The sequence below is a fragment of the Janthinobacterium sp. P210006 genome (genome assembly GCF_036231885.1).
GTDB lineage: Bacteria > Pseudomonadota > Gammaproteobacteria > Burkholderiales > Burkholderiaceae_D > Janthinobacterium > Janthinobacterium violaceinigrum.
In genome coordinates, this window is the sequence record NZ_JAZARD010000003.1 from 402,718 (window position 1) to 1,259,091 (window position 856,374).

Sequence of the window (856,374 nt, forward strand, 5' to 3'; positions counted from 1 at the left end):
TGCCTTGCGGCGTATCGAAGATGTGCTGCGCCAGCGCCTGGCTCCAGCGCTTGCCGCCGCCGTGGCCGCCCTGCGCCTCGTCGCCTTCCAGCGCCAGGGTGAACACGGCCGGCTTGCCCCGCCCCGGCATCACGTCGCAGGCAAAGCGCAGGAAGGCGGGCACGACGAAGCTGTCGCCGCTGGCCAGCTTCTTGGTGGCGATTTCATTATGCAAGGTGACAAAGCCCTGGCGCACGGTGACGCGCAGCCGCAGCGGAAAGCGCAAGCCCAGCAGGTGCAAGGGATGATCGGAAACGAGGGCCATGCGTCAGGTCAATGTGGTGAACGAGGCGCCAGCATGCCACACATCGCGCACGCCGTCTGTCATCACAGCGACGCCACGCCGTAGCGGCGCAAGCCGTCGAGGTCGACGACGCGGATGGCCTGGTAGGCAATGCTGATCAGCTTGAGTTCGGCCAGATGGCCCAGCGCCTGGTTCACCCGCTGGCGGGAAATGCCGGTCAGCAAGCCGATTTCTTCCTGCGACAGCTCAAGCACGCTGGAGGTGCGCGGATATAACATGGGGTGGAACAGTTGCGCGATCGCTTGCGCCACTTGCGCGTCGACGGCCAGCAGGCGCTGGTTCTGGATGGTGGCGATGAATTGCCCCATGCGTTCGTTCAGCTGGCGGATCACGAAGGCATTGAAGGACAGGCTTTCGGCCAGCAGCAGATGAAACAGGTCCACGGGCACGAGGATGATGGTCGATGCGCGCACGGCCACCACGTCGTAGCGGCGCAGTTCACGCTTGAGCACGCTGCCCTCGCCGCACCAGCCGCCCGCCGGCACGCCGGAAAACGTGGCGCCGCGCCCATCGGCGTTGTAGACGGCCAGCTTGATCAAGCCCGTGTGCACGCCGATCCAGTGCGCCGACGGTTCGCCGCGCCGCGTGATGAAGGCGCCCGCCTCGTAATGCCGGACCGTGCTGTCGGCACGCAACAGGGCCTGGTGCCGGACATCGAGGGCCGCGAACCAGTCGTGGCTGTCGAGTTCGGGCACGGCACGGTCTACACTATCGTTGCTATCCATTCCATCCTTCAAACCTGTCACTAAGATGACAGTGATTTTCAAGCGCCGGTGCTATGCTGGCCCCTATCAATCCCGAAACAGGGAGCTGCAGAATTGCAGTACCAGGATTATTTACCAGGAGACAAACATGACACCTGATTTCAACACCGGCCTCGGCAAAAACAGCGCCAACTACGCCGCCCTCACCCCGCTCGACTATATCGCCAGGGCAGCCGCAGTATATGGCAATCGCCTGGCAATTGCACATGGCAGCGTGCGCCAAACGTGGCGCGAAACGTATGCGCGCACGCGCCGCCTGGCATCCGGCCTCATCAAGCTGGGCGTGGGCACGGGCGACACGGTGGCCGTGATGCTGCCGAACACGCCCGCCATGGTGGAAGCGAGCTTTGGCGTGCCCATGGCGGGCGCCGTCCTCAATGCCCTCAATATCCGCCTCGACCTGGCTTCCCTGACCTTCATGCTGCGCCACGGTCAGGCGAAAGTCTTGCTGGCCGACACGGAGTTTGCCGAGCTGGCGCGCCAGATGGCGGCGCAGATTCCCGGCTTGCGCGTGATCCAGGTCAATGACGTGCTGGGACCCGAAGTGGAGCCCTTTGCAGAGCTCGACTATGAAGCCTTGCTGGCCAGCGGCGACCCCGAATACGACTGGCAGCCGCCCGCCGATGAATGGGACGCCATCGCCCTCAACTACACGTCCGGCACCACGGGCGACCCGAAAGGCGTGGTCTACCACCACCGGGGCGCGGCCCTGAACGCCCTGTCGAACATCCTGGAATGGGACATGCCCAAGCATGCCGTCTACCTGTGGACCTTGCCCATGTTCCACTGCAACGGCTGGTGCTTCCCGTGGACGGTGGCCGCCCGCGCGGGCGTGAACGTATGCCTGCGCAAATTCGAGCCGAAACTCGTGTTCGACCTGATGCGCGAATTGCGCATCACCCACTATTGCGCGGCGCCCATCGTGCACGCGGCCCTGGCCAACGCGCCCGCCGGCTGGCGCGAAGGAATAGCCTGGACCGTGCGCGGCATGGTGGCCGGCGCGCCGCCGCCGGCGGCCATGGTGGCAAAGATCGAAGCGATGGGCTTTGACTTGATCCACTCGTATGGCTTGACGGAAGTGTACGGCCCGGCCGCCATCTGCGCCGAGCAGGATGAATGGGCGGCCCTGTCGCAGGAAGAACGGGCCGTGTTGAAATCGCGCCAGGGCGTGCGCTATCACCTGCAAAGCGCCGTGGCCGTGCTGGCCCCGGAAACCATGCAGCCCGTGGCGGCCGACGGCGAACAGATCGGCGAGATCATGTTCCGTGGCAACATCTGCATGAAGGGTTACCTAAAGAATGAAAAGGCGACGCAGGAAGCGTTCGCGGGCGGCTGGTTCCACACGGGCGACCTCGGTGTGATGTATCCGGACGGCTATATCAAACTGAAGGACCGCAGCAAGGACATCATTATCTCGGGCGGTGAAAACATTTCCAGCGTGGAAGTGGAAGATGCGCTGTACCACCACCCGCAAGTGCTGGCCGCCGCCGTCATTGCCCAGCCGGACGAGAAATGGGGCGAAACGCCATGCGCGTTCGTCGAACTGCGCGAGGGCGGCACCGTGACGGAAGCGGAATTGATCGCCTTTTGCAAGAACAACCTGGCGGGCTTCAAGGTGCCGAAAGCGATCTACTTCGGCCCCCTGCCCCGCACGTCGACGGGCAAGATCCAGAAGTTCGAACTGCGCAAGCGCATGCAGTCGGACAAGGCCATCGACGTCTGATTCCTGCCAGTCAGTCGCGCTTGCCCGCCAGCCACGCCGGCTGCGCCACCACCAGGCGCGAAAAGCTGGCGATGCTGGCCACGGCGGCAAACCCGGCCGCCAGGCACAGCGCATACGTCGTGCCCCGGCTGGCGGAAACCGTGAAGCAATACGCGACCAGCGCCGCGCCCGTGGCTTGCCCGATCAGGCGCGACGTGGCCACCACGCCGCTGGCCCCGCCTGCCCGCTCGGGCGGCGCGCTGCCCATGATGGCTTTCAGATTGGGCGCCTGGAAAAAGCCGAAACCGATGCCGCACAGGGCCATGCGCCAGCCGATATCGAAAGCGCTGGGGTGGGCCGGTATCCAGACCAGGGTCAGCAAGCCGCCGGCCAGCGCCGCCAGGCCGATGCCGCCCAGCACACCGGGCGAGTAGCGGTCGCTCAGGCGTCCCGCCACGGGCGCCATCACGGCCACCAGCACGGCCCACGGCGTCATCAAGAATCCCGTTTCCACGGGCGAACGGCCCAGGGTCACTTCAAAATAAAACGGCAGCGAGACGAAGGCCAGGCCCTGCGCGGCAAACGTGCAGATGGCCGTCAGCGACGACAGCAGGAACAGGGGACGGCGGAACAGGTCGATGGGCAGCATGGGCGCCGCGTGTCCCGCCTGGCGGCGCAGCAGCAGGACAAAGAACACCACCACGGCCAGCAGTTCCGGCAGCAAGGTGGACATCGACGCGTGATGGGCGGCGTCGCCGAACAATAAAATCAGCAGGCCGAAGGCGCCCACGTTGTACAGCGCCGTGCGCGCATCGAGGGTGTGGCCGGACAGTTTCGTCGCCGGCAGCATGCGGCTGGCCAGGAAGAGACCGAGCAAGCCCAGCGGCACATTGATGGCGAACAGCCATGGCCACGACGCCGTCGCCAGGATCAGGGAGGCGGCCGTGGGCCCGATGGCAAACGCGACGGCCACCACCAGCGCATTGTTGCCGAACGCGCGGCCCAGCAAGTGTTTGGGGTACAGCGCGCGCAGCAGCGCCGTATTGACGCTCATCATGGCGCTGGCGCCCACGCCTTGAAAGAGCCTTGCCACCACCAAGGACGGCAAGGACCAGGCCAGCGCACAGGCGAGCGAAGCCAGGGTAAACAGGAACATGCCCGAGATAAACACGCGCCGGTAGCCCGTGATTTCCCCCAGCGCGGAAAACGGCAGCAGGGTTGCCACCATGGCCAGCTGGTACACATTCACGATCCAGACGGAAGCGGCCGGCGTCGTATGCAGCTCGCTGGCGATGGCCGGCAAGGCCGTGTTGGCAATCGCCGTATCGAGCGAAGCCATGCCCACGCCGATGGCCAGCGCCAGCATGGCCCATAAACGGGCGCCGGGCGGCAAGCCGTCCTCGCCCACGAGGAAGGGCTGCGCCCTGTTTTGCTTGAACATCATTGATCCGATACGAATTCCATGCCGCGCCGCCAGCCACGCCTACGCCAGGCATCTTCTTGTTAGCGGCCAATAATGTGGCCGCAAGCAAGACACTAGCATGGATAAACGGAGTCTGCCGGACAGCCCCCTCTGCAGGCCAGGCTGCCTGTTATCGGATGATTACGCGAGTTTTATTTCTTGCAATCGATGACCTTGAAATCTTTCGAGTAGCAGATGCGCAGTTCGCCCGAGTGCTTTTCATAGCCGAGCCAGCGGCCTTTCAGCTGCGGGTTATGCTGCTTCATCCACTGGAACAGCTCGTTTTTCGGCATGGTGGTGTCCGGTAACTTCAAGGCCTGGAACAGTTCGCGCTCTTTCTCGAAATACTGCTTGGCCGAATCGAAATCGCAGGCGCCATGTTTTTCCCATTCGCCCTGCAGCAAGGCTTCGCCCGGCTGCATGCACATGTAGGGCAGGATCTCGGCTGGCGCCAGCTTCGGCAGATTGCCCTTGCAATAGCGCGGATGCAGTTCCGTCTTGCGCGGGGGCGTGACGGAAATATCTTCGCAGGTGGCCGGATTGTCCGATTGCGCCCACAAGCCATGCACGATCCAGCCGAAGTGGTTGCTCTCGGCGCACTGGAAGGCGGCTTTCTTCGATACTTCGCCACGGCGGCGCTGGCTGTCGCAAAAGCCGGGCGACCACGACAGCGCCAGCATGAAGTAGTCGGTGGGCACGTTCGTGCTTTGCTTGTAGCACGTGTTTTTCTCGTCCGACGGCTTGACGTCGTAATCGTAGTAGCTGACATTGCGGGGAATGGCGCACGTGGCGTCGGCTGCGTGGACGGCGCCGGCAGACAGGCTGAGGAACACGGCGGCCAGCGCGGGCAAGACGGAGCGGATTTTCATCGAGTTTCCTTCAAGATATAAAAACGCCGGCAACTGGGTGCCGGCGCGGTATGGAAATTACACCATCAAATTAGCAAACGGTGTGCATCCAGCCGTGCGTGTCCGGTGCCGTGCCATGCTGCAAGCCCAGCAGTGCTTCGCGCAGGGCCAGGGTGACGGCGCCGTTTTCATTGTTGTTGATGGTCATTTCAAAGCCATTGGCCTTGGCCACGCCCACGGGCGTGATGACGGCGGCCGTGCCGCAGGCGAACACTTCGGTCATGCGGCCCGAGGCAATATCGTCGCGCCATTGCTGGACGGACAATTTACGCTCTTCCGTCGCATAGCCCAGGTCTTTCGCCATTTCCAGCAGGCTGCGGCGGGTGATGCCTGGCAGCAGGGTGCCCGTCAATTCCGGCGTCACGACGGTGACCTTGTCGCCATCCTTGTACACGAAGAACAGATTCATGCCGCCCATTTCCTCGATGAACTCGCGGTGCACGGCGTCCAGCCACACGACCTGGTCGCAGCCCTTCTCTTGCGCTTGCGACTGGGCCATCAGGCTGGCCGCGTAGTTGCCCGCGCACTTGGCTTCGCCCGTGCCGCCCGGTGCGGCGCGCACAAAATCTTCGCTGATCCACACGGTGACGGGTTTCACGCCTTTCGGGAAGTAGGCGCCGGCCGGCGAGGCGAACAGCACGAACAGGTATTCTTCCGAAGGACGCACGCCCAGGTAAGGATCGGTGGCGATCATCAGCGGACGCATGTACAGGCTCTCGCCCGTGTTCTTCGGCACCCAGTTGCGGTCTTGCGAAATGAGCGCATCGCCCGCTTCCAGGAACAGCTCGACAGGGATGGCCGGCATGGCCAGGCGCGCGGCGCTGCGGTTGAAGCGTTCCGCGTTCTGTTCTGGACGGAACGTCTTGATGCTGCCATCGGGCTGGGCAAACGCTTTATAGCCTTCGAAGATGGCCTGGCCGTAGTGCAGGGACGAGGCGGACGGGTCCAGCATCAGCGGGCCGTAGGCTTTCAGTTCGCCCTGCTGCCACTTGCCGTCGCGGTAAGGAATCACCACCATGTGGTCGGTGAAGATGCGGCCGAAAGCGGGATTGACCATGCGCGCGGCGCGCTCGGCGTCGGACAGGGGGTGGGCGGATGGGGTGACGACGAGATTCGGTGTGGAAGTGGTCATGGCAGCAGAAGACGAGTCAGGGAGAATAAAGAGATTCCCTATTGTAGCGCCTAATCCGCCCGGCGAGGAGGCGGATGGGGCGGCGCCTATTGTTGCGCCGCATCAAAAGGCGGGCCGTCAGCCGGCCCGCAGCGCCCTGCCCCGCCCTGCCTGCGCGTCCTCGGCGCACTGGCTGCAGCGCATCTGCACGGACAGCACGTTGGCGCCGATTTCCATGCCGTGCACGGCCGCCGCCTGGCGCAGCTGCTCCACCAGCGGCGCATCCTGCACCAGCACGCTGCGTTCGCATACGCGGCACACGAGGTAGCAGCTGTCCGCCGCCACCCGCTCGGGCTTGATCAGATAGCGCGCCTTGTTGCCGCTGGCACTCGCTTCGCGCTCGCGCAGCAGCAAGCCCGCCTGTTCCATTTCCTTGAGCACGCGGTATATCGTGCCCAGGCTGACGGCAATGCCGATGTGCAGCAGTTGCTGATAAATGCTTTCCGCATTCATCGCTTGCCGCTGCGTGCCGGCCAGCACCTGCAGGATGCAGATGCGCGCGCTGGTCGGGCGCAGGCGCACGGCGCGCAGGCTGTCGAAAACGCGGCCATCGCCCTGGTATGGAATGTCTTGCATGGGATTCTCCGCTTGTGCGTTCAGCTCTTCCTACCTTGCCAAGCGAGAGCGCAAAAAGGGAACCGGAAAATGAAAAAAGGCGCCGCCCCACTCTGCCGGGACGGCGCCTTGCGCTAGCTCAAACGGGCGAACATCAGAACTTCATGTTGGCCGTCAGGGTTGCGGAACGGCCAGGAGCCACGCCAGCGTAATGCGGCGAGGAAACCTTGTCGAAGTACAGCTTGTTCGTCAGGTTCTGGATGTTCAGCTGCAGGGTCACGTTGCGGTTGACCACGTAGCTGGCCATGGCGTCGAAACGCGTGTAGGCCGGCGCGTATTTGTTGTTGGCCACGTTGGCATAGACCTTATCGACGTAGTTCACGCCGCCGCCCACCGTGATGGCAGGCGTGACCAGGTAGGACGTCCACAGCGACGCGCTGTTTTTCGGCGTGGTGGGGAACTGGTTGCCGTTGTACGGCGACGGCGCGTACTGCGTCACGCCATTGATGACGCCATTCGTCACGTAGCCATTGTTTTCCACGATGGCGTTCAGGTGCGTGTAGCCGCCGAACACCGACCATTCCTTCGTGATATTGCCGCTCAAGCCCAGTTCGATACCCTTGACTTGCTTGTCGCCCACGTTTTGCGTGCTGCCATCCGGTGCCGTCACGCGCGCATTGCTCATGTCGCTTTGGAAATAGGCGCCGCTCACGGACAGGCGGCCACCCGGCAGCACTTCCCATTTCGTGCCCAGCTCGAAGCTCTTGCTTTCTTGCGGCTTCAGGTTCTGGATGGCGACCGTCAAGCCGTCGATGCCGTCGCCGCCGTCATTGCCCGGTGGCGTGGACGAGGTGCCGTAGGACACATACACGCTGCTGTTGGTCGATGGCTTGTACACGAAGCCAGCCTGGTAGCTGGCGAACGTGGCGTGCACATTGGCGCTGGTGGCGGCGGTGGTCTTGCCGTCGAGCGTGTATTGCGGCGTGTTCAGCGAACTCTTGTAGTCATCCCAGCGGATGCCCACGTTCAGCAGCCACTGCGGCGTGAACTCGATGGTGTCGAAACCGTACACGGAACGGGTGTTGGTAACGATGTTCGTGCGGGCCGGCGACACCGTGCGCGTGTAGACCCATGGGTCGTTGGCGTTCGGGTTGAGCAACGGTGCGCAGTTGTACAGGGTGGCCGCGCCATAGGTCGGGCAATTGGTGCCGACTTTTTCCAGCGGGTTGTTGGTCCCCGGGCTGAACAGATAAGAGCTGCGGTCCGTTTCCTCGCGGCTGATTTCCAGGCCCACGGTGTAGGTGTGCTTCACGCCGCCGGCCAGGAATTCGCCGCCCAGGCTGGTCGCATTGGCCAGCGCATCCGTATCGGTCGTGCGCGTGTTGGCGCGGCGCCAGACGGTGCCGTACAGCATGGTATTGCCCTTGGAGTCGTCGGGCTGGGTCCACACGTAGTCGTTGCTGGTCTTGCCGTAACGGGTCACGTTGCGCAAAATCAATTTATTGCCGAAGTCGTGGCGCACGTCGATGGTGCCGATATCGCTCTGCGTGTCGCGGAAATCGCGGTTGACCAGGCCATAGAAGGTTTCGCGCGGCACGTTGACGGGGGTGCCGTTGCCGTTTTTCGACACATTGGCGCCGGAAGAGAACGGGTTGTTGAACGGCAAGCCGGTGTCCGGCAACTCGCTCGACTGCATGTGGTAATAGCTGAGGGTGGCTTGCGTGGCCGACTTCAAGCCGAAGGTGATCGATGGCGCGATGCCCCAGCGGTCGCCATTGATGTAGTCGCGGCCGGCAACGTGGGCGTCGTGCGCCATCACGTTCAGGCGCACGGCCACGTCGTCGCTGATCACGCGGTTGACGTCGGCCGTGGCGCGGCGGTACTTGGCGCTGCCCAAGCCCACGGTGGCGTTGGTGAAATCTTCCGCCTTCGGCGTCTTGCTGATCAGGTTGACGCCGCCGCCTGCGGACGAGCGTCCGCCGTAGGCCGAGTTCGGGCCCTTGACGACTTCGATTTGTTCCAGCGCAAAGATTTCACGCGATTGGGAACCCGTGTCGCGGATGCCGTCGATATACGTATCCGTTTGCGCGTTGTAGCCGCGGATGAACAGATTGTCGCCCACGGGATTGCCCCCTTCGCCGGCGCCGATGGTGATGCCCGGCACGGTGCGCAGCGCATCCGTCAGCGAGACGGCGCCCGTTTGCGAAATGATTTCGGCGGGAATCACCGTCACGGATTTCGGCGTGTCCAGCAGCGGCGCCGTCAGCTTGTCGTTGGCCGATTTGACGGGCGCCTGGATCAGGCGGTCAGCCGTGCCCACGACCTTGACTTCTTGCAACTGCTGCGGCTTGTCCACCGTTTGCGCGTGCAGCGCCAGCGGCATGGCCAGGGTGGCGAACGCGGCCAGGGCCGTGCCGTGCATGCGGGGCGCGGCGGCGGTCTGGTGCTTGCGGCTGCGGATGATGGCGGCCGGCTTGGCGGCGCCCGCTTGGTCTTTCAGTGTCATCGCTATCTTTCACTCTATCGGATGGATTAAATTATGGCTGGCTACTGCGCCGTGGCGCCTGGCTGGCTCGTTGATTGCTTGGGTACGACAAAACTAGAACCGCCACAGCGCCGTCATGCGTAACGCCCTGGGCGAGCCGGGCGCGATGTTGTCGTTGCTGTGGGCGGAGGCAAAATATTTTCTGTTGAACAGGTTTTCCACGTTCAGCTGCAGCTGAAATGTTCCTTGCGGCTTGAAGTAGAGCGCGCCATCGGCGCGGGCAAATCCCGGCAGCGCCACCGTATTCGACACGGACGCATACACGGCGCTGCGGGCAATGATGCCCAGCGCCGCGCCCCAGGCGGGCGAAAAATCGTAGCGGTTCCACAGCGACAGGCTGTGCCGGGGCACATGGGCCACGGTGGCGCCTTCCAGGGCCGAGGCCGATTGCGTGGCCGTCAGCACGGCCCGCTGCCACGCATAGCCGCCCGCGATGCTCCACCCGGGTTGGACCTTGCCCTTGACTTCCAGTTCCAGCCCCTCGCTGCGCTGACCATCGACCAGCATGGCCCGCGTGGCGTCGTTCGGGTCGGTGACGGCGACCTTGCTGCGCGTCAAACGGTACAGGGCCGCGCTGGCCGACAGGTCCGCCGTGACTTCCCATTTCACGCCCGCTTCCACGTTGCGAAAGCGCTCAGGTTCGAACACGGCATTGCTGGGCGTCAATGACGCCAGCTGCTCCCCCGCGCGCGGCAGGAACGACTGGCTGACGCTCGCATACAGCGACAGGGCCGGCACGGGCTGATAGATCAGGGCCGCGCGCGGCGACCACGGCGCATCCGTGCGGGCAATGCGCGCGCCATTGCGGCGGTTGAGGAAATCGACGGCAAAGCGCTCGTAGCGCAGGCCGGCAATCGCCTGCCAGCGCGGGCTGAAGCGGACCTGGTCCTGCAGATACAGGGCGGCCGTGTCGGCCACGCCATGGTTGTCGGCATCCGTGGCGCTGGGGCGGAAGGTCACGGGCAAATCCGTCACAGGCTGCGATGTGGGCAGGCTGATGTGCGTGACGCCCTCGCCCAGGGTCGTGAAATAACCGGTGTTGCGCAGATTGTCCGTCGTCTGTCGGCCCAGCTCCCCGCCCGCCGTCAGGCGGTGCTGCACGGCCCCGGCCGTCACCGTCCACTCCACGTCCGTCTGGTTGAACAGGTTGCGCCGCCGGGTGGCGCTGTTGTACGCCAGCACCGTCACGCTGGCGCCATCCGCGCTGACGGGGCCGGGAAAGGCATTCTGGTACAGCTTGTCGTAATCGGCCAGGCGCGTGCGGTTGCGCAAGACCGCGCCGCCGGCGAACGCATGTTCGACGCTCACGCCCAGTGCATCGATGTAGGCCCACGAGGGGCTGCTGCCGGCGATGCCGAAAAACGTCGACGGGTCCGTGTCGAACGGCCGGCCCCGGTACGAAGGCAGGCCCCGGTCCGTCACGCGGTCGTCGCGGAAGTGTTCATAGCTGGCTTGCACGGAGGTGCGCGGCGACAAGCGCCAGGCCACGACGGGGTTGACGGCGCTGCGGCGCAATTTGACGCCCTGGCGAAAAGAGCCGCTGTTTTCCGCCATGGCGTTGACGCGCACGGCCACGTCGCTGCCCACGACCTGTTGCAGATCGATGGCGGTGCGCCCGTTGCGCCAGGCGCCCAGGCTCAGCGTTGCTTCGCCCCCATCGACCCACTGCGGCTGCTTGGTGGTCCGGTTGATCACGCCACCGCCGCCGCCATGGCCGAAGACCAGGGCGTTCGACCCCTTGATGGCCTCGACCGCTTCGATATTGTAGAAATCGCGGTAGTACTGCACGTCGTCGCGCATGCCGTCCAGGTAAAAATCCGAGGTCGAGCTGTTGCCGCGCATCACGGCCGTATCGCGATTGCCCTCGCCTGCGGCCGTGCCCACGCCGGGCATGTAGCGCATGGCGTCGGCCAGGGTGCGCATGTCCTGGTCGCGTATCAATTCGCGGCTTACCACACTGACGGCCTGCGGCGTGTCATGCAGGGCCGTGTCGTTGCGGCTGGCAGCGGACGAGCCAAGGCGGCGGTAGCCATCGTCGCCGCTGCCCTGCACAGTGACGGGCGCCAGCACCTGCAAGCCGGCGCCCACGCCATCGAGGTCGGCGCGCACGGGCGGCGGCGCCAGGCGCACGATATAACTTCCGTCCGGCAATTGCACGGCCACGAGACCCGTCCCCGCCAGCAATTGCTGCAAGCCCTGGGGAATGGACAGGGTCCCGTTCAAGCCGCCGCTGCGTTTGCCCTGCGTCAAGCTGCCTTCGGCCGACAGCAAGATCCCCGCCTGCCCGGCGAACTGGCGCAGTGCCGGACCCAGCGGCGCGGCAGCGATGCGGAAGCTGCGCGGCGCATCCCCGGCCGCCGCTGCCATCGCATACATGGCAGGCACGGCCAGCAGCGCTGCGGCCAGGGACAGCGGCAGCAGGCGGCGGGCAAACGGCAGGCGGGACGGGAACAGCGGCACGGATTTCCTTTGTTGTCTTGTTGAGCAGGCTACTTCTACCTTGCCAAACAACTTTTCAAAAAGGGAACCACTTTTTGAGAAATATTCTTATTTACTGTTTTGACTGCGGCGACTGGGCTTCCACCGTGACCCACCAGTCATGCAGGCGATTGATTTTCACGGGCAAGGTCGCTTCCAGCGCCGCCAGGATGCGGTCCGTATCGGCCAGCGGGTAGCTGCCCACCAGGCGCAAGTGCGCCACTTCGGGCGCGCAGCCCAGGTGGCCGCGCCGGTAGCGCGACAGTTGCGCGAGGAAATCATCGAGCCGCATCTGCTCGGGCTGCAAGCGGTATTCGATCCAGGCGGCCCCGTTCGGGTCGGCGGCGAAGGGCTCACCGATGAAGCCGTCGCCAAAGCGCACTTGCCGGCCGGCCGGCACGATGCGCGGCGCGCCGCCATCGCGGGGCGCCACCTCGACGCTGCCCTCGTAGACGGCCAGCAAGGTGGCGCCGTCCTGCGGCTGCACGCTGAAACGCGTGCCCAGCGCGCGCAGGCGGCCGTGCACGGTGTCGACCACCAGCGGCCGCGCCGGCTGCTGGCTGTCGCGGGCCGTGGCGATATAGATTTCCCCGCCATGCAGGGCGATGCGGCGCAGGCCGGGGCTGTAATCGAGGTCGAGGGCGGTGGCCGTGTTCAGCCACAGCTGAGAACCGTCGGCCAACGCCAGCTGGCGGATGGCGCCCACCGCCGTTTTTTCGCCCGCATTCAGGCTGGCGACCCAGCTGCGCGTATCGCGCCGCAGCAGCACAGCGCCCCCCATGCCGGTCGTCAGGCACAGCGCCAGCAAACCCTTGACGACGGCGCGGCGGCGCGCCTGCACCTCGCGGGAACCGGCAGCGTCGAGCGCCTCGCGCGCCGGTTGCGCCGGCACCTGGCGAAATTCGGCGCTGACGGCTTCCACCCTGCGCCAGGCGGCGCGGTGGGCGGACGAGCTGGCATGCCAGCGCTCCCAGGCTTGCTGGTCGGCAGGACCGGCATCGTCGGCGCGCAGCACGGCAAACCATTCGGCCGCTTCCTGCAGGATGGCGTAGTCGGCTGGCGGCATGCCAGAACCTGGATCAGGCGGCATCGTCCATGCACAGCATGCATTGCAGCATGGCTTGCGCCATGTATTTCTTCACCATGCGTTCGGAGACGTCCAGCTGGCTGGCGATCTGCGCATACGTCAGGCCGTCGAGCTGCGCCAGCAGGAAGGCCTGGCGCGCGCGCGGCGACAAGGTATCGAGCATGGCGTCGATGCGGCACAGGGTTTCGACCACGAGGACCCGCTCTTCGGGCGATGGCGCCGTCATTTCGGGACGGCTGGCCAGGGCCGCCAGGAAAGTGCGTTCCAGGGTCAGGCGGCGCCAGTGGTTGACCAGCAAGCCATTGGCGACCGTGCTCAGGTAGGCGCGCGGCTCGCGCAGGCTGTCGGCCGATTGCGTGGCCAGCATGCGCACGAAAGTGTCTTGCGCCAGGTCCGCCGCACCGTCGCGGCAGCCCAGCTTGCGCCACAGGCTGTTGACCAGCCAGCCATGGTGGCTGGAGTACAGGTCGCTAAAGATATCGAGGGAGGGAGAAATGGTGGACACGGGCAAACAAGCAAAGGGGCTGCCAAACTTGCCTGCCAAGTGGGTCAGCCGGTATCGGAAACGCATGATCACGAATGAGAATGATTTTCATTTTCACATAATTTGACGGCGATGTAAATTATCAATGTCATCATTTTGACGTTTCGTGGCAATTTTTCACCACAAAAAGCTGACGCCATCATTTGCGAATGATTCTCGTTTGCGATACTATACTAGCCTCCTATCTACCTGCCATGCCTGACGCCCCTGCATGGCGGCGCTATCGAAAGCCGATTCATGACGACCTCCCCTTCCTTGCCCCTGCCGCGGGCCAGCGCCGACGAAATGCCGGATACCGTCCAGCAGCGCCAGCCTGCCGCCGCCCCGCCGCAACGGCGCTGGCACTGGAGCTGGAGCTGGAAGCAGGTCTGGTTTCAATTGCACTGGTTCATCGGCATCACGGCCGGCACGGTGCTGGTGATCATCGGCCTGAGCGGCGCCACCCTGGCGTTCAAGGATGAATTGCTCGATGTGATGAATCCCGGCGTGCGCCATGTGGCCGTGGAAAGCCGCGCGCCGCTGACGCCTGGCCAGCTGAGCAACATTGCCGCCGCCGAACACGGCCAGCGCGTGACCTCCATCACCATGTATGCGCAGGCGGGCGCCGCGCCGCGCCTGTTCTTCGCGCCGAAGAACGGCCAGCGGCGCGGCGAATCGGTCTATGTGCACCCGTACACGGGCGCCACCCAGCCCGCGCTGGCGGGCGCAGAATTTTTCGAGTGGACGGAATCGCTGCACCGCTGGCTGCTGCTGCCCCGCGACCCGGGCCGTCAAGTGGCGGGCGCGCTGGCCCTGTGCCTGCTGGGCCTGGCGCTGTCGGGCCTGTATCTGCGCTGGCCCCGCCGTCCGCTGGACTGGCGCACCTGGCTGACCTTCGATCCCGCCCTGAAGGGCCGCTCCTTCTTGTGGAATCTGCACGCCGTGGCCGGCACCTGGTGCCTGGTGGTCTACGTGGCGCTGACCTTGACGGGCATCTACTGGAGCTATGACGTGGTGCGCGACAATATCGACGCCTGGGCCGGCAAGCCCCCCCGCGTGGCGCAGGCGCCGGGCAAGAAAGGCCCGGCCAGGGAGAAGCAGGAAGCGCCGGCCGTCGACATCGGCCTGGCCTGGAGCAGCTTCCAGCAGCATGCCCCCGGCTGGACCCTGGCCAGCGTGCGCCTGCCGACGCGCGCCGGCGAAGCCGTGCAGTTCACGTGGCTGGCCAGCGACGCACCGCACGAGCGGGCGCGCAGCCGCCTGTCGATTGCACCGGCCGACGGCGCGGTCACGGAAAACGAGCCGTACAGCCGGCAGGGCCTGGGTTCCCGCCTCGTCAACATCATTTATCCGCTGCACATGGGCACGTATTTCGGCTTGCCGGGGCGCATCATCGTCACCCTGGCCAGCCTGGGCCTGCCCCTGTTCGCCATCACGGGCTGGATGCTGTACCTGGGCCGCCGCAAGGCAAAGCGGGCCGTGCAGGCGCAGCGCGCCATGCTGGGCGCCGGCGCGCCGGGCCAGGCAAACACGGGCTTGCCTACCCTGGTGGCCTACGCCAGCCAGTCGGGCCAGGCCGAGCGCCTGGCGCTGGAAAGCGCGCGCGCCCTGCAGCAGGCGGGCGTGGCCGTCGACGTGCAGTCGCTGGACCGCTTCGATCCCGCGCAATTGCGCCAGTACGAACGGGCGCTGATCGTCGCCAGCACCTTTGGCGAAGGCGAGGCGCCGGACGGCACGCGCCGCTTCGCGCGCCTGCTGCAAGCGACCTCCGGCACGCCGCTGGCAGGCCTGGAAGTGGGCATGCTGGCCCTGGGCGACCGCCATTACAGCGCATTCTGCGGCTTCGGCCATGCGCTGGAACGGCAGCTGCGCGCGCTGGGCGCCACGCCCCTGTTCCCCCTGATCGAGGTGGACAAGCACGACCCCGCCGCCCTGGCCGACTGGTCCAAGGCGCTGGCCCGCTGCAGCGGCAGCGCCATCGACGCCATCGGCGTGCAGGAACAGGCCTCGTATGCCGAGTGGCGCCTGGCGCGCCGCGTGCTGCTCAACCCTGGCAGCCTGGGCGGCGAACTGCATGAAATCACATTGACGGGCCCGGCCGGAACGGACTGGGAAGCGGGCGCGCTGGCGGAAATCATCGCGTGCAACGCGGACGGCAGCGATGGCGACGCGCATGGCGCACAGCATGCGCCGCGCAGCTACTCGCTCGCTTCGCTGCCATCGGATGGCGAACTGCAGTTGCTGGTGCGCCAGGAACGCCATGCGGGCGGCGAAAACCTGAGCTATGGCATCTGTTCGGGCTGGCTCACGCGCTTCGCCCCGCTGGACAGCCCCATCCGCCTGCGCCTGCAAGCCAATCCCGCCTTCGCGCCTGCCCTGGTTGACGTACCCTGCATTTATATCGGCAACGGTTCCGGCCTGGCGGGCCTGCGCGCGCACCTGCGCGCACGCCAGCGGGCGGGACTGGCGCGCAACTGGCTGCTGTTCGGCGAGCGCCAGCAAGCCGTGGACAGCATCTGCGGCGCCGAGCTGGACGCCTGGCTGGCCGATGGCCACCTGGCGCGCCTGGACCGCGTCTTTTCGCGCGATGGCGGAACACAGCGATACGTGCAGGACCGCCTGCGCGACCAGGCCGGCGATTTGCGCGACTGGCTGGCGCAGGGCGCTATCGTCTACGTGTGCGGCAGCCTGCAAGGCATGGCCGCAGGAATCGATGCTGTGCTGCAAGAAGTGCTGGGCCAGGAAGGACTCGACGCCCTGCTGGCAGCCGGACGCTACCGCCGCGACGTGTATTGAGGCACATCAGCCCTGTCCGCTGCACCGCCCCGCTATGTGGGCAGGCGCACGGTCGGGGCCAGCCATCGGACTAGAGTGGGGACATGGCGGCACGGCGACCTGCCCGCCGCCCCACCCACCGTCTGCGAGGCCTCCCATGAAAAACCCCTGGATGAGCATGTACCTGAGCGCCGCCAACCGCATCGCCAACACGGCGCGCGGCCACGCCACGGCCGCCGTCAAGCGCGAAGCGGCAAAGAATACGCGGCAATTGACGCAGGTGTGGTTCGATTCCTTCCTGCCCGCCGCGGGCAAGCCGCGCCGCAGCCGCAAGGCAAAATAGGCGCGGCCACGGCCCCCGGCTGGTGCAGTGCATCACAGCAACTAGTTGAAGTTTCAATCAGATGAACTAAACTGCAAGCATGGTAGTACATAAGTAAGTGACCGGCAGGCGCCGCATCCCCGCGCCGCCGCCGGGACACCGGGAGACGACCATGTTGACGCTCAAAGTGCTGCTGTGCCTTGCCCTGTCGGCCTTGATGCTTGCGCCCCTCGTGCTGCGCGATGCGATGCTGACGTCGGCCGTGCAGCAGTTGCAGGTACCGAATGTCGATGCGCAGGGCATGTGGGCCCACTGGCCCAAGCAATAAGACGCGCAGCTGAGAAAACACCGCTGGCGGCGTTGCTTTGACTTGCCGTACTAGCGTACTGTCTGCGTCAAAGGCGCCTTGCCAGCGGCGTTTTTCAGCGGCGCTCGGTAGTGGATTGCATCGTTGAAACCGCTTTGTTGCGGATGGGGCATTGTTCCCCATTTTTCATCCCCATGTCTCAATCGCCCGCACGCTTCCCTCCGCCCCCTTCGCCGTACTTTTGATCCAGATCATGGATTTCCACCTTCGCTGCGCCCACACTGGAACAGTCCGCTTCGCACCGTGACGGACTTAACCGGGAGCATCGGCATGGGTAAATCGCATTGGAAGAATGAGATGGCGCTGGGCGTTCCCGCCATCGACGAGGCGCATGAAGCGCTGTTTCAGGAGCTGGCGCGGCTGGGGCAGTTGAGCGACCAGCACTTCAGCGTGGCGTTCCGCGAGCTGATTGCGGCCGTCGAACGCGATTTCCGCGAGGAAGAGGATTTGATGGAGGAAATCGGCTTTCCCTCGCTGGCCAACCACCGCGAACAGCATGCGCGCGTGCTCAGCGGCTTGCACCACGCCTGGGCCGCCGTCGATGAAGGCGACCTGGCACAGGGGCGCCATGCGCTGTCGCTGCTGCCGCAATGGCTGATCTTCCACCAGGCCACCATGGACCTGGCCCTGGCGGCGGCGCTGGAAATGGTGCAGCGCCAGCCCAGCTAATTTCTACAGCAGCAGCACCGTCGCCTGCTCGGGCAGGACGACGCGGTAGTGTCCCGGGTATTTGTCTTCGCCGTCGAAAATCTTGCAAAACACGGGCTGGTTGATGTCATTGACGGCCGGCTCGTTCATGGGCAGGGTGGCGATCAGCTGCTCGCCATCGACCAGATGCAGGGCGCTGCCCCGCTCGGACGCGCAAAAGGCCAGCGATTGCACATCGCTGGCGAACGGCCGCTTGTACCACGGCGTGATGGCCCGCACGGCGCGCCGGGCATCCTGCAAGACCTGCCCCACGCGCGTGACGTTCCACGCGTCGCGCGCCACCGATGGCTGGAGGACGATATTGGCCGTCAGCTCGCCCCGGCTCTTGTTCACCAGGAAGGTGCCATCCTGCGCGGCGATATCCTCGTTGAGGGGCACGACAAACACGCCGCCGTCGGACACCTTGATCGGCATGGGGGCGCCATTGCCTTGCAAGGCCACGCGCACATCGTCGATGGTGGCGCTCAGCTTGGCCGGAATCAGGCGCAGGGCCATGACCACGCTGCCGCTCGACACTTGCCACACTTTCCTGGCCGTCAGATAACTGTCGCGGTAAGCCGTGAAGCGCACGCGCGGCGCCTTGGCGTCGCTGCTGCCGGTGATCGTCACCGTTTGCGGCGGCAAGGCCTCCCCTGCGGGAGCCGGTGCCGCGGGCGCCGCGGGTGTGGCAGGCGCGCCAGCATCGGCGGCGGGCGGCGCGCTGGCGCTCTGCAGCGGCGCGGGAACAGCCGGAGGCGGCGCGTGTTCCTGGGCCTGGCCCAGCGACACGACACACAACCATCCGGCACAGGCGATCCATATACGCATGCATTTCTTTCAATAAGGAAAATATTTGGTCAGCGCCTGCATTATCGCAGAAGGCCAGGCGATGCGCCGCCCTTGACCTGCACGCACTCTTTTGGTGCGCGCGCTTGATTATTTGGCAAATACCACTTATATTGATAATGATTCTTATTCACGAAAGTGGCGGGAATCGCGCGCCCTTCTTTTCCACTGCCCGACGCGCCGGGCCTTGCGGTGGAACTGCTATCCAAGCCAGACCCCGGGCCAGCGTCATGCCATCCCCCCAGCTACTGCGCGCCCTGCCAGACGAGATAGGAAAACACAACGAAAAGACTCCAGGAAAACGATGCAATCGACGACAGTACCCTCTTCTTCGCGCCAGCCCGCCTTGCGCCCCCTCCCCCATCTGCTGCAACTCGCCCTGCTGACCCTTGCCGCCGGCGTGGCCCTGCCGGCACAGGCCGCCGACACGGCAGCAAGCGACAGCGCAGTGACCATGCCGGCCATCACCATCCTGGGCCAGTCGACGGCGGCGACGGAAGGCACGCAGTCGTACACGGCCGGCGAAGCGCGCAGCGCCACGCGCATGGACCTGTCCTTGCGCGAAACGCCGCAATCGGTCAGCGTCATCACGCGCCAGCTGCTCGACGACCTGGGCGCCGTGCGCCTGGACCAGGCGCTGGCGCAAACGACGGGCATCCAGGTAGGCCAGAACGACACGGAACGCACGCGGTTCTATGCGCGCGGCTTCGGCATCGACAATATCCAGATCGACGGCATGGCGCGCGGCGGCAATGCGCCGCTGCAAGACACGATTTTGTACGACCGCATCGAAGTCGTGCGCGGCGCCACGGGCTTGATGGGCGGCAAGGGCGACCCGTCGGCCACCATCAACATGATACGCAAGCGTCCGACAAAGGAATTCCAGGCCAGCGCCGGTCTCATCATGGGCCGCTGGGATGACCAGCGCGTCGAGGCCGACCTCTCCCTGCCGCTGAACGCCGATGGCAGCGTGCGCGCACGCACGGCCCTGGCGTGGCAGGAACGCGATTCCTACCTGGACATGTATCACGAACGCAAGACGGTCGGCATGGTCATCGTCGAGGCGGATGTGCGTCCCGGCACCCTGCTGACGGCCGGCGTCGATTACCAGGACAACACGCCCACAGGCGCCACCTGGGGCGCCGTGCCGTACTGGAATGCGGATGGCAGCCTGGCCAAGCTGCCGCGCAACACCAGCCTCTCGACGCCATGGAGCACCTGGGGCAACCAGCAGCACACGGTATTCACGTCGGTGGACCAGCGCCTGCCCGGCAACTGGAATATGCACCTCGGCTATGCGCGCACGGAAAGCACGAACCGCACCACCGTCGCCTACGCAGGCGGCGGCCATCCCGACCCGGCGACGGGCAAAGGCATGTTCCTGTGGACGGGCGCCTATGGCGCAGGCAAGACCACGGGCGACAACTTCGACGTCTACGCCAGCGGCCCGTTCACCTTGCTGGGACGCAAGCATACTGCCATCGCCGGCTGGAACGGCGGCAACCAGCGCGCCCGCTCGCTGGGCGGCGAGGCGGAAATCAACTACCCGAACTTCCTGCCCGATTACCGCAGCTGGACGGGCAACATCCCCCGTCCCGTATTCCACCCGGACGGCTCGCGCACGGAAACCGTCACGCGCCTGGCGGGCGGCTATGTGGCCACGCGCCTGAGCCTGGCCGATCCGCTGCACGTGATCATCGGCGCGCGCAGCAGCACCTACCGCACGGACACGCGCAACTACGATACGCGCGGCGTGCACACGGACAACAGCGACTTTGCGGAAACGCGCAATGAAGTGACACCGTATGTGGGCGCCGTGTTCGACATCAACAAGCAGTATTCGGCCTACGCCAGCTTCACGCAGCTGTTCAACCCGCAAACGAGCAAGGACCGCAACAACAAGTTCCTGGCGCCGGAAACGGGCGACAATGCGGAACTGGGCATCAAGGGCGAGTTCTATGAAGGCAAGCTGAACGCGTCGGCCGCCCTGTTCCACACGAAGAAAAAAAACCTGGCGGAACTGGACCGCACGGTGCCGCCCGGCTTCCTGCTGCCCGACGGCGGCCAGGCCATGGTGGCCAACGGCACGGGCGTGACGGCCAAGGGCGTGGAATTCGACGTCTCCGGCCAGCTCACGCCCGCCTGGGAAGCGAGCGGCGGCTACACCTATCTGCACGCGGCCGAGGCCGATGGCCGCCGCGCCGCCACCACGCAGCCTCGCCACCTGCTGCGCCTGGCCACCAGCTACCGTTTCGATGGCCGGCTGGCAGGCCTGAAGGCGGGCGCCAGCATGACGGCGCAAAGCGCCACCTACAGCGAATCGTGGTACGGCCGCCCGCCCTCGGGCGACATCACCAACATCCCGCAGGCCGGCTACGCGCTGGTCAACGCCATGGCCAGCTATGCGCTGGGCAAGCACGCCAGCGTGCAGCTGAACGTCAACAACCTGCTCGATAAAAAGTACTACCGCAACGTGGGCTTCTTCGACGGCGTGTTCTGGGGCGAACCGCGCAACATCAGCATGACCGTGCGCACGGCGTTTTAAGCCTGCTAGCCTGCTGCCGCGCGTCAGCCCGCCGGCGCGCTGCGCCAGTGCGCGGGCGCCGGCAGGGTAAAGCCATCGAGCAAGGGACCGCCCACGGGCGCCAGCACGGCGGCGGTGACGTCCGCGAACGCGCGCTGGCCGGCGGGCAAGTCGCTGGCGGCCAGGCGCATCGCCCCGTCCAGCTGGGCGGCGATGGCGGCGTCGCATGCCTGCAGGCGGCGGAACAGGTGCTTGCCGCCGCCGCTCCACTGGCCGGCCGCGCGCAAGTGCAGGTCGGCCAGCGCTTCGTACAGCTGGCAGGCGACGGCCAGCGCTTCGCCCGGGTGCGTGCTGTCGACCAGGTCTTCCAGCGCGGTGGTGATGGCGTAGCGGCGCCGCTGCAGGTGTTCCACGTCCAGCACGGGCGGACCCGCACGGTCGATGGCGTGCGCCAGCCCATGCAGCCGGGTATAGGCGTCGGTGGCAGGGAGAATGTTTTCCCCTTCCACCACCATCGTCACCAGCGGCACCTTGCCGCCGGGCGCATCGATTTCCTTGCAAAAATACGTAAACGTGGCCAGGTCGTGTCCGAACACTTCCACCGTGCGTCCTTCGGCCACGAGGGTGTCGCGCCAGGCGCAATCGACGTGGTCGAACAGCAGCAGCAAGTCGATATCGGAACTGGCCGTCTGCCGGCCCGTGGCGAACGAGCCGCCGATGATGGCCGCCACGGCCGTGGGATGCTGCTGCCGCACCAGCCGCGCGGCAATCGCGCGGATGGCGTCATAGGTGGGGATCGTCGTCAAGGCTGGTTCTCCGTAAAAAAAACACTATCCTACCCGCAATGTGCATGCGGCTGCCATGCGCCCCGCCATCCTGCTAAACTGGCGCTATCTCACTCTCTTCATCTAGTACAGCGTTCGCCGCGGCGGCGTGGTCAAGGAACAGCAATGGAAACCGTTTGTAGCGTAATGCCCTCGCCCGTGGGCGAGCTGACCCTGGTGGCGCGCGGGGCGGCGCTGGCCGCCATCCTGTGGGAAAACGACAAGCCGAACCGCGTGCGTCTGGGCGAGATGCGCGTCGATGACGGCTGCGCCGTGCTGCAGGAAACGGCTCGCCAGCTGCGCGAGTATTTTGCCGGCACGCGCCAGCGTTTTGACGTGCCGCTCGATTTTGCCGGCACGCCATTCCAGCAGGAAGTCTGGCGGGCGCTGCTGACGATACCGTACGGCCAGACGCGCAGCTATGGCGAGATCGCGCGCCAGATCGGCCGTCCCGCCGCCGTGCGCGCCGTGGGCGCCGCCAACGGCAAGAATCCCATTTCCATCATCGCCCCCTGCCACCGGGTCATCGGCGCCACGGGCGAATTGACGGGCTTTGCGGGCGGCCTGCACGCCAAGGAAATTTTACTGGCGCTGGAAGGCATTTCCCTGTCCAGCGACCGCGAAGCCTTGAAAACGGGCCACGCCCGGCGCCGCGCCGTGCAGATTGACACGGCGCAAGGCTGTTTATTCTAAGCAGCGGCATCGTGCCCCTTGTGGGATACTCACGCCCTTCGCTCAAGCTTACACATCCTATGCCCTACCTTGCCATCCTGTTCTTTGTCGTGCTGTATTTGCTGGCCACCTTCTTTTTCCACATCCCCGCCTTGGTCGCCCTCGTGTATGGCGTGCTGAGCCTCAGCTGTTTCGTCGCCTATGCGATCGACAAGTCCGCCGCAAAAGGGGGGCGCTGGCGCACGTCGGAACGCACCTTGCTGCTGCTGGGACTGCTCTGCGGCTGGCCAGGCGCCGTGCTGGCCCAGCAATGGCTGCGCCACAAGTCCAGCAAGCGCTCATTCCGCATCGTGTTCTGGATCACGGTGGCCATCAATCTCGCCGCTTTCGTGTATTTCAGCATGCATTATGCGGCGCCCGACATCGGCACCGAGGTGGCGCCCATCGAGCTGTAGGACCAACCCGGCCCGGCCAGTCCCCTTACTCGCCCAGCAGGCGCAGCGATTCCAGCCAGTCCGCCTTCCATTCGCGCAGCAGGGGCTGCGTGGCGAACGCCTTCTTCAGGTGCGCCATCGGCACGCGGTGCACATCGTGCAAGCCGAACGCCAGGGTGACGGGATGCCACAGATGGCTGTTCTTGCCGCCGCGCGAATTCTTGCGCACGCGGGCGCCATCGTCGCCGAAGATACCCACGCCAGCCGCCATGCCCTGCTCCAGGTCGACCTTGCCCACACCGGCAAAGGCAATCAGAATCTGTTCGCGCCCCAGGCCCTTCAGCGCGCTGGGCAAGACCACGGGCGCCGCTTTTTCTTCAGTGGAGACGTCCGGCTGCGGCTGCTGCAGCTCCTTGAGCAAACGCAACAGATCGCGCTCCTGGAAATGCAGGCCGTCCAGCGGCACGCGCAGCCCCGGCGCCTTCAGTTCGATGGCGATATTGCCCGAGTCGCGCGTCAAGCGCAGCCAGACGTCGCCGGCGCCCGAGGCCAGGTGCTGCTTGTCGCCGATGAACACGACGGGCGCCGCATAGCGCGTCACGCCGTCATGGAACAGCTCGGCCCATTGCTCGCTGTAGTCGAGCCACACATACGGCAAGCCGCCCTGCTCCAGCAGGCGCGCCAGGGTCCACGGCGTGCCCGTCTGTTGCGCCAGCCAGGCGCAGGCTTCAAGGGCGGTGGCGCGGTACGGCAAAGGAAGGGAAGTCATGGCAGGTCCGTAGCTAAAAGTGGAGCGCAGTGTAGCAGACGCCGCGCGTAGCGCCTGCGGCAGGCGCATCTGGCGCGCCTTTCTGGCGCAATGTGCTAGGCTGGAAGCAGCAGCCCGCGCCATGGCCATTCCGGCCGCCTGGCGCACCACCGCAAGGGGATCATCATGCATTCGAGCACCAACGCCGCCACCACGCCCGCCCCGCCGCCCGAGCGCGATTCGCCCACGCCGGCCAGCGAAAGCCATGCCGAGCAAGCGCTTGATGAAGCACTCAAGGAAAGCTTTCCGGCCAGCGATCCCATCGCCATCGCCACCCCGAAGCCCGCGCCCAAGGCCCCTTCCTGAAACCGCGTTCCACCAGCCACCGTTGCGGTGGCTTCTTTTTTTCCTGAAACTGAATCCGGCCGCCCCGCCCGCGCGTACATGGCTATGCCATGACCGAACGAAGTTACTACGCGGAAAGGAATCGCCATGCAGCACTACAGCAAGAAGACGGATCCCCTGGATCAGCGCCTGTACCTGGCCCAGCGCATCGACCAGGCCGATGCGCGCCTGCAACGCTTGCACGATGCGGCCGAGCGCGAACGCTGTGCGCAATGGATCACGGCCTGGGCCGTGGCGGCGGGCGCCGACGCGCCGCGCGGCATGAAGCTGCGCATCCGCGGCGAATTCATCCTGCTTTGACCAAAAGCAAAAAACCCCGCCCGGTGCAGCTGCACGGGGCGGGGCCGGTCAAGCCGACGCGCGCCTAGTTGGGCGTGTCGCGGTATTGCTCGGGCGTCGTGTCGCCATCGGCAATTTCATACCACATCGCGTTGAGCACGGCGAACGTCGCCGCCAGCGGAAGACCCAGTATCCAGGCGAAATACCACATAGTTATATCCTTTCGTAAATTCTTAGTAGGCGTGACCGCTCTCGTCCGCAATGGCCTTGCCGTCAACTTTGCCCCACAGCACTTTATATACCCAGGTCGTGTAAGCCACGATGAGGGGGATGAAGACGGCCGTGACGACCAGCATGATGAACAGGGTCATGTGGCTGGACGAGGAATCCCACACCGTCAGGCTGGCGCGCGGGTCGATCGACGAAGGCAGGATGAACGGGAACATGGCCGCGCCCACGCTGAGGATGATGCCGGCGATGCTGGCCGCGCTGGCGACCAGGGCAGGCACTTCGCGGCGCGCGCGCAGCAGGGCAAACGCCAGCAAGGGGCCCAGCAAGCCCACGGCTGGGGCGATCCAGGTCCAGGGATGGGCGGCAAAGTTGAGGAACCAGGCGCCCACGTGGACTTCCGCCGTTTTCAGCATCGGGTTCGACGGACCGTCGACGACGACGGCGCTGGTGACGCGGTAGCCATCGACCCACAGCCACAGGGCCACGCCGGCCAGCGCATACAGCACGACCGTCGCGATCGCCGCCACGCTGCCGTAGCGGCGCGAACGTTCCGCCACGGCACCGTCCGTTTTCACCTGCAGCCAGGTGGCGCCGTGCATCACCAGCATGGCCACCGACACCAGGCCGCACAGCAGCGCGAACGGGTTGAGCAGCGCAAAGAAGCTGCCGTCATAGAAGATGTGCATGTCCGACGAGAAACGGAACGGCACGCCTTGCAGCACGTTGCCGATGGCCACGCCGCAGATCAGGGCCGGCACGAAGCCGCCCACGAACAGGGCCGCGTCCCAGCGGGCGCGCCAGCGGGGGTCTTCGCGCTTGCTGCGGAACTTGAAGGCCACGGGACGCACGATCAGCGCCACCAGGATGACGAACATGGCCAGGTAAAAGCCCGAGAACGACACGGCGTACAGCTGCGGCCAGGCGGCAAAGATGGCGCCGCCGCCAAGGATCAGCCACACCTGGTTGCCTTCCCACACGGGACCGATGCTGTTGATGATGACCCTGCGCTCGAGGTCCGTCTTGCCCGCGAACGGCAGCAGGATGCCCGTGCCCAGGTCGAAGCCGTCCGTGATGGCAAAGCCCACCAGCAGGATGCCGATCAGCAGCCACCAGATCAGGCGCAGTGTTTCGTAAGAAATCATTTCATGCAAAATCATGGTCTGGCCCTCCTTAGGCGCGTTGAGTACGAATGGCTGCAGCCGCCGGCACGGGGGCCGGCGCCGTCTCTTCCGGCCCCTTGCGGATGGCCTTGAGCATGAGCTTCATTTCGATAATCAACAGCACGGTGTAGATGGCGGCAAAGCCGGCGATGGTAATGAGCAAGGTGGTCGCGCCCAGGTTCGAGACGGCCACGGCCGTCGGCAGCACGCCTTCGATCACCCACGGCTGGCGGCCCACTTCGGCCACGATCCAGCCCGCTTCAATCGCCACCCACGGCAGCGGGATGGCGAACACGGCCAGCTTCAGCAGCCAGCGGTGCTTGTCCAGGGTGCGGCGCGTCGACAGCACGAAGAACGTGCCAGTGAGCAAGATGAAGAACATGCCCAGGCCCACCATCACGCGGAAGGACCAGAACAGGGGCCCCACGGGCGGCACGGTATCGAGCGCGGCCTTGCGGATCTGCTCGGGCGTGGCCTGGCGCGGATCGTCGACGTAGCGTTTCAGCAGCAGGGCATAGCCCATGGACTGGCCTTTCGACTCGAACACGTCCTTCGCCTCCTGCGGCACGGGGCTGCCCGGCGCCACGCTGCGGATGGTCTGCAGCGCGTCATACGCCTTGATGCCATCCTGGATCAGCAGCTCGCCGCGGTCGACCAGCTGCTCGATGCCGGGGATTTCCGTCGTCAGCGAACGCGTGCCGATCAAGCCCATCACCATCGGGATGTGCACGGCGTAATGCGTCTCGCGCGCCTTCGCGTCGGGGAAGCCGATGGCCGTGAAGGCGGCAGGCGCCGGCTCCGTGGTCCACATGGCTTCGATGGCGGCCAGCTTCATCTTCTGGTGTTCGGACGACAGGTAGCCGCTTTCATCGCCCAGCACCACCACCGACAGCGTCGCGGCCAGGCCGAACGAGGCCGCCACCGTCATCGAGCGCTTGGCCAGCTGCACGTGGCGGCCCTTCAGCAAATACCAGGCGGAAATACCCAGCACGAAGATTGCCGCCGCCGTATAGCCGGCCGACACCGTGTGCACGAATTTCGCCTGCGCCACGGGATTCGTCAGCACGGCGCCGAAGTCCGTCACTTCCATGCGCATGGTCTGCGGATTGAAGGCCGCGCCGACGGGATTTTGCATCCAGCCGTTGGCGATCAGGATCCACAGGGCCGAGAAGTTCGAGCCGATGGCCACCAGCCAGGTCGTGATCAGGTGGCCCCGCTTCGACAGCTTGTCCCAGCCGAAGAAGAACAGGCCCACGAAGGTCGCTTCCAGGAAGAAGGCCATCAAGCCCTCGATGGCCAGCGGCGCACCGAAAATGTCGCCCACATAATGGCTGTAATAGCTCCAGTTCATGCCGAACTGGAATTCCATGACGATGCCCGTCGCCACGCCCATGGCGAAGTTGATGCCGAACAAGACACCCCAGAACTTGGTCATGTCGCGCCAGATGGGACGGTTCGTCATCACGTAGACCGTCTCCATGATGGCGAGGATCACTGACAGGCCTATCGTCAGCGGAACGAATATAAAGTGGTACAGAGCTGTCAGCGCGAACTGCAGTCTGGATAAAGCGACAATATCGAAGTCCATATGATTTCCTTGGTGTTTCCCTACTGTAATTGTAAACTTGGTATCTATCTGATGCTGTTCGATTGGTTCCACCCCTCACGCTGACGGACGGAACCTCCTGTGTCTCCAGTCTTTCTCTTCATTCCTTAATCGCCGCGCAAGCCTGCCAGGGCCGTCTCGAAGGCGGGTGTGCCCCGGCGCGCGTCGCCCACGATGCGGCCATCGCGCACGCTGAGCAGCCGGTCCGCCAGCGCCGCTTCGCGCCGCAAGTGGGTTGCGATCAGCAAGGTACGGCCGTCGCGGCGGGCGCGCAGACGCTGCAGCACGTCGAGCGCCGTCTGCGCATTGAGCGCCTCGGTGGCCTCGTCCAGCAGCCACAAGGTCGATTCGTGCAGGAACAGCCGCGCCAGCGCCAGGCGCCGTGCCTGGCCGCCCGACAGGCCCAGTCCCCCCTCGCCCAGCATGGTGTCCAGGCCGCCCGCAAACGCGCGCACTTCGTCATCGAGGCCGGCCGCCTGCAGCGCTTCCCACAGGCGCGCGTCGCTGGCGGCGGGGTCGGCCAGGCGCAGGTTGTCGCGCAAGCTGTCCTGGAACAATTCCGTCTTCTGGGTAAACAGGCAGGCGCGCGGCGCGGCCACCGTTCCCGACAGGGGCGCCAGCTCGCGTGCGGCGATGGCCAGCAAGGTGGACTTGCCCGCGCCGCTGGGGCCGATCAAGGCCACGCGCTCGCCCCCGGCGACGTGCAGCGAAATGCCATGCAGGATGGCGGCCCGGCTGCCCGCATGCGCGGCGCTGACCGCGTCCAGGCGCAAGCCCGTTCCCCCGTCGGCGGACGGCAGCGGCGCCGGCTGCTGGCTGTCCAGGCGCGGCGCCAGGCGGCGCATGGCCAGCAGCATGCGTCCCGCTTCCAGCGCGCCGCGGCGTAGTCCCGCAAACGGTTCCACGGCCGTCAGGGCGATCAAGAGGGCCAGGGCCGCCAGCGGCACGTCCAGCGCCTGCTGCTGCACCAGCGCGGCCACGGCCAGCAGCACGCCGGCCAGGGTCACGCTGCCGGCCACGCCGTACGCGGCGCCGGCCGCCGTGTCCAGGCGCAGCAGGGCAATGTCCGCCTGCGCCAGCGAGCGGTCGATCTGCGCCAGCGCCGCGCACTGGGCGTCGATGCGCCCCGCCATCACCAGGTCCGTCTGGCCGGCCACCAGGTCGATAGTGCTGGAACGCAATTTTTCAATGGCGCGTGTGCGCACGATGGCGGGACGGCGGGCGCGGCGCGCCACCAGCCAGCCGATGCCGCCGCCGGCGGCCAGCAGCCAGACGGCCAGGCCCAGGCCCAGCTGCCACTGCATCACGCCCAGCGCCACGCCGGCCAGCAGGGCCGCGCACAGGGCCGAAAAAGCGGGCACCAGCAGGCGCAGGTACAGCGCTTCGAGCGCATCGATATCGGCCGTCAGGCGGAACAGCAGCCTGGCGGGCTGGCGCAGCAGCCGGCTGGCCGCCTCGGGACGCGACCAGCCGCGGAACAGCTGCACGCGGATACTGGCCAGCGCGGCAAACGTGGCGTCGTGCGTGACGAGCCGTTCCGCATAGCGCGACCCCGTGCGGCCGATGGCCAGCAGGCGGATGCCGGCCGACGGGCCGAACACGTCGAAGACGATGGCCGTCGACGCGTGCAGGCCGGCAACCGACGTGGCCGTGATGAACCAGCCGGACAGGCCCAGCAAGGCCATGCCGGCCACTACCGTCAGGGCCGCCAGCATGGCGCCGCCGATCAGCTTGCCGGGCTGGGCCAGCAGCAATTGCCGCAGCACGGGGTTGAGGATCAGTGAATTTTTCATGCGCGCAACTCCTGCGCCTGCGCCTGCGCCTGGGCCTGGGCATCGACCAGCACCGTGCGCTGCAGGCGGGATGCCAGCACGGGGTCGTGCGTGGCGACCAGCATGGTCTTGCCCTTGGCCAGGGCCAGCAAGGCATCCGTCACGCGCGCCGCCGTTTCGCTGTCCAGGTGGGCCGTCGGTTCGTCGACCAGCAGCAGATCCGCATGCGGATGCAGGGCCACGCGGGCCAGGGCCAGGCGCACGGCTTCGCCGCCCGACAAGCCCTGCCCCCCGTCGCTGAGCATGACGGCCGGCTGCGCCTGCGCCACGGCAGCCAGGTCGGCCAGGTGCAGCGCCTGCGTCACCTGCGCGGCAGTTGCGCCCACGCGGCCCAGGGTCACGTTCTGACTGACGGACGCGGCAAACACGTGGGGACGCTGGCCCATCCAGGCCATGCGCTGGCGCAAGGTATTGACGGTGCTGTCGTTCAGGCGCACGCCGCCGATGCGGATCTCGCCGCCGCTGGCGGGCAGCAAGCCGGCCAGCAGGGACAGCAAGGTGGTCTTGCCGGCGCCGCTGGCGCCCAGCAGGGCCACGTGTTCGCCCGCGCGCACGGCCAGGTCAAAGCCGTCGAATACGGGCGCTTCGCCAGGGTGGGCAAAGCGCAGTTGATGGATGTCAATGGCGGGCGGCGGCGCCACCGCCATGGCGGCGGCAGACACGGCAGACACTGCCACGCTGGCGCCAGGCAGGGGCACGCCATCGGCTGCCAGGTCGTGCAGGCCGGCCAGGCCCGCTTCGCCGGCCGCCTTGTCGTGCCAGACGGCGGCCAGTTCGCGCAGCGGTTCAAAGAACGCGGGCGCCAGCAGCAGGATGAACAAGCCCTGTCCCAGGCTCAGTTCGCGGCCCCAGGTGCCGAAATGGATGCTGCCCAACAAGGAGAATCCGATAAACGCGGCCACCATGGCCACGCCCAGCGCGGAAAACAGTTCCAGCACGGCGGACGACAGAAACGCGATGCGCAGCACCACCATCGTGCGCCGGCGCACGGATTGCGAGGAAGCATCCAGCCGTGCGGCCGTGGCGTCGACGGCGTCGAGCGCGCGCAGGGTGGCCAGGCCCCGCAGGCGGTCCAGCAAAAAGGCGTTCATGCTGCCCATTTCCACCATCTGTGCGCGGCTGGCCGCTTGCGCGCCCATGCCCACCAGGGCCATGAAGACGGGAATCAGGGGCGCGGCGATGAGCAGGATCAGGGCGGCAATCCACGACAGCGGCGTCACCACGGCGAGGATCACGAGCGGCACGAGCATCACCTTCCAGCGCGCGGGCCTGTAGCGCACCAGATAGGGCACGATGGCTTCCGCCTGCTCGGCCATGACGCTGGCCGCCTGGCCCGACTGGGTGCGCTGGCGGTCCAGCGGCGAACGCTGCGCCAGCGCCTGCGCCACTTGCGCGCGCAGGGCCGACAGGTGGGCGCGCGCCGCCGCATACATGCGCCGCGCGCCCCACGCTTCGCAGCCGGCGCGCAGCACGCCCAGCAGCAGCACGCCGGCCGCCGGCAACAGGGCCGCGCGCCAGGGTGCGCCGTCGAACATGGCTTGCACGGCCCAGGCCAGCAAGGCCGCTTGCGGCAGCCACAGCAAGGCGGCGCCCCCTTGCGCCAGGCTGGCGGCACGGGGAAGGATAAAGCGGGGCAAAGACAAGGGCGTGGTCGGCATCTTCTATACTTCTTGAGTTTTCAGAATTTTCTGTAAATTCGATTTTTTGTATAATACTGCGAAACATGACATATATCAATTGACCCCACCAGTATGGCGTGAAAAAATTCAGATAATTATGAAAACTCAACATATCCAAATGACGCCGCTGATCCTGACCTTCGTCAGCCATTTCGGCGAGATGGGCAGCCGCTGGGGCTTTAACCGTACCGTGGGGCAAGTGTACGCCTTGTTGTTTGTCGCAGAGCATCCCTTGCATGCGGATGAAATCGCGGAGCACCTGAGTTTTTCCCGCTCGAACGTGAGCATCGGCCTGAAGGAATTGCAGGGCTGGGGCTTGATCCGCCAGTCGCGCATACCGGGCGACCGGCGCGAGTATTTTTCCTCGCTGGGCGATGTGTGGCAAATCTTCCGCGTGGTGGCGGCCGAACGCCGCCGCCGCGAAGTGGCGCCCACCCTGACGGTGCTGCGCGAGTCGCTGCTGGCGCCGGCCACGGAACCCGTGGACCAGTATGCGCAGGAGCGCATGCGCGAAATGTATGAATTGGTCGACCTGGCCAACACCTGGTTCGACGACTTGCAGCGCCTGTCGCCCGAGTCGATGGCGCAGCTGATGAAAATGGGCGCCAAGGTGCAAAAATTGCTCAACGCCAAAGATCGCCTGTTTGGCGTCAGCAACAGCAGCGACTGAAACTTCCCTTCCCCGCCAGCCCGGCGCGTGTTGCCACGCCCTTGCCGCTCGCCGTGCACGCCATCGCAGCACAGCCATGCATAGCTGCATATGACGTTATCAACTAAACCAATAGTATTATTTAAATTGTATTAGTTTACAGCGCGAGTAAGCTTGCAGTGCGTACATACGCAAAGGCGAACGGGCGACAAGTTGACCTCCCTGACAGGATGGCGCGCACCCTGAAGCAGTGAAATGACTGCAAGATAATAAAAGGGGATTTTCATGAAAAGCATAACAAGCATTGCCATACGGGCATCGATGCTGGCCGCCCTGACGGTCGCAGCTGGCGTGGCACAGGCTGCTACATGGGTAGACGTGGGACCGGCCAGCGGTTTCAGCATCGAAAGCAGCACCGTCACGTACTCGCCGTCGCCGGCCCTCACGGTGAAATACTATAACGACAATCTCGTGCCGCAGAGCCCGGCCGACATCCAGGCCTATATCAACGGCGTCTTCGGCACCAGCCTGGGTGCGGCCGTCTCGTTTTGCGACAATGCCACCTCCGGCTGCACCGCCGGCACCACGGCGGGCGCCAGCGGCGGGGTCAATTCCTTCACGAGCGCGGCAGCCTATGATTATCTGGCCATCCATTTCGGCCAGGGCGAACTGGTCTTCCAGTGGGCCGCGCCCGTCGCTGCCGGCACGACCTTCACGGTGTCAGGCTTGCCCAAGGACTTGAGCAATTACCGCGCCTATGTTTCCGCCATCCCTGAACCGGAAACCTATGCCATGCTGCTCGCCGGACTGGGCCTGCTCGGCCTCATCGCCCGCCGCCGCCAGGCAAGATAAGGCCGGCACCGGCGCAGCCGGGTTGCTTGCCGCCGTCAAGCCCACCCATCCCGCTGCGCCGCTCCATGCCGCCTGTTTACATTGCGCTTGCGGCGCGCGCCCCACTCTTTACACCGTCTTTATGCCCGTCTCGCTATGCTGGCCAGCAACATTCGCCACCGTCGAGAAGGAGCTTCCATGCATGAATCCCCATTCCAGCCGCGTGCACGCAGCGTGCTGCGCCAGCGTTTGCCCGCGCGCGAACGGCTGCGCCTGGCGCGCCTGGCAAGCAAGAAAGTGCTGTCGCTATGTTCCGCGCTGCTGTGCGCGGCGCCGTTGCTGTATTTGCTGAGCGTGGTGCTGTACGCGCAACCCTGAACAGGTGCGCGGAAATCGAATGAGGGGGAAAGATGAGATGCGGTGCGGTGCGGTGCGGTGGCTTGCCGCCGCATGATTGTGGCCAGTATGAAACTGGTCCGCCCAGAGGGAATCGAACCCCCATTCACGGTTTAGAAGACCGTTGTCCTATCCGTTGAACGATGGGCGGAGAGGTGCAGTATTTTAATCCATGCGCGCCAGCAATGAAATGCCTGCGCGGAATAGAAAACGGGCTGTCATTTCTGACAGCCCGCTTATGACTTTGGTCGGAGTACAAGGATTCGAACCTTGGACCCCCTGGTCCCAAACCAGGTGCGCTACCGGGCTGCGCCACACTCCGAAGACAAGATAATAACGCCCCCACCCAATTTCGTCAATTGCCATAGACGAATTAGATGGAAATAACTATCGCCGTTGCCCCTGACTTTGCTTTTTAAGCAGCGACTTTATCGGCAATGCGGCGCGCCATCGACTCGGCCTTTTCCTTATCCTTCGCCTCGACCATCACGCGGATCAGCGGTTCGGTGCCGGAAGCGCGGATCAGCACGCGGCCCGTGTCGCCCAGCTCGGCCTCGACCAGCTCTTTCTCGGCCACCATGGCGGCATTTTTCTGCCAGTCGAAACCGGGCGCCACGCGCAGGTTGATCAGGGTTTGCGGGAACAGCACCAGTTCGGCCAGGCATTGCTGCAGGCTCTGGCCGCTGCGCTTGAGCGCGGACAATACTTGCAGCGCGGAGACGATACCGTCGCCCGTCGTGTGCCGGTCCAGGCACAGCAGATGGCCCGAGCCTTCGCCGCCCAGTATCCAGCCCTTTTCCTTCATGACTTCCAGCACGTAGCGGTCGCCCACCTTGGCGCGCGCAAAGCCGATGCCCTGCTGCTTGAACAGCACTTCCAGCGCCATGTTGGTCATCAGGGTGCCCACAGCGCCGGCCACGGGGCCCGTTGCCAGGCGGTCCTTGACCATCACGTACAACAGCTCGTCGCCGTTGTACAGGCGCCCCGTCGCGTCGCACATGATCAGGCGGTCGGCGTCGCCGTCGAGGGCGATACCGAGGTCCGCGCCATGCTCGACGACGGCGGCAGCCATGGCTTTCGTGGCCGTGGCGCCAAAGCCCGCATTGATGTTGAAGCCGTCGGGCTTGTTGCCGATGGCGATGACTTCCGCGCCCAGCTCATGGAACACGTGCGGCGCGATATGGTAGGCGGCGCCGTGCGCGCAATCGACGACGATCTTCAGGCCCCGCAAATCCAGCTCGTTCGGGAAGGTGCTCTTGCAAAATTCGATGTAGCGGCCCTGGGCATCGTCCAGGCGCTTGGCGCGGCCCAGCTTTTCCGACGGCACGCAGGACATGGGCTCGTCGAGCGCCGCTTCGATTTCCAGCTCCACGCTGTCGGGCAGCTTGGTGCCCTGGCCGGAAAAGAACTTGATGCCGTTGTCGTGATACGGATTGTGCGAGGCGGAAATGACCACGCCCGCCGACAGGCGCAGCGCCCGCGTCAGGTAGGCAATCGCGGGCGTCGGCATGGGGCCGGCCAGCATCACGTCCACGCCGGCGGCCGACAGGCCCGCTTCCAGTGCCGCTTCCAGCATGTAGCCGGAAATGCGCGTGTCCTTGCCGATCAGTACAGTCGGACGCGCCTTGCCGCCCTGCGACTTGGCCAGCACCTTGCCCGCCGCATAGCCGAGGCGCATGACGAAGTCGGGGGTGATCGGAGCCGTGCCCACCAGGCCGCGGATGCCATCGGTGCCAAAATATTTACGCGTCATAGTATTTCTCTTTTTGTTGTTTATGATAAATCTTACAGGCTCAGTGTGCCATGCGCCAGACCTTCAGCGCATCGACGGTTTCAGCTACATCATGCACACGGATAATTTCTGCGCCTTGCGCTACCGCAGCAAGCGCACCGGCAACACTGCCGGCCAGGCGCTGCTCGACGGGACGTCCCGTTACGGCGCCTATCATCGACTTGCGCGACAGGCCCGCCAGCACGGGCAAGCCCAGCTCGCTGCGCAGCTGGCGCGTGGCGCGCAGCAAGGCATAGTTCTGCTCCACCGTCTTGCCGAAGCCAAAGCCCGGATCGACGCACAGGCGCTCGCGGGCGATGCCCGCCGCCGTCATCGTGTCGATGCGCTCGCGCAGGAAATCGATGACTTCGCGCACCACGTCCTCGTACTGGGGCTGGGCTTGCATGGTTTCCGGCACGTTTTGCATGTGCATGATGCACAGCGCGCAGTCGCTGTCCTGCACGGCGTCGATGGCGCCCGGCGCGCGGAAACCGTTGATGTCGTTGATCATGTCGGCGCCCGCCAGGATGGCTTCGCGCATCACTTCGGGCTTGTAGGTGTCGACGGACAGGGGCTTGCCGCAGTCGCGCAAGGCGTACAGCACCGGCATGACGCGCTGCAGTTCGTCGTGCAGCGGCAGCGGCGGCGCGCCGGGGCGGCTCGATTCCCCGCCGATATCGATGATGTCGACGCCGTCCATGATCATCTGCTCGGCGCGCGAAATGGCAAATTCCAGGTGCTGGTACTGGCCCGCATCGGAAAACGAATCGGGCGTGATATTCAGGATGCCCATCACCAGCGCCTGCGTGCCCTGCAGGTTGAAGCCGAAACGGCCGAATTGCAAATAGTGTCGCATGTGAATCTTTGTAGTCGTCAGGAAAAAACTGCGGCGGCAACGAAAAAGGGCAAGGATTGCTCCTTACCCTTCTCTTGCTTGCCGCCGGTCAGGCAGTGGCCGCGATCAGGCTGGCGCCGTCACGTTGGGCGAGATGCCGCCCGTGCCGCTGTCGCCCGCATTGCGGCGTGGCGGAATGACTTTCGGCGGACGCGGCTCCAGGCCGGCCATGATGTCATTGATTTGCTCTGCATCAATGGTTTCCCATTCCAGCAAGGCCTTGGTCATCATTTCGACCTTGTCGCGGTTGCCTTCCAGCAAGGTACGCGCCAATGCATATTGCTTGTCGAGAATGTTGCGGATTTCAGCATCGACCTTTTGCTGGGTCGCTTCCGAGATCGTCTTGGTGGCGCCACCGAAGAAACCTTCGTTTTCGCTGTCTTCGTAGACCATCACGCCCATGCTGTCGGACATGCCGAAGCGGGTCACCATGGAACGGGCCAGCTTGGTGGCGCGCGAGAAGTCGTTCGACGCGCCCGTGGACATTTGTCCAACGAAAATCTCTTCCGCGATACGGCCGCCGAACAGGATGGAAATTTCTTCCAGCATCTTGTCCTTGTAGGCGGACAAGTTGTCGTGTTCCGGCAGCTGCCACGTCAGGCCCAGGGCCCAGCCGCGCGGCATGATCGTCACTTTATGCACGGGATCGGCCTTCGGCAGCAGCTTGGCGACGACGGCGTGGCCCGATTCATGGTAAGCCGTATTGCGGCGCTCTTCCTCGCGGATGATCATCGATTTACGCTCAGGACCCATGTAGATCTTGTCTTTCGCATCTTCGAAGTCGATCATTTCCACCAGGCGCTTGCTGCGGCGGGCGGCAAACAGGGCTGCTTCGTTGACCAGGTTGGCCAGGTCCGCGCCCGAGAAACCGGGGGTGCCGCGGGCCAGGATATCGGCTTTCACGTCGGTACCGATAGGTACTTTGCGCATGTGCACGTTCAAGATCTGTTCGCGGCCGCGGATATCGGGCAAGCCGACGGACACCTGGCGGTCGAAACGGCCCGGACGCAGCAAGGCTTTGTCGAGCACGTCGGCGCGGTTGGTGGCGGCCACGACGATCACGCCGGAGTTCGCTTCAAAACCGTCCATCTCGACCAGCAACTGGTTCAAGGTCTGTTCGCGCTCGTCATTGCCGCCGCCCATGCCTGCACCGCGGTGACGGCCGACAGCGTCGATCTCATCGATGAAGATGATGCATGGCGAATGCTTTTTCGCGTTTTCAAACATGTCGCGCACGCGGCTGGCGCCCACGCCGACGAACATTTCCACGAAGTCGGAACCGGAAATCGAGAAGAACGGCACCTTGGCTTCGCCGGCGATGGCGCGCGCCAGCAGGGTTTTACCCGTGCCTGGAGGGCCGACCATCAGCACGCCGCGGGGAATGCGGCCGCCCAATTTCTGGAATTTGCTGGGGTCCTTGAGGAAGTCGACCACTTCGTTGACTTCTTCTTTCGCTTCGTCGCAACCGGCGACATCGGCGAAGGTGACGGTGTTGCTGGCTTCATCCATCATGCGCGCCTTCGACTTGCCGAACGAGAATGCCCCGCCCTTGCCGCCGCCTTGCATCTGACGCATGAAGAACACCCAGACGCCGATCAACAGCAGCATGGGGAACCAGGAAACAAAAATAGTTTGCAGGAAAGACGCTTCCTCAGGCGGGCGCACATCGAAATGCACGCCATTGTCGCGCAAGTCGCCGATCAGGCCCTTGTCGAGGCTGGTGGCGGTGGTACGCACCTTGGTGTCGTCCATCAGCTTGGCGGTGATCGACGAACCTTCGATCACGACATCCTTGACGCGCTTGGCTTTGACTTCATCCAGCAAATCGGAATAAGCGATGGCCTTGCTGCCGCCTGTGGCGCCATGACTGTCGAATTGCTTGAACAGCATGAACAACAGCAGCAATACGACTACCCAGATGGCAGATTTGGAAAACATGTTATTCACGAAGACTCCTTGGATGCAGTGCGCATCTCTTTACCTATAGCTAGAAACACGATTTTACTCGCAATAAGCGGGCCGTGCCAAAGCCCGCCGATCCGTGCGCGCGAAAAAACCGCGTTCACGCAAAAAAGTGCAGTATAAACAATTTAGGCTTTTATACCATCAGCGCTACTGCACTTCTCGTTCCCATGTGCGGATTCCCGCTTAAATATCAAGGGCGGAATCATCTTCTTCCACGGCATTTTTCACGGGATTCTTGATTCCACGTCCCATCAGGAAGATTTCCGACGATTTATCGCGGCTGGCCTTCGGTTTTTTCTGCACCACGACCTTGAATTCGGCGCGGAATTTCTCCACGATCTGGCTGAATCCCATGTCTTTAAAGCATTTCACCAGCAAGACGCCCGATGGTTTCAAATGCAATTGCGAAAATTCGATGGCCAGGTCGATCAAGTGTTCCATGCGCGCGGCGTCCGCCGTGGCGATGCCCGACAGGTTGGGCGCCATGTCCGACAGGACCAGGTCGACTTTCCGTCCTTGCAACACCACTTCCAGCTGGCGCAGCACGCGCGCTTCGCGGAAGTCGCCCTGAATGAAGTGGAAATCGGCAATCGGCTCCATTTCCAGCATGTCCAGGCCAATCAGGGTACCATTGACCCCGCCGCCGTCCTTGCCGGCCAGCTTGCGCCGCGTGTACTGGGCCCAGCTGCCAGGAGTGCAGCCCAGGTCGACGATCACCTGGCCAGGTTTGATCAGTTTCTCGTCTTCATCGATTTCTTTCAGCTTGTATGCTGCCCGGGCGCGGTAGCCCTCTTTTTGCGCCAACTTCACATAAGGATCATTTATGTGGTCGTGCAACCAGTTTTTGTTTAATTTCTTCTTTGCCATTCGCGTAGAATACTGCTTTTAAGGGAATTACTAAATATTATTATGCTAAAACTTACACCCGTAGAGCGCAGCGCACTGCGCGCCGAAGCACACGCGCTGAAGCCTATCGTCATCATTGGCGAAGCGGGCTTGACACCTGCTGTCCTCAAAGAGATCGACCTTGGCCTGGATTCGCACGGTCTGATTAAAGTCCGCGTGTTCGGCGACGACCGCGAAGCCCGCGTCGGAATGTACGATACGATTTGCGGCAATCTCGGCGCCGCCCCGGTACAACATATTGGCAAACTGCTGGTAATCTACCGTCCGAAAAAAGAAGTGGTTAAGGAGAAGGTCAGCGCCGGCAAAGGCATGCGCGAAGTGACCATCGTCAAGGCCAGCGCCAGCGGCACCAAGCGCCCCAGCGTGACGAAAGTCATGATCAAGGGCAATGAGCGCGTTACCGAAGGCGGTTCCATCAAGCGTGCCAAGCCACGTCAGAAAAGCGCCAAGAAAAGCGCACTGGGCAGCAAGTAAGCCTGTTCACCCAGCAACCGCAAGGCTGCCGGGCTTGAAACAAGAAGCGGAGCACGGGATCTTCCCTGCTCCGCTTTTTTTTGGGGTCAGACCCGGCGGGTCTGACCCCAGCAGTTAAAACTTTATTGCTGCTTCCAGATCAGCACGCCCGCCTGCACACTCTGCACGGCAAAGATCAGGGTCGACACGCCATGCAGCATGCCGAAGCGGCTGCGCATGGCCTCGTCCATGATGCCAGCCGGCGCCTGCGCCTTGAGCTCGGCCATCAGGGGCGTGATGCCGAAATGGCTGAGCAGCGCGCACACCAGCATCGACAGCACCAGCGCACCCAGCAAACGGCGACGCTTCGGCTCCAGCGCGCCCGGGCGCCATTGCAGCAAGGCCAGCAATACCAGCGCACAGGCGATGGACAGCCAGGCCTCGGCGCGGAACATGCTGCCGGCGATATTGCCAGCGAGCACGCGGTCGCCCAGGGTGCCGAACAAAGTGGGTGCCACGATGAAGCCGATGGTCCACAGGCTGCCGGCCCACAGGGTGGCAACGAGGATGCGCACGCGCGTCAGCATCAGATGTACAGTACTTCCAGGATTTCGTATTCGCGCGGGCCGGACGGCGCCTGCACTTCCACCACGTCGCCGGCGTACTTGCCGATCAGCGCGCGGGCGATCGGGGACGTCACGGAAACCTTGTTCATTTTCAGGTCGGCTTCATCGAGGCCCACGATCTGGTACGTGACTTTCTGGCCCGATTCCAGGTCTTCCAGGTTCACGGTCGAGGCAAACACCACGCGGCCTTCCGCGTCCAGCGCGGTCGGGTCGATGATCTGCGCTGCACCCAGCTTGCCTTCGAGTTCGGCGATGCGGCCTTCCACGAACGCCTGGCGTTCCTTGGCGGCATCGTATTCGGCGTTTTCCGACAGGTCGCCATGCGAACGCGCTTCGGCGATCGCATCGATGACGATGCGGCGTTCCTTGGTCTTCAAATGATGCAGCTCTTCTTTCAAGAGTTCTGCGCCGTATTTGGTCAATGGGACTGAAGTCATGTTATCTCTACTATCTGCTAGTTATCGGCGCCGTTGTCCGTGTTTTGTCACGCTTAACGGATTTACCAAGTGAAAACCACAGAGGCCGCGCGCTGTTCTGCACGGAACTCTGTGGTTGATAAGCATGCAGTGTACCGCCTAACGGCGGCCACTGCAAATGACACGCTTGCGCTTACGCTTGCTGCAGGGTCTTATGCAGGCCTTGCAGATCGTACACGCGCAACTCATCCAGATGGCGGATGCCTTCGACGGCTGCTTCCGCACCGGCAATGGTCGTGTAGGTCGTCACGCGCGAGGCCAGGGCCGACGTGCGGATGGCCCGCGAATCGACGATGGCGCTGCGTTTTTCTTCCACGGTGTTGATCACCAGCACGATTTCATGGTTCTTGATCATGTCGACCACGTGCGGACGGCCTTCGATCACCTTGTTCACTGGCGTGACGGCGATGCCGGCAGCAGCGATCACGGCGGCGGTGCCCTTGGTGGCAACCACGGTGAAACCGGACTCGACCAGGTCACGCGCCACTTGCACGGCGCGCGGCTTGTCCGACGCTTTCACGCTGATGAAGACCTTGCCCGATTTTGGCAGGTTCACGCCGGCGCCCAGTTGCGATTTCACAAACGCTTCGCCGAACGTCAGGCCCACACCCATGACTTCGCCCGTCGATTTCATTTCAGGGCCGAGGATGGTGTCCACGCCCGGGAACTTGACGAACGGGAACACGGCTTCCTTGACGCTGAAGTATGGCGGCACGACTTCCTGCGTGATGCCTTGCGATGCCAGCGACTGGCCGACCATGCAACGTGCGGCGATCTTCGCCAGTTGCAGGCCCGTGGCTTTCGAGACGAAAGGCACGGTGCGCGAGGCGCGTGGATTGACTTCCAGCACGAAGACGACGTCTTTCAGCTGGCCGTCGATCTCCTGTTTCTGGATCGCGAACTGCACGTTCATCAGGCCGACCACGTTCAGGCCCTTGGCCATCAGCGCCGTCTGGCGTTTCAGTTCCTCAATGGTTTCCGGTGCCAGCGAGTATGGCGGCAAGGAGCAAGCCGAGTCGCCCGAGTGGACGCCAGCCTGTTCGATGTGTTCCATCACGCCGCCGATGAACGTCGTTTCGCCGTCGGAAATGCAATCGACGTCGCACTCGATGGCGTCGTTCAGGAAGCGGTCCAGCAACACGGGCGAATCGTGCGAAACCTTGACGGCTTCGCGCATGTAGCGCTCGAGGTCGCGCTGCTCGTGGACGATTTCCATGGCGCGGCCGCCCAGCACGTACGAAGGACGCACGACCAGCGGGTAGCCGATTTCCTGCGCCAGGGCCAGGGCGTCGGCTTCCGTGCGCGCCGTGCGGTTAGGCGGCTGGCGCAGTTCCAGCTTGTGCAGCATCTGCTGGAAACGCTCGCGGTCTTCGGCCGCATCGATCATGTCCGGCGAGGTGCCGATGATCGGCACGCCGTTCGCTTCCAGGTCCAGCGCCAGTTTCAGCGGGGTCTGGCCGCCGTACTGCACGATCACGCCCACCGGTTTTTCGATGGCGACGATTTCCAGCACGTCTTCCAGGGTCAGCGATTCGAAGTACAGACGGTCCGACGTATCGTAGTCGGTCGACACGGTTTCTGGGTTGCAGTTGACCATGATGGTTTCGTAGCCGTCTTCGCGCATGGCGAGGGCAGCGTGGACGCAGCAATAGTCAAACTCGATGCCCTGGCCGATACGGTTCGGACCACCGCCCAGCACCATGATCTTTTTCTTGTCGGTCGGATTCGATTCGCACTCTTCGTCGTACGTGGAATACATGTACGCCGTGTCGGTCGAGAATTCCGCCGCGCACGTGTCGACGCGCTTGTAGACGGGACGGATGTTCAGCGCATGGCGCTGCTGGCGCACGGCCGTGTCGGTCGTTTGCAGCAGGAAGCCCAGGCGGCGGTCCGAGAAGCCCTTCTGTTTCAGCTTGTACAGGGTGTTCTTGTCCAGGTTTTCCAGCTTCTGCGTGTCGAGCCACAGTTCCAGGTCGACGATTTCCTTGATCTGGATCAGGAACCATGGGTCGATCTTGGTCAGCTGGTGCACTTCTTCCAGGGTGAAGCCCTGGGCAAATGCGTCGCCCACGTACCAGATACGCTCAGGACCAGGCTCGCCCAGTTCTTCTTCGATCTTTTCGCGGTCCTTGGTTTTTTCGTTCATGCCATCCACGCCCACTTCCAGGCCGCGCAAGGCTTTCTGGAACGATTCCTGGAAGGTACGGCCGATGGCCATCACTTCGCCGACGGATTTCATCTGCGTCGTCAGGTGGTCGTCGGCGGTCGGGAATTTCTCGAACGTGAAACGGGGGATCTTCGTGACGACGTAATCGATCGACGGCTCGAACGAGGCTGGCGTGGCGCCGCCCGTGATTTCATTGCGCAGCTCGTCCAGGGTGAAACCCACGGCCAGCTTGGCGGCGATTTTTGCAATCGGGAAACCCGTCGCTTTCGAGGCCAGGGCCGACGAACGCGATACGCGCGGATTCATCTCGATGACGATCATGCGGCCATCGACAGGGTTGATCGAGAATTGCACGTTCGAACCACCGGTGTCGACGCCGATCTCGCGCAGCACTGCCAGCGAGGCATTGCGCATGATCTGGTATTCCTTGTCCGTCAAGGTTTGCGCAGGCGCCACCGTGATGGAGTCGCCCGTGTGCACGCCCATCGGATCGAGGTTTTCGATCGAGCAGATGATGATGCAGTTGTCCGCCTTGTCGCGCACCACTTCCATCTCGTACTCTTTCCAGCCCAGCAGCGATTCTTCGATCAGCAGCTCTTTTGTCGGCGATGCTTCCAGGCCGCGCTTGCAGATGGTTTCGAATTCTTCTTCGTTGTAGGCGATGCCGCCGCCGGAACCGCCCATGGTGAACGATGGACGGATGATGGTCGGGAAGCCCAGGGTGCGCTGCACGGCCCACGATTCTTCCATCGAGTGCGCCACGCCGGAGCGTGCCGAACCGAGGCCGATCTTGGTCATCGCGTCCTTGAACTTGGAACGGTCTTCCGCCTTGTCGATGGCTTCCGGCGACGCGCCGATCAGCTCGACGTTGTATTTTGCCAGCACGCCATTGTTGAACAGGTCCAGCGCGCAGTTCAGCGCCGTCTGGCCGCCCATCGTCGGCAGGATGGCGTCAGGACGCTCCTTGGCGATGATGCGTTCAACGACCGACCAGGTGATCGGTTCGATATAGGTCACGTCGGCCATTTCCGGATCCGTCATGATGGTCGCAGGATTGCTGTTGACCAGGATGACTTTGTAGCCCTCTTCGCGCAGGGCCTTGCACGCTTGCGCGCCGGAATAATCGAATTCGCAGGCCTGGCCGATCACGATCGGGCCAGCGCCAATAATCAGAATACTTTTGATATCTAAACGTTTAGGCATTTTTCTTTTTCTCCTCCGCAGCCATCAAGTTGATGAAGCGGTCAAACAGGTAAGCAACATCCATCGGGCCCGGCGACGCTTCAGGGTGGCCCTGGAAGCAGAAGGCCGGCTTGTCCGTGCGGGCAAAGCCCTGCAGGGAGCCGTCGAACAGCGATTCATGGGTCACGCGGCAATTCGCGGGCAAGGTTGCCGCGTCGACTGCGAAACCGTGGTTTTGCGAGGTAATCAAGACCTGTTTCGTTTCCAGATCCTGCACCGGGTGGTTGGCGCCGTGGTGGCCGAACTTCATCTTCAAGGTTTTCGCGCCGGAAGCGATCGCCATGATCTGGTGGCCCAGGCAGATGCCGAAGGTCGGGATGCCCTTCTCGATCAGCTCTTTCGTCGCGGCAATCGCGTAGTCGCACGGTTCCGGATCGCCGGGGCCGTTCGACAGGAAGATGCCGTCCGGGTTCAGCGCCAGGGCGTCGGCAGCCGTCGCTTGCGCGGGCAGCACGGTGACCTTGCAGCCGCGGGCCGTCAGCATGCGCAGGATGTTGCGCTTGACGCCGTAGTCGAAGGCGACCACGTGGTATTTCGCGTCCGCGTCGGCCAGCTGGCCGTAGCCTTCGCCCAGGGTCCATTCCGTTTCGCGGTACTCGTAGGCAGCCGGGGCCGACACGACCTTGGCCAGGTCCATGCCGGCCAGGCCGGGGAAGGAGCGGGCCAGTTCCAGCGCTTGCGCGGCGGATGGCTCGTTGCCTTGCGTGCCCACCAGGATGGCGCCGCCCTGCGCACCTTTTTCACGCAGGATGCGCGTGAGCTTGCGAGTATCGATGCCGGCGATGGCGACGATATTTTCAGCTTTCAGGTAGTCGGACAGGGAAAGGGTGGAACGGAAATTGGATGCCAGCAATGGCAGATCGCGGATGATGAGACCAGCGGCGTGTACCTTGGAAGATTCGACGTCTTCCGGATTGACGCCCGTATTGCCGATATGCGGATAGGTCAGGGTGACCATCTGGCGGCAATAGCTTGGGTCGGTAAGGATTTCCTGATACCCGGTCATGGAGGTGTTGAAAACAACCTCGCCCGTGGTATGACCGGCGGCACCGATCGAAAAACCTTTAAAGATCGTTCCATCAGCAAGCGCTAATATGGCTGGAACGGCAGGGCCAGAAAAAAATGGCGGCAAGGGCAACTCCTGATAAAGTTACCGTAGCTGCGCCACGTCAGACCGACCGCCTAGATACCCGAGCCAGATGCACTCAGGGTGTTTCAACGGTCATTTTGAATGAGGGGATGGGTAGTCGCTACGGTATATGTGTGATTGGCTAAACCTTTGAATTATAACCAAAAGGAAGCTTTTCCACAAGGAAGAAAATTCAGAAAGCGCGGCATTTTTTTGCGCAGCAGCATAAAATCTGCGCCCCATGAAAAAAGCCGCCCGGCTGGCGCGGGGCGGCTTGTTCATTCTTCTAAACTATGCAATTGCGGCTACTACTTAGGCCGTCAATGCGGCGATACCTGCTTTGGCGATTTGTGCATCTTCCGCCGACTTGACGCCCGAGACGCCGACAGCGCCCACGTAGTGGCCGTCGAACACGATGGGCACGCCGCCTTCGAGCAAGCCGTCGATTTCCGGCGCGCTCAGGAACGATACGCGGCCGCCGTTGATCATCTCTTCATAGATGCGCGATTCGCGGCGGCCCAGTGCGGCCGTCTTGGCTTTCGATGGGGCGATGTGCGACGAGATGGGCGCCACGCCATCCATGCGCTGCAGCCAAAGCAGGTGGCCGCCGTCGTCGACGATGGCGATCGTGACCGCCCAGTTATTCTTGACCGCTTCCGCTTCGGCGGCGGCAGCGATTTTCTTTACGTCGTCCAGGGTCAAAATCGGTTTCGATTGCATGGTGCATCCTTGTTATGTTGAATCAAAATTGTATACGAAATGCGGGGCCAGAATAATGGCTTACTGCTCGCGCTTGGCTTTCAGCTTTTGCTTGAGCTGCGCCATGACAGCAAACGTCGCCTGCTCGCCCGCCAGGATCGCCTGGTTGCGGCTGTTGAAATCGTTGCCCTTCATGGTGCCCAGGCTGGGCTGGATCACCACGTCCGCATCCTTGAGCTCGAACTGGTTGATGCGCTGACCCATGATGGCGAACGTCTGCATGATCACTTCCATCGAGCTGATGGCTTTTTGCGTATCCGTTTGCGACGAGATATTCACGGCAATGATGAAATCGGCGCCCATGTCGCGCGCAAAGCGCACGGGCACGGGAGCGACGAGGCCGCCATCGACATAGGTGTGGCCGGCAATCGTCACGGGCTGGAACACGCCGGGCACGGCCGACGAGGCGCGCACGGCCATGCCGGTATTACCACGCTGGAACAGGATGGGCTGGCCATTTTTGAGGTCGGTCGCCACCACGCCAAACGGAATTTTCAGTTTTTCCAGCGGCACGCCGCCCACGGCCTTGTTCACATAGCTTTGCAGCGCCTCGCCCTTGAGCACGCCGGACGACTTGCCGAACAGGGGCAAGGCCCAGTCCGAAATGGCCGCTTCATCCATGTCGAACGCCATCTTTTGCAGGGCGAAGCCGGAATTGCCGGCCGCATACAAGGCACCCACCACGCTGCCCGCGCTGGTGCCCGTGACGATGTCCGCGTTGATGCCCTGCGATTCGAGCGCCTTGATCACGCCGATATGCGCGAAACCGCGCGCCGCGCCGCCACCGAGCGCCAGGCCGATCTTGATCTTGCGCGGCGGCACGACGATGGGTTCGGGGGGCGTCAAAACTTGTACCGGTTTCGGGGCAGGAGTATCGCAGCCGGCCAGCGCGAAGGCGGCCAGGGCAAGCAGGGTCAGGCGTTTAGGGAACATGGTGGAGAATGAGAACCGCACGCGGCAGTGGCAACAAAGGAGAGCCGATTGTAGCGCAAGCGGGCACGCCCGCACTGAAGGCTGTCTTAAATGTTTATAAATGACAAGATTTCAAATCGTGCGCGCCACCGCGGCTGCTAGACTGGCGCCTCGCTTGCCGCCTCCATCAAGATTGTTTTTTAATATAATTTATTGCACGCGCCAGCCTGGCGCCGCAGCCTACCTGTATTGATCGGCTTATGAAAACAGACCCGTTCCGTCTCATCGCGCCCCCGAACGTGCTCCTTGCCGCCCTGCTCGCTGCGGCCTGCGCCACTACCTTTGCGGCGACGCAGACGCCCGATAGTATCGCGGCGAAGATGGCGGGCGTTAGCTGTACGGGAGACCTGCAGATTCCCAATGACCAGGAAAAGCACACGATAGAGCTCAGCTTTGACGCCCCCGACCAGCACGGGGCGCAAGGCACCATCCTCATTGACGGGCGCGGCAAGGCGAGCAACTTCTACGACTGCCGGCAAAGCGGCGCCAGCCTCGCCTGCTCGTATGACGCGGGGCCGGCCAGCGGCCCGCTGACCATGCGCTTTACGGGCAAATTGAAAGAGGTAAAGGGCGAGATCGATTCCCCGTTTGAAAACAGCGCCACCATGCACTTTTCCGCGCGCTGCCAAAAATCGGCGCAATAACAGCCAGCGCGCCAGTTCGTGCCGCATCGATGTTCGGAAAACCTGGACTTCCGGCAGCGGCGCCATGCTCCGGGCATGCACTGGCAAGCGACCAACAGACAACATCTCTCAATCCCGAATCACTGAACATGTCCGACAACTATCAATTTTCCGACAGCCGCGCCCTGAGCGAGCCATTTGCGCAACAGTTATCGCAGCAACCGCCCGACGGCGCCCTCGCCTGGCTGACGGCCGTGCTGGCCACGCAGGCGCCCGCACGGCGTTCATCGAACGCCATCTTGCTGGCCTACACGGGCAATCCGGCCGCCATGGACTGGATCGACACCCATGTCGGCTCGCCCGTGGCGGGACAATGGGGCGTGGCGGCAGCGCTGCTGGATACGCCGTGGCCCCGCATCGCCGGCTGGCTGCAGCGCGGCGGCGCGCACCGGCTGATGGCGCTCGACACCCTGCTCGCCTACCGCAAGCCGGCCGTCAACATGTCGCCGCTGGAACAGATCGCCGCCCCCGTGCTGCCGCAGGCGCCCGCGCGCGCCGAGCTGGACACGGCGCTGGCCGCCTGCCTGGCAGAGTCTGCCACGCCGCGCATCCAGACGGCCGTGAACGCCATTGCAAAACACGGGGACGAGATCCTGCGCGGCGGCCCGCGCGGCGTGGCCGTGGCCGACTTGCCGCGCCTGTATCTGGACCCGGCGCCGTTCAAGGATGCGCCCGCCATTCTGCAGCAGCACGAAACGGTGGCCGCCGGCATGCGGCAAAACCTGCAGAACTTGCTCAAGGGAATACTGTGAGCAGGCAAGCCCTTGTGACAATCGACGTGCGCGATATCGATTCGCCGCGCCAGCTGCATGCGGCCCTGGCCGCCGCGCTGGGTTTCCCTGCGTTCTACGGCATGAACTGGGATGCCTGCTGGGATGCCATCACGGGCCTGGTGGACATGCCGCAACAGCTGGAACTGGCCGGCTGGCAAGGGCTGGAAGACCGGCTGCCCCGCGACGCGGCCATCCTGCGGCGCATCCTGGCGCGCATGGCGCAGGAAATGCCGGACCTGGCCGCGCAAGTGCATTACGCTTGACGCAAGGTGACGCCAGGAAACGCTTGACAGCCCGCCCCAACCTCCCTTACATTAAGTGCATGTCCTCCTTCAAACATTCCTCCACTTCCTTGCTGTCGCTATCGCGACTACTACTAGCACGCGCATAAGTTTGCCGCTTTGCTTCGCCTGGCCACACGCCGGCGTGTTTCAAAAACCCTGGAAGGTTTGATGATGTTTGCACCATCCCCCGCTACACCCGCAATTTCCGACGCGACCGCCCCCGCTGGCGCCGTTGCCGTGCTTTGCCTGCTACAACTACCGATCGCTTGCCTGGCCTAGTGTTGCGTGGCCGCCCGGCAAGCTTGCGCCACAACCATTGATTTCCCCCTATCTTCAGGAGTACCCGATCATGATGTTGCAAAACCCAGCTTCCAAATACCGCGCCTTTCCTCCAGTCAAATTGACCGACCGTCAATGGCCGAACCAGATCATCAGCAAACCGCCCATCTGGATGAGCACCGACTTGCGCGACGGCAACCAGTCCTTGATCGAGCCGATGAGCGCGGAAAAGAAGCTGCGGTTCTTCGACATGCTGATCGCCATCGGCCTGAAGGAAATCGAAGTGGGTTTCCCATCGGCATCGCAGACGGATTTCGACTTCGTGCGCAAGCTCGTCGATGAAGGCCGCATCCCGGACGACGTCACCATCATCGTGCTGACCCAGTCGCGCGAAGAGCTGATCCGCCGCACGGTGGAATCCGTCGTGGGCGCCAAGCGCGCCATCGTCCACCTGTACAACTCGGTGGCGCCCGTGTTCCGCAAGGTCGTGTTCGGCATGTCGCGCGAAGAAATCACGAATATCGCCACCACCGGCACCACCCTGGTAAAGCAATTGGTGGCGCAGCATCCGGAAACGGAATGGGGTTTCGAATACACGCCGGAGTCGTTCTCCACCACGGAACTCGATTTCTCCAAGCATATCTGCGACGCCGTCAGCGCCATCTGGAAGCCGACGCCGGCCAACAAGATGATCATCAACTTGCCGTCGACCGTGGAATGCAGCACGCCCAATGTGTATGCGGACCAGATCGAATGGATGTCGCGCAAGCTGGCGCGCCGCGATTCCATCATCATCAGCGTGCACCCGCACAACGACCGCGGCACGGCCGTCGCGTCGGCCGAACTGGCCGTGATGGCGGGCGCCGACCGCGTGGAAGGCTGCTTGTTCGGCAATGGCGAGCGCACGGGCAACGTCGACCTGGTGACCCTGGCGATGAATCTGTACACGCAAGGCGTGCACCCGGGCCTGGATTTCTCCGACATCGATACCGTGCGCAAGTGCGTGGAAGAGTGCAACCAGCTGCCCGTCCACCCGCGCCACCCGTATGCGGGCGACCTGGTCTTCACGGCGTTTTCCGGCTCGCACCAGGATGCGATCAAAAAAGGTTTCGCCAAACAGGAAGCTGGCGCCATCTGGGAAGTGCCGTACTTGCCCATCGACCCGGCCGACCTGGGCCGCAGCTACGACGCCGTGATCCGCGTCAACAGCCAGTCCGGCAAGGGCGGCATGGCGTATCTGCTGGAACAGGAATACGGCCTGGTCTTGCCGCGCCGCCTGCAGATCGAATTCTCGCGCGCCGTGCAAGCCGTGGCCGACGCCACGGGCCGCGAAATCGCCGCGCAGGATATCCACGACATCTTCCAGCGCGAATACCTGGAGCAGACGGCGCCGTACGCCTACGCGTCGCACCGCATGGTGGAAGACACGAGCAGCGATGAGTCCGTGCAGATCGACATCAGCCTGTCGCACCGCCAGACGCCGCTGGCCCTGCAAGGCGGCGGCAACGGCCCCATCGATGCCTTCGTCAATGCGCTGGGCCTGGACATCAAGCTGATGGATTACCATGAGCATTCGATCGGCTCCGGCGCCAACGCGCAAGCGGCTTGCTACGTGGAATTGCGCCTCGATAACGGCCCTACCCTGTTCGGCGCCGCCATCGACAGCAATATCGTCACCGCCTCGTTCAAGGCCGTGCTGTCGGCCGTGAACCGCCGCATCGGGCAAACGGAAGCGGAAAAAACAACAGCAGCCGACGTGGCTGCCAGCGCCGCCTAAGCAATTCCGGCGCGCTCCATAGGGAGAAAAAGCGGTACGGCTTGATCGCCGTGCCGCTTTTTCATTTCTATAGGGCAATTAGTAGTGTAAATCAGGTATTGCCGACCGTATAATCGTTTCATAACAAGACCACCGGAGACAGATCATTAGCTACCGAGGGAATCACCATGAAATTGACGGATATGAAGATAGGCGCGCGCCTGGGCGCCGGTTTTGGCGTAGTGCTGCTGCTGATGGCAGTGCTGGTGGGCACGGGACTGCTGCGCCTGGACAAGATCGGCGCGCTCAGCGAAGCCATCATCGAGCGCGACTGGGCCAAGGCTGACGCCATTGCCACCATCCGCAGCACCACGCGGTCGAACGCGGCGCTGGTGCTGGAACTGTTTATCCATGAAGATCCCGCCCGCGCCAGCGCCATCCACGGCGAAATCGATGCCAACAAGGCCACCATCAGCGATGCGCTGGCCATCCTCGACCGCCTGATCGTCCTGCCTGAAGGCAAGGAACTGCTGGCCACCCTGAAGCAGCAGCGCAAGGCCTACGTCGTGTCGTTCAGCCAGGCCGACAAGCTGCTGGTGGCGGGACAGCGGGCGGAAGCGGCCGTGCACGTGCGCGACGACACCTTGCCTGCCCTGAATCAACTGCAAAAAACCGTGAACCACCTGAACGAAGTGCAGCGGGGCGTGGTCGTGCATGGCGGCCAGCAAATCCAGCAGAATATTTCAGCGGCAAATGTGCTGATGGCCAGCCTGGGCACGGCTGCCCTGCTGCTGGGCGTGCTCTTTGCCTGGTGGGTCACGCGCTCGATCACCACGCCGATCGCGTACGCCTTGCGCGTGGCGCAAGCCGTGGCCGGAGGCGACCTGAGCAGTAAAATCGTGGCCGAAGGCAAAGATGAAACGGGCCAGCTGCTGCAAGCCCTGTGCGACATGAATACCAACCTGGCCACCCTGGTGGGGCAAGTGCGCAACGGCACGGGCACGATAGCCGTGGCGTCGAGCCAGATCGCCAGCGGCAATGCCGACCTGTCGGCCCGCACGGAAGCGCAGGCCAGCGCGCTGGAAGAGACGGCCTCGTCGATGATCGAACTGACGGGCACCGTGCGCAGCAACAGCGACAATGCGCGCCAGGCCGACAGCCTGGCCCGTTCCGCATCGGCCATCGCCCAGCGCGGCGGCACGGCCATGACGGAAGTGATCGGCACCATGGACGCCATCAATGCATCGTCGCGCAAGATCGTCGACATCATCGCCGTCATCGACGGCATCGCCTTCCAGACGAATATCCTGGCCTTGAACGCGGCCGTGGAAGCGGCCAGGGCCGGCGAACAGGGACGGGGCTTTGCCGTCGTGGCGTCCGAAGTGCGCAACCTGGCGCAACGCTCGGCCGCCGCCGCCAAGGAAATCAAGGAACTCATCGCCGACTCCGTCAGCAGCGTCGGCCAGGGTGCGCAGCTGGTCAGCCAGGCCGGCGCCACGATGGAAGAAGTGGTGGCCAGCGTGGGCCGGGTCAGCGCCATCGTCGGTGAAATCAGCGTGGCCAACCACGAACAGAGCGAAGGCATCGAGCAGATCAATGCCGCCATCATGCAGATGGACCAGACGACGCAGCAAAACGCGGCCCTCGTCGAGGAAGCGGCCGCGGCCGCAGCAGCCATGCATGAACAGGCGGGCGAACTGGAAACCCTCGTCAGCCAGTTCAAGCTGGAACGGCAGGATGGCGACAATGCCAAGGCGCCGCCCCGTCCTGACTCTCCCTCCGTACCGCGCTTGCACTAAGAACACCTATCAAAACCTGCTGCGCGTCGCGATTTGCGGCCTCCGATGCTCACTGTGCATCCGCACAGCTCCGCGTCTCGGGCCAACGGGGGCGCCGAGCCGCACATCCGCTCGCTACGGTTTTGTTAGGTGTTGCAAGTGGCTTATTCCACCTGGCGCGCCAGGCGGATGCCGGAAAATTGCCAGCGCGCGCCGGCCGGGAAGAAATTGCGGTAGCTGGCGCGCGCATGGCCGGCCGGCGTGGCGCACGATGAGCCGCGCAGCACATACTGGTTCAGCATGAACTTGCCGTTGTATTCGCCCAGCGCGCCCGGCGCCGTGCGGTAGCCGGGATACGGCGCATAGCTGCTGCTCGTCCATTGCCAGCAGTGGCCGAACATTTGCCGCAGTCCCGCATCCGGCAAGGCGGCGGCCGGGTGCAACTGCCCCACTTCCATTCCCGCGCCTTGCGCCGCCACTTCCCACTCCGCTTCCGTTGGCAGGCGCGCGCCGGCCCAGTGCGCATAGGCGTCCGCCTCGAACAGCGACAGATGGGTGGCCGGCAAGCTCGCATCGAGCGGACGCAAGCCATATAAGGTGAATTCCTGCCAGTTGCCGTCAGCGTCGCGCTGCCAGTACAGCGGGCATGCCAGCTGCTGGCTGCGCACCCAGTCCCAGCCTTCCGCCAGCCACAGGTGGGCCGTGCGGTAGCCGCCCGCCTCGATGAAGGCCAGGTATTCGCCATTCGTCACGAGCGCGGTGGCCAGCTCGAACGGCGCCACGTATTGGGGATGGCGCGGCAATTCGTTGTCGAAGCAAAAGCCGTCGCCCGCATGGCCGATCTGCGCCAGGCCGCCGTCGAAGGCGAGCCAGGCCGTGGGCGGCGCGTGGCGCGGCGCTGGTGCAGGGGCACTGTCCAGCGCACTGTCCAAATAAGCGGGAAACAGCGCGCTCTGCGCCAGCAGGTGCTTGACGTCCGTCAACAGCAACTCCTGGTGCTGCTGCTCGTGTTCCAGGCCCAGCGCCAGCAGCATGGTCAGCCGTTCGCGTTCGGGGCGCGCCAGTTCGCTGGCCAGCAGGCGGCCGATGCGCGCATCGACATCGATGCGGTAGGCGCGCACCTGCGCCATGCCGGGACGCGTCAGCAAGCCCCGCTGGGCGCGCGGGTGCTTCTCGCCCACGCCGTTGTAATACGAATTGAACAGCACGCGGAAGGCCGGATGAAAGGGCGCGAACGCCGCTTCCATGCTTTCCAGAATAAACGTTTCAAAAAACCAGGTGGTATGCGCGAGGTGCCATTTCACGGGACTGGCGTCCGGCATCGACTGGGCGCCGCAATCCTCGTCGGACAGGGGTTCGGCCAGCCGCAGCGAGTGCCGGCGCACCTTGTTGTAATGATCGATCAGCATGATAGTCTTTTATAGTTTTATGTTGGCATCTTGAATGCCGGACAAAACCGTAGCGAGCGGCAGTGATTTGTGGCCAAGAAGCGCAACCGCCCTGTAGTACGGGGGCGCCTAGCCGGTGAACATCGCAGGCCGCAAAGCGCCACGCGCAGTAGCTTTGCTCAGGCGTTGTCAATCCCTGATGACGCGCGCGTAGATCACGGCAAACCACTGCTGCGGGTCCGTCCAGACTTGCACGGTGGAAAACCCCGCCTGTTCCAGCAAGCCGACGAACGTTGCGCGCGTGTATTTGTAGCTGTCTTCCGTATGGATGCGTTCGCCTTTCGCGAAACGCCGCTGGCCCCCTTTCCAATGGACGACTTGTTCGCTGCGCGCTTCCAGGTGCATTTCCACGCGGCTGTCGTCGGCATTGAAAAAGCCGTGGTGCTGCCAGGCGCGCACGTCGAAGTCGGCGCCGATCAACCCGTTCACGTGGCGCAGCATGTTCAGGTTGAAGGCGGCCGTGACGCCCAGCGCATCGTCATAGGCCGCGTCGAGGATGGCGTCGTCCTTGATCAGGTCGACGCCGATCAGCAGGCCGCCGTCGCCATCCGCATTCGCGCGCAGGCGGCGCAGGAAGGCGGTCGCTTGCTCAGGAGCAAAATTGCCGATCGATGAGCCGGGATAGAAGAACAACCGCCGCGCCTCGCGCACGCTGTCGGGCAAGTCCAGGCGGCTGGAGAAATCCAGGCCCAGGCCCGTCATCTCGATGTGCGGAAAGCGCTGCTGCAAGCGGCCCAGCGATTCACTGAGGAAATCATAGGAAATATCCACGGCCACATACTGGGCCGGGTGCAGCAGCGGGAACAGGCTGGCGGCCTTGGCGCAATTGCCCGCGCCCAGGTCGATCAGGGTGCTGCCCGGTCCCACCGCGTGGGCGATCTCGGCGCCGTGGCGGGCAAAGATGGCCGCTTCCGTGCGCGTCGGATAGTACTCGGGCAAGGCGCAGATGGCTTCGAACAGCTTCGAGCCCAGCGCATCGTACAGGTACTTGGGCGAGGTCCACGCAGCGCGCGCCAGCAGCCCGCTGCTGATCTCGGCTATCGTGGCAGGAGTGGCGCTGGCCGCTCCGGCGTTGCTGACAGGATACAAATCGGACGGGTGCTGGGCAAGTGGCATGGTCATGGGCTGGCGTCGTCTCTCTGGGTTCGCGAAGGGCTTGCTGGGCCGGCAGCCGGCTCTCCTTCCCTGCTGCAGACCGTGCTGCAGGCCGTGGCGGACGCCGTTGCCGATGACTTTTTCTCATCATAGCGGAATCCGCGCAAGCCAGCCGTGCGGCAGGTAACTTAAGGTCAAACATGCGGCGCACACGCAAAATTGGTATTGCCAAGCAAAAATGATAAGCCTGTCGTATACTACACATTGCCGGCCAAACAATCCGCGCCCCTTTGCAGTTCCCAGGCCCCCCTCTCCCCCGCGTGCCTCCCTTTACGATAGCCGTTAACACCATGCTCGAATTGCGCCATCTGTCGAAGTCCTATGCCAATGCCCGGCCCGTCCTGGCGAATATTTCCTGCCGCTTCAAGGCGGGGGAATTCATCGCCATCATGGGCGACTCGGGCGTCGGCAAGTCGACCTTGCTGAACCTGATCGCCGGCCTCGATACGCCCGATGCGGGCGCCGAAGCGCACCCTATCCTGGTGGACGGCATTGCCATGTCCAGCCTCGATGACGCCGCCGCCACCCGGCTGCGTCGCGCCCGCATGGGCTTTATCTTCCAGGCCTTCCACGTCTTGCCGCACCTGACCCTGCTGCAGAACGTGGCCCTGCCGCTGCTGCTTAACGGACTGCCCCAGGAGCGTGCCGCCAGCATGCTCGAGGCCGTCGGACTGGGCGGACGCGGCGACGACTTTCCCCAGCAATTGTCGGGTGGCGAAATGCAGCGCGTGGCGATCGCCCGCGCGCTCGTGCACAAGCCGGCGCTGGTGCTGGCCGACGAGCCCACCGGCAACCTCGATCCCGACACGGCGCACAGCATCCTGCAATTGCTGCGCGCCGAGATCAAGGCCAACGGCAGTTGCGCGATCATGGTCACGCATTCGCTGGCCGCCGCCGAAATGGCGGACAGAACCATGATATTGACCAAAAGCGGACTACAAAATACAACAATCGTCAACCAAATTGATCAAACAATCAGTTAATTTAACTGACCATCTGTCACAAGTTTTGTTATCGTAGTATTATTGAAAACACTTGCCTGGTTATCAATGTTTTAACGCGAATGTTGTACTACGTCACCCAGACAGCCGTACTGCGATGACGAACTATAGCCGGGACCGCATCAAAGTGGTCTCGTCCCTTGCATAACCTAAAGGAGGAGTAAATGAACGTTCGGCAAAAGAAGCTGGAAATGATTGAAGCGATGAACCGGGCGCGTGCGCTCGAACCATCGAGTTTTGTGCCCAACAAGCTGCTCGATACCCTGATCGAGAAGATGAACCTGAAAAATGATGCGGAACTGTGTCGTGTCCTCGAAGTCCAGCCCCCCATCATCAGCAAGATTCGTCACGGCAAACTGTCGGTCGGTGCAACGATTTTATTGCGCATGCATGAAAAATCGGACATCACCATCCGCGAACTGAAGGAACTATCGGCCACTCCCGTCCATTGATACACACGCTGTTGTAATGCCATGCCAGGCACCCAGGTCCCCGGCGCCATGAACTTTTGCCATGAAATTCGCGTAGTTCGCTCACCGCACAACATCCGAGCACGATAGCGAAGAGACCCAGCCCAAACCATGCTGACCGTTTCTCTGCCCTCCCGCTCCAGCTCTCCCCTCCCCGCTTTCGCTCCGCATTGCCCCGCCAGCCAGCATTTCCACTCAAACTTGATCTGACACAACACGCATCACCGCCGCAGGTATCAAGGTCTGTTTTTGACCAGTGATCTCAACCGCATGTCCAGCGATCCTCCTGTGCCGCCCGTGCTGCGCCTGACGCTCACGCGCGATCCCCTCGCCGGCGCCGGCGACTGTCCCGCCGCGCCCGGCTGGCTCAGCGAGACGCATGTGCTGTCCGGCGCACGCGGCATCGGCAGCAGCCGCGTCAACCTCGATATCGGCCCGGCCGACGTGGTGCAACTGCTGCTGTGCGATGGCAATTCACTGCTGGCAGGCAGCCTGGACCTGCCACGCTACCTGGGTTCCCCCGCGCCGGCACGCGACGGCGCGCCCGCCAGCATCGAAGTGGGACTGGCCTTGCGCCCGCAGGCGGCGCGCCAGCCGCCCGGCGCCAGCCGCGACGGCCTGGGCGCCTGGATGCTGCGGGCCGTGCGCGTGTACCGTTGCGGGGCCGCCGCCATGACGGCGCTGGCGGCGGCGGGCGCCTTCCAGGACCGCCAGCTGGAACAGCGCCTGGGACTGTACCGCTGCGGCATCGAGGCGGGCAGCATGACGGCCGTCGCCAGCCTGCCCGCCGGGCCGGAACCCGTGCTGCTGCTGCTGCACGGCACGGCGTCGTCGACCCCGCGCAGCTTCGGCGGCCTGTGGCGCAACGGCCTGGCGCCGCGGCTGGCGGCGCAGTACGGCAACCGCATCTACGGCTACGAGCACCGCAGCCTCAGCGAAAGCCCCATCCAGAATGCGCTGGCCCTCGTGCGCCAGCTGCCGCACGGCGCCGTGCTGCACCTGCTGGCCCATTCGCGCGGCGGCCTGGTGGGAGAATTGCTGGCCCGGGCGCAGCGCATCGACAGCCGCGGCGCCGTCGACCTGGCTGGCGACGGCCTGGAGCGGCTGAGCGAAAACACGGTGGGCGGCGAAGCGTTCAACGGCCACGATATCGACCACTTCACGGCGCAGGCGCGGCTGGGCGGGCGCAGCGGCCACGACGAGGATGCGGCGCGCCTGCGCGAACTGGGCGTGGAGCTGAAGAAGCGCGCCATCCGCATCGCCCGCTTCGTGCGCGTGGCCTGCCCCGCGCGCGGCACCACCTTGATGACGGGCCGCCTCGACCGCTGGGCCAGCGTGATGTTCAACCTGCTGCCGCAGGGCGACGTTCCCGATGGCGGCGTGGCCTTCCTGCTGGCCGTGGTGCAGCAGCGCTGCGACGCGCGCATCCTGCCGGGCCTGGAAGCGATGATGCCCGACTCGCCGCTGGTGGCGCTGCTCAACGCGCCCGACGTGCGCGTGGCCAGCCCCCTGCACGTGCTGGCCGGCGCCTGCACCGGCGAAGGCTTGCTGGGCTGGCTGGGCGACTGCCTCGACGACCAGCTCTACGGGGGACAGAACGACCTGGTGGTCAATTGCGCCTCGATGGCGGGCGGCGCCACGCGCAGCACGCCCGTGCGCCAGCTGCTGCTGCGCGGGCCGCAGGCGCACCACCTGAACTACTTCGAGCGCGCGCCCTCCAGCCTGGCCGCCGTGCAGGCGCTGACGGGCGACGAAACGGCTTACCAGCCGCTGCCCGGCATCGAGCACGGCCCCCTGGCACGGGGCGGCGAAGTGCCGAAACGGCGCGCGCACGCGCCCATCGTGCTGCTGCTGCCCGACATCATGGGCAGCCACCTGCAAGTGGGCAGCAACCGCATCTGGTTCGACCCCGTCAACCTCGTCGAAGGGCGCATCGAACGCCTGGCCGTGGGCCAGCCGCACATCGTCAGCGCCGGCTGGATCGAATCGTGCTACGAACCGTTTGCCCGCTTTCTCGCGCAAAGCCAGGAAGTGCGGCCGTTCACCTACGACTGGCGCTTGTCGCTGCAGCATTCCGCCAGCGCCTTCCTGCCTGTGCTCGACGACGCCATACGCGACGCCGAGCAGCGCGGGCAGCCGCTGCGCATCGTCGCGCACGGCATGGGCGGGCTGGTGGCGCGCCTGGCCCTGAAAGACCGCTGGCAACGCTTTGGCGCCCTGCCCGGCAGCCGCTTGCTGCAGGTGGGCAGCGCCAACCGGGGCACGCAGGCGATGGTGCAAGTGCTGCTGGGGCGCGACCGGCTGGTGCAAATGCTGGCGTGCTGGATAGGCTGGAAGCACACGCGGCGCCAGTTTCTCGGCTTCGTGCGCGCCTTTCCCGGCGTGCTGGACATGCTGCCACAACCGCAGGCCGGCGCCGGCATCGATTACTTCGACCCCGATGCCTGGGCGCAGCTGGCTGCCGGCGACGCGCAGGCGGACCTGCCCGGCGGCTGGCAGGCGCCCGAAGCGCAGGCGCTGGCCGCGGCGCGCGCCACCGTGGCCCTGCTGGAAGCGGCCCCGCTCGACGCCCGCCATTGCAGCTACCTGGCCGGCTGCGCCGACACGCCGGTGGCGCTGCGCCTGCGCGGCGGCAGCATCGAGACGGCATGGTCGCCGGACGGCGATGGCCGCACGGCCTGGCAAGGCGCCGTGCCGGCCGGCGTGGAAGCCTGCTACCTGCCCGTGGCGCATGGCGACCTGCTGCTGCAAAAGGACTACTACCCGGCCATCGCGCAACTGCTCGACAGCGGCCAGGGCGCGGGCCTGTCCCGGCGCCCGCCGCACGCGCCCGGCGGCATTCCGCCCCGCTTCCGTCCGTATGCGCCCGATGCGCAGCCGCTGTACCCGCAGCCGCAGGAACTGCTCGACGCCGCGATCGGCGCCGCCGGCCCCGCCAGCGCGCCCGAGATCTGCGCGCCGCAACTGAGCCTGTCCATCATCCACGGCAGCATGGCGTCGGCCGACGCACCCGTCATGAGCGGCTGCTATGCGTATGAATCGCTGCGCGGCAGCATGAGCTTTCTGGACCGCCTGCTGGCGGGCAAGCTGCAGGAAATCCACGCGCTGGGACGCTTTCCCCAGCGCCCCGACGCGGCCCTGGTAGTACTGCAGCCCGATGCGGCGCGCCGGCCCGGCGGCGCCATCGTCATCGGCCTGGGCGCGCTGGGAGAACTGACGCCGGGCGAACTGGCGCGCGCGTTTGCCGGCGGCCTGCTCGAATATGCGTGCGTCTGCCTGCAGGTGCGCGCCGCCGGCCACGTGCCTGCGCCGCCGACGGGCGAACACGGCTTGCGCGTGGCCAGCCTGCTGTCCGGCTCCGGCTATGGCGGCTTGAGCATCGCCCTGTGCGCGCGCGCCCTGATCGACGGCGCGCGCAGCGCCAACCGGCGCCTGGAAGACGCGGGCATGGCTTGCCGCATCGGCCATATCGCTATCTACGAACAGTCCGAGGCGCGCGCCATCGCCGCCGCCGTGGCCATCGAACAGATCATGGCCGAGGCGCGCTATCAGGGCAGCTTCACGTTCGAGCAGCGCATCCGCCACAGCCCGGGCGGCTACCGGCGCATCCTGCCCAGCCTGAGCGGCGACAATGGCTGGCGCCGCGTGCAGATCGTCGCTGCGGATCTCTCGGGCGCCCTGCGCTTCACCGTGCTGACGGACCGCGCCCACAACAGCGTCGACGAGGAGCCGAACCAGCGGCAAGCCGTCGATGGCCTGATCATGGATGCCACCGACAACACCACCGACCAGCCGGGCCTGTCGCGCGCCCTGTATGAGCTGATGCTGCCCAATGGCCTGAAGGCGGCCATCCCCGAGATGCGCGGCCTGATCCTGGCCGTCGACCAGAGCGCCGCCATCTATCCGTGGGAATTGATGCGCGACGAGGCGGGCAGCGAGGAAAGCCCCCTGTCGACGCGCATCGGCATGGTGCGCCAGCTGGCCAGCCTGCGCGAGCAGCCGCCCGCCGTCAGCCCGCCCAGCAACAGCGTGCTGGTGATCGGCGACACCGATTCCGGCCTGCCCGAGCTGCCCGCCGCGCAGGCCGAAGCGCAGGACGTGGCGCGCATGTTCGGCGCCTATGGCTACCAGGTGCGCGAGCTGCTGCGCCCGCAGGCGCAGCGGGTGCTGGTGCACCTGTTCGACGAGCGCTATTTCGCCATCCACCTGGCCGGCCACGGCGAAGTGGCGGGCCCCGGCATCGCCCATACGGGCCTGGTGCTGGGACCGAAGACGCGGCTGACGGCGGCGCAGGTGGGCAAGCTCAAACGCGTGCCGCAATTCGTCTTCATCAATTGCTGCCACCTGGGCGACATGCGCCCGGACGCCATCGCGCCGTGGTCGAAACTGGCTGCCAGCCTGGCCACGGCCTTCATTGAAATGGGCTCGCAGGCGGTGATCGCGGCCGGCTGGCGCATCGACGACCAGGCGGCCAGCATCTTCGCGCACAGCTTCTATCACGCCATGCTGAGCGGCGAATACTTCGGCGACGCCGTGCGCCTGGCGCGCGAGGCGGCCTATCTGCAGTTTCCCGCCTCGAACACCTGGGGCGCCTACCAGGCGTATGGCGACGACCGCTACCGCTTTCCGAACACGCAGAGCCGGCCCTGGCAGGCGCCCGACTACCACTACCACGGCCACCTGCTGGCCGACCTGGAAACCCTGCATGCGCGCCTGGCGGGCGCCGATGCGGCGCGCCGCGCGGCCATCGAGGAAAAGCTGGGCAGCATCGAGGAAGCCGTGCGCGCGCGCTTCTTCGGCTGCGCCGATATCCGCGAAAACATGGCCGCCACGCGGGCCGGCCTCGGTGGCCTGGACAACACGCTGCGCGCCATCGAACACTACAGGGCGGCGCACAGCGCGGCCGACGGCAAGGTGGGCTTGCGCGCGCTGGCGCACTGGGCGGAACTGGAAATACGCCAGGGCGCGGCCCTGTGCGGCATCGATGCGGGCGCCGGCATCGACGTGCCGGCCGTGCCCGACCCGGTACAGGGACGGCAGCTGCTGCACGATGGACGCCGGCACATCGACCTGCTGGTGGCGCTGTCGCCCACGGCGCAGCGCCTGGCCCTGCTGGGACGCTACTGGGCCCTGCAGGCACGCCTGGCCTGCACGGGGGGCGGCTCCGGCACGCCGGCCCTGCGCGCCATGACGGAAGCCTGCCTGGCTGCGCTGGAAGAAGCGCGGCTGCGCAGCGGCGTGGCCGACTGCGACCTCATTTTCCAGGCGCTGGCGGGCGCCCTGCTGCTGAAAGCCCATGGCGACAGCGGCGCCTGGCGCGCGCTCGATGCGCAACTGGGCGAGCTGCTGCACGACGCCATTGCGTATGCGCGCCAGCGCCACGCGGACGAACACCGCGCCATCGACGCGGGCGCCCCCGTGCGCGCCGCCCTGCTGGCGGCCCTGTGGCAGGTGCCGGACGGCCAGCCCTTCGACGCGTCCGCGCGCGCCGCCTTCCTGGCGCTGTACCACGACGCCGTGCGGCGCCACGGCAGCATCGGCGAACCCGAAGCGATCACCGTGCCCCTGCGCTTCCTGCTTGAACTGCTGCCGCCCGACGGCGCGGAAACCGGCTTGCGCAGCGCCGTGCAGGCGCTGGCCAGCCAGCTGCAGGCCTCACTGCCCGGCATTCACCTGGGCAGCCTTAGCCAGGCACCACTCCGTAGTGGCGCGCATAGCGCTCGTCCAGATTCGCCAGCGGCATCATCATGAACATGTCGGCGCTTTCGAAATCGGGGTCCCAGGCCGGTTCGCCGCAAATCCAGGCGCCCGAACGCAGATAGCCCTTGATCAGCGGCGGCACTTGCGGCTTGTGCGCCGCTTCCACCTTGTGGATGGGGAAAGGCAGGTGCGGCGTGACGCGGTATTCGGCGGGCGCCATGTGCTTTTCGGCCAGCGCCTGGTACACGGCGACGGCATTGTGGCCCCCATCGGCCAGGCTGATGCTGGCGCAGCCCACCAGATAGTCGCAGCGCTCGCGGCGCATGTATTCGGCCAGGCCGGACCACAGCAGCATGATCACGCTGCCGCCCCGGTATTTCGGGTGGATGCAGGCGCGGCCCGCTTCGACCATGCGTCCGCGCAGATTCTTCAGGCGGCTCAGGTCGAACTCGTTTTCCGAATACAGGCGGCCGATCTTGGCTGCCTTGGCCGCGCTCAGCACGCGGTAGGTGCCCACCACTTTCAGGGTATCGGCATCGCGCACGATCAGGTGATCGCAGTGCGCGTCGAATTCATCGCTGTCGAGGCCATCGGCATTGGCCAGCGACGTCAGGCCCATGGTCTCGATAAACACCTTGTAACGCAAACGCTGTACTTCGCGCAATTCCGCCGCTGTAGTGGCCTGGCTCAACACCAGTTGAACCGGCCTGGCCTTGGCTTCGTTTGACGCGCTGATATTTTGCATGGTTTCATCCCCTGTGATCAAGACGACTCCAGCGTACTTGTCTAATATGTCAGGAAAATGACAGCCGAATGTCATTTCCATGACGCAAGACAATGTGATGCGGGGATCGTGCATAATTACCACACTCGCCCAGCAGGAAGACAGCATGAAAGACCAGGACGCACCGCACATCACGCCCTATACGAGGCCCGCCGCCGGCTGGGACGCGCTAAAACACGTGGCCATCAGCCTGCGCCAGGAGCGGGTCGCGCCCGGCAACCTGAAAGCGCTGCTGTCGCAAAACCAGCCGGACGGCTTCGATTGCCCCGGCTGCGCCTGGCCAGACCGCAACCACGCCTCCACGTTTGCCTTTTGCGAAAACGGCGCCAAGGCCGTCGCCGCGGAAGCGACCAGCCGCCGCGCCGGCCCCGCACTGTTTTCCAGCCATACCGTCGCGCAGCTGCTGGAACAGTCGGACTACGCGCTCGAACAGCACGGCCGCCTGACGGAACCGATGGTCTACGACGCGGCCAGCGACCGCTACGTGCCGATCGCCTGGGAAGACGCCTACGCCCTCGTGGGCCGCCACCTGCGCGCCCTGCCCGACCCGGACCAGGCCGCGTTCTACACGTCGGGACGCGCCAGCAACGAGGCGGCCTTTTTGTACCAGCTGATGGCGCGCCTGTACGGCACCAACAACTTCCCCGACTGCTCGAACATGTGCCACGAGGCGACAAGCCGCGGCCTGCCCGCCACCGTGGGCATCGGCAAGGGCACCGTGACCCTGGGCGACTTCGAACTGGCCGACACCATCCTCATCTTCGGCCAGAATCCCGCCACCAACCACCCGCGCATGCTGGGCGAGCTGCGCGAGTGCGCGCGCCGCGGCGGCAGCATCGTTTCCATCAATCCCCTGCGCGAGCGGGGCTTGCAGCGCTTCATGGACCCGCAAAGCGCGCTGGAAATGGCGACCCTGGGCAGCACGCGCCTGGCCGGCCTGTTCGTCCAGCCCACTTTGGGTGGCGACTTCGCCCTGATCAAGGCGGTCGCTAAGCGCGTCGTCGAACATGACGATGCGGCGCAGGCGGCCGGCGCGCCCGCCGTCATCGACCACGCCTTCATCCTCGAACACTGCAGCGGCTTCGAAGCCTTCCGCGACGACCTGCGCATGGAAAGCTGGGAGCTGCTGCTGCGGGAATCGGGCGTGGCGCGCGAACAGGTCGAGGCATTGACGGACATCTTCGTCAAGGGGCAGCGCATCATCGCCACCTGGGGCATGGGACTGACGCAGCACAAGCACAGCGTGGCGGCTATCCGCATGCTGTCGAACCTGATGATGTTGCGCGGCCAGATCGGCAAGCCCGGCGCGGGACTGTGCCCCGTGCGCGGCCACTCCAACGTGCAGGGCGACCGCACGGTGGGCATCGAGGAAAAGCCCACCGGCGCCTTCCTCGACCGCCTGGGCCAGGTCTACGGCTTCGAGCCGCCGCGCAAGCATGGCCACGACGTGGTGGCCACCATCGAAGCCATGCAGCGCGGCGACGTCAAGGTGTTCATCGCCCTGGGCGGCAACTTCGCCGCCGCCACGCCCGACACGCCGCTGACCTTTGCCGCGCTGCGCCAGTGCGCGCTGACGGTGCAGGTGGCCACCAAGCTCAATCGCAGCCACCTGGTCATCGGCAAGGAAGCCTTGCTGCTGCCCACCTTGGGGCGCACGGAAATCGACCTGCAGGACGGCGTGCCGCAGGGCGTGACGGTGGAAGACTCGATGAGCATGGTGCATATCTCGTACGGCCGCAATGCGCCAGCGTCGCCGCAGCTGCGCTCGGAAGTGGCCATCGTGGCCGGCATGGCCGAAGCGGCGGTGGGCAGCGCCCTGGTGGACTGGCGCGCATATGCGGCCGACTATGCGCGCATCCGCGACGACATCGAAAAGGTGTTCGACGATTTCCGCGACTACAACGCCAGGGTGGCCGTTCCGGGCGGCTTTCACCTGACGGTGGCCTCGCGCGAACGCGTGTGGAAGACGGCCAGCGGCAAGGCCAGCTTCCTCGTCGCCCCGCTGGACCTCGATACGCCGCTGCACCGCGCCCGCGCGCGCCATGGCGAACGCCTGATGGTCTTGATGAGCACGCGCTCGCACGACCAGTACAACACCACCATCTACGGCATGGATGACCGCTACCGGGGCGTGTACGGCACGCGCAGGGTGGTCTTCGCCAATCGGGACGATATCGCCATGCTGGGCTTTGCCGATGGCGATCTGGTGGACCTGATCGGCGCCTGGGACGATGGCGTTGCGCGCCGCGCCGACGGTTTCAGACTGGTGGCCTACGACATCCCGCGCGGCTGCCTGGGCGCGTATTACCCGGAGACGAATGCGCTGGTGCCGCTGGCCAGCACGGCCGACGGCGCCGGCACGCCGACGTCGAAGTCCGTCCCCGTGCTGCTGCAGGCAGCGAAGGTTCAGATGCCGATATCGGGCGTGTAGTCGACCCAGGCATCCTGGCGGCAAAAACCCACCAGCTTCATGCCCGCCTGCGTGGCGATGGAAATGGCCAGCGAACTGGGGGCTGAAATGGTCGCCAGCAGCGGGATGCGCATGCGCGCCGCCTTGCGCGCCAGCTCGTAGCTGCCGCGGCTGGACAGGAAGACGAAGCCGAGGCGCATGTCGATAGCGTGCAGCGCGAGATGGCCGATCAGTTTATCGAGGCCGTTATGCCGGCCGATATCCTCGAACACCTGCACGATAGCGCCGTCGGGCGTGCACCAGGCGGCAGCGTGCACCCCGCCCGTTTCCTGCATCAGCGCCTGGTGCGCGCGCAAGCCGGCGGATGCACGCGCCAGCGCGGTGGGCAGGTCGACCTGGATCAGGGCCGGCGGCAGCGCTTCCGGCCGCAGGTCGAGCATGTCGATGCTGTCGATGCCGCACACGCCGCAGCCGCTGCGCCCCGTCAGCGCGCGGCGCCGGTCCTTCAGGCGCACGAAATCTTCCTGGGCGATGGTCAGCGCCACTTCCGCGGAGTCGGGACGCAGGACCACTTCGCAGTCGAAGATGGCGGCGGCGGATGCGACCACGCCTTCCGTCAGCGCGAAGCCATAGGCGAACGCTTCCAGGTCGCGCGGGGTGGCCATCATGACAACGTGGGAAATGCCGTTGAAGACCAGCGCCACGGGGATTTCCTCGGCGACGTGGTCGATGGCGGCAAGGGACTCGCCCGCGCGGTGGCGGACGATGGCGCGCTCGACAAAGCCGGCGCGTTCAACAGGGGTTTCTTCTGACATGGCAACCATGGGGGAACTATCACAGGCCCCATGGTAAACCAGAATGGACAGGCAGGCGGCAGTCCGCGCGGGACTGCCCTGCCATCGCCATCAATCCTTCTTCGGACGGCCCGTTTTCAGCTGCGGCAGGCCAGCCAGCACGTTTTGCAGGGTCGCCAGGTCGATCTGGCTGATCAGCGCCACGCCGATGCGCAGCAATTCGCTTTTCTTGATCTCGAAACCGGCCTTCAGGCAGGCTTTCTTGACCTGGCCCAGCACCTCGTATTCCGCTTCCGGCATGGTGAAGCTGTCGCGCACCAGTTTCGGCTTGCGGGCTTTTTCCTTGACGACGGCTACCTTGGCGACGGGCGCCTTTTTCGCTGGCGCAGGCTTGGCCGCCGCTTTGGCGGCCGGCTTGGCGACCGGTTTGACAGCGGCTTTCGCTGCCGGCTTGGCGGCGGCCTTGGCGACAGGTTTTGCTGCAACCTTGGCCGCTGGCTTGGCAACGGCTTTCACCTGCGCCTTGGCGACTGGCTTGGCGGCCGGTTTGGCCACAGGCTTGGCCACGACGGCCTTGGCGGCGGCAGGTTTCGCCGCTGCCGGCTTCGCAACGGCCGGTTTCGCGGCCACCGGCTTGACGGCGGCTTTTGCCGCGGGCTTGGCGGCTGCCTTGGCTACCGGCTTGGCCGCAGGCTTCGCGGCAGCTTTTGCCACGGGTGCGGCCTTGGCCGCTGCCGCGTTGATCGAAGCGCTGGTGGGGAACATCGATACGGGCGCGCTGTCGGCTTTTTTTGCTGGGACGGGTTTAGTCATGGATTCTCCAATCTAACAAATAATATAAACAATATATACTGTTTTTTGAAACCTTGCTTGCTGCATATCAAGTCATGCGCACGGCATGACCCACTAGGCGCTGGCACGGATGGTGAAATCAACTCCGACCTCATCCCAGAATTCCTGCTCCTTCTCGATCCAGAACGATACGGTGGGATGGTGCGCCACCCAGCCGCGCTTGATGTCGAGCTCGATGCGGCTCTTCATGCGCAGGCGCAGCTCGCTGAAATCGGCCTCGATGCGCGCATGCATGAGCAGAATCGACAGGCGCAGCGCCAGCACGGCCTTGGCGAAATCGGGATCGGACAGCACTTCGCCGATCTTGCGCAAGTTGCCCTTCTGCGCCAGGATCAGACGGCTCATGGTCTTCTGTTCGCGCGTGGTAAAACCGGGCAAGTCCGCGTTTTCCACGATGTACGATGCATGCTTGTGGTAGCCCGTCTGCGAGACGGCCAGTCCCACTTCGTGCAGCAGGCTGCTCCAGCGCAGGCATTTCACCAGGGCGTCGGACGTGGGCTTGAGCTGCGCGTACATGGCCAGCGCCTGCTGCGCCACGCGCCCGGCGCGCTGCTGGTCGATATGGAATTTGTCCATGCAGCCCTGCACCGACTGCTCGCGGCGGTCGCGCTTGGTCGAGCGCAGGTACAAATCCCACATCACGCCCATGCGCAGGCCCGCCTCGATCGGCGTCATGGCGGGAATGGCCAGTTCGCGGAACAGGCCGATCAAGATGGCCAGGCCGCCGACGATGGTGCTGGCGCGGTCGGGGCGCAAGCCGGGCATGTCGATGCGGCTGGTGTGGCCCAGTTCGATGAAGCGGCGCGCCAGCGCATCGAGGCTGGCACCCGTCAGCAAGCCATCGCCCAGCTTGTTGCGGGCGATGATGTCGGCGATCGTGCGGATGGTGCCGGAAGAGCCGTAGGCCGTCTTCCAGTGCTGCGGAAGGTAAGGCGGCGCGGCATCCTCGAAATGGCTGCGCGCCGACAGGATGGCGGCCTCGAACGACGGCGCGTCGATGCGCCCGCCGATGAAAAACGACAGGCTTTGCTTGACGGTGCCCAGGCTGAAGGACTCGACGCGCTCGATGTCGTTGCCGCGCCCCAGTATCAGCTCGGTCGAGCCGCCGCCGATATCCATCACCAGCCGGCGTTCGCCCGGGATGGCCAGCGCATTGGCCACGCCCATGTAGATCAATCGCCCCTCTTCCTCGCCCGAGATGATTTCGATCGGGTAGCCGATGGCCTGTTCGGCCAGCGGCAGGAAGACGGCGCCGTTGCGCGCCACGCGCATGGCCGACGTGGCCACCACGCGCACGGCTTCGAGCTCGAAACCGGCCAGGATGGCGCGAAAACGCTGCAGGCAGGCCAGCGCCCCCTGCATGGCCGCCTCGGTCAGGTCGCCATTGGCGTCCAGGCCGGCGGCCAGGCGTATCGGATCGCGCACGCTCTTGACCACGCGTATGGTGTCGCCATCATGCTTGCCGACGTGTAAACGAAAACTGTTGGACCCCAGGTCCACCGCTGCATACATACTGGCCTCTTGTCTTGTCATTGCTATACCAACCGCGAAAAAAGTTGGCAAACTCAGTTGCTAAACTATATAAATCATTTAAACGATTTAAAAATCCTACCACACTACCCTCATCGTATGACAGCGGCGTGACAGGATTGTGACAAAACGGCGGCCAGCCGTGGCGCTTAGGGCACGATAGTCGTGAACAGGTAGACAGCGAAAATCACCAGGTGCACCGTGCCCTGCATGACCGTGGTGCGGCCCGTGCCCAGCGACAGGGTGGCCACCATCAGCGACAGCAACAGCAGCACCGTCGACTTGATGTCGAGTCCCAGCGTAATCGTCAGGCCCGTGGCCAGCGACACCACCACCACGGCGGGAATCGTCAGGCCGATGCTGGCCAGCGCGGAGCCCAGCGCCAGGTTCAAGCTCGTTTGCAAACGGTTGGCGCGCGCGGCGCGCACGGCGGCCAGGCCTTCGGGCAGCAGCACGATGGCGGCGATGACGATGCCGACCAGGGTTTTCGGCGCGCCCATGGCGGCAATCGCCGTCTCCAGCGCGGGCGCCAGCGACTTGGCCAGCAACACCACGGCGCCCAGGCACACGAGCAAGGCGCCGGCGCTGATCCAGGCAACGCTGGCCGATGGCGGCGCCGCATGCACTTCCTCGTCACCGACGGCTTCCTTGGGCAGGAAGTAATCGCGGTGGCGCACCGTCTGCACCAGCACGAAGGTGCCGTACAGGACCAGCGAGATGACGGCGATGAAAATGAGCTGGCTCGAGTTGTAATACGGGCCCGCGGCGCTCGACGTGTAGTTCGGCAGCACCAGCGTCAGGATGGCGATGGCCGCCAGGGTGGCCAGCGAAGCGCTCACCCCCAGCAAGCCGAAGGTCTGCTCCTTGTGGCGGCCGGCACCCAGCAGCAGGCAGATGCCGACGATACCGTTCAAAATGATCATGATGGCGGCAAACACGGTGTCGCGCGCCAGGCCCGTCGTTTCCGGCCCGCCGGCCAGCATCAGCGAGACGATCAGCGCCACCTCGATCAGGGTCACGGCCAGCGCCAGCACCAGCGTGCCATACGGTTCGCCGATGCGGTGCGCCACCACTTCCGCGTGGTACACGGCGGCCAGCACGCTGCCGATCAGGCCGGCGACCAGCAATATCTGGTAGGCGCCGCCGACATTGAACGTGGAACCGAACAGGAACAGCCAGCCGGCAAGCGGGGCGGCAAGCGGCCATACAGGCAGGGATTTAAGAATTTTCATTATGGGCCTGGCAAGAGTAAAAAAGGGGAACTGCGGTGCGGACGGCAAAGGGGAGCATGACGTGCACCCCATAGCATAACTTGCTTAGCTTAAATGAAAGTTAGGGAAAGCACACGTTTGGCCACGGGCGCCCCGCGCCGCCGTCTCCTTGCTGCTGTGCACCTGCTTGCTACCATTAACTATAGTCCCTTTGGTAACATGCCGTTGCAATTTCCTTGTCTTTTTGCCTGCCGATGGCGCCATACTGGAGGGCACGCCTTTCCGGCACCGACCAGGGACAGACCATGATTTCAATAAACAGCACCGCCATGCGCACCGTCGTTTTCGCCAGCAGCCTGCTGTGCGCCGCCGCACAGGCCGCCACGCAGGCGCCACGCGAGGACGCGGACGCAGGCACGTCAGCGGCGCGCGAAGCGCAGGTTGATGCGAACTGGGCCACCACGCCGGCGCCCTCGGCCGCGGCCAGGTGGCAAGACAGCCTGCCACCGGCGCCGCCCGTGGCGCCGCGCGAAGAAAAGATCCTGCCCCGCAGTGAATGGCTGAGCGTGGAGCCCATGAAAGCGCCCGATCATCGCTGCGATCCCGGCCTCGACGCCTTATTTTTGAGCAAGGAATGCGGCAAGGAACCCAGCTGGCTGGGTTCGCGCAAGAAGTAAGACTAAACGGATTTACATATCGAGGGGGCTGGCGCCCTGCGCCTCGACCACCCGGTTGCGGCCCGCCTGCTTGGCTGCCTGCAGCGCCTCGTCGGCCCGCTTGAACAGGCTGACGGTGCTGTCTTCGGCGCGAATGGTGGTCACGCCCAGGCTGGCCGTCAGCTGCAGCACGGCGCGCTCCGTCTTGACGGGCAGCGCTTCGACGGCGGCGCGGATGCGCTCGGCCACCATCAGCGCATCGGCCAGGGTCGTGCGCGGCAGCTGAATGGCGAATTCGGCGCCGCCCAGGCGGCCCATCAGGTCGCTGTCGCGCAGCTGCTGGCGGCACGTGTCGACGATGGCTTTCAGCACCGCGTCGCCCACCGGATGGCCATAGCTGTCGTTGACGCGCTTGAAATGGTCGATATTGAGCACCACCAGCGCCGTCGGCAAGCCGGGCCGGCGCGCCAGCGCCATCCACGGCGCCAGCGCCTGGTAAAAGCCGCGCCGGTTCGGCACGCCCGTGGCCCCGTCGAGCACTTCCAGGCGCGCCAGTTCGCCGCCCAGTTTTTCGCGCGACAGCAGCAGATAGCCGAAGGCGTTCGTCAGCATCATCAGGTACAGGGCGCCGAAGCCGGCCAGCTGCATCAGTTCCGCATCGAAATCGGGGATGGTGGCGGCCAGCACGCCGCGCGCGGCGATCAGCAGCGACAGGATGCCCATGCTGACGACGAGGAAGCGGCGCAGCATGCTGGCCTCGCGCCACTTCAGGCACAGGGCGGCCACGCCGGCGAGGAAAAATCCGGCCACGATCAGCGAACCGCCGGCGCTGCGCAGCAGCGGCGCCACGTCGAACAGGTAGCAGGCGGCAAACAGCGCCACCGACACGCCCAGCGCCGGCAATGCATAGCGGCGCCAGTTGCTGCGCCCCGCCGCCTGCCACAGCGCGCCCGCGTCGAGCGCCATGCCGGCAAACAGCAGGCTGTTGCCCAGCAAGATGGACAGCACATCGGGCAGCACGCCGCGGAAATACAGCAGGCACCAGGCCACGGCCTGGCATTGCTTGGCCACCGCCCAGGTGGACAGGCTGAGCGACTTCTTGCGCTCGTACTCGAAGAAGAACAGGGCCGCGCACAGGCTCAGGTTGCCGAGCGCCAGCGCCAGTACCAGGGTCTTGATATCCATGGGTTACGCCATTGCCGCGCCAGCGCGGCACGCCAGGTCAGATTTCGTGTTCGACATTGGTGCTGCCGTCGCCGACCTTGCTGGCCCACGCCTGCACGAAATACTGCTTCTCCACTTCGCTGGGCGCCTCATGCCAGAAAACGATGAGGGTGCCCTTGTGGTCGTGGATCTGCGCTACTTTTTCAATGAAACCGAAATTGGCGGCCTGGTCGGCCAGCGCCGCCGCGTAGCCATATACGCGCGTCAGCCGCTCGATGCGGTCAGGCTCCGTAAAACTGTTCGTCGCCGTAATGATGGGGTGATCCAAAAACATGCTTGTCTCCATGGTGCCCGACTGCGCGGCCTTGCCGCTGCGCGCCGTACGCTGCCTGGCGCCGCGCTCCGCGCTGTGCGCCGAACGGCGACAGGCGAGCCCGCCGCCGCTCCATGCGGACGCTCTGTGCGGATTAATCGGGTATGCTCACGGGAGCTTATCAGATTTCTCTGAATGCAACAAAACATCGTCCCCAGTCCACTCAGCGAAGTCGTCCCATGCCGGAAAACAGAAGCCCCACCCCACAGGCCCCGCAGGTACATACCTGCGGCGACCGGCGCCGCCTGGAATTCCAGCCCGGCATGATCCAGAGCGAAATGCTGCTGTCGCGCCCCGACCACCTGCTGCTGCGCTATGCGCGCGCCATGATGTGCTTCACCCTGTTCGTGCCCCGTCCCCGCCACATCCTGATGGTGGGCCTGGGCGGCGGCTCGCTGCTCAAATTCTGCCACCGCCACCTGCCCGACGCGCGCATCACGGTGCTGGAATTGCGCGCCGACGTGATCGCCCTGCGCGAGCAGTTCATGCTGCCGCCCGACGACGCGCGCCTGCGCATCATCGAGACGGACGCCGTCAGCTACATCCGCCAGCATCCGGGCTGCGCCGACGTGCTGCTGCTCGACGGCTACGACGAAACGGGGCTGCCGCCCGCACTGGGCAGCGCGCGCTTCTATGCGGACTGCCTGCGCACCCTGCTGCCCGGCGGCGTGCTGGTCGCCAACCTGTTCAGCTATGACGAGCACTACCCCGCCATGCTGGCGCGCCTGATGCTGACCTTCCGCGGCGCCGTATGCCACTTCGATGGCATCGCCGGCAACAACCGCATCCTCTTTGCCGCCAAGCCGCAGCAGCACGCCCCCGGCCGCGCCATGCGCGTGGTGCGCCTGGTGCGCTGGCGCCAGGCGTGCGGCCTGGCGTTCCTGAACCGCCTGCTGCCGGCATGGCAATTGTGGCGCTTGCGCCGGCAGTCCGGCGCGGACGGCGGCTGAACGCCCCCTTCCCCGCCATCGATATTGTTGCTTATTAGCAGTACTTTGGTGCAAAATCAGCATGATGGATGTGGTTTATGACAAACTACGGCCTGCGTGGGGCCGGCAGGCGCCGCCGAACCCAAGTGTCCATGAAGTGAGATAGGAAAAACCATGCTGCGTGGCCGCCTGCCATTGTCGATTTCTGCCGCGGCCGCGCTGACCTTTGCCTGCGGCGTCAGCATCACCGCCATGCTGTTCGCCGCCATCAGCCAGCTCGAATACGACAAGATGAGCCTGAGCCTGCAGCAGCGCGCCGGCGCCAGGGTCGCCGCCATCGAGCAGGGACTCGACGACGCGGTCGAGGTGCTGACCACGACGAACCAGCTGTTTAGCGCCGTCGTGCCCGTTACGCGCGAGCAGTTCCACGACTTCACCACGCCGCTGCTGCAGCGCCACCCATTCATCCAGGCCTTCAATTTCCACCGCATCGTGCCGCATGCGCAGCGCGCGGCGTTCGAGACGGAGCTGCGCCGCATCGTGCCCGATTACGCGATGACGGAAATGCGCGATGGCGTCGTCGTGCCCGCGACGACGCGCGCCAGCTACCTGGTGGTGGACTACCTCGTCCCCTTGCAGGGCAACCGCCCCGCCTTCGGCCTGAACGTCAGCCCGAACGGCTTGCTGGCGAATGCGCTGGAACAGGCCATCGTCAGCGGCCAGACCACCGCCACCGGCCTGCTGGCCCTGGCGCAGGGGCCGCAGCAGGGCTTCGTCATCCTGCGCCCCGTGTACCGCCACGGCCTGCCCCTGCAAACGGTGCAGCAGCGGCGCGCGGCGCTGATCGGCGATACGGCCGCCATCATCCGCGCGGGGGAACTGGTGCAGAAAATCCTCGCCGGCGCCGACCTGCTGGGCGACCCGCAGCTCGAACTCAGCGTCTACGCCGATGCGGGCGCCGACCCGCGCCAGCGGATCTTCCAGCATGGCCAGGCGCCTGCCGACGAACCGGGCGGCGCCTGGGAATCGCTGCCCCGCTGGCTGCAATTTGCCTACCACAGCCATTATGACCGGGCCTTCACTTCCGCCGGCCGGCCCTGGCATGTGCGCGTGGTGGCCCATCCGCGCCCCTTCCTGGCCGACCACCTGGGCTCCCTGTTCACCCTGATCACGGGTTTGCTGTTCAGCGTGCTGACGGCCGCCTTCGTGCAGACACTGACGCAGCGCTCGCGCCGCGTGCAATTGCTGGTGGAGCAGCGCACGGCCGACCTCAAGCGCAGCAATGAACTGCTCAGCGCCGACGTGCGGGCGCGCCAGCGCACGGAGCGCGCCTTGCAGGAAAGCGAAAAGCGCTTCCGCCGCCTGCTGGCCCTGTCCTCGGACTGGTACTGGGAACAGGATGCCAATTACTGCTTCACCCACATCACCAGCGGCTTCACGGACAAGTCGAACATGCCGCTGGAACGCTTCATCGGCATGACGCGCTGGGACAACAACCCGGAAATGCGCAATTCGCGCTGGGGCAAGCAGCATATCGCCAACCTGGAAGCCCACCTGCCCTTTTCCAACCTCGAATACGCGATGAAGGACCGCGATGGCCAGCTGCGCTGGTTCAGCATCAATGGCGAACCGCTGTTCAACGAGCTGGGCGAATTTCGCGGCTACCGGGGCACGGGCTCCGAAATCACGGAGCGCAAGCTGGCCGAGCAGCAAATCCAGCACATCGCCCACCACGACGTGCTGACGGGCCTGCCCAACCGCGCCCTGCTGCGCGACCGCCTGGCGCAGGCGATGGCCCTGTCGCGCCGCAAGAACCGCGCGCTGTGGGTGCTGTTGATCGACCTCGACCGCTTCAAGTTCGTCAACGACAGCCTGGGACACAAGGCGGGCGACCTGCTGCTGAAAACCATCGCCACGCGCCTGCAGTCCAGCCTGCGCGAAAGCGATACGGTGGCGCGCCTGTCCGGCGATGAATTCGTCGCCATTTTGTGCGAGCAGGCGGACGAAGTGCTCAGCGGCGCCATCGTGCAGCGCGTGATGGATGCCGTGGCGCAGCCGGTGCTATTGGATGGCAAGGAATTTTTCGTCACCTGCAGCATCGGCGTGGCCGTCTACGACACGTCGCGCTACGACGCGCCCGGCGACGTGACCTTGAATGGCGAGACACAGAACTTGATCGAGCAGGCCGACATCGCCATGTACTGCGCCAAGAAACAGGGCCGCAACAACATCAAGTTCTACACGACGGCCATGAACCAGGCCACCCTGGAGCGCCTGCGCATCGAGACGGCGCTGCGCAACGCGCTCGAGCGCGAACAGTTCGTGCTGCATTACCAGCCGCAGCTGGACCTGGCCAGCGGGCGCATCGTGGGCGTGGAAGCGCTGCTGCGCTGGCAGCACCCGGACCTGGGCATGGTGGCGCCGCAGCGCTTCATCGCGCTGGCCGAGGATACGGGCCTGATCGTGCCGATCGGCGCCTGGGTCATGCGCCAGGCGTGCGCGCAGATGCAGGCCTGGCATGCGGCCGGCCTGGGCCAGCTGCGCCTGGCCGTGAACCTGTCGGCGCGCCAGTTCAACGAGCCGAACCTGGTCGCCTCGATCGCCGACGTGCTGCAGGAAACGGGACTGGCGCCCGCCTGCCTGGAGCTGGAACTGACGGAAAGCCTGTTCATGCACGACGTGGCGCTGGCTGTCAGCCAGCTGCACGACATGAAGGCGCTGGGGGTGCAGCTGTCGATCGACGACTTCGGCACCGGCTATTCCAGCTTCGCCTATCTGCGCACCTTCCCCATCGACGTGCTGAAGATCGACCGCAGTTTCGTGGGCGACGTGGCGCGCGACGCGGACGATGCGGCCATCGTCGTCTCCATCATCGCGCTGGCGCACAATTTGAAACTGCGCGTGGTGGCCGAAGGCGTGGAAACGGCCGAGCAGCTCGACTACCTGCGCCGCCACGGCTGCGACGAGGCGCAGGGCTTTTATTTCAGCCGGCCGCTGCCCGCCCATGAAGTAGAAGCCCTGCTGCGGGCGGAAGAAACGCACGTCATGCCGTAGACGACGGCGGCACCCTTGCCCCGAGTTCGAGCTCGTCCCAGTCGTCGTCCAGGCCGGATTGCGCCAGCAGGGTAGCCACATCCGTGGCATGCGCCGGATCAATGTCCTGCTCCGGATGCGGCCACACGAAATCGCATTCCGTGCAGACGATCACCTGCTGGCCCGTCTTGCGGACCGTGGCGTGCACCAGGTCGCCATATTCGTCGCAGGTGGGGCATTGCATGCCATGTGCGCGCATGTCCGGGCCTTACAGTTTCTGTTGCAGGAATTCGAGGAAGCAGCTGATGCGCTGCGCCAGCTGCGTATTGCGGTAGTACACGGCGTGGATCTGCTGCCGGTAGCCCGTGTAAAACGGCTGCAGCACCTTCACCAGGCGGCCGGCCGCGATATCGTCCCTCGTCATGAAGTCGGACAGGCAGACGATGCCCTGGTCGTGCAGGGCCAGCTGGCGCAGGGTTTCGCCGCTGGATGCGGCCAGCGCGGGCACGATCTGCAGGCTGTTGCCGGCGGCGTGGCGCAGCGGCCAGCTATTGCCCAGTTCATATTGCGCAAAGCCCAGCAGTGCATGGCCGGACAGCGCTTCCGGCGTATCTGGCGTGCCGTGGCGCGCCAGGTAGGCGGGCGTGGCCAGCACGTGCAGGGGGCTGGCACTGAGCGGACGCGCATGCAGGGTCGAGTCGACCAGCGCGCCGATGCGGATGGCGATATCGGTGCGGTGTTCGAGCAGGTCGGCGATCTGGTCGTTGCTGGTCAGCTCCAGGCGGATGTCCGGGTACATGGCGCGAAATTCCGCCACGTGGGGCACCACGCAATGGAGCATGAAGGGCGAGGCGGCATCGACGGACAGGCGCCCGGCCGGCTTCTGGCGGCGGATGCGGATCGACTCTTCCACGTCTTCCATCGAGGCGAGGATGGCGCGCGCCTTGTCCAGGAACAGCTGCCCCTCTTCCGTCAGCTCCATGCGCCGCGTGGTGCGCGTCAGCAGCGAGGTGGCCAGCTTGTCTTCCAGGCGCGACAGGGCGCGGCTGACGCCGGAGGTGGTTTGTCCCAGGTGTACGGCGGCTGCGCTCAGGGTGCCGCTGTCGATGACGGTGACGAAGATTTTCAGGTCGTCCGAATTGATATCCATGCTTGCCTTGCTCATTGTTGCCCACATTTCACATATCGCGCCATTATAATGGAATGGCGGCAACAGTGATGGCGGTAGGCAACGTCAGGCAACGTAGAACAAAATGGCGATAAAATGGCAGCTACTGCCGGCCAGCACGAACAGGTGCCAGATGCCGTGGCCATGGCGCAGCTTGTGGTCGGTGGCGTAGAAAGCGATGCCGCCCGTGTAGCACAGCCCGCCTGCCACCAGCCACAAAAAGCCATTCCACTCGAGCGCCGCCAGCAGCGGCTTGATGCCGATGACGATCAGCCAGCCCATGGCCACGTAAATCACCAGCGACAGGATGCGCGCGCCTTTCGCGTACACGTATTCCTGCACGATGCCGAGCAAGGCCAGGCCCCAGACGACGCCGAACAGCGACCAGCCCCACGGTCCCCGCAGGGTTACCAGCATGAAGGGCGTGTAGGTGCCCGCGATGAGCAGGTAGATGGCGCAATGGTCGAGCCGCTGCAGCACGGCCTTGGCCTTGCCGCGCACGCTGTGGTAGAGGGTGGACGTGAGGTACAGGGTCAGCAGCATGGCCGCATACACGCTGCAGCTGACGATTTTCCAGGGGTCGCCCGTGCGGGCCGCCGCGACGATCAGGATGACGCCGCCGATGGCCGCCAGCGCGGCGCCCACCGTATGGGAAATGCTGTTGAACCGTTCACCGTGGTACATGCTTGACCGCCCGCCCCGTTAAAAACAGGCTCATCGTACACGCTTGGGGGAATGGTGGTGGTGCGCATGCACCGAACGTATTGATACGCAGCAAAGTTCCGGGGTCAGACCGGACGGGACTCGGCGTCCCCGTCTGACCCCAGTTCTTGCTTTGGGGCGTCAATCAATCAACTTCCGCCTTCTTGCGCGCGGGACGGCGCGCCGGCGTCTTGCGCGGCGCCTTGGCCGGCTTGTCTTCGGCCACGACAGCCACTTCCACCGGTGCCGCTTCGACGACAGGTGCCGCTTCAACCACAGCTTCCGCCGCCTTCTTGGCCGGCTTTTTCGCCGCTGCCGCCTTGCGGGCCGGCGTGCGCGGCTTGGCTTTCGGTTTCGCTTCGGCGGCCGCCTCAACTACCTCCACAACCGCTTCCGCTGCCGGCTCGGGCTCAGGCTCAGGTACTGGCACAGGCACGGCTTCCGCCACCGGCGCTGCCTCGACGGCTTCGGCGCGCGCTTCGCGGGCACCGTCGCCATTCTTGCGGCCGCCACGGCCGTTGCGGCGCGAACCGCGCTTGGCGTTGCCTTCTTCGGCCACGACCTCGGCTGCCGCCTCGGCCACTTCATGCAGCACTTCCGGCTGCGGCGCCGGCGCATACTGCTCGACGACGACCGTTTCCGCGTCGGCTACGGGCACGAAAACCTGTGGCGCTTCGCCGCGGCGATGCTCGTTCTGCTTGCGGCCGCCACGGCCATTGCGGCGCGAATCGCGGCGGCTGCCGCCTTCGCGCTGGTTGCCCTCTTCCACTGCCGCGCCGGCTTCGCCGCTGGCGATAGCCTCGCTGGCGGCGTCCCCGCTCGCGGCGGCAGGCACGGCCACCAGGCCGCTGCTGCGGTAGACATAGGCGCCCGATTTCTCATCGCGGCCAAATTCCAGCAAGCCGCGCGTCTGCGCTTCTTCCAGCAGGTTGCCGAAGGTGCGGAAACCGTAGTAGGACTCGCTGAAATCGGGCTTGCGGCGCTTGATCGCCTCTTTCAGCATCGAGGCCCAGATCTTGCCGCTGTCGCCACGCTCGGACACCAGCGCGTCGAAGGTTTCGACGGCCATCTCGATCGCTTCCGTCTTGCGCGACTCGTATTTTTCCTTGCGGCGCACTTCTTCGTCGGGCGAGCGCTTGGCTGCCGGCGTGTCGCGCGCGTCGCGCTTGGCGGCCGTGCGGCGGCTTTCGCGCACCAGGTCGTCGTAGAAAATGAATTCATCGCAGTTCGCCACCAGCAGGTCCGACGTCGACTGCTTGACGCCCACGCCGATCACCTGCTTGGCGTTTTCGCGCAGTTTCGACACGAGCGGCGAAAAATCGGAATCGCCGCTGATGATGACGAAGGTGTTGACGTGGGCCTTGGTGTAGCACAGGTCCAGCGCATCGACCACCAGGCGGATGTCGGCCGAATTCTTGCCCGACTGGCGCACGTGGGGAATTTCGATCAGCTCGAAGTTCGCCTCATGCATGGTGCCCTTGAAACTCTTATAACGGTCCCAGTCGCAATATGCCTTCTTGACAACGATGCTGCCCTTGAGCAGCAAGCGTTCCAGGATGGGCTTGATATCGAATTTTTCGTAATTTGCATCTCGCACGCCGAGCGCGACGTTCTCGAAGTCGCAAAACACGGCCATGCTGAGGTTTTCTGGGGATGACGCCATAAGGGTGAATTCTCGCTGGATGATAAGGGCGGACGGGAAGCGCAACGCCTCCCTTTTCCCCTAGTATATTCGCCCGCCCCCCGTTTCGGCGACAACTATCGTGCGCGGCCGCCTATTGGGCGCCGCCGGCCGCCCTCGCGCTGGCACCGGCGACGGGCCAAACGACGCTTTCATCGACCGAATACAGCTGGCACGGCAGGCTGCTGCGCTGCTGGCACGAGGCCAGCGCGCGCACGTCGGGGCTTTCACCCTCCTCGGCCCAGCCCCAGGCGCCGCTGGCCGACAGGGCAAAGGCGCGCGGCGCCGTTTTTTCCAGGAAGACGCGGTAGGCGGCGCGCCCCTGCTCTTCCAGGTAGGGCACGGCGGCGATATCGTCCTGCGGTGCGAAATGCGTGGCGGGCGGCGGCGGCGCATCGGCCACGCGGTAGACCTGCCGCACCGGCATGCCGATCTGCTGCAGGAAGCGTTCCGTGGCGGGCAGCCACACGGCCACGCCGTCGCGGCTGCCCAGGGTCAGGTGGGCGTCGCGCTTGAACGGGCCATACGCCAGCAGTTGCGCCCGGCCGCCGGAACCGGTAAAGGAATTGAACAGCCGCCGCGCCAGCGCCGGCGAAAAATACGAGTCGTTGGCGCCATACAGCCACAGGCTGGGAATGTGGTTGTAGGCGCCCAGGGTGGCGAAAGTCTTGGCCAGCGCCCCTTGCCAGTCGCAGCCGGGCATGTCGATGCGCAGTCCGCCGGCGAAATTGAGCACGCCGCGCACGCCGGGCAGCACCCGGGTCGCGAGCGCCAGCGCCGCCATGCCGCCATACGACTGGCCCGCGACGACGATGCGCTCCGGGTCGACCCAGCGCTGGCGCCGCGCATACGCGAGCGCGGCAAGCACGTCGCGCGCCTGGCCCTGGGCGTTGCCCAGCATGTCGCAGCCGAAATCGCGGTAAGCGCCCGTGGAACGGGCATACCCGGCGCGCATGGGCAGCATCACCGCATAGCCGCGGCGCACGAATTCGGTGGCCATGTAGATAAAGCGCTCGCGCGCCTGCAGTCTCGCCGGTCCTGCCTGCTTGCCATGATTCATCAGCAGCAGGGGAAACGGGCCGGGGCCGGCGGGACGAAACACAGTGGTTTCCAGCACGTCGCGCAAGCCGTCGCCGGCCGGCACCATGATGACCTGCTCGTTCAGGCGTGCATCGAGCGGCAGTGGCGCGTGGGCAAGCTGGGCGTTCAAGGGCATGCAGGGCAGGCCGAGCAGAAAACCCAGGAGCATGCGGCGCAGCAGGTGGCAAATGGCGGACTTCGTGGGTGGCATCCCTGCCAGTCTAGGCAGTGAAATACCACGGAACAATATAAAAAAATTACGTGATGGACATATTTTTTGCGGCAAGCACCTGCGCGAAAAATTGTTGCCTTGCACCAACCATTTTCTCCGCAGACGGGAGTAAACTAAAGGCCTTCTGAAGGAGTTGCCATGTCCATATCCGCCCTCACCACCGGTACCTCGGGGCTGACCGCCAACCAGCGCGCGCTGGATGTGGCCGCCAACAATATCGCCAATGCGAATACCCAGGGCTTCCAGCCGCAACAAGCCGAGTTTCAGGAAGCCAGCCCAGCCGGCACGGGCGTCACCCTCTCCGTCGAAGGGCGCAAGCTGGCCGCCGGCGAAAGCGTCAGCGGCGCCAATGCAAATGCGGCCAAGGCGGCCGAAAGCCGGCCCAACGGCGTGGGCCTCGCTTCCGAGCTGACGGATAACCTCGTCTACAAGGCCGGTTTCAACCTGTCGGCAAATGTCGTCAAGGCAGCCGACCAGGCCCTGGGCAGCCTGATCGACGTCAAGACCTGACGACTGCGGCTATCGAAACAATAGTCTAGTTTTTCATTTCCAGCGCCAGCGGCGCCATGGCCGGCGTGATCAGCGCCAGCAGCCGTTCGGCGGGAATGCCGTCGCGCGCCTGCACCGACAGGCCATGCAGCAGCGCCGCATAATAGTCGCCCAGCGCCTGCACGTCCGCCTCCTCTTTCAATTCTCCCGCCAGTTGCGCCGCGCGCAGGCGCTCGATGACGGCCTGCGTGCGTGCGCGGCGGTGCTGCGCCAGCCAGTCGGCGATGCCCGCATTGTCCGCGCTCGTATTCGTGGCGGCCGTGACCACCATGCAGCCTTGCGGCTGGCCGCTGCGCGTATACAGCAGCACTGCCTCTTCCAGCATGCGCGCCACGGCATCGCGCACGTTCAGGCTGGCCGCCAGCGCGTGCACGGCAAACGCGCCCTCGCCCGTTTCATACAGTTCCACGGCTTCGCGGAACAGCTGTTCCTTCGAGCCGAACGCCGCATAGATGCGTGCCGAAGCGATGCCCAGCGCCGCCACCAGGTCGGCCATCGATACGCCTTCGTAGCCGCGCGTCCAGAACGCGTCGCGCGCTTTTGCCAGCGCCAGCGCGCGGTCAAATTCCCTCGGTCTTCCTGCCATTTTTATCCTCTGCTTGCAAACTGGCGGCCAGTATAACGCCTGCACGCCATACCGATTCCGCATTTATTTTGCATCACGGCCTTGACCGCGCTGCAAATTTCGCCTATTCTTTGTCGATCGACAAACAATAGGAGCCGATATGAAAACCATCCAAGGACCAAGCCTGCACCTGGCACAATTCGCCGCCGATACGGCGCCCTTCAACACCCTGCCTGCCATCGCCGAGTGGGCGGCCGGCATGGGCTTCAAGGCCCTGCAGATCCCCGCCTGGGATGCACGCCTGTTCGACGTGGCGCAAGCAGCGCACAGCCAACAGTACTGCGACGACCTCGTTGCCATGCTGGCCAGCCATGGCCTCGTCATCAGCGAACTGACGACGCACATCCTCGGCCAGCTGGTGGCCGTGCATCCGGCCTACGACGCGCTGTGCGACAGCTTTGCGCCGGCACACCTGCACGGCCAGCCGGCGGCGCGCACCGAGTGGGCCATCGAACAGGTCAAGCTGGCGGCCATGGCCTCGAAGCGCCTGGGTCTGACGGAAATGGGCACGTTCTCCGGCTCGTTCGCCTGGCCCTACCTGTTCCCGTTCCCGCAGCGCCCGCCCGGCCTGATCGAAGCGGCCTTCGACGAACTGGCGCGCCGCTGGCTGCCCATCCTCGACGTGTGCGAAGAACAGGGCGTCAACCTGTGCTACGAAATCCACCCGAGCGAAGACCTGCATGACGGTATCAGCTTCGAGATGTTCTACGAGCGCGTGGGCCGCCACCCGCGCTGCAAGATGCTGTTCGACCCCAGCCACTTCGTGCTGCAGCAGCTGAACTACCTGGAATTCATCGACATCTACAAGGACCATATCCGCATGTTCCATGTGAAGGATGCGGAATTCAATCCGACGGGACGGCAAGGCATCTACGGCGGCTACCAGTCGTGGGAAAACCGCGCCGGGCGCTTCCGTTCGCTGGGCGACGGCCAGGTCGATTTCAAGGCCATCTTCTCGAAGATGGCACAGAACAACTACGCGGGCTGGGCCACGCTGGAATGGGAATGCTGCCTGAAGGACCAGGAGGTGGGTGCGCGTGAAGGCGTGGCGTTCATCAACGCCCACATCATTCCCGTGACCGACAAGATCTTCGACGATTTCGCCGGCGCCCCCGTCAGCGCGCAGCAGATCAATACCCTGCTCGGCATCACGCACAACTAATCAACTGAATCAACGCAATCGAATCAATACAAGGACATACCATGCATCAGAATGAAGCCAGCTACACCCACGACTACGTGCGCATCGACGGCCAGCGCCTGCATTGCGTCATCGCCGGCGAAGGCAAACCCGTGCTGCTGATCCCCGGCTGGCCGCAAACCTGGTACGCCTGGCGCCACGTGATGGCGGCGCTGGCCGCCCAGGGCTACCAGGCGATCGCCATCGATCCGCCCGGCAGCGGCCACTCGGAACGTCCGGCCGGCGGCTACGACACGGGCGCCGTTGCCGCCACCCTGCACCGCGCCATGCTGGCCCTGGGCCATGCGCAGTACGACGTGGTGGGCCACGACATCGGCATGTGGGTCGGCTATGCGCTGGCCAGCGACTTCCCGCAGGCAGTGACGAAACTGGCGCTGACGGAAGCCGTGATCCCGGGCCTGGCGCCGGCACCGCCGATTTTTGTCGCGCCGTCCGACAATATCTTCCTGTGGCACTTCATGTTCAACCAGGTTCTCGATTTGCCGGAAATGCTCACGGCCGGCAAGGAGCGTGAATACATCCGCTTCATCCTGGACCGCTGGTCGTACCGCCGCGACAAGGTGGCCGTCGACGTGTATGCGGACGCCTATGCCACGCCGGGCGCCCTGCGCGCGGGCTTCGCCTACTACCGCGCCATTCCGGAAACCATCCGGCAAAACCTGGAGCGGGCGAAAAAGAGTCTGGCCATGCCCGTGCTGGCCATCGGCGCCGACCACGCGACGAATGACGCGCCCCTGCTGACCATGCAGGGCAAGGCGGACATCCTGAAAGGCGCCATCGTCGCCGAATGCGGCCACTTCATCATGGAAGAACAGCCGGAAGCGTTCATCGCCCACCTGCTGCCGTTCCTGGCCGGAGACGCCGCATGAGCCTCGATCCGCAAGTAGCGGCCTTCCTGGCGCTGGCAAACGATGCGCCGCCGCCCGCCTCGCTGGCGGACCTGCGCGCCGCCACGGAAACGGGGCTGCGCCAGTTGCACGGGCCACTGGAAGACGTCGCCTCGATCAAGGACTACGTGCTGCCTGGCGAGCATGCGCTGACCGTGCGCGCCTACGTGCCCGCCGGCGCGGACACAGGCAAGCCCCTGCCGGCCATCGTCTTTGCGCATGGGGGCGGCTGGTGCCTGTGCTCGCTGGACCTGTACGACAATCCATGCCGCGCGCTGGCCAACGCCACCGGCTGCGTGATCTTTTCCGTCGACTACCGGCTGGCGCCCGAGCACAAGTTCCCCGTGCCGCTGAACGACTTTTACTCGGCGCTGTGCTGGGTCGCCCAGCATGGAGCGGCGCTGGGCATCGACGTGAACCGGCTGGCCGTGGGCGGCGACAGCGCGGGCGGCAACCTGGCGGCGGCAGCGGCCCTGATGGCGCGCGACCAGGCCGGTCCCGCGCTGGCGCACCAGCTGCTGCTGTACCCGGCGCTCGATTTTGCCTTCGACACGCCGTCCTACCAGCGCTATGCGGAAGGCCACTCGCTGACGCGGGAAGCCATGCGCTTTTGCTGGTCGGCCTACCTGAACGAGCCGGCTGACGGCGCGCAGCCCTACGCGGCGCCCCTGCGGTCAACGTCGCTCAAGGACTTGCCGCCGGCGACCGTGCTGGTGTGCGAGTACGACCCGTTGCACGACGAAGGCGAAGCCTATGCGCGGTACTTGCGCGACGACGGCGTGGCGGCGCAATGCGTGCAGCTCGACGGCATGATCCATGCGTCGATGCACATGCTGGGCTTGACGCCAGCGGCGCGCGGCCTGTTCGACGTGGCGGGCAAGGCCATGCGGCAAGCGCTGGGGGCATAAAAAAACGCGCCGGGGATGGCTCCACGGCGCGTTTTTTTCATCAGCTGCGCATCATTCCACCAGCTTGCGCACTTCGATACCGTTCAGCCACTTCACGTGGCGCGGGCCCGTGCGGATGTCCTTTGCCGAAATGAGGGCGATCTCGCCATCGTTGTCGTCGAGGGCCTTGCCGTTTTTTTCGTAGTAGACGATCACGCCCTCGCCGGCCGGCGCGTTATACAGCTCGCCCCAGGAAAACACCACGGCATAGCCGTCGGTGGCCGTGGCGATGATGGCGAGCTTCTTGACGTCGTTGTGACCCGGCGCATCGAGCACCGCCTTGTCGAGAATGTCGCGCAGGCGCACGCCGCGATAGCTGGTGATGGTTTCGGCCTTCTCGCCGTTATGGCGCGTGACGGCGATTTCGCCGCCGTTGGCCGGCGGCAGCTGGCGCAGGTCGGCCACTTTCAGCGTCAACGGCGTTTCCACCACGCCTGTCACGGCCAGCGCGTGGCTCATGTTGTCGCGCGCCGGCGCAGGCGCGGCAGACCACGCGGGTGCCGCGGCCAGCAGTGCGGCCGAAGCGAAACCGGCGGCTATTTTCTTGAACATGCTGTGTCCTTTCATTGAACAGTCAAACAATCAGAACTGGTACTGCGCATTGGCCAGCCAGGTGCGTCCCGCGCTGGGGAAACCGTCGGACAGTGCGTAATTGCGGTCGCCCAGGTTCGCCACGCCCGCTTCCAGGCTCAAGGCCGGCAAGGGACGATACACAGCCTTCAGGTTCACGGTGGTAAAGCCGCCGAGTTCGAGGGTGTTCGACACCCAGCGTCCGCTGTTCGATTCGGCGATGGCCACCACGTCGACCTGGCGCGCCGCATGCAGCACGGCGTGCGCCGTCAGCTTGTGGCGCGGCACGTCCGTCAGGCGCGTGGCGCGGTCGCTGACGTTCTTCATTTCCGTGTAGGTGTAGTTGCCGCCGAAATCCAGCCAGGCGCCGGCGCTGCCGCGCAAGCCCAGCTCCACGCCGCTGATGTGCGCCCTGCCCGCGTTCTGCATCTGCGCGCGCACGCCAGAGACGTTCGCCACGCTCTGGATCTTGTCCTTCACGTCGCTGTAGAACAGCGCCGCTTCCAGCGCCACGCCCTGCGAGTTTCCTTGATACCCGAGCTCATAATTGATCGCCTCTTCCGCGCGCAAGGCCGGGTTTTCGATATACGTGCCCAGGCGCTGCGAGTAGCGATCCTTCAGGGTCGGCAGGCGCGACTTGCGCGCCACGGTGGCGTACACGCGCGCACCGGCGCCGATCTTGCGGAACAGGCCCGCCTGCAGGTCGGTGGCCGATTGATTGTCGGGCAGGGTATAGGCATTGCCGGCGCTGTAGACGGTGTCCGGGCGCAGCGCGTTGCGCGAGACGCCCAGCGACAGTTCCGTGGCCCCGTTCAGGGCGATGCTGTCTTCCGCGCCCAGGGTCCACAGCGCATCCTTGTACCAGGTGGTGCGCACGCCCTTGGCATCGAGTTCCTGGTGTTCGTCGGCCTTGTAGCTGGCGACGAAACGCAGGCTGTGCGTGGCCAGGCGGAACGATTCGAGTTCCACCGCGCCGCCATTCGTGCGGTCGTTATAGATGCTGCGCCCGCCGCTGACGCTGCCCTGGCCGCTGGTTTTCAAGGTCGTGTAGCTGCCGTTCGTATAGGACGTGATTTCATTGTCGTAGCTGTCGTGGTACAGCCGCAGTTTCAGGCGCTCGGCCTCGCCCAGGCGCGTCTGCGAGACGAAATACACGCTTTCCTTGTTCCAGTATGGCCATTGCCAGTAGCGCGCGCCGACGGGATTGACCGATGGCGGCTGGCCTTTTTCGCCATGCTGCTTGTAGTAGCTGAGCGCGTATTCATCGCCTGCCTGCGCGCCATCGGGCGTGTAGCCCACCTTGAACGACAGTTTATGGTCCTTGCGATACGAGTTGTTGCGCATGCCGCCGTCTTCCGTGGCGGTCGGGCGGAAGTCCGACGACAGGGGGAAACCGTCGCTGTCGATGTACGACACGCCCGCCTGCAGATACCACAGGCCCTGGTTGCTGCCCACATTGGCCGCCACCTGGCGCTCGCTGCCCGAGCCGAAACCGACGGAAGTGTCGCCTTCCAGGCGCGCCACGGGTTTGCGTGACACCAGGTTGATGGCGCCGCCCAGGGTATTGGCGCCATAGGCCACGGAACTGAAACCCTTGGCCACCTGGATGGCGGCCAGGTCGCTGGTCGTGAAGCGGTTGAAATCGACGTAGCCGTCATACGGCACGTAGACGGGAATGCCGTCGATATACAGCGGCACCTGGCGCGCATCGAAGCCCCGGATGGCGACGGTCTTCTCGTTGCGCGAGTTGGTCGACAGCGATACGCCGGACAGCAAATTGAGGGCGTCGCCCACGTTGTCGCGGTTAAAGCGGCGCATCTCGGCGCGGCTCACTTGCGCGCCCACCTGCTGTTCCGCCTGGCCTGCCTGCTCGCGCTGGCCGATCACCGTCACCGTGCCCAGCACGAACGGCGCCGCCGCCTCCGCGTCATCCCTGCTCCCTGTTTGCTGCGCCTGCGCCATCTGCGCCAGCGCCAGCATCACGGCGCCTGCCATTACCTGTTTCAACATCGTCTAGATCTTTCCACTCTCGTTATATATCGTCTTATATAGCGATACTCAAAAAAGCGGCCACCCCTGCGGCGGCCGTCACCCAACAGCGCAATATACAGACGTATATAGCGATGCTCAAGCGACAAGGCGGGAAACCCCTGCGCAAGTCAATTTTCGAGGCAAATTTCATGCATTGTTTCATGCACTGCAGCATTTCGCTGTGCGAACGAATGTTTCACAAAACGGTTGACATGCGGGAGCCGGCTAGGCAAACTGATTTCTAGGGAGCCTGAAAATGAATGCAAATATGACAAATATTCAGACCGCAGCAGATCCGGAACTCATCGTCTTCAGCGATGACGACGAAGGCAAGGACCGCCAGTTCGTCAACGCGCTGGCGCGGGGCCTGGAAGTGCTGCGCTGCTTCCGCCCTGGCGAAGTATTCTTGTCGAATGCGGACATGGCCAAGCGCACGGGCATCCCGAAACCGACGATTTCGCGCCTCACCTATACCCTCACCAAGCTGGGCTACCTCAATTATTCGGACAGCCTGGGCAAGTACCAGCTGGGCGCCGGCGTGCTGGCCCTCGGCTACCGCATGCTGTCGAACCTCGACGTGCGCAAGATGGCGCGCCCCCTGATGGAAGAACTGGCCGAACATGCGCAGGCGTCCGTCTCGCTGGGCACGCGCGACCGCCTCAGCATGGTGTACGTGGAAACGTGCCGCAGCAGCGCCAACGTCACCCTGCGCCTCGACGTCGGTTCGCGCATCCCATTGATGACGACGGCCATGGGCAAGGCCCTGCTGTGCATCCTGCCGCAGGCCGAACGCGACTACCTGATGGACCATGCGCGCGTGCACGAGACGGAACGCTGGCCGCGCATCAAGGCCGGCATCGAGCAAGGCTTCAAGGATTACCTGGACCGGGGCTTTTGCATTTCGGCCGGCGAGTGGCAGAACGACGTGCACGCGGTGGGCGTGCCCATGCTGGGTGCCGATGGCGAACAGGTGATGGCCTTCAATTGCGGCGGCCCCGCCTTCCTGCTGTCGCGCGAAAAACTCGAAGGCGACCTGGGACCGCGCCTGGTCGCCCTCGTCAAGACAGTAGAAAAAAACCTGGGACGCGGTTAGAATGCGCGCCCCCTCACAATGACAGCTCCGAGGACCCCGATGATACGCGACGAAGAAACCCTGAACATTCTGCTCGACAGCATCGCCCGTTTCGTGCGCGAAGTGCTGGTGCCGAACGAGGCGCTGGTGGCCGAAACGGACACCATCCCGCCCGCCATCGTGGCGCAGATGCGCGAACTGGGCCTGTTCGGCCTGTCGATCCCGGAAGCCTACGGCGGCCTGGAACTGAGCATGGAAGAAGAAGTGCGCGTGGCCTTTGAAATCGCCCGCACCTCGCCCGCCTTCCGCTCGCTGATCGGCACGAACAACGGCATCGGCTCGCAAGGCATCGTCATCGACGGCACGGAAGCGCAGAAACAATACTATCTGCCGAAACTGGCGGCCGGCGAGATCATCGGCTCGTTCGCGCTGACGGAAGCGGGCTCCGGTTCCGACGCCGCGTCGCTGCGCACGACGGCCGTGCGCGACGGCGACTTCTATATCCTCAACGGCAGCAAGCGCTACATCACCAACGCGCCCGAAGCGAGCATTTTTACCGTGATGGCGCGCACGGACCCCGTCAAGCGGGGCGCCTCGGCCATTTCCGCCTTCATCGTGGAAAAGGACACGTCCGGCCTCTCGCTGGGCAAGATCGACAAGAAGATGGGCCAGCAAGGCGCGCATACCTGCGACGTCATCTTCGAGAACTGCCGCGTCCCTGCCGCAAACATCATCGGCGGCAAGGAAGGCGTGGGCTTTAAAACGGCCATGAAGGTGCTCGACAAGGGCCGGCTGCACATCGCCGCCGTCTGCGTGGGCGCGGCCGAGCGCATGCTGGCCGATGCCCTCGCGTATGCGATGGAACGCCAGCAGTTCGGCCAGCCCATCGCCGAATTCCAGCTGATCCAGGCCATGCTGGCCGACAGCAAGGCCGAGATCTACGCGGCGCGCAGCATGGTGCTCGACGCTGCGCGCCGGCGCGACAACAAGGAAGACATTTCGACGGAAGCGTCGTGCTGCAAGCTGTTCGCTTCCGAAATGTGCGGCCGCGTGGCCGACCGCTCCGTGCAGATCCACGGCGGCGCCGGCTACATCAGCGAATACGCGGCCGAGCGCTTCTACCGCGACGTGCGCCTGTTCCGCATCTACGAAGGCACGACGCAGATCCAGCAGATCGTCATCGCCCGCAACATGATCAAGGCAGCACAAAAGTGAAGGAGGCAGCAATGGACATTCCCGCCCTGCTGGCCGGCTTGCCGGCGCGCCTGTCGGCCATCCCGGCCCACTGGGCGGCGCGCGCGCCGGACGCGCCCGCGCTGCATGAAGGTGGCCGCAGCTGGACCTATGCGCAGCTGCAGCACAGCGTGGAGAGCGCCGCGCAGCTGCTGCGCGATTTGCAGGTGCGCGCCGGCGACCGCCTGATGGTGGTGGGCGAAAACGGCGCGCTGCAGGTGGCGCTGATCTTCGCGGCGGCCAGCATCGACGCGTGGATCGTCAACGTCAATGCACGCCTGTCGGCGCGCGAGATCGACACCATCGCCGAGCATTCCGGCGCGCGGCGGCTGCTGTTCCTGGCCGGCGCCTCGCCGGAAGCGGCCGCGCATGCGGCACGCCTGGGCGCGGCCAGCGCCGTCACCGTCGACGGCATGGGCGAGCTGCTGGCGGGCGCATTGAACGATGCCGCCATCGCGGAAGCCTGCGTGCCAGGCAACGAACAGGTGGCTGCGCTGATCTACACGACGGGCACCACGGGCCAGTCGAAAGGCGTGATGCTCACGCACCGCAACCTGCTGTTCATCGCCGCCGTCTCCAGCACCTTGCGGGGATTGACGCGCAGCGACCGCGCCTACGGCGTGCTGCCCATTTCGCACGTGTATGGCCTGGCCTCCGTTGCCCTGGGCACCCTGTATGCGGGCGCCGCGCTGTACCTGGTGCCGCGCTTTTCCGTCGACGGCCTGCTCTCGGCCCTGAAGGACGACGAACTGACCATCGTGCAGGGCGTGCCCGCCATGTACGCGAAACTGCTGCAAACGCTGGGCGGCGCCGGGACGCCGCTGCCCACCCGGCTGCGCTTTGCATATGCGGGCGGCTCGCCGCTGGCGCCGTCGCTCAAGCACGAGGTGGAAAAGCTGCTGGGCACCGCGCTGCACAATGGCTACGGCATGACGGAAAGCGCGCCCACCATCAGCCAGACGCGGCTCGACGCGCCGCGCCATGACAGTTCCGTCGGCACGCCGATTCCCGGCGTGCAAGTGCGCGTGGTGGACGTGGCGGGCACGGACGTGGCGCCGGGCGAAGCGGGCGAACTGTGGATACGCGGACCGAACGTCATGGCCGGCTATTACCGCGAACCGGCCATGACGGCAGCCACCATGCGCGACGGCGGCTGGCTCAATACGGGCGACATGGCGCGCCAGGATCCCGACGGCGCCCTGTTCATCGTGGGACGCACCAAGGAACTGATCATCCGCTCCGGCTTCAATGTGTATCCGCTGGAAGTGGAAACGGCCCTGAACGCCCACGCTTCCGTGGTGCAGTCGGCCGTGGTGGGACGCACACTGGACGATGGCAACGAAGACGTCATCGCCTATGTGGAACTGGATGCGCAGCACCCGGTGACGGTGCAGGCCTTGCAGGACTATCTGGCGCAGACCCTGTCGCCCTACAAATGCCCGTCGGCCATCATCGTCATGGAAGCGCTGCCGGCGGCCGCCACGGGCAAGATTTTAAAGGGGCAGCTGCGCCAGATGGCGCAGAACAGGCCGTAAATTCACCATTGCAGTTGGTTTCAATACACCCGACAATAAAACCCAGGCGGGTAGCTTTGCCGGCGCCGATCCTGGCGCAGGCAAACCAAGTCACATCACCGGAGGAGACACGATGAAACGCACATACACACGCATCGCCATGGCAGCGCTGGTTGCCAGCGCCTGGATGGCACACGCCAGCGCCGACGAATTCCTGGTCGGCGCGGAAATCCCCCTGACAGGCAACCTGGCCAGGGTCGGTGCCGGCATGCAGGAAGGGATCATGGTGGCGGCCGAAGTGTTCAACAAGACCAACGGCAAGCACACCGTCAAGATCGTCACCGTCGACGACGAATCGGCGCCCGCCAAGGCCATCGCCGCCGTGGAAAAGCTGGCCAGCCAGGGTGTGGTGGCCATCACGGGCGGCTATGGCTCGAACAATATCTCGCCCGCCTCGGACACGGCCAACAAGCTGGGCCTCGTCTACATCACCTCGGGCGGCGTGGACGACAGCCTGGTATCGAGCGGACGCAAGAATTTTTTCCGCATCAATAACACGGCCGGCTACGAAAAAGCCATGCTGGGACTGCTTGCCGACGTGGGCGCCAAATCCGTCTCCATCGTGTACTCGACCAAGGACGCCACCACAGGCCTGGCGAAGGACGTGGAAAAAGCCCTGGCCGCCAAGGGCGTGAAGGTGACGACGCACTCGTTCGACCCGGCCATTACCGACTTCAAGCCCATCATCAACAAGATCAAGCTGCAGGACAAATCGGAAGTGGTGGCCATGGTCGGCTATGAAAACGACTATGTGGGCATCATCCGCGCCGCCCGCGTACTGAAGCCGAAGATCAAGGCCATGGTGGGCGTGTGGTCGCTGGCCACGCCGAAGATGGCGGCCGACTTCCCCGACCTGATGCCGAATGTCTTCGGCACGGCCCTGCTGCCCTTCCCCACGGAATTCAAGACAGCCGACGGCAAGGCCTTCAGCGACGCCTACAAGCAGCTGTACAAGAAGGAGCCGGACTACCTGGGCCAGTTCGGCTACGTGCAGTCGATGCTGCTGTTCGAGGCGATCGCGCGCGCGGCCGACAAGGGCACCATCAAGAAAGGCGGCGTGGCCGAAGAAATGCGCAAGACGGACCGCGAGACCCTGATCGGCCGCGTGCAGTTTGCCGCCAATGGCGACAACCAGAACTTCGTGCACCGCATGGCGCAGCACCAGGACAAGAAGGTGGTCATCGTCTGGCCGAAGGAACACGCGACGGGCAAGCTGGCCTATCCGGCCCTGCCCTGGTAGACGGCAGCCTCCCCTGCACACGCGCATGCCCGCCGGGCGTGCACCGATGAACGGCAACCCTGGCCCATCTTTGCGCTGCGCCAGGCTGCCTGACGGGACGACGACATGACAGAATTAATCTTGCAGGCCCTGTATTCGGGCCTGCTGCAGGGCGGCTCCTACGCCCTGATCGCACTGGGACTGGCGCTGGTGTTCGGCACCATGAAAGTGATCAACCTGGCGCACGGCGAGCTGGTGCTGCTGGCCGCCTACATCGCCTACAGCGTGGAATCGGGCCTGGGCCTGGGGCCCATGTTCGCCATCCCCATCGCGCTGGTGATCGTCAGCCTGACGTCCGTGGGCGTCTACCTGATCGTCAGCCGCATCAAGAAAGACCGCGAAATCAATTCGCTGATCCTCACCTACGGCATCGGCGTCATCCTCACCAATTTCATCCTGCTGGTATGGAAGGCCGACATCCGCTCGACGTCGTCGACCTGGCTGCAGGAAGGCATCGAGATCGGCCCGTTTTTCAGCATGCGCAGCGAAGTGATCTTCTTCGGCGTCAGCCTGGTGCTGATGGCGGCCCTGTGGCGCTGGCTGTCCACCAGCTGGTATGGCCGCGCCGTGCGCGCCGTCTCCAGCAACCGCGACGCGGCAAAGCTGATGGGTATCGACCCGGGCCGCACGGAGCTCGTCTCCTTCCTCGTCGCCGGCATCCTGGCCGCCTTCGCGGGCGTCGCCCTGTTCAGCTATGGCGTGATCCAGCCTGCCTACGGCGGCGCGCTGACGGTGAAGGCCTTCATTATCACGGTACTGGCCGGCATCGGCTCCATCCCCGGCGTGCTGCTGGCCGCCGTGCTGCTGGGCGTGGCCGAAGCGCTGACCGTCACCCTGGCCAGCTCCGCGCTGCAGGAATTGTCCGGCATGGTGCTGTTCCTGCTGGTGCTGTTCATCATGCCGAACGGCCTGTTCGGCGCACAACGGAGGCGCGGATGAAGCGCTCGACACTGATCTCCACGGCGGGCCTGCTGCTGGCCGCCTATGTCGCCGTGCCGCTGGCACTGGGCGGCAACCAGTACGTGATGAGCATGGTGGTGGCGGCCCTGATCATCGGCGGCGTGGCCATGTCCTGGGCCTTGCTGGGCAATCTGGGCGGCATGGTCAGCTTCGGCCATGCGGCGTTCTTCGGCGTGGGCGCGTACGTGTCCGCGCTGGCCAGCGTGAAACTGGGCCTGCCCGTGTTTGCCGCCATGCTGCTCGGCGGCGCGGGCGCAGCCGTCGCCGCCGTCATCATGCTGCCCGTGCTGCGCCTGCGGGGACCGTACTTTGCGCTGGCCATCCTCGCCTACGCCCACATCTTCCGCATCCTGGCCACGGAATGGAGTTCCGTCACGGGCGGCGCCGGCGGCATCAACAATATCCCCACACTGCCCACCGTCTTCGGCTTCGACCTGGCCAGCAAGACGGGCGCCTACCTGGTGGTGCTGACCCTGGTGGTGGCATGCGCCTTCGCCTACAGCCGCATCCGCGCCAGCCATTACGGCATCGCCCTGCGCGCCATGCACGACAGCGAAGACGCCACGCGCGTCGTCGGCGTCAACAGCACTTTGCTGAAAGGCGCCATGCTGCTGGTGTCGGCCTTCATGGCGGGCCTGTTCGGCGCCTTCAACGCCCACTACATCAACTTCCTGGAACCGGACTACGCATTCAACAGCCTGTGGGTGACCCTACCCATCGTGGCGGCCATCTTCGGCGGCTACCGCACGATACTCGGCCCCGTGCTGGGCGCCGTGGTGGTCTACCTGGTCGACCAGCTCATTTTCAAGTCGCTGATCCCCACGGGCCACCAGCTGGTGCTGGGCGTGCTGCTGGTGGCGATGATCGTCTTCAGTCCGAACGGCCTGCTGCCGCTGCTGCAAAAATGGCTGAAAAACGCGTTCACAGCGAAGGAGAAACAACATGCTTGAACTCGATAATGTGTCCGTGCGTTTCGGCGGCCTGACGGCCGTCGATTCCGTCACCTTAAAAGTGGGCAGCCACGACGTGATCGGCCTGGTGGGCGCGAACGGCGCCGGCAAGACCACCCTGTTCAACGCGATTTCCGGCCTGGTGCGCCCCACCAGCGGCCATATCCGCTTCGAGGGGCGTGACATCATGGCCACGCCCATGTACCAGCGCGCGCGCCTGGGGCTGGGCCGCACCTTCCAGATCCCGCAGCCCATGCATGAATTGACGGTGCGCGAAAACCTCGTCGTGGCGCAGCGTTTCGGCACGGGCAAGGTGGACCAGCGCAAGATCGATGAAATCCTCGATTTCACGAGCATGGCGGACAAGGCGCAGCGCGATGCGGCCAGTGAACTGGCGCTGACGGAATTGAAGGCGCTGGAAGTGGCCAAGGCGCTGGCGACGAATCCGAAGCTGCTGCTGCTCGACGAAGTGCTGGCCGGGCTGGAAACGAACGGCAAGCGCCGTTTCATGGGCATGCTGAAGGACTTGCATGCCGCCTTTGGCGTGGGCATCGTCATGATCGAGCACGATATCGAAACCATCAGCAATCTGTGCCAGCGCGTGGCCGTGCTCAATTTTGGCCAGCTGATCGCCGACGGCACGCCCGATTGCGTGTTCCGCGACCCGGCCGTCATCGAAAGCTATACAGGAGCCGCGCATGCTTGAAATAACAGAACTGCGCGCCGGCTACGGCGCCATCAACGTGCTGTGGGACGTGTCGCTGTCCATCCAGAAGGGCAAGCTGACCACCATCATCGGCCCGAACGGGGCCGGCAAGACCACCCTGCTGCGCGCCATCATGGGCCTGCTGCCCGTGGGCGCGGGCAGCATCGCGCTCGACGGCCACGCCATCAACGGCACGCCCACCTGGAAGATGAGCGACGCCAGGGTCACCATGATCCCCGAGGGCCGCATGACGTTCCGCGACATGAGCGTGGAAGAAAACCTGATCATGGGCGCCTTCCCCAAGGAGCACCGCAGCCACATGCCGGCCCGCCTGGCCGAAGCCTACGCCATGTTCCCCCGCCTGCACGAGCGGCGCAAGCAGCTGGCCGGCTCACTGTCCGGCGGCGAAGCGCAGATGCTGGCCATGGCGCGCGGGCTGATGTCGGACCCGTCGCTGCTGATCATCGACGAGCCGTCGCTGGGCCTGGCGCCGCTGGTGGTCAACGAACTGTTCGAGATCCTCGCGCGCCTGAACGACGGCCGGCGCACCATCATTTTAGTGGAGCAGAACACGGCGCGCGCCGTGGGCGTGGCCGACCACGTCTACCTGATGCAAAGCGGCAAGGTGGCGCTGTCGCAGCCGGCGCTTGATGTCGACCTGGAGCATCTGCACGCACTGTATTTCGCGCGCTGAGTGATAGCCACCGCACGCCCGTCGTGAGCGGCCTGCGGCCGTCACTCCTCGTCGTCGGCCAGTTTGTCGAACACCTGCAAGTCCGCCTTGCCGAGTCCGGCCATCACGAAGGGATCGTCGGCAGGAAAGCGGCCCGTGTCGACCAGCATGCGCAGCTTGCTCAAGCGGTCGCCCTGCGCCAGCGCTTGCGCCTGCGGATCGGTGTCGGCGTGGGCCGCGACACCGGCCTGCCCGATCGCGTAGGTCACGGACTCGGGAAACTCCCACAATTCGGCGATCTTTACGGACAAGATGCGCGCTTGCGCAAATACCTGGGCGATGAAAGCGTCCGATTGGGGAAACGCGTCGGGCGCATGCATCTGGTCGATCAGCCGGAACGCCACCACCAGGCCGACATTGGCCATCAGCCCCGCCAGATAGGCGTCGAAGGCGTTTGCCTGCAGCGCAGGCGCGAGCAGGTTGGCCGCCAGCGCGCATTTCTCGGACTGGCGCCAGATCAGCGGCGCCGTGCGGATGGTCAGCCCGCCGCTTTGCATGCTGACGATGGGACGGAAGGCGACACGGGCCAGCAGCATGCGCATGCCGTTTTGCCCCAGCAGCATGATGGCGCCTTCCATGTTGTTGATCGACGGGCTGGCGTTGTAGCGCGAATGGTAGCAGGGCCGGTTCGCTTCGCGGAACACCTCGGCGACCAGCAGCACGTCCTGGGCCAGCTGGCGCGACAGCTCGACCGCGCTCATGTTTTCATTTTGCAAGGTCCGCATCAACTGCGGGATGATGGCGGGAATGCGCGGCACCAGCGCAGCGCCAGCGACCGGTTCACGGGCCAGCCGCGTCAATTCGTCCAGGATTTGCTGTTCGGACTGCTTTGACGCCTGCGCCGACCCTGCAGCCGCCAGCCAGCGGTAATAGATGGCATCGATTTCAGCGATGGTCGCTGGCTGCCCCGTCATCTCGGGCGCCGCCGCTGCCGTGACGGACGCAGGCTTGCTCTTTTCGTCGCCGCCGTTCAGTAATTTTCCTATCCAACCCATTTTGCTATCCAGCCCCATATGCATCACTATCGCGACATCCGCGCCGCGATTTTACTTGATGACGGCAACGCCGGTGCGGCGGGCGTGGCCCGCCTTGTCCAGCCGCCGCAAGCTGCTACAGTAGCACTCCCGCAGCTTCCCCTGCTTTGCAAGGCAAATCATGAACAATATGCTGGCCCAGTACGTCACCAGCCAGGCGTATAACAACGCCTGGGCCAACCACCGCCTGCTGAAAGCATGCGCCCAGCTGACCCAGGCCGAGTTCCAGGCCACGCGCGTCAGCTTTTTCCCCACCATCCAGTTCACCCTGAACCACATCCTGACGTGCGACTGGTTTTATCTCGACGCGCTGGAACGCGAGCTGCGCGGCGAGGCGCCCCATGCCGACTGCTATGTATTCTTCGAACAGGACGAACCGTTTAGCGATTGCGCCGCGCTGCAGGCGGCGCAGCGCGCATCGGACCTGCGCCTGATCGCCCATTGCCGCAGCCTGTGCGACGCGGACCTGGCGCGGCCCGTGACGATACTGCGCGACACGCCGCAAGTGGACACGCGCCTGCGCCTGCTCGCGCATGTGTTCCAGCACCAGATCCACCACCGGGGGCAGGTACACGCCATGCTGGCCGGCACGCGCATCGCGCCGCCCCAGCTCGATGAATTCTATTGCGCCGGCGAAGCGGACGAGCGGGCGCAGGATTTTGCGGAACTGGGCTGGACGGAAGCCGACGTGTGGGCACCGCGCTGACTTATTCCACGGCGTGGCAGCACACGCACAACTTGTTGCCATCGAGGTCGCGGAAATAGGCGCCATAGTAATGGGCGTGGTAATGGGGCCGCAGGCCGGGCGGCCCTTCGCACACGGCGCCCAGCGCCAGCGCGGCCTGGTGGCAGCGGTCCACCTGCGCGCGGCTGGCCGCCAGCAAGGCCGTCATCTGGCCATTGCCGGGAGCGGCCGGCAAGCCGTCGTGCGGCGCCGTCAGCACGAACAGGGGCCGCGGCGCATCCTGCGCCATCCAGCCCGCCCAGGGCTTGTCCCGGTCATGGAATTTTTCGATCAGGCCCAGCTCTCCCAGCAGGGCCGTGTAGAACGCGTAAGCGCGGGGAAAGTCGTTGGTGCCGAGGCAGATATGGGACAGCATGCTGCTCCTTCATGAATTCATGCATGTGCGGCAAAATGCGCAAGCTGATTATAATGGCGCATCGCTTTCCCACCCGATCCCATGCCAGACCTGACCCGCCTTCAGCTGCTTGCGCCCTCCAGCGCCGACCTTGCCGCCTTGCTGGCCTTCGAACTGGAAAACCGCGCCTATTTTGAAAACTGGGTCACGGCGCGCGCACCGTCCTACTACGGAAAGGAAGCCATCGCCGCCGCCATCGAGCAGGCGCAGCGCGAGCGCCAGCAAGACCAGGCTTACCAGTACCTCGCCAAGCTGGACGGGCAGATCATCGGCAGGGTCAACCTGACGGCCGTCACGCGCCCGTATTTCAACAAGGCAGTACTCGGCTATCGCATCGGCGAACGGTTCGGTGGACGCGGCTACGCCACGCGCGTGGTCGCTCTGCTGCTGGAAGAAGCGTTCGGTCCACTGGACCTGTGGCGCCTGGAAGCGACGGCGCGGCCGCAAAACCTGGGCTCGGTCGCCGTCATGCAGCGCAACGGCTTTCACCAGTATGGCCGCTCGGAAAAAGCCATGTTCTTCCAGGATGCGTGGTCGGATTTGCTGTACTTTGAACGGCGCAAGGAAGACACCGGCACCCAGTAAAACCGAGCAATTGCTCGATCGAACGGGCTCCCTCCCTCTGGTGTTGTAAAATAGGCAAATATGGCGCAGCACCGGCCATGCCGCCTGCCCGCTTTTCGCGCACGCGGATGCACTCACACTCAGGGAACACCATGCGCACTACAGACAAAAAAGCCTACCTCGTCGGCGGCGGCATCGGCGCGCTGGCCGCGGCCGCGTTCATGATACGCGACGGGGGCATGCAAGGCAGCAACATCACCATCTTCGAAGCCTCGCCCGTGACCGGCGGCAGCCTCGATGGCGGCGGCAATGCCGACGATGGCTACACCTTGCGCGGGGGCCGCATGCTGACCACCGACAACTATGAATGCACGTGGGACTTGTTCAAGAGCATCCCCTCGCTCGAGCATGCGGGCCAGAGCGTCTACGACGAAACCATCGCCTTCAATGAACGGCACCTGCCCCACTCGCGCGCGCGCCTGGTCGACCGCAACCGTTTCAAGGTCGATGTCAGCAGCATGGGCTTTTCCATGCAGGACAGGCTGGAATTGCTGAAACTGGCGGAAGCGGACGAAGACACGCTGGGCAGCAGCGCCATCACGGACTGGCTCTCGCCCGCATTCTTCGACACCCCGTTCTGGTATATGTGGGCCACCACGTTTGCCTTCCAGCCCTGGCACAGCGCCGTCGAGTTCAAGCGCTACCTGCACCGCTTCATGCTGGAGTTTTCGCGCATCGACACCCTGGCCGGCGTCAAGCGTACCGTCTACAACCAGTACGATTCGCTGGTGCGCCCGCTGGTCGCGTGGCTGCAGGAGCAGGGCGTGAACCTGATCATGGATTGCACGGTGACCGATATCGCCATACAGGAATGCGACGGCCGCCTGAGCGCCACCGCCATCGCCTGCCAGCGCCGCGGCCTGGCCGACGTGATTCCTGTCGCCGACAGCGACCTGGTCTTTTTCCAGAATGCCTCGATGACGGATGCCTCGAGCTATGGCAGCATGCACGTCGCCCCGGCACGGCGCACGAAGAACGACAGCCAAGGCTGGCGCCTGTGGGAAAAGCTGGCCGAGGGCCGGACGGCACTGGGCCGCCCGGCCGCCTTCAACAGCAGCATCCCCGAATCGTACTGGGCCTCGTACACGGTCACCCTGAAGGACGGCGCCTTCTTCGAGCGGATGGAGCAATTTACGGGCAACAGCGCGGGCACGGGCGGCCTCGTCACCTTCAAGGACAGCAACTGGCTCATGTCCATCGTGCTGGCGCACCAGCCCCACTTCGCCGGCCAGCCCGCGGGCGTGCACGTGTTCTGGGGCTATGCGCTGCACCCTGATCGCGTCGGCAACTTCGTCGCCAAGCCCATGTCCGACTGCAGCGGCGCAGACATCCTGCGCGAGCTGTGCGGCCACCTGAACTTCGACCTCGACATCATGGCCACGGCCAACTGCATTCCTTGCCGCATGCCTTACATCACCAGCATGTTCATGCCCCGCGCGAAAGGCGACCGTCCCCTGCCCGTGCCGGCCGGCTCCGTCAACCTGGCCTTCGTCAGCCAGTTCGTGGAAATCGCCGACGATGTCGTGTTCACCGTGGAATACTCGGTGCGCGCGGCGCAGACCGCCGTCTACCAGTTGCTGGGCGTGCCGCGCGAAGTGCCACCCATCCACGCGCACGACAAGTCGCTGAAGGTCAAGCTGGACGCCGTCATCAAGGCGTTCCAATAGCCGCATGTTCCGGCGCCAACGCAGTTTTCAGGCTATCGCTTGCGACTTTGTCACAACGCAAAGCAGCGTGATATTGGACTGATAACGTCAAGGTCCAGGAATCTTCCACACCTTGACACATCCAACATGAAATTGCGGCTACGCCTGTTCGAACACGTGCTGCTGGTGCTGGCATTGGCCGTCGTTATCTTTGCGGCCGCCATCGTGCTGGCACGCATGACGCAGTGGGCGGAAGCGCGGGAACTGCCCACCTACCTCATACAGGGCATGCACCTGGTTGGCAAGGTGCTGTTTTTCCTGGACGGCTGCATCGTTATCGCCGTCAGCAGCATTCTGGCAGCCCGGCTGTTCCGCATACTCACCAAGGAGGATTTATGAACGACCTTCACTACCTGTTCACGCTCCAGCATCCGCGCCGCTTCTGGTACAGCGCCATCGTCATCGCCGTGGCCTCGGCCATCCTGCTCGGTCCCTGGCTCGACACCATTCCATGGCTGGTGGCGATCCCCTTCGTGGCCGGCGGCCTGCTGATGGCGCTCGGCGAGCTGTGGGATGACATGCACAGCAAGCGCCTGCCAAATGGCAACGACGACACGCATACACCGTGCCAGCATCGCTAGGGCAGGATGATGCGTGCACGCAACAGCGGCACGCCATCGCGCACGCCTTCGCTGCCATTTGCCTGCGCATGGGCGTCTCCATTGCCCTCGTTTAAGACTCGCTTCAGTCTCGCCGTGCATCGTGATAGGGCGCCAGCGGCAATGGCGCCTCCCTTCACCATCACGGGTACCGCCCGGCGAAAGAACCGCTATGAGCACATGGATGCGCGCAAACAAAGGTTTTTTGATGTTTCTCCTGCTGTTCGGCGTGTTCCGCACGGCCGTGGCAGACTGGAATCCCATCCCCTCGGCATCCATGCGCCCCAACCTGCTCGAAGGCGACGTGGTCTTCGTCAACCGCCTGGCCTTCAACCTGAAAGTGCCGCTGACCGACATCGTGCTGCAGCGCCTGGCCGAACCGCAGCGGGGCGACATCGTCACCTTTTCCTCGCCGAAAGACGGCACGCGGCTGATCAAGCGCATCATCGCCCTGCCCGGCGACACGGTGGAAATGCGCGAGGAACAGCTGGTCATCAACGGCCAGCCCGCCCACTACACGGCGCTCGATACGGCGCCTGAAACCATCGCCCACGTGGGCCAGCTGACGGCCCAGCGCATCCGCGAGCGCAACCAGACCGAGCAGCACCGCATCCAGGTCTTGCCGCAGATCGCAGGCGCCGCGCGCAGCTTTGCTCCCGTGACGGTGCCGGCCGACCATTTCCTCATGCTGGGCGATAACCGCGACAACAGCGCCGACTCGCGCTATTTCGGCTTTGTGCCCCGCAATTTGCTCATCGGCAAGGCCGAACGCATCCTCGTCTCGGCCAACATCGAGGAGCATTGGCAGCCGCGGCTGCAGCGTTTCGGCATGAAGCTGGAGTAAGCCCCCTTGCAACGGCGCCGTGCTTTTCGGTTAGCATGGCGCATCATGCAAAACTTTTCCACCGCCAGCCAGCGTCACGCCAGCGACACGCCCGCCCTCGAGCAGCTGGCGCAGTTCCTGCACCGCCATCCCGACGTGCTGCTGCTGACGGGCGCCGGCATCAGCACGGCGTCCGGCATTCCCGCCTACCGCGACACGGAAGGCGTGCGGCATGGCAACGCTCCCGTGCAAGGCCCCGATTTTCGCCGCCAGGAAGCCGTGCGCCGCCGCTACTGGGCGCGCAGCATGGTGGGCTGGCCGGCCCTGGCGCGCGCCGTGCCGAATCCGGGCCACCTGGCCATCGCGCAACTGGGCCAGCGCCAGCGCATCGGCGGCCTGGTCACGCAAAACGTGGATGGCCTGCATCAGCAGGCAGGCAGCGCCGCCGTCACGGAACTGCACGGCAGCATACATGGCGTGGTCTGCCTCGATTGCCAGGCGCGCCACACGCGCCGCCTGATCCAGGATCAGCTCGAACGGGACAACCCGCAGATGCTGGGTGCCACAGCCACGCCGGCACCCGACGGCGATGCCTTGCTGGAGCCGTCGCAACTGGCCGCCTTCCACGTGCCCGCCTGTCCCCGCTGCGGCGGCACCCTGCAGCCCGACGTGGTGTTTTTCGGCGATGGCGTGCCCGCCGCCTGCGCGGCCGAGGCCGAGAACAAGATGCGCGGCGCCAGCGCCCTGCTGGTGGTCGGCTCGTCCGTCATGGTGTATTCCAGCTTTCGCCTGTGCCGCATGGCGGCCGAAACGGGCAAGCCCGTGGCCGCCATCAACCTGGGCAAGACGCGCGCCGACCATTTGCTGGCATTCAAGACGGAAGCGCCGGCACAGGACATCTTGCCTGCATTAACGGCCATGCTGGACTGATCCCCGCTCGTCGCGGCGTCACTCTCGCTATACTATGGGATTGACGAGGAGAATTCATGCTGGAACTGTTGAGTGAACACGCCTGTTTTGGCGGCGTACAACGCTTTTATCGCCACGACGCGCAAGCCATCGGCTTGCCCATGCGTTTCTCGGCCTTCATTCCGGACACGGCGCCAGGCGCCACGGCCAGCACCAAACGCCCCGCCCTGTTTTACCTGGCGGGCCTGACCTGCACGGAAGAAACTTTCATGGTCAAGGGCGGCGCCCAGCGCGTGGCGGCCGAGGAAGGCCTGATCCTGATCGCGCCCGACACCAGCCCCCGCGGCGCAAACATCGCGGGCGAGAGCGACGCGTGGGATTTCGGCGTGGGCGCCGGCTTTTACGTGGACGCCACCGAGGCGCCATGGAACAGCCATTACCGCATGTATAGCTACATCCTGGAACTGCGCGCCCTGCTGGAGCAGGAACTGGCCATCGATGCGCAGCGCACGGGCATTTTCGGCCACTCGATGGGCGGCCACGGCGCGCTGGTGCTGGCCTTGCGCAACCCGGAACTGTTCCGTTCCGTTTCCGCCTTCGCTCCCATCGCCGCACCGAGCCAGTGTCCATGGGGCAAGAAGGCGTTCACGGGCTACCTGGGCAGCGACGCGGCCAGCTGGCAGCAGTACGACGCCAGCGCGCTGATGCGCGGCCTGCAGGACCAGCCCGCACTATTTCCCGAAGGCATCTTGATCGACCAGGGCCTGGCCGACAAATTCCTGCCCGAGCAACTGTATCCGGAAGTGTTCGAGGCGGCGTGCCGCGACGCCGGCCAGCCATTGCAGCTGCGCCGCCATGCCGGCTATGACCATGGCTATTACTTCATCGCCAGCTTCATGGAAGAGCATGTGCGCTTCCATGCGAGGAATCTGCGCGCCCTTGCCTGACCGCCCTATTGCGTGGTGCTGGTATGCCCGTTGAAATGGCGCGTGTACCAGTCCGTGGCCAGCAGGGCGGCCTGGTGCCGCGTGTCGGGGCCGCCCGGCGCGGCGATCTGTTCCAGTTGTTTGTCGCAGCGCAAGGTGGCGAACGCCATGCGGTTCAGTCCCGCCACGTCGGGGTCGCGCCCGCCCACGATCAGCAACGATGGCACGCGCACGTTTTCCAGCGCCGCCTTGCCGGCCATTTCCACCTGGCCATCGCAGACGGCCAGCGCGGCGATTTCCCCGCTGCGCCAGGCTGCCAGCTGCATCACCACGGCCGCACTGGTGCCATAGCCGTACAGGCCGCAGGGCAGGCGCCGCGTGGACGGGTCCATCTGCAGCCAGCCCAGGGCTTTTTCCAACTGGCGCGCCAGCAGCACGATATCGCTGCGCACGAAATACGCGTGGCCATTGCTGCCGCCGCCAGGCTCGACGCCGCCCTGGTCGAAGCGCAAGGTGGCGATGCCCGCTCGCAGGAAATCCTGGGAAGTGGCGTGGCTGGAGGCGCCCAGGTAATCGCTATCGGCGCCCGCGCCGTGGGCAAACAGGACGATGCCGACCGGGCGTTCGGGCATTTCAAGCACGCCGTCCATTTGAAGTTCATCGGCTGTGATGCTGACAAATTGTTCTTGCATGGCTGCCTCCGCTATCGAGCTGGGATCAAGCTCACATCAAGCTGAAATCACACTGCTGTTGCGCTGATTTTGCCGGACCGGGCGCCGCCTGCGCGCCTTGAGCGGCAAGCCTTAGTGTACCAGCCTGCGTCCGTTCACGCGCGGCGCGCGGCAAATTTGCCGCGCGCCGGCATCAGACGGCACCGTGCCGGTCCAGCCCCTTCAGCACGGCTTCCGGGCGGATCGGCAAATGCCGCACGCGCGACGCCACGGCGGCAAAGATGGCGTTGCCGATGGCGGGCGCCACGGCCGTCGTCGGCGGCTCGCCCATGCCCGTCGCCGTTTGCGTGCTGGCAACAAATTCAATATCGAGCTCGGGCACGTCGGCCATGCGCAGGGGCGTGTAGGTATTCAGGTTGGTATCCTTCACTTCGCCATTGAGGAAAGCCGTGCCTTCGTGCAAGGCCATGCTCACGCCCCACAGGGCGCCCCCTTCCGCCTGGGCCAGCGCGCCATCGGGATCGACGATGCTGCCCGCGTCGATGACCATGAACAGCTTTTCGACTTTCACCATGCAAGTGCTGCGGTCCACTTTCACTCTGGCAACGCAGGCCGTCCAGGTGGGCATGTCGCGCTCCTGGCCGAACGTGGCGGCGATGCCCAGGCCCGTGTCGGGCGGCATGGCCGTGCCCCAGCCAGCCTTGTCCGCCACCCGCTGCAGCACGTGGGCCAGGCGCGCGGCGCCGCCGACGGCATTCGGCGCGCTGCCCGCATTGCGGCCCGTCGCCTGCAGCAGGGACAGACGGAATGCCAGCGGATCGACCTTGGCCGCCTGCGCCGCCTCATCCATAAAACTTTCCACGGCCCAATTCGTCCAGCCGGGACCCACGGAGCGCAGCCAGCCGGGACGGAAACTGCTGTTGGCCAGGTCGTTCGACACGGCCCGCACGCGCTGCGCGCCCACCGTGTACCAGTGGTCGGCGCCGGCGATGGCGAACGGGTCATACGGATGGCCCTGCTTATCCTTGGCCAGCAAGGCCGGTATCATCGCTTGCGTGGGCCAGCCCGCGCTGGCCTCGTGCACCATCGCCGACACCTTGCCCGCATCGTCGAACGCCATGCGCACATGCTGCACGGACGGCGAACGGGGCGAATCGAAACGGGCGTCGTCGGAGCGCGTGCAGATCATCTTGACGGGACGCCCCACGGCTTGCGCGGCCAGCGCGGCCGGCACGCAGTAATCGCCATTGAGGCGCCGCCCGAAACCGCCGCCCAGCAGATAGGTATGCAGCATCACCTGGCTTTCCGGCACCTTCAGGGCCTGCGCCAGCACGGGCAGGATCAGCGATTGCCACTGGTTGCCCGCATGGATGTGCCAGACGCCGTCGACTTCCTGCGCCACGGCATTCACGGGTTCCAGCTGGAAATGCAGCACGGTGCTGGTCGTGTAATGGCGTTCCAGTTGCAGGCTGGCCTCCTTGAACGCCTGCTCCACGCCGTCGTCGTCGACCACGCGGGCGCCCAGCGTCGCATCGGCCAGCTGCTTGGCGGCGTAGTTGACGATATCCTGCTCCGACACGTGGGCAGCCGCGCCGGCCCGCCATTTCACCTGCACCAGGTCGGCCGCGCGCATGGCGGCCGCATACGTGTCGGCCACCACCATGACCCAGCCGGGCACCGTGCCGCTGGGGTCCTGCAAGGCCACCGAACGCAGGTAGCCCTTGACCTTTTTCGCGGCCGTGTCGTCGATGGACACCACTTTTGAACCGTAGCGCGTGGGCGGGATCTTCGGACGCGCATACAGCATGCCCTCGACGTGCGCATCGATGCCGTACACGGCCGTGCCATTCGTTTTCGCGGGAATGTCGAGCGCCTGCACGTTCTGGCCGATCAGGCTGCGCTGCTGCGGCGTCTTCAGCACGATGGCCTTCAATTGTTCCGGCGTGTACTGGCGCACCAGCTTGCCACGGAGCACGATCTCGCCATAGCCGATCGACCGTCCCCGGCCATGCACGGCGCCCAGCCTGGCGTGGCAGGCGGACACGGGCACGCGCAGCAGGCGCGCCCCCTCCTCGACCAGCGCGAGGCGGCCCGCCGCACCGGCGCGGCTGAGCGGGTCGAAATTCTGCCAGACGGACCAGCTGCCGCCCGTCACCATCAAGCCCCATTTCGGGTCCGTGTCCACGTAATGCAGGCGCACCTTGCTCCAGTCCGCTTCCAGTTCCTCGGCCACGATGCGCGCCAGGGCCGTGCCGATGTGCTGGCCCATTTCCGCCTTGGCGATATTCACGGTGACGATGCCGTCGCCGCCGATCTCGAACCAGATGCTGGGGTCGAACACGGGCGCGGCGGGCCTGGCAGGCGGCACGCGCGCCACCTTGCTGTCGGCCAGGGAACTGTCGGCGCGCAGGAAGGCCAAAGTAAACCCCGTGCCGGCGGCGGCGATCAAGAAACCGCGCCGGCCCAGCGAGCTGGGACGGGCAGCAGAATTTTCTTTCGGCAATTTAAACACCGGGCGCCTCCTGCATGCCGGCCGCCAGCTTGATGGCCTTGCGAATGCGCACATACGCCATGCAGCGGCACAGGTTGCCGCTCATGACGGCATCGATATTCGCATCCGTCGGCTGCGGATAGTCGCGCAGCAAGGTCGCGGCCTGCATGATCTGGCCCGACTGGCAATAGCCGCACTGGGGCGCCTGCGTGGCGACCCACGCCCGCTGCAGCGCGTGCGTGCCGTCCGGCGACAAGCCTTCGATGGTGGTAATGGCGCAGCCCGTCACGGCGGCAATGGGGGTGATGCACGAGCGCATGGCGCGGCCATCCACATGCACGGTGCAGGCGCCGCACATGCCGATGCCGCAGCCAAACTTGGTGCCTGTCAAATGGGCTTCGTCGCGCAGCACCCACAGCAGCGGGGTTTCGGCATCCACTTCCGTGCTGAAGGGCTGGCCATTGACGATAATCGTATGCATGATGTCTTTCAGTAATTACTTGGCGGCACCAGGTGCCGCACGGGCGGCGGCACGCGCGCGCGCCACGGCCCCTTCCAGGTTCGTCCAGGCGGGCTGGTGGCTGCGGCTGCGGCGCAGATAGGCGGCCAGCTGGGCCACGTCGTTGTCCGTCAGCGAGGCGGCAAAACCGGGCATCAGCACGCCGGGCATGGCCGCGTCCTTGCCGATGCCGTGCAATATCACCTGGATCAGGTTGGCGGGATCGGGCGCGCTGACGGCGCTGTTCAGGCTCAGTTCCGGACGCAGGGCCACGGGCCGGCCGTCGCTGTTCGAATGGCACGACGCGCAGGCGGCCACGTACAGGCTGGCGCCGCGGTCGTTGTCGACCAGGCTGACCCGCTGCGAACGGGCGATGCCCGCCTCGATCACGGCGTCGGCGTCCACCTTGCGCCCGGCAGCGCCGGCAACGCCGGCGACGCCGGCAAAATACACGGACAGCGCGCGGATATCGCTATCGGGCGACGCGCCCATGCCTTCGTGCACGACGGCCGACATGGGCCCGGCCGCCACGCCGTGCAGGGCCGTCGCCCCCGTGCGCAGGAAGGCATACAGCTCATCCTGCGTCCATGGCAGCGGTGCCGTGTTGGCGCTGGTCAAGGCCGGCGCATACCAGCGATCGATGGACGCGCCCAGGTAGGACGAAGCGGCGATCTCGGCGCCCAGCGCATTGCGCGGCGTGTGGCAGGCGGCGCAATGGGCCAGGCCTTCGGCCAGATAGCGGCCCCGGTTCCAGTCCAGGCCTTGCGCAGGATCAAGCTGGAATGTCGCTGGCTTGAAAAACAGCAACTTCCAGCCCGCCTGCAAGGGCCGCAGATTCAAGGGAAACGGCACGGTATTGGCGGGCGCAACCGCGTACACGGGCGGGCGCGTCATGAAATACGCGTACAGGGCCGTCAGGTCCGTCTCCGAGACGAGGCTGAAATGGGTGTACGGGAAGACCGGGTACAGGTGGGCGCCATCGCGGCCCACGCCTTCGCGCATGGCCCGCTGGAACGCGGCCAGCGACCAGCGGCCGATGCCCGTCTGCGTGTCGGGCGTGATATTCGTTGCATAGATCGTGCCAAATGGCGTGGCCAGGCCGTGGCCGCCCGCGTAGTCGGCGCCGCCCGTGGCCGTATGGCAGGCGGCGCAATTGCCCATGCCGGCCAGGATGCGCCCCCGTTCCACCACTTGCGGGGAGAATGCCGTGGCGGCAGGCGGGTTGACGGGCGCCAGCGCGGGACGCCAGTAATACAGGTAGGCAGCCAGCGCCGCCACGATGAGCAGTGCCAGCAACAGCAGCAGGCCGGTGAAGATTTTCTTGAGCAAAACAGGAGTCCGGTAAAAGGCTGGGCACGCGCCTGCCGCGCACGGACGGCGGCGGTAGCGCAGATTGTGACAATCTTACCGCGATTGTGACTTGTTGTATGTACGCAATGACACGCAGGCAACGCCGCGAGCGGGCTGCACCTTATAATCAGCGTTTCAGCACGCCGCCACTCTCTTCATGCATACCGTTACCATTATCCTCATCCTCGTTCTGACCGTCGTCCTGTGCGGCTTCATCGCCCGCTCGCGCTGGGTCAAGCTGCCGCTGCCCCTGATCCAGATCGCCGGCGGCACGGGGTTGGCCGTGTTTGGCGTGCAAGTGCCGCTCGATCCCGACATCTTCTTCCTGCTCTTCATTCCGCCGCTGCTGTTTCTCGATGGCTGGCGCATTCCCAAGGGCGCCTTCTTTTCCGATGCGCGCTCGATCCTGATGCTGGCCATCGGCCTCGTGCTGTTTACCGTGCTGGGCATGGGTTTCTTCATCGATTGGCTGATTCCCAGCGTGCCGCTGGCCGTCGCCTTCGCGCTGGGCGCCATCCTGTCGCCCACGGACCCCGTGGCCGTGTCGGCGATTGCGGCCGGCAACCCGATTCCGCCCCGCCTGATGCACATCCTCGAAGGCGAATCCTTGCTCAACGACGCCTCGGGCCTCGTCTGTTTCACGTTTGCCGTGGGCGCCATGATGACGGGCGGCTTTTCCATCGGCGCCGCCTCGCTGAGTTTCCTGCAGGAAGCGGGCGGCGGCATCGTCATCGGCCTGGCCATCTCGTGGGGCGTGGGCCTGGCGAATAAATGGCTGGTGAGCAAGGTCGGCGAAGAGCCGGGCCTGCAGATCCTGATCAGCATCCTGATTCCGTTTGCCGCCTACCTGGGCGCCGAGCAAATCCACGGCTCGGGCATCCTGGCCGCCGCCACGGCGGGCGTGTCCATGCATTACGCCGACCTGATCGGCCGGCCGCTGGCCGCCACGCGCACCCAGCGCAAGGCCGTCTGGGATACCGTGCAACTGGTCCTGAACGGCGTGATCTTCGTCATGCTGGGCGCGCAGCTGCCCGCCACCGTTGCCGGCTTGCCTGCCGCCTCGATGGAAGTGGGCGCCGGCAGCGCCTGGAAACTGCCCCTGTTCGTCGTCGCCATCACGGTGGGCCTGACTTTCATGCGCTTCATCTGGGTCTTCATCTCCATGAAGCTGACCCTGTTCAAGCACCACAAGAAAATGGCGGGCGAACCGAAGGACGCGGCCCTGCTGGCGCGCCCCAGCCTGCGGTTGCTGCTGGTGGCCTCGTTTGCGGGCGTGCGCGGCGCGCTGACCCTGGCCGGCATCCTGACCCTGCCCTTGTTTTTGCCTGACGGCAATCGTTTCCCCGCGCGCGACCTCGTCATCTTCCTGGCCATGGGCGTGATTCTGCTGTCGCTGATACTGGCCAGCGTCACCCTGCCCCTGCTGACCAAGGGCCTGGTGTTCTCGCCGCCAGCGCGCCGCTCGACGGAAGAGCGCAATGCCCGCGCCTCTGCCGCCGAGGCGGCCATCGCGCGGCTGGAAAAAGTCTGCGAGGGCATCGACAAGAATGACAAGCAGCAAGTCGTCACCGAGGCGGCCAACCGCCTGATCGAAGCCTACCGGCGCCGCCTCGCGTATGGCGAAAGCAGCAACGACGAGGCGATGCGGCTGCAGGAACTGGCCCGCACCGAGCGGGCGCTGCGCCTGGAAGCGCTCAACGCGGAGCGCGATGAACTGTTCCGCCGCCGCATCTCGGGCGAACTGGACGACACCATCCATTTGCGCCTGCTGCGCGAAATCGATTTGCTGGAAGCGACACTGGAAGAATAGCAACACTCTGGCCCGCCGCGGCAGTGTTGATAAGTAATTCTCATGGTAAGGAATGCAAGTTTTAACATTCGTGTTTATAATGCAAGGTTGTATGGCGTAGCGCCGTGATTTACTTTCAGCATGGACTTCCGTAGAGTCTGTACTGAAGAGTAACAATTTGACTAGCCACCCGACCCGAATAAAGACACCCGACGCCGTGCCCTCCTCCCCCCGCCACCGGCAGCGCACCGCGCTGCCAGTCCTGCTTGCCCCTGTGCTGCTGGCCGCGCTGCTCGCCGGCGTGGCACTGGCGCCGGCCGCGGCATGGGCGCAGGCAGGGGCGCAGGCGGGCGCGGCGGCCGACGCCCGGCGGCCGGCCGAGGTGGCCCAGGTCCTGTTCGGCATCATCAGCTATGTGCGCTGGCCCGTGGCACGCCCCGAAGTGCGCGTCTGCATGCTCGGCACGCCCCGCTACGGGGCGGCCATCGTCGATACGCCCGCGTCCAGCCTGGGCCAGCGCATCCGCGTGAAGATCCCGGCGGCGGCAGCCGCGGCCGGCGAATGCGACGTCGTCTACCTGGGCAGCCTGCCCGAGGGCGAACGCGAGCACCTGCTGGCGCAAGTCATCGGCAAGCCGATTTTATCGGTCGCCGAACCGGGCACGTCCTGCACCGTGGGCACCATGTTCTGCCTGCGCCTGTCCGAGGCGCAGATCGGCTTTGACGTCAACCTCGACGCCATCGCCCGCAGCGGCCTGCGCGTGCATCCGAACGCCTTGCAAATTGCACGTCGCAAGGGACCGCCGCCATGAGCGCCAGCCTGCCCCGCCAGCTGGCGCGCAAACCCCGCCCCACGCTCGACAGCGTGCTGCGGCGCGCCCACCTGAGCGTATCGCTGATCGCCGTGCTGGCGGCCGGCCTGACCCTGACGGCCGTGGCCCTGCTGGCCCTGCGCGTGTATTCGGACCAGAACCTGCGCCTGGTGGCCCGTTCGATGAGCTACACGGTGGAAGCGGCAGTCGTCTTTGGCGACTCCCAGGCTGCCCGCGAAGCGCTGGCCCTGATCGGCGTCAATGAAGACATCGACCGGGCGCAGGTCAGCGACAAGGCTGGCAAGGTGCTGGCCCGCTGGGAACGGGGCGAACACGGCACCCGCTACTACATCGAACGCGCGCTGACGGGCTGGATGCTGCCCGAGTCGCTGACCTTCCCCATCGCCCACGACGAACAGGTGATCGGCAGCATCAAGCTGGTGCCGCACAGCCGCAGCCTGCTGCCCTTCCTGCTCAGCGGGCTGACCTGCCTGCTGGCGTGCCTGTTGCTGAGCCTGGCCGTGGCCGTGCGCCTGTCGCGCCGCATGGAAACGGAAATCACCTCGCCCCTGCGCCACCTGGCGGAAACGGCCCACCGCGTGCGGCGCGACCGCTCGTTCGAATTGCGCGTGCCGCCGGCCAATATTGCCGAACTGAACCAGCTCAATGACGACTTCAACGCCCTGCTCGACGAACTGGAAGCGTGGCAAAGCCATCTGCAGAAGGAAAACGCCTCGCTGTCGCACCGCGCCAACCACGACAGCCTGACGGGCTTGTCGAACCGCGCCTTCATGGAAGCAGAGCTGGAACGCGCCATCCTCGAAGCGCGCATCGGCAATGGCAAGGTGGCCGTGCTGTTCCTCGACAGCGACCGCTTCAAGTACATCAACGATACCTTCGGCCATGCCTCGGGCGACCGCGTGCTGGTGACGATCGCGGCGCGCATCAAGCAGCAATTGCGCGAAGGCGACCTGGTGGCGCGCCTGGGCGGCGACGAATTCGCCATCCTGCTCAAGCCGCTGCGCAACAGCAGCGACGCCATGCACATCGCCGACAACATCATCGCCGCCATGGCGCAAGCCATTGAACTGCCTACCGGCAACAGCATCGTCAGCTCGCTCACGATCGGCGTAGCCGTCTTCCCCGATCACGCCGTCGACGCCGCCTCGCTGGTGGGCGCGGCGGACGAAGCCATGTACCGCGCCAAGCAGGCGCAGCGCGGCACGCGCCAGGTGGCGCGCCTGCCGCAACCCCACACTCACCCCTGACCCCCAAGGAGCAACACCATGCAATTCCTCTACAAGCAATTACGCCTCGGCTTCCTCGGTCTGTTCATGCTGGGCCTGCTGGCCGCCTGCCAGAGCACGCCCGAGAAAAAACCGCTGTTCAACGCCGAGCAAGTCGCCACCTTGAAGGAACAGGGCTTCAACCAGACGGACGAAGGCTGGGAACTGAGCTTTACCGACAAGCTGCTGTTCGAATTCGACGCAGCCAAGCTGACGCCGCCCAGCCGCACCGCCATCCAGAAAATCAGCGCGGCCCTGCTGAAAGTGGGCATTACCCACATGCGCGTGGAAGGCCATACGGATAACGAAGGCACGGAAGCGTACAACAACAAGCTGTCGCTGGCGCGCGCCAACGTGGTGGCCGACGCCATGAGCGCCTCGGGCATTCCACGCGACAACATCATCGTCAAGGGCCTGGGCATGAGCAAGCCCGTGGCCTCGAACGCCAGCAAGACGGGCAAGGCGGAAAACCGCCGCGTCACCGTCATCGTCTCGGCGCCATGAGCGTGGGCGCGCCCGCCGTGCGCTGGGTCGTGATGGGCGCGTCCGGCTGCGGCAAGAGCGCCGTCGGCACCCTGCTGGCCGGCGCGCTGGGCGTGCCCTATGTGGAGGGCGACGACGTGCACTCCCCGGAAAACGTGGCCAAGATGGCGGCCGGCATGGCGCTCGACGATGCCGACCGGGCCGGCTGGCTGGCCGCCCTGCGCCAGCGCATCGCCGCGGCCCGCGCGCAAGGCGGCGGCCTCGTGGTGTCCTGTTCCGCCCTGAAGCGCGCCTACCGCGACGTGCTGCGCGAAGGCGACCCGGCCCTGCGCTTTGTCCACCTGGACGGCCCCCGCGACGTGCTGGAACGCCGCATGCAGCGGCCCGGCCATTTCATGCCGCCCAGCCTGCTCGACAGCCAGTTGCGCACCCTGCAGCCGCTGCAGGCAGACGAGGCCGGCATCGTGCTCGATATCCGCCAGCCCCTGCCCGTTTTGCTGGAACAGATCCTGCAGGCGCCCTGACGGGCGGCGCGCGGCTGGACAGCCCGCGGCCCCCTGTGTAGACTGGCGCGCACTTTCATGAGGGATTTTTATGAGCACACCAACGACAAAACCAGCACCGGGCCCGGAATTCTGGGAACGGGCCGACCAGGTCATCGCCCTGGCCAATGAGCAATGCATGCACAGCGGCGGCAATGAAGTGGCCACCTCGCTGCTGTACGCGGCCGCCCGCTTCAACGCCTTCCTCGTCGCCAGCAAGAGCAACGACGTGGCCAAGATGCAGGCAGAGAAGGAAGGCGCCGTGGCCTTCTTCACGGAACAGTACAAGCGCATGCTGACCGACAACTTCAACGATTACATCACCAACTTCGACAAGTACACGCAACCGTCGTCAGCCCCCAAGGGCTGATGCCGACGGCCAGCCTGGACAGCCACCGCGTCCGCGCCCGCCACGCCGGCGCAGTGCTGGACGGCACGGTGCGCTACGCGCCGTTGCCATCGCTGTGGCTGGCGGCCATGCTGGCCGGCGCCCTTGCCGGCGCCCTCTTCGCCTTCAGCTGGACGGGCGTGGCGCTGTTTCTCGTCAGCACGGCCATCGTCCTGCTGTTCGGCCATTCGCTGGGCAGCCACCGCAAACTGATCCACGACAGCTTTCAATGCCCGCAGTGGCTGGCATACCTGCTCGTCTACCTGGGCGTGCTGGTGGGCCTCAGCGGTCCGCTGGGCCTGCTGCGCCAGCACGAACTGCGCGACTATGCGCAGCGCCTGCCCGACTGCCATCCCTATCTGCGCCACGGCGCCGGCTTCTGGCGTGATGCCTGGTGGCAACTCCACTGCCGCCTGCACCTCGCCCATCGGCCGCACATCGCCATCGAGCCGCGCATCGCGCACGACGGCTTTTACCGTTTTCTGGAAGCCACGTGGATGCTGCAGCAACTGCCGTGGGCCGTGCTGTGCTTTGCCTGGGGCGGCTGGGGCCTGGTGTGCTGGGGCGTCTGCGCGCGCGTCAGCGCCGGCGTGCTCGGTCATTGGCTGATCGGCTACTTCGCCCACAACCATGGGCAAATGCACTTTCACGTCGATGGCGCCGCCGTGCAGGGCCGCAATATCCGCCTGACGTCGCTGCTGACCATGGGCGAATGCTGGCACAACAACCATCACGCCTATCCGGGCTCGGCCAGGCTGGGCCTGCTGCCGGGCGAATGGGACCCGGGCTGGTGGGTGCTGCTGCTGTTGCGGCGCCTGGGCCTCGTCTCCGGCCTGCGCCTGCCGCACGACCTGGGGCCGCGGCCGGAACTGCGCCGGCTCGACGTCTCCCCCGATCAGGCGTCGTCGCGGCCCGCCAGGTAATTGTTCTTCACGCGCACATAGTGCTCGGCCGAATAGCGCAGGTAGGCGATCTCGGCCTGCGTCAGCGCGCGCACCTTGGCGGCGGGGCGGCCCACGTACAGATGGCCGCTTTCCAGCACCTTGCCCGGCGACACCAGGCTGCCCGCGCCCAGCATCACGTGTTTTTCCACCACCACGTCATCCATGACGATGCTGCCCATGCCGATCAGGCATTCGTCGCCGATGGTGCAACCATGCAAGATCACGGAATGGCCGATGGTCACGTACTTGCCGATGGTCAAGGGCGAACCGTCGGGCTTGGCCGCATTCTTGTGCGACACATGGCCCATGGAAAAGTCCTGGATATTGCTGCCCTCGCCGATGACGATGCGGTTGACGTCGCCGCGCAGCACGCTGTTGCACCAGATGGAACAGTCGTCGCCGATCTGCACATCGCCAATCACTTGCGCCGTGTCATGCAGGTAGACGCGCTCGCCCAGTACGGGACGGGTATTCAGGTAGGAACTGACAGGCATGGTATTTTCACTTTCACTTCATCAAATTAATCCACAGGCATCATACCCAGCCGGCGGCCAGCGCAAAAATCGCCAGCCCATGGGCCAGGGACGCGCCCAGCAAGCCGGCACGGCAATATACCAGCCCCGCCACCACGCCCTCGATCACGGTAAACACGAGGATGGGCGCGCCCACCTGCGTGACGGTGGTGGCGAGAAAAGCATGGCACAGGCCAAACAGCAGGCCCGACACCAGCGCCGCGCGCCAGGCCGGCAGCCAGGCGCGCAATTGCTGCTGCAGCAAACCCCGGAACAGCAATTCTTCATAACAGTTGGCCGCCAGCGCAAAACCCAGCAGCAAGGGCAGCATGGAGGGCGCGACGGGCGCCAGCGACGGCAAGCCGGACAGGGCTTTCAAGCCCGTCGCCAGCGTGATGATCAGGGCGGCGCCCGCCACGCCCAGCAGCACGGACAGGAGCGGCCGCGTGCCGAACCAGCGGATCTGGCGGCGCGCCTCGCTTTCCAGCCAGCACGTGCTTGCCACCAGGGCCAGCGACATGGCGCCCAGCGCCAGCAAGACCGGCGGCGGCGCCGTGAAGCGCAAGCCGCCCGCCGCCACCTGCCAGTAGCCGTGCGCCGTCATCGCGTCGCGCGCCAGCACGAAAAACAGGATATGCACGAGCACGCGCAGCAGCGGCACCGTCCGGGGAACGGCCAGCAGCAAGGCGGCGCAGACGAGGAAGGCGGGCGTGATCGCCAGCAGATACTGCGCCAGGGAAGTGAGCTCGGCCATCGTTCCGATCGTCCGGTAAAAGGTGCCAACGGGCACGGGCGGCAGCAATTGTATGCGGCGGCCGGCAAAATGGGCAAAAAATCGCCGATTTTTCCGCTCAGTGCGCCACCGGCTTGCGCCAGCCATGCATCAGGCCATGCGCCGCCAGCCCGGCCGCCAGCCCCCACAGCGCGCCACCCACGCCCAGCAGGGTCACGTTCGCGGCCGTCGCCAGGAAAGTGATCAGCGCCGTTTCGCGCATGCGCACGTCCGCCATGGCCTGTGCCAGGCTGTTGCCGATGGCGCCCAGCAGGGCCAGGCCCGCCAGCGCCGTGATGAAGGGACGCGGCAAGACCATGAACAGGCTGGCCAGGGTGACGCCGAAGATGCCCACCACGATGTACAGCACGCCGCAGGCCAGCCCCGCGACATAGCGTTTCGACGGGTCCGCATGCGCATCCTTGCCCGTGCAGATGGCCGCCGTGATGGCGGCCACGTTGAACGCATGCGCGCCGAACGGCGCCATGAGCAGCGAACCGAGCCCCGTCACCGTCAGGATGGGATTGGCGCTGACCTGGTAGCCGTCGTTGCGCAGCACCAGCATGCCGGGCATGTATTGCCCCGTCAGGGTGATCAGGAACAGGGGCAGCGCCACGCCCAGCAGGGACGCCACGGAAAAGCGCGGCATCTCGAACACGGGCGCGGCCAGGGCCAGTGCTATGCCTTGCCCATCGATGCGCCCCTGCGCCAGCAGCAGGGCCAGGCCGATCAGCATGATGCCCACCACGGCAAAGCGTGCCGTGAAACGGCGCAGCACGGCGTACGACAGCAGCAGGACCGCCACCAGCAGCGGATCGGCGCTGGCGCCGCCAAACGCATTCACGCCAAACTGCAGCAGGATACCGGCCAACAAGCCGGCGGCAATGCCGCCCGGTATCAGCCGCACCAGGCGCTCGAAGGCGCCGGACATGCCCAGCAAGATGAAGGCGATGGCGGACACGATATAGGCGCCGATCACCTCGGCATACGGCGTGTGCGGCATCACGGTGGCCAGGAAGGCCACGCCCGGCGTGGACCAGGCCGTGATGACGGGCGCGCGGTAGCGGTAGCTGAGCCAGATGCCCGTCACGCCCACGCCGATGCTCAGCGACCAGACCCAGGACGCCGTCTGCGCCGCGCTGAGCTGGGCCAGCTGGGCCGCCTGGAATACCAGCACGAAAGTGCCGCCATAGTTGACGAGGACGGAAATGAAGGCCGCCGTGATGGGGGCGGCCAGGTCGCGCCAGCGCGCCTGGCGCCTGTCGCCGTTTACCGCCGAGGATGTGGAACTGGTCTGCATGCGTATGCCCTTCCCTGAGAGTCGAAAGGGGGCATCTTAATCTTCAGATGGACTGCCGAAGCAGGCCAATTTCCACACACTCAACAGACCACTTTGGCGGTCAGCCCAGCGCGCGGGCCAGGCGGACGATGCCGCTGTCGATCTCGTGCGGCGTGAGCGCGGCAAAGCCCAGCAGCCAGCCGCCCCGCTCCGGCGGCCTCGCGTACAGCCGGCTCAGGCCCGGCAGCACGATGCCCGCCTGCGCCGCCAGGCGTATCGTGTCCAGCTCGTCCCTGCCCCCGTGCAGCAGACACGGCATCTGCAAGCCGCCCGGCGGCAGCTGCGCCGCGACCACGTGCGGCAAGTGCCGCTGCACGGCCTGCGCCATCGCATCGCGGCGCACGGCGTAGACCTTGCGCATGGCGCGCACATGGGCCGCGAAATGGCCGTCTGCGATGAAGCGGGCCAGCGTCAGCTGGTCCAGCTGCGGCGTATGGCCATCGAGGATGCTGCGCGCATGCGTCATCGGCTTGACCAGCGCGGGCGGCAGTACCATGTAGCCGATGCGCAGGCCCGGGTACAGCGACTTGGCGAAGGTGCCCAGGTAAATCGTGCGCTGCTGCGTGTCGAGCCCCTGCACGCAAGCCGTCGGCAAGCCCGCGTAGTGAAACTGGCTGTCGTAATCGTCCTCGATGATCCAGCCCTGGCGCTCGGCAGCCCAGGCGGTCAGGGCCAGGCGGCGCTCGAGCGCCAGGGTGGCGCCCGTCGGGTATTGATGCGACGGCGTGACGTACACCGTATTGGCCCCGCTGCGGTCCGCGCGCAGGTGCCCGATGGACAGGCCCTGCGCATCGACGGGCACGGGCACCACGCGCAGCTGCGCCATTTCGAACGCCTTGCGCGCGCCGAAATAGCCGGGGTCCTCCATCAGGATGGGGCCGTGCGCGTCGGCCAGCACCTGCGCGCACAGGTACAGGGCCTGGCGCGTGCTGCTCAGCACCAGCACCTGGCCGGCCGCGGCGCGCGCGCCCCGCTCCAGGTTCACATAGTCGGCGATGGCCTGGCGCAGAGGTTCGGCGCCTTGCGGGTCGCCGTGCAGCAGCACGCCGGCACGGTGCTCGCCGGCCGCCTGGCGCCGCAGGCGCTCCCACACGTCGACGGGAAACGCGCGCGTTTCCGGCAAACCCGTGGCGAATGCCTTCACGCTCTGCTGGTCGGCCACGCCGCCGCTGGCGAGAATCTGCGCACCGCGCGCGCTGAGCGCCACCGGCTGCACGGACCCTGGCAGCGATGCCGGCGGCGGCTTGCCCAGCAAGCTGGCGCCTATCGTCTGCGACACGAAACTGCCCGATCCCGCCTGCCGCCGGAGATACCCGTCCAGGCGCAGCTGCGCATACGCCTGTTCCACCGTATCGCGCGACACGCCCAGCGACTGCGCCAGCGCGCGCGTGGCCGGCAGGCGCAGGCCGGGCGCCAGCACGCCATCGAGTATCAGCTGGCGCAGCGCGCGCTGTACCCGCACGCGCAGGTCGAGCGCCGCCAGTGCGGGGGCAGCGAGGCGGATCTTCAGGATGTCGAGTTCGAACTGCGGCGTCATGTCGCTTTCGGTGCGGCGCGGGCGGCAGCCACGGCAGCCATGCTGCTGGCCGGGGAAAAGCCATGCTGCTGCAGCACCGCCACCAGCTGCTCGTCCGCACAGCCCAGGCGCAGGTTTTCCGCCACCCAGTCCTGCCATGCCGCGCCGATCTCCGGCATCGGCTCGGGCGCCAGCGTGAGACCAAGTATGCATGCGGCCAGCAAGCCGTTGATGCGCTTCGTGTCGATCAGGTGCTGCACCACCGCGTGGCCGGAATGGGGAAACGGGTGCAGGGTGCAGCGGCCGAAGGCGGCCAGGCGCTGCGCATGCATGGCGTCGAGGTTCACCGATTCGCTGGCGCTGGCACCCGCATTGGCCGCGTCAGGCCGCGTGCCGAACACCAGGTGCAGCTGCGTATCGTCCGTCGCCCTGGCGCGGCACAGGGCCGCCAGGTCGTAATAGCCCGAAGGCGGCGGGTCCTGCGCCAGCGACTCCATCACGGGCAGCCAGCGCAGCTCGTGGTACAGGCGCGCCTGCTGCACGTCGAGGAAGGAGAGCGGCCCGAAGGCGACGATTTGCCGCGCCTCAAGCAGCAAGCCGAACATGACGGCCGCATACGCGCCCATGGACTGGCCGACGGTGCTGATCTGGCTGGGCGCGATGCTGCGTACCAGCTCGCGCAGGGTCTGCGCCGTTTCATCCACGTGATTGCCCAGGCCGGCGATGCGGCGGTGGTACCAGGCATTGCCCGAATCGCGCACGAGGATTTTGTTCAGGTGCTGGCCGCTGGCCTGTTCCAGCTTTCTCAGGCGCCCGTAAAAATCGAAGGCGGGACGCGTCGTCCACGAGACGAAGCCAAAGGCGATCACCAGCGGTGCGCCCGGCACGATGCGGTCGACCAGCACGTCGTCGGCACTGGTGGCGACCAGTCGATTATCCAGCGCTTGCGCTTGCAGCATCGGCCCGGCTCCAGATCAAGGTTGAAACAGCGGAAAGCATGAGTGTAATGCCAGTACTGGCAAAATGGAAACATTCACCGCTGCCGTACGCCGGCCGGCGCGAAAAATCTGCTAGTGTGCAGGCATTTCCCCTCACAGGAGCGCCCCATGCTGCATCGCCTGACATACCTGTCCCTCGCCGCCGCCATCGCCATGGCCGGCGGCTGCGCCACCACGCCCGACAGCGCCGGGCCGGATACCGGCCTGACGCCAAGCTACAGCCTGACGAATACCTACTGGAAGCTGACGGAACTCGACGGCGCCCCCGTCGTCATGGCGCCGGAGCAGGAACGCGAAGTGCGCATCACGCTCACCGATGATGGCAAGGTGCACGGTTTCACGGGCTGCAACCAGGTCATGGGCGGCTACACGCTGGCCGGCACGGCCCTGCGCTTCACGCAGCTGGCGGGCACGCGCATGGCCTGCCCGCCGCCGTTGATGCAGCTGGAAAGCGCCGTGCTGGCCAATCTGAACAGCGTGACGGGCTACCGTTTCGACGGCGAATACCTGATCCTGCTCAAGGATGGCCAGCCCGTGGCCAAGTACGAATCGGTCTACCTGTGAAATAAAAATCGACTGCCGTTACAATGGCTTCCAGCCCATCATTTGGAAGGAAGCCATGTCCGCCCTGCCCTCGCCGTCCGCAGTCCCCCCGCCATCGGCCGCCGGCCGTTACCGGGCTTTTCTGTTCGATATGGACGGCACCGTCATCAATTCCATCGCCGCCGCCGAACGCATCTGGGGCACGTGGGCGCAGCGCCAGGGCCTCGACGTGGCGGCCTTTTTACCCACCATCCACGGCGCGCGCTCCGTCGACACCATCGCCAGACTGCGCCTGCCCGGCGTCGACGCGCAGCGCGAGTCGCAGGGCATCACGGATGCCGAGATCATCGATGTAGAGGGGATCATTGAAATCGCGGGCGCGCTGCGCTTCCTGCAGTCGCTGCCGCCCGCGCAATGGGCCATCGTCACGTCGGCGCCGCGCGCGCTGGCCACGGCCCGCCTGAAGGCGGCCGGCATGCCGATACCGGCCATCATGGTGACGGCGGAAGACGTCAAGGCGGGCAAGCCCCGCCCCGATTGCTATTTGCTGGCGGCGGAAAAACTGGGCGTGGCGCCCGCCGATTGCCTGGTGTTCGAAGATGCCTCCGTCGGCATCGAGGCGGGCGAAGCGGCCGGCGCGAAAGTCATCGTCGTCACCGCCACCCACGCGCACCCGCTGGCCACGCGCCACCCCGTCATCGACAGCTACGACAGCATCGTCGCAACGGCCGATGGCGACGGCTTCATCGTGCTGTCGGAGTCGGTTGCAGCACCCGCGACAAGATAGCCTGTTCCAGCGCGGCGAAAACCGCACTGCCGCGCTGGCGGGGGCGCGGCAAGTCCACCTGCAGGTCCAGCGTGATCTGCCCCTCCTCGATCAGCAGCACCCGGTCGGCCAGGGCCACGGCCTCGGCCACGTCGTGCGTCACCAGCACGGCCGTAAAGCCGCGCGCCAGCCACAGCGACTCAATCAGCTGCTGCATCTCGATGCGCGTGAGGGCGTCGAGCGCGCCAAGCGGCTCGTCGAGCAGCAGCAGTTGCGGCTCGTGCACGAGGGCGCGCGCCAGCGCCACGCGCTGTTTCTGTCCGCCCGACAGGGCCGCCGGCCAATCATCGGCCCGTTCGGCCAGCCCCACCGTCCACAGCGAAGCGGCCGCCGCGCCCACGGAACGGGGCAAGCCCAGGGCCACGTTGTCGAGCACCGTCTTCCACGGCAGCAGCCGCGACTCCTGGAACATGATGCGGATATCGGGCGCGCCCACGCCGCTGCCGATGGCGATCTTGCCGCCGTCGATGCTTTCCAGGCCCGCGATCGAGCGCAGCAAGGTGCTCTTGCCGCAGCCGCTGCGCCCCACGATGGCGACGAACTCGCCCGCTTCCAGCTGCAGGTCGACGTCTTTCAGCACGGGGCGGCTGGTGTAGGACTTGCTCAGCTTCGTCAAGGCCAGCGGCACGCCGCGGCGCTGCAAGGGGGCGGCGGGCGCCGTCTTCGCCTGCGGCGGCGCGCCGGCGGGATCGTACTGCACGAAATGGGACAAGAAGTCCGTTTCGATCTGAATGGGGGCGAGCAGCATGGTGTCCTCTTCAATCATTATCGGTAGGCGGGATTCCAGCGCAGGCAATGGCGTTCCAGCCCCCGCGAGAACAGATCGGCCAGCTTGCCCAGCAAGGCGTACAGCAAAATCCCCACCAGCACCACGTCCGTTTGCAGGAATTCGCGCGCATTCATCGTCATGTAGCCGATGCCGGCCTGCGCCGAGATGGTCTCGGCGACGATCAGCAGCACCCACACGAGCCCCAGCGAAAAGCGCACGCCCACCAGAATGGACGGCATGGCGGCCGGCAGGATCACGTCGCGGTACAGGGGCCAGCCGGACAGGCCGTAGCTTTTCGCCATTTCGATCAAGCCCTGGTCGGCCGAGCGGATGCCGTGGAAGGTGTTCAGGTAGACGGGGAAGAACACGCCGACGGCCAGCAGGAACAATTTGGCCGTCTCGTCGATGCCGAACCACAGGATCACCAGCGGGATCAGGGCCAGCGCGGGGATGTTGCGCACCATTTGCAGGGTTGTGTCGAGCAGGGTTTCCGCATGGCGGAAGCTGCCCGTCAACAGGCCCAGCAGCAAGCCCAGTCCCGCGCCGACGACGAAACCGACGGTGGCGCGCCACAAGCTCGTTTTCAGGTGCAGCCACAATTCGCCTGACGCGGCCAGGTGCCAGAAGGCCTTCGCCACGGCCCACGGCTCGGGCAGGATGCGGCTCGACAGCCAGCCCCACTGCGCCGCCAGCTGCCAGGCCAGCAGCAGCGCCACGGGCAAGGCCCACGGCGCCAGCCCATTGCGCCAGGACGCGGCGCCGGCCCGTTGTATGGAGCTGGCCGCCATCTCAGGCCGCCTTTTTCTGCGGCGCGGCCGGCACGATATTGCTGGCCATGACTTCGCCGAAAGGGCCGCTCAACGATTGCTCGCCCACGGCCTTGCCCTTGCCCAGCAGCGGGAACACCAGTTCGGCAAAGCGGTACGACTCTTCCAGGTGCGGATAGCCGGAGAAGATGAAGGTATCGATGCCCAGGTCCGCGTATTCCTGCATGCGCGCCACCACCGTCGGGCCGTCGCCCACCAGGGCCGTGCCCGCGCCGCCGCGCACCAGGCCCACGCCGGCCCACAGGTTGGGCGACACTTCGAGCTTGTCGCGCCGCCCGCCATGCAGGGCCGCCATGCGCTGCTGGCCCACGGAATCTATCTTGCCGAAGGCCGCCTGCGCCTTGGCGATGATGTCGTCGTCCAGGTGGCTGATCAGTTCATCGGCCGCGCGCCAGGCCGCCTCGTTCGTTTCGCGCACGATCACGTGCAGGCGGATGCCGAAGCGCACCGTGCGGCCCCGCTTGGCGGCACGCGCGCGGATGTCGGCGATCTTTTCCGCCACGGCGGCGGGCGGCTCGCCCCACGTCAGGTACACGTCCATCTGCTCGGCCGCCAGTTCATGCGCGGGCTCGGACGAACCGCCGAAATACAGGGGCGGGTACGGTTTCTGCACGGGCGGATACAGGGTTTTCGCGCCCTTCACCTGGATATGCTTGCCCTCGAAATCGTAGCCGGCCGCGCCGCCCTCGCCCGCCAGGGTGGCGCGCCACACCTTGATGAATTCATCGGAGATTTCATAGCGCTTGGCGTGGTCGGCAAACAGGCCGTCCGCTTCCAGCTCGCCCTGGTCGCCGCCCGTGACGACGTTGATCAGCAGGCGCCCGTTCGACAGGCGGTCGAAGGTGGACGCCATGCGCACGGCCAGGCCCGGCGTGGACAGGCCGGGACGGATGGCCACGAGGAATTTCAGCTTTTGCGTCACGCTGATCAGGGACGAAGCCACCACCCACGCATCTTCGCAGGAGCGGCCCGTCGGCAGCAGCACGCCGTCGTAGCCCAGGGTATCGGCGGCCACGGCCACCTGGCGCAGGTAATCGGCATCGACGGGGCGTGCGCCCTGCGACGTGCCCAGGTAGCGGCTGTCGCCGTGGGTAGGGATGAACCAGAAGACATTCAATGACATGGTGCGCTTTCCTTTGCTTGTTTATTTTGTGCTGGTGGCCAGCTGGCGTGCCGGCAGCAGCGCGTCCTTGACGACGATCGGTTTCGGTATCAGCTTCAGGCTGGAAAACGCATCGGCCACCCTTTGCTGCGAGGCGATCACGTCGACCGACACGGGTTTGACGCCATACGCATAGCGCGAGGCGGCCAGCGCCACGACATCCTTGCCCAAGCCCGTCTGCGCGGCGAGAATCGTCGCCACTTCGTCCGGGTTGTTGCGGCCCCAGTCATCGACCTTGGCCACCTCGTCGAGCACGATGCGCAGAATCTCGGGATTTTTTTCCGCATACGTGCGCGAAGCGAGATAAAACTGGTAGTTCGCCACCAGGCCCTTGCCGTCGGCCAGCACGCGGGCGCCCAGCTGCTTTTCGGCGGCCGCCAGGAACGGGTCCCAGATGGCCCAGGCATCCACGCTGCCCCGCTCGAAGGCGGCGCGCGCGTCGGCCGGCGGCAGGAACACGGGCTGGATGTCGGCATACGCGACACCCGCCTTTTCCAGCGCTTTCAACAGCAGGTAATGCACGTTCGAGCCCTTGTTCAGGGCGATTTTCTTGCCCTTCAGGTCGGCCAGGGTGCGCAGGCCGGAACCCTTGGGCACGACGATGGCTTCGCTGGCTGGCGACGCCGGCTCATTGCCGACATACACCAGGTTGGCGCCGGCCGCCTGCGCAAAGATGGGAGGCGCCTCGCCCACGGTGCCGAAATCGATGCTGCCCACGTTGAGGCCTTCCAGCAGCACGGGGCCGGCCGGGAATTCCGTCCATTTCACACCCACGCCCTGCTCGGCCAGGCGTTTTTCCAGGGTGCCGCGCCCCTTGAGCAGGGTCAGGGTGCCGTACTTCTGATAACCAATACGCACCTGCACTTCCCCCTTGGCCTGCGCCTGCGCCGCGGCGGGCATGCCGGCCGTCATCACGCCAGCGGCGGCGGCAAACAGCAAGCCCAAAGTGGTACGGCGCGAGAGTCGTTGTGCGTGGCGGTGTGTCATGGCAGTTCCTTGGTCGGTGAATAATCAGGCGGCTTGAAATCGGGGCGCGTACGGCTGGTCCTGCAGCGAACGGCCGGGCACGGAAGCATCCGCGGCCGCAGCATGCGCTGGCGCCGGAACGGGCGGGCGCTGTCCCTGCAGCACGAACAGGCCGGTGGACAGTTCCTCGATGCCGGCCTGCACGCGCGCGGCGATCGGCGCATCCAGGCTCAGGCCATGCTCTTCGTGCCACTCCAGCTGCTGCGCATTGGCATAAATGCTGGTGAATACCTGCTTGGCGCCCAGCGCGTGGAGCACGGGGCGCAGCGCATAGTCGAGCGCCAGGGTGTGGGCATGGCCGCCGCCCGTGGCCAGCGGCAGCACCAGCTTGCCCGCCAGGCCATCCTGCGGCAGCAGGTCGAGAAACGCCTTCAGCAAGCCCGTATACGACGCCTTGTAGATGGGCGTGGCGATCACGATGGCGTCGGCGTCGGCCACGGCGCGCACGGCGCGGGCAATCGCCGCGTCGTCGTAGTCGGCCAGCAGCAGGGCGCGCGCCGGCAGGTCGCGCACGTGCAGCCTGGCGTAGTGATGGCCTTGCAGCGCCAGCTGTTCGCCGATATGCGCGAGCAAACGGCTGGAACTCGATGGGAGTTGCGGGCTGCCGCCCAATAACAAGATGCTCATATGATGTCCGTCCCTGTGCGTGATCGATTGATTTGACTACTCAAGATGCTTGCAGCCTATCGCCATCAGCGGCCCGGCAAAACGAATGCTTTCGCGCTTCGATATGCGTTTTCCGACTATCCGGCACTGACGCCCCGCACGCCATGGCGCAGGCGGCAGCCTGGCTTTTTTCGCATATCCATGTGCGGTTTTCTTCGTGTACGGCGCGCGCCCGGCGGTGCAATATCGGCTGCATCGTCTTTCTGGAACCGTCCCCATGTCTAGCGCCTTTCTCCATGCCACCCGCCCCGCCGCACCCGCGCCGGAACCCCTGCAGGACGCCATCCGCATTGCCACCACGCTGGCCGCGCGCCTGGCCGAAACGGCCAATGCCCGCGACCAGGCCGGCGGCCATGCGGCCCAGGAGCGCGAATGGCTGCGCGAATCGGGCCTGCTGACCTTGTCGATTCCCGTGGATTTCGGCGGCCAGGGCGCGTCGTGGCCCCTCGTGTACCAGGTGATCCGCATCCTGGCGCGGGCCGACAGCGCGCTCGCGCACGTCTTCGGCTTCCACCATTTGCAGCTGGCCGGCCTGCAGCTGTATGGCAGCGCGCAGCAGCAGCGCCGCCTGCTGACACTCACCGTCGACGAGCGCCTGTTCTGGGGCAATGCCCTGAATCCCCTCGACAAGCGGGTCATCGCGGCCGACAGCGACGACGGTTTCACCCTCGACGGCATCAAGAGCTTTTCTTCCGGCTCCGTGGGGTCGGACTGGCTGACCGTCTCGGCCTGGCATGCGCCCACGCAGACGGCACTGATCGCCGCCCTGCCCACGCGCCAGGACGGCGTGACCGTGCAGGCGGACTGGGACGCCTTCGGCCAGCGCCAGACGGACAGCGGCAATGTGCATTTCCAGGCCGTCGCCCTGCCGCGCGAGCTGGTGCTGCAGCAGCCCGCGCAAGCCGCCACGCAGCAAGCCACCGTGCGCTCGCAGATCGCGCAGCTGATCATGGCGAACCTGTACCTTGGCATCGCCGAAGGCGCGTTCGAGGCGGCGCGCCGCTACACGGACGAGCAGGCGAAGGCTTGGTTTGCCTCGGGCGTGGCCAAGGCAACGGACGACCCCTTGCTGCAGCACCGCTACGGCCAGCTCTGGCTGCTGCTGCGTCCCGCGCAAGTGATGGCCGACGGCGCGGCGCAGGAACTGGAAAAGGTTTTCCGCAAAGGCGCGCTGGTGACGGCGCGCGAACGGGGCTTGCTGGCCGTCTCCGTGGCCGAAGCCAAGTGCCTGGCGCACAAGGCGGGCCTGGAAATCAGCAGCCAGATGTTCGAACTGACGGGCGCCCGTTCCACCTCGGCCCAGTATGGCTTCGACCGCTACTGGCGCAACGTGCGCGTGCACACCCTGCACGACCCCGTCGACTACAAGCTGCGCGACCTGGGACGCTTTGCCCTGAACGGCACCGTGCCCGAGCCGACGGCGTATTCCTGATCCACCCACCAAGGAGCCACCATGACCATCGCCCGCCGCACCGTACTGCTCACCGCCCTGACCCTCGCCCTGTCCAGCGGTTTCGCCCTCGCCAAGGACCCCAAGGACATCACCATCGGCACCAGCGCCGGGCCGTACGCGGACCAGATCAAGCTGGGCATCAAGCCTATCCTGGAAAAACAGGGCTACAAGGTCAAGCTGGTGGAGTTCAACGACTACATCCAGCCCAACTTCGCGCTGGCCGAAGGCTCGCTGGACGCCAACGTCTTCCAGCACATCGTCTACCTGAAGAAGTTCGCGCAGGAGCACAAGCTGGCGCTGACGGACCTGATCACGATACCCACGGCGCCGATCGCCATCTACAGCAAGAAGCACAAGACGCTGGACGACGTGAAGGAAGGCACGACGGTGGGCTTGCCGAACGATCCGACCAACCAGGCGCGCGCGCTGGTGCTGCTCGACCAGCTCGGCTGGATCAAGCTGCGCGCCAGCTTCGACCCCGTGCGCGCATCGGAAAAGGATATCGCCGTCAACACGAAGAAAATCAAGCTGCTGCCGCTGGAAGCGGCGCAGCTGCCACGCTCGCTGGGCGACACCGATTACTCCTTCATCAACGGCAATTACGCGCTGGCGTCCGGGCTGAAGCTGACGGATGCGCTGGTGGCCGAGAAGATCTCGCCCAACTACATCAACCTGGTGGCCGTGCGCACGGCCGACAAGGACAAGCAGTTCGCCAGGGACCTGGCGGCCGCCTACCGCTCGCGCGAATTCCTCGACATCACGAACAAGCACTTTGCCGGCTACTCGAAACCCGACTACCAGCTGGCCTTGCAGACGGCGGCCAAATAAGCCATGGCCAAGACGATACGCTTCAACGCCTTCCAGATGAATACCGTCGGCCACCAGTCGCCGGGCCTGTGGACGCATGCGCGCGACCGCAGCCACCGCTACACCGATCCCGAACACTGGACGGAACTGGCGCGGCTGCTGGAAGCGGGCCTGTTCGACGCCGTATTCCTGGCCGACGTGCTGGGCGTGTATGACGTCTACCGGGGCAGCCTCGATGCGGCCCTGGAGCACGGCGTGCAGGTGCCGCTGAACGATCCGCTGGCGCTGGTGCCCATCATGGCGCAGGCCACCACCCACCTGGGCTTCGGCGTCACCTGCGCCCTCACCTATGAGCACCCGTACACGTTCGCGCGGCGCATCTCCACGCTCGATCACCTGACGGGCGGGCGCATCGGCTGGAATATCGTCACCGGCTACCTCGATAGCGCGGCGCGCAACCTGGGCTTGGACCAGCAGCTGGGCCACGACGAACGCTACGACCTGGCCGACGAATACCTGGACGTCGTCTACAAGCTGTGGGAAAAGAGCTGGGACGACGACGCCGTCGTCAACGACAAGACGCGCGGCATCTACGCCGATCCGGCCCGCGTCCATCCGATCAACCATGCCGGGCGCCACTACCAGGTGCCCGGCATCCATTTGTGCGAGCCGTCGCCGCAGCGCACGCCCCTGCTGTACCAGGCGGGCACCTCACCGCGCGGCACGCGCTTTGCGGCGCGCCATGCGGAAGCCACCTTTGTCAGCGGCCCCAGCAAGACGGTGGTGAAACGCTACGCCGACGACTTGCGCGCCGCCGTGCGGCAAGGCGGGCGCGATGGCGATGCGCTGCTGATCTACGCGCAGGCGCTCGTCATCACGGGCGCCACGGAAGAAGAAGCGCGCGCCAAACACGCCGGCTACCTGCGCCACGTGAATATCGAGGCGGCGCTGGTACTGCTGTCCGGCTGGACAGGCGTCGATTTCAGCCGCTACCCGCTCGACGCCACCATCGAATACATCGATTCCCCGGCCGGCCGCTCGGCGCTGGCCTCGTTCAGCCAGGCCGACCCGGACCGCACGTGGACGGTGCGCGAGGCAGCCGAATACATCGGCCTGGGCGGGCGCGGCCCCGTCATCGTCGGCGATGCGCGCCAGGTGGCCGACCAGCTGGAAAGCTGGCTCGATGAAACGGGCATCGACGGTTTCAATCTGGCCTTCGCCGTGGCCCACGACAGCATGGCCGACGTCGTGCACTACATCGTGCCGGAACTGCAGCGGCGCGGCCGCTACCGCACCCGCTACGAGGAAGGCACCCTGCGCCACAAGGTCTTCGGCCAGGGCCCGCGCCTGCCCGCCAGCCATGCGGGCCGCCAGGTCAGCATCGAATCCGGCAGCGCGACCCTGGCCGCGGCATGAGCGCCTGACAGCGGGCCAGTGACAAGCCTTGCCATTCATGTTAGCTTGCCATGTTGAAAACACATGGGCAAGCTCGTGCATTCCTTTTTCTCTCCATGCAAACCGGTATTCCTGTTCTCCTGCGCAGCCCTGGCCGCCGGCCTGCTGTGCGGCAGCCAGGCCGCGGCGCACGCCGCCACGTAGGCTGACGCGCCGGCAGAAGCGCCGGTGGAAACCGGCCAGTCCATCCACATCAACAGCATCCGCAATCCGGAACTGAAGTCGTACCGCGTGATGGCGGCCGGCCTCGACGCCTTCAATGACTACCATGCGCTGGCGTCCGGGGCGCGCGAAGTGCGCTTCAAGCTGGTCGCGGGCAGCCGCGCGCCGGCGGACGCCATGCAGGACCTGGCCTTGCGCATCGCCGGCAACGAAACCTCGATTGCGCTGCCCCTGGCCGCCGACGGCAGTTTCACGCTGCCGCGCAGCGCGCAAGCGGACAGCGAGGACGCGGACCTGGTCACCAACAAGAAAAAGGGCAATTACCGCTGGCAGCCGTCCATACACAGCGACGGCGTGCCGGCCGGCATGCGCCGCCTGGGCGACCTGCGCCTGCAATGCCAGGTGACGGTTGCCATCGCCAAGAAAGAGATACCGTTCTGGATACGCACCCTGGTCGGCACCCTGCTGCGCACCACCGATTGGTGCGCTTCCGAGCAGCTCAAGATGCACACCCGCAGCGACCAGGCCATCGCAAGCGCCACCTTGCTCGATGGCGAGCGCCGCATCGCCCTGCAGGTGGAAAAGGAAGGCCGCTCCTTCCTGTCGCCCATCGGCGACACCCGCTATGGGGACGATACCCTGATCGAACTGCTCTACCAGCCGGATACCGCCGGCGCGCCGCCAGCGGCTCCATAGGCGTTTGCGTCCGGCCCCGTTCCATGTCAGCATACGCCACCTTGGCAACACGGATAAGGATCGCAATGTCCCCCACTCTTACACGCGCGCTGGCACTGGCGCTGCTGGCAGGCCACGGTGCCCTGGCATTGGCGCAGGCGTCAGGCACGCCGCCGACGCCGGGCTGCGACGTCTGCGCTACCTGGAATGCGGACCAGCCGCCGTTCCGCATCTTCGGCAATACCTATTATGTGGGCGTGAAGGGCCTCAGTTCCGTGCTCATCGCCTCGCCGCAGGGCCATGTGCTGATCGACGGCGGCTTGCCGGAGTCGGCGCCCAAGATCATCGCCAATATCGCCGCGCTGGGCCTGCGCATCGAGGACGTCAAGCTGATCCTCAATTCGCACGGCCATATCGACCATGCGGGCGGACTGGCCGAACTGCAGCGGCGCAGCAATGCGCTGGTCGCCGCCAGCCCGTCGGCCGCGCTGGACCTGGCATCGGGCGAAGTGGGGCCGGACGACCCGCAATACCACGCGCTGCCCCCGTACCCGCCCGTGAAGGACATGCGCCTGGCGCGCGACGGCAGCCATTTCAATGTGGGCCCCATTGCGCTGACGGCGCATGCCACGCCGGGTCACACGCCCGGAGGCCTGAGCTGGACCTGGCAATCGTGCGACGGCCCCCGCTGCCTGAACATGGTGTACGCGGACAGCATCAACGCCGTCTCGCGCCCCGGCTTCAAGTTCAGCGCCAGCAGCGAATATCCGAACGCGCTGGCGGATCTGCGCCACAGCTTCGAGACGCTGGAAAAGCTGCCCTGCGACGTGCTGATCTCGGCCCACCCGGAGGCGTCGCAATTATGGGAGCGGCTGGAAGCGAGCGCCACGGCCGGCAGCGATGCCTTTGTCGACCCGCAAGCGTGCCGCGCCTACGTGGCGGCGGCGCGCACCCTGCTCGACTCCCGGCTGGAACAGGAAAAACAGCAGTAAGCTTGCCAACGGGCTTGTCAACCGTGCACGCTGGCGTGGCGCCGATCTGCTACGCTGGCGCCATTCATTTGAAGAAGGAAATGCCATGTTCACACTCGCCAGACTGATCCCCCTCGCCGCCATCGTCGCCATCACCGCCGGCTGCGCGCAAACGCCCGTGCGCAGCGATGCTGCCGCCGCCGCGCCCGGCGCCACCTCGCCCGCCAAGCCGGCGCCGAAACTGACGGAGACGCAGTGGAAACTGAAGGAATTGAAGGGCAAGCCAGTGGTGCGCAAGGCGCCCGAGCAGCGCGAAGTGACCCTGCTGCTGGCCGAAGGCCGCGCCAGTGGCCACAGCGGCTGCAACCAGATGATGGGCGGCTACACCAGCGATGGCGTCAGCACCCTCGCCTTCGGGCAGATGGCCGGCACCATGATGATGTGCCAGCCGCAGGACATGGACCTGGAACGCCTGCTGCTCACCACCCTGGGCGAAGTCAACGGCTACCGCTACGCCGACCAGGAATTGCTGCTGCTGAAGGATGGCGTGCCCGTGGCGCGCTATGAAGCGCTGACGGTGAAGTAAAACCCGCACTCCCGCATGTGAAGAGTGCCCGAAAAACGTTCAGGGCAAGGCGCAGCGCCGCAGGCAGTACGTTAGTACGCCAAGGCGCTGCAACGCCGTCATGGACGTTTTCTCGGCCACTCTTCAGTCGTTGCGCATCTGCGCCTGCGATACATTGCTGTTCGCTGGCACGCTCTGCGTCAGCCACACATTCCCCCCGATGGTCGATCCCGCGCCGATGGTGATGCGCCCCAGCACGGTCGCGCCCGCGTAAATCACCACGTCGTCCTCGACGATGGGGTGGCGCGGCGTGCCCTTGATCAGGGCGCCGCTGGCATCGGCAGGAAAGCGCTTGGCCCCCAGGGTGACGGCCTGGTACAGGCGCACGCGCTGGCCGATGATGGCCGTCTCGCCGATCACCACGCCCGTGCCGTGGTCGATGAAGAAGGACGCGCCGATGTGCGCGCCCGGGTGGATGTCGATGCCCGTCAAGGTGTGCGCGATGTCGGCGATCAGGCGCGCCAGGAACGGCGCGCCCAGCGCGTGCAGCTGGTGCGCCAGGCGGTGGTACAGGATGGCGATGGTGCCCGGATAGCACAGCATGATCTCGGCCACCGAGGTGGCGGCCGGGTCGCCCGCGTAGGCTGCCTGCACGTCCGACACCAGCAGGGCGCGGATATCGGGCAGGCTGGCGGCGAACGCGCGCGTGATGTCGCGCGCCTTTGCCGCCAGCGCCGCATCGTCGCTGGCCGCATCGTGTTCCTCGCCGGCCGGAACGGAAAACAGCAGGCCCCGCCGCACCTGCTCGCTGAGGCGGTTCAAGGTCGTGTTGAGCGTGTCGCCGACAAAATAATCGATGCTTTCATCCGTCAGGTTGGGCCGCCCGTAATGCGTGGGGAACAGGGCGGCCGACAAGCCGTTGACGATGGTGGTGAGCGCCTCGCGCGACGGCAGTTCGCGCACCCTGCCGTTATGGCGGATCTTGTGCTTGTCTTCGCGCGAGCTGCGCAAGGCCTGGATCACGGGCCCCAGGTTCCACTGGGCCGTGTCGTCGGCGGGCGCTGCGGGATAAATGCTGTGCATGGCGTATCACTTCCAGAAAACGGCAAACAGGCCGGGTCGCCCCAGCTTAACGGCGGCGGCAGGCAAAGCAAACGAAGGATTCCAAGGTTTGATATGCGAAAAACGCATATGAACGGCAAACTGCGCCCGCGCCAAACCCGATTCCGGGCACTAGCGTAAAATGACGGACTAACAAAAACACTGTTCAACATGACTAAATTATTAACATGGATTTTGGCGGGCCTGGCGATGGTCGGACCGCTTGCAATTGACACCTATCTGCCGTCTTTCCCTGCCATCGCGCACGACTTCAATGCCAGCCCCCTGCTGGTGCAGCAAACCCTGAGCTTTTTCCTGTTCACGTTTGCGTTCATGATGCTGTTCTACGGCACCTTGTCCGATTCGTTCGGCCGCCGTCCCGTGATTCTCGTCTCGCTGGTGCTGTATGTGATCGCCTCCGTGGGCGCCGCGCTGGCGCCGTCGCTGGGCTGGCTGCTGGCCTGGCGCGTGCTGCAGGGGCTGTCGGCGGGCGCCGGCTCCGTGATCGGCCGCGCCATCGTGCAAGACCGCTATTCGGGCGCCGCCGCGCAAAAAATCCTCTCGCACATCATGATGGTGTTCGCGCTGGCGCCTGCCATCGCCCCCGTGCTGGGCGGCTGGATGCAGGTGAGCCTGGGCTGGCGCTGGATCTTCTGGTTCCTGACGGCCTTCGGCGTGCTGATGTTCGTCGTCGTCTGGCGCGCGCTGCCGGAAAGCTTGCCGAAGGAGCAGCGCCACGCCTTCCACCTGGGCGGCATCGCCGTCAATTACTGGAAAGTGCTGTGCCACCGCCAGTTCCTGCTGCTGTCGACGGCCATCGGCGCCGCCTTTGGCGGCTTCGCCCTGTACATCGGTTCGGCCGCCTATTTCATCATCAACATCCTGCACCTGCCGGAAACGGCATTTGCCTGGCTGTTCATTCCCCTGATTAGCGGCATGGTGTTCGGCTCGGCCCTGTCGGCGAAGATCGCCCACCGCTACAGCCAGCGCCAGATGATCTGGGCCGGTTTCATCCTGATGCTGGTGGCCGCGCTGGCCAACATCGGCTACAACTACTTCTTTGCCGCCGAAGTGCCATGGGCCGTGCTGCCATTGTTCTTCTACTCGTTCGCCCTGTCGATCGCCATGCCGCCGATGACCCTGATGGCGCTCAACCACTTCCCCAACAACAGCGGCCTGGCGTCGTCGATGCAGTCGTTCATCCAGATGCTGCTGTTCGCGCTGGTGTCCGGCCTGGTGGCGCCGCTGCTGTTCGACAGCGCCTTGAATCTGGCGTATGGAGTGATGGCGGGGCTGCTGGTGAGCTTGTTGTGCTGGGTGTTTGCGCAGGGTGGGAAAGCGGAAGCGGTCAAGCAGTAGCTTTTACAGCGGATTTTTCAGGTCGGGAGCGCCTGAAAAACGTTCAGGACAAGGCGCCGTGCCGCAGGCAGTACGCTAGTACGGCAAGGCACGGCAACGCAGTCATGGACGTTTTCTCAGGCGCTCCTCAAGGCCATGGCGCAGGCGTCACATCGACATACTGCGCCCCGCCCTGCTCCGGTTCCGCGCCGTCGCGCGTGGCGGGCTGATTCAGGGAACCGGCCGGCGAACGCAAGCTCAGTATCTCCTTGCGCGCCTCGACGAAGTCGGCGGAACTGAGGGGGTTGTGCTGGTCGGGCCAGTGGCTGACGGCCCATTCCTGCAAGGTTTCAAAGCGCCGCCACAGTTCCGCGATGAATTCGCGGCGCGCTTCTTCCAGCTGTTCCGGCGTCTTTTCGGCGCCTTCCCCGATATGTACTTGCATGGCTGCTCCCTGGCTGATCAATTATCTTGCAGCCTACGCAGGGACCAGCCAGGCGTCTGTTCGCGAACGAACACAGGATTTATTCGGGCATCTTGCGGAAGCCCACGGCCAGGCGGTTCCACGTATTGATGGAGCCGATGGCCAGGGTGACGTTGACCATCTCGGCCGGCGTCAATTGTTCCGCCAGCGCCGCGTAGTCTGCGTCGGACGCATGGTTCTGCGGCAGCAGGGTCAGCGCTTCCGTCCAGGCCAGCACGGCCCGCTCGCGCGGCGTGAAGAACGGTGTTTCACGCCAGACGGACACGGCATATAAACGGCGCTCCGTTTCGCCCGCCTTGCGCGCATCGCTCGTGTGCATGTCCACGCAAAAAGCGCAGCCATTGATCTGCGAGGCGCGCAGGCGGATCAGCTCGAGCAGCGAGTGCTCCACGCCCAGTTTGGCGATGGCCGCTTCCAGCGCATACATGGCCTTGACGGCGTCCGGCGAAGCTTGTGTGAAATCGAGTCGTTGCTGTGTCATGATGCATTCCTTGATCAAGTAAAGATGCACTATTGTAGAAGCGCGGGCAACGCGCGCGGCAGGCCAATCCTGCCGAAAAACGGCAGACCACCAACAGATACCCCATGGAATTACATATCCTGATCGACGGCACGCGCGACCTGGGCGGCCAGCTGTATCGCCAGCTCAGCGAAGCCATCCGCTCGGGCCGCCTGGCCGACGGCCAGCAATTGCCCCCCTCGCGCCTGCTGGCCAGCCAGCTGGGCCTGTCGCGCAAGACGGTGTCCGACGTGTATGACAGGCTCGGCTATGAAAAGCTGCTGGTAGGAAAGGTCGGCGTGGGCAGCTTCGTGCAGACGCCGCACGCCTCGCCGCAGCGGCGCCACGCCAGCACGCCGCTGGCCAGCGCCCAGCGCATCGCCCGCTGGGAAGCGACGCCCACGCCCTTGCGCCGGGCCAGCCAGGAAACGCCCGCGCGCTACGCCTTCATCGGCGGACGCGCCACGCCATCGCACTTTCCCCAGGATGAATGGCGCGCCTGCATGCTGCATGCGCTGCGCCAGGGCGGCCAGGCGCGCGGCCGCTACGGCCCCGCGGAAGGCTTGCCCGCCTTGCGCGCGGCGATTGCCGGCCATGCCGCCTTCAGCCGCGGCATCCATTGCACCGACGAACAGGTACTCGTCACCAGCGGCGCGCAGCAGGCCTTGCATCTGCTGGCGCAAACCCTGCTGGAGCCGGGCGACACGGTTGCAGTAGAAGAACCCGGTTACCCCGTGGCGCGCGCCGTGTTCGCCAGCCAGGGCGCGCGCGTGGTGGGTGTCGAGGTGGACGAGGATGGCCTCATGGTGGAGCAGATCCCCGACGGCACGCGTTTGATCTATGTGACGCCCGCGCACCAATTCCCGCTCGGCATGCCGATGAGCATGGCCCGCCGCCATGCCTTGCTGGAGCGGGCGCACCAGCTGGGCGCCATCGTCATCGAGGACGATTACGACAGCGCCTTCCGCTACGAGGGCCGGCCCGAGGATTCCCTGCAAAGCATGGACCGCTACGGCGTCGTGGCCCACGTGGGCAGCTTTTCCAAGATCATGGTGCCGGAGCTGCGGCTGGGCTATGTGGTGCTGCCGCTGGCCATCGTGGCCGCCATGCAGACGGTGAAATACCTGAGCGATTGCCACACGGCCAGCCTGGGCCAGCATGCGCTGGCCAAGTTCATCCAGGATGGCCACCTGCTGCGCCACATACGCCGCTGCCACGATATCTATGCGGGACGGCGCGAGCGGCTGCAGCACTGGTTCAACGGTCCGCTGGCGCCGTGGTTCCGCCTGGTGCCGGCCAGCGCCGGCTTCCACGTGGCGGCCCTGGCGCAGGCGCCGCTCGATATCGCCGAATTGCTGCGCCGCGCCCGCCTGGCCGACATCAGCCTGTATGCGCTGTCCAGCTTTTACCATGGCCCCGCCCGCCATGAAGGCCTGTTCCTCGGCTATGGCGCCATCGACAGGCTCGATATCGACACGGCGCTGGCCAAGGTGCTGGCGATCCTGCAAGACATGGCGCCCCTGCCCGTCAGCGGGGTTGCCAGCGATAGTGTCCCGTAATCGGATAGCTGAACAGGATATTTTCCTCGCGCGCGCCCTCGCCGATATTGTGGATGATGAGCGGCACGCCGCCCCACGACTGCTTGTCGCTGACGATGCCGATATGCGTGAGGTTACGCGGCAAACGCCAGGTGACGATGTCCCCCGCGCGGTAAGCGTGCGCTTCCTTGCTTGGCGGTAAGCTGGTGCCATGACGGGCAAAGTAGGTGCCCAGGTTCGGCACGCGGCGGTGGTCGATATTGCGGTCCGGCGCCTTCATCTGCCAGCGTCCCTGCTGCTGGTACACCTGCCACGCCTTGCGCATATCCTCGTGCACCAGCACCTGCAAGTCCTGCCCCAGCTGGCGGTAGGCGCGCACGACCACGTCCGTGCACACGCCCCGCTCGAGCGGCACGTCGCCGCCCGGATACGCGAGGCGTTCATAGCGCGGGTCGTACTGCAGGGTCACGCCCACCTGGCTGCGGGCCGCGGCGACGAGGGCTTGCGGGGTGGCAGGGATGGCCGACGCCAGCATGGGCGCCAGGGCAAGCATCAGGATGGAGAACAGTTTGATTGGCATCAACGTCAATGGTCGGATGAAAATGCCAACTTTACCGCAGCGGCAAGGAAAACGGCGGACGCTTAGACCCCGGCCAGCTGCGCCAGGTGGGCAGGAAAATCCACGGCCGGTCCCGCTGCATTGACGGTGTCGAAGTAATCATGCCAGCCCGTGGCGGCAATACCGGCCAGCAAGGCGTCCAGTGCCGCCTCGTCCGGGAAGCGCCACACGGCATAGAATTGCTGCGGCGCTCCGTGCAGCTTGCCGCCGTCGAGCGCGCCCATGGCCAGCGCTTCGACGCCCATGCCGGACAAGGCCGCCATGCCCGCGCCCACCGTATCGAAATACGCCTGGCGCGCAGCGGCGTCGAGGGCCAGCCAGGCGGGTTTCGGGCTGTACAGTTCCAACAGATAATGCATGGTTTCTCCTTCGGGGAACAATCGTCAGGCCAGCGAACGCTGGGCCCGCTTGCAGATGCGCTGCGTGGCCGCACTGGCACTGTCCTGCAGCCAGTGCGCGCACAGGGCACGCACCCAGTCCGGCTGGCTCTTGCCAGCATCGTTGAGCCAGTTGGCCACGGAATCCTGCACGTAGGCGGCCGGGTCGGCCCGCAACGCTTGCAACAGGGGCAAGGCCAGCTGCGGCTGTGCTTTTAGCTGGGCAATATGCGCGCACCACACGCCGCGCGGGCGCAGCGCTTCGCAGGCAAAGCGGCGCACTCGTTCCGACGGGTCCGCCGTCCATGGGACCAGCAGCGCGATGGCATCCGCGAGCTCGGCAGCGAGCCGGGGACGCAGCGCCAGCCACGCCCACTCGCGCACGCCGAAGTGCCCGTCATCGGCCAGCGGCCGCATGGCCGCCAGCAGTTGCGGCAAGGTCAAGCCGGTTTGGGCTGCGATGGCAAAGCAGACCCAGCCCCGCACCGTGTCGGACGGGTGCGTTTGCAGCGGCGCCAGGTCGGCGTTGGCTTCCAGCAGCAATTGCGCCGCCAGCGCCATGCGCCTCGTGATGCCGGCCGCTTCCAGCGCGCGCATCCGCTCCAGGCGGGCGGCGCCGATAGCGGGCACGGCGGCAGACAGCAACTGGGCGAAATCGATGGCCAGCCCTTCCGTCAGGGTGGCGCTGGCCACCCTGCCCCCGTTCAGCAGGGCCAGGCGCGCGGGAGCAATGCCGGCGATGCCGCCGCTCATGGCGCGCCCTGCATGTCGCCGCTGTCCGTCTTGCGCCAGGCTTTTTCCAGCAGCGAACTCAGCAACTGCATTTCTTGCTGCGTGAAATCGGCAAACAGGCTCGCGATCCATTGCGCATGTTCATCGACCAGGGTCGCGGCCGCCATGTCTCCCTTGGCGCTCAGGCGCACCAGCAGCTTGCGCCGGTCGAGCGGGTCCGCGTGGCGAGCCAGGAAACCGTCGCGCTCCAGGCCGTCGAGCAAGCCCGTGATGGTGCCGCGCGTCACGCCGGCCCGCTCGGCCAGTTCGTGCGGCGAGAGTCCCTCGGGCACGCCGCGCAGCAGGAACAGCAAGACAAACTTGCCCTCCGACAGGCCATGCCGGCCCAGGCGCGTGGCGCAATCGCCATCGATGGCGGACGCCAGGCCCAGCACTTCAAAGCACAGGCGCAACCGCCCCATGGCTGCGGGCACGCCCCCGCCGATGGCGCGGCGCTGCACGTCGCCCAGCAGGGCCGTGTATTTCTGTTCGAGTTTTATCATATGGCGCAATATAATATGGCGCCATATTAAATGTCAAATGGAAAACCTCAACGGCTTTCCCATGCGCCTACAAACGCGCCTTGTCCCTCGCCCACGCGACGATGGCTTGCGCATCGATGGCGCCCGGCTGGCGCGCCACTTCCACGCCCTTGCGAAACAGGGCCAGGGTGGGAATGCTACGGATATTGAAACGGCTGCCCAGGTCCGGCGACGCCTCCGTATTCACCTTGACGACGCGAAACGCCGGCTCCAGGATCTTGGCGGCCTGCACATAGAATGGCGCCATGCTGCGGCAGGGACCGCACCATGGCGCCCAAAAGTCCACCAGCACGGGAATGTCGCTGCGTTCGATATGCTTGAGGAAACGGGCGCTGGCCAGGTCCACGGGCTGTCCCATGAATAGCTCCTTCTGGCACTTGCCGCAGGTGGGCTGCTCGCCCAGCCGGGCATGGGGCAAGCGGTTGACGGCGTCGCAATGGGGACAAACGATGTGCAGGGAATCGGGCGTGGTCGAGGTCATGGCATTCCTGAATGCAAGCTGGTTGAGTCGGCAAACAGGCATTCTACGGCGATTCGCGCGCCCTCAGGGCAGCCGCGCACGATTGACAGCGGATAATTGTTGCCTGGCCATAAATACTGCGTAATATGCATCATTATCGGATTGCCGTCCCCTGCCCAGGACGACACTGCCAGCCCACGCAAGGAAACCCATGCACATGACCGCTCCCCCGGCGCACGCTGCGCTCGACGCCACCTTGGCCCGCCAGCGCGCCGCCTACCTGGCCCATCCCGTGCCCACGCTTGCCGAGCGCAGGCGCGACCTGCAAACCTTGCAGCGCTTCATCCGCGACCACAAGGAAGCGCTGTGCGAGGCGATCAGCGCCGATTACGGCAACCGTTCCCGGCACGAAACCTTGCTGGCAGAGATCTTTCCTGCCATCGACGGCATCGACCACGTCCTGAAACATTTGAAAAAATGGATGCGGCCGCAGCGCCGTGGCGTGGACTGGCGCAATTTCCTTGGCGCCCGCAACCGCGTGATTCCGCAGCCGCTGGGCGTGGTGGGCGTCATCGTGCCGTGGAATTTCCCCGTCAACCTGAGCCTGGTGCCTCTGACCTACATCTTCGCCGCCGGCAACCGCGCCATGGTCAAGATGAGCGAAAACTCGCGCCACCTGGCCCGGCTGCTGATCGACAGGATGTCCGCTTATTTTCCGCCGGAAAAATTGCAGTTTTTTGATGAAACGGGCGGCGTGGGCATCGCCTTTTCGCAACTGCCGTTCGACCACCTGTTGTTTACGGGGTCCGGCCAGACGGGCCGGGCCGTCATGGCGGCCGCCGCGCACAATCTGTGCCCCGTCACCCTGGAACTGGGCGGCAAGGCGCCGGCCATCGTCTGCGCCGATTTCGACTTGCGCACGGCAGCCGAGCGCATCCTGTTCGTCAAGTTCCTGAACGCGGGGCAAATCTGCACCAGCGTCGACCATGCCTGGCTGCCCGAGGCCAGCATCGCCGCCTTCGTCGCGCATGCGCGCGACATCGTGCCCACGCGCTACCCGCGGCTGGACACGCCCGACTACACGTCCATCATCGACGAGGCCGCCTTTGAGCGCCTGCTGCAGGCGCTCGACGAAGCGCGCGCACGGGGCGCGCAAGTAATTTCGCTGTTGCCGGGCCCAAGCCACGACCGGGCCACGCGCAAAATCGCGCCGCACATCGTGCTCGATGCCCCCGAAGACTGCCTGCTGCTGACGCGCGAAATCTTCGGCCCCATCCTGCCGCTGCGCGGCTATGCGAACCTGGATACCGTGATCGACAGCATCAACGCGGGACCGCGCCCGCTGGCCATTTATCCGTTCAGCAAGCAGGCACGCACGGTGCAGTTGCTGATCGACCGCGTGATGTCGGGCGGCGTGTCCGTCAACGACGCCCTGTTCCACGTGGGCCAGCACGATTTGCCGTTCGGCGGCGTGGGCGAGTCCGGCATGGGCCACTACCACGGCGTCGAAGGTTTTCACACCTTCAGCAAGCTGCGGCCCGTGTTCTACCAGGCCCGCTTCAGTACGCTAAAACTGTTGTGGCCGCCGTACGGCAAGCTGGCCAGCCGCGTGCTGGCCTTCCTCACGCGTTGATGCTTTACAGGAACAGCGAGGCGGCGATGGCCCACATCACGAGAGCGATGATGCCGTCGAGCACGCGCCAGGCCATGGGCTTGGCAAACACGGGCGCCAGGTAGCGGGCGCCAAAGCCCAGCAGGAAGAACCACAGGGCCGACGCCATGATGGCACCGCCGGCAAAATAGAAACGTCCCACACCTTCATGCTGGCCGCCGATCGAACCGAGCAGGATGACCGTATCGAGGAAGGCGTGCGGGTTCAGCAGGCTGAACGCCAGCGCCGCGCCGATCACGGCCCAGTAGCCTTCGGGCGACTTGGCCGCCGACACCGTCATGGCCGTGGGGCGCCAGGCGGACTTGGCCGCGCGCAAGCCATAGGCGATCAGGAAAGTGGCGCCGCCGGCCTTGGCCCACAGCAGGAAATTAGGGTTGTCGGCAATGAAAGTGCCCATGCCGGCCACGCCGGCCGTGATCAGGATGGCGTCGCACACCAGGCAAACCAGGATGCAGGTGAGCACGTAGTGGCGCTTCAAGCCCTGTTTGAGCAAGAATGCGTTTTGCGTGCCGATGGCCACGATCAGGCTCGCTCCGAGCCCCATGCCTTTCAAGAAAATTGCGCTATCCATCATCATTCCTTTCTATTGCTTTCCATCACGCGCACGGCCGCCCACGCTCTGCCGCTAGCGGCAAAGGCATCAAAAGGTAGGTGGAGGGTGAGGCGGTACCAGCAGGACCGCGCGGCAGAGTGGAGTTGTTACCCTATTTCAACAGTGTAAAGAAAAAGTAAATATAAGTATAATGAATGATTCTAACCATATATAAGAGTTTCTTATGCGCGTCGTCGATTACCGTGGATTGGCCGCCCTCGACGCCGTAATCGGCCTGGGCAGCTTTGAAAAGGCCGCGCAGGCGCTGGCGATCAGCCAGCCGGCCGTGTCGCAGCGCATCCGCACCCTGGAAAACCTGGAAGGCACCTTGCTGATCATCCGCAGCCACCCGCCCCTGCCCACGGAAGCGGGCCAGCGCCTGATCGCCCATTACCGGCAAGTCAAGCTGCTCGAAGCGGCGCTCGACGCCCAGCCCGGCCCCACCACGCAATTGCCGGAGCTGGCCATTGCCGTCAACGCGGACAGCGCCGCCACTTGGATCCCGGAAGCGCTGGGGCCGCTGCTGACGCCGCCGTCATGCCTGCTCGATATCCGCCTCGACGACCAGGACCACACCCTGAGCCAGCTGCGCGAAGGACGCGTATTTGCCTGCGTCACCAGCGCCAACGACCTGGTGGCCGGCACCACGGCCACGCCGCTGGGCGGCATGCGCTACCTGTGCGTGGCGTCGCCCGCGTTCGCGCAGCAATGGTTTCCCCAGGGTTTTACGGTAGAGGCCGTCAGCCAGGCGCCCGCCATCACGTTTGGCAGCAAGGATGCGCTGCACGAGCGCTACCTGCAGCACCGCCTCGGCTACACGGGCCGCTATCCGCACCATGTGCTCGGTTCCGCGCGCGACTTCGTGCGCTTCATCGAAGCGGGCTATGCCTATGGCATGGTACCCCTGCTGCAGGCGGAGACGGCGCTGACGGCCGGCAGGCTGGTCGACGTGGCGGCCGGACAGGCACTCGACGTGCCCCTGACCTGGCACGCCTGGGATATCCAGACGCCCCTCACGCGCACCTTGTCCGATGCCGTCATCGCCACGGCACGCAAGTGGCTGTTACAGGATTAATTGACGCATGCAACCGTTATCTATGCCAAATTGCAACTTCCCCGTGCGCGCCCTGCCCTGCCTGGCCTACACTGCAAACATCATTCATCAGAATCAGGAGCTGGCATGACGATCCTGCGCACCACCTTGCTCGGCTTGCTGGCAGCCATCCCGCTGGCTGCCGGCCTGGCCGCCTGCTCGCCCTTGACGGCCATCAATGCCTTGTCGTCCGGCAGCGCCTCGCAAGTGACGCGGGACCTGGCCTACGGTCCCCTGCCACGGCAAAAACTCGATGTCTACGCCCCCAAGATCCGTACGGGGCCCGTGCCCGTGGTGGTGTTCTTTTATGGCGGCAACTGGACGACGGGTGAACGCGCCGACTACGCCTTCGTGGGCCACGCGCTCGCCGCGCGCGGCTACCTGGCCGTGATCGCCGACTACCGGCTGTATCCGGACGTGCACTACCCCGAAATCTTGCAGGATGCGGCCCGCGCCGTGGCCTGGGCCGCGATGGAGTCCAGCCGCCATGGCGGCGATCCCGCGCGCCTGTTCGTGATGGGCCATAGCGCCGGCGCCTACAATGCGGCGATGGTGGCGCTCGACGCCAGCCTGCTGGCGCGCCACGGCATGCACCCGCACGACTTGCGCGGCTGGATAGGCCTGGCCGGCCCCTATGATTTCCTGCCCATCGAAAACACCACCACCCGGCCCGTCTTCTTTTACCCGGACACGCCCGCCTCTTCGCAGCCCATCCATCACGTGACGGCCGAGGCCCCGCCCGCCCTGCTGATCGCGCCCCTGCCTGGCCGGGACAAGCTGGTCAATCCACAACGCAACACAGGTGGCCTGGCCCAGGCTTTGCGGGCGCAGCAACGGCCCGTGACGGAAACATATTTCGACAAGGTCAGCCATACCACCCTGGTCGCCTCGCTGGCCAGCCCCCTGCGCATGCTGGCCCCCACGCTCGACGCCGTGAGCGCCTTTATCGATGCCAACAGCAAGGTGGAGACCGCACTGGCGCCGCAAGGCATGGCCATGCCGGAAAGCCCCGTCACGGAGCAAAGTCCTGCAACGGTGCAAAGCTCTGCCACGAAACATGCTCCTGCAACGGAACAAGGTCCTGCAACGGCACACAGTCCTGCGTCGAAGCAAGACACCGCCACCCAGGCTCCGGCGGTGTACAAGGCGCCCCACGACAAAACGCCCGTCCCCTGAAGGACGGGCGCTCTGCCCGGACCAATAACGCAATGAATGGCGGCATGGATGGCTGCATGAATGGCGCCACCAGCAGCACCACGCTGCGTGACGGCCAGCCGCATCGCAGGGCTATCACCCGGGGCTGTGCCCCAGGCTCTCCTCCAGGATGCGGATCAGCCGCCAGCAACGGCCCGCTTACTCTTTACGGCTGGCGCTGCTGCTTTTGCTTTGTGCGGAGCCGGCTTGCGATACGCTGCCGCTGACCGAGCTTTCGCTGCCGGCCGACTGCTGGCTGCCCTGCTGGCCGGCGCTTTGCAGGCTTTGGCCGTCACGGCTCGCGCCACGCTGCTGGTCGCGGTTGGCGCCGTTTTGATGGTAGGCCTGGAACGGTTCGGCAATGCGCTGCATGGCTTCCTGTTGCTTGCGCACGTTTTTCTCCGTTTCTTCCGAAGCCGTACGGGCCACTTCCTCGGCCAGCGCCTTGGCGGTACGGCTCGTTTCATTCACATGCCGCTCTGCCACATTGGCCAGTTCGACCTGCGTATCGGCGGCCAGGCGCGATACCTGCTGCTGGTACTTGCGCAGTTGCTCGGCGGCTGGCTGGCCCGCTGCGGCAGCCACCTGGAACACATCTTCGGCGCGCTCGACCGTCAGCAGGTTCTGGCTGGTGACCGTGCTTTCTTCCAGCAAGCCTTGCGCCAGTTGCATGTTCAGGTCGTTAAAGTGCTGCACCGACTGGAACAGGGACTTCGACAGGCCATTGAAAAAAGCCAGTTGCGCTTCCAGGTGGTTTTTGGCGGCGGGGGTAACACTACGGGAATATGGATACATGGAGTTCCTCATTAAATAGCGGTTGGGTGGACAGAAACAGGTGGCGACGCGATCGGCTGTCGAACCGCTAGGCAGACGGCCGGGCTACGCCACGAAGCGCGAAAAAACATATCCGATTGGTGGAGAGATGCTTTGCAACGCGAGTCCCAAGGCTACGTGAGCTCCGCAGGTGAGGGATGATCTGGATCAAATGTACGCTAGGCTGCGTAGAAAGTTTTGGCTGGACGGCTTGCCCTTGGCAAACGTCAGTGACGGAGAAGCAAATTTGTGTCAGACAGGCTCAGCGAGTGGCGCCCGGGCCCGGCACGACGGGCTTGTAGCCATGGCTGCGCAGCGACGCTTCCAGCCAGCGGTTGCCATACCAGCCGCGCGCCAGCAGGTAACTGAGTTCCGCGCCGGCCATCAGCAGCATCATCGGACCGATGCGCAGTTCGCTGGCCAGATGGCTGCCAAACCACAGGCAGGCATCCATGGCCAGCATCAGCAGCAACAGCCACCAGCGGCGCTTGGCCACGGCCCAGAACGAGCCCAGCAACAGCGCCGGCCAGGAGAATCCCGCTTTCACGTAGGCATAGCGGCCCGCATCGTCGGCAAACAGGGTGGCGCTGTGCTTCATGCTGCTCTCGTCAAGGAATAAATGATGTCAGGACTCGGGATGGTGGCAGACGGCTTCGACATTGTGGCCATCAGGCCCCAGCACGAAGGCGCCGTAGTAATTCGGGTGATAGATGGCGCGGATACCGGGCGCGCCGTTATCCTTGCCGCCCGCTTCCAGCGCGGCCTGGTAAAAAGCGTCCACCTGGGCACGATTATCTGCCGTGAAGGCGAGATGCATGCCGGCATGCGGCGCGGCACCCTCGCCGAACCAGAAATCAGGCTTGCCATCCTTGCCAAGGCCGACCCAGCCCTGTACTTCCATCACCACCGACACGCCCAGGGGCGCCAGGGCGGCTGAAAAAAAGGCCTTGCTGGCCTGTGCATCGCTGACATTCAAACCGATGTGATCAAGAATCATGCTGGCGCTCCTTTGGAAGTGATAGAACAGGCCGCACAGTATGCGCCAACATTGCCTTTTAGGCAAGCAAAACTACAAGTCCGGCGCATAGCGGGCAAGCATCTGTTCCTGCGTTTCCCGCGGCCCGCTGCCACCCGTCTGGTCCTGAATCATTTGCCCCATCGTCGGCAGGACGCTGCGTTCCACCTGGGCCGCGCTGTCCCACAGGCGCGAACGCATGAGGGCCTTGGCGCAATGCAGATACGCCTCGGCCACGCGCAGGCGCATGACCAGACGCGGCGGATTGCGTTCGCCGGCGAAGTGCGCCAGCAGCGCAGGATCGTCGCTGAGGCTGGCTTCGCCATTCACGCGCAAGGTTTCATCGACGCCGGGGATCATGAACAGCAGCCCCGCCCTGCCCGTCTCGGCAATATTGCTGAAGCTGTCGAGCCGGTTATTGCCCCTGGCATCGGGCAGCAGCAAGGTATGGGGATCGAGCACCTGCACGAAACCGGGCGCCCCGCCGCGCGGCGAGGCGTCGAGCTGGCCGCCAGCACCGCCCGTGGCCAGCACGGCGAACGGCGACAGCCCGATGAAGGCGATGCAATGCGGGTCGAGACGGTCGAGTTGCTTGCTCAGCGCCCGCCCCTGTGCGGGCGGATAATGCGCGCGCAGTTGCTCCAGGGTGATGGCCACGCGCCTGCCTCGCCTAGCGCAGGTTGCCCGTGTGCCCCAGCGAATAGCGGCCCGGCTGTGGCCACACGGTCAGGCCGTGCGGCTCCTGGCCGACTTTCACTTTGGAAACGTCGCCACTGTTCGTATCGATGCGGTACACCACATCGTCGAAACGGCCGGACAGCCACAGATACTTGCCATCGGCACTCACATTGCCCATGTCGGGGCTGCCGCCGCCGGGGATCGGCCAGTTCGCCACCACTTTTTCGGTGGCGAAATCGATCACGCTGACGCTGCCCTTGCCTTTCGGCTTGCCATGGATGCGGTGCGTGCCGCGGTTGGCCACGTACAATTTCTTGCCGTCACGGCTAGGATACAAGCCATGCGCGCCCACGCCCGTCTGGATGAAGCCGATTTCCTTCAGGGTGGCGCCATCGACGATGTGCACGCCGTCGGCGTCCATGTCGGCGATAAAGAATTTCTTGCCATCCGGCGAGATGCGTATGTCTTGCGGCATGCCCTTCTTGACGCTGCAGATTTCATTCGCGGGACCGCCCACGGGACCGGACTCGGCAAAACGCTTGGCCGGCATCTGCAATTTCAGATAGCCGTCGACCTTGCGTCCCACCAGGTCGATCTTGGCAATGGTGCCGTCGAACTCGCAGGTGAACATGGCGTAGCGGCCGTCGTTCGAGAAATCGGCATGGTTGATGCCGCCGCACTGGGGCGTGTCGATCGAATACTGCACGGCCATGGTCTTCGGATCGCGGAAATCGAGGCGGTGGCGCGCTTCAGCCACGACGATGGCCGACTTGCCGTCCGGCGTGTAATACATATTGTAGGGATCGTCCACGGGCACTTCCTTGCCCGGCTTGCCGCTCAAGGGGTCGATCGGCGTCAGACTGCCCTTGTCCGTGCGTTCCGCATTGTTCGCCACCCACAGGGTGCGCAAGTCCCACGACGGCACCACGTGCTGCGGGCCGCTGCCGACCTTGAACTTGTCCACCACTTTCAGGCTGTCCTGGTCGATCACGTAGACATCGTTCGAGCGCAGGTTGGGCACGTAGACCCTGCGCAAGTGATCCTTGACGACGGGACTCATATTGCTGCTGGCAATGCTGCCATACACGTTTTTCGGATCGACCAGCGGCGGCATGCCCGGCAGCGGAGAATACGCGGCAGCCGGAGCAGCAGCGGCAGGTGCCGGCGTGCTGGCGCCGATGACCTGGCTGGCCACGCCCAGGCCAGCCAGTGCGGCAGCCAGGGCAGACAAGGTGACGATGGTGCGTCGTTGAGATTTTTTCATGTGATTTCGCGTCTTTTCGTTGCAAAAGCCGGAAGTTATGCACTTCCAGCGGAATATCAAATCGGTCTATGAATTCAGTCGTACGAATTCTCGTGTTGCTAATTACTTGCGCTGCAGCAGCTGCTTAATGGCAGCCACCGAGGTATCCACCTGCAGCTTGATGCCGATCTGGCCCAGCTCGGCCGTGGCACGCGTGGCGTCGCCGCGCACGCCGTCCGCCACGCCGGGCTTGGGTCCGTGGGCCATGGCCTCGCTGCGCACCAGCGACGGGTCCGTCGCCAGCATCAGCGCCGCGTCCGCCAAGCCTGCGTGCAGGCCGATCTCGGCGCTGCTGTAGCCGCGCTTCTGCAGTTCGGCAATATATTGCGATTGCGTAATGTCATAGTAATCGAGCAAGGCATAGGCGCGCGCTTCCTTGCCGGCGGAAGCCTTGCCCCAGGCGCGGTTCAGTTTGTTGGCCACATTCTGCTCGTTTTTTTGATAGCCGCCATGGTCGCCAAGAAAAATGATGTCGCGGAAACCATGCTGGCGCAAGCTGGCGGCTGCCCCTTCCAGCACGGCTTCGAAGGCGGCTGGCGGTATCGAAATCGTGCCGGCAAAGCGCATGTGGCCGGCCGGCGGGGTAATACTGCCTTCCGGCACGTAGGAAACGACGGGCGCGACGATGGTATTGCCCAGCTTTTGCGCAATCTGCCGCGCCAGCATCCCGGCGCGCACATTGTGCTTGCCCAGCGCGATATACGGCCCACTCTGCTCCACGCCGCCAATCGGCACCAGCACGGTGGTCGCGCCGTGGTCTATGCGGCTGCGCAACTCGGTGCTGGTCAGTTCTTCCAGCATGACGCTGCTGCTAGCTGGCGCGGCCGCCGTGACGGGTGCTGCAGGAATCAGGAACAACAGGGTCAGGGCAAACAGCGAGCCGAATGGCTTGGACAGACGGGAAGGCGCGCGGGGCACCTGTGGCAGGGGGAACTGCAGAGTCATAAGCAAACATCTTTCCAAGGTCAAAGCGTGACGCCGTGCCCGGCCTTGCCAGGCAAGCTGGCTGCCACGCAGGAATTGTATTCCATCATGACGGGAACGGCACGTTAATTTGCTACAGTGCTTTGCAAGGAATTGACGAGGGGAAACTAAGTACAAAGTGTTGCCCAAAGAAGCGGCAAACATGGGCCTTGCGCGGCATGGGCGACGAGAGCGGCGGCAGAAACGCCGCCGCGAGTCGCTCCCCATGCGTACCACAGGCGATGGCGCTTTAGCTGCTGCGCCTCAATGACTTGTCAGGCAGCATGATTGACGGCTTCGTTGCGTTTCTCCGCATATGCCTTGAGCGACAACATCGTCCTGGGCAACCCTTCCCTGACTTGCCTGGCAACGCCCGGCCCGAACAGAAAGGCCAGCGCGCCCGTAAACCATACGCGGTGCACGACTTCCGCCCCGCCCTCCACGGCAGCGACCGTGTGCTCGAAGTGGATGCGGAACAAGGGGATGTAACCCTCGACGGTGAACGAGCGCCCTGCCGTACGCTCGGTGACCAGCATCGGAATCCCCATCCCCTTGTTCGGAACGATCCTGCCATGTGTTCCCACGGCGAATGGCCCGTTGAGCCGGGCTTGCTTTGTATCCGGATCCCACAAATGCCATCGGTCAACCTCGCTCCAGATCTGGTCGATGACCGCGGGCGGGACGGCAATGCGGATGTTTTCTTCGATATGCATCAATTGGGGAATCTCCATATCATTTCAATGAAAGTAAAGGGACCTTCCATCCGGCGCCGCGCGGTGCCAGGATATTGGCCAACGAATAGCATTCATCATGCCGTATCGCCATGATAATTGCGCCGATCAAAACATCTTCTTCCGGCAAAAAAAACACCGTCGCTATTCTTTTTTTCTCGATAGAAAAAATATTTGCTGGAGATGCAGGATACACTGTAATTTGTTTGCATTACCAACATAAGCGGATTGCGCTTGCATTTGTCGCCGACAGAATAGGGGCACGATGACAGCCTGGCTCGAGAGACATAGCCGTGATCCTATTGAATTTTTGAGAGATTATGAACGCAACACATTGGAGGGTTCAGGAGCTCATCCATTACTCAGCGGATATCGCCTGGCTCAATGCCGAGGGTGCCCGCCGCGCATATGATTTGGCGGGCCTTCATGGTTCAAAGTCGCATCTCGGCTTGGACGCCAATACCGTCAGCGCAATCGAACGGCTCGCATTCGGGAATGACGTGGCCAGTGCCACCAACTGGCTGCGTGCCCGTGTGCCGGGAAATCAGCAGGTCGTCGTGGTGTTTGGAGAGGACGAATGCTTCTTGTGCAGCAGCGCATTCCTGGTCGAGAATTGGCGAGATATTTTTGTTCCCTCACGTGACGATGCGATGATCTATTCGAACGACACGCCGTTTATCCTGTTTTATTGCCATGAAAATGAATTCGAGCTTGGGCAGCGGCTTGTCTTTGATTAAAGGCCAAGTTTGGACAAAAGCAGGCATTCACCTTTTATCTAAAAAAACTGACTGCTCACCATTGTAGGACTATTCAATACAGGAGACTCAACGCCAAGGGCGAGAACGAAAAAATACGCTTCGCACCTAACTACTCATTCAACTATCACTAGAATTTCAATGAGTGCAACTACGAATCTCGCGACCGCAGTGGCAGCATCCACTACATCTATTAATCCCCTCGCAGTTGCATCGAGCACGGATGCCTGGGAGAAGGCTCTATTTACGCTACTGGGGACATTCATAGGCGCTATGCTGGCGTTTTTCACCCAAATTGTCCTTCGAAGAAGAGAAGAGCGAAAAGCAGAACAGCTAGCCGCGCACCGAATACTGTTCTGCCTGTTTCAACAGATGAACACCATAGTACTGTTTCAACGGGAAAATATCGCACCAAGAAAAAACAGTCCCGCGCAATTCATTGAAATTCCGGCCACGCTAGAGTTCGACCTTTCAACAAACCTCTTCGAATTTGAATCGTTCGGTTTCCTATTGAAGTCCAGTGAAGGACGTCGGATCATGCACGATCTATATTTGGCGCAAGAGTGTTATGTCGCAACGCTTCGAGCAATCAATGATCGTTCCCGGATGCATAGGGAACTACTGCAGCCGAAACTGTCGGAGAGTGGATTTGGAACAGGGAATTTGGCCTCACTTCAAGAGTTAGCGAAAGTCTTGGGACCGCTGATCCATGGAACTATGGTGAACTCAACCGCACAAATAATATTGCAACTTCAATATGCATTTGAAAAACTAATTGCGGCAAAATTGGATTTCCGAGCTTTCGCGGTTTCGTACTTTAAGACAACTGACTTCACCGAATTCGAATTTCCTGAAACTTATGGACTAGTGATTGGTAAAAAATGAAATCTTACCTTGGCTAATGTCGACCCGAACGTTATGTAGACACCCTGATTAAGGGGGAACCGGGCGGAGCCCCACCTTCCCGTCCATCTTGCCAGCCCAGACAACTTAACTGACACCCGCAACAACTACAAAACATCAACGCTCCCCCATGCGACAGCGCCACCACCAAAGAAAAACCCCGGCGTACCGGGGTAATTTCCAAGCTTAGCCGCGGGCGCTGCGGGCGGGCAACGCCAGGCGCCGGCTGGCTGAGGCGGAAGCGGGGGCTGGCAAGCCGCCCGCCACTTTCAACGGTTTTGCCTGGGCGTCGCCGCGCAGGCGGAACACGGCCACCACGTCGACCAGCTCGACGGCGCGGTCTTGCAGCGAGGAGGCGGCGGCCGCCGCTTCTTCCACCAGGGCCGCGTTTTGCTGGGTGACCTGGTCCATTTGCGAAATGGCCTGGTTCACCTGCTCGATGCCGGCGCTCTGCTCGTGGCTGGCGTTGGCGATATCGCCCATGATATCCGTCACGCGGCGGATGCTGGCGACGATTTCTTCCATCGTCGCACCCGCCTGGTCGACCAGCGCGCTGCCCGTGTTGACTTTATCCACGGAATCTTCGATCAAGCCCTTGATTTCCTTGGCCGCTGCCGCCGAACGCTGCGCCAGGTTGCGCACTTCGGTGGCCACCACGGCAAAGCCGCGGCCCTGCTCGCCCGCGCGCGCCGCTTCGACGGCCGCATTCAGCGCCAGGATATTGGTTTGGAAGGCAATGCCGTCGATCACGCCGATGATGTCGGCGATCTTCTTCGCCGACTCATTGATGGAACCCATCGTGCCCACCACTTGCGCCACCACGGCGCCGCCCTTGCGGGCCACGTCCGAGGCGGACACGGCCAGCGAATTCGCCTGGCGCGCATTGTCCGTATTCTGGCGCACGGCCGAGGTCAGTTCTTCCAGGCTCGACGCCGTTTCTTCCAGCGACGACGCCTGCTGCTCCGTGCGCACGGACAGGTCCGCGTTGCCGGCGGAAATCTGCGCGGCCGCCACGCTGACCGTATCGGCCGAGGCGCGCACGGTGGCGATCACGCCGACGATGCGCTCGAGGAATTTATTGAAGGCGGTGGCCGTGCGGCCCACTTCATCCATGCGCTCGACGGGCATGGCGGCGGACAGGTCCAGCGAGGCGCTGACCCTTTCCAGTGTGTGTTCGATATTGCCCAGGCCGCCGCTGATGGTGCGGTAGATATGCCAGGCCAGCGCACCCGTCAGCAGCACGGCCACGCCCAGCACGGCCAGCATGGTGTTGAACGCCGTGTCGTAGGCGGCCAGGCTTTCCGCCTTCACGTCATCGACCAGCTTGTTGTTGTAGGCGATATGGTCATCCATGCTCTTTTTCGCGGCGGCAGCCGTGATGGCCAGGGGCGTGCCGGCCAGCAAGGTGGCGCGCACGCCGTCCATGTCGCCCGCGTAGGCGGCGGCAAAGAATGGCGCCAGCGCGCGGCGGTACGCTTCCATGGCGGCCTGGTCGGCGTCCAGCATCTTGCTGTCCGTGGCGTCGTACAGGCGCTCGGCGCGGTAGGTGGCGATGACCTTGTCGAAATTCGTGTTGGCGTCGGCCACGGCCTTGTCCAGCGCCGTCTTGTCGGCCAGGTTCGAGAATACGGACAGGCGGTAGCCGGCCAGGCGCGAATCGGCCAGGAAGCCCTTGGCCGCATTCAAACCCTGGATGCTGGGAATGATGCGGTTTTGCACGGTGTCAAAACGCTGCTGCGCCCGCTGCAGCTGGATGGCGCCGCCCGCGCCCAGCAATAGCAGGGCCAGCAAGGCGATGGTGAGAGTCAAAATTAATTGCTTGGTGATATTCATGGTGTTTCACAGTAAAAAGGTGGCCTGGCAAGGCCAGGCAGGATAAATAGCTGCCGATCAGGTGGCCGGGATCGGTTGCTAGGCCGCCAGCGGGGAAGCGTCCGGCGTGCGGCGCAGCAAGTCGCCATGCTGGCGGCAAAACGCCAGGCCCGCCTTGTGGCCCACGTCGAACAGCAGCTGCATGTTCGAGCTGGACCAGTCCAGGGTATCGGGCCAGTGCTGCTCCGGAATGCCGTCCATCAAATCGAGTTTCAACAGGCGCCGCTTGGGCTGGCCCGTGCGCGCGTCCGTGTTGTGCTCGAGTTCAAACAGGCGCAGTTCGCTCTTGGAAATCTTTACCAGCGGCGTGATGATCGAGCGCACCCAGGCGTCGTACAGGTTGCGCGGCTTGCGCAGCAAGCGCTCGTCGCCCAGGATGTCGAGGATGACCAGGGTATCGGCGTCATGGTGTTCGCCCTTGCCTTCGATAAATGGCTCGAAATTGAGCGTATCGAGGGCTGCGCCTTCGATGTAGTCGTCGCCGGCGATGGTCGTGGGCGCATACAGGAAAGGAAACGACAGGGCCGCGCGCACGTGGATGGGTTCGATCTCGTGCTTGCCCCAGATTTGCATGCGATGCTCGCTGAGGTTGTAGGCATTGATGTAGAAATCGGGGCGCATGCGGGCCACGCCCGAAAAATCCACGGCCTTTTCCAGGAAGGGCAAGTGCGCGCACAGGCCCAGGCTTTTCGCCGACAGATCAGACGGCGACAGCGACGACACCATCAGCTTGCCCCAGTCCGACCAGGCCGTGGGCACGCCCGCAAACGTTTGCTTGAACGCCTGGAAAAAAGGGTTGTTGGCTGGCGGCTCGAAGGCGTCGCGGAAGGTGCTCGCGTGCATGCCCGGCTTCTGGAACACCTTGTAGTTGATCGGAATCATCTTGTAGATGCTGTCGGCCACGCCCGTGTCGGCCCAGCTTTGCAAGGCCTGGCGCGGCGTGGCCTCGTGCGGCGTCGTGTAAAGCAAACCCATCAACACACCCGCGCCGGAGGCGGAAATGACGTCGAACTCGATGCCCTCATCGAGGAAAGCGGCCAGGGCGCCAGCGATCAAGGTGGAATTTGGTGCGCCGCCACCAAGCAGCAAACCCGTTTTGCGGGCCGGTTTCGCTGTCGCAGCTGGCACCGGATTCGGCGGCGTCGTCATCACTGTCTTCATGCACACTCCCTGAACGGAACGGGGTTACCACCCCTTAATTGTTGGTTACTACACGCTTAGTGCGCCTAATCCTGCGCATGTCCCCGCAAGCGCCGAAACGATGCAATGTTGCAGAAACAGATATGAAATTAACATAAATAAATGCCATATGGCAATTTCGATGACGCATAACCGGTATTCAGGAAGGGCATAAGCTGATGCGGCGCGGCGTAGCGTGATGCGGCGCAGCAAATATAAATCCGGCGGCGTTAGGAATAGTCTCTTTGGGGTAGGAATATTCCGCAACCAGCCACCAGTGCGGCGGCCAGCCGCTTCAGCGCACTAATGCGGGGTCGGGATGGGGCGGGGAAAAATGCAGGTGGGTACACAAATGGTCAACAAAGACGCGAATCTTGGGCGACAGGTGGCGGCTCGACGGCCACAGCACCCAGAACTTGCTTGAGTACAGCAAGTGCTCGGCCAGCACGGCCTGCAGCTCTCCCCGTCCGATGGCGTCGCGCACGATAAAGTCGGGCAGGTAAGCGAGGCCCACGCCCTGCGTGGCGGCGCCGATCAAGGCTTCGATATTGTTGCAGGTCAAGGCGGTCGGCAAGCGCAGTTCGCTGCCGCTGTCGCCCTCGGTCCGCTGCAGCGCCCATTCCTGCAATTTTCCCGTGGTGGGAAATTTATAGCGCACGCAGGCGTGCCCTTCCAGCGCGCGCGGCGTGGCCGGCACGCCGTGGCGGGCGAAATACGCGGGAGAGCCCACGATGGCAAAGGCAAACGGCCCCAGTTCGCGCGCCATCAGCCGCGAATCCGTCAAGGTGCCGCTGCGCACGGCCACGTCGACGCCTTCGGCCACCACGTCGACCAGGCGGTCGTTGAAATCGAGTTCGAGCTCGATCTCCGGGTACTGGCGCGTAAAGTCCGCCAGCAGGGGCAGGATGATGCGGTAGCCGATCACGGGCAGGCTGACCTTGAGCTTGCCGCGCGGCGCCACGGCCAAGTGCGACAGTTCCGCCTCGGCATCGCCGAGGTCGGCCAGGATGCGCTGGCAGCGCTCGTAAAACAGCGCGCCCTCATTGCTCAGGCTGATGCGCCGCGTGCTGCGGTTGAGCAAGCGCACGCCCAGCTTTTCTTCCAGCCTTGCCACACTCTTGCCCACGGCCGACGCCGACACGCCGAGCAGGCGCCCGGCCGCCACGTAGCTGCGCGTTTCCGCCGCGCGCACGAAGGCGGCAATGCCGTTCAGATTATCCATGTCACGTCGATTAGGGAATATTTGTCCGTTATGAGTGGATTTTGAGCCACTTTTTCATCCATTCCGTCCATATTATCATCGAATTCCCTCTTTCTGGAATCATTCCCATGGATACGAATCACCGTATGAAGCCTGCCTCCCCGGCCCGGCGCGCCTTCGTGCTGGCCGCTGTCTGCCTGGCCGCGCTGTGCATGCCGCTCAGTTTTACGGGCCCGGCCATCGCCATCCCCGCCATCGCCGCCGACCTGCACGGCACGCCGCTGGCGCTGGCATGGATCACGAATGCCTTCATGCTCAGCTTTGGCGGCTGCCTGATGGTGGCCGGCGCGCTGGCCGACCGCTATGGCCGCAAGCGCGTGTTCTTGCTGGGCATGGGCGTGTTTTCCGCCGCCGCGCTGGCCCTGGCGGCCGCGCCCGGCATCCTGTGGCTCGACGTGCTGCGCGCCGTCCAGGGCCTGGGCTGCGCCATGGCCCTGTCCAGCGGACTGGCAGCGCTGGCGCAGGAATTCGACGGCCCCGCCCGCGCGCGCGCCTTCAGCCTGATCGGCGCCGCCTTCGGCGTGGGACTGGCGTTCGGCCCCTTCATGGCCGGCATCTTGATTACGCATACGGGCTGGCGCGCCATTTTTGCCGCCACGGCCGCGGCCGGCCTGGCGGCCCTGCTGGGCGCCGCGCGCGCCATGCGCGAATCGCGCGATCCGCAGGCGCACGGCGTGGACTGGCCCGGCGCCCTGACGTTTACGGGCGCCCTGTCCCTGTTTACATATGGTTTGCTGCAGGCGCCGCACAGCGGCTGGGGCAGCGCCGCCAGCCTGGGGCTGCTCGGTGGCGCAGCCTTGCTGCTGGCCATCTTCATCCGCGTGGAGCGGCGCGCCGCGCGGCCCATGCTGGACTTGACCCTGTTCCGCCTGCCCGCCTTTGCCGGTGTGCAACTGCTTGCCGCCGCGCCCGCGTTTTCCTTCGTCGTGCTGCTGGTACTGCTGCCGGCCCGCTTCATCGGCGTCGAGGGGTATGGCGCCTTCGACGCGGGCCGCATGATGATCGCCCTGTCCGCGCCCATGCTGGTACTGCCCATCCTGGCAGGCATGGCGGCGCAGCGCTTTGCCGCCGCGCACATCTGCGCCAGCGGCCTGCTGCTGGCGGCGGGCGGCTTGCTGTGGCTATCCACGTACGAGCCGGGCCAGGCGCCCGCTGCTTTCATCGGGCCGCTGCTGCTGATCGGCTGCGGCATCAGCCTGCCCTGGGGCTTGATGGATGGCCTGGCCGTCAGCGTCGTGCCCGTCGAGCGGGCCGGCATGGCGGCCGGCATCTTCAATACGACACGCGTGGCGGGCGAAGGCCTGGCGCTGGCCATCGTCAGCGCCCTGCTCGGTTCGCTTACCGTCACGGCCCTGGGCGGCGCCGGCCTTGCCGGCATCGGCGCGCAACAGGCGGCGCTGGCCGGCCCCTTCCTGGCGCTGGGCGAACTGCACCAGGCAGGCGCCTTGCTGCCGCACGCCTCAGGCGCCGAGCTGGCGCAGGCGTATGGCACGGCGTTTCGCCACTTGCTGTATGTGCTGGCCAGCATCACCATCGCCTCGGCCCTGCTGATCCTGGCCTTCCTGCGTCACCCGGCCCATGCGGCAACGGACACGGCTACCCTGCCCGCCTGCAAGACGCAAAACTGAGCCGCACGATTTTTCCGCCGTCCCTTCCCCGCCATACCGGGCGGCGCCCACGCGCCGCCGCCCGCCTTTGATGTTTCTCTGCAACACCTCACCAGCTCGGAAAAATTCAGGGAACAAAACGAGTTTACTTATCAAAGCGCTTTGAACTATACTCAAAGCGCTTTGAAACATAGTTAAAGCGCTTTGGATGTGCAAAATCATGCGCGCCGATCCCACACCTATAAAAACACTGGAGACACAATGAACAAATTTTTCTTGAAAGCTTTGCCAGCGGCAGTGCTGATGGCCTTGAGCGCGTCGGCCCAGGCCGCCATGCCGATCGACTTCGGCGGCTACATCCGCTCGGGCTTCGGCACCAGCGGCGAAGGCGGCAAGGAAGCCTGTTTCGGCCTGGCCGGCGCCTCGTCCAAGTATCGTCTGGGCAATGAGTGCGAAACCTACGGCGAGCTGAAATTCGGCGGCGAAGCATTCAAGGCAGCCAACGGCACCACCTTCCGCATCAATACCCTGGTGGCGTTCTCCGTCAACCAGAACCAGGACTGGGAACAATCGGACCCGTCGTGGCGCGAAATGAACGTGGTGGCCGACAAGATCGGTTCGGGCGCTTTCGCCGACGCGCGCGCCTGGGTGGGCAAGCGCTACTACGACCGCCAGGACGTACACATCACCGATTACTACTTCTGGAATAACAGCGGCCCGGGCGCCGGTCTGGAAAACATCGACCTGGGCGCCGCCAAGCTGGCCTACGCCATCGTGCGCACGGCCGACGACGGCGACAGCAAGCGCATGGGCCTGTCCCACGACCTGCGCTTTTCCGGCATCAAAGTCAACCCGGACGGCGAACTGACCCTGGGCCTGCAATTCAACCAGAAACGCAACGCGCAAGGCGCGGCCCCCGTCGCCAGCGGCCACTTGCTGACCATCATGCATACGCAAGGCAACCTGCTGGGCGGCTTCAACAAGGTAGCCTTGCAGTTCGGCAAAGGCAGCGCCGCCAACACGGGCGGCTTCAGCCTGGGCGCCGACAAGGACGACAAGGTCACGCGCCTGACGGAACAGATCATGATCCAGCCCAAAGGCGCATGGTCGGGCATGGGCACCTTCGTCTATGAAGACAAGCAGACGGCAGGCGTCAGCAGCAAGTGGACCTCGATCGGCGCGCGTCCCGTCTACCACTTCACGGACAACTACAGCCTGGCCGTGGAACTGGGCCACGACATCGTCAAGCCGGAAGGCGGCGAGAGCCGCAACCTGACCAAGCTGACGTTTGCCCCGCAATTGTCCGCCGGCAACAGCTTCTGGTCGCGTCCCGTGCTGCGCGCCTTCTACACCTACGCCAAATGGAACAAGGCAGCCCAGTCGGCCGCCGCGGCGGAAACGGCGCTGTCGTCGACGGGCGTGTTCGGCGGCAAGACCAATGGCAGCTCGATGGGCTTCCAAGTGGAAAGCTGGTGGTAATCGCCGGCATCTAAGTAACCCTCGGGAAATTAGTGTGAATTTATGACAAACAGAACCGGATGCTATGCAAGGCGCTCACTGCGACGCAGTGCGAGCACTGCTAGCAGCGAGCAACACCGCAGAGCGCCGGTTATGGAAGTCAGAAATCACAATAATTTATTGGGGGTTACTTAAAACGTTGGCAAGCGTCCCCGGACGCTTGCCAGTGGCAGCAACACCGCCCGCTTTTTCGGGGGCAAGTAATATCCGGACCCACCATTTCGCCGCTGCACGCGATGGCCGGCAGCTACACTGTAGTGCTTCAGCAGTATCCTCTTTTAGCGCGGGCGCCCCTGGGTTTGCCCGCGTATTTTTTTGGGCGCCGCCGCCGCTGGTCACTACCCTGATCAATCCGGCATTTATCAGATAAACTACCCTTAATCGCATTGCATTGCACCGCACCGCTCCCGCCCACCGGCAGGACGCCGGCAGCGGCAAGATCCACCCAGGATAGACCCCAACTGCAGCATCCATGAACCTCAAAAATCTCGCCAAAACGCTAGGAATATCCGAAACCACCGTCAGCCGCGCCTTGAATGGCTATCCGGAAGTGAGCGAACGCACACGCGAACGGGTGCTGGCCGCCGCGCAGGCGGCCGGCTACCGCCCCAATCCCATGGCGCGCAGCCTGGCCGTGGGACGCACGAATATCGTCGGCATCATCTACCCGCTGATGCCGAACGACCTGGCCGACCCCATGTTCATCGAGATCGTGGGCGGCATGTCGGAAGCGCTGGAAGCGCAGCAGATGGACATGATGATCGCGCCCGCGTCGGCCGGCAACGAATTCCACACCTATGAACGCATGGTCAAGGGCCGCCGCATCGATGGCCTCGTTGTCGGGCGCACCAAGCCCTTCGACGAGCGCATCGCCTACCTGGCGCAGCAGGGCATGCCGTTTGTCGCCCACGGCCGCACGCAGCTGAACCAGCCGCACGCCTGGTTCGACTACGACAACGAGGCGGGCATGCGCCTGGCCGTCGAACGCCTGGCGCAGCTGGGCCACCAGCGCATCGGCCTGATCAGCGCCACGCCGGACCTGAACTTCGTGCGCCAGCGCGTCGACAGCTTCCAGCACGCCATGCAGGCGGGCGGCCTGGCCGTCGATCCGGACAACCTGGTCGACAATGCGCACGACCGCCGCGCCGGCTACCAGGCCATGCAACGCCTGCTGGCCCGCTCGCCCCGCCCCACGGCCGTCATCGTCGACAACCACATGTCGGGCGTGGGCGCCGTGCGCGCCCTGCTCGACGCGGGCATCGCCATCGGCAGCGAGATGTCGCTGATCGTCTGGGGCGTGATGGAAGATTCGCTGGCCGGCCACAACGTCACCACCGTCGTCCAGCCCGATCCGCGCGGCGCCGGCGCAAAGATGATCCGCATGCTGCTGGCCCTGATGGACGGCACGCCCGTCACGGAGCTGCAGGAATTGTGGCCGTGCGAACTGCTGCCGGGCGAATCGGCCGGACCGGTGCAGAACTAGGCGTTTCCGCCTCCCCTGCCCCACCGGCCGCCTGGCCGGCGGGGCCGCATTGCCCTCCTGAATCACTCCCATAAAAAAATCGTATGTCTGCGCGTGTATCGCTTTACTTTTCAAAGCGCTTTGAACTATACTCATTTCATACCCAAAGCGCTTTGAATTTTAAAATAAGACGTTAGCCTACCAACCAGCAACGCTGCCCTGATAGCCACGGCTACTGGCAACTTTTAAGAAATCATTCATGCCGACCATCCAGAACAATCTCGCCCACCTGCCCGCCGACTGGTGGCGCAGCGCCGTCATCTACCAGGTCTATCCACGCAGCTTCCTCGACAGCAATGGCGACGGCATCGGCGACTTGCCTGGCATTACCTCCAAGCTCGATTACATCGCCGCCCTGGGCGCCGACATCGTCTGGATCTCGCCCTTCTTTACGTCGCCGATGAAAGACTTCGGCTACGACGTGGCCGACTTCTGCGACGTCGACCCCATGTTTGGTACTTTGGCCGATTTTGACCGCCTGGTGGCGCGCGCCCATGAACTGGGCTTGAAAGTGATGATCGACCAGGTGCTGTCGCACTCGTCCGACAACCACCCATGGTTCGTGGAAAGCCGCTCCAGCCGCGACAATGCCAAGGCCGACTGGTATGTGTGGGCCGACCAGAAACCCGATGGCACGGCGCCCAACAACTGGCTGTCCGTGTTTGGCGGTTCCGCCTGGCAATGGGAACCGCGCCGCAGCCAGTACTATCTGCACGATTTCCTCGCCAGCCAGCCCGACCTGAATTTCCATAACCCGGCCGTGCAGCAGGCGCAGCTGGACAACCTGCGTTTCTGGCTGGAACGGGGCGTCGATGGCTTCCGCTTCGATTCCTGCAACTTCCCCTACCACGACCAGTTGCTGCGCGACAATCCGCCAGCCGCGCAGCGCGACGCCAGCAGCGTATCGGCCATCAATCCCTACGGCATGCAAGCGCACGTGTACGACAAGACGCAGCCGGAAAACATCGCCTACCTGCAGCGCGTGCGCGCCGTACTTGACGAATATCAAGCCATTTCCATCGGTGAAGTGGGCGACGACAATGCGCTGGCCACCATGGCCGCCTACACGACGGGCGGCGACAAGCTGCACATGGCTTACAGCTTCAACTTGCTGACGGCGGAGTTTTCGGCCGCCCACATCCGCACGCAGGTGGAAGAATTCGAAGCCAAAGTGACGGATGGCTGGGCTTCCTGGTCCGTGGGCAACCACGACAGCGTGCGCGTCATGACGCGCTGGGGCGGCGACAATCCGTCGCCGTCGCTGGCCAAGGTGGTGCTGGCCGTGCAAGCGGCGCTGAAAGGCACGCCGTGCCTGTACCAGGGCGACGAGCTGGCCCTGACGGAAGCGGACATTCCTTTCGAGGCATTGCAAGACCCGTACGGCATCCCGTTCTGGCCCCAGTTCAAGGGCCGCGACGGCTGCCGCACGCCGATGCCATGGGTGGCCGATGCGCCGCACGGCGGCTTCAGCACAGCCAAACCCTGGTTGCCCGTGCCGCCCGAGCACCTGGCGCGCGCCGTCGACGTGGAAGAGCGCGAGAGCGCTTCGCCGCTGCAGTTTGCGCAGAACATCCTCGCCTGGCGCCGCACCCTGCCGCAATTGCTGCGCGGCGACATCGTCTTCTTCGACGCGCCAGAACCCGTGCTGGCCCTGCGCCGCGACTTGCCCGGACAGCCATCCGTGCTGGCCGCCTTCAACCTGGGCACGCAAGCCGTCACGTTCGCCTGGCCTGAGGCGGCACCAGCGGCGGACCTGGCCGGGCACGGTTTGCCGGGCAGCAAGAATGGCCAACAGATCAGCCTGCCCCCGCATGGCGGCTGGTTCGGCACCCTGGCGTAAATCGTCGGCTTTGGCGGCCATGCCGCCAATTACAATAACGAGCCCCGCGCATCAGCGGGGCCGAACAACAGAGTATCGGTGCTCGGCAAAATCGTAGCGAGCGGATGAAAGTTGTGGCTGAGAAGCGCGGCTGTGCGAAAGCACAGTGAGCATCGCCAGCCGCAAGTTCGACGCGCAGTAGATTTGGCCAGGCACATTCAGTGAGAATGAGGACGACAGACATGGCTGGACTGAAGTTAACAGGCCTGAAAAAGGCGTATGGCGACGTGCAAACCCTGCACGGCATCGACCTGGAGATTGCCGACGGCGAATTCATGGTCTTCGTGGGGCCATCGGGTTGCGGCAAATCGACCTTGCTGCGCAGCATCTGCGGCCTGGAAGAGATCAGCGGCGGCGATTTATTCATCGGCAAGACCCGCATGAACGACGTGCCGCCCGCCAAGCGCGGCATCGCCATGGTATTCCAGAGCTACGCCCTGTATCCGCACATGAGTGTGGCGCAAAACATGGCCTTCGGCCTGAAACTGGCCGGCATGAGCAAGGTGCAGATCGCCGACGCCGTGCAGCGCGCCGCGCAGATCCTGCGCATTGAACCCTTGCTCGAACGCAAACCCAAGGATTTGTCGGGCGGCCAGCGCCAGCGCGTGGCCATCGGCCGCGCCATCGTGCGCAAACCCGACGTCTTCCTGTTCGACGAACCGCTGTCCAACCTGGACGCCTCGCTGCGCGTGCAGATGCGCATCGAACTGGCGAATCTGCACCGCGAATTGCGCTCGACCATGATTTACGTCACGCATGACCAGGTCGAAGCGATGACCCTGGCCGACCGCATCGTCGTGCTCAACGCGGGCCGCATCGAGCAGGTGGGCGCGCCTCTGGAGCTGTACCACCATCCCGCCAACCTGTTCGTGGCCGGCTTCCTCGGTTCGCCCCGCATGAACTTCCTCAAAGGCAAGATCCACGGCTACGCGGACGGCGTGGCCACCATCGCCACCAATGCGGGCGGCCTGCTGCAGGCAGCGCTGACGCAGCCGCTGGCCAACGGCACCCCCGTCACCATCGGCGCGCGCCCCGAGCACGTGCAAGCGTGCGCGCCCGGCGCCGCGGCCGCCATCACGGCTACCGTGCAAGCGGTGGAAAAACTGGGCGACATCAGCTATCTGTATGTGCAGGTGCCAGGCGGCGACGAGCCGCTGGTCGTGCGCGCCGATGCCGATACGGACTGGGCCATTGGCCAATCCGTGGCGCTGCAGGTGGCGCCCGCCCGCGTCCACGTGTTCGACGAGCACGGCCAGACCCGTACCTGAACTACCCCCTTTAGGGGCCAGGCGCTACAGGCGCCGCCTGGCCTGGTTGCATCGTTTCAGCCTTGATATTCAACATAAACTTAGCATAAAAAAAGACACTGGAGATTGACATGTCCTTCACTAACCCGAAACGCAACTTCATCAAAACCACGCTGATCGCCGCCGCCCTGGCCGGCATCGGCAACCTGGCCGCCGTCAGCATGGCGAACGCGGCCGAAGCAGGCACCCTCTTGATCTGGATCAATGGCGACAAGGGCTACAAGGGCTTGGCCAAGGTCGGCGAGGAATTCACCAAGAAGACGGGCGTCAAGGTCGTCGTCGAGCATCCGGAAGATGCGCCGAACAAATTCCAGCAGGCGGCCGCCGCCGGCAAGGGCCCGGACATCTGGATCTGGCCGCATGACCGCATCGGCACCTGGATCGATGCCGGCTTGCTGCAACCATTAACGCCAAGTAAGGAAGCGCGCGCCGCCATCCTGCCGCTGGCATGGAACGCCTTCACCGTGAGCGGCAAGACCTGGGGCTATCCGATCTCGATCGAAGCCGTCGCCCTCGTCTACAACAAGGACCTGGTGCCGACCCCGCCCAAGACCTTCGAGGAAATCGCCGCGCTGGACAAGAAACTGTCTGGCCAGGGCAAGAAAGCCATCCTGTGGGATTACACGAATACTTATTTCACGTGGCCGCTGCTGGGCGCGGGCGGCGGTTTCCCGTTTGAAGTCAAGGCCGACGGCCGCTACGATGCAGCGAAAACGGGCGTGAACAATGCCGGTTCGCAAGCAGGCGTGAATGCGCTGATGACCCTGATCAACAGCGGCGCCATGCCGAAGGGCGCGGGCTATGCCGAGATGGAAGCGGGCTTCAACCAGGGCAAGATCGCCATGATGATCAACGGCCCATGGTCGTGGGACAATGCGCGCAAATCGAAGATCAATTTCGGCGTGGCAACGATTCCTACCGTGGCAGGCAAGACGGCCACGCCATTCGTGGGCGTGCTGGGCGCCATGATTTCCAAGGCCAGCCCGAACAAGGACCTGGCGACGGAATTCCTGGAAAACCAGATGCTGCAGATCAACGGCCTGAAAACCATCAACGCCGACGTCCCGCTGGGCACGCCGGCAAACAAGGTGCTGTTCGCGGAATTGAAAGCCAACCCGAACATCCAGGCCACGATGGAAAGCGCGCAAGCGGGCCGCCCGATGCCCAACAATCCGGAAATGGGCCGCTTCTGGTCGTCGATGCAATCGGCGCTGGAAAACATCACGCAAGGCCGCCAGACCACCAAGGATGGCCTCGATGCGGCGGCGAAGCGGATTACGACGGCGAATTGATAAACGCTGGTTAGGCGAAATTTAATTTTCGACCATCAGCAGAAATCCGGGGTCAGACCCGCCGGGGGAACGCATCCCAATGGGATGTGTTCCAATTCCGAAGGAACTGACCCCAGCTCTCCATTGCGTACAAGTTCAACGCAAACAGCATCCATCTTCACAGGTATCCATCGTGCGCAAGTTTATCGGCCCTACGGTATTGACCATCAGCATGGCGCTGGGTCTGTATCTGCTCTTCATGTTGTACATTTCCGGCCAGACCATGCTGGCTGCCGTCTTCCTCGGCTTGCTGACCCTGACGACGTTTGTCTTCACGTCGCCGCGCGCCTATGCCTACCGTTATCTGTTTCCCGGCATCACGGCGGTCATCGTCTTCGTGCTGCTGCCGATGGTGTACACGGTGTCGATCGGCTTTACCAATTTCAGCTCGCGCAACCTGCTCACCTACGAGCGGGCCACGCAATACCTGCTGGATGAAACGCAGCGCGTGGAAAGCGCCGGCTATGCCATGACCGTGCATGCCGACAACAAGGAATACCGCTTGCGCCTGGAAAGCCCGGACACGGGCGAAGTGCTGCTGACGCAGCCGCTGGCCCTCAAGCGCGCCGTGCCCTTGACCGTGGAGGTGGCACCCATCGATCCCGTGCAGGCGCCCGTGCTGGCCCCGCCGCTGCCCATCAAGGACATCATCGGCCTGCAAAAGGATTTGAAGCTGCTCACCCTGGTCACGCCGAACAAGATCGAGCTGCGCATGGTGGGCTTGCGCGAATTCGGGCCCGTCGCGCACGTCTACAAGCAGTTGCCCGACAAAACACTGAAGAAGATCGCCACGGGCGAACTCGTGACACCGAACTTCAAGACGGGCTTTTATGAAATGCCGGACGGCACGAAACTGGAGCCGGGCTTCAAGGTCAATGTAGGTTTCGCCAACTTCGTGAAGATTTTCTCCGATGAAGCGTTCCGCGGCCCGTTCCTGCGCATTTTCGTCTGGACCATCGTTTTCGCCCTGATCAGCGTGGCCACGACGACGGGCCTGGGCATGGTGCTGGCCGTGCTGCTGAACTGGGATGCGCTGCGCTTCCGCGGCCTGTACCGCACCCTGCTGTTCCTGCCGTATGCCGTGCCGGGTTTTATCTCCATCCTGGTCTTCAAAGGCTTGTTTAACAATAACTTTGGCGAAATCAACCTGGTGCTCGACGCCCTGTTCGGCATCAAGCCTGCCTGGTTCTCGGACACCACCCTGGCCAAGGCCATGATTTTGATCGTCAACACCTGGCTGGGCTATCCCTACATGATGGTGGTGTGCATGGGCTTGATCAAGGCGATTCCGTCCGACCTGTACGAAGCGTCGGCCCTGGCCGGTGCGGGACCGCTGACGAATTTCTTCAAGATCACCCTGCCCCTGATCATCAAGCCGCTCACGCCGCTGATGGTGGCCAGCCTGGGCTTCAATTTCAATAATTTCGTGCTGATCAGCTTGCTGACGGGCGGGCGTCCCGATTTCCTCGACACGACCTTACCGGCCGGCACGACGGACTTGCTCGTGTCCTACACCTACCGCATCGCGTTCGAGGATTCCGGCCAGAACTTTGGCCTGGCTGCCGCCATCTCGACCCTGATCTTCTTCCTCGTGGCCGCGATTTCGCTGGTCAACATGCGCCTGACGCGCATGAACAAAGCATAAAGGACCGACCATGGCTATCGTTGTCGACCGTTCCAACCGCTGGCGCATCCTGGCGGCCCACGTCGCCGTGATCGCGCTGATCGCGCTGGTGATGTTTCCCTTCCTGATGATCTTGTCGATCTCCCTGCGGCCCGGCAACTTCGCCTCGGGCAGCCTGATCCCGCCCGAGATCAGCTTCGAGCACTGGCGCCTGGCGCTGGGCATGTCCTACCAGGCGCCCAACGGCACCCTGGTCGAACCGGACTTCCCAGTGCTGCTGTGGCTGTGGAATTCCATCAAGGTGGCCAGCATGAGCGCCACCGTCACCGTGCTGCTGTCGACCACCTGCGCATATGCGTTCGCGCGCATGCAGTTCCGCTTCAAGTCGCAGACCCTGTCCGCGCTGATGCTGCTGCAGATGTTCCCCGCCGTGCTGGCCCTGGTGGCCATCTACGCCATCTTCGATGTGCTGGGCAGCTATGTGCCGTGGCTGGGCATCGACCACCACGGCAGCCTGGTGCTGGCCTATACGGGCGGCATCGCCCTGCATATCTGGACCATCAAGGGCTACTATCAAACCATCCCCGTGGAAATCGAGGAAGCGGCCAAGGTCGACGGCGCCACGCAGTGGCAGGCGTTTGTCTACGTGCTGCTGCCGATGACGGTGCCCATCCTGATGGTGGTGTTCCTGCTGTCGTTCATCGGCGCCATCATCGAATACCCGATCGCTTCCGTGCTGCTGCATGAGCAGAACAACCTGACCCTGGCCGTCGGCTCGAAACTGTTCCTGTACGAGCAAAAATACCTGTGGGGCGACTTTGCCGCGGCAGCCATCCTGTCCGGCCTGCCCATCACGGCCGTGTTCCTGCTGGCGCAGAAGTGGATGATCTCCGGCCTGACGGCTGGCGGCGTGAAAGGCTGACCATGCGCAGCGCCCTGACTACGCTGGCCGCCCTGTTACTCAGCGCTTCGGCGCAGGCAGGGAGCTTCGCAGACAACCCCATCGTCTATTTTGCCGTGACGGACCGTTTCGCCAACGGCAATCCCGGCAACGACCACAGTTATGGCCGCGCGGCCGACCCGCAAGGCGGCGATGCCGGCAGCTTCCACGGCGGCGACATCGCCGGCATCACGCAGCAGCTCAAGGCCGGCTATTTCCGCGACCTGGGCGTCAACGCCCTGTGGATCACGGCGCCGTACGAGCAGATCCACGGCTGGGTGGTGGGCGGCAAGCAGCAATTCCAGCACTACGCCTACCACGGCTACTGGGCGCTCGACTACACCACCATGGATGCCAACATGGGCACGCGCGAAGAGCTGCGCGAGATGATCGACACGGCCCACGCGCAAGGCATCCGCGTGCTGTTCGACGTGGTGCTGAACCACCCCGGTTACGCGGACTTGCGCACCCTGGTGCAATACAAGGTGCCCGTGCTGTGGCCCGGCCACGAAAAAGCCACCTTGCGCGATTATCACAGCTTCATCGACTACAACAACTTCGAATTCAAGCAATGGTGGGGCCCGGACTGGGTGCGCGCGGGCTTGCCCGGCTACCCGGACGGCGGCAAGGACGATTTCACCATGCAGCTGGCCTATCTGCCCGACTTCCGCACGGAGAGCGGCAAGGCCGTGGGCTTGCCGCCCATCCTGCAGCGTAAAAGCGACACGCGGGCCGTGGCCCTGCCCGGCACCAGCGTGCGCGGCTACCTGGTGCACTGGCTGGCCGACTGGGTGCGCGAATTCGGCGTCGACGGTTTCAGGGCCGACACCGTCAAGCACGTGGAGCCGGCCAGCTGGCTGGCCCTGCGCGCGGCCGCCACCGATGCCCTCAAGGATTGGAAAACCCGCCACCCGCAGCAGAAAATCGACGACTCTGCGTTCTGGATGACGGGCGAAGCGTGGGGCCATGGCCCCGAGCGCAGCAGCTGGCACGACGCGGGCTTCGACTCGATGATCAATTTCGACTTTCAAAACCGCGCCGGCGCGGACTGGAAAAGCATCGACGGCGTGTACCGCCAGTACGCGACTTTGCTGGGCAAGCGCATGGGCAATGAACCCCGCTACGACATCCTGTCGTACATCTCGTCGCACGACACGAGCCTGTTCCCGCGCGGGCAATTGCGGCACGGCTTGTCCGCCCTGCTGCTGGCGCCGGGCGGCGTGCAGCTGTTCTATGGCGATGAAAGCGCGCGCCAGCCTGGCGCGGCGCCCGTCGGTGACGAGCAGCAGGCCACCCGCTCCGACATGAACTGGAACTCGATCGATGGCGCCACCCTCGCGCATGCGCGCAAGCTGGGCCAGTTCCGTTTGCGCCACCCCGCCCTGGCGCGCGGCGAACATCGCTTCATCAACGACAAGCCGTACGCGTTCGCCCGCGTGATCGATGGCGACGCCGTCATCGCCGTGCCCGAAGCCCAAGGCGCGCTCGAACTGAAGGTGCACGGCGTGTTCGCCGATGGCACCCGGCTGCGCGACGCCTATGCGGATCAAACCTATACCGTCAAAGACGGCGCCGTCGCGGTGAACGCGGCCGGCACCGTCCTGTTAGAAAAGGCAGCACCATGAGCAGCTATGACATTTTAGTGGTCGGCGGCGCCGGCATCGACACCATCGTGCGCGTCCCCGACCTGCAATTGCCCGTGGCCGATTCGCTGCACGTGCCGCCCATCCACGACTACGTGGCGCACACGGGCAACGGCGTGGCGCTCGGCTGCCATGCGCTGGGCCTGCGCTGCAAGTTCATCGATTTCATCGGCGACGATGCGCAAGGCGCGGCCATCCTGCAGCGCTACAAGGATGCCAAACTCGATTTTTCCCATCTCGTCGAACCGTCGGGCACGCGGCGCAGCGTCAACCTGGTCGACCCGCAAGGACGCCGGCTGTCGCTGTACGACGGCCGCCACCCGGAAGACGTGCGCATGCCCGCCGCTTTTTATCTTCCCTACCTGGGACCGGCCCGCCATGCGCACTTTTCCATCATGGGCTGGGTGGCCGAGCTGTTTGACGACGCGCGCGTGTGCGGCACCAGCGTGTCAACCGACCTGCACGACTGGGATGGCGTCAATCCGCACCACAAGGTCTTTGCCCTGCGCGCCGACCTGGTCTTCCTCAGCACGGCCGCACTGGGCGAGCGCACGCAGTCCGTCATGCGGGCCATCGTGGCTGAAGGGCGCGCGCAGGCCGTGATCGCCATGGCGGGCGCGGATGGCGCGTACGTGCTGGAACGGGGCAGCGAGACAGTGCGCCACACTCCGGCCGCAGGCTTGAACTTGCCCGTGGTGGACACGAATGGTGCGGGCGACTCGTTCGTCGCCGCCTTCCTGCACGCCTGGCTGGCTGGTGCGGGCATCGACGCGGCCATGCGCCGCGGCGCCATCGGCGGCGCGTTTGCCTGCGCCCAGCATGGCACGCACGAACGCTTCATCGGCCGGGCGGAGCTCGATGACTTATATCAAGACAGCACTAGCTTATGACTTAAAATTCTATCAAGCGTGATAACTTGGTAACGGGTGCATGGCACAATGGCTGCGGATTTCACCACCGCATACCATCGACACCGGAGACCACATGAGAATCGAAACCCTGGCCGTGCACGCCGGCTACACCCCCGACCCGACCACCAAGGCCGCCGCCGTCCCCATCTACCAGACGGTGGCCTACGCCTTCGACAATGCCCAGCATGGCGCCGACCTGTTCGACCTCAAGGTGGCCGGCAATATCTACACGCGCATCATGAATCCCACGCAGGACGTGCTGGAAAAAAGGGTCGCGGCGCTGGAAGGCGGCGTGGCCGCGCTGGCCGTCGCGTCGGGCATGGCGGCGATCACCTACGCGATCCAGACCATCGCGGAAGCGGGCGACAATTTCATCTCCGCCAGCCAGCTGTATGGCGGCACCTACAACCTGTTTGCCCACACCCTGCCGCAGATCGGCATCGAAGTGCGCTTCGCCGACGCGCGCCAGCCCGAGACCTTCGCCGCGCTGATCGACTCGCGCACCAAGGCCATCTTCTGCGAATCGATCGGCAACCCGCTGGGCAATGTCACGGACGTGGCGAAGCTGGCCGAAATCGCGCATGCGCACGGCATCCCGCTGATCGTCGATAACACGGTACCGAGCCCCTACCTGTTCCGTCCCATCGAGCATGGCGCCGACATCGTCGTCCATTCGCTGACCAAATACCTGGGCGGCCACGGCACCACCGTGGGCGGCGCCATCGTCGACAGCGGCAAATTTCCATGGTTTGATCACAAGGAGCGCTTCAAGCGCCTGAACGAACCGGACGTGTCGTACCACGGCGTCGTCTATACGGAAGCGTTCGGCCCCGCCGCCTTCATCGGCCGCGCGCGCGTCGTCCCGCTGCGCAACATGGGCGCGGCCATCTCGCCCTTGAGCGCCTTCCAGCTGATCCAGGGCATCGAGACCCTGGCCCTGCGCATGGACCGCATCTGCGACAACACCCTGGCCCTGGCCAAACACCTGAAGCAGCATCCGAAAGTCGCGTGGGTCAATTACGCGGGCCTGGAAGACCATCCGGACCACGCGCTGGTGAAAAAATACATGCGCGGCCGCGCCTCGGGCATTCTGTCCTTCGGCCTGAAGCTGGCCAGCGGCGAAGATCCCCGCGCGGCCGGTGCCCGCGTGCTCGACGCCCTGCAGCTGTTTACGCGCCTGGTCAACATCGGCGACGCCAAGTCGCTGGCCACGCACCCGGCCTCCACTACGCACCGCCAGCTCAATGCCGAAGAACTGGCCAAGGCGGGCGTGTCCGAAGACATGCTGCGCCTGTCCGTGGGCATCGAGCATATCGACGACCTGCGCGAAGACCTGGAGCAGGCCTTGAACGCGGCGTAAGCCTCTTTTCTACGCCATCCGGAGGGGACTTCATGCCATCATCGGCGGCATGAACTCCCCTTCCTCTCCGCCGGAACAGGCTACGCCCGGCCAGTTCCGCGCCGAATACGCGCGGCGCATGAATGCCGTGCTTGACCATATCGACCGCCACCTGGACACGCTGCTGGACCTGGCCCAGCTGGCCGACGTCGCGCATTTTTCCCGCTTCCATTTTCACCGCGTATTCGCCGCCTGGATGGGCGAAATCTGCATCCTCGTACGCCCCCTGTAGCTTTCTCTCTCGCGAGTCTCAGCCCGCGATGCCATAGCGCGATGCCGGCTTGCCGCGCATCGCGCCTTCGAACAGGGCCAGGCGGGCAGCGTCAAAACGCTCCCAGAGTTCCTTGTCTTCCACGGAGGGCAAGGTCACCAGTTCGCCCTGGTCCAGGCCGGCCAGCGCCGCATCGACACAGTCTTCGGCGCGCATGATGGTGGCCTGGTCCAGCTGCGCCAGGGGCACGCCGCTCAATTCCCAGATTTCCGTCGCCGTCGATGCGGGCAGCACCAGCTGCACCACGATGCCCGTGCCGGCCAGCTCCTGCTGCAAGCCGCGCGTCAAATTCATCACATAGCCCTTGGTGGCGCTGTAGATCGTGCTGACGGGCAGGATGTGGAAGGACAGCACGGAACCGATATTGATGATGGTGCCGCTGTTGCGCTGCTTGAACCGCGGCAGCACGGCGTAGCTGAGCTCGGCCACGGCCGTCACGTTGACCTTGTCCATGGCGGCGACGCCCGCTTTCGGCGTATCGGCGACGGGCGCCAGAGTCGAGGCGCCCGCATTATTCACCAGCATGGTGATGGCCGGATTGCTGGCCAGTTCTTCGGCCACGCGCTGCAGGTCGGCCGCTGCGGACAGGTCCGCCGCCATGGCGCGCACGGACACGCCATACTTTTCCGCCAGCGACTTGGCCAGCACGCCCAGGCGTTCGACCCGGCGCGCCACCAGGATCAGATCGAAGCCGCGGCTGGCCAGGCGGTCCGCATACACGGCGCCCAGGCCCGACGATGCGCCAGTGACGAGGGCCGTGCCTGGTGTATTGACTGTACTCATGATGATTCCCTTTGTAGTTGGTAAATTCGAATGAATGGTTTGCAGCACGACGGACCAAACATGATGATCATCATGTTTTGATGCGACATTAAACATGACGATCATCATGCTTAATGTCGCAAGCATGACGTACGTAATGTATGATGTCAACAGAAATTATTTAATGACCGGGAGAACACCATGCGATACCCAGCGGCCGAAACGGCAGAAAAACACCAGCGCATCCTGCAGGAAGCGGCGCGGCTGTTCCGTGAACAGGGTTTTGACGGCGTCAGCGTGGGGCAGATCATGAAGGCGACGGGACTCACGCATGGCCCCTTCTACAACCACTTCGCTTCGAAGGAAGCGCTGATGGCGGAAAGCACCCTGCACGGCTCGGAGCACTCGCGCGCGGCGCTCGATGCGGCAACCATCAGTCCGGAAGCCATGCGCCAGTATGTGCGTGACTATGTAAGCGCGGCCCACCGCGATGCGCCGGGCAACGGCTGCCTGCTGGCGGCGCTGGCCGGCGACGCGCGCAAGCAGCCGGCAGTGCTGCCCGCCTTCACCTTCCACCTGAAATCCATCATCGGCAAGCTGGCCACGCATTTCCCGTGGCAGAAAAAACGCAACCCGCGGCAGGAGGCCATCGTCATGCTGTCGGCCATGGTGGGCGCCGTGGCGCTGGCGCGCACCGTCGATGATGCCGCGTTTTCGGACGAGATACTGGCGGCGGTCAGCACCGCATTTACACAGTAGGTCGGATTAGCGGCGCAAGCCGCGTAATCCGACAGCATTGTTGGCGTATATAGTAATGTCGGATTACGCTCCGCTAATCCGACCCACGCCGATCACGCCGCCGCCAGCACCTGCGCCACCTGCCCCACCCTGTCGGCCACCGAACCTGACACACTGACAAAGGCGATCCCCCGCCGCGCCAGCTCCGCCTGGTACCACGCATGCTGGCGCAGCCTGAAGCTGTCGTCGCGGCGCGTGCCATCCTGGATGAAGGGGAAATCGGGCGCGCACAGCACGACCAGGTCATACGCATGGCCAGCCAGGTCCAGCAGTTCCGCCTCCGCCTTGCCGAACATCTCGACGCAGTAAAAATACGTGGTCAGGGGCGAGGTATCGCAAAACAGCCAGCGCTGCGCCTGCATGGCGGCTTGCGCTTCGCGGCGCAGCTGTTCCCTGCCGATCTTCAGCAGATCGTCGTAGACCAGGATGCCATCCTGGCTTTCCCACAGCTCGCGGCCATACTCGGCTACCCAGGGGCAGCCGAAATGGGTCGACAGCGCGGCCGCCAGAGTCGTCTTGCCGCTCGACTCGCCACCGAGCACGCATACGCGCGTGACGAGACTGGCGCGCACCAGGGGCGACAGGAAGGCGCCGTGGGCCTGCGGATCTTGCCGCACCAGGGTGCCGGACACGGGCACCAGCGTTCTCGCCTGGTCCACGCTGACATGCGCCACCGGCGCGCGTGCATAATGCCGCTCCAGCACGCGCGCAAAGCCGGGGCCATAGTCTTCGCTGCTGAACACGGCGTCGACGGGCAAGTCCAGCACCGTCCAGCACAACCAGCCCATGAAGTGGCGATGGTCGTCGCCATCGTCATCGTTGTGCGGGAGCGTGCGCGCAGGCACGCCGCGCGCCGCGCACAGGGCGGCCAGGCGCGCATCGTCGAGCACCACGATATGCGCCTGCGGAAATTGCGCGCGCAGCCACCCTTCCCTGCGCGCCGGGTCCAGCCCGGGAAATTCAGGTTTCGTGTAGCTGACCACCAGCAGTTCTTCGCTGGCTTCCCGCGCGCGATTGATCAACAGTTCGTGGCCCTTGTGCAGCGGGCAGAATTTGCCGACCACGAGGCCGCGCTTATAGAGATTCATGCCGCCGCTTCCCGCAAATCCGAGGTGTATTGAATGATCTTGTCTTCCGCCAGCAAGGTCTCGACCGTGATGGCGCCGAAGAACGGCGCGAGCAAGGCGCGCGCCCGGTCCGCCTGCGGCATGGCGTTCGGCGCCAGGCGCAGCACGACGCTGCCATCGCCATGCTGGTGCACGCCGAACACGGCGATGGCCAGCGGCTTTAGCGCATGCGTGATGTCGATATTATTGATCCACTCGCCGCTGGCCGTCCGGTAGCGCAAGGGGCTGCGGCCCGCCAGTCCCACCAGCACGGGACCATGCGGGCCATGCGCCAGCGACGCATAGTCGCCCGTGCGGTAGCGCAGCAGGGGCAGGCAGAAATTGAAACCGCCCGTCACGGTGATTTCGCCGCGCGTGCCAGTCGGCACGGGCTGACCGCCGGCGTCGAGGATTTCCACGTACAGCCGGTGCTGCAGCAGCACGTGGCCGCCCGCCTGTTCGTCGTAGACGGCCACGGGGCCCACTTCATTGAGCGAATAGATATCGAGCACGGGACAGCCGAACCTCGCTTCGAGACGCGCGCGCATGCCCGGCAACAGCATCATCGAGACGGACAGCAGCGCGGCGGGCTTGTGCGTCATCGGCAAGGTCAGCAGTTCGGCAAACGAGATGGGGTCGCCCGCGATCAGCTCGGGCGCCATGGCGTCGAGGTAGCGCGCGCGGTCGTCCGGGTCGCGCCAGTCGTCCACGTGCAGGTTGATCTTCGCCAGGCCCGATTCGTGCATCGTGGGCGTGACGGAGACATAGGTGAAGCAGCGGCGCTGGTGCCCCAGCAGCATCACGCCCACCTGGCCCGCGCCATGGCGCAGGGTCACGCCGAAGCGGCGCAGCGCGCGCTTGTGGAAAGCCAGGTAGCGCCCCGCCACCAGCGGGTGCGAGGCGATCAGCAGCGGGTGGCCCGTGGTGCCCGTCGTCTGGAAATTGATCATGCGCGCCAGGTCCGCATCGTCGGGCACGAAGGCGGCGATATCGTGCGCCAGCTCGGCACGGCTGATGGGCGCCACGTCGGCAAGGCGCGCGGGCGGCGAACCGCAGGCGCGGTAATACGGCACCGTGGCGTAGGCCGCCTTGAGAAAACCGGGCAGCCAGGCCGGCGGCGCGGCCGCGCTCCAGTCTATCGCCGCATCCATGACTTCCTGTTCGTAGGCGCGCAAGGCCGCCACTTCCGCCGCCTGCAGCTTGTTGCCGCTGCGGTTGCGGTAGCGGGGCGCCGCCGGGTGGCTGCGCAGTTTTTCCAGCATGCGCGCGCCCGCCTGCGTCAGGGTGGGACAGTAATCGCGGTCCGATTCCCAGGCGCCACCCGGCAGATTGGCATCCACGCTCATTCGCGCGACCACTTGTCGGCCGATTCCTCGGCTGCCTTTTTCGCCAGCGCCTCGCGGATTTCCCGCGCGCGCTGTTCGGCCAGCCGGCTCGCTTCGAGCAGGCGGCGGCGCTCCGTGCCGCTGATGGCGGACAGGCGGTCCGTGGCCTGCGCCACGCTTTCCTCCGCGGGACGGAAACCCAGGCGCGCCAGCACGATGCGCGCCAGCTCCTCGCGCCGCTCGGGGTCTTGCGTGAACTGGTGCGCGGGCGTGGCCGCGGCCAGTTCGCGCACCGCCTCGCCCAGCACCTGCAGCAGGTCCTGCTGCGGCAGCTGCTGGCCGATGAACCACGCGTCGGCCAGCAGCCAGCACGCGATCATGGCCAGGGCCAGCCGGTTGCGGTCCGCCTTCACCTGCGCGCCGAGAAAGCCCTGCAGGGACGCGGCCGGCGCGCGGGCGCCATGCAGCAGCAGGATGTCGTTGACCAGCGCGGCAACCGCCACCGCCTGCGCGTTGGCGACGCCGGAGATGTGCGGCTCGGCGAGGAATTCGGCGGGCGTGTCGGCCAGCCGGTGGGTCAGGGTTTCGAGGTGGGGTCCGATTTGCATCATGATGTCTTTACCTCAACCCAACGGCAAATACTGGGGTCAGACCCGCCGGGTCTGACCCCGGAATTTTGCTGCGCATATTCATCCTGTTTAGCTCTTCACATAGTGGCGGCGGCTGAACGCCCGCGCAAAGTCCAGCAAATCCTCGTAGCGCTCGACGGCATGGATATCCCAGCCCTGTTCGCGGCGCGCGCGTTTCAGGTCGTCGTAGGTCTGCTGCAGCCACTTGTGGCTGGCCGCGCCATCCCAGCCGCGCTCGAGGTTCAGGGCCATGGTGCCGCCCACGCCGCCCTGGGCCAGCGCTTTCGCCGCAATATCCCAGCCGCTGTTGCCCAGTTCATCGTCGTCGAACATGGTGGTGATGCCATCGTCCGAAATCATCAGGATGTGCGCAGGCCGTTCGCGCTTGCCCGCATAGGTCTTGCGCAGGCAGTGAATGGGGAAACAGGTGCCGCCGCCAAAAAATCCCGTCAGCACGCCCAGGATCATGTCTTCATCGCGCACGAACCCTGGCGTCTGCATCACCTCGTTCTTGCCGCTCCACAGGGTCACCTGCACTTTCGCGCCCGCGCGCAGGGCGGACAGCGCGATGACGGCGCCCGCCAGGGTCAGGAACGAGGTGTGCGCCTGCGGGTTCGGCATGGAACCGGAACTGTCCACGTACATGTCCAGGTCGACGGGCATGGCGTCGATGGCGCGCGCCGGTTCGCGGCCATACACGCGGCGCACGGTGGTCACGCCCGGCACGGGGCGCGGCGACTGCATCACCGATTGCAGCCAGTCGATGTCTTCCAGGGGATCGCCGGTTTCCCACGGCTCCAGCCCTTCCATCTGCGGTTCCTGCGACTCGGGCACGGGGCGGCGGGGAAACGCCACCAGGTGCGGCAAGGCCCGCTCGCGGTAGTAGCGGATGGCGATTTCATGGTCGCTCAGGTCCACGCCCGAGGCTTTCAGGATGTCTCCCAGTTCGAACGGTTCGCGCAGCTGGCCGCCCGCCGCCCTGGCCGGCGCATCGCCCTGTGGCGCTTCGCCATCGAGGCCCGAGATGCGCTTGTCGTGCACGGGATGGATGGCGCCGTCCTCCTCGTCATCCTCGATCTGCTGCGCGCCGTACGTCTGGCAGCCGCGCGCCGCGTCGCGCGTGTCCTGCAGATAGCGGCTGGGGTCAAGACTGCCACCGAGGGCGTCCGTATCCTCGACCAGGTAAGGCAGCAGCAGGGTGGCGAAGCGCCCCGCCGCCAGCATCCAGTCGTTCGCATACACGCGTATCAGGCGCGCGCCCAGCCAGGCATCCGTGTCCAGGCGCTCGTCCAGATTGTCGCCAGCCAGCTCGCCCTTTTCCAGCTGCCACAGGTTTTCATAGATGCGCATGTACAAGGTCCACACGCCGCCGCTGGCCTTCGCTTTGCCATCCGCCGCCGCCTCCCTGCCCTGCTGCAGCTTGCGGTAGATGTCGGCCATGCGCAGGTTCGCCTGGCGCTGCAGGCGGTCGTTGATGAACAGGTCCGTGTACAGGTTGGCCACCATGGGCGCGTGCTGCTCCAGGGTGGGCAAGGCGCGGCGCATGCGCGCCAGCAGGCGGAACTGGTCGCCGGCGCTGCCCGGCGCGAGGATGTGGTGGCCAATTTCATGCGCGAGCACTTCCAGCGCATAGTCGTCCAGTCCCAGTTCCGCCACCAGCGCCAGGTCCACCACCACGCTCTGGTCCAGCAAGCGGATCATGGCGAAGCTGCCGGACAGGCCCTGCTCGCTGGCCTGGACGCGGCTGGCGCACAGGCTGGGATCGCGCAGCCGCGTAAACTTGCTCCACACGGCAAGGGCTGCGGGCCAGGCGGCGCGCCAGGCGTCGATCAGCGCGGTATCGGCATCGTTCTTCATGCGAGCGGCAGCAGGCGGATCGCGTGCGTCCAGGGCGAGGTGATGGCCAGCGTATGCGCATTGGCGGCCAGGGCGATGTCGCCGGCAGGCAGGTCGAGCGCGATGCTGCGCGCGCCGATATGCACGCTGGCGCCGTCCACGCGCACGAATGCTGGCACGCCGGTTTGCGCCAGCGCGTATTCTTCCGCCGTGGCGCCATGCAGCACGGCGCCGTAGGCGTCGGCCACCAGCAGATAATGGCGCTCCGCGCTGCGCACGACAAAGCCATCCGGCGTGGCGCGCACCTGCGGCGGTGTGCCGAAGTCGCCACCGAGGCCGCTGAAGCTGCCGAACTCCCTACCCTCGGCATTGCCGCGCCACGGATAGTCCAGCAACTGCGCGTGGACCTGCGGCCAGTGCGCGCCCGGTTCGCCAAAGGCGGCCAGCGCCAGCTCATGCGGCAAGGTGTCGGCGGCGGCCAGCGCGCCCTGGCGGAAATGCGCGACGCCGGCGCGCCAGGCCAGCACCTGGCCCACGGCGCGCAATTGCGCCAAGGTCGCGACCTGCGGCGCCAGGGCGGCCAGCTCGCGCTGCCATTGCGAGGGGCGCGCGCCCGCCACGCCGCCCACGTGAATGGCGGCGTTGCTCAGCATGCCCAGCACCTCGATGGGAGCCGTCGCCAGCAGCGGCGCCAACGCCGGCGCCAGTTCGCGCCAGACGGTATTGAGGAAGGGATTCTTCGCGGCCGGCCCCGCCAGGCCGTGGCCAACCAGCTCCAGGGCCATGTCGTAGGCGGCCAGGGTCACGCTGCCCGCGCGCTCGGGCGCGGCAGCGGCTACGGCCGCCACCAGCGGATCGACGCCGTCGTGCAAAAAAACGCCGAAGGCAGCCATGTCGAGCGAGGGAAAGCGCCGGCGCGCTTCCGCCGCGCGGCCGTTGAACTGGGCGCGGCCGCTGGCAAGGATGGCCGCAAAGGCAGAAGAAATCATCGCCATCCCTCAATCGCTATGCGAAAAATGCAGCAGATAGCGTTCGCTCCCCGATTCGAACGCAATCTCGTCCCAGTGGATCGCATACCAGGCGCCAGGCGGCACGGTCATCGTCACGGCGTGCACAGTGAATCCGGCCAGCGACATGTCCAGCGCGTCGAGGAAGGCGTTGACGAGGCAGGCGCGGAAACGGTCCGGCGGCGCCGTCCGCATGTGCTCCGACGAGAAAAACCAGCGCTGGCACATCTGCTCCAGGTGCGCGCGCCCGCACGGCGCCACCGTGATCTGCCACAAGGGCGCCGGCAGCGCGCGCGCCGGGAAGCCCACATGCAGGGCGTAATCTTCCACGCGCAAGCCCAGCGCCGTGAGCAGGTCGGGCGCATCGGGCAGCCGTTGCAGCTCGTAGGTCGCGCACAGGTCGCTGGCCTCGCCGTTCAACATGGCCAGCGCGTCGAGAAAACCGCGGCAATGGTCGATGTTCAGTGCGGAATTCATTGCGAACGCAGCCAGCTGCGGTAATTCGTATAGCGCTGGTGCAGATATTTGAGCTTCAGCAGATCGTCGTACAGGGGACCGTACAGTTTTCTTCCTTTGGTACGCTCGCCGATCAGCTTTTCGATGCGGTTCAGGCGCGCCAGGGTCTCGCGTTCGCTGACGCCATCGAGACCCAGGTCGAATTCGGCCGACAGCACGCCGACGGGATCGTCGCGGTCCAGGTCCAGGCGGTTGAATTCATCGTTCGACAAGTCGAACAGGCGGCGCAGCCAGCCCAGCCTGTCGCTGCGGTAGGCCGCGTTTTCCGGCAGCGCGAAAAATGGCGCGTCCGGGTCCGGCTGCAGCTTGTTATGCAGGACGAACGGCAGTACCTGGCGCAGGTCTTCCAGCTCCACTTCGCCATTGCCGCGGAAGTAGCTCATGGCCTTGGCGTAGATCAGCAGCGCCATCAGGGTGCGCACGGAAATGCCATTCAAGGTCTGGCAACCCAGGTCCTTCAGGCGGTCGCGCCCATTGTCGGCCGCCTGCGCGGCGCCACGGTCGGCGCCCGACAGGCGGGCCGTATCCTTGGTCATGTATTCGAACTGGCCTCCCGCCGTCTCGAACAGTTCGAACTGGCTGGCGAAAAACTCCAGGCGGCGCCGCACGGCCTCGGGCACCGCAACCTGGCGGATATCGTTGCCAATCTGATCCACTTCTGCTTCCGTGAAGATGATATCGGGCGGCACCAGCTCCTCGGGCCGCACGTTTTCCTCCACGCGCAGCAGCAGTTCGTTCAGGAAGCGGGGATTGAAGGCCAGCGCCTGCACCGTCACGTCGACCCGGTCGCGCAGCGCTTCGATCACCTGGTAGGTGCCGCCGCCCTGGTCGTCGTTGGCCGTCAGATACCAGGCCGCTTCCGGGCATTCGTAGATGTGGTTCAGCACTTCCGCGTAATTGTCGCCCATCACGGTGAGCAGCGCGCTTTGCGTGCGCGTGGGGATCCGGTTGTATTCATCGACGATTTTCACGCGCATGCCCAGCCAGGCGCGCCAGGCGATGCGGATATCGTCCATGCTTTGCGCGTTGACCAGGTCGGCCGGCAGCGGATTGCCCAGCAAGTCGGCCACCGTCATCTGCGGATGGCCATGCTGCATGGCGCGCTTGACTTCCTTGACGGTGGAACCGGCCAGCACGCCCATCAGCAAGGCGCTGGCCGTCTTGCCACGCCCCGGCCCGCCCACGAACAGGCATTTGCGCCGCGTGGCAAACGTCAGCAGGGGCAGCAAAATAAAACTGGAATAGCTTTGCGCCGACGGCAGGTTCAGGGTGCGGCGGCTGTCGCCCACGGCATACGTCTGCGACGGGCCATCGTTGTACTCGATGTCGTAATGGGGGCTGATGATGGCGTGGTTGACGATCCAGAAATATGCCTGGCGCAGCTTTTCATCGAAAGGCCGGGCTTGCGCCTCGCCTTCTGTTCCCAGCGCGATGGGTCCCTGGTACAGGTCCGCCACGTCGAACTGCCGCGCGGCAGGCGCCGCCTTGGGCTTGGTGGGAGCTTGGGACAGGCGCTGGAACAGATTAAAGGCTGACATGATGGACAGGCAACGTGGCGGAAGTGAAATTATTGCATATCGGCCCAGTTACGCCTTGTTCAAATCAACAGCAACTTCTTCCATCATGCGCCAGCGCCGCCAGCCCAGCGCCACGCAGGCAAGCAGCAAGGCCAGCAGCCCCACCACTTCATGGCGGATTTCATACAGCGAGGCGCCCATCTGATTGAGCGCGACAAAGCCCTGGATGCCGGCCGTCGATGGCAGCAGCCAGCGCAGCCATTGCAGCACGACGGGCATGGACGAGACGGGCCAGGTCAGGCCCGCGAGGAACAGCACGGGCATCGACGTGGCGATCATCAGCTGCGTGCCCCGCTCGCGCGTGCGGAACAGCATGCCCAGCAGCATGCCGAACGCTGCTTCCGCCAGCGAGAACAGCACCAGCAGCAAGAGCATGCCGCCAAAGTTGCCGCCACGGGGGTAATCCTGGAACCAGAAGACAAAGCCGAAGAAATAGCAGCAGTTGAGGAAGGCCACGCAGGCAAACGCCAGCAGCATGCCCGCATAGCCGCCCGCCGTGCGCTTGCCCGGCACGGGAAAGGCCTTGCGCTGGTACCAGGTGCCGAACAGCATGGTCATGCCGATCAACAAGGTCTGCTGCACGATCAGGGTGGCCACGCCCGGCACGACATAGGCGCCATAGCCTTCCTTGACGTTAAACAGGGGCACGGCATCGAAGGTGATGGGCGAGCGCTGCTGGCTGGCCTGCACGGCCGAAGGCGTGCCCGCGCCCAAACGCTTGAGTTCAATCCCGGCCGACACCGTGCCCACCACTTCGGCCAGCCCGTTCAAGGCCACCTTGTTCAGCATCAGGTACAAGCCATTGCCCGCCACCTGCGCATGGGCGGCGCGGCCGGCCAGCACGTCCGTCTGCAAGCCGTCGGGAATGATCAATACACCCATGACCTGGTCGCGCCACAATAAATCCTGTGCGACGGGCAAGTCCGGCGTGACGGCCACCACGTGCAGCGAGGGATGGGCCATGGCAAAGCGCGTCAGCTGGCGCGACATGGCGCTGCGGTCCTGGTCGACGACGGCCACGGGCACGCGCTGGACGATTTCCGTCGAGTACGGCAGCGGATAAAAAAACGAATAAATGATGCCGCCGATAAACAGCAAGGTCAGCGCGCCCTTGTCCGTCAGCATGGCGCGCCAGGTGGCGACAAAGGCGGACCAGATCATGTGCGCCCCCAGGCCGCAGGCGCATTCGCGCGGCGCGCCAGCAGCAGCACGCCCACGGCGCCGCAGCCGATGGCGATGCCGGCCAATATCAGCATTTCCTGCACGCCATAGCGCCACGGTGCGCCGGCCAGCCAGTATTTCGTTTGCAGTTGCAGATAATGCGTGAGCGGCAAGGCTTCCGCCCAGGCGCGGGCCGGCGCGGGCATGGCCATCAAAGGAAAGGCCTGGCCCGCAAACGCGAACGCCGGCGCCGTGATGAAGGCGGCGCCCGACAGGGCCAGGCGCAGGGACAAGGTGGCGGCGATCAGCAAGGTGGCCAGGCCGCAATACGCGAGCACCAGCAGCAGCATGCTCAGCAGCAGCGCCGGCAAGCTGCCTGCCACGGCCCAATCCCGCGCCAGGCTGAAGAAGAGCAGATACAGCAGCGCCAGCGCGCAGTAGGCGACGAGCGGAAACAGCAGCTTGGCGCCGACGGCACGCGGCCAGCTGCCACGGGCCGAGGCCAGCCATTGCGGTACCGTGCCGTCGCGCAACTCGCGTCCGATGGACGTGACGACGGCGACGACGATGAAAATCTGCAGCATGGCCGGCATCAGGGCCAAGGTCAAAAACGCTTCATAGCTGATGTTGTCGTTGTACAGGCTGTTCAAGGTGGTGCGGATAGGCTCGAACTGGGCCGCCGCCTGCACGCCCGACATGCCTTTTTTCATGCGCGCCGTCATCTCGATACCGGCCGACAAGGTCGTGCTGACCGTGCGCACGTCGCGCAGCAAGGCGCCCGCATGCGAGGAAAACTGCGCGTTGTACAGCCATTGCACGGTGGCTTGGCGGCCGCCCAGCAGTTTCTGTTCGAAATCGTTCGGGATCAGCAGATAGCCGAAAGCCTTGCGCTCACGCAATTGATGGAGCGCTTCGTCGCTGGACGCCACCTTGGCCGCGACCTCGATGCCGGGCGAAGCGTCGAGCCAGCGCGTCAACTGGCGCGACAAGGTCGAGTTATCGTTATCGATGACGACGATGGGCAAGTCGCGCGCGATACCGGCGGAAAAGACCAGCCACAATATGCCGCACAGCACGACCGGAATCCAGCTGAGCATGCCGAAATCCCAGAAGTCGCCGCGCAGCCGCCGCCACTCGCGTGCCAGCGCCGAAACCGGCTCTTTATCCGCTTCGTTCATCGGCGATCAGAGCGGCGGAAACACGACCGACATGCCCGGACGCAAGCCCTCGACCTTGATGGCGGGACGCAAGCGGATTTCAAACGTGCGCAAGTCCGTGCCGCCCGGACGGGCCGCGCGCCACGTGGCAAAATCGGGCAGCACGGCCACGGAACTGACCTTGAAACTGAGCTGCTGTTTCAGGGCCGGCACGTTCGCCGTGTGCGTGCTGCCCATGGCAAACGCGGCCATTTCATCTTCGCGCACTTGCAGCACGGCCCAGGCGTCGTCGAGGTTCACCAGGGTAATGACGGGGAAACCTTGCGGCGCCAGTTCACCGGGCTGTATCTGGATCTTGCTGACCTGGCCTGCCACTGGCGCAGCGATCTTCGTTTCCGCCAGCGCGATCTGCGCTTCCGTCAGCACGGCGCCCACCTGGCGCGCCTGGGCGGCCGCGGCCGTCTTGTCTTCCGGACGGGCACCCTTTTGCGCCATGTCATATTGCGCACGGGCAGCTTGCGCCAGCTGGTCGGCAGCGCGCCATTGCGCTTCCGCTTCATCACGTTTCTGGCGCGCAATCACGCCTTGCTCGAACATATTATTGACGCGGGTAAAGGTGGTGCGGGCGATGGTGGCGCCCGTCTGCGCCCGTTCCCAGTTGGCTTTCGCGGCCGTGATTTCCTCGGGCCGCGCCCCCGCTTCCGCCTTCTTCGCCACGGCATCGGCCGCCTGCGTGGCGGCCGTCGCTTGCGCGATCTTCGCGTCCACTTCCGGACTCGTCAGCTGAAACAGCACCTGGCCCTTCGGCACAGTCTGGCCCAGCTTGACATACAGCTCGCCCACCCTGCCCGGCACTTTCGACGACACATTGACTTCCTGCGCATCCATCTGCCCCTGCAACGGCAGGCGCTGCGGCTGAAACGCCTGGTACAGGCCCCAGCCCACGAAGGCCAGGACAATGACGGCGCCGACTATGGCCAATGGTTTTTTGGATGTGCTCATTATTTGGTGTCCACAGGTAATTGGATGTCGGCCGCTGCCGCCAGGCTGCCCAGGCGCTGCGTCTCGCCCGTCGCTTCCAGCAATTGCGCCAGCCCCATCACATAGTTATAGGCTGTCTGCGCGCGCTGCGTTTCCACCTTGGCCAGGTTCAGGCGCGCGTCGACCACTTCCAGCGACGTCACTTGCCCTTGCTGGAAAGCCACGGTTTGCAGGCGGATATTTTCGCGCGCCAGCTCCACCGAGGACGCCGTGGACAGGTACTGGATGCGGGCGTTTTCCAGCGCGCGCCAGTTCTTTTCGATCAGGGTGGGAATGTCGCGCTCGGCCTGGCGGGCCACCACTTCCACCCGTTCCTGGTCCAGCTTGGCGGCAGCGATCATCTTGCCCGTATTGATGCGGTGCACGAGCGGCACGGACACGACGAGGCCGATGGCCCAGTTCGAGCGCACGAGCTTTTCGTTGCCGCGGTTTAAATTGTAATTACCGATGGCAAACACGGTGGGCGCATATTCCTTGCCGTGCAGCTTCAACGCCTGTTCGGCCTGCACGCGCTTGCTGTCGATCTTCTTCCAGTTCGCGTTTTCGCGCATGCCCGTGCTGATAAACGATTGCAAGGTACCGACCGGCAAGCTGTTGACGAACAGGGGCGTGCTGGGACGCACTTGCGTATTGACGGCGAGCAAACGGTCGAGCGCCACCTGCGCGATTTCCTCATCGCTGCGCGCCTGCGCCTCGTCGCTGCGGGCGCCGTCCAGGGCCACGTCGGCACGCAGGCGTTCCGCGCGCGAAATCAGGCCGCCCTTTTCCAGCTTGGCCGCGTCGCGCTGGTGTTCCGTCACGCCGGCCGTCACTTCGGCCCGCACGGCCACCACCCGCTTGGCCAGCAGCAATTGAAAATAGCGCTGCGCCACCAGGGTGGCCAGCTGCTCTTCCGCTTCCGTGCGCTCGGCCTGCGCGGCCAGGGTCAGGCTGGAAGCGAGTCCCTTGACGGCGTCCAGCCGTCCGCCCGTGTAGATGGGCCACATGCCCAGCAAGCCGAACGAAGTCAGGTCCGTCACCACTTCGCGGTTCAGGGAATTGGGAATGTGCGGCGTAGGCAAGCCGGGAATGGGCGGCAGCACGGATTCGATGCCGCCCACGACGCCGGACAGGCCGCTCGTATCGATGTTCAAGTCCGTCGACAAGCGGCCGCGGAACGCCGTCAAGTCCACGGACGGGCCGTCGATATTCGACAGCGCCTCGGCCTTGAGTGTCTTCGCGCGCACGTCGAGCGCGGCGCCCTGCACGGCGCCCGAGGCCGCAGCCGCTTGCTGCAGCGCTTCGTTAAAGCTCAGCGGCGCGCCGGCCGGCTGTTGCGCCAGGGCCGGCATGGCCGCGCCCACGGCGGTGGCCAGTAATAATGAGATGTGTGCTTGCAATCTGCCCATGTAGCGTCCAGTCAATGAATGAGGGGAAAGCACGGGATTGCCATGTTTATACTTTCACAATAGCAATTATATGCAAGGATGTCTATTTCAGCCTGCACTATTGCTTACTGCCGCTGACACGTCAAAACGGGCGCCTCTTGCGGGGCGCCCGTTGGCGTCAGTCAATGTGCGTCCGCTTGCCGTTTATTTCTTCGGCTTCTTGGCGCCCTTGCCCGCCTTTTCCTTTTCAAACACGGCAAAGAACTCGGATGCCATGCCACGGATGGCGCGGCCGATATTCGCATAGTCGTATTCGTTCAGGTTGGCCAGCGACACGCGGCCCGACGGATGCGTGGTGCCGAAGCCGCGGCCCGGCAACAGGATGACACCCGTTTCCTCGGCCAGGCGGAACAGCGCCTCGTTCGGTTTCAGCTTTTTCAGCAGCCACTGCGAGAATTCCTCGCCATGCATCTGCGCGGCCAGCGATTCCATGTCCAGCAGGTGGTAGTAACGCACGGAATTGGCGTCGTGCACCATCGGCAAGCCCAGTTCGCGGTACAGCGCTTCCTTGCGGCGCAGCACGATGCGCTTCATCGACTGCTTGTACTTCTGCTCTTCATCCATCAGCGAGAACAGCGAGAACAAGGTCATCTGCGCCTGCACGGGGGTGGACAGGCCGGCCGTGTGGTTCAGCGCCACGGTACGGCTGTCGGCCACCAGGCGGTCGATGAATTTGAGCTGGCGGGGCTCCGTCGTGATGGAATGGTAGCGCGCGTCCAGCTGCTTCTTGATGGTTTCCGGCAACTTGGCAATCTTGTCGTCCAGTACGTTTTTCTCGTGCGTGGCCACCACGCCCATGCGCCAGCCCGTTGCACCGAAGTATTTCGAGAACGAATACACGAGGATGGTGTTGTACGGGCACATGGCGAACAGCGAGACGAAATTGTCGGCAAACGTGCCATACACGTCATCGGTGAGGATGATCAGGTCCGGACGCTTCTTGATGATCCTGGCGATGTATTCCAGGGTCTCGTCATCGATCTTGACGGATGGCGGATTGCTGGGGTTGACGAGGAAGAAGGCCTTCACTTTCGGATCGAGCAGCTTGTCCAGCTCTTTCTTGGTGAATTGCCAATTGTTCGATTGCGGCGCATCGATGTGCACGGTGTTCAGCTTGTAGTCGTTCAGCTGGGGAATCTCGATGTACGGCGTGAAGATCGGCATGCCCAGGGCGATGGTGTCGCCTTCCTGGATGATGTGGTTCGATTTCAGGCTGGAAAACAGATACGTCATGGCCGCCGTGCCGCCTTCGACGGCGTACATGTCGAAGTTGCCGACGAAAGGATGGTCGCCCACCATTTCACGGTGAATATACTGGCCCACGATCTTCTCGGACAGGCGCAGCATGCGGTCCGGCACGGGATAGTTGCAGCCGAGGATGGCTTCGCACATTTCATAGATGAAGTCGCCGGCGCTCAGGCCCAGCTGGTCGCGCACATACGACACGGCCGCCTCGATGAAGTGCACGCCGGGTGTATCGGCATGCTTGCGCACGAAGATTTCAAAGCGGGCCTCGATGCCCTCGCGCGTGGGGAAGCCGCCCACGTCTTCCATGTAGACATAGGAGCGTTCCGCTTCCGTCATGGCAAACTGGCCGAACTGGAAGAAACCGTGGCGTGGCGTGGTTGCCAGGAAATTCGGGTTGCCGCGGCCTGCGTTCAGCATCAGGCGGTTGCTTTGCTTGGCCGTCTGGATCAGCGCATCCTTCAATTCGAATGGGCTCAACAGCGCGAGTTTTGCTGGGTTACTGAAATCCATTTCTGCTACTCCTTATCAACTAACAATTTGGGGAAAGCCCCGCACAGGCGGCTCGGGTCCTGCAGATACGCCCGACTCAGACGAAGGCCACCACCAGGGGGCCCAGCAAGGTCAGGAAAACGTTGGCCAGCGCATACGTGATGGCAAATGGCACGGTGGGAATCGAGTTTTGCGCCGCATTCAGCACTTCGCCAAACGCGGGATTGGCGCTGCGCGAACCGGACAAGGCGCCGGCAAACACGGCAACGTTGTCATAGCGCAAGATGTAGCGGCCGATCAGCATGGTCAGGATCATGGGCAGGATGGTCACGACGACGCCCACGCCAAACAGGGTCAGGCCGTGTTCGCGCACGGTTTCCACCGCTTGCAGGCCCGACGTCAGGCCGACGACGGCGACAAAGCCGGCCAGGCCCAGGTCCTTGAGGATTTGCACGGCGCCGCTGGGCATGTAGCCGAACGTCTGGCGCTTGGCGCGGAACCAGCCGAAGACCAGGCCCGACAGCAGCACGCCGCCGCCGCTGCCCAGGGTCAGCGGAATCGAGCCGATGCGCGCCACCAGCAAGCCCACGAGCAGGCCGACGACGAGGCCGGCGCCCATGTAGACGAAGTCCGTCTTGGCGCTCGGCACGATCATGTAGCCCACTTCGGCCGCCACGCGCTTGACGTCCTGCTCGGCGCCATAGATGGTCACCACGTCGCCCGTCTGCACCACGGTTTCCGATTGCATGGGCAGGATCTTGCCCATGCGGCTCAGCTGCACGACAAAGATGCCGTGACGCACGCCCGGCGCCGTGGCGCTGCGGATTTCACCCACCGTCTTGTTGTGGTAAATCTTGTTGGTCAGCACCATGTCGCGGCGCTGCATGACCAGTTCCATGCCTTCGACGGCATGCAATTCCTTGCCCAGCTGGGAAGACACGCTGAGCATCGCTTCGCGCCGGCCCACCAGCAGCACGATGTCGTCGGCTGCCAGCACCAGGTCGGGGCTGACGTCGATGATCTGGCCATTGCGTTTCACGCGCTCGATGGTGATGGCCGTGTTCGGATGGGCACTCTCGATGTCCGCCACGGAGCGGCCGGCGCCCGGGCCCACGTCGTAGATGCGGCCGATCAGGTCGGGCGCGGCCGGCGTCTGGCCCGGCCCCAGCACCTGCACGCCCGCCTGCAGCGCCGTTTCCGCCTTGATCGCATCTTCGCGGATGGTGCGCCCCATGAGCTTGGGCAAGATGTTGACGCAGACGATGATGGCGCCAAACGAACCGAACACATACGTCACGGCATAGCCGACGGCCACGTTGCCCTGCAGGCGCGCCACCTCGTCGGCAGCCAGGCCCAGCTTGGTGATGGCGTCGCCGGCCGTGCCGATGATGGCCGACTGCGTCAGGCCGCCCGCCGCCACGCCTGCCGCCAGGCCCTTGTCCAGGCCGAAGATCTTGGCCATGATGACCACCGTCAGCAGCGCCGTCACGGCCAGCACGACGGCCAGGATGATTTCGCGCACGGACTGGCGGCCCAGGGAATTGAAGAACTGCGGTCCGCTTTCATAGCCGACCGCATAGATGAACAGCGCAAACAGCACCGATTTGACGCCGGGATCGATGGCGACGCCCACCTGGCTGACGAGCACCGCCACCAGGAGTGAGCCGGCGACCCCGCCCAGCTGAAACGAGCCGAACTTGATCTTGCCGATGTAGTAACCCGCTGCCAGGGAGAGAAACAAGGCAATTTCAGGCGACTTCTTGAATAACTCGTGCAACCATTCCATGCTGACCGCCTTTCATGTTGAAGGAATTCTTGTTACATCCGCCGTGGCGGACGGCTTACGCGTGCACCGACCCGGCCAGGGCCACGATGAGGGGCCCCAGCAAAGGCAGCACCACGTTCGAGATGGCATACGTAATCGTGTAGCCCAGCAAGGGCGTGGAATTGCCGGCCGCATTCTGCACGGCCGACAGGGCAGGCGTGCTGCATTGCTGACCAGCAATGGCGCCCAGCAGCACGGGCGCTTCCAGCTTGAGGAAAAAGTGGCCGACCAGCAAGGACAGCGAGGCGGGGATGACGGCGATCAAGATGCCCATCAAGGGGAGCGACAGGCCGTACTGGCGGATCAGGTCGATTGCCTGCGGCCCCGATGCCAGGCCCACGCAGGCGATGAAGGTGGCCAGGCCGATATCTTTCATCATGTCCAGCGCGCTGGGGGGAATGCCCGGCATGCCCGGTTTTCGCGCCTGGTACCAGCCGAACACGAGGCCCGTCAGCAAGGCGCCGCCGCCCGTGCCCAGCGAAAAGGGAATGCCCCCCAGCTTGGCGGTAAAGCCGCCGATATACACGCCCAGCACGATGCCGATGCTCGCATACACGATATTGCTGCGCTCGCCCGTGGGCACGCGCTTGCCGATGGCGGCCAGCGCCGTGTTCAGCTCGCGCCCTTCCGTCGTGCCGTACAGGCGCAGCACGTCGTCGCGCTGCAGGGAAAGATCAGGCAGCGGCGGCATGCTGTGCTCGCCGCGGATGACGGCCGCCACATGCACGCCGGCCGGCAAGGCCAGCTGGCGCAAGGGCTGGCCCACGAGGGCCGCCTGCTGCAGCACCACTTCCACGGCGGAAACGGCCATGTTCAGGCCCGTCGTGTCGGCAAATTCTTCGCCCAGGATGGCTTCGGCCGCCACCAGCGCGGGACGGTGGCCGATCACCAGCACCTCGTCATTGTTGCGCAGGCGCAGTGCCGGTTCCAGGACCAGCACCTTGCCATGGCGGCGCACGCGCGTGATGCTGGCGCGGCCCGCGAAGATATGCTGCAGGGCATCGAGGCGGCGTCCCGCGCCCCGGCTGATGCGATAGGCGCGGCCCACCATTTCCGGCGTTGCCTGCACCCCGTCGCCATCGGTCTGCGCGCCGCCCATCTTTTCCCACAGCTTGTCCGCTTCCTCGCGCAGGTTGACGCGCAGCAGCAGCGGAAAGATCTGGCTGGTGACGATGACGATGGCAATCAGGCCGAAGATGTACGTGATGGAATAGGCGGTGACCACGTTGGCCTGCAGCTCGGCGATGCGCGCCGCCGGCAGCGCCAGCTTGGAAATGGCGTCCGTGGCCGTGCCGACGACGGCCGATTCCGTCGCTGCGCCAGCCATCATGCCGGCCGCCGTGCCCTGGTCCAGGCCCAGGAAGCGCGTGGCCAGCAGCACCAGCGCCAGCACCACCACCACTTCGATCAGGCACAGCAGCCCCAGGCGCAAGCCCTTGGCATTCAGGTTGGCAAAGAACTGGGGACCGCCCGCATAGCCGAGGGCAAAGATGAACAGCATGAAGAAGACATTCTTGACGCTGGCGTCCAGGGTGATGCCCAGCTGGCCGATCAGCAGCGCGGCGATCAGGGTGCCGCACACCCCGCCCAGCTGGATGGGACCGAAGCGTATCTGCCCGACCGCGTAACCGAGGGCCAGCGCCAGGAACAAGGCCAATTCCGGAACCTGGTGCAATACCGACGCGATCGAATCGAGCATGGACAAACCTTCGAAAAGAGACGGATGGTGACCCGTTCTCGGGCTGGCAGACGCTGGCGGTTGAACGGGCGTACGGGGTCCCGCGCAGCACGGGACATGGAGGCCTGCGCTGGGGAAATGTTGTTACGAGGAATCATATTCGGTGAAAAATTTATAAGTGTCAACAGGTGTTCTGTTGAACACGCCTTGCGTTTTATCAAACATCGAGCGCACGATTGAAACGGTTGTTTGACACAAATCAACAAAACCATTAGTGATGTTTTGGGCGATACCACAGTGCCTTGCGCGCCAGCGGCGTGGCCTCCGGCAAGTCCGGATTGACCAGCTCCAGCACGTGGCGCCGGGGCAGCTGCAAGCTATCCGCCAGGCGGCCGAAATGCTGCTGGAACAGCTGCGCGAAGCTGCCATCGGCCAACATGGTTTCCAGTCCGATTTCAATATGGCGTGCCAGTTCCGGCCTGTGCTTGCCGACAAAAAAGTACAGCGCGGCCGGGTAGCGGATGACCAGGTGGGCGTCCAGCGCCAGCGGCAGTTGCGCATGGCTGGCCAGCTCGCTTTGCGCCTCGATCACGGAACGGGGAAAGTAATCGATGCGCCCTGCCGCCAGTTGCTGGAACAGGCCCTCGTAGGTGCTCGAGGTATCGAGGCGCAAGCCGTTTGCCTGCAGGATGGCGCAATCGGGCCAGTCGCGCATCTGGCCCGCCGACAGCCGCGCCAGGGCGGCGATGCTGCGCACGTCGCGCAGCAGCTGCGGCTGGCGCGCCTGGATCAGGGCCACGCGCCAGCCGATCAGGCCGCGGTCGATGGGGATGCGCACCGGCAGCAAATGCGTCTCGCGCGCGCGGCTCGTCATGGCCCACACGACGTCGACGCTGCCCGACGCCGTGGCGATTTCCTGCATGGCGCGCGTCTGCACCATGCGCAATTCCGAACGGCGCAAGGCATATGCGTGGCCCGAACGGGCCAGCGCCCGCTGCAGCAGGGCCGTCACATAAGCCTGCTGCGGATCGCTGAGCGCCTGGTGGCGCGGATACACGAGCAGCTGCGGCGGCGACGGGCCCGCGGCCGCCGCGCGCAACGGCCACAGGCCGGCAAGCATGAGCAGGGGGCGGCGCTGCATGGCCCCTCCTTTCCAGCGCTTTCATCAGCGTTCTTATCAGAATGACAGTATCGCGCAGCACGCTGCGCTTGTCGACTGGAATAGGGCAACTGTGTATAAAACAACAGCAGTTTCAGGCGGGTCCCAGGGGCCTGGAGTTAATACAGATCAACAAAAGCGCAAATAGCAAATAAATCTTGCGTGCTGCTCTGGACGGCATGCGCAGCCCTCGCCTACGCTGTTTTTTTATTTGAAAAACAAGAGGGATACATGCAAACAGCACGCTTGAATATCATCGGTATGGATCACGAAGGCTGCGCCGACAGGCTGACGGGAGCGCTCGAAGCCGTCACAGGCGTGGCCACCGTGTGCGTCTCGCTGGCGCGCCACGGGGCCACGGTGCAATTCGACGAGCGGCTGGCCACGCAGGAGCGCCTGCTGGCGGCCGTCAACGACGCCGGCTTCATGGGCGAAGCCTCCGACGAGGAACAACTGCCCTCCTGCAGCGGCGCCTGCGGCCACTGCCGCCACTGAACGCCTGCCACCGCCCTGCTCCGCTCCTCCCGCTCCGCCTACCCTTCCCGCGCGCCCCGGTCGCGCAGATGCGCGAGCACGCGGCGCGGTCCCAGCGCCTGCAGGTCGAACGGCGGCAGCTCGATGGCATCGAGCGTATTCTTGAACAGCAGGCCCAGTTCCGTATCGCCTTCCAGGCTCAGACGGCGGCTGAAGAACAGGGTGTCCGGATCCTCCTGGCGCCGCGCCAGCAGCATCAAATCATGCACGCTGGCGGCGATGCACAGGTCCGGCACATCGGCATAGCGCTCGGCCACGAACACCGTGCCCTGCCACTCGAAATCGAAGGCGATGCCCGCATCGAGCAGGCGCAGGCGCAAGCTGCGCCCTTCCAGGCTGCGCCGCACGTCGTCGGGCAACTGCGGCGCCAGCAAGCGGTTCAAGCCTTGCACGAACAGCCACGAAGCGGGATACGGCGGCAGCTTCGACAGCAGTTCGGCCAGCGGTTCGGGCAGCCGGTACGACGCTGCGGGCTTGCTGATGCCGGGCCGGGCCGGGACAGGCAGTCTTTCCAGTTGATCTTGCATGGTGTGTCCTTTCGATGCGTTCAATGAGCGGCGTGCTGTTCCATGCCAGGCTGGCCGTGCCAGTAACCGTCGCAGGCGCCGGCCGGCTGGCAGGCCGCCAGCTGCGCCTGGGCGCCGATGCCGCTGACCTGGCCGCGGCGGGCGCGGTCGAAGATGGCGATGACTTGTTCCGTATGCATGGCCTGCGGGCTGATGCGCGCCACCGCCACGCCCATGTCGCGCATGGCGTCGAGTTCGCGCACCAGGTTGTAGACGAGCGCCGACTGCGTCTGCGTGCCGTTGAGCACGAGGAACGGCACTTCGTCGCGCGTGCGCAGCAGCAGGCCGTCCGGCTCTTCCAGGCAGCTGTAGCCGCAATCGTCCTTCGGCAGGTTGCGGTTGCGCGCCGTGAAGCAGCGCGCGGAAAACGCCAGCGGCATGCGGCCGTAGGCGAATACCTCCGTCTCCAGGCCGTCCGGTTTCTGGCGCTGCATTTCAGCCAGCGCCGCCTGCCCCATTTCCAGCGGCATCACCCAGCGCCGCGCACCCAAGCGCGCCAGCAATTGCAGGCTGGGGCCATTGAACAGGTTCAGGTGGGGACCGGCGACGAAGGCGACGCCCTTTTCCATGCAGTGCACGGCGCCCATGTCGTTGGCTTCGACGCCGTAGCGGCCATTGCCCGTGATGCGGCGCAGGGTCGCCAGTTCCGCACCCGCCTCGATCAGCGCCTGCGTCGACAGCACCACTTCCTTGCCGGCAGCGGCCAGCATGTCGGCGATATCGAGCCAGTCGGCCAGGCGCACTTCATGCCGGCGCGAGCAGACGGTTTCGCCCAGGTAGACGATATCGACGGCGGTGCCGGCGATCTGCTGGTAAAACTCGAAGACCGTGGCGCGCGGCCAGTAGTACAGCAAAGGACCCAAAGAGAGTTTTAACATATTCTTCCTTTATTTCCAGGAGCGATGATAGGCACCGAGCGTGTGCTGCTGGCCCTCGGCCAGCTTGTCCATGGCCGCCATCCAGCCCGGCTTGACGGCATAGCGGGGATTGCCTTCGCGGCAGGCGTCGATCGCTTCGCGCCACACGCGCGTGACCTGCGCCACGTAGGCGGGACTGCGCTGGCGCCCCTCGATTTTCACGGCGCGCACGCCCATGGCGATCAGTTGCGGCAGCAGCGCCAGGGTATTCAGGCTGGCCGGTTCCTCGATCGCGTAATACTCTTCGTCGTTGACTTCGAAACGCCCCTTGCACAGGGTGGGATAGCTGGCGTTTTCGCCGGGCGCGTAGCGGTCGATCAGCACGCCGTTCAGGCGCGATTCCAGGCCATTCGGCGTTTCCAGCCAGCGCACGGATTTCGCCGGCGAGCAGACGCCGTGGGTGTTCGGCGCCTCGCCCGTCGCATACGACGACAATGCGCAGCGCCCTTCGACCATCACGCACAGGCTGCCGAAGCCGAACACCTCGATCTCGACTTCCGTCTTGGCTATCAGCTGCTCCACCTGCGCCATCGACAGCACGCGCGGCAGCACGGCGCGGGCGATGCCGAAGTGTTCATGGTAAAAATTGATGGCCTCGTAGTTGGTGGCCGATCCCTGCACGGACAGGTGCAGGCGCAGCTGCGGCTGGTGCTGGGCCGCGTAGGCCATCAGGCCCGGATCGGCGACGATCATGGCGTCGATGCCGGCATCGGCGGCGCGGTCGATGGCGCTGCGCCACACGGCCCAGTTGTGCGGCTGCGGATAGGTGTTCAGCGCCAGCAGCACCTTGCGTCCGTACTGATGGGCGTAGCGCACGCCCTCGGCGATGGCCTTTTCATCGAAATTGAGGCCGGCGAAATTGCGCGCATTGGTGGCGTCGCGAAAGCCCAGGTAGACGGTGTCGGCGCCATTGTCGATGGCCGCTTTCAGGGCAGGCAGGCTGCCGGCGGGACAGACCAGTTCCAGCGGTCCGGCCACGCGGGTGGCGGGGGTTGATTCAAGCATCATGATGTTCACAGTCCTGTATCGGCTCAGGGTGCAGACTATAGCCCCGCCCATGCCGCCCAGTCCTTGACGCAGGTGAAGGAATGCATGCATGGCTGGCGCGCGTTCGACTTGCTTGACCTGGCTGTAAAATGCCCGTCCCCTTACCCGATTCCGCTGACCACCATGCCCCGCAAACCGCTGCTGATCTTCCTGCTGACCCTGTTCCTCACCGTGCTGCAGGTGCAGTGGGCCGCCCCCGCCGACGGCTATGACGCCGAGACGCTCTCGATCCTGTCGCCCGAGGTGCTGGGCGCGTATCCGGGCGTATTGCTGCTGTTCCTGCTGGCCGTCTTCGCGCGCCGCGCCATGTCCGTGCCGCGCCAGGCCGCCATCTGTACGGGCTTGCTGGCCGCCTACTGGCTGCTGGCGAACTACGTCACCTTCGACGCGCGCGTGGCCAGCTGGAGCACGTTTTCGCCGCTGGAAATCTGGATGCACGTGCTGCCCGCCTCCGTCATCAGCATCGCCGTCTGCGGCGCCGCCTGGTTCGGCCTGGGCTGCGTCATCCTGCGCCAGTGGCGCGCGAAAAAATAAACCGCCGCGCTTTTTTCACTTGCATCAAGGATTTGTCACGCCACTGCACGCGCCCTTTGACGCCACTACATTTAGTCATTAATCTCAATAAAAACACCGCATGTTGTGTTTATTGGAGGTTTCATGACGACGAATGCAGTTTCCACCCCGCGCGGCCAGGTCGATGTCGCCGCGTCCATCAACGAATACCTGGAGCGGCGCGACTGGCGTGTCAACGCCAACGCCAACCAGGGTTACTCCCTGGGCGGCCTGATCCTCAATGTATCGGGCAAGGTCATCGCCAACTACTGGCTGGACCAGGTGTACCCGCCGGAAGTGGGCGCAGCGCACCGCGAAGCGGCCCTGCACATCCACGACCTCGACATGCTGGCCGGCTATTGCGCGGGCTGGTCGCTGCGCACCCTGCTGCATGAAGGCTTGAATGGCGTGCCGGGCAAGATCGAATCGGGCCCGCCCAAGCACATGTCGAGCGCCATCGGCCAGATCGTCAACTTCCTCGGCACCCTGCAAAACGAATGGGCCGGCGCGCAGGCGTTCAGCTCCTTCGACACCTATATGGCACCCTACATCCGCAAGGACAGCCTGCGCTACGAAGACGTGCGCCAATACATGCAGGAGCTGATCTTCAACCTCAACGTGCCATCGCGCTGGGGCACGCAGACGCCGTTCACCAACCTTACTTTCGACTGGGTCTGCCCGGACGACCTGCGCGAGCAGATTCCCGTCATCGCGGGCCGCGAGATGGACTTCAGCTATGGCGAGCTGCAGGCGGAAATGGACATGATCAACCGCGCCTACATCGAGATCATGATGGCGGGCGACGCCAAGGGGCGCGTGTTCACCTTCCCCATCCCCACCTATAACATCACCGAGGATTTCGACTGGCACAGCGAGAATGCCGAACGCCTGTTCGAGATGACGGCCCGCTACGGCCTGCCCTACTTCCAGAACTTCATCAATTCGGAACTCAAGCCGAACATGATCCGCTCCATGTGCTGCCGGTTGCAGCTGGACTTGCGCGAACTGCTGAAACGGGGCAATGGCCTGTTCGGTTCCGCCGAGCAGACGGGCTCCCTGGGTGTGGTGACGATCAATTGCGCGCGCCTGGGCCACCTGTGGCGCGGCGACGAGCCAGCCTTGATGGCCGACCTGGACCGCCTGCTGGAGCTGGGCAAGGCCAGCCTGGAAATCAAGCGCCGCACCATCGAGGAGCTGATGCAGCAAGGCCTGTTCCCCTACACGAAGCGCTACCTGGGCACCTTGCGCAACCACTTTTCCACCCTGGGCGTGAACGGCATCAACGAAATGATCCGCAATTTCAGCGGCGACGCCTATGACATCACGGCGCCCGAAGGCCATGCGCTGGCAGTGCGCCTGCTCGACCACGTGCGCGCCCGCATGGTGCAATTCCAGGAAGAGACGGGCCATATGTACAACCTGGAAGCGACGCCGGCCGAAGGCACGACCTACCGCTTTGCCCGTGAAGACCGCAAGCGCTATCCCGCCATCCTGCAGGCAGGCACTGTCGACAATCCGTATTACACGAACTCGTCGCAGCTGCCCGTGGGCCACACGGACGACCCGTTCGAGGCGCTGGAATTGCAGGACGCGCTGCAGCGCAAGTACACGGGCGGCACGGTACTGCACCTGTACATGACGGAAGCGCTGTCGGACGCCAACGCCTGCCGCGAACTGGTGAAACGCGCGCTGAGCCGCTTTTCGCTGCCCTACATCACGGTCACGCCCACGTTTTCCATCTGCCCGCGCCACGGCTACCTGGCCGGCAAGCATGAATTCTGTCCCACCTGCGACGCGGAGCTCATTGCCCGTAAGCAAGCCCAACCTGCTCCATCACTTGAGGAAACGCCATGAATGCACGTCCCGACTTCACTCCCGCCATCACCCTGCTCGATACGGAACGCCAGCGCTGCGAAATCTGGACCCGCGTGATGGGCTACCACCGCCCCGTCGCCTCGTTCAACATCGGCAAGCAGGGCGAGTTCCACGAGCGCCAGTATTTCACGGAAGCGAGCGCCCGGGTCGGCCAGCCCGCCTGCCATGGCGGCTGAACTGAAAGTGGGCGGCCTGACGCCCTTTTCCGCCACCGACTATCCGGGCAAGCTGGCGGCCGTCGTCTTCGTGCAGGGCTGCCCCTGGCGTTGCGGCTATTGCCACAACCCCCATCTGCAGCCGCGCACGCCGGACGGCGCCATGCCCTGGCGCGACGTCTTGACCTGGCTGCGCCGCCGCGTGGGCCTGGTCGACGCCGTCGTCTTCAGCGGCGGCGAGGCGTGCATGGACCCGGGCCTGGCGCGCGCCATGCAGGACGTCAAGGCGCTGGGCTTCGGCATCGGCCTGCACACGGCCTGCATCTATCCGCAGCGCCTGCAGGAAGTGCTGCCCCTCGTCGATTGGGTGGGGTTCGACATCAAGGCGCCGTTCAGCGACTATCGTCTTGTGACCCGCGTGGCGGGCAGCGGCGAGCCGGCGCGCGCCTGCCTGGACGCCATCCTCGCCAGCGGCGTGGCCCATGAATGCCGCACCACTACCCACCCGGACCTGCTGCCCGATGCGCAGCTGCTGGCCCTGGCCGCCACCCTGGCCGCGAAAGGCGTCAGCAACTACGTGCTGCAGCAGTTCCGGGCCGAAGGCTGCCAGGATGCGGCGCTGGCCGGCCGCCCCCTGCACGGCTATCCGGCGCCGCAGACCTTGGCGCAAATCGGTGCCATGTTTCCCCGTTTTACATTCCGTAACCATGACAATGAAGCCGGCGGCAACATAATTTCGGAAAGCCCCGCAAAATTCCCCGTTCTGCAACGCTGAAATGTCTTGCGTGCTGTAATGTATCAACTGTGCTGCGCAACGCGCGCAGCCCGTCAGATTCCTCACACAGCATTACAGATAAGCGTCATTCATGAACGATTTCACCGCAGTCAGCCCAGGCATTCCTTCCACCCACGCCGACATCCTGTACGGCCCGCCGCGACCGGATCTGCTGCGCGAGGAAGTGCTGGCCGACCTGCTCGAGGCGACCGCCCGCCGCTGCCCGCAGCAGATCGCCCTGATCGACGGCGCGCGCCGCATCACGTATGCGGAACTCGATGCGCAGGCAAGCCTGGCCGCGTCGCGCCTGGTGGCCGCCGGCGTCCAGCCCGGCGACATCGTGGGCCTGTGGCTGCCGCGCGGCGCCCACCTGCTGCTGATGCAGGCGGCCATTGCCAAGGCGGGCGCTGCCTGGCTGCCCGTCGATGAAGACACGCCCGTGGAACGCCTGCAGGTGTGTCTCGATGACGCCAGCGGCGCGGGCGTCGTCAGCTGCGCGCAGTTCGCGCCGCGCCTGGCGCAGGCCGGCATGGGCCGCCCCGTGTGGACGGCGGAAAGCCTGCTGGCCCCCGCCGCGCCGGGCGAAGCGCTGCCCGCGCGCGGCGCCGTGCTGCCAGAACACCCGGCATACGTGATCTACACGTCCGGCTCCACGGGCAAACCGAAGGGCATATTGATTTCCCAGCGCAGCATCTGCCACTTCCTGCGCAGCGAAAACGCCGTGCTGGAAGTGACGCAAGACGACACCGTCTACCAGGGATTTTCCGTCGCCTTCGACATGTCGTTCGAGGAAATCTGGATCGCCTACCTGGTGGGCGCCACCCTGTGGCTGGGCCCCAAGGACATTTCGGGCGATCCGGAAGCCTTGCCCCGCGCCCTGGCCGCAAACAAGGTCACCGTTCTGCACGCGGTGCCGACCTTGCTGGCCCTGTTCGCCGAGGAAGTGCCCAGCCTGCGCCTGATCAACCTGGGCGGCGAGATGTGCCCGGAATCGCTGGTCGAGCGCTGGTCGCGCCCGGGCCGCGCCATGTTCAACACCTATGGGCCCACGGAGGCGACCGTCTCGTGCAGCCTGGCGCGCCTGCGGCCCGGCGAACCCGTCACCATCGGCACGCCGCTGCCCAACTATGGCTTGCTGGTGCTGCAAGTGGCCGAAGCGGGAGAAAACCGTCCATTGACCCTGCTGCCACGGGGCGAGACGGGCGAATTGTGCATCATCGGCCCCGGCCTGGCCGAGGGCTACCTGGGCCGGCCCGACCTGACGGTGGAAAAATTCCTGCCCAATCCCTGGGCGACCAGCGACGACGATGCGCGCCTGTACCGCACGGGCGACCTGGCGCGCATCGATGCGGACGGCCAGGTGCTGTGCCTGGGCCGCGCCGACGACCAGGTGAAAATCCGCGGCTTCCGCGTGGAGCTGGGCGAGATCGAAGCCGTGCTGGCGCAACAGCCCGGTGTGGGCACGGTGGCCGTCCTGCTGCGCAAGGATGACGGCATCGACCAGCTGGTGGCCTACATCGTGGGCAGCGACGATGCGCCCGACGATGCGCTGGCGGCAAAAACCCTGCGCGCGGCCCTGAACCTGCATTTGCCGCCGTATATGGTGCCGGGCCGCTTCGAACTGCTGCCGCTGATGCCGCGCCTCACTTCCGGCAAGATCGACCGCAAGGCCTTGAAAGCCATGCCCCTGTCGGCGCCGCCGGCCGGCGAGGCGGGCGAATCGGACGTGCCGGAAACGCCGGCCGAAGCAGCCCTGTTCGCGGCGCTGGCGGCACTGTTCCCCGGCCAGGCGATCTTGCGCCAGCTGGATTTTTTCAGCGACCTCGGTGGCCACTCCTTCCTGGCCGCGCGCCTGGCATCGAGCCTGCGCGCCAATCCGGCCTACGCCCACATGACGGTGCGCGACATTTACCAGAACCGGCAGATCGGCAAGATCGCCGCCGTGCTCAATGAAGCGCCCGCGCTGGCCACGCCGGAAGCGGAATGGACGCCGCCATCGGCCTGGAAGCGCTGGACCTGCGGCGCGGCCCAGGCGGCGGCCGTGCCGGGCCTCGTCACCCTGCGCATGGCGCAGTGGATGGCGCCGTTCTTCACCTATCACTTCTTCACGGGCGATACGGGCGACACGGTGCCGCGCGCCATCGCCGCCTCGATCGGCGTGTTCCTGCTGGCGACCCTGGCCGAATTTGCCATCGCCATCGGCGGCAAGTGGCTGATCGCCGGGCGTCTGAAGCCGGGCAGCTATCCGCTCTGGGGCGTCACGTATTACCGCTGGTGGCTGGCCGACCGCCTGGTCGAATCGGCGCCCGCCTACCTGCTCAGCGGCTCGTCGCTGAACAGCTGGTGGCTGCGCGCGCTGGGCGCGAAGGTGGGCAAGGAAGTGGTCATCGGCTCGATGACCCTGCGCGCCCCCGACTTGCTGGCCATCGGCGACAACGTCAGCGTGGGCAATGCCGTCAACTTTGAAAACGCGCGGGTGGAACGGGGCCGTTTGCTGCTGGGCCAGATCCGCATCAGCGACGACGCCTGCATCAGCTCTTACGCGATTTTGGAGGGCAACACGCAAGTGGGCGCCTTCGGCCATCTGGAGGGGCAATCGGCGCTGGCCGATGGCGCCGCCGTGCCGGCCGGGCGCGTGTACACGGGTTCGCCCGCACGCGACATCGGCCCCTACGACCCGGCCAGCCAGCCGCCGCGCCCCGCCGTCTCGCGCCTGCGCCTGACGGGCGAAACCCTGTTCTTCTGCTTTGGCATGATCCTGATCGCCGTGCTGTTCTTCATGCCCGTCTTCCCCAGCTTCGTACTGATCGACTGGTTCGACGAGCGCGAAATGATGCCGTGGCTGCAGGGCCGCGACGTGACGACCCAGCTGGCCCGCTACTTCCTGCTGGCCTTCCCCGCCAGCGCCGTGCTGATCGTGCTCACCGCCCTGCTGTCGGCCGCCATCCGCTGGGGCGCGCTGCCCCGCCTGAAGCCGGGCAGTTCGCCCGTGCACAGCAATATCTATTGCGCCAAGTGGCTGGTCAGCCATATCCAGGAATCGAGCCTGAACGTCCTGCACGGCATCTATGCCACCGTCTACGCGCCCTACTGGTACCGCCTGCTGGGCGCCAAGGTGGGCAAGGGTGCCGAGATTTCCACGGCGCTGGGCGTGGTGCCCGACATGCTGACCCTGGGCGACGACACCTTCATCGCCGACGCCGTCATGCTGGGCGACGAGCAGATCGACGGCGGCTGGATGACCATGCGCCCCACCGTCATCTCGCACCGCAGCTTTGTCGGCAACGGCAGCTATATCCCGGACGGCACCGTGCTGCCCGAGCACGTGCTGATCGGCGTGCACACGCATGCGCCACGTAATGAACAGATGCACAGCGGCGACACGTGGCTGGGCTCCCCGCCCATGCACTTGCCCGCGCGCGAACAGGTCAGCGGCTATGCGGAGCACCTGACGTTCAAGCCGTCCGTGCTGCGCCGCCTGGGCCGCAGCCTGATCGAAGCGTTCCGCATCGTCGCACCGCACGCGGTGGTGATCGCCGTCGGCTACACCCTGGTGCTGGACGTGATGCCCATCGCGGGCGCGGGACGCTGGGGCGAAGTCGTGGGCGACCTGGCGATTGCCGGCATCGCCTACGGCATCGGCAATTTCCTCGTCGTCGTGCTGTTCAAGTGGCTGCTGCTGGGACGCTACCGCAAGCACGCGGCGCCCATGTGGACGCCGTTCGTGTGGATTTCGGAAGGCGTGACGAATCTGTACGAAGGCATCGCCGTGCCCAATTTCATGCGCTACCTGCGCGGCACGCCGTGGCTGCCGCTGGCCTTCCGCCTATTCGGCTGCAAGATCGGCCGCGGCGTCTACATGGACACGACGGACATCACGGAATTCGACTGCGTGCACATCGGCGACTACAGCGAATTGAATGCCCTCACCTGCCCGCAAACGCATCTGTTCGAAGACCGCGTGATGAAGATCGACCACGTGGAGATCGGCCAGCGCGTCTACATGGGCCCGCGCAGCTCCGTGCTGTACAGCGCCAAGGTGGGCGACAATGCACGCCTGGGCCCCTTGACCCTGGTGATGAAGGGCGAACACATCCCTGCTGGCAGCAACTGGGCCGGCTGCCCGGCGGCGCCGCTGCGCAGCTGATGGATATAACGGTGCTGTGGTCGGCGGACGACGTGCTGGCGATCGGCATCGCCGCCGTCCTGCCGCGCGCCGAAGCCCGGTTGCGCATCCGCGCCGCCGTGCGCGAGGCGGTGGCGCGCTGGCTGAAGATGGACATCGATGCGATTTCGCTGGAGTCTACGCCGGGCGCCCCTCCCCGCCTGCTGCTGGCAGGCCGCCCGGCGGGCCTGTCGTTCAGCCATGACGACGGCTGGTCGCTGGCCGCCATCCACCTGCATGGGGCCGTCGGCATCGACGTGATGCGCGTGCAGGACATTCCCGACTGGCGGCAAGTGGCGCGCGATTACCTGGGGCCGCAGGTGACGCTGGAGCTGGCTTCGTTACCCGATGCTCAACGTCCTTTGGCCCTGGCCCAGGCGTGGACGGCGCGCGAGGCGGCGCTCAAGTGCGCGGGCTTGCCGCTGGCGGAGTGGGATGGCGCGGCGCCAGCTTGCCGCCTGCAGCTGCTGTCCCTGCCAGCGCCCTATGCGGCAACGCTCGCATACTAATCCTCCTTGCCATCGGACGCACCGCCGATCTGGACGAAAATCAGTTTTGCGATAATACTGACGAGCAGCCCCAGCACCCCGATCAATTCCAGCATGGCCATTCCTTTGCAGTGACAGCAGACCAACCCACTGTAGCGCGCTTGCGGCATCCAGGCTAATATCAAATCCGGCAGTCACCGATCTCGAAAAGGCATACGATTGATTTCTCTCAAACAGTTCAAGTACTTTGTCGAGATTGTCGATGCGGGCAGCTACTCGCGCGCGGCGGAAAAACTGTACATCGCGCAGTCGGCCCTGAGCCGGCAGATCAAGGAGCTGGAAGGCGAAGTGCAGGCGCTGCTGCTGACGCGCGACGCGCGCCATATCGAACTCACGCCCGCGGGACAGGTCTTCTATGAGCGGGCCAGGCGCATCCTCGACGACATCGAGGAAACCGTGCGCCAGACGCGCCACGTGGGACAGGGCGAGCAAGGCATCATCCGCCTGCTGCATTCGAGTTCCGTGACCCTCACGCCCGCCATCGGCGCCGTGCTGAACCGCCTGCTGGCGCAGTTCCCTGGCGTCTCACTCGACATATCAAAAGGCTCATCGGAAAACCAGGCGGCCGACATCGAGGAAGGCCGCGCCGACCTGGGCCTGGTGCGCCTGCCTACCTTGCGCAAGCACGCCAACATCGTCGTGCGCGAGCTGTTTGCGGAAAAGCTGGTGGTGGCCGTGTCATCGGCCTCGCCGCTGGCGACACTGGACAGCACGACGATTGCCGCCCTGCGCAACGAAGCCTTCGTCTCGATTCCGCACAAGGACCGGGGAGGCCTCAGCTACCTGGTGGCGGGCCTGTGCCTGGCGCAGGGTTTCTTTCCGAAGGCGGCGCGCGCCCTGTCGCGCAAGACGTCGCAGCTGAACCTGATCGAGGCGAACATGGGCATCGCCATCGTCCCCGACAGCATGCGCCTGGTGGCGCCGCCCGGCGTGCGCTTCATCACGCTGCCGGACGAGGAATCGCATTCCATCGTGGGCCTGATCTCGCCGCGCGCGGCCAGCGGCATGGTGGCCGCGTTCACGGAAGCGTTCGTGCGCGAGATGAACACCCTGCCGACGGACGATTAACCTTCCGCGTACAGCGCCGCATCAGCGTCGCGCACGGCCGCCATCAGCAGGGCCAGCTTCATGACATCGAGCTTGCCGTCCGTGCGCACGCGCGAGCACAGGTCGATGCCGTAGGGGCGCACCTGGCGCAGCGCCTCCATCACGTTGGCCGCGTCCAGCCCGCCGGCCAGGAAGACGGGACGGGGGCTGGCGCGCACGAAGCGCGCGCTGACGGACCAGTCGTGCGTGCGGCCCGTGCCGCCCAGTTCAGGCACGGCCGCGCCGGGGCGGCCCGAATCGAGCAAAAACGCATGGACGTGGGGCGCGTAGGCGGGAATCAGGTCCAGCGCCTGCGGTCCTTCCACGTGGATCACCTGCACGCGCCGCACGTGCGGCAGCAGGCGCGCCAGTTCAGCCACCTCGCCCGAGTCGATATGGCCGACGATCTGCACGGTCGATGGCTGCGTGGCGCGCACGTGTCCGGCGATGGCCTGCGCCGTCGTCTCGGACGTCAGCAGGAACGTGGCCACGGGCGGCGGCGTCCAGGCGGCGATCTGCGCAATGCGCGCGTCGGGGATCGGGCCGGGACCGGACGGCATGGCCGCCACCAGGCCCAGCGCGTCGGCGCCGGCGGCAATCGCCAGTTGCGCTTCGTCGATGGAAGCGATGCAGCAGATCTTGATGCGGGTTCTCATGGCCTTGCATGTTCAGTCGGGATGATCAACATTACAACACAGGGCGGCGCGCACGCCAAGACACGCGGTCAAGCCCGTGCGCGATTGTGTGCCAGAATGGGCCATTGCCCACTTCCCGAGGAATCCATGGCCGACTACAAGAACCCCAGCTACGTGGCCCGTTCCATGCACCCGCGCTTCGATGAACTGACGTCGCCGGGCGAAGCCGTGCCGTATTCGGGCATCTACCGCTGCGACGGCTGCGCGCACGAGATCGTGTCGACGGAAGGCCACGTCATGCCGCCGCAAAACCACCATCAGCACAGCAGCGAGCAAGGTCCGATCCGCTGGCGCCTGATCGTCAGCCCGCGCTGATGCCGCATGACGCGGGGCGATGCTGCGGCGCAGATTGACAGGCGCCGGGCGCCGGCCGATACTTGATTTTTCCGCAGCCGCCACTGGAACGCCAGCATGCGCATCGTCGATTTTGAAGTCCGCAAGGAATGCCCGCCGCAGCTGTGCGACTGCGAGCGCGAGCGGCTGCTGCACGATCCGCAGGCGGACGTTTCCATCCTGCGCCTGAACCTGACGGAAGAAAAGCGCCTGCTCGCGCATATCGAGCAGATCGACAGCTATGCGCAGTTAAAGAAACTGCAAGAGCGCTTGAAGAGCAACCTGGGCGTGGCATTGCAGATCGCGCCGGGCAGCGGCGAAGTGCGTACCGTGCGCGGCTTCCAGATCCGCCTGCAGGAACAGCCGGGCCTGTGCCGCAAGACGCGCGCCGCCATCCCGGCCGCCGTGCGGCGCTGCCTGGCCGCGCATCCCGAGATCGCGTTTGCGATATTGAATGAAAACGATTTGCTGGGCGGAGCATAAGCGAGGGCTGGGGTCAGACCCTCAACGCCGTTAGCGTCAAGCTCAGTGCCAACGTATCCGGGGGTCTGCCCCCGGCTCTACGCTGGGTGCCGTTACGCCGCGCGGATGGCAATGACCTTGCCCTTCGCTGCGCGTGCGCGCAGCTGCCCGCAGCCCCCTTCCACGTCCTGCCCGGCCGAATCGCGCAGCTTGGTCAGCACGCCCCGTTCGTGCAGGGCCGCGGCGATGGCCCGCGCCTTTTCCCAGCTGGGGCGCCGGAACGGCAGATCGTCGATGGTGTTATACGGGATCATGTTGAGCACCGCATATTTCCCCTTCAGCAGGTCGACGATGCCATCCATCTCGTCCGCGCCATCGTTGACGCCTTCCATCAGGGTCCATTGATACTGCACCGGGTAGCCGGTCAAGCGCGCATACGACTCGCCGAAGTCCACCAGCTCGCGCGGCGTGAGCCTGGGCGCGCGCGGCAGCAGCTGCTCGCGCAGCTCCCGCTTTGTCGTGTGCAGGGACAGGGCCAGCGCCGGCTTGACCCTTCCCTGCGGCAGGCGCTCGAACGCGCGCGGGTCGCCCACGGTGGAAAACACGAGGTTCTTGTGGCCGATATTGCCCTCGGTACCCAGCAGGTCGATCGCCTCCATCACATTGTTCAGGTTATGCGCCGGTTCGCCCATGCCCATGAAGACGACTTTTTTCACGCGACGCAGGGTACGCGCCAGCACCACCTGGGCCACGATCTCGCCGCTGGTCACTTGCCGTATCAAGCCGTCGCGGCCCGTCATGCAGAACTGGCAGCCCACGGCGCAGCCCACCTGGCTGGACACGCACAGGCCGTCGCGCGGCAGCAGCACGCTTTCCACCGTCTGGCCGTCGTGCAGCCCCACCAGCAGGCGCGCGGAACCGTCGGCGCCCGGATGGCTGCTGAGCAGTTTCAGCATGCCCTGCAATTCGGCGTCCAGCGCGGGCAAGGCCTCGCGCACGGGCAGCGGCAGGAAATCCTCGGCGCGGCGCCGGCCCTGGTCGTGCGGCTGCGCCTGTATCCAGTCGCGCAGCACGCGCTGTTCGTGCAGGGGCTTGGCGCCCAGCGCGCGCAGGCGCTGGCGGAGATGGTCAATTTGCATGGCGTCCGGATAAAGAACGGCGCGCCGGCAAAAATGCGAGGCGCGCCGCGGATGGCAATATACAGCTTAGACTTTTTTCACGAACTCGGTTTTCAGGCTCATGGAGCCGAAGCCGTCGATCTTGCAATCGATATCATGGTCGCTGTCGACCAGGCGGATATTCTTGACCTTGGTGCCCATCTTGACGACACCGCCGCCGCCCTTCAATTTCAAGTCCTTGATGACGCTGACCGTGTCGCCGTCCTGCAGGATGTTGCCGGCCGCATCGCGGTACACACGGGCGCCCTCTTCCACCGCATCGCCAGCCGTGGCCGACCATTCATGCGCGCATTCAGGGCAGATCAACTGGCTGCCGTCTTCGTACGTGAATTCGGATTTGCATTGCGGGCATGGTGGTAATGTGCTCATACTTCTCTCTGTCTGGTGAACAGCGCCTGGCTGTAAAAGCCGACATTATACTGCCTACGCCCCGTATCAGCTTGCTTTTTTCGCCATCATTATCAAGACCGCCGCACAATCTCGATGGTGCTGTGGACGATTTCCTCGTGGATGCCGATGCGCGCGCGCAGCTGGGCCGCTGTCAGCGCGGGGTCGCGGCTGACCACGGACAAGGCGCACGAGTACAACTGCTTGCCCACCCGCCAGACGTGCAGGTCGACGATGCGCGGCGTGTCGCCGCCCGCTTCCACTTCCACGGCCTCGCGGATTTCAGCCACCACGGGGTGGTCCATCTCGCGGTCCAGCAAGACCTTGCCCGTCTCCTGCATCAGCTTTTTCGCCCACAGCGCCACCAGCACGGCGCCCGCGATGCCCATCACGGGGTCGAGCCAGCTCCAGCCGTAAGCCCACGCGCCGGCCAGCGCGACGATGGCCAGCACGGACGTGGCGGCATCGGCCAGCACGTGGACGTATGCGGCCTTCATGTTCAGGTCTTCGCCATGGCCGTGGTGCTCTGGATGGCCGTGGTGGTCATCATGGTCGTGATGGTCGTGACCATGGTCATGCCCGTGGTCGTGGTGCCCGCCCAGGATCAGCGCGCACACCAGGTTCACCAGCAGGCCGAAGGCCGCCACCGCCATGGCCTGCGGATAATGGATGGGCTGTGGCGAAAACAGGCGCTCGACGGAAGCGGCCACCATCAGCACGGCCACGCCCAGCAGCAGGATGGCGCTCGTGTAGCCGGCCAGCACTTCGATCTTCCACGTGCCGAAGGCAAAGCGGGGATCGCGCGCATAGCGGCGTGCCGCCGCATACGCAAAGGCGGCCAGGCCGATGGCCAGCGCGTGCGAACTCATATGCCAGCCATCGGCCAGCAGGGCCATGGAGTTGTACCACCAGCCGGCGACGATTTCCAGCGCCATGGTGGCCAGGGTGATCCACATGACGATGCGCGCGCGGCGTTCCGCCTTGTCGCTGGCGGCGCCAAAGACGTGATCGTGCTGCCAGGCGGACAGGTCTTCCCCGATGTGTTGTGGTCTCATGCTGGTCTCTCCGGCCGATTATTTGAGGTAGGTGCGCAGGATGGCGGCGATGTCGTCGGCGCCCTTGCTCCGCTCGTCGCCGGCCAGATCGGGACTGGCCACGTGCTCGCGCAAGTGCTCCTCGATCACTTCGGCCATCAGGCCATTCACGGCGCCGCGCACGGCGGCGATCAGCTGCAGCACTTCGCCGCAGTCGCGACCCTCTTCCAGGCCCCGCTCCAGGCCTTCCACCTGCCCGCGGATGCGCTTCACGCGATTGAGCAGCTTGGTCTTGTTGTGTGCCGTGTGTCCCATGGTTTCATCCTGATAAATACTATAGGGGGGTATACTATCAGGAAAATCCTCCTGCGGCGGCCAGTCGTAAAAAAAGCCGCGCATCCTCGCGGATGGGCGGCTCGCCAAATGAAGACTATGCGCTAGGGCGCCGGCGCGATCTTCTGCAGCTTGCTGGCCAGCGAGGCATCGGACAGTTCGCCCAGGTGGGTGTCGACCAGGCGTCCCTGCGCGTCATAAAACAGCGTCGTCGGCAGGGCCGAGGAGCCGGCCGCCTTGCCCAGCGCCGCCTCGCTGTCAAGCACCACATTGCGCAGGGTCGCGCCGCTCCGCGCCAGGAAAGCGCTGGCGGCCGCCGCATCCTCGCGCTGGTTCGCGTAGACGAAGACGATATCGGCGCGCGCCTGCTGCGCGGCGGCCAGCACGGGCATCTCGCGCCGGCATGGCGGGCACCAGCTGGCCCATAAATTGACCACCAGCGGCTTGCCGCCGGCCAGCGCCGCCAGGGTCGCCGGCGCGCCGTCGACCGTTTGCAGCGCCACGGTGGGCAAGGCTGCCGGCTTGCCGTACGCCAGATACAGGCCCGCGCTCAGCACGCCCCAGGCCAGTGCGCCGGACGCCACGCTGATGGCCAGCGGACGGCGCATGGCCGCCATGGCCGGACGCCGGCAGCGCCACGCGGCGATGGCCAGCGCGGCGGCGATGCCGGCCGGCGCCATAAAGCCGCCGTCGCGGATATTCAGGATGGACCAGGGCGCGGCCAGGTACTGCTCGTGCCAGCGCAGCACGAACGCCAGGCGCGCCGCCAGCAGGCCGGCGATCAGCAGGTCGGAAACGAGGGGGCCGGCATCGTGCAGCTGGCGGTAGCGCCGCAGCCAGTACGCGACGCCGTAGGCCACGCACAGGGAAACGAACAGCAGGACCAGGCCCGTAGGCAGGGCCAGGGGGCCGATTTGCAGGGACAGCATGGGCACTCTCTATCACGTCGAAGGGACGGACACTGTGCCCCAGGCGGATTAAGCCGGCGTTAAGCGGCGCCCGTCTCAGGTAGCCAGCGCTTCCTTGCGCACGAAATGCATGGCCTGCGGCTGGTCCACCAGCACGCACTGCTTGCCCGTGCGCTTGCAGTGGTCGTGCACGCGCCAGTAGGCATCGTGGCTGACGCAGCCCGTCTGGCAAATCACCAGGTCGGCCGCCACCAGGCCCGCTTCCAGCGCGGCCACATCGTCGGCGCCGGCATCGCCGCCCGCGTGGTGCAGGAAGCGCCCGCCCGCCTGCTCGATGGCTTGCTGCGCCACGTTGGCGCCGTGCGCATCCTGGCCCGCTTCCTCGTTTAAATAGTTGCCCACATACAGCACGGCTTTTTCGCGCACGCCAGCGAGCAAGTCCGCTTGCAGCGCGGAGCGGGGCACGGCCGATGGCGCGGGCACCCATTGCAGACGCAGCAATTCGCGCATCAAATCCTGTACCCGCTCGCTGAGCCATTCGACCTTGCGCGCCAGCCGCGCCCGCGTCGGCAAGCCCGGCGCGGCCGCAGTCAATTCGGCCAATTCCTCGCGCGCCAGCGCCAGCTTCGTATCGCGGATCACGACCTGCGCCCGCGCGCGCATCAATTCCGACTCCAGCTGCGCGATGCGGGCCGCCTGCGCGGCCAGCTGCGCACTGCAGCGGGCCTGCGCCCGTCCATACTCGCCCATCAGCACGCGATGCTCGCGCGCGATCGGGTCTTCATTGCCATACATACTGCCCATCATGCCCTCCTTCACTACCCTTGGCGCCATGGCGCCAGCCCATCGCTACCCCATAGACCCGGATTATAAATGAGAATCATTATTATTTGTGTAAGCGCGCGTGCGCAGTAGGGGTATGCCAAGGTTGGCCGCATCAAGCGGCGGGCGGGCAGGACAGCATGCGCCGCCAGACGTCGTCCTGCACTTGCCGCACCTGCCGCAAGCCGTCCGGCCCCCGGTAGATGTCCAGGGTGTTCGGCCACGCCATATCGATGAACAGCAGCCGCGCCGGATCGATCAGCAGGGACTGGCCGACATAGTTCCCTTTGATCTCGCCCTTGTTCACGGTCAGCAGGCGCGCGCCGCCGGCCAGCGCCCGCTCTTCCAGCGCCACGCCGCTGCGCTCGGCGACATCGCGCAGCCAGCGTTCGCGCCAGCGCGCCTGCTCGCCGAACTGCCCCGTTGGCGGCCGGTCCAGCTTGACGACAGCCGCCACGGGCCCGCCTCTCCCCGCCTGCAGCGAAAAGCCCACGCGCTCCTGCAGTTCGACCGTGTATGCCTCGCCCTTGACGTCGATCCGGTAGCGCCCCGCCCCGTCCTGCATCAGCAGGTCCGCCTGGTGGTAGCCAGGCTGGACGCACTGGGCGTACTGATAGGCCAGCACATCGAGGAACGGTGGTTCGGCGGGAGGCGGCGCCGCCATGGCGGACGCCAGGCTGGCACACAGGGCGGCCGCGGCCGCGCATTTCATCGTATTCATTCTTGCTCCGGTTCGCGTGGGGTGGCGATGGCGACCGAAAAACAGGCCCGGCACGCCATCATGTTGCTTTTATATAAAATCTTGCACTATTTTTTCTGATGGTGAATTTGGCAAGACAGGCACTGTACCCGATAGGGGAAAAATGCCCCGCACAGCCGGCGCAGAACGGCCGCTGGCGCACGATTCAATTGAATCGCGCTTGTTAAATCACTATTTCTAAGGTGTAATCTTATAAGCAAATCATTGAATTAATTGCAAGTACGTTCATTTCGCCACACGGAGTACCCCTCAATGTCCGACCTGGTTCATGCAAGCGCGTCGTCGCCATCCCGCGCCTCCCCCGGCGCGGCACCCGCCGCCAACGGCTACAGCCAGGCCACGCGCCTGCTGAAGCTGAGCACGCCGCTGGGCCCGGACAAGCTGCTGGCCGAATCCGTGCGCGGCGAAGAAGGCTTGAGCCAGGGATGCGTGTTCCACATCGCCGCCCTTTCGCTCGACGCGGCCATTCCGCTCAAGTCGCTGATCGGCCAGCCCGTCCTGCTGGAATTGCTCATGGCCGATGGCGGCTGGCGCCCGTTCCACGGCCACATCACCGCCGTCGAACGGGCCGGTGCGAACGGCGGCTTTGCCCGCTACAAGCTGACCCTGCAGCCGTGGAGCGCCTTTCTCGCGCACGGCCGCGACAGCCGCATCTTCCAGGACATGGCGGTGCCCGACATCCTCGAAGTGCTGTTCCAGCGCTACCAGGGCCAAGGCATGCTGGTGCCGGCCTGGCGCTTCGAGCTGCTCGACCGCGCCCGCTATCCGAAGCGCAGCATCTGCACCCAGTACCAGGAAAGCGACTGGGCGTTTGCGGAGCGGCTGATGAGCGAGGAAGGCATGTTTTACCATGTCGAGCACGCCGGCGACGCGGGCAGCGCCAGCCTGGGCAGCCATACTCTCGTGATTGCCGACCACAACGGCAGCTTCAAGCCGAATGCCCAGGCCAGCATCGCCTTTACCCAGCCCGGCGCCGTCATGCCGCAAGACAGCATCGACCGCTGGCGCATGCACCTGCGCCAGCAAACCAACGGCATCGAGCTGTCCAGCTGGGATTACCGCACGCGCGGCGAGCGCGCCGTCAGCGTGGGCAGCGCCGCCGGCGACGGCATGCCGCTGGTCAGCCGCGACGCGCCCGGCGCCTACGCCTATGCCTCGCGCGAACAGGGCCAGCGCATCGCCGAGCAGCAGCTGCAGGCGTTCACGGCCAGCAAGGAAGTCTTCGTCGGCGCGGGCACCGTGCGCACCCTGGCGCCGGGTACCACGTTCACGCTCACGGGCCAGGCGCAAACCGATGCGGCCGCCAATGACGACGAGCGCAGCTTCCTCGTGGTGCGCACCGTGCACCTGATGCACAACAACCTGGACGCGGAACTGGGAAGCGGGCTGCTGCAGCGCTTTGGCCAGGGCTTGCTGGACATGCTGACCGGCGAAGAGCAGACGGACAGCCTGCATGCGGCCGGCAAGTCGATCGCCGAGCGCGCGCCCTACCGCAACCGCATCGACGCCATCCGCAGCAAGATACCGTACCGCAGCAGCCGCGCCGACAGCCACGGCCACTTGCTGCATCCGCGTCCCACCGTCTTCGGCCAGCAGACGGCCATCGTCGTGGGCCCGGCCGGCGCGCAACTGCACACGGACCGCGACCACCGCATCAAGGTGCAATTCCACTGGCAGCGGGGCGCGCAAAGCCACAGCCGGCTGGCCCATCCGGCCGCCGACGGCCACACGGGCGCGCCCGGCGACGACAGCGCCGGCACCTGGGTGCGCGTGGCAACGCCGCTGGCGCCTGTCGCCGGGGCCAACTGGGGCAGCAATGCCCTGCCCCGCGTGGGCCAGGAAGTGCTGGTCGACTTCCTTGAGGGCAATATCGACCGCCCCGTCGTGATCGGCACCCTGTATAACGGCCGCGGCCAGGCCGATGCGCAAAGCAACCAGGTCAACCGGGGCGCGGGCGCGGCAACGGGCAATGCGCCCGCCTGGTTTCCCGGCCAGGCGGGCGCCCACGCCCATCCTGCCGCGCTGTCGGGCATCAAGACCCAGGCCATGCAGGCAAGCCAGAGCGGCGCCGGCGCCTACAGCCAGCTAGTGTTCGACGACAGTCCGGGCCAGGCCCGCGTCGCCCTGCAGCGCCATGCGGGCGCGCACCAGGGCACGGCCGAGCTGAACCTGGGCCATCTGCGCCACCAGAGCGACAATCAGCGGCTGGCGCCGGCCGGTTTCGGCGCCGAGCTGAAAACGGAACACAGCGCTGCCCTGCGCGCGGGCGCGGGCCTGCTGCTGTCGGCGCATGGCCGCGATGGCGGCGCGGGCAGCCAGATGGATGCAAAGGAAGCGCTGGAGCAAATCCGGCAAAGCCTGCAATTGCAAACGTCGCTGGCCGAAACGGCGCACAAGCATCAGGCGCTCAAGCTGGCCATTCCCGAGGGGGTGGGACAGCCGGCAGCGGCAACGCAGCCGGATGCCGCGCCCGAGGCGGCCACCTTGCCCGCCATCGCGCAGATGGAGCACAGCGCCACCATCCTGGGCGCCACGGCCGACGGCCAGGCCGCGGATGCGGGACAGGGCCAGCAGCCATCGGGCGGCCAGGGCCAGGTCAGTGCCTACGCGGAACCGCATCTGCAATTGTCCAGCCCGTCCGGCATTGCCGCCACGACGCCCGCCAATGCCGTGCTCACGGCGGGCGGCAGCGCCAGCGTGACGGCCGGCGCCGACATCAACTTTGCTGCGCAGGGCAACAGCATGTATGCGCTGGGGAAAGGCATCAGCCTGTTTACCTACGGCAAGGCCAGCAACAAGGACAAGCCGAACCAGGAAACGGGCATCCGCCTGCATGCGGCCAGCGGCAAGGTCAGCAGCCAGAGCCAGTCCGATGAAACGCGGCTCACGGCGGACAAGGCCGTCACCGTCACCAGCACGGCCAAGAGCGTGGCCGTGGCGGCCAAACAGCACGTGCTGATGACGGTCCAGGGTGCCTACATCCGCCTCGAAGGCGGCAACATCATGCTGCACTGCCCCGGCAAGGTCGATTTCAAGGCCAGCATGAAGGAATTGACGGGACCGGCGAGCAGCCAGCCCACCTTGCCGGCGATGCCGAATGCGGCCGACCTGGGCCGGGCAGTCGAACTGAACCTGCACTATGGCGATCTCGAGCCCGTCATTAACTCCCCCTACAAAATCACGTTCGCCAATGGCACGTCACTCAGTGGATTGCTCAACGACAAGGGCCATGCCCGCCTCGAAAACATTCCTCCCGGCGCGTATCACATTGAATATGGCGAGGACCAGCGCGACTGGGTGGCGCCCCCATTGGTAGCGGAGCCCCGTCTGCAGCAAGCGAGGCAGCAGCTGAAACAGGCATCCGCATTGCTGGAAGCGGCCAGGAAAACCAGTAAACCGGATCCCCAACCATGAGCCAGAACTTTGTCGATGAGATTGTAGAGTTTTTCAAGGACCTGATCCTGGGCGACTTCGAGGATGACCAGGGCAAGGCCGCCATGATCGTCGGCGGCGCCATTTCCCTGATCCCCGTGGTGGACCAGGTGATGGACGTGCGCGATGTCTCGGGCATGATCTACCGGGTCGGCAGGAAAGGCGTGTCGCGCGCGACCCGCGACGACTGGGTCGATATGGCGCTGGCAGCGTTCGGCTGCATTCCGGAAGTTGGCAGCCTGTTCAAGACCATCATCAAGCCCTTGCGCAAGTACCGCAAGGAAGCCGGCGCTGCGGTCGCGGGCGGCAATGTCATGATCGAAGCCATGCTGGGCAAGAGCAAGGGCGCCGCGATCAAATTCCTGAAAACCTTCCAGTGGGCGCAAAACACCCAGCTGGCGATCAGCACGGCCATGAGCGCGCTCGATAACTGCGTGGAGTTGCTCGGCTACCTGTCGACCAGCCATTGGTGGCTGCCGTCGGACTTGCAGCATTTGGCACGCGACATGAAGCCGCAAGTCGAAGCGGTGCGCGGCCCCCTCAAGGCCGGCATTGCGCAAGGCGCCAAGGCGCTGCAGGACTTGATCGAGGACATGCTGGGCGAAGACGCGTTATGGGCGGCAAAAAAAATCGCCGTCGCCGCCGGCACCGGCGCCAATACGGCAGCCAGGCACAATCACAAGCCCGGCAATACACATCCGCACAGCGCCAATGCCCAGTTCAAATCGCCCACGATCAGCACCGATAAAAAAACCAAGGGCGTGGATGCCAAAGCAAAAACCAAAGAACGGGACTCGCCGGGCAAGGGCAAGGAACACAAACCCGTGGACGACTCGCACCGCCAGAGCAGCGACGGCGGCACCGCGCCGGTGAAGAATACGTCGCGGCCGATTCGCGAATTGCTGTCTGAGATCAAATTTGGGCCACGGGGACTGGTCGGTGAGCACATGGCCGACTACTACCATATGGATCATGTGCTCAAGAAAACAGGTGACTGGCCGCATGGCAACATCCAAGGTAAATGGCGCAGCAAGTATCCACGCATCGTCGGACCAGACAGCAAACACAAGCGCCCCACCGAACTGGTGCCGGAAGACCTGGCCAAGGTGACGCTGTCAGGCGTCGATACGATCTGGCAGACCGACACGACTACCTATCACTTCATCGAAGCCAAATTCACCGAGAGCGTGTACAGCCTGCACGGACGGATGAAAAAGAATATGGCAAATGGGAAAATCCCGCGTGCGCCGGCATCGTTAAATGACCGGCAGTTAACTTTATGGGCGTTGCTTGGGGAGCCTAAAAAGGGAACACAGATGGGGAAAAAATGGATTACCAAAAGCACGAATAATCCTGCAATGGTCACGTCCAGCAATTTCAAAAACCGCTGGGTATATCTGATGCTTGGAACTGCAGCCTTGACCAATCCATTTGTTACGGCAGCACATCCCACAGGAAAACTTAAATTAACGGCTGCGCCGGGAATTTTCGAACACATGGAAGCCATATGGGAATTGATGAAATCAAACGATCATTACAATATAAAAATACATGACAAACACAAAAAAACGCATGGAATAACTGATGAATTTGACCATCTGGAAATTGATCGAGTAGCAGATTTGCGTGAAGTAGCGACAAAGTTATCTTCCGAGAAACCTGCGGGACAGGAAAAACCTAAAGACAAGCAGGAAAAACCGAAGTCCCCCAAACGAAAGCCTGGGAAATAAATGCATAACATTCCATTCCATGATCGCCGCCGTCAGCAATTCATTTACCAGGAATTGTATGAAAAAACACTGGAAAATTCGCTTGCCCTGATACAAGTCCAACAGAAAAATAAGGAATCGGCTGAATCCGCGGCAGATCTCAGCCTGGCTTACAATTTTCTGTATCTTGAGAATTTCTGGATTTGGCTACTGGATTACACTGCGGGCATGCCCATAGAGGACCTCGCACCACGCCTGGCTGGCATCGTGGACAAGTTTGCGGAGTGGAATGAAGTCGATCAAATCCATCAGAAGGAAATATTATCGGAATATCCTGAATATGGCCCGTATAAATATCGGGCAGCACCAAATTTCGGCGACCTTGCCGATTATGAAGATACTCTGCAATTACTAAGTATCGCCATATTATTGCGCGACCAGCGTTCGGTCAGTCGTATCATACGCATACTAAGCAGCCACCGTGGACAGGATGGTTTGTTCGAGGAGCTGATTAGCGCCTATGTGGAGGATACGATCATGATCGATACTTGCGTACTTGGCAAGCCGTACGATATCTTGCTGCAGACAGTTTATGAAGATGATGAAAATTCGGCACGGAATTTACTCAAAAAGTATTTGAAACAATGGTACCCGGCAATGAAGGACCATCCTCGCTGGTACAACGGCCACCTCAGAATCAGCGATGAGGGCTACGCGCCATATTATGGTTATTGGGCATTTGAAGCAGCTGCAATGGTTTTTGTTTTTGACTTCGATGACAGCGACATAGACCATTTGGTCTATCCAAGAGACCTCGTTGACTATGCGCGCAAGTTACGTAAAGAAAATCGATATACGAGTATCGATGTGGAAGATGTGACCGGTGTGCACCGTGTCGAAGGCGGCCAGCCCTGCCCGCAAACCGGCTTCTGGGAAACCCCAGCAAAGCTACACAGCCGTAGCCAATTCGCGCAAGGCCAAGTCATGCCTGTTTTTGACGATGCGGCATACGGTGAAACCATCTGGCACTGGAGTGAAGAACAATAGCCAAATTGCATCTCGCACAGCCAGCGATTGGCCCAGCGCCGAGCTGCGTCGACCCACGAGGCTTTGAAATTGCGTACCAGCCGCCGCGAACCCTGCCGTGACAGTCACGAGCGCGACACCTCTTTTTCAAGCTACTGGTCATGGGAGGCGGCGGCTATTGGCTGCCTGCCAGATATCCACGACAGCAGGTATCGCGATGCCCAATTCTATCCGGCAGACCTGACGGCCTTCTTCAGGCAGGCGCCCCTTGTCCAGGCCCCCGAAAGCATGCCAGCCTGTTCCGCCTGCGGCTAAGCTAGCGCCGTGTCGCCACCCGTCGACGCCTCTTTCGGCGGTACCCGCATCGCCTCTTTTACGCCGCCCAATTCCGGTTTTGACCCCTCATATCGCCAGTAAAGATACTTCTTGCCTCGTTTCCCCATGAAATACTGGCGGTTTCGAGACCAGCGGCTGGCTTCGACAAAACCGATACTGGAGTCACTCATCTGGTTCTTGAAACCCGCAACGGAATCATGCACATAACGATCGAAGAATTTGTCGAATAAAGTCCGCTCCGCCGCCGGCATCGACTTTCGGAGCTTGCCTTTCCAGGCATCGTAGATCGCATCTTCCAGCGGCTCCGTCGCACTACGGAAAAAGCCTGTCTTCTTTTCTGCGATATTCTGCACGTCGCGCTCCCATTCGCTGTCCGTCGTGGTCATGTACTTGTCCGGCGTGGCATACATAACGGATTGTCCCTTGGCGATGATGGCTTCGCGTTCCTTGCGTGCCGCGCGCTGGCGTTCCGTGCGTCCCCAGCGCCAGTGATAGTAATTGTTCATGTGGCTGATGACCTGCTTCTCGAGCTGCTTATCTGTGCCGACATGCTTCATGTAGGTGTCGAAGCAGGCCTGCAATTCGCTGCTGATGTTAAACAGCGAGCCGTAATCGCGCAGCACTTCTTCCGGCGACTTGAACGGCACCCCGGCAGCAAATGCCGACAGATACATATTGCATAGCGGAATGCGCGACAGCTCGTTTGAGCGCCCTTCCTGATTCATGTCGTCATAACCGCCGCCCACATCGGAGTGCGCCCCCGGATAGAGGGTTTCCCTGCAGTTCGAATCGGTGGTTTGATCAATGCGGACCGAATCCGATGGAAACTTCTCTCGCACTTCATGCGCGGCCACATAATGCTCGCAAAAGCGCACGTACGGCGGAATGCGCAGATCGGAGGCCCATTCCGCATGGCCGCCCTCGTCGGCCATATACATCACGCCTCCCCAGACAGGTCCCAGATAATATTTGAGATTCGATTCGAGGCGGCTGCCGCCAAAGCCCACCGATGCCACCGTATCGAAAATGCCGAGGAAGTAAATCACCAGGCGGGGCTGGATAAAGCCGCCACTTCTGGTCCAGATCAGCCCATCGCCTTGCTGGTAGCACTGCGCAGCCAGCTGGCGTACAAAGCCCCGCGCCTGAGCCGCACCCCGGCTGAAGCCAAAAACCGCAACATTGATCTGATTCACATGCGGCATGTGTTTATCCACCCGCATCTTCAGCTCCTTCAGCATCCAGCTGATCCGGGCCTGCCCCTTTGCGGCGGATGCCATGCCGAGCGCCTTGTCGATGCCATCGCCGCTGTCTTGAATCTCCGGAAACGGCGTGCCGACCCCTGGCGCATAGATCGCGTAGGTCTGGCTTTTATCGTCTTCGGCCTTATGGGCAAATTTTCCCAGTTTCGCGATATTGCTGTACTTTTCACTCGATGCAGCCAGGGAACCATTGCCATCTTTTTTGAAATTATTGCCAGTTCCGTCAAAAAAACAGCTGATCCAGACGGGCTTTCGGCAATCGGACGCCTTCGCACTGTTTTCCAGTCCCTTGCGATAGATTCCTCGGGCAATCCGTTCGCTTTTCGTGACGTCGCTAAGCCGGCGTATCGTTGGTTTGCTCATGGTCTATTCCCTGTGAGGTGTGCGGGGTATGCCAAAAAACGGATTTTCAATTTCCTGCTTGCAGAACTGGCCCTGGGGAAGGCGCGTGGCATGCCGTTTCACCTGCTCGGCAGTCAGCGGCGATTGCGTCTTGAATGTGCCCAGATGTGCCTGGACTGTGCCATCGGCCAGAAAGTGAAACAGCACGATGCTCGGGCGCTCGGGCTCTTTGGCGGGCAGGATGTCGACGGTCGCCTGGCACCAGCGGCTTCCGGGAGAACTCTGCCTGGAAGTGCGTTCGTCATAGTCGGCGCTCGATTTGCCATCGTGGTAGCTGGTATCGAACACCACGCTCCAGACCACCCGCACTCTGAGCGGCTTGTCCACGGGACCGTCCCATATAAAACAGCAATTTCCGCTACTGAAACTGACTTTTTCGCCATTGTCCATGTCCGCTTCGCTCGCGTCGCGGAAAAAAATGGAACCGCCGCTGGGCGCTTCATCGATATTGAAGGGAAGTGAAATCCCCTTGAAGGCGATGGAATAAATATCGTACGGCGTGTAGTTATATGAGGTGGTGGTGAAGGTTTTCTCGCTTAATGCCTGCTGCAGCCGCTCTTCCTTTTCCCGGGAATTGCAGCCAGCCAGAATAAATATGCACAAGACGATAGAGGTCAATTTTTTCATGTCTGGATCGCCTTCATGCGCGGGTAGCGGAAATATCTTCGAGTGCAGCCCATTGCCCGGGACTCCAGGCCAGGACATGGTCGCTGAATGACTGCGCCGTTCCTGCGGCCTGCAGGGCGATGGCGGCGGGCGGGGCCAGATGAAAATCGGCGCCGAACATGAGCGCCAGCATGCAATAGCTTTTCAAGTCCGTGGCCGAACTCAATCCATGGGCTTGCGCCCGGCCCAGCTGCTGGAAAAAAAAGTCATAGCGCTGGTCAAGCGGCAAGACATCGAGCGCCTGCGCATCATCGTTCTCGATTTGCTTCATCACCATGTACGGCAAGGTTCTATTCATCAGTTCGACATATTGATGTTCTGTCAAGGACATGGGTTCGCTTCCCACGGGTGCTGGCGCCGCATGCCGATCACCGGGTACGGTTTGCGGCTGCCCACGTACGTCCAGATACAGCCATCCTGTAATGTCTGCGAGTGCCGCCTTGCGCTGCGCCGGTTCCAGCACGTCCAGCCAGTGCGGCAGGACCAGGGGATCGTAGTAGCGCATGATCCACTCGGTACCGTCATCGTGCACCACGTCGGTTAGCCAGGTCAGCCGCTCCAGCAATGGCGGCAGGGACTGGTCCGTAACAATCAGCGACATGAAATGGGCGCTGCCAGCCGTGCACAGCAATTTGGCGAGCAAGGGACATTGCCCGCCCCGTATATGCCGCAGCAATATCGGACCAGCGTACATGGCGTCCGGCCTGGCCGATTCGCCCAGCAGGGAATACAGCTCGACGCTGTGATCGCTGGGCAAGCTGATACGGGCCAAGCCATCAAACCTGGCGCCGTCAATCAGGCTGCAGAGGGCCATGTCCTTGTCAAAAGGGGGGTTATGGAGCAGCGCCAGCAGCTGCAAGCCGCACGCGTTGTCGTTCATGGCTACTCCCCCTTCGCGGCAAAGGGCGAGCCGCTCCTGGCCGCATTTAACAGACATTCCATGCAAATACTGCGCGGCATGACCGGCAGTGGATAGCTTTCGCGCTGTGGCCCGCTAAAACTCTTCTTGCCGGCATGCACCGTGATCTTGCCCGGGCACTGAATCGTGATGTTGCCGCCCTCGATCGTGATATTCGCCCCGCCCGCCGTCGACAGGCGGATGCTTTTTGCCGCCGCCCAGTCGATGTGCGCCGTGGCGCTGACCACATGGACGTCGTCGCGCGCCTGCACCTTGAGCACATCCGCCTGCGCCTGCAGGTCGATCGATTGTTTGGCGGCGATCAGCTGCAGGCCGATATTGTCCTCGCCCGCCTTGACCACGCCGCCCAGGGTGCCGATGGCCTGGCCCGCGTGCACGCGCAGCTGGCCGGCACCGACAAATTGCGTATCGAGTCCGCTCATCAGCGACACCGTTTCGCCGTTCGCCATCTGGATGTCCTTGCCGGCCAGCACACCCAGCCCCGCGCGGGCGGCGATGGCGATGATGGCGTCGCTGCTGTGCGGCAGCTTGTCGTCGCCGGGACTGGTGGGCTTGGCAGCCGCATCGCGCCTGGCGGCGGCCGTATCGTCCTGGCTCAGCATGCCCGAGGCTGTCGTCAGGAACGCGGCCAAGGGCGCCGCCTTCTCGTCGAGCACGCTGGCATCGGCCCTGGCCGCGCCGAGGTGGCCCGCATACGCCACGGTCTCGTGCGTGACGGCAGCGGCGCTGAAGGTTGCGCCCAGCTTGGCCGCCTGCTTGAGCAAGACCATGCCCGGCGCATTGTCGCCGGCCGGGTCGCGCGCCTGCGCGTCGTGGTTGACGAGATAACTGGAGATCAGGAGTCCGGCCCCGGCCCGCACGGCGCCGTAATCGTCGGTGCGCAGCTCGGCGCCCGTGCCGCGCAGGCTGCCCCGGTAATTGTCGGCCGCATGCACCAGGTGGCCCAGATTGAGCTCGCTTGCGCCATGGCTGCTCTTGAGCTGGATGCGGCCCTGCTGGTCCGTGTCGTCGAACAGCAGCTGGTTGTAGCCGGCACCGGCACCGGCGCCGCCGAATTCCTTGCTGCGGATACCCCATTGCGCCGCGCCGTTGCGGTGGCTGGCGGCGCCGCCCGCCGCGCCATGCCACAAGGGACTGTTGCCGCCCGCCACATTGCCCTGCGCCGACGGGACATGGTCGCGCGCGGGGTCGAATACGCCCGCATCGGACGGCTGATCGGCCACGCCGCCCGGAGTCGGTGCGACACCGCCCTCGCCCTGTCCGTTGTACAGGGCGCCGACGATGATGGGGCGGTCGATATCGTTTTCCAGGAATTGCACCAGCACTTCCTGGCCGATGCGCGGCAGGAACTGGCTGCCCATGCCGCCGCCGGCCGAACGCTGCGCCACGCGCACCCAGCAGGTGGCATTGCCGTCCTGCTGCCAGTGAAAACGGATGCGCACCCGGCCCAGCCTGTCGCAATGGATCTCGCTGCCGCCGCTGGCGCGCGCACCGCCATCGGGCCCCACCACGATGGCGCTCTGGCTGCCGAAGGCCGTGGGTTTCGGGTGATGGCGCAGGTCGCCGCCGTCTTGCGCCGGGCGCCACGGCGTATCGGCCGTGATCGCTTCAATATGGTTGGCATAGCCGCTCTCGGCCGCCTGCGCGATCACTTGCTGGAAATGCGCGATATCGCCCGGCGCCAGCGCCTGGTCCATCAAGCCTTCCTGCAGCAATTCGGGAATGGGGCCGAACAGTTCGGCCAGCCCCTGCCGGGCCGGCGCCGGCAGGTTGTTGACGCCCACGCTGCACACGCGCAATACGACCAGGGTGGGCGCCTCGTCGCCCTCCTGTTGCAAGGGCCCTTGCGTCAAGGTAAAACGGGTGCCGGCGCGCAAGGTGCGCACGGTGGAGCGCGCCTCCCAGCGTGCGCTGCGCGCTTCGATCGCCTGCATCTGCAGCAAGGCATAGCGGGCCGCCTGGGCCGCATCGGCATAAAAATACTGGCCCGGCGCATCGTAGCTTTCCAGCACCATGGCATTCTTGCCGCCGGGCGCCAGGCGCGTGGGCACGCTGGCGCTGACGGCTTTCTTGGCCTTGTAATCGTAGCTGAGGACGGTCGCTATCGAGGTGCTCAGCGCCCGCCCACGGCGCAGCGCCTGGATCGCATCGGCCTGCTCCATGGCCCGCGCGCCGTGGAAGCGCAAGCCGCCGCCGGCAACACTGCTGGCGTCTTCCGGCACGGCGCTCAGCGTGCTGCTGTCGGCAAACAGCACCAGGCAGTGGCCGCCCTCCTGTTCTTCGAAACGCCATGCCAGCCCCTCTTCGGCCAGCAGGCGGCTGACGAAGGCCAGGTCCGATTCGCGGTACTGGCAGCAATAGCTGCGCGGCGACGCCTGCTGCATGAACGGGCCCGTGTCGTCGCTCCAGCGCCAGACGGCCTGCGGCGCGTAGGCGGCAAAGACGCTTTCCACAATCTCGGTCACGCTCTTGTCTTGCCACACGCGGCTGTTGCGCGCCTGGCTCAACAGCCACAGCCACGGCGTCAGGCGCAGCCGGAAACGGGCCAGGCCCCCTTCGCTGCCCAGCATGGCCGCCGCGCTGACATAGCCGCTGAACGCGGCGCGGCTGCCGTCGGCCAGGCTGGCCTGCAAGGTGGCCAGCTGGCCCAGCAGCGGCGCCAGCGCCAGGTTGGCATCGGTAGAGAGCACGATGATGTCGCGCGCGCCCACGCCTTGCACCTGCTCGTCGGAGGCAAACGCTTCCACCAGCAATCCGGCCGCCGTATCACCGCCATCGCCGCCATCGCTGCCCAGGACCAGTTCATACAGCCGCGTCACGCTGCTGAAACCGGCCAGCGACGCGCCGACCTGCGTGGCCTGGTCCGTGCGCGCAGCACTCATGCGCCGGCCTTTGCGGCGGACTTGGCCGCCTTGCATTGGGGATTGCCGGCGCCGCGCCCTTTGCACACGCGTTCGCGACACGCGTCGGCCGCCGCGCGCTTCAAGCTCGCGCATTGCTGCAGCTGGGACCGCAGGCTGGCGGGCGGGGCGGGAACGGCTTGCGTGTGCGCCACGAGTGCCGCCAGCAAGGCGATATCGCTTTCTTCCTCGCGGCTGGTGGACGCTGCCGCCTCGGCCTTGGCGGCCGGTTTTTTGGCCGGCGGGTGGGCTGGCTTGGGCACGCTTTTGGCGGGTGTTTTGGCGGGCGTCCTGGCAGGCCGCGCGGCAGGCGCCGACGGCGTTTCCAGGGCCTTGCTCAGCATATCGGCGGGAGGCGTGGCGGCAGGGGGACGGGCTGGCGCGGCAGTCAGCATGTCATTCAGGCTCTGCCGCGGCGCCGGGTCGATGGCGGCTGGCGCCTCATCGTGAATGCGGGCCGCTGCGGGCGGCGCTGGCGGGACAGTGGCGGCGGCAGCCGGCAAGGCGGCCGGCAAGGCGGCCGGCGCCAGCGCCTGGCCATCCGCTCCCCGCTGTCCCAGCCAGACGCCGGCGGCCAGCAGCAACAGGGCGGCAGCCGCCCCTGTCCCATAGCGTACGGCGCGCCGGCCGCCCGGTGCGCCGCCGGCGACAGCCCCCGCCTTGCCGCCTTGCAGCGTGGTCAGGATACGGTTACGGTCGGCCTCGGCCTGCTGCGCTGGCGTCAATAAGCTGGGCCGGACCGAGGCCCTGGGGCTGTCGTCGTGAGGTCGCAAAATGTGAGCTCCTGTAATATTTGCAAGAGATTACGCTATTCAACAAAATCATGACGCGTGCCATAAAATCAACAGTGTGCACCCCCGCACAATTGAAATGCACAGTCCGTTAATTAGCAGTTTTGTAAGATATACTCCTGAGCAATATCCGTGACCCCGCAACGGCATTAGCCGGGGATATCACAAATTCTGCAGCCAAACATTCTTTTGATTGAGGTGCGCGTGTTCCTACTCGCGGTGGCACTGTATTTCATACTGGCATGCCTGATCAGTTGGCTGGCGCTGTTTCCGGCCGGCCGCGATTTTGTCGTGCAAGTCATGAATGGCGCGGAACAGCGCCTCGCCGCGTATTACCGCCGCCTTGCCAGAAGCCGGCAGGCGGGCCTGGCCAGCGTGTGCCAGGGCGGGACTGCCGCACTCGGCCACACGGCCGCCTTCCTGCGACGCCATTACCTGCTGTGCCTGGCGGGCATGGCCGTGATCAGCCTGCCGACGGTCCTTGCCCTCATGGCCGACAGCAAGCGCATGCTGGGCGCCTACGATGTGTCGACGCGCGAAATGAATGTCCAGGTGGCCAACCTGCTGCAGGGCGAGCAGCTGGTGCCGCCCGTCGACCTCCCGCCGCTCGTGTTTGCCACGGAAGAAGTCCGGCTGGCACGGCCCCTGCTGGTCTCGGCCAGCCGCAACTGGACACTGTTGAATACGGAATACGCGCAACGTTTATTGCTTATCTTTAAAATAATGAAAGAAAAGCATGGCTACGACATGGCGCTGCTGGAAGGCTATCGCAGTCCGGAGCGGCAAAACACGCTGGCGGCCATGGGACCGAGCGTGAGCAACGCAGCCGCGTTTCAAAGCTGGCATCAGTACGGCCTGGCCGCCGACTGCGCGTTTTTGCGCGACGGCAAGCTGGTCATTTCGGAAAAGGACCCGTGGGCCATGCGCGGCTATCAATTGTATGGCGAAGTGGCCGAATCGGTGGGCATGACGTGGGGCGGACGCTGGAAAATGATGGATTTCGGGCATACCGAGCTGCGTTTGCCCGGTGTGATGAAAAAAAACTGAGAGGAGCGCATATGGCGGGTCCGGTAATCAGATTGGGCGATAAAACCTCGCACGGCGGTACCGTGCTCGAAGCATCGGCCGTGAGCGACAGCGGCGGCATCGGCATCGCGCGGGTGGGCGACAAAGTGGCCTGCCCCCTGCCCGGCCACGGCGTCTGTCCCATCGTCAGCGGCGACCCGAGCCTGGTCGTCGATGGCCGCCCCGTGGCCCGCCACGGCGACAAGACCAGCTGCGGCGCGGTGCTGATCGCCAGCCAGCAGACCACCACGGACCAGGCATGAGCGCGCGCCTGTACAAGGAAGAGCGCTGATGCGCGCGTGGCTGCGGCGCTGCCTGCTGGTGCTGGCCGTGTTTGCGCTGTGCTGGGGCGGCGCCATCTGGTACTGGCGCGCCAGCACGCGCGTGCCGACAGCGGGAGACCTGGCCGGCGCCATGCTGGTGCTGCCGCTATCGCTGCTGCTGGCATTCTGGCTGGGCAAAAAACTGCTGGCCAGGCTGTCAGCCGGGCCAGCCATGGCCACCGCCACGGCCGCGCCGCAGGCCCAGGCGGCACCGACGGCAGCGCCGCCGGCGCCCCTGCACATCGTCGCGGCCGCCCTGCGCATGCCGGGCGGCGCCACGCCCGAGGAGCTGGCGACGGCCATGCAAGCGAGGCAGGCCCGCCCCGCGCTCGATACGGACCTGCTCGATGAAGACGGCTACCCTTTGCTATGCGGCAAGGTCGCGGAAGTACAGGAAGACTTGCAGCAAGACACGCTGGCCGCCTGGCTGCGCCAGCATCCGCAGGAAGGACTCGATGCCCAGCGCTTCCCCTTCAATCCCGAGGATGTGCGCGCGCTGGCCCTGGGCGGCGAAGTGCTCGCCGATCTGGCCTACGAAGCCATGCGCCATCCGCTGCTGCCCGCATGCCTGACGGCGCCCGCCTCCGCCCGCGCCGCCATGGCGCTGCCCACGCTGCAATTGCACCTGCTGCTGCCCCCGGCGTGGAGCGCTGCCCAGTCGCAGGCGGGCAGCGCCTGGCTGCGCCAGCTGCTGCTGCAACAAGGCTGGCCGCCCGAAAAGCTGGCCGTGCCGGCCCTGCCCTCCCTGCCCACGCCAACGCCGTTCGCGCTGCTCAACCACATCGCCGCGCGCGCGGCGCTGGACGGACAGCCGTGCCTGGCCATCGTGCTGGCCTGCAATTCCTACATCGGCGAGATGAGCGTGCACGACTGGGCCAGCAAGGGCCTGCTGTTCAGCGCGGCACAGGCCGATGGACAGATTCCCGGCGAAGGCGCGGCGGGCCTGCTGTTGGCGAACGCGGCCGAAGCGGCGCTGCTGGAAGCGCCGGCGCCCGTGCTGCTGCACCAGGGGGCCACGCAGGCACGCGACACCGCCCGAGCGCGCAAGCATGGCGACCCGGCGTTGCTGGCCAGCCTCGCCGCGCAGGCGCTGGCTGCCGCCGCCGTACTCCCCGCCGACATCACGCTGGCAAGCGCCGATACGGACCAGCGCCCGGGCCCCATGCTCGAACTGATGAATTGCGCCACGGCCCTGCTGCCTGAACTCGACCTCGGCACCCAGGTACAGAGCGTGGGCGCGGCGTGCGGCCATGCCGGTCCCGTCGCCGCCCTGGCGGCGCTGGCCCTCGCGCAGCACGCGGCGGCCAGCGCGCCCGGCCAGGTCCTATGTCTCAGCAATCTCGATCCACTGCACTGCGGCGCCATCGTCGTCGGCCCGCCCGCCGGCGACGGCAACGACGCCGGCTGACGCTGCCACCCTCCACCCACGCACATTAACGGCTTGCTCACTACACTATGATGCAACGATTTTGGCACCTCCTCACTTCCCGCTTCAGCCTGCTCATCCTGGGCAGCGTGGCATTCGTGCTGCTGCTCCTGGTCTGCACCGTCATCTTCGAATGGCCCTACCCGCCCGTGCTGGCGTTCCTGGCCGTGGCGGCGCTGCTGGCCGCCATGACGTGGTGGCTGCGCCGCCGGCGGCGCCTGCGCGATGGCGCCAGCTTCAGCAACATGCTGGAACAGCAGGCCAGCGGCGCCGCGCCGAAAGCGGGCGCCGTGCAGCGCGAGGAAACCGAGGCCATCCGCAAACGCATGCTGGAAGCCATCAGCACCATCAAGACTTCCAGGCTGGGCCAGCTGTCGGGCGATGCGGCCCTGTACGAATTGCCCTGGTATATGATCATCGGCAACCCTGCCGCCGGCAAAAGCACGGCGATCGCCAATTCCGGCCTGCAATTCCCCTTTGTCGACAGCAAGATCGTGCAAGGCCTGGGCGGCACCCGCAATTGCGACTGGTTCTTCACCACCGATGGCATCCTGCTCGACACGGCAGGCCGCTACTCCGTCAACGATGAAGACCGGGCCGAATGGTTCGGCTTTCTCGGCCTGCTGAAAAAGCACCGCAAGCGGGCGCCGGTCAACGGCATCATCATCGCCGTCAGCATCGCCGAACTGACGGGCAGCCGGCCCGAGTTCGCCATCGAACTGGCGAAGAACCTGCGCCAGCGCGTGCAGGAACTGACGGAAAAGCTGGAAGTGCACGCTCCCGTCTACGTGGTATTCACCAAGGCCGACCTGATCACGGGCTTCACCGAATTCTTCCAGGATGCGGAACGCGGCGAGCGCGACAAGGTCTGGGGCGCCACCCTGCCCTACAGCGTGAGCAGTTCGAAACAGGACGTGCTGGAACAGTTCGACCAGCGCTTCGACGAGCTGTACGACGGACTGAAAGACCTCAGCCTGGCCAGCATGGCCCTGCTGGGCCGCGAGCGCATGCCGCCCGGCGTGTTCACGTTCCCCCTGGAATTCAGCTCCATCAAGGGGCCGCTGCGCACCTTCATCGCCACCCTGTTCGAGGAAAACCCGTTCCAGTTCAAGCCCGTGTTCCGCGGTTTCTATTTCACCAGTGCATTGCAGGAAGGCGTTTCCGTCTCGGCCTCGTCGGAACGGGTGGCGCAGCGCTTCGACCTCAAGCTGCAGCCGCAGGAACAGGCTGCGGTCCAGGACCAGCACGGCTACTTCCTGCTCAACCTGTTCCGCAAGGTCATCTTCGCCGACAAGGACCTGGTGGCCCAGTACGCCAGCCCCCGCAAGACGCGGCTGCGCTATGCCACCTTCTTTGCGGCCATCGCGCTGGCCGGCCTGACCCTGGGCGGCTGGAGCTGGTCCTACCTGGCCAACCGCCAGCTGGCGGCCAATGTGCAGGCCGACCTGGACCAGGCCATCAAGGTTCAGGACAAGCGCCTCGACCTGCATTCGCGCTTCGAGGCGCTGGAAATCCTGCAGGACCGCATCGAACAGCTGGAAGCCTATCGCAGCAAGCGCCCGCTGGCCCTCAGCCTGGGCTTGTACCAGGGCGACTTCCTCGAACGCAAGCTGCGCGAAGAATACTTTTCCGGCGTGCGCGAAGTCATGCTCAAGCCGGTGACGCAATCGCTGGAAGCGTTTTTATCGGAAGTCAACGCGGGCGCGGGGCGCCTGCAGCCGATGACGGCCGCGCTGCCGGCGCCTGCCGTGGCGGCCGTGCCAGCCGTGGCGGCTCCTGCGGCCGCTGCAGTCCCGGCCGCCGCCACGGCGGCCACACCGGCAGTTGCTGCGGCGCCAGCGCCCACCGCGCCTGGCGTCCAGCAATTCAAGGATGCGGCGCCGGAAAGCGTGGAAGACGCCTACAACGGCTTGAAGACGTATCTGATGCTCAGCGACAAGTCGCGTGCCGAGGCCAGCCACCTGAACGACCAGCTGACGCGCTACTGGCGCGGCTGGCTCGACGCCAACCGGGGCAGCATGCCGCGCGAACAGATGATCCGCAGCGCCGAGCGCATGATCTCGTTCTACCTGACGCAGATCAATGACCCCTCGTGGCCGCAGATCGACCGCAAGCTGGCCCTCGTCGACCAGTCGCGCGACAGCCTGCGCCGCGTGGTGCGCGGCATGCCGGCGCGCGACCGCGTGTATGCCGACGTCAAGGCGCGCGCCGCCACGCGCTTCCCCTCGATGACGGTGGCCCGCATCGTTGGCGAGCAGGACAAGGAACTGGTGCTGGGCAGCTACGCCATCCCCGGCACATTTACCCGCGACGCCTGGGAAAAATATATCCAGCAAGCGTTCCAGGAAGCAGCCAACCGCGAATTGCAAAGCGCGGACTGGGTATTGAAGACGGCGTCGAAGGACGACCTCACCCTGGAAGGCAGCCCGGAACAGATCCAGAAAGCCCTCGTCGAGCTATACAAGAACGACTATGCGAAGGAGTGGCAGAAATTCCTCCAGGGTGTCAGCATCCGCGAATTGAACGGCTTCGACAACGCGGCGCAAGCCATGAACCGCCTGGGCGACCCGCAAGCATCGCCCATCAACAAGCTGATCGAGACGGTGTACCAGGAAACCTCGTGGGACAATCCCTCGCTGCTGGGCCAGGGCTTGCAGCGGGCACAGCGCGGCATGATGGATTGGTTCAAGGAAACGGTACTGCGCCAGAAACCGGCCGTGGCCGGCAGCCAGGCGGGTGGCACCCTGCCGATGGGCCCCGTCGGCCGCGAATTTTCAGGCGTGGCCCGCCTCGTCGTCGCCCGGGACAAGGATGCCTCGCCGATGCGCGGCTACCTGGCCGCGCTGTCCAAGCTGCGCGTGCGCCTCAACCAGATCAAGAACCAGGGCGACACAGGACCGGGCGCCAAGCAGCTGATGCAGCAGACGCTGGACGGCAGCGGCTCGGAACTGGCCGACGCCCTGAAATACGTGGACGAACAGATGCTGACGGGCATGAGCGACCCGCAAAAGCAGGCCATCCGGCCCCTGCTGGTGCGCCCGCTGATGCAGACCTTCGCCGTCATCGTCAAGCCCACCGAGACGGAAATCAACAAGGTCTGGCTGGCCCAGGTGCTCGAACCGTTCCAGAAGACCCTGGCGGCAAAGTATCCGTTCGCGCCCGATTCGCGCACCGAGGCGAGCAACGCCGATATCAGCCAGGTGTTCGGCCCGGAAGGCGCCATCGCCAAGTTCTTCAATACCGCCATCGGCCCCCTGGTGGTGCGCCGCGGCGACAGCATCAGCGCCAGGACGTGGGCGTCGATGGGCATCAGCCTGGCGCCGCCCGTGGTGGCCAGCCTGCCCGGCTGGATCGCGCCGCTCAGCGCGAATGGCGTGGCGACGGCGGCCGGCGCCGCCGAAGCGCAGACCCGCTTCGACCTGCAGGCGCTGAGCGCGCCGGGCGCCGCCGAATACACGATCGAGATCGATGGCCAGGCGCTGCGCTGGCGCGGCCAGCCGCAGCCGTGGATACACATGGTCTGGCCCAATCCGCAGGGCGTGCCCGGTTCGCGCATCAGCGCCATCACGCCGGAAGGGCGCAACGTCGTGCTGCTCAATGAACCGGGCCATTTCGGCCTGAAGAAAATGATCGATTCGGCCAAGCGCACGCGCAAGGAAGGCGGCGTATTCGAACTGAGCTGGGAAAACAGCGGCGTCACCGTGACGGCCAACCTGAAGATCGTCAACACGCCGGCGCCGGCGGCGGCCCCCGCCGGCGGCCAGGGCTTCCGTGGACTGAAGCTGCCGGAAACGGTGGTCAACAGTGTCCCCGAAGCGGGCGCCGCACTGGCAGGGAACACGCCATGAGCCGCCCGACGTCCACCGCGATCGGCTATTTCGGCAAGATCCCCAGCCGCGGCGACTTCGTCAAGAGCGGCGACAATCCCGCGCTGCTCAAGATGCTCGACGACTGGCTCGCCAACGCCATGGACCTGATGAGCGCCGACGCCCGCTGGAAGCTCACGTACGACGCGCTGGCGCCGCTGCATTTCGCCTTCATCGGCCCGCGCCGCGGACGCGCCATCGCCGGCCACATCGCTGCCAGCAGCGACGCCTCGTCGCGCCGCTTCCCGTTCCTGATGATGAGCGCAATGGAAGTGGGCAACCCGTCCGGCTTCGTGCCCACCAGTCCGCTGGTGCTGTCGCGCCTGTGGAACCGGCTCGATGCGCTCAGCGGCGGCATGCGCGGCGCCGAAGCCGCTGCCGCGCTGCAGGCCGCCAGCAGCGCCAGCGTCGAGCTGGACTTGCGCAGCAGCGCGTATGACGCCGCCTTCGACGACTTCCTCGACCTGCAGACGGTCGGCGCGCTCGATGCGCTGCTGGCGCCCACGGGCTTTGGCGGCTCCGTGCGCCAAGTGCTGCTGGCACTGGGCATGCTGCTGCAGCCCGTCATGGCCAGCAGTTCCAGCCGGCTGGAAAAAAGCCTGGAACTGCCGCTGCCGGACGACCCCCTGTACCGCAACCTGGTGGCGGCGTTCTGGATGCACCTGATCGTGCCCTTCCTGGCGCGCGCCGACTTCGAGCTGGCCCTGTTCATCACCCGCATCCGCGGACGCCACGCGCTGGTGCTGGGTTTTTGCGGCGCTTCGGCGCAGACGCTGCACGCCATCATGGAACCTCAGGCTGCGCTGGAACACCACATCGCCTTCGACGACCTGGCCTGGGTCGAGGAACACGTGGGCGGCGACTACGCGATCAAGAAGGTGTCAACCTACCTCGCGCAGGCGAACCTGTCACTCAAATCGGCGCACGACTCGTTCCGTGCCGCCTTCATCGGGACCTGACCATGCGCCACCTACGGATTACCTCCCTCGCCTGCCTGGCCCTTGCCGCGCCCGGCGCCCGCGCCCAGGCGCCCGCCTCCCCGTCCACTCAGGCCACGCCGGTGACGCCGGTTATGCCGGCCGCCATGCCCGCCATACCGGCCGCCGCCACGCCGCAGCCTGGCCAGGTGCTGGCCAGCGGCACGGTGCCCGACGAGGCGTCGAAGGCCGCCGTGCTGGCCCGCCTGCGCGACCTGTATGGCGCCGACAAGGTGGTCGACCAGATCGCCGTCGGCCAGGTCGCGCTGCCGGCCAACTGGAACGCCTACGTGCAAAAGCTGCTGACGCCGGACCTGAAGCAGATCCGCCGCGGCCAGCTGACGATAGACGGCAGCGTGGTCAGCGTGCGCGGCGAAGTGGCCAACGAGGCGCAGCGGCAAAAGATCGCCAGCGATTTCGCCACCAGCCTCAATCCCACCTACACGGTCAACAATGGCTTGCGCGTCTCCGCCGCGGACCAGAATATCCTCGACAAAACGCTGGCCAACCGCACCATCGAATTCGAAAGCGGCAAGACCACGCTGACGCCGTCCGGCCGCGCCATCCTCGACGAAATGGGCGCGGCGCTGCAAAAGCTGGCGGGACGCAAGGTCGACATCATCGGCCACACGGACAACCAGGGGCTGCGCGCCAGCAATCAGCACCTGAGCCAGGCGCGCGCCGAGGCGGTCAAGGCCTATCTGTCGTCCAAGGGCATCGATGGCGACTTGCTGAGCGCCTCGGGCCAGGGGCCGGACCGGCCCATCGCCAGCAACGACAGCACCGATGGCCGCGCACGCAACCGCCGCATCGAATTCCGCATGGTCCAGTAAGACCTGCCTGCCACCCGGCAAGCCATCCGCCACCTTTTTCGGGAATACCATGATTTCAGCCGACCAGCTCCTCCTTCCCATCAGCGCCGGCCAGCCGTGCGGCATCGACCTTTCCTTTTCCACCGAGCTCGATGCGATCAGCCAGGCGCGCAAGTTCGACGATCCCTCGCTCGACCAGGGCGAATGGGTCACCGACCTGAAGGAGGCCGACTGGTCTTTCGTACAGCGCCGCTGCGCCGCGCTGCTGGCCGAAAAAAGCAAGGACTTGCGGCTGGCCGCCTGGCTGGCCGAGGCCAGCGCCAAGCAAGACCATTTGCAGGGACTGGGCCAGGGCTACCGCCTGCTGGCAGGCTTGTGCCGGCAATACTGGGACCTGGGGCTGTATCCGCCAGCCGATGGGGGCGACCACGAGCAGCGTATCGGCAACCTGAGCTGGATTTTGGCCCGCACGCCCGCCCTGGTGCGCGCCATGCCCTTGACGGACAAGCAGTCCGGCGGCTGGTCCAGCATCGATTTCGACACGGCGCGCAAGCGGGCCGCCAGCAACCAGGATGGCGTCAACGGCGTGAAGCTGGCGGACATGGAAGCGGCGCGGCGCAACAACTCGGCGCAGTTCCGCGCCACCTTCGCCGCCGACGCCCAGTTCTGCCTGGACGCGCTGGCGGAACTGGAGCACGCCGCCGATGCGCGGCTGGGCAAGGACAGTCCCGGCTTTTCGCAGGCGCGCGAAGCGCTGCAATCGATACAGCGCGCAGTGCCCCAGGTCGCCGTCCCCGCTCACGCTACGCTACCCGCCGCCGTGCTCCCGGGCAGCGGCCACGCGCCTGGCGCCGCCACGCCGCCGCTGCCGCCCGCGGTGCCGGGCGAGATCCACAGCCGCGCCCAGGCCCTGGCGCAGCTGCGCCAGGTGGCGCTGTACTTCCGCCAGACGGAACCCCACAGCCCCGTTTCGTATTTCGCCGACAAGGCGGCCGACGCGGGCGAGCAGACGCTGCACGAATGGCTGCGCAGCGTGGTCAAGGACAGCGTCTCGCTGGCGCATATCGAGGAACTGCTGGGCGTGCAGCCGCCCGCCAGCCATTGAACGGCAGGCCGGGCCACCGCGCGGCGGCCCGGCGCGCATGGCGGACCGCTATTTGATCGTATACTTGAACTGCCCCTGCTTGCTGGCGCTGACCTTGATCTTGCTGATCGCCAGTCCCTCCGCCATTTTCGCCAGCACGGATTCGGCAATTTCCGGCAGCAGGCTGCCGTTGAGGATATGGTCGACATTGCGCGCCCCCGAATCGACTTCGGTACAGCGCGCCAGCACGGCCTCCACCAGTGCCTCGTCATAGGTGAATTCGGCCTGGTGGTTGGCGCCCACGCGCGCGGCGATCTTGCGCAGCTTGAGGTCGATGATCCTGGCCAGCACGTCGTCGCTGATCGGATAATAGGGAATCACCTTCAGGCGCCCCAGAAAGGCCGGCTTGAAGGCCTTCAGCAACTGCGGGCGGATGGCCAGTTCCAGCTGCTCCGGCGTGGGCACGTCTTCCGGCGCCAGGTTCAGGCAGGCCTGCATCATGGTGGCCGACGCCACGTTCGAGGTGAGGATGATGATGGTGTTCTTGAAATCGATCTCGCGCCCCTCGGCATCGTCCATCACGCCCTTGTCGAACACCTGGAAGAACAGCTCCATGACATCGGGATGCGCCTTTTCCACCTCATCGAGCAGCAGCACGCTGTATGGATTGCGGCGCACCGCCTCGGTGAGCACCCCGCCCTCGCCATAGCCGACATAGCCGGGCGGCGAGCCTTTCAGGCCGGAGACGCTGTGCGCTTCCTGGTATTCGCTCATGTTGATGGTGATGAGCTTGCGTTCGCCGCCATACAGCGCGTCGGCCAGCGCCAGCGCCGTTTCCGTCTTGCCGATGCCGGACGGGCCGACGAACAGGAACACGCCCTTGGGCTTGTCGGGGTCGTCGAGGTTGGCGCGCGAGGTGCGCACGCGCTGCGCCACCGCCTCGATCGCATGGGACTGGCCCAGCACGCGCTCTTCCAGCAAGTCCTTCAGCTTCAGCACGGTGCGGATTTCATCCTTGACCATCTTCCCGAGCGGGATGCCGGTCCAGCCGGCGACGATTTCCGCCACCACGTGGCCATCGACCTGTACCGGCACCATCGGCGTTTCGCCCTGCAATGCGCGCAATTCCTGCAACAGCGCCTGCAGGTCGCCGGCCTGGCTGGCGTCCGACGGCAGCGCGGGGCTGGCCGCACCCGCGTCTTCCAGCTCCTGGCGGGCCGCCCGGACCTTTTCGCCCAGCGCCTTTTCCGTTTCCCAGCGCGCGGCCAGCGTCCCGTGTTCGCCGGCGGCGGCAGTGCGCGCCGCGCGCAGCGCCTTCAGGCGCGCCGCATGGCTGGCGCCGCCGCTTTCCTCGCGCGCCAGGGCGGACGCTTCCGCATCGATGCGTTCCAGCTGGCGCGCCAGCTTGTCGAGCAGCGCCGGCGTGGCGCTCTGCCCCAGCGCCACCCTGGCGCAAGCCGTATCGAGCACGCTGATCGCCTTGTCCGGCAGCTGGCGCCCCATGATGTAGCGGTGCGACAGGCGCACGGCCTCGCTGATCGCTTCATCGAAGATGCGCACGTTGAAATGCTTTTCCATCAGCGGCACCATGCCGCGCAACATGGCGCACGCCAGTTCCTCGCTGGGTTCCTCGATCTTGACCACCTGGAAACGGCGCGCCAGCGCCGCATCCTTTTCAAAATATTTCTTGTATTCGCCCCAGGTGGTGGCGGCGATGGTGCGCAGCTCGCCCCGCGCCAGCGCCGGTTTCAGCAGGTTGGCGGCGTCGTTCTGCCCGGCGCTGCCGCCCGCGCCTATCATCGTGTGCGCTTCGTCGATGAACAGGATGATCGCATGCGGGCTTTTGCTCACTTCGCCGATGACGTTCTTCAGCCGGTTCTCGAACTCGCCCTTGACGCTGGCGCCCGCCTGCAGCAGTCCCATGTCCAGCGTGTGGATTTCCACGCCCCGCAGGATGTCCGGCACGTCGCCCTGCACGATGCGCAGCGCCAGCCCTTCGACCACCGCCGTCTTGCCCACGCCCGCCTCGCCCGTCAGGATGGGATTGTTCTGGCGCCGCCGCATCAGGATATCGATCGCCTGGCGGATTTCCAGGTCGCGCCCGATCACCGGGTCGACCTTGCCGTCGCGCGCGCGCGCCGTCAGGTTGACCGTGAACTGGTCCAGCGCCGGCGTCTTCGATGCCACCGCCCGGCCTTCCAGTTCTCCCACGGGATCGCCGCCCTCGCCGTCCTGCGCCGCGTCGCCCGCGGCCGGCCCGGCGCGTTCCTGCGAGCCATCGGTCAGCGTCTCCAGCTTGTGCTTGATCTCGTCAAGCTTGAACTGGTGGAACAGGGCCGAGCCCCGGTACGCGAGCTGCGCCAGTTCCGGCTCCGTCAGCAGCGCCTGCAGCAGGTGCGCGCTGCGGATGCTCACCTGGTGGCCGGCCCGCAAGTCGAGCGAGGCGATCAGCCAGGCGTGTTCAAACAGTTTCGGCAGCCGCGGCGAAAACACGGGCGTGCGCGCATTGCCCGTCTGCAGCCGGGCCACCTCGGCCCGCAAATCCCCTTCCAGCGCGCCGATGTCGATGCCGTTGCGGCGCGCGATCAGCACGAAGTCGCTCTGCGGCTGCTCCAGCAAGGCCAGGAACACGTGCTCGAGATCGACCTCGTACTGTCCCAGGCCCACGCAGATGCTGGCGGCGCGCGTGGCGGCAGTGCGGCAGGTGTCATTCAGCTTGCTGATCAGCGTCTTCAGGTTGATGCTCATGGGGCGGCGGTCCTTGTATGGGGTTGAAAGGGAGGCGAAACCGGTACGCTGGCTCAGGCAAGCGTGTGTAATTCGTAGCGGACGTCGGCGCGGTCCTGCGCTTCGCCGCCCGTGATCAGAAAACTGTCCCAGCCCAGCCGGCCGCCGCCACGCGGCTCGTCCAGGCGCACGCCCTGCACGTCGCTGGCGCGCAGCACCAGCTGCACTTCGTACTCGAGACACAGGCTGGTGAACATGGCGAGCATTTTCTCCAGCGCCCGCGCGGCCGGGCCGCCGGGCAGGAAGGCGTCGAAATGGACGCGCGCCAGCGGGCCGATGGTCAGGCGCATGCGCAGGTCGCGTTGCCACACGCGCCCGCCCACCAGCGCGGTGGCGCCCAGCACGGCGTTGTTCGCGCCCAGGGTGCTTTGCTGCTCGCGCGGCACGTCGTACCAGCAGCCGATGAACTGGCTGACCGTCACGCTTTGGCCGAAATACTCGGACAGCACCTGGCCGATCATCACGGCGGACGGGGGCCGGTGGCGCATGGCGGCGGCAAAGAAGCCCACCGATTCGTCCAGCACGCCGTCGCCGGCCAGGCGGTCGCGCAGCGAAGCGTGGCCCAGTCCCGCCAGCGACAGCAGCAGCGGCAGGAACTGGTCCTTGCCATCGAGCTGGTACTTGAGCTCCAGCCGGTATTTGCGCCAGGCTTCGTAAAACAGGGCCAGGGCGCGGTTGGAAAACGTGTCGAGGAAGGCGCGCGGCCCCTCGTCCTTGGCGTCGAACTGGTGCCCGGCAATGCGTTCCGTGTAGTGCGCCGGCAGCGCGCCGGCGACGCCGAGAAACCCCATGAAGGCGGGCGTGATGCGCACATACTTGAGCTGCGCGCTGCGCAGCGCCGCACCCAGCGTGCCCGCGTCGGTGGCCAGCCCGCGCGGTTCCGGCCGCAGCGATTCGATCTGGCTGGGGGCAAAATCGAGCGAGACGGAATTCTGGAAGCGCAGGAAATTGGCAACGGCGCCTTCATGCGCCATGCCATTGCGCCGCAGCCAGAGCTCCAGCAGCCGCACGGCCTGGAAGTACTGGAAGCGGTACGGCTGCGCAAACAGGCGCTCGATTACACTAGGCTCGAATCGCCGCTTCGTGGTTTGCATCGCAACAGCTCCTCTCCCGATTTCTTGGCCACCAGCACCAGTTGCGTGAAGCTGTTCGCATGCACGTACAGTCCCAGGAAACAGTCGACGACGTGGGCAAACGCATGGATGCCGCTGCCGACGAACGCTTCCTCGTCTATCGTCAGCCGCACTTCGATGCCGCGCACCAGGCAGGCGAACGGGTTGCCGGGAAGCCAGGCATTGACGGCCTTGTGGGCAATCGCCGTGAGGCCGCGGATCTGCCGCTGCGACGTCGGCGAACGGGGCAAGTCATACAGGGCCAGCATTTCCTGGAAGGCGTCCAGGCCGCTGCCAGCCAGCGACAGGTGATTGAGCGACAGGTGCGAGATCAGGCGCCAGTGGGCGCCCCGCCCCCGCTCGAAACGGTACGATTCGGTGGGTTTGCGCAGCAGGCTGATGCTGCGTACGCTGGAGCCGCCCTCGAGGAACAGGTCGCCGCCGCGCAAACCATAGGTCAGCTGCGCCGGCAAGTCGCGGTTGGTGCAGCTCAGCTCCAGGCTCAGCGTATCCGTTTCCACGGCGGCCGGATCGAAGTCGATATCGACGATCGATATCTCCGTTTCATAGCCGGGACTCTTGTGGGCGATGACCTCGTCGCGCCGCATCACCCAGTAATGCCCTTCCCTGGCGGGCGTCTGGCCGTGGCGCAGCGAATAGAACGGACGGAATTCGATCACCGACTCGCCTTGCGGCGTCTGCCGTACCAGCTTGACGGAATCGATGGCATGCACTTCGAACGCATAGGCGCGGCGTGCATCGGCCAGCACCGGATAGCTGGCCGCCGTATGCGTGATGCGTATCGGCTCGCCCCGCTGGCGGAACAGATTGACCACCGGCGTGCAGCCCAGCAGCAGGTTATGCGTCGACATGCTCCCCAGCAGGCGCGCCGTATTCGAATCCGTGCGCAGACCGCTCAGCGCCAGGTGCAGGGTGATGCGGCGGCATCCGGCCGGCAGCGCCGCGCACAGCGCGCCCAGGTCGATGTCGAAGAAATTGAATTTTTCGGGAAAGCAGAAATACTCGGTCAGCAGCCGGTACGCCGGATGCGAGCGGGCCGCAAACGGAATCAGCGCATCGTCTTCGGCAAAGCCGGCGCTGCTGACGGGAGTGGCGTCCAGCGCGATCCAGCGGCCGTTCTCGTCCGCTTCCGCGTAGGCCCGCACGGTGCGCATGAACAGCGCATCGCGCAGCGCCGCGCAAAACGAGGGCTGGCCGTCGATGAACACGCGCAGCGACTGCAGGCCCAACTGGGCCAGCGAGAGCTGCTCCGCGCTCGACTCGAGGCGCATGCTCACGCCCGAGGTGGCGTTCGATGGCAGCTGCGCCTGCTCCGGCGCGGCGATGATGGGGGAAAACGCCGCGTGCGTCAGCGCCAGCGGCGCCACGGTGACGGCATACGCCGTGCGGAAGGTGCAGGCCACGCCTTTCACGGGACGCGTCGTCAGTTCCGTGCCGCGGGCGATCTCGGTGGCGGCCGTCAGCTGCGCCGCGGCGGCCGCGTAATCCATGCGCGCGATCGAACAGCTGGGAAAAGGCCGCAGATAATGCGGATACAGCACCTCGAACAGCGCTTCCGTGAATTCGGGATAGTCATCGTCGAGGCGCTTGGAAATGCGCGAATTGAGCAGCGCGAAGGACTGTATCATGCGTTCGATATGCGGGTCTTCGCATACTTCGCCGCCCATCAGCAGGCGGCCGGCGATCTTCGGGTAGCGTTCGGAGAATTCGCGCGAATAGCGGCGCAGGAATCCCAGCTCCCGCTCGTAATACGGTAACAGTTCTTCCAAGGTCAGGCTCCCGTCTGCGCCGCGCGGCGCCCCTTGCTGATGGTGTAATGCAGGCTGGAAGGCTGCAGGATGGCGTCGAAATTGACGGGTTCATGTGCGGCATGCACCACCAGCAGCGCGCTGATGGCGAAATTGAGGCGGTTGATCGAGCCTTCCTGGATTTCCAGCGAGGCGCGCACATTGCGCAGGCGCGGCTCGTGGCGGGCGATGGCCTTCTCCAGGCACTGGCAGATATGCGCGCGGTCATCGGTGCTGGACAGGCTCAAGCCAGCAAAATCGTTCAAGCCATAGGTGATGATGGACTTGCCGCATTCGGGAAATTTTTTCAGCAGCGCCTCGGGCAGCACCGTGCGCGTGTTCAGCAGCGCCTCCAAGTCGCGCGCCACGGTATCCTTCAGATCCTCGAGCGAGAGGCGCGAGATGGTGCCGCTCGATGCGCCATGGACGGGCGTATCCATCAGGCGGTCGAACAGGCCCGGCGTAAAACCTTTCATAGGCATCCCGCATCAAAGGTAGGAAAGGCCCGTAACCCGCGGCCTGGACAGCCAGCGGCGGGCACGGCAGATATGCGCGCTGGCGCGCGCAGCACGATCAGGCTGTCTTGTTGGCCGACAAGTCCCAGCCGCCGGACGTATTGCCGCCCGAACCGCCGCCGACTTTTTGCTGCGTGTATTTCCACTTGACCTTGGAATACTTGAGCGACAAGTCTTCGCCGAGAATGTCGCCTGCGGCCACCGACGGCGCCACGCTGCTGATCATCACATTCTCCAGTTCGATTTCAAAGTACTTGATGCGCTCGCCCTGGCCATCGGCGCGCAGAAACTCGAGCTTAGCCTTGGGAATGGTTTTGCCTGACGAGCAGGTTTGCAGCAGCAGGGGGCTGGCCAGGTCGGCCATCTTGGCGATGACGATATCCTTGTGCTCCGTGCGTTCGGCCGTATGGCCGCCGCCCGTCGATGCCGTCGCCGACTTGGGTTGCAACACTTGCCACTGGACCGACTTGCATTCGATCCAATCCTTGTGGCTGTTATCCGTGGATTCGCCTTTGATGCCATCAATTTGCAAGTAAACGTCGATTGCCATGTTATTCCTTTCAATTGTATAAAGAAAAATGCATTACGATTTGGTCGACTGCGGAAGCTCCGCGACCAAACGGAGTGAAACGGATAATTCGTCAAGCTGGAAATGGGGACGCAGGAAGGACACGGCGCGGTACACGCCGGGCCGGCCCGGCACTTCGGCCACCTGCACGGAAGCCTCGCGCAGCGGGAACTGGGCCTTCTGTTCCTGGCTGGCGTTATCGTCGAGCAGCACATACTGCGTCAGCCAGCGGTTCAGGAAATCCTCGACGTTGGCGGCGGCGGCAAAGCTGCCGATTTTGTCGCGCATCATGGCCTTCATGTAGTGGGCGATGCGCGAGACGGCAAAGATGTATTGCAGCTGGGCCGACAGCACCGCGTTCGCATTGGCCGAATCGGTATTGTATTTTTTCGCCTTCTGCGCCGATTGGGCGCCGAAGAACGCGGCGTAATCCGTGTTCTTGCAATGCACGAGCGAAATGAAGCCCAGGTCCGACAGCTCCTTTTCGCGGCGGTCCGTGATGGCGATCTCGGCCGGGCATTTCAAGGCCACTTCGCCTTCGTCCGTCTTGAAGGTATGCGTGGGCAAGTCTTCCACCAGCCCGCCGCCCTCCACGCCGCGGATGGCCGCGCACCAGCCGTAATCCTCGAAGGCGGCCGTCAGCTTGGTGCCGAACGCATAGGCGGCGTTGCACCACAGGTATTTCTGGTGGTCCGTGCCGTCCACGTCCTCGACGAAATTGAAGCCTTCGACGGTGGCGCCGTCGGCCGGATTGAATGGCAGGCGGCCCAGGAAACGGGGCAAGGTCAGGCCCACATAGCGGGCATCTTCCGATTCGCGCAGCGATTTCCACTTCGCGTATTCGACCGTATCGAAGACCTTGGCCAGGTCGCGCGGCTTGCCCAGGTCGCTGTAGCTTTCCAGGCCAAACAGTTCCGGCGAGGCGGCCGAGATGAACGGCGCGTGGGCGGCCGCGGCCACATGCGACATCTGCTCGATGAAATACATGTCTTCCGGCTGCCGGCTGAATTCGAAGTCGCCCAGCAGGGTGCCGAAGGGGGCGCCGCCAAACGTGCCGAATTCCTCTTCGTAGACCTTCTTGAACATGGTCGACTGGTCGAATTCCAGCGCGCTCTGGAAATCCTTGACCAGTTCGCGCTTGGTCGCGTTCATCATCTTGATCTTCAGGTTCGTGCCCGTCGACGTGTTCTTGACCAGGTAATGCAGGCCCGTCCAGCTGCTTTCCAGCTTCTGGAATTCGGGCGCATGCATGATGGCGCTCAGCTGCTGGGAAATCAGCCGGTCCAGCTCGGCCACGCGGGCGTCGATGGTTGCGGCCAGGTTGTTCGACACCACGACCGTGCCTTCCATGACCTGGCTGACCAGTTCGGAGATCAGGTCGCGCGCGCGCGCATGCTCGACGCTGGACTTGGCCACCTTGCTCTGCTCCACGATCTGGTCGAGCAAGTCGATCTCGGTGGCGCCGGAGGTGCTCAATGAGGGAGTCATCTGTGCGGACATATCAGTCTTTCCTGACGTTGGAGTGTTGTTCCAGCTGGGCCAGTTTCTCGGTGCTGTTGAGCACATCGTTGAGGATGTCTTCCAGCTTGTCGTTGCCGGCCAGCTTGTTGCGCAGGTCGGCCAGCTTGGTGCGCGCTTCGAGCAGCTTGCGCAGCGGCTCCACCTGTTCCACCACCGCCTCGGGACGGAAGTCGCCCATGGAATGGAACTTGAGTTCGATGCCGAACTGGCCACCGGCGTCGCTCAATTCGTTGGGAACGCGGAAGGTCGCGCGCGGCTCGATACCCTTGAGCACGGCATCGAAATTATCGCGGTCGATGTCGACGAACTTGCGGTCCTTCAGGCGTTTCTGTTCCAGCTCGGAATTGCCGCCGAAGTCGCCCACCACGCCCACCACAAAGGGCAGCTCCTTGTTTTCAATCGCGTCGCCGATCTCGACGTCGTACGTCATCTGCACGCGCGGCGGGCGGACCTTTTGCAGGCGCTTCTGGACACTATCTTTTTTAGACATCACATCCCCTTCGAAAAGAATCGGCAACATCGGCGATGCGCCTGTTGAACTGCGGCGTTTGGCGTATCACTGGCTCACTTGAGCGCATTGAATGGATTGGCGCTGCCCTCGTCGGCAGTGCGCTTGCTTGGCTGCTTGCGGGGCGGACGCGCCGGCGCCTTTTCCGGCGGCGGCACGAGGACGCTTTCGCCCAGGCTTTCGCGCAGCAGCTTGGCCAGGTCCTGCGATTCCGCGCGCAGGGGGCCGGACAGGTTGTTCTGGCGGCTCAAATCGGCCAGCGCCCGCGTCGACAGGCGCAGCCCGCTGATGGCGATCACGCTGTTGGCCAGCTTGTCGGCCGGATCGCGCACCAGCACTTCCTGCGCATTGAGGATGGCTTCGCCATACTGGCCCGCCTCGTAGCGCGTCTGCGCCATGCGTACCCACGGCTGCTTGTCGGCCGGGAAAGCGGTGGCGGCCTGCTGCCACAGTCCCAGTGCCGCCTCGTTGCTGCCGCTGCTGGCCGCCTGCGCCGCCTTGGACATCATTTCTTCCATCGTGGGCGGCGCCGCCACCACTGGCGGCTTGGCCGGAGGCGTCGTGCCGCAGGCACTCAACGTCAGGGCACATGCAATTGCTGCGAGCAGCGAAACCGATCGTGTCATATGGTGCTTTCCCTCAAAAAAGAAGATGCGTTGACGGTCAAAATAAAGTTGCAATTTATAGTTGTTAATTGCTTATTTTTCTGAGCCTAACATGATTTGAATATTTATCGCGTTCAATAGAAAATACGCGGAAACTCACTATTCATGCGGCTTTCCGGGCAGCGCTCACTCTGTAAACGTACCGTACGCGCCCTTCCTCAAGATAGTGTTATGGTGCCGTCAGTTGCGAAAAAAGCACCACGCTGTGCGCGGCAAACGGCGGACGATTTCAAGAAAAAATACGATAGCGGCATGCCGGCGCGGACGGGTCCAGCGATCCCCGCGCCTCACTTGGTCAGGTAAAAAGGGCAATCCATGAGCGTTGCAAACAAATTGTTATGGGGCGAAGGCTTGTTTTTGCGGCCCCAGCATTTCCAGCAGCAGGACCAGTACCACGAACACCGGCTGCATGAAAGCGTCAAGGCGCTGCACCCGTATGCATGGGGTGTGAGCCAGCTGCAGATAGACCGCGATGCGCTCGGCAACAACACCTTGCGGCTGCTGGAGCTGTCGCTGATCTTCCAGGATGGCGAAATCTACAATGCGGCCGGCACCGACGAGCTGCCCGAGGCGATCGACCTGGGCAACCTGCCGCCATCGCAGCAATCGGTGACCTATTACGCCGCCCTGCCCGCGTTCAAGCAATTCGGCGGCAACTTTGCCTCGGCCGGCCAGCCCAACAGCGCCGCGCGCTACGGCCAGGCCAATCTGAGCACGCCGGACCTGTACACCCAGGCCGCGCAGGCCGAACTGACCTACCTGAAAAAATCGCTGCGCCTGGTGGCCGAATCGGACCCGCGCGACTCCTACGTGAGCTTTCCCCTGCTGCGCCTGCGGCGCCTGTCGACGGGCGGCTTCGAGCAAGACCCCACCTTCGTGCCGCCCAGCCTGTCGATCCGCAGCGCGCCCCTGCTGTTCCTGCAGCTGCGCCGCCTGATCGACGCGCTGCAGGCCAAGGTCAATGCCCTGTATGGCCACCATCGCGAGCCCAGCAAGAGCGTGATCGAATTCCGCTCCGGCGACATGTCCTCGTTCTGGCTGCTGCATACGGCCAGCTCGGCGTTTGCCTCGCTCAGTCATTATTTTCACCATCCGGCCCTGCATCCCGAGCGCCTGTACGAGCAGCTGCTGGGCCTGGCAGGCGCGCTGATGACCTTTTCAAAAACCCATGCGCTGGCCGACCTGCCCGCGTACCGGCACGCCGATCCGGGTCCGCCGTTTGCGCAGCTGCACGCGATCATCCGCGAATTGCTCGACACGGTGATCTCGTCGAAATATTTTGCGATCGCGCTCAGCGAGACCAAGCCGTCCTACCATCACGGCAAGCTCGATTCGGAAAAAATCGACGCCAAGACGGCGTTTTACCTTGGCGTCTCGGCCGACATACCGGGCATGGAACTGGTCGACGTGGTGCCGCTGCGCTTCAAGGTGGGCGCGCCCGACGACGTGGAAAAATTCGTGCTGTCCGCATTGCCCGGCGTGCGCCTGCAGCATACGCCGCAGGTGCCGGCCGCCGTGCCCGTGCGTCCGGACACGTATTACTTCACCATCGAAGCCAAGGGCCAGATGTACGAGCGCATGCTGCAGGCGCAATCGGTCCTGATCTATGTCCCTTCCGGCATGCGCGACCTGAAGCTCGAACTGGTCGCCGTCACTTCCTGACATTGAAATGAAACGATGAACCTCTCCGCCCCCCCTTCCCTGATGTCCGGCAGCCAGGCTACCTACTCGGCCAGCGTGCTGGCCGGCCCCGGTACCGAACACACCCTGATGGACCTGATGTACGACGGCTTTTACGCGCTGTTCATGCTGAAGAACGGCAGCGGCCCGCAGGACAATGCCGATTTCATCGCCAAGATGACGCACTTCCTGGAAGAATTCGGCCGCGGCGCAAAGAAACAGGGCGCCTCGGCCGACGACATCGACGCGGCCAAGTATGCGTTCTGCGCGGCCGTCGACGAAATCATCCTGCGCTCGCCCTACAGCATCCGCGACGAATGGGCGCGGCGTCCTTTGCAGCTGGTCCTGTTCGGCGACCAGTTGGCCGGCGAAAACTTCTTCATCCGCCTCGAAGCGCTGCGCGCGCGCGGCAGCGCCCACCTGCAGGCGCTTGAAGTGTTCCACATGTGTTTGCTGCTGGGTTTCCAGGGCCGCTACATCCTCGAAGGCCCGGAAAAGCTCAATTACCTGACGGCCCGCCTGGGCGATGAAATCGCCCAGATGAAAGGCAAGAAGACGGGCTTCGCGCCGCATGCGGAGCGGCCCGACCAGATCATCCACAAGCTGCGCAACAATGTGCCCCTGTGGGTGCTGTGCTCCGTGTTCGCGCTGATCTGCGCGCTCGGCTACCTGGGCTTGCGCACCACGCTGGCGAAAAATACGGAAGAGCAGATGCACGCCTACCAGGATATCGTCAAACTGGCGCCCCGCGTGGCCAACCTGAGCATCACCTTGCCGTGATGAGCGACGCGCAAGCAGGCAGCGAGCCGCAGGGACAGTTCGGCACGGGATTGAGCCAGCATGCCCGGCTGATCGGGCTGGCGACGGCCCAGCCTTCGGACCAGGCGCAATCGCTGATGGCGGAACAGTTCGACGGCCGCGAAGCCGTCAACGAACTGTTCCGCTTCGATGTCGACGCCCTCAGCACGGCCGCGTCGCTCGACCTGGCGTCGTTCATCGGCGAGGAAATGACGCTCACCCTGCTGCAGCCCGACGGCAGCCAGCGCGCCTGGCACGGCCTGTGCACGGACTGCGCCTGGCTCGGCGCCGATGGCGGCGTGGCGCGCTACCGGCTGCGCCTGGAACCGGCGCTGGCCCTGCTGCGCCTGCGCCGCGACAGCTATATTTTCCAGGACAAGAATGCGCGCGACATCGTCGGCGAACTGCTGGCCGACTATCCGCAAGTGCGCCACCGCATCGACATCAGCCAGCCGCTGGCCACGCGCGCCGTCTGGACGCAGTACCGCGAAAGCGACTTCGATTTCCTGGCGCGGGTGCTGGCCTTCGAAGGCTTGAACTGGCGCTTCGAGCATGAGCAGCCGGGCGGCGCGCAGGATGGCGGCGAAGGCCAGGGACAATCCAGGCACACGCTGGTGATTTTCGACAGCAAGGCCAGCGCGCCAGACACGCCAGGCGGGGCCGAGCTGCGCTTTCACGGCGTGCGTGCCAGCGACAGCGATGACGCCATCGACAGCTTCGGCGCGCGCCGCCAAGTGCAGTCGAACGCCGTCGGCATCAGCAGCTGGGACCCGCAGCAAGTGACGGCGCCAGCCGCCGAGCACGCCTCCAGCCTCGATGCGGGCACGCTGCCGCAGCTGGCTGTGTATGACGGCGCGGGCGAGCGGCGCCACGCCGACCGGGCCGCGGCTGATCCCCACGGCGCACGCATGCTGCAGGCGCTGGAACTGGAAAACAAGCAATTTGACGGCGCCGGCGCCGTGCGCCGGCTGGCTGCCGGCCACGCCTTCCGCCTGCTGCAGCACGAACAGTATGCCGACGGCGCCAACCAGTTCAGCGTGCTGTGGGTGGAGCACCAGGCGCGCAACACGGCGGGTCCGGCCGGGGGCGGATTGACGGGCGCGCTGTCGCGCCTGGCCAAGGTGGCCAGACTGGACGGCGTGGCCGACTGGATCACCGGCCAGATCGAGGCCGGCACCTACCGCAACACCTTCGGCTGCGTGCGCAGCAGCGTGGCCATCGTGCCGCGCGCCACGGCCGAACGGGCGCCGGCCGTGGCGCTGGGGCCGCAGACGGCGCTGGTAGTCGGCCTGGCCGACAGCGTGGCCACCACCGGGCGCGACCACCAGGTGCGCATCCAGTTTGCCTGGCAGCGCGGCGCCGCCGCCAATCCGGGCGGCCTGGCGCACAACACGGACCAGCAAGGCAACGCGCCGGGCAATGAAGCGTCCGGCACCTGGGTGCGCGTGGCCGAGGCGCTGGCCGGCCCGAACTGGGGCTCCCAGTTCACGCCCCGCATCGGCACGGAAGTGCTGGTCGACTTCATCGAGGGCGACATGGACCGCCCGCTCGTGGTGGCCCAGCTGTACACGGGCAGCGACGCGCCACCGTACGCGGCCGGCGTCGACGCCAATGTCAACCACGCGGGCGTACTGTCTGGCATTCACAGCAGCAACTTCGACGGCGCGGGCTACAACCAGTGGGTGCTCGACGATACGCCGGGCCAGCTGCGTACCCGGCTGGCCTCGAGCAGCGCCGCCACGGAACTCAATCTGGGCTACCTGGTCCAGCAAGGCGCCGCGTCCGCGCAACGGGGCGTCTACCGGGGCAGCGGCTTCGAATTGCGCACCGACGCCTGGGCCATGCTGCGCGCCGGAGAAGGCTTGCTGCTGTCGGCCACGGCGCGCGCACGGCAAGGCAGCAGCGTCGCGTCGACCCAGCTCGACACCAAGGAAGCGCTGAACCTGCTGCGCGGCGCCAGTGAACTGAGCAAGGCGACGGCCGTGGCGGCAGGCCAGCAGCGTGCGCTGGTCAGCAAGGATGCCAACCAGGCGCAGCTGGACCTGGCGGGCCAGATCGACCCGCAGCAGGATGGCAAATACCAGGACAGCGTGGGCGGCCACGAAGCCTTCAAGGCCGGCAACGGCGCCCGCGCGCCCGATGCCGCGCAGCCCGTGGAACGCTACGCCAAGCCGCTGGTGCTGATGGAAGGACCGAACAGCATCAACTGGGCCACGCCCGCCTCGACGGTGCTGTTCGCGGGCCAGCACCTGCATGCAACGGCGCAGACGGACCTGCACCTGGCGGCCGGCCATACCGTCGCTTCGGTGGCGGCCCATGCGGCTACCCTGTTCAGCCAGGATGGCGGCATCTCCGCCATCGCGGGCAACGGCCCCGTCTCGCTGCAAGCCCATACCGACCAGCTGGAGATCTTGGCCGACAAGTCCATCACGGTGATCTCGGTGAGCGACGTCATCGAGATCAAGGCCAACCAGAAGATCACCGTGCAGGCGGGCCAGTCGTCAATCACGCTCGAGGGCGGCGACATCACCTTCCAGTGCCCGGGCAACTTTACCGTCAAGGGCGGCCAGCATGTCTTCAACGGCGGTGCCAGCGCGGCCGCCGGCCTGCCGCCGCTGCCGGACAGCCGCCTGAAACTGTTCGACGAAGGCTTCGTGCTGAAAGACCGCGACACGGGCGAACTGATGCCGCGCCAGCCGTACCGCGTGAAACGCGCCGACGGTACGTACGAAACGGGCATGACGGACGACAAGGGCTTGACGCACGTGGTCGCCGCGGCCGCCGTCGAGGCGCTGGTGATCGAATTGCTGAAATCGCCGGGCCATGCGCCCGACGAGGCGCAGAGCCCCGCCCCTGCCCCCGCGCCGGAGCCGCCAGCGCCCGCGCAGGTGCCGGCCGGCCGCGCGCCCGCGCCAGGCACGACGGCCAAGGCGCCGCAGCATGTGCCGCCCGCCAGGCCGGAACCGAGGTTCAAGGACCGCGCCACGTCGAGCACCAGCCCCGTCGACAACAAGCAGCGCAAGGAAGTGCTGATCAAGCGGCCCGCCTGCTGGATCGCCGACTATGAAAAGGAGATCTCCGTCTCCAGCGTACCCCGCTACAACAACACGTTTGGCGCCAGCGGCGCGCCGCATAACTATTTCGACAACGTGCGCTACAAGATCTACGTGCCCGTGAAATCGAATACCGGCATCATTGCCGAATTGCGCGTCAAGGTGATCACGGTGCTCGAGCCGGCCGACCAGGCGCTGGAAGACCGCGAAAGGGGCACCCCGCAGGCCGCCACGCGGGCCAAGCAGCGCGCCGCCGTCATCAAGTACGTGAAGGGCATCGCCACCACGGGACTGGAAAGCCACTGGAACAATAAATTCCAGATGAAAATCAGCGATCCGGAATGCGGCACGCGCACCCTGCCCATCATCTACCGCGTCGTGTATGTGGAGAGCAACGAGCACTACGTCATGCAGATCCACAAACGCTACGACCGCGAAAGCGTGACGGGGACCATCATCGACGTGTCCGCCTCGACCGATGGCCAGACGCACGCCCATGAATTCGGTCACTGCTATGGCTTGCCGGATGAATACTCGTATGTGGAAGGAGACGACGAGACCGTCAAATACAAGAAGCCGGACGGTACCTGGGATGCGCCCGTGCCTTCGCTGTCGGACGATGAGGAACCGGAACCGGCCGCGGCCAACATCATGAATTCTGCCGGCTCCATCGTCATCCGCGACCGGCATGCCTGGCAGATCGCCATCGAAGTACAGGACTTGCTGCGGACGAAAATAGGACGGCAGATCAAATGCGATATCATCCTGAACGGCTCCTAATCGCACTGCTCGCAGTGTCCCTACAACTCCCAGGAAACGCCATGCCGAACGAAATCCTCTCCATCAGCGCCCACTGCATCGACAATCCCGCCTGCATTTTCACGGGCAGCGACATGCGCATCGAGGTGCTCATCAAGAATATCGGCAACGGGGAAGTCGGCTATCCGCTCACCTACATGCAGGCGCGGGGCCCCAATATGCGCCTGATCGACAACGTAAGCGAGCAAAGCCAGGTATTGAAGACGGGCCTGGCCAATCACGCACTCAAGCGCGCCTTCACCACGATCGCGCCGGGCCAGTCGATTGCGCTGCAAAGCATCATCAAGCATACCGAGCTGCGCATGTTCCGCAAGGACTTCGTCGACGTGACGGCCGAAATCGGCGTCTCGGCCGCCATCGAGCTGGCGGGCAGCGAGGAAACGCTGCCCTTCAAGGGCGGCGCCAGCCTGAAAATCATCGGCAAGGATACGCTGGAGCGCGAGGCGCAGCGGCGACAGGAGCGCTGACGCGGAACTAGACGGCCGGCGCCTCTGCGCCGGCATGCAGCTGGCGCCAGAACGGCGCGGCGGGCCAGCGCTGCTCCCATCCATAGTATTGCTGGCGCAGCGCCAGGTATTGCGCATACCGGTGCGCCACCGTTTGCGCCACGGCGCCCAGGCTGGCGTGGCCGGCGATGGCGCCAGCGGCCGCCATGCCATTGGCGAGCGCCTTGACGATGCCTTGCGACGTGACGGGATCGAAGGCCGAGGCGGCGTCGCCGATGGCCAGCCAGCCGTCGCCATGCAGCCGGTCCAGGCAATAGGACGGCGCGGGAAAGCTCTGCACGCCGCCCGCCAGCGGCGCCGCGCCGCGGGCCAGCGCGGCCGTGTTGGGCGCCTGCGCCAGCCATGCCAGCCAGCGGCCCGCATGCTGCAGGCGCTGCGCCCTGACGGTGGCCGCATCGCTGTAGAACGCCAGCAGCAAGGTGGCGTCGGGCAGATGGGCGCCATACCACCAGCCATGTTCGACCGCTTCCAGGTGCGTGAGGCCGGAACGGCTGCCCTCTGGCACAGCGAAGCGCATGGCCAGGCATACGAGCGGCAGCGTTTCGACCTTGCGGCTGCCGCGCTGGCGCGCGAAGACGGCGCGCGTGCCGCTGGCGTCGACCACCAGGTCGGCATGGATGGTGGCCTGCCGCGGCTGCGCCGCGCAGCCCAGCGCCAATTGCAGCGCAAAGCCGCCGCCGTCCGCCGGGGCCGAGGCGGCCAGGCTGGCGTGCAGCAGCACTTCCGTCCCGCGCAAGCGCGCCTGCCGCGCCAGGAAGCCGTTGAAGCGGGAACGCTCCAGGTGCCAGCCATGGCCCAGCGGATGCATCAGCGCGTCGTTGTAGCCGCGCTTGTCGCTGCCCCACCAGGAACAGCTGCCATGGCAAGGCGCGTGCGCTTCGGCGAAAAAATCCTGCGCAATGCCCAGCGCCTGGAACAGGCGGTTGGCTTCGGGCGGAATGCTCTCGCCGATGCGGAACGGCGTGTAGTCGCCCGCCTCGATCACGAGCACGTCGTGCACGCCATGCTGCGCCAGCGCCAGCGCGCAGGCGCAGCCGGCCGGGCCGCCGCCCACGATGGCGACCCGGTAGCGCTGCCGCGATGGTACTGGTGCCGGTGCTGGCGCGCCGGGATGTTCTGCGGCCGCCTGCATCAGGGCTTCGGTTTCGGCCGGTACACCTTGTCGATGGCCGTGTTGCGCCAATACTCGACCAGATTGCTTTCATCGCTGTCGAACAGGCTCTCGACTTCCAGGTAGTAGTCGTGGCAGATGTTCTTGTTGCCCTGCGCCTGCGGGATGGCCGTGCTTTGCACCACCACCCCGATACGCGGCCAGTTCAGCAGGAACTGCGCGCGGTCCTGATAGCGTCCCACCTGCATGGCAGGCCGGTCGATTCCCGCGTCGGGGGGCGTGGTCGATGGCAGGCCATCGGCCCGCGTGCCCTTGCCCCGCACGGAAAAACGCGGCGTCGGCAGCGCCGTGCCGCTGGCCACCACGTCGTCGTAGGTGTACACGGCCACGGGCCGCTGCGCCGGCCAGGACGAGTACAGCAGCGTGTTGATGCCGTTGCCAGGCGTCGCCGTGGCCGCATCGATGGCCGCCTGATTATTCAGCAGCTGGCGCTCGGGCGGCGTTTCCGGCAAATGCGTGGCGCACGAGTTGTAATCCGTATGCCACGGCAGGGCCATGAACTTGGACAGGTCGCCGGGCTGCACCGCCCCGGCGCGCAGCGGCGTGTAACCGCCCGCCAGGAAGGGGCGGTCCTTGACGGCCTTGCGGTAATCGAGCCGCTCGCGGTTGATGCGGAACGGCCCGCCGCTGTCATGGCGCTGCCACGCCTGCTGGTAGAGGCCCGGGTCGCGCACGATAAACCCCATTTCGATGCCCGGGCTGTAGCGGCCGCCCAGGCAGTTGAACAGCACCGTGCGGTCCAGCGCCTCGCCGGCGCCCAGCGGAACATCGCTGCCGGCTGGCGCATAGCGGTCCTGCGACCACTGCTTCATGAAGAAATACTGCGCGCGCGTCAGCGACAGCAAGCCGCTGCCCGCGTCGCCCAGCGACAAGGGCATCTGCGGTATCGCCGTCGCCAGCTCCGGCTGGTCCGGATCGCGGATGAAGTTCATGATGCGGTAGCCGCGCAAGCCGTCGACGGCCATCTTGCCCAGCCGGTCATGCTCCTTGATCGCGCGCGGCGGCAGGCTCGTGGTCCACTTCTGCAGCGAGGCGGCGCGTAGGACGGGCTGCACTTCGCTGCCGAAATGGCAGCGGTAGCCGGCCTGATAACTGCCCTGCGCATAGATGGCGGGACGCAGCGCCATCTTTTCCAGCCAGGTGCAATACAGGTCGTCCCACAGCGTCACCACGCTAGCCGTTTGCGGCGCATACGACGGATCGCTCGAGATCACCCAGGCGCTGCCCTCGACGGTCCGGCTGCTGCCGTCGGCGAACACCAGGCTGGCCGTGACGGGGCCGTCCGCCACGTCGTCGAACCAGCGATCGTTGTTGACGTTGTCGCCCAGCGCGGCGCTGGCCGAGTAATTGCCCTGCGCGTCAAAGCCGCAGGCCTTGCCGTAGCCGCCCAGCACCAGCAGGCGGCCATTTTTTTCCGTCGTGATGGCGCCCAGCGAGGCGATGATGGCGCCCGGTCCATGGCCATCCGCGCCCGGTGTCCCGCCGCGGGGAAACGACACGGGATAGGCAGGCAAGGCGCACACGGCGCCGCTGTCGGCATCCGCGCAGGAAGGCTCGGTGGCCGCGTCGAACTGCACCACGGCCTGGCGCGATGCCAGGACGGCGCGCGGCCCCGCATCGATGACCAGCAATTTCAGGCGCTGCGGGTCGTCCGGCGTGTTCTGGCCGATGAAGTCCCGGTTGCGCACGAGCGGCGCGCGGCCATGCTCGAACGGCGCCACGCCGTCGCCGCCCACCCAGCTATTGGCCTTCTTGTTGGCCAGGTGCACGGTCCACACGATGTCCTTGACCAGCTTGCCATCGACCGTGCTGCCGATGGCCACTTCAAGCGGCGTGCCCCGCTTGCCGAGCGGATACGTCTCCAGTCCCGCCGCCTCGTCGAACGCATACTGGAAGATCCGGAAACGGGCCGCCTGCCGCTTGAGCTTTCCGCTGGCGTCGCGCAGCTCCGTACTGACGATGGTGGTGTCTTCCGTGCCCGGCCGGATCGGCAAGCCGCCCGTGCATGTCTTGCCCGGCAACGCCATGCCCGCCATGCTTTCCGGGCCCAGATAATATTCTTCGCTGTTGCCGACACGGGCGATGCCGATGGCCGGATGGATTCTTAACGCGGTATATGCCATGCTGAACTCCTGGTAATCGAAGATGTCCGTGCCGCCAGGCACGAGGCTGCTGGACTTACGGCTGCATGCCGTCCCTGACCCACTGGTCGAAGATGTCGATGCCCTCCTGCGGCATGGGCCCGTCCGGCGGCATGGGATGGGGCGCGGAGCGCACATACTCGCCCGCCCTGCCGCCCTGCACCAGCAGGCGGTGCTCGGCGCTCACCAGCCACGTATCGCTGCGGCTGTCGTAGTCGTAGCCATGCAGGGCCACCTGGATCTGGTAATGGAAATCCTTCACGCTCTCATACTCGTTCAGGCGCAGCACGCGCACGCCCGACGACGACGGGTTGTTCAGCTTGACCTTGTTCATGTCCGCGACATACCGGGAAAACAGGCCTTGCACGTCGCGCTTGAAACTTGTCGGTGCGCTCATCATTTCACTCCTTCATAGCTGGGCTGGGGAGGCGGCCGGCGGTCGACGATGACGACGGCCGGGCGGGAAAAATCGCTTTGCCGGATCAGGCCGCGGCCCTTGTCGTTGGTGGTGATGGCTGCCGTGATCTGCCAGGTCTTGCCCCGCTTCCGGGGTACCAGGCTGTCGACGATGCCGGTGATATCGACGTCGATGGCGTAGGCCTTGTGCGCATGCGTGCCGGACAAGGCCCAGTGGCTGGTGCTGGTGATCAGGTAGCGGTCGCGGAAGCGCTTGTCGTCCAGCTGCGCGGCCACGTTCGCAGGATGCAGATAGACATCGGCCTGGAAACTGTAGTCTTCCATGGCATGTGCGCGGTCCAGGTGCAGCGTCGCGCGCTTGTCCTTGGCCACGGGCGCCGAGGCGATCGTGTAGGCGCCGCCTAGGACGATGTCGGGCCTGGCGAGCGTGCCATCGCTGGCCTGGTCGCTCAACAGGGCGGCAAACAGGCTTTTCTGGTTGTCGCCAAAGGCAAAGCCGGCCCGCTGGCGCTCGTCGATCAGCGCTTGCAAGTCCTTTTTCCGCACGAACTCGCCGCCATAGGTGGGCTGGAAGCCATAGCCCTGCCTGATGGTGTCGAAATAAATCTCGGCCTGCCCCATGTTCGCCGTGTAGCTGCCCGAATCGGGGCGCTGGGGATCGCCATCGCCCGCGCTCCAGCCGACGGGCCTGGCCAGGTCGGCATCCTGCTCGCTGCGCAGGAAGGTGCTGCGGCCGCTGCCCCGGATGCCGCTGTCGCCATGCTCGTCCAGCCATTTTTCAAAGCTGTAGTCGAGGAAATTGTGGAAGGCGTAAAACAGCGGGTCCAGGCCTGCCGTGATGTTGTCGCCCATGTTGCCGCCCATGTAAAAGGCGTGCATGTGATTATGGATGCGCGTTTCCAGGTTGCCGCCCCCGCCGCTGCCATACTCGTCGCCGCCAAAATCGTTCCAGTCCATGTAATAGATCTGATAGCCCAGCAAGTTCGGTGAGGCGGTGGCCATGGAACTGTCGAGGCTACCCTTGATGCGGGTCGAATCGTACAGTGGCGAATCGGCATCCTCGAAGGCTTTCGGGTAGCGCATGCCGCTGGGCTTGCGGGTAAAGTTCCAGTACGGCAGTGCGACGTTGCGCGTGCTGGGGCCCCGTTCGCCGTTCGGGTCGGCCGCCTGCAACGCTTGCTCATAGAAATACAGCTGCGCCCGGTGCCATTGCAGGAAGGTGTTTTTCTGGTGTTCGCACTCGCCCGGGAATTCCGGATGGGAATTTGCCTCCGTCGGCGGCTTGTCGAGGAAATACGCAACATCGCAGCTGTTGCGCGTCGGGTCGCTGAGCAGCCACTTCAAGCCGTCGCCGGGCAAGGCCGCCTTGCGGTCATTGAACACGTCGACGGAAGGACAGTTGTGCACCCAGGCTTGCCACAAAAAACCGCGCCGGTCATACACGTTTTCCTGGCTCTTGCGCTTCATCTCGCTCACCGCATGCTTGAATGCAGCCAGTTCGGCGGGCGTCAGGTCATCGATGTTCTTGCGGTAGCGCACGACGCGCGCGCCGCCCTGCTCCACCGGGGGCAGCGCCTCGGGGCTGCAACGGGCGACAGCCAGGGTACCCGTGTCGGCGCCGGCATGGGCGCCGGCGAGCGCCAGGCCGGCCAGCAGGGAAAAGGTCAGGGTTTTCATGCGTAACATGGACAGATGCTCCAGAGACAGGTTGAGGAAGACGGGAGCGCGGCCAGCGCACTCCCGGCAGGAACAATCAATGGCCGTGTCCGCCCACGTCGCCGCCTCCCTTGCCATCCGGCAGCACCACCTTGACGTTTTGCATCATGCCCTGGTCTTCATGCTCGAGGATGTGGCAATGCAGCACGTACTCGCCGATGTAGCGCTGGTAACGCGTGGCGATTTCGATCTTGTGCTTTTCGATCACCAGCAAGGTGTCTTTCCAGGTGCCGACCAGATCCTTGTATTGCGCATCGACGGTGCCGCCGTCGGTGCGGGTGATGCCGATGATCTGGAAGGGGTTGACGTGGATATGGAAGGGATGGCTGCCATTCTTCGACGCCAGCTCCCAGATCTGCTCGGTACCCAGCACCAGCGTGTGGTCGACGCGGTGCGGATCGTAGGCGTATTTCGCGTCGGGGTCCGGCGAGTCTTCCGGCTTGCCTTCCACCATGAAACGGACCTTGCCATCCAGCTTGGCAATATTGAAGGTCGCATACTCCTTCTTCTTGCCGCGCATCGTTTCCTTGGCTTCCGCGCTGAAGCCCGCATGCGGGACAAACTTGGCGAGCTTGAGGCCATTCTCCAGGTCGCCGAGGATCGTGCCCTTGACGCTGTCGGGCAACTGCGCAACGGGCAGGCGCTTGACGGCATTGCGCAACTCGGCCAGCAGGAAATCGCGCGGCGACTCGCCCGCCTTGGCGCGGGCGGCAGCCTTGGCGCTTGTCTTGGCCGTGATCACGCCGATCAGGCGCGTGTTGTTCACGTCATGCATCGTCGTCATGTTATTGAGGTTCGTTTCCGCATACACGCAATACGCGCCGGCCTTCGGCAGCGAAAACAGGATATCGCTGCGGTAGCCCGGCTGCAGGTAATTGAGGGTCTTGGGGATGATCCTGTCGTGCGTCAGGCCGTCGCTGGCCACTTCGAACTGCGTGACGTCCTCGCCATCGCACAGCTCCATCACGTCCTTGTCCTGGTTGGCCACGCTGAGCGCCTTCAGCAGCTTTTGCGGATCGTTCGCGCGGCGGATGCGCAGCACCACGGACGCCTGGAAACCCGTGTCGATCAGGCGCCAGCGGTACAGGCGCTGCGTATCCATTTTCATCACCGGCTGCACCTTGCCGTTGACGGAGGTATAGCGGCCCGACATCAGCCAGGCATCAGGATCCTTGACCTGCTTGAAATCCTCCAGCATGCCCACCGCTTCCCTGTCGCACGCCTTCAGTGGCGTCAGGCTGTTGCTGGGGCAGTCGTAGGGAATTTGCTGCAGCAGCATCACTTCGCCGGCACTGCCGCTGCCGTCGTCGGGCTGGAATTGCTTCAGCACGACGTCGAGGTCGCCATTTGCCTTGTCGGTCGGATAGCGGTCGCCTTCGACCACCAGCGCGCCGGCCATGCCGCTGGCGACCTGCATCGCCGTCGCGCCATGCTGGTGCGGGTGATACCAGAACGTGCCGGCCGGATGGTCGATGGGAATATTGTATTCGTACTCGAAATCCACGCCAGGCTTGATCGAGATCAGCACATTGTCGCTATTGCCCGAAGGCGAGACCCACAAGCCATGCGAGTGCAGATTGGTGTCGTTGAAGCAGCCAGGCGGACGCGGCGCATTGATATCGTCCGTCGCGCACTGCTCGGCCGGCAGCGCGGGCAGCTGGTTGTACAGCCTGAAGCGCACGGTTTGCCCCGGCGCCATCACCACGGTGGGCGCCATGAAGGTGGCCGCATTCTCATCGCGGCCATCGAGCGCCAGGCCGCTCGTCTGCTGGTACGAGCGCAGGCGCACCTTGTCGTACTTGGCCGTGGTCGGGTTATAGATGGTGCCGTTGGCGTAGCGGATGTACAGGTCGTACGCTTTTTCGTACTCGTCGCGCTTGCTCGCCGCGCGCGTGGCGGGCCGGGCGCGCGCCTTCAGTTTCGGCGGCTCCTGCATCAGGCGCAGCTCGACGTTGGGCAGGGATTTCAGGTTGAGGTCGAGATTGAGATTGACGCTGGTTTCCGCAGCGAAGGCGGCAGCGCAAGCGAACGGCACGGCGGCCAGGCACAGCAACGCGTGCCTGCGGGGAAGGCGATAGGACATGACAACTCCTTGATTGGACTCGGCAATGGACGCATGGCTGGGCCATGCATGTAATTTTTTTAAATTATTAACATTGCCATTATCCATGATGACAAAGAGTCAATTCTCACACTAAATCACTTGTTGTATTTTGGGGTTTCTGGTTTCTGATTTGCGCGGCTTGCGGAGAGGCCGGCAGGGGAGCTGGCCGCCAGTGCCTGAGGTGAGGGGACGGCGTTGGCCGCTGTGCGGCCAACGGCCGCGCGCAGCGCGGTGGGATGGGGATTCGGAGCGCCACGCGCCTGCAGGCGCGAGGGTTTCGAATCCCACGCGCAAAGCGCGCAGGCGCTTTGCTCGTCTCCGGAGTGCGGAAATGAAAAAACCCGCCGAAGCGGGTTTTTAAAAATACTGGCGGAGACGGTGGGATTCGAACCCACGATACAGGTATAAGCCGTATGCATCCTTAGCAGGGATGTGCCTTCGGCCACTCGGCCACGTCTCCTAGCTGATTACTCAACTATGTCTCTGTAGCTAACTGCGCTGCAGCGACGAACGTCATAATATCGATTGCCCCCCCTTTGGTCAAGGGCGTAGGGCAATATTTTTGGATATTTAAGCTTTTTCCAGCTCGAACGCTTTATGCAGCGCGCGCACGGCCAGTTCCATGTACTTTTCATCGATCAGCACGGAGATCTTGATCTCGGAAGTGGAGATCATCATGATGTTGATGCCCTCTTCCGACAAGGTGCGGAACATTTGCGATGCGACGCCCACGTGACTGCGCATGCCCACGCCGACGACGGACAGTTTCGACACTTTCGCGTCGCCCGTGATGCTGGCCGCGCCCAGCGATTCGCGGTTCGCTTCCAGCACGGCCAGCGCGCGCGTGTATTCGCCGCGCGAGACGGTGAAGGTGAAGTCCGTTTTACCGTCCACCGACTGATTCTGTATGATCATGTCGACTTCGATATTCGCGTCCGCCACCGGCCCCAGGATGTGGTACGCCACGCCTGGACGGTCGGGCACGCCGAGCACGGTGATTTTGGCTTCATCGCGGTTGAACGCGATGCCGGAGATGACTGCTTGTTCCATGTTTGTATCTTCCTCAAACGAAATCAGGGTGCCTGAATTGGCTTCTATTTCCAGCGGCAACATCGGGTCGGTCAGCGACGACAGCACGCGCGTGGGGACGCGGTAGTTGCCGGCAAATTCCACCGAACGCGTTTGCAGCACTTTGGAACCCAGCGAAGCCAGTTCCAGCATTTCTTCAAAGGTGATGGTCTTCAGGCGGCGCGCCTCGGACACCACGCGCGGGTCCGTCGTGTAGACGCCGTCGACGTCCGTGAAGATCAGGCATTCGGACGCCTTCATGGCGGCGGCAATCGCCACGGCCGACGTGTCGGAACCGCCGCGGCCCAGGGTCGCGATGTTGTCGTGTTCGTCGACGCCCTGGAAACCGGTAATGATGACAATCTTGCCCGCATCGAGGTCGCGTTTGACTTTTTCGTCATCGATCGACTGGATGCGTGCCTTGGTAAAGGCGGAATCGGTCTTGATCGCGACTTGCCAGCCAGCATAGGATACGGCTTGTTTGCCGATCGCCAGCAGTGCCATCGACAATAGGCCGACGGACACTTGTTCGCCTGTCGAGGCGATCATGTCAAGTTCACGGGGATCGGGTTGATCCATGATTTCCTTGGCCAGTCCAATCAGGCGGTTCGTTTCGCCCGACATGGCGGATGGCACCACCACGATTTGATGCCCAGCGTCGTGCCACTTGGCAACGCGCTTGGCGACATTCTTGATACGGTCAGTCGAGCCCATCGACGTACCGCCATATTTGTGGACGATTAAAGCCATAAGAGTGAAGTTTCCGCTCAAGAAGAATAAAAAAGGAGGGCTTTACTCTACATGCCGCAATGCAAAATAACAAGCTAAAAAGCGCATTAGCTCATACCAATTACACATATGGAAATAACCAATCCATGCAGTCCAGCTGGCTTGTACAGCCGTCCGCCGGCCACCTTGGGAGTGGCCGTGGCGGCGGCTCCTGCGCTCAGCAGGACTGCCAGCGCAGGGTGATGCGGGGACGGTCCAGCAAGCTCAGGCAGTGACAGTCAAGGCCAATACCAGCGGCATACAGCAATTGTTGCGCCGCACAGACAAGGGGCAGGCGTTCGCGTTCCCAAGCGGGCACGTCAAACGCCTGGTAATGGTATTTCAAGCTCTTGGTGGGGCGGTTCAGGGCCAGCTTCAGGCGCTCGCCGCCCTGGCGGAAATCGATGCTCAAGGTTTGAGATTGCAACCAGGCAATATCGATGCCTTGCCCATCCGCTTCCACCGCATCGAAATGCAGCACGCCGCCATACGCGGGAAACGCCAGGCTGGCCTCGCCTTTCCATGCAAACTGCTGGCTGGCTTTTTCCAGGCCTGGAATGCCCGCATCGCTTTTATCGCGCATGCCGGCCAGGTCATCGAGCTTGGGCGTCAAGTACAGCCGGTCGCGGTGGCGCCGCACGTGGCATTCGGGATGCGTGACCAGCAGCTGCGCATCGGGCCGCGCTTCCAGCAATTGCGCCAGCATTTCCGCCAGCCATGCCGTCGACGGCATGCGCAAGCCGCGCGTGCCGAACCAGTGGCGCAGCAGGTTGTAGCAGCGGTCCGCGCTCAGTGCGCGCAACTTCGCCAGCTCGATGCAATCACCGTCGAGACATGCGGCCAGGTCCTGCGTCGCCAGTTCCGTCAGCAGGCGCTGCGCCGATTGCGCATGCTGGGCGCTGCGGGCGAAGCGTTCCTGGAAACCGGGAAACGCCTGCGCCAGCACGGGCATCAGCTGGTGCCGCAGGGCATTGCGGGCAAAGCGGGGATCGTCGTTCGATTCGTCGTGGATGTGCGCGATCGCATGCTTCGCCACATACGTTTCGAGCTGCCGGCGCGACACGGACAGCAAAGGACGCGCCATCATCAGGTCCGGATTGCCCAGCAGTTCGGGCGCGCTGTTGGCGCCATCCATGCCGGACAGGCCCGCCGTGCCCGAGCCGCGCAGCAATTGCAGCAGCACCGTTTCAGCCTGGTCATCCTGGTGGTGGGCCGTCAGCAGCAGGCGCACGCCATGCGTGGCGCACAGCTCGCCCAGGGCTGCGTAGCGGCGCTTGCGGGCCGCCTCTTCCGTGCCCGTCTTCGCATTCTTTTCCAGCGTGACCCTGCGTGCCTCGAAGGCGATACCCAGGCCCGCGCACGCGTGTTCGCAGTGGGCCAGCCAGGCATCGGCATTCGGGCTCAGGCCGTGGTGCACGTGGAAGGCGTGCAGGGTTATGCCCTGCTCTTGCGCCCAGGCATGCGCCAGGTGCAGCAGGGCCGCGGAATCGAGGCCGCCGCTCAGGGCAATGCCAACGGGACTGCCGGCTGGCAGCGCACAGGCGTCCAGCGCGCGGGCAAAGATATCGGGCACGGTGGCGGTTTGTTGCTTTTTCAATTCGGACTCCGGGAATGCAAAGAGGGACAGGCTGCTAAACGGATGGTGTCGTTTAGCGGACTGTCCCTGGTGTTTTACTGTCTTGTCGGCTACGTCTTGTCGGCTTACGCTGCGCTAAGCCGACCTACGCCAACCTACGCCAATCTGCGACGGCTTACTCGCTCGGCGTGGTTTCCTTGAACTTGCCGTAGCTCAGCAACTTCTCGTGGCGCGCGGCCAGCAAGTCCTTGGTTTTCATGCCGTGGAACTGGCGCAGGGTGTCGGCCAGCGCGCGTTTCAGCAAGGTCGCCATCTGTTTCGGATCGCGGTGGGCGCCGCCCAGCGGTTCGTTGATGATCTTGTCGATCAGGCCCATGGCTTTCAGGCGATGCGCCGTCAGGCCCAGCGCTTCGGCCGCGTCGGAGGCGCGCTCGGCGCTCTTCCACAGGATGGAGGCGCAGCCTTCCGGCGAAATCACGGCATAGGTCGAGTATTGCAGCATCAGCACGGCATCGCCCACGGCAATGGCCAGCGCGCCGCCGGAACCGCCTTCACCGATGATGGTGGCGATCAGCGGCACTTTCAGTTCCGCCATCACGTACAGGTTGTGGCCGATCGCTTCGGACTGGCCGCGCTCTTCCGCATCGATGCCGGGGAAGGCGCCTGGCGTATCGACGAAGGTGAAGATGGGCAAGTTGAACTTTTCAGCCACTTTCATCAGGCGCATGGCCTTGCGGTAGCCTTCCGGTTTCGGCATGCCGAAATTGCGCATGGCGCGCTCTTTCGTGTCGCGGCCCTTCTGGTGACCGATGACCATGCACGGCTGGCCGTTGAAGCGGGCCAGGCCGCCCACGACGGACAGGTCGTCCGCGTAGCTGCGGTCGCCATGCAATTCGTGGAAATCGGTAAAGATTTCATTCACGTAATCCATGGTGTACGGGCGCTGCGGGTGGCGCGCGATCTGCGCCACTTGCCAAGGCGTCAGCTTGGCGTAGATATCCTTGGTCAGCTGCTGGCTCTTCTTGGCCAGGCGGTCGATCTCTTCCGAGATGTCGACGGCCGAATCGTCTTGCACGAAGCGCAACTCTTCGATCTTGGAATCAAGTTCCGCGATCGGCTGTTCAAAATTGAGGAAAGTCGTTTTAGTCATTGTACCTCCAGGTTTTACCGGCCACGGCGCCAGGGCGCGCGGCGTCATCTATGTTTATTTTACCGTACCGGCTGGTGCGCCGGGGGCTGCATCGGGTGCGGCAGGGGCGGCTGCAGGGTCGAGACTGCGCCACAAATACCACGTCGCCACGGTGCGCCACGGTTCCCAGTTGGCGGAAACTTCGCGCGCATCGCTGCGGGAAACAGGTTCGCCGGAGAAGTAATTGACGCTGATGCCCTGGATCAAACCGGGGTCGTCGAGCGGCAAGACATTCGGTCGCAGCAAATTAAATATCAGAAACATCTCGGCTGTCCAGCGCCCGATGCCGCGGATCTGCACCAGTTCGGCGATGACGGCTTCGTCATCCATCTGGTCCCACTGGCTCGCATGCACGCGCTTGGCCTTGAAATGGTCGGCCAGGTCGAGGATGTATTCGGTCTTGCGTTTGGACAAGCCGCAGGCGGCCAGTTGCTCGGCGCCCGCCTTCAACACTTGCGACGGCGTGCATTTCGGGCACGCCAGCAGCAGCTTTTTCCAGGCCGCATCGGCTGCCTTGGGCGTGATCTGCTGGCCCACCAGCGAACGGGCCAGGGTGGTAAACGGGTCGCTGTGGCCGACCAGGTGCAGGTCGCCAAATTGCGGGATGAGCTTTTTCATGATGCGGTCGCGCTTCATCAGCTCGATCTTCGCCTCTTCCCAGTAGTGCGGCACCTGGATCACCTGCGCCGCTACCGGCGCTTCCCCGTTTTCCCTGGACGTTGGCATCATGCGCGGCGCCAGTTGGTCGAGCCGTCAGGCTTGTCTTCGAGAATAATGCCTGCCTCCAGCAGTTCAGCGCGGATCTTGTCGGACTGGGCAAAGTCGCGCGCCTTTTTCGCCGCGCTGCGCGCCGCGATGGCCGCTTCGATGCCCGCTGCCTCATCCTGGCCGCCAGCGGCGCCGACGGTCGCTTGCAGGAATTGCTGCGGCGTACGCTCGAGCAAGCCGAATACGCTTGCCAGGCCCTTCAATTGACGCGCCAGCGCCGGCGACTTACTCTTGTTCACTTCCGTCGCCAGGTCGAACAGCGCGGCCACGGCCAGCGGCGTGTTGAAATCGTCGTCCATGGCTTCGCGCACGCGCACGGCATGGGCTTCGTTCCAGTCGATGGCGCCCTCTTCCACTGTCACGTCGGCCAGCGCCGTGTACAGGCGGGTCAGGGACAGGCGCGCGTCGTCGAGGTGCACGTCCGAGTAATTCAGGGGGCTGCGGTAGTGCGCGCGCAGGATGAAGAAGCGGATCACTTCGGCATCGAACTTTTGCAGCACTTCGCGGATCGTGAAGAAGTTGCCGAGCGACTTGGACATTTTTTCATTGTCCAGGCGCACGAAGCCGTTATGGATCCAGTAATTGACGCTGGTGTGGCCGAATGCGCCTTCGGATTGGGCGATCTCGTTTTCGTGGTGCGGGAATTGCAAGTCCGCGCCGCCGCCATGGATGTCGAACTGTTCGCCGAGCAGGGCGCAGGACATGGCCGAGCACTCGATATGCCAGCCCGGGCGGCCCTTGCCCCACTTCGAATCCCATTTGACTTCTTCCGGCTCCGACTCCTTCGACGACTTCCACAGCACGAAGTCGAGCGGATCGCGCTTGCCCGTGTTGACGTCGACACGCTCGCCCGCGCGCAGGTCGTCGAGCGACTTGCCGGACAGCTTGCCGTAATTGGGGAAATTGCGCACGGCATAGTTCACGTCGCCATCCGCGCCCTGGTAAGCGAGGTCCTTCGCTTCCAGCTGCTCGATGAGGCTCAGCATCTGCGGCACGTATTCGGTGGCGCGCGGCGTGTGGTCGGGCGTCAAGATGCCCAGCGCGGCCGTGTCTTCATCCATGTAGCGGGTGAAACGCGTCGTCAGCTGGGAAATCGTCTCGCCGTTTTCCACGGCGCGGCGGATGATCTTGTCGTCGATGTCCGTAATGTTGCGCACATAGGTGACGTCGAAACCGGACGCCTTCAGCCAGCGGTAGATGACATCGAACGCCATCATCATGCGCGCATGGCCGATATGGCAATAATCGTAGATGGTCATGCCGCAGACGTACATGCGTACCTTGCCCGCTTCCATCGGGACGAATACCTGCTTCTCGCGAGCCAGGGTGTTGTAAATCTTTAGATTGCTCATCGTACTTTGCAAGTGGAGCGGCCGCCAGCCTGGCAAAACGACAGACAGGCGCGGACACCGGGGGTGCCGCGCCACTGAACTGCCGTGTGCGCCGAGACTGGTCGACCCGCTATATTGTTGTTCTTGTTTGTTAGAATTGGGGCGTTAGCGGTCAAGTATAACATTGATAAAAACCATACTGGCCCGATATGAATCAGGTTTTTACGATCTTCAACCGAATTTTCACTTATTTACAATTAAAGCAAGCTTAGAGAAAAATAACGATTAAGGACGCCTTCATGCAAGAAATCAAATCGAAACGCCTGTCTTTCCTGGCCCGCTTCTGCACCCTGTTTGCCGGCCTGACCCTGGGCGGCGCCGTCGTGGCGGCAACGCCTGCCGCTCCATCGGCCGCCCCCGATCCCACGCCGCACGTGGCCCTGAAAACGAATATGGGCGAGATCGTGCTGGAGCTGGACCAGGAAAAAGCCCCCCACAGCGTGGCCAATTTCTTGCAATACGTCAAAAGCGGCTATTACAAGGGCACCGTGTTTCATCGCGTCATCGACGGCTTCATGATACAGGGCGGCGGCTTCGACAAGAACATGAAACAGAAAGCCACCAAGGCGCCGATCAAGAATGAAGCACAGAACGGTTTGCAAAACGTCACCTACAGCATCGCCATGGCGCGCACGGGCGACCCGCATTCTGCCACGTCGCAATTCTTCATCAACGTCAACAACAACGGTGCGCTCGACTACCCTGGCCGCGACGGCTTCGGCTACACGGTGTTCGGCAAGGTCGTCAGCGGCATGGACGTGGTCGACAAGATCAAGGCCGTGCCCGTCGCGGACAAGGGACCGCACCAGAACGTGCCCGTCACCCCCGTGGTGATCGAATCGGCGACTTTACTCAAGGCGGCGCCCGCAAAACTGTAAAATAGCGTTTTTGCGGTCTCCGCATGCCGCCGTGGCATGCCACGGCCCAAATCAACTTTTCATCCAATTTATTAAGGATCATCATGACCTCCGTCATCATCACCACCAATCTGGGCAAGATCACCGCTGAACTGGACGCCGACAAAGCGCCGAAAACGGTCGCCAACTTCCTGGCCTACATGAAAGCCGGCCACTACGACAACACGATCTTCCACCGCGTCATCGACGGCTTCATGATCCAGGGCGGCGGTTTCGAGCCAGGCATGAAACAAAAGCCGGCCGACACCACCGTGGAAAACGAAGCCAAGAACGGCCTGAAAAACGATACCTACACCCTGGCCATGGCCCGCACGTCGGACCCGCACTCGGCATCGGCCCAGTTCTTCATCAACATCCAGAACAACAGCTTCCTCGACTATCCAGGCCAGGACGGCTGGGGCTACGCCGTGTTCGGTAAAGTGACGGACGGCAAAGAAGTCGTCGACGCCATCCGCGCCGTGAAAACCTCGCGCGCCGGCATGTTCGCCGATGTGCCAGTGACCGACGTCATCATCGAGAAGGTAGAAGCCGCTTAATTCGGCTCTGGCATCATGAATAACAGGCATTGCAGCGTTTGCGCCTCTCCATGTACATCACTTTTTGGGAGCGTTGAACGATGACAATGCCTGCCGCACTCTTTATTTCCGACCTGCATCTGCAGAGCTCGCACCCGCGCACCAGCGCGGCGTTTCTTTCTTTCCTGGAACACCATGCGCAATATGCGCAAGCGCTGTATCTATTAGGCGACCTGTTCGAATACTGGGCCGGCGACGATGACCTGGAAGACCCGTTCAATGCGCGCATGACGGCCGCCATCCGCGCCGTCAGCGATGCGGGCGTGCACGTCTACTGGATCGCCGGCAACCGCGACTTTCTCGTCGGCTCCGGCTTTGCAGCCGCCGCCGGCGCCACCCTGCTCAGCGAACCCCATGTGGCCACAATTGCCGGCCGGCGCATCGTGTTGCTGCATGGCGACGCCGAATGCACGAAAGACGTCAAATACATGGAGTTTCGCGCCATGGTACGGCAACCCGCCTGGCAAAAGCAGTTCCTGTCCATGCCGCTGGCGCAGCGCAAGGCCATCATCGACGGTTTGCGTCAGAGCAGCCGCGAGCACAATGGCGAGAAAGCCATGGACATCATGGATGTCACGCCCGATGCCGTCGCGCAAGTGTTTGCCGAACATGCGAGCACCGTGATGATCCATGGCCATACGCACCGCCCTGCCCTACATAAGGTCGACAATACCTTGCGCTATGTCCTGCCCGACTGGGAATGCGACGTGACGGCGCCCGCACAGCCGCGCGGCGGCTGGATCGCCATCGATGCGCGCGGCAACATCACGCGCCATGACTTGAACGGCGACATCATCGACTAGGCGCGCACCGACCGCGCCACGGGCGTTTGTCCGATAGCCGCGCCCGCCTGGTTTTGCTGTAATGGCAGTATGCATACCCATTACATCGGTACGGCCGGCTGGAGCATTTCCAGCGCCGCCGCCAGCCGCTTCCCCCTCGATGGCAGCCATCTGCAGCGCTATGCGCGCGTCTTGCCCTGCGTGGAAATCAACAGCGCGTTCTACCGCTCGCACCAGAGCGCCACTTACGCGCGCTGGGCAGCCAGTACTCCCGAGCACTTCCGCTTCAGCGTGAAATTGCCACGCAGCATCACGCACGAACGACGCTTGCGCGACGGCGGGGCGGAACTGGATCGCTTTGCGGGGGAAGTCATACAACTGGGAAGTAAACTGGACTGCGTGCTGGTGCAGCTGCCGCCCAGCCTGCGTTTCGAGGCGGATGTGGCCGCGCAGTTTTTTCAGGCCCTGCGCCAGCGCTTCGACGGCATGCTCGCTTGCGAGGCGCGCCATCCCAGCTGGTTCGAAACGGACGCGACCGAGCTGCTCACGCAACAGACCATCACGCGCGTGCGCGCCGATCCGCCCGCCGGCCAGCCGGGGCCGCACGTGCCGACCACGGAGGCCGCCTACGTGCGCCTGCACGGCAGCCCGCGGATTTACTACTCGGACTATCCTGCCGACTACCTGGCGACCCTGGCCGATGAATTGGCCGCACGGGCGCCAGTGAACAGCTGGTGCATCTTCGATAACACGGCGGCGGGCGCCGCCCTGTGCAATGCGCTGGACTTGCAGGCGCGGCTGATGGACTGGCCAGCCGCGCAACTGTGCACCTAGGGCAAGGGCGCCTGGATCAGGGCCTGGGCGGTAAAACCATAGAGCACCCCGTTGCCGATGGCAAAAGTACTTAGTACAGGAGAACCCCAGCCCAGTTGCAGCGTAGAAATGACACCGGCACTGTCGATTCTGCGTATGCCGTCTTGACCACCCGTGTACAGATTGTCGTTGGCATCTATTGCCAATGGAAAATAGTCACCCGTCATCAGACTTCCGGTTCCCGGCGGACCATCCTTTCCATCGCTCCGCAAGGAGGTGCCGGCAAAATGGCTGACATCTCCATTCTGCGCCACTTTGAAGATCACATGATGCTGGATGTCTTCAAAGTAGAGGGCTCCGCGGCGGTCGACGGCCAGGCTGGCCGCTGAAATATAGTCACGCGTGCCAATCTTTCCATTCAATACCTTCATGGCATTCTCGAAGGGCATCAACAAGGCGAACTCGCCGCCCGGCGGACGCCGGTAGATGCCGTTGCCTGCATTATTCACCCAATAAACATTATCTTGCTGATCGACCGCCAGCGCGAAGCGCGTGCCATACGAAACCGGCAATTCCGCAATACTGGATACCTCACCCTGTTTGTTGATCTTGCGTAAGACAAGCCACGGCATGCCATGATATTGGTCAGCAAAATACAAGTTGCCTTCCCTGTCAAATGCCATCGCCACCGGCCCCTGCAGGGTCGCGGTGCCGCGCGCTCCATCGACACGGCCGTCTTTGCCCGCCATCCCCGCAAAGAGGCTGACCGCGCCATCGGGCGTCACGCGACGGATGACCTTGTTGACGTCGTCGGCCAGGTAGACATTTCCCACCGCATCCGCCACGACGGCTCGCGCGTAGCCCAACGTCAAGCGCGCGGCAGCGCCAACGCCATCGACGACGCCGATATGTCCCGGCAAGGCAGGCACCGTTGACAGTACGCCATTGCGCTCCAGCTTGCGCAGCATATGCCGGCCCAGGTCATACACGACCAAGGCGCCGGACGGATCGAGCAGCATATCATTGAGCTGCGTGAAACCTGGCGCCTGACCGTTCGCATCAGGCATGCCAGCACCGAGCACGGTGCTCACCCTGCCGTCTGCCTGCACTTTCCGAATGCTGCCGCCATCGGCCAGCAGTAACTCGCCATCGCGGTTGAACTGCATGCCGCGAATGCGGAAAAAGCTGGCAGCGCCACCGATACCGTCGACAGAAGAATTCTGCGAGCGGTTCCCCGCCACCTTGACCGCCAGGCCATTTTGGATACGGAATAGATAAGAACCCGTGGCATCGGCAAAATAAACGCTGCCAGCGGAATCAAGCGCAAGTCGGCCCACGCGTTGAAAGTCGCTGCTGACTTCAGGCATGGGAGCAAATGTCCATGCCAGGGTGCTGACCATACCATTTGCCGTGACGCGGCGTATGGTATTTTTGTGTGCATCGACCAGCAGTACATCACCGTTCACATCGATGGCCAAGCTGCCCGGCAAACCTAAGCGGGCTTGCTCTTTCTGTCCATCGGCATACGCAGACGCCGGCTCAAGATCATCAACCTCACAACTGCTGCGCCGCTGGCCAGCAACCGTACTCACCATGCCTGCTGGCGTGATCTTGCGCAACACGGCGTGACAGTAATCACTCACAAAAAGATTCGCCTGGCGATCAATTGCCAGACGGGAACCCTCGATAAAGGAAAACGTGGCGCTTGACACCGGGCCGTCATCTACGCCACGCTTGCCCATCACGCCCGCATACACGCTCAAGGTGCCGTCGGCACCCAGTTTATGGATCACTTGATTGCCCGCATCGGCGATATAGTAGTTGCCAGCGGCATCACTGACCATACCTGCCAGCCGCTGGATTTTCTCCTGCATCCCGGCGAGCACGACAGGCAGGCAGCGCACGGTCAAGGCGCTGACATCCGCATTGCCCATCGTCGCCGTGCCATGCGCGATGCTGCAGCCCAAGCCTGCGGAGGTGCTGTCGACCTTGCCGTCATAACTGGCGCCCGCCGCCAGCTTGCCGGCGAAACTGAATGCACCGTTGGCCGTGACGGTCACTTTATCCGTGCCGTTCATCAGGACGACACTGGCGCCAGGCAGCAGACCGGTGACCGTGCCACCCAGCAGGTAGCGCGGCGTGTCGACAGGCGGCACAGGCGGCGTGGCCGTGCCGCCGCCACAGGCGCTCAATATCGCCAGCAAGGCGGCGCCACAGCCGGCGCGTCTGAACAGATTGGACAACTCGTCATATCGATTGATCATTGCTGCTTTCATGGTGACCGGCGATAAGATTCGCCAGAAGCTATCAAGTAATTTTTTCAAACACGCAACATTATAGTTTCCACATGACTAGCAAAGCATCGAACTGTTGACATTTACATTTTCACTGTTATAGTTAACTACAACACCAACTCAATACACCACGGAGCTTCGATGCCTACAGCACTTTTTATGCGCCGCCCCGCCCCGCCCTTGTCGGAGCGCATCCCATGAGCGCGGAATGGAACGACAATAGCCCCATCTACCGCCAGCTCAAGGCCAGGGTGGTGGGCATGATGCTCGATGGCGTGTTGCAGTCCGGCGACGCCTTGCCTTCGGTGCGCCAGGTGGCGGCCGACTACCAATTGAATCCCATCACGGTCTCGCGCGCCTATCAGGAACTGGTCGACGACGCCCTGGTGGAAAAACGCAGAGGACTCGGTATGTATGTCTTGGATGGCGCCCGCGACAAATTGCTGGCCAGTGAACGCGAGCGCTTCATGCGCGAAGAATGGCCAGCGATGCTGGAACGCATCACGCAACTGGGCCTGAACCTCGATCAACTGCTGCAAGCGAGCCGCGACAACGGCGCACACGGAGAGAGCGCATGAATGCATTGAACAAGGACAGCGTCATCAGCGCGCGCGGCTTGCGCAAGCAGTATGGCAAGCAGGTGGCCATCGACGGCATCAGCTTCGATATCGCGCCGGGGCGCATCGTGGGCTTGATCGGGCCTAACGGTTCCGGCAAGACCACCACCCTGAAAGCCATCCTGGGCCTGACGGGCTTCGAAGGCGACCTGTCGGTGCTGGGCCGCGATCCGCGCGTGCAGCGCGATGCGCTGATGGACGACGTGTGCTTCATTGCCGACGTGGCCATCCTGCCGGGCTGGCTGCGCGTGCGCGACGCCATCGATTTCGTTGCCGGCGTGCATCCGCGTTTTGACCGCAGCAAGGCCGAACGCTATCTGGCCCACACCAGGCTGGCGCCGGCGATGAAGGTCAAGGCCATGTCGAAAGGCATGGTGGTGCAGCTGCACCTGGCGCTGGTGATGGCCATCGACGCCAGGCTGCTGGTGCTCGACGAGCCGACCCTGGGCCTCGATATCCTGTACCGCAAGCAGTTCTACCAGAACCTGCTGGAAGACTATTTCGATGAAAACAAGACCATCGTCATCACCACGCACCAGATCGAGGAAGTGGAGCACATCCTCAGCGACCTGATGTTCATTCGCGACGGCAAGATCGTGCTGGCCTCGACCATGGAAGAGGTGGGCGAGCGCTATATCGAGGTGATGGTCGGCCCGCAGCACGTCAATCCGGCGCGCGCCCTGCAGCCCATCAGCGAACGCAGCGTATTCGGCAAGTCCGTGATGCTGTTCGACGGCGTCGCCCGCACCCAGCTGGCCGCCCTGGGCGAAGTACGCACGCCCAGCCTGGCTGACCTGTTTGTCGCGACCATGAAAGAATCGTACCAATGAGTATTTCCCCCGCAAACAAGCTGCAATGGCTGCTCCGGCGCGAACTGTGGGAACACAAGGGCATGCTGGTGTGGACCCCGGCCCTGATCGGCATCGTCATGACGGTGCTGGGTTCCCTGATGGCGGCGACGACCGTCGCCAGGACCAAGATGCACACGGCGCTGATCGTCAATGGCGAGGAGGTGTCGTGGAGCGCCATCTTCAATACCCGCACCTTCGGCCCGCGCCGCACGGACATCATCGACGCCGTCGCCAACAACTACACGTACGCGGCCGCACCGCTGTTCCTGGCGCTGGGCTTTCTCGTGTTTTTCTATTGCCTGAGCGCCCTGCATGACGACCGCCGCGACCGCAGCGTGCTGTTCTGGAAATCGCTGCCCATCTCGGACGCGCAGACGGTGCTGTCGAAAGCGGCCATCGCCCTGCTGGTCGCGCCGCTGATCGTGGCGGCCGCCGCCAGCCTCACTTCGCTGGCCCTGGTCCTCATCCTGAGCGGCGTGCTGGCGGTCAACGGCATCCACGTGTTTGCCGAGCTGCTCGCTTCCCCTGGCCTGTACCTGGGACCGCTGCGCGTGTTCGGCTTGCTGCCCGTGTATTGCCTGTGGGCCTTGCCGACGGTGGGCTGGCTGCTGATGGTCTCGAGCTGGGCCAGGTCGAAAGTCTTCCTGTGGGCCGTCGGCCTGCCCCTGCTGCTGCTCATCCTGACGGTCTGGGCCGGCAAGCTGACGCAGACGGAAAACGACGTCAGCTGGATACAGATGAATGTCATCGGACGCGCCCTGCTGGGCACCCTTCCCGGCAGCTGGTATCTGTTCGAACCGGGATTGCTGCCGCAAACGCACGCCCTGGCAGAAGGGGGGTCGCACATGACGCGCATCGATGTGTTCGGCAACTCTTGGTCCAGCCTGGCCTTGCCAGCGGCCTGGCTGGGTGCGGCGGCCGGCGGGGCGATGCTCTACGCCGCCATCCGCCTGCGCCGCTGGCGCGAGGAAGGCTGACCGCACCATATCGCCGCCCCGAAAAAAACGCCCCGCCCGCCGGGGCGTTTTGCATTTTGGCCCCGCTGCGGCGCCGGAAATAATAACTACCGTGCTGATAGTGATTATTAACAGATCCCAACGCCAAATAAAGACTATTCATTTGATAGTATTAATTAGATATAAAAATTGCAAATAATTATTCCTATCGTATTTTATTACCAATCAAATTTGATAATCACCAGACAAAAAAGCAACAACTAGCAAATCGATAGCGAGACGATTTTTGAGATGAAAGGCGCAGAAATGCTGGCGCATGGCAGCAGATTCATCCGGAAAGCCCTGTTTCGTGACAATCCGTGATTATTCACTTGCGCAAAGCTTGACAGAATAGAGTCGTGGAAAGTGATCAAAATGAAATTGAAAGTTTCAAAATTGAAACTACCATCAGAGTGAGGACAGGCGAGGACATCCAGTAAATATGCCATCCTGCCAGTATGTATCGCAAAACAAGCCAGTTACGGGCGAAACAAAAGACGAGAAATAAGCGCCATGCAAAACAAATGCAAAATTAGCATTTTTAATATCGGGAATGAAGCACTCTTTTGCGCCAGCGATTTTTTTCCAATTATGTTTTACTTGCCACTATCAACATCGGCAACACCAGAGTTCGACCACGGCCCAAGCCACGCCGGAGTAACCAAGGAAACGAAATACATTATTGATTTTTTAATATCTTAAAAAATTGAACGAATATCCAACCTCTTCCGGAGACTTTAAAATGGCCACCACCCCAAATCCAGCACAAGTTCCCGTCAATGCCGAAGGCGTTGGCGCCCAGATCGCGACGCCCGCAAAAAAAGTCGCCAAGCCGAAAAACGGCGACCGCAAGCAATATGACGAAGATGAACTGGTACAAGGGACCGATGCCAGCCAAAGCATGCCGCCTGAAAATGTCGTCGAAGTCACGGGAAGCGCCGATACGGGCAATGCCGGCGCCCTGGGCGCGGCGGCCGCTGTAGCGGCAGCCGCCGCGGCCGCCGGTGGTGGCAGCGGCGCGGCAGCAGGCCAGGCCGGCAACGGCAGCGCCGATCTCGGCACGCCGCAAAGCGACAACAATGGCGGCGCGGCAGGCGCGGCAGGCGCGGGGGCTGGCGCCGCCGGAATCCCCAGCGGCAGTGTCGTGGATATCGCCGGCGCCTCGGCTGGCGCAGGTGCTGGCGCCGGAGCGGGCGCAGGTGCCGTAGGCGGTCTGGGCGGACTTGGCGTGCTGGGCGCGCTGGGCGGCCTCGGCGTGTTTGCCGCCGCAGCCGGCGGCGGAGGAGGCGGTGCCGCGGCCGGCGGTTCCGGCACGGGCGGCACGGGAACCGGTGGTACGGGCGGGACGGGAACGGGCGGCACGGGTGGCACTGGGGGAACGGGCACCGGCGGCACGGGCGGTACCGGCGGTACGGGTGGCACCGGTGGCTCGACCGGCGGCCAGGGTGGCACGGGCGATCAATCGACCACCACCACGATCACGGACGCGGCCGTGCTGGCCGCCGCCGCGGCTGTCGCCGCCGCCAACGAAGCGCTGGCCGATGACGCCGCCGCAGCAGCGGCTGCGGCCACGGCAGCTGCAGCACTGGCAGCGGCAAATGCGGCCACCCTCGCCGACCAGCTGGCGGCGCAGGCCGCCGCCGCGGCCGCAGCAGCCTTGCTCGCCGCCAATAGCGCCACCACCGACGATGCGCTGGCAGCCAGTACGGCCGCCGTCGTGCCCGGTGCACAGGCCGCCGCGGGCGCCGCCACGAACGACGACAACGCAGCAGCAGCCGCTGCCGCTGCCGCCGCCATTTCGCTGGCCGCCACCACGTCGGCGCAAAATGCCGATGCGGCTGCCGTCACGGCCGCCGCCAACGCCGCCGCCGCGCACGCCGCTGCCGATGCGGCGCAAACGCAGGCGGACCAGACCAACGCCCCCGCACTCCAAGTCATCGCCGATGCGGCCGACGTGGTTTCCGCCGCCGCCAACACCCAGGCCGCGCTGACCGATGCTGCGGCACTGGGCGTCATCTCGGCCAATGATGCCGCCGCTGCCGCCGCTGCCACGGCGCTGGCCAATGCCACGGACGCCGCCGCGCTGGACCTGGCGGCCACCGCCGCCGCCAACGCGGCCGTCACGGCCGGCATACAGGCCAGCCTGACGGATGCCGCCGCCCTGGCGCTCATCTCCGATGCCGATGCGGCAGCCGCCGCCGCGGCCGCCAGCGTGGCCGCCGCCACCGATGCCGCCGCCCTGACGGCCGCCTCGAATGCGGCCGCCGCCGCGGCAGCGAATGCGGCCGCCAACGCCAATGCCAGCGACGCCGCAGCACTGGGCATCGCCGCCACGGCCGCAGCGAATGCCGCCGCCGCTGCCAGCACGCAAGCAGGACTCACCGACGCCGTGACGCTGACCATGGCAGCGGACGCCGCCGCCGGCGTGGCCGCCTGGGACGCCTCGATCGCCAACGCCACCGATGCCGTGGCCCTGCAGGCTGCCGCTGATGCCGCCGCCACGAACGCCGCCAATGCCCAGACACAAGCCAACATGACGGACGCGCCCACCCTGGGCCTGATCGCCGATGCGGCGACCCTGGCATCGGATGCGGCGCAGGCGCAAGCGGACCTGACCGACGCCGCCGCGCTGGCCGTCATTTCCAACGCCGACGCTGCCGCGGCAGCGGCGGCCGCCACCCTGGCCGGCAACACGGATGCAGCCGCGCTCGACGCCGCAGCCGCCGCTGCCGCCAATGCGGCCGCCAATGCCGTGGTGACAGCCAACCTGAGCGACGCGGCCGCCCTGCAGATCACGGCCGATGCCGCTGCCAGCACGGCCGCCGCCGCCGCCACGCAAGCGGCACTGACCGATGCGGCCGCGCTGCAAATCGTCTCCGATAATGACGCCGCCGCGGCACTGGCAGCGCAAACCATTGCCAACCAGACGGACGCTGCCGCCCTGGCCGCTGCCGACGCGGCCGCCGCCAGCGATGCCGCGAATGCCCAGGCAGTGGCCGATCAGACCGATGTCGTGGCGCTGCAGCAAGCGGCCGACCAGGCCGATGCGGATGCGCAAGCCGCCAATGCGCAAGCCAACCTGCTGGACGTCAACGTCGCCCTGAATGCCTTCAACCTGGCCAACCTGGCCGCCCTGGCCGCCAACGTCACGGCCGGGCAGACCAGCGTGGTCGACCTGACGGCGACCGTCAATGCCTTGCAGCTCGATTCCGACAATGCCGACATCACTGCCAACCTGACAGATGCCGTCACCCTTGCCGCCACCGCCGCTGCCGATGCGCTGACGGCCGCCGGCTTGCAGACCGCGGCCAACCTGACCGACGCCACGGCGCTCGCCAACACCGCCGCCGCGGCCGTTTCGGCGGCGGAAACGGCTGCCCTGCTGGGCGGGATCGACATCTCGGCCGTCAGCGCCGCGGCGGCGGCCCAAGCTGCCGCCACGGCAGCGGCCGCCACTGCCGCGCTGACCGATGCGGGCGCGCTGGGCGTGATCTCCACCGCTGACGCCGCCGCGCAACTGGCGGCCCAGACGGCAGTGACCACCTTGACCGCCGCCAATACGGTGGCGCAAAACGCCCTGACCGCGGCGCAATTGCTGGCCGGCCAGACCGATGCTGCGGCCCTGGCCGTGGCGTCGTCGGCCGCCGATGCGGCCGCTGCCGCCGCCGTCACGACGGCTGGCCAGACGGATGCCATCGCGCTGAGCCTCATTTCCACCGCCGATGGCCTGGCTGCCGCCTCGGCCGCCAGCCTGGCGGCGCTGACGGATGCCGCCGCGCTGAGCATCACATCCACGGCCGACGCGGCCACGGCTGCCGCCTTGCAGGCAACGGCCAACCTGACGGATGCGGCCGCCCTGGGCCTGATCGCCACTGCCGCCGCTGCCGCTGCCAACACGGCGACGAATGTTGCCAACCTGACGGACGCCGTTGCCCTGGGCACCGTCTCGGCAGCGGCCACCGCCGCCGCCAATGCGGCTGCCAGCACCGCCGCGCTGACGGACGCCACGGCCCTGGGCCTCGTCGCCACGGCCGATGCGGCGCTCGCCGCCACGGCGCAGACGACGGCCAACCTCACCGATGCCGTGGCGCTGGGCCTCGTCTCGACGGCCGCCAACACGGCCGCCAGCCTGGCCGCCGCCACTGCCAACCTGACGGACGCCGTTGCCCTGGGCACCGTCTCGACGGCCGCCACGGCCGCCGCCAACACGGCCGCCGCCACCGCCGCGCTGACCGACGCCGTCGCCCTGGGTCTGACGGCCACCGTCGATGCGGCGGCCGCCACCGCCGCACAAGCCACGGCCAACCTGACGGACGCCGTTGCGCTCGGGCTGGTCGCCACCGTGAATGCCACGGCCGCCACGGCCGCCGCCACCGTCGCCGGCCTGACCGACGCCGTCGTGCTGGGCACGCAGCACACGCTCGACGTGACCGCCGCCACCGTGGCCGCCACCAAGGCAGCGTTGACGGACGCGGCCGCGCTCACCACCGTCGCCAACAACGACGCCGCGAATGCCGCCGCCCTGGCCGCCTATTCGGCCGCGCATCCGCTCGACCTGGTGGCCGCGCTGGCCGCCACCACGGCGGCCACGACGGCGAGCCTGTCGCACGCCGCGGCAGTGTCGGCGCAGGCGGACGATGCGGCCGCCGCATCGACGGCCGCCACGGCGGCAGCCTCCCTGACGGCGCTGAACAATGCGATCGCCGCCGACAATGCCGCCACCGCGGCCGCCACGCTGGCCCTCACCTCGCAGGCAGCGGCAACGGCGGCACAGGCTGACGATGCCGCCGCTGCGGCAGCCGCAGGCGTGGCCGCCACCTCGCTGGCAGCGGCCCAGGCCGCGCAGGCAGCCGATGCCGCCGCCGCCGCGACGGCAGCGACAGCAGCCAATGCCCTGGCCGCCTTGAATGCAGCCCTGGCCGCCGACGCGAATGCGGCAGCGACCGCAGCGGCTGCCGTCACGGCCAATGCAGCCACGGCCGCCGCCATCGCCGACGATGTGGCCGCCGCCACGGCCGCCACCGTCGCCAATGCCTCGCAAGCGGCCGCGCAAGCGGCGCAGCTGGCCGACAATGCGGCCGCCAGCACCGCCACCATCGCCGCCAATGCGCTGGCCGCCCTGAATGCGGCCCTGGCCGACGATGCGGCCGCTGCCGCCGCCACCCTCAACGCCACCAACACGGCCGCAGCGGCAGCGGCGGCCACCGCCGCCGACACGGCTGCGGCCGCCGCAGCAGCCGTCGCCGCCATCTCGGCCGCTGCCACGCAGCATGCGCAAGCCGATGATGCGGCCGCCGCTGCTGCCGCTCTCACGGCGTCGATCTCGCTGGCCGCCACCCAGGCCGCCCAGGCCGCCGATCTCGCCGTCGGCACCACCGCGGCCACGGCAGCGGCCGCTCTGGCGGCCCTGAACCAGGCCCTGGCCGATGACAATGCCGCCGCGGCAGCCAGCACGGCGGCCACCAACGCGCAAGCGGCCCTGAATAGCGCCACGACGACACTCAATGCGGCAATCCTGGCGGCCAGCAACTCGCTCGCCGCCACCAATGCCGCCCTGGGCGCCGACGCCACGGCCGCGAGCACGGCAGCCGCCGCCGCCGCTGCCCAGGTCCTTGCGGATGCCGCGCTGGCAGCCGATGCCGCCCTGGCGGCCCTGGCGACGACGGCCAACAATGCGCTGGCTGCCGCAGCCGCCGCGCTGGCCGCCGACGATGCCGCCGCCAACGCAGCCCACACGGCAGCGCTTTCGGCCGCTGCCACGCTGGCGGCGCAACTGGCCGACACGGCAGCCCTCAACGCCCATGCCGCGCTCAACGCGGCCATCGCCAACCTGAACGCGGCGGTAACGGCCGATACCAACGCCCTGGACGCCAACAATGACAAGACGCTCAAGCTGAACCTCCTCATCTCCGCGCAGAATGCGTCCGATGCGGCAGCGCAGGCCAATGCCAATGCGGCAGCGGCCCACGCGGCGCTGGCGTCGGCCCAGGCCGACGATGCGGCAGCCGCCACCGCTGCCGCGAATGCGGCGTCGGCGCATGCGGCGGCCGTCGCGGCGCAAAATGCCGATGCCGTCGCGGCAGCGGCAGCGGCGCAGGCAGCCATTTCGCTGGCCGCCACGCTCAATGCCCAGGCGGACGATGCCACGGCGGCGGCAGCCGCCACGGCAGCGGCAAATGCACAGCTGGCGCTGAACGCGGCCCTCGCCGCCGACGCCGACGTCGCCACCACCGCCGCCGCGGCAGCCGCAGCCCAGCTGGCGGCGCAAAACGCGCACGACGCCGATGCCGCCGCTGCGGCAGCGGCCGTCGCGGCTGCCATTACCCTGGCAGCCACGCAGGCAGCCCAGGCCGATGACGCTGCGGCAGCGCTGGCCGCAGCCAACGCCGCCAACGCCCAGGCAGCGCACAACGCCGCCGTCGCCGACGATCAGGCCGCAGCGGATGCAGCAGCAACGGCGGCACTGGCGCAAGCGGCTGCCACGGCAGCGGCAGCGGCAGATGCCACGGCCTCCGCCAGCGCCGCAGCAGCGGCAGCATCACTGCTCGCCGCACAGGCAGCACAAGCCGACGACACGGCCGCCAACCAGGCCGCGGCAAACGCCGCAGCCGCCGCCGCCGCCCACACGGCAGCCATCGCCGCCGACGCACTGGCCGTCAGCACGGCGGCAACGGCAGCCAGCGCCCTGGCCGCCGCCACCGCAGCGCAGAACGACGATAACGCCGCAGCCGCCGCAGCAGCCCAGGCCGCCGCTTCTCTGGCCATCACGCAGCAGGCACAGGCCGACGATGCGGCAGCGGCAGCGGCTACCGTCAACGCGAACAATGCGGCGGCCGCCGCGCTGGCAGCCCATGCCGCCGATGCGGCAGCGCCGCTGGCACAGGCGCAGGCTGCCGCTTCCCTGCTGGCCTTCCAGGCCGCGCAAGCCGACGATGCCGCCGCCGCCAACGCGGCGGCAGCAGCAGCCCAGGCGCATGCCAATGCCAACGCAGCCTACGCGGACGATGCGGCAGCGGCGCAGGCCAACGCCAACGCGCAGGCAGCCGATGCGGCCCTGGTCCAGGCCAATGCCATCGCGGCGCAGACCGATGCCAACGCCCTGGGCGTGATATCGGCTGCGGATGCCGCCCACGCCGCCGCCGTGCAGGCGATCGCCGACCAGACGGATGCCGTGGCGCTCACCCAGGCCGCCGATGCGGCAGCGGCAGCGGCGGCAGCAGCCGCACACACGGCCGACCTGACGGACGCCAATGCCCTGCACCTGGCAGCCGATGCGGCAGCGGCCGCGGCCCTGCAGGCGCAGGCGCAGGCGGACCTGACGGATGCAGGCTCGCTGACGGTGGCGGCCAATGCCGCCGCCGCAGCGGCAGCGGCAGCTCAGGCCCACGCCGACCTGACGGATGCGAGCCAGTTGTTCGTGCTCAGCCAGAATGCGCTGCACAGCCCGCTGACGGTGGCCGACTTCAGCACGGGCCTGCCTGCCGCCGGCGGCGACGTGATCGACATGTCCGCCATCGCCCACCTGACGGCATCGGTGGCGGTGGGCGTCAACCTGAGCACGGACTTTGGCAACGACAACCTGTTCATTTTCGATGGCACGTCCGTGTCGATCGGCGCGGCAGCCAGCGCCATCGCGGCCGACAACAGCGTCCTGTCGGGACAGGGCTACATCGTCATCGCCGATGCGCAGAACAACGGCGCCGTGACGGTGTACCACTCGAGTGACCTGAGCAATGCTCATGCCATCGACACGGCGCTGGTGCTGCTGAGCGGCGTGAACATCACGCAGCTGACGGCGGCGAACTTCCATGTCTGAGGCCATGCCCATGGAAACGTAGCCACAACGGCCGCAGGGGCGCGCACGCAGTCGCGCCGCGCTCCTGCGGTCCTGGTGATCCTCGTTGCAACCCTGCAGGCCGCAAGGCCGGAAAAACACGGGATGAGATTACGCAGTTTGCCAGCACTACCCTGCCGCCGGCGCCCCTGGCCCGGCATCCTGCCCTGCATCGCGGCTGTACTGGCAGCCGTCGCCATGGCCAGCGTCACCCCTTTCGCCGGCGCCCAGGGCGCCACGGCCTGGAGCTTCGACCAGGTCTTGCAGCAGGCGCTGCAAAGCCACCCGACCATCGCCGGCAAGCGCTCGGCACAGGCGGCCGCGCGGGCCGACCTCGATGGCGCGCAGTGGCAGCGCTTTCCCAGCCTGTCGGCCGAAATACCCACCGGTTCGCAGGAAACGGGCGGCGTGGTGCGCATCGAGCAGCCGCTGTGGAGCGGCGGGCGCATCGACGCCGGCATCGATGCCGCCGGCAGCCGGGTCGACGCGGCCGGCGCGGCCATCGAGGAAGAACGCCTGACCCTGTCCTTGCGCGTGATCTCCGCCTACACGGAAGCGCTGCGCCAGGCGGCGCGCGTGCGCTCGGCCGAAGAAGGCCTGGCAGAACACCAGCGCCTGCTGGACATGATCAAGCGCCGCGTGGTGCAGTCGGTCAGCTCGCAAACGGACCAGCGCCTGGCCGAGTCGCGCACCTACCAGGCGGCCAACGACGTGTCGAATGCGCGCCAGGCGCTGGAGAACGCGCTGGCGCAGCTGTCGCAGCTGGCCGGCAAGCCCGTGCGCCTGGTGAGCGGCACGGGCATCGGCGTGGGCGAACCGCTGCCTGACGCCAGCCTGGAAAGAGTCATGCGCCAGGCCGTCGACTACTCGCCCACCCTGCACCGCCTCGAATTCGAGGCGCAGGCAGCCGATTCCGACATCACCCTGCAGCGCTCGGCCTACATGCCGAAGGTGGTGCTGCGCATGGAAAAACCCACGGGCGGCATCAATGCCGACAACCGCACGCGCGCCATGCTGGTGCTGCAGGCGCAGCCGGGCGCCGGCCTGTCGGCCAAGGCCGGCGTGGATGCGGCCGTGGCCAAGCGCGAAGGCGCGCGCGCCGCGCGCGATGCGGCCGAACGCGACGTGCGCGAGCGCTTCACGCTGGACTGGAACGAGGCGGAAGCGAGCCGCCAGCGCCTGGGCAACGCGGGCGAGGCCAGCACCACCTCGACGCAGGTCTTCGAATCGTATGCGCGCCAGTATGTGATCGGCCGCAAGAGCTGGAACGATGTGCTCAACGCCGTGCGCGAAGCGACCCAGGCGCAGTTCGCGCTGGAAGACACGCGCGCGCAGGCGATTGCCGCAAGCCTGCGCCTGGCCGCGCAGACGGGCACCCTGGCCGGGCGCACGGCGCCGGCAGGCCTGGCGCGCCCGGATTGACACTGACATGATACAAACAGGAGACAGCGTGGATACCTCCATCAAACATGGCTTGCTGACACTGATCGAACGGGCTTCCCGCCTGACGGGCCAGCACGTGCCCGCCGCGCGCCTGGCCGACCTGCAGCGCCAGCTCGACGACGTCGACGACAACGGCGGCCCCGCCCTGGTCCTGACCACCATCTGGCAGGCGGCCGGGCTGGAAGGCGCGGCGCGCCTGCTGCACGAACCGATGCCGGGCGAGCTGCCGTTTGCCGTCTACAGCGCCAGCACGGGCTGGGGCTTGCTGCAGTCGCGCGGCGCCGACGGCGCCTGGCGCGGCGAAGGCGTCGACGGCCGCACCCTGCACCTGGCGTCGCTGGCCGGCCTGGCCTGCGTGGGCCTGCCGCGCCGCCCCGAAAAAAGCAGCGCCCGCCCCGGCGCCCTGGGCTTGGTGCGCAACGCCCTGTGGCTGAAGAAAAGCGTGTTCGTCGACGCCGTGCTGGCCACCGCGCTGGTGACCCTGCTGACCATGGCCACCTCGCTGTTTTCCATGCAGGTGTACGACCGCGTGATCCCGAACCAGAGCTTCAGCACGCTGTGGGTGCTGGTGGTGGGCGTGGCCCTGTCGATCGGCCTGGAATTCATTCTCAAGCAGGTGCGCAGCCGCATCGTCGACCATTCGTGCAACGACGTCGACCATGAGCTGTCCGAATGGTTTTTCCAGCGCATGCTGGGCATCCGCATGGAGGCGCGGCCCCCTTCCGTCGGCACCCTGGCGGCGCAGGTGAAGGGCTTCGAGATGGTGCGCGGCGTGCTGACATCGACCTCGCTGTTCGTGCTGACGGACGTGCCCTTCGCGCTGATCTTCCTGGCCATGATCACCATCATCGGCGGCTGGCTGGTGGTGGTGCCGCTGGTGGCCCTGCCGCTGGCCCTCGTGTGCGGCCTGATGTTCCAGCGCGCCATCCAGGGCCATACGCGCAAGAACCTCAACGCCAGCAACCGCAAGGCGGGCCTGCTGGTCGAAGCCGTCGACGGCGTCGAAACGCTCAAGGGCAGCAGCGCCGAATGGATGATGCAGGCGCGCTGGGCGGAGCTGGTGGCCGAGACCAGCCACGCGGAGCAGAATATCCGCGACTATGCGGCCCTGTCGCAAAACATCACGGCCGCCTTCCAGCAGCTGACCAACGTGGCGCTCATTTCCATGGGCGCCTGGTTCGTGGCCGAGAACCAGATGACCATGGGCGCCCTGATGGCCTGCACCATCATCAGCAACCGCGCCCTGATGCCCATCGTGCAGCTGCCGGCCGTGATGGTGCAGTGGGCGCATGCGCGCGCCTCGATCGATGGCCTGGAACAGGTCATCAGCCTGCCCAACGAGGCGGACAATGCGCAGTTCGCGCTGACGCCGCGCAGCCTCGATACGGGCCTGCGCTTCGAACGCATCCGCTTCACGTATGGCGGCGCGCAAAAGGTGGCGCTGGAAGTGGAGACGCTCGCCATCCGCCCCGGCGAACGCGTCGGCCTGGTGGGCGCCATCGGCTCGGGCAAGAGCACGCTGCTGAAACTGGCCTCGGGCCTGTACCAGCCAGCCGAGGGCAAGGCATACCTGGGCGACGTCGACATGGCCCTGCTGGCGCCGGCCGTGGTGCGCGAAATGGTCGGCTACCTGCCGCAGGAAACGCGGCTGTTCAGCGGCAGCCTGCGCGACAACCTGCTGCTGGGTCTGGCCGATCCGGGCGAGGAAGCGATCCTGGCGGCCGCCAAACGCACGGGCCTGATCGAGCTGATACTGGGCCAGCCGCGGGGACTGGCGCTGGCCATTACCGAGGGCGGACGCGGCGTGTCGGGCGGCCAGCGGCAATTGATCGCCGTCACGCGCCTGCTGCTGGCCAAGCCGCGCATCTGGCTGCTCGATGAACCGACGGGCGCCATGGATGCGAAGACGGAAGCGCGCATCGTGGGGCTACTGGGCGAACTGGCGGCCGAAGGCGTGACCATGGTCGCCACCACGCACAAGAACGCCCTGCTGCCCCTGCTCGACCGCCTGGTGGTGCTGCAGGCGGGCCGGGTGCTGCTCGACGGCCCGCGCGACCTTGTCCTGGCCAAGCTGTCGGGCAAGCCGCAAGCGGTTCCCGCTTCCGCGCCTGCGCCTGCGCCCGCGCCGGTGGTCCAGGCGGCGGCAGCGCAAGGAGCCGTCGCATGAAACTGGCCAAAGTCGAAACGCGGGAAGAAGCAAAACGGGGCCGGGTGCTGATCTGGAGCTGCACGGCCGCGCTGACGGGCGTCATCGCCTGGGCCTCGTGGGCTGAACTGGACCAGGTCACGCGCGCCAACGGCCAGGTGATCGCCAGTTCGCGCAACCAGATCATCCAGGTGGCCGACGGCGGCGTGCTGGCCGAGCTGCGCGTGCATGAAGGCAGCATCGTGAAGAAAGGCGAATTGCTGGCACGCTTCGACCGCACGCGGGCCGAGACGAGCTACCTGGAAAGCACGGCCAAGGCGGCCGGGCTGAAGGCGGCCGTGGCGCGCCTGCAGGCGGAAGTGTTTGGCGGCGCGCCCAAATTCCCCCCTGAACTGCAGGCGTTCCCCGAGTTCCGCGCCAACCAGCTGGCCCTGTTCAACAAGCGCCAGGGCGCCGTGCAAGCCGAAGTGAGTTCGCTGGAAAGCGCCATGAAGCTGATCAAGGAAGAGCTGGAAATGAACTTGCCGCTGCTGGAAACGGGCGACGTGAGCCGCGCCGAGGTGCTGAAACTGCGCCGGCAGGTGGTCGACATCCAGGCGCAGATCACCAACCGGCGCAACAAATACCTGCAGGATAGCCAGACGGACCTGGTGAAAGCCCAGGAAGACCTGGCCGGCGTGCTGCAGACGGTGACCCAGCGCAAGGAGCAGCTGGGATCGACGGACATCTACGCGCCCACGGACGGCATCGTGCGCAACGTGCGCCTCACCACCCTGGGCGGCGTGGCCAAGCCGGGCGAGGAAATCCTGCAGATCGTGCCCACGGACGACGACCTGATCATCGAGGCGAAAGTGAAACCGGCCGACATCGCCTTCATCAAGCCGGGCCTGCCCACGGCCGTGAAACTGGACGCCTACGACTACGGCATCTACGGCCGCCTGCGCGGCACCGTCAGCTACATCAGCGCGGACACTTTGAGTGAAGACAACAAGGGCAACGAACAGCCGTACTACCGCGTGCAGATCAAGACCAGCGGGCGCAACCTGGTCGGCAAGAACGGCGAGCCGATCCTGATCCAGCCCGGCATGACGGCCACCGTGGAAATCAACACGGGCCGCAAAACCGTCTTGCGCTACCTGACGAAGCCGATCACGAAGACGTTCTCGGAGTCCATGGGAGAGCGGTGACGCGACGGACTACATCAACCGGCCCGTTTCAGCCGGCCGGTTTCAATTGACCGATGACGCTGGCCACCTTGGCGGTGATCATGTCGACGGCGGGGCCGTTGGCGCCGTGCGGCAAAATGACATCGGCATTGCGCTTGGTCGGTTCGATGAATTGCTTGTGCATGGGACGCACGGTTTCCAGGTACTGCTCGATGACGCTTTCCACCGAGCGGCCGCGCTCGGTGATATCGCGCTGCATGCGGCGGATGAAGCGCACGTCGGAGGCCGTGTCGACAAAGATCTTCAGCGACATCATGTCGCGCAAGTCTTCGTCATACAAGGCAAACAGGCCTTCGATGACGATCACCGGCGCCGGCTTGACCAAAATGGTCCTGTCGGAGCGGTTATGCAGCGTGAAATCGTATTCCGGCATCTCGATGGCTTCGCCATTGCGCAAGGCCTGGATGTGCTGCACCAGCAATGGCCACTCGAACGCCTGCGGATGGTCGTAGTTCTGCTGGCGCCGGACTTCGGGGGAAAGGTGGGTCTGGTCGCAGTAGTAGTCGTCCTGCATCACGACGGAGACCATGTCGGCGCCGAACGAGGCGAGCACTTGCTGGGATACGGTGGACTTGCCGCTGCCGCTTCCGCCAGCGACACCGATGACAAACGGTTGGAAGGAAATAGTATTCATGCCGAATGATACCGGAACTGCGGCAAAACGGACAGGGAGCGGCGGCAAATCCGGGCCTGTCACGCGCCATGCATCAGCCGCGCATACAGCTCGGCCACCCGCTCGGACGTGATGCCGTCGCGCTGCTCCACGGCCAGCGGATGGTCCGTCGGCTCCAGCTCGATGGTCGGGCGCAGGCCATCGTCGCGCAAATGCACGCGGGTCTTCAGGTTCAGGGTAGCCGGATACACGGGCAGCTGCGTGCTGAGCCAGCCGAAGAAGGGGCCGACGTGCGCGCGCTGCGCGTCGTTGAAGCAGGCATCCCACGCATCGAAGCTCTCGCCGCTCAAGGACACCCACACGCCCCAGCTGAACGGCTCATCCGATCCGTGCACGGGAATGTCGAGGGTGGCGCGCACGAAGCAGTATGCTTCGTCGACGATGCAGGCATCGCTGTCGATCTGGCAGCGCGCTGCGCGCTCGGCGGGCGCCATCTGCTCGTACAGCCACGGCGCGTCGGCACCGAAGCTGGGCATGCCCGTGTGGGTCTCGCCGCAGGTGCGGCACAGGAAGGAAAAAGTCATGCGTGAAGGCCGCCTATGCGAAATGTCTGTGGTGTCGAATGCAAAAAGTTACTTGGGGAAACTGTGTGCTTGGTATTCGAGCAAGATGATATTCTAAACAATCCCAGGATGCGCGGACGGGACAAATTCAGTATCGATGGACCATTTACCGGGAATGCACGATGAACGAAGAAAAATTCTGGCAGCTGATGGAGAAAGTCGACCGTGAGGCCCTGGAAGACGGCGACGCCGATGCCGCAGTGGAACCATTGACCGAAGCGCTCGCCCGGTTGCCCGTCAAGGACATCAAGGGCTTCGAGGAGTGCCTGGCGCAGGCACTGTACCAGCTCGATGGCAAGGTGTTTGCGGACCATGCCGGCGCATCAGGCAAGTCGGCCGACGGTTTCCTGTATGCGCGCTGTTTCGTCGTCGGCTCGGGCAAGGCCGCTTATGACAGCGTGCTGGCCGACCCCGCACTGATGCCCGCTCAAACGGACGAGTGGCTGGAAGAACTGTTGAGCGTCGCTCCCGAAGCCTGGTCCGAAAAGACAGGGCGCGACACCGATGACTGGGATTTTACGGCCAGCGTCGATTATGAAACCGGAAGCAATTCCGCTGCCTGGCCTGGCTAAGGCGCAATGGACGCCATCGCCGCCAGCAAGGCGCATATCCAGCTGGCCGAAGGCGATGCCGGGCACTGGGAAGCGCACATGGCGGCAGCTGAAGCCGTGCTGCGCAGCGCCTTGCAAGCGGCCCCGCAAGACACGGCCCTGATCACCTGCCTCGGTGCCGTGCTGTGTGACCGGGGCAAGTACCGAGAAGCCGTCAACGTACTGGAAACGGCGCTCAAGCTGGACTCGGCGGACAGCCATACCCATTACAACCTGGGGGTGGCCCTGGCGGGACTGGCAAAACCCCGCAAGGCCATGGCGCAATTTGGCAAGGCGCAGGGCCTTGCCCCTTCCAGCCGGACCTGGACCGCCTATTTCGACCCGCAGGCCCAATAGGCGCGCGCCCGGAAACTATTCGAACTGCTTGCGGAACGCCTCGAACTGCGCCGCCAGGCCGTCGAAATCGCTGCGCAATTGCAGCACTTCCTGTTCCAGCTGGGCCACGCGGCTGCCCTGCTGCGGCGCGCTGACGGCGCCCGCAAAACCGGCCGCCGTCTCGATCTGCGCCAGCGCTTCCTCGCCGCCCAATAAATGGCCGTAGCGCGGCTCCTTGGCGCCGGGGGCGACGGCCAGCTTGGCCACCAGCGGCGGGTACTTGTCGATCAAAAATTGCAGGCCGGATTCCACCTCCGCCACGGACTTGAATTCATGCACGCGGCCGCTGCGGCTGCGGATCTCGCCCGCCGTCTGCAAGCCGCGCAGCATCAAGATCGTCAGGATGGCCAGCTTGTCCTGTTCCAGCGACCACTTGATGCGCATGCGGTGTTCGTACTTGGCGACCCGCGCGCCCGCCTGCGTGATGCCGTTGACGAATTTGCGCTGCATCAGGCGCTGCAGCACGTCGTACACGGTTTCTTCGGACAGGGCCATGACGGGATCGCGGCTCGACAGCTGGTTGCAGCCGTTCGTCAGGGCATTCAACGACAGCGGGTAGCTGTCCGGCGTCAGCGCTTCCTTTTCGGCCAGCACGGCCAGCACGCGGATCTCGAAGGGGTCGAGCAGATTCGGATTGTCGCTGCCCTTGTCTGCTGCGTTTTCAGCTATGTTTACGTCTGTAGTCATGCCTGTATCCTTAATCAACCAGCTTGTTCATTTGCTCGGAATCAAATTTATCACACTCGGGCACGCCCTGGCAGCAGATGCCTGCCGCCTTCAGGGTGGCGAGGATGGTTTCGATGCGCTGTTCCTGCGCCACGGCATGCGTGATCAGGCCCTGCAGGGCTTTCGACAGGGGATCGTCGCCATTCGGCGTCACGCCATACGCGGCGAACAGATGGGCCGTGCTGCCTTCGCGCAGCGCGCTGACATCCTTTTGCACGATGTGCGCCGGGTTGCCCACGGCCGTGGCGCCCGATGGCACGGGTTTCAGCAGCACGGCGTTCGAGCCCACCTTGGCGTACTCGCCCACCGTGAAGCTGCCCAGCACCTGCGCGCCGGCGCCGACGATGACGCCGCGCTCCAGCGTGGGATGGCGCTTGGCGCCGCTGTGCAGCGAGGTGCCGCCCAGGGTCACGCCCTGGTAGATGGTGCAGTCGTCGCCGACGATGGCCGTCTCGCCGATCACCACGCCGAAGCCATGGTCGATGAAGACGCGCCGGCCGATGACGGCGCCCGGATGGATTTCAATGCCCGTGATGATGCGCGCGATATACGAAATGAAGCGCCCCACCCACTTCATGTGCCGCGTCCAGCACCAGTGCGCCCAGCCATGCATGACGATGGCGTGCAAGCCCGGATAACAGGTCAGCACCTCCCAGCCGTTGCGGGCGGCGGGGTCACGTTCGATGATGCTGTTGATGTCTTCGCGCAAGTGGTGGAACATAAGACGGATTTCTGAATGGGTAAGAGACAAGACGCAAATGGTAGCGTATTCGGCGGCGTGCTGCCGGAGAGGCAGATAAACAAGCGCCGCCTCGAGGGCGGCGGCTGTTCAAAGAAGCGCTACAAAACGTTCAGGGCAAGGCGCATTGCCGAAGACAGTACGCAAGTACGGCGAGGCAATGCAACGCCGCCCTGGACGTTTTTTAGCCTTCTTTCGCGATGCGCTGGCGGCGGGCTTCGTACAGGCACACGCCGGAGGCCACGGACACGTTCAGGCTCTCGACGGAGCCGAACATCGGGATGCTGACGAGGATGTCGCAGGTATCGCGCGTCAGGCGGCGCATGCCTTCGCCTTCGGAACCCATGACGAGGGCCGTCGGGCCCGTGAAATCGGCTTCGTACAGGCCTTTTTCGCCATCGTCCGATGTGCCGATCAGCCAGATGCCGCGCTCTTTCAGTTCACGCATGGTGCGCGCCAGGTTCGTCACGGTGATGTACGGGACGGTTTCGGCGGCGCCGCTGGCAACCTTGGCGGCCGTGGCGTTGAGGCCCACGGCGCGGTCCTTGGGCACGATCACGGCATGGGCGCCGACGCCGTCGGCCACGCGCAGGCAGGCACCCAGGTTGTGCGGGTCGGTAATGCCGTCGAGAATCAACAGCAGCGGCGGGCCGTCGATGGCGTCCAGCAATTCATCGAGATTGCGCGCCAGCGACAGCTGCGAGGCAAACGCGATCACGCCCTGGTGGCGGCGCGTGCCGACGATCTTGTCCAGGCGCGACGAATCGACGGGCATGACGCGCACGTTGGCGGCCTTGGCGGCGGCGATCATGTCCTTCATGCGGCCGTCGACGCGGCTGGCGTCGACGAAAATTTCTTCCACGGACGACGCTTCGTGACGCAGACGCGAGGTGACGGCGTGGAAGCCGAAAATCATTTTATTCTTCATTTGTTATCGCTTCTTTTATCGCTTGCTTTTGCTTGTTTTTGATACAGTTTTTGCTGCTCGTGGTGCCGCAGCAGGTGCCGCGGCAGTTTTCTTGCTGCGCTTCGGCGCGGCGGCCTTGGGCGCTGCCGCCTTCGGGGCTGCCTTGGGCGCGGCCTTGGCTGCCGGCTTGGCGCCGTTGGAACGGCCGCCGGAACCATTGCCAGCCTTGACGCTGGCCTTGATTTCATGGCGCTGCTCGGTCGCGGGACCGGGCTTGACCATCGATTTCTTCTCGCCCTTGCGCTTGCCGCTGCCGTTCGGCTTGGCCGGCGCTTCTTCGCCCGCCAGTTCCGCATCGGTCACCAGGCGCAGGTCGATCTTGCGCGTTTCCAGGTCGACACGTGCCACCTGCACCGTCAACCGGTCCGTCAACTGGTAGCGCTTGCCCGTGCGTTCGCCGCGCAATTCATGGCGCGCATCGTCGTACTGGAAGTAGTCGGTGCCCAGCTCGGTGACGTGCACCAGGCCTTCGACAAACAGGGTGTCCAACTGCACGAACACGCCGAACGTGGTCACGCCCGTGATGGTGCCCGTGAATTCCTCGCCCAGCTTGTCCTGCATGAAGTAGCACTTCAGCCAAGCTTCCACGTCGCGCGACGCTTCGTCGGCGCGGCGCTCGTTGGCCGAGCAATGCACGCCCAGCGCGTCCCAGATGGTCAGGTCCGTCTTCTTCGGCTTGCCTTCGGCCTTGTCCTTCGCCTGCTGCTTGCGCGTGGCGTTCGACACGTTCGTGTTCAGCACGGTCTTCTCGGACAGCTTGGGCTCGTATTTCTTGCCTTGCAAGATGGCCTTGATGGCGCGGTGCGTCAGCAGGTCGGGATAGCGGCGGATCGGGCTGGTGAAGTGGGCATACGCCTCGTAGGCCAGGCCGAAGTGGCCGATATTGTCCGGGCTGTAGACGGCTTGCTGCATCGAGCGCAGCAGCATCGTCTGCAGCAGGGCCGCGTCGGGACGCGCCTTGATCTGCTGCATCAGGGTCTGGTAATCGGATGCCGACGGCGTGTCGCCGCCCGTCAGGTTCAGGCCCACCTGCTTGAGGAAGGTGCGCACTTGCGTGAGCTTTTCCTTGGTCGGGCTGGCGTGGATGCGGTAGGTGCCCGGGTGCTTGTTACGCAGCAGCAAGTCCGCCGCGCAGACGTTGGCCGCCAGCATGCACTCTTCGATGATCTTGTGCGCTTCGTTGCGCGTGCGGGGGACGATCTTTTCGATCTTGCCCGCGCTATTGCAGACGATATACGTTTCCGTCGTCTCGAAATCGATGGCGCCCCGCTCCGTGCGTGCTTTCAGCAAGGCGCGGTAGACGGCTTCCAGGTTTTGCAGGTGCGGCAGGATGTCCGCGCGGCGTGCCGCTTCCGGTCCCTTGGTGTTGCCCAGCACGGCTGCGACTTCGTCGTAGGTCAGGCGCGCGGCCGAATGGATGACGGCCGGGTAGAACTGGTAGGCCTTCAATTCGCCCTTGTCGCTGACGACGGCGTCGCACACGAGGGTCAGGCGGTCGACGGCCGGGTTCAGCGAGCACAGGCCATTGGACAGCTTTTCCGGCAGCATCGGAATCACGCGGCGCGGGAAGTAGACGGACGTGCTGCGTTCGAGCGCATCGATATCGAGCGCGTCGTTCGGTTTCACGTAATGGCTGACGTCGGCAATCGCCACGATCAGGCGGAAGCAGTTGGCGCGGCCGATCTTGACGGGCTCGCAATACACGGCATCGTCGAAATCGCGCGCGTCTTCGCCGTCGATGGTGACCAGCGGCACGTCGCGCAAGTCGACACGGTCTTTCAGGTCGGCGGCACGCACTTCGAACGGCAGTTTTTCAGCTTGCTTGAGGGCGGCGGCGGAAAAGATGTGCGGCACGTTGAATTTGCGCACGGCAATTTCGATTTCCATGCCGGGATCATCGAGGGCGCCCAGCACTTCAACGATCTTGCCGACCGGTTGCTTGAAGCGCATCGGTTGCTCGGTCAGCTCGACGCTGACGATCTGGCCAGCCTTCGCCTTGCCCACCGAACCGGTGACCAGGATGTCCTGGCCGATGCGCTGGTCTTCGGGCGCCACCACCCAGGTGCCGTTTTCCTGGATCAAACGGCCGATGACGTGGGTATTGGCGCGCTGCGTGACTTCCACGATCGTGCCTTCCGGGCGGCCGCGGCGGTCCGTGCCGACGATGCGGGCCATGACCTTGTCGCCATGCAGTACTTTCTGCATTTCTTTCTCAGGCAGGAACAGGTCGGCGCTGGCGTCGTCGGGAATGACGAAGCCGAAGCCGTCGCGGTGGCTGGTGACGCGACCGGCGACGAGCGCGCTCTGGTCGGCCAGGCTGAATACACCGCTGGCATCAGACTTCAGCTGGCCGTCGCGCTCCATCGCCTTCAGGCGACGGACCAGGACATCCATGGAATCGGCATGCACTTGCAGCGTTTTCCCGAGAGACTGCGGATCGAGAGGCGCGTTGACGCTGCGGAATATGCCGAGAATGTCCTCCCGGCTGGGGATGGTGTGGGTATTTTGGCTCAAAAGTATTTCTATAGTTGTTATTGACAGTGATCAAACGGAATACAAAGACCGATGACATCACCGTCAATATTGACACGGTGATGTGCGGTAGTGTACCGGAGGACGCCTTGGTTTGCCTAACGGACAGCGTGTCGGAAACAGTACAAGACGCCCGCCAATGAAAAAAAGGAGAAAAGCTGCGCAATGCATTTGACTTCGGCAAATATTGCTCTATAATCTCGGTCTCTTGCAGCGACAAACCTTCACGGGAATGCAGTTGCAGGAAAGCGGTACAGGGTTGATGTGCAGTATGGAGCGAAAGCTCATCTGGCGCAAAACTCTTCAAGTCGCTATAATAGCAGAATTGTTGTAGTAAGTTATTTTGCAACAAATACTCGAGCAGTAAAATGTAGTAAGCAGCATCAGTGCCCACGTGGCGGAATTGGTAGACGCGCATGGTTCAGGTCCATGTGCCTTCGGGTGTAGGGGTTCGAGTCCCTTCGTGGGCACCATACCTAATTCGCTAAAAAGCCGCAAACTTTCACGAGTTTGCGGCTTTTTTCATTTCCGAGTCGAAAACCCCTTCCCGCCATCAGCGAGCCGCATTGCGGCAACCGGCAAGCACGGCACGCCCATGGATGGAAAGATGCGGAAAAGCGCTGAAAAAACAGGCAGATTTTGCCTTTTTTCATAGGGAACAGCCGTTTTCAGGCAAAAAAACATGTTTCTTGAAGAAAAGTGCAAAATGTTGATTGACCGAATGCGCGCCAGCCCTTATGATTTTGTCCTCGCTGCAGAACATGCAGCGACAAGCAGCAAGCAGTAACAATGCCCACGTGGCGGAATTGGTAGACGCGCATGGTTCAGGTCCATGTGCCTTCGGGTGTAGGGGTTCGAGTCCCTTCGTGGGCACCACCAGCAATGAGATGTTTTCATTGTGATCCGCAGTAAAGCAGTACGCAGTTGAAATGAGCAGCACAATGCCCACGTGGCGGAATTGGTAGACGCGCATGGTTCAGGTCCATGTGCCTTCGGGTGTAGGGGTTCGAGTCCCTTCGTGGGCACCACCAGCAACGAGCTGTTTTCGTTGTAGTCCGCAGTACAGTAGTGAGACATCGCAGTAAGCAGCAACAAGCAGCATCAGTGCCCACGTGGCGGAATTGGTAGACGCGCATGGTTCAGGTCCATGTGCCTTCGGGTGTAGGGGTTCGAGTCCCTTCGTGGGCACCATTACCTAATTCGCAAAAAAGCCGCAAACTTTCACGAGTTTGCGGCTTTTTTCATTCCAGAATGCCGCGCAGTCTTCCCGACCTGCGGCACCCTCCCCTTATTTGACCAGCGCCGCCTTCACGGCATTGGCCAAGCTCGTCGTCGGACGGCCAATCAGCGCGCTCAATTGCTTGCCATTGTCTTCCAGGCCGCCCTTGGCCGCGCCCGCATCGGAATCGGCCAGCAAGTCGGCAAAGCCCTCCGGCACGCCCACGCCAATCAAGGCGGCCTTGAAATCGGCCTGCGGCAAATCCTTGTACACGATCGCCTTGCCCGACTGGCGCGCCACTTCAGCTGCGTACTCGGCCAGGGTAAAGCCGTGGTCGCCTGCGAGTTCATAGATGACTTGCGGCTGGGCAGCCGTCAGCACGGCGGCGGCGGCCGCCGCGTAATCGGCACGCGCGGCCGACGAGAAGCGGCCATTCTGCGCCGCACCCAGCACGACGCCATGCTCGAGCACGGGCGCCAGGTGTTCCGTATGGTTTTCCAGGTACCAGCCGTTGCGCAGGAAACTGTACGGCAGGCCCGATGCGCGGATGGCCGCTTCCGTGACGACGTGCTCGGCAGCCAGGCCCAGCGGCGACGTGTCGGCGCGCAAGACGCTGGTGTAGGCCAGCAGGGCAACGCCGGCACGCTTGGCCGCATCGATGACGTTCTGGTGCTGCTGCGCGCGCTGCCCCACTTCGCTGGACGAGATCAGCAAGATCTTCGTTGCGCCCTTGAATGCCGCGTCGAGGCTGGCGCCATCGTTGTAATCGGCCTGGCGCACTTGCACGCCCAGTGCGGCCAGGCTGGCAGCCTTGGCCGGATTGCGCACGGCGGCAATGATGTTCGCTGCGGGGACGGATTTGAGCAGGCTGGCGATGACGTGCTGGCCCAGGTTGCCTGTGGCGCCGGTGATGACGATCATGATTTCTCCTTGGAGGGTGGGTGGTAAGACCCTATAATAGGACTATTACTTACTTATTGTAAGTACGTACCTTTTGGTAAGTATGAATTCATCTCAAATTGAAGGCCAACTATCATGTCCACAGACACTCCCGGCGCCAGCCTGCGCGCCGCCCTCGCCCGCCAGAACCAGGGCGCGCACCTGCTGGCGGCCGCCTGCCCGTCGCGCGCCGTACTCAGCCACCTGACCAGCCGCTGGGCCGTGCTGGTGCTGGTGTTGCTGCTGAGCGGCACGCGGCGCTTCAGCGAACTGCGCCGTGAAGTGGGCGGGGTCAGCGAAAAGATGCTGGCGCAAACCCTGGAAGCGCTGGCGGGCGACGGCTTCGTGCTGCGCCAGGCATATCTGGTGATACCGCCCAAGGTGGAATACAGCCTCACGCCGCTGGGACGCGAAGCGGCCGAACGACTGGCCGTGCTGGTCGACTGGATCGAGGATAATTACCCGCGCATCGAGCAGGCGCGCGCCGAGCTGGCAACGGCGCCCGCAGCGCAAAACGCGGCCTGAACGGGCGCGATAACCCTTGCTTTTGGTCATCAAGAATTATCGTTTACTCCTACTTGCCTTGATGTAATACTAGGCCCATGAACCGCGTAAGGGCGCGATACCATGAATCAGTTGATTTCTTCCATCGCCGACCGGGCCAAAGTGCTACTGGTCAGCAATTCGCCGAACGATGTGCGCGAACTGCTGTATGTGCTGGACCGGCATAACCTGGGCACGGGACTGGCGGGCGATGTCGACGAAGGCGTAGAACTGGCGGCCGGCGGCACGGACCTGATCCTGCTCGACGCGGCCCTGGCCGGCTCGAATATCGGCGCCACCTGCATGCGCCTGCGCAATGCGGGCGGACGCCACAGCGTGCCCCTGCTGCTGATGTCGGCCACCCCCAGCGCCGAGGAACAGGGCCGCAGCGTGGGTGCCGGCGCATCCGACTACATCAAGATGCCCTTCAATGCGCGCGACGTGGCGGAAAAAATCCTCATGGAACTGGCCTTGCACAAGGCCGTGGCGTCCGCGCCGCTTGCTGCCGCGCCGCCGCGCCCCCTGCATCCGCAAACGCTGGAAGTCAATTACCACTCGATCCTGGCCGGTTCGCCCGACGCCGTGCTGCTGTTCGACATCGACAACCGCCTGCTGATCGACGCCAACCACCTGGCCGAAGACCTGTTCGGCATGCCGCTGGCGGAACTGCTGCAAGGTGGCATGGAACCGCTGTTTCCGAAACTCCAGGACGATGGCCGCGCCTCGCCGCAACTGCTGGAAGAAAAGATCCGCGATACCCTGCAAGGCAAGATCGTCGTCTTCCGCGCCAGCTGCTGCCACCGCGACAGCCATCCGATCGCCTGCGAAATCCGCTTGATGCGCTTGTCCGTGCCGGGCCGCCAGCTCGTGCATGCGCGCATCATCGACTTGACCGAACGCAACCTCGCCGAAGCGATGCGTTCGGGACAGAGCACCCTGCTGGAAATGGTCGCCAAGGGCGCGCCCCTGACGCCCACCCTGAACCAGCTGCTGCTCCTGATCGAAGGCCAGTCGCGCGGCGTGCTTTGCTCCATCATGCTGCTCGACGATGACGGCATCCACATGCACAGCGCGGCCGGCCCCAGCCTGCCGCCCGAATACATGGCCCTGCTCGAAGGCGTGGCCATCGGCCCCGGCGTGGGTTCCTGCGGCACGGCCATGTTCCTGCGCGAACCGGTGGTGGTCAGCGACATCATGCGCGATCCCCTGTGGGCGCCCTACCGCGAGCTGGCCGCGCCGTTCGGCTTGCGCGCCTGCTGGTCGCGCCCCATCTTCGGCCAGGATGGCGCCGTGCTCGGTTCATTCGCCATGTATTACCGCGAAGTGCGCCAGCCCGATGCGCGCGACCTGGAGCTGATCGATACGGCCACCGACCTGGCCGGCATCGCCATCGGCCGCATGCGCCACGAACGCGAACTGCAGCGCCACCGCGCCCATCTGGAAGAGCTGGTGGCCGAACGCACGGCAGCCCTGACGCAGGCCAAGGAACACTCGGAGCAGACCAACTGCGAACTGGCCGCCGCGCTGGAAAACCTGTCCATCACGCAGGAAGAACTGGTGCGCCGCGACAAGCTGGCCGCGCTGGGCGCGCTGGTGGCCGGCATCGCGCATGAACTCAATACGCCGATCGGCAACGGCCTGGTGGTCGCCACCACCATGGCCGAGCGCACGCGCGAAATCCAGGCCAGCTTCCTCGACGGCCTGCGCCGCTCGGAACTGGGCGCCTACCTGACCCAGGCCAGCGAGGCGGACGCCATCATGCTGCGCAACCTGCAGCGCGCCGCCGACCTGGTGTCGAGCTTCAAGCAGATCGCCGTCGACCGCGCCAGCTCGCAGCGCCGGCACTTCCTGCTGCGCCAGTTCATCGCCGAACTGATGCTGCCCATGTCCACGCCCCTGAAGGCTGCCGGCCTGCACCTGACGCAGGACGTGCCGGACGGCCTGGCCATGGACAGCTATCCCGGTCCGCTGGGCCAGGTGCTGAGCAACCTGCTGGAAAATTGCCTGCGCCATGCCTTCGAAGGCCGCAGCGGCGGCAAGATCGCCATTACCGCCCGCGGCAGCGACGACGGGCAGACGATCACCCTGTCCATCGCCGACACGGGCGTGGGCATCGCCGCCGATGCCCTGGCACATGTCTACGATCCCTTCTTCACGACCAAGCTCGGCTCCGGCGGCTCGGGCCTGGGCCTGCACGTGGCGCACAACATCGTCACGGGCGTGCTGGGCGGCCATATCGATGCCACCAGCAGCACCGGCGCCGACAGCGGCACCACCTTCACCCTGCAACTGCCCGCCGCGGCGCCGCAATCGGCCGCCCCCTGAGCGGCAGGCGCGCTACAATGCCGGCAGGCTTTTCTTTCGGAGCACCTATGAAATACCTGATCGCCACGGCCCTGCTGGCCGTTTGCGCTTGCGCCTCGGCCGGACCAGCCCCCTGGTACAAATGGCGCAGCAAGGTCGACGGCACCCTGTCGTGCGCCCAATCCACGCTGGGATTTGGCTGGGAACTGGCCTCGGGCCCGTATAAAGATAGCCGTTGCGAAAAACCTGCGCTTGTTAAATAATGGGGCCATGACCACACGGGGCACCGGCTTGAGATCAAGCGATGGCATTGCGGCGTCGAAAGAGTATGGAACGATAAGAACGTATCTATTCAAACCGAGGAGACCACATGTTTACGAATCCCGAACAATTTGCATCGGCCACCAAGGCCTTGTTTGAATTCCAGCTGATGACCTTCAACACCCTCACCTCCAAGGCCGTGCAAGGCGTGGAGCAGGTGCTGGCGCTGAACATGGCCACCGCCAAGTCCGGCATCGAGGACAGCCTTGCCGCCGGCAAGGAAATCAGCCAGGCCAAGGATCCGAAGGCCGCCATGGCCGCCGCCGCTGCCCAGCTGCAGCCGGGCGTGGCCGGCGCGAAAGCGTATAAACAGCAACTCGACGACATCATCAAGGAAATCCACACGGAATTCACCACGGCCGCGGAAGCCCATGTGGCGGAAGCGAAAAGCAATCTGAGCGCCCTGATCTACGACGTCACGAAAAACGTGCCGCCAGGCTCGGAAAACGCCGTGGCCATCGTCAAGGCCGCCATCGACAATGCCTTCCTCGGCTACGAGCAAGTGACCAAGGCCACGAAACAGGCAGTGAAAACCGTGGAAGAGCAGATCGCCAAGGCCAGCGCGCAAGTGGCGCAGGCAACGGAAAAGGCGACGAGCGGCGCCACCGCCGCGGCTGAAAAGGCAGCGCCTGCCGCCAAGCCCAAGGCGGCTAAAAAGTAACGAGCCCCAAGAGCAAGTACCGGGGTCGTACCCTCAGGGTACGACCCCAGCCTTTACTTGGGGTCGACAAGTTTGCCCCTCACCCCACCGGCACGATCCTGTACACGCAGCGCCTGCCCCCGTCCAGCAGATATTCGCTGCGCTCCACCGTGCAATCGTCCCCCAGTACCCGCTGAAAGATGGCCAGCTCCGAGCGGCAGAAATTCTGGCATGCCGTGGCCGCTGCACAGATGGGGCAATGGTTCTCCACCAGTAAGACACTGCCATCGTCCTGCGGCTCCGCGTGGGCCATGTAACCTTCGCCGTCGCGCGCCCGCGCCAGGCTGTCCACTCTTTGCGCCAGCTCAAGCTGCGGGTCGACCAGCTGGCCATAGGCCAGCTCGCTGCTGCGCTCGCGCGCGCCGATCAGTTTCTCCAGGCCCGCATCGCCGAACAGGGTTTTCACTTGCGCGATCAATTCCAGGGTCAGGTCCGCATGGCGGTCGGGATAGCGCGCGTGGCCCTCCCGCGTCAACGCCCAGCGCCGCGACGGGCGCCCCACCTTGTCGGCCACATCCTCGAAAGCCACCAGGCCCCTGTCCTGCGCCGCTTCCAGCTGGCGCCGCGCGCCCATGGAAGTGATATCGAGCAGGGCCGCCAGTTGCTGCGCCGTCTGCGGCCCCCGCATCTTCAGCAGGAACAGGGTCTGTTCCGACGTGTTCATGCTGCTGCTCATGCCACGGCCTTTGCGTCGACGGCGCCATCGAGCTGGCGGCGCCAGGCCACCATGCGCCAGGCAGCCCAGGCGGCGGACAAGGCGCCCGCGACGAGGATCAGCCGCGTGTCGATCAGGGTCAGCACGGAGCCGCTCAAGGCGACGACGATGTTGGCGATGCAAAACGTGGTGGCCAGCAAGCCCATCACGGCGCCCTGCCCGTGCGCGCTGAAGCGCTCGGCGCACCAGCCCTGGATCACCGTGTTGTACAGGGCATTCGGAATGCCGAACAGCACGATGGCGGCGATGCCCACCCAGATATTGCCCAGCGCCAGGATCCCCACGGCCAGCGCCACGCCGCACGCATACCAGCTGGCCCGCAGCAGCGGCGCATGGCGGCTGGGACCGCCCGCCAGCAGCGAAGTGACCGTCATCGTGCCGCACAGGCCCACATTCACCCAGGCAATCTCCTGTGCATGGTAATTGGCCGTCTCGACCAGCCACAGCGGATAGAATTCGTAGAAGCTGGCCACGCCGCACGTGAGTGCCAGTTGCACGATGAACAGGGTGCGCAGCTCGTCATGGCGCAGCAGGTTCAGCGAATGGCGGTCGCGCGCCACCTGCCACCACGACGTCGTCAGCAGGGACGGCGTTTCGCGCGGCAAGCCCACGGCCACCAGCACGGCCACCAGCATCAGGGCGGCGGCGGCAATCCAGAACGGCACCGTCACGCCCCAGCCCAGGGTCGCGCCCGCCAGGATGGGCCCCACCAGCCAGCCCAGGTAAAACGCGCCATTCAGCCAGGACATGGCGCGCAGGCGCAGCGGTCCCGTCAGCTGGTCGGCCAGCATGGCGCGCGCCACGGCGCCGTTTCCCTCCAGTAAACCCGTGATGAAACGGGCGACGATGAACAGCGGATAGGACTGGATCACCAGCGCCCAGGCCGTGATCGCATGGCCGATGGCGGCGCCCACGGCCGTGCGCATCAGCAAGGGGCGGCGGCCGTAGCGGTCCGACAAGGGGCCCAGCACGGCCGAGCCGATCAGCAAGCCCAGCGGGTTGATGGTCAGTGCCAGGCCGAACAGCAGTTTCGACGGCAAGCCCAGGAAATTGTTGAAGGCATTCGGCGCCTCGGCCGCAAACAGGGGCGGCAGGATCGGGTATGGCAGGGAGGCGCCGATGGTCGACAGCAGCGCCAGCAGGCAGGCGGCGGAAATCAGGATGATATTTTTCATGCGGGCTCGATGGAGATGGTCTGGCAAGAATACGTGGCCAGGCCACATAAGTAAACTAAAACGTTTATTAATTGTGGCAAAGGTTGCCACTGTGAAGCGTGCGCGCCATCGCCTCGGCTATCATGGCGCCACGAATCACGACGAACAGGGCAAACATGACACTGTCAGAAATTGAACACGAACACGGCTTCACCTATCCGCCGCTGTACCGGCAGCTGGACCGCGACGGCATGCTCGACGTGGGCGAATACGGACCCGACTGGTACAAGCTGGTGTTTCCCACACTACAGGAGCGTCCCACCCTGCTGCTGCACGCAGACGATTTCGAATTGCTCAATATCAAATCCGTGGCGGAAGAAGCGGCGAGCTTGCTCGACGAGGACGATTACCGGCGCATCTCTCCCCGTTTCCAGTTCATCCCGTTCGCGCAAACGGGCGCGGGCGACCACTACTGCTTTTTCGCGTCCGGCCAGCACGAGGGCGACATGCCCATCGTGCTGCTGTGGCACGACCAGGATGAAGCCCAGTACCTGGCGAAAAATCTGCAGGACTTCATCTTTCACATGCTGTTGAACAGCATGGCGGACCAGGATACCTACAACGACGTGGGCGACGGGGAATTCCGCGAGCAGCTGGAAAAGACCATGCTCACGCATGCGCGCTACCTGACGCCGGAGCAGGCGCAGGTCCTGCAAACGCTGCTGTCGCGCGACATCATCGACTACGAAGTGGCGCTGCCGAAGGGACGCAAGGAAGCGCACCGGGGCTTGCTGACCGATATGGAACTGGCCAGCCTGCGCGACAAACTCATTCCCTACGAAAAGTTCGACAGCTGTTTTGCCTACAGCACGGCCAGCTGAGCATAAAATCGCTGGGCAAGCGGCGGATGAAGGTTTAAACTGTATATAAACACAGTAAAACCGATCACCTTGCATCTTGCCACATTCCCCCCATGCTGAGAGTCCTGGAAAATCCCCTGTACTATCTGGACAATTTCCAGGATGTGCTGAGCTGGATAGCCGCCCGTTACGCCGACCTGCTGAGCGTTGAAGAAACGCAGTTCATCGCCGACTTCGGCGCACTGCCGCTGCCCTCGCGCGCCCTGTTCGTGCGCCTCGTCATGCGCAAGGGCTGCCTGTTTCGCGCCAGCAAGCTCAATTACGAGGAAATCGGCGACACGCGCGCGGCCGCCCTGCCCTTGCTGGCCCTGGAGTGGGTGGAAGCCGATCCCGCCATCTCGCTCGATGAACTGTTCGAACAACTGCTGAAAGCGGAAATCGCCCAGGCCTTTCAGCTCGCCGCTCCCCTGAAGGCGGCGCGCAAGGCCGAGCAGCTGGACGCCTTGCGCGAGCAGCATGGGGACAGCAAGCCGTTTTCCGCCTGGCATCCGGCTTGTGGCGACGTGCTGTACCGCATCGGCTTGCAACCGCTGTGCGACCGATTGCGCCTGATTTATTTTGGCAACTATCACCAGGACTGGTCGGAATTCGTGCTGTCCGACCTGGGCGTGTATCAATACGAAAAAGTGGAATTCTCGCCGCAGTCGCGGGGCTTTCGCACGCGCCAGGATATCGAACACTATGAAGTGCTGCACCAGTGCCGCGAACGCTACAACGACAGCGCGCCCGCGGACGCAGTGCTGCAGGCACTGGCGGCGCTGCCCTTGTCGCAGGACAATACCTGGCTGGCCAGCCGGCGCGACAAGCTGCGTTTCCAGATCGGCCAGCACCTGGAAAAGACCCAGGACTGGCCCGCCGCCTACCGCGCCTATGCCGATTGCCGCTATCCGGGCGCGCGGGGCCGCGCCATCCGCGTGCTGGAAAAAGACGAGCAGCCGCAAGCGGCCTACGAACGCCTGACGATCGCGCTGGCCGCGCCGGAAAGCGAGGCGGAACAGCAATTGCTGCTGCGCATGGCGCCCCGGCTGCGGCGCAAGCTGGGCCACGCAAAACTGGCGGCCGCCGTGCCTGCCGCCATCGACCGCATCGACCTGCATCTGCCGTACCCAGACGCCGCGTGCTACGTGGAAGGAGTGGTACAGCAACACCTGATGCAGGACGACGCGCCCGTGTATTACGTGGAAAACACCCTGATCAATTCGCTGTTCGGTCTGCTGTGCTGGCCCGCCATCTTCAAGGCCATGCCGGGCGCCTTCTTCCACCCGTTTCACCGTGGCCCGGCCGACTTGCACAGTGCCGATTTCTGCCAGCGCCGCAGCACGGACTTTGCCGCTTGCCTGGCGCAGCTGGACGACGGCAGCTACCACGCCGCCATCCGCGCCACGCTTGCCGCCAAGCACGGCATCGTCTCGCCGTTCGTCAGCTGGGACGTGCTGGACGGCGGCTTGCTGGACCTGGCGCTGGCCTGCATCCCCGCCTTTCATCTGAAGAAGGCGTTCGAACGCATCTTGCTCGATATTAAAAGTAACCGCAGCGGCTTGCCCGATTTAATCCAGTTCTGGCCGGAAGAACGGCGCTACCGCATGATCGAAGTCAAGGGCCCAGGCGACCGATTGCAGGACAACCAGCTGCGCTGGATCGCCTATTGCGCCGAGCACGCCATGCCCGTCAGCGTGTGCTACCTGCAATGGCAGGCGGCAGCATGAGCGGCAGCACGTACACGATCGCCGTGCGCGCCCTGTGCGAATTCACGGCCAAGGTGGGCGACCTGGACTTGCGTTTCACACCTTCCCCCACGGCGCAGGAAGGCATGGCGGGCCACGCCACCGTCACCAGCCGGCGCGACGACGATTACCAGCGCGAAATCAGCCTGTCCGGCGACTTCGGGCCTTTGCACGTGCGGGGCCGCGCCGATGGCTACGACCCGGCGCGGCGCCAGCTGGAAGAAATCAAAACCTACCGGGGCGAACTCGACGCCATGCCCGCCAACCATCGCCAGCTGCACTGGGCGCAGGCGCGCATCTATGGCCACTTGCTGTGCCAGCAGCTGAACCTGCCCATGCTGCGCGTGGCGCTCGTGTATTTCGACATTGCCAGCCAGAAGGAAACGGTCATGCATGAGGAATGCACGGCCGAGGCACTGCGCCTGTTCTTCGAGCAGCATTGCGCGCTGTTCCTCGACTGGGCCGAACAGGAGCTGGCGCACCGGGCCGGCCGCGACGCGCAGCTCACCAGCATGGCGTTTCCCCATGCGGACTTTCGCCCGGGCCAGCGCCAGCTAGCCGAAGCCATGTACAAGGCCAGCAGCCGCGGCTGCGGCTTGCTGGCGCAGGCGCCGACCGGCATCGGCAAGACGGTGGGCAGCCTGTTTCCCATGCTCAAGGCGACGGCCGCGCATGGCCTCGATAAACTGTTTTTCCTCGCCGCCAAGGTGCCGGGACGGCAGATGGCGCTCGACGCCTGCGCCATCCTCAAGGAGAGCGCGCCCCTGCTGCCCCTGCGCGTGCTGGAACTGAGCGCCAAGACCAGCGCCTGCGAACATCCGGACAAAGCCTGTCACGGCGAATCGTGTCCGCTGGCCAAGGGCTTTTACGACCGCCTGCCGCTGGCGCGCGAAGTGGCGCTGGCCAGCGGCTTGATCCTGGACAAGGAAGCCGTGCGCGCCATCGCCTTGCAGCAGGGTATTTGCCCGTATTACCTGGGCATGGAATTGGCGCGCTGGAGCGATGTCGTCATCGGCGACTACAATTATTATTTCGACCTCAGCGCCATGCTGTACGGCATGACCCTGGCCCACGACTGGAAAGTCAACGTGCTGGTGGACGAAGCGCACAATATGGTGTCGCGCGCGCGCAGCATGTATAGCGCCGAACTGGCGCAGATCGACCTGAAAATGCTGCGCAAGTTCGCGCCCGAAGGATTGAAAAAGCCGCTGGACCGCCTGGCGCGCCAGTGGACGGCGCTGTTAAAAGAGCAGGATGGCGACTACCACGTGCATGCGGCCCTGCCCGAAAAATTCTTTGGCGCGCTGCAAGGCGTGGCCACGGCCATCGGCGACTACATGGCCGAACACGCTGCCGCGCTCGACGAGGACTTGCAGCGCTTTTATTTCGACGTGCTGCTGATCAACCGCCTGGCGGAAAGCTTTGGACCACACTCGCTGTTCGACGTCAGCAAAACGAATACGGGAGTCAATGCGGGCTCCACCGTCTGCATCCGCAACATCGTGCCGGCACCGTTTCTCAAGGAGCGCTTCGCGGCCAGCCACAGCACGGCCCTGTTTTCCGCCACCCTGAGTCCATGGAATTATTACAGCGACACCTTGGGCATGCCGGCCGACACGGCCTGGGTTGACGTGGAATCGCCCTTCCAGGCGCAGCAACTGTCCGTGCGCGTGGCCGACAGCATTTCCACGCGCTACCAGCACCGCGCCGCCTCGCTGCTGCCCATCGCCCAGCTGATGGCAAAGCAATACGCGGAAACGCCGGGCAACTACCTGGCCTTCTTCAGCAGCTTCGACTACATGGAAAAAACGGCCCACTTGTTTGCCCAGCATTACCCGGACGTGCCCATCTGGCAGCAGCCGCGCCGCATGGACGATGCTGCCCGCGCGCACTTTTTGGGGCGCTTCGGCCTGGAGACGCGCGGCATCGGCTTTGCCGTGCTCGGCGGCGCATTTGGCGAAGGCATCGACTTGCCGGGCGCGCGCCTGATCGGCGCCTTCATCGCCACCCTGGGCTTGCCGCAGATCAATCCCGTCAACGAACAGATCCGCCAGCGCATGGGCGAGCTCTTCGGCGCCGGCTACGACTACACGTATCTGTATCCGGGCATGCAAAAGGTGGTGCAGGCGGCCGGCCGGGTTATCCGCACGCAGTCGGACAAGGGCGTCGTCTACCTGATCGACGACCGTTTTTCCCGGCCAGAAATCCGCCAGCTACTGCCCACGTGGTGGGATGTGCAGCTAGCCAACCAGTAACTTCAGCTTCTGGTAGCCCGCCTTGCTCACGGGTATGCGCGTGTCATCGCGCAAGATGGCCACGTGGCTGTCCTTCGTGGCTGCCTCGATGCGGCGGATGCCGTCGATATTGAGCAGATACGACCTGTGCACGCGCAGGAACTTGGCGGGATCGAGCTGAGCTTCCAGTTCCGCCAGGGTCTGGCTTTTCAGGTAGGACTTGCCCTCGGAGCGGATGCTGATGTAATCGTCCTGCGCTTCGATGTAATCGATGCGCGCACTGGCGATCACGTGGACCCTGGCGCCATCGCGTATCAGCACGCGGTCCAGGGGCGCGGCGCGCGTGGCCGCTTCGCGCGCCACCGTTTGCACGGCAGCCTGGGCGGTGGGCGTGCTGCGCTGCGCACGCGCATGGGACAGCGCCTGGTCGAAGCGCTGTTCGCTGAACGGTTTGAGCAGGTAATCGAGCGCATGGCATTCGAACGCCTTCAGGGCGTACTGGTCGTAGGCCGTGACAAAGATCAGGCGCGTCTTCGCGCCGATCAGCTCGGCCACTTCAAAGCCGTCCAGGCGCGGCATCTGGATGTCGAGAAACACCAGTTCCGGCTCCAGTTCCGCGATGGCCTTGACGGCGTCGAAACCGTTGGCGCACTCGGCCACGATGTCGATATCGCCGTGGCGCGCCAGGTATTCGCGCAGCACGCTGCGCGCCAGCAATTCATCATCGACGATGGCCACCCGCATTCTTGCCTGCATCATGCTTTCTCCGTGTCGCCGGTCTGCGCCGGCATCGATAAGGTCACTTCAAACGCCGCGCCGCGGCGCGCCCAGTGCACGCCCGCTTCGTGGCCGTAGGCGCTGGCCAGGCGCTGGCGCACGTTCTGCAGCCCCACGCCATTGCCGCGCTCTGGCCCTTGATCCGCATCAACGGGATTGCGCACGGCAATCTGCAGCAGGCTGCCCGTGCGCCGCACCTCGATGGCGATCAGGCCGCCCTCCGTCAAGCCGCAGATGCCATGCTTGACGGCATTTTCCACCAGCGGCTGTATCAGCATGGGCGGCAGCAGGCAGGCCAGCGCGGCGTCATCGATGGCTTCCGCCACTTGCAGGCGCGCGCCGAAACGCACTTGCTCGATGGCCAGGAAATGGCGGATCAGCACCAGTTCCTGTTCCACGGTGATGTGCTTGTGCGCTTCCAGGCTCAGGCTCTGGCGAAAGAAACTGGCCAGCTGCACCGTCATCTGGCGCGCGCCTGCCGCATCGATAGACGTCAGGGCGCTGATGGAGTTCAGGCTGTTGAACAGGAAATGCGGATCGATCTGCGTGCGCAGCATGCGCAGCTGCGCTTCCTGCGCCATCAGCTGCGCTTCCAGGCCCCGCTGCTCGGCCATCCTGGCGCGCACGAATTCCAGCAACAGATAGTGCACGGCGGCAGCCAGGCAATACAGCAGCACGCCCAGGCCGAAAAACAGGGCCAGCAGCGATTGCGTCAGGTTCACGCCCAGCCAGGGCACTTCCAGCAGCAGGCTGACGCTGTTCAGAAATTGCAGCAGGGTCGCCCACAGCAAACCCGCGAACAGGGCCGCCACACCCATCACGCCGGCAATGGCCAGCGGATGGCGCGCGTGCAAGGGATAGGCGCGGCACAGGTAAAACGCGGAAAAGCCCGAACCGATGGCATACACGAGCGTGGCGGGCACCACCAGCAGGACGGCGTTGAGCCTGGGCGCATGGGCCACCCTGGCCAGCACGAACGCCAGCGCCAGGCCCAGCGCCAGGCACACCACCACCACGGCCACGGCGCCGCGCCGCTTCGACAAGGGTCCGGACATGCGCGCCTAGTTGCGGATTTCCAGGCCGCCCATGATGGCGTAGCCCGTCACGTACAGACGCTTGTCCTGGTTCGGCGGCACGATGGTCTTTTCCTCGAAGCCGCCGAGGATGGGCGTGCCCTGCAGCACCACGCTCCAGTCGGGCGGAATCTTGATGGTGACGCCGCCGCACAGGGCGAATACGTTGAGCACGGCCTCGCCCTGGATCGATGCCTGGCGCAAGTCGATTTCGCAGCCGGCCATGATGACGTTGATATCGCCGCCCTTGAAGCGCTGCGACGACACGCGCCGCACAAAGCCGCCCAGGATGGCCGTCACTTCGATGATGCTGTCGTCGTCCGCCTGCCCGCCGACGCCGGGCGCTGCCGTCGCGGCGTCCTTGTCCAGCGACACGGCGCCATTCCTGGGCTGGCCGAACGAGTCTGGCGCTGGCGTGCCGTCCTGCTGCGCGGCAAAGTGCCGGCGCCGCTGCCGCTGCTGCCCGCCGGGCAGGGACTTCGACACCACGGCCACGCCGGCGGCAATGATGAGCAGCGGCCACAGCATGCCCCAGTTGATATAGAACAATCCCATGGCTTTCAGGGTCCAGGTCAAGCCCAGCAAGACCATCACGCCGCCAAGGATGTAGCCGGAGCGCGTATGGCTTTGCGATATTTTCAGCAAGCCGAAAATGATGAGGATGGTGGGCCAGAAGCGGAAGGTGTAGCGCACATTGATGAAACCGAGGTTATCGAGCAGGAACAGCAGCCCCAGGCCGATGACGATGACACCCAGCACGATCTGCGATGGCGAGTGCAGCGGCGGTTTATTTTTCATGCTCGGACTCCCGGTAGGCAATAAAATGTTTGTTCAACAGCGGTTCCAGCACGAGGCCCACGCCCCAGGCGATCAGCAAGGCGGGCCAGCTATTGTAGAAACTCAAGTTCCACAGTTCTTCATACGACACATACCACCAGGCAGCGAAAAAGATCAGCCACAGGCCGCTCAGCACCTGCTTGGCGGACACGGGCGTGAGCAGCTTGTTGAGGCCAAAGACGGCCAGTATCAGCGGCCAATAATGCCATAGTGCATAGTAATCGTGCAGATAGATCACATCGAGCCGGTCCAGCAGGATGATGGCGCCGATGGCGATCAGCAGCACGCCCCACAGCAGCTGGGTACGGCGGTAATAGGCTGGTTCAGGTTTCACGATCACCCCTTGAAGTTGGTTGATCGTAAAGATACGCGGATTTCGGACGGGAGCAAACACCGCTTCGGCGAATGGCGGACAGGCAGCGGTGAATGGCGCAGCGGAAGAAATGGCAGGCAAAAAAAAGACCGGCTAGCGCCGGCCTTGAAGGGGTTCGTAGCACAACATCACGACCTGGAGTTGCAGTGTACAGCCGCGCGGCGCACCTGCGCCCGCAGCGGAAATCTGGTGCCGATCCTTGAGGCGACCGGCTGACCTGCTGGAAGATCGAACATGCCGCCAACTTCACGGCAGTGCGTCTCAACCAAGCAAAGCCATCATACTCCCGATCGCCAGAAAGCACCGTTCGCTAGCGCACACAGATGCGATTGTGCTGAGCTGCATCAAACGGCGGTGGCGTGCGGCGGCTGCAGCATGTCATTGGCGATCCATGCCAGCACGGACGGTCCCTGCGGCTGCCAGCCCAGCAGCGTACATGCCCGCGCGCCGCGCACGCGGCTGTTGGAGCCGAGACCGTAGGAAGCCATCTCGTAGCCCCATTCGGCAATGGCTTCCGGCAACGGCCAGTCCTGCGCGGGCCCCAGGTCCAGTGCCTGGGCGATGGCGGCCGTCATGTCGCGGAACGCCGCTTCGCCCGACTCGACAAAGTAAAACGTGCCGGCAGGCGACTTTTCCAGCGCCAGCAAATACAGGCTGACGACATCGTCGATATGCACGTTGGACCAGATGTTGCGGCCCGGCCCCACGTGGCGCACGATGCCGCTCTTGCGCGCCTGTTTCAGCAGGCGCGGCAGCTGCACGCTGTCGCGCGGCAAGGCGCCGTGGCCGTAGATCAGGGTGTTGCACAGCACGCTGGCGCGCACACCCCTGGCGGCGCTGGCCAGCACCAGGTCGTCGATGGCGACCCGGGCCGCCTTGTCGGCCGTGGGCGCCGGCAGCTTGTCTTCGTAGTAAATCTGCTGCGTACCCTCGCCGCCTGACGCGTCGCCCACGATGGACGAGCCGCTCGTGTGCAGGAACGGTTTATTCGTGCCCGCCAGCGCATCGATGATGGCTTCCACGGCGCCCCGGTGGTCGCTGCTGGCCGCATTGATGACGGCATCGGCCGCCTTCGCCTGCTCGATGAGCAGCTCGCGGTCGTTCAGCTCGCCCTGCACGCCCAGCACGCCGATCCTGGCCAGCTCGGCCACCTGCTCCGGTTTGCGCACGAGGCCCGTCACCTGATGGCCGGCGCGCACGAGGCCCGCCGCGATGGAACTGCCGATGAAACCCGCCGCACCCGTCAAAAACACGTTCATATCTTGCTCCCTGTCTGGTTAGATTGCTGTCAATCACACCAGGCCAGTATGCCCGCTTTCGTCTTTCGCAAAAAGCAGGCTTGCAGCAAATGATCTATGACTTGGACGCAACAATCTTCTGCTTGAGCTGCAGGGCGGCGATGTAGCGGCTCTGCCAGGCAGGGTCTTCCGGCGTCAGCAAGGTCAGCCTGTCGCGCGCGCGCGTGGCGGCCACATAGAACCGGTTTTCCTCTTCCAGCGGGTCGGTCTTGCTGCGTGGGAATTCGTCGACCGCCAGGTAGGGCAGAATCACGTGGTTGTATTCGAGGCCCTTGATCTGGTCGATGCAGGCGATCACCAGTTTGGCCTTGCCGGTCGAGACCGTCACGGCGTCTTCCATCTCGCCCAGCCAGCCGGCAAAGCCGCCCAGCGCCACGCCCGCTTCGCGGCACACGGCAATGAAGCCGTGCAGGGAACGGGCCACCACCCTCGCCTGGGCCGGGTCCACATAGATGCGGCGCGCCGTCTGTTCCAGCTGCATCAGGCCAAAGATGTGCTGCAGCGCGTCGCCGGCCAGCGCATCGGGAGGCAGCGCGTGCAGGTAGTCGACGGCGGCCAGGGTCAGCGCCGCCTTGTCCTGGTTGTGCGACTTGGCCAGCTGGTTGGTCAGGAAGCCTTCCAGCAAATCCGGATAATTGGCCACGTCGGCCTTGGCTTGCTGCAGCTCCGCGCGCGTAAACGGGATTTCCGCGAACGCCACCAGGGCTTCGAGGATCTCGCCCCGGCGCGGGCCGCTCTTAATCGCGTGCAAGTCCTTGCGGGCGATGGCGACCATGCCGCGCAGCATCAGCACTTCCAGGCTCAGCAGATAACTGTTCATGTCCACCAGGCCATACGCGATACCGCTCTGGAACAGTGCCGTTTCCACGCGGATCGCCTGGTCGCGGTCGCGCAGCAAGATGGCCGTCGTGCCCGCATGCGCGTGTTCGAGCGCGGCGATCAGCTGGGCGCTGCACGCCTGCGGCTGCGCATGGTCGTACTGCAGCACTTCGATATGCGTGGCGCGCGACAGGGCCGACACGCTGGCCTTGTTCTTCAGCACGCCCACGGCGTGTGCCAGCTGCGGGCCGTAGCGGTACGATGCCGTCAGCGGCAGACGCTGCAAGGCGGGAAATTCCTGTTCGAAGCGCTGGCGCAGGAAGCGGTGGTCGGCGCCCGACCACGTGTAGATGACCTGGTCCTTGTCGCCCGCACCGCAGAAAAACGCATTGCCGCGGCGTATCAGCATAGTCAGCAGCCGGAACGACGCTTCGTTCAAATCGTGCAATTCATCGGCCACGATGATCTGAAAGGCCGGCAATTGCTGGCGCAGCGGCTCGTCGCCGTCGAGCATGCGCACCAGATCGTAAGTAGCGTCGAACGGGGCGCGGAACTGGATATCGCCCGTGTCGGCGCCGCGCAAGCCTTCATATTCGCGCAGCCAAAGATAATGCGTGCGCGACATGCCCAGCAGCTCCAGATTGTCTTCCAGGGAATTGCTCTCGAAGTCGGGATTCTGGAAATCCAGGCGCGCCTTGGTGCGCAACTGCAATTTCAGGAATTCGGCAATCGCGCCGTTCGTCGTATTGATTTCCAGCGGATAATGGTGGGCGTATTTCTCGGATACCACTTCCAGCGCTTCCCAGGCAACCGGGCGCAGCTCTTCATCGCTGCGCATGAACGCCACCTGCATGTTTTCCAGCTGCGACAGCACCTTGGCGGCAAAAGCGTCGAAGGTGTCGATGGTCAGGCGCTTGACGACGCCCAGCGGCACGCCCACTTCCAGCAGGCGCTGGCGCAGGGCCACGCGCGCCGCTTCCGTGAAGACCAGCGCCAGCATGCGTTCGGGCGCGCGGCCCCGGTGCAGCGCTTCGGCCAGGCGCAGGGCCAGAGTCGTCGTCTTGGCCGCGCCCGCATTGGCGTCGATCAGCACGACTTTCTTTTGCGCCGTCTGGATGGCCACTTGCTCCGGCGTGGGCGTGATGCGTTTGGGAATGAACTGCGGGGTGTTATCTGTACTCAAAAGAATTCCTGAAATGGTTACTACGCTTTGCGTGCTTACCAGGCGCAGGTGCGCAGGCCGGCAAAGATGTCGCCCCGCTCGGGCGCGTGGAAGGCGCGCATGCGGGCCGAATGCAGGCGCGGCGGCGTGGCGAAGGCGGCGCCGCGCAGCACCTGGTGCTGCATGAAATACGGCGCCGAATACTCGCGCCAGGCATCAGGCGCAAAACCCGGATACGGTTCGAACGGCGTCGCCGTCCATTCCCACACCTGGCCCCAGTGAAAGCGCGGATGGCCGGACAGCGCAGCATACTCCCATTCCGCCTCCGTCGCCAGGCGGCGCCCCGCCCAGGCGCAGTACGCCTGCGCTTCATACAGGTTGATGTGGCGCACGGCTTCATTCGGAGGCAAGGTCGTGCGCTGGCCGAAACGCATGGTGCGCCATTGCGTTGCCTCGCGCAGCCAGTACAGCGGCGACGAGCGCTCCTGCTGCATCAACCAGGCGCTGCCCGCCGCGCTCCAGAACTGGCGGTTCTGGTAGCCGCCGTCGGCGACAAAGTCGGCAAACTGGGCGTTGGATACGGCGCAGGCATCGATGGAAAACGGCGGCACGTAGCACGCGTGGGGCGGCGATTCATTGTCGAAGGCAAACCCGGCGCCGCGGGGCGAACCCAGCTCGATGGTCCCGCCGGGAAAAGCAATATCCCCCGCCCCTGGCGGCAAGGCGGGGCTGACGGCCAGCGATGCGGGTGCTTCCAGGCCCAGCCATTGCAAGCCGGCCAGCATTTCCTCGCCACACAAGTCTTCCTGCGCCAAGGCCAGCCGGTACGGGGCCAGGGCGCTGTCGACATTGGCTTCGCGCGACAGTTTATCCAGTACCCTGTCGAGCACTTCGTGGCAATACGTTTTCACGGCGCCCGGGCTGGGCAGGTCCAGCTTCCAGCGCGCGCGGTGTTCCACCATGTTGGCGTCGAACAAATCGTCGCCGCGCGTCAGCAGGGAATTGTAGATGGCGTCGGCCGGATGGCTCGATGCGGCTTCGCGCAGGATGTACCACTCGGCAAACCAGGCGATATGCGCAAGTTGCCATAAGGGCGGATTGAGGCGCGGATGGCGGGGCAGGCCCGCCACCACGTCCAGGCCGGCAGTGACATAACAGTCGAACAGGGACAGGGTATCCTGGCGCGCGGCCTGCAGCGACTGGGCCAGTTGCTGCGCGCCGGCGTGGCGAAAAGAGGCGTTGATTAAAGTCATGGCCAGATTGTAACGACTTATGCCAACCTTGCACTAGTCGCACCACGATACCGGGAGGAGCATCCTCCCTTCGGCCTACTTGACCAGCAACTCGCCCTGCAGCGGGGTGACGACGGACTTGGGCATGCTGACGATAAAACTGCTGCCTTTGTCGGCCACGGACTGGATGGCCAGCGTTCCCCCGTGGCGCAGCAGCACGTGCTTGACGATGGCCAGGCCCAGGCCCGTGCCCTGGGTTTCGCGCGAGCGGCTCTTGTCGACGCGGTAGAAACGTTCCGTCAGGCGCGAGATATGCTCGGGGCTGATGCCGATGCCCGTATCCTGGGCGATGAATTGCGGTCCCGTCGCGCCATCCTGCCAGCGCAGGGTGATGGTGCCGCCGGCCGGCGTGTAGCGCACGGCGTTCGAAGCGAGGTTGCCGAACGCGCTGTACAGCTCGTCGTAGCTGCCCAGCACGTCGGGACCATTGCATTCCATCTTGACGTCATGCTTGCCGGCAGACAAGCCCTTGGCGTCGCGCAAGACCTGCTGCATCAACTTCCTGACATCCACGGGCTCGGGGCGCAGCGGATAGTCGACCGATTCCAGGCGCGACAGGGTCAGCATGTCCTCGATCAGATGCTGCATGCGGTGGCCCTGCTCCGTCATCAGCTTGAGGTGGGCGGCGCGCGTGGCGGCGTCCAGGTCCAGCTCGGCGGAAGCGATTTCCAGGAAGCCCACGATGACGGTCAGCGGCGTGCGCAGCTCGTGCGAGGCGTTGGCGATGAAGTCGCGGCGCATCATTTCAATGCGTTCCGTTTCCGTCACATCATGCGTGACGAGAATCTGGCGGCGGTTTTCAAACGGGATGATCTGCACGATCAGCTTGCGGTTGCGGAAAGTGATCGTCAGCGGCTGGTCGTAGCGGCCCAGGATGATGTAATCCATGAACTCGGGGCTGCGGATCAGGTTGGTGACGCGCATGCCCTTGTCGCGCTCGTGCGTGAGGCCCAGGTGTTTCTCGGCGGCGGGATTGCACCATTCGAGGAACAGCACGTCGTCCATGATGACGACGCCGTCGGGCAGCAGATGCATGGCCTGGCGGAAACGCGCCAGCCATTCCGTCAGCTCGGCCTGGTTTTTCTCGTCGTCGCGGCGCATGCGGTACAGGCGCGCGAAGATGCTGGTCCAGGCGCCCCAGCCATCGGGCAGCTTGGCGCTTTGCGGATTGTCCAGCCAATTACTCAGCTGGAACAGGTAGGACAGCTGCACGAACACCATCATGGCCATCAGCACGAAGGCGATGCCCAGCGCATACGTGGCGCCAAACAGATACCAGACGACGGCCACGCCCAGCAGCGCCAGCACCATGCGCAAGGCGGCCGGTACCCAGAACAGCAATTTCGGATTCATAGAGGCTAGCTTTATTTTTCAGACAACATGTAGCCGACGCTGCGCACGGTCTTGATCAGGCTTTCCGCCTCTTTCAAGGCTTTGCGCAAGCGCAATACGTGGACGTCGACCGTGCGTTCCTCGATCACCACATGGTCGCCCCACACCTTGTCGAGCAGCTGGCTGCGCGAAAACACGCGCTCGGGATGGGCCAGCAGGAATTTCAGCAGCTTGTATTCGGCATGGCCGATATCGATCTTCTGTTCATCCATCATCACGGTGCAGCTGACGGGGTCCAGGGCCACATTGCCGGCGCGCATGGGCGCCTGCGCGTGTTCCGGGCTCTTGCGTCGCAGCAAGGCCTTGGCGCGCGCCAGCAGCTCGCGCGGCGAGAACGGCTTGGTGACGTAGTCGTCGGCCCCGCTGTTCAGGCCAGCCAGCTTGTCTTCTTCCATGCTCTTGGCGGTGAGCATGATGACGGGGATGGCCGCGAAATTACGGTCGGCGCGGATGCGCGACAGCAGGCGCAAGCCCGTCTGGTCCGGCAGCATCCAGTCCAGCAGGATCAGATGCGGCGTGCGGTGCTGGATGAATTCCCAGGCATCGGCAACGTTTTGTACAGAACAGCAATTCCAGCCGGATTCGCGCAGCGAATAGGTCACCAGTTCAACGATGGCCGGCTCATCTTCAACAATCAATACCGTGGTTTTATCAGATGCCATAAAGCTTACTCAGGGAGCTCCTCGGAAATGGCGGGAGCAGCCACCTTGGTGTGGCGGATGTCCTTGCCTTCAACCACGTAGATCACGTATTCGGCGATGTTTTTCGCATGGTCGCCGATCCGTTCGATGGCCTTGGCCACCCACAGGGTATCGAGCGCCGCCGAAATCGTGCGCGGGTCTTCCATCATAAAGGTTATCAAGTTGCGCATGATAGACCGAAACTCATGGTCGATGATGGCATCTTGTGCAATTAATTGTAAGGCTTGCTTGCCATCGTTGCGCGCGAACGCGTCGAGCGCGTCGTGCAGCATGTCGGTAGCCGTATTGGCAATGCCGCGCACCATTTCGTAATGGTTGACGACGCCGTTGCCCCGCTTGTGCAGATTCTTCGCCACGCGGGCGATTTTTGTCGCTTCGTCGCCTACGCGCTCGAGGTCGGTGATCACCTTGATGGTGGCCATGATGGTGCGCAAGTCGTTGGCGGCCGGCTGGCGGCGCACGATCAGATGGCTGCAGGCATCGTCCAGCGACACTTCCAGCTGGTTGACGACGTCGTCTTCGCGCATCACGCGGTCGGCGCGTTCCGGATTGCCGATGCGGAAGCACGTCATCGCGTCGAGGAACTGGGTTTCAACGATGCCGCCCATCAGGAGCACTTTCGAGCGGATCGCTTCGAGTTCGTTGTCGTACTGCTTGGATGAATGTTCGCCTATCATGCTGTCTCTCCGTATTCAGTTGTCTTGTATATAGCGGTGCGCGGTGGATCAGCCGAAGCGGCCCGTGATGTAATCCTGCGTTTCCTTGCGGGCCGGATTCATGAAGATCTGGTCCGTTTCGCCGAATTCCACCAGCTCGCCCAGATACATATAGGCCGTGTAATCGGAGCAGCGCGCCGCCTGCTGCATATTGTGCGTCACGATGGCGATCGTGTAATCCTGTTTCAGTTCGCTGATCAGCTCTTCCACCTTCGAGGTGGAAATCGGGTCCAGCGCCGAGGTCGGCTCATCGAGCAGCAAGACATCGGGCTTCACGGCCACGCCGCGCGCGATGCACAGGCGCTGTTGCTGGCCGCCCGACAGCGACAGGCCGCTCTTGCTCAGCTTATCCTTGACTTCGCCCCACAGCGCAGCCTTTTTCAGGGCCCACTCGACGCGCTCGTCCATCTCGCCCTTCGACAGGTCTTCATACAGGCGCACGCCGAAAGCGATGTTGTCGTACACGGACATGGGAAACGGCGTCGGCTTCTGGAACACCATGCCGACCTTGGCGCGCAGCATGTTGACGTCCTGGTCCGCGTCGAGCACGTTGCGGCCGCGGTACAGGATGGAGCCTTCCGCGCGCTGGCCAGGATACAGGTCGTACATGCGATTCAAGGTGCGCAGCAGGGTCGACTTGCCGCAACCGGACGGGCCGATGAAGGCCGTGACCTTTTTCTCGTGGATGTCCAGGTTGACGTTATGCAAGCTTTGCGTTTTGCCGTAAAAAAAGTTCAGGCCCGAAATCTCGATGGTTTTTTTCTTTGGTGCCAGGTCTTGTGCTGGATTCATTTGCGTATTCATTTGGGTTCGCTTCGCTCGATATCTGTTTAATTAGGGACTTTTTGGCTGAACACGGTGCGCGACAGGATATTTAAGGCCAGCACGCTGAAGGTGATCAGCAGTGCGCCGCCCCAGGCCAGCGAGCGCCAGTTGTCGTACGGGCTCATCGCAAACGATGCGATGACGGACGGCAAGTTGGCCATCGGCGCATTCATGTTGAAGCTTTGGAACTGGTTATTCAGGGCCGTGAACAGCAGCGGTGCCGTTTCGCCGGCGATGCGGGCCAATGCCAGCAGTACGCCGGTGATGACGCCAGCCTTGACGGCGCGCAAGCGTACCAGGGTAGCGACCTTCCAGCGCGGCGCGCCCAGGGCAAACGCGGCTTCCAGCAGGCTGTTCGGCACCAGGCGCAGCATATTGTCCGTCGTGCGCACCACCACCGGCACGGCGATCAGCGACAGGGCGATGGCGCCCGCATAACCGGAGAAATGCTTGACGTGGGCCACGTACAGCGCATACACGAACAGGCCGATGACGATCGATGGGGCGGACAGCATGATGTCCGTGACGAAACGCGTCACTTGCGCCAGCTTGTTTTCTTCGCCGTATTCGGCCAGGTAGATGCCGGCCAGGATGCCGATCGGGGTGCTGACGACCGTTGCCAGGCCCACCATCAGGGCGCTGCCGACGATGGCATTGATCAGGCCGCCGCCTTCGCTGCCGGGAGCCGGCGTCGTTTGCGTGAACAGGTCGACGGACAGGGCGCCAAAGCCCTTGATCACCAGGGTGAACAGGATCCACACGAGCACGGCCAGGCCCAGAGCCATGGCGGCCACCGACAGGGCGATGCCGACGCGGTGCATCAGCAGGCGCTTGCGGTAGACGGGGTTCATGGCCGGCTTGGCCGGAACGTCGAGAGTGCTTACTTGGCTCATTTCGTGCCTTCCTTGCGGGACATGCCAGCCAGCATCAGCTTGGCGGCGGATAAGACGATAAAGGTGATGACAAACAGGATCAGTGCCAGCGAGAACAGCGAGGATACGTGCAGCGCCGATTGCGCTTCGCCGAATTCGTTTGCCAGCAAGGAGGTGATGCTGTTACCGGCAGCAAACAGCGACCACGACAGCTTGTTCGCGTTACCGATCACAAAGGTGACTGCCATGGTCTCGCCCAGCGCGCGGCCCAGGCCCAGCATGACGCCGCCGACGACGCCGGTCTTGGTGTAAGGCAAGACAATCTTGCGCACCACTTCCCAGCGCGTGCAGCCCAGGCCGTATGCGGATTCCTTCAGCACGGCAGGGACGATCTCGAACACGTCGCGCATCACGGAAGCGATGAAGGGGATGATCATGATGGCCAGCACCAGGCCGGCCGTCAGCAGGCCGATGCCCATCATGGGGCCGCTGAACAGCTGGCCGATGACGGGGACGTTGCCCAGGGTGGCTTTCAGCAGCGGCTGGACGTGGTCGGCAAACAGGGGCGCGAAGACAAACAGGCCCCAGATGCCGTAGATGATCGATGGCACGCCGGCCAGCAGCTCGACAGCCGTGCCCAGCGGGCGACGCAGCCAGGCCGGGCAGATTTCCGTGAGGAACAGGGCGATGCCGAAGCTGACGGGAAAGGCGATCAACAAGGCGATGATCGACGTCACCAGGGTGCCGATGATGGGGATCAGGGCGCCGTACTGGTCATTGACGGGATCCCACTCGGCCGAAACGATGAAGTGCAGGCCGAAGGTCTGGAAGGCCGGTATCGATTCCATGATCAGCGAAATGATGATGCCGACCAGGACGACCAGCACCGACAGGGCGAACAGCATCGTCACCTTGTGGAACAGGAAATCCTGGATGCGCTGCTTGCGCATGGTCGATAGCATTTGCGCGTGACTGATGGAATCGGTCATGGTGCCGCCTGGCATGGGGATCGTGGAGGAGGTAGATTGTGCGCTCATATTGTGCCAGATGTGGGTGGTACTGCCGGTATTGCTGTTTTAGTACGCCTGTCAAAACCTACTGCGCGTCGGGATTTACGGCCTGCGATGCTCACTGTACCTTCGTACAGTTGCGCTTCTCGACCGCAACTCCCTTCCGCTCGCTACGGTTTTGTCAGGCGTCGTTGCTTTTATTCTTTTAGTTACTTTTATTCTTTTAGCCAGGACCGTCTGCAAGGGCTTGCGGGCGGTCCTGGCTAACTCCCTGCCCCGCCGTGCTGCTGGCGGGGACAAGGATCGGTACTTATCTGGTCAAACTATCGAATTAGTAGATAGCTTTGCCCGATGCGTCTTTCAGGTTGGCTTTCCACGATTCCTGCACCAGTTTCACGACCGATGCCGGCATTGGCACGTAGTCCAGTTCGACGGCAGCAGGGCCGCCGTTTTTGTAGGCCCAGTCGAAGAATTTCAGGACTTCTTTAGCCTTGCCTGCATCAGCCTGGACTTTGTGCATCAGGATGAACGACACGCCAGTGATAGGCCAGCTGTTCTTGCCAGCTTGGTCGGTCAGGACCACGCCGAAGCCTGGGGTTTGCGTCCAAGGTGCCGAAGCAGCTGCTGCCTTGAAGTTTTCGTCGTCAGGCTGCAGGAAGTTGCCGTCCTTGTTTTGCAGCTGGGTGTGCGACATATTGTTTTTCTTGGCGTAAGCCCACTCGACGTAGCCGATCGAACCCTTGATACGCTGCACGTTGGCGGCGACGCCTTCGTTACCCTTGCCGCCCACGCCCACGGCCCATTTCACAGCCGAGCCAGCACCGATTTTCGATTTGAATTCCGGGTTGGTTTTCGACAGGAAGTCGGTGAACAGGAACGAGGTGCCCGAACCGTCGGCGCGGTGCACCACGGTGATTTCCGTGTCCGGCAGCTTGACGCCCGTGTTCAGGGCGGCGATTTCCGGCGCGCTCCATTTGGTGATCTTGCCCAGGTAGATGTCGGCAACGACCTTGCCCGTCATCTTCAGTTGGCCTGGCTTGACGCCGTCCAGGTTGACGATGGTGACAACGCCGCCCATGATGGCAGGAAACTGCATCAGGCCTGCTTCTTCCAGCTCTTCTGCCTTCAAAGGCATGTCCGAAGCGCCGAATTCAACAGTCTTGGCCTTGATTTGCTTGATGCCGGCGCCGGAACCGACGGACTGGTAGTTCAGGCCGTTACCCGTGTTGGCTTTGTAAGTCTCAGCCCATTTGGCGTAGATCGGGTACGGGAAGGTTGCACCAGCACCTGTCATATCTGCCGCCATGACGGAAGCGGAAGAAAATGCCATCGCTGCCGAAGCACCCACGACGATAAATTTGAACATTTGCTTCATTTGCATATCAAGTCCTCAGGGTTGTTAGGGCTCAAAGTCCCGGTTGAATGCTGCGCAGTCTAGCAAGCGAATATGACAGCTTTATGACATGCGCCAAATTTCATGAAATATTTGCCTACGCCCCGAGAAATGCCATTTCCGGCACGAAAAATGACAGGTCGGGCGACGCTTTATGACAGCTTATGTCACGCTTACGTCATATTTCATGATTACACTCACAGCGCGTCATACATGATGAAATACGGCTAGAATTAACTATCTGCAAAGACAAAAGAATATGAAACCTGAACTGCACATGGAAGTGACCAAATCGGGCATCCTGCTTGACCGCGAACTGTCGCAACTGACTTTCAACCGGCGCGTGATGGCCCAGGCGGAAGATCCGAACATTCCGCTGCTCGAGCGCCTGCGCTACCTGTGCATCGTCAGCAGTAACATGGATGAGTTCTTCGAGGTGCGCGTGGCCAGCCTGCTGGCGGCCGGCAGCATCGGCGGTTCCCTGGCAGGCCACCCTGCCCTGGCGGCCAATCTGGAGCGCATCGGCAAGGAATGCCATGCGCTGGTGGAACGCCAGTACGAGATACTAAATAGCGAAGTCTTGCCGGCACTGCGCGAAGCGGGCGTGCATTTGCTGCGCGACAGCGACCGCAACGAGGCGCAGCGCGCGTGGGTCAAGGAGTATTTCGACCGCGAAGTGCGCCCCCTGCTCACCCCTATCGGCCTGGACCCAGCCCACCCGTTCCCGCAAGTGGTCAACAAGAGTCTCAATTTCATCGTCTCGCTGAGCGGCAAGGATGCGTTCGGCCGCGGCACGGCCATCGCCATCGTCAAGGCGCCCCGTGTCTTGCCACGCGTCATCAAGCTGCCGGACGAGATATCGGGCGACGGCGTGTCCTTCTGTTTATTGTCTTCCGTCATCCATGCGCACATCTCGGACCTGTTTGCCGGGCGTGAAGTAATTGCCTATTCGCAATTCCGCGTCACGCGCGACAGCGACCTGTGGGTCGATGAAGACGAAGTCAAGAACCTGCGCCAGGCCCTGAAGGGCGAGCTGGTGGGACGCCAGTTCGGCACCTCCGTGCGCCTGGAAGTGGCACGCAATTGCCCGCCAGAACTGTCGCAGTTCCTGCTCGACCAGTTCAACCTCGATCAAAGCCGTTTGTACCGCGTCAACGGTCCCGTGAACCTGGTGCGCCTGTCGGAAATGATCGACCACGTCAAGCAGCCCGAACTGCGCTTTACGCCGTTCTTCCCCGGCCTTGCGCACAAAGCCATCGGCAACGACATCTTTGCTGCACTGAACAAGCACGACATCCTGCTGCACCACCCCTACCAGTCGTTCCAGACGGTCATCGACTTCATCCGCAGCGCCGCCTACGATCCGTCCGTCGTGGCCATCAAGCAGACGATCTACCGCACGGGCATGAACTCGGACCTGATGGAGTCGCTGATTACGGCGGCAAAGATGGGCAAGGAAGTGACCGTCATCGTGGAATTGATGGCGCGTTTCGACGAAGAAGCCAATATCAACTGGGCCGACAAGCTGGAGCAGGCAGGCGCACAAGTCGTGTATGGCGTGGTGGGCCTGAAAACCCACGCCAAGGTGGCGCTCGTCATCCGCCGCGAAGACGGCGCGCTGCGCTTCTACGCTCACTTGGGTACCGGCAACTATCACCCCACGACCACCAAGCTGTACACGGACTTCGGCTTGCTGACGGCCAACCAGGACCTGGCCGTGGAAGTAAACGAAGTCTTCATCCACCTGACCAGCCTGACCAAGCCGCACAACCTGAATCACCTGTGGCTGGCGCCGTTCGGCCTGCAAAGCGAGATCATCAAGGCCATCCGCAACGAGGCAAAGATCGCCCGTTCCGGCCGGCGCGGGCGCATCATCGTGAAAGTCAACGCGCTGGTGGACGAATCCGTGATCCGCGCCCTGTATGCGGCCTCGACCGATGGCGTGAAGATCGACCTGATCGTACGCGGTGCCTGCACCCTGAAGCCGGGCGTGCCTGGCCTGTCGGAAAACATCAAGGTGCGCTCCGTGATCGGCCGTTTCCTCGAACACAGCCGCATTTACTATTTCCGCAACGACTTGGCGCACGATGTCTACCTGGCCAGCGCCGACTGGATGAGCCGCAACCTGTTCCGCCGCGTGGAAGTGGCCTTCCCCGTGCTGGACCGGGCGCTGAAGCGGCGCGTGATCGCCGAGGGCCTGAATCCGTATTTGAAGGATAATACGAATGCATGGGAACTGGAGCCGACGGGCCACTACGCGCGCCGCAAGCCGCGCGGCAAGCAAACGCCGTTCAGTGCCCAGCAATACTTGATGCACGCACTGGGCACGCCGGGCGCGGAGGTCGGCGAATAGGCGGCTATCGACTTTCTACACAGAGGAGCACAGCATGGATCTCATCTTGTGGCGACACGCAGAAGCGGAACCGGGCGTCCCCGACCTCGAACGCGCCCTGACCGTCAAAGGTCAGAAACAGGCGCGCCGCATGGGGGAATGGCTAGGCTCGCAACTGCCGGAAAACTGCCGTATCCTCGTCAGCCCCGCCCTGCGCACCCTGCAAACGGCAGAAGCGCTGGGCCGCAAGTTCAAGCTGATGCCGGAACTGGCGCCCGGCGCCGAGGCGGAAGACATCCTGAAGGCGGCCAACTGGCCCGGCGGCAAGGAAACCGTGCTCATCGTCGGCCACCAGCCCACCCTGGGCCAGGCGGCCGCCCTGCTGCTGACGGGCGAAGAGCAGGAATGGGAAATGCGCAAGGCCAGCGCGTGGTGGTTCTCGCAGCGCGAACCAGGCGACCCGATCAGTGTTTATCTGAAGGCCGTGATGGCGCATGACCTGGTGGTCAAATGAGGGTGGTGAAGTAAGGGAAATGCGCAAGGTCAACGCAAGGATGGACAGGTTCTCGCAGCGTGAACCAGGCGACCCGATCAGCGTTTATCTGAAGGCCGTGATGGCGCATGACCTGGTCGTCAAATGAGGGTGGTGAAGTAAGGGAAATGCGCAAAAAGTGCGCTGGGACAAATTCTGGTGGAAATTACAACTCGGCAGCCTTGCAAAGCGCTGCCGATCTGCTAGAGTTTAATTGCATCAACTACGTGTTGGAGCGCTGCTCTGGCACATTGAGCAACCCAGCGGACAGCCGTCCAACGGCGGCTGAAAGACCATGTTAACCTTCCTCGTTTTTCTCTTCATCGCCATCTTCGCCGCCATCATCGGCTTCGTCGCCTTTGAACTGATCGAAGAAATGCGCGGCAGTCACCACAAGCTGTTGGACCGCTACCACGAGTAGTGTTCACCTCGGCAATATCGCATGGCGCCAGCGACGGCCACAAGTCCGTCTCTCGCGCCATCCTTGTTTTTACACTCCCGTCTTGAACTTCGTATAAATGCGCGTCATCAGCCGGCGGATATCGGCCGTGGTCGCTTCCGGCGCAGCCATGCGTTGCTTGTCGGCATCCGACAGGAAGATGGCCTTGTTCTCGCCGATGTCCTTGCGCACATATTTGATGCTGGCCGGATTCGGATTCGCGTAGAACACCTTGTTGCTCAGGCTGGCATGCACTTGCGGGCGCAGGATGTAGTTGATGAACAGGTGCGCATTGGTCGGATGGGGCGCATCAGCGGGGATGGCCATGGTATCGAACATCAGGGCGGCCGTCTTCGGCACCAGCACCTGGATCACATTGCCGTTTTTCGCGTCGATGGCGCGCTGGCGCGCGATATTGATGTCGCCCGACCAGCCCAGCGCTACGCAGACGGAACCGTTGGCCATGTCATTGATGTAGCCTGACGAGCTGAACAGGGTCACGTAGGGGCGGATCGCTTGCAGCACCTTGCCCGCTTCCTGGTAGTCGCCAGCGGTTTTCGAGTACGCGGGCTTGCCCAGGTATTGCAGGGCAGCCGGCAGCACTTCCGACGGCGAATCGAGGAAAGACACGCCGCACGATTTCAGCTTCGCCGCATATTTCGGGTCGAAGACAAGGTCCCAGGCATTGTCGGGCATGGGCATGCCGCCCAGCGCGGCCTTGACCTTGTTGACGTTGATGCCCACCGTCGTGTAGCCCCACAGCCAGTCGACCAGGTAATCGTTGTTCGGGTCGATCTTCGACAGCTTGGCTTGCAGGCTGGGGTCCAGGTTGCCCAGGTTCGTCAGCTTGCTCTTGTCGAGTTTGCGCAGCAAGCCCGCATCGATCTGCAGGCGCGCCCACTGGGCCGTCGGCACGACGATGTCGTAGCCGGACTTGCCCGCCACCAGTTTCGCATTGAGGATTTCGTTGTTGTCGAAAACGTCATAGCGCACCTTGATGCCCGTTTCCTTTTCAAAATTCTTGATCGTATCGTCGCCGATATAGTCGGACCAGTTATAGATGTTCAAGACCTTCTCTTCCTGGGCATGAGCAGGCAATGCCAGCACGGCCGCCGCCAAGGTCAATCCCACTCCAATGCGCCGCCCTGCTTGCCATGTGTTTGCCATCGTACCGCCTCCGGAATTAGTCAGAAAATAGTACCGATCATAACAAGAAGGGCGCGATCAGGTCCAGCCTGATCGCGCCCCGCTTTAGATTATGCCGATGTTAGCTTGCGCCAACACCCCACTGCGTAGAACTGGGGTCAGACCCGGCGGGTCTGACCCCGGCTTTTGTTCGCCTTTGGGGTAAATTACACCTTGTCCAGCCCCACCTGCGCCCCGGTAAACACCAGGTTGCCGTTCTGGGCATCGATGCGGATCTCGTCTTTCGGGCCAAAGCGGCCTTCCAGGATCAGCTTGGACAGCGGATTTTCGATCTGCTGCTGGATCGCCCGCTTCAGCGGACGGGCGCCATACACCGGGTCGTAGCCCGCTTCGGCAATCTGCTGCAAGGCCGCGTCGGTCAGGCTCAGCTGCATGTCCATGCGCGCCAGGCGTTCTTCGAGGATCTTCAGCTGGATCTTCGCGATCGCGCCGATGTTTTTCTCGTCGAGGCCGTGGAACACCACGATTTCGTCGATACGGTTCACGAACTCGGGACGGAAGTGCGAGCGTACCTCGGCCATCACGGCCAGCTTCACGACACCGGGATCATCGCTTTCCATCGCCTGAATTTTATGTGAACCCAGGTTCGAGGTCATGATGATGACGGTATTCTTGAAGTCCACCGTGCGGCCCTGGCCGTCCGTCATGCGTCCATCGTCGAGCACTTGCAGCAGCACGTTGAAGACATCGGCATGCGCCTTTTCCACTTCGTCGAGCAGGATCACGCTGTACGGCTTGCGGCGCACGGCTTCCGTCAGGTAGCCGCCTTCGTCGTAGCCCACATAGCCGGGCGGCGCGCCGATCAGACGGGCCACGGAATGCTTCTCCATGAACTCGCTCATGTCGATGCGGATCATCGATTCTTCCGTATCGAACAGGAAGGTCGCCAGCGCCTTGCTCAGCTCGGTCTTGCCCACGCCCGTCGGTCCCAGGAACATGAAAGAACCATAGGGACGGTTCGGGTCGGACAGGCCGGCGCGCGAGCGGCGGATGGCGTCAGCCACGGCCGTGATCGCTTCATCCTGGCCCACGACGCGCTCATGCAGCTTTTCTTCGATGTGCAGCAGCTTGTCGCGTTCGCCCTGCATCATGCGCGACACGGGGATACCCGTCGCGCGCGACACCACTTCGGCGATTTCCTCGGCGCCCACTTCCGTGCGCAGCAGCTTCGGCTGGTCGGGATCGAGTTTCGGGATGCCGCTGTCAGCCTGCTTGAGCTGGGCTTCCAGTTGCGGCAGTTTGCCATACTGCAGCTCCGACACTTTCTGCCAGTTGCTCTCGCGCGTGGCTTGCTCCATCTGCAGCTTGACTTGCTCGATCTCTTCCTTGATGTGCGTGCTGCCCTGCACCACGGCTTTTTCCGCCTTCAGGATTTCCTCGAAGTCATTGTATTCGCGCTGCAGCTTGACGATTTCTTCCTCGATCAAGGCCAGGCGGCGCAATGACGCCTCGTCCTTTTCCTTCTTGACGGCTTCGCGCTCGATCTTCAGCTGGATCAGACGGCGTTCCAGCTTGTCCATCACTTCCGGCTTGGAATCGATCTCGATCTTGATCTTCGCCGCCGCTTCATCGATCAGGTCGATGGCCTTGTCGGGCAGGAAGCGGTCCGTGATGTAGCGGTGCGACAATTCCGCCGCGGCAATGATGGCCGCGTCCGTGATTTCCACCTTGTGGTGCAGCGCATATTTGTCCTGCAAGCCGCGCAGGATGGCGATCGTCGCTTCCACGGTCGGTTCGTCGACGAGCACCTTCTGGAAGCGGCGTTCGAGGGCGGCATCCTTCTCGATGTACTTGCGGTACTCGTCCAGGGTGGTGGCGCCCACGCAATGGAGTTCGCCGCGCGCCAGCGCCGGTTTCAGCATATTGCCCGCATCCATCGCGCCTTCGGCCTTGCCTGCGCCCACCATGGTGTGCATCTCGTCGATGAAGACGATGGTTTGCCCTTCATCCATGGCCAGTTCCTTCAGCACGGATTTCAGGCGCTCCTCGAATTCGCCGCGGAATTTCGCGCCCGCCAGCAAGGCCGCCATGTCCAGCGACAGTACGCGCTTGCCCTTCAGCGATTCGGGTACTTCGCCATTGACGATGCGCTGCGCCAGGCCTTCGACGATGGCCGTCTTGCCCACGCCCGGCTCGCCGATCAGCACGGGGTTGTTCTTGCTGCGGCGCTGCAGGATCTGGATGGTGCGGCGGATTTCATCGTCGCGGCCGATCACAGGGTCGAGCTTGCCCTTGCGCGCCCGTTCCGTCAGGTCCAAGGTGTATTTTTTCAGGGCTTCGCGCTGGCCTTCGGCCTCCTGCGAATCGACCTTGTTGCCGCCGCGTACAGCCTCGATGGCCGCTTCCAGGGCCTTGCGGGTCAGGCCGTTTTCGCGCGCCAGCTTGCCGCAGTCGGACTTGTCGTCCGTCATGGCCAGCAAGACCATTTCGCTGGACACGAACTGGTCGCCCGCCTTCTGCGATTCCTTGTCGGCCAGGTTCAAGAGGGCCACGAATTCGCGGCTGACCTGCACGTCGCCGCCCGTGCCCGATACCTTCGGCAAGCGTTCGATGGAGGCGCCCAGGGCCTTGGACAGGCCGCCCACGTTGACGCCGGCCCGCTGCAACAGCGAGCGGGCGCCGCCGTCGTCCTGGTTCAACAGGGCCGTCAGCAGGTGGACTGGTTCGATATAGGGATTGTCGTTGCCCACGGCCAAGCTTTGCGCATCGGCCAGGGCTTCCTGTAATTTGGTAGTGAGTTTGTCTTGTCGCATGAAAAGCGCTCCCGGTTAATTAGTTGTTAACCAAATTGGGGTGAGGCAGTACTTTTCAAGCATACACAAAGCAGAAAACCGCTGCATTTGGGCAAATGCTAGCGTGCGCGGCAGACACGATTCAAATGGTGCTTGCTTTTGTCGCCCATTTGTCCAGGGCCGTCTCGTCGCTGTCGCGCGCATCGACCCAGCGCGCCCCTTCGGGCGTGTCTTCCTTCTTCCAGAACGGCGCTTCCGTCTTCAGGTAGTCGATGATGAACTCGCAGGCGGCAAACGCCTCGCCCCGGTGGGCGGACGAGACGGCCACCAGCACGATCTGTTCCTGCGGCAGCAAGGGACCCACGCGGTGGATCACCAACGCGCCCGACAGGGGCCAGCGGCCGCGCGCCTGCTCCACGATGGCTTCGATGGACTTTTCCGTCATGCCCGGATAGTGCTCGAGCTCCATGGCCGCCACGTCCAGCCCCTCGTTCATGTCGCGCACCGTGCCGACGAAGCCGACGACGGCGCCCACCTTGGGGTTACCTGCACGCAATTGTGCGATTTCTTGACTGAGGTCAAAATCGGCGTGCTGGACGCGGACGGAAGTGCTCATTTGACGTTGCCTCCGATGCGGCGCAGCAGGGTTTCGATGCGGCTGGCCGTGCGCGTGTCGGTGGCAGCGGCAATCGCGCACAGCTGCATCAGCTGCGACACTTGCGTGAGCGGCTTCTGGCCCGATTTCAGCGACGATTGCAGCACTTCCACCTGCATTTTCAGGCGGTCGCGGGCAAATTCGGCGCCGCTGTCGACGCCGGCAACGATTTCCAGACGCAAGACTTCATCGAGCAAGCGGGCCTGGCCGGCCTGCAACTGCTGCACGTAGGCGGCAGCGCCCTCGCCCAGCGCGGCCTGGGCGGCGGCAAAGCGCTGCTGCAGGCTGCGTTCGTATTGGGCATCCAGCGGCGGCAAGGCGCTCCAGCGCTCGGACCAGGTGGCCCCATCCGTGCCGGCATCGCCTTCGATCAGGGCCGTTTCCAGCGCCTGCGTCAGGCGCAGCTTGTCGCGCAGGGCATTGGCCTGGGCCGCGCCCGCGCGTTCGGCGATGGCGTCCGCCTGCGCCTGCAGGCCGGCGACAGCCGCCTGGTAGCGCTGCTCGATATTCGCTTCGCTGGCGCGCGGCACGGGACCCGTGGCATTCCAGGCGGCGCGCGTGTCGCGCAGCAAGTGATTGATAAAGGCCGTGCGGGCCTTGTCGTCGCCCTCGGGCACGACGGCCGTTTCCAGGCTGGCGCACAGCGCCACGCGCGCGTGCAGGTGTTCGCGGCGCTCGTGGTCGGCCGCATGGGCCGTTTCCTTGCGCTTGGCGAAGATATCGTCGCAGGCGGCGCGGAAACGCTGCCACAGCGCCTGTTCAGCGCGGCGCTCGAGCGGCAGGGCCTTCGCCAGTTCCTGCCATTTATCCTGCAAGGCTTTCAGCATGTCGACCGTGTTGCGCTCGGACGGCTTGAGCAAGCCCACTTCGACGATCAATTGTTCGCGGCGCGCCGTCTCGATCTGGCGCTGCGTTTCCAGCGGCTTCGACAAGGCGTCGAGGGCGGCGCCAAATTCCGTATCCAGGCGCTTCTTTTCCTTGCGGTCGATGGTGCCCAGGCGCGTCCACGCCTGGCGCAAACGCTGCGAGGCGGAAGCGATGTGCTTCCAGTCGGTACTCTCTTCCGCTGCCAGGGCGGCCGTTTCCGCGATCAGTTCCTGGGCCTTGGCCGCATTGCCGTGGCGCTCTTCGGCCAGCTGCTTGAAATGCTGGGCCGCCGGCGCATACGCGAGGCTGCAGGCCGCGTCGAAACGCTCCCACAGGGACTTGGGCGCGGGGCCGGACAAGGTGTCGAGCGACTTCCAGCGCTCGCGCAGGCTGCCCACTTTCTTGGCCAGCTCGGCCATCGGCAATTGTTGCGCCGGCAACTCTTCGCCGGCCTTGACCAATTCCTCGCGCGAGACGTTGCCGCCCCAGCGCGCCCAGTCGGCCAGTTGCTTGAATTGCGCGCGCACGTGGGCCAGGCGGTCGGACTGGGCCGGCGTCAAACGGCCGTGCTTGCTATCGCGCAAGGTCTTGTCGTGTTCGGACGCCACGTGCAGCAAGCCGTCCTGCAAGGCCGCTTCCATGGCGTCGAGCGTCTTGACGAACTGCTCCGTCTCTTCCTTCGACACGGGTGCGTGTTCCTGGCGCGGCTTGCGCGGCGCAGGCTCCGTCGCGCCCGGCGCGGCGGCCGGCGCTGCCGCCTGCACGGGCGCCGGTGCGCTGGCCAGCAGGGCCGCAAATTGCTGCTGCAGGCTGTCGGACAGCGGCGACTCGGGTAGGCGCGGCAGGGCTTGCCACGCGCGTTTCAGGGTGTCCACGTCGAGCGTGGCGGCGTCCTGCGCCTGCCAGTCGGCCAGCGCGACCTGGCGCGCGTCGAACACGGCCTGGTGCTGCTGCAGCGCCTGCAAGGCGGACTGCGCCTGCTCGCGCGCCTGCGTAAAATCGCTTTCCAGGTGTTTCGGCAACGATGCGCGCTCGGGCGATTGCGCATGCTGCGCATGGTCCGCATCCAGGCGGGCCAGCGCCTGCGCCAGTTCCCCGGCGCCCTGGCCGCTGGCCGCCAGTGCGCGCGCGGCAGCGACGGCGTCGATCACGGCGCGCTGCAGCAGCACTTGCGCTTCCAGGCGGGCGGCCAGCGCGGCGCGCGCGGCGGCAAAGGCCGTGGCCAGTTCCGGCGTGGCCTTGATGACCTGCCATTGGCGATCGAGCTCGGCGACCTGGTTGGGGCTCAGCTTGTCATCGTTCAGCAGGCGCCGGGCCGTGTCGATGCTGGCCTGGGCGCGCTGGGTTTCCGCCGCCTGGTGGCGGATCAGGTCGATACGGCCCTGCATCAGCTTGGCGACGCGGCGGTCCGTGTTGCGCATGGCCTGGTGGACTTTTTCCAGCAGGGGCAAGGCATGGACGTGTTCAGCCGCGATCAGGCGGGCATCGGCAAATTCGCTGACAACGATAAAATCGGCGGCGGCGGCTTCGTCGCCCGCCACGGCATGGGCACGCGCAACCTGTTCGGCGCGGCGCGATGCGCTCTGCGCCGAGGCGGCGGCCTGTTCTGCCACGACAGGGTCTGGTGCGGAAGGCTTGCTGGCAGAACGCTTGAAAAGAAATTCGAACATGACGGGTTTCGCGTGGATCAAAACCACCATCATAACAAAGCCCGGGGTATTGCATCGGACAGGTATGTACAAGTTACCAAATGACTAATACAACATTTCTCCCATGAAGACGCCAGCGCAAAACCAGGGCGCACACCCCGGCGCAAACGGGCGAACGGGGTGTGCGCTCGCTCCCGTTCAAGCCTGCGCGCGCAGTGGCTGCGCCACGGCAGGCACGGCGGTCTCGCCGGCGGCAGCGGCATTGCCCGTGGTTTCAGCGGCGCCGTCAGGCGTGCCCGGCGCCGGAAGGACAAACGGCAGCACCTGCGCCTTGCCGCGACGCGCTTCCTGCGCGCGCGCATCGTGGGCGAGGAACTGGTAGGCGATGGCAAACCACGCTTCGCCCACGATCACCTTGCGCGCCAGTGCGAACAGTTCGCGCTCTTCTTTTTCCAGGCGCTGCAGCAAGGCCCCGCAAAAGGCGTCGATGGCCGCGCACAGCTGCTCGGCCTGCTGCTCGGAGCTGTCGATGGCGGCAGCCGCGCGCTGCTGCACGACATTGATGCTTTCCAGCGCCGCATGGTTCAAACCATTGATTTCGTCCAGCAAGCCATCGGCATGCGGCGTGGCCTGGCGTATGGCGGGAATCAGATACATCTCCACCTTGCGCCAGTAGCCGCCCTGGTACAGCCGGCTCAGCCAGTCGCCCGCGTACTGCAGCTGCGTCAGGCTCAGGCTGCTCTGCTGGCGCAGCTGCACATGCATGTATTTTTGAAATGCCAACAAGCTCAGGCGGATACTTGCCTGTTCCACCGACAGGGAAACCAATATATATGTTGCAGTAAGCATGCACTCACTCCCGTAAACGCGCCGGATATATCATCCTGGAAGTGAAAGTGTAAAGACTACCGACAGGGATGGGTTTGATCCTGCACAAACCCGCGGCATGCCCCCGCCGTTTTTTCAGGGCGCGCGCAGCCCGATGTGCAGGTTGACGACGCCCGGCTCTTCCGACGGCGTGACCTCGCCGCCAAAGCTTTTCACCAGCCGCTGCATGCCCTTGTTGCGCGCCATCGCCTCGCCCACCAGCGCTTCCGTGCCCCGGCTGCGGAAATAATCGACCAGCTTTTCGAACAGGATGTGGCCCAGGCCCTTGCCTTTCAGGGCCGAGCGCACGGCGATGGCGAAGTCGGCGTGGATATTGTCCGGGTCCGCCACGGCGCGCACCACGCCCAGGGTTTCCGGCTTGCCGTCCGGCCCCGTGTGCGTGGCGATGAAGGCCATGGCGCGGTCGTAATCGATCTGCGTCAGGCGCGCCAGCTGCGACACGGGCAGTTCGCGCATGGACGTGAAAAAGCGCAAACGCACGTCGTCCGGGTCCAGCGCGTGGAACAGGTCCATGTGCTGCGGCGCATCCTCGGGGCGGATGGGGCGCAGCAGGATGGATTGCCCCATCCACGTCACCTGCTCTTCCAGCTCCTGCGGATACGGCCGGATGGCCAGGCGGTCGCTCTTCTGGCCCGGCTGCAGGCGGATGCGCGCGTCGAGGGCGATCACGCCATCGGCGTCGGCCACCAGCGGATTGATGTCGAGTTCGGCCAGCTCGCCGATATCGGCCACCAGCTCGGCCACCTGGATCAGGGTGTAGCAGATGGCGTCGATGTCGGCCGGCGGCTGGTTGCGGTAGCCGGCCAGCAGTTTCGATACGCGCGTACGCGCCAGCATGTCGCGCGCCAGCACCATGTTCAGCGGCGGCAGGCCGATGGCGTGATCGGCCGTCACTTCCACGGCGATGCCGCCCTGCCCCACCAGGATGACGGGGCCAAACGCGGCGTCCGTCGTCACGCCGACGATCAGTTCATGCGACTGCGGCCGGCGCGCCATCTGCTGCACCGTGAAGCCGTCGATCAGCGCGTCGGGACGCATGCGGCGCACGCGCTTGAGCATGGCCGCAGCGGCCGTGCGCAGGATGTCGGGCGTGTCCAGGTCCAGCGCCACGCCGCCCACGTCGGACTTGTGGGCGATGTCGGGCGAATGGATTTTCAGCGCCACGGGGTAGCCGATGTCCGCCGCCACGGCTAGCGCCTCTTCCACGTCGGCCGCCATGCGCGTGGTGGCCACGGGAATGCCGTAGGCGGCCAGGATTTCCTTCGAGCGGCATTCGCCCAGCACCGTCTGGCCGGCGGCCAGCGCAGCGGCGACGATTTCGCGCACGCGCGCGCGGCGCGGCGTGGCCGACATGGGCAGCTGCGCCGGCACCTGCATCAGGGTTTCCTGGTTGCGCCGGTACTGCACGATCTGCATGAAGCCATGCACGGCCTTCTCCGGCGTGTCGTAGGTGGGAATGCCGGCCCGGTTGAACACCTGGCGCGCGGGCGCCACGGTGGTGCCGCCCAGGAGGCACGACAGCACCGTGCGCGAGGTGGCCTTGATCAGCGGCGTGACGGCTTCGGCGATGTCGATCGACGAAACCATGGCCGTGGGCGCGTGCAGCAGCAGCAGGGCATCCGCCTGCGGCTCGTCGAGCAGCGGCTTGATGGCATCGGCATAGCGCTGCACGGCCGCGTCGCCGGGCAGGCCGACGGGGTTGTCGTGCGACCAGCCGCGCGGCAAGGCTTTTTCCAGCGCGATCACGGTATCGGGCGACAGCTCGGCCAGCTTGCCGCCGCTGCCCACCAGCGCATCGGTGGCCATCACGCCCAGGCCGCCGCCGTTGCACAGGATCGCCAGGCGCTCGCCCCGCTGCGAGCGGATGTGCGTGAGGGTTTCCACGGCGTCGAACAGTTCCTCGGCCGAGTACACGCGCAGCATGCCGGCGCGGCGGATGGCCGCGTCGTACACGGCGTCGGAACCGGCCAGCGCGCCCGTATGCCAGGCCGCCACGGCCGCGCCTTCGGGGGCGCGCCCCGCTTTCAGCACGATGACGGGCTTGCTGCGCGCGGCCGCCCGCGCCGCCGACATGAATTTGCGCGCCGCCTGGATATCTTCCATGTACAGCAGGATGGCGGCCGTGTCGACGTCGCCCGCCAGGTAGTCGAGCAGGTCGCCGAAATCGATGTCGTAGCTGGCGCCCAGCGAAATGAACTTGGAAAAGCCCACGCCATGCGCATTTGCCCAGTCGAGCACGCCCGACACGAGCGCGCCCGACTGCGACACGAAGGCGATCTTGCCGCTGGTCGCCCCCACGTGGGCGAAGCTGGCGTTCAGACCCAGTTTCGGCACGAGCAGCCCCATGCTGTTGGGGCCCAGGATGCGCAGCAGGTGCGGCTTGGCCGCCTTCAGCATGGCCAGGCGCAGCGACTGTTCGCGCACGGGATCGAGGCCGGACGTCATGACGATGGCGGCGCGCGTGCCCAGTGCGCCCAGCTCGCGGATCAGGGCCGTGATGGTGGCGGGCGGCGTGCAGATGATGGCCAGGTCCGGCGCTTTCGGCAGCTGCGCCAGCTTGCGGTAGCATTTCAGGCCCATCAGCTCGTCGTACTTGGGATTGACGGGCCAGATGTCACCCTGGTAGCCGCCGCCGAGCAGGTTGTACAGGGCGATGGCGCCCAGCTTGCGTTCGCGCGCCGTGGCGCCGATCAGGGCCACCGAGGCTGGCTTGAACAGCTTGTCGAGATTACGGATACTCATGTTCTGGCCTCATGGATTGCCGGAGCGGGATTGCCGGAGCGACTATGCGCCAGTGTATAGGATGCGTTGCCAAAAAAATTTGACCTTGTCGTGCATTTCACGAAAAATCCGCGCGCCCCTACCAGCGCGAACGGTGGCTTTCCGTCACCCCCGCCAGCTGCGCCACGATGCGCTTGGGAGAGTCCGCGCTGGCGCGCACCCAGCCGCTGAAAGTGCCGATGGGCTGGATGTAGCGGCTGGCCGCGATCCACAGGTTCTTGTCTTCGCGCCGCGCGCCCTCGGGCTTGAAATGCAGGTCGAGCAGATCGTCATCCGTCCACACATGCCACGGCGCCAGCGGGTTGTCGGGATTGAAGTCGAAATGCGCGCGGCCCAGCGCATACAGCTGGCCGTCGAGCCACAGCGCGTTTTCATGCGCGCCGAAATAGCCGGCCTGCAGGTTGAACCCCAGGTCCAGGCTGTGCGCCGACGCCCAGCGCCATTCCGTCTCGCGCGCCAGCAAGCCGTTCGAATAATCGAAGCTGGCCACGCCGTCGTCCAAGCTGTAGCCCATGGCGCCGCAGCGTACGGTGCCCCACAGGGGCAGGCCGCCCGACTTTTGCGTGGCGTGCGCGCTGCCGCCCTCGCCCACGGGTCCCACGGCCAGCAGGGTGGGCGCGACGGGCGGACCGAACTCCGCATCGATGCCGAAATGGCCGCAATCGAGGCGCAGGCGGTAGCGCTGCTGCGGCTGCGCTTCGATGGCGATCACTTGCGAGAGGAAGCGGAAACGGCTGCTGGCCCCCGCATGCGGCGCCACCGTGGCGCTCAAGCCCGGCATGCCATCCTGCGAAAAGGCGGCCACGATCTTGCCCTTGTGGCGGTCGAAGGCATACGCGAACGCCGTGCTGGTCCAGCCCAGGTCGACGATGGCCACGCCGCAGAACAGCGTGGGCGTGGACAGCGCCACGTAATGCCAGCGCTTGTGGTGGAACAGGCGCCAGACGGCGCCGCGCGCGTGCGGCGGCGCCAGCGCGGCCCAGTCGAAGGCGTCCAGCTGCCCCGTGTAGCGGCCGAAATGAGGGACGCCGTCGGCGCCGAGCAGGCGGGAAGGAGCCGGCGGCAGCATCATGCGGCCCGCCTTGCGGCAGCGCCGTCGTCATGCAGGGCCTCGGCCAGCTGCTGGCCGAACGGCGCCGGCTGCGCCTGCACGATATCGATGTGCGGACAGCCATGCCAGAGCGCCAGGCGCTGCACGGCGCCCGCCACGTCCTGCACCAGGCGCGAGCTGAGGCGCACGCCGTCTTCCAGCGCCAGCGACTTGATCTCGAAGCGCCCCTGCGCGCGGTGCGCCTTGGCGTCCAGCCGTCCCACCAGCGCGCCGCGGCGCAAGATCGGCAAGGTGAAATAGCCATAGCGGCGCTTCTCGGCCGGCGTATAGCATTCGAGCCGGTAGTCAAAGCCGAACAATTCGAGCGCGCGGCGCCGGTCCCAGACGACGGGGTCGAACGGCGACAAGATCGTCGTCAGGGTGGGCGCCAGCTTGCCGGCGGCGGCACTGCGCGCCAGTGCTTCATGCTCGGCATGCACGTACACGGCGTCATCCCAGCCGGCCACCGTGCAGCGCAGCAGCGCGCCCTCGTCCACCAGCGTCTGCAGATCGTGCGCCAGGCTGGCGCGCGATTGCTTCGTGCGGAAATAATCGCTGATCCAGCCGGCCCGCGCCAAGCCCAGCGCCTTCACGCTGGCCAGCAGCAGCTGGCGCCGCACCTGCGCTTCCGGCCGCAGCAAGCCATCGTGCCAGCCGGGCAGCACGCGCTCGGCCAGGTCGTAATAGCGCTGGAAATTGTGGCGTTTGGCGATCATCAGCACGCCCGAGGTAAACAGCACTTCCAGCGAACGCTTTTCCGGCTTCCAGCTCCACCAGCCGCCCGCCTGGCCATCCGTGCGCTCGAAGTCGGCCGAACGGGCGGCGCCGTTGGCGCGGATGTGCTCGAGCACGGCCGCCACGGCTTCGCCCTGTTCGGCCATCCATTTGGTCGAGTATTTCCAGCCCATGGCCGCGGGATCGAGCATGCGGTGGCGGTACAGGCCATAGTCTTCGATGGGCACGAAGCAGGCTTCATGCGCCCAGTATTCGAACAGCGCGCCCTCGGCCAGCAATTGCTCCAGCCATGGCTGCGGATAGTCGCCCAGCCGGCTCCACAGCACCAGGTAGGGGCTGCGCGCCACCACGTGGATGGTGTCGATCTGCAGCACGCCCATCTGGCGCACGGCGGCCAGCACGTCGGCCTTCACGGCCTTCCTGCGGCGCGCCTGCAGCAAGCCCTGCGCGGCCAGGTGCAGCGTGCGCGCGGCAGCCAGGGACAGGGACGGAAGTATCGGTGCGGCAGGCGGGGTCGGCAAGGTCGGTTCTTCCTCAAAAAAGGGGCGCGCTTCGTCGGCAGGCATTTCAGGAAGATACCGCATTCCCGCCCCGCGCCCGGCATTTTTTCCTGAATTTTTTTCATGCTGTCGCATCTTTTTTTTCATGTTCCGCACCGCCATAGTGCAAAAAACGGCTGCCGCATGACCAGTTGATGACAACTGCATGCGGCCTCTTGACATGCCCCATGCGCTTCTATAAGTTAGGGAAAATATTGCCACTCGGCAATTAAATCACCTCCCAGCCCGCATCCCGTCACACCGCCGCTGCCGCCGTCCGGCCGCAAGGTGTGCAGCGGTGGCGCCGCCCATGCAGTGGGGAGGCGGAGACGGCGGGCCTGGCCAGTTTGACCAATCTGACATTAATCAATAAAAACAAGGAAGAGAACATGCATACATCCCCGCTTCGGCACCGGCCACAACGGCCCCGCCTCGCGCGCTTTTCCAGACAGGGCCTGCCGCTGGCCCTGGCCATGCTGCTGGCCGCATGCGGTGGCGGCGGCGGTGGAGATGCCGCCAGCGCGCCGCCCATGGCCCAGCGCCTGCTGGCGCAAACCGCATCGGAAACGGCGCTCACGCCCGTCGCCGCCACGGCCAGTTCGGCGGAACGGGGCGACCTGTCGGCCAGCGCCGCCATCGACCGCAACGACGGCACGCGCTGGGGCAGCGCCTTTACGGACAACGAATACCTGACGCTCGATTTCGGCGCCCCGCAAACCATCACGCGCGTGCGCATCGCCTGGGAAAACGCGCACGCCAGCGCCTACCTGCTGCAGGTGTCGGACGACAATGCGCACTGGACCACCGTCCAGCGCGTCGACGACAGCAAGGGCGGCATCGAGGACATCACGGGCTTTAGCGCGCAGGGACGCTACCTGCGCATGCAGGGCGTGAAACGCGCGGGCCAGTACGGCTATTCCATCTTTGAAATCCAGGCCTTCTCGGGCACGCCCGTGCTGCCGCCCGACACGCCGCCCGTCACCGAACCGCCCGTGACGGGCGACCCGAACCAGCCCGGCGTGGAGATCCGCCCCGTGGCGGCCACCTCCTCGCCCGTGGAAAACAACGGCATGTCGGCCGCCATGGCGATCGACGGCAAGACGACTACCCGCTGGGCCAGCAAGTTCGAGGACGGCGCCTGGATCCAGTTCGACTTCGGCGCGAAGACGGCCGTCGGCTACATGAAGCTGCTGTGGGAAAACGCGTACGGCAAGCAGTACGCGCTGCAAGTGTCCGACGACGGCCAGCAATGGTCGCAGATCCGCTACGTGACGAATGGCCGCGGCGGCACCGAGGAATTCTTCAACCTGGGCGTGCATGCGCGCTACATCCGCCTGCAGGGCGTGGCGCGCGCCACGCAGTACGGCTACTCGCTGCTGGAAGTGAGCTTCAAGTCGCCGGGCAGCGACAACAGCCTGCCTTCCACCGCCACCTCGGCGCTGAAATTCCCCGCCGACGGCACGGCAATGACGCCGCTGCCGGCCGCCGCGCAGCCGCTGGAAAGCCTGCAGTTCACCCTGGCCGACGGCACCCTGGTGACGCGTTTCGGCGCGCGGGGCCTGGCGCGCCATGGCCGCGAACGGGGCGAGGAATGGAACGAGGCCGGCTACGGCCCGAATGAAACGGTCGATCCCGTCACGGGACTGCCGCAGGACAAGGGACCGGGCAACTACCTGACGTTCGTGCCGCAGTATTTCAAGAACCGCACCTGGGGAGTGGAAATCATCGACAACAGCAAGGTGCGCGGCGTCACCAAGCCCACCCTGATCGTCAACCAGTACACCACCGTCGACTTCCTCTCCGGCGGCGTGGCCTTCTTCCGCGGCTTCGACCGTCCCGGCGTGACGGGCTATGGCTGGATGTCGCCGGGCGAGCTGGTGGACCGCAATGTCCCCGTCTGCAAGCCCATGGCCTACCCCGCGAACGACAGGCTGACGAACGCCAACGGCATCAACGGCGCCTGCACCCTCCTGATCAAGGAATACCCGGGCCATGGCGGCCTCGATGCGGCCGGCATGCCGAATGGGACGGACGTCAAGGCGCGCGCGCTGACGGCGGGCGACATCATCGAAGTGTCGCCATCGATGTTTTCCACCACCGCCTCGATGGCGTCGAAAGGCGACGATGGCGGCATCCGCTACTACTCGTATGAATGGACCTACGTGGTGGGCGCGGGCCTGCGTCCATGGTACGGCGTGCAGCCGCGCCTCAATTCCGTGCCGCTGCCGGAAGAGACGCTGTCGGGCGGCCTCGGCTCCGTGTCGTATAACTACTCGGACAATGCCCTGTTCATGTTCCAGCAGCCGCACAACCATATCGGCATGCAGAACATGCAGCGCTTCGTCGAGGGCCGCCGCCTGGTGCACACGAATTTCACCACCGGCGAGCACAACGAGGGCGGCAACGACCGCTACGCGCCGGCCGTCAAGCTGCAGGGACAGCGCTACGGACAGTCGGCCTGCATCGCCTGCCACGTCAACAATGGCCGCAGCCCCGCGCCCGTGGCCCTGAACCAGCGCCTCGACACCATGGCCGTGCGCGTCGCCAGCCTCAACGCGGCGGGCCAGCAGGTGCCGCACCCGCAGTACGGCACGGCGATCCAGATGAATGCCGTGTCGCCTGTCGGCGCGCCGCAGAACTGGGGCAACAGCGTCAGCGTGGGCGGTTTTGCGGCCCGCAAGACGACCCTGGCCGACGGCACGGTGGTGGAACTGCGCAAGCCGACGCTGGCCTTCGAAGGTCCCGTGCCGGCCATCGTCTCGCTGCGCGCGGCGCCGCCGATGATCGGCACGGGCTTGCTGGAAGCCGTGCCGGAAGCCGATATCGTGGCGCGCGCCCGCGGCACGCCGGACGCCGATGGCGTCAAGGGACAGCCCAACTACGCGTATGACCCGGAAACGGGCGCCGTGCGCCTGGGCCGCTTCGGCTGGAAGGCATCGAAAGCCACGCTGCGCCACCAGGCGGCCGACGCGCTGCTGCTGGACATGGCCGTCACCTCGCCCGTCTACCGCAACCGCGCCTGCATGGCCGGACCCGCAGCCTGCGCGGCGGGCGGCGCGCAGCCCGGCATCTCGGAAGCGGACCTGCAGTCGATCACGCAATACCTGGCCCTGGTAGCCGTGCCGGCCCAGCGCAGCATCGCCAGCGGTTTCCCGAAAGGCGTGGCGCCGATCGAGGAACTCAAGGTCGACCCGCAGCAGGTTGGCGCCGGCGCGAAACTGTTCCAGGGCATGCGCTGCGCTGCCTGCCACACGGTGGAAATGAAGACGGGCGCGGGACACCTGTTTGCGGAATTGCGCAACCAGACCATCCGCCCGTACACCGACCTGCTGCTGCACGACATGGGTCCCGAGCTGGCCGACAAGTTCAGCGAAGGCCAGGCGCAGGGCCAGATGTGGCGCACGGCGCCCCTGTGGGGCATCGGCTACACGGAAAAGGTCATGGGCAATGGCGGTCAGGCCGGCTATTTGCACGACGGCCGCGCGCGCAGCCTGACGGAAGCGATCCTGTGGCACGGCGGTGAAGGGACGAAGGCGCGCCAGCGTTTCGAGCAGCTGTCGAAGACGGAGCGCGACGCGCTGCTGGCTTTCCTGAAGTCGCTGTAGGCGCTTGACGCACTGGCGGTGCCGTCATGGAAAGATGACGGTCACCGCCAGTCCCCGGCCCTGCAGGCCGGTCCCCAGCACGATCTGCGCGCAATGCCGTTCGGCGATGCGGCGCACGATCGACAATCCCAGCCCGCTGCCGGGCAACTGTCCTCCGCCCAGGCGCACGAAGCGCTCGAACACGCGCTCGCGCATGTCTTCGGCGATGCCCGGCCCCGTATCGGCCACGCGCAGGAAACTGCGTCCCCCTTCCACGCCGCAACTGACGACGACGGCACCCGGCGCCGGCGTGTAACGCAGCGCATTGTCGACCAGGTTGCGCAGCAGCATCTGCAGGCTGTCGTCATGCAGCGCGCACGGCGCCGGGGCCGCATTCACCGTCAGCGATAGCCCGTACGGCGCGGCCAGCGCCTGCCACGCTTCTTCCTGCCGCGCCAGCAGCGGCGCCAGGTCGCCCGGCGCCAGCGCCGTACCGGCCTGCGCCTGCGGGTCGAGCTGCGCCAGCGCCAGCAACTGGTTGACGAGGCGCGTGGCGCGCTCCACGCTGGCGCTCAGGCCGGCGATGAATTCGTCGCGTTCGGCCGCGCTGCGGGCCCGCTGCAGCACTTGCAGATTGGTCTTGATGGCGGCCAGCGGCGTGCGCAGTTCATGCGCCGCATCGGCCGTGAAACGCTGCTCGTTGTCGCGGCTGTGCCGCACGCGTCCGAACAGACGGTTAATTTCCAGCAGCAGCGGATGCAGTTCGGTGGGCGCGCCGCGCACCTGCACGTCGGCCAGCTCGTCGGGCGTGCGCGCCGACACTTCGTCGGCCGATGCCTGCAGCACGCGAAACACGCGGTGGATGCTCCACCAGATGGCGACGGTGGCCAGCGCCACCAGCAGCAGGCCGAACAGCGCGATGCGGTAAAAGAAGCCGCGGCTGATGTCGTCGCGGTGGCTGGTCGGCTCGGCCACCAGCAGCTGCAGGCTGCGCTGCTGGTCCCACAGCGAATACAGGCGCCAGCGCTGGCCGGCGATCGTCGTCCACGACAGGCCGTCGGGCGCGCTGCGCGACAGGGCGATGTCGGACGCCGCGTCGTTGCGGTATAGCACGCGCTGCTGCGCGTCGCGCACCTTGAACAGCAAATAATGGTGGGGGTTCGGGTGGCCGCGCAGGGGCAGGTCGATAGGCCCCGTCAAGCCATGTTCGCGCACGTCCTTTTCCACCAGCGACAGCAGCAAATGGCCCGTCTCGATCAGCGACTGATCGAACAATTCCTGGCTTTCGCGGCGCGCTTCCACGTACACGATGGCAGCGCTGCCCACCCACAGGGCCAGGGTCAGGCCCAGCAGCACGGCCAGCAAGGTGCGCCGCAGCGACCAGGTGCTCAAGGCGCGGCCGCTCATGCGCCAGCCACGACGGTGTCGGCAGGCATCGGGGGGGCGCGAACGAGCGATTGCACGCCGGCGCCGGCAGTTAAGAATCTCTTAAGAACTTCTGCGCAAGATCCGGAGCGAAATATTTTTTGGGAAGCCATGCCGGCAATTGTAAATGATTCTTATTGCTTTAATGATTCCCATTACCTCAACAATACAGACCAATAATTAATTCACCCTCAGGAGTTTGCATGTCCAACAGCACCCGCCGCGCGCGTCTGCCGCGTCCCACCACCCTGGCCCTGGCCTTGGCCGCCCTGTCCTGTCTGCCGGCACACGCCCAGACGGCGCCGGCCAGCATGCCGGAAGTGGTGGTTTCCGCCTCCGGCTTCGAGCAGGATATCAAGCAGGCGCCCGCCTCGATCACCGTGCTGACGCGCCAGGAGCTGTCGAAGGAACGCTTCGGCAACCTGACGCAGGCGCTGGAAAGCGTGGAAGGCATCGACGTGGGCGCGGCGGGCGACAAGACGGGCGGCATGAACATCAGCATCCGCGGCATGCCCAGCGACTACACCCTGATCCTGATCGATGGCCGCCGCCAGAACGCGGCCGGCAACGTCACGCCGAACGGCTTCGGCGGTACGCAGACGAGCTTCATGCCGCCGCTGGCCGCCATCGAACGCATCGAGATCATCCGCGGTCCCATGTCGACCCTGTACGGCTCGGACGCCATGGGCGGCGTGATCAACATCATCACGCGCAAGGTGGGCAAGCAGTGGATGGGTTCCGTCTCGGCCGACTACACCGCGCAGCAAGAATCGGACTTCGGCGACGTCAAGGCAGGCCGCTTCTACCTGAGCGGCCCCATCGCCACCGACCTGCTGGGCCTGTCCCTGCGCGGCAGCAAGCAGCGCCGCGACGCGGCCGATATCCGCATCCCCAACGCGGCCGGCGCGCAAGTGCCCGCCGGCATGGGCGCCAACCCCGTGCGCTCGGACGTGGACAACTTCGGCGCGCGCCTGGCCTTCACGCCGAACCGTTTCCATACCGTCATCCTCGACGCCGACGCGGGCCGCCAGACCTACGACAATTCGCGCGGCCAGCTGGGCACGCAGTCGGTGCAGGGTGGCTACGGCCCCGAGCAGAAGTACAAGCGCGACCAGTGGACCCTGTCGCACACGGGCCGCTTCGGCTTCGGCACCCTGGACAGCAGCTACATGGTGAACAAGACGGAAACCCTGGGCCGCACGATTCCGCCGGGCACGCCGGGCGCCGTGGCCGGCAGCGCGCGCACCCTGGAAGTGGAAAGCCAGGTCTTCGATACCAAATTGGTATTACCTTTGGGCAAGCACATGGCCACCGTCGGCGCGCAGTGGTGGAAAGCGGAAATGACGGACGGGGTGGCGCCGAAAAAATTCGAGTTCACGCAAAAAGCCCTGTTCGTGGAAGACGAATGGCAAGTGCTGGACAACGTTGCCCTGACGGTGGGCGCCCGCTATGACGATCACAGCATCTTTGGCGGCCAGACCAGTCCGCGTGCCTATGCCGTGTGGAACGCTACCCCGAGCTGGACCATCAAGGGCGGCGTGAGCAAGGGCTACAAGACGCCCCGCGTGGAGCAGCTGTCGCCGGGCATCAACGGTTTCGGCGGCCAGGGCACGATTCCCCTCGTCGGCAGCCCGAACCTGAAGCCGGAAACGAGCACGACAACGGAAATCGGCGCGTACTTCGACAACCTGGCCGGCTGGACCGCCAGCGGCTCCCTGTTCAACAACGAATTCAAGGACAAGATCACGACGGGCACGGGCTTGCTCAACTGCAGCTATCGTCCATCGCCGAACCGTCCCGGCTGCGTCAGCTTCGGCAACTGGCCCAATGTGGACGCGTTCGGCCAGTCGATCAACGTGGACGAGGCCGTCACGCGCGGCGTCGAGCTGAGCACCCGTTTCCCGCTGGGCAAGACCCTGTCGGCCAGCGCCAACTACACGTACACGGAAAGCGAACAGAAGAGCGGCAGCAACGCGGGCATGCCGCTCAGCGACACACCGAAGCACGCCGTCAACGCGCGCCTGAGCTGGGACATTTCCCCTGTGTGGAACAGCTGGCTGCGCAGCGAATACCGCAGCGAGCGCTTCCGCGATCCGGGCACCTCGGCGACCACGCGCGCCGCCAAGGCCGCGCTGGGCGACTACAAGGGCTACACCATGCTGCACCTGGGCAGCAGCTACCAGCTGAACAAGCGCGTCACCCTGAACGCGGCCGTGTACAACCTGCTCAACAAGGACTTCATCGACTACCAGCCATACCGTGCACCGGCATTGAACTACGCCAACCGCTATGTCAACAGCCTGGACGGACGCCGTTTGTGGCTGTCGGCCACCGTCGATTTCTGATGCCGTGACGACGCGTTAAGCATCGCCGCAACGGGCTGCCGCAGGGCGGCCCGTTTTCCGTTGTCACGCCGCTTTCGGCTTGTCGATGCAATAGCCGATCGCATGCACGGTGCGTATCAGCTCGCGCCCCAGCTTCTTGCGCAGGTGGTGGATATGCACTTGCACGGCATTGCTTTCCACTTCATCGCCCCAGCTGTACAGGTTTTTCTCCAGCTGTTCCCGGCTCAGCACCCGGCCGCCGTGTTCCAGCAGCAATTGCAGGATGCGGAACTCCTTCACCGTCAAGCTCACGGGCACGCCCCCCTGCGTCACCTGCCGGTCCGCGATATCGAGCACCAGCTCGCCGTGCACGAGATTTTCGCGCAGGCGCCCGCTGGCGCGCCGGCAGGCGCTGCGGATGCGCGCGGCCAGCTCGTCGAGGTCGAACGGCTTGACGAGAAAATCGTCGGCGCCCGCGTCGAGGCCCGCGATGCGCTCGCCCACCTGGTCGCGCGCCGTGACGACCAGTACGGCGCCGCTGTAGCCATTGTCGCGCAGCACGCCCAGCGCCTGCATGCCATCCTGCCCCGGCAAGCCCAGGTCCAGCAGGATGCAGCCATAGTCGTGCAGGCGCACGGCCGTGTGCGCGTGTTCGGCGCTCGTGACCCAGTCGACGGCGTAGCCGTCCTGTTCCAGGCCGATCTGCATGGCGCGGCCCAGCTGCGGGTCGTCTTCGGTCAGCAAGATGCGCATGGGGTCAGGCGGGATGGGCCGCTCAGTCCTTTTTCTTGATCAGGCCCGCCAGCGCGGCGAACGGATTGTGCGTGGCCGGCGCCACGTCGGCCGACAGCAGGCCGGCGCCGCGGTCCGCTTCCAGGTAGCGCGAGTGCTCATTGTCGTGGCAATACAGGCATAGCAGTTCCCAGTTGCTGCCATCGGGCGGATTGTTGTCGTGGTTATGGTCGCGGTGGTGCACCGTCAGCTGCTGCACGTTGGCACGCGTGAATTCGCGCATGCAGCGGCCGCACACCCACGGATACATCTTCAGCGAGCGTTCGCGGTAGCCGCTCTCGCGCTGGTCGGCGGCGCGGCGCGCTTCGGCCACGATCTTGTCCAGTCTTGCCGCGTCGGGCTTTTTACTCTGCATGACAACTTTCGATATGGGAGGAAGAAGCATCCATTTTAAAGAGGATGGGGGCGCAATTGTACTTTTTCTGCCACGGCGCCCGCCCGTATGGGGGACGGCGTGCTTTTTTTAACGTGCGCGGCACCACAGCTACCTGATTTAACGCAGAATAAGGCCAGCGACAGACCACGAACAGACGATGGGAGCGGCAGCACCGGGTTCAGCGCAGGACCGCCGATTTCGGCTATCATGCGCGCCACGCCGCCCCTCCCCTTTTCCATGACTCTAGCCTGCAAGCGCCCGTGATAGCGATAACAAGACCCCTGCAACGCCTTGCCAGCCGCCTTTACAGCATCAGCCTGGTGCCCCTGTTCGCGCTCCTGCTGCTGCTCGTGATGTGGGGCGCCGTCATCTATCAGGTGGGCCAGGAACAGGCCGGGGCCGTGCGCGACGCCGTCGCTGGCAGCCAGACCCTGGCGCGCACCCTGGCTGACCACACCAGCTACATCCTGCGCCAGACCGACCACGCCACGCAGCTGTTCAAGCTCAAATACGAGGAGTCTGGCGGCGAGCTGCGCCTCAACGAATTCACGCGCCGCCAGGGACTGCTCGACAGCGTGCTGCCGTCGAAGCTGGAATTGCCCATCGCCCTGGTCGACGCGCATGGCAACGTGACCGACAGCGCCAACGCGTATTTCCCGGAAAAGCTGGCGCACCAGGCCTTCTTCCGCGCGCTGGCCGCCAATCCGGCCGACACGGCCCTGGTCGACACGCCCATGCTGGACGCGGCCAGCAAGCACTGGACCATCCGCCTGGCGCGCCGCCTGAACGATGGCCAGGGCCGCTTCGCCGGCGCCATCATCATCCACGTCGATCCCACGTATTTCGTCGACGACTACGACCGCCTGAACCTCGACGAACACGGCGCCCTGATGCTGGTGGCGCGCGACAGCGGCCTGACGGTGGGACGCATCGGCGAACAATTGATCATCAGCGACCGCATCGATTTCCGCATGCCCGGCGCGCCCGATCACGCGCCCGAAGAACTGGTGATCGAGCCGCCCGTCGACGCCATCTCGCGCATCTACAGCTACCGCGAGCTGCCGCGCTACCCGCTGCTGGCCGTGGTGGGCGTGAGCCGTGCCGCTGCCCTGGCCCGTTTCGAACACCGCCGCAAGATATACCTGGGCGCGCTGATCGCCGCCAGCCTGCTGATCGCCGGCTTCACGGCGCTGCTGACGCGCCAGAGCGCCCGCCTGCGCCGCAGCATCCGCCAGGCCAAGGAAACGCAAGCGCTGCTGCGCGCGGCGCACCAGGGCAGCCTCGATTCCGTGCTGCTGCTGAAAGCCTGGCGCCCCGCGCCGGGCAAGCCCGTGGAAGACTTCATTTTCGCCGACGTCAACGAGCGGGCCGCCGACATGCTGGGCAAGCCGCGCTCGGAACTGCTGGGCCAGCGCGTGCTGCCGCAGGTGCCGCTGCTGCGCGGCGAGCGCTTCTTCAAGCGCTTTTTGCTGGTGATGGAAACGGGCCAGCCGCTGGAAGATGAGTTCGAGCTGACCTTGGCCTCGGGCGGCACGCGCTGGCTGCGCCACCAGGTCGTGCCCATCGCCGACGGCGTGGCCGTCACCTCGCGCGACATCAGTGCGCGCAAGCACGACGAACTGGCGCTGCAGGACAACCGCAGCTTCCTGCAGTCGCTGATCGACCATTTGCCCGTGCTGGTCTACGTGAAAAGCGCGCGGCCGGAGAATTTCGGCCAGATGGAAGTGTGGAACAAGGCGGCCGAGGACATCACCGGCCACCTGGCCGCCGACGTCATCGGCAAGACCGACTGCGAGGCCTTCCCGCCCGACTTCGGCCTGCACGATGCCGACGACGACCGCGCCATCCTGGCCGAACGGGGCGTCATCGACCATACGGAAAAGCCATTGCGCCTGTCTGACGGCAGCCTGCGCTACCTGCACGCCGTCTCCGTGCCCGTGTTCGACGAGCGCCAGCAGGTCGAGCATATCCTGTGCATCGCCGAGGATATCTCGCAGCGCCGCCAGCAGGAGCTGGAGCTGCGCCAGAAACAGGCCGAACTGGCCGCCGTCAACGACGCCTCGCCGCTGGGGCTGGTGCGCCTGGACCGCCAGCGCCGCTGCACCTACGTCAACCGCACCTTCGAATCGATCACGGGCCTGCCGCGCGCCGCAGCTCTGGGCGCCGGCTGGACCAGCGCGCTGCACCCGGACGACTATCCGCTGATGCACGTGGCGCTGGAGCAGCTCACGCGCAGTCACGCGCCGTTCCAGTCCACCCTGCGCTGCCTGCAGCGCGACGGCAGGCTGGTGTGGGTCTCCGTGAAGATCGCCCCCATCCTCATCGACGGCCAGATCGAAGGCTACGTGGGCAGCCTGGACGACATCACCACCTTGCGCGAATCGGAAGTGGCGCTGCTGGAAAGCGAAGCGCGCCTGCGCACCATCGCCGACACCCTGCCGGCCATGATCGCCTACATCGATGCCGACCAGGTCTACCGCTTCCTGAACATCGCCTATGAACGCGAATTCGGCCTGACGGGCCGGCAGGCGCTGGGCAGCAGCGTGCGCGCCACCGTGGGCGAGGCGCGCTACCGCACGGTGGCGCCGTACATCGAGCGCGTGCTGGCCGGCGAAACCCTGAGCTTTGAAGAGGAAGACGACAAGGAAGGCATCGAGCGCTGCATGGAAGTGATCTACATCCCGCAGATCGGCGAAGACAAGCTGCAGGTGGTGGGCTTTCACGTGATGCGCCAGGATATCACCGTGCAAAAGCGCGAGAAACAGCGCCTGCTGAAGCTGGCCCAGGTCGATGCCCTGACGGGCTTGTCGAACCGCGCGGGCTTCCAGCAAAAACTCAGCGACGCCATGCACGCCAGCCGCCAGCAGCAGCACCTGATGGCCGTCATGTACATGGATATCGACCGCTTCAAGCCCGTCAACGACACGCACGGCCACGGCACGGGCGACGCCCTGCTGCGCGCCTTCGCCCAGCGCCTGACGCAGACCATGCGCGCCACCGACATCATCGCACGCCTGGGCGGCGACGAATTCACCATCATCATGGAGCAGATCGCCCGGCCCGACGACGCGGCCGTGCTGGCGGAAAAAATCGTCGCCGCCATGCGGCAGCCGTTCGAACTCGATGGCATCAGCGTGCGCATTTCCGCCAGCATCGGCCTGGCCTTCTACCGCGACGAAGACATTTCCCCCGCCGTGCTGCTGCAGCGGGCCGACGTGCTGCTGTACCAGGCCAAGCAGGATGGCCGCAATACCTATCGCGCCGGCGCGACTATCGATTGAAGGCTGGGTCTGACCCCGGTCATTCCTGCTATATTGGCGCCTGTCTTCCCTACCCTTGCCCCACCATGCGCCTGCTGCACACTTCCGACTGGCATCTGGGCCAGACCCTGCACAATTACGAGCGGGGCTACGAACACCAGCGCTTCCTCGACTGGCTGCTCGACACGCTCGTGGCCGAACGGGTCGACGTGCTGCTCGTCGCGGGCGATGTGTTCGACAACGCCAACCCGTCGGCCGCTTCGCAAAAACAGCTGTACGTGTTCCTGCAGCAGGCGCGCGCGCGCCTGCCCGCGCTGCAGCTGGTCGTCGTCGCGGGCAACCACGATTCGGCCGGCAGGCTGGAAGCGCCCGGCCCCCTGCTGGCCGCGCACGGCACGCACGTGATCGGCCATTTGCTGCGCGATGCAGCGGGCGATATCGACCTGGAACGCCTGCTGCTGCCGCTGGCGGGCAGCGATGGCCAGGTGCAGGCCTGGTGCCTGGCCGTGCCTTTCCTGCGTCCCGGCGACGTGCCGAAACTGCCGGCCGGCGACACGCAGGACGCCTACCTGGGCGGCATCGCCCTGCTGTATCGCCAGTTGACGGACCTGGCGCTGGCACGCCGCCAGCCGGGACAAGCCATCGTCGCCATGGGCCACTGCCACATGGTGGGCGGCGAAATGTCCAACGATTCCGAGCGGCGCATCGTCATCGGCGGCACCGAGATGCTGCCGTCGGGGATTTTTGACGCCGCCATCGCGTATGCGGCGCTGGGCCATCTGCACAAGGCGCAAGCCGTGGGCGGACAGGAACATATCCGCTATTGCGGCAGCCCCATTCCCCTGTCGTTCGCCGAAGTCAATTACCGCCACCAGGTGCTGTGCCTGGACATCGACGGCGAGCAGCTGCGCGAGGTGCGCGCCATCGATGTGCCGCGCGCCGTGCCCCTCTTGCGCGTGCCAGCCACGCCGGCGCCCATCGGCGAAGTGCTGGCGCAGCTGGCCGCCCTCGACGTGCCCGAAGCGCCACCGGAAGCGCAGCCCTTCCTGGAAGTGCGCGTGCGCCTGGATGCGCCCGAACCGGGCCTGCGCACGCGCATCGAAACGGCGCTGGACGGCAAGCCCGTGCGCCTGGCGAAGATCGAAACGTCGAGCGCCGCGCGCAGCAGCGCCCCCGACAACATGACGCTCGACCAGCTGGGCCAACTGCAGCCCGACGACATCTTCCGCCGCCTGTACCTGCAAAAATACGGCAAGGAAGCGCCGCCCGAACAACTGTCGGCGCTGGCCGAACTGCTGCTGCCCGGCGCATGACTGCTCCAGAATAACCATGAAAATACTGAAAATCAGCGGCAAGAACCTGGCCTCGCTGGCCGGCGAATTTGAAGTCGACTTCCAGCAGGAACCGCTGGCGTCCGCGGGCCTGTTCGCCATCAGCGGCCCCACGGGCGCGGGCAAGAGCACCCTGCTCGACGCCCTGTGCCTGGCCCTGTACGACGCCACGCCGCGCCTGTTGAAGGTGCTGGGCCGGGGCAGCGCCCTGCCTGACGTGGGCAAGGAAACCGTCAATGCCCAGGATACGCGCACCCTGCTGCGCCGCGGCACGCCGGACGGGTACGCGCAAGTCGATTTCGTCGGCAACGACGGCGCCAGCTACCGCGCGCGCTGGAGCGTGCGCCGCTCGCGCACCCGGGCAGAAGGGGCGCTGCAGGCGACCGCCATGAGCTTGCACCAGCTGCCCGCGCTGCAGCCCATCGGCGGCACCAAGACGGAAGTCAAGGACGAGATCGAAAAGCGCATCGGCCTGTCGTTCGACCAGTTCACGCGCGCCGTGCTGCTGGCGCAGAACGAGTTTTCCACCTTCCTCAAGACGGAAGACAATGAGCGGGGCGAATTGCTGGAAACCCTGACGGGCAGCAGCATCTATACCGATATTTCCATGCGCGCCTTCGAACGGGCGAAAAAGGAAAAGCAGATCCTCGAACGCCTGGGCGAAAAACTGGCCGACCAGCGGCCCTTGTCGCCGGAAGAAAGGGTCGAGACGGAGACGCTGTGCGGCGCGGCCGAAACCATGCTGCAGCACATCGACCTGCGCAAGGCCGTGCTGGAACTGCAGCTGCGCTGGCACCAGGAGACGCACAAGCTGCAAAGCCAGGCGACGGCCGCGCAGCAGGCGCTCGACAGCGCGGCCGCCGACAGCGCCGCAGCGGCCGGGCGCCACGCGGCGCTGGCGCAATGGGAATTGCTGCAGCCGGCGCGCCCCCTGGCCGACGACGTGGCGCGCCTGGCGCACGACATCGCCGGCACCGGCGCCGCGCTGGAAGCGGCGCGCGTGCAGACGGCGCAAGCGGCGGCGACCGAAGCGCAACTGGCCGCCAGCGCGCAGCTTGCGGCGGCAGCCTTGCTGGCGCACGAAACGGCGCAACGCGATGCGGCGCCCCTGCTGGACCAGGCGAAGGCGCTCGACGCCAGTATCGGCGCCCACGTGCCCGCGCACCGCCAGGCCAGGGACGCGGCGCAGGCGGCCGACCAGGCCAACGACACGGCGCGCGGCGCACTGCAGGCATTGCAGCAGCGCCAGCACGCCATGCAGGCGGAGCAGGAAACGGCCCGCCTGTGGCTGGCATCGCACCAGCACTGGCAGGCACTGGCCGCGTCGTGGCAATTGTCGGATCAGTTGTTCGCGCAGGCCGGCCAGGCCGCCGCGCAAGCCGATGCGGCCGATGCGGCGGTGGCGCAGGCGGCGCAGCTGCTGCGGCACGCCGGCGGCGCCGCGCGCGAGGAGCAGGTCGCGCTGGCCGCTGCCGCCCTGGCGCTGGCCGCGCGCGATGCGGAGCGGCGCGAAGCGGCTGGCGCCGTGCAAGCCATCGACGCACGGCTGCTGCAGGAACAGCGCGGCCAGCTGGAAGACCATGCGCGCCAGTTGAATACGGCGGAAAAGACGTGGACGGAACTGGCGCGCAAGCAGCAGGAACTGGCGCACGGGCAGGCGCGGGCCGCGCAACTGTCGCTGGCGGCGCAGGCGGAAAGCGCGGCCCTGGCGATGGAGGGGGCCAGGACGGCGCTGCTGGAAGCGGGCCTGGCGCAGGCGGAAAAGTCCCTGAAGGGGGCGGAAGCGGCGTGCGCGGCCAGCGTCGGGCAATTGCGCGCCACCTTGCAGGACGACCAGCCCTGCCCCGTCTGCGGCGCGCTCGAGCACCCGTACACCCACGCCGACGACGCCTTGCAGGCAATGCTGGCCAGCTTGCAGGACGAAGTGCTGGCTTGCCGCACGCAGGTGCGCAGCAATCTGGAACAGCTGGCCACGCACAGGGCGGCGCTGGCCGCGACTGCGCGCGAACAGGCGCAGACGGATGCCGAACTGGCATCGCTGCCGCCCGCCATCGCCGCCCTGGACGCGCAGTGGCAGCCGCATGCAGCCACCCTGCAGCTGCCGCCGGAATCGCAGCGCGCGGACTGGTTCACGCAGCAGCTGGCGGCCACCGCGTCCTGCCTGCAGGCGCTGGCGCAGCAGGATGCGGCGCTGCGCCAGGCCGGCGTGCGGCGCGAGCAGGCGCAGGCGGCGCACGAACTGGCCGCCGCCGAACACGCGCGCCTGACGGCTGCCGCCGCCGAAACGCAGACGCGGCTGGCGCAGTTGCAGGCGCAGCAGGCGGCCAGCCAGGACAAGGCGGAGACGTCGCGCAGCGCACTCGATGGCTTGCTGGCGCAGCTCGATGGGGCCTTTGCCGACACGGATGGCGCCGAAGACTGGAAAGATGGCTGGCGCGCCGGCCCCGCCGCCTTCCGCGCGGCGCGCGAAACGGAAAGCCGGCAATGGCTGAAGCAGCACGCGGAGCAGGACAGCCGCAGCCACGCGCTGGCGACCCTGGCCGCGCAACTGGAGGCGGCCGGCGCGGCCGCGCACACGGCGGCGCAACTGGCACTGGAGGCGCACACGGCATTTGCCGCCCTGGACGCGCAGCTGAAGGCGCTGCACACGCAGCGCGCGGCGCTATGGGATGGCCAGCCCGTGGCCGACTTGGAACGCGCACTGGCCGGCGCCATCGCGCAGGCAAAAGATCGGCTGGCGCAGCAGCAGGCGGCGGCGCAAGCAGCCAGCCAGGCGCGCGCGCGCCTCGACGAGGCATGCGCGCAAACGGCGCTGCGCCTGGACGCCTTGCGCCAGCAAGGCCACGACGCGGCGGCAGCGCTGGAGCACTGGCTGTGCCAGTTCCAGCTTGCCCATCCGGCCCATGCGCCCGCCGACCTGGCCGGCTTGCGCGCGCATCTGGACGTCGCGCCGGAAGCCATGCGCGCGGAGCGGGCCGCCCTGCAAGTCATCGCCGACCGCCACACGACGGCGCTCTCCGTGCTGGCCGAACGCCGGCAGCGGCATGCGGACCACGTGGAGCGGCCACCGGAAGCGCTGGAAGCGGACGAGGCCGTGCTGCAGGCCGCGCTCGACGCGCTTGGCGCCGAACGCCAGGCAGCGAACCAGGAAGCGACGCGCCTGCGCCTGGCCATCGCGCAGGACGATGCAAGGCGTCACGGCGCGCAAGCGATGCTGGCGCAAATCGAGGCGCAGGCCCTCATCGAGCGTCGCTGGGCCAGCCTGAATGAACTGATCGGCTCGGCCGACGGCAAGAAATTTCGCAACTATGCACAGCAATTCACGCTGGAAGTGCTGCTCGGCTACGCCAATACGCACCTGGCCCACCTGGCGCGCCGCTACCAGCTGGAACGCATCGACAACCCGAACAATCCATCGCTGGGCCTGATGGTGCGCGACCAGGACATGGGCGGCGAACTGCGCTCCGTGCACTCGCTGTCGGGCGGCGAATCATTCCTCGTCTCGCTGGCCCTGGCGCTGGGCCTGGCCTCGCTGTCCTCGAACCGCGTGCGCGTGGAATCGCTGTTCATCGACGAAGGCTTCGGCAGCCTGGACACGGAAACCCTGCGCGTGGCCATGGATGCGCTCGACGGCTTGCAAGCGATGGGACGCAAGGTGGGCGTCATCTCGCACGTGCAGGAAATGACGGAACGCATCGCCACCCGTATCCTCGTGCAGCCGGGGTCCGGCGGCAAGAGCGTGGTGACGGTGCGCTAACGGCGTGGCAAAGACGTCATCGAGGCAGCGGTTCGCGGCCCAGCCTGAGCAAATCCCAGCCCAGTTCGCGGCGGATCTGCTCGGGGTCGGGCGGCGGCCGGCGCTGCTCCAGTTCCGCTTTCAACCATTTCCTCACCAGCTCCTTGGCGGGCTGGGCTGGCTTTTCCTTGTCACGCTTGTCCATGGTGCTACCTCTTCAATGGCGGTCAGACGACCTCCTATATACGCTCAACGTCATGGCGCGGATTCAGTTGACGTCCGCGTGGCGCAGATGCAACAACGTGTAACGATGGCCGGAGTGCGTTAAAATCGCCGCCTTCGCATAGGCACCGCCTACGCCCCGCAACAGTTCAAGGAAACCCATGAAAGCCGCCCGCAGCCTCACCTTCAAGTGCGTAAAATGTCACAAATCCATGCAGGTCTACCTGCAGAAAGTCTCCGCCTGCTCGCATATCCAGCCTTACCAGGGCATTTGCGCATGCGGCGAGCTCAAGCGCCACGCCACGGGCCAGGCCGATGCCGTCAAGTCCTACCTGGAATCGGCAGATGGTAGCTGGTCGCACCACCACTGATGGTTAAAGTATGGGCGGCGGCTGTCGTTAATGACGGTACACAGCCCATATAGAACCGACTAGAACCGACCATGCCCCAGCTTCCCGCCCTCCTTTCCGGCTCGCGCCAGCCTGCCGCCACTACCGTGCCAGCGCAAACGCCGCAAAAAACGGGCGCCGGCACGGCCGGGCTTGCCGCTTCGCCCCTGATGCAGCGCACGGCGCAGGACGTGGTGGCCCTGTCGAAAAATGGCCTGGACCTGTCGGCCAAGGGACTGGAGCAGCGCACGGATGCGCTGGGCAACGCCACCGTCGACGTGGCGCAGGATTTCCTCTCCACCATGACGCGCCAGCTGTTCGGCGACGGCGCCAGCATCGCCTTCGATTCGGTCGACCTGCAGGCTGGTTCCAGCGTCAGCAGCGGAAGCGCCAGCGTCTCGGGCGCCAGCGGCAGCAGCCGCGCCGCCGCCTTCAGCCTCGATGAAAACGCGCATTTCATCGGCAAGGGCAAGATCACCACGGCCGATGGCCAGACCTTCGACTTCGAACTGGAAGTGCAATACCAGTCGAACATCAGCGCAGGCGTCCTTGAGCAAACGCAAGAAGCCGGCGAAGAAGCCAGCTCCGCCGATGACGGCGCCCTGCCCGCCAAAGAGTTGCCCGCCACGCACTTCGCAGGCAATCTGCACGACCTGTTCCAGCTGCTGGGCCAGCAATTGCAAAGCAGCATCTTCAATGGCAATTCCTCCGCCAGCCCATCCGATGGGGCCAGCGCCAGCGGCAAGGAAGGCGACCTGATGGGCAGCCTGAGCTTGCGTCTGCTCAAGCTGGTGCAGCCGGACAGAAGCTTTGATGCCGCCGAGGCGGGCAAGAAAGCGGCAGCATCCACGCCGGAAGAGCAGGCGCGCGCCCGCGCGCTGGCACTGGCCTATGGCACGGACACCGCAAAGAGCACGGCCAGCGACGTATAATGGAAGACGGCCTGCGCAGGCGACCATGCCGCGCGCCCACCTTCTATCGATTGAGTCCCATGTCCGACACCTCTTCACCTACCGTCCATCCGCAGATCCACTGGAGCGAAAACGGCGCCGAACATTCGGCCCGCTGGCGTTCGGAAAGCGGCATGCCGCCGCCCAAGCGCGTCGTCATCGCCGACGACCGCACGACGGCCGACCAGGCTTACCGCCTGGCCTGCGAAGGCACCGCCATGCTGTGGCGCGGCGACTTCCAGAACGCGCGCCAGCTGCTGCAGGCGCTGGCGCGGCGCGCCGACCACAAGAATGACAAGCCCAGCAAGAAGGCCAAGGCCGCCAAGCTGGCAAAACCGGAACCCACCGCCACGGAAGCGTTCCACCTGCACCGCCAGGCCCAGTCGCAGCGCGCGCGCACCCTGGCCATGCTGCTGCTGCCTTTCGACGCCGATTACACGATCCCGCTGCGCCGCGCGCCGGACGTGAAACTGGCGTGCAATGAAGCGTATGGCCGTGGCGAAGACGCCTTCGTCGCTTCGCTGCGCGAGCTGCTGGGCCTGATCGGCGCGCACGAATGGCGCCGCACGGGCGTGGAACTGCCCGCCCTGGGCCAGCGCATCCATCCCCATTACGGCGTGTTCGCGCCCATCCGCGGCGAATACGTGGGCCTGGTGGCCGACGCACCGCTGCCTGCGCGCGCCAGCCTGGCCTTCGACATCGGCACGGGCACGGGCGTGCTGGCCGCCGTGCTGGCGCAGCGCGGCGTCGCCCGCATCGTCGCCACCGACCAGGACCCGCGCGCCCTGTCCTGTGCGCGCGAAAACCTGGCCCGCCTCGATTTGCAGGACAAGGTCGACGTGGTGCAGGCCGACCTGTTCCCCGCCGGCCGCGCGCCGCTGGTCGTGTGCAATCCGCCATGGCTGCCCGCGCGTCCCAGTTCGCCGATCGAATACGCCGTCTACGATCCGGACAGCCGCATGCTGCGCGGCTTCCTCGCCGGCCTGGCCGGCCACCTGGAGCCAAACGGCGAAGGCTGGCTGATTTTATCGGACCTGGCCGAACACCTGGGCCTGCGCCCGCGCGCGCAATTACTCGAGTGGATAGCGCAGGCCGGCTTGAAGGTCGTCGACCGCCTGGACGTGAAACCTACGCACCCGCGCGCGCAGGATGCCACGGACAGCCTGCACGCGGCCCGTTCGAAGGAAGTCACGTCGCTGTGGCGCCTGGCCGCGGCCTGAAACGCAACCAAAACCGGGACTTGAAAAGGGACTGGAGGGACTGGAAGCCGGGCGCAAGACACGGCCATTGCGCATTGCAGCAAACCCCGCTATAATTCGCCTGCGGGGTGGAGCAGTCTGGCAGCTCGTCGGGCTCATAACCCGAAGGTCACAGGTTCAAATCCTGTCCCCGCAACCAATACCGGAAAGCCGCTGATTCTTGCAAAAGATCAGCGGCTTTTTCCATTGCGCCGCGGTATATCCATGGCCATCATGCAAGCCAAATCCCCTCAGTGGCGATCAGCTCTTTCGCAATGCAGCAAACTCATATATAATTCGCCTGCGGGGTGGAGCAGTCTGGCAGCTCGTCGGGCTCATAACCCGAAGGTCACAGGTTCAAATCCTGTCCCCGCAACCAATACTTGAAAGCCGCTGATACTTGCAAAAGATCAGCGGCTTTTTCATTGCTGGCCGCCTTTATGCGGTGGCGGCGCTTGCCCTGATCTGCCTGGCCGCCGCATGCAGGCTGGCCGCCACCCGTTCCAGCTTGTCCGCTCCCGCCGTTTCCGCCAGCGCGGCAAACGCGCTGATGTGAAACGTGGCCACCATGGCTGGCGAAACATCGAGCTCGAGCGCCGTCGTGCTCAATGCCGTCGACGCTTCAAGATATGGCTCGCTGCCCGCCTCGAAGGCCTGCTTGGTTTCCAGTAATTCCTGACCGCCCTCCGCCTTGGCCAGGCAGTCATCGACCTTTTGCTGGAAAGCGGGCAAGGTATCGCGCGCGGGCCCGGCGTCCGGCGCCGCTTCAGGCTCCGCTTCTGCTGGCGCGGGCGCAGCAGCCGTTGCGACCGGCGCCTTGTTGCCCATGTCGCGCATCGTCAGCCAGCGCTCGACGGCAAGGAAATCGGCAAACGGCTCCGCCACCTTGGGATTCATCAGCCAGACCTCGCCCGTGCGCCAGTCGATCCGGGCACCGCGCTCATTTCTCGCCAACAAAATATCCTTGCCGCCATCGGCATTCGACACCCGGCCGATGTCGAGCCAGTTCATCACTTCCGCCTGGCGCGACATCGCGTTCACCCGGTGAAAGTAGGCCAACCATAAAAATCTGGCGACCAGGAGAACCAGGGCACCGCCAACCATCCACATCATTTTTCGCTCCGCGCCACATCGACAGCCCGCATTTTCTCACATGAAAGCTTGCGCCAAGGAAACTTTTACATCAGCCGTGCGGCAGCGCAAATCCGCCGCCGCGCGCGGCCCCGTGCACAGTCGCATTTCAGCAACGCCCCATTTTCCCGGTTGCCTGGCGTGCAGCGCTGCGCTATTATGAGAACAATTCTCATTTAGATTAAGGCGTCCTGTACGCATGCTGTCCGCCCCTTCCCCGCCGTCCGATTTCCAGGCCCTGTATGCCGAGCACCACTCGTGGCTGCTGCACTGGCTGAAGCGCCGCCTGCACGATGCGGGGCTGGCCGGCGACTTGGCGCAGGATACCTTCATCAAGATCTTCGTTGCGCGCAGCAGTGCCGGGATCGCCCAGCCGCGTCCGTTCCTGGCCACCATCGCCAAGCGCCTGCTGGCCAATCATTGCCGGCGCGAGGAGCTCGAACGGGCCTACCTCGACGCGCTGCTGCATCAACCGCAAGGCTGCACGCCCTCGCCGGAAGCGATGTCCATCGTGCTCGAATCGCTGCAGCTGATCGACCGCGCGCTGGACAAGCTTTCCGCCAAGGCCAAGGCCGCCTTCCTGCTGGCCCACCTGGACGGCATGAGCTACGCCGACATCGCCGCCGAACTGGGCACCACCACGCACTCCGTCAAAAAATACCTGAGCAAGGCCAATCTGCTGTGCTTTTTTGCCGTGCCCGATTTTGCCGCCCCCTGAGATGCGGGGCGCCACCGTCTACGCCCAGGGCCGGCCCATCGACCTGGCCATCGCCATACAGGCCGCCGAATGGCTGACCACCCTGATGAGCGGCGTCGCCACGCCGGCGGAAAAAACGGCCTGGCAAGAATGGCGCCGGGCGCATCCCGACCATGAACGGGCGTGGCAGCACATCGAAAGCGTCAGCGGCGGCTTGCGCGAACTCGATGCCCAGGCCAGCCGCAAGGCGCTGCTGCCAAGTCCCGACGCGCGCTCCCGCCCTGCCTCGTCCCTCTCGCGCCGTAACAGCCTGCAGCTGCTGGCGTGGATCTCCACCATCGGCATCACGGGCTGGTTCGGCGCGCGCTCGCCCTACGCGCCCGACTTTGCCCGCGCAGCGCTGGCCGACCTGTCCACCGGCGTGGGCGAGCGCCGCGAGCTGACCCTGCCCGATGGCAGCCAGCTGCACCTGAACAGCGGCAGCGCCGTGAACGTCCGCTTCAGCGGCACGCAGCGCTTGCTGCAGCTGGTGCAGGGCGAAGTATTCATCGCCACCGCCCGCGAAACGGGCCTGCCCTACCGCCCCTTCCTCGTCGAAACGGCGCAGGGCCACGCGCAGGCGCTGGGCACGCGCTACTCGGTACGCCAGGCGGACGGCAGCACCCAGGTCGCCGTCGAAGAAGGCGCCGTCCGGCTGCTGCCGCGCCACGGCGACGCCAGCCTGGTCCTCGAGGCGGGCCAGGGCGGCGGCATGACGACGCAGTTGCTGCTGCCCGCGCATGCCGTCTCGCCCGACATCTGGGCCTGGCGCCAGGGACTGCTGCTGGCCGACGCCATGCCGCTGCGCGACTTCCTGCATGAACTGAGCCGCCACCGCCACGGCTTGCTGGGCTGCGACGACGCCGTCGCCGCGCTGCGCATTTCCGGCGTCTTCCCGCTGGCCGACCTGGACGCCGTGCTGCTGTCGCTGCCCAATTCCCTGCCCGTCGACGTGCGCCTGCGCACGCGCTACTGGGTGCAGGTGGAAGCGCGCCAGAAGCGCTGAGCATTTATTTTGAGTCCGCCGCAAAAAAAACTTACCCGTTTCCGTTTCTCGCGTGACCTGTGTAGGCAACGTTCTTTTTGACGACTACACCACAAGGTAACCATGTCTCCAGTTCTGTCTTCCCGGTCCCGGCCGCGCATCAAGCGCATGGCGCATGCCATGCAACTCGTCTTCATCGGTTCGGCCCTGCTGCTGAACGCTCAGGCGCCAGCCCTGGCGCAGGAAAGGGCGGCAGCGCCAGCGGCCAGCCAGGACTTCCAGGTGCCGGCCGGCGACCTGGCTGCGGCGCTGCGCCAGGTCGCCAGCCAGTCCAGGGTCATCCTCAGCTTCACGCCGGAACAAACGCAGGGCAAGACATCCGCAGGCCTGACGGGCCGCCACGACGTGCTGGCCGCCCTGAACGGCGTGCTGCGCGGCACGGGCCTGAAGGCCGAGCGCAGCGCCAATGGCAGCTACGTGCTGCGCCCGGCCGATGCGGCGACGGGCGGCGAAACGCTGTCGATGATGCCGGAAGTGTCGGTCAAGGCGCTGCAGGATGCGACCGAAGGCTCGGGCGCGTACGTCTCGCCCCTGCCGATCGCCACGGCCACGCCGCTGGGCCTGTCGGTCAGGGAAACGCCGCAGTCGGTCAGCGTCATCACGCAGCAGCGCATGCAGGACCAGGGCTTGAACACCATCGCGCAAGTGATGGCACAGACACCGGGCATCACCCTGTTCTCGCTGGGCAGCGAACGCTCCGGCTTTACCTCGCGCGGCTATGCGATCACCAACTACCAGCTCGATGGCGTCAACACGCACTCGGAAAACCTGGGCCTCAATGCGATACCGTCGCAAAGCCTGGCCGACATGGCGCTGTACGACCGCATCGAAGTGCTGCGCGGCGCCTCGGGCCTGATGACGGGCGCGGGCGACGCCTCGGGCGCCATCAACATGGTGCGCAAGAAGCCGACGGCGCAGTTCCAGGCCTCCGTCGAAGGCGAACTGGCTTCCCGCGACGAGCGGCGCGGCGTGGCGGACATTGCCGGCCCGCTGAACGAGGCAGGCAGCTTGCGCGGCCGCCTGGTCACGCTGTACGAGGAAGCCGACAGCATCATCGACAGCTATAGCCGCGACAAGAAAGTGGTGTATGGCGTGATCGAAGCGGACCTGTCGGCCGCGACGAAACTGACGGCCGGCGTGACGCACCAGCGCAACCGCTCGAAGGGGTCGCTGTCCTACCTGGGCTTCCCCCTGTTCTACAGCAATGGCGCAATGACGGACCTGCCCCGTTCCTTCAGCCCGGCCGCCAGATCGAACCGCTTCGGCAGCAATTCGACAGACGTCTTCGCCACCCTGGAACACGCGCTGGCGAACGACTGGAAGCTGAAAATCTCGGCCAACCGCGTGCAGTCGTCGCAGGAAGAGCGCGCCGTCTACATGAGCGTGAGCAGCGCCTTTCCCGACCAGGCCACGGGCGATGGCCTGATGCTGAACGGCGACTACCGCGATTACCGGCTCAAGGTCAACAGCGTGGACGTCAATGTGCGCGGTCCGTTCAGCGCCTTCGGCCGCCAGCACGAACTGGTGCTGGGCATGGACTACAACGACTTCCAAAGCACGACGGATGGCCGCTTCGACAAGGACATCCAGCAGACCCCCGTCAACCTGTACAGCTGGAATCGCATCGCGGCACCCGTGTTTGGCGATACCTTCGTTACCTACGACAGCACGCGCCGCCAGGCCAGCGCCTATGCCGCCACGCGCCTGAACCTGTCCGAGCGCCTGAAACTGATCGCCGGCGCCAAGGTGCTGCGCTACAGCGAGAACTACATCTCGGATGCGCCTGCCGTGTCATTTTATGGCGAGTCCCCCGCGTCGGAAAGCCGCGTCTTTACGCCGTATGGCGGCCTGGTATTCAACCTCGACGCCACGCACAGCCTCTACGCCAGCTATTCATCCATCTACCAGCCGCAGGCCGCGCAAGACCGCTATGGCAAGCTGCTGGCGCCGCGCGCGGGCAAGACCTACGAAGCGGGCATCAAGAGCGGCTGGCTCGATGGCCGCCTGAACACCTCGGCCGCGCTGTACCAGATCCGCCAGAGCAACCTGGCCGAGTCGGACCCCGGCTACACCGTGCCGGGCACGAACAATCCCGCCAACCGCACCATCAAGGGCGCCAGGACGCAGGGCGTGGACCTGGAAGCGACGGGCGCCCTCACGCCGGACTGGAACATATCGGCATCGTGGTCGTACAGCCAGACGGAAGACAATACGGGCAAGGCGATCCAGACCACCTTCCCGCGCCACCTGGTGAAACTGTGGACCACTTACCGCCTGCCCGGCGAGCTGCATCGCCTGACGGTGGGCGGCGGCATGAACTGGCAAAGCCGCGTGTATTCGGACATCGATGCGTGGCAGATCGAGCGCACCCTGCACTGGGAACAGAAGGCCTACTCGGTGGCCAGCCTGATGGCGCGCTATGACGTCAGCGACAAGCTCTCGGCGACCGTCAACGTGGCCAACCTGTTCGACAAGAAGTACACGGCCTCGGTATCGGACTGGTGGTACTCGGGCATGCATGGCCCCGCCCGCAAGGTGGCCTTGAGCGCGCGCTACCAGTTCTGATGTGCTGAAGGGGGGCGAATATTTCACACTATCGAGGGGCCGGTGATACAATTTTCCGCTTCACGGGCACAGACCATGGCCCGTGCCACCCAAGGAGAATGTGTGAAGGACCTCGCCCCCGCCCTGCCAGCCGATCCGGCCGACCAACCCGCCAATCCCTCGCGCCGGCGCATTTTCCAGGCCGCTTCCGCAGTCGGCCTGGCCGCCAGCCTGCCCGCGCTGGCCGACGCCGCGCCAGCCAGGAAGACCATCGCCAAGGGTTCGCTCGACGCGAAACTCAAGGCGCACGTCAAGAACGTGGTCGTGATCTATCTGGAAAACCGCAGCTTCAACAACCTGTTTGCCAATTTCCCCGGCACCAGCGCGCCCCTGTCCGCCGTCACGGCAGAACAGGCGCAGCAGCTGGACCGCGACGGCAAGCCGCTGGCCACCCTGCCAAAGATCTGGGGCGGCCTCGTGCCGAACCAGCAGAATATCGGCGGCATCGATTACCTGATCAAGGAAGACCAGATTTCCGGCCTGCCCAACGCGCCCTACAAATTGAGCGACGCGGCCGGCAAGCCCCTGCCCGAGAGCATCATCACGCGCGATCTCGTGCACCGCTTCTATAACAACCAGATGCAGATCAACGGCGGCAAGAACGACGGCTTTGCCGCGTGGGCCGACAGCGGCGGCCTGGTGATGGGCCACTACGGCGAAACGTCGAAAAACCTGAACCTGTGGCAGATCGCCGAGCAGTACACCCTGTGCGACAACTTCTTCATGGCGGCCTTCGGCGGCTCCTACATGAACCACCAGTTCCTGGTGACCGGCCGCGCCAACGAATACTTCAACGCATCCGAAACGGCGGCGAAGAAAAAGATCGCCGTGCTGTCCGACGGCCCGCAAGGCGTGCGCCTGGCCATCGCGCCCGACTGCCCCGCCTCGGCGCTGGACGGCAAGCCGAAATACGTGAACGACGGCGCCATCACGCCGGACGGCTATGCCGTCAACACCATGGCGCCGCCATATCAGCCGAGCTACATCCGCCCTGCCTTCGACGGCGACCCGCTGCACGCCGACCCGGCCGACGCGAATACGCTGCCGCCGCAAACCTACGACACCATCGGCGACCTGCTGTCGCGCAAGGGCGTCAGCTGGGCGTGGTATGGCGGCGGCTGGCAAGCGGCGCTCGACCACAAGGGCGGCGGCAGCAAGCCGAACTTCCAGTTCCACCACCAGCCGCTCAACTACTTCAAGCAGTTCGCCCCCGGCACGGCGGCGCGCGCCGAGCACCTGCGCGACGGCGGCACGGGCGACAGCCCGATCTCGAACAAATTCCTTGCCGCTGCCGTGGCGGGCAAGCTGCCGGCCGTGACCTTCTACAAGCCCCAGGGCAACCTGAATCTGCACGCGGGCTACTCGGATATCGAGTCGGGCGACCAGCACGTGGCCAACATCATCCAGCATCTGAAGGAATCGCCGCAGTGGAAGGACATGATCGTGGTGATCACGTTCGACGAAAACGGCGGCTGGTGGGACCACGTGGCGCCGCCCAAGGGCGACCGCTGGGGCCCGGGCACGCGCATTCCCGCCATCGTCGTCTCGCCGTACGCGAAAAAGGGCGCCGTCGACCACAGTTTCTACGACACGACCTCGATCCTGCGCCTGATCACGCGCCTGCACGACCTGCCGCTGCTTGAAGGCTTGAAGGTGCGCAATGACGCGTTCGCGGCCCGCGGCGCGCTGCCGCCGGGCGACCTGACGGGTGCGCTGAGCTTCCGCTAAGCCCCACACAGTGCGGCACGCCTGTGATACACTGCGTGCCGCACTTAAATCCGCAGGACAAGTTTTCCTGCAGGTTATCCCAACAATGAGCCCGACTCCAGTAGCCGGGCTTTTGTTTTGTGGACGAAGCGTACAAAGTATTCACACAGCGGACAGCTTTTTGCCCGCTCCCCGGCGCCGGGTTTTCGCGGCCGGGGACCAGAGGTTCAGAAATGAGAGATAAAAAAGACAACGCCACCATCGACTTGCCCGGCTTCGGCCCGCCGCCAGCGCCCGAGGCGCCCGAGCCGGCGCCGGAACCGCAGCGCCGCGTGCGCGCGCGCAAGGTGGCCTTGAAACAGGTGCAGCTCGAATTGCTGGAGCCGACCGATGCCACGGGCTTGCCCGTGTGGACGCGCGACGCCGGCCTCGACCTGACCGGCCTGCCCATCTGGGCGCCTGACAATTAGCACCCCATGCCGGCGGCCGTTTGCCGCCAGCTTCCACACCACCATCCGCACAAGGGCGTAATGCCTGTAGACTGTGCCCATCCACCGCTTTTTACCGGCTCCGCCCCCTATGAACACCACCACTGACACCACCAATTCCTTTGCCAGCCTGCCGCTGACGCCCGCCTTCCTGGCCAACCTGGACTCGCTCGGCTACCACGAAATGACCACCATCCAGGCGCAAAGCCTGCCGGCGGTGCTCGATGGCCGCGACCTGATCGCCCAGGCGAAAACGGGCAGCGGCAAGACCGCCGCCTTCGGCATCGGCATCCTGCACAAGCTCAATCCGGCATGGTTTGCCGTGCAAGGCCTGGTGCTGTGCCCCACGCGCGAACTGGCCGACCAGGTGGCCAATGAATTGCGCCGCCTGGCCCGCGCGGCCGGCAATATCAAGATCCTGACCCTGACGGGCGGCGCGCCCATGCGCCCGCAAATCGCCTCGCTGGAGCACGGCGCCCACATCGTCGTGGGTACGCCGGGCCGCCTGCGCGACCACCTGGGCCGCGGCACCATCAACCTGAACCACGTGCAGACCCTGGTACTCGATGAAGCGGACCGCATGACGGACATGGGCTTTTACGAAGAAATCGCCGGCATCGTCAGCGCCTGCCCTGCGCGCCGCCAGACCTTGCTGTTCTCGGCCACGTATCCGGAAGACATCCGCCGCGCCACGGCGTCGTTCCTCGTCAATCCGCTGGAAGTGACGGTCGAAGCGCAGCACGACAACGACAAGATCGAACAGCGCTTCTATGAAATCGGCTTCGACGAGCGCAACAGCGCCGTCGGCAAGCTGCTGAAACACTTCAAGCCGGAATCGACCCTGGCCTTCTGCAACACCAAGGTGCATTGCCGCGAACTGGCCGAAGAACTGCGCCAGCAAGGCTTTTCCGCGCTGGCCCTGTACGGCGAGCTGGAACAGCGCGAGCGCGATGAAATCCTGGTGCTGTTCGCCAACCGCAGCTGCTCCGTGCTGGTGGCCACCGACGTGGCCGCGCGCGGCCTCGATATTTCCGACCTGGGCGCCGTGATCAACGTCGACGTCTCGAAGGATACGGAAGTGCACATCCACCGCATCGGCCGCACGGGCCGCGGCAGCAAGAAGGGCCTGGCCCTCTCGCTGTGCGCGCCGAACGAGAAAAAATGGGTGAAGCTGATCGAGCAGTACCAGAACAGCGCCGCCGAATGGCACGAACTGAAGGAACTGGACGAGGACGACGGCGCCGAAGCGCTGCCGGCGCCCATGGTCACCCTGTGCATCATGGGCGGCAAGAAGGACAAGCTGCGCCCGGGCGACCTGCTGGGCGCGCTGACGGGCGATGCGGGCCTGAACAAGGAACAGGTGGGCAAGATCAACGTGTTCGAATTCATGACCTACGTGGCGCTCGACCGCAAGGTGGCCGAAGCGGCCTTCAAGCGTCTGAATGCAGGCAATACGCTGGGCCGCGACTTCGGCAACATCAAGGGCCGCAGCTTCAAGATGCGCTTTATCGAAGCGTAAGGTCCTGCAAGCCGCGCAGGGCCGCCATGGCCCTGCGCCCCGGATAATCGTCCCACACGGGATAGCGATGGCGGTAGTAGCAGCTCCAGTAGCTGACGGTGCGCCGCTCCAGGGTGGCCACATACACGGGATTCTCCAGCAAGTAGCGCGCCAGCGCCAGCGCATTCCAGGCCGGCAGCGCCGCGCCGATTCTCTCCACGATCTCCAGCACGTATTCGCCGCACAGGTGCACCACAAAAGGTACCGTCCAGGCCCGCTGCTGCAGCAACAGCTGCGCCACGCAGTGTTCGCGCAGGTGGCCGTCATGGTGGCGCGTGCCCAGGCACAGGGCGATCGCGCCCGCGTCGCCGGGAAGCTGCGCGCAGGCCAGCAGCTGCTCGCGGCGGTAATAGGTGCGCACGGGGATGCGCAGCAGCTGGCCATCCTGCTGCACGTCAAACGGCGCCGACGGCGCGTGCAGCTGGCCATCGGCCAGCGCGGGCAGCAGCTGCGCCACGGTGCCGACCCATGCCGCCGGAAAGGCGTCCGCTTCAGCCATCGCGCCCCTCCTGGCACACCTTGCGCACGCCCAGCGCGGGCATATCCCCCTTTTCAAAGATCACGTTCGAATACCATGCGGCAGGATTACCTTCCGTGGGTTTGCCCAGCGAGATATAAAAGCCGCCATGCGTGAACAGGGCCGTGGTTTCCTTGCCCGGCGTCGCACCTTGCAGGAAGGCGGGCCAGGCCGCCTTGTCGACTTGATTGAAGCGCGCGGCCAGCAGCGCCAGCAAGCGCGCGTGCGAGGCTGGCGCATACGGGAACAGATACAGGTATTCGACCAGTTCGCCGCCATCGGCCAGGCGCGTGACGGCGGCCGTCGCCGCTTCCACGGCGTCCGTGCCGGCGCCGAAGCGGCACAGCACCCCGCCGCTGTAGGCGAAGTCGATGACCGTCTTCGGCGCGCACGCCTGCACTTCCCGGTCGACGCCGGCGGGCGGCAGCGCGCGCACTTGCGCCAGCAGCGCCTCGCCGGACGTGGCCAGCGCGGGAAAGCCGGGACACGCGCTGGCTGCCTGCACGGACGGGAAAACAAGACAACAACTGAGCAACAGCACACCACGCTTCACGGCATCTCCCCATTCATCAGGCGGCCATTATGCCGCACGGGCACGCATAGCCTCGTCACAGAAGGCGCGCCCGCTGGCCTTGCGGCGTATCCTCGATGTCATAGCCGGCCGCGCGCGCCAGTGCGCGCAAACGGTCCGCCTCGGCCCACAGGCGCTGCGCGCGGGCGCTGGCCCGCTGCGCCATCCACGCCTGCACGGGCGGCGGCACTTCCACCTGCGCCGGCTGCCAGGCCAGCAAGTCCAGCCCCAGGGCCGTATCGAAGCGGGCCATGGTCGCCTTTTTCACGCCATCGGGCAGCTCGCTTTTCAGCAGTTCCCAGGCCACGGCCAGCGCGCGCGGATAGTTCAAGTCGTCGTTGACGCAGGCCGCAAAACGCGCCAGCCACGCGGGATCGGCCTCGCCATCCGTCTGGCCCAGGCCGTGCACGGCGGCGCGCAGGCGGGCCAGGCCGCTGGCGGCGGCACGCAAGGCGTCGTCCGTGAAATTGAGGCTGCTGCGGTAGTGGGCGCCCAGGCACAGGTAGCGGTAGGCCAGCGGATCGACGCCCTGCTCCACCAGACTTTGCAGGCGCAAAAAGTCGCCCGCGGACTTCGACATCTTCGCATCCTGGGTTTTAAGAAAAGCGCCATGCAGCCAGAAGTTGGCCAGGCGCGTGCCGTGGCGCGCCTCCGTTTGCGCGATCTCGTTGCTGTGGTGGACGGCCACATGGTCTTCGCCGCCGCAATGGATGTCAAAATACGTGCCCAGGTGCTTTTCCGCCATGGCCGAGCATTCGATATGCCAGCCGGGGAAACCCAGGCCCCACGGGCTGTCCCATTCCATCTGGCGCTGGCCCGGCACGCCGCTGAACTTCCACAGGGCGAAGTCGCAGATATCGCGCTTGCCGCCCAGGTCCACCCGCTTGCCCGCCTGCAGGCCGTCGCGCTTCAGGTTCGCCAGTTTGCCGTAACCGTCCTGGCGCGTGGTGTCGAAATAGATACCGTCGGCCGTGCGGTAGGTATAGCCCTTCGCCTCCAGGTCGAGGATGAATGCGATCTGTTCCGCGATATGCTCGGTGGCGCGGCACCAGACGGTGGGCGGCAGGATATTGAGCGCGCGCAGATCGCTTTCAAACGCGCGCGTAAACTCGGCCGCGATCTCCCAGGCCGACTTGCCGCTGCGCCGGCTGCGCGCTTCGACCTTGTCGTCGCCGCTGTCCGCATCCGACGTCAGATGACCCACGTCCGTGATGTTCATCACGTGGCGCACCTGCAAGCCGTTGAACTCGAGCGCGCGGCGCAAGCCGTCGACGAACAGATAGGTGCGCAGGTTGCCGATGTGCGCGTAATCGTAGACGGTGGGGCCGCAGGCGTACAGGCCCGCCTGGCCCGGGGCGATGGGATCGAACGGACGCAGGCTGCGGCTATAGGTGTCGTACAGGTGTAGTGTCATGCGGGACTCTCGTGAACGCTGCGGAAAAAGAAAATGGCCACAGGTTTTTCAACACTGTGGCCATCGAATGAGGAGTAAAAGTTTAACGGCGCAGGGCCGCATCCTCACGGGGCCAGGCGCACGGACACAGCGCAGCAGCGGCGCCGTATGCAGGAACTGGATGGAGGATGGAAGTAAGCATGGAGTCAATATCGCATGCACGCGGGCGGGCCGTCAAGCCCTCCCGCCATGCGCGCTTATTTTTTCGCCTGCTCGATATGCGGCAGCAGCACCGTCAGGATGCCCAGCAGCGGCAGGTAGGAGCAGATCTTGTACACGTAGGCGATACCCGACACGTCGGCCAGGTGGCCCATGGCGGCCGCGGCGATGCCGGAGACGCCGAACATCAGGCCAAAGAAGATCCCCGCGATCATGCCCACCTTGCCCGGCACCAGCTCCTGCGCAAAGACGACGATGGCGGAAAACGCGGACGAGATCACGAAACCGATGATCACCGTCAGCACGGCCGTCCAGAACAGGTCCACATACGGCAGCAGCAGGGTGAACGGGGCGGCGCCCAGGATGGAAATCCAGATCACGCGCTTGCGGCCGATGCGGTCGCCGATGGGGCCGCCCATGAAGGTGCCGGCCGCCACGGCGGCGAGGAACAGGAACAGGTACAGTTGCGCCGCGCCGATGGACAGATGGAATTTGTCGATCAGGTAAAACGTGTAGTAGCTCGACAGGCTGGCCATGTAGATGTACTTCGAGAACACGAGCAGGGCCAGCACGCCCAGCGCACCCATCACCTTGTTGCGCGACAAGTTCGGCCCGTGGCCGCCCGCCTTCGGCTTGAAGCTGGCCAGGTGGCCGCTATACCAGTGGCTGACCTTGTACAGCACGCCGATGGCCAGCACGGCCAGCAGGCTGAACCAGGCGATATTGCCCTGGCCGCGGCCCACGATGACGGCGGCCGCCAGCAGCGGCCCCAGCGCGGAGCCCACGTTGCCGCCCACCTGGAACAGCGACTGGGCAAAGCCGTAGCGCCCGCCCGACGCCATGCGCGCCACGCGCGACGCTTCCGGGTGGAAGGTCGAGGAACCGACGCCGATCAGGCCCGAGGCGATCAGCAGGGTCGGGAAGGTCGAGACGATGGACAGCATCAGTACGCCCGCCAGGGTAAAGCACATGCCGACAGGCAGCAGGAATGGCAGCGGACGGCGGTCCGTGTACAAGCCGATCCACGGTTGCAGCAGCGATGCCGTGCACTGGAACGTCAGGGTTATAAGGCCGACCTGGGTAAAACTGAGTGAAAACTCGGCTTTCAGCATCGGATAAATCGACGGCAACAAGGCCTGGATCAAGTCATTAAGCAAATGCACGAAGGCGACGGCGCCCAGAATGTGCATGGCCAGACCAGATTGTTGTTGGGAACTATGAAGCGAGGGGGCCGCCGGCACGGACTTGGCCAGTGCTGGGGCAGGTGTGGTTGTGTGCATGTGTCATCCGCAATGATCGGGCACGGCGGGCGGCCCGGCAAAGAACCCAGTATAGTATGGTCACTGAACTGATAACTTCCAATAATCGTCGCTTAAGTGACAACTGCGAGACAAATCAACGGCCCACATGTACACCCACCACCCCGCCCAGACCCACCCCGATGGCGTGCCGTTCAGCCGCAGCACCAGCTCGCACGATTACCAGCACGTGCCGCGTCCCGTGACGGCCATGTCGAAGCAATATGCGCCGGGCGACTATACGGCGCCGCACAGCCATGTGCGGGCGCAACTGCTGTATGCGACGGAAGGCGTGATGCGCGTTTCCACCGAGCACGGCGTGTGGATACTGCCGCCCCGGCGCGCGCTGCTGATCCCCGTGGGGGTCGTGCATGAAGTCCACATCTTGAGCGAACTGAGCATGCGCACCGTGTATATCGATGCGCAGGTGGCTGCCCCGTACGGTTCCGATTGCAAGGTGCTGGAAGTGAGCCGGCTGCTGCGCGAGCTGATCCTGGCCTTGCTGGCCGAACCGATCGAATATGCGCTGGCGGGGCGCGGCGACTGGCTGGCGCACCTGATCCTGTCGGAACTGACGGCGGCCGATACCGTGCCCATCGCCATACCCTGGCCCCGCGACCGTCGCCTGGTGGCCGTCTGCTCGGCCATCATGAACGCACCCGGCAGCCGGCGCAGCATCGAGGACTGGGCGCAGGATGCGGGCGCCAGCGCGCGCACCCTGATTCGTTTGTTTCCCAAGGAAACGGGCTTGCACTACCGCCAATGGCTGCAGCAAGTCCACCTGGCCGAGGCCTTCTGCCGCCTGGACCGGGGCGAAGGCGTGGCGGCCATCGCCTATGCGCTGGGCTACGCCAGCCCCAGCGCGTTCAGCGCCATGTTCCGCCGCATCCTGGGACGCACGCCGCAGCACTACCTGAGCGAGTGGCGCGCCGCCGAGTAAACGAAAAAGCAGCCCGCGGGCTGCTTTTTTTACATGCTCAAGCTGATTCTTTTTCGCCGGCGATCAGGCGGTAAGCCAGCGCGCCCAGCAAGGCGCCGATGATGGGGGCCAGCCAGAACAGCCACAGCTGGCTGGTCGCCCAGTCGCCCACGTACAGGGCCACGCCCGTGCTGCGGGCAGGGTTGACGGAGGTGTTGGTGACGGGAATGCTGATCAGGTGGATCAGGGTCAGCGCCAGGCCGATCGGCAGCGGGGCGAAGCCGGCCGGGGCGCGCTTGTCGGTGGCGCCCAGGATGACGATCAGGAAAAACATCGTCAGCACGATTTCAATGACGAGCGCCGACAGCATCGAATAGCCGCCCGGCGAATGGGCGCCGAAGCCGTTCGAGGCAAAGCCCTTGCTGACATCGAAGCCGGCCTGGCCGCTGGCGATCACGTACAGCACGCCGCCGGCCACGATGGCGCCCAGCACTTGCGCGATGATGTAAGGCAGCAGCTGATTGGCGGGAAAACGGCCGCCGGCCCACAGGCCGATCGACACGGCAGGATTCAGGTGGCAGCCCGAGATGTGACCGATGGCGTAGGCCATGGTCAGCACCGTCAGGCCAAACGCCAGCGCCACGCCGGCAAAACCGATGCCCAGACCGGGAAAGGCAGCGGCCAGCACGGCACTGCCGCAACCGCCCAGCACCAGCCAGAACGTGCCGAGAAACTCGGCTCCATATTGTTTCATGATGTATTCCTTTAAAGTGACGAGAAAACGTGCCAGGGACGACCAATCGGACCGCTCACCACCTTTGCCCGCGCCCGAGGGCGATGGCAAAGTACAGCACCAACAACGCACCGCACGCTGCAGAGCGCGCATAATGACATGTTGTCATTATCAATGCAACACTATTGCGTACAATAATGTTAATAGTTCTCTTGACACCAAAAGGTTGTTTTGATAATTCCTACGGCGCGGGACGGCGCATGTACTTGTGCGGCGCCTCCAGCGGCGCAAAACCAAAGCTTGCATACAGGCCATGCGCGTCATCGGTGCCCAGCATCCAGGCGACATCGCGCAAACGCGCGTCGCCCAGCACGGCAGCCACCATCTGCTTGCCATAGCCGCGCCCCTGGTATTGCGGCAGCACAAACACGTCGCGCAGATAGGCAAAATCCGTGTAATCGGTGATGACCCTGGCAAACGCCACTTGCTGGCCATCCACATAGCCGCCGAAACAAAGCGCGTTGGCGATACCCTTGCGCACCGTCTCCAGCGTCACGCCCCGCTTCCAGTACGATTGCTCGCTCAGGTAGCGGTGGATCATGGGGAGATCCAGCGCGTCGCGCTCGCTGGAAATGCGCAGCGGCGCGTGCATCAGTTCTTGAGCAGCAAATCGGCTTCGGCGATGCTGGGCTCGCCGAAGTACACGGTGCGCGAGCCCCCCTTGCCATCGCTGCCCACGTACACGCCCGTCATGCTGCGCTCGGCCGGGTCGTACAGGATGCTGTAGCGGTGGCCGCAATTGTGCGGCTCGCAGACACTGCTCAACAGGCGTGCCTTGCCGTCGATCTCGACGGGCTTGAGCGGGCTGGCCACGCCATTCGGCACCCAGCGCTGGCGCTTCAGGCCAGCTTTTTTCAAGCCCACGTTGAAGGCATTGCGAAATGCGTAATCGGCCTTGTAGGCGTCGGGGAAATACGGGCAAGTGTGGCCCCCATCGCAGCTTTGCGCTTGTTCGATCAGCGACAGTTTGGGCGTGCGGGCGTGCGCCGGCACAGCGGCCAGCGCCACGGCAGCGCCCAGGAACAGGGGCAGCAGCAAACGTACGGACATGAAAACTCCTAAAAACATCGAATAATGGGGGCAGCATAGCAGAATGGCATGCTTGTGCAACGGCATCACGGAGAACAGCGGATGCCGACGACCCCGTTGACCTTGCCTTCCGCCCAGCCCGTCTCGCGCCAGCGGTACACGCCGGGCGCGACGATGATCAACTGCCATTCCACCAGCTTGCCAGCGGCATTGAGGCGGGTTTCATTGTCATAGCGTAAAGTCAGGCTGCGCTCCGTTTCCGCCACCACCGTGGCGGCAAAGCGGTTGGTTTCACCCAGCTTGCTTTTCCAGGTGCGGTCGCTGAAGATCGCCAGCCGCTGATGATCGTCAGACAGCTGCATGCGCGTAAAGTGCCGCGCTTCTTCGCACACACTGCTCGTATTGACGCTGTCGGACCAGCTGCCGGACAGTTGCGCGGCATCGAAAGGAGTCGGGGTGGCGGCGATGGCCGCGCTCAGCAGCAAGGTTGCAAGCATAGTTATCAAAGGAAAACGAAAAGAATGGTCATGGCTGACGCAACGCCAGGGTGATGCTCGACGGCAGCGCCGGCGTGCGCCGGTGCAAGGTCGCCTGTTCATAGGCATATGCCATCGCAATGAGGGGCATTTCGCCATGCGCCGGACCGATGAAGGACAAGCCGACGGGCAAGCCGTGGACCACGCCGGCCGGCACCGTGATATGCGGCAAGGCGGACGGCGCCTGCGCTACGCCATGGCAGGTGGGCCCCGCCAGCGCATCGAGCGCATGCGCGCGCAGCAAGGCCTCGATGCCGCCGGGCTCGGAGGCGGACGGCGGCTCGACCAGTTCGGCGCCCTGTTCGCGCAACACCAGCAGCGCCTGCTCGATCACGGCATCGGTTTCCGCGCACACACCGAACAGGCTGCGCGCCACGCCGATGCGGCGCCCATGCAAGCCGGCGGCATCGAGCACCGCACCATCGGCCAGGCGCTCGCCCGTCAGGGCGGCGAGCAGCCAGGCCGCCTCGCGCACGCTGGGCGCCATCGGCCCGGCCGTGGCCGGCTCTGCGCCCTGCCCCGCCGCGGCCCTGCCCGTGGGCTTGATGGCCACCAGGCCGCAGTGTGAAGCCGGCGCGACGATGGAGCCGTCCGCCGCGCTGTCCACGGCCAGGATGGTCAGCCCGGCCCAGCTGGCACTGGCATGCGGCACGCTGACGGCGGCCCACTGGCGCAGATTGCTTTTGCCGATGATGACGGCGCCGGCCGCGCGCAAGCGGGCGGCAACAAAGGAATCGCAGCTGGCCTGCGTGGCCAGGGGCGCCTGCGTGCGCGTCTTCATGCGGTCGCCCGTGGCAATATTGTCGCGCAAGACGATGGGGATGCCATGCAGGGGGCCGCGCACCTTGTGCACCTGGCGCTCGCGGTCCATTTCCAGGGCAATTTTCAGCGCATCGGGATTGATTTCAATGCCGGGATAGGCACGCGCACCCGTGCTCGACAGCGAGCGGATGCGTGCCAAATACTGCGACGTCAGCGCATGGGAACTGAGCTTGCCTGCCTGCATCATCTGCTGTTGCGGCAACACGCCGGCATCGAGCAGATGGGCCATGGGGCTGGCTGGCGCCGTGGCACGGGCCAGCACGGGACGCGACACGCGTGCCGGCGTGACCGCGGCAGGCGTCACGCCCCGGTACGCGCCATTGCGCAACATGTGACTACGCTGCATAGTATCTCCAGGGAACTTCAATGTTTCTAGCGCAACAATGTGCTAGCCGTAGCATAGCAGTCCTTGCAACTCAATTGTTGTTCAATGGAATTATTTTTTAAGCAAAAAAAACGCTGCCCGAAGGCAGCGTTTCTTGATGGTCGAGCACTGGAGCAAGCCAGGCCGGCGTGTGCCGGACCCTGCGAGCCGCGCAGTGTGGCGATCTATCAGTTGCGTACGACACGCTTGTATTCGTTGGTACGGGTGTCGATTTCGATGACGTCGTCCTGTGCCACGAACAGCGGCACTTGCACGGTGTGGCGGTGCGCGTCGATGGCGTTTTCGATCTTGGCTTCTTTCAGGACGTTGCCCGACGTGTTGCCCTTGACCGCTGGCTCCGAGTACACCACTTGACGGGCGATGGTCGTAGGCAGTTCAACGGAGATAGCCTTGCCGTCGTAGAAAATGGCTTCGCATTCCATGCCATCTTTCAGGTAGTTCAGCGCTTCGCCCAGGTTTTCTTCTTCGATTTCGTACTGGTTGTACTCGGCGTCCATGAAGACGAACAGCGGGTCGGCGAAGTACGAATACGTCACTGGCTTTTTATCCAGAACAACAACGTCAAACTTGTCGTCGCCGCGGAACACGTTTTCCATCGGGGTGTTCGTCAGAAGATTTTTCATCTTCCATTTGTAGGTGAAGCCCGTGCGGCTCGAACCGTTGACATCAGAACGCAACACGATCATTGGCTTGCTGTCGACCATGATGATATTGCCAACACGAATTTCTTTTGCGGGTTTCATAGGAATGTACGTAAAAAGTGGGGTTGCATGAAGACCATCTGCCGCCTGTGCGCCATCGGCGCCGCAAGCTTGCGTTTGATCGGTTAAAAATACGTTAGAAATAACCGGGCATTTTACCTTAATTTTGGGCAAGCGCCTATCTCGTCGCGCCAGCGAACGCCAGCAGGTTACTTGCCAGATCGCCATGAGCCTGCATCTGCTGCTGCCAAGCCTGCGCCCGTGCCCGGATGCGCGGCAGATCGGCCCGCAATGCGGGCCACAGCTGCGCCCACGGCATGGCGTCCGCACTGGCGCCATTCCAGGCCAGGGCCGCCTGCACGAGGCTGGCTATGGGCCCTTCCCCATCCACCGCATAGCGCTGCAGGAAGGCGCGCAATTTCACGTGGTGCAAGTTTTCATCCTGCAGGTAGATATGCCAGAGAAAAGGCTGGCCCGCCCATTGCGCGCGCACGAAGGAGTCTTCGCCGCGCACGAAATTGACGTCGCACGCCCACAGCAGGCGGTCGTAATCGTCTTGCGGCACGAACGGCAGCACGCGCACGGTGAGCGCGCCGCGCGTGCGCGCCGCCCCGGCGACAGCCGCATCGTCGCCGATAAATGCCTGAACGGCATCGAACGCGACGCCTTCCGGCACCAGGCACGTCACGGGTTCGCTGCCCGCCTGCCATACGGAAAACAGCTCGGCAGCGGGGGCGGACGGGTAGCAGAACAGCGATACCTTCAAGGCCGACATCTGCGCCGCCGTCACGCCGAATTGCCCCAGGAATGCCGCCATGCCCCCCGTATCGGCCTGGAATGCCAGCCTTTTTTCGTCCAGTGCCGCTTCGCGCAGCAAGCCGCCCGTCTTGTTCGTAAAACCGGGAAAGAAGAAGTGCTTGATCATGCCGTGGCGCGGCGAGGTCAGCGCGTGACAGCCCTCGACCCACTCTTCCGCCGTCAAGCCTTCCAGGTTCAGCCACACCGGCTGCGGCGCGCACTGCGCCATGGCGGCGATATAGCCGGGCGGAATGTCGCAGGCAAAGAACTCGATGACGATATCGGCGACATCGGCGGACGCAAACACGCCATCCTGGCCGCGCCAGTGGCGCACCGTGACGCCGGACGCCTGCTGCAACTCCGCCGCCACGTCGATCGCGGGGCAAATGCGCCGAAAACTCGGCAAATCGTCGACCCACAGGGTCACGGCCACGCCGTGCTCGCCGCTCAACTGCCGCGCCAGACGCCAGCAAATGCCGATATCGCCGTAGTTGTCGACGACTTTGCAGAAGATGGCCAAAGATGGTGCGCGATCGCTAGGTAATGGCATGGGCAGGCAAGAAAAAGAAGGGAAAAGTTGGCATGCTGGCAAACAACAAAAAAGCCGCACTGTTACCAGGCGGCTTTGTTGTTGGCTGATTCAGCCGGTCTGGCGTCCCCAAGGGGATTCGAACCCCTGTACTCACCGTGAAAGGGTGATGTCCTAGGCCTCTAGACGATGGGGACAGAAAATCTGTCCTGGATGCGCTGCTTTGCATCCAGACCTGTTACTACTTGCGAATCTGGCGTCCCCAAGGGGATTCGAACCCCTGTACTCACCGTGAAAGGGTGATGTCCTAGGCCTCTAGACGATGGGGACAGAAATCTGTCCTGAATGCACTATTTGCATCCTGACCCGGTACTGCAGCAATATTGCAGAAACAAAAAAAGCCTGACTTGTCAGGCCCGTTCAGCACTGCACTCTTACTTTACAACTAAATCCTGGCGTCCCCAAGGGGATTCGAACCCCTGTACTCACCGTGAAAGGGTGATGTCCTAGGCCTCTAGACGATGGGGACCTGTGCTGGCTTTACTCTCAGCGGACTCTTCGTTGAAGGCTTTGCTTAGCCCCTCAAAAAAGCGTGCGCGAAGTTTAACACGAAGCGATTCACGAAATCAACTGCTGGCCTTCTTTTTTCCGCCTTATTTGAATCATCGCTCCCTATGGGGACAGGATGATGGCAGGAAGATATGGAAGCGGCGGCACGCCAGGCATGCGGAAGAAAAACCGCGCCAACCGCCTGGCGCGGCAAAAGCATTCATTAACGCAAGATATCGTCCGTACTGGCGATGCGCACGTCATGCATCTGGCCCAGATACGCCTCCAGATAGCCTTTGTGGGAGGCGCCGACGATGACCAAGGTGCGCATACCCGGGCGCGCCGCCATGATTTCGCGGATGTTCGATGCCATGCGCAAGTTACGCACTTCCCAGGAGGCCACGTAGTTGCGGCCATAACGCTGTGGCGACGGCTCTTCCAGCGCCGCACCAAAATCGCCGCGGACTGCCAGATCCGCCTCCGCGCGTCCGTTATAGGCGCGGTAGATCGCCAGCACACCGGCCGGCGTAGTCAATTGCCCTTCAAACCCGGCGTGGATGCGCTTGCGCTCCGCCGAAAAGGGATTATCCCAGGCCGCCCTGATCGCCTTGGCATACGCCTTCACATCGGCAACAGGCATATCAGCCGTGTGGTCATCCATGCCATACACCCGCTCGTGCCCGCCCTTCGCCGCCAGCACGGCAGCGATCTGATAATCCTCGTTGCGCTCCTCCCGCAGGGAATTGAGGTCCGCGACCAGGGGTTCGCTCAGGCCGTCGCCGGCGCGCCGCTCTTCCGCAGGCAGGCGCAGCCATTGCACCAGCGCCGATGCACGCTCGCCGCCGGCCAGGAACAGGGAAGCCAATGTACGCCGCTGGGCGGCGGATGGCGCCGCTGGCCAGGCGGCCAGTAAACTCTGCGCCTGCGCCGTGGCCGCCACCACATCGAGCCCCGTGGCGGCCCGCGCGACGGCAGTGTCATGGCAATAGGTTTTCACCGTATCGCCATAGCGCTGCGGATAGGCACGCAAGTAAGCGCATTGCAAGCCCGAAAGCGCCTCGATCGCGATCGCGTCCGGCCGCCAGCCCGCCAGGCGCTCGTTGAGCAAGCTCAATTGAGACGGATCAAACGATTTTGGCAATTGCGCCAAGTGGGGTGAACCGAGCACCAGCACGTCATTGAACGGCCCCTTTTGCAACTTCAGCGCACCGGGGTCGAATTTCGCCGCAAGGGGCGCCTCCGCATGTGCGGGAACGTGCATGATGGCAGCAAGAAAAAAACTGGCAAATACGCGGTGCATCCTGTCTCCTGAATGTAATGGTTCATTTTTAATGGCAGGTCATGCAAAATTGAACCTGCCTGCCAACTTTAACCGCTCCGAAAATCACTGTCAGTTATAGCCAAGCAACCAATAGAAACAAAAAAAGCCGCGCCGGGCGACGTTGAATATCGTGTGACTTGGATGCCATTGGCGGAGGTTGACGGAAATGCGCCGGAAATAAAAAAGCCGCTCAAGGCGACTTTGATTTATGCACGACCCGTTTTTGCGCTGTTGGTGGAGGTAAGCGGGATCGAACCACTGACCTCTTGCATGCCATGCAAGCACACTAACAGCTTACCCATATTCCCCGAGGGGTATGGCGGAAATATTCCAGACATAAAAAAAGCCGCTCGAAGCGACTTTGATTACCATGTGATTTCTGCGCTGTTGGTGGAGGTAAGCGAGATCGAACCGCTGATCTCTTGCATGCCATGCAAGCGCACTAACAGCTTAGCCTTACTCCCCGAGGGGTATGGCGGAAATATTCCAGACATAAAAAAAGCCGCTCGAGGCGACTTTGATTACCATGTGATTTCTGCGCTGTTGGTGGAGGTAAGCGGGATCGAACCGCTGACCTCTTGCATGCCATGCAAGCGCTCTCCCAGCTGAGCTATACCCCCCGGGCGCAGAAACACTGCTACTTCTTACAACCACAACACCAGACTGAACTGGCGTCCCCAAGGGGATTCGAACCCCTGTACTCACCGTGAAAGGGTGATGTCCTAGGCCTCTAGACGATGGGGACCTCGGTACTACAGTTTTACCACCTTACTTCTGCGCTGTTGGTGGAGGTAAGCGGGATCGAACCGCTGACCTCTTGCATGCCATGCAAGCGCTCTCCCAGCTGAGCTATACCCCCCGGGCGCAGAAATAATAAAAGCCGCACTTGGCGACTTTGTTCCACTACTTGCTTTCCATCCAGAACCCGTTTTTTACCGGCCTGAACTTACAACAATCAGTACAAACAACTGCCACTACTATACCACAACTACCTGGCGTCCCCAAGGGGATTCGAACCCCTGTACTCACCGTGAAAGGGTGATGTCCTAGGCCTCTAGACGATGGGGACCGCGGAACTTCCAAACAACAACTGCACCACTTCAACGACTAACAAAACCTGACTGCGGTTTTGCTGCTGGTGGAGGTAAGCGGGATCGAACCGCTGACCTCTTGCATGCCATGCAAGCGCTCTCCCAGCTGAGCTATACCCCCGTTGGTGCAGAAACAAGAGTATAGCAAAGAAGTTTCACTCTGCAAATACCCTTTTTCGTCTATGAGCAACTTTTCATAGGGGCGGTTTCTGCACCGCATTTACACGCTCAATTCGGCGCGGCGATTACAGCCACTTTGCCAGGCGCGCCAGCACGGTCTCGCGGCCGAAGATCACCACCACCTGGTCGATGGCCGGCGTCTGCAGCTGGCCCGTCAGGATCAGGCGCAAAGGCATGGCCAGCAGCGGCATCTTGATGGTGTTCGCGGCCAGCACTTCCTTGATCATGGCGGCCACGGCTTCCTTGCTCCACTCCACCGTGGCGATGCGTTCCGCAAACTGCGCCAGCACGGGTTTGATGGCATCCGTGATGTGCTGCGCGGCCAGTTCCGCTTCCGGTTGCGGCTCGCGGAAGAACAGCATCGAGGCGGCAGCCAGTTCATTGACGGTGTTGGCGCGCTCTTTCATCATGCCCAGCACTTGCGCCAGGTCCGGCGCGCCTTCGAAGACGGCGCCGGCGGCCAGCATTTGCGGGCGTGCCAGGTCGGCCAGGCGGGTATTGTCGGCCTGCTTGATATAGTGGTTGTTCAGCCAGGCCAGTTTTTCATTGTTGAACTGGGCCGCCGATTTCGACAGGTGGTTCAGGTTGAACCACTCGCAGAACTGCTCGGTCGAAAACACTTCATCGTCGCCATGGCTCCAGCCCAGGCGCGCCAGATAGTTCAGCATCGCTTCCGGCAGGAAGCCCTGCGCCGGGTAATCCATCACGCTGACGGCGCCATGGCGCTTCGACAGCTTCTCGCCATCCGCGCCCAGGATCATCGGCAGGTGGCCATACAGGGGCAGCGGTGCGCCGATGGCGCGCAGGATGTTGATCTGGCGCGGGGTGTTGTTGACATGGTCGTCGCCGCGGATCACGTGGGTGATCTGCATGTCCCAGTCATCGACGGCCACGCAGAAGTTGTACGTTGGCGTGCCGTCCGGGCGGGCGATCACCAGGTCGTCCAGCTCGCGGTTGGAAATCGTGATCGTGCCCTTGACCACGTCGTCCCAGCTCACGTCGCCGTCGAGGGGATTCTTGAAGCGCACGACGGGCTTGCGGTCCGCCGGCACGGCAGGCAAGGTCTTGCCCGGTTCCGGACGCCAGGTGCCGTCGTAGCGCGGCTTTTCGCCGGCGGCGCGCATGCGCTCGCGCATCGCCTCGACTTCTTCCGGCGACGAGTAGCAGTGATACGCCGTGCCTTCGGCCAGCATCTGCGCCACCACTTCGCGGTAGCGGTCCATGCGCTGCATCTGGTAGAACGGGCCTTCGTCGTGGTCCAGGCCCAGCCACTTCATGCCTTCGATGATGGCTTGCACGGCTTCCGGCGTCGAACGTTCCACGTCCGTGTCTTCGATGCGCAGCACGAAGGTGCCGCCGAAGTGACGGGCATACGCCCAGCTGTACAAGGCGGTGCGGGCGCCGCCCAGGTGCAGATAGCCGGTCGGGCTGGGAGCGAAACGGGTACGGACAGGAGTAGCAGTGGTGGTCATCGAAGTAATCAGGCTTAAATTAAGAAAACACCATTTTACTACCTAAGCAAACCCCAAAGGCAAACCCCACCACGAACGCTGGGGTCAGACCCTAAGGGTCTGACCCCGGTCTTTCAAGGGGCTTGCCTTATAGTGCCAGCAGCCGCCTTTTCACCTCATCCGCCTGCGCCTGCAGCGCCTGCTCGAACAGGGCGACGAGCTGCGACAGGGGCCGGTGCAGGGGCTTGACCAGATTTACGGTGAACGGCAAGGACACGGCAAAGCGGCGGATCTGCAAGCCCTGCCCCGCATAGTCGAGCGCCGTGAGCGGATTGACGATGGCCAGTCCCACGCCTTCGCGCACCATGGCGCAGACGGAGGCGGCGCTGTGCGTGTCGAGCGCCATGCGCCGCTCCACGCCAGCCTGCGCGAAGATGGCGTCGATCTGCTGGCGGTAAGGGTCGACGGCGGCCAGGCTGATGAAAGGCTGGCCCGCGAAGTCCGCCGGCTGCAGCACGGCTTTCGCCGCCAGATCGTGGCCGTCGGGCAGCACGCACACTTCATCGACGGACATCAGGGTACTCAATGTGGTACCCGGCGGCGCGCTGCCCACTTCCGTCAGGCCGATATCGTGGCGCTGCGCCGACAGCCACTCTTCCAGCAGCGGCGACTCCTGCGGCGTGATGCTGATGCTCACCTTGGGAAAGTCGGCGACGAAGCGCTTGCACGCCTGCGGCAGCAGCGACTGGGAAAACACGGGCAGGCAGGCGATCGACAGCTGCCCCTGGTCGAACTGGCGCAGGGCCGCCGCCGTGCTGACGATGCGCTCCAGGCCGAAATACGCGCGCTGCACTTCCTCGAACAGCTGCAGCGCCTGGGCCGTGGGGCGCAGCCGCCCCCGTTCGCGCTCGAACAGGGTCAGGCCCGTCAAATGCTCGAGGCGCGCCAGCTCGCGGCTGACGGTGGGCTGCGACGTGTGCAGCATGGCAGCGGCGGCCGTCACGCTGCCCGTCGTCATGATGGCGCGGAATACTTCGATATGGCGCAGGGAGATAGTCATGCCCATATCATAAATGAATAAGGTAGCCTTAAATGGATATTTTATATTCGAAGCACAATCGGCCATCATGCAGTCACTCCCCCATTCCCCGAAAGCACACGATGAAGCCCGTCACCGACCAGACCCTCGCCCAACTCGCCCAGGAACACGGCACGCCGCTGTGGGTGTATGACGCGGCCACCATCCGCGCGCGCATCGCCCAGCTGGCCCAGTTCGACACCGTGCGCTTTGCGCAAAAAGCCAATTCGAACATCCATCTGCTCGCGCTGATGCGCGAAGCGGGGGTGCACGTGGACGCCGTCTCGCTGGGCGAGATCGAGCGCGCGCTGCAGGCGGGCTTTACGCCGGCGCAAACGAACGGCGCCGCCGGCCTGGTGTTCACCTGCGACCTGTTCGACCGCGCCACCCTGGCGCGCGTGGCGGCGGCGAAGATCGAAGTCAATTGCGGCTCCGTCGACATGCTGCGCCAGCTGGGCCCCGTGTCGCCCGGCCACCGCGTCTGGCTGCGCATCAATCCCGGCTATGGCCATGGCCACAGCAACAAGACGAATACGGGCGGCGAAAACAGCAAGCACGGCATCTGGCATGAAGAACTGCCGGAGGCGCTGGCCGTCATCCGCGCGCATGGCCTGCACCTGGTGGGCCTGCACATGCACATCGGCTCGGGCGTCGACTACAGCCACCTGGAAACCGTCTGCGGCACCATGGTCGACCTGGTGAAAAACATGGGCCACGACCTGGAAGCCATTTCCACGGGCGGCGGCTTGTCCGTGCCCTACCGCGAAGGCGAGCAGCCCGTCGACACGGACCACTACTTCCAGCTGTGGGACGCGGCGCGCAAGCAGATCGAGGCGCACCTGGGCCACCCCGTGCACCTGGAAATCGAACCGGGCCGCTTCCTCGTGGCCGACGCGGGCCTGCTGGTGGCCGAAGTGCGCGCCACCAAGCAAATGGGCGGCAACCACTTCACCTTGCTCGATACGGGTTTCAATGAACTGATGCGCCCTGCCATGTACGGCAGCTACCATGAAATGTCGGTCATCGCGCATGACGGCCGCGCGCTGGACGCGCAGCGCGCCACCGTGGTCGGCGGCCCCCTGTGCGAATCGGGCGACGTATTTACGCAGCGCGACGGCGGCGTGGTGGAAACCCGGCTGCTGCCGGCAGCGCAGGTGGGCGACTATGTCGTCTTCGAAGGCGCGGGCGCGTATGGCGCATCGATGTCGTCGAACTACAACAGCCGCCCGCATGCGGCCGAATACCTGGCCGATGGCGAGCAGTCCCGGCTGATCCGCCGCCGCCAGACGGTGGCCGAGCTGATCGCGCTGGAACAGTTGTAACACCTTGCCCCGTGCGGGCATGCGCATCTGCTAACATCGGGGCAACCCGATGAAAGCCCGCCATGCCCGTCCAAGTACTTCCCTCGCGCAGCGCCGCCTTGCTGCTGCCGCTGCTGCTGTCCGCCCTCCTCGCCGGCTGCGCTGCGCTGCCTTCGCTGGAAGGCCGCATCCCCTCCAGCGTCATCACCGATACAGGGCACACCCAGCTGGCCACGGCCATTGCGCCCCTGGTGGCGCAGCATCCGGGCGTCTCCGGCATCTACCCGCTGGTCGACGGGCGCGACGCCTTTGCCGCGCGCGCCCTGCTGGCCGCCGCGGCCCAGCGCAGCCTGGACGTGCAGTACTACATCTGGCACAAGGACATCACGGGCACCCTGCTGTTCGATGCCCTGCGCCAGGCCGCCGAGCGGGGCGTGCGCGTGCGCCTGCTGCTCGACGATAACAACACGGCGGGACTGGACCAGACCCTGGCCATGCTGGGCAAGCAGCACAACCTGGAAATCCGCCTGTTCAATCCCTTCGTGCCCCGCGCGCCGCGCGCGCTGGCCTTTGCCACGGATTTTTCCCGCCTCAACCGGCGCATGCACAACAAATCGTTCACGGCCGATAACCAGGCCACCATCGTGGGCGGACGCAATGTGGGCGATGAATATTTCGGCGCGGCCGGCGACGTGCTGTTTGCCGACCTGGACGTGCTGGCCGTGGGCCCCGTCGTCAACGAGGTCTCGCATGAATTCGACCGCTACTGGAACAGCGCCTCGGCCTACCCGGCCAGCCTGCTGCTGACCAGCCCCGTCGATGGCGACGCGGCCACCATCGCCGCCGAGGCGGACCGCATCGACGATACGCAGGCGGCCGAGGCCTACGTGCAGGCGCTGCGCACCTCGCCCTTCGTCAGGCAGATGATGGAACGCACCCTGCCCTTCGAATGGGCAAAGACGCGCATGGTCAGCGACGATCCGGCCAAGGTGCTGGACAAGGCACGGCCAGGCACGGGGGTGGCGGAAAACCTGCAGAACCTGCTGGGCGTGCCGGAAAAGGAAGTGGACCTGGTGTCGCCGTATTTCGTGCCCGGCAAGGCCGGCACCCAGGCCTTTGCCGACCTGGCGAAAAAAGGCGTGGGCGTGCGCATCCTGACGAATGCGCTGGAAGCGACCGACGTGGCGGCCGTGCATGCGGGCTATGCGAAGTGGAGAAAGCCGCTGCTGAAAGCGGGCGTGCTGCTGTATGAATCGCGCCGCTCGTGGGAACAGGGCGACGCGCGCGAACAGCCGGGCCGCTTCGGCAGCTCCGCATCGAGCCTGCATGCGAAGACCTTTGCCGTCGACGACCGGCGCATCTTTGTCGGTTCGTTCAATTTCGATCCCCGCTCGATCGAGCTGAACACGGAAATGGGCCTCGTCATCGACAGCCCCGCACTGGCCAGCCAGCTGGGGCAAGCCATGCGCACCACGATCCCGCAGCGCGCCTACCAGGTGCTGCTTGGCGACGACGGCGCACTGTACTGGATCGCCCGCGACGCCAGCGGCGCCACCACGCGCTACGACACGGAGCCGGGCGCCAGCGTGTGGAAGCGCATCGGGGTGGCGATACTGTCGGTGCTGCCGATTGATTGGCTACTGTAAAGCACGCAGCCTATGTCATTTCCCGCGAAATGGCCGACAATATTTAAGGTCGGGGTATGGTTTCTCACCATCAAAAAATATCATTCTCAAACCAATAACCGTATCTGAGTAGTGACAATAAAAATTGGGATAATCCGGTACTGGCAACAGAGGTGGCGCCGGTGTGGTCTCAAGCCGGAACATCGTGCTCTGTAATCGGACGACCTCGGACAAGCGCACGGTCTTGCGCGTACTTTCATTCGGGAGATCAGCATCCCGTAAAACCGTGCGCGGTTGACCAAAATCTGACTGACCTACCACGCTGGAGCTGAGGTAAAACAGTTTCATCGGTTTACGCAAAATAGCATTAAACTGATCGCTGTCCTCAAAGTTCAATATATCAAGCGGGGCGAAATCGGCCTGCAGATCCTTTCGGCAGTCTGATTCATACTCCGCAAATACCCATATATTATCGGCATCAAAGACAATAAGGCGTGGTACAGGCTCATCCGTGCTACATAATGCGTTTGGCCGCAAATCGATTGCAACAACACCAGCGTCGTTTCCTTCCAGTGATCGGCGCTCGTCACCGCCAAACCCAGGCCGAAGCAAATATATTTTGCGTGATTCTTCTTTAACAAGACTAACTGCACGATACGTCGTGTTGGCATAGGCCGAAAGCATTGGTTGAAACTGCAACTTGCCGGGATGCCACACGCTCACTCTGTAGCGACCTATCTCATGCCAATCCGGCTTCTGCGGTCGCTCCATCACCCAAAAACCCGGCGGGTCACATTTTGGCGGCACTTCACTATGCTCACATTTGTTATAGGCATGCAGATCAAGCCCGTTGCTCAGACTTAGCCACGGCTTGTCGGCCTTCAAGGGAACGGCATAATAATAGTCATATGAGGCATGATCGAAGTGTGGCACGACGCACCCCGGCAGCAAAATCCACATCAATGCCATACAACAACATTTGAATAGTGAACTGTTCATTGACGTCCTCATCGTGAAATAAAGAAATTTCACTATCCGTCAAGAACTTTGCGTGCCTATTGATATTTGTCGACTTACAACTCTTAAATCAATAAAAAAACAGGCTTCCGTGAAAACGCAAGCCTGGCCTTTACATCAACGATACACCTCTATGCCTGAACTACCGCACCACCTCCATCAACACCCGCCCTTCCGACGCCGACGGCTGGCGCACGCGCAGCAGGTGCGCCAGGGTCGGGGCGATGTCGACCACTTCCGCGTACTGGCCATAGGCACCCGGCTTGATCCAGCGCGGGCCGAACACCATCAGCGGCACGTTCGTGTCATACGTGTACGGCGTGCCGTGCGAGGTGCCACCCACGCCCTTGCCGAAGTACCAGGCCGGTTTCGTGACGACCATCAGGTCGCCCGACAGCTGGCGATTCCAGGCGCGGCGCATCAGGGTATCCATGCGCGTGGCCACGGCTCCCGTTTCCATCTGCGTGCGCGTATAGACTTGCGCCAGGCCGTCCTGCTGCAGCAGGAAGCGGGCCGCCGCGTCTTCCAGGGCCGTACGCTGGATACCGCTCTTTTCCGCCAGCGCGTAATCGAGATAGATATTCGGCAGCGACGATACGGTGACCAGCTTGTCCACGCCCAGGGTCGTGGCCAGGTGCTGATTCAGGGCATCGACCAGTTTGGCGCCGTCGATGCGCTTGGCGGAAAAGCCGCCGCGCGCTTCCGTAAATTCGGGCACGTTGGCAAAGCCATGGTCGGCCGTCAGCACCACCAGCACGTTATCCATGCCGACTTTTTTATCGAGGTCGGCAAAGAAACCGGCCAGCATGCGGTCCAGGCGCTGCAGGTGGTCGTGCGACATCTTGCTTTCCGGGCCGTAGGCATGGTTCACATAGTCGTGCGCGGACAGGCTCACGCCCAGGATATCGGGCACGCCGGCCGGGTTGCGGCCCAGGTTCTCGCCATCGATGGCGGCGCGGGCAAATTCCAGGGTCAGCTCGTCGAGGAAGGGACCGGCCTTCAAGCGGCTGTAGTATTCGCCATCGAGCTTGCCGCTGTCGCTGTAATAGGCAAACGGGAAGGTGTTGCGCGTGCCCGGCTTGGCCGGCACGATGTCATCGCGCGCATCGCCGGCGTACGCGCCGTCGGCCAGCAAGGGCGTCCAGCTCTTGCCGTAATAGCGGTCCTGCGGCCTGGCGGCCTGGTAGCGCTGCACCCATTGCGGATGCTGCTGCATATAGTAGGTGCTGCTGGCGAAATTGCCCGTCTTTTCCATGTACATGTACGCCGTGCCCGTTTTCCCGGCCAGCAGGATGGCGCCGCGGTCCTTGCCCGACACGGTGACGACCTTGGCCTTGTCGCCCGTGGAGTAGCGCAGCTCGTCGCCCAGGGTGCTCACGCGCAGCTTGACCGGCGACGTGCCATCGTCGGGCTGCGTTTCTTCGCCGATGTAATGGAAATTGCCGTCCTCGGTGCAGTACACGGATTTCTTCGTGACGGGATCGATCCAGTTATTGCCGATCACGCCATGCTGATACGGATAGGCGCCCGACAGCACGGCCGAATGGCCGATGGCGGTGACCGTGATGCCGTGCGCCTGGTGCGCATCGCTGAACCACGCGCCCTGCTCCAGCAGGCGGCGGAAACCGCCCTGGCCGAATTGGTCGCGGTAGCGCGTCACCTGCTCCTGCGGCAAACCGTCCACCACCAGCACCACCACCAGCTTCGGCTGCGCCGCACCGGCAGAAGCAGCAGGAACGGCCTTGGCCGCATGCGCCTGACTGGCCGCCACGCCAGCCGCCAGCAGCAGCGCCTGCGCCAGTTGCCGGGAAAGGGAGAAATGTTTCGTCATATCCGCTCGTTTATCAGAACTCGTTATAGGAATGCCATCGGGATGCCATCGGGATGCCATACGCTGGCCACCGGGCAGCATACGCCGACTATATGACGTAATGATGACAATAAGCAATATTATGAAAAAGGCCGGACTCCTGCGGGAATCCGGCCTGTCGCGGTGTTGCGTGGAATGGCTGGGCTGCTACTTGACCGTCACCTTGATGCTTTTGCTCAACTCCGGCCCATACGACTGGTGCGCGCCGTTGGCGAACTGCATCGTCAGGGTGTACTGGCCCGGCGGCAAGGTCACATCCGTTTCCGTCTGTCCTTTGCCGAAGTGCAAATGTTTATCGTCCATGGGGATCATCTCGCCCGCCTTCATCGGCCCCATATTGATGAGCAGATGATGGTGGCCCGTCTTCGCCGTCATGTCGCCGGCCGGCTTGACGTCCATGCCGCTGACGGCAAATTTCACTTTGAACGGGCTGGTGACGGTCGCGCCATCGACAGGCTCGACAAACGAGACGGATTGGGCAAACGCGCTGGCGGCCAGCAGGCTGCCCGCAATCACGGCTGCGGCTTGGCGCAGGAATACGGTGGTCAATTGCATGATGTCTCCTCTTGTTTAATAACAACACGGACTGCATGAAACCATATTCCTGCTGGCAGTGGCGCAGGATTGTTAACCCATGAAGGGCCGGGGTCGAACCCTGAGGGTTCGACCCCAGTCTCTGCCTTGGGTTAAGGCTTGCTATCGTTTAGTCATTCTTGATGACGATGCTAGGGAACTTGCTGGTCATATCCTTGGCCTTTTCCGCCACCTTGATCGCGATGGTGCGGGCGATCTGCTTGTAGATCACGGCGACGGGACCTTCCGGCTCGGCCACGACGGTCGGCGTACCGGAATCCGTCTGCTGGCGGATGGCCATGGTCAGCGGCAAGGCGCCGAGGAATTCCACGCCGAAGTCCGCGCACATCTTCGCGCCGCCGCCGGCGCCGAAGATTTCTTCCGCATGGCCGCAGTTCGAGCAGATGTGCGTGCTCATGTTTTCCACCACGCCCAGGATAGGGATGCCGACTTTCTCGAACATTTTCAAGCCCTTGCGCGCGTCCAGCAGCGCGATATCCTGCGGCGTGGTCACAATCACGGCGCCCGTGACGGGTACTTTTTGCGACAGGGTCAGTTGAATGTCGCCCGTGCCTGGCGGCATGTCGACGATCAGGTAATCGAGGTCGCGCCAGTTGGTCTGGTCCAGCAGCTGCTGCAAGGCTTGCGTGACCATGGGTCCGCGCCATACCATCGGTTCGTCCGGATCGATCATGAAGCCGATCGACGACACTTGCAGGCCGTGGTTTTCCATCGGCTCCATGCTTTTGCCATCGAGCGTCTTCGGCTGGCCGCTGATGCCCAGCATCATCGGCTGCGACGGGCCATAGATATCGGCGTCCAGCATGCCGACGGTGGCGCCTTCGGCGGCCAAGGCCAGGGCCAGGTTGACAGCCGTGGTCGATTTACCAACACCGCCCTTGCCGGACGCGACGGCGATGATGTTTTTCACGTTGCTCATCGGCTTCAAGCCGCGCTGCACCGTGTGCGAAATGATTTTCGACGACACGCCCACGCTGACATTGCCCACGCCCGGCAGCACGCGCAGCGCGGCCAGCACGGATTTGCGGATCAGGTCGATCTGGCTCTTGGCGGGGTAGCCCAGTTCGATGTCGAGGGAAATATCATTGCCGTCGACCTTCAGATTCTTGACGGTTTTGCTGGAAACGAAATCTTTATGTGTATTTGGATCAATAACCTGGGCCAGCGCGGCCTTGACGTCTTCTACTGTGATGCTCATGTAAATCTCCGTGTGTACTACATATATGCAATACGCGCAGTCTAGCGCAAATTTGCATGGCGCGATGGCGGCAAAAGCATCACTTGCCAGCGCTGCATCTGCTCATATTGCCTTTCCGCTGTTAAAATGTTCTATTATCCATCCCAAAAGTGCATCAATCATGACTCGCAAGCTGTTCGTCACCACTGCCCTGCCTTACGCAAACGCCGCTTTTCACATTGGCCACATCATGGAATACATCCAGGCCGATATCTGGGTCCGGTTCCAGCGAATGCAACGCGATGGCGCAGCCGGCCGTGAAGTGCACTTTGTGGGCGCCGACGATACGCATGGCACGCCCATCATGATCGCCGCCGAAAAGGAAGGCATCACGCCGCAGCAATTCGTCGCCAACATCGCCGCCGGCCGTGCCCAGTACCTGGACGGCTTCCATATCGCCTTCGACAACTGGTATTCGACCGACTCGCCGGAAAACGTCGATCTGTCGCAATCGATTTACCGCAAGCTGCGCGATACGGGCCTGATCGTCACGAAAACCGTCGACCGCTTCTTCGACCCCGTGAAAGGCATGTTCCTGGCCGACCGCAACATCAAGGGCGAATGCCCGAAATGCGGCGCCAAGAACCAGTACGGCGACAATTGCGAAGTGTGCGGCGCCGCCTACCAGCCGACCGACCTGGTCAATCCATTCTCCGTCTTCACCAATGCGACGCCCGTGATGAAGCCGTCGGAACAGTATTTCTTCAAGCTGTCCGACCCGCGCTGCTTCGAATTTCTCAAGGATTGGCTCAACACGCCAGGCCGCTTGCAGCCTGAAATGGTCAACAAGGTCAGCGAATGGCTGGGCGAAGCGGGCGAAAAGCTGGCTGACTGGGATATCTCGCGCGATGCGCCCTATTTCGGCATCCCGATTCCCGATGCGCCAGGCAAGTTCTTCTATGTGTGGATGGACGCGCCCGTCGGCTACCTGGCCAGCCTGAAAAACTATTGCGACAAGAAAGGCCTCGATTTCGACGCCTTGCTGAACGATCCTGCCACGGAACAAATTCATTTCATCGGCAAGGACATCGTTTCCTTCCATTTGCTGTTCTGGCCCGCCATGCTGAAATTTGCCGGCCACCCGGTGATCGACAAACTGAAAGTCAATGTCCACGGCTTCCTGACGGTCAACAACGAAAAGATGTCGAAGTCGCGCGGCACGGGCATTTCGCCGCTGCGCTACCTGGACCTGGGCATGAACCCGGAATGGCTGCGCTACTACATCGCCTTCAAGCTGAACTCGAAAGTGGAAGACCTGGACTTCAACGGCGACGATTTCGTGGCCCGCGTGAACAGCGACCTGATCGGCAAATACGTGAACATCGCCAGCCGCTGCGCCGGCTTCATCGCCAAGCGTTTCGATGGCAAGCTGGCGTCGACGCTGTCGGAAGGCGCGCAAAGCTGGATCAACCGTGCGCTGACGGTGGACGTCAACGGCGTCATCGTCGAGCGCCAGGCCAGCATCGCCGCGCACTTCGAGAACCGCGAATTCGGCAAGGCCTTGCGCGAAATCATGGAAATCGCCGACATCACCAACCAGTACGTCGATGAAAACAAGCCATGGATCCTGGCCAAGGATGCGGACAAGACGGCCGAGCTGCACGACGTGTGCACCACGGCCCTGATCCTGTTCCGCCAGCTGACGATCCTGCTGTCGCCGGTGCTGCCGGGCGTGGCGAAGAACGTGGCCTCGTTCCTCAACGACGCCGAGTTCACCTGGGCCGACACGCAAGTGTTCGGCGACGCCGTCTCGAACAGCATGCTGGGCCGCACCATCGGCGCCTACAGCCATTTGATGACGCGCATGGATGCAAAGATGATCGAAGCGCTGTTTGACGCGCCGCAAGCGGCCGCCGTGGCGGCACCGGCAGCCGACGCCGCCAACGACGCTGCACCAGTGCCGGTTGCGGAAACACCGGCTTCCGCCATCGAGGAACTGGCGCCCGAGATCAAGATCGACGACTTCCTCAAGGTCGACCTGCGCATCGCCAAGATCGTCAACTGCGAACTGGTGGACGGCTCGGACAAGCTGCTGCGCCTGACCCTGGATGCGGGCGAAGGCCGTTTGCGCAACGTCTTCTCGGGCATCCGCTCGGCCTACCAGCCGGAAGAGCTGATCGGCAAGCTGACGGTGCTGGTGGCCAACCTGGCGCCGCGCAAGATGAAGTTCGGCATTTCCGAAGGCATGGTCATGGCGGCGTCCGCCGCGGACGAGAAGGCGAATCCGGGCATCTACATCCTGAACCCGTGGCCAGGAGCCGAACCTGGCATGCGCATCCGCTAAGGACAGACAGGAACCGATGATGAATATCGTGGTGCGCGAAGCAACAAATGCCGATGCACAGCTGATAGCCGACCTGACCCGCGCCGCGTGGGCCGGCAAGGTGGCCGCCTCGTCCAGTGGACACCACGAGACGGCGCAGCAGGTGGAAGAGCAATTGCGCCACGGCGGCGGTTTTCTGTTGCTGATCGACGACATTCCAGCCGGCTCGCTGCGCTGGATGCCGCTCGACAGCGATCCCGCCATCTGGAAGATTTCACGCATGGGCGTGCTGCCCGCCTACCGGGGCAGCCACGTTTCGCAGCACTTGCTGGAAGCCATCATTCATCACGGCCTCTCGTGCCAGGCCGAGGAATTGCGCCTGGCCGTACGGCGCGACCAGCGCAAGCTGCTCGATTTTTATGCGGCCTTCGAATTCGAGCTGGCCGAAGAACTGGAATATTCGCACGCCAACCCCGCCGAACCGGCGCCGATGGTGATGCGGCGCCTGCTGCGTTATTGATTTTTAGCAATTTCGCCCTTGGACTTGCCGATACAACAACCCGCCAAGCGATACGGCGCGGTAAAATACGGCCGGCTGACCTTACTTATAAGACACTCAGAAGAGAATATGAAACTGCCTGCAAAACACACCAACTACGTATCCGACCACACCTTGTTCATCGCTGAACTGAAGGCCAAGAATCCTGGCATGGAAGCGGGCCAGCAAGCGGGCCGCGCCCTGCTGTGGGACAAGCCGGCCGTCAGCATCGATGAGCAGGAGCGCCAGCTGGCATCGGCTGTCAAGCAACAGGCTTACGTTTACCAGAACAAGAACTAAGACCTGGAACCGGCACGATGTTGCCTGAAGAGTCTGCAGTCACGCCGGAAGTGGACGCTTCCGGTGCCGGCGCAGTCATCGAGTCGCCCGAACCTGTCGCTGACGGCGACGGCAGCGGCGACCCTGCAGCATCGGCCACGGCAGTAACGGACGCGGCGCCCGCCGCCGACCCGCTGGGCATCGCCCGCCTGTATGGCGAGCCGATGATGCGCATGCCGACGGATCTGTACATTCCGCCGGACGCGCTGGAAATCTTCCTCGAAGCCTTCGAAGGCCCGCTCGACTTGCTGCTCTACCTGATCCGCAAGCAAAACTTCAACATCCTCGATATCCCGATGGCGCAGGTGACCCTGCAATATCTGAAATATGTGGACCAGATCCGTGTGCGCAACCTGGAACTGGCCGCCGAGTACCTGTTGATGGCGGCCATGCTGATCGAGATCAAGTCGCGCATGCTCTTGCCTTCGCGCAAGAGCGACGTCGAGGAAGATGGCGGCGACCCCCGTGCCGAACTGGTGCGCCGTCTGCTCGAGTACGAGCAGATCAAGCTGGCCGCCTACGACCTGAACGCCATTCCCCAGTTCGAGCGCGATTTCGTGCGCACGCAGATTTTCATCGAGCAAAGCCTGACGCCCACCTGGCCCGACGTGGAGCCGGTGGACTTGCAGCAGGCGTGGCTCGACGTGCTGAAACGCGCCAAGCTGACCCAGCATCACCGCATCAGCCGCCAGGAACTGTCCGTGCGCGAGCACATGTCGAGCATCCTGCGCCATTTGCAATCGTCGCGCTTCGTCGAGTTCAGCGAGCTGTTCGACATTGCCGGCGGCGTGCCCGTGGTGGTCGTCAACTTCGTGGCCCTGCTGGAACTGGCCAAGGAAACCCTGATCGAAATTACGCAAGCCGAACCGTTTGCCCCCATCTACGTCCGGCTGGCCTATTCGCCCGCCTGATCCCCTCCCTTTGTCACTGACCACCGTACAACGGGGTTTTAGCGAAAGCAATCCATGAAAATTATTTCCGACATCGAAGAATTGCGCGACCAGCTCAGCGGACAGCTGCGCACGGCGTTCGTCCCCACCATGGGCAACCTGCATGAAGGCCATCTGTCGCTGATGCGCCTGGCGCGCAAGCATGGCGACCCCGTCGTTGCCTCGATCTTCGTGAACCGCCTGCAATTCGGCCCGAACGAAGACTTCGAGAAATATCCGCGCACCATGGCGGCCGACATCGCCAAGCTGGAAAAGGAAGGCGTGTACGTGCTGTTCGCGCCCACGGAAAAGGAACTGTACCCGGAGCCGCAGGAATACCGCGTGCGCCCGCCCGATGACCTGGGCAATACCCTGGAAGGCGAATTCCGCCCCGGCTTCTTCGAAGGCGTGTGCACGGTCGTCACCAAGCTGTTCTCGTGCGTGGGTCCGCGCGTGGCCGTGTTCGGCAAAAAGGATTACCAGCAGCTGATGATCATCCGCAACATGGCGCGCCAGTTCGCGCTGCCGACGGAAATCATCGCCGCCGAAACCTACCGGGCCGACGATGGCTTGGCCTTGTCGTCGCGCAATATGTATCTGTCGGAAAGCGAACGGGCGGAAGCGCCGGAGCTGTACAAGGGCCTCAATTTCGTCGCTGAAGAAGTACGCAAGGGCAACTTGGCCGTGGGCGAACTGGAACAGGCGGTCATGCAGCTGCTCGACGGCCGCGGCTGGAAATCGGACTACATCGCCGTGCGCAAGCGCGCCAACCTGCAGGCGCCGAACGCGGCAGAGCTGGCTGCCGGCGAACCGCTGGTGGTGCTGGCCGCAGCCAAGCTGGGCCAGACCCGCTTGATCGACAACCTGGAAATCTAAGCGCCATCTCCAAGCGTCACCGCGACGGGGCCATTTGGTCCCGTTTCTGTTTCTGTTTCTTTTCCTTACTTCTCCATCCCTACCAGCTTGAGTTCTGCAAACAGGGGCTTGTTGTGGCCGCGTGCCGCTTGCAACATGTCATAGCTGGCGGCATCGAGCACGATTTCCTGTCCCGCCCACAGCTTGCGCTGGTTCGCAGGCAGCCTCAGGCTGCGCAGGATGGCCCGCGCCTGGGCCGGATCGGCTGCCAGCAGGCGGATGGCGTGCGCACCGCGCTGCGCCCCCGTGAGTATCGGCAAGCCCCCCTGCGGGCCATCCTGGCTCAGGCTGACATAGTCATGCCCTCCCACGCGGTGCAGATAGGCATGCCGGCCGTCGCCGTCGGGCGACGGCTGCACGGCCCCGTCGCGGGCCTCCGCTGGCTGCGCCTCGGCGATGACGGGGGCGACACTCGCCTGTTCCAGGCTCACGCCGCAGGCTGCCAGCAGGGTGGTGCTCAAGGCAAAAAATAGTACGGGTGCTCGGCGCATGGTGCGCTCCTTCTTGTCGGGGTCGGGGACAGAGGTGGAATAGTGCAGCGATCATGGGCCAAATTATTTGACGTGTAAAGTTAACTTTAGGAAATATTTCATTCCGTTGCGCAATTACTTGCAGTCAAGGTGAGCATGCGTGTCCGCAGCAGGCAGGCCGGCCGCAATTGTTGATATGATTTGCACACTGAAAGCAGCATCCCCATCTTTATCCGCAACCGGATAAAGATCACAATGGGGGCACTGGCTCGCAGCGACGGCATACGGGCCTCCCACCATGACAGGAGAAGCACCATGAACACAGCATCCCATTCCGCCAGAGTTGCCATCGTCACGGGCGCCTCGCGCGGCATAGGCGCGGCCATCGCCCGCCGCATGGCGCGCGACGGCATGCAGGTCGTCGTCAATTACGCCAGCGGCAAGGCCGAAGCAGACCAGCTGGTGGCGGCCATCGCGGCCGACGGCGGCAGTGCCGTCGCGGTCAGGGCCAACGTGGCCGATGGGGCCGACGTGCAAGCCCTGTTCGATGCGGCCGAAGCGGCCTTCGGCGGCGTTGACGTGCTGGTCAACAACGCCGGCATCATGCCGCCCGTGCTGCCCACCCTGGCCGACACGGACGACGCCACCTTCGACCGCCTGTTCGCCATCAACGTCAAGGGCAGCTTCAACACCATGCGCCAGGCGGCGACGCGCTTGCGCCGCGGCGGCAGCGTCATCAATTTCTCGACCAGCGTGATCGGCCTGGCCCTGCCCGGCTACTCCGTCTACGGCGCCACCAAGGCGGCCATCGAGACGATGACGAATATCTTTGCCAAGGAATTGCGCGGCAAGGACATCACCGTCAACGCCGTCGCCCCGGGCCCCACGGCCACGGCCCTGTTCTTGAACGGCAAGACGGGGGAAACGATAGAGCGCATGAGCAAGATGGCGCCCCTGGAACGCCTGGGCACGCCGGACGACATCGCGGCCGCCGTGGCCTTTTTGGCGGGCCCCGATGGCCGCTGGGTGAATGGCCAGACGCTGCGCGCAAATGGCGGGCTGGTCTGAAATTCCCGCGGACGAAAAAAAACGCTGCCAGTTCGCACTGGCAGCGTTTTTTTTCAAGCGTGGCAAGCCGTGATCAGGCGCCGGCTTTTTCCAGCTTCTCGAAAATCTTGTTCAGCTTTTCATCGAGGGTCGCGGCCGTGAACGGCTTGACCACATAACCGCTGGCGCCCGCTTGCGCGGCGGCGATGATGTTTTCTTTTTTCGCTTCGGCGGTGACCATCAGCACGGGCAGCTTGGCCAGTGCGGGATCGGCGCGGATATGCTGCAGCATCGTCAGGCCATCCATGTTTGGCATGTTCCAGTCCGAGACGACGAAATCATACGATTCCGCGCGCAGCTTGGCCAGGCCCATCACGCCGTCTTCCGCCTCATCGACGTTGGCATAACCCAGTTCCTTCAACAGATTCCGGACAATGCGGCGCATCGTCGAAAAATCGTCAACGACTAAAAATTTCATCTTTGGATCAGCCATGAATAACTCCGTTGTTTCTGTAGCGGTTTGTTAATAATATCGACATGAATGCCGACATTATGGTCGACACTACGGCAGCAAGTTGTAGGATAGCATTTTCGTTGCTTTTAGGCGAACAAACTTGCCTCAGATCATATAAAACGTGGCTTACACGCGCAAAGCGCGCATGCCATGCGCAGCCAGGTGTCCCAGCACCATGCCCGGCAGCGCCGTCAGAGCGCCGACCTCATGCGCAGCTCCGATGGCGATCGCCTCGCGCGGCATGCCGAACACCACGCAACTGGCTTCATCCTGCGCAAAATTATACGCTCCCGCAGCCTTCATCTCCAACATGCCTTGCGCGCCATCCTTGCCCATGCCCGTCAGGATCACGCCGACGGCATTCTTGCCTGCCGATTGCGCGGCTGAACGGAACAGCACGTCGACGGACGGACGGTGGCGGTTGACGGGTTCGCCCTGGTCGATCTTGGTCATGTAGTTGGCGCCGCTGCGCGTCAAGGTCAGGTGCGAATGGCCGGGCGCGATGTAGGCGTGGCCGGGCAGCACCCGTTCGCCGCCGGCCGCTTCCTGCACCGAGATCTTGCACAAGGAATCGAGGCGGCGCGCAAACGAGCGCGTAAACCCTTCGGGCATGTGCTGCGTGATCAGGATGCCGGGACAATCGGACGGCATCTGCATGAGGAATTCGCGGATCGCTTCCGTGCCGCCCGTCGAGGCGCCCACGATGATCAGCTTTTCGCTCGACGTCAATGGACTGCGCAGCGCAGGCAGCGGCGCGGCCGCCTTGTCGCCGGCCGATGGCAGGGTGCGTGCGCGGATGCGTGCCTTCGAGGCGGCACGGATCTTGTCGGCGATCATGTCCGTGTACTCGCGCATGCCGCTCTGGATGGAGATCTTCGGCTTGGTGACGAAATCGACGGCGCCCAGTTCCAGCGCGCGCATGGTGATTTCCGAGCCGCGTTCCGTCAGCGACGACACCATCAGCACCGGCATCGGACGCAGGCGCATCAGCTTTTCCAGGAAGTCCAGGCCATCCATTTTCGGCATCTCGACGTCGAGGGTCAGCACGTCGGGGTTGGTCTGCTTGATCATCTCGCGCGCCACCAGCGGATCGGGCGCCGCGCCCACCACTTCCATGTCGGGCTGGCTGTTCACGATTTCCGTCATGACGCTGCGGATCAGCGCCGAATCATCCACGATCAATACCTTGATCTTCATAGTTATCCTTCCAGGCCTTGCAGCCCTTATTCTAAATCGGTAAGAACGCCTGGCAAACCTGCATGGCGCATGGGACAGAAGCCCGCGCCCGGCAGGTTTTGCTCCGGCAGTTAAAACAGTTCGATCTCGCCGCCCACCGGCGCAACCTTGAGACGGCTGGCGTAATCGAGTTCGCGGCGCACCAGTGTATCGTTATGCGTCTGCATCAGCTTTTTCACCAGGACCTTGCCGCTGCGGGGGAAAAAATACACCTTGCGCGGGTGGATGTCGTTCAAGTCCTCGGCCACCACGCGCATCTTTTCCGCCTTCAGATAATTGATGACGAAGGCCGCATTGCGTTCGCCCACGTTGATCGCCGTGAAGCCGCGCAGCACGGCGCCGCCGCCGAACACTTTCGCTTCCATGTTCTCGCGCCGCGCGCCCGCCTTCAGCAAATCGTTGATCAGGATCTCCATGGCGTAGGTGCCATAGCGCATCGACGCCGAGATCGGGCTATTCGGGTCGCTGCCGCCGTCGGGCAGCATGAAGTGATTCATGCCGCCCAGGCCAGTGACGCGGTCGCGGATGCAGGCCGAGACGCAGGAGCCGAGCACGGTGACGATCAGCATGTCCTTGTTGGTAAAGTAATACTCACCAGGCAAGATCTTGGCGGCGTCACAATTGAACGTCCTGTCGTAATAGACGTTAGTGGCAAATTGCTCTTTGGGTTCCAGGCTCATATTTCACTCTCATGTACGATGCGACGATGCCTTGGGTGCGGCGCCCCGTGGCTGATCGAGCTCATAGACTGTTTTACCGCGCAGCTTCAATGAATCCGACACGTACAGAAAATTCTCCGAATGACCCGCAAACAGCAGGGCATCGGACTTCATCAACGGCACAAAGCGCGACAGGATCTTGCGCTGCGTCGCCTTGTCAAAATAAATCATCACGTTACGGCAAAAGATGACGTCGAACTGGCCCGTCAGGGGCCAGCTGTCGGCCAGCAGGTTGAGCGGCTTGAAGGTGATCATCTGGCGCAGTTCCGGGCGCACCCGCACCTGCCCCTCGCGATCGCCCTTGCCGCGCAAGAAAAAGCGCCGCGCACGGTCGGCCGGCATTTTGTCGAGCCGGTCCAGGTTGTAGACGCCATTGGCGGCCGTGGCCAGCACGTTCGTGTCGATATCCGTGGCGATGATGGTGACGGGCGGCGTGAGCGTATTGAACGCCTCGCACACCGTCATGGCGATCGAATACGGCTCCTCGCCGGTGGAACTGGCCGAACACCAGATGGTGATCGGCCCGCTCAGTTTTTTCACATGCTCGGCCAGCAGCGGGAAGTGATGCGCCTCGCGGAAGAACGACGTCAGGTTGGTCGTCAGCGCATTCGTGAACGCTTCCCACTCGTCGCCCATGCGGCCCGCTTCCAGGTCGTCCAGGTAGCGGACGAACGAGGAGATGCCGGTCGCGCGCAGGCGCCTGGCCAGGCGGCTGTAGACCATCTCCTGCTTGCTGTCGGCCAGCGCGATGCCGGCCCGCTTGTAAATCATGGCGCGGACCCGCTCGAAGTCCTTGCCAGTAAAGTCAAATTCCTTGACCGAATCCGTTTTAGTTTGCGGCATTTGTTTTTACCTCTCTATGACTACTCTGACCAATGCCTTTGCAAGTATAACTAGCGGGATCGGGTTGGCGTCAGAACTCTTCCCAATCGTCGCCGCCGGCTGCCGCCAGCTTTTTCGCGGGCGGTGGCGTGCCGGCCTGCGCCGCCTTTGCCACCGGCCGCACGGTTGCCGCCACACTTGGTACCGGCCGTGCCGCCACCGTCAGGGGTAGGGGCCTGGCCGCCGGCGCCACGCTCTCGCCACCCAGCTTGAAGATGCTGACGGCGTCGGCCAGTCTCTGCGCCTGGTCCTGCATGCTCTCGGCCGCTGCCGCCGCTTCCTCGACCAGCGCCGCGTTCTGCTGCGTCATCTGGTCCATCTGCGCGATGGCCTGGTTGACTTCCTCGATGCCATGGCTCTGTTCCTGCGTTGCCGCCGTGATCTCGCCCATGATGTCGGCCACTTGCCGGATCGACGTGACGATCAGGCCCATGGTCTGTCCCGCCTCGTCCACCAGGCGGCTGCCCGCATCGACCTTGTCGACCGAATCGCCGATCAGGCCCTTGATCTCTTTCGCCGCGCCGGCCGAACGTTGCGCCAGGTTGCGCACTTCCGACGCCACCACGGCAAAGCCGCGACCCTGCTCGCCTGCGCGCGCCGCTTCGACTGCCGCATTCAAGGCCAGGATGTTCGTCTGGAACGCGATGCCGTCGATGACGCCGATGATATCGACGATCTTGCGCGAACTGTCCTTGATGGAACCCATGGTATCGACCACCTGCGCCACCACCTTGCCGCCCTGCTCCGCCACCGACGATGCCGACACGGCCAGCTGGTTGGCCTGGCGCGCGTTGTCCGCGTTCTGCTTCACGGTCGACGTCAGCTCTTCCATCGACGATGCCGTCTCTTCGAGCGAACTGGCCTGCGTTTCCGTGCGCGCCGACAGGTCCGCATTGCCGCTGGCGATCTCGCTGGACGCCACGGTGATGGTTTCCGTGCCCTTGCGCACGTCGCTGACGGTCTGCACCAGGCTTTCGTTCATGTCCTTGAGCGCCTGCTGCAGCGCGCTCGTTTCATCCTTGCCTTCGACCACCACGCGCGACGTCAGCTCGCCGGCCGCCACCTTCTGCGCCACGGCCAGGGCGCCCGACAGCGGCACCGTGATCGAACGCGTGATGAAGATGGCGCACCAGGCGCCGATCGCCACCGCCGCGCCGCCCAGGATGAACAGCACCGTCATCAGGCGCGCATCGGCCGCCAGCGAGTCGTCCATGAAGCTTTGCTGGGCCACATGCTGCAAGTCGAGCAGCTTGTTGATGTCGGCCAGGGTCGCCTTGTTCAAGGGATCGATGCGGGTGGCAATCACCTTGGCCGCGCCCTCGCTGTTAAACGCCAGCACCTGCCCCATCGCTTCCTTGAAGGCGGCATCGACTTCGCCGTCGACCTTGGCGATATTGGCCAGCAGCGTTTTCTCGCCGTCGGACAGGCCCAGGCTGGCCAGCTTGCCGCGCGCGCCATCGTACAGCTTGCGCTGCTCGCGCACCTTGCCCTCTTCCACCTGCATCAGGCCCACGTCGCCCTGCAAGCCGATGTTGCGCATGGCGATGCCCGTTTCCAGCATCGCGCTTTTCATCAGCGACGCCTGCGTATTCTTTTCGCTTGCCAGTGCCAGGCCCGTGAGCAGCTGGGCCTTGTTACGGTAATTCAGTGCATTCGCCGAAACGATCACTACCACCAGGATGGCCAGGATGCTGCCGAAACCTATGCCCAGCCGGGTGCCTATCTTAAAATCGCGCAAACTCATTACAGTCTCCAATATTTATGTGAACGGCGCCCGTTCAACCGGACGGCGCCGTGTTATGGCCGGGTCTCTATCGGACCTTGCAGCCTGCCGGCGCGCCTCTGGGTACTGCCCGCGCCGGTACATGCATATCTGTAGTGATTCTTTGCGTGGTCAAACGGCGGCGCACCGGGCGCCGCCCTGCTGCCGTCCGGCCGCTTACGCCGCCAGCTTGTCGATCAGGCCCATCTCGCTGCTCGACATCAGCTTGTCGATATCGACGAGGATCAGCATGCGTTCATCGATGGTGCCCAGGCCGATCATGTAGTCGGTCGAGAACGCGGTGCCCATTTCCGGCGCCGGCTTGACTTGCTCCGGGCTCAGGGTGGTCACGTCGGAAACGCTGTCGACGACCATGCCGACGATGCGCCCGCCGATGTTCAGGATGATCACCACCGTGAACTGGTCGTACACGGGCGTGCCCAGGTTGAACTTGATGCGCATGTCGACCACGGGAATGATGATGCCGCGCAGGTTGATCACGCCCTTGATGAATTCAGGCGCATTGGCGATGCGGGTGACCGCTTCGTAACCACGGATTTCCTGGACCTTCAGGATATCGATGCCGTACTCTTCGGAGCCCAAGGTGAAGGCCAGGAATTCACGGCCGGCGATGTCCTTGCCGTCGCCCGCATTGCTTCCGGATGTTTGTTGAGTATCTGACATGGTGCGTTTTCCTATCTTTATCTATCGGTATTACGAAAAAATGGACTCGTCAGCCAGCTGGCGAGAGGAGCGGATCAGGGCGGCGACGTCGAGAATCAGCGACACGCCGCCATCGCCCAGGATGGTGGCGCCGGAAATGCCCACCACCTTGCGGTAATTCGATTCGAGGTTTTTTACCACGACCTGCTGCTGGCCCACCAGGTCGTCGACAAACAGGGCCGCCTTGCGCCCTTCCGTCTCGAGGATCACGCAGATGCCTTCCGAGGGACTGGTAAAGCGCGGCGCGATGTCGAACATCTGGTACAGCGGGATCAGCGGCAGGTATTCGCCGCGCACCTTCACCACCTGGCCTTTACCGCTGATGTCCTTGATATCCTCAACGGCCGGCTGCAAGGATTCGATGACAAAGCCCAGCGGCAAAATATACACTTCGTCGCCCACGCGGATCGACATGCCGTCCAGGATGGCCAGGGTCAGCGGCAGCGAGATGGAAATCGTCGTGCCGAAGCCCTTCGCCGAACGGATGTCGACCACGCCGCCCATGGCGCTGATATTGCGCTTGACGACATCCATGCCCACGCCGCGGCCCGACACGTCGGTGACCGCTTCAGCCGTGGAAAAGCCGGGCGCGAAGATCAGCTGCCACACTTCGGCGTCGCTCATCGACTCGGACACGTCCAGGCCCTGCTGCGCGGCCTTGGCCAGGATGCGCTCGCGGTTCAGTCCAGCGCCGTCATCGGAGACTTCGATGATGATGTTGCCGCCCTGATGGCTGGCCGAGAGGAACAAACGGCCCGCTTCCGTCTTGCCGGCGGCCACGCGGGCGGCCGGCATTTCCACGCCATGGTCGATGCTGTTGCGCACCAGGTGCGTGAGCGGATCGACGATGCGCTCGATCAGGCCCTTGTCCAGTTCCGTGGCCGCGCCATTCGTGATGAAATCGACCTTCTTGCCCAGTTTCGTGGCCAGGTCGCGCACCATGCGGGGAAAGCGCGAGAACACGAAATCCATCGGCATCATGCGGATCGACATCACGGCTTCCTGCAAGTCGCGCGTATTGCGCGTCAGGTGGCTGACGCTGTCGAGCAGTTTTTCATGCAGCATCGGGTCGAGCGCGCTGGCGCGCTGCTCGATCATCGCCTGCGTGATCACCAGCTCGCCCACCAGGTTGATCAACTGGTCGACCTTTTCGATCGAGACGCGGATCGACGACGACTCGGCACCGGCCTTGTCGCCCTCTTTCTTGGCCGGCTTCTTTTCCTGCTCCGCTTCGGCCACGGCGCTCGCCACGGCCGGCGTGGCGGCGGCGCTGGCGTTGCCCGCCTTGGCCGCATCGGCGCGAATCTGTTCGAGGGGCTGGAAGAAACCGTAGCCCCGTTCGGCGTCGCTCTGCACGCCGGCGGCGGCGCGGATATCCTCGAGCGGCTGGAAAAAACCGTAGCCCGGGTCCGCCGCGCCCTGCGCCGCAGGCGTCGCCGGCAGCGGGTCGAAGAAGCCGTAGCCCTGGGCTTTTTCCTGCGCCGCGCGGGCCGCTTCGGCTTCGCCTGGCGCCAGCGGCGGCGCCTGCGTGATCACCATGTCGTCGGGATTGAGCACGAACGAGCAGATGGCCAGGATATCGTCCAGGCTTTCATGCGTCGTCACTTCCAGCACCTTGCGCGCGTCGGGCAAGGCGGACACGGCGACGTCGCCCAGCAAGCCCAGTTCGGCCGCCAGCGCATCGACTTCGCGCTCTTCCATCTTCGGCAGCTCCAGGCGGTAACGCTGGCCGCCGGCGTGGCTGACGGTTTCCTTTTCGGCCGTATGGAAAGCCGGCGCGACGGGCGTGAGCGCAGCCACGGGCACGTCCTGCGAGAACGACTGCAGCATCATGCGCACGTTCGCCACGGCATCCTGGTCCACGGCGCTGCCCAGGCGATGGCCGTCGAGCTGCATCTTGAGGATGTCCTTGGCGGCCAGAAAGGCGTCGACGTGTTCCGCCGTCAGGGCCATCTGGCCCTGGCGAATGCGGTCGAGCAGCGACTCGAGGATGTGCGTCACCTCGCTCATGTCGGAGAGGCCGAACGTCGATGCGCCGCCCTTGATCGAATGGGCGGTACGGAAAATGGCATTCAGGTCTTCGGCGTCGGGCGCCGCAATATCGACGGCCAGCAGCAGCCGTTCTTTTTCAGCCAGCAGTTCTTCGGCCTCATCGAAAAAGACCTGAAAAAACTGGCTAATATCGATGGTCATAGGGTGACTCCGTCAATTGCATCGTTGTGCTGCGCGGCTGGCATCAGCCGATCACCTTCTTGACCACTTCGATCAGGCGTTGCGGATCGAATGGCTTGACCAGCCAGCCATTGGCGCCGGCGGCACGTCCCTTCGATTTCATTTCGTCCGACGATTCCGTCGTCAGCATCAGGATGGGTACCTTCTGGTAGGTCGGCAGTTCGCGCAGCAGCTTGATCAGCTCCAGGCCATCCATGCGCGGCATGTTCTGGTCCGTCAATACCAGGTCCACGGTTTGCAGCTTGGCTTTTTCCAGTCCGTCCTGGCCGTCGACGGCCTCCACCACCTGGTAACCGGCGGCTTTCAGACTGAACGCCACCATCTGGCGCAATGAGCTGGAATCGTCCACTGCAAGTATCGTTTTGGCCATCTTTGCTCCCACTTATTCCGGGCATCCTGCCCGAGTATTTGATTAATCAATCCATGCAACCGCAAGCGTTCCGCATCCTCATGCTAGAACAGCTCGATGTCGCCACTTTCCAAATGCTGTTGACTGACAGCCTTGCGCAGCACGCTGCGCAACTCCAGGCTTTGAATCGCCAGCGCCATGCTGACCCGCCCCAGCAAGGCGACAATTTCTTCATTGTCGCTTTCCGGCAACATCTCCGCGCCATGCGAGCCCAGGGTCCCCAGGAACTCGCGCAAGCCCGTCACGCGTTTCAGGGTGCGCTCGATCAGCTGGCTGGTCATGTCCTGGAACTGCAAGCTGGTGATGGCGGCATTCACGTAGCCCCCCACCTCATCCTGCAGCGCCAGCAGTTTTTCACGCTGCTGCTCGGCCGGAATACCGCCTTCGAGCAGCAGGGCGATGGTGTCTTGCTGCGCAGCGACGGCTGCGTGTATCGCCATGAAATTGAAGGACAGCTTCTCGATCGCCTCTTCCAGCAAGATGCCGGTCTGCACCAGGTCGGTTTCCACCTCCGTCAAGTGCTTGCGGCCATGGTCCGACACGCCAGACAGCAGGCGCTTTACATGCGAGCCAAGTATTTTCTTTCTTGTCATAAAGGTCTCATTGTTTCAATACACCACGCGTCGATAGCCTTGCGTGTTATTTTTTCGCCGCTGCCGGGCTGGGGGCTGGCGCCGCCGCGGGTGGCGCACCGGCCGCCAGCCCTGACGCCACGGCGGCGGCAGCGGCATCCGTCACGGGCAGCTCGATCGCCGAACCATCGCGCAGGACATTTTCTTCCGTGCGTTTGTTCATGACGATGATGCTGATGCGCCGGTTGATCGGATTGAAGGGGTCGAGCTTGTCCAGGTGGGCGGCCGAACCCAGTCCCACCACGCGCAATACTTTTTCTTCCTTCATGCCGCCAATCACCAGTTCGCGCCGCGACGCATTCGCGCGGTCCGCCGACAATTCCCAGTTGCTGTAGCCGGCGTCGCTCATGTAGGGCGTCGAATCCGTATGCCCGGACAGGCCGATGCGGTTCGGCACTTCATTGAGCACGGAGCCGATGGCATGCAGGATTTCCTTGGTGTAGGGCTGCAGATTCGCATTGGCGAGCGCAAACATCGGACGGTTCTGCTCGTCGACGATCTGGATGCGCAAGCCTTCGCTGGTGATATCGAGCAGCAATTGGTTCTTGTATTTTTTCAGCAGGGGATTGGCGTCGATGGTCGCTTCGATGCGCGCCTTCAATGCCTGCAGGCGCCGGCCTTCCTCGCGTTCCAGCGCGGCCTTGGCGGAATTGAGGTCGAAGGACTTGCGCTGCTGCTCTTCCTGCGCCTTGCGTACCTGGCCATCCTGGCGCGACAGGTCCTGCCCGCCGCCCTGGATCACGGAATTGCTCTCGCCGCTGCCGGAGCCGCCCGCCATCGCCACCTTCAACGGCGTCTTGAAGAATTCGGAAATGCCGTTCAAGTCGCCCTTCGAGGTGGAGCCCAGCAACCACATCAGCAGGAAAAAGGCCATCATGGCCGTGACAAAGTCGGCGTAGGCGATTTTCCACGCCCCGCCATGGTGTCCGCCAGCCGTCTTCTTGATACGCTTGACGATAATCGGGCGCATGCCTTCATCGGCCATGGCGTCCCCCTTCCGTGTGCTGCAAATGACTCATGGTGTCCAGGCGTATTTTCACTGCTTACTTCGTTTTCGATTTCTTGATGTGGTCTTCCAGCTCGTTGAACGTCGGGCGCTCGGTCGAGAACAGCACCTTGCGGCCGAACTCCACGGCCAGCGCCGGCGCATAGCCGTTCAGGCTGGCCAGCAGGGTCACTTTCACGCACTGGAACATCTTGCTCGACTCTTCCAGCTTCTGCTCCAGCAGGCTGGCCAGGGGACCCACGAAACCGTAGGCCAGCAAGATGCCGAGGAAGGTGCCGACCAGCGCGTGCGCGATCAGCATGCCCAGTTCGGCCGGCGGTATGCCCACCGATTCCATCGTATGCACCACGCCCATGACGGCGGCGACGATACCGAAAGCGGGCAAGCCATCGCCCACCTTGGCAATCACGTGGGCCGGCACGGCGCCTTCGTGATGGTGCGTCTCGATTTCGTTATCCATCAGGTTTTCGATCTGGAAGGCATCCATGTTGCCCGATACCATCAGGCGCAGGTAATCGGTCATGAATTCGACGATGTGGTGGTCGGCCAGCACGGCCGGATACTTGGAAAACAAAGGGCTTTCCTGCGGACTGTCGATATCGCCTTCGATCGACATCAAGCCTTCCTTGCGCACCTTGCTGAGCACTTCGAACAGCAGCGACATCAGCTCCATGTACAGCTCTTTGGTATAGCGCGAGCCCTTGAACAGGCTGGGCAAGGCGGCCAGGGTGGCCTTGATGGCCTTGTTATTGTTACCAACAAGGAAGGCGCCCAGGGCGGCGCCGCCGATCATCAGCAACTCCAGCGGCTGGAACAGCGCCGCCAGATGGCCGCCGGCCAACGCGAAGCCGCCAAAAACCGAGGCGCAGACGATGATGTATCCGATTATGACTAACAAGTGCCCTGACTCCCAATAATGGCCGGGGCTGTATGCCCGGCATGTTCAAACCTGTACTGTCTTCTGGCGGCGACCCCGCCGGCGCAGACAGCGGCAAAAAAAGTAACTGGAAGTTAATTGAAATGCCCCGCTTTTCAAGGTAATTCCGAGAAAATGCCGTGTGGAACTACAATAACGTGAGATTGCCCTACGGGCAAGCAAATAACGCAGACAATTGCTTAAAAGCACCATATGTAAAGCAAAGGACCACCCTCTGTGGCGGCGATGGTCTTATCGGGCGCGCGCGCGGCAATCTGGAATTCGTAACTAAGAAGCATGCTACCGGGCAACATTTCCGTTTCCGCCTTGATCCACAGGGCCGCCATCGCCGCGGGCGACAGGTAGGCAAAGACCACGTCGTAGCGGCCGAAATCGAGCGCCGCATAATCGCCGCGCAGGAAACGCGCGCCACTGCCCGTCAGCCGCGCACGCAAACGGCTGGCCAGCCACGGCAGCGGCGCCAGTTCGATGCCGCAAAACTGCCCGTCGGGCCGGCGCCGCGCCAGGTCCAGCACCAGGCCGCCCAGGCCGCTGCCGATATCGACCAGCCGCACGCCGGGGCGGTCCGCGATCAGCTCGGCCACCGCCTGCCAGACTTTCGGGCCGGATGGGTAAAACGGCACTTGCGTGCGAAACGTGGACCAGTACAGGCTCAACAGGAAAACAAAGGCTGCCAGGAACACGGCGGGAGGCCAATCGAGCAGGCTGGCGGCCAGCAAGGCGGGCGCAAACAACAGGCCGATCGCGCACCACCAGCGCGCCAGGCCCGCGCGCCACGTCAGGAGCGCGGCCAGCACGCCCTGCAGCAACGCCACCACCGTCAGCGACATGGCCAGGCCGGCGCGCGCCAGGCCATATACCAATAGCAACATCAAGGGAAAGGCCAGCACCTGGATCAGGATGGCCTTGAGCGCGGGCGCGCGCAGGATTTGTTGCAGCATGGGACAGTCGCCGGAGGAAAACGCCAGTGTAAGCGAAAGCGCCATGAAAAAGCCGGAGTCCGGTCTGGCGACCGCTCCGGCTTTCCATGGGGCTATGTTGGGGACAGGATCAGGCGACGACGCCGGGCGGCGCAACGGCGGCCGCCTCATCGCGCGCCTTCTTGGTCTTGCCGGCACGCGAAGGCATATGGCACAGGCCGCAGACATAATCGGCGTTCAGGTCGAGGCAGTTGACGACAAACTTGCCGCCGCACTTGCCGCAGGGCGCCATGTCCAGCATCTTGCTGCTGAAAAAGCGCACGAGCGTCCAGGCCCGCGTCAGCGACAGCAGCGGCTCTTCCCCCGCTTCGGGCGGCATCTGCTCCAGATACAGCTTGTATGCCTTCATCACGGCTTCGATGCCGGTGGCGCCTGCGTGGTCGATAAGGAACTTGTGGATATTGATGAACAGCGAGGAATGGATATTCGGTTGCCAGGTGAGGAACCAGTCGGTGGAAAACGGCAGCATGCCCTTGGGCGGCGAGACGCCTTTCAATTCCTTGTACAGATTCAGCAGGCGTTCGCGCGACAGCGAGACTTCCGTCTCCAGCAGTTGCAGGCGTGCGCCCAGCTGTATCAATTCGATGGCCAGCTGGATTTCTTGCGCTTCCGATACGACACTTTTCTTGGCCATGCTGTGTGCTCCACTACTGACTGATACCGACTCTGAATGACGAGATTGACGTTATGCGATTTCTTCGACGCCTTGGCCAGCCATCAGGATGGCGGCGTGCGATTGGGCCAGCGAACGGTCTTTATTGTAGTTCGTCAACATGCCCAGGATGGCGCTGTCGTCGAAACGGAAGCGGGCCAGCATCATGTTGCCGCCTGCCAGTTTCAGGATCTGCGCATTGCTCATGCCTTCGATCAGTTCGGCGATTTCGGCGGCTATGCCCAAACGGAAGATGGCCGTTACCTTGTCCGCACGAATCATTTGCTGGGCCAGCATCAGGTAGCTCAGGTTAGCGTCGCGAATCTCAGCCATCATATCGTTAGCAGTCATTTCCATCTCCTCAATCCGTTGAATTCAGCTGGCGTTGTGTGTTGCCAGTGAGATACATTCTGCAGGAGCAACATCAAACGCAACAGAGGCAAAGCACTGTATTTTTGGTCGGGGAATAGCGGATGGGACCGTAGGTGTTTGTCTGACAAACACTGCTCGATCATGGTCGCACGCCAGTAACGGCGCGGATGTGGGGGATGGGCACGGTGCGGGATTTACCCCGTTTCAGGCCTGCAATAAATATCACTTTTTTACAACAACTTGACTGAAATCAAGCCTACCTACCTAGATAACGGCTGCCTTGGCAGGAACTTTAGGGCTTTTTTGAAAAATATTTAAAAAAGCCCCATCCGTTTTTGACCGGTTTGACACCGTTCATGTAATCGTTGACGGCGGCGTCTGGCAAAACTTTAGGGTTATTTGAAAATATTTTGAAAAATCGTGATTTTTTTCGTTGACGCCCCGCAGAGCGGCTATTTTCACGCTGCATCCAGGGCAGAAATCCCGTTTTGCGGCAGGGATTTGCTACACTGCCTGCTTCCGCACAATACTTTAGGCTTCAAGCAATATCGTGCCATTCAGATAAGTACCAAAATGAAAGCCACCATGATTTCTCGACATGACTGCAGCGCGCGCGACCTCGATGATCGTCTGGCGCCCCTGCGCCAGCAATTCGACTTACCGCAAGGCGTGATTTACCTCGACGGCAATTCCCTGGGCGCGCGGCCGAAGGCAGCGCTGGCCCGTGCCCAGCACGTCATCACGGCCGAATGGGGCACGGACCTGATCCGCAGCTGGAATACGGCTGGCTGGTTCGACCTGCCCAAGCGCCTGGGCGACCGCCTGGCCCCGCTGCTGGGCGCCGGCACGGGAGAAGTGGTGATCACCGACACCACGTCCGTCAACCTGTTCAAGGCGCTGGCCGCCGCCCTGCAGATGCAGGCCGCCGATCCCGCCCATGCCGCGCGCAGGAGCATCGTCAGCGAACGCAGCAACTTCCCCACCGACCTGTACATGGCTCAAGGCCTGGCGGCCTGGCTGGACCGCGGCTACCAGCTGCGCCTGGTCGACAGCCCCGAGGAACTGGCGCAAGCCATCGACGCCGACTGCGCCGTCGCCATGCTCACGCACGTTAACTACCGCACCGGCTACCAGCACGACATGGCCGCTATCAGCAGCCATTGCCACGCGCAAGGGGCACTGGCGCTGTGGGACCTGGCCCATTCGGCCGGTGCCGTGCCGCTGGACCTGAACGGCGCCGGCGCCGACCTGGCCGTCGGCTGCACCTATAAATACCTGAATGGCGGCCCCGGCTCGCCCGCCTTCATCTGGGTGCCGGAAAAGCACCAGGCGCGCTTCCGCCAGCCGCTGTCCGGCTGGTGGGGCCACGCCACGCCGTTCGCCATGGATCCGGGCTTTGCGCCGGCCGACGGCATCGCCCGCGCCCTGTGCGGCACGCAGCCGATTCTCTCGCTGGCCCTGGTCGAATGCGGCCTGGAGATCTTCGCGCAGACGAGCATGGAAGCCATCCGCCACAAGTCGCTGGCCCTGACGGACCTGTTCATCGCGCTGGTGGAACAGCGCTGCGCCAGCCATCCGCTGGGCCTCGTCACGCCGCGCGAGCATGCGCGGCGCGGCAGCCAGGTCAGCTTCACGCACCCGCACGGCTATGCCGTCATGCAGGCGCTGATCGCGCGCGGCGTGATCGGCGACTACCGCGAGCCGGCCATCATGCGCTTCGGTTTCACGCCCCTGTACACGAGCTTTGCCGACGTGTGGGATGCCGTGGAAATCCTGCGCGACATCCTCGACACCCAAGCCTACGACATCGCCGCCAAGCGCGACGCCGTCACCTGATCCATCCCATGAGCGACGACAAGAATATGAACAAGGAAAACAGCAGCGGCTGCCCCATGCACGCTGGCGGCCAGCAAGGCGCCGAGTGGCATGGCGCGCAGATGGATTTCAGCGAATCGATGAGCTATGGCAACTACCTGGCGCTGGACCGCATCCTCACGGCCCAGCATCCGCTCTCGCCCAACCACAATGAGATGCTGTTCATCGTGCAGCACCAGACCAGCGAACTGTGGATGAAGCTGATGCTGCACGAAATGCATGCCGTGCGCGCCAACCTGCAAAGCGGCGACCTGGCGCCCGCCTTCAAGATGCTGGCCCGCGTGGCGCGCATCATGGACCAGCTGGTGCATGCCTGGGACGTGCTGGCCACCATGACGCCGCCCGAATACACGGCCATCCGGCCCTACCTGGGCGCCTCGTCCGGCTTCCAGTCCTTCCAGTACCGCGAAATCGAATTCGTCTTGGGGAACAAGAACGCCGCCCTGCTCAACGTGCATACGACGGCGCCCGACACCTACAAGGTGCTCGACGCTGCCCTGCGCACACCGTCCGTCTACGATGAAGCCATCAAGCTGCTGGCGCGCAGCGGCCTGCCCATCGCTCCCGAGCGCCTCGATGCCGACTGGACCCTGCCGACCAGCGCCGACGCTTCCGTGAAAGCGGCCTGGCTGGAAGTCTACCGCGACCCGTCGAAACACTGGGCCCTGTACGAGCTGGCCGAGAAGCTGGTGGACCTGGAAACGGCCTTCCGCTTCTGGCGCTTCCGCCATGTGACGACGGTGGAGCGCATCATCGGCTTCAAGACGGGCACGGGCGGCACGGCGGGCGTGAGCTACTTGCGCAAGATGCTCGACGTGGTATTGTTCCCTGAATTATTCGCCCTGCGCACGGAGTTGTAATTTAAGGAGCATCGATGTCGCCTCTCGTACTAACCCTGGCCGGCCTGTGGAACTCCGGGCCGCAGCACTGGCAAACCCGTTGGGAAGCGCGCCACCCGCAATGGTCGCGCGTGCCGCACGGGCAATGGCAAACGCCGGACAAGGACGAGTGGGTGACGGAGCTCGACCGCGCCATTGCCGCCTGCCCGCGCCCGCCCGTGCTGGCCGCGCACAGCCTGGCCTGCGCGCTGGTGGCCCACTGGGCTGCCAGCGGTTCGCCGCACAGGATCGCCGGCGCCTTCCTGGTCGCCCCCAGCGACGTGGAAGCGCCCGCCTACCCTGCCGGCACGACGGGCTTTGCGCCCATGCCGCTGCAAGCCTTGCCGTTTCCCAGCCTGGTGGTGGCCAGCGGCGATGATCCCTACGTCAGCTTCGCGCGCGCACGCGCGTTTGCCGCCGCCTGGGGCAGCGAACTGACCATGATCGGCGACGCCGGCCATATCAATGGCGATGCGGGCTACGGCCCCTGGCCGGAAGGCGAACAGCTGCTGCTGGACTTCTGCGCCGCGCACCAGCCCTGAACCGGGGCGCGCACGATAGGCCCGTATTTGCCCACAAGTAAGAACGCAGGCAGAATCGTGGCCTTTCCATTGCGGCGCCCGGCGCCAGCCCCACGATGAAACGTCTGCTTTTGCCCTTGCTCCTCTGCTCTGCGCTGGCCCACGGCGCGCCTTTTTACGAAGGCAAGAGCCTCGCCCATCCCGCCATCAGCGCGTCGCAGGACAGCGGCTTCGATATCGCCTTCCTCAAGGAAAAGGATGGCGTGAATGGCTACTATTGCGAGTGCAAGGGCGGCAACGCGAAACCCGTCCTGCTCGACCAGTTCGGCAACGCCGTCATCCGCTCCGTCTTCTACGCCTCGCTGGACAAGGAGACGAACGACAGCGTGCAAACCATGCTGGTGCTGTTCCGCCAGGGCGACAGGAATGGCTTGCGCGCCTACCGCTACCACCGCAGTTCCGGCAAATACCGGCGCCTGGACGGACTGCAGCCGGCCCTGAACCGCATCGCGGCGCAAAGCGCCAATCCCAATGCAGGGCAGGTCAAGGCGGCGCTGGCCAAGCTGGCGCCCATGGACTACAGCGTCGCCCGGGGCAAGAGCGGCAATACGGACTTCGACGCCATCGACCATACGCAAGGCACCATCGTCGGCTACTACAGCGATGACGGCAAGCCCGTGGCCGCCGGCAGCACGGACGCCATCACCTACAAGAAAACCTTCCTGAAAAAAGGCGAGCGCTACCTGACGGCCAGCTATACCCTGTACAGCGATGCGGGCGCCGGCATCCTGCCCAATTACCGCCTGTGGCAAGTGACGTGGGAAACGGCGCCGCAGCAGTTCACGGGCAGCGAAGACGGCCCGTCCGTCTTCTACAGCCTGGCCTGGGACGGCGGCTCGGTGGTCGAACGGGGCCAGTACGTGAAAGGCAAGCGCCAGGGGCTGTGGGTGCGCGAAGGCATGCATGAAGGCAGCGAAAAAGGCCATTTCGTCGACGGCCTGCAGGAAGGCCTGTGGCGCTTCGACTACCCCAGGCAGAGCGAGAGCGGCATGTACCGGGCCGGCAAGCGCGAAGGCCGCTGGACGGTCGTCAACTATGCCGACGAAGACGAAGTCACGGGTTTCGATACCTATGCGGGCGGCCAGCTCAATGGCCCGCACGAACGCAGCATGGGAGGCAAGCTGCGCACGCGCGGCAACTACGTCAATGGCACGCGCCATGGGCCGTGGATCACGGAAGACGGCGACGGCAACTTCATCAACGGCTTGCGCGACGGCCCGTGGAAGCTCAAGCTCAAGGACAAGGCCACGCAAAGCGTCACTTTCGTGAACGGCAAGAAGCAGGGCGAGGCGGTCGACACGGACGCCAGCGGCGCGTTGCGCCTGCGCGACCATTACCAGGCGGGCGTGCTGGACGGCGCGCGCACGCGCTACCTGGGCCCCGCCGGCAAGGAATACGTGGTCTACACGGCCACCTTCCGCAGCGGCCAGCTGGACGGGCGCGAACAGGCATTCGACGACAGCGGCAAGATCCTGCGCCTCGACACCTTGTGGGACAACGGCAAGAAGCAGGGCCTGGACGCGCGCTACTACCCGAACGGCAAGCCGGAACGCCTGGCCGTCATCGACCAGGGCCGCCTGCTCACGCACCTGCGCGAATACTATGAAGACGGCCAGCTGTTCAACGACATCCACCGCTGCACCTTCCAGGAATACGGCAGCACGCGCGACGACGTGTGCGAGTACCACCACATGTACTACCCGGACGGCAAGCCGCAGTCTTACTACGCCTTCCAGTACGGCCAGCGCCAGGAGGGATACGAGAACTACCCGAACGGCAAGCGCAAGAACGAACTGCTGGTCGACCGCGCCGCCGACACCTCCGTCTTCAACGTGTACTACGAAAGCGGCCAGCTCAAATGCACGGAGCCGCGCAGCGGCCACAGTACGCGCACGGTGAATGGCCAAACCATGAACAGCTACGCGTCGACCGACCGCGACGGCGACAATATCTGCTACCACCCGAACGGCAAGGTGGCCAGCATTTTCACCTTCCGCAAGCGCGTGCTCGTCGATTGCGGCAAGCGCTACGATGACACGGGCAAGCAGACGTTCCCGGGGCCGGAAGGCTGTCCGCCCCCCAGGCAGGTTACCTACCCCATAGGATTGTGATCATGACGCAAGCAGAACGGCCGCAGTGCATCCAGAACCCCGAGCGCATCGACGCCGCGGCGATCCGCGCCGCCATCGCCGATGGCAAGCAGGTGCTGGTGCAGTTCAATACCCTGGCCGAGCCGGAACCGCTGCTGGCCGACCTCGACGCCCTGGCCGCCACCTGCGGCACGGCGCTGACCATCCGCATCTACGGTTACGACCCGAGGGTGTTCGATGCGCACATCCTGCGCGCGCTGCCGCATGTGGCCAGCCTGTCCATCGACTACCACCGGCAAGCCATCCACCTGGAAGCGCTGGGTGAACTACGCCACCTGAAGCGCCTGAGCCTGGGCGTGTACGAACTGGCGCAAGCCGACATCCTGCAGCTGGAGAATTTGCGCGGCCTCGAATACCTGCATCTGGGCGAGTCGGCCAGGGACAATATCGACCTGGCGCCCCTGCGCCACTATGCGCACCTGGCCAGCCTGGTCATCGAGGGCCACCACCAGCACATCGACACCGTGGCCGGCCTGCCCGCGCTGCACGAGCTGTCGCTGTACCGTATCAAGAACAAGGTGCCGCTGGATTTCATTTCGCAGATGGCCCGCCTGGACAGGCTGCTGCTGCAGCTGGGCGGCCGCGCATCGATCGCGCACATCGAGGCGCCGCTGCTGAGGAAACTGGAAGTGATACGCGTGCGCGGCCTGGAAACGCTGGGCGACATCGGCCGCTTCCCGCTGCTGCAGGCGCTATGGGTGGAAGACCAGATCAAGCTGCGGCAGATCGCGCTGGGGCCGAATCCCGTGCTCGAACGCCTGAACCTGCACACCTGCAAGACGCTCGACAACCTGCCCGGCCTCGCCACCTTGCCCGCCCTGCGCCAGCTGTCGGCATCCGAGACCATGCTCGACATCGACGCCTTGCTCGCGCATGGCTTGCCCCCGTCCCTGACGCATGCGCGCCTGCGCACCGGCAGGAAGACACGCGACGACGCCATCGCCGCGCAGCTGGCGGAGCGCGGCTACAGCAACGCGCGACTGTAAGGCATCGCTCTTCTCGCACAGGAATCGCCCCATGTACCAGCCGCCCACCCAACACCGCATCCACCAGCCCGCGCACATCGACGCGGCGGCCATCCGCACGCTCATCGGCAACGGGGAGCAAGTCATCGTCCAGTTTACGCAGAACCGCTTGCCGGCGCCGCTGCTGGCCGACCTGGACGCGCTGGCCGCCACCTGCGGGCCGGCGCTGGAAATCCGCTTTTTCGGCGCCAGTACAGAACCGTTCGACGCCGACGTGCTGCGCGCGCTGCCGCACGCCGTCAACCTGTCGCTCGACTGCCACATGCGCGCCATTCACCTCGAGCAGCTGGGCGAGCTGGGCCGCCTGAAGCGCCTGCACCTGGGCGTGCATCACCTGGCTGAACTCGACATCCTGGCGCTGGGCAGCCTGCGCGGCCTGGAAGCGCTGAGCCTGGGCGAAACGGGCAAGGGCCAGATCGACCTGGCACCGCTGCGTCACTGGCCGCGGCTGGCGCAGCTGCACACGACGGGCCACGTGAAAAACATCGACGCCATCACGGCCCTGCCCGCGCTGACACAACTGTCGCTGTCGCAGGTCAAGAGCAGGGATGAGGTGGACTTCGTCAGCGCCATGCCGGCGCTGACGCGGCTGCGCTTCATCCTCGGTGGACGCGCATCGATCGCCCACCTCACGGCGCCGCGGCTGGAGGAGCTGGAAGTGGTACGCGTGCGCGGCATGGAAAACCTGGGCGATGTTGGCCGCTTCCCACTGCTGGCGCGGCTCTCGGTGGAAGATCAGATCAAATTGACGGAAATCAGCCTGGGCGCCAATCCGATGCTCGAATGGCTGGTTCTGCGCAACTGCAAGACGCTGCAGCGCTTGCGCGGCGTCGCGGCGCTGCCTGCGCTGCGCGCCCTGGCGGTGAGCCAGACGCAGCTCGATTTCGATATGCTGGTGGCCGAGGGCTTGCCGCACGCACTGCGGCAGTTCAGCTTTGGGACGGGGAAAAGACAGCGCGACAAGGAAATCGACGCGCAATTGACGCAGCTCGGTTACGCCAAGGCGCCCTACTATTGAAAACAGCGGTTTGAAAACGACATTGAAATCAGCGGCTGGCCGCCAGCTTGCGCTGCCACAGCGCCACGTCGATCATCACGCCGTCAGGGCCCGTGTTGCGGATGTAGACGCGGTAGCTGCCCTGTCCCATGTCGCCATCGAGATAGGCCGTGCGCTCGTTGCGCTGCAGCCGGGCGCCCTTGGCCAGCTGGCGGTAGCGCTCCACCACCGTGTCGAAACTGGCATAGCTGCGCAGCGCAACTTCCAGGTCGCGCGGCGGGCGGCCTTCGGCATGGTCCAGCACATTGTTCTGTTTCTTGCCCTTCAAGGTGAGCGGATAGGCAAATACACCGGCGCCGGCCGACGTCAGCACCGTGGATTTATCGAGCAGCAGCGGCAGCAGCGCGGGCGGATACGCGGGCGGCAGCTGGGCGCGGTTCCAGCCCGGCAAGGCCGGCTGCGCCAGCACATACTCGACCGTGGCGATCTTCTGCCCGTCGGCGCCCGCTTCCTTGTCGCCCGCGATCAGCGCCAGCATGGGCGGCAATTGCCGGGCCCAGGCCAGCAAGGGCGCCGCTTCGCCGACCAGCATGCCCTTGCGGTGAAAGACCGTCAGCACCGCGTTCGGATCGGGATTGCAGACTTTCGCCAGCGGCTGTCCCTCGAGGTGGCAATGGCCGTTGACGAGGCCAAAGGCGATGATGGCGCCGCGCTTGTCGAGCAGCATGGCGCCCCGTTCGCGGCCCTGCTTGCGGTCATTCATCGACGCCAGCAGCTGGCGGCCATCGGCCAGCACGGTGCGCGTGGCGTCGCGCTTTTCGCTGATCGCTTCGAGCGCCTGCGCCAGCAGCAGTTCATCGTCTTCCGTGTAGCTGCCGCGCGCGTAACCAAAGAAATCGAACAGGGCGGCGCGCACCTGCGCATCGTCGCTCAGGCGCGGCAAGGGGCCGCCGGCCAGCAGGGAAGACAGGCTTTTCCCGGCCGGCGCCGAGGGTGCCGCCGTGGCGCAGGCGGGCTGGGAAAGGACGCAGGCCGCTGCCAGCACGGCGCCGCCCAGGGTGCGGTAATTCGAAAAGATGATATGCATGATTCTGTCAGTCGGGGATTTGGCCGCAATTGCGGCCACGCAGGGCGCGCCGGCGATTCTAGCATGGCCTCAGCCCCCTTGCGGCGCGGCTGGCGGACGGCGCGTGCGCCGGCGGGGCTGCTATGATGGCCGCAATGACGATCTCTCCCCCTGCCCCGACACTGCTTGTCCTCCTGCCCGGCATGGATGGTACGGCCAGTCTGTTCCGGCATTTTGAGGCCGCCCTGCACGCGCAGGCAGCCATCGGCATCCGGGCCATCACCTACCCGGCCGTACCGCTGGACTACGCGGCGCTGGAAGCGTTCGTGCGCGAGCGCTTGCCGCGCGACCGCCCTTTCGTGGTGCTGGCCGAATCGTTTTCGGGACCGCTGGGCGCCGCCCTGCGCGCCGCGCCGCCGCCCGGCATGCGGGCCCTGGTCCTGTGCTGTTCGTTCGTGCGCAATCCGCGCCCGATGCTGGCGCCGCTGCGCCACCTGCTGGACCTGGTCCCCTTTGGCGCCCTGCCCGGCTTCGCCCTGCGCCAGGCGCTGCTGGCGCCCTATGCCACGCCGCAACTGCAGGCGGAACTGGCAGCGGCGCTGGCGCAGGTGCCCCCTGGCGTGCTGCGCCAGCGCCTGCGCGCCGTGCTGGAAACCGACGCCTCGCGCAGCTTCGCGCGCGGCAGCCTGCCCGTACTGTATCTGCGCGCCCGCCACGACCGCCTGGTGCCGCCCGCCAATGCGCTGCACATCGCGCGCCTGGCACCGGGCACGCAGCTGGCCGATATCGCCGCGCCGCACATGCTGCTGCAGGCGGCGCCGGCAGCGGCAGCCGGCGCCGTCGCCGCCTTTATCGAGGGCCTGTCAGCTGCGCAGACGCTCGCTTAGGTGCACGCTCAGGCGCGCGCTGGCCAGCACGGCCAGCCAGCTCAAGCCGCCCGACAGCACGCTGAAGTAGATGGCCCGCAGCGGATGCTGGGGCAGCAGGTACGCAAGCACGGCCGCACCCAGCAAGCCGCACAGCAGCGCTTTCATCCTGCCAGGCGGCAGCAGCGCCAGCAGCAGATTCGTGCCCGCATACACGTAAAACACCAGCAGCAAGGCCAGGCCGCCCGCCACGCCGCGCGAACCAAGGCTGCCGAACAGCTGCGTGTACAGGAAAAATCCCAGCCAGCTCAACGCGATAAACAGCAGGCAGCCCAGCGCATGCGCGCCCAGGCCCGCCATCAAACGGATTTTCATGGCTGCTTGAGTACGGGAACGAAGCGGTGGCCGCAGGCATGGCACATGAAGGTGCGCGCATATTTGTCCTGCAGGGCGGCGGCCTCCTTGTCCCAATTGGCGACGAAGGTCGTTTGCGACAAGGCGATGGACGCGACGCCCCCTGCCACGAAGATCCAGAACAGGCCATTTGCGCCAGCCTGGTAAAAGACGACGGCGGCGATGACAAAAATGATCACGCCCAGCACGATCAGCCCTGCCTTCTGGTGGGTCTGCATCGTCGGCCCGGCGGCCTGGCGCGACAGCAAGGTCTGGCTGCGCGTATGCGCATGGCCATGGATGAAATCACCATCAATCCTGCCCGATATATGGGTAGAGGTGCCGGAAATGCCGGAGGCATGCACCATGGAGAGGCGTTGAACGTTGGAACTGTCACATGCCGGGCAATGCGCCATTGCTTTTTCCATAAAATAAAATAATCGCGCACTGTAGCATAAAAAAAAGCCGGCCCTTTCACGAGGAAAGGGCCGGCTTGCCGACGTTTGCGGTCAGGAGATTACTTCGCCGTATTGAGCAGCAATTCGTTCAGGCGTTTCACGAAACTGGCCGGATCGGCCAGCGAACCGCCTTCGGCCAGCATGGCCTGGTCGAACAGGATGTTGGCCCAGTCGCCGAACTTGCCGCCTTCCGCGTCTTCATACTTCAAACGCGTCACCAGCGGGTGGTTCGGATTGATTTCCAGAATCGGCTTCGATTCCGGCGCGCTCTGGCCCGCAGCCTTGAGCATGCGCAGCAGGTTGCCCGACAATTCGTTTTCATCGGCCACCAGGCAGGCTGGCGAATCGGTCAGGCGGAACGTCACGCGCACGTCCTTGGCCTTGTCGGCCAGCACGGTCTTCATCTTGCCCACCAGGTCGGCGTACGAGGTTTCCGTTTCTTCGTGCTCTTTCTTTTCCGCTTCGTCTTCCAGCGCGCCCAGGTCCAGGCCGCCCTTGGCGACGGAGACCAGTTCCTTGCCTTCGAAATCCTGCAGGAAGGACAGCATCCATTCATCGACACGGTCCGTCAGCAGCAGCACTTCGACGCCCTTCTTGCGGAAGATTTCCAGGTGCGGGCTGTTCTTGGCGGCGGCGTAATTGTCGGCCGTGACGTAGTAGATCTTGTCCTGGCCTTCCTTCATGCGCGCCACGTAATCGGCGAACGAGGTGATTTGCTCGTCGCTGTCGTTGGCCGTCGAGGCAAAGCGCAGCAGCTTGGCCAGGCGTTCCTTGTTGGCCGCATCTTCGCCGATGCCTTCTTTCAGCACCTGGCCGAATTCCTTCCAGAAGACGGCGTACTTGTCTTTCTTGTCCTGCTCGTCCGCGTTCGCCAGTTCTTCCAGCATGCCCAGCACGCGCTTGGTCGAGCCTTCGCGGATCACTTTCACGTCGCGCGATTCCTGCAGGATTTCACGCGATACGTTCAGCGGCAGGTCGGCCGAGTCGATCACCCCGCGCACGAAACGCAGGTAGGTCGGCATCAATTGCTCGGCATCGTCCATGATGAAGACGCGCTTGACGTACAGCTTGATGCCGCCGCGCTTGTTGCGGTCCCACATGTCGAACGGCGCCTTGGCCGGGATGTAGAGCAGCTGCGTGTATTCGCTGCGGCCTTCGACGCGGTTGTGCGTGTGCGTGAGCGGCGCCTGGAAGTCGTGCGACACATGCTTGTAGAACTCGTCGTACTGTTCCGGCGTAATGTCGGCCTTGTTGCGGGCCCACAGGGCGCTGGCCTGGTTGACGGTTTCAAATTCGTCTTTCAGGACGGTTTCTTTTTTCTCTTCGTCCCACTCTTCCTTCTGCATCACGATCGGCAGCGAGATATGGTCCGAATATTTGCGGATGATGGACTTGATCTTCCAGCTCGACAGCAACTCGTCCTCGCCTTCGCGCAGGTGCAGGATGATGTCCGTGCCGCGCGATGGCTTGTCGATCGATTCGATGCTGTAATCGCCTTCGCCGCTTGACTCCCAGCGCACGCCTTCGGAGGCGTCCACGCCGGCGCGGCGCGTTTCGACGGTGATCTTGTCGGCCACGATGAAGCCGGAATAGAAGCCCACGCCGAACTGGCCGATCAGGGCCGCGTCCTGCTGCTGGTCGCCCGACAGTTTGCCGAAGAATTCCTTGGTGCCCGACTTGGCGATGGTGCCCAGGTGCGAGATCGCCTCGTCGCGGGTCATGCCGATGCCGTTGTCGGAAATGGTGATGGTGCGCGCATCCTTGTCGAAGCTGACCTTGATCTTCAATTCGTGATCGTTGCCGTACAGGGCGTCGTTGTCGATCGCTTCAAAGCGCAATTTGTCGGCCGCGTCGGACGCGTTCGAGATCAATTCGCGCAGGAAGATTTCCTTGTTCGAGTACAGGGAATGGATCATCAGGTGCAGCATCTGCTTCACTTCGGTCTGAAAACCCAGGGTTTGCTTTTCGGAGACAGCCATTTTTACCTCATAGTCTTGTGGATGGGACGGATTCTACGGAGTTGGGGATGCTACAGGCGATTTCAAGAGCCCCTGCCGAATGTCATGAAATGCCCAGTTTACCGCAGTGCGCGGCCCAGGAATGCCCAGATGCGCTCATCCTGCACGGTGGCCAGGTTCAGGCGCATGCGGGTCGACGGCAGCTGGCGCGGGGAAAACAGGCTGCCCGGCGCCAGCACCAGCCCCTCGGCCAGCGCCTTTTCGGCCAGCAGATTCGTGTCGCAGCCCGCATCGGCCCACACGAACATGCCGGCCGGCGCAGGATCGAAGCGCAGGCCCGCCTGCTCGACCTTGCGGTACGTGCCCTCGCGCACCTTGTCGAGCCGCGCGCGCAGACGCTCCGCATGCTTGCGGTACAGCCCCTGCGAGAGGATTTTATACACCACGCGCTCGCCGATGTCGCTGGTGGTCAAGGTGGCCAGCATCTTGCGGTCGGCCAGGCGCTGCGCCCGCTCCGGCGAGGTGGCGATGAAGCCCACGCGCAGGTTCGCCGCCAGGCTTTTGGAAAAGCCGCCCAGGTAGATCACGCGGCGCAGCTGGTCCAGCGCAGCCAGGCGCGTGGCCGGCTGCACGGCGCCGCCCGGGTGCATGTCGCAATAAATATCGTCTTCGACGAGCAGGAAATCGTGCTGTTCGGCCAGGCGCAGCACCTGGAAAGCCTTGGCCGCCGACAGCGACGTCGAGCTGGGGTTGTGCAGCACCGAGTTGATCACGTACAGCCTGGGGCGGTGCAGCGCCGCCAGCTCGGCCAGCACGGCGATGTCGGGGCCGTCGGCCAGGCGCGGGATGCCGATGACGTGCATGCCCATGGCGGCAAACGCGCCGAACATCAGCCAATACGCGGGATCGTCGACGAAAATCGTTTCGCCGGGACGCACGAACTCGCGCGCCACCAGGTCCAGCGCCTGCATCACGCCCACCGTGGTGACGATCTGTTCGGGCGGGCAGGCGATTTCCATCTCCGCCAGCTTCAGTTGCAACTGCTGGCGCAGCGGCAGGAAACCCTGCGGCGCGCCGTAGCCCAGCAGCAAATTGCCGGGCTGGCGGCTGACGTCGCGCAAAGCGCGCGCCACCAGGTCGCCATCGAGCCATTCGGCAGGCAGCATGCCGGAGCCGGGCGCGGGGATGGCCGGCGTCTGGCGGAACATATTACGGATCAGCCACACCACGTCCATCGGCTGCGCCGCCGCATCCAGCACGCCAGCGGGCGGCGCCGGCGTATTCAGGGGCGAACGCTCGCGCACGAAAAAGCCGGCGCCGCGCCGCGATTCGAGATAGCCGCGCGCCACCAGCTTGTCGTAGCTGGCCACCACCGTGGCGCACGACACGCCCAGCGTAGCGGCGCACTGGCGGATTGACGGCATGCGCGCGCCGCCGCGCAGCAGCTTGTCGTCGATGCGCGCCGCCAGCGAGCGCGCGATCTGGTCGATCAGGGTTTCGCCCGAGGCGCGCGACAGCAAAGGAAGTGTATGACTCATTTGACCATGACAGTATGTGAAATTATGCGTGGAAGTGTATTTGTACTGTATTGCTATTCGGCTCTAGGATAGCAGGATGGGGCGCATTCATCCACCCCGCCGCCTTCACCCATGCCACCCGCACCAGGATACCCATGCCATCGCACGCCAGCACTTCCTCCAGCCACTCCCTGCGCCTTGGCGCCGACCGCCAAGGCCTGCTGCTGGGCCTGATCGCCGTCGCCCTCTTCAGCCTGACCCTGCCGTTTACGCGCCTGGCCGTGGCCGAACTCGACCCCACTTTTGTCGCCCTGGGCCGCGCCCTGGTGGCCGCCAGCCTGGCCGGGCTGTGGCTCTGGCACCAGCGCGCGCCCCTGCCGGGGCGCGAGCAGTGGCTGCCGCTGGCGCTCGTGTCGCTGGGCTGCGTGCTGGGCTTCCCCTGGCTGACGTCGATCGCCATGCGCAGCCTGCCCGCTTCGCACGGCGCCGTGCTGGTCGGCATCCTGCCGCTGGCCACGGCCGTGTTTGCCGTACTGCGCGGCAAGGAACGCCCGTCCCCCGCGTTCTGGCTGATGGCCCTGCTCGGCACGGCGCTGGTGGTGGCCTTCGCCCTGCGCCAGGGCGGCGGCAGCTTCCACCTGGCCGACTGGCTGATGTTCGCCGCCGTGCTGCTGGGCGCGCTCGGCTACGCGGAAGGGGGGCGCCTGGCGCAAGCCATGCCGGGCCAGCACGTGATTTCCTGGGCGCTGCTGCTGGCCGTGCCTTTTGTCTTGCCCGTGGTGCTGTGGAGCGCCTGGCCGCAGCGCGCGCTGATGGCGCAGGCCAGCGCCGCGGCCTGGCTGGGCTTTGCCTACATCTCCGTGTTTTCCATGTTTATCGGTTTCTTTTTCTGGTACCGGGGCATGGCGCTGGGCGGCGTGGCCCGCGTGGGACAGACGCAGCTGCTGCAGCCTTTCCTCACCCTGGTGGGCGCGGCCGTGCTGCTGCACGAGCCGCTCGAAGGCGCCAGCCTGCTGTTTGCCGGCGCCGTGATCGCCGTGGTGGCGATCGGACGCAAGCTGAAGTAACGCTGCTTGACGCCCATTTGCAACGCCCTTGCGCGTGCGGATGGGCAGAGCGGCGTGCAAGCCGTACAATACCGCAGCACCTTGGCGGCGCCTATCCGGCGCCGCTCGCGCACGCACCGCCACAAGCGGGCCAACAAATCCAGCCGGCGCAGCTCGGCATCTTCTGTGAGACTCGTATGAAAATTGAAAATCCGAATCCGATCCAATGGCGCTTTGCCGAACGCGCGGAACAGCTGCAAAGCTCGTTCATCCGCGAAATCCTGAAGATCACGCAGCGTCCCGAGATCATCTCGTTTGCCGGCGGCCTGCCCTCGCCCGCCACCTTCCCCGTGGAAGAAATGAAGACGGCCTTCGACAAGGTCCTGTCGAACAATGGCAAGGTGGCCCTGCAATACGGCCCCACCGACGGCTACCTGCCGCTGCGCCAGTGGATCGCCGACTCGCTCTCCAGCGCTGGCAGCACCATCGCGCCGGAACAGGTGCTGATGACGTCCGGCTCGCAGCAGGCGCTGGACTTGCTGGGCAAGGTCCTGATCGACGAAGGCAGCAAGGTCCTGGTGGAAACCCCCAGCTACCTGGGCGCGCTGCAGGCGTTTTCCGTCTACCGTCCCGAATTCGTTTCCGTCGATACCGATGACGAAGGCCTGGTGCCGTCGTCGATCAACCCCGTCGCCGAGGGCGCGCGCCTGTTGTACGCGCTGCCGAACTTCCAGAACCCCACGGGCCGCAGCCTGTCCGTGGCGCGCCGCGTGGAACTGGTGGAAACCTGCGCCCGCCACGGCCTGCCCCTGATCGAGGATGATCCATACGGCGCCCTCAGCTACAGCGGCGAGCCGTATCCGAAGATGATCAACATGAATCCGGACGGCGTGATCTACATGGGTTCGTTCTCGAAAGTGCTCACGCCCGGCATCCGCCTGGGCTACGTGGTGGCGCCGATGCCGCTGGTGCGCCGCCTGGAACTGGCCAAGCAGGCAGCCGACCTGCACACCTCGCAGCTGACGCAGATGGTCGTGCATGAAGTGATCAAGGATGGCTTCTTGGACCGCCATATCCCCAGCATCCGCAGCCTTTACGGCAACCAGTGCCAGGCCATGCTGTCGGCGCTGGAAGAACACTTCCCGGCCGGCGTCACTTGGACGAAACCGGAAGGCGGCATGTTCATCTGGGTCACCCTGCCGAAACACATCGACGCCATGCAACTGCTCGACGAAGCCATCGCCAACAAGGTGGCCTTCGTGCCGGGCGCGCCGTTCTACGCGAACACGCCGGACACGCACACCTTGCGCCTGTCGTTCGTGACGGTGCCGCCGGAACGCATCCGCGAAGGCATCGCCATCCTGGGCAAACTGATCGCCGCAAAAATGTAATTGCCTCCCTTGCGCCCCGCATCCCGCGGGGCGCATCCCTGCTGCCCGGGCGTCAACGGGCACGCATCTTTTCCGCCTAAAATCCGCGTTCACGACTGCAACTTCGTGTATTTATTTTTAAAAGTAGCATAAAAATAATATTTCATCGCCTCGTTCGGCAGCGATTTTTCACCCAAAAAATTAGCAAAGCGGTATGATTTGAGCGCTGTATCAGATTTGAACCCGGTCAGCCTTTGACTGCACGTGTACATGCGCTCACGGTCCGCGGTCTGCGGCCAGGGCCACACTCCCGCTGCCACCCTGCCTGCCGCCATCCGCGGCGGCCACGGCATGCGGGGCTTCGGCAGCGCCGAAAGTGCAGCAAATGCTGGCATCGCAGAATACATCCGAGAAGGCCGGAAGCAATGAGTCCAGGCAGTGTGGGGCATTCCCAGCGGCGCGTAGCCGCCATTTTGATTGTCGATGATGCGCCGGCCAACCTTGAGCTGCTGCGCAAGCTGATGAGCGAACAGGGGTATCAAACCTATGTCGCCACGTCCGGCGAACGGGCGCTGGCCATCGCCCAGCGCGCCCATCCCGACCTGATCCTGCTCGACGTGCTGATGCCGGACATGGATGGCATCGAAACCTGCCGCCGTCTCAAGCAGCACCCGCTGACGCAGCGCATCCCCGTCATCTTCATGAGCGCCAAGACGGAGACGGAAGACGTGGTGGCCGGCTTCGACTGCGGCGCCGTCGATTACATCGGCAAGCCGCTGCGCATGGCCGAAGTGTGCGCGCGCGTGCGCGCCCAGCTGCAAATCCGCAGCAACAATGAAACCCAGCAGGAACAGGCCGAACGCCTGCGCACCATCGTCAACAACATGGCCGAGGGCTTGCTGATCATCGAGGCCGACGGGCGCATCCAGTACACCAATCCCGCCTGCGACCAGTACCTGGGCTACCGCGAAAACGAACTGGCCGGGCGCTCCATCGCCGATCTGCTCAGCCCTCTCGTGACGCAGGAGTACCTCGATTACTTCGCCATGTACGCGGCCAACCCGGAGACGGCGCACAACCACGGCACGCGCGAAGTGGCCATCCGCCACCGCAACGGCGAGGCGCTCAGCATGGACCTGACCCTGACACCCATGTATCTGCGCCAGCCCCTGTATATCGGCCTGCTGCACGACATTACGCACCACAAGCAGTCGGAAGACGCGCTGCAGCGCGCCGCCTATCTCGACCCGCTGACGAAGATCGCCAACCGCCGGCATTTCGACAGCTTCCTGGAAAAAGAGTGGCAGCGCGCCGTGCGCGGCGGCAGCGCCCTGTCGCTGGTGGTGCTCGACGTCGACCATTTCAAGCTGTACAACGACAGCCTGGGCCACCCGGCCGGCGACAGCTGCCTGCAGCAGGTGGCGCAAGCCATCGATTCGCACGCCGCGCGCCCGGGCGACCTGGCGGCCCGCTACGGCGGCGAGGAGTTCGTGCTGCTGTTCGCCGACACGGATGCCGGCAGCGCCATGCTGCTGGCCGAGGCCATCCGCACGCACATCGAAGCGCTGCAACTGCCGCACCCGCGCTCCAGCACCTCGCCGTGGATCACCGTCAGCATCGGCGTGGCCACAATCGAGCCGCACCAGCTGGACGACCGCAAGGCCCTGTTCGTCGCCGCCGACCGCGCCCTGTACGCGGCCAAGGAAGGAGGCCGCAACCAGGTGCGGGCCATGCAGTCGGGCAGCACGGCCTGGGAGACGGTCAAGGCGCTGGTGCTGCGATGATGTTGTCGGGCCCGGGCCAAGCGGACCTGAAAAATAGCGAGTGCAAGGAGCTGCAACGCTGCCATCGGTATTTTCTCAGGCCCGCGTCTCCGGCCCGCCGTTCTTGACGCAAATCAGAACTTCCTCGACACGCTCAGCTTTGCATTGCGTCCCACGCCCGTCACCGCCTCGCTCAGGTAGGGCATGTAATTGCGGTTGAAGACATTGTCGACCGTCAGCCGCACTTCCGTGCCGCGCCAGATGCCCTGCCGGCCATTCCACGCAGCGAACAGGGTGTGCAGCGCATAGCCTTTCGACGGCGGCAGGCGGTACACATTGCCCACCGGCAGGACACGGTCCTGTTTGGCCACGAAGCGGCCCTGCCAGCCGATGCTGGCGCCCAGGTCCGGCATGCGCCAGCCCAGGCCCGCCATCAGCTTGTCCGGCGCAATCGTCGACACGGGTTCGTCCGCGCCCCACGGGTCGCGCTGCGATCCGGTGCGCGTGCCGCGCTGCTTCGACAGCGAGGCGCTGGCAAACAGGTGCGGCGAGTTGTAATAGGACTCGACTTCCAGGCCCTGCGTATGGAAGCCGGCCAGGTTGCGGTAGTCGGACAGGGCCGGCGGCACCTTGCCCGATCCCGGCACATAGCCTTCGATCAGGATGCCCAGGCGCGGGCCGATGTTGTCGCTGACCTTGTTGCGGTAGGCCGTCAGGCGCAGCTGCACGTCGTCGCGTTCCATGAACACGTTCTGGTGGTGCAGCATGGCGCCCATGCGCACGGCTGTCACCCGCTCCACGGCCAGGCCGCGGCTGGTGCCCGGCGTGGATGAACCCAGCCTGGACGAGACATAGTATTCATTCGAATACATCTCGTCGATCGTCGGCGCGCGCCAGGTGCGGCTCAAGTCGCCGAACAGCGCCAGCGTGCCGGACGCCTTCCAGAACAGGCCCAGGCGGGGCGACCAGTCCTCGTGCGCCTTTTCGCGGAAATCGTGGCCCGCCTCGGGCAGCGGGCTGTTGTAGCGCGACGCCTTGTTCGGCACGCCCTCGGAAACGACACGGTCATGGCGCAGCGCCGCCGTCAGGGTGACGCTGCCATAGGTCATCGCATCCTGCAGGTACAGGCCCGTGGTTTCCTGGCGCCCGGCTGGCATGTAGTAGGGCTGGAAATAGCCATAGTTATACGTGGGGTCCTTCAGCGCCGTCGACGACGGGTAGTACATCAGGGTGTCGCGCACGTTCTTGTGCCATTGCAGGCCCGTTTGCAGCACGTGCGATACGGCGCCCGTGGAAAACACGCTTTCGTTGCGCACTTCGGCGATGCGGTCCACATATGAAGCCCAGCTCTCGTTGCCCAGCGACCCCAGGTAGGAACCCAGCGACGCCGATGGCAGGCGCTTGTCATGCTGGTCCGTGTGCGAATAGCCGGCGCTGGCCGTCAGCTTGATCCACGGGTTGTTCTGCGGCGCGTACTGCCACTTCACGGAATACGTGTCGTCGTTCTGGTCGCGGTAGACGGCCTTGCGCTGCCACGCCTCTTCCAGCCCGTACTTCCTGATTTCCGCCTCGGTCGGCGTGGGCACGTCCTCGCCCATGGCGGCGAACGGGCCCCAGCCCGTGCTGCCGCTCTTCATCGCCGTCAGGGTCAGCAGCTGCTCCGGCGTCAACCGGATATTCAGTTTCGCCAGGCTCGATGGCGCATCGATGGCGGAAAAGCGGAAAGGCTTGCCATCGGGTTTGCGCAAATCGTCCGACTTGCGCTGCGTGGTAAACGCCATCGCATCGAAGCGGCCATCGGCCGTGCGGCCGTAGACGGCCAAGGTGGCGTCGTTTTCCCCATTATTCGAGTGGCGCGAATATTTCACCATGGCGCCCACGTTCTCGCCGCCTTCCAGCAAGTCCTGCGCATCCTTGGTCTCGACCGTGATGACGCCGCCGAAGCCGCCATTGCCATACAGGCTGGTATGTGCACCCTTGTTCACTTCGATCTGCTTGATCAGTTCCGGCTCGATGAAGATGGAACCCTGGCGGTATTTTTCGAACCCCTTGGGCACGCCGTCGAGGATGACCTTCACGTCCTGGACTTTATTGAAGCCCCAGATATTGAGGCTCTGGCCGCTGGGACGGGCCGTGCCGGCCAGGTCCACGCCGGGCAAGGTGTCGAGCAGCGAGGCCACGTTGTCCGCTTGCTGGCGTTCGATGTCGGCGCTGCTGATGTACGAACGTCCGGCCGTGCCGGCGCTGATGGCGTCGCCAAACACGCTGATGGCGGGCATCTGCGTGTCGTTGTTTGCCGCGTCGTCCTTGCCGGCCTTGTCGGCCGCCCAGGCGCTGCCGCCCACGCTGCCCAGCACCAGTGCCAGCGCGGCGGCCATCGGCGTCAATCCGCCCGTACGCGCCGTGGCGCGCCATCCTTGTTTGCTGCTGATCTTCATTGCTATCCTTGCCTGGGGTTGCTCACTACTTCATGCTTCTGGAATGAAAAAATGCTGGGCAGAGGGAACAGACAGTGCACGATCAAGCGGCGGCGTTGAAGGGAGCGTGGCGGCGGCATTCTGCCCGCGCGAAAACGCGCCGGCGCGTGGCCGGCGGCGTAGCGCACTCACCGGGGATATATTGCCTTAGTGAAATGCGGAACACATCATAACTCCAATGCGAATGATTCGCAATACGATTTGATGGCTGGTTATTCAGGATAGCCGGTGATGTCGGCAATCTCGCGGTACAGGGGCTGCAGCCGCGCATACATCTTGCAGTACACGCGCCGGTACAGCTGCTCGTAAGTCTGGCTGTGTTCGGGATGCGGCTGGAATACCCTGCCCTTGCGCGTCATGGCCTGCACGGCGGCGGGGAAATCCGCATGCCAGCCCAGGCCCACGGCGGCGGCGATGGCGGCGCCCAGGCCCGAGCTTTCATACACGTGGGCGCGTGCGGCGGGCAAGCCGAAGATGTCGGCCGTCAGCTGCATGGCCGCGTCGCTTTGCGAGCCGCCGCCCGCGATGCGCAGCTCCGTGATGGCAATGCCGCTGCGCTGCTCGATGCGCTCCTTGCCTTCGCGCAGCGCATACGCCAGGCCTTCGAGGATGGCGCGGTAGATGTGTGCGCGCGTGTGCACGTCGCCAAAGCCGATCATGGCGCCCTTCGCTTCCGGTCCCGGCACCTTGATGCCGGGGCTCCAGTACGGCTGCAGCATCAGGCCCATGGAACCGGGCGGCACGGCCTCGACCAGGCGATCGAACAACGCCTCGGCGGACAAACCAGTACCGTCTTCGGCGGCCGCCGCCCGTTCGCGGTCGCCGAACTGCTCCTTGAACCAGTTGACCATCCAGTAGCCGCGGAAGATCTGCACTTCCGTGCTGTAGGCGCCCGGCATGGCGGCCGGATACGGGGGGATGAAGCGCGTCACTTCCACGTACTTGCGGTTGGTCGTGTTGATGGTGGCCGTGGTGCCGTAGCTGAGGCACGCCACGTGCGGCTCGACGCAGCCGGCGCCCAGCACTTCACACGCCTTGTCGGCGGCCGCCGCCAGCAAGGGGGTACCTTCCGGGATGCCCGTCGCCGTGGCCGCCGCAGCCGTGATGGCGCCCATGCGCGTGCCCGGCGTCACCAGCTCGGGCAGCATGGCGCGTTGAATCGCCAGCGCCTGCCATTTCCAGTCGAGGCGCCCGGCCCACGCGTGGCGCTTGTAGTCGAACGGGATGTACGCCACTTGCGAACCCGTCGAATCGACGTAATTGCCGCACAGGCGGTGATTCAGAAAACCCGACAGCAGCAGGAATTTATGCGTGCGGCGCCAGATGTCGGGCTGGTGCGCGCTGATCCAGTTGATTTCGGCCTCGCGGCGGAAATACGCAATCGTGCCATCGAGGCGCGTGACGCGGAAAGCGGCGCGCCACCACGGCGCCAGCTGGGGAATCTGGCGCGTGCTGCGCTGGTCCAGCCAGGTGATGGCGGGCCGCAAAGGCTGCCCCTCCCGGTCCACATTGACCACCGTGCCGCGCTGCGTGGTCACGGCCACGCCGGCCACCGTGGATTTGGCGATGTCCGTGCCGCGCCACAGCTGCTGGCACGCTTCGCACACGGCTTGCCAGTAGCCGTCGGCGTCGTGCTCGGCCCAGCCCGGGTGCTCGGAGTAATACGGTTCGAGGAAGACTTGCGCCTTGGCCGCCAGCGTGCCGTCGCGGTCGAACAGCAGCGCGCGCACGCTTTGCGTGCCGTTATCGATGGAGAGGATATACGGGCCATTGCCCTGTGCGGCAGCCATGGCTCAGGCCACGCTGGCCAGCGCGGCGCGCAGCGCCTGCAGCAGCGCCTGCGGATCCTTTTCCGGCTGCGCGCTGAACACGGGCGCTTCCCAGTCCTGTCCCCGCACGGCCACCACGCGCAGGCGCCCGTGCGCATGCCAGGCCGGATACCAGCCCACGTCGACGATGTCGCCATTCGCGCACGTGATCTGCAGCAGGTCTTCCCCCAGGTCGTCGACGAGGGCGGCCACGCTCTGGCGCAGGTCCAGCGGCGACAGGCTGTCATAGGTGATGCGAGCGTCGCCCAGCGCCAGGGGCTGGCCAAACAAGGTGGTCTCGATGATGCTCTCCTCTTTTATATTTTTATCGCTGTTTTTATCGCTGCTTTGATCATTGCATCATGCGCCTTGCGGCACGCTGTAATGACTGCGCCACAGGGCCAGGTAGCGCGCCTGCTCCGCATCCCAGCGTACATCATCCCACCCCAGTTCGCGCTGGCAGATGGCCCGCAGGCGCGGCATGATAGCAAGCGCGCCGCCGGCCAGCTGCAAACCGAGGCGCGTGCGCCGCAGCAGCAGGTCGTCCAGGTGCTGCACGTCCTCGCTGCGCGCGCCCCAGCGCAGCTGCGCCCACAGGGTCTGCGTGCCGGGAACCGGCGCCAGTTCGCCCTCGTGCGCTGCATCGCACAGCGCCTGCGCGGCCGCGCCATGGCGGCCCAGCAAGCGCGCGCGCTGTTCGCCATCGAGCGCCAGGGCCTTGCCCGACAGGGGCGGCGCGGCATCGAAAATGGGTTGCGGACGCAAATCCGCCTGCCAGCCCGGCAGCAGCGGCGCGGCCTGGCGCAGCGCGTCGAGGGCGATCACGCGGAACGTCGTCAGCTTGCCGCCCGCCACCGTCAGCAAGCCGTTTTCCAGCCACAGCGCATGTTCGCGCGCTTCCTTCGACGGGTCAAGCCGGCCGCTGTCGATCACGGGACGCACGCCGGCAAACGTGGCCAGCACATCGTCTTCGCCCAGCGCCAGCTGCGGAAACTGCCAGCGCAGCGCCGCCAGCAGGTAATCGAGTTCGGCACGCGTGATGGCCGGTTCCAGGTCCAGGCTGGCACGGTGGTCCACATCGGTGGTGCCCACCAGGCTCACGCCTTCCCAGGGATAGGCGAAGACGGGCCGGCCATCGCGCGGATGCATCAGGCTGACGGCCTGCGCCAGCGGTAAACGCCAGGCGGGCAGCAGCAGATGGCTGCCGCGCAGGGGCCGCAGCTTCGGTTTTTCTCCCGCCTGGCCGCGCAAGCCATCGGCCCAGGCGCCCGTGGCGCTGATCACCAGGCGCGCGCGCACGGCGGACACCGCGCCATCGAGAGCATCGTTCAACGTGGCGCCGACGACCTTGCCATCTTCGCGCAGCAGCGATGCCACGCCCAGGTAATTGACGGCCACGCCGCCATGGCGGCGCGCTTCCTGCAGCACGCGCAGCACCAGGCGCGCGTCGTCCGTCTTGGCGTCCTGGTACAGCATGCCGCCCCGCAGCCCCTCGCGCTGGACGTGCGGCGCCAGCATGCAAAAATCCGCCGCATCGACATAGCGGCGCGCGCGCCGGCCCGCCATCACGTCATAGATGGCCAGCCCCAGCATGAACTGGCGCCGGCCCGGCTTCCTGCCGGCATAGTCGCCGAAGGCAAAACCTTGCGGCTCGACCAGCCCGGCCGCATCCGTCAGCAAGGCTTGCCGCTCATGCACCGACTCGCGCGTCATCGCAAACTGGCCCTGCTTCAGATAGCGCAAGCCGCCGTGCACCAGCTTCGAGGAGCGGCTCGACGTGCCCCAGGCGAAATCGCGCTGTTCCACCAGCAGCGCCGTCAAGCCGCGCCGCGCCGCTTCCAGCAGGATGCCGGCGCCCGTGATGCCACCGCCGACGATCAGCACATCCCATTCGCGCGCCAGCACGCCAGGCAGATCCGCCCTGCGCGGCGCGGCGGCGTTCACAATCCGCCTCCCGCTTCGGGCAGCAGTTTACCGGGGTTCATCATGCCCTGCGGGTCGAACTGGCGGAACAGCGCGCGCATGGCCGCGATGCCCAGTTCCCCTTTTTCCGCTGCCAGCCACGGCGCGTGGTCCGTGCCCACGCCATGCTGGTGGCTGATGGTGCCGCCGTTGGCCACGATGGCGGCACTGGCCGCATCCTTCAGGCTGCGCCAGCGCGCCATGTTTTCCTCGTACGTGGGCGCCAGCCGGTACACATACGTGGTGTAGACGCTGGCGCCCTGCGCATACACGTGCGACAGGTGCGTGTACGCGTGCACCTGCTCGCCGTGCGCGGCCAGCGCGCCCGCCCCCGCCTGCTCCAGCGCCGCCATCATCGGCGCCACGCGGGACCAGTCGACGGCCGTTTCCACCGTATCGATGACGTAACCGTGTTCCCAGGCGCCATTGCGCAGGTAGACGTTGCGAAAGCGGCCCTGCTTCCACTTGTCGCCCATGTGGCGCCCCACATGCACGCCCTTGTGCCGCCGGGCCAGCGCCAGCGCGCCGCGCAGGGCCGCGCGCGCCGGTGCCGCATCGCCGCTGACGCCCACCATCAGCATGCATTTGCTGTCGCCGCAGCCGCGCAGGGACAGGTAGCGCTCCAACAGGCCCACCAGCTTCTTGTGGCCGGCCAGGGTCAGCATGGTCTGCGTTTCCAGCGCGTTCGACAGGCGCAGCATGCACAGGGGCAGGCGCGCCTGGGCCAGCGCCCGCACGGCCGCCTGCGCCTGGCCCCAGTCGGCGAAAAACACGGCGTGGAACGCTTCATGGGGCGGCAGCGGCGAGACGCGCACGGTGGCCTGCGTCAGGATACCCAGCCGCCCTTCGGAGCCGAGCACCATTTCGCGCAGGTCGATGCCGGCCGCCGACGCGGGAAACGTGGGGATGGTCAGGGTGCCGCAAGGCGTTTCCACCTCGCCGCCCGCGAACAGCTGCTCGATGCGGCCATAGCGCAATGATTGCTGGCCCGACGAGCGCGTGGCGATCCAGCCGCCCAGGGTGGAGTATTCGAACGACTGCGGATAGTGGCCCAGCGTATAGCCATGCGCGCGCAGCTGCGCTTCCAGGTCGGGGCCGTAGACGCCCGCGCCGAACGTGGCCAGCTGCGCCTCGCGGTCCAGGTGGCCCAACGCAGACAGCCGCTGGAGGCTCAGCGACAGCACGGGACGCGGCCCCGCCGCCACCGTCAGGTGCCCGGCCACGCTGGTGCCGCCGCCGTGCGGTATCACGGCCACGCAAGCGTGGCGCGCATACTCGAGCAGCTGGCGCACCTGCAGCGCGCTGTCGGGAAAGGCCACGCCATCGGGCACCGCGCCGATGCGCCCGTGGCGCAGCTTGAACCAGTCGGGCAGGCTTTGGCCGAGCGCATGGCGCACGCGCGTGGCAGGCCGCGTATCGATCAGCGGATGCGGCGCCAGGCGCGACGCGGGCACCTGCGCGCAGGCGTCGTCAAAGGTCGCGTCGTGAATGGGACTGCCCGGCCCCAGGCGCTCGCCCAGGAATGCCAGCGCCTCCGCACTCAGCGCGTACGTGACGCTCTCGTCCCCCCAGCCATTCCAGCGTTGCATCGGTTTCCCCCTGTGCAGTCCCAGTTGCGCGCCACGGCGGCTTGCTATACTGTCCTTGCCAGATCAACAGCATATGCCGCCACAGGCCAGGGGTATTGGTTTTTCATGACAATCGCATTGTTCCATCATGCCAGGCACTGACAGCCACCACGCGGAAGGCCGGGTCGCCGGCGCCTATCTGCAGCCGCTGCTGGAAGCGGCCAGCGCGCACGGCATCGCAGCGGCCACGCTGGCGCAGGCGGCCGGCGTGGCGCCGCACAACCTGGAAGCGTCCGCGACCAGCCTGGCCGCGCGCGACTACGTGCGCCTGCTCGATGCGGGCGCCCAGCTGGCGGGCGACGCGCATTTCGGCCTGCACGTGGGCCAGCGCGTGCGCATGGGCACCTACAGCGCCTATGGTTTGATACTGCTCAGTTGCAGCAACGTGGGCCAGGCGCTGGAGCAGACGGCCCGCTATGAACGGCTGGCGCACGACCTGGGCCGCTCGACCCTGCAGCGCGACGGCGCCGTCGCGCATTACCGCTGGGCCAGCAACTACCCGGGTGCCAGCCGGCACCTGGTCGACAGCGTCTTTGCCGGCATCCGCGTGTGCGGCGACTGGCTGGCGGGCATGCCGCTGCCGCCGGCCCAGCTGGCGTTCACGCACGATGGCGGCGGCGAGCTGCTGCGCCACGCGGCGCACCGCGACGAATACGTGCGCGTGCTGGGCAGCCTGCCCGCCTTCGGCGCACCCGCCAACACGGCCACCTTCGACGCGCAATTGCTGGACTGGCCCGTACCGAACGCGGACGTCAGCCTGTATCCCGTGCTGTGCCAGCATGCGGAACAGTTGCTGGCGCAGCGCCAGGCCGAAGCGGGGACGGGCGGCGGCATCGAAGCGCAGGTGCATGCGGCCATCGTGGGCGGCTTGCGTCAGGGTTCCGCCCGGCTGGCTACCGTTGCCGCCGCCTTGGCCGTCACGCCGCGCACCCTGCAGCGCAAGCTGGCCGACGCGGGCACCAGTTTCCAGGCCTTGCTGGACCAGGCCAGGTACGGCCTGGCGCGCGATTATCTGCGCCAGCCTGGCCTGTCGCTGGTCGACATCGCCTTCCTGCTGGGCTACCAGGAACAGAGCGCCTTCAACCACGCGTTTCGCGTGTGGACGGGCACCAATCCCGGCGCCTGGCGCCTGCAGGAATTGCAGGCCAGGCAAGCGGACGTATAGGCGTGCGCGGGCCATGCCTGGCGCGTTTTCTGGCTATACTGGCATAGTCTGACCTCCCACGATCACTCCAACCCGCAATGCAAAGGATTAATATGCAACTCAAAGACAAAGTCGCACTGATTACCGGCGCCGCCAGTGGTATCGGCAAGGAAATGGCTATTGAATACGCGAAACAAGGCGCCAAAGTCGTCATCGCCGACCTAGCCCTGGAAGCGGCCAGCAAGACGGCCGAGGAAATCAAGCAATCGGGCGGCCAGGCATTTGCCGTCGCCATGGATGTTTCCAGCGAAGCACAAGTCGACCAGGGCGTGGCGGATGCCGCGGCCCACTTCGGCGGCATCGATATCCTGATCAGCAACGCGGGCATCCAGATCATCAGCCCCGTCGTCGACTACCCGTTCGACCAGTGGAAAAAGATGCTGGCCATCCACCTGGACGGCGCCTTCCTCACCACGCGCGCCTGCATGCGCGAAATGATCAAGGCGGGCCGCGGCGGCGCCATCATCTACATGGGTTCCGTGCACTCGCACGAAGGCTCGCCGTTCAAGAGCGCCTATGTGGCCGCCAAGCATGGTTTGCTGGGCCTGGCCAAGGTGGTGGCCAAGGAAGGCGCGAAAGACCATATCCGCGCCAACGTCATCTGCCCCGGCTTCGTGCGCACGCCGCTGGTCGACAAGCAAATCCCCGAACAGGCGGCCCAGCTGAAGATCACGGAAGAGGAAGTGATCAAGAATGTGATGCTGAAGGAAACCATCGACGGCGAATTCACCACCACGCAGGACGTGGCGCAAACGGCCATCTTCCTGGCGGCGTTCCCGTCGACGGCACTGAGCGGCCAGTCCATCGTCGTCAGCCACGGCTGGCACATGCAGTAATCGTCACGCCCGCCCGCATCGGCTGCGCTGTGCGCGATGATGTGGGCGGGCGTTGCCGCGCAAGCGTATGCACCTTTCCGTATTCCACCCGAAAGCTTTTCCATTGCAAGACAACACTTACCGCCACCCGCGCGCGGGCTGGCCGGGGCGCCTGTTTGCCGCGCTCGCCAACTGCACGCACTTTGCCGATGTCCGCCAGGCCATCCTGTCCCGCCTGCCTTTCGTCACCCTGCATAGCGACGTGCGCGACGTCGTGTACGTGAGCTGGCTCGTCGATGCGCAGGCCGCGCAGCAACTGCTGCCCGCCGGCGTGACCTTGTGGCAGCGCGACGGCAAGACGCCGTTCACGGTGCTGACCTACCGCCACGGGCACTTCGGCCCTGCCCTGCCGGGCCCGCTGCGCCGCCTGCTGCCATCGCCCCTGCAAAGCAACTGGCGCCTTTACCTGGACCACACGCCGCCGGGCGCGCCCGCCGTGCCCTGCGTCTACTTCCTGAAAAACATCATGGATAGCCTGCCCCATGCGCTGGGCACGCGGCTGTTCAGCGATATCCTGCCCACGCACCTGGCTGCCGGCATGACCCTGGACGTCACTGCCACGCAGGCCCGCTGCAGCATTGCCGGCGGTGCCGGCAGCGCCCCGCCGCTGGACGTGCAGGCGGACATCGCCGCGGAGCGTGCGCTCGATACGGATTGGCAGCAACTGTTCGGCAACTGGCACGACGCCGTCGCCTTCCTCGCCTGCCAGGATGCGGCCATCGCGCACGTGCCCCGCAACGGCAAGCTGGTCTTCGGCGAAATCGACTTGCCCGTTGATCTGGATCAAGTGCAAGCGCTGACGGCCTTGCGCGCCGACTGCGGCTTGCTGGGGCAATTGCCGCCCCTGTCGCCGCCGTTTGCCTTTCTCGTGCGCAAGATCCCGTTCAAGGCGTTGTCAGAGCGCCTGCTGTAGCGCGGCGGCGCTCCCCCGTGCGCGGGGAAGTGGCGGCGCTTGCCTGGCCGCCGCGCCGCCGGTCCAGCTTGAACAAGGCCATCGCTTGCTCCAGCTGCAAGGTCTGGTCTTGCAAGGAAGCCGAAGCAGCCGCCGATTCCTCCACCAGCGCCGCGTTCTGCTGCGTCACTTCATCCATCTGCGTGACGGCCATGTTGACCTGGCCGATGCCGTGGCTTTGCTCGCGCGAAGCTGAGGCGATCTCTTCCATGATGCCGTGCACGCCCTGCACGGCGCCCAGCATCTCGGCGCTGCTGGCGCCCGCCTGCTGCGCCAGCTTCGCGCCCGCCTGCACCTGTTCCAATGACGCCGTGATCAATTGCTTGATTTCCGTGGCAGCCGCCGCGCTGCGGTGGGCCAGGCTGCGCACTTCGCCTGCCACGACGGCAAAGCCCCGCCCCTGGTCGCCCGCGCGCGCCGCTTCCACGGCCGCGTTCAAGGCCAGGATGTTCGTCTGGAAGGCGATGCCCTCGATGATGCCCGTGATATCGCCGATCTTCTTCGACGAGGCGTCAATGTCCGCCATCATGCTCACCATCTGGCCGACGATCTCGCCACCCCGCCCCGCCAGGCCATGCACCTTGCCCGCCATGTCGCTGGCCTGCACGGCATTGCCGCTGTTTTGCTGCACCGTGGCGGCCAGCTGCTCCATGCTCGAGGCCGTCTGCTGCAGGGCGGACGCCTGCGCTTCCGTGCGCCCCGACAAGTCCATATTGCCAGCGGCGATTTCCTGGCTGGCCATGCTGATGCGCAAGAAATTACCGCGCACATCGCCCACGATGGAGTGCAAATTCACGCGCAACTGGCGCAGCGACCGCAGCAATTGCCCCATCTCGTCGCGCCGCGTGGTGTCGAGCTCGCCCGTCAGGTCGCCACCCGCCATCACGTCGCAAGCCTGGCGCGCCTGCTGCAGCGGCTGCAGCACGGCGCGGTGCAGGCTGTGCCAGAAATACAGGGTTGCGCACAAGGCCGCCACTGACAGGCCCGTCAGCCAGCCGCCCGCGCCAGCCGGCAGCACGCCCGCATTCCACGCCAGCTGCAGCAGCAATACCAGGCTCAGCAAGCCCAGGTTCCAGCCGATGCGCTTGCCCAGCGGCAAGTCGCGCAAGCTGGCCAGCCGGGCCAGCCAACCCGTGCGCACGGCCGCGCCCTGGCTGATGACGATGCCGTCGGCCTGGCCCGCCTTGATGCGCGCATACAGGGCGGACGCCTGCGCCACCTGCTGGCGCGTGGGCTTGGTGCGCACGGACATGTAGCCGACGGCCACGCCATCCTCGACCACGGGCGTGACATTTGCCAGCACCCAGTAGTAATCGCCATTCTTGCAGCGGTTTTTCACCATGCCGCTCCACGAACGCCCCGAACGGATGGTGGCCCAGAAATCGGCAAACGCTTCCGCCGGCATGTCCGGGTGGCGCAGGATATTTTGCGGCGCGCCGATCAATTCCTCGGCGCTATAGCCGCTGACAGAGATGAAATACGGGTTGGCATACGTGATATTGCCTTGCAAGTCGGTAGTCGAGACGATGGTCTCGGTATCGCTCAGATTGATCTCGGTATCGCTGACGGGAAGATTGAGTCGCATGGTCGGATCCTTGGCTGTAGCCCGTGCAGGCACGGGGAAGCGGGCAACTGCAGGACGGCAGGAAGCCGGCGGCAGTCTGCACCGATATCTTAATTTTAATATTTAATTATTAATTTAAATCGGCAATTTTTACTTGCGAAATTGCCTTGCGAATCTGCAAATATTGCAGGCGGCAGCGTGGCCGCAGGGGGATGGCGGGAGCGACGCCGGAACAGCGTGGCTGTCCCGGCGGCAAACAGCGCGGCGCTTAACGGGGCACGTAGCGCCAGCCGGCGCTTTCCAGCATGAAGGTCAGTTCCGTCTTGATGGCTTCCGGACGGCTCGGCACGCTCAATTCCGTATCGCACACGAGGTAGCCCGTCTTGCGCTTGACCTCGCACTCGTTGACGGCTTTCACTTGCATGGTGCTCTGCGCTTCCTGCATCTGCACATCCTTGGCCGCTTCCGGATTGCGCGCCACTTCTTCCTTGGCCCAGGCGCGTATCATCGCTTGCGCCTCGGCCGGCGACGGTCCCGCGAACTTGGCGTCCTTGCGCTCGACACCCACCCAGGTACCGTTCTCGTTACGCAGCGGCAGCACCATGAAAGCATCGCGCATGCCCCCGCGCATGGCGACCAGGCACACCACTTCGCCTGGCACTTCCTGCGAATCCTGGCAACCGGTCAAGCTGGTGACCTTGACGGCGATCGGTACCGGCATAGTCGATTGCATCTTGGCTTGGGTCTTGGCCACGCCCACCTGCACGGCGGCGTGGATTTGTTCGAGTGTCGGCATGGTTGCCGCCTGCGCGGGCAAGGTGGTGAACAGGGCGGCGGCGGTCAGGGCAAAGGCAATCAGGCGCATGGGTATCGAGAGTCGTGGTCAAAGGCCGGCAGTCTAGCACTTTGCATCAAATCGGCTGTTTCTATAGGGAATGATTCACCGCATCGGGCGCGAGAAAGGCGCCGCCCCCGTCCGCCTGCCCGCGCAGGCGCAGGCCGATGCCCCGCAGCATCTCGACCAGTTCCCGCAGGCGCAAGCCCTCGTCCGTCAGCCGGTATTCCACCTTCACGGGCACTTCCGCGTAGACCGTGCGCGTCAGCAAGCCCGCCTCTTCCAACGCGCGCAAGTCCAGGGTCAGCATGCGCTGCGAGATATTCGGCACGGCGCGGCGGATTTCGCTGAAGCGCTTTGCTCCCCCCATCAGATAGCTGAGCAGCACGATGCGCCAGCGCCCGCCCAGCAACCGCATGGCTTCTTCCACGGCGCAGCCGGAGACATTGTCTTTCATGTGGAGCCCCATCTGGTATAAAAAATGTATCTATACCACATTATTCTGCCTTCTTCCAAATAGTAACCATCGGAGCTAGACTGCCCTTCCCTCAGCCCACATGGAGTCTCGACTTGGAAACCACCCTGATCTACAGCGTGCCGTTCGGCTGCTCGTTTGCCGCCATCGCCGCCCTCGAATGGAGCGGCTTGCCGTATCGCCTGGCCCGCGTGGAAGCGCGCGATCCGGCCAGCAAGCGGCATCCCGCCTTTCTCGCCATCAATCCCCTGGGCCAGACGCCGGCCCTGCTCACGCACGCAGGCACGCCGCTGCTGGAAAGCATGGCGATCCTGCTGCATATCGCCGCCCGCGCGCCGCACAAAGGCTTGGGCTATGCGCAAGGCACGCCCGGCTACGACCGCCTGAACAGCGTGCTGTCTTTCCTGCACACGACGTTTCACGCGGCCTTCATGCCCGCCTTCCAGGCGGCGCGCGCGCCGGAAAGCGATGCGCGCGCCGCCGTCTGGCGCGAGATGGCCATCGAAAAGGTCAACAAAAGCCTGGCCCACCTGGAGCGCCTGCTGACCGGCCGCAGCTGGCTGGCCTCGGACACGGCGCCAGGCATCGCCGACGCCTACCTGGCCGCCACGGCGCGCTGGGCCGAACCGCTGCAGCTGGCCAGCCTGGCAAGCTATCCGAACGTGGCGCGCGTGCTGGCGGCGCTGGAAACGGACCCCGGCATCCGCTTTGCCCACGCCATCGAGCACGGCGTGCCGGCACACAGCCAGGGCGGCTTCTTGGGCCACGTGCCGCTCGACCAACTGGCACTGCCAGCCGGATAACCGGCAGTCAACTCCCCATGCTGGCGGCTCTTTATTGCTATGATGTCGGGCTGCCGGCGGTACAGCCGGCCACGTCAATACCATATCGATAACGTCGTCATAAAAATCGGGAGTTTGAATGAGTTTACGTCTGCTGCTCTTGGGAGCATTCGGTGCCGCCATGGCCACCACCGCCGCCTTGCCTGCGCTGGGCGCGCCGCGCGGCTTCACCGTGGAAGACATGGTTGCCATGGAACGGGTGGGCAGCCCCGTGCTGTCGCCGGACGCCACGCGCGTCGTCTACACGGTGCGCACCACCAACCTGGACAAGAACCGCGGCAACACGCAGCTGTGGATGATCGACCTGCGCGCGCCCAACGCGGCGCCGCGCCAGCTCACGCGCGGCGAAGCCAGCGCCAGCGATCCGCAATGGTCGCCGAACGGCGACGCCATCTACTTCCTGTCCGGCCGTTCCGGCTCCTCGCAAGTGTGGCAGCTGCCCCTGAACGGCGGCGAAGCGGCCAAGGTCACCGACCTGGCGCTCGACGTGGACACCTACCGCTTGTCGCCGCAGGGCGACCGCCTGGCCTTCAGCATGGGCGTCTTACTCGATTGCGCGGACCTCGCCTGCACGAAAAAACGCCTCGATGAAAAAGCCAAGAACAAGGCCAGCGGCATGGTCTACGACCAGATGTTCGTGCGCCACTGGGATACCTGGGCCGACGGCCGACGCAACGCGCTGTACTCGGCGCCCATCGACGCCACCGGCAAGGTCAGCGCCGCGCCCGTCAGCCTGAGCGGCACCCTCGATGGCGACGCGCCGTCGAAGCCGTTCGGCGACAACAGCGAATACAACTTCAGTCCGGACGGCAAGACCGTGGCCTTCTCCGTGCGCGTGGCCGGCCGCACGGAATCGTGGTCGACCAACTTCGACGTCTACACGATTCCCGCTACCGGCGGCCAGGCGCCGCGCAATCTCACGGCCGACAATCCGGCCTGGGATGCCAAGGCCACCTACTCGCCCGATGGCCGCACCCTCGCCTATGTCGCCATGACCAAGCCTGGCTTCGAGGCGGACCGCTTCCACCTGGTCTTGATGGATGTCGCCACGGGCAAGAAGCGCACCGTGGCCGACGACTGGGACCGCTCCGTGGCCGACTTCCGCTGGACGCCGGACGGCAAGGCCTTCCTCGTCGCCGCCGATGACGTGGGCCAGCACCGCCTGTTCCACATCGACGCGGCCAGCGGCAAGGTCGCCGCGCTGACGGGCAAGGGCGCCGTGGGCGGCTTCGACGTGCGCGGCAATACCATCGTGCTGGCGCAAGCCAGCCTGTCGTCGGGCGCGCAGCTGTACACGCGCAAGCTCGATGCGAAGTCGGAAACGGCGCCGATGGTGCAGCTGACGAAACAGAATGCGGCGGCCCTGGCCGACGTGCGTTTCGGCGAATACGAGCAGTTTTCGTTTGCGGGCGCCGATGGCGAAACCGTCTACGGCCACGTGATGAAGCCATGGAATGCCAAGGCCGGCGAAAAGTATCCGATCGCCTTCCTCGTGCATGGCGGCCCGCAGGGCAGCTTCGGCAACAGCTGGAGCTACCGCTGGAATCCGCAAGTGTATGCGGGCGCCGGCTATGCCACCGTCTTCATCGACTTCCACGGTTCCACCGGCTATGGCCAGAAGTTCACGGACGCCATCAGCGGCGACTGGGGCGGCAAGCCGCTGGTCGACCTGCAAAAAGGCCTGGAAGCGGCCACCCAGAAGTTCCCATGGCTGGACCGCGAGCGCAGCTGTGCGCTGGGTGCGTCGTACGGCGGCTACATGATGAACTGGATCGCCGGTAACTGGCCGGACGGCTTCAAATGCCTGGTCAACCACGACGGCGTGTTCGACAACCGCGGCATGGCTTACGCGACGGAAGAACTGTGGTTCACCGAGTGGGAAAACGGCGGCACCTACTACGACGCGCCGGCCAAGTACGAGCAGTTCAATCCCGTGAACTTCGTGAAGAACTGGAAGACGCCGATGCTGGTGGTACAGGGCGACCTGGACTTCCGCATCCCCACCGCACAGGGCCTGGGCACCTTCACGGCGCTGCAGCGCCGTGGCATCCCGAGCAAGCTGCTGGTGTTCCCGGATGAAAACCACTGGGTGCTGAAACCGGCCAATTCGCTGCTGTGGCATCACACGGTGCTCGATTGGCTCAACACCTACACCAAGAAGTAATCGGATGAATGTCGGATTACGGCCTTTGGCCTCGGCGGCCCCGCCTAATCCGACCTACGTTCGCTCTTCATAACAAGAAAGCCGCACGGTGCATCCCAGCACCGCGCGGCTTTTTCCATGCGTAGGTCGGATTAGCGGCGCGCGCGCCGCGTAATCCGACACATCCATCATCGTTCAATACGCAGTGAGCGCCTTGGCGAACTTCACGATCCACAGCCGGCTTGGGCGTTCGCGGTCGTCGCCGCGCGCCACGCGGATGGTGTTGCCCGCGGTGCAGCCGACAGCGCTGCTGGTGACGATGGCGCCGTTGGCGTCGACCGTGCACTTGGTCACGTCGGCGTCGGCCACTTCCACGCCATTCGCGTCAAAGACCTTGGTTTTCAGGCCGAAGTCATTGTCGTTGGCCAGCGCGATGGTGGAGTCGTCGACCAGGGTCAGGCCTTCCGCCTTTTCCGCCGCCCAGCCGATGGCGTTCAAGTCCAGCAGCAGGGTTTTCTTCAGCGGCGTGACAGCCGCCCAGTCGGCGCCATTGACGGCCGCGCCGCCCATGCTGCTCTTTTCCAGGTCGGACGTCGTTGCATTGTAGGCGGCGGCCGCAATATCGGTGGCGCCCTTCAACTCGACCAGCATCAGCTTGTTGAACACCTTGCCCGACGGCGCGGCGCCCTGCTCGATGACGAGGAACTTGCCGCCGCCCAGCGCCACCATGTCGCCCAGCTTGGCATTGCCCGTGCGGCCATCCTGGTAGTCGGCGGCATTGAGCGGATACGCATACATCTTGCCGCTGGTGCCCGTGGTCGGGTCGAATTCGATCCAGCGCGTGAAGCGGGCGAAGCGCTCGACCTGCTCGGTCTTCTTCGTCACCGAATACATGGCCGTGCCGTCGGACAGGGGGCTTTGCAGGAAGGCGTACAGCTTGTCGTTGCTCGCGTCGAGGGTCATGCCTTCCATGCCGCGGTTCGCGCGGCGCTTGGCGAACAGCGCCGGCAAACCTTTGCCCGGCTCGTACTTGGCCTGGATCACGCCCGTGGCGGCGTCGATCTTGACGATGAAGGGACCGTATTCGTCCGATACCCACAGCGCATTGCGCTTGGCATCGACGACGATGGCTTCCGAATCGAGGCCGCCCGCATTGAAGACGGCCTTGCCGCTTGCGTCGAACTTCATCGCATCCATGACGGGAATCTCGGCCGAGTTGCCGACCGAGCCCACGGGCACGGGCAAGCCCGAGCTGTTGACCGTGGCGGACACCTTGATCGGCGTGCTCGACGCCAGCACGGCGCCGTTCTTGCCCACCGTGATCACGCCAAACGACGGGGTAAAACTGGGCGACGGGAAGATCTTGCTGCCGATGGTGCCCTTGCCCGATGGATCGGGCACCAGCGGGCCGTCGCCGTTCGGGCCGCGGTCCGTCAAGCCGTAGAATTCCAGGTCGCCGGCCGCGTTCTTGCCCTTGTAGGCCAGGCCGGAACCGTACGACGGCAAAAAGCCGTTCGGGAATTCGCCCTTGATCTTGGCATTCGCGCCTTCATACGGCACGTAGTATTTGTCGGCCGCCTGGATCTGGTAGCGCGTCACCGTGACTTTCACTTCGCCCACGGGATTGGCCTGCGTCAGCGCCTCGTTGACGGGAGCGCCCGCCTTGGAGGCGAGGGTATCTTCGAAATGCTCGCGCACGAGGGCGCGCCGCTCGGCATCGACCGTGCGGCTGGCGAACTTGCCGCCCACGCTGCCCAGGTGTGCGGCCAGGGCCGCGTTGAAGACGGCCGGGGCGCCGGAAAAGTCCAGGGTCTTGCCGGCCAGCGCCGCCTTCACTTCGGCCGTCAGCTTGATGCCGTTCGACGGATCGCTGTCGTCATCGAGCAGTTGCAGCGCCAGCAGGCGGTTGACGACCTTGTCGTCCGCCACATTCGTGCTGGCGGCCAGGGCCAGCGGCGTGACGATGGCGCCGCATGGCGCCGAGCCCAGGGCCAGGCCGCCCACGCTGAAGGCCACCGTATCGCCGGGGTTGCAAATGAATTCGCCCTTGGCATTGGTGCTGGCCTTGGCCGCGCTGCCGGCCACGTAATCGAGGCCTTCCACCGCGCCGTCCAGGAACACGCCCGTCTGCGCCACGGGCTTGGAAGGCTCCGCCGGCGCATTGTCGCTGCCGCCGCAGGCGGCCAGGGTCAGGCCGGCGGCCAGGGCCAGCAGGGTCAATTTCGGGATGGGCGTTACGGCAATTTTCATGCATTCCTCGGCTAAGGTGGGTGGAGTCAGCCGTGGAGCATAACTAATCAAAGTGACAAGGCAATGACAGCGGCTAGGCCTGTGGCGCATCCGCCACGGGTCCGCCGATGCCGCCAAAGCGGCCGTCGGCCTGGCGCCGGAACTCCTTGGGCGTGACGCCCTTCACCTGCAGGAAGCGGCGGTTGAAGTTGGCCACGTTCTGGAAACCCACGTCATAGCAGACGTTCGACACATAGTGATCGGTATCCATCAGCAGCTGGCACGCCTTGTTGATGCGCAGCCGGCTGATGAAATCCGTAAAACTGTTGCCCGTGGCCTTGCGGAAGAAGCGCGAGAACTTGCTCAGCGACATGCCCACCTGCTCGGCCAGCATTTCCGCCGAAATCGGCTCGCGGTAATTGTCCGTGATGTAGTTGAGGACGGAATTGACCTTGGCCAGGGTGGCGTCATCGTCGTACGAGCGCAGGGAAGCGCTCGACAGCAGGCGGTAGTTGGCCGTGCGCGCCAGCTTGCTCATCAGCTGGACGAATTCGGCGAAGCGCTGGGCGCCATGCGTGGCGCGGATGCGCGCCAGGTGCTGCTCCGCTTCCGCGCCCATTTCGAAAAACTCCACGCCGTAGCTGGAGCGCTCCAGCAGCGGCAGCAGCTCGCGCAGTTCGGGGATGACGCGCGCGGCGCCCGCCAGCGGCGCATGGGCGAACTGCACGATCATGTCGCGCAGGGCCACGCCCCCTTCCGGCATCACGTTGGAAATCCAGTTGTGCGGCAGGCGCGGCCCCGTCAGCACCAGGTGGCCGGGCGAGAATTCGCCGATATAGTCGCCCACGAACAATCGCCCGCTGGTGGCGACGATCAGGTGCAGCTCGTACTCTTCATGGCAGTGCCAGCGCACGCGCGAGCTGGGATAGCCATGTTCCAGGTAATTGATGATGCCGTCGTAGCTTTCGCGTTCCAGCTCTGGCGCCTTGCGCTCGCTGTCCTTCTGCCACAGGTGTTCCATGTTCTTCTCTCCCAGGCTGTCCCCGCCTGTGCCATCCAATGTACCTCAAAAAGCCTCATGCGCCAAAACGTCCCAGCGCCTGCTGGCGAAACTCCTTCGGCGTCATGCCCTTCAATTCCAGGAAGCGCCGGTTGAAATTGGCCACGTTGTTGAATCCCGCCTCATAGCAGATGTTGCTGACATAGCGCTCCGTCTCCATCAGCAGCTGGCACGCCTTGTTGATGCGCAGGCGGTTGACGAAGTCCGTGAAGCTGTTGCCCGTGGCGCTGCGGAAGAAGCGCGAAAACGTCCGCTCGGGCATGTCCACCTGTTCGGCCAGCTGTTTCAGCGAAAACTGGCTGCTGTAATTGTGCACGATGAAGTTGATGGCCGAGCTGATGCGCGCCAGGGCCACGTCGTCGTCGCTTGACTGCATGGGCACCGTCGACAGCAGCTGGTAGTCGCTGGTCTGCGCCAGTTCGCCCAGCAAGGTGAGGAACTCGATGAAGCGCGGCAGGCCGCTGCTGTCGCGGATGCGCTGGAAGCGCCGCAGCGACAGCTCGCTGACGCCGAAGAATTCCACGCCGTGCAGCGCGCGCTGCAGCAGCGGGAAAATCCCCTTCAATTCCGGGATGACGGCCGCCATCGAGGCCAGCGGCGGGTGCGAAAACTGGATCACCATGTCGCGCAGGGCCACGCCCTCAGCCGGCGTGTCCAGCGACACCCAGTTGTGCGGCACGCGCGGCCCCGTCAGCACCAGGTGGCCGGGCGTGAACTGGCCGATGTAGTCGCCCACGAAGACCTTGCCGCTCGTCTCGACGATCAGGTGCAGTTCGTACTCGTCGTGATAGTGCCAGCGCACCAGCGAATTCGGAAAGCCATGCTCCAGGTAGCGGATGAAGCCGAAGCTGCCTTTCGGCTCGAAGCCGGGCGTGGCGTCGCGCTGCTGTTCCAGCTCCATCTGCGGCAATGCGGCATCGGCCTTGCGTGGCATGGCGCGCCCTCCCCGTCAGGCGACGCGCTGTTCCAGCGCCGCGCGCGCGCCCAGCCCGTACAGGCTGGCCAGCGCCTCGCCCACCGCCTGCGTGAACGCCGGCGTGTCGCTCAAGTCGCCGAACAGCTCGCGCAAGGACAGCAGCGCCGCGGCATCCGCGCCGCCCTGCAGCGCCAGCGCGCGCAGGCGCGCCGCATACGGATCGTTCAATGGCATCTCGCGCCCCTGCTCGTCATGGCCTTCCAGGTAGCGGAACCAGCACGCCACCGTGAAGGCCAGCAGCGTGATGGCGCCGCCCTGGGCCAGCGCTTCGCGCACGGACGGCAGCACGAATTTCGGGATGCGCGCGGAACCCTCTGTGCCGATGCGCGCCAGCTGGTCGCGCACGGCCGGATTCGAGAAGCGCTCGATCAAGGTGTCCTTGTACTGCGCCAGGTCGATGCCTTCCACCGTATCGAGCAGCGGCGTCACTTCCTCATCCATCATGCGCCGCACCAGCCGGCGGATGCCGGGATCGCCCATCGCTTCATGCGCAAACGTATAGCCGAGCTGCATGCCGATGTAGCACAGCGCCTGGTGGCTGGCATTCAAGAGGCGCAGCTTCATCTTTTCATATGGCAGCACGTCGTGCGTCATCTGCGCCCCCACCTTTTCCCAGGCCGGCCGGCCCTGCGGGAATTCATCTTCGATGACCCACTGGCGGAACGGTTCGCACACGACGGGCCAGGCGTCGACGATGCCGAAACGCTCGCGCACCAGTGCCCGGTGTTCGTCCGTGGTGGCCGGCGTGATGCGGTCGACCATGCTGTTGGGGAAGCTGCCATGCATGGCCAGCCAGCGCGCCAGCTCCCCGTCGCGCAGGGCGACAAAGGCCAGCAGCATCTTGCGCGTCACGTCGCCATTGTTTTGCAGGTTATCGCAGGACATGATGGTAAACGGCGCCAGGCCACGCTGGTGGCGCAGGGCCAGGGCGGCGGCCAGGTAGCCGAACGAGCAGCGCGGCGCCTCGGGGTGCGCCAGTTCGTAGACGATGTCGGCATGGCCGGCGTCAAACTCGCCCGTGCCCTGGTTCACGTAATAGCCGCCCTCGGTAATGGTGAGCGCGACGATGCACGTGCCGGGGTCGGCCAGCTTTTCCAGCACGGCTAGCGGCTCGTCGGGCGCATACAGGTACTCGCCGATGCTGCCGATGATGCGCGCGCTATCGCCGGCGGCGCTGCGCTCGACCACCGTGTACAAGCCATCCTGCGCCTGCATGGCGTCGCGCATGGCCGCGTCATGCGCCAGCAGGCCCACGCCGCAATAGCCCCACTGCGCATGCTCATGGCCGGACAAGGCCAGCAAATCGTCGAGGTACACGGCCTGGTGGGCGCGGAAAAAACCGCCCACGCCGATATGCACGATGCTGGCCACGAGCGCGCCGCGCGCATACGCGGGCACGGCGACATTGGCGGGCAGGCGCGCCAGGTTCGCCTGGTTCAATGCGATGACTTCCATTACAGCGCTCCTTTCGCGGCCGCATAGGTCTTGCCGGCGCGGTCGAAATAATGCACGAAGCCCGGCTCGAACGTCAGGTGCGTCTGCTGGCCCGGCTGCAGGCTGCTGCGTTCCGCGCCGCGCGACACCACCTGCACATTGTTCGGCAGGCGCACGTAGGTGAGAGTTTCCACGCCCAGGGATTCGACCAGGTCGACGGTGACGGGCACGCTGCCCGGCTGCGCCGCGCCCAGGTGCACGTGTTCGGGGCGGATGCCGACAAAACCGTCAGCCTGCGCCGCGCTGCCCGCCTGCGCCAGCAGCTGCGGCGCCGCGTCGGCCGGCACCACGTTCATGCTGGGCGTGCCGATGAATTGCGCGACAAAGCGGTTGGCGGGACGGTCATACAGTTCCAGCGGCGAGCCATGCTGCTCGATCTGCCCGTCGCGCAGCACCACCACCCGGTCGGCCAGGGTCATCGCTTCGACCTGGTCGTGCGTGACATAGATGGTGGTGGCGCCCAGCTCGCGGTGCAGCTTGGCGATCTCGATGCGCGTCTGCACGCGCAGGGCCGCATCGAGGTTCGACAGCGGTTCATCGAACAGGAACACCTTCGGGTCGCGCACGATGGCGCGGCCGATGGCCACACGCTGGCGCTGGCCGCCCGACAGTTCCTTCGGCGTGCGTTCCAGGTATTTCCCCAGGTCGAGGATGGCGGCAGCCTTGTCGACCTTATCGCGGATGATGGCCGGATCGACGCCGGCCAGTTTCAGCGCGAACGACATGTTCTGGAACACCGTCATGTGCGGGTACAGCGCATACGACTGGAACACCATCGCCAGGTCGCGCTTGGACGATGGCAGGGCCGTGATGTCGCGCCCGTCGAGCGACAGCTTGCCGCCGTCGATCGGTTCCAGGCCCGCGATCAGGCGCAGCAAGGTGGACTTGCCGCAGCCGGACGGTCCCACGAAGACGACGAATTCGCCCTGCCGGATCTCCAGGTCGATGCCCTTGATGGCGCGGTGCTCGCCAAAGAATTTCTCGATATTGCTCAGTTGAAGGTAAGCCATGATAGTCTCATTTCTAATTTGTTTTCGATGCTTCCAGAAACCGTAGCGCGCGGTTCAAGTTCGGTTTGAGTAGCGGAGCTGTACGCATGCACAGTGAGCAACGGAGAGCCGAAATTGGGCCGCGCAGTAGGTTTATGGAGGCATCATTTACTTGACTGCGCCAAAGGTCATACCCTGGACCAGTTGTTTCTGGCAGAACCAGCCCAGCGCCATGATGGGCGCGATCGCCATCAGCGACGCGGCCGACAATTTGGCCCAGAACAAGCCTTCCGGGCTCGAATACGAGGCGATCAGCCAGGCCAGGGTGCCCGCGTTGGAAGCGCCCAGGTTCAGCGACCAGAACGATTCATTCCAGGACCACACCATGCACACGAGGGCCGTGGACGCGATGCCGCCCACGGACAGGGGCAGCACGACGTGGCGGAACTCATCCCACACGGTGGCGCCATCCATGCGCGACGCTTCCAGGATTTCGCGCGGCAGCTCCTTCATGCTCGTGTACAGCAGCCAGATCATGATGGGCAAATTCATCAGCATGAACATGATGGTCAGGCCGATGCGCGTGTCGAGCAGGCCGAAGTACTGGTAGCAGATATAGATGGGCATCAGGGCGCCCACGCCCGGCATGTAGCGCGAGCTGAGCATGAATTTCAGCAAGCCGATGGTGCCGCCCGTGGGAAAGAAGGCCATCGAATACGCGGCCGGGATGGCGATCAACAGGCCGATGGCCGTCGAGACGACGCTGGTAAACAGCGAATTCCACGCGTAGCCGAAGTAATTGTCGCGCGCCAGCACTTCGCGGAAGCTGTCCAGGGTGGGCGTAAAAAACAGCAATGGCGGCGTGGAAATGGCTTGCCCTTCCGTCTTGAAGGCCATCAGGCCCAGCCAGAAGATGGGAAAGAACAGCAGCAGCGCGCACAGCCAGGCGGCGGCCGTGCGGCCATACAGATTGAGTTTGCTATGCATCAAGGTCTCCTTATTTCGACAGATTCTTGCCGATGACGCGCATCAGGAAGAAGGCGGCGATGTTGGCGATGAGCACGGCGAACAGGGCGCCGGCCGAGGCCGCTCCCACGTCATAGGACAGCAGTGCCTGCTGATAGATCATGAAGGTGATGGTGGTCGTGTCGAAGCCGGGACCGCCGCCCGTGGTGGTAAAGATTTCCGCAAAGATCGACAGCAAGAAGATCATCTCGATCATCAGCACCACCGAGACGGCGCGGCCCAGGTGGGGAATGTAGAGGTAGCGCAACTGCTGCACATACGTGGCGCCATCCATGCGGGCCGCTTCCAGCTGCTCGCGGTCCATCGATTGCAGGGCCGTCATGAAGATCAGGCAGGCAAACGGCAGCCATTGCCAGGAGACCATCATGATGATGGAAAACAAGGGGTGGGCCGACAGCCAGTCGACGGGCGTGGCGCCAAAGAAGATGCTGATCTGCGCGAACAGGCCGTAAATCGGGTTGAGCAGCATGTTCTTCCACATCAGGGCGTTGACGGCCGGCATGACGAGAAAGGGCGAAATCAGCAGCACGCGCACGACGGCGCGCCCCGGAAACGCTTCATTGATCAGCAAGCCCAGCGCCGTGCCCAGCACCACCGTGACGAGCATGACGGAAAACAGCAAGGTAAAAGTATTCTGCAATGCCGGCAGGAACGAGGCATCGGTAAAGAAAAAATGGAAATTGGCCAGGCCATGGAAAGGATGGCCGCTGGGATCGAGCATCGAATAACGCACGAACGAGTAATACAAGGTGATCAATAACGGGATCACGGAAATGACGGAGACGGCGACCACGGCCGGCGTCAGCAAAGTCCGGGGGATAATGCGTTTCATAGGATTTCTCTTGGGGCAAGAAGGAACAATCGCCGGCAAAAATCTGGGGTCAGACCCGTCGGGTCTGACCCCGGCTTTACGCTATTGGAGCAAGCAAACTATGCAGCAGGCTTACTTGTAATACCCGCCCTTGCGCATTTCCCGCTCGGCCGTCTGCTGCGACAATTCCAGCGCCTGCTCCACCGTCACCTTGCCCAGCAGTGCTGCCGCCATCTGCTGGCCGGCCGCCACGCCGATCACCTGGAATTCGGGGATCGAGGCGAATTGCACGCCGACATATGGCGATGGCGGCAAGGTGCTTTGCACGGCGCGCGTGGTGGCCAGGGCCTTGCCTTCGGCGGCGGCAAATTTCGCCACTTTCTGGAATTCGGGGCTCGCATACGTGGACTTGCGCGTGCCCGTCGGCACGTTGGCCCAGCTGGTTTCCTTGGCCACCAGTTTCACGTAGTCGGGCGACGTGGCCCAGTTGATGAAGCGCTGCGCCTCGTTCGGATGCTTGGAGCTCGATGGAATGGCCAGCGACCAGATCCACAGCCAGTTGGCGCCCCGCTCCGTCACGCCGATGGGCGACTGGGCGAATGCCACCTTGTCGGCCACCTTGCTTTGCTTGGGGTCCGTGATGAAGGAGGCGGCAATCGTCGCGTCGATCCAGATGCCGCACTTGCCCTGGTTAAACAGCGCGAGGTTTTCATTGAAACTGTTGGCAGCCGCGCCCGGTGGGCCGTACTTCTTCATCAGGTCCACATACATGGTGACGGCGTCTTTCCACGGCTTGCTCGTGAATTGCGGCTTCCATTGCATGTCGAACAGCTGGCCGCCATAGGAATTGGCCATGGTGGTGATCAGGGCCATGTTGTCGCCCCAGCCCGGCTTGCCGCGCAGACAGATGCCGTACACGCCATTGGCAGGATCGTGCAGCTTGGCCGCCACGTCGCGCAGCTGGTTCCAGGTGGGGCGGTCCTCGATCGTCACGCCCGCCTTTTTGACCAGGTCGCTGCGGTACATGATCATCGAACTTTCACCATAGAACGGCGATGCATACAGCTTGCCGTCGCCGGACAGGCCTTCGCGTATGGCAGGCAGCAAGTCGTCGATATCGTATTTGACGTCCGGCTTGATGGGAATCAGCCAGTTTTTCTTGCCCCAGATGGGGGTTTCATACAGGCCGATGGTCATCACGTCGAACTGGCCGCCCTTGGTGGCGATATCGGTCGTCATGCGCTGGCGCAAGACGCCCTCTTCCAGGGTCACCCACTTGAGCTTGATGTCAGGATTGGCTTGTTCAAAGAATTTGCTGAGCTTTTGCATTTCAATCATGTGGCCGTTGTTGACGGTGGCGATGACCAGGTCGGTGGCGGCAAAAGCGGACGAGCTGAGGCAAAAGGCGCCGGCGCACAGCGCGGCAATGGCGGAACGTTTCATTGTGTGTCTCCAGTGTTTTTTGTCGTTGGCAATGCTCAGGTACTTAGCACCACGACCACAATGTAGCACCAGGCTTTGATACTTTCTGATACTCCAAAACCGCAATTCGATACTCTTTTGCAGGTCCACTATGCGCGAGAGTATCGGTATGCAGCAAAAACAACACTCTGAAAGAAAGTATCGTCACTTGTTCGTTTTGTATCAGGCTGGTTAAAAAAGCGCTGCTAGACTTGGTTTTCGGCATTAGACCGTGCGCGGTGGCCGTCCTGCGGGACGCCAGCGCTACCACCTACATTCTTCTGGAGACCGCATGAATCGCACTGCATTGAAAACCTTGCCTGCCCTGCTGCTGGCCATCGCCAGCGCTTCCGCCATGGCCGACCCCATGTACCCATCCGATGCCGAAGGCTTCCATGGCTATCTGCGCGCTGGCGCCGGCAGCAATACGTCGGGCGACGGCGGTTCGCAAGGCTGCTTCGGCCTGGGCGGCAATACCATGAAATACCGTCTGGGCAATGAGTGCGACGCCTACACGGAATTCGGCTACACCAAGTCCATCGCCAATTCCGGCGGCGTCAACTACCTGGCCACCATCTGGGTCAACGCGTACGCGCCGAATTCGGATTTCGGCGACAACAAGCTGGGCATCGTCAAGGCCTATGTCGAAGCGCAGGGACTCGATTTCCTGAACGGCGGCACGGCCTGGATCGGTAAACGTTTCTACTACCGTCCTGACATCCACATGCTGGACTTGCAATACATCAATATGAACGGCACGGGTGCCGGCCTGGACCGCATTCCTGCCGGCCCTGGTAAATTCTCGTATGCCTTCTTCAAGGACAACGATATCAACACCGTGTCGCCGACCGGCGTCGTCAGCACCAAGTCCGCCGTGCGCCAGAACTTCATCTACGGCGAGATTCCTGTGAATGAAAACGGCACCCTGGACCTGGCCGCCACCTACATCATCGGCGAAGGCAAGGACAACGACTTATACGGCAAGAAACACAACGGCTGGCAGCTGTCGGCCTTCCACCGTCAAGCCAAAGTCTTCGGCGGCGGCAATACCTTCGGCGTGCAGTACGGCGTCGGTCCCGGCACGGGCAAGGGCGCGCAGTTCGGCGCCTCGGGCGACACCAATTTCGGTTCGGACGTGAAACGCACGCGCATCTTCAATGACATGGCGATCCAGCCCCTGGCCAACTTCGGCATGGAATTCGTCGCCCTGTGGCAAAAAGACGAGTCCAATGCCAACGGTTCCTCGACCTGGACCTCGGTCGGCGTGCGCCCTGTGTACGCATTCACCAACAACTTCAAGCTGGTGGGCGAACTGGGCACGGACCGCGTGACGCAAGCGGGCGGCCTGCCGGCCAAGCGCCTGACCAAACTGACCATCGCGCCGACGATCTCGGCCGGTCCTGGCCTGTGGTCGCGTCCTGAACTGCGCGCCTTTGTCACCTACGGCAAATGGAACGATGCGGCCACCGCCTCGGTCAACGCGTCGAACAACGGCGGCCCGATCTACAACAACAATACCAGCGGCACGTCCTACGGCTTCCAGGTAGAGACGTGGTTTTAAGCTGAACCCAAAAGCACGCCGCGGTCGGCCCCTGAGGGTCCGACCCCAGTACTTGCATTCGGGTCAAAAAAAGGGCGGAACTGCGGTTCCGCCCTTTTTAGTTTACGACATCAGCAACCTTAAGGCAGCGCCACCGGCAATTCCGGATACTCCTGCGTCAGCGCATACTTGGTGCCGCCCACGGTGACCGTGTAGTTGGCCGGTCCCGAGATCGGCAAACGATAGTTCAAGGTCAGCGCCACGGAGCCGCCCGGCGCCAGCGATTGCCAGGCGGGAATCGCGAAGCGGGCCCGGTTGTAGTTCTTCGTGAAGCCGCCGATATTGTTCGGCCCCGTATAGCCGGCATTGATCACCGTCAAGCCGAAACCCGACTGGTCGCTCATGTCCGACGGCGCGGAAACGGGATAGTCGAATTCCACCACGGTGCCGCCCGGCAAGGTCGTCGTCGTGTTGTTCTTCACCGTCATCACCGGGTTGATGGGGAAGTTGTTATCGCCCAGCTTCCAGCCACCGAGGGTGATGCTGACGTTGGCCGCCGTGCCCGGCATGGCGATTTCGGCGCGCTTGTTGCCATACACGCCAGCCGTGCGGAAGGCCTGGTACAGCACGTCCGTCAGGGTGGTGCCCATGAAATACTCGCCCTTGCCGCCATTGCGCGTGGCATCCCAGGCATAGTCGCCCGCCATTTCCCAGATCATCACGCCGCCAATGTTGTTGTTGACGATGTACTGGGCCTTGGCCGCGATCGATTGCGTGGTTTCCGTGGAAATGAACACTTTTTTGGTCGCATTCCACAGCCACGGCGCCACCATGGTGCTGCTGTAGTACGGCACATAGGTACCCACCAGCGCCTTGTCCGTGACTTTATACGCGTCCAGGTAGCTCGGCACGATACCGTTCTGCAAGTTCAGCGCATGCCAGATGGGGTTGCCGCCGCCGGGCGTCGGTTTGCCCTGCGAGTCCAGGTCGAACCACACGTTGTCGATGCCGGTGGCGCCCGTGCCGCACGTCTTGGTGCCGGCGCACGTGACCGTGGAGCTGATCAACGGCGTCGTGCCCCACAGGCCATTGGTGCCGCCCGTCACATCCTTCCAGCCCCGCGTATAGAACGGCACGCCGATATTGATGCGCCCCGCCTGCATGGCGCCACGGTAGTAGCGGTAGGCCCAGTCCGTGTTCAGGTAGCCGATGTTCTGGAACTGGTAGGCATTACCGGCACGCAATTCGCCGTCGTTGCCGTCGTCAAACAGCGCCGCGTTCGGTCCCACGTACTGGTTCCACGCGCCGTGCAAGTCATACGACATCAGGCTGGCGTAATCGAGATATTTCAGTCCCGACATGTTTTCCTCGCCCCGCAAGACCCAGCCCGAGGCGGAACCGGCGATGGTCAGCAGGTAATACTTGTTGTCCTGCACGGCCGCTTCGTCGAGCTTCTGGCGCAGCACTTTCAGCAGCACGTTGTAGCTCGTCATCAGGCCCGCCAGGCGCGGTTTCGAGACGGCGAAGTCGTTCGGATTGCCCGCTTCATTGTTGGTGGTCGGATGTTCGTAATCGACATCGACGCCATCGAAGAAGTTGTATTGGCGCACGAATGCCACCATGGAATCGGCCAGGGTATTGATGCCGGCCGTGTTCACGCTGCCGTCCGCATTCGTCGTGGCCGTGTAGAAGCCACCGCTGCCGGCCCAGCCGCCCACGGAAATCATCAGTTTCACGCCCGGATACTTCTTCTTGTATTGCGACAGCAAATTGAAGTGGCCCTTGTACGGCAAGGACGGGTCCATGGCCGCGGCCGGCACGTTCGGCCACGTGAGGCCCGTGTCGGGATTGGCCGCGCCGCTGCCGATGGCGATCTTCGACGTGGCTGCATCGACGGTGGCGAACGCATAGTTCAGGTGGGTGATCTTGTCCCATGGCAGGTTATTCACCAGATACGTGGGACTGCCATCGACGCCCGTGCGCCAGCTGGCGAAATAGCCGACGATGCGCCGGTTCAAGCCATTGCCCAGCACTTCGCGGCCATTCGCGTCGTACACCTTGCAATAAGGCACATTCGGCACGGCCGAGATCAAGCCGTCGGGACGGCAAGCCGTTGGCGTCGGCGTCGGCGTTGGTGTCGGCGTCGGGGTCGGGGTCGGCGTTGGGGTCGGTGTCGGGGTCGGCGTTGGTGTTGGCGTCGGCGTCGGCGTCGGCGTTGGTGTCGGCGTTGGTGTCGGGGTCGGGGTCGGCGTATCCGTCACGGCCCAAGGTCCCCACTGGTCGTTGGCGCTGGGGACATTGCCCTGCGTCCACCACTTGGCCTTGTAGGTGACGCCCTGGTAAGTCACGCACTGGCCGCCCGTGTAGACGGTGGCGGCATCCCAGACGGCGCAAGCGTCGACGGTGGCGTGCAGGCTGTTCGGCGTGGCGGTGGTGCCATCCTGGCCCCCGCCGCAAGCGACGAGCACGCCGCTAAGCAGGGCCATCAATAATGCATTCGATTTCATGTGGTGTCTGTCTCCATTATGGTTTGTACAGCTAGTACATTGCGAGCTTGTTGCAGGCCCCTCGTGGGGCTCTTGTCAACTGTTATCCCTGGCTGGCATTTGCTGCGTTACTGCTACTGCAACTTCACATTCCAGTTGGCTTCCACGCATTTCACGTAGTTCCCCGCCTGCAAGGCGCTGTACGGGGTTTGATAGCTGACCAGCTGGCATTGGTTGTCGCCACCGGCGCTCCAGTTCTTTTCCCAATAGATGTTGTAGGAAGCGGAACTGGCCGGGGTGAAACGCTGCATATTGGCGCACGACAATTGTTCGCCGGAATAATTCCAGCCCATGTCCGTGGCAAATTGCTTGTAGTAATCGATGCGGTTTTGCGCGGCCTGCTTTTCCGTACCCTGCCCGCATTCGGCATTGATGATCATGATGGTGGTGGCAAAGTTATTGCCCGCGCCGGCCGCCGTATCGGCCGCGTTCGGCACCCACGTGCCGTCGAGCACGTGCAGCATCGACGGCTTCGGCGGTTGCGGATAGACAAAGAAGAACGTGGCCGAGGCCAGGTTCAGCCAGGTCGAGGCCACCAGGTCCGGGTTTTTCAGCAATACGGACTGGTCGCCGTCGTGCATGGCTTGCGAGAAGGGGCCGTAGTTGTAGTTGTACGACAGTTGCTTGGCGCCGCGGCCAAAGTATTTCTTGAAGCTGCCGTCGGCATTCGTGCCGCAGGTCCAGACCTTGTTGAAGACGGGGTCGGCGCACTCGACGTTGTAGCCGCAGCCGGCGCCCGTTTCGTCGCAGCCCAGTTCGCGCAAATACTTCAAGCCCTGGCGCCATTGCGGCAGCGGGCTGCTGGCGTTGTGGTCGCCCGTTTCCTGCCCGAAGTGGGAAAACATGGTGGCCAGGCTGTGGCGGCAGATGGCGTCCGCATTGCGCCCGTCGCTGTAGTCGTCGCACACGGCGGGGAACTTGGCCACGGCCTGTAGGAAGCGCTGGTAGGTGTAGCTGGCGTCGCGCGCGGCAAAATAGTAATCCCACTTCGCCGCCGGCAGCAGGCGCTCGACGCGCTTGACGTTGAGGGGATTGCTGGCCAGGCCAGGCTGCACGGCCTCGACGGCCGCATTGCCCAGGGTGCGGATCGACGCCTTGACCTTGCGGAAGAAATCGTTGTTCGTCAGCGCCGCCTCGTTGGCCTCGGCCTGGGCCCTGGTGGGCACGCCTGGCGTCGGCGTCGGAGTAGGCGTCGGAGTAGGCGTCGGCGTAGGTGTCGGCGTCGGTGTCGGTGTTGGCGTCGGTGTCGGGGTGGGTGTGGTGGTATCGAGGCTCCACGGTCCCCACTGGTCGTTGTTCGGCGCCGTGCCCTGCACCCACCATTTGGCCCGGTACACCTTGCCGTCATAGACGGCGCACTGCCCTGCCGTGTAGACGGCGCTGGCGCTCCAGGCTGCGCAACTGTCGCTGGCGGCCGTGGCGGCCAGCAGGGTCGATGGGGGTTCGGTGGTGGAATTGCCGCCGCAAGCGAGCAGCGCGCTGCCCAGCAGGCCAGCCATCAAAGGCGAGGCCAGCCGGCTAATTTGCCGTGTCTTCACAATGTCTCCTGAACGTTATACGAAAACTATCGAAGTAGCTTTTTATGTTGTACGTAAAGAAAGCACAGCGAAGCGTCGGCTTTCTGCACAGAGAATGCGACGCTAAAAATTGGTAGTCAAGTGGTTTTGCACAACACTGTTATTTACAATACCAGTGACTCCAGGCGGTCTTGCCACGCCGTGACAGGCGAAGAATGGAGAAAGAAAAAAAGGAAGCTTCCGCAGGCGGTACCGGCAATACCGCGCAAGCGATGGCGCGGCAAGTGGTATTAGCACTGCCGCGCCAGAATCAGACCGGTTTCGGCGCCGATTGCACTATTTCCGGGTAATACAGTTCATAAAACCAGCCATACGCACTTTCGATCTGTGCCTGGATGCGCGGCGGAATCGCATGCTGCTTGGGCGCACTGATGGTGGCTTGCTGGCGGTGCGTGTATTTCATGCGGTAGTGGCTGTCGCTTTCCTGAATGCCCACCGCCAGCGCCTGCGGGTCGATCTGGAATGGTGCCAGCCCCAGCCATGCGTACAGGTGCGACATGCATTCCACGGGCCGCGCCATCAAGTCTTCGAAGCGCACGAAATACAGTTTCTGCTGTACCTCGATGGGCAGGTCCAGCACGGCCTGCAGCGAACTCAAGGGGGCACCGATGGTGCGGTCCTTGGCAAACAGCATGTCGGCCCGCCCCAGGCGGTCGAAGTCGGCCAGGTGATCGACGAAGTCGAGCAGGATGGTGCGCTGGTGCTGCGCCTCGATGGACCCGTAGACTTGCCCCAGTTCGCGCACGCAGACGATGATTTTCGCTTCCGGCGCCAGTTGCAGCAGCATTTCCACGCAGTGTAGCCAGGCACGGTTCTTGTCGACCACGCCCTGCTTGTCGCAGTCCCGGTACCAGCCGCGCAAGAAACCCTGCATGGCCGTCTTCAGGTGGCCGTAGCTGGTCTCGAATGTCGTATCGAGTTGCGACAGGAAGAAGGCATCGTCGCTGACCATGCGCCGCATGCCCAGCAAGGCATTGCACAGGGGGGAACTATTGCCTTCGCAATGCAGGTCGGGATGCTGCGCCAGCAGCTGGCACAGCAAGGTGGAGCCGGCGCGCGGCAGGCCGGCCACGCCGATGAAATTGGATGTCATGCGATGTACTTTCTGTTCAGCGCTGCGCTTCCGAAGGAAAACAGGATGGTGCAGCAATTATATGAGTGTTGCAACGGCGCGGCGGCATAAAAAAATGCCGCTTCGAAACACGAAGCGGCATTTCCCCGTCCCCGCTGGGAGACGCAGCGTGCCTTACTGGTTGTCCTGGCGCGGGCCGCCAGCAGCCTCGGCCGGCAAGCGCAGCCCGCTATCGACCACGCTCAGGCGCAGGCCCGGCAAGACGTTAGCGACGACATTGCCCGCCAGCTGCACCACCGGTGCACTGCCTGCGGCGCCCTGCTCTGCCTCGCGCGGCGCATCCTGCGTGACGGCGGGCTTGCCTGGCGCTGCCTCGCCACTGGCGATCATGTCGGCCTGCACCATATTGCCTTGCGACGGCGCCACGGCGACAGCCGCAATCACGCTCGCGACAGCGCTTTGCAACGCTTCCGTCGGCTTGACTTTCAACACGCCGTCAACATAGTTCAGCGCATAGTTGTTCGACGCCTGGCCCGATGCCGATACCAGATAATTGCCTGCCGCGGAAGCCGTCGTCGCCGGTGTGCTGAACACCAGCTTGCCGCTCACTTCAGCAGCCAGCGTGTCACCGCCGAGCAAGCCGTTGTAGACGGCGCTGAAGTCGGGATTGGCGCGTCCCTGGTCTTTTTCAGCGTTGTCGACCTTCACCGTCAGCGCTGCCTGCGCAATCGTGGCCGTGCTGCTGGCGGTGCTGTTGACCACGTAATTGCCCGCATCCGCGCCGCTCAGGCGTATGCCGGCCACCGTCACCGTCTTGCCCACGCCCGCATTCTTGTCGCCGAAGCTGGCGCCATTGCTGGCAATGCTCAGCTGATCATTGCCGATGCGGTTGTCGCGCAGCGTGACCACGGCATTCGTCGTGGCGTCATACACCTTGTTGAGGGCACTGGCACTGACCGTCAGGGTGGCGGGCGTGATGTCCGCCGTGGTGCTGGCCTGGTTGCTCGCCAGTACATAGTTGCCCGCATCGGCGCCGCCCAGGCCCAGACCGCTGATGGTCACGGTCTTGCCCGCTGCGGCATTCTTGTCGCCGAATGTGCCGACGACGGGGGCGCTGGCCAGGCTCAAGGCATCGCCGGCCACCATGCCATTGAAGCTGGCCCCCGCCAGGTTCAGGCTGGCCGCCGTGCTGCCGTCGTACACCTTGTTCGCTGCTACGATACCGGCAATGGCGCTGATCGATGCTGGCGTGATGCTGGCCGTCAAGCCAATCGGGTTGCTGACCGTATAGTTGCTGGCCGAACCGGAACCGTCGAGCAAGGTGGTGCCGCTGACCGTCACGGCCTTCGCACTGCCCGCATTCTTGTCGCTGAACGCGGCCGTCTGGCCGCCGATGGCCAGGGTTTCGTCGCCCACCAGGCCGCTCAAGCTGCCGCCGATGAGTTGCGCCACCGCATTGCCGTCGTAGACCTTGTTGCCCGCCACCTGGCCCGTCACCGTCAGGACTTTCGGCGTGATGCTGGCCGTCACGCCCGTCGGGTTGCTGACCGTGTAGTTGCTGGCCGAACCGGAACCGTCGAGCAAGGTGGTGCCGCTGACCGTCACGGCCTTCGCACTGCCCGCATTCTTGTCGTTGAACGCTGCCGTCTGGCCGCCGATGGCCAGGGTTTCGTCGCCCACCAGGCCGCTCAAGCTGCCGCCGATGAGTTGCGCCACCGCATTGCCGTCGTAGACCTTGTTGCCCGCCACCTGGCCCGTGACCGTCAGGGCTTTCGGCGTGATGCTGGCCGTCAAGCCCGTCGGATTGCTGACCGTGTAGTTGCTGGCCGAACCGGAGCCGTCGAGCAAGGTGGTGCCGCTGACCGTCACGGCCTTGGCGCTGCCCGCATTCTTGTCGCTGAAGGCCGCCGTCTGGCCGCCGATGCCCAGGGTTTCGCCGCCCACCAGGCCGCTCAAGCTACCGCCGGTAAGTTGCGCCACCGCATTGCCGTCGTAGACCTTGTTGCCCGCCACCTGGCCCGTGACCGTCAGGGCTTTCGGCGTGATGCTGGCCGTCAAGCCCGTCGGGTTGCTGACCGTGTAGTTGCTGGCCGAACCGGAGCCGTCGAGCAAGGTGGTGCCGCTGACCGTCACGGCTTTCGCGTTGCCCGCATTCTTGTCGCTGAACGCTGCCGTCTGGCCGCCGATGGCCAGGGTTTCGTCGCCCACCAGGCCGCTCAGGCTGCCGCCGATGAGTTGCGCCACCGCATTGCCGTCGTAGACCTTGTTGCCCGCCCCCTGGCCCACGACCGTCAGGGCTTTCGGCGTGATGCTGGCCGTCAAGCCCGTCGGGTTGCTGACCGTATAATTGCTGGCCGAGCCGGAACCATCGAGCAAGGTGGTGCCGCTGACCGTCACGGCCTTCACACTGCCCGCATTCTTGTCGCTGAACGCTGCCGTCTGGCCGCCGATGGCCAGGGTTTCGTCGCCCACCAGGCCGCTCAGGCTGCCGCCGATGAGTTGCGCCACCGCATTGCCATCATAGACCTTGTTGCCCGCCACCTGGCCCGTGACCGTCAGGGCTTTCGGCGTGATATCGGCCGTGCCGCTGGCGATATTGCTGCCCAGAATGTAGTTGCCCGCGTCCGCGCCACCGAGGGTGATGCCGCTGACCGTCACCGTCTTGCCCGTGCCCGCATTCTTGTCGCCAAAGGCGCCGTTGCCGGACAACGTCAGGCTATCGTTGCCGATCTTGCCATTGAAGGTGGCCACGCCCGTGAGCGTGGCATCCGCCAGGCCGTCGTAAGTCTTGTTATTGACGCCCACGTTCGTCACACTGCTGATGCTTGCCTTGCCGATGTTGGCGCTCACATTGCCTGGGCTGGTGAAGGCGTAATTTCTGGCCAGGCCAGTGCCATCCTGCAAGACAGTACCGCTGATCGTGACCAGCTTGCCCGTGCCCGCGTTCTTGTCGCTGAAGGTCCCGACGCCGCCGCTGAAGCCCAGCGTTTCACCCGCGACCATGCCGTTCAAGGTCCCGCCCGACAACACAGCCGCCGTCGTGCCATCGTAGACCTTATTGCCCGCCGTCACTCCGGAGAGCGTGACGGCCTTGGGCGTGATACTGGCCGTGGCGCTGGCCGCATTATTGGTGAAATTGTAATTTCCCAGGTCGCTGCCGGACAGGGCGATATTGGTGATATTGACGGTCTTGTTGCTGCCCACATTCTTATCCGTGAACGCCCCGTTCGCACTGAACAATTGCACGTCGTCGCCCGCAATCTTGCCATTGATGACAGCCAGGCTGGGACTGAGGCTGACGTTGAGGTTGCCGTTATAGACCTTGTCCAGGGCAGTCAAACCGCTAATACCGGAAATCGTTGCCTTCGTGATATCGCCCGTCAGGCTGGCAGGCGCACTCAGCGTATAGTTGCTGGCCAGGCCGGTGCCATCGTTCAAGGTCACGCCGCCAACCGTAATGGTCTTGCCCGTGCCCGCGTTCTTGTCGCTGTAACTGGCGCCCTGGACGACAAAGGCCAGGGTTTCCGCGTTGACCAGGCCATTCAAGGTACCGCCGGTCAGGCTCGCATTGACCGTGCCATCGTAGACTTTATTGCCGCCACTCAAGCCCGTCAATGTCAACGCCTTGGCGCTGATATTGGCGCTGCTGGCGGCCGTGTCGCTGGCCAGGTTGTAATTGCCTGCGTCCGTGCCGCCCAGCACGATGCCGCTGACATTGACCGTCTTGCCATTGCCCGCATTCTTGTCGGCAAAGCTGCCGCTGGCGCCCGACACCGTCAGGTTGTCGCCGGCCACCATGCCGCTGAAAGCGGCGCCTGCCGTATTCAGGCTGGCGGCGGCGCTGCCGTCATACACCTTGTTGCCGGCCACGATGCCGGTCACGCCGCTGATGGTGGCCTTGCCGATATTGCCCGTCAAGCCAACGACAGGTACGAGCGCATAATTGCCGCCGGCGCTGCCGCCCAGGGTGGCGTTGGTCGTCACGGCAATGTTACTGCCTGCATTCTTGCTGGCATACGTGCCGCTCACGGCCGAACTTACATTGGCCAGGTCGCCAGCCAGCACGCCATTCAGGGTGCCGCTGATGGAGGCCGTGGTCGTGCCGTCGTAGACCTTGCCCGTCACGGCCGCGCCGCTCAGGGTCACGGACTTGGGCGTAATCACCAGGCCGCCATCGATATAGCTGATCGCATAGCCGGACTGGCCGCCCGAAGAGTACAGGCCGCTGGCCGACACACCATACGTTCCCGCGTTGACGGCGCCAGCGGCATTGCCCGCATACACAGGCGTGCCCAGCAGACTGGCGCCTGCCACCGTGTTCGAGTAGGTGACGCTATTGCTGCCGCCCGCATAGGCCACGCCGTCATACACCTTGCTGTCGTAGGAAACGCGCACGGTGATCTGCTTCATGAACGAGCGCAGGAAAGGCGCGCTCTGGCCATCGTAGACCACCCACATCTGCGCCAATTCCCAGCCGGCGCCCGTGTAGTTCGACAGGTTCTTCAGCTGCGTTGTCGTCATGCCCGTGCCGCCCGCGCTGGTCCCCTGGCCGCTGCTCTGCGTGTCCCAGTAGCTGCCCGTGACGCTGCCCGCATTGGCGCCCGCCAGGCCGCCCACGCTGCTGACACCGCTCACGCTGCCGTTCGTGTAGCTGGTGGCGATGCTGCCGTTATTGCTGCCGACCAGGCCGCCGACGGTGCTGCCGCCGCTCACGGCGCCGCTGGCATAGCTGTTTACCACCGTGCCCGTATTGCTGCCCACCAGGCCGCCGCCGGTGGAGGTGCTCGTCACGCCGCTGGTGGCAAAGCTGCCGCTGATCGTTCCCGCATTGCTGCCGGCCAGGGCGCCCACGTTCGTGCCGCCCGCCACGCTGCCGCCGGACAAGCCGATATTCGCCACCACGCCCCCGCTGCCGATGGCACCGAACAGGCCCACGTTGCTCGCCCCCGCCTTGGCGATGTTCAGGCTGGAAATGATATGGCCGGTGCCGTCCAGGCTGCCCGTGAAGGCCGAACCTGCCGTACCGACGGGAATGAAGCCCGTGCCGCCCCACACATCGTTGCCGTTCGCCGCCGTGCTGGCTGCGCTGAAGCTGCTGCCCAGCGTGTAGCTGGCGGCCTTGTTCATTGCCATCAATTGCAGCTGGTGCGTGGAATTGATGGTGTTCGACCACTCCGACGCCAGCATGGGGCGCGTACCGGCGCTCGCGCCATTGATGGAACCATCGCCGCTGACGATCACCCAGTTGTTGCCCGCCGCACCGGCAGTGCTAGTGAAATTGAAACCTGCGAAATTACTGCCTTGCAACATCTGCGCACTGGTCAGGCCCAGCGCGTTCGAGGTGGCAGCGTTGCCAGTCACGCCGATGGCGGCGATCGCGCCATTCAAGCTCTTGTCGAAATAGGCATTCGTCACCGTGCCGCCGTTGTTATCGCCGACGATCATGCCGACGCTGGCGCCCCCCGCCGTGAGCTTGCCAGAGTAATAGACGTTCGTCATTGTCGAAAGGTTGTAGCCGACGACACCGCCCACGGTGGAATTGGCAGTCACATTGCCGGTAGCGTAGCTGTTGCGTATCGGGCCATACGACAAGCCGACCAGGCCGCCGACGTTATTGCCAGTGCCTGTCACATTGCCGGTGGCATAGCTGTTATCGACCGTGCCGCCCGACTCTATCCTGCCCAGCAGGCCGCCCAGACCGGATACACCCGTGACATTGCCCGTGGCATAGCTGTTCGTCACCACGCCGGTGGTGTCGTTAATGGCGGCCAGGCCGCCGCCATAGCTGCCGCCAGCACTGCCGACGCTGATGGCGCCCGTGGCATAGCTGTCGCTGATCGTGCCGCGGTTGAAGACCGCCAGACCGCCGGCGAAATAATTGGCCGAGGTGGTGGCCACGGCACTGGAACTGCCCTTGATCAAGCCGCCGGCAGCATTCACGCCCACCAGGCCGCCGGCGGCGCCATACGCGCCGGCAACGACGGTGCCGGCGGCGCGGCTGTTGCTGAGCGTGCCGGCATTGGTGCCCACCAGCGCGCCCATGTTGATATAGCCGGAACCATGCACGGCGCCGCTGCTGGACACGTTCTCGATGGTGCCGTTGTTGCGCCCCGCCAGCGCGCCAATATCCGTGTAGCTGGCGCTGAACACGGCTTGCGAACCCGAAATATTGACATTGCTCAAGCTCAGGTTACGCACGCTGCCGGCGGTACCGATATTGCCGAACATCCCCACCGGCATCTCGGGGCGGTTGATGGTCAAGCCATACAGCTCATGCCCCAGGCCGTCAAACTTGCCCGTGAAGGGCGTCACGGCGCTGCCGATGGGCGCAAATCCCTTGCCAATGTCCCAGCTGCCCGTGGCGCTGGCATCTATATTGCTGCCCAGTACATAGTTGCCGGACAAATTGCCCTGCAAGCCCTGCACATCGTTGCCGCTCGTGCTGTTGAAAGCGCCCAGGCTGTTGATCACCTGATACACGGTCACGCTGCCGTTACTGCCCAGCTTGGTGCTGAAATTGTTACCCGATGGCAGGTCGACTTCCGCCTTGACGTTGTAGGTGGACAGATTGCCGGCGGCGACCCCGCTCTGGCCATATTCGAGCGCCAGGCTGGCCGTGCCCGCGCCGCGCATGGCCTTGTTGATATTGATATTGTTTTGCGCCGTCAGGGTCAGCTTGTTGGCCGTCCAGTTGATGTTGTCGTTGACGTTGATATTGCCCTGCGTGCCGCTGCCGCCCGAGACGCTCTGGATCTGCACATTGCCCGATTTCAAGGAATTGCTCAGGAAAGTGCCCGTCATGTCGCCGCCGGAAACGGCGATATTGAAATCGGTCGGATCGATCAGCCAGGTGCCGGACAAGCCCTTGGCCGACGCCGTCGTCACCTTCAGACCATCGTCGATCTTCACGTGCGCGGCCGAGGTGTCGATGAAGCCGCCATTGCCGCCCTCGGGCGCGCTGGCGTCCAGGGTGCCCGCCGCGTTTACCGTGCCGCTTTGCATGTCGCCCAGCAGCTTGATCGTGCCGCCGCGCGTGTCGATGCTGTGCGCCTCGATCACGCCCGTGTTGTTGACGACGGTTTTCAGCAAGTCGCCCGCCGCCTGCGCCGTGAGGACCACGCTGCCGCCATCGGCCTGGATCAAGCCGCCGTTATTGACCAGCGCGCCCACGGCGCCCCGGTCCACCGCCACGTTCAGCAAGCCGTCGCCCGCCACGTCCAGGGTGATGGCACGGCCCGCCGCCAGCGCTACCGAGCCCAGGCGTGCCTGGATCGTGCCCTCGTTCGACACATTAGCGCCCAGCAAGGCCACATAACCGCCCGGCGCGCTGATGCTGCCCTGGTTCAAGACCTTGCCCGTGCCATTGCCGGCAAACTGGTACTTGCCCGCCATGAAGTCGGCGTTGCTGATATCGAGGGTCGAGGCCACCAGGCCCGCCGTGTTCACGGACGCGCCGTGGCCGAACAGCACGCCGTTCGGGTTGACGATGAACACCTTGCCATTGGCCGACAAGTTGCCCAGGATGGTCGTGCCGTCATTGCCCAGCACGCGGTTCAGGGCCACCGCGTTGCTGTTGGGCTGCTGGAACTGCACCGATTCGCCCTTGCCGATATTAAAACTGGCCCAGTTGATGACGGCGTTCTGGCTGCCCTGCCGGATCACGGTATTGCCCGGCGTACCATTGATGGAAGCCTGGCCCGCCACCACGGTGCCGCCCGCCGGCCCCGCCAGGGCCAGGGAGCCATACCCGAGCATCAGCGCCGCCGCCATGCTGGTCAGGGCGAAATGCGCGCCGCCCCCGCTGCTGCCCGGCATCGAGCGCTTGCCGGCGGATTTGACGTTTTCGGAAACGGCGGCGTAAGCGCCGGTGGCCTGGTTCCAGATGGAGCGGTAGATGCGGTTCATGGCTGTGTCCTGATTTTTTAGCTTGTATTAGCTTGTATTAATTTAGAAGTACTTAACGGCTTGCAGCCAGAAGCGGCCTGCCGCATCCGGTGCCGAGGTCGCCTTGGCATTGCCCAGCTTGTGCGCGTAATACGCCTTCAGCACGAGCGCGTTGGCGCCCGTCCACGTCGCGCCCACACCGGCCCCGCTCAAGGTGCGGCGGTTCTCGCCGGCGCTCCAGGCATCGCGGTTCAGCTTGACGGTGCCCGTATCGGCAAACGCCAGCGCCTGCAACTGGCCGGGAAAGGCCGTGAACGCCGTCACGTTCTGGCGCAGTTCCACATTCAGCACATAGCCCTGATCGCCATACGCTTCGCCGCCCGGATAGGCGCGCACGCCGCCCACGCCGCCGATGCCCATCTTCTCGGACACATCGAGGTTTTTCGACGCGGCCTGGCCACTGAGAGTGCCGAACAGGCTCGTCTCGCCGCCCAGGCTTTGCACGCGCGCACCATTGAAGGCCAGCTTGTTGAAGTGGCCGTTGCTCTTCACCGTCACCTGGTCGAGCGCCAAGGTTGCCAGCGTCCCGATATCGATCTTGCCCGTGGTGTACGTGACGGAATACGTGCTGGCGCCACCACCGCCCCAGCCATCCTTGCTGTCGCCATTCAGGTTCAGCATCCACACCTTGGCCTTCTTGTCGTTGACGCTGCCCGTCGATTCCGTGCGGTCCTGGAAAGTCTTGTCGTCATAGCTCACTTGCGCATACAGGTTGTTGCTGCGCGAGCGGATCAGCGGATAACTGCCGTAGGCGCTGGCGATCTTCGCCGTTCCCTTGGCGTCGAGCACGGCAAATTCCTTGCCCAGCTTGTAGTCCATATACGTGTAGGCGCCGCCCAGGCGCAGCAAGCCCGCCTGCCCCTGGTAGGCCAGGCGGCCATAGTTCAAGCCGTCGGCCGAGGTGAACGCGCGCACGGTGGCCACGTCGCCGATGCCGGCCAGTTCATTGATGTTCAGGGTGGCGCCGATGCGGTTGCGGCCCGTATAGCGGTTGCCCTGGTTATCCAGGTCGATGCTGCCGTTGAACCGCGATCCAGGCTGCACGTCGACGATCAGGTCAGACGCGCCCAAGGACGCCCCCGGCGCCAGGGTCGAGCTCACCTGCACGCCCGGCAAGTCCGACAGCAGCAGCAAGCGGCGCTCGAGCGGCGCCGTGGCGATCGCCTGCCCGTCCAGGCCCGCCAGCACGGTGCCGGCCAGGCCGTCGGACAGATTGCTCTGGTTGCGCAATTGCACCTGGCCATACTGGCCAGGCAAGACGCTGATCGTGACGACGCCATCCTGGATATCTTGCGCGGGCAGATAGGCCTGGGCCAGGAAATAGCCGCGGTTCTGGTAATAGCTGGCAATTTTGGACGCCATGGCGCGCAGCTCGCCCAGGGTCAGTTCGCTGCCTGCGGTAAATCCCGAGGCGGCCACCAGTTCGCTCTCGGTAAACACGGGCGGTGCCGTGATCTGCAGGCGCTGCACGGTGATGCGCGTGGTGTCGCCCACCGTGGTGGCGGGCACGTTGCCCTGCTGGACACGGATGGCGGGCGGCGCTTTTGGCAACGGGGGGGCGGCAGGAATCTGCTGCAACTGGCTGCCGGCGCCAGGAGGATCGACGGCCCAGGCGGTCTGGATCATCAGCAACAGGGTCAGCGGAAGTAATTTGGTGTTCAAGGTCATCCTTTCAGGCGGCGCGCCCACGCCAGACCCACCGCTTCCGGCTGCACTGACGGGGAATACAAGAGCTGAATGGAAAAATACTTTTTTGACATCAATGTTAAATACAATGACAATGAAAAAATAAAATTCCCATCAGCAACATTGATCCATTTTAGCGCGCCATTGAAGGAGGAAATACCTGTCCGGGGGTCTCTTTCACCGTATTGGTGCAGCCCGTATGCATACAGCGCCAACATCCGCGAAGTGGCCTAAAAATGCTGTGTTTCAAAGAAAAACTCGTTGTCTTTGTGCAACAACGTTGACCGTCTGCCACTACCAAGATGCTATTCCACGCAGGCCAAACCATGAAAAAAGGGAGGGTTGATTATTATTATCGCAATATAAAACATTGTTATTTTTACGACATGAAGATATACCTCCAGCTCAGTACTTTTGTACTGCACGTTCGCATGTCACATTATTGTAAAAATGAGATGCAAAAAATATACAGCGAGTTTGAAACCCGGCACTTGGCAATACCCGTGCGGGCACGCGATGGTCAGCGCTGCAAAGAAAATGGGAGGCCAGCCGGCACGTCAGCACAAAGCTGGCATGCCGGGTGGCTGCGAAAAAGGCGGGAGATGAGGATGGTGCCGGGCTGATCCGGCCAGGCGCTACCTGGACAATACGTATTTCGCCAGGGTCGCCGCATCGGCTTCGCTGAGCTGGCTGAACGGCGGCATGGGTACGGGACCCCATTTGCCGGCGCCGCCATTGCGGATATTTGCTGCCACGGCAGCAACACCATCCTTGCCCTTGTATCTGGCGGCCACCTCGGTAAAACCCGGGCCGACCACTTTCTGGTCGAGGGCATGGCATGCCATGCAGCCATTCGCCGCCAGCAAGGTCTTGACATCCTTGCCGCTGGCAGCGGCAGCCGGAGCTGCTGCGGCGGGTTTGGCCACGGCAGGCGCTGCCGCGCCCCGCTCCGCGCCATAGGTTTTCACCAGGTAATCGACCATGGCCGGCATGTCTTCATCGGCAAACTGCGCGCCGAACGGCTTTTTCATCTTCTTGACGGTCGCTTCCCAGTACGCGCGCGGCGAGGCAGGCGGCTGGCTCGATGCATACTGGGCCGCGTGGCACGTCATGCAGTTGCGCTGTACCAACTGGTAGCCGGGCAATTCGCTGGGTTTATACGCCGCCGTTTCCGGCGGCAAGTGGATTTCCAGCGCGCCCGCGCTGCCCGCCAGCATCAAGGCCACGGCGGCGGCAAGTGTTCTTATCGGCATTTGATTCTCCTCACACTGCCTGGATGCGCGTGGTTTCCACCACGTTGCGCATATAACCCATGGGATTCCACAGGGCTTTCATGGGCTGGCTCTGGCCGATGCGGTTGACGGCGCGCACCATCAGCACATGCTTGCCCTTGCGCGGCGCCTTCATGACAATCGTCCACTCGCGGAACGAAAAGCGCCCCAGGTCCTTGCCCAGCTTTGCTTCCTGCCAAGTCTGGCCGCCGTCCAGCGACACGGTCACCTCGCTGATGCCGTGGCCGCTGTCGAAGGCGATGCCGCGCAAGGCCAGGTCGCGCCCCGCCTTCACTTGCGCGCCATCTTGCACGCTGGTAATAAAAGAGCGCACGTTGAGGCGGCTGATGGGCGTCGTCTTGCCCACGGGCGCGCCCGGTTCGATGAAGCCGGAGCCGTTGTCGGGAATGCGGTAGCCCGTGCTCATCCAGAAGCCGTCGAAGGGCTTGTCCAGCACGGTGATGTCGCTCAGGTGCTTGACCCAGTAGGTGCCGTAATAGCCGGGCACGATCAGGCGCAGCGGGTAACCGTTGAGAAAGGGAATGTCCTCGCCATTCATGGCCCAGGCCAGCATCACGTCGCCGGCCATGATGTGCTCGACCGACAAGGCTTTTTGAAAGTCGGGACCGTCGCCCACGGGCGGCGTTTCCAGGCCGTTGAAGGCAACCTGCACGGCGCCAGGCTGTATGCCCGCCTTTTCCAGCACGGTTTTCAGGGGGATACCCGTCCAGCGGGCATTGCCCATGGCGCCATTGCCCAGCTGCCCGCCATTCGCGCGGGGCGCAAAGAAACCGCGGCTATTGCCCGAGCATTGCGTGACAGCCACCACGTCGACGGGCTCGGCCAGCTGTTTCAGTTCCGCCAGCGACAAGTCCAGTGGCGTCTTGACCAGGCCGGCGATGCGCAAGCGGTAGCTGCTACCGTCTATGCTGGTGGGCAAGCCGCTCCAATGGTAGCGCACGAAAAACGCGTCGTTGGGCGTGATCGCCCCTTCATTGAAGACGCCGAACGGCGTTTCCAGCTGGGGCGGACGGCTGGTCAGCAGGATCAGCGGGCGCTTTTGCGGGAAGGCCACCAGTTCGCGTTCGCCATTTTCAAACGGTAAATTGACGGAAGCGGCCAGGCCCGGCCCCGCCGCTGCGGCGGCGCCCAGGGCGGCCGTCGTGCGCAGGAAGCGGCGCCGGCCTGCGGGCAACAAGGTTGTGTCAGACATGTTTGAGCTCCACTTTGGTGTCGGCCGCTTCCCCGCCGTTGCGGTCGTCGTTGACCAGCTTCTTGATGTAGTACATGACGCTCATGATGACCACGCTCAACAGGCCGAACCAGAACGACACGCGCTGCTCCGTATCGGACGATACGCTCATGGCGCCCAGAATCACCAGCATGGCGATGATGGTGAAATACGTCAGATAGGGGAACAGCCACATGCGCACCTTGATGCGTTCCGGGCATTCGCGTTCCAGGCGGCGGCGCAGGCGCAATTGAGATATCGCAATGAGCAGGTAGACGAACAGGATCAGGATGCCGTAGGAATTGACGATAAACGGGAACACGAGGTCGGCCGACACATACGAGACGGCAATGGCGAAGTAGGCAAACAAGGTGCTGAACAAAATAGCGCGAATGGGCACGCCATTCTTGCTCAGCTTGACCAAGCCCGTGGGGGCGTCGCCGCGGCGCGTCAGCGCAAAGATCATGCGCGAGGAGGCGTACAGGCTGGAATTCAAGGCTGACAGCACGGCCGTCAGGATGATGGCGTTCATGATGTGGGCCGCGTACGGAATGTTCATGACGGTCAGGGCGCTGACGAACGGCGTGGCGATGGCCGGCGAATCCCAGGGCACGATGCAGACGACGACAAACATGGAACCCACATAGAACATCAGCACGCGCGTGATCACGGAATTGGTGGCGCGGGCGATGGCCTTGGCCGGGTCCGACGTTTCGGCGGCGGCAATGGTGACGATTTCGGCGCCCGAATAAAAGGCCGTGGCGGCGACGGCGCCGCTCAGGACCGGGCCCCAGCCGTGGGGCATGAAGCCGCCATTGCTGGTCAAAAAGCCCAGGGTTGGGATGCTGTTAGGCAAGCTGCCCGTGATGAACAGAGCGCCGACGAACAGGAAGACGATGATGGCGACCACCTTGATCGAGGCGAACCAGAACTCGAATTCGCCAAACGCTTTCACCGAGAACAGGTTGAGCACCGTCATCGACACGAGCAGCACGAGGCTGATCGACCACGATGGCACGTCGGGCAGCCAGAAGTTGACCAGCTTGGCGCCGGCGATGGCTTCCAGGGCCACGACGACGACCCAGAAATACCAGTACATCCAGCCGCTCATGAAGCCGAGGAATTTCGACACTTTCGGCTTGTCGTCGAAGGCCAGGCGCGCATATTCGTAGAAGGAGCCGACCACGGGCAGGGACGAGGCCAGCTCGCCCAGCATGCGCATGATCAGGACGACGAGGCCGCCCGTGAGCAGGAAGGAAAGGATGGCGGCCGGGCCGGCAGCCTTGGCGATGACGCCGCTGCCGACAAAGAGGCCGGCGCCGATCACGCCGCCGATGGCGATCATGCTCATGTGGCGTTGCTTGAGCGAGTGCTGCAAGCCGGTACTGTTATGCGATTCGCTAATCATGTTTTGTCTCCTGAAAATCTCTGAAGCCCGGTGCGCCCTGCCTGCTGCGGCTGGTTCTTGCCGCGCGGCTTTGTTTTATTTAGGCAACACCGTCAAGCAGCATCGATACATCGTGTGAATCAGTCTGGTTGGCCGCATTCCATAAGTCAATCTGGAAATGCAGCGGCCCGGCGCGGCAGCCAAGGGGCAAGCGCGCTGGAGGGTAAGTACGGGTATGGCGGGTTAAAAAAATGGGAGCGGCGGCAACACTTGTGGCGTGCGCGCCACTCCCGGGAACGTCTTACACCTTGCCCTTCCATGGCACGAGGGTACGTTCGAGGTAACGCATCATCAAATCAAACAGGAAAGCAAAGAAGCCGATCACGATAATGCCCATGATCACCACATCGCTGGCCAGGAACTCGGAGGCGCTCAGCACCATGTAGCCGAGGCCGCGCGTGGCTGCCACCATTTCGCCCGCCACCAGGGTGGTCCAGCCCACGCCGATGCCGATGCGCATGCCGGTGAGGATTTCCGGTATCGCCGCGCGCAGAATCACGTGCACGATCACCTGGAAACGGGTAGCGCCCATCGAGTAGGCCGCGTGGATTTGCTCCAGTGAAACAGAGCTGACGCCGGCGCGGGCCGCAATCGCCATCGGTGCAAAGATGGCCAGGAAGATCAGGTAGACCTTCGAAAACTCGCCGATGCCGAACCAGATGATAACCAGTGGCAAGTAAGCAAGGGGCGGCAGCGGACGGTAGAACTCGATCAAGGGATCGAAGATGCCCCGCGCCACGCGGTTGACGCCCATCATCACGCCGACGGGAATGGCGAACAGGCAAGCCAGGCCAAAGGCGCCGAACACGCGCACCAGGCTGGCTACCGTGTGTTCCCACAGGGTGGCGCCGCCGAAACCGGTGGTGGCCGCCATGATGAATTTCTCGTACACGGCTTGCGGCGACGGCAGGAACAGCGGCTTGACCATGCCGCTGGCCGTCACGCCAAACCACAGCAAGAGCACGGCGATGACGGTGACGGTGGCGATGCGGCTGGAATTGCCCTGCCCCGGCGCGCCGAACGCTTCGCCCGGCATGGCGCAGCGGGGGGCGAACAGGCGCGAGAAAAAGCCGGCGCGCTTGGCAGTGGTGGGAGGAAATCCCACGACGGATGGGCTATGCATGGGACACCTCCAGCTCTTTATTGACGGCGCGCTCGTCCCCATAGATGATGTTGAGCACCGTTTCGCGCATCTTGATGAAGTCCGGGCTCGATTTCACGGCGCGCGCATCGCGGCACTCGAGGAAGCGCTTGTTGAAATCGAGTTCATACGTGTGCGTGATGCGGCCCGGACGGGGCGACATGACGATCAGCCGGTTGGCCAGGAACAGCGCCTCGTCGACGCTGTGGGTAATGAAGAAGAACATGGTGCTGGATTTGGCCCAGATATCGAGCAGCAATTCCTGGATGGTTTCGCGCGTCAGCGCATCGAGCGCCGCCATCGGTTCGTCCATCAGCAGCATGGCGGGATTGCTGGTCAGGGCGCGGGCGATGCCGACGCGCTGCTGCATGCCGCCCGACAATTGATAAATCATATTGTCGTGAAAGTCCTTCAAGCCCACGAGCGCCAGGTTCTTGGCCGCCTGTTCGCGCCGCACGGCTTTCGGCAGGCCTTGCAGCTTGAGGCCGAATTCCACGTTTTCCATCACGTTCAGCCAGGGCAGCAAGGCATGTTTCTGGAACACGACGCCACGGTCGGCGCCCGGCCCTTCCACTTTATTGTCCCCGAGCATGATCTCGCCCTTGGACGGGGCGATAAAGCCAGCCATCAGGCTCAGCAAGGTGGTCTTGCCGCAGCCCGAGGCGCCCAGCGCGACGACGAAGTCGCCGCTGTTAATGGTCAGATTGATATTGTTTAAGGCATGTACGCGTTCACCGGCCGTCTTGCCCGGATAAATCACGCTGACATCCTTGACGTAGAGATTTTCCATCGTGTGCCCCGCATAGGTGTAGTCACTTCAGTTCAACGCACTTTGTTCAGCCAGCGCGCCCGCAGGCGCGCCACCGCACAACGTTTACTTCAGCAGGCCGGCGGCCTGTGCATACCTGGGTGTCACATACTTGGCGTAATCCGGCGCCAGGGCGTCGATCTTGCCTTCGCCCTTCAAAAATTGCGCCGTGGCCAGCAAGGCTTGCGCCACGCCGCCCTTCGCGCCGCCACCGAGCCAGGCGGGCGACGCCTGTTCCTGCAGCGAGGGATAGGCGTACAGGGCCACGGAAGCAGCCACGTCCTTGGCGGCCGCGCCCGAATGCTTGACGTTGGCTTTCACCTGCGGGGAATCGACGGTCCACGCCTTCGGATTGGCGCGGTAGTCGGCGTCGGCCGCGGCCATCACCTTGACGAACTTGGCCATGAAGTCCGCGTTCGCTTCGCCCCAGGCGCGCTCGACGGCCATGCCGTCAAACGTGGCCTTGCCCTTCTTGCTCAGTTCGCCCGAAGTGACGAGTACCTTGCCGTTTTGCTTGAGCTTGCTCAAGGCCGGGTCCCATACGAAGGCCGCGTCGATGTCGCCCCGCTCCCAGGCGGCGGCGATCTGGTTCGGCTGCATGTTGAGCAATTTCACTTCCGTGGGCTTGATGCCCCACGTTTCCAGCGCGAACATGGTGTGGAAGTGCGTGGTAGAAACGAATGGCACGGCGATCTTCTTGCCGCGCAAGTCCGTGGGCTTGCTGATGCCGGCGCCGTTGCGGGCCACCATCGCTTCGGCTTCATTGATGTCGTCGATGATCCAGAACAGCTGCAAGTCGACGCCGCGGCTGACGGCCGCCGTCAATGGGCTCGAACCGATGACCCCGATCTGCACGTCGCCGGACGCCATGCCGGTGGCCACCTTGGCGCCCGAATCGAACTTGCGCCAGTTGATCTTGTAGCCCGTGGTTTTTTCCACTTCGCCGCTGGCGATGGCCACGAGGAAGGGACCGTTGATTTCCTGGTAGGCAATCGTCACTTCCTTGCCTTGCGCGAAGGCCGTGCCGCTGGAAGCCAGGGCGACGCCCAGCACCAGGGTGCCGAGGACGGCGCGGCGCATCGTTGAAGATACCGTGTTTTTGCTCGTATTTGTGTTCATGTCTCACTCCAAGTTATTGTTATGTGTGAACGTGCGGGCAATCTCATCCCTTGCGGGAGGCGCCGCTGGTTGCTCTATGTCAACTCATGCGGCGGCTTAGTACGGCTACTGCGATTTAAAACGATTTAAAACACTTCATCCTTCAAGTGATACCAGCGGTACAGGAAGCGCTGGCCCAGGCGGCGGAACGGGGCGAACGCTTGCGACTCGACCAGTTCCATCATGTTGGGATACGGCAGTTTCGAATTGAAGATCGGCAAGCCCGTGTCGCTGGCCTTGCCCGCGATGCGCTCGGCCATGCGCCGCCCGGCCTGCGCCGAGTACATGACGCCGTTGCCGCCGTAACCGAGCGAATAGAAGATCGATTGTTTCGGGTCCGGCTGCACGATGCGCGGCATCATGTCGTGGCTGACGTCGACCCAGCCCCACCATGAGTAATCGATGGCGATGCCCGTCAGCGCGGGGAACTTGCGGTGCAGGTCGTTGATCAAAAACTGTTTGTATTTGTCGTCCGGCGCGTCGGCGCCCGTGATGGCGCTGCGGCTGCCGATCTGCACGCGGTTGTCCGGCATCAAGCGGTAGTAGTGGCGCAAGATGCGCGTATCCGTGATCACCTGGTGGGTGCGGAAGTTGCACGCCGCGATTTCCGCCGGGGTCAGTGGCCGCGTGACGAGCGAGTTCGACAGGATGGGCAGCAAGCGGTTCTTCACTTGCGGATGCAGATGGGGCGAGGTGTAGCCGCCCGTGGCCACGGCCACGGAACGGGCGCGCACCACGCCGCCCGGCGTTTGCAGATAATGCACGCCATTGCGCGTTTCCCAACCCATCACGGGGCTCGATGGATGCACCTTGGCGCCCAGCGCGCGCGCCTTGCGCAGGTAGCCGAAGGCCAGCTTGCCCGCGTGGATGCCGATGCCTTCCGGCTCGTGCAGCGCGCCAGCCGCTTCCTTGTCGTCGACGAATTCGCGCTTGACGGTGTCGGCGTCGAGGATGCGGGCGTCGTACTTGAAGATCTCGCGCATGACCTTGGCTTCTTTTTCCAGCGCAGGCATGGCTTTCGCCTTGTGGGCGATGTACAGGTGACCGCCCGGTTGCGGGTCGCAATCGATGTCGGCCGTGATCTTCTTGAACGTTTCCATCGCGTCGCACACTTCCGTGTGCAGCTTCAGGGCCGTGTCCAGGCCGTAGCGGTCTATCCACTGCGAGCGCTTCAGGCGGCCCGTCGTGCACTGGGCCTGGCCGCCGTTGCGCGTGCTGCAGCCCCAGCTGACCCGGTTCGCTTCCAGCACGGTGGCCTTGATGCCGTGTTCCTGGGCCAGGAAGATGGCGCAGGACAGGCCCGTAAAACCCGAACCGATGATGGCCACGTCGACGTCGATGTCATGCGTGATGGGGCCGTCGTCGGCGGGCGGCTCGCCGGCCGTGCCGATCCAGTAGGTGGGCGCGTAGGCATTGCCATGGCCGGGGCGCTGGGCCACCAGCGGATCGAAGGCGGGATCGTAGGGCGTGCGGGCGGCGGTGCTGGTGCCCATTACGCCAGGCGGGGTGTCGACAGGTTTGTTCATGGTCATTCCTGGTGAGCGTGCTGGCTCAGACTTTGACGACGGGTGGGCGATCCTTGCGGAAAGCATTCTTGACTGCGATCTTGCCATCGCGGAAGGTGAAGATATCGACCATGCGCGCTTCGATGCGCGTGCCGTCCGCCTTGGTGCCCGCAAACGTCGACTCCGTCACGCCCCGTTCGCCGCTGACGAAATGCACGGGATTGAGCCAGGCAGCGTCGGGGAAGGTTTGCCAGGCCAGCTCGAAGCCGGCGCGCACGGCGTCGCGGCCGATGAAGCTCTTGCCCAGCAGTTCAGGACCGGCGACGGCGTGGAATTCGCAATCGTCAGCCATGGCAGCCATCAGGGCCTCGATATCGTGGCGGTTCCAGGCATCGCCGAACGCTTGCAGGAAGTCCGTGGTAACGGCATCGGTGGGTACGCGTGTATTCATTTTTGTCTCCGTAAGTCAAATTTGGTACTTTTCGTTCCGTTTTTTAGTATTTTTATTGAATTTAAGCCTAATGCGAGTGCTTGTCAAATCAAATAATCCAAATACCGGGACGCTTTGTATTCTTTATTGAAATTGCGATACTGAAGTGACAATGTGTGAGAATTTCGTCACAGTGCGGTGCCGGATGACGCCGGGCTGGCGCCAAATTCCGGGGTCAGACCTTGCAGGGGCATGCCTCCCAGTGGGAGGCATGCCGATCGCAAAGCGACCGACCCCCAGTCCCCGCTTTGGGGATACTTAGACGTAGTCTTTGTACTTGTCCAGGTGACGGATCGGCTTGCTCAGCGCATCGCGGCGGAACGGGTCGCCCAACTCGCGCGTGCACATGATTTCAATGATGGTCGTCTTGCCTTCATTCATCTGCATGTCGATCGCCTTCTTCAGGGCCGGGCCCACGTCTTCCAGCTTGTCGACCGTGATGCCTTCGGCGCCCATGGCCCGCGCGATTTCCGCAAAGCTCTGGTTGTCCAGTTCTCCGGCGACGAAGCGGCGGTTGTAGAAATCCACCTGGTTTTTCTTTTCCGCGCCCCACTGGCGGTTGTGGAACACCACGGCCGTCACGGGGATGTTGTGGCGCACGCAGGTCATCGTTTCCATCAAGCTCATGCCCCAGGCGCCGTCGCCCGCATACGACACGGCCGGACGGTGCGGTGCGGCCACTTTCGCGCCGATGATGGTCGGAAACGCATAACCGCAGTTGCCAAAGCTCATCGCCGCAAAGAAGCTGCGCGGCTTTTCAAAGCGCAGGTAGCTGTTGGCCACCGAGTTGATGTTGCCGATGTCCGTCGACACCATCACGTCTTCCGGCATGGCTTTTTCCAGCTCGCGCAAGACCTGGCGCGGATGCAGGTAATTGCCCGGCTCTTTCTTCTGTTCCTCGATCATGTCCAGGCTGTACGCATCTTTCTCGTGCGTCCAGTTCGTCAACTCCTCTTCCCACGCCGCCTTTTCCGCTTGCACGGTGGCATAGCGTGCTTCGCGCGTGGCGTCGCAATCGAGCTTCTTGCCGTCCAGGCGGGACAGGATGGCCTTGGCGGCCGCCTTGGCGTCGCCGCAGATACCCACCGAAATCTTTTTGACCAGGCCCAGCATCTTGTTGTCCGCGTCGATCTGGATGATCTTGGCGTTTTTCGGCCAGTAATCCATGCCGTGCTGCGGCAAGGTGCCGAACGGTCCCAGGCGCGAACCGAGGGCCACGACGACGTCGGCCTGGGCGATCAGTTTCATCGCTGCCTTCGATCCTTGATAGCCGAGCGGGCCGCACCACAGCGGGTGGCTGGCGGGGAACGAGTCGTTGTGCAGATAGCTGTTGACGACCGGCGCACCGAGGCGCTCGGCCAGCGCCTTGCATTCTTCGATGGCTTCGCCCATGACGACGCCGCCGCCCGAGATGATCACAGGGAACTTGGCCTGCGCCAGCAGCTCGGCCGCATCGTCGAGGCTTTGCTCGCCGCCGGCGCCGCGATCCAGGCGGTTCGGTTTCGGGATCTCGGCCTTGATTTCGCCATAGAAATAGTCGCGCGGGATGTTCAGCTGCGTCGGACCCATTTCCGACATGGCGCGGTCAAAACAACGGCCCGTAAATTCCGCCATGCGGGCGGGATTGGTGACGTGGCCCTGGTATTTGGTGAATTCCTCGAACATGGGCAACTGGTTCGCTTCCTGGAAGCCGCCGAGGCCCATGCTCATCGTGCCCGTTTCCGGCGTAATGATCACGACGGGAGTGTGGGCCCAGTAGGCGGCAGCGATGGCGGTCACGCAATTGCTGATGCCGGGGCCGTTCTGGCCAATGACGACGCCATGGCGGCCCGAGACGCGGGCATAGCCGTCGGCCATGTGGCCGGCGCCCTGCTCGTGCACGACGGGAATCAAACGGATGCCAGCCGGGGCAAAGATATCCATCGGGTCCATGAAGGCCGAGCCCATGATGCCGAACATATCGGTCACGCCATTGGCGGCCAGGGTTTCCACGAACGCTTCGGAAGGCGTCATCTTTTGCGGCCCTGTGGGGGTGGCTGCGGTGGCCGCTGCGGCGGCGGCTTTTTGTTCTGTCATGTCATTCATGGGTGTCTCCTGGTCTGTGGTGATGAACTGCAACGAATTTATTAAAAATCGGTATATTTTGTTCCGAAATTTGATATACAATTCAATTTAAGCGTTCAGCAATCAAAAGTCAAACAGATTTTCAAGGAAACGGTACAATTTGAGTTCGAAAATGAAATAAGCTGACGTCACACTCAGAGCTACCCAACCGAGGCCACCATGGACATGATTTCATCCCCAAAACTTGAGCCGGAAAAACTGGAAGGCGACACGCCCACGATGCGTTTGTTTGCCTTGCTGGAAGTGATTGCCGAAAAAGACCAGTTGCTGTCGCTGCAAGCGCTGGTGGAAGAAACAGGATTACCGAAACCCACCCTGCACCGCATGCTGCAACAGCTGGAAAGCGTGGGCGTGCTGCAGCGCGAAAGCGATGGCCGCCACTACAGCACGGGCGTGCGCCTGCGCCGCCTGGCGTCGAACCTGCTGATTAACAACACGTTCCATGGCGCCCGCCGCATGGTCTTGCGCCAGCTGGTCGAGGAAGTGGGCGAAAGCTGCAACCTGACGGCCTTCAGCGGCAGCGAAGTCGTGTACCTGGACCGGGTGGAAACGGCGGCGCCGCTGCGCTTCTACCTGCATCCTGGCTCGCGCGTACCGGCCCACTGCTCGTCCAGCGGCAAGCTGTTCCTGGCACAGATGACGCCCGTACAACGGCGCCGCCTGCTGGGCCACATGGAATTGACGCGCTTTACGGACAAGACGGAAACGGACCCCGTCAAGCTCGAGCGCGAACTGGAACTGGTGCGCCGCAACGGTTACGCGCTGGACGACGAGGAATTCCTGCCCGGCCTGCTCTGCGTGGCCGTGCTGGTACCGAACCCGAATGGCCGCTCGAACCTGGCCGTGGCCATCCAGGCGCCCATCATCCGTTTGACGCACGACAAGGCTTTACATTTCTTGCCAGCATTGCAACGCGCCGCGCAAGCCCTGGCCGCCATCGAATCGGAAACCATGCCGACGACGGGCGGGGACGACGACGCATTACAGGCAGGTAATTCATAACCCCGTAGCGCCCCCGCTGCGGTTTCACAGGAGAACAAGGTGCCAGATTCACGCCAACATCCCCCCGCCGCAGCGGCGCAAACCTTGCAGTCCGTGCGCAGCCTGTTCCATATCGACAGCGACCTGCTCGTGCCCGTCTTCACGGAGCGCGATCCGCACGTGCCCGACATCGACCCCGCCTACCGTTTCAACAAGGACGTGACCCTGGCCATCCTGGCCGGCTTCACCCACAACCGCCGCGTGATGGTGCAAGGCTTGCACGGCACGGGCAAGTCCACGCATATCGAGCAGGTGGCGGCCCGCCTGAACTGGCCCTGCGTGCGCGTCAACCTCGATGGCCACATCAGCCGCCTGGACCTGGTCGGCAAGGACGCCATCGTGCTGCGCGAACAGCAGCAGGTGACGGAATTCCAGGAAGGCATTGTGCCCTGGTCCCTGCAACGCCCCGTGGCACTGATCTTCGACGAGTACGACGCGGGCCGTCCCGACGTGATGTTCGTCATCCAGCGCATCCTCGAGCGCGACGGCAAGTTCACCCTGCTCGACCAGAACCGGGTCATCACGCCCCATCCCCACTTCCGTTTGTTCGCCACCTCGAACACGGTGGGATTGGGCAACCTGAACGGCATGTACCACGGCACGCAGGTGCTGAATCACGCGCAGATCGACCGCTGGAATATCGTTGCCACCTTGAACTATCTGCCGCAGGCAGAAGAAGCGGCAATCGTGCTGGCCAGGGTCCCCGCCATGAACGACGAGGCGGGCCGCCAGCTGGCCGCCACCATGGTGGCCGTGGCCAGCCTCACGCGCCACGGCTATGCGGCGGGCGACCTGGCCTGCCTGATGTCGCCACGGACCGTCATCACGTGGGCGGAAAACTGCCAGATCTTCCGCGACCCGGCCCTGGCCTTCCGCCTGTCCTTCCTCAACAAATGCGACGAGGCAGAGCGCCCCATGGTGGCCGAGTATTACCAGCGCTGTTTCAATGAGGAATTGCTGGCGAGCCAGGCATGAGCACGGAAGCGACGGCGCCTGCCCCCTACACGCGCGAACAGCAGGAAACGGACGAGCTGTGCGCGGGCGCCATCCGCGCGCTGAGCGGCGTTGCCGCCATCCGCTACCGGGGCCGGCGCCTGCACGACGGCCACCGCCCCCTGCCCATCCACGCTGCCCATCTGCAAGCCGATGCGGCCCTGCAGGATCTGCCGTCGCTGCGGGGCGCGGCCGACAGCGTGGCCCTGCGTTTGCTGCATACGGATGCGGCCCTGCACAAGTCGCTGTGTCCTTTGGCACCCGTGGCGCGCCTCGTGTTCGAATTGCTGGAACAGTTGAGGGTGGAAACCCTGGCGCCCGAGCAGCACGCGGGCGTAATTAGCAACCTGCGCCACCGTTTCACGGCCTGGTCGCACGCGTTCTACGATTCCGGCCTGGCCGAAGGCGCGTCGGGCTTGCTGCTGTACACGGTGTTCCAGATGTGCTGGTCGCGTTTGACAGCCAGGCCCGTGCTGGAAAAGACGGAAGATTTCATCGAAGCGACGCGCTGGTCCGTTTCCTCCGCATTGAGCGGCGACCTGGCGGGATTGCGCCGCCACCGATTGGACCAGGCCGCCTTTGCGCGCCATGCACTGGCCATCGCCCATGCCGTCGACGCCATGCTGCAAGAGGCACAGGCGGCGCGCGATGGCCAGCAGGACGAAGCGGGCGACGCCAGGGCGCAGGCGGCCTTCAAGTTGCTGCTCGATTTCGACAGCGACAACGACCACATTCCCGATGCCGCCCCGCTGGGCGACAGCCGCGCCATGCGCGACAGCGATGGCGCCTACAAAGCGTACTCCACGGCGTATGACCGCGAAGAACAAGCGGGCGAACTGGTGCGCCGCGCCCTGCTGCTCGAGTACCGCGAACGCATGGATGCACGCATCGCCAGCCTGGGCATCAACACGGCCCGCCTGGCGCGGCGTTTCAGCCAGCTGCTGGCCGTGCCCCGGCGCGATGGCTGGTCGTTCGGCGAAGAGGAAGGCTATATCGACGGACGCCGCCTGGCGCAGCTGATCAGCTCGCCATCGGAACGCCGGCTGTTTCGCAAGGAACAGTTCCTGCCGCAGGCCGATTGCCTCGTCACCTTTCTCGTCGATTGCTCCGGTTCCATGAAGACGCATGCGGAATCCGTGGCCGTGCTGCTCGACATTGTATTGCGCGCGCTGGACCAGGCGGGCATCGCCACGGAGTTGCTGGGTTTTACGACGGGCGCGTGGAACGGGGGAAGAGTCAAACGCGACTGGATGCGCGCCCGCTCGCCCGCCCAGCCTGGGCGCTTGAACGAGCTCGTGCACATGGTCTTCAAGGATGGCGAGACCAGCTGGCGCCGCGCGCGCCCCGACATCGCGGCCCTGCTGAAAGCGGACCTGTACCGCGAAGGCGTCGATGGCGAAGCCGTGGACTGGGCGTGCGCGCGCATGCTGGCGCGGCCCGAGCGGCGGCGCATCCTGCTCGTCGTGTCCGACGGTTGCCCGATGGATACGGCCACGAACCTGGCCAACGACGAGTTTTACCTGGCCCAACATCTGAAACAAGTGGTGGCGCGCCGCGAGGCACAGGGCGCAGTCGAAATCTGCGGGCTGGGACTGGGCCTGGACCTGGGCGCCTACTACAGCCGCAGCCTGGCCACCACCCTGCCCGCCTCGCTGAACAATGAGCTGTTCAGCGAGATCGCCCAGCTGATCGCCGGGCGAAAAAGATAGCCGCTATGCTGCCGGAAGCGCCAGCAACTGCTGGCGATGCGCATGCAAAAACGCTGGCACGGGCGACGCCTGCCGGCCCGTCAGCACGCGATAGTCATCGCTGACGATGTGCATGGCATCGGTGGCCAGCCAGCGCTCGATACCCGCCAGCATCTGCGCCATCGGCGCCGGCATGCCGGACGTGATGAAATGGCGTGCGCGCGCTTCCCTGTCGAGGTGCACCACCTTGATGGGCTTGCCGAACAACCGGGCGGCGATGGCGGCCAGCGCTGGCGCATCGAGGGAAGCGGGTCCCGTGATGTCCAGGGTACGGTTACCTGGATAGCCATCGGCCAGGGCAGCGGCGGCCGCATGCGCACAATCCTCGCGCGCCACGTACGACACGTGGCCTGCTCCCATGGCCGTTTGCAGCAGGCCGTCAACGGCGGCAGTGCCCAGCACCGCCAGCAGCAAATCCTGGTAAAACGCATTGCGCAAGATCGTATGGGCGATGCCGCTGGCGGCCAGCAACGCTTCCGTGGCCCGGTGGTCGTCGTTCAGCAGCGAGCGCTTGCCTTCCTCCGGCTGCAGGAACGAGGTGTAGACGATATGCGCCACGCCCGCCTGGCGCGCCGCCTCGATGGCGTGCTGGTGCTGCGCCACGCGGCGGCCCGTGCCGTCGATGACATTCGTGCTGATCAACAGCAGGCGCCCGACGCCGTGGAAGGCGCTAGCCAAGCCCTGCGGCTGGTCAAAGTCGCCGCAGCGCACGTCGATGCCTTGCGCCTGCCACGCGGCGTGGCGTTCCGGTGTGCGGGTAATGGCCGCAAGCGTCGTGCCGGAATGGCCGGCAAACTTGCTGGCAAGCTCATTGACGACGAGGGAGCCCAGTTGGCCGGAAGCGCCGGCGACGGCGAGATGCATTGTTTTCATGTTCTTTTCCTTGTGGCGCGCGCAGGCGCACCCGGCATGGGGCGGCAGCGCGCGACGGTAAAATGGTGAGATCAACGATGGCCATGCGGCGGCCCGCCCCCTGCGGGGCAAAGCTGCGGCAGGCTTACAGGAAAGAAGGGAAAACAATGATCATGCGCCAGCATGGCGCGTGGCGCCCGGCCGGTCAAGCGCTTTCGATGGCGCTTGACCGGCGGCAGACCTAGTCGACGCAGTAGCGCACGGCATGCGCTTCCATGGGCAGCGGGATTTCCCAGTTCCACAGCATCGCTTGCAGCTTCTTGTTGCTGAGCGAAGTGTCGCGCTGGCCGTTGCGCCGCAGCAGCTCCTTGCGCGGCTGCTCCAGGTACACGAGTTCCACCTGCGCATGGTATTTGTACAGCAGGTTCAGCGTCTTTTCGCGCATCAGTTTGGACAGATGCGTGGCGTTCCACACGAACGGTTCGCCCTTGCGCAGCAGTTCACGCGCCCGCTCTTCCGCATAGTCGCCCACCTGCCCTTCGTTCTTGCCATGCTTCAAGCCCAGCGCGATGCGCGCATCGTCGAAGGAGACGACGGGCAGGCGCGGATGGTGCTTGTCCACCCACGTATTCTTGCCCGACGCGGGCAAGCCCGACATGACGATCACGTGCGAGCCCGCTTCCTGGAACAGCGGGTAGTCGGGATGCGCCTCGGCGCCGCGAAAGTATTTCACGCGCGTGTGGTCATCGACAAAGGCGCGCCGCTGGCCGTAGCAGCCCTCTTCGCGCGCCAGTTCGCGGAACAGCTCGATGGCATCTAAAATGCGCTGCGGATCGGGACAGATCCTGCCGCGGATATCGGCTTCGGCCAGCATGGCCAGCAGGGGGATATCGACCTGCCACGACAGCTCGCGCACGGTGAACTCGGGCGTCACGCCGCGCCGCGACGATTCCAGCGCAAAGAACGGCACCTGGTGCACATTGATCAGGCGGCAGATTTCCTCGCGCGCGGCAAACGGCACGGCATAGTCCCACAGGGCGATGCGCGCATCGAGGGCGCCCTTGCGCGAGTGGCCCGGCTGGCCGATGGCGCCCGTTGCCGGGTCGATCACCGTGGTGCTGCACTTGGCCACGTCGTGCAGCAAGGCGGCCAGGAAGACGATTTCCTGTTCCTCCCGCGTGGCCGCCTGGTAGCTTGGCATGGCCAGCAAGGATTCCACCACCATCATCGTATGCGTCCACACGTCGCCTTCCGCGTGGTAGACGGGGTTTTGCGGCGTCGTCTTGGCCAGCTCCAGCTGCGGGAAGGCAGCCAGGCAGGCTTCGAAATCGGGCGACTGGCCTGCTGGTGGCACCAGTTGTTGTAACTGTTTCCAGTTCATTTTGTACTCCTTGAAAATACTGCCAGCTCGTCCAGCGACTGGCAGGTATGCAAGCCCAGGCTCTCCCATGTGACGAGCGGCTGCGGCGCGTACAGGTCGACGCCCTCGGCAAGCTGGTTGGGGATCAGGGGCCGCGTGCTGTGGTGCGAGCCGCTGTCGAGGATGGTTTGCGTAAAGTCGTGCCGCACCAGCTTGTAGCGGGCCAGCACCTGCTCGTCGTCTTCCACTTTCAGGTACAAGCCTTCCGCGTGGTCGGACTTGTCCGTCTGCTTCCAGCACAGGTCCAGCGGCAGGCGCTCGCGCGCCACCACGCCTTCGAAAGCGTCGCGCCACAAGCGGGACTTGGCCAGCGAATGGCGCAGCAGCTGCCATAGCTGTTTCGGCGACGCGGGCATGGCGCCCGCATACAGCACGGGCACGGACAGCACGGGCGAACCGGCCAGCATGGCGTGGCGGCGCGCCGTGGACAAAAACATCTGGCTGCGGCGGCAATACACGTCGAACTCGTTGAAGTAATGGGGCAAGCGGTCGTAAAACACGGAGTGCTTGCTGTAGGCCCATTCGCCAAACAGCACATACTGGTCTTCCAGCAAGCCCAGCAAGGCGTGTTCGTGCGCATGCGCCCACGGCTTCAACAGGTTGAACTGGCGTTCGCTGCCACCGCCCGCCAGGTAATGGCCGCGCGACTGCAGCAGCACCTCGCCCGCATCGCTGAACGACACGGCAGCGTTGGCGCCATCGATTTTTTCCTCGATGACGACGTACTGGCCGGCCAGCTTTTTCAAGGGCATCTGGTCCGAGCCGTCGTCGCCGTCCTGCAGGCGCGAGCCTTCCAGGTGCGGCGTGCGCGGGTATTTGAATAAGGGCAAAGATTGTAAAAACATAGCGTCCCACGCCGCGTTCACCGGGGCGTGTCCATACAGGGTCAGGGGTGCTGACGACGTGTTCGGGCGTGGACGATCAGGACGGTGGTCCTGGATACGTGTGCGGAAGGAGCAAAAACAGTGCCGCAGCAATCGGGGGCGTCAACGCGCCGAACGATGCTGCAGAGAGCATTTCGTCAGCGTTAGTAGGTGATGGCGAAGAAGCGAGGCACTTTTGGCTCCAATAAGGAAGAGGTTCGAGAAAGAAACGCGAATATAAAGGCTGTTTGATTATTTTGCAAGTGGCTGATCCGTATCGTGCGCCCCCTCGTACGCACTGTCGGGGCCGGCCGCTTTGCAATCCGCACAAAATTTGCTAAGCTGGCGGCACTTCCTGTCGCTGCTGCGTGGAAAACAAACATGGCCCTTGCAAAAAGGCCGTGCATTCGTTATTTCCGGAGCAGAATCGTGTTTCCCCTATCCAGATTACAAAAAGCCCTGCGCCGCCAGGGCATCGCCGTCGCCTATGCCGACGGTATTTATACGCTCAGCAATCCGCACGCCCAGGCGTCCGTGCTGCTGCCCCACAACTTTCCCCTCGAGGAAAAAGCCGTGCGCCAGCTCATGGAATTTGCCGCCGTCGCCGTGCCCGGCCAGGATGGCCATGTCTGCAAGGCCTGCGCCACGCCCGACTTCCATCCGGGCAGCATTGCGCCCGTGGGCAGCATCGTTGCCACCAGTGCCGACATGGTGATTCCCGCCATCCCCGGCACGGACATCGCCTGCGGCATGCGCCTCATTACCACGGGCTTGACCCTGGCGCAGTTCGAGGCGCGCAAGCCGCAGCTGCTCGGCAAGCTCAAGCACGTGCTGCTGGAAGACGGCCGCAACGTGCCGCTGCGCTCGAAAGCGTTTGCCGCCCTGTTCGACATGGGGCCGGAAGCGTTCATCGACAGCCTGCACAATGAGGGCTTGTGGCCCCGCGTCGACAAGGCGCGCTTGCTTCGTGAGCTCGACGATTGCATCGCCCTGCGCGAACTGGGCGGCGGCTTGCGCCATGCGCCCGAAGCGCTGGTGGGCACGCGTGAAGTGATACGCGACCCCAGCCTGGGCACCACGGGATCGGGCAACCATTTCGTGGAAATCCAGGTGGTCGATGCCGTCATGGACCGCCATGCCGCGTACCGGCACGGGCTGGTGCCGGGCGAAGTGGTCGTCATGATCCACAGCGGCAGCCGCGACGTGGGGTTTTTTGTGGGCAGCCGCTGGATGGACCGCGCCAAAGAGGCGTGGCCGAAAGGCCTGCGCCACCCGCAGTCGGGCCTGTACGGCTTGACGGGCGAACTGGCCGGCGAGTACATGGACGCCATGGGCGTGGCATCGCGCTATGCCTGGGTCAACCGCATGGTATTGGCCGAGCTGGTGCGCGACAGCCTGTCGCAGGTGTATGCACACGACAGCTCGCGCCTGGTGGTGGACGTGCCGCACAACGTCATCCTGCGCGAGCACGGCATGAACATCCACCGCAAGGGCGCCACGCCGGCGCGCGAGGGCGACCTGGCGCTGATCCCCGGCTCCATGGGCGATTATTCCTATGTGGCCACGGGCATGGGCAATCCCGACTGGCTGTGGTCGTGTTCGCATGGCGCGGGGCGCAGCATCCGCCGCCAGGCCATGCGCGCCATGCGGCCCACGGTGGGCGGCGACGAGATGGCGTTCCAGTGCGTGACTTTGCGCGAGGAACGCCGCGTCGAGGAAGCGCCGATGGCCTATAAAAAGATCGGTCCCGTCATCGCCGCGCAGGAGGAAGCGGGCTTGCTGCAATCGGTGGCCCGACTGAAACCTTTATTGACGTTCAAGGCCTAGGCCAGCAGCTGCGGCACGGCCGCCGCCATCAGCGAGAGGCCGATGGCGGTCAGCACGGCAAACGCGATGCGGCGCATGCCGCGCTGGGCGATCGGCGGCGGATAGCGCTTGCCGGCCATGGTGGCCAGCACGCCGACAGGCAGGGCCAGCACGCACAGCAGCAAGACTTTTCCATCGAGCTGGCCCTGGCTGCCCGCCATCAACGAGCGTCCGCCCGCGCTGATGGCGAACAGGAAGATCAGGCTGTAGCGGATGGTTGTCAAACTCATTTCCTGGCGATAAAACTGATACACGAGCGGCGGTCCCGCCAGCGAAAACAGGCCGGAAAACAGGCCGCCGCACACGCCGCTGATAAAGAAACTGCGCTTGCCGGCCGCGCCCGGCCCCGGCGGCGCCTGCAGCAAAATGCTGACGCCGCCATACACGATGGCCGCGCCCAGCAAGAGTTTCAGGACGGGCGCATATGCCTGGTCCAGATATCCCAATAGCAAGACGCCGGCCGCCATGGCCGGCAGCAAGCCGATGCTGGCCGCGCGGATGGCGCGCCAGTCCAGATGATGCAAAGCGCCCGGCAAGGCTACCAGGCAATTGGCCAGCGACAGCAAACTGACGAGGGCCGCCAGCGCAGGCACGGGCGCCAGGCCCAGTCCGCTGGCCACGCCCATGACGATCATGCCCAGTCCAAAACCCGTGACGGTCTGGAAATACGTGCCTGCCGCCACCACGCCCAGCAGCGCCAGCACAGGCAGGCTGAACAACTCAGCGCCCACCCTGGGCCTGCACGGCCGTGACGGCAATCACGTTATACACGTCATCGGCGCTGCAGCCGCGCGACAAGTCGTTGGCCGGCTTGTTCAAGCCTTGCAGCAAGGGACCGATGGCGACGGCGCCGCCCATGCGCTCGGCCAGTTTATAGCCGATATTGCCCGCGTCCAGATTCGGAAATACCAGCACGTTCGCACGGCCGTTGACGACGGAATCCTTGACCTTGCGCTGGGAAATCTCGGCCACGATGGCCGCGTCCAGCTGCACGTCGCCATCGATGGCCAGCAGCGGACGCTGGGCCTTGACCCGATCCGTGGCCGCATGCACCTTGTCGACGGCCGCGTGGTGGGCGCTGCCGCTGGTGGAAAACGACAGCATGGCCACCCTTGGCTCTTCCATCAGCAAGGCTTGCGCGCTGTCGGCGGCGGCCATGGCGATGTCGGCCAGTTCCTCTGCCTTCGGGTCGACCACGAGGGCGCAGTCGGAAAAGATGAAGCCGCCCTTGAGGCTGTGGAAAGGTTCGCACAGCATCATCAGGAAAAAGCTGGATACCAGCTTGAAGGCGGGATCGACGCCGATGATCTGGATGGCGCTGCGCACCACGTCGGCCGTCGTGTGCACGGCGCCCGCCACGCAACCGTCCGCGTCGCCCAGCCGCACCATCAGGTTGGCGTAGCACAAGGGCGCTTGCACGGCGATGCGCGCCTGCTCCACCGTCATGCCCTTGGCTTGGCGCAGCACAAACAACTGCTGGGCATAGTGTTCCGATTCATCGGAAGTTGCCGGGTCGACCAGGCGCACGGCGTCCAGGTCCAGCGCCTGTTCGCGCGCCAGCGCGAGGATGGCGGCCGGCTTGCCCACGATGGTGACATGCGCCAGGCCTTCAGCGGCGGCGCGCGCGGCCGCCTGCAGCACGCGCGCATCGTCGCCCTCGCACAAGACGATATGTTTCGGCACGGCGCGGGCCTGGGCGATGATGCGGTGCAGGGCTTTCATGGGAACTCCAATTCGGTAAAAAAATGCCGGAACCATGCAAGCATGAAGCATGAAACATGAAGCAACGGTTCCGGCACATAAAACCCGGCGCGATTGCCGGGGTCATACAAGGATCGGTCAGGGTGGTGTCGGATTACGCCGGGCCGAGGCCCGGCTAATCCGACCTACACAGTCGCGTAGGTTGGGTAGGTTGGATTAGCCCAGAGGGCGTAATCCAACAACACCAGCAAATCAGACGTAGTCTTTATATTTATCCAGGTGACGGATCGGCTTGCTCAGCGCATCGCGGCGGAACGGGTCGCCCAGCTCGCGCGTGCACATGATTTCAATGATGGTCGTCTTGCCTTCATTCATCTGCATGTCGATCGCCTTCTTCAGGGCCGGGCCCACGTCTTCCAGCTTGTCGACCGTGATGCCTTCGGCGCCCATGGCCCGCGCGATTTCCGCAAAGCTCTGGTTGTCGAGTTCTCCGGCAACAAAACGGCGGTTGTAGAAATCCACCTGGTTTTTCTTTTCCGCACCCCACTGGCGGTTGTGGAACACCACGGCCGTCACGGGAATGTTGTGGCGCACGCAGGTCATCGTTTCCATCAAGCTCATGCCCCAGGCGCCGTCGCCCGCATACGACACGGCCGGACGGTGCGGTGCGGCCACCTTGGCGCCGATAATCGTCGGGAAGGCATAGCCGCAGTTGCCAAAGCTCATCGCCGCAAAGAAGCTGCGCGGTTTCTCAAAGCGCAGATAGCTGTTGGCCACCGAGTTGATGTTGCCGATGTCGGTCGACACCATCACGTCCTCCGGCATGGCTTTTTCCAGTTCGCGCAAGACCTGGCGCGGATGCAGGTAATTGCCCGGCTCTTTCTTCTGTTCCTCGATCATGTCCAGGCTGTACGCATCTTTCTCGTGCGTCCAGTTCGTCAACTCCTCTTCCCACGCGGCCTTTTCCGCTTGCACGGTGGCATAGCGTTCTTCGCGCGTGGCGTCGCAATCGAGCTTCTTGCCGTCCAGGCGGGCAAGAATCGCCTTGGCGGCCGCCTTGGCGTCGCCGCAGATGCCCACCGAAATCTTTTTCACCAGGCCCAGCATCTTGTTGTCCGCGTCGATCTGGATGATCTTGGCGTTTTTCGGCCAGTAATCCATGCCGTGCTGCGGCAAGGTGCCGAACGGTCCCAGGCGCGAACCGAGAGCCACGACAACGTCGGCCTGGGCGATCAGTTTCATGGCCGCCTTCGAACCTTGGTAGCCGAGCGGGCCGCACCACAGCGGGTGGCTGGCGGGGAAGGAGTCATTGTGCAGATAGCTGTTGACGACGGGCGCACCGAGGCGTTCGGCCAGCGCCTTGCATTCCTCGATGGCTTCGCCCATGACGACGCCGCCGCCCGAAATAATCACAGGGAACTTGGCTTGCGCCAGCAGCTCGGCCGCATCGTCGAGGCTTTGTTCGCCACCCGCGCCGCGGTCCAGGCGGTTCGGTTTCGGGATCTCGGCCTTGATTTCGCCATAGAAATAGTCGCGCGGGATGTTCAGCTGCGTCGGGCCCATTTCCGACATGGCGCGGTCAAAACAACGGCCCGTAAATTCCGCCATGCGGGCGGGATTCGTCACGTGGCCCTGGTATTTCGTAAATTCCTCGAACATGGGCAGCTGGTTCGCTTCCTGGAAGCCGCCCAGGCCCATGCTCATCGTGCCCGTTTCCGGCGTAATGATCACGACGGGGGTGTGGGCCCAGTAGGCGGCAGCAATGGCGGTCACGCAATTGCTGATGCCGGGGCCGTTCTGGCCGATGACGACGCCGTGGCGGCCCGAAACGCGCGCATAGCCGTCGGCCATATGGCCGGCGCCCTGCTCGTGCACGACGGGAATCAAACGGATGCCGGCGGGAGCGAAGATGTCCATCGGGTCCATGAAGGCCGAGCCCATGATGCCGAACATGTCGGTCACGCCATTGGCGGCCAGGGTTTCCACGAACGCTTCGGAAGGCGTCATCTTTTGCGGGCCAACGGGAACGGCAGCGGCGGCGGCTTTTTGGTCGGACAAATCGGTCATGGCTCAGTCTCCTTACGGTTTTATGAAAAATCGGTATATTTTGTTCCGATATTTGAAATACGTGTTCAATTTAACGGTTGCGAAATGCGCTGTCAATGAAAATTCACGAAAATTCGGACTGTTTCATTCCTGAATCCGGAATCCGTGAGCAAGGTCCATTCCTGAAACAACAATGGCGGCTTATCCGCAACAGATAAGCCGCCACCGGTGTTGCCTGCCGTGCGCCTTAGAACTTCAGGCGCATGCCGGCCGTGAAGGCGCTCGAGTTATGGCCTGGCAAGGGCACGCTGCCGCCGCTGGACGCGTCGCCGACGAAATTGGTGCCTGCGCCATCGTTATTGATGCGGCCGTACGAGGTGTACAGATTCGTGCGCTTGGACAAGGCATAGGTGTAGCCGATGGCCAGCTGCCGCCCGCCGCGGCGCGCATTCGTGCGGTCATCCTTGCGGATGTACGAGGCCATCACGCTGCCCGCCGCGCCCACGGGCGCCGACACGCCCAGCATGTAGTCGCGGAAATCCGTGCCCGCATCGTCCTTGTCCGTTTCATACGCGGCGTGCAGCTTGGCGGGGCCGAAGTCGTAGGTACCGCCCAGCAAGGTGACTTTCGCCGTGTTCAGCGGCGTGTCCTTGCGATTGTCGTGGGCCAGGGTCAGCACGAGCGGGCCGTTGGCGTAATCGATGGAAAAGTCGATGGTGCGGCCCAGGGTGTTGCTGTCCGGCTTTTCGCCGAGGCCGTACATGACGGCCGCCGACAAGCCGTTCACCTTCGGCGTTTCATACATGATGGAATTTTTCGTGCGCAGGCTGGCCACGCTCATCAGGTTGATCGATGCGCCCGTCATGCCCGTCTCGAACGGGTCGATATTGTCCAGCGCGGTGAACAGCGGGTTGTGCTGCAAGCCGATATTCACGGCGCCGAAGCCGCCCGACAGGCCCACGTACGCCTTACGCCCAAACAAGGCGCCCTGGCGGTAGGCGCCCGTGTCGAGGTCGAGGCCATTTTCCAGCAAGAAGTTGGCTTTCAGATTATTGCCCAGGTCTTCCGTGCCCTTGAAGCCGATGCGGCTGCCCGACTGCACGCCGGTGGCCAGCTTGGTGACGGAACCGTCCGCGCCGCCGTGTTCCGATGTAAGGCCCGCGTCGAGCAAGCCGTACACGGTGACGGACGACTGGGCGCTGGCGCTGCCGGCGAAGAATGTGGCCAGGATGGCCGCCGCTACGAGTGTGTGTTTCATGTCATCTCCAGATATTGTGGTTTTTATAAACGCTTGAAACGATAATCAACTACGGTGTTGCAACTACGGGTCAATGCGGCGGCTCAGGCGATCAGCCCGGCCATGGGCGACGAGGGCGAAGCGCTCATGGCGTTCGCTCTCCGGGGCATGCGTCCGGCCAGATAAGCCTCGCGCCCGCCCTGCACTGCCAGTTTCATGGCGCGCGCCATGCGTATCGGTTCGCGCGCCGCCGCGATGGCGGTATTCATGAGGATGCCGTCGCAGCCCAGTTCCATGGCGATAGCCGCGTCCGACGCCGTGCCCACGCCCGCATCGACAAGCACGGGTACACGGGCTTGCTCGATGATCAGGGACAAATTCCACGGATTCAGAATGCCCATGCCCGAGCCGATCAATGACGCCAGCGGCATGACGGCGATGCAGCCCAGGTCTTCCAGCATGCGCGCCTGGATGGGGTCGTCGCTGCAATACACCATCACCTGGAAGCCGTCGCGCACCAGCTCCCCAGCCGCCTTCAAGGTTTCCGGCATGTTCGGGAACAGGGTCTTTTCATCGCCCAGCACTTCCAGCTTGCACAGCGGGTGGCCGCCCAGCAGCTCGCGCGCCAGCTGCAAGGTGTAGACGGCGTCGCGCGCGTTGTAGCAGCCGCCCGTGTTGGGCAGGATCGTGTATTTCGACGGCGGGATGAAGTCGAGCAGGTTCGGCTCGCCCTTTTCCTGGCCGATGTTGACCCTGCGTATCGTCACGGTGACGATCTCGGCGCCGCTCTCCTCGATGGCCAGGCGCGTTTCCTCGAAATCCTTGTACTTGCCCGTGCCCACCAGCAGGCGCGACTGGTAGGTGGTGCCGGCCAGGGTCAGGCCGTTTTGTGCGGGGGTGGCGTCGTCTCTCATCGTGATCTCCTAAGTTAAAGCTGGGGTCAGTCCTTGCGGGATCGGAATGTGCCCCATTGGGGCATATTCCCCCGGCGGGTCTGACCCCGGAATGCCTCTGCCGCAGACTGCGGTGCCAAGCGTTGCCCGCAAAACGCAAAATCGACGTCAGGCCGCCGTCCCGATACGAGCTCGGCGACCGCCCTGCCCGCGCCGCAGCCCATGGTCCAGCCCAGGGTGCCGTGGCCCGTGTTGAGGAACAGCTGGCGGTAGCGCGTGGCGCCGATGTAGGGCACGTTCGACGGCGTCAGCGGACGCAGGCCGGCCCAGTAGACGGGATCGCTGTAATCGCAGGCATGGGGAAACAGCGCCTGCACGCGGCGCGTGATGGCGGCGCAGCGCAGCGGGTTCAGTTCGCGCGTGTAGCCGTTCAGCTCGCACGTGCCCGCCACGCGCAGGCGTTCGCCCAGGCGCGAAAACACGAGCTTGTGGCCGTCGTCCGTCAGCGAGACGGTCGGTGCGCTGACAGGGTCGAGAATCGGATAGGTAGCAGAGTATCCCTTGCCCGGATACAGCATCAACCGGATGCCCAGCGGCTGCAGCAGGGGCGCGGAAAAGCTGCCCATGGCCACCACCACGGCATCGGCGTGCTCCAGGCGGTGGCGCCCTTGCGCATCGATACACTCCGCGCCAGTGACTCTTTCGCCGTCTGCCAGCAAGCGCGTCACGGTGGTGCCAAAGCAAAAATCCACGCCGGCCGCGGCGGCGCGCGCGGCCAGCGCCGTGGTAAACAAGTGCACATCGCCCGACTCGTCGGTGGCCGTGAAGTCGCCACCCACGATGCGGCTGCGCGCGTGGGCCAGGGCCGGCTCGATGCGGATCACCTCGTCGGCGCTGACGGTGTTGCGCGGGCAGCCCAGCTCGCGCAGCAGCGCGGCGCCGGACTGCGATTTATCGAACTCCTGCTGGTCCGTATAGAAATGCAGGATACCCCGCTCCAGGTGGTCGTACACGATGCCCGTTTCGCGCCGCAATGCCTGCAAACTCTGCCGGCTGTACTCGGCCAGCGCGACAATCTGGCGCATATTGCGCGCCACCCGCGACGGCAGGCATTCGCGCAGGTAGTGCAAGGCCCATTGCCATTGCAGCGGGTCCAGGCGGGGCCGGAACAGCAGCGGCGCATCGTCCTTGCCCAGCCAGCGCACGACCTTGCGCAGGGTGGCGGGGTTGGCCCACGGTTCCGCGTGCGAGACGGATATCTGTCCGCCATTGCCGAAGCTGGTTTCCTGCGCGGCGCCCGCCTGGCGCTCGAGCACGCGCACGTCGTGGCCCGCCTGGCGCAAGTACCAGGCCGTGGCCGTGCCGACCACGCCGGCGCCGAGGACAAGGATCTTCATGACGGACCCGGCTCGCTCAGCGCGTCAGCAGCACGGCGATGGCGACGAAAGCGGCGATCCACACGGTCTCCATCACCAGCATGATCACGGGACGCCAGCCCAGCGAAGCCAGCGACTGGAACGAGGTTTTCACGCCCAGGGCGGCGATGGCGATGACGAGGCAGGCGCGCGAAGCATTGTTGATCCAGCCATTCACTTCCTGCGGAATCAGGCCCAGGCTGTTGGTAATCACCAGCCAGACAAAGCCGATCAGGAAGAACGGTACGAGCGGCGGCGCATCGACTTCGCTCTTGCCGTCCTTGCGCTTGAACATGATCGACAGGCCCAGCACGACGGGCACAAGGCAAGCCACGCGCGTCAGCTTGACGAAGGTGGCCACGTCGCCCGTGTGGTTGCTGACCAGATAGCCCGCCCCCACCACCTGCGCCACGTCATGGATGGTGCCGCCGATGAACACGCCCGCTTCCGTCGGGTCAAAACCCAGCAGCTTGACCAGCAGCGGGTAGACGATCATGGCCAGGGTGGACAGCGACGTCACGCCCACCACCGTGAGCAGGGTGAATTTCTCGTTTTCCTTGGTTTGCGGCAGCACGGCCGAGATGGCCAGCGCGGCCGAGGCGCCGCAGATGGCCACGGAGCCGCCAGACAAAATCCCTTCCGTGATGGGGCGCTTGAGCCACCTGGCCAGCAGATAGCCGAAACCCAGGGTGGCGATCAGCCCGCCGACGACGATCAGCAAGGGCGTCACGCCCACGGAAGCGATCTGGTTGAAGGTGATGCGCGCGCCCAGCAGGGCCACGCCCGTGCGCAGCAGCACCTTGCTGCAAAACTCGATGCCGGGCTTGCAGGTGGGATCGGACGCGAGGAAGTGGAAAGCCAGGCCGAAGAACAAGGCATACAGCAGTTGGGGGCCGCCGTAATTGCTGGAAATAAAAGTGGCCGACAGGGCAATCACCAGCGCAATGGCCACGCCGGGCCAGCTGCGCAGCACGGCGCGGGGGCGCCAGATGGCGACGGCGGAAGACAGGTAGGGAATGTTCTTGTCGACAACGCGTGTTATCGCTGAGGAGTTGGTTTTCATGCGGGTCCGCTCATAATGTTTTAAAAATTGGGACATTTCATCTCGTTTTTTAATAATACACGATGAGCTAGCGAAGTCCATGCTTTTCCATGAAAATCGAAACCGGATGTTCCGGAAACTGACGTTTTAATGATGTCGACGCCGTAAACGACAAGCGGCGCGGCCCTTTGCAGGGACGCGCCGCCGTTGCTGGTGCTTGAAAGATTACTTTTTGTTCAGACGGGTAATCAGGCTGGACGTATCAAAGCGGTTGCCGCCCGCCTGCTGCACTTCGCCATAGAACTGGTCCGTCAGAGTGGTCACGGGCAAGTCGCTGCCGTTGCGCTTGGCTTCGGCAAGGCAGATGCCCAGGTCCTTGCGCATCAGGTCGACGGCGAAGCCGAAGTCGAACTTGCGCTCGATCATGGTCTTGCCCCGGTTTTCCAGCTGCCACGACTGCGCAGCGCCCTTGGAAATCACGTCGACGACGAGCGCCGCATCCAGGCCCGCATTTTCCGCAAAGGCGATGCCTTCGCTCAAGGCTTGCACGAGGCCCGCGATGCAGATCTGGTTGACCATCTTCGTCAGCTGGCCGGAACCGGAGGCTCCCATATAGGTGACGGCGCGCGAGAACAGGGCGATGACGGGCTCGGCCCGGGCATACGCCTCCGCGTCGCCGCCCACCATCACCGTCAGCTTGCCGTTTTCCGCGCCCGCCTGGCCGCCGGACACGGGCGCGTCGAGGAAGAACACACCCTGTTCTTTCGCTGCCGCATGGATGGTGCGCGCCGCTTCGGCGGAAGCCGTCGTATGGTCGATCAGGATGCTGCCCGGCGCCATGGCGGACAGCAAGCCGCCCTCTTCCAGGATGACCTGATACAGGTCGTTATCGTTGCCGATGCAGGTGAAGACGAACTCGGCGCCTGCTGCGGCCGCGGCCGGCGTGGCGGCGCTCTTGCCCTTGTGCTGTTCCAGCCAGGCGGCCGCGCGGGCCGGGTTGCGGTTGTACACGGTGACCTCGTGTCCGCCCGCCGCCAGGTGGCCTGCCATGGGGAAACCCATGACGCCCAAACCGATGAATGCCACTTTTGCCATATTGTCCGTCCTGTCGATGTATGAATGCGATTATTGTTGCACAAATGGCCGTGCGTGGCAGCTGCCAGCGGCCGCTGCGTCTAGAGCGCCTGCCTACGCAGGCGCTGCAGGCGGCCGACGGTGCGCCAGATCAGATAGGACATGGGCAAGACCAGGGCCAGCTGTACGCCCGTCAGCACCATGCGCAGCGTGTCCATCTCGCGGTCGCTGCTACCCATAAGGTTGTACATCAACAACAAACCGGTGAGGCCGAAGTACGTCAGCAAGCGTTGCTGCCTGGCGATCTTCGATGGCGTATCCGTATAGATGTCATTCGGCTTGCCGTCTGCCGCAGGCTTGCGCCAGCAATAACTGCCCCACCAGCAAAACACCAGCTCCCAGCCGGCATCCTGGCAGAGCTGCTCATAATCGCTGCTGCGCTTCCATGCGGGAAACGAGTCGAAGCGGTAAACGTTGTCGGCGGGTTCGCCCCGCACGAACGTAAACCGGCACGGCATGTGGAACTTCTGCAAATGCCATCCCGCCCGGGCCTGCGCGCGCAGCCAATCCTCGATGTGACCGTCATCGAGTTCGATGAACCATTTATACACATGCGACCGTTGTTCACTCATCCTGTTTCACCTCAGTATGTTGATAAGAATGGCGCATCCGCCTCACCCACGCGCACCATCACGCGCAAGCGCCGCAATTGCGCCAGCAGCACATGGCGCCCGAGGTCCGTCATGGTGTAGATCTTGCGCCGCTCGGCTTCCCGCACCATCTCGATCAGTCCCTGCTTTTCCAGGTTGGCAAATGCCCCGTACAGGGTGCCCGGGCCGATCTTGACGGCCCCTTCGCTGATAGCTTCGACCTGCTGCATGATGGCGTAGCCATGCGCCGGCTCGCGCAAGGCCAGCAGGATGTAGTACGTGGCTTCCGACAAGGGCAGCAGCTTTTCTATCGACGCATCCATTTTCCCCCCCATAGTACGGACATCGGTATAGCGTGAATCGCTATATCGAACAACGATATAATATCACGCATGACTGCAATATCTATTCTTTTTGACAAGCAGGAAGGGGCTGGACGTCACCGCCGCCATGCACGGCGGCGGATGGGAGGGAGGAATTACACCAGATCGCGCAGCGCCGCCAGCAGGGCCGCGCATTCGCCCACGTTGCCGATGCTGATGCGCAGATACTGGCTGATACGCGGCGCATTGAAATGGCGCACGATCACGGAACGGGCGCGCAAGCCGGCCGCCAGTTGCGCCGCGTCATGTTGCGGGTGGCGGGCAAAAACGAAGTTGGCCACCGATGGCAGCACCTCGAAGCCCAGCGCCGCCAGGTCCGCCGTCAGCTGTTCGCGGCTGGCGATGACGGCCTGACGCGTCTGCTGGAAATACGCTTCGTCGCGCAGCGAGGCGACGGCGCCGGCCAGGGCCAGCCGGTCCAGCGGATACGAGTTGAAACTGTTCTTCACCCGTTCCAGCGCCTCGATCAAGTCCGGATGCCCGAAGGCGGACCCCACGCGCAAACCGGCCAGCGAGCGCGATTTCGAGAACGTCTGCACCACCAGCAAGTTCGGATAACGGTCGACCAGGGCCACGGCGCTGTCGCCGCCGAAATCCACATACGCTTCATCGACTACCACCACGGCGTCGGGATGGTCACGCAACAGGGTTTCCACGCCGGCCAGCGGCAAGTCCACGCCCGTGGGAGCATTGGGATTGGGGAAGATGATGGCGCCGCATGGCCCCTGGTAGTCTTGCGGACGGATGCGCATGGACTCGTCGAGTGCTACCGTGCGGTAATCGATGCCATACAGCTTGCAATACACGGGATAGAAACTGTAGCTGATGTCGGGGAACAGCAGCGGCGCGTCGTGCTTGAGCAGGGCCATGAAAGCCAGCGCCAGCACTTCGTCGGAACCATTGCCGACGAACACTTGCGCGCTGTTCAGGCCGTGGTAGTCGGCCAGAGTTTGCTTCAGTTCGCTCGCCGTGGGATCCGGGTACAGGCGCAGGCTGTCGTTGGCAGCTTCGCGCAGGACGGCCAGCACCTGCGGCGACGGGCCGTAGGGATTTTCGTTGGTGTTGAGTTTGACCAGGTCGGGCAGCTTCGGCTGCTCGCCGGGGACGTAGGGGGTCAGCTCGCTGACGATGGTGCTCCAGAATCGGCTCATTGCTTGTGGCTAAGGTCAAGGACAGGGATTGAGTAGATTACCATGGCTGGCGGCACGCTCGGACTGGTGTTGGCTTTGGCCGGCATTTGGAGCTGGCAGGTAAGGACTGAATGGAGGAAAAAACGCCTTGCGCTGTGCGCTTTGGGCGGTTTTTCTACCTGGACTTGATGCGCTGGTGGCTGGCATCTGTTGTGGGCATAAAAAAAGCTCCCTTGCGGGAGCTTCTCTTATGTATTCTGGCGGAGAGGGTGGGATTCGAACCCACGGTACGATTTAACGTACGCTTGATTTCGAGTCAAGTACATTCGACCACTCTGCCACCTCTCCGTTTACTGCGGTCTATTCATTCAAACTGGCATGCCTGTTTGAACGAGGCGCTATTTTAGCATGGGGATTGTTCAGTTGGGTAGGGGTTTTATTGGTGATTTGCAACTGAGGGCTGGTAGCCAAACCAAAAAACCAATTGGACGATTCGGGGAGCCTCGCCCAAGGCGCGGCTCGCCTTTATAGACGCCGCCTTGGCGCACGCGTGAAACCAATTGGTCGATTCGGAGAGCCTCGCGCGAATACGCGCTCGTCTTCGAATCCCACGCGCAAGGCGCGCAGGCGCCTTGCTCCTCTTCGCCGCCACAAATAAAAAAAGCTCCCTTGCGGGAGCTTTCTCTATTTGTTCTGGCGGAGAGGGTGGGATTCGAACCCACGGTACGATTTAACGTACGCTTGATTTCGAGTCAAGTACATTCGACCACTCTGCCACCTCTCCATTTGCTGCGGTCTTTTCCTGCATTGCTGCGGGAAGGCAAGATTATAGCAGCCGCTTGAGAAAATGGAAGGACTATTTTAAGCCTTCCATTCACTATGGTTGCCTAAACCTTTCAGGCCTTCAGATGCGTCAGGCCGCCCATGTACGGACGCAGCACTGGCGGGATCTCGACGCTGCCGTCTGCCTGCTGGTAGTTTTCCAGCACGGCGACCAGGGTGCGGCCCACTGCCAGGCCGGAGCCGTTCAGGGTGTGCGCCAGTTCCGGTTTGCCGGCCGCGTTGCGGAAACGCGCCTGCATGCGGCGGGCCTGGAAGGCTTCCGTGTTCGACAGGGACGAGATTTCACGGTAGGTGTTCTGCGCCGGCAGCCACACTTCCAGGTCGAAGGTCTTGGTGGCGGTAAAGCCCATGTCGCCCGTGCACAGCGACATCACGCGGTATGGCAAGCCCAGGCGTTGCAGAATCGTTTCCGCGTGGCCAACCATTTCTTCCAGCACCTGGTACGACGTGTCCGGATGCACGACCTGCACCATTTCCACCTTGTCGAACTGGTGCTGGCGGATCATGCCGCGCGTGTCGCGGCCGTAGCTGCCCGCTTCCGAGCGGAAGCATGGCGTATGGGCGGTCATTTTCAGTGGCAGCTGGTCAAGCGCCAGGATCTCGTCACGCGCGATATTGGTCAGCGACACTTCCGAGGTGGGGATCAGGTAGAAGGTCTCGCCCTCGCCTTCCACGCCGCCTTTTTTCACCGAGAACAGATCAGCTTCGAATTTCGGCAGCTGGCCCGTGCCGCGCAGCGAATCGGCATTGACCATGTAGGGGGTATAGCATTCCGTGTAGCCATGCTCGTCCACGTGCGTGTTGAGCATGAATTGCGCCAGCGCACGGTGCAGGCGGGCGATGCCGCCCTTCATGACGGAAAAGCGCGAACCGGTCAGCTTGGTGGCCACTTCGAAGTCCAGGCCCAGCGGGGCGCCCACGTCGACGTGATCCTTGACTTCGAAATCGAAGGTGCGCGGCGTGCCCACTTTGCGCACTTCCACGTTGCCCGACTCGTCCGTACCCACGGGGGCCGATTCGTGCGGCAGGTTCGGTACGGCCATGATGAATTCGCTCAGCTTGGCTTGCACGAGGGTCAGTGCCGCTTCATCGGCTTTCAATTCGTCGCCCAGGCCAGCCACTTGCGCCATCACGGCCGAGGTGTCTTCCCCCTTGCCTTTCAACATGCCGATTTGCTTGGACAGCGCGTTGCGCTTGCCCTGCAGCTCTTCGGTGCGCGTCTGGATCGCCTTGCGTTCGGCTTCGAGGGCGTTGAAACCTGCCACGTCGAGCTGGAATTTGCGCGTTGCCAGGCGGGCGGCAACAGTGGCGATGTCTTTACGGAGAAGTTGGATATCTATCATGGATGGATGGCGGTGCCGATGTATCGAAAGCATCCATTGTACCAAGACCCGTTCAGTTCATTATGAGTTTTGCACACGGCCCGCCATCGTCATGGCAGCCTGGCCGGGCACTCGCGCCCGCTTTACATCCGATGCTCAGGCTGGCGTTCAGATAAAGGCCGCTTTTTCGGCAGCCGTCAGGCGGCGGGCGCTGACGGTAACGACCGGCATCTTGCTGTCGGCAGCCTGGGCGATCACGGTGCTGCTGGCGCTCACCTCGACCGTATTCGCGCCGGCGGTGGCGAAGCTGGTGCCGATGGCGATGACGGCGGCGGCAATAAAGGTGATTTCCATGTTTTTCAGTGCGTTCATGATGTAACTCCTGGTTGGTTTGTTCGTTTGACTGCGCTTGGTATGGTGGTACTTTAGCCAACGCGCAGGCAAGACGCCACCGGCTTGCGACCAGCGGCGAAAAACAGGGAGCGAACGGTGAAAAACGGGGACTGAAGGGAAAACAAGGGAATGAACAACGCCTGACAGAACCGTAGCGAGCGGCAGTGATTTGTGGCTAAGAAGCGCAACTGTGCTGTAGCACAGTGAGCATCGCAGGCCGCAAAGCGCGCCGCGCAGTAGGTTTTGACAGGCGTTCTACAAGGCATCCTTGACCAGACGCCCCAGACGGCCGATAGCCTGCTCGATACGCGGCGTCCACGCATTGCCGCAATTGAGGCGCAGATAATTGCCGAACTTGCCCGAAGCCGAGAACAGCTGGCCCGGCATATACGCCACGCCTTCCGCGATGGCCTGGCCATGCAGGGCCAGGCCATCGACTTGCGGCGGCATCTGTACCCACAGCACGAAGCCGCCCTGCGGCTCGGACAGCATGCAATCCGCCGGAAAATGCGCCGCCACGGCGTCGGACATGCGGGCGATACGCTGCACCAGGGTGCGCCGCATCTTGCGCAGCTGCTGGTCGTAGCTGCTGCCTTCCAAAAAGTCGGCCAGCACGGCCTGGAAGAAATGGCTGGTGGCGCCGCTCGACACGGTCTTGAGCAGGGCCACTTCCTGGGCGAAACGCCCGGCCAGCACGTAGCCCACGCGCGACGCGGGCGTGATGGCCTTGGAAAACGAGGAGCACAATAAAACGTTGCCGCTCGTGTCGTAGGCTTTCACGGGCCACGGACGCTGCGGTGCAAAGCACAGGTCGCCATACACGTCGTCTTCCACCAACGGAATATTGAATTCCGACAGCAGGCCCGCCAGCCGCTTCTTGTTTGCTTCCGGCATGACGCAACCGAGCGGGTTGTTCGCATTCGGCACGAACAGACACGCTTGCACGAGGCCGGCGCGCAGGGCCAGCTCCAGCGCATCGAGCGACGGTCCCGTCTTCGGGTCGGTGGGAATTTCCAGCGCCTTCATGCCCAGGCTTTCGATCATCTGCAACAGGACAAAATACGTGGCCGACTCGATGGCGATGGTGTCGCCCGGCTTGGCCACTGCGCGCAGGCACAGGCTGATCGCTTCCGTGCAGGAATTCGTCACGACGATTTCTTGCGGGTCCAGCTTGCCCCAGTCCAGCGCGCGGCGCGTGACCTGGCGCAGGAAATTGCCTTCGCTGATGTCATAGCAGCTGACCTTGCTGAGCAGGACGGGATCGCGCCGCGCCACGGCGCTGATGGTGCGCTGCATGCGCTTGATGGGCAGGATCTCGTCGGGCGGCCAGGCCGTGCCCAGCTGCACCACGTCGCGCGTCTCGTTCTCCTTCAGCACGCGCATCAAGAGGTTGTTGATGCCGACAAAGGCCGGCTCCTTCAAGTGCTGGGCGTCCGCGCTGCACGGGCGGCGCGGCGCCCGGTGGCGCACGAAATAGCCGGACTGGGGCCGCGCATCGACCTGCCCCCGGTCTTCCATCAGGCGCAAGGCTTGCATCACGGTACTGATGGAGATGCGCTTTTGCTGCGCCAGGTGGCGGATCGACGGCAGGCGGTCGCCGGGCGCGAATACGCGCGCGTCGATCAGGGCACCCAGCTCGTTGGCCAGGTGCTCGTACAGATTCGTGTGCGTACCCATGTTCATCCCTTCAGTATGCGGCTGCCGCGCGTGGCCCGCACAGATACAGTTGCCGATTTTTTTGACAAGCACAGTGTACGATGAAGTACACTGTATTCATCACAATTTCGTTTTCCTGCATCTGTCATGGTTGGCAGCAAGGGCCTAAACTGTTCCTGTCAGCACAACAGGAGCGATGCCATGCATACCGACCATGAATTACGCAGCGAACGGCCCTTGCGCCTGGAAAAAGCGCATGCGAAGGTGATCGAATGCCTGTCCGGCACGGCCTGGATCACGGCCTATGCCCAATTCGAGGATTGCGTGCTGCGCAGCGGCGAGCGCTACACGGTCCCGAATGACGGCCTGGTGCTGGTGGAAGCCGTGGGTAGCGGACACATCCGCGTCCATGGCACGGCCGCACCGCGTCCCGCCCTGCTGCGCTGGCTGAACCTGGCACTGCCACACACCTTGCATATTAGGAATACATGACTCAAGCACCACCACTGCGCGTCCTCGTCACGGGCGCCGCCGGCGTCATCGGCACCGCTTTCTGGAAGCGCCGGCACGGGGAATTCTCCCTGCGCCTGGCCGACCTGCACACTGACGGGCTGGCGCCAGCGCCCTGCCCATCCATTCCTCTCGACGTGGGCGACTACGCCGCCTGCCTGGCCGCCTGCGCCGATATCGACGTGGTGCTGCACCTGGCTGGCGTACCGCACGCCAGCGCCGACTTCGACACGCAGCTGCTGCAGCCGAACATCATCGGCACGCACAATATCTTCCGCGCGGCGCAGGCGCAAGGCGTGAAAAGAGTGGTGTTTGCCAGCAGCGCGCAAGTCATCGAAGGCTATCCGCTCGATGTGCAGGTGCACGAGCACATGCCGGCCCGGCCCGCCAATATGTATGGCGCCAGCAAGGCCTTCGGCGAAGGCGTGGCCTCCGCGTTCGCGCACCAGCACGGCATGACGGCGATTGCCGTGCGCATCGCCAACGTGGCGCAGTTTGAGCAAGGTCAACAGCACAGCGCACGCGACATCGCCGCCTTCATCAGCGAGCGCGACGTGGTGCAATTGCTGGCCCGCTGCGTGGCAGCGGACGTGAAGCCCGGCTACCACGTCGTGCATGGCGTGTCGGACAACCGCTACAAACGGTTGTCGATCGCAGCGACGCGCCAGCTGGTGGGCTATGCGCCGCAGGATGACGGTTTTACTTTGCTGGGCCTGTAAGCCTCAGCCCTTCCCTGCTGGTTTTCCTGCTTTTCTGTCCAGCTCGCGCAACCACGCCAATTTATCGGCGATCTTGCTTTCCAGGCCGCGGGGCACGGGCTGGTACCAGCCCGGCTCCGCCATGCCGTCCGGGAAATACGTTTCGCCGGCCGCATAGGCATCGGGTTCGTCATGCGCGTAGCGGTAGGCGTGGCCGTAGCCCAGTTCCTTCATCAGCTTGGTCGGCGCATTGCGCAAGTGCACGGGCACTTCCTTCGATTTATCTTTCTTGACGAAGGCCATGGCCGTGTTGAAGGCGTTGTAGCCGGCATTGCTCTTCGCGGCAATGGCCAGGTAGATCACGGCCTGGCCCAGCGCCAGCTCGCCTTCGGGCGAGCCCAGGCGCTCATACGTTTCCGCCGCGTCATTGGCCATGGTCAGGGCGCGGGGGTCGGCCAGGCCGATATCTTCCCAGGCCATGCGCACGATGCGCCGCGACAAATAGCGGGGATCGGCGCCGCCGTCGATCATGCGGCAAAACCAGTACAGGGCCGCATCGGGGTTCGAACCGCGCACGGATTTGTGCAGGGCGGAGATCTGATCATAGAAATTGTCGCCGCCCTTGTCGAAGCGGCGCGAATTCAAGGTTAGCGCATTGTCGACGAAGGCTGCGTCGATGGTGGTCGTGCCCGTCGAGCTGGCGGCCGTCTCGGCCTGCTCCAGCAAGTTCAAGAAGCGCCGCGCATCGCCGTCCGCATAGCCGATCAGGGTGTCGGCCGCCGCCTCGTCAAACGTCAGGTGCGTCAAGGCCGTCGATTGCGCCTTGGCCAGCAACTGCTTCATCTCGTCTTCGTTGAGCGACTTCAACACATACACTTGCGCGCGCGACAGCAGCGCCGAATTGACTTCGAAGCTGGGGTTTTCCGTCGTCGCACCGATGAAGGTCACGAGGCCCGATTCCACGAAAGGCAGCAAGGCGTCCTGCTGCGATTTATTGAAGCGGTGGATTTCGTCGACGAACAATAAGGTGTGCTTGCCGAACTGGTCCAGGCTGTGGCGGGCCTGGTCCATGGCGGCGCGGATATCTTTTACGCCCGCAAACACGGCCGACAGGGCGATGAATTCGCTGTCAAATGCGTTCGCCATCAGGCGCGCCAGGGTGGTCTTGCCCACGCCGGGCGGGCCCCACAAGATCATCGAATGGGCCTTGCCCGCCTCGAACGCGAGGCGCAGCGGCTTGCCCGCGCCCAGCAAATGCGTCTGGCCGATGACTTCGTTCAGGGTGGATGGCCGCAAGGCTTCGGCCAGCGGCTGGCGCGGTGCGGTGGAAAAGAGATCCGCCATAATATTTACCGGGTAAGAATGCAAAGGCCCCGCATGGTGCGAGGCCGGTCAATGACAGTCTGCGAAAAATTAATTATTAATCACATCCGCGCCCTTGGGCATGACAAATTTAAAGTGATCGGCGGATAAGGCCGGATTTTTCTGGAAGTTCTTGAACGCCAGCACCGACGTCTGGCCGAACGAGTCGCGCAATTCCATCGCTTCGGGCACGCCGTTGCGCAGGCCGATGGTGATTTCGTCGAACGTCGTGTCCTTGGCTTTCGGCGTGGCTTTCAGCCATTCCAGGCCATCGCGCGTGCCCGCTTCCGCCAGGGTGAAATTCTTTTCCAGGTCGTTGCTGCCAAACAAGATGGCAGCGGGCGAGGAACCGAGCGCGTCGCCCAGTTTCTTGACCGTCACCTGGCTCAAGTCCTTGTCGTAGATATACAGCTTGTCGCCGTCCGCTTGCAGCAGCTGCTCGTACGGCTTCAGATAAGTCCAGATGAACTTGCCCGGGCGGGCAAACTCGAAGGTGCCGCTGGCTGGGGTCGACACTTTCGCCTTGCCGCTGGCGTCTGCCTTCTTGACCTGGCGCTGCACGAACTCGCCCTTGGCCGACTTGGTGCCGGCGGCAAAGCTCTTGAATTGCTCGAGCGCGCTGGCCGAGGCGCTGGCCGCGAACAGCAGGCTGCAGGCGACACTGGCCGCACCGATCATCATTTTTGCTGCGAAAGTCGTGTTCTGCATTCTTTCTATCCTTCTTGTCTTATTCCGCACTGGCCGCCGGCACCAGGATGTCCCGGTTGCCGTTGGATTGCATGGTTGATACCACCCCGCTCTGCTCCATCTGCTCGAGCAGGCGGGCGGCGCGGTTGTAGCCGATGCGCAAATGACGCTGCACCAGCGAAATCGAGGCGCGGCGGTTTTTCAGCACCACCGCCACCGCCTGGTCGTACAGGGCATCGGCCTCGCCGCCGCCCTCGCCCGGCACGCCGCCTTCGGCGCCGTCGCCTTCCAGGGTGCCGCCTTCGAGGATGCCCTCGATGTAATTCGGTTCGCCCTGCAGCTTCAGATGGCTGACGACGCGGTGGACTTCCTCATCGGAAACAAACGCACCATGCACGCGCATCGGCAAGCCGGTGCCGGGCGGCATGTACAGCATGTCGCCCATGCCCAGCAGGGTTTCCGCGCCCATCTGGTCGAGAATGGTGCGCGAATCGATCTTGGACGACACCTGGAAGGCGATACGCGTGGGAATGTTCGCCTTGATCAAGCCCGTGATCACGTCTACAGATGGGCGCTGCGTGGCCAGAATCAAGTGCAAGCCGGCGGCGCGCGCCTTTTGCGCGATACGCGCGATCAATTCCTCGACTTTTTTGCCCACCACCATCATCAGGTCGGCCAGCTCGTCGATGATGATGACGATGGTCGGCAGTTTTTCCAGCGGCTCCGGCGAATCCGGCGTCAGGCTGAACGGATTCGGGATGTGTTCTTCGCGCTTTTTCGCGTCGGCAATCTTGGCGTTGTAGCCGGCCAGGTTACGCACGCCCATCTTGCTCATCAGCTTGTAGCGGCGTTCCATCTCGTTCACGGCCCAGTTCAGCGCATGGCCGGCCTGGCGCATGTCCGTCACGACGGGCGCCAGCAAATGGGGAATGCCTTCGTAGACGGACATTTCCAGCATCTTCGGATCGATCAGGATCAGGCGCACGTCGAGCGGGTCGGATTTGTACAGCAGCGACAGGATCGTCGCATTGATGCCCACGGATTTGCCGGAACCGGTGGTACCGGCCACCAGCAAGTGGGGCATCTTGGCCAGGTCGGCCACGACGGGCTTGCCCGCGATATCCTTGCCCAGCGCAATCGTCAGGCTGGACACGCCATCGTTGTAGACCTTGGAGCCGAGGATTTCCGTCAGGCGCACGATCTGGCGCTTGCTGTTCGGCAACTCCAAAGCCATGTAATTCTTGCCGGGAATGGTTTCCACCACGCGGATGGACGTAAGCGACAGCGAACGGGCCAGGTCGCGCGCCAGGCCCACGATCTGGCTGCCCTTGACGCCCGTGGCCGGCTCGATTTCGTAGCGCGTGACGACGGGGCCTGGGTAAGCGGCCACTACCTTGGCATCCACGCCAAAGTCCGACAATTTCTTTTCGATCAGGCGGCTCGTGAATTCCAGCGTTTCCACGGACACCGTTTCCACCACGGGCGGCGCTTCGTCGAGCAGCGACAGGGGCGGCAGCTTGCCATCGCCCAGGCCTTCGAACAGATGGGCCTGGCGCTCCTTTTCCACGCGTTCCGATTTCACCACGGTCACCACCTGCGGCTCGATCTTCATGGGCGGCGCGGCCACGTGCTTTTCCACGTGCTTGGCCCGTTCGATGACCACCACTTCGTCGCGGCGCACCGCAGCCACTTCGCCCTGGCGGCGGTCTTCGCGGTCCTGGTAGCGCAGCACGAACCAGTTGAAAGCGTCTTCGATGGCGCCGCCGATGCGCTCGGCCACTTGCAGCCAGGACACATGGAAGAACAGGCTGAAACCGAGGCCGAACAGCAGCAACAGTAATAAAGTGGCGCCCGTGAAACCAAAGGCCACGTGGGCCGAGTGGCCCACCAGCTGGCCCAACACGCCGCCCGGCTCGCGCGGCAGCTGCACGTGCAGGCTTTTCGCCATGCGCAGGTATTCGAGGCCCATGCTGCCGATCAGCATGATGGAAAAGCCGACGATGCGGATCAGCATCTCGACATGGTGCTCGCGCTCCACGTCTTCCTCTTCCAGCAGGAAGCGCTTACTCAGGCGGCGATAGCCATTCCACACCGTGCGCAGCAGCCAGACGCACCACCACCAGGCGGAAAAGCCGAAGATATACAGCAACAGATCGGAAAGGGTGGCGCCCAGCTTGCCGCCCAGGTTGGCGACCTTGTCGACGGACGTGGCATGCGACCAGCCCGGGTCGAGCTTGTGGAAGCTGGCCAGTATCAGCACGAAATACAGGGCAAACGCGGCCAGCGCGAACCAGCGCGCCTCGGACAGCAGCCGCACCAGCCGGTTGGGCAGGGGCCGGCGTTCGACCGGTTTACGGGTGTAGCTATTTTGATTGGCCTGGGCTGGTTTAGTCATTCTGGGAAGCGCTGCAAGGTGAAAAATGTTTCTGAAAGGGAATTTCCCATAATAAGGAAGTATTCTAAGCCATATATGCCCCGGGCGGCCCCACGATTCGTCGCCACAGGCGGCTTGGTCTATAATCGGGGATTGCTTGCGCAAGCGCAATACGCCCTTGTTCTTCGCGCGTATGCCCCCAATTCGGATAGACCCCACTCATAGAGAAGCCTCATTATGACCACTACCAAACACGCCCGCGTTTTGATCCTCGGCTCCGGCCCCGCCGGCTACAGCGCCGCCGTCTACGCCGCGCGCGCCAACCTGAACCCGATGCTGGTGACCGGCGTGGAACAAGGCGGCCAGCTGATGACCACCACCGACGTGGAAAACTGGCCCGGCGATCCCATGGGCGTGCAAGGCCCGGACCTGATGCAGCGCTTGCTGCAGCACGCCGAGCGCTTCAATACGGAAATCGTGTTTGACCACATCCACACCACGTTCCTGAACGAAAAACCGATCCGCCTGAAGGGCGACAGCCACGAATACACGTGCGACACCCTGATCATCGCCACGGGCGCGTCCGCGCAATACCTGGGCCTGCCATCGGAAGCGGAATTCATGGGCAAGGGCGTATCCGCCTGCGCCACCTGCGATGGTTTCTTCTACCGCAACCAGGAAGTGGCCGTCGTCGGCGGCGGCAATACGGCCGTGGAAGAAGCGCTGTACCTGTCGAACATCGCCAATAAAGTCACCCTGATCCACCGCCGCGACAAGTTCCGCGCGGAAGCGATTCTGATCGACCGCCTGAACGCCAAGGTTGCCGAAGGCAAGATCGTGTTGAAATATAACCACACTCTGGACGAAGTGACGGGCAACGAAGGCGGCGTCACGGGCCTGAACATCAAGTCGACCATCGATGGCAAGGTCGAAGCATTGAGCGTGCACGGCGTGTTCATCGCCATCGGCCACAAGCCGAACACGGGCATCTTCGAAGGCCAGCTGGAAATGCACAACGGCTACATCAAGACGAAAACGGGCCTGGAAGGCATGGCCACCGCCACCAGCGCGCCGGGCGTGTTTGCCGCCGGCGACGTGCAGGACCACATCTACCGCCAGGCCATCACCAGCGCCGGCACGGGTTGCATGGCAGCACTGGACGCCCAGCGCTACCTGGAAGGCCAGGAGTAAGCGTCGCATGGCGTCGATGAAAGACTTTGCCGACCTGAAAGCGGTCAGCAAGCAGCTCAAGGAACAGGCGGACGCGCGCGCCCAGGCTGAAGCGGAGCGCGCCAGGCAAGTCCAGGTGCAGGCCGTGGAAAGCAACCTGTTCAAGGCCAGCATCGGCGGCGTCAAGCGCCTGCCTGAGTCGGACCGCTACGTGCCCAGCCTGCCGAAGGCGGGCGCGGCAAGCGCCCAGCAGCCTGCGCGCAAGCTGACGCCGGCAGAGGACGACGCGGCCGTGCTGCGCGAGTCGCTGTCGGACTTGTTCGAGGTCGACCATTACCTGGAAAACGATCCCGCCCTGAACTACGCCCGCCCCGGCGTGGGACCGGACGTGGTCAAGAAGATGCGCAAGGGCCACTGGCCCATCCAGGATGAGCTGGACTTGCACGGCTTGCGCCGCGACGAGGCACGCGATGGCATCGGCGCCTTCCTGAACCAGGCGGCGCGGCGCAAGCTGCGCTGCGTGCGCGTGATCCACGGCAAGGGTTTCGGCTCGAAAGGCCAGGAACCGGTCTTGAAATCGATGGTGCACAGCTGGCTCGTGCAAAAGGATGAAGTCATCGCCTTTTGCCAGGCACGCCGCTCCGAAGGGGGCGATGGCGCCCTCGTCGTGCTGCTCTCGGCAGCCTTGCAGCCCGTCCGCTAGGCTTGACAGCAAGCAATTACCATTCAGTCACCAGTTCCACACCGCACACGGCCCCGTTTGTCACCATTCGGGGCCGTGTCATGTTAACCTGTGACAATTATTTCCTGCTCAAGCGCTCCACCCATGATGCCACCCCAATTGCCGCCTGGCTCGCTGATCAAGATCATTGAGGTCATCGCCATCCTGGTGGGCGCGTTTTCCGGTTTCATCGAAGCGCGCCGCAAGCGCATGGACCTGGTCGGCGTGTTCGTCGTGGCCTTCATCACGGCATTCGGCGGCGGCACCCTGCGCGACATCCTGCTCGACAAGCGGCCCCTGTTCTGGGTCTCGCACCAGGAATACGCGATTCTCATCTTCGTGCTGGCCCTGACGGCCGCGCCCCTGATCCAGCATTTGCGCCAGATCGTCTCGGAACGCCTGATCGTCGTGGCCGACGCCATCGGCCTGGGCATGTTCGCCATCGCGGGGGTGGCTGAAGCGATGCGTGCCGGCATGCCGATCTTTATTGCCTCGATGATGGGGGTGATTACGGGGATTTTCGGCGGCGTGATGCGCGACATCGTCTGCAACGAAGTGCCGATGGTGTTTCGTGACGGCAAACCCTACGCCATCTGCGCGTTTTTCGGCTGCTGGGCTTATTTGCTGCAGATGCATTTCGGCGCCGAGCACGACTTCGCGCTGTGGACCAGCGCCAGCGGCATCACGATCTTGCGCCTGATTTGCTGGAAATTTGACATGCGACTGGGGCGCTGAAAGTCAGCGGCCCCAGCTGAAACACTTACACCGCGTCGGGACCTGTCTCGCCCGTGCGGATGCGGATGACCTGCTCCACGTCGCGCACGAAGATCTTGCCATCGCCGATCTTGCCCGTACGGGCAGCCTTGATGATGGCGTCGACCACCAGTTCCGACACGCTGTCGTCCACCACCACCTCGACTTTGACTTTCGGCAAGAAGTCGACCACGTACTCGGCACCACGGTACAGCTCGGTATGACCCTTCTGGCGGCCAAAGCCCTTCACTTCCGTCACGGTCAAGCCCGTCACGTTCACATCGGCCAGGGCCTCGCGTACTTCGTCGAGCTTGAATGGTTTGATGATGGCGGTAATCTGTTTCATGGCTACTCCTTAAAATTGTTGGATTGTGGACAGATGGCTGCTTATTCGTAAAACTTCGACGTGATGGGGTAACGCCAGTCGCGGCCAAAGCCACGGTGCGTGACGCGGATGCCCACCGGCGACTGGCGCCGCTTGTATTCATTGATCTTGATCAGGCGCGTGATTTTCGCCACGTCGGCCGGCGGGTAGCCAGCCTCGATAATGTCGGCGATCGGCCGGTTTTCTTCCATGTACAGCTGCATGATGCCGTCGAGCACGTCATACGGCGGCAAGGAATCCTGGTCCAGCTGGTCGGCGCGCAATTCGGCCGACGGTCCCCGCGTCAAGATGCGCTCGGGTATCACCTCGGACACCCCGTTGCGGTACGCGCACAGGCGGTACACGAGGGTCTTGGCGATATCCTTGATGACGGCAAAACCGCCTGCCATGTCGCCATACAGGGTGCAATAGCCGACGGCCATCTCGCTCTTGTTGCCCGTCGTCAGCACGATGCTGCCATGCTTGTTCGACAGGGCCATCAGCAAGGTGCCGCGGATGCGGGCCTGGATGTTTTCTTCCGTCGCGTCTTCCGCCAACCCCGCGAACTCGCCGGCCAGGGTGGCGCGGAAAGCGTCGAAGGTTTGCTTGATCGGAATTTCATCGTAGCGCACATTGAGGCGTTTTACCATGTCGCGCGAGTCGATCCACGAGATATCGGCCGTAAATTGCGACGGCATCATGACGGCGCGCACCTTGTCGGCGCCCAGCGCATCGACGGCGATGGCCAAGGTCAGGGCGGAATCGACGCCGCCCGACATGCCGATCAGCACGCCGGGGAAGCCATTCTTGCCGATGTAGTCGCGCACGCCCAGCACCAGCGCCTGGTACACCTGCGCTTCCGTCGTCAGCGGCGCAGCCAGCGCCTGCGGCACGGGCGTGGCGCCGTCGAAATCGACCAGTTGCAAGTCTTCCTCGAAATGGCGCAGCTGGGCGCAGATCGTGCCGGCCGCATCCATGACAAACGAGTCGCCATCGAAGATCAGCTCATCCTGGCCACCCACCAGGTTGGCGTACACGAGGGCCATGCCTTGCGCGCTGACGTTCTGGCGCATGGTTTCATAGCGCAAATGCTGCTTGTTCATGTGGTAGGGCGAGCCGTTGGGCACCAGCAGCACTTGCGCACCAGCGGCGCGGGCGCGCATGGGCGCATGCTCGAACCACGTGTCTTCGCAGATATTGATGCCGAAACGCACGCCCTTCACGCCAAACACGAACGCCTGGTCGGACGAGGTAAAGTAACGTTTTTCATCGAACACGGTCGTGTTCGGCAAATCGTGCTTGCGGTAGGTGCCCAGCACTTCGCCGTTCAGCAGCACGGAGGCGGCATTGTGGCGCACGCCCTTTTCATCCTGCAGGGGCAAGCCCACCACCACGTGCAAATCCTTGAACTGGGCAAGATCGGCGGCCAGCCCCGCAAACGCTTCCTGCGTTTTTGCGTAGAATGCATTGCGCAGCAGCAGGTCCTCGGGTGGATAGCCGACCAGCGACAGTTCCGGCGTGAGCACGATATCGGCGCCCGCTTCAAAGGCGCGGCGGGAAAGGTCGAAGATCTTGGCACGGTTGCCGGCCAGATCGCCGACCGTACTATTCATTTGAGCAATTGCGACTTTGACTGTCATGATGGTGGAAATTTCGTTTTATTAATTTTATTAAACAAGAACAAGACAGGGGCGCGCAGGCCGGTGGTGGCGCCCCGAGAGTGATGAATGCACACTACAACAATGAATTATCGCACGGCTATCGTCTCGACCCTGGCTGAAATTGGCGAAGCGGCCTGGTCTGAACTGCTGGCAAGCCAGGCGGAGGCCAATCCCTTCCTTTCCTACGCCTTTCTGCACGCGTTGCACGAGTCCGGCTGCGCCAGCGCCGACACGGGCTGGCAGCCGAATTACCTGGCACTGTGGCAAGGCGAGACCCTGGCCGCCGCCCTGCCCCTGTACCTGAAGCAGCACTCGTATGGCGAATACGTGTTCGACTGGGCCTGGGCCGATGCCTATCAGCAGCATGGCCTTGAATATTACCCGAAACTGTTGTCCGCGATACCATTTACGCCCGTCAGCGGCACGCGCTTGCTGGCCCGCGATGGCCAGGCGCGCGCCGCCCTGCTGGCCTTCCTGCAGGCGCAGCAGCAAGCGGCCGAGGTGTCGTCCTGCCACATCCTGTTTCCGCCGGAAAGCGAGGCGCACCAGCTGGCGGAAGCCGGCTATTTGATGCGTAGTGGCGTACAGTTTCACTGGCTCAATCCCGGCTACACGGATTTCGAACAATTCCTGGCCACTCTGGAACACAAGAAGCGCAAGAATATCCGCGCCGAGCGGCGCAAGGTGCAGGAAGCGGGCGTCGTCATGCGCCAGGTGCGCGGGGTGGAAGCGACGGATGCCGACTGGAAGCTGTTCCACCGCTGCTACAGCAATACCTATGCGGAACACCGGTCCTCGCCCTATCTATCGCTGGACTTCTTCCGCCGCATCGGCGCCACCATGCCGCAGAACATTTTACTGGTGATCGCCGAGCGCGAAGGCCGGGCCATTGCCGCCTCGCTCGTGATCCACACGGGCGACACCCTGTATGGCCGCTACTGGGGCGCGCTCGAACACGTGCCCTGCCTGCATTTCGAAACGGCGTATTACCAGCCGCTGGAATTTTGCATCGCCAACGGCATCGCCACGTTCGAAGGGGGCGCGCAAGGCGAGCACAAGATGGCGCGGGGCTTCCTGCCGCAAAAGACCTGGTCCGCCCACTGGCTGGCGCACCCGGCCTTTGCCGACGCCGTGCAGCGCTTCCTCGAACGGGAACGGGGCGGCATCGATGCCTACCTCGATGAATTGAACGAGCACAGCCCGTTTCGCGCCGCAACGGCGCCCTGAAAGCAAAAGCGCTCCCGGCCGGCTGGCGGGGAGCGCTCGCGGACACGCAGGCGGGATCAGGCGGCCGAGCGGCCGGAATGGCTGCCGAAGGCGCCGTCCTTTTTCAGCTTGTACGCGCGCCACGCCAAAGTCAGCAGCAAGATACCCGTCAGCAAGGCATACACGCCGATCATCCACACGAGGGCAAACGTGCCGGCCGCAGGGAAGACGAGGATCAGGATGCCGAACAGGATGGAAATGACGGCATTGAGCACCAGCAGCCATTCACCATGGATGACCTTGCGCAGACGGACCGCCAGCACGATATCGAACACGCCCGACACGAGGGCATTGACGCCGATCATGACGATCAAGGCAAACGTCGTCAGCAGCGGGTAGACGATGGTCAGGATACCGACGGCCAGGCCGCAGATGCCCAGCAGCAGCAAGGCCCACCAGTCGCCGCCATGCTTGCGGTTGCTGAACGCGCCGACGACGGACACGCCGCCGCCGAGCAGCGCATACGCGGCAAACACCATCAGCAGCGACAACACCGTCACGCCGGGCCAGGCCAGGGTGATCGCGCCAAACGCAAGCGCCGCCAGGCCACGCAGGGCCAGCACCCACCAGGAACGCATCAATAAATGCTCAGAATACATATCACCTCCCCTCAATTATTGCGAAATTGAATTTTTGACAACAAATTGGGCGCACTCAAACAGCTTCAGCCATCGGAAGCCTGATGTTGTCGGCAAAAAAAAACGCCTCCGGCCATCATAGCAGGGGGCGTTTTTTACTCGCACACGGCAGGAAACGGGCGGCAAGCCGCCGTGTTCCGCGCGGGGATTACTTAGGAAGCGGCTTTCTCGGCATCTGCCTTGTAGGCAGCGACGCCGCCGAGGATTTCTTCCTTGGCGACTTCAGGACCGTACCAGCCGTCGATCTTGACCCATTTGCCTTTTTCCAGATCTTTGTAGTGCTCGAAGAAATGCTGGATCTGGCGCAGGCGCAGTTCGTTCAAGTCTTCCGGCTTTTGCCAGTGGCTGTAGATCGACAGGACCTTGTCGACTGGCACGGCCAGCACTTTCGCGTCTTCGCCCGACTCGTCGGTCATTTTCAGCACGCCGATAGGACGGCAGCGCACGACCACGCCAGGGATCAGGGGGAACGGGGTGATGACCAGCACGTCGACCGGGTCGCCATCGGGCGACAGGGTGTTCGGCACGTAGCCGTAGTTGCACGGGTAATGCATGGCGGTACCCATGAAGCGATCGACGAAAATCGCGCCGCTTTCCTTGTCGACTTCGTACTTGATCGGATCGGCGTTCATCGGGATTTCGATGACGACGTTGAAATCGTTCGGCAGATCGCGGCCGGAAGAGACGTTATTCAAACTCATGGGGTTCCTCATTAGCGGATTGTGTTTTAACCGCGCAATTATAGCGAAGTACAGGCAGCTTGTGCGATGCAGCAGCGGCCCGCCGGCGTTTTGCGCATCACGTCAGCAACAGTGGCGCGCATGGCCCGCCGGCGCACGCAGCCGGCCATCGAGAGAATAAACAAATCATCGGCAATAATAAGTATAAACACCTAAGCAATACTACCGATACCTCAAATTAATGCTGACGGAATATCTGCTTATTTTCATTTGAATATCGCAATACCCGAAACATGGTTATTATAATTGTCATTGTATTTTTTGCAGCAACTTATAACAACAGTTTTATTCTCATTCATTCCGCGGCGCCCCTGCATTATTGCGCGTCCACTCCGATCTCTGCCCTCCAGGCGGCCTTCCAGCCCCGAGACACCCTTATCCAGCATAATATTTGCGCTTATTTGAAGCATTTATTTGATTCAAATGGCGTGCCTGCAAAAAAATGGCACGACCGGAAGATAATCATCAATTCTGATAAACTGTCACATTCTGGTGATTCCAAACTTTGTATATTCTGCAATCGACGCCTTCCCTGAATTCAATATAGTGCCACCCAGGCGCTACCGATAAATCCTTGCAAAAAGGAATATGATGATTCCCTCTTTCCGGCCCGGTCCTTTATTAAAGGGCACCGGCGTTATTTTCATTCTGCTTGGCCTCGCCCTGCTGGGCGGCGGCATCTGGCTGGCCAGTCTTGGCGGCTCCTGGTACTACTTGCTGGCCGGCATCGGCATGCTCGTGGCCGGCGTATTGGTGTTCCAGGGTAAGCGCAGCGCGCAACCGTTCATGGCGCTGCTGCTGTTCGCCACCCTGATCTGGTCCCTCATTGAAGTGAAATTCGACTGGTGGCAACTGCTGCCGCGCCTCGACATCTGGTTTGCCGCCGCCGTCTGGCTGCTGCTGCCCTTCGTCAGCCGCCGCCTGGCGCCACCCGCCGCAGCGAAACAGCCGTCGGCCGGCAAGACGGCCCTGTCCGCCGCGGTGGCCCTGACCGTCATCGCCGGCGTCATCGCCCTGTTCCAGGACTACCATGATCTGCATGGCGACGTGCCGGCCGAGAACATGGCCGCCACGGCCACCGGCGACCTGGCGCCCGGCGTCGAGCACAACGACTGGTCCGCGTATGGCCGCTCCGGCTATGGCGACCGCTACGCGCCTGCCGCGCAGATCACGCCCGCCAATATTTCCGGCCTGAAAGAGGCCTGGACCTACCACACGGGCGACTTCAAGGGCCCCAACGACCCGGGCGAAATCGCCAACGAAGTCACGCCGCTGAAGGTCAACGACATGCTGTACCTGTGCACGCCGCACAATATCGTCATCGCCCTGAACCCGGACACGGGCAAGGAGCTCTGGCGCCACGATCCGAAGATCAACCGCGATGCGGCCAGCTACCAGCACATGATCTGCCGCGGTGTCGCCTACTGGGACGTCAACGCGGGCCGCGCGAAGAACAACCCTGCCCCCGAAGCCGCCAGCATGGAATGCCCGCGCCGCATCCTGGCACCCACCATGGATGGCACCATGATCGCCGTCAACGCCGATACGGGCGAGTCGTGCAAGAGCTTTGGCAACAACGGCGTCGTCAACCTGTATAAAAACATGGCCATGATCAAGCGCGGTTTCCTGATGCCCACCTCGCCGCCGGCCGTGGCCCAAAACGTGGCCGTGATCGCCGCCAGCGTGACGGACAACCACTCGACGGAAGAGCCATCGGGCGTGATCCGCGGCTACGATCCCGTCACGGGCAAGTTGCTGTGGAACTGGGACCCGGCCACGCCGGAAGATACGCAGCCCTTCCCTGAAGGCAAGAACTACACCAACAACTCGCCCAATTCGTGGGGCGTGGCCAGCATCGATGAAAAGCTGGGCATGGTCTACATTCCGATGGGCAATGAGACCCCCGATACCTGGGGCGGCAACCGTAACAAGAATGGCGAGAAATTCAACAGCGCCATCGTCGCGCTGGACCTGGCGACGGGCAAGGTACGCTGGGTCTACCAGACCGTGCACCACGATATCTGGGACATGGACATCGGCGGCCAGCCCAGCCTGGTCGACATCGACACGCCAAAAGGCAAAGTGCCGTCCGTGGTGGCCACGACAAAACGGGGCGACATCTACGTGATCGACCGCCGCGACGGCAGCCTGGTGGTGCCGGCGCCGGAAAAACCCGTGCCAACGAGCAATCCTGCCGCCGGCGACACCCTGTCGCCCACGCAGCCGTTCTCGGCCCTCACCTTCCTGCCAGAGCGCAATATCAGCGAAGCGGACATGTGGGGCACGACGCCGTTCGACCAGCTCGCCTGCCGCATCATCTTCAAGGAACGCCGCTATGAAGGCCCGTTCACGCCGCAAACGGCGGGCAAGGGCGCCGTCATCTCGCCGGGCCCGCTGGGCATCTTCGAATGGGGCGGCGCAGCCATCGACCCCGTGCGCCAGTTGTTGATCGTCAACCCTGACTACATGGGCTTCCTGGAAAAACTCGTGCCGCGCGCGGAAACGACGGCCAAGGGCGGCACGGGCGGCGAAATGGGCTTGCAGCCGCAGACGGGCGTCCCGTTCGCCGTGGAAATCAAGGCATTCTTGTCGCCGCTGGGCTTCCCATGCCAGGCACCGCCGTGGGGCTATGTGGCCGCCGTCGACCTGCGCACCATGAAAAAAGTGTGGATGCACAAGAACGGCACCACGCGCGACAGCGGTCCCGTGCCGATCCCCTTGCCACTGGGCGTGCCGAGCCTGGGCGGCATGGTCACCACGGGCGGCGGCGTGACCTTCCTCAGCAGCACGCTCGACTACTACATCCGCGGCTACGACGTCAGCAACGGCAAGGTGATCTGGAAAGCCCGCTTGCCGGCAGGCGGCCAGGCTACACCGATGAGCTATGTGTCGAACAAGTCGGGACGCCAGTTCGTCGTCGTCATGGCCGGCGGCCACGGTTCGCTGGGCACGAAGATGAGCGACACCCTGATCGCGTATGCCTTGCCTGAAGGTACTGCCGCAGCGAAGAAGTAAGCCAGAAGAAGTAAAGCAGCGCACGCCGCCATGGCGTGCGCATAAAAAAAGCCGTTCAGTCTGCACTGAACGGCTTTTTTACGTCTGGCGAATTGGCTGACGAAACGGCTTACAGGATGGTGGCCAGTGCGCACTGCCGGTAATGGGCGGCGGCTTGTTCCGTCTGCTGCAAGGCATCGTGCATCTGCGCCAGCTTCAGGTGGGCGTCGCGCACCATTTGCGGCTCGTTCGCGTCGGACAGCGCCTGCTCCAGGTGGCGCTGGGCCTTGCCCCACAGTTTTTGCTTGAGGCACAGGGTGCCCAGGGTCAGCGCCAGTTCCGCGTCCAGCGGACGCTGCTTCATCCATTGCTCGCAATGTTCGATCTGCAGCAGCAGGGCCGGCGTGCCGGCTGGCGCCGCCGCTTCGCGGTAGGCGCGCACGACGCGCTCGTCCCAGTCGGCGGCCAGCGACTCTTCGCACACGAGGCGCGCTTCGTCGTGCAGGCCGCGCGCATTCAGGGCCGTGGCGGCGCGGCAGGCGATATACGGCTTGACCCTGTCCGCGCTCGGCACGGTGGACCAGACGCGCATCAGCGATTCGGCGTCATGCGACGGGTCGGACAGCAAATGGTCGTAGGCCAGCTCGCGCAGGCGCGACGACAGGGCCGGATGCAGGGCGCGGTGCTTGTCCAGCGAACGCACGAGGCGCAGCACTTCGGGCCAGTTCTTCGCCTGCTGCTCGGCCTTGAGCGACCATTGCAGCGCGTGGATGTGGCGCGTGCCGCTGGCGTTGAGTTCGCGCACGGCGGCCAGCGCCGCTTCCGGCTGGTGGTCGTCGACCAGCAATTCCGTCACCGTCATCAAACGGGCCGTCTTCAGGCTGGCGTCGTCCTCGACGCGGGCCAGCCAGCTGTCGCGGCGTTCGGACTGGCGCATGCGGTGCGCGGCGCGCGCGCCGATCAGCGCGGCCAGGCCCGCATTTTCTTCCAGTTCGGCGGCGCGCAAGGCGGCTTTTTCCGCATGGCCGAAACGCCCTTCGAACAGGGCTTTCAAGGCTTCGCGCAAGCCCTTGTTGCCATCGCGCTCACGCTTGCGCCGGCGGTAGGCCGCCACTTGCGCCGGCATGCGCACGGTGGCGCGCACGGCGCGCACCAGCAGGTACAGCAGCACGAACAGCACGACCTGCAGCAACAGGAAGAAGTTCAGCGACAAGTCGATGCGGTATGGCGGATAGAACAGCACCACGTTGCCGGGGTTGAAACGGGCCGTCACGGCGATACCGATCGCCGCGGCCATCAGGGCGAGTAACCAGAGAAATAGACGCATGGGCTCAGGACTTCGCTTTGTAGTTGCGCACAGCCGTCAGGCTGTCGGACAAGGTTGGCATTTCGATGGCCAGGTTGCTGGCCTGCACCTGGCGCAGCAGCGCTTGCGCCGTCTGCGTGCTCTTGGCGCGCGTATCGAAATACTTGGCCAGCGCATCCTGGGCAGCGATCAAGTCGTTGCGGAACGCCGTTTCATTGCGCGACAACAAGGCCATGCGGGCATTGAGCAGGCGCAGCTTGACGTTTTCGCGCAAGAAATACGACTGCGTCGGCGACAGCATCAGCGCTTCCGGCGTATCGACGCGGCGGATGCGGATCAGCTGACGCACATCGCTCCACATGTCGCCGCTCCAGGTATTGAAGCCGTCGCGTACTCTTTGCAGCAGCGGTTCCGGCTCCGGCGGTCCCACCAGCTTGCCGCTAGCATCGCGCGCCGGCTTGGCCTTGGCCTTGCCCGGTTTTTCCGGCGTGGCCGGCAAGGCCGGCGTTTCGTCGGACAGCATCGGCAGCGAGTCGATCTGGGCGATCACGGCGTCGAGGCGCAGGGCCACGCCCGTCGAATCGACGCTGGGCAGGGCTTTCAGTTTTTCCATGTCGCGGCCGATGGCGCGGCGGATGGTGATGAATTGCGGCTTGTCGGAACGCGACAGGCTGCGGTCCGCGTTTTGCAGGGCGATCAGCGCGCCGGGCACGTTGCCGGCCAGTTGCAGCTGCTGGCTGGCCGTCGACAGCACTTGCTCGATTTCCGTCAGCGCCCACTCGTCGCGGTTCTTCGACAGGTCGTTATACAGTTGCTCAAGCGCCAGCTGCTGGCTTTGCGTTTCGCTCTGGCGGTTTTCCAGCGCGCCCACCTTGATTTGCAGCTCTTTCGTGCCTTCTTGCACGTTGCGCGCCAGCACGCCCGTTTCGGCATTGCTGACATCGCCTTTTTGCAGGCGCTTGGCCACTTCTTCGCGCAGGTTGCGGATCTGCTTGCTGGTCGACCAGCTTTGCGCAGCCAGCAGCACGGCCAGCACGATGACGGCAATGCTCATGGGCTTTTGCAGCTGTTCGAGCAGGGTCGGCGCACGGCCAGCGGGTTGGTCGGCCGCCTGCGGCGCCGTCTTCACGGCGCTGCCAGGCGTTGCATTCGGTTCGGAGAGTGTAGGCATTTCGTTCATGGTCGTGATTGTAACGCGGCGAGCACTCCTGCGTCGCCTGATCCTGTCAGGGTGACACGGGCAAAACCCAGGGCCGCCGCCGTTTGTGCAATGCGGGCGTGCGGCACGATCAGATGCTGCTGTTGCATTTTCGCAACAGCTATCTTTTTGCCATCCAATTCCTCGAGCAGCGCCAGCAAGCCGCGCAGCGCTTCCGAGCTGGTGATGATCCAGTTGTTATTATGCTGCAACAGGTTTTCCAGGGTCGCCCGCAAGGCGGGGGTCAGCCTCGGCACCTTGCGCCGATAGGCGGTGACGAACTCGACACTGGCACCGGCCGCGCGCAAGCCGTCGGCCAGGTAGTCGCGTCCGCCATCGCCGCGCACGATCAGCACGCGCTTGCCGTGCAGGGCCGGCAAGTCCAGCGCCAATAACAGGTGTTCGGAATCGCTGCGCGCCGTGTCCAGCGGACTCGTGATGGCTGCATTCGCGTCCGTGACGCCGTGGGCGGCCAGCGCCAGACGGCTGCCCTCGCCCACCACGGCCAGCGGCAAACCGGCCGGCCAGGCGGACAAGTGGGCAAAGACGCAGTCGATGGCGTTGGGCGAGACGAACGCCACCAGGTCATAGTCGCGCAGGCGGGCCAGCACGGCTTGCAGCTGCGCGCACTCATCTGCGCCGTCAAGCGCGTGGATTTCCAGCAGCGGCAGCAGGGTCACGGGCCAGCCCAGCGCCGCGATCCGGGCCGCCAGCGGCCCCGCTTGCGCTGCGGGCCGCGTGATCACCACGGTGTCAGGCATGCGGCGCCAGGCCTTCATGGTTGTCAGGCGTCACGGCGCACGAGGCGAGGATGCCGGCGGCATCTTGCCCGCGCAGCAGTTCGGCCACCTGTTCGCCCAGCAGTTCCGGCGCATCGGCAGCACCGCTGACATCGGCGCTGGCCATGCGCGCGCCGTCCGGCGTGGCGACCATGGCGCGCAAGCGCATCTGTTCGCCGTCGACGGTGGCGAACGCGGCCAGGGGAATCTGGCAGCTGCCGCCGAAGATCTTCGACACCTTGCGCTCGGCCGTGACGGCTTGCGCCGTGGCCGTATGGTTCAGCGGCGCCAGCAGGCGCGCCAGGTCGGCGCCGTCGGCGCGCGCGCCGCGGATCTCGATCGCCATGGCGCCCTGGCCGGCGGCCGGCAGGCTGTCTTCCGGCGCCAGCACGGCGCGGATGCGCGACGCCAGGCCCAGGCGTTTCAGGCCGGCGGCAGCCAGGATGATGGCGGCGTAGTCGCCACGGTCCAGCTTGCCCAAGCGCGTATCGAGGTTGCCGCGCAGGGGCAGAATCGTCAGGTGCGGATAGCGCGCGGCGATCAGCGACTGGCGGCGCAGGCTGCTGGTGCCCACGACGGCGCCGTGCGGCAGCTCGGCCAGGCTGGCGTAATCGTTGGACACGAACGCGTCGCGCGGGTCTTCGCGCTCGAGGATGGCGGCCAGGCTGTAGCCTTCCGGCAACTCCATCGGCACGTCTTTCAGCGAATGCACGGCCAGGTCGGCGCGGCCTTCTTCCATCGCCACTTCCAGCTCCTTGACGAACAGGCCCTTGCCGCCTACCTTGGACAGGGCGCGGTCGAGAATCTGGTCGCCGCGTGTGGTCATGCCGAGAATTTCAACGCTACACTGCGGATACAGGGCGGCCAGGCGGGCACGCACGTGTTCAGCTTGCCACATGGCAAGGCGGCTCTCGCGCGTGGCGATCACCAGGCGGGCAGGAATATGCAATTCGTTCGGGGTCAATTCGGATGCTTTCAAAACAAGTTCTTTCGCTGTGGCTGTCGTTGTCATTATCGTTGCCATTTCGCCCGTCTGATATCAATTTTGTATCGGGTGGCGCCTGGCATCGCTATAATCGTTATCGCTTAGCCTAGAAGGCCAAGTCAGGCTAGCGTCCATGTTGAAGACCACAAATTTTATCATGCGCCCCCTCCCCTCTGCGGCCAAACGCCCGGTGCGATCCTCATTCCCTTGCTTTTACACTTACTTTGGTTCTTTATTATGCTCAATGACGCAGTAGCACCAGAAATAGTTCCAGCGGCCGGCTCCGACAAGGACGCCCCACTGAAAGAAGACATCCGCCTGCTGGGCCGCCTGCTGGGCGACGTGCTGCGCGAACAGGAAGGCGACGCCGTCTTCAATGTGGTGGAAACCATACGCCAGACTTCCGTGCGCTTCCGCCGCGAAGCGGACGCGGGCGCCGCGCTGGAACTCGACGCCATGCTCAAGGAGCTGAGCCGCGAACAGACGATTTCCGTCGTGCGCGCCTTTTCCTACTTTTCGCACCTGGCCAACATCGCGGAAGACCAGCACCACATCCGCCGCCGCCGCGCCCACCTGCTGGCCGGTTCGCCCGCGCAAAAGGGCAGCGTCAGCTTCGCGCTGAAAAAACTGCGCCTGGCCGGCGTGCCCCGCAAGACGGTCGACACCTTCTTCCAGGACGCGCTGATCGCTCCCGTGCTGACGGCCCACCCGACGGAAGTGCAGCGCAAGAGCATCCTCGACGCCGAACACGACATCGCCCGCCTGCTGGCCGAGCGCGACCTGCCGCAGACGCCGAAGGAACGGCAAGCCAATATGCAGCTGCTGCGCTCGCGCGTGGCCACCCTGTGGCAGACGCGCATGCTGCGCTATTCGAAGCTGACGGTGGCCGACGAGATCGAAAACGCCCTGTCCTATTACCGCATCACCTTCTTGCGCGAACTGCCGGGCCTGTATGACGATATCGAGGACGACATCGCCGCCGAATACCCGAACGGCGACGGCACCATCGAACCGATCAATGCCGCCTACGTGCAGATGGGCAGCTGGATCGGCGGCGACCGCGACGGCAATCCCAACGTCAACGCGGGCACCATGCAGCATGCGCTGGCGCGCCACGCCACCACCATCCTCGACTTTTACCTCGACGAAGTGCACACCCTGGGCGCGGAACTGTCCGTCTCCACCCTGATGGTGGGCGTGAGCGCCGAACTGCAGGCGCTGGCCGACCAGTCGCCGGACGCTTCGCCCCACCGCAGCGACGAACCGTACCGCCGCGCCCTGATCGGCATCTATGCGCGCCTGGCCGCCACCGCGCGCGCCCTGGGCGCCACCAACATCCTGCGCAAGGAAGTGGGCGCGGCGGCCGCCTATCCTGACGCGGCCGCGTTCGTGGCCGACCTGCGCACCATCGTCGCCTCGCTCGAATCGCACCACGGCGCTGCCCTCGTGCGTCCCCGCCTGGCCACACTGGCGCGCGCGGCCGACATCTTCGGCTTCCACCTGGCCTCGCTCGACATGCGCCAGACCTCCGACGTGCACGAGCGCGTGCTGGCCGACCTGTTCGCCAAAAGCGGCGTGGCCGCCGACTACACGGCCCTGTCCGAAGCGGACAAGGAAGCGCTGCTGCTGAGCGAACTGGCCCAGCCCCGCCTGCTGTATTCGCCCTACATCAGCTACGCCACGGAAACGGATTCCGAACTGGCCATCCTGCGCGCGGCGCGCGACATCCGCCGGCGCTACGGCGCGCGGGCCATCCGCAACTACATCATCTCGCACACGGAAACCGTGTCCGACCTGCTGGAAGTGCTGCTGCTGCAAAAGGAAACGGGCTTGCTGCGCACGGACTGGCAGACTGGCGACAGCCGCTGCGAGCTGATGGTCATCCCCCTGTTCGAAACGATACCGGACCTGCAGCGCGCGGCCGGCATCATGAGCCAGCTCATGGCCTTGCCGCTGGTCCAGCAATTGATCGCCAAGCAGGGACAGCTGCAGGAAGTCATGCTCGGCTATTCCGACTCGAACAAGGATGGCGGCTTCCTCACGTCGAACTGGGAACTGTACAAGGCGGAACTGGCGCTGGTCGCCGACTTCCAGAAGGCGGGCGTCAAGCTGCGCCTGTTCCATGGCCGCGGCGGCACCGTGGGCCGCGGCGGCGGCCCCAGCTACGAAGCCATCCTGGCCCAGCCGCCGGGCACCGTCAACGGCCAGATCCGCCTGACGGAACAGGGCGAGATCATCGCCTCCAAGTTTTCCAATGCGGAAATCGGCCGGCGCAACCTGGAATTGCTGGTCGCGGCCACCCTGGAAGCGAGCCTGGCGCCGCAAGCGGCCAGCCCGGCCCATGCCAGCGAGCTGGCGCAGTTCGAAGCCGTGATGGCGCAGCTGTCGGACCTGGCCTACCACGCTTACCGCCACCTCGTGTACGAGACGCCGGGCTTTACGGAGTATTTCTTCTCGGCCACGCCGATCGCGGAAATCGCCGAGCTGAATCTGGGTTCGCGCCCCGCTTCGCGCAAGGCCAACCAGCGCATCGAAGACTTGCGCGCCATTCCCTGGGGCTTTTCCTGGGGCCAGTGCCGCTTGCTGCTGCCGGGCTGGTTCGGCTTCGGCAGCGCCATCGAGGCCTGGATCAACGAGGCGGAAGGCGGCGCGAAAGATGAAAAGATCGCCACCCTGCGCGCCATGTACGCGCGCTGGCCGTTCTTTGCCACCCTGCTGTCGAACATGGACATGGTGCTGGCCAAGACGGACCTGGCCATTGCCTCGCGCTACGCGGAACTGGTGGCGGACCAGGGCTTGCGCGAACGCATCTACAAGCGCATCACTGACGAGCACGGCAACACCTTGCGCTGCCTGGAACTGATCACCGGCAATACGGAGCGCCTGGCGGGCAATCCGCTGCTGGCCCGCTCGATCCAGAACCGCTTTGCCTATCTCGACCCGCTGAACCACTTGCAGGTGGAATTGATCAAGCGCAACCGCGCCCTGTCGGCGGAAAGCCGGATCGACGAGCGCGTGCACCGCGGCATCCAGCTGTCGATCAACGGCGTGGCAGCGGGCCTGCGCAACACGGGCTGATCGCGCCGGCCGCCATCGGCAGGCAGGGGCCGGCACCGCAAGGGCCGGCCTTTTTGCTTTCCTGTTGGAAAAATATTCTCAAGAAAACAACATCTGGTATTACACTAGCGTCGGATACTTCCCCACTCCGGCCCCCTGCGCACCGCAGCGGCCAACCATGACGCCAGGGACGCGGATGAGCAAATGGTCAATTGAAACGCTGAGCGCGGCATGCGCCGCCCTCGTCCTGATCATGCTGGGCTGGCTGGCGGGCGTGGCCTGGTCGGAGCTCGGTTTCTGGGAGCACGCCGGGCTGGCCCTGCTGTTGCTGGCCGCCGCCAGCACGGCCCTGTGGCTGATGCACAAGCTGCGCACCCACCTGGCCAGCACGCGCCAGCAGCTCGACGCCAGCGCCATGCGCTACCGCGACCTGGCCGAGACGGCCCAGGACGGCATGTGGCAGACGGATGCGCAAGGCACGATCTTGCAGATCAACCAGCGCCTGTGCGACATGCTGGGCCTCCCGCCGGAAGCCTTGCTGGGCCACTCGATGGATGAATTCCACGACGAAGCCACCTTGCAGCGCCTGTGTCCGCTACGCCGCGCCGCCGAGCAAAGCTGCATGGGCGAACTGCATTTCCAGCACAGCGACGGCACGGACCGCTGGGCCATGCTCAGCGGGCGGCGCCTGCACGACCGCCAGGGGCGCCTGACGGGCGCGCTCGTGCTGATCAGCGACATCACCGAACACAAGCGAGCCGAACACGCATTGAGCCTGGCCCATGCGGAGCTGGAAAACCGCGTAGCCCTGCGCACGGCCCAGCTGCTCGACCTGAATATCCAGCTGTCCGCGGAAATCGCCATGCGCGCGCAAACGGAAGCGGCGCTGGCGCGCAGCGAAGAGCGGCTGCAGGACATCATTTCCATGATGCCCCTGTCGCTGTTCCTCAAGGATGCCGATTCGCGCGTCGTGCTGATGAACCAGGCTTGCGAACAGCAATGGGGCGTCCGCCAGCAAGACATCGCCGAAGGACGCGACGTCCAGCATTTTCCCGAGGAACAGACCAAAGACTTCCAGGCGGCGGACCAGGAAGCGTTTGCCAGCCGCCAGGTGGTGATCCGCGAAGAACTGGTATGGAACGCGCAGCTGCAGGAAAATCGCCTGCTGCAGACGCACAAGAAACCCGTGTTCGACGCGGACGGCCAGCCGCAGATGATCATCGCCATGGCCATCGACATCACCGACAGCAAGCGCAACGAGGAAAACCTGGAACGCACCCTGGCCCAGCTGCGCGAACTGACCGACCACCAGCAGACCATCAAGGAAGAGGAAAGGCGCCGCATCGCGCTCGACATCCACGACGACCTGGGCCAGAACCTGATGGTGCTGCGCATCGACGTGTCGCTGCTGCATGCGCGCACGGCCCGCACCCACCCGCGCCTGCACCGCCACGCGCAGCGCGTGCTCGACACCATCGACACCACCATCCGTTCCGTGCGCACCATCATCAACGACTTGCACCCGAGCACCCTGGAACTGGGACTGGGCCCGGCGGCCGAATGGCTGATACGCCAGATGGAGAACCGCGGTCCCATCCGCTACCGCCTCACGCTCGACAGCGAGGCGCCCGACCTGGGCCTGGACCAGCGCCAGACGTCGGCCATCTTCCGCGTCCTGCAGGAATCGCTGTCGAACATCGTGCGCCACGCCCAGGCCAGCGAAGTGGAAGTGGCGCTGGCGCAGGATGCGGACGCCATCGTGCTGCGCATCAGCGACAACGGCATCGGCATGCAGCCGGGCGACCACGGCAAGCGGGCCGCCTTCGGCCTGAAAAGCATACGCGAACGAGTCCACGCACTGGGCGGCGAGCTGCGCATCGACAGCCAGGCGGGCCGGGGCACGGCACTGGCCATCTATCTGCCGCAGCAGGCTGCCGCGCTGGCCGACAATGATGAAATACAAAAATTAGTAAAAACAGTAGCAAATTAAGTATGCATTTTCAGCATAAAAAAGTATAGTGGGTTTTTTCTTTGAGGAAACTAACATGCTGCCACGGTTCTCCTGCTTCCGCACCCCATTGCTCGGCCTGCTCCTGCTGGCGGCCGTTCCCGGCGCCAGCGCCGCCATCTATGCCGAACGCGGCTTTGGCGAAAGGGATGGCAATGGCAGCATCGCATCCGACCTCAATCCCGCTGGCCTGGTGGCCGGCGTCATCCTGGAAGAAGAAGGACGGCGCCGCGCCGTGACGTATCAGCATGGCCGCATCCGCGAATTGGGCACCCTGGGCGGCAATGAAGGTTTCACCAAGGCCATCAATACCCATGGCGTGGTGGTGGGTTCCGCGCAGACGGCCAGCGGCGCCTGGCATGCCTTCCGCTTTGAGGATGCGGGCGGCATGCGCGACCTGGGCACCCTGGGCGGCACCAGCAGCTATGCCACGGCCATCACGCGCGACGGCACGATCGCCGGCTATGCCGATACGAGCGGCGGCGACTTCCACGCCTTCGTCACGAAAGCCGATCACAGCCTGCAAGACCTGGGCACCCTGGGCGGCGCCAGCAGCTATGCCAGCGGCCTGAACACGCATGGCGTGGTGGTGGGCACGGCGCAGCGCAGCGACGGCTTCCGCCGCGCCTTCGTCTACCGCCCCGGCACGGGCATGCAGGAAATCGGCACCCTGCCCGGCGGACGCATCAGCTCGGCCACCGCCATCAATGACGCGGGCCTGATCGTGGGCGCGTCGGAAACGGAGAAACGCCGCTGGCACGCGTTTGCCTGGGACGGCAAGCGCATGCTCGACCTGGGCGCCATGATCGGCCAGGGCGACAGCTACGCCACGGCCGTCAACGCGGCCGGCCATGTGGTCGGCAGCGTCAACATCAACGGCTATGAGCCGATGACCTTTGTCTACAAGGAAGGCGTGATGACGGTGCGCCGCCGCGACGACGGCCTGTACCTGACCAACAAGATCACGGATGCGGGCCTGGTGGTGGGCGCCATCTACACGGGGCACAAGTTCCAGGCCTTCGCCGTGCCGTCGCAAGCGGCTCCCGCGCCGCACCGCAGCAACCCGCTGGACTGGCTGGTCATCACCTTCCTCATCTCCGCCAGCGGCGTGCTGCTGTACAAGCTGCAGCGCCGCCACCGCGCGGGCCTGGCGGGCCAGCGCATGCATTTCCTGTAAGGCTGCGCGGTACGGGCGTAAAAAAAGGAGGCTCGCGCCTCCTTTTTTATTGCCTGTTGACTACTTAATTTTGAGTCAAGAAGGTTTTCAGCTTGTCCGAACGCGAAGGCTGGCGCAGCTTGCTCATGGCTTTCGCTTCGATCTGGCGGATGCGCTCGCGCGTCACGTCGAACTGTTTGCCCACTTCTTCCAGGGTGTGGTCATTCGACATTTCCACGCCATAACGCATGCGCAGCACTTTCGCTTCGCGCGGCGTCAGGGAGTCCAGCACTTCCTTGATCACGTTGCGCATCGACGCGTGCAGCGCGGCGTCCAGCGGCGCCAGCGTTGTGTTGTCTTCGATGAAGTCGCCCAGTTGCGAATCGCCATCTTCGCCCATCGGCGTTTCCATGGAAATCGGCTCTTTCGCGATCTTCATGATTTCGCGCACCTTGTTCTCCGGCATTTCCATCTTGACGGCCAGGGTCGCCAGGTCCGGCTCGCTGCCCGTTTCCTGCATGATCTGGCGCGAGATGCGGTTCATCTTGTTGATCGTTTCGATCATGTGCACGGGCACGCGGATGGTGCGGGCCATGTCGGCGATCGAACGCGTGATGGCCTGGCGGATCCACCAGGTGGCATAGGTCGAGAACTTGTAGCCGCGGCGGTATTCGAACTTGTCGACGGCCTTCAGCAGACCGATGTTGCCTTCCTGGATCAGGTCGAGGAATTGCAAGCCGCGGTTGATGTATTTCTTGGCGATCGAAATCACCAGGCGCAAGTTGGCGACCGTCATTTCGCGTTTCGCGTGACGGGCGCGCTTTTCGCCGGCAGCCATCTGCTTGTTAATCTTGCGCAAGTCCGCCAGCGGCAGGGCCACGCGCGCCTGCAGGTCGATCATCTTCTTTTGCAGCTCCTTGACGGCAGGCACGTTGCGGCTGAGGATGGCGCTGTACGGGTACTTGCAGTCGACTTCGCGGTCGACCCATTCCAGGTCGCATTCATTGCCCGGGAATACCTTGATGAAGTGGGCGCGTGGCATGCCGCATTTGTTCACGCACAGTTCCAGCACGGCGCGCTCGATGTGGCGCACTTCTTCCATCTGGCCGCGCAGGGTGTCGCACAGCTTTTCCACGACCTTGGCCGTGAAGCGGATGCCCAGCAATTCCTGCGAAATGGCTTCCTGCGCCTTGACGTAGGCTTTCGAGTTGTAACCCTCGGGCGCCTTGCGCATCTTGTCGTACTGCGTGGAAATGACGTTGAATTTCTCCAACGCATTCTTTTTCAGCTGGGCCAATTGCTCGCTGGAGAAACCGGCCGCGCCGCCATTGGCGTCGCCGTCTTCTTCCTCTGCTTCTTCTTCCTCTTCCTCGTCGTCGCCGCTGGCGGCGACAGGCGCGGCGGCAGCAGGGGCCGGGGCATTGCTTTCGTTCAAATCGACAAAGCCGTCGACCACTTCATCGACCTTGATTTCATCGCGCGCGATTTTTTGCGACAGCGCAACGATTTCACCGATCGTGGTGGGACAGGCGGAAATCGCCTGGATCATGTCCTTCAGGCCGCCTTCGATGCGCTTGGCGATCTCGATCTCGCCTTCGCGCGTCAGCAGCGCCACGGCGCCCATTTCACGCATGTACATGCGCACGGGGTCGGTGGTGCGGCCGAAGTCGGAATCGACCGTCGACAGGGCGGTCGCGGCAGCCGCTTCCACTTCATCGTCGCTGGTGACGGTGGCGACGTTGTCGGTCAACAACAGGCTTTCCGCGTCAGGGGCGCGTTCGTAGACGGCGATGCCCATGTCGTTGAACGTGGCGATGATGCCTTCGATGGCTTCCGGATCGATGATGTTTTCTGGCAATTGGTCATTGATCTCGGCATAGGTGAGGAAACCGCGTTCCTTGCCCATGTTGATCAAGCCCGTGATCTGCTTGCGGCGGCGTTCCAGGTCCGCTGCCGACGCTTCCGGATCGCCCAGCGCGTCCGCCAGGCCGCCCTTGGCCTTGCGGTCGCGCGCTTTCGACACGGCCTTCAGTTCGGCGCGCTCGACGGCGTTCAGTGCGGCCACTTCATCGTTTTCCGGCGTGAATTCGCTGGGCTTGCGGCCGCGGCGGCCCGGCACCTTGACGGTCGGCAAGAAGTAATTCGAGGTGTCGATGGCGGCCAGGGCATCGGCGTCCGTGGTCTTGCTGACCACTTGCGCGCCGGTAATGATGGTCACGGGCGCCGCTTCGGGCTTGGCGCGCACGACTTTCGAACGGGCTGCCGTCACCACTTTGTTCGTGGCGGCGCTTTCGCTGACCTTGCGCGGTGCAGGCGCTGCCTTGGCGCTGGGCGCCACCTTGACGCTCGGCGTCTTGGCGGGCGCCGCTTCTACGGCTTCGGCAGCCTCGGCCACGGGCGCGGCAACCGCTGCTTCCGCTACCGTTTCGGCGGGCGGCACGGCAGCCAGGCGCGAGCGGCTTTTCTTGACGACGGTGACAACGGTAGGCGCCGTCGTGACGGTGGCTTCCGGATTCGCTTGCGCATTATCGATGAAGTAAGATAAAGTCGTTTTTGGTACGGCAAGCGGTGCCGCGGCTGGGCGTGGCGCCTTGGCGGACAACGTTAAAGTTTTTGGCGTATTCTTCATGAGATATCTCTTAATGCGAGACCAGATGGTGTCGGCGCGAAGTGAATGATTCCACCTAAGCCTGCGAAACCGGACTCGATGGAGCGTATTGTTGCGGCTGCCGTTAACGGCAGCGGCGCCTGTCTATCGGGACGTTCAAAGCCCGCGCATCCAGCGGCGGCGGGGCCGAAGCCGGGTCAGATAAATAAGCGATGTACATTGCGGAATGAAAAAAAGCCCGTACCAGAACGGGCTTGAATCTATTGTTGTTCAGTGAAGACACAGCGGAGAGCAAGATTATGCACGAAGGCCAGTTATCTGGATAATTGATAAGCAAAATATCTGATATCAAAAATGTCAATAATCATGGCCCTGCACCGCACTGCTCCTATCCCCTGCACACCTGAGCCAGACCGTCAAACATGGGGTCCAGTCATCAGCGCAAGCCGACATTATACACATTTCCCGCATTTCGCGCTGTGGCCGCTGTAGTGCGGACCCGCCTATCGCAGTGCAAGTTGCCAAAAAAGACAATGCACTTGCCTGTGGCGCGTGCTATGCTCCCCTTTTATAGCCCAACCAATGATGTCGATGACCAGCTCCACGCCAGACCAGCAAGCCACCACTCCTGACACGCCAGTCGATGCAGCCCCAGCGGCGGCACCGGCCGCAGCGACCACGCCGGCGCCTGCCGGCCTGACCGCGCGCGCGCTGCTCAAGCAATTCCAGGAGCAATTCCCGCCATTCCGCGATTGCCTGCCCTTGTCGATCGGTATCGACAAGCAGATCCTGGCGCGCCTGCCGGACCTGGACCGCAAGCTGATGCGCACGGCGCTGGGCATCCACACGGGTTCGCTGCGCTACCTGCGCGTGATGGAAAAAGCCAAGGTACGCTACGACCTCGACGGCACAGCCGGCGCGGAAGTGACGCAAACGCACCGCGACCACGCCACGCAAGTATTGCAGCAACGCTTCAAGAAAGAAGCCGAGCGCAAGAAAGCCGAACGCGACGCCGCGGCCGCCGAAGAAGCGAACCGTTTGCGCCTGGAAAAACTGAATCAGCTGACCGCGAAATTCTCGCGCAAAGGCTGATCCGGTTTCATGGACACAGCTGCCGCACCGCCACTGCCCCCGTATCAAGGCATCGCACTCGACCACGTCAAGCTGGTACGCACCAGTGACGACGCCAGGGCAGCCATGGCTGCCCTGCTGGCAGCGGACGCCATCGGCTTCGATACGGAATCGAAGCCGACGTTCGTCAAGGGCGAGTCCTCCACGGGACCGCACCTGATCCAGCTGGCCACCGACGACATCGCCTACCTGTTCCAGGTGGGCAGCACGCCGGCCCCGGCCCTGGCCGAACTGAAAGCCATCCTCGAATCGACCACCACCTTGAAGGTGGGCTTCGGCCTGTCCGACGACGTCAAGCGCCTGCGCAACAAGCTGGGCATCGCGCCGGCCCAGGTGCTCGACCTGTCCGTCGCCCTGCGCGGCGGCCAGCGCAACGACCTGGGCGCGAAGACGGCCGTGGCCAAGTTCTTCGGCCTGCACCTGCAGAAATCGAAAAAGATCTCCACCACCAACTGGGCCACCGCGCGCCTGACGGAAAAGCAGATCCTGTACGCGGCCGACGATGCGCAAGTGGCCCTGCGCGTGTACCGCCGCTGGATCGCCGACGGCGGCAAGGTCACGCCGCAGAAGGCCCCGCGCGCCAGCACGCCGCCGGCGCCGCCCGCCGTGCCTGCCTGAGCGGGCCCAGCCACCGCGCCTGGCCGGCACCGTCACATATTCGCATGAGCAAAAATACATCGACCGGCACCACGCCCGCCGCGATCGCGGCCGCCGAACAGGCGCTGGGGCGCGCGCTGCCCCCGTCCTTCGTGCAATGGTTATTGGTGAACAATGGCCGCGCGCTGGGCGCCTTGAGCGTGTTTCCCGTCTACGATGCGGCCAACGCGCGCAAGACGTGGGAATCGATTACGCGCCACTACCAGGAAGACTGGCAGGAGTGGCTGGAGAATCTGGACGGGTCCGGCAACGACGCCGGCAGCCTGCTGCCCTTTGCCCAGTTCGGCACGGGCGATTACTATTGTTTTGACTATGCGCAAACGGGAGCGGCGGGCGAACCGGCAGTCGTGCTGTGGTCGCACGAAACCGGCGCCACCACCACGGTGGCGCCCGGCTTTGCTGCATTCCTGGCGCTGCCCGGCCGCCCGGGCTGACACCCGGCAGGCCGTGCAGCCTTACTTGACGAGGCGCAAGGTCAAGGGGTAGCGGTAGGTGACGCCGTTGCTGGCCTTGACGGCCGCGACGATCGAGCACACCAGGTTGGCCAGCGCCACCACCCAGAACAGGAACAGGCCGATCAGCACGAACGACAGGATGAAGCAGGCGAAATACCAGATGATCAGGGTGATCTGGAAATTGAGCGCTTCGCGGGCGTTCTCGGCCGAGAATTTATCCGCATCGTCTTTCTTGATCAAATAAATGATCAGCGGCGCCACCCAGCTGGTGAACAGGCCGCCAACGTGGGACAGGATGGCGATCGTCGTATCTTGCGTACGACCCACTTCCGGCTGCGTGTTATCCATTATCATTCCCATCATTAGTTATAGATACATCAATATAACAGCAATATTTCTTTTTGGAATGAAACACTTGCTGCCACCAGGGACTTTTTTTGCATGCGTCGTTAGGCCGCCGCCTGCGCCAGCCGCCCCAGGGTGGCGATGGCCTCTTCCAGCTGCGGGCTCCACGGGTGGCCGTAATTGAGGCGGACGCAGTGGCGAAACGCGCGCGTGGCGGAAAAAATGGGGCCGGGCGCGATGCTGATGCCGGCCGCCAGCGCGCTGCGGTGCAAGGCCAGCGCGTCGACACTGGCGGGCATCTCCACCCAGACGAAATAACCACCCTGCGGCCGCGTGACCCGCGTGCCAGGCGGAAAATGCACGGCGATCGCTTGCAGCATGGTGTTTTGCTGCGCCGCCAGGGTCAGCCGCAGCTGGCGCAAATGGCGGTCGTAGCCGCCCTGCGCCAGGTAGTCGGCCAGCGCCATCTGCAGCGGAATCGGCGCCGACAGGCTGGTCGTCAGTTTCAATCGCTCAACCTGGCGCGCGTAGCGGCCCGCCACGGCCCAGCCCAGCCGGAAGCCGGGCGCCAGGGTCTTGGAAAACGAGCTGCAATGCATGACGAGGCCCGCGCTGTCGTGGCTCTTCGTCAAGCCCGGGCGCTGCTTGCCGAAGTACAGCTCGCCATACACGTCATCCTCGATCAGGGGCACGCCATGGCGCGCCAACAACGCAACCAGCGCGCGCTTCTTTTCCGGCGGCATCAGGCTGCCCAGGGGATTCTGAAAGCTCGTCATCAGCCAGCACGCCTTGGGCTGGTGGCGCTGCAGCAATTCCTCGAGCGCCGCCAGGTCGACCCCGTCGCGCGGGCTGGTGGCGATCTCGACAGCTTTGAGTTCCAGCCGCTCCAGCGCCTGCAGACAGGCATAGAAGCTGGGCGACTCGATCAGCACCGTGTCGCCGGGCCGCGTGACGGCTTGCAGGCACAGGTTCAGCGCTTCCAGCGCCCCATTCGTGATGACGATGTCGTCGCTGGAAACGGGCACGCCGTCGAGCTGGTAGCGCAGGGCGATCTGGCGGCGCAGTTCGGCATTACCCAGGGATAAATCGGTGACGGTGCTCCACGGGTCGAGGCGGCGCATGCTGGCCGACACGGCCCGCGCCAGCCGTTCCATCGGGAACAGATGGGGGCTGGGGAAGGCCGAGCCGAAGGGCACGATATCGCGCGCGCCCGCAGCCCCCAGCACTTCGAACACGAGGTCGCTGACATCGACGGTGGTGCTGGCGTCGAGCGGGTGCGAGCTGTCCGGCTCGGGGGCCAGCGCGGCGCGCTGCGGCGCCACGTAATAGCCGGAGCGGGGACACGAGACGATCATGCCCCGCGCCTCAAGCAAATAGTAGGCCTGGAACACCGTCGACGGGCTCACGCCGCGCCGCGCATGCTGCTGGCGCACGGAAGGCAATTTATCGCCCGGCAGCAACAGCTGCGTGGCTATCATGGCGGCCACTTCTTCCGCCAATTCCTCATATCGTTTCAACCCTGCTCCTCAAACTGATCCGTAGTTTTATTGCACAACTGATCCTGTCACCGTGACAGCACACGTTATATGCTAGGGTAACAACATCCGGGGAGCAACACCGGCACGCCATACCGACCGACGAGACAGGTGACCTTTCCATGCGACTTTCCAGGCAACTGCATTCCCTCTCCCTGCTGGCGCTGGCCGCCGCGCTGCCCGGCATGGTGCTGGCCGCGCCCGCCGCCGTCTCCGCCAGCCACGACAGCCTGGACCAGCGGATCAAGGCGTGCACGGCCTGCCATGCGCCTAAGGAGCGCCACGACGCCTTCTTTCCCCGCATCGCCGGCAAGCCGGCCGGCTACCTGTACAACCAGCTGCTCAATTTCCGCGAGGGAAGGCGCCAGTATCCGATGATGAACTACATGGTCGAGCACCTGCCGGACGACTACCTGCGCGAAATCGCCGATTACTTCGCGGCGCAACACCCTGCCCCGCCGCCGGCCCAGCCCAGCAGTGCCGGCACGGCGGCCCTGGCGCGGGGCAAGCAGCTGGTGCTGCACGGCGATCCCGGCAAGAAGATTCCTGCCTGTATCGCCTGTCATGGCGAGAAGCTGGCCGGCGTGGCGCCCGCCATCCCCGGCTTGCTGGGTTTGCCGCGCGACTACATCAACGCCCAGCTGGGCGCGTGGAAGAACGGCATCCGCCGCGCCCACGCACCCGACTGCATGGCGCAAGTGGCCCAGCGCCTGTCGGACGCCGACGTGGGCGCCGTCTCGGCCTGGCTGGGCACGCAGGTGGCCAGCGCCGACGCGCGTCCCGCCGCCAGCATCGCCCTGCCCTTGCCGCTGCACTGCGGCGGCGTGCCCGGTTCCAGCGCGCAGGTGGCGCCATGAAGAAATGGATGATCGCGGCAAGCCTCGTGCTGATCGCCGGCGGCAGCGCCACATTCCTGCTGTACCCGGACGACGACCTGCTGCCGCCCGCTGTTGCCAGCAACCTGAGCCGGGACCAGCTGGTCGCGCGCGGCGCCTACCTGGCCAAGGCGGGCGACTGCATGGCTTGCCACACGACGCGCGGCGGCGTGCCGTACGCGGGGGGACGTGCCTTGCAGACGCCGTTCGGCAAGGTGCTCTCGCCCAACATCACGGCCGACAGGGAAACGGGCATCGGCAACTGGACGGCCGACGATTTCTGGCGCGCCATCCACAACGGCAAGTCGAAAGACGGCCGCCTGCTGTATCCGGCCTTTCCCTACACCAACTACACCAAGGTGCAGCGCGAAGACAGCGACGCCCTGTACGCGTATTTCCAGAGCGTGCCGCCGCACAGGCAGGCAAACGCGCCGCACGCGCTGCGCTTCCCCTACAACCAGCAGATCGCGCTGGCCGCCTGGCGCGCGCTGTACTTCAAGCCGGGCGTGTACCAGCCGCTGACGGAAAAAAGCATGGAATGGAACCGCGGCGCCTACCTGGTGCAGGGCCTGGGCCACTGCAGCGCCTGCCATAGCAGCCGCACCACCCTGGGCGGCAGCGACGACGGCCTGTCGGGCGGCCTGATCCCCGTGCTGGGCTGGTACGCGCCTTCGCTGACGTCGGACGCGGAAGCGGGCCTGGGCGACTGGGACACGGCGCATATCGTGGAATTGCTGCAAACGGGCGTGTCGCCGCGCGCCACCGTCTTCGGCCCCATGGCCGAGGTGGTGCGGCAAAGCTTGCAGCACATGGGCACGGCCGACGTGCAGGCGATGGCCGTGTACCTGAAAAGCCTGCCCGGCCCCGCGCAAGCGGTCAAACGGACGCCGCGCGACACGTCGGAGCAGGCCCGGCAGCAACTGGCGCTGGGCGCCAAACTGTACGAGGCGCAATGCGCAAGCTGCCACCGGGACGACGGCAAGGGCGTGCCGCCCGGCTACCCGCCGCTGGCCGGCAACCGTGCGCTGACAACCGTCTCGGCCGTCAACGCCATCCGCCTCGTGCTCAACGGCGGCTTCGCGCCCGGGACCAGCGGCAATCCGCGTCCCTACGGCATGCCGCCGTTCGGCCCCGTCATGGATGACGCCGAAGTGGCCGCCGTGGTTACGTATCTGCGCGCGTCGTGGGGCAATGATGCGCCGGCCGTGTCGGCGCTGGAGGTGAACAAGTACCGCAGCGTGCCGCTGGAGTAAGGCGCCTGCAGAACGTCAATGGCGGCTTGCATCGCCTTGCCCTGAACGTCTTGCAGGCACGCATACGAAAAAAAACCGGCCAGCGCCGGTTTTTTTCATCGCAAGCAGCAGTGCTCAACGGAACTTGCTCTTGTGCCCCGTCTTCAGGTCCAGCGCATAGCGCACGCCATTGTCTGTCAGCATGACTTCATCGGGCGGCTCTTCGCCGGCCAGGGCGCCGTCGATCAGGGGCAAGCCTTCGCCCTTGCGCATCAGGTCGTCGCAACGCTCGTACACGTTCGCGCAGCCCGTGGAGGCCATCAGCGATTGCACGATGGCCACTTTCCACGCATCGACGCCGCCCGCGTTGAATTCGCAGATCAGGTAGCCTTGCACGCCGCCAAACAGCTGCACCACCAGGCCCGGCAAGCCCTCGTCTTCGCCCTTGATCAGGGTCAGCAGCTGGTTCTCGCCCGCCTTCTTGATGGCAGATAATTTTTTCTCGATGGCGGCCTTGACCCGGCGCTTGATCAGCGCGTGGTCGACGGGTTCGTCTTCCTTGAAGCTCCAGATGCGCGCACGGATCTGCGACTTCGAATTGTAGGCGGCGCGGGCGATGAACTGCTTCGACGAGCTTTGCACAATGGCCGTCGAGCCCGGCTTCATTTTTTCCTGCGGCTTGCCTTCGACTTTTTCAATCGCGGACGCGTAAATCCACGATTGGCCCAGCAAGCTCTTTTCCTTGCCCTGTTTGATGGTGATGATCAGCATGTAATTCCAGTAGTGGGACCGGCACCTGCCGGTCGTCGTATGTCCAATACCCGCATGATACCTCATGCCATCCTGTCGCATCCTCCTGCATTCTGTGCCGCCGCTGCCGCAGTCTGTCGCAGCGCGGTACGCAAGCGCGGCCGGCTCGCATACCATGCAGGCATACCAATTCAAAACAGGGAGCAAGAATGACACATCCACTTTTCCATCCCCGCCAGGCCCGCGCCGCCACCGCCCTGCTGCTGGCCGCCTGTGCGCTGGCCCTCCCGGCCGCGCCGGCGCTGGCGTCGCCGCTCGACTGGATTTCCGGCAACAGCATCCAGGGCAGCGGCAAGCTGCAGAAGCAGACGCGCGAGGTCGGCAGTTTCCATGGCGTGGCGCTGAACGTGCCGGGTACGGTCGAGCTGCGCATCGGCAACACGGATAGCATCACCATCGAAGCCGACGACAATATCCTGCCCCTGATCGAGACGGCGGTGGAAAACGGCACCCTGCGCATCCGCCCCGCCAAGCGCAACGCGAATTTCCGCCAGAGCAGCCTGAACATCGTCATCCAGGCGCGCCAGGTGGAACGCATCAGCGTGGGCGGTTCGGGCAACATCACGGCGACGGGCTTGCGCGCCGAGAAGCTGCGCTTCGACGTGGGCGGCTCCGGCTCCATCCACGCGCGCGACCTCGACAGCCGCATGGTGTCCGTGGCCATCGGCGGCAGCGGCAACTTCAAGGCCAGCGGCAAGACGGAGCAGCTGACAGCATCGATCGGCGGCTCGGGCAATATCCAGGCGGGCCGCCTGGGTGCGCGCGAAGTGCAGGTGAGCATCGGCGGCTCGGGCGAGGCGGAAGTGTGGGCCAAGGACGACCTGACCATCAGCATCGGCGGCTCGGGCGAAGTCAGCTACTACGGCGACCCGCGCATCAGCCGCAGCATGCAGCGTTCGAGCAGCATCAGGCGCCTGGGCGCGGCGCCGAATTAAGCACCCGCAATGACAAAAGCCCGGATCGCTCCGGGCTTTTTGCATTGCACACAGCCAGAATCAGCGGGCCGGCTTCACCGGCTCGCGGTCGATCAGCACCGTGTTGACGCTGTCCGTCAGCCAGATCTGGCCATCCTGGATCGTGCATTGCAGCTGCATCGTGCGCTGCGCCAGCTTGCTCATGTCTTGCGCCGCTTCCGACGGCAAATTGATCACGGTCAGGTTCTTCGCCCGCTCCAGCTTGTTCGCGATCTGCTTCCACCAGATGTGGCTGGTTGCGCCATAGCTGTAGACGATCACCTGTTCCGACCGGCCGCAGGCCTTCAGGATGCGTTTTTCATCCGGCTGGCCCACCTCGATCCACAGCTGGATGGCGCCCGTCAGATCCTTCTGCCACAGGTCGGGTTCTTCCGTGTCGAACAGGCCCTTGGTGAAGGTCAGCGCCTCGTCGGCGTGGATGGCAAATGCCAGCAGGCGCACCATCATGCGCTCGTCCGTTTCGGACGGGTGGCGCGCCAGGGTCAGCGCGTGATCCTGGTAGTAATTGCGGTCCATGTCGGCGATCTGCAGATCGGCTTTGAAAATTGTTGCTTTAAGGGCCATCGTATTTCTGTCTCAGTAATCAATCAGGTAAGTAAATGCTGTCCGCCAATTTAGCGGAAGACGACCGTCTTGTCGCCATTTTTCAGGATGCGGTGCTCGACGAACCATTTCACGGCGCGCGCCAGCACCACGCACTCGACGTCGCGGCCGATGGCCGTCAGGGTCTCGGCATCCATCGCATGGTCGACGCGCTCGACGTCCTGCTCGATGATCGGACCTTCATCGAGGTCGCCCGTGACGAAATGGGCCGTCGCGCCGATCAGCTTGACGCCGCGGTGGTGCGCCTGCGCATACGGCTTGGCGCCCTTGAAGCTGGGCAGGAAGGAATGGTGGATATTGATGGCGCGGCCGTCGAGCGCCTGGCACAGGCCCGGCGACAGGATCTGCATGTAGCGCGCCAGCACCACCAGATCGATCTTGTGCGTGTCCATCAAGTCGACGATCTTCGCTTCCTGCGCCAGCTTGGCCGCTTCCGGCGCGCCCGCCGCCAGCGGCAGGTGGTGGAACGGAATATTGTAGCTGGCCGCCAGCTGATAGAACTCCATGTGGTTCGACACGATGGCGGGAATTTCCACGTTCAGCAAGCCGCTCTTGTAGCGGAACAGCAAATCGTTCAGGCAATGGCCGATCTTCGACACCATCAGCATCACGCGCGGCTTGACGCGCGCATCGTGCAGCTGGCCGTGGAAAGGGCCATTCAACTGCATGGCTTGCGACAGGTCGGCAAAGTCGCTGCGCAGCTGGGCGTCGCTGACGGCGCCGTCTTCCAGCGCGAAATGCACGCGCATGAAGAACAGCTGGGATTCCTGGTCGCCGAACTGGGCGGAATCGAGGATGTTGCAGCCGCGTTCGGCCAGGAAGCCGGACACGCGGTGCACGATGCCGCGCTGGTCCAGGCAGGACAGGGTCAGGATGTATTCGGGATGCGTCATGGTCGCGGAATAAGGCAAAAAAGTAGGGCTATGCTCGGCTCAGCCACGCGCGCCGGCCATCGGCTGCGCTGCCGCGAGCCGGCTATTGTCGCACGGCCGGGCCCGTAAACCTGCATTTTCCACACAAGCAGCATGGCGGCCGACGGCGGCAAGCCAATTCACGTTCATTTGATCTAACGCAAAATCATCGCGTTTTTCCCTCAGCCAGGCCCGATTCCCGCGCCAAACCGGCATCTGGCGTGGAACCTGGCACGCCATCCGGCGTCTATCCCTTTGCTTGTCTCACCATACGCCGCATCCGGTGCACCGGGTGTTTCCTGGATCAGTTTTTCATTGAGGTAGAACATGTTCACAAACAGTATTCCCCCCAGTTTCAGCCCCGCCCTGAAGTCCCATCTGGAGGCCCAGTGCAATTTCGCCACGGAACTGTCGCGCAAGCTGTTCGATACGGCGCAGCAATTAAGCGAACTGCACCTGCGGCTGGCGCAAGACCTGCTGCAGGAATGGAGCAACGCCAGCCAGCGACTGCTGTGCGCGCGCGACACGGGCGAGTTCCTGTCGCTGGCCGCGGCCCAGTTGCAGCCGGGTAGCGACAAGCTGCGCCAGTACCAGCAGCAACTCGGCAATCTCGTCGCCAACGCCAATGTCGAAATGAACCGCACGGCAGAGAACCACCTGCCCGAAACCAGCCGCACGGCCGTGGCCTTCGCTGACGAAGTGGTGCGCAAGACGGCCGAAGAAACGGAAAAAGCCACGCAGCGCCAGCGTGAAATGATCGAAAAAATGCAGATCACGGGCCACCGCGACGGCGCGGGCCACAGCCGCGATACGGGCAGACAATCCGATCAGGCGCATTGAGCATCTGATTCCCACTCGACAGCAAGGAGACCGACATGGCTAACAATCAAGGTAATGAGCAAGGCAAAGGCGCTGGCAGCAGCCAGAAAGCGGGCGAATCGGGCAGCGCCAAAGGCACGAGCAAGCGGGGCTTTGCCGCCATGAATGAGGAGCAGCAACGCGAAATCGCCAGCAAGGGTGGGCAGGCAGCCCACCAGAAGGGCACGGCGCATGAATTCGACTCGGAAGAAGCGCGCCGGGCCGGGCAGAAAGGCGGCGAAGCCGTCAGCCGCAACCGCGAACACATGGCGGAAATCGGCCGCAAGGGTGGCGAAAGCCGGCAATCGGCCCAGCGCGCCAATGAAAGCCGCAGCGGCACGGCCACGCGCGCCGGCAGCACCGAGCAAGGCCGCACCGAACAGGGGCGCACTGGCCGGCAAGGCGGCAAGGACGAAGACGACAAGGGCTGACCGGGCTACCGGGCTGACCGACCCGGCAGCACGGGGCGCTTGACGACGGCACGGGGCGGCCCTGGCAACCCCGTGCCGGGACTGGCGCAGCGCTGGACGCGGCGGTATGGTACATTCTCGCCTCGCCTTCCATCCCGCCCGTCCCCGCATGCAGCCATCCCTGAAATACCTGAGCGCCTATTCCGAACAAACGCAATCGCAAGTACAGCAACTGATCGCGCAGGACAAGCTGGGCGACGTCCTGTTAAAACGCTACCCGAATGCGCACGATGTACGCAACGACAAGGCGCTGTACCAGTACGTGCAAGATTTGAAGAATGAATTCCTGCGCAATGCCGAACCCATCAACAAGGTGGCGTTCGACAGCAAGATCCATGTGATCCAGCATGCGCTGGGCTTGCATACCTCGATCTCGCGCGTGCAAGGCGGCAAGCTCAAGGCCAAGCATGAAATCCTCGTGGCCACCATGTTCAAGGAAGTGCCGCTGGAATTCCTGCGTATGATCGCCGTGCACGAACTGGCGCACGTGAAGGAAAAACAGCACGACAAGGCGTTCTACAAGCTGTGCACGTATATGGAACCGCAGTACCACCAGTACGAATTCGACGTGCGCCTGTACCTGACCCAGCTCGACCTGTCCGGCCAGCGCCTGTGGTCGTGACGCAAAAATGACAACGCCCCGGAGAAACTCCGGGGCGTCGTGACGGGCGCCAGCCTGTGGGCATCGCCGCCGGCTAAAACGGGCGGCGGCTTGCGCATGCGCCGGCGTGGCCGGCATCAGGTGGCGCCAGGCTCAGGCGGCGTTCTTGCGGCGGCGTTCTTGCGGCGGCGCAGGAAGGCCAGCAGACCCAGTCCGCCCAGCATCATGCCGTACGTGGCTGGTTCCGGCACGGCGCTGACGCTGGCGGTCACATTATCGACCTGGAAGGTGTGCAAGGCGCCTTCCTGCCACGTTGCCGACAGCAGGTTGTTGAAACCCGTGAACGTGTAATTGCTGAAATTATGGCTGCCATCGAGGCTGAAGGTCTGGGTCACCGTGCCGCCGCCCACCTTATTGCCGACGAACGTCACGTCGTAGGGGCCAGGCAAGCTCACGAAGTCGGCCAGGCTGATCGAGCTCAGCGAGAATGCGGCCCCATCGTTACGGCTCAATGTGGTTGTCGTCAGCACCGTGGCGCCAAGGCCGGCCGAGCCCGCATAGGCAAAGTTGCTTTGATGGGCAGAACTGAGCAAGCCCAGGAAGCTGCTGTCGAAATTGTAGCCGCCTTCGGAATAGGAATCGAAGACGGAGCCGAGGATGCCGGGTTGTTCCAGCGGATCAAAGCCGATGATGGTGGTTTGAGCGTGGGCGCCGCCGGCGGCGAGGATGGCAGCGACAGCAGTCGCGCGCAAGAGGGTCATTGGTTTCACAATTGCATCCTTTCAAAATGATGAAGTAGCGAGGTTGTGGCAACTTGCAATACTTAGGCGTCGTAGCGGGAAACGGGAGGCGCCTCGCTGGGTGTCCGACATGCCTGTCTTTTGAACAATTCCAGTAGAACACATTAATGCATAAAAAGCATCTTCATTTTCAAAAAAACATGCCTCATAGGAAACATTGTGGCCATATTTTTATTAATTAATTTATTGAGCTTGATCAATTTTTCCGTGTAGAAATAAAAAAAGCCATGCCCTTTTCAGGGCATGGCTGTCTCGCTGGGCTACGGTGGCGCTAGGGTGCGCACTCCTTCAGGCGCTGCACCAGCGCTGCCGGATCGGCATCGGCGTTGAGGAAGGCCGCGTGCTGCGGACGGATGAAGCCCTGCTCCTTGCCGTTTTGCACGAAAGCAATCAAGCCGTCATAAAAACCGTCGACATTGAGCAAGCCGATGGGCTTGGCATGCAGGCCCAGCTGGGCCCACGTGAGCATCTCGAACAGTTCTTCCAGCGTGCCATAGCCGCCGGGCATGGCGATGAAGGCATCGGACAGGCTGGCCATCATCGCCTTGCGCTCATGCATGTCCTTCACGATAAACTGGCGCGTCAAGCCCGTGTGGCCCACTTCGCGCTCGACCAGCTGGGTGGGAATCACGCCCGTCACCTCGCCGCCCAGGCGCAGCACTTCATCGGCGATCACGCCCATCAGGCCAACCTTGCCGCCGCCATATACCAGTGAAATATTTTCCGCCACCAGCACGCGCGCCAGTTCGCGCGCCGCCACGGCATAGTCCGGCGAGACGCCCGCATTGGCGCCGCAGTACACACATAAAGCCTTGATCACAGTAATCCTTACCCTTTCAGTTCATCGATCGCCGCCTCGACCTCGAGGCGTTCCTTGGCGTCCAGTGCCACGCAGTCGGCCGCCTTTTCATACAGGGCCAGCGCTTCCGCCAGCTTTTTCTTTCCGTCGAGCATGTTCAAGGCGCGCGCATATTCGCTGTACGCCAGCGCCGAATACGGCGTCAGGGCCAGCGCCGTCTTGAAGTGCTGATAGCCGTCTTCCTTGTTGGCGCCATACGTCAGGTTGCCGATCATGGCCCCGACCTTGTCGATAATTTCCGTATGATAAATCCCAAATGCAATATGCGCTTCCGCATGCATGGGCGCCACCGTCATCGTGCGGTCCAGGCTGTTGCGCACGCGCGCGCCCATGCCCTGCGCCAGGGCCTTGACGACGGAAGTGCCCAGCGCATAGCGGCCCAGGCTGTAGGCATGCCAGTAATAGCCGGCCGGATTGTCCGGCTGCTCGCTCTGCTGGCGCTCGCAGCGTTCCGCCACTTCTTCGTACATGTCGAGTTTCTGGCTGTCGCTCACTTCCAGATGCGTGGCGTAGATGCAGGTGGCCTTGTGCGCTACCGCATAGCCGGGCACGCCGACGGCCAGGCCCAGCTTGGCCGCGCGCTCGAAATCGCCCGCGTGAAACGCCAGCCAGGCTTGCACCAGCGCCGGATGCGTGGGAAAGGATTCCACGTCGCCCGCATGCAGGCGGGCCCAGGCCGCCGCCAGGGTGTGCGGCGTGTAGACATATGCGTCATCCGGATAGGGAAATTGTTTCCAAGCCATACATCTCTCCTGTAAATAACGACTTGCCGCCTTGCCGCCAGCGGCCCCGTCAGTCGTTCTTGAGTTTGGTCACATACTCTTCCGACAGTTTGCGAAACAACAAATGCGTTTCGTTGCGTAAATACGGCCCGATCAGGGACAGCACCTGGTAGCAGCCGCGCGCCAGCGCATCGGACATCGATTGCTGCTCGCTGTACTTGCGCGGGTTGCGCACATACTCGTACGACAGCCAGTAGGTGGCAACGACCACCATATTCGTCGCCATCGCAGCGACTTCCATGTCCGACGCTTCCAGCGACTGTTCACTGCGCAAATCTTCGCACAGCTGCGTGGCCACCTTGATCTTGTGCGCCAGGATCAGCTTGAAGTGGAGTTCCAGCTTGCGGTTGCGCGACAGCAAATCGTTGAGGTCGCGATAGAAAAAGCGGTAGCGCCAGATCAGTTCGAACATCAGGTGCAGGTACAGCCAGACATCCTCGATATTCGAACGGCGCCCGTCGGGCACGGTCAGGATGCGTTCGATTTCCGCCTCGAACTGGACGAAGATCGAATTGACGATGTCGTCCTTGTTACGGAAGTGGTAATACAGGTTTCCCGGCGAAATGTTCATCTCTTCCGCAATCACGGTCGTCGTGATATTCGGCTCACCAAACTCATTGAACAGGCGCAGCGACAACTCCAGGATGCGTTCGCGGGTACGGCGTGGTGCTTTTTGTAGCATGGCGGGCAATCTCTCTGTGTTCTGCCGCAAGCATACCACCTAAAATAGCCGTAATGAAACACTACGCCCCCCGGCGCCGGCGAAAACCGGAGGCAAAAAAAAGCCTGCGCGAGCAGGCCGGGCGGGATGCGGCGCCAACTCAGGCGGACGGTGCTTTTTTCTGCGCCGCCGGCTTAGTCACTGGCTTGCTCGCCGCCTTGCTTTCTGGCTTGCTTGCCGGCTTGCTCACTGCCTTGCTCGCAGGCTTGGCCGCGGCGCGCGGCGCAGCCTTGGCCGGGGCCTTGGCGACGACTGTTTTCGGCGCGGCTTTCGACACGGCTTTCGGTGCCGCTTTCGGCGCCGCCTTCACGGCGGGCTTGGCCGCAGCCTTCGGTTTGGCCGCCGGCGCGGCCTTGGCCGACAACGCCGCCACCTGCAGGCTCAAGGCATCGATCTTCGCGTGCAGCGCGGCGATATCGTCTTGCCGGGGCACGCCGATGGTGGCCAGCGCGCGCGCGACGCGCTCTTCAAACACTTGCTCGAGCTTGTCCCAGGAACCGCTGGCCTGCTTGCCCACGCCATCGGCCAGCTTGCTGACGCTGTCGCTGACACCGGCCACCTTGTCTTCGGCCCGCTTCTGGAATTCCGTGCCTTCCTTGACCAGCTTGGAAAACACGCGGCCGCCCTCCTCCTGCGCCTTGGCAAAGGCCCCGAGGCCCGCTTGCCAGATCTGCTGCGCGGACGAGCGCACGGCGCTTGCCAGTTCCTTGTCTTCCGTCAGCTCCTTCAATTTCTTCACCATCGCCAGCTCCCGTTATCTGAAAGGCCATGCCACATCATGGATGTTTTTTATTCTAGTGAGCAAAACTAGAGACGGGGGTCTAATTCGATAGAAATTGGCTTCTAAACGTGCGCCAGCGCACGTCCCGGCCGGCGGCTTGCGCGGCGGTGCCTAGGCCGCCGCTTTCACGGGGCCGTGCAGCAGCTTATGCAGGCGGAAGCCTTCGCGGATATTCTCGCGCAGCACGGCGCCTTTCCACGGCTTGGTATAGAAGCGGTCGACGGCGCCGCGGTTGATGGCCGCCATGATGGGGGTCAGGTCGGCAAAGGCCGACAGCATGATGCGGAAGGTGTCGGGGCACAGGTGCTTGACCCGCTCCATGAATTCGGTGCCGCTCATGAGCGGCATGCACTGGTCGCACAGGATCACCTGCACCTTGTGGCGCGCCAGGATGTCGAAACCCTCGGCCGCCGTCTGCGCCGTGAGGATGCGGTAGCCGTCCTGCGCCAGGAAGTCGCTGAGCACGTCGAGCATGAAGACATCGTCGTCGACGATCAGCAAGGTTTGCTGCTCGTCCCCGCCGGCATCCTGCGGCGCCTGCAGCAGCTTGCCGCCCATCAGCATCTGCTCGAATTCCTCTTGCGGCACGGGGCGGCTGAAATAATAGCCCTGCATCTCGTCGCAGCCGTGGCGCCGCAGGTAGGCCAGCTGCGCATCGTTTTCCACGCCTTCGGCGATCACCTCGAGCTTCATGCTGTGCGCCATGCTGATGATGGCCAGCACGATGGCCGCGTCGTCCGGATTGCTGGTCACTTCGCGCACGAAGGCGATATCGATCTTCAGCTTGTCGATGGGGAAGCGCTTCAGGTAGGCCAGGCTGGAATAGCCGGTGCCGAAATCGTCGATGGAAATCTGGATGCCCAGCGCCTTCAGGTTGCGCAGCACGGCGATGGTTTCCTCGGCATTCGACATCAGCGAGCTTTCCGTCAGCTCCAGTTCCAGCAGCTCGGGCGCGATCTCGTGCTTGCGGATCGCCTTGAGCACCTCTTCTTCCAGGCCGCCGACGAAAAACTGGATGCCCGACACGTTCACCGACAGGTGCACGGGACCGATGCTGCTGGCGCCCCACTCGCTGATCTTCCTGCAAGCCTCGTCGAGCACCCAGTTACCGACGCGCACGATCAGCCCCGTTTCTTCCAGCAGGGGGATGAACAGGGCCGGCGACACCATGCCGTGGCCGGGGCGGCGCCAGCGTATCAGCGCCTCGGCACCGCTGATGCGTCCCGAGATGATGTTCACCTTGGGCTGGAAGAACAGCACGAATTCCTCGTTGTCGATGGCGCGCCGCAGGGCATTTTCCATGTCCAGCCGCGCCATCGACTGCGCGTTCATTTCCGCCGTGAAGAAGCGGAAGGCGTCGCGGCCCGCTTCCTTGGCGCGGTACATGGCCGTGTCGGCATATTGAATCAGGGTGTCGGCATCGACGCCATCGTCGGGGTACACGGAAATGCCGATGCTGACCGTCACCGTCACCTCGTGCCCCTGCAAGTCGAAGGGCTTGCGCATCGCTTCGCGGATCTTGTCGACCACGCCCACGGCATGCTGGGCGCCTTCGGGCAGCAGCAGGATGGTGGCAAATTCATCGCCGCCAAAGCGGCCGATGGTGTCGCGCACGCGCAGGCAATCGACGAGGCGGCTGGAAAACTGGCGCAGCAGGTCGTCGCCGATGGTGTGGCCCAAGGTGTCGTTGATATTCTTGAAGCGGTCGATGTCCATGAACAGCACGGCCACGGCCCACTGGTGTTCGGCCGCCTGGGCCAGCGAATGGGTCAGCGAGGCGTAGAACTGGCTGCGGTTCGGCAAGCCCGTCAAGGTATCGAAGTGGGCCAGCTTCATCAGGCGCTGCTCGGCATCCTTGCGCTCGGTGATATCGCGCGCCACGGCCACCAGGATCCAGCTCTGCCCCGAGCGCAGGGTGCGCCGCTGCACTTCCACCGACAGCGGCGAGCCATCCTTGCGCTGCAGCTGCAATTCCGTCATGGGGCCGCCCTGGTCGCCCGCCAGCAGCTTGTTGTACAGTTCTTCCAGCTGCGTCTCGCCCTCGCTCGCGCGGCCCGGCCCCACGCGCAGGAAATCCTCGCGCTCGAAGCCCAGCATGCGGCAGGCAGTCTGGTTGACGTCGACGAAGCACATGCCGGCGCGGTCGACGAGGAAAATCGCGTCCGCCGTGGCGTCCATCGCCAGGCGGAAGCGGCGCAAGTCTTCATCGAGGCGGATGCGCGCCGCCATGTCCAGGGTCAGCTGCTCGTGGTGGCGCTTGATCTCGTCGTACAGCAGCAGGTTGTCGTAGGCGACGGCGATCTGCGCCGCCACCGTGGCGGCGACGCGCTCGTCGACTTCGGAAAACTCGTTCGCCCCCAGCTTGTCGACCAGGTACAGCCAGCCGTGGCTGCGTTCGCGCGAGGCGATGGCGACGCCCAGGAAAGAGTGCACGGGCGGGTGCGTATCGGGCAGGCCCAGCGCGCCGGGATCGCCCTTCAAGCCGTTCACCCGGTAGGGCTGGCGCTGTTCCAGCAAGCGGCTCAGGATGCCCGTGCGCGGCGCGCTGGCGATGCGCTCGAGGTTTTTCTCGGCGCCGCACGAGGAAAAATAACTGAGCTTTTCGGCGCCCTCTTCCAGCACGCCGATGCAGGCATATTTGGAGACGCAGATATTCTGCGCCACCTTGCAGCCCGCCTCGATCAAAGCGCGCGGATCGCGTTCGGCGCCCAGCTCGATGCCCAGTTCGATCAGGGCCGTCAGGCGCAGGCTCACCGCCTGCAGGCTCGACAGGGAACGCGACAGGCGCTCCGTCATGATGGCCAGGTCTTCGGGAATGGCGGCCTGGCCCTCGCGCTGGCTGGCCAGCTGCGAAATCTGCTGGCTGCTGGACTCGAGTTCGTCGAGGTAGCCGCTGACCTGGTGCTCGATGCCGGCCAGCTTGCCCGTGGCGGGCGGGGCCGTGCTGCCGCCGGCGCCCGGCGCGTCCGGCACCTGCGTCGCCGCCGGCATCAGTCCCAGCGCTTCATTGACCGTGCGCACGATGACTTCGGGGTCGGACGGCTTGGGCAGCACCCAGCGCACGCCGCACGCCTGCGCCAGCAAGATCGCTTCCTGTTCGCGGTAGGTAGCCGTATAGAAGATGATGGGCACGTCGGCCAGCGCGGGATCGGCATGCACGCGCGTGACGAATTCGTAGCCGTCCATGTTCGGCATCAGGATGTCGGAGATGATCAGGTCCGGCCGCTCCGTGCGCAGCACTTCCAGCGCGTCGGCGCCATTGGCCGCCTCCAGCAGGCGGTGGCCGCCGTAGCCCAGCAGCGCGGTCAGGAACTCGCGGTTCAGCACATGATCATCGACGATCAGTATCGTAGCTATGTCGTTTTTAACTGGCGTCGACGGCGCCCCGGGTAAAAAAGATTCCAGCTCCGCCACGAACAGGTCGGGCTCGATCGGTTTGCCGATATACCCGTTGAACCCCGCTTCGAGCAGGCGTTCGCGGTCGCCCACCATGGCCAGCGCCGTCACGGCCAGGGCCGGGATCTTGCGCAGCAGCGGGTCTTTCTTCAGCTCCGCCACCACGCCATAGCCGTCGAGCTTGGGCAAATGCACGTCGCAGATGATCAAGTCCGGCAATTCGCTGCGCGCCATGCGCACGCCCTCTTCGCCGTCATAGGCGGCCAGCGGCGTGTACCCGAAGGCACGCAACAGGTACACCATCAATTCCATATTGGTGGCGTTATCTTCGATAATCAGGATACGTGCGGACAATTAGCACCCCCAATAAAAACTGCATGGACTCATTTTCTGCCTGCACCCATCATTCCGCTTGCGCGGTCAACATAATAATCCTACAACATTCTGCCATGCGCCCCGCAAATATGTCGCGTACGGAACGCCATGGGGCGGCAACTGCGGCCTCGGCAATCATCGCTGGCCGCTGCCTTCCTGATGCTAGCTTAATACAGGACGCCAGTGGAAAACAGGATTTTCTAGGCGTGCGCCTGTTAAACGGAGGCAACAGCAGAGTCAAAACAGACAGTCTTGCCATGCAGATAAAACACAACAGGACTCAGGGAAAATGGGGGCAAGACGGGGGCTGGGCGGCTTCGTACTTGATAGTGATTTCCGCTAACAGCTGACGCAGCACGCGCGCATCGCTGGCCAGCGCCACGTGGCCGATGCCGCCGAAGGCAAGATTGCGCGCGCCGGGCAAATGCGCCGATGATTGTGGCGCGACAATATTATCGTGGTGCGAGTAAATCGACGTGATCAGGGCGCGCGTTTCCTCCGTCTCGCTGGCGGCCAGCTGCGCCAGCCAGCCGCTGGGTTCGCCATCGATACGGCTCATCTGGCGCGCATTCGTCCCCGCCGCCAGCTTGGCCAGCGCCGTGCCGTGGTGCGGCGTGCCGATGGTAATGATGCGCGCCACGCGGGCCGCACCGTAGTGGCGCAGCCAGGCACGCGCCACCAGGCCGCCCATGCTGTGCGCGACGATGATGGCTTGCCGCTTGCCCGTGAGCGTGCACAACGCCAGCAGCGCCTGTTCCACTTGCGCCACGTAGCCATCGATGCTGGCATCGATGGGTTCCAGGTCGATCGCCTTGTGCACGATGCCCGCCTGCGCCAGCTCCCGGCTCAGCTTTGTCCAGTAGGCGCCATTGCACACATAACCGTGCACCAGCAGCACCGGCAGGCCCTGGCCAGCCGCGATGCCGTCGGCCGCATGCAGGCGCGGGCGCAGCATGCCCCACGACGAGGTCCACATCGTGGCGCGCAGCTCGCCGAAAAACAGGCGCGCGGCACCCAGTGCGCCCAGCTGGTATGCCGGCGGCACGGGACTGCCCTGGCGCCGGCTTTCCCAGAAATTGCGCGCCACGATCAGCGCGCGCACGGCCAGCAGCATGGCGACCGCCAGCAGCAGGGCCAGCACCGGCGAGGCCACGCCCCACGCCTGCCTGGCCAGGTACGCCACCCCCAGCACGGCCAGCACCTGCAGCAGCATCAGCCACCTGAGGATGCGCGCGATCATGCGGCTACTGGGGCGGGCATGGGCACGGGGGCAGGTTTTCCCGTCAATTGCTGCGCCAGGCCGCTGGCCAGGCGCGCGGCCAGCGCATAGATCGTCAGCTGCGGATTGGCGCCTATCGAGGTGGGAAACAGCGAGCCATCGTGCACGGACAGGTTGCGCACGCCGTGGTAGCGGCCATCGGCGCCCGTCACGCCCAGGCGCGCATCGTCCGACATGGCGCAGCCGCCCATCACGTGGGCCGACACCACCCGGGCCAGCAGCGCCTGCATCGGCAAGTCGCCGATGGCCTGTTTCGCCTGCGCCCAGCTGGTGTAGTGGCTGGCCAGCTCGTGCACGGGATACACGCTCCGCGCGCCCGCCGCGAACTGGATTTCCGCCATCGTCAGCAGCGCGCGCCGCACGCCATCCCAGATGAAGGGCGTGAGCGGATAGTCGAGCACGGGCGCGCCGAAGCCGTCGAGCGAGACGCTGCCGCCCGCCGAATCGTGGTGAAAACCGTCGCGCAGCAGCGCCAGCAAGCCATGCGCATGGGGGAATTCGCGCATGGTGCGCGCATGTTCGTCGCCGAAGCCGCCCATGGTGGTGGCCATCAGCAGCGGGTGCAGGGGCGGCGCTTCGAGCTTGTAGCCGATGGGGCCATCGATGGGCGCCGTGTGCAGGAAATGGTCGGAATAGATCGTCTGCGGCGCGCCCGCATACGCATCGACCCGCTGCGGGAACAGCCCCGCCGAGATCACCGTCGGATGCAAAAAGGTGCGCCGGCCCAGCAAGCCGTGCGGGTCGGGCGCCTGCGAGCGCAGCAGCAGCGCCGGCGAGTTGATGGCGCCGCCGGCCAGCACGAAGTGCTTGGCGCGCACCGTGATGCGCACGCCCGTGGGCGCCTGGCCCGCCGCGTCGAGCGCCGTCACCTGCAGGCTGTCGATGCGCTCGCCCTTGAAGAGGAAACGCTGGGCGCGCGCATGCACGAGCAGGCCCGCGCCCAGCGCCAGCGCCGCGGGTATCGTCGTCACCAGCATCGACTGCTTGGCGTTGGTGGGGCAACCCATGCCGCAGTAGCCGAGGTTCCAGCAGCCGTTCACGTTGCGCCGGATGGCGGCCGTGGGGATGCCCAGCGCGGTAGCGCCACGGCGCAGCAAGTCGTTGTTTTCATTGGGCGGCGCGGCCCAGTCGCTCACGTGCAGGCGCCGCTCCATCATGGCGAACCACGGCGCCATGGCGTCCACCGAATAGCCGGTCAGGCCGAAATGCTTGCGCCAGTATTCCAGGGTGCCGGGCGGCGTGCGAAAACTCGAGGTCCAGTTGACGGTGGTCGACCCGCCCACCGTGCGCCCCTGCAGGATATTGATGGCCTTGTCGCGCGTCTTGCGCGCAGCCGACTCCTGGTACAGCGCGGGATACGCATCCGCTTCGCGCATCTTGAAGTCGCGCGAAGACTTCAGGCCGCCCTCTTCGACGATCAGCACTTTCAGGCCGGCCAGCGCGAGGATTTCCGCCGTCACGCCGCCGCCGGCGCCGCTGCCGATGACGACCACGTCGGCCTCCAGCGTGCGGTCTTCCGTCATGCTGCTGGCGTCGGTGACGTGCCAGCCGCTGGCCACGCCGATGGCGATGGGGTCGGGTATGGGAGATGTGCTCATGGTGGCCTTGTCAGCTCAGTTCGGGCAGCGGTCCCGGGTAGCCGATGGCGACCCAGTGGGCGGCATCGGCATACCAGGCGCCGAGGATCAGGTCGTGCAGGGCCAGGTAGGCCGTCTGCAGGGTGGCCAGGCGGTGCGTGCGCCACGACTGCAGGAAGGCAGCCACCTGGGCCGGATCGGCTGCGCGCCAGCCGCCTTGCACGCCCGCGACAAAGCGCCGCGCGGGCGCCAGCGCCAGCAAGCCGAACAGGTCCTGCACTTCTTGCTGGGCCGCCAGGGGCAAACCATGGATGGCCGTCTCCACGCCGGCGATGGCGCCATCGAGCGCCGCCGCCCGCGCCGCCGCTTGCGATGGCGGCAAGGCCTCGCCCAGCATGGCCGGCACGATGGCCGCCAGCGCCGCGCGCGCCTCGCCGTCAAGCACGAAACGGCCCGGCGGCGCCGGCCCCCGCAGCGCCCGGTACGCGGCGCCGCCGGCGGCCAGCGCACAGGCGCCGAGCAAGCCCAGTTTCAGAAACGATCTGCGTTGCATATCCCGTATCCCCTTGTTTTATACCGCCTTTTGCAGGCCAGTGTACGCCAAAGGCAGGGGGCGTTTAAACGCAAAAACTAGAGCGGCGCGTCTAGTTTGCGCGACTGGAACCACAGCAGCAGCATGGCCAGCAGCGCCGCCAGCGCACCGCCGATGGCGATGCTGGGCAAGCCGAAGGCGACGATCAGGGCACCGCCCAGCGCGCCGCCGGCGGCCGTGCCCGCATTGAAGGCGGCGATATTCAGGCCCGCCGCCACGGCGTCGCTGCCCGGGCAATGCTGCTGTGCCAGGCGCAGCAGGCGCATGGTCGACAGGGTGACGAGGGCAAAGAACAGCAAGCCCAGGGTGCCGCACAGGGCCAGCATGGCCAGGGGATGGGCGCGCAGCAGATAAAACCCCAGCAGGTTGAGCGCCAGCGCGGCCAGGGCCAGCACGGCGGCGCGCAACGCGGACGGGCGGTCCGCGCACCAGCCGCCCAGCAGGTTGCCGCCGATGGCGCACGCGCCAAAGCACAGCATGGCCGCGCCCAGCCAGCGGCCATCGAGTCCGCCCAGCTGCAACAGGAAAGGCGAAACGTAGGTGAAAAAGCTGAAGGTGGCCACGCTGACCAGCGCCGCCACGCCGGCCGCCAGCAGCAGGGGCGGCCGCAGGATGGCGCGCAGGCTGGCCAGGGCCGATGCGGCACCCGCATCCTGGCGCGCGGCCGGCATGGCGAAGTGCAAGCCCGCGCCGCCGCACAGGGCCAGCACGCCGATGGCGGCAAACACGGCGCGCCACGACGACACGGTGCCCAGCCACGTCCCCAGCGGCACGCCGCCCGCCAGCGCCAGGGTCAGGCCCAGCCAGACGATGGACAGGGCCCTGCCCGCGCGGGCAGGATCGACCAGGCTGGTGGCCGCATGCGAGGCGACGGCCATGAACACGCCGTGCGCGAGGCCCACGGCAAAGCGCACGCCCAGCAACGCGTCCAGCGCCGGCGCGGCGGCCATGGCTGCGCTGCCGGCCGCCAGCACGGACATCGTCGCCACCAGGACCTGGCGCGTGGGCCGGCGCGCCAGCATGGCCGTCAGCACGGGCGCGCCGATGGCCGCACCCAGCGCATACGCGGCAATGGCGCCGCCGGCCGCCGCCACGCTGGCGTGCAGGTCGCGCGCCATCGGCGTCAGCAAGCCGGCGGCGATGAATTCGGACAGGCCGAAGGCAAAGCTGCACAGGGAAAGCAGATAAATGGAGAATGGCAGCGTGGCGGACGGCAGCGCATTGCTGCGCGATGAAACGAAGGACATGGCAGTTCCTGGCAATCAAAACGCCATGCTGGTCCCCAGCGAACCATCTGTAAAATATCTTATTTGTCTTGAAACGAGACCCTCAACGTCTCACTGCAGGGAGGATTGCCGCAGTTGCGCCAGCAGCCGCTCGCGCACGGGAGACGCGCGCCGCGGGTCCCACGCCATGTACAGGTCGAGCTGGCGCAGCGGCTCCGGAGCGCTGCTTGCCAGCGCCAGCATGACGACGCCCGCCGGCATGGACGCCGCCAGGCTGGCCGGCAGCAGGGCCACGCCAAAACCGGCCGCCACCAGGCCCAGCACCGTTTGCAAACGGCGCGCCTGCTGCACCACGTTCGGCACGAAGCCCGCGTGCAGGCACAGGCTGGCCAATTGGTCGTGAAAGCCCTGCCCCAGCTCGCGCGGCGAAGCGACGAAATCGTCCAGGGCCAGGTCCGCCAGGTCCACCTTCGCCTGCCCTGCGCAGCGGTGGCCCGATGGCAGCGCAATGACGATGTCCTCACCCGACAGGCGCTCGAAGCGCAGTCCCGGCGTGCTGCGTCCCGGCGCGCGCAGCAGCGCGATATCGATCTCGCCCCGCTCCAGCCACTCGACCTGCTGCTGCGTCGACGCTTCGCGCAAGGTGAATTGCACGGCGGGCGAAGCGGCGCGGAAGGCGCGCAAGGCCGCCAGCACGTGGGCATACGGCGTGATGTGGATGAAACCGAGGCGCACGTGGCCTTCGATGCCCTGCGCCACGCGGCGCGTGGCGGCCACGCCCTCGTCCAGGCTGGCCAGCACCTGGCGGGCCGTGGCCAGGAAAGCGCTGCCCGCCGGCGTCAGGCTGACCTTGCGGTTCGTGCGCTCGAATACGGGGTAGCCGAGCGCCTCTTCCAGCCGCAGGATCGCCTGCGACAGGGGCGGTTGCGCCATGTGCAGCCGTTCGGCCGCGCGGCGGAAATTGAGCTCCTCGGCCACGGCGATGAACTGGCGCAGCAGCCGCGTCTCGATCATGGCGCTTTTTTCGCCACCGCCAGGATGTGGCGCGCGATGCCGCGCAAGATATTGACTTCTTCCGTCTCCAGCCCCGTGCGCGAAAACAGGCGTTTCAGACGGGGCATGAGTTTTTTCGGATTGTCGGCGTCGAGGAAATCGATGGCCACCAGCGCCTGTTCCAGGTGCGCATACATGCCGTCGATCTGCGCCAGGCTGGCCGCGTCGCCATGGAAGCCGATGGCGCTGGCCGCCGGCACTTCGCCCGCCGCATCGAGGGCGGCCACGCGGCATTCATAGGCGACCACCTGCGCCGCCTGCGACAGGTTCAGCGAGGAATACTCGGGATTGGCGGGAATGTTGATCAGCACATTGCACTGCTCGACGATCTCGTTGGGCAGGCCGAAGCGCTCGTTGCCGAAGATGACGGCCGCATGCAGCTCCGCGCCGGCGGCCAGCTGGCCGGCAATCGCGCGCGGCGTGGTGACGGGCGGCGAGAATTCGCGCAGGCGGGCCGAGACGGCGGCCGCGTAGTTGCAGCCTTCAAGCGCTTCGGCGATGGAGCCGACGATGCGCGCGCCGGACAGGATATCCTGCGCGCCGCTGGCGAAGGCCACCGCTTCCGCATCCGTCAAGGCGTCGGGAAAACGGGGGTTGACCAGCACCAGATCGGAAAAACCCATCGTTTTCATGGCGCGCGCGACGGCGCCAATGTTGCCAGAGCGACTAGTTTCGACAAGAATAAATCGCAGGCGTTTGAAAAGAGACGTGTTGATTTCGGGCAGATTCATTTAAAATAGCGCTATTGCGCGGTATCGATACAGGAAATTTCGGGAAACGGAGTCACAAAACGCTGACTCCAGGCCGGGATTTTAACCACTTCGGCACCGCTCCGCTCTTTAATTCATTCTTGCACTCTATCGTACCGGCGCCGCAAGGCGGCCATGGGCGGTCGCGTGCTTTTAACGGAAGCTCACATGCACCCAATGCTCAACACGGCGATCAAAGCCGCCCGCCGCGGCGCCGCCGTCATCAATCGCGCCTCTTTCGACCTCGACCGCGTCGTCGTCACGGAAAAACAACATAACGATTTCGTCACCGACGTCGACCAGGCGGCCGAACAGGCCATCATCGAGGTGCTGTCCAAAGCCTACCCGGATCACGCGATCCTGGGCGAGGAATCGGGAGCTTCCGCCAACTCGCACGACGAGAATGAATATCAGTGGATCATCGACCCGATCGATGGCACCACCAACTTTATCCACGGCTTCCCCCAATACTGCATCTCGATCGCGCTCGCGCATCGCGGCGTCATCACGCAAGCCGTCATCTACGATCCGGCACGCAACGACCTGTTCACGGCCACCAAGGGCGCCGGCGCCTACCTGAACGAAAAACGCATCCGCGTCACCAAGCTGGACCGTATCTCGAACGCCCTGCTGGGCACCGGCTACGTGGCCGGCAGCGCCCGCGCGCTGGACGAATACCTGAAGATGTACGCGATCATGGGCGAACGCAGCCAGGGCGTACGCCGCGCCGGCTCGGCCGCGCTGGACCTGGCCTACGTCGCTTGCGGCCGCCTGGACGGCTTCTACGAAAAAGGCTTGAAGCCTTGGGATATCGCTGCCGGCGCCCTGATGATCACGGAATCGGGCGGCATCGTCGGTGAGTTCAGCGGCGAATCGAACTACCTGTACAAGGGCGACGTCATCGCCGCCAGCCCGAAGATCTTTGGCCAAATGATCACCCTGCTGACGCCTTTCGCCTGATTGCCAGACGCAGGCTGATGTAAAAAAAAGCTGCCGGAGGAAACTCCGGCAGCTTTTTTTTGCCCGGGCTTGCCGCGGTCAGTCGCTGACGGCGTATTGCGTCGTCGTCACCACGCCATTCGGCGTTTGCACGCGCACCGTCAGCAAGCCGTTGCGCACGCTGTTGGGCTGGCATGCGGTGCCGATCTGGGTCACGTCGCTGATCATCTGCACGGGATAGATCCAGTTCGCGGAACCGGCGCTGTCGATGCTGGGCACGATAAAGCTGTTGCCGCTGACGATGCTGCCATTGCTCGCCGAGAAAGTGATCGTGGTGCCGGCCGGCAGCGGATTGCCGGGCAAGTCGTACGGCCGCCCGGTCACGTCCTTGCTGTTGATGGCAAACACGGTGTCATTGTCGTCGCGGATGGCCAGCTGGAAGGTGTGGACCGGGTTGGCAAACACGGTGCCGTCGACGCACTTGTCCAGGTCGATCGATGGGGCGCCCAGGGGCGTGAAACGCGCCTTGCTGCCGGACAGCACCTGCACCAGGGCCTGGCGGATATGCACGGTGTTGGCGGCCGTGGTATTGACGCTGGACGCCGCGCGCAGCACGCCGTTGTACTGCTTGTCGCCCGCCGCATCCCAGCTGCCGCTGCCGTTCGAATCGATATACGGCTCGCCGTCCGCGCGCACGGCATTGTCCTTGCTGTAGGCGTCATCCTGGAAATTGGCATTGCGGCCCACGATGGCGCGGTCATTGCGGAACGGCTCGCCCAGGTCGACATAGCTTTCGCCATGCTCGAACAGGTTGTTGCCATTCGTATCGGCAAAGCTTTCCTCGCCCAGCGCATACGCGAGAATGGTCACGCGGCCGTCAGGCGGACGGGGATTGCCGGCGCAGAAACGCACGGAGCACGAACCCGGTATGCCCTTCTGCGTGATGACCGTGCCGTCCGTCAGGGTGGTGTTGACCAGGCCCGTCAGGCAGGACGCATCGATGGTGCCGCCTTCGGCCGTGAAGCTGACCGCCGTGCCATCGGGCACGGGATTGTGGAAATGGTCGCCCAGGCGCACCGTGATGCTGGCGCCGACCGGCGCGGCGCAGCCGGCATAATCGCGGCCTTCCGTATTGAACATGGACGTGGTCAGGGTAAAGCTGTCCTGCTCGGGAATGCCGGTGGAAACCACCAGTTGGTCCGACACCGTCGACAGGCTGCTGCCTTGCAGGCTGGCCGTGACGCGCACGGGCGTGTTCACGGTGCCGGACGCCACCGTGGTGCTGACGCTGCCGTCGGCGCCGCTGCTCGATTGGGCCGGATTGAGGCTCAGGCCGCCCGCCGTCGTGTTGAGCGCGAAATTGACCACATGGCCGCTGACGGGATTGCCGTTGCGGTCGAGCACCTTGAAGGTGACGATGGACGACTCTTGCCGCCCCGCCCCGCCCGTGCCTTTCAGGGCGATGTTCTGCGGCAGGGCCGAGACAAAGCCGATCTGGCCCGCGCTGGCCGTCTGCACCGTCAGGGTGCCGGCCTGGCTCACGGTGGTGGCATTGAAGACGGTGCTGGCCGTGATCACGTCGGGCGCGCCGCAGCCCTTGTCGATGTACGAGGTGCTGGCCACGCCATTGACCGTGTTGACGGGACTGCTGATGGCCGCCTTGCCGGCGCTGGCGCAAGGCGAGCTGAAGACGACCGACTGCACCGGCGCGTACACGGCACCGCCGCTCATCACCGTCACGCTGAGGCCCGCAGTCCCGCCCGCCGACAGGGTTGCCGGAGCGACACCCACGCTGCCCAGGGTCAAGGTCGGGAAGACCACCGTGTAATTGATACTCGACGTCAACACGCTGCCATTGACCGTGGCGCTGGCCACCAGCGCAAAAGCGCCGCCCTGGCTGCCAGGCGCGACAACGATGCTGGCCACGCCGTTCGCGTCCGTCAGGGCGCTGGCCGCCCCCGGGGTGAAGACGGCGCTCTTGTCGCTGCTGTTCAAGGTCAGCAGGACGCCCGGCAGCACGGCGCCGCTGCCATCCTTCACGACGGCTTGCACGGTGGCGCTGTTGCCGGGACTCACGGACGTCGTCGCCTTGCCGGCCCCGTCCTTCAGGCTCAGCGCCAGGGTCGCCGGCACGGGCACGACGGGCGTGACGGGAACCACCGGCGTGACGGGCGGCACCACGCAGCCGGGCAGGTTCGGGTTGCGGTTCGGGTCCAAGGTGCTGCAATCGCTGCTGCCGGAACCGCCACCGCCACAGCCGGCCAGCAAGGCCGCTGCCGTGCCGGCAGCCAGACACAGCGCCCAGCGCGCCGGCAAACCGCTACTCGTCAATCCATACATGCACTTCTCCCTGTTATTTTGTTGCTGATAATGTGTAACTGTGTTCAAGCCTGGTCGTGCCCCAGGACCACGCGGATGCCGGCGCCGCGCGCCAGGCCGGCCACCGGCACCAGCTGCATAGCCTCGCCCCGCTGCGCCAGGGCGAGCCGCAAGGCGTCCGCCTGGCGCGCGTTGCCGGGCGCATACAGGATCTGGCTGCGGGCCTGGCGAAAGCCGGGCAGGTTCGCCAGCCGGCTGACGGCCATGCCCCGGGCCTGCACGCGCAGGCGCACCTGCGCCGCCATGCCGCGGATGCCATTGCCGTTGATGATTTCGACCGGGGCCGCCTGCTCCGGCGCAACCGCCGAAGCCGCCGAAACTGGCACAGTGGCGGCCGCCGTCGTTTGCGCGAGCGCCGCTGCCTGCCCCGCGTGCACCAGCTGCAGGTTGTTGCGCGCCAGCGCCGCGCCGCCAGCGCGCGCCACGGCCTGTTCGAGCATGCCGGCCGCCAGCGCCAGCTCCCCTTGCAGGTAGTACACATAGCCGAGATTGTTCCTGGGCTGGGCGGCCTCGGGATAGTCGTGCACGAGCGCCAGCAGCGCCTTTGCGGCCTGCTCCAGCCGGCCCTGGCGCGCGTCGAGCACGGCCTGCGCATTGCGCGCAGCCAGTTGCTGCGGCTCCAGCGCGATCGACGCGGCATAGGCGTCGGCCGCCAGCGCCAGCTGCCCCCGCGCCTGATGAAATTTACCCAGTTCAAAATACGTGGCGGCATCCTGGCCGGCCGAATGGCCGATGCGCTGCACGCCGCGTACCTGCCAGTGCGGCGCAGGGTCCGTGGCCGCGCAGCCCTGCAGCAGGCACGCCAGCAGGCACCAGACGGCCATCCTGAGCCAGCGCAGCGTCACAGGGCGCCCATCGCGGGCAGCAGGGCGCGGCGGATCTGCAGCAAGGCGGGGCCCATGAGCACCACCAGCAGGGATGGGAAAATGAAAAAGATCAGGGGAAACAGCAGCTTGAGCGCGATCTTGGCAGCCGTTTCCTCGGCACGCTGGCGCCGCTTGGTGCGCAGCTCGTCCGATTGCACGCGCAAGGAAGCGGCAATGCTGGTGCCGAAGCGCTCCGCCTGTATCAGCAGGGTCACCAGCGCATCGACGTCTTCCACGCCCGTGCGCAGGGCCAGGTTGCGCAAGGCCTTGTCCTTGGCGCTGCCGGCGCGCAATTCCAGCGTGACCAGTTGCAATTCCTCGGCCAGGATCACGCTTTTCATGCCGATTTCCTGCGCCACGCGCGCCAGCGCGGCATCCATCGCCAGGCCCGCTTCGACGCAGACGGTCATCAGGTCCAGCGCATCGGGAAAGGTTTCAAAAATTTCGCGCTGCCGCTCTTTCAGGCAATGCTTGAGCCAGAAGCCGGGCAGGTAATAACCGAGGGCCGCGGCCAGCACCAGCCACAGGAACAGGTTGTAATCGCCGTGCCGCAGCAGCAGATAGGCCAGCAAGGGGAACAGCAGCGCCAGCCCCGTCTTGGCTGCGTAGAACAGCGCCGGCGCGGCGCTCTTGCGCCAGCCCGCATTGATGAAGCGGATGCGGATCGGCGAATCCTCCCAGCCCTCTTCGGGCAGCGACAGCCTGGCCAGCGGGCGCGTCAGGCTGACGAGGCGCGCCAGCCAGCGCTGGTTCGTGCGGCGCGCCCTGCCCGTATCGGCCTTCCTGACGTCCAGGGCATCGAGGCGCACTTGCACCGCATTGCCCGCGAACAGCCGCGCCAGCACCAGGACGATGCCGAATACGATCAGGAACAACACCGCCAACAGCCCCACCTGCATGCCGCTCATCGTGCCACCTTCTGTCCAGTCAATTGCTTCATTTCATGGCCTCACACGCGGATCCGCACGATTCTGCGGATCACCAGGACGCCCATGGCCAGCATGGCCAGGGCCATTCCCACCATCTTGCGGCCGCCGCTGTCGAGGTACAGCACGGAGAGGAATTCCGGATTGGTCAGCTGCATCATCAGGGCGGCGGCAAACGGCAGCGAGCCGAGCACCCAGGCCGACATGCGCCCCTCGGCCGACAGCACGCGCACCTGGCCCATCAACTTAAGGCGGTCGCGGATGATGGCGCTGATGCTGCCAAGTAACTCCGTCAGATTGCCGCCCGTTTCGCGCTGAATCAGCACGGCGATGACGAAATAGCGCAAGTCCGTGCTGGGCACGCGCGCCGCCAGGCCCGACAGGGCATCGGCCATCGACACGCCAAAATTGACTTCGTCAAACACGGCCCGGAATTCATCGGCCAGGGGCCCCGTCATCTCGTCGCCGACCATTTTCAGGGCTGTGGGAAAGGCATGGCCGGCCCGCATGGCGCGGCTCATCATGTCCAGCGCATCGGGCAACTGCAGTTCGATGCGCGCCTGCCGGCTGGCCTTGGCGCGGGTCACGAGCAGGAACGGCAGCGCCCCGCAGGCAAAGCACAGCAGCAGGCGCAGATACCAGGGCAAGGGGCTGACCGTGGCCAGCACCAGGCCCAGCAGCCAGGCCAGCAGGCTGTAGCCGAGCAGCTGGCCCACATTCCAGTTCTTACCCGACTGCAACAGCAAACGGTCCAGCGTGGCCACGCCGGGCAGCCATTCCAGCAAGCCCTGCACGCCCGCATGCGAACTCAGCAGCCGCTCCTTGGTGATGGACACGGTCTTCTGCGCGTCGTCGCTGGCCGTATTCATCGCCAGCAGGCGGCGCGCCACACGCCCGGCGCCCGCGCCGCGCGACTGCCAGTTGAAATACACGGCGCCCACCAGCAGCATGACCGCCAGGAAAACCAGCACAAACACCAGATACGCGAGATAGCCCATGCCGCGTCAGCGCCCGGAACCGGTCGGTTCGAATACCGTGCTGGAAATGCCGATGCCAAAGCTCTTCAGGCGCTCCAGGAAACGGGGACGGATGCCGCTGGCCGAGAAATACCCGACGACGGCCCCGCTCTCCCCCACGCCCGTCTGCCTGAAGCTGAAGATTTCCTGCATCGTGATGACATCGCCCTCCATGCCCGTGATTTCCTGGATCGACGTGACCTTGCGCTTGCCGTCGATCAGGCGCGACACTTGCACCACCACGGAGATGGCCGAGCTGATCTGCTGGCGGATGGCCTTGCTGGGCAGGTTGGCGGCGGCCATGCTGATCATGTTTTCCAGCCGCGTGATGGCGTCGCGCGGGGTATTCGCGTGGATGGTGGCCATCGAGCCTTCATGGCCCGTATTCATGGCGCCCAGCATGTCGAGCGCTTCGGCGCCGCGCACTTCGCCCAGGATGATGCGGTCGGGACGCATGCGCAGCGCATTGCGCACCAGCGCGCGCTGCGACACTTCGCCCTTGCCCTCGATATTCGCGGGCCGCGTTTCCAGGCGCACCACGTGCGGCTGCTGCAATTGCAGCTCGGCCGCGTCTTCCACCGTGACGATGCGTTCCGTATGGCCGATGAAGCCGGAAATGACGTTGAGCATGGTGGTCTTGCCGCTGCCCGTGCCGCCGGAAATGAGGATATTCATTTTTGCCTTGCCCAGGCCCTGCAGCACCTCGGCCATCTCGGCCGTCATGCTGGTGTAGGCGACCAGGTCGGCCAGGCGCAGGGGATCGACGGAAAAGCGGCGGATCGACATCACGGGCCCGTCGATGGCCAGCGGCGGGATGATGGCGTTCACGCGCGAACCGTCGGGCAGGCGCGCATCGACCATGGGACTCGACTCGTCGATGCGGCGGCCCACGCGCGAGACGATCTTGTCGATGATTTTCATCAGATGGGCATCGTCGTTGAACACGACTTCCGTCAGCTCCAGCTTGCCGCGCCGCTCCACGTACACTTGCTGGTGGCCATTGACGAGGATATCCGACACGGTCGGGTCGGCCAGCAGGATTTCCAGCGGACCAAAACCCAGCATCTCGTTGCGGATGTCGCGCGTCAGGTTCTTGCGCTCGATGTCATTGATGACCACGGCTTCCTCGTCGAGCAGGCGCTCGACCAGGGTGCGCAGCTCGTCGCGGATCTGTTCCTGCGTCAGCCGCTGCATGCTTTCCAGGTCGACGCGCTCGAGCAGCAGCACATGGATGCGCTGTTTCAGCTCGCGGTAGCTGCGGTTGTCGATGGACGGCGCGCGCTGCGGCGTCAGGGCGGCGATCTTGCCGTTGCCGAGGCGCTCGCGGATCGACAGGCTGGAGACGGGAGAGGTGGCCATGGAAGGTTCCTGTTCGAATGAAATTAGGCGCGCTGCAGCACACGCTGCAGCCAGCCTTGCCGCACGGGCTCGGCGCTGACGCCCGTCAGGCTGGCGGCAAACTCCTGCAGCGAGCGCGTGATGGGGCTGTTCTTATCCAGCTGCAAGATCGGCATGCCCTGGTTGACCGACGCGGCGGCCGACGCATAGTGATTCGGCACCGTGCGGTCGATCGCCGTGCCATATGCCGCTTCCAGGTCCTGCAGGCGGATTTCGCCGCCCTTGTCGTGCCGGTTGACGATCAGGCGCACCTTGTCCTTGTCGTATTCCAGCGAGCGGAACATGCCCAGCAGGCGCTTGCCGTCGCGGATGTAGGGCAAGGTCGTCTGCAGGATGGGGAAAATCAGGTCCGCATGGTCGAGCGCGCGCACGCTGACGGCATCGAGGTTGCGCCCCACGTCGAGCACCACGAAGTCGTACTGGCGCCGCGCCAGCTTGATGATGGCGTCGATATGCTCTGGCTGCACCTCGCTGGCATGGGCCGGGTCTTCCGGCGCCGCCAGGACGCTGAAATTGGGCAAGACATTGAGCATGCTCGAGGCCAGGAACGAGGGGTCCAGGCGGTGGATGTCGCGCGTCACGTCGGCCAGGGTGGCCAGCGGCTTGTTTTCGGAGACGAACAGCGAAGCGTCGCCGAAATGCAGGTTCAGGTCCAGCAGGGCAACGCGCTTGTGGCCGCTGGCCGCCAGGGCATAGCCGAGGTTGGTGGCGATGAAGGTGGCGCCGCTGCCCCCCTTGCAGGAAATGAAGGCCAGCACCTTGCCGTTGCCGTTGTCGCGCCGCTCGAGCTTTTCCTCGATGCGCTCGAGCGCCGGACAGATGCTGGCGGCGGCGGCCGGCGACGGCAACACTTCGCGCACGCCGGCACGCATGGCTTGCAGCAGGAACTCGGGCGTATGCTGCGGGCTCAGCACGATGACGGCCAGGCGGGGAAACTGGTTGCTCAGGCGCTCGATGGCGGCCAGGTCGGCGCCGTCGTTGCCGGGCCGGTCGAACATCAGCACGTCGGGCAGCTCTTGCGCCGAGTACAGCTGCTCCAGCGGTCCGCTGCGGGCATCGACGTCATCGGCCGGGTTGCGGTTGCCGACCAGCCGGCCCAGCTCGGCCAAGGCTTTTTCATCGCGGGATAGGATGGCGATTTTCACGATATGGCTAGCCTGTTCTGTGGTAACGGTGACATCTTCATTGGCGCCCGCCCACGCCGATCGTCAAGGTGCTCGATTGGGGCACGGGCGTGCTGAAGGTCTTTTGATACGCGTGGTACGCGGCCGCGGCGGACTTGCCGTCGAGGCCAGCCACGGGGTCGCGGTTCAGCCCTGCCTGCGGGTTGATCACTTGCTGGGCCAGCAGCAAGTCGACGCTGCGGCCAAACTGGCGGTCCAGGCGCGGCGTGGTGCTGCAGCCGCTGGCGGCCAACGACGCCAGCAGCACGCATAGCAGGGGAAGGAATGGAGGACGCTGCATGCTCACTCTCCTATTGAATGTCAAAGCCGGTCGCCGCCGCGGCGCCCGGTTGTGTGCCGGCCGCCGGCGGCGCCTTGGGCGTGCCTTCCATCTTCCCTTGCAGGAAGAATTGCGCGCGGCTGGGCGCCACGTAGGCATCCGTCGGCAGCGCGTAGTCGCCGGCCAGCGGTTTGACCAGGTGCGGCGTGATGATGAACACCAGTTCCGTGCGGTCAGTCTGGAAATCGCTGCTGCGGAACAAGGCGCCCAGCACGGGAATCTCGCCCAGCATCGGCAGCGCCTTGATATTCGTGGTCACGTTGTTCTTGATCAAGCCGCCGATGGCAAAGCTCTGTCCATCGAACAATTGCACGGTGGTGGTGGCGCGCCGCGTGGTAAAGGCGGGCAGGATGGCGCTGCCGGCCGTGCCGCCCGTGGTGATGCCGATGCCGTCCTTGTTGAGCTCGGACACTTCCGGCGCCACCTTCAGGTTGATGCGCCCCCCGTCGAGCACGGTGGGCGTGAACTTGACGGCAATGCCGAATTCCTTTTCTTCCAGGGTGATCTTGTTGGTGGCGCTGTCTTGCGAGACGGGAATGTAGATCTTGCCGCCGGCCAGGAAGCTGGCCTCCTGGCCGCTGATGGCCATGATGTTCGGTTCGGCCAGCACCTTCACGAGGCCATCGCGCTTTTGCGCATCGAGCGTGAGGAAGTTGCCATTCTTGCCGTTGAAGCCATCGATCATGCTGGGATTGCCGCTCAATAAATTCGACAGGAAACTGTAGGTCCAGTTGCCGCTGCTGGCGCGCGCGCCGATGCTGGCGCCCAGCTGGTCGACGAGGGTTTTGGACACTTCGGCAATCTTTACTTCCAGCATCACCTGCTGCGGCGCGGCGACGGTCAGCATGTCGATCACGCTCACGCCCGTGCCGCCGGCGGGACCGGGCGCCGGCGCGCCAACGGCCAGCCCGGCGCCAGCGGGCGTTGCCCCTTCGCCGCCGCCCCGCTGCGCGAACGCCGTGGCCATGGCCACGATCTGGCTGGCCTTGACGGCGTCCGAAACCATGCCCGTCAGCACGATCGCGCCGCCGGCCGAGCTGGCCTTGAGATCGGTTTCACGCGGGAACACGTGCGCCAGCTGCGCCTGCAAGCCATCGGCATCGACGCCCACTTCGATATCGACGATCACGGGCCGGTGATCCTTGTCCCACAGAATCAGATTGGTGCTGCCCGGGGCCAGGCCCCAGATATACAGCTCGCTGGAACTGCCCAGCAGCCTGGCGCCCGCCACCTTGGGATCGTTGACGGCGATCTGCGAGACGGCACGCGTCAGGCTGCGCAGGGTCGACTTGCCGACGGACAGGCGAATGGGCGGCCCCAGCCTGGCAATATCGGCGCCCAGCGACAGCGGCGCCGCCGCCTCGGCCACCTTGCCGGCGCCATCCGCCTTGCGCAAGGGGGGCGCGGCACCGGCGCCGCACGGCCACAGCAGGCTCGCCGCCAAGCCACCGAGGGCCAGGGCCAGGCTCAAGCGGGGCCGGGCGATATGGGTACGAAATGAGGTCATCAACTATCCCTGGTTCTGGTCTTTTTAAAATTGCTGGACGCGCGTGTCCATGCCCGTAATCACTTTGACGCTGTCGGCCGGCGGCGCGGGAGGACGCGGCGCCTGCCGCACAACTGCGGCCGCGCGCGGCACCGCGGCGGGCGCCAGCGGCTTCAGCCCCAGCAGCGACTCCTTGGTGGCGCCGCCCGTGTTGACGGGCGCCGGATCGACCTGGTTGCGCAGCACCAGCGACAAGGCGCCCACGCTGCGCGCCAGGTCCAGCTTTTCCACCTGGTCCGGCGTCAATTCCAGGGTCACGGCGTTGACCACCTTGGGCTTGTTGTCGTCGCGGTTCGATTCCTGCGCCACGGCCAGCACCAGGATGCGCTCGAGCACGATCTTGGAAATGGCCAGCTCGCCGCCGCCGCTGGCCTTGGCCCGGTCATCCTGGGTATTGACGAGGATGTCGACAAAGTTGCCCGGCAAGGCAAAGCCCGCCACCCCCACGACATCGTTGACGCGCACGGTCATGGCGCGCTTGCCGTCGGCCACGATGGACGACAGGCCGCCGGTCGTGCCCGGCGGCGCAAGTTTGCTTTCCAGCACGGGCTCGCCCAGGCTGATGGCCGTGCGCGTGATGCGCCCGTCCAGTGCCTTGCTGTCAATAAAGGCGCCGGGCGGCTGCGCGCCTGCGGGCCAGTCCATGCTGCGCAACATGAGCGGACTGATCTTCGTGCCCACGCCGATATCGACCAGGGCCACGACGATCTTCTGGCTCGCGGGCGTACTCTGGCCGCCCATCCAGACCGCCGCCGCCAGCACGGCGGCGCCAGCCAGCACCAGGGCCAGCAGCAACATCAGTAAAGCACGGGTATTTCGCATGGTTTTTCCTCTGACTTCAGCTTGGTTTCTGTTCGCGCCGTTCCTGCACGGCCTTCGCTTGCGCGCCCTGACTGTCGCCGGCGCCGGCAAAATAATTGTTCCAGGCCCAGTCCAGCACCTGCTCGCTCAGCTGCGCCGCCGTGCCCTCGTAGCGGGCCAGGTCGCGCACCTGGCGCAGCAGGTCGCGCGGATAACAGGCCAGCAAGGGCGTGGAGCCGCGCGCATGGCGCTGCAGCAGATAGGCAAAGGCGGCCGCATCGAATGGCAGCCCGTAGCGGGCGCAGGTCTGGCGAAACACGGTTTCGTAATGGGCCGCGCTGAGCGCCGGCACTTCGATCTTGTAGCCCAGGCGGCGCAGGAAGGCCGCATCCGACAGGCGCTCTGGCAGGAAGTTCGAGGAAAACACCACCACCACGTCGAACGGCACCTGGAAGGTGTGGCCGTTGTGCAGCGACAGGTAATCGATGGCGCGGTCCATCGGCACGATCCAGCGGTTCATCAGTTCCAGCGGCGAACAGCGCTGGCGCCCCAGGTCGTCGATGATGAAGATGCCGTTGTTGGCCTTCAGGTGGGGCGGCGCGCGGTACAGCCGCGTCACGCTGTCGAAGCGCAGGTCCAGCATTTCCAGGGTCAGCTCGCCGCCGGTGAGCACGGCGGGGCGGCGCACGCCGCGCACCCAGCGCGCGTCGAGCTGCACGGCCCGCTCGATGCCGGCCGGCGCCTGCGGCTGCTGCGCCGCCGGCAAATGCAGCACCGGATCATAAAAAGGCACGACTTCGCCATCGACCATGATGGCGTACGGCAAGGCGATGGCGCCTTGCAGCAAGTCTTGCAGGCGTTCGGCCAGATAGGTCTTGCCGCTGCCGGCGGCGCCGTAGATGAATATGGCGCGCCCGGAATTCATGGCCGCGCCCAGCTGGTCGAGCACGCCCGGGTTGACCACCACGCCGTCGAAGCTGGCCGCCACCTGCGGGCGCGTGACATGCATGTTGGCCACGCTTTGCGCGGACACCTGGGCGTTGTAGGCGGCCAGCGGCACGGGGCACGGGCCCGCATAGGCATTGCGCGCCAGGCATTCGAGGGCGCGCTGGCGGCCGCTGTCCGTCAACTGGTAGTGGATGTCGGCATCCGTGCCGCTGGCGCCGCGGCGCATGACTTCGCACATCTTTTCCTGCCGCATGAAGACGATCACGGGGTCGATCACGCCCAGGCCCAGCTTGACGTAGGCGGCCAGTTCCGGCAGGTGCAGCTGGCCCCGCTGGAACAGCACCTTGACCAGCAATTCGACCAGGAAAAAGAAAGGCAAGCCCGTCTCGTCGACGGTGCGCGGTGCGCGCTGGGACGCCGGTGCGGCAAGCAGATCAGCAGACATGGGTACGGGTGCGGAAGACGCCAGCGGTCATGCGAAGATTCCCAGCGGGCCAATGGCGGCCAGGAGCAGATACAGCGAGGTGCCGCAGGCGATGGCTATGGCATAGGGCAACTTGCCGCTAGGCACGACCGGCGCATCGATCTCGGGCCGCTGCGCCGCGATGGCCCGCATGAAGCTGTTCAAGGCCATGTGGTAGCTGTTGCCGGCGACCTGGCGCAAGCTGCCGTGGAAGGCGGCCACGGCCAGTGCCAGCACGCCGCCGGCGAGCAAGGTGGACAGCAGACAAAGGAAGACGGTGTACGGGCCCACGAACGCCCCCACCATGGCCATCAGTTTCACGTCGCCGGCGCCCAGCGCCTTGAGCGCATACATCGGCAGCAGCAGCGCCAGGCCCAGCGCCAGGCCGCCCAGCGCCGGCCAGAAGCCGATCGCGCCCGGCGTGGCCGTCAGCAGGCCGGCGCCGGCCGGCATCGCGCAATTGAGCAGCAGTCCCGCCAGCGCGCCGGGCAACACCAGGCGGTTCGGAATGCGGCGGCTGCGCACGTCGTGGTACACGGCCAGCAGCAGCAAGCCGGCCAGCAGGACGGCCGGCGACCAGGTCAGGAAAAGATCGGTGTACATGGATTCTTCGGCACGGGAAGCACGATGGCTGGGGCACAAACAACGATGGCCCGGCGCCATGCGGCTGATCCGGGCCACCATCGGCGCGTGCCCGGGACGGGGCACGCCGCCATGTCGCGAGCGATGATTACGGCTTGGCAGTCAGGGTGGTCGAGACGCCCGTGAAGACGGCCGACAGATTGGTACCCAGCAATTTGACTGCGCCAACGATCGCGACGGCGATCAGTGCGGCGATCAGGCCGTATTCGATTGCCGTTACGCCATCTTCTTCAGCGATAAAGTTTTTGATGAAATTCATGATTAATCCATTCAGAGTGAGTTTTACAACGTCATGTGCAACGGCGCAGGCAGCCAGAAAATGGAGCAACGCCGCGGATTCTTGCATATGGACAGAAGTACAATCAGGCATACCACGACCATCGGCGACAATAACAAGAAGTGTCCGAAAGCGAATTGCCGCGCCAATCGCGCAAGAAATACACGACGACTTGCTTATCGTCTCTTTTTCGATCTCTTCCTGCTCTTTTACCAATTCGTAATAGCAGTCTGGCTAATTCAGCGGTATTTACCGATTGCTGATAGATATATTATAAAGAAATAAATATTGATATTAAACAGACAAAAGTAATTTTATTGCCGGTACAAAACAGCTTTTTTTCCGCAGGTATTCGGTACATTTGTACTGGCCTCAGCATTCATGGGCCACGGCAAGGCCATTCTTCAAGGCATACACATACAGCTCCAGGCGGTTGGCCACGTCCAGCTTGCTGTAAATCGACGTCAGATGGTTGCGCAAGGTTTGCTCGGAAATAAACGCGCGCTGCGCTATGGTTTTGTTGAGTGCGCCATTGCCTTCCACCATCATCGCGACAATCTTGCGTTCCTTCAGCGTCAGCAAGGCGATGCGGGCCGCCTCGGGATCGGCCGCCGCCGCTGCCGGCACCGGCTTGATCAGCGCTCCCAGCAGGTTGCCCAGCAAGGCCTGGTCCAGGCAGAGTTCGCCGCGGTGCACGCGCGCGATGGCGTCGATCACCTGCGCCGCCGCCACCTCCTTGCCGATCACGCCCCGCGCCCCGTTGCGCACGGCGCGGGCCAGCATCTCCTGGTCGCGCGTGCCGCTGAACATCAGCGCCCGCGTGACACCATTGGCCACCAGCGCCGGCACGAAATCGACGGAACACACGCCATCGAGATCGACGTCGAGCACGACGATATCGGGCTGCAGGCTGCCCGTCAGCGCCACGGCATCGCCGATCGTGCCGACGCTGGCCACCACCTCCATCGTCGGGCACGCATCCTCCAGCAGTTTTTCCAGGCCCCACAGCATGGTTTTATGGTCGTCGACCAGCATGACGCGGATGGGATGCAGAATAGACATAGGCTTACCTTTTATGTGCCACGGCCTGCAGGGCCAGGGCCCTTACACGGGAATTTCAATGCGCACCGCCGTCGCGCCGCCAGCTGCCTGGCCGACCTGCACGGTGCCGCCCAGCGCCTGGGCGCGTTCGGCGATGGACGCGGGGATGAACGGGGCGCGCCGCGGCGCTTCGGCCTCGGCCGCATTCTCGATCGAGATCGAGACGGCATGCGTGTCGCAGGCAAGGCGCACGCAACCCTCGCGGGCCGTCGTGTGCCGGCGGATGTTGCTCATGCCTTCATTGACGATCTGAAACACTTCCGCCGCCAGCCTGTCGCTGAGGACGAACGCCCGCTCCGAGACAATCTCGATGTCGATGCCAAAGAATTTCTTCAACTGTTCCGCCTGCCGCCGCAGGGCCACCAGCAGCTCGGGCTCGTCGTGCTGCTGGCCGCCGCGCACCGTCCTGGCCATCTGGCGCAGGTCGCCGATCACCTGGCCGCTCATGTCGATCAGCTTGTCGAGCTCGCCCAGCAAGGGGCTGTCGGCGGCCACCTTGGCGCGCAAGGCGCTCAAGCCATGGCGCAAGCCGATGTAGGGCTGGATGGTGGAATCGTGCAAATCGCGGGCAATTTTCTGCCGTTCCCGGTAAGCGGCGCCGGAAGCGAGCTTGTCGAGAATGGCGATGTTTTCTATCTGGGGAAAGACCTGCGTCACGATATGCGTAAGGAAGCGCGCATCGGCCTTCGACAGCCGCTCCCTGGCCGACAGCACGTACAGGCGGCCCTGCCCCTTATGCAAGGGCAAGGGAACGCTGATGAACGATGGCGCATCGAACAGTTCCGCCAGGGCGGCCCCCTGCGTGGCCTCCATCGCGAGCCGCTGCCATCTGGCGCTGCCGCGCGCCGTTGCCTGCCACGCATGACCGAGCCCGAGGCGCGCACGCAGCGACGGCGCGTACAGCACGCTCTGGCTGGCGTCGAACGCCATCAGCGGCGCCACGGCCGCTTCGCTCATCTGGCTGACGCGCCCGCCATTTCCCCGGCTGTCGTCGAGCGCCGTGCGCAGTTGCCAATGCGCGGCGCCGCCCTCGCGCATGACCAGGATGCAGCTGCTGGCGCCAAAGAAGACGCGCGCCTTTTCCAGCATGGACGCCACCATATGGTCGACCCCGAAACGGGGGTTCGATTGCTGGCTCACTTCGCGCAGCAAGGCCAGGCGGCGCTTTTGCAGCAGGCTCAGGCCACCCCAGTACGCGATCATGTAGCCCAGCGCCATGACAAACGCCGTGCGCAAGAGCAAGTGCGACAGGTTCGGCTCCTGCTCCGACAGCACCGACGCCAGCACCAGCAAGGCACAGGAAGCGAGCGTCATCCGCGTGCCTTCATCGAGCCCCCGCTGAAACGAGGATGCCAGGATCACAAAGAAGAACAGGGGGAAAAAATAACTCTCGCCGCCGCCCGTGCACAGCACGATCAGGCCGCACCACAGGACATCGAGCCAGTACACGCGCTTGCCGCGGCCCCGATGAAAATGCAGCAACACCAGCAATACCCCGCTGTATAGCGCATACAGGGGCAGGATCGTCCAGGCCAGCTGCCCCGACATTGCCTGATTGCCGGGATTGACTATCAAGGTCAGCAATGCCGCCACGGCCAATAACAGGCGCATGCCAAAGATCATTTGCAAGTCCGCATGCTCCTCCGGCGGCAATGCCGCCACGGTATTCTGCTCCCCTTGCAATTCTTGCTTTTGCAGCATGCTGATTTCATCTTTGCATAAAAGCGCCATTGGCTGGGCACGCCAGACAATGGTTAATTATTTTTTAATTTCCTTACGCTCCGCATATTACTCTCAGGATCAGGAATTAGGAATGGGAAGCCCGTTATTTACTATGTAAATTACAATAAACTTGATTTCCGCGCATTTTAATGCGACCCTCACCCGCTTAAAGCAAGATAAAATAAGCCTCGGCAAATTTATTTGAATTCACTGCCAGACATATGCCGGCGCGAGCCTTTACCTGGATACCTGCAATGACGCTCAGCAAGGCCAAACCCCGCTTTTCCCGCCCCCCGCCCGGCAGCATCCGGCAAGCGGGCGCCTCCCTTGTCGAGTTTGCCATCATTGCCCCCGCCTTCCTGCTGCTGATGATAGGCGTGATCGAACTGAGCATGGCGTATTTCGCCAATCTCACCATGCAGCATGCGGTGCGCGAAGGCGCGCGCTATGCCGTGACGGGCAACAAGGATCTCGACCCCGCCAGCAGCAACCAGCAACGCTACCAGGCCGTCATTCAAAAGATGAAAGCCAGTTCGATGGGCATCTACGACAAGGTCAATCCCATCATCACGGTGAACGGCACCAGCGGCACCAGCGCCGGCATGTTCGGCAACAGCGGCGATATCGTCGTCATCTCCGTCGAATGCAACTGGAAGTTCGCCACGCCGCTCATGGCCGCCTTCTTCAAGGACGGCAAGTCGCGTTTCGTGGTGGCCGCCACCATGCGCAATGAAAGCTTTGGCGGCCTATGAGGCGCGTTCACCGTCCCCCGCAGCGCGGCGCGCGCGGCATTGCCGCCGTGGAATTTGCCATCGTGCTGCCGCTGCTGGCCCTGCTGCTGTTCATGGTGGTCGACCTGTCGCGCGCCATCCAGGCCAAGATCATCCTGCTCAACATCAGCCGCGAAGGCGCCAACCTGGCTTCGCGCGCCACGTCCGACCTCAGCGGTTCCAGCCAGGGCATCATGAATGCGCTGGCCGCCAGCACGCCGCCGCTGGACATGAACGGGCGCGGCATGATCTATATCACCAAGATCATGGGTTATACGCCGTCGGCAAATGCCGCCGTGCGCAACATCGTGCTGGAACAGTACCGCTGGGACGCGGGCGCAAATGCCAGCGGCTACCTGCCCGCCAGCCAGGTCTGGCAATGCGGCAGCTGGACCAATGGCACGTGCACGGGCATCGCCAAGGCGGACAAGGCGCCCGTGCTGTCCCTGATGGCCGGCCAGCTGGCCGATGGAGAACTGATCTACGCCGTGGAAACTTTCTACAATTTCGACATGCTGTTCGGCACATTAAAAATTGGCAACAGCACGACGCCCATCCTGGGTCCCGACCTGACTTCCATGACGATATTCTGATGCGCATTCCACACAAGCGGCAAGGCGGGCAAGTGCTGATCATGGTGGCGCTGTCGGCCGTCGTCCTGATCGCCGCGACGGGCCTGGCCGTCGATTCGGCCCTCGGCTACTTCGTCAAGGCCAGGCTCAATGCGGCCGTCGACTCGGCCAGCCTGGCGGCGGCCCGTGGCGTCACGGCGGGCAACTCGGAAGCGGAACAGCGGGCCAGCGCGCGCCAGTCGGCAAAGGAGTTTTTTGATATTAACTACCCGGACAAATTCCTGCTGTCGACGCCGACCTTGAATCCCGTCGACGTCACGTTCGACAAGGGCACCGTCACCATCGACGTTTCCGCCACCGCCTCGCTGCCCGTCTCGCTGATGGGCATACTGGGTTTCAAGACCCTGAACGTGGCCGCCAGCGCGCAAACCATCCGCAAGGACCTGGACATGGTGCTGGTGATGGACACGTCGGGTTCGCTGAAAAACAATGCCGATGCCGTGCGGGCGGCGGGCAAGTCCTTCCTGAACAAGTTCAACTCCACGGTCGACCGGGTCGGCTTGCTGCATTTCGCCTCGGAAGCGCAAATCGATGTCCCGATCAAGCAGGTCAACCGCGGTTTCGACCGCAGCAGCATGACCGTAAAAGATGGCAAGATCGATAAATTTATCTTTACCGGCGGCACCAATTCTTCCGCCGGCATGTTTCATGCACGCAAACAGCTGAACGATATCTTGCCGCTCAACCGCTCCAGCCTGCGCGTCATCGTGTTTTTTTCCGATGGCTCGCCGGCGGCGTTTTCCTCGTTCTTTCCCAACACGGGCAACAACTGCAAGACGGCAGGCGGCCTCGCCACTTATACCGTTTTCCAAAACTCCCCGCTGGTCGGCCTGTACGCAATGAAAGAGGCTGACAACGAGCAGTCCGGGAACTGCGCTGCCAGCAGGATCACCGCGATCCCCCCCTGGTACAACGCGGATAAAGAATTCGACAAAGCCGACGACGTGGCGCTGCGCGAGTTTCCCATCGTGACCAACACGCCCCGCGTCGTGACCGCTTCCATCGCCTCGGCGCAGGTGCAATGGACAAATGTGCACCGCGCCTCGCGCAACCTGGTCGAAGCGATGGCGGCCAAGGCGCGCCAGGAAGGCATATTCATCTTCACCCTGGGCATGGGCGCATCGCTGAAGACCAAGGAAGGACCGGACAACGAGCTGGGCGAAGACTTGCTGCGCTGCCTGGCCAATACCACGGATGCGAAAGCCAGCTGCCGCAAGCCGGCCGAACCCGTGGGCCTGTACTGCTACGCGGCCACCGACAGCGACCTGAGTCCCTGCTTCACGCGCCTCGCGTCGGCCATTTTGCGCATTTCCAAGTAAGCGCCTAGCCCTGCCACTGCCCCGCCACGACAAAACCCAGCGTCATGGCCACCACCATCGCCGCGCCGGTGGGCGTGGGCGGCGTGGGCGATGGCAGGTCGAACCAGCGGCACACGGCGCCTACCAGCAAGCCCAGTACCGATCCTGCCAGCATGACGTTCATGGCGCCTCCCGTTGTAATGCACGGCGCTGCAGGTACAGGCCCGTGAGCCAGTAGCCGCAGCTGGTCAGGAACACCAGCAGCGCGGCGCTGAGCACGGGCGGCGCCGGCACGGGGATGCGCGCCAGCTGGCACACGAAGCCCACGACAAAGGCCAGCAGCAGGCCGAGGATGACTTTCTTGTAGCGCATACTCATCTCCGTCACCGCCTAGAAAGCAAAGCAGCTGCAACCCAGCGTGCCCCAGAAGCCTGAAAAATCGCTGATCGGCACGGCCGACTTGCGCGCCCGGTCATGGGCATGCGCATGCACGCCGCAGGCGCCCGCGCACTGGTGCGGCAGCGCGGCTTGCGCCGGCCTGGCCGCGGGCCGGTAGTGTCCCGGCACCGTGCGCACGGGCGACCACTCGGGCAGCACGGGGATAGGCGGCGGCGCCAGGGTCGTGAATTCCGCCTGGCCGTAGACGACCTTGCCGCCCACCATGGTCAGCACGGATTCGATGGACTTGATCGCCTCTTCCGGCACGCTGAAGTAATCGGCCGACAGCACGGACAGGTCGGCCAGCATGCCGACACGGATGCGCCCCTTCTTGCCTTGCTCGCTGGAGAACCAGGCGCTGCCGGCCGTCCACAGTTCCAGTGCCGTGTCGCGCGACAGGCGGCCCGCCGCATCCGTCAGGGCCAGGCCACCCACGGTGCGTCCCGACACCAGCCAGTACAGCGCCGTCCACGGGTTGTAGCTGGCCACCCGCGTGGCATCCGTGCCGCCGCCCACGGGCACGCCCGCGTCGAGCATGCGCTGCACGGGCGGCGTGGCCTTCGCCGCCTCGGCCCCGTAGCGCTCGACGAAATACTCGCCCTGGAAAGCCATGCGGTGCTGGATGGCCAGGCCGCCGCCCAGCGCCTTGACGCGGTCGATATTCTTCGGGCTGATGGTTTCCGCGTGATCGAACAGCCAGTGCAAGCCGCCGAACGGCGTGTCGCGGTTGACCTTTTCAAACACGTCGAGCATGCGGCCGATCGATTCGTCATAGGTGGCGTGCAGGCGGAACGGCCAGCGCTGCTCGACCAGGTGGCGCACGACCTTTTCCAGCTCGTCTTCCATGCCGGCCGCCAGTTCCGGGCGCGGCTCGAGGAAGTCCTCGAAGTCGGCGGCGGAAAACACCAGCATTTCGCCGGCGCCGTTGTGGCGGTAGAAATCCGTGCCGTCGCCCGGCTTGACCATGCCCGTCCACTTCTGGAAGTCCTGCAATTCCGCGCCCTTGTTTTGCGTGAACAGGTTGTAGGCGATGCGGATGGTCAGCTGCTCCTTTTGCGCCAGCTCGTCGACGACGGCGTAATCCTCGGGATAATTCTGGAAGCCGCCGCCCGCATCGATGGCGCTGGTGATGCCCAGCCGGTTCAATTCGCGCATGAACTGGCGCGTGGAATTGACTTGCAGTTCCAGCGGCAGCTTGGGGCCTTTCGCCAGGGTCGCATACAGGATCATGGCGTTCGGCCGGGCGATCAGCAGGCCCGTGGGATTGCCTGCGCCGTCGCGCACGATCTCGCCGCCGGGCGGGTTCGGCGTATTCTTGTCGTAGCCGACGGCGCGCAGGGCGGCGCGGTTCAGCAGGGCGCGGTCGTACAGGTGCAGGATGAAGACGGGCGTGTCGGGTGCGGCCGCGTTGATTTCATCGAGGGTCGGCATGCGCTTTTCCGCGAACTGGAATTCCGTCCAGCCGCCCACCACGCGCACCCATTGCGGATTCGGCGTGCGCAGCGCCTGCTCCTTGAGCATGCGCAAGGCGTCGGCCAGCGACGGCACGCCTTCCCAGCGCAATTCCAGGTTGTAGTTCAAGCCGCCGCGAATCAGGTGCAGATGCGAGTCGTTCAGGCCGGGAATCACCCTGCGGCCATCCAGGTCGATCACCTGCGTGGCGGGGCCCCGGTGGCGCATCACGTCTTCAGCGTCGCCCACGGCGAGGAATTTGCCATCGGCGATGGCGACGGCGGACGCCAGCGGCTGCGTCCTGTCGACCGTGTGGAAACGGCCATTGAGTAAAATCGTGCTTGCGCTCATGCTAAATCTCCGGAATCAGGTGCTGGACGGTGCCCCGCCGGCTGGCGGGGCTGATACATTGCTGAAAATCAATGGCCTTCGCTGGCGTTGAACATGGATTTGGCGTAGATCAGGCCCAGGCCATAGCCGCCGCCGTGCGCCACGGCCGTCGCCACCGTCTCATTGTAGGTCTCGCCGCGGGCCCAGTCGCGCTGCAGTTCCAGCAAGTATTGCACGGACGTCAGCGGCTGTGCGCCTGCCTGTATCATGCGCTGCATGGCCATCGCATGGGCTTCGTCGGAGACGTCGCCGCTGGCGTCGGCGATCACGTACACTTCGAAGCCCTGCTCCAGCGCCGACAGGGCCGGGCCCACGATGCAGACGGACGTCCACAGGCCCGCCAGCACGATCTTGCCCTTGCCGTAGTCATTCACCTTGTCGGCGATGCGCGCATCTTCCCAGGTATTCATGGTGGTGCGGTCGATCGGCGTCTGCTGCGGGAAGACGGACTGGATTTCATCGAAGATGGGGCCGGAGAACGATTTGGCCGCCACCGTCGTGAGGATGGCCGGCACCTTGAATTCGGCCGCCGCCTTGGCCACCAGCGCCGCGTTGTTGCGCAGCAGGGCCAGGTCGATGGAGCGCGTGGCAAACGCCATCTGCGACTGGTGGTCGATCATGATCAGGGTGTGGTCGTTCGGGGTCAGCAGTTTTTGTGCGGCTTGGGCGGTAGCGATCGGCATGATGTTTTCCTCGGTGAAAATAATTGAATATGAAAATGGTGGTATCCGGCCCGCACAATCTAGCGCCCTTCTTCTTGCGCTGCCATGTTGCGTGTCAGTGATATGCAGTATGCACGCACAAAAACGAAAACAAAAACGGAAAGAATGCCAAGCTATATTCGATTTTTTCGATGATATAAAATACGCGCACCGCAACCAATCGCACGGAGGACAACATGGGGTTTGAATTCAGGATCGCGGCCAGCCTGACGGCCGGCCAGCGCCAGCACCTGGAACAGTTGCTGGCGGCGCTGCCGCAGGCGGCCAGCGGCATGCCCGACACGGACGCCAGGCTGACGGACGCCGGACTGTACGTGTGCCAGTACCTGCGCCCGGACCCGTGGCACGGCCTGGACGCCGTGCGCGCCTGGCTCGATGTCCAGGGCGTGCGCTACGCCGTCGAAGAGATCGACGACTAGGCGCAATGCCATGGCAACTGATAAGGAGGGACGCGCCGGTCCCTTTTCTTTACTTGCGGCATTGCAAACTTGAAACAAAACAGGCGCGTTTTTGCCAGGCTGTTATACTTCGCGTGTGCGGCACATATGACCAGTCCCCTTGCCGCTGTCTTTCGACCCCTAATCTGATTGCCTGCGACTGGCGCCCCACGATGGCGACAGGCCGATCTCACAATAAAGTTACCATGTCCTTTTCCTCCCTCGGATTGTCCGACGCTATCGTACGTGCCGTTACCGAACACGGCTACACCGTGCCGACCCCGATCCAGTCGCAGGCGATTCCCGCCGTGCTGGCTGGCGGCGACTTGCTGGCCGGCGCACAAACCGGTACCGGCAAGACGGCCGGCTTCACCCTGCCCGTGCTGCACCGCCTGTCGACCGACGCCAATGGCGCGGCCATCACCAGCAACACCTCGACGCGTCCGATCCGCGCCCTGATCCTGGCACCGACGCGCGAACTCGCCGCGCAGGTCGAGGAAAGCGTGCGCGCCTACAGCAAGTACACCAAGCTGAACTCGGCCGTGATCTTCGGCGGCGTCGGCATCAACCCGCAGATCAAGCAGCTCAAGCACGGCGTCGACATCCTCGTCGCCACGCCGGGCCGCTTGCTGGACCACATGGGTCAGGGCACCGTCGACCTGTCGAAAGTGGAAATCCTGATCCTGGACGAAGCCGACCGCATGCTGGACATGGGTTTCATCCGCGACATCAAGAAAGTGCTGGCCGTACTGCCGCCAAAACGCCAGAACCTGCTGTTCTCGGCCACGTTCTCGGAAGAGATCAAGGCCCTGGCCGACGGCTTGCTGAACAAGCCGGCCATGATCGAAGTGGCGCGCCGCAATTCGACCGTGGAAGTGATCAAGCAAAAGATCCATCCCGTCGACCGCGACAAGAAGCACCCGATGCTGTCCTACCTGATCAAGTCGAACAACTGGACGCAAGTGCTGGTATTTACGCGCACCAAGCATGGCGCCAATAAACTGGTCGAGCAGCTGGGCGCGGACGGCATCGGCGCCCTGGCCATCCACGGCAACAAGAGCCAGTCGGCACGCACGCGCGCGCTGTCCGAGTTCAAGGATGGTACCCTGCAAGTGCTGGTCGCCACCGACATCGCCGCGCGCGGCATCGATATCGACCAGTTGCCGCACGTCGTCAACTACGACTTGCCGAACATTCCGGAAGACTATGTGCACCGTATCGGCCGCACGGGCCGTGCCGGCGCCAAGGGCGAAGCCGTGTCGCTGGTTTGCGTGGATGAGCACGAAATGTTGAAAGACATCGAAAAGCTGATCAAGCAAAGCCTGCCGCGCGAAGTGATCCCGGGCTTCGAGCCGGACCTGAACGCCCGCGCCCAGCCTGTGCAATTGCGCAGCGGTACCGGCGGTCACCGCAACAACAGCCGCGCGCCAGCAGGCGCCGTGGTGCGCGTGAAAACGGGCGGCAGCGGTGCCAAGCCACGCAGCGCCGGCCCATCGGGCGGCGGTGGCGGCGGCAACCGTTCGGGCAATGCGCCGCGTTCCGCGGCCAACCACCGCTCCGGCGGCCGCGGCCGCTAAAACGCGGCCTGAAAGCTGCTGCGCGGGGCGCTATTGTGTTTGCGTTGCTCGCCGTACTCTTGTACGGCTGCGCGACTCAACGCAATATCACTCCCGCTCGCTACGCTTTCAGGCGGCGTTTGTCTTTATCAAAAGACGACAAAAACCGTTCCAGAACTTGTTTCTGGGACGGTTTTTTTATGCACGCCACCAATTGGCGATTTGGGCTAGGATAGTGTCCATCGTCCTCACCTGCGTGCCGCCATGCCGAACTTCGCTGCCAACCTCAGCATGATGTTTACCGAACTGCCCTTCCTGGACCGCTTTGCCGCCGCCCGGGAAGCGGGCTTCGATGCCGTCGAATTCCTGTTCCCCTATGCCGTCGAGGCGCGGCAGATTGCCATGCGGCTGGAACGCCACCGGCTGCAGTTGGCCCTCTTCAACTTTCCGCCCGGCGACTGGGAGCATGGCGAACGGGGCATCGCCTGCGATCCGCGCCGGGGCGAGGAATTTCGCGGCAATGTGCAGCTGGCGCTCAACTATGCGCTGGCGCTCGGGGCCAGGCAGCTGCACTGCATGTCGGGCATCGTACCGCCCGGCATGAGCCTGGAGCGGGCGCGGCAAAGCCTGATCGGCAACCTGCAATTTGCGGCCGACGCCTGCCGTCCGCACGGCATCAACGTATTGATCGAGCCCATCAACCGCTACGACATGCCCGGCTACTTTCTGAACCATAGCCAGCAGGCGGCCGACATCATCGCCGACTGCCAGCGCAGCAATATCTTCCTGCAATACGATATTTATCACATGCAGCGCATGGAGGGCGAACTGAGCAACACCATCCGCGCCATGCTGCCCCTGATCCGCCACATCCAGATCGCCGACACGCCGGGCCGCCACGAACCGGGCACGGGCGAGATCAACTACCGCCACGTGTTCAAGCTGCTGGACCAGGTCGGCTATGCCGGCTGGGTCGGCTGCGAATACCGCCCCGCCGGCGACACCGTCGCGGGACTGGGCTGGCGCGAGCAATTGACGAATACCTCGGGCGCCTGATCGCAGCGCGCTTGCGCCCGCACAAGGCGGGCAGCGCAGGCCGGCACCACAATACCTTTCCATACAGTATTTCCTGTCGAGAGGTGACGTGTCTGCCCTGCCCGCCCCCCATCGCCGCGCCCTTGCCCTCAAGCTATTTCTGGCTGTCGTGCTGTGCGGCTGCGCCGCCCCGCGCGCGGAGCTGGCGCAAGTGCGCGCGCTGGCCGCCGGCACCGATGCCGTGAACGCCTTCAGCGAACTGTCGCAGCGCCACGTGGACAGCTACCAGCGCGCCCGCCCCTATCTGTCGCCGGCCGAAGATGCGCGCGAACGCCTGCTCGATGCGCAGCGCCGCGCCGCGCACGCAGATGTGGCGCGCCTGGCGCAAGCCGTGCGCCTGTACCTGCAGGCGCTGGGCCGGCTGGCCGATGCCGGCGCCTATGACGTGCAGCCCGAATTGGCCGGCGCCGGGGCCGCCATCCGCGCCTGGCCGGGCAGCGGCATCGACGACCGCCATGTGAGCGCCTACACCCTGTTGCTGCAGCAACTGTCCCGCCTGGGCGGCGCCGCCCGCCAGCAGGCCGACCTGGCGCAAGTGCTGCAGGACGGCGATGCGCCGCTGCAAGCCCTGCTGGCCGCGCTCGACAGCCTGCTGGCCCTGTACGACAAAAGCGGCGACAACGAGCGCGACATGGTGCTCGGCTTGCTCGACGTGGAAATCGCGTATGCGGACACGCCGCAGCAGCGGCTGCTGGCCGTGCTGGCGAAAAACATGCAGCAAAGCAAAACGGAGGAATACCGCCTGTTTGGCCTGCGCCATACCCTGGCGCGCCGGCAACTGGCGGCATTGGGGCGCGAGCACGCGCACCTGGCCGCCGCCCTCACCACCACGGAGGCAAGATGGACGGATCGGTAGGCAGCGAACGCCGCGAAGCGGCCCTCAGCAGCGCCATGCGCGTCGAGCAACTGGCCGACAGCCTGTCGCAGGCGGCCGTCACCCTGCACGGCGCCGTCATGCGGGCCATCCGCAAGCGCGCCAGCCAGGGGGCAAACGGCATCAGCCACAGCCAGGCACAGGCCGTCTTCGCCCTGGAAGTGGCCTTGCGCCAGCAAGCCAACCAGCTGTATGCCGATGCCGCCGGGCACACGGTGGCCGGCCTGGAAACGGCGCAGCGCCAGCTCAGCGGCCTGCTCGACACGGTGCGCCTGCGCATCGCCCGCAACGACGACGCGCGGCACTGGATCAGCCTGGCGACGAGCCTGTTGCATCTGGGCAGCGCCGTCCTCGCCGGCAATCCCGAGCGCATCCTCAATACCCTGGACAAGGTGCGTGAGCGCTTGCAAGAGATGGCGCCGGACTGATTGAAATTGGCTGGCGAGCGCCTATACTGGGACGTCCCCGCATGGCAATCGTGCCTGCGGGACCACCAGAGGAGGCCAATATGCGTATCGAACCGTATTTGCAATTCAATGGAAATTGCGCGCAAGCGCTGGAATACTACCGCCAGCACCTGCATGGCGAAGACCTGTGCCTGATGCCGTTCCGGGGCTCGCCGGGCCAGGACCAGGTCAAGGAAGACTGGTACGACAAAATCATGCACGGCTCCGTGCAGCTGGGTCCCACCATGCTGATGGGCTCGGACGGCGGCTGCAGCGAAGATGGCGCCAAGGGCATGAGCGGCAGCTCCGTCTGCCTGACCCTCGATACGCCGGAAGAAGCGGAACGGGCTTTCGACGCGCTGGCCCGTGACGGCAACATCCAGATGCCCTTGCAGGAAACGTTCTGGGCCAAACGCTTCGGCATGCTGAAAGACCAGTTCGGCGTAGCCTGGATGGTCAACTGCCTGAAAGAACCAGCATAGAACGGCCCTAGCCTGCCTGCGCCGCGTCAAACGCGGCGCGGGTAGTAGCGCAAGCAGAGCCGCCAATCTTGGACTACCATATTGGGAGAGACCTCTATCGGGTGACGGCCATGAATGAATTGCCACAAGAGCAGTTACAGCGCCTGCAGGGCGTGCTGGAGCAGCGCAAGCTGGCGCTGCTGGAGCAAATCGAGAACGAAGCGGCCGAGGCAGACGCGCGCGCCTCACTGCTCAATGAAATCGAAGCCTCGCCTGCCGACAATGCCAGCGTGCGCACCTTGAACGCCCTCGTCAGCGAAGCGGCCGAACACAACCTGGCGCAGCTGGCCATCATCAAGCACGCGCTGGCCAAGTTTGCCGATGGCAGCTATGGCCTGTGCGACAACTGCAGCGAAGCCATCGGCCTGTCGCGCCTGAACGCGCGCCCCGAAGCGCGCCTGTGCATCGATTGCCAGACGCGGCTGGAAAAAGCCCAGCGCTAACCGGAGCAGCGGCGCGGCCACGCCGCTTCGCCAGCCAGCCAGCGCATCATGACTTCATGGCTTCAAGGCTTCAAGGCATCATGACAAAGGGCAAGGCATCGCTGCCCTGCCCCCTGCTTTCCTTCCTTGCTGCTGCCTTTCGTCCCCCGCCAGCATCGTGCGTGCCGGCTGGGCGGACGGGTCTCCTCTACTGCCATTGCCCTCCTGCAAGCTGCCAGCTTGCCTAACTCATGTGCTGTCCGCCATTGATGGCGATATTCGCGCCCGTGACGAACGCCGCCTCGTCGGACGCCAGGTAAGCCACCAGGGCCGCCACTTCGTCCGGCTCGCCCAGGCGGCCCAGGGGGATTTGCGGCAGGATCTTCGTTTCCAGGATATCGGCCGGCACGGCCGTCACCATCTGCGTGCGCAGGTAGCCGGGCGAGACCGTGTTGACGGTGATGCCGTGGCGCGCCACTTCCAGCGCCAGCGCCTTGCTGAAGCCATGCACGCCCGCCTTGGCGGCCGCGTAATTGCACTGGCCAAACGCGCCCTTCTGGCCATTCACGGACGAGATGTTGATGATGCGGCCCCAGCGCTTGGCCAGCATGGGCTCGAGCACCTGCTTGCTCATGTTGAACAGGCTGTCGAGATTGGTGCGCATCACCTCGGTCCAGTGCGGCAACTCCATCTTGCGCATGCTCTGGTCGCGCGTGATGCCCGCATTATTGACCAGCACGTCGATGCGGCCGAACTGCGCCAGCACGCGCGCCACGGCAACGCTGCAGGCATCGAAATCGCTCACGTCGACGGCCAGCGGATGAAAATAATACTGCTGCGCCTGCTGCTCGTCGAGCCAGCTTTCCACGCGCGCGTTGCCCGGCGTGTGCGCGGCCACGACGGCAAAGCCCGCCGCATGCAGGCGCCGGCACAAGGCCGTGCCCAGTCCGCCCATGCCGCCCGTGACCAGTGCTACCTTTTGTTCTTTCATTGCTGTCTCTCCCCGCTTGTTATGGTTGTTCTGCGTGGAATCAAGTGTAGGTGGCGCTTTTGAAGCGGGCATTGCGCCAGATCAAAGGCTGAGCCTGCGTATTGCAGCGTCCGTCTGCGCTGCATCCATGCAGGGAAAATGATCAAAATCATACTCTCCCATGAGGTGATGGCACCTCGACAGGCAAGTCCTGCAAACCTTGCTTGACGGTAGGAATCACAGGGAGAACGCGATGGAAATCCAGGACGACACAGCAGCATTGAGGGACTTGTTCAACGATATCAATCCCGGCACGAGCGACGTGGAATCCGTGCATCAGGCGGAACTCGATCCACAGCATGTGCTGGCCCTGATGGCCAATCCGAAGGCCGCCTTGAAGGCCATGGGCATCCCCGTCAGCGATGCTTCGCAAGTACAGGTCAGCATGAAGAACCGCGCCAGCCGCGCCACGCTGGAGGTGGCGCAAAAGGCGGCGCAATTGCGGCGCGTCATCGTCATCGTGATTCATTACCGCAACTGCGACGCCGACATCATCATCATCGCCATGAGCTGACGGGCCGGGGCAACGGCCGCACGCGTGCGCGGCCGTTGCCCGTGACTGTGCCAGAATGGGGCTTGCTCCACAGCGAGAGGCCAGGCCATGACGTATAAAACCGTATTGCTCCACATCGACGACAGCGGCGGGCGCGCCGCCCGCATTGATGCGGCTGCCAGCATCGCCCAGGCTTGCGGCGGCCACCTGACGGGCGTGGCGCTGACGGGCGTGTCGCGCCTGCTGTATCAGAACCAGCCCGACCTCGACGCCGACCCGAACCTGAGCTTGCACCTGAATTTCCTGCGGGAACGGGCGACACGCGCCCTCGACGGCTTCGAGCAGCAGGTGCGCGCGGCCGGCGTCGTCTCGTTCGAACAGCGCGTGCTCGACGATGAAGCAGCAGGCGGCATCAGCCTGCTGGCCCGCTATGCGGACCTGGTGGTGATCAGCCAATACAATGCCAAGGATAAATCGCCGTCCGTGATGCGCGACTTTCCCGCCTATGTGCTGCTGCATGCGGGCCGCCCCGTGCTGATCGTGCCGTATGCGCCGCCGCTGCCCCGGCTGGCGCCGCCGGCGGCCGCGCGCAATGTGCTCATTTCCTGGAATGCCAGCAAGGAAGCGAGCCGCGCCGTGAGCGCCGCCCTGCCCCTGCTGCAGCGCGCGGAACAGGTGCACGTGGCCATCTTCGACGCCCAGGTGCATGCGGCCGAGCACGGCGAACAGCCGGGCGCCGAACTGCTGCACTACCTGGCGCGCCACGGCGTGGACGCGCGGCTGCATCTGCTCGATGGCGGCGGCGTGCGGCGCGGCGACATCGGCGAAGCACTGCTGTCGCAGGCGGGGGACCTGTCGGCCGACTTGCTGGTGATGGGAGCGTATGGCCATTCGCGCCTGCGCGAAACCATCCTGGGCGGCGTCACGCGCACGATTCTGCAGAGCATGACGATCCCCGTGCTGATGGCGCACTAGCGCCGGTTGAGGGCGGCGGGCTAGCCGCCCTGCCAGGGCTGGCTGCGGATCTTCGCCACCTGGCGCTGCGCCAGCCACTGCCACAGCTGCAGCGCTTCGCCCTGCGGCAAGGCCGACATGTGGCGCGGCGAAGCCAGGGCGATCTCGCAATCGCGGTCCGACCATTCCTCGAAAGTGACTTCGCCTCCGCTAGCGACCTCGACCTGATACATCAAGCCGTCGTCGTAGCCAAAGCGCAACAAGACGGCGGCCGGGCTGCCGTCGGGCGTGACGGCGCCGCCGCGGTACACCTCGGCCAGCGCATCGGCCAGCTGTGCCGGAGAGGGCGCGCAGATGTCGCGCCCGTCGGCCCGTGTCAGAATGAACCATGCCTGTGTCATGACGCGCCCTCCTATCCATACTCGTTAGCATGCGAGGCAAGTACTACGGGCAGTCACCTGGGTCCAGTATCACTTCGGGCGCACGGGAACTATCCCTGTCGGCATTGTTTACCAATAATTACCAATACTAACAAGAATCATACCTAAATTTCGTGCAGCGCGGCATTTATGCATATGGCACGGCTGGCGCCCCGCTTCACGCCACCAGCACGGGAATGCTGAGCGGATCGAAGTCGTGCCAGTCGCCATTGGCGATCGTGCCTTCCGCTTCCTCGATATGCTCGGCGCCCAGCCGGTGCAGCGCCTCGAGCGCCCGTTCGCGCTCGTCGAGGCCGCCCAGCGCCACGGCGATCAGCATACCCGGATGGCGTGGCTGGCTGCGGTTTTCGCCGTTGCCCTCGGACTCGCCCGCTTCCTTCATTTTATTGAAACTGTAGAGCGATCCCACGTGAGCGCCCACCAGCGCGCCCACCACGGGACCCAGCGGCCCCGTCGCCAAGGTGGTGGCCGCACCGATGCCCGCCCCCACGGCGGCCCCGACTGCTACTCCCTCCACCACGCCCTCCGGCGTCTCCCGCGCCCCGGGCGACGTGTCGCGGTCGCCGCCCAGCGCGTGCAAGTCGTGCTGGCCCGGCTGGTTGACAAAGAAGGCGCTGATGCGGCTGTCGGGAAAGCCCGCCTGGTTCAGGGCGGCGCGCGCGGCGTCTATCTGTTGCTGCAACTGAAAATGACCTGCGATGATGCGTGACATGATACGGCCCTCCTCGTCGGCTGCTGGCGCACCATGCGCCGCCTCGATAGCGTGCGCCGGACAATGCCGGGATACCGTTCGCTTGCGCACACAGCCGCTCACTCCCATGCGCAATCATGCGCTCATTCACGCGCTCGCGCTGAACGGGTTGCGGATATCCGACAGGAATTGTTGTGCACGTGCATGTTGCGGCCGCGCAAAGAAATCCTCGGGCGCAGCCCGTTCCAGCACTTGCCCGTGGTCCATGAACCAGATGCGGTCCGCCACTTCGCGCGCAAAGCCCATCTCGTGCGTGACGCACACCATCGTCATGCCGCCCTGCGCCAGGTCGCGCATCACTTGCAGCACCTCGCCCACCATTTCCGGGTCCAGTGCGCTGGTGGGCTCGTCGAACAGCATCAGCGGCGGCTGCATGGCCAGCGCGCGCGCAATCGCCACACGCTGCTGCTGCCCGCCCGACAGGGCCGCCGGCATGGCGTGCGCCTTGTGCGCGAGGCCCACCCGTTCCAGCAGGGCCAGCGCCCGCTCCTGCGCTTCCTTGCGGCTCAGCCCGCGCAAGCGCTGCGGCGCCAACGCGCAATTGTCCAGCACGGAGAGGTGCGGAAACAGGTTGAATTGCTGGAATACAAAACCGATGTGCGAGCGGAAGGCATTCACGTCCAGCCCCGGCGCGTGTATGTCCTGGCCCGCCACCGTGATGCGGCCCGACGCGATCGGCTCCAGGCGATTGATGGTGCGGATCAGGGTCGACTTGCCGGAACCGGACGGGCCGCACACGACCAGCACTTCGCCCTTGGCCACGTGTTCATTGATGCCGCTCAAGGCGTGATAGTCGCCATAGTATTTGTTGACGTTGTCAAAGGTAATCATGCAGCCGCTTTCAGGAGACGCGCCTGGCGCCGCTCGAGCCAGAAGGCGGCGCGCGACAGGCTGAAACATAAAACAAAATACGTCATGCCCAGCAGGAAATACACTTGCACGGGCTTGGTCAGCACGAGGCCGTTTACTTGCGAAGCGATAAACGACACTTCGGCCAGGCCGATGATGGTGCCGAGCGAGGTTTCCTTGATGGTCGACACAAACTGGTTGACCAGCGAGGGCAGCATGTGGCGCAGCGCCTGCGGCAGCACCACCGTGCGCATGCTGTCCAGGTAGTTCAAGCCCAGGGAACGGGCCGCTTCCACCTGTCCCCGGGGCACGGCTTGCACGCCGGCGCGCACGATCTCGGCCAGATAGATGCCGTCGAAGATGACGAGGGCGGCCAGCATGGTGCCGAATTGCCCGCTTTCATGACCCGTGATGCTGGGCAGGAAGAAATATGCCCAGAAAATAACGAGCAGCAAGGGGATGCCCCGCACCACGTGGATCAGCGCGGCGACGGGCCAGCGCAGCAGGCGCCAGGGGCTCAGGCGCGCCAGTCCCAGCAGCAAGCCGAACGGCAGGCTGAGCACCAGCGCCAGGCTGGCCAGCAGCACCGTCAGCGCCAGGCCGCCCAGCGGTCCCTCGGGATAGCGTCCCACCAGAAAATACAGCCAGTAATCGTGGATCAGTTCCAGCATCAGGACACCTTCTTTTGCAGCAAGGCCGCCAGGCTGGCGATCAGCAGCGAGACGGCCAGGTAAGCCACGCTGGCAAAGACGAACGCATCGACGCTGCGGAACGAGGCCGCTTCCACGCGCTGCGTCTGGTACATCAGCTCGGCCACGCCGATGACGGTGGCGATGCTGGTGTTTTGCCACAGGTTCAGGGTTTGCGACAGCAGCGGCGGCGCGGCCAGCCGCAGCGCCTGCGGCACGATGCACAGGCGCATGGTGGCAAGAAAGCTGAAGCCCAGCGCCCGTCCCGCTTCGAATTGCTGGACGGGAATGGCGCGGATGCCGCTGCGGATGTCTTCCGCCATGTAGGCGGCCGTGTACAAGGTCAGGGCCGTGATGGCGCTGACGGCTTCGATATTGCCGGCGTACAAACGTTCCTTCCAGGCGTCGGGCAGCAGTTCGGGCGCGCCGAAATACCAGAACAGGAAGTGCGCCAGCAAGGGCACGTTGCGGATCAGCTCGACGTACGCGGCGCCCAGCCCGTTGAGCAGGCGCGACGGCGCCAGGCGCAGCATGGCCACGCCGCACCCCAGCGGCAAGGACAACAGCAAGGTGATGCCCATCAGTTGCAAGGACAGCAGCAGGCCGGACAGCAGCCAGTCGCGGTAGTCGCCGGCCAGCAAAAAGTTCAAATCAAACATGCGGAAGAGTCAGGCAAGGTTCAGGCGTCGATCTTGTCCGATTCAATTTTAAAGGTGCGCTTCTGGAACTTCACATTGCTCGTCGGGCCATACCATTTGAAGAACAGTTTTTCCGCCTCGCCCGACTTTTCCAGTCCCCGCAGCACCTGGTCGACGGCGGTTTTCACGCCCGTCTCGCCCTTGCGGATGCCAAAGGCAAACACTTCCTGGCTGATGTTTTGCGGCAGCACGATGTAGTCTTTTTGCGCGGCGCCCAGCTTGGCGTAGTTGTTGAGCAAGGACACTTCATCGTCGACATAGCCGACGCCTTTGCCTTGCTGCAAGCCCAGGTAAGCCTGGCCCGCCGTCTCGAACGTCACCACGTCCACGCCAGGCACGGCCTTGCGGATATTCGGTTCCTGCGTGCCGCCCTTGACGGTCAGCACTTTCTTGCCGGCCAGGCCAGCGACCGTCGTGATATTGCTGCTTTTTTTGACCAGCACGCGCTGGCCCGTGTAAAACGTGGACAGGGAGAAATCGATCAGCGCTTCGCGTTCCTTGTTGTGCGTCAAGGATGCCGTCAGGATATCGATGCGGCCCTGCTGCAGTTCGGGAATGCGGGCAGCCACGGCCAGCTGTTTCACGACGGGTTTCACGCCCAGGCCCTGGGCGATGGCGCGGCACAGGTCCACTTCATAGCCGACCAGCTGGCGCGACTTGGCGTCGATAAAGCTGTTCGGCTCGTCCGTACCCAGGGTACCGCAGACCAGCTCGCCTTTCGCCCTGATGGCGGCCAGCTGGTCCGCTTGCGCCACCTGCGTGAAGGCGATGCTGGTGAATAACAGGGCGGCGAAATGGAGACGGGTCTGCATGGGATTCCTCTGGTGGACAATGAATGCCGCCATTAGACCGCAGCGTCCTTATTTCCAAAAAGGAATCTTTTCACCCTTGCTTATGAAGAATTCATCTAAGGCATCAGGCAAGACCTCAGCTAAGGCGCCAGCGCCTTCGTCTCGCCGCCCAAGCGGATGATCGCCGCCCTGGCACCCACGGCGCCCGGATAGCGGGGGTCGAGCTGCAGCGCCTGCTGGTAGGCTTGCACCGCCTGCGGACGCAAGCCTTGCTCCGCATAAAACTCGGCCAGGCTGTCCTGCAGATTCGCGTCGCGCGGATGCAGGCTGGCGGCCGCCTGCAGCACGGCCATGCCTTGCGCGACGGCGCCGCTGCCTTTCAGCCGGTACGCTTCCCCGTTCAGCGCCGCCGGACTGGCCGCGCCCAGCGGATCGCGGGCCAGCGCCAGGCGCAGGGCATCGAGCGCAGGCTCCATCTTGCCGGCGCGCAGCAGGATCAAGCCTTGCAGCGCATGCGCGCGGTCGCTGAGCGGATACAGCTCCACGGCCAGGCGGCTGGCCGCCAGCGCCGCCTCCGCCTCGCCGCGCGCGGCCGACGCTTGCGCCAGCTCCTGCAGTTCGGGCACGAAATCGGGATAGGCGCGCTGGCCGCGGAACGCCGTGCGCAGCTGGCTATCGAGGGCGGCGATGGAGGCGGGAGCGGCCGGCCAGGCGGTGGCGGCCGTGCGGTCCCAGCCGGCCGCCAGGGTCGCGATGGCGTGCTCGAAGGCGGGGTCGAAACGGGGCATGCCGCCCGCTGCGCCTTGCGACAAGCGGATATAGTCGCGTACAAACGCCAGCGCACCGCCGTGCGCATACTTATTCAGGTCGGCGCCCGATGCGCGCAATGCCGCAGCCATGCTGGCGCCGGCCGTGAGAAATACGCGGCCGCCCGCGGGATGGCGGGCCGCTTCGATGTAGGCGCGCGCCGCCTGGGCGTCGGGCGCCAGCGCCTGCCGGTTGATGTGCATGAATGCCTCGCGCGTGGCGGCCCCATCGGCATACGATTGATCCGTGCGCTCGGCATAGGCGCGTCCTTCCTCGAACAGGCCTTGCGCCACCTGGTAAGCGCGCTGCGCACCCGCATCGGCGATATACGTTTTCAGCTGCCACGGTTCGCCCGTCACCACTTCGAACAGGCGCTGCACGAAGCCTTCCGGGTTGATGCGCTCGAGATTGGCGGCGACGGCAATGGTGAGCTTGCGCGAGGGAAAACTGTACAGATAGGTGACGGTTTCCGGCTGCTGGCCGCCGTGGGCGATGGCGTAGCGCCCGCCCGTGGGCAGGATTTCCCAGCCCATGCCGTAATTCGTCAAGCGGCCCGCGCGCGTGGCCATCGGCTGCACCATGGCGGCCACGCTGGCCGCCGAAAGTATCTTCCCGTCGTGGACGCCCCTGCCGAAGGCCAGCATGTCGGGCACGCTGGCGCGCGTGCCGCCGGCCGAAAAACGGCTGCTGATGTCGACGAATTCCGAATTCTTCCATGCCTTGCCGTCCAGCCGGTAGCCGCGCACGCGGTGGGCGATCACGGCATCCGGGTCATCCATCACGGTGGCATCCATGCCCAGCGGCCCCCACACGTGGCGCCGCATGTAGCTGCCATAGCTTTCGCCCGAGGCGGCTTCGATGACGGCACCCAGCAAATTGTAGCCATAGCTGGTGTAGCGGTAGCGCGTGCCTGGTTCGGCGATCAGGTCGAACTGTTCGAAGACGGCGATGGACTGGCGCGTATCCTTGTGCTCCTTGAAATGCTGCTCCACCCTGCTGTCGCGATAGGCATCGATGCCGCCCAGGTGGCCCAGCAGCTGGCGCACCGTGACGGGAAACGGCTTGACGGGAAAGTATGGCACATAGGCTTGCACGGGCGCATCCAGGTCGATCTTGCCCTGTTCGACCAGTTGCAAGATGGCCACCGCCGTCATGGGCTTGGTGACGGACGCCAGCCGGTAGCTGGACTGGGCCGTGGCCGGCACGCGGTTTTCCAGGTCCGCATAGCCATAGCCTTTTACCCATTCCACGCCGCCCTGGCTGAAGCCCACGGTCACGCCGGGGATGCGCTCCGTGGCCATGCGCTGGGCGACCCAGCCGTCGAAAGCGGCCAGGCGCGCGGCCAGCGCCGGAGCGGGAGCAGCAGAGGGAGCGGAGGCGGCCTGCGCCACGCCGCAGAACAGCGCCAGCGCGCCGGCGAAACCGTAATATTTGCTGCTTTGCATAATCATTAGTCCATGGTGAGGGCCGTGTGCACAGCACGGCGCTGATGCATGGTAAATGTCTTTCGTACACCGTTGGCGGGCCGTGCACGAAATGCACTTGCCCTGCACGAACGGCACCGGCGATCGCAAAAATGTTGCAAAAGGATAGCAAATGAGCAGCTACAATGCCCGCCATGCCCTCCCTCTTCCGCTACCTGTTGCTGTGCTGCCTGGCCCTGCCCGCTTTCGCCAGCGCCATGCATCCGCTGTCGCTGGACGAAGGCTGGCGCACCTGCGGCAATCCGCCGTCTGCACCCGCCGCTGCGCTGCAGCAGCTGGTCCAGCCGGGCCAGCTGCTGTGCGTGGAACGCGAGCTGTCCCTGGCTGCCACGCCGCCGTCGACGCAGCTGCTGGTGCTGTCGGCGCTGGCCGCCAGCGAGCTGTGGCTCGATGGCGTCCTGATCGGCAGCAATGGCCAGCCCGCCCGCCAGGCCAGCGGGGAGCGCGCGGGCGACATCGATTTCGCCATCCACCTGCGGCCCCAGCAATTGGCCATGGGCACGCACCACCTGCGACTGCTGCTGTCGATGCAGCAGGTGCCGGCGCACCTGACGTCGCCATTTTATGCGCTGTACCTGGTCGACCGGCAAGATTATCGCGCGGCGCTGGCCTGGTACAGGCTGCCGCCACTGCTGCTGGCCGGGGCGCTGGCCGCCGCCGCCCTGCTCTTCCTGGCCTTGACCCTGCTGTACCAGCGGCAGCGGCACTGGGCCATGTTTGCCGCGCTGTGCCTGGCGGCGGCCCTGCTGCTGGTGGTGGAAATCTGGCGCAGCATCACAGGCTATGCCTATCCCTGGCACCTGCCGCGCCTGTATGCCGTCAGCGCCCTGACCTGGCTGTTTTCCACCTTGCTGCCCCTGTATTTCTATGCGGCTTACCGCCTGCCCCGCTGGCCGCTGGCGGCGGCGGTGCTGCTGGCGGGCGTCGCGCTGGCCGGCGCGCTGCCCGCGCATTTCGATGCGCGCTGCTGGCAGATGTTTTTGGCGGGCCTGGCCGCGAGCCTGGCGCTCAACCTGGCCGCCCTATGGCGCCGCCTGCCGGGCAGCGGCGGCGGCACCTTGATCGCGCTCGCTTCGTGCGCCCTGTTCCTGCTGACGGGCAGCCAGTTCGCCGAAGGCGGCTTCGCCCTCGTCGTGTGCTTTTTACTGCTGCCCCTGTGTGCGCAATTGCTGGCGCAGCTCTTGCGTGAACGCAGCAAGGCGGTGCGCGCCCAGCAGCTGGAAAACCAGCTCTTGCGCAAAAGCATGCAGCCGCATTTCCTGATGAATTCCCTGAGCCTGATCGGCGAACTCAACGCGCAGTCGCCGCAGGCGGCCGAAACCTTCATCGAGGCGCTCGGCGCCGAGTTGCGCATGCTCAACGAGTTTGCCCAGCAGCCCAGCATCGCCCTGACGCAGGAACTGGCCCTGTGCGAGAATTACCTGAGCATCATGGGAACGCGGCTGCAGCAGCCGTGCAGCCTGCAGCTCGAGGGCGAGGCGGCCGGCATCACCGTGCCGCCCGCCATCTTGCTGACGGCGCTGGAAAATGCGTTCAGCCATAACCGCTACCGCCACGGCGCCCTGTTTATCCTGCGTAGCGCCAGGCTGGCGCAAACGCGGGTGCTCACCCTGCTCTTGCCCGAAGGGGAAACGCGCCCGCATGCGGGCAGCGGCATGGGCGAACAGTACATCCGCGCCAGCCTGCACGCCGTGTTCGGCGACGACGCCCGCTATGCCAGCGAATATGTCAGCGAACAGCATCCGGCAGGCTGGCGCCTCATTTTTACCTTGCCGGCGGCGCCATGAATGTATTGATACTGGAAGATGAACCGCTGATCGCGCGGGGCCTCGAACGCGAGGTGCGCGCGCATTTCGGCGCGCGCCTGGCCACGCTGGCGCTGCACGACAATGTGCCGCAAGCGCTGGCCGCCCTGGCGCAGGAGAAGGTGGACTTGCTGCTGCTGGATCTGAACCTGCACGGCGCGGACGGCTATGACTTGCTGCGCCTGGCCGGCAGCGCCCCGTTCCAGACCATCATCGTCTCGGCCCACGGGGAGCGCTCGATCACGGCCTTCGAATTCGGCGTGCTCGACTTCGTTGCCAAGCCGTTCAGCCGCGAACGGCTGCACAAGGCGCTGCAACGCTACACGGACCAGCCGGCCCGGGGCGCGGCGCACGCCAGTTCCCTGGCCGTCAAGAAACGGGGGGCGCTGGAATGGATCGCCATGGCCGACATCGACCACGTGCAGGCCGACGGCCACTACAGCAACATCGTGCTGCGCAGCGGCGAACACTGTTTTCACGACCTGGCCATCGACAAGCTCATGGCCCTGCTGCCGCCCCACTTCCTGCGCGTGCACCGCTCCTACATCGTCAACAGCCTGGGCTTCAAGCGGCTGCAGATCGGCGCGGGCGGCAAATACGCGCTCGACACGCAGACGAGCACGGGCATCCCCGTCTCGCGCAGCAGCTATCCGGCCCTGAAACAGCGGCTGCTGGGCTGAAGTTTCCCCTTACCAGTGGGGCGCGTAGTTGGGGAATGGCGAGGCCATGTGCTCGGGTTCCACGGGCGGCGCCATCCAGTCGCGCGGGTCGACCTTGTAGTACTGCAAGAATTGCGCATACAGCTCTTCATGGTGCTCGGCCATCTGATACGGCTTTTCAAAGAAGGTTTCCGTGGCCACGGCAAAGAATTCGGCGGGATTGGTGGCGCCGTAATGGTCCATCACGCTTTGCTGCTGGTACATGGCGTCGTGGCGCAGGTTGTCGAAGTCGCGCGACAGCACGGTGGCCCAGCTGCGGTAGCTGGACACGCTGGGCAAATACGGCGCGCCATTCGCGGCGCCCGATTCGCTGTCGAGCTGGTGGGCAAATTCATGCAGCACGACATTGTGGCCATCGGTCCAGTCGGCAGCGCCCCGCTGCACATGGTCCCAGGCCAGCACCACGCGGCCATCGCCCCACGATTCGCCCAGCAAGCCATTTGCCGACGGCGTCACCACGCCGCCCGGCCCCACTTCATTGCGCGTGACGATGAATTCCGTGGGGTACACGAGGATGGTGTCGAGTTCCGGATACACCTGGGTCTGGCGATTGAGCAGCAGCAAACAAGCCTGGCCGGCGATGGTGTAGCGCATCTCGTCCGTGATTTCCAGGCCGCCGCAGCCGACAAATTTCTTCTGATACAGAAATTGCACGACGAGACGGCGCAATTGCTCCTGCAACGGAGCCGGCATGCGCTTGTACACGGGAATATTCTTTTCCAGCACGGCCAGGCCTGCGGGCGGCAAGGGCTTGGCCAGGGCCCGCTGCAGGCGCCAGCGGGGGAACCACAGCGAAAAGACGATGGCCACCGTGACGAGGGCGATCCACAGCAGCGGGTTCATGCGGCGGCCCGTTTCAAGACCGGGGGGCAGGAGTACAACAAGGCGGCGTAGGCAGACAAGGACAAGCTCCTTCAAGTGAACCCGCGCGTTGCGGGCAGCAGTCCAGCCCACATGGGGATGCTTGCAGTCTTTTCAATCAGACTACATTCAATCGGCGCATCCCGGACCGTTCGGCGCAACGCCAAAAGCCGGGTCGCAACCCGGCTTTCGACATGCGTCTGATAATACGAACCACAAGCATTACGCCCGCCAGCCGCCACGCGGCCGTTCAGCCGCCGTAACTATTACTCGGCAGCTTTCTGCTGCGGCGCACCAAACAGGGCGGCCACCAGCGGATCGCGCGTCACGGGACCGCGGTTGACGCGGATGGCGTAATGCGTGTCATCGGCCAGGATGTGGAAGTGACGGCCGCTGCCTGCCATGCTTTGCTCGCGCAGGCCGGGACGGTCCTTGCGCGGTGGCGCGCCTTCGCGTTTTGGCTGGACGATGGCGGCCAGGAAGGCGCGCACGCGCTCAGGGTCCGGCGTCAGCTGGTACACTGCCTTGCCCAGGTAGGTGGCCGTGCCTTCGATGTAACGTGCCAGTTCGATCACGCCCGCTTCGCGCAGGTCGCGGATATATTTGCGGGCGCCCGATGGCGAAAACTTGAGGAACCAGGCGATTTCATCGGCCAGCATCTCGTGCAGCGACAATTCGCCGATCAGCTTTTGCATGTTTTCGATGCGGCGCAGGGTGGCCGACGTCGAACGCACGCGCTCGATCGGTGCCATGGAAATGGGATTCATGCGTTCCGGGGGGATGGGTGCTGCGCGTTCTACCATTTGCGAGCCTTTTTCGGGGCTACGAAGTTCCTGGTGCGCTGCCTTTAATTCGCTCTTCACGTGAGACTGAGTCATTGCATGCATTTGAATACTCCTTTTAAACGATTGCCGGTAGCCCGGATTGTTAAGTTCTTGGCAATTTTTATACCAGAACGCCACGAATCCTGAGCGTCTGGACACAGAATGCCACCGTGCTCTCGCTTGGTCTGTGCGTTAACGAACATTAGAAGCAAGAAAGTGAAAAATATTTCCCGTGTGAATTATTTCTCTATCGCATCTATTTTTTGCCGTCGCTACACGGGGCGACATTTCTGCGTTCAAGGTGAAATGGCGAACAGAAGCATCGGCATCGGTGCCATAAATTCAAGCTTCACGCGCGGCGCGCGGTCATCCACCGCCCGCGCCGCCCGCACCGCGCCCATCTTGATACTTGCAAAGGAACCATCATGAACATGCCTGCCCTGCTGGCCGCCGCCGCCCTCGTCACCCTGTCCGCCTGCAAAAAACCGGCCGAGGCGCCATTGCCTGAAACGGCGCCCAACCCCGCGTCCGCCCCGCAGGTGATGCCGGCGCCCGTCGCGCCAGCCACGCCGGAAGCCGGTCCGGGCAGCACGACGCCGCCGGCGCCCCTGACCGATCCGGCCACCGCGCCCGCACTGCCGCCCGCCACGGCGCCCAAATAACAGCCGCCAGACGGCGATCGATCAGGCGCCCGCGCGGCGCCGCCCCTACTCCACGGGGGAGTTACGCGTTGCCAGCCTGTTTGCAACGCGTTTTTTTACGTTTGGAGTCGGCCGCGCCCCGAAGGTTCACCCGCAAGTTGGCCCCCATCGTGACCTGCATGTCCGGCACCGGCGGGCAGCGCGCCGGCCGCCCGGAATGCGGCAATCCGCACAGCCTTTCCCCTCCCCGTGCGGAAAGGCGGAATATCGCTATTTCCCATTTTCACTAGATTCAAATTAAACCTTTATAAACAATCACTTGCAATAAACGTCAAAATGCGCTCCACTGGCACGGAAGATGCTTTTATATTTTCATAACCGCCGCAGAGCGGCAGCTTCACCCCATATAAAACCATCTACCTTTTGGAGACAACAGCATGGCACGCACCTTCCGCATCTCGTCCTTCCTGAACACCAAGGCTCTGGCCGTAGCCGTCGCCCTGGCCGCGCAATTCCCGCTGGCCGTGCACGCGGCCGATACCGTCCGCCTGGGCAACCTGAAATTCGCCCATTACGGCGCCGTCGCCTACATGAAGGAAATCGCGCCCAAATACGACCTGAAGATCGAAGAGCGCATCTTCGCCAAGGGCCTCGACATCGTGCCGGCCATGATTGCCGGTGAAATCGACGTGTCCGCCAGCGCGCTGGAAGCAGCCATCACGGGCCGCGCCACGGGCTTGCCCGTGTACCTGGTGGGCGGCTTTGCCAAGGGCGGCGTGCAGATCGTCGGCCGTCCCGACCTGAACATCAAGGGCATCGCCGACCTGAAAGGCAAGAAAGTCGGCGTCACGCGCGGCGGCCCGCAGGAAATCCTGCTGTTTGCCGAGCTGACCAAGGCCAAGCTGACCTGGTCCGACAAGCCGGGCAAGGACGTGCAGATCCTGTACATGGGCTACCCGGACCTGAACCAGGCGCTGCTGACCAAGGATATCGACGCCATGAGCCAGTCCGAGCCCTACTCCACGCAGGCGATCCACAAGAAATACGGCTCGGCCGTCATCAAACCCTACGACACGCCGCTGGGCGAGCCCGTGCGCGCCCTCGTGATGACGGAAAAGATGTACAAAGAGAAACCTGCCGTGGCCCAGCGCTTCATGGATTGCTTCGTCGCCGCCACGCGGGCCTTCCTGGCCGATCCGAAACTGGCGGAAAAATACGTGCGCGAATCGATGTTCAAGAACCAGATCACGTCCGAGGATTACCGCGATGCCATCGACAACGCCATCTTCACGGAAGACATCACGCAAAGCCACGTCCAGTTGACCACCGACTACATGGTGAAATTCGGCGTGGGCCGCATGGCCAAACCGCCTGCAGCACAGGATTGGGTCAAGCTGGACCTGCTGGAAAAAGCCAAGAAGTCCTACGCTCCACGCTAATCTGAAAGTGTCACGATGAATATTCAAATGATGAAACGCTTCGCGCACGGCGCCGCCGTGCCCGTGGCCGTGCTGCTGCTGTGGCAAGCCATGTCCACGTTTGGCTGGATCAACCCGCAAATCCTGCCCTCGCCCGTGGCCGTGCTGGTGAAGTGGTATGAATACCTGGTACCGCTGGAAGCGTACACGCCCGAATCGGGCAACTACCTGGTGTGGCTGTTCTCCGGCGAACTGCCGCATGACGCCTGGGCCAGCCTGTCGCGCGTGCTGGGCGGCTTCGCCATCGGCGCGGGCCTGGCCTTGCCGCTGGGCTTGCTGATGGGCACCAACAAGACCATCTATAAACTGTTCGACCCGCTGGTGCAGGTGCTGCGTCCGATTCCGCCGATCGCCTACATTCCGCTGGCGATTCTGTGGTTCGGCCTGGGCAACCCGCCCGCCTTCTTCCTGATCAGCATTGGTTCCTTCTTCCCCGTACTGATGAATACCATCGCCGGCGTGCGCCAGGTCGACGGCATCTACATCCGCGCCGCGCGCAACCTGGGCGCCAGCCAGATGACGATGTTCCGCCGCGTCATCCTGCCGGCCGCCACGCCCTACATCCTGGCCGGCGCGCGCATCGGCATGGGCACGGCCTTCATCGTCGTGATCGTGGCGGAAATGATTGCCGTCAACAGCGGCCTCGGTTTCCGCATCCTGGAAGCGCGCGAATATTTCTGGTCTGACAAGATTATCGCCGGCATGTTTACCATCGGCCTGTTCGGCCTGGCCATCGACATGGCCATGAATGCCCTGAATAATCATTTGCTGCAGTGGCACCGCGGCCTGGAACACTGAGAGGAACGGCCATGACCACGATCAATATCAATGCAGTCAATAAAATCTTCACCACGGGCGGCGCGGACGTCATCGCCCTGAAGGATATCAACCTGGAAATCGCCAGCGGCGAATTCATCTGCCTGCTGGGGCCGTCCGGCTGCGGCAAGTCGACCCTGCTCAACGCCATCGCCGGCTTTTCGCAGCCGACGTCGGGCCAGATCCTGGCCGGCGGCAAGCTGATCACCGAGCCCGGCCCCGACCGCGGCATGGTATTCCAGGAATACGCGCTGTTCCCGTGGATGACCATCGAGAGCAATATCGCTTTCGGCCTGGAAATCGCCGGCAAGACGCCGGCCGAGATCAAGGAACGGGTCGACATGCTGCTGAGCATGCTGGGCTTGACGGAATTCCGTGCCCGCTACCCGAAAGACTTGTCGGGCGGCATGCGCCAGCGCGTGGCGATTGCCCGCGTGCTGGCCCTCGATTCGCCGATCATGCTGATGGATGAACCGTTCGGCGCGCTGGATGCCTTGACGCGGCGCAACCTGCAAGATGAGCTGCTGAAAATCTGGAAAGTCTTCGGCACCACCATCGTGTTCGTCACGCACTCGATCGAGGAATCGATCTACCTGGCCGACCGCACCATCGTCATGACCTACCGTCCCGGCACCATCAAGCGCGACGTGGCCATCGAGCTGCCCCGCCCGCGCGACCCGAGCGACCCCGAGTTCAACCGCCTCAAGCGCATGCTGGGCGAGATGGTGATGGAAGAGCAGCAGCGGCATCACAACGCCGAGACCATGGCAAGTACTGCAGACTAAGTAATGGGGTCAGACCCGCCGGGTCTGACCCCGCATTGCTAAACAGACACACGGAGCACCATGGCATTCGGCAAATGGACCCTGAAACCCGCGCTAGCCCCCCTGCTGGCCGTGGGTTCGCTGGTCGTGCTGACGTGGGCGTCGTATGCCTGGGTCAAGCAGCGCCAGCTCGATGAATTGCACCGCACGCTCGACTCGCGCGCGGAACTGTATGCGGCCTCCATCGGCGGCGCCCTCAACAAATACGAATTCCTGCCCCTGGCCGTGGCCCAGAGCGATGCGGTGGCGCAGCTGCTGGAGCAGCCCAGCGCCGACAAGGTCACGCAGATCAACGCCTACCTGGTCGACATGAACCGCCGCGCGGGCGCCTTTGCCGTCTACGTGCTCGACGACAAGGGCACGACCCTGGCGTCCAGCAACTGGCAAGACCGCAGCTCCTACGTGGGCGTCAACTATGGTTTCCGCCCCTACTTCAAGGATGCGATCGCGGGCGGCATCGGCCGCTTCTACGGCATCGGCGCTTCCACCTTCGAGGCCGGCTATTTCATTTCGCAGCCCGTGCAGCGCAACGGGCGCATCATCGGCATCGTCGCCGCCAAGGTCAACCTGGACTGGATCGAGCAATCGTGGCGCACGCCCGGCGCGGGCGAACAGATCTGGGTCAAGGATGCCAATGGCGTGCTGATCCTGGCCACCACACCCGCCTTCAAGTTCAAGACCCTGGCGCCCCTGTCGCCGGCCGCGAAGAACGACATCAGCGCGCAGCGCCAGTTCCTGCAGGAAAACCTGCCCATCTTGCCGCACCGGCTGCGGCGCCAGTTTGCCGATGGCGCCAGCGTGATGACACTGGAACGGCCGCAGACGGGCGACACCCCCGCCCTGTCCGGCAGTGCCGACTATCTGGCCGTGAACCGCGCGCTGGGTCCGCTGCAATGGCAGATCACCGTGCTGGCCGAACTCGACCAGGTTAATGAAGCGGCGAGCAACGCGGCCATCGCCGCCGCGCTGGGCTGGGCCCTGCTGCTGCTGGCCCTGATGTATGCGCGCCAGCGCCGGCGCCGCATCGACGACAAGCTCAATGCGCAGCAAACCCTGGCGCGCGCCTATGAACAGCTGGAAATCAAGGTCGAGCAGCGCACGGCCGACCTCGTGCACGCGAATGGCCGCCTGCAGGCGGAAGTGGCCGAGCGCGAGCGGGCCGAGCAGACCCTGCGCTATGCCCAGGCGGAACTGGTACAAAGCGGCAAGCTAGCAGCCATCGGCCAGATGGCGGCCGGCGTCACGCACGAGCTGAACCAGCCGCTGGCCGCCCTGCAGACGTTTTCCGACAATGCCAAGGTCTTCCTGGCGCGCGGGCGCATCGACGATGCGCTGGACAACCTGTCCACCATTTCCGACCTCGTCAAGCGCCTCGGCTATGTGACGTCGCAACTGAAAGGCTTTGCGCGGCGCAGCGACGATGCCCGCAAACCCGTCAGCGTGCGCCAGGCGTTTGCGCAAACCATGCTGCAAATCCGCACGCGCAAGAATTCGCAGCGGCTGACCCTGCATGAAAGCTGGCTGGAGGACGACATCATCGTGCTGTGCAACGCCATCGGCCTGGAACAGGTGTTTACCAACCTGATCACCAATGCCATGGATGCCGTGCCGGAAAGCGAGCCCGTGCAGATCTGGTTCCAGGTGCGCCGCGAAGGCAGCCTCGCCGTGCTGCATATCACCGATAATGGCCCCGGCATCCCGCTCGCTTCGCTGGACAAGATCTTCGACCCCTTCTATACCACCAAGGAACACGGGCTGGGCTTGGGATTGTCGATCAGCGCAGGCATACTGCGCGCGGCGGGCAGCGCGCTGGCCGTGCGCAACCGCAGCGCGCAGGAAGGGGGCGGCGCACAATTTACCATCACCCTGAGCTGCGACCCGGGGGAGAGAGACGAAGGAAACATCTGATGCACGAGAATAATTTTGAGGGCATGCAAGTGCTGCTGGTGGAAGACGATGCCGTCGTGCGCAAGGGCGCGCGGCAATCGCTGGAACTGGCGGGACTGCAAGTGACGGCCGTCGCCACGGCCGAGGAAGCGCTGCCCTACCTGGTGCCCGAATTTGCCGGCATTTTATTGAGCGATATCAAGCTGCCCGGCATGGATGGCTTGAAACTGCTCGATATCGCCGTGGCGCAGGATGCCAGCCTGCCCGTCATCCTCGTCACGGGCCACGGTGACGTGTCGATGGCCGTGGGCGCCATGCGCCGTGGCGCCTACGATTTCATCGAAAAACCGTTTTCCGCCGACCTGCTGGTGGAAGTGTGCCGCCGCGCGCTCGACAAACGCCATCTGGTGCTGGAAAACATGAATTTGCGCCGCCAGCTCGAGCAGCGGGTCGGCATCGAGGCGCGCATCGTGGGGCGCAGCGCGGCCATGGCCAAGGTGCGCCAGCTGGTGCTGAACCTGGCGCCCAAGTCGGCCGACATCATCATCCTCGGCGAAACGGGGACGGGTAAGGAGCTGATCGCCCGCTGCCTGCACGACTTCAGCGAGCGGCGCGACCACCCGTTCGTGGCCATCAACTGCGGCGCCCTGCCCGAATCGATCTTTGAATCGGAACTGTTCGGCCACGAAGAAGGCGCGTTCACGGGCGCGCAGCGCCAGCGCATCGGCAAGATCGAGTACGCGAACGGCGGCACCCTGTTCCTGGACGAAATCGAAAGCATGCCGCTGGCCCTGCAAGTCAAGCTGCTGCGCGTGCTGCAGGAACGGCAGGTGGAGCGGCTCGGCTCCAACAAATTAATTTCCGTCAATTTCCGCGTGATTGCTGCCGCCAAGGAAGACTTGAATGTACTGGCCGAACAGGGCAAGTTCCGTCCCGACCTGTATTACCGCCTGAACGTGGCCAGCCTGACCCTGCCCGCGCTGCGCAACCGGCGCGAAGATATCCCGCTGCTGTTCGAATTCTTCGTGCTGCAGGCAGCCTTGCGCTACGGCCAGCCGGCCGCCCTCGTCAGCGGCGAACTGATCGCCTCGCTGATGGCGCAGCGCTGGGCCGGCAATGTGCGCGAACTGCACAATGTGGCCGACCGCTTCGTGCTGGGCTTGCTCGACGACACCCTGAGCCCGGCCGGCTGCCGCGAGGCGTCCTTGGCCGAACAAGTGGACACCTTCGAGATTTCCATCATCGAGGAAGCCTTACGCCGCCACAATGGCAACGTCATCGACGCGGCCGCCAGCCTGAATATCCCGAAGAAAACGCTGTACGACAAGCTCAAGCGCTTCGATATCTCGACGGAACAGTTCCGATAAGCTGAGCATCAAGCCGACACGCCCATGGGGCGGCGTCCTACCCGTGCGGGCGGACTCCTGTGTGACAATGCAAGCTCATCTCAACGCTCGCACAGGATACCGCCATGAAAACCGCCGCTCTCTTGCTGGCCGCCACCCTGATGACCGTCGGCGGCGCCTGGGTCCAAGCCCAGTCGACGACAAATGTGAACCAGACGGGCAACCACACCAACAATGCCAGGGACCCGGGCCAGCAATCGGACCAGTCCGACAAACTCGACAACAAAGGCAAACTGGTGCACGACGCCAAGCCCGGCAAGACGCGCACGGACAAGCGCACGCGGCGCGGCAAGCCCGTGGCCACGCCGGACACTCCGGCCGCCAGCGGCCCCGCCGCCGCGCCGCCAGCAACGCCCGTCGCGCCAGCCCGCTAAGCGCTGCATCCAGCGCTGCGCCACATTGCTCCACGGCACGCTATCATCTCGCTTTTCAAAATAGCCAGGATGACAATGAAAGCAGCATGGTGTGGAATGGTGGCGGCCAGCGTATTCGCGGCCGCCGGTGCACAGGCGGCGCCCACGGTGGGCCAGTGCATGGAACTGACGACGGGCATCAAGTTCAGCAAGAACAATGGCGACGCGCAAGTCAACGTCGAGGAAACCTTCGAGGGCAAGAAACAGAAGGGCACGCAGCTGATCCTCGACGGCGGCGTGCTGCTGGCCACGTCCTACCAGGATATCCGCGACGGCCAGGTCTTCCTGACGGGCGCCATCCATTACAACGAAGACGGCACCGTGCGCAGCAAGAATGTCTACACGCCGCAGTCCGCCATCCCCGCCAACATGCGCCCCGGCCAGGAAGTGCGCGTGCAGTTCACGGACACGCAAATAAGCACCCACTACCCGCTAGCGGGCCTGTCCGACAAGATCACGACATCCACGCGTACGGACAAACGCGATTTCTCCATCACCTTCCTGGGCTGGGAACGCCTGGAACTGGGCGGCCGCCGCTTCCCCGACGCCTGCAAGTTCGAACTGCATGACGTCGGTGGAAAAAGCAAGGGCAAGAGCGGCGAATACGTGTGGTACGCGCAAGGCTACGGCGTGATCATGATGGACAAGATGGACCGGGATGGCGACGTGCAGCCCGCGTACCGCATAGCGCTGACGAACATCATCAGCGCGCCGTAACTACTTTTTGACAATACCGCGCTAGCGTGGCCAAGGGCGCGAATCACTACACCTAATGCAGCTGCGCCAGCGCATTCCCCCGCACCTGGAACGCCACCTGCGTCACCGTCTTGCCCCCGTCGTCGACGAGGGCCAGCGCGTGCTTGCCCGGTACGGGGCGCCAGCTGATGCTCTCCGCAGCGCCGCCCATGTCCTTGCCGTCGAGCACCCAGCGCAAGCCATGGCTGCCCTGGGCCTGGAAAAAGACGCGCTGCAGGGCCGGCGGGATGTCGGGGTCGATGGCGAGGATGCTGTCCTCGGCCGGGTAGACGATGGCGGCTGGCTTCACGGTGTCGCCCACGACGGCGATGACGGGGCTTTCCGTGCCGGCGATAAACCATTCGCGGCGCGGCGCTTCCAGCGCGGGCTGGTACGCCACCATCTGCTGCAGCACGCCGGGCGGCGCCTTCGGGGCATGGCTGGGCACGTTTTTATGCAGGTAATCCATCACATCGCGCCACACGGGCGCGGCGCCCGTCACGCCCGACACGTCCCACATGGGCTTGCCATCGAAATTGCCCACCCACACGCCCACCGTGTAGCGCGCCGAATAACCCATGCACCAGTTGTCACGCATGTCCTTGCTCGTGCCCGTCTTGACGGCGCTCCAGAAATTCGTCCCCAGCTCGTTGCGCAAGCCAAAGGTCATGCTGCGCGCGGCGCGGTCGGCCAGGATGTCGCCCACGATGAAGGCGGCGCCCGGCGCCATCACGCGGCGTCTGTCCTTGCCCGCCTGGCCCGGCTGCAGGCTGGCCGTGCTGTACAGCCCGCCATTGGCCAGCGCGCGGTAGGCGTTGGCCAGTTCCAGCAGGGTCACTTCCGATGAACCCAGCGCCAGCGAAGGGCCGTAGTATTCGGCCGGTTCCGTCAGGCTGGACAGGCCCACTTCCTTGAGGCGGTTGTAAAAGCCCTCCTGCCCCGTCAGCAGCACCGTGCGCACGGCGGGAATGTTCAGGGAACTGGCCAGGCTGGTGCGGGCGCTGACGTAGCCCTTGAAGTTGCGGTCGTAGTTTTGCGGCGCATACATGCCGGACGCCGTGGCGACGTCGAGCGGCGTATCGTCCATGACGGAGGCGGCCGTCATCAGGCGGCGCTCGATGGCCAGTTCATATAAAAATGGTTTCAAGGTGGAACCGGCCTGGCGCAGGGCTGCCACGCCGTCCACATGGCTGCCGCCCGCATTGCCCACGTAGGCGAGGATCTCGCCGCTGCGGTTGTCCAGCACGATGATGGCGCCATCGTTGACATTGCGCTCGCGCAAGGATGCCAGTTGCTGGCGCAGGTTTTCCTGCGCAAAACGCTGCAGTGGGCCATCGAGGGTGCTGGCGACTTGCGCGCCCGGCTGTTTCAGCAGTTGCTGCGCCACTTGCGGCGCCGGCGCCAGCTCCGCGTACAGCGTGTTGCGCTGCAAGGCCGTCTGCACGCGCTGGCCGATCAGCTGGCAGCTGCTGTCCATGCGCCACTCTTTTGCCAGCGCGCAGGCGCGGCGCGTGACGGTGGCCGGCGGCGCGTTGGGCGCCCGCACGAGGCTGGCCAAAATGACCCCGTCCGTCTGGTTCAATCCCGACGGCGCCTTGCCGAACAGGCTGTACGAGGCGGACGCGATACCTTGCAGCTCGCCGCGGAACGACACGAGGTTCAAATACGCTTCGAAAATCTGCGCCTTGCTCCAGCTGGCCTCGATGGCCTGCGCAGCGCGCATCTGGTCCCACTTCTGGCGCAGGCTGCGTCCGCCCGAGGACGCCTGCAAGTCCGCGTCCAGCTGGCCTGCCAGCTGCATGGTGATGGTGGAAGCGCCCCGGGGCTTTTTCGAAAACAGATTGTCCCAGGCCGCCGTGGCCAGCGCGGACACATCCACGCCGCCATGCTGCATGAAGCGCTGGTCTTCCGCCAGCAGCACGGCTTGCTGCACGGCGGGAGAGATGTCGGCCAGCGGCACCCAGGACAGGCGGCGCACTTTCATGTCCACGCGCAAGGATTGCAGCGGCGCACCGCTGCGGTCCAGCAGCTGCGCTTCCGAACTGCGGTAGGCGGCCTGCACCTGGCCCGGCGTCAGCACCGCTTGCGCGAGCGCAGAGCCGGACAGCATGCAACCCATGACAAAAATCAACTTCTTCACTGCCCCACCTTCACATTCGCATTCGGCGACTCGCCAAACATCTCGGGCGAATACATCGCTTCGATGCGCGTGGCAGGCAGGCTGAAGTCGCCCGCATTGTTCAGGCGCACCGTGTATTCCACGCTCCAGTTGCCCTTCGGCACGAAGGCGTAGTAGGCACGGAAAGCGTCGAAGGCCCGCTCCTCGAACGTGGGCCAGACCCAGCCCGTGGATTTTTCACCGGCCGTCAGCAGCTGCGAATCGCGGCCCAGGCCATTGCCCAGCACCGTGGCGCTGGCGGGAATCGGGTCGTCGACCACCACCCAGCTCATGTCCGCCTGCGCCGACAAGTCCAGGCGCACGCGGTAGACGTCGCCGCGCGACCAGGCGCCCGTCGTTTTCTGTTCCACGGGCGTAATGGTTTTCTTGATCGTATAACCGCTGGAAACGGGTGCCTTGAGCGGGATGGCCGCCAGGCTTTGCACGGTGGCCCACGGTTTGCCCGTGCCGCTGTGCGCCAGGCCCAGGGTATCCGTGCCTGCCGGCCACGCTTGCAGCACGGGGCCCACTTTCGCCGCGCCATTCCACACGAGCGCCTGGGTGTCGCTGCCCAGTTTGACGGCGCTGGCGCCCGTCACGGGAGTGGACTCGAACTTGGCCGAGAACCTGGCAATGGCCAGGGTGCCCCAGGCGTTGGCCACCGTGGTATCCCAGCGGCCCTTTTTCTGGCGGCCCATGCTGCCGCGCACGAGGCGGCCGATGTCGTCCTTCCACGCCGGATTGTCCATCACGGCCAGCAGCAGGCGGTTGGCGTTGACGTCGCCGGACACCATCAGCCACCACCAGTTATCCTTGCGCTCCGTGGAAAAGCCCATGGTCGTACCCTGGAAGTTCAACCGGCTGCGCAAGATCTGCTGCGCCTCGGCCAGCAGCGCATCGCGGCGCGCCAGGCTCGGCGTGCGTTGCAGCAACAGGCTCCAGTCGATGACGGCCGAGGTCGGCCACAGGTTCGGGTTGATGCTGATACTCTCCAGGGCATCGGGCGGCACCTTGTTGGAACGCGACAGCGCTTCCAGCGCGGCCAGCTTGCGTACGGCCAGGTCCGTCGTGTCCAGCGCGGAACGGCGCACGATGCGGCCCTGCACGAAGGCCGTCAAGGCTTCTTCCATGCGGTTCTTCGTCTGTTCGGGAATCGCATAGCCCGCCTCTTTCGTTGCCGACAGCACGTACGCCGTCAGGCTGTCGCTGCCCTGCTCCATGATGGGGAAGTATTTCAGCATGCCATCGCTGTCCAGGTAGGCGGGCAGGCTGGCGGCCAGCTTGTTCCACGCCTCCTGATCCTGCAGGGCGATGGCCTTCGACGTGTTTTGCTCGAAGCAGGTGTACGGATAGGCAGCCATGTACTCGCGCACGCCGGGCAGCTCGCCACCCAGTTTGGCCACAAAACTCGTCTGGATGCCGCCCCGGCCCGGCAAGGCGCCGGCCGGCATTTGCACGGACATATTGATGGGCTTGTCGATTTGCTGCAAGGTAGCTTGATACGTGCGCACGGGCGTGGCCTGGCCCACTTTCTGCATGATTTTCAGCTTGTCGGTATGGTTTCCTGCTTTCGCGCCGATCTCCCACACAATGCTGGCCGCGCCCAGCGGCACCTGGTAATCCCAGCCCACTTCGCGCGCCTCGCCCGCCGCCAAGGTCAAACTTTGGCGCGGCAAGGCCTTGCCGGCCGCGCTGGCATTGAGGTCCACGTTCAACGATGCGGCCGAGGTGTTGCGCACGGTGAATCCCGCGCGCAACTGGTCGCCTTCGCGCACGAGGGTCGGCAAGCCCGACATCAGGATCAAGTCTTGCGAGCTGCGGATATCCGTGCTGCCCGTGCCAAACAATTCCTGGCCCGCGCTGGCGACGGCAACGATGCGGAAGCCCGTCAGCGAGTCGTTCAGCGGTACTTGCACCGTGGCTTCGCCCTTGGCGTCGAGCTTGACGGTACCCTTCCAGAACAGCAGGGTGTCGAACAGTTCGCGGCTGGCGCCCTTGCCGCCGCCACCGCCGGCCGGAAACGCCTTGCGGCCGAAGTGGCGCTTGCCGATCACCTGCATCTGCGCCGTCGCCGTTTCCACCTGCAGGCTGCGCTGCGCCATCATGGTATCGAGCAACTTCCAGCTATCGTTGGGCATCAATTCCAGCAGCCCCGTGTCGACGGCCGCCAGCGCCACTTCGGCACCGGCCGGCAAGGCTTTACCGTCGGCGCGGCGCACGCGCACAGACACCTCTGCCTTGTCGCGCGTTTTATACACTTCCTTGTCGGACACGACCATCACGTTCAGCTCATGCGCCTGCCACCCCACGTTCAGGGGCGCGATACCCATCTTGTAGGCCGGCTTGCCCAGATCCACCAGGGCCATGGGCTGCACGCCGTCGACCCGCCCCCGCACGACAAACACGGACACATACACATTGGGCGCATAGTTCGGTTTGACCGGGATGGTCACCACCGGTTCCCGGCCATTGAGCTGGCGCACATAGGTATCGAGGATGCCTTCGCGCTCGACCGTGATCAGCGCCGTGCCCGAGCGGAATGGCATGCGTACCTGCAAGCTCGCTTCCTGGCCCGGTTCATAGCGTTTCTTTTCAGGCAAGACGTCGATGCGGTCATTGTCGCTGGCGTTGAACCACCAGTCGCCGCTGCCGGCCACCCAGGTTTCGCGGTTGGCGACGGCCGCATTGCCGGACGCATCCTGCGTGCGGGCGCGCAGGATCAGATTGCCGCTGGCGGGCGCCTTCACGTCGCAAATCAAGAGGCCCTTGTTGTCCGTCTTGCCCGCACATGCGGGGCCCAGCTTGACCACTTCGCTGCTGTTTTCATATGCGTAGAAGCCGCCGATCAGGCGCCGGCGGTGCGAATAGCTGTTGCGCTGGAAGAAGTCGACGGCGACGGCCGCATTTGCCACGGGCTTGCCATTGGTGCCCAGCACGGCCACCGTGAACTTGAACGCATCCTTGCTCAAGGCCCAGGCGTCGGGCTTGATGCCGATCACATAGTTCGATGGCCACAGCGGCACTCTTGTGGCCACGGAAGCCGTCTCGCCATTCGCATCCTGGAAAGCCATTTCCGCCACCAGGTCGCGCGGCGCGGCCAGCTGCGGCAGCTGGTCGATGACGATGCGCGCACCGCCCGCCTTGTCCAGGGTCAGGCTTTGCGTGCGCGCCGCAGCGGCGCCGGCGCCGGCCGGCATGCCATTGCCTTCGTCCTGCCATTCGCCGTCATCGTCGTCGTAGCCCGTGCCCTGCTTGACGAGGCCTTCCTTCACGTCTCCATTGCTGAAGCTGTAATCGGGATAATCGGCAAACGTCACGCTCTTGTCCTGCAGCACCGTGCGCAACTTGACGGGCGCATTCGTGGCGGCGCCGCCGGCCAGGTAGGTGATTTGCGCATCGAGGGCCAGCTGCCTTGCCTGCACGGCGGGCGCCTTCGGCCCCTGCAGCACGGCTTTCATGGTGGGCACGCGGAACGCTTCGACCCGGAAACTGCCGGAAGGGCGGCCCGCCATGGTCACGCTGTATTCGCCCTGCTTGGCGTCGGCGGGAATCAGCCAATCGCTTTCCGCCGTGCCGCTGGCCGACCAGCGCAGGGGCAACTGGTAATTCTGGTCGCTGCCCTGGTGCGTGATGACGACGGAGGTGGCGCTGCCGGGACCGTTGTTCTTGTCCACCAGGCTCATGCCCTGCTCCGTGTGCTTGCGGATGAAATGCTTCATGTGCACGGTTTCGCCGGCGCGCAGCAAAGTGCGGTCAAATACCGTGGCCAGCAGGGTATTGTCGGCACGCGTGTCGTCCGTGGGCAAGTTGAAACGCCAAGCTTCGATGCCGCCCACCCAGTCCGACAGGGTAAACGTCATGTCGCCGCCGCTGCGCGCACTGATGAAATAGCGGCCATTGTTCTTGCAGCTGGAATTGGCCAGCTCGCTGGGAATCTGCGCCACGCCGTCCGCGCCCGTGGCGCCTTGCCACAGCAGCTTGCCGGCGCAGTCGCGCACGGCCACTTGCGCCTTGGCAACGGGTGCGCCCTTGTCCAGCGACGTCACCCACACGAGCGACGATTGCGCGCCATGCTTGAAATGGGCTGCCAGGTTGGTCACCAGCGCGGCCGTGCGGATGTAGGCCGTGGTGGGTTTGCCCAGCAACACCTTGCCCAGGATGGGGCTGGCCAGCTCGACCACATAAAAGCCCGGCTTTTGCAGCGGGATGCCGATCACTTCAAAGGTTTTCTTGCCATCGGGGCGCGGCAGGCTGAGGGGACGCGTGCCGGACGCGTTTGCCAGCACGGATTTACTCATGTTGCCCGCATACTGGGCGTAGGGCTGCCAGTACTCTCCCCCCTCGCCATTGCCGGCCAGGCGCTGCATCCACTCGATGATGAACTTGTCGTCATTGTCGGGCACGCGCAAGGTGGCGCCCGTGGCAGCAGCTGGCTGCGCGATTTCCTTGCCCGACAACACGGGCTCGATATTGCGCACAGTGACGGGCAGCAAGCCGTCGCCCTTCGCTTCGATGATGCCGAACGGGGCCGGGAATTTGAGCAGCGGCGGCTGTTCGCCCGTGCGCACCGTCATGGGGAAGCGCGCGCGGTTGAGCAAGGCGCGGCCCGCGTCATCCGTCAGTTTCGGCGGCAAATTCAGCACGAAACTTGCTTGCACAGGGAACGGCCCGTTGAAAGCGGCGCCGTACAGGAATTCCGCCTTTTCTTCGTCTTTTGAGATCGTCGGCGCATACGTCTTGCCGCCGCCTGTCAGGGTCATGGCGCGCACCAGCGACGCTTTCACGGGCGAGGAAAACTGCACGCGCATGGGCAGGAAGGGAATGCACTGCTCCTTGGGATTGCTGCGTTCGCAGCTGAACTTGGCCGTGAAGTCGGGCCGCGTCTTGTACTGCAGGGTTTGCGCCTTGTCCGTGGCGATGCCGCTGGCGCTGGCGATGCCCTCGCCCCACACGAGCGCCACCTTGGCATTGGCGGGGAAGCTGCGCTTGCATTGCAGCACGGTGACGGGCAGCGGCGGCGCGCCCTTGCTGGCCACGGGCATGCCCACTTTCCACACCGTGCCCCGCTTCTTGAAGTACACGGTCAGGTAGCGGTCGAGAAAACTCTTGCGCAAGGCCAGGACCTGCTCCAGCTCCTTGCCCTTGAGTAGGCGCACGGGAATCTTTTCATTGATGCCATCGGCGCGGCAATACGCATGCGCGGCCACGCTGGCCTCGTTTGGCGCGGCGTCCAGGCCCAGCACGAAGATCTGGTTTTCATCGATATACGGCTGGCCGTCATACGGTAAGGCCTCGACGATGGCCGGGCCGCCCGTGGAAAAGCGGTAGGACGCCGTGCCCTGCAGCGGCTGGCCCGCCAGGTCCTTCAGCCCCCCTTTCAAGGTAAAGCTGCAGGCCACGCCGGCCGGCAAGTCGCGCTCGAAATCGAAATTCCAGTTGCGCTCGTCGGCCCAGCGACCCGCGCCCGCCACCACGGCAGGCTCGGCCTTGCCGCAATCGATGGCGAACGGCGCGGGCAAGCCCATGTCGCCGAACGGCACCATCGGCGTGGCGAACTGGGCCCGCACCTGGCGTACGGCCTTGACCGTGCCGCTGGGCGAAAACAGGGATACGCCGCTGTCGGCCCAGGCCGGCATCGCCAGAGCCGGCGACAACAGCAGACCCAGCAGACATAGCGGGCCCAGTTTGCCAGACAGCGGGGAAGAAAAATCACGGGGAAGGTCAAACACGGGTAACTCCTTGATGAAAAGTGGCGGAGCTGGCTGCGGCGCGTAAAAGTTGCCTGGAAGAAGCCCGGCAAACCAACAGAACGCGGCAGGAATACAACATCAATGTAATATTAGTTATCAAGCTCATCATTGTTGCTAATATACAGTGGCATGCTGGTAACAAGTCGTACGATTGCCTCGGCCGCGGTGCTTGGAAATGGCCGTGCTTGTAAAAGTTCCACCTAGCAAATTAGTTTTTTTCAACACCAAAGTCTTTGTCGTGAATCAGCAACACCATTGATATACAACAATGCTTTGTGCGCCAGCGCACCGACCACGCGAACCTGGAATCGTATTCTTCAGTCCAACAGCAGTGCATTTATCGCAAGACGGGCGCACCTGGAATTGTTGTCTATCTCAAGCAATAGCACGTGTAGCAAGATGTCGCTTTGATGCTGTAGAGAAAATCTCTTATCAACGTTGGGAGTTACTTGTGAATAATCTAAAAAAAATCGCCGTTGCCGCCGCAGTCTTGTGCTCCGCCCTCGGCGCACAGGCCCAGGAAATCAATCCCTCCTGGTATATTCAACCTAGCATCAACGCACTCAAGCCAGATTCCGACTTTGCCACGGATAAAACCGGCTATGGCGCAGGCTTGCGTTTCGGTAAACCTGTTTCCCCTGACTGGGATATCCAGCTGGGCACCACGTACGCCCGCTCCAAGGATGGCGGCCAGCGCTACCAGCAAAATACGCTGGGCGTAGACGGCCTGTACATGTTCTCGCGCAAAGCCTTCCGTCCCTTCCTGCTGGTCGGTGCCGGCATGCAGCGCGACAAGGACACCAGTTTCGCCTTCGGGGAGCGCAGCAAGAGCTCGCCGTACGCCAGCGTGGGCCTGGGTTTCCAGTCCAGCATCACGGATCAGTTGTCCATCCAGGCTGACGTGCGCAATGTGCACGGTTTCCTGCGTGGCAACACCTTCGACCCCAGCAGCAAATCCAACAACTACTACGTCACCGTGGGCCTGAACTTCGCGTTCGACAAACCGCCTGCACCGCCGCCACCACCGCCACCGCCGCCAGTGCGTGAAGAAGTCGTCGTGGTCGTGCCGCCACCACCGCCGCCACCGCCGCCACGCTTTGAAAAAGTGACGATGTCGGCGACGGAACTGTTCGCGTTCGACAGCGCCAAGCTGGGTCCGACACAGACCAAGCTCGACGAGATCGCCCGCGTGCTGAACGCTGCACCGGACGTCAACAACGTCGTCATCAGTGGTTACGCCGACCGCATCGGTTCGCCCAAGTACAACCTGAAACTGTCGCAGCAGCGCGCTGACGCAGTCAAGGAATACCTGGTCGCGCATGGTGTCGCCGCCAACCGCCTGACGGCCGAAGGCAAGGGCTCCACCAATCCTGTCGTCACCTGCGATAACAAGAAGCGTGCCGACCTGATCAAGTGCCTGGAACCGAACCGCCGCGTCGAAGTGGAACAGATCACCATCGAACGCCGCGTGCAGTAAGCTCAACAGTGGTACGCCACTTGTGAATAGAAAAAGGGGCTCACGCCCCTTTTTTGCATTGAAAGCCACCATGAATTTTTCTACCCGCTATCCCAAGCTGGCCGGCCTGGCGCCGTTCAGCAAGCAGATGCGCAGTGTCATCGTCTGTTCCGTTACCGAATGGCTGGAGCACCGTGCCTCGAGCAAGGGCGCCGCCCTCGCCTATTACACGCTGTTTTCCATCGCCCCCATCCTCGTGCTCGTGATCGCCATCGCGGGCTTTTTCTATGGCCCGGCCGCCGCGCGTGGCGAACTGATGGGGCAACTGCAGGGTTTGCTGGGCACGCAGGGCGCCGAAGCCATCCAGCTGGTGCTGGCCGGCGCCAAGAACCATGAACAGGGCCGCATCGCCACCCTCATCGCCAGCGCCCTGCTGCTGTTTGGCGCCACCAGCGTGTTTGCCGAACTGAAAGCCAGTCTCGATGAAATCTGGCAAGTGCCGCCCTTGAAGGAAGCGGGCGCCTGGGACATGCTGCGCACGCGCCTGTTGTCCTTCGGCCTGGTGCTGGTGCTGGCCTTCCTGCTGATGGTGTCGCTGGTGGTCAACGCGGCCATGGCCATCCTCGCCAATTTCTGGGAAGGCGTATGGAAAGATACGGCCGTGCTGTTTACCATCCTGTCGAATTTGATCGGCTTTGCCGTCATCGCCAGCCTGTTTGCCGTCATCTATAAAATGCTGCCGCGCGTGCGCCTGTCCTGGCGCGACGTGCTGATCGGCGCCCTGGGCACGGCGTTCATGTTTTCCTTGGGAAAATATGCGATTGGCGTGTATATCGGCAACAGCGGCGTGGCCAGCAGCTATGGCGCGGCCGGTTCGCTGGTGGCCCTGCTGCTGTGGGTGTATTACTCGGCACAGATCTTTTTCCTGGGCGCCGAATTCACGCGGCAATTCGCCCTGCAGCTGGGCAGCATGAAGGATATGCCGAAGACAGACGATGGCGACGTGCAAGTCAAGATATTGAAACGCCACCAATCCTGAGCCGGCTGCAGCATGGCAAAACGGCGCCCGCGGGCGCCGTTTTTCTTGATTTACCGCAAGCTATTCGCCCAGCAGTTCGGCCACCACTTCCATGCCCTGCACGCGCTCGGCGACGACTTTCACGATAACGATGATGGGCACGCCCAGCAGCAAGCCCCAGACGCCCCACAGCCAGCCCCAGAACAGCAGGCTGATGAACACGGCCGTGGGATTCATGCGCGCGATGCGCCCCGTCATCCAGGTGGTGACGAAAGTGCCCACCAGGGTAGCGATGGCCATCGACGTGCCCGTCACCAGCAAGACCATTTCCAGCGATTCGAACTGCAAAAACGCCACCAGGCCCGTGGCGATGGTGATGAGCAAAGGCCCGAAATACGGCATGATGTGCAGCAAGCCGGCCACGATGGCCCAGGCACCCGCATTTTCCAGCCCGATCACGCGCAAGGCGATCCACATCAGCAGCGCCAGCAAGCCGTTGGTGACGAGCAGCATGAACATATAGTTCTGGATCGAGGTATTGATGTCTTCCAGGATGTGCACGGTGACCTTCTTGCGGCTCAGCGACGGTCCCGTCAGCTTGACGAGCTTGCGCTTGAAAGTATCGCCCGACAGCAGCAGGAAGAACACGAGGAAAATGACCATGGTGGCCTGGCTGAGGAAACCCACCAGACCCAGCGAACCGGCCCACACCCAGTCCATGATCTTGAAATTGGGCGCCTCGGCAGCGGCGGCGCGGCGGTTGTTGCGGCGCGCTTCGGCGCCGGCGGCCACTTGCTCGATTTCATTGGCCACGGCCTGCATCTTCTGGAAGGTGCTGTTCTTGCCGCCCGTATTGGCGGCGATCAGCCGCGACAGTTTATGTGTGGCAGCCGGCAACTCTTCAACGATGGATTCGAATTCGCCCTGCACCCTCTCGACCACGACGATGGAGCCGAACAGGATCAGGGCCGTGACGGCCGTCGTGCCGATGGCGCGCGGCACGCGCAGTTTTTCCAGCCAGGCGACGACGGGATTGAGGGTGTAGGCAATGAAAATGCCGAAGAGAACGGGAATGAGGAATTTCTGTGCCCACTGCAGCGCATAGATGAAGCTGACTGTAGCGATGATGCCCAGGGCCATGCCACGCGCATTGACGTGCAGCGGCAGGCGCAAGGATGCGTCTGGCTGCTCCACGGGCGCGCCGGGAGGTGGCCCGGCAGGCTCGGTGGAGGCAGCCGCCACCGGCTCGGGCGGGGTATCTGTAGGCTGGATATGCATGCGATTCCCGCGACGGTCGGTGGAGGGCCACAGCGCCAGCCTTCAGGCTGGCCGCTGCGGCATGTCATGCCATTACTTGACGCGGATGTCGTTTTTCACCGACTTCACGCCTTTGACGCCACGCGCGACTTCGCCCGCTTTGGCGGCATCCGATGGCTGGGCCACGAAGCCGCTCAGCTGAACCACGCCCTTGAAGGTTTCAACGTTGATTTCCGTCGATTTCAGGGTAGGCTCGTTGAAGATGCTGGCTTTGACCTTGGTCGTGATGGCCGCGTCGTCGATGTATTCGCCCGTGCCTTCTTTGGTTGGCGTGGAAGCGCAGCCTGCAACGGCGAACAGGGAAGCAACGAAGAGGCCGGTAGCGATCGATTTAGTGAATTTCATGGTGGTTTCCTTAGGAGTGGTCAATCAATGTGCTCACAATGAGCTTCTTATACCAGTGTGGTGACTGCGCGCCGGATGGCGTTCAATAGCCAAACTGGGTTTTTGCAGCCTTGATACAGTCATCCTTGGCTGCGCCGGCTAATGCATCGCATTTTTCTGTCGCGACCTTGTACTCGGCTTTTCTTTTTGCTTCACGCGCATCGCTGCGCGCTTCGATGACTTTCTTGTCGGCCTTGGCGTCGGCCAGGGCCGCAACCTTGGTGGACTTGGCCAGCTTGACGCAGACATCCTTGTCGTTGCCCGTCAGCGCATTGCAGCGGGCCAGGTCGACGTCGTAGTTGGCATCGGCAATCTTGATGCGCGCCTTGGTGTAGGCACGCAAGGTATTCGTGTATTGCGCCTGGGCCACGGCTTCATCGTAGGCACGCACGGCCTTCGCTTCGGCGATGCAGACATCCTTCGGGTTGCCCGTGATTTTTTCGCATTCCGCATGGGCCAGCTTGTAATTCAGGCCCGCCTGCTCATTGGCAGCCTTGTAGGCGGCTTTCGCTTCCGGCGTGGCAGCCACTGCCTGGCCGCCCCAGGCGGCGCACGCCAGGCTGACGACGATGGCGGTGATGATCTTATTTTTGTTCATGTATTTCTCCCTGGTGGTGACAAGCATGTCTGCTTGGCATGACTACCGTTTTACGTGGATAGTCGCCGCTCTTCTGTACGCTGCCGTACACAAGTAATTTATTTTGAAAGCGGGAGCCAGACAGGGAGAAATAACAACGTTTTGCTTGATCGCGCCAGGCAAAAATGCAATTTGCACAATAAATAAGTGCGTGCGGCAGCGTACAGACCGGGGACGGGGGCGTGACTAAGATGGCACTACACCCTCACCTCGTCAGGAGAATAAAATGAAAACCAATGCCACCTTGGCTGCACTGATGCTCGCCGCCACCGCTGTACTGAGCGGTTGCGCCACCGGCCCTTCTTACCAGTCACAACAACAATACTATCCGGCCAACCAGCCTGAATCCGCCATGTACGGCACCGTCGATTCCATCCAGCTCGTGCAGGGCGGCGGACAAACCAGCGGCGCCGGCGCCGTGGTGGGCGGCATCGCGGGCGCCCTGCTGGGCAATACCATCGGTTCGGGCGGCGGACGCACGGCGGCCACCGTGGCGGGCGCCGTTGCCGGCGGCGTCGTGGGCAACCAGGTGGAAGGCCGCAGGCAGCAAGCGCAGGGCTACCAGATCAGCGTGCGCCTCGATAACGGCGAATACCGCACCGTGGTGCAGGACAACGCAAATGATTTGCGCCCAGGCAATCGCGTGCGCATCGTTGACGGCCGCGTCTACCGCTATTAATCCGCTGGCCGGGCTTGCCCCCAAGCCTGCGCCGGACCATGCACCAACAAGGAGATACCATGGGCACCATCATTCTGATCATCTTGATCCTGGCCCTGGTCGGCGTCCTGCCTACCTGGCCGCATAGCCGCAACTGGGGTTACGGCCCCAGCGGCATCGCCGGCCTCGTCGTAGTGATACTGATCCTGCTATTACTGACGGGCAGGTTGTAAAAAAAAGGCGCTGCGGCGCCTTTTTTATTTCAAGGAGGAAATATCATGACTATCCATCACCCCCTACTGGCCACCCTGTTCGCCTGCAGCCTGGCACCGCTGGCACTGGGCCAGACGGCCACGCCGCAGCCGGGCGACCCGCAACGCTGGTACCAGGAAGACAGCACGGCGCAAGCCCAGCTGCGCACCTTGCGCAAGGAAATCGCCGCCGCCCTGGCCGAGGCCAAAAAAGCCTGCCGCCTGGAACCGTCCGCCACGCGCGCGACCTGCCTGAAGGAAGCGCAAGACACTTACCGGCAAGACATGGCGAATGCGGAAAAACTGCGCGAATCAGCCCATCCGCAGTAATGCGCCGTGCTGTTGCGACGCTGGATACACTTGCAACACCTGACAAAACCGTCGCGAGCGGAAGGGGGAGGTGGAGAGGAAGCGCGCCCGTACTGAGTACGGGGGCGCCGAGCCGGTGCGCATCGCAGGCCGCCTAGACCGACGCGCAGCAGGTGTTGACAGGCGTCACTAGGCGGCGTCGCGCTCGTAGGGCGGCAACTCGTGCACCACCAGCGGCGTGTCTTCCGTGACGAAGGCCAGCCAGCCGGCCGCCTTGATCGCGCGCAACGCGTCCTGGTAGCCCTGCTCCCAGCGCCATTCGATGGAACCCTTGGAGAAATTGATATCCTTGGCCGCCATGTGCCAGTCGCGCCCCGCATATGGCAGGCGCACGATGTGCATGGTGCTGTCGCAGCCCAGCGCCACCAGCTCTTCCGTCTGCTGGCGATTGTGCGCGCTGTCGGGCAGCTTGGCGTACAGTTCGCGCAATTTGTGCTGCAAGGTATGCGTATTGACGTAATCCTCGATATGCCGCTTCGAGCGCGAAGCAAAGGTGACGTCCTTTTGCCGCGTCTGCACTTCATCCAGGGTGGTCGGTTCCGGCCCTTCCGAGCTCCACAGGTCGACCATGAAGACGAGGGTATCCACGTGGGGAGTGTCGTCGAGCACGGTTTCCAGCGGCGTATTCGAATACAGGCCGCCATCCCAGTACAGGTCGCCATCGACGCGCACGCCGGCAAAACCGGGCGGCAAGGCGCCGCTGGCGCGGATGTGCTCGACCGTCAGGGGCTGCTGCTGGCTGTCAAAACTGATCAGGCTGCCGCATTTGACGCGCAGGGCATTGACCGTCAGGCGCATGCCGCCGGGCTGGTTCAGGTAATCGAAATCGACCAGTTCTTCCAGGGTGCCGGCCAGTTCGCTGGTGTCGTAGAAGCTGGCTTCTTCCGGCTTGACGGCGATTCCTGCCGGAAACAGGCTGAACGAACGGGGCTTGAAGAAGCCGGGCACGCCGCGCAGCACCGTATCGAGCGTGGCCAGCCAGATGTTCGAGCGGCGCTGCTGGTCCGATACGAGGTTCATGTCGATGCTGTCGCGGTGTGCCACGCGCTGCCAGAACTGCTTCAGGCGCACGAGCCTGTCTTCGTGCTTGTTGCCGGCCAAAATGGCGGCATTGATGGCGCCGATCGAGGTGCCCACCACCCAGTCGGGCGCCAGGCCATGTTCGTGCAAGGCGTGGTAGACGCCGGCCTGGTAGGCGCCCAGCGCACCGCCCCCTTGCAGCACCAGCACGATGCGCAGGCGCGAGGGATTTAACTGATTGATCGGTGTCTTCGAATTCGTCATCAAGATGGCCCCTCTGTCCACCGCGCGGAATGCGGTGTGAATCATTGTAAGGGATTGCGCCCGCACGTGCCGGACGTTGGGGACGGGCAAAAAAAAACGCCGTCGATGACGGCGTTCCGGGCATTGCAGCGTCAGCGCTTGCGGCGCAGCCAGCTGGCGGCAACGGCGGCCACGGCCACGAGGACCAGGGCCGGCTTGACCAGCTTCTTGCGTCCGATAAACGACAACGCCGTCAGCACATAGGGCATGGCCCCTTGCAAACGCATGCCGCCCGGCGCCAGCAGCGACTCGACGCGGTGGCCGGCAAAGCCGACCGCCGTCTCGACCACGCCCTGCAGCAGCGATTCGGGACGCAGGGCATAGCCCACGTTGGCGCGCGCATGCACGATGCCCACGCGGTACATTTCGCCCTGGGCGATCAGCAGGCGCTTGCGGGCGGCTTGCGCCGCCAGTTTGTCGTGTTCCGACATGAATTCTCCTCGTAAGGCAGGCAGGACATGGCGAGCCCCGCGCCGGCACAGGTCCGGCTGGTTCCCGCCAGCAGCTTACATCAGCATGTCGCGGTCGGCCTTCAATTCCGCCATGGTGGCGGGCATGGACAGCTTTCCTTGACGCAGCATGGCGCGCGCATACATGACCAGGGCAATGGCCAGCAGTACGAACACGACCGTCATGATCGCCAGGATCTTCCAGCCCAGGCTATCCCAGGCCAGGAAGACGATCAGCACGCTGCCGTAAGCGATGGCAAACAAGCCCGCCACCGTCGCCAGCGCGAAAATGACCACCAGCTGCAGCATGTGATTGCGCACTTCCGACAGTTCGATGGTGGCCAGTTCCAGCCGCGACAGCATCAGTCCGACGGCGTTTTTGGCCAGGCCGGCAACCGAGCCGATCAATCCCGGCCCCTGGTGAGACGAAGCAGACTTGTCCATATCGCTCCTGACAGTGGATTACTTGCGGCCCAGGATGAAGCCGACCAGCACGCCGACGCCAGCGGCGACAGCCACCGTGCGCCATGGGTTTTCCTTGACATAGCCATCGGCCTGGGAGGCCAGCTGCTTGGTGGCGACGATGGCCGACGCTTGCGCTTCGTGCGCCTTGGCCAGGGCGGCATCGAGGGTTTTCATGCCCTTGACGCGCACTTCATCGGCTTTTTCGCCGGTCAGCGCGGCAGCGGCGCTGAACAGGGCTTGCGCATCCTTGACCAGGGTTTTGACATCGTTATTGACGGTGGTGATATTGTTTTCCAACATGGTTTAGCTCCTTAGCTATGGATGAATGTAGTTACTATACCTACTTTACTCAAAAACACTATTCCATTAGATCGCGCATATCATCGGCGTGCTCTTCCTCGACAGCCATGATTTTGATCAACAAATGGCGTGTCGTCGGATCCTTGTCGCCAATTTTCACGATCATCTGGCGATACGATTCGATCGCGACCCGTTCCGCGATCAGATTGGCACGCACCATGCTTTGCACGTCTTCGGAGTCATCATACTCGGCATGGCTGCGCGCAAGCAATGTTGCAGGATTAAAATCTGGCTTGCCATTCAATTGCACGATGCGTTCGGCCAGCCAGTCCGCATGCTCCTGCTCCTGCTGCGCATGCTCGAGGAACTCGGCCTTGATGGTGCCGTTGTCGCGCCCGCTCACGGTGTAGTAATGGCGTTTATAGCGCGCAATACACACCAGTTCGGTGGCCAGCGCCCCATTCAACAGGGTGATCAACTCCTGGCGGTCGCCCTGGTAGCCGGCCGTCACGGCGCCGTCATCGAGGTTTTTGGCGGCAGCGCGGATGGCGGCCGTATCGATGCCAGCTGGAATCTCAACAGATGTTTGGGTCATGATGCTTCCTTTCAAGTCTTGCATGGGTATCCACCGGCCAGGTAGCGGCCGGTGCTGCCTACTAACAAATCAAACACTGGGCAAAACCGTTGCGAGCGGCAGTGAATTGTGGCCGGGAAGCGGAGCTGTGCTGTAGCACAGTGAGCATCGGAGGCCGCAAGTCGCGCCGCGCAGCAGGTTTGGCCTGGTGTTTTAACGGCGGGCGGGAATCGCCGTGTTATCTTCAGACAAAACGATTTCCACCCGGCGATTCAACTGGCGGTTCGCCGCATTGTCGTTGCCGGCGGCCGGATACGCGGCGCCATAGCCTTTCGTGGCGATGCGGTCGCGGCTGATGCCTTGCTCCAGCAGCGCATTGCGCACGGACTCGGCGCGGCGTTGCGACAATTCCAGGTTGTGCGCGGAACCGCCCGTGCTATCCGTAAAACCTTCAATCAGCACGGTGCGCTGCGGGTTGTTTTTCAGCACGTCGGCCAGCTTGCGCGCCGTATTCGCGCCATCGGCCGTCAGGTTCGCCTTGTCCGTGCCGAACAGCACATCGCCCAAGGTGATGACCATGCCACGCTCCGTTTTCTTGGCGGCCAGGTCGGCCAGCTGCACTTCCAGCGCGGCGGCGCGGGCCGTGGCATCGCGGGCCGATGCTTCGGCCGACTGCGCCTGGGCCTTGGCCGCTTCCGCATCCGCTTGCGCCGCCTGGGCGCGCGCCGTGGCCTGGTCGGCCTGCTGCGTGCGCGCATCGAGGCGCAACTGGTCGCGCTGCTTGCCCGCGTTGGCGATATCGGCTTCCGCCGCCTTCTGCTTGGCGACTTCTTGCGCGGTGGCTATCTTTTGCTTGGCCAGGTAAGCCAGCTTGTCGACCTTTTCGCTGTCATCCTGGCGCGTGGCGGCCGCGTTTGCCGCTTCCAGCGCGGCGCTCGCTTCGCGGAATTCGCGTGGCGCATAGGTCGATACGAGCGGGTTCGATTGCGCCGCCATGTAATCGCCGCGCGTCTGGTCGAGCAGACTGGTGGTGGTCGGTGCGGAGCTGCAGGCGGCAACAAAAGCGGCCATGGCCAGCAGGCCGGGAATGGAGGTGTAGTGAGCTTTTTTCATGGTGGGATCCTGTTCTTATTGTTTCGGGGCTTGCTGGTTGGCACGGTCGAGTTCTTCGCGCATGACGCGGATGTTCTCGTTGATTTCATCGGCGGCGCTGGTGGCCTTGGCCGAGTTGGCCTTGCTTTGCGCCAGCTTGGCGTCCGCTTGCGCCTGGTCGGCCAGGTCGCGCGCCGTCTTGTAGTCGCGGTCTTTCAGGGCCTGGTTGGCCATGCGCATTTTTTCGCGGGCCGAGCGCATTTCATCGGGCGCCAGGTCGGCGGCGCCGGCGCTGGCCGCGTTATCGACGGCGGCGCGCGACACGGCGACGTCAGCCGTGGCAGGCGTTTTCAGGCTGGAACAGCCCGTCATCAGGACAACGGCGCTGATGCAGGCAGCCAGGGCGGTCAAGGGGGTTTTGATGGAATCTCGGTTTGTCATTTTTCTTCTCCTGGAGAGTGAGGTAACGATATAAGTCATACATGGAACGAATCAGGAACGGCGTTTGATGTATGACGTTATAGGCCCCGGCACCCCGCATATCCGTTCGGTGCCGCACATAGGGTAGGAAATCGACAATACTTGCATGGGCAACGTGCGCCAGCGCACGTGCCCGCCAGCAAAACCTGAAACGGACCCGGCTTCAGGGCGATTCCTGTAGCATCGTGACTACTTGTCCAGAAAGAATCAGCTTATGCCCCTCTCCCGCCGCCACAAAATCGCCCTCGCCAGCGCCACCGTACTGATCGCCGTGCCCGTCGCCGCCACCGTCGTCCTGCTCAATATGGACTGGAACCGCGCCAAGCCCTGGCTCAACGGGCGTGCCAGCGAAGCGCTGGGGCGCCCGTTCGCCATCGTGGGCGACCTGTCGCTGACGTGGCAGCAGCCCAACAATGCCGCGGGCCGCGCCAGCTGGCGCGACTACCTGCCATGGCCTCATCTGCAGGCGCAGGACGTACACCTGGGCAACCCGGGCAGCATGGCGGCAACCGATGGCGAGGCGGCGCAGCTGGCCACCGTCAGCCAGCTGGCGTTTTCGCTCAATCCCCTGGCCCTGCTGGACAAGAAAATCATCATCCCGCAATTGCGTTTCGATGCGCCGCAGGTGCGCTTGCTGCGCAGCAAGGATGGCAAAAACAACTGGACCTTCGACAAGCAGGACCAGCCGTCGCCATGGCAGCTGGAATTGCAGAGCGTGGTCTTCAGCAAGGGCACCGTATATCTGGACGATGCCGTCACGCAGACAGCGATGCGCGCCGATGTCGATACCCTGGCGGACGACAAGCGCTATGGCATCGCCTGGACGCTGTCGGGCAAATACCGCGGCGAAGCCGTCAAGGGCGGCGGCAAGGCGGGCGGCGTGCTGTCGCTGCAGCAGCAGGGCACGCCCTTCCCCATCCAGGCCGACATGCGCGCAGGCGGCAGTAGCATGGCCATCGAAGGCACCTTGACGCGCCCCGCAGACCTGGCCGCGCTCGACGTGCGCCTGAAGATAGCGGGGCCCAGCATGGCCCGCCTTTATCCGCTGACGGGCGTGCTGCTGCCGGAAACGCCGCACTTCAGCACGGAAGGCCATCTGACGGGCACCCTGGCGCCCGGCGGCGGCGAATGGGTGTACGACCAGTTCAGCGGCAAGGTGGGTTCCAGCGACATCAGCGGCAAGCTGGCGTTTTCGGCCAGCAAGCCGCGCAAGCGCCTGACGGGCGAAGTGCACTCCCGCCTGCTGCAATTTTCCGACCTGGGCCCGCTGGTGGGCGCCGACTCCAGCGCCAGCAAAAAGGAGCGGGGCGTGACGTCGACGCAGCCGGCGGGACGAGTCTTGCCGGTGGAAACGTTCAAGACGGAGCGCTGGACCAGCCTGGACGCCGACGTGCGCTACACGGCCGACAAGATCACGCGCGACGCCGAGCTGCCGATCAGCAAGCTCGACACGCATGTGGTGCTGACGGACGGCGTGCTGTCGCTGACGCCCCTCAACTTCAACGTGGCGGGCGGCACCCTGACGTCGCAGATCAAGCTCGACGGCAGCGGCAAGGTCATCGCCAACGGCATCGCGGCCGAACTCAAGGCCAGCGCCCGCCATCTGCACATCCAGCAACTGTTTCCCCGCCTGCCCGCCCTGCAGGCCAGCGTGGGCGAGATCAATGGCGACGCGTCGCTGTCGGCCACGGGCAATTCCGTCGCCAGCCTGCTGGGCAGCTCGAATGGCGAAGTGCGCGCGCTGATCAACCGGGGCAGCATCAGCAAGCTGCTGCTGGAAGAAATGGGCTTGAATATCGGCAGCATCGTGCTGACCAAGCTGGTGGGAGACAAGCAGGTCAAGCTGAACTGCATGGCCGCCGATTTCGTCGTCACCAAGGGGCTGATGCGCACGCGCCAGTTCCTCGTCGACACGGACGATGCCGTCCTGCATGTCGACGGCACGGTGAACCTGGGCAATGAACAGCTGGACCTGACCCTGCAGCCGGACAGCAAGGGCTTGCGCATCTTTTCGCTGCGCTCGCCCCTGTATGTGCGGGGCACCTTCAGCAAGCCCGACGTGAGCGTCGACAAGGGCGTGCTGGCCCTGCGCGCCGGCGGCGCCCTGGCGCTGGCCGTGGTGGCACCCGTGGCGGCGCTGCTGCCGCTGGTCAACACCGGCCCCGGCGAGGACAGCGAATGCGCGGCCCTGCTGGCCCAGGCGCGCGTCAAACCCGTGGCGCCGAAACCGGGCAAGACACCGCGCCCAAAGCGCTGACCGGCATGGCCGCCGTGGGCAATTACAATTGTTACACACCTATGTGCGTTGCCGAACAGACCCTGCCTTGTCACAATCCTATTCTGTGATCGTGCCTGAAACACCCAAGACGTGGCGATACGAAGTCTTACCGGCCCATACCTCGCCGGCGCCACGAGGTCCGAATTCATAGGAGAACTATCATGCAAATCATTAAAAAACTCGCCGCTACCACTTCCGTTGCCGCACTGCTGCTGAGCTTGACGGCTTGCGCCAACATGTCCGGCCAGGATAAAAATACGGCCATCGGCGCCGGTGTCGGCGCCGTTGCCGGCTCCGTGCTGACGGGCGGCAGCGCCGTCGGCGCCGTCGGCGGCGCCGCTGTCGGCGGCGTGATCGGTAATCAGGTCAAGCCGAAGTAATCGCTGATGGAGAAAGCGGGGTGGGTGCCCAGGCGCCCGCCCCGCTTTTTTGCGTTTGCGCCACGGGGAAGCCGGCATGCAGGCAATAGCCAGGCACGCGACACACCGAACGGGCGAAGACTGGCGGGAAAGTCAGACGAAGACGTTGGCCATGCCGATGGCGCCGCTGTCCTTGACCAGCTCGTAGCAGCGGCAGGAAACGGCTTCCAGGCCGGCAGAATCGAGGATTTCGATGTTGCCGCGGCTGTAGCTAATCAGTTTTTGCTGTTGCAGCGCGCTGGCTGCCTTGGTCACGCCGACCCTGCGCACGCCCAGGGTATGGGCGAGAAATTCATGAGTCAGGTGGAATTTTTCCGACTGCAGGCGGTCGCGCGTGATCAGCAGCGAACGGGCCAGACGCGCCTCGAGTACGTGGAAGCGGCTGCACACGGCAATCTGGATGGCTTGCGCCAGCAAGGTGTCCGTGTAGCGGTACAGCAGGCGCTGCAGGGAGTCGAGCTGGGCGAATTCGGCGCAGAAATCGGCGCGCGCGATGCGGCTGGCCGTGCCGGAACGTTGCACCACGGCACGCACTTGCGCCAGGTCATGACCGAGCGCAACGGAAGCGCCCAGCACGCCTTCGCGGCCGACGGAGCCCACTTCCAGGGTCATCCGCCCTTCCGCCACGGCCAGCAGCGAAATCAGGCAGTCGCCAGGGAAATAGATGTGGCCGATAGGCTGGCCCGGCTCGTACAGCACCTCGCCTACCTCGACCGTGACGGTATCGAACAGGGCCGCCAGGTGCCGCAAGTCGTGCTCGGGCAGGCTGGCCAGCAAGCGGTTGCCGGCAGTGGGCGCGCCCGCGGGCGTACCCAGGCCGGATCGGCCTGCGTCGCGGGACAGGGTCATGCTGGCAGTCGTTGGTGGCATTGCTTTTCCTTGGTGTCGTTACAACTCGACATAATTTTTACTTAGCCTACGGTGCTGTACGGGCCCTGTATGTACGGTGACGCACGGAAGCGGGGCAAGCGGCGCAGCACACTGGCAACACACACGAATAACACGCACTACCCTTTTCATTATTTTAAAAAATCAAGGAGCCTTCCATGACCACCACGACCAAATCCCTCCATCCGCTGGTGCTTGCCGCCGCCGTCGCCGTCCTGCTGTTTTGCGGCGTCGGCACGGCTGCCCTGATGGGCTGGCTGCCTTCGTCCCAGGGCGATGCCCAGCCATTGGCGGCCGGCGCCTCGGCCGAACAGCTGGCCAGCCTGCAGGCGAACCAGCCGCAAGCGAACCTGCAGCCGGCCGGCGCCTTGCCGCTGGCCGCCCTGCCGCCACAGCAGCAACAACAGCAGCCGCAAGCGCAGCAGCAGCCCGTGCGCCAGCCGCAGCCAGCGCCACAGCAACAGCAATATGCAGCAGCGCCGGCGCCCGCACCGCAGGTCTGCGGCAATTGCGGCGTGATCGAAGCCATCCATGAAGTCAATACGCGCGCCGAAGGGAGCGGCGTTGGCGCGGCCGGCGGCGCCGTCGTCGGCGGCTTGCTGGGCAACCAGGTGGGCGGCGGCCACGGCAGGCAGCTGGCTACCGTGCTGGGTGCCGTGGGCGGCGCCGTCGCCGGCAACCAGATCGAAGGCAGCGTGCGCGCCACGCGCAGCTACAACATCGTCGTGCGCCTCGATACGGGCAAGACGCGCACCGTGCACCAGAGCGCCGCGCCCAACTGGCGCCAGGGCGACCGCGTGCGCGTCGTCAACGGCGGCTTGCGCGCCATCGGCTAACGCCGCCGCGGCAGCGCAGCCGCGATTAGTTGTAAATTAAACACACGCCCGGCCTGTCCGGGCGTTTTCTTTTTGGCAATGTTCGTTGGCGTACAGATGAGTTTGCCGTCCCGCGAGATGATGCATTCAGGAAAGTTCAACGAATAGTCCCTTCAAGGAGCAGCGATGGAAAACGACAAGGCAGGCAGCAACAGGATCTGGCTCGGCTTTATCGGCGGCGGCATGCTGGCCACCGCGCTGGGCTTTTGCGCGCTGGACCTGGCGCCGGCGCAAGCGAGCGCACCCGTGTTCGGCGTCATGCTGTTGCTGACGGGCGGCATGGTCAGCTGCCTGGCGGGCGCCGTCGGCATGGCCGGCATGCTGGCCTGGATACCGGGCATGGAGGGCGAAGCGGAACGGCGTGCGCAGCCGCAACGGCGCCTCCGCGAACGCAATCTGCCCAAATCGGGTGAATTGACAGGCTAAATGAGGGTTGTGTACGGCAGCGTACAGAAAATTTCAGAAACAAAGTAGACAATAAGTCATGGCATCAGCGTTCAGCGACCCGGTCGCCGCGCAATGACAAAAACCGATGACGGCGCCGGAAGCCAGCAACTTGCCAGCCAGGCAGCCGTCATCCACACACTACTCTCGGAGGACATATCATGCTCTATACAATCGCAGTAGTACTCATCATTCTCTGGCTGCTGGGTCTGGTCACTTCCTATACCATCGGCGGCTTCATTCATATCCTCCTGGTCGTTGCAGTCATCATGATCCTGTTGCGCCTGATCAGCGGACGCGGGCTTTAGACCCGGTCGTTGGCGCAGGCTGACAGGAGCGGCGCGCGTGCAAACGGGCGCCGCTCTTTTACGTACAGTGCGCGCACTGGCACGCCGCTGCATTTTGCAGTAACGTGTGCAGGTAGTTCCTGGGTATGTCCCAATAACAAAACAAGGAGAAAATCCATGAAAGCATTGAAAAACGGCGCTGGCGCCAAATCCCTGATCGGCATGCTGGTCCTCGCGCTGGCGGCCACCGGCTGCGCTGACATGTCCTCGACGCAACGTGGCACGGCCACGGGCGCGGGCATCGGCGCAGGCTTGGGCGCCTTGATCGGCGGCACCACCGGTGGCGGCAGCAGCGGCCGCACGGCTGGCGGCGCCCTGCTGGGCGCAGCGGCTGGCGCCGTGGTGGGCAATATCTGGTCGACCCGCATGGAAAACCAGAAGCGCGCGATGGAACAGGCGACACAGGGTACCGGTGTGCAAGTGACGCAGACGGCCGATAACCGCCTGAAAATGGAAATTCCAAGCGACATTTCCTTCGATACCAACCGCGCCGACATCAAGGGCAACTTCCGCCCCATCCTCGACCGCTTTGCCGCCACGCTGAACGAAAACCCGAACACCACGGTCAGCATCATCGGCCACACGGACAGCACGGGCAGCGACTCGATCAACGAACCGCTGTCGGTGGAACGCGCAGCCCACACGCGCGACTACCTGTCCATGCGCGGCGTGTCGCCCACGCGCGTCGTCACGGAAGGCCGCGGCGCACGCGAGCCGATCGCCTCGAATGCGGATGCCTCGGGACGCGCACGCAATCGCCGCGTGGAAATCTATGTCGCCGAAATGGCGCCACGGGGGTAACACCGAACCCAACCTGCTGCGCGGCGCGCTTTGCGGCCTGCGACGGGTTTGTCCGGTGTCGTGACTGTTACGTCAACGTCCTGAAATAAAAAAAGCCCGCTGGCAAATAATTTGCCAGCGGGCTTCTTTATTTAAAACAGCTTATTTCGACGTCGTTGCCTTGGCGCCGCTGTCGCCCTCTTTCGCCACCTTGGCAAAGTCGCCCGCCGTGACGACGGAGACGGCCGCCGGTTTCAGGTAGTCGCGCAAGCCCTGGTTCACTTGCGCCAGGGTCAAGGCGGCCACTTTCGCTTCCAGGTCCTTGTCGTAGGCCATGGTGCGGTCCTGCGCCAGGTAGCCGGCCAGTTCGCGCGCCAGGCCCGCATCTTGCGTGCGGCCCACTTCTTCCGATTGCAGCCAGCCTTTCTTCGCTTCGACCAGTTCCGCTTCCGTGAACCCGTCGGCCAGCGCCTTGGCAATTTCCTCGCGCAGGGCCGCTTCCACCTTGACCGTGTTTTGCGGGGCACTGATGGCATACGCCATCCAGTAGCCGGCCGGCTCGCGCGACGGCACGGAAACCTGCGAACCGACGCCGTACGACAGGCCTTCCTTCTGGCGGATGCGGTCGGCCAGGCGGCTGCGCAAGGCGCCGCCACCGAGCATGTGATTGGCCATCAGCAAGGCGGGATAGGCGGCAGCGTCATCCTTGAGCGGAATCGGCTGGATGGCGAACAGCACGCTGTTGGCCTTGTCCGGCGTTTCCAGGGCGACTTTCTCGCCGCTGACGGGCTTGACGGCATCGGGAATGCGCACATACGGCTGCTGCGCCTTCCAGCTGCCGTACAGGCTGGCCACTTGCGCCTTCAGCGCGGCCGGGTCGAAATCGCCCACGGCGGCAAAGGTGGCGTTCGACGCGCCGTAGTAGGCGCCATGGAAGGCTTTCACGTCGGCCACCTGGATGGCTTTCCATTGGGCCAGCTCGGCCGGCAGGGTGGCCACGTGACGCACATGGCCTTCCGGCGTGGCGTCGAGCAGGCGGCGGAAGGCGTTCACGGCCAGCGGCTGCGGTTCAGGCAATTCCTGTTCCGCGCGGCCCACTCTTTCGCGCTGCAATTCCAGGAATTCCGTTTCGCTCAAGGCAGGCTTTTGCAGCACTTGCGCCAGCAGGTCCATGGCGGCCGGCAAGTTGTCGCGCTTGCCCGTCAGGGTGGCCGTGACGCCCTCGGCGCCGCCCGCGATGGCCACTTGCATGCCCAGCTGGTCGAACTTGTCCTTCACTTCCTGGCGCGACAGTTTATCCGTGCCGCGCGACAACAGATTGGCCGTATAGCTGCCCACCTGCGCCTTGCCGCGCAAGCTCTCTTCGCTGCCGATCTGCAATTTCAACACGACGCTGACCGTGCTGCCCTTGGTTTTCTTCGGCAGCAAGGCGCCCTTCAAGCCGTTCGGCAAGGTGAAGCGCGTGGTGCGCGCTTCGATATTGTCGGGGCTGGGGTCGAACGCTTCGCCCTGCGCCACCACGGCGCGGCCCGTGTAGCCGGCCAGCTGCGGCGCCACGTCGGCGTAGGCCGGCACGACCGTGCGGTCCGGCGCATCGGTGGGAATGAAGCGGCCCAGGGTGCGGTTCGAGCTCTTCAGGTATTTCTCGGCCGCCGCCTGCACCTGCGCCGTCGTCAGCTTGTCGAGCTGGTCGCGCTGCAGGAAGAACAAACGCCAGTCGCCGGCCGCCAACGATTCCGTCAGGGCAATCGTCATGCGCGCCGTGTTCGAGGTGATCAGTTCCACCTGCTTGTTGAGCTGCTGCTTGACCCGCGCCACTTCCGCATCCGTGATGGGCTGCGATTTCAGCTCTTCCAGCACTTTCAGCATGGCCGCTTGCGCCGCATCGAGGTTGCCATCGACGGGCACCAGCGCGCCGAACAGGTTGTAGCCCGGTTCCAGGTTGCTCACCGTGTTGTATTCGATCTTGCTGGCCAGCTTGGTTTCCACCAGCGCCTTGTGCAGGCGACCGGCCGGCGCGTCCGTCAGCACGTGGCCCAGCACCTCGATGGCCACCGCTTCCGGGTTGCCGGACGGCGCCACGTGGTAGCCGGCGCCGACGAACTGCGTGCCGCCGCTGCGGCGCACCGTCACGGCGCGCTCGCCATCCTGCACGGGTTCGGCCGTGTAGGTGGGTTCGATCACGCGCGTGGGTTTCGGGATCTTGCCGAACAAGTCATTGATCTGCTTCAAGACCTGTGCTTCGTCGAAGCGGCCCGCCACCATCAGCACGGCGTTGTCCGGCTGATAATATTTGTGATAGAACGCGCGCAGGCGGGGAATGTTCACCTGCTCGATGTCGGAACGGGCGCCGATGGTCGACTTGCCATAGTTGTGCCAATCGTAGGCGATGGCCTGGATGCGTTCGCTGGTCACGCCGATCGGGTCGCTCTCGCCCATCTCGAACTCGTTGCGCACGACCGTCATCTCGCCCTTTTGCGTCTTCGGATTCCACAGGTCGTTCTGGTCGATGGCCGCGTTGACCATGCGGTCCGCTTCCATGGCCAGCATCTGGCGCAGGTTGTCGTCGTTGGCGGGGAAGGTGGCGTAGTAATTGGTGCGGTCGTACCACGTGGTGCCGTTGAACTGGGCGCCTGTCGAGTTCAGGATCTCGACGGGGGTCTTGGTCCCCTTCTTGACGCCGAAGTTGGCGCTGGGCTTGAACAGCAAGTGCTCGAGCAAGTGGGCCATGCCCGTTTCGCCATAGTTTTCATGGCGCGAGCCGACCAGGTAGACGATGTTGGTGGTCAGGGTGGGCTTGCTGGCATCGGGGAACAGCAGCACGCGCAAGCCATTGGCCAGCCGGTATTCGGTGATGCCTTCGACGGACGTGACTTTGACGGCGGTGCGGCTGGGGGCGGCCTTGCCGGTTTTCTGGGTCGGCGCGGCTTCGACAGGGGTGGCGGCCAAGACGAACGACGGCGAGAGGATGCCGGCGGTAAGCAGGAGGGCGGTAATTGGTTTCAAGTCGGAGTCCTGGTAACACTACGTTATTAGACAAGCGCACAAGCGGGCGCCATGGAAGACAAACGCAAGAATGTTCACCGGGCCCGCGCTGCGTCTTCGCCGCCAGGTGAAATTATTACTATTTCACAATTTACGGCATACTTATCAGTTACGCAAGTCCTTGTCATCAAGCTGTTATGTGCCCGTGTTATACTCCGCGGTTCCAGAACTATCTGCCTGTATATGAGACGAGCTCTCGTCCTGCTCTGCCTTTTTGTTTTCATCGCGTTACCCCAGGCGTTAGCCAGCATGGCCTACGCCAGCCCTTCCCCATTCCAGCACGCTAACGCGGCCGGCGTTGCCGCCACGCCTGCCCTCGTCGCAGATTGCCACGATGCCGACGCCCATGCCGGCTTGCCCGGCGACAACTGCGGCGCCGACGAATGCGACAACGATCCCATCACGCTGTACCCGACCTCGCGCCAGGGGGCGCCGTTTTGCGCCATCATTTGGCAAGCGGGACCGGGAGCACTTGCCGAAGCGGACGCGCGGCGGGCCACCCGGCCGCCGCGCGTCCGCCGCCACTTCACGCAATAGCAACATGGTTCCCTGGAGCAGACGCTGCCAGGCACGCTTTATATTGATTTGACTTTACAAGGTTACACACATGGAATGGTTATTTGACCCGACAATCTGGGTCGGCCTGCTGACGCTGGTCGTACTGGAAATCGTACTGGGTATCGACAACCTGATTTTCATCGCCATCCTGGCGGAAAAATTGCCGCCGCACCAGCGCGACCGGGCACGCGTGCTGGGCCTGACCCTGGCCCTCGTAATGCGCCTGGGCCTGCTTTCGCTGATTTCCTGGCTGGTCACCCTGACCACGCCACTGTTTTCCATATGGACCTTCTCGTTCTCGGGGCGGGACCTGATCCTGCTCGTGGGCGGCCTGTTTCTGCTGTTCAAGGCCACCACCGAGCTGCACGAGCGCCTCGAAGGCGTCACCCACGCCCAGACGGGCCCCAAGGTCTACGCCGGTTTCGGCCTGGTGGTGGCGCAGATCGTCGTGCTCGACGCCGTCTTCTCGCTCGACGCCGTCATCACGGCCGTCGGCATGGTGGAAAACCTGTACGTGATGATGGCGGCCGTCGTCATTTCCATCGTCGTCATGATGCTCGCGTCGAAAGTGCTGACGCGCTTCGTCAACGCCCACCCCACCGTCGTCGTGCTGTGCCTGAGCTTTTTGCTGATGATCGGCCTGTCCCTGGTAGCCGAAGGCCTGGGCTTCCACATTCCGAAAGGCTATCTGTACGCGGCCATCGGTTTCTCGATCGTCATCGAGTTCTTCAATCAGCTGGCGCGCCGCAACTTCCTCAAGCTGCAGTCGAACGCCCCGCTGCGCGACCGCACGGCGCAAGCCGTGCTGAGCCTGCTGGGCGGACGCAAGGGCCGCGAAGCCGTGGAAGAGCACGAAGTCAAGGAAATGCCCGACGTCTCCGCCTTTGGCGTGGAAGAGCGCAACATGGTCAGCGGCGTGCTGACCCTGGCCGAACGCTCGATCCGCTCCGTGATGACGCCGCGCGGCGACGTGTCGTGGGTCAACCTCAACGACAGCAGCGACAAGATGCTGCAATTGCTGCGCGAAACGCCACACAGCATGATTCCTGTCTGCAACGATGACCTGGACAATGTGGTGGGCATCGCGCGCAGCAAGGACTTGATCGAGGATCTGGTATCGCACGGCAAGATCGACCCGGCCAGCATGCGCGAAGCCGTCGTCGTGCCGGAAGCGGCCGGCGTGCTGAAAGCCATGGAAACCCTGAAGCGCTCGCGCGGCCAGCTGGTGCTGGTGGTCGACGAGTTCGGCACCGTGCAGGGCGTGCTCACGCCCATCGACATCCTCGAAGCCATCGCGGGCGAATTCCCCGACGAGGACGAGCAGCCGGACGTGGAAGTGCTGGGCCCCGGCCACTGGCGCATCGACGGCGCCACGGACCTGCATTATCTGGAGCAAGTGTTCGAGACGGAAACCCTGGTCAGCGAAGACGGCGAGTACAACTCGCTGGCCGGCTTCCTGCTGGCGCACTTCGAGAACATGCCGGCCGTGGGCGAAGTGCTGGAACTCGATGACTTGCGCTATGAAATCGTCGAGGCGGACGAGCGCCGCATCGCCTGCGTGGACGTGCGCCGCATCGAGCCCGATCACAGTTTGTAACACAATGGCAAGCGTGTCACGCTTGCCATGCCGTATGCTGGGGTCTGCCAATACGGAGACCCCCGATGAAATTTTCCCTGTCAAGCCTGACCCTGCTGGCCTGCGCCGCCTTCGGCGCCCAAGCCAGCGCCCAGACCGCCACGCAGTCGCCCGCCATCAAGCCGGGCCTGTGGCAAGTCGACAGCAAGATGGCGTCGCCGGACGCGGCCACGGACAATGCCATGTCCATGGTGCTGCAACAGCTGGGTAACCTTCCTCCCGATCAACGCAAGCAGCTGGAAGCCATGGCGGCCAGCCGCGGCATGGCCATGCCCACCGTGGCGGCCGACGGCGCCGTGCGCGTGACGGCCTGCGTGACGCCGGAAATGGCCGCGCGCAAGCAGATTCCCACGGGCCAGCCCGGCGACTGCAAATCGAAGAACACGGACATCGCGGGCGGCATGCAAGTGTCGTTTACGTGCGCAAACCCGAAATCGAGCGGCGAAGGCAAGGTGCTGTTCAGCGGCGACCAGGCCTTCAACATGCAGCTGGCGGTGACGACCAGCGCGCGCGGCGCACCGGAACAGGTGAATGTGACGAGCAACGGCAAGTGGCTGGGCGCCAGCTGCCCGGCCCAGGCGCGGAGCGCTCAAAAGCCGTGACGGAAGCCCAGGTTGAATGCCGCATCGCCGCGGCCCGCATTGCTGGCGTTGCCCACCGTGTAGCGGGCGCCGTTCTTGTTGCGGATCTTCGCGTAGGACGCGTAGAAATCGCTGCGCTTTGACAAGGTGTACGTGAGGCCGACTGCCACCTGGCTGGCGTCGCGGTTGGCCAGGTCGCGGTCATCCTTGCGCACCCAGGACGCCAGCAGCTTGAAGCCGCCCACGGGCACGGACACGCCCAGCAAGGTGTCGCGGCTGTCCGAAGACGACATCGACAGGGCCAGCGCACTGTAGGCGTTGCTGGGGTCCCACGGCGAACTGCCATAGCCCTTGTTCACGCCCACGGCGGCAAAGGCGGTGGCCACTTTCAGGTCGATATTGGCCGCGATCAGGGTATTGCGGGCCGACATGTCGATGGCGGGCAAGGTGCCGGAAGCGAGGATCAGGCTATTCTTGCGCTGGTGCGAAATGCTGACATTCACGGCGCCGGCCGAATAGCCGAGCGTGGCGCCATATGCGCGGTTGTTGGCGCTGCTGTACGGCGACTCGCCAAAGCTGTAGATGGCGCTGGCGGACACGCCGCGCAAGGCGGGCGTCACGTATTTGACGGTATTGTCGTAGCGTTTCACGCTGTAGCCTGCCAGGTTGCTGGCGCTGCCGGCCATGCCGCCCTTGAACGGGTCGGCCACGTCGGTCAGGGCCAGGTAGTGGGGGTTGTACTGGCGACCCAGGGTCAGCGCGCCCAGGCGGCTGTCGAGGCCCACGTAGGCCTGGCGGCCGAACAAGCGGCCGTCTTCCGACTGGCCCGTGTCGTTCTCGATGCCCGCTTCCAAGGTGAACACGGCGGACACGTCGTTGCCCAGCGCTTCGCGGCCCTGCACGCCCAGGCGCGAGCCGGAGGCGACGCCGCCCGACACCTTGGTGCTGGCGCAATTGGCGGCACAGCCCCGTTCGGCCACAATGCCCGCGTCGAGCACGCCATACACGGCAACATTACTGGATGCGGCACCGCCCGCGCCATCGGCGGCCTGGGCCGGTGCAAAGAGCACCCAAGGCCCCATCCCTATCACAGCAAGCGCAAAATACGAGGTCTTCATGATAAATATCTCGGTAACGTGAATTGAAACTTCCCGGTATTGATCAGGACATGCGCTGTGTGTCTGATCTTAGTGTTACCTTATCCTCGCTTTTTGTCCAGCCATCCGTGCGTTGTACAACAGAAACTTCAGCTTAGCCCCGGGAACTGCGTCGCGCACTGACAACACGCAAGTTTGACCATGATTGTGGCAATTTGCGGCAAAATGGCGTTAAATGCAGGCCCTGCCGTAAAGCAATGTTCGCTGGCGAACGTTGCGCAGTTTCGCGCAGGCGGTACACTACTGGTTTTACCGACAGCGGCTCGCCCGTTTTTTCTGCATGCTAGCTATCCTCGAACGCATTGACCCCAACTCCAGCAATATCGACTTGCTGGTGGAATTATTCAACTCACTGCGTCCCAAGCGCCCCCACGACAGCGCTACCGCGATCGCCAACGTGCGCACCCTGCGCCAGCTTCTCAAAGGTAATCCCGCGCAAGCGCGCGCCCTGCACGAATACGTGCTGCGCGTGCTGGCCGCGCGCCGCCACGCCAGCCTGTACACGGATATCGGCGTGCTGTCGAACAGCGGCTTTTTCACGGAATTGAAACGCCGCATCGCCTACCGCATGCTGCCGCCCGCCCTGGGCGACGAATACCTGAACGACGCGCTCGACCAGGTGCTGTACCTGAAAACCGATTATTTGTGGATCAGCAACGTGCCCGCCACGGACTGGCTGGAACTGTTCGACGTACTGACCAGCGACGAGATCGAACTGGCCGTCGGCGACGGCAATATCATGCTGCCAGGCATGCTCGACGCCATCCGCACCCTGTCCTACCGCGTCTGCGCCATGGGCCTGGAACCGGAATTGACACGTTTCCATAGCGAAATCGAAGTGTTCCAGTCGCCATTCATGGTGCAGAACACGGAAGTGAACGCCTACCTGGATGCCTACACGAATCTATTGCACGGCAACATAGAGCACATCGAGGACGCGCGCCATCTGCTGGTGATGCTGGACCAGTGCGATGCCGTCATCGCCAAGATCCGCAAGAAGGCGCTGTACCAGGGCACCAGCATTCCCCTCACCTATTTATTGGTGGCGCTGGCGCAAAGCATCGAGCGCCTGCGCAAGCTGCTGTTCCTCGTCGACACGAGCGGCGAATTGCCCGCCTCCGCCAACGTGGACATCGCCGCCATCACCGTCGACGCCACGGCCGACCTGCTCGACGCGCAGCCCGTCAGCCGCCGCCGCGCGGGCGCCGTGGGCCTGGCGCTGGAACTGATCCAGGCGCACAACAACAAATACAAGGTCAGCGACCTGTTTTCCGACAATATCAACTTGCTGGCACGCAATGTGACGGAAAACGCCAGCCGCACGGGCGAGCACTACATCGCGGAAAACCGCCGCGAAATGGGTGCCATGTTCCTCTCGTCCGCGGGCGCGGGCATCATCATCGGCTTCATGGCCCTGTTCAAGATATTGATGTCGTATCTGCGCTCGGCGCCGCTGGTCGAAGCGTTCATGTTCAGCATGAATTACTCGATCGGCTTCATGTTCATCCACTTGCTGCACTTCACGGTGGCCACCAAGCAGCCGGCCATGACGGCGTCACGCATCGCCGCGGGCCTGCACAGCAAGGATGGGCGGAATATCGACCTCGACAGCATGGCGGAACTGATCAACAAGGTGTTCCGCACGCAAAACATGGCCGTGCTGGGCAACCTGGCCACGGCCATCCCCACGGCGTGGCTGATCGCGCTCGGCTACAAGGCGATTACGGGGCACAATCTGGTGACGCCGGAAAAAGCCATGCATCTGCTGCACGATATCGACCCCATCGGCAGTCCCGCCATCTTCTACGCCATGATCGCCGGCGTCTGCCTGTTCGTGGCGGGCCTGATTTCCGGCTACTACGACAACCAGGCGCTGTACACTCGCTGGGCGCAGCGCATCGCGCAATTGCGCGGCCTGGGCCGTGTCATCGGCCAGGAACGCTTGCAACGACTGGGCCTGTACCTGGAAAACAATCTGGGCGGCCTGATGGGTAACTTCTATTTCGGTATCCTGCTCGGTTCCATCGGCACCCTGGGTTTCCTGATCGGTTTGCCGATCGATATCCGTCACATCACCTTCTCGGCCGCCAATTTCGCCACGGCCCTGGTGGGACTCGACCACAACATGAGCTGGCAGCTGGCCGTCAAGTCGCTGTCGGGCATCTTCGCCATCGGCACGGCCAACCTGCTGGTCAGCTTCGGCCTGGCCCTGTGGGTAGCCCTGCGTTCGCGCCAGGTGCGTTTCAAGCACGGCATGCAATTGCTGAAGATTCTGGGCAAGCGTTTCCTGAAGTCGCCCATCGTCTTCTTCTTCGGCTCGAAAAACCCGCCACCGCTGGCACTGGCCGATGATTCGGCAAACCTGTCCCCCACGACCAAGGCTCAAAAATGACCGCCAGGCGCATGCAACCCTGCCTCACCGCCCTACTGCTGTGCTGGACCCTGGCTGCATGCGCCTCGCTGCCCAACGTCAAGAATCTCAACACCACCCTGGAACCGGTGGCCAAGCCCAAGGTCATCACGGGCAAGGGCGCCGTGCTGAACGTCAACAGCCGCGCGGCCCTGCTCAACAAGCGCTGGGCCAGGTCCGGCATGGACTTGAAAGCCCAGGCCGCGCTGGAAGAGGCGGCCACGGGCGTGCCTTTAATCAAGGGCAACAAGGTGACCCTGCTGTTTGACGGCCCGCAAACGATGGAAGCCATGTTCCAGGCCATCAGCGAGGCCAAGAACAGCATCAACCTGGAAACGTATATCTTCGACCAGGACCCGCTGGGCCTGAAGTTTGCCGACATGCTCATCGAAAAGCAGCAGGCGGGCGTGACGGTCAACGTCATCTACGACAGCGTGGGCACCCTGGGCGTGCCGCAGGCGTTCTTTGACCGCATGCGCGCGGCCGGCGTGCACCTGGTGGCCTTCAACCCCGTCAATCCCGCCAAGCTGAAGGGCGACGACTGGAAGATCAACAACCGCGACCACCGCAAGGTGCTGATCGTCGACGGCAAGACGGCGTTTACGGGCGGCATCAACATCAGCGATACCTATGCCAAAAGCTCGCTGTTCCGCTCGAAATCGAAGCCCACCGACAAGAAGGACGTGGGCTGGCGCGACACGCACGTGAAAGTGGAAGGCCCGGCCGTGGCCGCCTTCCAGTGGCTGTTCATCCGCACCTGGGCCCAGCAAGACCAGGCCGACTTACCGGACGCCAATTATTTCCCTACCCTGTCGGAAGTGGGCGACAAGCTGGTGCGCGTCGTGGCCAGCGAACCGGACGGCGGCTTTGAAATCTACAAGGCGTATATCCTGGCCATCCAGGAAGCGAAAAAATCCATCCACATCACGTCCGCCTACTTCGTGCCCGACCAGCAGACGGTCGACGCCCTGATCGCGGCCGCGAAACGGGGCGTGGACGTCACCGTGGTGCTGCCCGGCGTGTCCGACAGCGGCCTCGTGTTCCATGCGGGCCACGCGCTGTACGACCAGCTGCTGGCGGGCGGCATCCGCATCTTCCACTTGAAACTGGCCGTGCTGCACGCCAAGACGGCCGTCATCGACGGCGCCTGGTCGACCGTGGGCTCGACCAACATCGACATGCGCAGCTTCCTGCACAACAGCGAACTGAACGTTGTCGTGCTGGGCGACAGCTTCGGCCGCGAAATGGAAAACGCCTTCCAGGAAGACTTGCGCGACTCGGAAGAAATCACCAAAGCGAAATGGGAAACGCGGCCGATTTCCGACCGCATGAAGGAGTGGGCGGCCCGCTTCATGAACTACTGGCTCTAAGGGAGTAGCCGTCAAAAAGTCCAGGGCGTTGTTGCATTGCCTCGCCGTACTATTCGTACTGTCTTCGGCACTGCGCCTAGCCCTGGCCATTTTTCCGGCCACTCCGAATGCCGGTTGCCGCCTAGCCCATGAATCCTGGCTACAGGCGCAGGTCGGCTTAGCGCAGCGCAATCCGACATCACCACAGCTATTACCAAAGCCAACAATAGCGTCGGATTACGCGGGGCCTTGCCCCGCTCATCCGCCCTACAGCGGCCGCAAGCTGGCCCACACGCCGCCTTCGCGCTCGAACGCTTCCGTACTGACCTTTTCAAAGTCGGCGCTGTCTTCATTCCAGCTGTAGCGCTCGACGCGAATACAACTGTTTTCCACGCGCAGCACATTGAACGAGTTCGACTCGCCCCTGCCCCGCGTGGACGTGGCCGTGCCCGCCTGCACCATCAGGGCCGCATAGCCGGCGATCTTGTAGCGCTCGGCCGTGTTGCCTGCCACACTGGCATGCAAATGCCCTGCCAGCAGCAGGTCGACGCCGCATTCGGAAAACATTTGCAGGGCCAACGGCGCGCGGTCGACAAGATCATCCTTGTCGAAATGCTCGGGCAAGTCAAATGGATGGTGCGTGACAATGATGCGCGTCAAACCGCGCGGCAAACGGCCCAGGCGTTCACGCAGGAAATCGATCTGTTCATGGCTGATGCGGCCATCCTTGAACGTCAATGAACGGGCCGTGTTGATGCCCAGCACGGCGATTTCCTCGTCCACGTATTCGGGCGACAAATCGTCCGTCACATGGCGCCGGTACTTCACCAGCGGCGTCAGGAAGCGGGAAAAAACGTTGTAAAGGGGCACGTCATGGTTGCCCGGCACGACGATCTGCGGCCCCGGCAAGCTGTCGAGAAAAGCCCGCGCCTGCTGGAATTCCGTGCTGCGGGCCCGCTGCGTGAGGTCGCCCGACACCACCACCACGTCCGGTTCCAGGCGCTCGACCAGCGCGCGCAAGGGCGCCAGCAGGGCTGCGTCGACGCGGCCAAAATGCAAATCGGACAAATGCACGAGGGTACGCATGGCCTACTCCCCGCCTGGCGCCGCGGCGGGAGCGGGCACCAGCACGGCCAGCGCGGCGGGACGGATGCGATAGTGCAGCGGCGTATTCATGATGGTCACTTCGCCATCGGTGGCCACGCGCAGGCGGCGGTGTTTCGTGGCGATTTCCAGGTCCGTGGCCGTCAGCACATCGAAATCCTTGGCTTGCGACAATTTGCCGAACAGCGCGTGCAAGGCCAGCTTGAGCAAGCCCAGGCGGCCCGGACGCTGCGCCACATACAGACTCAGCTGGCCGCCATCGAGCCGCTCGCGCTCGCCGATATTCAAGCCTTCCATCAGGTATTCATTATTGCCGATGAACACAAACGGCGTGCGGCGCGCATGCACGGCGTCGTTGAGTTTCAATTGCACGCTGAGGAAGGGATAGCGGCGCAAGGCGGCCACCAGGGCCCAGCTGAAGGCCAGCCACTTGCCCCGTCCCAGCCGGCGCTGCTGCTTTTCGCGGTCGCGCACGATATCGGGATACAGGCCCAGGCTGGAATTGTTCAGGAAGATGCGGCCATTCACTTCGCCCACGTCGACCTGGTGCGGCACGCCCTGCGCCACGTTGGCAATGGCCGCGTCGAGCGTCAAGGGAATATTCAAATCCTTGGCGAAATGGTTCAAGGTGCCCAGCGGCAAGACGCCAAACGGCGTGCCGCTGCCGGTAACGACGGACGCGACGGCATTGATGGTGCCGTCTCCGCCACCGGCCACGACGATGGGTGCGCCATCGCGCAAGGCTTGCTCGGCCGTGGCGATCATCTCGGCCCCGCTTTGGGCCAGAGTGATGGCGGCGTCCAGGCCCACGGCCAGGAACTGCGCTTCCAGCTGCTGCGCCCAGTCGGGCGCATAGCCGCAGCCGGCGCTCGCGTTGATGATGACTGCAATCTTGCTCAGGATCGTCCCCTTATGTGGTTTGCCGGATATGCCGGCGGCGGCGCAGGGTCGACACGCCGGCGATGCAGATGGCCAGCCAGCCATAGCTTTCCGCCATGGCCGCCAGCACATCGCTCAGGTAATGCGCGCCCAGGTAAATGCGGCTGAAGCCCACCAGCGCCGCCATCAGAAACGCTGCCAGCGCGATGGCGATGCGCTTGCCCCAGGCGCCCGGCGCCGTCTGGCAAATCAGGTAGGCGCCCAGCAAGCCGTACAGGGCCGTCGACGTGGCCGTATGACCGCTGGGAAAGCTGTACGTGCTCAAGGCCGTCTGCAAAATGGGGGCGTCAAAGCTGGGCCGCGCGCGGACAAAAATGTACTTTAGCAGCAGGTTCAAAAACATGACGCCCGGCATGGTGATGACCAGGGTAAACAGCCAGTAGGTGGCGCCCTTGCGGTGCAGATACCAGCCCAGCAAGGTGGCCAGGGTAATGGCGCCGATCACGCCATGCAGGTGCGTGACGACCAGCAGGCAACTGGTGACCCACGGCACGGCATGCTGGTTGAACCATTGCGCCACCTGCAGGTCGATCACCGTGATCTGGGCCATGCCCATGACGGCTTCGGCGATCTCGTGGAAGACCACGATGGCCACCAACATCAGGGCCACGCCCACCGTCATATGCAGTCCCAGCTCCCCTTCGGGCGACAGGCGCGCCTGGACGAAGCGGCGCAGTTTCGTGGTCCAGCCCGTGGTCATGCCCATGTCATTCTTCTCTTGCAAACTGCTCTCGCTTTCCTGTTTTTGGTGCTGATCAAAAAAACCACACCAGTAAAAAAATACTGTTTATTCATACAGTAGCTGTGTTTTCATACAGTAGTTATGCTATTCTGATGACTCGTTCAACACATCTCCCTCAAAGGAATTGTCATGGCAACATTGAATAGCGGTTTTGGCTCACGGTTCGGCCTGGAATACGCCCCAAGCTCTTTCCTCGTCCGCATGGGCAAGCGCGAAATCCTCGTTTGCCGCGACTTCCGCAAGCGCTACTACACCGTCAATCCCTTGATCGAGTGCGGTACGGGCATCGAGCCGGGCTATGTTGAAGTGCTGCTGATGCGCCGTTGGCTGTTGATCTTATCTAAAGCGCATTAAATACGCCTTAAAAATCTGCTGCGCGGCGCGAGTTGCGGCCTGCGATGCTCGCTGTACCAAAGTACAGCTGTGCTTCCTGGCCACCACTCCTTGCCGCTCGCTACGATTTTTCTCGGCGTATTCCGGGGCTTTCGACGACCTTGCTTGAAAGCCCCGCCCGGCCACGCCGGGAACGCACCAGTACCGACCAGCAGCACGCTGGCCGACCCCTCATTACTGCGTGCGTTCCGGCGCGGCCGGGCTGGCAGGTGTTGTCGCCACCGGCGTGATATCCACGTTGGCACCCGCGTTGGCAGGCGGCACCGTGTCAAACACATTCGCTTCGTACCACAGGGTAACGAACAGCACCATCACGACGGGGCCGATGAACAGGCCCACGAGGCCCAAAGTTTCCACGCCGCCCAGAATACCGAACAGCACGGCCAGGAAGGGCAAGCGGGTGGCGTTGCCGATCATGCCGGGACGCACGAAGTGATCGGCCACGAACAGCACCACGGTGCCCCACGCGGCCACGCCGATGGCGGCGCCCACGTTGCCTTGGAAGACCAGCAAGGCGGCCGCACACAGGTAGGCCAGCGGCGCACCGAACGGGATGATGGCCAGGATGCCCGTGGCAAACGCCCACAGGGCCGGCGACGGCAAGCCGGCGATGGCATAGGCAATACCGATCAGCACACCTTCGGCCAGGCCCACCAGCACCAGGCCGTTGACCGTGGCGCGAATGGCCGTGGGGATTTTTTGCGCATAGCGGCCCCAGCGTTCGGGGCGCAGGAAATGGCTGCCGACGGCCGTGATCTGGCGCGTCAGCGCTTCGCCATCCTTGTAAAAGAAAAACAGGCACAGAAAGGCCAGGCCGAAGTCGACCAGGCGGTGGAACACGTCCGCGCCGAGGATTTTCAGCATGTCGCGCGCGGAATGAAAGCCGCCCACGGCGCTGCCCGCAAAGAAGTGGCTGAGGCCATGGGGCTGGCTCAGGGTGGCTTGCCACCAGTCGCCGATGGCGCTGCCGGCCAGCGGAATGTTCGCCACCCAGTCCGGCGCGGGCAAGCCGTCCGTATTTGCATGGACGACGAAATTGGCCAGCACGGGCACTTCGCGCGCCGCCTGCGCCACGCCGAACAGCACGGGGATGATGAAGATGCAGGCAAACGCCAGGGTCAGCAGGGCAGCGGCCACGATGGTGCGCTGGCCCAGCGCCGCACGCACGCGCACGTACAGGGGCCAGGTGGCCACGCACAGGATGCCCGCCCACACGAGCGGCAAAAAGAAACGCTGCATGACGAACGCCGTCACGGCGATCAGGGCCAGGGAAAAGCCTGCGCTGACGATGTCGCGCTGGGTATCGCTCATACCACTCCATTCGTGCCCCGCACCGTGACCGGTGACGGCGCTTAGCTACGCGCCAGTTGCGCAGGCGTAGCGTAACACGGCGGCATGGCGATCCCGCGCCCGCCCCGCCGCAGGCAGCAGCTGGAGCAGGCGCTTACACGAGGCCCAGCTCCACCGGCTTGACACCGGCAAACACGTGCTCGAGTTGCGCCGGTGTCAAACCGAACGTGCGGCGCAGCAAGCCGCCCAGCACGGCGCGGTACTCGTTGAGCACCGGCATGTCGCGGTTCTGGAACAGGGTCGTTTGCGAAATCGCCACTTGCTCGCCCGCCACCTGTTTCCCCTTGATGCCGCCGCCCAGCACCCAGAATACGCTGCCGTGGCCGTGGTCCGTGCCGCGGTTGCCGTTTTCGCGGAAGGTGCGGCCAAACTCGCTGACCACCACCACCACGGTATTGCGCCATTCGCTGCCCATTTCCTGGGAAAACGCGGCCAGGCCCCGTCCCAGCTCATCGAAGCGGCCCGCCAGGTAGCCGTTGGCACCGCCCTGCCCCACGTGCGTATCCCAGCCGCCCACGTCGACGAAGCCGATGTTGTATTTGTCTTTCATCAGGCGGGCAATGCGCTGCGCTTCCAGTTCAAAACCCTTGGTGCTGATGGCGTTGCGGTTGGCCGCCTGCATCTCTCCCGTCAATTCCTTGTTCACATCGTCGCGCACGGCAAAGCCCGCGCTGACCGGTTGCTGCAAGGGCGTGCCCCGGTACATGGACGCGATGACCTGGCTTTGACGCGCATCAATGCCCGACTTGCCCACGGAACGCAGCCCCATGTTCGGCACCTGCACGCCGCCCTGGAAGATCAGGGGCAGCTGGTCCGTGAAGGAAATGGCGTGATTGCCCTGATTGCTGTTCAGGCTTTGCGCCAGCCGGTTCAGGAAACCCGAGCGGAAATCGCGGCGTCCGCCGATCTCCTGGCCCAGCTCGATGCTGTCCTGCGTCTCGAAATGGCTGCGCGTCAAATCCGTCGTGCCCGCAAACGGTATGAAGGCCGCTTCGCCGCCGGTGAACATGGGATAGATGGTCTCGCGCAAGGCCGGATGCAGGCCCCAGTCCGCATTCAGGGCCAGCGCGCCATTGTCCGCGCCCGGTTTCGCAATGGCGATATTCGGCCGCGATGCATAGTAAAAATCGCTGCCGACCGGCACCAGCAAGTTGTTCGCGTCATAGCCGCCGCGCAAAAAGACGAACAGCAGCCGGGCATTCGTGCCGGGCGCGGCCAGCAAGTTGCCCGCATGCGACAGCAGGGGCGCGGCGGCCAGGGCTTTCAACAGGTCACGACGGTTCATGGCAACTCCTTTGATCTAACGGTGCATCATTTCCGGCGAGGAAAGAAGAAATGTATTCCACTCCTGCGGCGTGGCGGCCTGTTCCAGGGCCTGGCGCGTGGCCGGGCTCAGGCTTGCCTGCAGCGACTGGTAGTACAGGGCGCTGGCCAGCTGGGGAAACGCCACCTTTTCCTGCGGCTGCGGGCCATCCGTCTTGAACAGGCCCGCGCTGCCCGAGCCGATGGTGCGGGCGATATCGAAACGCGTCGTCATCTGCCCGGGACTGGCCCAGGAAGCGTCCGCCAGCGGATAGCCATCGGGCGTCTGGCGCCCGTACAGGGGCTGGCCCATGCGCGAAAGCCAGTTCAGCATGGGGCCCGCGTTCAGGATGGGCTTGTCGTCATAGCTGAGGCGCACGGCCGACACCACGTAATGCATGGGGTCCTTGAATTTCTTGCCCAGCGATTGCTTGAACTCGGGGCTGCCGAACATGGTCTGCAGCACGTCGGCAATCATGCCGTCGCTGCTCTGGAAAGTGGCCGCCATGCGCGCCACCAGGGGCTCGGGAGGATTGTCGCCGACGAAATACTGGGCCAGCTTGCTGCTGATGAAATGCGCGGTGGCGGGACTACGGCTGAGGCGGTCCAGCGCTTCGTCGAGTTCAGCCAGCCCCCTGCCCTTCACTGTGTGTCCTAGGAATTGTTTATCGCCGTAATCGTGGCGGTTCGGATTGAATTCGAACAAGCCCCGGCGCACATACTGCGCCTGCAGCGCCGGCCTGACTTTCGGCGCATCCGGTCCCAGGTTCACCCCCACCCCGGTCAGGATGCGCGCCAGCTCCTGCACGTCGGCCTGGCTGTAGCCGCCGTTGACGCCCAGGGTGTGCAGCTCCATCAGTTCGCGCGCATAGTTTTCATTGATGCGCTTGACGGCATTGGCTTCATTGTCCAGGTAGCGCAGCATGGCCGGATGGTGGACGGTGGCGCCCAGCAAGTCGCGGAATTTCCCCAGCGCGTGCGGCGCGATGGCGTTCGCCTCGTAATCGCCCACCATGGCGCGCAAGTTGTGCTTGCCCTGGTGCACGCTGAAATGGTTGAGCCAAAACCAGCTCAGCTGCTGCTGCAGCTGGTTAGGCGAATACACGTCCAGCAGCACGGAGCGGGTGGCCGCCTCGCGCGCCAGGCGGTTGAGTTCTTGCTGGTAATCCTTTTGCGCCTGCTGCTTCGCCATGTCGTCCATGACGCCGGCCGATTCCTTGCGCTTTTGCTCCATGGACAGCACCAGCTGGTCGAGCGGCACCTGGCTGATGGTCATGGCATCGATCTGCGCCTGGATGGCGGGCGGCAGGCTGGCTTTGCCTGGATGCAGCTGCGCCTGCAGGTAAGCGTTCCAGCCTTGCGCCTGCACCTGACGCACGCTGCCCGCATTCACGCCCCAGCTGACGCGCTCGAGCATGGCGATGCCCTGCGCGGCATTGTCCGGCGCGCCGGCGCGGGGGCTGGCGGAGGCCGGCAGCGGGCCGCCGCTGCCGCCCGTGCCGGCGCAGCCGGCCAGCAACAGCAAGGAAATCAAGGTCGTCGGCAACAGTCGATTGGGGGTCATGGCAATCCTTCAAGCGGTTTCATGCAGAATGCCTGAGGGTACGCCCAGGTTGACCTGCGCATGATTGCCATTTGCAACGAGTTGTAATCAATAATGCTGTTTTAATAACTCCGCGCACTTGTCGCGCAGGAAATCGCGCAGTTGCAGCACCAGCGGCGTCACTTGCGCCCGGTGCATGCAGACCAGCTGCAAGGGCGTGGCCTCGCCCGCCGCCTCGGGCAGCAGCACCTGCAAGCGGCCGGCGGCCACGTCGCCGGCAACGTCGAGCCGCGATTTATACGCGATGCCCAAGCCCGCCACGGCCCAGCGGCGCACCAGTTCGGCGTCGTCCGCGCTGCGGTTGCCGCTCACTTGCACCGTCACCTGCTCGCGCTGGGGCAGGCGGTAAAAGGTCCAGCGGTGGTGCATGCCGTCTTCCAGCGCAAAGCGCAGGCAATTGCGCTGCGACAAATCTTCCAGCGCCAGCAAAGGCCCATGCTCGCGCAGGTAGCCGGGCGACGCCACCAGCACCCGGTCGTTGGCAGGCGCGATGGGCATGGCGACCATGCTCGAATCGTCCTGCTGGCCGTAACGCAAGGCAATGTCCACTTGCTGGCGTACCATGTCGGCCACCCGGTCGCTGACGCTGAGCTGGTACTGCAGCTTCGGGTGGCGCGTCTGGAATTCGTCGAGCCAGGCCAGCATCAGGTTGCGCCCCAGGTCGGAAGGCATGGCAATTTTCAAGGTTCCGCCGAAACTGTCCTTGCCGGCCAGCAGCGCGTCGTGGCCCGCGCGCAGCAGGCGCAAGGCTTCGCGCGCATGTTCGAGGTATTGCGTGCCTTCCGCCGTCAGGCTCAGCGAACGGGTCGTGCGGGCCAGCAGGCGCAGGCCCAACACCCCTTCCAGGCGCTTGACGGCGGCGCTGGCCAGCGCGGGCGAAATGCCGATCTCGCGCGCAGCCGCCGACAGGCTGCCCCGGTCGGCCGTGCGCACAAATACCAGCAAGTCATCGAGTCGCAGCAATTTTCAGCATTCCTTTGAAAGTGTTTCGGTACGCGCCCTCTTTTTCCTGGACGCGAAAGCCACCATCATACGTCATCGCCTCCCCACTCTTGACCAAGGATTACCATGAAAGCCATCGCCTACCGCCACAGCCTGCCCATCACGGATGCAGACGCCCTGCTCGACATCGAGCTGCCCACGCCCGTCGCCACGGGGCGCGACCTGCTCGTCGCCGTCAAGGCCATTTCCGTCAACCCCGTCGACGCCAAGGTGCGCAAGAACCGCGCGCCGAAAGAGGGCCAGCCCGAAGTGCTGGGCTGGGATGCGGCCGGCGTCGTCACGGCCGTGGGTCCCGACGTCACCCTGTTCCAGGTGGGCGACAAGGTCTGGTACGCGGGCGCCATCAACCGCCCCGGCAGCAACAGCGAATTTCAATTGGTCGACGAGCGCATCGTGGGCCACATGCCGGCCAGCCTCGATTTCGCGCCAGCCGCCGCCCTGCCTCTCACCAGCATCACGGCCTGGGAACTGCTGTTCGACCGCCTGCAGATCAGCCGCGACAAGAATCTGACTGGCAAGTCGCTGCTCGTGATCGGCGCGGCCGGCGGCGTCGGTTCCGTGCTGGTGCAGCTGGCGCGGCAATTAACGGGCGTCACCATCATCGGCACGGCCTCGCGCGCGGAAACGGCCGACTGGGTCAAGGAACTGGGCGCCCACCACGTGATCGACCATAGCCAGCCCCTGGCCGCCGAAATCACGCGCCTGGGCTTGCCGCCCGTCGATTACGTGATCAGCCTGAACCAGACCGACAAGCATTTCGACCAGATCGTGGAATTGATCGCGCCCCAAGGCAAGTTCGCCCTGATCGACGACCCCGAACACATCGACGTGCGCAAGTTCAAGGGCAAGAGCGTGTCCCTGCACTGGGAACTGATGTTTACCCGTTCGCTGTTCCAGACGGCCGACATGGTCAAACAGCATGCATTGCTGGAGGAACTGGCGCAACTGGTGGACGCGGGCGTGATCAAGACCACCCTGGCCGAGCGCTTCGGCACGATCAACGCGGCGAATTTGAAGCGTGCGCATGCCCTGCTGGAAAGCAACACAGCAAAAGGAAAGATCGTGCTGGAAAATTTCCAGTAATCAGGTAATCAAAATGGCCCGGAAATCATTGACGTTCGTCAATGTCGGGCCCGTGATCACGCTGTCTCCCAGCGCCTGGAAAAAGCCGTGACCATCGTTGTTGTCCAGGCTGTCGCGGGGCTTGATACCCAGCGCCCAGGCGCGCTGCAGGGTGTCCGGCGCCAGAAGCGCGCCGGCGATGTCTTCCTGGCCGTCGACGCCATCCGTGTCGCCCGCCAGCGCGTGGATGCCCCGTTGACCGTCCAGCGCGATGCCCAGCGCCAGCAGGAATTCCACGTTGCGCCCGCCGCGGCCGTTGCCGCGCACGGTGACCGTCGTTTCGCCGCCCGACAGCAGCACGCACGGGGCGGGAAACGGCTGGCCCCGCAAGGCAGTTTGCAGCGCGATGCCGGCCATCACCTTGCCCACGTCGCGCGCCTCGCCCTCCAGGCTGTCGCCCAATATATACGGCGTGACGCCGGCCGCGCGCGCCACGCTGGCTGCCGCTTCCAGTGCCAGCTGCGGCGTGGCGATCAGTGTGGTCTGCGTGCGCGCCAGCCGGGGATCATCGGGCTTCACGGATTCGCCGCGTCCGCTTTCCAGCGTTTTGCGTATGCTGTCCGGCAAGTCCATGCCGTAGCGGCGCACGACGGCCAGCGCATCGTCGCACGTCGTCGCGTCGCCCACCGTGGGGCCGGATGCGATATCGCCCAGCTTGTCGCCGGGCACGTCGGAAATGGCCAAGGTGACGACTTGCGCCGGATGGCAGGCGGCCGCCAGCCTGCCGCCCTTGATGGCGGACAAATGGCGGCGCACGCAATTCATTTCGCCGATGGTGGCGCCCGACGCCAGCAGCGCGCGGTTCAACGCTTGCTTGTCTTCCAGGCTGATGCCATCCAGGGGCAAGGCCAGCAGCGACGAGCCGCCGCCCGAAATCAGACACAGCACCGTATCGTCGGCTTGCAAGTTGCCCACCAGATCGAGCATGCGCCGCGCCGCGTCCATGCCGGCAGCATCCGGCACGGGATGCGACGCTTCGACGATCTCGATGCGCTCGCACGGCACGGCGTAACCGTAGCGCGTCACCACCAGCCCGGAGAGCGGCCCCGGCCAGTGCTGTTCCACGGCGTGCGCCATGGCGGCCGACGCCTTGCCGGCGCCGATGACGATCAAGCGCCCCTTGGGCGCGGGCGGCAGATGGGGCGGCACGCAGTGCGACGGTTGCGCCGCGGCGACGGCGGCGTGGAACATGGCTTGCAGCAAGGCGCGCGGCGCTGGGGTGGTCGTCATGGTCAATTCCTCCGGTTCGATGGCAGCTTCGTTCAACGGTTCACGATGCGCGCAGGAACGCGCAGCACCAGTATGGCGCCCAGCAGCATGACTGCGGAAAGAATATACAGGGCCACATCGGTGCCGCCCGTCGCATCCTTGATCCAGCCGACGAGGAAGGGGCTGACGAAGCCCGCCACCTGGCCCAGCGAATTGATCAGCGCCAGGCCGCCGGCCGCCGCCGCGCTGCCGAGAAACGCCGTCGGCAGAGGCCAGAACATGGGCAGGCCGGACAGCGCGCCCATGGTCGCCAGCGACAGGCCGATGAGGGCGACGACCACGTTGCCATGCGCCTGGGTGGCCAGCAGCAAGCCGCACAGCGCCATCAGCAGGGGGCCGCTCAAATGCCAGCGGCGTTCCTTGTGCTTGTCGGCCGAACGGCCCACCCAGATCATGAAGATGCTGGCGCACAGGTAGGGAATGGCACTGATCCAGCCCACGGCCACGGGGCTGGCGAAACCCAGCGACTTGACGATGGTGGGCAGCCAGAAATTGATCGCATACACACCCATCTGGATGCAGAAATACACGAGGCCCAGCATCCACACGTGCTTGTTGCGCAGCACGCTGGCGAAGGTGTCGGCCGTATTCGCGCTGTTGCGGCGCTGGCGTTCGTCCTCGTCGAGGTCGGCGCGCAGCAGCTGCTTTTCTTCCGCATTCAGCCACTTCGCCTGGGCAATGCCGTCGTTCAGCAGCACATACACGAGAAAGCCCAGCAGCACGGTGGGGATGCCTTGCAACAGGAACATCCATTGCCAGCCGGCCAGGCCGCCGTGGCCAGCGAACGATTGCATCATCCAGCCCGACAGGGGGCTGCCCAGCAAGCCGGAAATGGGAATGGCCGACATGAACAGGCCCATGATGCGGCCCCGGCGCGACGCGGGATACCAGTTTGTAAAGTACAGCACGATGCCGGGGAAGAAACCCGCCTCGAACACGCCCGTGATGAAGCGCAGCGAGTAGAACGCGGCCGGCGTGGTGACGAACATCAGGCAGGCCGAGGCGACGCCCCAGGCGATCATCAGGGTGCCGATGACCTTGCGCGCGCCCAGGCGGTGCAGCAGCAGATTGCTGGGCACGCCGCTGGCCACATAGCCGATGAAGAAAATGCCGGCGCCCAGGCCGTACACGCTCTCGCTCCATTGCAACGCATCGAGCATTTGCAGCTTGGCAAAGCCGACATTCACCCGGTCCAGATAATTGAACAGGTAGCAGATGAAGATGAAGGGGATCAGATGCAAGGTGACCTTGCGGTAGGCGCCTTCGCGCACGCGGTCCTGCGCGGACGCGCCGGCGGACAGGCTGGCGCCTGGATGGGTGGTCATGGGTGTCTCCTGACTATTTTTTTATGGAATACGAGCAGCCCATCGTACAATCGCCCACAGAAACAGTCATCGTGCGGATGCATGAAGAAACATGAGTGCCGAATACGATGATTTCATGCAAATGCACAAGAGCAGAGACAGACATCATGCAAAGCATCGATTTTCCCCTGGCGCAGGACATCGTCCAACGCACCATGCACATCATTCCCTTCAGCGTCAACGTCATCGATGCGCGCGGCGTGATCCTGGCCAGCGGCGACCCGCAGCGCGTGGGCGACCTGCATCCGGGCGCGCAACTGGCGCTGGCCCGGCGCGCCAGCGTGGAAATCGGCGCGGCCGACATGGCCAGGCTTCCTGGCACGCGGGCCGGCATCAACCTGCCCCTGGCCGTGCGCGGCGAGATTTGCGGCGTGCTGGGCCTGACGGGCGAGCCGGACGACGTGCGCCAGTTCGGCGAACTGGTGCGTGCCATGGCGGAAATGATGCTGGAGCAGGCGCGGCTGGTCAGCGAATTGCAGCACGAAAAGCGCTACCGCGAGGAATTCGTGTTCCAGCTCGTATACCGCACGGGCATTTCGGATGCCAGCATGCAGGCGTGGGCGGCGCGCCTGGCGCTGGACTTGCGCGTGCCGCGCGCCATGTTCGTGCTGGAAATTCCCGATGCGGGAGAAGGCCCGGGCGAACGGCTGGACCAGGTGCTGACGCAGCTGCAGCAGGTGCAGTCCGACCTGTCGGCGCGCTGGCCTGCCCTGCTGACGGCCGTCGTCTCGCCGGGCGAACTGGTGCTGCTCGACGCCTTTCCCGCCAGCGGCCCGCAGCAGGCGCGCGCGGCGCAGGCAAGGCAGCGCCTGCTCGAACTGCACCAGGTGGCGCAGCAGGCGCTCACGCCGCCCGCCACCCTGTCCATGGGCGTGGCCTTGCCGGGCCTCGATGGCGCGACGGCGTCATATGAATCGGCGAAGCAGACGGCGCGCGTGGGGCGCGCCCGCGATGGCGCGCAAGCCACTTTTTCCTACCTGGAACTGAGCCTGCCCGTGCTGCTGTCCGGCCTGCAAGCCGGTTGGCAGGCGGAGCAATTGCGCCAGACCCTGGCCCGCCTGCAGGCGCACGACCGCAAATCAGGCACCCTGATGCGTACCCTGGCCGCCTGGTTCCGCCACCACAGCCACCCGATGGCCACGGCCAGGGCCCTGCACATCCACCGCAACACGCTCGATTACCGCCTGCAAAAGATCGCCGAACTGACGGGGCTGGACCTGGACGACACGGATGACCGCCTGCTGCTGTATGTCGCCCTGCAGCTCAATTGAGGCACGTCCGTCTACAATGGCGGCTGACCGCACAACAGGAATAGCATGAACGACGCCTTCGAATGGACCAGTCTTGCCCGCACTTTCGGGCTGTTTACCGTCACGGCCGTGGCTGAACTGCTGGGCTGCTACCTGCCCATGCTGTGGCTGAGCAACAAGGGCAGCGCCTGGCTGCTGTTGCCGGCCGCCATCAGCCTGCTGATCTTCGTGTGGCTGCTCACCCTGCATCCGGCCGCCAGCGGCCGCGTGTACGCCACGTATGGCGCCATCTATATCGCCACGGCCCTGGGATGGCTGTGGCTGGTGGACGGCATCACGCCCGCCTGGACCGATGTTGCGGGCGTGGGCCTGGCCCTGGCCGGCGCTGCCGTCATTGCCATGGGCCATAAAACGGCCTGATGTGCATCAGGCGGCATGCGCGCGGAAATTCGTTTCCGCCGACCATGCCGCGCTGGCGCGGGCCAGCAAGACGGCTTCGCCATCGGCCAGCCAGTCGTCCGCATCGGCGATCTTCCACATGGCTTGCAGCAGCTTGCGGCGCAAGTCCGGGTCCGTGATTTCATCGAGCAGGCTGTCGATCACGCCGTTGCCCAGCTGGATGGCGCCATGCACGGTGGACGTCAGCATGTCGTCGCACAAGTCTTGCAGCAATTGCTGGAAGGCGGCCGGCTCCAGGTCGATATGCTCGAGGATCTTGCTGCGGTGCATGGCTTGCAGCTCGGCGCTGGCCAGGTTGCCGTCGACCACCATCATCAGGGCCAGGATACGTCCCGCTGCCTGGGGACTGTTCATTTCATACGTACGCATAATTTCTCTTTCATTGTGAGTTCAAAGGCGCGCCACCGCCCCGCGGGGCGCGCCGTACTGCCGTTTTACTTCTTGTCGCTGCGGGTGATGAACACGCTGGCCACGCAGCTCGACACGATCAATACCGCCACCACCAGCAGGGACGCTTCGACGGGCACGTGGTACCACGGCATGATCAGCATCTTTGCGCCGATAAACACCAGCACCATCGCCAGGCCATACTTGAGCATGTGGAAGCGGTCCGCCACGTCCACCAGCAGGAAGTACAGGGCACGCAAGCCCATGATGGCGAACAGGTTCGACGTGAAGACGATGAACGGGTCCGTCGTGATGGCGAAAATCGCCGGGATCGAGTCGACCGCAAACACCAGGTCCGTCACCTCGATCAGGATCAGCACGAGGAACAGCGGCGTCACATAGCGCAAGCCACCCTTTGCCACAAAGAAGCGCTCGCCGTGGTCGCCATCGGCCACCCGCAAGTGGCGGCGGGCAAAACGCAGCACGGGGTTGTTCGCCACGTCCGGCTCCGCATCGGCCGCCACCAGCATGCGCATGCCGGTAATCAACAGGAAAGCGCCGAACAGGTACAGCACCCAGCTGAACTCGCTCACCACCCATGCGCCGGCCATGATCATCACGGCACGCATGACGATGGCGCCCAGCACGCCGTAGATCAGGACGCGGCGCTGGTACTGGATCGGCACCTGGAACGCGCTGAAGATCAACAGGAAGACGAACACGTTATCGACGGACAGCGCTTTCTCGATCAGGTAGCCGGAGAAAAATTCCAGCGCCTTCTGGTTGGCGATCTCGGGGCCCGCCGTGCCGTTCAGATACCACCACAGGCCGCCGTTGAACAGCAGGGCCAGGCTGACCCACACGAGCGACCACGTCGCCGCTTCCTTGACGCCCACCTTGTGCGCCTTGTTGCCACCGAAGACGAACAAGTCCAGCGCCAGCATGAACAGGACAAACACGATGAAGCCAGCCCACATGGGTGCCGTTGCAATACTTTCCAGGCCGTTCATCGGCGGCCTCCGCACTGCTCTGTTTGTATTCTGAAGTCCATGACACTCTCCTTGCATGAATTGAGCAGCCATCATAGTCTGAATACAAACATCGAACAAATCGAATATAATTTACAAATACATCGAAAAAATCGATGCATTGAATCTCTGGGAAAACCATGTCGACACTCAACTTCAAGCACTTGCGCTATTTCTGGATGGTGGCCAAGACGGGCAGCATCGCCCGCGCGGCCGAGCAGCTGCACCTGACGCCGCAATCGATTTCCGGCCAGCTCAGCGAGTTTGCCGACACCCTGGGCGTGGAACTGTTCCGCCGCAGCGGGCGCCAGCTGGAATTGACGGACACGGGCAGGCGCATCCTCAGCCATGCCGAAGCCATTTTCAGCACGGGCGATGAATTGCTGGAAATCGTGCGCGACCAGTCGCGCACGGCGACGACCACGTTCCGCGTGGGCTGCGCCGATTCCGTCTCGAAACTGATCGCCTGCCGCCTCGTGGCGCCGGCGCTAAGCCTGGCCGAACCGCTGCGCATCATTTGCCGCGAAGGCCGGCTGGCCAGTCTGCTGGCGGACCTGGCCGTGCACCGGCTGGACCTGATCATGGCGGACCGCCCCATGCCGGCCCACTTGAGCGTGCGCGGCTTTAACCACTTGCTGGGCGAAAGCGGCATGACCCTGTTCGGCACGCCAGCGCTGGCCGCCACCCTGACGGGCGGCTTTCCCCATTGCCTGGACGGCGCGCCGCTGCTGCTGCCGGGCGAAGACTTCGCCATCTACGGGCGCTTGCTGCAATGGCTGGGCGACAACAATCTGCACCCGCGCATCGTCGGCGAGTTCGACGACAGCGCCATGATGAAGGCCTTCGGCCAATCCGGTGCCGGCCTGTTCTTTGCGCCCACCGTGATCGCGCCCCAGGTCTGCGAACAATATGCCGTGGTGGCGCTGGGCCGGGTCGACAGCCTCGTCGAGCAAGTGTATGCGATCACCACGGAACGGCGCCTGAGCCACCCGGCCACCGTCGCCATCAGCCAGAGCGCGCGGCACGAGCTGTTCGTGTAAGCCTGTGGCCGTCCGGGCCGCAACTGGCGCCGCAAGGGCGGGCCCTTGCCGATTTTCCGGCCGGGGCATGGCTGTTGTCGTCAATTGCCCACAAATAAGGCAGACAAAAAGCATTCGGACAAATATATCTCTATAATGGCAAGTCTCCCCGACGCCCTGCGCGCCCTTCCTGGACTTGCCGCAATGAAGCACTTGCACGACATCCCCTCTGCCTTCAAGCATGAATTTGCCAACCCGCGCCTGTGGTGGTCGCGCGCCGTCGTCGTCGGCATGGCCGCCATCGCGGGCCTCGTCGTCGTGGGATTTACGTGGCTGGCGGAAACGGCGCTCGATTGTTTTCTGTTTTTTAACGGCAAGGCCTGGTGGTTTGCCCTGCTGTGGACGCCCGTTTGCGCCGCCCTGCTCGTCTGGCTGACGCGCCGCTATGCGATGGGCGCGGCCGGTTCCGGCATCCCGCAAGTGATGGCGACACTGGACCCGGCCGTGGCGCCCGAGCAGCGCTCGCTGTTTGTCTCATTGAAACTCAGCGCCGCGAAGATAGGCCTGACGGCGGGCGGCTTGCTGGGGGGACTTTCGCTGGGGCGCGAAGGACCGTCCGTGCAGATCGCGGCCGGCGTGATGCTGGCCGCGCGCCGCTGGCTGCCCCGCCACTCGCAGGTGAGTGCCCATTCCTTGCTGGTGGCGGGCGGCGCGGCCGGCATCGCCGCCGCCTTCAATACGCCGCTGGCGGGCGTCATGTTTGCCATCGAGGAACTATCGCGCTCGCCCGAGCAGCGTAACAGCGGCCTCATCGTGGCTGGCATCGTACTGGCCGGCATGATGGCCGTCTCCATCCACGGCAACGCCACCCACTTCGGCATCATCCACCCGGGCCCCATCGGCCTGGCGCTGGCCCTGCCCGGCTTGCTGGTGACCCTGGTGGCGGGCGTGGCGGGCGGCCTGTTCGCGCGCCTGCTGCTGGCGTCCGCCAGGGGCAATCCCCTGGGCAAGCTGTCCGCGTGGCGACAAGGCCGGCCCGTGCTGTTCGCCGCCGTCTGCGGCGTGCTGGTGGCGGCCATCGGCATCGCCAGCCATGGCGCCACGTTCGGCAGCGGCACCGTGTCCACGCGCGCCATGCTCGATGGCGCGTCCGACGTGGCGCCCGCCTTCGTGGCCTTCAAATATGTGGCGACGTGGCTCACCGTGTGGTCGGGCGTGCCGGCCGGCATCTTCGCGCCATCGCTGGCCATCGGCGCCGGCATCGGCCACGATATCGCCGTGCTGCTGCACTATCCGCACGCGCCCGCGCTGATCGCGCTGGGCATGGTGGGTTTCCTGGCCGCCGCCACGCAGGCGCCATTGACGGCATTTATCATTGTCATGGAAATGGTCGACGGCCACGGCATGGTGCTCAGCCTGATGGCGTGCGCCGTCGTGGCCAGCACCGTGTCGCGCGTGCTCAGCGAACCGCTGTACGGGGCGCTGGCGCAGCTGCAGCTGCAACGGCTGCCGCAGGCCAGCCGGGACGCTACATCGTAAACGGAAACGGCTGCATGCCCGCCTGCCTGTCATCGGGAGCGACGACGGCCAGCAAGGCGTTCAAGCCCTGGTTCAGGTGGGCCAGGCTGTCGGGGTCCAGCTGGGCCAGCGCGCTGGGCAGCAAGCCGCGCGCCGGCTGCGGCGCGCCGGCGATCACGGTTTGCCCTTCCAGCGTCAGGGTCAGGGTGACCACGCGCTGGTCGGGCTGGTCGCGCGCCTTGCGCACATAGGTTTTTTTCACCAGTGCATCGACCAGGTTGCTGGCCGTCGTCTGGTGGATCGACATCTTGCTTGCCAGCTCGCCCATGCGCAGGCCTGGCCGTTCCAGCAATTCCTGCATCACCCACAATTGCGCGCCCGACACGCCGCATTGCTTCTCGATCTGCGCCGAGTGCCGCTGCGCTGCGCGCATGACGACGCGCATGTTTTGCAAGGCCATGCCTTGCGCCCTGGCCATCGCCGAAACTTCCGCTTCCACCACCATTGCCTCCAGTTATCCTGCCGGCTTCGTGCCTGCTGGCGGGCCGGAATCCGTACATGATACCTGCAAAGGCGGGCGCGCTCCTACTGCCTAATGACCGGCAGGGACGGGTTCGCCAGCCTGCCACGCCTGTTCCAGCACCAGCTTGCCGGCCCGGTCCCAGTGGCGTTCGATGCCGTGCTTCTTGCCGTGGTCGTACGGCACGATCTGCCGCAGGCTGCCGTCGTCGTACCAGGCCTGCAGCAAGCCGTGGCGCTGGCCTTCGACAAACGGGGTCACGCTGGCGCGCACGCCGTTGGCATGCCAATCCGTCGTGTCGCCGTGGTCACGCCCCTGCGCGTCTTTTTGCCATGCAAAATTGGGCCGACCATTCGGCCCCCACGTTTGCAAGCTGAGCACGGCGCCTTTCCGGTACAGCGTCCTGTTCGACACGACACCATTGTCATGGCTTTCAAACGACCAGCCATCGGGCTGGTCGTGTTCCCAGACGGTGCTGGCCAGCACCTTGCCATCCTGGGCATACCGGATAAACTCGCCCTCGCGCTGGCCATCGACGAAGCGTCCCCGCCGGTGCAGCTTGCCATCCGCATAAAACGATTCCTGCACGCCATCCATCTTGCCATGGCGCTGATACGAGCGGCTGCTCACGGCCCCATTCGCGCCATACGACACATGCTCGCCATCGGCCATCGCGTCGCCGTGATACAGCGTTCGGCTCATCAGCTGGCCATTCTCGTGATACGTTTCCGAGATGCTGTCGCGCCCGTTCGGCAGCGGCGTCACCTTCTGCTGGACCTGGCCATTCTCGAAGTACACGCTGCCACCGAGCAGCTCCTCGCCCCGGGCATCCAAACAGGTTTCGCGCAGCAGCTGGCCATTCTCGTGGTAGTACTTGCGAAACTTCACGAACTTGACCTGGCTCAGGTCCAGGTCCGTGGCATAGGTTTCAAAGGCCAGCACGCCGGGCGTGTCGGGAAATTCGAGCCGCACATGCCAGGCACCCAGCGCCTCGTCGCGCACGGGCGGCGTGCGCAGCGCATACGCGGCGCGGCCCTGGTCGCTGGGTACGAAATTTTCATCCAGATACATGCTGCGGTCTTCCTCCTGTCGCGTTGGTGTTTTCTCCGCCGGCTGTTCCTGGGCCGCCAGCGGCAAGGCCATACCCAGCGCGGCGGCCAGCAGCCAGCGCATCGTCTGTTGATTCTTCATGTTGCTCCATTGCTCATATTGCATTGCGGCTGCCATCATAAAGGCAAGCGCCATTCGCCGCGGGCACGATTGCCTCGCCCAAAATAAAAAACCGGGACCGGACCTGCTGGTCCGGTCCCGGCCTGGGGACATGCGCTGGCGCGGCAGGCGCGCCACACGTCAGCCCACGCCATCCTTGACGGGCGACAGCTGGCTCGCATGCAGGCGCGCATACGCGCCGCCCTGCTGCAGCAAGGCCGCATGGCTGCCCGATTCCACCAGGCGGCCGCCCTGCATGACGACGATGCGGTCCGCGCTTTCGATGGTGGACAAACGGTGAGCGATGACGATGGTGGTGCGGTTGCGCATCAGCACTTCCAGCGCCGCCTGCACCGAACGTTCCGACTCCGTGTCCAGCGCGCTGGTGGCTTCGTCGAGCAAGAGAATCGGCGCATCCTTGTACAGGGCGCGGGCAATGGCCAGGCGCTGGCGTTGCCCGCCCGACAGGCGCGAACCGTTCTGTCCCGCTTGGGTGGCGTAGCCTTGCGGCAGTTGCATGATGAAATCGTGGGCGTAGGCGGCGCGCGCCGACGCTTCGATGCGGGCCTGGTCCGGCGCCGGATCGCCATACGCGATATTTGCCGCCATCGTATCGTTGAACAAAATCACATCCTGGCTGACGAGGGCGAACTGGCGCCGCAGGGCCAGCAAGGCATAGTCGCGCACGTCGACGCCGTCGAGCAGTATCTGGCCGCCGCTGACGTCATAGAAGCGGGGCAGCAAACCCAGCAAGGTGGTCTTGCCGCCACCCGAGCCGCCCACCAGGGCCACCGTTTCGCCGGCGCGGATGTCGAGCGAGATGTCGCTCAGGGCCGTGGGCGCATCGGGGTCGTCGCTGTTGTAGCGGAAATTGACGTTCTGCAGGGACAAATTGCCTTGCACGGTGGCGGGCGCCAGGGTGCCCGGGTCCGGTTCCAGCGGCGTATCGATCAGGCCGAAGACGGACTCGGCCGCCGCCAGGCCCCGCTGCAGGGGCTCATTGATCTTGGTCAGGTTCTTGATCGGCGACTGCATGGCCATCAGCGCGCCCATGAAGGCGACAAACGCGCCCGGCGTGATGGCGCCGCTTTGCGCGCGCAGCATGGCGAAATAGATCACGGACGACAGCGTGATACCGACGAGCATCATGATGAAGCCGGAATTCATGGCCGAGGTGGCCGCGTGCTTGACGGCCAGCTGGCGGTTGCGCTTGACCACGTCGACGAAACGCGCCTGTTCATAATCCTGGCCGCCGAAGATTTTCACCACGCGCTGACCGCCGATGCTTTCGTCGAGCACGGACGTCAGCTCGCCCACGGCTTGCTGGGAACTCTTGCTCAGGTGACGCATGCGCCGGCCCGCCAGGGTCACGACGATGGCCACGATGGGCATGGAAGCCATGCAGAACAGGGCCAGTTTCACGTCAATGCTGAACAGCAGGATCAGGTAGCCGATGGTGGCGACGGAATCGCGCACCATCACATTAAGCACGTTCAAGCCCGCCTGCGACACCTGGCTGGCGTCGAAGGCCACGCGCGACTGCGTCAGGCTGGTGGTGGTGGTATCGAAAAAGCGGCTGGGCAGGCGCATGATGGTGGCAAACATCTTTTCGCGCAGGTCCGCCTGCACCCGGCTCGATAGCCAGACGGAACCGTAATCGCCGGCAAAGCTCGACACCATGCGCAGCACGGCCAGGCCCAGGATGGTGGCGGGAATCACCCACAGATCCACCTGCCCCGCCTGTGCTGGCAAGAAACGGTCAACCCAGCCCTGCAGCATGCCCATCATGCCCGATGCGGGCGCGACCTGCGTGCTGGCCGTCGCGCGCATGGCGTCTACGACGTTTTGCAACTGGCGGATTAACAACACATCGGTGGCGGACGCCACGCCCACGGCCAGCAAGGTAGCGGCAACGATGGCGCCATAGCGGCGAAACTGGCCGGCCAGGCGGAAGAACAGGAGGCGACTTTGCTGCATGCAGATGGGAAAAAAGAAGGTAAAACGTGATTCTAACCGTTGCGCGAGGCTTTCCCACGAGAAAGTAGAGAAGCATGGCTTGCGCGCCTGGCGGCAAGCGCATGGCCATCGTGACAATTGGAGATGGTGATGGTGAAAATACGACCTACACTTGCTGAGCTAGCTTAACGATGCCGAGGCATCGGGACTGGCCCTACACGCCGCGGGCCTGGCGGCGCGCCCTACCCTTCCTGGAGATACCATGAGCGTTCCCATCTACAAAGTCAATGCCGTGCACCTCGCCATCGACAAGAGCCATCCGCCACATTTGCATGTGAGCGCGATCGGCGAAGTCAGCTCCGGCGGCTGGAAGGCGGCTACCCTCGCGCCCCGCGTCTACATCAGGCCACCGCAGGATGGCATCCAGGACCTGGACTTCGAGGCGACGCCGCCCAAGGGCAGCGAGCCCGTGATCCAGGTCATCCTGCCCATCGCCGCGGGCGCCGTCCTTGCCCTGCCGGACTGGCTCAAGGGCGTGCGCGTGCATGCCAAGACCAATGCGGTGGTCACCTTGCTCACCGACGAAGCAAGCTTGCGGCAAGTGGCCGCCATCAACCACGACTAGGCAGCCGCGCACCAGCTGCGGCCAGCCGCCGCGCCGCCGCCCTCCCGGCAAGGCAGGGCGGCCGGTTCTTATTGCTTTTTCACTTTCCAGTCGCCGGCGCCCGCCTTGCAGACCGTCAGCTTGAGGGTCTGTTCCTGGCCCTTGGCGCTCAGGGCCACCTGCACCTTGCGGCAGGTTTGCGCGTCCGTCTTTTGCGTGTCGCTGGCCGTGATCTCGGCGGCGATGCGCACGGAATTGCGCAAGCCCTCATTGCTCCATTGCACGGTTTCGCCATCTTTCTTGTCATTGAGCACGTCGCCAACGGCCTTCACGAAGACGGGCTTGTCGTTCTTGTTCAGGTAAGCCATCGGCGTATCAGCCAGGAAACCCAGGCCCACGGCGGAAGCGGAAGCGCTGAAGACGACGCTGCCCAGTATCAGGGCGGACAACAGTGTGGCGGGACGAATACGCATGAAAAACTCCTTGTAAAGTAAAAATGAGGACCGGGAAGCGGAAGCACCGGGATGGCACTCAGCCGGGATCCGCCGGCGAAATACCGACTGCCAGCAAGGCATCGATGCTGGGCACGAAATAGATCGCCGACGACAGCGCCGTCGAAAAATCCAGCAGCCTGTCCGTTTTGGTGATGCCATCATAGCCTACGCCGTACATTTGCCGCAGCATGCCCATAGTCACCGTGATGTCCTTGCAAAAACCGACAAACATGACGCCCGCCTCGCCGGCATTGGCGTAATTGGCATTGCGGCGCACGATATCGACTTCCTCGCCATCGCGGATGAACTGATTGCGGCCCACGTGGGAATCGACGGGCAGCGGCGACAATTCGTGGCTGCCCGCCTTGGTGCGGCCCCACACCTGCTCCGCCGCATGCACGGGCAAGGCGCGCAGGCGCTCCACCTCCATGCGCCATTTCTGCAGCAGCACGGTGGAGCCGCCCGCGCCCTTCTCGCCGTCGGGAATGATGGCCACGCCGTGGGCGCGGAACGGATTCGGATTCGCGACGCCGTCGGCAAAGCCGTCGAAGGTCACGTTGTTATGGTAGGGAAAACACACCTGCTCGCTGGCCAGCTCGGCGAACGGCCCCAGCAAGGTGAGCGCCGTGCGCATGCTGTCGTACAGGGTGGCCGCGTTCGACTGCGTGATCCAGACCCAGAAATCGTGCTGGCTGGCCGGCGCCGTCTTGCCGTTGGCGCCCACGAGGTCGTGGTCGAACGATGCCATATTGTCCGGCACGCAGCCGGGGCACGCGGCGCGCCACAGCTCGGGCCGGAAACCCAGCACCACGTTGGCCGTGCCGCCCGTCAACTGATGGTGGCGGTTCAGGGTGGGGTCCAGGATGCCCGTGACCTGGGATTCCCACAGTTTACTGAGCAACTTGAACAACTGCCGCATATCGACGCCGGCCTTTACATTGAACTGCAAATGCACTTCATCGCGCGCGACGACGGACAGCATGCTTTGTGGAATTGCCATGACAGATATTCCTCTTTTGATTTTCTATGTGGATGGTAAACCAGGAAGTGCTGGATGCCAGTTTCATTTAAGCAACATGCGACAACTGTAACTATAGGTAGTCATGAATTGAACGATAATGCAATGACGTAGAGCAAGAATAAAAATGGATACCATTGCATGAAACTGTATGAAAAGCTCGTTGGCGACATCGAGCAACTGGTCGCCAAGGGCGTGCTCCTGCCCGGCGAACGCATCCCCTCCGTGCGCCAGACCAGCCAGCAGCACAAGCTGAGCATCACCACGGTGCTGCGCGCCTACGTCAAGCTGGAAAGCATGGGCGTGATCGAAAGCCGGCCCCAGTCCGGCTACTTCGTGCGCCCCCGCGCCGGCGACACGGCCACGCCGTCCATCTGCATGCAGGCGTCGCACCCCAGTCCCGTGCCGGCGGAAGTGCACGTGAGCCGCCTGGTGCTGTCGACCCTGCGCTCGATCGGCTTGCACGACGCCATCCCGCTGGGCTCGCCCTACCCCGACCCGTCGCTGTTTCCCTGGGAACGCATCAACCAGTATGCGGGCACGGTGGCGCGCCGCAACCGCGCGTGGAACGTGACGGACGACCTGCCGCCGGGCAACCCGCAGCTGATACGCGAAATCGCCCGCCGCTACCTGGAAAACGGCCTGGCCGTCGATCCCGACGAAATCATCGTCACCGTGGGCGCCACGGAAGCCATCAACCTGTGCCTGCAAGCGGTGGCCAAGCCGGGCGACACCATCGCAGTCGAGTCGCCCACCTTCTATGCCATGCTGATGGCCGTCGAACGGCTGGGCATGAAGGTGGTGGAAGTGTCCACCGACCCGTATGAAGGCATCAGCATCGAGGCGCTGGCCGACATCATGGCCCGGCAGCCGATCGCCGCCGTCATGGTGATGCCGAACTTCCAGAATCCGCTGGGCTTCCAGATGTCGGACCAGCGCAAGCGGGCCCTGGTCCAGCTGCTGGAGCAGCACGACGTGCCCGCCATCGAAAACGGCGTCTACAACGAACTGTATTACGGCGACGCCCACCCGTCCTCGCTCAAGTCCCACGACCGCAAGGGCCTGGTGCTGCACTGTTCCTCGTTTTCCAAGAGCCTCAGTTCCGCGCAGCGCGTGGGCTGGGCCCTGGCCGGACGCTACCGGGGCAAGGTGGAAGAACTCAAATTCCTCAACACCCTGGCCACGTCCTCGTTTCCCCAGCTGGCCATCGCCGAATACCTGCAGAACGATGGCTACGAACAGCATCTGCGCCGCACCCGCAAGGCCTATGCCCAGCAGGCGCGCATCATGGCGGCCGCCGTGCTGCGCTTCTTTCCTGCCGGCACGAAAATCTCGCACCCGCAGGGCGGCTACGTGCTGTGGGTGGAATTACCCGGCAATATAGACTCCATGCAGCTGTACCGGCGCGCACTCGAATGCAAGATCACGGTGGGCCCGGGGCGCATGTTTTCCGTCAGCCAGGCCTACAAGCATTGCATCCGCCTCAATTACAGCTATCCGTGGAGCGTGGACGTGGAACAGGCGATCATCCTGCTGGGCAAACTCATCACCGAATTCCTGTAGACCATTCAGCCGCCTACCAGCGACATGCGCACGGTGGAATACTGCTTGCGGCCGCTGGCCTGGGCCAGTGCGCCGCGCACTTCCGAATAGCGGTCGCCGCGCCGCTGCCAGTGCCAGCGCAGCAGGCTTTCCAGCCCTTGCGCGGAGTCAAGCTGGGGCCGCAGGTCGAGGCCGTCCTGGGCGAACAAACAGGTAAACAGCTTGCCATCCGACGACACGCGCACCCGGCTGCAGTCGCCGCAGAACGGCTGCGACACGCTGGAAATGAAACCCACTTCGCCGCCGCCATCAAGGTAACGATAGCGGCTGGCCGTTTCGTGCAAGAGGGGCTTGCCTTCGCCCAGCGAAACGAGGGGAAATTCGGCGGCGATCAGCGCGCGCGCCGCCTCCGAAGTGACGACATGCGTGCGCGACCAGGCACCGATGCCGCCCACGTCCATGAACTCGATCAGGCGCAGCACCACGCCCGTGTGGCGGAAATGGCGCGCCAGCGGCACGATCTGGCTATCGTTGACGCCTTTCTGCACGACCATGTTGACCTTCACGGGGTTCAAGCCCACGGCTTGCGCCACCTCAATCCCATGCAGCACTTTGTCGACGGGAAAATCGACGCCATTCATGCGCTGGAAAATGCCGTTATCGAGGCTGTCGAGGCTGACGGTAACCCGGTCCAGGCCCGCATTCTTGAGCGAGCGCGCCTTGGCCGCCAGCAAGCTGCCGTTGGTCGTCAGCGCGATGCTCACGGCGCGCCCGTCCGGCGTGGTGAGCCTCGCCAGCGCCTCGATCAACTGCTCGAGGTTCTTGCGCAGCAGCGGCTCGCCGCCCGTGATGCGGATCTTGTCGACGCCCAGGCGCACGAAGGCGCGCGCCATCGTTTCGATCTGCGCGAAGGACAGGCGCTCGCTGGACGGCAGAAACGGGTAATCTCTGGGGTACAGCTCGGCCGGCATGCAGTAGGTGCAGCGGAAGTTGCACTGGTCGATCACGGAAATGCGCAAGTCCGTCAAGGGGCGCCCCAGCATGTCCACGCACGGTTCGATATGGCCTGGCTGCCGGAGCGCCGGCGGCGGATACAGGATGGTGTTCATTATGCTTCCCCTCGATAGGCATTCGTCAGGGTCCAGCATAGGACGAATGGGGGCAGGCCAAGAGGTACAGTCCGGCGCCAGGCGATAGAGTACAGACGCGCCGGACCGTGCGCCTACGGCGCTGGCGGCGCGGCAAATACCGTGGCGCACAGCTCCGCGCCCGCCGCGCTGAGTAGCGCGCTGCCGCCGCCGCTCTCCGCCGTCGTCACCGCCACCAGTCCCGCGCTGGACAGCGCATTGAGCTGGCGCAACAAGGTGCTCATCTGTACTCCTGCCCGCTTGGCCAGCTTGGCCAGCGACCACGGTTTTGCGGGCGCCGCCTGCCGCGCTTCCCACAGCAGCGCCAGCAAAGCCACCAGCGCCGCGTCGATGCCGTCTTCCTGTTCCATGTTCTTCCTCGCTCCATGCTGGCAATGCCCGATGCACGTCCTGAACCGCATCATAAATCAGCGGCATGGCGGGCGCGATGCAAATCGCCGCATGCCCATCTGTACTCTGTTTTTTTGTCCGGAACTGTGCGCCTACGGGGCAGTGCGCCGCCCCTACCATGTGATTGTCCCATCGCATATCACCAGGAGAGTCATCATGAGCAAGCCAAAGTCCGACGCGCGCATCGCGCCCTACACCCATGCAGCGGCCGGTTGGGGAGCCCTCAAGTACGTGGCCATCAACCTGTTCAAGGAAAAAGTCAGCGCGGGCAATTACCGTTCGCTGTTCGAGCAAAACCAGCCCGACGGTTTCGACTGTCCCGGCTGCGCCTGGCCCGACCGCGAACACGCATCGACGTTCGAATTCTGCGAAAACGGCGTCAAGGCCGTGGCCGCCGAATCGACGAGCAAGCGCGTGCGCCCCGAGTTTTTCCAGGAGCACACGGTCACCGAACTGATGGAACAGTCGGACTATGACCTGGAACAGCATGGCCGTTTGACGGACCCCATGGTGTACGACGCGGCCAGCGACAAATACCAGGCCATTTCCTGGGACGATGCCTACGCCCTCGTGGCGCACCACCTGCACGCGCTGGACGACCCGAACCAGGCCGCCTTCTACACGTCTGGCCGCGCCAGCAACGAAGCGGCCTTTTTGTATCAACTGTTCGTGCGCGCCTACGGCACGAATAACTTCCCCGACTGTTCCAACCTGTGCCACGAAGCGACGAGCCGGGGCTTGCCGGAAACGGTGGGCATCGGCAAGGGCACGGTGCTGCTGGACGACTTCGAGCATGCGGACACCCTGCTGCTGTTCGGCCAGAACCCGGCCACCAACCACCCGCGCATGCTGGGTGAATTGCGCGAAGCGTCGCGCCGCGGCGCCGTCATCGTCTCCATCAATCCCCTGCACGAGCGGGGTCTGGAGCGCTTCACCAGCCCTCAGCATCCGCTGGAAATGCTGACGGGCGGCAGCACCAACATCTGTTCGCTGTTCATCTGCCCCACCCTGGGCGGCGACTTTGCGCTGATCAAGGCCATGGCCAAGCGCGTCGTCGAGCTCGATGACGAGGCCGTCGCCCACGGCCAGGAGCGCGTGCTCGACTTCGATTTCATCGCCGAACACACGAGCGGCTTCGACGCCTTCGCGGCCGACCTGCGCGCGGAAAGCTGGGACTTGCTGCTGGTCGAATCGGGCGTGGCGCGCGACAAGATCGAGGAGCTGACGCAGATCTATGTGAAGGGCAAGGCCGTCATCGCCACCTGGGGCATGGGCGTGACGCAGCACAAGAATTCGCTGGCCACCGTGCAGATCCTGTCGAACTTGATGATGATGCGCGGCAATATCGGCAAGCGGGGCGCGGGCCTGTGCCCCGTGCGCGGCCACTCGAACGTACAGGGCGACCGCACCATGGGCATCGAGGAACAGCCGACCAAGGAATTCCTCGACCGCCTGGGCCTCGTGTTCAACTTCGAACCGCCGCGCCACCACGGCTACGACGCCGTCGGCACCATCGAGGCCATGCTGGAGAAAAAGGTGAAAGTGTTCGTCGCCCTGGGCGGCAATTTCTCGATGGCCACGCCGGACACGCCGCGCACCTGGGATGCGCTGCGCTCGTGCGACCTGACCGTGCACATCGCCACCAAGCTCAACCGCAGTCACCTCGTGCACGGCAAGGATGCGCTGATCCTGCCCACCCTGGGACGCACGGAAATCGACGTGCAGGCGGGCGTGGCGCAAGGCGTCACGGTGGAAGACTCGATGAGCATGGTGCACATCTCGTTCGGCATGAACCAGCCCGCCTCGCCCAATCTGCGTTCGGAAATCGCCATCGTGGCCGGCATGGCGCAAGCGACCCTGGGCAGCGAGAAGATCGACTGGCTGCGCTACTCGGGCAACTATGCGCTGCTGCGCGATTCCATCGAACAAGTGTTTGACGACTTTTTCGACTACAACTTGCGCGTGGCCAAGCCGGGCGGCTTCCACCTGGAAATCGCCTCGCGCGAGCGCGTGTGGAAGACGGCCAGCGGCAAGGCGCAATTCCTCGTCAACGCCGTGGAACTGGACACGCCCATCCACCGTGCGCGCCAGCAATATGGCGAACGCCTGATGGTGCTGATGACCACGCGTTCGCACGACCAGTACAACACGACAATCTACGCCATGGACGACCGCTACCGTGGCGTGTTCGGCCAGCGCCGCGTCGTCTTCATCAACAAGGACGACCTGGCCATGCTGGGCTTTGCGGCTGGCGACTGGGTCGACCTGATCGGCGTGTGGCATGACGGCATCGAGCGCCGCGCCGACCGTTTCCTGCTGGTCGAGTACGACATCCCGCGCGGCTGCATCGGCGCCTACTACCCGGAAACCAATCCGCTGGTGCCGCTCGACAGTGTGGGTTACGGTTCGCGCACGCCGACCTTCAAGTCCATCCCCGTGCTGCTGGCGCCGTCGGCCGCCATCGCCTGAGCAGGAGAACGCCATGTTCGGTTTCGATACCCTGGACCTGTCGCGCGCGCAATTTGCGATGACGGCCATCTTCCACATCCTGTGGCCCATCTTGACGATCAGCCTGTCGCTGTTCCTGTTCGTCGTCGAAGCGCTGTGGCTGCGCACCAGCGACCCCGTGTACTACCGCCACGCGCGCTTCTGGAGCAAGCTGCTGGTGCTCAATTTTGCCGTCGGCGTCGTCAGCGGCATTCCCCTGGAATTCCAGTTCGGCACCAACTGGGCGCCGTTCTCGCACCACTCGGGCCAGTTCATCGGCAACATCCTCGGCTTCGAGGGCGCCATGGCCTTCATGCTGGAAGCGGGCTTCATCGGCGTCATGATGTTCGGCTGGGGCCGCGTCCCCAAGGGCGTGCACCTGTTTGCCACCGGCATGGTGGCGCTGGGTTCCAGCATTTCCTCGTTCTGGATCATGGTCGCCAATTCCTGGATGCAGACGCCAGCCGGCGTACGCGTGGTGGACGGCAAGATCATCGTCACCGATTACGTGGCCGCCATCTTCAATCCCGACATGGCCTGGGCCGTGGGCCACATGTGGGTGGCCGCAGTGGAAACGGGCTTGTTCGTCATCGCCGGCATTTCCGCCTGGTATATGTTCAAGCGCCGCGAACCGGCCTTCTTCGCCCGCTCGTTCAAGCTGGCCCTGATGCTGCTGCTCGTCATCGCGCCGCTGCAGGTGTGGCTGGGCGACTCGAGCGGCGTCGACGTCTTCAAGACCCAGCCCGCCAAGGGCGCCGCCATCGAAGGCCACTGGCACACGAACCGCGATGGCGAAGGGGCAGCCTGGTCCCTGCTGGCCTGGCCCAACCAGGCGGAGCAGAAAAACGACTGGTCGCTCGAAGTGCCCGGCATGCTCAGCGTAATCGCCACGCATAGCGCCACGGGCAAGATCACGGGCCTGGCCGACATCGCCCGCGCAGACCAGCCGCCTGCGCTGCCGCTGCTGTACTACGCGTTCCGCGCCATGGCCGGCATCGGCATGTGGTTCGTGCTGCTGGCGTTCTGGACGTTCGTGGCCTGGCGCAAGGTGGGCGGACGGGTACAGGAATTCGTGCGCAACCGCAAGCTGCTGCTGGCCTGGGTGCTGACGATTCCGCTGCCCTACATCGCCGTCGAGTGCGGCTGGATCGTGCGCGAAGTGGGACGCCAGCCCTGGGTCGTGTACGGCTTGCTGCGCACGCGCGACGCCGTGTCCGACGTGGCGGCCCACGCCGTGGCCGGCAGCATGCTGATGTTCTTCGTGTTTTACATCGTGCTGTTTGCCACCTTCTTTGTGTTCGCCAAGAAATGGCTGCAACGAGGTCCGGACGTGGCGCTGCTGCCGCCGCAGGCCACCCACGCCGTGGGCGCCCTGCTGCAAGCCCGGCGCTGAGATGCGGCCCCATCAATCAAGGAATATGAGAAGTATGAGGAATATAAAATGGATATGAATTCGCATGCCATGCTGGGCAATGCCTGGTTCGGCCTGATCGGCCTGATGCTGGTGTTTTACGTGGTCACGGACGGCTTCGACCTGGGCGTGGGCATCCTCAGCCTGTTCACGCGCCGCGAGCAGGAACGCAACCTGATCTTCCAATCCATCGAACACGTGTGGGACGCCAACGAAACCTGGCTGGTGGTGGTGGGCGGCGCCCTGTTCGGCGCCTTTCCCAGCGCCTACGCCACCTTGCTGGAACAGCTGTACATTCCCATCATGCTGCTGATCGCCAGCCTGATCATGCGCGGCGCGTCGATCGAATTTCGCCATGCGGCCGGCAACAAGCGCCTGTGGGACCTGGTCTTCGGCGCGGGCAGCCTGCTGGCCGCCGTGGCGCAGGGCGTGGTGCTGGGCAAGGTCATCACGGGCTTGCAGCCGGGCTGGCTGAGCGGCATCTTCACGGCCTGCACGGCGCTGGGCGTGGTGGCCGGCTATTGCCTGCTGGGCAGCACGTATCTGATCAAGAAGACGGGCGGCGTGCTGGAAGCGGCCGCGCGCCGCTACGCCACGGCCAGCGTGCTGGCAACGGTCGCGGCCGCCATCGTGCTGTCGGCCGGCACCATGGTCTTCAGCGCCATCGGCCATGACCGCTGGGCGCAGCCGGGCGTGTTCGGCGTGCTGCTGTCGCTGGCCGCCATCGCAGCCTGCGCGTTTATCTACATCCTGTGGACCGTGCACGTGAACGGCGTGCGCGGGCCGTTCCGCGGCGCCATCGTGCTGTTCCTGGCCTCGTTCGCGGGCCTGGCCATCAGCTTCTTCCCCGACCTGGTACCGGGCAAGCTGAGCATCGCGGCGGCCTCATCCGATGAGCCCACCCTGATCTTCATGCTGATCGGCATGGGCTCCATGCTGCCGATCATGATCGGCTACAACCTGTTCCAATACTACGTCTTCGAGGGCAAAGTCGTGCCCCGCAAGCATTGAGCGACATCACATATGATCATTCGGCCTACCACCAACTGGTTCCGCATGCTGTTCGTCTGGCACGGCTCGGTGCTGCAAGCCATCATCCCGCAATTGCTGCTGATGCTGGTCGTCAGTTCCCTGGCCTTGCTGACGGACGGCCGTATCTTCGGCGTCAAGATTCCGCTCGATACGGCGCCGTTTCCCATGGTCGGCATCAGCCTGGCGATCTTTCTCGGCTTTCGCAACAATGCCAGCTATGCGCGCTTTGCCGAGGCGCGGCATATCTGGGGGCAATTGCTGATCGCCGCGCGGGCGCTGGCCTCGCAGGCGATCACCTACCTGCCCCAGGAAACAAGCGGACTGGACCAGCAGTTGCTGCTGCGCCGCCTGATCGCCTTTGTCTACGCGCTCAAGCACCAGCTGCGCCAGACGGACCCGCAGCAAGACCTGGCGCGCTACCTGCCCGCCGCCGAAGTACAGCAACTGCAGGGCATGACCTTCAAGCCCGTCGCCGTGCTGCACACGGTGCGCGCCATGCTGCACGACGCCGCGCTGCGCCAGGGCGGCCAGACGCAGCTGCTGTGGATGCTCGACACGCAGCTCAACGACCTGGCCGCCACCGTGGCCGGCTGCGAGCGCATCAAGAACACGCCGATCCCGTATCCGTACGGCGTGCTCGTGCACCGCACCGTGTACATGTACTGCTTCCTTCTGCCGCTGGGCCTGGTAGATGCCATCGGCGTGGCCACGCCCCTCATTTCCGTCTTTGTTGCCTACACCCTGTTTGCGCTGGAAGCCATCGCGCAGCAGATCGCCGAACCGTTCGGCCTGGCGCCCAACTGCCTGGCCCTCAATGCCATGACGCGGGAAACGGAACGCTCGCTGCTGGAATTGCATGGCGAGCCGCTGCCGCCCTCGATCCAGCCCTGCCCGCGCTATCAGATCGATTAACCGGAGGAAAAAATCATGGAATGCGACATCACCACCATCGAACGCGACGGCTACCTGGACGTTCCCATCGTGCGCCACCAGGGAAGCGAAGCCACGGCCGGCCGCGACATGGTGGCCGAGGAGTATCCCGTGGCCCTCGTCTACAACGGCATCGCCCACGCGGTGATGATGGCCACGCCGCGCGACCTCGAGGAATTCGCCGTCGGTTTTACCTTGACCGAAGGCATCGTCGGCAGCGTGCGCGACATCTACGACCTCGACGTGTGCTGCGGCGAGGATGGCGCGGAAGTACGGCTGACCATCGCCCAGCCCGATTTGCTGCGCCTCAAGGGCCGCCGCCGCACCCTGGCCGGCCGCACGGGCTGCGGCGTGTGCGGCATCGAAAGCCTGGCCCTGCTGGACCTGGTGCCGGAAAAGATCACGCGGCCCCTGCCGCCGCTGGTCGCCAGCAGCGCCATCATCGGCCGCGCCGCGCGCGAGCTGCTGCCCTACCAGGAGCTGATGCACAAGACGGGCGGCGTGCATGCGGCCGCCTGGTGCACGGCCGAGGGCGCCATCGTCAAAGTGTTCGAGGATGTGGGCCGGCATAACGGCCTCGACAAGCTGATCGGCTACCTGGCCCTGCACCGCATCGCCATGCATGACGGCTTCGTCTTCCTGTCCAGCCGCGCCAGCTATGAACTGGTGCGCAAGTCGGCGCGCATGCATATCGGGCTCGTCGCCACGATCTCGGCGCCCACCTCGCTGGCCATCCGCATCGCGCGCCAGGCCGGCATGCAGCTGGCCAGCTTTTGCCGCCGCGACGGCTTTGTCGAATACACGGCGGGAGACGGGGAAAACAACGGCCAGCATGCACCCTGAACGGCCGATGCTACATTCTTTGCCGTAAAGCAAGTGCACGCTTGACTTGGCGCCGCGGCAGGCTTTCAATGGCCATTGTTTCCACTTATTAACATTGCCCCCGTGTCAGCGCACGGCGCGGCAGCGATGAAAGGATGGCGCGATGGCCCTGACACAGGAACAGCATCTGGCGGACACCTGGCAGACGGGCGGCTTGAAGCCGCGCGCCTGCGACTGCGGCGGCACCGTCTTCACCATCCTGCACCAGCGCGTGATGGCGGACATGCGGCGCCGGCAATTCCTGGGCGGCGCGGCCGCCATGCTGGCGCCCTTCATCGGCTTGTCCACCAGCAGCGCCATCGCCCAGCAGCCGCAAGGGCAGCAACGGCCGCTGCTGCTGACCAATCTGCGCCTGTTCGACGGCACGGGCAAGGCGCCCCGCGCCGGCATCCATGTGCTGGTGACGGGTCCGACGATCACCGCCCTGCTGCCGGCCGGCGAAAAGGTGGACGGCGCGCAAGTGATCGATTGCCAGGGCAAGCTGGTGATGCCGGGCCTGATCGACGCCCACTGGCACACCATGCTGGCCGCCATCAACCAGGTGACGGCCATGACCTCCGACATCGGCTATCTGTACCTGGTGGCGGCACAGGAAGCGCAGCGCACCCTGCTGCGGGGCTTTACGTCCGTGCGCGATCCGGGCGGCCCCGCGTTTGCCTTGCAGCGCGCCATCGATGAAGGCATCGTCGACGGCCCCCGCATCTTCCCGTCCGGCGCCATGATTTCGCAAACCTCGGGCCATGGCGACTTCCGTTTGCGTTCGGACATTCCCCGTGCGGCAAATGCGCCGCTGGGCATGGCGGAAACGGCGGGCATGGCCATGATCGCCGATGGCGAGGCGGAAGTGCTGCGCCGCGTGCGCGAGCAGCTGATGCTGGGCGCGACGCAAATCAAGATGATGGCGGGCGGCGGTGTGGCATCCATGTACGACCCGCTCGACAGCACACAGTACTCGGAACGCGAACTGCGCGCCGGCGTGGAAGCGGCCGCCGACTGGGGCACGTATGTGATGACCCATGTGTACACGCCGAAAGGCATACAGCGGGCCATCCGCGCGGGCGTGCGCAGCATCGAGCATGGCCAGCTGGCGGATGACGAATCCGCGCGCATGATGCGCGACACGGGCACGTGGTGGAGCCTGCAGCCGTTCCTGCAAGACGCGGATGCGAATGTATATCCTGATGCGGCGCGCAAGGCCAGCCAGAGAATCGTCTCCGAAGGCACGGTGAAAGCGTATGCGCTGGCGCAAAAGTACGGCATCAGGACGGGCTGGGGCACGGACATCCTGTTCAACGCGAAAAACACGCCCACGCAAGGCCGCCAGCTGGCCAAGCTCACGCGCTTTTACGACCCTTTGATTCTGCTGGCGCAGGCGACGGGACAAAATGGCGAACTGCTGGCCCTGTCCGGCCAGCGCGCGCCCTACCCGGGCACCTTGGGCAAGCTGACGCCGGGCGCACTGGCCGACTTGCTGGTGGCCGATGGCGACCCCGTGAAAAACCTCGATTTCCTCGCCCGGCCGGAAGAAAACCTGCTGCTGATCATGAAGAACGGCCGCATCTACAAAGATAAATTAAGCGTACCGCTGGCCGGTTGAAGACTGGCGCGTTGGCAACAACCGTGGCTTGCCGCATAATGCGCGCATGTTCAAACTGACTTTTCTCGGCACGTCTTCCGGCGTGCCCACGCGCTACCGCAACGTCACGTCGCTGGCCCTGCAAACGACGCACAACCGCGACTGGTGGATGATCGATTGCGGCGAAGCCACGCAGCACCGGCTGCAGCGCCTGCCCCTGTCCGTGCACGACCTGGTGGGCATCTGCATCACCCACGTGCATGGCGACCACAGCTATGGGCTGCCGGGCCTGCTGGCCAGCGCCTCCATGACGGGGCGCAAGAAGCCCCTGCTGCTGATCGCCCCGGCCGCCATCAAGGCGTGGATCGACGCCACCCTGCTGCACACGGAACTGTTTTTGACGTATCCGCTGATCCACATCGACGTGGATAGCGCGCCGGTGGTGCACGAGGAAGCGGGCTTGAGCGTCTCGCGTCACGCGCTGTCGCACCGCGCACCGAGCGTCGCGTATCGTTTTACGCTGGAAACAAGCCGGTGGAAGCTGGACAAGGCAGCCCTGCAGGCAGCGGGCGTGCCGCCCGGTCCCGCCTGGGGCACCTTGCAGGCGGGCCAGGATGCGCTGCTCGACGATGGCAGCGTCTTGAGCGCCGCCGCGTTCCGCCAGACGGAAACGCAGCGCGCCACGGTGGTGATCGGCGGTGACAACGACACGCCCGCCTTGCTGGCCGACGCTTGCGCGGACGCGCAGCTGCTCGTGCACGAAGCCACGTACACGGAAGCCATGCTGCAAAAGGTGGGACCCGGTCCCACGCACAGCTCCGTGCAGCGCGTGGCGCAGTTTGCCGCAGCGGTGCGCTTGCCGAACCTGATCCTCACCCACTTCAGCGCCCGCTATCACAATGCGGACGGCATGGCCGAGCTGGAAGGGGAAGCGCGGCTGCATTACTCGGGCGAACTGTTCCTCGCGCGCGATTTCGACAGCTATGAACTCGATGCGGCGGGCGTGCTGACCAAACTGCCCGCGAAATCCTCGCTCAGTGGGGATTGACGCCGTACTGCGCCGCATACTCGGCGGCCAGCGCGCGCGCTGCCTGCTGCTGTGACGGCGTGAGGATTTCCAGCAACTGGTCGCGGTTCTTGACCGATTGCGCGCTGCCCGCCTCGGCCGGCATGGCGATCCACGCGTACGCCTGCACGTAATCGAGTTCCACGCCCTGCCCTTGCGCGTACAGCAAGCCGTACTCGTTCTGCGCCGACAGGGAACCGGCCTCGGCCGCCTGTTTGTACCAGAACGCCGCCTCGGCATAGTCTTGCGGTACATCAATCCCCTTGCGGTAAGCCTGGGCCAGGTTGAATTGCGACTGGCCGTCGCCCGCCTCGGCCGCCTGGCGCCCGTAGGCCAGCGACTGCGCCATGTCTTGCACGACGCCATCGCCGCTCGCATACATCAGGGCCAGATTGGCCAGCGACGGCGGAAAGCCCGCCTGCGCGGCAGCCGTGAATAATTCCACGGCTTTCGGCAAGTCCTGCGCCACGCCATGGCCCTGGTAATACAGGCTGGCCAATAAATGCTGGCCGGCGGGATCGCCCGTGCGGGCGGCCGCGTCGAATTGCTGGTATGCCTCGGCGTAATTGCCGTCGTTATAAGCGAGAATGCCCGCTTCATTAAAGGATGCGCTGGAAACCGTCATGAAGATTCCTTGTTCGGGGATTTTTTCGCATTGTACACAGCCCTGTTACGCGCGAATGCACGATAGGAAATGGTGTGGCGCATAGCCCAAATCATGCGTTATGATCATTCTCCGCCCGGTGCAATCCGCGCATTGTTCCCCCGTGCCAGCCCAAGAATATGTCCATGAAACTGATTGCTCTGCTTTTATCCCTGATTTCCACTTCGGCTTATTGCGGCACCTTGCACCTGGATAAAGCCGCGACAGGCAAAGTGCGGCAGGCGGCCGATATCCGCTATGCGAATCACGATGAAAAACAGACGTACCGGCTGAAAATCAGCAGCCAGTGGATCAAGGGCAGTTGCAGCAGCAGCGGCACGGGCAATTTGCACGCCCTGCTGCTGGACATGAATTTCGACGGCCATGCCGACCTGTGGGTAACCGGCTATACGGATAGCCAGGGACGCATACGCTGTTCCGATGTGTGGTTATGGGATGCGCCAGCGAAAAAATACAGTTTCAATCAACCATTATCGGCAATTCCGAATCTGGACATCGACATCACCGATCAAAGAATCGAAGGGGGCATCCCCAATTGCGGCTGCGCGGCGCAATGCTTTTATGAAGACAGCTATGCGTGGCGGGCCAATACATTAATCGCCATCGCCCGGCGCGCACAGGATTGCGAGCGTTACCGGGAATACGGATTGAATGACAAGAACGAATTGATTATCGTCAAGGATGAAATCATCGATAGCGGCAATCCCGGCCAGCAGGCAATCGAAAATACCAAAGTCTTTGACTGGCAGCGCCATGCGCAAACCATGCGCAAATCCTGGGAATGAGGTTTATCCAGCCCCATATCCGCCACAGACACGACACCAGCGAGTAAAGACATGACGACACATCCAGCCTCCATCACCTTCCATGCCGCCAATGCGGACGATACGGCCGCCTTCATCGACTTGCGCGGCAAGACGCGGCAAAACGCCGTGTCCGCGGAACGCCTGGCGGAAGTGGGCATCACGGCCGAATCCTGGGCCGACATGATGCGCTCGGGCAACCTGCCTGGCCACGTCTGCCATCACGACGGCCAGCTGGTGGGCTACTGCTTTGGCGCGCGCGACACGGGCGAAATCGTCGTCCTGGCCCTGCTGCCGGAATTCGAAGGCCGGGGCATCGGCAAGACCATGCTGGAACGGGTCATGACGGAATTGCGCGCGCAAGGCCACCAGCGGCTGTTCCTCGGCTGTTCCGACGACCCCGCTTCGCGCTCGTACGGCTTTTACCGCTACCTGGGCTGGACCTCGACGGGAGAGAGGGACAAGTATGGCGACGACGTGCTGGAGTTTCGCTTTACGGCCTAGCGCCTAGCCCGGCACGCGGCTGGCATCCCACACGCGCAGAATCTGCGTAATGGCGCCGTCCAGTACGGCGTAGCCCACGCCATCGCGCGCCTGGATCGACACGCCCGACAGAAAGCTGTCGAAGACGGCCGCCAGCGCCGCCGCATCGGTCGCGGCGGGCAATTCGCCGCCGGCCATGCCCCGCTCCACGCAGCGCACGAAGCCGGCGCGCGTGCGCGCGCGCGAAGCCGTGAGGGGCGCGGCCACGGACGCATGCTCGGCCGTCGGCGCGCTCATGCAGCCGAGCGCCACCATGCAACCGGGCGGATGGCCCGCATCGGACTGCATGCCGGCCGACTGCCGCAAGGCCAGCTCGATAGCTGCGCGCGGCGCCAGGCCATCATCCCACAGGCATTCCGTCACGCGCGCATACGTGTCCAGATAGCATTGCGCCGCCTCGCGGAACAGCGCTTCCTTCGAACCGAACGCCGCATAAAAGCTGGGCGCGGAAATGCCGCCGCCCAGGCTCGCCTTGAGCTGGCTCAAGGACGTCGATTCATACCCTTGCTGCCAGAATAAAAACATGGCCTGCTCGACCGCAGCCTGCCGGTCGAACGTACGCGGCCGTCCCATTTGCGCCATCCATTCCTCCATTTCATCCACTTACATACTACTCGATACAGAAGTCATTGACAACGCGGTGCGCGCTCGCCTATATTTATACCGATCGATACATATGTACCGCCACGACGGTCGGGGCACTCCTGCGCCCGATCATTTGACAAGGATGTTTGCCGTGAATCACGCCACTATCACTACCGGAACCAGCGCTGCGCTGGCCGACCGCCTCCCCGTCGCCGGCTTGCTGGCCCTGGCCATGACGGGTTTTATCTGCATCGTCACGGAAACCTTGCCCGCCGGCTTGCTGCCGCAGATCAGCGCGGGCCTGGACATCAGCGCCGCGCTGGCAGGGCAAATGGTCACGGCCTATGCGCTGGGCTCCCTGCTGGCCGCCATTCCGCTCACCATCGCCACGCGCGGCTGGCGCCGCCGCAACGTGCTGCTGCTGACCATCATCGGCTTTCTCGTGTTCAATACCGTCACGGCACTGTCGTCCCATTACTGGCTGACCCTGGCGGCCCGCTTCTTTGCGGGCATGGCGGCCGGGCTGGCGTGGAGCTTGCTGGCCGGCTATGCGCGGCGCATGGTGGCGCCCCACCAGCAAGGCCGCGCCCTGGCGCTGGCCATGGTGGGCGCTCCCGTCGCCCTGTCCCTGGGCGTGCCGCTGGGTACCCTGCTCGGCTCCCTGGTGGGCTGGCGCGCCGCGTTCTGGATCATTTCCGCCCTGACATTGATCCTGATCGCCTGGGTGCTGGCCAAGGTGCCGGACTACCCGGGCCAGTCCGTCCATGAGCGCCTGCCCCTGCGCCGCGTATTCACGACGCCGGGCGTGCGCCCCGTGCTGGCCGTCGTCATTGCCTGGATGCTGGCACACAATATTCTCTACACCTACATCGCCCCGTTTGTCGCCCCTGCCGGCTTGACGGGCAGAATCGACCTGGTCTTGCTTGTCTTCGGCGCGGCCGCCATGGCCGGCATCTGGATCACGGGCAAGCTGGTCGAGCGCCACCTGCGCGCCACCGTGCTGGCCAGCCTGGCCGTGTTTGCCGCGACGGCCCTCGTGCTGGGTGTCGCGTCGCACTTGCCTGCCGTCATCTACGTGGGCATGGCCATCTGGGGTCTGAGCTTTGGCGGCGCGGCAACGCTCTTGCAGACGGCGCTGGCCGATACGGCCGGCAGCGGCGCCGACGTGGCCTTGTCGATGAATGTGGTGGCGTGGAACGGGGCCATCGCGGCGGCAGGCGTAGTGGGCGGCGCCCTGCTGGAAGCCTGGAGCGCGGACGCCTTCCCCTGGGCCATGGCGAGCTTGCTGGTGCTGGCGTTTGCCATTGCCTGGTCGGCCCGCAAACATGGCTTCCGCCCGGGACGGCGCAGCGGCGGCGCGCCCGTGGCCGGGCATTGACATGGCCGTCGCTTAATTGGCCGCGGGGATGGGCAGGATGCGGGGCACGTGCCCCGTGTGTGCGAGGAAACGTACCATGGCCCCATGCGACAGCGCCACGGTGGCCGTGTTGCTGCGATACGGTGATTGCAGCGGGTGATTGTAGCGGCTCGCTGAACCGTCCGGCGGCAGTCGCCGTCAAGGCTGGCTTTCATCCTCTTGCTTGTCGGCCGCCGCCAGCCCCCAGTCATTCCAGCCCTCGCCAAACAGCTCGATCGGATGCTGCGTGCGCTCGGAACCATTACCGCAACGCATGGCGTCCGGCGGACAATACTTGTCGCAGCCCCAGCAGATGCGCTCGGGATTCCTGGGGTTCAAGGGAAACGGTTTGGCCATGGGCTTGGGCGATGGAGCCGGTTGAAGTCTCTCCAACGACTGTAGACCTGGCGCGGGAAGCGGTCAAACGAATTTCGGTGGAGAACTTGTCCGGGATCAATTCTGTGCAGATGGCTGGTGTGGCGGCAAAACGCAGTACGCTTCCAGGACGATGCGCGCCACGTCGACACTGCCGTCGGCGGCCGGCTGCGCCTTCAGTTCGTCCAGCGCATATACCATCGTCACCATGGCGCCAGGCAAGAACAACTTGATATCCTGCTTGCGGTGCGCGTAGATGCCCTCATCGACGGTCGAGCCATCGGCCAGGCGCAGGGTGACGCTGTTGACTTGATCGCCGCGGCGGCTGTCCTGGCCCGCGAAATATATGCGTTCTATGATGCCCGTCAACGTTTGCGTCTGGATGCGTCCCGCTGTGATGCTTTCCCACCAGGCATCGGAGGCGAACAGGCCGTGGCGGCCTTTCAAGCCCAAGTGGGGCCTGGCGCTGTCGAGGGTGAGGGCTTGGGTCTTGGCAATGCGGCCGGGGTCCTGTGCCAGGGCTTCGGCGAGGGTGTAGACGGGTTTCATAAGGCGCAGGAATTCCTGGTCAGCATGGCTGATGCGGTGAGGATGGCGGGCTTGACGCGAGCGCGTCCGCGCTCAAGGGTAAGATCGCATGCAGGGGCGAGCGGCATGTGCCCGCCTTCTCGCGCCCTCTTGCATCGACGCATCCCCCTCAATGTTTGCGACGCACGACGTAGGCGTTGCCCGCCGGCTCAAAACCCAGCGTCGGATAATAGGACATGGCATCGGGAGCGGAAAGCAGTATCAGGGACACTTCGTCGCCGATGACTGCCTGGGTGCGCCTGACCAGCTCTTTGCCGATACCCAGGCCCTGATATTGCTTGTCGACGGCCAGGTCCGAGAGATAACAGCAATATGCATGGTCGGTCAGCGAGCGGGCCAGCCCCACAAGCTGGCCATCCACCCATGCCGACAGCAAGAGGCAAGGTGCGGCAAACATGCGCGCGATTCTCGGAAGATTGGCGGTCGGCCGCTTGATGCCGGATTGATCGAAGACACGGACAACATCGAGCGGATCCAGAGGAAAGTTATGACGGTATTCGACAGTGGTGTTTTTCATGGGTTCACGGGTGTAAGGAAACCGCGCATAGCGCGTTCAGTGCTTGATCCGGGCTGGGCGGCTTGCCGGCCCGGGAAAAAACCTCTTGTATGCCAGAGTATAACCAGCGATCATCCAGGCCTGTGGACGATACGACAGAAGCGGGCGGAGGCAGCGGGATCTGTCGATGCCTGGCGTGACGGCACCAGCAGCGCGCACAAGAAACCATGATGCCGCCGGGTGGCTGCCGCCCCCATCGCCGGCATGTCCGGACGCTGATTCAAGCGCCTCCGACCTGTTAAAATATATGCAAATTTCAATCAGTAAACCATGAATAACCCGGATTTTTTCAGCTACAAGGAATGTGCTTAAGCAATGAAAGCCATTATATTCTGCACCAGTTTCATAAAAGATGAGCCGTCATGGGAAAGCCGGTATCAACGGTGGCTCGACTACTACGAAAACATTCCAATCGATGCCGTCAAAAAAATAATGATTGACGATGCTTCGCCATTTCTTCCGCCTGCTGAAATCATCAAGACGGTTTCCAATAAAGATGCGCTGGCTTCCAATGGCGACAAAAACCTCATCATTCGCTTCGATAACAATCTGGGACGGCAAAGCGGGGCTGATTACCCCGGCTGGTGGCGGAGCTTTCTCCATTCCATCAATGTGGCAAATGAATTAGGCGTCGACAAGATCATCCACATCGAGTCGGATGCCTATATCATGTCGCCGCGCCTGGTAAATTTCATCAATGAAATAGAATCAGGCTGGAACGTCTTATGGTCTCCGCGCTATCGTTTTCCCGAGACGGCCATTCAAGTCATCTGCCGGGATCAATTCGACATCTTCGAGAAATTCAAGGACGACAACCCTAGCCTGGCATTCCCCGATATCGCGGAAAACCTGCTTCCTTTCACTGCCGTACACAAGCAGTTCAAAGGCGACCGCTACAGCGATTTCACGAAAAACAGATGGATATTTCGTTCGCGAAAATTCAATAAAATCCCCATCTTCAAGTGGAAATTTTTCTGGGAAACGATACCGCCGGATGCGGACTTTGTCACGCAAGGCATCAGCAGTCAACAATTCACATATCGACGGGGTGAAAAAGTCTGACTGCATCGCGCTGAAAAAACTCGCCAGCGCGCAATGCCTGGCGATGCTCCCCTATTCCTGTCCAATATCGAACAGAGCCGGCAAGGCTTGTCAATATGTTGCTACCATCACCATTGAATAAACGCGTGTGCGCCACCCTGATTGCCTCTCTTGTTGCGGGCATCTCGCCGGCACGCGCGTCCACGCTGGACGAGGATCGGACACGCGGCGACATACAAGGCTTGTTTGAGATAAGGGATGCTGCCGTCAAGTTCATTGCAGCGGAAAATCTAAAAAATGGCACAAAGTGGCAAGCCATGGAACCGAACCGGAAGATTCTGGTCAGCACATGCGCGGCGCCTTTGCGTGTCACATGGGTTCCGAAGAGCTACGGCCTGTCTGGACCCAATGTTGCCGTGAGTTGTGCCAGGACCGTAACGCCCACGACACAAAAGAAATGGGAAGTGTTCGTGCCGGTCAGCCGATAAGGAGGTCATCACGCATAACTGGCCGCGTGGAGAATCAGGCGCCTGCGATGCGGCGGCACCAGAATTTCCCGATTAAAATCACCGGCTTCGTGCAAGCGGACAAGGACAGATATAATCATGGATTCATATCTGGCTCAGACAACACGCAACATGAAAATATTACTCATCGCTTCGCTGGGAATTCTGTCACTGCTTCAAACATCATCGTCCTTTGCCGAAAATATCAATGGAAAAAATCTCTATATGCAGAGATGTGCCATGTGCCACGGCGTGGATATCAAGGGAACAGGGCCATTGGCAAACAAAAGCAATCCGCCCACACCTGACCTGACAACATCCGCCTTCAAAAAGCGCCTCAGGGATTATCCGGGCGTCATTGTTTCATCGGTAATCTTTCGTCCGAATGGAGACTTGATTCCAAAAACCCTGAAAGAGAATGGCGTCAAGGTGGCGCCGTACGCCTGGCGTGTCAAGGATTTTCGCGATTTAAATGAGTACATGAGTGATGTGATTGCAAAGAATCGATGATACCGGGATGAGGGGTCGCTACGAAAATCCATCCTGAGAAAAAACGAGCATCGCAATTCCTCGAAAACTCAGGAGTATAATAAAAAAAGCCAGTCAACTGACTGGCTTTTTTTATGATGCCGGACTTTCTTGATACTGTTTTGCATTATCACAGATCTCATACCATGCAGGCTTGGAGCCGACATACACATGAAATTGCATTCTTGCCTCAGGGTCATCATCCAGGCAATTCACCGAAATTGGAAATGAATCACTCTCTGAGCCAATCTCTCCCAAAGACGTCCCGCAGTGCTTGCAAAAGGTTCTTGCATATGTAAACGGTGGCTCTGGCGCATATCGCTGAATAAATTCCCGCCCCTCCAGCAAGGTAAATGAGCTTTTATCAACGAAGGCCAGGGCACTTGCTCCGGCCTTCCGGCAACGAGAACAGTGACACATGCCCATCATGGCTGGGGGCGATGCCAATTCAAACTTTACCGAGCCGCAGCAGCAACTGCCTTTGATCATGAGGTGTCCTGTTTGAAAGTTGATACTGTATTTTTACACAGTACTTTCAGACAGGCAAGGCATACGTACAGGCACTTTCAGACCCCAGGACAGAAAGCACCGTGCGGGCGCCGGAGTCGGGTCCAGCATGGATACATTCACAGATGCGACGAACTGATGCGGCATCCCCTTCAAGGATGAAACACAGGTCACGGGCCTGGAAAATTCGCCAGGCTTCGCACTTCGCTCATGAGAAGGCCAACTCCAGGCCGAGCATCCTGACAAAGATGAAGGTAACGAGACCCAGGCTCAGCAGCAATAGTCCGAAGATGGCAATCACCTTGCCGCTCGCACGCAGCACCGCGCGATTCTGCTTCGCCTTGTCCTTATCCTTCTTGCCTTGATCGTAATGCCACTTGATGGCAAAGAACATGCCCGTGGCGAGCACGAGAGCCTTGAACGTAACGAAGACTATAGGGGTCCAATCTATCATTTTGAATATTTCCAGGCTATTACTTGACACTATCTGTGGTGAGGAACACTTCCTCAAAACGCTGCTTCAGCAGCAACTGCTCCAACCCATCCCCCAGGCACCCTGTTTGACTCTTTCATTATAGCCAGCCATGACATCACAGTGGCATCGGGCGCAGTGAGGCGCCGAATGCGCATGAGAGCAGAGAAAACGTCTGCAACTGCCATACAAGCATGGTGTTGCTCTACGTTATGATGCATACTACATGAAAACAATCTCCATACATTGAGACAAAATGTCCCAGTTGAAAACCATACAAGATGAAGATTTAACCAACTGGCTGCCGCGCCTGGCCCCGAACAAAGGGCCGCGTTTCCTGCAGATTGCCGATGCGCTGCAGGCGGCGGTGGCAATCGGTTCCTTGAGCCCGGGTGACCGTCTGCCCCCGCAGCGCCAGCTGGCAGCCCAGCTGGGCGTCGACCTGACGACGGTCACGCGCGCATACGACGAAGCCAGGCGCCGCAACTTGCTCGAGGGTCGCGGCGCTCGGGGCACCTATGTCGCGGCGCCGAAAGTCGAATTGACGGCGATCCTCGACCTGAGCATGAATACCCCGCCGCCGCCCGATGGCGTGGACTTTGACGACATGTTGAGACAAGGTCTGTCGCAAGTATTGATGAGGGCAGATAATGAATTGCTAATGACTTACCACCTGGGCGGGGGAAGCGACTCCGACCGCAAGGCTGGCAGCAAGTGGTTGGCACCGATGTTCGGGCATCTGGATTCCCGACAGCTTGTTGTCTGCCCCGGTGCGCAAGCGGCGATCGCCGCATTGATCCTGGCGCTGACGGAGCCAGGCGACGCGATCCTGGCAGAGCCAAGCAGTTATCCCGGCTTGCGGGCCGCAGCGGCCCAATTCGGCCGGCACGTCATTGCCGTGGAAGCAGACGAGCACGGGATGGTGCCCGAGATGCTGGAGCAAGCGTGCCGCCAGCACAAGCCTGGGCTGATCTACCTCAATCCGACATTGCAGAACCCGACCGCCATTACCATTCCCGAGCGCCGGCGCGAGGAACTCGCCGGCATCGCGCAGCGCTGCAATGTACGCATCGTCGAGGACGATCCCTACTGGCTCCTGGCCGATGCCCCGCCACCGCCTGTTGCCACGTTTGCCCCGGAACACGTGTACTACATATCCACCCTGTCGAAATGCCTGACGCCCGGCTTGCGTGTCGCCTTCGTGCTGATACGCGACCCGCAGGAACGCGAACGCTTCCTGGTCGCGCTCAGGTCATTTGCGCTGATGGTCGCGCCGCTGACGGCCGCCCTGGCCACGCAGTGGATACTCGACGGTTCGGCCGACGGCCTGTTGCAAGGCGTACGCAAGGAGGCGCGCCTGCGCCACCGGATGGCCCGCGATATCCTGGCGGGGCGCTACAGCGGCTCTGGCGACGGCCTGCACGTATGGCTCGAGTTGCCGGCGTACTGGAACTCCTCGCAGCTGGCGCGGGCAGCCGACAGCTCCGGCATCGCGGTCACGCCGGCGGAGGCATTTGCAACTGGCAGCGTATCCGTGAATGCCATCCGGATCTCCCTGGGCAGCATCAAGGACCGCGGACGCTTGCAGGCGGGGCTTCAACGGCTGTCGCATCTGCTTGCAAGGCGGCCCGAGTCGTTCAGCGCGGCCGTGGTTTGACTGTCCACGCGCGCGGGTCAGTTCCCACATTCAGACACGGACTGATGCGCTGGATGCGGTAAAAGCCGAGGCAGTCGACAAGCTAATCGGGATCACGAACGCGCGCCCGCGGCGCGCGCAGCTGCCGCGCGACGACAGCGATCCCTGGTCAAACCCATATGCGGTACAACCAATAGCTCTCATCCGTCTGCGCGAGCGTAATCAGCTCGCGCGGGCTGGCGCCCACCAATTCGCGCGCATCGCGCGACAGATGCGCCTGATCCGCATAGCCTGAACGGGCCGCCACGTCGGACAGCGACGTTTTCCCCTGCTGCTGCTCGCGCGTCGCAGCCACCAGCGATTCCTCGGCCCGCGCCAGGCGGCGCAGCATACGCAAGGGATGCCCTGTCCACGTCCGCACGCGGCGCTCCACCATTCGTGCGCTGCGTCCCGCGCCTGCCGTTGCGGCCCGCAGGGCGAGCGCCTGCAGCCAGTCATGGATCGGCGCCCATAGTGCGCCCTCGGAGCCCCGCTCCTGGCGCCATCGCGGCTCCAGCCAGTCTTCCAGCACGGCGATACGGGCCTCATCGTCCGCCGCCGCCAGCAAGGGCGCCGACAGCGCCCGCCATTCGTCACCGAGCGCAGCGCCAAGTTCGGCCATATTGTTGATCTGAGCGGACATGTCCATCCCGGTCAGCCGATGCAGCGCGTCGGCAAAGAACAGCACCGTAATCGTGTGTACGGGGCCGGGATTGGCAGTGATGCACGGCTGCGTGCGCGGACCGGAAAAGACGGCGTCGCCGGGGCCCGCCTCCTCGCCGGTGGCCGGTTCCACCAGTGTGGCATTTCCCTCGATCATCCATGTAATGGCGCAGAACGGTGTCGCGGGAAAGCGGTTAAGACGCTGCTCCGGTGGCAACGGGGCAGAGCACATGGTGCTGCGTACCAGCCAGGCACGTACACAGGAAGCCAGTGCCACGCGCGGGGCAACGAGGCGTGCGACAGTCGGCGGGCAGATGGAATCAGGTGGCGTCATGCAAGCATTGTAGCGTGTCGCAAACGTTCAAGACCTGCTTGCCTGAGCAAACGATACTGCCTTCATCACCTGCCAACCGAGGGAGTCTCATGAACACAGCCGCCATGCCCGTCTCGCGCGAGATCGCCGACTTGCCCGCCCCGCCTGCGCTGCCGTTTCTCGGCAATGCGCACCAGCTCAACCCCCGCACTATCCACCGGACCATGGAAAAATGGAGCGGGCGCTACGGCCCGATATTCCGGGCCAGCATAGGCAGCCGGCAAGTGGTGGTGCTGTCGGACAGCACGGCGATCACCCAGGTACTGCGTGCGCGGCCCGACACCTTCCGCCGCCCCGCCGTGACGACCGACATCTCGGCCGAACTGGGCGGCGCACCCGGTCTGCTGCTGGCCGAGGGCGACGAATGGCTGACGCAGCGCCGCATGGTGATGCACAGCTTTTCGCCAGCAATGGTCAGGGCGTATTTCGTGCGTCTGCGTCAGGTGGGCCTGCGACTGGCGCAGCGCTGGAACGCCGCAGCGCAAGCGCAGCAGGAAATTGATCTTTCTGGTGACCTCAAACGCTACACGGTCGATGTGATTGCCGGTCTCGCCTTTGGTGAAGACGTCAATACGCTGCTCAACGGCGACGACAAGCTGCAGGAAGACGTGAGCGAGGTGATGGCCGGAGTGGCCCGCCGCTCGCTGATGCCGTTCCCTTACTGGCGCTGGCTGCGGCTTCCCGCGGACCGGCGCCTGGAACGCCGCGTACGCGCACTGCATGCGGCGACGGATGGTTTTATCGACCAGGCACGCCAGGCGCTTGCGGCCGATCCTGCGCTGCGCGCCCAGCCTGTCAACATGCTGCAAGCCATGCTGCTGGCAGCCGATAAACCGGATAGCGGCGTCAATCAAGCTGTCATTTCTGGCAACGTCTCCACCATGCTGCTGGGCGGCCAGGAGACGACTGCCAGCGCGCTGGCATGGCTGATATGGCTGCTCTGGCAGAATCGAACCGCACTGGAACGTGCGCAACAGGAAGTACTGAGCAAGATATCCGATACCAATACGATGACACCGGAACAGGTCGACGGGCTCGACTATGTAGAAGCATGTGCGCTTGAAGCCATGCGCCTGAAGCCACCCGCGCCATTCCTGCCGCTGCAGGCGCTGTGCGAGACCACGGTATTGAATGTGCGCCTGCCGGCGGACACCCTGCTGTGGTGCGTATTGCGGCACGACAGCGTGGCCGAGGCGTTCATTCCCGAAGCGCAGCGTTTCACACCGGAGCGTTGGCTGGTTAACGATGGCGCTGCACGCCAGTTGTCCCTGCCGTTTGGCGCCGGGCCAAGAATGTGCCCAGGGCGCTACCTGGCACTGATGGAAATCAAGGTAGCGATGGCAACGCTGCTGGCCAGCTTCGATGTCACGCAAGTCCGGCCATTGACTGGCGCCGCCCCCAGTGAAGTGATGGGTTTCACGATGACGCCCACGCCGCTGGCGATCACCCTGCGCCAGCGGGGATCGACGGCAATGGACTGATCGCGCCTGGACAGGAATCTTCATATGGGGCGGTATCTCCAGCGCGTTGGTAGGCGGCGCCAACGCTCCGAGGCCATGGGGCACGTGACGGCAGGCAAGCACGGCAGGTTCTGCTGCCCTCGGGATCGTGGAGCGCCAGCGCAACACAGTAAAAACCCAACTCGCTCATGAATCCATATGTCAATTCGTAAAGCTCACCGCCTGTCGGCCTGTGTCCTGGCGGCCTATCTATTGCTGCATCTTGGTAATCATCTGGTAGCCGTTGCCGGCGCCCACGCGCACATCGCCTTCATGGAGGCGATCCGGCCACTCTATCGGCATGCCGTAGTCGAGCCGGTGCTGCTGGCGTGCGTGCTGTTTCAATGTGGCAGCGGAACATGGATGGTGCGGCAAAAATGGAAAAAACGCTCCGGACTGGTAGCGTGGCTGCAGGCCGGCTCGGGAATCTACCTGGCCCTGTTCCTGCTTTTTCATGTCGGCGCAGTCCTGTTCGGCCGCGCCGCGCTCAAGCTCGACACCAATTTCTACTATGCCGCTGCCGGTTTTGTGCGGATGCCATATGCATTGTTCTTTGCGCCGTATTATTTCCTCTCGGTGTGTGCCCTGTTCACGCACCTGGGCTGTGCCATATATTGGCAAGTCCAAGCGCGCTCCCTGACGGTGCGCAGGCTGGCCCTTGGCATCCCGGCGGGAGTCGGCCTGCTGGCCGCCCTGCTGATCGACCTGGCTTTCGCGGGCATGCTCCACCCGCTCGACATTCCCGCGCCATACCTGACCATTTACCAGTAAGCCGGGCCTGATGGCACCGGGCTGGAGCACGCACGGAAGAGGCATAGCGCGTCCCTCGCCATCGCCGCATCCGCACGAAAAACCACTCGGCTGCACGCGCAAGATTCAGATTCAAGGCCACTCGCTGTTGGCGCTGAATTGGCACGCACCCGGCTGAGCAAACCGATTGCCGTTTTTGCCAGTATTTACTTGAACATACAGGCGCCTTGTTGCACAATCAGCCATTTTCCTGGTGAGAGATGCGCGATGAGTGACTTGAAAGCAGCCGGCGCCCTGACGATGGCAGGTGTGACGTCCAGCGAGATCGAGGGCGATAACACGCCGCAGCGGGCCAGTGCCGCGCCCATTGCGAACTGCGCCAACTGCCAGGCGCCGCTGGGCGGCGCGTTTTGCCAGGCCTGCGGCCAGTCGGCCCACATCCACCATTCGCTGCTGCACCTGGCCGAAGAAGTCATGCACGGCATCCTGCACTTCGACGCCAAGGCCTGGAAGACGCTCCCGCTGCTGGTGGCCTTTCCGGGCCGCCTGACGCGCCGCTACATCGACGGCCAGCGCAAGAACTATGTTTCGCCGCTAGCGCTGTTCCTGTTCATGGTCTTCCTGACCTTCTTCATCACCTCGTTCGGCAGCGGCAAGCTTCTCAGCCGCGACGCCAATATCGCCTCGCTGACCAACCACGCCGCGTCTGCCAAGCTCCGGGTCGAGCGCAATGAGCAGGCGCTGGCTGAGGCCCGCCAGGCCAATACCGGGGTCGCTGGGGTCGAGAAGGCGCTGGCCGTGTCGCGCAAGCTGCAACACGAAGCCGAGCAACGCCTGCTGTACGTCGTATCGCCCGAAAAAGTGAACCGTGAGGAGGCCATTGAGCTGAGAGAGCCCGGCTGGTTCGACAAGACTGTCTCCAAGATCGCATCCAGCCCACCCAATCCCGACGCCGATTTTCCGGAGCTGGAAAAAACCTTTCGTCATGCCGCCGAGAATCCCGAGTTGGCGTTTTACAAGCTCAAGAACACGATCTACAAGTTCTCGTTCCTGCTGATCCCGATCTCGCTGCCCTTCATGTGGCTAATGTTTTTCTGGAAACGCGACGTGACCATGTACGAGCATGCGGTGTTCGTGCTGTACTCGCTGTGCTTCATGTCCTTGCTGTTTACCGTTTTGATACCGCTATCGATGCTCAACCAGGGCTGGCTGATCGGATTGCTGGTGTGCCTAGCGCCGCCCCTGCACATGTTTCTGCAGCTACGCGGCACCTATAACCTGGGCAAATGGGGCGCACTGTGGCGTACTTGCATACTGCTGGTAGTGGCCAACATCGTGTTTTGCGTGTTCATTGTGCTCGTGTTGATGAAGAGCGTGCATTAGCAAGTACGAGGACAGGTCTGCTATTCGGATACGGACTGATGCGCTTGCTGTACAAGCTGGCTCAGTTGAAGACCTAATTGGAACCACGAACGCGCGCCCTCGGTGCGAGGGGCTGCCGCACAGCGGCAATGGTTGGAGGATTCGGGGCAGGCTGGGCCGTTAGGCCCAGCCCTTCGAATCTCACACGCAGGGCGCGAAGGCGCGCTGCTCGTTTCAGGCAGGCAATAAAAACCGCCTTGGGGTGGTTTTTTATTGCCTAGCGGAAGCGGTGTAATGCAAATATCTATGTTTTATGCGGCTCTCAAGCCGCCATACGCCAACCATACCTACCACGCTACCTAACGATAAAAATCGCCACAAAAAGTCTTTGTGTGCCTGCCCCCTTGGCGATTTTGCTATGCAAATCAAATGCAAGCTGAAATGGCGCGCAGCCGCATGGCCGCGCACATGGCATGCTGGGTTCCTTGATCGCCCCACGCAACCGGTAAGGGCTGCATGCGCGGCGCTGTCCATGTGCAGAACGTGAATGCGTATCACGGCCGCCTGCGGCAATAGCTGCCTGCGTTTCATGGCGTGGTGACGCGCTACTTGCCGAACTACCTGGGATGGCCCCGGAAACATTATTGAAAGCCACGCTGAGCGATTTCCGGCACTTAACGGTGACATAGCTCTTTTTTTCGTACACCGGACGGTTGTGTAGAGATGACCTCGTTGATAAGCTACGGAAGGACCTCCGAAATGCACTTAACGCGGTTAGCGTGTGTGTCCGACCGCGAAGCCGCTATAATTGAATTGATGGTTTATGCATTGGGCTGCGGTGCGCCAGAAAACTGAAATACTGTGCACGAAAAGCGACGTGTCGTTATAGAGCGGCGAGAAAGTGTAGGCACATGTGCTAGCTGGCACGCCGGCAGGGGAAATCAGCTTCATCATAGGTGCGCGCGAAAGTGCGCGCGACAAACACAAGAAGGAACCAAGTATCCCAGCAATTGTGTGGAGGTAACGCGTAGAACTGGCGGAGCGGCGCAACGTCAAGATAGTGGCGATTTGCCTTATCGCGCATGAAATCGATACACCCGCTGGTGTCAAACCCACGAGGTGGCACTTGCTTACTAATCGGACCGCCGCCACCTTCGACGAGGTGATCAAGCTGATCAACTGGTACCGTGTGGATTAGAAAACTGAGAGGTCTTCCGTCTGTTGAAAAGCGGATGCAAGGTCAATGCGATGCAACTGTCTATCAAACTGGCGGCGATTCACGCTACCCATTGCTTTTATAGACGCACGACAAGTTTTTTTCGTCGAAACAAGTAAGACTTCGATGTGGCGTGTACAATTATCCAAAAATAGGAGAGTTCCATGGCATTGCCCGAAATTACAGGGTGGCAAACGGAGTCGCTACGGGTTACGTTGATCGCAAACGAACCGGTGATGGCGGCAGGCAAAAATTGGTTTAAAAACGCTACCGGAATTGATCCGCATCAAGTCACCCACAAACCATCCACCGCCGAATACTCAGAGTCTGCTCCTTTCCTAAAAGGTCAGCTTGAGCTCAGGGTAAGCTTTAATCGCGTTGATTGGCTATACACAACAGAAGAACCCCATGGGCCAGTTTTGCCCACGCTCGGGGATGCTTCAGAGGTACTAACTTCGCTAATTGAACCGATCGAAAAATGGTTAAACAACGACGATACTCTGTTTGTTCGAGCAGCGGTTGGCCCGGTTTTCTTTTATGCGGTTGACAAGCCCAGCCAAGGCACTCAAACCCTTCTTGCGTACTTACCGTTTCTCCACATCGATCCTGAAGCGGCGAGAGAAGTATTCATGCAGATTAATTTTCCATCTGTGTCCAAGAAAGTTGAGGGCTTGGAACTAAATCGACTGTGCAAATTCAGGACAATAGGTGTGCAGATTATCAACGTAGCTCCTGGTAACTCATTCCCGTCTATGGCTCCAAGATTTTTCTGCCGTGCCGAACTTGATTTCAGCACTGATGGAATGCGGACTATTCCACTGCCCGCAGCGAACCGTATGGATCTCGTCAATGAGTTGCATGTAGCCTGTAGAGAAATATTGAATGTTGGTGTTGGACCATGATTATCTCAACAACAACAGACACTTGCCCAGATTCCTTTGGCCAGCAACTAGCACATAATTTTCAATTACTGTCTACGGATTCTTCGCCGAGCGTTGATGAGTTATCAAGCGCAAATTGCCATATCTGGCTGGAGCACCCCAATACGCGGATGTCTAGTAAGCAGAAAAATTTCACTGTTACCTTAATTTCTCACACAGCCCCCTCAGATTGTCAAAAAAATTGGAGGGGAGTATCGGAACATTCGGTGAGGAATTCCAATGTAGTATGCGATTACCAACGCGAACGCACACCCTCTGCAACTAGCTCTAAAACAGCTGCCAAAATGATTTCCATCTGGGAACTTAGCGGCCAAGGTAAATTGGCATCGTTCTACGTGGTCTATTATGTAGAGCAAAGCTTTAAACTTCGAGAATATGAGCAGGTGAATAGCCTATTAGCCGAGGTAGACGTTAAAAATCTTACAGAGTGGTCAATGATTGCTTTATTGCGCTCATCATTCAGTGCTCGATCATTTTTGCCGGCCTGGCAGGACCTACTTTCATCGGTGCGCGCAAAGTTGCAAAATGATGGTAAGAATACTGATAGGTTACTGCGTGGACTAAATCGTTAAGTATGTAAATATGGAAGTAATCCTCGACAAGGTCACTCAGAATTTTCCAGAAGATTTGCAACTTGCTATTGTTATAGCAGGCACGCCTATAACCAGGACTGACGACCAACGACATGCAGGTTTTGTGGTTAGGTCAGACGATGGGAGGCTGTGGCTTTTCGATCTGGCATGGCATAACATTTTCCGGCAAACGGAAATCACTCATGAGTACGCTTACCTTGTATCCGATTTTCTTGACCCCTTTGAGGCCAACGCGGTAATCGGGTTTCTTGCTAACCTTTACAACGAGAACAAGGGAAGACTCCCGTACAGTATTAACTACGAAGACGGGGAGTACTTCGATGCAACGACTGGTCAGTGTCTAAAAACCGAACTAGGCCAAGGACTAACTTGCGCAACGTTCGTTCTTGCGGTTCTAGCACGTTATGGAATTGAACTTATAGATATATCAACTTGGCCAAAAACTGAGGAAAATAAGCAGTGGCAAGAACAAATTTTAAAAAAGCTAATAGATACAACTCGCCCCCCCGACACAATCGACACATTCCTCACGCAATTTTCGATGGTTGGTTCCGTTCCTCGAGTCCGACCTGAGGAAGCTGTTGGCGCGGCTAGCTGCTTCCAAGAAGAAGCACTTCATTTTAATGTGGTATCCCCCGCAGCGGCGAAAGTAGTCGAGGAACTCAATAGACTTGGACTATCTTAGCACTTTCATCTATCTTGCCAAAAATTTAAAAGTGACGTCAATTCTCCTAACCGATACCCTGCCAGACTTAATTTGTTTTAACACCGCTTGCTTCCCGTAGTCACAATGCACTATGGGAGGTGCGAAAAAAAATAACAGCTTACAAAGAACAGAACTTTTAGCACTTCAACGAGCAAAGAACACTTCTTAGCGACTGAACGAGACCGATATGGGAACGCGAACCGTGTGACTACGAAACAGTCACACCAGCGCACGAAAATCCGCCCCATAGTATTACTCACAGGAAAAATCCGCTCAAAGTGCGTCAAAATGCGTCAGAACGCACGCCCTCTCGTCGCCCCCGCGCGCCAGTCCTCAGGGCGCGAGGGTCAGGTCTGCCATTCAGACACGGACTGATGCGTGGGGTGCTGTAGAAGCTGGCTCAGCTGAAGACCTAATTTAACCACGAACGCGCGCCGCAGGCGTGCGGGCCTGCCGCGCAGCGGCAGCGGCAGCGGCAGCGGCAGCGGCAGCGGCAGCGGCAGCGGCAGCGGCAGCGGTTGGAGGATTCGGGGCGGGCTGGGCCGGTAGGCCCAGCCCTTCGAATCTCACACGCAGGGCGCGAAGGCACCCTGCGTGTGAGATTCGAACTCACGAACAGTTTAATCCGTCGCTAGTTTTCAAGTCTTCAAAATACTTCATACATTTCAGATACTTACGCTCGCCCTTGTTCCGCACGCGATGTTTTTCCACCACCTTACAACATACTGTTTTCACCGCCTCACAGGGACAATGCGGAAACTATTTTTTTGTGCAACGGTGATCTGTACAGCCAGCATTTAACCTGTAAATCGACCATGTTCGCAGCTACATCATGGCGAGTCAGGCCATTTGAAACTGCTTGCAGCGAGCTGAGCAACGCAGCTTACTTTTTACCGGGTTCCGGCTTCGGTGGGACCACCACAGTCGGGGGTACTATTGGCGGGTTATCCACAACAGGGGCAACGATCACGGTCTGTGCAGGCGCCGCTGCAGCATTGCCGGAAAGAACGCTTCTGGTTGCGTCAACTTTCGCCTGCTCTTGCACCTGGGTCTGTTCGACCTTTTGCTCCGCAACCTGCTTATCCAAGGTGGCCATTGAACTCTTTGCTGTAGCATCGATACTGGCATTGACAATGCCTACCTTCTTCCTCAATTCGCTGATCTCAACTTTCAGGCTCTCAGCAATGGCCTTATCCTCGCTAGCGCTAACTTCACTAACTTTCGTGTTAAGCCTGGTTATTTGGCCCAACAGGTCGTCCCTCTGGCTGTAAAGGGAAACGAAACTAGCGCGCACCCGCTCCAGCTCGACTCGCGTTTTGGTGGAATCATCCGCCAATTGCTGAAGCTTGTTTACACCGGCCATGATCGAGCATCCTTCGTCATAGCGGGTCATATCGCTCATTGCATCGGATATCGAATATGCGCGATAGTTTTTGCTCATATTCGATTGAATTTGGATACGCAGTTCCGATCTGAGCGAAATAATAGCGGAACGCATGGCAGAAAACGTTTTTTCAAAATAGAAGGACTGGTTGAAATTGTCTATCGATTTGTTGGTGACCAAGTTGGTCAACGCCAAGGCGGCAGCTGTCGGCGGCGCGCTCGTTGCGATGGCGGCAGTGCTACCGGTTAACACATCGTTCAAAGTGCCGCGCAAGGAATCAACTGAGGTCTTATTGGCAAAAGCGCGACCGAGGAAGTTGCTGCAGTTTTGATCTGCTACGCTCATCAGGTACGCAATATAAACATCCCGTTTATAAGCGAGTGCGGCATTTCCCCCATCGATCGTCGTCGATGTCAGTTTGAAGTACGGCAGCAAGGTGTCCTTATCGACTGAGCGATAGAGACACTGCAGGTCCGAATCCCGCTGAAATCTTTCAGTTGACTGCGGCTTAGCCCTGTCGCCACTACTGTCGAGACACCACACGTCAAAGTTCTCGTTTTCAACCAACGACAGCGCTGTCTGGACATTTTTCTTTTGCGCGAAAACTGTGCGCTCCGGCCGTAAGTAGACATCTGCACTGGCACAGCCGGTCAGCACCGTCAAGGCAAGTACGATCATTGAAACGCAACGAAAAGACATAACACCCCCGTTATTTGAATTTTGAGTATTTCAGGCGCACGTCATCAGCCGAACTCTAGTTAGCCGATAATCAACAGACTACCCCAGACTTATCGATTTACCAACTACCTCTTATCGTAGAAATTTTTGCTCGCGCTGACGAAAAACAACGACGGACTACACGTCATTTTGGTAGATGCCCGGAAATTGCTCGGAACGAATGACGATCATCCCCACCAGGGCAGCGCCGGCGCGCTGCACCGTTTGCTGATGATCACCAGCGGCTCCCACGCTAACGCCAACCCAGCCACCGGGTGGCAGGCATGAACAAGTTGGTGGCCCCGCAGTTGCTCACCAATTGACTCGACGCTGTAGTTCTCGGTACGCTCTACTACTTCTGCACGGTCAGTGAATCAAAAATGGAGACGGTCCGTAGGGCTACAATACATCCCTGCCAACGCAAAAAAATGCCATTCTCACGCCGTCGCACCACCCGCACGAAAAAACGCTCAAAGTGCGTCAAAATGCGTCAAATCGCATGCCCCCCCCCTTCGCCCCGCCGCGCCAGTCCTCATGCGCCTTCGGCAATGGCGCAAATTTGAGTCAAAAGACCCCTATATAGCGGGCAGGTGTGGAGGGGGGACAACTGCGCGCGCCGGGCCGAAATGGGCTTTTTTCTTGCATCGACAGCAACATCAATCGTCTAGACGTGAAAAATCCGCCTCGTGGGCGGCTTGTGCGGTGACTAGGAAGCGCTGGCGTGGCTGGGCTGTCGCAGCCCTGCCCTACCGACTATCGCGGCGTGGCGCTCATCCTGGGCGGCCGGCGCGGGCCTTAGCCGCCTGCTCCTTGTCGTAGCCGTCGCGGCAATCCACATCGCAGAACAGCAGCGCGGGCGCCAGCGCCTCGTCGCAGTAGTGGCAGCAGCCATGCGCTACCAGGGCGGGCCGGCGACGCACGGCGGCCAGGCCGCGCGCGACTTCGGCAAAGATGATCTTGTCGGTGTTGTCGACGTGATCGCTCATTGCGTGCCCTCCCCGCCCGTGGCCAGGTCATACGGGGCGAAACGCACCACTTCCACGCCGGCCCACTCGTTGATCGCTTCGAACTGCGCCTGGAGCGGCACCAGCTCATTGCGGGCGAACACGCGCGCGGCAGGTTCCACGGCGCCGAAGCCGCCGGCATTGTTCGGCAGGATGCCCATCAGCTGCGGCGGCACGCGGTGCGCGGCCAGCTGGTCGTCGCGCGTGACGCTCTTGATGTTGAAAAACTCGTCTTTCGCGGCCACGTCCGACACCGGCAGAATCTGGATGCCGTCCTTCTTGCCGTTCGGCGCATACATGAACAGGTTGCGGAAGTTGCCCGGCCCCTTGCTGTCGCGCATGGCCTGGCGCAGGTTGTCCACGTCCTGCGTGTTGGCGGCCGCGTCCGTCATGTAGAACACGAAACCGGCGTGCGAGCCGTTCTTGTAGTACTTGCGGCGGAACAAGGTGGCCGCCTCGTTGAGCCAGGCCGATTGCAAGGCGCTCAGGTACTGCGGCACGCCATACAGCTCTTGGTTGACGTCCGGCTCCATCAGGTGAAACACGCGGCCCTTGTCGAACTGGTGCACGGCCTGGTAGCCGTTCACGAAATAATAGGTATCCAGATCGACGCCGCGCCGCATGTACTTGGCCAGCGCATGCTGGTAAGCCAGCGCCTTGCCGCTGCGGCTGGGGCGGTCTTCCAGATAGGCATTGCCGAAGGTCAGGAAGTCCAGGGCCATGCGCTTAAAGGCGTCGCGCGACAGGTACTTGCTGGGGATCAGCGTCGACGCCAGCACGTTGGCCTTGAAGTGGATGGCGCTGCTGTGGTGCACGCCGGCATTGAAGGACTTGGCCAGGCCGGCCAGGTTGACGGGCGGCTCATACCAGTGGCCGTTCTTCCAGCACTCGAAGCAATCGAGAATGTCGGCGTGCTCGAGCACGGGCGTCGGGTCGCCGAAGGAAAACGCCTCGATGCCGGCGGCGGCCGGTGCCGTGGCCGCTGGTGGTTCGCTCTGCGCCTGTTGGCCGCGCGCGCGCAAGTGTCGTGCTTTGCTCAAGAATAAATCTCCATGAAAGAGTGGTTGTTTTCAGTAGTGCCTTCGAAGGGCTCGTGATCGAGGGCGTGCATGCAGGCCCACGCCAGGTCGGCGTGGCCGGTTTCATCGCTGCGGCCGGCGACATAGGTCACGTGCCGCCCGCTGGGGGTGAGGGTCTTGCGGATGGCCATGAACGATTGCGCGATGTCCGTCCAACCGGCGTCAAACTCCAGGCGGACTTTGCTGATGATGTTTTTGGCCTTCAAGACCATGCGGGTTTTGACTTCGGGCGAGTAGTTGATCGCCGTCGCAGCCGGGAAGAACTGGCGTACGATGGGGGAAACGCCGATGCCCATGCCGGTTGTGTCGATGCCGATGTATTCGACGTTGTAGCGCTGGGTCATCTGGCGAATGGCCTCGGCGTGGTCCTTGAAGTCCTGGCCGCGCCACTGGTGACGCTCCAGGATGCGGAACTTGCCGCCGGCCGTCATGGGCGGGGCCAGCACAACACAACCGGCGCTGTCGCCGTTCAAGGCTGGGTCGTAGCCGATCCACACGGGCCGGTTGCCGAACGGGCGCAGGCCCAGCAACGGCTTGTAGTCGTCCCACTCGACCCAGGAATCGACCATGCAGCGCTGCAGCTCGGCCAGCGGAAACACCGAGGCCGAGTCGTCAATAAAATTGCACATCAGCAGGTTGTCGAACTGGTCCGGGCTGTATTCGAAGTTGCGCAGCTCGTCGATGTCGAACAGGTTGCAGCCGCCGCGCTCGGCGTCGAGGATGGTGACGATCTGGCGCCAGATCTTGTCCTCGCCCGTGTAGCCCGACGAGAGGCGGCCATGGCTCACGTCGATATTGACCTGGTCCGCCTTGGCGCGGCGCTTGTTGAACAGCTCGCCCATCCAGAACGGGTAAGCCTGGTGCGTGGTCGAGGACGGCGTGGAAAAATAGTTCTTGCGCCACTTCTTATGGATGGCCATGCCCGAGGCCACCTTGTTCAACTCCTGGAAATTCTGCGTCCAGAAGAATTCATCGAAGTAGAAATTGCCGTGGTAACCCTGCGCCGTGCGCGCATTCGTGCCCAGGAAATACAGATGCGCGCCGTTCGGCAGCACGATGGGGTCGCCCGTCAGCTCGATGCCGGCCGCCTCGCGCGCGAATTGCACGATGTATTGCTTGAAGACGTGGGCTTGCGACTTCGACGCGGACAGGAAGATCTGGTTGCGGCCCGTCTGCATCGCGTCGGCCAGCGCCTCGCGCGCAAAATACCAGGTGGCGCCGATCTGGCGGGACTTGAGGATGGCGCGCGTGCGCTGGTCGCCGTTGCGATACCAGACCTTTTGATAGTCGAAGAGCGAGTCCTGAAAGGCGTCGAGCAGCTGGATTTTCTGTTCTTCGCTGAAGTCGTTGCGGGTCGGCTTCTTCTTCGGTCCCGCATTGCGGTTCGCCAGCTTGGGGTTGAGATCGACCTCGTTGCCGCCCGGCTGCTCATAGCGGCGCACGCGCGCCATCTGCACGATGGTGCGTGCCAGCAAGTCGATTTCCTTGTAGTCGCTACCGCTCTTGACCTCTTTTTCGATCAGCTTCACCAGGCGCAGCTCAGCCGACGCTTCCACGTGCTCGATGGCTTGGGCCTTGTCCCATTCGTCGCGCTCTTTCCAGCTATTGATGGTGCTGCGCTTGAGCCCCAGGTGACGGGCGATGGACGAAATGCGCCAGCCCTTCCAGTACAGGGCGCGCGCGGCGCGGCGCGGCTCGGATTCGGGCACGGCCAGTTCGCCGATGATTCCATCGACGGTTTGTTCGCTTGTTTTCTCGATTGTCAGCATGCCGCCAGCGTAGGCCGCGCGCGCGGAGCGGGGGAAGGCAAAAGTCGCTATGGCCCATAGCAACCCGCACCGCATTGAATCGCAGCGCCAAGACGTTGACCATGGCGTTATCCGATCAACCGAGAACGCCCACCATGTCCAAATCGAAATTCTTCCGCGTCGCCACCGAAGGCGCCACCACGGACGGCCGCAACATCGACCGCGCCACCATCGAGCAGATCGCCGCCACCTACAACCCGAAAACCTACGGCGCGCGCATCTGGCTCGAGCACATTCGCGGCATCCTGCCCGACAGCCAGTTCAAGGCTTACGGCGACGTGATCGCCGTCAAGGCCGAGGAAGTCGACACCGACAGCGGCAAGAAACTGGCCCTGTTCGCGCAGATCGAACCCACGCCGGAACTGGTGGCCATCAACAAGGCGAAACAGAAGCTCTATACCAGCCTGGAAATCCAGCCCGATTTTGCCGACTCGTCGCAGCCCTACCTGGTCGGCCTGGGCGTCACCGACAGCCCCGCCAGCCTGGGCACCGAAGCGCTGCAATTCTCCGCCAGCCGCAAGCTGCAAAGCACCAACCTGTTCACCTCCGCCGTCGAGGTGACGCTGGAGTTTGAAGAGCAGGGCATCAAGCTGGCCGACGCCGTGAAAAACCTGTTGTCGCGCTTTTCGCATAAATCCGGCACCGACGCGGCGCAGTTCGCCGACATCAGCGAAGCCGTGCAGGCGCTGGCCGGCCACGTCGTCACCGCCAACGACAACTATGCCGACGCACTCAAGCGCCTCGATGCCGCGGAAAAAGCGCAGAAAGCGACCCAGGACGAGCTGGCCACCTTCAAGGCGCAGATGGACGAAGCCCCCGGCAACGGCCCGCGCCGCCCGGCCGCGACCGGCAACGACGGCGCCGTGCAGACCGAGTTTTAAGCGCCCGCGCCATCCACCAACACCCCATTCAACAACGGAGCAATGATTTATGAAAAAGCAAACGCGCCAGGTCTTTGGCCAATATGAAACCCGCCTGGGCCAGCTGAACGACACGGACAACGTGGCCAAGACCTTCAGCGTCACGCCCAGCGTGCAGCAAAAGCTGGAAACGAAGATGCAGGAATCGAGCGAGTTCCTGTCGAAAGTGAACATCATCGGCGTGACCGAGCAGGAAGGCGAAAAGCTGGGCCTGGGCGTATCCGGCCCGATTGCCGGCCGCACCAACACCAAGGACAAGGAGCGCAAGACGCGCGACCTGTCCACCCTGGACGGCACCAAATACCGCTGCGAGCAAACCAACTTCGACACGCATCTGAACTATGCCAAGCTGGACGCCTGGGCCAAGTTCCCCGACTTCCAATCGCGCGTGGCCAATGCCATCCTGACGCGCCAGGCACTCGACCGCATCGTCATCGGCTTCAATGGAGTCAAAGCTATGGCCGACACCGATCTGGACGCCAATCCGCTGCTGCAGGACGTCAATAAAGGCTGGCTGCAGCACCTGCGTGAACTGGCGCCCGAGCGCGTGCTGGGCCTGGTCGCCAACGGCATGCCGGGCAAGGTGGTCATCGGCGACGTGGACGGCGCCGACTATGCCAACCTCGACGCGGCCGTCACCGATGCCGTCAACCTGCTGGACCCGTGGTATCAGGAAGACACCAATCTGGTGGCCATCGTCGGGCGCAAGCTGTTGAACGACAAGTATTTCCCGCTGGTCAACACCAAGCAGGCACCCACGGAAACCCTGGCGGCCGACATCATCATCAGCCAGAAACGCATCGGCGGCTTGCCGGCGGCGCGCGTGCCCTTCTTCCCAGACAACGCGATCCTGATTACGCGTTTCGACAATCTGTCGATCTACTTCCAGGAAGGCGCGCGCCGCCGCCGCGTCGAGGACGTGCCCAAGCGCGACCGCATCGAGAATTACGAGTCGTCGAATGACGCCTACGTGATCGAAGACCTGGGCCTGGCCGCGCTGGTGGAAAACATCGAGCTGAAAGACAAGTGATGGCGAGCCAATCCCCCGCCCTGCGCCACCGCGCGCGCATGCTGGCCGAGCGCACGGCCGGCGCCGCCGCGCCGCAAGGCGTCACCACCGGCACGGCCTACGAAATGATGCTCTACAAGCTGACCGACGACCGTCGGCGCCTGAAATCCATCCAGTCGGTCGAACGCAAGATCGAGGTCAAGGCCATTTTGTTGCCCGATTACGCGCAGTGGATCGACGGCGTGCTGGCTGGCGGCAAGGGTGCGCAGGATGACGTCTTCGCCACCCTGCTGGTGTGGCACATCGACACGGGCGAGTACGAGCGCGCCCTGGTCATGGCCGCCTACGCCCTGGAGCATAAGTTCACCCTGCCCGACACCTACAGCCGCGATATCGCCACCCTGATGCTGGACGAGTTCGCCGAAGGTTACCTGCACGGCAAGCTGGCCGCCGATCCGCAGCATGCTGCCCAGGTGCTGGGCCGCGTGGAACAGTTGACGGCCGCCAATGACGCGCCCGACCAGGCGCGCGCCAAGCTGCACAAGGCCATCGGCCTGGCCATGATCGCCGTGCTGGACAAGGCCGACGACACGGACATCGCCCCGGCGCTGGTGGCGCAGGCGGAAACGGCCATGGCCCAGTTGAAACGTGCGCGCGCCCTGTCCGAGTCGTGCGGCGTCAAGAAAGATATGGAACGGCTGGAACGGCGCCTCAAGCGCGCGGCCGGTTCCACGTAAAGGGCATCCCCCGCAGCACGGCGGCACGGGGGGATTCTGGTCAACGCATTGGCAACAATCTCGGCCTGATGAACCCCGTCCACCGCCCACTTTTTGAAAGCGCCCCGTATGTCCTTCATGGCCCTGCCCCCGTCCATCCCACCCGGCGCCACCCCGGCGCAGCCAGCACCGGCCGCCGGCACCATCGAGAACGACGGCTGGTTTCCCGACATCCTGCTCACCGATATGCGCGACGCCATGCGCCTGGATGGCACCGTCACCGACGCGCGCCTGGTGCAAGCCGTGGTCGACGCCATCCTGCACGTCAACCGCGAGCTGGCCGACTGGCAGGCCGCGCATGCGCAAGCAGGTATCGCCGCCCTGGTGGACGTGCCTGCCGCGCGTATCAACCGCGAGTCCCGCTTGCTGGCGCAGTACCGGCGCGCCGTCTACAGCACGGCGAAGGCCGATCTGATCGAGCGTTACCGCGACTACGACAGCACGGCCACGTCCGTCAGCGACAAGAAAAGCATGGAATGGCTGGACGAAGCGCCCGGCGCGCAGCGGCGCAATGCGCAATGGGCCATCGCCGATATGGTCGGCCGCACGCATCTCACCGTGGAATTGATCTGATGCAGGTGCGCACGCAGCAGCACGACACGGTGGACGCCCTGGTGTGGCGCTACCTGAGCGACGGCGCGGGATACGTCGAGCAAACCCTGGAAATGAATCCCGCGCTGGCGCGCCACGGCGCCGTGCTGCCGGCCGGCCTGATCGTCACCCTGCCCGAGCCGGCGCCCAGCGCGGGCCAGGTGGCCGCGGACATCGTGCAGCTATGGGATTAACGCAGCAATCCACCCTTTATCCATCATGAAAAATCTCTCACCCCTCACCTCGGAGTATCAAGCAATGTCCGCAGAATCGTTTGGTGGTTTCGCCACCCTGGTCAAACTGTACGGCTTCAAGGCGGCGCTGGGCATGGTCGGCGCGGCCATGCTGTACATCGTACTGCCGCCGCTGAATGCCGACGGCACCTTCAACAAGGGCGAATTCGTCGCCCGTCTGGCTTGCGCGGGCGTGTTCTCGTGCCTGCTGGGCGGCACCGTGTACCAGCTGCTATGCGCGCAACTGCCCAGCATCGGCGCCATGGTCAACGCCTCCGCCATCGACCTGATCGTCGGCGCGCCCGGCTGGTGGGTTTCGCGCGCGGTGGCCCTGTGGTTCCAGCGCCGCAGCGACAAGGACATTGCCGAACTGGTCAAAGACGCAAAGGAACACTGATGGCCACCACCGATAATTCCCTGATCGCACGCGTCATCGACGCCATCCTGCGCGCCGAAGGCGGCTATGTGAACGACCCGCAAGACAAGGGCGGCGAAACCAATTACGGCATCACCGTGGCCGTGGCCCGCGCGAATGGCTACGCGGGGCCGATGCGCGATATGCCCGTGACGGTGGCGCGCGCCATCTACACGGCCCGCTACATCACGGAACCGAAGTTCGACCAGGTGCTGGCCATCCATGCCGGCATCGGCGCCGAAATGATCGACACGGGCGTGAACATGGGACCACACCGCGCGGCCGAGTTCTTGCAGCGCTGGCTGAACGGTTTCAACGACACGGGCGCGCGCTATCCGGCCCTGTTCGTTGACGGCCGCCTGGGCGAACAGTCACTGGGCGCGCTGGCATCCTTCTTGAAATGGCGCGGCCAGGACGGCGCCACCGTGCTGCTGCGCGCCCTGAACGGCTTGCAAGCGGCGCGCTATCTGGAAATCACCGAAGCCAACAAGACCCAGCGCCGTTTTCTGTTCGGCTGGATCAAGGAACGGGTGGCCATGTGACCGCGACCACCTGGCGCCCGCTGGCCGCTGTTCTCCTGTGCGGCGCCATCGCGGGCTGGACGGCGCAGGGCTGGCGCAAGGATGCCGTCATCGCAGCACTGCAGCGGGCGGCCGCTATCCAAACATCCACCGCCGCCACCGAACTGGCCCAGGCCACCGCCCGCGTGCTCACGCTGGAGCGCGCCGCCGGCGCCGCCCTGACGCAGCGCGCCGACCACCTCACCCAGGAGCAAACCCATGCGAAAACCGAGCGCGACCGTTTCAATCTTGATGTGCGCAGCGGCGCTGTGCGCTTGTCAATCCCCGTCGCCAGTGGCCAGTGCGCCGCAGGTGCAAATTCCACCGCTGCCGTCGGCCATCGGATTGAAGCGCGCGCCGAACTTGAGCCAGTGACTGCGGCAGCTCTTGACGCCATTGCCGGCGACGGCGACGACGCCACCCGCCAGCTGAACGCCTGTATCGACGCCTACAACCATATCCGCGACTCCTACCATGTACAAACCGAATAGCCTGCGCCAGCACCTGGCCGCCGCCATCCCCGACCTGCAGTGCGATCCCGACCGTCTGCTGGTCTTCGCCGACGAGGGCAACGTGGTGGCGTCGGCCACCGCCTCCCTCTCCTTCGAATACCGCTTCAAGCTCAACCTGATCGTCACCGACTACGCCGGCGACGCGGATGCCATCATGGTGGCCCTGATCGCCTGGCTCAAAGTCCACCAGCTCGATCTGATGGCAAACGAAGAAACGCGCAAGCACGGCATCGCCTTCGAGGTGGACTTTAATAACCATGAAACAGTCGACATTTCCATCAAGCTGGACTTGACCGAGCGCGTCGCGGTCAAGACCGGCGAAGCGGGCCGCCTCGACATCAAACACCTGGCCGAGATACAGCACATGCCCGCGTATGCAGACGAGTTCTGGAAACTGTACGCCGGCGAGAAACTGATGGCCGAATGGCGCACGCCCGAGGCCACAGCATGAGCGACAACCTGCATGCCCTGGAAGCCTGGGCCGGTGCCCTGCTGGCTAAGCTGCAACCGGCCCAGCGCCGCGCCATCAATCACAAGGTGGCCATCGACCTGCGCCGCAGTCAGGCGCAGCGCATCAAGGCGCAGCAAGGGCCGGACGGCGCGCCCTACACTGCGCGCAAGAAGCGCAAAGAATTCAAGGAGAAGAATGGGCGGATCAAGCGGCAGAAGGCGGCGATGTTCAACAAAATCCGCACGGCGGAATATCTCAAAGTGCATGCAGATCCTAGCCAGCTGACTGTCGGCTTTGTAGGTAAAGTGATGTCCATCGCCCGCGTACATCATGAGGGCTTGACAGAAAACGTCACAAAGCGGGGTCCCAAATACAGCTACCCGGCCCGCCCGCTCTTGGGGTTAAATGAAGCGGATCGAACATTGATCCGTGCATCCCTACTGCATCATATGGAACAGTTCTAAGAAAGATTGATTGGAACTTCAAATGGAAAAAAGTTATCATTTACGGTACAGCTGTGCGAATTTCCGCTAATATCCGGAAATTACGTTGATTAAACCATAGCAAACACAAATAAATGTCCAATGATTGCCATGGCCAATCTCCCTTTGAATCCTTCTATGCATTTTTTACAAATTAGATCGAATCAATAAAAAAATTTCAGGGAATTTTGAAGAATTGCATAACTAATCCATCACACCAATGATGTCAAAATTATATTGCCAATCAATAAAATATCTTATTGGTGGCGCATGAATATCAAAAAATAATTTCCTTTTAAAGTTTAAAAAATGTCATCAAAAAATAAAATATATCTCGACTATAATTTAGTTGCATATTATTTTGATAAGTCAAATATACCTCTTTGTGAAAAAATTGACTTAATGAAGGGCTATTGTGATTTTCCATATAGTCCAGCACATCTAGAAGAGATAGCTGTCCCAATTATGCAAAATCACAAAGATAAAAAACCCTTAGATTCTGTATTAACACTGGGAAGTGAAAAATTAAATAGTTTATCCGAACTAACAAATAATCTAGCTTTGGCACCTCAAAGAGAAAAATGCACCACCTTTATCCGAGAAAATCCAATCGAGTGTATCAAAAGGGTCATGATAAATTATGATCTAAATGAGAACATTGAAATAATGGAGGAAGCGTTTTTACAGAAATGCAAGGATCTCGATCCTACCGGAAAAATTGCCAATAGAATTTCCAATCTCCCCATAAATTTCCTAAATGAAACACATTATGGAAAGGATTTAGAATTAAAGTTACATTTTGACTTGTTGGCAGCAATATCAGCACGAAAAGCAAGAGTAACTGAATTTCGTTGGCCTTACATTTCAACGTCTCATCAATTACTTGAGAGAACCTTAGAAATGGCATTTAATTTTCTTGAGGAAATTCGCTACAAACCAGAGAAAGTTTCAAAATCCAGATCACGAATGCATGATGTGACCCACGCGATCTATGCTGCATCGACAGACTACCTTGTTTCAGGTGACGATAGATTTCTATCAAAAACAAAAGTGGTTTATAAATATTTCGGAATAGAGACTAACGTAATCAGTTTGGATGAGTTTCTCAACCTAAAACATCCTTTGCCGAATATGCATTAAATCAGGGAGATACCACTAGTCTGGATAGATATAAAATCTAACCTGGCTTTACACAGGGTCAACGAATAATTCCGATTTATTTGCCCACTGTCTAAATCACTGCATTATCGATAGCTGTAGGCACTAATCAGCTTATCAACCCGTCCCCGCGTGCATCCGCACGCGGAGTGCGGCAACATGCACTGCATGAACGCCGACCTGTCCGACCTCCTCCGCTTGCTGCAAAACCTGATCCGCCTGGGCACCATCGCCGAGGTCAAAGGAGCCAAGGCGCGCGTGCGGCTCGGCCCGACTCTCACCACCGAATGGCTTAAATGGGCCACACGGCGCGCCGGCAGCACCCGTACCTGGTCGGCGCCGACTGTCGGCGAACAAGTGATTGTCTTTTCCCCCGGTGGCGACCTGACGCGCGGCATCATCGTGCCCGCGCTGTACTCGCAGGCATTTGACGCGCCCGAAACCAGCGACAGCATCCACACCACGCACTACCCTGACGGCGCCGTCGTGCAGTACGACCACGCGACCCATGCCCTGACGGCCACCTTGCCAGGCGGCACCGCCACCGTCACCGCCGACAAGGTGACGTCGAACGCTCCCAGCACCATTTGCACGGGAGACCTGACCGTCATGAAAAACCTGATCGTCAACGGCGCCACCGCGCTGAACGGCGGCGTGAACGCCAAGGTCGGCGCCGCTGGCGGCGTGGCCATGGCCGTGCAAGGCACGATCAAAGCCAGCGAGGACGTGCTGGCCGGCGCCATCAGCCTGGCCAAGCATCCGCACGGCGGCGTCAAGGCCGGCGGCGACAAGTCGGGCGGGCCGCTGTGATGCTGGGCATGCACGCCGCCACTGGCCGCCCCCTGTCCGGGCTGGCGCATATCCTGCAGTCCGTCAGCGATATCCTGACCACGCCTATCGGCTCGCGCCTGATGCGCCGCCGCTATGGCTCGGAAGTGCCCGAACTGATCGACCAGCCCCTGAACAGCGCCACGGTGCTGCGCATTTATGCCGCCACCGCCTACGCCATCCGCCTGTGGGAACCGCGCCTCAACCTGACCGGGCTGCAGCTTGAAACCGGCGAGGCCGGCGCGGCCAAGAATGCCGTGGGCAGCGTGGTGGGCAATGTGGTCGGCGGCATCACGTCGAAATACGGCGGCGTGGTCAGCGACATGAAAGACAAGATCGGTGCCAGCATCAGCGGCGCCATCGGCAGCGCGGCGGACAAGTTCAAATGAGCGAGCATATCCCCGCCTTCAAGGTCAGCATCGAGGACAAGGATTTGACGGCCATCGTCTCGCCGCGGCTGATTAATCTGACCTTGACCCTGTGCCGTAGCGACGAGAGCGACCAGCTCGACATTTCCCTGGACGACAGCGACGGCAAGCTGGCCCTGCCCCCGCGCGGCGCCCAGATCGCCCTTGCGCTGGGCTGGCAAGCGTCCGGCCTGGTGGACATGGGCAAGTTCACCGTCGACGAGGTGGAACACAGCGGCGCGCCCGACACCATCACCCTGCGCGCCAGGTCGGCCAACCTGATCGACACCTTCAAACAGCAGCAGGAACACAGCTTTCACAAGACTACCCTGGGCGCCATCATCGAGGCCATCGCCTTTCGCAACGAGCTGGCGTCGGGCGTGTCGGCGCGCCTGCGCGACACCGCCATCGAGCACATCGACCAGACCCACGAAAGCGATGCGGCCTTCCTGCGCCGGCTGGGCCGGAAATACGACGCGGTGGCCACCGTTAAGAACGATACCCTGCTCTTCATCCCCATCAACCAGAGCCGCACGGCCAGCGGCAAGGCGCTGCCCGTCATCCCCATCACGCGCGCCCTGGGCGACGGCCACCGCTACCACAGCGCGGAAAGCGACGCCTACACGGGCGTGCGCGCCTTCTGGCACGACGAGCGCTATGCGCGCCGCCGCAGCGTGGTGGCCGGCGTGCCCGGCAACAGCAAGCGCCTGCGCACTGCCTTCGCCAACGAAACGGACGCGCGCGCGGCGGCCGTGGCCGAATGGCAGCGCATCCTGCGCGGCCTGGCCACCTTTGAAATGAGCCTGGCCCTGGGCAACCCGGCCGTGTTCCCGCAATCGCCCGTGACCGTCCAAGGCTTCAAGCCCGAGATCGACGCCACCGAATGGTTATCGGTCAAGGTCACGCACAACCTGGGCGGCAGCGGCTTTACCACGCGGGTGGAGTTTGAAACAAAGACGGAAGCGGTCGAGGCAGAACGCGAGGAAGAAAAAGACCCGGACGAAGGCATCACGGGCGTGGTGGCAAAATGGAAGGACGTGGCGGCGAAGAAGAAAAAGGCGGGGCAGGAGATGGCCGGCGCCACCGGTATGCTAAAAACGCTGGAACATATTTACAAGAGCAAGCAGGCCGCGAGGCGCGCGGCGCTGCATGCTTGGAATCGTATCAAAGAAGTGCGCGACATTATCCACGAAAACAGCAACGACCATCGAAAACCTTCTTAAAGCTGTAGTTCTAACAACATGGAAGTATTATCTATCTACGCTCACGCCGTGTGTTCTTTTCGATCTGAACTTGACTTCAGCAAAAGAATATTCGCTTCATGGTCAATTTTATTTAATTTAATTTCACTGAATGATTTAGAATTCTTGAAATATAATATCTCAACAAACTCCAATAATACGTCTACAATACCTAACCAATCAGGAGGCGCTTTACTTAAAGAATCCGCATGAATTGCACGAAAATGAACAGAACGATTCCTGAGTTCATAAATCGATTTAGCAATTACAGTTGCAAGATCAGAACCATTTTCAGAAATATTTAAACAAATTTTTAATTTCTCTAAAATTTCGTTAGGGGCATCAGACATTAGATGAGTCAAAGATTCAATTTCTGACCGCCGCCACCCTAAATGCAATTCAAGCTTTTTCGCAACTTCCATTTCTGATTGTACAATACCGAGATCGCCACATAGAATTGAAATTTTTGGCAAAGGAAATAATTGCTCAATACAGCGATAGATATCTAAAAATGCAGAATCCCCTCTGTTTTCAGTTAGCATTCTAAATAATAAGTGGAATGGCGCCTTTTCATCTGGATTCATCACCATTTTCGCCAATCTCTCCAGAGTATCGACATTCCAATCTAACGGCCGAGCGGCTCTAGCATCCAACAAAGCAGCAAGAGCAACACGATATTCCATTCCATATTCAGAAATTAAAACACTGTCTTTACGTATCTCAAACAGCTCTACCTTTGCAAAAAATTTCTTTACCGACTCAACATCAATCGCTATAAATTTATCCGCCTTATCCAAAGGAGGAATAAAAATATGCTCAAGCAACGCATATTGTAAATCAGGCTTATCTAGTAGAGGCAACTCCAAATCCGCCAAAAACAATGTTAAAGCACCAGAATTTGGAGAAATTTTAATCAAATCGGATCCTTTACAAGGATTAACTTCTATCCCGACACAAACAAGAAAAAAACGCTTCTCAAAATTTGCAATTGCGAACTCGGCTCGTGGCCCCAAGGCCAAGTGCGGCATCTTCGTAACCTTTGCATTCTTAAGCCAATTTTTTCCATCCTTGTCTGTTGAAATAGCACGCGGAAATTTTGCTTCCTCTACAGTCAACTTTTCACCGGCCACATCAGAAAGTCTTGCGAATAACCTATTATTTACCTCAATCATACTATTAGCCATAATATTTTATCAATACGCGCGCCAACAAGGTGTGAGATCTTTAAGTTCAAAATTTTCTTCAATTAATACTTGGAAAGCTCTTAAGAAGAACTCGCGCTCCATATCTCCTACCGACATGCTAGAACGTCCTCGCGAAATCGCTTCATTTAATGTCTGAAAACCCAGATAGTGGCCTAATTCAGGCATCGAAAGCTTTTCAAGACGAGCACATAGTTTAGCCATATTACTTACGATCTTAGAAAGACGTATTTTTTGCTCACTTGTTGACCTCTCCACTCCAGGCCGCCCCGCGACTTCAGTCGCTACTGCAGTCACAAGGCCAACACAGGCCGGCTGACTAGCGAATAGATCCCTGCCAATCGAAAAACGAACTACTTTCTTATCACTTGATTTTGGTCGAGTAGGCTTATAAGTATCAAAAATTACATCTAATTTTACCAATATCCCAAGAGCATCACAGAAATTACTCGTAAAACTAGAATCGGAGGCCGCCTCCATGAAATCCAGTCGCGTAAACTCATCAGCTAATCGCTCCCGAATATCAATTTTTTCTTTTCTGGCACCAAATACTAAAAACAGCTCTACAAGTTCATTGGCCTGGAATTGACCACCGCCTGAGCGACGACCTCCATCCGAAAGCACCGTTAGTGCATCTACTGCCGCTCCAATTTCCATAATCAGTGATTTAAATACAACCTCAACTTGATTCCTGAGATTCCAAGGAACTTGTCCAGTATTTAAAACTAACATACGATAGATCAAGCTATTAGTTGACTCTGATATCCAAAATTCCACTCTCATCTGCTGAGCCGCAATCGTTTGGTGTGAAGTTCGCGCCTCACTTAATGCTGTTGTGCGTTGCATTCCATCGATTATAGAAATACGATCCGATTCAAGCGAATCTATAAGTGTATCCAAACTCTTTCTAGTCAAACTCCCAACCTTCTTGAACTTCACCTTTGGCAAAACAATCCCTATCACCACTGGAGGAAGTACAGCGCCACCAACAATATCCTCAACCATTCTTTTTCTAATGCGTATTGCAGAGGTTGTACGTAGTTTTTCTCTTTGCCCCTCTACACCGCCGCGATTTTTATACGCGTCATCCACCAAAGCCAGATAATCCTTAATTGAACTTGAAACTATTATCGAGTAACAATTAACTCGAGCATCCAACAATTTATCTAGTGATGCCGATTTAACTGTGGCAGCAACTTTCTTTTTAACAGGCTGCTTGGCTAAAATCGGTGGAACTTTACTTCCAATCGCAGCCCCCATAGATCTTGCAACCCGTGGCACCTTCTGAACTCCGATACTTTCAGATAATTTAGAGCCAACCAATTTAACTTTCCGTGCAGCAGTGGGCGATTCAATTTTTTTCATTATATATATTAAAAAATAATTTCTCTATAATAAGTAAAATATATTAAAAATCAATATACTTAAATTATGATTTCTATCGAAATAGAATATGACAAAATTTATGTAGAGCGTATCCAAATCGGCAAGTAATTAGAAGGTGCAGCAGCACACTCACATTTAATATCTATTGCCGTTTCAATTACGACACCAACAGTATATTCCTTCCCCTCGAAATAGCATGAATTTCTGACAGCCTCGTTGACCATCGACGTCATCGTTTCGCATCTATGCTGCTGCAAGCAGCACGCAAAGAGCAAAGGAGCTACAGCTGCAACTTTCCATCTCACTGCTGACCATACCAACGATAGCCTATCTTTCCGCCGCGCTTTACGTAGGTGATTTTTTTTTGCGACCAACGTTGATCGTTTGGGGAGCCGTGATGTCCCCATGAATTTGCTGGCCTACTTTGCCATGGAAAACCATTTGTGTGTTGCGTTCGACTGTTCTGGACGGCGACGTTACTGCTGGCTCTCCAATTCCTTCCACAACGCCAAGAACACGAGCCTTTCCTCGCAAATCTAGCCGCCGATATCCCGCTAACAACTCGTTTTCATCGTCAGTCAAAGTGTTACTGGCTGGCACGCCAAGCATCACATAAGACAAGTCGACTCCAATACCTGCCAGCGCAACCATATAGCCGGCATCGGGTAACGTCTTTCCTTGCTCATAGTTAATCTGTGCGAGTTTTTTCACGCCACCAATTGCCGCGAACGCTTCTTGTGTAAGACCCAAGCGTGTTCGCTCCTGCCTTAATCTATCACCAAAAATATTTTTATCCATACATCTACGTTGACAAGTATGTTTTAACATACTATAGTTACGCCATCCTGTAGCGATTACACATCATAACATTATGAAAAACGTATCCATAGCGAGGCGTACTGCCAAGGGCGTCACGACTAAGCCCCTTGGCGTTCGTCTGACATCGGACGAGGTGAGCGAAGTCGAAGGCTACGCAGAGAAACTTGAACGCTCCCGTGCCTGGTTCCTCCGCTTCCTGATCCTGCGCGGACTCGCCGACTACAAACGCGAACTCGCATCCAAATCCACCCACTAAGGACCACGTCATGTACCCCGATGCAAAACGTATCCGCAGCCACCGCGTTATGCTGCGCCTGGACGATTACGAGCACCAGCTTGTTTCCTCGATCGCCAATTACCAGGGCGAAGAGCTTGCGGTGCTGGTGCGTCAGATCGTGATGCGTGAAGCCTTGGCCGTGATCGCCTTGGATGACGCCACCATCGATAGCGTACAGCGTCGCAGCGTTTAAACCGAGTCACTTTTGAGCAACTCTAAAGTTCCAAAAAATGCCAGACCATCAAATTCACCTCAATGACGAAGAGCGCGCGGTGCTGGAACTCGTGCGCCAGCGCCAGGGACTGGCAAGTATCGAGCAAGCGGCGGAATGGCTCGTCAAATCGCGCTTACGCAAGCAGTCGAAAAACATGACGGGTCGCGGTCGCGCCCTGTACCAAGTGGAAAGAAAGCTGAAATGAGAGTCATCGGCCTGCCCTGCCCGCATTGCGAAAACACCGTCCGCGCTGTCAAAAGCCGCACGATGTCCGCCATGTTCAAGGAAATCACCTACATGTGCCAGAACCCCGAATGCGGGCACTCCTTCGTGGCCGGCCTGGAAGTACTGCGCACCCTCTCGCTGTCCGCCATGCCCAAGCCGGATATCCGCATCCCGATGTCCCAGCATGCGCGCGCGGCAGCCACCAGCCAGCTGGCCTTGGATCTGACTGCGGGCTGCTGATGATTATCCCAATCCTCGCGCCGCCGTAATCCGGCCGCCGTAACTCCCCTCTTTTGCTGTGCCCTGCAGCGCTCTCTTTTGAGCGTGCGGGATTCGTTCAACCTAAAAAAAGGAAAACCGATGGAAAACACGCTGCACGCCACCCGTCACGCCGACCAATCCATGGCATCAAGCACGATCCGCCCGACCTTGCAAAATTGCGTTGTCCCCGTGGCACCAACGTGTTTTCTGCTGCAAGCCAGCGCGGGCATCGGCATCGCGGCGCTAACCGCCTACATCCATGAGATTGCCAAGACCTATCACGCCTACGGCGCGGCAAATCTGACCTTCATCGTCAGCGATGCGCAGCCATTGGAGCGTGACGGCTTTTTCGCGCCAGCCAAGCAACGCTCCCTGATCGGCAAGCTGCCCATCGAGTTGAACTACATTTTCGCCAACGAAGCGGGCTCCCGACACTGCTGCGGCGCATCGCACACGCTCCCGTACTGGGCAGAACATTTTCTCAAGACAGGGGCACGCTGATGCTGCGCCTGGCCAAAACCTGCGGCATCTGGCTGCTGTCGCTCCTGATCGTCATTGCCCCCGGCGTGCTGCGGGCCATTGGCTTCATCAAGGACTGAACCATGCCGGCGTCCCTTATCGACAACCACCAGTCCTTCCAGCCTGCCGCCGAGATTCTGGCCGCGCGCGACAAGGACATGCCGACGCCACCGGGCGCCGGGCATGCGCTGGCCGCCATCGCCGAAGCCAAGGCACAGCTACGCAGCATCAAGCCGCGCAACCTGGCGCCCTTCATGGCCCAGGCCTGGGGATTGTCGCCGCGCGGCGCGCGCCGTTCCGTGTTGATCGCCGCCGGCATGGACGCCGACCGCTGGGAATCGCCCATCCATTCATTTACCGAGGAAGAGCGCATCGAGCTGCGCGCCGCCACTTCCGCCGCTATCCGTGTGTACGAAAGACTGTTGAATGCAATCTAAACAAATCTTGCTGCCTGCCCCGCAACGCCACGAAGCCTTCTTGCGATCCGCCCAGTTCGCACCCGAGCTGGCGCGTATCCCGTTCAAGTGGCGCAACCGCGTCATCACGGCCGCCATGGCAAAAATGGCCTGGTCGTCCTGGTACAAAGTCTATGAGTCCGTCGCCACGAGCTTTGTGCGCGAGTTCGCCGAACAGTACGTGCCGGCCGGCGTCGACCTGTCGCAAAGCGATGCCGACATCGTGGCCACCGCTGAGCGTGCGGCGGCTGTTGTAGTCAAAGCTCTCTGGTCGGCCACGTCGGACAGGCACGCCCTACAGATCATGGCGGACGAATGCACCTCGTATGGCATCGAGCTGCCCGAGTTCGACGCACTGGCCGACACCATCGCCCGCCTGGTGGACGCCAGATGGTGGCGCCGCCAACTGCGCAAGCGCGTCAAGCGCGCCTTTGAAGCGGGCAATATCCGCCTGGGTTACGTGAACTATCGCGGTGAGCCCTACGCCAGCAATGATGCCGTGCTGTCACGCCTGGCGCAAAACCGCCGCAACGCGGCAGCGCTGGCCGCCACCCTGGTGCAAAACGAGCACGGCCAGCAATTCAGCATCGCCGAGCTGGCCGAGAAAACGACAGCGAATAAGGCCATCCGGCGCGGCGAACTGATGTTGCGCATCAACGGCTTTGAGCAGATCGCCCGCGAGTGCGGCGACCAGGGCATTTTCATCACCTGGACGTGCCCATCGCGCTTCCACGCCATGCAGCACAGCGGCAAGCCAAACGACAAGTTCGACGGTTCGACGCCGCGCGAGGCCAATGCCTACTTGGGCAAGATGACGTCACTGTGCCGCTCCGCGCTGGCGCGCCGTGGCATCGGCCTGTACGGCTTTCGCATCGCCGAGCCGCATCACGACGGCTGCCCGCATTGGCATCTGCTGCTGTTCGTGCGCCCGACCGCGAAATACAAGACGGTCCACCTGCAGGACGTGGCGGGCCGCGCCATCCGCATCATGAAGCGCTACGCCTGGCGCGCGGACCGTGGCGAAGCGGGCGCCTTCGCTCGTCGTTTGGACGTGAAGCGCATCGACTGGGCCAAGGGCAGCGCCGCCGGCTACATCGCCAAGTATGTGGCCAAGAACATCGACGGCGTGGCCGAGCACAAGACGAAAGAAGGCTATGTCGTCACGGCTGACACCGAAGGCGATGTCGAGCTGACGCCATCGGCGCGCGTCGAGTCCTGGGCCGCCTGCTGGGGCATCCGTCAATTCCAGCAATGGGGGGGTGCGCCCGTCACCGTGTGGCGCGAACTGCGCCGCATCGAGGAGAGCATGCTCAACGAAGCGCCGGCCGCCATGCGCCGCGCCTGGGACGCCGTGCAAAAGATCGACGGCGAAAAGCGCGCCTGCTGGGCCGAATACCTGCGCGCCCAGGGCGGCGCCCTGGTGCCGCGCAAGGAACTGGTCGTCACCCTGGCCAAGGACGAAAAAACCGTCACCGGCCGCTACGGCGAAACGCTGCGCACCACGCCCTACGGCGTGCGCTGCAGCGACCTGATCGGCGTGGTCTTCAAGTCCGTGCGCCATACCTGGACGCCGGTACAGGCCACAGGCGGGCGTGGGGTGGCTGTTGGGGTTGCCGTTCCTCGGACTCGTGTAAATAACTGTACGCACCCCGACCGCCCTGTCCCGGCCACGCCGCCGGCGGCGCCCGCGTACAACCTGCCCGACGAGGCAAAAACAGTCCTGATTGCAGCCTGGGCGGCCGTCAACGCCTGCCCGTGGCCACGGCTGATCCTCCCCGACACCCCACCCCAAGAAGGAAATGGCACATGAGCACCTATGCCGTGATCGTTCGCACGCAAACCGAACGCTTTGAATTTTTTGAGGTTGCCGCATCCAGCGGCGACGTGATCGACGCCGCCATCGACCGCTACGGCGTGTGCGGCGTTACCGCCAAACTGAAAGGAGCACCGCAATGCTGAACACCCTGAGCAATTCACCGCGGCAAATCGCCCTGGGCGACCGCGTGACATTCGATACCGACGAAGGCTACCAGGCCGGCACCGTCAACGACTTGCGCCGCGACGTGGGCAATGGGGAGCTGCATGCGTGGGTGGAGCTGGATCACCAGTGGGCGGGCATGTTTCGGGCCGTGCCGCTAGGTGCCATCGAGGCGGTCAAGAAGACAACCGCGCCTGTCGGGTGCCCAGCATGACGGCGGAACGCTCAGTACCGGCCGTGGCGGCCTTGTTCGTGCGCGCCAACTCGATCTACAAGACCATGCCGGCGGTTGACGCCTGGGACGCGGAGCGCGACGCCCGCGCCTGGCCGGGTGGCGTGCCGGTGGTGGCGCATCCGCCGTGCCGCTCCTGGGGTACGCTGCGCCACCTGGCCAAACCGCGCCCGGACGAAAAGGAGCTGGCGGTGTGGGCCGTCGCCCAGGTGCGCAAGTTCGGCGGCGTGCTTGAGCACCCGAAGCGCTCTACCCTCTGGCCACACTGCGGCTTGCCGGCGATCGGCGAGCGGGACAAATTTGGTGGCTGGCCGCTGCCGATTTTCCAAAGCTCGTTTGGCCACCGCGCCGAAAAGGCCACCTTGCTGTATATCGTCGGCTGTGCGCCAGCTCAAATACCAGCCATGCCCATCGTCTTGGGCGAAGCCTCGCATGTGATCGCTCCGTCCGGCCGCAACCGCGCCGGCGAGCGGCGCCGGAAAGGCGATCCGGGCTGGCGGCCGGAATGCGGCAAGGCAGAACGCGAGCACACGCCGGCCGAGCTGGCGCATTGGCTGGTATCCCTGGCGCGACGCTGCATGGTGCCGGCATGAACAGTCCATTCCTGTTCGATGGCCCGGGCGTGATTTCGTTCAGCGGCGGTCGCACCAGCGGCATGATGCTGTGGATGACGCTTCAAGCCTATGGCGGCACGCTGCCGGCTGACGTGGTGGTGTGCTTCGCCAACACCGGCAAGGAAGAGGAAGCGACCCTTGAATTCGTGCGCGACTGCGGCGAGCGCTGGGGCGTTCCCATCGTCTGGATAGAAAACCGTCCTCGCAATGAAGCGCGTGGCAAGGAATTTGCCATCGTGAACTTTGCAACGGCCAGCCGCCGCGGCGAGCCGTTCGCCGATCTGCACGACGAAAAGAAATTCCTCCCGAATCCTGTGGCGCGCTTTTGCACGGCAGAACTCAAGGTGCGCCCGATGCAGCGCTATTTGAAATCGATAGGTCTGGTCGAGTGGACCACGTTTATCGGCATGCGCGCCGACGAGCCCATGCGCGTGGCGCGGCTGGCGAATCAGGATTATGGCAAGCACGAAGTGAAAGAGGCGCCCCTGGCGGCGGCCGGCCTGACCGTGGCCGATGTCAGCGCGTTTTGGGCAGCACAAGATTTTGACCTGGGCTTGCCGAATATGAGCGGCAAGACGATGCACGGCAACTGCGATCTGTGCTTCCTGAAAGGCGGAAACCAGGTGTTATCCCTGATCCGCGAAAAACCCAGCCGTGCGCTGTGGTGGATACAGCAGGAAAAGAACGCACAAACGGCCGGATCGGGTGCTGGTGGCTGGTTCCGCAAGGATAGGCCCAGTTACCAGGCGATGTATGACATGGCGATGAATCACGGGGAGCTGTTCCCCTTCGATGATGCATTAACCGATTGTGGATGCACGGACTAGGAAGGAGATTACGAAAATGGACCAATACCAAGAATTCTGCCGGCTGCGCAATTACCGCAAGCCTGGCGCCGAAGTCCCTCAATACACGGAGGCCGAAGCGTTCGCCTTGGCCACGAACAAATGCCAAGCATGCAGCCCGGCCAAAAAGAAAGCGGCATCCAATGAATAAACTTTTTGATAATTCCATCCAGTCCGAAACCCTGACTGCGGAAGAGCTGGAAACCATTTCAGGCTGCTGCCGGAAAGTGGATCAGATCAAATGGCTGCAGCAAAACGGCTGGACCTTCATCAAGAACCGCGCCGGCGCGCCCATCATCGGGCGCCTGTACGCCAGGCTACGCTTGAGCGGCATCAATCCCGCCAGCCTGGTGAGCACGCCGGCCTGGGCGCCGAACCTGTCCAAAGTACGTTAATAGAAAGAAAACAATGCGACCTAAGAGCACTGGCTACAAACTGCCGCCGCGCATGCTGCGCCGCGTGCGCAAGCTGAAATCGGGCGAAACATGGACCGGCTACTACTACAATGGCCGGGACGACGCCGGGAACCGGAAGGAATACCCGCTGGGCACGGATTTGGTCGAAGCCAAGCGCCTGTGGGCGGAATACGAGTGCAAGCCAGTCCCGACCGACGCCACGCTCATGGAATACGTGTTTGCGCAGTACGTGCGCGACATCCTGCCCGGCAAGGCGCCAAGCACGCAACGCGAGAACTCCAGCTCATTGAGCCAGCTTCGCCCGGTCTTCGACAGCGCGCCCATCGATGCCATCACGCCGCAGGACATTGCCCGCTACCGCGACGCGCGCAGCGCCAAGGTGCGCGCCAACCGCGAAATCGCGCTGCTGTCGCATGTGTTCAATATGGCAAGGGAATGGGGCTACACCAAGCGCGAGAACCCATGCAGGGGCGTGCGCAAGAATAAAGAAGTGCCGCGTGACTTCTATGCCGACAAGGCAGTGTGGGATGCAGTACGGAACGCAGGCTGTGAAGAACTGCAGGACGCAATGGACCTGAACTACCTGACCGGCCAGCGGCCTGCGGACGTGCTCAAGATGCGCGACGGCGATTTGAAGGATGGGGCGCTGCAGGTGCGCCAGGGCAAGAGCAACAAGCTGCTGCGCATTGTGCTTGAGCACGACGGCATCAAGTCCGAACTGGCGAAGGTCATCGAGCGCATCCATGCGCGCCCGCATCGGCCGCGCACCACCTTCATCGTCGCGCTGCCGAATGGTTGCCAGGTCAAGAAGTGGCATTTGCGCCTGCGCTTCGATGGCGCCCGGAAAGCTGCAGCGGAACTGGCGCTAAAGGCTGGCGACGAAGAGCTGGCCAGCCGCATCAAGGCCTTCCAGTTCCGCGATATCCGGGCGCGCTCCGCCAGCGACATTGCCGACCTGGGCGCCGCCAGCTCCCTGCTGGGGCATAGTGAAAAAGTCATCACGGAAAAGGTCTATCGGCGCATTGGCCAGGCTGTCCGCCCTACTCGCTAGAGGCGAGTTGCGGAAACCATTTCCGCAAATTGGAGCTAAGTTGCAACTGAGCTTTCGAACGCGGGAATTTGCAAGCGGCGGCACAAAAAAAATAAGCCCTTGATAATCAAGGGCTTATTTTCATAGTTCTGGCGGAAGCGGTGAGATTCGAACTCACGAACAGTTTAACCCGTCGCTAGTTTTCAAGACTAGTGCCTTCAACCACTCGGCCACGCTTCCAGATGGCAGCATTATACATAAAGGTCAGTGGCTTACCAATGGCTAGCACTCCCGTGGCCTTATTTCCCCCAACGGCGAGGACTGGGGTCGTGCCTGACGGGTCTGACCCCGGCTTGTCGCCGGTGGGTTCCATACCGGCGCTGGCACACTAACGCAGCAACCTTACACGCCCCAGTTTTCCCGCAGCGTCTTCTCGAACTCCCCCGCCGGCAGGGGGCGCGAGAACAGGTAGCCCTGGACTTCGTCGCAGCCCGAACTCTTCAGGAAAGCCAGTTGCTCGGCCGTTTCCACGCCTTCCGCGATCACTTTATGATGCAGTTGCTGGGCGATGCTGATGATGGTGCTGGCGATGGCGCAGTCGCTGGCGTCCGTGGGGATGCCGGTGGTGAAGGAACGGTCGATCTTCAGGGTGTCGATGGGGAAGCGTTTCAGATAGGACAGGCTCGAATAGCCGGTGCCGAAGTCGTCCAGCGACAGGGCCACGCCCAAGGCCGTGATGCGGTCCATGATGCCGATCACGCGCTCGATGTTGTGCATCAGGGTGCTCTCCGTGATTTCCAGTTCCAGCCAGGCCGCTTCCAGGCCGTAGCGGGCCAGGGTTGCCGCCACCCTGGCGGGCAGCGCCGCCGTGAATTCGCGCGCGGATACGTTGACGGCCAGCCGGATCGGCGGCAGGCCGGCCAGTTTCCACGCCTGCGCCTGGGCGCAGGCCGCTTCCAGCACCCACTCGCCCACTTGCACCACCAGCCCCGTCGATTCGGCCAGGGGGATGAATTCGGCGGGCGGGATCATGCCGTGCTGCGGGTGGTGCCAGCGCACCAGGGCTTCGGCGCCGATGATGCGCCCGCTGGCCAGCGCATATTTCGGCTGATAGTGCAGCAGCAGTTGCTGCGCCGACAAGGCCTGGCGCAAGCCCGTTTCCAGGCGCATGCGCGCTTGCATGCCCACATTCATGTCCTGGCTGTAGAAGGCCACGCTTTCCGCTTCGCCGCCGCTGTCCTGCTTGGCGCGGTACATGGCGATGTCGGCCAGGCGCAGCAGGGTTTCCGCGTCCTGTCCGTCTTGCGGATACACGCTGATGCCGATGCTGGCGCCCACGCGCAAGTCGTGGCCTTCGATCAGGAACGGTTCCACCAGCGAAGCGAGCAGCTTTTGCGACACCATGCTGGCCTCGAAATGCTGGCCGATGTCGAACAGGCCGACAGCAAACTCGTCGCCGCCCAAGCGCGCCACCAAGTCCTGGTCGCGCAATGCCTTGCGGAAACGCAGCGAGACCTGGCGCAGCAGCTCGTCGCCGATGCGCCGGCCCAGGGTGTCGTTGATCAGTTTAAAGCGGTTCAGGTCGATGAACAGCACACAGCCCAGCATCTTGCTGCGCTGCGCCACGCTCAGGGCCTGGTCGACCAGCTTGGCCAGCAAGGTGCGGTTCGGCAGGCTGGTCAGCGGGTCGTAATACGCGAGGTGATGCAGGCGCTCTTCAGCCAGCTTGCGTTCCGTGATGTCCGTCAGGTAGGCGATGAGTCCGATGGGCTTGTCGTCCATGTCCTGCAGCGGCGACAAGGACAGGCTGGCCCAGAAGATCTCGCCTGACTTCTTTCGGCGGCGCACCTCCATCAGGCGTCCTCCCTGCTCCAGGAAGGCATCGTGGAAACCCGTGTCTTCTTCATCGTACAGGAACAGGATGTTGCGCCCCACGGCTTCCACCGAGGTATAGCCGAACAGGCGCTCGGCGCCCTTGTTCCAGCTGGTGATGTAGCCCGTCAAGTCCATCGTCAGCACGGATTCGTGCAGCTGGTCCAGGATTTGCGTCTGTTGCGCCAGCAAGGCTTCGACTTGCGCGTAAGCATGGGTCGAGCGTTGCGCCAGCGAATGCACTTGCAGCACGCCGGCCGTCAGCGAGGCCAGGCTGGCCAGCTGGCGGCGGTCGGCGTCGTTGTACCGGCTGCGTCCGGCCACGCTGTAGTGGCCGAAGCAGTGGCCGTCGAAACTGATTTCCTGCAGCAAGGCGGGTGTATCGCTGGGAAACAGCGGGGACGGCGCCGCCGCGTCCAGGCTGGCCGCAGGCAGGAACTGGCCATGGGGGCTGGCCATCACGGCGCTGGCGATACGGCCCAGTTCAGCCACCAGCGCGGGGCCGCGCAAACGCACGACGGCGTCGCACAGGGCGGCGCTGTCACCGAGGAAATCCGACACCGGAAACAGGGGCATGCTAGAGGTTCCGGCTGACCTGGATGGCCCATTGGTAGGCCTGCAGCAGGCTGCGCCAATAGGTTTCTCCATCAATGCCGGCACGGCGCAAGCCTTCGGGCGGCGGCGTGGCGCTTTCGACCAGCGCCAGCAAGGTGCCCAGTTCGCCGCTGCGTTCAAGCAAGGCGGCGCTGACTTCGGGCGCCAGGTTCAGGGTGGCGATGATGTCCTGCATGGGCATGCCCAGCAGCACGTCGAGCAGCGAGAACACGCCCGCCATGAAGGCCAGGTCCTGCGCGTCGCGGTCGCCGCCGCGCAGCTGGCACAGCGCTTCCATCTGCGCCGCGCGCACGGCCGCCAGCGGCAGCAGCGCGTGGATCTTGCCATCGTCCTGCTGGCGCGCATACAGCAGCAGTTGCAGCCAGCGCTGCAGCTGGCGCCGGCCCAGCAAGGTGATAGCCTGGCCAAAGCCCGTGATGGGCGCCGTGAAACCGAAGGCGGCTGAATTGACCAGTTTCAATAAATGATAGCTGAGCGATGGATCTTGCTTGAGCGGCACTTCCAGCTCGTGCGCATCGGCATCGCGGGCCAGCAGGCCCAGCAGCGCCAGCAGGCGGCGCCGCGACGTGGCATCCTCCGGCTCGCTTTGCTGGCGTGCCTGCTGCAGCGCGTAATCGCCGGCAAACCAGCTCACGCCGATTTCCTGCAGCGCGGCAAGCTGCCCCCCGTCGCCGATGTTGTAGGCCAGGTGCGGTCCCGGCAAGGGCAGCAGCTGATGCAGGGCCGGGCGGGCGCCGGCCGCGTCAAAGCTCAGTGCGCGCGCGTCGACCTGCGCCGCTGTCACGGGACCGGCTTCGGCGCCATCGAGAATGATGCGGTAGCCGGCGTCGCGCCATTGCTGGCATTTTTTCTGGATGTGCTTGTCGCCGGCAAGATGGGCCGGCAAACGGAAGATGGTGCGTTGCGGCGCCAGTTGCGCCAGCACGGCCTCGTCCACGCCATGCGGGTCGGCCAGGGGAATGATGCAGTCGAGCGGCGCCAGGAAGGCATACGCATCGGCCGCGGCCAGCGCCGCCAGCAGCGGCGCCGTCGAGGCCTGCGGTACATGCAAGGTGACAGCGACCCACTCGTTATGAGCGTTGGCTACTGCTTGTAATCCCACCAACGGAAACAGGTTTGATTCAGACGCTGACATCGGTATCTCAGTGTGGGTAGGGCGCCATAGTAAATAAACTGACCAGCATTGGCAACCCTGGCCCGACAGGGATGCCATTTCGACAGCAAGAATCATTCTATCCGAATCTCACCCGCGAAACAGTTTAAAATTGGCAATAAATGTTCAAAAAAAACATTCCCCCGGGAGACCCGCCTGCCATGCGGGTTTGAAAAAAATGCCGCGATGCCTGCGCCGTTCAGGCGCTGCCGCCATGCGCATGTTCGACCGCATATTTGATCAATTCAGCCTGTCCTTCGATGCCCAGCTTGCGCTTGATGTTCAGCCGGTGCGTCTCCACCGTGCGCACGCTCAGGTCCAGCTCGCGGGCGATCTGCTTGTTCGACTGGCCCGCCGCGATGTGCTGCAGCACTTGCTGCTCGCGCGTGGTGAGGAAGGAATCGTGCACTTGCGGGCGCGACAGTTGCCGCGCCAGGGCCGCGCTGTAATAAATACCGCCAGACATCACCGTCTCGATGGCAAACACGATATCTTTCCCTGGAGCATCTTTGAGCACATAGCCGCGCGCGCCGGCGGCAATCGCCTGCGATACATATTCGAGCTTGTCGTGCATGGACAGGATCAGCACGGCAATCTGCGGAAACGCCTGCTTGAACAGCGCCGTCGCCTCGATGCCGTTGGTGCCGCGCATATTGATATCCATCAGCACCAGGTCCACTTTGTGGAGGCGCGCCTGGCTCAAGGCTTCGTCGGCGCCGCCCGCCTCGGCCACCACGTCGAAATGCGCCACCGCTTCCAGGCGCGCGCGCAAGCCGTCGCGCACGAGGGGATGGTCGTCCACCAGCAGGATGTTGATCTTCTCGGTCATGGTTGCGTATCTATCAGTGTGTGGAGGAAAGGCCGAGCCGCGCCAGCACCACGGTGCCGGCCGGCGAGGAAGTGATGTGCAGGCTGCCGCCGATGGCTTCCATGCGTTCCGTCATGTTGCGCAGGCCGATGCCGCGCTGCGGGTGCAGGACGATGCCGTCGAAATCGAAGCCGCCGCCATTATCCCCGATGCGCAATTCCACGGCCTTGTCCGCCTCGCGCAAGCTGACCTCGACGGCGCTGGCGTGGGCATGGCGCTCGCAATTGGTCAGCGCTTCCTGGGCGATGCGGAACAGCACGGTATTGACCATGTCGGGCAAGCCCTCGCCCGCCGCCGCCGGACTGGCCGTGAAACTGGCTTGCGCGCTGCTGCTGTCGTTAAATTCATGCACGAGGTGATCGAGCGCAGCGGCCAGGCCCAGGTCGTCGAGGATGGCCGGGCGCAGGTTGTGCGAAATGCGCCGCACTTCGCCCAGCACCTTGTTGAGCTGCTCGGCGGCCCGATCGAACGTGGCGGGCGCCTTGTCTTTCTGCTCTGCATTACCGGCCAGGCGCGCGATGCCCGCCTCGATCTGCAGTTTGATGGACACCAGCCACTGGCTGATGCCGTCATGCAAGTCGCGCGACAGCCGCGCCCGCTCCTCTTCCTGCGACTCCACCACGCGCTGCGCCAGTACTTTCAGCTTCGCATCGGCCACGCGCAATTCGCGCAGGTTCAGCACCAGGCCGCAGGCGGCAACCAGCAGGGAGCCGAGGATGGCGATGCCGGCGATCAATTCCATGGTGGAGCGGATATTGCGCGACTGCTGGGCGTCGACCTGGGCCAGCGCCTGGTCCACGTCATCCATGTAGATGCCCGTGCCCATCATCCAGCCCCATTCCGGCATCAGGATCACATAGCCGAGCTTGGGTGCGGACTTGTTGGTCGACGGCTTGATCCAGTTGTAGCGCTCGAAGCCGCCGCCGCCCTTTGCCCGCTGCATCAAGCGCTGGATGGTCAGGTTGCCTTCCGCGTCGCGCAGCTCCCACAGGTTCTGCCCCACCAGCTCGGGCTGGCGCGGATGCATCAGCGACTTGCCCTCCAAATCATAGATGAAGAAATAGCCATCGTCGCCATAGCTGAGGGCGGACAGGATGCGCTTGGCCTCTTCCTGCGTGGCGCCATCCTTGCGCCCCGACTGGTACAGGGAGGCGATGGAGTGGCTGGCCAGGGTCACGTAATGCTTGAGTTCGGCTTCCTTGCTGGCCAGATACGCCTGCTGGATGGTGGCGCGCTGCTGCTCGGCCAAGGTGATCGCCTGGTGCCGCACGGCAAACGCGATGGCGCACAGGGCGAGTATGAGCGGCGTGATAGCCAGGAAGATGACTTTCTGTCTGAGTTTCATGGCCTGGCGCTCCGGCGGCGTCGATGCTGGTGGGAATGCGTGATTTTACGTCGCGGCACCGTGATCGGTCTGCGTAGTAATACTGAGCGTTACTGCGTAGTGCTGCGCTTGCGGCAATTATACGATTCCTGAATACTCGCCATAAGCTGCAGATACACCAAAAGTAACATCCAAACTGGCGACGACCAGGCTCGGCAGCACACATCATCGCACGGCACAGCGCCCGTCAATCTCTGGAGGAAGCATGAACCGCATTTTCAAACAGCTCGGCTGGGCAGCGCTTGCGCTGGCCGGCGCCGGGTCCCTGGGCGTCGTCGCCCTGCAACGCGGCGAACCGATCAGCGCAATCTGGATCGTCATCGCCGCCGTCTGCGTCTACCTGATCGCCTACCGTTTCTACAGCCTGTTCATCGCCGACAAGGTGCTGGGCCTCGATGCGCGCCGCATGACGCCCGCCTTCAAGCACAACGATGGCCTGGACCACGTGCCGACGAATAAATACGTGCTGTTCGGCCACCATTTCGCAGCCATTGCCGGCGCCGGTCCCCTGGTCGGCCCCGTGCTGGCCGCGCAGATGGGCTACCTGCCCGGCATGCTGTGGATCTTGGCGGGCGTCGTGTTTGCGGGCGCCGTGCAGGATTTCATCGTGCTGTTCATTTCCATGCGCCGCGACGGCCGCTCCCTGGGCGACCTGATCAAGGCTGAACTGGGCGAGATTCCCGGCATGATTGCGCTCCTGGGCTGCTTCATGATCATGGTCATCATCCTGGCCGTGCTGGCCTTGATCGTCGTCAAGGCGCTGACGGGCTCCCCATGGGGCAGCTTCACCGTGATGGCGACGATTCCCATCGCCCTGTTCATGGGCGTGTACTCGCGCTTCATCCGCGTGGGCCGCATCGGCGAAATCTCCATCATCGGCTTTGTGCTGCTGATGCTGGCCATCATCGGCGGCCAGTACGTGCAGGAACACGCCGTGCTGGGCCCCATGTTCACGTTCACGGGCACGGAACTGACGTGGATGCTGATCGGCTACGGCTTCATCGCTTCCGTCCTGCCCGTGTGGCTGCTGCTGGCGCCGCGCGACTACCTGTCGACGTTCCTGAAGATCGGCACCATCCTGGGCCTGGCCATCGGCATCATCGTCGTCGCGCCTTACCTGAAAATGCCGGCCATGACCAAGTTCATCGACGGCTCCGGCCCCGTCTGGTCGGGCAATCTGTTCCCCTTCCTGTTCATCACGATTGCCTGCGGCGCCGTCTCCGGCTTCCACGCGCTGATTTCCTCGGGCACCACGCCGAAGATGATTGAAAACGAAAGCCACGCCCGCTTCATCGGCTATGGCGCCATGCTGATGGAATCGTTCGTTGCCATCATGGCCCTGGTGGCCGCCTCGACCATCGAGCCCGGCATCTATTTCGCCATGAACAGCCCGGCCGCCCTGATCGGCACCACGGCCGAATCGGCCGCGCAAGCGATCTCGCAGTGGGGCTTCTATGTGACGCCGGACATGCTGACGCAGACGGCCAAGGACGTTGGCGAGCACAGCATCATCTCGCGTGCGGGCGGCGCGCCGACCCTGGCCGTCGGCATGGCGCAGATCCTGTCGGGCGCCATCGGCGGCAAGGCCATGATGGCCTTCTGGTACCACTTCGCCATCCTGTTCGAAGCGCTGTTCATCCTGACGGCCGTCGATGCGGGCACGCGTGCGGGCCGCTTCATGCTGCAGGATTTGCTGGGCAGCTTCGTGCCTAGCCTGAAACAGACGGAAAACGTCATCGCCAACCTGCTGGCCACGGGCCTGTGCGTGGCGGCCTGGGGCTACTTCCTGTACCAGGGCGTGGTCGATCCATTGGGCGGCATCAACACCCTGTGGCCGCTGTTCGGCATCGCCAACCAGATGCTGGCCGCCATCGCGCTGATCCTCGGCACCTGCGTGCTGTTCAAGATGAAACGGGGACAATATGCGTGGGTAACGATCTTGCCGACCATCTGGCTGCTGCTGTGCACCTTGACGGCGGGCTGGCAAAAGATTTTCGATGCCAACCCGCGCGTGGGCTTCCTCGCGCATGCCAAGAAATACTCGGCGGCATTGGATGAAGGCACCCTGCTGGCGCCGGCCAAGTCCGTGGCGCAGATGCAGCAGATCATCTTCAACGATTACCTGGACGCCGGCCTGGCCGCCTTCTTCGTCATCGTCGTGATCAGCGTGCTGTTCTTCGGCATCCGCACCATTCTGAAGGCGCGCGCCGACAGCAAGCCTAGCACCAAGGAAACGCCGTTCCAGGCCATGCCCACGGTGCAATGATGATCGACGAAATCATCAAGGCTGGACGGTACCTGGGGCAAAGCATGCGGCTCATGTGCGGCTTGCCCGAGTACGACACCTATGTGGCGCACCGGGAAGTGACCCATCCCGGCGAGCCGATGATGACGTATGAAGAGTTCTTCCGCGAACGGCAGGAAGCCCGTTATGGCGGGGCCGGCAAGCGCGGCGGCTGCTGTTAGCGGACACCTGCCCCAGCCTACTGCGCGTCGGTATAGGCGGCTTGCGATGCTCACCGTACTACAGTACGGTTGCGCTTCTCGGCCACCTCTCCCTTCCGCTCACTACGGCTGAGTCAGGTGTTGTTGCTCAGTAATAATTTGAGGGCGGTCTTGTGAGACCGCCCTTTTCATTTCCTCTCTTATAAGTTCCCCTCCCCTTTCTTCCATTAGACCCACATCAACATCATGGTGTGTCTTCGCGTCTATATTTTTCCAATAGGAATTAAAAAACAGCCAACGGGCCGACCGGGGAAACGCCGCAACCATGTTCAATTTCCAACGCTCCAGCATCAGCCAGAAGCTGACCATGATTTCGGTGCTGTCGTCGGGCTGCGCGCTGCTGCTGGTGTTCGTGGCGTTTGCGCTGACGTCCGTGCTCAGCCACAAGAACGATGAAGGCAAGCAACTGCTGTCGCTGGCGGGCGTGATCGGCGCGGCCAGCGCGGTGCCTTTGCTGGCGGGCAAGCCGGCGCAGGGGCAGGCGGAGCAGGTGCTGGCGGCCTTGTCCGCGCGTAACGAGATTGCCCAGGCGGCCCTGTTCGACAAGGGCGGGCGCCTGTTTGCCCTGTACCGCGCGCCGCAGCACGCGCAGGGGCTGGCAACGCCGGAAGACATGGACCCGGCCCTGCTGGCCGACATGGCCGTGCAACCCGTCACGCAAGGCTCGGGCACGACGCTGGCGCCGGCCATGCGCCTGTACCGCCCCGTCTACCGGCAGGCCGCGACGGGGCAGGAGATCATCGGCGCCGTACTGATCGAGGCGGACCTGAACCACATGTGGCGCGACATCGGCCGCCACGTGAGCGCCATCGGCGGCGCCACCGTGCTGTCCTTCCTCGTGGCCGTGTTCCTCGCGCGGCGCTTCAAGAGCGTGATTGCCGAACCGATCACCAAGCTGATCGACACGGCGCAGAAGGTGTCCAGCAGCCAGACCTACAGCCACCGCATCGCGCACCAGCGCAGCGACGAGCTGGGCGTGCTGATCGACAGTTTCAACGACATGCTGGCGCAGATCGACAGCCGCGACAGCACCCTGGCCAATTACCGCGACCAGCTGGAACGCCAGGTGGGCGTGCGCACGGCGCAGCTGGAAAAGGCCAAGGATGCGGCCGAGGCGGCCAGCCAGGCGAAAAGCGCCTTCCTTGCCACCATGAGCCATGAAATCCGCACGCCCATGAATGGCGTGCTGGGCATGACGGAACTGCTGCTGGCCAGCCCCCTGACGGCGCAGCAGCGCCATTACACGAGCATGGTGCAGCGCTCGGGGCAGAATTTGCTGGTAATCATCAACGACATCCTCGACTTTTCCAAGATCGAGGCGGGCAAGCTGAGCGTGGAATACATCCGCTTCAATTTCCGCGAATTGCTCGACGACATAGAACACGTGTTCGCGCCGCAGGCGGAAGCAAAAAACATCAGCCTGGAATTCGATATCGCCTACGACATTCCCATCGCCATCTGCGGCGACCCGAACCGTTTGCGCCAGATCATCGTCAATCTGCTGGGCAATGCCATCAAGTTCACGGAAACGGGCAAGGTCACCGTGAAAGTGACCGTGTGCAGCGAAGATGCGCCCAGCGTGGGCTTGCGCTTCGAAGTGCACGACACGGGCATCGGCGTGTCGAACGAGGCGCAGACGCGCATCTTCGAATCGTTCTCGCAGGCGGACGGCTCGACCACGCGCAAGCACGGCGGCACGGGCCTGGGACTGACGATCTCGAAACAGCTGGTGGAACTGATGGGCGGCACGATCGGCGTTGATAATGCTTTAACGCAAGGCTCCATCTTCTGGTTCGAAGTAAATTTCGATAAGCGGCGCGTCGACAGCGACGACCCGTCCTTCAACCTGAAAACCACGCGGGGGTTACGCGCCTTGATCGTCGACCACACACCCGCCACGCGCGCCGTGCTGGAGCGGCAGCTGGCCAGCTGGCACATCGTCAGCGACAGCGCAGGCACGGCCAGCGACTGCCTGGGCAAGCTGCGCGCGGCCGCGCAGGCGGGCACGCCATATGCCGTGGCCCTGCTGGACATGGAATTGCCGCGCACCAGCGGCCTGGCCCTGGCCGCCACCATCAAGAGCGACCCGCTGCTGGCCGACCTCAAGCTTTTGCTGCTGAGCACGGAACAGGCGGCGGCCGATCCCGTGCAGCGGCGCGAGGCGGGCGTGGCCTTCCAGCTGATCAAGCCGGCCCGCGAATGCGACCTGTTCGACTGCATCGTCACGCCGCCGCGCGCCAGCGACAGCCTGCGCATCCATCCGCCGCACGCGGCGCGCCAGGCGGGCCGGCGCCAGCGCCGCCGCGTGTTGCTGGCCGAGGACAATCCCGTCAACGTGGAAGTGGCGCTGGCCATGCTCGACAGCCTGGGCCTGGACGTGGTCTGCGCGCGCAACGGCGAAGAAGCCCTGCAGGCGGCGCAGGCCGAGGATTTCGACCTGATCCTGATGGATTGCCAGATGCCCGTGATGGACGGCTTTGCCGCCACGGCGGAAATCCGCCGCCACGAACAGCAGTGCGGCCACGCGCGCGTGCTGCCCATCGTCGCCATCACGGCCAATGCGCTGCAGGGCGACCGCGAAGCGTGCCTGGCGGCCGGCATGGACGATTACCTGAGCAAACCGTTCACGCAGCAGGACCTGGGCCACACGATTGCCCGCTGGATCACCCTGCCGCGCGCGGCCACCGTGCACCACAGCGAGGCGCCGGAACCGCCCACGCCGCAGGAAGCGCCGCCCGAGGCGCCGCCGCCCGCGCCTGCCCTCCAGGCTGTCCCACCGCCGTCCCCGCCGCCATCGGGCCAGCCGCTGAACCGGCAGGCGCTGGAAAACATCCGCGCCCTGTCCCGCGCCGATGGCGATGCGCTGCTCGAACGGGTCATCCTCGCCTTTACCGGCGAAACGCCGCGCCAGCTGACCGCCATGCGCGAAGCGATTGCCGGCGCGGATGCGGAAGCGCTGCGCAAGGTTGCGCACAGCCTCAAATCGGGCAGCGCCAACGTGGGTGCCGACGGCCTGGCGCAGCTGTGCAAGGAAATGGAAAAACTGGGCCGCGCCGGCAGCACCGAGGGCGCGGCTACCCTGCTGCAGGAGATGCAGCAAGCCTTCCTGTCCGTACGCGAATCGCTGAGCGCCATCCTCGTGAAGGAACACTGACATGACAGCGCCCCTCCCTCCCCCACGCGGCCTGGTGCTGGTGGCTGACGACGATCCCGTGATGCGCCTGCTGATGCGGCAGATGCTCACGCAGGTGGGCCTGGACGTGATCGAGGCCGAGGACGGCGTGCAGGCGCTGGCCAGCTACAAGCACAGCGGGCCGGACCTGGTCATGCTCGATGTCGACATGCCGGCCCTGGACGGCTTTGCCGTGTGCCGCGAGATCCGCCTGCAGGAAGTGGGCGGCACCGTGCCCATCATCATGGTCACGGGCGGCGACGAACTGGAAGCCGTCACGCGCGCCTACGAAGTGGGCGCCACGGATTTCATTTCCAAGCCCATCAACTGGCCCATCCTCGGACACCGCGTGCTGTACGTGCTGCGCGCCAGCGACGCCATCGCCCGCCTGCGCATCGCCGACGCGCACAACCGCGCCGTGCTGGCCGCCATCCCCGACACCTTCTTCCGCCTGAACCGCGAAGGCTTCTATCTCGACTACGAACAGGGCCACGACGCCAGCGCGGGCTTTTCCATCAGCGACTGCGTGGGTAGCCATATCCGCGACGTGCTGCCGCCCGAGATCGCCGCGCGCCTGCTGGACAAGGCGCACGCCGTGCTGGCCACGCAGCATATCGGCTCCGTCGACTACACGCTCACGCACGCGGACAGCACGCGCCATTTCGAGGCGCGCCTGGTGGCCACGGGCGCCGACGAGGTGCTGGGCCTGGTGCGCGACATCAGCGAGCGCAAGCGCACGGAAGAACAGATCCGCCGCCTCGCCTATTGCGACAGCCTGACGGGCATCCCCAACCGGCAGGCGTTCCTGGAAACCCTGGAGCGCGAACTGCTGCGCTCGAAAGAGCACGACAAGAAGTTCGCCGTGCTGTTCATGGACCTCGATGCCTTCAAGCGCATCAACGACACCCTGGGCCACGACGTGGGCGACCATCTGCTCAAGGTGGTGTCCGAGCGCCTGCGCGAAACCATCCGCCCCAGCGACCTGGTGCTGCGCGCCGAACACGAGTTCGAGCCCACCTCCGGCGGCAGCAACCTGGCGCGCCTGGGCGGCGACGAATTCACGATCCTGATCCCCGACCTGGAACGCGTGGAAGATGCGCTCAACGTGGCGCACCGCGTCAAGGAAGCCATGCGCCGGCCCTTCATGATCGAGGGACACGAGATTTTCGTCACGGCCAGCATCGGCATCTCGCTGTATCCGGAAGATGGCGAGGATTGCAATTCGCTGTTGAAATATGCGGACACGGCCATGTACCACGCGAAGAACTGCGGCAAGAACAACGCCAAGCTGTACAGCTCCTCGCTGACGATGGAAATCATGAGCCACGTCAAGATGGAAGTGGGTCTGCGCAAGGCCTTGCAGAACAACGAGCTGTACTTGCTATACCAGCCGCAGATCGACGTGCCCAGCACGCAGATCGTGGGCGTGGAAGCGCTCGTGCGCTGGCGCCACCCCGAGCGGGGCATCATTTCGCCCACGGAATTCATCCCGCTGGCCGAAGAGACGGGGCTCATCGTGCCCATCGGCGAATGGGTGCTGCGCACGGCCTGCAACCAGGCCAAGGCGTGGCAAAACGATGGCGGGCGGGCCATCCGCATGGCCGTGAACCTGTCGGCCAAGCAATTCAAGGATGAAAACCTGATGCAGATCGTGCTGTCGGCCCTGGCCGACACGGGCCTGGACGCGCGCCTGCTGGAACTGGAATTGACGGAAGGCACCCTGATGGACGATGCGCGCGCCACCATGGTGACCCTGGAACAATTGCGCGGCATCGGCGTGTACCTGTCCATCGACGACTTCGGCACGGGCTATTCTTCAATGAATTACCTGAAACGCTTCGACGTGCGGGCATTAAAAATCGACAAGAGCTTTATTGCCGGCTTGCCGCAGGATACGGAAAACGCGGCCATCACGCGCGCCATCATCGCCATGGCCCATGGCTTGAAGATGGTGGTGGTGGCCGAGGGCGTGGAGACGGACGAGCAGTTGCTGATGCTGGAAGAATACGGCTGCGACATGGCGCAAGGCTATTTCCTGGGCCACCCGTCGCCGCACGACACGATCACGGCCATGCTGGCCAGGCAGGCGGGCAAGCTGGCCAGCCTGGAAACTAGAGCACTTCGAAGGCAAGGATTTGCGTGACTTGCTGCGCGTTGAAATTGTCGTCGGAAATCATCACCAGGCTGCGGCGGCCGTTTTCCAGGCGCGGGCCCCAGCTGATGCCTTCGATATTGTCGACCCGCGGCAAACCGATCTTTTCCAGGTCCAGCAGCAGGCGCTTGCGCGCCGGCACATAGGCCGCGCCCGCCAGGGCCGGCATGGCCTGGATGTCGGTGGCGCCCTCCGTGTCCATCGCGTACACGCGCACATGGTTGGTGTAGATGCCGTCCGCGTTTTCCACGCCCGCCCGCTCCACCACCAGCACTTGATGGTCGTTGACGGCGAGAATTTCCGACACGCCATTGTCCGCTTCGCGCCCCGGTGCGGGCCGCGAAGCCACGGGCTCGATAGCATACGCATACTGGCCCAGCACGGTGCCCGCGCGGTCCAGGCGCGTGATGCGCACCACCGAGCCATGGTCCGGCGTGGCCAGCGGGCCATCCTGGTACAGGGCCGCTTCCATGCCCAGCCACAGGCTCTTGCCGTCGCTGGCAAACGACAGCCCTTCAAAGCTCATGTTGTTGCGCGAGCCGACCTCGTTCTTCGACACATTGAACGTGGCGGGCGTGGGCAAGGTGGCCAGGTAACGCCCGTCGCGGTCCGCGTGGCGCACGAACGGATGCAAGCCCACCTTGCGGTTGCCTTCGCTGCCGTACCACAGGCTGCCATCCTGCGGATCGACGCGGATGGTTTCGATGTCGGGCACCTGGTCGCCACGGTCCAGTTTGGCGTGCGCGAGGTTCGGATAGCGGCTGCCGTCGGGCTGCGTGAAGAAATGCACGCTGTTCAAGGTCACGGCGGAAAAGGCCGTGCTGTCGTAGGCCAGAGTGGCGCGGTAGAAGCGGGCCGGATTGATTTCCGAGCGGTCATCGCTTTCCATCACCCAGCTGTTGCTGGCGGCATCGTAGTCGATGCCGGACAAGCCGCCCACCGTGGTGCCCCCGAACGGCTGTTTCAAGGCGATGCGCTGTTCGCCGATCAGGCGCAGGCCCGCGATCGGTGCATCGTGAGGAAGGCTGGCGCAGGCGGAAAGGAGGATGGCGGCGGACGCCAGGGCAAGCGCGGTGCGGAACAATGGAGGCATGATCGGTATCAAATAAGTCGGGAAGCAAATTCCGGGGTCAGACCCGCCGGGTCTGACCCCAGCTTTAATTCTGTGGGTTAATAGCGAATTACACCACGCCATCGGCCTTGAACCGCGCGATGGCGGCCGCATCATAGCCCAGCGATGCCAGCACTTCGTCGTTGTGCTGGCCCAGGGTGGGTCCCAGCCACTGGGTCTTGCCCGGCGTGGCGGACAGTTTCGGGCTGATGGCGGGCAGTTTGACGGGCGTGCCGTCGGCGAAATGGTGTTGTTCGAACATGTCGCGGGCGAGAAATTGCGGATCGCTCAGCATGTCGCGCACGGAGTAGATTTTGCCGGCGGGTACATCGGCCGCCTTCAGTACGGCCAGCGCGCTGTCTATCGTGTGCGTGGCGCACCAGGCGCCGATGGCGTCGTCGATTTCCTGCGTGCGCGCCACCCGGCCGTCGTTGCGCGCCAGCTGCGGGTCGCCCGCCATGTCGATGCGGCCCATGGCCAGCATCAAGCGCTTGAAGATGGCGTCGCCATTACCGGCAATCACGATGTTTTCGCCATCGCCCGTCGTGTAGGTATTCGAGGGCACGATACCGGGCAGCGAGCCGCCCGTGCGCTCGCGCACCACGCCCGCCTGGTCGTACTCGGGCACCAGCGATTCCATCAGGTTGAACACGGATTCGTACAGGGCCACGTCGACCATCTGCCCTTCGCCGGCCGCCGCGCCGCCCGTCACGTCGCGGTGGCGCAAGGCCATCATGGCGCCGATCACGCCGTGCAGGGCCGCCACGGAGTCGCCGATGGACACGCCCACGCGCACGGGCGGGCGGTCGGCAAAGCCGGACACATAGCGCAAGCCGCCCATAGCTTCGCCGATGGCGCCGAAGCCGGGCAAGTCCTTCATCGGCCCCGTCTGGCCAAAGCCGGACAGGCGCACCATGATGAGGGAAGGCTTGATCCGCTTGAGCTGCTCGTAGCCGAGGTCCCACTTTTCCAGCACGCCGGGACGGTAGTTCTCGATGATGATGTCCGCTTCCAGGGCCAGCTGGCGGGCAATCGCGCGCCCTTCCTGCGACTTCAGGTTCAGCGTTAAACTTTTTTTGTTGCGCGCCTGCACCGACCACCACAGCGAGGTGCCATCCTTCAGCACTCTCCAGGTTCGGATGGGGTCGCCGCCATCGGGCGACTCGATCTTGATCACGTCGGCGCCGAATTCGGCCAGCATGCGGGCGCAGAACGGCCCCGCGATCAGGGTGCCCAGTTCCAGGACTTTGATGCCCTGGAGGGGGCCGGAAGATGCGGAAGCGTCTGTCATGTTGTAGTCAGGTTGCCCTGCGGTCGAGCATCGCGCGGGCGATGGTGCCCGCGTCGACGTATTCCAGTTCGCCGCCCACGGGCACGCCGCGGGCCAGGCGGCTCACGCGCAAGCCCCGCGCCTTCAGCATTTCGCTGATGTAGTGGGCCGTCGCTTCGCCTTCATTCGTGAAGTTGGTGGCCAGCACCACTTCACCGACCACGCCATCGTTGGCGCGGTTCAGCAATTTTTCGAGGTGGATATCTTTCGGGCCGATGCCGTCGAGCGGCGACAGCCGTCCCATGAGCACGAAATACAGGCCCTTGTAGGTCAAGGTCTGCTCGATCATCAGCTGGTCGGCGGGCGTTTCCACCACGCACAGCAAGCGCTTGTCGCGCTGCTCGTCGAGACAGGTCTCGCACACTTCGTGTTCGGTAAAGGTATTGCACAGGCCGCAGTGATGCACGGCATCGACGGCCTGGAACAGGGCGCGCGACAGCATGGCCGCGCCTTCCCTATCGTGCTGCAACAAATGAAATGCCATCCGCTGCGCCGACTTGGGGCCGACGCCGGGCAGGCGCCGCAGCGCCTCGGTCAGGAATTCAAGCGACTTGGACATGGATCAACCCTGCCCCGTGCCACAGATCGAGCGCATGCGGTGTTGCATCAGAATGGCATTTTGAAGCCGGCTGGCAAGTTCATGCCGCCAGTCAAACCTGCCATTTTTTCCGCGGACGTCGCTTCCGCCTTGCGCACGGCGTCGTTGAAGGCGGCAGCCACCAGGTCTTCCAGCATGTCCTTGTCGTCGGCCAGCAAGGATGGATCGATGGAAACGCGCTTGACGTCGTTCTTGCACGTCATGACGATTTTTACGAGGCCGGCGCCGGACTGGCCTTCCACTTCCACCAGCGCCAGTTGTTCCTGGGCCTTTTTCATGTTGTCTTGCATTGCTTGCGCCTGCTTCATCAGGCCAGCCAGTTGATTTTTCATCATGAGAATGCTCCGTTCAATTCAGTTTGTAAGTGTGTTAATCATCAATGCAGGGTCGGCGCGGCGGAGCCGGCCGGTGCAGGGGTAATCGTTCCCGGCACGACAAAAGCGTCGAATGCCCGCTTCATGTCGAGCACAAAGGGGTCGCTGGCGATGGTGGCTTCCGCTTGCAGCTGGCACGCCTCGCGGTGGGCCTGCGCTTCCGCGCTGGCCGTGTACCAGACGGCGCCCAGTTCCGTGTCGACACTGACCTTGCGGCCGAAGCGCTCGGTCAGCGCGGCCGCCAGTTTTTCCACGTTGGCGGGACTGCGCCACGTATCGATGGGCACGCGCAGGCGGAACGTGGTGCTGTGGCCGTCGTGCAGGCATTCGATCAACTCGGCCTGCACGGCCAGCTGCTGGGCCACGCCGCGCAAGGGCAGCACGGCGGCGACGGCCGGCCAGTTGCCGTCCCAGTCCAGGCCCGGCACGGGCGTGATCACATACGGTCCGCTGGGCGCGGCTTGCTTGGCGGCACGCTGCGGCATGACGACGGCGGGCTGTTCGCCGGGCGCATTGCCTGGCGCATTGGCGGGCGCCGACACGGCAGCCGAAGCGCTGTCGTCGGAAAATTCGGTGACCCACGGCGGCAAGTCGTCATCCTGCTGCTGCGCTTGCGGCGGCGGGGCGGCAGGACGCGCCTGCTGTGCCGGCGCGGACGCAGGAGCTTCCATCACGGCCACGGGGGGCGCATCGTCCCACGGCGCCGGTGCTTTCGCGGCAGCCGGTGGCGGCGGCGGTGCCGGTGCCGGCTGGACTGGCGCGGCAGGTGCGACTGGCGCTGCGGCAACCGGTTCCGGCGCGGGAGCAGCCGGCTTCGGTGCCGACGATGGCGCCGACGGCGCGCTGCCGGGACGGCCTTTCGAGGCGGCGCGGGCCGCTTCCAGCGCCGCATTGATGGCGGCGCGGGCGGAACTGATGGGCGCGCCCGATGCGGCCGGGGCAGCTGCGGCGGGAGCCGCCGGAGCCGGAGCCGCGGCTGGCGGCGGTGCCGCTGGCGCGGGCGCCGGGGATGAGACAGGTGCCGGCGCTGGCATCGCCGCGCGTGGCGGCGGCGCTTCGCTGCGCGCCATGCTGGCGGCAGCGGCGGCCACGACGGCGGGCGGTGTCACGGCAGCATGGCTGGCCACGCTGTTCGTGGCGGCGCGGGCGGCCGGGACGGACGCCCCTGCCGCGGCGCGCGCGGCGGCCACAGCGGCGGGACGGTTGCCCGCGGCAGCGGCCGGTGCCGTCGGCACGCCATCGGCGCCGCCTATGCCGGGCCGAAAGGCCAGCATGCGCAGCAAGGTCATGGTAAAGCCCGCGTATTCGTCGGGCGCCAGACCCAGTTCATTGCGGCCATGCACGGCGATCTGGTAAAACAGCTGCACTTCTTCCGCGTCGAACGCGCCAGCCAGGCGCACGATGTCCGCGTATTCGGGCAGGTCCTGCGGCAAGGCGGCGGGCACGGTTTGCGCCAGCGCAATGCGGTGCAATAACGTGCCCAGGTCCTGCAGGGCGCCGTTGTACGACAGGCTGCGCGACGCCATCTCGTCAGCCACGGCCAGCAAGTCGGCGCCGTCCTGCTGCGCCAGCGCGTCGAGCAGGCGCACCAGGTAGGACTGGTCGAGCGCGCCCAGCATGCCTTGCACGGCATCCAGGGTGACGGCGCCGGCCGCATAGGCAATGGCCTGATCCGTCAGGGACAGCGCATCGCGCATGGAACCGTGGGCGCCCTGGGCCAGCAGGCGCAAGGCCGGCTGTTCGAAGGTAATGCCTTCCTGTCCCAGGATATTGTCCAGGTGGCTGATGATGTGGCCGGGCGGCATCTGCTTGAGGTTGAACTGCAGGCAGCGCGACAGCACGGTCACGGGTATCTTTTGCGGGTCCGTCGTGGCCAGGATGAACTTGACGTGCTCGGGCGGCTCTTCCAGCGTTTTCAGCATGGAATTGAACGCGTGGTTCGTCAGCATGTGCACCTCATCGATCATATAGACCTTGAAGCGGGCATTGCTTGGCGCATACACGGCTTGCTCGAGCAGCTGCGCCATTTCATCGACGCCGCGGTTCGACGCCGCATCCATCTCTATATAGTCGACAAAGCGTCCCGCATCGATCGCCGTGCACGCTTCGCACACGCCGCAAGGCTGGGCCGTGATGCCGCCCGTGCCATCGGGGCCGATGCAATTGAGCGACTTGGCCAGGATGCGCGACAGGGTCGTCTTGCCGACGCCGCGCGTGCCCGTGAACAGGTAGGCGTGATGCAATCGGCCGCTGTGCAAGGCATGCGTGAGCGCGCGCACGACGTGCTCCTGGCCGACGAGCGTCTCGAAATTCTTGGGGCGGTATTTACGGGCGAGGACTTGATAGGACATGCTGAGATTTTACCATGCGATTTTGCGGGTGATCCTGCGCGGCGGGCGCAAGCCTCATGGCCGGGCCATTCCAATATGGCAAACGCGGCAAAGCAGCAATTGTATAACATGGCCAGCGGGAAATATGGAAAACACGGCAAGCCCGGCAATGCTGCGGATCGGCAAGAAAATGGCGCCGCAAAAGCAAAAAAGCTGCCCATGGCAGCTTGATTGTTGATCCTGATAAAACATTCCCGAAGGAGGCGAGCCTGATCTGCGGCACTCATGGTTAATAGCCGTGGCTGCTTCGTTCCCGACCTGACCAGGTTAGCCATGCCACGATGCGCAGGGGCCCGCCGGGGACAATTATACCCGACCTGGGCAAGATTGGGGAAGCAAGCTGAAATCCGGGGTCAGACCCCCGGTCAAGTTGGCAATGGCCTTTGCGTCAGCGGTGTTGAGGGTCTGACCCCAGCCGTTCTACAGCCCCAGCTCTTGCCAGATGCCATCCACCCTGGCCTTCACTTCCGGCGTCATGGCGATCACCGTGCCCCACTCGCGCGTCGTTTCGCCCGGCCATTTATTCGTCGCGTCGATGCCCATCTTGCTGCCCAGGCCGCTGACCGGCGAGGCGAAGTCCAGGTAATCGATGGGCGTGTTGTCGACCAGGGTCGTATCGCGGATGGGGTCGACCCGCGTGGTGATGGCCCAGATGACTTCCTTCCAGTCGCGGATATTCACGTCTTCGTCGACGACGACGATGAACTTGGTATACATGAACTGGCGCAGGAAGCTCCACACGCCGAACATCACGCGCTTGGCGTGGCCCGCGTACTGCTTCTTGATCTGCACCACGGCCATGCGGTAGCTGCAGCCTTCGGGCGGCAGATAGAAGTCCGTGATTTCGCTGAACTGCTTTTGCAGCAGCGGCACGAACACTTCGTTCAGGGCCAGGCCCAGCACGGCCGGCTCGTCCGGCGGCTTGCCCGTGTACGTGGAGTGGTAGATCGGGTCGCGGCGCATGGTGATGCGGTCGATGGTAAACACGGGGAAACTGTCCTGCTCATTATAGTAGCCCGTGTGGTCGCCATACGGTCCTTCCAGCGCGTGCTCGTAGCCGCTCGGATGGTTTTCGTCCGGGTAGATATGGCCTTCGAGCACGATTTCGGCGGACGCGGGCACGCGCAGCTCGCTGCCGATGGCTTTCACCAGCTCCGTGCGGCTGCCACGCAGCAAGCCGGCGAACTGGTATTCGGACAGGCTGTCCGGTACCGGAGTGACGGCCCCTAATATAGTAGCGGGATCGGCACCCAGCGCCACGGCGATCGGATACGGCTTGCCCTTGCTCTGGATGGCGTGCTCGCGGAAGTCCAGCGCCCCGCCCCGGTGCGCCAGCCAGCGCATGATGACTTTATTACGTCCCAGCACTTGCTGACGGTAGATACCCAGGTTTTGCCGCTTCTTGTTCGGGCCCTTGGTGATCACCAGGCCCCACGTGATCAGGGGAGCGACGTCGCCGGGCCAGCAATGCTGGATGGGCAGGCGCGCCAAGTCCACGTCGTTACCCTCCCAGACGATTTCCTGGCACTTCGCGCCGCGCAGCTCTTTCGGCGACATGTCCCACACGGACTTCACCAGCGAACCGAGTCCCAGCAGATCCTTGAAATCCTTCGGCGGTTCCGGCTCCTTCAGGCGCGCCAGCACGTGGCCGATCTTGCGCAATTCGCTGACATCTTCCGCGCCCATGCCCAGCGCCACGCGGCGCGTGGTGCCGAACAGATTGCCCAGCACCGGCATGTCGTATCCCGTCGGATTGTTGAACAGCAAGGCCGGTCCGCCTGCGCGCAAGGTGCGGTCACAAACTTCCGTCATCTCCAAAATCGGTGAAATGGGGGTCGAAATGGGCTTAAGTTCACCCATTTGTTGCAGTTGAGAAATAAAATCTCGCAAATCTGAATATTTCATGTGTTTTTAATTTTTTTTGACGTCGGACGCCGTTGCTGAAGGATCTATGCCAAGTAATTGATTTTATTGGCTTTTGGCACAATGCAAGTCAAAAAGTAAGACATAAAAGTAATAAAGAAACGATTCGTTAGTATTGACTTGATATAAAACGGCTTCTACAATTCGCCCAACTTGAAAGAGCACGCCGGCCCAGAGCTTGATTTTAGCGTTTCTCTTTCATTCACGGAGTCGGGGCTCCACATGACATTTTAAGGAGTGTTTTCAAAAGGCGTCTGCCTTACCCCCGGTAAAAGTTGTATTGCGACTGATCCAATACCAGCATGGGACCGATCAGCTCAAGCAAGCAATGACGGCGTTTCTCGCACGCATCCATACGCGGCGGAAACGATGATATTTCTGATGCACGGCATTGGCAGTACCCACAACACCGCGAGACCGCGGAGGGACTGCCTGTTGACGCGACATTTCGGGGAACTCTATGACTCATCGTAGCACCGAAGCAGCCTTGCCTGCTTCAACCGTGGCTGGCCAGCCAGCGTTGGCGCGTTTGCGCGCCCGCGCACAGGCCATTTCAGCACGTGGCGTATTGACCACTGCGCAACACACTCTGACAGTCTTCGGCATTTCCGCCCTGGCACTGATCGCCCTGCTGATGTTCCGCCCCGACCTGGGCAAGCAACTGACGCACAGCCTGTTCCCGCTGCCCATGGCAGAGGCGCAAGCCGTCGAAGCACCGGCCCTGTCGGCACTGATGGAAGCACCTGCTTCCGTGCAAACGGCCGCCGCCAACGACGTGCCCCTGACCAAGGAAGAAAAAGCCTTGCTGGGCACGCAAAAGCAGCAGCAATGGGTCACCAACTGGCTCTCCAAGCGCTACCGCGTGGCCAACGACGCCACCAATATGCTCGTGTCGACGGCTTACCTGACGGCCCGTGAAATCAAGCTGGACCCGCTGCTGATCCTGGCCGTGATGGCCATCGAGTCGGGCTTGAACCCGTTCGCGGAAAGCCCCGTGGGCGCGCAAGGCTTGATGCAAGTCATGTCGAAAGTGCACCATGAGCGCTTCCAGGAAATGGGCGGCGTGCAAGCAGCCCTGAACCCCGTCGCCAATATCCGCGTCGGTTCGCTGATCCTGAAGGACTACGTCACGCGTGGCGGTTCCGTCGAAGCCGGCTTGAAAACCTATGTGGGCGCCGCCAACTTCGCCACCGACTCGGGCTACGGCTCGCGCGTGCTGGCCGAATACCGCCGCCTGAAGCAAGTGTCGGCCGGCCAGCGCGTGCCGACCACGACGCCGGTGATGGCATCGAACACGCCAGCGCCAGCCAAGGCGCCTGCAGCGGAAAGCGGCATCACCATCAAAGTGCTGCCACACAACGAGATCGCCGGCCTGTGACCCTTTAAAAGCCCTCACAGGGGCATCCAAAAAGCGGCACCCAGTAAAAAAGCCACCGCACGCAAGTGCCGGTGGCTTTTTTATTGCCCTGCGGCACTGGCCGCAGGAACTGCTCTCTCTATTACTTGCGCTTGTTGGCGTTGACTTCTTCCTCGCGGAATTTCACTGCCAGCTTGTCGAGCACGCCGTTCACATATTTGTGGCCGTCGATGCCGCCAAACGACTTGGCCAGCTCGACCGCTTCATTGATGACGACGCGGTACGGGATTTCCATGTTGTTCTTCAGCTCGAAAGCGCCGATCAGCAGGATGCCGTGTTCGATGGGCGACAGTTCCGCGATATTGCGGTCGATCAAGGGGGCCATGCTGTCGCGCAGCGCCAGCGAGTCCTTGATGGTGCCGTACAGCAGCACCGTGAAATGATCGCCATCCGCCTTGTCGAAGCCATGCGCGGCGCGGATATTGTTCACGACGGTGGTCGCGTCTTCATTGTTCAGCAGCCACTGGTACAAGCCCTGCAGCGCAAACTCGCGCGCGCGGTGACGCGGCGTGCGGTTTTTGCTGGGATTGGCGAGCAAATTTTTCTCAGTCATGATTGTTACCTGTTCTTAAATACGTATTTACTGCAAATAGTGACGAATACCGCGGCGCGCTGCCAGGCAGCACGCTGCGGCGCAAGCACGATTAATCCTCGTCTGTGTCTTGCAACTCTTCCAGCGCTTGCGCCAGATTGGCCATTTCCACTGCCACGCGTGCCGCTTCGGCGCCCTTGACCAGCATGCGTACTTCCGCCTGCTCGTCGTTTTCCGTCGTCAACACTGCGTTGGCGATGGGGATGCCGTAATCGAGACCGACGCGCGTGATGCCCGCGCCCGATTCGTTCGATACCAGCTCGAAGTGGTAGGTTTCACCGCGAATCACGGCGCCCAGTGCGATCAGGGCGTCGAATTGCTCGGTTTCTGCCATTTTTTGCAGAATCAGCGGGATTTCCAGGGCGCCCGGCACGGTCACGTGCAGGATATCTTCATCGGCCACGCCCAGCTTGCTCAACTCTTCCAGGCATGCCGACAGCAAGCCACCGCCGACGATTTCATTGAATCGTGCCTGGACGATACCGACGCGCAAACCTTCGCCGGCAAAATTAGTTTCGTATGCTCCTACGGTCATCATAAGCCTCTTTAATCTGGTGGTTCAGGGCGGCACGCACATGCCGCCATCGTTTACTCTCACATCAACGCCTGACAAAATCGTAGCGAGCGGCAGTGATTTGTGGCCGAGATGCGCAACTGTACGGTAGTACAGTGAGCATCGCAGGCCGCAAATCGCGACGCGCAGTAGATTTAGTTAGGCGTTCTGGCCAGGATGGCACTGAAAACCCGTTACTTCCAAGTCGAAACCGGCCATCGACGGCATCTTGCGGGGGCTGGCCAGCAATTGCATCTTGCTCACGCCCAGGTCGCGCAGGATTTGTGCGCCGATGCCGTAGCTGCGCAGATCCATGCTGGCGGCGCGGCCTTTCGGCTTGGCTTGCGGCGTATCGAGCGCGGCGAACTGGGCAAACAGCTCGCCCGACGTCTCGCCGCAGTTCAGCAAGACCATCACGCCCCGCTCGGACTGCTTGATGGCGGCCATCGAGGCAGCCACCGTCCACGAGTGGGTGGTCGCTTCGCTTTCCAGCACGTCCAGCAGGGAAACAGGCTGGTGCACGCGCACCAGCGCTTCCAGGCCGGGGGCCAGGTCGCCGTGCACGAGGGCCAGGTGGGCCGACGCGCTCGGCTTGTCGCGGAAGGCGATCAAACGGAATTCGCCATGCGCCGTGTGCAGGGTGCGCTCGGCTACGCGCTCGACCAGGGACTCCGTCTGGCTGCGGTAATGGATCAGGTCAGCAATCGTGCCGATCTTCAGGCCATGCTGCTCGGCAAACACCAGCAAGTCCGGCAGGCGCGCCATGGTGCCGTCTTCCTTCATGATTTCGCAGATCACGGACGCGGGCGTCAGGCCGGCCATGGCCGTCAGGTCGCAACCGGCTTCCGTATGGCCTGCGCGCATCAGCACGCCGCCTTTTTGCGCTTTCAGCGGGAAGATATGGCCAGGCTGGACGATATCGCTGGGCTGCGTGCCCTTGGCCACGGCGACCTGGATGGTCTTGGCGCGGTCGGCGGCGGAAATGCCCGTCGTCACGCCTTCGGCCGCTTCGATGGACACGGTGAAGTTGGTGCCGTAGGCGGTGCCGTTGCGCGACGTCATCATCGACAGGTTCAGCTCGTCGCAACGCTCTTCCGTCAAGGTCAGGCACACCAGGCCACGGGCATGGGTAATCATGAAATTGATTGCTTCAGGCGTCACGAAATCGGCGGCAAGCACCAGATCGCCTTCATTTTCCCGGTCTTCTTCATCGACCAGTATCACCATGCGGCCGGCGCGCAATTCAGCGACGATCTCTTCGGTGCTGGAAATTGACATCATTCATCCTCGTAAGACGCCTGGCCAAACCTGCTGCGCGTCGGTACAAACGGCTTGCGATGCTCACCGTACCTTCGTACGGTTGCGCTTCTCGGCCACCTTGCCCTTGCGCTCGCGACGGTTTTGCCGGGCGTTGTTAATGAAACTAAAAACTGAAACTGAAACATCGCGTGCGAAGATTCCGCGAATTTCCGGGAATTTTCTTATAACCTGCTATTTTAAAGGATTTAGCGCTGACAGACCTGAAATAAGACAGCCCGGCAACACCGATGCGCTGGCGCCCGTCCCAACGGCCCCACAAAGCGCCGATTCTGCGATCCAGCGCAAACGGCGGCGGCAAAACGCGCGCCGTCCGCCTTGTGAAGCGCATAAGATTGGCGGGTCAGCACACTGATTCATCCTCCGCGCCCCGCGGTTCCCGCCGCAGCGGGCGCTTGTTACGCATTATCCCCACACAGGAGCGGCAACATGAAAACCAACGGATCGGCCATCTGGTCAGGCGGCATCAAGGACGGCAAGGGCGCCATCAGCACGCGCAGCGGCGCCTTGCACGAATATCCCTACGGCTTTGCCAGCCGCTTCGAAGGCAAGCCCGGCACGAATCCGGAAGAACTGATCGGCGCCGCCCACGCGGGCTGCTTCACCATGGCCCTGTCGCTGATCCTCGGCGAAGCGGGACTGACGGCGGAAAAGATGGAGACGACGGCCGAAGTCACCCTCGACAAGGTGGACGACGGCTTTGCCATCACGGCCGTCCATTTGACCCTGAAAGCAAAAATTCCCGGTGCCGACCAGGCAAAATTCGAGGAATTGACGGGCAAGGCCAAGGCCGGCTGCCCCGTGTCGAAGCTGCTGAAAGCCACGATCACGCTGGACGCCACCCTGCTGCCCTAGATTTTATCCACGGGCTTGACGGGTTCCACGGGAGCCACCGGCGCCACCAGCGGCAGGCGCGAGTCGCTGGCCGGCAATGGCCGGTTCATCAGGCCGGGATTCAGGGCTGCATTGTTCAGGTTATACGCGGCAATGGCGGCCGCCACGGACGGGTCTTGCGAGGAAGGCAGCGGCACGGCCATGCCCGCGGCTTGCGCGGCCAGCTCTTGCGCCTGGGTATTTTGCTGGGCCAGCTGGGCTTGCTCCGTCGCCAGGCCCGCATCGGCCTGCCCCTGTGCTGCGCGCGCCAGCGCCTGCGCCCGGTCGCTGGCCGCCTGGGCCGCCATCTGCGCGTCGCTGGCGGCCAGCTGTGCCCGTACGGCGTCGTCCGCGGCCGCTTGCGCCTGCTGCTGCAAGCCCTGCTGCTGCACTTGCCCCTGGCGCAACTCGTCCACCCGCGCCGCTTCCTGCTGCTGCGCCTGCTGATCAGTATTGATGCGGTCGCCATCCACGCGTTCGGCGTCCAGGCGCTGGGCATCCACGCGCTGGCTATCGGCTCGCTGCGCCTGCAGCAAGTCCTGGCCGCTTGCCGCGGCTGGCGCCAATGGCGCCGGTGGCGGCCTCTGACCCTGCAAATCCAGGTTCAGTTCTTCCGCTTCCAGCTGCTGCTGCAGTTCCAGTTGCCGCTGCGCAATGGCGGCCGTTTGCGGCGGCTCGCCTGGCGCCACGGCCAGCTGCTGCCCCGCCAATGCGGCAAGCGCGGGCTGTGCGTCACCCGTCAAATCCGCTTCGACCACGGCGGCCAGCGGCGCGCCCTGCTGCTGGGCCAGCACGGCGCCCACTTGCGCCAGCACGTCCGTTCCCTGTTGCAAGGCATCGAGGGTGGCACGGCTGTCGGCCGCATATGCAGCCTGCAACGTTATTGCATCGACATCTTCATTGCGCAAATCGATGCCCATGCTGGCCAGCCGTGCCTGCGTGAGCAAGCTGCCGTCCTGCGCCAGCGCGGCCGCCGCATCCGTGGTGCCGTCACCCGACAGCAAATCGTAGCGCTGCGCCAGGCTGCCCGGCGTGTCGCCGGCCGTCGCCAGCTGGCTGGCATCGATGCCGCTCGTTTGCAGCTGGGCAAACGATTCCGTCAGCTGCCGCGCCAATGCCAGCAAGTCGTCATTGACGTTCACGGGGGTATTTGCCGCCCTGGCCTCGTCCGTGGCGCCCTGCAAGGCCAGCAGTTGCCGGCGCGACAAGGCCACGCCGGACAGGAACTGGCCCAGCGGGGAGATGTCGACCTGGGTCGATGACTGGATGGCAAGGGCCGCCGCGCTGGACGACGGCACCGGCAGCGCCGGCGCCAGCGGCGCCAATGGCGCCGTTGCGCCCACGCGTGACGTGGCCGGGATGGTATTGGGCACGGTTGCGCGCGAAATCGGGTCCATGGCTAGCCCTCACTGCGGAAAACCATATTATGCGCGTCTTGCAGCATTACATCGCACAATTGGCGCATACGGAAACATGTCTGGAGAGTAACTTTCAACGATAGAATACGCTTGCCACGATCTTGCCATATAGGAACAACATGCTGAATGAACCGGAACTGGAAGCCGATATACCGACGACGCCGGCAGCGCCTGCCCCGGCGGCAGCGAACGCGGGCATCGAGGAGGTGTACGCGGCCCTGTGCCGCGATTGGGGAATCGCCAGGCCACCGGCGTTGACAGTGACGCCATCGCTGAAAGCGGGCAGCCGCGTGCTGCTGGGAGAATACCGGCGCGAGCGGCATGAAATCATGGCCGCGCAGAACATCAGCAATCCCGAGCTGGTGCTGTCGCACGAGCTGTGCCATGCCATTGCAGGTGCCGGCATCGGTTACAAGGGGCACCATGGCGCGCCCTTCCTGGCCTTATGGAGCCTGGCCGACCATTATTTCATGGCCGGCAGGGTCAGCGCCGCCGTGGGCGACCTGACGGTGTTCACCATTGGAACGCAATGGCTGCGCGTGGCCCCGCAACGCTACCGCGAAACGGAACGCCAGCGCGCGCACAAGGTCATCGAGGCAGTCAAAAAGGAGATAGCGCCGGGTCCGCTGACAATAGATGAGCTTGCTATTGCCATCCGCACACAAATGGGAACGCAGGCGCGCTCCAGCTCGTTTTCCACTTGGGTCATCGACCGCTTCTTCACGCAAAAAGCGGTGTGGCAATACTATACGGGCCGCAGCGCCATCGCCCTGCTGCTGGCGGGCATTGCACTCCACGCCGCGGTGCCCAGTGAATACAAGCCCATGGTCATACAGGTAATGGCGGTGATACTAGGCGGCATCGTCGCCATCTGCGCGGCGTGTATCTACATTGAAAAAGCGCTGTGCAGATGGGCGGACATCGGCAAGCTGCCGCTGCGCCGCAAGATCTGGCGTATGCTGTTCAGCAAGGCAGGTTAATCTCCGTCAACACCTGCCCTTGCGGGCGCAGCTTATGCTTACTTATCCAGCGACAGCATGCGCTCGACATAGCGGGCGATCAGGTCGATTTCCAGGTTCACCTTGCCATCGACCGTCAGGTGCTTCAAGGTCGTCATGGCGATCGTGTGCGGAATCAGGTTGATCGAGAAGCGGCAGCCGTTGACGGCGCCCGCGCCCAGGTCTTCCACGCGGTTGACGGTCAGGGACACGCCATTGACGACGACGGAACCTTTGAAGGCCAGGTATTTTGCCAGTTCATGTGGCGCTTCGATCACCAGTTCCCACGATTCGCCCACGGCTTCGAACTTGCGCACGATGCCCAGGCCATCGACGTGGCCGGAGACCAGGTGGCCACCCAGGCGTTCGGCCAGGGTCAGGGCTTTTTCCAGGTTCACTTCCGTGGTCGTATCAAGGCCCACGGTGCAATTGAGGCTTTCGCGCGAGACATCGACGGCAAAGCCCGTATCCGACTTTTCCACCACCGTCATGCAAGCGCCATTGATGGCGATCGAATCGCCCAGGGCCACGTCGGCCAGCGGCAAGCCGCCTGCATGGATGTTCAGGCGCACGCCTGCATCGAGGCCGCCGTCGAGCGGTTGCACGGTTTCAATCTTGCCAATGGCGGCAACAATTCCTGTAAACATGGAGCTAACCCTATAAAAATGTGAAAGTATGCGTTACGTATTAGTTGCGTTCGGCGAATCTTGCAAGGATACGCAAATCTGCGCCCACTTGCTGAACCTGGTGGAATTGCAAAGTGCGTTGCTGTTTGAGGTCCGTCAATGCGGGCAAGGCAAACATGCCTTGCGCATCGCCCAGCAAGGTGGGCGCCAGGTAGACCAGCAGCTCATCGACGCAGCCCTCGCGGATCAGCGAGCCGTTCAGCTTGGAGCCGGCCTCGACGTGGACTTCATTGATTTGCCGGCGCCCCAGCTCCAGCATCAGCGCGGCCAGGTCGACCTTGCCGGCCGCGCTCGGCAACATGATGACTTCCGCGCCCAGCGCCTGCAGCTGCGCCTGCTTCTCCGGGTTGGCGACGGCCGCCACGATCCACGTGCCGCCACCCTGCAAGATGCGCGCATCGGGGCTGATGTCGAGCCGGCTGTCGACGACGATGCGGCGCGGCTGGCGCGGCGTCTCGACGGCGCGCACGTTCAGTTGCGGATCGTCGGCCTTGACGGTGCCGATGCCCGTCAGGATGGCGCAGGCGCGCGCGCGCCAGGCATGGCCGTCGGCGCGCGCCTCCGGTCCCGTGATCCACTGGCTTTGTCCGTTGTGCAAGGCCGTCATGCCGTCGAGGCTGGCCGCCGTTTTCATGCGCACCCACGGCTTGCCGCGCTGCATGCGCGAAAAGAAGCCGATATTCATTTCATGCGCCTCGTCCGCCAGCACGCCCGTGGTGACGGCAATGCCGGCCGCTTCCAGCTTGGCCAGACCCTGCCCCGCCACCAGCGGATTCGGGTCCGTCATGGCGGCCACGACGCGCCCCAGCCCCGCGCGCACGAGCGCATCGGAGCAGGGCGGCGTGCGGCCATGGTGGTTGCACGGCTCCAGGGTGACGTAGGCCGTGGCGCCGCGCACGTCGTTGCCGCGCGCGGCCGCATTGGCCAGCGCTTGCACCTCCGCATGATCCTGCCCGGCCGCCTGCGTCACGCCGGCGCCGATCACCTGGCCATCCTTGACGATCACGCAGCCGATGCGGGGGTTCGGCGAGGTCGTGTATAAACCGCGTGCCGCCCATTCCAGCGCCAGGCGCATGCCATCGATATCGTTGAGTATTTCCACGGGCTTCTTTGAAAGTGAATAATCGGTAATCGCCAAGAGGCGAGTCTTGCTACGAACTGTCGGCCACGCCGCTGCAATTGGCCGCCTGCTGCTGCGGATCGCACACGCGCACCCTGCCCAGCATATTGATTTTAATATGGCGCACCTGCTTTCCCAAAGTCAGGGACAAGGTGCCCCAGCGCGCCGCCAGGCTATTGGTCGCGCTGCAACTGCGTCCTGCGCCATTGTAGGCGATATAAAACGGCACCGTGGCCGACGAAAACGCGAACTGGGCCGTGATGCCCGTAGGCAGCGGCCCCTGGCGCAACAGCAATTCGTCACCGTCATCGAAAACCAGGTTGGCATTGCTGTCGATGAATGCCAGCCAGCCCGTGCGCCAGTCCGTACCACCGGGCCCGGCCGGCATCAGCAGCACGCGCCGCCCCCGCGCCATCGCCTGCGCCCGCGTCAATTCGATGGCCGAAAACAAGTCCGTGGCTGCCGCGCGTACCTGCTGGCGCGCCAGCACCTGCTGCAGGCTGAGCAAGGCCGCGGCCGCCAGCAGCGCCGCAATCGCGAGCACGGCCAGCAATTCAAGCAATGTATGCCCGGCTCGCGGTGGCCGCTTGCGCGAACGGGCAAACCAGGGCCGGCCGCAGGAAGGCGAAAGGCGGCATGCAAGTGAGTCACCCCAGCCTCGTAGCTGCGCCAGCGTGGCCATGGCCATGACCTAGGGCCAGCAATGGCTGGCCGGGCCGCTGCTGCCCCGCTGGCCCGTGCTGCTCAAGGACAGGACGCCGCAATCGGCATCCCGGAATTGCGCATCGACCTTGGCCGTGCCCGGCATGGCCCGCAGCAGCACGCATTGCCCGATGGTCATGCCGGGACAGGCGAGCGCCTCGATTTCATACGCGCTGGCGGCAGCCGGTCCTTCGCCTGACCACCACGGAAACTGCTGCGCCTGCGGCGCGGGCGACGCCGAGGAAAACGCCAGGTAGTGATTATTTTGCGAATAATAGCGCTCCTGCTGCTGCATCAGCCGCAGCAGGGCCGCCTGCCCCTGCACCCGCTTGGCCCGCAGAACATGGCCCTGGTAGGCGGGTACGGCCAACGCCAGCAGCAGGCTCATGATCGCCAGTGCGGCCAACAACTCGATCAGGCTGAAGCCCGCGATGGCGGCCACTGTCACAGCTGCGGCAGGGGTAGCGCCGGCACCGGCGGCTCCCGCGCGCGGCCGCGGCGGCGCGCAGGGACGCGGGTGCGGAACTGGCTCCCCGGCCCCGCATGCGCTGCCGCCCTTGCTTCTCATGCTGCCCCACCCGCGCCAGCGTCCTTACTGCCACCGGCATTCCCACCCGCGCGACCACCTGCGCCGACGTCACCTCCATCGCCTGCATCGCCTGCAGCAGACACGTTCCGCGTTGCCACCGCCCCCATGCCTGCCCCTTCGCAAAAGGTGCCCGTCGATCCGACAGGCCGGCTCATTCCTGGCCTGCGCCTGGTCAGCTTGCAATATGCCGGCGTTCAAGGCGCCCGCCTGGCCACGCCTATTTCTTCTTGGCCGCCTCGTGCAATTCGCGCCAGTTCGCCACTTCACGCCAGCTGAGGCGACGGGCCGGCAACGGCGCGCTGACAACCTTGATCCCGGCCCCGCTGGCCGCAGCGGGCAGGCCAGGTTGCAGCACGGCCAGTTCCTTGCGCCCCTCGGCCCGCCCTGCCGCCGTCACGGCGCCCACCGTGCTGTTCAACTCCAACGCCAGCGGCGGCGCCCGCGCCAAGCCATCGAACAGACGCCCCGTCTGCGCGCCCGCCTGCACGACACCGGCGCCATCGGCGGCAAAGCCGCTCAGCACATCGAGCACGTACAGGCGCGTGGCGGGCCTGGCGCAGGGATCGCGCCCCGGCAGGGCGGTGTTGAACAGCACCTTGCCGGCAGCCAGCACGGGACTGCTGATGCTGCGTTCGCCCGTCTGCGCAGTGTTCATGAAATCGAGATACCAGCCGCGCATGGCGTCGCTGCCCGTATAGCGCAGCTCGGCGCCATCGACACGCACGCCATCCACCGCCTCGCCCAGGCTGCGCTGCTCCAGGTCGGCGCGGCTGCGCGTGGGCGACGACTCCCGCAGATCGTCGTGCACGGCATAGAACGACTGCGACAGGAAGGCGGAAGGCCAGGTATCGGCCCCTTCGACCAGTTTACCTGTGCCGAACAGCAGCAGATAACCGCCATCGGGCGCATACGCCACTGTCAGCTGCTGCGTCACGGGCTGGCGCCTGCCCTGCGCATCGCGCGCAACAAACACGAGCTTGCGTCCCTGGCCATCTTTCCACGGCGGCCCGCCGGTCATATCCAGGCGCCAGATATTGCCCTGCAAATCGCCCGCATACACATGGGCCAGCGCACCATCGCTGCCCGGCACCACGGCGGGCGGTCCCAGCGCGTGGGACACGGCGCCTGCGCTGGCGCCGCCATCCGCACCCGCAGCGCCGCCCTGGCTCCCGTCGTCGCCGCTGGCCACGGGCACCTTGAGCCGGAAGTAATTACTTCCCAACACCCACGGCGTGCCGGGCGCCTTGTCCAGCGCCAGCAGGAAGATGGCGGCGGCGGAAGCGGGCGCCGTCGTGTCCTTGCCGTCGTCCACATGGTTGTTGTAGCCGCTGGCAACGACGGCAAAATCGCGGTAGACCACCGCCCCGTCCTTGCCGCCCATATTGATGCGGGCAAAGGCAGGCGGCGCGCGCACGTTGCCGATCAGCTTATCGTCGCGGTCCGTGAATTCCCACAGCGCCCCGTCTTGCGCAAAGCGCGCCGGGTCCGTGATGTCGAGCGCAAATATGCCCTGCGCCCCGCCGCCCATGCCGGACGCCAGCACCGTCTTCCAGCGTCCCAGCGCCAGCACTTCCGCCGTGGCCGCGGCGCCGTCGAGTAGCGGTCCGGGACTGTAGTGAGTGCTCGCAGCGGCGGCCGCGGCATGCAGCAGCGCTTGCGGCAGATAGGCAAACAATTCGCTGCCCGTGCGCGCATCGACCGCATGCAGCAAGCCATCGTTGGCGCCCAGGTACAGCATTTTGCGCCGCTGCAGCAGCAACTTGCGGTGCAAGCCATAGCCGGCGCCCGGCATGCCCAGCCTTGGTGCGCCCACGTACAGCAAATTGCCATGCGGCGCGGCGCCCAGGCTGCCCGAACGGCGCCGCAGGAATCCCCCTGGCTGGCCCACCTCGTGCGTGTGCTCGCCCAGCAGATATGCCAGGCGCGCCTCGCCCTGGCCATCGCCGCCGTCGAATGCGCCGCGCTGCGCCGCATCGAGCCGCTGCCATGCCAGTTGCATCAGGCTGCCTTGGGCGTCGAGCGTGTAGACGGGGCGCAAGGATGCGGACGCACCATCCGGCACGGGTTTATCCTGTCCGCCTGCAATCCACAATGGCTTGCCGGGAAGCAGCGCGCCATCGGCGCCCACGGCAAAGGCGCTGCGCGACAAGGTCATGGCGCCATCGGCCAGGCGCATCTGCGTGCGAAACCAGTATGCGTCTTCCGTGCCGCTGGCCAGCGCCATCAGCGCCGGCCCCGCGAGCGTCGCGGGCAAGCTGCCCTTGTCGGCGGCCGAAAACGCTGCGCGCAATCCCCCGATCAGGGCGGCCGGATCGCTGCCGGGCAGGTAGTGGGCGGGCCAGCGGCCGTCCAGGCTCCACTCTTCCAGCGCGCTGCCCGTCGTGCTCTTGTAGGGGTTGGCGTCGCCGTTCGCATCGAGAAAACCGCCATATTTTGCCGCCAGCAACAAGGGAGTAGCAGCGGGCACGGCCGCCGGATCGCCCTGGCGCAAGTCGCCCGCATAGTGTTCGACGTGCGCCAGGCCGTCTTTCTTGCCGCCAGGACGCAGCGCCTGCACATGCGACCAGTAGGCCAGGCCCGCCGCATGGTAGCTGGCGCCGCCCGCGCCGTCGGCCAGCAGTTCCAGTGCCGCCAGTTCGGGCCGTGGCGCGGGATTGCCCTGCGCGGCGGCGCTTTCCAAGGTGCCCACCGCATGCGTCCAGGCCATCGCATCGAACGGGGGCGGCGCAAAGCCATCCGCGGCACGCGCGTGGTCGCCGGGCGCGGCGGGAGTAACTGGAACATTGCCTGGCACGTAACGGTCGCCCGCCATGCCCCCATCACCGAGGCTGACGACCACGTGGCGCTGGCAGCTGGCCGTCTGCGGGTCGTTCCATGGAGTCACGACCGGCAAGCCGCCATCGTTGGCAGGCGGGGCCGTGGCGGGCGGTACCAGGACACTCGCCTGCCTGCCCTGCAGGTAGCGCAGCGATTCGTACAGCAATTCGGCCAGCGGCGCCGCCCCCGCGTACGCGCCCGGATGCCCGGCACTGCTGCGGCCCAGGCCATTGATGTAAGCGGTCACCCCGCCACCGGGGCCCGTGCCCTGGGCCTCAAGGTGGGATGCCGCTTGGGCCATATACACGCCGGTGGCAGGATTCCACTCGGCGTCGGGATTATCTTCCGGCAAAAAATCGGGCGCCGCCCAGCGCTGCCTGCCCACATGGGCCAGCGGCGCGCGCAGCACGCCGCCATACACGGCACCGGCGCTGACGGACACGTCGTTCAAGTGGCCAAACACGCCCACGCGCCCCCTGCCCCCATGGCGCTGCACGGCGCCCACGGGCTTGTAGTTCTTGCCATACGCCAGGCACAAGTCGTCGCGCAGCGGCCCTTCGACAGCGTCGCATACGCGCACGCGCGCGAGAAACACGCCGTGCGTGGCAGCAAAGCCCGGGACATCGCACGAGCCGCCCGCAGGCTGGCTGACGCTGGCATCGCCGAACAGCAAACGATTACGACAGGAAACAATGGCCAGTTGCGCCAGCGAAAACGGCGTCGCCGCCGACACGCCTGTCTGCAAGACCTTGCGCGGAAAAAAAACGGGATGGGCAAAGAAGTCGACGGGACCATCGGCATCGGGCAGGTAGGCGCGCTGCAGCACCGTCTTGCGCACTTCGTCGATGACGCGGTCGCCGCCCGTCAGGGCGTAACGGACGATGTCAAGCATGCTGGCGCCGGCCCAGTTGAGAAAGTTGCCGCTAAAACTGTCGCCGCCGCAACCGTGCAACGCATCGGCCGGCTTCAGCACGGAGAAGTAAGCGGTCGCTACGCGCAAGTCCGGCAGCATGACGCCATCCTTGCTGCGATACGGATAGCTGTAGCACATGCGCGCATGGAAGTAACCGAGGTACTCGCGCTGCGGCGCATACTCGCCGCCATATGCGGCAGCGGCGGCCGCATGCGTGAGGGACAGGTTGAGCAGCAGATTCGGCGGCACCCTGGCGCCGTGCAAGCCCGCGTCGGCTCGCGCCAGCACCACCGGGGGAGCGGCGGCGGCAATGGCGCCACCGCAAGTGAGGCTGGCCAAACCGGCCAGCAGCATCAGCAACAGCGAGACGCGGCCGGCGCGCCGCCAGGCGGACGACAAAGCGGACCACAAAGCTGCGCACCATGCGGCAGGCCATATAGCGGACCATATAGTGGACGACAAAGCCCTCATGGCCCCGCTCCGGCCGCCTGCTTGCGGTAGTAACTTTGCAGCACGACTTGCGTACTTTCCTGCGCGCCAAAACCGATGGCCGTGATGCGGTACACATAGCTTTCCGTGGCCAAGCTGCCGGCCACGGCCGCCGCCTGGGCACCGGGCGGGTGAAACGGCAGCAATTCGATAAGGTAGCGGGGCAGGCGCGACGGCAGGAAACCCTGCCCCTTCTGCATGATCGCGCCCGTAAACTGGCCATACGGCACGGTGCGGCTGGCACTTGCCCCTTCGGCGCCATCGAGGTCCATGCTCAGCCAGAGCGCCGGCGCATCCGGCGGTGCGGGCAAGCACAAACCCAGTGCGCCTCCCTCGCCGCAGCCATCCGCAAAGCCAGCCGCGCTGTCCGGCGCGAAGAGGCTGCTGCGTCCCGGCACGCCGGGCAAGCCTTCGATATCGTTTTGCGCATCCACCAATGCCTCCTCCGCCGCTTGAAACGCGATCTGCCGGTCGCGCTCGCCGCGCGCCGCCTTTTCGCCCTGCAAGGCCATCTGCGCTGCAGATATGCCCAGCAGCAAAATGATCACCAACAGGCACAGCACATACACGAGGGTCGCGCCCCGCCTCCTCACACCAGCAGCGCAGCCGGGCAGGCAACCACGGACGCCCGCGCCAGCCATCACGCCGCCCGCCTAGGCCGGCCCGTTGCGCAGCACGATGCTCATCTGCACCAGTTGCCGCAGCCGGGAACTCGTCGCGGCGGGCAAGGCCGCGCGCGCGATGCGCACACCCGTGTCGTCGGCGCCGTGCGCCTCCGCATACGCCGGGCCGAACAGGTCGAACTGCGCCGGCCCCATTTCCGCCAGCTTGTCCACCTGGCCCGCCTCGCCATGCAGCAGCAGCGCCACGCGCACGCTGGCCACGCGCTTCCAGTGCGTGCGGCGGTGAAAATCGCGCTGGCGTGCTGCCGCATCCGCGCCGGCCAGCACCAGCGCCGCATCGTAGGCGTCGAGCGCGCTGGCGTTGACATAACGGTTCGCCACGCCGTCGGGCGGCGTATCCGTGTCGAGGCCGTACAGCACCTGGAAACCGTCGACGCCACGGATCACGGCGTCCGCGCCCCAGCCGTTCGCGCCACGGTATTTGCAGCGCAGCTCGCCCTCGCCATCGGCGCCCTGGGCCACATAGAAAATGCTCCAGCCCCGCTGCGCCTCCGTTTGCGCGGCGCCCACGCCGAAGCCGGCGCAATTGAGCACGGAACCGTCGCCGCCCTCTTCCTTGCCGGCGCCGTAATAGCGCAGGGCCAGCACATCGCTGCCATGCACGGCATCGGGCAACGCGCCGCTGATGCCTTCGCTGTTCTTGCCCAGGCTATGCGCATCGAGCCCCGCGACATTGGCGCTGTCGTGCGCGGCATGGGCGACGGGCGCGGCGCTGCTGTCCCAATTCACGTACGCCGTCTGGCGCACGGCGCGGGCGATGGCATCGAGCGCATAGCGGCCATTGTCGTCCAGGCGCGCACTGGCGGACTGGTCGCCATAGCTGCCGCTGGCCGCCAACAGCATGGCGCTGGCGGCCAGCATCAGCAGCGCGCCCAGCGACAGGGCCACCAGCAATTCGACCAGGCTCATGCCGCGATGCCGGCACCTGTCAGCTTGCATGCCGTGCACGCCGTTCATGCGCCCCCTCCCCCCAGCTGGAATGCCAGCCTGGGCAGCGACTCGCCCGCCCCATTCACGGCGGGCGATCCATCGGGTAGGCGGCCGCGCCAGCCCAGCTTGATGACGATGGGCGCGCCCTTGCCGCCGCTGCATTCCCAGTGCAAGCCCTGGGCGGCGGCATCCCACGCAGGGGCATCGCGGCAGATACGCAGGCGCGCGCCGGGCAAGGCCGCTTGCAGTTGCTGTTTCCATTCGGCGATATCGAATTGCGCCAGGTCGGCCCCGCTGCAGGCGGCGGCGCCAAAGCAGTCCGGCGCGCCGCCAGCGTCGGCGCCGTCCGCCGCCGCGTAGGCCACGTTCAGGTAGGGATTGCCCCCATCGGGGCCATACATGAGCACGCTGTTCGCGCGCATGCGCTCGGCCATGCCGGCGGCCAGCTGCACGCCCGCCGACAACAATGCCGATTCATGGCGCGCGCGCAAGGCATTCAATTGCAGGATGCTGGCCCCCAGCAGACCCAACGCCAACAGCAGCAGCGATACCAGCACCTCGACGAGGCTGCTGCCATCCATGGGACCACGCGTGCCGCTGTGCATGAGCTTCTCCTGCTGACAGAGTCAAACCCGGACCGGAACCGCGCAAACGCCCGGCCCAGCTACAAGATAGGCGCGTGCAAAAACTCGGGCATGAGACAGCGCAAACGTCGCTGCAAAATAGGGAAAAGTGAGGAGAGAGACCGCGCCCGGATTGATCAGGCCGCTTGCCAGGCGGGCGCTGGCGTGGTGGAAACGGGGCGCGCGATCGGCCCCGTCGTCGAACAAGAAGCTTCGAGCAAGCGTCAGGGCTTGCTGCGGGCCTGCCCCACCTCGGCAATCGCATCCTGGAACTCGGCCAGGTCTTCGAAATTTTTGTACACGGAAGCGAAACGGATATAGGCGATCTTGTCCAGGCGCTTGAGTTCCTGCATGACCAGTTCGCCGATATAGCCGGAATCGACTTCGCGCAAGCCGCTGGTCAGCAGTTTTTCCTGGATGGATGCGATGGCCGTATCCACGGAGGCGGCCGCGACGGGGCGCTTGCGCAAGGCCAGCATCAAACTGCCGCGCAACTTATCCGCAGCGAACTCCGTCCGGCTGCCATTCTTTTTGACGACGGCCGGCATGATAAGTTCAATGCGCTCATACGTGGTGAAGCGCTTGTCGCATTTGCCGCAACGGCGGCGGCGCCGTATGGCATCCCCTTCCTCCGATACGCGCGTATCGAGAACCTGGGTATCGCCGTGCTGGCAAAATGGACATTTCATGGGCTGGATACAACTTTATAGTAATAATTACGGGAAATCGCCGCCCTTAAATGAAAGGGCGCCCGAATCACTCCGGGCGCCCTGGGGCACGACTGGAATGTGTCAGACAGAATCTTACTCCGTATGACACATTCTGGACAAATAATTATGCAGCGTACACAGGGTGCGCGTCGGCCAGCACTTTCACGGCCGCTTTCACGCGCTCGATGGTGGCGGCGTCATGCGGATTGTCCAGCACGTCGGCGATCAGGTTGCCCACTTCTTCCGCTTGCGCTTCCTTGAAACCGCGCGTCGTCATGGCCGGGCTGCCCAGGCGGATGCCCGAGGTGACGAACGGTTTTTGCGGGTCGTTCGGGATGCCGTTCTTGTTGCAGGTGATGTGCGCGGAACCGAGGATGGCTTCGGCTTCCTTGCCCGTCAGGTTCTTTGCGCGCAGGTCGACCAGCATGACGTGCGATTCGGTGCCGCCAGAGACGATGCGCAGGCCGCGCTTGATCAGGGTTTTTGCCAGCACGTCGGCGTTCTTGATCACTTGCTTCTGGTATTCGACGAATTCAGGGCTCAGCGCTTCCTTGAAGGCGACGGCCTTGCCGGCGATCACGTGCATCAGCGGGCCGCCCTGGATGCCGGGGAAGATGGCCGAGTTGATGGCTTTTTCGTGTTCGGCCTTCATCAGGATGATGCCGCCGCGGGGGCCGCGCAGCGATTTGTGCGTGGTCGAGGTGACGAAGTCGGCGAACGGCACCGGGTTCGGGTACAGGCCGGCGGCGATCAGGCCGGCGTAGTGGGCCATGTCGACCATGAAGTAGGCGCCCACTTCCTTGGCAATCTTGCTGAAGCGTTCGAAGTCGATCTTTTTCGAGAATGCGGACGCGCCGGCGATGATCAGCTTGGGCTTGCGTTCACGGGCCAGGCGTTCCATCGCCTCGTAGTCGATGTCTTCTTCCGCCGTCAAGCCGTACGACACCACGTCGAACCACTTGCCGGACATGTTCAGCGGCATGCCGTGGGTCAGGTGGCCGCCTTCGGCCAGCGACATACCCATGATCAGGTCGCCTGGTTTCAGCATGGCAAAGAACACGCCCTGGTTTGCCTGCGAGCCGGAGTTCGGCTGCACGTTCGCGCATTCGGCGCCGAACAGCTGCTTGACGCGGTCGATGGCCAGTTGCTCGGCCACGTCCACGTATTCGCAGCCGCCGTAGTAGCGCTTGCCTGGATAGCCTTCGGCGTACTTGTTCGTCAGTTGCGAGCCTTGCGCTTCCATTACGGCTGGCGACGTATAGTTTTCCGACGCGATCAACTCGATGTGATCGTGCTGGCGCACGTTTTCTTTTTGAATGACGGCGAACAGTTCAGGGTCGACGTTGGCGAGGTTGTGATCTTTTGCAAACATGTAAAAACTCCAAGTATGAGGGTGCTTGTACTGGCAGGTTGGATCGAATGAGGGGAGCCGGCGTTAAGTGAATAACAACATTGGACAGGCAGCCTCTTCGTGCTTTTCCATAGTGGCTACCCAGGCGAACGGCTGATGAAAAATCTCACGTTTCCCGGTGGATGCCCACCTTTCGCCGGTTTGCCGATCGCCATTCAGGCAGATCGCCGACTTTTCGCCAGTCACGTGAGACGTAATGGAAGTCAAATTGTAAGTTAAGTGCCCAAATTGAGCAAGGAATGCAGCGGTGCCGCTATAATCGCCGCGCGCCGCAGCAGCCCGGGCATGGCCGCAGGCCGCCCCGGGCGTGGCTGCCGCTCTTAAGCTGAACTTAAACCTGGCCGCGGCATGTAAGCGTATGTTACGAGGCTTGCCATTGTGCACCCCGGATTTACAATGCTGCGGTGCAACTTATATGCTGCTTTTGCATGGCTTTCCAGCAAGCGCCCACAGTCACAAGAAGAAAAATCGCGTAAAATGTTGCTCAATCTCACTACTGGCGCAATAAACATGCCTTCAGTCTTTACCTGGAACGTACGTGTCTACTATGAAGACACCGACGCCGGCGGCATCGTGTATTACGCGAACTACCTGAAATTCTTCGAACGCGCGCGCACCGAATGGCTGCGCGCCATCGATGTGGGCCAGCAGGAATTGCTGGAACAGCACGACGCGATGTTCGTTGTCAAAAGCGTCAACGCCGACTATCATGCGCCAGCCAGGCTCGATGACACGGTAAGATTAACATTAAGCATAGAAAAAATGGGGCGCGCCTCCATCGTTTTCCTGCAACAAGCCTGGTGCGGCGACCGCCTGCTGAACACGGCCCGCGTCAAGATCGGCTGCGTCGACTCGGCATTGCGCCCGCGCGCCGTGCCTGATGCAGTAGCGGCCCGCATGCGCGCCGCCTGAGCCCTACCCGCCACCTCCGGACAATTCACCCAACAGACTGCCAGCCAATGAACGTTACACAAGATCTTTCTTTCCTCGCGCTCATCTCCAATGCCCATTTGATCGTGCAACTGATCATGGCCCTGCTGCTGCTGATTTCCCTGACCAGCTGGACCTACATTTTCCGCAAGATGTTTGCCGTGCGCCAGGCGCGCAAGCAGACCATCGAATTCGAACGCAGCTTCTGGGCCGGCGGCAACCTGCATGCGCTGCACCAAAGCGCCAGCGGCAACCGCGACCAGAGCGGCGCGCTGGCCCGCATCTTCGATGCCGGCATGGGCGAATTCATCAAGGGCAAGGCATCGTACGGTTCGCGCGAAGCGCTGGACGTCGGCGCCGTGCTCGACGGTGCCCGCCGCGCCATGCGCGCCGCCTTCCAGCGTGAAATGGACGTGCTCGAATCGCACCTGGCCTTCCTCGCCTCCGTCGGCTCCGTCTCGCCCTATATCGGCCTGCTCGGTACCGTGTGGGGCATCATGAACGCGTTCCGCGGCCTGGCCAACGTGCAGCAAGCCACCCTGGCCGCCGTCGCGCCCGGCATTGCCGAAGCGCTGATCGCCACCGCCATCGGCCTGTTCGCGGCGATTCCCGCCGTCGTCGCCTACAACCGTTTTTCGCACGACATCGACCGCCTGGCGATCCGCTTCGAGAGCTTCGTCGAGGAATTCTCCAACATCCTGCAGCGCCAGTCGCGCTAAGAGGGAGCAAGGTCCATGGGTTCCTCATTCAATAGCGGCGGCATGCGGGGCGGCCGTGGCCGCAAATTCAAGTCCGAGATCAACGTCGTGCCGTATATCGACGTGATGCTGGTGCTGCTGATCATTTTCATGGTGATGCCGTCGTCGAACAATCCCAGCGTGGTGAACCTGCCCAACGCGGAAAAGTCGGCGAAACCGCCCGATGACTATATCCAGATCGTGCTCAAGCCGAATGGCTCGCTGTCGATCGGCCTGATCGGCAAGGAGCAGCAGGCGCCGGAAACGGAACCGAACCGCGACGCCCTGCTGCGCAAGCTGCGCGGCTTGCACGAAACCAATCCCGAGTATCCCGTGATGATCGCGGGCGACAAGGAAAGCAAGTACGACGATGTGATCCAGCTCATTTCGGAAGCGAAAAAGATGGGCATTACCCGCGTCGGCCTGGCCACCAAGTAAGCGCAGCATCCTGTTTCCAGACTTGACCGTTTTTAGATAGACTAGACTTTGCAGACCAAACAAATCGACCATGTACTCGGCAAGCCCTACAGCGTGCCGCGCGAACGCAGCCGCTGGCCCTCGCTGGGCCTGGCGCTGGCGATGCACCTTGGCCTGCTGTTTTTCCTGTGGGTAGGCGTACACTGGCAAAATACGGAACCTGTGGCCGTCGAAGCGGAAGTATGGGACATGCAGGTGCAGACGGCCGCGCCGCCGCCCGAGGTGGCGACGGCACCGGAGCCGACACCAACTCCGCCGCCGGAACCGCAAGTGGAACAGCCGGCCCCGCCGCCACCGCCGCCCGTGGCCGCGCCCGAGCCGAAGGTCGACCTGCGCGAGGCGGAGATCGCCCTGGAACGCAAGAAAGCCAAGCTGAAGGAAGAAAAAGACAAGGCGGCAGCGGAAGAACGCCGCAAGCAGGAATTGAAGGAACGCGAGGAAGAAAAGCGCGAACTGGAAAAACAGAAGCAGAAAGAAAAAGACAAGGCTGAAAAGCTGGAAAAAGAAAAGGCCGACAAGCTGGAGAAAGCCAAGCTGGCCAAAGAGAAAGAAAAAGCGGCGGAAGAAAAAGCCGAGAAAGAACTGTCCGATAAAAAAGCGGCAGCGGAAAAAGCGGCCAAGGCGAAAAAAGCGGCGGAAGAAAAGAAAGCCGCCGACAAGGCGCGTGACGCGGAAATGAGCCGCATCACGGGCGCGGCGGGCGCCGGCACGACGGGCACGGCCGCGAAAGCGACCGCGCCACGCAAGGACAGCGGCTATGTCGCTGCCCTGACGAGCAAGATCAAGAGCAATATCGCGTACAGCGGTAGCACGGACGTGCCGGGCAACCCGCGCGCCGTGTTCAAGATCGAGCAACTGCCAACTGGGGAAATTATTTCGGTCCGAAAGATTAAAAGTAGCGGCCTGCCGGCGTATGACAGCTCGGTGGAAAACGCCATTAATAAATCGTCGCCACTGCCGAAGAAAAAAGACGGCACCGTGGAACGCGAGATTGAACTCATATTCGAGATGAAGGATTTGCCTAAATGATGACCATGAAAAAAATGAGCTATGTCGTGCTCTGCGCCGGCCTGATGCTGGGAGCGTCAGGCGCCCAGGCGCAGCTGCGCGTGGAGATTACGGGGATCGGCAGCAACCAGATCCCGGTGGCTGTCGCCAGCTTTGTCAATGAATCGGCGGCGCCGCAATCGCTGTCGGGCATCATCAAGGCCGACCTGGCCCGCAGCGGCGTGTTCAAGCTGATCGACGCCGATGCGCCCGTGTCGGAAACGGCGCCCGTCAGCTACGAGCAGTGGAAGTCGCGCGGCGCCGATGCGCTGGCGGCCGGCACCGTGCAAAGCATGGCCGATGGCCGCCTGGACGTGCGCTACAAGCTGTTCGACACCATCAAGGGTGCGCAGATCTCCAGCATGAACAATGCGGCCGCGCCCCAGTTCAACCGCCTGCTCGCGCATAAAATCGCCGATGACATCTATGAGAAGCTGACGGGCGTCAAGGGCGCGTTCGCCACGCGCATCGCCTACGTCACGCAATCGGGCCGCGAATACCGCCTGGAAGTGGCCGACGCCGACGGCGAAGGCATCCAGGTCGCCCTGCGCTCGAACGAGCCCATCATTTCGCCGTCGTGGTCGCCGGACGGCACCAAGGTCGCGTATGTGTCGTTTGAAAAGAAAAAGCCCATCGTCTACGTGCAAAACCTGGTGACGCGCCAGCGCACCATCGTGTCGAATGAAAAAGGCAGCAACTCGGCACCGAGCTGGAGCCCGGACGGTTCGCGCCTGGCCGTGGCCCTGTCGCGCGATGGCCATACCCAGGTCTACACCGTCAATGCCGACGGCAGCGGCTTGCGCCGCGTCAGCAGCAGCAGCGGCATCGATACGGAACCCCAATTCTCGGCCGATGGCCAGAGCATTTACTTCACCAGCGATCGCAGCGGCGGACCACAAATCTACCGCATGTCGGTCAACGGCGGCGAAGCCAAGCGCGTGACGTTTGGCGGCCCCTACAACATCAGCCCGCGGATTTCGTCCGACGGGAAGACACTCGCTTATATTTCCCGTCGCGACGGCAATTTCCAGCTCTACGCGCTCGACCTGGCTAGTGGCCAGGAACTGCGCCTGTCGGACACCGCCAACGACGAATCACCGAGCTTTTCGCCCAACGGGAAATATATCATGTACGCGACCGAATCCGGACGACGCAAGTCGCTGGCAGTGGTATCGGTGGATGGCCGCGTCAAACAGCGTTTGACTACGCAAGCTGGCAATATCAAGGAGCCCACCTGGGGTCCTTTTATGAAGTAAATGCTGTACAGTTTCACCTTTAACCATGACCCGGAGAATAAAAATGAGTAACTTTAAAAGTTTGGCTTTCATCGCCGCTACCGCAGCCCTGCTGTCCGCCTGCAGCACCCCAGTTAAAGTAGCAGAAACCCCAGTGGTTGAGCGCGCTCCTGAAAAAGCAGCTCCAGCACCAGTTGACACCCGTCAAGTTCAGCCAGTGACGACCGCATCGGTCGATCCTCTGGACGATCCAAAAGGCGTGCTGGCTAACCGCAGCATCTACTTCGACTTCGACAAATACGTCGTGCGCGAAGCGGACACCCCAGTCGTGCAAAACCACGCTGCTTACCTGGTAAAAACCCCAGCTCGCAAGATCCTGATCCAAGGTAACACCGATGAACGCGGCGGCGCCGAGTACAACCTGGCCCTGGGCCAGAAACGTGCTGAAGCAGTGCGCAAGTCGATGGCTGCCCTGGGCGTGCCAGAAGGCCAAATGGAAGCCGTGTCGCTGGGCAAAGAAAAGCCTAAAGCACAAGGCAGCAACGAAGCAGCATGGGCTGAAAACCGCCGCGCTGACATCGTTTATTGATGTTTACAGGTAAGCGCCGCAGCATTGACGCTTACCTAACTGGCCAGTCATAGGCATAATAATGGGGCGCAGCGCGGTGATTCACCGCCCGGCGCCCCGTTTGCATGTTTGCGTAACCTTTGAAAGCCCGACCCATGATGACATTCTCGAAAGCCGGCGTTGCCGCCGCCTTGATGGCCGCGTTTGCCTACCTGCCCCTGCACGCCAACGCCGCCCTGTTCGACGACGACGAAGCGCGCAAGGCCATCCTGGAGCTGCGCGCCAAGGTCGACGCAATGGCGCGCGACCTGAACAGCCGCATCGACGCCAAGGCGGACAAGACCAGCACCTTGAGCCTGCTCAACCAGCACGACCAGACCATGCAGGAGATCGCCCGCCTGCGCGGCCAGATCGAAGTACTGGGCAATGACCTGGCAAACACGCAAAAGCGCCAGAAGGATTTCTACACCGATATCGATGCGCGTCTGCGCAAGCTCGAGCCGCGCCAGGTCACCATCGACGGCCAGGAAGCGGCCGTGGGCGTATCCGAGCAAAGCGCGTATGAAACGGCGTTTGGCCAATTCAAGTCGGGCGACTACAAGGGCGCCGTCACGGCACTGGATGCCTTCGTGAAACGCTATCCGGAATCGGCCTACGCGGCCAACGCGCAATACTGGCTGGGCAACGCCTATTACGCCCAGCGCGACTGCAAGAGCGCCATCACGGCCCAACAGGCAGTGCTGAAGAACTATCCGGACAGCCCGAAGGCGGCCGACGCCATGCTCAACATCGCCAGCTGCTACACGGAGCTGAAAGACAAGGCAAACGCCACCAAGACCCTGAACGCCCTGATCTCGCGCTACCCGGACTCCAGCGCGGCCCAGACGGCCAAGGAACGGGCCGGCAAAAAGTAAAACCGGGGAAAAAGTTGCCCGTTAGGTTTGACAGAATCCCGGGCACCCCCTATAATCTTTCTTCTTCGGGTCGTTAGCTCAGCTGGTAGAGCAGCGGACTTTTAATCCGTTGGTCGCAGGTTCGAATCCCGCACGGCCTACCACGAATACGCAGTACTGATCTGCTTGCGAGTTGTTATAGCAAGCATTTTTTTACGGCACAGTGTTACCGAAGTTGTTGTAAAAAGTTTTTGGGTCGTTAGCTCAGCTGGTAGAGCAGCGGACTTTTAATCCGTTGGTCGCAGGTTCGAATCCCGCACGGCCTACCAAATACTACGAAGAAGCCAACCGTTCGCGGTTGGCTTTTTTGTTTTCAGCGGTATCGCTTGCACGGCATGCCATCGCTGACACAAATCAAACACCCTGCTACCCGCGATACACCCCTGCCAGACTGTCGTATAATCAGACAATCATGAACGGCACCCCATCCTCGACAACGTCCGAATTTGAGACGACGGAAGCAGCCGAAACCTATGACCGCTGGTTTCGCGCAAAAGTATCGACATCACTAAATGATGACCGCCCTGCCCGTCCACATGAGGCGGTCATGGCGCAACTGAGGAAGATCGTCGCAACCCTGCCTGATGACCATGCTGCCGATTCTATGGAAGACTGAAGCACAGGAAGATCTGACCGCGATCCTCACCTACATCGCGCAGCGCAACCAGGCAGCGGCACTTCAGCTTTACAACGACATCGACAGCGCCATTTCACAACTTCCGCTTCATCCCCACCTATATCGAACTGGCAGAGTTGTTGGCACGCGTGAACTGCTTGCCCATCCAAACTATGTCGTCGTATATCGCGTTGACGCAAACGCGATAGAAATTCTTGCCGTCATGCATACACGGCAACTATATCCCTGTGCAACAATCCCCTGCCCTTGTCAGGCGGGATGCCAGCTTTTAACGCGACGCCAACACCGGCCTGCCCGCCAGATGCGCGAGCACACCGCCCATCACCCGCCCCAGCGGCACCTCCACCCAGCGGTGAAACGCGGCGCCTGCCGCCAGGCTGGCGCCCCAGGCCGTCAGCATGCCCAGCGCCTGCCAGGCGGGTTCCAATGGAACATAGGACGTAAACAAGGCATTCACCAGCAGGCTGACGGGGAAGTGGACGAGGAAGACGGCGTACGAGATGCGGCCCAGCGCATTGATGATGTTCCAGGCACCGCCCTGGGACGGGGTGCGGGCGCGGCCGAACAGGCACAGCGCGCAGGCGACGACCAGGGCCAGGGCGATGCGGCTGCGGTAATCGATGGCCAGGGCCAGCAGGACGGGCACGGCCGCCATAGTCATGAGCAGGGCCATGGCGGCGGGCTTGCGCCTGGGGTCGCCGGCCCACCAGGCCAGCATGCCCAGGCCATAGCTGCCGAAGAAATACGGCGCCCAATTGTCCCAGCCGGAGTCGAGATTGAAATACAGCAGGGAAAAAGCGATACCCATGGTGACGGCCAGCGGCATCAGCCAGTGCCCGCGCCGCTGGCCCGCCAGGCGGCCACCCAGCCACAGCAGCGATACCGTCAACATGTACAGCTGGAAATCGATGGCCACGTACCAGGCGCCGGCCGACAGCGATTCGTAGCCCAGCACCCCGTGCAGCAGCAAGGCATGGGCGCTCAGCTGGCCCAGGGTGACGGCGGCCGACATGGAATCGTGCATCATCCAGATACCGGCCACGGGCGTGATGACGGCCGCCAGCAAGGTAGCGGCCAGGAAAGGCGGCGCCAGCTTGGCATAGCGGCGCCAGACAGCTTGCAGCGGGGCAGCGATGCCGGGGCGGCCGGTGGGCGAGAGGGATTTGGCGACCAGGAAGCCGCCGATGACGAGAAACACTTGCACGGCGATGCGTGCGCTGCCGCCCAGCCAGTCCAGCAGCGCAGGCCACAGGGGCTGCACGTAATCGGACATGGGGCCATAAAACGCCAGATGGTGCAACACGATCAACTGCGCCGCGCCCCCCTTTAATACATTGATCCAGCCAAACTGCGGACGATTTGCCAGGTCCGCCTGTGATACCGCTGCTGCTACCGTCATTCCCATCCCTTGCCATGCCAGGTCGTCTCGCCAGCCCATCGCGCAACAGGCGCGCGGCCGGGGATTTACCGAAAGGCCGACATGATAGCCGAGCCTGGCACTTCGGTGACGCGCGGCAGCTCGGCGATATCAGTCCCTGCGCGAAAAATCGGCGCGCAGCAGGGTCTGGATGATGCTGCCGCCCTGCCCGCTCGCGCGCACCACGACCGCCATGGACGGCATGACGAACATCACGCCGGGCTGCTCCTCCATGCTGCCGATCAGCTGCTCCAGGTCGCGCCCCAGCGACTCGGGCCGCTTCAGCTGCTGCGCCAGCTGCGCCGCGCAGCGGCCCTCGTTGCCGCTGCGGCGCGGACATTCATCGACGCGCACGAACGGCGTCTTGCTCTCATGCAGGCGCGCGGACAATTGCGCCGCCACCGCTTCCGGCGCGCCATCCAGATACAGGTGGTAAGACGCGCCGCTGCAGCACACCCTGGAAAACAGCAGCAAGCCTATCCTCGATCCGAACGCACTGGCGGGGGCCGAAGGCACATAGGCAAATGGCGGCGCGTCGCCATCGCCAGCATAAGTCTTGCGCAGCTCGGCAGCGTTCGGCCGGCGCCAGCCTGGCAGGCAGGCGGCGTTGGCCGCCGCAAAGCAGCTGCGGTAACCGCTCTGATCGCTGATAAACAATTGCTCGACAGCATTGCGCGTGCCGGCCGCGCCCGGCGCGACACCGTCCGGCCTGACCTCCCAGCTGCCCGCGCCGTCCTTGTGCCAGGCGAGCGCCGTGCGCGACCAGGCCCACAGCCGCTCGTACGGGTTGAATTGGTAGATGGGCGCGTCAGCCAGATATATTTTCGGCAGGGGGATGGGCTCGCGCCGCTTGCCGTCCGCATCGACCACCAGCACCACGGACGGCGCATACTCGCTGTCGACATACGCATATGTCTGTCCATCGGGCGAGATGGCTGCCAGGACATGGGCGTACAGGCTGTCGTCGCCTTCAGGCGGACTGGGCAGAACGGTGGTTTTCACCGGCAAGGCGCTCAACAGGAAACCGGGACGCTGACTGCCGGGAAAATAGCGCACGCCGGGCGACAGGGGAAAGCCATGCGTATACGTCTCGTTGCCCTGGTAGCCGTCTTTCGACGCCGCGATCTTCTCGACCACGGCCTTGCCCGCCCGCTCGTGGACCAGCGCCAGCACGCCGTCGTCCTCCCGCAGTTTGACGAAATACACGGGCTGGGTGAATTCCGTCCAGCGCTCGATGCCATCGGCGGCCTGGACGACGACTTTATCGCCGTAGATCAACCGCATGGAGTTGTTGTGGGTGGACATCAGGGAGCCGCCACCCTGGCGGTACTCGACAGACAAGGCGGCAAACCGCCCATATGCATCGGCCCTGGTCACCTTTTCGCCACGCTTCAGCACGGCGGCATATTCGCCCGTGGCCGGCTCCGTGTAAGGCCAGCAGCCAGTCAGCAGTACGAAAGCGGTGGCGCACCACCAGCGATGCCGTGCAGAAATCTTCATGCGTGCTCAATCCTTCAGCCTGGAACTGCAGCACATGCTGCAAATTCGGCAATCTTGCAGGCATTCTACGGCAGATTCAGGGCTGATTCGCTTGCGGCTGGCGCAGGATCGCCTCCAGCAAGCCGGGGAAGCGGCTCTCGATGTCGGCGCGGCGCAGGGTGTTCATGTGCGTGGTGCCCGCGTTTTCCGTGTAGACGAGGCCCGCTTCGCGCAAGACCTTGAAATGGTGGGAGACGGTCGATTTCGGCCGCCCGCCATCGAGATCGCCGCAGGCGGCCGCCTCCACGCGGGCCAGGTGGCGCACGATGTCGAGGCGGATGCTGTCGCTCAAGGCGTACAGCACGCGCTCGAGGACGAATTCGCTGGCGGAGGGATGTTTGTGTGGACGCATGAGCAGAATCATACCGCATCGGCTATACTAATTCCATTCTTCGAATATTTACGAACTACCGAATCAGCATTTCCAAACATTTCCGCCAACAAACACAAAGGCCACCATGTCCGCCCTCTTCCAGCCCTACACCCTCAAAGACATCACCTTGCGCAACCGCATCGCCGTGCCGCCCATGTGCCAGTACATGGCCGTCGATGGCCAGGCCAACGACTGGCATCTGTCGCATTACGCGGGCATGGCCCGGGGCGGCGCGGGCCTGGTGATCGTCGAAGCGACGGCCGTGGCGCCCGAAGGCCGCATCACGCCCGGCTGCACGGGTATCTGGAACGATGACCTGGCGCAAGCGTTCGTGCCGGTGGTAAAGGCCATCAAGGCGGCCGGTTCCGTGCCCGGCATCCAGATCGCCCACGCAGGCCGCAAGGCCAGCGCCAACCGCCCATGGGAAGGCGACGACCATATCGCGCAAGGCGATGCGCGCGGCTGGCAAACCATCGCGCCGTCCGCCATCGCCTTTGGCGGCGGCTTGCCGAAGGTGCCGCGCGCCATGGACCTCGACGATATCGCCCGCGTGCGCCAGAACTTCGTCGACGCGGCAATCCGCGCCCGCGAAGTGGGCTTCGAATGGCTGGAACTGCACTTCGCCCACGGCTACCTGGCGCAAAGCTTCTTTTCCGCCCACTCGAACCAGCGCGACGACATCTATGGCGGCAGCGTGGAAAACCGCAGCCGGTTCCTGCTGGAAACATTGAAAGCCGTGCGCGCCGTGTGGCCCGAGCACCTGCCGCTGACCATCCGCTTCGGCGTGCTGGAATTCGACGGCCGCGACGAGCAAACCCTGCTCGAATCGATAGCCCTCGTGCGCCAGTTCAAGGATGCCGGCATGGATATGCTCAGCGTCAGCATGGGCTTCACGATTCCCGACGTATCGATTCCGTGGGGCCCCGCCTTCATGGGCCCGATTGCCGAGCGCGTCCGCCGCGAAGCGGGTGTGCCCGTCTCGTCCGCCTGGGGCTTCGGCACGCCGGCCATCGCCGAGCGCGTCGTCAAGGAAGAGCAGCTGGATGTGGTGATGGTGGGCAAGGCGCACCTGGCCAATCCCCACTGGGCCTATTTTGCCGCCAAGGAACTCGGCGTGGAGCGCGCCTCGTGGGTCATGCCGGCGCCATACGCGCACTGGCTGGAACGCTACTGATCGCCTTTCGCCTTCGCCGCTGCCGGATGGCCCTCCAGGGGCAATTCCGGCAGGAACAGCAAGGCGAGCAGCCCCAGTAACAGCAGCACGGCGCCGGCGCCAAACACGCTGGCAATCGCATGGCGGTAGACTTCCACCGTCTGCACGGCCGCGTGCGCGCCCAGCGCCGAAACGGCTTCCACGCCATGCTGGTGCAGCTGGCGCGCAAGGATGGCGCCCGATGCCGTCACGCCCAGCAAACCGCCCAGCGAGCGGAAGAAGGCCAGCATGGCCGTACCCACGCCGCGCCGCGCCAGGGGCAAGGCATTTTGCACGGCAATCGTCATGTTCGGCATCACCAGGCCCAGCCCCGTGCCGAGGAAGAAGATGGCCGGCTCGATGATCCAGTAGCCGCGCGACGTTTCCATGGCCCAGGCCAGCACGGCAAACGCCAGCAGCGCCACGGCCAGCCCCGCCACCTGCACCATCTTGTACTTGCCCGAGCGCGACAGCACCCGGCCGTTGAACATCGACGATGCCACCAGCCCCACCATCATGGCCACCGTCATCACGCCGGACTCCGCCGGACTCGTCCCCATCACCAGCTGGAAGAACAGGGGAAAGAAGACGCTGGCGCCCATCAGGCCCATGAAGGTCATGGCCATCACCAGGCTGGCGATATTGAAGGTGCGGTTCTCGAACAGGTCGGGCGGCAGCACGGGTTCATCCACCCGCCCCACGTGGAAGGCCAGCCAGATACCCAGCAGCACGGCAACGCCGCCGCTCACCTTGACGGCCAGCGCATCCCACGGCCATTCCGTGCCGCCCAGCGCCAGCACCAGCAGGGCCGCCGTGATGGCGCCCGTCAGCAGGACGGACCCCAGGTAATCGATCTTGTGCACATGCGTGCGCACGGGTTTGCGCATGGCGCGCGCGATGATGACAAAGGCGGCGGCGCCGATGGGCAGGTTCACATAGAAAATCCAGTGCCACGACAGGGCATCCGTGATGACGCCGCCCAGCACGGGCCCCAGCACGCTGGTGACGGCAAACACGATGGGCACCATGCCCTGCCGCTTGCCCCGCTCGGCGGGCGGCACGATGTCGCCGATGATGATCTGCGCCAGCGGCATGAAGCCGCCCGCGCCCAGGCCCTGGATGGCGCGGAAGATGATCAGTTCCGTCATGTTCTGCGCCAGCCCGCACAGCACGGAACCGAGCAAAAAGGTCAGCAGGGCAGTAAAAATCATGGGGCGGCGGCCATACTGGTCGGCCAGCTTGCCGTACAGGGGCATGGTGGCCGTCGAGGCCAGCACATAGGCCGTGACCACCCACGACAGGTGCGCCATGCCGCCCAGGTCATCGACGATGCGCGGCAGGGCCGTGGCGACGATGCTCTGGTCCAGCGCACCGAGCCCCAGCACGGCCATCAGGCCCAGGTAGATGGCGCGCACTTCGCGCTCGGTAACGGGCTTGGCCGCGCCCGCGGCGTGATCGTGGCCGCTCATGCCTGGCCAATCTCGAGCAACGGTTGCATGGCGGCGGCCAGCGCGTCCATCTGCTGCGGCGACAGGCGGGCGATGCGCCGCGCCAGCGCATCGCGGCGGCGCGCGCGCAAGGTGTCGAGGATGGCCAGGCCCTGGGCTGACAGGTGCAGGCCCGAGCGGCGCCGGTCCTGCGGATCGGGCGCGCTGCGCTCGACGAGCCCCGCCACCTCCAGCGCCTTGACCTGGGCACTGACGGTAGGCCCGCGCACGTTCTGCAGGCGCGCCAGCGCGGCCACGCCGATGCCGGGCTGCTCGTGGATCAGGGCCAGCAGCATGTACTGCATCATCGATACGCCGCCTTCCAGCTCGCCCCCTTCGCGCTGCATGGAGCGCAGCAGGCGCTTGAACGCCGTGCGCAATTCATCGGACAGCGCCAGCGCGCGCTCGGGGATGGGAAAGTCTTCGTCAGGGGTCATGGGATCATTAATATAGGTAGGCTATCTATCTATATTAGTCCGCGTATGCCTGCCATGCAAGGCTTTTTTCCACCCATGTCCCGTCCAGCCCTTCCCAAAACCGCCGTTGGCCGTCATAATAGCCGCCCTTGGGTCGTTAGCTCAGCTGGTAGAGCAGCGGACTTTTAATCCGTTGGTCGCAGGTTCGAATCCCGCACGGCCTACCAAGATTCAGTCGTCAGCATGGCAAGCATGTTGATACGGCACAGCGTTACCGCAGTTGTTGTAAAGTTTTTGGGTCGTTAGCTCAGCTGGTAGAGCAGCGGACTTTTAATCCGTTGGTCGCAGGTTCGAATCCCGCACGGCCTACCAAATACTTCAGAAAAGCCAACCGTTCGCGGTTGGCTTTTTTGTTTTCCAGCCTTCCCCTTCCCATCGCTTCCTGATTCAATCCTCATAGGATCGAGTCCATGGAATCAAACCCAGATTATCTTTTCAAAGTTCATAAATACAATGGATGGCATGGCGGCACAGGCAAGGCCTGCGCCCGCATCACGCATCACGCATCACGCATCACGCATCGTATTTGACCGAAAGGACTGGCCATGAAAAAACTCTACACCCCGTATGACCTGGCAGGACTGACCCTGCCCAACCGCATCGTCATGGCGCCCATGACGCGTTCGCGCGCCACGGATGGCGTACCGGACGCGCAGACGGCCCTGTACTACGCCCAACGCGCATCTGCCGGACTGATCATCAGCGAAGGCATCCCCGTCAGCCGCGAAGGCACGGGCTTTCTGTTCGTGCCCGGCCTGTACACGGATGCGCAGCAGGCAGGCTGGCGCCAGGTGTGCGACGCCGTGCATGCACAGGGCGGGCGCATCTTTGCCCAGCTGTGGCATGTGGGCCGCCTGTCGCATACGTCGCTGCAGGCCGGTGGCGCGGCGCCCGTGTCGTCCGTGGCGCGCCGCGCGGACAACTCGCCCGCGTTTGCCTGGGTGTCGCCAGGTGTGGCCGGACAGGTACCCGCCAGCGCGCCGCGCGCCTTGGACGCCGCCGACATCCCCCGCGTCATCGAGGACTTCGTGCTGGCCGCGCGGCGCGCCATGGCCGCCGGTTTCGATGGCATCGAACTGCATGGCGCGAACGGCTACCTGTTCGAGCAATTCATCAACGGCGCCCTCAACACGCGCGACGACGCGTATGGCGGCACGATCGCCAACCGTCTGCGCTTGATCCTCGACACCATCGACGCCCTGATTGCGGAAGTGGGCGCACGGCGCGTCGGCGTGCGCATCTCGCCGTTCGGCCGCCTGTACGACATGCAGCCGTTCGACGACGAGGCGGCCATCTGGCTGGCCCTGGCCGAAGCGCTCAACGCACGCAGCCTCGCCTACGTGCACACGAGCGACCAGCTGACCCTGGGGCAGACGCCGATACCCGCCGGCTTCGCGGCCGACTTCCGCCGCGCCTACCGCGGCACCCTGATCTCGGCGGGCGGCTTCGACGAGGACAGCGCGGAAGCGGCGCTGCACGATGGCCGCATCGACCTGGCCGCCTTCGGCCGCCCGTTCATCGCCAACCCCGACCTGGTCGAGCGCCTGCGCCACGGCTGGCCGCTGGCGCAGGCCGAGCGCGCCACCTTCTACGGCCCGCACGGCGCGAACGGCTATACGGACTACCCCGCCTTTGCGGCGCAATAACTGAAAGGACACACGATGAACGTGCAAACACTGCTGGACCTGGAAGCCATCAAAAACCTGCGCATCCGCTACAGCCATTTATTGGACAGCAACCGCATCGCGGAACTGGCCGAACTGTTCGCGCCGGATGCCGTCTGCAACGCGGGACTGGGCGAATGGCGGGGCCGCAACGCCATCCGCGCCGGCCTGCAGCGGGCCTTCGACGACTACGACACGGAGCGCCACGGCAGCTACCCTTTCCTGCACGCCGTGACGAACCACTGGGTGGAATTGCTCGACGCCGACACGGCGCAGGGGCGCTGCTACCTGATCGACCTGCACACGCGCCAGCCGGAACAACGCGACCCGTGGATACTGCTCGGTGCATATGCGGACGAATACCGCCGCATCGACGGCCGCTGGCAGATCAGCCGCTCGCAGCTCGACATCGTCTGGCCCGCGCGCAATGGCGGCGGCGGCCAGCCCGGCGACGATCTGGAACTGCCCGCACGGGAGGCTGCATGACGGCGGCCGGAGCGCGCATGGACCTGGCGCAGCACGCCCCGTTCCGGCGCGTGTTCAGCCCGGGCAAGCTGACCTTCGGCCTGATCGCGCCGCTGGAAGCGTATCCCGGCAAGCCCGTGCCCACGCTGCAGGACCACGAACGCATGGCCAGGCTGGTCGACGATGCGGGCTTTGCCAGCATCTGGCTGCGCGACGTGCCCTTCCTCGACCCGGCCTTCGGCGACGCGGGGCAGGTATTCGATCCCTTCGTGTATGCGGGCTTCCTGGCCTCGGTCACCAAACGCATCGGCATCGGCACGGCCGGCATCGTGCTGCCCTTGCGCGATCCCGTCATCGTCGCCAAGCAGGCGGCCTCGGTGGATCAATTGAGCGGCGGACGCTTCCTGCTTGGCCTGTCGACGGGCGACCGCCCGGCCGAATACCCGGCCTTCGGCGCCGACTTCGACAATCGCGACGAACGCTACCGCGAAGCCTTCGCGCTGCTGCGCCAGCTGGGCGAACAAGACTTCCCCGCCGCCACTACGCAGCATTACGGCCGCCTGGACGGCACCCTGGACCTGCTGCCCAAACCCGTGCGCCGGCGCCTGCCCATGCTGGCGATCGGACGCTCGCGCCAGCCCATCGACTGGCTGGCGCGCAATGTCGATGCGTGGATCTGGTCCGTCGACGATGCTCAAGCGATCCAGGACATCCTGGCCAGCCTGCGCCACCATGCGGGCGAGCAGCCGCCGCCCGCGTATGGCTACGCCACCTTTTTCGACCTGGACAAGGACCCGGACGCGCCGCCGCGGCGCTTCTACAATGTGGTGCGCATCGGCCGCCATGCCCTGATCGAACGCTGGCAGGCGCAGCGCGAACTGGGCGTGCGCCACGTGGCGCTGAACATGAAGCCGTCGCAGCGCCCGGCCGAGGAAGTCATCGCGGAGATGGCCGAGCATGTGCTGCCCCTGTTTAACGCGGACTGAGGCCGCTCAGGCGGCGGGATGAAACACGGTATTCGGTGCGGCCGCCAGCGCCACCAGCGCATCGATGGCTGCACGCAGGCGGGGCTTCACATAGCGCGTGGCCGGCCACACGGCGTGAATCGGCATTTCGCCGCCCGCATGCTGCTCCAGCACGGGCACCAGCCGGCCCGACGCCAGGTCCGCATCGATCAGCCAGGTGGGCAGCTGGCACAGGCCGGCGCCCGCCAGGGTCGCCGCCAGCATCGCTTCGCCGTCGCGCAAGGCATGGCGCACGCGGATGGCCTGCTCGGTGGAGCTGCCGTCGGCCTCGCGCAGCAGCCAGACTGCTGGCCCTTGCCGACGCCAGCCCACGATGCAATCGTGGCGGGCCAGGTCGTCGCGCACCTGCGGCGTGCCGTAGCGCGCCAGGTAGGACGGGGCGGCGCAGATCAGCAGCCGCTGCGTGCCCAGCTGGCGCGCCACCAGGTCTGCGTCGTTGTTCAATGTTCCGATGCGCACGGCCAGGTCGATGCCCTCCTCGACCAGGTTGACGGTGCGGTCCGTAAACGTCACGGCCAGTTCGATGCCCGTGTGCTGTCCGGCCAGTGCCAGCAGAGTGGGCAGGATGTGGCGGCGGCCGAACGCGGCGGGCACGTCGACGCGCAGGCGTCCCGTGGGCACTTGCTGGCCGATGATCAGGCCATGCTCCGTCGCCTCCAGGTCGTCCAGCATCTGCACGCATATGTCGTAATACGTGCGCCCTTCCGGCGTCAGGGTCAGGCGGCGCGTGGTACGGTGCAGCAGCTTGGTGCCCAGGCGCGCTTCCAGCCGCGACACGCTCTTGCCCACGCCCGACGCCGTCACGCCTTGCGCGGCGGCGGCGGCGGCAAAACTGCCCAGCTTGACGGTCATGACGAAATCGTTGATGCCATCGAAACGGTCGTCATTGTGCATATATTATGGAATTCTGAGAATGAATTAGACGATTTTACGCCGATTACATGGCTGCAGTCTTCAACACGCTGGCGGGCGCGGCAGGCGTGGCGTGCCGCCCTTCACCCGGCCATGGCGCCATACCTGCCCGGCGTCACGCCCATCACGCGCCGGAACATGGCGATGAAGGCGCTGACGTTGCCGTAGCCCAGGTCCAGCGCGATCGTCGTGACGGGCTGGCCGGCGGCCAGCAGTTCCAGGGCGCGCAGGATGCGGGCGCGCTGGCGCCAGGCTGTTGGCGTAAAACCCGTCTCCACCGTGAAGCGGCGCGCCAGGGTGCGCGGCGACACGCCGGCCCAGGCGGCCAGCGCGTCCACGCCCCGCTCGTCGGCCAGGTCGTCGAGCACGGCGCGCGCCACGCGCAGCAGGCGCGGGTCCGTGGGGAGCGACAATCCGAACGGCTCGTGCGGCGCGGCGGCGATCTCGTCGAGGATCACGCCTGCCACCCGGGCCTGGCGCGCGTCCAGCGCACCGTCGTCCCATTCGCTGGCGCGGGCCACCGCCTCGCGCAGCAAGCCCGAGACGCGCATCACGCACGGCGCGGCAGGCAAGCTGGCGCAACTGGCCTCGTCCACATACACGCTCCAGCCCGCAAACGGGCCATGCGAACGCAGCGCATGGACGTGATGGGGCGGCATCCACACGCAGTGGCTGGCGGGCACCACCCACTGCCCGCGGTCGGCAGCCACGGAAAGCAGGCCCCGCTCGGCGCCGAACAGCTGGCCGCTGGCATGGCGGTGCGGCGGCGTCACCCGCTCCCGCGGCTGGGACATGCGCATGGCGCGCAGCGGCGCCAGCAGCATCGGCGGCAAGATTGGCGGATTTGACGTATCGATAGTCATAAACAACGCAGGCAAGACAATCCCGCCATCATACAGTGGAGTCTTTCCATTATTCAGGAGTACAGCATGCGTGCAGAAGACGTGTTACCGGATCAACAAAACCAGGGCCAGTTCAATGGCGTCACCGTGCGCAAGGGCACAGTAGGGGCGTTCCTGGCGAATGCCCGGCTGTGGCTGGACGACACGAGCAGCAGCGCCGAAAAGGCCATCGCCGAGCGCGACATCCTCGACGCCCTGCCCGCCCTGCACGCGCTGGGGCTGTTCGACATCGTGCAAGTGCGCGATGCCGCGCTGCGCGAGCTGGTATCGCCATCGGCCGCGTAGGCGGCACTGGCTCGTCGCGGGCGCGCATTTCCTCTATCATGCTGCTTTGCCCGCCTTCGCACCCGCCATGCCGTTTACCATTGCCGCCCCCGTCCACAGCGAACTGATCATCAAGAAAAGCCGTTTCATCGGCTGCGTGCAGCCGATGACGGACCGCGCCAGCGCGCAGCAGGTGGTCAACGACTTGAAGGCGCAGCATCCGGGCGCCTGCCATGTGTGCTGGGCGCTGCTGGCGGGCGGACAGTCGGCGGCCGTCGATGATGGCGAACCGAGCGGCACGGCCGGGCGCCCCATGCTCGACGTGCTGCGCCACCAGGACCTCGAAGGCGTGCTGGCCACCGTGGTGCGCTACTTTGGCGGCATCAAGCTGGGCGCGGGCGGCCTCGTGCGCGCCTACACGGACAGCGTGGCGCAGGCGCTCTTGCAGGCGGAAAAGACGGCCATCGTGCGCCAGTGTACCCTGCGCTGCACGGTGCCGTATGCGATGGAAGGCATGCTGCGCCGCGAACTCGAGGGCGCCGGCGCCACCTTGCTGAACGTGGCGCACGCCGACGCCGTGCTGTTCGACTTCAGCCTGCCGGAAACGGCGGCCACCGCCCTGCTGGCCCACCTGCATGAGGCGGGCAATGGACGGATACAGTGGCTGGACGCGCAGGAAGGCGATGACCAGCCATAGTCAACCGGTGCAGTCCGGCGGGCATGATGGATGGCGATAAGCGCCCCATAGAAGACCTATCTGCTTGTGCAGGAATACGCTGATCCACCACCACGGCGAAATCGCCTGCATTGCCGGGCATATAATTTCCGCAGTCCGGACAGATCAGATGCCCGCAGCGGCATGCCCGCCCGTCCACGCTGCATTGGCGTCCACCGCATCCATTCCACAAGAATACAGATGCCACCTGTATTTTTTCATGGCCTTGCCTTGAAAACCGCCATCGTCATGGATAGCGCTGCTCCTGATATCCATTCGCAAACACGTGGAGAATATTGGCCATCTGTCCGTCCACATAGCCGAACAGAATCTGATATCCGGTCGGGTTTTCCTGTCCATGCTCTTTCTGCCTGACCATGATGGAATGGAGGCGATCATCGTCATACCGGTAATCGTAGCTCCCTACACCAAATTTTCCGAAATTGATGTCCTGTGCGATGCGTGCCCCGTCAAGAAAACTGAGCATGACATTCCTCAAGCTCCCTCCCGCATTGAAGTGCACACTTTTCAGTTCGCCGCGCTCATGAAAATAGAAGCTCCTGTTGATGACGGCAGCAGACCCGCCATAGCTTTCCACCAAGATGACCCGGCCTTCCCCATCGAAATAGTAGACATGGGTATCTTTCAGCGCCGCGGGCAGCGACTTCAGCTCTTTTCCCGGCTTGAAGCCCGCCCTTTGGACTTCGAAAGGCCGGACGTTACATAACGGCCCTTTGCTGATCAGCGTTCGCGCCACGCGCAGTTTGACGGCATCCAAATACGTCGCCATGAAAAAGTCGGGTTTCGACGCTATCGCGTGGAATTGCTCGCCCAGTTTTTGGATTTCACTCATGCCACGCTCCCGCTACGCCCCTTTCAGCAATCAAGCCTTGCGCGGGCGCTTGATCTGCAACAAGATGAAGTGCGTCCAGGCCAGCGCCGGCAGTACCAGCAACAGCAGCATCAGTCCGGCCGGCATGTCCGGTACGAAACGCACGAAGCAGGCGAGAAAGCCGGCGATGGCCAGCCAGAAGCGCCAGTTGAACGCATACGCCTTGCGCGCCACCGTCGCCAGCGCGATGCGCCAGAATTCCAGCAAGGCCCACAGGCCGCCCGTCAGCAGCAGCGCGGCCAGGGCATTGGCGCCGGGGGCGTCGGCCCAGGTGCGCACCAGGTTGTACAACAGTACGGGATAGCCGGCCGTGATGGCCAGGGTGGCGGGGCCGGCGGCGATGACAGCTTCCAGCAGCTGCCCTTTGGAACGATGATCCACTCAATTACCCCTATGCCACGACGCCCGAATGGGCGGCGATCACTTGCAGCGCGCCGGCGCCATCCTGCGCCCATACGCGCGTAAAACGGAAGTCGCCATGCGTTTCCACGTCGTGATAGCTGCCCGTCAGCTGCATGCGCACGGAGACCACGGCCACGTGGCCCGTGATGCGCACATGGCGCTCGGAGGCGCGCAGCTCGGTGATCGTCAGCAAGCGCTGCTCGTGCGCGGCCAGGTCCGCATGCTTGCTCAGCAAGTGGCCCAGATGGTTGGTAAACAGCAAATCGTCAGCCAGCAAGACATTCAGTGCGGCCACGTCGGACGCCATCATGGCCAGGCGCAAGCGCTCTTCCGCATCGAGCACTTGTACTTCCGTTAAAGCATTCATCTTTTTCCTTATTAAAATAACGCGCGCATCTTAGCAAACGGAAAACCATGCTGGCACGAAATAGCCAAATTCACAATCATCCAGAAGGCTTATGCCTGTGGAGCATATTCATATAGCGTAATATTCGCAGCAGCATTGCGCAGAACGCCCCCATAGTACTGTACAGTGCTTGCCCTTTCGCCCCAGGCTGGGGCAGCTGTTACTTGTAGTAAAGTTCTCATGCTCTCTGCAGTCTCGAATAAAACCAAGATAAGGCCCCCACATGGCAATTAACATCATTCTGAACCTGCTCGTTGCGCTGATCGTCTTCGCCTTCATGTTCCACCAGCAGCGCAAGCACGCCACGTTCACCGTGCGCGTCTTCACGGGCCTGGGCCTGGGCGTGCTGCTGGGCGCGGCCGCGCAAGCGCTGTATGGCGCCGGTTCGCCCGTCATCGCCGGCACCAATGAATACATCGACATCGTCGGCAGCGGCTATGTGAAATTGCTGCAAATGATCATCATGCCGCTGATCATGGTCTCCATCATTTCCGCCATCCTGAAACTCAAGGATGCGAGTTCCCTGGGCAAGATCAGCGCGCTGACCATCGGCACCCTGCTCATCACCACCACCATCGCTGCCGCGCTGGGCATCCTGATGGCCAAGCTGTTCGGCCTGACGGCTGTCGGCCTGACGTCGAGCGCCGCCGAAGTGGCGCGCGGCGTGCAGCTGCAAGGCTCGCTGGAAACGGCGAAGGCCCTGTCCTTGCCGAAACTGCTGGTCAGCTTCGTGCCGACCAACCCCTTCCTCGACATGACGGGCGCGCGCAAGACGTCGACCATCGCCGTGGTGGTGTTCTCCATCTTCATCGGCATCTCCGCCACGGGCATCGCGGTGAAAAAGCCGGAAATCTTCGCTTCCTTCGAAAACTTCATGAAAGTGGCGCACGCCATCGTCATGCGCATGGTCACCCTGGTGCTGCGCCTGACGCCGTACGGCGTGTTCGCGCTGATGTTTGAAGTGGTGGCCTCGTCCAGCTACACGGACATCTTGAAACTGATCAACTTCGTCGTCGCCTCGTACAGCGCGCTGATATTGATGTTCCTCGTGCACCTGGCCATCATCGCCGGCGTGGGCCTGAACCCGCTGCGCTTCGTGAAAAAAGTCTTCCCCGTGCTGGCCTTCGCGTTCACCTCGCGCACCAGCGCCGGTTCGATCCCGATGAGCGTGCAGACGCAAACCCAGCGCCTGGGTACGCCGGAAGGCATTGCCAATTTCGCCGCCTCGTTCGGTTCGACCATCGGCCAGAACGGCTGCGCCGGCATTTATCCCGCCATGCTGGCCGTCATGATCGCTCCCACCGTCGGCGTCGATCCATTTACGATCAGCTTCCTGCTGCCATTGCTGGCCATCATCACCATCGGTTCCGTCGGCGTGGCCGGCGTGGGCGGCGGCGCCACGTTTGCCGCCCTGATCGTGCTGTCGGCAATGGACTTGCCTGTCGCCCTGGCCGGCTTGCTGATTTCCGTCGAACCGCTGATCGACATGGGCCGCACGGCCCTGAACGTGAGCGGCTCGATTACGGCCGGTACCGTCACCAGCCGGGTCATGGGGCAGACCGACCTGGCCGTCTACAACAGCGACGACGCGCCCGACCTGGACGAGGCCGAGCACGCCGCCTGAGGCTAGCGGCAAGAACAGCGGCGCGCCGCGCCTTGCCGCTTTCGTCTATATTGATCCGCAATCAATACGGAGGAAGGCGCGAGGCGATGGAACAGAAATGGCCGCAGCAAATCTGGATCGTGCGTCACGGCCAAAGCGCCGGCAACGTGGCGCGCGATGCTGCCGAAGCGGAACAACAGCTGTCGATCGCCATCGCCGAGCGCGATGTCGATGTCCCCCTCTCCAGCCTGGGCGCGCGCCAGGCGCAGGCGCTGGGCGACTGGTTCGCCACCCTCCCCCCTGAACAACAACCAACCGTCGTGCTGTACTCGCCCTACGTGCGGGCGCAGCAGACGGCGCAAGCCGTGCTGGCACGCATCGATGCGGACAGCTTGAACTCCGTGGTGGCGGACGAGCGCCTGCGCGAAAAGGAATTCGGCATCCTCGACCGCCTGACCGCACGCGGCATCGCCAGCAAGTACCCGGAACTGCACGAGCAGCGCCAGCACGTGGGCAAGTTTTACTTCCGTCCTCCCGGCGGCGAAAGCTGGTGCGACGTCATCCTGCGCCTGCGCAGCGTGCTCGACACCATCACCCGCGAATACCGGGGCGAACGGGTACTGATCGTCGGCCACCAGGTCATCGTCAACTGCTTGCGCTACCTGCTGGAACGCTGCGACGAGCAAGCCATCCTGGCCATCGACAAGGCGGCCGACGTGCCCAACTGCGGCATCACCTCGTATGCCTTCAATCCCGCCCTGGGCAGGCACGGCAAGCTGCAGCTGGACCTGTGCAACTTCGTCGCCCCGCTGGAAGCGGCCGGCACCCCCGTCACGGCCCAGCCCGACATGCCGGCCGCACCCAAGTCCTGACCCCGGGCCGAACCCATCATCAAGAGGTGCCCCATGCCCGCCACGCAAATCACGCCTTCCCTGCTGCGTTCCTGGCCCCTGCCCATGCCCCGGCCCGACGGCGACAAGGACGTGCGCGGCCATCTGCTGATCGTCGCCGGCTCGGCGGAAATGCCGGGCGCCATCATACTGGCCGCCACGGCCGCCCTGCGGGCGGGCACGGGCAAGCTGACCCTGGCGACGGGCGCGTCGGTGGCAACGCAGGTAGCGATCGCCATGCCCGAGGCGCGGGTCATCGGCCTCGATGAAACGGCGCTGGGCGGCTTCCGGCACGAAGCGCAGTACCAGCTGGCGCCGCTGGCGGGCAAGGTGGACGCCGTACTCGTGGGGCCAGGCATGTGCGACACGGCAGCCAGCTGCGAGCTGATGCGCCACCTGCTGCCCCTGTTTGCCGGCAGCCGCATGATCCTCGACGCCGGCGCCATGCAGGTCGTGCGCAAGCCGGCACAGCTGCGCTCGCCTTTCACCTTCAATCAACCCGTGCTGCTGACGCCGCATGCGGGCGAACTGGCGCAGCTGATGGGCTTGTCGAAAGACGCCGTGCTGGCCGACCCGCATGGCTGCGCCGTGGCAGCGGCGCAGCGCTGGCATGCCATCGTCGCCCTGAAGGGCGCGCTGAGCGTGCTCGCCATGCCCGACGGCAGCACCTGGACGCATGCGGGCGGGAACGTGGGACTGGCCATTTCCGGTTCGGGCGACACCCTGGCCGGCATCATCGCGGGCCTGGCCGCGCGCGGCGCCCCGCTGGAGCAAGCGTGCGCCTGGGGCATCGCCGTGCATGCGCTGGCGGGCGACCAGCTGGCACTGCGCTTCGGCGTGCTCGGCTACCTGGCGCGCGAAATCCCGGCCGAGATTCCAGCCCTGCTGCGTCACCTGGCGGCGTAAAAACAACAGCATAAGCATATCCAGAAAGAATCGTTAGCGCGCACCGCCACCTCCCTTAAGCTCATTGCAACTGTTTCCACACCGACACTAATCGAGCCCAAAGGACACCGCCTTGCACCCGCGCCATTTTCCAGCACCACCCGCCATTCCCGCCACGCCGCTGCGCGCCATCGTGCTTGCCTGTGCCATGCTGGGCGCACCCGCCGCCTGGGCCCAGGAGGCACAGACGGCCGCCAGCACTGACACGGCCACCGCCAGCATCGACCAGGTCACCGTCGTCGGCTCGCGCGCGCGCAACCGCACCGTCTTCGACAGCAGCGTGCCCATCGACCGTTTCGGCGCGCGCGAAGTGAGCAATGCGCTGTCGACTGGTGACGTGGGCGCGGCCCTGCAAAACCTGTCGCCCTCGATCAACTTCCCCCGCATCGAATCGAGCGGCGCGTCGGACTCCGTGCGCGGCATCCAGCTGCGGGGACTGGCGCCGGACCAGGTGCTGGTGCTGATCAACGGCAAGCGCCGCCACACGAGCGCCGTGCTCGACACGGAAAGCAGCTTTGCCGGCACGGTGCCGGTGGACATCAATGCGATACCGCCCAACGCCATCGATCACATCGAAATCCTGCGCGACGGCGCCGGCGCCCAGTACGGCAGCGACGCCGTGGCGGGCGTCATCAACATCGTGCTGAAAAAAGCGCGCACGGGCGGCTCGGCTGCCGTCAGCTATGGCGCCAACCACACGCATTTCGAGCCCACCGATCGCACCCTGACGGATGGCCAGACCGTCATCGTCAACGCCGACTATGGCGTGCCGCTGGGCGAGGCGGGCTACTTCCGCTTCGGCGCGGAAACGCGGCGCCGTTCGCCCACGGAACGGGCCGGCCCCAGCGACGCGGGCTGGACGTCCTACAACTTCACGCCAGCCGACCAGGCGCTCGATGGCAAGGTGGTGTTCAAGTCAGGCGACTCGCGCCAGCGCAACAACTATTTGTTCTACAACACCCAGCTCACGCTTGATAACGGCCTGGACCTGTACTCGTTTGCCACCCTGAACGAACGCGCATCGGACGGCAGCGCCTACTTCCGCTATCCGGGCGACCCGTCAAACGTAGCGGCCCTGTATCCGAACGGCTACCGCCCCGTCACCAATGGCGACAAGCGCGACCTCAGCATCGTGGCCGGCGTGCGCGGCAGCGCGGGCGAGTGGAACTGGGACGCCAGCGCGCGCCACGGCAGCGATCGTTTTGACTACGGCGTCAGCCACTCCGTCAACGCCTCGCTGGGCGCGGCCAGCCCCACGCGCTTCAGCCTGGCTGGCTTCGATTTCCGCCAGAACGCCCTGAACGCCGATGCCACGCGCAGCCTCGACCTGGGCTTGCCCGCCCCCTTGAGCGTGGCCGTGGGCGCCGAATGGATGCGCGAAACCTACACCAGCTCGGCCGGCGACCCCGCTTCATATGCGGCCGGCAGCTTTACGGATGCGCCACCGGGCGCGCAGGCGGGACCGGGCTTGCGCCCATCGGACGCCTACGACGGCAGCCGGCAGATCCGCTCCGTGTATGCGGACGTGGAAAGCGATCTCACGCCGCGCCTGCTGGTGGGCGCCGCCGCCCGCTATTCCCACTACAGCGACTTCGGCAGCGCCAGCACGGGCAAGCTGTCCACGCGCTACAAGGTGACGGAAAATGTCCTCGTGCGGGGTTCGCTGTCGAACAGCTTCCGCGCACCGGCCCTCGTGCAGACGGGCTTCCGCTTCGCCACCCTGAATTTCAACGCCGATGGCACGGCCCTGCAAACGTCGGCCCTGCTGCCGGCCAGCGACCCGCTGGCGCGCAGCTTTGGCGCGCAGCAGCTGAAACCGGAAAAGTCGACCAACGTATCGCTGGGCCTGGCCTGGAAACCGGCCGCCGCCACCAGCGTGACGGTGGACGCCTACGTGATCCGCATCCGCGACCGCATCACGCGCTCCAGCGACTTGCAAAGCGACGCCGTCACCGCCTACCTGGCCGCCAATGGCCGTAGCGACATCCAGTCCGTGGCCTACCTGGCCAACCTGCTCGACACGCGCACAAAAGGCCTGGACGTGGTGCTCAATCACGATCTGGCATTCGCTACAGGCAAGCTGAACCTGAACGCGGCGCTCAACCTGAACAAGACAACGCTCGACAAGGTGCGCCAGAGTTCTGCCGCGCTGGCCAACATCGATCCCAGTTTGAGCCTGCTGACGGAGACGGGTTTGTTCCGCATCAAACATGCGTCACCCACCAGCAAATTGATCCTGGGCGCCGACTGGCAGGCGGCAGGCTGGGGCGTGCAAGCGCGCGCCACGCGCTTTGGCGAGCTGAAAGATTTTTCGTACGACAGCGATGCGCCCCTGATCGACGGCATCCCTGCTCAGCGCTTCGGCGCCGTCTGGTCGCTGGACCTGGAAGGTCAATTGAAACTGAGCAAGCAACTGACCTTGAGCGTTGGCGGCAACAATATCCTCGACCGCTATCCGCAGCGCATGCGGGAAACGAACAACGCCACCTATGGCGGCGCCCTGCCCTACAATTTCATCAACCCCATCGGCGTCAATGGCGCGTACTTTTACGCCAAGCTGAGCTACACCTTCTAGAACACGGAAAGAGCATATGATCATCAACCGAATTTCTCACCTCGTCTCCCACCTCGTCGCCGGCGCCAGCCTGAGCGCCCTCCTGCTGTCCAGCGCCCAGGCTGCCGCGCCGCTGGTGCTGATGACGGACTTCGGCACGGCCGACGGCGCCGTATCCGCCATGCATGGCGTGGCTTATGGCGTCGACCCGCAGCTGACCATCTCGGACCTCACGCACCAGATTCCCGACTACGACATCTGGCTGGGCGCCTACCGTTTGTACCAGACGGCCAATTACTGGCCGCAAGGCACGGTGTTCGTTTCCGTCATCGACCCGGGCGTGGGCACCAACCGCAAGTCCGTGGTGCTGAAAACCAAGGGCGGACGCTACTTCGTGGGGCCGGACAATGGCCTGTTCACCCTGATCGCCGAACGCGACGGCGTGGCCGAACTGCGCGAAATCGATGAAAAGGTCAACCGCCTGGCCGGCTCCGCCGAGTCCTACACCTTCCATGGCCGCGACGTGTACGCGTACGTGGGCGCGCGCCTGGCCTCGGGCGCCATCAGCTATGAACAGGTGGGCCCACAATTGCCGAGCGAATCCGTCGTCAAGATTGCGTATCAAAAACCTGTGCGCGATGGCAATACCATCCGCGGCATCGTGCCCGTGCTCGACGTCAAGTATGGCAATGTGTGGACGAATATCCCGAAATCCCTGCTCGACGAATTGCAGGTGAAACTGCACGATCCGCTGCAAGTGCGCATTTTGCACAAGGGTAAGCAAGTGGCCAAGGTCACGGCGCCATTCGAGCACACGTTTGGCGGCGTCGCCAAGGGCAAGCCGCTGGTCTACCTGAACAGCCTGCTCGATGTCGCCGTGGCCATCAGCCAGGGTGACTTTGCCGCCAAACACCATGTCGCCTCGGGCGTGGATTGGGAAGTGGAAGTGAGCAAGGCCCCTGCCGCCAAATAAACCGTCGCCTGCGGCCAGGACGCCCTGTCCTGGCCCATTCTCTCCCGTTCACGTGGCGCGCTTGCGCCATGTCAAAGCGGATCGCCGCTCCTCCCGCCGATGGCCGCTGATTTGTAAATCCGGTGAACCTGCGCGCCCCTGCCTACTCTAATTTTTGCAAGCGATGCCAGCCTTGCTACGACGGCCTGCCCGCACGGTGGCAAACGACCTGGCGAGGTACGATCACCCACGACAGCTTTCCAACGAGAAAGGAACAATCATGACGGCTCCACTTCCTAGCACCAGCAAGCTTGTCCTCGGCACCGCCATCGTGTGCGCGCTGCTGGCCGGCTGCAACAAGCACAACGAATCCACCAACGCCGCCCCGCCAGCCACGCCCGCGACACCCGCCGCCACGCCAAGCACGAACGGCAGCGGCACCTCGGGCACCAGCGGCACGACCACGCCGGACGCCACTGCGCCTGCCACCCCATCCGTTGCACCGGGCACCAATCCCGACGGCACGACCATGCCGCCGGCCACCCCGCCTGGCACTACGCCTGGCACCGGGACCGGGACCGGGACCGGCACCACCACGCCACCGCCGCGCAGCAGCTAAAAGCCCCGACCGCTTCGCCCCGGCAGCGGACCGCGCATGCCGTCCTGGCGTGCCGTATTGCATGCCATATTTGCTGCCGTATTTGCTTGCGCTATTTTTCATCCCGTATTTGCCTGCTGTATTTAGCTGCTGTATTTAGCTGCTGTATTTAGCTGCTTTCTTTACCTGCGGGATCAACGCAGTACCAAGTAATCCTCAGGAAATTATTGTGAAGTCATGACGAACAAAGCCGGATGCCATGCAAGGCGCCCGCTGCGACGCGGTGCAAGCACTGCTAGCAGTGGGCAACGCCGCAGAGCGCCGGTTATGAAAGTCAGAAATCACCATAATTTATTGGGGCTTACTTGGCACGCGGTACGGGCAGATGGCATTGGCGCGACGCAGAAAGAGAGCCTTCCCGCGAAGGCTCTCTTCGCATCCCCGCTCTGCTACGGCGCATTGCAGCATTGCGCCCTTGATCCGGCAACCATGATTTCGCCGACGCTGCCTCAATGGGCGGGCACGGCTTTGCCAGCTTCGCGCGCGCTGAGCGCCTGGTGGTCCGCCGCCAGGAACAGGTACATGGCCGGCACCACGAACAGGGTAAACAGGGTGCCGATGGACAGGCCCGTGAAAATCACCAGCCCCATCGCATGGCGCCCGGCCGCGCCCGCGCCCGAAGCGATCACCAGGGGCAGCACGCCGAACACCATGGCCGCCGTCGTCATCAGGATGGGACGCAGGCGCACGGCGGCGGCCGCTTCGACGGCTTCGCGCTTGCTCTTGCCCGTCTTTTGCAGCTGATTGGCCACTTCCACGATCAGGATGCCATGCTTGCTGATCAGTCCCATCAAGGTCACCAGGCCCACTTCCGTGTAGATGTTGATCGATGCAAAGCCGAGGAAGATGAACATGGTGGCGCCAAACAGGGCCAGCGGCACGGAAACGAGGATCACGACGGGATCGCGGAAGCTCTCGAACTGCGCCGCCAGCGCCAGGAAGACGATCACCACGGCAAACAGCATGGTAACGATGAAGCCGCCCGATTCCTGCACGAATTGGCGCGACTGCCCCGCATAATCGGCCGTGTAGCCGCTGGGAGCCACCTGGGACAGCGTGTCGCGCATGAAGCCCAGCACCTCGCCCTGCGAGGCGCCGGACACGCCGGACAGGGTGACGGAGTTCAGTTGCTGGAAGCGGTTGATCGACTCGGGCACGACATCGTACTGGATATGCGCCACCGTGCTGGCCGGTATCATCGTGCCGTCGGGTGTCTTGATATGGAAGTCCAGCACGGCCGAGGGATTCAGGCGGTCGACCTGCAGCACCTGCGGAATCACTTTATACGAGCGTCCCGCGATGGAGAAATAATTGACGTAGGCGCCGCCCAAGGCCGCCCCCAAGGCCGCCCCGACATCCTGCTGCGTCATGCCCAGCGCGGCAACGCTGTCGCGGTCGATCACGACGGTGGCTTGCGGCTTGTCGATCTTCAAGTCCGTGTCGATGAAATAGAACTTGCCCGACGAGCGCGCTTTCTCCAGCACCTGCTGCGCGATGGTATCGAGGTTTTCAAACGGTTCCGTGGTGGCGATGACGAATTGCACGGGCAAGCCAGAGGAACCCGGCAAGGCAGGAAACTGGAAGGCGGCCACGCGGGCGCCGGCAATCCTGTTCCAGCCCGCCTGCAAGTCTTGCTGCACTTGCTGGGCGTTGCGCGCGCGCTCGCCCCAGGGCGTCATCAGCATGCCGCCGAAACCCGAGTTGACGGTCGGCACGCCCGTGATCTGGAACATCTGGCTGTATTCGGGCATGGCCTTGGCCACCTGGTAGATCTGCTCGGCATACACTTGCATCTGGTCCGAGGTGGCCGTCGGGTCGCCCACCACCTGCGACAGCACGACGCCCTGGTCTTCCTCGGGCGCCAGTTCGGACTGCGACATCTTGAACATCAGCCCCAGCACCACCATCAGTATCGCCGCCATGACGATGAGCACCACCCAGGTATCGAGCAGCGCGTGCAGCAGCCGCTGGTAGGCGTCGTGCACCTTGCCGAAGACGCGGTCGATCGCTTGCACGAAGCGGCCGCTATCCTGCTCCGGGCGGAAAAAGCGCGAACACATCATGGGCGACAGGGTCAGGGCCACCACGCCCGACACGGCCACGGCGCCGGCCAGGGTGAAGGCGAACTCGGTAAACAATGCCCCCGTCAGCCCGCCCTGGAAACCGATGGGCACGTACACGGCGATCAGCACCACCGTCATGGCCAGGATGGGGCTGCCCAGCTCGCGCGCCGCCAGCAGGCTGGCCTCCAGCGGCGGCTGGCCCTGCTTCATGTGGCGGTCCACGTTTTCCACCACGATGATGGCGTCGTCGACCACCAGGCCGATGGCCAGCACGATGGCCAGCAAGGTCAGCAGGTTGATGGAATAACCGAGCGCCAGCATGGCGGTAAACGTGCCGATCAGGGATAGCGGCATGGCGATCACGGGCACGATCACGGCCCGCAGGCTGCCCAGGAACAGGTAGATGACGATGGTGACGATCAGCAGCGCCTCGACCAGGGTCTTGATGACTTCGCGGATGGACGTGTTGATGAAGAACGTGGAGTCGTACACGATTTCGCCCGTCAGCCCGGCCGGCAACTGGGACTGGATGTCCGGAAAGCTGGCGCGCACGCGCTTGGCCACGTCGAGGATATTGGCTTCGGGCGCCACCTTGATGCCGATGAAGACGGAGCGCACGCCGCTGAAGGCCACGTTGAAATCGTAGTTTTCCGAGCCCAGCACGACGGTGGCCAGGTCTTCCAGGCGCACGATGGAGTCGCCGCTGCGCTTGACGACGAGCTGCCTGAATTCCTCGACCGAATGCAGATCCGTGCCGGCCGTCAGGGGCACGGTCACCATCTGGCCCTTGCTGGACCCCAGCGCGGCCAGGTAATTGTTATTGCCCAGGGCGGTACTGACCTCGGCCGCCGTCACGCCGAACGCAGCCATCTTGTCCGCATCCAGCCACGCGCGCAGCGCGAACAGGCGCGCGCCCAGCAATTCCGCCGTCTGCACGCCGCTGATGGAATCGAGCTTGGGCTTGACCACGCGGCTCAGGTAATCCGTCACATTATTCGTCGGCAAGGTCTTGCTGTAAAAGCCCAGGTACATGGCGTCCGTCGTCTGTCCCATCTGCACCGTCAGCACGGGTGTCTGCGCCTGCACGGGCAACTGGTTTTTCACGGAACTGACCTGGGTATTGATTTCCGTCAAAGCCCGGTTCGCATCGTAATTGAGGCGCAGGGTGGCCGTGATGGTCGACACGCCGCTGCTGCTGGACGAAGACAGGTAATCGATGCCCTGCGCCTGGGCGATGGCCGATTCCAGCGGCTGCGTGATGAAACCGGCCACCGTCTGCGCATCGGCGCCGTAATAGGTGGTGGAGATCGTCACGACGGCGTTCTGCGTCTTCGGATACTGGTTGATGGGCAGGCTGAACAGGGAGCGCAAGCCCAGCACCACCAGCAGCAGGCTCACCACCATCGCCAGCACGGGCCGGCGGATAAAGAGATCGGTGAAGTTCATGGCGGCGCCTCAGTGTTCCTGCGGTGTGGGCTGCGGGTTGTTGCGCGGCTCGACGACGTTGCTGATCACCACGGGGCTGCCATTCTTGAGCTTGATCTGCCCGCTGGTGACGACCTGCTGCCCCTCGGACAAGCCCGTCAGCACGGCCACCTGGTCGCCACGCGTTTCGCCCGTGGTGACAAACACTTGCCGCACCACCAGCTCGCCCGCCTTGGGCGGCGGCGCGGCGGGGCCGGCGCTGCCCGGCGCGGCAGTCCTGGACGCCGGGACCGGCGCCGGATGCACGACGAAGACGGTGGAACCATACGGGTTGTAGGTGATCGCCGTCTGCGGCAAGGTCAGATACTGTTTCTTCGCGCCCACTTCCACGTGGACGTTGGCAAACATGCCCGGCAACAAACGCCGCTGGGGATTGGCCACCGTGGCCTCCACCTGCACATTGCGCGTGGCGGGGTCGACCTTGGAACTGATGGCGCTGACCTTGCCCGCAAACGCCGTGTCCGCATGCGCATCGCTGGACAGCTTCAGGGCTTGGCCCACTTGCAGGCCCCCCAGCTGCTTTTGCGGAATATAGAAGTCGACGTAGATGGGGTCGATGGTTTGCAGGGTGACGATCTTGTCGCCAGGATTCAGGTACTGGCCCGGATTGACGGTGCTGATGCCCAGTTTCCCCGCAAACGGCGCGCGGATGGTCTTCTTGTCCACCAGCGCCGCCTGCTGGGCGGCCAGCGCCTTGCGGCTTTTCACGTCGGCCAGGTCGCTGTCGATCTGCGCCTGGCTGATCGCCTGCACGGCAAACTGCTGGCGGTCGCGCGCCAGCACGGACGCGGCCAGTTCGGCGGCCGCCTCCAGCGCGCGCAGCTGCGCCAGGTCCGCGTCGGCATTGAGCTGCACCAGCACCTGCCCCGCCGTCACTTCCTGCCCGGACTTGAAATGGATGGACCTGACGAGGCCGGCGATTTCGCTCGTCACGTCGACGCCGCGCACAGCCACCAGGGTGCCCACCGACGCCAGGTGCGGCTGCCAGTCTGCCTTGCGGATGGTGGTCGCCGACACCGTCTGCGGTGCCGGCTTGGGCGAACTGGCCATGAGCTGGCGGATGTGCAGGAAAAAACCCAGCGCCAGCAGGGCAATCAACAGCACCACCGCCCCCAGCATGATGAGCATGCGTTTCGTGCGTTTCGTCATGGATGCGCTCCTTGTCATTGCCTGCTGCCCCTGCCGTGTTTCAAAACCCTGTATTGCAAACCCGTCAGTCCGTGCCTGCCGCCAGCGGCAAACTTGTTGCCGTGGAAACGGCCGGCAGCGCGGGGCGGTTCCACCAGCCGCCGCCCAGCGCCTGGAACAGCGCGGCGCTGTCCGCATGGCGGGCCGCCTGCGCCTGCACCAGGCCCACCCTGGCTTGCTGGTAGGTGCGCTGGGCATCGAGCAAACTCAGGTAGCTGATGGCGCCCAGCTTGAATTGCTGCGTACTCAGCGCCAGCGATTCGCTGGCCAGCGCCTCCACTTCCGCTTGCTGCTGCAATGCGGCCGCATCGGCCTCGAGGGCACGCAGGCTGTCCGCCACATTCTGGAAGGCGCCCAGCACGGTGGCGCGGTAATCGGCCGCCGCGCCCTCGTAGGCGGCGATGGCGGCACGCCGCCTGGCGCGCAGCGCGCCGCCATTGAACAGGGGCTGGGCCAGCCCCGCCGCCACGCCCCACACGGAGGAACCGCCGTGCAGCAGCGCGGGAAAGCTGGTGGCCAGCGCGCCCACATTGCCCGTCAGGGTAATTTGAGGGTACATGGCTGCCGTGGCGACGCCGATCTGCGCGCTGGCCTGCTGCAGCAACGCTTCGCTGGCGCGGATGTCGGGACGCTGGCGCACCAGCGCCGACGGCAGCGAGACGGGCAAGTCCTGCGGCAAGTGCAGCGACGCCAGGTCGAATTCAGGCAAGCCGGGTTCACTGGGCAGCCTGCCCGCATACACGGACAGCTGGTGGCGCGTCAGGGCCAGGGCTTTTTCCAGCGGCGGCACGCTGGCCCGCGTCTGCGCCACCGTGTTGCGCTGGAGTAGGACCGTGGCGCGGGGGATGGCGCCGAAGCGGAATTGCTGTTCGATCACGTCCAGCTGTTTCTGTTGCGCGTCGAGTATTTCACCGGTGGCTTGCAACTGCCCGCGCAGGGATGCGTCGCGTATGGCCGTCGTCACCAGGTTGCCCATCAGGGCCAGGTACACGGCTTCCAGCTGGTATTGCCGATAGTCGACAAGGGCTTGCAAGCCCTCCAGCTGGCGCTTGTTGCCGCCAAACACATCCAGGGCATACGACACATTTACCGAGGCATTGTACAAATTGAGCACGCCGCCCGCCCCTTCCAGGCGGCTGGTCTTTTCGCGGGTGACGCCCAGCTGGGCCCCCACTTCGGGAGTCAGCAGGCTGCCGGACAGGGCCCGGTAGTTTTCATCGGCCTGGCGCAGGGCCGCCTGGGCCGATGCCAGGCCGGGGCTGCGCGCGAGCGCATCGCGCACCAGCCGGTCCAGCGCCGGCGATTGAAACAGCGACCACCATTGCGCGGGAATATCCTGGCCGGGCACAAAGCGCTGCGCCTGGCCTGCGGGACCGGGCGCCGCCGCGGTTTGCGCCGGCAAGGGCGCCGGCGTGTAGCTGTCGCCGCCGCCAGGGGCAGCGGGACGGTGGAACTCCGGCCCGGCGGCGCAAGCGGCCAGCAGGCAGGCCATGAGGATGCCGAGACTGGGCTGCCGGATGCTGGAGGGCATGGTTCTTATCCGATACGTTGCAGTGCCACATCGCCGTTGAAAAATATCCCGAAAGTATCTCTGCACAGGCTGGCGACTGCGCCCACCCGTTCTACGATTGTAGAGCACCTGACGTAAAAAGAGCCTTCCGAAGAAGGCTCTTTGACTTGGCACAAGCATTGCGCAGCCGAGGCTGCCTGACTTATTTTTGCAGGCTGATCGATGCCGCTTTCGGCGCGCGGCGTCCCATCAGGAACAGCACGGCCTTTTTCAGCATGCGGTAGACGAAGCGCACCAGCAGCAAGGTCAGCACGCACTCGAGCATGGTCAATATCATGGCCACGGCCACGGGCATGCGTTCGGCGCGGCGGTGGAACTTGGCCACGGCGCCATCGCGGGCGATCTCGATACTGTCATAGAAGGTCGGCACGACCAGCAGGGTCAGAATCGTCGAGGTGATGGTGCCGCCGATGATGGCGATCGCCAGTGGACGGTAGAACTCGCCGCCCTCGCCCAGGCCCAGCGCCACGGGGAACATGCCGGCGATCAGCGCAAACGTCGTCATCAGGATGGGGCGCAGACGCATGCGGCCCGCATACATCAGCGCATCCTCGCGGCCATGGCCCTCTTCCTCGCGCTTGCGCGCCGCGTCCAGCAGCAGGATGGCGTTCTTGGCGACCAGACCCATCAGCATGATGATGCCGATAAAGCTCATCAGGTTGAGGGTGTTGTTCGTGATCACCAGCGCCACCACCACGCCAATCAGACTGAGCGGCAAGGACATCATCACGGCCACCGGCGCCGTAAAGGAACCAAACTGCATCACGAGGATCAAATACATCAGGCCGATACCCATCACCAGCGCGATCAGCATTTCCGTGAACAGCTCCTGCTGGTCCTGGCCGGCGCCGCCGAGCGCCAGGCCGTAGCCGGGCGGGAAGTCGATCGAGTTGGCCAGTTTCATGGCGTCGCTCGTCACTTCGCCGTTCGAGCGTCCCTGCGCATTGGCCGACACGGTAATCGTGCGCTTGCCATTCTTGTGCTCGATGCCGGACGGGCCCTTGCCCATGGTAATGGTGGCGATCTGGTCCAGCGGCACCATCTGCGACGTGCCCGTCACGCTGATGGGCAGGCGCTCGATATTTTCCGATGCCACGCGGTCATCGGGATGCAGGCGCACGGCCACGTCGCGCGTCTCGCCTGTCGGATCGACCCAGTCGCCCACTTCCACGCCAGCAAACGCCACGCGCAGCGATTGCGCCGCATCATTGACGGAAATGCCCATCGAGTTGGCCAGGCCACGGTTGAGCTCAATCTGCAGCTCGTTTTTCGGGTCCTGCTCGGACAGGCCCACGTCGACGGCGCCGGGAATGGTGCGCAGCTTGTCCATGTAGGCATTTGTAATTTCCATGAGTTTACGCGAGTCGGGACCCGTGAATTCCACCTGGATCGGCTTTTGCGAGCCGTTGCTCAAGTCATCCTGCACCACGTATTCGGCCCCCACCAGGCGCGACATCTTCTCGCGCAGCTCGACGGCGATTTCCTTGGCCGAACGCTTGCGTGTATTGCGCTTGCCGATGTCGACATACACGCGTCCGCCGCCCGCATTGATGGAGCTGTTGGTATCCTTGGTTTCAGGCAAGGTACGCGCCAGCACGGCCGCCGCTTCCAGTTTCAAGCGCGAATACTCGATGCTGCTCGACGATGGCGTGCGCACATTGATCATCAGATTGCCCGAGTCGGATGCCGGCAAGAAACTCGTGCCGCCGTGCGTGGCGTGCAGGACGATGGCGCCCACCAGGCTGCCGAAGGCGATCACGGCCATCCAGCGGCGGTGATGCAGGGCCCAGGCAATCACGCGGCCATAGCGGTCGGCCTGGTGGTCGAACCAGTGGTTGAATTTTTCCAGCACACGGCCGATGCCTTTTTTCGGCGCCGAGTGTTCCTCGACCGGGTCGCCCCAGTAGGCCGACAGCATGGGATCGAGCGTAAACGAGATGCCCAGGCTGACCAGCACCGAGCACGTCACCGTCAAGGCAAACGGACGGAACCATTCGCCGGAGATCCCCGGCATGAAAGCGACGGGAATGAAGACGGCGATGATGGAGAAGGTGGTGGCGGCCACGGCCATGCCGATCTCGGCCGTGCCTTCCAGTGCGGCCGTGCGGCGGTCCTTGCCCATCTGCATGTGGCGCACGATGTTTTCGCGCACCACGATGGCATCATCGATCAGCACGCCAATGGCCAGCGACAGGCCCAGCAAGGTCATGAAGTTCAGGGTAAAGCCGCACAGCCACACGGCAATGAAGGCGGCAATCACGGACGTGGGCAGGCTCAGCGCCGTGATCAGGGTCGAACGCCACGAGTTGAGGAAGGCGTAGACGACGAAAATCGTCAGCACGGCGCCCAGCACCAGCGATTCGATCACATTGTTCAGGCTATGCTGGGCGTTTTCGCCGCCGTCGCGCGTCACTTGCAGGATCGTGCCTTTCGGCAAGGTCTTGTTGATCTCCGCCACCATGTCGCGGATCTTGTTGGCCACGCTGACGGTCGAGGCGTCGCGCACGCGGGTAATCGAAATGCCCACGTTGGGCTTGCCGCTGCGCATGCTCAAGCTGTTGACTTCGGCAAAGCCATCCTCGATGGTGGCCACTTGCGCCAGGCGCACGATTTCCTCGCCGCGGCGCTTGATCACCACTTTCTCGAAGTCGCTTGGCGACTCGATGCGGCCCACCAGGCGGATGCTTTTCTCGTCCAGGGTGCCGCGCACCTTGCCCACCGGCGCATTCGTGTTCTGGTTGCGCAGGGCGGTGACGACGTCGCTGACGGAAACGTTATATTCACGCAGCTTTTCCGCCCGCAGCAGCACGGACAGCTCGCGCTTGAGCGAACCGCCCACGTTGACCAGCGCCACGCCATCGACGGTGCGGAAGCGGTCGGACAGCACGTCTTCGGCCAGGCGCGAAATTTCCGCATGGCTTTGCGTATTCGACGACAGCGCCAGCTGCATGATCGGTTCGGCAGCCGGGTCGATGCGCTGCAGGATAGGCTCGCGCATTTCCGTCGGCAACTTGTAGCGTACGGCGGCAATCGCATTGCGGATATTGTCGGACGCCTCGATCAGGTTGGTATTGAACGAGAACTTCAGGAAGATGCTGGCCGCGCCTTCATTCGAGTCGCTATTGACCTCGGTCACGCCGGAAATGCTTTGCAGCGATTTTTCCAGACGGTTCACCACTTCGCGCTCGACCGTATCGGGCGATGCGCCAGGGTAAGGAATGCTGACGACGATGAACGGCACTTCGACGTCCGGATTCTGGTTGACGCGCAATTTCTTGAGCGCCAGCAAGCCGACGCACATCATTGCCAGGATCAGGACGATGGTGGCGGTGGGCCGCTTGATACTGAAATCGGAAAGAAACATGGCTTAGTTTCCTTTACCGGCAACGGCGGAGCTGCTGCTGGCCACGGCGGCTGCCGGCACGGCCTTGGCGGCCGTCAACTCCACTTTCTGCCCATCCTTGAAGGTCGAACCCGGCGTGCGCAGCACGGTGTCGCCGCTGGCCAGGCCGCTTTGCACTTCCCACTGGCCCGTGCGCACGTCGCGCGTGCCGATGTGCAAGGTGGTCTTGTGCAGGGCCTTGTCCTTGACTTTCCACGTGTACGTGACGTCGCCCGCCTTCACCAGGGCCGAGTCGGGGATCATCAGCGCGCTGATGCTGTCCGTCTCGATGCGCCCTTCCGCATACAGGCCAGCCACACGCGGCTGTTCCTTGTCATTGAAATCGACGAGCACGGCCACCTGGCGCGTGACGGCGTTGGCGGCCGGGTCGACGCGGCGCACCTTGCCCGCAAAATCCTGTCCCGGATAACCGTTGATGCGGAACAGCACGGGCTGGCCCACCTTGACGACGCCGATCTTGTCGGCCGACACCAGGCCTTCCAGGCGCATGCTGGTTGGATCGATGACCTTGATCAATTCCTTGCCGATTTGCGCCGTATCGCCATTCGATACCTTGCGCTCGCTCACGATGCCGTCGAACGGCGCGCGCACGAGGGTACGCTGCAACTGCTGGCGCGCCTGGACGGCGCGGCTCTTGGCGGCGGACAGATCGCTTTGCGCATTGTTGCGGCGGATTTCCGCGTCTTCCAGCGCCTGCGTCGAGGTCATGCCCGAGGCGCGCAGGGTTTTCATGCGCTGGAACATGCGTTCGGACTGTTCCAGCACCTGGCTGGCGGCGCGGCTGGCTTCCTCGGCCGAATTGAGGCTGTCGCGGATGGACGTTTCGTCCAGGCGCACCAGCACGTCGCCCCGCTTGACGGCTTCGCCGTTTTCCTTCATGACCTGGATCACCACGGCCGATACTTCCGCGCGCAAGTCCGCGTTGCGCTCCGGCTGCACGGAACCGGTGATGACGGGTCCCGACGCCAGCGCATTGCTTTGTATGGTCAGCAGGTCTTCCGGAGACACGAGCAGATTGGCGGCGGCGCCCGCCTGTTCCTTGGCGCCTTTGCCGCCCTTGCCGGGATCTTTGGACTCTTTGCCACAAGCGGTCAAGGCAGAAGCGATTGCCAGAACAAACAGGGTTTTGCGCAACATGGGTAATTCTCCGGATAGATAGTACCGCTACCGTCCCGGCGGCCCGGATAGGGCAGCAGGCGGTAGCAAGCATTTATTTTTATTAAAACCACAAGCGCCAAAGTATCCATGAGCGCGTCTGGGCATGTCAATCGGCCGTTTCCTGTAATGCTTTAATCAATGGATGAAACGTAGTTTTTACGCCCTGAAACGCAAAACCCCGCCTTGAAGCGGGGTTTTGCGTTGCCGGAAAAGCGGGCCTAGCGGGCGAAAACGTAGTTGATCAGGAAACCGATGGCCACGCCCGTGCACAGGCCGCCGGCGATCTCGACCAGGGTATGGCCCATGCGCTCGCGCAAGGTCTTGTGCGCGGGGCTGGACGCTTCCCCGGCCAGGCGGTTGATGGCCGCCGCCTGCTTGCCCACGTGCTGGCGCAGGCTGTTGGCGTCGATGATGACGATGAAGGCCAGGGTGACGGCCACGCCGAACGCGGGATGGCCTATGCCTTCTCGCAAGGCGATCAGTGTTGCCATGCTGGAAACGACGGCGCTGTGGTTGCTGGGAAAGCCGCCATTGCCGACCAGGCCGAATGCCCATTGCCGCGTGCGGACACTGTTGATCAGGAATTTGATCGGTCCGACCAGGATCCAAGTGATCAGGGGCGTGACGAGGTAAGCGATATCCACGGGGTATTCCTTCTTATATGTCTGTAAAGTCTATGAGGGGCTGCGGCAGCCAGATGGGCGCGCCGCAATTATCGCAGATCGGCCACGCCAGCAGAACTGTCTGTCGCCCGCCTATAAAACGCCGCCCCCGGCGGCAACTAATATAAAATCATGGCATATACAACAATTGACGTATATCAACACTGAGTGCGGCGCACACAGCGGCGCGGATAATCAAACGTCTTCCATACTTGCAACGGGGTCCTCATGCGGCATTTCAGAATTTCCTTTTTAGTCACTTTTATCCTGATGGCGGTGTCGGGCTGGTGGGGTTACAGCCACGGCGGCATGCCCGGCATGATCCAGGCGCTGTGGATCACGGGCGTGCTGGGCATCATGGAAGTGTCGCTGTCGTTCGACAATGCCGTGGTCAATGCCTCGGTCTTGCGTCACTGGAATGAATTCTGGCAAAAACTGTTCCTCACGGTAGGTATCCTCGTCGCCGTCTTCGGCATGCGGCTGCTGTTCCCGCTGGTCATCGTTTCCGTCGCCACGGGCCTGGGCCTGGTCGACGTGTGGACCATGGCCACCACGACGCCGGACGTGTATGCCAAGCACCTGACGGACAACCACGCGCAGGTGGCGGCGTTCGGCGGCGCCTTCCTGCTGCTGGTCTTCCTGAACTTCCTGTTCGACGACGAGAAGGAATTGCACTGGCTTGGTTGGGCCGAGGAAAAAGTCAATGCGCTGGGCACCGAAAGCCTCGCCGTGCTGATCACCATGGGCGCCGTGGCCGCCTGCGTGGCCATGGGCCCTGCAGAACAAAAATACAGCGTGCTGGCGTCGGGCATCGTCGGCATCGCCGTCTACATCGGCGTGAACTGGATCAGCGGCTTGCTGGAAGAAGGCGAACCGGACTTGCAGGATGACGAAGAAGAAAACGCGGCACCGGCTAAAAACGGCAATGGCGACCTGGTCAAGACGGTGGCGCGCGGCAGCATCGGCGGCTTCCTGTATTTGGAAGTGCTCGATGCCTCGTTCAGCTTTGACGGCGTGATCGGCGCGTTCGCCATCACCAACGACGTCGTCATCATCATGCTGGGCCTGGCCATCGGCGCCATGTTCGTGCGGTCGATGACGGTCTTCCTCGTGCACAAGGGCACCCTGGACGAATTCGTCTACCTCGAGCACGGCGCCCATTATGCGATCGGCATCCTGGCCTTGATCATGCTGGCCTCCGTCAAGTACCATATTCCGGAGTGGTTCACGGGCCTGTCGGGCGTGGCCTTCATCCTGGTCTCGCTGTGGTCGTCCTTGCGTTATCGCAAACGGCACGCGGCACAAGCTTGAAATCGGGGAGATCGTCCCCAATTGAGAGAGTGATGGCACGAGCGCCTTACGCGCTCATCCCATGCAGGTATGTTTAAGTAAATTACTGAAAAGGAGCACCACATGGCAATCAGTTTGCAAAAAGGCGGCAACGTCAACCTGAGCAAGGAAGCACCGAACCTGAAGAAGATCATCGTCGGCCTCGGCTGGGATCCTCGTTCGACCGACGGCGCCACCTTCGACCTTGACGGCAGCGCTTTCCTCCTGAAAAGCGACGGCAAAGTCCGTGGCGACTCTGACTTTATCTTCTACAACAACCTGAAGTCGACCGACGGCTCCGTCGTCCACACGGGCGACAACCAGACGGGCGAAGGCGAAGGCGACGATGAGCGCATCGAAATCGACCTGACCCGGGTGCCGGCCGACATCGACCGCATCAGCATCACCGTCACGATCCACGACGCCGACGCGCGCCGCCAGAACTTCGGCATGGTGTCGAAAGCCTTCATCCGCTGCCTGAACGCGGAAGGCGAACGCGAAATCGCCCGCTACGACCTGTCCGAAGACAGCTCGACGGAAACGGCGATGATCTTTGGCGAGATCTACCGCTACAACGGCGAATGGAAGTTCAAGGCCATCGGCCAGGGCTTCAACGGCGGCCTGGGCCCCCTCGCCCGTTCGTTCGGCGTCAATGCCTGACATTCACGCTCGTTAAACCTGCCGGCCGCTCATTGAGCGTGCCCGCGACGGTTTTTCGGAGTGAATTGCATAAATGTCATATCATCACTGCCGCCTGCACAGTTCAGGCGGCTTTTTTTTGGAGATTTATCATGCCAGTATTTAGTGTCACGGGCGACGTCGATCCTTTCCTCCACGTCAGCATGAAACAGGGCGAAACCATCTATTGCGAATCCGATGCGATGGTGATGATGGAAACGGCGCTGGACTTGAAGGGCAAGATGACGGGCGGCCTGGGCAGCGCCATCATGCGCCGCTTCGCCAACGGCGAATCGTTCTTCCAGCAGCACATCGAAGCGGTGCGCGGCAGCGGCGACTGCCTGCTCTCGCCCACCCTGCCGGGCGCCATCGAAGTGGTCGACGTGGGCGCGCGCCAGTACCTGCTCAACGACGGCGCCTTTGTCGCCGCCACCTCGGGCACGGAAATGAAAGTGCGCACGCAAAGCATCGGCAACGCATTGTTCGCGCAATCGGGCGGCTTCTTCGTCATGGAAACGGCGGGCACGGGACAAGTGGTGGTGTCGGGCTTCGGCTCCATGTTCCAGCTCGACGTCGAGCCGGGCAAGGATGTCGTGATCGACAATTCCCACGTGGTCTGCTGGGACAATAGCCTGAAATACGAAATTTCCGTCACCACGGGCGGCGGTTCGGGCGGCGGCGGCATCGGCGGCTTCCTCGGCAATATCGTCAACAGCGTGACCAGCGGCGAAGGCATCGTGCTGCGCTTTTCCGGCTCGGGCAAGGTATTCATCTGCTCGCGCAACCGCGATGCCTTCCTCAAGTGGACAGCCAGCGGCAAAGCTAGCTAGAGGCACCTGACCAAACCTACTACGCGTCGGCATAGGCGGCCTGCGATGCTCACCGTACTTTAGTACGGTTGCGCTTCTCGGCCACCTCTTCCTTCCGCTCGCTACGGTTTTGTCAGGCGCCGTTAGTTTGTTGCTCAAAGTTGTAGTTCAAAAAAATTCTAAGGCCAGGTTAAGTCTGGCTAGCTAGAATCCCCGCGCGCGCACCTGCGCGCGGCTTTCCCTTTCTTTACCCGGTCCCCGTACATGCAAAGAGTCTGGTTCAACAAAACATTTTCCTCGGTCGGCACGGCCATGCGCCTGATCCGCGAGGCCGATAGCGCCGCCACGGGCGGCCAGCCCCGCTACCACATCGTGTGCAGCAATACGAATGCGCATGCGGCGGCGTTCCTGTCGGCCCACGAATACGCGGTCGAACCGTCGGGATTGACCGGCCTCAATTATGTGGAGTGGTGCCTGGAATTTTGCCGCGACCGCCACATCACGATATTCTGGCCCGGCAAGGAAGCAGGCCTGATCGGCAGCGCCAGCGCGCGTTTCGCCGCCATCGGCACGCGCGTGCTCAGCGTGGCCAGCGAAGAGACGCTGGCCCTGATGCACGACAAGGCGCGCTTCTGCGACGGCCTCGACCTGCCCATGGCGCGCCCGGCCGACTACCGCGCAGTGACCACCATCGCCGACTACGACGCCGCCTACGCCGAGCTGCGCCCGCTGCACCGCAAGCTGTGCATCAAGCCATCGGAATCCGTGTATGGCCTGGGCTTTGCCGTGCTCGATGAAGAGCGCACCAGCGCCCAGCTGCTGCTGGCCGGCGCCGCCTACCAGATCAATGCGCAGGAGCTGCGCAGTGGCCTGGCGCAGATGGGGACGTTCAAGACCCTGCTGCTGATGGAATACCTCGATGGCCACGAATACAGCGCCGACTGCGTCGCCGACCAGGGCAAGCTTATGTGCGCCGTGCCGCGCAAGAAGCTGCATGCGGGCGGCAGCGGCCAGCTGATCGAGCTGCGCGCGGACTTGCTGGCGGCCTGCGACAAACTGGCGCGCGACTATCGCCTGAACGGCGTGTTCAACATCCAGTTCCGCGAAGGCGCGAACGGCCTGGCGCTGCTGGAAATCAACCCGCGCATGTCGGGCGGCATCGGCATGGCCTGCGCGGCAGGCCCGAACCTGCCCTATCTGGCGCTGGCCGGTTTCGACCAGGGCTACGACAAGCTCACCGTGCCCGCCATCCGCGAAGGCATGCGCGTGGGCGAATCCGCGTACGCCGTGGAACTGCCATGAACCTCGTCAAGAAACAGATGCCCACGGGCGAACTGACCCTGAAGGTGGACGAGGCGCGCTTTCCGCTGGACTGGCTGATCGGCTTTGCCGCGCGCGCCAACGCCAAGCGGGGCTTTTTATTCCTGTCCAAGGTGCTGGGCAAGCACTGGCCCGTCACGCCGCGCGCCATGGAAGCCATCCACGACGACCTGGCCGCGCAGATTCCTCCCAGCCTGCCCGGCCCCGTCGTCTTCATCGCCATGGCGGAAACGGCCGTGGGACTGGGCCAGGGCGTGTTCGAGGCGTGGCTGCGCGCCAACCCGAACGGCAAGGCCCTGTTTTTGCACAGCTCGCGCTACCGCGTGGGCACGGTGCCCTTCTTCGAATTCGAGGAATCGCACAGCCACGCGCCGCGCCAGTTCCTGCATTTGTCGGACGCGGCCAGCGCCCTGTTTTCCACGGCCCGCAGCCTGGTACTGATCGACGATGAAGCGTCGACCGGCAACACCTTCGCCAACCTGGTGCAAGTGTGCCGCGCGCGCTATCCGCAGCTGGAAAAGCTGCACCTGGGCGTGATCACCAATTTCATGGGCCAGGCCGCCAATGCGGGCTTGAGTGAGCGTTTCGGCCTGCCCACCAGCATAGGCGCCGCCTTGTCCGGCCACTACGCCTTCCAGGCCGGCGATGCGCCGGCGCCCGTGGCGGCCAGCGCGCAGCGTTTCGAGGCGAACGAGGAACGGGGCGCCAGCCCCGCCTTCGGGCGCATCGGCGTGGGACGCGCCCTGGCGCCGCCGCAAGGCCTGGCCGTGCAGCTGGCGCAGGAAATCGGCGCCGGCGACTCCGTGCTGGTGCTGGGCACGGGCGAATTCATGCACCCGTCGTTCTTGCTGGCGCGCGAACTGGAAGCGCTGGGCAAGAACGTCGTGGTGCAGTCGACCACGCGCTCGCCCATCCTGTCATGGGGCTCCGTCGGCCATATCGTCAGCTGCGACGACAATTACGGCGAAGGCATCGCCAACTACCTGTACAACGTGGCGCCTGGCCAGTACCAGCACGTTTTCATCTGCCATGAAACCCCGGCCAGCCCCGCCCTCATGCAACTCGCCGGCCAGTTGAATGGCCGCCTGTTCCACTTTCAGTCAGAGACCAAAATTGAAGAAATTCCTGTTTGTTGACCTGGACGACACACTGTTCCAGACCCCGAAAAAATGCCCGGGCGAGACCGAGCTGCAACCGGCCGCGTACCTGAAGAATGGCGACGCCTGCTCGTTTACGACGGCGCGCCAGCGCGCCTTCTTTGAATTCGCGCAAAGCGGCATGACCCTGATCCCCGCCACGGCCAGGAATGGCGACGCCTTCCGCCGCGTCGACCTGCCGTTTACCAGCTACAGCGTGCTCGATTACGGCGGCATCGTGCTGCAACCGGGCGGCGCGCTCGACGCGGGCTGGCTGGCGCTGATGCAGGACGACATGCAGACGGCCTTGCCCGGCCTGCAGGACGCCATGCGCATCATCGACGATTTCCAGTCCAAGGCGGGCATGCCTTCGCGCGCACGCCTGATCGAGGACTACAACACGCCGTTCTACATCGTCGTCAAGGACCATGAAGCGCGCGGCGAACGCCTGGCCGACATCGAAGAGCAGGTGCTGGCGCAGTGGATCGCCACGGAAGGCAGCGACTACTTCATCCACCGCAACGGCAATAACCTTGCCGTGCTGCCGAAGACTCTGAACAAGGCGCGCGCCGTGGCCTACCTGCGCGCGGAACTGGAAGCCGAACACGGCCCCATCGTCAGCTTCGGCATGGGCGACAGCCGTTCGGACGCCCGCTTCATGGCCGCCTGCGACTACGCCATCATCCCCAATGGCACCCAGCTGGCGGCACTCACGGTGGCGGCGCTATGAGCGAAGCCACGCAGCATTTCAGCGGCAGCTACCGCCAGGAAGACGTCCATTTTCTGCTCACGCCGATGGCGCTCGAACCCATCCTCGACCTGGCCGAAAAGGAGCGCTTGATCCAGTCGGGCCAGCGCCACTACAGCGAAATGCTGTCGCCCGAGTCCTTGCCCTCGCCCGCCTACCTGGCCCTGTTCCAGAGCGCGTTCGCGGCCAACCGCCTGCAGATGGCGCGCGACTGCCTGCGCCTGGCGGCCCTGATCGCCGCGCGCCGCACGGGACCCATCACCCTGGTGTCGCTGGCGCGCGCGGGCACGCCCGTGGGCGTGATCCTCGGTCACTTGCTGCGCCAGGTGTTCCAGCGCGAGTGCCAACACTATTCCGTCTCCATCATCCGCGACCGCGGCATCGACGCCAACGCGCTGCAGCACATCCTGGCGCAGGGCCATGGCGCTGAATCCATCGTCTTCGTCGACGGCTGGACGGGCAAGGGCGTGATTTCGCGCGAGCTGCGCCAGACGGTGAACGACTTCAATGCAGCGCACGGCACGGCCATCGACGGCGGCCTGTTCGTGCTGTCCGACCTGGCCGGCACGGCCGCCTGCGCCGCGTCGTCGGGCGACTACCTGATCCCGTCGAGCATCCTGAATGCCACCGTCTCGGGCCTCGTCAGCCGCTCGGTACTCAATGACAGCATCGGTCCGGACGACTTCCACGGCTGCGTGTACTACGCGCAGTTCGAGCAGCACGACCAGTCGCGCGCCTTTGCCGACGGCCTGGTGGCCGACGCCGTGGCCATTGCCGCCAGCAGCGGCATCCCGCTGGCCGAGGCGAGCGATGCGCCCGCCATGGCGGCCCGCTCGCAAGCCTACATGGCCGCAGCGCAGCAGCAGTACGGCATCAGCGACATCAACCTGATCAAGCCAGGCATCGGCGAGGCGACGCGCGTGCTGCTACGCCGCGTGCCCGAACGCCTGATCGTGCGCGACACGAATGCCCCGGACGTGGCACATTTGCTGCTTCTGGCGCAGGAAAAAGCCATACCCGTCACAGTAGAACCGGCGCTGCCCTACCAGGCGGTCGCCCTCATCAGGAGCGCAGTCGATGGATAACAACTCCCTACATCCGCAAAGCGAACACAAGGCGGCGCTGGGCGCCTCCATGTACGTACCGACCACGCACAAGGACTTGCTGGCAATTGCCAATGGCGACAAATTCAGCCATTTGCGTTCCGTGATCCTGTGCACCGAAGACGCCATCGCGGAACGCGATCTCAGCTACGCGCTGTTCAACCTGTCGCTGGCGCTGCAAAACATGGGCGCCGCATCGGACACCCTGCGCTTCGTGCGCGTGCGTAATCTCGACGTGCTGGCGCGCGTGCTGGGCATGCCCGGCGCCGACAAATTGAGCGGCTTCGTGCTGCCGAAATCCACGCGCCATAACTTCGCCGCGTATTTCGACCTGGTGCGCCACACGCATCACTTGCTGATGCCGACGCTGGAAACGGCGGAAGTATTCGACGACGACGAGATGAAGCAGTTCCGCCTCGTCCTGTCGGCGCCCGAAGTGCGGCGCCGCATCCTGGCCCTGCGCATCGGCGGCAACGATTTGCTGGCCCTGCTGGGCCTGCGCCGCCCCACCAGCGGCACCATCTATTCGACGCCGCTGGGCCAGGTCATCGGCCGCCTCGTCACCATCTTCAAGCCGCACGGCTTCCAGCTGACGGCGCCCGTCTTCGAGCACCTGTCGCAGGGCAGCTGGCTCGATGCGGAAGTGGCGCAGGACATGGCGCACGGCATGATCGCCAAGACGGCCATCCACCCGGACCAGGTGCCGCAGATCGAGCGCCACTACCAGGTGGCGCAGTCGGACATCGAACTGGCGCTGCGCATCATCGACCCGGACAGCCCGGCCGTGTTCCGCATGCAGGAATCGATGTGCGAAGTGGCCACGCATAGCAGCTGGGCGCTGCGCATCATCGAACAGGCGCGCCTGTTCGGCATCCGCCATGCGGCCGACGCGGCGCCGGCGCACCTGCCGACAACCTCATTGACTCAACTCTCAAGCGACGAAGGGATTGCACGACCATGACCAATTTCACACGCGGACAAAAAGGCAAACTGGCAGACCTGGGCTTGAACGGTCCGTTTTCCGTCACGCTCGATATCGCTTCCGGCTCGATGGAAGTGGACGTCAGCTGCTTCGGCGTCGATGCGGCCGGCAAGCTGTCGGACGACCGCTACATGGTGTTCTACAACCAGAAAAGCGCGCCCGACAACGCCGTCACGGTAGAGCTGAACGGCTCGCGTTCCGTATTCCAGGTGGACCTTTCCCGCCTGCCCGCCGCCATCGACAAGCTGGTGTTTACGGCGGCGACGGAACAGGGCAGCATGCGCGCGCTGGGTAACTCCAGCATGGCGCTGGGCCAGGCGGCCACGTTCGCCTTCACTGGCACCGACTTCCAGGACGAGAAAGCCGTCATCATCGGCGAACTGTATCGCCGCGACGGCAGCTGGCGCTTCGGCGCCGTGGGCCAGGGTTTCGCGGGCGGCCTGGCCGCGCTGCTCAAGCATTTCGGCGGCAGCGAAGCGGGAGCATCGTCCCCGGCGCCAGCGCCGGTGCCCGTCTCCACGCCAGCGGCGCCGCCGCCGGCGAACAAGATCTCGCTGTCAAAGATCCGCCTGGAAAAGCGCGGCGACAAGATCTCGCTCGACAAGCGCGACAGCGGCGGCTATGGCCGCATCCGCGTCAACCTGAACTGGAACCAGAACGCGTCGCAAGGCCAGGCGCCCGCCTCGAAACTGGACACGGGCTTCCTCGGCAAGCTGTTCAACAAGCCGGCCGGCCGCGCGGGCGGCATCGACCTCGACATCGGCTGCCTGTTCGAGATGAGCAATGGCGCCAAAAGCGCCGTGCAGGCGCTGGGCAACAGCTGGGGCGCCTACGACCGTCCGCCGTACATCCACCTGGAAGGCGACGACCGCACGGGCAGCGTCAGCAGCGGCGAAAACATCTTCATCAACGGCACCCATTTCGACCAGATCAAGCGCGTGCTCGTGTACGCCTTCATCTACGAAGGCGTGCCGAACTGGGCCGCCACGGATGGCGTCGTGACGATCGAGATTCCCGGCCAGCCGACCGTGGAAGTTCGCCTCGACAGCGACAGCCAGCACGCCATGTGCGCGATCGCCATGCTGGAAAACCACGGCGGCAACCTGCAAGTGACAAAATTGGTGGAATACTTCGGTGGCCAAGGTAAAATCACGGCGCACCAGGCCATGGACGAGCGCTACAGCTTTGGCCTGAACTGGAAAGCCGGCCGCAAGGACTGATCCTTTTACCTAGACAACCCTACCATGACCCCTACGACCAAAAAAGTCACCTTCGCCTTCGTCATCTTCCTCGTGGCCGGCTTCCTGCTGCTGGCCGCCTACACGTGGATGGCCCTCAGCTTCTCGTACTCGGAAGGCGAACGGGCGGGCTACCTGCAGAAGTTCTCCAAGCGGGGCTGGATCTGCAAGACATGGGAGGGCGAGCTGCTGCTGACGGCATTGCCGGGCACCATCCCGGAAAAATTCCAGTTCAGCGTGCGCGATGAAGAAGTGGCGAAGCAATTGTCGGCCGCTGCCGGCAAGCGCATCCTCGTCACCTACAGCCAGCACAAGGGCGTGCCCACGCAATGCTTCGGCGAGACGGAATACTTTGCCGATAAAGTCGTGCTGAGCCAGTAATTAGAAGCCGCAACACCGCAAGTCCAGCAGTTTCGCGCCGGCCATTCTCGCGCCGGCGCCCTCCCCTCCCCCCACCGATCCAGTTCCAGTTCCAGTTCCAGCAAGAAATGCAGCGGCGCCTGGCGCGCCTCACACATTCTCACTTTCTTATACACTAACGCATTTAGTTCTGACTGGAACATTCTACTAATGTAGTAAGTGCGGAAGATACTTGCACGATCGCATGCCGTCCAGCCAGCCTTCAAGGTGCATCCCACTACCGGACACTCCATGCGCATACGCCTTTCCGCCCTGGCCCTGCTGGCCGCCTCGCTTCCCCTGTCAGCTCAGGCACAGGACCTGTCCGGCATGGCCGGCGCCCTGAAAGTGAGCTCGACCAATGAGCGCACCTTTGTCGCCGCCGTCAGCTACACGCAGCCCGTGGGCGACTACACCGCCGCCAGCCTGTCCTACATCAACGAAGGCCATCCGGAAGACCATCACCGCGACGGCATGGCGGGCCAGTTCTGGCTGCGCACGCAAAAAGTGGAGCAAGGTCTGATGCTGGGCGCCGGCGCGGGCCGCTACTTTTTCTTCGACACGGCCAGGACCGACGACGGCCTGCATAACTTCGACAATGATCACGGCTGGGGCTCCATCGTCAGCCTGCAGGCGCGCTGGCAATTCGCCAGCCGCTGGTATGCGCAAGCGCAAATCAACCGCATCAAGCCCGACGGCAAGGACAACACCACGCACCTGCTGATCGGCGCCGGCTACCGCTATGACGGCGTGCCGGGCGCCAAGCTGCACCTGCAGAACTGGGCGCACGACGACACCTTGACCTTGTCGACGGGCCACACCATCGTCAACAGCTTGCGCTCCGAGTCCTCGCGCCCATTCACGCTGGAGTACCGGCGCGCGGCGGGAAAATACGTGGACTGGACGGTCACCGCCCTCGATGAAGGCAATACCGACCTGGCGCACCGGCGCGGCGTGGCCGCCCAGCTGTGGCTGGTCCGCTCGCTCAATGAAAAGGTGGAATTCGGCATGGGCGGCGGCCCCTACCTGGCGTGGGACGGGCGCGACACGCAGGGCCACAGCACGCGCCTGACAGGCTTGCTGTCGGCCGTCGCCCGCTACCACGTCGACCGCCGCTGGGTGGCGCAAGTGGCGTGGAACCGGGTCGTGACCGATTATCACCGCGATGCGGATGTGATTTTGCTGGGGGTGGGACGCAAGTTTTGATGGAAATACAGACGCAACCCAAACCTGGGACTGGGGTCGGTCGCTGCGCGATTGGAACGCAGTCCATTGGACTGCGTTTCCCCATTAAGGTCCGACCCCGGGTGTTATCGGGTTTTCAGGCCTTCAGCGCGAACGCCAAACGGCACCGGCTGATTCATTCGGCTGCGTCAAGCGCTCGATCACTTCGCGCGTCAGGCTGGCCGAGCTGACTTGTTCGGCTTTCGCGCGGGCGGCGCTCAAGGAGCTGGAAAAGACCGTTTGCGGCTGTTCCAGGCTGGCGCGCAGGGCGGCCAGTTCGCGCTCCTGCTGCTGCGCGCGCTCCATCTCCAGTTCCAGCAACTGCTGCTTGGCCGCCGCCATCGCGCGCGTGGTCTCGGCAGCCTTGCGCTGCAGGGCCGCGTGGGCCTGGGCATTTGCCAGCAAGGCCTGTTGCGCGGCGAGCTTCTCGCTGGCGGCCTGCTGCGCGGCCAGTTCCAGCTGTTCGCGCTGGCGCATGGCGTCGAGCGCCTGCTGTTCCAGGGCGGCGCGCGCTTCGGCTGCCGCCGTCGCCTGCTTTTCCGCTTCCAGGCGGCCGGCAATCGCTTGCGAGGCGCGCTCTTCGGCACTGCTGGTCTGGCGCTGCTGCACCAGTTTTTGCGCGATCAGGGCCAGCGACTCGCGCTCGGCGGCGACGAAATCGCGCTCGGACGCCAGCAGCGCTTCGGCGGCTTGCGCCTTGTCTTCTTCCACGCGGGCGCGCTCGCTGTGCACCTGCCCCAGTTCCACGGCCAGGCGCGCCTGCGCCTGCACGGCTTGCGCGGCGGCCGCTTTCTGCTCGCCTTCGACCAGCGCCTGGTCCATCAGGATACGGATGGCATCGGCTTCCTTTTCCGCCGCTTCCCGCAAGGCCTGTTCGGCCGCGTGCTGGCCGCGCAGCAGTTCCGCTTGCGCGCCTTCGGCGGCGATGCGTTCCTGCGCCGCGTTGAACGCCAGCGCTTCCGCTGCCAGTTTTTCTTTCAGGGCGGCGATGGCGGCATGTTCGGCAGCCACGCGCTCCTGCTCCGCCTGCAATACCTGCGCCGCCTGCACGGCTTTTTCCCGCGCCAGCTGCGCTGCCTGTTCCTGCGCAGCCAGTGCAGCCGCGCCGGCATCGACTTCAGCCTGCTCGGCCGCGTTCTGGCCGGCGGCCAGCTCGGCCGCCTGGCGCGCCAGTTCCGCGCGTTCCTGGGCCAGGCTGGCGGCGCGCTGCTGCTCTTCCAGTTCGCGGGCGGCTGCCACGGCGGCTGCCTGCTCGGCCGCTTCGCGGGCCTTGGTCTGTTCCAATGCCGCCGTTTCCGCTTCCAGCTTGGCGTGGCCGGCGATTTCCGCATCCTGTTCGGCCGTCACGCGGGCCAGCGCCACGGCGCGCAGCTGGCGGTCCACCTCGATGCGCGCCTCGGTGGCGGCCAGGATACGCACATCGGCATCGCGGCGCGCTTGCGCGCTGGCCACGGCGACCATTTCCAGGCGCTCGCGGTGGATGGCTGCGTCGCGCAATTCCTTCTCCGTCTGCAGGCGCAGACGCAGCGACTGCGCCGCGTGGCGCTCCGATTCCGCCTGCGCCAGCGCGATGGCTTCGCGTTCCTGTTCCAGGTGCGCCAACGCGCGCGCTTCTTCCAGCGCGCGCACTTCGGCGGCGGCGCGGTTGAAGGCCGATTCCAGCGCGATCTGGTCGGCGCGCTCGCGCTGCACCGTCAGATCGAGCGCTTCGCTTTCCGCTTCGGCCAGCATCTGCGCCGTCTGGCGCGCGCCGTGCGCATGGCGCTCGCGCTCGCGGGCCAGCACGGCGACTCTGGCGTCGGCCGAGGCGATACCCACCATTTCTTCCTTGGCCGCCTGCACGGCGGCGACGCGCTCGACGGCCTGCAGGCGCGCCTGCTCCGTCTGCACCTGCAATTCCTCGGCGGCGCGGGCGGCCTGCTCGGCCAGTTCCGACTGCACGGCCACCTGCTCGCTGGCGCGCAAGCGGCTTTCCTGTTCGGCGCGCGCGCGCTGTTCGGCGGCCAGGCGGATTTCATTGTCCGATTCCACGCGGGCGCGCAGTTCGGCCGTTTCCTGCTTGACCGCTTCCAGGCGGGCCACGCTCGCTTGCGCGGCGGCGCGCATGGTATCGAGGCGTTCGCGGTTGGCGGCAATCGCTTCTTCGGCCGCCTGCGCATTTTGCTGCGCGGCGGCGGCGGCCGCCGCGTCGATGGCGGCGCGGTCCTCGGCCAGCGAGCGCACGCGCGCCTCGGCCAGCGCGCGGCTTTCGGCGGCACACGTGGCCTTCGCTTCCGCTTCCACGCGGGCAATCGCCTCGTGGATGGCTTTCAATTCCATTTTCTGGCGTTCCGCGGCCGGCGCCCTGGCGTCGGCTTCGACTGCCGGCTCCGCTTGCGGCTGGGGCGCAGGGAGCTCGGCTGCGGCAGGGGCGGCAGGGGCGGGCGCTTCGGCCTTGCGTTCCAGGTCCTTGAAATCATGCAGCGAGACGATGCTGTCCTGGTCGAACTCGTCGTCGGCCGAATAGGCGACGGTGAGGGAGGCGGCCTGGCGCTGGTTTTGCTGTGCTTGCATGATTTCTCGCTTATTCGGGTGAATTCCGTTGCTTATGGGAATTTATTACCACCATTATCGAGCAGGCATGCACAAATCAGCGCGGTAAGAAGAGCCGCTTTTACCGCTCTTTTCAGGATTTGCCTGGGAGTTAAGCGTCCGAGAAAATGCTCAGGGCAAGGCGCATTGCCGAAGGCAGTACGAATAGTACGCCTAGGCAATGCAACACCGCCATGGGCGTTTTATCGCGCGCTTAAACAGGCCACAATGGCGCTTCATCCATCAAGGCCACCTGCTCGCGCAATTCCAGGATGCGGTCCTGCCAGTAGCGCTGCGTGTTAAACCACGGGAAGGCGACGGGGAAGGCGGGATCGTCCCAGCGACGCGCCAGCCAGGCCGAATAATGGATCAGGCGCAGGGTGCGCAGCGCTTCGACCAGGTACAGCTGGCGCGGGTCGAAATCGCAAAAGTCTTCGTAGCCGGCCAGGATGTCGCTCATCTGGCGCACCTGGTCGCTGCGCTCGCCCGACAGCATCATCCACAGGTCCTGGATGGCCGGGCCCATGCGGCTGTCGTCGAAATCGACGAAATGGGGGCCCGCGTCCGTCCACAGCACGTTGCCGCCATGGCAGTCGCCATGCGTGCGCAGCACGGCCACGTCGCCCGCCCGGTCATAGCAGCGCTTGACGCCGTCGAGCGCCTGCTGCGCCACGCTGGAATAGGCGGCCAGCAGTTCCGGCGGCAGGAAATTACCCTCCAGCAAGAATTCGCGCGGTTCCACGCCAAACGTGTGGTGGTCGAGCGCCGGACGCTCCTTGTACGCGGACAGCGCGCCGACGGCGTGGATGCGGCCGATGAAGCGCCCTATCCACTCCAGGGTGGCCGGGTCGTCCAGCTCGGGCGCCCGTCCGCCGTGGCGGGGGAAGACGGCAAAGCGGTAGCCCTGGTACTGGTGCAGGGTGCTGCCGTTGATATCCAGCGCCGGCACCACCTGGATTTCGCGCTCGACCAGTTCGGACACGAACGCATGTTCCTCCAGGATGGCGGCGTCGCTCCAGCGTTCGGGGCGGTAGAACTTGGCCACCAGGGGCGCGCTGTCTTCGATGCCCACCTGGTAGACGCGGTTTTCATAGCTGTTGAGCGCCAGCAGACGGCCATCGCCGCGCAGCCCCACGCTATCGAGCGCGTCGAGCACGCAATCGGGGCTCAGGGCGGAAAAGGGATGGACGGGCCGGTCGTCCGCGTGCGGCTGGTTTTCATTGTGCATAAGCGACATTGTAAGGCGCGCGCAGGCCGCCGGTGCAAACACTTCGGTGATGAAGCGCCGCAAGGCGTATACTGGCGGCTTATATTCAATACAAAGAGCAAGCCATGCAACTCGAACAGCCATTATCAGAAAAAGAATTCGACGAATTAGACCAATTCCTGTTATCGGAGCGCTGCTCCGAAGACGCGATGACCATGGATATGCTGCACGGCTATCTGACGGCCGTCGCCATCGGCCCGGAACCGATCATGCCGGCCGAGTGGTTGCCGCGCGTGTGGGGCGAAGATGCAGAAGATGCGCCGAAATTCAAGAACAGCAAGGAAGAAGAGCGCATCGTCAACCTGATCATGCGCTTCATGAACGAAGTGCTGGTGACGTTTGAAGTGGCGCCGAAGGAATTCGAAGCCCTGTTCGTCGAACACGACTACGAAGGCCAGACCCTGATCGACGCCGAAGCCTGGTGCTGGGGCTTCTGGGACGGCATGGAACTGCGTCCCGGCTCGTGGAACGAGATCTGGGATTCCGAAGTGGCCGAGCTGATGCAGCCGATCTACCTGCTGGGCGCCGACGAAATCAAGGAAGAAGAGCTGAAACTGGTGGAAGACCCGGTCAAGGCGCACAAGCTGGCGCAGGAACTGGAAGCGAACCTGCCGGCCATCCACCGTTTCTGGGTACCGCGCCGCAAGGCTCCCGTGCAGACCATGAAGCGCGAAGAGCCGAAAGTGGGCCGCAACGACGACTGCCCTTGCGGCAGCGGCAAGAAGTTCAAGAAATGCTGCGGCGCCGAGCCGGCAGCCGAGTAATCTCGCAGCAGCATCCCCTCTGCGCCGGCGTCCTGCCGGCGCAGCGCCGGCATAGGCCCCCGGGCTATAATCGCCGCATGAAACTCCCCGACCTGAACCTGCTCGTTGCCCTCGATATCCTGCTCGAGGAAGGCAGCGCCGTGGCTGCCGCGCGGCGCATGAATCTGAGCGCGCCGGCCATGAGCCGTACCCTGGCGCGCATCCGCGACGCCATCGGCGACCCCGTCTTCGTGCGCTCCGGGCGCGGCCTGGCGCCCACCCCGCGCGCGCTGGAATTGCGCGAGCAGGTGCGCGGCGTGGTGGAGCAGGCGCACGCCGTCTTCACGTCCGGCCGCGAAATCGACCTGCGCACCCTCGAGCGCACTTTCAGCCTGTGCGCCAACGACGTGTTTGTCGGCGCGTATGGCGGCAAGCTGCGCGACCTGCTGGCCAGCCATGCACCGAACACGGTGCTGCGCTTCGTGCCCGAAGGCGACGGCGCCACGGAAAACGACGCCCTGCACTCCGGCCGCATCGACCTGTACATCAGCGCGCGGCGCGCCTTTGCGCCCGACATCAAACTGCAGCACCTGTTTTCCACCGGCTTTGTCGGCATCGCCCGCAGCGACCACCCGATCTTCGACAGCCCCATCAACCTGGACAGCTTTACCGAATACGAACATATCAGCGTGTCGCGGCGCGGCCTGGCGCGCGGCCCCTTCGATACCGTCCTGGCCGAGCGGGGCTACATGCGCCGGGTCTCGCTGATCACGCCCAATTTTCAGTCGGCCATCTTCGCCGTCGCCGATTCGCGCCTGCTGCTGCCCCTGATGCCCACGCCCCTGCTGCCCATCGTCGAGCGCCTGGGCTTGCGCCTGCGCCAGTTCCAGCTGCCCATCCCCGTCGACAAGGTCGACGTGTTCCAGGCCTGGCACCCGCGCCTGGACCACGACCATGCGCACCGCTGGCTGCGCCGCATGATCAAGGACTTGTGCATGGGGTCGGCCCCTTCCGGGTCTGACCCCGGCATTTGACTGGGGGGATGTGAACCCACCAGCCAGACAACAAGCCCAACGACAAAGACCGGGGTCGGCCCCATAGCCTCCCCATCCATCATTGCGCCAGACACAATCCAGACTTCATCAATTATCAATTTTCACAAGATTAACGGCTACCTATACTGCGTGGACTGATACTCATCCACGGAGTTCCCTGTGTCTGCTGTACCCATTTCCGGCGCCGTCCCCGCGGCCGCGCCGTCGTCCCCACCACCCGCGCCGCCCGTACCGGCCGTCTTCGGCCTGCGCCTGGCCACGGGCCTGGCCGGCGTGCTGCTGGCCGTGCTGGTGTCCGGCCTGAATGAAAACATCACCAAGGTCGCGCTGGCCGACATCCGCGGCGCCATGGGCATCGCGCGCGACGACGCCAGCTGGCTCGTCGCCCTGTATGCGGCCGCCTCGGTATCGGCCATGGCGTTTGCGCCATGGTGCTCCGTCACCTTTTCGCTGCGCCGCCTGACGGCCGCCGCCATCATCGTCTGCATGGCCGCCGGCGTCCTGTGTCCGTTCGCGCCGAACCTGTCCGTGCTGGTCGTCCTGCGCGTGGTGCAGGGCGCGGCGGGCGGCGCCCTGCCGCCCATGCTGATGACGGTGGCGCTGCGCTTCCTGCCGCCCAACATCAAGCTGTATGGCCTGGGCGGCTATGCGCTGAGCGCCACTTTCGGTCCCAGCCTGGGCACGCCGCTGGCCGCCTTCTGGACCGAATACCTGGGCTGGCAATGGGCGTTCTGGCAAATCGTCCCGGGCAGCATCGTCGCCCTGCTGATGGTGTCCTGGGGCTTGCCGCAAGACCCGCTGCGCCTGGAACGCTTGCGCCAGTTCGACTGGCGCGGCTTGCTGCTGGGCCTGCCCGCCATCAGCATGCTGGTGGTGGGATTGCTGCAGGGCGAGCGCCTGGCGTGGTTCGCTTCGCCGCTGATCTGCGTGCTGCTGGGTGGCGGCCTGCTGCTGCTCGTGCTGTTCTTCCTCAACGAATGGTCGCATCCGCTGCCGTTCTTCAAGCTGCAGCTGCTGTCGCGGCGCAACCTGAGCCACGCCCTGCTGACCCTGGGCGGCGTGCTGTTCGTGCTGCTGGCCGCGATCCTGATTCCCTCGTCCTACCTGGCGCAGGTGCACGCCTACCGCCCGCTGCAGACGGCGCCCGTGATGCTGATGGTGGCGCTGCCGCAATTGATCGCCCTGCCGCTGGTGGCCGCCCTGTGCAATATCCGCGCCGTCGACTGCCGCTGGGTGCTGGCCATCGGCCTGGCCTTGCTGGCCCTGTCCTGCGTGCTGGGCGCGCGCATGTCGCCGGACTGGATACGCACGCATTTCTACCTGCTGCAGGCGGTGCAGATCTTCGCCCAGCCCATGGCCGTGATCCCCTTGCTGCTGCTGGCCACCACGGGACTGGCGCCGCAGGATGGCCCGTTTGCCTCGGCCTGGTTCAACACCATCAAGGGCATGTCGGCCGTCGTCGCCACCGGCGTGCTCGAGGCGCTGATCACGCGCCGCAACCATTTTCATTCGACGGTGCTCAGCGAACGCCTGGGCAACCTGCCCGGCGCCGTGGACGTGCCGGGCCTGGCGCAGCGCATGCATGCGCAAGTCGTCACCCTGACCTCGTCCGACCTGTACCTCACCGTGGCCGCCATCGCGCTGGCCATGATTCTGATCATTCCCATCCTGCCGACGCGCGTCTTTCCGCCGCGCGCAGCCTGATTTCCATTGTTACGAAAGAACTTCACCATGCAAAAACCCATACTGCGCTCGCGCGCATTTCTTCTCGGCCTGGCCTTGCTGGCCTGCGCCCTCGCCTTCACTGCCTGGCGGCTGCTGTTTTCCCCCGGCGAAGAGCAAGCCACCGACGACGCCTTCGTCAGCGCCGACTACACCGTGCTCTCGCCCAAGGTGGGCGGCATCGTGCGGGAAGTGCTGGTGGCGGACAACCAGGGCGTGACGGCGGGCCAGCTGCTGGTGCGCATCGACGACCGCGACTACCAGGCGGCCGTCGCCTCGGCGCGCGCCGACGTGGCCAGCGCCGAAGCCCAGCTGGCCACGACCCGCGCCACGGTGCAGCGCCAGCAATCGGTGATCGAGCAAGCCGCCACCCTGGTCGACGCCAACCAGGCGGAAGACACACTGGCGCAGCAGGAGCTGGCCCGCTCGACGCACCTGGCCGGCCAGGGCGCGGGCAGCGTGCAAAGCGCGCAGCAGGCGCAGTCGCGCTTCGACGTGAGCCGCGCGCGCCTGGCGCAAAACCGCGCCGCCCTCGTCTCCACCCGCAAGCAGACGGAAATTCTGCAGGCGCAGCAAGGCGCGGCCGAGGCAGCCCTGCTGCGCGCCCGCGCCGGCCTGCAGCGGGCCGAGCTCGACCTGTCGCACACGCAGCTGCGCGCCCCCATCGACGGCACCGTGGGACGCCGCGCCGTGCGCGTCGGCGCCCTGGTGGCGCCCGGCGCCAGCCTGCTGGCCGTGGTGCCCCTGAACCGCACGTTCGTCGTGGCCAACCTGCAGGAAACCCAGCTGACCCGCGTGCGCCAGGGCCAGCGCGCCAGCATCGCCATCGACGCCTATCCGGGCGTGCTCCTGCGCGGCACGGTGCACAGCATCGCGCCCGCCACGGGCGTGACGTTTGCCGCCATCGCGCCGGAAAACGCCACCGGCAACTTCACCAAGGTGGTGCAGCGCATCCCCGTCAGGATCGCGCTCGATCCCGGCCAGGATGGCGACAGCCGCCTGCGCGTGGGCATGTCGGCCGAAGTGCGCATCGATACGGCCATGCGCCGTCAGGACATCCAGCAGGTGAGCGCGCGATGAAAGCACTGATACTCTTCACGGCCCTGGGCCTGGCCGGCTGCGCCAGCGTCGGCAGCGTCGGCAGCGATTTCCAGCGTCCGCACCATGACCTGGGACAGCAATGGCGCCAGGCGCAGCATGCCCGTTTCGCCGCAAGCGAGGATGCCGCCATCGAGCAACGCTGGTGGGACGGCTTTGGCGACGCCACCCTGTCCTCCCTGCTGCAGCGCGCCGCCGGCGCCAACCTCGACGTGCTGGCGGCAGCCAGCCGGCTGGAACAAAGCCGCGCCGCGCGCGGAGTCATCGGCGCCGCGCAAGGCCCGTCCCTCGGTGCAAATGGCGGTGTCAGCCGCGCGCGCAACAGCGAACAGGGCTTGAGCGACCCGTCGCGCCACAACGGCCAATCCGCCTACAGCCTGTGGCAAGGCAACCTCGATGCGGCCTGGGAGCTGGACCTGTGGGGCCGCGTGCGGCGCGAAGTGGAAGCGGCCGACGCGCGGGTCGAGGTGGCGCTGGAAACGCAGCGCGGCGTGCTGCTGGCCGTGCTGGCCGAGACGGCGCGCGACTACATCGAGCTGCGCGGCGCGCAGCAAACCCTGGCCATCACGGAGCAAGTGCTGGCGACCGCCCGCCATACCCTGGACCTGACCCGCATCCGCCTGCGCGAAGGCGTGGCGACGCAGCTCGACGAGGCCGAGGCAGCGGCCCACGTGGCCACCATCGAAGCGCGCCTGCCCCCATTGCAGCAGCGCGAAGCGCGCCTGGGCAATGCCCTGTGCCTCCTGCTGGCGCTGCCGCCGCACGCCCTGCAGGCGGAACTGGCGGCCGGCATGGCCATCCCCGCCGTGACCATGCAGGTGCAGCTGGGCGTGCCAAGCGGCCTGGCCGAACGGCGTCCCGACATCCGCCGCGCCGAAGCGCAGCTGCACGCGGCCACGGCCGATGCCGGCGTGGCGCACGGCGATTTTTATCCGCGCATCACCTTGTCGGGCAGCGTCGGCCTGCAAGCGATGCAGCTGTCCGACTTCGGCTGGGACGCCAAGCGCTTCGCCTTCGGTCCCGGCTTCAGCGTGCCCCTGTTCGATGGCGGCCGCCTGCGCGGCAAGCTGCAATTGCGCGAAGCGCAGCAGCAGGAAGCGGCCATCGCCTACCGCCGGACGGTGCTGGCCGCCTGGCACGAGGTGGAAGATGCGCTCTCGGGCTACCAGGCCAATGCCCGCCGCCAGGCCAGCCTCGATGAAGCCGTAAAGCAGGGACGGCGGGCGCTGGGCAGCGCGGAACTGCAGTACCGCCAGGGCAGCACGGACCTGATCAACGTGCTGCATGTGCAAAACACGCTCTTGAACAACGAAGCGGCGCTGGTCGACAGCCGCGCCACCGCCTCGCTGTCGCTGGTCCAGGTCTACAAGGCGCTGGGCGGCGGCTGGCAGGCATTTTCAACCCCATCGCAAGGAAGCACGCCATGAAACCGCATCCCGCCCATTTTTCCATCCACGACGTCAGCGACTTTCCCATCGTGCGCTTTCGCCCTGAAACGGCCGTCACCGGCTATGCCCCGCTGTGGGAAAACGACATGGATGCCCTGCTGCGCCACGGCGAGCCGTTCGTCCTGCTGTTCGAAGAAGATCGCAGCGAGGAAGCGCACGTGGACCGCAAGCGGCGCGGCCTGTGGCTCAAGCACAACAAGGTGGCGCTGGCCGCCATCTGCCGCGGCCTCGTATCGGTCGAGCGGGATGCGCAGAAACGCGTGCAGATGCAGGCCATGGCGGCCGGCGCCATGAAAGCGTTCGGCATCCTGCAGGAGGTGGCGGCCACGCGCGAACAAGCCGACGCCCTGATGGTGTGGCTGCTGGGCAGCGGCCAGATGGCGCGGCCGCGCGCGGCCGACGTGTGGTAAACCAGTCCGTCAGGCGGCCCTGCGGACGGCGCTTCTGGCAGGGATGACGCACACGTCGCCATCGCCGTTGGTCGCCGTCGTCAGGGCGATGCCGTACAGCGCAGCGAGCGCCGGCACGGCGCCGGCACCGCTGGCGATGTCGGCGACCAGCTGGCCCGAACGCACCAGCAGCAGCCGCTCGAAGCCCAGCAAGGCGTGATTGATGTCGTGCAGGATGGCGATGACGGCATGGCCGCGCGCGGCGCAAAACTGCTGCAGGCTGTCGAGCAAATCGAACTGCAGGCCGGGATCGAGCGCCGCCAGCGGTTCGTCGACGAGGATCAAGCCGTTTTCCACGTCCCACATCTGCGCGAAGATGCGCGCCAGCTGTACCCTCGCCTGCTCGCCGCCGGACAGGGTGTCCAGGCGCCGGCCCAGCAAATGCGTGGCGTGCGCCAGGGCGGCCGCGTCCTGCACGATCTGCCCCAGCAGCGGGTCGACCAGGCGCGCCACCCGCCCCAGGCCGATCACCAGCTCGCACTGCAGTCCGAAGGCCACGTTCGAGCCTTGCGGCAGGACGGCGCGGCGCAGGGCCAGTTCGGCCAGCGGCCACTGCGCCAGCGGCCGGCCCGCAAACGCCACCTGGCCCGCCTGCGGATGCAGTTCGCGCGCCATCAGTTTGAGCAGGGTCGACTTGCCCGCCCCGCTGGGGCCGAGGATGGCGACGCGCTCGCCCGGCGCCACCTGCACGTTGAAGGGACCGAAATACTGCTGGCCCAGCTGCATGGTGGCAAAGGAAAGTTCCAGTATCGGCGTCATGTGCATCCTTTCAGGCGCTGCCGTGGCGGAAACGGCGCAACAGCATCAGAAAAAATGGCCCGCCCAGCAAGGCCGTGAAAATGCCGACGGGGACTTCCGCGGGAATGGCCACCGTGCGGGCCAGGGTGTCGGCCAACAGCAGCAGCAAGCCGCCCATCAGCATGGACAGGGGCAGCACGCGCCGCTGGTCCGCCCCCAGCCAGGTACGCACCAGGTGGGGCGCGATCAGGCCGATGAAGCCGATGCCGCCGCACCAGGCGACGGCAAAACCCGTCAGCACGGCCACCAGCACGATCACCTGCGTGCGCAAGCGGCCCACGTCGATGCCCACGTGCAGGGCCTGCGCCTCGCCCAGGGCCAGCGCGTTCAATGAGCGCATCAGGAAACGCGTGGCCCACAGCGCCCCGGCCAGCACCAGCAGCAAGGCCGCCACCTGGCGCCAGCTGCCGGCCGACAGCGAGCCCAGGGTCCAGAAAGTCAGGGTGCGCAACTGGTCGTCGCTGGCCAGGTAGATGCACAAGCCCATGGCGGCCACCGTGATGGCGTTCAGCGCCACGCCCGTCAGCAGCAGGCCGACGATGGAACCGGGCGTGGCCCAGCGGGCCACCCGGTCGAGCAGCACGCAGATCAGCATGGCGCCCGCGAACGCGGCGGCCGGCAGCAGCCACACGCGCAGCTCGGGCGCCACGTGCAGGCTGGCGGCAAAGACGATGGTGGCCGCGCCCGCGCAGGCGGCGCCGCTGCTCACGCCCAGCAGGCCAGGATCGGCCAGCGGATTGCGGAACAGTCCCTGCGTCAGGCCGCCGGCCAGCGCCAGCGCGGCGCCGATCAGCGCGGCAAACAGGGCGCGCGGCAGACGGATATGCCACAGCACATACGCGCCGCCGGACAGCGACTCGCCGCCAGCCTGCAGCGGCGCCAGCCAGTCGGCCAGAGTCACGGGCACGGCGCCCGCCTGCACGGCAACGAGCAAGCCGGCGGCCAGCGCCGCGGCCAGCAGTCCGGGGGCGCCCCAGCGCCGGACATGCCAGGACATGCGCCAGGACACAGCCGGCGTCATCGCGCGCACGTTCATGCGGCCATGGCTTGCGCGAACGCGGCATCGAGTTCGGCCAGCGCCTGCGGCATGCGCGGACCAAAGCCCAGCAGCAGCATGGCTTCCTGCGACACGATGCGGTGCTTGCGCCCGGCCGGCGTCTGCGCCAGCCCTGGCAATTTGAGGATGCCGTCCACGCCGCCCGAAGCCTTCAAGCCCTGGTCCGTGACGAGCACGATGTCGGGCCGCGCGGCGATCACGGCTTCCGGCGTGAGCGGCTTGTAGCCGGCGAAGCCGCCCTGCCCGCCCATCACGTTGACGGCGCCCGCATACGCGAGCATGGCGTCGGCGCCCGTCTCGCGCCCGCCCACCATCACCTGGTTGGGTGCATGGGCGAGGATGAACAGCACGCGCACGGGCGCATGCTGGCGCTGCCGGACCTTGGCCAGGGCGCCGCTCCACTGCTGCCGCAGGCTGCTCGCCAGGCGCGCGGCGGGTTCCACGCGGTCCGTGATCTGGCCCACCTGTTTCACGCGGTCGAGCAAGCCTTCGAACTTGTTATCGGCATTGAGTACCGCCACCGGCACGCCGGCGTCGCGCACCTGGCGCAGCACCGTTTGCGGCCCCGCCTCCTCGGTGGCGATCAGCTGCGTGGGCGCCAGCGCCAGCACGCCTTCGGCCGACAGGGTGCGCGCATAGCCCACCTGCGGCAGCTTCTGCGCCGTGGCCGGATACAGCGACGTCGTATCGACGCCCACCAGCTCGCCCTGCGCGTCGAGCGCATAGACGATTTCCGTCAGGGCCCCGCCCACGCTGACGATGCGGCGCGCTTTCACCAGCGGCTTGCCCGCGTCGCTGACGGCGGCCAGCACCTGCATCGGTGCGGCCAGGGCCAGCGCTCCCGCCCCCATTTTTTTCAGCGCGATGCGGCGCGCCACGCTGGCGGCGATCATGCGGCGCATAATTCGCCCTCCTGCAGCACGCGCTCGACGACGTTGCGCCATTCGCACAGTTCATGCACGCCCGGTTTGCGTTCGCCGAAGAACATGACGATGGTGTCGCCCTTGGCGTCGAACAGTTCCACGGACGTCACCAGGCCATCGACCGTGGGCTTCTTCACCACCCAGGCGCTGGCGATATGGTCTTCGCGCAAATGCAGGTTGAAGCGCTGGTCCAGGACATTGATCCACGGCCCCATCACGGCGATCTTGTGCACGGGTCCCGAATGGATCTGGATCATGCCGGCATTGCCGACGAAGGCCATGATGGCCACCTTTTCAAGCGCAGCGCTATTGAGCAGGTCGAGCACGCAGGATCTGTCGAGCTGCTGCACGAAACGCGCTTCGGCCAGGCGCAGGCCCTGCAGGCGCGACACCGAATATTTTTTCAGCACGGTGAAAAATTCATGCGTGTCGCGCAAGTCCGCCCAGGCGGCGCGAAAGCCGGCCACGTCGATCTGCGCGTCGGGCAGTTCCGCCGGCGGGGCCGCCGGCGCCGTCACGGCAATGCCGGCCGCCTGGTCCGCGTCGGCAAAACGCGCCACCAGCGCGTCGTACGCGGCCAGGTCGCTGTGCGGCTTGAGAAAAATCTTGTGCACGGCGTGGCCGGCCGCATCGAAAAATTGCAGGCTGCGCTGCACTTCGTGTTCGCCCATCTCGCGCACGGCAAAGCCATGCGCCCAGTGGCGGTAAAACACGCGCAAGTCGATGTCGCCTCCCAGCACCAGGCCGATATGGTTGTTGTGGCTGGTCTTGCGGTAGACGCCCGTCTTTTCATGCACGCACGAGGCGTTGCGCGTCAGCGCCATGACTTCGCCCAGCGGTTCCAGGGCGGCAATGATGGCCGGCCAGTCGGCCTGCAGGCGCTCGGCGCCCAGCAAGGCGCCATCGGCCAGCGACAGGCCCGCATGCGCGGCAATCAGCTCGCCCTCGGAAATGGCCAGCTCCTCGGCGATGTCGCGGTGGCGGGCTTTTTTCTCCCGACGCAGGCGGGCAAATTCGCTGGCGACCAGCTCGGTATTGCAAATGGGGAACGTGCTCAACACGGTGTCTCCTTTCAAGGCGAACACTGGCTGGCATGGGCTGGCTGGTGGTGGGGGAATCTTGAAATCAATTATAAATGAGAATCATTCGCAATCAAGACTTATTTGCGTGCGCGTGCCACGGCAGGGGGAGAGGCGAAAAAAAAGCGCCACGACAGGAAACCCGTCGCGGCGCCAAAGGAGACCGATCGATACAGCCGATCAGTTCAGGAAAACAGGATCAGGCGCTGGCCTGCACGGCCGGCATGGCCGCCGGCTTGGGCGCGGGACGCTGCGCCAGCAGGACCACGGCCGTCAGCACCATGGCGCCGCCCAGCAATTGCGTGCCGCTGACGGATTCTTTCAGCAAGGTCACGCCGAAGGCCATCGTGATGACGGGCTCGAACGTGGAAATGATGGACGCCTTGGCCGCGCCGATCTGCGCCACGCCGGCAAAGAAGGCGGCGATCGCGATGGCCGTCGAGAACAGGGCGATGGCGCTGACGGCCAGCCAGCCCGTCGCCGTGCCCGGCAGAGACACGCCTTGCCACAAGGCAATCGCGCTGTTCGACAGGCCGGCCGTGCCCAGGATCACCACGCAGGCGGCCAATGGGTGAATATTCTCGCGGCTTTTCGACAGGCTGTTGCCAAACAGGATGTACACGGCGTACACGCCGGCCGCCATCAAGGCCAGGGCAATGCCGATGGGCTGGCCCTGCAGCTTGCCGCCCAGGGTGGTGGCCATGCCGGCGATGGCCAGCGCCAGCAGCACCAGCATGCGCCGGTCCAGCTTTTCCCAGCCCATCGCCAGCGCCAGGATGGTCACCAGCACGGGGTACACGTACAGCAGCATGCCGCACAGGCCGCTGCTGGCATACATGAGCGCATTGAAATAGCCTTGCGACTGCGCCGTGTACATCAGCCCCATCAGCATGTAGCCGGCCAGCAGGCGGCCGCGCGGCAAGCGCCAGCCGCCCAGCCACACGAGCGGCAGCAGCAGCATGGCGGCGATAACGAAACGCAAGGCCAGCATGGTCGACGGGTTGACCCCGGACGCATATGCCGCCTTGGCAAACACTGCGGAACTGCCGAAACCGGCGGCCGACAGCAACACCAGCGCAACGGCGCGGCGATCAGACATGACTAAACCTCTTAGAGTACGCCTGGGCAAACCTGCTGCGCGTCGCGCAGTGATTTTCCAGGCGTTGTAAATATAAATACCCAGCAAGGCCGGGAGATGTTCATGCGTGAATCCTATTGCGGGTCGCTTCACGCATAGCCGGCATCATATTCGCTTGCGCAAAATGAAACAAACCAATATTCTTCACGGATAGGCCGAATATTACTGAGGCTCAATCTCTTGAAGAGTGCCATGTCACGTCCCTTGCCACCGCTCGCCGCCCTGCACGCCTTCGAGGCGGCCGCCCGCCATGAAGGCTTCCAGCGCGCGGGCGAAGAATTGCACGTCTCGGCCGGCGCCATCGGCCACCATGTGAAACAGCTGGAAGCGTGGCTGGGCATCGTGCTGTTCCAGCGCCTGCCGCGCGGCGTGGTTCTCACCAATGCGGGCCAGCGCTATGCGGCGTCGCTGGGGCCCATCCTCAACCAGCTGGCCGACGTGTCCGAGCAGGCGCGGCGCCAGGGCGATGACAAGGTGGTCACGGTGACGGCCACCAGCTCGCTCGTCTCGCGCTGGCTGATGCCGCGCCTGGGCCGGCTGCGCGACCGCTATCCGCAGATCGAACTGCGCGTGCTGGCGTCCATGCACCCGGTCGACCTGGCGCGCGACGGCGTGGACGTGGCCATCCGCCTGGGACCGGGCCGCTATCCGGGACTGAAAGTGGATTTATTGATGGAAGAATGGTTTTCCGCTGTCTGCAGCCCCGATTTCCGCGCCAACGCGGCCAGCCTGCGCCAGCCCGCCGACCTGCTGCGCTACCCGCTGCTGCACGACGAGCCGGAAGTGCACCTGCCCGGCGAAATCGACTGGACGCGCTGGCTGCACAGCTGCGGCGTGCATTACAGCGGCAATAGCGGCAACAGCGGCGCGCGCTTCTCGCACACCTATCTGTGCCTCGATGCGGCCGCCAGCGGCCAGGGCGTGGCCATTGCCGCCAGTCCCCTGATCGGCGACGATTTGCGCTCGGGCCGCCTGGTGCGCGTGTTCGAGCACGCGGTGCGCGGACCCCACTGCTATTACCTGCTGCGTTCGCCCCAGGAGGAAACGCGGCCCCTCGTGCATGCATTCTGCGAATGGCTGATCGCCGAGGCGCGCGCCGACCAGGAAACCGTCTGGCCCACCGTGGAGACCGCATGACAAGCAAGGAATTGGCGCGCAGCGCGCATTACGTCGTCACGCACGACTACGAACATGCCAGGGTGACGGCGGCCGATGGCCAGCAAGCCAGCGTGGGCGAGTTCTATGGCGACCCGGCCGTGGCCCTGATCGATGCGCAAGAAAAATGGTGCGCCGTGGCGGGCGAGGGATTGGTGCTGTGCCGGCTGGAGCAGCCGTTCGGGCAGTGCACGGCGTACTTCCGCGAACCCGGAGCAACCGTCTGGATCACGGACTTGCGGCAAACGGGGCCGTTTGCGCTGGAGTGGCAGGATGAAGATGGCGCTTGGCACACCCTCGATTTTGACTTTGATACGATGTAACAGAACCTTCGCGACGCCTCACAAAACCGTAGCGAGCGGAAGGGAGAGGTGGCTAAGAAGCGCAACCGTACGAAAGTACGGTGAGCATCGCAGGCCGCCTATACCGACGCGCAGTAGGTTTTGTGAGGCGTTTTCAACTTACAATTTGATGAAGTGCTCGCGGTAGTACTTCAGCTCTTCGATCGATTCCAGGATATCGGCCAGGGCCGTGTGCTTCTGGTGTTTCTTGAAGCCGGTGGCGATTTCCGGCTTCCAGCGCTTGCACAGCTCTTTCAATGTCGATACATCAACATTGCGATAGTGGAAGAACGCTTCCAGCTTCGGCATGCCGCGCACCATGAAGCGGCGGTCCTGGCCGATGGTGTTGCCGCACATGGGCGACTTGCCAGCCGGTACGTATTTCTTCAGGAACGCGATCAGTTCCGCTTCCGCCTGCGCTTCCGTCACGGTCGACGCTTTCACCTTGTCGATCAGGCCGGAGCGGCCGTGCGTGCCCTTGTTCCAGGCATCCATCTTGTTCAGGGTTTCATCCGATTGATGAATCACGAACACGGGGCCTTCGGCCAGCAGGTTCAGGTGCATGTCCGTCACCACCACCGCCACCTCGATGATGCGGTCGGTATCGGGCTCCAGGCCCGTCATTTCCATGTCGACCCACACCAGGTTCATCTCATTTGGACGTGGCAGGACGGCGGGTGCGGCTAAATCGGTCGCTTGTGACATAATTCTCTCTTGGCCTAATCAAACTAAATAATCAGCCATTTTCTCACAGGCACAGAATGTATTCACTCGCGTTTTCGATTTTGTTTGTATCCGTCCTCGTTTTGACCCTGGCCGTGCGCTTCTGGCTCGCTTCGCGGCAAATCCGCCACGTGCTGGCGCACCGCGCCGCCGTGCCCGCCGAATTCGCGGAAAAGATCCCGCTGGCCGCGCACCAGAAGGCGGCCGACTATACGGTGGCCAAGACCAAGTTCGGCTTGCTGTCCCTGCTGATCAACTATGCCGTGCTGATCGGCTTTACCTTGCTGGGCGGCCTGCAATGGCTGGCACTGCACCTGAATGAATGGATGGGCTCTGGCTCGCCCATGCTGTACCAGATCGGCCTGATCGCCGCCTTTGCCGTCATTTCCGGCCTGATCGATCTGCCCTTCGATTACTACCGCCAATTCGTGCTGGAGCAGCGCTTCGGCTTCAACACCATGGCGCGCAAGCTGTTCTTTACGGACATGCTCAAGGGCGTGGGCCTGGGCGCGGCCATCGGCCTGCCCCTGATCTGGGTCGTGCTGACCCTGATGGCCAAGTCGGGCGACCTGTGGTGGCTGTACGCGTGGTTCGTCTGGAGCGGCTTCCAGCTGCTGATGATGGTGCTGTTCCCGACCGTCATCGCCCCCCTGTTCAACAAATTCACGCCGCTGGCCGATGAAGCGCTGAAAAGCCGCATCGAAGGCTTGATGCAGCGCGTGGGCTTTGCCTCGAAAGGCCTGTTCGTCATGGACGGCTCGAAGCGCAGCGCCCACGGCAATGCGTATTTCTCGGGCTTTGGCGCCAACAAGCGCATCGTTTTCTTCGACACCCTGCTGTCGCGCCTGGCGCCGCAGGAAATCGAAGCCGTGCTCGCGCATGAACTGGGCCACTTCAAGCTCAAGCACATCGTCAAGCGCATCGCCATGATGTTCGCCGTCTCGCTGGGCTTTCTGGCCCTGCTGGGCTACCTGAAGACGCAGCCATGGTTTTACGGTGGCCTGGGCATCGATCCCGTCGCCCTGGCGCTCACGGGCCAGCCGACGGATGCGCTGGCCCTGCTGCTGTTCATGCTGGCGCTGCCCGTCTTCACCTTCCTGCTGGGACCGTTGACCTCGCTCAGCTCGCGCAAGCACGAATTCGAAGCCGATGCCTTTGCCGCCACGCACACGCAGGCGGACGACCTGGTTTCGGCGCTCGTGAAAATGTACGAGGACAATGCCTCGACCCTGACGCCCGACCCGCTGCACTCGGCCTTCTATGACTCGCATCCGCCGGCCAGCGTGCGCATCCGCCACCTGAAAGGGGCTTCCGCATGAATACGCCATCGACCTCGCAAGACCTGGCCCGGCTGAACTGCGCACCGCGCCAGCAGGCGCTGGGCGACACGGACGTCGCCACCCTGCACGCACTGCTGCCGCTGTGGACGGTGCAAAATGGCAAGCTGTGCCGCGACTTCGGCTTCAAGAATTACTACCAGACCCTGGCGTTCGTAAACGCCCTGGCCTATATGACCCATACCCAAGATCACCATCCGGAGCTCATCATTACTTACAAAACCTGCGCCGTGCGCTACGACACGCACTCGGTCAACCAGGGCGCCGGCGGCCTGTCCGAAAACGACTTCATCTGCGCCGCCAAGGCCGACCTCATCTACCAGAGCAGCCAGGTGACCCCATGAGCGAAGGCAAGTTGACGGGCATCATCATCGCCGCCCACGGCCGCCATTACCTGGCCGACGTGGACGGCGCCAAGCTGCAATGCGTCACGCGCGGCAAGAAAACCAATGTGGCCGTGGGCGACATCGTGCACCTGACGCGCACTTCCAACGACCAGGCCGTCATCGACCGCATCGAGGAACGCAAGACCCTGCTGTACCGCTCGGACCAGTACAAATCGAAGCTGCTGGCGGCCAACCTGACGCAGCTGTTCATCGTCGTGGCCACGGAGCCGGGCTTTGCCGACGACCTGATTTCGCGCTCGCTGGTGGCGGCCGACGCGGCCGGCATCGAGGCGCGCATCATCCTCAACAAGACGGATGTGACGGCCTCGCTGGACAGGGCCCGCGAACGCCTGCTGCCGTATTCCTCGATGGGCTATCCCGTCGACGAAGTGTCGGCACGCGCCGAACCGGAACACGCCGTGGCCACCCTTGCGCCGTTGCTGGCGGGCCAGTCGTCCATCCTCATCGGCCAGTCGGGCATGGGCAAGTCGTCGCTGATCAACCTGCTGGTGCCGGACGCCGACATCGCCGTGCGCGAAATCTCGGCCGCGCTCGACACGGGCAAGCACACGACGACGTTTACGCGCCTGTACAAGCTCGACGAACTGGGCGCGAACAGTTCCATCATCGATTCGCCCGGCTTCCAGGAATTCGGCCTGTACCACTTGTCCGAAGGCATGCTGGAGCGGGCCTTCCGCGAATTCCAGCCCTACCTGGGCGGCTGCAAGTTCTACAACTGCCGCCACCTGATCGAACCGCAGTGCGCCATCCTGCAAGCATTGTCTGAGGGCAAGATCGCCAAGATGCGCCATACCCTGTACGGCCAGCTGCTGCACGAATCGGCGCAAACCCTGTATTAAGCGCCCGCCGCAACGCAAAAATAGCGACAGAAAACGTGGGCCGGCAAAATTTAATTTTGCCGCCGAGTTCGCTTTCCATGTTTAATCCCAAAACTGTTCATCCGCCGTTTTATGCATTTCAGCGCGTAAAAGCGGCCTTCCATCGCCTGCCGCTGGCGATGCAAGGCCGCGTTTGTTAACTTGACACCAGTCCCTGCCGGAAACCTGCCAGCGACCACACGATCTAACTCCAATCAAACCAGCCATCCTGATCGAAGGTGAATGTCATGCATACCAAACGCGTCCTCCCCCTCCTCGCCGCCCTCTTCGCCCTGGCCGGCGGCACCGCCCAGGCCCAGACGGCCATTGCCCCGCAAAACACCGACAGCGTGCGCGTCACCTCCGGCGCCGCCTATCACGTCACGGCCCAGGAAGCCTTTGCCATCGAACAGCAATACCGCCTGTCAAACGGGCAACGCCTGGAAATCCACCAGCAAGAAAACCATTTCTTTGGCCGCCTGATCGATGACCGCGAATGGCAGAAAAAGGCCAGCGTGCAAATCTACCCCACCGGTCCCGGCCAGTTTGTCAGCAAAAAGGGCGCGACCTTCGTCTTCAGCAACGATGGCGAGCGCGAGCATGTGACGATCGATGACGCCCAGCTCCTGCCCGGCTTGCATGTGAGCACCGACATGCGCAGCGCCAGCAACGGCGGCATCCGCGTGGTGTCGCGCTAGGCGCCTGGCCCCCCATCGAACGCCGAGGGCAAATCGCCCCCGCCGGTGCCGCCATGCACGATGAATAATTCTGGCTGGCGCACTGAACAATTCCCCGCAATGCAGCTTACAATGCCATCAAGATGGCCTGTGCGGTCGCAGGCTGGCGCCACTGTTTGCGGGGAGAATGCTTGAATGGAAATGTTCGCGCTCGAACATGACGTAGCGCAGTGGGAAAACGCATTGCTGCCGTTGCGCGGCGCCGGGCGCGTACCGCTGCTGTTGTTGCTGTCTTGGCATTTGCGCCAGCGTGATTGCCTTAGAGCAACTCAGCTGAGCGAGGAAGCCCATATGCTGCTGCCGCTGACGGACCTGGAACCGGCCGCACTGGAGCAGGCACGCGCGCGCCTGCAGCTGGTGCAGGCCGAGGTTGCATGGCTGCAAGGTGCGCTCGATACGGCGGAAAGCCTGGCCATGGCCGCGCACGCCACGCTGTGCGCGCACGGCGACGGCGCCGGCTGCGCCGATGCCCACTGGCTGCTGTCCTCGATCGCCGTCGACCGCGGCGACCATGCCCGCTGCGATGCCGAGCTGCTGGCCGCGGCAGAGCAGGCGCGCAGCGCCGGCGATGCGATGCGCGTCAGCCTGGCCGACGCGGCCACGGCGCGCTGGGCCGTCCTGCGCGATGCGCCGGCCGCCCAGGCCCGCTGGGGCAACCGCTTCCAGGCCGACAGCGCCAGCGGCAAGCTGCCCGCGCCGCTGGCCACCTGGGTGCATGACTTCCGCGGCTTGCTCGCGCATACCTCGCGCGACCTGGGCACGGCTGCCGGCCACTACATGCAAAGCTACGAGGCGGCGCTGGAAAGCGGCCAGTTGCGCGGCGCGATCACGGCCGCCATCAATATCGGCGACTGTTTCTCCAGCCTCAACGACAACGAATCGGCCCTCGAATGGATGCAGTGCGCGCTGGACCTGGCGCGCCCCACGGGCTGGCCGCGCAGCATCGGTGCCTGTCAGACGCATACGGCCGAAACCATGCGCAAGCTGGGACGCCTGGCCGCCGCCGAAGACTTGCTGCGCGAAGCGCTGCACATCCTGGCGCCCGTGTCCGGTGCGCGCACCTATGCCAACGCCCTGTTCCACCTGGGCGAGCTGAGCCTGGACAAGGGCGACTACGACACGGCGCTCGACGCCTTCAGCCGGCTGGCGCAGCGGGCCGAAGCGCTGGGCCAGGCCGATTTCCGCAGCATGGCGCAGCGCGGCAGCGCCCACGCGCTGTCCTACCTGGACCGTCCCGATGAAGCGGTGCAGGCGGCCGAACGGGCTTGCCAGCTGGCCACGGCGCAGGGCGACGCCATGCACCAGGTGGCGGCGCTGCGCGTCCTGTCGATGCTGCATGCGCGCCACGAGTTGCCGGCGCCAGCCGGCATGCTGGAACGCAATCCCGCCCTGCATTTCCTGCACCAGGCGCTGCAGGTGGCCGCGTCCATCGAAGGCTATTCGCCGCCCGGCGAACTGCTCGATGCGCTGGCGCGCGAATACGCGCATGCGGGCGACTATGCGCGCGCCTACGATATCGCCCTCGATGCGGGCATCGCGCGCGAAAAAAGCCATACCCAGCAAGCCAGCAACCGCGCCACCGCCATGCAGGTCTACCACCAGACGGAACATGCGCGCTCGGAAGGCTATCACCACCGCGAACTGGCCGCCTCGGAAGCGCGCCGCGCCGAAGTATTGCAGCAGACCAGCGACACCCTGGAACGGCTGTCGGCCATCGGCCAGGAAATCACCACCCACCTGGACGCCAGCGCCGTGTTCCAGGTGCTGGACCGCCACGTGCATGCCTTGTTGCCAGTCAACACCTTCGCCGTCTACATGCTCGATCCGGCCGGCACGGCGCTGCGCCGCGCGCACGGCATGGAAGCGGGCCGCCCCCTGTCCGACAACGCCATTCCACTGAACAATCCACGCGCCTATTCCGTGCGCTGCCTGCTGGGGCGGCGCGAAGTGTATATCGCGCAAGTGCCGCCGCGGCGCCACGCCTACACGGTGCCCGGCACCCTGCATAACCAGAGCGTGCTGTACGTGCCGCTGATGGTGGGCGAGCGCGTGCTGGGCGTGATGACGGTGCAGGCTTGCCATGCCAACGCCTACGGCGAACGGGAGCGGCTGATCTTCCGCACCCTGTGCGCGTATGGCGCCATCGCGCTCGACAATGCCAGCGCCTACCGGCAGCTGCAAGATGCCCAAGCGCAACTGGTATCGCAGGAAAAACTGGCCGCGCTGGGCTCGCTGATGGCCGGCGTGGCGCATGAACTCAATACCCCGATCGGCAACAGTTTATTAATCGCCAGCACCATGCAGCAAAAGACGGAAGACGTGGAACGGCTGATGAACGGCCCCGGCCTGCGCCGCTCCGACCTGGCCGCCTACATCGACGATGCGGGCAAGGCGTCGGCGCTGGTGATGCGCGGCCTGCACAGCGCGGCCGACCTGGTCAACAGCTTCAAGCAGGTGGCCGTCGACCGCACCACCGAACAGCGGCGCCAGTTTGACCTGCAACAAGTGAGCAATGAAATCATCGCCACCGTGATGAACCGCATCCGCAGCTCGGGCCACCGCATCGAGACGGACATCGAGTTCGGCATCGCCATGGACAGCTATCCGGGCCCGTTCGGCCAGGTGATCACCAACCTGATCAACAACGCCCTGCTGCACGCCTTCGCCCCCGGGCCCAACGATGGCGGCGCCGGCACGGGCTGCATGCGCCTGTCGGCCGCGATAGCGGGCGTGCGCGTGCAGATCGTCTTCGAAGACAATGGCGGCGGCATCGCCGAACAGCATCTGTCGCGCATCTTCGACCCCTTCTTTACCACCAAGCTGGGCCAGGGGGGCAGCGGCCTGGGTCTGTCGATCAGCTACAACATCGTCACAGCCCTGCTGGGCGGCAGCATCCAGGTGGCCAGCAGCCCCGCCGGCACGCGCTTCACGCTGGACCTGCCCCTGGTGGCGCCCCAGCTGGACGGCGCTGCCACCGCCAGCATCTATTAATCGCCGCCCCGTTGCCCGGGCGCGGGCTTGCCTATACAAGTACCCGCCCGGACGGTCTTTCCAATCTAAAAGCAAAACCCTTATAATTGAACGGCTGACGTACTTGCCATTGCATTATTTTCAACATGGCAAACCGCATCGGCCCGCGCGACAGGCGTCGCGCTGGCACCGATCAACACAGCAGCGCGCCGGGCGAGGCAGTCATCAGACGAGATGTTGTACGCTGATGCAACCCGGCGGGAAAGGCACGCCGCCGGCGGCCTGCGCATCTTCAAGTGGTCATTATGTCGACAAAAAAACCGATCAAGCACTACCTCCAGTTCTCCGATTTCACGTTGGAAGAGTACGAATATGTGATCGAACGCGCCCATCTGATCAAGCGCAAGTTCAAGAATTACGAAATCTACCATCCACTGATCGACCGCACCCTGGTGATGGTCTTCGAAAAGAACTCCACCCGCACGCGCCTGTCGTTCGAAGCGGGCATGCACCAGCTGGGCGGCGCCGCCATCTACCTGAACACGCGCGATTCCCAGCTGGGACGCGGCGAGCCGGTGGAAGACGCGGGCCAGGTCATGTCGCGCATGTGCGACATCATCATGGTGCGCACGTTCGGCCAGGAGATCATCGAGCGCTTCGCCGCCAATTCGCGCGTGCCCGTGATCAATGGCCTGACCAATGAACACCATCCGTGCCAGGTTTTTGCCGACATCTTCACCTACATCGAACACCGCGGCTCCATCGCCGGCAAGGTCGTCGCCTGGATCGGCGACGCCAACAACATGCTGTACTCGTGGCTGCAGGCGGCCGAAGTGTTCGGTTTCCACGTCAACGTGTCGACGCCGAAGGGCTATGACATCGACTTGTCGCAAGTCAAGACCGAGCGCTACACCTTCTTCGCCAACCCGTCCGACGCCTGCGAAGGCGCGCACCTGGTCAACACGGACGTGTGGACCAGCATGGGCTACGAAGCGGAAAACGCGGCCCGCATCGCCGCCTTCGACGGCTGGATCGTCGATGGCGCGAAGATGGCCCGCGCCGCGCCCGACGCGCTGTTCATGCACTGCCTGCCCGCCCACCGCGGCGAGGAAGTGGCCGCCGAAGTGATCGACGGCCCCCAATCGGTGGTGTGGGACGAGGCGGAAAACCGTTTGCACGTGCAAAAAGCGCTGATCGAGTACCTGTTACTGGGTAAAATCAACTAATTCGCCAGGGATTGCAGAGCACCTGGCAGCATCGCACTACATACATCGACAACGACAACTGGAAGCAATATGAGCGACATTAAAAAAGTAGTCCTGGCCTATTCCGGCGGACTCGACACCTCCGTCATCCTGAAATGGCTGCAAGATAACTACCAGTGCGAAATCGTCACCTTCACGGCCGACCTGGGCCAGGGCGAAGAACTGGAGCCGGCGCGCGCCAAGGCCATCAAATTCGGCATCAAGCCGGAAAACATCCATATCGAAGACGTGCGCGAAGAATTCGTGCGCGATTTCGTCTTCCCGATGTTCCGCGCCAACACCGTGTACGAAGGCGAATACCTGCTGGGCACCTCGATCGCCCGTCCGCTGATCGCCAAGCGCCTGATCGAAATCGCCAACGCCACGGGCGCCGACGCCATCTCGCACGGCGCCACCGGCAAGGGCAACGACCAGGTGCGTTTCGAACTGGGCGCCTACGCGCTGAAGCCAGGCGTGAAAATCATCGCCCCATGGCGCGAGTGGGATCTGCTGTCGCGCGAAAAACTGCTGAAATACGCGGAAGACGCCGGCATCGAAATCGACATGAAGCACAAGAACGGCGGCGCGCCGTACTCGATGGATGCCAACTTGCTGCACATCAGCTTTGAAGGCCGCCACCTGGAAAACCCCAGCGCCGAAGCGGAAGAGACCATGTGGCGCTGGACCGTCAGCCCTGAAAAGGCACCGGACGAAGCGGAATACCTGGACATCGAATACGAAAAAGGCGATATCGTCGCCATCAACGGCGTGCGCATGTCGCCCGCCACCGTGCTGGCCGAACTGAACAAAGTTGGCGGCAAGCATGGCGTAGGCCGCCTGGACCTGGTGGAAAACCGCTACGTCGGCATGAAATCGCGCGGCTGCTATGAAACCCCAGGCGGCACTATCATGCTGAAAGCCCACCGCGCCATCGAATCGATCACGCTGGACCGCGAAGTGGCCCACCTGAAAGACGACCTGATGCCGCGCTACGCGTCGATGATCTACAACGGCTACTGGTGGGCGCCCGAGCGCGTTGCCCTGCAAACCCTGATCGACCACACGCAGGAAACCGTGAACGGCTGGGTACGCATCAAGCTGTACAAGGGCAATGTCATCGTCGTCTCGCGCGATTCGAAGACGGATTCGCTGTTCGACATGAACATCGCCACCTTCGACGAAGACGGCGGCGCCTACAACCAGGCCGACGCCGGCGGCTTCATCAAGCTGAACGCCTTGCGCATGCGCATCGCCGCCATCGCCCGCGAAAAGCGGGGCCAGAAGTAATTAGCTGCCGGGAGGCACTGCCTCCCGCACCAGCCAAAAGCCGCCTCCGGGCGGCTTTTTTGCGTTTGAAACGCACTCGGCCGCGATTTACCGCGCCCCCGCATCCCCAGATTGCCCCCATTTTGCTGTCCGCATGGCAAAATGCTACAGTGCAATTGTGCTGACCTTCCCGCTTCCGGAGCCCTCCCATGTTCAAAGACCTGAGTATCAAGAATAAACTGTACCTGGGCTTCGGCTCCATCGTGGCCATCATCCTGGTCCTGCTGGGCGTGGCCTACAACAGCTTTTCGCGGCTGTCGGAAGCCAATGCATGGGACCGGCACACGATGGAAGTGCTGGTCGAGATCGACAAGATTCACAATTCCATCCTGCAAATCCAGGTGGAAGCGCGCGGGTTCATCCTGACCGGCAACGAAGCCTCGCTGACGCCGGAAACCGATGAAACCGGGGTGCTGAGCCAGCACACGCAAAAAGCCATCGCCATGACGGCCGATAACAAGCCCCAGTCGGAACGCTTCCGCAAGATCGACCAGCTGAGCAGCACCTGGGTCAAGGAGTGGATCACTCCCCTGATCGAAAAACGCCGCACGCTGGGCAATGCGCCGGGCGCCACGGAAACGGTGGCGCGCCTGCTGCCGCCGGCCGGCTCGCCCGGCATCGTGCAAGCCAACAAACTGCTCGACGAAGCTGCCGCCGAAGAAAACCGCCTGCTGGCCGAGCGCACGGCCACCTCGAGCCGCCTGCAGGAAACCATGCTGCTGACCCTGGCGCTGGGCGGCCTGCTGTGCATCGTGCTGGCGCTGGGCATTTCCTTCATCCTGGCCAAGGCCATCCTCGGTCCGCTGAACAACCTGACGGATGCCGTCGGGCGCATCGCTGGCGGCGAACAGGGCGCGCGCGCGGCCATCATCTCGCGCGACGAGCTGGGCAAGGTGACGGAAGAATTCAACCGCATGGCGCAAACCATCCAGGACAACCAGGCCAACGAACTGGCCGCCACGAACAGCTTGCGGGCCAAGGTCGATTCCCTGCTGGAAGTGGTGTCGAAGGCAGCCTCGGGCGACCTGACGGGCAAGGTCGGCATCACGGGCAGCGACGCCATCGGCCAGCTGGGCAACGGCCTGGCGAAGATGTTTGAAAACCTGCGCAGCCTGCTCAACAATGTGCAAAAGGCCGGCATCCAGGTGACGACCTCTGCCACGGAAATTGCCGCCTCGGCGCGCCAGCAGGAAGCCACGGGCATTGAGCAAGCGCAAACCAGCGTGGAAATTCTCAGCACCACCAAGGAAATCTCGGCCAACACGAGCCAGTTGCTGAAAACCATGGAAGACGCCACCGCCGTGGCCGATTACACGACGAATGCCACGGCCGAAGCGCAAAACAACCTCAAGCGCATGGATTCGACCATGCAGCACATGGTCTCGGCCACCGATTCCATCAACGCCAAGCTGGCCGCCCTGTCGGAAAAGGCCAGCAATATCAACAGCGTACTGATCACCATCACGAAAGTGGCCGACCAGACCAACATCCTGTCGCTGAATGCCGCCATCGAGGCGGAAAAAGCGGGCGAAGCGGGCCGCGGCTTTTCCGTGGTGGCGACCGAGATCCGCCGCCTGGCCGACCAGACTTCCGTGTCCACGTGGGATATCGAGCAAATGCTCAAGGAAATGCAGTCGGCCGTGTCGGCCAGCGTGATGGGCATGGATAAATTCTCGGAAGAAATTCGCCGCAGCGTGGGCGAAGTGCGGCAAGTGGCCGAGCAGCTGTCGTCCGTGATGGACCAGGTGCAGAAACTCACGCCGCAATTCGACGCCGTGCTGCAAGGCATGCAGTCGCAAGCCATCGGCGCCTCGCAGATTTCCGACACCATGATGCAGCTCAACGACGCCACCCAGCAAACGGTGGAGTCGCTGAAGGCCACCAGCGAAGCGGTGCACCAGCTGCAATACGCGGCGGGCGACCTGCAATCGAGCGTCTCGACTTTCGCCGTGACCATCTGATCCCATGAAAGTGCTGCTCTTTCACATCGGACGCGACCGCTATGGCCTGCCCCTGGCCGGCATCGTGCGCGTGCTGCCGCTGCTGGAGCTCAAGCAGCTGCCGCTCACGCCGGACTACGTGGCCGGGCTGATGGACTTGCAGGGCACGCCCGTGCCCGTGATCGACCTGTCGCGCCTGGCGGGCTTGCCGGCCGCGGCCGCGCAGTTCGACACGCGCATCGTCATCGTCGACTACCGCGCCCCTGGCGGCACCGCGCATGTGCTGGGCCTGATGGCTTCGCAGGTGCGCGGCATCGCCGACATCGATGCGGACAAGCTCGACGATAGCGGCGTGGCCACGGCGCCCTTCCTGGGCCAGGTGGCCAGCGATGCCGACGGCATCGTGCAGCTGGTCGAACTGGAGCACCTGCTGCCGCCGGACGTGCGCGCGCTGCTGTTTCAAGACGCGGGCGCGGCATGACGGCACAATCGCTGCTGCGCCGCGCGACCGGCCTGTCCGTCTCCAAGTCCGTGGCCGAGCGGGCCGTCGGCCAGCGCATGGAGCAGACGGGCTTTGCCGACAGCGAAGCCTATCTGCAGGCGCTCACGCCGGCCGAAATGACGCAGCTCATCGAACTGGTGGTGGTGCCGGAATCGTGGCTGTTCCGCGACCCGCAGGCGTTCTACGCCACCGTGGAACTGGTGCAGGAACGCTGGGCGCGGGGGCGCGCCACGCGCATCCTGTCGATTCCGTGCGCGGGCGGCGAGGAACCGTATTCGATGGCCATGGCGCTGCGCGACGGCGGCGTGCCGAAACAGGCGTTCAGCATCGACGCGTACGACCTGAGCCCCGGCTGCATCGAGCGGGCGCAGGCAGGCATCTATGGCCGCAACGCCTTCCGCGCGCAGGACGTGGCCTTCCGCGAGCGCTATTTCACGCACGTGGCCGACGACGCCTACCGCATCATCGACGCCTTGCGCGAACAGGTGACCTTCAGGCAGGGCAACCTGCTGCAATTCGATACCGCCACCTACAGCCGCCATTACGACGTCATCTTCTGCCGCAACCTGCTGATCTATTTCGACAAGCCCACCACGCGCGCGGCCATCCACAACCTGTCCGCCCTGCTGGCCGACGACGGCATGCTGCTGGCCGGCTACGCGGAAGTGCCGTCGTTCTGCCAGAACGGCTTTGCGCCGCTGCAGTTCCGCCAGGCCTTCGCGCTGAAGAAGGAAACGGCGACGCCGGCGGCGGCCCTCCAGGTGGCGCCGCTGCCTGCCTTGCGCACCTTGCGCAGCGTGCCGCCCGCGCCAAAACGCGCTGCCGCTCCGCCTTCAGCGCCCGCCGCACCGGCGGCGCAGCGCACGCGCCCCGTGTCCGTGCCATCGTCCCCGCCGACGCCGGCGGCGCCCGCCGATTTGCTGGCCGAGGCGCGCCTGCTGGCCGACCGTGGCCAGCTGCGCGAGGCCGGCGAAAAATGCCACGCCCACCTGGCCCGCGCACCGGAGGCGGCCGAAGCGTATTTCATGCTGGGCATTATCAATGAACTGGCCGGCAAGATGGACCTGGCCGACGACTACTGGCGCCGCTGCATCTACCTGCAGCCGGACCACTACGAGGCGCTGTGCCACCTGTCGCTGCTGGCCGAACGCAATGGCAACCATACGGCCGCCACCACCCTGAAGGCGCGCGCGGCGCGCATCTACCAGCGCCGCCAGGCGTCCAACTAAGGGGCAAGCAGCATGACAAACCGCATCGCCACCGAGTCCCCCGCCGCCATCGACGACTGCTGGAACCATATCGGCGTGGTCGGCGACCAGAGCTGCCCCAAGCTGCCCGCCAACGTACACTGCCGCAACTGCGACGTGTATGCGGGCGCCGCCCAGCGCAACCTGCAGCGGCCCGTGGACGAGCACTACCAGCGCGACTGGGCCAGCCACTTCCGCCAGATCGATGCGGGCGGCGAAGTGCGCGACAGCTCGGCGCTGGTGTTCCGCATCGGCCGCGAATGGCTGGCGCTGCCCACGCGCGTATTCGACTCCGTGGCGCCGCAGGCCAAGCCGCACGTGCTGCCGCACCGGGGCGGGCGCGGCCTGGCGGGCATCGTCAATATCGGCGGCAAGCTGTATCCCTGCATGTCGCTGGCCAGCCTGCTGGGCATCGACGAGCAGGGCGCGCCGCCCGCCAAGGGCCGCCACGCGTTCGCGCGCCTGCTGCTGATGCGCTGGGAAGAACAGGCCTACGCCCTGCCCGTGGCCGACCTGCATGGCATCGTGCGCTATGCCTCAAGCACCGTGCAAGCGCCCGCGGCCACCATCAACAAGGGCCTGTCGCGCTTTCTGTCGGGCGTGATCACCGAAGGCGACATGCGCATCGGCTGCCTGGACACGGCGCTGATCGGCTTTCAACTTGCGAGACTATTACGATGAGCCAGGACCAGCACGGCGACCTCAGTGCCTTTTCCATGCTGGACCTGTTCCGCATGGAAGCGGACAGCCAGACCCAGATCCTCACCGATGGCTTGCTGGCCATGGAGCGCCATGCGGGCGACGCGGCCGCCGTCGAGGCGATGATGCGCGCGGCGCACTCGATCAAGGGTGCCGCCGCCATCGTCGGCCTGCAGGTGGTGGTGCAGCTGGCGCATGGCATGGAAGACAGCTTTGTCGCCGCCCAGCACGGCCGCCTGAAACTCACGCCGGAGCGGGTCGACGTGCTGCTGTCGGGCGTCGACCTGATCGTGCAGCTGTCGCGCCTCGACGATGCGGGCGCCGAAGCGTGGCTGGCCGCCAATGCGGCACAGATCGACCAGACCCTGAACGCCATCGCCGGCATCGCCGAGCTGCCCGAATTGCCGGCCCTGCCTTCGCCGCCTTCATCTTCGCCTGCGCCATCCCCCTTGCCGCCGGAGAGCGCCGACGCCGCCGAAACGCAAGCCCCCGTGGCCAGCGGCCTGGCGGGCGAGGAAGCGGAATCGTCCGCGGCTGCGGCCGCGCCGCGCGCCGGCGCCTCCGCCAAGGCGCCGGCGCAGAATTTCGACAAGCTGCTGTCGCTGGCCAGCGAGTCGCGCATCAATGCGCACCAGATGCACCCGTTCATCGGCGCGCTGCAGCGCTTCAAGCGCAACCAGAGCAGCCTGTTTTCCGCCATCGAGCACCTGCACGAAGCGATTGCCCGCTCGGGCGACGCGGGCCTGATGGAAAAATCCCTGCTGGCGCTGCACAAGACGCAGCCCCTGAAGCAGTTCATGCTCGAGCACATCGCCGACATCGAGACCTATGAACGACGCTTGCTGGCCGTCTCGCAAGGCATGGTCGACGAAGTGCTGGCCCTGCGCATGCGCCCTTTCCGCGACGGCATCCACGCGTTTCCCCGCATGGTGCGCGACCTGGCACGCAGCCTGGGCAAGGAAGTGCAGCTGGAGATCGACGGCGAAGACACCCTGGTCGACCGCGACATCCTGGCGAAGATCGAAAGCCCGCTGAACCACATGCTGCGCAATGCCATCGACCACGGCATGGAAGGCCCGTACGAGCGCATCGAGGCGGGCAAGGAAGCGCTGGGCACGATACGCATGGAGGCGCGCCACCGCGCCGGCATGCTGAGCATCGAAATCAGCGACGACGGGCGCGGCGTCGACCTGGAAAAGATCCGCCAGTCCGTCATCGAGCGCAAGATGGCCAGCCCCGCCATGGCCGCCGCGCTGTCGCCGGGCGAGCTGCTGGAATTCCTGTTCCTGCCCGCCTTCAGCCTGAAGGCCACGGCCAACCAGCTGTCCGGGCGCGGCGTGGGCCTCGATATCGTGCACGAGACGATACGCCAGCAAAACGGCACGGTGCGCCTGGAATCGGAGCCGGGACGGGGGTTCCGCGCCCTCATTACCCTGCCGCTGACGCAATCGATCGTGCGCGCGCTGGTGATCGACATCCAGGGCGAGGCCTACGCCATCCCCATCGTCAAGGTGGAAAGCGTGGTGCGCGTGCCGCAGGCGGCCATCCATACCCTGGAAAACAAGCAGTTCTTCGAACTCAAGGGCGAGCACCTGGGCCTGGTATCGGCGGCGCAGGTGCTGGAACTGGGCGAAGCGGCCAGCAGCGCCGACGATCTGCCCGTGGTGGTGATCGGGCGCGGCAAGCAAAGCTATGCGCTGGTGGTCGATGCCATCCGCGGCGAGCAAAGCCTGGCCGTGCAGGCCATCGATCCCATTTTCGGCAAGATGCGCGACATATCCGCCGCCGCCCTGCTGGACGATGGCGAGCCGGTGCTGATCCTCGACGTGCCCGACCTGCTGCTGTCGATCGACAAGCTGCTGCACGAGGGCGGCCTGCACCAGCTGGCGCAGGCGGGCCATGCGCAGCAGCGCCGCGCCAAGCGCATCCTGGTAGTCGACGATTCGCTCACGGTGCGCGAGATGGAACGCAAGCTGCTGCTGGCGCGCGGTTTCGAGGTCGACGTGGCCATCGACGGCATCGACGGCTGGAACGTGGTGCGCAGCGGCGACTACGACCTGGTGATCACCGACGTGGACATGCCGCGCATGGATGGCATCGAACTGGTCTCGCTGATCAAGAAAGACCTGCACCTGCACAAGCTGCCGGTGATGATCGTCTCGTACAAGGACCGCCCGGAGGACCGTGCGCGCGGCCTGTCCGCCGGCGCAGACTATTATCTGACCAAAGGCAGCTTCCACGACGAGACTTTGCTCGACGCGGTGGCCGACCTGATAGGAGATGCCCGTTTATGAATTGCGCTTCATGAAAATTGCCATTGCCAACGATGTCGCCATGGCTGCCGAGGCTCTGCGCCGGGTGGTGGCCAGCACGCAGGAACACCAGGTGCTGTGGATCGCCCGCACGGGACTCGAAGCGGTGCGCATGTGCGAGGGCAACCGCCCCGACCTGATCCTGATGGACCTGAACATGCCGGAGATGGATGGCGTCGAAGCGACGCGCCTGATCATGGAGCAGAGCCCGTGCGCCATCCTGGTGGTCACGGGGCGCCCGCAGGACAATGTCAACCAGGTTTTCCGCGCGCTGGGCGCCGGCGCGCTCGACGTCACGGCCACGCCCGTGCTGCAGGGGCAAGTGGGCGGCGACAGCGAACTGCTGGCCAAGATCAAGACCATCGGCAAGCTGATACGCCACAGCGCGGAAGCGCCGCCGCCGCGCCAGGTGCCGGCCAGCATCGAACGCAGCGACGGGCAGGTCACCACGCTGGTGGCCATCGGCGCCTCGACGGGCGGCCCGTCGGCCGTGGCCAAGGTGCTGTCCGGCTGGACGGCGCCGCCCGGCTGCGCCATCGTGGTGGTGCAGCATATCGATGAAACCTTTGCCTCGCATTTTGCCAAATGGCTGGACGACCAGCTGGACATGCCCGTGCGCGTGATCGCCGACGGCGACGAGCTGGTGGCCGGCACGGTGTTGATCGCCAAGACCAACGATCACTTGCTTCTAGATCAAAATTATCGTTTGAGTTACGATGCAGCACCACGCGAGTATGTTTACCGCCCTTCCGTCGATGTCTTCTTCAACTGCGTGGCGCAGCACTGGCGTGGCGATGCCATCGGCGTGCTGCTCACAGGAATGGGCCGCGACGGCGGCGATGGCTTGCTGGCCATGCGGCGCGCGGGCAAGACGACGATTGCGCAAGACCAGGCCAGCAGTGCCGTATATGGCATGCCGCGTGCGGCGGCCGAACTCGATGCGGCGCAGCAAATCCTGCCCTTGGATAGAATAGGCGCCAACCTGCGCAGCCGCCTGGGCGCCAAACTCAACAATGGGTGGGAGCCCTCCCCTAACATCTGAAAAGAATGCAATGCCAGAATTTTCCTCCAGTTTCACCCAGCATGAGCCCGCACTGACCGAATTCAAGGTCAGCGTGCTGCTGGTGGACGACCAGTTGATCATTGCTGAGGCAATCCGGCGCATGCTGAGCGACCAGCAGGACATCGAATTTCATTACGTGACCGACGCCACGCAGGCGCTGGACACGGCGCTGCGTCTGCAACCGACCGTCATCCTGCAAGACCTGGTGCTGCCGGGCATAGACGGCTTCGCCCTGATCAAGCTGTACCGCGAAAACGAGGCGCTGGCGCATGTGCCCGTGATCGTGCTGTCGGCCAAGGATGACCCGAAACTGAAGGCCCACAGCTTTTCCGTCGGCGCCAACGATTACGTGGTGAAACTGCCGGACCGCCTGGAGTTGCTGGCGCGCATACGCTACCATTCCAACGCGCACATCAGCCGTTTGCAGCGCGACCAGGCATTTCGTTTCCTGCGTGAAAGCCAGAAAAACCTGGCCGATGCGAATATTGAATTGCAGAAACTGGCTGCCCTCGATGGCTTGACGGGCATCGCCAACCGCCGCCGTTTCGATGAAACCTTGCAATTCGAATGGCAGCGGGGCCAGCGCGACAAGACGCCGCTGAGCCTGCTCTTTTGCGATATCGATCATTTCAAGAGCTACAACGACTACTTCGGCCATTTGCCGGGCGACCTGTGCCTGAAAAAAGTGGCCGCCGTGCTGACGGAACATTTGAAGCGCCCGGCCGACCTGGCAGCCCGCTATGGCGGCGAGGAATTCGCCCTGATCCTGCCGGAAACGGAGGCTGCGGGAGCCCTGCTGATCGCCGAAGCGTGCCGGCGCCACCTGGAGGGTCTGCAGATCGAAAACCCGGCGGCAGCCACCGGCATCGTCACCATCTCGATCGGCGTGGCCACCATCGTGCCGTCGCCGGACTCCACGATCGAGCAACTGATCAACCGCGCCGACCAGGCCCTGTACGCGGCCAAGCGCGGCGGACGCAACAGCGTGTTGAGCGCCGATGACGTCCAGGACTGATTTTTAACAGCAAGGAAAGTGAAGCATGAGCACACAACTGGACAATGTCAGCGTCGTCAAGAAGTCGAATATCTACTTTGACGGCAAGTGCGTCTCGCACAACGTCATCCTGGCCGATGGCACGAAGAAAAGCGTGGGCGTGATTTTCCCGTCATCGCTGCGCTTCAACACGGGCGCGCCGGAAACGATGGAAATCGTCGGCGGCCTGTGCAAGGTACGCCTGGCCGACGCGACAGAATGGAACAGCTATGGCGCGGGCACGCAATTCAAGGTGCCTGGCAATAGCTATTTTGATATTGAAACGGCCGAGACCGTGGACTACGTCTGCCATTTCGGCTGATCCACGCAGAAAAAACGTCCCTGGCTGCGTTGCACTGCCTCGCCGTACCATGCGTACTGTCTTCGGCAATGCGCCTTGCCCTGGCCATTTTTTCAAGCGCGGATTTCCTATTTAGATAAACACAGGCTCGGGCGACAGGCGCACGCCATATTTCGCCTCTACATCATCCTGTATCGCTGCCGCCAGCCGGGTAATGTCCGCGCCACGAGCGCCGCCATTATTCACCAGAACCAGCGCCTGCTTGGGATACACTCCCGCGGGCCCCAGGTTTTTCCCCTTCCAGCCGCACTGATCGATCAGCCACCCCGCCGCCAGCTTTTCCGTGCCATCGGCTTGCGCATGGTGCACCAAGGTGGGGAAACGTTCCAACAGGGCAAGACATTGTTCCCGTGACACCACCGGATTCTTGAAAAAGCTGCCCGCATTGCCAATCACGGCCGGGTCCGGCAATTTTCTCCGGCGAATCGCCATCACCGTCTCCGCCACCTGTTGCGGCGTCGGCTCGGCAAGATTGCGCTCGGCGATGGCTTGCGCCAGTTCCGCATAGCGCAAGTTCGGCTGCCACTGGGCCGGCAGGGCAAACGTCACTTCCAGCACGATCAGCTCGCGTCCGTCCGCCTGCTTGAAGATGCTGTCGCGGTAGGCAAAGCGGCAGGCGTCGCGGTCCATGTCGAAGACGATGCCGCTGGCGCTGTGCATGACGCTCACGCTATGCAGATAATCCTTGATTTCAACGCCATACGCGCCGATATTCTGGATAGGGGCCGCGCCCACCGTACCGGGGATCAGCGACAGGTTTTCCAGCCCGCCCACGCCTTGCGCCAGGGTCCACTGCACGAAGTCGTGCCAGTTTTCGCCGGCCGCGGCCGTGACGAGGATGGTCTCGAAATCGGCCTGCGCCAGGCGCATGCCGCGCGTGGCCATGTGCAGCACGGCGCCGGGAAAGTCGCCCGTGAGCACGATGTTGCTGCCGCCGCCCAATATCAGGCGGGGCATGGCGGACAGGCCGGGATCTTGCAGCGCCGCCTGCAATTGGGCCTGCGAAGTGATGCGTACGTAGGCGGCCGCCTTGGCTTCGATGCCGAAGGTATTCAGGCGCTGGAGGGAGTAATTGTGTTCGATGGTGAGCTCTGCAGACGTGGGATAGGGAAATTTTGCTCGATTATAGAGCGAAAGCGACAAAAAACCACCTCAGGACAAGGGCGACTTGCCCGTTGTCCGTTAAAATGTCGCATCTTTAACAGGGCCGTCCCATGGCGCAGAATCAGCCGCCAAGGCCCAGCGCGCCGAGCGTGCGCTCGCTTTAACAAGAAAAGGAACAGACCATGCCATCATTTGATGTAGTCTCCGAAGCCGATATGATCGAAGTCAAGAATGCAGTCGAGCAATCCAACAAGGAAATCACGACCCGCTTCGATTTCAAGGGCAGCGACGCCCGCGTCGAACACAAGGAAAACGAATTGACCGCGTTCGCGGATTCGGAATTCCAGCTCAGCCAGGTGCGCGACGTGCTGACCAACAAATTGACCAAACGCAAGGTCGATGTGCGCTTCCTCGACGAAGGCGACATCAAGAAGATCGGCGGCGACAAAGTCAAGCAGATCATCAAGATCAAGAATGGCATCGAATCGGATGATGCCAAGAAAATCGTGCGCGTCATCAAGGACAGCAAGATGAAAGTACAAGCGAGCATCCAGGGTGAAGCCGTGCGCGTCACGGGCGCCAAGCGCGACGACCTGCAGGCGGCCATGGCCATGCTGCGCAAGGACGTGCCCGACATGCCGCTGGAATTTAACAATTTCCGCGATTAATTTCGATCAAGCGCACGATCCAGCCTGCGTACACGCGGCCTGGTGGCAAGCTCTGCCTCGGAGAGCCTGCCCGCTTGGGGTAGAATTGAAGCTGCGCACAGCTACATGCGCCCGCGCGCCTGACCGGCAGCGGGCTTGACCGTACATCTGGCTCAGTGATAACCACGGTAGTCTAAGGATAGCAATGAAACGTGTTGATGATTTCCGCCTGCGATTTGGCAAAAAAGAATATGTGCCCATCATGATAGGCGGAATGGGTGTGGATATTTCCACGTCGGAGCTGGCCCTGGAAGCGGCCCGGCTGAACGGTATCGGCCATATCTCCGATGCCATGGTGGAAGACGTGTCGGATCGCCGTTTCGACACCACCTTCGTCAAAGACAAGACGAAACTGTACAAATTCAACATCAATAACAGCGATAAGGCCGTGGTGCAGTTCGACCTGGGCCGCCTGGCGGAAGCGCAGCGCCTCCATATCGGCCGCACCATGGAAGCAAAAAAAGGCGATGGTTTGATCTTCGTCAATTGCATGGAAAAGCTGACCATGAACGGCCCTCGCGAAACCTTGCGCGTACGCCTGAATGCGGCACTGGATGCGGGCATCGACGGCATCACCCTGTCCGCCGGTCTGCACTTCGGCTCGTTTGCCTTGATGGCCGACCATCCCCGTTTCCGTGATGCCAAGCTGGGCATCATCGTCTCGTCCGTGCGCGCCTTGCAGATTTTCCTGCGCAAGAACGCCAAGCTGGACCGTTTGCCCGACTTCATCATCGTCGAAGGACCATTGGCCGGCGGCCACCTCGGTTTCGGCATGGACTGGGCCAATTACGACCTGCACACGATCACGGCGGAACTGCTGGCCTACCTGAAAGCGGAACAGCTGGACATCCCGCTGATCGCCGCCGGCGGCATCTTCACGGGCAGCGACGCCGTCTCCTTCCTGGAAGCGGGCGCGGCCGGCGTGCAAGTGGCGACGCGCTTTACGGTCACCAAGGAGTGCGGCTTGCCAAACAAGGTCAAGCAGGAATACTACAAGGCCTCGGAAGAAGACATCATCGTCAATGGCGTCTCGCCGACCGGTTACCCGATGCGCATGCTGAAGAACACGCCCGCCATCGGCGCCGGCATCCGTCCAGGCTGCGAATCGTATGGCTATCTGCTCGACGCGACGGGCAACTGTGCCTACATCAACTCGTACAACCGCGAAGTCGCGGCCCATCCCGAGCAAAAAACCGTCGTCGTGATGGACAAGACCTGCCTGTGCACGCACATGCGCAACTTCAACTGCTGGACCTGCGGCCACTATACGTACCGCCTGAAGGACACCACGCACAAGCTGGACAATGGCGAGTACCAGATCCTGACGGCCGAACACGTCTTCAAGGACTACCAGTTCAGCGTCGACAACCAGATCGCCCTGCCGGAAAAAGAAATCCAGGTTCCAGGCTGAATTCTCCCAGCTTGAAATAAAAATGGCGCAGCCTGTGCAGGCTGCGCCATTTTTTTATGCGGGGAACATTTCCAGCAAGGTCCGTTCGATCACGTCGAATCTGGGCCGCCGCAGCACATCGTCCTGCAGGCAAGCTTCGTGCAAGGCCTGCAAGAGGGGCAACGGCGCCGCACCATGCGCGAGCAACTCGCCCAGCAGTACGCCAAAGGCACGCGCCTCTATGCCCTGCAGCAAGTCCCCTTGCGGCGAGCCAGGAACGAACATGGATGCCGCGCCAAAGTCGCCCAGCAGGCAGGCGCCAGCGGCCGTATGCAGGATATTGTGGCCATAGAGGTCGCCATGCACGATGCCGCGCGCGTGCAGCTGGCATACGGCCGAGGCGATGCCATGGGCAATGGCCAGCGCTTGCGAAGCGTCAAAGCGCGTGCCATCGGCATACACGTCGCGCGTGCACGACGCCAGGCTCGGCGGCCCGGCCAGATTGCCGAAAGCAGCATCGATGAGCGGCATGACGAGCCCGGATGCCTGTTGCGGATGCCCAGCGAGCGTTCCAAAGATGGGAATCAGGCTGGGATGGGCACCGGCGCTGACACACGCGGCCATTTCGCTGCGCGGCAAGCCATCGCTGGTCATCGCCCCCTTGAACACTTTGACGGCAACATCGGTACAGCCATCGAGGCGCGCGCGGTAAATCACGCCCGATGCGCCCTCCCCCAGCTGCTGCGCCAATTCCAGGCGCTGCCACACCACGCCGGCCGCGCCGGCATCGGCCAGGGCCGCCAGTTCACGCGCTTCGCTGAAGGGGTTGCCCGCATACGCGAGCCAGCCCAGGCGCGGCAAGGTCAGCAGGCAGTCGGGCAAGGCCGTGAAACGGTTGGCGGCAATGCGCACCAGTTCCAGCTGGCGGCAATTGGCCAGGGTCGCGGGCAAACGGCTCAGGCAATTTCCTGCCAGCATGAGCTTCTGCAATTCATGACAGTTGCCGAGTTCGTCCGGCAAGACTTCGATGGCATTATCGGTCAGGGTCAGCCAGCGCAGCCTGGGTGGCAAGGCGGCGGCCGGCACATGGCGTATGCGGTTCGCCTTGAAGCCGATCATGCTCAGCTCCAGGCAGGAACCAAGCACGGCAGGCAAGGTGGTGAACAGGTTATCGGAGCAAAAAATGATGCGCAACTTGTGCAGGCGCGGCAAATCGTCAGGCAGCATGGAGAGCGCATTGCCGGACAAATCGAGAATCTCCAGACTGTCGGCCAGGTCGAAAATTTCACGGGGAAAGTCGGTCAAACCGCAGCACAGCTTCAGGCGCCGCACGCCAGCCAGTTGGCCAGCGCGTAATTGTTCCAGTGTGTGCAAAGCAGACAAGATATCCCTTTCAAAAACCCGGCAATCGCCGGTTTGGATAAAACCCGCGGACGTAAAAAAACCCCCACCGGATCACCGATGGGGGTTTTTTCGAATAACAAGCCTGACGATAACCTACTTTCACACTGGTTGCAGCACTATCATCGGCGCAAAGTTGTTTCACGGTCCTGTTCGGGATGGGAAGGGGTGGGACCAACTTGCTATGGTCATCAGG

General features: G+C 64.0%; 758 protein-coding genes, 24 tRNA genes, 1 rRNA gene, 1 other RNA gene, 2 pseudogenes and 1 riboswitch (1 of these 787 only partly in view). Of the genes and pseudogenes, 362 read left to right on the plus strand and 424 right to left on the minus strand.

The features are described from left to right. Positions 1 to 304, minus strand: partial view of an AraC family transcriptional regulator gene (locus tag VPH41_RS15805; RefSeq protein ID WP_328570734.1) — the start only. 320 nt of this gene lie to the left of the window's left edge; the window shows 304 of its 624 coding nt (coding positions 1–304); the start codon lies at positions 302 to 304; its stop codon lies off the left edge, out of view. Between the two features lie 62 nt (positions 305 to 366). Next, on the minus strand, positions 367 to 1,068 hold the full coding sequence (locus tag VPH41_RS15810) for a Crp/Fnr family transcriptional regulator (protein WP_287772678.1): 702 nt from the start codon (positions 1,066 to 1,068) through the stop codon (positions 367 to 369). A 127-nt stretch (positions 1,069 to 1,195) separates the two neighbouring features. Here VPH41_RS15810 and VPH41_RS15815 point away from each other — a divergent pair, with 127 nt between their 5' ends. Beyond that, the gene (locus VPH41_RS15815) at positions 1,196 to 2,830 is read left to right on the plus strand and encodes an acyl-CoA synthetase (protein ID WP_328570735.1); all 1,635 of its coding nucleotides are present in this window, start codon (positions 1,196 to 1,198) and stop codon (positions 2,828 to 2,830) included. A gap of 10 nt (positions 2,831 to 2,840) precedes the next feature. Here the strand turns inward: VPH41_RS15815 and VPH41_RS15820 are convergent, their stop codons facing one another. From VPH41_RS15820 to VPH41_RS15855, 8 genes are all read right to left on the minus strand, one after another. Continuing rightward, positions 2,841 to 4,253, minus strand: coding sequence for an MFS transporter (locus VPH41_RS15820; RefSeq protein WP_328570736.1), 1,413 nt, complete (start codon positions 4,251 to 4,253; stop codon positions 2,841 to 2,843). A 170-nt stretch (positions 4,254 to 4,423) separates the two neighbouring features. After that, positions 4,424 to 5,140 carry a ribonuclease T2 family protein gene (locus tag VPH41_RS15825; protein ID WP_152283029.1) on the minus strand — a complete coding sequence of 239 codons (717 nt, stop codon included), beginning with the start codon at positions 5,138 to 5,140 and terminating at the stop codon, positions 4,424 to 4,426. A gap of 70 nt (positions 5,141 to 5,210) precedes the next feature. Beyond that, positions 5,211 to 6,311 (minus strand): branched-chain amino acid aminotransferase, encoded by a 1,101-nt coding sequence (locus tag VPH41_RS15830; protein WP_152255176.1) that lies wholly within the window; start codon positions 6,309 to 6,311, stop codon positions 5,211 to 5,213. 117 nt (positions 6,312 to 6,428) lie between these two features. Beyond that, positions 6,429 to 6,926: a Fur family transcriptional regulator gene (locus VPH41_RS15835; RefSeq protein WP_152255175.1), complete on the minus strand. Its 498-nt coding sequence runs from the start codon at positions 6,924 to 6,926 to the stop codon at positions 6,429 to 6,431. A 133-nt stretch (positions 6,927 to 7,059) separates the two neighbouring features. After that, complete coding sequence (locus VPH41_RS15840; RefSeq protein WP_328570737.1) at positions 7,060 to 9,411, minus strand: TonB-dependent receptor; 2,352 nt, start codon at positions 9,409 to 9,411, stop codon at positions 7,060 to 7,062. Positions 9,412 to 9,504: 93 nt separating this feature from the next. Beyond that, complete coding sequence (locus VPH41_RS15845; protein WP_328570738.1) at positions 9,505 to 11,910, minus strand: TonB-dependent siderophore receptor; 2,406 nt, start codon at positions 11,908 to 11,910, stop codon at positions 9,505 to 9,507. A gap of 91 nt (positions 11,911 to 12,001) precedes the next feature. Next, on the minus strand, positions 12,002 to 12,994 hold the full coding sequence (locus tag VPH41_RS15850) for a FecR domain-containing protein (RefSeq protein WP_328570739.1): 993 nt from the start codon (positions 12,992 to 12,994) through the stop codon (positions 12,002 to 12,004). A 13-nt stretch (positions 12,995 to 13,007) separates the two neighbouring features. Continuing rightward, positions 13,008 to 13,520: a sigma-70 family RNA polymerase sigma factor gene (locus VPH41_RS15855; protein WP_328570740.1), complete on the minus strand. Its 513-nt coding sequence runs from the start codon at positions 13,518 to 13,520 to the stop codon at positions 13,008 to 13,010. Positions 13,521 to 13,796: 276 nt separating this feature from the next. Between VPH41_RS15855 and VPH41_RS15860 the strand changes: the two genes are divergently transcribed. The 4 genes from VPH41_RS15860 to VPH41_RS15875 all read left to right on the plus strand — a co-directional run bounded on the left by VPH41_RS15860 (position 13,797) and on the right by VPH41_RS15875 (position 17,671). Next, positions 13,797 to 16,334 (plus strand): sulfite reductase flavoprotein subunit alpha, encoded by a 2,538-nt coding sequence (locus VPH41_RS15860; protein ID WP_328570741.1) that lies wholly within the window; start codon positions 13,797 to 13,799, stop codon positions 16,332 to 16,334. A 136-nt stretch (positions 16,335 to 16,470) separates the two neighbouring features. After that, the gene (locus VPH41_RS15865) at positions 16,471 to 16,656 is read left to right on the plus strand and encodes a hypothetical protein (RefSeq protein ID WP_070222074.1); all 186 of its coding nucleotides are present in this window, start codon (positions 16,471 to 16,473) and stop codon (positions 16,654 to 16,656) included. A gap of 151 nt (positions 16,657 to 16,807) precedes the next feature. After that, positions 16,808 to 16,963: a hypothetical protein gene (locus tag VPH41_RS15870; protein WP_193316937.1), complete on the plus strand. Its 156-nt coding sequence runs from the start codon at positions 16,808 to 16,810 to the stop codon at positions 16,961 to 16,963. A 309-nt stretch (positions 16,964 to 17,272) separates the two neighbouring features. Continuing rightward, positions 17,273 to 17,671 carry a bacteriohemerythrin gene (locus tag VPH41_RS15875; RefSeq protein ID WP_328570742.1) on the plus strand — a complete coding sequence of 133 codons (399 nt, stop codon included), beginning with the start codon at positions 17,273 to 17,275 and terminating at the stop codon, positions 17,669 to 17,671. Between the two features lie 3 nt (positions 17,672 to 17,674). On the opposite strand, the gene VPH41_RS15880 is transcribed toward VPH41_RS15875, so the two are convergent. Further along, on the minus strand, positions 17,675 to 18,517 hold the full coding sequence (locus VPH41_RS15880; RefSeq protein ID WP_328570743.1) for a hypothetical protein: 843 nt from the start codon (positions 18,515 to 18,517) through the stop codon (positions 17,675 to 17,677). Positions 18,518 to 18,839: 322 nt separating this feature from the next. Here VPH41_RS15880 and VPH41_RS15885 point away from each other — a divergent pair, with 322 nt between their 5' ends. Beyond that, positions 18,840 to 21,080, plus strand: a complete 2,241-nt coding sequence (locus VPH41_RS15885; RefSeq protein WP_328570744.1) for a TonB-dependent siderophore receptor — start codon at positions 18,840 to 18,842, stop codon at positions 21,078 to 21,080. Positions 21,081 to 21,103: 23 nt separating this feature from the next. Here VPH41_RS15885 and VPH41_RS15890 read toward each other — a convergent pair whose 3' ends face one another. Continuing rightward, entirely contained in the window at positions 21,104 to 21,865 is a 762-nt protein-coding gene (locus tag VPH41_RS15890; RefSeq protein ID WP_328570745.1) for a nucleotidyltransferase domain-containing protein, read from the minus strand. 144 nt (positions 21,866 to 22,009) lie between these two features. Between VPH41_RS15890 and VPH41_RS15895 the strand changes: the two genes are divergently transcribed. Next, the gene (locus tag VPH41_RS15895) at positions 22,010 to 22,576 is read left to right on the plus strand and encodes a methylated-DNA--[protein]-cysteine S-methyltransferase (protein ID WP_328570746.1); all 567 of its coding nucleotides are present in this window, start codon (positions 22,010 to 22,012) and stop codon (positions 22,574 to 22,576) included. A 59-nt stretch (positions 22,577 to 22,635) separates the two neighbouring features. Next, a complete protein-coding gene (locus VPH41_RS15900; RefSeq protein WP_287771316.1) occupies positions 22,636 to 23,010 on the plus strand; it encodes a DUF1294 domain-containing protein in 375 nt (124 codons plus the stop codon). Positions 23,011 to 23,035: 25 nt separating this feature from the next. Here the strand turns inward: VPH41_RS15900 and VPH41_RS15905 are convergent, their stop codons facing one another. Beyond that, on the minus strand, positions 23,036 to 23,758 hold the full coding sequence (locus tag VPH41_RS15905; RefSeq protein ID WP_328570747.1) for a hypothetical protein: 723 nt from the start codon (positions 23,756 to 23,758) through the stop codon (positions 23,036 to 23,038). Positions 23,759 to 23,923: 165 nt separating this feature from the next. Here VPH41_RS15905 and VPH41_RS15910 point away from each other — a divergent pair, with 165 nt between their 5' ends. Next, positions 23,924 to 24,103, plus strand: coding sequence for a hypothetical protein (locus tag VPH41_RS15910; protein ID WP_287771314.1), 180 nt, complete (start codon positions 23,924 to 23,926; stop codon positions 24,101 to 24,103). Positions 24,104 to 24,229: 126 nt separating this feature from the next. Then, a complete protein-coding gene (locus VPH41_RS15915) occupies positions 24,230 to 24,442 on the plus strand; it encodes a hypothetical protein (RefSeq protein ID WP_328570748.1) in 213 nt (70 codons plus the stop codon). Positions 24,443 to 24,506: 64 nt separating this feature from the next. Here VPH41_RS15915 and cydX read toward each other — a convergent pair whose 3' ends face one another. From cydX to cydD, 5 genes are all read right to left on the minus strand, one after another. After that, entirely contained in the window at positions 24,507 to 24,632 is a 126-nt protein-coding gene (gene cydX / locus VPH41_RS15920; protein WP_092712907.1) for a cytochrome bd-I oxidase subunit CydX, read from the minus strand. Between the two features lie 22 nt (positions 24,633 to 24,654). Then, positions 24,655 to 25,809 carry a cytochrome d ubiquinol oxidase subunit II gene (gene cydB, locus VPH41_RS15925; protein WP_152283012.1) on the minus strand — a complete coding sequence of 385 codons (1,155 nt, stop codon included), beginning with the start codon at positions 25,807 to 25,809 and terminating at the stop codon, positions 24,655 to 24,657. A gap of 13 nt (positions 25,810 to 25,822) precedes the next feature. Continuing rightward, entirely contained in the window at positions 25,823 to 27,400 is a 1,578-nt protein-coding gene (locus VPH41_RS15930; protein WP_152283011.1) for a cytochrome ubiquinol oxidase subunit I, read from the minus strand. Positions 27,401 to 27,525: 125 nt separating this feature from the next. After that, the gene (locus VPH41_RS15935; protein ID WP_328570749.1) at positions 27,526 to 29,211 is read right to left on the minus strand and encodes an amino acid ABC transporter ATP-binding/permease protein; all 1,686 of its coding nucleotides are present in this window, start codon (positions 29,209 to 29,211) and stop codon (positions 27,526 to 27,528) included. Continuing rightward, complete coding sequence (gene cydD, locus VPH41_RS15940; RefSeq protein ID WP_328570750.1) at positions 29,208 to 30,908, minus strand: thiol reductant ABC exporter subunit CydD; 1,701 nt, start codon at positions 30,906 to 30,908, stop codon at positions 29,208 to 29,210. Before cydD ends, VPH41_RS15935 begins: the two co-directional genes overlap by 4 nt. 139 nt (positions 30,909 to 31,047) lie before the next feature. Here cydD and VPH41_RS15945 point away from each other — a divergent pair, with 139 nt between their 5' ends. From VPH41_RS15945 to VPH41_RS15955, 3 genes are all read left to right on the plus strand, one after another. Next, positions 31,048 to 31,599 (plus strand): GbsR/MarR family transcriptional regulator, encoded by a 552-nt coding sequence (locus VPH41_RS15945; RefSeq protein WP_193317687.1) that lies wholly within the window; start codon positions 31,048 to 31,050, stop codon positions 31,597 to 31,599. Between the two features lie 264 nt (positions 31,600 to 31,863). Further along, entirely contained in the window at positions 31,864 to 32,430 is a 567-nt protein-coding gene (locus tag VPH41_RS15950) for a PEP-CTERM sorting domain-containing protein (RefSeq protein WP_152285201.1), read from the plus strand. 177 nt (positions 32,431 to 32,607) lie between these two features. Next, the gene (locus tag VPH41_RS15955) at positions 32,608 to 32,787 is read left to right on the plus strand and encodes a hypothetical protein (protein WP_328570751.1); all 180 of its coding nucleotides are present in this window, start codon (positions 32,608 to 32,610) and stop codon (positions 32,785 to 32,787) included. A gap of 94 nt (positions 32,788 to 32,881) precedes the next feature. On the opposite strand, the gene VPH41_RS15960 is transcribed toward VPH41_RS15955, so the two are convergent. The 6 genes from VPH41_RS15960 to VPH41_RS15985 form a co-directional block, all read right to left on the minus strand. After that, a tRNA-Arg gene (locus VPH41_RS15960) sits at positions 32,882 to 32,956 on the minus strand. Between the two features lie 94 nt (positions 32,957 to 33,050). Beyond that, positions 33,051 to 33,127 (minus strand) — tRNA-Pro (locus VPH41_RS15965). 93 nt (positions 33,128 to 33,220) lie between these two features. Next, positions 33,221 to 34,558: a phosphoglucosamine mutase gene (glmM, locus tag VPH41_RS15970; RefSeq protein WP_328570752.1), complete on the minus strand. Its 1,338-nt coding sequence runs from the start codon at positions 34,556 to 34,558 to the stop codon at positions 33,221 to 33,223. 40 nt (positions 34,559 to 34,598) lie between these two features. Beyond that, positions 34,599 to 35,432, minus strand: a complete 834-nt coding sequence (folP, locus tag VPH41_RS15975; RefSeq protein WP_328570753.1) for a dihydropteroate synthase — start codon at positions 35,430 to 35,432, stop codon at positions 34,599 to 34,601. Positions 35,433 to 35,537: 105 nt separating this feature from the next. Then, positions 35,538 to 37,418 carry an ATP-dependent zinc metalloprotease FtsH gene (gene ftsH / locus VPH41_RS15980; protein WP_092712889.1) on the minus strand — a complete coding sequence of 627 codons (1,881 nt, stop codon included), beginning with the start codon at positions 37,416 to 37,418 and terminating at the stop codon, positions 35,538 to 35,540. A 201-nt stretch (positions 37,419 to 37,619) separates the two neighbouring features. Next, on the minus strand, positions 37,620 to 38,303 hold the full coding sequence (locus VPH41_RS15985; RefSeq protein ID WP_152285205.1) for an RlmE family RNA methyltransferase: 684 nt from the start codon (positions 38,301 to 38,303) through the stop codon (positions 37,620 to 37,622). Positions 38,304 to 38,345: 42 nt separating this feature from the next. On the opposite strand from VPH41_RS15985, the gene VPH41_RS15990 reads away from it, so the two are divergent. Then, entirely contained in the window at positions 38,346 to 38,816 is a 471-nt protein-coding gene (locus VPH41_RS15990; RefSeq protein WP_010397237.1) for a YhbY family RNA-binding protein, read from the plus strand. Positions 38,817 to 38,938: 122 nt separating this feature from the next. Here the strand turns inward: VPH41_RS15990 and VPH41_RS15995 are convergent, their stop codons facing one another. The 6 genes from VPH41_RS15995 to VPH41_RS16020 all read right to left on the minus strand — a co-directional run bounded on the left by VPH41_RS15995 (position 38,939) and on the right by VPH41_RS16020 (position 46,127). Continuing rightward, complete coding sequence (locus VPH41_RS15995; protein ID WP_328570754.1) at positions 38,939 to 39,382, minus strand: DUF4149 domain-containing protein; 444 nt, start codon at positions 39,380 to 39,382, stop codon at positions 38,939 to 38,941. Beyond that, complete coding sequence (greA, locus tag VPH41_RS16000; protein ID WP_034757428.1) at positions 39,382 to 39,858, minus strand: transcription elongation factor GreA; 477 nt, start codon at positions 39,856 to 39,858, stop codon at positions 39,382 to 39,384. The genes VPH41_RS15995 and greA overlap by 1 nt, the downstream gene beginning before the upstream one ends. Before the next feature lie 172 nt (positions 39,859 to 40,030). After that, entirely contained in the window at positions 40,031 to 43,267 is a 3,237-nt protein-coding gene (carB, locus tag VPH41_RS16005) for a carbamoyl-phosphate synthase large subunit (protein WP_328570755.1), read from the minus strand. Beyond that, positions 43,260 to 44,438 carry a glutamine-hydrolyzing carbamoyl-phosphate synthase small subunit gene (gene carA / locus VPH41_RS16010; protein ID WP_152259311.1) on the minus strand — a complete coding sequence of 393 codons (1,179 nt, stop codon included), beginning with the start codon at positions 44,436 to 44,438 and terminating at the stop codon, positions 43,260 to 43,262. The genes carB and carA overlap by 8 nt, the downstream gene beginning before the upstream one ends. A 309-nt stretch (positions 44,439 to 44,747) precedes the next feature. Then, on the minus strand, positions 44,748 to 45,155 hold the full coding sequence (locus VPH41_RS16015) for a GlcG/HbpS family heme-binding protein (protein WP_034786036.1): 408 nt from the start codon (positions 45,153 to 45,155) through the stop codon (positions 44,748 to 44,750). 60 nt (positions 45,156 to 45,215) lie between these two features. Beyond that, positions 45,216 to 46,127: a patatin-like phospholipase family protein gene (locus tag VPH41_RS16020; RefSeq protein WP_152259313.1), complete on the minus strand. Its 912-nt coding sequence runs from the start codon at positions 46,125 to 46,127 to the stop codon at positions 45,216 to 45,218. Between the two features lie 239 nt (positions 46,128 to 46,366). On the opposite strand from VPH41_RS16020, the gene VPH41_RS16025 reads away from it, so the two are divergent. The 5 genes from VPH41_RS16025 (at position 46,367) to VPH41_RS16045 (ending at position 51,740) form a co-directional block, all read left to right on the plus strand. Further along, the gene (locus VPH41_RS16025; RefSeq protein WP_328570756.1) at positions 46,367 to 46,810 is read left to right on the plus strand and encodes a hypothetical protein; all 444 of its coding nucleotides are present in this window, start codon (positions 46,367 to 46,369) and stop codon (positions 46,808 to 46,810) included. Positions 46,811 to 46,938: 128 nt separating this feature from the next. Beyond that, positions 46,939 to 47,601, plus strand: a complete 663-nt coding sequence (locus VPH41_RS16030) for a hypothetical protein (protein WP_328570757.1) — start codon at positions 46,939 to 46,941, stop codon at positions 47,599 to 47,601. Positions 47,602 to 47,615: 14 nt separating this feature from the next. After that, the gene (locus tag VPH41_RS16035) at positions 47,616 to 47,885 is read left to right on the plus strand and encodes a barstar family protein (protein WP_328570758.1); all 270 of its coding nucleotides are present in this window, start codon (positions 47,616 to 47,618) and stop codon (positions 47,883 to 47,885) included. A gap of 370 nt (positions 47,886 to 48,255) precedes the next feature. Further along, positions 48,256 to 49,962 carry a 2-isopropylmalate synthase gene (gene leuA / locus VPH41_RS16040; protein WP_099664506.1) on the plus strand — a complete coding sequence of 569 codons (1,707 nt, stop codon included), beginning with the start codon at positions 48,256 to 48,258 and terminating at the stop codon, positions 49,960 to 49,962. A gap of 167 nt (positions 49,963 to 50,129) precedes the next feature. Next, positions 50,130 to 51,740 (plus strand): methyl-accepting chemotaxis protein, encoded by a 1,611-nt coding sequence (locus VPH41_RS16045; protein WP_328570759.1) that lies wholly within the window; start codon positions 50,130 to 50,132, stop codon positions 51,738 to 51,740. Positions 51,741 to 51,883: 143 nt separating this feature from the next. Here the strand turns inward: VPH41_RS16045 and egtB are convergent, their stop codons facing one another. Together egtB and egtD are read right to left on the minus strand one after the other, a co-directional pair. Further along, positions 51,884 to 53,128: an ergothioneine biosynthesis protein EgtB gene (egtB, locus tag VPH41_RS16050; protein ID WP_328570760.1), complete on the minus strand. Its 1,245-nt coding sequence runs from the start codon at positions 53,126 to 53,128 to the stop codon at positions 51,884 to 51,886. 168 nt (positions 53,129 to 53,296) lie between these two features. After that, complete coding sequence (gene egtD, locus VPH41_RS16055; protein WP_328570761.1) at positions 53,297 to 54,289, minus strand: L-histidine N(alpha)-methyltransferase; 993 nt, start codon at positions 54,287 to 54,289, stop codon at positions 53,297 to 53,299. 323 nt (positions 54,290 to 54,612) lie between these two features. On the opposite strand from egtD, the gene VPH41_RS16060 reads away from it, so the two are divergent. The 3 genes from VPH41_RS16060 to VPH41_RS16070 all read left to right on the plus strand — a co-directional run bounded on the left by VPH41_RS16060 (position 54,613) and on the right by VPH41_RS16070 (position 61,544). Further along, a complete protein-coding gene (locus VPH41_RS16060; protein ID WP_328570762.1) occupies positions 54,613 to 55,305 on the plus strand; it encodes an ABC transporter ATP-binding protein in 693 nt (230 codons plus the stop codon). 182 nt (positions 55,306 to 55,487) lie between these two features. After that, the gene (locus VPH41_RS16065) at positions 55,488 to 55,775 is read left to right on the plus strand and encodes a hypothetical protein (RefSeq protein WP_034786045.1); all 288 of its coding nucleotides are present in this window, start codon (positions 55,488 to 55,490) and stop codon (positions 55,773 to 55,775) included. 288 nt (positions 55,776 to 56,063) lie between these two features. Next, positions 56,064 to 61,544 carry a CHAT domain-containing protein gene (locus VPH41_RS16070; protein ID WP_328570763.1) on the plus strand — a complete coding sequence of 1,827 codons (5,481 nt, stop codon included), beginning with the start codon at positions 56,064 to 56,066 and terminating at the stop codon, positions 61,542 to 61,544. On the opposite strand, the gene VPH41_RS16075 is transcribed toward VPH41_RS16070, so the two are convergent. Continuing rightward, on the minus strand, positions 61,477 to 62,238 hold the full coding sequence (locus VPH41_RS16075; protein WP_152255983.1) for a GNAT family N-acetyltransferase: 762 nt from the start codon (positions 62,236 to 62,238) through the stop codon (positions 61,477 to 61,479). The genes VPH41_RS16070 and VPH41_RS16075 overlap by 68 nt on opposite strands. Positions 62,239 to 62,383: 145 nt before the next feature. Between VPH41_RS16075 and VPH41_RS16080 the strand changes: the two genes are divergently transcribed. After that, positions 62,384 to 64,708, plus strand: a complete 2,325-nt coding sequence (locus tag VPH41_RS16080) for an FdhF/YdeP family oxidoreductase (RefSeq protein WP_328570764.1) — start codon at positions 62,384 to 62,386, stop codon at positions 64,706 to 64,708. On the opposite strand, the gene fdhD (VPH41_RS16085) is transcribed toward VPH41_RS16080, so the two are convergent. The 4 genes from fdhD (VPH41_RS16085) to VPH41_RS16100 all read right to left on the minus strand — a co-directional run bounded on the left by fdhD (VPH41_RS16085) (position 64,684) and on the right by VPH41_RS16100 (position 69,095). After that, on the minus strand, positions 64,684 to 65,502 hold the full coding sequence (fdhD, locus tag VPH41_RS16085; protein ID WP_328570765.1) for a formate dehydrogenase accessory sulfurtransferase FdhD: 819 nt from the start codon (positions 65,500 to 65,502) through the stop codon (positions 64,684 to 64,686). The two genes, VPH41_RS16080 and fdhD (VPH41_RS16085), sit on opposite strands and share 25 nt — an antisense overlap. A 90-nt stretch (positions 65,503 to 65,592) precedes the next feature. Next, positions 65,593 to 66,294: a hypothetical protein gene (locus tag VPH41_RS16090; RefSeq protein WP_328570766.1), complete on the minus strand. Its 702-nt coding sequence runs from the start codon at positions 66,292 to 66,294 to the stop codon at positions 65,593 to 65,595. A 93-nt stretch (positions 66,295 to 66,387) separates the two neighbouring features. Continuing rightward, positions 66,388 to 67,845, minus strand: coding sequence for a Ppx/GppA phosphatase family protein (locus VPH41_RS16095; protein ID WP_152282775.1), 1,458 nt, complete (start codon positions 67,843 to 67,845; stop codon positions 66,388 to 66,390). Positions 67,846 to 68,012: 167 nt separating this feature from the next. Further along, on the minus strand, positions 68,013 to 69,095 hold the full coding sequence (locus tag VPH41_RS16100) for a calcium:proton antiporter (protein ID WP_287772497.1): 1,083 nt from the start codon (positions 69,093 to 69,095) through the stop codon (positions 68,013 to 68,015). 284 nt (positions 69,096 to 69,379) lie between these two features. Between VPH41_RS16100 and VPH41_RS16105 the strand changes: the two genes are divergently transcribed. Continuing rightward, positions 69,380 to 69,751 carry a hypothetical protein gene (locus tag VPH41_RS16105; RefSeq protein ID WP_328570767.1) on the plus strand — a complete coding sequence of 124 codons (372 nt, stop codon included), beginning with the start codon at positions 69,380 to 69,382 and terminating at the stop codon, positions 69,749 to 69,751. Positions 69,752 to 69,763: 12 nt separating this feature from the next. On the opposite strand, the gene VPH41_RS16110 is transcribed toward VPH41_RS16105, so the two are convergent. Next, the gene (locus tag VPH41_RS16110) at positions 69,764 to 70,915 is read right to left on the minus strand and encodes a GGDEF domain-containing protein (RefSeq protein WP_328570768.1); all 1,152 of its coding nucleotides are present in this window, start codon (positions 70,913 to 70,915) and stop codon (positions 69,764 to 69,766) included. A 37-nt stretch (positions 70,916 to 70,952) separates the two neighbouring features. Further along, positions 70,953 to 71,228, minus strand: coding sequence for a hypothetical protein (locus tag VPH41_RS16115; protein WP_152255990.1), 276 nt, complete (start codon positions 71,226 to 71,228; stop codon positions 70,953 to 70,955). A gap of 218 nt (positions 71,229 to 71,446) precedes the next feature. On the opposite strand from VPH41_RS16115, the gene VPH41_RS16120 reads away from it, so the two are divergent. Beyond that, complete coding sequence (locus tag VPH41_RS16120) at positions 71,447 to 72,217, plus strand: transferase spermidine synthase (RefSeq protein WP_328570769.1); 771 nt, start codon at positions 71,447 to 71,449, stop codon at positions 72,215 to 72,217. A 153-nt stretch (positions 72,218 to 72,370) separates the two neighbouring features. Further along, positions 72,371 to 75,250, plus strand: a complete 2,880-nt coding sequence (locus VPH41_RS16125; protein ID WP_328570770.1) for a bifunctional diguanylate cyclase/phosphodiesterase — start codon at positions 72,371 to 72,373, stop codon at positions 75,248 to 75,250. On the opposite strand, the gene VPH41_RS16130 is transcribed toward VPH41_RS16125, so the two are convergent. The 5 genes from VPH41_RS16130 to VPH41_RS16150 form a co-directional block, all read right to left on the minus strand. Beyond that, entirely contained in the window at positions 75,240 to 75,488 is a 249-nt protein-coding gene (locus VPH41_RS16130; protein WP_328570771.1) for a hypothetical protein, read from the minus strand. The two genes, VPH41_RS16125 and VPH41_RS16130, sit on opposite strands and share 11 nt — an antisense overlap. Before the next feature lie 9 nt (positions 75,489 to 75,497). Continuing rightward, the gene (locus VPH41_RS16135; protein ID WP_328570772.1) at positions 75,498 to 76,379 is read right to left on the minus strand and encodes a LysR family transcriptional regulator; all 882 of its coding nucleotides are present in this window, start codon (positions 76,377 to 76,379) and stop codon (positions 75,498 to 75,500) included. Between the two features lie 84 nt (positions 76,380 to 76,463). Next, a complete protein-coding gene (gene trhA, locus VPH41_RS16140) occupies positions 76,464 to 77,081 on the minus strand; it encodes a PAQR family membrane homeostasis protein TrhA (protein ID WP_152282767.1) in 618 nt (205 codons plus the stop codon). 163 nt (positions 77,082 to 77,244) lie between these two features. Further along, a complete protein-coding gene (locus tag VPH41_RS16145; RefSeq protein ID WP_328570773.1) occupies positions 77,245 to 78,762 on the minus strand; it encodes an NYN domain-containing protein in 1,518 nt (505 codons plus the stop codon). Positions 78,763 to 78,874: 112 nt separating this feature from the next. Further along, complete coding sequence (locus VPH41_RS16150; RefSeq protein WP_328570774.1) at positions 78,875 to 80,071, minus strand: alpha/beta hydrolase family protein; 1,197 nt, start codon at positions 80,069 to 80,071, stop codon at positions 78,875 to 78,877. Positions 80,072 to 80,230: 159 nt separating this feature from the next. Between VPH41_RS16150 and VPH41_RS16155 the strand changes: the two genes are divergently transcribed. Next, a complete protein-coding gene (locus tag VPH41_RS16155; protein WP_099664525.1) occupies positions 80,231 to 80,602 on the plus strand; it encodes a flagellar basal body protein in 372 nt (123 codons plus the stop codon). Between the two features lie 25 nt (positions 80,603 to 80,627). Here the strand turns inward: VPH41_RS16155 and VPH41_RS16160 are convergent, their stop codons facing one another. Beyond that, complete coding sequence (locus VPH41_RS16160) at positions 80,628 to 81,227, minus strand: TetR/AcrR family transcriptional regulator (RefSeq protein WP_289911585.1); 600 nt, start codon at positions 81,225 to 81,227, stop codon at positions 80,628 to 80,630. Between the two features lie 139 nt (positions 81,228 to 81,366). On the opposite strand from VPH41_RS16160, the gene VPH41_RS16165 reads away from it, so the two are divergent. Genes VPH41_RS16165 through VPH41_RS16175 form a run of 3 tightly spaced genes read left to right on the plus strand, consistent with a single transcriptional unit; the run spans position 81,367 to position 84,262 of the window. Further along, positions 81,367 to 82,428, plus strand: coding sequence for a sugar phosphate isomerase/epimerase family protein (locus VPH41_RS16165; protein WP_152282764.1), 1,062 nt, complete (start codon positions 81,367 to 81,369; stop codon positions 82,426 to 82,428). 41 nt (positions 82,429 to 82,469) lie between these two features. Beyond that, positions 82,470 to 83,336 carry an alpha/beta fold hydrolase gene (locus tag VPH41_RS16170; protein ID WP_328570775.1) on the plus strand — a complete coding sequence of 289 codons (867 nt, stop codon included), beginning with the start codon at positions 82,470 to 82,472 and terminating at the stop codon, positions 83,334 to 83,336. After that, a complete protein-coding gene (locus VPH41_RS16175; RefSeq protein WP_328570776.1) occupies positions 83,333 to 84,262 on the plus strand; it encodes an alpha/beta hydrolase in 930 nt (309 codons plus the stop codon). Before VPH41_RS16170 ends, VPH41_RS16175 begins: the two co-directional genes overlap by 4 nt. 51 nt (positions 84,263 to 84,313) lie before the next feature. On the opposite strand, the gene VPH41_RS16180 is transcribed toward VPH41_RS16175, so the two are convergent. Both VPH41_RS16180 and VPH41_RS16185 read right to left on the minus strand, forming a co-directional pair. Then, the gene (locus tag VPH41_RS16180; protein ID WP_251351201.1) at positions 84,314 to 84,853 is read right to left on the minus strand and encodes a molybdopterin-dependent oxidoreductase; all 540 of its coding nucleotides are present in this window, start codon (positions 84,851 to 84,853) and stop codon (positions 84,314 to 84,316) included. Positions 84,854 to 84,883: 30 nt separating this feature from the next. Further along, on the minus strand, positions 84,884 to 86,881 hold the full coding sequence (locus VPH41_RS16185; RefSeq protein ID WP_328570777.1) for a TonB-dependent receptor plug domain-containing protein: 1,998 nt from the start codon (positions 86,879 to 86,881) through the stop codon (positions 84,884 to 84,886). A gap of 289 nt (positions 86,882 to 87,170) precedes the next feature. Between VPH41_RS16185 and VPH41_RS16190 the strand changes: the two genes are divergently transcribed. The 8 genes from VPH41_RS16190 (at position 87,171) to VPH41_RS16225 (ending at position 95,370) form a co-directional block, all read left to right on the plus strand. Further along, positions 87,171 to 87,995, plus strand: coding sequence for an IclR family transcriptional regulator (locus VPH41_RS16190; RefSeq protein WP_328570778.1), 825 nt, complete (start codon positions 87,171 to 87,173; stop codon positions 87,993 to 87,995). 39 nt (positions 87,996 to 88,034) lie between these two features. Beyond that, entirely contained in the window at positions 88,035 to 89,189 is a 1,155-nt protein-coding gene (locus VPH41_RS16195; protein ID WP_328570779.1) for an acyl-CoA dehydrogenase family protein, read from the plus strand. Positions 89,190 to 89,200: 11 nt separating this feature from the next. Next, complete coding sequence (locus VPH41_RS16200; RefSeq protein WP_328570780.1) at positions 89,201 to 90,742, plus strand: class I adenylate-forming enzyme family protein; 1,542 nt, start codon at positions 89,201 to 89,203, stop codon at positions 90,740 to 90,742. Between the two features lie 112 nt (positions 90,743 to 90,854). After that, positions 90,855 to 92,021, plus strand: a complete 1,167-nt coding sequence (locus VPH41_RS16205) for an ABC transporter substrate-binding protein (protein WP_328570781.1) — start codon at positions 90,855 to 90,857, stop codon at positions 92,019 to 92,021. 105 nt (positions 92,022 to 92,126) lie between these two features. Next, the gene (locus VPH41_RS16210; RefSeq protein ID WP_287773276.1) at positions 92,127 to 92,999 is read left to right on the plus strand and encodes a branched-chain amino acid ABC transporter permease; all 873 of its coding nucleotides are present in this window, start codon (positions 92,127 to 92,129) and stop codon (positions 92,997 to 92,999) included. After that, on the plus strand, positions 92,996 to 93,970 hold the full coding sequence (locus tag VPH41_RS16215) for a branched-chain amino acid ABC transporter permease (protein WP_328570782.1): 975 nt from the start codon (positions 92,996 to 92,998) through the stop codon (positions 93,968 to 93,970). The genes VPH41_RS16210 and VPH41_RS16215 overlap by 4 nt, the downstream gene beginning before the upstream one ends. Further along, entirely contained in the window at positions 93,963 to 94,676 is a 714-nt protein-coding gene (locus VPH41_RS16220; RefSeq protein WP_328570783.1) for an ABC transporter ATP-binding protein, read from the plus strand. Before VPH41_RS16215 ends, VPH41_RS16220 begins: the two co-directional genes overlap by 8 nt. After that, positions 94,669 to 95,370: an ABC transporter ATP-binding protein gene (locus VPH41_RS16225; RefSeq protein ID WP_152282754.1), complete on the plus strand. Its 702-nt coding sequence runs from the start codon at positions 94,669 to 94,671 to the stop codon at positions 95,368 to 95,370. The genes VPH41_RS16220 and VPH41_RS16225 overlap by 8 nt, the downstream gene beginning before the upstream one ends. Positions 95,371 to 95,411: 41 nt before the next feature. Here the strand turns inward: VPH41_RS16225 and VPH41_RS16230 are convergent, their stop codons facing one another. Beyond that, positions 95,412 to 96,404: an HDOD domain-containing protein gene (locus VPH41_RS16230; protein ID WP_328570784.1), complete on the minus strand. Its 993-nt coding sequence runs from the start codon at positions 96,402 to 96,404 to the stop codon at positions 95,412 to 95,414. Positions 96,405 to 96,564: 160 nt separating this feature from the next. On the opposite strand from VPH41_RS16230, the gene VPH41_RS16235 reads away from it, so the two are divergent. Then, positions 96,565 to 97,149 (plus strand): DinB family protein, encoded by a 585-nt coding sequence (locus VPH41_RS16235; protein WP_328570785.1) that lies wholly within the window; start codon positions 96,565 to 96,567, stop codon positions 97,147 to 97,149. 1 nt (position 97,150) lies between these two features. On the opposite strand, the gene VPH41_RS16240 is transcribed toward VPH41_RS16235, so the two are convergent. Continuing rightward, positions 97,151 to 97,543 (minus strand): VOC family protein, encoded by a 393-nt coding sequence (locus VPH41_RS16240; RefSeq protein WP_328570786.1) that lies wholly within the window; start codon positions 97,541 to 97,543, stop codon positions 97,151 to 97,153. Between the two features lie 81 nt (positions 97,544 to 97,624). Here VPH41_RS16240 and VPH41_RS16245 point away from each other — a divergent pair, with 81 nt between their 5' ends. The 7 genes from VPH41_RS16245 to fghA all read left to right on the plus strand — a co-directional run bounded on the left by VPH41_RS16245 (position 97,625) and on the right by fghA (position 103,190). Then, the gene (locus VPH41_RS16245; protein WP_328570787.1) at positions 97,625 to 98,167 is read left to right on the plus strand and encodes a GNAT family N-acetyltransferase; all 543 of its coding nucleotides are present in this window, start codon (positions 97,625 to 97,627) and stop codon (positions 98,165 to 98,167) included. A gap of 107 nt (positions 98,168 to 98,274) precedes the next feature. Next, on the plus strand, positions 98,275 to 99,873 hold the full coding sequence (locus VPH41_RS16250; RefSeq protein WP_328570788.1) for an oleate hydratase: 1,599 nt from the start codon (positions 98,275 to 98,277) through the stop codon (positions 99,871 to 99,873). Between the two features lie 126 nt (positions 99,874 to 99,999). Beyond that, a complete protein-coding gene (locus tag VPH41_RS16255; RefSeq protein WP_152282748.1) occupies positions 100,000 to 100,251 on the plus strand; it encodes a hypothetical protein in 252 nt (83 codons plus the stop codon). Next, the gene (locus tag VPH41_RS16260) at positions 100,248 to 100,493 is read left to right on the plus strand and encodes a hypothetical protein (RefSeq protein ID WP_152282747.1); all 246 of its coding nucleotides are present in this window, start codon (positions 100,248 to 100,250) and stop codon (positions 100,491 to 100,493) included. The genes VPH41_RS16255 and VPH41_RS16260 overlap by 4 nt, the downstream gene beginning before the upstream one ends. Before the next feature lie 190 nt (positions 100,494 to 100,683). Next, on the plus strand, positions 100,684 to 101,355 hold the full coding sequence (gene lepB / locus VPH41_RS16265) for a signal peptidase I (protein WP_328570789.1): 672 nt from the start codon (positions 100,684 to 100,686) through the stop codon (positions 101,353 to 101,355). Between the two features lie 45 nt (positions 101,356 to 101,400). Continuing rightward, on the plus strand, positions 101,401 to 102,264 hold the full coding sequence (locus VPH41_RS16270) for an NAD-dependent protein deacetylase (protein WP_328570790.1): 864 nt from the start codon (positions 101,401 to 101,403) through the stop codon (positions 102,262 to 102,264). 56 nt (positions 102,265 to 102,320) lie between these two features. Further along, on the plus strand, positions 102,321 to 103,190 hold the full coding sequence (gene fghA / locus VPH41_RS16275; RefSeq protein WP_328570791.1) for an S-formylglutathione hydrolase: 870 nt from the start codon (positions 102,321 to 102,323) through the stop codon (positions 103,188 to 103,190). Positions 103,191 to 103,195: 5 nt separating this feature from the next. On the opposite strand, the gene VPH41_RS16280 is transcribed toward fghA, so the two are convergent. From VPH41_RS16280 to VPH41_RS16295, 4 genes are all read right to left on the minus strand, one after another. Beyond that, on the minus strand, positions 103,196 to 103,861 hold the full coding sequence (locus tag VPH41_RS16280) for a dienelactone hydrolase family protein (RefSeq protein ID WP_287773257.1): 666 nt from the start codon (positions 103,859 to 103,861) through the stop codon (positions 103,196 to 103,198). 172 nt (positions 103,862 to 104,033) lie between these two features. Continuing rightward, a complete protein-coding gene (locus VPH41_RS16285; RefSeq protein ID WP_328570792.1) occupies positions 104,034 to 106,352 on the minus strand; it encodes a xanthine dehydrogenase family protein molybdopterin-binding subunit in 2,319 nt (772 codons plus the stop codon). Continuing rightward, positions 106,345 to 106,812: a (2Fe-2S)-binding protein gene (locus VPH41_RS16290; RefSeq protein WP_152256020.1), complete on the minus strand. Its 468-nt coding sequence runs from the start codon at positions 106,810 to 106,812 to the stop codon at positions 106,345 to 106,347. The genes VPH41_RS16285 and VPH41_RS16290 overlap by 8 nt, the downstream gene beginning before the upstream one ends. Positions 106,813 to 106,827: 15 nt before the next feature. Beyond that, the gene (locus tag VPH41_RS16295; RefSeq protein ID WP_328570793.1) at positions 106,828 to 108,159 is read right to left on the minus strand and encodes a cytochrome c; all 1,332 of its coding nucleotides are present in this window, start codon (positions 108,157 to 108,159) and stop codon (positions 106,828 to 106,830) included. 178 nt (positions 108,160 to 108,337) lie between these two features. Between VPH41_RS16295 and VPH41_RS16300 the strand changes: the two genes are divergently transcribed. The 7 genes from VPH41_RS16300 to VPH41_RS16330 all read left to right on the plus strand — a co-directional run bounded on the left by VPH41_RS16300 (position 108,338) and on the right by VPH41_RS16330 (position 114,402). Further along, positions 108,338 to 109,990 carry a Na+/H+ antiporter gene (locus VPH41_RS16300; RefSeq protein ID WP_152282740.1) on the plus strand — a complete coding sequence of 551 codons (1,653 nt, stop codon included), beginning with the start codon at positions 108,338 to 108,340 and terminating at the stop codon, positions 109,988 to 109,990. 196 nt (positions 109,991 to 110,186) lie between these two features. Next, on the plus strand, positions 110,187 to 110,780 hold the full coding sequence (locus VPH41_RS16305; RefSeq protein WP_328570794.1) for a YfiR family protein: 594 nt from the start codon (positions 110,187 to 110,189) through the stop codon (positions 110,778 to 110,780). Next, positions 110,777 to 112,048, plus strand: coding sequence for a diguanylate cyclase domain-containing protein (locus VPH41_RS16310; protein WP_152282739.1), 1,272 nt, complete (start codon positions 110,777 to 110,779; stop codon positions 112,046 to 112,048). Before VPH41_RS16305 ends, VPH41_RS16310 begins: the two co-directional genes overlap by 4 nt. An 18-nt stretch (positions 112,049 to 112,066) precedes the next feature. Next, positions 112,067 to 112,570 carry an OmpA family protein gene (locus tag VPH41_RS16315; RefSeq protein ID WP_152282738.1) on the plus strand — a complete coding sequence of 168 codons (504 nt, stop codon included), beginning with the start codon at positions 112,067 to 112,069 and terminating at the stop codon, positions 112,568 to 112,570. Beyond that, entirely contained in the window at positions 112,567 to 113,073 is a 507-nt protein-coding gene (locus tag VPH41_RS16320; protein WP_328570795.1) for a gluconokinase, read from the plus strand. The genes VPH41_RS16315 and VPH41_RS16320 overlap by 4 nt, the downstream gene beginning before the upstream one ends. A 70-nt stretch (positions 113,074 to 113,143) precedes the next feature. Further along, the gene (locus VPH41_RS16325) at positions 113,144 to 113,461 is read left to right on the plus strand and encodes a DUF3144 domain-containing protein (RefSeq protein ID WP_092712778.1); all 318 of its coding nucleotides are present in this window, start codon (positions 113,144 to 113,146) and stop codon (positions 113,459 to 113,461) included. After that, positions 113,461 to 114,402: an acyl-CoA desaturase gene (locus tag VPH41_RS16330; RefSeq protein ID WP_328570796.1), complete on the plus strand. Its 942-nt coding sequence runs from the start codon at positions 113,461 to 113,463 to the stop codon at positions 114,400 to 114,402. The genes VPH41_RS16325 and VPH41_RS16330 overlap by 1 nt, the downstream gene beginning before the upstream one ends. Here VPH41_RS16330 and VPH41_RS16335 read toward each other — a convergent pair. From VPH41_RS16335 to VPH41_RS16355, 5 genes are all read right to left on the minus strand, one after another. Next, on the minus strand, positions 114,375 to 114,917 hold the full coding sequence (locus VPH41_RS16335; RefSeq protein WP_152256027.1) for a gamma carbonic anhydrase family protein: 543 nt from the start codon (positions 114,915 to 114,917) through the stop codon (positions 114,375 to 114,377). The genes VPH41_RS16330 and VPH41_RS16335 overlap by 28 nt on opposite strands. A 40-nt stretch (positions 114,918 to 114,957) precedes the next feature. Next, a complete protein-coding gene (locus tag VPH41_RS16340; RefSeq protein ID WP_328570797.1) occupies positions 114,958 to 115,689 on the minus strand; it encodes a CPBP family intramembrane glutamic endopeptidase in 732 nt (243 codons plus the stop codon). Between the two features lie 97 nt (positions 115,690 to 115,786). After that, positions 115,787 to 117,007, minus strand: a complete 1,221-nt coding sequence (locus VPH41_RS16345) for a benzoate/H(+) symporter BenE family transporter (protein WP_328570798.1) — start codon at positions 117,005 to 117,007, stop codon at positions 115,787 to 115,789. A gap of 100 nt (positions 117,008 to 117,107) precedes the next feature. After that, a complete protein-coding gene (gene pdxR / locus VPH41_RS16350) occupies positions 117,108 to 118,583 on the minus strand; it encodes a MocR-like pyridoxine biosynthesis transcription factor PdxR (RefSeq protein ID WP_328570799.1) in 1,476 nt (491 codons plus the stop codon). Then, on the minus strand, positions 118,580 to 119,521 hold the full coding sequence (locus VPH41_RS16355; protein ID WP_328570800.1) for a hypothetical protein: 942 nt from the start codon (positions 119,519 to 119,521) through the stop codon (positions 118,580 to 118,582). The genes pdxR (VPH41_RS16350) and VPH41_RS16355 overlap by 4 nt, the downstream gene beginning before the upstream one ends. A gap of 147 nt (positions 119,522 to 119,668) precedes the next feature. On the opposite strand from VPH41_RS16355, the gene VPH41_RS16360 reads away from it, so the two are divergent. Then, positions 119,669 to 120,124, plus strand: a complete 456-nt coding sequence (locus VPH41_RS16360; protein WP_328570801.1) for an META domain-containing protein — start codon at positions 119,669 to 119,671, stop codon at positions 120,122 to 120,124. A gap of 55 nt (positions 120,125 to 120,179) precedes the next feature. Beyond that, the gene (locus tag VPH41_RS16365) at positions 120,180 to 120,890 is read left to right on the plus strand and encodes an HAD-IA family hydrolase (RefSeq protein ID WP_152282731.1); all 711 of its coding nucleotides are present in this window, start codon (positions 120,180 to 120,182) and stop codon (positions 120,888 to 120,890) included. Here VPH41_RS16365 and VPH41_RS16370 read toward each other — a convergent pair. Genes VPH41_RS16370 through ssuE form a run of 5 tightly spaced genes read right to left on the minus strand, consistent with a single transcriptional unit; the run spans position 120,847 to position 125,340 of the window. After that, the gene (locus VPH41_RS16370) at positions 120,847 to 121,677 is read right to left on the minus strand and encodes an ATP-binding cassette domain-containing protein (RefSeq protein WP_328570802.1); all 831 of its coding nucleotides are present in this window, start codon (positions 121,675 to 121,677) and stop codon (positions 120,847 to 120,849) included. The genes VPH41_RS16365 and VPH41_RS16370 overlap by 44 nt on opposite strands. A 17-nt stretch (positions 121,678 to 121,694) precedes the next feature. After that, the gene (gene ssuC / locus VPH41_RS16375) at positions 121,695 to 122,486 is read right to left on the minus strand and encodes an aliphatic sulfonate ABC transporter permease SsuC (RefSeq protein WP_152282729.1); all 792 of its coding nucleotides are present in this window, start codon (positions 122,484 to 122,486) and stop codon (positions 121,695 to 121,697) included. Position 122,487: 1 nt separating this feature from the next. Then, positions 122,488 to 123,648, minus strand: a complete 1,161-nt coding sequence (gene ssuD / locus VPH41_RS16380; RefSeq protein ID WP_328570803.1) for an FMNH2-dependent alkanesulfonate monooxygenase — start codon at positions 123,646 to 123,648, stop codon at positions 122,488 to 122,490. 21 nt (positions 123,649 to 123,669) lie between these two features. Further along, positions 123,670 to 124,674, minus strand: a complete 1,005-nt coding sequence (locus tag VPH41_RS16385) for a sulfonate ABC transporter substrate-binding protein (RefSeq protein WP_193317477.1) — start codon at positions 124,672 to 124,674, stop codon at positions 123,670 to 123,672. Between the two features lie 24 nt (positions 124,675 to 124,698). Beyond that, positions 124,699 to 125,340: an NADPH-dependent FMN reductase gene (ssuE, locus tag VPH41_RS16390; protein WP_152282728.1), complete on the minus strand. Its 642-nt coding sequence runs from the start codon at positions 125,338 to 125,340 to the stop codon at positions 124,699 to 124,701. 256 nt (positions 125,341 to 125,596) lie between these two features. Between ssuE and VPH41_RS16395 the strand changes: the two genes are divergently transcribed. The 6 genes from VPH41_RS16395 to VPH41_RS16420 all read left to right on the plus strand — a co-directional run bounded on the left by VPH41_RS16395 (position 125,597) and on the right by VPH41_RS16420 (position 131,488). After that, positions 125,597 to 126,811: an acyl-CoA dehydrogenase family protein gene (locus VPH41_RS16395; RefSeq protein ID WP_328570804.1), complete on the plus strand. Its 1,215-nt coding sequence runs from the start codon at positions 125,597 to 125,599 to the stop codon at positions 126,809 to 126,811. A 21-nt stretch (positions 126,812 to 126,832) separates the two neighbouring features. After that, complete coding sequence (locus VPH41_RS16400) at positions 126,833 to 127,660, plus strand: MetQ/NlpA family ABC transporter substrate-binding protein (protein ID WP_328570805.1); 828 nt, start codon at positions 126,833 to 126,835, stop codon at positions 127,658 to 127,660. Positions 127,661 to 127,663: 3 nt separating this feature from the next. Next, complete coding sequence (locus VPH41_RS16405; RefSeq protein WP_328570806.1) at positions 127,664 to 129,055, plus strand: LLM class flavin-dependent oxidoreductase; 1,392 nt, start codon at positions 127,664 to 127,666, stop codon at positions 129,053 to 129,055. Between the two features lie 207 nt (positions 129,056 to 129,262). Next, positions 129,263 to 129,952 carry a hypothetical protein gene (locus VPH41_RS16410; protein WP_328570807.1) on the plus strand — a complete coding sequence of 230 codons (690 nt, stop codon included), beginning with the start codon at positions 129,263 to 129,265 and terminating at the stop codon, positions 129,950 to 129,952. 65 nt (positions 129,953 to 130,017) lie between these two features. Beyond that, the gene (gene bla / locus VPH41_RS16415; protein WP_328570808.1) at positions 130,018 to 130,923 is read left to right on the plus strand and encodes a subclass B3 metallo-beta-lactamase; all 906 of its coding nucleotides are present in this window, start codon (positions 130,018 to 130,020) and stop codon (positions 130,921 to 130,923) included. Positions 130,924 to 131,008: 85 nt separating this feature from the next. Next, positions 131,009 to 131,488, plus strand: a complete 480-nt coding sequence (locus tag VPH41_RS16420) for an META domain-containing protein (RefSeq protein ID WP_328570809.1) — start codon at positions 131,009 to 131,011, stop codon at positions 131,486 to 131,488. A 123-nt stretch (positions 131,489 to 131,611) separates the two neighbouring features. On the opposite strand, the gene epsC is transcribed toward VPH41_RS16420, so the two are convergent. Beyond that, positions 131,612 to 132,550 carry a serine O-acetyltransferase EpsC gene (gene epsC, locus VPH41_RS16425; RefSeq protein WP_328570810.1) on the minus strand — a complete coding sequence of 313 codons (939 nt, stop codon included), beginning with the start codon at positions 132,548 to 132,550 and terminating at the stop codon, positions 131,612 to 131,614. A 189-nt stretch (positions 132,551 to 132,739) separates the two neighbouring features. Between epsC and VPH41_RS16430 the strand changes: the two genes are divergently transcribed. Beyond that, positions 132,740 to 133,927, plus strand: a complete 1,188-nt coding sequence (locus VPH41_RS16430) for a multidrug effflux MFS transporter (protein ID WP_152282722.1) — start codon at positions 132,740 to 132,742, stop codon at positions 133,925 to 133,927. A 127-nt stretch (positions 133,928 to 134,054) separates the two neighbouring features. Here the strand turns inward: VPH41_RS16430 and VPH41_RS16435 are convergent, their stop codons facing one another. Beyond that, positions 134,055 to 134,351 (minus strand): hypothetical protein, encoded by a 297-nt coding sequence (locus tag VPH41_RS16435; RefSeq protein ID WP_328570811.1) that lies wholly within the window; start codon positions 134,349 to 134,351, stop codon positions 134,055 to 134,057. A 79-nt stretch (positions 134,352 to 134,430) separates the two neighbouring features. Further along, positions 134,431 to 134,871: a carboxymuconolactone decarboxylase family protein gene (locus VPH41_RS16440; RefSeq protein ID WP_086138404.1), complete on the minus strand. Its 441-nt coding sequence runs from the start codon at positions 134,869 to 134,871 to the stop codon at positions 134,431 to 134,433. Between the two features lie 104 nt (positions 134,872 to 134,975). On the opposite strand from VPH41_RS16440, the gene pdxR (VPH41_RS16445) reads away from it, so the two are divergent. Next, positions 134,976 to 136,448: a MocR-like pyridoxine biosynthesis transcription factor PdxR gene (gene pdxR, locus VPH41_RS16445; RefSeq protein ID WP_328570812.1), complete on the plus strand. Its 1,473-nt coding sequence runs from the start codon at positions 134,976 to 134,978 to the stop codon at positions 136,446 to 136,448. Here the strand turns inward: pdxR (VPH41_RS16445) and VPH41_RS16450 are convergent. The 5 genes from VPH41_RS16450 to trxC form a co-directional block, all read right to left on the minus strand. After that, on the minus strand, positions 136,417 to 137,007 hold the full coding sequence (locus VPH41_RS16450; RefSeq protein ID WP_328570813.1) for a DUF1287 domain-containing protein: 591 nt from the start codon (positions 137,005 to 137,007) through the stop codon (positions 136,417 to 136,419). The two genes, pdxR (VPH41_RS16445) and VPH41_RS16450, sit on opposite strands and share 32 nt — an antisense overlap. A gap of 62 nt (positions 137,008 to 137,069) precedes the next feature. Continuing rightward, positions 137,070 to 137,405, minus strand: coding sequence for a DUF6616 family protein (locus VPH41_RS16455; RefSeq protein WP_328570814.1), 336 nt, complete (start codon positions 137,403 to 137,405; stop codon positions 137,070 to 137,072). Between the two features lie 24 nt (positions 137,406 to 137,429). Further along, the gene (locus VPH41_RS16460; protein WP_328570815.1) at positions 137,430 to 138,176 is read right to left on the minus strand and encodes a HEAT repeat domain-containing protein; all 747 of its coding nucleotides are present in this window, start codon (positions 138,174 to 138,176) and stop codon (positions 137,430 to 137,432) included. Then, positions 138,173 to 138,694 carry a MarR family winged helix-turn-helix transcriptional regulator gene (locus VPH41_RS16465; RefSeq protein WP_442906294.1) on the minus strand — a complete coding sequence of 174 codons (522 nt, stop codon included), beginning with the start codon at positions 138,692 to 138,694 and terminating at the stop codon, positions 138,173 to 138,175. Before VPH41_RS16465 ends, VPH41_RS16460 begins: the two co-directional genes overlap by 4 nt. 70 nt (positions 138,695 to 138,764) lie before the next feature. After that, positions 138,765 to 139,217, minus strand: a complete 453-nt coding sequence (gene trxC / locus VPH41_RS16470) for a thioredoxin TrxC (protein WP_152256051.1) — start codon at positions 139,215 to 139,217, stop codon at positions 138,765 to 138,767. A gap of 196 nt (positions 139,218 to 139,413) precedes the next feature. On the opposite strand from trxC, the gene VPH41_RS16475 reads away from it, so the two are divergent. Beyond that, the gene (locus tag VPH41_RS16475; protein ID WP_328570817.1) at positions 139,414 to 140,829 is read left to right on the plus strand and encodes a coniferyl aldehyde dehydrogenase; all 1,416 of its coding nucleotides are present in this window, start codon (positions 139,414 to 139,416) and stop codon (positions 140,827 to 140,829) included. A 4-nt stretch (positions 140,830 to 140,833) separates the two neighbouring features. Here VPH41_RS16475 and VPH41_RS16480 read toward each other — a convergent pair whose 3' ends face one another. Then, on the minus strand, positions 140,834 to 141,439 hold the full coding sequence (locus VPH41_RS16480) for a LysE/ArgO family amino acid transporter (protein WP_152282713.1): 606 nt from the start codon (positions 141,437 to 141,439) through the stop codon (positions 140,834 to 140,836). A 205-nt stretch (positions 141,440 to 141,644) separates the two neighbouring features. On the opposite strand from VPH41_RS16480, the gene VPH41_RS16485 reads away from it, so the two are divergent. Next, the gene (locus tag VPH41_RS16485; protein WP_328570818.1) at positions 141,645 to 142,535 is read left to right on the plus strand and encodes a LysR family transcriptional regulator ArgP; all 891 of its coding nucleotides are present in this window, start codon (positions 141,645 to 141,647) and stop codon (positions 142,533 to 142,535) included. Between the two features lie 105 nt (positions 142,536 to 142,640). Further along, a complete protein-coding gene (locus tag VPH41_RS16490) occupies positions 142,641 to 143,729 on the plus strand; it encodes an alpha/beta hydrolase (protein ID WP_328570819.1) in 1,089 nt (362 codons plus the stop codon). A gap of 177 nt (positions 143,730 to 143,906) precedes the next feature. On the opposite strand, the gene VPH41_RS16495 is transcribed toward VPH41_RS16490, so the two are convergent. The 7 genes from VPH41_RS16495 to VPH41_RS16525 all read right to left on the minus strand — a co-directional run bounded on the left by VPH41_RS16495 (position 143,907) and on the right by VPH41_RS16525 (position 149,250). Continuing rightward, positions 143,907 to 144,542 carry a phasin family protein gene (locus VPH41_RS16495; protein WP_152282711.1) on the minus strand — a complete coding sequence of 212 codons (636 nt, stop codon included), beginning with the start codon at positions 144,540 to 144,542 and terminating at the stop codon, positions 143,907 to 143,909. Between the two features lie 280 nt (positions 144,543 to 144,822). Beyond that, complete coding sequence (locus tag VPH41_RS16500; protein ID WP_328570820.1) at positions 144,823 to 145,158, minus strand: hypothetical protein; 336 nt, start codon at positions 145,156 to 145,158, stop codon at positions 144,823 to 144,825. A gap of 27 nt (positions 145,159 to 145,185) precedes the next feature. Further along, the gene (locus VPH41_RS16505) at positions 145,186 to 145,557 is read right to left on the minus strand and encodes a VOC family protein (protein WP_328570821.1); all 372 of its coding nucleotides are present in this window, start codon (positions 145,555 to 145,557) and stop codon (positions 145,186 to 145,188) included. Between the two features lie 72 nt (positions 145,558 to 145,629). Continuing rightward, positions 145,630 to 146,232, minus strand: a complete 603-nt coding sequence (locus VPH41_RS16510) for a pyridoxamine 5'-phosphate oxidase family protein (protein WP_328570822.1) — start codon at positions 146,230 to 146,232, stop codon at positions 145,630 to 145,632. A gap of 13 nt (positions 146,233 to 146,245) precedes the next feature. Then, a complete protein-coding gene (locus tag VPH41_RS16515) occupies positions 146,246 to 147,517 on the minus strand; it encodes a YVTN family beta-propeller repeat protein (protein WP_152282707.1) in 1,272 nt (423 codons plus the stop codon). Between the two features lie 102 nt (positions 147,518 to 147,619). Continuing rightward, on the minus strand, positions 147,620 to 148,501 hold the full coding sequence (locus VPH41_RS16520) for a creatininase family protein (RefSeq protein ID WP_328570823.1): 882 nt from the start codon (positions 148,499 to 148,501) through the stop codon (positions 147,620 to 147,622). Positions 148,502 to 148,794: 293 nt separating this feature from the next. Then, positions 148,795 to 149,250, minus strand: a complete 456-nt coding sequence (locus tag VPH41_RS16525; RefSeq protein ID WP_328570824.1) for an SRPBCC family protein — start codon at positions 149,248 to 149,250, stop codon at positions 148,795 to 148,797. 320 nt (positions 149,251 to 149,570) lie between these two features. Between VPH41_RS16525 and VPH41_RS16530 the strand changes: the two genes are divergently transcribed. Both VPH41_RS16530 and VPH41_RS16535 read left to right on the plus strand, forming a co-directional pair. Then, positions 149,571 to 149,987: a hypothetical protein gene (locus VPH41_RS16530; protein ID WP_328570825.1), complete on the plus strand. Its 417-nt coding sequence runs from the start codon at positions 149,571 to 149,573 to the stop codon at positions 149,985 to 149,987. A gap of 159 nt (positions 149,988 to 150,146) precedes the next feature. Beyond that, entirely contained in the window at positions 150,147 to 150,890 is a 744-nt protein-coding gene (locus tag VPH41_RS16535) for a hypothetical protein (RefSeq protein ID WP_328570826.1), read from the plus strand. Positions 150,891 to 151,094: 204 nt separating this feature from the next. Here VPH41_RS16535 and VPH41_RS16540 read toward each other — a convergent pair whose 3' ends face one another. The 3 genes from VPH41_RS16540 to VPH41_RS16550 form a co-directional block, all read right to left on the minus strand. Further along, complete coding sequence (locus VPH41_RS16540) at positions 151,095 to 152,741, minus strand: methyl-accepting chemotaxis protein (RefSeq protein WP_328570827.1); 1,647 nt, start codon at positions 152,739 to 152,741, stop codon at positions 151,095 to 151,097. Positions 152,742 to 152,819: 78 nt separating this feature from the next. Then, entirely contained in the window at positions 152,820 to 153,941 is a 1,122-nt protein-coding gene (locus VPH41_RS16545) for a patatin-like phospholipase family protein (RefSeq protein WP_442906275.1), read from the minus strand. A 313-nt stretch (positions 153,942 to 154,254) separates the two neighbouring features. Next, entirely contained in the window at positions 154,255 to 155,181 is a 927-nt protein-coding gene (locus VPH41_RS16550) for a LysR family transcriptional regulator (RefSeq protein WP_328570828.1), read from the minus strand. Between the two features lie 125 nt (positions 155,182 to 155,306). On the opposite strand from VPH41_RS16550, the gene VPH41_RS16555 reads away from it, so the two are divergent. The 12 genes from VPH41_RS16555 to VPH41_RS28475 all read left to right on the plus strand — a co-directional run bounded on the left by VPH41_RS16555 (position 155,307) and on the right by VPH41_RS28475 (position 171,133). After that, the gene (locus tag VPH41_RS16555) at positions 155,307 to 156,848 is read left to right on the plus strand and encodes an MFS transporter (RefSeq protein WP_328570829.1); all 1,542 of its coding nucleotides are present in this window, start codon (positions 155,307 to 155,309) and stop codon (positions 156,846 to 156,848) included. A 240-nt stretch (positions 156,849 to 157,088) separates the two neighbouring features. Beyond that, complete coding sequence (locus tag VPH41_RS16560; protein ID WP_328570830.1) at positions 157,089 to 158,306, plus strand: maltoporin; 1,218 nt, start codon at positions 157,089 to 157,091, stop codon at positions 158,304 to 158,306. Positions 158,307 to 158,817: 511 nt separating this feature from the next. Next, complete coding sequence (locus VPH41_RS16565; protein ID WP_328570831.1) at positions 158,818 to 159,828, plus strand: substrate-binding domain-containing protein; 1,011 nt, start codon at positions 158,818 to 158,820, stop codon at positions 159,826 to 159,828. 238 nt (positions 159,829 to 160,066) lie between these two features. Then, positions 160,067 to 161,707 (plus strand): alpha-amylase family glycosyl hydrolase, encoded by a 1,641-nt coding sequence (locus VPH41_RS16570; protein ID WP_328570832.1) that lies wholly within the window; start codon positions 160,067 to 160,069, stop codon positions 161,705 to 161,707. A 221-nt stretch (positions 161,708 to 161,928) separates the two neighbouring features. Continuing rightward, positions 161,929 to 163,014: an ABC transporter ATP-binding protein gene (locus VPH41_RS16575; RefSeq protein ID WP_328570833.1), complete on the plus strand. Its 1,086-nt coding sequence runs from the start codon at positions 161,929 to 161,931 to the stop codon at positions 163,012 to 163,014. A 110-nt stretch (positions 163,015 to 163,124) separates the two neighbouring features. Continuing rightward, the gene (gene malE, locus VPH41_RS16580; RefSeq protein ID WP_193317474.1) at positions 163,125 to 164,345 is read left to right on the plus strand and encodes a maltose/maltodextrin ABC transporter substrate-binding protein MalE; all 1,221 of its coding nucleotides are present in this window, start codon (positions 163,125 to 163,127) and stop codon (positions 164,343 to 164,345) included. A gap of 172 nt (positions 164,346 to 164,517) precedes the next feature. Continuing rightward, the gene (malF, locus tag VPH41_RS16585; protein ID WP_328570834.1) at positions 164,518 to 166,029 is read left to right on the plus strand and encodes a maltose ABC transporter permease MalF; all 1,512 of its coding nucleotides are present in this window, start codon (positions 164,518 to 164,520) and stop codon (positions 166,027 to 166,029) included. Positions 166,030 to 166,039: 10 nt separating this feature from the next. Then, positions 166,040 to 166,930: a maltose ABC transporter permease MalG gene (malG, locus tag VPH41_RS16590; RefSeq protein WP_131377298.1), complete on the plus strand. Its 891-nt coding sequence runs from the start codon at positions 166,040 to 166,042 to the stop codon at positions 166,928 to 166,930. Positions 166,931 to 166,932: 2 nt separating this feature from the next. Further along, the gene (locus tag VPH41_RS16595) at positions 166,933 to 168,573 is read left to right on the plus strand and encodes an alpha-amylase family glycosyl hydrolase (RefSeq protein ID WP_328570835.1); all 1,641 of its coding nucleotides are present in this window, start codon (positions 166,933 to 166,935) and stop codon (positions 168,571 to 168,573) included. Next, positions 168,570 to 169,481: a carbohydrate kinase family protein gene (locus tag VPH41_RS16600; protein ID WP_328570836.1), complete on the plus strand. Its 912-nt coding sequence runs from the start codon at positions 168,570 to 168,572 to the stop codon at positions 169,479 to 169,481. The genes VPH41_RS16595 and VPH41_RS16600 overlap by 4 nt, the downstream gene beginning before the upstream one ends. Before the next feature lie 94 nt (positions 169,482 to 169,575). Next, positions 169,576 to 170,862 (plus strand): O-acetylhomoserine aminocarboxypropyltransferase/cysteine synthase family protein, encoded by a 1,287-nt coding sequence (locus tag VPH41_RS16605; RefSeq protein WP_328570837.1) that lies wholly within the window; start codon positions 169,576 to 169,578, stop codon positions 170,860 to 170,862. 49 nt (positions 170,863 to 170,911) lie between these two features. Continuing rightward, the gene (locus VPH41_RS28475; RefSeq protein ID WP_442906276.1) at positions 170,912 to 171,133 is read left to right on the plus strand and encodes an AraC family transcriptional regulator; all 222 of its coding nucleotides are present in this window, start codon (positions 170,912 to 170,914) and stop codon (positions 171,131 to 171,133) included. An 18-nt stretch (positions 171,134 to 171,151) separates the two neighbouring features. Here the strand turns inward: VPH41_RS28475 and VPH41_RS16615 are convergent, their stop codons facing one another. Beyond that, positions 171,152 to 171,955, minus strand: coding sequence for an SDR family NAD(P)-dependent oxidoreductase (locus VPH41_RS16615; RefSeq protein ID WP_328570838.1), 804 nt, complete (start codon positions 171,953 to 171,955; stop codon positions 171,152 to 171,154). 180 nt (positions 171,956 to 172,135) lie between these two features. On the opposite strand from VPH41_RS16615, the gene VPH41_RS16620 reads away from it, so the two are divergent. After that, positions 172,136 to 172,693 carry a TetR/AcrR family transcriptional regulator gene (locus VPH41_RS16620; RefSeq protein ID WP_328570839.1) on the plus strand — a complete coding sequence of 186 codons (558 nt, stop codon included), beginning with the start codon at positions 172,136 to 172,138 and terminating at the stop codon, positions 172,691 to 172,693. Between the two features lie 92 nt (positions 172,694 to 172,785). On the opposite strand, the gene VPH41_RS16625 is transcribed toward VPH41_RS16620, so the two are convergent. From VPH41_RS16625 to VPH41_RS16695, 15 genes are all read right to left on the minus strand, one after another. Beyond that, positions 172,786 to 173,820: an AAA family ATPase gene (locus VPH41_RS16625; RefSeq protein WP_328570840.1), complete on the minus strand. Its 1,035-nt coding sequence runs from the start codon at positions 173,818 to 173,820 to the stop codon at positions 172,786 to 172,788. Then, complete coding sequence (locus tag VPH41_RS16630) at positions 173,817 to 175,178, minus strand: capsule biosynthesis protein CapK (protein WP_328570841.1); 1,362 nt, start codon at positions 175,176 to 175,178, stop codon at positions 173,817 to 173,819. The genes VPH41_RS16625 and VPH41_RS16630 overlap by 4 nt, the downstream gene beginning before the upstream one ends. A gap of 2 nt (positions 175,179 to 175,180) precedes the next feature. Further along, positions 175,181 to 175,774 (minus strand): hypothetical protein, encoded by a 594-nt coding sequence (locus tag VPH41_RS16635; protein ID WP_328570842.1) that lies wholly within the window; start codon positions 175,772 to 175,774, stop codon positions 175,181 to 175,183. Positions 175,775 to 175,861: 87 nt separating this feature from the next. After that, on the minus strand, positions 175,862 to 177,649 hold the full coding sequence (locus tag VPH41_RS16640; protein ID WP_328570843.1) for a VWA domain-containing protein: 1,788 nt from the start codon (positions 177,647 to 177,649) through the stop codon (positions 175,862 to 175,864). Beyond that, on the minus strand, positions 177,646 to 178,617 hold the full coding sequence (locus VPH41_RS16645; RefSeq protein WP_328570844.1) for a hypothetical protein: 972 nt from the start codon (positions 178,615 to 178,617) through the stop codon (positions 177,646 to 177,648). Before VPH41_RS16645 ends, VPH41_RS16640 begins: the two co-directional genes overlap by 4 nt. 9 nt (positions 178,618 to 178,626) lie before the next feature. Continuing rightward, on the minus strand, positions 178,627 to 179,112 hold the full coding sequence (locus tag VPH41_RS16650; protein ID WP_328570845.1) for a hypothetical protein: 486 nt from the start codon (positions 179,110 to 179,112) through the stop codon (positions 178,627 to 178,629). Then, entirely contained in the window at positions 179,109 to 180,689 is a 1,581-nt protein-coding gene (locus VPH41_RS16655) for an AAA family ATPase (RefSeq protein WP_328570846.1), read from the minus strand. The genes VPH41_RS16650 and VPH41_RS16655 overlap by 4 nt, the downstream gene beginning before the upstream one ends. Before the next feature lie 48 nt (positions 180,690 to 180,737). Further along, entirely contained in the window at positions 180,738 to 181,889 is a 1,152-nt protein-coding gene (locus VPH41_RS16660) for an ABC transporter permease (protein ID WP_328570847.1), read from the minus strand. Next, the gene (locus tag VPH41_RS16665; RefSeq protein WP_287778655.1) at positions 181,886 to 183,067 is read right to left on the minus strand and encodes an ABC transporter permease; all 1,182 of its coding nucleotides are present in this window, start codon (positions 183,065 to 183,067) and stop codon (positions 181,886 to 181,888) included. Before VPH41_RS16665 ends, VPH41_RS16660 begins: the two co-directional genes overlap by 4 nt. Positions 183,068 to 183,073: 6 nt before the next feature. Next, positions 183,074 to 184,048: an HlyD family secretion protein gene (locus VPH41_RS16670; RefSeq protein WP_328570848.1), complete on the minus strand. Its 975-nt coding sequence runs from the start codon at positions 184,046 to 184,048 to the stop codon at positions 183,074 to 183,076. Next, positions 184,048 to 185,475, minus strand: a complete 1,428-nt coding sequence (locus VPH41_RS16675; RefSeq protein ID WP_328570849.1) for a TolC family protein — start codon at positions 185,473 to 185,475, stop codon at positions 184,048 to 184,050. Before VPH41_RS16675 ends, VPH41_RS16670 begins: the two co-directional genes overlap by 1 nt. A gap of 183 nt (positions 185,476 to 185,658) precedes the next feature. Continuing rightward, entirely contained in the window at positions 185,659 to 187,272 is a 1,614-nt protein-coding gene (locus VPH41_RS16680; protein ID WP_152282680.1) for a bifunctional aspartate transaminase/aspartate 4-decarboxylase, read from the minus strand. A gap of 76 nt (positions 187,273 to 187,348) precedes the next feature. Beyond that, entirely contained in the window at positions 187,349 to 189,037 is a 1,689-nt protein-coding gene (gene aspT, locus VPH41_RS16685; RefSeq protein WP_152282679.1) for an aspartate-alanine antiporter, read from the minus strand. Positions 189,038 to 189,092: 55 nt separating this feature from the next. Then, positions 189,093 to 190,775, minus strand: coding sequence for an aspartate-alanine antiporter (gene aspT / locus VPH41_RS16690; protein ID WP_328570850.1), 1,683 nt, complete (start codon positions 190,773 to 190,775; stop codon positions 189,093 to 189,095). A gap of 250 nt (positions 190,776 to 191,025) precedes the next feature. Further along, positions 191,026 to 191,895, minus strand: coding sequence for a transporter substrate-binding domain-containing protein (locus tag VPH41_RS16695; RefSeq protein WP_328570851.1), 870 nt, complete (start codon positions 191,893 to 191,895; stop codon positions 191,026 to 191,028). Between the two features lie 249 nt (positions 191,896 to 192,144). On the opposite strand from VPH41_RS16695, the gene VPH41_RS16700 reads away from it, so the two are divergent. Then, positions 192,145 to 192,408 (plus strand): heavy-metal-associated domain-containing protein, encoded by a 264-nt coding sequence (locus VPH41_RS16700; RefSeq protein WP_071078113.1) that lies wholly within the window; start codon positions 192,145 to 192,147, stop codon positions 192,406 to 192,408. A gap of 38 nt (positions 192,409 to 192,446) precedes the next feature. Here the strand turns inward: VPH41_RS16700 and ubiT are convergent, their stop codons facing one another. From ubiT to ubiU, 3 genes are read right to left on the minus strand one after another with little or no spacing between them, the layout of a single operon-like run. Beyond that, positions 192,447 to 192,974 (minus strand): ubiquinone anaerobic biosynthesis accessory factor UbiT, encoded by a 528-nt coding sequence (ubiT, locus tag VPH41_RS16705; protein WP_287778666.1) that lies wholly within the window; start codon positions 192,972 to 192,974, stop codon positions 192,447 to 192,449. Positions 192,975 to 192,994: 20 nt separating this feature from the next. Further along, positions 192,995 to 193,891 (minus strand): ubiquinone anaerobic biosynthesis protein UbiV, encoded by an 897-nt coding sequence (ubiV, locus tag VPH41_RS16710; protein WP_152256092.1) that lies wholly within the window; start codon positions 193,889 to 193,891, stop codon positions 192,995 to 192,997. Positions 193,892 to 193,900: 9 nt separating this feature from the next. Then, positions 193,901 to 194,938, minus strand: coding sequence for a ubiquinone anaerobic biosynthesis protein UbiU (gene ubiU, locus VPH41_RS16715; RefSeq protein WP_413541530.1), 1,038 nt, complete (start codon positions 194,936 to 194,938; stop codon positions 193,901 to 193,903). A gap of 84 nt (positions 194,939 to 195,022) precedes the next feature. Between ubiU and VPH41_RS16720 the strand changes: the two genes are divergently transcribed. From VPH41_RS16720 to VPH41_RS16750, 7 genes are all read left to right on the plus strand, one after another. Further along, the gene (locus VPH41_RS16720) at positions 195,023 to 195,511 is read left to right on the plus strand and encodes a hypothetical protein (RefSeq protein ID WP_328570852.1); all 489 of its coding nucleotides are present in this window, start codon (positions 195,023 to 195,025) and stop codon (positions 195,509 to 195,511) included. 123 nt (positions 195,512 to 195,634) lie between these two features. Beyond that, positions 195,635 to 197,383, plus strand: a complete 1,749-nt coding sequence (locus VPH41_RS16725) for a ribonucleoside triphosphate reductase (protein WP_152282674.1) — start codon at positions 195,635 to 195,637, stop codon at positions 197,381 to 197,383. Then, on the plus strand, positions 197,380 to 197,580 hold the full coding sequence (gene nrdD, locus VPH41_RS16730) for an anaerobic ribonucleoside-triphosphate reductase (RefSeq protein WP_092712624.1): 201 nt from the start codon (positions 197,380 to 197,382) through the stop codon (positions 197,578 to 197,580). Before VPH41_RS16725 ends, nrdD begins: the two co-directional genes overlap by 4 nt. Next, positions 197,570 to 198,334 (plus strand): anaerobic ribonucleoside-triphosphate reductase activating protein, encoded by a 765-nt coding sequence (locus VPH41_RS16735; protein WP_328570853.1) that lies wholly within the window; start codon positions 197,570 to 197,572, stop codon positions 198,332 to 198,334. The genes nrdD and VPH41_RS16735 overlap by 11 nt, the downstream gene beginning before the upstream one ends. Before the next feature lie 91 nt (positions 198,335 to 198,425). Continuing rightward, positions 198,426 to 202,481 carry a Pls/PosA family non-ribosomal peptide synthetase gene (locus VPH41_RS16740; RefSeq protein ID WP_328570854.1) on the plus strand — a complete coding sequence of 1,352 codons (4,056 nt, stop codon included), beginning with the start codon at positions 198,426 to 198,428 and terminating at the stop codon, positions 202,479 to 202,481. Continuing rightward, a complete protein-coding gene (locus VPH41_RS16745) occupies positions 202,481 to 203,008 on the plus strand; it encodes a 4'-phosphopantetheinyl transferase family protein (protein ID WP_328570855.1) in 528 nt (175 codons plus the stop codon). The genes VPH41_RS16740 and VPH41_RS16745 overlap by 1 nt, the downstream gene beginning before the upstream one ends. A 198-nt stretch (positions 203,009 to 203,206) precedes the next feature. Next, the gene (locus VPH41_RS16750) at positions 203,207 to 204,115 is read left to right on the plus strand and encodes a LysR family transcriptional regulator (RefSeq protein WP_328570856.1); all 909 of its coding nucleotides are present in this window, start codon (positions 203,207 to 203,209) and stop codon (positions 204,113 to 204,115) included. Here the strand turns inward: VPH41_RS16750 and VPH41_RS16755 are convergent. Next, positions 204,112 to 204,789, minus strand: coding sequence for a phosphoribosylanthranilate isomerase (locus VPH41_RS16755; protein ID WP_328570857.1), 678 nt, complete (start codon positions 204,787 to 204,789; stop codon positions 204,112 to 204,114). The two genes, VPH41_RS16750 and VPH41_RS16755, sit on opposite strands and share 4 nt — an antisense overlap. A gap of 126 nt (positions 204,790 to 204,915) precedes the next feature. On the opposite strand from VPH41_RS16755, the gene VPH41_RS16760 reads away from it, so the two are divergent. After that, positions 204,916 to 205,143, plus strand: a complete 228-nt coding sequence (locus tag VPH41_RS16760) for a hypothetical protein (protein ID WP_077402374.1) — start codon at positions 204,916 to 204,918, stop codon at positions 205,141 to 205,143. A 96-nt stretch (positions 205,144 to 205,239) separates the two neighbouring features. Beyond that, positions 205,240 to 205,644, plus strand: coding sequence for a hypothetical protein (locus tag VPH41_RS16765; protein ID WP_152282668.1), 405 nt, complete (start codon positions 205,240 to 205,242; stop codon positions 205,642 to 205,644). A 92-nt stretch (positions 205,645 to 205,736) separates the two neighbouring features. Here the strand turns inward: VPH41_RS16765 and VPH41_RS16770 are convergent, their stop codons facing one another. The 7 genes from VPH41_RS16770 to VPH41_RS16800 all read right to left on the minus strand — a co-directional run bounded on the left by VPH41_RS16770 (position 205,737) and on the right by VPH41_RS16800 (position 211,006). Next, positions 205,737 to 206,762 (minus strand): RNA methyltransferase, encoded by a 1,026-nt coding sequence (locus VPH41_RS16770; protein ID WP_328570858.1) that lies wholly within the window; start codon positions 206,760 to 206,762, stop codon positions 205,737 to 205,739. Between the two features lie 66 nt (positions 206,763 to 206,828). Further along, positions 206,829 to 207,170 carry a zinc ribbon domain-containing protein YjdM gene (locus tag VPH41_RS16775; RefSeq protein WP_328570859.1) on the minus strand — a complete coding sequence of 114 codons (342 nt, stop codon included), beginning with the start codon at positions 207,168 to 207,170 and terminating at the stop codon, positions 206,829 to 206,831. A 92-nt stretch (positions 207,171 to 207,262) separates the two neighbouring features. Next, positions 207,263 to 208,243 (minus strand): CDF family Co(II)/Ni(II) efflux transporter DmeF, encoded by a 981-nt coding sequence (dmeF, locus tag VPH41_RS16780; protein ID WP_328570860.1) that lies wholly within the window; start codon positions 208,241 to 208,243, stop codon positions 207,263 to 207,265. 18 nt (positions 208,244 to 208,261) lie between these two features. Continuing rightward, positions 208,262 to 208,537: a metal/formaldehyde-sensitive transcriptional repressor gene (locus VPH41_RS16785; protein WP_152256104.1), complete on the minus strand. Its 276-nt coding sequence runs from the start codon at positions 208,535 to 208,537 to the stop codon at positions 208,262 to 208,264. A 122-nt stretch (positions 208,538 to 208,659) separates the two neighbouring features. After that, positions 208,660 to 209,484: a TlpA disulfide reductase family protein gene (locus tag VPH41_RS16790; protein ID WP_328570861.1), complete on the minus strand. Its 825-nt coding sequence runs from the start codon at positions 209,482 to 209,484 to the stop codon at positions 208,660 to 208,662. Between the two features lie 75 nt (positions 209,485 to 209,559). Beyond that, complete coding sequence (locus tag VPH41_RS16795; RefSeq protein WP_328570862.1) at positions 209,560 to 210,270, minus strand: DUF2325 domain-containing protein; 711 nt, start codon at positions 210,268 to 210,270, stop codon at positions 209,560 to 209,562. A 130-nt stretch (positions 210,271 to 210,400) separates the two neighbouring features. Continuing rightward, positions 210,401 to 211,006 carry a hypothetical protein gene (locus tag VPH41_RS16800; protein ID WP_328570863.1) on the minus strand — a complete coding sequence of 202 codons (606 nt, stop codon included), beginning with the start codon at positions 211,004 to 211,006 and terminating at the stop codon, positions 210,401 to 210,403. Between the two features lie 291 nt (positions 211,007 to 211,297). Between VPH41_RS16800 and VPH41_RS16805 the strand changes: the two genes are divergently transcribed. The 4 genes from VPH41_RS16805 to VPH41_RS28480 all read left to right on the plus strand — a co-directional run bounded on the left by VPH41_RS16805 (position 211,298) and on the right by VPH41_RS28480 (position 217,527). After that, a complete protein-coding gene (locus tag VPH41_RS16805; protein ID WP_328570864.1) occupies positions 211,298 to 214,459 on the plus strand; it encodes a type VI secretion system Vgr family protein in 3,162 nt (1,053 codons plus the stop codon). Continuing rightward, positions 214,456 to 216,207, plus strand: coding sequence for a hypothetical protein (locus VPH41_RS16810; protein ID WP_328570865.1), 1,752 nt, complete (start codon positions 214,456 to 214,458; stop codon positions 216,205 to 216,207). The genes VPH41_RS16805 and VPH41_RS16810 overlap by 4 nt, the downstream gene beginning before the upstream one ends. After that, positions 216,208 to 217,233, plus strand: a complete 1,026-nt coding sequence (locus tag VPH41_RS16815; protein ID WP_328570866.1) for a PoNe immunity protein domain-containing protein — start codon at positions 216,208 to 216,210, stop codon at positions 217,231 to 217,233. Positions 217,234 to 217,302: 69 nt separating this feature from the next. Continuing rightward, positions 217,303 to 217,527 (plus strand): PoNe immunity protein domain-containing protein, encoded by a 225-nt coding sequence (locus VPH41_RS28480; RefSeq protein ID WP_442906295.1) that lies wholly within the window; start codon positions 217,303 to 217,305, stop codon positions 217,525 to 217,527. On the opposite strand, the gene VPH41_RS16820 is transcribed toward VPH41_RS28480, so the two are convergent. From VPH41_RS16820 to VPH41_RS16840, 5 genes are read right to left on the minus strand one after another with little or no spacing between them, the layout of a single operon-like run. Continuing rightward, on the minus strand, positions 217,524 to 219,170 hold the full coding sequence (locus VPH41_RS16820; RefSeq protein WP_152282655.1) for a T6SS phospholipase effector Tle1-like catalytic domain-containing protein: 1,647 nt from the start codon (positions 219,168 to 219,170) through the stop codon (positions 217,524 to 217,526). The two genes, VPH41_RS28480 and VPH41_RS16820, sit on opposite strands and share 4 nt — an antisense overlap. A 3-nt stretch (positions 219,171 to 219,173) precedes the next feature. Beyond that, positions 219,174 to 219,836, minus strand: a complete 663-nt coding sequence (locus VPH41_RS16825; protein WP_328570867.1) for a hypothetical protein — start codon at positions 219,834 to 219,836, stop codon at positions 219,174 to 219,176. Positions 219,837 to 219,849: 13 nt separating this feature from the next. Further along, positions 219,850 to 220,755 carry a DUF4123 domain-containing protein gene (locus VPH41_RS16830; RefSeq protein WP_328570868.1) on the minus strand — a complete coding sequence of 302 codons (906 nt, stop codon included), beginning with the start codon at positions 220,753 to 220,755 and terminating at the stop codon, positions 219,850 to 219,852. Between the two features lie 2 nt (positions 220,756 to 220,757). Next, a complete protein-coding gene (locus VPH41_RS16835; RefSeq protein ID WP_328570869.1) occupies positions 220,758 to 223,676 on the minus strand; it encodes a type VI secretion system Vgr family protein in 2,919 nt (972 codons plus the stop codon). Further along, complete coding sequence (locus VPH41_RS16840) at positions 223,673 to 224,467, minus strand: hypothetical protein (protein ID WP_328570870.1); 795 nt, start codon at positions 224,465 to 224,467, stop codon at positions 223,673 to 223,675. Before VPH41_RS16840 ends, VPH41_RS16835 begins: the two co-directional genes overlap by 4 nt. Positions 224,468 to 224,689: 222 nt before the next feature. Between VPH41_RS16840 and VPH41_RS16845 the strand changes: the two genes are divergently transcribed. The 7 genes from VPH41_RS16845 to tssA are packed head-to-tail and all read left to right on the plus strand — an operon-like array spanning position 224,690 to position 234,059. Continuing rightward, on the plus strand, positions 224,690 to 225,532 hold the full coding sequence (locus tag VPH41_RS16845; RefSeq protein WP_287777586.1) for a M15 family metallopeptidase: 843 nt from the start codon (positions 224,690 to 224,692) through the stop codon (positions 225,530 to 225,532). An 11-nt stretch (positions 225,533 to 225,543) separates the two neighbouring features. Continuing rightward, positions 225,544 to 225,813: a PAAR domain-containing protein gene (locus VPH41_RS16850; protein ID WP_152282650.1), complete on the plus strand. Its 270-nt coding sequence runs from the start codon at positions 225,544 to 225,546 to the stop codon at positions 225,811 to 225,813. Between the two features lie 28 nt (positions 225,814 to 225,841). Beyond that, the gene (locus tag VPH41_RS16855; RefSeq protein WP_328570871.1) at positions 225,842 to 227,281 is read left to right on the plus strand and encodes a hypothetical protein; all 1,440 of its coding nucleotides are present in this window, start codon (positions 225,842 to 225,844) and stop codon (positions 227,279 to 227,281) included. Positions 227,282 to 227,331: 50 nt separating this feature from the next. Next, the gene (gene tssM, locus VPH41_RS16860) at positions 227,332 to 231,147 is read left to right on the plus strand and encodes a type VI secretion system membrane subunit TssM (RefSeq protein WP_328571232.1); all 3,816 of its coding nucleotides are present in this window, start codon (positions 227,332 to 227,334) and stop codon (positions 231,145 to 231,147) included. After that, positions 231,144 to 232,124 carry a type VI secretion system-associated protein TagF gene (tagF, locus tag VPH41_RS16865; RefSeq protein WP_328570872.1) on the plus strand — a complete coding sequence of 327 codons (981 nt, stop codon included), beginning with the start codon at positions 231,144 to 231,146 and terminating at the stop codon, positions 232,122 to 232,124. Before tssM ends, tagF begins: the two co-directional genes overlap by 4 nt. Positions 232,125 to 232,126: 2 nt before the next feature. Continuing rightward, positions 232,127 to 232,975: an OmpA family protein gene (locus VPH41_RS16870; RefSeq protein WP_442906277.1), complete on the plus strand. Its 849-nt coding sequence runs from the start codon at positions 232,127 to 232,129 to the stop codon at positions 232,973 to 232,975. Positions 232,976 to 233,024: 49 nt separating this feature from the next. Beyond that, a complete protein-coding gene (gene tssA, locus VPH41_RS16875) occupies positions 233,025 to 234,059 on the plus strand; it encodes a type VI secretion system protein TssA (protein WP_328570873.1) in 1,035 nt (344 codons plus the stop codon). Between the two features lie 48 nt (positions 234,060 to 234,107). Here tssA and tssH read toward each other — a convergent pair whose 3' ends face one another. From tssH to VPH41_RS16915, 8 genes are all read right to left on the minus strand, one after another. Then, positions 234,108 to 236,786, minus strand: a complete 2,679-nt coding sequence (gene tssH / locus VPH41_RS16880) for a type VI secretion system ATPase TssH (RefSeq protein ID WP_328570874.1) — start codon at positions 236,784 to 236,786, stop codon at positions 234,108 to 234,110. A 53-nt stretch (positions 236,787 to 236,839) separates the two neighbouring features. Then, entirely contained in the window at positions 236,840 to 237,919 is a 1,080-nt protein-coding gene (gene tssG / locus VPH41_RS16885) for a type VI secretion system baseplate subunit TssG (RefSeq protein WP_152284858.1), read from the minus strand. Continuing rightward, on the minus strand, positions 237,883 to 239,727 hold the full coding sequence (gene tssF / locus VPH41_RS16890) for a type VI secretion system baseplate subunit TssF (protein ID WP_328570875.1): 1,845 nt from the start codon (positions 239,725 to 239,727) through the stop codon (positions 237,883 to 237,885). Before tssF ends, tssG begins: the two co-directional genes overlap by 37 nt. Before the next feature lie 2 nt (positions 239,728 to 239,729). Then, positions 239,730 to 240,221, minus strand: a complete 492-nt coding sequence (tssE, locus tag VPH41_RS16895) for a type VI secretion system baseplate subunit TssE (RefSeq protein WP_152259427.1) — start codon at positions 240,219 to 240,221, stop codon at positions 239,730 to 239,732. Positions 240,222 to 240,318: 97 nt separating this feature from the next. Continuing rightward, positions 240,319 to 240,810 (minus strand): Hcp family type VI secretion system effector, encoded by a 492-nt coding sequence (locus VPH41_RS16900; protein ID WP_152259428.1) that lies wholly within the window; start codon positions 240,808 to 240,810, stop codon positions 240,319 to 240,321. Positions 240,811 to 240,843: 33 nt separating this feature from the next. Next, on the minus strand, positions 240,844 to 242,328 hold the full coding sequence (gene tssC / locus VPH41_RS16905) for a type VI secretion system contractile sheath large subunit (RefSeq protein ID WP_328570876.1): 1,485 nt from the start codon (positions 242,326 to 242,328) through the stop codon (positions 240,844 to 240,846). A gap of 1 nt (position 242,329) precedes the next feature. Further along, positions 242,330 to 242,839, minus strand: coding sequence for a type VI secretion system contractile sheath small subunit (gene tssB, locus VPH41_RS16910; RefSeq protein ID WP_328570877.1), 510 nt, complete (start codon positions 242,837 to 242,839; stop codon positions 242,330 to 242,332). A 74-nt stretch (positions 242,840 to 242,913) separates the two neighbouring features. Continuing rightward, on the minus strand, positions 242,914 to 243,483 hold the full coding sequence (locus VPH41_RS16915; RefSeq protein WP_328570878.1) for a hypothetical protein: 570 nt from the start codon (positions 243,481 to 243,483) through the stop codon (positions 242,914 to 242,916). A 354-nt stretch (positions 243,484 to 243,837) separates the two neighbouring features. Here VPH41_RS16915 and tssK point away from each other — a divergent pair, with 354 nt between their 5' ends. From tssK to VPH41_RS16935, 4 genes are read left to right on the plus strand one after another with little or no spacing between them, the layout of a single operon-like run. Further along, positions 243,838 to 245,184 carry a type VI secretion system baseplate subunit TssK gene (gene tssK / locus VPH41_RS16920; RefSeq protein ID WP_328570879.1) on the plus strand — a complete coding sequence of 449 codons (1,347 nt, stop codon included), beginning with the start codon at positions 243,838 to 243,840 and terminating at the stop codon, positions 245,182 to 245,184. Positions 245,185 to 245,199: 15 nt separating this feature from the next. Continuing rightward, positions 245,200 to 245,982, plus strand: a complete 783-nt coding sequence (gene icmH / locus VPH41_RS16925; RefSeq protein WP_328570880.1) for a type IVB secretion system protein IcmH/DotU — start codon at positions 245,200 to 245,202, stop codon at positions 245,980 to 245,982. Further along, positions 245,982 to 249,833, plus strand: a complete 3,852-nt coding sequence (gene tssI, locus VPH41_RS16930; RefSeq protein ID WP_328570881.1) for a type VI secretion system Vgr family protein — start codon at positions 245,982 to 245,984, stop codon at positions 249,831 to 249,833. Before icmH ends, tssI begins: the two co-directional genes overlap by 1 nt. A 41-nt stretch (positions 249,834 to 249,874) precedes the next feature. Beyond that, the gene (locus VPH41_RS16935) at positions 249,875 to 250,339 is read left to right on the plus strand and encodes a hypothetical protein (protein WP_328570882.1); all 465 of its coding nucleotides are present in this window, start codon (positions 249,875 to 249,877) and stop codon (positions 250,337 to 250,339) included. Between the two features lie 7 nt (positions 250,340 to 250,346). Here VPH41_RS16935 and VPH41_RS16940 read toward each other — a convergent pair whose 3' ends face one another. The 11 genes from VPH41_RS16940 to cysS (VPH41_RS16990) all read right to left on the minus strand — a co-directional run bounded on the left by VPH41_RS16940 (position 250,347) and on the right by cysS (VPH41_RS16990) (position 264,648). Beyond that, positions 250,347 to 251,510: an FAD-dependent oxidoreductase gene (locus VPH41_RS16940; RefSeq protein ID WP_328570883.1), complete on the minus strand. Its 1,164-nt coding sequence runs from the start codon at positions 251,508 to 251,510 to the stop codon at positions 250,347 to 250,349. Next, positions 251,510 to 253,672, minus strand: a complete 2,163-nt coding sequence (locus VPH41_RS16945) for a LodA/GoxA family CTQ-dependent oxidase (RefSeq protein WP_328570884.1) — start codon at positions 253,670 to 253,672, stop codon at positions 251,510 to 251,512. The genes VPH41_RS16940 and VPH41_RS16945 overlap by 1 nt, the downstream gene beginning before the upstream one ends. A 55-nt stretch (positions 253,673 to 253,727) precedes the next feature. After that, positions 253,728 to 254,087: a hypothetical protein gene (locus VPH41_RS16950; RefSeq protein WP_328570885.1), complete on the minus strand. Its 360-nt coding sequence runs from the start codon at positions 254,085 to 254,087 to the stop codon at positions 253,728 to 253,730. Further along, positions 254,087 to 255,793, minus strand: a complete 1,707-nt coding sequence (locus VPH41_RS16955) for a tyrosinase family protein (protein WP_328570886.1) — start codon at positions 255,791 to 255,793, stop codon at positions 254,087 to 254,089. The genes VPH41_RS16950 and VPH41_RS16955 overlap by 1 nt, the downstream gene beginning before the upstream one ends. A gap of 67 nt (positions 255,794 to 255,860) precedes the next feature. Further along, on the minus strand, positions 255,861 to 257,906 hold the full coding sequence (locus tag VPH41_RS16960; protein WP_328570887.1) for a multicopper oxidase family protein: 2,046 nt from the start codon (positions 257,904 to 257,906) through the stop codon (positions 255,861 to 255,863). Between the two features lie 388 nt (positions 257,907 to 258,294). Further along, positions 258,295 to 258,387: transfer RNA gene (locus VPH41_RS16965), tRNA-Ser, on the minus strand. A 110-nt stretch (positions 258,388 to 258,497) separates the two neighbouring features. Further along, a complete protein-coding gene (locus tag VPH41_RS16970; RefSeq protein ID WP_034756957.1) occupies positions 258,498 to 259,745 on the minus strand; it encodes an aspartate kinase in 1,248 nt (415 codons plus the stop codon). A 196-nt stretch (positions 259,746 to 259,941) separates the two neighbouring features. Beyond that, positions 259,942 to 261,360, minus strand: coding sequence for a tRNA lysidine(34) synthetase TilS (tilS, locus tag VPH41_RS16975; protein ID WP_328570888.1), 1,419 nt, complete (start codon positions 261,358 to 261,360; stop codon positions 259,942 to 259,944). Between the two features lie 154 nt (positions 261,361 to 261,514). Next, positions 261,515 to 262,489: an acetyl-CoA carboxylase carboxyltransferase subunit alpha gene (locus VPH41_RS16980; protein ID WP_034756951.1), complete on the minus strand. Its 975-nt coding sequence runs from the start codon at positions 262,487 to 262,489 to the stop codon at positions 261,515 to 261,517. Positions 262,490 to 262,543: 54 nt separating this feature from the next. Continuing rightward, entirely contained in the window at positions 262,544 to 263,257 is a 714-nt protein-coding gene (locus tag VPH41_RS16985) for a DNA-3-methyladenine glycosylase family protein (RefSeq protein WP_442906278.1), read from the minus strand. Continuing rightward, positions 263,254 to 264,648 carry a cysteine--tRNA ligase gene (gene cysS / locus VPH41_RS16990; protein ID WP_328570889.1) on the minus strand — a complete coding sequence of 465 codons (1,395 nt, stop codon included), beginning with the start codon at positions 264,646 to 264,648 and terminating at the stop codon, positions 263,254 to 263,256. Before cysS (VPH41_RS16990) ends, VPH41_RS16985 begins: the two co-directional genes overlap by 4 nt. Before the next feature lie 278 nt (positions 264,649 to 264,926). Between cysS (VPH41_RS16990) and VPH41_RS16995 the strand changes: the two genes are divergently transcribed. From VPH41_RS16995 to VPH41_RS17010, 4 genes are all read left to right on the plus strand, one after another. Further along, positions 264,927 to 265,565, plus strand: coding sequence for a peptidylprolyl isomerase (locus VPH41_RS16995; protein ID WP_152284844.1), 639 nt, complete (start codon positions 264,927 to 264,929; stop codon positions 265,563 to 265,565). An 83-nt stretch (positions 265,566 to 265,648) separates the two neighbouring features. Next, positions 265,649 to 266,140 carry a peptidylprolyl isomerase gene (locus VPH41_RS17000; protein WP_152259268.1) on the plus strand — a complete coding sequence of 164 codons (492 nt, stop codon included), beginning with the start codon at positions 265,649 to 265,651 and terminating at the stop codon, positions 266,138 to 266,140. 86 nt (positions 266,141 to 266,226) lie between these two features. Further along, positions 266,227 to 266,982 carry a UDP-2,3-diacylglucosamine diphosphatase gene (locus VPH41_RS17005; RefSeq protein WP_328570890.1) on the plus strand — a complete coding sequence of 252 codons (756 nt, stop codon included), beginning with the start codon at positions 266,227 to 266,229 and terminating at the stop codon, positions 266,980 to 266,982. Positions 266,983 to 267,051: 69 nt separating this feature from the next. Continuing rightward, entirely contained in the window at positions 267,052 to 267,795 is a 744-nt protein-coding gene (locus VPH41_RS17010; RefSeq protein WP_328570891.1) for a DUF72 domain-containing protein, read from the plus strand. On the opposite strand, the gene VPH41_RS17015 is transcribed toward VPH41_RS17010, so the two are convergent. Further along, positions 267,792 to 270,098 carry a hypothetical protein gene (locus VPH41_RS17015; protein WP_328570892.1) on the minus strand — a complete coding sequence of 769 codons (2,307 nt, stop codon included), beginning with the start codon at positions 270,096 to 270,098 and terminating at the stop codon, positions 267,792 to 267,794. The genes VPH41_RS17010 and VPH41_RS17015 overlap by 4 nt on opposite strands. Positions 270,099 to 270,265: 167 nt before the next feature. Here VPH41_RS17015 and VPH41_RS17020 point away from each other — a divergent pair, with 167 nt between their 5' ends. The 7 genes from VPH41_RS17020 (at position 270,266) to VPH41_RS17050 (ending at position 285,141) form a co-directional block, all read left to right on the plus strand. Then, positions 270,266 to 270,646 carry a GntR family transcriptional regulator gene (locus VPH41_RS17020; protein ID WP_152284841.1) on the plus strand — a complete coding sequence of 127 codons (381 nt, stop codon included), beginning with the start codon at positions 270,266 to 270,268 and terminating at the stop codon, positions 270,644 to 270,646. Beyond that, entirely contained in the window at positions 270,643 to 271,515 is an 873-nt protein-coding gene (locus tag VPH41_RS17025) for an ABC transporter ATP-binding protein (RefSeq protein WP_328570893.1), read from the plus strand. Before VPH41_RS17020 ends, VPH41_RS17025 begins: the two co-directional genes overlap by 4 nt. Next, on the plus strand, positions 271,512 to 272,513 hold the full coding sequence (locus tag VPH41_RS17030; RefSeq protein WP_328570894.1) for a hypothetical protein: 1,002 nt from the start codon (positions 271,512 to 271,514) through the stop codon (positions 272,511 to 272,513). The genes VPH41_RS17025 and VPH41_RS17030 overlap by 4 nt, the downstream gene beginning before the upstream one ends. A gap of 760 nt (positions 272,514 to 273,273) precedes the next feature. After that, on the plus strand, positions 273,274 to 280,347 hold the full coding sequence (locus VPH41_RS17035) for a hypothetical protein (RefSeq protein WP_328570895.1): 7,074 nt from the start codon (positions 273,274 to 273,276) through the stop codon (positions 280,345 to 280,347). 216 nt (positions 280,348 to 280,563) lie between these two features. Continuing rightward, positions 280,564 to 281,787, plus strand: coding sequence for a TolC family protein (locus tag VPH41_RS17040; protein ID WP_328570896.1), 1,224 nt, complete (start codon positions 280,564 to 280,566; stop codon positions 281,785 to 281,787). A 28-nt stretch (positions 281,788 to 281,815) separates the two neighbouring features. After that, positions 281,816 to 283,975, plus strand: a complete 2,160-nt coding sequence (locus tag VPH41_RS17045) for an ATP-binding cassette domain-containing protein (RefSeq protein WP_328570897.1) — start codon at positions 281,816 to 281,818, stop codon at positions 283,973 to 283,975. After that, positions 283,972 to 285,141, plus strand: a complete 1,170-nt coding sequence (locus tag VPH41_RS17050; protein WP_328570898.1) for an HlyD family type I secretion periplasmic adaptor subunit — start codon at positions 283,972 to 283,974, stop codon at positions 285,139 to 285,141. The genes VPH41_RS17045 and VPH41_RS17050 overlap by 4 nt, the downstream gene beginning before the upstream one ends. A 28-nt stretch (positions 285,142 to 285,169) precedes the next feature. Here the strand turns inward: VPH41_RS17050 and udk are convergent, their stop codons facing one another. After that, positions 285,170 to 285,814, minus strand: a complete 645-nt coding sequence (gene udk, locus VPH41_RS17055) for a uridine kinase (protein ID WP_152284477.1) — start codon at positions 285,812 to 285,814, stop codon at positions 285,170 to 285,172. A 59-nt stretch (positions 285,815 to 285,873) separates the two neighbouring features. Beyond that, positions 285,874 to 286,377, minus strand: a complete 504-nt coding sequence (locus VPH41_RS17060) for a DUF2199 domain-containing protein (protein WP_328570899.1) — start codon at positions 286,375 to 286,377, stop codon at positions 285,874 to 285,876. Positions 286,378 to 286,538: 161 nt separating this feature from the next. Between VPH41_RS17060 and VPH41_RS17065 the strand changes: the two genes are divergently transcribed. Next, positions 286,539 to 286,988: a DUF4240 domain-containing protein gene (locus VPH41_RS17065; RefSeq protein WP_328570900.1), complete on the plus strand. Its 450-nt coding sequence runs from the start codon at positions 286,539 to 286,541 to the stop codon at positions 286,986 to 286,988. A 6-nt stretch (positions 286,989 to 286,994) separates the two neighbouring features. Continuing rightward, the gene (locus VPH41_RS17070; RefSeq protein WP_328570901.1) at positions 286,995 to 287,363 is read left to right on the plus strand and encodes a tetratricopeptide repeat protein; all 369 of its coding nucleotides are present in this window, start codon (positions 286,995 to 286,997) and stop codon (positions 287,361 to 287,363) included. A gap of 15 nt (positions 287,364 to 287,378) precedes the next feature. Here VPH41_RS17070 and VPH41_RS17075 read toward each other — a convergent pair whose 3' ends face one another. The 4 genes from VPH41_RS17075 to rnr all read right to left on the minus strand — a co-directional run bounded on the left by VPH41_RS17075 (position 287,379) and on the right by rnr (position 292,348). After that, positions 287,379 to 288,089 (minus strand): YceH family protein, encoded by a 711-nt coding sequence (locus VPH41_RS17075; protein WP_328570902.1) that lies wholly within the window; start codon positions 288,087 to 288,089, stop codon positions 287,379 to 287,381. A 10-nt stretch (positions 288,090 to 288,099) separates the two neighbouring features. Further along, positions 288,100 to 288,849, minus strand: a complete 750-nt coding sequence (gene cysE / locus VPH41_RS17080) for a serine O-acetyltransferase (protein WP_046684715.1) — start codon at positions 288,847 to 288,849, stop codon at positions 288,100 to 288,102. 202 nt (positions 288,850 to 289,051) lie between these two features. Continuing rightward, positions 289,052 to 289,795: a 23S rRNA (guanosine(2251)-2'-O)-methyltransferase RlmB gene (gene rlmB, locus VPH41_RS17085; RefSeq protein ID WP_034784003.1), complete on the minus strand. Its 744-nt coding sequence runs from the start codon at positions 289,793 to 289,795 to the stop codon at positions 289,052 to 289,054. Positions 289,796 to 289,810: 15 nt separating this feature from the next. Beyond that, positions 289,811 to 292,348, minus strand: a complete 2,538-nt coding sequence (rnr, locus tag VPH41_RS17090) for a ribonuclease R (protein ID WP_328570903.1) — start codon at positions 292,346 to 292,348, stop codon at positions 289,811 to 289,813. Between the two features lie 406 nt (positions 292,349 to 292,754). On the opposite strand from rnr, the gene VPH41_RS17095 reads away from it, so the two are divergent. The 4 genes from VPH41_RS17095 (at position 292,755) to VPH41_RS17110 (ending at position 293,557) form a co-directional block, all read left to right on the plus strand. Next, positions 292,755 to 292,839 (plus strand) — tRNA-Leu (locus VPH41_RS17095). Between the two features lie 318 nt (positions 292,840 to 293,157). Further along, positions 293,158 to 293,242: transfer RNA gene (locus tag VPH41_RS17100), tRNA-Leu, on the plus strand. A gap of 67 nt (positions 293,243 to 293,309) precedes the next feature. Next, positions 293,310 to 293,394 (plus strand) — tRNA-Leu (locus VPH41_RS17105). A 78-nt stretch (positions 293,395 to 293,472) separates the two neighbouring features. Next, positions 293,473 to 293,557: transfer RNA gene (locus VPH41_RS17110), tRNA-Leu, on the plus strand. A gap of 97 nt (positions 293,558 to 293,654) precedes the next feature. Here VPH41_RS17110 and VPH41_RS17115 read toward each other — a convergent pair. Continuing rightward, complete coding sequence (locus VPH41_RS17115; RefSeq protein WP_328570904.1) at positions 293,655 to 294,506, minus strand: SDR family oxidoreductase; 852 nt, start codon at positions 294,504 to 294,506, stop codon at positions 293,655 to 293,657. A 114-nt stretch (positions 294,507 to 294,620) separates the two neighbouring features. Here VPH41_RS17115 and VPH41_RS17120 point away from each other — a divergent pair, with 114 nt between their 5' ends. From VPH41_RS17120 to phaP, 4 genes are all read left to right on the plus strand, one after another. Next, on the plus strand, positions 294,621 to 295,049 hold the full coding sequence (locus VPH41_RS17120; protein ID WP_287778687.1) for a winged helix-turn-helix transcriptional regulator: 429 nt from the start codon (positions 294,621 to 294,623) through the stop codon (positions 295,047 to 295,049). Between the two features lie 102 nt (positions 295,050 to 295,151). Then, the gene (locus tag VPH41_RS17125; RefSeq protein WP_328570905.1) at positions 295,152 to 297,392 is read left to right on the plus strand and encodes an ATP-binding protein; all 2,241 of its coding nucleotides are present in this window, start codon (positions 295,152 to 295,154) and stop codon (positions 297,390 to 297,392) included. Positions 297,393 to 297,439: 47 nt separating this feature from the next. Continuing rightward, entirely contained in the window at positions 297,440 to 297,634 is a 195-nt protein-coding gene (locus VPH41_RS17130; RefSeq protein ID WP_152258512.1) for a hypothetical protein, read from the plus strand. A gap of 107 nt (positions 297,635 to 297,741) precedes the next feature. Further along, on the plus strand, positions 297,742 to 298,353 hold the full coding sequence (gene phaP, locus VPH41_RS17135; protein ID WP_152284466.1) for a TIGR01841 family phasin: 612 nt from the start codon (positions 297,742 to 297,744) through the stop codon (positions 298,351 to 298,353). Positions 298,354 to 298,432: 79 nt separating this feature from the next. On the opposite strand, the gene VPH41_RS17140 is transcribed toward phaP, so the two are convergent. Beyond that, entirely contained in the window at positions 298,433 to 299,056 is a 624-nt protein-coding gene (locus VPH41_RS17140) for a helix-turn-helix transcriptional regulator (RefSeq protein WP_328571234.1), read from the minus strand. Between the two features lie 8 nt (positions 299,057 to 299,064). After that, positions 299,065 to 300,282 carry an MFS transporter gene (locus VPH41_RS17145; protein WP_328570906.1) on the minus strand — a complete coding sequence of 406 codons (1,218 nt, stop codon included), beginning with the start codon at positions 300,280 to 300,282 and terminating at the stop codon, positions 299,065 to 299,067. A gap of 155 nt (positions 300,283 to 300,437) precedes the next feature. Between VPH41_RS17145 and VPH41_RS17150 the strand changes: the two genes are divergently transcribed. The 3 genes from VPH41_RS17150 to VPH41_RS17160 all read left to right on the plus strand — a co-directional run bounded on the left by VPH41_RS17150 (position 300,438) and on the right by VPH41_RS17160 (position 305,160). Continuing rightward, entirely contained in the window at positions 300,438 to 301,142 is a 705-nt protein-coding gene (locus tag VPH41_RS17150) for an SMI1/KNR4 family protein (RefSeq protein ID WP_328570907.1), read from the plus strand. A 92-nt stretch (positions 301,143 to 301,234) separates the two neighbouring features. Continuing rightward, a complete protein-coding gene (locus VPH41_RS17155; RefSeq protein ID WP_328570908.1) occupies positions 301,235 to 302,887 on the plus strand; it encodes a VRR-NUC domain-containing protein in 1,653 nt (550 codons plus the stop codon). After that, a complete protein-coding gene (locus VPH41_RS17160; RefSeq protein ID WP_328570909.1) occupies positions 302,884 to 305,160 on the plus strand; it encodes an ATP-dependent DNA helicase in 2,277 nt (758 codons plus the stop codon). Before VPH41_RS17155 ends, VPH41_RS17160 begins: the two co-directional genes overlap by 4 nt. On the opposite strand, the gene VPH41_RS17165 is transcribed toward VPH41_RS17160, so the two are convergent. Genes VPH41_RS17165 through VPH41_RS17180 form a run of 4 tightly spaced genes read right to left on the minus strand, consistent with a single transcriptional unit; the run spans position 305,146 to position 308,160 of the window. Then, positions 305,146 to 305,883: a LytR/AlgR family response regulator transcription factor gene (locus tag VPH41_RS17165; protein WP_328571235.1), complete on the minus strand. Its 738-nt coding sequence runs from the start codon at positions 305,881 to 305,883 to the stop codon at positions 305,146 to 305,148. The genes VPH41_RS17160 and VPH41_RS17165 overlap by 15 nt on opposite strands. Before the next feature lie 11 nt (positions 305,884 to 305,894). After that, entirely contained in the window at positions 305,895 to 306,971 is a 1,077-nt protein-coding gene (locus VPH41_RS17170; protein WP_328570910.1) for a sensor histidine kinase, read from the minus strand. Positions 306,972 to 306,977: 6 nt separating this feature from the next. Continuing rightward, on the minus strand, positions 306,978 to 307,787 hold the full coding sequence (locus VPH41_RS17175; RefSeq protein ID WP_328570911.1) for a LiaI-LiaF-like domain-containing protein: 810 nt from the start codon (positions 307,785 to 307,787) through the stop codon (positions 306,978 to 306,980). After that, positions 307,777 to 308,160: a LiaF transmembrane domain-containing protein gene (locus VPH41_RS17180; protein ID WP_328570912.1), complete on the minus strand. Its 384-nt coding sequence runs from the start codon at positions 308,158 to 308,160 to the stop codon at positions 307,777 to 307,779. Before VPH41_RS17180 ends, VPH41_RS17175 begins: the two co-directional genes overlap by 11 nt. 9 nt (positions 308,161 to 308,169) lie before the next feature. Here VPH41_RS17180 and VPH41_RS17185 point away from each other — a divergent pair, with 9 nt between their 5' ends. Further along, positions 308,170 to 308,415, plus strand: coding sequence for a hypothetical protein (locus VPH41_RS17185; protein WP_328570913.1), 246 nt, complete (start codon positions 308,170 to 308,172; stop codon positions 308,413 to 308,415). A gap of 128 nt (positions 308,416 to 308,543) precedes the next feature. Here VPH41_RS17185 and VPH41_RS17190 read toward each other — a convergent pair whose 3' ends face one another. The 10 genes from VPH41_RS17190 to pstS all read right to left on the minus strand — a co-directional run bounded on the left by VPH41_RS17190 (position 308,544) and on the right by pstS (position 319,652). Beyond that, complete coding sequence (locus tag VPH41_RS17190; protein WP_328570914.1) at positions 308,544 to 309,458, minus strand: NAD-dependent epimerase/dehydratase family protein; 915 nt, start codon at positions 309,456 to 309,458, stop codon at positions 308,544 to 308,546. A 94-nt stretch (positions 309,459 to 309,552) separates the two neighbouring features. Next, positions 309,553 to 311,499, minus strand: a complete 1,947-nt coding sequence (locus VPH41_RS17195; RefSeq protein ID WP_328570915.1) for an ATP-dependent helicase — start codon at positions 311,497 to 311,499, stop codon at positions 309,553 to 309,555. A 35-nt stretch (positions 311,500 to 311,534) separates the two neighbouring features. Further along, positions 311,535 to 312,731 carry a selenoneine synthase SenA gene (gene senA, locus VPH41_RS17200; protein WP_328570916.1) on the minus strand — a complete coding sequence of 399 codons (1,197 nt, stop codon included), beginning with the start codon at positions 312,729 to 312,731 and terminating at the stop codon, positions 311,535 to 311,537. 75 nt (positions 312,732 to 312,806) lie between these two features. Beyond that, complete coding sequence (phoR, locus tag VPH41_RS17205) at positions 312,807 to 314,123, minus strand: phosphate regulon sensor histidine kinase PhoR (protein WP_152284457.1); 1,317 nt, start codon at positions 314,121 to 314,123, stop codon at positions 312,807 to 312,809. An 11-nt stretch (positions 314,124 to 314,134) separates the two neighbouring features. Next, positions 314,135 to 314,824 (minus strand): response regulator, encoded by a 690-nt coding sequence (locus VPH41_RS17210; RefSeq protein WP_034755074.1) that lies wholly within the window; start codon positions 314,822 to 314,824, stop codon positions 314,135 to 314,137. Between the two features lie 5 nt (positions 314,825 to 314,829). Continuing rightward, positions 314,830 to 315,540 (minus strand): phosphate signaling complex protein PhoU, encoded by a 711-nt coding sequence (phoU, locus tag VPH41_RS17215; protein WP_034778131.1) that lies wholly within the window; start codon positions 315,538 to 315,540, stop codon positions 314,830 to 314,832. A 48-nt stretch (positions 315,541 to 315,588) separates the two neighbouring features. After that, positions 315,589 to 316,371: a phosphate ABC transporter ATP-binding protein PstB gene (gene pstB / locus VPH41_RS17220; protein WP_010396817.1), complete on the minus strand. Its 783-nt coding sequence runs from the start codon at positions 316,369 to 316,371 to the stop codon at positions 315,589 to 315,591. A 38-nt stretch (positions 316,372 to 316,409) separates the two neighbouring features. Then, positions 316,410 to 317,297 carry a phosphate ABC transporter permease PstA gene (gene pstA / locus VPH41_RS17225; protein WP_077402151.1) on the minus strand — a complete coding sequence of 296 codons (888 nt, stop codon included), beginning with the start codon at positions 317,295 to 317,297 and terminating at the stop codon, positions 316,410 to 316,412. Beyond that, positions 317,294 to 318,265, minus strand: coding sequence for a phosphate ABC transporter permease subunit PstC (gene pstC, locus VPH41_RS17230; RefSeq protein ID WP_152258497.1), 972 nt, complete (start codon positions 318,263 to 318,265; stop codon positions 317,294 to 317,296). Before pstC ends, pstA begins: the two co-directional genes overlap by 4 nt. 352 nt (positions 318,266 to 318,617) lie before the next feature. Beyond that, complete coding sequence (gene pstS, locus VPH41_RS17235; RefSeq protein WP_442906279.1) at positions 318,618 to 319,652, minus strand: phosphate ABC transporter substrate-binding protein PstS; 1,035 nt, start codon at positions 319,650 to 319,652, stop codon at positions 318,618 to 318,620. A 286-nt stretch (positions 319,653 to 319,938) separates the two neighbouring features. On the opposite strand from pstS, the gene ppk1 reads away from it, so the two are divergent. The 3 genes from ppk1 to VPH41_RS17250 all read left to right on the plus strand — a co-directional run bounded on the left by ppk1 (position 319,939) and on the right by VPH41_RS17250 (position 322,964). Further along, complete coding sequence (gene ppk1 / locus VPH41_RS17240; protein ID WP_152258495.1) at positions 319,939 to 322,032, plus strand: polyphosphate kinase 1; 2,094 nt, start codon at positions 319,939 to 319,941, stop codon at positions 322,030 to 322,032. A 34-nt stretch (positions 322,033 to 322,066) separates the two neighbouring features. Next, positions 322,067 to 322,525, plus strand: a complete 459-nt coding sequence (sixA, locus tag VPH41_RS17245) for a phosphohistidine phosphatase SixA (RefSeq protein ID WP_152258494.1) — start codon at positions 322,067 to 322,069, stop codon at positions 322,523 to 322,525. 313 nt (positions 322,526 to 322,838) lie between these two features. Then, complete coding sequence (locus VPH41_RS17250) at positions 322,839 to 322,964, plus strand: hypothetical protein (RefSeq protein ID WP_264372559.1); 126 nt, start codon at positions 322,839 to 322,841, stop codon at positions 322,962 to 322,964. Positions 322,965 to 323,033: 69 nt separating this feature from the next. Here VPH41_RS17250 and VPH41_RS17255 read toward each other — a convergent pair whose 3' ends face one another. The 8 genes from VPH41_RS17255 to VPH41_RS17290 all read right to left on the minus strand — a co-directional run bounded on the left by VPH41_RS17255 (position 323,034) and on the right by VPH41_RS17290 (position 336,082). Then, positions 323,034 to 324,149, minus strand: a complete 1,116-nt coding sequence (locus VPH41_RS17255) for a polyamine ABC transporter substrate-binding protein (RefSeq protein ID WP_152258493.1) — start codon at positions 324,147 to 324,149, stop codon at positions 323,034 to 323,036. Between the two features lie 185 nt (positions 324,150 to 324,334). Further along, on the minus strand, positions 324,335 to 326,941 hold the full coding sequence (clpB, locus tag VPH41_RS17260; protein ID WP_328570917.1) for an ATP-dependent chaperone ClpB: 2,607 nt from the start codon (positions 326,939 to 326,941) through the stop codon (positions 324,335 to 324,337). Positions 326,942 to 327,062: 121 nt separating this feature from the next. After that, a complete protein-coding gene (moaE, locus tag VPH41_RS17265) occupies positions 327,063 to 327,536 on the minus strand; it encodes a molybdopterin synthase catalytic subunit MoaE (protein WP_152284454.1) in 474 nt (157 codons plus the stop codon). Further along, on the minus strand, positions 327,533 to 330,112 hold the full coding sequence (locus VPH41_RS17270) for a DUF349 domain-containing protein (protein WP_328570918.1): 2,580 nt from the start codon (positions 330,110 to 330,112) through the stop codon (positions 327,533 to 327,535). The genes moaE and VPH41_RS17270 overlap by 4 nt, the downstream gene beginning before the upstream one ends. Positions 330,113 to 330,289: 177 nt before the next feature. Continuing rightward, positions 330,290 to 330,940, minus strand: a complete 651-nt coding sequence (locus tag VPH41_RS17275; RefSeq protein WP_328570919.1) for a hypothetical protein — start codon at positions 330,938 to 330,940, stop codon at positions 330,290 to 330,292. A 114-nt stretch (positions 330,941 to 331,054) separates the two neighbouring features. Continuing rightward, positions 331,055 to 333,721, minus strand: a complete 2,667-nt coding sequence (locus VPH41_RS17280) for a bifunctional acetate--CoA ligase family protein/GNAT family N-acetyltransferase (RefSeq protein ID WP_328570920.1) — start codon at positions 333,719 to 333,721, stop codon at positions 331,055 to 331,057. Positions 333,722 to 333,839: 118 nt separating this feature from the next. Continuing rightward, entirely contained in the window at positions 333,840 to 334,832 is a 993-nt protein-coding gene (locus tag VPH41_RS17285; protein ID WP_328570921.1) for a DUF2804 domain-containing protein, read from the minus strand. Then, positions 334,829 to 336,082, minus strand: a complete 1,254-nt coding sequence (locus VPH41_RS17290; RefSeq protein ID WP_328571236.1) for a winged helix-turn-helix domain-containing protein — start codon at positions 336,080 to 336,082, stop codon at positions 334,829 to 334,831. Before VPH41_RS17290 ends, VPH41_RS17285 begins: the two co-directional genes overlap by 4 nt. A 431-nt stretch (positions 336,083 to 336,513) precedes the next feature. Here VPH41_RS17290 and VPH41_RS17295 point away from each other — a divergent pair, with 431 nt between their 5' ends. Further along, positions 336,514 to 339,729: a di-heme oxidoredictase family protein gene (locus tag VPH41_RS17295; protein WP_328570922.1), complete on the plus strand. Its 3,216-nt coding sequence runs from the start codon at positions 336,514 to 336,516 to the stop codon at positions 339,727 to 339,729. 24 nt (positions 339,730 to 339,753) lie between these two features. Here the strand turns inward: VPH41_RS17295 and VPH41_RS17300 are convergent, their stop codons facing one another. Then, positions 339,754 to 341,115 (minus strand): sensor histidine kinase, encoded by a 1,362-nt coding sequence (locus VPH41_RS17300; protein WP_328570923.1) that lies wholly within the window; start codon positions 341,113 to 341,115, stop codon positions 339,754 to 339,756. A 221-nt stretch (positions 341,116 to 341,336) separates the two neighbouring features. On the opposite strand from VPH41_RS17300, the gene VPH41_RS17305 reads away from it, so the two are divergent. Next, entirely contained in the window at positions 341,337 to 343,478 is a 2,142-nt protein-coding gene (locus tag VPH41_RS17305) for a TonB-dependent receptor domain-containing protein (protein WP_328570924.1), read from the plus strand. Between the two features lie 63 nt (positions 343,479 to 343,541). Here the strand turns inward: VPH41_RS17305 and VPH41_RS17310 are convergent, their stop codons facing one another. Further along, complete coding sequence (locus tag VPH41_RS17310; protein ID WP_152284446.1) at positions 343,542 to 344,210, minus strand: response regulator; 669 nt, start codon at positions 344,208 to 344,210, stop codon at positions 343,542 to 343,544. Between the two features lie 22 nt (positions 344,211 to 344,232). Beyond that, the gene (locus tag VPH41_RS17315) at positions 344,233 to 344,604 is read right to left on the minus strand and encodes a YajD family HNH nuclease (RefSeq protein ID WP_152284445.1); all 372 of its coding nucleotides are present in this window, start codon (positions 344,602 to 344,604) and stop codon (positions 344,233 to 344,235) included. A gap of 281 nt (positions 344,605 to 344,885) precedes the next feature. Here VPH41_RS17315 and VPH41_RS17320 point away from each other — a divergent pair, with 281 nt between their 5' ends. The 3 genes from VPH41_RS17320 (at position 344,886) to VPH41_RS17330 (ending at position 352,973) form a co-directional block, all read left to right on the plus strand. Further along, the gene (locus VPH41_RS17320; RefSeq protein WP_328570925.1) at positions 344,886 to 347,906 is read left to right on the plus strand and encodes a PAS domain-containing protein; all 3,021 of its coding nucleotides are present in this window, start codon (positions 344,886 to 344,888) and stop codon (positions 347,904 to 347,906) included. 65 nt (positions 347,907 to 347,971) lie between these two features. After that, a complete protein-coding gene (locus VPH41_RS17325; RefSeq protein ID WP_328570926.1) occupies positions 347,972 to 349,198 on the plus strand; it encodes an exonuclease SbcCD subunit D C-terminal domain-containing protein in 1,227 nt (408 codons plus the stop codon). 16 nt (positions 349,199 to 349,214) lie between these two features. Then, the gene (locus VPH41_RS17330; RefSeq protein ID WP_328570927.1) at positions 349,215 to 352,973 is read left to right on the plus strand and encodes an AAA family ATPase; all 3,759 of its coding nucleotides are present in this window, start codon (positions 349,215 to 349,217) and stop codon (positions 352,971 to 352,973) included. Between the two features lie 16 nt (positions 352,974 to 352,989). On the opposite strand, the gene VPH41_RS17335 is transcribed toward VPH41_RS17330, so the two are convergent. Beyond that, positions 352,990 to 353,157 carry a hypothetical protein gene (locus VPH41_RS17335; RefSeq protein WP_193317067.1) on the minus strand — a complete coding sequence of 56 codons (168 nt, stop codon included), beginning with the start codon at positions 353,155 to 353,157 and terminating at the stop codon, positions 352,990 to 352,992. Positions 353,158 to 353,335: 178 nt separating this feature from the next. Here VPH41_RS17335 and VPH41_RS17340 point away from each other — a divergent pair, with 178 nt between their 5' ends. From VPH41_RS17340 to VPH41_RS17360, 5 genes are all read left to right on the plus strand, one after another. Beyond that, positions 353,336 to 353,545: a hypothetical protein gene (locus VPH41_RS17340; RefSeq protein WP_034755039.1), complete on the plus strand. Its 210-nt coding sequence runs from the start codon at positions 353,336 to 353,338 to the stop codon at positions 353,543 to 353,545. Positions 353,546 to 353,616: 71 nt separating this feature from the next. Further along, positions 353,617 to 354,495, plus strand: a complete 879-nt coding sequence (locus tag VPH41_RS17345; protein WP_328570928.1) for a hypothetical protein — start codon at positions 353,617 to 353,619, stop codon at positions 354,493 to 354,495. A 59-nt stretch (positions 354,496 to 354,554) separates the two neighbouring features. Next, positions 354,555 to 355,733, plus strand: coding sequence for a methyltransferase (locus tag VPH41_RS17350; RefSeq protein WP_152282636.1), 1,179 nt, complete (start codon positions 354,555 to 354,557; stop codon positions 355,731 to 355,733). A gap of 101 nt (positions 355,734 to 355,834) precedes the next feature. Further along, positions 355,835 to 355,911: transfer RNA gene (locus VPH41_RS17355), tRNA-Met, on the plus strand. Positions 355,912 to 356,053: 142 nt separating this feature from the next. Next, a tRNA-Met gene (locus tag VPH41_RS17360) sits at positions 356,054 to 356,130 on the plus strand. A gap of 59 nt (positions 356,131 to 356,189) precedes the next feature. Here VPH41_RS17360 and VPH41_RS17365 read toward each other — a convergent pair. Beyond that, a complete protein-coding gene (locus tag VPH41_RS17365) occupies positions 356,190 to 356,810 on the minus strand; it encodes a hypothetical protein (RefSeq protein ID WP_328570929.1) in 621 nt (206 codons plus the stop codon). Between the two features lie 271 nt (positions 356,811 to 357,081). Between VPH41_RS17365 and VPH41_RS17370 the strand changes: the two genes are divergently transcribed. From VPH41_RS17370 to dbpA, 6 genes are all read left to right on the plus strand, one after another. Continuing rightward, a complete protein-coding gene (locus VPH41_RS17370; RefSeq protein WP_152282634.1) occupies positions 357,082 to 357,600 on the plus strand; it encodes a sigma-70 family RNA polymerase sigma factor in 519 nt (172 codons plus the stop codon). Position 357,601: 1 nt separating this feature from the next. Then, positions 357,602 to 358,624 (plus strand): FecR domain-containing protein, encoded by a 1,023-nt coding sequence (locus VPH41_RS17375; protein WP_328570930.1) that lies wholly within the window; start codon positions 357,602 to 357,604, stop codon positions 358,622 to 358,624. A 159-nt stretch (positions 358,625 to 358,783) separates the two neighbouring features. After that, positions 358,784 to 361,228, plus strand: a complete 2,445-nt coding sequence (locus VPH41_RS17380) for a TonB-dependent siderophore receptor (protein ID WP_328570931.1) — start codon at positions 358,784 to 358,786, stop codon at positions 361,226 to 361,228. 75 nt (positions 361,229 to 361,303) lie between these two features. After that, entirely contained in the window at positions 361,304 to 362,995 is a 1,692-nt protein-coding gene (locus VPH41_RS17385; protein ID WP_328570932.1) for an acid phosphatase, read from the plus strand. Between the two features lie 212 nt (positions 362,996 to 363,207). After that, positions 363,208 to 363,444 carry a hypothetical protein gene (locus tag VPH41_RS17390; protein WP_152257135.1) on the plus strand — a complete coding sequence of 79 codons (237 nt, stop codon included), beginning with the start codon at positions 363,208 to 363,210 and terminating at the stop codon, positions 363,442 to 363,444. Between the two features lie 109 nt (positions 363,445 to 363,553). Then, a complete protein-coding gene (dbpA, locus tag VPH41_RS17395; RefSeq protein WP_328570933.1) occupies positions 363,554 to 364,981 on the plus strand; it encodes an ATP-dependent RNA helicase DbpA in 1,428 nt (475 codons plus the stop codon). On the opposite strand, the gene VPH41_RS17400 is transcribed toward dbpA, so the two are convergent. From VPH41_RS17400 to VPH41_RS17415, 4 genes are all read right to left on the minus strand, one after another. Then, complete coding sequence (locus VPH41_RS17400) at positions 364,968 to 365,519, minus strand: hypothetical protein (protein ID WP_328570934.1); 552 nt, start codon at positions 365,517 to 365,519, stop codon at positions 364,968 to 364,970. The genes dbpA and VPH41_RS17400 overlap by 14 nt on opposite strands. After that, complete coding sequence (locus VPH41_RS17405; protein ID WP_328570935.1) at positions 365,512 to 366,090, minus strand: hypothetical protein; 579 nt, start codon at positions 366,088 to 366,090, stop codon at positions 365,512 to 365,514. The genes VPH41_RS17400 and VPH41_RS17405 overlap by 8 nt, the downstream gene beginning before the upstream one ends. Before the next feature lie 55 nt (positions 366,091 to 366,145). Next, complete coding sequence (gene cysS / locus VPH41_RS17410) at positions 366,146 to 367,522, minus strand: cysteine--tRNA ligase (protein ID WP_328570936.1); 1,377 nt, start codon at positions 367,520 to 367,522, stop codon at positions 366,146 to 366,148. 236 nt (positions 367,523 to 367,758) lie between these two features. Beyond that, positions 367,759 to 369,000: an MFS transporter gene (locus tag VPH41_RS17415; protein WP_442906280.1), complete on the minus strand. Its 1,242-nt coding sequence runs from the start codon at positions 368,998 to 369,000 to the stop codon at positions 367,759 to 367,761. Positions 369,001 to 369,127: 127 nt separating this feature from the next. On the opposite strand from VPH41_RS17415, the gene VPH41_RS17420 reads away from it, so the two are divergent. Continuing rightward, positions 369,128 to 369,958, plus strand: a complete 831-nt coding sequence (locus VPH41_RS17420) for an AraC family transcriptional regulator (protein ID WP_152257141.1) — start codon at positions 369,128 to 369,130, stop codon at positions 369,956 to 369,958. A 37-nt stretch (positions 369,959 to 369,995) separates the two neighbouring features. On the opposite strand, the gene aqpZ is transcribed toward VPH41_RS17420, so the two are convergent. From aqpZ to VPH41_RS17510, 18 genes are all read right to left on the minus strand, one after another. Next, complete coding sequence (gene aqpZ / locus VPH41_RS17425) at positions 369,996 to 370,691, minus strand: aquaporin Z (RefSeq protein WP_152282625.1); 696 nt, start codon at positions 370,689 to 370,691, stop codon at positions 369,996 to 369,998. Positions 370,692 to 370,911: 220 nt separating this feature from the next. Next, positions 370,912 to 371,322: a GNAT family N-acetyltransferase gene (locus VPH41_RS17430; protein WP_152282624.1), complete on the minus strand. Its 411-nt coding sequence runs from the start codon at positions 371,320 to 371,322 to the stop codon at positions 370,912 to 370,914. Further along, entirely contained in the window at positions 371,322 to 371,780 is a 459-nt protein-coding gene (locus VPH41_RS17435) for an Ivy family c-type lysozyme inhibitor (RefSeq protein ID WP_193317463.1), read from the minus strand. Before VPH41_RS17435 ends, VPH41_RS17430 begins: the two co-directional genes overlap by 1 nt. A 65-nt stretch (positions 371,781 to 371,845) precedes the next feature. Beyond that, complete coding sequence (locus tag VPH41_RS17440) at positions 371,846 to 372,256, minus strand: hypothetical protein (RefSeq protein ID WP_152282622.1); 411 nt, start codon at positions 372,254 to 372,256, stop codon at positions 371,846 to 371,848. A 28-nt stretch (positions 372,257 to 372,284) separates the two neighbouring features. Continuing rightward, positions 372,285 to 373,463 (minus strand): amidase family protein, encoded by a 1,179-nt coding sequence (locus tag VPH41_RS17445; RefSeq protein WP_328570938.1) that lies wholly within the window; start codon positions 373,461 to 373,463, stop codon positions 372,285 to 372,287. A 206-nt stretch (positions 373,464 to 373,669) separates the two neighbouring features. Continuing rightward, a complete protein-coding gene (locus VPH41_RS17450) occupies positions 373,670 to 374,245 on the minus strand; it encodes an elongation factor P (protein WP_034778059.1) in 576 nt (191 codons plus the stop codon). Between the two features lie 136 nt (positions 374,246 to 374,381). Continuing rightward, entirely contained in the window at positions 374,382 to 375,551 is a 1,170-nt protein-coding gene (gene earP / locus VPH41_RS17455) for an elongation factor P maturation arginine rhamnosyltransferase EarP (protein WP_328570939.1), read from the minus strand. A 100-nt stretch (positions 375,552 to 375,651) separates the two neighbouring features. Then, a tRNA-Glu gene (locus VPH41_RS17460) sits at positions 375,652 to 375,727 on the minus strand. Positions 375,728 to 375,784: 57 nt separating this feature from the next. Then, a tRNA-Glu gene (locus tag VPH41_RS17465) sits at positions 375,785 to 375,860 on the minus strand. Between the two features lie 123 nt (positions 375,861 to 375,983). After that, a tRNA-Glu gene (locus VPH41_RS17470) sits at positions 375,984 to 376,059 on the minus strand. Between the two features lie 243 nt (positions 376,060 to 376,302). Continuing rightward, positions 376,303 to 377,379: a DUF5694 domain-containing protein gene (locus VPH41_RS17475; protein WP_328570940.1), complete on the minus strand. Its 1,077-nt coding sequence runs from the start codon at positions 377,377 to 377,379 to the stop codon at positions 376,303 to 376,305. 565 nt (positions 377,380 to 377,944) lie between these two features. Next, positions 377,945 to 378,020, minus strand: a tRNA-Ala gene (locus VPH41_RS17480). Between the two features lie 49 nt (positions 378,021 to 378,069). Beyond that, positions 378,070 to 378,145: transfer RNA gene (locus VPH41_RS17485), tRNA-Glu, on the minus strand. Positions 378,146 to 378,183: 38 nt separating this feature from the next. Further along, positions 378,184 to 378,259 (minus strand) — tRNA-Ala (locus VPH41_RS17490). A 134-nt stretch (positions 378,260 to 378,393) separates the two neighbouring features. Then, positions 378,394 to 378,469: transfer RNA gene (locus tag VPH41_RS17495), tRNA-Glu, on the minus strand. Between the two features lie 67 nt (positions 378,470 to 378,536). Continuing rightward, a tRNA-Ala gene (locus tag VPH41_RS17500) sits at positions 378,537 to 378,612 on the minus strand. Positions 378,613 to 378,736: 124 nt separating this feature from the next. Then, on the minus strand, positions 378,737 to 380,143 hold the full coding sequence (gene gltX, locus VPH41_RS17505; protein ID WP_328570941.1) for a glutamate--tRNA ligase: 1,407 nt from the start codon (positions 380,141 to 380,143) through the stop codon (positions 378,737 to 378,739). Positions 380,144 to 380,270: 127 nt separating this feature from the next. Then, positions 380,271 to 381,182 carry a LysR family transcriptional regulator gene (locus VPH41_RS17510; protein WP_328570942.1) on the minus strand — a complete coding sequence of 304 codons (912 nt, stop codon included), beginning with the start codon at positions 381,180 to 381,182 and terminating at the stop codon, positions 380,271 to 380,273. A gap of 101 nt (positions 381,183 to 381,283) precedes the next feature. Between VPH41_RS17510 and lysA the strand changes: the two genes are divergently transcribed. Beyond that, positions 381,284 to 382,522, plus strand: coding sequence for a diaminopimelate decarboxylase (lysA, locus tag VPH41_RS17515; protein ID WP_328570943.1), 1,239 nt, complete (start codon positions 381,284 to 381,286; stop codon positions 382,520 to 382,522). A gap of 62 nt (positions 382,523 to 382,584) precedes the next feature. Continuing rightward, positions 382,585 to 384,147, plus strand: a complete 1,563-nt coding sequence (locus VPH41_RS17520; protein ID WP_328570944.1) for a phospholipase D family protein — start codon at positions 382,585 to 382,587, stop codon at positions 384,145 to 384,147. A 15-nt stretch (positions 384,148 to 384,162) separates the two neighbouring features. On the opposite strand, the gene VPH41_RS17525 is transcribed toward VPH41_RS17520, so the two are convergent. The 4 genes from VPH41_RS17525 to apbC all read right to left on the minus strand — a co-directional run bounded on the left by VPH41_RS17525 (position 384,163) and on the right by apbC (position 388,805). Then, the gene (locus tag VPH41_RS17525) at positions 384,163 to 385,125 is read right to left on the minus strand and encodes a hypothetical protein (RefSeq protein ID WP_152257151.1); all 963 of its coding nucleotides are present in this window, start codon (positions 385,123 to 385,125) and stop codon (positions 384,163 to 384,165) included. A gap of 160 nt (positions 385,126 to 385,285) precedes the next feature. Continuing rightward, positions 385,286 to 386,974, minus strand: coding sequence for an alkaline phosphatase family protein (locus VPH41_RS17530; RefSeq protein WP_328570945.1), 1,689 nt, complete (start codon positions 386,972 to 386,974; stop codon positions 385,286 to 385,288). 186 nt (positions 386,975 to 387,160) lie between these two features. Continuing rightward, positions 387,161 to 387,568, minus strand: coding sequence for a DUF4399 domain-containing protein (locus tag VPH41_RS17535; RefSeq protein WP_034778045.1), 408 nt, complete (start codon positions 387,566 to 387,568; stop codon positions 387,161 to 387,163). Positions 387,569 to 387,716: 148 nt separating this feature from the next. Beyond that, a complete protein-coding gene (gene apbC, locus VPH41_RS17540; protein ID WP_128139888.1) occupies positions 387,717 to 388,805 on the minus strand; it encodes an iron-sulfur cluster carrier protein ApbC in 1,089 nt (362 codons plus the stop codon). Positions 388,806 to 388,965: 160 nt separating this feature from the next. On the opposite strand from apbC, the gene metG reads away from it, so the two are divergent. The 5 genes from metG (at position 388,966) to panC (ending at position 393,789) form a co-directional block, all read left to right on the plus strand. Continuing rightward, the gene (metG, locus tag VPH41_RS17545) at positions 388,966 to 391,128 is read left to right on the plus strand and encodes a methionine--tRNA ligase (protein WP_328570946.1); all 2,163 of its coding nucleotides are present in this window, start codon (positions 388,966 to 388,968) and stop codon (positions 391,126 to 391,128) included. A gap of 19 nt (positions 391,129 to 391,147) precedes the next feature. Beyond that, positions 391,148 to 391,627, plus strand: coding sequence for a GNAT family N-acetyltransferase (locus VPH41_RS17550; protein WP_152257213.1), 480 nt, complete (start codon positions 391,148 to 391,150; stop codon positions 391,625 to 391,627). A gap of 108 nt (positions 391,628 to 391,735) precedes the next feature. Further along, the gene (locus VPH41_RS17555; protein WP_035826611.1) at positions 391,736 to 391,945 is read left to right on the plus strand and encodes a DUF3460 family protein; all 210 of its coding nucleotides are present in this window, start codon (positions 391,736 to 391,738) and stop codon (positions 391,943 to 391,945) included. A 17-nt stretch (positions 391,946 to 391,962) separates the two neighbouring features. Continuing rightward, positions 391,963 to 392,895, plus strand: a complete 933-nt coding sequence (locus VPH41_RS17560) for a segregation and condensation protein A (RefSeq protein WP_328570947.1) — start codon at positions 391,963 to 391,965, stop codon at positions 392,893 to 392,895. A 54-nt stretch (positions 392,896 to 392,949) separates the two neighbouring features. Next, positions 392,950 to 393,789, plus strand: a complete 840-nt coding sequence (gene panC, locus VPH41_RS17565) for a pantoate--beta-alanine ligase (RefSeq protein WP_152282613.1) — start codon at positions 392,950 to 392,952, stop codon at positions 393,787 to 393,789. A gap of 65 nt (positions 393,790 to 393,854) precedes the next feature. Here panC and VPH41_RS17570 read toward each other — a convergent pair whose 3' ends face one another. Further along, positions 393,855 to 394,319 carry a hypothetical protein gene (locus VPH41_RS17570; RefSeq protein ID WP_328570948.1) on the minus strand — a complete coding sequence of 155 codons (465 nt, stop codon included), beginning with the start codon at positions 394,317 to 394,319 and terminating at the stop codon, positions 393,855 to 393,857. 294 nt (positions 394,320 to 394,613) lie between these two features. Here VPH41_RS17570 and VPH41_RS17575 point away from each other — a divergent pair, with 294 nt between their 5' ends. Next, on the plus strand, positions 394,614 to 395,366 hold the full coding sequence (locus VPH41_RS17575; protein WP_328570949.1) for an SDR family oxidoreductase: 753 nt from the start codon (positions 394,614 to 394,616) through the stop codon (positions 395,364 to 395,366). A 73-nt stretch (positions 395,367 to 395,439) separates the two neighbouring features. Here the strand turns inward: VPH41_RS17575 and cheY are convergent, their stop codons facing one another. The 14 genes from cheY to flhD all read right to left on the minus strand — a co-directional run bounded on the left by cheY (position 395,440) and on the right by flhD (position 408,380). Further along, entirely contained in the window at positions 395,440 to 395,838 is a 399-nt protein-coding gene (gene cheY, locus VPH41_RS17580) for a chemotaxis response regulator CheY (RefSeq protein WP_010396677.1), read from the minus strand. 147 nt (positions 395,839 to 395,985) lie between these two features. After that, positions 395,986 to 397,056, minus strand: a complete 1,071-nt coding sequence (locus VPH41_RS17585) for a protein-glutamate methylesterase/protein-glutamine glutaminase (RefSeq protein ID WP_287778950.1) — start codon at positions 397,054 to 397,056, stop codon at positions 395,986 to 395,988. A gap of 110 nt (positions 397,057 to 397,166) precedes the next feature. Next, positions 397,167 to 397,775, minus strand: a complete 609-nt coding sequence (gene cheD, locus VPH41_RS17590; RefSeq protein WP_131378402.1) for a chemoreceptor glutamine deamidase CheD — start codon at positions 397,773 to 397,775, stop codon at positions 397,167 to 397,169. Between the two features lie 9 nt (positions 397,776 to 397,784). After that, on the minus strand, positions 397,785 to 398,657 hold the full coding sequence (locus tag VPH41_RS17595) for a CheR family methyltransferase (RefSeq protein WP_070278818.1): 873 nt from the start codon (positions 398,655 to 398,657) through the stop codon (positions 397,785 to 397,787). A 70-nt stretch (positions 398,658 to 398,727) separates the two neighbouring features. Continuing rightward, the gene (locus tag VPH41_RS17600) at positions 398,728 to 400,440 is read right to left on the minus strand and encodes a methyl-accepting chemotaxis protein (RefSeq protein ID WP_328570950.1); all 1,713 of its coding nucleotides are present in this window, start codon (positions 400,438 to 400,440) and stop codon (positions 398,728 to 398,730) included. A gap of 195 nt (positions 400,441 to 400,635) precedes the next feature. Continuing rightward, a complete protein-coding gene (locus tag VPH41_RS17605) occupies positions 400,636 to 401,142 on the minus strand; it encodes a chemotaxis protein CheW (RefSeq protein ID WP_152257163.1) in 507 nt (168 codons plus the stop codon). Positions 401,143 to 401,172: 30 nt separating this feature from the next. Then, positions 401,173 to 403,374, minus strand: a complete 2,202-nt coding sequence (gene cheA / locus VPH41_RS17610; RefSeq protein WP_328570951.1) for a chemotaxis protein CheA — start codon at positions 403,372 to 403,374, stop codon at positions 401,173 to 401,175. Between the two features lie 43 nt (positions 403,375 to 403,417). After that, on the minus strand, positions 403,418 to 403,783 hold the full coding sequence (locus VPH41_RS17615; protein ID WP_034758362.1) for a response regulator: 366 nt from the start codon (positions 403,781 to 403,783) through the stop codon (positions 403,418 to 403,420). A gap of 83 nt (positions 403,784 to 403,866) precedes the next feature. Further along, positions 403,867 to 404,415 (minus strand): chemotaxis protein, encoded by a 549-nt coding sequence (locus tag VPH41_RS17620; RefSeq protein WP_152257165.1) that lies wholly within the window; start codon positions 404,413 to 404,415, stop codon positions 403,867 to 403,869. Positions 404,416 to 404,461: 46 nt separating this feature from the next. Next, positions 404,462 to 405,439 (minus strand): flagellar motor protein MotB, encoded by a 978-nt coding sequence (gene motB, locus VPH41_RS17625; RefSeq protein WP_287778944.1) that lies wholly within the window; start codon positions 405,437 to 405,439, stop codon positions 404,462 to 404,464. A 58-nt stretch (positions 405,440 to 405,497) separates the two neighbouring features. Then, a complete protein-coding gene (gene motA, locus VPH41_RS17630) occupies positions 405,498 to 406,358 on the minus strand; it encodes a flagellar motor stator protein MotA (protein ID WP_152257168.1) in 861 nt (286 codons plus the stop codon). 218 nt (positions 406,359 to 406,576) lie between these two features. Beyond that, complete coding sequence (locus VPH41_RS17635; protein WP_328570952.1) at positions 406,577 to 407,338, minus strand: class I SAM-dependent methyltransferase; 762 nt, start codon at positions 407,336 to 407,338, stop codon at positions 406,577 to 406,579. 109 nt (positions 407,339 to 407,447) lie between these two features. Beyond that, positions 407,448 to 408,011 carry a flagellar transcriptional regulator FlhC gene (gene flhC / locus VPH41_RS17640; RefSeq protein WP_152282605.1) on the minus strand — a complete coding sequence of 188 codons (564 nt, stop codon included), beginning with the start codon at positions 408,009 to 408,011 and terminating at the stop codon, positions 407,448 to 407,450. Between the two features lie 51 nt (positions 408,012 to 408,062). Continuing rightward, positions 408,063 to 408,380 carry a flagellar transcriptional regulator FlhD gene (gene flhD, locus VPH41_RS17645; RefSeq protein WP_034758381.1) on the minus strand — a complete coding sequence of 106 codons (318 nt, stop codon included), beginning with the start codon at positions 408,378 to 408,380 and terminating at the stop codon, positions 408,063 to 408,065. A 606-nt stretch (positions 408,381 to 408,986) separates the two neighbouring features. On the opposite strand from flhD, the gene kynU reads away from it, so the two are divergent. The 6 genes from kynU to VPH41_RS17675 all read left to right on the plus strand — a co-directional run bounded on the left by kynU (position 408,987) and on the right by VPH41_RS17675 (position 415,928). Beyond that, the gene (kynU, locus tag VPH41_RS17650; protein WP_152257171.1) at positions 408,987 to 410,237 is read left to right on the plus strand and encodes a kynureninase; all 1,251 of its coding nucleotides are present in this window, start codon (positions 408,987 to 408,989) and stop codon (positions 410,235 to 410,237) included. An 8-nt stretch (positions 410,238 to 410,245) separates the two neighbouring features. Continuing rightward, positions 410,246 to 411,136, plus strand: coding sequence for a tryptophan 2,3-dioxygenase (gene kynA / locus VPH41_RS17655; RefSeq protein WP_442906281.1), 891 nt, complete (start codon positions 410,246 to 410,248; stop codon positions 411,134 to 411,136). A gap of 14 nt (positions 411,137 to 411,150) precedes the next feature. Then, on the plus strand, positions 411,151 to 411,696 hold the full coding sequence (locus VPH41_RS17660) for an RBBP9/YdeN family alpha/beta hydrolase (protein WP_328570953.1): 546 nt from the start codon (positions 411,151 to 411,153) through the stop codon (positions 411,694 to 411,696). Between the two features lie 95 nt (positions 411,697 to 411,791). After that, positions 411,792 to 413,846 (plus strand): toxin-antitoxin system YwqK family antitoxin, encoded by a 2,055-nt coding sequence (locus VPH41_RS17665; RefSeq protein ID WP_328570954.1) that lies wholly within the window; start codon positions 411,792 to 411,794, stop codon positions 413,844 to 413,846. A gap of 2 nt (positions 413,847 to 413,848) precedes the next feature. Beyond that, positions 413,849 to 414,871: a hypothetical protein gene (locus tag VPH41_RS17670; protein WP_328570955.1), complete on the plus strand. Its 1,023-nt coding sequence runs from the start codon at positions 413,849 to 413,851 to the stop codon at positions 414,869 to 414,871. 31 nt (positions 414,872 to 414,902) lie between these two features. Next, entirely contained in the window at positions 414,903 to 415,928 is a 1,026-nt protein-coding gene (locus tag VPH41_RS17675) for a hypothetical protein (protein WP_328570956.1), read from the plus strand. Positions 415,929 to 415,956: 28 nt separating this feature from the next. Here the strand turns inward: VPH41_RS17675 and VPH41_RS17680 are convergent, their stop codons facing one another. Beyond that, a complete protein-coding gene (locus VPH41_RS17680; protein ID WP_328570957.1) occupies positions 415,957 to 416,994 on the minus strand; it encodes a hypothetical protein in 1,038 nt (345 codons plus the stop codon). Positions 416,995 to 417,128: 134 nt separating this feature from the next. On the opposite strand from VPH41_RS17680, the gene VPH41_RS17685 reads away from it, so the two are divergent. Further along, entirely contained in the window at positions 417,129 to 417,860 is a 732-nt protein-coding gene (locus tag VPH41_RS17685) for an alpha/beta fold hydrolase (RefSeq protein WP_328570958.1), read from the plus strand. Here the strand turns inward: VPH41_RS17685 and VPH41_RS17690 are convergent. The 4 genes from VPH41_RS17690 to VPH41_RS17705 form a co-directional block, all read right to left on the minus strand. Further along, on the minus strand, positions 417,837 to 418,214 hold the full coding sequence (locus VPH41_RS17690; protein ID WP_328570959.1) for a hypothetical protein: 378 nt from the start codon (positions 418,212 to 418,214) through the stop codon (positions 417,837 to 417,839). The genes VPH41_RS17685 and VPH41_RS17690 overlap by 24 nt on opposite strands. After that, a complete protein-coding gene (locus VPH41_RS17695; RefSeq protein ID WP_287778711.1) occupies positions 418,211 to 418,600 on the minus strand; it encodes a hypothetical protein in 390 nt (129 codons plus the stop codon). Before VPH41_RS17695 ends, VPH41_RS17690 begins: the two co-directional genes overlap by 4 nt. Before the next feature lie 149 nt (positions 418,601 to 418,749). Further along, complete coding sequence (gene htpG, locus VPH41_RS17700; RefSeq protein ID WP_152282596.1) at positions 418,750 to 420,669, minus strand: molecular chaperone HtpG; 1,920 nt, start codon at positions 420,667 to 420,669, stop codon at positions 418,750 to 418,752. Positions 420,670 to 420,767: 98 nt separating this feature from the next. Next, the gene (locus VPH41_RS17705; protein ID WP_328570960.1) at positions 420,768 to 422,186 is read right to left on the minus strand and encodes an aminotransferase-like domain-containing protein; all 1,419 of its coding nucleotides are present in this window, start codon (positions 422,184 to 422,186) and stop codon (positions 420,768 to 420,770) included. 134 nt (positions 422,187 to 422,320) lie between these two features. Here VPH41_RS17705 and VPH41_RS17710 point away from each other — a divergent pair, with 134 nt between their 5' ends. Together VPH41_RS17710 and VPH41_RS17715 are read left to right on the plus strand one after the other, a co-directional pair. Further along, the gene (locus VPH41_RS17710) at positions 422,321 to 423,232 is read left to right on the plus strand and encodes a DMT family transporter (protein WP_328570961.1); all 912 of its coding nucleotides are present in this window, start codon (positions 422,321 to 422,323) and stop codon (positions 423,230 to 423,232) included. Positions 423,233 to 423,408: 176 nt separating this feature from the next. Beyond that, positions 423,409 to 424,602: an aminotransferase-like domain-containing protein gene (locus VPH41_RS17715; RefSeq protein ID WP_328570962.1), complete on the plus strand. Its 1,194-nt coding sequence runs from the start codon at positions 423,409 to 423,411 to the stop codon at positions 424,600 to 424,602. Positions 424,603 to 424,691: 89 nt separating this feature from the next. On the opposite strand, the gene VPH41_RS17720 is transcribed toward VPH41_RS17715, so the two are convergent. Beyond that, entirely contained in the window at positions 424,692 to 424,976 is a 285-nt protein-coding gene (locus tag VPH41_RS17720; protein ID WP_328570963.1) for a hypothetical protein, read from the minus strand. A gap of 30 nt (positions 424,977 to 425,006) precedes the next feature. Between VPH41_RS17720 and VPH41_RS17725 the strand changes: the two genes are divergently transcribed. Beyond that, positions 425,007 to 426,365: a diguanylate cyclase domain-containing protein gene (locus VPH41_RS17725; protein WP_328570964.1), complete on the plus strand. Its 1,359-nt coding sequence runs from the start codon at positions 425,007 to 425,009 to the stop codon at positions 426,363 to 426,365. A gap of 113 nt (positions 426,366 to 426,478) precedes the next feature. Here VPH41_RS17725 and VPH41_RS17730 read toward each other — a convergent pair whose 3' ends face one another. From VPH41_RS17730 to VPH41_RS17750, 5 genes are all read right to left on the minus strand, one after another. Beyond that, entirely contained in the window at positions 426,479 to 428,782 is a 2,304-nt protein-coding gene (locus tag VPH41_RS17730) for a TonB-dependent hemoglobin/transferrin/lactoferrin family receptor (protein ID WP_328570965.1), read from the minus strand. Positions 428,783 to 429,033: 251 nt separating this feature from the next. Then, complete coding sequence (locus tag VPH41_RS17735; protein ID WP_328570966.1) at positions 429,034 to 430,611, minus strand: FGGY-family carbohydrate kinase; 1,578 nt, start codon at positions 430,609 to 430,611, stop codon at positions 429,034 to 429,036. A gap of 3 nt (positions 430,612 to 430,614) precedes the next feature. Further along, positions 430,615 to 430,920: a hypothetical protein gene (locus VPH41_RS17740; protein WP_328570967.1), complete on the minus strand. Its 306-nt coding sequence runs from the start codon at positions 430,918 to 430,920 to the stop codon at positions 430,615 to 430,617. 69 nt (positions 430,921 to 430,989) lie between these two features. Beyond that, positions 430,990 to 432,573 carry a glycerol-3-phosphate dehydrogenase/oxidase gene (locus VPH41_RS17745; RefSeq protein WP_328570968.1) on the minus strand — a complete coding sequence of 528 codons (1,584 nt, stop codon included), beginning with the start codon at positions 432,571 to 432,573 and terminating at the stop codon, positions 430,990 to 430,992. Continuing rightward, positions 432,570 to 434,180: an FAD-binding oxidoreductase gene (locus tag VPH41_RS17750; protein WP_328570969.1), complete on the minus strand. Its 1,611-nt coding sequence runs from the start codon at positions 434,178 to 434,180 to the stop codon at positions 432,570 to 432,572. The genes VPH41_RS17745 and VPH41_RS17750 overlap by 4 nt, the downstream gene beginning before the upstream one ends. A gap of 127 nt (positions 434,181 to 434,307) precedes the next feature. On the opposite strand from VPH41_RS17750, the gene VPH41_RS17755 reads away from it, so the two are divergent. The 3 genes from VPH41_RS17755 (at position 434,308) to VPH41_RS17765 (ending at position 437,211) form a co-directional block, all read left to right on the plus strand. Next, positions 434,308 to 435,384 carry an AraC family transcriptional regulator gene (locus tag VPH41_RS17755; protein WP_328570970.1) on the plus strand — a complete coding sequence of 359 codons (1,077 nt, stop codon included), beginning with the start codon at positions 434,308 to 434,310 and terminating at the stop codon, positions 435,382 to 435,384. 92 nt (positions 435,385 to 435,476) lie between these two features. Then, entirely contained in the window at positions 435,477 to 436,259 is a 783-nt protein-coding gene (locus VPH41_RS17760) for a 3-hydroxybutyrate dehydrogenase (protein ID WP_152282585.1), read from the plus strand. Positions 436,260 to 436,326: 67 nt separating this feature from the next. Next, entirely contained in the window at positions 436,327 to 437,211 is an 885-nt protein-coding gene (locus VPH41_RS17765) for a DUF2071 domain-containing protein (protein WP_328570971.1), read from the plus strand. Here the strand turns inward: VPH41_RS17765 and VPH41_RS17770 are convergent. From VPH41_RS17770 to VPH41_RS17780, 3 genes are all read right to left on the minus strand, one after another. Next, complete coding sequence (locus tag VPH41_RS17770; RefSeq protein WP_328570972.1) at positions 437,183 to 438,835, minus strand: methyl-accepting chemotaxis protein; 1,653 nt, start codon at positions 438,833 to 438,835, stop codon at positions 437,183 to 437,185. The two genes, VPH41_RS17765 and VPH41_RS17770, sit on opposite strands and share 29 nt — an antisense overlap. A gap of 247 nt (positions 438,836 to 439,082) precedes the next feature. Then, complete coding sequence (locus VPH41_RS17775) at positions 439,083 to 439,679, minus strand: hypothetical protein (RefSeq protein WP_328570973.1); 597 nt, start codon at positions 439,677 to 439,679, stop codon at positions 439,083 to 439,085. A 61-nt stretch (positions 439,680 to 439,740) separates the two neighbouring features. Next, on the minus strand, positions 439,741 to 440,106 hold the full coding sequence (locus VPH41_RS17780) for a winged helix-turn-helix transcriptional regulator (RefSeq protein ID WP_328570974.1): 366 nt from the start codon (positions 440,104 to 440,106) through the stop codon (positions 439,741 to 439,743). A gap of 113 nt (positions 440,107 to 440,219) precedes the next feature. Between VPH41_RS17780 and VPH41_RS17785 the strand changes: the two genes are divergently transcribed. After that, entirely contained in the window at positions 440,220 to 440,927 is a 708-nt protein-coding gene (locus VPH41_RS17785; RefSeq protein WP_328570975.1) for a glutathione S-transferase family protein, read from the plus strand. A 118-nt stretch (positions 440,928 to 441,045) separates the two neighbouring features. After that, the gene (locus VPH41_RS17790; RefSeq protein ID WP_442906282.1) at positions 441,046 to 443,130 is read left to right on the plus strand and encodes a prolyl oligopeptidase family serine peptidase; all 2,085 of its coding nucleotides are present in this window, start codon (positions 441,046 to 441,048) and stop codon (positions 443,128 to 443,130) included. A gap of 174 nt (positions 443,131 to 443,304) precedes the next feature. On the opposite strand, the gene VPH41_RS17795 is transcribed toward VPH41_RS17790, so the two are convergent. From VPH41_RS17795 to VPH41_RS17830, 8 genes are all read right to left on the minus strand, one after another. Then, positions 443,305 to 445,359, minus strand: a complete 2,055-nt coding sequence (locus VPH41_RS17795) for an esterase-like activity of phytase family protein (protein ID WP_328570976.1) — start codon at positions 445,357 to 445,359, stop codon at positions 443,305 to 443,307. Between the two features lie 73 nt (positions 445,360 to 445,432). Next, on the minus strand, positions 445,433 to 446,359 hold the full coding sequence (locus VPH41_RS17800; protein ID WP_328570977.1) for an AraC family transcriptional regulator: 927 nt from the start codon (positions 446,357 to 446,359) through the stop codon (positions 445,433 to 445,435). A 55-nt stretch (positions 446,360 to 446,414) separates the two neighbouring features. Next, positions 446,415 to 447,332 carry a helix-turn-helix domain-containing protein gene (locus VPH41_RS17805; RefSeq protein WP_152257202.1) on the minus strand — a complete coding sequence of 306 codons (918 nt, stop codon included), beginning with the start codon at positions 447,330 to 447,332 and terminating at the stop codon, positions 446,415 to 446,417. A 15-nt stretch (positions 447,333 to 447,347) separates the two neighbouring features. Beyond that, positions 447,348 to 448,829 carry a mannitol dehydrogenase family protein gene (locus tag VPH41_RS17810; RefSeq protein WP_328570978.1) on the minus strand — a complete coding sequence of 494 codons (1,482 nt, stop codon included), beginning with the start codon at positions 448,827 to 448,829 and terminating at the stop codon, positions 447,348 to 447,350. Next, complete coding sequence (locus VPH41_RS17815; protein WP_287777914.1) at positions 448,829 to 449,878, minus strand: ABC transporter ATP-binding protein; 1,050 nt, start codon at positions 449,876 to 449,878, stop codon at positions 448,829 to 448,831. Before VPH41_RS17815 ends, VPH41_RS17810 begins: the two co-directional genes overlap by 1 nt. 147 nt (positions 449,879 to 450,025) lie before the next feature. Further along, entirely contained in the window at positions 450,026 to 450,844 is an 819-nt protein-coding gene (locus VPH41_RS17820) for a carbohydrate ABC transporter permease (RefSeq protein WP_070219870.1), read from the minus strand. 10 nt (positions 450,845 to 450,854) lie between these two features. Next, positions 450,855 to 451,715: a carbohydrate ABC transporter permease gene (locus VPH41_RS17825; protein ID WP_152282576.1), complete on the minus strand. Its 861-nt coding sequence runs from the start codon at positions 451,713 to 451,715 to the stop codon at positions 450,855 to 450,857. 111 nt (positions 451,716 to 451,826) lie between these two features. Then, complete coding sequence (locus VPH41_RS17830) at positions 451,827 to 453,137, minus strand: ABC transporter substrate-binding protein (RefSeq protein ID WP_328570979.1); 1,311 nt, start codon at positions 453,135 to 453,137, stop codon at positions 451,827 to 451,829. 310 nt (positions 453,138 to 453,447) lie between these two features. Between VPH41_RS17830 and VPH41_RS17835 the strand changes: the two genes are divergently transcribed. Then, the gene (locus VPH41_RS17835; protein WP_328570980.1) at positions 453,448 to 454,716 is read left to right on the plus strand and encodes a maltoporin; all 1,269 of its coding nucleotides are present in this window, start codon (positions 453,448 to 453,450) and stop codon (positions 454,714 to 454,716) included. A 119-nt stretch (positions 454,717 to 454,835) separates the two neighbouring features. Here VPH41_RS17835 and VPH41_RS17840 read toward each other — a convergent pair whose 3' ends face one another. The 14 genes from VPH41_RS17840 to xsc (VPH41_RS17905) form a co-directional block, all read right to left on the minus strand. Then, complete coding sequence (locus VPH41_RS17840) at positions 454,836 to 457,202, minus strand: chitinase C-terminal domain-containing protein (RefSeq protein WP_328570981.1); 2,367 nt, start codon at positions 457,200 to 457,202, stop codon at positions 454,836 to 454,838. A gap of 113 nt (positions 457,203 to 457,315) precedes the next feature. After that, positions 457,316 to 458,779, minus strand: coding sequence for a glycoside hydrolase family 19 protein (locus VPH41_RS17845; protein ID WP_328570982.1), 1,464 nt, complete (start codon positions 458,777 to 458,779; stop codon positions 457,316 to 457,318). A gap of 289 nt (positions 458,780 to 459,068) precedes the next feature. Further along, positions 459,069 to 459,911, minus strand: coding sequence for a sulfotransferase family protein (locus VPH41_RS17850; RefSeq protein ID WP_328570983.1), 843 nt, complete (start codon positions 459,909 to 459,911; stop codon positions 459,069 to 459,071). 153 nt (positions 459,912 to 460,064) lie between these two features. Further along, positions 460,065 to 467,795 carry a YDG domain-containing protein gene (locus VPH41_RS17855; RefSeq protein WP_328570984.1) on the minus strand — a complete coding sequence of 2,577 codons (7,731 nt, stop codon included), beginning with the start codon at positions 467,793 to 467,795 and terminating at the stop codon, positions 460,065 to 460,067. A 42-nt stretch (positions 467,796 to 467,837) separates the two neighbouring features. Continuing rightward, positions 467,838 to 469,496: a ShlB/FhaC/HecB family hemolysin secretion/activation protein gene (locus VPH41_RS17860; RefSeq protein ID WP_328570985.1), complete on the minus strand. Its 1,659-nt coding sequence runs from the start codon at positions 469,494 to 469,496 to the stop codon at positions 467,838 to 467,840. 659 nt (positions 469,497 to 470,155) lie between these two features. Further along, positions 470,156 to 470,773 carry a SorB family sulfite dehydrogenase c-type cytochrome subunit gene (gene sorB, locus VPH41_RS17865; protein WP_328570986.1) on the minus strand — a complete coding sequence of 206 codons (618 nt, stop codon included), beginning with the start codon at positions 470,771 to 470,773 and terminating at the stop codon, positions 470,156 to 470,158. 10 nt (positions 470,774 to 470,783) lie between these two features. Then, positions 470,784 to 472,004, minus strand: a complete 1,221-nt coding sequence (gene sorA, locus VPH41_RS17870) for a SorA family sulfite dehydrogenase catalytic subunit (protein ID WP_328570987.1) — start codon at positions 472,002 to 472,004, stop codon at positions 470,784 to 470,786. Continuing rightward, complete coding sequence (locus VPH41_RS17875) at positions 471,997 to 473,430, minus strand: amino acid permease (RefSeq protein ID WP_152282567.1); 1,434 nt, start codon at positions 473,428 to 473,430, stop codon at positions 471,997 to 471,999. The genes sorA and VPH41_RS17875 overlap by 8 nt, the downstream gene beginning before the upstream one ends. 280 nt (positions 473,431 to 473,710) lie before the next feature. After that, on the minus strand, positions 473,711 to 474,505 hold the full coding sequence (locus VPH41_RS17880) for an ABC transporter permease subunit (protein WP_058049276.1): 795 nt from the start codon (positions 474,503 to 474,505) through the stop codon (positions 473,711 to 473,713). Positions 474,506 to 474,584: 79 nt separating this feature from the next. Continuing rightward, on the minus strand, positions 474,585 to 475,400 hold the full coding sequence (locus tag VPH41_RS17885) for a taurine ABC transporter ATP-binding protein (RefSeq protein ID WP_328570988.1): 816 nt from the start codon (positions 475,398 to 475,400) through the stop codon (positions 474,585 to 474,587). Between the two features lie 84 nt (positions 475,401 to 475,484). Further along, the gene (gene tauA / locus VPH41_RS17890; protein WP_442906284.1) at positions 475,485 to 476,537 is read right to left on the minus strand and encodes a taurine ABC transporter substrate-binding protein; all 1,053 of its coding nucleotides are present in this window, start codon (positions 476,535 to 476,537) and stop codon (positions 475,485 to 475,487) included. 125 nt (positions 476,538 to 476,662) lie between these two features. Then, positions 476,663 to 478,102, minus strand: coding sequence for an NAD(P)/FAD-dependent oxidoreductase (locus VPH41_RS17895; RefSeq protein ID WP_328570989.1), 1,440 nt, complete (start codon positions 478,100 to 478,102; stop codon positions 476,663 to 476,665). Positions 478,103 to 478,127: 25 nt separating this feature from the next. Beyond that, positions 478,128 to 478,532 carry a nuclear transport factor 2 family protein gene (locus VPH41_RS17900; protein ID WP_328570990.1) on the minus strand — a complete coding sequence of 135 codons (405 nt, stop codon included), beginning with the start codon at positions 478,530 to 478,532 and terminating at the stop codon, positions 478,128 to 478,130. Positions 478,533 to 478,829: 297 nt separating this feature from the next. After that, a complete protein-coding gene (gene xsc / locus VPH41_RS17905; protein WP_328571240.1) occupies positions 478,830 to 480,647 on the minus strand; it encodes a sulfoacetaldehyde acetyltransferase in 1,818 nt (605 codons plus the stop codon). 213 nt (positions 480,648 to 480,860) lie between these two features. Here xsc (VPH41_RS17905) and VPH41_RS17910 point away from each other — a divergent pair, with 213 nt between their 5' ends. Genes VPH41_RS17910 through VPH41_RS17920 form a run of 3 tightly spaced genes read left to right on the plus strand, consistent with a single transcriptional unit; the run spans position 480,861 to position 484,438 of the window. Continuing rightward, on the plus strand, positions 480,861 to 481,697 hold the full coding sequence (locus tag VPH41_RS17910) for an IclR family transcriptional regulator (protein ID WP_369811606.1): 837 nt from the start codon (positions 480,861 to 480,863) through the stop codon (positions 481,695 to 481,697). A gap of 39 nt (positions 481,698 to 481,736) precedes the next feature. Continuing rightward, on the plus strand, positions 481,737 to 482,711 hold the full coding sequence (locus VPH41_RS17915) for an AAA family ATPase (RefSeq protein ID WP_328570991.1): 975 nt from the start codon (positions 481,737 to 481,739) through the stop codon (positions 482,709 to 482,711). Further along, a complete protein-coding gene (locus tag VPH41_RS17920; protein ID WP_328570992.1) occupies positions 482,708 to 484,438 on the plus strand; it encodes a cobaltochelatase CobT-related protein in 1,731 nt (576 codons plus the stop codon). Before VPH41_RS17915 ends, VPH41_RS17920 begins: the two co-directional genes overlap by 4 nt. A gap of 3 nt (positions 484,439 to 484,441) precedes the next feature. On the opposite strand, the gene VPH41_RS17925 is transcribed toward VPH41_RS17920, so the two are convergent. The 3 genes from VPH41_RS17925 to VPH41_RS17935 all read right to left on the minus strand — a co-directional run bounded on the left by VPH41_RS17925 (position 484,442) and on the right by VPH41_RS17935 (position 487,594). Next, positions 484,442 to 485,350: an NAD(P)H-binding protein gene (locus tag VPH41_RS17925; RefSeq protein ID WP_328570993.1), complete on the minus strand. Its 909-nt coding sequence runs from the start codon at positions 485,348 to 485,350 to the stop codon at positions 484,442 to 484,444. A 220-nt stretch (positions 485,351 to 485,570) separates the two neighbouring features. Further along, positions 485,571 to 486,710, minus strand: coding sequence for an AAA family ATPase (locus tag VPH41_RS17930; protein ID WP_328570994.1), 1,140 nt, complete (start codon positions 486,708 to 486,710; stop codon positions 485,571 to 485,573). Further along, positions 486,707 to 487,594, minus strand: a complete 888-nt coding sequence (locus tag VPH41_RS17935) for an RNA ligase family protein (protein ID WP_328570995.1) — start codon at positions 487,592 to 487,594, stop codon at positions 486,707 to 486,709. Before VPH41_RS17935 ends, VPH41_RS17930 begins: the two co-directional genes overlap by 4 nt. Before the next feature lie 447 nt (positions 487,595 to 488,041). On the opposite strand from VPH41_RS17935, the gene VPH41_RS17940 reads away from it, so the two are divergent. After that, positions 488,042 to 489,439, plus strand: coding sequence for an RtcB family protein (locus VPH41_RS17940; RefSeq protein WP_328570996.1), 1,398 nt, complete (start codon positions 488,042 to 488,044; stop codon positions 489,437 to 489,439). Here VPH41_RS17940 and VPH41_RS17945 read toward each other — a convergent pair. From VPH41_RS17945 to VPH41_RS18020, 16 genes are all read right to left on the minus strand, one after another. Then, positions 489,436 to 490,197 (minus strand): TSUP family transporter, encoded by a 762-nt coding sequence (locus tag VPH41_RS17945; protein ID WP_328570997.1) that lies wholly within the window; start codon positions 490,195 to 490,197, stop codon positions 489,436 to 489,438. The genes VPH41_RS17940 and VPH41_RS17945 overlap by 4 nt on opposite strands. Position 490,198: 1 nt before the next feature. After that, positions 490,199 to 491,200, minus strand: a complete 1,002-nt coding sequence (pta, locus tag VPH41_RS17950) for a phosphate acetyltransferase (protein WP_328570998.1) — start codon at positions 491,198 to 491,200, stop codon at positions 490,199 to 490,201. A gap of 231 nt (positions 491,201 to 491,431) precedes the next feature. Further along, positions 491,432 to 493,246, minus strand: coding sequence for a sulfoacetaldehyde acetyltransferase (gene xsc, locus VPH41_RS17955; RefSeq protein WP_328570999.1), 1,815 nt, complete (start codon positions 493,244 to 493,246; stop codon positions 491,432 to 491,434). Positions 493,247 to 493,472: 226 nt separating this feature from the next. Next, positions 493,473 to 494,483: a porin gene (locus VPH41_RS17960; protein ID WP_328571000.1), complete on the minus strand. Its 1,011-nt coding sequence runs from the start codon at positions 494,481 to 494,483 to the stop codon at positions 493,473 to 493,475. An 83-nt stretch (positions 494,484 to 494,566) separates the two neighbouring features. Next, entirely contained in the window at positions 494,567 to 495,376 is an 810-nt protein-coding gene (locus tag VPH41_RS17965; protein ID WP_328571001.1) for a thiazole synthase, read from the minus strand. Between the two features lie 26 nt (positions 495,377 to 495,402). Then, on the minus strand, positions 495,403 to 496,752 hold the full coding sequence (locus VPH41_RS17970; RefSeq protein ID WP_328571002.1) for a D-amino acid dehydrogenase: 1,350 nt from the start codon (positions 496,750 to 496,752) through the stop codon (positions 495,403 to 495,405). A 16-nt stretch (positions 496,753 to 496,768) separates the two neighbouring features. Beyond that, positions 496,769 to 497,833, minus strand: a complete 1,065-nt coding sequence (locus VPH41_RS17975; RefSeq protein ID WP_092718840.1) for a YeiH family protein — start codon at positions 497,831 to 497,833, stop codon at positions 496,769 to 496,771. A gap of 204 nt (positions 497,834 to 498,037) precedes the next feature. Continuing rightward, positions 498,038 to 498,907 carry an NAD(P)-dependent oxidoreductase gene (locus tag VPH41_RS17980; protein WP_328571003.1) on the minus strand — a complete coding sequence of 290 codons (870 nt, stop codon included), beginning with the start codon at positions 498,905 to 498,907 and terminating at the stop codon, positions 498,038 to 498,040. Positions 498,908 to 498,987: 80 nt separating this feature from the next. Beyond that, complete coding sequence (locus tag VPH41_RS17985; RefSeq protein ID WP_328571004.1) at positions 498,988 to 499,518, minus strand: DUF2812 domain-containing protein; 531 nt, start codon at positions 499,516 to 499,518, stop codon at positions 498,988 to 498,990. Between the two features lie 11 nt (positions 499,519 to 499,529). Then, positions 499,530 to 499,859 (minus strand): PadR family transcriptional regulator, encoded by a 330-nt coding sequence (locus VPH41_RS17990; RefSeq protein WP_152282551.1) that lies wholly within the window; start codon positions 499,857 to 499,859, stop codon positions 499,530 to 499,532. Between the two features lie 155 nt (positions 499,860 to 500,014). Continuing rightward, positions 500,015 to 501,070: a histidinol-phosphate transaminase gene (hisC, locus tag VPH41_RS17995; RefSeq protein WP_328571005.1), complete on the minus strand. Its 1,056-nt coding sequence runs from the start codon at positions 501,068 to 501,070 to the stop codon at positions 500,015 to 500,017. Positions 501,071 to 501,307: 237 nt separating this feature from the next. Next, a tRNA-Ser gene (locus VPH41_RS18000) sits at positions 501,308 to 501,397 on the minus strand. A gap of 346 nt (positions 501,398 to 501,743) precedes the next feature. Further along, positions 501,744 to 501,833 (minus strand) — tRNA-Ser (locus VPH41_RS18005). A gap of 112 nt (positions 501,834 to 501,945) precedes the next feature. Continuing rightward, the gene (serS, locus tag VPH41_RS18010) at positions 501,946 to 503,235 is read right to left on the minus strand and encodes a serine--tRNA ligase (protein WP_152258180.1); all 1,290 of its coding nucleotides are present in this window, start codon (positions 503,233 to 503,235) and stop codon (positions 501,946 to 501,948) included. A 147-nt stretch (positions 503,236 to 503,382) separates the two neighbouring features. Continuing rightward, on the minus strand, positions 503,383 to 503,586 hold the full coding sequence (locus VPH41_RS18015) for a hypothetical protein (protein ID WP_328571006.1): 204 nt from the start codon (positions 503,584 to 503,586) through the stop codon (positions 503,383 to 503,385). 276 nt (positions 503,587 to 503,862) lie between these two features. Next, positions 503,863 to 505,284, minus strand: a complete 1,422-nt coding sequence (locus tag VPH41_RS18020) for an aminotransferase-like domain-containing protein (protein ID WP_328571007.1) — start codon at positions 505,282 to 505,284, stop codon at positions 503,863 to 503,865. A gap of 180 nt (positions 505,285 to 505,464) precedes the next feature. On the opposite strand from VPH41_RS18020, the gene VPH41_RS18025 reads away from it, so the two are divergent. Both VPH41_RS18025 and VPH41_RS18030 read left to right on the plus strand, forming a co-directional pair. After that, complete coding sequence (locus VPH41_RS18025; RefSeq protein ID WP_193317159.1) at positions 505,465 to 505,755, plus strand: DUF2917 domain-containing protein; 291 nt, start codon at positions 505,465 to 505,467, stop codon at positions 505,753 to 505,755. Further along, positions 505,752 to 506,492, plus strand: a complete 741-nt coding sequence (locus VPH41_RS18030) for an NAD-dependent epimerase/dehydratase family protein (RefSeq protein ID WP_328571008.1) — start codon at positions 505,752 to 505,754, stop codon at positions 506,490 to 506,492. Before VPH41_RS18025 ends, VPH41_RS18030 begins: the two co-directional genes overlap by 4 nt. A gap of 3 nt (positions 506,493 to 506,495) precedes the next feature. Here VPH41_RS18030 and VPH41_RS18035 read toward each other — a convergent pair whose 3' ends face one another. The 3 genes from VPH41_RS18035 to VPH41_RS18045 all read right to left on the minus strand — a co-directional run bounded on the left by VPH41_RS18035 (position 506,496) and on the right by VPH41_RS18045 (position 510,915). Further along, a complete protein-coding gene (locus VPH41_RS18035; RefSeq protein ID WP_328571009.1) occupies positions 506,496 to 507,815 on the minus strand; it encodes a replication-associated recombination protein A in 1,320 nt (439 codons plus the stop codon). A 69-nt stretch (positions 507,816 to 507,884) separates the two neighbouring features. Continuing rightward, positions 507,885 to 508,541, minus strand: a complete 657-nt coding sequence (gene lolA, locus VPH41_RS18040; RefSeq protein WP_152258174.1) for an outer membrane lipoprotein chaperone LolA — start codon at positions 508,539 to 508,541, stop codon at positions 507,885 to 507,887. Between the two features lie 19 nt (positions 508,542 to 508,560). After that, entirely contained in the window at positions 508,561 to 510,915 is a 2,355-nt protein-coding gene (locus tag VPH41_RS18045; RefSeq protein ID WP_152282543.1) for a DNA translocase FtsK, read from the minus strand. Positions 510,916 to 511,131: 216 nt separating this feature from the next. Between VPH41_RS18045 and trxB the strand changes: the two genes are divergently transcribed. From trxB to VPH41_RS18060, 3 genes are all read left to right on the plus strand, one after another. Next, positions 511,132 to 512,085, plus strand: coding sequence for a thioredoxin-disulfide reductase (gene trxB / locus VPH41_RS18050; protein ID WP_034786153.1), 954 nt, complete (start codon positions 511,132 to 511,134; stop codon positions 512,083 to 512,085). Between the two features lie 7 nt (positions 512,086 to 512,092). Next, positions 512,093 to 512,767: a Smr/MutS family protein gene (locus VPH41_RS18055; RefSeq protein ID WP_328571010.1), complete on the plus strand. Its 675-nt coding sequence runs from the start codon at positions 512,093 to 512,095 to the stop codon at positions 512,765 to 512,767. Between the two features lie 123 nt (positions 512,768 to 512,890). Further along, complete coding sequence (locus VPH41_RS18060) at positions 512,891 to 513,520, plus strand: trimeric intracellular cation channel family protein (RefSeq protein ID WP_071324539.1); 630 nt, start codon at positions 512,891 to 512,893, stop codon at positions 513,518 to 513,520. Positions 513,521 to 513,545: 25 nt separating this feature from the next. On the opposite strand, the gene VPH41_RS18065 is transcribed toward VPH41_RS18060, so the two are convergent. Both VPH41_RS18065 and VPH41_RS18070 read right to left on the minus strand, forming a co-directional pair. Then, positions 513,546 to 513,884, minus strand: coding sequence for a P-II family nitrogen regulator (locus VPH41_RS18065; RefSeq protein WP_034758685.1), 339 nt, complete (start codon positions 513,882 to 513,884; stop codon positions 513,546 to 513,548). Between the two features lie 41 nt (positions 513,885 to 513,925). Beyond that, the gene (locus VPH41_RS18070; RefSeq protein WP_328571011.1) at positions 513,926 to 515,542 is read right to left on the minus strand and encodes an NAD+ synthase; all 1,617 of its coding nucleotides are present in this window, start codon (positions 515,540 to 515,542) and stop codon (positions 513,926 to 513,928) included. A gap of 102 nt (positions 515,543 to 515,644) precedes the next feature. Here VPH41_RS18070 and VPH41_RS18075 point away from each other — a divergent pair, with 102 nt between their 5' ends. After that, positions 515,645 to 516,790, plus strand: a complete 1,146-nt coding sequence (locus tag VPH41_RS18075) for a GNAT family N-acetyltransferase (RefSeq protein WP_328571241.1) — start codon at positions 515,645 to 515,647, stop codon at positions 516,788 to 516,790. Positions 516,791 to 516,846: 56 nt separating this feature from the next. On the opposite strand, the gene VPH41_RS18080 is transcribed toward VPH41_RS18075, so the two are convergent. Together VPH41_RS18080 and ppa are read right to left on the minus strand one after the other, a co-directional pair. Then, entirely contained in the window at positions 516,847 to 517,407 is a 561-nt protein-coding gene (locus VPH41_RS18080; RefSeq protein WP_328571012.1) for an HdeD family acid-resistance protein, read from the minus strand. 212 nt (positions 517,408 to 517,619) lie between these two features. Beyond that, positions 517,620 to 518,168 (minus strand): inorganic diphosphatase, encoded by a 549-nt coding sequence (ppa, locus tag VPH41_RS18085; protein ID WP_071324543.1) that lies wholly within the window; start codon positions 518,166 to 518,168, stop codon positions 517,620 to 517,622. Between the two features lie 627 nt (positions 518,169 to 518,795). Here ppa and VPH41_RS18090 point away from each other — a divergent pair. Continuing rightward, entirely contained in the window at positions 518,796 to 521,222 is a 2,427-nt protein-coding gene (locus VPH41_RS18090) for a membrane-bound PQQ-dependent dehydrogenase, glucose/quinate/shikimate family (protein ID WP_328571013.1), read from the plus strand. Between the two features lie 109 nt (positions 521,223 to 521,331). Here VPH41_RS18090 and VPH41_RS18095 read toward each other — a convergent pair whose 3' ends face one another. Genes VPH41_RS18095 through hemC form a run of 4 tightly spaced genes read right to left on the minus strand, consistent with a single transcriptional unit; the run spans position 521,332 to position 525,463 of the window. Continuing rightward, the gene (locus VPH41_RS18095; protein ID WP_328571014.1) at positions 521,332 to 522,528 is read right to left on the minus strand and encodes a heme biosynthesis protein HemY; all 1,197 of its coding nucleotides are present in this window, start codon (positions 522,526 to 522,528) and stop codon (positions 521,332 to 521,334) included. A gap of 4 nt (positions 522,529 to 522,532) precedes the next feature. Further along, positions 522,533 to 523,687 (minus strand): uroporphyrinogen-III C-methyltransferase, encoded by a 1,155-nt coding sequence (locus tag VPH41_RS18100; RefSeq protein ID WP_328571015.1) that lies wholly within the window; start codon positions 523,685 to 523,687, stop codon positions 522,533 to 522,535. Next, positions 523,684 to 524,466 (minus strand): uroporphyrinogen-III synthase, encoded by a 783-nt coding sequence (locus VPH41_RS18105; protein ID WP_328571016.1) that lies wholly within the window; start codon positions 524,464 to 524,466, stop codon positions 523,684 to 523,686. The genes VPH41_RS18100 and VPH41_RS18105 overlap by 4 nt, the downstream gene beginning before the upstream one ends. Next, positions 524,459 to 525,463, minus strand: a complete 1,005-nt coding sequence (hemC, locus tag VPH41_RS18110; protein WP_328571017.1) for a hydroxymethylbilane synthase — start codon at positions 525,461 to 525,463, stop codon at positions 524,459 to 524,461. Before hemC ends, VPH41_RS18105 begins: the two co-directional genes overlap by 8 nt. A 243-nt stretch (positions 525,464 to 525,706) precedes the next feature. On the opposite strand from hemC, the gene ppc reads away from it, so the two are divergent. The 3 genes from ppc to VPH41_RS18125 all read left to right on the plus strand — a co-directional run bounded on the left by ppc (position 525,707) and on the right by VPH41_RS18125 (position 531,711). Then, on the plus strand, positions 525,707 to 528,547 hold the full coding sequence (ppc, locus tag VPH41_RS18115; protein WP_328571018.1) for a phosphoenolpyruvate carboxylase: 2,841 nt from the start codon (positions 525,707 to 525,709) through the stop codon (positions 528,545 to 528,547). Positions 528,548 to 528,722: 175 nt separating this feature from the next. Continuing rightward, a complete protein-coding gene (locus VPH41_RS18120) occupies positions 528,723 to 530,516 on the plus strand; it encodes a PAS domain-containing sensor histidine kinase (RefSeq protein ID WP_328571019.1) in 1,794 nt (597 codons plus the stop codon). A 55-nt stretch (positions 530,517 to 530,571) separates the two neighbouring features. Beyond that, complete coding sequence (locus tag VPH41_RS18125; protein ID WP_328571020.1) at positions 530,572 to 531,711, plus strand: HAF repeat-containing protein; 1,140 nt, start codon at positions 530,572 to 530,574, stop codon at positions 531,709 to 531,711. Between the two features lie 64 nt (positions 531,712 to 531,775). Here the strand turns inward: VPH41_RS18125 and rpoD are convergent, their stop codons facing one another. Further along, on the minus strand, positions 531,776 to 534,319 hold the full coding sequence (rpoD, locus tag VPH41_RS18130; protein ID WP_152282531.1) for an RNA polymerase sigma factor RpoD: 2,544 nt from the start codon (positions 534,317 to 534,319) through the stop codon (positions 531,776 to 531,778). A 561-nt stretch (positions 534,320 to 534,880) separates the two neighbouring features. Here rpoD and VPH41_RS18135 point away from each other — a divergent pair. From VPH41_RS18135 to VPH41_RS18145, 3 genes are read left to right on the plus strand one after another with little or no spacing between them, the layout of a single operon-like run. Beyond that, positions 534,881 to 535,390, plus strand: a complete 510-nt coding sequence (locus tag VPH41_RS18135; protein WP_034758713.1) for a ProQ/FINO family protein — start codon at positions 534,881 to 534,883, stop codon at positions 535,388 to 535,390. Between the two features lie 9 nt (positions 535,391 to 535,399). Beyond that, positions 535,400 to 536,047 (plus strand): 3'-5' exonuclease, encoded by a 648-nt coding sequence (locus VPH41_RS18140; protein ID WP_328571021.1) that lies wholly within the window; start codon positions 535,400 to 535,402, stop codon positions 536,045 to 536,047. Positions 536,048 to 536,091: 44 nt separating this feature from the next. Continuing rightward, entirely contained in the window at positions 536,092 to 536,520 is a 429-nt protein-coding gene (locus tag VPH41_RS18145) for an SMI1/KNR4 family protein (protein ID WP_328571022.1), read from the plus strand. A gap of 21 nt (positions 536,521 to 536,541) precedes the next feature. Here VPH41_RS18145 and VPH41_RS18150 read toward each other — a convergent pair whose 3' ends face one another. Together VPH41_RS18150 and VPH41_RS18155 are read right to left on the minus strand one after the other, a co-directional pair. After that, complete coding sequence (locus tag VPH41_RS18150) at positions 536,542 to 536,889, minus strand: DUF4870 domain-containing protein (protein WP_152258157.1); 348 nt, start codon at positions 536,887 to 536,889, stop codon at positions 536,542 to 536,544. A 101-nt stretch (positions 536,890 to 536,990) separates the two neighbouring features. After that, the gene (locus VPH41_RS18155; RefSeq protein ID WP_328571023.1) at positions 536,991 to 538,403 is read right to left on the minus strand and encodes an aminotransferase-like domain-containing protein; all 1,413 of its coding nucleotides are present in this window, start codon (positions 538,401 to 538,403) and stop codon (positions 536,991 to 536,993) included. A 140-nt stretch (positions 538,404 to 538,543) separates the two neighbouring features. Between VPH41_RS18155 and VPH41_RS18160 the strand changes: the two genes are divergently transcribed. Both VPH41_RS18160 and VPH41_RS18165 read left to right on the plus strand, forming a co-directional pair. Next, positions 538,544 to 539,278: a c-type cytochrome gene (locus VPH41_RS18160; RefSeq protein WP_328571024.1), complete on the plus strand. Its 735-nt coding sequence runs from the start codon at positions 538,544 to 538,546 to the stop codon at positions 539,276 to 539,278. Further along, the gene (locus VPH41_RS18165) at positions 539,275 to 540,549 is read left to right on the plus strand and encodes a c-type cytochrome (protein WP_328571025.1); all 1,275 of its coding nucleotides are present in this window, start codon (positions 539,275 to 539,277) and stop codon (positions 540,547 to 540,549) included. Before VPH41_RS18160 ends, VPH41_RS18165 begins: the two co-directional genes overlap by 4 nt. Before the next feature lie 114 nt (positions 540,550 to 540,663). Here VPH41_RS18165 and VPH41_RS18170 read toward each other — a convergent pair whose 3' ends face one another. Continuing rightward, the gene (locus VPH41_RS18170; RefSeq protein ID WP_152253319.1) at positions 540,664 to 541,299 is read right to left on the minus strand and encodes an SAM-dependent methyltransferase; all 636 of its coding nucleotides are present in this window, start codon (positions 541,297 to 541,299) and stop codon (positions 540,664 to 540,666) included. Positions 541,300 to 541,487: 188 nt separating this feature from the next. On the opposite strand from VPH41_RS18170, the gene VPH41_RS18175 reads away from it, so the two are divergent. Beyond that, complete coding sequence (locus VPH41_RS18175) at positions 541,488 to 542,273, plus strand: head GIN domain-containing protein (RefSeq protein WP_328571026.1); 786 nt, start codon at positions 541,488 to 541,490, stop codon at positions 542,271 to 542,273. A gap of 60 nt (positions 542,274 to 542,333) precedes the next feature. On the opposite strand, the gene VPH41_RS18180 is transcribed toward VPH41_RS18175, so the two are convergent. Beyond that, a complete protein-coding gene (locus VPH41_RS18180) occupies positions 542,334 to 542,876 on the minus strand; it encodes a YaeQ family protein (protein ID WP_070291303.1) in 543 nt (180 codons plus the stop codon). Between the two features lie 50 nt (positions 542,877 to 542,926). Beyond that, positions 542,927 to 543,808 carry a formyltetrahydrofolate deformylase gene (gene purU / locus VPH41_RS18185; protein ID WP_152282523.1) on the minus strand — a complete coding sequence of 294 codons (882 nt, stop codon included), beginning with the start codon at positions 543,806 to 543,808 and terminating at the stop codon, positions 542,927 to 542,929. A gap of 345 nt (positions 543,809 to 544,153) precedes the next feature. Between purU and VPH41_RS18190 the strand changes: the two genes are divergently transcribed. The 3 genes from VPH41_RS18190 (at position 544,154) to VPH41_RS18200 (ending at position 545,776) form a co-directional block, all read left to right on the plus strand. Beyond that, on the plus strand, positions 544,154 to 544,666 hold the full coding sequence (locus VPH41_RS18190) for a phasin family protein (RefSeq protein ID WP_287778467.1): 513 nt from the start codon (positions 544,154 to 544,156) through the stop codon (positions 544,664 to 544,666). A gap of 35 nt (positions 544,667 to 544,701) precedes the next feature. Next, positions 544,702 to 545,115, plus strand: coding sequence for a KGG domain-containing protein (locus tag VPH41_RS18195; protein WP_328571027.1), 414 nt, complete (start codon positions 544,702 to 544,704; stop codon positions 545,113 to 545,115). A 148-nt stretch (positions 545,116 to 545,263) separates the two neighbouring features. Continuing rightward, positions 545,264 to 545,776: a M48 family metallopeptidase gene (locus tag VPH41_RS18200; RefSeq protein WP_328571242.1), complete on the plus strand. Its 513-nt coding sequence runs from the start codon at positions 545,264 to 545,266 to the stop codon at positions 545,774 to 545,776. A gap of 116 nt (positions 545,777 to 545,892) precedes the next feature. Here the strand turns inward: VPH41_RS18200 and VPH41_RS18205 are convergent, their stop codons facing one another. The 12 genes from VPH41_RS18205 to VPH41_RS18260 form a co-directional block, all read right to left on the minus strand. Then, the gene (locus tag VPH41_RS18205; RefSeq protein WP_442906285.1) at positions 545,893 to 546,525 is read right to left on the minus strand and encodes a PEP-CTERM sorting domain-containing protein; all 633 of its coding nucleotides are present in this window, start codon (positions 546,523 to 546,525) and stop codon (positions 545,893 to 545,895) included. A 301-nt stretch (positions 546,526 to 546,826) separates the two neighbouring features. After that, positions 546,827 to 547,372 carry a TIGR00730 family Rossman fold protein gene (locus VPH41_RS18210; protein ID WP_193317465.1) on the minus strand — a complete coding sequence of 182 codons (546 nt, stop codon included), beginning with the start codon at positions 547,370 to 547,372 and terminating at the stop codon, positions 546,827 to 546,829. Positions 547,373 to 547,383: 11 nt separating this feature from the next. After that, complete coding sequence (locus tag VPH41_RS18215) at positions 547,384 to 548,157, minus strand: hypothetical protein (protein WP_328571028.1); 774 nt, start codon at positions 548,155 to 548,157, stop codon at positions 547,384 to 547,386. Positions 548,158 to 548,206: 49 nt separating this feature from the next. Further along, the gene (locus VPH41_RS18220) at positions 548,207 to 548,878 is read right to left on the minus strand and encodes a TetR/AcrR family transcriptional regulator (protein ID WP_034758777.1); all 672 of its coding nucleotides are present in this window, start codon (positions 548,876 to 548,878) and stop codon (positions 548,207 to 548,209) included. A gap of 139 nt (positions 548,879 to 549,017) precedes the next feature. After that, positions 549,018 to 549,659 carry a phasin family protein gene (locus VPH41_RS18225; protein WP_328571029.1) on the minus strand — a complete coding sequence of 214 codons (642 nt, stop codon included), beginning with the start codon at positions 549,657 to 549,659 and terminating at the stop codon, positions 549,018 to 549,020. A gap of 150 nt (positions 549,660 to 549,809) precedes the next feature. Continuing rightward, positions 549,810 to 553,448 (minus strand): EAL domain-containing protein, encoded by a 3,639-nt coding sequence (locus VPH41_RS18230; RefSeq protein WP_328571030.1) that lies wholly within the window; start codon positions 553,446 to 553,448, stop codon positions 549,810 to 549,812. Between the two features lie 301 nt (positions 553,449 to 553,749). Beyond that, a complete protein-coding gene (locus VPH41_RS18235) occupies positions 553,750 to 554,709 on the minus strand; it encodes an esterase/lipase family protein (protein ID WP_328571031.1) in 960 nt (319 codons plus the stop codon). Beyond that, the gene (locus tag VPH41_RS18240) at positions 554,706 to 556,346 is read right to left on the minus strand and encodes a GMC family oxidoreductase (protein WP_328571032.1); all 1,641 of its coding nucleotides are present in this window, start codon (positions 556,344 to 556,346) and stop codon (positions 554,706 to 554,708) included. Before VPH41_RS18240 ends, VPH41_RS18235 begins: the two co-directional genes overlap by 4 nt. 10 nt (positions 556,347 to 556,356) lie before the next feature. After that, positions 556,357 to 556,878: a hypothetical protein gene (locus VPH41_RS18245; protein WP_328571033.1), complete on the minus strand. Its 522-nt coding sequence runs from the start codon at positions 556,876 to 556,878 to the stop codon at positions 556,357 to 556,359. A 77-nt stretch (positions 556,879 to 556,955) separates the two neighbouring features. Continuing rightward, positions 556,956 to 558,164 carry an MFS transporter gene (locus VPH41_RS18250; protein WP_328571034.1) on the minus strand — a complete coding sequence of 403 codons (1,209 nt, stop codon included), beginning with the start codon at positions 558,162 to 558,164 and terminating at the stop codon, positions 556,956 to 556,958. Positions 558,165 to 558,254: 90 nt separating this feature from the next. Further along, positions 558,255 to 559,157 carry a LysR substrate-binding domain-containing protein gene (locus VPH41_RS18255; RefSeq protein WP_328571035.1) on the minus strand — a complete coding sequence of 301 codons (903 nt, stop codon included), beginning with the start codon at positions 559,155 to 559,157 and terminating at the stop codon, positions 558,255 to 558,257. Further along, complete coding sequence (locus VPH41_RS18260; protein ID WP_328571036.1) at positions 559,154 to 559,927, minus strand: RNA methyltransferase; 774 nt, start codon at positions 559,925 to 559,927, stop codon at positions 559,154 to 559,156. Before VPH41_RS18260 ends, VPH41_RS18255 begins: the two co-directional genes overlap by 4 nt. A 195-nt stretch (positions 559,928 to 560,122) precedes the next feature. Here VPH41_RS18260 and VPH41_RS18265 point away from each other — a divergent pair, with 195 nt between their 5' ends. Further along, entirely contained in the window at positions 560,123 to 560,905 is a 783-nt protein-coding gene (locus VPH41_RS18265; RefSeq protein ID WP_328571244.1) for an inositol monophosphatase family protein, read from the plus strand. 78 nt (positions 560,906 to 560,983) lie between these two features. On the opposite strand, the gene VPH41_RS18270 is transcribed toward VPH41_RS18265, so the two are convergent. From VPH41_RS18270 to VPH41_RS18335, 14 genes are all read right to left on the minus strand, one after another. After that, entirely contained in the window at positions 560,984 to 563,224 is a 2,241-nt protein-coding gene (locus tag VPH41_RS18270; RefSeq protein ID WP_328571037.1) for an Ig-like domain-containing protein, read from the minus strand. Positions 563,225 to 563,268: 44 nt separating this feature from the next. Then, positions 563,269 to 564,087: a LytR C-terminal domain-containing protein gene (locus VPH41_RS18275; RefSeq protein WP_328571038.1), complete on the minus strand. Its 819-nt coding sequence runs from the start codon at positions 564,085 to 564,087 to the stop codon at positions 563,269 to 563,271. Positions 564,088 to 564,104: 17 nt separating this feature from the next. Beyond that, complete coding sequence (locus VPH41_RS18280) at positions 564,105 to 565,037, minus strand: type II secretion system F family protein (RefSeq protein WP_152285291.1); 933 nt, start codon at positions 565,035 to 565,037, stop codon at positions 564,105 to 564,107. A gap of 41 nt (positions 565,038 to 565,078) precedes the next feature. Beyond that, complete coding sequence (locus VPH41_RS18285; RefSeq protein WP_152285292.1) at positions 565,079 to 566,053, minus strand: type II secretion system F family protein; 975 nt, start codon at positions 566,051 to 566,053, stop codon at positions 565,079 to 565,081. Positions 566,054 to 566,059: 6 nt separating this feature from the next. Beyond that, complete coding sequence (locus VPH41_RS18290; protein WP_442906286.1) at positions 566,060 to 567,430, minus strand: CpaF family protein; 1,371 nt, start codon at positions 567,428 to 567,430, stop codon at positions 566,060 to 566,062. Between the two features lie 23 nt (positions 567,431 to 567,453). Further along, positions 567,454 to 568,614, minus strand: coding sequence for an AAA family ATPase (locus tag VPH41_RS18295; protein ID WP_328571039.1), 1,161 nt, complete (start codon positions 568,612 to 568,614; stop codon positions 567,454 to 567,456). A 37-nt stretch (positions 568,615 to 568,651) separates the two neighbouring features. Next, positions 568,652 to 568,933, minus strand: coding sequence for a pilus assembly protein (locus VPH41_RS18300; RefSeq protein ID WP_328571040.1), 282 nt, complete (start codon positions 568,931 to 568,933; stop codon positions 568,652 to 568,654). 10 nt (positions 568,934 to 568,943) lie between these two features. Beyond that, a complete protein-coding gene (locus VPH41_RS18305) occupies positions 568,944 to 570,479 on the minus strand; it encodes a type II and III secretion system protein family protein (RefSeq protein WP_328571041.1) in 1,536 nt (511 codons plus the stop codon). Between the two features lie 24 nt (positions 570,480 to 570,503). Continuing rightward, positions 570,504 to 571,340, minus strand: a complete 837-nt coding sequence (gene cpaB / locus VPH41_RS18310) for a Flp pilus assembly protein CpaB (RefSeq protein WP_328571042.1) — start codon at positions 571,338 to 571,340, stop codon at positions 570,504 to 570,506. 16 nt (positions 571,341 to 571,356) lie between these two features. After that, positions 571,357 to 572,712 carry an ATP-binding protein gene (locus VPH41_RS18315; protein ID WP_328571043.1) on the minus strand — a complete coding sequence of 452 codons (1,356 nt, stop codon included), beginning with the start codon at positions 572,710 to 572,712 and terminating at the stop codon, positions 571,357 to 571,359. A 27-nt stretch (positions 572,713 to 572,739) separates the two neighbouring features. Next, on the minus strand, positions 572,740 to 573,333 hold the full coding sequence (locus VPH41_RS18320) for an A24 family peptidase (protein ID WP_328571044.1): 594 nt from the start codon (positions 573,331 to 573,333) through the stop codon (positions 572,740 to 572,742). Positions 573,334 to 573,460: 127 nt separating this feature from the next. Beyond that, positions 573,461 to 573,631: a Flp family type IVb pilin gene (locus VPH41_RS18325; RefSeq protein WP_328571045.1), complete on the minus strand. Its 171-nt coding sequence runs from the start codon at positions 573,629 to 573,631 to the stop codon at positions 573,461 to 573,463. A 390-nt stretch (positions 573,632 to 574,021) separates the two neighbouring features. Beyond that, entirely contained in the window at positions 574,022 to 574,711 is a 690-nt protein-coding gene (locus tag VPH41_RS18330; RefSeq protein ID WP_226941151.1) for a response regulator transcription factor, read from the minus strand. Positions 574,712 to 574,753: 42 nt separating this feature from the next. Continuing rightward, positions 574,754 to 576,451 (minus strand): sensor histidine kinase, encoded by a 1,698-nt coding sequence (locus VPH41_RS18335; RefSeq protein ID WP_328571046.1) that lies wholly within the window; start codon positions 576,449 to 576,451, stop codon positions 574,754 to 574,756. A 275-nt stretch (positions 576,452 to 576,726) separates the two neighbouring features. Between VPH41_RS18335 and VPH41_RS18340 the strand changes: the two genes are divergently transcribed. The 3 genes from VPH41_RS18340 to VPH41_RS18350 are packed head-to-tail and all read left to right on the plus strand — an operon-like array spanning position 576,727 to position 579,193. Beyond that, positions 576,727 to 577,224 carry a TadE family protein gene (locus tag VPH41_RS18340; RefSeq protein ID WP_287778259.1) on the plus strand — a complete coding sequence of 166 codons (498 nt, stop codon included), beginning with the start codon at positions 576,727 to 576,729 and terminating at the stop codon, positions 577,222 to 577,224. Further along, the gene (locus VPH41_RS18345; protein ID WP_328571047.1) at positions 577,221 to 577,835 is read left to right on the plus strand and encodes a TadE/TadG family type IV pilus assembly protein; all 615 of its coding nucleotides are present in this window, start codon (positions 577,221 to 577,223) and stop codon (positions 577,833 to 577,835) included. The genes VPH41_RS18340 and VPH41_RS18345 overlap by 4 nt, the downstream gene beginning before the upstream one ends. Then, the gene (locus VPH41_RS18350; RefSeq protein ID WP_328571048.1) at positions 577,835 to 579,193 is read left to right on the plus strand and encodes a vWA domain-containing protein; all 1,359 of its coding nucleotides are present in this window, start codon (positions 577,835 to 577,837) and stop codon (positions 579,191 to 579,193) included. The genes VPH41_RS18345 and VPH41_RS18350 overlap by 1 nt, the downstream gene beginning before the upstream one ends. 4 nt (positions 579,194 to 579,197) lie before the next feature. Here VPH41_RS18350 and VPH41_RS18355 read toward each other — a convergent pair whose 3' ends face one another. From VPH41_RS18355 to VPH41_RS18370, 4 genes are all read right to left on the minus strand, one after another. Then, the gene (locus VPH41_RS18355; RefSeq protein WP_077401676.1) at positions 579,198 to 579,356 is read right to left on the minus strand and encodes a XapX domain-containing protein; all 159 of its coding nucleotides are present in this window, start codon (positions 579,354 to 579,356) and stop codon (positions 579,198 to 579,200) included. After that, positions 579,353 to 579,544: a DUF1427 family protein gene (locus VPH41_RS18360; protein WP_328571049.1), complete on the minus strand. Its 192-nt coding sequence runs from the start codon at positions 579,542 to 579,544 to the stop codon at positions 579,353 to 579,355. The genes VPH41_RS18355 and VPH41_RS18360 overlap by 4 nt, the downstream gene beginning before the upstream one ends. An 18-nt stretch (positions 579,545 to 579,562) precedes the next feature. Continuing rightward, positions 579,563 to 581,413, minus strand: coding sequence for an amidohydrolase (locus VPH41_RS18365; protein WP_328571050.1), 1,851 nt, complete (start codon positions 581,411 to 581,413; stop codon positions 579,563 to 579,565). Positions 581,414 to 581,481: 68 nt separating this feature from the next. Next, on the minus strand, positions 581,482 to 582,135 hold the full coding sequence (locus VPH41_RS18370) for a hydrolase (RefSeq protein WP_328571051.1): 654 nt from the start codon (positions 582,133 to 582,135) through the stop codon (positions 581,482 to 581,484). Positions 582,136 to 582,350: 215 nt separating this feature from the next. Here VPH41_RS18370 and VPH41_RS18375 point away from each other — a divergent pair, with 215 nt between their 5' ends. The 7 genes from VPH41_RS18375 to VPH41_RS18405 all read left to right on the plus strand — a co-directional run bounded on the left by VPH41_RS18375 (position 582,351) and on the right by VPH41_RS18405 (position 587,546). Further along, positions 582,351 to 582,593, plus strand: coding sequence for a hypothetical protein (locus VPH41_RS18375; protein ID WP_328571052.1), 243 nt, complete (start codon positions 582,351 to 582,353; stop codon positions 582,591 to 582,593). Positions 582,594 to 582,817: 224 nt separating this feature from the next. Next, a complete protein-coding gene (locus VPH41_RS18380) occupies positions 582,818 to 584,188 on the plus strand; it encodes a DEAD/DEAH box helicase (protein ID WP_328571053.1) in 1,371 nt (456 codons plus the stop codon). A 243-nt stretch (positions 584,189 to 584,431) separates the two neighbouring features. Beyond that, on the plus strand, positions 584,432 to 585,223 hold the full coding sequence (gene otnI / locus VPH41_RS18385) for a 2-oxo-tetronate isomerase (RefSeq protein ID WP_152281832.1): 792 nt from the start codon (positions 584,432 to 584,434) through the stop codon (positions 585,221 to 585,223). An 88-nt stretch (positions 585,224 to 585,311) separates the two neighbouring features. Then, positions 585,312 to 586,118 carry a hypothetical protein gene (locus VPH41_RS18390; RefSeq protein ID WP_328571054.1) on the plus strand — a complete coding sequence of 269 codons (807 nt, stop codon included), beginning with the start codon at positions 585,312 to 585,314 and terminating at the stop codon, positions 586,116 to 586,118. Continuing rightward, entirely contained in the window at positions 586,103 to 586,564 is a 462-nt protein-coding gene (locus tag VPH41_RS18395; RefSeq protein ID WP_152256271.1) for a hypothetical protein, read from the plus strand. The genes VPH41_RS18390 and VPH41_RS18395 overlap by 16 nt, the downstream gene beginning before the upstream one ends. A gap of 80 nt (positions 586,565 to 586,644) precedes the next feature. After that, positions 586,645 to 587,064 carry a VOC family protein gene (locus VPH41_RS18400; protein ID WP_152256272.1) on the plus strand — a complete coding sequence of 140 codons (420 nt, stop codon included), beginning with the start codon at positions 586,645 to 586,647 and terminating at the stop codon, positions 587,062 to 587,064. 110 nt (positions 587,065 to 587,174) lie between these two features. Then, positions 587,175 to 587,546, plus strand: coding sequence for a TraR/DksA family transcriptional regulator (locus VPH41_RS18405; protein WP_328571055.1), 372 nt, complete (start codon positions 587,175 to 587,177; stop codon positions 587,544 to 587,546). Positions 587,547 to 587,769: 223 nt separating this feature from the next. On the opposite strand, the gene phbB is transcribed toward VPH41_RS18405, so the two are convergent. Next, positions 587,770 to 588,516 (minus strand): acetoacetyl-CoA reductase, encoded by a 747-nt coding sequence (gene phbB, locus VPH41_RS18410; RefSeq protein ID WP_152281827.1) that lies wholly within the window; start codon positions 588,514 to 588,516, stop codon positions 587,770 to 587,772. Positions 588,517 to 588,748: 232 nt separating this feature from the next. Here phbB and VPH41_RS18415 point away from each other — a divergent pair, with 232 nt between their 5' ends. Both VPH41_RS18415 and VPH41_RS18420 read left to right on the plus strand, forming a co-directional pair. Next, positions 588,749 to 589,069 carry a hypothetical protein gene (locus VPH41_RS18415; RefSeq protein WP_152281826.1) on the plus strand — a complete coding sequence of 107 codons (321 nt, stop codon included), beginning with the start codon at positions 588,749 to 588,751 and terminating at the stop codon, positions 589,067 to 589,069. A gap of 87 nt (positions 589,070 to 589,156) precedes the next feature. Next, positions 589,157 to 590,023, plus strand: a complete 867-nt coding sequence (locus tag VPH41_RS18420) for a universal stress protein (protein ID WP_328571056.1) — start codon at positions 589,157 to 589,159, stop codon at positions 590,021 to 590,023. A gap of 20 nt (positions 590,024 to 590,043) precedes the next feature. Here the strand turns inward: VPH41_RS18420 and VPH41_RS18425 are convergent, their stop codons facing one another. The 7 genes from VPH41_RS18425 to VPH41_RS18455 all read right to left on the minus strand — a co-directional run bounded on the left by VPH41_RS18425 (position 590,044) and on the right by VPH41_RS18455 (position 596,472). After that, positions 590,044 to 590,403: a hypothetical protein gene (locus tag VPH41_RS18425; RefSeq protein ID WP_152281824.1), complete on the minus strand. Its 360-nt coding sequence runs from the start codon at positions 590,401 to 590,403 to the stop codon at positions 590,044 to 590,046. 196 nt (positions 590,404 to 590,599) lie between these two features. Further along, a complete protein-coding gene (locus tag VPH41_RS18430) occupies positions 590,600 to 591,154 on the minus strand; it encodes a glycine zipper domain-containing protein (RefSeq protein WP_287778101.1) in 555 nt (184 codons plus the stop codon). Positions 591,155 to 591,280: 126 nt separating this feature from the next. After that, entirely contained in the window at positions 591,281 to 592,024 is a 744-nt protein-coding gene (locus VPH41_RS18435) for an amino acid ABC transporter ATP-binding protein (protein ID WP_328571057.1), read from the minus strand. Continuing rightward, positions 592,021 to 592,713 carry an amino acid ABC transporter permease gene (locus VPH41_RS18440; RefSeq protein WP_328571058.1) on the minus strand — a complete coding sequence of 231 codons (693 nt, stop codon included), beginning with the start codon at positions 592,711 to 592,713 and terminating at the stop codon, positions 592,021 to 592,023. The genes VPH41_RS18435 and VPH41_RS18440 overlap by 4 nt, the downstream gene beginning before the upstream one ends. After that, positions 592,713 to 593,390, minus strand: coding sequence for an amino acid ABC transporter permease (locus VPH41_RS18445; protein ID WP_328571059.1), 678 nt, complete (start codon positions 593,388 to 593,390; stop codon positions 592,713 to 592,715). The genes VPH41_RS18440 and VPH41_RS18445 overlap by 1 nt, the downstream gene beginning before the upstream one ends. Before the next feature lie 20 nt (positions 593,391 to 593,410). Beyond that, complete coding sequence (locus VPH41_RS18450; protein ID WP_328571060.1) at positions 593,411 to 594,241, minus strand: transporter substrate-binding domain-containing protein; 831 nt, start codon at positions 594,239 to 594,241, stop codon at positions 593,411 to 593,413. 119 nt (positions 594,242 to 594,360) lie between these two features. Then, positions 594,361 to 596,472: a serine hydrolase gene (locus VPH41_RS18455; protein ID WP_328571061.1), complete on the minus strand. Its 2,112-nt coding sequence runs from the start codon at positions 596,470 to 596,472 to the stop codon at positions 594,361 to 594,363. Between the two features lie 173 nt (positions 596,473 to 596,645). Between VPH41_RS18455 and VPH41_RS18460 the strand changes: the two genes are divergently transcribed. Then, entirely contained in the window at positions 596,646 to 598,298 is a 1,653-nt protein-coding gene (locus tag VPH41_RS18460; RefSeq protein ID WP_328571062.1) for a histidine kinase, read from the plus strand. Further along, on the plus strand, positions 598,295 to 598,996 hold the full coding sequence (locus tag VPH41_RS18465) for a LytR/AlgR family response regulator transcription factor (protein WP_287778113.1): 702 nt from the start codon (positions 598,295 to 598,297) through the stop codon (positions 598,994 to 598,996). Before VPH41_RS18460 ends, VPH41_RS18465 begins: the two co-directional genes overlap by 4 nt. Positions 598,997 to 599,005: 9 nt before the next feature. Here the strand turns inward: VPH41_RS18465 and VPH41_RS18470 are convergent, their stop codons facing one another. After that, positions 599,006 to 599,878, minus strand: a complete 873-nt coding sequence (locus VPH41_RS18470; protein WP_152281815.1) for a zinc-dependent peptidase — start codon at positions 599,876 to 599,878, stop codon at positions 599,006 to 599,008. Between the two features lie 284 nt (positions 599,879 to 600,162). Then, entirely contained in the window at positions 600,163 to 600,663 is a 501-nt protein-coding gene (locus VPH41_RS18475) for a winged helix-turn-helix domain-containing protein (protein ID WP_010396453.1), read from the minus strand. Positions 600,664 to 601,145: 482 nt separating this feature from the next. Between VPH41_RS18475 and VPH41_RS18480 the strand changes: the two genes are divergently transcribed. The 8 genes from VPH41_RS18480 (at position 601,146) to VPH41_RS18515 (ending at position 608,902) form a co-directional block, all read left to right on the plus strand. Beyond that, entirely contained in the window at positions 601,146 to 601,382 is a 237-nt protein-coding gene (locus VPH41_RS18480) for a hypothetical protein (RefSeq protein WP_152281814.1), read from the plus strand. Positions 601,383 to 601,798: 416 nt separating this feature from the next. Then, a complete protein-coding gene (locus VPH41_RS18485; protein WP_152281813.1) occupies positions 601,799 to 602,800 on the plus strand; it encodes an ABC transporter substrate-binding protein in 1,002 nt (333 codons plus the stop codon). Between the two features lie 27 nt (positions 602,801 to 602,827). Next, on the plus strand, positions 602,828 to 603,637 hold the full coding sequence (locus VPH41_RS18490) for an ABC transporter permease (protein ID WP_405002788.1): 810 nt from the start codon (positions 602,828 to 602,830) through the stop codon (positions 603,635 to 603,637). A gap of 11 nt (positions 603,638 to 603,648) precedes the next feature. After that, positions 603,649 to 604,440 carry an ABC transporter ATP-binding protein gene (locus tag VPH41_RS18495; protein ID WP_077401587.1) on the plus strand — a complete coding sequence of 264 codons (792 nt, stop codon included), beginning with the start codon at positions 603,649 to 603,651 and terminating at the stop codon, positions 604,438 to 604,440. Positions 604,441 to 604,500: 60 nt separating this feature from the next. Continuing rightward, complete coding sequence (locus tag VPH41_RS18500; RefSeq protein ID WP_328571063.1) at positions 604,501 to 606,387, plus strand: sensor histidine kinase; 1,887 nt, start codon at positions 604,501 to 604,503, stop codon at positions 606,385 to 606,387. Then, positions 606,387 to 607,733 carry a sigma-54-dependent transcriptional regulator gene (locus tag VPH41_RS18505; protein ID WP_034758888.1) on the plus strand — a complete coding sequence of 449 codons (1,347 nt, stop codon included), beginning with the start codon at positions 606,387 to 606,389 and terminating at the stop codon, positions 607,731 to 607,733. The genes VPH41_RS18500 and VPH41_RS18505 overlap by 1 nt, the downstream gene beginning before the upstream one ends. 104 nt (positions 607,734 to 607,837) lie before the next feature. Next, positions 607,838 to 608,146 carry a hypothetical protein gene (locus tag VPH41_RS18510; RefSeq protein ID WP_152256292.1) on the plus strand — a complete coding sequence of 103 codons (309 nt, stop codon included), beginning with the start codon at positions 607,838 to 607,840 and terminating at the stop codon, positions 608,144 to 608,146. Positions 608,147 to 608,221: 75 nt separating this feature from the next. After that, entirely contained in the window at positions 608,222 to 608,902 is a 681-nt protein-coding gene (locus VPH41_RS18515; RefSeq protein ID WP_328571064.1) for a hypothetical protein, read from the plus strand. A 52-nt stretch (positions 608,903 to 608,954) separates the two neighbouring features. Here the strand turns inward: VPH41_RS18515 and pbpC are convergent, their stop codons facing one another. Together pbpC and VPH41_RS18525 are read right to left on the minus strand one after the other, a co-directional pair. Further along, positions 608,955 to 611,039 carry a penicillin-binding protein 1C gene (gene pbpC, locus VPH41_RS18520; RefSeq protein WP_328571246.1) on the minus strand — a complete coding sequence of 695 codons (2,085 nt, stop codon included), beginning with the start codon at positions 611,037 to 611,039 and terminating at the stop codon, positions 608,955 to 608,957. Between the two features lie 17 nt (positions 611,040 to 611,056). Next, a complete protein-coding gene (locus VPH41_RS18525) occupies positions 611,057 to 616,807 on the minus strand; it encodes an alpha-2-macroglobulin family protein (protein WP_328571065.1) in 5,751 nt (1,916 codons plus the stop codon). 472 nt (positions 616,808 to 617,279) lie between these two features. Here VPH41_RS18525 and VPH41_RS18530 point away from each other — a divergent pair, with 472 nt between their 5' ends. Then, complete coding sequence (locus tag VPH41_RS18530) at positions 617,280 to 618,305, plus strand: OmpA family protein (protein WP_328571066.1); 1,026 nt, start codon at positions 617,280 to 617,282, stop codon at positions 618,303 to 618,305. Positions 618,306 to 618,375: 70 nt separating this feature from the next. After that, positions 618,376 to 619,323: a YihY/virulence factor BrkB family protein gene (locus VPH41_RS18535; protein ID WP_287778128.1), complete on the plus strand. Its 948-nt coding sequence runs from the start codon at positions 618,376 to 618,378 to the stop codon at positions 619,321 to 619,323. Positions 619,324 to 619,383: 60 nt separating this feature from the next. Here VPH41_RS18535 and VPH41_RS18540 read toward each other — a convergent pair whose 3' ends face one another. From VPH41_RS18540 to VPH41_RS18550, 3 genes are all read right to left on the minus strand, one after another. Further along, positions 619,384 to 620,580 carry an AI-2E family transporter gene (locus tag VPH41_RS18540; RefSeq protein WP_442906287.1) on the minus strand — a complete coding sequence of 399 codons (1,197 nt, stop codon included), beginning with the start codon at positions 620,578 to 620,580 and terminating at the stop codon, positions 619,384 to 619,386. Positions 620,581 to 620,652: 72 nt separating this feature from the next. Further along, positions 620,653 to 620,964: a BON domain-containing protein gene (locus VPH41_RS18545; protein WP_046682432.1), complete on the minus strand. Its 312-nt coding sequence runs from the start codon at positions 620,962 to 620,964 to the stop codon at positions 620,653 to 620,655. A gap of 82 nt (positions 620,965 to 621,046) precedes the next feature. Next, positions 621,047 to 621,601, minus strand: coding sequence for a hypothetical protein (locus VPH41_RS18550; RefSeq protein WP_152281806.1), 555 nt, complete (start codon positions 621,599 to 621,601; stop codon positions 621,047 to 621,049). A 265-nt stretch (positions 621,602 to 621,866) separates the two neighbouring features. On the opposite strand from VPH41_RS18550, the gene VPH41_RS18555 reads away from it, so the two are divergent. Genes VPH41_RS18555 through VPH41_RS18565 form a run of 3 tightly spaced genes read left to right on the plus strand, consistent with a single transcriptional unit; the run spans position 621,867 to position 622,879 of the window. Continuing rightward, a complete protein-coding gene (locus tag VPH41_RS18555; protein WP_152256299.1) occupies positions 621,867 to 622,319 on the plus strand; it encodes a glycine zipper 2TM domain-containing protein in 453 nt (150 codons plus the stop codon). 59 nt (positions 622,320 to 622,378) lie between these two features. Then, positions 622,379 to 622,531: a DUF3309 family protein gene (locus VPH41_RS18560; RefSeq protein WP_010396415.1), complete on the plus strand. Its 153-nt coding sequence runs from the start codon at positions 622,379 to 622,381 to the stop codon at positions 622,529 to 622,531. 45 nt (positions 622,532 to 622,576) lie between these two features. Beyond that, positions 622,577 to 622,879, plus strand: a complete 303-nt coding sequence (locus VPH41_RS18565; RefSeq protein WP_328571067.1) for a hypothetical protein — start codon at positions 622,577 to 622,579, stop codon at positions 622,877 to 622,879. A 168-nt stretch (positions 622,880 to 623,047) separates the two neighbouring features. On the opposite strand, the gene VPH41_RS18570 is transcribed toward VPH41_RS18565, so the two are convergent. From VPH41_RS18570 to VPH41_RS18600, 7 genes are all read right to left on the minus strand, one after another. Next, positions 623,048 to 624,202 carry a patatin-like phospholipase family protein gene (locus tag VPH41_RS18570; protein ID WP_152281917.1) on the minus strand — a complete coding sequence of 385 codons (1,155 nt, stop codon included), beginning with the start codon at positions 624,200 to 624,202 and terminating at the stop codon, positions 623,048 to 623,050. Between the two features lie 131 nt (positions 624,203 to 624,333). Next, complete coding sequence (locus VPH41_RS18575) at positions 624,334 to 624,672, minus strand: hypothetical protein (RefSeq protein WP_100429292.1); 339 nt, start codon at positions 624,670 to 624,672, stop codon at positions 624,334 to 624,336. Between the two features lie 75 nt (positions 624,673 to 624,747). Further along, positions 624,748 to 625,134 carry a phage holin family protein gene (locus VPH41_RS18580; RefSeq protein WP_070224915.1) on the minus strand — a complete coding sequence of 129 codons (387 nt, stop codon included), beginning with the start codon at positions 625,132 to 625,134 and terminating at the stop codon, positions 624,748 to 624,750. Between the two features lie 18 nt (positions 625,135 to 625,152). Continuing rightward, a complete protein-coding gene (locus VPH41_RS18585; protein ID WP_034786336.1) occupies positions 625,153 to 625,455 on the minus strand; it encodes a DUF883 family protein in 303 nt (100 codons plus the stop codon). Between the two features lie 58 nt (positions 625,456 to 625,513). After that, entirely contained in the window at positions 625,514 to 626,074 is a 561-nt protein-coding gene (locus VPH41_RS18590; RefSeq protein WP_405002786.1) for a ferritin-like domain-containing protein, read from the minus strand. A 168-nt stretch (positions 626,075 to 626,242) separates the two neighbouring features. Next, positions 626,243 to 627,142: an OmpA family protein gene (locus VPH41_RS18595; protein ID WP_328571068.1), complete on the minus strand. Its 900-nt coding sequence runs from the start codon at positions 627,140 to 627,142 to the stop codon at positions 626,243 to 626,245. 15 nt (positions 627,143 to 627,157) lie between these two features. Further along, a complete protein-coding gene (locus tag VPH41_RS18600; RefSeq protein WP_099664890.1) occupies positions 627,158 to 627,562 on the minus strand; it encodes a DUF4398 domain-containing protein in 405 nt (134 codons plus the stop codon). A gap of 253 nt (positions 627,563 to 627,815) precedes the next feature. Between VPH41_RS18600 and VPH41_RS18605 the strand changes: the two genes are divergently transcribed. Together VPH41_RS18605 and VPH41_RS18610 are read left to right on the plus strand one after the other, a co-directional pair. Beyond that, positions 627,816 to 629,858, plus strand: coding sequence for an AsmA family protein (locus tag VPH41_RS18605; RefSeq protein ID WP_328571069.1), 2,043 nt, complete (start codon positions 627,816 to 627,818; stop codon positions 629,856 to 629,858). A gap of 182 nt (positions 629,859 to 630,040) precedes the next feature. Next, positions 630,041 to 630,259: a glycine zipper 2TM domain-containing protein gene (locus tag VPH41_RS18610; protein WP_092800789.1), complete on the plus strand. Its 219-nt coding sequence runs from the start codon at positions 630,041 to 630,043 to the stop codon at positions 630,257 to 630,259. Positions 630,260 to 630,391: 132 nt separating this feature from the next. On the opposite strand, the gene VPH41_RS18615 is transcribed toward VPH41_RS18610, so the two are convergent. Beyond that, positions 630,392 to 631,168 carry a Crp/Fnr family transcriptional regulator gene (locus VPH41_RS18615; protein ID WP_328571070.1) on the minus strand — a complete coding sequence of 259 codons (777 nt, stop codon included), beginning with the start codon at positions 631,166 to 631,168 and terminating at the stop codon, positions 630,392 to 630,394. 176 nt (positions 631,169 to 631,344) lie between these two features. Here VPH41_RS18615 and VPH41_RS18620 point away from each other — a divergent pair, with 176 nt between their 5' ends. From VPH41_RS18620 to VPH41_RS18635, 4 genes are all read left to right on the plus strand, one after another. Next, positions 631,345 to 632,022 carry a glycine zipper 2TM domain-containing protein gene (locus VPH41_RS18620; protein WP_328571071.1) on the plus strand — a complete coding sequence of 226 codons (678 nt, stop codon included), beginning with the start codon at positions 631,345 to 631,347 and terminating at the stop codon, positions 632,020 to 632,022. A 165-nt stretch (positions 632,023 to 632,187) separates the two neighbouring features. After that, complete coding sequence (locus VPH41_RS18625) at positions 632,188 to 632,487, plus strand: hypothetical protein (RefSeq protein ID WP_152281798.1); 300 nt, start codon at positions 632,188 to 632,190, stop codon at positions 632,485 to 632,487. Positions 632,488 to 632,666: 179 nt separating this feature from the next. Continuing rightward, the gene (locus tag VPH41_RS18630; protein WP_121670992.1) at positions 632,667 to 632,813 is read left to right on the plus strand and encodes a lmo0937 family membrane protein; all 147 of its coding nucleotides are present in this window, start codon (positions 632,667 to 632,669) and stop codon (positions 632,811 to 632,813) included. A 156-nt stretch (positions 632,814 to 632,969) separates the two neighbouring features. Further along, positions 632,970 to 633,653 (plus strand): OmpA family protein, encoded by a 684-nt coding sequence (locus tag VPH41_RS18635; protein WP_328571072.1) that lies wholly within the window; start codon positions 632,970 to 632,972, stop codon positions 633,651 to 633,653. Between the two features lie 141 nt (positions 633,654 to 633,794). Here the strand turns inward: VPH41_RS18635 and VPH41_RS18640 are convergent, their stop codons facing one another. Then, entirely contained in the window at positions 633,795 to 636,638 is a 2,844-nt protein-coding gene (locus VPH41_RS18640) for a M16 family metallopeptidase (RefSeq protein WP_328571073.1), read from the minus strand. A gap of 288 nt (positions 636,639 to 636,926) precedes the next feature. Here VPH41_RS18640 and VPH41_RS18645 point away from each other — a divergent pair, with 288 nt between their 5' ends. The 3 genes from VPH41_RS18645 to VPH41_RS18655 all read left to right on the plus strand — a co-directional run bounded on the left by VPH41_RS18645 (position 636,927) and on the right by VPH41_RS18655 (position 639,473). Beyond that, on the plus strand, positions 636,927 to 637,214 hold the full coding sequence (locus VPH41_RS18645) for a hypothetical protein (protein WP_152281795.1): 288 nt from the start codon (positions 636,927 to 636,929) through the stop codon (positions 637,212 to 637,214). 70 nt (positions 637,215 to 637,284) lie between these two features. After that, entirely contained in the window at positions 637,285 to 638,832 is a 1,548-nt protein-coding gene (locus VPH41_RS18650) for a TerC family protein (protein WP_152281794.1), read from the plus strand. A 65-nt stretch (positions 638,833 to 638,897) separates the two neighbouring features. Further along, positions 638,898 to 639,473, plus strand: coding sequence for a DUF3617 domain-containing protein (locus VPH41_RS18655; protein ID WP_328571074.1), 576 nt, complete (start codon positions 638,898 to 638,900; stop codon positions 639,471 to 639,473). Here the strand turns inward: VPH41_RS18655 and VPH41_RS18660 are convergent. After that, on the minus strand, positions 639,461 to 640,522 hold the full coding sequence (locus tag VPH41_RS18660) for a porin (RefSeq protein WP_328571075.1): 1,062 nt from the start codon (positions 640,520 to 640,522) through the stop codon (positions 639,461 to 639,463). The genes VPH41_RS18655 and VPH41_RS18660 overlap by 13 nt on opposite strands. A gap of 367 nt (positions 640,523 to 640,889) precedes the next feature. Here VPH41_RS18660 and VPH41_RS18665 point away from each other — a divergent pair, with 367 nt between their 5' ends. Both VPH41_RS18665 and cls read left to right on the plus strand, forming a co-directional pair. Further along, positions 640,890 to 643,001, plus strand: coding sequence for a site-specific recombinase (locus VPH41_RS18665; RefSeq protein WP_152281791.1), 2,112 nt, complete (start codon positions 640,890 to 640,892; stop codon positions 642,999 to 643,001). Positions 643,002 to 643,012: 11 nt separating this feature from the next. Continuing rightward, positions 643,013 to 644,389, plus strand: a complete 1,377-nt coding sequence (cls, locus tag VPH41_RS18670; protein ID WP_442906288.1) for a cardiolipin synthase — start codon at positions 643,013 to 643,015, stop codon at positions 644,387 to 644,389. 246 nt (positions 644,390 to 644,635) lie between these two features. Here cls and VPH41_RS18675 read toward each other — a convergent pair whose 3' ends face one another. From VPH41_RS18675 to VPH41_RS18685, 3 genes are read right to left on the minus strand one after another with little or no spacing between them, the layout of a single operon-like run. Beyond that, positions 644,636 to 645,454 carry a metallophosphoesterase family protein gene (locus VPH41_RS18675; protein WP_328571077.1) on the minus strand — a complete coding sequence of 273 codons (819 nt, stop codon included), beginning with the start codon at positions 645,452 to 645,454 and terminating at the stop codon, positions 644,636 to 644,638. A 3-nt stretch (positions 645,455 to 645,457) separates the two neighbouring features. After that, positions 645,458 to 646,456, minus strand: coding sequence for a diacylglycerol/lipid kinase family protein (locus VPH41_RS18680; RefSeq protein ID WP_328571078.1), 999 nt, complete (start codon positions 646,454 to 646,456; stop codon positions 645,458 to 645,460). Further along, positions 646,383 to 647,135: a phosphatase PAP2 family protein gene (locus VPH41_RS18685; protein ID WP_328571079.1), complete on the minus strand. Its 753-nt coding sequence runs from the start codon at positions 647,133 to 647,135 to the stop codon at positions 646,383 to 646,385. The genes VPH41_RS18680 and VPH41_RS18685 overlap by 74 nt, the downstream gene beginning before the upstream one ends. A 147-nt stretch (positions 647,136 to 647,282) precedes the next feature. Here VPH41_RS18685 and VPH41_RS18690 point away from each other — a divergent pair, with 147 nt between their 5' ends. After that, the gene (locus VPH41_RS18690; RefSeq protein ID WP_010396348.1) at positions 647,283 to 647,507 is read left to right on the plus strand and encodes a hypothetical protein; all 225 of its coding nucleotides are present in this window, start codon (positions 647,283 to 647,285) and stop codon (positions 647,505 to 647,507) included. 213 nt (positions 647,508 to 647,720) lie between these two features. Here VPH41_RS18690 and VPH41_RS18695 read toward each other — a convergent pair whose 3' ends face one another. The 4 genes from VPH41_RS18695 to VPH41_RS18710 form a co-directional block, all read right to left on the minus strand. Continuing rightward, positions 647,721 to 648,857 (minus strand): AI-2E family transporter, encoded by a 1,137-nt coding sequence (locus VPH41_RS18695; protein ID WP_328571080.1) that lies wholly within the window; start codon positions 648,855 to 648,857, stop codon positions 647,721 to 647,723. A 133-nt stretch (positions 648,858 to 648,990) separates the two neighbouring features. Further along, a complete protein-coding gene (locus VPH41_RS18700) occupies positions 648,991 to 650,181 on the minus strand; it encodes a DUF1501 domain-containing protein (protein ID WP_328571081.1) in 1,191 nt (396 codons plus the stop codon). Positions 650,182 to 650,196: 15 nt separating this feature from the next. Further along, positions 650,197 to 651,762, minus strand: coding sequence for a DUF1800 domain-containing protein (locus VPH41_RS18705; protein WP_328571082.1), 1,566 nt, complete (start codon positions 651,760 to 651,762; stop codon positions 650,197 to 650,199). Between the two features lie 87 nt (positions 651,763 to 651,849). Beyond that, positions 651,850 to 652,764, minus strand: coding sequence for a LysR family transcriptional regulator (locus VPH41_RS18710; protein ID WP_328571083.1), 915 nt, complete (start codon positions 652,762 to 652,764; stop codon positions 651,850 to 651,852). 105 nt (positions 652,765 to 652,869) lie between these two features. On the opposite strand from VPH41_RS18710, the gene VPH41_RS18715 reads away from it, so the two are divergent. Then, positions 652,870 to 653,886, plus strand: a complete 1,017-nt coding sequence (locus VPH41_RS18715) for a zinc-binding alcohol dehydrogenase family protein (RefSeq protein ID WP_328571084.1) — start codon at positions 652,870 to 652,872, stop codon at positions 653,884 to 653,886. Here VPH41_RS18715 and VPH41_RS18720 read toward each other — a convergent pair whose 3' ends face one another. Next, positions 653,887 to 655,155: a glycerate kinase type-2 family protein gene (locus VPH41_RS18720; protein WP_328571085.1), complete on the minus strand. Its 1,269-nt coding sequence runs from the start codon at positions 655,153 to 655,155 to the stop codon at positions 653,887 to 653,889. A gap of 32 nt (positions 655,156 to 655,187) precedes the next feature. After that, complete coding sequence (locus tag VPH41_RS18725; protein WP_152281780.1) at positions 655,188 to 656,519, minus strand: MFS transporter; 1,332 nt, start codon at positions 656,517 to 656,519, stop codon at positions 655,188 to 655,190. 146 nt (positions 656,520 to 656,665) lie between these two features. On the opposite strand from VPH41_RS18725, the gene VPH41_RS18730 reads away from it, so the two are divergent. Together VPH41_RS18730 and VPH41_RS18735 are read left to right on the plus strand one after the other, a co-directional pair. Continuing rightward, entirely contained in the window at positions 656,666 to 657,829 is a 1,164-nt protein-coding gene (locus VPH41_RS18730) for a sugar diacid recognition domain-containing protein (RefSeq protein WP_287778166.1), read from the plus strand. Between the two features lie 45 nt (positions 657,830 to 657,874). Then, entirely contained in the window at positions 657,875 to 658,228 is a 354-nt protein-coding gene (locus VPH41_RS18735; RefSeq protein ID WP_328571086.1) for a YnfA family protein, read from the plus strand. 6 nt (positions 658,229 to 658,234) lie between these two features. Here the strand turns inward: VPH41_RS18735 and VPH41_RS18740 are convergent, their stop codons facing one another. Both VPH41_RS18740 and VPH41_RS18745 read right to left on the minus strand, forming a co-directional pair. Then, on the minus strand, positions 658,235 to 658,636 hold the full coding sequence (locus VPH41_RS18740; protein WP_226941145.1) for a tellurite resistance TerB family protein: 402 nt from the start codon (positions 658,634 to 658,636) through the stop codon (positions 658,235 to 658,237). 65 nt (positions 658,637 to 658,701) lie between these two features. After that, positions 658,702 to 659,664 (minus strand): TerC family protein, encoded by a 963-nt coding sequence (locus tag VPH41_RS18745; RefSeq protein ID WP_328571087.1) that lies wholly within the window; start codon positions 659,662 to 659,664, stop codon positions 658,702 to 658,704. Between the two features lie 158 nt (positions 659,665 to 659,822). On the opposite strand from VPH41_RS18745, the gene nhaR reads away from it, so the two are divergent. Both nhaR and VPH41_RS18755 read left to right on the plus strand, forming a co-directional pair. Further along, complete coding sequence (gene nhaR, locus VPH41_RS18750) at positions 659,823 to 660,722, plus strand: transcriptional activator NhaR (RefSeq protein ID WP_328571088.1); 900 nt, start codon at positions 659,823 to 659,825, stop codon at positions 660,720 to 660,722. A 183-nt stretch (positions 660,723 to 660,905) separates the two neighbouring features. Continuing rightward, the gene (locus VPH41_RS18755) at positions 660,906 to 662,240 is read left to right on the plus strand and encodes a chloride channel protein (RefSeq protein ID WP_328571089.1); all 1,335 of its coding nucleotides are present in this window, start codon (positions 660,906 to 660,908) and stop codon (positions 662,238 to 662,240) included. On the opposite strand, the gene VPH41_RS18760 is transcribed toward VPH41_RS18755, so the two are convergent. The 3 genes from VPH41_RS18760 to msbA form a co-directional block, all read right to left on the minus strand. Further along, positions 662,230 to 662,724: a MarR family winged helix-turn-helix transcriptional regulator gene (locus VPH41_RS18760; RefSeq protein WP_328571090.1), complete on the minus strand. Its 495-nt coding sequence runs from the start codon at positions 662,722 to 662,724 to the stop codon at positions 662,230 to 662,232. The genes VPH41_RS18755 and VPH41_RS18760 overlap by 11 nt on opposite strands. A gap of 87 nt (positions 662,725 to 662,811) precedes the next feature. Continuing rightward, complete coding sequence (locus tag VPH41_RS18765; protein WP_328571091.1) at positions 662,812 to 663,930, minus strand: toxin-antitoxin system YwqK family antitoxin; 1,119 nt, start codon at positions 663,928 to 663,930, stop codon at positions 662,812 to 662,814. A 159-nt stretch (positions 663,931 to 664,089) separates the two neighbouring features. Beyond that, positions 664,090 to 665,925: a lipid A export permease/ATP-binding protein MsbA gene (gene msbA / locus VPH41_RS18770; RefSeq protein ID WP_328571092.1), complete on the minus strand. Its 1,836-nt coding sequence runs from the start codon at positions 665,923 to 665,925 to the stop codon at positions 664,090 to 664,092. A 241-nt stretch (positions 665,926 to 666,166) separates the two neighbouring features. On the opposite strand from msbA, the gene VPH41_RS18775 reads away from it, so the two are divergent. Continuing rightward, positions 666,167 to 666,529 (plus strand): hypothetical protein, encoded by a 363-nt coding sequence (locus VPH41_RS18775; protein WP_328571093.1) that lies wholly within the window; start codon positions 666,167 to 666,169, stop codon positions 666,527 to 666,529. A gap of 68 nt (positions 666,530 to 666,597) precedes the next feature. On the opposite strand, the gene VPH41_RS18780 is transcribed toward VPH41_RS18775, so the two are convergent. Both VPH41_RS18780 and VPH41_RS18785 read right to left on the minus strand, forming a co-directional pair. Beyond that, the gene (locus tag VPH41_RS18780; protein ID WP_152256331.1) at positions 666,598 to 666,981 is read right to left on the minus strand and encodes a hypothetical protein; all 384 of its coding nucleotides are present in this window, start codon (positions 666,979 to 666,981) and stop codon (positions 666,598 to 666,600) included. Positions 666,982 to 667,039: 58 nt separating this feature from the next. Continuing rightward, entirely contained in the window at positions 667,040 to 668,002 is a 963-nt protein-coding gene (locus VPH41_RS18785; RefSeq protein WP_328571094.1) for a Dyp-type peroxidase, read from the minus strand. Positions 668,003 to 668,161: 159 nt separating this feature from the next. Here VPH41_RS18785 and VPH41_RS18790 point away from each other — a divergent pair, with 159 nt between their 5' ends. After that, positions 668,162 to 669,583, plus strand: a complete 1,422-nt coding sequence (locus VPH41_RS18790; protein WP_328571095.1) for an aminotransferase-like domain-containing protein — start codon at positions 668,162 to 668,164, stop codon at positions 669,581 to 669,583. Positions 669,584 to 669,588: 5 nt separating this feature from the next. Here the strand turns inward: VPH41_RS18790 and moaA are convergent, their stop codons facing one another. Together moaA and VPH41_RS18800 are read right to left on the minus strand one after the other, a co-directional pair. Then, positions 669,589 to 670,671, minus strand: a complete 1,083-nt coding sequence (moaA, locus tag VPH41_RS18795; protein WP_328571096.1) for a GTP 3',8-cyclase MoaA — start codon at positions 670,669 to 670,671, stop codon at positions 669,589 to 669,591. 113 nt (positions 670,672 to 670,784) lie between these two features. Further along, a complete protein-coding gene (locus VPH41_RS18800) occupies positions 670,785 to 671,060 on the minus strand; it encodes a helix-turn-helix domain-containing protein (protein ID WP_328571097.1) in 276 nt (91 codons plus the stop codon). 196 nt (positions 671,061 to 671,256) lie between these two features. On the opposite strand from VPH41_RS18800, the gene VPH41_RS18805 reads away from it, so the two are divergent. From VPH41_RS18805 to VPH41_RS18835, 7 genes are all read left to right on the plus strand, one after another. Then, on the plus strand, positions 671,257 to 673,569 hold the full coding sequence (locus VPH41_RS18805) for an FdhF/YdeP family oxidoreductase (RefSeq protein ID WP_328571098.1): 2,313 nt from the start codon (positions 671,257 to 671,259) through the stop codon (positions 673,567 to 673,569). Between the two features lie 13 nt (positions 673,570 to 673,582). Continuing rightward, on the plus strand, positions 673,583 to 674,980 hold the full coding sequence (locus tag VPH41_RS18810) for a cytochrome ubiquinol oxidase subunit I (protein ID WP_328571099.1): 1,398 nt from the start codon (positions 673,583 to 673,585) through the stop codon (positions 674,978 to 674,980). Positions 674,981 to 675,028: 48 nt separating this feature from the next. After that, on the plus strand, positions 675,029 to 676,009 hold the full coding sequence (locus VPH41_RS18815) for a cytochrome d ubiquinol oxidase subunit II (RefSeq protein WP_328571100.1): 981 nt from the start codon (positions 675,029 to 675,031) through the stop codon (positions 676,007 to 676,009). Between the two features lie 12 nt (positions 676,010 to 676,021). After that, a complete protein-coding gene (locus VPH41_RS18820; protein WP_328571101.1) occupies positions 676,022 to 676,942 on the plus strand; it encodes a bestrophin family protein in 921 nt (306 codons plus the stop codon). Positions 676,943 to 676,957: 15 nt separating this feature from the next. Then, positions 676,958 to 677,803 carry a formate dehydrogenase accessory sulfurtransferase FdhD gene (fdhD, locus tag VPH41_RS18825; RefSeq protein WP_328571102.1) on the plus strand — a complete coding sequence of 282 codons (846 nt, stop codon included), beginning with the start codon at positions 676,958 to 676,960 and terminating at the stop codon, positions 677,801 to 677,803. 142 nt (positions 677,804 to 677,945) lie between these two features. Continuing rightward, complete coding sequence (locus tag VPH41_RS18830) at positions 677,946 to 679,439, plus strand: metal-dependent hydrolase family protein (protein WP_328571103.1); 1,494 nt, start codon at positions 677,946 to 677,948, stop codon at positions 679,437 to 679,439. 46 nt (positions 679,440 to 679,485) lie between these two features. Further along, positions 679,486 to 680,466, plus strand: coding sequence for a ribonuclease Z (locus tag VPH41_RS18835; protein WP_328571104.1), 981 nt, complete (start codon positions 679,486 to 679,488; stop codon positions 680,464 to 680,466). Here VPH41_RS18835 and VPH41_RS18840 read toward each other — a convergent pair. Further along, positions 680,453 to 681,109 (minus strand): tetratricopeptide repeat protein, encoded by a 657-nt coding sequence (locus VPH41_RS18840; protein ID WP_328571105.1) that lies wholly within the window; start codon positions 681,107 to 681,109, stop codon positions 680,453 to 680,455. The genes VPH41_RS18835 and VPH41_RS18840 overlap by 14 nt on opposite strands. A gap of 164 nt (positions 681,110 to 681,273) precedes the next feature. Here VPH41_RS18840 and VPH41_RS18845 point away from each other — a divergent pair, with 164 nt between their 5' ends. Together VPH41_RS18845 and VPH41_RS18850 are read left to right on the plus strand one after the other, a co-directional pair. After that, the gene (locus VPH41_RS18845) at positions 681,274 to 681,933 is read left to right on the plus strand and encodes an XAC2610-related protein (RefSeq protein ID WP_328571106.1); all 660 of its coding nucleotides are present in this window, start codon (positions 681,274 to 681,276) and stop codon (positions 681,931 to 681,933) included. Between the two features lie 51 nt (positions 681,934 to 681,984). Continuing rightward, complete coding sequence (locus VPH41_RS18850; protein WP_328571107.1) at positions 681,985 to 682,455, plus strand: GNAT family N-acetyltransferase; 471 nt, start codon at positions 681,985 to 681,987, stop codon at positions 682,453 to 682,455. 3 nt (positions 682,456 to 682,458) lie between these two features. Here VPH41_RS18850 and VPH41_RS18855 read toward each other — a convergent pair whose 3' ends face one another. Then, positions 682,459 to 683,067 carry a TetR/AcrR family transcriptional regulator gene (locus VPH41_RS18855; protein WP_328571108.1) on the minus strand — a complete coding sequence of 203 codons (609 nt, stop codon included), beginning with the start codon at positions 683,065 to 683,067 and terminating at the stop codon, positions 682,459 to 682,461. A gap of 154 nt (positions 683,068 to 683,221) precedes the next feature. On the opposite strand from VPH41_RS18855, the gene VPH41_RS18860 reads away from it, so the two are divergent. Continuing rightward, positions 683,222 to 684,457 (plus strand): MFS transporter, encoded by a 1,236-nt coding sequence (locus VPH41_RS18860; RefSeq protein ID WP_442906289.1) that lies wholly within the window; start codon positions 683,222 to 683,224, stop codon positions 684,455 to 684,457. 177 nt (positions 684,458 to 684,634) lie between these two features. Here VPH41_RS18860 and VPH41_RS18865 read toward each other — a convergent pair whose 3' ends face one another. From VPH41_RS18865 to VPH41_RS18875, 3 genes are all read right to left on the minus strand, one after another. Beyond that, positions 684,635 to 684,832, minus strand: a complete 198-nt coding sequence (locus tag VPH41_RS18865) for a DUF3079 domain-containing protein (RefSeq protein ID WP_152281756.1) — start codon at positions 684,830 to 684,832, stop codon at positions 684,635 to 684,637. A 96-nt stretch (positions 684,833 to 684,928) separates the two neighbouring features. Continuing rightward, positions 684,929 to 685,399, minus strand: a complete 471-nt coding sequence (locus VPH41_RS18870) for a hypothetical protein (protein ID WP_328571109.1) — start codon at positions 685,397 to 685,399, stop codon at positions 684,929 to 684,931. A gap of 148 nt (positions 685,400 to 685,547) precedes the next feature. Beyond that, positions 685,548 to 685,955, minus strand: a complete 408-nt coding sequence (locus tag VPH41_RS18875; RefSeq protein WP_328571110.1) for a GNAT family N-acetyltransferase — start codon at positions 685,953 to 685,955, stop codon at positions 685,548 to 685,550. A 354-nt stretch (positions 685,956 to 686,309) separates the two neighbouring features. On the opposite strand from VPH41_RS18875, the gene VPH41_RS18880 reads away from it, so the two are divergent. The 3 genes from VPH41_RS18880 (at position 686,310) to VPH41_RS18890 (ending at position 688,051) form a co-directional block, all read left to right on the plus strand. Further along, a complete protein-coding gene (locus tag VPH41_RS18880; protein WP_328571111.1) occupies positions 686,310 to 687,056 on the plus strand; it encodes a hypothetical protein in 747 nt (248 codons plus the stop codon). A gap of 95 nt (positions 687,057 to 687,151) precedes the next feature. Next, positions 687,152 to 687,523, plus strand: a complete 372-nt coding sequence (locus VPH41_RS18885) for a hypothetical protein (RefSeq protein WP_328571112.1) — start codon at positions 687,152 to 687,154, stop codon at positions 687,521 to 687,523. A 150-nt stretch (positions 687,524 to 687,673) separates the two neighbouring features. Then, a complete protein-coding gene (locus tag VPH41_RS18890) occupies positions 687,674 to 688,051 on the plus strand; it encodes a cytochrome c (RefSeq protein ID WP_328571248.1) in 378 nt (125 codons plus the stop codon). 111 nt (positions 688,052 to 688,162) lie between these two features. Here the strand turns inward: VPH41_RS18890 and VPH41_RS18895 are convergent, their stop codons facing one another. Together VPH41_RS18895 and VPH41_RS18900 are read right to left on the minus strand one after the other, a co-directional pair. Beyond that, positions 688,163 to 688,558: a GFA family protein gene (locus VPH41_RS18895; protein ID WP_328571113.1), complete on the minus strand. Its 396-nt coding sequence runs from the start codon at positions 688,556 to 688,558 to the stop codon at positions 688,163 to 688,165. A gap of 226 nt (positions 688,559 to 688,784) precedes the next feature. After that, entirely contained in the window at positions 688,785 to 689,030 is a 246-nt protein-coding gene (locus VPH41_RS18900) for a hypothetical protein (RefSeq protein ID WP_152256356.1), read from the minus strand. Between the two features lie 274 nt (positions 689,031 to 689,304). Between VPH41_RS18900 and VPH41_RS18905 the strand changes: the two genes are divergently transcribed. Further along, the gene (locus tag VPH41_RS18905) at positions 689,305 to 690,705 is read left to right on the plus strand and encodes an aminotransferase-like domain-containing protein (protein ID WP_328571114.1); all 1,401 of its coding nucleotides are present in this window, start codon (positions 689,305 to 689,307) and stop codon (positions 690,703 to 690,705) included. A gap of 148 nt (positions 690,706 to 690,853) precedes the next feature. On the opposite strand, the gene VPH41_RS18910 is transcribed toward VPH41_RS18905, so the two are convergent. Then, positions 690,854 to 691,720, minus strand: a complete 867-nt coding sequence (locus VPH41_RS18910) for an AraC family transcriptional regulator (RefSeq protein WP_328571115.1) — start codon at positions 691,718 to 691,720, stop codon at positions 690,854 to 690,856. A gap of 89 nt (positions 691,721 to 691,809) precedes the next feature. Here VPH41_RS18910 and VPH41_RS18915 point away from each other — a divergent pair, with 89 nt between their 5' ends. The 7 genes and pseudogenes from VPH41_RS18915 to VPH41_RS18945 all read left to right on the plus strand — a co-directional run bounded on the left by VPH41_RS18915 (position 691,810) and on the right by VPH41_RS18945 (position 698,805). Then, positions 691,810 to 693,240 (plus strand): cytochrome P450, encoded by a 1,431-nt coding sequence (locus VPH41_RS18915; protein ID WP_328571116.1) that lies wholly within the window; start codon positions 691,810 to 691,812, stop codon positions 693,238 to 693,240. 177 nt (positions 693,241 to 693,417) lie between these two features. After that, on the plus strand, positions 693,418 to 694,029 hold the full coding sequence (locus VPH41_RS18920) for a hypothetical protein (RefSeq protein ID WP_328571117.1): 612 nt from the start codon (positions 693,418 to 693,420) through the stop codon (positions 694,027 to 694,029). Between the two features lie 246 nt (positions 694,030 to 694,275). Next, positions 694,276 to 695,391, plus strand: coding sequence for a DUF3667 domain-containing protein (locus VPH41_RS18925; RefSeq protein WP_328571118.1), 1,116 nt, complete (start codon positions 694,276 to 694,278; stop codon positions 695,389 to 695,391). Positions 695,392 to 695,892: 501 nt separating this feature from the next. Further along, positions 695,893 to 696,006: pseudogene (locus VPH41_RS18930) on the plus strand (IS1595 family transposase); the annotation flags it as partial. A gap of 744 nt (positions 696,007 to 696,750) precedes the next feature. Next, a complete protein-coding gene (locus tag VPH41_RS18935) occupies positions 696,751 to 697,488 on the plus strand; it encodes a hypothetical protein (protein ID WP_328571119.1) in 738 nt (245 codons plus the stop codon). Next, positions 697,485 to 698,099 carry a hypothetical protein gene (locus VPH41_RS18940; RefSeq protein ID WP_328571120.1) on the plus strand — a complete coding sequence of 205 codons (615 nt, stop codon included), beginning with the start codon at positions 697,485 to 697,487 and terminating at the stop codon, positions 698,097 to 698,099. The genes VPH41_RS18935 and VPH41_RS18940 overlap by 4 nt, the downstream gene beginning before the upstream one ends. A gap of 10 nt (positions 698,100 to 698,109) precedes the next feature. After that, positions 698,110 to 698,805, plus strand: a complete 696-nt coding sequence (locus tag VPH41_RS18945) for a hypothetical protein (protein ID WP_328571121.1) — start codon at positions 698,110 to 698,112, stop codon at positions 698,803 to 698,805. A 904-nt stretch (positions 698,806 to 699,709) separates the two neighbouring features. On the opposite strand, the gene VPH41_RS18950 is transcribed toward VPH41_RS18945, so the two are convergent. From VPH41_RS18950 to VPH41_RS18965, 4 genes are all read right to left on the minus strand, one after another. After that, positions 699,710 to 700,888 (minus strand): hypothetical protein, encoded by a 1,179-nt coding sequence (locus VPH41_RS18950; protein ID WP_328571122.1) that lies wholly within the window; start codon positions 700,886 to 700,888, stop codon positions 699,710 to 699,712. A gap of 809 nt (positions 700,889 to 701,697) precedes the next feature. After that, on the minus strand, positions 701,698 to 701,913 hold the full coding sequence (locus tag VPH41_RS18955; RefSeq protein ID WP_328571123.1) for a hypothetical protein: 216 nt from the start codon (positions 701,911 to 701,913) through the stop codon (positions 701,698 to 701,700). Further along, positions 701,910 to 702,971, minus strand: a complete 1,062-nt coding sequence (locus VPH41_RS18960) for a phage portal protein (RefSeq protein ID WP_328571124.1) — start codon at positions 702,969 to 702,971, stop codon at positions 701,910 to 701,912. The genes VPH41_RS18955 and VPH41_RS18960 overlap by 4 nt, the downstream gene beginning before the upstream one ends. After that, positions 702,968 to 704,779, minus strand: a complete 1,812-nt coding sequence (locus VPH41_RS18965) for a terminase ATPase subunit family protein (protein ID WP_328571125.1) — start codon at positions 704,777 to 704,779, stop codon at positions 702,968 to 702,970. The genes VPH41_RS18960 and VPH41_RS18965 overlap by 4 nt, the downstream gene beginning before the upstream one ends. Before the next feature lie 134 nt (positions 704,780 to 704,913). On the opposite strand from VPH41_RS18965, the gene VPH41_RS18970 reads away from it, so the two are divergent. The 14 genes from VPH41_RS18970 (at position 704,914) to VPH41_RS19035 (ending at position 714,383) form a co-directional block, all read left to right on the plus strand. After that, positions 704,914 to 705,699 carry a GPO family capsid scaffolding protein gene (locus VPH41_RS18970; RefSeq protein WP_328571126.1) on the plus strand — a complete coding sequence of 262 codons (786 nt, stop codon included), beginning with the start codon at positions 704,914 to 704,916 and terminating at the stop codon, positions 705,697 to 705,699. A gap of 49 nt (positions 705,700 to 705,748) precedes the next feature. Beyond that, on the plus strand, positions 705,749 to 706,768 hold the full coding sequence (locus VPH41_RS18975) for a phage major capsid protein, P2 family (protein ID WP_328571127.1): 1,020 nt from the start codon (positions 705,749 to 705,751) through the stop codon (positions 706,766 to 706,768). Continuing rightward, entirely contained in the window at positions 706,768 to 707,484 is a 717-nt protein-coding gene (gene gpM / locus VPH41_RS18980; RefSeq protein WP_328571128.1) for a phage terminase small subunit, read from the plus strand. The genes VPH41_RS18975 and gpM overlap by 1 nt, the downstream gene beginning before the upstream one ends. 108 nt (positions 707,485 to 707,592) lie before the next feature. Then, positions 707,593 to 708,096 (plus strand): head completion/stabilization protein, encoded by a 504-nt coding sequence (locus VPH41_RS18985; protein ID WP_442906290.1) that lies wholly within the window; start codon positions 707,593 to 707,595, stop codon positions 708,094 to 708,096. Continuing rightward, positions 708,096 to 708,308 (plus strand): tail protein X, encoded by a 213-nt coding sequence (locus VPH41_RS18990; RefSeq protein WP_328571129.1) that lies wholly within the window; start codon positions 708,096 to 708,098, stop codon positions 708,306 to 708,308. The genes VPH41_RS18985 and VPH41_RS18990 overlap by 1 nt, the downstream gene beginning before the upstream one ends. 64 nt (positions 708,309 to 708,372) lie before the next feature. Continuing rightward, positions 708,373 to 708,744, plus strand: a complete 372-nt coding sequence (locus tag VPH41_RS18995; protein ID WP_282406127.1) for a hypothetical protein — start codon at positions 708,373 to 708,375, stop codon at positions 708,742 to 708,744. Beyond that, complete coding sequence (locus VPH41_RS19000; protein WP_328571130.1) at positions 708,744 to 709,304, plus strand: glycoside hydrolase family 108 protein; 561 nt, start codon at positions 708,744 to 708,746, stop codon at positions 709,302 to 709,304. Before VPH41_RS18995 ends, VPH41_RS19000 begins: the two co-directional genes overlap by 1 nt. Continuing rightward, positions 709,301 to 709,813, plus strand: coding sequence for a lysis system i-spanin subunit Rz (locus VPH41_RS19005; RefSeq protein WP_328571131.1), 513 nt, complete (start codon positions 709,301 to 709,303; stop codon positions 709,811 to 709,813). Before VPH41_RS19000 ends, VPH41_RS19005 begins: the two co-directional genes overlap by 4 nt. After that, complete coding sequence (locus VPH41_RS19010) at positions 709,797 to 710,285, plus strand: phage tail protein (protein ID WP_328571132.1); 489 nt, start codon at positions 709,797 to 709,799, stop codon at positions 710,283 to 710,285. Before VPH41_RS19005 ends, VPH41_RS19010 begins: the two co-directional genes overlap by 17 nt. Further along, complete coding sequence (locus VPH41_RS19015) at positions 710,282 to 710,749, plus strand: phage virion morphogenesis protein (RefSeq protein ID WP_328571133.1); 468 nt, start codon at positions 710,282 to 710,284, stop codon at positions 710,747 to 710,749. Before VPH41_RS19010 ends, VPH41_RS19015 begins: the two co-directional genes overlap by 4 nt. 327 nt (positions 710,750 to 711,076) lie before the next feature. After that, positions 711,077 to 711,907 carry a hypothetical protein gene (locus tag VPH41_RS19020; protein ID WP_328571134.1) on the plus strand — a complete coding sequence of 277 codons (831 nt, stop codon included), beginning with the start codon at positions 711,077 to 711,079 and terminating at the stop codon, positions 711,905 to 711,907. A 177-nt stretch (positions 711,908 to 712,084) separates the two neighbouring features. Further along, positions 712,085 to 712,735 carry a phage baseplate assembly protein V gene (locus VPH41_RS19025; protein WP_328571135.1) on the plus strand — a complete coding sequence of 217 codons (651 nt, stop codon included), beginning with the start codon at positions 712,085 to 712,087 and terminating at the stop codon, positions 712,733 to 712,735. A gap of 8 nt (positions 712,736 to 712,743) precedes the next feature. After that, a complete protein-coding gene (locus VPH41_RS19030; RefSeq protein WP_442906291.1) occupies positions 712,744 to 713,142 on the plus strand; it encodes a GPW/gp25 family protein in 399 nt (132 codons plus the stop codon). Beyond that, a complete protein-coding gene (locus VPH41_RS19035; RefSeq protein WP_328571137.1) occupies positions 713,139 to 714,383 on the plus strand; it encodes a phage late control D family protein in 1,245 nt (414 codons plus the stop codon). The genes VPH41_RS19030 and VPH41_RS19035 overlap by 4 nt, the downstream gene beginning before the upstream one ends. A 41-nt stretch (positions 714,384 to 714,424) precedes the next feature. Here VPH41_RS19035 and VPH41_RS19040 read toward each other — a convergent pair whose 3' ends face one another. The 3 genes from VPH41_RS19040 to VPH41_RS19050 form a co-directional block, all read right to left on the minus strand. Beyond that, on the minus strand, positions 714,425 to 715,585 hold the full coding sequence (locus VPH41_RS19040) for a hypothetical protein (protein WP_328571138.1): 1,161 nt from the start codon (positions 715,583 to 715,585) through the stop codon (positions 714,425 to 714,427). Between the two features lie 9 nt (positions 715,586 to 715,594). Further along, on the minus strand, positions 715,595 to 716,968 hold the full coding sequence (locus VPH41_RS19045; protein WP_328571139.1) for a hypothetical protein: 1,374 nt from the start codon (positions 716,966 to 716,968) through the stop codon (positions 715,595 to 715,597). 366 nt (positions 716,969 to 717,334) lie between these two features. After that, positions 717,335 to 717,787 (minus strand): helix-turn-helix domain-containing protein, encoded by a 453-nt coding sequence (locus VPH41_RS19050; protein ID WP_328571140.1) that lies wholly within the window; start codon positions 717,785 to 717,787, stop codon positions 717,335 to 717,337. Between the two features lie 73 nt (positions 717,788 to 717,860). Here VPH41_RS19050 and VPH41_RS19055 point away from each other — a divergent pair, with 73 nt between their 5' ends. From VPH41_RS19055 to VPH41_RS19115, 13 genes are all read left to right on the plus strand, one after another. Next, on the plus strand, positions 717,861 to 718,064 hold the full coding sequence (locus tag VPH41_RS19055; RefSeq protein WP_328571141.1) for a hypothetical protein: 204 nt from the start codon (positions 717,861 to 717,863) through the stop codon (positions 718,062 to 718,064). A gap of 10 nt (positions 718,065 to 718,074) precedes the next feature. Further along, positions 718,075 to 718,278, plus strand: a complete 204-nt coding sequence (locus VPH41_RS19060; protein ID WP_035820909.1) for a hypothetical protein — start codon at positions 718,075 to 718,077, stop codon at positions 718,276 to 718,278. A 37-nt stretch (positions 718,279 to 718,315) separates the two neighbouring features. Next, positions 718,316 to 718,504: a hypothetical protein gene (locus VPH41_RS19065; RefSeq protein WP_328571142.1), complete on the plus strand. Its 189-nt coding sequence runs from the start codon at positions 718,316 to 718,318 to the stop codon at positions 718,502 to 718,504. Further along, positions 718,501 to 718,764 carry an ogr/Delta-like zinc finger family protein gene (locus VPH41_RS19070; RefSeq protein WP_133992923.1) on the plus strand — a complete coding sequence of 88 codons (264 nt, stop codon included), beginning with the start codon at positions 718,501 to 718,503 and terminating at the stop codon, positions 718,762 to 718,764. The genes VPH41_RS19065 and VPH41_RS19070 overlap by 4 nt, the downstream gene beginning before the upstream one ends. 120 nt (positions 718,765 to 718,884) lie before the next feature. Next, complete coding sequence (locus VPH41_RS19075; RefSeq protein ID WP_328571143.1) at positions 718,885 to 719,286, plus strand: hypothetical protein; 402 nt, start codon at positions 718,885 to 718,887, stop codon at positions 719,284 to 719,286. A 101-nt stretch (positions 719,287 to 719,387) separates the two neighbouring features. Continuing rightward, positions 719,388 to 719,741 carry a hypothetical protein gene (locus VPH41_RS19080; protein ID WP_328571144.1) on the plus strand — a complete coding sequence of 118 codons (354 nt, stop codon included), beginning with the start codon at positions 719,388 to 719,390 and terminating at the stop codon, positions 719,739 to 719,741. Next, on the plus strand, positions 719,731 to 721,569 hold the full coding sequence (locus VPH41_RS19085; RefSeq protein WP_328571145.1) for a replication endonuclease: 1,839 nt from the start codon (positions 719,731 to 719,733) through the stop codon (positions 721,567 to 721,569). Before VPH41_RS19080 ends, VPH41_RS19085 begins: the two co-directional genes overlap by 11 nt. Next, entirely contained in the window at positions 721,566 to 721,718 is a 153-nt protein-coding gene (locus VPH41_RS19090) for a hypothetical protein (protein WP_175539401.1), read from the plus strand. The genes VPH41_RS19085 and VPH41_RS19090 overlap by 4 nt, the downstream gene beginning before the upstream one ends. Continuing rightward, positions 721,712 to 721,951: a hypothetical protein gene (locus VPH41_RS19095; RefSeq protein ID WP_328571146.1), complete on the plus strand. Its 240-nt coding sequence runs from the start codon at positions 721,712 to 721,714 to the stop codon at positions 721,949 to 721,951. Before VPH41_RS19090 ends, VPH41_RS19095 begins: the two co-directional genes overlap by 7 nt. Continuing rightward, complete coding sequence (locus VPH41_RS19100; RefSeq protein ID WP_328571147.1) at positions 721,948 to 722,562, plus strand: hypothetical protein; 615 nt, start codon at positions 721,948 to 721,950, stop codon at positions 722,560 to 722,562. The genes VPH41_RS19095 and VPH41_RS19100 overlap by 4 nt, the downstream gene beginning before the upstream one ends. Next, entirely contained in the window at positions 722,559 to 723,410 is an 852-nt protein-coding gene (locus VPH41_RS19105) for a phosphoadenosine phosphosulfate reductase family protein (RefSeq protein WP_328571148.1), read from the plus strand. Before VPH41_RS19100 ends, VPH41_RS19105 begins: the two co-directional genes overlap by 4 nt. Positions 723,411 to 723,571: 161 nt before the next feature. Then, complete coding sequence (locus VPH41_RS19110; RefSeq protein WP_328571149.1) at positions 723,572 to 723,823, plus strand: DUF4224 domain-containing protein; 252 nt, start codon at positions 723,572 to 723,574, stop codon at positions 723,821 to 723,823. A 52-nt stretch (positions 723,824 to 723,875) separates the two neighbouring features. After that, entirely contained in the window at positions 723,876 to 724,895 is a 1,020-nt protein-coding gene (locus tag VPH41_RS19115) for a tyrosine-type recombinase/integrase (protein WP_328571150.1), read from the plus strand. Between the two features lie 129 nt (positions 724,896 to 725,024). Here the strand turns inward: VPH41_RS19115 and VPH41_RS19120 are convergent. The 5 genes from VPH41_RS19120 to VPH41_RS19140 form a co-directional block, all read right to left on the minus strand. Then, positions 725,025 to 725,114: transfer RNA gene (locus VPH41_RS19120), tRNA-Ser, on the minus strand. 162 nt (positions 725,115 to 725,276) lie between these two features. After that, a complete protein-coding gene (locus VPH41_RS19125; protein ID WP_328571151.1) occupies positions 725,277 to 727,322 on the minus strand; it encodes a putative bifunctional diguanylate cyclase/phosphodiesterase in 2,046 nt (681 codons plus the stop codon). Position 727,323: 1 nt separating this feature from the next. After that, on the minus strand, positions 727,324 to 728,412 hold the full coding sequence (locus VPH41_RS19130; RefSeq protein ID WP_319633283.1) for an EAL and HDOD domain-containing protein: 1,089 nt from the start codon (positions 728,410 to 728,412) through the stop codon (positions 727,324 to 727,326). A gap of 301 nt (positions 728,413 to 728,713) precedes the next feature. Beyond that, positions 728,714 to 729,343, minus strand: a complete 630-nt coding sequence (locus tag VPH41_RS19135) for a response regulator transcription factor (RefSeq protein WP_328571152.1) — start codon at positions 729,341 to 729,343, stop codon at positions 728,714 to 728,716. A gap of 13 nt (positions 729,344 to 729,356) precedes the next feature. After that, entirely contained in the window at positions 729,357 to 730,727 is a 1,371-nt protein-coding gene (locus VPH41_RS19140; RefSeq protein ID WP_328571153.1) for a cache domain-containing protein, read from the minus strand. A gap of 244 nt (positions 730,728 to 730,971) precedes the next feature. Between VPH41_RS19140 and VPH41_RS19145 the strand changes: the two genes are divergently transcribed. The 4 genes from VPH41_RS19145 (at position 730,972) to VPH41_RS19160 (ending at position 738,586) form a co-directional block, all read left to right on the plus strand. After that, positions 730,972 to 733,032, plus strand: coding sequence for a carbon starvation CstA family protein (locus VPH41_RS19145; RefSeq protein WP_152281721.1), 2,061 nt, complete (start codon positions 730,972 to 730,974; stop codon positions 733,030 to 733,032). Next, the gene (locus VPH41_RS19150) at positions 733,032 to 733,232 is read left to right on the plus strand and encodes a YbdD/YjiX family protein (protein ID WP_010396213.1); all 201 of its coding nucleotides are present in this window, start codon (positions 733,032 to 733,034) and stop codon (positions 733,230 to 733,232) included. The genes VPH41_RS19145 and VPH41_RS19150 overlap by 1 nt, the downstream gene beginning before the upstream one ends. 304 nt (positions 733,233 to 733,536) lie before the next feature. Then, positions 733,537 to 736,425, plus strand: coding sequence for a hybrid sensor histidine kinase/response regulator (locus VPH41_RS19155; RefSeq protein ID WP_328571154.1), 2,889 nt, complete (start codon positions 733,537 to 733,539; stop codon positions 736,423 to 736,425). 1 nt (position 736,426) lies between these two features. After that, positions 736,427 to 738,586, plus strand: a complete 2,160-nt coding sequence (locus tag VPH41_RS19160) for a putative bifunctional diguanylate cyclase/phosphodiesterase (RefSeq protein ID WP_328571155.1) — start codon at positions 736,427 to 736,429, stop codon at positions 738,584 to 738,586. On the opposite strand, the gene VPH41_RS19165 is transcribed toward VPH41_RS19160, so the two are convergent. The 5 genes from VPH41_RS19165 to dnaX form a co-directional block, all read right to left on the minus strand. After that, the gene (locus VPH41_RS19165) at positions 738,555 to 739,688 is read right to left on the minus strand and encodes an esterase-like activity of phytase family protein (protein WP_328571156.1); all 1,134 of its coding nucleotides are present in this window, start codon (positions 739,686 to 739,688) and stop codon (positions 738,555 to 738,557) included. The two genes, VPH41_RS19160 and VPH41_RS19165, sit on opposite strands and share 32 nt — an antisense overlap. An 88-nt stretch (positions 739,689 to 739,776) precedes the next feature. Further along, positions 739,777 to 740,997: a CaiB/BaiF CoA transferase family protein gene (locus VPH41_RS19170; RefSeq protein ID WP_328571157.1), complete on the minus strand. Its 1,221-nt coding sequence runs from the start codon at positions 740,995 to 740,997 to the stop codon at positions 739,777 to 739,779. Positions 740,998 to 741,004: 7 nt separating this feature from the next. Next, entirely contained in the window at positions 741,005 to 741,595 is a 591-nt protein-coding gene (gene recR / locus VPH41_RS19175) for a recombination mediator RecR (RefSeq protein WP_328571158.1), read from the minus strand. A gap of 47 nt (positions 741,596 to 741,642) precedes the next feature. Continuing rightward, the gene (locus VPH41_RS19180; RefSeq protein WP_034759121.1) at positions 741,643 to 741,969 is read right to left on the minus strand and encodes a YbaB/EbfC family nucleoid-associated protein; all 327 of its coding nucleotides are present in this window, start codon (positions 741,967 to 741,969) and stop codon (positions 741,643 to 741,645) included. A 41-nt stretch (positions 741,970 to 742,010) separates the two neighbouring features. Further along, entirely contained in the window at positions 742,011 to 744,359 is a 2,349-nt protein-coding gene (gene dnaX / locus VPH41_RS19185; RefSeq protein ID WP_328571159.1) for a DNA polymerase III subunit gamma/tau, read from the minus strand. On the opposite strand from dnaX, the gene VPH41_RS19190 reads away from it, so the two are divergent. After that, positions 744,358 to 744,576, plus strand: coding sequence for a hypothetical protein (locus tag VPH41_RS19190; protein WP_328571160.1), 219 nt, complete (start codon positions 744,358 to 744,360; stop codon positions 744,574 to 744,576). The genes dnaX and VPH41_RS19190 overlap by 2 nt on opposite strands. A gap of 21 nt (positions 744,577 to 744,597) precedes the next feature. Here the strand turns inward: VPH41_RS19190 and ffs are convergent. Beyond that, an RNA gene (gene ffs / locus VPH41_RS19195) (signal recognition particle sRNA small type) lies at positions 744,598 to 744,696 on the minus strand. A gap of 122 nt (positions 744,697 to 744,818) precedes the next feature. Then, positions 744,819 to 746,303: a 4-hydroxy-3-polyprenylbenzoate decarboxylase gene (gene ubiD / locus VPH41_RS19200; protein ID WP_099387068.1), complete on the minus strand. Its 1,485-nt coding sequence runs from the start codon at positions 746,301 to 746,303 to the stop codon at positions 744,819 to 744,821. 478 nt (positions 746,304 to 746,781) lie between these two features. On the opposite strand from ubiD, the gene VPH41_RS19205 reads away from it, so the two are divergent. Continuing rightward, entirely contained in the window at positions 746,782 to 747,699 is a 918-nt protein-coding gene (locus tag VPH41_RS19205; protein WP_287779165.1) for a lytic transglycosylase domain-containing protein, read from the plus strand. Positions 747,700 to 747,820: 121 nt separating this feature from the next. Here VPH41_RS19205 and nusB read toward each other — a convergent pair whose 3' ends face one another. From nusB to ribBA, 3 genes are all read right to left on the minus strand, one after another. Beyond that, positions 747,821 to 748,291 carry a transcription antitermination factor NusB gene (gene nusB / locus VPH41_RS19210; protein ID WP_071324693.1) on the minus strand — a complete coding sequence of 157 codons (471 nt, stop codon included), beginning with the start codon at positions 748,289 to 748,291 and terminating at the stop codon, positions 747,821 to 747,823. 91 nt (positions 748,292 to 748,382) lie between these two features. Next, positions 748,383 to 748,865 carry a 6,7-dimethyl-8-ribityllumazine synthase gene (gene ribH / locus VPH41_RS19215; protein WP_034759563.1) on the minus strand — a complete coding sequence of 161 codons (483 nt, stop codon included), beginning with the start codon at positions 748,863 to 748,865 and terminating at the stop codon, positions 748,383 to 748,385. Between the two features lie 177 nt (positions 748,866 to 749,042). Then, positions 749,043 to 750,161, minus strand: coding sequence for a bifunctional 3,4-dihydroxy-2-butanone-4-phosphate synthase/GTP cyclohydrolase II (gene ribBA / locus VPH41_RS19220; protein ID WP_152258066.1), 1,119 nt, complete (start codon positions 750,159 to 750,161; stop codon positions 749,043 to 749,045). Positions 750,162 to 750,629: 468 nt separating this feature from the next. Between ribBA and VPH41_RS19225 the strand changes: the two genes are divergently transcribed. Beyond that, complete coding sequence (locus VPH41_RS19225) at positions 750,630 to 751,055, plus strand: OsmC family protein (protein WP_287779163.1); 426 nt, start codon at positions 750,630 to 750,632, stop codon at positions 751,053 to 751,055. Here VPH41_RS19225 and VPH41_RS19230 read toward each other — a convergent pair. Next, positions 751,052 to 752,470: a hypothetical protein gene (locus VPH41_RS19230; RefSeq protein WP_328571162.1), complete on the minus strand. Its 1,419-nt coding sequence runs from the start codon at positions 752,468 to 752,470 to the stop codon at positions 751,052 to 751,054. The two genes, VPH41_RS19225 and VPH41_RS19230, sit on opposite strands and share 4 nt — an antisense overlap. A 140-nt stretch (positions 752,471 to 752,610) precedes the next feature. On the opposite strand from VPH41_RS19230, the gene VPH41_RS19235 reads away from it, so the two are divergent. Continuing rightward, the gene (locus VPH41_RS19235; RefSeq protein ID WP_328571163.1) at positions 752,611 to 753,471 is read left to right on the plus strand and encodes a hypothetical protein; all 861 of its coding nucleotides are present in this window, start codon (positions 752,611 to 752,613) and stop codon (positions 753,469 to 753,471) included. Positions 753,472 to 753,509: 38 nt separating this feature from the next. Here the strand turns inward: VPH41_RS19235 and VPH41_RS19240 are convergent, their stop codons facing one another. The 10 genes from VPH41_RS19240 to glyA all read right to left on the minus strand — a co-directional run bounded on the left by VPH41_RS19240 (position 753,510) and on the right by glyA (position 765,123). Then, positions 753,510 to 754,136: a riboflavin synthase gene (locus VPH41_RS19240; protein WP_152258005.1), complete on the minus strand. Its 627-nt coding sequence runs from the start codon at positions 754,134 to 754,136 to the stop codon at positions 753,510 to 753,512. Positions 754,137 to 754,176: 40 nt separating this feature from the next. Then, positions 754,177 to 755,250 carry a bifunctional diaminohydroxyphosphoribosylaminopyrimidine deaminase/5-amino-6-(5-phosphoribosylamino)uracil reductase RibD gene (gene ribD / locus VPH41_RS19245; RefSeq protein WP_442906296.1) on the minus strand — a complete coding sequence of 358 codons (1,074 nt, stop codon included), beginning with the start codon at positions 755,248 to 755,250 and terminating at the stop codon, positions 754,177 to 754,179. 76 nt (positions 755,251 to 755,326) lie between these two features. Further along, a complete protein-coding gene (locus VPH41_RS19250) occupies positions 755,327 to 755,983 on the minus strand; it encodes a GspH/FimT family protein (protein ID WP_328571165.1) in 657 nt (218 codons plus the stop codon). 3 nt (positions 755,984 to 755,986) lie between these two features. After that, complete coding sequence (locus tag VPH41_RS19255) at positions 755,987 to 756,445, minus strand: type IV pilin protein (RefSeq protein WP_328571166.1); 459 nt, start codon at positions 756,443 to 756,445, stop codon at positions 755,987 to 755,989. Positions 756,446 to 756,803: 358 nt separating this feature from the next. Continuing rightward, positions 756,804 to 760,727, minus strand: a complete 3,924-nt coding sequence (locus VPH41_RS19260; protein WP_328571167.1) for a PilC/PilY family type IV pilus protein — start codon at positions 760,725 to 760,727, stop codon at positions 756,804 to 756,806. Positions 760,728 to 760,783: 56 nt separating this feature from the next. Then, entirely contained in the window at positions 760,784 to 761,446 is a 663-nt protein-coding gene (locus VPH41_RS19265) for a pilus assembly PilX family protein (RefSeq protein ID WP_328571168.1), read from the minus strand. Positions 761,447 to 761,458: 12 nt separating this feature from the next. Continuing rightward, a complete protein-coding gene (locus tag VPH41_RS19270) occupies positions 761,459 to 762,445 on the minus strand; it encodes a PilW family protein (protein ID WP_328571169.1) in 987 nt (328 codons plus the stop codon). Next, a complete protein-coding gene (gene pilV / locus VPH41_RS19275) occupies positions 762,442 to 763,023 on the minus strand; it encodes a type IV pilus modification protein PilV (protein WP_328571170.1) in 582 nt (193 codons plus the stop codon). The genes VPH41_RS19270 and pilV overlap by 4 nt, the downstream gene beginning before the upstream one ends. A 242-nt stretch (positions 763,024 to 763,265) precedes the next feature. Beyond that, positions 763,266 to 763,730 carry a transcriptional regulator NrdR gene (gene nrdR, locus VPH41_RS19280; protein ID WP_071078724.1) on the minus strand — a complete coding sequence of 155 codons (465 nt, stop codon included), beginning with the start codon at positions 763,728 to 763,730 and terminating at the stop codon, positions 763,266 to 763,268. Between the two features lie 145 nt (positions 763,731 to 763,875). Further along, entirely contained in the window at positions 763,876 to 765,123 is a 1,248-nt protein-coding gene (gene glyA, locus VPH41_RS19285) for a serine hydroxymethyltransferase (protein WP_086146070.1), read from the minus strand. 111 nt (positions 765,124 to 765,234) lie between these two features. Beyond that, positions 765,235 to 765,358: riboswitch (ZMP/ZTP riboswitch) on the minus strand. Between the two features lie 314 nt (positions 765,359 to 765,672). Here glyA and ybgC point away from each other — a divergent pair. From ybgC to VPH41_RS19340, 11 genes and pseudogenes are all read left to right on the plus strand, one after another. Continuing rightward, positions 765,673 to 766,074, plus strand: a complete 402-nt coding sequence (gene ybgC, locus VPH41_RS19290; RefSeq protein WP_046682324.1) for a tol-pal system-associated acyl-CoA thioesterase — start codon at positions 765,673 to 765,675, stop codon at positions 766,072 to 766,074. 47 nt (positions 766,075 to 766,121) lie between these two features. Next, complete coding sequence (gene tolQ, locus VPH41_RS19295) at positions 766,122 to 766,811, plus strand: protein TolQ (protein WP_071078726.1); 690 nt, start codon at positions 766,122 to 766,124, stop codon at positions 766,809 to 766,811. A 15-nt stretch (positions 766,812 to 766,826) separates the two neighbouring features. Beyond that, positions 766,827 to 767,267: an ExbD/TolR family protein gene (locus tag VPH41_RS19300; protein WP_226939111.1), complete on the plus strand. Its 441-nt coding sequence runs from the start codon at positions 766,827 to 766,829 to the stop codon at positions 767,265 to 767,267. A 48-nt stretch (positions 767,268 to 767,315) separates the two neighbouring features. Further along, a complete protein-coding gene (gene tolA, locus VPH41_RS19305; RefSeq protein WP_287779142.1) occupies positions 767,316 to 768,335 on the plus strand; it encodes a cell envelope integrity protein TolA in 1,020 nt (339 codons plus the stop codon). Positions 768,336 to 768,340: 5 nt separating this feature from the next. After that, positions 768,341 to 769,609: a Tol-Pal system beta propeller repeat protein TolB gene (gene tolB, locus VPH41_RS19310; RefSeq protein ID WP_442906297.1), complete on the plus strand. Its 1,269-nt coding sequence runs from the start codon at positions 768,341 to 768,343 to the stop codon at positions 769,607 to 769,609. A gap of 43 nt (positions 769,610 to 769,652) precedes the next feature. After that, positions 769,653 to 770,177, plus strand: a complete 525-nt coding sequence (pal, locus tag VPH41_RS19315) for a peptidoglycan-associated lipoprotein Pal (RefSeq protein ID WP_152258016.1) — start codon at positions 769,653 to 769,655, stop codon at positions 770,175 to 770,177. 134 nt (positions 770,178 to 770,311) lie between these two features. Then, positions 770,312 to 771,070: a tol-pal system protein YbgF gene (gene ybgF / locus VPH41_RS19320; RefSeq protein ID WP_152258017.1), complete on the plus strand. Its 759-nt coding sequence runs from the start codon at positions 770,312 to 770,314 to the stop codon at positions 771,068 to 771,070. Between the two features lie 67 nt (positions 771,071 to 771,137). After that, positions 771,138 to 771,213, plus strand: a tRNA-Lys gene (locus tag VPH41_RS19325). Between the two features lie 89 nt (positions 771,214 to 771,302). Continuing rightward, positions 771,303 to 771,378 (plus strand) — tRNA-Lys (locus VPH41_RS19330). Positions 771,379 to 771,521: 143 nt separating this feature from the next. Continuing rightward, positions 771,522 to 771,725: a type II toxin-antitoxin system RelB family antitoxin gene (relB, locus tag VPH41_RS19335; RefSeq protein ID WP_328571171.1), complete on the plus strand. Its 204-nt coding sequence runs from the start codon at positions 771,522 to 771,524 to the stop codon at positions 771,723 to 771,725. Continuing rightward, a pseudogene (locus VPH41_RS19340) lies at positions 771,700 to 771,909 on the plus strand (type II toxin-antitoxin system RelE/ParE family toxin); the annotation flags it as partial. The gene relB and the pseudogene VPH41_RS19340, both read left to right, overlap by 26 nt. A gap of 105 nt (positions 771,910 to 772,014) precedes the next feature. Here VPH41_RS19340 and VPH41_RS19345 read toward each other — a convergent pair. From VPH41_RS19345 to VPH41_RS19355, 3 genes are all read right to left on the minus strand, one after another. Further along, on the minus strand, positions 772,015 to 773,145 hold the full coding sequence (locus tag VPH41_RS19345; protein WP_328571172.1) for an acyltransferase family protein: 1,131 nt from the start codon (positions 773,143 to 773,145) through the stop codon (positions 772,015 to 772,017). Between the two features lie 129 nt (positions 773,146 to 773,274). Beyond that, positions 773,275 to 774,663, minus strand: coding sequence for a hypothetical protein (locus tag VPH41_RS19350; protein ID WP_328571173.1), 1,389 nt, complete (start codon positions 774,661 to 774,663; stop codon positions 773,275 to 773,277). 76 nt (positions 774,664 to 774,739) lie between these two features. Beyond that, on the minus strand, positions 774,740 to 775,054 hold the full coding sequence (locus VPH41_RS19355; RefSeq protein ID WP_152283702.1) for an ArsR/SmtB family transcription factor: 315 nt from the start codon (positions 775,052 to 775,054) through the stop codon (positions 774,740 to 774,742). Between the two features lie 106 nt (positions 775,055 to 775,160). Here VPH41_RS19355 and VPH41_RS19360 point away from each other — a divergent pair, with 106 nt between their 5' ends. After that, the gene (locus tag VPH41_RS19360; protein WP_152283703.1) at positions 775,161 to 776,249 is read left to right on the plus strand and encodes an NADH:flavin oxidoreductase/NADH oxidase; all 1,089 of its coding nucleotides are present in this window, start codon (positions 775,161 to 775,163) and stop codon (positions 776,247 to 776,249) included. Here the strand turns inward: VPH41_RS19360 and VPH41_RS19365 are convergent. Both VPH41_RS19365 and VPH41_RS19370 read right to left on the minus strand, forming a co-directional pair. After that, positions 776,243 to 777,736 carry an MDR family MFS transporter gene (locus VPH41_RS19365; protein ID WP_328571174.1) on the minus strand — a complete coding sequence of 498 codons (1,494 nt, stop codon included), beginning with the start codon at positions 777,734 to 777,736 and terminating at the stop codon, positions 776,243 to 776,245. The two genes, VPH41_RS19360 and VPH41_RS19365, sit on opposite strands and share 7 nt — an antisense overlap. Continuing rightward, positions 777,733 to 778,191: a MarR family winged helix-turn-helix transcriptional regulator gene (locus VPH41_RS19370; RefSeq protein WP_328571175.1), complete on the minus strand. Its 459-nt coding sequence runs from the start codon at positions 778,189 to 778,191 to the stop codon at positions 777,733 to 777,735. The genes VPH41_RS19365 and VPH41_RS19370 overlap by 4 nt, the downstream gene beginning before the upstream one ends. Positions 778,192 to 778,321: 130 nt before the next feature. Here VPH41_RS19370 and VPH41_RS19375 point away from each other — a divergent pair. The 5 genes from VPH41_RS19375 (at position 778,322) to VPH41_RS19395 (ending at position 781,345) form a co-directional block, all read left to right on the plus strand. Continuing rightward, positions 778,322 to 778,397 (plus strand) — tRNA-Lys (locus VPH41_RS19375). Positions 778,398 to 778,466: 69 nt separating this feature from the next. Next, a tRNA-Lys gene (locus tag VPH41_RS19380) sits at positions 778,467 to 778,542 on the plus strand. Positions 778,543 to 778,775: 233 nt separating this feature from the next. Beyond that, positions 778,776 to 779,876: an alkene reductase gene (locus VPH41_RS19385; RefSeq protein WP_328571176.1), complete on the plus strand. Its 1,101-nt coding sequence runs from the start codon at positions 778,776 to 778,778 to the stop codon at positions 779,874 to 779,876. 15 nt (positions 779,877 to 779,891) lie between these two features. Continuing rightward, complete coding sequence (locus VPH41_RS19390) at positions 779,892 to 780,380, plus strand: nuclear transport factor 2 family protein (protein WP_328571177.1); 489 nt, start codon at positions 779,892 to 779,894, stop codon at positions 780,378 to 780,380. Further along, positions 780,377 to 781,345 (plus strand): LLM class oxidoreductase, encoded by a 969-nt coding sequence (locus VPH41_RS19395; protein WP_328571178.1) that lies wholly within the window; start codon positions 780,377 to 780,379, stop codon positions 781,343 to 781,345. The genes VPH41_RS19390 and VPH41_RS19395 overlap by 4 nt, the downstream gene beginning before the upstream one ends. Before the next feature lie 6 nt (positions 781,346 to 781,351). Here VPH41_RS19395 and VPH41_RS19400 read toward each other — a convergent pair whose 3' ends face one another. Both VPH41_RS19400 and VPH41_RS19405 read right to left on the minus strand, forming a co-directional pair. Continuing rightward, positions 781,352 to 782,278, minus strand: coding sequence for a LysR family transcriptional regulator (locus tag VPH41_RS19400; RefSeq protein WP_328571179.1), 927 nt, complete (start codon positions 782,276 to 782,278; stop codon positions 781,352 to 781,354). Between the two features lie 101 nt (positions 782,279 to 782,379). Then, positions 782,380 to 783,159 (minus strand): AraC family transcriptional regulator, encoded by a 780-nt coding sequence (locus VPH41_RS19405; protein WP_442906292.1) that lies wholly within the window; start codon positions 783,157 to 783,159, stop codon positions 782,380 to 782,382. A 66-nt stretch (positions 783,160 to 783,225) separates the two neighbouring features. On the opposite strand from VPH41_RS19405, the gene VPH41_RS19410 reads away from it, so the two are divergent. Together VPH41_RS19410 and VPH41_RS19415 are read left to right on the plus strand one after the other, a co-directional pair. Continuing rightward, positions 783,226 to 783,483, plus strand: coding sequence for a hypothetical protein (locus VPH41_RS19410; protein WP_099664983.1), 258 nt, complete (start codon positions 783,226 to 783,228; stop codon positions 783,481 to 783,483). A 67-nt stretch (positions 783,484 to 783,550) separates the two neighbouring features. Further along, positions 783,551 to 784,159 (plus strand): IMPACT family protein, encoded by a 609-nt coding sequence (locus tag VPH41_RS19415; RefSeq protein ID WP_328571180.1) that lies wholly within the window; start codon positions 783,551 to 783,553, stop codon positions 784,157 to 784,159. A gap of 265 nt (positions 784,160 to 784,424) precedes the next feature. Here the strand turns inward: VPH41_RS19415 and VPH41_RS19420 are convergent, their stop codons facing one another. Genes VPH41_RS19420 through VPH41_RS19430 form a run of 3 tightly spaced genes read right to left on the minus strand, consistent with a single transcriptional unit; the run spans position 784,425 to position 785,838 of the window. Then, on the minus strand, positions 784,425 to 785,030 hold the full coding sequence (locus tag VPH41_RS19420) for a hypothetical protein (protein WP_328571181.1): 606 nt from the start codon (positions 785,028 to 785,030) through the stop codon (positions 784,425 to 784,427). A gap of 30 nt (positions 785,031 to 785,060) precedes the next feature. Continuing rightward, complete coding sequence (locus tag VPH41_RS19425; RefSeq protein WP_287777967.1) at positions 785,061 to 785,450, minus strand: hypothetical protein; 390 nt, start codon at positions 785,448 to 785,450, stop codon at positions 785,061 to 785,063. 10 nt (positions 785,451 to 785,460) lie between these two features. Then, on the minus strand, positions 785,461 to 785,838 hold the full coding sequence (locus VPH41_RS19430; protein ID WP_328571182.1) for a nuclear transport factor 2 family protein: 378 nt from the start codon (positions 785,836 to 785,838) through the stop codon (positions 785,461 to 785,463). Between the two features lie 262 nt (positions 785,839 to 786,100). Between VPH41_RS19430 and VPH41_RS19435 the strand changes: the two genes are divergently transcribed. The 6 genes from VPH41_RS19435 to VPH41_RS19460 all read left to right on the plus strand — a co-directional run bounded on the left by VPH41_RS19435 (position 786,101) and on the right by VPH41_RS19460 (position 793,440). After that, on the plus strand, positions 786,101 to 787,501 hold the full coding sequence (locus tag VPH41_RS19435; protein WP_328571183.1) for an L-cystine transporter: 1,401 nt from the start codon (positions 786,101 to 786,103) through the stop codon (positions 787,499 to 787,501). A gap of 86 nt (positions 787,502 to 787,587) precedes the next feature. After that, positions 787,588 to 788,352: a histidine phosphatase family protein gene (locus tag VPH41_RS19440; protein ID WP_328571184.1), complete on the plus strand. Its 765-nt coding sequence runs from the start codon at positions 787,588 to 787,590 to the stop codon at positions 788,350 to 788,352. A 33-nt stretch (positions 788,353 to 788,385) separates the two neighbouring features. Further along, positions 788,386 to 789,276, plus strand: coding sequence for an NAD(P)H-hydrate dehydratase (locus tag VPH41_RS19445; RefSeq protein WP_328571185.1), 891 nt, complete (start codon positions 788,386 to 788,388; stop codon positions 789,274 to 789,276). Between the two features lie 112 nt (positions 789,277 to 789,388). Further along, positions 789,389 to 791,890 carry a TonB-dependent receptor plug domain-containing protein gene (locus VPH41_RS19450; protein ID WP_328571186.1) on the plus strand — a complete coding sequence of 834 codons (2,502 nt, stop codon included), beginning with the start codon at positions 789,389 to 789,391 and terminating at the stop codon, positions 791,888 to 791,890. Between the two features lie 16 nt (positions 791,891 to 791,906). Next, complete coding sequence (locus VPH41_RS19455) at positions 791,907 to 792,842, plus strand: SAM hydrolase/SAM-dependent halogenase family protein (protein WP_328571187.1); 936 nt, start codon at positions 791,907 to 791,909, stop codon at positions 792,840 to 792,842. Between the two features lie 259 nt (positions 792,843 to 793,101). Beyond that, positions 793,102 to 793,440, plus strand: a complete 339-nt coding sequence (locus tag VPH41_RS19460; protein WP_328571188.1) for a hypothetical protein — start codon at positions 793,102 to 793,104, stop codon at positions 793,438 to 793,440. Between the two features lie 488 nt (positions 793,441 to 793,928). Here VPH41_RS19460 and VPH41_RS19465 read toward each other — a convergent pair whose 3' ends face one another. The 6 genes from VPH41_RS19465 to VPH41_RS19490 all read right to left on the minus strand — a co-directional run bounded on the left by VPH41_RS19465 (position 793,929) and on the right by VPH41_RS19490 (position 804,990). After that, positions 793,929 to 796,988, minus strand: coding sequence for an efflux RND transporter permease subunit (locus VPH41_RS19465; protein WP_328571189.1), 3,060 nt, complete (start codon positions 796,986 to 796,988; stop codon positions 793,929 to 793,931). Between the two features lie 9 nt (positions 796,989 to 796,997). Next, positions 796,998 to 798,176: an efflux RND transporter periplasmic adaptor subunit gene (locus VPH41_RS19470; protein ID WP_328571190.1), complete on the minus strand. Its 1,179-nt coding sequence runs from the start codon at positions 798,174 to 798,176 to the stop codon at positions 796,998 to 797,000. A 64-nt stretch (positions 798,177 to 798,240) separates the two neighbouring features. After that, entirely contained in the window at positions 798,241 to 799,746 is a 1,506-nt protein-coding gene (locus tag VPH41_RS19475) for an efflux transporter outer membrane subunit (RefSeq protein WP_328571191.1), read from the minus strand. 181 nt (positions 799,747 to 799,927) lie between these two features. Further along, on the minus strand, positions 799,928 to 803,149 hold the full coding sequence (locus VPH41_RS19480; RefSeq protein WP_328571192.1) for an efflux RND transporter permease subunit: 3,222 nt from the start codon (positions 803,147 to 803,149) through the stop codon (positions 799,928 to 799,930). 3 nt (positions 803,150 to 803,152) lie between these two features. Continuing rightward, entirely contained in the window at positions 803,153 to 804,325 is a 1,173-nt protein-coding gene (locus VPH41_RS19485) for an efflux RND transporter periplasmic adaptor subunit (RefSeq protein ID WP_328571193.1), read from the minus strand. 239 nt (positions 804,326 to 804,564) lie between these two features. Then, a complete protein-coding gene (locus VPH41_RS19490) occupies positions 804,565 to 804,990 on the minus strand; it encodes a divergent PAP2 family protein (protein WP_152258038.1) in 426 nt (141 codons plus the stop codon). 246 nt (positions 804,991 to 805,236) lie between these two features. Here VPH41_RS19490 and VPH41_RS19495 point away from each other — a divergent pair, with 246 nt between their 5' ends. From VPH41_RS19495 to VPH41_RS19545, 11 genes are all read left to right on the plus strand, one after another. Next, positions 805,237 to 806,319, plus strand: a complete 1,083-nt coding sequence (locus VPH41_RS19495; RefSeq protein ID WP_152283720.1) for a DUF475 domain-containing protein — start codon at positions 805,237 to 805,239, stop codon at positions 806,317 to 806,319. Positions 806,320 to 806,421: 102 nt separating this feature from the next. After that, complete coding sequence (locus tag VPH41_RS19500) at positions 806,422 to 806,997, plus strand: TerD family protein (RefSeq protein ID WP_092804211.1); 576 nt, start codon at positions 806,422 to 806,424, stop codon at positions 806,995 to 806,997. Between the two features lie 131 nt (positions 806,998 to 807,128). Further along, positions 807,129 to 807,845, plus strand: a complete 717-nt coding sequence (locus VPH41_RS19505; RefSeq protein ID WP_152283721.1) for a TIGR00266 family protein — start codon at positions 807,129 to 807,131, stop codon at positions 807,843 to 807,845. A gap of 243 nt (positions 807,846 to 808,088) precedes the next feature. Next, positions 808,089 to 809,126: an ATP-grasp domain-containing protein gene (locus tag VPH41_RS19510; RefSeq protein ID WP_328571194.1), complete on the plus strand. Its 1,038-nt coding sequence runs from the start codon at positions 808,089 to 808,091 to the stop codon at positions 809,124 to 809,126. After that, the gene (locus VPH41_RS19515; RefSeq protein WP_287777937.1) at positions 809,123 to 810,280 is read left to right on the plus strand and encodes a phosphoribosyltransferase domain-containing protein; all 1,158 of its coding nucleotides are present in this window, start codon (positions 809,123 to 809,125) and stop codon (positions 810,278 to 810,280) included. The genes VPH41_RS19510 and VPH41_RS19515 overlap by 4 nt, the downstream gene beginning before the upstream one ends. Beyond that, entirely contained in the window at positions 810,258 to 811,010 is a 753-nt protein-coding gene (locus tag VPH41_RS19520; RefSeq protein WP_152283724.1) for an HAD family hydrolase, read from the plus strand. Before VPH41_RS19515 ends, VPH41_RS19520 begins: the two co-directional genes overlap by 23 nt. Then, entirely contained in the window at positions 811,007 to 812,113 is a 1,107-nt protein-coding gene (locus VPH41_RS19525) for a cysteine protease StiP family protein (protein ID WP_328571195.1), read from the plus strand. The genes VPH41_RS19520 and VPH41_RS19525 overlap by 4 nt, the downstream gene beginning before the upstream one ends. Further along, on the plus strand, positions 812,106 to 813,092 hold the full coding sequence (locus VPH41_RS19530) for an HpcH/HpaI aldolase/citrate lyase family protein (protein ID WP_328571196.1): 987 nt from the start codon (positions 812,106 to 812,108) through the stop codon (positions 813,090 to 813,092). Before VPH41_RS19525 ends, VPH41_RS19530 begins: the two co-directional genes overlap by 8 nt. Then, complete coding sequence (locus VPH41_RS19535; RefSeq protein ID WP_328571197.1) at positions 813,089 to 814,333, plus strand: TerD family protein; 1,245 nt, start codon at positions 813,089 to 813,091, stop codon at positions 814,331 to 814,333. Before VPH41_RS19530 ends, VPH41_RS19535 begins: the two co-directional genes overlap by 4 nt. Positions 814,334 to 814,357: 24 nt before the next feature. Beyond that, on the plus strand, positions 814,358 to 814,732 hold the full coding sequence (locus VPH41_RS19540) for a hypothetical protein (protein ID WP_096234439.1): 375 nt from the start codon (positions 814,358 to 814,360) through the stop codon (positions 814,730 to 814,732). A gap of 270 nt (positions 814,733 to 815,002) precedes the next feature. Further along, positions 815,003 to 815,956 (plus strand): hypothetical protein, encoded by a 954-nt coding sequence (locus tag VPH41_RS19545; protein WP_328571198.1) that lies wholly within the window; start codon positions 815,003 to 815,005, stop codon positions 815,954 to 815,956. Positions 815,957 to 816,079: 123 nt separating this feature from the next. Here the strand turns inward: VPH41_RS19545 and VPH41_RS19550 are convergent, their stop codons facing one another. Then, entirely contained in the window at positions 816,080 to 818,527 is a 2,448-nt protein-coding gene (locus tag VPH41_RS19550; protein ID WP_328571199.1) for a hypothetical protein, read from the minus strand. A 232-nt stretch (positions 818,528 to 818,759) separates the two neighbouring features. Further along, positions 818,760 to 819,773, minus strand: coding sequence for a serine/threonine protein kinase (locus VPH41_RS19555; RefSeq protein ID WP_328571200.1), 1,014 nt, complete (start codon positions 819,771 to 819,773; stop codon positions 818,760 to 818,762). A 104-nt stretch (positions 819,774 to 819,877) separates the two neighbouring features. On the opposite strand from VPH41_RS19555, the gene VPH41_RS19560 reads away from it, so the two are divergent. From VPH41_RS19560 to VPH41_RS19585, 6 genes are all read left to right on the plus strand, one after another. Beyond that, positions 819,878 to 820,576 (plus strand): UPF0149 family protein, encoded by a 699-nt coding sequence (locus VPH41_RS19560; RefSeq protein ID WP_034785080.1) that lies wholly within the window; start codon positions 819,878 to 819,880, stop codon positions 820,574 to 820,576. A gap of 77 nt (positions 820,577 to 820,653) precedes the next feature. Further along, the gene (locus tag VPH41_RS19565) at positions 820,654 to 821,589 is read left to right on the plus strand and encodes a LysR family transcriptional regulator (protein ID WP_328571201.1); all 936 of its coding nucleotides are present in this window, start codon (positions 820,654 to 820,656) and stop codon (positions 821,587 to 821,589) included. A 180-nt stretch (positions 821,590 to 821,769) separates the two neighbouring features. After that, positions 821,770 to 823,314, plus strand: coding sequence for an MFS transporter (locus VPH41_RS19570; RefSeq protein WP_328571202.1), 1,545 nt, complete (start codon positions 821,770 to 821,772; stop codon positions 823,312 to 823,314). 27 nt (positions 823,315 to 823,341) lie between these two features. Then, on the plus strand, positions 823,342 to 824,412 hold the full coding sequence (locus VPH41_RS19575; RefSeq protein WP_328571203.1) for an HlyD family secretion protein: 1,071 nt from the start codon (positions 823,342 to 823,344) through the stop codon (positions 824,410 to 824,412). Next, positions 824,409 to 825,857, plus strand: coding sequence for an efflux transporter outer membrane subunit (locus tag VPH41_RS19580; protein WP_328571204.1), 1,449 nt, complete (start codon positions 824,409 to 824,411; stop codon positions 825,855 to 825,857). Before VPH41_RS19575 ends, VPH41_RS19580 begins: the two co-directional genes overlap by 4 nt. After that, positions 825,854 to 826,288, plus strand: a complete 435-nt coding sequence (locus VPH41_RS19585; protein WP_328571205.1) for a hypothetical protein — start codon at positions 825,854 to 825,856, stop codon at positions 826,286 to 826,288. Before VPH41_RS19580 ends, VPH41_RS19585 begins: the two co-directional genes overlap by 4 nt. 9 nt (positions 826,289 to 826,297) lie before the next feature. Here VPH41_RS19585 and VPH41_RS19590 read toward each other — a convergent pair whose 3' ends face one another. The 5 genes from VPH41_RS19590 to VPH41_RS19610 all read right to left on the minus strand — a co-directional run bounded on the left by VPH41_RS19590 (position 826,298) and on the right by VPH41_RS19610 (position 831,283). Further along, a complete protein-coding gene (locus tag VPH41_RS19590) occupies positions 826,298 to 827,086 on the minus strand; it encodes an ATP-binding cassette domain-containing protein (RefSeq protein ID WP_328571206.1) in 789 nt (262 codons plus the stop codon). Between the two features lie 10 nt (positions 827,087 to 827,096). Further along, positions 827,097 to 828,161 carry a FecCD family ABC transporter permease gene (locus VPH41_RS19595; RefSeq protein WP_287778321.1) on the minus strand — a complete coding sequence of 355 codons (1,065 nt, stop codon included), beginning with the start codon at positions 828,159 to 828,161 and terminating at the stop codon, positions 827,097 to 827,099. After that, positions 828,158 to 829,084, minus strand: coding sequence for a heme/hemin ABC transporter substrate-binding protein (locus tag VPH41_RS19600; protein WP_328571207.1), 927 nt, complete (start codon positions 829,082 to 829,084; stop codon positions 828,158 to 828,160). Before VPH41_RS19600 ends, VPH41_RS19595 begins: the two co-directional genes overlap by 4 nt. After that, positions 829,072 to 830,163, minus strand: a complete 1,092-nt coding sequence (locus VPH41_RS19605) for a hemin-degrading factor (protein WP_442906298.1) — start codon at positions 830,161 to 830,163, stop codon at positions 829,072 to 829,074. The genes VPH41_RS19600 and VPH41_RS19605 overlap by 13 nt, the downstream gene beginning before the upstream one ends. A 220-nt stretch (positions 830,164 to 830,383) precedes the next feature. Beyond that, positions 830,384 to 831,283, minus strand: coding sequence for a DMT family transporter (locus VPH41_RS19610; RefSeq protein ID WP_152283738.1), 900 nt, complete (start codon positions 831,281 to 831,283; stop codon positions 830,384 to 830,386). Positions 831,284 to 831,514: 231 nt separating this feature from the next. Here VPH41_RS19610 and gcvA point away from each other — a divergent pair, with 231 nt between their 5' ends. Both gcvA and VPH41_RS19620 read left to right on the plus strand, forming a co-directional pair. Next, positions 831,515 to 832,459, plus strand: coding sequence for a transcriptional regulator GcvA (gene gcvA / locus VPH41_RS19615; RefSeq protein ID WP_328571209.1), 945 nt, complete (start codon positions 831,515 to 831,517; stop codon positions 832,457 to 832,459). After that, complete coding sequence (locus VPH41_RS19620) at positions 832,456 to 832,800, plus strand: hypothetical protein (protein ID WP_328571210.1); 345 nt, start codon at positions 832,456 to 832,458, stop codon at positions 832,798 to 832,800. The genes gcvA and VPH41_RS19620 overlap by 4 nt, the downstream gene beginning before the upstream one ends. Positions 832,801 to 832,938: 138 nt before the next feature. Here VPH41_RS19620 and orn read toward each other — a convergent pair whose 3' ends face one another. Beyond that, positions 832,939 to 833,523, minus strand: a complete 585-nt coding sequence (gene orn, locus VPH41_RS19625) for an oligoribonuclease (RefSeq protein ID WP_193317150.1) — start codon at positions 833,521 to 833,523, stop codon at positions 832,939 to 832,941. A 56-nt stretch (positions 833,524 to 833,579) separates the two neighbouring features. On the opposite strand from orn, the gene VPH41_RS19630 reads away from it, so the two are divergent. The 15 genes from VPH41_RS19630 to ppnP all read left to right on the plus strand — a co-directional run bounded on the left by VPH41_RS19630 (position 833,580) and on the right by ppnP (position 851,537). Beyond that, positions 833,580 to 834,860: a M48 family metallopeptidase gene (locus tag VPH41_RS19630; protein ID WP_328571211.1), complete on the plus strand. Its 1,281-nt coding sequence runs from the start codon at positions 833,580 to 833,582 to the stop codon at positions 834,858 to 834,860. Further along, positions 834,857 to 835,222: a 4a-hydroxytetrahydrobiopterin dehydratase gene (locus VPH41_RS19635; protein ID WP_152283741.1), complete on the plus strand. Its 366-nt coding sequence runs from the start codon at positions 834,857 to 834,859 to the stop codon at positions 835,220 to 835,222. The genes VPH41_RS19630 and VPH41_RS19635 overlap by 4 nt, the downstream gene beginning before the upstream one ends. Next, positions 835,219 to 836,124: a ribosome small subunit-dependent GTPase A gene (gene rsgA / locus VPH41_RS19640; RefSeq protein ID WP_152283742.1), complete on the plus strand. Its 906-nt coding sequence runs from the start codon at positions 835,219 to 835,221 to the stop codon at positions 836,122 to 836,124. Before VPH41_RS19635 ends, rsgA begins: the two co-directional genes overlap by 4 nt. 266 nt (positions 836,125 to 836,390) lie before the next feature. Then, positions 836,391 to 836,840: a hypothetical protein gene (locus VPH41_RS19645; protein WP_328571212.1), complete on the plus strand. Its 450-nt coding sequence runs from the start codon at positions 836,391 to 836,393 to the stop codon at positions 836,838 to 836,840. A gap of 330 nt (positions 836,841 to 837,170) precedes the next feature. Continuing rightward, positions 837,171 to 839,870, plus strand: a complete 2,700-nt coding sequence (locus VPH41_RS19650) for an ATP-binding protein (RefSeq protein ID WP_328571213.1) — start codon at positions 837,171 to 837,173, stop codon at positions 839,868 to 839,870. Positions 839,871 to 840,154: 284 nt separating this feature from the next. Further along, entirely contained in the window at positions 840,155 to 841,075 is a 921-nt protein-coding gene (gene argF / locus VPH41_RS19655) for an ornithine carbamoyltransferase (RefSeq protein ID WP_034785055.1), read from the plus strand. A gap of 69 nt (positions 841,076 to 841,144) precedes the next feature. After that, the gene (locus VPH41_RS19660) at positions 841,145 to 842,380 is read left to right on the plus strand and encodes an argininosuccinate synthase (RefSeq protein ID WP_034759383.1); all 1,236 of its coding nucleotides are present in this window, start codon (positions 841,145 to 841,147) and stop codon (positions 842,378 to 842,380) included. 188 nt (positions 842,381 to 842,568) lie between these two features. Continuing rightward, the gene (locus VPH41_RS19665; protein ID WP_328571214.1) at positions 842,569 to 844,380 is read left to right on the plus strand and encodes a methyl-accepting chemotaxis protein; all 1,812 of its coding nucleotides are present in this window, start codon (positions 842,569 to 842,571) and stop codon (positions 844,378 to 844,380) included. Positions 844,381 to 844,384: 4 nt separating this feature from the next. Further along, positions 844,385 to 844,840 (plus strand): chemotaxis protein CheW, encoded by a 456-nt coding sequence (locus VPH41_RS19670; RefSeq protein WP_287778338.1) that lies wholly within the window; start codon positions 844,385 to 844,387, stop codon positions 844,838 to 844,840. Beyond that, positions 844,837 to 846,090, plus strand: coding sequence for a CheR family methyltransferase (locus VPH41_RS19675; protein ID WP_328571215.1), 1,254 nt, complete (start codon positions 844,837 to 844,839; stop codon positions 846,088 to 846,090). Before VPH41_RS19670 ends, VPH41_RS19675 begins: the two co-directional genes overlap by 4 nt. 12 nt (positions 846,091 to 846,102) lie before the next feature. Then, complete coding sequence (locus VPH41_RS19680; protein ID WP_152259522.1) at positions 846,103 to 846,789, plus strand: chemotaxis protein CheW; 687 nt, start codon at positions 846,103 to 846,105, stop codon at positions 846,787 to 846,789. Next, entirely contained in the window at positions 846,786 to 849,101 is a 2,316-nt protein-coding gene (locus VPH41_RS19685; protein ID WP_328571216.1) for a hybrid sensor histidine kinase/response regulator, read from the plus strand. The genes VPH41_RS19680 and VPH41_RS19685 overlap by 4 nt, the downstream gene beginning before the upstream one ends. 10 nt (positions 849,102 to 849,111) lie before the next feature. After that, the gene (cheB, locus tag VPH41_RS19690) at positions 849,112 to 850,161 is read left to right on the plus strand and encodes a chemotaxis-specific protein-glutamate methyltransferase CheB (protein ID WP_328571217.1); all 1,050 of its coding nucleotides are present in this window, start codon (positions 849,112 to 849,114) and stop codon (positions 850,159 to 850,161) included. Between the two features lie 10 nt (positions 850,162 to 850,171). Then, the gene (locus VPH41_RS19695; protein ID WP_328571218.1) at positions 850,172 to 851,197 is read left to right on the plus strand and encodes a diguanylate cyclase; all 1,026 of its coding nucleotides are present in this window, start codon (positions 850,172 to 850,174) and stop codon (positions 851,195 to 851,197) included. 25 nt (positions 851,198 to 851,222) lie between these two features. Next, entirely contained in the window at positions 851,223 to 851,537 is a 315-nt protein-coding gene (ppnP, locus tag VPH41_RS19700; protein ID WP_328571219.1) for a pyrimidine/purine nucleoside phosphorylase, read from the plus strand. A gap of 111 nt (positions 851,538 to 851,648) precedes the next feature. Here ppnP and murB read toward each other — a convergent pair whose 3' ends face one another. Then, positions 851,649 to 852,719, minus strand: coding sequence for a UDP-N-acetylmuramate dehydrogenase (gene murB, locus VPH41_RS19705; protein WP_328571220.1), 1,071 nt, complete (start codon positions 852,717 to 852,719; stop codon positions 851,649 to 851,651). Between the two features lie 143 nt (positions 852,720 to 852,862). Between murB and VPH41_RS19710 the strand changes: the two genes are divergently transcribed. Then, on the plus strand, positions 852,863 to 853,348 hold the full coding sequence (locus VPH41_RS19710; protein WP_034759416.1) for a YajQ family cyclic di-GMP-binding protein: 486 nt from the start codon (positions 852,863 to 852,865) through the stop codon (positions 853,346 to 853,348). A 184-nt stretch (positions 853,349 to 853,532) separates the two neighbouring features. After that, complete coding sequence (locus VPH41_RS19715) at positions 853,533 to 854,798, plus strand: nitronate monooxygenase (RefSeq protein ID WP_152259527.1); 1,266 nt, start codon at positions 853,533 to 853,535, stop codon at positions 854,796 to 854,798. 54 nt (positions 854,799 to 854,852) lie between these two features. On the opposite strand, the gene VPH41_RS19720 is transcribed toward VPH41_RS19715, so the two are convergent. Together VPH41_RS19720 and rrf are read right to left on the minus strand one after the other, a co-directional pair. Next, on the minus strand, positions 854,853 to 856,151 hold the full coding sequence (locus tag VPH41_RS19720; RefSeq protein ID WP_328571251.1) for a leucine-rich repeat-containing protein kinase family protein: 1,299 nt from the start codon (positions 856,149 to 856,151) through the stop codon (positions 854,853 to 854,855). Between the two features lie 110 nt (positions 856,152 to 856,261). Further along, a 5S ribosomal RNA gene (rrf, locus tag VPH41_RS19725) occupies positions 856,262 to 856,374 on the minus strand.

What these genes read in the sequence shown, in the direction of transcription:
- VPH41_RS15810 (WP_287772678.1), bottom strand. Translation starts at nt 1,068, where the DNA reads ATGGATAGCAACGATAGTGTAGACCGTGCCGTGCCCGAACTCGACAGC.
- VPH41_RS15815 (WP_328570735.1), top strand. Translation starts at nt 1,196, where the DNA reads ATGACACCTGATTTCAACACCGGCCTCGGCAAAAACAGCGCCAACTAC.
- VPH41_RS15820 (WP_328570736.1), bottom strand. Translation starts at nt 4,253, where the DNA reads ATGATGTTCAAGCAAAACAGGGCGCAGCCCTTCCTCGTGGGCGAGGAC.
- VPH41_RS15825 (WP_152283029.1), bottom strand. Translation starts at nt 5,140, where the DNA reads ATGAAAATCCGCTCCGTCTTGCCCGCGCTGGCCGCCGTGTTCCTCAGC.
- VPH41_RS15830 (WP_152255176.1), bottom strand. Translation starts at nt 6,311, where the DNA reads ATGACCACTTCCACACCGAATCTCGTCGTCACCCCATCCGCCCACCCC.
- VPH41_RS15835 (WP_152255175.1), bottom strand. Translation starts at nt 6,926, where the DNA reads ATGCAAGACATTCCATACCAGGGCGATGGCCGCGTTTTCGACAGCCTG.
- VPH41_RS15840 (WP_328570737.1), bottom strand. Translation starts at nt 9,411, where the DNA reads ATGACACTGAAAGACCAAGCGGGCGCCGCCAAGCCGGCCGCCATCATC.
- VPH41_RS15850 (WP_328570739.1), bottom strand. Translation starts at nt 12,994, where the DNA reads ATGCCGCCAGCCGACTACGCCATCCTGCAGGAAGCGGCCGAATGGTTT.
- VPH41_RS15860 (WP_328570741.1), top strand. Translation starts at nt 13,797, where the DNA reads ATGACGACCTCCCCTTCCTTGCCCCTGCCGCGGGCCAGCGCCGACGAA.
- VPH41_RS15865 (WP_070222074.1), top strand. Translation starts at nt 16,471, where the DNA reads ATGAAAAACCCCTGGATGAGCATGTACCTGAGCGCCGCCAACCGCATC.
- VPH41_RS15870 (WP_193316937.1), top strand. Translation starts at nt 16,808, where the DNA reads ATGTTGACGCTCAAAGTGCTGCTGTGCCTTGCCCTGTCGGCCTTGATG.
- VPH41_RS15875 (WP_328570742.1), top strand. Translation starts at nt 17,273, where the DNA reads ATGGGTAAATCGCATTGGAAGAATGAGATGGCGCTGGGCGTTCCCGCC.
- VPH41_RS15880 (WP_328570743.1), bottom strand. Translation starts at nt 18,517, where the DNA reads ATGCGTATATGGATCGCCTGTGCCGGATGGTTGTGTGTCGTGTCGCTG.
- VPH41_RS15885 (WP_328570744.1), top strand. Translation starts at nt 18,840, where the DNA reads ATGCAATCGACGACAGTACCCTCTTCTTCGCGCCAGCCCGCCTTGCGC.
- VPH41_RS15895 (WP_328570746.1), top strand. Translation starts at nt 22,010, where the DNA reads ATGGAAACCGTTTGTAGCGTAATGCCCTCGCCCGTGGGCGAGCTGACC.
- VPH41_RS15900 (WP_287771316.1), top strand. Translation starts at nt 22,636, where the DNA reads ATGCCCTACCTTGCCATCCTGTTCTTTGTCGTGCTGTATTTGCTGGCC.
- VPH41_RS15905 (WP_328570747.1), bottom strand. Translation starts at nt 23,758, where the DNA reads ATGACTTCCCTTCCTTTGCCGTACCGCGCCACCGCCCTTGAAGCCTGC.
- VPH41_RS15910 (WP_287771314.1), top strand. Translation starts at nt 23,924, where the DNA reads ATGCATTCGAGCACCAACGCCGCCACCACGCCCGCCCCGCCGCCCGAG.
- VPH41_RS15915 (WP_328570748.1), top strand. Translation starts at nt 24,230, where the DNA reads ATGCAGCACTACAGCAAGAAGACGGATCCCCTGGATCAGCGCCTGTAC.
- cydX (WP_092712907.1), bottom strand. Translation starts at nt 24,632, where the DNA reads ATGTGGTATTTCGCCTGGATACTGGGTCTTCCGCTGGCGGCGACGTTC.
- cydB (WP_152283012.1), bottom strand. Translation starts at nt 25,809, where the DNA reads ATGATTTTGCATGAAATGATTTCTTACGAAACACTGCGCCTGATCTGG.
- VPH41_RS15930 (WP_152283011.1), bottom strand. Translation starts at nt 27,400, where the DNA reads ATGGACTTCGATATTGTCGCTTTATCCAGACTGCAGTTCGCGCTGACA.
- VPH41_RS15935 (WP_328570749.1), bottom strand. Translation starts at nt 29,211, where the DNA reads ATGAAAAATTCACTGATCCTCAACCCCGTGCTGCGGCAATTGCTGCTG.
- cydD (WP_328570750.1), bottom strand. Translation starts at nt 30,908, where the DNA reads ATGCCGACCACGCCCTTGTCTTTGCCCCGCTTTATCCTTCCCCGTGCC.
- VPH41_RS15945 (WP_193317687.1), top strand. Translation starts at nt 31,048, where the DNA reads ATGACGCCGCTGATCCTGACCTTCGTCAGCCATTTCGGCGAGATGGGC.
- VPH41_RS15950 (WP_152285201.1), top strand. Translation starts at nt 31,864, where the DNA reads ATGAAAAGCATAACAAGCATTGCCATACGGGCATCGATGCTGGCCGCC.
- VPH41_RS15955 (WP_328570751.1), top strand. Translation starts at nt 32,608, where the DNA reads ATGCATGAATCCCCATTCCAGCCGCGTGCACGCAGCGTGCTGCGCCAG.
- glmM (WP_328570752.1), bottom strand. Translation starts at nt 34,558, where the DNA reads ATGACGCGTAAATATTTTGGCACCGATGGCATCCGCGGCCTGGTGGGC.
- folP (WP_328570753.1), bottom strand. Translation starts at nt 35,432, where the DNA reads ATGCGACACTATTTGCAATTCGGCCGTTTCGGCTTCAACCTGCAGGGC.
- VPH41_RS15985 (WP_152285205.1), bottom strand. Translation starts at nt 38,303, where the DNA reads ATGGCAAAGAAGAAATTAAACAAAAACTGGTTGCACGACCACATAAAT.
- VPH41_RS15990 (WP_010397237.1), top strand. Translation starts at nt 38,346, where the DNA reads ATGCTAAAACTTACACCCGTAGAGCGCAGCGCACTGCGCGCCGAAGCA.
- VPH41_RS15995 (WP_328570754.1), bottom strand. Translation starts at nt 39,382, where the DNA reads ATGCTGACGCGCGTGCGCATCCTCGTTGCCACCCTGTGGGCCGGCAGC.
- greA (WP_034757428.1), bottom strand. Translation starts at nt 39,858, where the DNA reads ATGACTTCAGTCCCATTGACCAAATACGGCGCAGAACTCTTGAAAGAA.
- carB (WP_328570755.1), bottom strand. Translation starts at nt 43,267, where the DNA reads ATGCCTAAACGTTTAGATATCAAAAGTATTCTGATTATTGGCGCTGGC.
- VPH41_RS16015 (WP_034786036.1), bottom strand. Translation starts at nt 45,155, where the DNA reads ATGCAATCGAAACCGATTTTGACCCTGGACGACGTAAAGAAAATCGCT.
- VPH41_RS16020 (WP_152259313.1), bottom strand. Translation starts at nt 46,127, where the DNA reads ATGTTCCCTAAACGCCTGACCCTGCTTGCCCTGGCCGCCTTCGCGCTG.
- VPH41_RS16025 (WP_328570756.1), top strand. Translation starts at nt 46,367, where the DNA reads ATGAAAACAGACCCGTTCCGTCTCATCGCGCCCCCGAACGTGCTCCTT.
- VPH41_RS16030 (WP_328570757.1), top strand. Translation starts at nt 46,939, where the DNA reads ATGTCCGACAACTATCAATTTTCCGACAGCCGCGCCCTGAGCGAGCCA.
- leuA (WP_099664506.1), top strand. Translation starts at nt 48,256, where the DNA reads ATGATGTTGCAAAACCCAGCTTCCAAATACCGCGCCTTTCCTCCAGTC.
- VPH41_RS16045 (WP_328570759.1), top strand. Translation starts at nt 50,130, where the DNA reads ATGAAATTGACGGATATGAAGATAGGCGCGCGCCTGGGCGCCGGTTTT.
- egtB (WP_328570760.1), bottom strand. Translation starts at nt 53,128, where the DNA reads ATGCTGATCGATCATTACAACAAGGTGCGCCGGCACTCGCTGCGGCTG.
- egtD (WP_328570761.1), bottom strand. Translation starts at nt 54,289, where the DNA reads ATGACCATGCCACTTGCCCAGCACCCGTCCGATTTGTATCCTGTCAGC.
- VPH41_RS16060 (WP_328570762.1), top strand. Translation starts at nt 54,613, where the DNA reads ATGCTCGAATTGCGCCATCTGTCGAAGTCCTATGCCAATGCCCGGCCC.
- VPH41_RS16065 (WP_034786045.1), top strand. Translation starts at nt 55,488, where the DNA reads ATGAACGTTCGGCAAAAGAAGCTGGAAATGATTGAAGCGATGAACCGG.
- VPH41_RS16070 (WP_328570763.1), top strand. Translation starts at nt 56,064, where the DNA reads ATGTCCAGCGATCCTCCTGTGCCGCCCGTGCTGCGCCTGACGCTCACG.
- VPH41_RS16075 (WP_152255983.1), bottom strand. Translation starts at nt 62,238, where the DNA reads ATGCAAAATATCAGCGCGTCAAACGAAGCCAAGGCCAGGCCGGTTCAA.
- VPH41_RS16080 (WP_328570764.1), top strand. Translation starts at nt 62,384, where the DNA reads ATGAAAGACCAGGACGCACCGCACATCACGCCCTATACGAGGCCCGCC.
- fdhD (WP_328570765.1), bottom strand. Translation starts at nt 65,502, where the DNA reads ATGTCAGAAGAAACCCCTGTTGAACGCGCCGGCTTTGTCGAGCGCGCC.
- VPH41_RS16090 (WP_328570766.1), bottom strand. Translation starts at nt 66,294, where the DNA reads ATGACTAAACCCGTCCCAGCAAAAAAAGCCGACAGCGCGCCCGTATCG.
- VPH41_RS16095 (WP_152282775.1), bottom strand. Translation starts at nt 67,845, where the DNA reads ATGTATGCAGCGGTGGACCTGGGGTCCAACAGTTTTCGTTTACACGTC.
- VPH41_RS16100 (WP_287772497.1), bottom strand. Translation starts at nt 69,095, where the DNA reads ATGAAAATTCTTAAATCCCTGCCTGTATGGCCGCTTGCCGCCCCGCTT.
- VPH41_RS16105 (WP_328570767.1), top strand. Translation starts at nt 69,380, where the DNA reads ATGATTTCAATAAACAGCACCGCCATGCGCACCGTCGTTTTCGCCAGC.
- VPH41_RS16110 (WP_328570768.1), bottom strand. Translation starts at nt 70,915, where the DNA reads ATGGATATCAAGACCCTGGTACTGGCGCTGGCGCTCGGCAACCTGAGC.
- VPH41_RS16115 (WP_152255990.1), bottom strand. Translation starts at nt 71,228, where the DNA reads ATGTTTTTGGATCACCCCATCATTACGGCGACGAACAGTTTTACGGAG.
- VPH41_RS16120 (WP_328570769.1), top strand. Translation starts at nt 71,447, where the DNA reads ATGCCGGAAAACAGAAGCCCCACCCCACAGGCCCCGCAGGTACATACC.
- VPH41_RS16125 (WP_328570770.1), top strand. Translation starts at nt 72,371, where the DNA reads ATGCTGCGTGGCCGCCTGCCATTGTCGATTTCTGCCGCGGCCGCGCTG.
- VPH41_RS16130 (WP_328570771.1), bottom strand. Translation starts at nt 75,488, where the DNA reads ATGCGCGCACATGGCATGCAATGCCCCACCTGCGACGAATATGGCGAC.
- VPH41_RS16135 (WP_328570772.1), bottom strand. Translation starts at nt 76,379, where the DNA reads ATGGATATCAATTCGGACGACCTGAAAATCTTCGTCACCGTCATCGAC.
- trhA (WP_152282767.1), bottom strand. Translation starts at nt 77,081, where the DNA reads ATGTACCACGGTGAACGGTTCAACAGCATTTCCCATACGGTGGGCGCC.
- VPH41_RS16145 (WP_328570773.1), bottom strand. Translation starts at nt 78,762, where the DNA reads ATGGCGTCATCCCCAGAAAACCTCAGCATGGCCGTGTTTTGCGACTTC.
- VPH41_RS16150 (WP_328570774.1), bottom strand. Translation starts at nt 80,071, where the DNA reads ATGCCACCCACGAAGTCCGCCATTTGCCACCTGCTGCGCCGCATGCTC.
- VPH41_RS16155 (WP_099664525.1), top strand. Translation starts at nt 80,231, where the DNA reads ATGTCCATATCCGCCCTCACCACCGGTACCTCGGGGCTGACCGCCAAC.
- VPH41_RS16160 (WP_289911585.1), bottom strand. Translation starts at nt 81,227, where the DNA reads ATGGCAGGAAGACCGAGGGAATTTGACCGCGCGCTGGCGCTGGCAAAA.
- VPH41_RS16165 (WP_152282764.1), top strand. Translation starts at nt 81,367, where the DNA reads ATGAAAACCATCCAAGGACCAAGCCTGCACCTGGCACAATTCGCCGCC.
- VPH41_RS16170 (WP_328570775.1), top strand. Translation starts at nt 82,470, where the DNA reads ATGCATCAGAATGAAGCCAGCTACACCCACGACTACGTGCGCATCGAC.
- VPH41_RS16175 (WP_328570776.1), top strand. Translation starts at nt 83,333, where the DNA reads ATGAGCCTCGATCCGCAAGTAGCGGCCTTCCTGGCGCTGGCAAACGAT.
- VPH41_RS16180 (WP_251351201.1), bottom strand. Translation starts at nt 84,853, where the DNA reads ATGTTCAAGAAAATAGCCGCCGGTTTCGCTTCGGCCGCACTGCTGGCC.
- VPH41_RS16185 (WP_328570777.1), bottom strand. Translation starts at nt 86,881, where the DNA reads ATGTTGAAACAGGTAATGGCAGGCGCCGTGATGCTGGCGCTGGCGCAG.
- VPH41_RS16190 (WP_328570778.1), top strand. Translation starts at nt 87,171, where the DNA reads ATGACAAATATTCAGACCGCAGCAGATCCGGAACTCATCGTCTTCAGC.
- VPH41_RS16195 (WP_328570779.1), top strand. Translation starts at nt 88,035, where the DNA reads ATGATACGCGACGAAGAAACCCTGAACATTCTGCTCGACAGCATCGCC.
- VPH41_RS16200 (WP_328570780.1), top strand. Translation starts at nt 89,201, where the DNA reads ATGGACATTCCCGCCCTGCTGGCCGGCTTGCCGGCGCGCCTGTCGGCC.
- VPH41_RS16205 (WP_328570781.1), top strand. Translation starts at nt 90,855, where the DNA reads ATGAAACGCACATACACACGCATCGCCATGGCAGCGCTGGTTGCCAGC.
- VPH41_RS16210 (WP_287773276.1), top strand. Translation starts at nt 92,127, where the DNA reads ATGACAGAATTAATCTTGCAGGCCCTGTATTCGGGCCTGCTGCAGGGC.
- VPH41_RS16215 (WP_328570782.1), top strand. Translation starts at nt 92,996, where the DNA reads ATGAAGCGCTCGACACTGATCTCCACGGCGGGCCTGCTGCTGGCCGCC.
- VPH41_RS16220 (WP_328570783.1), top strand. Translation starts at nt 93,963, where the DNA reads ATGCTTGAACTCGATAATGTGTCCGTGCGTTTCGGCGGCCTGACGGCC.
- VPH41_RS16225 (WP_152282754.1), top strand. Translation starts at nt 94,669, where the DNA reads ATGCTTGAAATAACAGAACTGCGCGCCGGCTACGGCGCCATCAACGTG.
- VPH41_RS16230 (WP_328570784.1), bottom strand. Translation starts at nt 96,404, where the DNA reads ATGGGTTGGATAGGAAAATTACTGAACGGCGGCGACGAAAAGAGCAAG.
- VPH41_RS16235 (WP_328570785.1), top strand. Translation starts at nt 96,565, where the DNA reads ATGAACAATATGCTGGCCCAGTACGTCACCAGCCAGGCGTATAACAAC.
- VPH41_RS16240 (WP_328570786.1), bottom strand. Translation starts at nt 97,543, where the DNA reads ATGCTGTCCCATATCTGCCTCGGCACCAACGACTTTCCCCGCGCTTAC.
- VPH41_RS16245 (WP_328570787.1), top strand. Translation starts at nt 97,625, where the DNA reads ATGCCAGACCTGACCCGCCTTCAGCTGCTTGCGCCCTCCAGCGCCGAC.
- VPH41_RS16250 (WP_328570788.1), top strand. Translation starts at nt 98,275, where the DNA reads ATGCACTCACACTCAGGGAACACCATGCGCACTACAGACAAAAAAGCC.
- VPH41_RS16255 (WP_152282748.1), top strand. Translation starts at nt 100,000, where the DNA reads ATGAAATTGCGGCTACGCCTGTTCGAACACGTGCTGCTGGTGCTGGCA.
- VPH41_RS16260 (WP_152282747.1), top strand. Translation starts at nt 100,248, where the DNA reads ATGAACGACCTTCACTACCTGTTCACGCTCCAGCATCCGCGCCGCTTC.
- lepB (WP_328570789.1), top strand. Translation starts at nt 100,684, where the DNA reads ATGAGCACATGGATGCGCGCAAACAAAGGTTTTTTGATGTTTCTCCTG.
- VPH41_RS16270 (WP_328570790.1), top strand. Translation starts at nt 101,401, where the DNA reads ATGCAAAACTTTTCCACCGCCAGCCAGCGTCACGCCAGCGACACGCCC.
- fghA (WP_328570791.1), top strand. Translation starts at nt 102,321, where the DNA reads ATGCTGGAACTGTTGAGTGAACACGCCTGTTTTGGCGGCGTACAACGC.
- VPH41_RS16280 (WP_287773257.1), bottom strand. Translation starts at nt 103,861, where the DNA reads ATGCAAGAACAATTTGTCAGCATCACAGCCGATGAACTTCAAATGGAC.
- VPH41_RS16290 (WP_152256020.1), bottom strand. Translation starts at nt 106,812, where the DNA reads ATGCATACGATTATCGTCAATGGCCAGCCCTTCAGCACGGAAGTGGAT.
- VPH41_RS16300 (WP_152282740.1), top strand. Translation starts at nt 108,338, where the DNA reads ATGCATACCGTTACCATTATCCTCATCCTCGTTCTGACCGTCGTCCTG.
- VPH41_RS16310 (WP_152282739.1), top strand. Translation starts at nt 110,777, where the DNA reads ATGAGCGCCAGCCTGCCCCGCCAGCTGGCGCGCAAACCCCGCCCCACG.
- VPH41_RS16315 (WP_152282738.1), top strand. Translation starts at nt 112,067, where the DNA reads ATGCAATTCCTCTACAAGCAATTACGCCTCGGCTTCCTCGGTCTGTTC.
- VPH41_RS16320 (WP_328570795.1), top strand. Translation starts at nt 112,567, where the DNA reads ATGAGCGTGGGCGCGCCCGCCGTGCGCTGGGTCGTGATGGGCGCGTCC.
- VPH41_RS16325 (WP_092712778.1), top strand. Translation starts at nt 113,144, where the DNA reads ATGAGCACACCAACGACAAAACCAGCACCGGGCCCGGAATTCTGGGAA.
- VPH41_RS16330 (WP_328570796.1), top strand. Translation starts at nt 113,461, where the DNA reads ATGCCGACGGCCAGCCTGGACAGCCACCGCGTCCGCGCCCGCCACGCC.
- VPH41_RS16335 (WP_152256027.1), bottom strand. Translation starts at nt 114,917, where the DNA reads ATGCCTGTCAGTTCCTACCTGAATACCCGTCCCGTACTGGGCGAGCGC.
- VPH41_RS16340 (WP_328570797.1), bottom strand. Translation starts at nt 115,689, where the DNA reads ATGGCCGAGCTCACTTCCCTGGCGCAGTATCTGCTGGCGATCACGCCC.
- VPH41_RS16345 (WP_328570798.1), bottom strand. Translation starts at nt 117,007, where the DNA reads ATGCAGACCAGTTCCACATCCTCGGCGGTAAACGGCGACAGGCGCCAG.
- pdxR (WP_328570799.1), bottom strand. Translation starts at nt 118,583, where the DNA reads ATGACGCCGCAGTTCGAACTCGACATCCTGAAGATCCGCCTCGCTGCC.
- VPH41_RS16355 (WP_328570800.1), bottom strand. Translation starts at nt 119,521, where the DNA reads ATGCTGCAAGCGCAAGCGCTGGATAATCGACTGGTCGCCACCAGTGCC.
- VPH41_RS16360 (WP_328570801.1), top strand. Translation starts at nt 119,669, where the DNA reads ATGCTGCATCGCCTGACATACCTGTCCCTCGCCGCCGCCATCGCCATG.
- VPH41_RS16365 (WP_152282731.1), top strand. Translation starts at nt 120,180, where the DNA reads ATGTCCGCCCTGCCCTCGCCGTCCGCAGTCCCCCCGCCATCGGCCGCC.
- VPH41_RS16370 (WP_328570802.1), bottom strand. Translation starts at nt 121,677, where the DNA reads ATGCTGCTCGCCCCCATTCAGATCGAAACGGACTTCTTGTCCCATTTC.
- ssuC (WP_152282729.1), bottom strand. Translation starts at nt 122,486, where the DNA reads ATGGCGGCCAGCTCCATACAACGGGCCGGCGCCGCGTCCTGGCGCAAT.
- ssuD (WP_328570803.1), bottom strand. Translation starts at nt 123,648, where the DNA reads ATGTCATTGAATGTCTTCTGGTTCATCCCTACCCACGGCGACAGCCGC.
- VPH41_RS16385 (WP_193317477.1), bottom strand. Translation starts at nt 124,674, where the DNA reads ATGACACACCGCCACGCACAACGACTCTCGCGCCGTACCACTTTGGGC.
- ssuE (WP_152282728.1), bottom strand. Translation starts at nt 125,340, where the DNA reads ATGAGCATCTTGTTATTGGGCGGCAGCCCGCAACTCCCATCGAGTTCC.
- VPH41_RS16395 (WP_328570804.1), top strand. Translation starts at nt 125,597, where the DNA reads ATGTCTAGCGCCTTTCTCCATGCCACCCGCCCCGCCGCACCCGCGCCG.
- VPH41_RS16400 (WP_328570805.1), top strand. Translation starts at nt 126,833, where the DNA reads ATGACCATCGCCCGCCGCACCGTACTGCTCACCGCCCTGACCCTCGCC.
- VPH41_RS16405 (WP_328570806.1), top strand. Translation starts at nt 127,664, where the DNA reads ATGGCCAAGACGATACGCTTCAACGCCTTCCAGATGAATACCGTCGGC.
- bla (WP_328570808.1), top strand. Translation starts at nt 130,018, where the DNA reads ATGTCCCCCACTCTTACACGCGCGCTGGCACTGGCGCTGCTGGCAGGC.
- VPH41_RS16420 (WP_328570809.1), top strand. Translation starts at nt 131,009, where the DNA reads ATGTTCACACTCGCCAGACTGATCCCCCTCGCCGCCATCGTCGCCATC.
- epsC (WP_328570810.1), bottom strand. Translation starts at nt 132,550, where the DNA reads ATGCACAGCATTTATCCCGCAGCGCCCGCCGACGACACGGCCCAGTGG.
- VPH41_RS16430 (WP_152282722.1), top strand. Translation starts at nt 132,740, where the DNA reads ATGACTAAATTATTAACATGGATTTTGGCGGGCCTGGCGATGGTCGGA.
- VPH41_RS16435 (WP_328570811.1), bottom strand. Translation starts at nt 134,351, where the DNA reads ATGCAAGTACATATCGGGGAAGGCGCCGAAAAGACGCCGGAACAGCTG.
- VPH41_RS16440 (WP_086138404.1), bottom strand. Translation starts at nt 134,871, where the DNA reads ATGACACAGCAACGACTCGATTTCACACAAGCTTCGCCGGACGCCGTC.
- pdxR (WP_328570812.1), top strand. Translation starts at nt 134,976, where the DNA reads ATGGAATTACATATCCTGATCGACGGCACGCGCGACCTGGGCGGCCAG.
- VPH41_RS16450 (WP_328570813.1), bottom strand. Translation starts at nt 137,007, where the DNA reads ATGCCAATCAAACTGTTCTCCATCCTGATGCTTGCCCTGGCGCCCATG.
- VPH41_RS16455 (WP_328570814.1), bottom strand. Translation starts at nt 137,405, where the DNA reads ATGCATTATCTGTTGGAACTGTACAGCCCGAAACCCGCCTGGCTGGCC.
- VPH41_RS16460 (WP_328570815.1), bottom strand. Translation starts at nt 138,176, where the DNA reads ATGAGCGGCGGCATCGCCGGCATTGCTCCCGCGCGCCTGGCCCTGCTG.
- trxC (WP_152256051.1), bottom strand. Translation starts at nt 139,217, where the DNA reads ATGACCTCGACCACGCCCGATTCCCTGCACATCGTTTGTCCCCATTGC.
- VPH41_RS16475 (WP_328570817.1), top strand. Translation starts at nt 139,414, where the DNA reads ATGACCGCTCCCCCGGCGCACGCTGCGCTCGACGCCACCTTGGCCCGC.
- VPH41_RS16480 (WP_152282713.1), bottom strand. Translation starts at nt 141,439, where the DNA reads ATGGATAGCGCAATTTTCTTGAAAGGCATGGGGCTCGGAGCGAGCCTG.
- VPH41_RS16485 (WP_328570818.1), top strand. Translation starts at nt 141,645, where the DNA reads ATGCGCGTCGTCGATTACCGTGGATTGGCCGCCCTCGACGCCGTAATC.
- VPH41_RS16490 (WP_328570819.1), top strand. Translation starts at nt 142,641, where the DNA reads ATGACGATCCTGCGCACCACCTTGCTCGGCTTGCTGGCAGCCATCCCG.
- VPH41_RS16495 (WP_152282711.1), bottom strand. Translation starts at nt 144,542, where the DNA reads ATGTATCCATATTCCCGTAGTGTTACCCCCGCCGCCAAAAACCACCTG.
- VPH41_RS16500 (WP_328570820.1), bottom strand. Translation starts at nt 145,158, where the DNA reads ATGAAGCACAGCGCCACCCTGTTTGCCGACGATGCGGGCCGCTATGCC.
- VPH41_RS16505 (WP_328570821.1), bottom strand. Translation starts at nt 145,557, where the DNA reads ATGATTCTTGATCACATCGGTTTGAATGTCAGCGATGCACAGGCCAGC.
- VPH41_RS16515 (WP_152282707.1), bottom strand. Translation starts at nt 147,517, where the DNA reads ATGAAAAAATCTCAACGACGCACCATCGTCACCTTGTCTGCCCTGGCT.
- VPH41_RS16520 (WP_328570823.1), bottom strand. Translation starts at nt 148,501, where the DNA reads ATGACTCTGCAGTTCCCCCTGCCACAGGTGCCCCGCGCGCCTTCCCGT.
- VPH41_RS16525 (WP_328570824.1), bottom strand. Translation starts at nt 149,250, where the DNA reads ATGGAGATTCCCCAATTGATGCATATCGAAGAAAACATCCGCATTGCC.
- VPH41_RS16530 (WP_328570825.1), top strand. Translation starts at nt 149,571, where the DNA reads ATGAACGCAACACATTGGAGGGTTCAGGAGCTCATCCATTACTCAGCG.
- VPH41_RS16535 (WP_328570826.1), top strand. Translation starts at nt 150,147, where the DNA reads ATGAGTGCAACTACGAATCTCGCGACCGCAGTGGCAGCATCCACTACA.
- VPH41_RS16540 (WP_328570827.1), bottom strand. Translation starts at nt 152,741, where the DNA reads ATGAATATCACCAAGCAATTAATTTTGACTCTCACCATCGCCTTGCTG.
- VPH41_RS16545 (WP_442906275.1), bottom strand. Translation starts at nt 153,941, where the DNA reads ATGAAGACAGTGATGACGACGCCGCCGAATCCGGTGCCAGCTGCGACA.
- VPH41_RS16550 (WP_328570828.1), bottom strand. Translation starts at nt 155,181, where the DNA reads ATGGATAATCTGAACGGCATTGCCGCCTTCGTGCGCGCGGCGGAAACG.
- VPH41_RS16555 (WP_328570829.1), top strand. Translation starts at nt 155,307, where the DNA reads ATGAAGCCTGCCTCCCCGGCCCGGCGCGCCTTCGTGCTGGCCGCTGTC.
- VPH41_RS16560 (WP_328570830.1), top strand. Translation starts at nt 157,089, where the DNA reads ATGAACAAATTTTTCTTGAAAGCTTTGCCAGCGGCAGTGCTGATGGCC.
- VPH41_RS16565 (WP_328570831.1), top strand. Translation starts at nt 158,818, where the DNA reads ATGAACCTCAAAAATCTCGCCAAAACGCTAGGAATATCCGAAACCACC.
- VPH41_RS16570 (WP_328570832.1), top strand. Translation starts at nt 160,067, where the DNA reads ATGCCGACCATCCAGAACAATCTCGCCCACCTGCCCGCCGACTGGTGG.
- VPH41_RS16575 (WP_328570833.1), top strand. Translation starts at nt 161,929, where the DNA reads ATGGCTGGACTGAAGTTAACAGGCCTGAAAAAGGCGTATGGCGACGTG.
- malE (WP_193317474.1), top strand. Translation starts at nt 163,125, where the DNA reads ATGTCCTTCACTAACCCGAAACGCAACTTCATCAAAACCACGCTGATC.
- malG (WP_131377298.1), top strand. Translation starts at nt 166,040, where the DNA reads ATGGCTATCGTTGTCGACCGTTCCAACCGCTGGCGCATCCTGGCGGCC.
- VPH41_RS16595 (WP_328570835.1), top strand. Translation starts at nt 166,933, where the DNA reads ATGCGCAGCGCCCTGACTACGCTGGCCGCCCTGTTACTCAGCGCTTCG.
- VPH41_RS16600 (WP_328570836.1), top strand. Translation starts at nt 168,570, where the DNA reads ATGAGCAGCTATGACATTTTAGTGGTCGGCGGCGCCGGCATCGACACC.
- VPH41_RS16605 (WP_328570837.1), top strand. Translation starts at nt 169,576, where the DNA reads ATGAGAATCGAAACCCTGGCCGTGCACGCCGGCTACACCCCCGACCCG.
- VPH41_RS28475 (WP_442906276.1), top strand. Translation starts at nt 170,912, where the DNA reads ATGAACTCCCCTTCCTCTCCGCCGGAACAGGCTACGCCCGGCCAGTTC.
- VPH41_RS16615 (WP_328570838.1), bottom strand. Translation starts at nt 171,955, where the DNA reads ATGAGTACAGTCAATACACCAGGCACGGCCCTCGTCACTGGCGCATCG.
- VPH41_RS16620 (WP_328570839.1), top strand. Translation starts at nt 172,136, where the DNA reads ATGCGATACCCAGCGGCCGAAACGGCAGAAAAACACCAGCGCATCCTG.
- VPH41_RS16625 (WP_328570840.1), bottom strand. Translation starts at nt 173,820, where the DNA reads ATGAATCTCTATAAGCGCGGCCTCGTGGTCGGCAAATTCTGCCCGCTG.
- VPH41_RS16635 (WP_328570842.1), bottom strand. Translation starts at nt 175,774, where the DNA reads ATGATGCAAATCGGACCCCACCTCGAAACCCTGACCCACCGGCTGGCC.
- VPH41_RS16640 (WP_328570843.1), bottom strand. Translation starts at nt 177,649, where the DNA reads ATGAAGAACGATGCCGATACCGCGCTGATCGACGCCTGGCGCGCCGCC.
- VPH41_RS16645 (WP_328570844.1), bottom strand. Translation starts at nt 178,617, where the DNA reads ATGATTTCTTCTGCCTTTGCGGCCATCCTTGCCAGCGGCCGCGCCCAG.
- VPH41_RS16650 (WP_328570845.1), bottom strand. Translation starts at nt 179,112, where the DNA reads ATGAATTCCGCACTGAACATCGACCATTGCCGCGGTTTTCTCGACGCG.
- VPH41_RS16655 (WP_328570846.1), bottom strand. Translation starts at nt 180,689, where the DNA reads ATGTCAGCCTTTAATCTGTTCCAGCGCCTGTCCCAAGCTCCCACCAAG.
- VPH41_RS16660 (WP_328570847.1), bottom strand. Translation starts at nt 181,889, where the DNA reads ATGATCTGGTCCGCCTTTGTCGCCACCTGGCGCGCCATGCTGACGGAC.
- VPH41_RS16665 (WP_287778655.1), bottom strand. Translation starts at nt 183,067, where the DNA reads ATGAACGAAGCGGATAAAGAGCCGGTTTCGGCGCTGGCACGCGAGTGG.
- VPH41_RS16670 (WP_328570848.1), bottom strand. Translation starts at nt 184,048, where the DNA reads ATGAGCACATCCAAAAAACCATTGGCCATAGTCGGCGCCGTCATTGTC.
- VPH41_RS16675 (WP_328570849.1), bottom strand. Translation starts at nt 185,475, where the DNA reads ATGGGCAGATTGCAAGCACACATCTCATTATTACTGGCCACCGCCGTG.
- VPH41_RS16680 (WP_152282680.1), bottom strand. Translation starts at nt 187,272, where the DNA reads ATGGATTTCAGTAACCCAGCAAAACTCGCGCTGTTGAGCCCATTCGAA.
- aspT (WP_152282679.1), bottom strand. Translation starts at nt 189,037, where the DNA reads ATGGAATGGTTGCACGAGTTATTCAAGAAGTCGCCTGAAATTGCCTTG.
- aspT (WP_328570850.1), bottom strand. Translation starts at nt 190,775, where the DNA reads ATGCTCGATTCGATCGCGTCGGTATTGCACCAGGTTCCGGAATTGGCC.
- VPH41_RS16695 (WP_328570851.1), bottom strand. Translation starts at nt 191,895, where the DNA reads ATGCAGCGCCGCCCCCTGCTCATGCTTGCCGGCCTGTGGCCGTTGCGC.
- VPH41_RS16700 (WP_071078113.1), top strand. Translation starts at nt 192,145, where the DNA reads ATGCAAACAGCACGCTTGAATATCATCGGTATGGATCACGAAGGCTGC.
- ubiT (WP_287778666.1), bottom strand. Translation starts at nt 192,974, where the DNA reads ATGCAAGATCAACTGGAAAGACTGCCTGTCCCGGCCCGGCCCGGCATC.
- ubiV (WP_152256092.1), bottom strand. Translation starts at nt 193,891, where the DNA reads ATGTTAAAACTCTCTTTGGGTCCTTTGCTGTACTACTGGCCGCGCGCC.
- ubiU (WP_413541530.1), bottom strand. Translation starts at nt 194,938, where the DNA reads ATGATGCTTGAATCAACCCCCGCCACCCGCGTGGCCGGACCGCTGGAA.
- VPH41_RS16720 (WP_328570852.1), top strand. Translation starts at nt 195,023, where the DNA reads ATGCATGGCTGGCGCGCGTTCGACTTGCTTGACCTGGCTGTAAAATGC.
- VPH41_RS16725 (WP_152282674.1), top strand. Translation starts at nt 195,635, where the DNA reads ATGACGACGAATGCAGTTTCCACCCCGCGCGGCCAGGTCGATGTCGCC.
- nrdD (WP_092712624.1), top strand. Translation starts at nt 197,380, where the DNA reads ATGAATGCACGTCCCGACTTCACTCCCGCCATCACCCTGCTCGATACG.
- VPH41_RS16735 (WP_328570853.1), top strand. Translation starts at nt 197,570, where the DNA reads ATGGCGGCTGAACTGAAAGTGGGCGGCCTGACGCCCTTTTCCGCCACC.
- VPH41_RS16740 (WP_328570854.1), top strand. Translation starts at nt 198,426, where the DNA reads ATGAACGATTTCACCGCAGTCAGCCCAGGCATTCCTTCCACCCACGCC.
- VPH41_RS16745 (WP_328570855.1), top strand. Translation starts at nt 202,481, where the DNA reads ATGGATATAACGGTGCTGTGGTCGGCGGACGACGTGCTGGCGATCGGC.
- VPH41_RS16755 (WP_328570857.1), bottom strand. Translation starts at nt 204,789, where the DNA reads ATGAGAACCCGCATCAAGATCTGCTGCATCGCTTCCATCGACGAAGCG.
- VPH41_RS16760 (WP_077402374.1), top strand. Translation starts at nt 204,916, where the DNA reads ATGGCCGACTACAAGAACCCCAGCTACGTGGCCCGTTCCATGCACCCG.
- VPH41_RS16765 (WP_152282668.1), top strand. Translation starts at nt 205,240, where the DNA reads ATGCGCATCGTCGATTTTGAAGTCCGCAAGGAATGCCCGCCGCAGCTG.
- VPH41_RS16770 (WP_328570858.1), bottom strand. Translation starts at nt 206,762, where the DNA reads ATGCAAATTGACCATCTCCGCCAGCGCCTGCGCGCGCTGGGCGCCAAG.
- VPH41_RS16775 (WP_328570859.1), bottom strand. Translation starts at nt 207,170, where the DNA reads ATGAGCACATTACCACCATGCCCGCAATGCAAATCCGAATTCACGTAC.
- dmeF (WP_328570860.1), bottom strand. Translation starts at nt 208,243, where the DNA reads ATGAGACCACAACACATCGGGGAAGACCTGTCCGCCTGGCAGCACGAT.
- VPH41_RS16785 (WP_152256104.1), bottom strand. Translation starts at nt 208,537, where the DNA reads ATGGGACACACGGCACACAACAAGACCAAGCTGCTCAATCGCGTGAAG.
- VPH41_RS16790 (WP_328570861.1), bottom strand. Translation starts at nt 209,484, where the DNA reads ATGCTGTCCCTGCAAATCGGCCCCCTGGCCCTGCCTACGGGCCTGGTC.
- VPH41_RS16795 (WP_328570862.1), bottom strand. Translation starts at nt 210,270, where the DNA reads ATGATGGGCAGTATGTATGGCAATGAAGACCCGATCGCGCGCGAGCAT.
- VPH41_RS16800 (WP_328570863.1), bottom strand. Translation starts at nt 211,006, where the DNA reads ATGAATACGATGAAATGCGCGGCCGCGGCCGCCCTGTGTGCCAGCCTG.
- VPH41_RS16805 (WP_328570864.1), top strand. Translation starts at nt 211,298, where the DNA reads ATGTCCGACCTGGTTCATGCAAGCGCGTCGTCGCCATCCCGCGCCTCC.
- VPH41_RS16810 (WP_328570865.1), top strand. Translation starts at nt 214,456, where the DNA reads ATGAGCCAGAACTTTGTCGATGAGATTGTAGAGTTTTTCAAGGACCTG.
- VPH41_RS16815 (WP_328570866.1), top strand. Translation starts at nt 216,208, where the DNA reads ATGCATAACATTCCATTCCATGATCGCCGCCGTCAGCAATTCATTTAC.
- VPH41_RS16820 (WP_152282655.1), bottom strand. Translation starts at nt 219,170, where the DNA reads ATGAGCAAACCAACGATACGCCGGCTTAGCGACGTCACGAAAAGCGAA.
- VPH41_RS16825 (WP_328570867.1), bottom strand. Translation starts at nt 219,836, where the DNA reads ATGAAAAAATTGACCTCTATCGTCTTGTGCATATTTATTCTGGCTGGC.
- VPH41_RS16830 (WP_328570868.1), bottom strand. Translation starts at nt 220,755, where the DNA reads ATGAACGACAACGCGTGCGGCTTGCAGCTGCTGGCGCTGCTCCATAAC.
- VPH41_RS16835 (WP_328570869.1), bottom strand. Translation starts at nt 223,676, where the DNA reads ATGAGTGCTGCGCGCACGGACCAGGCCACGCAGGTCGGCGCGTCGCTG.
- VPH41_RS16850 (WP_152282650.1), top strand. Translation starts at nt 225,544, where the DNA reads ATGGCGGGTCCGGTAATCAGATTGGGCGATAAAACCTCGCACGGCGGT.
- VPH41_RS16855 (WP_328570871.1), top strand. Translation starts at nt 225,842, where the DNA reads ATGCGCGCGTGGCTGCGGCGCTGCCTGCTGGTGCTGGCCGTGTTTGCG.
- tssM (WP_328571232.1), top strand. Translation starts at nt 227,332, where the DNA reads ATGCAACGATTTTGGCACCTCCTCACTTCCCGCTTCAGCCTGCTCATC.
- tagF (WP_328570872.1), top strand. Translation starts at nt 231,144, where the DNA reads ATGAGCCGCCCGACGTCCACCGCGATCGGCTATTTCGGCAAGATCCCC.
- VPH41_RS16870 (WP_442906277.1), top strand. Translation starts at nt 232,127, where the DNA reads ATGCGCCACCTACGGATTACCTCCCTCGCCTGCCTGGCCCTTGCCGCG.
- tssA (WP_328570873.1), top strand. Translation starts at nt 233,025, where the DNA reads ATGATTTCAGCCGACCAGCTCCTCCTTCCCATCAGCGCCGGCCAGCCG.
- tssH (WP_328570874.1), bottom strand. Translation starts at nt 236,786, where the DNA reads ATGAGCATCAACCTGAAGACGCTGATCAGCAAGCTGAATGACACCTGC.
- tssG (WP_152284858.1), bottom strand. Translation starts at nt 237,919, where the DNA reads ATGCAAACCACGAAGCGGCGATTCGAGCCTAGTGTAATCGAGCGCCTG.
- tssE (WP_152259427.1), bottom strand. Translation starts at nt 240,221, where the DNA reads ATGAAAGGTTTTACGCCGGGCCTGTTCGACCGCCTGATGGATACGCCC.
- VPH41_RS16900 (WP_152259428.1), bottom strand. Translation starts at nt 240,810, where the DNA reads ATGGCAATCGACGTTTACTTGCAAATTGATGGCATCAAAGGCGAATCC.
- tssC (WP_328570876.1), bottom strand. Translation starts at nt 242,328, where the DNA reads ATGTCCGCACAGATGACTCCCTCATTGAGCACCTCCGGCGCCACCGAG.
- tssB (WP_328570877.1), bottom strand. Translation starts at nt 242,839, where the DNA reads ATGTCTAAAAAAGATAGTGTCCAGAAGCGCCTGCAAAAGGTCCGCCCG.
- VPH41_RS16915 (WP_328570878.1), bottom strand. Translation starts at nt 243,483, where the DNA reads ATGACACGATCGGTTTCGCTGCTCGCAGCAATTGCATGTGCCCTGACG.
- tssK (WP_328570879.1), top strand. Translation starts at nt 243,838, where the DNA reads ATGAGCGTTGCAAACAAATTGTTATGGGGCGAAGGCTTGTTTTTGCGG.
- icmH (WP_328570880.1), top strand. Translation starts at nt 245,200, where the DNA reads ATGAACCTCTCCGCCCCCCCTTCCCTGATGTCCGGCAGCCAGGCTACC.
- tssI (WP_328570881.1), top strand. Translation starts at nt 245,982, where the DNA reads ATGAGCGACGCGCAAGCAGGCAGCGAGCCGCAGGGACAGTTCGGCACG.
- VPH41_RS16935 (WP_328570882.1), top strand. Translation starts at nt 249,875, where the DNA reads ATGCCGAACGAAATCCTCTCCATCAGCGCCCACTGCATCGACAATCCC.
- VPH41_RS16940 (WP_328570883.1), bottom strand. Translation starts at nt 251,510, where the DNA reads ATGCAGGCGGCCGCAGAACATCCCGGCGCGCCAGCACCGGCACCAGTA.
- VPH41_RS16945 (WP_328570884.1), bottom strand. Translation starts at nt 253,672, where the DNA reads ATGGCATATACCGCGTTAAGAATCCATCCGGCCATCGGCATCGCCCGT.
- VPH41_RS16950 (WP_328570885.1), bottom strand. Translation starts at nt 254,087, where the DNA reads ATGAGCGCACCGACAAGTTTCAAGCGCGACGTGCAAGGCCTGTTTTCC.
- VPH41_RS16955 (WP_328570886.1), bottom strand. Translation starts at nt 255,793, where the DNA reads ATGTTACGCATGAAAACCCTGACCTTTTCCCTGCTGGCCGGCCTGGCG.
- VPH41_RS16960 (WP_328570887.1), bottom strand. Translation starts at nt 257,906, where the DNA reads ATGTCCTATCGCCTTCCCCGCAGGCACGCGTTGCTGTGCCTGGCCGCC.
- VPH41_RS16970 (WP_034756957.1), bottom strand. Translation starts at nt 259,745, where the DNA reads ATGGCTTTAATCGTCCACAAATATGGCGGTACGTCGATGGGCTCGACT.
- VPH41_RS16980 (WP_034756951.1), bottom strand. Translation starts at nt 262,489, where the DNA reads ATGACTAAAACGACTTTCCTCAATTTTGAACAGCCGATCGCGGAACTT.
- VPH41_RS16985 (WP_442906278.1), bottom strand. Translation starts at nt 263,257, where the DNA reads ATGATGCCAACGTCCAGGGAAAACGGGGAAGCGCCGGTAGCGGCGCAG.
- cysS (WP_328570889.1), bottom strand. Translation starts at nt 264,648, where the DNA reads ATGAGCAATCTAAAGATTTACAACACCCTGGCTCGCGAGAAGCAGGTA.
- VPH41_RS16995 (WP_152284844.1), top strand. Translation starts at nt 264,927, where the DNA reads ATGCAAGAAATCAAATCGAAACGCCTGTCTTTCCTGGCCCGCTTCTGC.
- VPH41_RS17000 (WP_152259268.1), top strand. Translation starts at nt 265,649, where the DNA reads ATGACCTCCGTCATCATCACCACCAATCTGGGCAAGATCACCGCTGAA.
- VPH41_RS17005 (WP_328570890.1), top strand. Translation starts at nt 266,227, where the DNA reads ATGCCTGCCGCACTCTTTATTTCCGACCTGCATCTGCAGAGCTCGCAC.
- VPH41_RS17010 (WP_328570891.1), top strand. Translation starts at nt 267,052, where the DNA reads ATGCATACCCATTACATCGGTACGGCCGGCTGGAGCATTTCCAGCGCC.
- VPH41_RS17020 (WP_152284841.1), top strand. Translation starts at nt 270,266, where the DNA reads ATGAGCGCGGAATGGAACGACAATAGCCCCATCTACCGCCAGCTCAAG.
- VPH41_RS17025 (WP_328570893.1), top strand. Translation starts at nt 270,643, where the DNA reads ATGAATGCATTGAACAAGGACAGCGTCATCAGCGCGCGCGGCTTGCGC.
- VPH41_RS17030 (WP_328570894.1), top strand. Translation starts at nt 271,512, where the DNA reads ATGAGTATTTCCCCCGCAAACAAGCTGCAATGGCTGCTCCGGCGCGAA.
- VPH41_RS17035 (WP_328570895.1), top strand. Translation starts at nt 273,274, where the DNA reads ATGGCCACCACCCCAAATCCAGCACAAGTTCCCGTCAATGCCGAAGGC.
- VPH41_RS17040 (WP_328570896.1), top strand. Translation starts at nt 280,564, where the DNA reads ATGGCCAGCGTCACCCCTTTCGCCGGCGCCCAGGGCGCCACGGCCTGG.
- VPH41_RS17050 (WP_328570898.1), top strand. Translation starts at nt 283,972, where the DNA reads ATGAAACTGGCCAAAGTCGAAACGCGGGAAGAAGCAAAACGGGGCCGG.
- udk (WP_152284477.1), bottom strand. Translation starts at nt 285,814, where the DNA reads ATGAATACTATTTCCTTCCAACCGTTTGTCATCGGTGTCGCTGGCGGA.
- VPH41_RS17060 (WP_328570899.1), bottom strand. Translation starts at nt 286,377, where the DNA reads ATGACTTTTTCCTTCCTGTGCCGCACCTGCGGCGAGACCCACACGGGC.
- VPH41_RS17065 (WP_328570900.1), top strand. Translation starts at nt 286,539, where the DNA reads ATGAACGAAGAAAAATTCTGGCAGCTGATGGAGAAAGTCGACCGTGAG.
- VPH41_RS17070 (WP_328570901.1), top strand. Translation starts at nt 286,995, where the DNA reads ATGGACGCCATCGCCGCCAGCAAGGCGCATATCCAGCTGGCCGAAGGC.
- VPH41_RS17075 (WP_328570902.1), bottom strand. Translation starts at nt 288,089, where the DNA reads ATGACTACAGACGTAAACATAGCTGAAAACGCAGCAGACAAGGGCAGC.
- cysE (WP_046684715.1), bottom strand. Translation starts at nt 288,849, where the DNA reads ATGTTCCACCACTTGCGCGAAGACATCAACAGCATCATCGAACGTGAC.
- rlmB (WP_034784003.1), bottom strand. Translation starts at nt 289,795, where the DNA reads ATGAAGAATAAAATGATTTTCGGCTTCCACGCCGTCACCTCGCGTCTG.
- VPH41_RS17115 (WP_328570904.1), bottom strand. Translation starts at nt 294,506, where the DNA reads ATGATCGTCATCACCGGCGCCACAGGCAACCTGGGCCAGCACGTCATC.
- VPH41_RS17120 (WP_287778687.1), top strand. Translation starts at nt 294,621, where the DNA reads ATGTCCACAGACACTCCCGGCGCCAGCCTGCGCGCCGCCCTCGCCCGC.
- VPH41_RS17125 (WP_328570905.1), top strand. Translation starts at nt 295,152, where the DNA reads ATGAATCAGTTGATTTCTTCCATCGCCGACCGGGCCAAAGTGCTACTG.
- VPH41_RS17130 (WP_152258512.1), top strand. Translation starts at nt 297,440, where the DNA reads ATGAAATACCTGATCGCCACGGCCCTGCTGGCCGTTTGCGCTTGCGCC.
- phaP (WP_152284466.1), top strand. Translation starts at nt 297,742, where the DNA reads ATGTTTACGAATCCCGAACAATTTGCATCGGCCACCAAGGCCTTGTTT.
- VPH41_RS17140 (WP_328571234.1), bottom strand. Translation starts at nt 299,056, where the DNA reads ATGAACACGTCGGAACAGACCCTGTTCCTGCTGAAGATGCGGGGGCCG.
- VPH41_RS17145 (WP_328570906.1), bottom strand. Translation starts at nt 300,282, where the DNA reads ATGAAAAATATCATCCTGATTTCCGCCGCCTGCCTGCTGGCGCTGCTG.
- VPH41_RS17150 (WP_328570907.1), top strand. Translation starts at nt 300,438, where the DNA reads ATGACACTGTCAGAAATTGAACACGAACACGGCTTCACCTATCCGCCG.
- VPH41_RS17155 (WP_328570908.1), top strand. Translation starts at nt 301,235, where the DNA reads ATGCTGAGAGTCCTGGAAAATCCCCTGTACTATCTGGACAATTTCCAG.
- VPH41_RS17160 (WP_328570909.1), top strand. Translation starts at nt 302,884, where the DNA reads ATGAGCGGCAGCACGTACACGATCGCCGTGCGCGCCCTGTGCGAATTC.
- VPH41_RS17165 (WP_328571235.1), bottom strand. Translation starts at nt 305,883, where the DNA reads ATGCGGGTGGCCATCGTCGATGATGAATTGCTGGCGCGCAGCGTGCTG.
- VPH41_RS17170 (WP_328570910.1), bottom strand. Translation starts at nt 306,971, where the DNA reads ATGTCCGGACCCTTGTCGAAGCGGCGCGGCGCCGTGGCCGTGGTGGTG.
- VPH41_RS17175 (WP_328570911.1), bottom strand. Translation starts at nt 307,787, where the DNA reads ATGAAAAATAAACCGCCGCTGCACTCGCCATCGCAGATCGTGCTGGGT.
- VPH41_RS17190 (WP_328570914.1), bottom strand. Translation starts at nt 309,458, where the DNA reads ATGAACGTGTTTTTGACGGGTGCGGCGGGTTTCATCGGCAGTTCCATC.
- senA (WP_328570916.1), bottom strand. Translation starts at nt 312,731, where the DNA reads ATGACTTTAATCAACGCCTCTTTTCGCCACGCCGGCGCGCAGCAACTG.
- phoR (WP_152284457.1), bottom strand. Translation starts at nt 314,123, where the DNA reads ATGAATCCGAAATTGCTGTTCTGGGTACCGGCCGCCTTGCGCATGGTG.
- VPH41_RS17210 (WP_034755074.1), bottom strand. Translation starts at nt 314,824, where the DNA reads ATGGCATCTGATAAAACCACGGTATTGATTGTTGAAGATGAGCCGGCC.
- phoU (WP_034778131.1), bottom strand. Translation starts at nt 315,540, where the DNA reads ATGATAGGCGAACATTCATCCAAGCAGTACGACAACGAACTCGAAGCG.
- pstB (WP_010396817.1), bottom strand. Translation starts at nt 316,371, where the DNA reads ATGAATCCAGCACAAGACCTGGCACCAAAGAAAAAAACCATCGAGATT.
- pstA (WP_077402151.1), bottom strand. Translation starts at nt 317,297, where the DNA reads ATGAGCCAAGTAAGCACTCTCGACGTTCCGGCCAAGCCGGCCATGAAC.
- pstC (WP_152258497.1), bottom strand. Translation starts at nt 318,265, where the DNA reads ATGACCGATTCCATCAGTCACGCGCAAATGCTATCGACCATGCGCAAG.
- pstS (WP_442906279.1), bottom strand. Translation starts at nt 319,652, where the DNA reads ATGTTCAAATTTATCGTCGTGGGTGCTTCGGCAGCGATGGCATTTTCT.
- ppk1 (WP_152258495.1), top strand. Translation starts at nt 319,939, where the DNA reads ATGAAACCTGAACTGCACATGGAAGTGACCAAATCGGGCATCCTGCTT.
- sixA (WP_152258494.1), top strand. Translation starts at nt 322,067, where the DNA reads ATGGATCTCATCTTGTGGCGACACGCAGAAGCGGAACCGGGCGTCCCC.
- VPH41_RS17250 (WP_264372559.1), top strand. Translation starts at nt 322,839, where the DNA reads ATGTTAACCTTCCTCGTTTTTCTCTTCATCGCCATCTTCGCCGCCATC.
- VPH41_RS17255 (WP_152258493.1), bottom strand. Translation starts at nt 324,149, where the DNA reads ATGGCAAACACATGGCAAGCAGGGCGGCGCATTGGAGTGGGATTGACC.
- clpB (WP_328570917.1), bottom strand. Translation starts at nt 326,941, where the DNA reads ATGCGACAAGACAAACTCACTACCAAATTACAGGAAGCCCTGGCCGAT.
- moaE (WP_152284454.1), bottom strand. Translation starts at nt 327,536, where the DNA reads ATGAGCACTTCCGTCCGCGTCCAGCACGCCGATTTTGACCTCAGTCAA.
- VPH41_RS17270 (WP_328570918.1), bottom strand. Translation starts at nt 330,112, where the DNA reads ATGTTCGAATTTCTTTTCAAGCGTTCTGCCAGCAAGCCTTCCGCACCA.
- VPH41_RS17275 (WP_328570919.1), bottom strand. Translation starts at nt 330,940, where the DNA reads ATGCTTACTGCAACATATATATTGGTTTCCCTGTCGGTGGAACAGGCA.
- VPH41_RS17280 (WP_328570920.1), bottom strand. Translation starts at nt 333,721, where the DNA reads ATGAGTATCCGTAATCTCGACAAGCTGTTCAAGCCAGCCTCGGTGGCC.
- VPH41_RS17285 (WP_328570921.1), bottom strand. Translation starts at nt 334,832, where the DNA reads ATGATGCTGCCGCCGGCTCCTTCCCGCCTGCTCGGCGCCGACGGCGTC.
- VPH41_RS17295 (WP_328570922.1), top strand. Translation starts at nt 336,514, where the DNA reads ATGCATACATCCCCGCTTCGGCACCGGCCACAACGGCCCCGCCTCGCG.
- VPH41_RS17300 (WP_328570923.1), bottom strand. Translation starts at nt 341,115, where the DNA reads ATGAGCGGCCGCGCCTTGAGCACCTGGTCGCTGCGGCGCACCTTGCTG.
- VPH41_RS17305 (WP_328570924.1), top strand. Translation starts at nt 341,337, where the DNA reads ATGTCCAACAGCACCCGCCGCGCGCGTCTGCCGCGTCCCACCACCCTG.
- VPH41_RS17310 (WP_152284446.1), bottom strand. Translation starts at nt 344,210, where the DNA reads ATGCGCATCTTGCTGACCGAAGACGACCCGCAGCTGGGCCGCGCCATG.
- VPH41_RS17315 (WP_152284445.1), bottom strand. Translation starts at nt 344,604, where the DNA reads ATGCAGAGTAAAAAGCCCGACGCGGCAAGACTGGACAAGATCGTGGCC.
- VPH41_RS17325 (WP_328570926.1), top strand. Translation starts at nt 347,972, where the DNA reads ATGCGCCTGCTGCACACTTCCGACTGGCATCTGGGCCAGACCCTGCAC.
- VPH41_RS17330 (WP_328570927.1), top strand. Translation starts at nt 349,215, where the DNA reads ATGAAAATACTGAAAATCAGCGGCAAGAACCTGGCCTCGCTGGCCGGC.
- VPH41_RS17335 (WP_193317067.1), bottom strand. Translation starts at nt 353,157, where the DNA reads ATGGACAAGCGTGACAAGGAAAAGCCAGCCCAGCCCGCCAAGGAGCTG.
- VPH41_RS17340 (WP_034755039.1), top strand. Translation starts at nt 353,336, where the DNA reads ATGAAAGCCGCCCGCAGCCTCACCTTCAAGTGCGTAAAATGTCACAAA.
- VPH41_RS17345 (WP_328570928.1), top strand. Translation starts at nt 353,617, where the DNA reads ATGCCCCAGCTTCCCGCCCTCCTTTCCGGCTCGCGCCAGCCTGCCGCC.
- VPH41_RS17350 (WP_152282636.1), top strand. Translation starts at nt 354,555, where the DNA reads ATGTCCGACACCTCTTCACCTACCGTCCATCCGCAGATCCACTGGAGC.
- VPH41_RS17370 (WP_152282634.1), top strand. Translation starts at nt 357,082, where the DNA reads ATGCTGTCCGCCCCTTCCCCGCCGTCCGATTTCCAGGCCCTGTATGCC.
- VPH41_RS17375 (WP_328570930.1), top strand. Translation starts at nt 357,602, where the DNA reads ATGCGGGGCGCCACCGTCTACGCCCAGGGCCGGCCCATCGACCTGGCC.
- VPH41_RS17380 (WP_328570931.1), top strand. Translation starts at nt 358,784, where the DNA reads ATGCAACTCGTCTTCATCGGTTCGGCCCTGCTGCTGAACGCTCAGGCG.
- VPH41_RS17385 (WP_328570932.1), top strand. Translation starts at nt 361,304, where the DNA reads ATGGCCCGTGCCACCCAAGGAGAATGTGTGAAGGACCTCGCCCCCGCC.
- VPH41_RS17390 (WP_152257135.1), top strand. Translation starts at nt 363,208, where the DNA reads ATGAGAGATAAAAAAGACAACGCCACCATCGACTTGCCCGGCTTCGGC.
- dbpA (WP_328570933.1), top strand. Translation starts at nt 363,554, where the DNA reads ATGAACACCACCACTGACACCACCAATTCCTTTGCCAGCCTGCCGCTG.
- VPH41_RS17400 (WP_328570934.1), bottom strand. Translation starts at nt 365,519, where the DNA reads ATGGCTGAAGCGGACGCCTTTCCGGCGGCATGGGTCGGCACCGTGGCG.
- cysS (WP_328570936.1), bottom strand. Translation starts at nt 367,522, where the DNA reads ATGACACTACACCTGTACGACACCTATAGCCGCAGCCTGCGTCCGTTC.
- VPH41_RS17415 (WP_442906280.1), bottom strand. Translation starts at nt 369,000, where the DNA reads ATGCACACAACCACACCTGCCCCAGCACTGGCCAAGTCCGTGCCGGCG.
- VPH41_RS17420 (WP_152257141.1), top strand. Translation starts at nt 369,128, where the DNA reads ATGTACACCCACCACCCCGCCCAGACCCACCCCGATGGCGTGCCGTTC.
- aqpZ (WP_152282625.1), bottom strand. Translation starts at nt 370,691, where the DNA reads ATGAAACAATATGGAGCCGAGTTTCTCGGCACGTTCTGGCTGGTGCTG.
- VPH41_RS17430 (WP_152282624.1), bottom strand. Translation starts at nt 371,322, where the DNA reads ATGCACGCGCCGCTGCGCATTTCCAGCGAGCGCGACGCGCTGGATCTC.
- VPH41_RS17435 (WP_193317463.1), bottom strand. Translation starts at nt 371,780, where the DNA reads ATGTCCGTACGTTTGCTGCTGCCCCTGTTCCTGGGCGCTGCCGTGGCG.
- VPH41_RS17440 (WP_152282622.1), bottom strand. Translation starts at nt 372,256, where the DNA reads ATGCTTGCAACCTTGCTGCTGAGCGCGGCCATCGCCGCCACCCCGACT.
- VPH41_RS17445 (WP_328570938.1), bottom strand. Translation starts at nt 373,463, where the DNA reads ATGCAGCGTAGTCACATGTTGCGCAATGGCGCGTACCGGGGCGTGACG.
- VPH41_RS17450 (WP_034778059.1), bottom strand. Translation starts at nt 374,245, where the DNA reads ATGAAACCCGCAAAAGAAATTCGTGTTGGCAATATCATCATGGTCGAC.
- earP (WP_328570939.1), bottom strand. Translation starts at nt 375,551, where the DNA reads ATGCCATTACCTAGCGATCGCGCACCATCTTTGGCCATCTTCTGCAAA.
- VPH41_RS17475 (WP_328570940.1), bottom strand. Translation starts at nt 377,379, where the DNA reads ATGCACCGCGTATTTGCCAGTTTTTTTCTTGCTGCCATCATGCACGTT.
- gltX (WP_328570941.1), bottom strand. Translation starts at nt 380,143, where the DNA reads ATGACCACCACTGCTACTCCTGTCCGTACCCGTTTCGCTCCCAGCCCG.
- VPH41_RS17510 (WP_328570942.1), bottom strand. Translation starts at nt 381,182, where the DNA reads ATGACTATCTCCCTGCGCCATATCGAAGTATTCCGCGCCATCATGACG.
- lysA (WP_328570943.1), top strand. Translation starts at nt 381,284, where the DNA reads ATGAAGCCCGTCACCGACCAGACCCTCGCCCAACTCGCCCAGGAACAC.
- VPH41_RS17520 (WP_328570944.1), top strand. Translation starts at nt 382,585, where the DNA reads ATGCCCGTCCAAGTACTTCCCTCGCGCAGCGCCGCCTTGCTGCTGCCG.
- VPH41_RS17525 (WP_152257151.1), bottom strand. Translation starts at nt 385,125, where the DNA reads ATGAACAGTTCACTATTCAAATGTTGTTGTATGGCATTGATGTGGATT.
- VPH41_RS17530 (WP_328570945.1), bottom strand. Translation starts at nt 386,974, where the DNA reads ATGACGAAACATTTCTCCCTTTCCCGGCAACTGGCGCAGGCGCTGCTG.
- VPH41_RS17535 (WP_034778045.1), bottom strand. Translation starts at nt 387,568, where the DNA reads ATGCAATTGACCACCGTATTCCTGCGCCAAGCCGCAGCCGTGATTGCG.
- apbC (WP_128139888.1), bottom strand. Translation starts at nt 388,805, where the DNA reads ATGAGCATCACAGTAGAAGACGTCAAGGCCGCGCTGGCCCAGGTTATT.
- metG (WP_328570946.1), top strand. Translation starts at nt 388,966, where the DNA reads ATGACTCGCAAGCTGTTCGTCACCACTGCCCTGCCTTACGCAAACGCC.
- VPH41_RS17550 (WP_152257213.1), top strand. Translation starts at nt 391,148, where the DNA reads ATGAATATCGTGGTGCGCGAAGCAACAAATGCCGATGCACAGCTGATA.
- VPH41_RS17555 (WP_035826611.1), top strand. Translation starts at nt 391,736, where the DNA reads ATGAAACTGCCTGCAAAACACACCAACTACGTATCCGACCACACCTTG.
- VPH41_RS17560 (WP_328570947.1), top strand. Translation starts at nt 391,963, where the DNA reads ATGTTGCCTGAAGAGTCTGCAGTCACGCCGGAAGTGGACGCTTCCGGT.
- panC (WP_152282613.1), top strand. Translation starts at nt 392,950, where the DNA reads ATGAAAATTATTTCCGACATCGAAGAATTGCGCGACCAGCTCAGCGGA.
- VPH41_RS17570 (WP_328570948.1), bottom strand. Translation starts at nt 394,319, where the DNA reads ATGCGCCGAGCACCCGTACTATTTTTTGCCTTGAGCACCACCCTGCTG.
- VPH41_RS17575 (WP_328570949.1), top strand. Translation starts at nt 394,614, where the DNA reads ATGAACACAGCATCCCATTCCGCCAGAGTTGCCATCGTCACGGGCGCC.
- cheY (WP_010396677.1), bottom strand. Translation starts at nt 395,838, where the DNA reads ATGGCTGATCCAAAGATGAAATTTTTAGTCGTTGACGATTTTTCGACG.
- VPH41_RS17585 (WP_287778950.1), bottom strand. Translation starts at nt 397,056, where the DNA reads ATGAAGATCAAGGTATTGATCGTGGATGATTCGGCGCTGATCCGCAGC.
- cheD (WP_131378402.1), bottom strand. Translation starts at nt 397,775, where the DNA reads ATGAGCCTGGAACCCAAAGAGCAATTTGCCACTAACGTCTATTACGAC.
- VPH41_RS17595 (WP_070278818.1), bottom strand. Translation starts at nt 398,657, where the DNA reads ATGCCGCAAACTAAAACGGATTCGGTCAAGGAATTTGACTTTACTGGC.
- VPH41_RS17600 (WP_328570950.1), bottom strand. Translation starts at nt 400,440, where the DNA reads ATGAGTTTGCGCGATTTTAAGATAGGCACCCGGCTGGGCATAGGTTTC.
- VPH41_RS17605 (WP_152257163.1), bottom strand. Translation starts at nt 401,142, where the DNA reads ATGTCAGATACTCAACAAACATCCGGAAGCAATGCGGGCGACGGCAAG.
- cheA (WP_328570951.1), bottom strand. Translation starts at nt 403,374, where the DNA reads ATGACCATCGATATTAGCCAGTTTTTTCAGGTCTTTTTCGATGAGGCC.
- VPH41_RS17615 (WP_034758362.1), bottom strand. Translation starts at nt 403,783, where the DNA reads ATGGCCAAAACGATACTTGCAGTGGACGATTCCAGCTCATTGCGCCAG.
- VPH41_RS17620 (WP_152257165.1), bottom strand. Translation starts at nt 404,415, where the DNA reads ATGACAAGAAAGAAAATACTTGGCTCGCATGTAAAGCGCCTGCTGTCT.
- motB (WP_287778944.1), bottom strand. Translation starts at nt 405,439, where the DNA reads ATGGCCGATGAAGGCATGCGCCCGATTATCGTCAAGCGTATCAAGAAG.
- VPH41_RS17635 (WP_328570952.1), bottom strand. Translation starts at nt 407,338, where the DNA reads ATGCTGCAACAAATCCTGCGCGCGCCCGCGCTCAAGGCCATCCTGATC.
- flhC (WP_152282605.1), bottom strand. Translation starts at nt 408,011, where the DNA reads ATGGCCAAGAAAAGTGTCGTATCGGAAGCGCAAGAAATCCAGCTGGCC.
- flhD (WP_034758381.1), bottom strand. Translation starts at nt 408,380, where the DNA reads ATGACTGCTAACGATATGATGGCTGAGATTCGCGACGCTAACCTGAGC.
- kynU (WP_152257171.1), top strand. Translation starts at nt 408,987, where the DNA reads ATGATTTCTCGACATGACTGCAGCGCGCGCGACCTCGATGATCGTCTG.
- kynA (WP_442906281.1), top strand. Translation starts at nt 410,246, where the DNA reads ATGAGCGACGACAAGAATATGAACAAGGAAAACAGCAGCGGCTGCCCC.
- VPH41_RS17660 (WP_328570953.1), top strand. Translation starts at nt 411,151, where the DNA reads ATGTCGCCTCTCGTACTAACCCTGGCCGGCCTGTGGAACTCCGGGCCG.
- VPH41_RS17665 (WP_328570954.1), top strand. Translation starts at nt 411,792, where the DNA reads ATGAAACGTCTGCTTTTGCCCTTGCTCCTCTGCTCTGCGCTGGCCCAC.
- VPH41_RS17670 (WP_328570955.1), top strand. Translation starts at nt 413,849, where the DNA reads ATGACGCAAGCAGAACGGCCGCAGTGCATCCAGAACCCCGAGCGCATC.
- VPH41_RS17675 (WP_328570956.1), top strand. Translation starts at nt 414,903, where the DNA reads ATGTACCAGCCGCCCACCCAACACCGCATCCACCAGCCCGCGCACATC.
- VPH41_RS17680 (WP_328570957.1), bottom strand. Translation starts at nt 416,994, where the DNA reads ATGCATATCATCTTTTCGAATTACCGCACCCTGGGCGGCGCCGTGCTG.
- VPH41_RS17685 (WP_328570958.1), top strand. Translation starts at nt 417,129, where the DNA reads ATGACGATCTCTCCCCCTGCCCCGACACTGCTTGTCCTCCTGCCCGGC.
- VPH41_RS17690 (WP_328570959.1), bottom strand. Translation starts at nt 418,214, where the DNA reads ATGAAAATCCGTTTGATGGCGGGCCTGGGCGCGCATGCGCTGGGCTGC.
- VPH41_RS17695 (WP_287778711.1), bottom strand. Translation starts at nt 418,600, where the DNA reads ATGGTGCATGCCTCCGGCATTTCCGGCACCTCTACCCATATATCGGGC.
- htpG (WP_152282596.1), bottom strand. Translation starts at nt 420,669, where the DNA reads ATGGCTGTCTCCGAAAAGCAAACCCTGGGTTTTCAGACCGAAGTGAAG.
- VPH41_RS17705 (WP_328570960.1), bottom strand. Translation starts at nt 422,186, where the DNA reads ATGAGTCATACACTTCCTTTGCTGTCGCGCGCCTCGGGCGAAACCCTG.
- VPH41_RS17710 (WP_328570961.1), top strand. Translation starts at nt 422,321, where the DNA reads ATGCCATCGCACGCCAGCACTTCCTCCAGCCACTCCCTGCGCCTTGGC.
- VPH41_RS17715 (WP_328570962.1), top strand. Translation starts at nt 423,409, where the DNA reads ATGAAAATTGAAAATCCGAATCCGATCCAATGGCGCTTTGCCGAACGC.
- VPH41_RS17720 (WP_328570963.1), bottom strand. Translation starts at nt 424,976, where the DNA reads ATGCCAGCATTTGCTGCACTTTCGGCGCTGCCGAAGCCCCGCATGCCG.
- VPH41_RS17725 (WP_328570964.1), top strand. Translation starts at nt 425,007, where the DNA reads ATGAGTCCAGGCAGTGTGGGGCATTCCCAGCGGCGCGTAGCCGCCATT.
- VPH41_RS17730 (WP_328570965.1), bottom strand. Translation starts at nt 428,782, where the DNA reads ATGAAGATCAGCAGCAAACAAGGATGGCGCGCCACGGCGCGTACGGGC.
- VPH41_RS17735 (WP_328570966.1), bottom strand. Translation starts at nt 430,611, where the DNA reads ATGGCTGCCGCACAGGGCAATGGCCCGTATATCCTCTCCATCGATAAC.
- VPH41_RS17750 (WP_328570969.1), bottom strand. Translation starts at nt 434,180, where the DNA reads ATGCAACGCTGGAATGGCTGGGGGGACGAGAGCGTCACGTACGCGCTG.
- VPH41_RS17755 (WP_328570970.1), top strand. Translation starts at nt 434,308, where the DNA reads ATGCCAGGCACTGACAGCCACCACGCGGAAGGCCGGGTCGCCGGCGCC.
- VPH41_RS17760 (WP_152282585.1), top strand. Translation starts at nt 435,477, where the DNA reads ATGCAACTCAAAGACAAAGTCGCACTGATTACCGGCGCCGCCAGTGGT.
- VPH41_RS17765 (WP_328570971.1), top strand. Translation starts at nt 436,327, where the DNA reads ATGCACCTTTCCGTATTCCACCCGAAAGCTTTTCCATTGCAAGACAAC.
- VPH41_RS17770 (WP_328570972.1), bottom strand. Translation starts at nt 438,835, where the DNA reads ATGCGACTCAATCTTCCCGTCAGCGATACCGAGATCAATCTGAGCGAT.
- VPH41_RS17775 (WP_328570973.1), bottom strand. Translation starts at nt 439,679, where the DNA reads ATGCGCCTGATTGCCTTTGCCCTGACCGCCGCCGCCCTGTTCACCACC.
- VPH41_RS17780 (WP_328570974.1), bottom strand. Translation starts at nt 440,106, where the DNA reads ATGAAAGACAATGTCTCCGGCTGCGCCGTGGAAGAAGCCATGCGGTTG.
- VPH41_RS17790 (WP_442906282.1), top strand. Translation starts at nt 441,046, where the DNA reads ATGAGTTTACGTCTGCTGCTCTTGGGAGCATTCGGTGCCGCCATGGCC.
- VPH41_RS17795 (WP_328570976.1), bottom strand. Translation starts at nt 445,359, where the DNA reads ATGAAAATTGCCGTAACGCCCATCCCGAAATTGACCCTGCTGGCCCTG.
- VPH41_RS17800 (WP_328570977.1), bottom strand. Translation starts at nt 446,359, where the DNA reads ATGGAACACCTGTGGCAGAAGGACAGCGAGCGCAAGGCGCCAGAGCTG.
- VPH41_RS17805 (WP_152257202.1), bottom strand. Translation starts at nt 447,332, where the DNA reads ATGCCACGCAAGGCCGATGCCGCATTGCCGCAGATGGAGCTGGAACAG.
- VPH41_RS17810 (WP_328570978.1), bottom strand. Translation starts at nt 448,829, where the DNA reads ATGGAAGTCATCGCATTGAACCAGGCGAACCTGGCGCGCCTGCCCGCC.
- VPH41_RS17815 (WP_287777914.1), bottom strand. Translation starts at nt 449,878, where the DNA reads ATGGCTTACCTTCAACTGAGCAATATCGAGAAATTCTTTGGCGAGCAC.
- VPH41_RS17820 (WP_070219870.1), bottom strand. Translation starts at nt 450,844, where the DNA reads ATGCATAGCAAACTCAATCTGTATGGCCGCACGGCCGCCGCCTGGCTG.
- VPH41_RS17825 (WP_152282576.1), bottom strand. Translation starts at nt 451,715, where the DNA reads ATGAAACGCATTATCCCCCGGACTTTGCTGACGCCGGCCGTGGTCGCC.
- VPH41_RS17830 (WP_328570979.1), bottom strand. Translation starts at nt 453,137, where the DNA reads ATGAAACGTTCCGCCATTGCCGCGCTGTGCGCCGGCGCCTTTTGCCTC.
- VPH41_RS17835 (WP_328570980.1), top strand. Translation starts at nt 453,448, where the DNA reads ATGAATCGCACTGCATTGAAAACCTTGCCTGCCCTGCTGCTGGCCATC.
- VPH41_RS17840 (WP_328570981.1), bottom strand. Translation starts at nt 457,202, where the DNA reads ATGAAATCGAATGCATTATTGATGGCCCTGCTTAGCGGCGTGCTCGTC.
- VPH41_RS17850 (WP_328570983.1), bottom strand. Translation starts at nt 459,911, where the DNA reads ATGACATCCAATTTCATCGGCGTGGCCGGCCTGCCGCGCGCCGGCTCC.
- VPH41_RS17855 (WP_328570984.1), bottom strand. Translation starts at nt 467,795, where the DNA reads ATGAACCGCATCTACCGCTCCATCTGGAACCAGGCCACCGGCGCTTAC.
- sorB (WP_328570986.1), bottom strand. Translation starts at nt 470,773, where the DNA reads ATGCCGATAAGAACACTTGCCGCCGCCGTGGCCTTGATGCTGGCGGGC.
- sorA (WP_328570987.1), bottom strand. Translation starts at nt 472,004, where the DNA reads ATGTCTGACACAACCTTGTTGCCCGCAGGCCGGCGCCGCTTCCTGCGC.
- VPH41_RS17875 (WP_152282567.1), bottom strand. Translation starts at nt 473,430, where the DNA reads ATGATTAGCGAATCGCATAACAGTACCGGCTTGCAGCACTCGCTCAAG.
- VPH41_RS17880 (WP_058049276.1), bottom strand. Translation starts at nt 474,505, where the DNA reads ATGCCGGGCGAAGCGTTCGGCGCGCCGGGGCAGGGCAATTCCAGCCGC.
- VPH41_RS17885 (WP_328570988.1), bottom strand. Translation starts at nt 475,400, where the DNA reads ATGGAAAATCTCTACGTCAAGGATGTCAGCGTGATTTATCCGGGCAAG.
- tauA (WP_442906284.1), bottom strand. Translation starts at nt 476,537, where the DNA reads ATGAACACAAATACGAGCAAAAACACGGTATCTTCAACGATGCGCCGC.
- VPH41_RS17895 (WP_328570989.1), bottom strand. Translation starts at nt 478,102, where the DNA reads ATGAACAAACCTGTCGACACCCCGCCTGGCGTAATGGGCACCAGCACC.
- VPH41_RS17900 (WP_328570990.1), bottom strand. Translation starts at nt 478,532, where the DNA reads ATGAATACACGCGTACCCACCGATGCCGTTACCACGGACTTCCTGCAA.
- xsc (WP_328571240.1), bottom strand. Translation starts at nt 480,647, where the DNA reads ATGACAGAACAAAAAGCCGCCGCCGCAGCGGCCACCGCAGCCACCCCC.
- VPH41_RS17910 (WP_369811606.1), top strand. Translation starts at nt 480,861, where the DNA reads ATGATTTCATCCCCAAAACTTGAGCCGGAAAAACTGGAAGGCGACACG.
- VPH41_RS17920 (WP_328570992.1), top strand. Translation starts at nt 482,708, where the DNA reads ATGAGCACGGAAGCGACGGCGCCTGCCCCCTACACGCGCGAACAGCAG.
- VPH41_RS17925 (WP_328570993.1), bottom strand. Translation starts at nt 485,350, where the DNA reads ATGAAAACAATGCATCTCGCCGTCGCCGGCGCTTCCGGCCAACTGGGC.
- VPH41_RS17930 (WP_328570994.1), bottom strand. Translation starts at nt 486,710, where the DNA reads ATGAACTGGAAACAGTTACAACAACTGGTGCCACCAGCAGGCCAGTCG.
- VPH41_RS17935 (WP_328570995.1), bottom strand. Translation starts at nt 487,594, where the DNA reads ATGTTTTTACAATCTTTGCCCTTATTCAAATACCCGCGCACGCCGCAC.
- pta (WP_328570998.1), bottom strand. Translation starts at nt 491,200, where the DNA reads ATGAAAGCCCTGCACCGCATCATCGCCCAGGCCCGCGCCGTGCCGAAA.
- xsc (WP_328570999.1), bottom strand. Translation starts at nt 493,246, where the DNA reads ATGACCGATTTGTCCGACCAAAAAGCCGCCGCCGCTGCCGTTCCCGTT.
- VPH41_RS17960 (WP_328571000.1), bottom strand. Translation starts at nt 494,483, where the DNA reads ATGAAACACACACTCGTAGCGGCGGCCATCCTGGCCACATTCTTCGCC.
- VPH41_RS17965 (WP_328571001.1), bottom strand. Translation starts at nt 495,376, where the DNA reads ATGAGAGACGACGCCACCCCCGCACAAAACGGCCTGACCCTGGCCGGC.
- VPH41_RS17970 (WP_328571002.1), bottom strand. Translation starts at nt 496,752, where the DNA reads ATGAAGATCCTTGTCCTCGGCGCCGGCGTGGTCGGCACGGCCACGGCC.
- VPH41_RS17975 (WP_092718840.1), bottom strand. Translation starts at nt 497,833, where the DNA reads ATGAAAACCAACTCCTCAGCGATAACACGCGTTGTCGACAAGAACATT.
- VPH41_RS17980 (WP_328571003.1), bottom strand. Translation starts at nt 498,907, where the DNA reads ATGGCAAAAGTGGCATTCATCGGTTTGGGCGTCATGGGTTTCCCCATG.
- VPH41_RS17985 (WP_328571004.1), bottom strand. Translation starts at nt 499,518, where the DNA reads ATGAGTGAACAACGGTCGCATGTGTATAAATGGTTCATCGAACTCGAT.
- VPH41_RS17990 (WP_152282551.1), bottom strand. Translation starts at nt 499,859, where the DNA reads ATGGATGCGTCGATAGAAAAGCTGCTGCCCTTGTCGGAAGCCACGTAC.
- hisC (WP_328571005.1), bottom strand. Translation starts at nt 501,070, where the DNA reads ATGAGCCGATTCTGGAGCACCATCGTCAGCGAGCTGACCCCCTACGTC.
- serS (WP_152258180.1), bottom strand. Translation starts at nt 503,235, where the DNA reads ATGATAGATATCCAACTTCTCCGTAAAGACATCGCCACTGTTGCCGCC.
- VPH41_RS18015 (WP_328571006.1), bottom strand. Translation starts at nt 503,586, where the DNA reads ATGAACGCACTGAAAAACATGGAAATCACCTTTATTGCCGCCGCCGTC.
- VPH41_RS18020 (WP_328571007.1), bottom strand. Translation starts at nt 505,284, where the DNA reads ATGGGTACGCACACGAATCTGTACGAGCACCTGGCCAACGAGCTGGGT.
- VPH41_RS18025 (WP_193317159.1), top strand. Translation starts at nt 505,465, where the DNA reads ATGCATACCGACCATGAATTACGCAGCGAACGGCCCTTGCGCCTGGAA.
- VPH41_RS18030 (WP_328571008.1), top strand. Translation starts at nt 505,752, where the DNA reads ATGACTCAAGCACCACCACTGCGCGTCCTCGTCACGGGCGCCGCCGGC.
- VPH41_RS18035 (WP_328571009.1), bottom strand. Translation starts at nt 507,815, where the DNA reads ATGGCGGATCTCTTTTCCACCGCACCGCGCCAGCCGCTGGCCGAAGCC.
- lolA (WP_152258174.1), bottom strand. Translation starts at nt 508,541, where the DNA reads ATGCAGAACACGACTTTCGCAGCAAAAATGATGATCGGTGCGGCCAGT.
- VPH41_RS18045 (WP_152282543.1), bottom strand. Translation starts at nt 510,915, where the DNA reads ATGACTAAACCAGCCCAGGCCAATCAAAATAGCTACACCCGTAAACCG.
- trxB (WP_034786153.1), top strand. Translation starts at nt 511,132, where the DNA reads ATGACCACTACCAAACACGCCCGCGTTTTGATCCTCGGCTCCGGCCCC.
- VPH41_RS18055 (WP_328571010.1), top strand. Translation starts at nt 512,093, where the DNA reads ATGGCGTCGATGAAAGACTTTGCCGACCTGAAAGCGGTCAGCAAGCAG.
- VPH41_RS18060 (WP_071324539.1), top strand. Translation starts at nt 512,891, where the DNA reads ATGATGCCACCCCAATTGCCGCCTGGCTCGCTGATCAAGATCATTGAG.
- VPH41_RS18065 (WP_034758685.1), bottom strand. Translation starts at nt 513,884, where the DNA reads ATGAAACAGATTACCGCCATCATCAAACCATTCAAGCTCGACGAAGTA.
- VPH41_RS18070 (WP_328571011.1), bottom strand. Translation starts at nt 515,542, where the DNA reads ATGACAGTCAAAGTCGCAATTGCTCAAATGAATAGTACGGTCGGCGAT.
- VPH41_RS18075 (WP_328571241.1), top strand. Translation starts at nt 515,645, where the DNA reads ATGAATTATCGCACGGCTATCGTCTCGACCCTGGCTGAAATTGGCGAA.
- VPH41_RS18080 (WP_328571012.1), bottom strand. Translation starts at nt 517,407, where the DNA reads ATGCGTTCCTGGTGGGTGCTGGCCCTGCGTGGCCTGGCGGCGCTTGCG.
- ppa (WP_071324543.1), bottom strand. Translation starts at nt 518,168, where the DNA reads ATGAGTTTGAATAACGTCTCTTCCGGCCGCGATCTGCCGAACGATTTC.
- VPH41_RS18090 (WP_328571013.1), top strand. Translation starts at nt 518,796, where the DNA reads ATGATGATTCCCTCTTTCCGGCCCGGTCCTTTATTAAAGGGCACCGGC.
- VPH41_RS18095 (WP_328571014.1), bottom strand. Translation starts at nt 522,528, where the DNA reads ATGCGTCTATTTCTCTGGTTACTCGCCCTGATGGCCGCGGCGATCGGT.
- VPH41_RS18100 (WP_328571015.1), bottom strand. Translation starts at nt 523,687, where the DNA reads ATGAACGAAATGCCTACACTCTCCGAACCGAATGCAACGCCTGGCAGC.
- VPH41_RS18105 (WP_328571016.1), bottom strand. Translation starts at nt 524,466, where the DNA reads ATGCCTGACACCGTGGTGATCACGCGGCCCGCAGCGCAAGCGGGGCCG.
- ppc (WP_328571018.1), top strand. Translation starts at nt 525,707, where the DNA reads ATGCTCAATGACGCAGTAGCACCAGAAATAGTTCCAGCGGCCGGCTCC.
- VPH41_RS18120 (WP_328571019.1), top strand. Translation starts at nt 528,723, where the DNA reads ATGAGCAAATGGTCAATTGAAACGCTGAGCGCGGCATGCGCCGCCCTC.
- VPH41_RS18125 (WP_328571020.1), top strand. Translation starts at nt 530,572, where the DNA reads ATGCTGCCACGGTTCTCCTGCTTCCGCACCCCATTGCTCGGCCTGCTC.
- rpoD (WP_152282531.1), bottom strand. Translation starts at nt 534,319, where the DNA reads ATGAAGAATACGCCAAAAACTTTAACGTTGTCCGCCAAGGCGCCACGC.
- VPH41_RS18135 (WP_034758713.1), top strand. Translation starts at nt 534,881, where the DNA reads ATGATGTCGATGACCAGCTCCACGCCAGACCAGCAAGCCACCACTCCT.
- VPH41_RS18140 (WP_328571021.1), top strand. Translation starts at nt 535,400, where the DNA reads ATGGACACAGCTGCCGCACCGCCACTGCCCCCGTATCAAGGCATCGCA.
- VPH41_RS18145 (WP_328571022.1), top strand. Translation starts at nt 536,092, where the DNA reads ATGAGCAAAAATACATCGACCGGCACCACGCCCGCCGCGATCGCGGCC.
- VPH41_RS18150 (WP_152258157.1), bottom strand. Translation starts at nt 536,889, where the DNA reads ATGGATAACACGCAGCCGGAAGTGGGTCGTACGCAAGATACGACGATC.
- VPH41_RS18160 (WP_328571024.1), top strand. Translation starts at nt 538,544, where the DNA reads ATGCGACTTTCCAGGCAACTGCATTCCCTCTCCCTGCTGGCGCTGGCC.
- VPH41_RS18165 (WP_328571025.1), top strand. Translation starts at nt 539,275, where the DNA reads ATGAAGAAATGGATGATCGCGGCAAGCCTCGTGCTGATCGCCGGCGGC.
- VPH41_RS18170 (WP_152253319.1), bottom strand. Translation starts at nt 541,299, where the DNA reads ATGCTGATCATCACCATCAAACAGGGCAAGGAAAAGAGCTTGCTGGGC.
- VPH41_RS18175 (WP_328571026.1), top strand. Translation starts at nt 541,488, where the DNA reads ATGACACATCCACTTTTCCATCCCCGCCAGGCCCGCGCCGCCACCGCC.
- VPH41_RS18180 (WP_070291303.1), bottom strand. Translation starts at nt 542,876, where the DNA reads ATGGCCCTTAAAGCAACAATTTTCAAAGCCGATCTGCAGATCGCCGAC.
- purU (WP_152282523.1), bottom strand. Translation starts at nt 543,808, where the DNA reads ATGACGCATCCCGAATACATCCTGACCCTGTCCTGCCTGGACCAGCGC.
- VPH41_RS18190 (WP_287778467.1), top strand. Translation starts at nt 544,154, where the DNA reads ATGTTCACAAACAGTATTCCCCCCAGTTTCAGCCCCGCCCTGAAGTCC.
- VPH41_RS18195 (WP_328571027.1), top strand. Translation starts at nt 544,702, where the DNA reads ATGGCTAACAATCAAGGTAATGAGCAAGGCAAAGGCGCTGGCAGCAGC.
- VPH41_RS18200 (WP_328571242.1), top strand. Translation starts at nt 545,264, where the DNA reads ATGCAGCCATCCCTGAAATACCTGAGCGCCTATTCCGAACAAACGCAA.
- VPH41_RS18215 (WP_328571028.1), bottom strand. Translation starts at nt 548,157, where the DNA reads ATGGCTTGGAAACAATTTCCCTATCCGGATGACGCATATGTCTACACG.
- VPH41_RS18220 (WP_034758777.1), bottom strand. Translation starts at nt 548,878, where the DNA reads ATGCTACAAAAAGCACCACGCCGTACCCGCGAACGCATCCTGGAGTTG.
- VPH41_RS18225 (WP_328571029.1), bottom strand. Translation starts at nt 549,659, where the DNA reads ATGGTGAAGAAATTGAAGGAGCTGACGGAAGACAAGGAACTGGCAAGC.
- VPH41_RS18235 (WP_328571031.1), bottom strand. Translation starts at nt 554,709, where the DNA reads ATGATCGCGCGCATCCTCAGGTGGCTGATGCTGCTGCAGGTGCTGGCC.
- VPH41_RS18240 (WP_328571032.1), bottom strand. Translation starts at nt 556,346, where the DNA reads ATGAGCACATCTCCCATACCCGACCCCATCGCCATCGGCGTGGCCAGC.
- VPH41_RS18245 (WP_328571033.1), bottom strand. Translation starts at nt 556,878, where the DNA reads ATGCAACGCAGATCGTTTCTGAAACTGGGCTTGCTCGGCGCCTGTGCG.
- VPH41_RS18250 (WP_328571034.1), bottom strand. Translation starts at nt 558,164, where the DNA reads ATGTCCTTCGTTTCATCGCGCAGCAATGCGCTGCCGTCCGCCACGCTG.
- VPH41_RS18255 (WP_328571035.1), bottom strand. Translation starts at nt 559,157, where the DNA reads ATGATCGAGACGCGGCTGCTGCGCCAGTTCATCGCCGTGGCCGAGGAG.
- VPH41_RS18260 (WP_328571036.1), bottom strand. Translation starts at nt 559,927, where the DNA reads ATGAATCTGCCCGAAATCAACACGTCTCTTTTCAAACGCCTGCGATTT.
- VPH41_RS18265 (WP_328571244.1), top strand. Translation starts at nt 560,123, where the DNA reads ATGCTCAACACGGCGATCAAAGCCGCCCGCCGCGGCGCCGCCGTCATC.
- VPH41_RS18270 (WP_328571037.1), bottom strand. Translation starts at nt 563,224, where the DNA reads ATGTATGGATTGACGAGTAGCGGTTTGCCGGCGCGCTGGGCGCTGTGT.
- VPH41_RS18275 (WP_328571038.1), bottom strand. Translation starts at nt 564,087, where the DNA reads ATGGCCGTCTGGTGCCTGCTGGCGTGCCTGCTGCAGGGCTGCGCGGCC.
- VPH41_RS18280 (WP_152285291.1), bottom strand. Translation starts at nt 565,037, where the DNA reads ATGAGCGGCATGCAGGTGGGGCTGTTGGCGGTGTTGTTCCTGATCGTA.
- VPH41_RS18285 (WP_152285292.1), bottom strand. Translation starts at nt 566,053, where the DNA reads ATGGGCTATCTCGCGTATCTGGTGTTTGTGCTGGTTTTCCTGGCGGTC.
- VPH41_RS18290 (WP_442906286.1), bottom strand. Translation starts at nt 567,430, where the DNA reads ATGGCCACCTCTCCCGTCTCCAGCCTGTCGATCCGCGAGCGCCTCGGC.
- VPH41_RS18300 (WP_328571040.1), bottom strand. Translation starts at nt 568,933, where the DNA reads ATGCAGCGTCCTCCATTCCTTCCCCTGCTATGCGTGCTGCTGGCGTCG.
- VPH41_RS18305 (WP_328571041.1), bottom strand. Translation starts at nt 570,479, where the DNA reads ATGACCTCATTTCGTACCCATATCGCCCGGCCCCGCTTGAGCCTGGCC.
- cpaB (WP_328571042.1), bottom strand. Translation starts at nt 571,340, where the DNA reads ATGCGAAATACCCGTGCTTTACTGATGTTGCTGCTGGCCCTGGTGCTG.
- VPH41_RS18315 (WP_328571043.1), bottom strand. Translation starts at nt 572,712, where the DNA reads ATGTCTGCTGATCTGCTTGCCGCACCGGCGTCCCAGCGCGCACCGCGC.
- VPH41_RS18320 (WP_328571044.1), bottom strand. Translation starts at nt 573,333, where the DNA reads ATGTACACCGATCTTTTCCTGACCTGGTCGCCGGCCGTCCTGCTGGCC.
- VPH41_RS18325 (WP_328571045.1), bottom strand. Translation starts at nt 573,631, where the DNA reads ATGAATTTCATCAAAAACTTTATCGCTGAAGAAGATGGCGTAACGGCA.
- VPH41_RS18330 (WP_226941151.1), bottom strand. Translation starts at nt 574,711, where the DNA reads ATGTCTATTCTGCATCCCATCCGCGTCATGCTGGTCGACGACCATAAA.
- VPH41_RS18335 (WP_328571046.1), bottom strand. Translation starts at nt 576,451, where the DNA reads ATGCTGCAAAAGCAAGAATTGCAAGGGGAGCAGAATACCGTGGCGGCA.
- VPH41_RS18340 (WP_287778259.1), top strand. Translation starts at nt 576,727, where the DNA reads ATGACGCTCAGCAAGGCCAAACCCCGCTTTTCCCGCCCCCCGCCCGGC.
- VPH41_RS18345 (WP_328571047.1), top strand. Translation starts at nt 577,221, where the DNA reads ATGAGGCGCGTTCACCGTCCCCCGCAGCGCGGCGCGCGCGGCATTGCC.
- VPH41_RS18350 (WP_328571048.1), top strand. Translation starts at nt 577,835, where the DNA reads ATGCGCATTCCACACAAGCGGCAAGGCGGGCAAGTGCTGATCATGGTG.
- VPH41_RS18355 (WP_077401676.1), bottom strand. Translation starts at nt 579,356, where the DNA reads ATGAACGTCATGCTGGCAGGATCGGTACTGGGCTTGCTGGTAGGCGCC.
- VPH41_RS18360 (WP_328571049.1), bottom strand. Translation starts at nt 579,544, where the DNA reads ATGCGCTACAAGAAAGTCATCCTCGGCCTGCTGCTGGCCTTTGTCGTG.
- VPH41_RS18365 (WP_328571050.1), bottom strand. Translation starts at nt 581,413, where the DNA reads ATGAGCGCAAGCACGATTTTACTCAATGGCCGTTTCCACACGGTCGAC.
- VPH41_RS18370 (WP_328571051.1), bottom strand. Translation starts at nt 582,135, where the DNA reads ATGCCGATCGCTACCGCCCAAGCCGCACAAAAACTGCTGACCCCGAAC.
- VPH41_RS18375 (WP_328571052.1), top strand. Translation starts at nt 582,351, where the DNA reads ATGGGGTTTGAATTCAGGATCGCGGCCAGCCTGACGGCCGGCCAGCGC.
- VPH41_RS18380 (WP_328571053.1), top strand. Translation starts at nt 582,818, where the DNA reads ATGTCCTTTTCCTCCCTCGGATTGTCCGACGCTATCGTACGTGCCGTT.
- otnI (WP_152281832.1), top strand. Translation starts at nt 584,432, where the DNA reads ATGCCGAACTTCGCTGCCAACCTCAGCATGATGTTTACCGAACTGCCC.
- VPH41_RS18395 (WP_152256271.1), top strand. Translation starts at nt 586,103, where the DNA reads ATGGACGGATCGGTAGGCAGCGAACGCCGCGAAGCGGCCCTCAGCAGC.
- VPH41_RS18400 (WP_152256272.1), top strand. Translation starts at nt 586,645, where the DNA reads ATGCGTATCGAACCGTATTTGCAATTCAATGGAAATTGCGCGCAAGCG.
- VPH41_RS18405 (WP_328571055.1), top strand. Translation starts at nt 587,175, where the DNA reads ATGAATGAATTGCCACAAGAGCAGTTACAGCGCCTGCAGGGCGTGCTG.
- phbB (WP_152281827.1), bottom strand. Translation starts at nt 588,516, where the DNA reads ATGAAAGAACAAAAGGTAGCACTGGTCACGGGCGGCATGGGCGGACTG.
- VPH41_RS18415 (WP_152281826.1), top strand. Translation starts at nt 588,749, where the DNA reads ATGGAAATCCAGGACGACACAGCAGCATTGAGGGACTTGTTCAACGAT.
- VPH41_RS18420 (WP_328571056.1), top strand. Translation starts at nt 589,157, where the DNA reads ATGACGTATAAAACCGTATTGCTCCACATCGACGACAGCGGCGGGCGC.
- VPH41_RS18425 (WP_152281824.1), bottom strand. Translation starts at nt 590,403, where the DNA reads ATGACACAGGCATGGTTCATTCTGACACGGGCCGACGGGCGCGACATC.
- VPH41_RS18430 (WP_287778101.1), bottom strand. Translation starts at nt 591,154, where the DNA reads ATGTCACGCATCATCGCAGGTCATTTTCAGTTGCAGCAACAGATAGAC.
- VPH41_RS18435 (WP_328571057.1), bottom strand. Translation starts at nt 592,024, where the DNA reads ATGATTACCTTTGACAACGTCAACAAATACTATGGCGACTATCACGCC.
- VPH41_RS18440 (WP_328571058.1), bottom strand. Translation starts at nt 592,713, where the DNA reads ATGCTGGAACTGATCCACGATTACTGGCTGTATTTTCTGGTGGGACGC.
- VPH41_RS18445 (WP_328571059.1), bottom strand. Translation starts at nt 593,390, where the DNA reads ATGTTTGATTTGAACTTTTTGCTGGCCGGCGACTACCGCGACTGGCTG.
- VPH41_RS18450 (WP_328571060.1), bottom strand. Translation starts at nt 594,241, where the DNA reads ATGCAGACCCGTCTCCATTTCGCCGCCCTGTTATTCACCAGCATCGCC.
- VPH41_RS18455 (WP_328571061.1), bottom strand. Translation starts at nt 596,472, where the DNA reads ATGCAAAGCAGCAAATATTACGGTTTCGCCGGCGCGCTGGCGCTGTTC.
- VPH41_RS18460 (WP_328571062.1), top strand. Translation starts at nt 596,646, where the DNA reads ATGCCCTCCCTCTTCCGCTACCTGTTGCTGTGCTGCCTGGCCCTGCCC.
- VPH41_RS18465 (WP_287778113.1), top strand. Translation starts at nt 598,295, where the DNA reads ATGAATGTATTGATACTGGAAGATGAACCGCTGATCGCGCGGGGCCTC.
- VPH41_RS18470 (WP_152281815.1), bottom strand. Translation starts at nt 599,878, where the DNA reads ATGAACCCGCTGCTGTGGATCGCCCTCGTCACGGTGGCCATCGTCTTT.
- VPH41_RS18475 (WP_010396453.1), bottom strand. Translation starts at nt 600,663, where the DNA reads ATGAATCCCATTTCCATGGCACCGATCGAGCGCGTGCGTTCGACGTCG.
- VPH41_RS18480 (WP_152281814.1), top strand. Translation starts at nt 601,146, where the DNA reads ATGAACATGCCTGCCCTGCTGGCCGCCGCCGCCCTCGTCACCCTGTCC.
- VPH41_RS18485 (WP_152281813.1), top strand. Translation starts at nt 601,799, where the DNA reads ATGGCACGCACCTTCCGCATCTCGTCCTTCCTGAACACCAAGGCTCTG.
- VPH41_RS18490 (WP_405002788.1), top strand. Translation starts at nt 602,828, where the DNA reads ATGATGAAACGCTTCGCGCACGGCGCCGCCGTGCCCGTGGCCGTGCTG.
- VPH41_RS18495 (WP_077401587.1), top strand. Translation starts at nt 603,649, where the DNA reads ATGACCACGATCAATATCAATGCAGTCAATAAAATCTTCACCACGGGC.
- VPH41_RS18500 (WP_328571063.1), top strand. Translation starts at nt 604,501, where the DNA reads ATGGCATTCGGCAAATGGACCCTGAAACCCGCGCTAGCCCCCCTGCTG.
- VPH41_RS18505 (WP_034758888.1), top strand. Translation starts at nt 606,387, where the DNA reads ATGCACGAGAATAATTTTGAGGGCATGCAAGTGCTGCTGGTGGAAGAC.
- VPH41_RS18510 (WP_152256292.1), top strand. Translation starts at nt 607,838, where the DNA reads ATGAAAACCGCCGCTCTCTTGCTGGCCGCCACCCTGATGACCGTCGGC.
- VPH41_RS18515 (WP_328571064.1), top strand. Translation starts at nt 608,222, where the DNA reads ATGAAAGCAGCATGGTGTGGAATGGTGGCGGCCAGCGTATTCGCGGCC.
- pbpC (WP_328571246.1), bottom strand. Translation starts at nt 611,039, where the DNA reads ATGGGTTGCATGCTGTCCGGCTCTGCGCTCGCGCAAGCGGTGCTGACG.
- VPH41_RS18535 (WP_287778128.1), top strand. Translation starts at nt 618,376, where the DNA reads ATGAATTTTTCTACCCGCTATCCCAAGCTGGCCGGCCTGGCGCCGTTC.
- VPH41_RS18540 (WP_442906287.1), bottom strand. Translation starts at nt 620,580, where the DNA reads ATGCATATCCAGCCTACAGATACCCCGCCCGAGCCGGTGGCGGCTGCC.
- VPH41_RS18545 (WP_046682432.1), bottom strand. Translation starts at nt 620,964, where the DNA reads ATGAAATTCACTAAATCGATCGCTACCGGCCTCTTCGTTGCTTCCCTG.
- VPH41_RS18550 (WP_152281806.1), bottom strand. Translation starts at nt 621,601, where the DNA reads ATGAACAAAAATAAGATCATCACCGCCATCGTCGTCAGCCTGGCGTGC.
- VPH41_RS18555 (WP_152256299.1), top strand. Translation starts at nt 621,867, where the DNA reads ATGAAAACCAATGCCACCTTGGCTGCACTGATGCTCGCCGCCACCGCT.
- VPH41_RS18560 (WP_010396415.1), top strand. Translation starts at nt 622,379, where the DNA reads ATGGGCACCATCATTCTGATCATCTTGATCCTGGCCCTGGTCGGCGTC.
- VPH41_RS18565 (WP_328571067.1), top strand. Translation starts at nt 622,577, where the DNA reads ATGACTATCCATCACCCCCTACTGGCCACCCTGTTCGCCTGCAGCCTG.
- VPH41_RS18570 (WP_152281917.1), bottom strand. Translation starts at nt 624,202, where the DNA reads ATGACGAATTCGAAGACACCGATCAATCAGTTAAATCCCTCGCGCCTG.
- VPH41_RS18575 (WP_100429292.1), bottom strand. Translation starts at nt 624,672, where the DNA reads ATGTCGGAACACGACAAACTGGCGGCGCAAGCCGCCCGCAAGCGCCTG.
- VPH41_RS18580 (WP_070224915.1), bottom strand. Translation starts at nt 625,134, where the DNA reads ATGGACAAGTCTGCTTCGTCTCACCAGGGGCCGGGATTGATCGGCTCG.
- VPH41_RS18585 (WP_034786336.1), bottom strand. Translation starts at nt 625,455, where the DNA reads ATGTTGGAAAACAATATCACCACCGTCAATAACGATGTCAAAACCCTG.
- VPH41_RS18590 (WP_405002786.1), bottom strand. Translation starts at nt 626,074, where the DNA reads ATGCAAGACTTGAAAGGAAGCATCATGACCCAAACATCTGTTGAGATT.
- VPH41_RS18595 (WP_328571068.1), bottom strand. Translation starts at nt 627,142, where the DNA reads ATGAAAAAAGCTCACTACACCTCCATTCCCGGCCTGCTGGCCATGGCC.
- VPH41_RS18600 (WP_099664890.1), bottom strand. Translation starts at nt 627,562, where the DNA reads ATGACAAACCGAGATTCCATCAAAACCCCCTTGACCGCCCTGGCTGCC.
- VPH41_RS18605 (WP_328571069.1), top strand. Translation starts at nt 627,816, where the DNA reads ATGCCCCTCTCCCGCCGCCACAAAATCGCCCTCGCCAGCGCCACCGTA.
- VPH41_RS18610 (WP_092800789.1), top strand. Translation starts at nt 630,041, where the DNA reads ATGCAAATCATTAAAAAACTCGCCGCTACCACTTCCGTTGCCGCACTG.
- VPH41_RS18615 (WP_328571070.1), bottom strand. Translation starts at nt 631,168, where the DNA reads ATGCCACCAACGACTGCCAGCATGACCCTGTCCCGCGACGCAGGCCGA.
- VPH41_RS18620 (WP_328571071.1), top strand. Translation starts at nt 631,345, where the DNA reads ATGACCACCACGACCAAATCCCTCCATCCGCTGGTGCTTGCCGCCGCC.
- VPH41_RS18625 (WP_152281798.1), top strand. Translation starts at nt 632,188, where the DNA reads ATGGAAAACGACAAGGCAGGCAGCAACAGGATCTGGCTCGGCTTTATC.
- VPH41_RS18630 (WP_121670992.1), top strand. Translation starts at nt 632,667, where the DNA reads ATGCTCTATACAATCGCAGTAGTACTCATCATTCTCTGGCTGCTGGGT.
- VPH41_RS18635 (WP_328571072.1), top strand. Translation starts at nt 632,970, where the DNA reads ATGAAAGCATTGAAAAACGGCGCTGGCGCCAAATCCCTGATCGGCATG.
- VPH41_RS18645 (WP_152281795.1), top strand. Translation starts at nt 636,927, where the DNA reads ATGGCCTACGCCAGCCCTTCCCCATTCCAGCACGCTAACGCGGCCGGC.
- VPH41_RS18650 (WP_152281794.1), top strand. Translation starts at nt 637,285, where the DNA reads ATGGAATGGTTATTTGACCCGACAATCTGGGTCGGCCTGCTGACGCTG.
- VPH41_RS18655 (WP_328571074.1), top strand. Translation starts at nt 638,898, where the DNA reads ATGAAATTTTCCCTGTCAAGCCTGACCCTGCTGGCCTGCGCCGCCTTC.
- VPH41_RS18665 (WP_152281791.1), top strand. Translation starts at nt 640,890, where the DNA reads ATGCTAGCTATCCTCGAACGCATTGACCCCAACTCCAGCAATATCGAC.
- cls (WP_442906288.1), top strand. Translation starts at nt 643,013, where the DNA reads ATGCAACCCTGCCTCACCGCCCTACTGCTGTGCTGGACCCTGGCTGCA.
- VPH41_RS18675 (WP_328571077.1), bottom strand. Translation starts at nt 645,454, where the DNA reads ATGCGTACCCTCGTGCATTTGTCCGATTTGCATTTTGGCCGCGTCGAC.
- VPH41_RS18680 (WP_328571078.1), bottom strand. Translation starts at nt 646,456, where the DNA reads ATGGCTGGCTGGCCATCTGCATCGCCGGCGTGTCGACCCTGCGCCGCC.
- VPH41_RS18690 (WP_010396348.1), top strand. Translation starts at nt 647,283, where the DNA reads ATGGCAACATTGAATAGCGGTTTTGGCTCACGGTTCGGCCTGGAATAC.
- VPH41_RS18695 (WP_328571080.1), bottom strand. Translation starts at nt 648,857, where the DNA reads ATGAGCGATACCCAGCGCGACATCGTCAGCGCAGGCTTTTCCCTGGCC.
- VPH41_RS18700 (WP_328571081.1), bottom strand. Translation starts at nt 650,181, where the DNA reads ATGAACCGTCGTGACCTGTTGAAAGCCCTGGCCGCCGCGCCCCTGCTG.
- VPH41_RS18705 (WP_328571082.1), bottom strand. Translation starts at nt 651,762, where the DNA reads ATGACCCCCAATCGACTGTTGCCGACGACCTTGATTTCCTTGCTGTTG.
- VPH41_RS18715 (WP_328571084.1), top strand. Translation starts at nt 652,870, where the DNA reads ATGAAAGCCATCGCCTACCGCCACAGCCTGCCCATCACGGATGCAGAC.
- VPH41_RS18720 (WP_328571085.1), bottom strand. Translation starts at nt 655,155, where the DNA reads ATGACGACCACCCCAGCGCCGCGCGCCTTGCTGCAAGCCATGTTCCAC.
- VPH41_RS18725 (WP_152281780.1), bottom strand. Translation starts at nt 656,519, where the DNA reads ATGACCACCCATCCAGGCGCCAGCCTGTCCGCCGGCGCGTCCGCGCAG.
- VPH41_RS18730 (WP_287778166.1), top strand. Translation starts at nt 656,666, where the DNA reads ATGCAAAGCATCGATTTTCCCCTGGCGCAGGACATCGTCCAACGCACC.
- VPH41_RS18735 (WP_328571086.1), top strand. Translation starts at nt 657,875, where the DNA reads ATGAACGACGCCTTCGAATGGACCAGTCTTGCCCGCACTTTCGGGCTG.
- VPH41_RS18740 (WP_226941145.1), bottom strand. Translation starts at nt 658,636, where the DNA reads ATGCGTACGTATGAAATGAACAGTCCCCAGGCAGCGGGACGTATCCTG.
- VPH41_RS18745 (WP_328571087.1), bottom strand. Translation starts at nt 659,664, where the DNA reads ATGAACGGCCTGGAAAGTATTGCAACGGCACCCATGTGGGCTGGCTTC.
- nhaR (WP_328571088.1), top strand. Translation starts at nt 659,823, where the DNA reads ATGTCGACACTCAACTTCAAGCACTTGCGCTATTTCTGGATGGTGGCC.
- VPH41_RS18755 (WP_328571089.1), top strand. Translation starts at nt 660,906, where the DNA reads ATGAAGCACTTGCACGACATCCCCTCTGCCTTCAAGCATGAATTTGCC.
- VPH41_RS18760 (WP_328571090.1), bottom strand. Translation starts at nt 662,724, where the DNA reads ATGGTGGTGGAAGCGGAAGTTTCGGCGATGGCCAGGGCGCAAGGCATG.
- VPH41_RS18765 (WP_328571091.1), bottom strand. Translation starts at nt 663,930, where the DNA reads ATGAAGAATCAACAGACGATGCGCTGGCTGCTGGCCGCCGCGCTGGGT.
- msbA (WP_328571092.1), bottom strand. Translation starts at nt 665,925, where the DNA reads ATGCAGCAAAGTCGCCTCCTGTTCTTCCGCCTGGCCGGCCAGTTTCGC.
- VPH41_RS18775 (WP_328571093.1), top strand. Translation starts at nt 666,167, where the DNA reads ATGAGCGTTCCCATCTACAAAGTCAATGCCGTGCACCTCGCCATCGAC.
- VPH41_RS18780 (WP_152256331.1), bottom strand. Translation starts at nt 666,981, where the DNA reads ATGCGTATTCGTCCCGCCACACTGTTGTCCGCCCTGATACTGGGCAGC.
- VPH41_RS18785 (WP_328571094.1), bottom strand. Translation starts at nt 668,002, where the DNA reads ATGGCAATTCCACAAAGCATGCTGTCCGTCGTCGCGCGCGATGAAGTG.
- VPH41_RS18790 (WP_328571095.1), top strand. Translation starts at nt 668,162, where the DNA reads ATGAAACTGTATGAAAAGCTCGTTGGCGACATCGAGCAACTGGTCGCC.
- moaA (WP_328571096.1), bottom strand. Translation starts at nt 670,671, where the DNA reads ATGAACACCATCCTGTATCCGCCGCCGGCGCTCCGGCAGCCAGGCCAT.
- VPH41_RS18800 (WP_328571097.1), bottom strand. Translation starts at nt 671,060, where the DNA reads ATGGAACAGGAAGACGGCATCGACGCGGCGCTGGTGGCTTTGCTGGCG.
- VPH41_RS18805 (WP_328571098.1), top strand. Translation starts at nt 671,257, where the DNA reads ATGAGCAAGCCAAAGTCCGACGCGCGCATCGCGCCCTACACCCATGCA.
- VPH41_RS18810 (WP_328571099.1), top strand. Translation starts at nt 673,583, where the DNA reads ATGTTCGGTTTCGATACCCTGGACCTGTCGCGCGCGCAATTTGCGATG.
- VPH41_RS18815 (WP_328571100.1), top strand. Translation starts at nt 675,029, where the DNA reads ATGGATATGAATTCGCATGCCATGCTGGGCAATGCCTGGTTCGGCCTG.
- VPH41_RS18820 (WP_328571101.1), top strand. Translation starts at nt 676,022, where the DNA reads ATGATCATTCGGCCTACCACCAACTGGTTCCGCATGCTGTTCGTCTGG.
- fdhD (WP_328571102.1), top strand. Translation starts at nt 676,958, where the DNA reads ATGGAATGCGACATCACCACCATCGAACGCGACGGCTACCTGGACGTT.
- VPH41_RS18830 (WP_328571103.1), top strand. Translation starts at nt 677,946, where the DNA reads ATGGCCCTGACACAGGAACAGCATCTGGCGGACACCTGGCAGACGGGC.
- VPH41_RS18835 (WP_328571104.1), top strand. Translation starts at nt 679,486, where the DNA reads ATGTTCAAACTGACTTTTCTCGGCACGTCTTCCGGCGTGCCCACGCGC.
- VPH41_RS18840 (WP_328571105.1), bottom strand. Translation starts at nt 681,109, where the DNA reads ATGACGGTTTCCAGCGCATCCTTTAATGAAGCGGGCATTCTCGCTTAT.
- VPH41_RS18845 (WP_328571106.1), top strand. Translation starts at nt 681,274, where the DNA reads ATGAAACTGATTGCTCTGCTTTTATCCCTGATTTCCACTTCGGCTTAT.
- VPH41_RS18850 (WP_328571107.1), top strand. Translation starts at nt 681,985, where the DNA reads ATGACGACACATCCAGCCTCCATCACCTTCCATGCCGCCAATGCGGAC.
- VPH41_RS18855 (WP_328571108.1), bottom strand. Translation starts at nt 683,067, where the DNA reads ATGGGACGGCCGCGTACGTTCGACCGGCAGGCTGCGGTCGAGCAGGCC.
- VPH41_RS18860 (WP_442906289.1), top strand. Translation starts at nt 683,222, where the DNA reads ATGTTTGCCGTGAATCACGCCACTATCACTACCGGAACCAGCGCTGCG.
- VPH41_RS18865 (WP_152281756.1), bottom strand. Translation starts at nt 684,832, where the DNA reads ATGGCCAAACCGTTTCCCTTGAACCCCAGGAATCCCGAGCGCATCTGC.
- VPH41_RS18870 (WP_328571109.1), bottom strand. Translation starts at nt 685,399, where the DNA reads ATGAAACCCGTCTACACCCTCGCCGAAGCCCTGGCACAGGACCCCGGC.
- VPH41_RS18875 (WP_328571110.1), bottom strand. Translation starts at nt 685,955, where the DNA reads ATGAAAAACACCACTGTCGAATACCGTCATAACTTTCCTCTGGATCCG.
- VPH41_RS18880 (WP_328571111.1), top strand. Translation starts at nt 686,310, where the DNA reads ATGAAAGCCATTATATTCTGCACCAGTTTCATAAAAGATGAGCCGTCA.
- VPH41_RS18885 (WP_328571112.1), top strand. Translation starts at nt 687,152, where the DNA reads ATGTTGCTACCATCACCATTGAATAAACGCGTGTGCGCCACCCTGATT.
- VPH41_RS18890 (WP_328571248.1), top strand. Translation starts at nt 687,674, where the DNA reads ATGAAAATATTACTCATCGCTTCGCTGGGAATTCTGTCACTGCTTCAA.
- VPH41_RS18895 (WP_328571113.1), bottom strand. Translation starts at nt 688,558, where the DNA reads ATGATCAAAGGCAGTTGCTGCTGCGGCTCGGTAAAGTTTGAATTGGCA.
- VPH41_RS18900 (WP_152256356.1), bottom strand. Translation starts at nt 689,030, where the DNA reads ATGATAGATTGGACCCCTATAGTCTTCGTTACGTTCAAGGCTCTCGTG.
- VPH41_RS18905 (WP_328571114.1), top strand. Translation starts at nt 689,305, where the DNA reads ATGTCCCAGTTGAAAACCATACAAGATGAAGATTTAACCAACTGGCTG.
- VPH41_RS18910 (WP_328571115.1), bottom strand. Translation starts at nt 691,720, where the DNA reads ATGACGCCACCTGATTCCATCTGCCCGCCGACTGTCGCACGCCTCGTT.
- VPH41_RS18915 (WP_328571116.1), top strand. Translation starts at nt 691,810, where the DNA reads ATGAACACAGCCGCCATGCCCGTCTCGCGCGAGATCGCCGACTTGCCC.
- VPH41_RS18920 (WP_328571117.1), top strand. Translation starts at nt 693,418, where the DNA reads ATGTCAATTCGTAAAGCTCACCGCCTGTCGGCCTGTGTCCTGGCGGCC.
- VPH41_RS18925 (WP_328571118.1), top strand. Translation starts at nt 694,276, where the DNA reads ATGAGTGACTTGAAAGCAGCCGGCGCCCTGACGATGGCAGGTGTGACG.
- VPH41_RS18935 (WP_328571119.1), top strand. Translation starts at nt 696,751, where the DNA reads ATGGCATTGCCCGAAATTACAGGGTGGCAAACGGAGTCGCTACGGGTT.
- VPH41_RS18940 (WP_328571120.1), top strand. Translation starts at nt 697,485, where the DNA reads ATGATTATCTCAACAACAACAGACACTTGCCCAGATTCCTTTGGCCAG.
- VPH41_RS18945 (WP_328571121.1), top strand. Translation starts at nt 698,110, where the DNA reads ATGGAAGTAATCCTCGACAAGGTCACTCAGAATTTTCCAGAAGATTTG.
- VPH41_RS18950 (WP_328571122.1), bottom strand. Translation starts at nt 700,888, where the DNA reads ATGATCGTACTTGCCTTGACGGTGCTGACCGGCTGTGCCAGTGCAGAT.
- VPH41_RS18955 (WP_328571123.1), bottom strand. Translation starts at nt 701,913, where the DNA reads ATGAGCGATCACGTCGACAACACCGACAAGATCATCTTTGCCGAAGTC.
- VPH41_RS18965 (WP_328571125.1), bottom strand. Translation starts at nt 704,779, where the DNA reads ATGCTGACAATCGAGAAAACAAGCGAACAAACCGTCGATGGAATCATC.
- VPH41_RS18970 (WP_328571126.1), top strand. Translation starts at nt 704,914, where the DNA reads ATGTCCAAATCGAAATTCTTCCGCGTCGCCACCGAAGGCGCCACCACG.
- VPH41_RS18975 (WP_328571127.1), top strand. Translation starts at nt 705,749, where the DNA reads ATGAAAAAGCAAACGCGCCAGGTCTTTGGCCAATATGAAACCCGCCTG.
- gpM (WP_328571128.1), top strand. Translation starts at nt 706,768, where the DNA reads ATGGCGAGCCAATCCCCCGCCCTGCGCCACCGCGCGCGCATGCTGGCC.
- VPH41_RS18985 (WP_442906290.1), top strand. Translation starts at nt 707,593, where the DNA reads ATGTCCTTCATGGCCCTGCCCCCGTCCATCCCACCCGGCGCCACCCCG.
- VPH41_RS18990 (WP_328571129.1), top strand. Translation starts at nt 708,096, where the DNA reads ATGCAGGTGCGCACGCAGCAGCACGACACGGTGGACGCCCTGGTGTGG.
- VPH41_RS18995 (WP_282406127.1), top strand. Translation starts at nt 708,373, where the DNA reads ATGTCCGCAGAATCGTTTGGTGGTTTCGCCACCCTGGTCAAACTGTAC.
- VPH41_RS19000 (WP_328571130.1), top strand. Translation starts at nt 708,744, where the DNA reads ATGGCCACCACCGATAATTCCCTGATCGCACGCGTCATCGACGCCATC.
- VPH41_RS19010 (WP_328571132.1), top strand. Translation starts at nt 709,797, where the DNA reads ATGTACAAACCGAATAGCCTGCGCCAGCACCTGGCCGCCGCCATCCCC.
- VPH41_RS19015 (WP_328571133.1), top strand. Translation starts at nt 710,282, where the DNA reads ATGAGCGACAACCTGCATGCCCTGGAAGCCTGGGCCGGTGCCCTGCTG.
- VPH41_RS19020 (WP_328571134.1), top strand. Translation starts at nt 711,077, where the DNA reads ATGTCATCAAAAAATAAAATATATCTCGACTATAATTTAGTTGCATAT.
- VPH41_RS19025 (WP_328571135.1), top strand. Translation starts at nt 712,085, where the DNA reads ATGCACTGCATGAACGCCGACCTGTCCGACCTCCTCCGCTTGCTGCAA.
- VPH41_RS19030 (WP_442906291.1), top strand. Translation starts at nt 712,744, where the DNA reads ATGCACGCCGCCACTGGCCGCCCCCTGTCCGGGCTGGCGCATATCCTG.
- VPH41_RS19035 (WP_328571137.1), top strand. Translation starts at nt 713,139, where the DNA reads ATGAGCGAGCATATCCCCGCCTTCAAGGTCAGCATCGAGGACAAGGAT.
- VPH41_RS19040 (WP_328571138.1), bottom strand. Translation starts at nt 715,585, where the DNA reads ATGGCTAATAGTATGATTGAGGTAAATAATAGGTTATTCGCAAGACTT.
- VPH41_RS19045 (WP_328571139.1), bottom strand. Translation starts at nt 716,968, where the DNA reads ATGAAAAAAATTGAATCGCCCACTGCTGCACGGAAAGTTAAATTGGTT.
- VPH41_RS19050 (WP_328571140.1), bottom strand. Translation starts at nt 717,787, where the DNA reads ATGGATAAAAATATTTTTGGTGATAGATTAAGGCAGGAGCGAACACGC.
- VPH41_RS19055 (WP_328571141.1), top strand. Translation starts at nt 717,861, where the DNA reads ATGAAAAACGTATCCATAGCGAGGCGTACTGCCAAGGGCGTCACGACT.
- VPH41_RS19060 (WP_035820909.1), top strand. Translation starts at nt 718,075, where the DNA reads ATGTACCCCGATGCAAAACGTATCCGCAGCCACCGCGTTATGCTGCGC.
- VPH41_RS19065 (WP_328571142.1), top strand. Translation starts at nt 718,316, where the DNA reads ATGCCAGACCATCAAATTCACCTCAATGACGAAGAGCGCGCGGTGCTG.
- VPH41_RS19070 (WP_133992923.1), top strand. Translation starts at nt 718,501, where the DNA reads ATGAGAGTCATCGGCCTGCCCTGCCCGCATTGCGAAAACACCGTCCGC.
- VPH41_RS19075 (WP_328571143.1), top strand. Translation starts at nt 718,885, where the DNA reads ATGGAAAACACGCTGCACGCCACCCGTCACGCCGACCAATCCATGGCA.
- VPH41_RS19080 (WP_328571144.1), top strand. Translation starts at nt 719,388, where the DNA reads ATGCCGGCGTCCCTTATCGACAACCACCAGTCCTTCCAGCCTGCCGCC.
- VPH41_RS19085 (WP_328571145.1), top strand. Translation starts at nt 719,731, where the DNA reads ATGCAATCTAAACAAATCTTGCTGCCTGCCCCGCAACGCCACGAAGCC.
- VPH41_RS19090 (WP_175539401.1), top strand. Translation starts at nt 721,566, where the DNA reads ATGAGCACCTATGCCGTGATCGTTCGCACGCAAACCGAACGCTTTGAA.
- VPH41_RS19095 (WP_328571146.1), top strand. Translation starts at nt 721,712, where the DNA reads ATGCTGAACACCCTGAGCAATTCACCGCGGCAAATCGCCCTGGGCGAC.
- VPH41_RS19100 (WP_328571147.1), top strand. Translation starts at nt 721,948, where the DNA reads ATGACGGCGGAACGCTCAGTACCGGCCGTGGCGGCCTTGTTCGTGCGC.
- VPH41_RS19105 (WP_328571148.1), top strand. Translation starts at nt 722,559, where the DNA reads ATGAACAGTCCATTCCTGTTCGATGGCCCGGGCGTGATTTCGTTCAGC.
- VPH41_RS19110 (WP_328571149.1), top strand. Translation starts at nt 723,572, where the DNA reads ATGAATAAACTTTTTGATAATTCCATCCAGTCCGAAACCCTGACTGCG.
- VPH41_RS19115 (WP_328571150.1), top strand. Translation starts at nt 723,876, where the DNA reads ATGCTGCGCCGCGTGCGCAAGCTGAAATCGGGCGAAACATGGACCGGC.
- VPH41_RS19125 (WP_328571151.1), bottom strand. Translation starts at nt 727,322, where the DNA reads ATGCCCCTGTTTCCGGTGTCGGATTTCCTCGGTGACAGCGCCGCCCTG.
- VPH41_RS19135 (WP_328571152.1), bottom strand. Translation starts at nt 729,343, where the DNA reads ATGACCGAGAAGATCAACATCCTGCTGGTGGACGACCATCCCCTCGTG.
- VPH41_RS19140 (WP_328571153.1), bottom strand. Translation starts at nt 730,727, where the DNA reads ATGAAACTCAGACAGAAAGTCATCTTCCTGGCTATCACGCCGCTCATA.
- VPH41_RS19145 (WP_152281721.1), top strand. Translation starts at nt 730,972, where the DNA reads ATGAACCGCATTTTCAAACAGCTCGGCTGGGCAGCGCTTGCGCTGGCC.
- VPH41_RS19150 (WP_010396213.1), top strand. Translation starts at nt 733,032, where the DNA reads ATGATCGACGAAATCATCAAGGCTGGACGGTACCTGGGGCAAAGCATG.
- VPH41_RS19155 (WP_328571154.1), top strand. Translation starts at nt 733,537, where the DNA reads ATGTTCAATTTCCAACGCTCCAGCATCAGCCAGAAGCTGACCATGATT.
- VPH41_RS19160 (WP_328571155.1), top strand. Translation starts at nt 736,427, where the DNA reads ATGACAGCGCCCCTCCCTCCCCCACGCGGCCTGGTGCTGGTGGCTGAC.
- VPH41_RS19165 (WP_328571156.1), bottom strand. Translation starts at nt 739,688, where the DNA reads ATGCCTCCATTGTTCCGCACCGCGCTTGCCCTGGCGTCCGCCGCCATC.
- VPH41_RS19170 (WP_328571157.1), bottom strand. Translation starts at nt 740,997, where the DNA reads ATGACAGACGCTTCCGCATCTTCCGGCCCCCTCCAGGGCATCAAAGTC.
- recR (WP_328571158.1), bottom strand. Translation starts at nt 741,595, where the DNA reads ATGTCCAAGTCGCTTGAATTCCTGACCGAGGCGCTGCGGCGCCTGCCC.
- VPH41_RS19180 (WP_034759121.1), bottom strand. Translation starts at nt 741,969, where the DNA reads ATGATGAAAAATCAACTGGCTGGCCTGATGAAGCAGGCGCAAGCAATG.
- VPH41_RS19190 (WP_328571160.1), top strand. Translation starts at nt 744,358, where the DNA reads ATGCTGAGATTTTACCATGCGATTTTGCGGGTGATCCTGCGCGGCGGG.
- dnaX (WP_328571159.1), bottom strand. Translation starts at nt 744,359, where the DNA reads ATGTCCTATCAAGTCCTCGCCCGTAAATACCGCCCCAAGAATTTCGAG.
- ubiD (WP_099387068.1), bottom strand. Translation starts at nt 746,303, where the DNA reads ATGAAATATTCAGATTTGCGAGATTTTATTTCTCAACTGCAACAAATG.
- VPH41_RS19205 (WP_287779165.1), top strand. Translation starts at nt 746,782, where the DNA reads ATGACTCATCGTAGCACCGAAGCAGCCTTGCCTGCTTCAACCGTGGCT.
- nusB (WP_071324693.1), bottom strand. Translation starts at nt 748,291, where the DNA reads ATGACTGAGAAAAATTTGCTCGCCAATCCCAGCAAAAACCGCACGCCG.
- ribH (WP_034759563.1), bottom strand. Translation starts at nt 748,865, where the DNA reads ATGACCGTAGGAGCATACGAAACTAATTTTGCCGGCGAAGGTTTGCGC.
- ribBA (WP_152258066.1), bottom strand. Translation starts at nt 750,161, where the DNA reads ATGTCAATTTCCAGCACCGAAGAGATCGTCGCTGAATTGCGCGCCGGC.
- VPH41_RS19225 (WP_287779163.1), top strand. Translation starts at nt 750,630, where the DNA reads ATGAAAACCAACGGATCGGCCATCTGGTCAGGCGGCATCAAGGACGGC.
- VPH41_RS19230 (WP_328571162.1), bottom strand. Translation starts at nt 752,470, where the DNA reads ATGGACCCGATTTCGCGCGCAACCGTGCCCAATACCATCCCGGCCACG.
- VPH41_RS19235 (WP_328571163.1), top strand. Translation starts at nt 752,611, where the DNA reads ATGCTGAATGAACCGGAACTGGAAGCCGATATACCGACGACGCCGGCA.
- VPH41_RS19240 (WP_152258005.1), bottom strand. Translation starts at nt 754,136, where the DNA reads ATGTTTACAGGAATTGTTGCCGCCATTGGCAAGATTGAAACCGTGCAA.
- ribD (WP_442906296.1), bottom strand. Translation starts at nt 755,250, where the DNA reads ATGCGCCTGGCGCTGGAATGGGCGGCACGCGGTTTATACACGACCTCG.
- VPH41_RS19250 (WP_328571165.1), bottom strand. Translation starts at nt 755,983, where the DNA reads ATGGCCATGGCCACGCTGGCGCAGCTACGAGGCTGGGGTGACTCACTT.
- VPH41_RS19265 (WP_328571168.1), bottom strand. Translation starts at nt 761,446, where the DNA reads ATGGCTGGCGCGGGCGTCCGTGGTTGCCTGCCCGGCTGCGCTGCTGGT.
- VPH41_RS19270 (WP_328571169.1), bottom strand. Translation starts at nt 762,445, where the DNA reads ATGAACGGCGTGCACGGCATGCAAGCTGACAGGTGCCGGCATCGCGGC.
- pilV (WP_328571170.1), bottom strand. Translation starts at nt 763,023, where the DNA reads ATGCACAGCGGCACGCGTGGTCCCATGGATGGCAGCAGCCTCGTCGAG.
- nrdR (WP_071078724.1), bottom strand. Translation starts at nt 763,730, where the DNA reads ATGAAATGTCCATTTTGCCAGCACGGCGATACCCAGGTTCTCGATACG.
- glyA (WP_086146070.1), bottom strand. Translation starts at nt 765,123, where the DNA reads ATGTTTGCAAAAGATCACAACCTCGCCAACGTCGACCCTGAACTGTTC.
- ybgC (WP_046682324.1), top strand. Translation starts at nt 765,673, where the DNA reads ATGCCTTCAGTCTTTACCTGGAACGTACGTGTCTACTATGAAGACACC.
- tolQ (WP_071078726.1), top strand. Translation starts at nt 766,122, where the DNA reads ATGAACGTTACACAAGATCTTTCTTTCCTCGCGCTCATCTCCAATGCC.
- VPH41_RS19300 (WP_226939111.1), top strand. Translation starts at nt 766,827, where the DNA reads ATGGGTTCCTCATTCAATAGCGGCGGCATGCGGGGCGGCCGTGGCCGC.
- tolB (WP_442906297.1), top strand. Translation starts at nt 768,341, where the DNA reads ATGAAAAAAATGAGCTATGTCGTGCTCTGCGCCGGCCTGATGCTGGGA.
- pal (WP_152258016.1), top strand. Translation starts at nt 769,653, where the DNA reads ATGAGTAACTTTAAAAGTTTGGCTTTCATCGCCGCTACCGCAGCCCTG.
- ybgF (WP_152258017.1), top strand. Translation starts at nt 770,312, where the DNA reads ATGATGACATTCTCGAAAGCCGGCGTTGCCGCCGCCTTGATGGCCGCG.
- relB (WP_328571171.1), top strand. Translation starts at nt 771,522, where the DNA reads ATGAACGGCACCCCATCCTCGACAACGTCCGAATTTGAGACGACGGAA.
- VPH41_RS19345 (WP_328571172.1), bottom strand. Translation starts at nt 773,145, where the DNA reads ATGACGGTAGCAGCAGCGGTATCACAGGCGGACCTGGCAAATCGTCCG.
- VPH41_RS19350 (WP_328571173.1), bottom strand. Translation starts at nt 774,663, where the DNA reads ATGAAGATTTCTGCACGGCATCGCTGGTGGTGCGCCACCGCTTTCGTA.
- VPH41_RS19355 (WP_152283702.1), bottom strand. Translation starts at nt 775,054, where the DNA reads ATGCGTCCACACAAACATCCCTCCGCCAGCGAATTCGTCCTCGAGCGC.
- VPH41_RS19360 (WP_152283703.1), top strand. Translation starts at nt 775,161, where the DNA reads ATGTCCGCCCTCTTCCAGCCCTACACCCTCAAAGACATCACCTTGCGC.
- VPH41_RS19365 (WP_328571174.1), bottom strand. Translation starts at nt 777,736, where the DNA reads ATGAGCGGCCACGATCACGCCGCGGGCGCGGCCAAGCCCGTTACCGAG.
- VPH41_RS19370 (WP_328571175.1), bottom strand. Translation starts at nt 778,191, where the DNA reads ATGACCCCTGACGAAGACTTTCCCATCCCCGAGCGCGCGCTGGCGCTG.
- VPH41_RS19385 (WP_328571176.1), top strand. Translation starts at nt 778,776, where the DNA reads ATGAAAAAACTCTACACCCCGTATGACCTGGCAGGACTGACCCTGCCC.
- VPH41_RS19390 (WP_328571177.1), top strand. Translation starts at nt 779,892, where the DNA reads ATGAACGTGCAAACACTGCTGGACCTGGAAGCCATCAAAAACCTGCGC.
- VPH41_RS19395 (WP_328571178.1), top strand. Translation starts at nt 780,377, where the DNA reads ATGACGGCGGCCGGAGCGCGCATGGACCTGGCGCAGCACGCCCCGTTC.
- VPH41_RS19400 (WP_328571179.1), bottom strand. Translation starts at nt 782,278, where the DNA reads ATGCACAATGACGACCGTTTCGATGGCATCAACGATTTCGTCATGACC.
- VPH41_RS19405 (WP_442906292.1), bottom strand. Translation starts at nt 783,159, where the DNA reads ATGACTATCGATACGTCAAATCCGCCAATCTTGCCGCCGATGCTGCTG.
- VPH41_RS19410 (WP_099664983.1), top strand. Translation starts at nt 783,226, where the DNA reads ATGCGTGCAGAAGACGTGTTACCGGATCAACAAAACCAGGGCCAGTTC.
- VPH41_RS19415 (WP_328571180.1), top strand. Translation starts at nt 783,551, where the DNA reads ATGCCGTTTACCATTGCCGCCCCCGTCCACAGCGAACTGATCATCAAG.
- VPH41_RS19420 (WP_328571181.1), bottom strand. Translation starts at nt 785,030, where the DNA reads ATGAGTGAAATCCAAAAACTGGGCGAGCAATTCCACGCGATAGCGTCG.
- VPH41_RS19430 (WP_328571182.1), bottom strand. Translation starts at nt 785,838, where the DNA reads ATGAATGCTTTAACGGAAGTACAAGTGCTCGATGCGGAAGAGCGCTTG.
- VPH41_RS19435 (WP_328571183.1), top strand. Translation starts at nt 786,101, where the DNA reads ATGGCAATTAACATCATTCTGAACCTGCTCGTTGCGCTGATCGTCTTC.
- VPH41_RS19440 (WP_328571184.1), top strand. Translation starts at nt 787,588, where the DNA reads ATGGAACAGAAATGGCCGCAGCAAATCTGGATCGTGCGTCACGGCCAA.
- VPH41_RS19445 (WP_328571185.1), top strand. Translation starts at nt 788,386, where the DNA reads ATGCCCGCCACGCAAATCACGCCTTCCCTGCTGCGTTCCTGGCCCCTG.
- VPH41_RS19455 (WP_328571187.1), top strand. Translation starts at nt 791,907, where the DNA reads ATGATCATCAACCGAATTTCTCACCTCGTCTCCCACCTCGTCGCCGGC.
- VPH41_RS19460 (WP_328571188.1), top strand. Translation starts at nt 793,102, where the DNA reads ATGACGGCTCCACTTCCTAGCACCAGCAAGCTTGTCCTCGGCACCGCC.
- VPH41_RS19465 (WP_328571189.1), bottom strand. Translation starts at nt 796,988, where the DNA reads ATGAACTTCACCGATCTCTTTATCCGCCGGCCCGTGCTGGCGATGGTG.
- VPH41_RS19470 (WP_328571190.1), bottom strand. Translation starts at nt 798,176, where the DNA reads ATGACGAAACGCACGAAACGCATGCTCATCATGCTGGGGGCGGTGGTG.
- VPH41_RS19475 (WP_328571191.1), bottom strand. Translation starts at nt 799,746, where the DNA reads ATGCCCTCCAGCATCCGGCAGCCCAGTCTCGGCATCCTCATGGCCTGC.
- VPH41_RS19480 (WP_328571192.1), bottom strand. Translation starts at nt 803,149, where the DNA reads ATGTTTCTTTCCGATTTCAGTATCAAGCGGCCCACCGCCACCATCGTC.
- VPH41_RS19485 (WP_328571193.1), bottom strand. Translation starts at nt 804,325, where the DNA reads ATGTTGCGCAAAACCCTGTTTGTTCTGGCAATCGCTTCTGCCTTGACC.
- VPH41_RS19495 (WP_152283720.1), top strand. Translation starts at nt 805,237, where the DNA reads ATGCGGCATTTCAGAATTTCCTTTTTAGTCACTTTTATCCTGATGGCG.
- VPH41_RS19500 (WP_092804211.1), top strand. Translation starts at nt 806,422, where the DNA reads ATGGCAATCAGTTTGCAAAAAGGCGGCAACGTCAACCTGAGCAAGGAA.
- VPH41_RS19505 (WP_152283721.1), top strand. Translation starts at nt 807,129, where the DNA reads ATGCCAGTATTTAGTGTCACGGGCGACGTCGATCCTTTCCTCCACGTC.
- VPH41_RS19510 (WP_328571194.1), top strand. Translation starts at nt 808,089, where the DNA reads ATGCAAAGAGTCTGGTTCAACAAAACATTTTCCTCGGTCGGCACGGCC.
- VPH41_RS19515 (WP_287777937.1), top strand. Translation starts at nt 809,123, where the DNA reads ATGAACCTCGTCAAGAAACAGATGCCCACGGGCGAACTGACCCTGAAG.
- VPH41_RS19525 (WP_328571195.1), top strand. Translation starts at nt 811,007, where the DNA reads ATGAGCGAAGCCACGCAGCATTTCAGCGGCAGCTACCGCCAGGAAGAC.
- VPH41_RS19530 (WP_328571196.1), top strand. Translation starts at nt 812,106, where the DNA reads ATGGATAACAACTCCCTACATCCGCAAAGCGAACACAAGGCGGCGCTG.
- VPH41_RS19535 (WP_328571197.1), top strand. Translation starts at nt 813,089, where the DNA reads ATGACCAATTTCACACGCGGACAAAAAGGCAAACTGGCAGACCTGGGC.
- VPH41_RS19540 (WP_096234439.1), top strand. Translation starts at nt 814,358, where the DNA reads ATGACCCCTACGACCAAAAAAGTCACCTTCGCCTTCGTCATCTTCCTC.
- VPH41_RS19545 (WP_328571198.1), top strand. Translation starts at nt 815,003, where the DNA reads ATGCGCATACGCCTTTCCGCCCTGGCCCTGCTGGCCGCCTCGCTTCCC.
- VPH41_RS19550 (WP_328571199.1), bottom strand. Translation starts at nt 818,527, where the DNA reads ATGCAAGCACAGCAAAACCAGCGCCAGGCCGCCTCCCTCACCGTCGCC.
- VPH41_RS19555 (WP_328571200.1), bottom strand. Translation starts at nt 819,773, where the DNA reads ATGCACAATGAAAACCAGCCGCACGCGGACGACCGGCCCGTCCATCCC.
- VPH41_RS19560 (WP_034785080.1), top strand. Translation starts at nt 819,878, where the DNA reads ATGCAACTCGAACAGCCATTATCAGAAAAAGAATTCGACGAATTAGAC.
- VPH41_RS19565 (WP_328571201.1), top strand. Translation starts at nt 820,654, where the DNA reads ATGAAACTCCCCGACCTGAACCTGCTCGTTGCCCTCGATATCCTGCTC.
- VPH41_RS19575 (WP_328571203.1), top strand. Translation starts at nt 823,342, where the DNA reads ATGCAAAAACCCATACTGCGCTCGCGCGCATTTCTTCTCGGCCTGGCC.
- VPH41_RS19580 (WP_328571204.1), top strand. Translation starts at nt 824,409, where the DNA reads ATGAAAGCACTGATACTCTTCACGGCCCTGGGCCTGGCCGGCTGCGCC.
- VPH41_RS19585 (WP_328571205.1), top strand. Translation starts at nt 825,854, where the DNA reads ATGAAACCGCATCCCGCCCATTTTTCCATCCACGACGTCAGCGACTTT.
- VPH41_RS19590 (WP_328571206.1), bottom strand. Translation starts at nt 827,086, where the DNA reads ATGACGCCGATACTGGAACTTTCCTTTGCCACCATGCAGCTGGGCCAG.
- VPH41_RS19595 (WP_287778321.1), bottom strand. Translation starts at nt 828,161, where the DNA reads ATGAACGTGCGCGCGATGACGCCGGCTGTGTCCTGGCGCATGTCCTGG.
- VPH41_RS19600 (WP_328571207.1), bottom strand. Translation starts at nt 829,084, where the DNA reads ATGCGCCGCATGATCGCCGCCAGCGTGGCGCGCCGCATCGCGCTGAAA.
- VPH41_RS19610 (WP_152283738.1), bottom strand. Translation starts at nt 831,283, where the DNA reads ATGTCTGATCGCCGCGCCGTTGCGCTGGTGTTGCTGTCGGCCGCCGGT.
- gcvA (WP_328571209.1), top strand. Translation starts at nt 831,515, where the DNA reads ATGTCACGTCCCTTGCCACCGCTCGCCGCCCTGCACGCCTTCGAGGCG.
- VPH41_RS19620 (WP_328571210.1), top strand. Translation starts at nt 832,456, where the DNA reads ATGACAAGCAAGGAATTGGCGCGCAGCGCGCATTACGTCGTCACGCAC.
- orn (WP_193317150.1), bottom strand. Translation starts at nt 833,523, where the DNA reads ATGTCACAAGCGACCGATTTAGCCGCACCCGCCGTCCTGCCACGTCCA.
- VPH41_RS19630 (WP_328571211.1), top strand. Translation starts at nt 833,580, where the DNA reads ATGTATTCACTCGCGTTTTCGATTTTGTTTGTATCCGTCCTCGTTTTG.
- VPH41_RS19635 (WP_152283741.1), top strand. Translation starts at nt 834,857, where the DNA reads ATGAATACGCCATCGACCTCGCAAGACCTGGCCCGGCTGAACTGCGCA.
- rsgA (WP_152283742.1), top strand. Translation starts at nt 835,219, where the DNA reads ATGAGCGAAGGCAAGTTGACGGGCATCATCATCGCCGCCCACGGCCGC.
- VPH41_RS19645 (WP_328571212.1), top strand. Translation starts at nt 836,391, where the DNA reads ATGCATACCAAACGCGTCCTCCCCCTCCTCGCCGCCCTCTTCGCCCTG.
- VPH41_RS19650 (WP_328571213.1), top strand. Translation starts at nt 837,171, where the DNA reads ATGCTGCTGCCGCTGACGGACCTGGAACCGGCCGCACTGGAGCAGGCA.
- argF (WP_034785055.1), top strand. Translation starts at nt 840,155, where the DNA reads ATGTCGACAAAAAAACCGATCAAGCACTACCTCCAGTTCTCCGATTTC.
- VPH41_RS19660 (WP_034759383.1), top strand. Translation starts at nt 841,145, where the DNA reads ATGAGCGACATTAAAAAAGTAGTCCTGGCCTATTCCGGCGGACTCGAC.
- VPH41_RS19665 (WP_328571214.1), top strand. Translation starts at nt 842,569, where the DNA reads ATGTTCAAAGACCTGAGTATCAAGAATAAACTGTACCTGGGCTTCGGC.
- VPH41_RS19670 (WP_287778338.1), top strand. Translation starts at nt 844,385, where the DNA reads ATGAAAGTGCTGCTCTTTCACATCGGACGCGACCGCTATGGCCTGCCC.
- VPH41_RS19675 (WP_328571215.1), top strand. Translation starts at nt 844,837, where the DNA reads ATGACGGCACAATCGCTGCTGCGCCGCGCGACCGGCCTGTCCGTCTCC.
- VPH41_RS19680 (WP_152259522.1), top strand. Translation starts at nt 846,103, where the DNA reads ATGACAAACCGCATCGCCACCGAGTCCCCCGCCGCCATCGACGACTGC.
- VPH41_RS19685 (WP_328571216.1), top strand. Translation starts at nt 846,786, where the DNA reads ATGAGCCAGGACCAGCACGGCGACCTCAGTGCCTTTTCCATGCTGGAC.
- cheB (WP_328571217.1), top strand. Translation starts at nt 849,112, where the DNA reads ATGAAAATTGCCATTGCCAACGATGTCGCCATGGCTGCCGAGGCTCTG.
- VPH41_RS19695 (WP_328571218.1), top strand. Translation starts at nt 850,172, where the DNA reads ATGCCAGAATTTTCCTCCAGTTTCACCCAGCATGAGCCCGCACTGACC.
- ppnP (WP_328571219.1), top strand. Translation starts at nt 851,223, where the DNA reads ATGAGCACACAACTGGACAATGTCAGCGTCGTCAAGAAGTCGAATATC.
- VPH41_RS19710 (WP_034759416.1), top strand. Translation starts at nt 852,863, where the DNA reads ATGCCATCATTTGATGTAGTCTCCGAAGCCGATATGATCGAAGTCAAG.
- VPH41_RS19715 (WP_152259527.1), top strand. Translation starts at nt 853,533, where the DNA reads ATGAAACGTGTTGATGATTTCCGCCTGCGATTTGGCAAAAAAGAATAT.